The sequence below is a fragment of the Bradyrhizobium sp. 62B genome (genome assembly GCF_030272265.2).
In the GTDB taxonomy this organism is placed as follows: domain Bacteria; phylum Pseudomonadota; class Alphaproteobacteria; order Rhizobiales; family Xanthobacteraceae; genus Bradyrhizobium.
On sequence record NZ_CP092841.2, the window covers coordinates 2,618,047 to 3,534,717 of the forward strand.

The 916,671-nt window shown below is 64.9% G+C and carries 852 protein-coding genes, 7 tRNA genes, 8 pseudogenes and 5 riboswitches (2 of these 872 cut by a window edge); of the genes and pseudogenes, 562 read left to right on the forward strand and 305 right to left on the reverse strand.

The annotated features are described in order from the left end of the window. Together ML401_RS12255 and ML401_RS12260 are read right to left on the reverse strand one after the other, a co-directional pair. Positions 1-457, reverse strand: partial view of a thiamine pyrophosphate-dependent enzyme gene (locus ML401_RS12255; RefSeq protein WP_194407233.1) — the 5' portion only. It extends 152 nt beyond the left edge of the window; 457 of the gene's 609 nt are visible here — the first part of the coding sequence; it begins with the start codon at positions 455-457; the stop codon falls past the left edge of the window. After that, entirely contained in the window at positions 454-1,020 is a 567-nt protein-coding gene (locus ML401_RS12260) for a thiamine pyrophosphate-binding protein (protein WP_259205441.1), read from the reverse strand. The genes ML401_RS12255 and ML401_RS12260 overlap by 4 nt, the downstream gene beginning before the upstream one ends. Before the next feature lie 240 nt (positions 1,021-1,260). On the opposite strand from ML401_RS12260, the gene ML401_RS12265 reads away from it, so the two are divergent. The 3 genes from ML401_RS12265 (at position 1,261) to ML401_RS12275 (ending at position 3,018) form a co-directional block, all read left to right on the forward strand. After that, positions 1,261-2,310 carry a hydroxyacid dehydrogenase gene (locus tag ML401_RS12265; RefSeq protein ID WP_285812074.1) on the forward strand — a complete coding sequence of 350 codons (1,050 nt, stop codon included), beginning with the start codon at positions 1,261-1,263 and terminating at the stop codon, positions 2,308-2,310. Positions 2,311-2,339: 29 nt separating this feature from the next. Then, the gene (locus ML401_RS12270; RefSeq protein ID WP_376717356.1) at positions 2,340-2,684 is read left to right on the forward strand and encodes a flagellar basal body rod C-terminal domain-containing protein; all 345 of its coding nucleotides are present in this window, start codon (positions 2,340-2,342) and stop codon (positions 2,682-2,684) included. A 121-nt stretch (positions 2,685-2,805) separates the two neighbouring features. Next, positions 2,806-3,018 (forward strand): hypothetical protein, encoded by a 213-nt coding sequence (locus tag ML401_RS12275; RefSeq protein WP_194407237.1) that lies wholly within the window; start codon positions 2,806-2,808, stop codon positions 3,016-3,018. 60 nt (positions 3,019-3,078) lie between these two features. Here ML401_RS12275 and ML401_RS12280 read toward each other — a convergent pair whose 3' ends face one another. Next, the gene (locus tag ML401_RS12280; protein WP_259205444.1) at positions 3,079-3,558 is read right to left on the reverse strand and encodes an Lrp/AsnC family transcriptional regulator; all 480 of its coding nucleotides are present in this window, start codon (positions 3,556-3,558) and stop codon (positions 3,079-3,081) included. Positions 3,559-3,701: 143 nt separating this feature from the next. Here ML401_RS12280 and ald point away from each other — a divergent pair, with 143 nt between their 5' ends. Next, positions 3,702-4,817 carry an alanine dehydrogenase gene (ald, locus tag ML401_RS12285; RefSeq protein ID WP_211417571.1) on the forward strand — a complete coding sequence of 372 codons (1,116 nt, stop codon included), beginning with the start codon at positions 3,702-3,704 and terminating at the stop codon, positions 4,815-4,817. 32 nt (positions 4,818-4,849) lie between these two features. Here ald and ML401_RS12290 read toward each other — a convergent pair whose 3' ends face one another. From ML401_RS12290 to ML401_RS12300, 3 genes are read right to left on the reverse strand one after another with little or no spacing between them, the layout of a single operon-like run. Next, on the reverse strand, positions 4,850-6,757 hold the full coding sequence (locus ML401_RS12290) for an NAD(P)/FAD-dependent oxidoreductase (RefSeq protein WP_285812076.1): 1,908 nt from the start codon (positions 6,755-6,757) through the stop codon (positions 4,850-4,852). Beyond that, complete coding sequence (locus tag ML401_RS12295) at positions 6,754-7,389, reverse strand: TetR/AcrR family transcriptional regulator (protein ID WP_285812077.1); 636 nt, start codon at positions 7,387-7,389, stop codon at positions 6,754-6,756. Before ML401_RS12295 ends, ML401_RS12290 begins: the two co-directional genes overlap by 4 nt. Beyond that, on the reverse strand, positions 7,386-8,879 hold the full coding sequence (locus ML401_RS12300) for an AMP-binding protein (protein WP_376717369.1): 1,494 nt from the start codon (positions 8,877-8,879) through the stop codon (positions 7,386-7,388). Before ML401_RS12300 ends, ML401_RS12295 begins: the two co-directional genes overlap by 4 nt. A gap of 174 nt (positions 8,880-9,053) precedes the next feature. Between ML401_RS12300 and ML401_RS12305 the strand changes: the two genes are divergently transcribed. The 7 genes from ML401_RS12305 (at position 9,054) to ML401_RS12335 (ending at position 15,359) form a co-directional block, all read left to right on the forward strand. Beyond that, entirely contained in the window at positions 9,054-10,313 is a 1,260-nt protein-coding gene (locus tag ML401_RS12305; protein WP_285812079.1) for an ABC transporter substrate-binding protein, read from the forward strand. A 90-nt stretch (positions 10,314-10,403) separates the two neighbouring features. Then, the gene (locus ML401_RS12310; protein WP_211417567.1) at positions 10,404-11,306 is read left to right on the forward strand and encodes a branched-chain amino acid ABC transporter permease; all 903 of its coding nucleotides are present in this window, start codon (positions 10,404-10,406) and stop codon (positions 11,304-11,306) included. Continuing rightward, positions 11,303-12,322, forward strand: coding sequence for a branched-chain amino acid ABC transporter permease (locus ML401_RS12315; RefSeq protein ID WP_285812080.1), 1,020 nt, complete (start codon positions 11,303-11,305; stop codon positions 12,320-12,322). The genes ML401_RS12310 and ML401_RS12315 overlap by 4 nt, the downstream gene beginning before the upstream one ends. A 2-nt stretch (positions 12,323-12,324) precedes the next feature. Next, the gene (locus tag ML401_RS12320; protein ID WP_285812081.1) at positions 12,325-13,080 is read left to right on the forward strand and encodes an ABC transporter ATP-binding protein; all 756 of its coding nucleotides are present in this window, start codon (positions 12,325-12,327) and stop codon (positions 13,078-13,080) included. Then, positions 13,077-13,790 (forward strand): ABC transporter ATP-binding protein, encoded by a 714-nt coding sequence (locus ML401_RS12325; protein ID WP_212067086.1) that lies wholly within the window; start codon positions 13,077-13,079, stop codon positions 13,788-13,790. The genes ML401_RS12320 and ML401_RS12325 overlap by 4 nt, the downstream gene beginning before the upstream one ends. 163 nt (positions 13,791-13,953) lie before the next feature. Further along, entirely contained in the window at positions 13,954-14,172 is a 219-nt protein-coding gene (locus ML401_RS12330) for a hypothetical protein (RefSeq protein WP_211417564.1), read from the forward strand. 128 nt (positions 14,173-14,300) lie between these two features. Next, positions 14,301-15,359 carry a YeiH family protein gene (locus tag ML401_RS12335; protein ID WP_285812083.1) on the forward strand — a complete coding sequence of 353 codons (1,059 nt, stop codon included), beginning with the start codon at positions 14,301-14,303 and terminating at the stop codon, positions 15,357-15,359. Positions 15,360-15,498: 139 nt separating this feature from the next. Here the strand turns inward: ML401_RS12335 and ML401_RS12340 are convergent, their stop codons facing one another. From ML401_RS12340 to ML401_RS12360, 5 genes are all read right to left on the reverse strand, one after another. Further along, positions 15,499-16,371, reverse strand: a complete 873-nt coding sequence (locus ML401_RS12340) for an ABC transporter ATP-binding protein (RefSeq protein ID WP_285812084.1) — start codon at positions 16,369-16,371, stop codon at positions 15,499-15,501. Next, positions 16,368-17,276 carry an ABC transporter permease gene (locus ML401_RS12345; RefSeq protein WP_211417561.1) on the reverse strand — a complete coding sequence of 303 codons (909 nt, stop codon included), beginning with the start codon at positions 17,274-17,276 and terminating at the stop codon, positions 16,368-16,370. Before ML401_RS12345 ends, ML401_RS12340 begins: the two co-directional genes overlap by 4 nt. Further along, positions 17,273-18,694 carry an ABC transporter substrate-binding protein gene (locus ML401_RS12350; RefSeq protein WP_211417560.1) on the reverse strand — a complete coding sequence of 474 codons (1,422 nt, stop codon included), beginning with the start codon at positions 18,692-18,694 and terminating at the stop codon, positions 17,273-17,275. Before ML401_RS12350 ends, ML401_RS12345 begins: the two co-directional genes overlap by 4 nt. Before the next feature lie 181 nt (positions 18,695-18,875). Beyond that, a complete protein-coding gene (locus ML401_RS12355) occupies positions 18,876-19,652 on the reverse strand; it encodes a Crp/Fnr family transcriptional regulator (RefSeq protein ID WP_211417559.1) in 777 nt (258 codons plus the stop codon). 181 nt (positions 19,653-19,833) lie between these two features. Beyond that, a complete protein-coding gene (locus ML401_RS12360; RefSeq protein WP_194408244.1) occupies positions 19,834-20,145 on the reverse strand; it encodes a gamma-butyrobetaine hydroxylase-like domain-containing protein in 312 nt (103 codons plus the stop codon). Positions 20,146-20,354: 209 nt separating this feature from the next. On the opposite strand from ML401_RS12360, the gene ML401_RS12365 reads away from it, so the two are divergent. The 16 genes from ML401_RS12365 to mmsB (ML401_RS12440) all read left to right on the forward strand — a co-directional run bounded on the left by ML401_RS12365 (position 20,355) and on the right by mmsB (ML401_RS12440) (position 38,341). Next, a complete protein-coding gene (locus tag ML401_RS12365; protein WP_285812085.1) occupies positions 20,355-21,128 on the forward strand; it encodes a ferredoxin--NADP reductase in 774 nt (257 codons plus the stop codon). A gap of 104 nt (positions 21,129-21,232) precedes the next feature. After that, complete coding sequence (locus tag ML401_RS12370) at positions 21,233-22,975, forward strand: fumarate reductase/succinate dehydrogenase flavoprotein subunit (RefSeq protein WP_211417558.1); 1,743 nt, start codon at positions 21,233-21,235, stop codon at positions 22,973-22,975. 31 nt (positions 22,976-23,006) lie between these two features. Next, positions 23,007-23,240: a ferredoxin family protein gene (locus tag ML401_RS12375; protein WP_007593252.1), complete on the forward strand. Its 234-nt coding sequence runs from the start codon at positions 23,007-23,009 to the stop codon at positions 23,238-23,240. Between the two features lie 2 nt (positions 23,241-23,242). Beyond that, positions 23,243-24,220, forward strand: a complete 978-nt coding sequence (locus tag ML401_RS12380; RefSeq protein ID WP_194407255.1) for a HEAT repeat domain-containing protein — start codon at positions 23,243-23,245, stop codon at positions 24,218-24,220. 132 nt (positions 24,221-24,352) lie between these two features. Then, complete coding sequence (locus ML401_RS12385) at positions 24,353-25,525, forward strand: fumarylacetoacetate hydrolase family protein (protein ID WP_285812093.1); 1,173 nt, start codon at positions 24,353-24,355, stop codon at positions 25,523-25,525. A gap of 474 nt (positions 25,526-25,999) precedes the next feature. Further along, the gene (gene ytfQ / locus ML401_RS12390) at positions 26,000-26,965 is read left to right on the forward strand and encodes a galactofuranose ABC transporter, galactofuranose-binding protein YtfQ (RefSeq protein ID WP_194407257.1); all 966 of its coding nucleotides are present in this window, start codon (positions 26,000-26,002) and stop codon (positions 26,963-26,965) included. A 121-nt stretch (positions 26,966-27,086) separates the two neighbouring features. After that, on the forward strand, positions 27,087-28,631 hold the full coding sequence (locus tag ML401_RS12395) for a sugar ABC transporter ATP-binding protein (protein ID WP_285812094.1): 1,545 nt from the start codon (positions 27,087-27,089) through the stop codon (positions 28,629-28,631). After that, positions 28,628-29,620 carry an ABC transporter permease gene (locus ML401_RS12400; RefSeq protein ID WP_063195895.1) on the forward strand — a complete coding sequence of 331 codons (993 nt, stop codon included), beginning with the start codon at positions 28,628-28,630 and terminating at the stop codon, positions 29,618-29,620. The genes ML401_RS12395 and ML401_RS12400 overlap by 4 nt, the downstream gene beginning before the upstream one ends. Then, positions 29,617-30,597: a galactofuranose ABC transporter, permease protein YjfF gene (gene yjfF, locus ML401_RS12405; RefSeq protein ID WP_285812095.1), complete on the forward strand. Its 981-nt coding sequence runs from the start codon at positions 29,617-29,619 to the stop codon at positions 30,595-30,597. The genes ML401_RS12400 and yjfF overlap by 4 nt, the downstream gene beginning before the upstream one ends. Further along, positions 30,594-31,370 (forward strand): FadR/GntR family transcriptional regulator, encoded by a 777-nt coding sequence (locus tag ML401_RS12410; RefSeq protein ID WP_212067078.1) that lies wholly within the window; start codon positions 30,594-30,596, stop codon positions 31,368-31,370. The genes yjfF and ML401_RS12410 overlap by 4 nt, the downstream gene beginning before the upstream one ends. After that, complete coding sequence (locus tag ML401_RS12415; RefSeq protein WP_285812096.1) at positions 31,367-32,293, forward strand: Gfo/Idh/MocA family protein; 927 nt, start codon at positions 31,367-31,369, stop codon at positions 32,291-32,293. The genes ML401_RS12410 and ML401_RS12415 overlap by 4 nt, the downstream gene beginning before the upstream one ends. A 2-nt stretch (positions 32,294-32,295) precedes the next feature. Continuing rightward, positions 32,296-33,372, forward strand: a complete 1,077-nt coding sequence (locus tag ML401_RS12420; protein WP_285812097.1) for an aldose epimerase family protein — start codon at positions 32,296-32,298, stop codon at positions 33,370-33,372. Further along, positions 33,372-34,250 carry an SMP-30/gluconolactonase/LRE family protein gene (locus tag ML401_RS12425; protein WP_211418286.1) on the forward strand — a complete coding sequence of 293 codons (879 nt, stop codon included), beginning with the start codon at positions 33,372-33,374 and terminating at the stop codon, positions 34,248-34,250. Before ML401_RS12420 ends, ML401_RS12425 begins: the two co-directional genes overlap by 1 nt. A 73-nt stretch (positions 34,251-34,323) precedes the next feature. Continuing rightward, positions 34,324-35,397, forward strand: coding sequence for a multiple monosaccharide ABC transporter substrate-binding protein (gene chvE, locus ML401_RS12430; protein WP_194407264.1), 1,074 nt, complete (start codon positions 34,324-34,326; stop codon positions 35,395-35,397). 179 nt (positions 35,398-35,576) lie between these two features. Next, positions 35,577-37,154: a multiple monosaccharide ABC transporter ATP-binding protein gene (mmsA, locus tag ML401_RS12435; RefSeq protein ID WP_285812666.1), complete on the forward strand. Its 1,578-nt coding sequence runs from the start codon at positions 35,577-35,579 to the stop codon at positions 37,152-37,154. Then, positions 37,151-38,341 (forward strand): multiple monosaccharide ABC transporter permease, encoded by a 1,191-nt coding sequence (gene mmsB, locus ML401_RS12440; RefSeq protein ID WP_285812098.1) that lies wholly within the window; start codon positions 37,151-37,153, stop codon positions 38,339-38,341. The genes mmsA and mmsB (ML401_RS12440) overlap by 4 nt, the downstream gene beginning before the upstream one ends. Positions 38,342-38,447: 106 nt before the next feature. Here the strand turns inward: mmsB (ML401_RS12440) and ML401_RS12445 are convergent, their stop codons facing one another. Continuing rightward, on the reverse strand, positions 38,448-38,615 hold the full coding sequence (locus tag ML401_RS12445; protein ID WP_285812099.1) for a hypothetical protein: 168 nt from the start codon (positions 38,613-38,615) through the stop codon (positions 38,448-38,450). A gap of 173 nt (positions 38,616-38,788) precedes the next feature. Between ML401_RS12445 and ML401_RS12450 the strand changes: the two genes are divergently transcribed. The 15 genes and pseudogenes from ML401_RS12450 (at position 38,789) to ML401_RS12520 (ending at position 53,938) form a co-directional block, all read left to right on the forward strand. Beyond that, the gene (locus ML401_RS12450; RefSeq protein WP_285812100.1) at positions 38,789-39,367 is read left to right on the forward strand and encodes a cytochrome c oxidase subunit 3 family protein; all 579 of its coding nucleotides are present in this window, start codon (positions 38,789-38,791) and stop codon (positions 39,365-39,367) included. Then, on the forward strand, positions 39,367-39,627 hold the full coding sequence (locus ML401_RS12455; protein ID WP_374762332.1) for a cytochrome C oxidase subunit IV family protein: 261 nt from the start codon (positions 39,367-39,369) through the stop codon (positions 39,625-39,627). The genes ML401_RS12450 and ML401_RS12455 overlap by 1 nt, the downstream gene beginning before the upstream one ends. A 112-nt stretch (positions 39,628-39,739) precedes the next feature. Then, on the forward strand, positions 39,740-40,192 hold the full coding sequence (locus ML401_RS12460) for a cytochrome c (protein WP_100177802.1): 453 nt from the start codon (positions 39,740-39,742) through the stop codon (positions 40,190-40,192). A gap of 37 nt (positions 40,193-40,229) precedes the next feature. Further along, the gene (locus tag ML401_RS12465; RefSeq protein WP_194407270.1) at positions 40,230-41,576 is read left to right on the forward strand and encodes a cbb3-type cytochrome c oxidase subunit I; all 1,347 of its coding nucleotides are present in this window, start codon (positions 40,230-40,232) and stop codon (positions 41,574-41,576) included. A gap of 64 nt (positions 41,577-41,640) precedes the next feature. After that, positions 41,641-42,450: a CbbQ/NirQ/NorQ/GpvN family protein gene (locus ML401_RS12470; RefSeq protein WP_194407271.1), complete on the forward strand. Its 810-nt coding sequence runs from the start codon at positions 41,641-41,643 to the stop codon at positions 42,448-42,450. Between the two features lie 10 nt (positions 42,451-42,460). Further along, entirely contained in the window at positions 42,461-44,380 is a 1,920-nt protein-coding gene (locus ML401_RS12475; RefSeq protein ID WP_285812101.1) for a nitric oxide reductase activation protein NorD, read from the forward strand. Between the two features lie 74 nt (positions 44,381-44,454). After that, complete coding sequence (locus ML401_RS12480; protein WP_285812102.1) at positions 44,455-45,117, forward strand: HAD family hydrolase; 663 nt, start codon at positions 44,455-44,457, stop codon at positions 45,115-45,117. A gap of 7 nt (positions 45,118-45,124) precedes the next feature. Then, positions 45,125-46,075 (forward strand): sugar-binding transcriptional regulator, encoded by a 951-nt coding sequence (locus ML401_RS12485; protein WP_194407274.1) that lies wholly within the window; start codon positions 45,125-45,127, stop codon positions 46,073-46,075. 304 nt (positions 46,076-46,379) lie between these two features. Then, positions 46,380-47,633 (forward strand): sugar ABC transporter substrate-binding protein, encoded by a 1,254-nt coding sequence (locus tag ML401_RS12490; protein WP_285812667.1) that lies wholly within the window; start codon positions 46,380-46,382, stop codon positions 47,631-47,633. Between the two features lie 151 nt (positions 47,634-47,784). Beyond that, positions 47,785-48,658, forward strand: a pseudogene (locus ML401_RS12495) (carbohydrate ABC transporter permease). 4 nt (positions 48,659-48,662) lie between these two features. After that, positions 48,663-49,493 (forward strand): carbohydrate ABC transporter permease, encoded by an 831-nt coding sequence (locus ML401_RS12500; RefSeq protein ID WP_211417539.1) that lies wholly within the window; start codon positions 48,663-48,665, stop codon positions 49,491-49,493. 15 nt (positions 49,494-49,508) lie between these two features. Further along, a complete protein-coding gene (locus tag ML401_RS12505) occupies positions 49,509-50,516 on the forward strand; it encodes an ABC transporter ATP-binding protein (RefSeq protein WP_285812103.1) in 1,008 nt (335 codons plus the stop codon). Positions 50,517-50,536: 20 nt separating this feature from the next. Next, a complete protein-coding gene (locus ML401_RS12510; protein WP_212067061.1) occupies positions 50,537-51,310 on the forward strand; it encodes an SDR family NAD(P)-dependent oxidoreductase in 774 nt (257 codons plus the stop codon). A 40-nt stretch (positions 51,311-51,350) separates the two neighbouring features. After that, on the forward strand, positions 51,351-52,997 hold the full coding sequence (locus ML401_RS12515; RefSeq protein WP_285812104.1) for an FGGY-family carbohydrate kinase: 1,647 nt from the start codon (positions 51,351-51,353) through the stop codon (positions 52,995-52,997). A gap of 5 nt (positions 52,998-53,002) precedes the next feature. Continuing rightward, a complete protein-coding gene (locus tag ML401_RS12520; protein WP_285812105.1) occupies positions 53,003-53,938 on the forward strand; it encodes a carbohydrate kinase in 936 nt (311 codons plus the stop codon). Between the two features lie 6 nt (positions 53,939-53,944). Here the strand turns inward: ML401_RS12520 and ML401_RS12525 are convergent, their stop codons facing one another. Next, positions 53,945-54,832, reverse strand: a complete 888-nt coding sequence (locus ML401_RS12525) for a LysR family transcriptional regulator (protein ID WP_285812106.1) — start codon at positions 54,830-54,832, stop codon at positions 53,945-53,947. A gap of 122 nt (positions 54,833-54,954) precedes the next feature. Here ML401_RS12525 and ML401_RS12530 point away from each other — a divergent pair, with 122 nt between their 5' ends. From ML401_RS12530 to ML401_RS12570, 9 genes are all read left to right on the forward strand, one after another. Beyond that, entirely contained in the window at positions 54,955-56,376 is a 1,422-nt protein-coding gene (locus ML401_RS12530) for an amidase (protein ID WP_285812668.1), read from the forward strand. A 99-nt stretch (positions 56,377-56,475) separates the two neighbouring features. Next, complete coding sequence (locus tag ML401_RS12535; protein WP_285812107.1) at positions 56,476-57,426, forward strand: ABC transporter permease; 951 nt, start codon at positions 56,476-56,478, stop codon at positions 57,424-57,426. Further along, positions 57,423-58,310, forward strand: a complete 888-nt coding sequence (locus ML401_RS12540; protein WP_194407283.1) for an ABC transporter permease — start codon at positions 57,423-57,425, stop codon at positions 58,308-58,310. The genes ML401_RS12535 and ML401_RS12540 overlap by 4 nt, the downstream gene beginning before the upstream one ends. 2 nt (positions 58,311-58,312) lie before the next feature. After that, on the forward strand, positions 58,313-59,326 hold the full coding sequence (locus tag ML401_RS12545; protein ID WP_285812109.1) for an ABC transporter ATP-binding protein: 1,014 nt from the start codon (positions 58,313-58,315) through the stop codon (positions 59,324-59,326). After that, the gene (locus tag ML401_RS12550; protein WP_212067043.1) at positions 59,323-60,327 is read left to right on the forward strand and encodes an ABC transporter ATP-binding protein; all 1,005 of its coding nucleotides are present in this window, start codon (positions 59,323-59,325) and stop codon (positions 60,325-60,327) included. Before ML401_RS12545 ends, ML401_RS12550 begins: the two co-directional genes overlap by 4 nt. Before the next feature lie 55 nt (positions 60,328-60,382). Continuing rightward, positions 60,383-61,879, forward strand: coding sequence for an ABC transporter substrate-binding protein (locus tag ML401_RS12555; protein ID WP_285812111.1), 1,497 nt, complete (start codon positions 60,383-60,385; stop codon positions 61,877-61,879). A 420-nt stretch (positions 61,880-62,299) separates the two neighbouring features. Then, positions 62,300-63,502 carry a calcium-binding protein gene (locus ML401_RS12560; RefSeq protein ID WP_285812112.1) on the forward strand — a complete coding sequence of 401 codons (1,203 nt, stop codon included), beginning with the start codon at positions 62,300-62,302 and terminating at the stop codon, positions 63,500-63,502. Between the two features lie 220 nt (positions 63,503-63,722). Further along, complete coding sequence (locus ML401_RS12565; protein ID WP_285812113.1) at positions 63,723-64,928, forward strand: calcium-binding protein; 1,206 nt, start codon at positions 63,723-63,725, stop codon at positions 64,926-64,928. Positions 64,929-65,175: 247 nt separating this feature from the next. Then, positions 65,176-66,042, forward strand: a complete 867-nt coding sequence (locus ML401_RS12570) for a L,D-transpeptidase (RefSeq protein WP_285812114.1) — start codon at positions 65,176-65,178, stop codon at positions 66,040-66,042. A 64-nt stretch (positions 66,043-66,106) separates the two neighbouring features. Here the strand turns inward: ML401_RS12570 and ML401_RS12575 are convergent, their stop codons facing one another. Beyond that, a complete protein-coding gene (locus ML401_RS12575; RefSeq protein ID WP_285812115.1) occupies positions 66,107-66,733 on the reverse strand; it encodes an alpha/beta hydrolase in 627 nt (208 codons plus the stop codon). Next, the gene (locus ML401_RS12580; RefSeq protein WP_212067022.1) at positions 66,730-67,668 is read right to left on the reverse strand and encodes a ring-cleaving dioxygenase; all 939 of its coding nucleotides are present in this window, start codon (positions 67,666-67,668) and stop codon (positions 66,730-66,732) included. The genes ML401_RS12575 and ML401_RS12580 overlap by 4 nt, the downstream gene beginning before the upstream one ends. 131 nt (positions 67,669-67,799) lie before the next feature. Here ML401_RS12580 and ML401_RS12585 point away from each other — a divergent pair, with 131 nt between their 5' ends. Then, positions 67,800-68,708, forward strand: a complete 909-nt coding sequence (locus tag ML401_RS12585) for a LysR family transcriptional regulator (protein ID WP_259205535.1) — start codon at positions 67,800-67,802, stop codon at positions 68,706-68,708. A gap of 24 nt (positions 68,709-68,732) precedes the next feature. Here ML401_RS12585 and ML401_RS12590 read toward each other — a convergent pair whose 3' ends face one another. Genes ML401_RS12590 through ML401_RS12600 form a run of 3 tightly spaced genes read right to left on the reverse strand, consistent with a single transcriptional unit; the run spans position 68,733 to position 72,783 of the window. Beyond that, a complete protein-coding gene (locus ML401_RS12590) occupies positions 68,733-69,023 on the reverse strand; it encodes a hypothetical protein (protein ID WP_285812116.1) in 291 nt (96 codons plus the stop codon). 38 nt (positions 69,024-69,061) lie between these two features. After that, positions 69,062-71,755 carry a hybrid sensor histidine kinase/response regulator gene (locus ML401_RS12595; RefSeq protein WP_285812117.1) on the reverse strand — a complete coding sequence of 898 codons (2,694 nt, stop codon included), beginning with the start codon at positions 71,753-71,755 and terminating at the stop codon, positions 69,062-69,064. Next, positions 71,752-72,783: an ABC transporter substrate-binding protein gene (locus ML401_RS12600; protein WP_285812118.1), complete on the reverse strand. Its 1,032-nt coding sequence runs from the start codon at positions 72,781-72,783 to the stop codon at positions 71,752-71,754. The genes ML401_RS12595 and ML401_RS12600 overlap by 4 nt, the downstream gene beginning before the upstream one ends. A 295-nt stretch (positions 72,784-73,078) precedes the next feature. On the opposite strand from ML401_RS12600, the gene ML401_RS12605 reads away from it, so the two are divergent. The 4 genes and pseudogenes from ML401_RS12605 to ML401_RS12620 all read left to right on the forward strand — a co-directional run bounded on the left by ML401_RS12605 (position 73,079) and on the right by ML401_RS12620 (position 93,832). Continuing rightward, a complete protein-coding gene (locus ML401_RS12605; RefSeq protein WP_211417523.1) occupies positions 73,079-73,828 on the forward strand; it encodes a hypothetical protein in 750 nt (249 codons plus the stop codon). A gap of 66 nt (positions 73,829-73,894) precedes the next feature. Then, positions 73,895-90,820 (forward strand): annotated as a pseudogene (locus tag ML401_RS12610) (leukotoxin LktA family filamentous adhesin). A 3-nt stretch (positions 90,821-90,823) separates the two neighbouring features. Beyond that, positions 90,824-92,506, forward strand: coding sequence for a ShlB/FhaC/HecB family hemolysin secretion/activation protein (locus tag ML401_RS12615; RefSeq protein WP_285812121.1), 1,683 nt, complete (start codon positions 90,824-90,826; stop codon positions 92,504-92,506). Positions 92,507-92,758: 252 nt separating this feature from the next. Beyond that, the gene (locus ML401_RS12620) at positions 92,759-93,832 is read left to right on the forward strand and encodes a hypothetical protein (protein ID WP_285812122.1); all 1,074 of its coding nucleotides are present in this window, start codon (positions 92,759-92,761) and stop codon (positions 93,830-93,832) included. 17 nt (positions 93,833-93,849) lie between these two features. Here ML401_RS12620 and bluB read toward each other — a convergent pair whose 3' ends face one another. From bluB to cobU, 3 genes are read right to left on the reverse strand one after another with little or no spacing between them, the layout of a single operon-like run. Continuing rightward, on the reverse strand, positions 93,850-94,482 hold the full coding sequence (bluB, locus tag ML401_RS12625) for a 5,6-dimethylbenzimidazole synthase (protein WP_285812123.1): 633 nt from the start codon (positions 94,480-94,482) through the stop codon (positions 93,850-93,852). A gap of 4 nt (positions 94,483-94,486) precedes the next feature. After that, a complete protein-coding gene (gene cobS / locus ML401_RS12630) occupies positions 94,487-95,269 on the reverse strand; it encodes an adenosylcobinamide-GDP ribazoletransferase (protein ID WP_285812124.1) in 783 nt (260 codons plus the stop codon). Beyond that, complete coding sequence (gene cobU / locus ML401_RS12635; protein WP_285812125.1) at positions 95,266-95,769, reverse strand: bifunctional adenosylcobinamide kinase/adenosylcobinamide-phosphate guanylyltransferase; 504 nt, start codon at positions 95,767-95,769, stop codon at positions 95,266-95,268. The genes cobS and cobU overlap by 4 nt, the downstream gene beginning before the upstream one ends. 122 nt (positions 95,770-95,891) lie before the next feature. Between cobU and cbiB the strand changes: the two genes are divergently transcribed. Continuing rightward, entirely contained in the window at positions 95,892-96,833 is a 942-nt protein-coding gene (gene cbiB / locus ML401_RS12640; RefSeq protein WP_285812126.1) for an adenosylcobinamide-phosphate synthase CbiB, read from the forward strand. Positions 96,834-96,844: 11 nt separating this feature from the next. Beyond that, entirely contained in the window at positions 96,845-97,810 is a 966-nt protein-coding gene (cobD, locus tag ML401_RS12645; protein WP_285812127.1) for a threonine-phosphate decarboxylase CobD, read from the forward strand. On the opposite strand, the gene ML401_RS12650 is transcribed toward cobD, so the two are convergent. Beyond that, positions 97,799-99,247, reverse strand: a complete 1,449-nt coding sequence (locus tag ML401_RS12650) for a cobyric acid synthase (RefSeq protein ID WP_285812128.1) — start codon at positions 99,245-99,247, stop codon at positions 97,799-97,801. The genes cobD and ML401_RS12650 overlap by 12 nt on opposite strands. Before the next feature lie 5 nt (positions 99,248-99,252). Then, positions 99,253-99,888 (reverse strand): cob(I)yrinic acid a,c-diamide adenosyltransferase, encoded by a 636-nt coding sequence (gene cobO, locus ML401_RS12655; RefSeq protein WP_285812129.1) that lies wholly within the window; start codon positions 99,886-99,888, stop codon positions 99,253-99,255. A 40-nt stretch (positions 99,889-99,928) separates the two neighbouring features. Further along, positions 99,929-100,149: riboswitch (cobalamin riboswitch) on the forward strand. Positions 100,150-100,242: 93 nt separating this feature from the next. Here cobO and ML401_RS12660 point away from each other — a divergent pair. From ML401_RS12660 to cobJ, 7 genes are read left to right on the forward strand one after another with little or no spacing between them, the layout of a single operon-like run. Next, on the forward strand, positions 100,243-100,617 hold the full coding sequence (locus tag ML401_RS12660) for a DUF1636 domain-containing protein (protein ID WP_212066989.1): 375 nt from the start codon (positions 100,243-100,245) through the stop codon (positions 100,615-100,617). After that, positions 100,614-101,663 (forward strand): cobalamin biosynthesis protein CobW, encoded by a 1,050-nt coding sequence (gene cobW / locus ML401_RS12665; protein WP_211418275.1) that lies wholly within the window; start codon positions 100,614-100,616, stop codon positions 101,661-101,663. The genes ML401_RS12660 and cobW overlap by 4 nt, the downstream gene beginning before the upstream one ends. Further along, on the forward strand, positions 101,663-104,911 hold the full coding sequence (gene cobN, locus ML401_RS12670; protein ID WP_285812130.1) for a cobaltochelatase subunit CobN: 3,249 nt from the start codon (positions 101,663-101,665) through the stop codon (positions 104,909-104,911). Before cobW ends, cobN begins: the two co-directional genes overlap by 1 nt. Then, on the forward strand, positions 104,908-106,071 hold the full coding sequence (gene cobG / locus ML401_RS12675) for a precorrin-3B synthase (RefSeq protein ID WP_285812131.1): 1,164 nt from the start codon (positions 104,908-104,910) through the stop codon (positions 106,069-106,071). The genes cobN and cobG overlap by 4 nt, the downstream gene beginning before the upstream one ends. Continuing rightward, positions 106,071-106,700, forward strand: a complete 630-nt coding sequence (locus tag ML401_RS12680) for a precorrin-8X methylmutase (protein WP_259205562.1) — start codon at positions 106,071-106,073, stop codon at positions 106,698-106,700. The genes cobG and ML401_RS12680 overlap by 1 nt, the downstream gene beginning before the upstream one ends. A 2-nt stretch (positions 106,701-106,702) precedes the next feature. Next, positions 106,703-107,434, forward strand: a complete 732-nt coding sequence (locus ML401_RS12685; RefSeq protein ID WP_259205563.1) for a precorrin-2 C(20)-methyltransferase — start codon at positions 106,703-106,705, stop codon at positions 107,432-107,434. Next, positions 107,431-108,165 (forward strand): precorrin-3B C(17)-methyltransferase, encoded by a 735-nt coding sequence (gene cobJ, locus ML401_RS12690; RefSeq protein ID WP_285812133.1) that lies wholly within the window; start codon positions 107,431-107,433, stop codon positions 108,163-108,165. The genes ML401_RS12685 and cobJ overlap by 4 nt, the downstream gene beginning before the upstream one ends. Here the strand turns inward: cobJ and ML401_RS12695 are convergent. Then, on the reverse strand, positions 108,141-108,887 hold the full coding sequence (locus ML401_RS12695) for a cobalt-precorrin-6A reductase (RefSeq protein ID WP_285812134.1): 747 nt from the start codon (positions 108,885-108,887) through the stop codon (positions 108,141-108,143). The genes cobJ and ML401_RS12695 overlap by 25 nt on opposite strands. On the opposite strand from ML401_RS12695, the gene cbiE reads away from it, so the two are divergent. The 8 genes from cbiE to cobT all read left to right on the forward strand — a co-directional run bounded on the left by cbiE (position 108,886) and on the right by cobT (position 116,083). After that, complete coding sequence (gene cbiE, locus ML401_RS12700) at positions 108,886-110,067, forward strand: precorrin-6y C5,15-methyltransferase (decarboxylating) subunit CbiE (protein ID WP_285812135.1); 1,182 nt, start codon at positions 108,886-108,888, stop codon at positions 110,065-110,067. The genes ML401_RS12695 and cbiE overlap by 2 nt on opposite strands. Next, positions 110,064-110,432 (forward strand): cobalamin biosynthesis protein, encoded by a 369-nt coding sequence (locus ML401_RS12705; protein WP_259205570.1) that lies wholly within the window; start codon positions 110,064-110,066, stop codon positions 110,430-110,432. The genes cbiE and ML401_RS12705 overlap by 4 nt, the downstream gene beginning before the upstream one ends. Further along, positions 110,429-111,211, forward strand: coding sequence for a precorrin-4 C(11)-methyltransferase (gene cobM / locus ML401_RS12710; protein WP_259205571.1), 783 nt, complete (start codon positions 110,429-110,431; stop codon positions 111,209-111,211). The genes ML401_RS12705 and cobM overlap by 4 nt, the downstream gene beginning before the upstream one ends. Further along, on the forward strand, positions 111,211-112,521 hold the full coding sequence (locus ML401_RS12715) for a cobyrinate a,c-diamide synthase (RefSeq protein ID WP_285812136.1): 1,311 nt from the start codon (positions 111,211-111,213) through the stop codon (positions 112,519-112,521). The genes cobM and ML401_RS12715 overlap by 1 nt, the downstream gene beginning before the upstream one ends. Next, positions 112,518-113,249: a uroporphyrinogen-III C-methyltransferase gene (gene cobA / locus ML401_RS12720; RefSeq protein WP_211418264.1), complete on the forward strand. Its 732-nt coding sequence runs from the start codon at positions 112,518-112,520 to the stop codon at positions 113,247-113,249. The genes ML401_RS12715 and cobA (ML401_RS12720) overlap by 4 nt, the downstream gene beginning before the upstream one ends. Positions 113,250-113,294: 45 nt before the next feature. Continuing rightward, a riboswitch (cobalamin riboswitch) is annotated at positions 113,295-113,514 on the forward strand. Between the two features lie 36 nt (positions 113,515-113,550). Beyond that, positions 113,551-114,228, forward strand: a complete 678-nt coding sequence (locus ML401_RS12725; RefSeq protein WP_285812138.1) for an energy-coupling factor ABC transporter permease — start codon at positions 113,551-113,553, stop codon at positions 114,226-114,228. Positions 114,229-114,270: 42 nt separating this feature from the next. After that, entirely contained in the window at positions 114,271-115,020 is a 750-nt protein-coding gene (gene cobF, locus ML401_RS12730; RefSeq protein ID WP_285812139.1) for a precorrin-6A synthase (deacetylating), read from the forward strand. Between the two features lie 10 nt (positions 115,021-115,030). After that, positions 115,031-116,083: a nicotinate-nucleotide--dimethylbenzimidazole phosphoribosyltransferase gene (gene cobT / locus ML401_RS12735; protein WP_285812140.1), complete on the forward strand. Its 1,053-nt coding sequence runs from the start codon at positions 115,031-115,033 to the stop codon at positions 116,081-116,083. Here cobT and ML401_RS12740 read toward each other — a convergent pair. Continuing rightward, the gene (locus tag ML401_RS12740) at positions 116,076-116,648 is read right to left on the reverse strand and encodes a histidine phosphatase family protein (protein ID WP_285812141.1); all 573 of its coding nucleotides are present in this window, start codon (positions 116,646-116,648) and stop codon (positions 116,076-116,078) included. The genes cobT and ML401_RS12740 overlap by 8 nt on opposite strands. Before the next feature lie 72 nt (positions 116,649-116,720). Beyond that, a riboswitch (cobalamin riboswitch) is annotated at positions 116,721-116,923 on the forward strand. A 114-nt stretch (positions 116,924-117,037) separates the two neighbouring features. Here ML401_RS12740 and ML401_RS12745 point away from each other — a divergent pair. The 7 genes from ML401_RS12745 (at position 117,038) to ML401_RS12775 (ending at position 126,468) form a co-directional block, all read left to right on the forward strand. Next, complete coding sequence (locus tag ML401_RS12745; RefSeq protein ID WP_285812142.1) at positions 117,038-119,401, forward strand: TonB-dependent siderophore receptor; 2,364 nt, start codon at positions 117,038-117,040, stop codon at positions 119,399-119,401. Positions 119,402-119,413: 12 nt separating this feature from the next. Beyond that, positions 119,414-120,847, forward strand: coding sequence for a PepSY domain-containing protein (locus tag ML401_RS12750; protein ID WP_285812143.1), 1,434 nt, complete (start codon positions 119,414-119,416; stop codon positions 120,845-120,847). A 148-nt stretch (positions 120,848-120,995) separates the two neighbouring features. After that, positions 120,996-122,597, forward strand: coding sequence for an ABC transporter substrate-binding protein (locus ML401_RS12755; RefSeq protein WP_285812144.1), 1,602 nt, complete (start codon positions 120,996-120,998; stop codon positions 122,595-122,597). A 17-nt stretch (positions 122,598-122,614) separates the two neighbouring features. Further along, entirely contained in the window at positions 122,615-123,556 is a 942-nt protein-coding gene (locus ML401_RS12760) for an ABC transporter permease (protein WP_194407326.1), read from the forward strand. Further along, positions 123,553-124,476: an ABC transporter permease gene (locus tag ML401_RS12765; RefSeq protein ID WP_285812145.1), complete on the forward strand. Its 924-nt coding sequence runs from the start codon at positions 123,553-123,555 to the stop codon at positions 124,474-124,476. The genes ML401_RS12760 and ML401_RS12765 overlap by 4 nt, the downstream gene beginning before the upstream one ends. Before the next feature lie 13 nt (positions 124,477-124,489). Beyond that, complete coding sequence (locus tag ML401_RS12770; RefSeq protein WP_211418256.1) at positions 124,490-125,479, forward strand: ABC transporter ATP-binding protein; 990 nt, start codon at positions 124,490-124,492, stop codon at positions 125,477-125,479. Next, positions 125,476-126,468 (forward strand): ABC transporter ATP-binding protein, encoded by a 993-nt coding sequence (locus tag ML401_RS12775; protein WP_285812146.1) that lies wholly within the window; start codon positions 125,476-125,478, stop codon positions 126,466-126,468. Before ML401_RS12770 ends, ML401_RS12775 begins: the two co-directional genes overlap by 4 nt. Positions 126,469-126,558: 90 nt before the next feature. Here the strand turns inward: ML401_RS12775 and ML401_RS12780 are convergent, their stop codons facing one another. The 11 genes from ML401_RS12780 to ML401_RS12830 form a co-directional block, all read right to left on the reverse strand. After that, a complete protein-coding gene (locus ML401_RS12780; protein ID WP_194407330.1) occupies positions 126,559-126,846 on the reverse strand; it encodes a YciI family protein in 288 nt (95 codons plus the stop codon). A 69-nt stretch (positions 126,847-126,915) separates the two neighbouring features. Further along, positions 126,916-127,890 (reverse strand): sugar ABC transporter substrate-binding protein, encoded by a 975-nt coding sequence (locus tag ML401_RS12785; protein WP_285812147.1) that lies wholly within the window; start codon positions 127,888-127,890, stop codon positions 126,916-126,918. Between the two features lie 42 nt (positions 127,891-127,932). Then, on the reverse strand, positions 127,933-128,910 hold the full coding sequence (locus tag ML401_RS12790; RefSeq protein WP_259205590.1) for an ABC transporter permease: 978 nt from the start codon (positions 128,908-128,910) through the stop codon (positions 127,933-127,935). Further along, positions 128,907-129,857 carry an ABC transporter permease gene (locus ML401_RS12795; protein ID WP_211418254.1) on the reverse strand — a complete coding sequence of 317 codons (951 nt, stop codon included), beginning with the start codon at positions 129,855-129,857 and terminating at the stop codon, positions 128,907-128,909. Before ML401_RS12795 ends, ML401_RS12790 begins: the two co-directional genes overlap by 4 nt. Beyond that, positions 129,850-131,373: a sugar ABC transporter ATP-binding protein gene (locus tag ML401_RS12800; RefSeq protein WP_285812148.1), complete on the reverse strand. Its 1,524-nt coding sequence runs from the start codon at positions 131,371-131,373 to the stop codon at positions 129,850-129,852. The genes ML401_RS12795 and ML401_RS12800 overlap by 8 nt, the downstream gene beginning before the upstream one ends. Next, complete coding sequence (locus ML401_RS12805) at positions 131,370-132,764, reverse strand: FAD-linked oxidase C-terminal domain-containing protein (protein WP_285812149.1); 1,395 nt, start codon at positions 132,762-132,764, stop codon at positions 131,370-131,372. The genes ML401_RS12800 and ML401_RS12805 overlap by 4 nt, the downstream gene beginning before the upstream one ends. A gap of 58 nt (positions 132,765-132,822) precedes the next feature. Beyond that, the gene (locus ML401_RS12810; RefSeq protein WP_259205594.1) at positions 132,823-133,707 is read right to left on the reverse strand and encodes an intradiol ring-cleavage dioxygenase; all 885 of its coding nucleotides are present in this window, start codon (positions 133,705-133,707) and stop codon (positions 132,823-132,825) included. A 14-nt stretch (positions 133,708-133,721) separates the two neighbouring features. Next, positions 133,722-134,624: an NAD(P)-dependent oxidoreductase gene (locus tag ML401_RS12815; RefSeq protein ID WP_285812150.1), complete on the reverse strand. Its 903-nt coding sequence runs from the start codon at positions 134,622-134,624 to the stop codon at positions 133,722-133,724. A gap of 21 nt (positions 134,625-134,645) precedes the next feature. Next, on the reverse strand, positions 134,646-136,010 hold the full coding sequence (locus ML401_RS12820; RefSeq protein ID WP_285812151.1) for an amidohydrolase family protein: 1,365 nt from the start codon (positions 136,008-136,010) through the stop codon (positions 134,646-134,648). Between the two features lie 4 nt (positions 136,011-136,014). Next, a complete protein-coding gene (locus ML401_RS12825; protein ID WP_285812152.1) occupies positions 136,015-137,094 on the reverse strand; it encodes a maleylacetate reductase in 1,080 nt (359 codons plus the stop codon). After that, positions 137,091-137,414 (reverse strand): Dabb family protein, encoded by a 324-nt coding sequence (locus ML401_RS12830; RefSeq protein WP_211418247.1) that lies wholly within the window; start codon positions 137,412-137,414, stop codon positions 137,091-137,093. The genes ML401_RS12825 and ML401_RS12830 overlap by 4 nt, the downstream gene beginning before the upstream one ends. 108 nt (positions 137,415-137,522) lie before the next feature. Here ML401_RS12830 and ML401_RS12835 point away from each other — a divergent pair, with 108 nt between their 5' ends. The 6 genes from ML401_RS12835 to ML401_RS12860 all read left to right on the forward strand — a co-directional run bounded on the left by ML401_RS12835 (position 137,523) and on the right by ML401_RS12860 (position 145,129). Continuing rightward, positions 137,523-138,446: a LysR family transcriptional regulator gene (locus ML401_RS12835; RefSeq protein ID WP_212066906.1), complete on the forward strand. Its 924-nt coding sequence runs from the start codon at positions 137,523-137,525 to the stop codon at positions 138,444-138,446. A 13-nt stretch (positions 138,447-138,459) separates the two neighbouring features. Continuing rightward, the gene (xylB, locus tag ML401_RS12840; RefSeq protein ID WP_285812153.1) at positions 138,460-139,905 is read left to right on the forward strand and encodes a xylulokinase; all 1,446 of its coding nucleotides are present in this window, start codon (positions 138,460-138,462) and stop codon (positions 139,903-139,905) included. Positions 139,906-140,035: 130 nt separating this feature from the next. Beyond that, positions 140,036-141,559, forward strand: coding sequence for a sugar ABC transporter ATP-binding protein (locus ML401_RS12845; protein WP_211418244.1), 1,524 nt, complete (start codon positions 140,036-140,038; stop codon positions 141,557-141,559). Continuing rightward, on the forward strand, positions 141,552-142,592 hold the full coding sequence (locus tag ML401_RS12850) for a ribose ABC transporter permease (RefSeq protein ID WP_211418243.1): 1,041 nt from the start codon (positions 141,552-141,554) through the stop codon (positions 142,590-142,592). Before ML401_RS12845 ends, ML401_RS12850 begins: the two co-directional genes overlap by 8 nt. 120 nt (positions 142,593-142,712) lie before the next feature. Beyond that, entirely contained in the window at positions 142,713-143,660 is a 948-nt protein-coding gene (locus tag ML401_RS12855; protein WP_194407345.1) for an ABC transporter substrate-binding protein, read from the forward strand. Positions 143,661-144,058: 398 nt separating this feature from the next. Then, positions 144,059-145,129 carry a hypothetical protein gene (locus ML401_RS12860; protein ID WP_285812154.1) on the forward strand — a complete coding sequence of 357 codons (1,071 nt, stop codon included), beginning with the start codon at positions 144,059-144,061 and terminating at the stop codon, positions 145,127-145,129. 155 nt (positions 145,130-145,284) lie between these two features. Here ML401_RS12860 and ML401_RS12865 read toward each other — a convergent pair whose 3' ends face one another. The 3 genes from ML401_RS12865 to ML401_RS12875 form a co-directional block, all read right to left on the reverse strand. Then, positions 145,285-146,820 (reverse strand): hypothetical protein, encoded by a 1,536-nt coding sequence (locus ML401_RS12865; protein WP_285812155.1) that lies wholly within the window; start codon positions 146,818-146,820, stop codon positions 145,285-145,287. Positions 146,821-146,848: 28 nt separating this feature from the next. Continuing rightward, positions 146,849-148,024: a glycosyltransferase family 4 protein gene (locus tag ML401_RS12870; RefSeq protein ID WP_285812156.1), complete on the reverse strand. Its 1,176-nt coding sequence runs from the start codon at positions 148,022-148,024 to the stop codon at positions 146,849-146,851. Positions 148,025-148,236: 212 nt separating this feature from the next. Beyond that, positions 148,237-149,583: a lipopolysaccharide biosynthesis protein gene (locus tag ML401_RS12875; RefSeq protein WP_285812157.1), complete on the reverse strand. Its 1,347-nt coding sequence runs from the start codon at positions 149,581-149,583 to the stop codon at positions 148,237-148,239. Positions 149,584-150,030: 447 nt separating this feature from the next. Here ML401_RS12875 and ML401_RS12880 point away from each other — a divergent pair, with 447 nt between their 5' ends. Further along, on the forward strand, positions 150,031-151,230 hold the full coding sequence (locus tag ML401_RS12880) for an NAD(P)/FAD-dependent oxidoreductase (protein ID WP_285812158.1): 1,200 nt from the start codon (positions 150,031-150,033) through the stop codon (positions 151,228-151,230). 28 nt (positions 151,231-151,258) lie between these two features. Here ML401_RS12880 and ML401_RS12885 read toward each other — a convergent pair whose 3' ends face one another. Then, on the reverse strand, positions 151,259-152,395 hold the full coding sequence (locus ML401_RS12885; protein ID WP_259205608.1) for a GNAT family N-acetyltransferase: 1,137 nt from the start codon (positions 152,393-152,395) through the stop codon (positions 151,259-151,261). Between the two features lie 208 nt (positions 152,396-152,603). Between ML401_RS12885 and ML401_RS12890 the strand changes: the two genes are divergently transcribed. From ML401_RS12890 to ML401_RS12935, 10 genes are all read left to right on the forward strand, one after another. Further along, complete coding sequence (locus ML401_RS12890) at positions 152,604-153,596, forward strand: tripartite tricarboxylate transporter substrate binding protein (protein WP_211418236.1); 993 nt, start codon at positions 152,604-152,606, stop codon at positions 153,594-153,596. Between the two features lie 228 nt (positions 153,597-153,824). Continuing rightward, positions 153,825-156,083 carry a TonB-dependent receptor gene (locus tag ML401_RS12895; protein ID WP_376717370.1) on the forward strand — a complete coding sequence of 753 codons (2,259 nt, stop codon included), beginning with the start codon at positions 153,825-153,827 and terminating at the stop codon, positions 156,081-156,083. Between the two features lie 203 nt (positions 156,084-156,286). Beyond that, the gene (locus tag ML401_RS12900) at positions 156,287-157,366 is read left to right on the forward strand and encodes a HoxN/HupN/NixA family nickel/cobalt transporter (protein WP_285812160.1); all 1,080 of its coding nucleotides are present in this window, start codon (positions 156,287-156,289) and stop codon (positions 157,364-157,366) included. After that, positions 157,347-159,656, forward strand: a complete 2,310-nt coding sequence (locus ML401_RS12905) for a TonB-dependent receptor (protein WP_285812161.1) — start codon at positions 157,347-157,349, stop codon at positions 159,654-159,656. Before ML401_RS12900 ends, ML401_RS12905 begins: the two co-directional genes overlap by 20 nt. Before the next feature lie 151 nt (positions 159,657-159,807). Next, a complete protein-coding gene (locus tag ML401_RS12910; RefSeq protein WP_285812162.1) occupies positions 159,808-160,311 on the forward strand; it encodes a DUF3455 domain-containing protein in 504 nt (167 codons plus the stop codon). Between the two features lie 158 nt (positions 160,312-160,469). Continuing rightward, positions 160,470-162,917, forward strand: coding sequence for an autotransporter outer membrane beta-barrel domain-containing protein (locus ML401_RS12915; protein ID WP_285812163.1), 2,448 nt, complete (start codon positions 160,470-160,472; stop codon positions 162,915-162,917). A 363-nt stretch (positions 162,918-163,280) separates the two neighbouring features. Then, positions 163,281-164,417 (forward strand): helix-turn-helix transcriptional regulator, encoded by a 1,137-nt coding sequence (locus tag ML401_RS12920; protein ID WP_246776457.1) that lies wholly within the window; start codon positions 163,281-163,283, stop codon positions 164,415-164,417. A gap of 211 nt (positions 164,418-164,628) precedes the next feature. Then, positions 164,629-165,795, forward strand: coding sequence for a Bcr/CflA family efflux MFS transporter (locus tag ML401_RS12925; RefSeq protein WP_376717371.1), 1,167 nt, complete (start codon positions 164,629-164,631; stop codon positions 165,793-165,795). A gap of 251 nt (positions 165,796-166,046) precedes the next feature. Further along, positions 166,047-166,829, forward strand: coding sequence for a Crp/Fnr family transcriptional regulator (locus tag ML401_RS12930; protein WP_376717357.1), 783 nt, complete (start codon positions 166,047-166,049; stop codon positions 166,827-166,829). Positions 166,830-166,853: 24 nt separating this feature from the next. Next, complete coding sequence (locus ML401_RS12935; RefSeq protein WP_211418227.1) at positions 166,854-167,237, forward strand: cytochrome c family protein; 384 nt, start codon at positions 166,854-166,856, stop codon at positions 167,235-167,237. A 35-nt stretch (positions 167,238-167,272) separates the two neighbouring features. On the opposite strand, the gene ML401_RS12940 is transcribed toward ML401_RS12935, so the two are convergent. Both ML401_RS12940 and ML401_RS12945 read right to left on the reverse strand, forming a co-directional pair. Then, positions 167,273-168,142, reverse strand: coding sequence for an FAD:protein FMN transferase (locus ML401_RS12940; RefSeq protein ID WP_285812165.1), 870 nt, complete (start codon positions 168,140-168,142; stop codon positions 167,273-167,275). Positions 168,143-168,271: 129 nt separating this feature from the next. Beyond that, positions 168,272-170,350 (reverse strand): NosR/NirI family protein, encoded by a 2,079-nt coding sequence (locus ML401_RS12945; protein WP_285812166.1) that lies wholly within the window; start codon positions 170,348-170,350, stop codon positions 168,272-168,274. 130 nt (positions 170,351-170,480) lie between these two features. Between ML401_RS12945 and ML401_RS12950 the strand changes: the two genes are divergently transcribed. The 11 genes from ML401_RS12950 (at position 170,481) to ML401_RS13000 (ending at position 180,616) form a co-directional block, all read left to right on the forward strand. Beyond that, complete coding sequence (locus ML401_RS12950; RefSeq protein WP_283818894.1) at positions 170,481-172,265, forward strand: nitrite reductase; 1,785 nt, start codon at positions 170,481-170,483, stop codon at positions 172,263-172,265. 75 nt (positions 172,266-172,340) lie between these two features. Beyond that, positions 172,341-173,120 carry a uroporphyrinogen-III C-methyltransferase gene (gene cobA / locus ML401_RS12955; protein ID WP_259205620.1) on the forward strand — a complete coding sequence of 260 codons (780 nt, stop codon included), beginning with the start codon at positions 172,341-172,343 and terminating at the stop codon, positions 173,118-173,120. 7 nt (positions 173,121-173,127) lie between these two features. After that, entirely contained in the window at positions 173,128-173,421 is a 294-nt protein-coding gene (locus ML401_RS12960) for a cytochrome c (RefSeq protein WP_285812167.1), read from the forward strand. Continuing rightward, the gene (locus tag ML401_RS12965) at positions 173,418-174,593 is read left to right on the forward strand and encodes a cytochrome D1 domain-containing protein (protein ID WP_285812168.1); all 1,176 of its coding nucleotides are present in this window, start codon (positions 173,418-173,420) and stop codon (positions 174,591-174,593) included. The genes ML401_RS12960 and ML401_RS12965 overlap by 4 nt, the downstream gene beginning before the upstream one ends. After that, positions 174,590-175,573 carry an Lrp/AsnC family transcriptional regulator gene (locus ML401_RS12970; RefSeq protein WP_285812169.1) on the forward strand — a complete coding sequence of 328 codons (984 nt, stop codon included), beginning with the start codon at positions 174,590-174,592 and terminating at the stop codon, positions 175,571-175,573. The genes ML401_RS12965 and ML401_RS12970 overlap by 4 nt, the downstream gene beginning before the upstream one ends. Next, the gene (locus ML401_RS12975; protein ID WP_285812170.1) at positions 175,573-176,025 is read left to right on the forward strand and encodes an Lrp/AsnC family transcriptional regulator; all 453 of its coding nucleotides are present in this window, start codon (positions 175,573-175,575) and stop codon (positions 176,023-176,025) included. Before ML401_RS12970 ends, ML401_RS12975 begins: the two co-directional genes overlap by 1 nt. Positions 176,026-176,027: 2 nt before the next feature. After that, positions 176,028-176,504, forward strand: coding sequence for an AsnC family transcriptional regulator (locus ML401_RS12980; RefSeq protein WP_285812171.1), 477 nt, complete (start codon positions 176,028-176,030; stop codon positions 176,502-176,504). Between the two features lie 15 nt (positions 176,505-176,519). After that, positions 176,520-177,728 (forward strand): heme d1 biosynthesis radical SAM protein NirJ, encoded by a 1,209-nt coding sequence (nirJ, locus tag ML401_RS12985; RefSeq protein WP_285812172.1) that lies wholly within the window; start codon positions 176,520-176,522, stop codon positions 177,726-177,728. After that, positions 177,706-179,271, forward strand: coding sequence for a cytochrome D1 domain-containing protein (locus ML401_RS12990; protein ID WP_285812173.1), 1,566 nt, complete (start codon positions 177,706-177,708; stop codon positions 179,269-179,271). Before nirJ ends, ML401_RS12990 begins: the two co-directional genes overlap by 23 nt. Next, positions 179,255-180,076 carry a CbiX/SirB N-terminal domain-containing protein gene (locus ML401_RS12995; RefSeq protein WP_285812174.1) on the forward strand — a complete coding sequence of 274 codons (822 nt, stop codon included), beginning with the start codon at positions 179,255-179,257 and terminating at the stop codon, positions 180,074-180,076. Before ML401_RS12990 ends, ML401_RS12995 begins: the two co-directional genes overlap by 17 nt. Positions 180,077-180,106: 30 nt before the next feature. Further along, positions 180,107-180,616: a DUF2249 domain-containing protein gene (locus ML401_RS13000; RefSeq protein ID WP_259205628.1), complete on the forward strand. Its 510-nt coding sequence runs from the start codon at positions 180,107-180,109 to the stop codon at positions 180,614-180,616. A 161-nt stretch (positions 180,617-180,777) separates the two neighbouring features. Here ML401_RS13000 and ML401_RS13005 read toward each other — a convergent pair whose 3' ends face one another. Then, on the reverse strand, positions 180,778-181,674 hold the full coding sequence (locus ML401_RS13005; protein ID WP_194407417.1) for a LysR substrate-binding domain-containing protein: 897 nt from the start codon (positions 181,672-181,674) through the stop codon (positions 180,778-180,780). Positions 181,675-181,876: 202 nt separating this feature from the next. Between ML401_RS13005 and dctA (ML401_RS13010) the strand changes: the two genes are divergently transcribed. From dctA (ML401_RS13010) to ML401_RS13020, 3 genes are read left to right on the forward strand one after another with little or no spacing between them, the layout of a single operon-like run. Further along, positions 181,877-183,211 carry a C4-dicarboxylate transporter DctA gene (gene dctA, locus ML401_RS13010; RefSeq protein ID WP_194407418.1) on the forward strand — a complete coding sequence of 445 codons (1,335 nt, stop codon included), beginning with the start codon at positions 181,877-181,879 and terminating at the stop codon, positions 183,209-183,211. Between the two features lie 24 nt (positions 183,212-183,235). Further along, positions 183,236-183,736 carry an ureidoglycolate lyase gene (locus ML401_RS13015; RefSeq protein ID WP_259205630.1) on the forward strand — a complete coding sequence of 167 codons (501 nt, stop codon included), beginning with the start codon at positions 183,236-183,238 and terminating at the stop codon, positions 183,734-183,736. A gap of 30 nt (positions 183,737-183,766) precedes the next feature. Continuing rightward, on the forward strand, positions 183,767-184,606 hold the full coding sequence (locus tag ML401_RS13020; protein WP_194407420.1) for a bifunctional allantoicase/(S)-ureidoglycine aminohydrolase: 840 nt from the start codon (positions 183,767-183,769) through the stop codon (positions 184,604-184,606). Between the two features lie 31 nt (positions 184,607-184,637). Here ML401_RS13020 and ML401_RS13025 read toward each other — a convergent pair whose 3' ends face one another. From ML401_RS13025 to ML401_RS13045, 5 genes are all read right to left on the reverse strand, one after another. Next, positions 184,638-185,192, reverse strand: coding sequence for a TIGR02281 family clan AA aspartic protease (locus tag ML401_RS13025; protein WP_211418213.1), 555 nt, complete (start codon positions 185,190-185,192; stop codon positions 184,638-184,640). A gap of 28 nt (positions 185,193-185,220) precedes the next feature. Next, positions 185,221-185,424: a DUF1289 domain-containing protein gene (locus ML401_RS13030; protein WP_211418212.1), complete on the reverse strand. Its 204-nt coding sequence runs from the start codon at positions 185,422-185,424 to the stop codon at positions 185,221-185,223. A gap of 44 nt (positions 185,425-185,468) precedes the next feature. After that, positions 185,469-187,064, reverse strand: coding sequence for a HAMP domain-containing sensor histidine kinase (locus tag ML401_RS13035; protein WP_211418211.1), 1,596 nt, complete (start codon positions 187,062-187,064; stop codon positions 185,469-185,471). Positions 187,065-187,202: 138 nt separating this feature from the next. Then, positions 187,203-188,483, reverse strand: a complete 1,281-nt coding sequence (nhaD, locus tag ML401_RS13040) for a sodium:proton antiporter NhaD (RefSeq protein WP_211418210.1) — start codon at positions 188,481-188,483, stop codon at positions 187,203-187,205. Positions 188,484-188,597: 114 nt separating this feature from the next. After that, the gene (locus tag ML401_RS13045; protein ID WP_194407425.1) at positions 188,598-189,470 is read right to left on the reverse strand and encodes an NAD(P)-dependent oxidoreductase; all 873 of its coding nucleotides are present in this window, start codon (positions 189,468-189,470) and stop codon (positions 188,598-188,600) included. A 208-nt stretch (positions 189,471-189,678) separates the two neighbouring features. Here ML401_RS13045 and ML401_RS13050 point away from each other — a divergent pair, with 208 nt between their 5' ends. The 5 genes from ML401_RS13050 to ML401_RS13070 all read left to right on the forward strand — a co-directional run bounded on the left by ML401_RS13050 (position 189,679) and on the right by ML401_RS13070 (position 194,562). Continuing rightward, positions 189,679-190,116, forward strand: coding sequence for a VOC family protein (locus ML401_RS13050; RefSeq protein ID WP_285812670.1), 438 nt, complete (start codon positions 189,679-189,681; stop codon positions 190,114-190,116). A gap of 129 nt (positions 190,117-190,245) precedes the next feature. After that, a complete protein-coding gene (locus ML401_RS13055; RefSeq protein WP_211418209.1) occupies positions 190,246-191,388 on the forward strand; it encodes an Mrp/NBP35 family ATP-binding protein in 1,143 nt (380 codons plus the stop codon). A 218-nt stretch (positions 191,389-191,606) separates the two neighbouring features. After that, positions 191,607-192,695 carry a TRAP transporter substrate-binding protein gene (locus ML401_RS13060; protein ID WP_211418208.1) on the forward strand — a complete coding sequence of 363 codons (1,089 nt, stop codon included), beginning with the start codon at positions 191,607-191,609 and terminating at the stop codon, positions 192,693-192,695. Positions 192,696-192,861: 166 nt separating this feature from the next. Further along, a complete protein-coding gene (locus ML401_RS13065; protein WP_211418207.1) occupies positions 192,862-193,950 on the forward strand; it encodes a TRAP transporter substrate-binding protein in 1,089 nt (362 codons plus the stop codon). Positions 193,951-194,211: 261 nt separating this feature from the next. After that, positions 194,212-194,562 (forward strand): hypothetical protein, encoded by a 351-nt coding sequence (locus tag ML401_RS13070; RefSeq protein WP_285812175.1) that lies wholly within the window; start codon positions 194,212-194,214, stop codon positions 194,560-194,562. Between the two features lie 33 nt (positions 194,563-194,595). Here ML401_RS13070 and ML401_RS13075 read toward each other — a convergent pair whose 3' ends face one another. Together ML401_RS13075 and ML401_RS13080 are read right to left on the reverse strand one after the other, a co-directional pair. Beyond that, positions 194,596-196,125 carry an FAD-dependent monooxygenase gene (locus ML401_RS13075; protein ID WP_376717358.1) on the reverse strand — a complete coding sequence of 510 codons (1,530 nt, stop codon included), beginning with the start codon at positions 196,123-196,125 and terminating at the stop codon, positions 194,596-194,598. Between the two features lie 226 nt (positions 196,126-196,351). Beyond that, positions 196,352-197,086 (reverse strand): AAA family ATPase, encoded by a 735-nt coding sequence (locus ML401_RS13080; RefSeq protein ID WP_285812176.1) that lies wholly within the window; start codon positions 197,084-197,086, stop codon positions 196,352-196,354. 3 nt (positions 197,087-197,089) lie between these two features. Here ML401_RS13080 and ML401_RS13085 point away from each other — a divergent pair, with 3 nt between their 5' ends. Both ML401_RS13085 and ML401_RS13090 read left to right on the forward strand, forming a co-directional pair. Continuing rightward, a complete protein-coding gene (locus tag ML401_RS13085) occupies positions 197,090-197,764 on the forward strand; it encodes a response regulator transcription factor (protein WP_038946264.1) in 675 nt (224 codons plus the stop codon). Between the two features lies 1 nt (position 197,765). Next, on the forward strand, positions 197,766-199,190 hold the full coding sequence (locus ML401_RS13090; RefSeq protein WP_259205641.1) for a sensor histidine kinase: 1,425 nt from the start codon (positions 197,766-197,768) through the stop codon (positions 199,188-199,190). Positions 199,191-199,309: 119 nt separating this feature from the next. Here ML401_RS13090 and ML401_RS13095 read toward each other — a convergent pair whose 3' ends face one another. The 6 genes from ML401_RS13095 to ML401_RS13120 form a co-directional block, all read right to left on the reverse strand. Next, the gene (locus ML401_RS13095) at positions 199,310-200,599 is read right to left on the reverse strand and encodes a M20/M25/M40 family metallo-hydrolase (RefSeq protein WP_211418204.1); all 1,290 of its coding nucleotides are present in this window, start codon (positions 200,597-200,599) and stop codon (positions 199,310-199,312) included. Positions 200,600-200,718: 119 nt separating this feature from the next. Then, on the reverse strand, positions 200,719-202,374 hold the full coding sequence (locus ML401_RS13100) for a TRAP transporter large permease subunit (protein ID WP_211418203.1): 1,656 nt from the start codon (positions 202,372-202,374) through the stop codon (positions 200,719-200,721). A gap of 26 nt (positions 202,375-202,400) precedes the next feature. Next, complete coding sequence (locus ML401_RS13105) at positions 202,401-202,982, reverse strand: TRAP transporter small permease subunit (RefSeq protein ID WP_211418202.1); 582 nt, start codon at positions 202,980-202,982, stop codon at positions 202,401-202,403. A 171-nt stretch (positions 202,983-203,153) separates the two neighbouring features. Then, complete coding sequence (moaA, locus tag ML401_RS13110; protein WP_285812177.1) at positions 203,154-204,173, reverse strand: GTP 3',8-cyclase MoaA; 1,020 nt, start codon at positions 204,171-204,173, stop codon at positions 203,154-203,156. Between the two features lie 108 nt (positions 204,174-204,281). Next, positions 204,282-204,761: a hypothetical protein gene (locus ML401_RS13115; RefSeq protein ID WP_285812178.1), complete on the reverse strand. Its 480-nt coding sequence runs from the start codon at positions 204,759-204,761 to the stop codon at positions 204,282-204,284. 156 nt (positions 204,762-204,917) lie between these two features. Next, entirely contained in the window at positions 204,918-205,589 is a 672-nt protein-coding gene (locus ML401_RS13120; RefSeq protein ID WP_194407436.1) for an HAD family hydrolase, read from the reverse strand. A gap of 171 nt (positions 205,590-205,760) precedes the next feature. On the opposite strand from ML401_RS13120, the gene rpiA reads away from it, so the two are divergent. Genes rpiA through gor form a run of 3 tightly spaced genes read left to right on the forward strand, consistent with a single transcriptional unit; the run spans position 205,761 to position 208,457 of the window. After that, a complete protein-coding gene (gene rpiA / locus ML401_RS13125) occupies positions 205,761-206,480 on the forward strand; it encodes a ribose-5-phosphate isomerase RpiA (RefSeq protein WP_194407437.1) in 720 nt (239 codons plus the stop codon). Further along, a complete protein-coding gene (locus tag ML401_RS13130; protein ID WP_194407438.1) occupies positions 206,477-207,022 on the forward strand; it encodes a DUF2059 domain-containing protein in 546 nt (181 codons plus the stop codon). The genes rpiA and ML401_RS13130 overlap by 4 nt, the downstream gene beginning before the upstream one ends. A gap of 46 nt (positions 207,023-207,068) precedes the next feature. Continuing rightward, positions 207,069-208,457 (forward strand): glutathione-disulfide reductase, encoded by a 1,389-nt coding sequence (gene gor, locus ML401_RS13135; RefSeq protein ID WP_212066815.1) that lies wholly within the window; start codon positions 207,069-207,071, stop codon positions 208,455-208,457. A 9-nt stretch (positions 208,458-208,466) separates the two neighbouring features. Here gor and ML401_RS13140 read toward each other — a convergent pair whose 3' ends face one another. Continuing rightward, positions 208,467-209,606, reverse strand: coding sequence for a hypothetical protein (locus tag ML401_RS13140; RefSeq protein WP_285812179.1), 1,140 nt, complete (start codon positions 209,604-209,606; stop codon positions 208,467-208,469). A 374-nt stretch (positions 209,607-209,980) separates the two neighbouring features. Between ML401_RS13140 and ML401_RS13145 the strand changes: the two genes are divergently transcribed. Then, entirely contained in the window at positions 209,981-210,289 is a 309-nt protein-coding gene (locus tag ML401_RS13145; protein WP_246776461.1) for a hypothetical protein, read from the forward strand. A gap of 13 nt (positions 210,290-210,302) precedes the next feature. On the opposite strand, the gene ML401_RS13150 is transcribed toward ML401_RS13145, so the two are convergent. The 3 genes from ML401_RS13150 to ML401_RS13160 form a co-directional block, all read right to left on the reverse strand. Then, positions 210,303-210,488, reverse strand: coding sequence for a hypothetical protein (locus tag ML401_RS13150; RefSeq protein ID WP_194407441.1), 186 nt, complete (start codon positions 210,486-210,488; stop codon positions 210,303-210,305). A 62-nt stretch (positions 210,489-210,550) separates the two neighbouring features. Continuing rightward, positions 210,551-211,780: a carboxylate-amine ligase gene (locus ML401_RS13155; RefSeq protein ID WP_259205669.1), complete on the reverse strand. Its 1,230-nt coding sequence runs from the start codon at positions 211,778-211,780 to the stop codon at positions 210,551-210,553. A gap of 17 nt (positions 211,781-211,797) precedes the next feature. After that, a complete protein-coding gene (locus ML401_RS13160) occupies positions 211,798-212,625 on the reverse strand; it encodes a class II glutamine amidotransferase (RefSeq protein WP_285812180.1) in 828 nt (275 codons plus the stop codon). Positions 212,626-212,760: 135 nt separating this feature from the next. Between ML401_RS13160 and ML401_RS13165 the strand changes: the two genes are divergently transcribed. The 6 genes from ML401_RS13165 (at position 212,761) to ML401_RS13190 (ending at position 215,970) form a co-directional block, all read left to right on the forward strand. Beyond that, on the forward strand, positions 212,761-213,147 hold the full coding sequence (locus tag ML401_RS13165; protein WP_212066807.1) for a nuclear transport factor 2 family protein: 387 nt from the start codon (positions 212,761-212,763) through the stop codon (positions 213,145-213,147). A gap of 267 nt (positions 213,148-213,414) precedes the next feature. Then, the gene (locus ML401_RS13170; RefSeq protein ID WP_285812181.1) at positions 213,415-213,888 is read left to right on the forward strand and encodes a TerB family tellurite resistance protein; all 474 of its coding nucleotides are present in this window, start codon (positions 213,415-213,417) and stop codon (positions 213,886-213,888) included. Between the two features lie 2 nt (positions 213,889-213,890). Then, positions 213,891-214,253, forward strand: coding sequence for a hypothetical protein (locus ML401_RS13175; RefSeq protein WP_285812182.1), 363 nt, complete (start codon positions 213,891-213,893; stop codon positions 214,251-214,253). Then, positions 214,250-214,885 (forward strand): TerC family protein, encoded by a 636-nt coding sequence (locus ML401_RS13180; protein ID WP_285812183.1) that lies wholly within the window; start codon positions 214,250-214,252, stop codon positions 214,883-214,885. The genes ML401_RS13175 and ML401_RS13180 overlap by 4 nt, the downstream gene beginning before the upstream one ends. Positions 214,886-214,919: 34 nt before the next feature. Then, entirely contained in the window at positions 214,920-215,501 is a 582-nt protein-coding gene (locus ML401_RS13185; RefSeq protein WP_285812184.1) for a TIGR00645 family protein, read from the forward strand. Between the two features lie 205 nt (positions 215,502-215,706). Continuing rightward, entirely contained in the window at positions 215,707-215,970 is a 264-nt protein-coding gene (locus tag ML401_RS13190) for a hypothetical protein (protein ID WP_194407449.1), read from the forward strand. Positions 215,971-215,977: 7 nt separating this feature from the next. Here the strand turns inward: ML401_RS13190 and ML401_RS13195 are convergent, their stop codons facing one another. Continuing rightward, on the reverse strand, positions 215,978-216,865 hold the full coding sequence (locus tag ML401_RS13195) for an alpha/beta fold hydrolase (protein ID WP_285812672.1): 888 nt from the start codon (positions 216,863-216,865) through the stop codon (positions 215,978-215,980). Positions 216,866-216,958: 93 nt separating this feature from the next. Between ML401_RS13195 and ML401_RS13200 the strand changes: the two genes are divergently transcribed. Genes ML401_RS13200 through ML401_RS13210 form a run of 3 tightly spaced genes read left to right on the forward strand, consistent with a single transcriptional unit; the run spans position 216,959 to position 220,486 of the window. Then, a complete protein-coding gene (locus tag ML401_RS13200; RefSeq protein WP_194407451.1) occupies positions 216,959-218,347 on the forward strand; it encodes a class II 3-deoxy-7-phosphoheptulonate synthase in 1,389 nt (462 codons plus the stop codon). A gap of 4 nt (positions 218,348-218,351) precedes the next feature. Then, positions 218,352-218,705, forward strand: a complete 354-nt coding sequence (locus ML401_RS13205; protein ID WP_194407452.1) for a diacylglycerol kinase — start codon at positions 218,352-218,354, stop codon at positions 218,703-218,705. Positions 218,706-218,728: 23 nt separating this feature from the next. Further along, the gene (locus ML401_RS13210) at positions 218,729-220,486 is read left to right on the forward strand and encodes an NAD+ synthase (RefSeq protein ID WP_285812185.1); all 1,758 of its coding nucleotides are present in this window, start codon (positions 218,729-218,731) and stop codon (positions 220,484-220,486) included. 42 nt (positions 220,487-220,528) lie between these two features. On the opposite strand, the gene ML401_RS13215 is transcribed toward ML401_RS13210, so the two are convergent. Together ML401_RS13215 and ML401_RS13220 are read right to left on the reverse strand one after the other, a co-directional pair. After that, positions 220,529-221,725 carry a DUF2865 domain-containing protein gene (locus tag ML401_RS13215; RefSeq protein ID WP_259205684.1) on the reverse strand — a complete coding sequence of 399 codons (1,197 nt, stop codon included), beginning with the start codon at positions 221,723-221,725 and terminating at the stop codon, positions 220,529-220,531. Positions 221,726-221,856: 131 nt separating this feature from the next. Then, on the reverse strand, positions 221,857-222,156 hold the full coding sequence (locus ML401_RS13220; RefSeq protein ID WP_211418185.1) for a hypothetical protein: 300 nt from the start codon (positions 222,154-222,156) through the stop codon (positions 221,857-221,859). Between the two features lie 286 nt (positions 222,157-222,442). Between ML401_RS13220 and cysS the strand changes: the two genes are divergently transcribed. The 4 genes from cysS to ML401_RS13240 all read left to right on the forward strand — a co-directional run bounded on the left by cysS (position 222,443) and on the right by ML401_RS13240 (position 226,449). Beyond that, positions 222,443-223,825, forward strand: a complete 1,383-nt coding sequence (gene cysS / locus ML401_RS13225; RefSeq protein ID WP_259205687.1) for a cysteine--tRNA ligase — start codon at positions 222,443-222,445, stop codon at positions 223,823-223,825. 115 nt (positions 223,826-223,940) lie between these two features. Continuing rightward, positions 223,941-224,432, forward strand: coding sequence for a GNAT family N-acetyltransferase (locus ML401_RS13230; RefSeq protein WP_211418183.1), 492 nt, complete (start codon positions 223,941-223,943; stop codon positions 224,430-224,432). Further along, the gene (cimA, locus tag ML401_RS13235; RefSeq protein WP_285812186.1) at positions 224,429-226,027 is read left to right on the forward strand and encodes a citramalate synthase; all 1,599 of its coding nucleotides are present in this window, start codon (positions 224,429-224,431) and stop codon (positions 226,025-226,027) included. The genes ML401_RS13230 and cimA overlap by 4 nt, the downstream gene beginning before the upstream one ends. 44 nt (positions 226,028-226,071) lie before the next feature. Further along, on the forward strand, positions 226,072-226,449 hold the full coding sequence (locus tag ML401_RS13240; protein WP_211418181.1) for a VOC family protein: 378 nt from the start codon (positions 226,072-226,074) through the stop codon (positions 226,447-226,449). A 6-nt stretch (positions 226,450-226,455) separates the two neighbouring features. Here ML401_RS13240 and ML401_RS13245 read toward each other — a convergent pair whose 3' ends face one another. Further along, positions 226,456-227,373, reverse strand: coding sequence for a LysR family transcriptional regulator (locus tag ML401_RS13245; RefSeq protein WP_285812187.1), 918 nt, complete (start codon positions 227,371-227,373; stop codon positions 226,456-226,458). Positions 227,374-227,473: 100 nt separating this feature from the next. On the opposite strand from ML401_RS13245, the gene ML401_RS13250 reads away from it, so the two are divergent. Beyond that, positions 227,474-228,091, forward strand: a complete 618-nt coding sequence (locus tag ML401_RS13250; RefSeq protein ID WP_285812188.1) for an FMN-dependent NADH-azoreductase — start codon at positions 227,474-227,476, stop codon at positions 228,089-228,091. Between the two features lie 100 nt (positions 228,092-228,191). Here the strand turns inward: ML401_RS13250 and ML401_RS13255 are convergent, their stop codons facing one another. Then, positions 228,192-228,797, reverse strand: a complete 606-nt coding sequence (locus ML401_RS13255; RefSeq protein ID WP_194407462.1) for a TIGR00730 family Rossman fold protein — start codon at positions 228,795-228,797, stop codon at positions 228,192-228,194. Positions 228,798-228,998: 201 nt separating this feature from the next. Here ML401_RS13255 and ML401_RS13260 point away from each other — a divergent pair, with 201 nt between their 5' ends. The 4 genes from ML401_RS13260 to ML401_RS13275 all read left to right on the forward strand — a co-directional run bounded on the left by ML401_RS13260 (position 228,999) and on the right by ML401_RS13275 (position 233,545). Beyond that, on the forward strand, positions 228,999-230,954 hold the full coding sequence (locus ML401_RS13260; RefSeq protein ID WP_212066789.1) for an ABC transporter ATP-binding protein/permease: 1,956 nt from the start codon (positions 228,999-229,001) through the stop codon (positions 230,952-230,954). Between the two features lie 78 nt (positions 230,955-231,032). Continuing rightward, positions 231,033-231,731 carry a phosphatidylserine decarboxylase gene (locus ML401_RS13265; protein WP_212066787.1) on the forward strand — a complete coding sequence of 233 codons (699 nt, stop codon included), beginning with the start codon at positions 231,033-231,035 and terminating at the stop codon, positions 231,729-231,731. Positions 231,732-231,817: 86 nt separating this feature from the next. Then, positions 231,818-232,702, forward strand: a complete 885-nt coding sequence (locus ML401_RS13270; RefSeq protein WP_211418178.1) for a phosphatidylcholine/phosphatidylserine synthase — start codon at positions 231,818-231,820, stop codon at positions 232,700-232,702. A gap of 123 nt (positions 232,703-232,825) precedes the next feature. Then, a complete protein-coding gene (locus ML401_RS13275) occupies positions 232,826-233,545 on the forward strand; it encodes an RraA family protein (protein ID WP_194407466.1) in 720 nt (239 codons plus the stop codon). Positions 233,546-233,559: 14 nt separating this feature from the next. Here the strand turns inward: ML401_RS13275 and ML401_RS13280 are convergent, their stop codons facing one another. Beyond that, a complete protein-coding gene (locus ML401_RS13280) occupies positions 233,560-233,853 on the reverse strand; it encodes a hypothetical protein (RefSeq protein WP_285812189.1) in 294 nt (97 codons plus the stop codon). A 299-nt stretch (positions 233,854-234,152) separates the two neighbouring features. Here ML401_RS13280 and ML401_RS13285 point away from each other — a divergent pair, with 299 nt between their 5' ends. The 7 genes from ML401_RS13285 to ML401_RS13315 all read left to right on the forward strand — a co-directional run bounded on the left by ML401_RS13285 (position 234,153) and on the right by ML401_RS13315 (position 242,779). Further along, positions 234,153-234,926: a motility protein A gene (locus ML401_RS13285; protein WP_063195489.1), complete on the forward strand. Its 774-nt coding sequence runs from the start codon at positions 234,153-234,155 to the stop codon at positions 234,924-234,926. A 24-nt stretch (positions 234,927-234,950) separates the two neighbouring features. Further along, the gene (locus tag ML401_RS13290) at positions 234,951-235,781 is read left to right on the forward strand and encodes a flagellar motor protein MotB (protein ID WP_194407468.1); all 831 of its coding nucleotides are present in this window, start codon (positions 234,951-234,953) and stop codon (positions 235,779-235,781) included. 212 nt (positions 235,782-235,993) lie between these two features. Then, positions 235,994-237,892: a potassium transporter Kup gene (locus tag ML401_RS13295; protein ID WP_194407469.1), complete on the forward strand. Its 1,899-nt coding sequence runs from the start codon at positions 235,994-235,996 to the stop codon at positions 237,890-237,892. A gap of 140 nt (positions 237,893-238,032) precedes the next feature. After that, a complete protein-coding gene (locus tag ML401_RS13300; RefSeq protein ID WP_194407470.1) occupies positions 238,033-239,961 on the forward strand; it encodes a potassium transporter Kup in 1,929 nt (642 codons plus the stop codon). Between the two features lie 159 nt (positions 239,962-240,120). Further along, positions 240,121-240,447 carry a rhodanese-like domain-containing protein gene (locus ML401_RS13305; protein ID WP_194407471.1) on the forward strand — a complete coding sequence of 109 codons (327 nt, stop codon included), beginning with the start codon at positions 240,121-240,123 and terminating at the stop codon, positions 240,445-240,447. 21 nt (positions 240,448-240,468) lie between these two features. Beyond that, a complete protein-coding gene (locus ML401_RS13310) occupies positions 240,469-241,647 on the forward strand; it encodes an aminotransferase (protein WP_212067188.1) in 1,179 nt (392 codons plus the stop codon). 7 nt (positions 241,648-241,654) lie between these two features. Next, a complete protein-coding gene (locus ML401_RS13315; RefSeq protein ID WP_285812190.1) occupies positions 241,655-242,779 on the forward strand; it encodes a polyamine ABC transporter substrate-binding protein in 1,125 nt (374 codons plus the stop codon). Between the two features lie 32 nt (positions 242,780-242,811). On the opposite strand, the gene ML401_RS13320 is transcribed toward ML401_RS13315, so the two are convergent. The 6 genes from ML401_RS13320 to ML401_RS13345 form a co-directional block, all read right to left on the reverse strand. Next, entirely contained in the window at positions 242,812-243,744 is a 933-nt protein-coding gene (locus ML401_RS13320; protein ID WP_212066777.1) for a lipid A biosynthesis lauroyl acyltransferase, read from the reverse strand. 11 nt (positions 243,745-243,755) lie between these two features. Then, positions 243,756-245,033, reverse strand: coding sequence for a beta-ketoacyl-ACP synthase (locus ML401_RS13325; protein ID WP_194407474.1), 1,278 nt, complete (start codon positions 245,031-245,033; stop codon positions 243,756-243,758). An 18-nt stretch (positions 245,034-245,051) separates the two neighbouring features. Continuing rightward, a complete protein-coding gene (locus ML401_RS13330) occupies positions 245,052-246,257 on the reverse strand; it encodes a beta-ketoacyl-ACP synthase (protein ID WP_194407475.1) in 1,206 nt (401 codons plus the stop codon). Beyond that, positions 246,254-246,724, reverse strand: a complete 471-nt coding sequence (locus tag ML401_RS13335) for a 3-hydroxyacyl-ACP dehydratase FabZ family protein (protein ID WP_194407476.1) — start codon at positions 246,722-246,724, stop codon at positions 246,254-246,256. Before ML401_RS13335 ends, ML401_RS13330 begins: the two co-directional genes overlap by 4 nt. Before the next feature lie 10 nt (positions 246,725-246,734). Then, a complete protein-coding gene (locus ML401_RS13340) occupies positions 246,735-247,022 on the reverse strand; it encodes an acyl carrier protein (protein ID WP_007592476.1) in 288 nt (95 codons plus the stop codon). Positions 247,023-247,244: 222 nt separating this feature from the next. Continuing rightward, entirely contained in the window at positions 247,245-247,586 is a 342-nt protein-coding gene (locus ML401_RS13345; RefSeq protein ID WP_194407477.1) for a hypothetical protein, read from the reverse strand. 326 nt (positions 247,587-247,912) lie between these two features. Here ML401_RS13345 and ML401_RS13350 point away from each other — a divergent pair, with 326 nt between their 5' ends. Next, positions 247,913-248,542 (forward strand): ParB-like protein, encoded by a 630-nt coding sequence (locus ML401_RS13350; protein ID WP_211418170.1) that lies wholly within the window; start codon positions 247,913-247,915, stop codon positions 248,540-248,542. Between the two features lie 13 nt (positions 248,543-248,555). Here the strand turns inward: ML401_RS13350 and ML401_RS13355 are convergent, their stop codons facing one another. Then, positions 248,556-248,915, reverse strand: coding sequence for a hypothetical protein (locus ML401_RS13355; protein ID WP_285812191.1), 360 nt, complete (start codon positions 248,913-248,915; stop codon positions 248,556-248,558). 64 nt (positions 248,916-248,979) lie between these two features. Here ML401_RS13355 and ML401_RS13360 point away from each other — a divergent pair, with 64 nt between their 5' ends. Beyond that, positions 248,980-249,123 carry a hypothetical protein gene (locus ML401_RS13360; protein WP_194407481.1) on the forward strand — a complete coding sequence of 48 codons (144 nt, stop codon included), beginning with the start codon at positions 248,980-248,982 and terminating at the stop codon, positions 249,121-249,123. Positions 249,124-249,157: 34 nt separating this feature from the next. On the opposite strand, the gene ML401_RS13365 is transcribed toward ML401_RS13360, so the two are convergent. Continuing rightward, entirely contained in the window at positions 249,158-250,129 is a 972-nt protein-coding gene (locus tag ML401_RS13365) for a hypothetical protein (protein WP_285812192.1), read from the reverse strand. Between the two features lie 418 nt (positions 250,130-250,547). Here ML401_RS13365 and ML401_RS13370 point away from each other — a divergent pair, with 418 nt between their 5' ends. Continuing rightward, positions 250,548-250,715, forward strand: a complete 168-nt coding sequence (locus tag ML401_RS13370; protein WP_194407483.1) for a hypothetical protein — start codon at positions 250,548-250,550, stop codon at positions 250,713-250,715. Further along, the gene (locus tag ML401_RS13375; RefSeq protein WP_285812193.1) at positions 250,712-253,276 is read left to right on the forward strand and encodes an HAD-IC family P-type ATPase; all 2,565 of its coding nucleotides are present in this window, start codon (positions 250,712-250,714) and stop codon (positions 253,274-253,276) included. Before ML401_RS13370 ends, ML401_RS13375 begins: the two co-directional genes overlap by 4 nt. Here the strand turns inward: ML401_RS13375 and ML401_RS13380 are convergent. Both ML401_RS13380 and ML401_RS13385 read right to left on the reverse strand, forming a co-directional pair. Beyond that, positions 253,273-253,776, reverse strand: a complete 504-nt coding sequence (locus ML401_RS13380; protein ID WP_211418166.1) for an MgtC/SapB family protein — start codon at positions 253,774-253,776, stop codon at positions 253,273-253,275. The genes ML401_RS13375 and ML401_RS13380 overlap by 4 nt on opposite strands. Before the next feature lie 290 nt (positions 253,777-254,066). Next, entirely contained in the window at positions 254,067-255,806 is a 1,740-nt protein-coding gene (locus ML401_RS13385) for an ATP-binding protein (RefSeq protein WP_194407486.1), read from the reverse strand. 438 nt (positions 255,807-256,244) lie between these two features. Between ML401_RS13385 and ML401_RS13390 the strand changes: the two genes are divergently transcribed. Then, positions 256,245-257,213, forward strand: a complete 969-nt coding sequence (locus ML401_RS13390; protein WP_285812194.1) for a catechol 2,3-dioxygenase — start codon at positions 256,245-256,247, stop codon at positions 257,211-257,213. A 12-nt stretch (positions 257,214-257,225) separates the two neighbouring features. On the opposite strand, the gene ML401_RS13395 is transcribed toward ML401_RS13390, so the two are convergent. Next, positions 257,226-260,750, reverse strand: a complete 3,525-nt coding sequence (locus ML401_RS13395; protein WP_285812195.1) for a molybdopterin cofactor-binding domain-containing protein — start codon at positions 260,748-260,750, stop codon at positions 257,226-257,228. Further along, positions 260,750-261,232, reverse strand: a complete 483-nt coding sequence (locus ML401_RS13400) for a (2Fe-2S)-binding protein (RefSeq protein ID WP_285812196.1) — start codon at positions 261,230-261,232, stop codon at positions 260,750-260,752. The genes ML401_RS13395 and ML401_RS13400 overlap by 1 nt, the downstream gene beginning before the upstream one ends. 250 nt (positions 261,233-261,482) lie before the next feature. On the opposite strand from ML401_RS13400, the gene ML401_RS13405 reads away from it, so the two are divergent. From ML401_RS13405 to ML401_RS13440, 8 genes are all read left to right on the forward strand, one after another. Further along, positions 261,483-262,940, forward strand: a complete 1,458-nt coding sequence (locus ML401_RS13405; protein ID WP_285812197.1) for a 6-hydroxynicotinate reductase — start codon at positions 261,483-261,485, stop codon at positions 262,938-262,940. Then, positions 262,937-263,833, forward strand: a complete 897-nt coding sequence (locus tag ML401_RS13410) for a UPF0280 family protein (RefSeq protein WP_285812198.1) — start codon at positions 262,937-262,939, stop codon at positions 263,831-263,833. Before ML401_RS13405 ends, ML401_RS13410 begins: the two co-directional genes overlap by 4 nt. Positions 263,834-263,848: 15 nt before the next feature. Further along, positions 263,849-264,433, forward strand: a complete 585-nt coding sequence (locus ML401_RS13415) for an amino acid synthesis family protein (protein WP_194407491.1) — start codon at positions 263,849-263,851, stop codon at positions 264,431-264,433. A gap of 76 nt (positions 264,434-264,509) precedes the next feature. Next, positions 264,510-265,712 carry an ABC transporter substrate-binding protein gene (locus ML401_RS13420; RefSeq protein WP_285812199.1) on the forward strand — a complete coding sequence of 401 codons (1,203 nt, stop codon included), beginning with the start codon at positions 264,510-264,512 and terminating at the stop codon, positions 265,710-265,712. A 158-nt stretch (positions 265,713-265,870) separates the two neighbouring features. Next, positions 265,871-267,760: an ABC transporter permease gene (locus ML401_RS13425; protein WP_285812200.1), complete on the forward strand. Its 1,890-nt coding sequence runs from the start codon at positions 265,871-265,873 to the stop codon at positions 267,758-267,760. Next, entirely contained in the window at positions 267,757-268,548 is a 792-nt protein-coding gene (locus ML401_RS13430; protein ID WP_285812201.1) for an ABC transporter ATP-binding protein, read from the forward strand. Before ML401_RS13425 ends, ML401_RS13430 begins: the two co-directional genes overlap by 4 nt. Further along, positions 268,545-269,249 (forward strand): ABC transporter ATP-binding protein, encoded by a 705-nt coding sequence (locus ML401_RS13435; RefSeq protein ID WP_285812202.1) that lies wholly within the window; start codon positions 268,545-268,547, stop codon positions 269,247-269,249. The genes ML401_RS13430 and ML401_RS13435 overlap by 4 nt, the downstream gene beginning before the upstream one ends. A gap of 26 nt (positions 269,250-269,275) precedes the next feature. Next, positions 269,276-269,731 (forward strand): MarR family winged helix-turn-helix transcriptional regulator, encoded by a 456-nt coding sequence (locus ML401_RS13440; protein ID WP_194407495.1) that lies wholly within the window; start codon positions 269,276-269,278, stop codon positions 269,729-269,731. A gap of 18 nt (positions 269,732-269,749) precedes the next feature. Here ML401_RS13440 and ML401_RS13445 read toward each other — a convergent pair whose 3' ends face one another. Then, positions 269,750-270,439 (reverse strand): hypothetical protein, encoded by a 690-nt coding sequence (locus tag ML401_RS13445; RefSeq protein ID WP_376717359.1) that lies wholly within the window; start codon positions 270,437-270,439, stop codon positions 269,750-269,752. Positions 270,440-270,564: 125 nt separating this feature from the next. Further along, positions 270,565-271,761, reverse strand: coding sequence for an amidohydrolase family protein (locus ML401_RS13450; protein WP_211418157.1), 1,197 nt, complete (start codon positions 271,759-271,761; stop codon positions 270,565-270,567). Between the two features lie 159 nt (positions 271,762-271,920). On the opposite strand from ML401_RS13450, the gene ML401_RS13455 reads away from it, so the two are divergent. From ML401_RS13455 to ML401_RS13480, 6 genes and pseudogenes are all read left to right on the forward strand, one after another. Beyond that, the gene (locus ML401_RS13455; protein WP_212066735.1) at positions 271,921-272,694 is read left to right on the forward strand and encodes a ferredoxin--NADP reductase; all 774 of its coding nucleotides are present in this window, start codon (positions 271,921-271,923) and stop codon (positions 272,692-272,694) included. 95 nt (positions 272,695-272,789) lie between these two features. After that, complete coding sequence (locus ML401_RS13460; protein ID WP_194407499.1) at positions 272,790-273,116, forward strand: hypothetical protein; 327 nt, start codon at positions 272,790-272,792, stop codon at positions 273,114-273,116. 82 nt (positions 273,117-273,198) lie between these two features. Then, positions 273,199-274,470, forward strand: coding sequence for a cytochrome P450 (locus ML401_RS13465; protein ID WP_285812204.1), 1,272 nt, complete (start codon positions 273,199-273,201; stop codon positions 274,468-274,470). A 141-nt stretch (positions 274,471-274,611) separates the two neighbouring features. Next, the gene (locus ML401_RS13470) at positions 274,612-274,797 is read left to right on the forward strand and encodes a hypothetical protein (protein WP_194407501.1); all 186 of its coding nucleotides are present in this window, start codon (positions 274,612-274,614) and stop codon (positions 274,795-274,797) included. A 14-nt stretch (positions 274,798-274,811) separates the two neighbouring features. Then, positions 274,812-275,013, forward strand: a pseudogene (locus tag ML401_RS13475) (hypothetical protein). A gap of 66 nt (positions 275,014-275,079) precedes the next feature. Then, positions 275,080-275,322 carry a hypothetical protein gene (locus tag ML401_RS13480; protein ID WP_194407503.1) on the forward strand — a complete coding sequence of 81 codons (243 nt, stop codon included), beginning with the start codon at positions 275,080-275,082 and terminating at the stop codon, positions 275,320-275,322. Between the two features lie 34 nt (positions 275,323-275,356). Here ML401_RS13480 and ML401_RS13485 read toward each other — a convergent pair whose 3' ends face one another. Then, entirely contained in the window at positions 275,357-276,607 is a 1,251-nt protein-coding gene (locus ML401_RS13485; RefSeq protein WP_285812205.1) for a DUF763 domain-containing protein, read from the reverse strand. Between the two features lie 127 nt (positions 276,608-276,734). On the opposite strand from ML401_RS13485, the gene ML401_RS13490 reads away from it, so the two are divergent. Beyond that, positions 276,735-277,874 (forward strand): mechanosensitive ion channel family protein, encoded by a 1,140-nt coding sequence (locus ML401_RS13490; protein WP_211418153.1) that lies wholly within the window; start codon positions 276,735-276,737, stop codon positions 277,872-277,874. Positions 277,875-277,886: 12 nt separating this feature from the next. On the opposite strand, the gene ML401_RS13495 is transcribed toward ML401_RS13490, so the two are convergent. Further along, positions 277,887-278,810: a PepSY-associated TM helix domain-containing protein gene (locus ML401_RS13495; protein ID WP_285812206.1), complete on the reverse strand. Its 924-nt coding sequence runs from the start codon at positions 278,808-278,810 to the stop codon at positions 277,887-277,889. A gap of 137 nt (positions 278,811-278,947) precedes the next feature. Next, positions 278,948-279,925, reverse strand: a pseudogene (locus ML401_RS13500) (tripartite tricarboxylate transporter substrate binding protein). 94 nt (positions 279,926-280,019) lie between these two features. Here ML401_RS13500 and ML401_RS13505 point away from each other — a divergent pair. The 8 genes from ML401_RS13505 (at position 280,020) to ML401_RS13540 (ending at position 287,203) form a co-directional block, all read left to right on the forward strand. Next, the gene (locus ML401_RS13505) at positions 280,020-280,730 is read left to right on the forward strand and encodes a TetR/AcrR family transcriptional regulator (RefSeq protein ID WP_194407507.1); all 711 of its coding nucleotides are present in this window, start codon (positions 280,020-280,022) and stop codon (positions 280,728-280,730) included. A gap of 70 nt (positions 280,731-280,800) precedes the next feature. Continuing rightward, a complete protein-coding gene (locus ML401_RS13510) occupies positions 280,801-281,760 on the forward strand; it encodes an amidohydrolase (RefSeq protein ID WP_211418150.1) in 960 nt (319 codons plus the stop codon). After that, entirely contained in the window at positions 281,760-282,644 is an 885-nt protein-coding gene (locus ML401_RS13515) for an amidohydrolase (protein WP_285812207.1), read from the forward strand. The genes ML401_RS13510 and ML401_RS13515 overlap by 1 nt, the downstream gene beginning before the upstream one ends. Next, positions 282,641-283,942 (forward strand): C4-dicarboxylate transporter DctA, encoded by a 1,302-nt coding sequence (gene dctA, locus ML401_RS13520; RefSeq protein ID WP_285812208.1) that lies wholly within the window; start codon positions 282,641-282,643, stop codon positions 283,940-283,942. The genes ML401_RS13515 and dctA (ML401_RS13520) overlap by 4 nt, the downstream gene beginning before the upstream one ends. Positions 283,943-284,006: 64 nt before the next feature. Continuing rightward, on the forward strand, positions 284,007-284,720 hold the full coding sequence (locus tag ML401_RS13525) for a PIG-L deacetylase family protein (RefSeq protein ID WP_211403268.1): 714 nt from the start codon (positions 284,007-284,009) through the stop codon (positions 284,718-284,720). Further along, entirely contained in the window at positions 284,717-285,400 is a 684-nt protein-coding gene (locus tag ML401_RS13530) for a 4-carboxy-4-hydroxy-2-oxoadipate aldolase/oxaloacetate decarboxylase (RefSeq protein WP_212066704.1), read from the forward strand. The genes ML401_RS13525 and ML401_RS13530 overlap by 4 nt, the downstream gene beginning before the upstream one ends. 19 nt (positions 285,401-285,419) lie before the next feature. Then, a complete protein-coding gene (locus ML401_RS13535) occupies positions 285,420-286,289 on the forward strand; it encodes a hypothetical protein (RefSeq protein ID WP_285812210.1) in 870 nt (289 codons plus the stop codon). Then, positions 286,286-287,203 carry a DUF1932 domain-containing protein gene (locus tag ML401_RS13540; protein WP_285812673.1) on the forward strand — a complete coding sequence of 306 codons (918 nt, stop codon included), beginning with the start codon at positions 286,286-286,288 and terminating at the stop codon, positions 287,201-287,203. The genes ML401_RS13535 and ML401_RS13540 overlap by 4 nt, the downstream gene beginning before the upstream one ends. Here the strand turns inward: ML401_RS13540 and ML401_RS13545 are convergent. Then, positions 287,193-287,540, reverse strand: a complete 348-nt coding sequence (locus tag ML401_RS13545; protein WP_285812211.1) for a hypothetical protein — start codon at positions 287,538-287,540, stop codon at positions 287,193-287,195. The two genes, ML401_RS13540 and ML401_RS13545, sit on opposite strands and share 11 nt — an antisense overlap. A gap of 207 nt (positions 287,541-287,747) precedes the next feature. Continuing rightward, positions 287,748-288,989: an amidohydrolase family protein gene (locus tag ML401_RS13550; protein ID WP_285812212.1), complete on the reverse strand. Its 1,242-nt coding sequence runs from the start codon at positions 288,987-288,989 to the stop codon at positions 287,748-287,750. Between the two features lie 145 nt (positions 288,990-289,134). Here ML401_RS13550 and ML401_RS13555 point away from each other — a divergent pair, with 145 nt between their 5' ends. Together ML401_RS13555 and ML401_RS13560 are read left to right on the forward strand one after the other, a co-directional pair. After that, on the forward strand, positions 289,135-289,554 hold the full coding sequence (locus ML401_RS13555) for a nuclear transport factor 2 family protein (protein ID WP_285812213.1): 420 nt from the start codon (positions 289,135-289,137) through the stop codon (positions 289,552-289,554). Between the two features lie 130 nt (positions 289,555-289,684). Further along, positions 289,685-290,593, forward strand: a complete 909-nt coding sequence (locus ML401_RS13560) for an amino acid ABC transporter substrate-binding protein (protein ID WP_285812214.1) — start codon at positions 289,685-289,687, stop codon at positions 290,591-290,593. 84 nt (positions 290,594-290,677) lie between these two features. Here ML401_RS13560 and ML401_RS13565 read toward each other — a convergent pair whose 3' ends face one another. Together ML401_RS13565 and ML401_RS13570 are read right to left on the reverse strand one after the other, a co-directional pair. Further along, positions 290,678-291,889 (reverse strand): acyl-CoA dehydrogenase family protein, encoded by a 1,212-nt coding sequence (locus ML401_RS13565; protein WP_285812215.1) that lies wholly within the window; start codon positions 291,887-291,889, stop codon positions 290,678-290,680. Positions 291,890-291,935: 46 nt separating this feature from the next. Continuing rightward, positions 291,936-293,561 carry a long-chain fatty acid--CoA ligase gene (locus tag ML401_RS13570; protein ID WP_211418140.1) on the reverse strand — a complete coding sequence of 542 codons (1,626 nt, stop codon included), beginning with the start codon at positions 293,559-293,561 and terminating at the stop codon, positions 291,936-291,938. 176 nt (positions 293,562-293,737) lie between these two features. Here ML401_RS13570 and ML401_RS13575 point away from each other — a divergent pair, with 176 nt between their 5' ends. The 15 genes and pseudogenes from ML401_RS13575 (at position 293,738) to ML401_RS13645 (ending at position 312,434) form a co-directional block, all read left to right on the forward strand. After that, complete coding sequence (locus ML401_RS13575; protein ID WP_285812216.1) at positions 293,738-295,591, forward strand: NAD(P)/FAD-dependent oxidoreductase; 1,854 nt, start codon at positions 293,738-293,740, stop codon at positions 295,589-295,591. Beyond that, positions 295,588-296,391, forward strand: a complete 804-nt coding sequence (locus tag ML401_RS13580; RefSeq protein WP_285812217.1) for a shikimate dehydrogenase — start codon at positions 295,588-295,590, stop codon at positions 296,389-296,391. Before ML401_RS13575 ends, ML401_RS13580 begins: the two co-directional genes overlap by 4 nt. A gap of 119 nt (positions 296,392-296,510) precedes the next feature. Next, positions 296,511-297,326 (forward strand): lytic transglycosylase domain-containing protein, encoded by an 816-nt coding sequence (locus ML401_RS13585; protein WP_285812218.1) that lies wholly within the window; start codon positions 296,511-296,513, stop codon positions 297,324-297,326. Positions 297,327-297,456: 130 nt separating this feature from the next. After that, positions 297,457-297,678 (forward strand): hypothetical protein, encoded by a 222-nt coding sequence (locus ML401_RS13590; protein ID WP_018319783.1) that lies wholly within the window; start codon positions 297,457-297,459, stop codon positions 297,676-297,678. Between the two features lie 12 nt (positions 297,679-297,690). Continuing rightward, entirely contained in the window at positions 297,691-298,113 is a 423-nt protein-coding gene (locus ML401_RS13595) for a hypothetical protein (RefSeq protein WP_194407523.1), read from the forward strand. 440 nt (positions 298,114-298,553) lie between these two features. Next, the gene (locus ML401_RS13600; protein ID WP_194407524.1) at positions 298,554-299,051 is read left to right on the forward strand and encodes a hypothetical protein; all 498 of its coding nucleotides are present in this window, start codon (positions 298,554-298,556) and stop codon (positions 299,049-299,051) included. A 304-nt stretch (positions 299,052-299,355) separates the two neighbouring features. Next, positions 299,356-300,507 (forward strand): LuxR C-terminal-related transcriptional regulator, encoded by a 1,152-nt coding sequence (locus tag ML401_RS13605; protein WP_285812219.1) that lies wholly within the window; start codon positions 299,356-299,358, stop codon positions 300,505-300,507. Between the two features lie 236 nt (positions 300,508-300,743). After that, the gene (locus ML401_RS13610; protein WP_211418326.1) at positions 300,744-301,709 is read left to right on the forward strand and encodes an AraC family transcriptional regulator; all 966 of its coding nucleotides are present in this window, start codon (positions 300,744-300,746) and stop codon (positions 301,707-301,709) included. Between the two features lie 119 nt (positions 301,710-301,828). Continuing rightward, positions 301,829-302,077 (forward strand): DUF6894 family protein, encoded by a 249-nt coding sequence (locus ML401_RS13615; protein WP_194407526.1) that lies wholly within the window; start codon positions 301,829-301,831, stop codon positions 302,075-302,077. A gap of 261 nt (positions 302,078-302,338) precedes the next feature. Beyond that, on the forward strand, positions 302,339-305,116 hold the full coding sequence (locus ML401_RS13620) for an autotransporter domain-containing protein (RefSeq protein ID WP_285812220.1): 2,778 nt from the start codon (positions 302,339-302,341) through the stop codon (positions 305,114-305,116). 222 nt (positions 305,117-305,338) lie between these two features. Further along, complete coding sequence (locus ML401_RS13625) at positions 305,339-308,545, forward strand: autotransporter domain-containing protein (protein WP_285812221.1); 3,207 nt, start codon at positions 305,339-305,341, stop codon at positions 308,543-308,545. 144 nt (positions 308,546-308,689) lie between these two features. Further along, positions 308,690-309,804 (forward strand): annotated as a pseudogene (locus tag ML401_RS13630) (helix-turn-helix transcriptional regulator). Positions 309,805-309,912: 108 nt separating this feature from the next. Further along, a complete protein-coding gene (locus ML401_RS13635) occupies positions 309,913-311,031 on the forward strand; it encodes a helix-turn-helix transcriptional regulator (RefSeq protein ID WP_285812674.1) in 1,119 nt (372 codons plus the stop codon). 251 nt (positions 311,032-311,282) lie between these two features. Then, a complete protein-coding gene (locus ML401_RS13640) occupies positions 311,283-311,519 on the forward strand; it encodes a hypothetical protein (protein ID WP_285812222.1) in 237 nt (78 codons plus the stop codon). A gap of 186 nt (positions 311,520-311,705) precedes the next feature. Beyond that, on the forward strand, positions 311,706-312,434 hold the full coding sequence (locus ML401_RS13645) for a sulfite exporter TauE/SafE family protein (protein ID WP_211418130.1): 729 nt from the start codon (positions 311,706-311,708) through the stop codon (positions 312,432-312,434). On the opposite strand, the gene ML401_RS13650 is transcribed toward ML401_RS13645, so the two are convergent. Continuing rightward, positions 312,431-315,619, reverse strand: coding sequence for an efflux RND transporter permease subunit (locus tag ML401_RS13650; protein WP_285812223.1), 3,189 nt, complete (start codon positions 315,617-315,619; stop codon positions 312,431-312,433). The genes ML401_RS13645 and ML401_RS13650 overlap by 4 nt on opposite strands. Positions 315,620-315,794: 175 nt before the next feature. After that, positions 315,795-317,036: an efflux RND transporter periplasmic adaptor subunit gene (locus ML401_RS13655; protein WP_285812224.1), complete on the reverse strand. Its 1,242-nt coding sequence runs from the start codon at positions 317,034-317,036 to the stop codon at positions 315,795-315,797. 199 nt (positions 317,037-317,235) lie between these two features. On the opposite strand from ML401_RS13655, the gene ML401_RS13660 reads away from it, so the two are divergent. After that, complete coding sequence (locus tag ML401_RS13660; RefSeq protein ID WP_285812225.1) at positions 317,236-317,838, forward strand: TetR/AcrR family transcriptional regulator; 603 nt, start codon at positions 317,236-317,238, stop codon at positions 317,836-317,838. Between the two features lie 62 nt (positions 317,839-317,900). Here ML401_RS13660 and ML401_RS13665 read toward each other — a convergent pair whose 3' ends face one another. After that, positions 317,901-318,848: a LysR family transcriptional regulator gene (locus ML401_RS13665; RefSeq protein ID WP_285812226.1), complete on the reverse strand. Its 948-nt coding sequence runs from the start codon at positions 318,846-318,848 to the stop codon at positions 317,901-317,903. Between the two features lie 114 nt (positions 318,849-318,962). Between ML401_RS13665 and ML401_RS13670 the strand changes: the two genes are divergently transcribed. Then, the gene (locus tag ML401_RS13670) at positions 318,963-319,868 is read left to right on the forward strand and encodes an MBL fold metallo-hydrolase (RefSeq protein WP_285812227.1); all 906 of its coding nucleotides are present in this window, start codon (positions 318,963-318,965) and stop codon (positions 319,866-319,868) included. A 124-nt stretch (positions 319,869-319,992) separates the two neighbouring features. Here ML401_RS13670 and ML401_RS13675 read toward each other — a convergent pair whose 3' ends face one another. Then, complete coding sequence (locus ML401_RS13675) at positions 319,993-321,519, reverse strand: amidase (RefSeq protein WP_285812675.1); 1,527 nt, start codon at positions 321,517-321,519, stop codon at positions 319,993-319,995. A 424-nt stretch (positions 321,520-321,943) separates the two neighbouring features. On the opposite strand from ML401_RS13675, the gene ML401_RS13680 reads away from it, so the two are divergent. Genes ML401_RS13680 through rnz form a run of 4 tightly spaced genes read left to right on the forward strand, consistent with a single transcriptional unit; the run spans position 321,944 to position 326,503 of the window. Then, complete coding sequence (locus ML401_RS13680; protein WP_285812228.1) at positions 321,944-323,161, forward strand: multidrug effflux MFS transporter; 1,218 nt, start codon at positions 321,944-321,946, stop codon at positions 323,159-323,161. Positions 323,162-323,176: 15 nt separating this feature from the next. Beyond that, the gene (gene guaD / locus ML401_RS13685) at positions 323,177-324,574 is read left to right on the forward strand and encodes a guanine deaminase (protein WP_285812229.1); all 1,398 of its coding nucleotides are present in this window, start codon (positions 323,177-323,179) and stop codon (positions 324,572-324,574) included. Positions 324,575-324,588: 14 nt separating this feature from the next. Further along, a complete protein-coding gene (locus ML401_RS13690; protein WP_285812230.1) occupies positions 324,589-325,572 on the forward strand; it encodes an antibiotic biosynthesis monooxygenase in 984 nt (327 codons plus the stop codon). Positions 325,573-325,600: 28 nt separating this feature from the next. Next, positions 325,601-326,503, forward strand: coding sequence for a ribonuclease Z (gene rnz / locus ML401_RS13695; RefSeq protein ID WP_285812231.1), 903 nt, complete (start codon positions 325,601-325,603; stop codon positions 326,501-326,503). Between the two features lie 16 nt (positions 326,504-326,519). Here rnz and ML401_RS13700 read toward each other — a convergent pair whose 3' ends face one another. Beyond that, complete coding sequence (locus tag ML401_RS13700; RefSeq protein ID WP_285812232.1) at positions 326,520-327,371, reverse strand: IclR family transcriptional regulator; 852 nt, start codon at positions 327,369-327,371, stop codon at positions 326,520-326,522. 103 nt (positions 327,372-327,474) lie between these two features. Between ML401_RS13700 and ML401_RS13705 the strand changes: the two genes are divergently transcribed. The 8 genes and pseudogenes from ML401_RS13705 to ML401_RS13740 all read left to right on the forward strand — a co-directional run bounded on the left by ML401_RS13705 (position 327,475) and on the right by ML401_RS13740 (position 334,989). Next, positions 327,475-328,395, forward strand: a complete 921-nt coding sequence (locus tag ML401_RS13705; RefSeq protein WP_285812233.1) for a dihydrodipicolinate synthase family protein — start codon at positions 327,475-327,477, stop codon at positions 328,393-328,395. 4 nt (positions 328,396-328,399) lie between these two features. Beyond that, complete coding sequence (locus ML401_RS13710; RefSeq protein WP_285812234.1) at positions 328,400-329,845, forward strand: FAD-binding oxidoreductase; 1,446 nt, start codon at positions 328,400-328,402, stop codon at positions 329,843-329,845. Further along, a complete protein-coding gene (locus ML401_RS13715; protein WP_285812235.1) occupies positions 329,842-330,948 on the forward strand; it encodes a four-carbon acid sugar kinase family protein in 1,107 nt (368 codons plus the stop codon). Before ML401_RS13710 ends, ML401_RS13715 begins: the two co-directional genes overlap by 4 nt. Then, the gene (gene pdxA, locus ML401_RS13720) at positions 330,945-331,982 is read left to right on the forward strand and encodes a 4-hydroxythreonine-4-phosphate dehydrogenase PdxA (protein WP_194407543.1); all 1,038 of its coding nucleotides are present in this window, start codon (positions 330,945-330,947) and stop codon (positions 331,980-331,982) included. Before ML401_RS13715 ends, pdxA begins: the two co-directional genes overlap by 4 nt. A 13-nt stretch (positions 331,983-331,995) precedes the next feature. Beyond that, positions 331,996-333,126 (forward strand): iron-containing alcohol dehydrogenase, encoded by a 1,131-nt coding sequence (locus ML401_RS13725; protein ID WP_285812236.1) that lies wholly within the window; start codon positions 331,996-331,998, stop codon positions 333,124-333,126. A 60-nt stretch (positions 333,127-333,186) separates the two neighbouring features. Next, entirely contained in the window at positions 333,187-334,158 is a 972-nt protein-coding gene (locus ML401_RS13730) for a tripartite tricarboxylate transporter substrate binding protein (protein WP_211418116.1), read from the forward strand. A 248-nt stretch (positions 334,159-334,406) separates the two neighbouring features. Then, positions 334,407-334,480: transfer RNA gene (locus ML401_RS13735), tRNA-Gln, on the forward strand. 144 nt (positions 334,481-334,624) lie between these two features. After that, a pseudogene (locus ML401_RS13740) lies at positions 334,625-334,989 on the forward strand (DUF1428 domain-containing protein). 10 nt (positions 334,990-334,999) lie between these two features. On the opposite strand, the gene ML401_RS13745 reads toward ML401_RS13740, so the two are convergent. Next, positions 335,000-335,674 carry a TetR/AcrR family transcriptional regulator gene (locus ML401_RS13745; protein ID WP_285812237.1) on the reverse strand — a complete coding sequence of 225 codons (675 nt, stop codon included), beginning with the start codon at positions 335,672-335,674 and terminating at the stop codon, positions 335,000-335,002. Positions 335,675-335,811: 137 nt separating this feature from the next. On the opposite strand from ML401_RS13745, the gene ML401_RS13750 reads away from it, so the two are divergent. Continuing rightward, complete coding sequence (locus ML401_RS13750; protein ID WP_285812238.1) at positions 335,812-338,100, forward strand: arylsulfatase; 2,289 nt, start codon at positions 335,812-335,814, stop codon at positions 338,098-338,100. Between the two features lie 12 nt (positions 338,101-338,112). On the opposite strand, the gene ML401_RS13755 is transcribed toward ML401_RS13750, so the two are convergent. From ML401_RS13755 to ML401_RS13765, 3 genes are all read right to left on the reverse strand, one after another. Then, entirely contained in the window at positions 338,113-338,679 is a 567-nt protein-coding gene (locus tag ML401_RS13755) for an invasion associated locus B family protein (protein ID WP_285812239.1), read from the reverse strand. Positions 338,680-338,743: 64 nt separating this feature from the next. After that, positions 338,744-341,890, reverse strand: coding sequence for a multidrug efflux RND transporter permease subunit (locus ML401_RS13760; protein ID WP_212068427.1), 3,147 nt, complete (start codon positions 341,888-341,890; stop codon positions 338,744-338,746). Then, complete coding sequence (locus ML401_RS13765) at positions 341,887-343,056, reverse strand: efflux RND transporter periplasmic adaptor subunit (RefSeq protein WP_194407551.1); 1,170 nt, start codon at positions 343,054-343,056, stop codon at positions 341,887-341,889. The genes ML401_RS13760 and ML401_RS13765 overlap by 4 nt, the downstream gene beginning before the upstream one ends. 379 nt (positions 343,057-343,435) lie before the next feature. Here ML401_RS13765 and ML401_RS13770 point away from each other — a divergent pair, with 379 nt between their 5' ends. The 6 genes from ML401_RS13770 (at position 343,436) to ML401_RS13795 (ending at position 349,246) form a co-directional block, all read left to right on the forward strand. After that, on the forward strand, positions 343,436-343,675 hold the full coding sequence (locus ML401_RS13770; protein ID WP_027571757.1) for a hypothetical protein: 240 nt from the start codon (positions 343,436-343,438) through the stop codon (positions 343,673-343,675). Between the two features lie 243 nt (positions 343,676-343,918). After that, complete coding sequence (locus ML401_RS13775; RefSeq protein WP_285812676.1) at positions 343,919-346,321, forward strand: TonB-dependent siderophore receptor; 2,403 nt, start codon at positions 343,919-343,921, stop codon at positions 346,319-346,321. Between the two features lie 2 nt (positions 346,322-346,323). Beyond that, entirely contained in the window at positions 346,324-347,013 is a 690-nt protein-coding gene (locus ML401_RS13780) for a Fe2+-dependent dioxygenase (RefSeq protein WP_285812240.1), read from the forward strand. Then, the gene (exbB, locus tag ML401_RS13785) at positions 347,010-347,963 is read left to right on the forward strand and encodes a tonB-system energizer ExbB (RefSeq protein ID WP_211418108.1); all 954 of its coding nucleotides are present in this window, start codon (positions 347,010-347,012) and stop codon (positions 347,961-347,963) included. The genes ML401_RS13780 and exbB overlap by 4 nt, the downstream gene beginning before the upstream one ends. A 3-nt stretch (positions 347,964-347,966) precedes the next feature. Continuing rightward, positions 347,967-348,422, forward strand: coding sequence for a TonB system transport protein ExbD (gene exbD, locus ML401_RS13790; protein ID WP_194407554.1), 456 nt, complete (start codon positions 347,967-347,969; stop codon positions 348,420-348,422). 11 nt (positions 348,423-348,433) lie between these two features. Continuing rightward, positions 348,434-349,246, forward strand: coding sequence for an energy transducer TonB (locus ML401_RS13795; RefSeq protein WP_285812241.1), 813 nt, complete (start codon positions 348,434-348,436; stop codon positions 349,244-349,246). Here the strand turns inward: ML401_RS13795 and ML401_RS13800 are convergent. The 7 genes from ML401_RS13800 to ML401_RS13830 form a co-directional block, all read right to left on the reverse strand. Continuing rightward, complete coding sequence (locus ML401_RS13800) at positions 349,234-349,656, reverse strand: hypothetical protein (RefSeq protein ID WP_285812677.1); 423 nt, start codon at positions 349,654-349,656, stop codon at positions 349,234-349,236. The genes ML401_RS13795 and ML401_RS13800 overlap by 13 nt on opposite strands. A gap of 63 nt (positions 349,657-349,719) precedes the next feature. After that, complete coding sequence (locus ML401_RS13805) at positions 349,720-350,400, reverse strand: site-2 protease family protein (protein ID WP_285812678.1); 681 nt, start codon at positions 350,398-350,400, stop codon at positions 349,720-349,722. 156 nt (positions 350,401-350,556) lie between these two features. Continuing rightward, positions 350,557-350,949 carry a GFA family protein gene (locus ML401_RS13810; RefSeq protein ID WP_194407556.1) on the reverse strand — a complete coding sequence of 131 codons (393 nt, stop codon included), beginning with the start codon at positions 350,947-350,949 and terminating at the stop codon, positions 350,557-350,559. Positions 350,950-350,956: 7 nt separating this feature from the next. Continuing rightward, complete coding sequence (locus ML401_RS13815; protein ID WP_285812242.1) at positions 350,957-351,703, reverse strand: SDR family NAD(P)-dependent oxidoreductase; 747 nt, start codon at positions 351,701-351,703, stop codon at positions 350,957-350,959. A 19-nt stretch (positions 351,704-351,722) separates the two neighbouring features. Then, positions 351,723-352,454 (reverse strand): SDR family oxidoreductase, encoded by a 732-nt coding sequence (locus ML401_RS13820; protein WP_285812243.1) that lies wholly within the window; start codon positions 352,452-352,454, stop codon positions 351,723-351,725. Positions 352,455-352,591: 137 nt separating this feature from the next. Then, complete coding sequence (locus ML401_RS13825; RefSeq protein ID WP_211418103.1) at positions 352,592-354,421, reverse strand: IlvD/Edd family dehydratase; 1,830 nt, start codon at positions 354,419-354,421, stop codon at positions 352,592-352,594. Between the two features lie 123 nt (positions 354,422-354,544). Next, complete coding sequence (locus ML401_RS13830; RefSeq protein ID WP_211418102.1) at positions 354,545-355,645, reverse strand: LacI family DNA-binding transcriptional regulator; 1,101 nt, start codon at positions 355,643-355,645, stop codon at positions 354,545-354,547. Between the two features lie 202 nt (positions 355,646-355,847). On the opposite strand from ML401_RS13830, the gene ML401_RS13835 reads away from it, so the two are divergent. The 14 genes from ML401_RS13835 to ML401_RS13900 all read left to right on the forward strand — a co-directional run bounded on the left by ML401_RS13835 (position 355,848) and on the right by ML401_RS13900 (position 369,060). Beyond that, positions 355,848-356,915 carry an ABC transporter ATP-binding protein gene (locus ML401_RS13835; RefSeq protein ID WP_194407561.1) on the forward strand — a complete coding sequence of 356 codons (1,068 nt, stop codon included), beginning with the start codon at positions 355,848-355,850 and terminating at the stop codon, positions 356,913-356,915. Between the two features lie 47 nt (positions 356,916-356,962). After that, positions 356,963-358,282, forward strand: a complete 1,320-nt coding sequence (locus ML401_RS13840) for an ABC transporter substrate-binding protein (RefSeq protein ID WP_194407562.1) — start codon at positions 356,963-356,965, stop codon at positions 358,280-358,282. 100 nt (positions 358,283-358,382) lie between these two features. Further along, positions 358,383-359,300, forward strand: a complete 918-nt coding sequence (locus ML401_RS13845) for an ABC transporter permease subunit (protein WP_018319834.1) — start codon at positions 358,383-358,385, stop codon at positions 359,298-359,300. A gap of 81 nt (positions 359,301-359,381) precedes the next feature. After that, positions 359,382-360,305 carry a carbohydrate ABC transporter permease gene (locus tag ML401_RS13850; protein WP_212068420.1) on the forward strand — a complete coding sequence of 308 codons (924 nt, stop codon included), beginning with the start codon at positions 359,382-359,384 and terminating at the stop codon, positions 360,303-360,305. Positions 360,306-360,372: 67 nt separating this feature from the next. Next, on the forward strand, positions 360,373-361,359 hold the full coding sequence (gene denD / locus ML401_RS13855; RefSeq protein ID WP_285812244.1) for a D-erythronate dehydrogenase: 987 nt from the start codon (positions 360,373-360,375) through the stop codon (positions 361,357-361,359). 24 nt (positions 361,360-361,383) lie between these two features. Continuing rightward, on the forward strand, positions 361,384-362,352 hold the full coding sequence (locus ML401_RS13860) for a sugar kinase (RefSeq protein ID WP_212068418.1): 969 nt from the start codon (positions 361,384-361,386) through the stop codon (positions 362,350-362,352). Positions 362,353-362,370: 18 nt separating this feature from the next. Then, positions 362,371-363,021, forward strand: a complete 651-nt coding sequence (gene eda, locus ML401_RS13865) for a bifunctional 4-hydroxy-2-oxoglutarate aldolase/2-dehydro-3-deoxy-phosphogluconate aldolase (RefSeq protein ID WP_194407567.1) — start codon at positions 362,371-362,373, stop codon at positions 363,019-363,021. 60 nt (positions 363,022-363,081) lie between these two features. Then, the gene (locus ML401_RS13870; protein ID WP_285812245.1) at positions 363,082-364,251 is read left to right on the forward strand and encodes an acetyl-CoA acetyltransferase; all 1,170 of its coding nucleotides are present in this window, start codon (positions 363,082-363,084) and stop codon (positions 364,249-364,251) included. 192 nt (positions 364,252-364,443) lie between these two features. Beyond that, positions 364,444-364,650, forward strand: coding sequence for a hypothetical protein (locus ML401_RS13875; protein WP_194407569.1), 207 nt, complete (start codon positions 364,444-364,446; stop codon positions 364,648-364,650). 126 nt (positions 364,651-364,776) lie between these two features. Continuing rightward, positions 364,777-365,976: a CaiB/BaiF CoA-transferase family protein gene (locus ML401_RS13880; RefSeq protein ID WP_211418097.1), complete on the forward strand. Its 1,200-nt coding sequence runs from the start codon at positions 364,777-364,779 to the stop codon at positions 365,974-365,976. Positions 365,977-366,122: 146 nt separating this feature from the next. Further along, positions 366,123-367,259: a thiolase family protein gene (locus tag ML401_RS13885; RefSeq protein ID WP_285812246.1), complete on the forward strand. Its 1,137-nt coding sequence runs from the start codon at positions 366,123-366,125 to the stop codon at positions 367,257-367,259. Beyond that, positions 367,256-367,615, forward strand: coding sequence for a Zn-ribbon domain-containing OB-fold protein (locus ML401_RS13890; RefSeq protein ID WP_259205982.1), 360 nt, complete (start codon positions 367,256-367,258; stop codon positions 367,613-367,615). Before ML401_RS13885 ends, ML401_RS13890 begins: the two co-directional genes overlap by 4 nt. Positions 367,616-368,203: 588 nt before the next feature. After that, entirely contained in the window at positions 368,204-368,731 is a 528-nt protein-coding gene (locus ML401_RS13895; protein WP_259205984.1) for a carboxymuconolactone decarboxylase family protein, read from the forward strand. Between the two features lie 26 nt (positions 368,732-368,757). Continuing rightward, positions 368,758-369,060, forward strand: a complete 303-nt coding sequence (locus ML401_RS13900; protein WP_194407574.1) for a nucleoside triphosphate pyrophosphohydrolase family protein — start codon at positions 368,758-368,760, stop codon at positions 369,058-369,060. A 90-nt stretch (positions 369,061-369,150) separates the two neighbouring features. On the opposite strand, the gene glsA is transcribed toward ML401_RS13900, so the two are convergent. From glsA to ML401_RS13920, 4 genes are all read right to left on the reverse strand, one after another. Next, entirely contained in the window at positions 369,151-370,998 is a 1,848-nt protein-coding gene (glsA, locus tag ML401_RS13905; protein ID WP_285812247.1) for a glutaminase A, read from the reverse strand. 21 nt (positions 370,999-371,019) lie between these two features. After that, on the reverse strand, positions 371,020-373,095 hold the full coding sequence (locus ML401_RS13910; protein WP_259205989.1) for a TRAP transporter permease: 2,076 nt from the start codon (positions 373,093-373,095) through the stop codon (positions 371,020-371,022). A 231-nt stretch (positions 373,096-373,326) separates the two neighbouring features. Beyond that, positions 373,327-374,493 (reverse strand): TAXI family TRAP transporter solute-binding subunit, encoded by a 1,167-nt coding sequence (locus ML401_RS13915; protein ID WP_259205992.1) that lies wholly within the window; start codon positions 374,491-374,493, stop codon positions 373,327-373,329. 166 nt (positions 374,494-374,659) lie between these two features. Further along, positions 374,660-374,881 carry an acetyl-CoA carboxylase biotin carboxyl carrier protein subunit gene (locus ML401_RS13920; protein ID WP_211418090.1) on the reverse strand — a complete coding sequence of 74 codons (222 nt, stop codon included), beginning with the start codon at positions 374,879-374,881 and terminating at the stop codon, positions 374,660-374,662. Between the two features lie 94 nt (positions 374,882-374,975). Here ML401_RS13920 and ML401_RS13925 point away from each other — a divergent pair, with 94 nt between their 5' ends. The 3 genes from ML401_RS13925 (at position 374,976) to ML401_RS13935 (ending at position 379,247) form a co-directional block, all read left to right on the forward strand. Beyond that, positions 374,976-375,950 carry an IclR family transcriptional regulator gene (locus ML401_RS13925; RefSeq protein WP_285812248.1) on the forward strand — a complete coding sequence of 325 codons (975 nt, stop codon included), beginning with the start codon at positions 374,976-374,978 and terminating at the stop codon, positions 375,948-375,950. Next, positions 375,880-377,439: an acyl-CoA carboxylase subunit beta gene (locus ML401_RS13930; protein WP_259206001.1), complete on the forward strand. Its 1,560-nt coding sequence runs from the start codon at positions 375,880-375,882 to the stop codon at positions 377,437-377,439. The genes ML401_RS13925 and ML401_RS13930 overlap by 71 nt, the downstream gene beginning before the upstream one ends. Positions 377,440-377,549: 110 nt before the next feature. Continuing rightward, complete coding sequence (locus ML401_RS13935; protein WP_285812249.1) at positions 377,550-379,247, forward strand: GMC family oxidoreductase; 1,698 nt, start codon at positions 377,550-377,552, stop codon at positions 379,245-379,247. A 5-nt stretch (positions 379,248-379,252) separates the two neighbouring features. Here the strand turns inward: ML401_RS13935 and ML401_RS13940 are convergent, their stop codons facing one another. After that, a complete protein-coding gene (locus ML401_RS13940; protein WP_285812250.1) occupies positions 379,253-380,728 on the reverse strand; it encodes an FAD-binding oxidoreductase in 1,476 nt (491 codons plus the stop codon). Between the two features lie 495 nt (positions 380,729-381,223). Between ML401_RS13940 and ML401_RS13945 the strand changes: the two genes are divergently transcribed. The 8 genes from ML401_RS13945 (at position 381,224) to ML401_RS13980 (ending at position 390,694) form a co-directional block, all read left to right on the forward strand. Continuing rightward, on the forward strand, positions 381,224-382,645 hold the full coding sequence (locus tag ML401_RS13945; protein ID WP_285812251.1) for a TadE/TadG family type IV pilus assembly protein: 1,422 nt from the start codon (positions 381,224-381,226) through the stop codon (positions 382,643-382,645). 33 nt (positions 382,646-382,678) lie between these two features. Next, entirely contained in the window at positions 382,679-383,215 is a 537-nt protein-coding gene (locus ML401_RS13950) for a TadE/TadG family type IV pilus assembly protein (protein WP_249132198.1), read from the forward strand. Next, positions 383,215-383,871 carry a TadE/TadG family type IV pilus assembly protein gene (locus ML401_RS13955; protein ID WP_211418084.1) on the forward strand — a complete coding sequence of 219 codons (657 nt, stop codon included), beginning with the start codon at positions 383,215-383,217 and terminating at the stop codon, positions 383,869-383,871. The genes ML401_RS13950 and ML401_RS13955 overlap by 1 nt, the downstream gene beginning before the upstream one ends. A 364-nt stretch (positions 383,872-384,235) precedes the next feature. Next, positions 384,236-384,811, forward strand: a complete 576-nt coding sequence (locus tag ML401_RS13960) for a peroxidase-related enzyme (protein ID WP_212068405.1) — start codon at positions 384,236-384,238, stop codon at positions 384,809-384,811. Positions 384,812-384,918: 107 nt separating this feature from the next. Beyond that, the gene (locus ML401_RS13965; protein WP_285812252.1) at positions 384,919-385,725 is read left to right on the forward strand and encodes a CoA transferase subunit A; all 807 of its coding nucleotides are present in this window, start codon (positions 384,919-384,921) and stop codon (positions 385,723-385,725) included. Beyond that, entirely contained in the window at positions 385,722-386,468 is a 747-nt protein-coding gene (locus ML401_RS13970) for a CoA-transferase (protein WP_285812253.1), read from the forward strand. The genes ML401_RS13965 and ML401_RS13970 overlap by 4 nt, the downstream gene beginning before the upstream one ends. Positions 386,469-386,673: 205 nt before the next feature. Further along, a riboswitch (cobalamin riboswitch) is annotated at positions 386,674-386,869 on the forward strand. Between the two features lie 106 nt (positions 386,870-386,975). Then, positions 386,976-389,246 carry a TonB-dependent siderophore receptor gene (locus ML401_RS13975; RefSeq protein WP_285812254.1) on the forward strand — a complete coding sequence of 757 codons (2,271 nt, stop codon included), beginning with the start codon at positions 386,976-386,978 and terminating at the stop codon, positions 389,244-389,246. A gap of 2 nt (positions 389,247-389,248) precedes the next feature. Continuing rightward, positions 389,249-390,694, forward strand: a complete 1,446-nt coding sequence (locus tag ML401_RS13980; RefSeq protein ID WP_285812255.1) for a PepSY domain-containing protein — start codon at positions 389,249-389,251, stop codon at positions 390,692-390,694. Between the two features lie 143 nt (positions 390,695-390,837). On the opposite strand, the gene ML401_RS13985 is transcribed toward ML401_RS13980, so the two are convergent. Continuing rightward, entirely contained in the window at positions 390,838-391,011 is a 174-nt protein-coding gene (locus ML401_RS13985; RefSeq protein ID WP_211418079.1) for a hypothetical protein, read from the reverse strand. A 1,544-nt stretch (positions 391,012-392,555) separates the two neighbouring features. Between ML401_RS13985 and ML401_RS13990 the strand changes: the two genes are divergently transcribed. Together ML401_RS13990 and ML401_RS13995 are read left to right on the forward strand one after the other, a co-directional pair. Further along, a complete protein-coding gene (locus ML401_RS13990; protein WP_212068399.1) occupies positions 392,556-393,308 on the forward strand; it encodes a Crp/Fnr family transcriptional regulator in 753 nt (250 codons plus the stop codon). Positions 393,309-393,940: 632 nt separating this feature from the next. After that, positions 393,941-394,654, forward strand: coding sequence for a Crp/Fnr family transcriptional regulator (locus ML401_RS13995; protein ID WP_211418077.1), 714 nt, complete (start codon positions 393,941-393,943; stop codon positions 394,652-394,654). A 586-nt stretch (positions 394,655-395,240) separates the two neighbouring features. Here the strand turns inward: ML401_RS13995 and ML401_RS14000 are convergent. The 3 genes from ML401_RS14000 to ML401_RS14010 all read right to left on the reverse strand — a co-directional run bounded on the left by ML401_RS14000 (position 395,241) and on the right by ML401_RS14010 (position 398,894). Beyond that, positions 395,241-396,539 carry an MFS transporter gene (locus tag ML401_RS14000; protein ID WP_285812256.1) on the reverse strand — a complete coding sequence of 433 codons (1,299 nt, stop codon included), beginning with the start codon at positions 396,537-396,539 and terminating at the stop codon, positions 395,241-395,243. Positions 396,540-396,650: 111 nt separating this feature from the next. Then, positions 396,651-397,847, reverse strand: a complete 1,197-nt coding sequence (locus ML401_RS14005) for an acetyl-CoA C-acyltransferase (RefSeq protein WP_285812257.1) — start codon at positions 397,845-397,847, stop codon at positions 396,651-396,653. 276 nt (positions 397,848-398,123) lie between these two features. After that, the gene (locus tag ML401_RS14010; RefSeq protein WP_194407589.1) at positions 398,124-398,894 is read right to left on the reverse strand and encodes an enoyl-CoA hydratase; all 771 of its coding nucleotides are present in this window, start codon (positions 398,892-398,894) and stop codon (positions 398,124-398,126) included. A 157-nt stretch (positions 398,895-399,051) separates the two neighbouring features. Here ML401_RS14010 and ML401_RS14015 point away from each other — a divergent pair, with 157 nt between their 5' ends. Then, the gene (locus ML401_RS14015; protein ID WP_211418073.1) at positions 399,052-399,585 is read left to right on the forward strand and encodes a PaaI family thioesterase; all 534 of its coding nucleotides are present in this window, start codon (positions 399,052-399,054) and stop codon (positions 399,583-399,585) included. Positions 399,586-399,649: 64 nt separating this feature from the next. After that, positions 399,650-400,264 (forward strand): TetR/AcrR family transcriptional regulator, encoded by a 615-nt coding sequence (locus tag ML401_RS14020; RefSeq protein ID WP_194407591.1) that lies wholly within the window; start codon positions 399,650-399,652, stop codon positions 400,262-400,264. 28 nt (positions 400,265-400,292) lie between these two features. On the opposite strand, the gene ML401_RS14025 is transcribed toward ML401_RS14020, so the two are convergent. Beyond that, positions 400,293-401,201, reverse strand: coding sequence for a LysR family transcriptional regulator (locus ML401_RS14025; RefSeq protein ID WP_194407592.1), 909 nt, complete (start codon positions 401,199-401,201; stop codon positions 400,293-400,295). Between the two features lie 102 nt (positions 401,202-401,303). Between ML401_RS14025 and ML401_RS14030 the strand changes: the two genes are divergently transcribed. From ML401_RS14030 to ML401_RS14065, 8 genes are all read left to right on the forward strand, one after another. Beyond that, on the forward strand, positions 401,304-402,800 hold the full coding sequence (locus ML401_RS14030) for a CoA-acylating methylmalonate-semialdehyde dehydrogenase (protein ID WP_194407593.1): 1,497 nt from the start codon (positions 401,304-401,306) through the stop codon (positions 402,798-402,800). Positions 402,801-402,823: 23 nt separating this feature from the next. Continuing rightward, entirely contained in the window at positions 402,824-403,969 is a 1,146-nt protein-coding gene (locus tag ML401_RS14035; protein ID WP_285812258.1) for an isobutyryl-CoA dehydrogenase, read from the forward strand. Then, positions 403,966-405,033 carry an enoyl-CoA hydratase/isomerase family protein gene (locus ML401_RS14040; RefSeq protein WP_285812259.1) on the forward strand — a complete coding sequence of 356 codons (1,068 nt, stop codon included), beginning with the start codon at positions 403,966-403,968 and terminating at the stop codon, positions 405,031-405,033. Before ML401_RS14035 ends, ML401_RS14040 begins: the two co-directional genes overlap by 4 nt. A 24-nt stretch (positions 405,034-405,057) precedes the next feature. Further along, on the forward strand, positions 405,058-405,945 hold the full coding sequence (gene mmsB, locus ML401_RS14045) for a 3-hydroxyisobutyrate dehydrogenase (RefSeq protein ID WP_285812260.1): 888 nt from the start codon (positions 405,058-405,060) through the stop codon (positions 405,943-405,945). A gap of 128 nt (positions 405,946-406,073) precedes the next feature. Continuing rightward, entirely contained in the window at positions 406,074-407,792 is a 1,719-nt protein-coding gene (locus tag ML401_RS14050) for an AMP-binding protein (protein WP_285812261.1), read from the forward strand. Next, positions 407,793-408,272: a MaoC family dehydratase gene (locus ML401_RS14055; protein ID WP_285812262.1), complete on the forward strand. Its 480-nt coding sequence runs from the start codon at positions 407,793-407,795 to the stop codon at positions 408,270-408,272. Between the two features lie 236 nt (positions 408,273-408,508). Beyond that, the gene (locus ML401_RS14060; RefSeq protein WP_285812263.1) at positions 408,509-409,426 is read left to right on the forward strand and encodes an SDR family NAD(P)-dependent oxidoreductase; all 918 of its coding nucleotides are present in this window, start codon (positions 408,509-408,511) and stop codon (positions 409,424-409,426) included. Positions 409,427-409,559: 133 nt separating this feature from the next. Further along, positions 409,560-410,744 carry a TIGR03862 family flavoprotein gene (locus ML401_RS14065; protein WP_259214894.1) on the forward strand — a complete coding sequence of 395 codons (1,185 nt, stop codon included), beginning with the start codon at positions 409,560-409,562 and terminating at the stop codon, positions 410,742-410,744. A gap of 9 nt (positions 410,745-410,753) precedes the next feature. Here ML401_RS14065 and ML401_RS14070 read toward each other — a convergent pair whose 3' ends face one another. Continuing rightward, entirely contained in the window at positions 410,754-411,971 is a 1,218-nt protein-coding gene (locus ML401_RS14070) for an MFS transporter (RefSeq protein ID WP_285812265.1), read from the reverse strand. A 91-nt stretch (positions 411,972-412,062) separates the two neighbouring features. Between ML401_RS14070 and ML401_RS14075 the strand changes: the two genes are divergently transcribed. Then, positions 412,063-412,965: a LysR family transcriptional regulator gene (locus ML401_RS14075; protein ID WP_285812266.1), complete on the forward strand. Its 903-nt coding sequence runs from the start codon at positions 412,063-412,065 to the stop codon at positions 412,963-412,965. Here ML401_RS14075 and ML401_RS14080 read toward each other — a convergent pair whose 3' ends face one another. From ML401_RS14080 to ML401_RS14090, 3 genes are all read right to left on the reverse strand, one after another. Continuing rightward, positions 412,966-414,045, reverse strand: a complete 1,080-nt coding sequence (locus ML401_RS14080; RefSeq protein ID WP_259206065.1) for a D-TA family PLP-dependent enzyme — start codon at positions 414,043-414,045, stop codon at positions 412,966-412,968. A gap of 64 nt (positions 414,046-414,109) precedes the next feature. Next, complete coding sequence (locus ML401_RS14085) at positions 414,110-415,921, reverse strand: ABC-F family ATP-binding cassette domain-containing protein (protein WP_259206066.1); 1,812 nt, start codon at positions 415,919-415,921, stop codon at positions 414,110-414,112. 2 nt (positions 415,922-415,923) lie between these two features. Then, on the reverse strand, positions 415,924-416,415 hold the full coding sequence (locus ML401_RS14090; RefSeq protein WP_259206068.1) for a YaiI/YqxD family protein: 492 nt from the start codon (positions 416,413-416,415) through the stop codon (positions 415,924-415,926). Positions 416,416-416,520: 105 nt separating this feature from the next. Here ML401_RS14090 and ML401_RS14095 point away from each other — a divergent pair, with 105 nt between their 5' ends. Beyond that, complete coding sequence (locus tag ML401_RS14095) at positions 416,521-417,321, forward strand: hypothetical protein (RefSeq protein WP_259206070.1); 801 nt, start codon at positions 416,521-416,523, stop codon at positions 417,319-417,321. 99 nt (positions 417,322-417,420) lie between these two features. On the opposite strand, the gene ML401_RS14100 is transcribed toward ML401_RS14095, so the two are convergent. After that, a complete protein-coding gene (locus ML401_RS14100) occupies positions 417,421-419,793 on the reverse strand; it encodes a xanthine dehydrogenase family protein molybdopterin-binding subunit (RefSeq protein WP_285812267.1) in 2,373 nt (790 codons plus the stop codon). A gap of 211 nt (positions 419,794-420,004) precedes the next feature. Here ML401_RS14100 and ML401_RS14105 point away from each other — a divergent pair, with 211 nt between their 5' ends. Both ML401_RS14105 and ML401_RS14110 read left to right on the forward strand, forming a co-directional pair. Then, positions 420,005-421,090 (forward strand): Ppx/GppA phosphatase family protein, encoded by a 1,086-nt coding sequence (locus ML401_RS14105; RefSeq protein WP_212068382.1) that lies wholly within the window; start codon positions 420,005-420,007, stop codon positions 421,088-421,090. 1 nt (position 421,091) lies between these two features. Then, positions 421,092-421,790 carry an RlmE family RNA methyltransferase gene (locus ML401_RS14110; RefSeq protein WP_211418056.1) on the forward strand — a complete coding sequence of 233 codons (699 nt, stop codon included), beginning with the start codon at positions 421,092-421,094 and terminating at the stop codon, positions 421,788-421,790. Between the two features lie 62 nt (positions 421,791-421,852). Here ML401_RS14110 and ML401_RS14115 read toward each other — a convergent pair whose 3' ends face one another. Beyond that, complete coding sequence (locus tag ML401_RS14115) at positions 421,853-423,343, reverse strand: DHA2 family efflux MFS transporter permease subunit (protein WP_211418055.1); 1,491 nt, start codon at positions 423,341-423,343, stop codon at positions 421,853-421,855. 476 nt (positions 423,344-423,819) lie between these two features. Here ML401_RS14115 and guaB point away from each other — a divergent pair, with 476 nt between their 5' ends. From guaB to ML401_RS14130, 3 genes are all read left to right on the forward strand, one after another. After that, positions 423,820-425,313, forward strand: a complete 1,494-nt coding sequence (gene guaB / locus ML401_RS14120; protein ID WP_285812268.1) for an IMP dehydrogenase — start codon at positions 423,820-423,822, stop codon at positions 425,311-425,313. 168 nt (positions 425,314-425,481) lie between these two features. Beyond that, positions 425,482-426,504: an NADP-dependent oxidoreductase gene (locus tag ML401_RS14125; protein ID WP_285812269.1), complete on the forward strand. Its 1,023-nt coding sequence runs from the start codon at positions 425,482-425,484 to the stop codon at positions 426,502-426,504. Positions 426,505-426,657: 153 nt separating this feature from the next. After that, entirely contained in the window at positions 426,658-426,957 is a 300-nt protein-coding gene (locus ML401_RS14130; RefSeq protein ID WP_285812270.1) for a hypothetical protein, read from the forward strand. A 14-nt stretch (positions 426,958-426,971) separates the two neighbouring features. Here ML401_RS14130 and ML401_RS14135 read toward each other — a convergent pair whose 3' ends face one another. Continuing rightward, positions 426,972-427,814 (reverse strand): metallophosphoesterase, encoded by an 843-nt coding sequence (locus tag ML401_RS14135; RefSeq protein ID WP_285812271.1) that lies wholly within the window; start codon positions 427,812-427,814, stop codon positions 426,972-426,974. Between the two features lie 69 nt (positions 427,815-427,883). Further along, positions 427,884-428,498 carry an acriflavin resistance protein gene (locus ML401_RS14140; protein ID WP_285812272.1) on the reverse strand — a complete coding sequence of 205 codons (615 nt, stop codon included), beginning with the start codon at positions 428,496-428,498 and terminating at the stop codon, positions 427,884-427,886. 169 nt (positions 428,499-428,667) lie between these two features. Between ML401_RS14140 and ML401_RS14145 the strand changes: the two genes are divergently transcribed. Beyond that, positions 428,668-429,090, forward strand: coding sequence for an MAPEG family protein (locus ML401_RS14145; protein WP_285812273.1), 423 nt, complete (start codon positions 428,668-428,670; stop codon positions 429,088-429,090). A 28-nt stretch (positions 429,091-429,118) separates the two neighbouring features. Further along, the gene (locus tag ML401_RS14150) at positions 429,119-430,417 is read left to right on the forward strand and encodes an RsmB/NOP family class I SAM-dependent RNA methyltransferase (protein WP_285812274.1); all 1,299 of its coding nucleotides are present in this window, start codon (positions 429,119-429,121) and stop codon (positions 430,415-430,417) included. A gap of 59 nt (positions 430,418-430,476) precedes the next feature. On the opposite strand, the gene ML401_RS14155 is transcribed toward ML401_RS14150, so the two are convergent. After that, complete coding sequence (locus ML401_RS14155; protein WP_285812275.1) at positions 430,477-431,997, reverse strand: PAS domain-containing sensor histidine kinase; 1,521 nt, start codon at positions 431,995-431,997, stop codon at positions 430,477-430,479. A 143-nt stretch (positions 431,998-432,140) separates the two neighbouring features. On the opposite strand from ML401_RS14155, the gene ML401_RS14160 reads away from it, so the two are divergent. Genes ML401_RS14160 through ML401_RS14170 form a run of 3 tightly spaced genes read left to right on the forward strand, consistent with a single transcriptional unit; the run spans position 432,141 to position 434,812 of the window. Further along, on the forward strand, positions 432,141-432,698 hold the full coding sequence (locus ML401_RS14160; protein WP_285812276.1) for a GbsR/MarR family transcriptional regulator: 558 nt from the start codon (positions 432,141-432,143) through the stop codon (positions 432,696-432,698). Positions 432,699-432,713: 15 nt separating this feature from the next. Further along, positions 432,714-433,379 carry a DUF4166 domain-containing protein gene (locus ML401_RS14165; RefSeq protein WP_285812277.1) on the forward strand — a complete coding sequence of 222 codons (666 nt, stop codon included), beginning with the start codon at positions 432,714-432,716 and terminating at the stop codon, positions 433,377-433,379. After that, on the forward strand, positions 433,376-434,812 hold the full coding sequence (locus ML401_RS14170) for a TIGR01777 family oxidoreductase (RefSeq protein WP_285812278.1): 1,437 nt from the start codon (positions 433,376-433,378) through the stop codon (positions 434,810-434,812). Before ML401_RS14165 ends, ML401_RS14170 begins: the two co-directional genes overlap by 4 nt. A 4-nt stretch (positions 434,813-434,816) precedes the next feature. Here ML401_RS14170 and ML401_RS14175 read toward each other — a convergent pair whose 3' ends face one another. Then, complete coding sequence (locus tag ML401_RS14175) at positions 434,817-435,671, reverse strand: LysR family transcriptional regulator (RefSeq protein WP_285812279.1); 855 nt, start codon at positions 435,669-435,671, stop codon at positions 434,817-434,819. Positions 435,672-435,782: 111 nt separating this feature from the next. On the opposite strand from ML401_RS14175, the gene ML401_RS14180 reads away from it, so the two are divergent. After that, positions 435,783-436,205 (forward strand): 4-oxalocrotonate tautomerase family protein, encoded by a 423-nt coding sequence (locus ML401_RS14180; protein WP_194407622.1) that lies wholly within the window; start codon positions 435,783-435,785, stop codon positions 436,203-436,205. A 43-nt stretch (positions 436,206-436,248) separates the two neighbouring features. Here ML401_RS14180 and ML401_RS14185 read toward each other — a convergent pair whose 3' ends face one another. Continuing rightward, positions 436,249-436,962, reverse strand: coding sequence for a DNA helicase (locus tag ML401_RS14185; RefSeq protein ID WP_285812280.1), 714 nt, complete (start codon positions 436,960-436,962; stop codon positions 436,249-436,251). 200 nt (positions 436,963-437,162) lie between these two features. Beyond that, on the reverse strand, positions 437,163-437,900 hold the full coding sequence (gene lipB / locus ML401_RS14190; protein WP_211418042.1) for a lipoyl(octanoyl) transferase LipB: 738 nt from the start codon (positions 437,898-437,900) through the stop codon (positions 437,163-437,165). Between the two features lie 68 nt (positions 437,901-437,968). Between lipB and ML401_RS14195 the strand changes: the two genes are divergently transcribed. From ML401_RS14195 to ML401_RS14205, 3 genes and pseudogenes are all read left to right on the forward strand, one after another. After that, a complete protein-coding gene (locus ML401_RS14195) occupies positions 437,969-438,211 on the forward strand; it encodes a FliM/FliN family flagellar motor switch protein (protein WP_018647371.1) in 243 nt (80 codons plus the stop codon). 183 nt (positions 438,212-438,394) lie between these two features. Next, positions 438,395-438,479 (forward strand) — tRNA-Leu (locus ML401_RS14200). A gap of 259 nt (positions 438,480-438,738) precedes the next feature. Next, positions 438,739-439,344: pseudogene (locus ML401_RS14205) on the forward strand (cysteine hydrolase family protein); the annotation flags it as partial. Positions 439,345-439,359: 15 nt separating this feature from the next. Here the strand turns inward: ML401_RS14205 and ML401_RS14210 are convergent. The 5 genes from ML401_RS14210 to ML401_RS14230 all read right to left on the reverse strand — a co-directional run bounded on the left by ML401_RS14210 (position 439,360) and on the right by ML401_RS14230 (position 444,157). Further along, complete coding sequence (locus ML401_RS14210) at positions 439,360-440,475, reverse strand: DUF305 domain-containing protein (protein WP_285812281.1); 1,116 nt, start codon at positions 440,473-440,475, stop codon at positions 439,360-439,362. A gap of 17 nt (positions 440,476-440,492) precedes the next feature. Next, complete coding sequence (locus ML401_RS14215; protein ID WP_212068365.1) at positions 440,493-440,672, reverse strand: CsbD family protein; 180 nt, start codon at positions 440,670-440,672, stop codon at positions 440,493-440,495. Between the two features lie 142 nt (positions 440,673-440,814). Beyond that, the gene (locus tag ML401_RS14220; RefSeq protein WP_285812282.1) at positions 440,815-442,419 is read right to left on the reverse strand and encodes an alpha-amylase family glycosyl hydrolase; all 1,605 of its coding nucleotides are present in this window, start codon (positions 442,417-442,419) and stop codon (positions 440,815-440,817) included. Further along, positions 442,400-442,969 (reverse strand): hypothetical protein, encoded by a 570-nt coding sequence (locus ML401_RS14225; protein WP_259206119.1) that lies wholly within the window; start codon positions 442,967-442,969, stop codon positions 442,400-442,402. Before ML401_RS14225 ends, ML401_RS14220 begins: the two co-directional genes overlap by 20 nt. A gap of 12 nt (positions 442,970-442,981) precedes the next feature. Beyond that, positions 442,982-444,157: a zinc-dependent alcohol dehydrogenase gene (locus ML401_RS14230; protein ID WP_285812283.1), complete on the reverse strand. Its 1,176-nt coding sequence runs from the start codon at positions 444,155-444,157 to the stop codon at positions 442,982-442,984. Between the two features lie 152 nt (positions 444,158-444,309). Between ML401_RS14230 and ML401_RS14235 the strand changes: the two genes are divergently transcribed. Both ML401_RS14235 and ML401_RS14240 read left to right on the forward strand, forming a co-directional pair. Next, positions 444,310-445,092, forward strand: coding sequence for an SDR family oxidoreductase (locus ML401_RS14235; RefSeq protein ID WP_285812284.1), 783 nt, complete (start codon positions 444,310-444,312; stop codon positions 445,090-445,092). A gap of 627 nt (positions 445,093-445,719) precedes the next feature. Next, positions 445,720-445,917 (forward strand): hypothetical protein, encoded by a 198-nt coding sequence (locus tag ML401_RS14240; RefSeq protein ID WP_212068438.1) that lies wholly within the window; start codon positions 445,720-445,722, stop codon positions 445,915-445,917. A gap of 174 nt (positions 445,918-446,091) precedes the next feature. Here the strand turns inward: ML401_RS14240 and ML401_RS14245 are convergent, their stop codons facing one another. Continuing rightward, entirely contained in the window at positions 446,092-446,376 is a 285-nt protein-coding gene (locus ML401_RS14245) for a hypothetical protein (protein ID WP_057197072.1), read from the reverse strand. A gap of 183 nt (positions 446,377-446,559) precedes the next feature. Between ML401_RS14245 and ML401_RS14250 the strand changes: the two genes are divergently transcribed. From ML401_RS14250 to ML401_RS14270, 5 genes are read left to right on the forward strand one after another with little or no spacing between them, the layout of a single operon-like run. Then, complete coding sequence (locus ML401_RS14250) at positions 446,560-446,769, forward strand: hypothetical protein (RefSeq protein WP_259206125.1); 210 nt, start codon at positions 446,560-446,562, stop codon at positions 446,767-446,769. Then, on the forward strand, positions 446,769-446,969 hold the full coding sequence (locus ML401_RS14255; protein WP_285812285.1) for a hypothetical protein: 201 nt from the start codon (positions 446,769-446,771) through the stop codon (positions 446,967-446,969). The genes ML401_RS14250 and ML401_RS14255 overlap by 1 nt, the downstream gene beginning before the upstream one ends. Before the next feature lie 60 nt (positions 446,970-447,029). Continuing rightward, positions 447,030-448,106 carry a flavodoxin family protein gene (locus ML401_RS14260; protein WP_285812286.1) on the forward strand — a complete coding sequence of 359 codons (1,077 nt, stop codon included), beginning with the start codon at positions 447,030-447,032 and terminating at the stop codon, positions 448,104-448,106. Further along, positions 448,103-449,002, forward strand: a complete 900-nt coding sequence (locus tag ML401_RS14265) for an NAD(P)/FAD-dependent oxidoreductase (RefSeq protein ID WP_285812287.1) — start codon at positions 448,103-448,105, stop codon at positions 449,000-449,002. The genes ML401_RS14260 and ML401_RS14265 overlap by 4 nt, the downstream gene beginning before the upstream one ends. Positions 449,003-449,060: 58 nt before the next feature. Then, positions 449,061-449,249, forward strand: coding sequence for a hypothetical protein (locus ML401_RS14270; RefSeq protein WP_259206139.1), 189 nt, complete (start codon positions 449,061-449,063; stop codon positions 449,247-449,249). Between the two features lie 9 nt (positions 449,250-449,258). On the opposite strand, the gene ML401_RS14275 is transcribed toward ML401_RS14270, so the two are convergent. Further along, positions 449,259-449,516 (reverse strand): hypothetical protein, encoded by a 258-nt coding sequence (locus ML401_RS14275; RefSeq protein WP_174719081.1) that lies wholly within the window; start codon positions 449,514-449,516, stop codon positions 449,259-449,261. A 263-nt stretch (positions 449,517-449,779) separates the two neighbouring features. Here ML401_RS14275 and ML401_RS14280 point away from each other — a divergent pair, with 263 nt between their 5' ends. Beyond that, positions 449,780-450,154: a hypothetical protein gene (locus ML401_RS14280; protein WP_211418033.1), complete on the forward strand. Its 375-nt coding sequence runs from the start codon at positions 449,780-449,782 to the stop codon at positions 450,152-450,154. Between the two features lies 1 nt (position 450,155). Here ML401_RS14280 and ML401_RS14285 read toward each other — a convergent pair whose 3' ends face one another. Together ML401_RS14285 and ML401_RS14290 are read right to left on the reverse strand one after the other, a co-directional pair. Continuing rightward, positions 450,156-451,427 carry a polysaccharide deacetylase family protein gene (locus ML401_RS14285; RefSeq protein ID WP_211418032.1) on the reverse strand — a complete coding sequence of 424 codons (1,272 nt, stop codon included), beginning with the start codon at positions 451,425-451,427 and terminating at the stop codon, positions 450,156-450,158. 179 nt (positions 451,428-451,606) lie between these two features. Further along, positions 451,607-452,380, reverse strand: a complete 774-nt coding sequence (locus ML401_RS14290) for a polysaccharide deacetylase family protein (RefSeq protein WP_285812288.1) — start codon at positions 452,378-452,380, stop codon at positions 451,607-451,609. A 116-nt stretch (positions 452,381-452,496) separates the two neighbouring features. Here ML401_RS14290 and mgtE point away from each other — a divergent pair, with 116 nt between their 5' ends. The 4 genes from mgtE (at position 452,497) to ML401_RS14310 (ending at position 456,331) form a co-directional block, all read left to right on the forward strand. Further along, positions 452,497-453,918 (forward strand): magnesium transporter, encoded by a 1,422-nt coding sequence (gene mgtE / locus ML401_RS14295; RefSeq protein WP_194407635.1) that lies wholly within the window; start codon positions 452,497-452,499, stop codon positions 453,916-453,918. A gap of 109 nt (positions 453,919-454,027) precedes the next feature. Continuing rightward, positions 454,028-454,345 carry a DNA-binding transcriptional regulator gene (locus ML401_RS14300; protein WP_194408266.1) on the forward strand — a complete coding sequence of 106 codons (318 nt, stop codon included), beginning with the start codon at positions 454,028-454,030 and terminating at the stop codon, positions 454,343-454,345. 149 nt (positions 454,346-454,494) lie between these two features. Further along, a complete protein-coding gene (locus tag ML401_RS14305; protein ID WP_285812289.1) occupies positions 454,495-455,313 on the forward strand; it encodes an aldo/keto reductase in 819 nt (272 codons plus the stop codon). 49 nt (positions 455,314-455,362) lie between these two features. After that, complete coding sequence (locus tag ML401_RS14310; protein WP_285812290.1) at positions 455,363-456,331, forward strand: hypothetical protein; 969 nt, start codon at positions 455,363-455,365, stop codon at positions 456,329-456,331. A gap of 944 nt (positions 456,332-457,275) precedes the next feature. On the opposite strand, the gene ML401_RS14315 is transcribed toward ML401_RS14310, so the two are convergent. After that, complete coding sequence (locus ML401_RS14315; RefSeq protein ID WP_194407638.1) at positions 457,276-457,989, reverse strand: DUF599 domain-containing protein; 714 nt, start codon at positions 457,987-457,989, stop codon at positions 457,276-457,278. A 122-nt stretch (positions 457,990-458,111) separates the two neighbouring features. On the opposite strand from ML401_RS14315, the gene ML401_RS14320 reads away from it, so the two are divergent. The 4 genes from ML401_RS14320 (at position 458,112) to ML401_RS14335 (ending at position 460,940) form a co-directional block, all read left to right on the forward strand. Next, positions 458,112-458,774, forward strand: a complete 663-nt coding sequence (locus tag ML401_RS14320; RefSeq protein WP_285812291.1) for a glutathione S-transferase family protein — start codon at positions 458,112-458,114, stop codon at positions 458,772-458,774. A gap of 306 nt (positions 458,775-459,080) precedes the next feature. Beyond that, positions 459,081-459,284 carry a hypothetical protein gene (locus ML401_RS14325; RefSeq protein ID WP_148773938.1) on the forward strand — a complete coding sequence of 68 codons (204 nt, stop codon included), beginning with the start codon at positions 459,081-459,083 and terminating at the stop codon, positions 459,282-459,284. A 174-nt stretch (positions 459,285-459,458) separates the two neighbouring features. Then, positions 459,459-460,457, forward strand: a complete 999-nt coding sequence (locus ML401_RS14330; RefSeq protein WP_285812292.1) for a hypothetical protein — start codon at positions 459,459-459,461, stop codon at positions 460,455-460,457. 42 nt (positions 460,458-460,499) lie between these two features. Then, complete coding sequence (locus ML401_RS14335) at positions 460,500-460,940, forward strand: DUF1489 family protein (protein ID WP_194407641.1); 441 nt, start codon at positions 460,500-460,502, stop codon at positions 460,938-460,940. Here the strand turns inward: ML401_RS14335 and panC are convergent. Next, positions 460,937-461,788, reverse strand: a complete 852-nt coding sequence (panC, locus tag ML401_RS14340) for a pantoate--beta-alanine ligase (protein WP_259206163.1) — start codon at positions 461,786-461,788, stop codon at positions 460,937-460,939. The genes ML401_RS14335 and panC overlap by 4 nt on opposite strands. A gap of 283 nt (positions 461,789-462,071) precedes the next feature. Here panC and ML401_RS14345 point away from each other — a divergent pair, with 283 nt between their 5' ends. The 4 genes from ML401_RS14345 to ML401_RS14360 all read left to right on the forward strand — a co-directional run bounded on the left by ML401_RS14345 (position 462,072) and on the right by ML401_RS14360 (position 465,889). After that, a complete protein-coding gene (locus ML401_RS14345) occupies positions 462,072-462,995 on the forward strand; it encodes a division plane positioning ATPase MipZ (RefSeq protein ID WP_259206166.1) in 924 nt (307 codons plus the stop codon). Positions 462,996-463,336: 341 nt separating this feature from the next. Next, positions 463,337-464,197 (forward strand): alpha/beta hydrolase, encoded by an 861-nt coding sequence (locus tag ML401_RS14350; protein ID WP_259206168.1) that lies wholly within the window; start codon positions 463,337-463,339, stop codon positions 464,195-464,197. 147 nt (positions 464,198-464,344) lie between these two features. After that, positions 464,345-465,091, forward strand: coding sequence for a VWA domain-containing protein (locus tag ML401_RS14355; RefSeq protein WP_285812293.1), 747 nt, complete (start codon positions 464,345-464,347; stop codon positions 465,089-465,091). A gap of 69 nt (positions 465,092-465,160) precedes the next feature. Then, the gene (locus tag ML401_RS14360) at positions 465,161-465,889 is read left to right on the forward strand and encodes a DnaJ domain-containing protein (RefSeq protein ID WP_194407646.1); all 729 of its coding nucleotides are present in this window, start codon (positions 465,161-465,163) and stop codon (positions 465,887-465,889) included. A 237-nt stretch (positions 465,890-466,126) separates the two neighbouring features. Here the strand turns inward: ML401_RS14360 and ML401_RS14365 are convergent, their stop codons facing one another. Continuing rightward, a complete protein-coding gene (locus tag ML401_RS14365) occupies positions 466,127-467,986 on the reverse strand; it encodes a D-alanyl-D-alanine carboxypeptidase (RefSeq protein WP_212068346.1) in 1,860 nt (619 codons plus the stop codon). Between the two features lie 387 nt (positions 467,987-468,373). Between ML401_RS14365 and ML401_RS14370 the strand changes: the two genes are divergently transcribed. Continuing rightward, positions 468,374-468,712: a phasin family protein gene (locus tag ML401_RS14370; protein ID WP_194407648.1), complete on the forward strand. Its 339-nt coding sequence runs from the start codon at positions 468,374-468,376 to the stop codon at positions 468,710-468,712. A 78-nt stretch (positions 468,713-468,790) separates the two neighbouring features. Here the strand turns inward: ML401_RS14370 and ML401_RS14375 are convergent, their stop codons facing one another. Next, positions 468,791-470,143, reverse strand: coding sequence for a pilus assembly protein (locus tag ML401_RS14375; protein WP_211416636.1), 1,353 nt, complete (start codon positions 470,141-470,143; stop codon positions 468,791-468,793). Positions 470,144-470,619: 476 nt separating this feature from the next. Between ML401_RS14375 and clpS the strand changes: the two genes are divergently transcribed. Continuing rightward, positions 470,620-470,952: an ATP-dependent Clp protease adapter ClpS gene (clpS, locus tag ML401_RS14380; RefSeq protein ID WP_026202494.1), complete on the forward strand. Its 333-nt coding sequence runs from the start codon at positions 470,620-470,622 to the stop codon at positions 470,950-470,952. Positions 470,953-471,236: 284 nt separating this feature from the next. Then, positions 471,237-473,645 (forward strand): ATP-dependent Clp protease ATP-binding subunit ClpA, encoded by a 2,409-nt coding sequence (gene clpA, locus ML401_RS14385; protein WP_194407650.1) that lies wholly within the window; start codon positions 471,237-471,239, stop codon positions 473,643-473,645. 69 nt (positions 473,646-473,714) lie between these two features. Here the strand turns inward: clpA and ML401_RS14390 are convergent, their stop codons facing one another. From ML401_RS14390 to ML401_RS14415, 6 genes are all read right to left on the reverse strand, one after another. After that, positions 473,715-474,173, reverse strand: a complete 459-nt coding sequence (locus tag ML401_RS14390; protein WP_212068344.1) for a translation initiation factor 2 — start codon at positions 474,171-474,173, stop codon at positions 473,715-473,717. Positions 474,174-474,303: 130 nt separating this feature from the next. Further along, positions 474,304-475,725: an MFS transporter gene (locus ML401_RS14395; RefSeq protein WP_212068343.1), complete on the reverse strand. Its 1,422-nt coding sequence runs from the start codon at positions 475,723-475,725 to the stop codon at positions 474,304-474,306. Positions 475,726-475,857: 132 nt separating this feature from the next. Then, the gene (locus ML401_RS14400; RefSeq protein WP_212068342.1) at positions 475,858-476,019 is read right to left on the reverse strand and encodes a hypothetical protein; all 162 of its coding nucleotides are present in this window, start codon (positions 476,017-476,019) and stop codon (positions 475,858-475,860) included. Positions 476,020-476,086: 67 nt separating this feature from the next. Further along, entirely contained in the window at positions 476,087-477,112 is a 1,026-nt protein-coding gene (locus ML401_RS14405; RefSeq protein ID WP_212068341.1) for an aldo/keto reductase, read from the reverse strand. 114 nt (positions 477,113-477,226) lie between these two features. Beyond that, a complete protein-coding gene (locus ML401_RS14410; RefSeq protein ID WP_259206184.1) occupies positions 477,227-477,463 on the reverse strand; it encodes a hypothetical protein in 237 nt (78 codons plus the stop codon). A 91-nt stretch (positions 477,464-477,554) separates the two neighbouring features. Beyond that, positions 477,555-478,511: a helix-turn-helix domain-containing protein gene (locus ML401_RS14415; protein ID WP_285812294.1), complete on the reverse strand. Its 957-nt coding sequence runs from the start codon at positions 478,509-478,511 to the stop codon at positions 477,555-477,557. Positions 478,512-478,701: 190 nt separating this feature from the next. On the opposite strand from ML401_RS14415, the gene ML401_RS14420 reads away from it, so the two are divergent. Further along, on the forward strand, positions 478,702-479,718 hold the full coding sequence (locus ML401_RS14420) for a carbon-nitrogen hydrolase family protein (RefSeq protein ID WP_285812295.1): 1,017 nt from the start codon (positions 478,702-478,704) through the stop codon (positions 479,716-479,718). A 28-nt stretch (positions 479,719-479,746) separates the two neighbouring features. Beyond that, positions 479,747-480,787 carry a phenylacetaldoxime dehydratase family protein gene (locus ML401_RS14425; RefSeq protein WP_285812679.1) on the forward strand — a complete coding sequence of 347 codons (1,041 nt, stop codon included), beginning with the start codon at positions 479,747-479,749 and terminating at the stop codon, positions 480,785-480,787. On the opposite strand, the gene ML401_RS14430 is transcribed toward ML401_RS14425, so the two are convergent. Beyond that, the gene (locus ML401_RS14430; protein WP_285812296.1) at positions 480,784-481,422 is read right to left on the reverse strand and encodes an HAD family hydrolase; all 639 of its coding nucleotides are present in this window, start codon (positions 481,420-481,422) and stop codon (positions 480,784-480,786) included. The two genes, ML401_RS14425 and ML401_RS14430, sit on opposite strands and share 4 nt — an antisense overlap. A 70-nt stretch (positions 481,423-481,492) precedes the next feature. Then, entirely contained in the window at positions 481,493-482,527 is a 1,035-nt protein-coding gene (locus ML401_RS14435) for a TRAP transporter substrate-binding protein (RefSeq protein WP_285812297.1), read from the reverse strand. 129 nt (positions 482,528-482,656) lie between these two features. On the opposite strand from ML401_RS14435, the gene ML401_RS14440 reads away from it, so the two are divergent. The 4 genes from ML401_RS14440 to tsaA all read left to right on the forward strand — a co-directional run bounded on the left by ML401_RS14440 (position 482,657) and on the right by tsaA (position 485,343). After that, a complete protein-coding gene (locus tag ML401_RS14440) occupies positions 482,657-483,586 on the forward strand; it encodes a transglycosylase SLT domain-containing protein (protein WP_285812680.1) in 930 nt (309 codons plus the stop codon). Positions 483,587-483,731: 145 nt separating this feature from the next. After that, positions 483,732-484,472 carry an AzlC family ABC transporter permease gene (locus ML401_RS14445; protein ID WP_194407661.1) on the forward strand — a complete coding sequence of 247 codons (741 nt, stop codon included), beginning with the start codon at positions 483,732-483,734 and terminating at the stop codon, positions 484,470-484,472. Further along, entirely contained in the window at positions 484,469-484,819 is a 351-nt protein-coding gene (locus ML401_RS14450; protein WP_285812298.1) for an AzlD domain-containing protein, read from the forward strand. Before ML401_RS14445 ends, ML401_RS14450 begins: the two co-directional genes overlap by 4 nt. A 32-nt stretch (positions 484,820-484,851) precedes the next feature. After that, a complete protein-coding gene (gene tsaA, locus ML401_RS14455; protein WP_211416658.1) occupies positions 484,852-485,343 on the forward strand; it encodes a tRNA (N6-threonylcarbamoyladenosine(37)-N6)-methyltransferase TrmO in 492 nt (163 codons plus the stop codon). A gap of 45 nt (positions 485,344-485,388) precedes the next feature. Here tsaA and ML401_RS14460 read toward each other — a convergent pair whose 3' ends face one another. The 4 genes from ML401_RS14460 to ML401_RS14475 form a co-directional block, all read right to left on the reverse strand. Next, positions 485,389-485,814, reverse strand: coding sequence for an HIT family protein (locus ML401_RS14460; protein ID WP_211416660.1), 426 nt, complete (start codon positions 485,812-485,814; stop codon positions 485,389-485,391). Between the two features lie 53 nt (positions 485,815-485,867). Beyond that, positions 485,868-487,109, reverse strand: a complete 1,242-nt coding sequence (locus ML401_RS14465; protein WP_285812299.1) for a GNAT family N-acetyltransferase — start codon at positions 487,107-487,109, stop codon at positions 485,868-485,870. Positions 487,110-487,273: 164 nt separating this feature from the next. After that, complete coding sequence (locus tag ML401_RS14470; RefSeq protein WP_211416663.1) at positions 487,274-488,020, reverse strand: glycerophosphodiester phosphodiesterase; 747 nt, start codon at positions 488,018-488,020, stop codon at positions 487,274-487,276. Positions 488,021-488,026: 6 nt separating this feature from the next. Next, positions 488,027-488,494: a RidA family protein gene (locus ML401_RS14475; RefSeq protein WP_018321130.1), complete on the reverse strand. Its 468-nt coding sequence runs from the start codon at positions 488,492-488,494 to the stop codon at positions 488,027-488,029. A 245-nt stretch (positions 488,495-488,739) separates the two neighbouring features. Between ML401_RS14475 and ML401_RS14480 the strand changes: the two genes are divergently transcribed. Together ML401_RS14480 and ML401_RS14485 are read left to right on the forward strand one after the other, a co-directional pair. Continuing rightward, positions 488,740-489,585 carry a cell envelope integrity EipB family protein gene (locus ML401_RS14480; protein WP_211416664.1) on the forward strand — a complete coding sequence of 282 codons (846 nt, stop codon included), beginning with the start codon at positions 488,740-488,742 and terminating at the stop codon, positions 489,583-489,585. Between the two features lie 217 nt (positions 489,586-489,802). Next, positions 489,803-490,204 (forward strand): RidA family protein, encoded by a 402-nt coding sequence (locus tag ML401_RS14485; protein WP_285812300.1) that lies wholly within the window; start codon positions 489,803-489,805, stop codon positions 490,202-490,204. 12 nt (positions 490,205-490,216) lie between these two features. Here ML401_RS14485 and ML401_RS14490 read toward each other — a convergent pair whose 3' ends face one another. From ML401_RS14490 to ML401_RS14500, 3 genes are read right to left on the reverse strand one after another with little or no spacing between them, the layout of a single operon-like run. Further along, positions 490,217-490,624: an ACT domain-containing protein gene (locus ML401_RS14490; RefSeq protein ID WP_285812301.1), complete on the reverse strand. Its 408-nt coding sequence runs from the start codon at positions 490,622-490,624 to the stop codon at positions 490,217-490,219. Further along, on the reverse strand, positions 490,624-491,913 hold the full coding sequence (locus ML401_RS14495) for a DNA polymerase IV (protein ID WP_211416669.1): 1,290 nt from the start codon (positions 491,911-491,913) through the stop codon (positions 490,624-490,626). Before ML401_RS14495 ends, ML401_RS14490 begins: the two co-directional genes overlap by 1 nt. After that, positions 491,910-492,221 (reverse strand): DUF3572 domain-containing protein, encoded by a 312-nt coding sequence (locus ML401_RS14500; protein WP_211417476.1) that lies wholly within the window; start codon positions 492,219-492,221, stop codon positions 491,910-491,912. Before ML401_RS14500 ends, ML401_RS14495 begins: the two co-directional genes overlap by 4 nt. 239 nt (positions 492,222-492,460) lie before the next feature. Here ML401_RS14500 and ML401_RS14505 point away from each other — a divergent pair, with 239 nt between their 5' ends. Further along, entirely contained in the window at positions 492,461-492,826 is a 366-nt protein-coding gene (locus ML401_RS14505; RefSeq protein ID WP_008130064.1) for a response regulator, read from the forward strand. Between the two features lie 14 nt (positions 492,827-492,840). Next, positions 492,841-494,214, forward strand: a complete 1,374-nt coding sequence (locus ML401_RS14510) for a PleD family two-component system response regulator (protein WP_285812302.1) — start codon at positions 492,841-492,843, stop codon at positions 494,212-494,214. A 90-nt stretch (positions 494,215-494,304) separates the two neighbouring features. Here ML401_RS14510 and ML401_RS14515 read toward each other — a convergent pair whose 3' ends face one another. Next, positions 494,305-495,276 (reverse strand): AraC family transcriptional regulator, encoded by a 972-nt coding sequence (locus ML401_RS14515; protein WP_285812303.1) that lies wholly within the window; start codon positions 495,274-495,276, stop codon positions 494,305-494,307. A gap of 237 nt (positions 495,277-495,513) precedes the next feature. Then, entirely contained in the window at positions 495,514-496,104 is a 591-nt protein-coding gene (locus ML401_RS14520; protein ID WP_376717360.1) for a TetR/AcrR family transcriptional regulator, read from the reverse strand. A gap of 129 nt (positions 496,105-496,233) precedes the next feature. On the opposite strand from ML401_RS14520, the gene ML401_RS14525 reads away from it, so the two are divergent. Continuing rightward, positions 496,234-497,472, forward strand: coding sequence for an MFS transporter (locus tag ML401_RS14525; protein WP_212068327.1), 1,239 nt, complete (start codon positions 496,234-496,236; stop codon positions 497,470-497,472). 126 nt (positions 497,473-497,598) lie between these two features. On the opposite strand, the gene ML401_RS14530 is transcribed toward ML401_RS14525, so the two are convergent. Further along, on the reverse strand, positions 497,599-498,561 hold the full coding sequence (locus tag ML401_RS14530; protein ID WP_259206211.1) for an ABC transporter substrate-binding protein: 963 nt from the start codon (positions 498,559-498,561) through the stop codon (positions 497,599-497,601). Between the two features lie 850 nt (positions 498,562-499,411). Here ML401_RS14530 and ML401_RS14535 point away from each other — a divergent pair. Next, a complete protein-coding gene (locus ML401_RS14535; protein ID WP_285812305.1) occupies positions 499,412-500,434 on the forward strand; it encodes an ABC transporter substrate-binding protein in 1,023 nt (340 codons plus the stop codon). Positions 500,435-500,573: 139 nt separating this feature from the next. Here the strand turns inward: ML401_RS14535 and ML401_RS14540 are convergent, their stop codons facing one another. The 7 genes from ML401_RS14540 to topA all read right to left on the reverse strand — a co-directional run bounded on the left by ML401_RS14540 (position 500,574) and on the right by topA (position 510,353). Further along, positions 500,574-501,812: an acyltransferase gene (locus ML401_RS14540; RefSeq protein ID WP_285812306.1), complete on the reverse strand. Its 1,239-nt coding sequence runs from the start codon at positions 501,810-501,812 to the stop codon at positions 500,574-500,576. Positions 501,813-502,149: 337 nt separating this feature from the next. Beyond that, entirely contained in the window at positions 502,150-502,317 is a 168-nt protein-coding gene (gene rpmG / locus ML401_RS14545; RefSeq protein WP_007603295.1) for a 50S ribosomal protein L33, read from the reverse strand. 130 nt (positions 502,318-502,447) lie between these two features. After that, a complete protein-coding gene (locus tag ML401_RS14550) occupies positions 502,448-503,767 on the reverse strand; it encodes an LLM class flavin-dependent oxidoreductase (RefSeq protein WP_211416680.1) in 1,320 nt (439 codons plus the stop codon). Between the two features lie 258 nt (positions 503,768-504,025). Then, entirely contained in the window at positions 504,026-504,778 is a 753-nt protein-coding gene (locus ML401_RS14555; protein WP_194407681.1) for an NUDIX hydrolase, read from the reverse strand. A 31-nt stretch (positions 504,779-504,809) separates the two neighbouring features. Next, positions 504,810-505,250 (reverse strand): DUF983 domain-containing protein, encoded by a 441-nt coding sequence (locus tag ML401_RS14560; RefSeq protein WP_285812307.1) that lies wholly within the window; start codon positions 505,248-505,250, stop codon positions 504,810-504,812. Beyond that, positions 505,244-507,601 (reverse strand): ribonuclease R, encoded by a 2,358-nt coding sequence (gene rnr / locus ML401_RS14565; protein ID WP_285812308.1) that lies wholly within the window; start codon positions 507,599-507,601, stop codon positions 505,244-505,246. Before rnr ends, ML401_RS14560 begins: the two co-directional genes overlap by 7 nt. Before the next feature lie 7 nt (positions 507,602-507,608). After that, complete coding sequence (topA, locus tag ML401_RS14570; protein ID WP_212068321.1) at positions 507,609-510,353, reverse strand: type I DNA topoisomerase; 2,745 nt, start codon at positions 510,351-510,353, stop codon at positions 507,609-507,611. 310 nt (positions 510,354-510,663) lie between these two features. On the opposite strand from topA, the gene ML401_RS14575 reads away from it, so the two are divergent. Further along, the gene (locus tag ML401_RS14575; RefSeq protein WP_246776467.1) at positions 510,664-510,819 is read left to right on the forward strand and encodes a hypothetical protein; all 156 of its coding nucleotides are present in this window, start codon (positions 510,664-510,666) and stop codon (positions 510,817-510,819) included. 43 nt (positions 510,820-510,862) lie between these two features. On the opposite strand, the gene ML401_RS14580 is transcribed toward ML401_RS14575, so the two are convergent. Together ML401_RS14580 and ML401_RS14585 are read right to left on the reverse strand one after the other, a co-directional pair. Beyond that, on the reverse strand, positions 510,863-511,417 hold the full coding sequence (locus tag ML401_RS14580) for a flavodoxin family protein (RefSeq protein ID WP_211416687.1): 555 nt from the start codon (positions 511,415-511,417) through the stop codon (positions 510,863-510,865). 88 nt (positions 511,418-511,505) lie between these two features. After that, positions 511,506-511,973: a helix-turn-helix domain-containing protein gene (locus tag ML401_RS14585; protein WP_285812309.1), complete on the reverse strand. Its 468-nt coding sequence runs from the start codon at positions 511,971-511,973 to the stop codon at positions 511,506-511,508. Positions 511,974-512,095: 122 nt separating this feature from the next. Here ML401_RS14585 and ML401_RS14590 point away from each other — a divergent pair, with 122 nt between their 5' ends. After that, the gene (locus tag ML401_RS14590) at positions 512,096-512,869 is read left to right on the forward strand and encodes an SDR family oxidoreductase (protein ID WP_211416689.1); all 774 of its coding nucleotides are present in this window, start codon (positions 512,096-512,098) and stop codon (positions 512,867-512,869) included. Positions 512,870-513,044: 175 nt separating this feature from the next. Beyond that, positions 513,045-513,227, forward strand: coding sequence for a hypothetical protein (locus ML401_RS14595; protein ID WP_194407689.1), 183 nt, complete (start codon positions 513,045-513,047; stop codon positions 513,225-513,227). Between the two features lie 58 nt (positions 513,228-513,285). Here the strand turns inward: ML401_RS14595 and ML401_RS14600 are convergent, their stop codons facing one another. Continuing rightward, positions 513,286-513,894, reverse strand: coding sequence for an FMN-dependent NADH-azoreductase (locus ML401_RS14600; RefSeq protein WP_285812310.1), 609 nt, complete (start codon positions 513,892-513,894; stop codon positions 513,286-513,288). Positions 513,895-513,977: 83 nt separating this feature from the next. On the opposite strand from ML401_RS14600, the gene ML401_RS14605 reads away from it, so the two are divergent. After that, positions 513,978-514,388, forward strand: a complete 411-nt coding sequence (locus ML401_RS14605; RefSeq protein WP_211416691.1) for a helix-turn-helix domain-containing protein — start codon at positions 513,978-513,980, stop codon at positions 514,386-514,388. Here the strand turns inward: ML401_RS14605 and dprA are convergent. Next, a complete protein-coding gene (dprA, locus tag ML401_RS14610; protein WP_285812311.1) occupies positions 514,385-515,527 on the reverse strand; it encodes a DNA-processing protein DprA in 1,143 nt (380 codons plus the stop codon). The genes ML401_RS14605 and dprA overlap by 4 nt on opposite strands. A 91-nt stretch (positions 515,528-515,618) precedes the next feature. On the opposite strand from dprA, the gene ML401_RS14615 reads away from it, so the two are divergent. Then, a complete protein-coding gene (locus tag ML401_RS14615; protein ID WP_211416693.1) occupies positions 515,619-516,863 on the forward strand; it encodes an amidase in 1,245 nt (414 codons plus the stop codon). On the opposite strand, the gene ML401_RS14620 is transcribed toward ML401_RS14615, so the two are convergent. The 4 genes from ML401_RS14620 to ML401_RS14635 all read right to left on the reverse strand — a co-directional run bounded on the left by ML401_RS14620 (position 516,855) and on the right by ML401_RS14635 (position 521,082). Next, the gene (locus ML401_RS14620) at positions 516,855-518,039 is read right to left on the reverse strand and encodes a patatin-like phospholipase family protein (RefSeq protein ID WP_285812312.1); all 1,185 of its coding nucleotides are present in this window, start codon (positions 518,037-518,039) and stop codon (positions 516,855-516,857) included. The genes ML401_RS14615 and ML401_RS14620 overlap by 9 nt on opposite strands. A gap of 162 nt (positions 518,040-518,201) precedes the next feature. Continuing rightward, a complete protein-coding gene (gene plsY, locus ML401_RS14625; protein WP_194407695.1) occupies positions 518,202-518,798 on the reverse strand; it encodes a glycerol-3-phosphate 1-O-acyltransferase PlsY in 597 nt (198 codons plus the stop codon). Positions 518,799-518,827: 29 nt separating this feature from the next. Further along, on the reverse strand, positions 518,828-520,129 hold the full coding sequence (locus ML401_RS14630; RefSeq protein ID WP_285812681.1) for a dihydroorotase: 1,302 nt from the start codon (positions 520,127-520,129) through the stop codon (positions 518,828-518,830). A 5-nt stretch (positions 520,130-520,134) separates the two neighbouring features. Then, on the reverse strand, positions 520,135-521,082 hold the full coding sequence (locus ML401_RS14635) for an aspartate carbamoyltransferase catalytic subunit (RefSeq protein ID WP_194407696.1): 948 nt from the start codon (positions 521,080-521,082) through the stop codon (positions 520,135-520,137). A 186-nt stretch (positions 521,083-521,268) separates the two neighbouring features. Between ML401_RS14635 and ML401_RS14640 the strand changes: the two genes are divergently transcribed. The 3 genes from ML401_RS14640 to ML401_RS14650 are packed head-to-tail and all read left to right on the forward strand — an operon-like array spanning position 521,269 to position 524,478. Further along, positions 521,269-522,027 carry a M15 family metallopeptidase gene (locus ML401_RS14640; RefSeq protein WP_285812313.1) on the forward strand — a complete coding sequence of 253 codons (759 nt, stop codon included), beginning with the start codon at positions 521,269-521,271 and terminating at the stop codon, positions 522,025-522,027. 19 nt (positions 522,028-522,046) lie between these two features. After that, positions 522,047-523,690: an isovaleryl-CoA dehydrogenase gene (locus ML401_RS14645; RefSeq protein ID WP_285812314.1), complete on the forward strand. Its 1,644-nt coding sequence runs from the start codon at positions 522,047-522,049 to the stop codon at positions 523,688-523,690. A 23-nt stretch (positions 523,691-523,713) separates the two neighbouring features. Further along, the gene (locus tag ML401_RS14650; RefSeq protein ID WP_259214905.1) at positions 523,714-524,478 is read left to right on the forward strand and encodes a CPBP family intramembrane glutamic endopeptidase; all 765 of its coding nucleotides are present in this window, start codon (positions 523,714-523,716) and stop codon (positions 524,476-524,478) included. Here ML401_RS14650 and ML401_RS14655 read toward each other — a convergent pair. Together ML401_RS14655 and ruvX are read right to left on the reverse strand one after the other, a co-directional pair. After that, the gene (locus tag ML401_RS14655) at positions 524,475-525,398 is read right to left on the reverse strand and encodes an AEC family transporter (protein ID WP_285812315.1); all 924 of its coding nucleotides are present in this window, start codon (positions 525,396-525,398) and stop codon (positions 524,475-524,477) included. The two genes, ML401_RS14650 and ML401_RS14655, sit on opposite strands and share 4 nt — an antisense overlap. A 3-nt stretch (positions 525,399-525,401) precedes the next feature. Then, complete coding sequence (gene ruvX, locus ML401_RS14660; protein WP_194407700.1) at positions 525,402-525,887, reverse strand: Holliday junction resolvase RuvX; 486 nt, start codon at positions 525,885-525,887, stop codon at positions 525,402-525,404. 45 nt (positions 525,888-525,932) lie between these two features. On the opposite strand from ruvX, the gene ML401_RS14665 reads away from it, so the two are divergent. Beyond that, positions 525,933-526,148 (forward strand): hypothetical protein, encoded by a 216-nt coding sequence (locus ML401_RS14665; RefSeq protein ID WP_212068311.1) that lies wholly within the window; start codon positions 525,933-525,935, stop codon positions 526,146-526,148. Here ML401_RS14665 and ML401_RS14670 read toward each other — a convergent pair. Next, a complete protein-coding gene (locus ML401_RS14670; RefSeq protein WP_285812316.1) occupies positions 526,135-527,025 on the reverse strand; it encodes a LysR family transcriptional regulator in 891 nt (296 codons plus the stop codon). The genes ML401_RS14665 and ML401_RS14670 overlap by 14 nt on opposite strands. Positions 527,026-527,120: 95 nt before the next feature. Between ML401_RS14670 and ML401_RS14675 the strand changes: the two genes are divergently transcribed. From ML401_RS14675 to ML401_RS14715, 9 genes are all read left to right on the forward strand, one after another. Then, a complete protein-coding gene (locus ML401_RS14675) occupies positions 527,121-528,155 on the forward strand; it encodes a nitronate monooxygenase family protein (protein WP_285812317.1) in 1,035 nt (344 codons plus the stop codon). A 114-nt stretch (positions 528,156-528,269) separates the two neighbouring features. Further along, entirely contained in the window at positions 528,270-529,346 is a 1,077-nt protein-coding gene (locus tag ML401_RS14680) for a nitronate monooxygenase family protein (protein WP_285812318.1), read from the forward strand. A gap of 76 nt (positions 529,347-529,422) precedes the next feature. Beyond that, positions 529,423-529,710 (forward strand): Asp-tRNA(Asn)/Glu-tRNA(Gln) amidotransferase subunit GatC, encoded by a 288-nt coding sequence (gatC, locus tag ML401_RS14685; RefSeq protein ID WP_285812682.1) that lies wholly within the window; start codon positions 529,423-529,425, stop codon positions 529,708-529,710. A gap of 18 nt (positions 529,711-529,728) precedes the next feature. Beyond that, a complete protein-coding gene (locus ML401_RS14690; protein WP_018321091.1) occupies positions 529,729-529,941 on the forward strand; it encodes a hypothetical protein in 213 nt (70 codons plus the stop codon). Then, positions 529,938-531,413: an Asp-tRNA(Asn)/Glu-tRNA(Gln) amidotransferase subunit GatA gene (gene gatA / locus ML401_RS14695; RefSeq protein WP_285812319.1), complete on the forward strand. Its 1,476-nt coding sequence runs from the start codon at positions 529,938-529,940 to the stop codon at positions 531,411-531,413. The genes ML401_RS14690 and gatA overlap by 4 nt, the downstream gene beginning before the upstream one ends. Continuing rightward, the gene (locus ML401_RS14700; RefSeq protein WP_285812320.1) at positions 531,404-531,706 is read left to right on the forward strand and encodes a hypothetical protein; all 303 of its coding nucleotides are present in this window, start codon (positions 531,404-531,406) and stop codon (positions 531,704-531,706) included. The genes gatA and ML401_RS14700 overlap by 10 nt, the downstream gene beginning before the upstream one ends. Further along, positions 531,703-533,181 (forward strand): Asp-tRNA(Asn)/Glu-tRNA(Gln) amidotransferase subunit GatB, encoded by a 1,479-nt coding sequence (gene gatB / locus ML401_RS14705; RefSeq protein WP_285812321.1) that lies wholly within the window; start codon positions 531,703-531,705, stop codon positions 533,179-533,181. The genes ML401_RS14700 and gatB overlap by 4 nt, the downstream gene beginning before the upstream one ends. A 1,625-nt stretch (positions 533,182-534,806) precedes the next feature. Next, entirely contained in the window at positions 534,807-535,073 is a 267-nt protein-coding gene (locus tag ML401_RS14710) for a hypothetical protein (RefSeq protein WP_211416705.1), read from the forward strand. A gap of 95 nt (positions 535,074-535,168) precedes the next feature. Further along, positions 535,169-535,378, forward strand: coding sequence for a hypothetical protein (locus ML401_RS14715; RefSeq protein WP_285812322.1), 210 nt, complete (start codon positions 535,169-535,171; stop codon positions 535,376-535,378). A gap of 168 nt (positions 535,379-535,546) precedes the next feature. Here the strand turns inward: ML401_RS14715 and ML401_RS14720 are convergent. Beyond that, positions 535,547-535,639: transfer RNA gene (locus ML401_RS14720), tRNA-Ser, on the reverse strand. 884 nt (positions 535,640-536,523) lie between these two features. Between ML401_RS14720 and ML401_RS14725 the strand changes: the two genes are divergently transcribed. Beyond that, positions 536,524-538,095, forward strand: coding sequence for a porin (locus ML401_RS14725; protein WP_259206405.1), 1,572 nt, complete (start codon positions 536,524-536,526; stop codon positions 538,093-538,095). A gap of 520 nt (positions 538,096-538,615) precedes the next feature. Here the strand turns inward: ML401_RS14725 and ML401_RS14730 are convergent. Beyond that, complete coding sequence (locus ML401_RS14730; RefSeq protein ID WP_285812323.1) at positions 538,616-541,036, reverse strand: lytic transglycosylase domain-containing protein; 2,421 nt, start codon at positions 541,034-541,036, stop codon at positions 538,616-538,618. A gap of 279 nt (positions 541,037-541,315) precedes the next feature. Here ML401_RS14730 and dapA point away from each other — a divergent pair, with 279 nt between their 5' ends. From dapA to ML401_RS14750, 4 genes are read left to right on the forward strand one after another with little or no spacing between them, the layout of a single operon-like run. Next, complete coding sequence (gene dapA, locus ML401_RS14735) at positions 541,316-542,206, forward strand: 4-hydroxy-tetrahydrodipicolinate synthase (protein ID WP_285812324.1); 891 nt, start codon at positions 541,316-541,318, stop codon at positions 542,204-542,206. 54 nt (positions 542,207-542,260) lie between these two features. Beyond that, positions 542,261-542,674, forward strand: coding sequence for a large conductance mechanosensitive channel protein MscL (gene mscL, locus ML401_RS14740; protein WP_194408270.1), 414 nt, complete (start codon positions 542,261-542,263; stop codon positions 542,672-542,674). Positions 542,675-542,734: 60 nt separating this feature from the next. Next, positions 542,735-543,208 carry an SsrA-binding protein SmpB gene (smpB, locus tag ML401_RS14745; RefSeq protein WP_148773839.1) on the forward strand — a complete coding sequence of 158 codons (474 nt, stop codon included), beginning with the start codon at positions 542,735-542,737 and terminating at the stop codon, positions 543,206-543,208. A gap of 4 nt (positions 543,209-543,212) precedes the next feature. Then, positions 543,213-543,794, forward strand: a complete 582-nt coding sequence (locus tag ML401_RS14750) for a peroxiredoxin (protein WP_211416709.1) — start codon at positions 543,213-543,215, stop codon at positions 543,792-543,794. A gap of 9 nt (positions 543,795-543,803) precedes the next feature. Here the strand turns inward: ML401_RS14750 and ML401_RS14755 are convergent, their stop codons facing one another. Beyond that, complete coding sequence (locus ML401_RS14755) at positions 543,804-544,478, reverse strand: uracil-DNA glycosylase (protein WP_211416710.1); 675 nt, start codon at positions 544,476-544,478, stop codon at positions 543,804-543,806. Next, a complete protein-coding gene (locus ML401_RS14760) occupies positions 544,459-545,103 on the reverse strand; it encodes an NYN domain-containing protein (RefSeq protein ID WP_028135957.1) in 645 nt (214 codons plus the stop codon). Before ML401_RS14760 ends, ML401_RS14755 begins: the two co-directional genes overlap by 20 nt. 329 nt (positions 545,104-545,432) lie before the next feature. Here ML401_RS14760 and rpoZ point away from each other — a divergent pair, with 329 nt between their 5' ends. The 13 genes from rpoZ to ML401_RS14825 all read left to right on the forward strand — a co-directional run bounded on the left by rpoZ (position 545,433) and on the right by ML401_RS14825 (position 559,162). Continuing rightward, entirely contained in the window at positions 545,433-545,825 is a 393-nt protein-coding gene (rpoZ, locus tag ML401_RS14765) for a DNA-directed RNA polymerase subunit omega (protein WP_008133017.1), read from the forward strand. A gap of 205 nt (positions 545,826-546,030) precedes the next feature. Then, a complete protein-coding gene (locus ML401_RS14770) occupies positions 546,031-548,316 on the forward strand; it encodes a bifunctional (p)ppGpp synthetase/guanosine-3',5'-bis(diphosphate) 3'-pyrophosphohydrolase (protein WP_211416711.1) in 2,286 nt (761 codons plus the stop codon). Between the two features lie 45 nt (positions 548,317-548,361). Further along, positions 548,362-549,114 carry a pyridoxine 5'-phosphate synthase gene (locus ML401_RS14775; protein WP_285812325.1) on the forward strand — a complete coding sequence of 251 codons (753 nt, stop codon included), beginning with the start codon at positions 548,362-548,364 and terminating at the stop codon, positions 549,112-549,114. Then, positions 549,111-549,530, forward strand: a complete 420-nt coding sequence (gene acpS, locus ML401_RS14780) for a holo-ACP synthase (protein ID WP_211416713.1) — start codon at positions 549,111-549,113, stop codon at positions 549,528-549,530. Before ML401_RS14775 ends, acpS begins: the two co-directional genes overlap by 4 nt. 249 nt (positions 549,531-549,779) lie before the next feature. Continuing rightward, the gene (gene lepB / locus ML401_RS14785) at positions 549,780-550,544 is read left to right on the forward strand and encodes a signal peptidase I (RefSeq protein ID WP_211416714.1); all 765 of its coding nucleotides are present in this window, start codon (positions 549,780-549,782) and stop codon (positions 550,542-550,544) included. After that, positions 550,541-551,362, forward strand: a complete 822-nt coding sequence (gene rnc, locus ML401_RS14790) for a ribonuclease III (protein WP_285812326.1) — start codon at positions 550,541-550,543, stop codon at positions 551,360-551,362. Before lepB ends, rnc begins: the two co-directional genes overlap by 4 nt. After that, on the forward strand, positions 551,352-552,278 hold the full coding sequence (gene era, locus ML401_RS14795) for a GTPase Era (protein WP_194407722.1): 927 nt from the start codon (positions 551,352-551,354) through the stop codon (positions 552,276-552,278). Before rnc ends, era begins: the two co-directional genes overlap by 11 nt. Positions 552,279-552,299: 21 nt before the next feature. Continuing rightward, entirely contained in the window at positions 552,300-552,680 is a 381-nt protein-coding gene (locus ML401_RS14800) for a hypothetical protein (protein ID WP_211416715.1), read from the forward strand. 133 nt (positions 552,681-552,813) lie between these two features. Beyond that, the gene (gene recO, locus ML401_RS14805; protein ID WP_212068299.1) at positions 552,814-553,566 is read left to right on the forward strand and encodes a DNA repair protein RecO; all 753 of its coding nucleotides are present in this window, start codon (positions 552,814-552,816) and stop codon (positions 553,564-553,566) included. A gap of 101 nt (positions 553,567-553,667) precedes the next feature. Next, positions 553,668-553,943: a hypothetical protein gene (locus tag ML401_RS14810; protein ID WP_194407725.1), complete on the forward strand. Its 276-nt coding sequence runs from the start codon at positions 553,668-553,670 to the stop codon at positions 553,941-553,943. Between the two features lie 60 nt (positions 553,944-554,003). After that, positions 554,004-556,262: a DNA topoisomerase IV subunit A gene (gene parC, locus ML401_RS14815; protein ID WP_285812327.1), complete on the forward strand. Its 2,259-nt coding sequence runs from the start codon at positions 554,004-554,006 to the stop codon at positions 556,260-556,262. Positions 556,263-556,518: 256 nt separating this feature from the next. After that, entirely contained in the window at positions 556,519-558,063 is a 1,545-nt protein-coding gene (locus ML401_RS14820) for a GMC family oxidoreductase (protein ID WP_285812683.1), read from the forward strand. Positions 558,064-558,976: 913 nt separating this feature from the next. Then, the gene (locus ML401_RS14825; protein ID WP_194407727.1) at positions 558,977-559,162 is read left to right on the forward strand and encodes a hypothetical protein; all 186 of its coding nucleotides are present in this window, start codon (positions 558,977-558,979) and stop codon (positions 559,160-559,162) included. A 1,067-nt stretch (positions 559,163-560,229) separates the two neighbouring features. On the opposite strand, the gene chrA is transcribed toward ML401_RS14825, so the two are convergent. Beyond that, positions 560,230-561,615, reverse strand: a complete 1,386-nt coding sequence (chrA, locus tag ML401_RS14830; RefSeq protein WP_259206507.1) for a chromate efflux transporter — start codon at positions 561,613-561,615, stop codon at positions 560,230-560,232. After that, entirely contained in the window at positions 561,615-562,433 is an 819-nt protein-coding gene (locus tag ML401_RS14835; RefSeq protein ID WP_212068297.1) for a chromate resistance protein ChrB domain-containing protein, read from the reverse strand. The genes chrA and ML401_RS14835 overlap by 1 nt, the downstream gene beginning before the upstream one ends. A 197-nt stretch (positions 562,434-562,630) precedes the next feature. Here ML401_RS14835 and dmeF point away from each other — a divergent pair, with 197 nt between their 5' ends. Both dmeF and ML401_RS14845 read left to right on the forward strand, forming a co-directional pair. After that, positions 562,631-563,593 (forward strand): CDF family Co(II)/Ni(II) efflux transporter DmeF, encoded by a 963-nt coding sequence (dmeF, locus tag ML401_RS14840; protein ID WP_285812328.1) that lies wholly within the window; start codon positions 562,631-562,633, stop codon positions 563,591-563,593. Between the two features lie 92 nt (positions 563,594-563,685). Next, positions 563,686-564,507 carry an N-acyl homoserine lactonase family protein gene (locus ML401_RS14845; RefSeq protein ID WP_285812329.1) on the forward strand — a complete coding sequence of 274 codons (822 nt, stop codon included), beginning with the start codon at positions 563,686-563,688 and terminating at the stop codon, positions 564,505-564,507. Between the two features lie 7 nt (positions 564,508-564,514). Here the strand turns inward: ML401_RS14845 and ML401_RS14850 are convergent, their stop codons facing one another. Beyond that, the gene (locus tag ML401_RS14850; RefSeq protein ID WP_285812330.1) at positions 564,515-564,706 is read right to left on the reverse strand and encodes a hypothetical protein; all 192 of its coding nucleotides are present in this window, start codon (positions 564,704-564,706) and stop codon (positions 564,515-564,517) included. 31 nt (positions 564,707-564,737) lie between these two features. Continuing rightward, the gene (locus ML401_RS14855) at positions 564,738-565,895 is read right to left on the reverse strand and encodes an MFS transporter (RefSeq protein ID WP_194408272.1); all 1,158 of its coding nucleotides are present in this window, start codon (positions 565,893-565,895) and stop codon (positions 564,738-564,740) included. A 173-nt stretch (positions 565,896-566,068) separates the two neighbouring features. Here ML401_RS14855 and ML401_RS14860 point away from each other — a divergent pair, with 173 nt between their 5' ends. Beyond that, on the forward strand, positions 566,069-567,328 hold the full coding sequence (locus tag ML401_RS14860; protein WP_194407733.1) for an adenylate/guanylate cyclase domain-containing protein: 1,260 nt from the start codon (positions 566,069-566,071) through the stop codon (positions 567,326-567,328). Here ML401_RS14860 and ML401_RS14865 read toward each other — a convergent pair. After that, complete coding sequence (locus ML401_RS14865; RefSeq protein ID WP_259206528.1) at positions 567,325-568,569, reverse strand: MFS transporter; 1,245 nt, start codon at positions 568,567-568,569, stop codon at positions 567,325-567,327. The genes ML401_RS14860 and ML401_RS14865 overlap by 4 nt on opposite strands. A gap of 168 nt (positions 568,570-568,737) precedes the next feature. On the opposite strand from ML401_RS14865, the gene ML401_RS14870 reads away from it, so the two are divergent. From ML401_RS14870 to ML401_RS14890, 5 genes are all read left to right on the forward strand, one after another. Then, on the forward strand, positions 568,738-570,090 hold the full coding sequence (locus ML401_RS14870; protein ID WP_212068292.1) for an Nramp family divalent metal transporter: 1,353 nt from the start codon (positions 568,738-568,740) through the stop codon (positions 570,088-570,090). Positions 570,091-570,638: 548 nt separating this feature from the next. Continuing rightward, a complete protein-coding gene (locus ML401_RS14875) occupies positions 570,639-573,752 on the forward strand; it encodes an adenylate/guanylate cyclase domain-containing protein (protein ID WP_285812331.1) in 3,114 nt (1,037 codons plus the stop codon). Beyond that, positions 573,749-575,035 (forward strand): cytochrome P450, encoded by a 1,287-nt coding sequence (locus tag ML401_RS14880; protein WP_285812332.1) that lies wholly within the window; start codon positions 573,749-573,751, stop codon positions 575,033-575,035. Before ML401_RS14875 ends, ML401_RS14880 begins: the two co-directional genes overlap by 4 nt. A gap of 19 nt (positions 575,036-575,054) precedes the next feature. Beyond that, entirely contained in the window at positions 575,055-576,866 is a 1,812-nt protein-coding gene (locus ML401_RS14885) for a hypothetical protein (protein ID WP_285812333.1), read from the forward strand. After that, complete coding sequence (locus ML401_RS14890; RefSeq protein WP_285812334.1) at positions 576,863-578,305, forward strand: Dyp-type peroxidase domain-containing protein; 1,443 nt, start codon at positions 576,863-576,865, stop codon at positions 578,303-578,305. The genes ML401_RS14885 and ML401_RS14890 overlap by 4 nt, the downstream gene beginning before the upstream one ends. A gap of 21 nt (positions 578,306-578,326) precedes the next feature. Here the strand turns inward: ML401_RS14890 and ML401_RS14895 are convergent, their stop codons facing one another. From ML401_RS14895 to hemB, 3 genes are all read right to left on the reverse strand, one after another. Next, positions 578,327-579,103: an arginyltransferase gene (locus tag ML401_RS14895; RefSeq protein ID WP_285812335.1), complete on the reverse strand. Its 777-nt coding sequence runs from the start codon at positions 579,101-579,103 to the stop codon at positions 578,327-578,329. A 122-nt stretch (positions 579,104-579,225) separates the two neighbouring features. Beyond that, positions 579,226-579,765: an RDD family protein gene (locus ML401_RS14900; RefSeq protein ID WP_285812336.1), complete on the reverse strand. Its 540-nt coding sequence runs from the start codon at positions 579,763-579,765 to the stop codon at positions 579,226-579,228. 162 nt (positions 579,766-579,927) lie between these two features. After that, positions 579,928-580,989 (reverse strand): porphobilinogen synthase, encoded by a 1,062-nt coding sequence (gene hemB / locus ML401_RS14905; RefSeq protein ID WP_211416730.1) that lies wholly within the window; start codon positions 580,987-580,989, stop codon positions 579,928-579,930. Between the two features lie 124 nt (positions 580,990-581,113). Between hemB and ML401_RS14910 the strand changes: the two genes are divergently transcribed. From ML401_RS14910 to ML401_RS14965, 12 genes are all read left to right on the forward strand, one after another. Next, complete coding sequence (locus ML401_RS14910; protein WP_194407742.1) at positions 581,114-581,599, forward strand: DUF6163 family protein; 486 nt, start codon at positions 581,114-581,116, stop codon at positions 581,597-581,599. A gap of 466 nt (positions 581,600-582,065) precedes the next feature. Then, entirely contained in the window at positions 582,066-582,584 is a 519-nt protein-coding gene (gene ldtR / locus ML401_RS14915) for a transcriptional regulator LdtR (protein ID WP_018320040.1), read from the forward strand. 201 nt (positions 582,585-582,785) lie between these two features. After that, positions 582,786-583,022, forward strand: coding sequence for a hypothetical protein (locus tag ML401_RS14920; RefSeq protein WP_211416731.1), 237 nt, complete (start codon positions 582,786-582,788; stop codon positions 583,020-583,022). A 37-nt stretch (positions 583,023-583,059) separates the two neighbouring features. Then, positions 583,060-583,281 (forward strand): hypothetical protein, encoded by a 222-nt coding sequence (locus ML401_RS14925; protein ID WP_194407744.1) that lies wholly within the window; start codon positions 583,060-583,062, stop codon positions 583,279-583,281. Positions 583,282-583,550: 269 nt separating this feature from the next. Next, positions 583,551-584,849 carry a serine hydroxymethyltransferase gene (gene glyA, locus ML401_RS14930; protein WP_194407745.1) on the forward strand — a complete coding sequence of 433 codons (1,299 nt, stop codon included), beginning with the start codon at positions 583,551-583,553 and terminating at the stop codon, positions 584,847-584,849. A 15-nt stretch (positions 584,850-584,864) separates the two neighbouring features. Then, positions 584,865-585,347, forward strand: coding sequence for a transcriptional regulator NrdR (nrdR, locus tag ML401_RS14935; protein ID WP_011087793.1), 483 nt, complete (start codon positions 584,865-584,867; stop codon positions 585,345-585,347). After that, positions 585,344-586,492: a bifunctional diaminohydroxyphosphoribosylaminopyrimidine deaminase/5-amino-6-(5-phosphoribosylamino)uracil reductase RibD gene (gene ribD / locus ML401_RS14940; RefSeq protein ID WP_285812337.1), complete on the forward strand. Its 1,149-nt coding sequence runs from the start codon at positions 585,344-585,346 to the stop codon at positions 586,490-586,492. Before nrdR ends, ribD begins: the two co-directional genes overlap by 4 nt. Then, positions 586,492-587,100, forward strand: a complete 609-nt coding sequence (locus ML401_RS14945; protein ID WP_285812338.1) for a riboflavin synthase — start codon at positions 586,492-586,494, stop codon at positions 587,098-587,100. Before ribD ends, ML401_RS14945 begins: the two co-directional genes overlap by 1 nt. 111 nt (positions 587,101-587,211) lie before the next feature. Next, positions 587,212-587,703: a 6,7-dimethyl-8-ribityllumazine synthase gene (gene ribH, locus ML401_RS14950; protein ID WP_285812339.1), complete on the forward strand. Its 492-nt coding sequence runs from the start codon at positions 587,212-587,214 to the stop codon at positions 587,701-587,703. 4 nt (positions 587,704-587,707) lie between these two features. Next, the gene (nusB, locus tag ML401_RS14955) at positions 587,708-588,202 is read left to right on the forward strand and encodes a transcription antitermination factor NusB (RefSeq protein ID WP_211416735.1); all 495 of its coding nucleotides are present in this window, start codon (positions 587,708-587,710) and stop codon (positions 588,200-588,202) included. Between the two features lie 147 nt (positions 588,203-588,349). Beyond that, positions 588,350-589,375, forward strand: a complete 1,026-nt coding sequence (gene thiL / locus ML401_RS14960; protein WP_285812340.1) for a thiamine-phosphate kinase — start codon at positions 588,350-588,352, stop codon at positions 589,373-589,375. Between the two features lie 235 nt (positions 589,376-589,610). Beyond that, a complete protein-coding gene (locus tag ML401_RS14965) occupies positions 589,611-591,731 on the forward strand; it encodes a sodium-translocating pyrophosphatase (RefSeq protein WP_194407751.1) in 2,121 nt (706 codons plus the stop codon). Positions 591,732-591,831: 100 nt separating this feature from the next. On the opposite strand, the gene ML401_RS14970 is transcribed toward ML401_RS14965, so the two are convergent. After that, positions 591,832-592,251, reverse strand: coding sequence for a carboxymuconolactone decarboxylase family protein (locus ML401_RS14970; RefSeq protein WP_285812341.1), 420 nt, complete (start codon positions 592,249-592,251; stop codon positions 591,832-591,834). Then, on the reverse strand, positions 592,187-592,615 hold the full coding sequence (locus tag ML401_RS14975; RefSeq protein ID WP_194407752.1) for a MerR family transcriptional regulator: 429 nt from the start codon (positions 592,613-592,615) through the stop codon (positions 592,187-592,189). The genes ML401_RS14970 and ML401_RS14975 overlap by 65 nt, the downstream gene beginning before the upstream one ends. A gap of 363 nt (positions 592,616-592,978) precedes the next feature. Between ML401_RS14975 and ML401_RS14980 the strand changes: the two genes are divergently transcribed. The 5 genes from ML401_RS14980 to ML401_RS15000 are packed head-to-tail and all read left to right on the forward strand — an operon-like array spanning position 592,979 to position 596,646. Further along, positions 592,979-593,122 (forward strand): hypothetical protein, encoded by a 144-nt coding sequence (locus tag ML401_RS14980; RefSeq protein WP_285812342.1) that lies wholly within the window; start codon positions 592,979-592,981, stop codon positions 593,120-593,122. Continuing rightward, positions 593,119-593,319 (forward strand): hypothetical protein, encoded by a 201-nt coding sequence (locus tag ML401_RS14985; RefSeq protein ID WP_285812343.1) that lies wholly within the window; start codon positions 593,119-593,121, stop codon positions 593,317-593,319. The genes ML401_RS14980 and ML401_RS14985 overlap by 4 nt, the downstream gene beginning before the upstream one ends. Then, a complete protein-coding gene (locus ML401_RS14990; protein WP_285812344.1) occupies positions 593,316-594,866 on the forward strand; it encodes an amino acid adenylation domain-containing protein in 1,551 nt (516 codons plus the stop codon). The genes ML401_RS14985 and ML401_RS14990 overlap by 4 nt, the downstream gene beginning before the upstream one ends. A 35-nt stretch (positions 594,867-594,901) precedes the next feature. Further along, entirely contained in the window at positions 594,902-596,377 is a 1,476-nt protein-coding gene (locus ML401_RS14995; protein WP_285812345.1) for a hypothetical protein, read from the forward strand. After that, entirely contained in the window at positions 596,374-596,646 is a 273-nt protein-coding gene (locus ML401_RS15000) for an acyl carrier protein (RefSeq protein ID WP_211416741.1), read from the forward strand. The genes ML401_RS14995 and ML401_RS15000 overlap by 4 nt, the downstream gene beginning before the upstream one ends. Before the next feature lie 141 nt (positions 596,647-596,787). Here ML401_RS15000 and ML401_RS15005 read toward each other — a convergent pair whose 3' ends face one another. Both ML401_RS15005 and ML401_RS15010 read right to left on the reverse strand, forming a co-directional pair. Next, positions 596,788-597,777, reverse strand: coding sequence for a tripartite tricarboxylate transporter substrate binding protein (locus ML401_RS15005; protein WP_194408274.1), 990 nt, complete (start codon positions 597,775-597,777; stop codon positions 596,788-596,790). 206 nt (positions 597,778-597,983) lie between these two features. Continuing rightward, positions 597,984-598,511 (reverse strand): outer membrane protein assembly factor BamE, encoded by a 528-nt coding sequence (locus tag ML401_RS15010; protein ID WP_259206608.1) that lies wholly within the window; start codon positions 598,509-598,511, stop codon positions 597,984-597,986. Positions 598,512-598,609: 98 nt separating this feature from the next. On the opposite strand from ML401_RS15010, the gene ML401_RS15015 reads away from it, so the two are divergent. The 8 genes from ML401_RS15015 to ML401_RS15050 all read left to right on the forward strand — a co-directional run bounded on the left by ML401_RS15015 (position 598,610) and on the right by ML401_RS15050 (position 603,948). Next, a complete protein-coding gene (locus tag ML401_RS15015; protein ID WP_285812346.1) occupies positions 598,610-599,161 on the forward strand; it encodes a ubiquinol-cytochrome C chaperone family protein in 552 nt (183 codons plus the stop codon). Next, complete coding sequence (locus tag ML401_RS15020; protein WP_285812347.1) at positions 599,158-599,727, forward strand: DUF177 domain-containing protein; 570 nt, start codon at positions 599,158-599,160, stop codon at positions 599,725-599,727. Before ML401_RS15015 ends, ML401_RS15020 begins: the two co-directional genes overlap by 4 nt. A gap of 298 nt (positions 599,728-600,025) precedes the next feature. After that, the gene (gene plsX / locus ML401_RS15025) at positions 600,026-601,087 is read left to right on the forward strand and encodes a phosphate acyltransferase PlsX (protein ID WP_285812348.1); all 1,062 of its coding nucleotides are present in this window, start codon (positions 600,026-600,028) and stop codon (positions 601,085-601,087) included. Continuing rightward, entirely contained in the window at positions 601,084-602,064 is a 981-nt protein-coding gene (locus tag ML401_RS15030) for a beta-ketoacyl-ACP synthase III (protein WP_194407762.1), read from the forward strand. Before plsX ends, ML401_RS15030 begins: the two co-directional genes overlap by 4 nt. Before the next feature lie 133 nt (positions 602,065-602,197). Then, the gene (locus ML401_RS15035) at positions 602,198-602,539 is read left to right on the forward strand and encodes an integration host factor subunit alpha (RefSeq protein ID WP_018456841.1); all 342 of its coding nucleotides are present in this window, start codon (positions 602,198-602,200) and stop codon (positions 602,537-602,539) included. Between the two features lie 24 nt (positions 602,540-602,563). After that, positions 602,564-603,142: a MerR family transcriptional regulator gene (locus ML401_RS15040; protein ID WP_259206640.1), complete on the forward strand. Its 579-nt coding sequence runs from the start codon at positions 602,564-602,566 to the stop codon at positions 603,140-603,142. Positions 603,143-603,270: 128 nt separating this feature from the next. Then, a tRNA-Pro gene (locus ML401_RS15045) sits at positions 603,271-603,348 on the forward strand. 210 nt (positions 603,349-603,558) lie between these two features. Continuing rightward, entirely contained in the window at positions 603,559-603,948 is a 390-nt protein-coding gene (locus ML401_RS15050) for a hypothetical protein (RefSeq protein ID WP_285812349.1), read from the forward strand. Between the two features lie 27 nt (positions 603,949-603,975). Here ML401_RS15050 and ML401_RS15055 read toward each other — a convergent pair whose 3' ends face one another. Continuing rightward, complete coding sequence (locus tag ML401_RS15055) at positions 603,976-604,647, reverse strand: TetR/AcrR family transcriptional regulator (protein WP_285812350.1); 672 nt, start codon at positions 604,645-604,647, stop codon at positions 603,976-603,978. A gap of 76 nt (positions 604,648-604,723) precedes the next feature. On the opposite strand from ML401_RS15055, the gene ML401_RS15060 reads away from it, so the two are divergent. Then, positions 604,724-605,689: an alpha/beta hydrolase fold domain-containing protein gene (locus ML401_RS15060; protein ID WP_211416750.1), complete on the forward strand. Its 966-nt coding sequence runs from the start codon at positions 604,724-604,726 to the stop codon at positions 605,687-605,689. Positions 605,690-605,813: 124 nt separating this feature from the next. Here the strand turns inward: ML401_RS15060 and ML401_RS15065 are convergent, their stop codons facing one another. Continuing rightward, positions 605,814-606,053: a hypothetical protein gene (locus tag ML401_RS15065; protein ID WP_194407791.1), complete on the reverse strand. Its 240-nt coding sequence runs from the start codon at positions 606,051-606,053 to the stop codon at positions 605,814-605,816. A 383-nt stretch (positions 606,054-606,436) separates the two neighbouring features. Here ML401_RS15065 and ML401_RS15070 point away from each other — a divergent pair, with 383 nt between their 5' ends. After that, positions 606,437-607,408, forward strand: coding sequence for an SDR family oxidoreductase (locus tag ML401_RS15070; RefSeq protein ID WP_194407792.1), 972 nt, complete (start codon positions 606,437-606,439; stop codon positions 607,406-607,408). 250 nt (positions 607,409-607,658) lie between these two features. Continuing rightward, on the forward strand, positions 607,659-608,774 hold the full coding sequence (locus ML401_RS15075) for an alpha/beta hydrolase (protein ID WP_285812351.1): 1,116 nt from the start codon (positions 607,659-607,661) through the stop codon (positions 608,772-608,774). 65 nt (positions 608,775-608,839) lie between these two features. Here the strand turns inward: ML401_RS15075 and ML401_RS15080 are convergent, their stop codons facing one another. Beyond that, on the reverse strand, positions 608,840-609,346 hold the full coding sequence (locus tag ML401_RS15080; RefSeq protein ID WP_194407794.1) for a MarR family winged helix-turn-helix transcriptional regulator: 507 nt from the start codon (positions 609,344-609,346) through the stop codon (positions 608,840-608,842). 400 nt (positions 609,347-609,746) lie between these two features. Here ML401_RS15080 and ML401_RS15085 point away from each other — a divergent pair, with 400 nt between their 5' ends. After that, entirely contained in the window at positions 609,747-611,303 is a 1,557-nt protein-coding gene (locus ML401_RS15085) for a porin (RefSeq protein ID WP_211416753.1), read from the forward strand. A 262-nt stretch (positions 611,304-611,565) separates the two neighbouring features. Here the strand turns inward: ML401_RS15085 and ML401_RS15090 are convergent, their stop codons facing one another. The 3 genes from ML401_RS15090 to ML401_RS15100 form a co-directional block, all read right to left on the reverse strand. After that, positions 611,566-612,036 (reverse strand): GcrA family cell cycle regulator, encoded by a 471-nt coding sequence (locus ML401_RS15090; protein WP_211416754.1) that lies wholly within the window; start codon positions 612,034-612,036, stop codon positions 611,566-611,568. A gap of 72 nt (positions 612,037-612,108) precedes the next feature. Further along, the gene (locus ML401_RS15095; RefSeq protein ID WP_007603456.1) at positions 612,109-612,306 is read right to left on the reverse strand and encodes a hypothetical protein; all 198 of its coding nucleotides are present in this window, start codon (positions 612,304-612,306) and stop codon (positions 612,109-612,111) included. A 200-nt stretch (positions 612,307-612,506) separates the two neighbouring features. Further along, positions 612,507-613,448 (reverse strand): acetamidase/formamidase family protein, encoded by a 942-nt coding sequence (locus ML401_RS15100; RefSeq protein WP_259206684.1) that lies wholly within the window; start codon positions 613,446-613,448, stop codon positions 612,507-612,509. A gap of 218 nt (positions 613,449-613,666) precedes the next feature. On the opposite strand from ML401_RS15100, the gene ML401_RS15105 reads away from it, so the two are divergent. From ML401_RS15105 to ML401_RS15120, 4 genes are read left to right on the forward strand one after another with little or no spacing between them, the layout of a single operon-like run. Next, a complete protein-coding gene (locus ML401_RS15105) occupies positions 613,667-614,383 on the forward strand; it encodes a YdcF family protein (protein ID WP_259206696.1) in 717 nt (238 codons plus the stop codon). A 57-nt stretch (positions 614,384-614,440) separates the two neighbouring features. Then, complete coding sequence (locus ML401_RS15110) at positions 614,441-615,223, forward strand: DUF169 domain-containing protein (protein ID WP_212068274.1); 783 nt, start codon at positions 614,441-614,443, stop codon at positions 615,221-615,223. Between the two features lie 9 nt (positions 615,224-615,232). Further along, positions 615,233-616,411: a trans-acting enoyl reductase family protein gene (locus ML401_RS15115; protein ID WP_211416757.1), complete on the forward strand. Its 1,179-nt coding sequence runs from the start codon at positions 615,233-615,235 to the stop codon at positions 616,409-616,411. Between the two features lie 29 nt (positions 616,412-616,440). Then, a complete protein-coding gene (locus ML401_RS15120) occupies positions 616,441-617,622 on the forward strand; it encodes a trans-acting enoyl reductase family protein (protein ID WP_285812353.1) in 1,182 nt (393 codons plus the stop codon). A gap of 104 nt (positions 617,623-617,726) precedes the next feature. Here the strand turns inward: ML401_RS15120 and ML401_RS15125 are convergent, their stop codons facing one another. Continuing rightward, the gene (locus ML401_RS15125; protein ID WP_285812354.1) at positions 617,727-618,923 is read right to left on the reverse strand and encodes an FAD-dependent monooxygenase; all 1,197 of its coding nucleotides are present in this window, start codon (positions 618,921-618,923) and stop codon (positions 617,727-617,729) included. A 147-nt stretch (positions 618,924-619,070) separates the two neighbouring features. On the opposite strand from ML401_RS15125, the gene ML401_RS15130 reads away from it, so the two are divergent. Next, positions 619,071-619,547 (forward strand): MarR family transcriptional regulator, encoded by a 477-nt coding sequence (locus ML401_RS15130; protein ID WP_194407802.1) that lies wholly within the window; start codon positions 619,071-619,073, stop codon positions 619,545-619,547. Here ML401_RS15130 and ML401_RS15135 read toward each other — a convergent pair. The 3 genes from ML401_RS15135 to ML401_RS15145 all read right to left on the reverse strand — a co-directional run bounded on the left by ML401_RS15135 (position 619,516) and on the right by ML401_RS15145 (position 623,670). Next, positions 619,516-620,787: an O-antigen ligase gene (locus tag ML401_RS15135; RefSeq protein ID WP_285812355.1), complete on the reverse strand. Its 1,272-nt coding sequence runs from the start codon at positions 620,785-620,787 to the stop codon at positions 619,516-619,518. The genes ML401_RS15130 and ML401_RS15135 overlap by 32 nt on opposite strands. Positions 620,788-620,871: 84 nt before the next feature. Beyond that, positions 620,872-622,419, reverse strand: a complete 1,548-nt coding sequence (locus ML401_RS15140) for an undecaprenyl-phosphate glucose phosphotransferase (RefSeq protein ID WP_285812356.1) — start codon at positions 622,417-622,419, stop codon at positions 620,872-620,874. Positions 622,420-622,536: 117 nt separating this feature from the next. Further along, positions 622,537-623,670, reverse strand: a complete 1,134-nt coding sequence (locus ML401_RS15145; RefSeq protein ID WP_212068270.1) for a glycosyltransferase family 4 protein — start codon at positions 623,668-623,670, stop codon at positions 622,537-622,539. Positions 623,671-623,875: 205 nt separating this feature from the next. Here ML401_RS15145 and ML401_RS15150 point away from each other — a divergent pair, with 205 nt between their 5' ends. Continuing rightward, positions 623,876-626,152 (forward strand): exopolysaccharide transport family protein, encoded by a 2,277-nt coding sequence (locus tag ML401_RS15150; RefSeq protein WP_285812357.1) that lies wholly within the window; start codon positions 623,876-623,878, stop codon positions 626,150-626,152. 183 nt (positions 626,153-626,335) lie between these two features. Here the strand turns inward: ML401_RS15150 and ML401_RS15155 are convergent, their stop codons facing one another. After that, positions 626,336-627,517: a GNAT family N-acetyltransferase gene (locus ML401_RS15155; RefSeq protein WP_285812358.1), complete on the reverse strand. Its 1,182-nt coding sequence runs from the start codon at positions 627,515-627,517 to the stop codon at positions 626,336-626,338. Between the two features lie 130 nt (positions 627,518-627,647). On the opposite strand from ML401_RS15155, the gene ML401_RS15160 reads away from it, so the two are divergent. Continuing rightward, on the forward strand, positions 627,648-628,697 hold the full coding sequence (locus tag ML401_RS15160) for a polysaccharide deacetylase family protein (protein WP_285812359.1): 1,050 nt from the start codon (positions 627,648-627,650) through the stop codon (positions 628,695-628,697). On the opposite strand, the gene ML401_RS15165 is transcribed toward ML401_RS15160, so the two are convergent. Next, positions 628,681-628,902: a DUF2842 domain-containing protein gene (locus ML401_RS15165; protein ID WP_063194821.1), complete on the reverse strand. Its 222-nt coding sequence runs from the start codon at positions 628,900-628,902 to the stop codon at positions 628,681-628,683. The genes ML401_RS15160 and ML401_RS15165 overlap by 17 nt on opposite strands. 111 nt (positions 628,903-629,013) lie before the next feature. Here ML401_RS15165 and ML401_RS15170 point away from each other — a divergent pair, with 111 nt between their 5' ends. Beyond that, a complete protein-coding gene (locus ML401_RS15170) occupies positions 629,014-630,096 on the forward strand; it encodes a COX15/CtaA family protein (protein WP_285812360.1) in 1,083 nt (360 codons plus the stop codon). A gap of 5 nt (positions 630,097-630,101) precedes the next feature. Here the strand turns inward: ML401_RS15170 and ML401_RS15175 are convergent, their stop codons facing one another. The 4 genes from ML401_RS15175 to ML401_RS15190 all read right to left on the reverse strand — a co-directional run bounded on the left by ML401_RS15175 (position 630,102) and on the right by ML401_RS15190 (position 633,453). Beyond that, complete coding sequence (locus ML401_RS15175) at positions 630,102-630,443, reverse strand: hypothetical protein (RefSeq protein ID WP_211416768.1); 342 nt, start codon at positions 630,441-630,443, stop codon at positions 630,102-630,104. A 161-nt stretch (positions 630,444-630,604) separates the two neighbouring features. After that, positions 630,605-631,885, reverse strand: coding sequence for an O-acetylhomoserine aminocarboxypropyltransferase (locus ML401_RS15180; RefSeq protein ID WP_194407811.1), 1,281 nt, complete (start codon positions 631,883-631,885; stop codon positions 630,605-630,607). Between the two features lie 139 nt (positions 631,886-632,024). Beyond that, positions 632,025-632,609 (reverse strand): CoA-binding protein, encoded by a 585-nt coding sequence (locus tag ML401_RS15185; RefSeq protein WP_211416770.1) that lies wholly within the window; start codon positions 632,607-632,609, stop codon positions 632,025-632,027. 19 nt (positions 632,610-632,628) lie between these two features. After that, positions 632,629-633,453 carry an enoyl-CoA hydratase gene (locus ML401_RS15190; protein WP_285812361.1) on the reverse strand — a complete coding sequence of 275 codons (825 nt, stop codon included), beginning with the start codon at positions 633,451-633,453 and terminating at the stop codon, positions 632,629-632,631. An 86-nt stretch (positions 633,454-633,539) separates the two neighbouring features. On the opposite strand from ML401_RS15190, the gene ML401_RS15195 reads away from it, so the two are divergent. The 6 genes from ML401_RS15195 (at position 633,540) to ML401_RS15220 (ending at position 637,223) form a co-directional block, all read left to right on the forward strand. Next, on the forward strand, positions 633,540-633,968 hold the full coding sequence (locus ML401_RS15195; protein ID WP_194407814.1) for a PaaI family thioesterase: 429 nt from the start codon (positions 633,540-633,542) through the stop codon (positions 633,966-633,968). Positions 633,969-634,125: 157 nt separating this feature from the next. Next, positions 634,126-634,590 carry a 50S ribosomal protein L13 gene (gene rplM / locus ML401_RS15200; RefSeq protein ID WP_011087726.1) on the forward strand — a complete coding sequence of 155 codons (465 nt, stop codon included), beginning with the start codon at positions 634,126-634,128 and terminating at the stop codon, positions 634,588-634,590. A 1-nt stretch (position 634,591) separates the two neighbouring features. Further along, positions 634,592-635,071, forward strand: coding sequence for a 30S ribosomal protein S9 (gene rpsI / locus ML401_RS15205; RefSeq protein ID WP_018320095.1), 480 nt, complete (start codon positions 634,592-634,594; stop codon positions 635,069-635,071). Between the two features lie 229 nt (positions 635,072-635,300). Then, positions 635,301-636,521: a GGDEF domain-containing protein gene (locus tag ML401_RS15210; protein ID WP_285812362.1), complete on the forward strand. Its 1,221-nt coding sequence runs from the start codon at positions 635,301-635,303 to the stop codon at positions 636,519-636,521. Between the two features lie 63 nt (positions 636,522-636,584). Then, entirely contained in the window at positions 636,585-636,824 is a 240-nt protein-coding gene (locus tag ML401_RS15215) for a hypothetical protein (RefSeq protein WP_285812363.1), read from the forward strand. Positions 636,825-636,926: 102 nt separating this feature from the next. Continuing rightward, entirely contained in the window at positions 636,927-637,223 is a 297-nt protein-coding gene (locus ML401_RS15220; RefSeq protein ID WP_025036647.1) for an antibiotic biosynthesis monooxygenase, read from the forward strand. Positions 637,224-637,226: 3 nt separating this feature from the next. Here ML401_RS15220 and ML401_RS15225 read toward each other — a convergent pair whose 3' ends face one another. Further along, the gene (locus ML401_RS15225; RefSeq protein WP_285812364.1) at positions 637,227-638,378 is read right to left on the reverse strand and encodes an AI-2E family transporter; all 1,152 of its coding nucleotides are present in this window, start codon (positions 638,376-638,378) and stop codon (positions 637,227-637,229) included. 136 nt (positions 638,379-638,514) lie between these two features. On the opposite strand from ML401_RS15225, the gene ML401_RS15230 reads away from it, so the two are divergent. The 7 genes from ML401_RS15230 to ML401_RS15260 all read left to right on the forward strand — a co-directional run bounded on the left by ML401_RS15230 (position 638,515) and on the right by ML401_RS15260 (position 645,094). Next, positions 638,515-639,216, forward strand: a complete 702-nt coding sequence (locus ML401_RS15230) for a hypothetical protein (protein WP_285812365.1) — start codon at positions 638,515-638,517, stop codon at positions 639,214-639,216. A 90-nt stretch (positions 639,217-639,306) separates the two neighbouring features. After that, the gene (locus ML401_RS15235) at positions 639,307-640,080 is read left to right on the forward strand and encodes a gamma-glutamyl-gamma-aminobutyrate hydrolase family protein (RefSeq protein ID WP_194407818.1); all 774 of its coding nucleotides are present in this window, start codon (positions 639,307-639,309) and stop codon (positions 640,078-640,080) included. 141 nt (positions 640,081-640,221) lie between these two features. Further along, on the forward strand, positions 640,222-641,181 hold the full coding sequence (bla, locus tag ML401_RS15240) for a subclass B3 metallo-beta-lactamase (RefSeq protein WP_285812366.1): 960 nt from the start codon (positions 640,222-640,224) through the stop codon (positions 641,179-641,181). Then, positions 641,178-642,200 (forward strand): DUF1254 domain-containing protein, encoded by a 1,023-nt coding sequence (locus ML401_RS15245; RefSeq protein ID WP_285812367.1) that lies wholly within the window; start codon positions 641,178-641,180, stop codon positions 642,198-642,200. The genes bla and ML401_RS15245 overlap by 4 nt, the downstream gene beginning before the upstream one ends. 182 nt (positions 642,201-642,382) lie before the next feature. Further along, the gene (locus ML401_RS15250; RefSeq protein ID WP_211416776.1) at positions 642,383-642,619 is read left to right on the forward strand and encodes a hypothetical protein; all 237 of its coding nucleotides are present in this window, start codon (positions 642,383-642,385) and stop codon (positions 642,617-642,619) included. 334 nt (positions 642,620-642,953) lie between these two features. Beyond that, entirely contained in the window at positions 642,954-643,493 is a 540-nt protein-coding gene (locus tag ML401_RS15255; protein WP_211416777.1) for a TRAP transporter small permease subunit, read from the forward strand. Then, positions 643,490-645,094: a TRAP transporter large permease subunit gene (locus ML401_RS15260; protein WP_285812368.1), complete on the forward strand. Its 1,605-nt coding sequence runs from the start codon at positions 643,490-643,492 to the stop codon at positions 645,092-645,094. The genes ML401_RS15255 and ML401_RS15260 overlap by 4 nt, the downstream gene beginning before the upstream one ends. A 24-nt stretch (positions 645,095-645,118) precedes the next feature. On the opposite strand, the gene ML401_RS15265 is transcribed toward ML401_RS15260, so the two are convergent. Next, positions 645,119-645,922, reverse strand: coding sequence for an adenylate/guanylate cyclase domain-containing protein (locus tag ML401_RS15265; protein WP_211416779.1), 804 nt, complete (start codon positions 645,920-645,922; stop codon positions 645,119-645,121). 200 nt (positions 645,923-646,122) lie between these two features. Here ML401_RS15265 and ML401_RS15270 point away from each other — a divergent pair, with 200 nt between their 5' ends. Beyond that, on the forward strand, positions 646,123-646,740 hold the full coding sequence (locus ML401_RS15270; RefSeq protein ID WP_376717361.1) for a hypothetical protein: 618 nt from the start codon (positions 646,123-646,125) through the stop codon (positions 646,738-646,740). Positions 646,741-646,930: 190 nt separating this feature from the next. Here ML401_RS15270 and ML401_RS15275 read toward each other — a convergent pair whose 3' ends face one another. Beyond that, a complete protein-coding gene (locus tag ML401_RS15275) occupies positions 646,931-647,689 on the reverse strand; it encodes a GlxA family transcriptional regulator (protein ID WP_285812685.1) in 759 nt (252 codons plus the stop codon). Beyond that, complete coding sequence (locus ML401_RS15280) at positions 647,581-647,907, reverse strand: hypothetical protein (RefSeq protein WP_285812369.1); 327 nt, start codon at positions 647,905-647,907, stop codon at positions 647,581-647,583. Before ML401_RS15280 ends, ML401_RS15275 begins: the two co-directional genes overlap by 109 nt. A 151-nt stretch (positions 647,908-648,058) precedes the next feature. On the opposite strand from ML401_RS15280, the gene ML401_RS15285 reads away from it, so the two are divergent. Next, positions 648,059-648,322, forward strand: a complete 264-nt coding sequence (locus ML401_RS15285) for a tautomerase family protein (RefSeq protein WP_063194804.1) — start codon at positions 648,059-648,061, stop codon at positions 648,320-648,322. A gap of 153 nt (positions 648,323-648,475) precedes the next feature. Beyond that, entirely contained in the window at positions 648,476-649,615 is a 1,140-nt protein-coding gene (locus ML401_RS15290; protein ID WP_285812370.1) for an asparaginase, read from the forward strand. Between the two features lie 136 nt (positions 649,616-649,751). On the opposite strand, the gene glnA is transcribed toward ML401_RS15290, so the two are convergent. Then, a complete protein-coding gene (gene glnA, locus ML401_RS15295) occupies positions 649,752-651,161 on the reverse strand; it encodes a type I glutamate--ammonia ligase (RefSeq protein ID WP_100179304.1) in 1,410 nt (469 codons plus the stop codon). 151 nt (positions 651,162-651,312) lie between these two features. Further along, positions 651,313-651,651: a P-II family nitrogen regulator gene (locus ML401_RS15300; RefSeq protein ID WP_007603495.1), complete on the reverse strand. Its 339-nt coding sequence runs from the start codon at positions 651,649-651,651 to the stop codon at positions 651,313-651,315. 380 nt (positions 651,652-652,031) lie between these two features. On the opposite strand from ML401_RS15300, the gene ML401_RS15305 reads away from it, so the two are divergent. Beyond that, a complete protein-coding gene (locus tag ML401_RS15305) occupies positions 652,032-653,531 on the forward strand; it encodes an NAD(P)H-hydrate dehydratase (RefSeq protein ID WP_285812371.1) in 1,500 nt (499 codons plus the stop codon). 4 nt (positions 653,532-653,535) lie between these two features. Here ML401_RS15305 and ML401_RS15310 read toward each other — a convergent pair whose 3' ends face one another. Beyond that, positions 653,536-654,852: a multicopper oxidase domain-containing protein gene (locus ML401_RS15310; protein ID WP_259206877.1), complete on the reverse strand. Its 1,317-nt coding sequence runs from the start codon at positions 654,850-654,852 to the stop codon at positions 653,536-653,538. A gap of 154 nt (positions 654,853-655,006) precedes the next feature. Here ML401_RS15310 and ML401_RS15315 point away from each other — a divergent pair. The 6 genes from ML401_RS15315 (at position 655,007) to ML401_RS15340 (ending at position 662,543) form a co-directional block, all read left to right on the forward strand. Further along, positions 655,007-655,091: transfer RNA gene (locus ML401_RS15315), tRNA-Leu, on the forward strand. A gap of 175 nt (positions 655,092-655,266) precedes the next feature. After that, a complete protein-coding gene (gene tig / locus ML401_RS15320; RefSeq protein ID WP_285812372.1) occupies positions 655,267-656,628 on the forward strand; it encodes a trigger factor in 1,362 nt (453 codons plus the stop codon). Between the two features lie 280 nt (positions 656,629-656,908). After that, the gene (locus tag ML401_RS15325; RefSeq protein ID WP_063194797.1) at positions 656,909-657,544 is read left to right on the forward strand and encodes an ATP-dependent Clp protease proteolytic subunit; all 636 of its coding nucleotides are present in this window, start codon (positions 656,909-656,911) and stop codon (positions 657,542-657,544) included. A gap of 456 nt (positions 657,545-658,000) precedes the next feature. Continuing rightward, complete coding sequence (gene clpX, locus ML401_RS15330; protein WP_018320118.1) at positions 658,001-659,272, forward strand: ATP-dependent Clp protease ATP-binding subunit ClpX; 1,272 nt, start codon at positions 658,001-658,003, stop codon at positions 659,270-659,272. 324 nt (positions 659,273-659,596) lie between these two features. Beyond that, positions 659,597-662,020, forward strand: coding sequence for an endopeptidase La (lon, locus tag ML401_RS15335; protein ID WP_194407826.1), 2,424 nt, complete (start codon positions 659,597-659,599; stop codon positions 662,018-662,020). 118 nt (positions 662,021-662,138) lie between these two features. Continuing rightward, a complete protein-coding gene (locus ML401_RS15340) occupies positions 662,139-662,543 on the forward strand; it encodes a GFA family protein (RefSeq protein WP_194407827.1) in 405 nt (134 codons plus the stop codon). 51 nt (positions 662,544-662,594) lie between these two features. Here ML401_RS15340 and ML401_RS15345 read toward each other — a convergent pair. The 3 genes from ML401_RS15345 to ML401_RS15355 all read right to left on the reverse strand — a co-directional run bounded on the left by ML401_RS15345 (position 662,595) and on the right by ML401_RS15355 (position 664,484). Then, positions 662,595-662,671 (reverse strand) — tRNA-Val (locus tag ML401_RS15345). A gap of 220 nt (positions 662,672-662,891) precedes the next feature. Further along, positions 662,892-663,254, reverse strand: coding sequence for a hypothetical protein (locus ML401_RS15350; RefSeq protein WP_211416785.1), 363 nt, complete (start codon positions 663,252-663,254; stop codon positions 662,892-662,894). A 141-nt stretch (positions 663,255-663,395) separates the two neighbouring features. Next, entirely contained in the window at positions 663,396-664,484 is a 1,089-nt protein-coding gene (locus ML401_RS15355; RefSeq protein ID WP_285812373.1) for an acyltransferase, read from the reverse strand. Between the two features lie 176 nt (positions 664,485-664,660). Between ML401_RS15355 and ML401_RS15360 the strand changes: the two genes are divergently transcribed. After that, entirely contained in the window at positions 664,661-665,521 is an 861-nt protein-coding gene (locus ML401_RS15360; protein WP_211416787.1) for a class I SAM-dependent methyltransferase, read from the forward strand. Between the two features lie 34 nt (positions 665,522-665,555). Here ML401_RS15360 and ML401_RS15365 read toward each other — a convergent pair whose 3' ends face one another. From ML401_RS15365 to ML401_RS15390, 6 genes are all read right to left on the reverse strand, one after another. Then, the gene (locus ML401_RS15365; RefSeq protein WP_376717362.1) at positions 665,556-666,371 is read right to left on the reverse strand and encodes a cation diffusion facilitator family transporter; all 816 of its coding nucleotides are present in this window, start codon (positions 666,369-666,371) and stop codon (positions 665,556-665,558) included. A gap of 167 nt (positions 666,372-666,538) precedes the next feature. After that, a complete protein-coding gene (locus tag ML401_RS15370) occupies positions 666,539-669,751 on the reverse strand; it encodes an efflux RND transporter permease subunit (protein WP_285812375.1) in 3,213 nt (1,070 codons plus the stop codon). Beyond that, positions 669,744-670,721: a divalent metal ion exporter adaptor subunit IhpB gene (gene ihpB, locus ML401_RS15375; RefSeq protein WP_285812376.1), complete on the reverse strand. Its 978-nt coding sequence runs from the start codon at positions 670,719-670,721 to the stop codon at positions 669,744-669,746. The genes ML401_RS15370 and ihpB overlap by 8 nt, the downstream gene beginning before the upstream one ends. Beyond that, positions 670,718-671,992, reverse strand: a complete 1,275-nt coding sequence (gene ihpA, locus ML401_RS15380; protein WP_211416791.1) for a divalent metal ion exporter subunit IhpA — start codon at positions 671,990-671,992, stop codon at positions 670,718-670,720. Before ihpA ends, ihpB begins: the two co-directional genes overlap by 4 nt. A 55-nt stretch (positions 671,993-672,047) precedes the next feature. Next, positions 672,048-672,410, reverse strand: coding sequence for a hypothetical protein (locus tag ML401_RS15385; RefSeq protein ID WP_212069026.1), 363 nt, complete (start codon positions 672,408-672,410; stop codon positions 672,048-672,050). A gap of 115 nt (positions 672,411-672,525) precedes the next feature. Beyond that, the gene (locus ML401_RS15390; RefSeq protein WP_285812377.1) at positions 672,526-672,651 is read right to left on the reverse strand and encodes a hypothetical protein; all 126 of its coding nucleotides are present in this window, start codon (positions 672,649-672,651) and stop codon (positions 672,526-672,528) included. Positions 672,652-672,978: 327 nt separating this feature from the next. Between ML401_RS15390 and ML401_RS15395 the strand changes: the two genes are divergently transcribed. Beyond that, positions 672,979-673,866 carry a hypothetical protein gene (locus ML401_RS15395; RefSeq protein ID WP_285812378.1) on the forward strand — a complete coding sequence of 296 codons (888 nt, stop codon included), beginning with the start codon at positions 672,979-672,981 and terminating at the stop codon, positions 673,864-673,866. Between the two features lie 56 nt (positions 673,867-673,922). Here the strand turns inward: ML401_RS15395 and pepT are convergent, their stop codons facing one another. From pepT to ML401_RS15425, 6 genes are all read right to left on the reverse strand, one after another. After that, positions 673,923-675,173, reverse strand: a complete 1,251-nt coding sequence (gene pepT, locus ML401_RS15400; RefSeq protein WP_211416794.1) for a peptidase T — start codon at positions 675,171-675,173, stop codon at positions 673,923-673,925. Positions 675,174-675,275: 102 nt separating this feature from the next. After that, a complete protein-coding gene (locus ML401_RS15405) occupies positions 675,276-675,605 on the reverse strand; it encodes an HU family DNA-binding protein (protein WP_211416795.1) in 330 nt (109 codons plus the stop codon). A 187-nt stretch (positions 675,606-675,792) separates the two neighbouring features. Continuing rightward, positions 675,793-675,869 (reverse strand) — tRNA-Asp (locus ML401_RS15410). A gap of 161 nt (positions 675,870-676,030) precedes the next feature. Beyond that, positions 676,031-676,234: a hypothetical protein gene (locus ML401_RS15415; protein WP_063194782.1), complete on the reverse strand. Its 204-nt coding sequence runs from the start codon at positions 676,232-676,234 to the stop codon at positions 676,031-676,033. Positions 676,235-676,374: 140 nt separating this feature from the next. Next, complete coding sequence (locus ML401_RS15420; RefSeq protein ID WP_376717363.1) at positions 676,375-677,670, reverse strand: spinster family MFS transporter; 1,296 nt, start codon at positions 677,668-677,670, stop codon at positions 676,375-676,377. 61 nt (positions 677,671-677,731) lie between these two features. Continuing rightward, positions 677,732-678,922, reverse strand: a complete 1,191-nt coding sequence (locus ML401_RS15425) for an aromatic ring-hydroxylating dioxygenase subunit alpha (protein ID WP_285812380.1) — start codon at positions 678,920-678,922, stop codon at positions 677,732-677,734. Between the two features lie 166 nt (positions 678,923-679,088). On the opposite strand from ML401_RS15425, the gene ML401_RS15430 reads away from it, so the two are divergent. The 29 genes from ML401_RS15430 (at position 679,089) to ML401_RS15570 (ending at position 708,973) form a co-directional block, all read left to right on the forward strand. Next, complete coding sequence (locus ML401_RS15430) at positions 679,089-679,604, forward strand: MarR family winged helix-turn-helix transcriptional regulator (RefSeq protein WP_285812381.1); 516 nt, start codon at positions 679,089-679,091, stop codon at positions 679,602-679,604. Positions 679,605-679,780: 176 nt separating this feature from the next. Next, on the forward strand, positions 679,781-682,033 hold the full coding sequence (locus ML401_RS15435; RefSeq protein WP_285812382.1) for a TonB-dependent siderophore receptor: 2,253 nt from the start codon (positions 679,781-679,783) through the stop codon (positions 682,031-682,033). A 733-nt stretch (positions 682,034-682,766) separates the two neighbouring features. Beyond that, a complete protein-coding gene (locus ML401_RS15440; protein ID WP_008136158.1) occupies positions 682,767-683,132 on the forward strand; it encodes an NADH-quinone oxidoreductase subunit A in 366 nt (121 codons plus the stop codon). Beyond that, positions 683,123-683,710: an NADH-quinone oxidoreductase subunit B family protein gene (locus tag ML401_RS15445; protein ID WP_211416800.1), complete on the forward strand. Its 588-nt coding sequence runs from the start codon at positions 683,123-683,125 to the stop codon at positions 683,708-683,710. Before ML401_RS15440 ends, ML401_RS15445 begins: the two co-directional genes overlap by 10 nt. An 11-nt stretch (positions 683,711-683,721) precedes the next feature. Then, positions 683,722-684,336: an NADH-quinone oxidoreductase subunit C gene (locus ML401_RS15450; RefSeq protein ID WP_285812383.1), complete on the forward strand. Its 615-nt coding sequence runs from the start codon at positions 683,722-683,724 to the stop codon at positions 684,334-684,336. 2 nt (positions 684,337-684,338) lie between these two features. Next, complete coding sequence (locus ML401_RS15455; RefSeq protein WP_285812384.1) at positions 684,339-685,529, forward strand: NADH-quinone oxidoreductase subunit D; 1,191 nt, start codon at positions 684,339-684,341, stop codon at positions 685,527-685,529. Next, complete coding sequence (locus tag ML401_RS15460; protein WP_285812686.1) at positions 685,529-686,494, forward strand: FkbM family methyltransferase; 966 nt, start codon at positions 685,529-685,531, stop codon at positions 686,492-686,494. The genes ML401_RS15455 and ML401_RS15460 overlap by 1 nt, the downstream gene beginning before the upstream one ends. Before the next feature lie 12 nt (positions 686,495-686,506). Continuing rightward, complete coding sequence (gene nuoE, locus ML401_RS15465) at positions 686,507-687,118, forward strand: NADH-quinone oxidoreductase subunit NuoE (RefSeq protein ID WP_011087680.1); 612 nt, start codon at positions 686,507-686,509, stop codon at positions 687,116-687,118. Next, positions 687,118-687,324: a hypothetical protein gene (locus tag ML401_RS15470; protein ID WP_285812385.1), complete on the forward strand. Its 207-nt coding sequence runs from the start codon at positions 687,118-687,120 to the stop codon at positions 687,322-687,324. Before nuoE ends, ML401_RS15470 begins: the two co-directional genes overlap by 1 nt. Positions 687,325-687,339: 15 nt before the next feature. Further along, positions 687,340-688,665: an NADH-quinone oxidoreductase subunit NuoF gene (gene nuoF, locus ML401_RS15475; RefSeq protein ID WP_028141460.1), complete on the forward strand. Its 1,326-nt coding sequence runs from the start codon at positions 687,340-687,342 to the stop codon at positions 688,663-688,665. 5 nt (positions 688,666-688,670) lie between these two features. Further along, positions 688,671-690,746 (forward strand): NADH-quinone oxidoreductase subunit NuoG, encoded by a 2,076-nt coding sequence (nuoG, locus tag ML401_RS15480; RefSeq protein ID WP_285812386.1) that lies wholly within the window; start codon positions 688,671-688,673, stop codon positions 690,744-690,746. 10 nt (positions 690,747-690,756) lie between these two features. After that, positions 690,757-691,824, forward strand: a complete 1,068-nt coding sequence (nuoH, locus tag ML401_RS15485; RefSeq protein ID WP_194407846.1) for an NADH-quinone oxidoreductase subunit NuoH — start codon at positions 690,757-690,759, stop codon at positions 691,822-691,824. A gap of 8 nt (positions 691,825-691,832) precedes the next feature. Then, complete coding sequence (nuoI, locus tag ML401_RS15490; protein ID WP_014494864.1) at positions 691,833-692,327, forward strand: NADH-quinone oxidoreductase subunit NuoI; 495 nt, start codon at positions 691,833-691,835, stop codon at positions 692,325-692,327. 9 nt (positions 692,328-692,336) lie between these two features. Beyond that, positions 692,337-692,975 carry an NADH-quinone oxidoreductase subunit J gene (locus tag ML401_RS15495; protein WP_194407847.1) on the forward strand — a complete coding sequence of 213 codons (639 nt, stop codon included), beginning with the start codon at positions 692,337-692,339 and terminating at the stop codon, positions 692,973-692,975. Further along, positions 692,972-693,280 carry an NADH-quinone oxidoreductase subunit NuoK gene (nuoK, locus tag ML401_RS15500; RefSeq protein WP_008547737.1) on the forward strand — a complete coding sequence of 103 codons (309 nt, stop codon included), beginning with the start codon at positions 692,972-692,974 and terminating at the stop codon, positions 693,278-693,280. The genes ML401_RS15495 and nuoK overlap by 4 nt, the downstream gene beginning before the upstream one ends. Positions 693,281-693,288: 8 nt before the next feature. Continuing rightward, positions 693,289-695,373, forward strand: a complete 2,085-nt coding sequence (gene nuoL / locus ML401_RS15505; RefSeq protein WP_285812387.1) for an NADH-quinone oxidoreductase subunit L — start codon at positions 693,289-693,291, stop codon at positions 695,371-695,373. Continuing rightward, a complete protein-coding gene (locus tag ML401_RS15510) occupies positions 695,374-696,882 on the forward strand; it encodes an NADH-quinone oxidoreductase subunit M (protein ID WP_285812388.1) in 1,509 nt (502 codons plus the stop codon). A gap of 22 nt (positions 696,883-696,904) precedes the next feature. Continuing rightward, positions 696,905-698,341 carry an NADH-quinone oxidoreductase subunit NuoN gene (gene nuoN / locus ML401_RS15515; RefSeq protein ID WP_194407850.1) on the forward strand — a complete coding sequence of 479 codons (1,437 nt, stop codon included), beginning with the start codon at positions 696,905-696,907 and terminating at the stop codon, positions 698,339-698,341. 1 nt (position 698,342) lies between these two features. Beyond that, positions 698,343-699,149 (forward strand): biotin--[acetyl-CoA-carboxylase] ligase, encoded by an 807-nt coding sequence (locus ML401_RS15520; RefSeq protein ID WP_285812389.1) that lies wholly within the window; start codon positions 698,343-698,345, stop codon positions 699,147-699,149. Next, a complete protein-coding gene (locus ML401_RS15525; RefSeq protein ID WP_259207252.1) occupies positions 699,149-700,819 on the forward strand; it encodes a ribonuclease J in 1,671 nt (556 codons plus the stop codon). Before ML401_RS15520 ends, ML401_RS15525 begins: the two co-directional genes overlap by 1 nt. A gap of 12 nt (positions 700,820-700,831) precedes the next feature. Beyond that, positions 700,832-701,236, forward strand: coding sequence for a methylmalonyl-CoA epimerase (mce, locus tag ML401_RS15530; protein ID WP_211416805.1), 405 nt, complete (start codon positions 700,832-700,834; stop codon positions 701,234-701,236). 9 nt (positions 701,237-701,245) lie between these two features. Beyond that, positions 701,246-701,521: a DUF1467 family protein gene (locus ML401_RS15535; RefSeq protein ID WP_211416806.1), complete on the forward strand. Its 276-nt coding sequence runs from the start codon at positions 701,246-701,248 to the stop codon at positions 701,519-701,521. Positions 701,522-701,555: 34 nt separating this feature from the next. Next, positions 701,556-701,903: a hypothetical protein gene (locus ML401_RS15540; RefSeq protein ID WP_194407854.1), complete on the forward strand. Its 348-nt coding sequence runs from the start codon at positions 701,556-701,558 to the stop codon at positions 701,901-701,903. Positions 701,904-701,991: 88 nt separating this feature from the next. Next, complete coding sequence (mtnK, locus tag ML401_RS15545) at positions 701,992-703,278, forward strand: S-methyl-5-thioribose kinase (protein WP_285812390.1); 1,287 nt, start codon at positions 701,992-701,994, stop codon at positions 703,276-703,278. A 285-nt stretch (positions 703,279-703,563) separates the two neighbouring features. Next, positions 703,564-705,153: an ABC transporter substrate-binding protein gene (locus ML401_RS15550; RefSeq protein ID WP_285812391.1), complete on the forward strand. Its 1,590-nt coding sequence runs from the start codon at positions 703,564-703,566 to the stop codon at positions 705,151-705,153. A gap of 59 nt (positions 705,154-705,212) precedes the next feature. Then, positions 705,213-706,136 (forward strand): ABC transporter permease, encoded by a 924-nt coding sequence (locus ML401_RS15555; RefSeq protein WP_259214923.1) that lies wholly within the window; start codon positions 705,213-705,215, stop codon positions 706,134-706,136. Next, a complete protein-coding gene (locus ML401_RS15560; RefSeq protein WP_285812392.1) occupies positions 706,133-706,954 on the forward strand; it encodes an ABC transporter permease in 822 nt (273 codons plus the stop codon). The genes ML401_RS15555 and ML401_RS15560 overlap by 4 nt, the downstream gene beginning before the upstream one ends. Continuing rightward, positions 706,951-707,931, forward strand: coding sequence for an ABC transporter ATP-binding protein (locus ML401_RS15565; protein WP_194407858.1), 981 nt, complete (start codon positions 706,951-706,953; stop codon positions 707,929-707,931). The genes ML401_RS15560 and ML401_RS15565 overlap by 4 nt, the downstream gene beginning before the upstream one ends. Continuing rightward, positions 707,924-708,973, forward strand: coding sequence for an ABC transporter ATP-binding protein (locus ML401_RS15570; protein ID WP_285812393.1), 1,050 nt, complete (start codon positions 707,924-707,926; stop codon positions 708,971-708,973). Before ML401_RS15565 ends, ML401_RS15570 begins: the two co-directional genes overlap by 8 nt. A 29-nt stretch (positions 708,974-709,002) precedes the next feature. Here the strand turns inward: ML401_RS15570 and ML401_RS15575 are convergent, their stop codons facing one another. From ML401_RS15575 to ML401_RS15595, 5 genes and pseudogenes are all read right to left on the reverse strand, one after another. Then, complete coding sequence (locus ML401_RS15575; RefSeq protein WP_285812394.1) at positions 709,003-710,130, reverse strand: serine hydrolase; 1,128 nt, start codon at positions 710,128-710,130, stop codon at positions 709,003-709,005. Positions 710,131-710,320: 190 nt separating this feature from the next. Beyond that, complete coding sequence (locus tag ML401_RS15580; RefSeq protein ID WP_211416812.1) at positions 710,321-711,346, reverse strand: ABC transporter permease; 1,026 nt, start codon at positions 711,344-711,346, stop codon at positions 710,321-710,323. Between the two features lie 11 nt (positions 711,347-711,357). Then, positions 711,358-712,859, reverse strand: a pseudogene (locus tag ML401_RS15585) (sugar ABC transporter ATP-binding protein). A gap of 21 nt (positions 712,860-712,880) precedes the next feature. Continuing rightward, positions 712,881-713,903: a sugar ABC transporter substrate-binding protein gene (locus ML401_RS15590; protein WP_194407862.1), complete on the reverse strand. Its 1,023-nt coding sequence runs from the start codon at positions 713,901-713,903 to the stop codon at positions 712,881-712,883. A 141-nt stretch (positions 713,904-714,044) separates the two neighbouring features. Further along, positions 714,045-714,449, reverse strand: coding sequence for a globin (locus ML401_RS15595; protein WP_285812395.1), 405 nt, complete (start codon positions 714,447-714,449; stop codon positions 714,045-714,047). Positions 714,450-714,946: 497 nt separating this feature from the next. On the opposite strand from ML401_RS15595, the gene ML401_RS15600 reads away from it, so the two are divergent. The 10 genes from ML401_RS15600 (at position 714,947) to ML401_RS15645 (ending at position 725,794) form a co-directional block, all read left to right on the forward strand. Then, positions 714,947-715,318 (forward strand): DUF2946 domain-containing protein, encoded by a 372-nt coding sequence (locus ML401_RS15600; protein ID WP_211416815.1) that lies wholly within the window; start codon positions 714,947-714,949, stop codon positions 715,316-715,318. 94 nt (positions 715,319-715,412) lie between these two features. Continuing rightward, positions 715,413-717,821, forward strand: coding sequence for a TonB-dependent receptor (locus ML401_RS15605; protein ID WP_285812396.1), 2,409 nt, complete (start codon positions 715,413-715,415; stop codon positions 717,819-717,821). 26 nt (positions 717,822-717,847) lie between these two features. Further along, positions 717,848-719,059: a sialidase family protein gene (locus tag ML401_RS15610; protein WP_259214925.1), complete on the forward strand. Its 1,212-nt coding sequence runs from the start codon at positions 717,848-717,850 to the stop codon at positions 719,057-719,059. After that, positions 719,056-719,553: a TlpA disulfide reductase family protein gene (locus tag ML401_RS15615; protein ID WP_285812397.1), complete on the forward strand. Its 498-nt coding sequence runs from the start codon at positions 719,056-719,058 to the stop codon at positions 719,551-719,553. The genes ML401_RS15610 and ML401_RS15615 overlap by 4 nt, the downstream gene beginning before the upstream one ends. Before the next feature lie 27 nt (positions 719,554-719,580). Then, positions 719,581-720,117 carry a copper chaperone PCu(A)C gene (locus ML401_RS15620; protein ID WP_259207406.1) on the forward strand — a complete coding sequence of 179 codons (537 nt, stop codon included), beginning with the start codon at positions 719,581-719,583 and terminating at the stop codon, positions 720,115-720,117. Between the two features lie 29 nt (positions 720,118-720,146). After that, a complete protein-coding gene (locus ML401_RS15625; protein WP_285812398.1) occupies positions 720,147-720,686 on the forward strand; it encodes a YcnI family protein in 540 nt (179 codons plus the stop codon). After that, complete coding sequence (locus tag ML401_RS15630) at positions 720,686-722,248, forward strand: CopD family protein (protein ID WP_285812399.1); 1,563 nt, start codon at positions 720,686-720,688, stop codon at positions 722,246-722,248. Before ML401_RS15625 ends, ML401_RS15630 begins: the two co-directional genes overlap by 1 nt. 143 nt (positions 722,249-722,391) lie before the next feature. After that, a complete protein-coding gene (gene proS / locus ML401_RS15635; protein WP_211416822.1) occupies positions 722,392-723,711 on the forward strand; it encodes a proline--tRNA ligase in 1,320 nt (439 codons plus the stop codon). A gap of 81 nt (positions 723,712-723,792) precedes the next feature. Next, on the forward strand, positions 723,793-725,073 hold the full coding sequence (locus tag ML401_RS15640; RefSeq protein ID WP_211416823.1) for a lipoprotein-releasing ABC transporter permease subunit: 1,281 nt from the start codon (positions 723,793-723,795) through the stop codon (positions 725,071-725,073). 7 nt (positions 725,074-725,080) lie between these two features. Beyond that, complete coding sequence (locus ML401_RS15645; protein ID WP_194407873.1) at positions 725,081-725,794, forward strand: ABC transporter ATP-binding protein; 714 nt, start codon at positions 725,081-725,083, stop codon at positions 725,792-725,794. Between the two features lie 95 nt (positions 725,795-725,889). On the opposite strand, the gene ML401_RS15650 is transcribed toward ML401_RS15645, so the two are convergent. Then, complete coding sequence (locus ML401_RS15650; protein WP_285812400.1) at positions 725,890-726,969, reverse strand: zinc-binding alcohol dehydrogenase family protein; 1,080 nt, start codon at positions 726,967-726,969, stop codon at positions 725,890-725,892. Positions 726,970-727,080: 111 nt separating this feature from the next. Between ML401_RS15650 and ML401_RS15655 the strand changes: the two genes are divergently transcribed. Next, a complete protein-coding gene (locus tag ML401_RS15655) occupies positions 727,081-727,860 on the forward strand; it encodes a helix-turn-helix transcriptional regulator (protein ID WP_212068998.1) in 780 nt (259 codons plus the stop codon). Between the two features lie 47 nt (positions 727,861-727,907). Here ML401_RS15655 and ML401_RS15660 read toward each other — a convergent pair whose 3' ends face one another. Continuing rightward, entirely contained in the window at positions 727,908-729,215 is a 1,308-nt protein-coding gene (locus ML401_RS15660) for a hypothetical protein (RefSeq protein ID WP_211416826.1), read from the reverse strand. A gap of 345 nt (positions 729,216-729,560) precedes the next feature. On the opposite strand from ML401_RS15660, the gene ML401_RS15665 reads away from it, so the two are divergent. Together ML401_RS15665 and map are read left to right on the forward strand one after the other, a co-directional pair. Then, entirely contained in the window at positions 729,561-732,710 is a 3,150-nt protein-coding gene (locus ML401_RS15665) for a GAF domain-containing protein (protein ID WP_285812401.1), read from the forward strand. 82 nt (positions 732,711-732,792) lie between these two features. Beyond that, complete coding sequence (gene map, locus ML401_RS15670) at positions 732,793-733,542, forward strand: type I methionyl aminopeptidase (RefSeq protein WP_285812402.1); 750 nt, start codon at positions 732,793-732,795, stop codon at positions 733,540-733,542. 22 nt (positions 733,543-733,564) lie between these two features. Here map and ML401_RS15675 read toward each other — a convergent pair whose 3' ends face one another. Beyond that, positions 733,565-734,974 carry a PLP-dependent aminotransferase family protein gene (locus tag ML401_RS15675; protein ID WP_285812403.1) on the reverse strand — a complete coding sequence of 470 codons (1,410 nt, stop codon included), beginning with the start codon at positions 734,972-734,974 and terminating at the stop codon, positions 733,565-733,567. A gap of 117 nt (positions 734,975-735,091) precedes the next feature. Here ML401_RS15675 and ML401_RS15680 point away from each other — a divergent pair, with 117 nt between their 5' ends. Next, positions 735,092-735,553, forward strand: a complete 462-nt coding sequence (locus tag ML401_RS15680; protein ID WP_211416830.1) for a carboxymuconolactone decarboxylase family protein — start codon at positions 735,092-735,094, stop codon at positions 735,551-735,553. A 43-nt stretch (positions 735,554-735,596) separates the two neighbouring features. After that, positions 735,597-736,235 carry an HD domain-containing protein gene (locus ML401_RS15685; protein ID WP_285812404.1) on the forward strand — a complete coding sequence of 213 codons (639 nt, stop codon included), beginning with the start codon at positions 735,597-735,599 and terminating at the stop codon, positions 736,233-736,235. 19 nt (positions 736,236-736,254) lie between these two features. Here the strand turns inward: ML401_RS15685 and ML401_RS15690 are convergent, their stop codons facing one another. Next, a complete protein-coding gene (locus tag ML401_RS15690) occupies positions 736,255-736,521 on the reverse strand; it encodes a DUF3551 domain-containing protein (protein ID WP_285812405.1) in 267 nt (88 codons plus the stop codon). 1 nt (position 736,522) lies between these two features. Beyond that, the gene (locus tag ML401_RS15695; protein WP_285812406.1) at positions 736,523-736,843 is read right to left on the reverse strand and encodes a DUF3551 domain-containing protein; all 321 of its coding nucleotides are present in this window, start codon (positions 736,841-736,843) and stop codon (positions 736,523-736,525) included. Positions 736,844-737,095: 252 nt separating this feature from the next. Between ML401_RS15695 and ML401_RS15700 the strand changes: the two genes are divergently transcribed. The 16 genes from ML401_RS15700 (at position 737,096) to fabZ (ending at position 758,092) form a co-directional block, all read left to right on the forward strand. Then, a complete protein-coding gene (locus tag ML401_RS15700; RefSeq protein ID WP_194407883.1) occupies positions 737,096-737,818 on the forward strand; it encodes an outer membrane protein in 723 nt (240 codons plus the stop codon). A gap of 476 nt (positions 737,819-738,294) precedes the next feature. Further along, positions 738,295-741,798 (forward strand): DNA polymerase III subunit alpha, encoded by a 3,504-nt coding sequence (dnaE, locus tag ML401_RS15705; RefSeq protein WP_285812407.1) that lies wholly within the window; start codon positions 738,295-738,297, stop codon positions 741,796-741,798. A gap of 115 nt (positions 741,799-741,913) precedes the next feature. Beyond that, the gene (locus ML401_RS15710) at positions 741,914-742,657 is read left to right on the forward strand and encodes a carbonic anhydrase (protein ID WP_285812408.1); all 744 of its coding nucleotides are present in this window, start codon (positions 741,914-741,916) and stop codon (positions 742,655-742,657) included. Positions 742,658-742,822: 165 nt separating this feature from the next. Beyond that, complete coding sequence (locus tag ML401_RS15715; protein ID WP_211416835.1) at positions 742,823-743,344, forward strand: hypothetical protein; 522 nt, start codon at positions 742,823-742,825, stop codon at positions 743,342-743,344. A 161-nt stretch (positions 743,345-743,505) separates the two neighbouring features. Next, complete coding sequence (locus tag ML401_RS15720; protein WP_285812409.1) at positions 743,506-746,007, forward strand: caspase domain-containing protein; 2,502 nt, start codon at positions 743,506-743,508, stop codon at positions 746,005-746,007. Between the two features lie 234 nt (positions 746,008-746,241). Beyond that, positions 746,242-747,237 (forward strand): 30S ribosomal protein S2, encoded by a 996-nt coding sequence (locus tag ML401_RS15725; RefSeq protein WP_194407888.1) that lies wholly within the window; start codon positions 746,242-746,244, stop codon positions 747,235-747,237. A gap of 133 nt (positions 747,238-747,370) precedes the next feature. Then, entirely contained in the window at positions 747,371-748,294 is a 924-nt protein-coding gene (gene tsf, locus ML401_RS15730; protein WP_194407889.1) for a translation elongation factor Ts, read from the forward strand. A 61-nt stretch (positions 748,295-748,355) separates the two neighbouring features. Further along, on the forward strand, positions 748,356-749,072 hold the full coding sequence (gene pyrH / locus ML401_RS15735; RefSeq protein WP_194407890.1) for a UMP kinase: 717 nt from the start codon (positions 748,356-748,358) through the stop codon (positions 749,070-749,072). A gap of 69 nt (positions 749,073-749,141) precedes the next feature. Further along, positions 749,142-749,705 carry a ribosome recycling factor gene (gene frr, locus ML401_RS15740; protein WP_100179729.1) on the forward strand — a complete coding sequence of 188 codons (564 nt, stop codon included), beginning with the start codon at positions 749,142-749,144 and terminating at the stop codon, positions 749,703-749,705. 11 nt (positions 749,706-749,716) lie between these two features. Then, positions 749,717-750,475 carry an isoprenyl transferase gene (locus tag ML401_RS15745; RefSeq protein WP_211416837.1) on the forward strand — a complete coding sequence of 253 codons (759 nt, stop codon included), beginning with the start codon at positions 749,717-749,719 and terminating at the stop codon, positions 750,473-750,475. Then, on the forward strand, positions 750,472-751,314 hold the full coding sequence (locus ML401_RS15750) for a phosphatidate cytidylyltransferase (RefSeq protein ID WP_285812410.1): 843 nt from the start codon (positions 750,472-750,474) through the stop codon (positions 751,312-751,314). Before ML401_RS15745 ends, ML401_RS15750 begins: the two co-directional genes overlap by 4 nt. A gap of 4 nt (positions 751,315-751,318) precedes the next feature. Then, positions 751,319-752,542 (forward strand): 1-deoxy-D-xylulose-5-phosphate reductoisomerase, encoded by a 1,224-nt coding sequence (dxr, locus tag ML401_RS15755; RefSeq protein ID WP_259207635.1) that lies wholly within the window; start codon positions 751,319-751,321, stop codon positions 752,540-752,542. A gap of 44 nt (positions 752,543-752,586) precedes the next feature. Then, positions 752,587-753,738 (forward strand): RIP metalloprotease RseP, encoded by a 1,152-nt coding sequence (rseP, locus tag ML401_RS15760; RefSeq protein WP_194407894.1) that lies wholly within the window; start codon positions 752,587-752,589, stop codon positions 753,736-753,738. A 177-nt stretch (positions 753,739-753,915) separates the two neighbouring features. Beyond that, complete coding sequence (bamA, locus tag ML401_RS15765; RefSeq protein ID WP_259207651.1) at positions 753,916-756,441, forward strand: outer membrane protein assembly factor BamA; 2,526 nt, start codon at positions 753,916-753,918, stop codon at positions 756,439-756,441. Positions 756,442-756,566: 125 nt separating this feature from the next. Next, positions 756,567-757,634, forward strand: a complete 1,068-nt coding sequence (gene lpxD / locus ML401_RS15770) for a UDP-3-O-(3-hydroxymyristoyl)glucosamine N-acyltransferase (RefSeq protein WP_194407896.1) — start codon at positions 756,567-756,569, stop codon at positions 757,632-757,634. Continuing rightward, complete coding sequence (gene fabZ, locus ML401_RS15775; RefSeq protein WP_024341283.1) at positions 757,631-758,092, forward strand: 3-hydroxyacyl-ACP dehydratase FabZ; 462 nt, start codon at positions 757,631-757,633, stop codon at positions 758,090-758,092. The genes lpxD and fabZ overlap by 4 nt, the downstream gene beginning before the upstream one ends. Before the next feature lie 25 nt (positions 758,093-758,117). Here the strand turns inward: fabZ and ML401_RS15780 are convergent, their stop codons facing one another. Further along, the gene (locus ML401_RS15780) at positions 758,118-758,441 is read right to left on the reverse strand and encodes a KTSC domain-containing protein (RefSeq protein ID WP_285812411.1); all 324 of its coding nucleotides are present in this window, start codon (positions 758,439-758,441) and stop codon (positions 758,118-758,120) included. 175 nt (positions 758,442-758,616) lie between these two features. Here ML401_RS15780 and lpxA point away from each other — a divergent pair, with 175 nt between their 5' ends. The 4 genes from lpxA to ML401_RS15800 all read left to right on the forward strand — a co-directional run bounded on the left by lpxA (position 758,617) and on the right by ML401_RS15800 (position 762,225). Next, positions 758,617-759,408 carry an acyl-ACP--UDP-N-acetylglucosamine O-acyltransferase gene (lpxA, locus tag ML401_RS15785; protein ID WP_211416843.1) on the forward strand — a complete coding sequence of 264 codons (792 nt, stop codon included), beginning with the start codon at positions 758,617-758,619 and terminating at the stop codon, positions 759,406-759,408. 19 nt (positions 759,409-759,427) lie between these two features. Further along, on the forward strand, positions 759,428-760,285 hold the full coding sequence (locus ML401_RS15790; protein WP_211416844.1) for an LpxI family protein: 858 nt from the start codon (positions 759,428-759,430) through the stop codon (positions 760,283-760,285). Further along, entirely contained in the window at positions 760,282-761,466 is a 1,185-nt protein-coding gene (gene lpxB / locus ML401_RS15795) for a lipid-A-disaccharide synthase (protein WP_285812412.1), read from the forward strand. Before ML401_RS15790 ends, lpxB begins: the two co-directional genes overlap by 4 nt. Before the next feature lie 270 nt (positions 761,467-761,736). Continuing rightward, positions 761,737-762,225 carry a hypothetical protein gene (locus tag ML401_RS15800; RefSeq protein ID WP_212069149.1) on the forward strand — a complete coding sequence of 163 codons (489 nt, stop codon included), beginning with the start codon at positions 761,737-761,739 and terminating at the stop codon, positions 762,223-762,225. Positions 762,226-762,329: 104 nt separating this feature from the next. Here the strand turns inward: ML401_RS15800 and ML401_RS15805 are convergent, their stop codons facing one another. The 8 genes from ML401_RS15805 to gltX form a co-directional block, all read right to left on the reverse strand. Next, positions 762,330-763,097, reverse strand: a complete 768-nt coding sequence (locus ML401_RS15805) for an SDR family NAD(P)-dependent oxidoreductase (protein WP_285812413.1) — start codon at positions 763,095-763,097, stop codon at positions 762,330-762,332. After that, the gene (locus ML401_RS15810; protein WP_285812414.1) at positions 763,094-764,203 is read right to left on the reverse strand and encodes an ABC transporter ATP-binding protein; all 1,110 of its coding nucleotides are present in this window, start codon (positions 764,201-764,203) and stop codon (positions 763,094-763,096) included. Before ML401_RS15810 ends, ML401_RS15805 begins: the two co-directional genes overlap by 4 nt. Before the next feature lie 10 nt (positions 764,204-764,213). Then, entirely contained in the window at positions 764,214-765,071 is an 858-nt protein-coding gene (locus ML401_RS15815; protein WP_194407906.1) for a carbohydrate ABC transporter permease, read from the reverse strand. Then, positions 765,064-765,969, reverse strand: coding sequence for a carbohydrate ABC transporter permease (locus ML401_RS15820; protein WP_194408286.1), 906 nt, complete (start codon positions 765,967-765,969; stop codon positions 765,064-765,066). The genes ML401_RS15815 and ML401_RS15820 overlap by 8 nt, the downstream gene beginning before the upstream one ends. A 14-nt stretch (positions 765,970-765,983) precedes the next feature. Next, positions 765,984-767,270 carry an ABC transporter substrate-binding protein gene (locus ML401_RS15825; RefSeq protein ID WP_285812415.1) on the reverse strand — a complete coding sequence of 429 codons (1,287 nt, stop codon included), beginning with the start codon at positions 767,268-767,270 and terminating at the stop codon, positions 765,984-765,986. 58 nt (positions 767,271-767,328) lie between these two features. Further along, positions 767,329-768,507, reverse strand: coding sequence for an ROK family transcriptional regulator (locus ML401_RS15830; protein WP_285812687.1), 1,179 nt, complete (start codon positions 768,505-768,507; stop codon positions 767,329-767,331). A 250-nt stretch (positions 768,508-768,757) separates the two neighbouring features. Further along, on the reverse strand, positions 768,758-770,062 hold the full coding sequence (gene gltA, locus ML401_RS15835; protein ID WP_194407908.1) for a citrate synthase: 1,305 nt from the start codon (positions 770,060-770,062) through the stop codon (positions 768,758-768,760). A gap of 147 nt (positions 770,063-770,209) precedes the next feature. Further along, positions 770,210-771,637 carry a glutamate--tRNA ligase gene (gene gltX, locus ML401_RS15840; protein ID WP_194407909.1) on the reverse strand — a complete coding sequence of 476 codons (1,428 nt, stop codon included), beginning with the start codon at positions 771,635-771,637 and terminating at the stop codon, positions 770,210-770,212. 167 nt (positions 771,638-771,804) lie between these two features. On the opposite strand from gltX, the gene ML401_RS15845 reads away from it, so the two are divergent. From ML401_RS15845 to ML401_RS15860, 4 genes are all read left to right on the forward strand, one after another. After that, complete coding sequence (locus tag ML401_RS15845) at positions 771,805-773,481, forward strand: glutamine--tRNA ligase/YqeY domain fusion protein (RefSeq protein ID WP_285812416.1); 1,677 nt, start codon at positions 771,805-771,807, stop codon at positions 773,479-773,481. A gap of 10 nt (positions 773,482-773,491) precedes the next feature. Continuing rightward, the gene (locus ML401_RS15850; RefSeq protein WP_285812417.1) at positions 773,492-773,878 is read left to right on the forward strand and encodes a nuclear transport factor 2 family protein; all 387 of its coding nucleotides are present in this window, start codon (positions 773,492-773,494) and stop codon (positions 773,876-773,878) included. An 86-nt stretch (positions 773,879-773,964) separates the two neighbouring features. Further along, complete coding sequence (locus ML401_RS15855; RefSeq protein ID WP_194407912.1) at positions 773,965-774,198, forward strand: DUF2171 domain-containing protein; 234 nt, start codon at positions 773,965-773,967, stop codon at positions 774,196-774,198. Between the two features lie 97 nt (positions 774,199-774,295). Continuing rightward, positions 774,296-776,575 (forward strand): ComEC/Rec2 family competence protein, encoded by a 2,280-nt coding sequence (locus ML401_RS15860; RefSeq protein WP_285812418.1) that lies wholly within the window; start codon positions 774,296-774,298, stop codon positions 776,573-776,575. Positions 776,576-776,582: 7 nt separating this feature from the next. Here the strand turns inward: ML401_RS15860 and ML401_RS15865 are convergent, their stop codons facing one another. The 6 genes from ML401_RS15865 to ML401_RS15890 form a co-directional block, all read right to left on the reverse strand. Then, complete coding sequence (locus ML401_RS15865; protein ID WP_211416852.1) at positions 776,583-777,017, reverse strand: hypothetical protein; 435 nt, start codon at positions 777,015-777,017, stop codon at positions 776,583-776,585. Positions 777,018-777,549: 532 nt separating this feature from the next. Next, complete coding sequence (lexA, locus tag ML401_RS15870; protein ID WP_194407915.1) at positions 777,550-778,251, reverse strand: transcriptional repressor LexA; 702 nt, start codon at positions 778,249-778,251, stop codon at positions 777,550-777,552. A 175-nt stretch (positions 778,252-778,426) separates the two neighbouring features. Continuing rightward, complete coding sequence (gene glp, locus ML401_RS15875) at positions 778,427-779,638, reverse strand: gephyrin-like molybdotransferase Glp (RefSeq protein ID WP_285812419.1); 1,212 nt, start codon at positions 779,636-779,638, stop codon at positions 778,427-778,429. Between the two features lie 201 nt (positions 779,639-779,839). Further along, positions 779,840-780,046 (reverse strand): hypothetical protein, encoded by a 207-nt coding sequence (locus tag ML401_RS15880; RefSeq protein WP_194407917.1) that lies wholly within the window; start codon positions 780,044-780,046, stop codon positions 779,840-779,842. A gap of 170 nt (positions 780,047-780,216) precedes the next feature. Continuing rightward, entirely contained in the window at positions 780,217-780,846 is a 630-nt protein-coding gene (locus ML401_RS15885; protein WP_285812420.1) for an HAD-IA family hydrolase, read from the reverse strand. Between the two features lie 9 nt (positions 780,847-780,855). Then, a complete protein-coding gene (locus tag ML401_RS15890) occupies positions 780,856-781,989 on the reverse strand; it encodes an alpha-hydroxy acid oxidase (protein WP_194407919.1) in 1,134 nt (377 codons plus the stop codon). 361 nt (positions 781,990-782,350) lie between these two features. Between ML401_RS15890 and ML401_RS15895 the strand changes: the two genes are divergently transcribed. Further along, complete coding sequence (locus ML401_RS15895) at positions 782,351-783,688, forward strand: S41 family peptidase (RefSeq protein WP_285812421.1); 1,338 nt, start codon at positions 782,351-782,353, stop codon at positions 783,686-783,688. A 75-nt stretch (positions 783,689-783,763) separates the two neighbouring features. On the opposite strand, the gene ML401_RS15900 is transcribed toward ML401_RS15895, so the two are convergent. After that, complete coding sequence (locus ML401_RS15900) at positions 783,764-784,519, reverse strand: SDR family oxidoreductase (protein ID WP_285812422.1); 756 nt, start codon at positions 784,517-784,519, stop codon at positions 783,764-783,766. 309 nt (positions 784,520-784,828) lie between these two features. Further along, positions 784,829-787,549, reverse strand: coding sequence for an EAL domain-containing protein (locus tag ML401_RS15905; RefSeq protein ID WP_285812423.1), 2,721 nt, complete (start codon positions 787,547-787,549; stop codon positions 784,829-784,831). Positions 787,550-787,865: 316 nt separating this feature from the next. On the opposite strand from ML401_RS15905, the gene ML401_RS15910 reads away from it, so the two are divergent. Then, on the forward strand, positions 787,866-788,030 hold the full coding sequence (locus ML401_RS15910; protein WP_194407923.1) for a Flp family type IVb pilin: 165 nt from the start codon (positions 787,866-787,868) through the stop codon (positions 788,028-788,030). On the opposite strand, the gene ML401_RS15915 is transcribed toward ML401_RS15910, so the two are convergent. Genes ML401_RS15915 through ML401_RS15925 form a run of 3 tightly spaced genes read right to left on the reverse strand, consistent with a single transcriptional unit; the run spans position 788,019 to position 790,677 of the window. After that, a complete protein-coding gene (locus ML401_RS15915; protein ID WP_285812424.1) occupies positions 788,019-789,266 on the reverse strand; it encodes an MFS transporter in 1,248 nt (415 codons plus the stop codon). The two genes, ML401_RS15910 and ML401_RS15915, sit on opposite strands and share 12 nt — an antisense overlap. Continuing rightward, positions 789,263-789,586, reverse strand: coding sequence for an amidase family protein (locus ML401_RS15920; RefSeq protein WP_376717364.1), 324 nt, complete (start codon positions 789,584-789,586; stop codon positions 789,263-789,265). The genes ML401_RS15915 and ML401_RS15920 overlap by 4 nt, the downstream gene beginning before the upstream one ends. Then, positions 789,583-790,677 carry an amidase gene (locus ML401_RS15925; protein WP_376717365.1) on the reverse strand — a complete coding sequence of 365 codons (1,095 nt, stop codon included), beginning with the start codon at positions 790,675-790,677 and terminating at the stop codon, positions 789,583-789,585. Before ML401_RS15925 ends, ML401_RS15920 begins: the two co-directional genes overlap by 4 nt. Positions 790,678-790,820: 143 nt before the next feature. Between ML401_RS15925 and ML401_RS15930 the strand changes: the two genes are divergently transcribed. Then, positions 790,821-791,414 (forward strand): CGNR zinc finger domain-containing protein, encoded by a 594-nt coding sequence (locus ML401_RS15930; protein WP_285812425.1) that lies wholly within the window; start codon positions 790,821-790,823, stop codon positions 791,412-791,414. A gap of 14 nt (positions 791,415-791,428) precedes the next feature. Here ML401_RS15930 and moaC read toward each other — a convergent pair whose 3' ends face one another. Genes moaC through ML401_RS15950 form a run of 4 tightly spaced genes read right to left on the reverse strand, consistent with a single transcriptional unit; the run spans position 791,429 to position 795,704 of the window. After that, entirely contained in the window at positions 791,429-791,944 is a 516-nt protein-coding gene (gene moaC / locus ML401_RS15935) for a cyclic pyranopterin monophosphate synthase MoaC (protein WP_285812426.1), read from the reverse strand. Position 791,945: 1 nt separating this feature from the next. Then, positions 791,946-792,767: an indole-3-glycerol phosphate synthase TrpC gene (trpC, locus tag ML401_RS15940; protein WP_285812427.1), complete on the reverse strand. Its 822-nt coding sequence runs from the start codon at positions 792,765-792,767 to the stop codon at positions 791,946-791,948. Positions 792,768-792,774: 7 nt separating this feature from the next. Further along, entirely contained in the window at positions 792,775-793,788 is a 1,014-nt protein-coding gene (gene trpD / locus ML401_RS15945) for an anthranilate phosphoribosyltransferase (RefSeq protein ID WP_194407929.1), read from the reverse strand. A gap of 14 nt (positions 793,789-793,802) precedes the next feature. Then, on the reverse strand, positions 793,803-795,704 hold the full coding sequence (locus ML401_RS15950; protein ID WP_212069123.1) for a peptidylprolyl isomerase: 1,902 nt from the start codon (positions 795,702-795,704) through the stop codon (positions 793,803-793,805). A 223-nt stretch (positions 795,705-795,927) separates the two neighbouring features. Between ML401_RS15950 and tpiA the strand changes: the two genes are divergently transcribed. The 3 genes from tpiA (at position 795,928) to ML401_RS15965 (ending at position 799,007) form a co-directional block, all read left to right on the forward strand. After that, positions 795,928-796,683: a triose-phosphate isomerase gene (gene tpiA, locus ML401_RS15955; RefSeq protein WP_285812428.1), complete on the forward strand. Its 756-nt coding sequence runs from the start codon at positions 795,928-795,930 to the stop codon at positions 796,681-796,683. Positions 796,684-796,822: 139 nt separating this feature from the next. After that, positions 796,823-797,209: a preprotein translocase subunit SecG gene (gene secG / locus ML401_RS15960; protein ID WP_211416868.1), complete on the forward strand. Its 387-nt coding sequence runs from the start codon at positions 796,823-796,825 to the stop codon at positions 797,207-797,209. A gap of 166 nt (positions 797,210-797,375) precedes the next feature. Next, positions 797,376-799,007: a CTP synthase gene (locus tag ML401_RS15965; protein ID WP_194407932.1), complete on the forward strand. Its 1,632-nt coding sequence runs from the start codon at positions 797,376-797,378 to the stop codon at positions 799,005-799,007. 5 nt (positions 799,008-799,012) lie between these two features. Here ML401_RS15965 and ML401_RS15970 read toward each other — a convergent pair whose 3' ends face one another. Both ML401_RS15970 and ML401_RS15975 read right to left on the reverse strand, forming a co-directional pair. Continuing rightward, positions 799,013-799,270 carry a BrnA antitoxin family protein gene (locus ML401_RS15970; protein WP_285812429.1) on the reverse strand — a complete coding sequence of 86 codons (258 nt, stop codon included), beginning with the start codon at positions 799,268-799,270 and terminating at the stop codon, positions 799,013-799,015. 33 nt (positions 799,271-799,303) lie between these two features. Then, positions 799,304-799,555 (reverse strand): BrnT family toxin, encoded by a 252-nt coding sequence (locus ML401_RS15975; RefSeq protein WP_285812430.1) that lies wholly within the window; start codon positions 799,553-799,555, stop codon positions 799,304-799,306. Positions 799,556-799,676: 121 nt separating this feature from the next. Between ML401_RS15975 and ML401_RS15980 the strand changes: the two genes are divergently transcribed. The 4 genes from ML401_RS15980 to ML401_RS15995 all read left to right on the forward strand — a co-directional run bounded on the left by ML401_RS15980 (position 799,677) and on the right by ML401_RS15995 (position 802,471). Continuing rightward, positions 799,677-800,003, forward strand: coding sequence for an NIPSNAP family protein (locus tag ML401_RS15980; protein ID WP_211416870.1), 327 nt, complete (start codon positions 799,677-799,679; stop codon positions 800,001-800,003). Positions 800,004-800,120: 117 nt separating this feature from the next. Then, on the forward strand, positions 800,121-800,969 hold the full coding sequence (gene kdsA / locus ML401_RS15985) for a 3-deoxy-8-phosphooctulonate synthase (protein WP_285812431.1): 849 nt from the start codon (positions 800,121-800,123) through the stop codon (positions 800,967-800,969). Further along, positions 800,969-802,177 (forward strand): MFS transporter, encoded by a 1,209-nt coding sequence (locus ML401_RS15990; protein WP_285812432.1) that lies wholly within the window; start codon positions 800,969-800,971, stop codon positions 802,175-802,177. Before kdsA ends, ML401_RS15990 begins: the two co-directional genes overlap by 1 nt. Positions 802,178-802,243: 66 nt before the next feature. After that, on the forward strand, positions 802,244-802,471 hold the full coding sequence (locus ML401_RS15995; RefSeq protein ID WP_285812433.1) for a hypothetical protein: 228 nt from the start codon (positions 802,244-802,246) through the stop codon (positions 802,469-802,471). Between the two features lie 45 nt (positions 802,472-802,516). Here ML401_RS15995 and queF read toward each other — a convergent pair whose 3' ends face one another. Both queF and ML401_RS16005 read right to left on the reverse strand, forming a co-directional pair. After that, entirely contained in the window at positions 802,517-802,993 is a 477-nt protein-coding gene (gene queF, locus ML401_RS16000; protein WP_211416874.1) for a preQ(1) synthase, read from the reverse strand. A gap of 52 nt (positions 802,994-803,045) precedes the next feature. Further along, the gene (locus ML401_RS16005) at positions 803,046-804,023 is read right to left on the reverse strand and encodes a lyase (RefSeq protein WP_285812434.1); all 978 of its coding nucleotides are present in this window, start codon (positions 804,021-804,023) and stop codon (positions 803,046-803,048) included. A gap of 174 nt (positions 804,024-804,197) precedes the next feature. On the opposite strand from ML401_RS16005, the gene eno reads away from it, so the two are divergent. The 17 genes from eno to ML401_RS16090 all read left to right on the forward strand — a co-directional run bounded on the left by eno (position 804,198) and on the right by ML401_RS16090 (position 821,280). Then, a complete protein-coding gene (gene eno / locus ML401_RS16010; RefSeq protein WP_063194677.1) occupies positions 804,198-805,481 on the forward strand; it encodes a phosphopyruvate hydratase in 1,284 nt (427 codons plus the stop codon). A 43-nt stretch (positions 805,482-805,524) separates the two neighbouring features. Further along, positions 805,525-806,658: a zinc-binding dehydrogenase gene (locus ML401_RS16015; RefSeq protein WP_194407942.1), complete on the forward strand. Its 1,134-nt coding sequence runs from the start codon at positions 805,525-805,527 to the stop codon at positions 806,656-806,658. A gap of 116 nt (positions 806,659-806,774) precedes the next feature. Beyond that, a complete protein-coding gene (locus tag ML401_RS16020) occupies positions 806,775-807,773 on the forward strand; it encodes an MBL fold metallo-hydrolase (RefSeq protein ID WP_285812435.1) in 999 nt (332 codons plus the stop codon). Positions 807,774-807,995: 222 nt separating this feature from the next. Then, a complete protein-coding gene (locus ML401_RS16025) occupies positions 807,996-808,547 on the forward strand; it encodes an NADPH-dependent FMN reductase (RefSeq protein ID WP_285812436.1) in 552 nt (183 codons plus the stop codon). Between the two features lie 101 nt (positions 808,548-808,648). Then, positions 808,649-808,966 carry a septum formation initiator family protein gene (locus ML401_RS16030; protein WP_211417488.1) on the forward strand — a complete coding sequence of 106 codons (318 nt, stop codon included), beginning with the start codon at positions 808,649-808,651 and terminating at the stop codon, positions 808,964-808,966. A 202-nt stretch (positions 808,967-809,168) separates the two neighbouring features. Beyond that, entirely contained in the window at positions 809,169-810,128 is a 960-nt protein-coding gene (locus tag ML401_RS16035; RefSeq protein WP_285812437.1) for a GAF domain-containing protein, read from the forward strand. Between the two features lie 225 nt (positions 810,129-810,353). Further along, the gene (gene adh / locus ML401_RS16040; protein ID WP_285812438.1) at positions 810,354-811,871 is read left to right on the forward strand and encodes an aldehyde dehydrogenase; all 1,518 of its coding nucleotides are present in this window, start codon (positions 810,354-810,356) and stop codon (positions 811,869-811,871) included. Between the two features lie 268 nt (positions 811,872-812,139). Next, a complete protein-coding gene (pdhA, locus tag ML401_RS16045; protein WP_211416879.1) occupies positions 812,140-813,162 on the forward strand; it encodes a pyruvate dehydrogenase (acetyl-transferring) E1 component subunit alpha in 1,023 nt (340 codons plus the stop codon). Positions 813,163-813,191: 29 nt separating this feature from the next. Next, positions 813,192-814,574, forward strand: coding sequence for a pyruvate dehydrogenase complex E1 component subunit beta (locus ML401_RS16050; RefSeq protein WP_194407948.1), 1,383 nt, complete (start codon positions 813,192-813,194; stop codon positions 814,572-814,574). A 3-nt stretch (positions 814,575-814,577) separates the two neighbouring features. Next, positions 814,578-814,880, forward strand: coding sequence for a DUF5076 domain-containing protein (locus ML401_RS16055; RefSeq protein ID WP_194407949.1), 303 nt, complete (start codon positions 814,578-814,580; stop codon positions 814,878-814,880). 2 nt (positions 814,881-814,882) lie between these two features. Then, on the forward strand, positions 814,883-815,335 hold the full coding sequence (locus ML401_RS16060; RefSeq protein ID WP_259208148.1) for a nucleoside deaminase: 453 nt from the start codon (positions 814,883-814,885) through the stop codon (positions 815,333-815,335). A gap of 63 nt (positions 815,336-815,398) precedes the next feature. Then, positions 815,399-816,754 carry a pyruvate dehydrogenase complex dihydrolipoamide acetyltransferase gene (locus ML401_RS16065; RefSeq protein WP_285812439.1) on the forward strand — a complete coding sequence of 452 codons (1,356 nt, stop codon included), beginning with the start codon at positions 815,399-815,401 and terminating at the stop codon, positions 816,752-816,754. A gap of 18 nt (positions 816,755-816,772) precedes the next feature. Beyond that, positions 816,773-817,003, forward strand: a complete 231-nt coding sequence (locus ML401_RS16070; protein WP_194407952.1) for a hypothetical protein — start codon at positions 816,773-816,775, stop codon at positions 817,001-817,003. A gap of 17 nt (positions 817,004-817,020) precedes the next feature. Further along, positions 817,021-818,442, forward strand: coding sequence for a dihydrolipoyl dehydrogenase (lpdA, locus tag ML401_RS16075; protein WP_285812440.1), 1,422 nt, complete (start codon positions 817,021-817,023; stop codon positions 818,440-818,442). A 138-nt stretch (positions 818,443-818,580) separates the two neighbouring features. Continuing rightward, positions 818,581-819,822: a threonine synthase gene (locus ML401_RS16080; protein ID WP_212069107.1), complete on the forward strand. Its 1,242-nt coding sequence runs from the start codon at positions 818,581-818,583 to the stop codon at positions 819,820-819,822. Positions 819,823-819,903: 81 nt separating this feature from the next. Beyond that, complete coding sequence (locus tag ML401_RS16085; RefSeq protein WP_212069106.1) at positions 819,904-820,875, forward strand: tripartite tricarboxylate transporter substrate binding protein BugD; 972 nt, start codon at positions 819,904-819,906, stop codon at positions 820,873-820,875. Between the two features lie 54 nt (positions 820,876-820,929). Then, on the forward strand, positions 820,930-821,280 hold the full coding sequence (locus ML401_RS16090) for a hypothetical protein (RefSeq protein WP_212069105.1): 351 nt from the start codon (positions 820,930-820,932) through the stop codon (positions 821,278-821,280). A 69-nt stretch (positions 821,281-821,349) separates the two neighbouring features. On the opposite strand, the gene ML401_RS16095 is transcribed toward ML401_RS16090, so the two are convergent. From ML401_RS16095 to ML401_RS16105, 3 genes are all read right to left on the reverse strand, one after another. Continuing rightward, positions 821,350-821,736 (reverse strand): response regulator transcription factor, encoded by a 387-nt coding sequence (locus tag ML401_RS16095; RefSeq protein WP_211416886.1) that lies wholly within the window; start codon positions 821,734-821,736, stop codon positions 821,350-821,352. 87 nt (positions 821,737-821,823) lie between these two features. Further along, on the reverse strand, positions 821,824-822,489 hold the full coding sequence (locus ML401_RS16100; protein WP_212069104.1) for a response regulator transcription factor: 666 nt from the start codon (positions 822,487-822,489) through the stop codon (positions 821,824-821,826). Then, positions 822,486-824,912: a PAS domain S-box protein gene (locus tag ML401_RS16105; RefSeq protein ID WP_285812441.1), complete on the reverse strand. Its 2,427-nt coding sequence runs from the start codon at positions 824,910-824,912 to the stop codon at positions 822,486-822,488. The genes ML401_RS16100 and ML401_RS16105 overlap by 4 nt, the downstream gene beginning before the upstream one ends. A gap of 717 nt (positions 824,913-825,629) precedes the next feature. Between ML401_RS16105 and ML401_RS16110 the strand changes: the two genes are divergently transcribed. Genes ML401_RS16110 through ML401_RS16120 form a run of 3 tightly spaced genes read left to right on the forward strand, consistent with a single transcriptional unit; the run spans position 825,630 to position 826,555 of the window. Further along, positions 825,630-826,025, forward strand: a complete 396-nt coding sequence (locus tag ML401_RS16110) for a hypothetical protein (RefSeq protein ID WP_285812442.1) — start codon at positions 825,630-825,632, stop codon at positions 826,023-826,025. Next, positions 826,022-826,210, forward strand: a complete 189-nt coding sequence (locus tag ML401_RS16115; RefSeq protein ID WP_145665742.1) for a hypothetical protein — start codon at positions 826,022-826,024, stop codon at positions 826,208-826,210. Before ML401_RS16110 ends, ML401_RS16115 begins: the two co-directional genes overlap by 4 nt. Before the next feature lie 42 nt (positions 826,211-826,252). Next, positions 826,253-826,555, forward strand: a complete 303-nt coding sequence (locus ML401_RS16120) for a hypothetical protein (RefSeq protein WP_246776480.1) — start codon at positions 826,253-826,255, stop codon at positions 826,553-826,555. 84 nt (positions 826,556-826,639) lie between these two features. On the opposite strand, the gene ML401_RS16125 is transcribed toward ML401_RS16120, so the two are convergent. Beyond that, positions 826,640-828,841, reverse strand: coding sequence for a lytic transglycosylase domain-containing protein (locus ML401_RS16125; RefSeq protein WP_285812443.1), 2,202 nt, complete (start codon positions 828,839-828,841; stop codon positions 826,640-826,642). Positions 828,842-829,156: 315 nt separating this feature from the next. Between ML401_RS16125 and ML401_RS16130 the strand changes: the two genes are divergently transcribed. The 9 genes from ML401_RS16130 to ML401_RS16170 all read left to right on the forward strand — a co-directional run bounded on the left by ML401_RS16130 (position 829,157) and on the right by ML401_RS16170 (position 840,107). Beyond that, positions 829,157-830,893: an adenylate/guanylate cyclase domain-containing protein gene (locus ML401_RS16130; RefSeq protein ID WP_211416890.1), complete on the forward strand. Its 1,737-nt coding sequence runs from the start codon at positions 829,157-829,159 to the stop codon at positions 830,891-830,893. A 105-nt stretch (positions 830,894-830,998) separates the two neighbouring features. Continuing rightward, a complete protein-coding gene (locus ML401_RS16135; protein ID WP_211416891.1) occupies positions 830,999-831,190 on the forward strand; it encodes a hypothetical protein in 192 nt (63 codons plus the stop codon). Between the two features lie 152 nt (positions 831,191-831,342). Beyond that, positions 831,343-831,552, forward strand: coding sequence for a hypothetical protein (locus ML401_RS16140; protein WP_194407965.1), 210 nt, complete (start codon positions 831,343-831,345; stop codon positions 831,550-831,552). A 105-nt stretch (positions 831,553-831,657) separates the two neighbouring features. Further along, the gene (locus tag ML401_RS16145) at positions 831,658-832,506 is read left to right on the forward strand and encodes a fumarylacetoacetate hydrolase family protein (protein WP_212069100.1); all 849 of its coding nucleotides are present in this window, start codon (positions 831,658-831,660) and stop codon (positions 832,504-832,506) included. An 82-nt stretch (positions 832,507-832,588) separates the two neighbouring features. After that, entirely contained in the window at positions 832,589-832,846 is a 258-nt protein-coding gene (locus tag ML401_RS16150; protein WP_194407967.1) for a hypothetical protein, read from the forward strand. A 47-nt stretch (positions 832,847-832,893) separates the two neighbouring features. Beyond that, a riboswitch (cobalamin riboswitch) is annotated at positions 832,894-833,108 on the forward strand. Positions 833,109-833,221: 113 nt separating this feature from the next. Beyond that, positions 833,222-835,459, forward strand: a complete 2,238-nt coding sequence (locus ML401_RS16155; protein ID WP_285812444.1) for a TonB-dependent receptor — start codon at positions 833,222-833,224, stop codon at positions 835,457-835,459. Between the two features lie 73 nt (positions 835,460-835,532). Then, the gene (locus ML401_RS16160) at positions 835,533-836,114 is read left to right on the forward strand and encodes a hypothetical protein (RefSeq protein WP_285812445.1); all 582 of its coding nucleotides are present in this window, start codon (positions 835,533-835,535) and stop codon (positions 836,112-836,114) included. Positions 836,115-837,565: 1,451 nt separating this feature from the next. Next, entirely contained in the window at positions 837,566-839,287 is a 1,722-nt protein-coding gene (gene ilvD / locus ML401_RS16165) for a dihydroxy-acid dehydratase (protein ID WP_194407970.1), read from the forward strand. Further along, entirely contained in the window at positions 839,274-840,107 is an 834-nt protein-coding gene (locus ML401_RS16170; RefSeq protein WP_285812446.1) for a tetratricopeptide repeat protein, read from the forward strand. Before ilvD ends, ML401_RS16170 begins: the two co-directional genes overlap by 14 nt. 53 nt (positions 840,108-840,160) lie before the next feature. Here ML401_RS16170 and xth read toward each other — a convergent pair whose 3' ends face one another. Then, positions 840,161-840,958, reverse strand: coding sequence for an exodeoxyribonuclease III (gene xth, locus ML401_RS16175; RefSeq protein ID WP_194407972.1), 798 nt, complete (start codon positions 840,956-840,958; stop codon positions 840,161-840,163). Between the two features lie 135 nt (positions 840,959-841,093). Here xth and ML401_RS16180 point away from each other — a divergent pair, with 135 nt between their 5' ends. Continuing rightward, positions 841,094-843,436 carry an ATP-binding protein gene (locus tag ML401_RS16180; RefSeq protein WP_285812447.1) on the forward strand — a complete coding sequence of 781 codons (2,343 nt, stop codon included), beginning with the start codon at positions 841,094-841,096 and terminating at the stop codon, positions 843,434-843,436. Here ML401_RS16180 and erpA read toward each other — a convergent pair. Beyond that, positions 843,433-843,762: an iron-sulfur cluster insertion protein ErpA gene (gene erpA / locus ML401_RS16185; RefSeq protein WP_211416898.1), complete on the reverse strand. Its 330-nt coding sequence runs from the start codon at positions 843,760-843,762 to the stop codon at positions 843,433-843,435. The genes ML401_RS16180 and erpA overlap by 4 nt on opposite strands. Positions 843,763-843,892: 130 nt before the next feature. On the opposite strand from erpA, the gene ML401_RS16190 reads away from it, so the two are divergent. From ML401_RS16190 to surE, 12 genes are all read left to right on the forward strand, one after another. Beyond that, positions 843,893-845,101: a deoxyguanosinetriphosphate triphosphohydrolase gene (locus tag ML401_RS16190; protein WP_285812448.1), complete on the forward strand. Its 1,209-nt coding sequence runs from the start codon at positions 843,893-843,895 to the stop codon at positions 845,099-845,101. 9 nt (positions 845,102-845,110) lie between these two features. After that, the gene (argS, locus tag ML401_RS16195; protein ID WP_285812449.1) at positions 845,111-846,901 is read left to right on the forward strand and encodes an arginine--tRNA ligase; all 1,791 of its coding nucleotides are present in this window, start codon (positions 845,111-845,113) and stop codon (positions 846,899-846,901) included. A 140-nt stretch (positions 846,902-847,041) separates the two neighbouring features. Then, positions 847,042-848,610 carry an SPOR domain-containing protein gene (locus tag ML401_RS16200; protein ID WP_285812450.1) on the forward strand — a complete coding sequence of 523 codons (1,569 nt, stop codon included), beginning with the start codon at positions 847,042-847,044 and terminating at the stop codon, positions 848,608-848,610. 46 nt (positions 848,611-848,656) lie between these two features. Beyond that, positions 848,657-849,685 carry a beta-N-acetylhexosaminidase gene (gene nagZ, locus ML401_RS16205; RefSeq protein ID WP_285812451.1) on the forward strand — a complete coding sequence of 343 codons (1,029 nt, stop codon included), beginning with the start codon at positions 848,657-848,659 and terminating at the stop codon, positions 849,683-849,685. After that, positions 849,682-850,521 (forward strand): ScpA family protein, encoded by an 840-nt coding sequence (locus tag ML401_RS16210; protein WP_194407977.1) that lies wholly within the window; start codon positions 849,682-849,684, stop codon positions 850,519-850,521. The genes nagZ and ML401_RS16210 overlap by 4 nt, the downstream gene beginning before the upstream one ends. A 21-nt stretch (positions 850,522-850,542) precedes the next feature. Further along, complete coding sequence (scpB, locus tag ML401_RS16215; protein ID WP_285812452.1) at positions 850,543-851,307, forward strand: SMC-Scp complex subunit ScpB; 765 nt, start codon at positions 850,543-850,545, stop codon at positions 851,305-851,307. Between the two features lie 164 nt (positions 851,308-851,471). Continuing rightward, complete coding sequence (locus ML401_RS16220) at positions 851,472-851,705, forward strand: twin-arginine translocase TatA/TatE family subunit (RefSeq protein ID WP_018317874.1); 234 nt, start codon at positions 851,472-851,474, stop codon at positions 851,703-851,705. 108 nt (positions 851,706-851,813) lie between these two features. Beyond that, positions 851,814-852,329: a Sec-independent protein translocase protein TatB gene (tatB, locus tag ML401_RS16225; RefSeq protein ID WP_211416904.1), complete on the forward strand. Its 516-nt coding sequence runs from the start codon at positions 851,814-851,816 to the stop codon at positions 852,327-852,329. Further along, positions 852,326-853,144, forward strand: a complete 819-nt coding sequence (gene tatC / locus ML401_RS16230; protein ID WP_211416905.1) for a twin-arginine translocase subunit TatC — start codon at positions 852,326-852,328, stop codon at positions 853,142-853,144. The genes tatB and tatC overlap by 4 nt, the downstream gene beginning before the upstream one ends. 138 nt (positions 853,145-853,282) lie before the next feature. Continuing rightward, on the forward strand, positions 853,283-854,614 hold the full coding sequence (gene serS / locus ML401_RS16235; protein WP_259208436.1) for a serine--tRNA ligase: 1,332 nt from the start codon (positions 853,283-853,285) through the stop codon (positions 854,612-854,614). A gap of 119 nt (positions 854,615-854,733) precedes the next feature. Beyond that, entirely contained in the window at positions 854,734-855,096 is a 363-nt protein-coding gene (locus ML401_RS16240) for a hypothetical protein (protein WP_211416907.1), read from the forward strand. Between the two features lie 104 nt (positions 855,097-855,200). Next, on the forward strand, positions 855,201-855,968 hold the full coding sequence (surE, locus tag ML401_RS16245; RefSeq protein WP_285812453.1) for a 5'/3'-nucleotidase SurE: 768 nt from the start codon (positions 855,201-855,203) through the stop codon (positions 855,966-855,968). 25 nt (positions 855,969-855,993) lie between these two features. Here surE and ML401_RS16250 read toward each other — a convergent pair whose 3' ends face one another. After that, a complete protein-coding gene (locus ML401_RS16250; protein ID WP_285812454.1) occupies positions 855,994-856,365 on the reverse strand; it encodes a response regulator in 372 nt (123 codons plus the stop codon). A 54-nt stretch (positions 856,366-856,419) separates the two neighbouring features. Here ML401_RS16250 and ML401_RS16255 point away from each other — a divergent pair, with 54 nt between their 5' ends. From ML401_RS16255 to ML401_RS16265, 3 genes are all read left to right on the forward strand, one after another. Continuing rightward, entirely contained in the window at positions 856,420-856,578 is a 159-nt protein-coding gene (locus ML401_RS16255; RefSeq protein ID WP_259208458.1) for a hypothetical protein, read from the forward strand. Positions 856,579-856,594: 16 nt separating this feature from the next. Continuing rightward, a complete protein-coding gene (locus ML401_RS16260; protein ID WP_259208506.1) occupies positions 856,595-857,245 on the forward strand; it encodes a protein-L-isoaspartate(D-aspartate) O-methyltransferase in 651 nt (216 codons plus the stop codon). Positions 857,246-857,354: 109 nt separating this feature from the next. Further along, positions 857,355-858,749 (forward strand): LysM peptidoglycan-binding domain-containing M23 family metallopeptidase, encoded by a 1,395-nt coding sequence (locus ML401_RS16265; RefSeq protein ID WP_285812455.1) that lies wholly within the window; start codon positions 857,355-857,357, stop codon positions 858,747-858,749. A gap of 75 nt (positions 858,750-858,824) precedes the next feature. Here ML401_RS16265 and ML401_RS16270 read toward each other — a convergent pair whose 3' ends face one another. Then, a complete protein-coding gene (locus tag ML401_RS16270) occupies positions 858,825-859,817 on the reverse strand; it encodes an ATP-binding protein (RefSeq protein ID WP_259208512.1) in 993 nt (330 codons plus the stop codon). Positions 859,818-859,998: 181 nt separating this feature from the next. Here ML401_RS16270 and yajC point away from each other — a divergent pair, with 181 nt between their 5' ends. From yajC to ML401_RS16300, 6 genes are read left to right on the forward strand one after another with little or no spacing between them, the layout of a single operon-like run. Beyond that, positions 859,999-860,373 (forward strand): preprotein translocase subunit YajC, encoded by a 375-nt coding sequence (gene yajC, locus ML401_RS16275; RefSeq protein WP_194407988.1) that lies wholly within the window; start codon positions 859,999-860,001, stop codon positions 860,371-860,373. A gap of 47 nt (positions 860,374-860,420) precedes the next feature. Continuing rightward, entirely contained in the window at positions 860,421-862,025 is a 1,605-nt protein-coding gene (gene secD, locus ML401_RS16280) for a protein translocase subunit SecD (protein ID WP_194407989.1), read from the forward strand. Between the two features lie 11 nt (positions 862,026-862,036). Beyond that, on the forward strand, positions 862,037-863,056 hold the full coding sequence (gene secF, locus ML401_RS16285; protein WP_211416911.1) for a protein translocase subunit SecF: 1,020 nt from the start codon (positions 862,037-862,039) through the stop codon (positions 863,054-863,056). A gap of 60 nt (positions 863,057-863,116) precedes the next feature. Continuing rightward, positions 863,117-863,500 (forward strand): Mth938-like domain-containing protein, encoded by a 384-nt coding sequence (locus ML401_RS16290; protein WP_212068576.1) that lies wholly within the window; start codon positions 863,117-863,119, stop codon positions 863,498-863,500. 7 nt (positions 863,501-863,507) lie between these two features. Beyond that, positions 863,508-864,371, forward strand: coding sequence for a phytoene/squalene synthase family protein (locus ML401_RS16295; RefSeq protein ID WP_285812456.1), 864 nt, complete (start codon positions 863,508-863,510; stop codon positions 864,369-864,371). Between the two features lie 45 nt (positions 864,372-864,416). Then, on the forward strand, positions 864,417-865,661 hold the full coding sequence (locus tag ML401_RS16300) for a threonine ammonia-lyase (protein WP_194407993.1): 1,245 nt from the start codon (positions 864,417-864,419) through the stop codon (positions 865,659-865,661). Positions 865,662-865,684: 23 nt separating this feature from the next. Here the strand turns inward: ML401_RS16300 and ML401_RS16305 are convergent, their stop codons facing one another. Continuing rightward, positions 865,685-867,238, reverse strand: coding sequence for a winged helix-turn-helix domain-containing protein (locus tag ML401_RS16305; protein WP_211417489.1), 1,554 nt, complete (start codon positions 867,236-867,238; stop codon positions 865,685-865,687). 126 nt (positions 867,239-867,364) lie between these two features. On the opposite strand from ML401_RS16305, the gene ML401_RS16310 reads away from it, so the two are divergent. After that, positions 867,365-867,826 carry a cupin domain-containing protein gene (locus tag ML401_RS16310; protein WP_285812457.1) on the forward strand — a complete coding sequence of 154 codons (462 nt, stop codon included), beginning with the start codon at positions 867,365-867,367 and terminating at the stop codon, positions 867,824-867,826. 64 nt (positions 867,827-867,890) lie between these two features. On the opposite strand, the gene ML401_RS16315 is transcribed toward ML401_RS16310, so the two are convergent. The 8 genes from ML401_RS16315 to ML401_RS16350 form a co-directional block, all read right to left on the reverse strand. Further along, positions 867,891-869,069 carry an aminotransferase class V-fold PLP-dependent enzyme gene (locus tag ML401_RS16315; protein WP_285812458.1) on the reverse strand — a complete coding sequence of 393 codons (1,179 nt, stop codon included), beginning with the start codon at positions 869,067-869,069 and terminating at the stop codon, positions 867,891-867,893. A gap of 23 nt (positions 869,070-869,092) precedes the next feature. Then, on the reverse strand, positions 869,093-869,506 hold the full coding sequence (locus ML401_RS16320) for a GFA family protein (RefSeq protein WP_259208602.1): 414 nt from the start codon (positions 869,504-869,506) through the stop codon (positions 869,093-869,095). 91 nt (positions 869,507-869,597) lie between these two features. Further along, positions 869,598-870,170 carry a CAP domain-containing protein gene (locus tag ML401_RS16325; protein ID WP_259208605.1) on the reverse strand — a complete coding sequence of 191 codons (573 nt, stop codon included), beginning with the start codon at positions 870,168-870,170 and terminating at the stop codon, positions 869,598-869,600. An 83-nt stretch (positions 870,171-870,253) separates the two neighbouring features. Next, the gene (locus ML401_RS16330) at positions 870,254-871,348 is read right to left on the reverse strand and encodes a serine/threonine protein kinase (protein ID WP_211416918.1); all 1,095 of its coding nucleotides are present in this window, start codon (positions 871,346-871,348) and stop codon (positions 870,254-870,256) included. 7 nt (positions 871,349-871,355) lie between these two features. Continuing rightward, the gene (trmFO, locus tag ML401_RS16335) at positions 871,356-872,783 is read right to left on the reverse strand and encodes a methylenetetrahydrofolate--tRNA-(uracil(54)-C(5))-methyltransferase (FADH(2)-oxidizing) TrmFO (RefSeq protein ID WP_285812459.1); all 1,428 of its coding nucleotides are present in this window, start codon (positions 872,781-872,783) and stop codon (positions 871,356-871,358) included. A gap of 126 nt (positions 872,784-872,909) precedes the next feature. Next, positions 872,910-873,062, reverse strand: a complete 153-nt coding sequence (locus ML401_RS16340; RefSeq protein ID WP_007590701.1) for a DUF1127 domain-containing protein — start codon at positions 873,060-873,062, stop codon at positions 872,910-872,912. A 481-nt stretch (positions 873,063-873,543) separates the two neighbouring features. Beyond that, positions 873,544-874,368, reverse strand: a complete 825-nt coding sequence (locus ML401_RS16345) for a lytic transglycosylase domain-containing protein (RefSeq protein ID WP_211416920.1) — start codon at positions 874,366-874,368, stop codon at positions 873,544-873,546. 130 nt (positions 874,369-874,498) lie between these two features. Next, entirely contained in the window at positions 874,499-875,407 is a 909-nt protein-coding gene (locus ML401_RS16350; protein ID WP_212068584.1) for a DUF2189 domain-containing protein, read from the reverse strand. 334 nt (positions 875,408-875,741) lie between these two features. Here ML401_RS16350 and ML401_RS16355 point away from each other — a divergent pair, with 334 nt between their 5' ends. Further along, positions 875,742-876,134, forward strand: a complete 393-nt coding sequence (locus tag ML401_RS16355) for a DUF3597 domain-containing protein (RefSeq protein WP_211416922.1) — start codon at positions 875,742-875,744, stop codon at positions 876,132-876,134. A gap of 65 nt (positions 876,135-876,199) precedes the next feature. Here ML401_RS16355 and ML401_RS16360 read toward each other — a convergent pair whose 3' ends face one another. Next, complete coding sequence (locus ML401_RS16360) at positions 876,200-876,475, reverse strand: GNAT family N-acetyltransferase (protein ID WP_211416923.1); 276 nt, start codon at positions 876,473-876,475, stop codon at positions 876,200-876,202. 103 nt (positions 876,476-876,578) lie between these two features. On the opposite strand from ML401_RS16360, the gene ML401_RS16365 reads away from it, so the two are divergent. Beyond that, positions 876,579-877,508, forward strand: a complete 930-nt coding sequence (locus tag ML401_RS16365) for a tetratricopeptide repeat protein (protein WP_285812461.1) — start codon at positions 876,579-876,581, stop codon at positions 877,506-877,508. Positions 877,509-877,707: 199 nt separating this feature from the next. Further along, the gene (locus tag ML401_RS16370; RefSeq protein WP_285812462.1) at positions 877,708-878,103 is read left to right on the forward strand and encodes an SPW repeat protein; all 396 of its coding nucleotides are present in this window, start codon (positions 877,708-877,710) and stop codon (positions 878,101-878,103) included. A gap of 48 nt (positions 878,104-878,151) precedes the next feature. Here ML401_RS16370 and ML401_RS16375 read toward each other — a convergent pair whose 3' ends face one another. Together ML401_RS16375 and ML401_RS16380 are read right to left on the reverse strand one after the other, a co-directional pair. Continuing rightward, on the reverse strand, positions 878,152-878,427 hold the full coding sequence (locus ML401_RS16375) for a GNAT family N-acetyltransferase (protein ID WP_194408005.1): 276 nt from the start codon (positions 878,425-878,427) through the stop codon (positions 878,152-878,154). Between the two features lie 118 nt (positions 878,428-878,545). Continuing rightward, a complete protein-coding gene (locus ML401_RS16380) occupies positions 878,546-878,905 on the reverse strand; it encodes a hypothetical protein (RefSeq protein WP_211416926.1) in 360 nt (119 codons plus the stop codon). A 94-nt stretch (positions 878,906-878,999) separates the two neighbouring features. Here ML401_RS16380 and ML401_RS16385 point away from each other — a divergent pair, with 94 nt between their 5' ends. From ML401_RS16385 to ML401_RS16410, 6 genes are all read left to right on the forward strand, one after another. After that, a complete protein-coding gene (locus tag ML401_RS16385; protein ID WP_285812463.1) occupies positions 879,000-879,497 on the forward strand; it encodes a hypothetical protein in 498 nt (165 codons plus the stop codon). Between the two features lie 105 nt (positions 879,498-879,602). After that, positions 879,603-881,210, forward strand: a complete 1,608-nt coding sequence (locus ML401_RS16390; protein ID WP_285812464.1) for an acyl-CoA synthetase — start codon at positions 879,603-879,605, stop codon at positions 881,208-881,210. Positions 881,211-881,219: 9 nt separating this feature from the next. Next, entirely contained in the window at positions 881,220-882,080 is an 861-nt protein-coding gene (locus tag ML401_RS16395) for a PCC domain-containing protein (RefSeq protein WP_211416929.1), read from the forward strand. A gap of 107 nt (positions 882,081-882,187) precedes the next feature. Further along, positions 882,188-882,955, forward strand: coding sequence for an AAA family ATPase (locus tag ML401_RS16400; protein WP_285812465.1), 768 nt, complete (start codon positions 882,188-882,190; stop codon positions 882,953-882,955). A 911-nt stretch (positions 882,956-883,866) separates the two neighbouring features. Then, a complete protein-coding gene (locus ML401_RS16405; protein WP_211416931.1) occupies positions 883,867-884,433 on the forward strand; it encodes an SRPBCC family protein in 567 nt (188 codons plus the stop codon). Positions 884,434-884,435: 2 nt separating this feature from the next. Continuing rightward, positions 884,436-885,389: a cytochrome D1 domain-containing protein gene (locus ML401_RS16410; protein WP_285812466.1), complete on the forward strand. Its 954-nt coding sequence runs from the start codon at positions 884,436-884,438 to the stop codon at positions 885,387-885,389. A gap of 106 nt (positions 885,390-885,495) precedes the next feature. Here ML401_RS16410 and ML401_RS16415 read toward each other — a convergent pair whose 3' ends face one another. Both ML401_RS16415 and ML401_RS16420 read right to left on the reverse strand, forming a co-directional pair. After that, positions 885,496-886,347 (reverse strand): hypothetical protein, encoded by an 852-nt coding sequence (locus ML401_RS16415; RefSeq protein WP_211416933.1) that lies wholly within the window; start codon positions 886,345-886,347, stop codon positions 885,496-885,498. Positions 886,348-886,454: 107 nt separating this feature from the next. Beyond that, a complete protein-coding gene (locus ML401_RS16420) occupies positions 886,455-887,102 on the reverse strand; it encodes an HAD family hydrolase (RefSeq protein WP_285812467.1) in 648 nt (215 codons plus the stop codon). Between the two features lie 89 nt (positions 887,103-887,191). Here ML401_RS16420 and ML401_RS16425 point away from each other — a divergent pair, with 89 nt between their 5' ends. Both ML401_RS16425 and ML401_RS16430 read left to right on the forward strand, forming a co-directional pair. Then, complete coding sequence (locus ML401_RS16425) at positions 887,192-887,419, forward strand: DUF433 domain-containing protein (protein ID WP_285812468.1); 228 nt, start codon at positions 887,192-887,194, stop codon at positions 887,417-887,419. A 1-nt stretch (position 887,420) separates the two neighbouring features. Next, positions 887,421-887,756, forward strand: a complete 336-nt coding sequence (locus ML401_RS16430; protein WP_212068596.1) for a DUF5615 family PIN-like protein — start codon at positions 887,421-887,423, stop codon at positions 887,754-887,756. A gap of 12 nt (positions 887,757-887,768) precedes the next feature. Here the strand turns inward: ML401_RS16430 and ML401_RS16435 are convergent, their stop codons facing one another. From ML401_RS16435 to ML401_RS16445, 3 genes are all read right to left on the reverse strand, one after another. Beyond that, positions 887,769-888,092 (reverse strand): hypothetical protein, encoded by a 324-nt coding sequence (locus tag ML401_RS16435; RefSeq protein WP_285812469.1) that lies wholly within the window; start codon positions 888,090-888,092, stop codon positions 887,769-887,771. Positions 888,093-888,138: 46 nt separating this feature from the next. Further along, positions 888,139-891,114 carry an excinuclease ABC subunit UvrA gene (uvrA, locus tag ML401_RS16440; RefSeq protein WP_285812470.1) on the reverse strand — a complete coding sequence of 992 codons (2,976 nt, stop codon included), beginning with the start codon at positions 891,112-891,114 and terminating at the stop codon, positions 888,139-888,141. A gap of 302 nt (positions 891,115-891,416) precedes the next feature. After that, on the reverse strand, positions 891,417-892,109 hold the full coding sequence (locus ML401_RS16445; RefSeq protein WP_211416939.1) for an outer membrane protein: 693 nt from the start codon (positions 892,107-892,109) through the stop codon (positions 891,417-891,419). Positions 892,110-892,688: 579 nt separating this feature from the next. Between ML401_RS16445 and ML401_RS16450 the strand changes: the two genes are divergently transcribed. Together ML401_RS16450 and gyrA are read left to right on the forward strand one after the other, a co-directional pair. Continuing rightward, the gene (locus tag ML401_RS16450; protein ID WP_063194610.1) at positions 892,689-893,186 is read left to right on the forward strand and encodes a single-stranded DNA-binding protein; all 498 of its coding nucleotides are present in this window, start codon (positions 892,689-892,691) and stop codon (positions 893,184-893,186) included. A 355-nt stretch (positions 893,187-893,541) separates the two neighbouring features. Beyond that, complete coding sequence (gene gyrA / locus ML401_RS16455) at positions 893,542-896,274, forward strand: DNA gyrase subunit A (protein ID WP_285812471.1); 2,733 nt, start codon at positions 893,542-893,544, stop codon at positions 896,272-896,274. 56 nt (positions 896,275-896,330) lie between these two features. On the opposite strand, the gene ML401_RS16460 is transcribed toward gyrA, so the two are convergent. Then, entirely contained in the window at positions 896,331-898,184 is a 1,854-nt protein-coding gene (locus ML401_RS16460) for a potassium transporter Kup (protein ID WP_194408290.1), read from the reverse strand. A gap of 180 nt (positions 898,185-898,364) precedes the next feature. Next, complete coding sequence (locus ML401_RS16465; RefSeq protein ID WP_194408020.1) at positions 898,365-898,622, reverse strand: hypothetical protein; 258 nt, start codon at positions 898,620-898,622, stop codon at positions 898,365-898,367. Positions 898,623-898,894: 272 nt separating this feature from the next. Between ML401_RS16465 and coaD the strand changes: the two genes are divergently transcribed. From coaD to queA, 5 genes are all read left to right on the forward strand, one after another. Further along, positions 898,895-899,392 carry a pantetheine-phosphate adenylyltransferase gene (gene coaD, locus ML401_RS16470; RefSeq protein ID WP_194408021.1) on the forward strand — a complete coding sequence of 166 codons (498 nt, stop codon included), beginning with the start codon at positions 898,895-898,897 and terminating at the stop codon, positions 899,390-899,392. 35 nt (positions 899,393-899,427) lie between these two features. Then, entirely contained in the window at positions 899,428-899,991 is a 564-nt protein-coding gene (locus ML401_RS16475) for a peptidylprolyl isomerase (protein ID WP_285812472.1), read from the forward strand. Between the two features lie 9 nt (positions 899,992-900,000). Further along, positions 900,001-900,426 (forward strand): hypothetical protein, encoded by a 426-nt coding sequence (locus tag ML401_RS16480; protein WP_211416942.1) that lies wholly within the window; start codon positions 900,001-900,003, stop codon positions 900,424-900,426. Further along, positions 900,423-900,887: a peptidylprolyl isomerase gene (locus ML401_RS16485; protein WP_211416943.1), complete on the forward strand. Its 465-nt coding sequence runs from the start codon at positions 900,423-900,425 to the stop codon at positions 900,885-900,887. Before ML401_RS16480 ends, ML401_RS16485 begins: the two co-directional genes overlap by 4 nt. 129 nt (positions 900,888-901,016) lie before the next feature. Continuing rightward, positions 901,017-902,090, forward strand: a complete 1,074-nt coding sequence (gene queA, locus ML401_RS16490; protein WP_211416944.1) for a tRNA preQ1(34) S-adenosylmethionine ribosyltransferase-isomerase QueA — start codon at positions 901,017-901,019, stop codon at positions 902,088-902,090. 163 nt (positions 902,091-902,253) lie between these two features. Here the strand turns inward: queA and ML401_RS16495 are convergent, their stop codons facing one another. The 4 genes from ML401_RS16495 to ML401_RS16510 form a co-directional block, all read right to left on the reverse strand. Continuing rightward, entirely contained in the window at positions 902,254-903,291 is a 1,038-nt protein-coding gene (locus ML401_RS16495) for an aspartate-semialdehyde dehydrogenase (protein ID WP_285812473.1), read from the reverse strand. A gap of 250 nt (positions 903,292-903,541) precedes the next feature. Then, complete coding sequence (locus ML401_RS16500; protein ID WP_285812474.1) at positions 903,542-904,141, reverse strand: PepSY domain-containing protein; 600 nt, start codon at positions 904,139-904,141, stop codon at positions 903,542-903,544. Positions 904,142-904,393: 252 nt separating this feature from the next. Beyond that, positions 904,394-905,137: a TetR/AcrR family transcriptional regulator gene (locus tag ML401_RS16505; RefSeq protein ID WP_211416947.1), complete on the reverse strand. Its 744-nt coding sequence runs from the start codon at positions 905,135-905,137 to the stop codon at positions 904,394-904,396. A gap of 127 nt (positions 905,138-905,264) precedes the next feature. Continuing rightward, positions 905,265-906,446: a patatin-like phospholipase family protein gene (locus ML401_RS16510; RefSeq protein WP_285812475.1), complete on the reverse strand. Its 1,182-nt coding sequence runs from the start codon at positions 906,444-906,446 to the stop codon at positions 905,265-905,267. Positions 906,447-906,662: 216 nt separating this feature from the next. Here ML401_RS16510 and tgt point away from each other — a divergent pair, with 216 nt between their 5' ends. Continuing rightward, positions 906,663-907,808 carry a tRNA guanosine(34) transglycosylase Tgt gene (gene tgt, locus ML401_RS16515; RefSeq protein WP_285812476.1) on the forward strand — a complete coding sequence of 382 codons (1,146 nt, stop codon included), beginning with the start codon at positions 906,663-906,665 and terminating at the stop codon, positions 907,806-907,808. Positions 907,809-907,871: 63 nt separating this feature from the next. On the opposite strand, the gene ML401_RS16520 is transcribed toward tgt, so the two are convergent. Beyond that, positions 907,872-908,090, reverse strand: a complete 219-nt coding sequence (locus ML401_RS16520) for a hypothetical protein (protein ID WP_194408032.1) — start codon at positions 908,088-908,090, stop codon at positions 907,872-907,874. A 223-nt stretch (positions 908,091-908,313) separates the two neighbouring features. Here ML401_RS16520 and cysK point away from each other — a divergent pair, with 223 nt between their 5' ends. Both cysK and ML401_RS16530 read left to right on the forward strand, forming a co-directional pair. Further along, a complete protein-coding gene (gene cysK / locus ML401_RS16525; RefSeq protein WP_194408033.1) occupies positions 908,314-909,291 on the forward strand; it encodes a cysteine synthase A in 978 nt (325 codons plus the stop codon). 3 nt (positions 909,292-909,294) lie between these two features. Beyond that, a complete protein-coding gene (locus ML401_RS16530) occupies positions 909,295-909,537 on the forward strand; it encodes a BrnA antitoxin family protein (RefSeq protein ID WP_100174824.1) in 243 nt (80 codons plus the stop codon). 83 nt (positions 909,538-909,620) lie between these two features. Here the strand turns inward: ML401_RS16530 and ML401_RS16535 are convergent, their stop codons facing one another. Together ML401_RS16535 and ML401_RS16540 are read right to left on the reverse strand one after the other, a co-directional pair. Continuing rightward, positions 909,621-911,051 (reverse strand): caspase family protein, encoded by a 1,431-nt coding sequence (locus ML401_RS16535; RefSeq protein WP_285812477.1) that lies wholly within the window; start codon positions 911,049-911,051, stop codon positions 909,621-909,623. A gap of 202 nt (positions 911,052-911,253) precedes the next feature. Next, positions 911,254-912,129 (reverse strand): DMT family transporter, encoded by an 876-nt coding sequence (locus tag ML401_RS16540; RefSeq protein WP_259208950.1) that lies wholly within the window; start codon positions 912,127-912,129, stop codon positions 911,254-911,256. 150 nt (positions 912,130-912,279) lie between these two features. On the opposite strand from ML401_RS16540, the gene ML401_RS16545 reads away from it, so the two are divergent. Then, complete coding sequence (locus ML401_RS16545; protein ID WP_285812478.1) at positions 912,280-912,678, forward strand: RidA family protein; 399 nt, start codon at positions 912,280-912,282, stop codon at positions 912,676-912,678. Between the two features lie 51 nt (positions 912,679-912,729). On the opposite strand, the gene ML401_RS16550 is transcribed toward ML401_RS16545, so the two are convergent. The 3 genes from ML401_RS16550 to ML401_RS16560 form a co-directional block, all read right to left on the reverse strand. Then, positions 912,730-913,275: a hypothetical protein gene (locus tag ML401_RS16550; protein WP_259208954.1), complete on the reverse strand. Its 546-nt coding sequence runs from the start codon at positions 913,273-913,275 to the stop codon at positions 912,730-912,732. Next, the gene (locus tag ML401_RS16555; protein ID WP_211417491.1) at positions 913,220-913,570 is read right to left on the reverse strand and encodes a hypothetical protein; all 351 of its coding nucleotides are present in this window, start codon (positions 913,568-913,570) and stop codon (positions 913,220-913,222) included. Before ML401_RS16555 ends, ML401_RS16550 begins: the two co-directional genes overlap by 56 nt. Positions 913,571-913,778: 208 nt before the next feature. After that, positions 913,779-914,366, reverse strand: a complete 588-nt coding sequence (locus ML401_RS16560) for a formyltransferase family protein (RefSeq protein WP_211416955.1) — start codon at positions 914,364-914,366, stop codon at positions 913,779-913,781. Positions 914,367-914,603: 237 nt separating this feature from the next. Here ML401_RS16560 and ML401_RS16565 point away from each other — a divergent pair, with 237 nt between their 5' ends. The 3 genes from ML401_RS16565 to ML401_RS16575 all read left to right on the forward strand — a co-directional run bounded on the left by ML401_RS16565 (position 914,604) and on the right by ML401_RS16575 (position 915,978). Beyond that, on the forward strand, positions 914,604-914,843 hold the full coding sequence (locus ML401_RS16565; protein WP_285812479.1) for a hypothetical protein: 240 nt from the start codon (positions 914,604-914,606) through the stop codon (positions 914,841-914,843). 336 nt (positions 914,844-915,179) lie between these two features. Beyond that, positions 915,180-915,398 carry a hypothetical protein gene (locus tag ML401_RS16570; protein WP_285812480.1) on the forward strand — a complete coding sequence of 73 codons (219 nt, stop codon included), beginning with the start codon at positions 915,180-915,182 and terminating at the stop codon, positions 915,396-915,398. A 160-nt stretch (positions 915,399-915,558) separates the two neighbouring features. Beyond that, complete coding sequence (locus ML401_RS16575; protein WP_211416957.1) at positions 915,559-915,978, forward strand: hypothetical protein; 420 nt, start codon at positions 915,559-915,561, stop codon at positions 915,976-915,978. Positions 915,979-916,005: 27 nt separating this feature from the next. Here the strand turns inward: ML401_RS16575 and ML401_RS16580 are convergent, their stop codons facing one another. Both ML401_RS16580 and ML401_RS16585 read right to left on the reverse strand, forming a co-directional pair. Beyond that, positions 916,006-916,308 (reverse strand): hypothetical protein, encoded by a 303-nt coding sequence (locus tag ML401_RS16580; protein ID WP_018317940.1) that lies wholly within the window; start codon positions 916,306-916,308, stop codon positions 916,006-916,008. Positions 916,309-916,454: 146 nt separating this feature from the next. Next, a protein-coding gene (locus ML401_RS16585; RefSeq protein WP_028144530.1) for a hypothetical protein crosses the window boundary here: on the reverse strand, positions 916,455-916,671 show its 3' portion. The gene runs 11 nt beyond the window's last position; only the last 217 of its 228 coding nucleotides appear in the window; its start codon lies off the right edge, out of view; it ends in the stop codon at positions 916,455-916,457.

A 916,671-nucleotide genomic window follows, 5' to 3' on the forward strand; every position in this document is an offset into this window, starting at 1 on the left:
CGAAATCCTCCTCGTCCGCAGCCCACGCGCTATTGGCAAGGCCGGAGCCGATCGCGATGGCAACGATGTCCGCGACGCCCGCCGCAGGTGTCGGCTGTGCGCCGGTAATCTGGTAGATGCCGTTGTCCATCACGATCATGATGAGGTTCTTGGGCTTCAACGCCGCAATGGTCGAGAGCGCGCCGAGCTGCATCAGCAGCGAGCCGTCGCCTTCGAGCGCGAAGACGCGGCGGTCGGGCTGCGCCAGGGCCACGCCGAGCGCGATCGGGAAGGCGAGCCCCATGCTGCCCAGCATGTAGAAATTCTGCGGGCGGTGGCCGGCGGCCCAGAGGTCGAAATTGGTGTTGCCGATGCCGCCGATCACCGCTTCCTCGTGCTTGAGCTTTGCGATCAGCCGCGAGGTGACGTCGAAGCGGTTCATGACTTTGGTGTTGCGGGTATCCATCGCCAAACTCATTTGTCGAAGGTCTTGCCGCCGGTGAGCAGCGGGTTGAGGATCAGGGCCACCGGCGCCTGCGTCGTGACGGCCTGCTTGATCGAGCGGTCGGAGATGAATTCGAGCTCGTCGAGCCGGGTGATGGTGTGGTGCTCCAGCGCGAGCGAATCCAGCACCGGGCGCATGGTGCGGCAGACCAGCGACTGCCCGTAGTTGAACTCGCCGAGCGTGCCTCGTTCGGAGACGAACATGATCAGGGGAATCTGGTAGGGCACTGCGAGCGAGGCGAGCACGTTGGCGAGCGTCGCAAAGCCCGAGGTCTGCATCAGCACCGCGCCGCGCCGACCGCCCATCCAGGCGCCCGAGACGATGCCGACCGCCTCCTCCTCGCGAGCCGTGGCGAAGGTGGTGAAGAAGGGATCGGCATGCAGATTCTTGATCAGCGGGGTCAGCACGCGGTCGGGCACGTAGGGGACGAGGCTGATCTCGTTCCGCTTCAGGGTTTGCAGGACGATGCCGTGCCAACTTCGGTCGCTGGACCCTTGGGTCGCCTCGGGCGAAGTCTGCCGTTCCGCAATCGCCATTTGCGTTCTCCCTTGCGCCGCGCATGCTTCTTCCTTGGCCGCCGCGGCTGTCAGCCGAACTTGACGGAGCGGGCGGGATTGTCAACATGTCCGAGCCGGCACCGTGATCTGCGCCAGACGGCCTGCCATGGCCGGCACCGCCGTGTCATAAGCGGCGACAATTACAAAATGGGAGGGAGGCACGGACGGGCGCGGATCGCGCTGACCTTGCGGCCCCTCAAGAGAGCCGGAAGGGTCCTGATGTCTGTCAACAGCAAGCGCGTCTTCTACGTCAAATACCTGGCCAATCCGATCTATGTCGACATCCTGAAGGCGCGGCCTGACGTCCGGCTCGATCGGATCGAGAACGAGAGCCCTGAAGATTTCTACGCGCCGATCATGAGCGCGGCGCATGTCTACCAGATCGGCGCGGCCCGCGACGAACTCGCCCCGCATTTCCACGTCGATGCCGCCTTGCTGAAGCGCACGCCGAACCTGCTGCTTGTCTCCAGCAATGGCGCCGGCTTCGATCCCGTCGACGTCGAGGCCTGCACGGAGGCGGGCGTCCTGGTCGTCAACCAGTCCGGCGGCAACGCCCATTCGGTGGCCGAGCACGCGCTGGCGATGATGCTGACGCTGTCCAAGCGCATCATCCAGTCCGATCGCAAGCTGCGCCGGGAAGCCAACGTCAACCGCAACGAGCTGGTCGGCAACGAGGTCGAGCACAAGACCGTCGGCATCATCGGCCTCGGCAATGTCGGCCGCCGCATCGCCGCTTTGTGCAAGGGCCTGCTCGGCATGAAGGTGCTGGCCTATGACCCGTATCTGTCGGCCGAGGTGATGGCCGAGCGTGGCGGGGAGAAGGTCGAGCTCGACGAGCTCTTGCGCCGGTCTGACTTCGTCTCGATCTCCTGTCCGCTCGACAAGGGCAGCCGCAACATGATCAGCACGCGCGAGTTTGCGCTGATGCAGCCGCATGCCTACTTCATCACCACAGCGCGCGGCTTCATTCACGACGAGGATGCGTTGTTCCAGGCGCTGCGCGACAAGCGCATCGCCGGTGCCGGCCTCGACGTCTGGTCCAAGGAGCCCCCGCCGCCGGAGCATCCGCTGCTCCAGTTCGACAACGTTCTGGCGAGCCCGCACACCGCCGGCGTCACCATCGAGGCGCGCCAGAACATGGGCCGGATCGCGGCCGAGCAGGTGCTGGACACGCTCGACGGCAAGCGCCCGCCGCGCATCATCAATCCCGAGGTCTGGCCGCGCTATGCGGAGCGCTTCAAGCAGGCGTTCGGCGTGACGCCGGGATAGGAGCGCGAAGGGTCGACGCGCTCCGATCATTGGTTACCGCGACGGAAAGGCAGGCGGCCACGGGCGGTTCGGGCATCGCTCCGACGTATCCCGCAGCTTACGTGCCATTGCGCGTCGACCAGGTCGACCAATCGAGCGGCTCGGCGCCGGGCGGCACGGTCGCGACGGTGTCGACGGTATCACCGAGCTACACCGCACAATCCGACCCAAGCGCTCCCTTCGCCAACCAGGATGGCCTGGTCGCCGCGCCGAATGTCGATATCGCCAGCGAATTCGTCCAACTGGCGGCCGCAAAGTACAGCTTCATTGCCAACGCAAAGGTCATTCAGGCCTACGCGGAAACGGAAAAGTCGCTGCTCGACATCACCACATGAGGGCGGATTGCTGCCCGAATGGGCGGCGGGAACTTTGCCTGGCCTTGATCCGCGTCAAAATCTCCTTTCCCCATCCGGCCTAAATGGGACTAGAGTGTCGCCGGGGCAGCAGGGAGGTCCCATGTCAACCTATGTCGTCAAGTTCATGAAGAATGTGCTCGGCGAGTACGGCCGGCAGAGCGAGATTTGCCAGGGTACACTGGAGATCGACGCCGCCGACGAGGACGAGGCCAAGGAGCGGGCGAAAGCGAGATTCTGCAAGGACCAGGCGCTGCATCACTGGTCGCTGCATGCCGACCGCATCCATGTGAGACCGGCCGATTATCCGTCGTGAGGCTCGTTGTTCGAGCAAGCAGGGCGCACCCTCAAGTGATTTGAGCCGCGGTCGACGCAGCTAGCGCTTGGCTTCGCCGAACACCACGATCGGCACCGCGCGGTTGACGATTTCGCGCAACGCGAAGCTCGACTGCACCCGCGCGACGCGCGGCAGTCGGGATAGCTCGGTGCGGTGGATACGCTCGAAATCCTGGATGTCGCGGGCCAGCACGATGAGGATGTAATCGTCGGTGCCCGACATCAGGAAGCAGCGCACGACGGAAGGGCATTTCACCACCTCCGCCTCGAAGGCCTTCAGCGCGTCGTCGCTCTGGCTCTCCAACGCGATCCTGACCAGCACCGTGGTGGTGAGGCCGAACCGGGTGAGGTCGAGCGCGGCCTGGTAGGCCTGGATGTAGCCGTCGTCCTCGAGCGTCTTCTGCCGCCGCGCCAGCGCCGTGCTGGACAAGCCGATCTTGTTGGCGAGCTCGGTATGACTGGCGCGCGCATTGGTCGTGAGTTCCGCGAGGATCGCGAGGTCTTTCCGGTCGAGGGCCAAGGTTTGGTTTCCAGCGTGAAAGGACATTTCGGCGCCGGAAACCGGCGCGGGCTCGATGAAACTAGCGGATATTTGCACGAAACCAAACCTGCCCCGTCGCTACGATGAAGAGCGGAATCAATGCGTTGGCCAGGGAGAGCAAGATGCGCGTCGGTGTTCCCAAGGAGATCAAGGTGCAGGAATATCGCGTCGGGCTCACCCCGGGCGCCGTCCGTGAATATGTCGCGGCTGGTCATCAGGTAGAGGTCGAGACCGGCGCTGGCGCCGGCATCGGCGCGTCCGACGAGGTGTATCGGCGGGCGGGGGCCAGCATTGCCGACAGCGCCCGCGACATCTTTACCAGGTCCGACATGATCGTGAAGGTGAAGGAGCCGCAGAAAAGCGAGTGGGCCCAGCTCCGAGAAGGCCAGATTCTGTTTACCTATCTTCATCTTGCGCCGGATCCTGAGCAGGCCAAGGGGCTGCTTGCCTCCGGCTGCACCGCGGTCGCCTATGAAACCGTCACGGACGCGAACGGCCACCTCCCGCTGCTCGCCCCGATGAGCGAAGTCGCCGGCCGCCTCGCCATCGAGGCCGCCGGCGCCGCGCTCAGGCGCTCGGCCGGCGGCCGTGGCCTGCTGCTGGGCGGCGTGCCCGGCGTGCAGCCGGCGCGCGTCGTCGTGCTTGGTGGTGGCGTGGTCGGAACGCAGGCGGCCCGCATGGCCGCAGGCCTCGGTGCCGAAGTCACCGTGATCGACCGCTCGATTCCACGCTTGCGCGAATTGGACGATCTCTTTGCCGGACGCGTGCGCACCCGCTTCTCGACCATCGAATCGGTCGAGGAGGAAGTGTTCGCCGCCGACGTCGTGATCGGCGCGGTTCTGGTGCCGGGCGCCAGCGCACCCAAGCTGGTGACGCGCGACATGCTGAAGTCGATGCGGCCCGGTGCCGTGCTGGTCGACGTCGCGATCGACCAGGGCGGCTGTTTCGAGACCTCGCATCCGACCACGCATGCCGATCCGACCTATGAGGTGGACGGCATCGTGCACTATTGCGTCGCCAACATGCCGGGCGCCGTGCCGGTGACCTCGAGCCAGGCCCTGAACAACGCGACGTTGCCGTTCGGCCTGACGCTGGCGAACAGGGGCTTTGCTGCGGTGCTGGAAAAACCGCATTTGCGCGACGGTCTGAACGTACATCGCGGCCGCATTACCAACAGGGCGGTGGCGGAGAGTCTCGGGCTGGATTTCGCGCCGGTGGAGAGCGGGCTGGCGGCATAAGAGTACAGCTGTAGCTCCGCGGAGCCGGCGTCCTACCTCTTCGTCACCCTGTACTGCCGCAGATCCGGATCGTGCGTCATGCGCCAATAGTCCACGAAGCGCCACGGCATCGCCGAGAACACACGGCCGCTCGAGTTGCGGTAATAGGTGCTCATGCCCGGATGCGTCCAGATCATCGCCTCGTGCTCGGCGTCGACCTTGCGGACATAGTCGTCGAGCACGTCCTGGCGGACGTCGATCGCGGCGACGTCTTGCTCGATCATGCTGGCGAGACAAGTGGCGATGTAGCGGCTCTGGCATTCGGACTGGAAGATGACGCTGCCGCCATGGGCCGGGCCGGAGTTCGGCCCGAGCATGCAGAAGAAGTTCGGAAAGCCGGGCACGGTGAGGCCGAGAAACGCGGTCGGATTGTCGTTGGCCCAAGCCTCGCGCAAATCCTTGCCGTCGCGGCCGCTGATGTTGAGGCGGGCCGCCATTTCCGTCACCCTGAAGCCGGTCGCGACCACGATGATGTCCGCGGGACGATGCTTGCCGTCGGCGGTGACGATGCCGGTCTCGTCGAAATGGTCGATCGTGTCGGTGACGAGCTCGACATTGTCGCGCGTGAGCGTCTTGAACCAGTTGTTGTCGAGCAGGATACGCTTGCCGTAGGGCGGATAGGTCGGCACGCATTTCTCAATCAGGTCGGGACGGCCTTGTAGCTCCGACAGGATAAAGTCCGTCAGCTCCTGGCGGTGCCGATCGTTGCCCTTGTTGACGGCGCGCTCGGGATGCGGCCAGGCCGGATCCTTGCGCAGGAAAGGCAAGAGGCCGTCGCCGTAGCGCCAGAACATGTTGAAGCGGTACCACTGCACATAGAACGGCAGATGCGCCAGCAGCCAGCGCGCGCCTTCGCTGATCGGATCGGCATAGCCCTTCACCGGCCGCGCCCATTGCGCGCTGCGCTGATAGACCGCGATCGAGGCGACGCGGCCGGCGATCGACGGCACCAGTTGCATCGATGTCGCGCCGGTGCCGATCACCGCGACATGCTTGCCGTCGAGCGTGATGTCGTCGGACCACAGCGCCGAATGCAGGATCGTTCCCTTGAAATGCTCCTCGCCCTTGAAATGCGCGCGAGAAGGATCGTTGAGCTGGCCAATCGCACTGACCAGCGCGGTGGATTCAAAGGTCTCTTCGCCGTTGCCCGTCTTGAGCGTCGAGATCCAGCGCTTCCTGCCCTCGTCCCAGCGCGACGAGGTCAGTTCGGTGTTGACGCGTAGATGTTTTCGGATGCCGTATTCGTCAGCGACCTTCAGCAGATAACCGAGCAGTTCCTCGCGCTGGCAGAAGTAACGGGTCCATGCATTGCCCGAGCCGAACGAGTAGGAATAGGAATGGTTTGGCGTGTCGACGCCGCAGCCTGGATAGCGGTTGATCCACCAGGTGCCGCCAAGCTCGGCGTTCTTCTCGACGATGGTGTAGGGGATGCCGAGGTGGCCGAGCGCCACGCCCAGCGCGATGGCGCAGACGCCGGCGCCGACGATCAGTACATGCTGCCCGGCGAGCTTGTCGCTCGACGGCTGCTTGGTCCAGCGCGGCTCACGCGAGACAAAGCCCATCTCCTCGCGCATCAGCGGCGCATATTCCGGCGCGACGTTTTCGCCGAGACAGGCGCGCATCATCTTCAGCAGCAGCTCCTCGCCGGGGTCGGCGATGACGGGTTTTGGCGTGCCATTGACGAACAGCTTGACCACTGCGGCGCGGATTTCGTCCTGGATCTCCCGGGGTACCCCGGCCTCGGGATCGGGGATCAGGCGGATATCGCGCTTCGGCAAGTACGGCGGTGCGAGCCATTTCTCGTCCCCGGTCATGTGCACCAGCACCATCAGGAGACAGCGGATGTCGCCTTCCGCGATCGTCGAGGCAAGGTCGAGCCTGTGCGGAGATTCGATGTTCATGGCGTGTCTCCGGATCCGGTGAAGAGGCCGCGCGTCATCAGCTTGCGATAGGCGGAGATGACGTGCTCGGGCACGGCGGTGACGCCGTCTTGCGAATAGGAATAGCGGCGGCTGAGATAGCCGCGCGCGCCCATCAGCATGTGGACGATTGCCTCGAACTCCTCATCGCTATAATCGTGAATCGCGCCTGACGCGCGCGCCCGGCGCAGGATTCGGACATAGGCGACCGAAATGTTGTCGAGATGCTTCTGATAGCCGATGGGTGCGAAGAACTCGGCCTCGTTGAGGATGCGCAGGAATTCCGGCACCTCGCGGATGAAGTCGAAGAAAGCTGAGAAGCGCTCGATCTCCTGGCGTGCCGCATCCGCCGTGCCGGTGCGGGCGCGGATGAACTGGACCATGTCGAGGCCGATCTTCGGCAGCAGCTGGTCGAGCAGCTCCTGGCGGTTCTCGAAATGATTATAGAAGGTGCCTTGTGCGACGCCGGCCTGTTCCGTGATGCGGGCGACGGAGGCTTCGGCATAGCCATGCTTGCCGACGACCTTGGTGGCGGCCTCAAAGATCTTCTGCTTGGTCCAGGCGTTGCGCTCGACGCGGTTCAGCTTGGTCACCTTGGCGGTCGCTTGCCTCATTCAGACGTCTCCAGCTCGGCGCGCAGCACGCGCTTGAGGATCTTGCCACTGGGATTGCGCGGAAGGCCGTCGCGGATCACTAGCTGCTTCGGCACCTTGAAGCTCGCCAGCCGCGCCCGGCAGTGCTCGGTGAGAGCAGGGAGCTCCAGTGCGGCGCCTTCCGCCAAAACGACCACGGCGACCGGCCGCTCGCCCCAGCGTGTGTCGCGGAGGCCAATCACTGCGACTTCGCGCACCCCCGGCAATTCATAGATGACGCGCTCGACCTCGGAGGAGGCGATGTTCTCGCCGCCGGAGATGATCATGTCCTTCTTGCGGTCGGTCAGGTAGAGGAAGCCGTCCCCGTCGAGATAGCCGACGTCGCCGCTGCGGAACCAGTCGCCGAAGAAGGCGGACGCCGTCTTCTCCGGATCCTTCCAATAGCCGCGCGTGATCTTGGGACCGCGCAGGCAGATCTCGCCGGTGACGTTCGGCGGCAACGTCTTGCCGTCCTCGTCGCGGATTTCGATCTCGACATGGGCGATGGCGCGCCCGGTCGAGCCGATCTTCTCGATCTCGCGGCCGGCCTCCATGAAGGTGTCTCCGCCAACCGTTTCGGTGAGGCCATAGGCATCGATATAGCGCGCGTTCCGGAAATATTCGGAGAAGGCGCGGATGCGCATCTCCGGCGTCTTCTCGCCGCCGCCGATCGCCCATTTCAGGCTGGAGACGTCATAACAGTCACGCCTCGGGCAGGTCAGCATCGCCGTGGTCATCACGGGGGCGAACCAGGCGGCGTTGAGCTTGTCCTCGGCGATCGCCGCAAGTGCGCTCTCCGGCTCGAAATTGCGCTCGATGCGAATGAAGCCGCCATGCCAGAGCACGGCGATGCCGGGCAAATCGAGCGCGCCGACATGATAGAGCGGACCCACGACGAGCAGCCGCGTCTCGGCGCCAAGGCCGAGCGCGATCGTCTGGTCCGCGCACTTCCAGTAGAAATTGTCGTAAGAGAGCATCACGCCCTTGGGGCGGTCGGTGGTGCCCGAGGTGTACATCAGCCTCATCAGGTCGGATGGCACGCAGCGATGCATCGGCGCGGGCGGCACATCGCCTGCGAGATGCGTGATGCTCTGCTGCGCGGTCTCGTCGAGCACGACCGTCCTCGTGCCCGCGGCGTTCGCGGCCAGTTCCTTGTCGACGATCAGAAGCCTCGCGCCAGCATGGCTGGTGATGTAGCCGACCTCGTCGCGGGAGAGGCGGAAGTTGATCGGTAGAAGCACCGCGCCGAGATGGCTGGTGGCGAAGACGAACTCCAGGAACGCTGCGCTGTTCTTCATGAGCACGGCGACGACGTCGCCGGCGCCGATGCCTCGCGCAGCGAGCCAGCCTGCCACTGTTCGGACGCGCGCATCGAACGCCGCGTAGGAAATCTCCTCGCCGCGATATTTCAGCGCGGGCCGGTCCGGCGTGCGCCGGGCATGAAAGGCGATGAAGCTCGAAAGATTGATCATTTTGCGGATGTTGGGCCGGTTGCCGGCCTCGATTCCTCCCTCGATGAATTCTGACTCGTAATTCATCTTTGGCTTGACGTCACCCCCCGCCCTCTGAAATCCTTGAGAGCACGGAGACGAGACGATCTCCGGCAAGGGACCAGGAAAACGCCGACCCGAAAGAGGGAGGGGAAAATGACGAGAACCCGCAGACCGGGAATCAGCCGCCGTTCAACACTGGCGCTGATGGGCGCCGGAGCGATGACGTTTGCCGCGCCCTGGGTGGCGCGCGCCCAAGCCAAGACCGTCAAGATCGGAATGCCGACGATCCTGTCGGGCCGCGTGGCGCAGCTCGGCACGTCCTCGCGCAATGCGGTGATGCTCGAGGTCGAGAAGGTCAACGCCGCCGGCGGCCTTGCCGGCCGGCAGATCGAGATGGTGATCCGCGACTCCAAGGGCCAGCCGCAGGAAGCCGCGCGCGTTGCGCGGGAGCTCGTCAACACCGACGGCTGCGAATTGCTGCTCGACGGCGAGGCGTCGTCCGGATCGTTCGCGGTGCACGAGGTCGCGCGCGATCTCGGCGTGCTCTGCATCCACACCTGCTCGGAAGCATCCTCGCTCACGGCTGATCCAAAGCAGCACATCCCCAACGCGTTCCGCTGCGTCCGTCAGGGCATTCACGATTCCATCGTGGGCGGCAGCTACGCCGCCTCGATCGCCAAAACCAAGGGCTTGAAGAAATGGGCGACCTGCTCCCCCGACTACGCCTATGGCCGCGACACCACCGGCGAGTTCACGCTGTACCTGAAGCGCTTTGCGCCTGACGTCGAGATCATCAGCGAGTCCTGGCCGAAGCTGTTCCAGCCCGACTACACCGAGGTGGTGACGAAGATTTTGCAGGCCAAGCCGCAGGCGCTGTACTCCTGCCTGTGGGGCGGCGATCTCACCTCCTACATCGACCAGGCCAACATCTACGCGATGTTCAATCAAATGGAGGTGTTCGCGGTCAACATGGCCGATTACACCGCGCTCACGGTGGTGAAGAACCTGCCCAAGGGCATCCATTCCGGCAATCGCTACATCAAGACGTTCCCGACCACGCCGGAGAACGCCGCCTGGGGCGATGCCTACAAGGCCAAGTACAACGAATACCCGACCAATTGGTCGTGGCAGAACGCGACCGCGGTGATGTTCCTGGCCGAAGCCGCCAAGAAGGCAAACTCGGCGGACGGCAAGAAGCTCGCGGAGGTGCTGAAGGGCCTTACCATCAAGTGCCCGTTCGGCGCGGACGGCACCGTGACGATGCGCGGCGACGACCACACCTTGGTCGGCTACGCCATCGGTTGGGGCACCACGATCCCGCAGGAGCCCTATGTGCCCGAGGTCAAGGCCGGCGACTGGAAGACGATTTTCGAGCTCGAGGCCGAGTGGAAGAAGAGCAAGGGCTACACCTGATCCGATGCGCGGCGGGGGCGGGTGACCGTCTCCGCCGTTTTCGTTTGGTCCTCCGCGCCGTCTTGGGCGCGCGACAATGAAAGTGCTTCCGTGGACATCGACGCGCTCGCCGGCTGCCTTGCCAGCTCCGCCTGCCTGGTGACGCAGACCACCAGCGGCCTCATCATCGGCATGCTGCTGTTCCTGGTCGCGGTCGGGCTGACCCTGATTTTCGGCGTGCTCAAGGTGGTCAATTTCAGCCACGGCGCCTTCTACATGTTCGGCGCCTATTTCGCGATGACCGCCTATCAGCTCACGGGGAGCTTTGCGCTTGCGATGCTGGCCGGCGCAGCCGGCACGGCGATCCTCGGCCTGATCTTCGAGCGCGTGTTCATGAGCCGGGTCTATGGCGCCGACGTGTTGATGCAGCTCCTCGTCTGCTATGCCTTCGTGCTGATCTTCGACGATATCGTGCGCATCATCTGGGGACCCGAATTCAAGTCGATGGGCATGCCCTCGGCGTTCCAGGTGATGCCGCTGTTCATCGCCGGCGGCGTGGTGCCGCCCTATTATCTGCTGCTGATCGGCGTCGCGCTCGTCGCGGCGATCGTGCTCGGCATCGGGCTCTCGCGCAGCCGCATCGGCAAGGTGATCCGCGCCGCCGCGCATAATCCCGGCATGGTCTCCGCGCTCGGCATCAACACCGGTCTGATCTATGGCGGCGTGTTCGCGCTTGGCGGCATGCTGGCGGGCCTTGCCGGCGCGCTCGCAGCACCGGTGCGCTCGCTGACGCCGGGGATGGGTTTTTCGGTGCTGATCGAATCCTTCATCGTCACCGTGATCGGCGGCATGGGCTCGATCCTGGGCGCGCTGATCGGCGCGCTACTGCTGGGCCTCATCCGCTCGTTCGGCTCGCTCGGCTTTCCCTTGTTCACGGAAGGGCTGATGTATCTGTTCATGGTGATCGTGCTGGTCTCAAAGCCCACCGGCCTGTTCGGCAAGGAGGCGGCATGACCGAGCTCGAGGCCGGGCGTGTGCAAGCTTTGGTGTCGGCCCGCAACGGTGCCTTGCTGCAGCGCTATCGCGACGTCCTGATTGCGCTGCTCGCCTTCACGGTGCTGGCGAGCCTTCCGCTGTTGACGGGCAGCAAGGCGCTGCTCGATTTCGTGATCCGCTGCTCGGCTTACGGCCTGTTCGCGACGTCGCTCAATCTCCTGGTCGGCTACACCGGGTTGACCTCGTTCGGCCACGGCATGTTCTTCGGCCTTGGCGCCTACGGCTTCGGCCTGATCATGCAGAAGCTCGCCGTGCCCATTCCGGTCGCTTTCGTCGCGACGCTCGCGATCACGGCGATGGTCGCCGCTGTGATCGGCGCGATCTGCGTGCGGCTGAAGGAGATCTATTTCGCCTTCGTCACGCTCGCCTTCCAGATGCTGATCCACTCGACCATCCTGTCCTGGGCGTCCTTCACCGGCGGCGATCAGGGCCTGCGTGGCGGCATTCCGAGGCCTGCGTTTCTCGGCATCGACCTGTCCAACCACGTCCATCTGTATGTCACGAGCTGCGCGCTTTTGATCCTCGGCCTGCTGGCGATGCGGCAGATCGCGCAATCGCCGTTCGGATACACCTTGCGCATGATCCGCGACAATGCCGCGCGCGCGAGCTTCCTCGGCATCGACGTCTGGCGCGCCAAGCTCACCGTCTTCGTGCTGGCGGCGCTGTTCGCGTCCATGGGTGGCATGGTGATGGCGCTGTTCGTCTCGGGTGCCTATCCCGAGTTTGCCTACTGGACCATCTCGGGCGAAGGCATTTTCATCAACATGCTCGGTGGCGTCTCGACCTTCCTCGGCCCGATGGTCGGCACCGTGCTGCTTCTGCTGCTCAACGACACCGTCACGCGCGTCACCGAGTATCACGGCATCGTGCTCGGCGTGGTCATCCTGTTCTTCGCGCTGGGCCTGCGCAAGGGCCTGCTCGATTTCGTCGCCGAATGGGTGGCGCGCCGGCGCGAGACGGGCGAGGGGCGCTAGCCATGCTCGAGATCCGCAACCTCGCAAAGTCCTTCGGCGGCGTGAAGGCGACCAACAACGTCTCGCTCGACTTCCCTGACGGCTCGCTGACGGCGGTGATCGGCCCGAACGGCGCCGGCAAGAGCACGTTCTTCAACCTGATCACCGGCGCGCTCAAGCCTGACACCGGACAAGTGCTGCTCGACGGCGTCGATCTCGCCGGCCGCTCGCCGCCGGAGATCGTGCGGCACGGCATCGGTCGTGCCTTCCAGGTCGCCAGCATCTTCAAATCGCTGACGGTGCAGGAGACCATGCTCGCTGCTGTCAGCGCGGACCAGCGTTCATCCGCGGTGCTGCATAAACGCTTTCCGTTGCCGGAGACGCGGGACCGCGCCGAGCATGTCATGGAGCTGCTGGGGCTCGCAAGCAAACGCAATCGCACCGCGGCGACGCTGTCGCACGGCGACCAGAAGCTCCTCGACATTGCCCTTGCGCTGGTGCTCGAGCCGAAAGTGCTGCTGCTGGACGAGCCGACGGCCGGCATGGGACCGGAAGAGCGCTGGCGCATGATCGACAAGGTGCGGGAGCTCTGGGAGATCCAGAAGATCGCGGTCGTCTTCATCGAGCACGACATGGACATCGTGTTCAAGATCGCGCCCAAAATCGTCGTGCTCTGCTACGGCCGCATCCTGGCAACGGGCACGCCCGACGAGATTCGCAACAACAGCGCCGTGATCGACGCTTATCTCGGCACCGAGCATGCGGGAGCGGCCGCATGAGTGCTGTCGTCATCGAAGTCGCCGATCTCGACGTCTATTACGGCACCAGCCAGATCCTGTTCGGTGTCGGCCTGACGGTGCGGCAGGGCGAGACCATGGCGCTGCTCGGCCGCAACGGCGCCGGCAAGTCGACGACGATGAAGGCGATCATGGGGCTGGCGCCACCACGGCGCGGCCGGGTGAGCCTGCACGGCGCGGTGATTTCCGGCCGCAAGCCGCACCACATCGCACGTGCCGGGCTCGGCTTCGTGCCGGAGGATCGTCAGATCTTCCCGGAGCACAGCGTCGAGGACAATCTGGTCATCGGGAAGAAGCGCGGGCCCGAGGGCCAGGACGAATGGCCGATCAAGCGCATCTACGACGTCTTCCCGCTGCTGGAGCCGCTGCGCCATCGCATCGCCGGGCGCCTCTCGGGCGGCGAGCAGCAGATGCTGGCGATCGCGCGCACGCTGATGGGCAATCCGGCGCTGCTGCTGCTGGACGAGCCGAGCGAGGGGCTCGCGCCGATCATCGTGCAGCGGATCGGCGAGCTGCTGCGGCAGCTCCGTTCACTGGGATCGACCGTGCTGATTGCCGAGCAGAACATGCATTTCTGCTTGGGCCTTGCGAGCCACGCCACGGTCATCGACAAGGGCCAGATCGTCTATGCCGCCGGAATCGACGAGCTCAAGGCCAACGATACCATCCGGCGGCGTTATCTGGCGCTGTAACGGGCGGACCGGTGCCCAAATAGGGCATCAGAAGAAAACTATTGTCTCAGGGGCCTCCGGCGGAAGGAGTTTCCCCTCCGGGAGGCAAAAACGCCAATCGCTTCCATTGCCGTTTTCGGCCGAAACGACGACATTCTCATCACGATTTGATGGATTGACGGTCATGGAACGCACCGGATTTGAGCCCTTCGGCGAGCAGCTGGTGTCCGCAACGGACACTCAGCCGAAGTCGCGTGCCTCCAAGCTCCTGCTGCGGGCCGGCACGACGGTGTTCTGGTCGCTGGTCGCCGGCATCGTGCTGGCGCGGGCGGCTTTCTTCGAGCCGGGCGTCTATGACGGCTTCAGCCGGGTCGCTTCGCTGGCCAAGAGCCTGATCTTCTAAGGCCGCCTGAGCTTCTCAGCCGCTTATTCCGAGCTGACGACAGAACTTCCCTCGGCCCTGATATGCCGAAAACTTATTCCCCAATCTGATCGCCGTGCGTATAAATCTTTCTCCTCTGGGAGAGATTTGTGTCGCAGAATCAAGCATCCAGCCCGGCCGACGCCAAGCCGACCACTGCCATTAGCCGCGTCGTCGCGCTGATTCCCGGCATCCTCCTCTGCGTTGCCGTCGCTGGTGTCTCGGCCCTGCTCGAGCACCTGGAACTGGGCTTCTTCGAGCATCCCTATGTCGAAGCGCTGGTGATGGCGATCCTGCTCGGCATGGCGCTTCGCAGCTTCTGGAAGCCCGCGCCGCGCTGGCAGGCCGGGATCGCCTTCAGCGCCAAACAACTCCTCGAAGTCGCTGTGATGCTGCTGGGGGCGTCGATCAGCTTCGCGGCCATCGCCGCCTCGGGTATCGCGCTTTTGGCCTCGATCGCCGCGGTCGTCGTGATCGCGCTCTGCGTCTCCTTCGGCCTCAGCCGCATGCTTGGCCTGTCGACACGTTTGTCGATCCTGATCGCCTGCGGCAACTCGATCTGCGGCAATTCCGCGATCGCGGCGGTGGCGCCGATCATCGGCGCCAACAACGACGAGATCGCGTCCTCGATCTCCTTCACCGCGATCCTCGGCGTGATGATGGTGCTGGGCCTGCCGCTGCTGATCCCGCTGCTGCATTTGTCCGCCACACAATACGGCATCCTTGCGGGCCTCACGGTTTATGCGGTCCCGCAAGTGCTCGCAGCGACGGTGCCGGCCGGGCTCGTCTCGACCCAGATCGGCACGCTCGTGAAGCTGATGCGCGTCCTGATGCTCGGACCCGTGGTCGTCGGCCTGTCGCTCGTCGCCTCGCGCTGGCAGGCCGACGCCAAGAAGGCCAATGTGGGGTTCTTCCGCCTGGTCCCCTGGTTCATCCTCGGCTTCCTCGCGCTGGCGACGCTGCGCTCGCTGGAGATTGTGCCGAGCACAGTGGTGGCGCCGATCACGAAGATCACCAGCTTTCTCACCGTGGTGTCGATGGCCGCGCTCGGATTGGGCGTCGACGTCCGCGTGCTCGCCAATGTCGGGGGCAGGGTGACGGCCGCCGTGACGCTGTCGCTGATGCTGCTGCTCGGCATCAGCATCGCGCTGGTCCACTGGTTCAAGTGATAGACGGGAAGCTGCCGTAGGATGGGCAATGGTGCGAAAGCGCCGTGCCCACGATCTCTCTGGTATCGCGACGGGTGGTGGGCAGGCTTTGCTCTGCCTGCCCTAAGAGACTGTCATCGTCGTACGCGGGAGAGCTAAATCAGAGCACATCCGCCAGCGAGTGCCCGTGCAGCTCGATGTTGAGCCCCTGCATGCCCATGTCGTTGATCTCACCGCCCATCGCCTTGAGGCTTTCCTCGCGGATCAGCGACATGAGGCCACGGCGGAGCGCCAGAAACTCCGACGACATCATCATGGATTGCTGGCGGGGCCGCTCCAGCGGGATCGGGATCTCCGCCTTGATCGAGCCGGGGCGCGCGGTCATGCAGTAAACGCGGTCGGACAGGAAGATCGCCTCGTCGATGTCGTGGGTGACGAACAGTACCGAGATCTTCAGCCGCTGCCACATATTGGTGAGGATCTGCTGCATGATGACACGAGTTTGCGCGTCGAGCGCGCCGAACGGCTCGTCCAGCAGTAGCACTTTCGGACCGGTGGCGAGCGCGCGGACGATGCCGACGCGCTGCTTCATGCCGCCGGAGAGTTTTTCCGGATAATGCTTCTCGAATGCCTCGAGCCCGGCGAGGCCGAGCAGCGTGCGTGCCGCCCGCTCGCGCTGCGAGCGCGGCATGCCGCGCATCTTCAGGCCGAACTCGACGTTCTCGCGCACCGTCTTCCAGGGAAACAGCGAATATTGCTGGAACACCATGCCGCGCTCGGCGCTGGGGCCGTTCACGCGCTCGCCGTCGACGGTGACGATGCCGGTGGTGGGCTTGAGGAAGCCGGCGACTGCGTTGAGCAGCGTCGACTTTCCGCAACCGGAGGGGCCGACGATCGAGACGAACTCGCCGGGCTTCACATGGATTTGCGTATCGGTGACCGCCTGTACCGGTCCCTCGATGGACTCATAGGCGAGGGAGAAGTTCTTGACCTCGATATGGCCCTTCGGCGTGGCCGCAATGATCTCGTTCACGTCGTCCTCCATGGCATCACCAAACGTCCGGCCCCCCGGATCAACATGCTCGATCCGAGCCCGAGCACGCCGATCGCGATCATGCCGAGCGCGATGTCGGCGTACTGGACCAGCGAATAGGCTTCCCAGGTGAAGTAGCCGATGCCGTATTGCCCGGAGATCATCTCGGCGGCGATCAGCGATACCCAGGCGACGCCCATGCCGACGGTGAGGCCGGTGAAGATGTGCGGCATCGACGCGGGGAAATAAACCTCACGGAAGATCGAACGCTCGCGCGCGCCGAGACATTGCGCGGCGCGGACCAGCACCGGATCGACCAGCGACATGCCGTGCAGCGTATTGACGAGGATCGGAAAGAACGAACCGAGGAAGGTGATGAAGACGATGCTCTGCTCGTTGGTCGGCCACAGCATGATCGCCATCGGCACCCAGGCGATCGCGGGAATCGGCCGCAGCACCTCCGCCACCGGGAAGATCACCTCGTGCACCAGCTTGAAGCGGCCCATGATCAGACCGAGCGGTACGCCGACGATCGCAGCCAGCGAGAAGCCGATGAAGATGCGCCGGCAGCTGAGCAAAATGTGCATCAGGAATTTGGGGTCGTGGATCGCCTTGGTGAAGCTTGCATAGACCGCGAGCGGCGAGGGTACGTTGGTGAAGCGTACGAAGAACACGACGCGATAGGTCGTGAGCAGGTGCCAGACCAGCAGGAATGCGAGCAGCGAGATGACGCCGATGGCAGTCGCGCGCAGCCGGCCCTGGTTCAGCCGGTACCATCGCAGCGCGAGCGTGCCGAAAGAGGGCGGTGTTGCGGGAGGTGTGACGGCGGGCGCGAGGCCCGCCTCTGCAATGGCCGGTGCCGGCATGCTGTCCTCGGAATGTCTGAGGAGGGCGGGACTGCTCAAGTCTTGCCTCCGCCGACGGCGATCTTCACTGCGTCATCGAAGCCGAGCACCTTGCCGCTGATCTTGGCGGCGTAGGCTTCGGCATCCTTCTTGAGAAGGAACGGGGCGACCTCGCCATTGCCGACCGCGAAGAAGGCCTGATCGGCGAATAGCTTGATGCCGCGGGTCGTATCGAAGACGTAGGCCACGTTGATCTTCTTGCCCTTGGCCTTGTAGTCAGCGTAGGCGCCAAGTGTGCAGGCGGCGGACGAGAAGGGCATGATGCCGGCATCATCCACCCAGACCTCGCCGGCCTTGCGGGGCTCGGTGATCGGTTTCTTGCAGAAGGAATCTTCGCCGGAAATCTCGTAATTCTTGGTGCTCGCAAGCTGTGTGTCGTAGTCGAGCTTCATTTCGGCATAGGCCTTGCGGATGTAGCTGTCGTCGACCCATTTCTTTGGATCGAATTCCTTCATGCGGCCGAGGTTCTGGAGAACCTTCACGTCAGCCGTGGCCGCATCAATCAGAGCGGGCTTCACCGTCGGATCGGTGGTCATGTTGCCGCTCGGCCCCAGGAAAATGTAGACGACTTCCTTGTTGATGCCGGTCCATTCCTGGATTTTTCCGGCGGCGAGCTTGGGATCGTCGCGCAGCCACTGATTGGCGGCGATCAGCGCCTTGAAATAGGCAACGACGACCTCCGGATACTTTTCGGCAAAGTCGGTGCGGACCACGATGCCGTGGAACGTCGGCAAGTTCGTCTCGACGCCGTCGAAGATCTTTCGTGCGAAGCCGCGGAACGGCAGCAGCTCGGCAAAGGGGACGAAGTCGGCATGCGCGTCGATCTTCTTCTCCTGAAGATTGGTCGAGCCGACCTCGGGGCTCTGACTGACGAGCTGGAAGAAGTCCGATGCGTAGCCGCGATCCTGCATTGCTTTCAGCACCATGCCGTGTGCGGCGGAGCCGAAGGGAACGCTGACCAGCTTGCCCTTGAGATCGGCAAGATCGTAGTAGGAGGAGTCCTTGTGGACGACGAGGCCATTGCCGGAGCCTTCGAGGCTGTAGGCGGCGATGCCGATCAAGCGGCTCTTGCTCTCGGGGTTACTTTCGAAGGTGAAGCCGTTCACGATCAGCGGATAGTCGCCCATCATGCCGATCTGCAGCTTGTTCGCCATCATCGCATTGGTGACGGGCGGACCGGAGGTGAAGTTCTGCCACTCCAGCTCGAACTTGATGTTGGCGTACTTGCCGTCCTTCGGCAGGTACTTTTCGAGGAGGTGCAGCTGTCGGATGACGACGCCCGCAGTCACCGTGTTGGTCGTGGTGTCCTGCGTTCCGATGCCGAGCGTGACGGTTTCCGCGGAGGCTGGCGGCGCAGTTAGAAGCGCCAGCGACGTCACCGACATCGCGATTGAGAGCGTGGGAAGATGGCGGACCATTCTCATCCTCATTCGGTTGGATGTGCTGTGGTGGCCATGATTGGGTGAGGGAGGGGGCAGGGCAAATCCGGAATGGTGACCGCAGTCGATTAGTTGCCGGGAAAAGGTGATTGCATACTCCTTGGGCAGTCCTGCACTATAAAGCCGCTTGCCTGTGCACCGGCCTTGGCCGCAAATTCGCCTAGTCAGATGCGTGACCACGCATCTCCTCCAATATGTCGGTCCGGCAGACCACGATCTGTGACCGCTTGGTCTGCACGATTCCCTTTTCCTGCATGCGCTTCAGGCTGATCGTAACCCATTGCCTGGTGGCGCCGACCATGTGGGCGATGTCGGCATGGGTGAAGGCGGCCGCGATCACGCGACCGTCGGCATCCTCGACGCCGTAAAGCTCGACGAGATGGAGCAAGAGATGCGCGAGGCGCTGGGTGATCGAGCGGGTCCCCAGCATCTGCGCCAGGGCGGAATAGCATTTGCCCTTGAAGGTAAGGCCTTCGATCAGGCCGATCGCGAGGTTCGGGATCTCGGCGGCGAGGGACCGAAGTTCCTTTCCGGGGAGGTGCACGACGCTGCAATTGCTGGACGCAACGCCGGACCATTGATGCACGGTGCCTTCGAAAACCTCAGGCCCGCCGACGAAATTGCCGACATGCCAGTAGGCGAGCGTAATCTCGCGCCCGAGCGGCGAGGTGTAGAACACGCGTATGCGGCCGCTCTCGATCAGCCAGATGCCGTCATGCTTGCCACCCTGGCTGAACAGCGTCTGGCCGCGGTTCAGTACCTTTCGTCTTCCCTGCTTGAGCACCAGCTCCCGCTCGCGCGGCGTGAGCTTGTCCATCAGCGGCGGTGGGCCGCCGATCCATTGCTGGTTCTCGGTGAGCAGCAGCGAGGAACTGCCCGCAGGCCGGACTGCGGGGGGCACGGTCCCGCGAACCACGTTTGCCGCCTGCAACATCATCTGCCTCCGGAACGTTCAAATCGTTCTAAAGAGGAGCAATGTCCGTGCCAGATGGGGGGCGAGGTTTCCTCTGCCGTCATGCCCGGGGGCCTGTCCCGGGCATCCACGTTCTTGGAGCAGCAGGAAATTCAGGGATAGCCGGGACAGCCCGGCCGTGACGCTGGTTTGAGCAACCGAACGCTTAGGATGCAGGGTTGTCTGCTGCAGCCAGGCTCAGCAAATACGGCTTCGGGTAAATCCCCCGGTTGTGCCCATCCGAGAACGCGATGTTCAGCCCATAACCGAGATCGCCGATCTCGGTGATCGCAATGCCCGGGAACGTTTCCGGGAATCGACCGTCGAAGCGGGCGCGGGTGCAATGGGCGCATTTGCAGGAGAGGCGGAGCGTTTCGGCGGGCACGGCCAGTGCGTCGTCCTGCGCAGTTCGGACGAGCAGCGATGCCAGATCGGCACTTGTTTCGTAGTCGGCAACGGTCGGTGCCACCAGGGTCATGGTCATGACAAACCTCCGGCTTCTTCCTACGTCGACGCGGAGCCGGACGGATAGCAACTAATTGCCGAAGCGGATGCGTGGTGCCCTCTTCAGGGCCTTCCGCTCGATCATCGTCCGCGAAATGTGAAACTAATCGACCGGGAATCTCACTTCCGAATTGCCGGACTCTCTTCTCTCCGTGACCTTGACGCCATCGAGAAGGAGAGATCATGAGCGCCTTTCAGAGGGAAACGGTTTTGTCGGTCAGGCACTGGACTGAATCCCTGTTCAGCTTTACCGCGACGCGCGATCCCGGCTTTCGATTCCAGAACGGTCAGTTCGCGATGATTGGGCTCGAAGTCGAAGGCAAACCGTTGATGCGGGCCTACAGCATGGCCAGCGCCAATCACGAGGAAGCGCTCGAGTTCTTCTCGATCAAGGTGCAGGATGGCCCGCTGACCTCGCACCTGCAGAAGATCAGGGAGGGCGACATCATTCTCGTCGGCCGCAAGGCGACGGGCACGCTGATCACCGGCAATCTCATTCCCGGCAAGCGCCTCTTGCTGCTCTCGACCGGAACGGGGCTCGCGCCGTTCGCCAGCCTGATCAAGGACCCCGACGTCTACGAGAATTACGAGACCATCGTGCTCGCCCATGGCTGCCGGCAGGTCTCCGAGCTCTCTTATGGCGAGCACCTGGTCGAAGGCCTGCGCAATCATGAGTTCTTCGGGCCGCTGATCCGCGACAAGCTCGTCTACTATCCCACCGTCACCCGCGAGCCATTCAGGAATCGCGGCCGCATCACCGACTTGATCGCATCGAACCAGCTGTTCGACGACATCGGCCTGTCAGGCCTCGATATCGAGACCGACCGCATCATGCTGTGCGGCAGCCCGGCGATGCTGGAGGAACTTCCCGCGATGTTTTCCGCGCGCGGTTTTGTCGAGGGCAATCACAGCCGTCCCGGCCATTTCGTGATCGAAAAGGCCTTTGTCGAGCGCTGACGCGCAAATCGCACCCCGGCGACAACTAATTGCTATCGCCGGAACGTCTGCTGAACAAATCTGATGCAAAGGCGCCGGACCTGCCGGCGAACCAGGAGCAAGTGATGTCACTAGATCAGATCGTCGACGGACTTTCGGAGGTTTCCTGCGATGTGCTGGTGATCGGCGGCGGCACGGCCGGCCCGATGGCGGCGCTGAAGGCAAAGCTGAAGAATCCGAAGGCCAATGTCGTCCTGCTCGAAAAGGCCAACGTGAAGCGCTCCGGCGCGATTTCGATGGGCATGGACGGCCTGAACAACGCCGTCATCCCCGGCTATGCGACGCCGGAGCAGTATACCAAGGAAATCACCATCGCGAACGACGGCATCGTCGACCAGAAGGCGGTCTATAAATACGCGCAGAATTGCTACTCGATCATCGAGGAGCTCGACAGTTTCGGCATCCGTTTCCTGAAGAATGAAAATGGCGACTACGCCGTCAAGAAGGTGCACCACATTGGCACTTACGTCCTGCCGATGCCGAACGGCGAGACCGTGAAGAAGGCGCTGTACCGCCAGCTCCGCCGCGCCCGTATTTTGATCTCCAACCGCTATATGGCGACGCGGCTGCTCAAGTCCGCCGACGGCCGCATCGCCGGCGCGGTCAGCGTCAACACCCGCACTGCCGAGATGCTGGTGATCAAGGCCAAGGCCGTCATCCTTTGCATGGGCGCTGCCGGTCGCCTCGGCCTGCCGACCTCCGGTTACATGTTCGGCACGTATGAAAACGCCGCCAATTCAGGCGACGGCTACGCCATGGCCTATCACGCCGGTGCCGCGCTCGCGAACCTTGAATGCTTCCAGATCAACCCGCTGATCAAGGACTATAATGGTCCGGCCTGCGCCTATGTCGCCGGCCCCTTCGGTGCCTATACGGCGAACAACGAAGGCTCGCGCTTCATCGAATGCGACTACTGGTCCGGCCAGATGATGCTGGAATTCTACAACGAGCTCCTGTCCGGTAAGGGCCCGGTGTTCCTCCAGCTCAAGCATCTGCATCCCGACACCATCTCCGAGATCGAATCCACGCTGCACAAGGTGGAGCGTCCGACGCGCGGTCTGTTCCAGCAGGGACGCGGGGTCGACTATCGCAGCGAGTCGATCGAGATGCACATCTCCGAGATCGGCTTCTGCTCCGGCCACAGCGCCTCCGGCGTGTTCGTGGACGACAACGCCCGCACCACTGTGCCGGGCCTCTACGCCGCCGGCGACATGGCGAGCGTGCCGCATAATTACATGCTTGGCGCCTTCACCAACGGATCGGTCGCCGGCACTGACGCGATGGAGTACGCCGACAACCACGATTTTGCGGAGTTCGACGCCGCCGACATCGCGATGGAGCGCGATCGCGTGATGGCGCCGACCAAGCGCGAGGACGGCATTCCGCCGAACCAGGTCGAATACAAGACCCGCCGCCTCGTCAACGACTATCTCCAGCCGCCGAAAGTCACGCGCAAATACGAGCTCGGCATGCGCCGCCTCGCCGAGGCGCGTGAGGACATGCAGGAGCGCATGATCGCGCGCAACGCGCACGAATTGCTCCGCGCCCTCGAAGTACAGTCGATCATGGACTGCGCCGACATGGCGGCGCACGCCTCGCTCTACCGCGAGGAGAGCCGCTGGGGTCTCTATCACTGGCGCACCGATTTCCCGGAGAAGGACAACGAGAACTGGTTCTGCCACACGCTGCTGTCGAAGCAGGACGGCAAGATGACCAGCGAGAAGCGCGCCGTGGAGCCCTATGTCGTGCCGATCGCCGACGACGAGAAGGATCTCTACGACAAGCAGCGCATCCGCGCCTCCGCCTGACCCACCGCGCCACAGCAACAGGAGACATCACATGCCTCTCGCGTCCTATCAGACATCGGTTCCGGTGGTCGTCGACGACGCCAAGTGCATCGCCGACAAGGGCTGCACCGTCTGCGTTGACGTCTGCCCGCTCGACGTCTTGCGCATCAGCGACATGACCAACAAGGCCTACATGGCCTATGACGAGTGCTGGTACTGCATGCCTTGCGAAGCCGATTGTCCGACCGGCGCCGTCACCGTCAATATTCCCTATCTGTTGAGGTGAACATGTCGAGCCCGTTCGAGTCCTACGACGACCTCGAAGACGCGGACGAGCGGCTGCAGGCTGCCGATCCCGCCGAACGCCGCGTCGCCATCATTGCGCTGGGCCATTCCGGCGATCCGGCCGCGGTCGGACATCTCGCCAACATGGTCGCCGACCCCGATGCAGGCGTGCGCCAGCAGGTCGCGATGGCGCTCGGCGAGTTCGACGGTCCGGAGGCGGCAAGCGCGCTGGTGAGACTGCTGGTCGACCCCGAGAGGATCGTCGCGGCGGCCGCCGCCGACAGCATGGCCGAGTTCAAGGATCCTGCTTGCGCGGGCGTGATCCTGCCGCTGGTGAAGCACCCCCACGCCTTTGTCCGCATGGGCGCGCTGCGTGCGCTCAAGGAATTGCGAAGCAAGGACACATTGAAGCCGGCGCTGGAAGCGCTCCAAGACACGGACGCCGCCGTGCGCGTGCAGGCAATCGGCGTGATCGGTTTCCTCAAGCTGGAAGAATCGATTCCCGCGCTGACCGCGCTGATCAACGATCCCGACGCGCATGTCCGCCGTGCCGCCGTGAGCGCGCTGGCGTTCTCGCAGATGAAACCCGCGGCCGAGACCATCACCCGTGCGTTGAAGGATAGCGACTGGATGGTCCGCGAGATGGCCGCGGAAACGCTGGGCTTGAACGCCAATGGCGCGATCGCGGCCGACCAACTCATCGGCTCGCTCGCTGATGAATTCTGGCAGGTGCGGCTGAAAGCGATCCGCAGCCTTGGCCGGATGAAGATCGAGCGTGCAGTGCGGCCGATTGGCTATTGCGTCAATCACGACCAAGCCAACCTGCGTAAAGAAGCGGCCGCCGCGCTCGGCGAGATCGCCCATCCCGACGGTGAGGCGTTCCTCGCCGTGATCGCTGACGATCCCGATCCCGAAGTCCGCAAGAATGCGCGTTGGGCGCTGCAGCAGATCGCGGCGCGCAAGGCGCGAGCAGGCGCGTAAAGGGGAGGGCCGGGACATAGCGGGCCTTTCGCGGCCGCTCTGGACTTCCCCCGCCAGACGTTTATTGGTCTTCGCCAATGGGATCAGCGGCTGCAAACGCGGCTGGTCCTTAGAAACAGCGAGGGCGCGGCCATGACGACATTGACGGTGAAGGACCTTCTCCCCGAGGATGGAACGAAGGGGACGCTGGTCGGCCGCGTCTGGTTGCCACAGGTGAACGGTCCGGCCGTCGTCGCCGTGCGCGGTGATGGCGTCTTTGACGTCACGGCAAGGTTTCCGACCGTCAGCGCGCTGTGTGAGGAAGACAATCCGGCCAAGGCGCTTGGCTCGACCAAGGGCGAGCGCATCGGCGAACTCGAGGCGATCGTTGCCAACACCGCTCCCGACGGGCGTGATCCGAACAAGCCCTGGCTGCTCGCGCCTGTCGATCTCCAGACATTGAAGGCGGCCGGCGTCACCTTCGCGATCTCGATGCTGGAGCGCGTCATCGAGGAACGGGCCAAGGGCAATCCCGCCTCCGCCGAAGCCATCCGCAAAGAAGTGACGCGGCTGATCGGCGATGATCTGTCAAAACTCAAGCCGGGCTCGGATCAGGCCATGCACCTGAAGCAGGTGCTGATCGACCAGAACGCCTGGAGCCAGTATCTCGAGGTCGGCATCGGCCCAGATGCCGAGGTCTTCACCAAGGCCCCGACGATGTCGTCCGTCGGCACCGGCATGGATGCGGGCCTGCATCCGAAATCGACCTGGAACAATCCGGAGCCGGAGTTGGTGCTGTTCGTCTCCAGCCGCGGCAAGATCGTCGGCGGCGCGCTCGGCAACGACGTGAACTTGCGCGACTTCGAGGGCCGTTCGGCGCTGCTGCTGTCGAAGGCCAAGGACAACAACGCGTCCTGCTCGATCGGCCCGCTGCTGCGCCTGTTCGACAACACTTTTACGCTCGACGACGCGCGCAAGCTGGACATCAGCCTGAACGTGAAGGGTACGGACGGCTTCGTCCTCGACGGTCATTCCTCGATCAGCAAGATCAGCCGCGATCCAACCGACCTCGTCGCGCAGACTATCGGCAAGATCCATCAATATCCCGACGGTTTTGTGCTTTTCCTCGGCACCATGTTCGCGCCGGTCAAGGATCGCGATGCGCCGGGGCAGGGCTTCACGCACAAGCGCGACGACATCGTCACCATCGCTGCGCCGGAGCTCGGCAAGCTGGTGAACCGCATGCGCACCAGCGACGAGTGCGAGCCCTGGACCTTCGGCATCGGCGCGCTGATGAAGAACCTGGCGCAGCGGAAGCTGATCTAGTTCTTCGCCTCTTCCGCCTGCGGCGAGAGGCCGACACGCGAAGCGTGGCGGGTGAGGGCGCTTTCCACGAGTCGTTTGGCCCGATAACGGCCGAACCTCCATCCCCGTCCTTGCGAGCGCAGCGAAGCAATCCAGAATGTTTCCGCGGAGGGATTCTGGGATTGCTTCGCTGCGCTCGCTATGACGGGCAGAGAGCTCGCACGGCCGTTTATCTCCGTCGCTGCGGATGGGCGCCTGCACCCACCGCGCAAAATTCCCTTCATCTCCCCGTTGCATCTCTGGAACAAAGTCGCGCTGAGCGTGTCATAAAACCGCGCGCTCGCCCTTCCGCGCGTTTTCCTCCAAATAGTCAAATAATATGACTAGTCGGAACTCGTCTCCTGTGAAATAGTGCCTCCCGCCGCCTCAAAGGCCAGCCTGCGGGTGCCATGCTACCAATCGGCGCCCCGGATAACATCTTGGGAGACACGCCTGATGACCCTCAAAGCCCTCTTTGCGGCCAGCGCCACGGCCGCCTTGCTGCTCGCGCTGCCTGCCAATGCCGGCCAGCTCACCATCGGCTTCTCGCAGATCGGATCGGAATCCGGCTGGCGCGCAGCCGAAACTTCGGTCTCCAAGCAGGAGGCCACCAAGCGCCAGGTCAATCTGAAGATCGCCGACGCGCAGCAGAAGCAGGAGAACCAGATCAAGGCGATCCGCTCCTTCATCGCGCAGAACGTCGATGCGATCTTCCTCGCGCCGGTCGTTTCGACCGGATGGGACTCGGTGCTGAAGGAAGCCAAGGAGGCCAAGATCCCGGTGGTGCTGCTCGACCGCGATATCGATCCCTCCGGCAAGGAACTCTATCTCACCGCCGTCACCTCCGACAGCGTGCACGAAGGCGCGGTCGCGGGCGACTGGCTGGCCAAGACCGTCGGGACGAAGGCCTGCAACATCGTCGAATTGCAGGGCACGGTCGGCGCCAGCGTCGCCGCAAACCGCAAGAAGGGTTTTGACACGGCGATTGCCAAGCACGCCAACCTGAAGGTGGTACGCAGCCAGACCGGCGACTTCACCCGCGCCAAGGGCAAGGAGGTGATGGAGAGCTTCATCAAGGCCGAAGGTGGCGGCAAGAACATCTGTGCCGTTTACGCCCACAATGACGACATGATGGTCGGCGCGATCCAGGCGATGAAGGAAGCCGGTCTCAAGCCCGGCAAGGACATCCTCACCGTCTCGATCGACGCGGTCCCCGATATCTTCAAGGCGATGGTCGCCGGCGAAGCCAACGCGACGGTCGAGCTGACGCCCAACATGGCCGGTCCGGCCTTCGATGCCGTCGCGGCCTTCAAGGAGAAGGGCACCGTTCCGCCGAAATGGATCCAGACTGAATCCAGGCTGCTCACCGCCTCTGACAATCCGCAGAAGGAATACGACAGCAAGAAGGGGCTCGGTTACTGAGGCGGCGCATTGCCGGACCGCCGTCGTCCGGTGGTCCGGCAACCCGCTTCGAAACCGCCGCGCGAACGCATAGGCTGGATGTCCGCATCATTGGCGGGCACCCGTGGGAGTGATTTTCGCCATGCAGAACAGCCGTGATCCTGCTGCCCCCCTACTGGAGGTGCGCGGGATCAGCAAGAGCTTCGGCGCCGTGCACGCGTTGCAGGATGTCGACTTCACACTGCGCGCCGGCGAGATCCATGCGCTGCTGGGCGAGAACGGCGCTGGCAAGTCCACGCTGATCAAGGTCGTCACCGGCGTGTTCCCGCGCGACTCCGGCATCGTCAGGATCGGCGGAGAAGAGATCGCGCCTCGCTCGGCCAAGGCGGCGCTCGCAGCGGGCATCGCCACCGTCTACCAGGAGGTCAATTTGCTGCCGAACCTCTCGGTGGCGCAAAATCTCTTCCTTGACCGCCAGCCGATGCGCTTTGGCATCGTGCGCGAAGGCGAGATGCGCCGTCGCGCCAAGGCGCTGCTTGCAGATTTTGGCCTCGACATCGACGTCGCCGCGCCGCTTGGCAGCTATTCCGTGGCCATCCAGCACGTCACCGCGATTGCCCGCGCTGTCGATCTCTCCGCGCGCGTGCTGATCCTGGACGAGCCGACCGCGAGCCTCGACCGCCACGAGGTCGAGATTCTCTTCGGCATCATGCGCCAGCTCGCGGGGCGCGGTATCGGTATCGTCTTCGTCAGCCATTTCCTCGATCAGGTCTACGAGATTTCCGACCGCATCACGGTGCTGCGCAACGGCCGCCTTGTCGGCGAGCGCGAGACCGCGTCCCTGGCGCGGCTCGAGCTGATCCGGATGATGCTCGGCCGCGAGTTGGCGGAGACCACCAGTGCGCGGGCGGCGGCGAGCGAACATGAAGTGCGCGACGTCTGCGCGAGTTTTGAGAATTTTGGCAAGGCCGGTTACGTTGCGCCGTTCAATCTCGAGCTGCGTCATGGCGAGGTCGTCGGCCTTGCCGGACTGCTCGGCTCGGGCCGCACCGAAACCGCACGGCTGGTGTTCGGTGCCGAGCGCGCCGATCGTGGGCAGGCGAGGGTGGAAGGCGCGACCGTCCGCCTTCAGTCGCCGCGCGACGGCGTCCGCCATGGCTTCGGCTATTGCCCGGAAGAGCGCAAGACCGACGGCATCGTCGCCGAGCTCACCGTGCGCGAGAACATCGTGCTGGCGCTCCAGGCCAAACGCGGCCTGCATCGCCCGCTGTCCCGCCGCGAGCAGGACGAGATCGCGCGGCGTTACGTCAAGATGCTCGACATCCGTCCGGCCGATCCCGAGCGTCCCGTCGGGCTGTTGTCCGGCGGCAATCAGCAGAAGGTGCTGCTGGCGCGCTGGCTCGCGACCTCGCCGCGGCTCCTCGTACTGGACGAGCCGACCCGCGGCATCGACGTCGGCGCCCATGCCGAGATCATCCGGCTGATCCGCGAGCTCTGTGACGATGGCCTCTCGCTGCTCGTGATCTCCTCCGAGCTCGACGAGATCGTGACTTATTCGGACCGCGTCGTGGTGCTGCGCGACCGCGCCCATGTCGAGGAGCTCGCGGGCGAGGCGGTCGACGTCGGCAACATCCTCGCCGCCATCGCCGCCGATAGCGTCACTGTTGCGCTTGAGGCCCACACATGACAGCGCTGCTGCCGCGCCGCGGCCTCGCCCAGATCCTCGCGCTGATCGTCATCCTCGCGGTCGACCGCGTGGTGTCGCCGCAATTCTTCGACCTGCGCCTCCAGGACGGTCGTCTGTTCGGCAGCCTGATCGACGTCCTCAACCGCGGCACGCCGGTGGCGCTGCTCTCGCTCGGCATGGTGCTGGTGATCGCGACGCGCGGCATTGATCTCTCGGTCGGCGCGGTGATGGCCATCTGCGGCGCGATCGCCGCAAGTCTCGCCGACAGTCACAGCCTTCCGGTGGTACTGGCGGCCGCGCTGGGGGCGGGCCTTGTCTGCGGCCTCTGGAACGGATTTCTCGTAGCCGTGCTCGGCATGCAGCCAATCGTGGCGACGTTGATCCTGATGGTCGCGGGCCGCGGCATCGCCCAGCTCATCACCGAAGGACGCATCGTGACGTTCTCCTCGCCGGATCTGGTTTGGCTCGGGAATGGTTCGGTGCTCGGCCTTCCGGTGCCGGTCGTCATTGCCCTCGGTATGCTCATTCTCACTGGCGCTGTGGTGCGCGGCTCGGCGCTCGGGCTGCTGATCGAGGCGACCGGGGGCAACGCGCGCGCGAGCGAGCTTTCCGGCGTCGGCACCCGTGCGATGATCCTGTCGGTCTATGTCTGGTGCGGAGTCTGCGCCGCGCTCGCGGGCGTGATCGCAGCGGCCGACATCATGGGCGCTGACGCCAACAACGCCGGCTTGTGGCTCGAGCTCGATGCGATCCTGGCCGTGGTTATCGGCGGTACCTCGCTGTTCGGCGGCCGCTTCAGCCTCGTGCTCGCGGTGTTGGGTGCGCTGATCATTCAGACGATGAACACCGGCATCCTCCTGTCCGGCTATCCGCCGGAGTTCAACCTGCTGGTCAAGGCGGTGGTAGTGCTCGCGGTGCTGCTGTTGCAATCGCCGAAGCTGTCCGGCTTTGCCGGCATCGCCGCACGGCTGCGGAGGACGAAAGCATGAGAGGCCTGCCGCCCGTCCTCATCACCGCGATCGTGCTCGTGGCAGGCTTTGCGCTCTGCGCCGTGCAGTTCCCCAACATCGCCTCGACCCGCGTGGTCGGCAATCTCCTGACTGACAATGCCTTCCTCGGCATCGTGGCAACCGGCATGACGTTCGTGATCATCTCCGGCGGCATCGATCTGTCGGTCGGCTCGGTGATCGGCTTCACCACGGTCTTCGTGGCGCTGGCGATCGAGCGTTGGGGCGTGCCGCCGCTGGTCGCCTTCGTCGCCATCTTCGCGCTCTCGGCGGCCTTCGGCGCGGCGATGGGCGCCGTCATCCATGTCTTCGACCTGCCGCCGTTCATCGTGACGCTCGCCGGCATGTTCCTGGCCCGTGGTGCCAGCTTCCTGCTCTCGACGGAATCGGTGCCGATCACGGCACCTGTCTATTCCACTGTATCCGACTTCGCACTGCGCATGCCCGGCGGCGGGCGATTGACCGCGGTCGCGATCATCATGCTGGTGATCGTCATCGGCGGCGCCTTGCTGCTGCATCTCACGCGGTTTGGCGCCAACGTCTATGCACTCGGCGGCAGCCGGGCGACCGCGAGCCTGATGGGCGTTGCCGTCGGCAAGATGACGGTGAAGATCTACATGCTGTCGAGCCTGCTCGCGGGCATCGCCGGCATCGTCTTCTCGTTCTACACCAGCGCCGGCTATTCGCTCTCCGCCGTCGGTGTCGAGCTCGACACCATCGCCGCGGTCGTGATCGGCGGCACGCTGCTCACGGGCGGGCAGGGCTCGGTGATCGGAACCTTCCTCGGCGTCCTGATCCAGGGGCTGATCCAGACCTACATCAATTTCGACGGCACGCTGTCGAGCTGGTGGACCAAGATCGCGACCGGCGTGCTGCTGTTCGCGTTCATCGCTTTGCAGCAGGCCCTGGTCGCGCTCGCGCGGCGGCCGGCGGCGAAACGCGCGGGAGCTGCCATATGACCTCGCGCATCGTCATCATCCCGACGCGGCGAGCCCATTCCAACCATGCGGAGGTGGCCCGCTCGATCGGCGTCGACATCATCGCCGGGCGCTATGCGGAAGGGACGCGCCTGCCGGGCGATGCCGAGATGATCGCGATGTTCGGCGTGTCGCGGCCGGTGCTGCGCGAGAGCGTGAAGACTCTCGTGGCCAAGGGCTTGCTCACGACCAAGGCGCGGGTCGGCACCGTCGTGCGCGAACGCGCGGCCTGGAACATGTTCGACGCCGACGTGCTGGCCTGGCATCTGGACGCCGGCATCGACAAGCGTTTCCTCAACGATCTCGCCGAGATCCGTCTCGCGGTCGAGCCGCGCGCGGCGATGCTGGCGGCCACGCAGCGGTCGGAGGAAGATCTCGTCGAGCTTCGCCGGTGCATGGACCATATGCGGCTTGAGGCGTCGGATTCGGTCGGCTTTGCCGACGCCGATCTCGCACTGCATGTCGCCGTGGCGCGCGCCTCGGGCAACCTCTTCATGCGCTCGATCGGACACGTCATCGAGGCCGCTCTGCGCGCTTCATTCCTGCTGAGCGCGCCGGTCGAGCCGGAGGACCGCGACACCGTGCTGCTCTGGCACCAGAAGATCGTCGATGCCATCGCAGCGGGCGATGCCGAGGCTGCGTCGGAGGCGATGGTCTATGTCATTCACAACGGCATGAGGCGTCACGAGGGAACGGTGATCGAAACAGCCCCGGCGGACCCGCCGTCATCTGCGAATACGGGAGAGCAAGCGTGACCGAACTTCGCATCGCCATCGTCGGTTTCGGCAAGATCGCGCGCGACCAGCATGTCGGCGCGATTGCCGCGGTGCCCGGCGTGACGCTGGCGGCAATCGCCAGCCGCAACGCCTCGTTGCCGGGATTGCCGCATTTTGCGACCATCGAGGAATTGCTGGAGAAGGGACCGCCGATCGACGCGGTCTCGCTCTGCACGCCGCCGCAGGTAAGGCGCGCGCAGGCCGCGGCGGCGCTCGCGGCCGGCAAGCATGTCATGCTGGAGAAGCCGCCGGGTGCCGGCGTCGTCGAGCTCGACCCGCTGATCGCGATGGCGGCGGCGGCAAAGCGAACGCTGTTTGCGACCTGGCATTCGCGCTACGCGCCGGCGGTCGAGCCGGCCCGGCAATGGCTTGCCGCGCGCCGCATTGCCTCCGTGCACATCAGCTGGAAAGAGGACGTCCGCGTCTGGCATCCCGGTCAGGGCTGGATCTGGGAACCGGGTGGCCTCGGCGTGTTCGATCCCGGCATCAATGCACTGTCGATCCTGACCAGGATCCTGCCGAAGCCGGTGTTCGTCACCGCGGCTGAACTTTCCTTTCCCACCAATTGCCAGGCGCCGATCGCCGCGAACCTGACAATGACCGACATCGACGGCCTGCCTGCAACCGCCGAGTTCGATTTCCGCCAGACCGGGCCGCAAAGCTGGGATATCGTCGTCGACACCGATCGCGGCCGGATGACCCTGTCCAGCGGTGGCGCGCGCATGGCCGTTGACGGCAAGGTGCTTGCCGAAGCTCCCGATGAGGAATATCGCGGACTCTACCGGCGCTTCGTCGAGCTCGCGGCGACCGGCGCGAGCGACGTCGATCTGACGCCGCTTCGCCTCGTCGCCGACGCCTTCCTGCTCGGCAAGCGCACAATTGTCGAACCGTTCGTGGATTAGACATGGCTGGCTCAAAAATCGAAAGAGATGTCTTCGGAAGACTGCCTGATGGCCGCGACGTCGAGCGCATCGTGCTGCGCGGGGCAGGCGGGTTCGAGGCGCGCATCATCACCCATGGTGCGGTGCTCCAGGCGCTGATCGCGCCGGACGCGAAGGGCGGCCATGACGACGTCGTGCTCGGCCATGACGCGTTCGCCGGCTATCTCGCGGAACGAAAGTTCTTCGGCGCCACCGTCGGCCGCTACGCCAACCGCATCGCCAAGGGACAGTTTTCCCTCGATGGTGAGACGGTGCAGCTTGCCGTCAACAACGGGCCGAATGCGCTGCATGGCGGCCTCGATGGATTCGACCGCAAGCTCTGGGAGATCGGGGAGATCGACGAGGGCGCCGCGCCTGCGGTGACGCTGACCTATGTCAGCCCGCACGGGGAGGAGAACTATCCCGGCAAGCTCGACGTCCGCCTGACCTATCGCATCACCGGGCCGACCGAGCTGTCGCTGAGCATGGAGGCGCGGAGCGACCGGCCGACCATCGTCAACCTGACCAACCACAGCTTCTTCAATCTCGAAGGCGCGACGTCAGGCATTCCCATTCTCGACCACCGCTTGACGGTGGCCGCCGAGCATTTTCTCGCCATCGATCCCACCGCCATTCCCTTGCCGGAGCCGCCGCGTCCCGTCGCTGGCACGCCGTTCGACTTCCGCGAATCTCGACCGGTCGGCGAGCGCATCCGGCAGGGCGATCAGCAATTGCAGAACGGCAGGGGCTACGACCACACCTATTGCCTCGGACGTGATGGCAAGCTCGCGCTCGCCGCGCGGCTGGAGGCGCCGCGCTCGGGGCGGATCATGGAGCTTTTCACCGACCAGCCCGGCCTTCAGGTCTATTCCGGCAATTATCTGGACGGCACGATTTCGGGGAAGGGCGGCAAGCTCATCCGGCAGTCGGATGCCATGTGCCTGGAGCCGCACATCTGGCCTGATGCGCCGAACCGGCCGGATTTTCCGAGCCCGCGCCTCGATCCCGGCCAGGTCTATCGTCATCACACGGTCTATCGCTTTGCAGTGAGGACGCCATGATGGAGCAGGTCGTCACCTCCGTTCTCTCTAGCGATCCCTGCCATCTCGGCGAGGGTCCGACCTATGACGTGACCACCGATACCGCCTGGTGGTTCGATATCCGCGAGGGACGGCTGTTCGAGGCGCAGCTTGGCAGTGGCAGCATCCGCATTCATGCGCTCGGCCGGATGGCGAGCGCGCTCGGGCGCATCGATGCCGAACGGCAGCTGATCGTCGCCGAGGACGGGCTTTACATCCGCAAGCTCGCCGACGGCGAGATGACGCTGTTCCTTCCGCTCGAGGCGGACAATCCCGTCACGCGCTCCAATGATTGCCGTGTGCATCAATCCGGCACGTTCTGGATCGGCACCATGGGCAAGAAGGCCGAGCCGAAGGCAGGCGCGATCTACGCGCTCCATCGCGGCAAGATCTCCACGCTGTTTCCCGGCATCAGCATTCCAAATTCGATCTGCTTCTCGCCGGATGGCGCCACCGGCTACTTCACCGACACCCCGCGCGCCGTGCTCTATGCCGTGCCGCTCAATCCCGCGACCGGCCTGCCGCGCGGCGAGCCGGAGGTGCTGCTGCGCCATACCGGCGTTGGCGGTCTCGACGGCTCGGTGTGCGATGCCGACGGGCAGATCTGGAACGCCTGCTGGGGCGCGAGCCGGATCGATGTCTATTCCCCGCAAGGCGAACGCCAGCGCTCGCTCAACGTGCCGGCCAAGCAGGCGAGCTGCCCGGCCTTCGTCGGCCCCGACCTGTCGCGCCTTCTCGTCACGTCCGCATGGCAGGATATGGACGCAGCCGCACGCGCCGCCGATCCGCAGGCCGGCTGCACTTTTCTACTGGAGGCCTCCGCGCGCGGTCGTGCGGAGCCCGACGTCAAGCTCGCATAGGAGACGACAAAGCAGCCCACGACCACGTTCGCGACGACACGAAGAAATAATCTGACACCCAAGGGAGTGAAACATGCTGAAACTGAAGACCACATTCCTCGCGCTGGCGCTGGCGGGCGCTGCGACGATGGCGACAGGTCTCGCCGCCTCCGCCCAGGACAAGGCGACCGTCGGCATCGCCATGCCGACCAAATCCTCGGCGCGCTGGATCGACGACGGCAACAACATGGTCAAGGTGCTGAAGGAGCGCGGCTACAACACCGATTTGCAATATGCCGAGGACGACATTCCGAACCAGCTCTCGCAAGTCGAGAATATGGTGACCAAGGGCGCGAAGGCACTGGTGATCGCCGCAATCGACGGCACCACGCTGTCCGACGTGCTCAAGCAGGCCAAGGCAAAAGGCATCACCGTGATCGCCTATGACCGCCTGATCCGCGGCACGCCGAACGTCGATTATTACGCGACCTTCGACAATTTCCAGGTCGGCGTCTTGCAGGCGCAATCGATCGAACAGGGGCTCGGCCTGAAGGACGGCAAGGGTCCGTTCAACATCGAGCTGTTCGGCGGCTCGCCCGACGACAACAACGCCTACTTCTTCTACAACGGCGCGATGAGCGTGCTGAAGCCCTACATCGACAGCGGCAAGCTCGTCGTCGCCTCGGGCCAGATGGGCATGGACAAGGTCGCGACCTTGCGTTGGGACGGTGCCACCGCCCAGGCCCGCATGGACAATCTGCTCAGCGCCTATTACGGCAACAAGAAGATCAACGCCGTGCTGTCGCCCTATGACGGCATCTCGATCGGCATCATCTCCTCGCTGAAGGGCGTCGGCTATGGTAGCGCCGATCAGCCGATGCCGATCATTTCGGGCCAGGACGCCGAGGTGCCCTCGATCAAGGCGATGCTGCGCGGCGACCAATATTCGACCATCTTCAAGGACACCCGCGACCTCGCCAAGGTGACCGCCGACATGGTCGACGCCGCGCTCGCCGGCAAGCAGGTCACGGTCAACGACACCAAGACCTACGAGAACGGCGTCAAGACCGTGCCCTCCTACCTGCTCAAGCCGGTCGTGGTCTACAAGGACAATTGGGAGAAGGTCCTGGTCGAGAGCGGCTACTACAAGAAGTCGCAATTCCAGTAAGACGTTTTCTTCCCCTCTCCCCGCTTGCGGGAAGAGGGTAGGGTGAGGGGGAGCCTCCACGGGGACGGTGGACATTGCTCCTGCGGAGACTCCCCCTCATCCGAAATCCGCGCGACGCGCGCATTTCGACCTCTCCCCGCAAGCGGGGAGAGGTGAGGTAACGGATGGTATATGACACGATGACCGCCATGCTGGAGATGCGCAACGTCAGCAAGAGCTTTGCCGGTGTGCAGGCGCTGCGCGACGTCAACTTCTCGGTTCACGCCGGGCAGATCCACGCGCTCGTCGGCGAGAACGGCGCCGGCAAGTCGACGCTGATGAAGGTGTTGAGCGGGGTCTATCCCGCCGGCAGTTACGAGGGAACCATCGTCTTCGAGGGTGAGGAGCGGCGCTTCCGCGACATCAACGATTCCGAGGCGCTCGGCATCATCATCATTCATCAGGAGCTGGCGCTGATTCCGTTGATGTCGATCGCGGAAAACATCTTCCTGTCGCATCCGCCCTCGAAGCTCGGGGTGATCGACCGCGACGAGGTCTATCGGCGCACGCGCGAACTGCTGGCGCAGGTCGGCCTGAAGGAATCCCCGGATACGCTGATCACCGATCTCGGCGTCGGCAAGCAGCAGCTGGTCGAGATCGCCAAGGCGCTGTCCAAGCGGGTGCGGATGCTCATTCTGGACGAGCCGACCGCCAGCCTCAACGAGGCCGATAGCGCCGCGCTGCTCGAACGACTGATGGTCTTCCGCGAGCAGGGCATCGGCTCGATCCTGATCTCGCACAAGCTCAACGAGGTCGCCAAGGTCGCCGACCACATCACCGTGCTGCGCGATGGCCGCACCGTCGACAGCATCGATTGCCGCAGCGAGCCGATCCAGGAAGACCGCATCATCCGCAGCATGGTCAATCGCGATATGGCGCACCGTTTCCCGGAGCGCAGCGCGAAGATCGGTGAACCCGTGCTCGACGTCGCGAACTGGTCGGTCTATCACCCGATCCATCCCGAGCGGCAGGTGATCAAGAACGTCAATTTCGGCGTCAGGCGCGGCGAGGTCGTCGGCATTGCCGGATTGATGGGCGCCGGGCGCACCGAATTCGCCATGAGCCTGTTTGGCCGCTCCTGGGGCACTGCGATCAGCGGCTCTCTCCGGCTCGAGGGCAGAGAGATGGTGTTGCCGAGCGTCGCGGCGGCGATCGACGCCGGCCTTGCCTATGTCACGGAAGACCGCAAGCAGCTCGGGCTGATCCTGGCCGACGACGTTCGCAAGAATATCACGCTCGCAAGCCTTGACCAGGTCGCGCCTAAACGGGTGATCGACGACATCGCAGAGCTGAAGATCGCCAGCGATTATCGCACCCGCATGCGCATCCGTTGCTCCGACGTCTACCAGGAGACCGGCCAGCTCTCCGGCGGCAACCAGCAAAAGGTGGTGCTGTCGAAATGGCTGATGACCGACCCGAAAGTTCTGATCCTGGACGAGCCGACGCGGGGCATCGACGTCGGTGCCAAATACGAGATTTACTGTATCATCAACGAGCTGGCGGAAGCCGGCCGCGGTGTCGTGGTGATCTCCTCGGAGATGCCCGAACTGCTCGGCATCTGCGACCGCATTTGCGTCATGAATGACGGCGCCTTCGTCGGGGAGTTCGCAGGCGCCGATGCGACGCAAGAAAAGATCATGCGCGCCATCATGCGCAACGAGCGAAACATTGGGAACGCCGCGCCCGCGGCCGCGGAAATGGGAGGAATGCAGCCATGACCGACAAGACGGTATCGCTGCCCGAGGAGCGCCGGCACGGCAGCTTCATCAAGAACAATCTGCGCAACTACGGCATGCTGATGTCGCTGGTCGCGATCATGCTGTTCTTCCAGGTCATGACGGGCGGCACGCTGCTGCAGCCGCTCAACCTGACGAACCTCGTGCTGCAGAACAGCTACATCGTCATCATGGCGCTCGGCATGCTGCTGGTGATCGTCACCGGCCATATCGATCTCTCGGTCGGCTCGGTCGCCGGCTTCGTCGGCGCGGTCGCCGCCGTGCTGATGGTGACCTACAAGGTCGACTACACGCTCGCCTTCATCGCCTGCCTGTTGCTGGGCGCGGCGATCGGCGCGGCGCAGGGCTATTGGGTGGCCTTTTTCGGCATTCCGTCCTTTATCGTGACGCTGGCGGGCATGCTGGTGTTCAAGGGGCTCGCGCTTGCGGTGCTGCAGGGCCAGTCACTCGGCCCGTTCCCGGCGACCTTCCAGAAGCTGTCCTCCGGCTTCATTCCGGAGCTTCTGCCCGAAGCCGGCACGCTGCATCCGACCTCGATGCTGATCGGCGCCGTGCTTGCGCTCGGCCTCGTCTATGCCAGCGCCAAGGGCCGCTCGCGCGAGCAATCGCATGGCATCGAGGTCGAGCCTTATGCGCTCTTCCTGGGCAAGAGCGTCCTGCTCGCCTGCGCCGTGCTCTATTTCACCTATCTGATCGCCTCGCATCGCGGACTGCCGAACGTGCTGGTGATCATGACCGCGTTGATCGCTTTGTACGGCTTCGTCACCCGGCGCACCGTGATCGGGCGCCAGGTCTATGCAGTCGGCGGCAACGCGAAGGCGGCAAAACTGTCGGGCATCAAGACCGAGCGGCTGACCTTCCTCACCTTCGTCAACATGGGCGTGCTCGCCGCGCTCGCCGGCCTTGTCTTTGCCGCGCGCCTCAACACGGCGACTCCGAAGGCCGGGCTCGGCTTCGAGCTCGACGTCATCGCCGCCTGCTTCATCGGCGGGGCCTCGGCCTATGGCGGGGTAGGGCGCGTCGGCGGCGCCGTGGTCGGCGCCATGATCATGGGCGTGATGAACAACGGCATGTCGATCCTCGGCATCGGCATCGACTATCAGCAGGTCATCAAGGGCCTGGTGCTGCTCGGGGCGGTGTGTATCGACGTGTATAACCAGCGGCGGTAGCCGCATTGACGGTCGCGTAGGTCAAAGGCGCACTTGCGCCGTGCCCACCAGCTGTCTCCGATCAAGAGAAATGGTGGGCACGCTCCGCTTTGCCCACCCTCCGACATTACTGCACCGGTGACTGCGTCGTGAACAGCACCGTCGCGATCGCGACAGAGAGGGTCACCGCCGAAACCGTCGCTACGGTGGACAGCACGCCCATGCGCCGAAGCGCGATGGCGAACACGATGATGATGGGGGTCGCGGTCAGCAGCCCGATTTGTGCATCGCTCATCGCATCGCTCACTGTTTTGCAGAACCGCTCTATATATCCACCCTATGACGGCGGGGCGGCCGGAACGTTGCGATAGCGCAAACGCGCCCCTGCCCGGTTGCACTATTTGTCCGGCGACAAAGTCGGAATCGCGCCGGTGGACTATCTGTTCGGCGACTTGATTTGGAAATCAGATGTCGGCGACGGATTGCGAACAAGAGGGAACCGGCTGGGGAATCCTGGAAGATCTTCCCGGCGATCCCATGATCTGGGTGCTCATCTTCAGCGAGCTCGCCGCCTTCGGCCTGTTCCTCGGCGCTTTCGTCATCGCCCGCGCGCTTCACCCGGCGCTCTTTGCCGCCGGACAGGCCACGCTTGACGCACACCTGGCGGGACTCAACACCATCGTGCTCGTGACCAGTGGCTGGGCCGCCGCGCGGGCAACGGCTGCTGCACGGGCGGGGGAAAGAGGGCGTGCGCGCGGTTGGCTGTTCGGCGCCATGGCCCTTGGCGGCGTCTTTATCGCGGTCAAGCTGACCGAATATGCCGGCGAGATCGCGCAAGGAAACGGCCTGGAGACCAGCTCGTTCTTCACGCTCTACTTTCTCCTTACCGGCTTCCATCTCCTGCATGTCGGCCTCGGCATCGTCATCCTGGCCGTAGTCTTGCGGGGTGCCCAGCCGGCGGGCGTCGAGACCGGAACCGCTTTCTGGCACATGGTCGATCTGCTCTGGATCGTCATGTTTCCCATCATCTATCTGGTGCACCCGTGATTCCCGATCGTCTCGACATCGCCTGGATGACGTTGATCGGCCTTGCGCTCGCGACCCTTCTGGTTCCGACGCTGGTGTCGCGCCCCTTGTTCGCCAATGCTTTGCTGCTGACTTTCGCTGCGCTCAAAGGCCGCCGTATCGTGCTCGATTTCCTCGATCTTCGCTCGGCGCCGGCGCTTTGGCGCGGCCTCGTCAGCGCCTGGGTTGTCATCGTGGTGCTGTTCGCCTGGCTCGCATCCGCCATCGTCGCCCTGATCTGACCGGCGGTTTGCGTATCGTCGCCATCGTTGCGCTTCGTCAAAGAGCGCTCCCTACCGATCGGCAATAAATAGCATCACAGATTTTCTCGACTCAAACCGGAAAGGATTGGCAATGGCTGAACGCCTGACCAAGTCGGCCGCGCGAAATGTGTTTTACGGCGGTTCGGCCTTTTTCTTCGCCATCTTCATAGGGCTGACGGCGCATAGCCATTACTACATGGCCACGACGTCCACGGACGCGACGACGCTGACGTCGTCGGTCGCTCGCGGCAAGCATGTCTGGGAGAAGAACTCCTGCATCAACTGCCACACGCTGCTGGGCGAGGGCGCCTATTTCGCCCCCGAGGTCGGCAATGTCTGGGATCGCTGGGGCGGCAAGGAGGATCCGGCCGCTGCACGCGAGACGCTGAAAGCCTGGATGCAGTCGCAGCCCTCGGGCGCAGAGGGGCGGCGGCAGATGCCGCAGTTCAACCTGACCGACCAGGAGCTCAATGATCTCGCTGACTTCCTGCAATGGGCCAGCACGATCAAGCGCCAGAGCTGGCCGCCGAACAAGGCGGGCTGAGCATCCTGCTTTCTTCTTAAGACAGAGAGAACCCGAGATGAAATATCAAACCCAGAAAGTCGCGATGCTGTATTTCTACGGCGCGCTGACCTTGTTCCTGGCCCAGGTCCTGTTTGGCCTGCTTGCCGGAACGATCTACGTCCTGCCCAATACCCTGTCGGTCATCCTGCCGTTCAACATCGTCAGGATGATCCACACCAACGCGCTGATCGTATGGTCGCTGATCGGTTTCATGGGAGCGACCTACTACCTGCTTCCGGAAGAGACCGAGACCGAGCTCTACAGTCCGCTGCTGGCGAAGATCCAGTTCTGGATGTTCTTCGGCGCTGCCGGCGTCGCCGTGGTCGGCTATCTCTTCCACTATCACGAGGGCCGCGAATTCCTCGAACAGCCCTTCATCATCAAGGTCGGCATCGTCGTCGTCTGCCTGATGTTCCTGTTCAACGTCACGATGACGGCGCTGAAGGGCCGCAAGACCACGATCACCAACATCCTGCTGTTCGGCCTGTGGGGCGTCGCGATCTTCTTCCTGTTCGCCTTCTACAACCCGGCGAACCTTGCCGTCGACAAGATGTACTGGTGGTACGTCGTCCATCTCTGGGTCGAGGGCGTCTGGGAGCTGATCATGGCCTCCGTGCTCGCCTATCTCATGATCAAGCTCAACGGCATCGATCGCGAGGTCGTCGAGAAGTGGCTCTACGTCATCATCGGCCTTGCCCTGTTCTCCGGCATCCTCGGCACCGGCCACCATTTCTACTGGATCGGCGCGCCCGGCTATTGGCAGTGGATCGGTTCGCTGTTCTCCACGCTCGAGGTCGCTCCGTTCTTCACCATGGTGATCTTCACGGTGCAGATGACCTGGAAGGCCGGCCGCAAGCATCCGAACCGCGCCGCGCTGTTGTGGTCGGTCGGCTGCTCGGTGATGGCGTTCCTCGGCGCCGGCGTGTGGGGCTTCCTGCACACGCTGTCCTCGGTGAACTACTACACCCACGGCACCCAGGTCACCGCGGCGCACGGCCATCTCGCCTTCTTCGGCGCCTATGTGATGCTGAACCTGTCGGTGATGGCCTACGCGATCCCGCAGCTCAAGGGACGGGCGCCCTATAACCAGTGGCTCTCCATGACCAGCTTCTGGATCATGTGCACGGCGATGATGACCATGACCTTCGCGCTGACCTTCGCCGGCGTGGTCCAGGTCCATCTGCAGCGCGTGCTCGGCCAGGGCTACATGGACGTGCAGGACCAGCTCGCGATGTTCTACTGGGTCCGGCTCGGCTCCGGTGTGTTCGTGGCGATCTCCGCGCTGATGTTCGTCTGGGCCGTGCTGGTGCCGGGCCGCGAGAAGCAGGCGGTCATCCCCGCCGCGCTGCAGCCGGCCGAGTAAACCGCAAAGGGCGGCCGCGGTTCGCCGCGGCCGCCAGCTTCCTTGGAAATTCCGGAGAGACATCATGAAAGCTGCCCTTCACACGGTCACCTCGGCACCCGAATTGCCGGCCTATGTTCCGTCCGGAAAGGAATGCGAGCTGTTCGAGCATGCCTGGCGGCGGCGTCTGCCGGTTCTGCTCAAGGGACCGACCGGTTGCGGCAAGACCCGCTTCGTCGCGCACATGGCGGCGCGGCTGGGATTGCCGCTTCACACCGTCGCCTGTCATGACGATCTGACCGCCGCCGATCTCACTGGCCGCTATCTGCTCAGGGGCGGCGACACCGTCTGGACCGATGGTCCGCTGACGCGCGCCGTGCGCGAAGGCGGCATCTGCTATCTTGACGAGGTCGTTGAGGCCCGCAAGGACGTCACCGTCGTGCTGCATCCTCTGACCGACGATCGCCGTATCCTGCCGCTGGAGCGTACCGGCGAGGAGCTGGTCGCGCCGAACAGCTTCATGCTCGTCGTCTCCTACAATCCCGGCTACCAGACGCTGCTGAAGGCCCTGAAGCCCTCGACGCGTCAGCGCTTCGTCGCCATCGAATTCGATTTCCTCCCGCCAGAGCAGGAGATCGGCGTCGTGTCCGCCGAAAGCGGGCTGTCGCCGGAGCGCGTGCGGCCGCTGGTGGGGCTGGCTGGGCGGCTGCGCGCGCTCAAAGGCCACGATTTGGAGGAGGGCGTCTCGACCCGGCTCGTGGTCTATTGCGCGACCCTGATCGCCGCGGGCACGCCGATCGCCGATGCCGTGCTGGCGGGCATGATCGAGCCGCTCACCGACGATTCCGACGTGAAGGCGGCGCTGCTCGACGTCGCACGCGCCGTCATCGGGTGAGGCCGCGCCGATGCTCGACTTCCTCGAACTGGAGGAGACGGTCGGCCGCGCCTGGCACAGGATGGTTGGCGGCACCGCGAGCTATCCGGTTCACGACGATCACGCCGTCGCACTGACCGAGGTGAGGGGCCGGCTCGCGGTGATGTTCCGTGCGCTCGGCGGCGAGACCGGGGTGCAGATCGCAAGCGCAGGCGCGCGAAAATCGGGGCATCGTCTCGGCTGGCGGCAGCGTATCGGCCTCGGCGACGAGCGGCTCGAGCAGCCGGGCCGTGACGCCGCGACCATCTTTCTTCCCGATCGCATCTCGATTTTTCCCGACAGCGCGTTGAACGCGGCGCTCTATCGCTGGCTTGCGGCGTGGTTCGCGGCCGCGCCGATTGAAACGATCACCGAAGCCGATCCGCTGCGGCGGGATCTTCTGGTGTTGCGCCGGGCCAGCGAGACGGCGGTCTGGGTGCTCACGCAATTTCCCGGGCTTGTCGCCGATTATGCGCAGCTCGCGGCGGCAACTGCCGAGGCCCGGCCGCGTCGCCCCCTGCCGCGCATCGAGCAGGAGGTCGAGCAGATCGTGCTGGCTCTGCTCGGAACCGGCAAGGCGCCCGCGGGCAGACTGTGGCCGGCGATGATGGGGACGGGCCCGCTGCCGGACAAGGCGCCGCCGGGCTATCATTCGATCCTGCCGTGCCCGCTTTGGGGGGATTGCTGGACGCGCGAGCTCTCGCCCGCGCATGCCGGCGAGGATGAATGCGCACCGGGCGCGGAAGCGGCGGCCGAGAACGATCGCAAGCGCTTTGCCGTCCGCGAGCGCGAGGACAATGCCAACCGCCGCGATCCCTTCGTGCTCAATCGCTTCGAGAAGATCCTCGCGATGGCCGAGATGGTCAATGTCGACCGTCCGGCCGATGACAGCGAGGACGAGGATGCGCAGAAGGCCGCCGACGATCTCGAGGAGATCACGCTCAGCCGCCGCACCGGCAAGCCGGCGAGCCGGTTCAAGTTCGATCTCGACCTGCCGCCGGAAGCGCTCGACGCCTCGAAGCTGAATGCGGACCTCACTTATCCCGAATGGGACTACCGCAGCGGCTCCTATCTGCCCGATCATTGCCGCGTGCTCGCAGCTGCGGCCTCCGAGCAGGGCGAGAGCTGGATGCCTGACGACGCCACGCGCCGGCATATCCGCCAGGTGCGCCGCCGCTTCGAGGTGCTGCGGCCGCGCCACGAGCTGATGCGCGCCCAGGCCGACGGCCACGACCTCGATCTCGACGCGCTCGTGCGCGCGCAGTGCGACCTGCGCGCCGGCAGCGGCGGCAGCGGTCTCGATCGCATCCATGTCGCCATGCGCCCGCAAGGACACGATCTTGCCGTCACGCTGCTCGTCGACGTCTCGCTGTCCACGGACGCCTGGGTCGACGGCTACCGCGTGCTCGACGTCGAGAAGGAGGCGCTGCTGGTGCTTGCCCACGGGCTTTCGGCCTGCGGCGATCACCACAGCATCCTGACCTTCACCTCGCGCCGGCGGTCCTGGGTGCGGCTCGAAACCGTGAAGGCCTTCGGCGAGCCGATGAGCGGGACGGTGGAACGCCGGATCGGCGCGCTGAAGCCCGGCTATTACACGCGGATCGGCACGGCCGTGCGCCATGCCGCGGCCGAGCTCGCCCGCCAGCCGCAGCGCAAGAAGCTGCTGATTGTGCTCACCGACGGCAAGCCGAACGACGTCGACCATTACGAAGGGCGCTTTGCGGTCGAGGACACTCGCAAGTCGGTGCAGGAGGCACGCCGGCTCGGCATCGCCGCCTTCGGCGTGACGGTGGACGCAACCGCGCAATCCTACTTCCCGACCCTGTTCGGCCGTGGCGGCTACGCGATCGTCGGCAACATCAAGCGGCTGCCCGCGGCGCTGCCGGCGATCTACCGGCAGGTCGCGCATTAAGCGGGGAAAAGCCGCGTCGTTCCGCTCCCGCGTGAGCTATTGCTCATATGTTGAGTATATGATCGTATAGCCGGATGGACCCCGGCCGGCCAAGACCCGATCTGATCATCTTCGATTGCGATGGCGTGCTCGTCGACAGTGAGCTGCTGAGCTGCCGGTGCCTGTCCGAGGTGCTGGCCGAGTTCGACATCGCGCTCAGCCCGCAGCAGGCGCTCGAACTCTTTCTCGGGCGCAGCACCAGGGCGATCGAGCAGCATTATCGTGATCTCGGGCAGACCGTGCCGGACGGCTTTCTGCCGCGCCTGAAGTCGCAAGTGCTGTCGACATTCGCAGCATCGCTGCAGCCGATCCCCGGCATTGCCGGCGTGATCTCCGAGCTCCCCGTGCCGTTTTGCGTGGCATCGTCCAGCGACCTCGATCGCGTTGCGCTCTCCCTCGATGTCACCGGCCTGCGGGCGCATTTCGGCGACCGGCTCTACACCGCGCAAATGGTCAGGCACGGCAAGCCGGCGCCGGATCTCTTTCTCCTCGCGGCGGAGAAGATGGCGGTGCAACCTGCGCGCACGCTGGTGATCGAAGACAGCGTCAGCGGCGTTGCGGCGGGCAAGGCGGCCGGCATGACCGTCTGGGGATTTGTCGGCGGCAGCCATTACCGCGGCCGCGACGGGCGGGCTATATTGTCCGGCGCGGGGGCCGACCGGGTCTTCGCGCGCATGAGCGATTTCTGGGAGGCGTGAGGCCCGCATGGCCGCCGAGAACGACAGATCGCGACTCGACGATGCCGCGCGTGCCGGCTGGCTCTATTTCATCGCCGGTCACACCCAGGACGAGATCGCAAAGATGCTCCAGGTCTCGCGCGCCTCGGCGCAGCGGCTGGTCTCGTTGTGCCTCGCCGAGCGCCTCATCACCTTTCGGCTGGAGCATCCCATCGCCGCCTGCATGGAACTCGCAGCGCGCCTAAGGGAGCGTTTCGACCTTGCCCATTGTGAGGTGGTGCCGGCCGATCCGGCGGCGCCGCAGGCCACCGCAGGCATCGCGGAGCGCTGCGCCAATCTGCTCGACGCGACGCTGCGGTCGGAGACGCCCGTGATCGTCGCGCTCGGCACCGGCCGTGCCGTGCGCGCCGCGGTCGAGCGCGTCACGCCGATCGACCGGCCCAATCACCAGATCGTCTCGCTGGTCGGCAACATCTCCGCCGACGGTTCGGCGAGCTTTTACGACACCGTCGGCCGGCTCGCGGACCGCACGGGCGCGCGGCACTATCCGATGCCGCTGCCGTTCCTGATGTCGTCCGAGGACGAGCGCAACAAGATGGTCCGCATCGAGCCGATCGCCAAGGTGAAGGCGGTGGCGGCCAAGGCGGATTTGCGCCTCGTCGGCATCGGCCAGATGGACCAGAAGGCGCAGGTTCACATCGACGGCTTCGTCACCCGCGACGAGTTGTTCGAGATGATGCGGCTGGGCGCCATCGGCGAGATCACCGGCTGGGCCTACGATTCCAAGGGGCGCCTGCTCAAGGCCGGGACCAACAAGCGCCTCACCAGCATTCCGCCGGAAGTGCCGGCGAAGACCACGACGATCGGTGCCGCGGTCGGCGCAGCCAAGGTGCCGGCCATCGCGGCGGCGCTGAACGGCGGCCTGGTCAACGGGCTCATCACCGACGAGACGACGGCGCGGGCGATCCTGGAGCGGTAGGCGAAGTTAGCGCGGCAGTCGCGCTGCGCTCCCTCTCCCCGCAAGCAGGAGAGGGTGGAGCAAGCCGCGCGTCCGCCCGAGCCACTGCCGCCGCTCCGCGCTGTCACTCTCATCCCTGTCGCACCGCAGCACTCATAAGTTGCGCAAATGCGTGTGCGCCTGCTTGACAACCGTCGCCCTCTCGGTTGAACATACGCCCAACGCGTGGGCATATGCTCAAAACGCGAGTTGAGGGGAGGTCACCGTGAAACACGTCCTGGGCGCCGTCTGCGGCGCGTCTGCACTTTTGCTGGCCGTCCCCGCGATGGCCGAAACCACCCTGACGATCGCCACCGTCAACAATGGCGACATGATCCGCATGCAGGGGCTGACGGCCGAATTCACCAAGAAAAACCCCGACATCGCAGTGAAATGGGTGACGCTCGAGGAGAACGTGCTGCGCCAGCGCGTCACCACCGACATCGCCACCAAGGGCGGTCAGTTCGACGTGCTGACCATCGGCACCTATGAGGTGCCGATCTGGGCCAAGAAGGGCTGGCTGGTGCCGCTGGCCAATTTAGGGGCCGATTACGACGTTGCCGACCTCCTGCCCAAGATCAAGGACGCGGTCTCAGTCGACGGCAAGCTCTACGCCGCGCCGTTCTATGGCGAGAGCTCGATGGTGATGTATCGCACCGACCTGTTCGAGAAGGCCGGCCTGAAGATGCCGGAAAAGCCGACCTGGGATTTCGTGGTGGATGCCGCCAAGAAGCTCACCGACAAGACCGCCGGCACCTACGGCATTTGCCTCCGCGGCAAGGCCGGCTGGGGCGAGAACATGGCGTTCCTCTCGGCCATGGCCAATTCCTACGGCGCGCGCTGGTTCGACGAGAAGTGGCAGCCGCAGTTCAACACGCCGGAATGGAAGGCGACGCTGACGACCTATGTCAATCTGATGAAGGAAGCCGGTCCTCCCGGTGCGAGCTCCAACGGCTTCAACGAGAATCTGGCGCTGTTCAACGCCGGCAAGTGCGCGATGTGGATCGACGCCACGGTGGCGGCATCCTTCGTCACCAACCCGAAGGATTCCAAGGTCGCCGACAAGGTCGGTTTCGCGCTGGCGCCCAACACCGGCCTCGGCAAGAACGCCAACTGGCTGTGGGCCTGGAACCTCGCGATCCCCGCCGGCTCCAAGAAGACGGAAGCTGCCGAGAAGTTCATCGCCTGGGCAACCAGCAAGGACTACACCAAGCTCGTCGCATCGAAGGAAGGCTGGGCCAACGTGCCGCCGGGCACGCGCACCTCGCTCTACCAGAACCCCGATTATCTGAAGGTCGCCCCGTTCGCGAAGCTGACGCTGGCCTCGATCGACGCGGCCGATCCGAACAAGCCGACGGTGAAGCCGGTGCCTTACGTCGGGGTGCAATACGCCGCCATTCCCGAATTCCAGGGCATCGGCACCCAGGTCGGCCAGCAGTTCTCGGCTGCGCTTGCGGGCTCGATGACGGTCGATGCCGCGCTGACCGCGGCGCAATCGGCGACCGAGCGCGAGATGAAGCGCGCCGGCTACATCAAGTGAACCCGGGCTCGACCTCCTGAGCTCAACTTGCGGCCATCCGCCCATCCCCGGATGGATGGCCGCCTTCTTCCCGAGGTTTCATTTTGACGCGTTTTCTTCCCGCGAACCCGTCGCACCTTCGCTCGAAAACGCTCTGAAGGAGAAGTCAGGGATGGCAACCCGGCAGACGCAGTTCCTTGCGCGCTCGCTCCTGACGCCTGCGGTCGGGCTGCTCATTCATCTGGATGATCGTCCCGCTGGCGCTGACGATCTACTTCTCGACGCTGCATTACAGCCTGCTCGATCCCGGCTCCGAGTCGTTCGTGGGCCTGGAGAACTTCCGCTACTTCCTCACCGATCCCGCCTTCCTGGCCTCGCTTCAGAACACGTTGGTGCTGGTCGGCTCGGTGCTGGCCCTGACGATCATGCTCGGCATCCCGCTCGCGCTGCTGATGGACCAGCCGGTGATCGGGCGCAATTTCGTGCGGCTGATGGTGATCGCGCCGTTCTTCGTGATGCCGACGGTCAGCGCGCTGGTCTGGAAGAATCTGTTGATGCATCCGGTGTCCGGCCTGTTCGCCTGGCTCGTCTCGCTGTTCGGATTGACGCCGGTCGACTGGTTCAACGACGTGCCGCTCTTTGCGGTGATCCTGATCGTGACGTGGCAATGGCTGCCGTTCGCGACGCTGATCCTGCTCACCGCGCTGCAATCGCTCGACGAAGAGCAGAAGGAGGCTGCCGAGATGGACGGCGCCAGCGCGGTCTCGACCTTCATCTACATCACGCTGCCGCATCTGGCGCGCCCCATCACGGTGGTGATCCTGATCGAGACCATTTTCCTGCTCACGGTCTTCGCAGAGATCTATGTCACCACGGGTGGCGGCCCTGGCCTGTCCACCACCAACATCGCCTTCCTGATCTATTCGCAGGCGCTGATTCAATACGATGTCGGCACGGCCTCGGCGGGCGGCCTCGTCGCGGTCGCGATCGCGAACATCGTCGCCTTCTTCCTGGTCCGCATCGTCGGCCGCAATCTGGAGGCGTGAGATCATGGCACGGAGGGCGACGACGCAGCAGGTGGTGGTCTCGACGATCGGGGCCTGGTTCTTCGGCTTCCTGATCTTCTTCCCGATCCTCTGGATGGTACTGGCGAGCTTCAAGACCGAGCTGGAAGCCTTTGCCATCCCGCCGTCCTTCCTGTTCTTCCACTGGACCACCGAGAATTACGCGACGGTGCAGGAGCGCAGCGACTATCTTCATCACGCGATGAACTCGATCATCATCGCCGGCGGCTCGACGCTCATCGCTCTCTTGATTGCCGTTCCCGCGGCCTGGTCGATGGCGTTCTCGCCGACCAAGCGCACCAAGGATATTCTGCTCTGGATGCTCTCGACCAAGATGATGCCGCCGGTCGGCGTGCTGGTGCCGATCTACCTGATCTACAAGTCCTTCGGTCTTTTGGATTCTCGCATCGGCCTCGTCTTCATCCTGTGCCTCGGAAACCTGCCGATCGTCATCTGGATGCTCTTCACCTATTTCAAGGAGATCCCGCGCGACATTCTTGAAGCTGCGCGCATGGACGGTGCCACCATCGGCCGTGAGCTGGTCTATGTGCTGACGCCGATGGCGATCCCGGGGCTGGCGTCCACGATGCTGTTGAACCTGATCCTCGCCTGGAACGAGGCGTTCTGGACGCTCAATTTGTCGACCTCGAATGCGGCGCCGCTCACCACCTTCATTGCCTCCTATTCCAGCCCGGAAGGGCTGTTCTGGGCAAAGCTGTCGGCTGCCTCGACGCTGGCGATCGCGCCCATTCTCGTCCTCGGTTGGTTCAGCCAGAAGCAGCTCGTGCGCGGGCTCACCTTTGGCGCGGTGAAGTAGAGGGGCTGCGGGATCATGGGTCAGATCACACTTCAAGGCGTGCAGAAATCGTTCGGCCCCGTGCACATCATCAAGGGCGCTGACTTGGACATCGCCGACGGTTCCTTCGTGGTGTTCGTCGGTCCGTCCGGCTGCGGCAAGACCACCTTGCTGCGGCTGATCGCCGGGCTCGAGGACGTCACCGGCGGCAACATCCTGATCGACGGCAGGAACGTGGTGGACACGCCGCCCGCCAAGCGCGGACTGTCGATGGTGTTTCAGTCCTACGCGCTCTATCCGCATATGAGCGTGCGCGGCAATATCGGCTTCGGCCTGAAGATGGCGGGGCTGGCGAAAGACGAGATCAACCGCAAGGTCGAGGCCGCCGCCGCGACGCTGAATCTCACGCCCTATCTCGATCGCAAGCCGCGCGAGCTTTCCGGTGGCCAGCGCCAGCGCGTTGCGATCGGCCGGGCCATCGTGCGCGAGCCCAAGGCGTTCCTGTTCGACGAGCCGCTGTCCAACCTCGATGCCGCGTTGCGCGTGCAGATGCGCATCGAGGTGACGCGGCTGCAGAAGCAGCTCGGCACCACCGCGATCTACGTCACCCACGACCAGGTCGAGGCCATGACGATGGCCGATAAGATTGTCGTGCTCAACGGCGGCAAGATCGAGCAGTACGGCTCGCCCCTGGAGCTCTACGAGCGGCCCGCCAATCTTTTCGTCGCCGGCTTCATCGGCTCACCCAAGATGAATTTCGTCACCGGCGAGCTCGCCCAGCAGCAGGGGGCGGCGACCATCGGCGTGCGGCCGGAGCATCTCAAGATCGAGCGCGACGGAGCGGACGGCTGGCAGGGCACGATCGCGGTCGCCGAGCATCTCGGCAGCGACACCTTTCTCTATGTCGATGCCGGCGCGCTCGGCATGCTGACGGCGCGCTATATCGGGGAATTGAGCCTGCACGCTGGCGACCGGGTCTCACTGGTGCCGGACCCCGCCCGCATTCACCGCTTCGATACGAGCGGCAACGCGCTTCGGAACTGACAAGAAACGGAAAGACGACCATGTACCTGGAAAAATTCAAGCTGAACGGCAAGACCGCGTTCATCACCGGCGGCGGGCAGGGCATCGGCCTTGGCTGCGCGGAAGCGCTGGCTGAAGCCGGCGCCAAGGTGATCATCGGCGACCGCGACAGCAAGATCGCCGACAGCGCCAAGGCCAGCCTGAAGGCGAAGGGCTTTGACATCGAGACCGCGATCATGGACGTGACCGACACCAAGCGCGTGGCGGAGGTCGCCAACGACCTCGTCGCCCGCCACGGCAAGGTCGACATTCTCGTCAACAATGCCGGCATTGCCCGCAGCGAAACTCCGGCCGAAACCGTCACCGACGAGCACTGGCTCAACGTCATCGACGTCAATCTCAACGGCACCTTCTGGTGCTGCCGCGAATTCGGCAAGCATATGCTGAAGGCGAAGAGTGGCGCCATCGTCAATGTCGGCTCGATGTCCGGCTTCATTGTCAACAAGCCGCAGGAGCAATGCTTCTACAACGCCTCCAAGGCTGCGGTTCATCACCTGACCAAATCGCTGGCCGCCGAATGGGGCGCGCGCGGCATCCGCGTCAATGCGGTGGCGCCGACCTATATCGAAACGCCGCTCAACGCCTTCGTGAAGAGCAACGCCAAGATGTACGACGCCTGGATCGGTGGAACTCCGATGGCGCGGATGGGGCAGGTCGAGGAGATCGCCTCCGTCGTGCTGTTCCTCTCCTCGGAGGCCGCGAGCCTGATGACCGGCAGCATCGTGCTGGTGGATGGCGGCTACACTTGCTGGTAGGCTCACCGTCAAAACTGACGGAATGCGACCGGGAGCGACAATGCCGCGAGCGTATATCGGCGTCGACGTGGGGACCACCAGCACGCGGGCCGGGGTGTTTGACGAGTCTGGAACGCTGCTTGCAACCGCCCGGCATCCAATCCGGATCTGGCACGAGCCCGGCGACGTTGTCGAGCAGTCCTCGCAGGACATCTGGGAAGCCTGCGTCAGATCGGTGCGGGCCGCGATGGCCGAAGCGTCGATCGCGCCCGACAGCATCGGCGGCATCGGCTTTGACGCCACGTGTTCGCTGGTCGTCCTCGATAGACAGGGCGAGCCGCTCACCGTCAGCGCATCCGGCGAGGCCGAGCGCAATGTCATCGTCTGGATGGATCATCGTGCCGTTGCCGAGGCGCGGCTGATCAACGAGACCGAGGACGCCGTGCTGCGCTATGTCGGCGGCTCGATCTCGCCAGAAATGGAAATGCCGAAGCTGCTATGGATGAAGCGGCACCTTCGTGGGAGCTTCGACGCCGCCGGCCACTTCTTCGATCTCGCGGATTATCTGACCTGGCGCGCGACCGGCTCGCTGCAGCGCTCGACCTGCACCGTGACCTGCAAGTGGAACTATCTCGCCCATGACGGCGGGGGCTGGAGCGCGCAATTCTTCAAGCGCATCGGCCTGTCGGACTTCGTCACCGAGAAATACGCCCGCATCGGCACCGAGATCGTCGCCCCCGGCACGCGGCTTGGCGCCGGACTCACCCGCACGGCCGCGGCCGAACTCGACCTGCCAGCGGGCATACCGGTCGGCGCCTCGCTGATCGACGCCCATGCCGGCGGCATCGGCGCGATCGGCGGCCGCGACGGCGCGGGCGGGGCCAGCGATGCCTGCGACCGGCTCGCCTATATCATGGGAACGTCGGCCTGCATCATGGCGACGACGAAAGAACCGTGTTTCGTGCCGGGGGTGTGGGGACCTTATTACTCCGGCATGGTCCCGGACTTCTGGCTCAACGAGGGCGGTCAGTCTGCCGCGGGTGCGGCGATCGACCATCTCCTCAAGTCGCATCCCGGCCATGCCGAGGCCAGCGCCGCGGCGCGCGGCGAGGGTCTCGACCTCATCGACTTCCTCGAGCGCCGCATCATCGCGCGTACCGGCAGCGCCAGCCATGCTGCGCTGCTTGCCCGCGATATCCATGTGCTTCCCGAGTTCATCGGCAACCGCTCGCCCTACGCCGATCCCGATACGCGCGCGGTGATCGCGGGCCTCGATCTCGATACCGACATCGCCTCGATGGAGCGGCTGTTCGTCGCCGGCCTGTGCGGGCTCGCCTATGGCCTCGCCGAAGTGATCGAAGCCTTTGCTGCGCATGGCGTGCGCTCCAGCATCATGATCATGGGCGGCGGCGCCAGCCGCAGTCCGCTGGTACGGCAGATCATGGCCGACACGACGGGGCTCACCGTCGCGCTGCCGCAGACGAAGGAGCCGGTGCTGCTCGGTGCTGCGATGCTGGGGGCGGTGGCCGGCGGAGCCTACGCCTCGATCGGCGAAACCATGGCCAGGATGTCGGCGCTGGGCCGCAAGAGCGAGCCGACCGCGCCTGACATGGCGGCGTTTCACAGGCGCAAGCGCGCGGTCTACAAGCTGTTGCGCGAGGTCGACCGCGGCAGCCGCGCGGCGATGGGCGACATCGCGAGAGGTTGAAAGACATGCTGATTGCCTGCGGCGACGCGCTGATCGATTTCGTGCCGACGCGAAACGCCGAGGGGCGCGAGGCGGTGATGCCGGCGGTCGGTGGTTCCTGCCTCAACGTCGCGATCGGGATGGCGCGGCTGGGCGCGCCGGCCGGCTTCGTCGGCGGCATCTCGACAGACTTGTTCGGGCGGATGATCGCAGATCATGCCGCGGCTTCTCACGTCGGTCTCAATCTTGCGACCCGCAGCGATCATCAGACCACGCTCGCTTTCGTCCGCATCGTCGCGGGCGAGTCGCATTACGCCTTCTATGATGCCGAGACCGCGACACGAAACTGGACCTATCGGCGTGGGTCCATTCCGTTCGACGCGGTCGAGGCCGTCCATGTCGGCTCAACCACGCTTGTCAACGACCGGAGCGCAGCCGAGACCGAAGCGCTGATCGCGGATGCGCGCACGTCCTCGACGATCTCGTTCGATCCGAACTGCCGGCCCAATCTTGTCAAGGACAAGCCGGCCTATCTCGCGCGCATCGGCGAATTTGCGGGGAGGGCCGATCTCATCAAGATGTCGGACGTCGACTTCGCCTATCTCCATGGCGACGAGCCTTATCCGCAGCGCGCGCGCATGCTGCTCGGGCAGTGCACCAGTCTCGTCGTCATCACCCGCGGCAATCATGGCGCGATCGCGTGGCACGCGGGGGCAGGGCAGATCGAGGTCGCCGCGCCCAAGGTCGAGGTTGCCGACACGATCGGCGCGGGCGACAGCTTTCAGGCGGCGCTGCTCTTTGCCCTGCACAAGCAAGGACGCATTGCCCGGCAAGCATTGAAGGACATCAGTGCCGACGAGCTCCGTCGCGCCCTGTCCTTTGCCGCCAATTGCGCCGGCCTCACCTGCACGCGCCCGGGCGCCGATCCGCCCTGGAGCCATGAGATCAATTGGCGCTGGTAGCCCGACTCACATCCGCGCGACGGCCTTCTCGGCGCATTTGAGAAACCTGGAGATCAGCGGGCTCTGGGAATCCCGTCGCCAGCACACCGCGATGTCGATGGAATCGCCGGCATCGCGCAGCGGCCTGAACACGATGCCGCTTGGCGCGCCGAGCTTGGCGCAGGCCGGCACGATCGCAAAACCCTCGCCGGCGAGCACCAGGCTCAGCGCCGAATGCACCGTCTCCACCCGGCTCGCAATCGGCATCACGATCTGATGCCGGCGCAGCAGGGCCGCGACCGCGGAGGAGGCGGGATCCTGCTCCGGCGGCGGCAATGCGATCAGCGGGCGGCCCTGCAACCGTTCAATCGGCACGGTGCCGAGACGCGCCAGCGGCGAGCGGATCGGCATGGCCAGCATGAAGGGCTGGGCACCGATCCGAGCCACCTGGATCTCGGGATGGTTGATGGCCGGCATGCACAGCGCAACCGTGACGCTGCGATCGAGCAGCCGGGCCTCGCGCGTCGATGCGCTGAGCTCGGCAAACTCGAGGTCGACACCGGGCACCGAGCGCCGCAGCTCGGGGATCAGCCGCGGCAGCATCGCATTCGCCAGCACGAACATGTAGCCGACCGAGAGCCGCCCGCGCTTGCCAGCGGCGACCGCGCGCGCGGCTTCGGCGCCGTCGGCGGCCAGCGCCAGCGCCTCGCTCGCCCGCGACAGCAGCGCCTGGCCTGCCTCGGTCAGGTCCATGCCGCGGGTGCCCCGGCGGAACAGCGGCGCGCCGATCTCGGCCTCGAGCTTGCGGATCTGCACCGAGAGCGGCGGCTGTGCCATCCGCAGCCGCTCGGCGGCCTTGCCGATGCTGCGCGCCTCGGCGACGGCGACGAAATAGCGGAGCCGGCGAAGATCCATTGGCATACCGAAAACGTATGGGTTGGCGACCAAAATCGTATTGGACGGCCAGTTAACAAAACTGTCATTCTCGCTGTCAATGCTTTGGCCAACGAGGGCCAGCTTCGGAGCGTGGTGTGACGATGAACGGCGATCCCTGTCTCCTGTCTGCAACCGAGCTGCGCGGCCTCATCGCCGCCAAACGCATTTCTCCGGTCGAGATCACCCGCGCCGTGCTCGCCCGCGCCGAGGCGCTGCAGGGCAAATTGAACTGCTTCATCACGATCTGCGGCGACGAGGCGATGGCGCAGGCCCGCGCGGCCGAGCGCAAGGTGATGTCCGGCGAAGAGCTCGGCCTGCTGCACGGCATCCCCGTCACGGTCAAGGACATCGTCAACACCAGGGGCGTCAAGACCACCTTCGGCGCCGTTCCCTACAAGGACAATGTGCCGGCCGAGGACGCCGTGGCGGTGGCGCGACTGCGCCGCGAAGGTGCGATCTTGATCGGCAAGACCACGACGCCGGAATTCGGCAGCAAGTGCCTGACGGATTCGCCGCTGTTCGGCCGGACCCGCAACGCGTGGGACGCCTGCCGCTCCTCCGGCGGCTCCAGCGGCGGCGCGGCGGTGGCGGTCGCCAGCGGCATCGCGCCGCTTGCGATTGCGACCGATGGCGGCGGCTCGACGCGGATTCCCGCCGCCTGCAATGGCGTGGTGGGTTTGAAGCAGAGCAACGGAGTGATCCCGCACAGCCAGGCGCTGGATGTTTTCGGCAACCAGACCTATGTCACGCCGACCACCCGCACCGTTGCCGACACCGCATTGATGATGCAGGCGATGGCCGGAGAGGATGCCTGCGATCCCTGGTCGATCGGCGTGCCCGTGCCTGACTTCATCGGCACGAGCGCGGCGGGCGGTGACCTGCGCGGGCTCAGGATCATGTGCTGCCTGACGCCGCCGGGCCGTCCAGTGTCCGCTGAGGTCGCCGCCAATTTCAGGGCGAGCCTCGATCGGCTGGCGGGGTTAGGGGCGGAGCTCGAGGAATTCTCCGGCGAGGATTTCGACATCGAGCCGATCTGGCGTGCCATCAACCACACGGTCTGGCGCACGCGCTTCGCCAAGCTCGCCGCCGAGCACAAGGACGAGCTGAGCGAGGCCTTCCTCAAGCAGCTCGCGCTCGCGACCGAGGTCAGCGGCGTCGACTACCAGGAGGCGATGTTCGCGCGCACCGCGCTGTTCCGCCGTGTGCAATCTCTGCTTGCGCGCGGGCATCTGCTGGCGATGCCCACCCTGACGCGGACCGCACTTCCGATCAGCCAGGACCTGTTCGGCAGCATCGAAATCGATGGCCGGCATTTCGACAGCGTCCGGCCACACTGGTTCCCCTGGACCATGCCGTTCAACATGACCGGCCATCCCGCGATCAGCCTGCTCTCAGGCTTTGCCCGCGACGGCTTGCCGATCGGCCTTCAACTGGTCGGCCGCTTCCGGGCCGACGCGGAATTGCTGCGCGTGAGCGCGCTGTTCGAGGCCTCGAGCGGCCTTCTGTCGCGCTGGCCGGAGTGACGACATGCCCACGCAGCAAAAGGGCCGTTGTCAAAGGACTTGCCTCCGGCGGCCGGACATGTTGATCGTGCCGCAAGTGAGCTTCGAGCCCGAGCGCGCATGAGCGTATTTGTCCTCCGACGTCTGGTGACCTTGCTGGCGACGCTGGTCGGCGCCTCGCTGATCATCTTCCTGGTGCTCGACGCGCTTCCCGGCAATGCAGCGCAGATGCTGATGGGCGCGGATGCCTCGCCGGATGCGGTGCGCGCGCTCACCGTCAAGCTCGGGCTCGACCAGCCCCTGGCGGTTCGCTATCTGCAGTGGATTAAGGGCCTCTTCGTCGGCGATCTCGGCAACTCCTATGTCTACGGCACGCCGGTTGCGAGCCTGATCGCGGAGCGGCTGCTGCTGACCGTTCCGCTCGCCATCATGGCCATGACGATCACGGTGACGCTGGCGCTCTCGGCCGGCATCTACACCGCCGCCAACCACAACAAGCTCGGCGACGTCGGCGTGATGTCGTTGACGCAAATCGGCATCGCGTTGCCGAATTTCTGGTTTGCGATCCTGCTGGTCCTCTTGTTCTCGGTGCGGCTGCAATGGCTCTCGGCGGGCGGCTTTGCCGGCTGGGCGGACGGCATCTGGCTCGGTATCAAGTCGCTGCTGCTCCCCGCCGTCTCGCTCGCGGTGGTGCAGGCCGCGATCCTCGCGCGGGTCACGCGTTCCGCCGTGCTGGAAGTGCTGCGGGAGGATTTCGTTCGGACTGCGCGCGCCAAAGGGCTCGGCAAGCGCGAGGTGCTGTGGAGCCACGTGCTGCGCAACGCCATGATCCCCGTGATGACGGTGATGGGGTTGCAATTCGCCAATCTGCTGGCCGGCACCATCGTGATCGAGAACGTGTTCTACCTGCCGGGCCTCGGCCGCCTGATCTTCCAGTCGATCGCCAACCGCGACCTGATCGTGGTGCGCAACTGCGTGATGCTGCTCGCGACCATGGTCGTCATCGTCAATTTTGTGGTCGACGTGCTCTATGCCTTCATCGACCCCCGCATCAAGGTTCACGACCTGTGAGCGAGCCCCTGATCATCGATGCGCCGCTCGCGACGCGCCCGCTGCCGGCGCGCACGTTCTGGCGGCGTGCGCTGCGCCATCGCAGCTTCGTGCTCGGCGGCGCGCTGAGCCTTCTGGTGCTTCTCTCCGCGTTGCTGTCGCTGGTGTGGACGCCGTGGTCACCTTACGAGATTGACATCGCCTCGAAGCTGCGGCCGCCGTCGGCAGCGCATTGGCTCGGCACCGATTCCTTCGGCCGCGACATCGTCTCGCTGCTGCTCGCCGGCGCCCGCTCCACCATCATGGTCGGGATCATCGCCGTCAGCATCGGTCTCACCTTCGGCGTCACGCTCGGCCTGATCGCTTCGGCGCGGCGCGGCTGGACCGAAGAGGTCATCATGCGGTTCTCCGATTTCACCTTCGCCTTTCCGGCCGTTCTGTCCGCGATCATGCTCGCCGCGGTGGTGGGGCCGGGCATGGTCACCTCGATCGTCGCGATCGGCATCTTCCAGATCCCGACGTTGACCCGGCTGACGCGCGGCTCGGCCAACGCGATCTGGGCACGCGAATTCGTGCTGGCCGCGCGTGCGGCGGGCAAGGGGAAATTCCGCATCACCGTCGAGCACGTGCTGCCGAACATCCTGTCGATCCTGATCGTGCAGGTCACCATTCAGTTCGCGCTCGCCATTCTCGCCGAAGCGGCGCTGTCCTATCTCGGCCTCGGCACGCAGCCGCCGCAACCGTCCTGGGGGCGGATGCTGAACGATGCACAGACGCTGCTGTTCCAGTCGCCGATGCTCGCGGTCTATCCGGGCGCTGCCATCGCAATCGCGGTGCTCGGCCTCAATCTGCTCGGCGACGGCTTGCGCGATCTGCTTGATCCCAGACTGGCGCGGGAGCGATGACGATGGTTGAGCGCTCCGATATGCCGCTGATCGAGGTCAACAATCTCGGCGTCCGCCTCAACACCAGCCGCGGGCCGGCGCAGGCCGTGCGCGGCGTCAGTTTCTCGCTCAAGCGCGGCGAGACGCTCGGGCTGGTCGGCGAGTCCGGTTGCGGCAAGTCGGTCACCGCGATGTCGCTGATGGGTTTGTTGCCTGATAGCGCCGTGGTCTCGGGCAGCATCAGGCTCGACGGCAACGAGCTCGCCGGGCTGCCGGATGCGGATTATTGCCGCCTGCGCGGCAACCGCATCAGCATGATCTTCCAGGAGCCGATGACCGCGCTCAATCCGATGCACACGATCGGGCATCAGGTTGCCGAGCCGCTGCGACGTCACAAGAAGCATTCGGCGGCACAGGCACGCCAGGAAGCCATTGCCTTGCTCGATCGCGTCGGATTGCCCGATCCGGCGAGGCGGGTCGATGCCTATCCGCATCAGTTTTCCGGCGGCCAGCGTCAGCGCATCACCATCGCGATGGCGCTCGCCTGCGAGCCGGATCTCTTGATCGCGGACGAGCCGACCACCGCGCTCGACGTCACCATCCAGGGCCAGATCCTCGACCTCATTGCCGACCTCGTCGAGGAACGCGGCATGTCGATGATCCTGATCTCGCACGATCTCGGCGTCATCGCCGAGAACGTGCAGCGCATGATGGTGATGTATGGCGGCACCGTCGTCGAGAGCGGACCGACCGACGAAGTCTTCCGCCGCATGGGCCATCCCTACACGCAGGGCCTGTTCCGCGCCCGGCCGAAGCTCGGCGCGCGCAAGGGGACGCGGCTGATGACGATCTCGGGCACTGTGCCGGAGCTGGCTGATCTGCCGGCTGGGTGCACCTTCTCCGCGCGATGTCCGCTGGTGATCGATGCGTGCCGCGCCGCGCTGCCGCCGATGGTGGAGGTCGGGCCTCGCCATGGCGTGCGCTGCGTCCGAACGGACGTCTCGATGGCAGAACGTGTTGGAGCGCTGACCGCATGACCGCCGCACCGCTTCTCGACGTGAGGGATCTCGAACAGCGCTACGCGCTGCCGCGGGAGAGCCTGTTTCGTCCGCCGGGGCAGGTGCGTGCGCTCAATGGCGTGAGCATGCAGGTTGCCGCGGGCAAGAGCCTCGGCGTCGTCGGCGAATCCGGGTCGGGCAAGTCGACCTTCGCGCGGCTGGTGATGGCGCTGGAGCGGCCGACGTCGGGGCAGGTCGCGCTGCTCGGGCGCGATCTCAACCGCATTCCCGCGGATGAGCTGCGCCGCGCCCGGCGCGATTTCCAGATGGTGTTCCAGGATCCCTACGGCTCGCTCGACCCGCGCCAGACCATCGCGCGCATCGTGGCCGAGCCCTTGACCGTGCTGGAAGGCGCCGATCGCACCACCTTCCGCGACCGCGTCGCCGCCGTGCTGCGCCAGGTCGGCTTGCGCGATGCGGACATGGAGAAATATCCGCACGAATTCTCCGGCGGCCAGCGCCAGCGCATCGCCATTGCGCGCGCGCTGATCACCCAGCCCAAGCTGATCGTCGCAGACGAGCCGGTCTCCGCACTCGACGTCTCGGTGCAGGCCCAGGTGCTGAACCTGATGCAGGATCTGCAGGAGCAGTTCGGCCTGAGCTATATCCTGATCAGCCATGACCTCGCCGTCGTCGACTATCTCTGCGACGAGGTCGCGGTGATGTATCTCGGCCGCATCGTCGAGCAGGGCCGCCCCGAAGATCTGTTCGAGCATTGCGCCCATCCCTATACGCGGGCGCTGCTGGAGGCCGTGCCGCGGGCGCGTGCCGTCGGCGGCCGGCGGCGGCGCGGCGGCCAGGCGATCGCCTCGCAATCGGCGGCGACCGCCGGATGCCCCTATGTCGCGCGCTGCCCGCTCGCCGAGCAGCATTGCCGAGAAGCCTTGCCTGCGTTACGCAAGGTCGGCGAGGGGCACCTTGCCGCCTGCCACAGGGCGGAGGCCGTGATGGCGTTGCCGCGGACGGCCATGGAAGGTTAGCGTCCCGAGCAGGATTGGCGTAGGCTTAAGACAAAAGCAGGCCGGGGAGTTACGCATGTTCAGGAAACTATCGATCGTCGCCTTTGCCGCCGCGTTGCTGGCAGCGCCCTTGCCGGTGCTGGCGCAAAGCAAGAAGGACAGCGTCGTCATGGCGATGGCGCTGGAGCCGCCGGGGCTCGATCCGACCAACGCCGCGGCTGCCGCGATCGCCGAGGTGACGCTCTACAACATCTACGAGACCCTGACCAAGATCAACGAGGACGGTTCCACCTCGCCGCTGCTGGCCGAGAGCTGGACCACATCGCCCGACCTGAAGACCTATACGTTCAAGCTGCGCAAGGGCGTCAAATTCCACAATGGCGAGCCGTTCAATTCCGCCGCGGTGAAGTTCTCGTTCGAGCGCAACGCCGCGCCAAACAGCACCAACAAGGACAAGAGCCTGTACCAGGCTTTCGAGAAGGTCGAGACGCCCGACGCCGACACGGTCGTGATCACGGTGAAATATTCCGAGCCGAACCTGCCGTTTCTGCTCGGGCAGGCGGGCGGCTCGATCGTCGAGCCGAAGAGCGCGGCGACCAACGTCACGCAGCCGGTCGGGACCGGACCTTATCAGCTAGGGGCCTGGGCCAAGGGGTCCTCGATCACGCTGACCAAATGGGCAGACTATCGCAATGCCTCGGCCATCAAGCTTTCCAAGGTGACGATCCGCTTCATCTCCGATCCGGCGGCGCAGGTCGCGGCGCTGCTCTCGGGCGACGTCGATGCGTTCCCGCGCGTCGCCGCGGCGCGTGCCCTGGCGCAGTTCAAGGCCGATCCGCGCTTCACCGTTCTGGTCGGCGGCTCCAGGGCCAAGACCATCGTCGCGATCAACCACCGCAAGAAGCCGCTCGACGACGTCCGCGTGCGCCGCGCCATCCTCGCTGCGATCGACCGCAAGGCGATGATCGACGGCGCCGTCGACGGTTTCGGTACGCCGATCGGCAGCTTCTACGTGCCTGGTGCGCTCGGCTTTGTCGACACCACTGGCGTCAACCCCTATGACCCCGAGAAGGCCAAGAAGCTGCTCGCTGAAGCCGGCGTCACCACGCCGCTGGAACTGTCGCTCAAGCTGCCGCCGCCGTCCTATGCGCGGCAGGGCGGCGAGATCGCCGCGGCCCAGCTCGCCAAGGTCGGCATCATCGCCAAGATCGAGAACGTCGAATGGGCGCAATGGCTGTCGCAGGTGTTCGCCGGCAACGGGCCGCACAATTTCGACCTCACCATCGTCAGCCACGTCGAGCCGTTCGACCTCGTCAAGATCACCGAGCCTGACTACTATCTCGGCTACAACAACGAGAAGTTCAACGCGCTCTACAAGCAGATCGTGTCGACGCCGGAGGAGGCCGCCCGCGCCAAGCTGCTCGGCGACGCCCAGCGCATGCTGGCCACCGACGCCGTCTCCGCCTATCTCTACCAGCCGCAGCTGATCACCATCACGGCCAAAAAGCTGAAGGGCGTCTGGAAGGACGTCCCGCAATACGAGAACGATTTCTCGACCTGGTCCTGGGAGTAGGGAACGCCCGATCAAGCCGACCCTGTCGCTTCAATTCTGGCCTCTCCCCATCGGGAGGGGCCAATCTTTTTGGCGTGTCCAAACAAGAATCTGAAAAACAACCCCATGCACAGTAGCCGGGCGTAGTCATTTCAATGGCTTGCGTCTTGCGCATTCAATGCTCGAGGCGATGCGCCGGGGCATTGATCCGTCGGGCAAAACACCGGCAATCCAGCATCGGCGCGTCGGCCGTCGCCGTGCAGCGGGAACGCAGCGCGGTTCCCTGCGCCAATCAAACTCTCTCCCGAATTCCTGCAAATCTCTGCCATCTACCAAAGGTAGATTCGCTCCCGGTGAAGCGTGGTCAACAACGCGTCTTGCAAAAGAAAAGCATTCTGCAGGCGTCCGGCCCGCTTCCGACAATGAAATGGGAGTTAGGCCATGCAGCATCTGCCGAACGACAGCTACGACGTCACGCTTGACCAATTTGGCCAAATCGCGACGGTCTACGGAGATCCCGGCTTTCCGGCATCCACCGACGTCGTGGGCGGCAACGACACCGTGACGGCCACCGTCGCCGCGCTCAATGCCAAAATCACGATCTTCGGCGACGACCACACGATGTTGCTTGGTCATTCCCAAGGCGGAAACGACACGTTGATCGCCGACATCGACGGCGGCTGGGACACCGCCGTCGTAGTGGGTGATAGCCAGTCGATGATCGACGACGCCAAGGGCGGCAATGACACCATCGTCGCGGATGCCGGCGGCACGGTCTACACCACGGTTTCGGTCTTTGGCGACGTCGCGGGGGATATGTCAGGCAACGCGCAGGGCGGCCATGACGACATGACCGGCTCGATCGGGTGGCGTGGTGGCGAGAACCAGTTCGCCGGCGATGCCGGCGGTTCCATGATCGACACTTCGCACGGCGGCAACGACACGATCGATGTGAGCGTGCTCACCACCGACGGAGGGGCGACCATCAGCGGCGACGCCATCGGTGCCCTGCGAGGTCTCGCACAAGGCGGCAACGACAATTTGACCGTGACGCTGAACGGCGACAGCGCCATATCCGGCGGACGGTTGTCGGGCGATTCGTCGACGTCCCTGATGGATCTTGCCCAGGGGGGCGACGATGTCCTCAACGTCAAGATCGACGGCCAGTATGCGGATGCGATCTCGTTCGTGTATGGCGACGCGCCAATCATGTCGGGTCATTCTCATGGCGGCAACGATATCCTCAACGGCGGCGCCGGCCGGGACTTCATGTATGGGGATGCGTGGAGCTATGAGTCCGCATCGCCCGGGTCGATCACCGGCGGCATGGATACGCTGAACGGCGGAGCTGGCGACGATCAGCTGTGGGGCGGTGGAAACAGCGACCTTTTCGCCTTCGACACGGGCTCGGGCAACGACACCGTCAACGACTTCAACCAGGGCAACAAGGTCGTCGGCAGCACCGCAGCGGAACACGACCTGATCGACGTGCAGGACTACGGCTTCGCAGACTGGACGGCGCTGTCGAAACTGATCAGCGACAATACCGCCGGCGATGCCGTGATCCATCTTTCCGCCAGCGCATCGATCACGCTGGACGGGGTTCACGCGGCGGACTTGCATCCAGCCGACTTCATCATCTGAGGGAGCAGAGCAAGGGCGGCATCACGATCGCGACCGCGCCATGACGAGTTTCGCTGCACGACGCAGCGAAACTCGTCGCTATCAAACTCTGTCCCGAATTCCAGCAAACCTCCGCCATCCAACAAAACTAGATTCGTCTCCGCGAAGCGTGTCACCGCACGTCGCAAAGAAATTCCAGCGACGTCAGGCCCGCTTCCGACAATGAAATGGGAGTTACGCCATGCAGCATCTGCCGAACGACACCATCGACGTCCTGCTCGACCAGTTTGGTCAAATCGAAACCGTCTACGGCGATCCGAACTTTCCGACCACCACGGACGCTTGGGGCGGCAACGACACCGTGACGGCAACCGTCACCCAGCCCGAAGCCGATGTCACGATCTTCGGCGACGACAATACGACGTTGCATGGCCAGTCCCACGGCGGCAACGACACTCTGACTGTTAATCTGAACTACGGCTGGAACTCGTTCCTCGTGGTCGGCGATGCCCAGGCGATGACCGACGACGCCGAGGGCGGCAACGATACGATCGATGTCCAGGCCAGGGGGCTGTACACCGACGTCCATGTTTTCGGCGATGTTGCCGGCGACATGTCGGGCAACTCCCAGGGCGGCAGTGACACCATCACGGGGGCGGTGGGCTGGCGAAGCTACGACCATCTGTATGCCGGCGATGCCGGTGGTTCCATGAGTGGCACGGCCAAGGGCGGCAATGACACGATCGACATCGACGTGGACACTCTGCAGGGCTTTGCGACGGCCAGTGGCGATGCCATCGGCTCCATCGGCGGCGATGCGCATGGCGGTAACGACAACATCACCTTCAGTTTCGGCACTGACGTCGCCATGACAGGCGGATTTGGCTACGGAGATTCGGTGACCTCGCTGACCGACAATGCCAAAGGGGGCGATGACATTCTCACACTTGCGTTCGATGGCATCGACACCGTCCAGTTTGCGCACCCGGAGCTCTTCGGCGATGCACGGACCATGTCCGGCAATGCCCAAGGCGGTAACGATATTCTCACCGGCGGGGGGACCAACGATCACCTCTATGGAGATGCCGCGAGCTATGCCCCTGCAACGCCGGGCTCGATCACCGGCGGCAGGGATATCCTCAACGGCGGCGCCGGCGATGATCAGCTTTCGGGCGGAGGAAACAGCGATACCTTCGTCTTCAACACCGGCTCCGGCAACGACCTGATCACCGATTTCGATCAAGGCAACAAGGCGCTCGGCAGTACCGTGACCGAGCACGATCTGATCAACGTGCAGAACTACGGGTTTGCGGACTGGACGGCGCTGTCGAAACTGATCAGCGACAACGACGCCGGCGATGCCGTGATTCATCTGTCGGCAAGCGATAACATCACGCTCGACGGCGTCCAGGCAGCGAACCTGCATGCGGCCGACTTCCTGATCTGAGCGAGTTGCTTCGGGCGCAACGACCTCGCCCCGCCGACAGCGGGGCGAGAGGTGGGTTCCGCCTTCGACGCCCGACAGGACCACCGCCTTCCCGCCTGGACGTGCCCCGCAGCCGCCAGGCGGAGCGGGTGTGCTCCACTGGTTCTGCGTTAACCATCATCGACGGTTTCAACCTGAACGCAGTCGCTTCGAAGTTTCTTAAATTTTGCCGGGTTACCACTTCGGGCATGGTGACCTGGGGACGGATATGAGCAAGCGGGCCAAGCGCAGGAAAGCGGAAACGCTCGCAATACCCATGGCCGCGAGGGTTGCAATCGGCGCCATGGCCGTCGCCGCATTGGGGTACGGCTTGCTCTCTCGCCCGGCGAGCGTGGCACCGGCACGGAAACCATCCGCACCCCAGGCCCAGGCCTCGTCAACTCCGGTTTACGTGGCACCTCCGGTTCATGCCTCGGCGCCGCCTCCGGCTCCAGTGCCGGCCCCGGCCCCGGCGCCCCTGGTCGAACCACCGAAAGCCGCTGAGGGTCCCGGCGCTCTTGTCCGCCAAGTGGTTGACTATGCCAGCCGCCAGGCGCCTGGCACCGTAATCATCGATACCAAAAACACGTTCCTCTATTTCGTCCTGAGCGACACGCAGGCATTGCGCTACGGCATCGGTGTCGGCCGCGAGGGTTTCACATGGTCCGGTGAACAGACCGTGGCTCGCAAAGCGGAATGGCCGGATTGGCATCCGCCCGCAGAGATGATTGGGCGTCAGCCTTATCTGCCGCGGTTCATGGCGGGCGGTCCCGGCAATCCGCTCGGCGCGCGCGCAATGTATCTGGGCGAGACCGAATATAGAATTCACGGCACCAACAAGCCCGATACGATCGGGAAGCGAGTTTCGTCTGGTTGTATCCGGCTGACCAATGAAGATGTCATGGACCTCTACGAGCGGGTGAAGGTCGGAGCGAAAGTGATCGTGCTTCCCGCGAGTGTTGCCCGTCGACCATCCCAGGGAACGCCGCCCGACGCCGCTTTCCGGTTGCCTGACCCTGCATCGCCGTCGAACCGGCCCTTGGCGGCCAACGCGCAGATGCTGTCATCCGGACCGAAGGTCGCCGAGGTCAAGTAATTCAGTCATCGGTCCGCAACCGAGGCAAGGCGGCGGCGCACCGTTCGGAAACGATGCGCCGCTCTCATGCGGCTTCCGCGTCGATATTGCCGATCCAGTCGCGGGCGAGCGTCACGTCGGCTTGCGACAATTGATGGCCCGCCGGCAGCACCCTGTGAGTCACGCTCGCACCTGCTTGCGAGAGCAGGGCCGCAAGCCTGGCCGAATTGCCGGCCGGCACGATCGGATCGCCTTGCCCGGACAACAGCAGGACCGGCTTGCCTGCAAGATCGGCCCTCGGCGGATCCGACAGCGGCACCATCGCGCGCAGCAGGACCGCGCCGGCCAGCACGTCCGGCTTCAGCAGCAACAGCGCGGCTGCGATGTTGGCGCCGTTGGAGAAGCCGACCGCGACAGGCGCGGCGATGCCGTAGCGCTGCCGCGCCTCACTCACGAAGTCGCCGAGCTCTTGCGCGCGGCGGCGCACATCGTCCTCGTCAAACACGCCCTCAGTGAGACGACGGAAGAAGCGCGGCATGCCGTGCTCGAGCACGGGGCCGCGCGGCGAAAGCAGGGCGGAGCCTGCTGAGATCATGCTGCCGAGCCCGAGCAGGTCGTTCTCGTCGCCGCCGGTGCCGTGCAGCAGCAGCAGCGGAGGGGAGCCCGCGCGGGTCGCGGGCTCGAAGCGATGGATGAAGGCGTTCTCGGTCATGACGCGGTCTCTTCCAGGCTCGGCAGCACACCCTCGATCTGCTTGCGCTGATGCTCGAGGAAAACAGGCAGCTTGAGGTCGCGTCCCAGCGTCGCGACGGGCTCATCGACGGCGAAGCCCGGGATGTCGGTCGCGATCTCGAACAGCACGCCGCCGGGCTCGCGGAAGTAGATCGAGCGGAAGTAGTTGCGGTCTCGCTGCTCGGTCGGATGCAGGCCGTGATTGCTCACGAGCTTCTGCGCCATCCGGCCCTGCTCGGCATCGTCAGCCGCGCGGAACGCGATATGATGCACCGAGCCGCCGCCCTGATGCCCGCGCAGAAAGCCCTTGGCCTCGTAGATGTCGACCACGCTGCCCTCGGCATCGCCCGGGGCCTTGAAGCGGATCACCGAGCCTTCGCGGCCGGTCTCCTTGAAGCCGAACACGTCGGTGAGAACGGCGGCGGTCTTCGCGGCGCTGTCGAGCAGCAGCGTCACGCCGTGGAAGCCGCGGATGGCATGCTCGGCCGGCACGTCGCCATTGCTCCAGCCGGGCTCATTCTCGGCGCCGGGAATGCCGACGAGGGCGAGCGCCATGCCGTCAGGATCGGTGAACGGCAGCACGGACTCGCCGAAACGCTTTTCAAGTGCCTCGTAGGCGATGCCCTTCTCGGTGAAGCGCTGGGTCCAATAGCCGAGCGAGCGCTGCGGCACGCGGAAGGCGGTCTGATGGGTCTCACCGACGCCGCGGCGTCCGGGTGACACGCCGGCCCAGGGGAAGAAGGTCAGGATGGTGCCGGGGCGGCCGGTCTCGTCTCCATAATAGAAGTGATAGGTGCCGGGATCGTCGAAATTGACCGTCTTCTTGACGAAGCGCAGGCCCAGATCCCGTGTGTAGAAGCCGAAATTGCGGATCGGGTCGCCGGCGATCGCGGTGACATGGTGCAGTCCAGACATTGTCGTCCTCCAGAACTCCAGGAGCGGTGTCGCTCTCTGGGTGGAAATATTGTTCCGCTTTGGATTGGAGACAATCCATGAAAATATGACGGCTATGTCTACGATTTGGAAACAATCGGCGGAAGCAGCCTTTGGATAAGCTCGGCAGCCTCCGGGCCTTCGTGAAGGTGGTGGAAAGCGGCAGCTTTGCCGAGGCCGGTCGGCAGCTGCGGCTGTCGCGCTCGGCGATCAGCAAATACATCGCCGACCTCGAGGAAAGCCTCGGCGTCCAGCTCCTGAACCGGACCACGCGGCACGCCAGTCCGACCGAGAACGGCCAGCGCTATTTCGAACGCGCGCTCGTCATCCTCTCGGAGGTCGAGGCCGCCGACCAGGCGGTGACGCAGGCCCAGTCGGCGCCGCGCGGGCTGCTCCGCGTCAACGCGCCGATGTCGTTCGGCACGATGCGGCTCGGGCCGGTACTCGCCGATTTCATGGCGCGCTTTCCCGACCTGCAGCTCCAGATCGTGCTCAGCGACGACCTGCTCGATCCGGTCCAGGACGGGTTTGACGTGACCTTGCGGATCGCGGAACTGGAATCCTCCAGCCTTATCGCGCGAAAAATCATGCCGGTGACGCGCATGATCTGCGCTTCGCCGGATTATCTGGCGCGGCATGGCACGCCGAAGCATCCGCAGGATTTGCGCGACCATGCTTCGCTGACCTACGGCTTCCTGCTCACCGGCAACCAGTGGAAGCTCACAGGCGGCGACGGCGATCACTGGATCCAGCCGGCCTGGTCGCTCTGCGTCAACAACGCCGAGGTGCTGCGCGACGTCGCGATCAAGGGCAGGGGACTTGCGCTGCTTCCGGAGTTCATCGCGACTGATGCTTTGAAGAAGGGCGAGCTACGGACGGTGCTCGACGACTATGCCGCGCCGCCGCTCGCGCTCTATGCGGTGTATCCGCCGACGCGGCATCTCTCGGTGAAGGTGCGGCTGTTCATCGACTTCCTCGTCGAGCGGTTTGGCCGCGAGGAGGAAGGCATGCGGTCGCGCTGAGGACAACTCATGATCGCGCCTCTGTCAGGCCTCGATTTCGAGCCGAACTTCCACATCCTCACCAATGCGGGCAAGCCTGCGCGCTCGTGTCTCCGCGATCGCTGATGAGAAATCGTGAACCATCTGTATCACTTCGGGCGCCAACTCGCCCGTGTTCACGATTTTGATCACATAGGGCGGTTTGAGAGCGTTTATCCCTCCGCCAAAAATCGAGTCGAGAAATGCTCCCACAATATCGCCATGCCATTCTGGCGCTCCCATTCCAGCCTTGAGCGCTAGTCGAAAATCCTGAGCGGTTTTTCCAACTCCTTGCATCGAGTTCTATGTCGTGCATGGCATACCAAGTGATTTGTCTAGCCGACCGACCGCTGTTCGGCCGGTGCGAGCAATTCGTCCAGCGCACTCATCGAGGCCTTCTGGAGCGCTGCGAGCTTTCCCGCGGCTTCTTTGCATTCAGACGCGGACAGCGAGGGGGCGGCGTCCTCGATCTCGCGGCAGTGCTCGAACAGGCTGACGAGGCCGAGCGCGCCGGCGGCGCTGCCGAGCTGGTGGCTGAAGCGCGCGAGCTGCTTGTGGTCGCCGGTCGCTGCGGCCCTGGTGATGTCCTCGATCAGTCTGTCGCTGGTTTCCTGCAGCAGATGATGCAGCTTTGCGATCTGGGTCGGGCCCAGCAGTTCCCTCTGGTCGTCGAGGAAGTCCCGGTCGATCAAGGCGCCCACGGCAAGCCGTGCCGTGGCCGGCGCGACGTGCGGATCGTCCTCGAGCGCCTCGCGCAGCGCGTTGACCAGGATCGGCTTGCTGACGATCTGGACGATGCCGGCGTCCGCGAGCCGTTCGCGCGCGCTGGTCGACACGTCTGCCGTGACGGCGATGATGCGCGGCGTGCTCGGCAGGCCGAGCTTGGCGATCCGCGACGCGGCCTCCACGCCGTCCATGTCGGGCATGTGCAGATCCATCAGGATGACGTCGAATGAATGATCGCGGGCGAGCGCGACAGCCGATGCACCGTTCCTGGCGATCATGGGGTGATGGCCGAGCCGTTTCAGGATCGCCTCTCCGACCTCGCAATTTACGGGATCGTCGTCGACCAGCAGCACGTTGAGCGGCCGCGACGGTGGCGGAAGCGCGCCTTGCGCGACGCCGCTTGCTGCCAGGTCCAGCGGCACTTCGAAGGTGAACGTGCTGCCCGCGCCCGGCGTGCTCGCGACCGTCAACTCGCCGCGCATCAGGCGGCTGAGGCGCCGCGCGATCGCAAGGCCGAGGCCCGTGCCGCCGAACCGCCGCGCGATGCTGTCGTCGGCCTGCACGAAATCCTCGAAGATCCGCTCGTGCATGTCGGGGGCGATGCCGATGCCGGTATCGCGAACGGTGACGCGCAGCAGGACATGATCGTCGTGCCGCCCGGCGGCCGCGTTCACGGCGATTCCGCCTGACGGCGTGAACTTGATGGCGTTGCCGATGAGGTTGAGCAGGATGCGATTGAGCCTGACGGGGTCGCCATGCACCGAGGCATGGACCGACGCATCGCAGGCCAGGTCGAAAGTCAGCCCCTTGCCCAGGGCTTGCGGACGCATCAGCTCGGCGGCCGTCTCGATCAGCTGGTCGAGGCGGAAATTGCGCGGCTCCAGCGTTTCGGTGGCGGCCTCCAGGCGGGCATATTCCAGGACGGCGTCGACCAGCGCGATCAGCGTTTCGCCCGATGCGGCTGCCGTCGCGAGGTGGCGGCGCTGCGCTTCACTGATGCTGCCGTCGTCGAGCAATTGCAGCACGCCCATCACACCGTTCAGCGGCGTGCGCAGCTCATGGCTGACGACGGCGAGGAAGCGCGATTTGGTTTCGTTGGCCTGCACGGCGAGGCTGCGCGCGCGCTCGGCGGCGTCGTGCTCGGCCAGGGCCTGATCGCGCGCTTTCTCCAGCTCGGAGGTGCGCTCGATCACCTTGCGCTCGAGCGTCGCATAGGATTCGCGTAAGTGCGCGGCCATGCGGTTGAACTGGTCGCCGAGCGCTTCCAACTCGTCGCCGGTCTTGATCGCGAGCCGGAGGCCGAGATCGCCGCTCCCGATCCGCCGTGCGCCCTGCGTCAGGAGCTGGATCGGCCCCGTCATGCGCCGGCTGAGAAAGAGCGAGACCAGCACCGCACCGACCAGGAGGACGACGAGGAGGAAGGTCGAACGGCCGATCGATGCATAGATCGGCGCATAGGCTTCGCTGAGCGGCAGCTCGACGAACACCAGCCAGCCGAGCGAGGGGACCGTCGCATAGGTCGACAGCACGCGCTGGCCGGTCAGATCCTCCTTGACCAATCCGCCGGAGGGCGGCCCCACGCCATCGAGCGCAGAGTGGACGTCGGCATGGCCGGAGAGGTCGCTGCGCTGCAGGGCCCGCCACAAATCCGGATGTGCGATCAACACCCCCATGCGATCGACCACGTAGGCCTTGCCGGTGTTGCCGACCCTGATCCCGGTGACGAGGTCCCAGATGAAACGCAGATTGACCTCGGCGACGATCACGTTCGGATTGCGGCCGGTGCCGCGCGTGGCGAGCGTCATGAACGGCTCGGTGTCGGCGAAGAAGTAGACCGGCCCGTAATAAGCACGGCTTTCGTTGGCGCCGCGGAAGGCGGGCGAGGCGGACAGATCGGCCTTGCTGCCGATCCTGTCCGCCACGCGGCGGGACACCCGGACCTGCTCGAGCCCGCGCGAGTCCAGCTCGGCGATCTCCGCGATGGCCGGCGACAGGCGCAGGAGACGGATGGCGTTCAGCCGCTCGTCTTCGTTGCTCGACAGCTCCGGCGGCAGGCGGGAGAGCCATCTGATCTGGTTCTCGATCTGGCCGACGAACTGGCCGATCTGGATCGCCGCGGATGCTGCCTGCTCGCGCTGGGTTGCCGCCAGAAGCTGCTTCTGCTCGCGATAGGAGAACCAGACGTCGAAGCCGGTGTTGATGGCGAGCGCGGCAAAGGCGAGGGCGAGGATCGAGTAGAGATATTTGCGGAACAGCCGGCCGGGAGGCGTCCGCAAATGTCCCTGGTCGATCGTCTCGTTCACTCGCGGATCTCGTCGGCACGCGCGAGCAGCGTGAACGGAATGGTCAATCCGAGCGTGCGAGCAACCGTGCGGTTGATCAGGAGCTCGAATTTCCGAGGCGATTGCACCGGAAGATCACCGGCCTTGGTTCCGCGCAGGATGAGATCGACGTAATCGGCCGAGCGCACTTCCAGCGTCGGTCCGTAGCTCATCAATCCGCCGGCATCCATGAAGTAATGGAACGGATAGATCGTGGGCACGCGATACTTGTCCGCCGCGGCGACGACCGCCTGGCGGTTGACGACGAGGAAGCTGTCGACCAGCGCAATCATCGCCGCCTTGGGCGGTTCGGAGAAGCGCCTGACGGCATCTTCGATTTCCGCCGGCGCGCTCACGGGGGCGGCGAGGACCGATACTCCGGACTCCGCCGCCTCCTGCTCGATCGAGTCCAGGAAGAAGCGTCCCGCCCGAGGTGTGGTCGCCGGATTGAACAGGACACCGACGCGCGCTAGGTCGGGCACCGCCTCCCGGATCAGTTGCAGCCATTTGCCGCCCATCTCGGCGGTGCTGTTGGTGAAGCCGGTCACGTTGCCGCCGGGATGGGCGAGGCTTTCGACAAAGCCGTTGCCGACGGGATCATTGGCGGTGGCAAAGACGACCGGAATGGTCTTGGTGGCGGCAAGGACCGCCGCGGTTTCGACGGTGGATCCCGTCAGGATCACATCCGGCTTGAGGTCGAGCAACTCCTGAATGGCCGCCTTCAGCCTGTCCGGTGCGCCGAAGCTCGAACGGAGCTCGAGGCGGAAGTTGACGCCTTCGACCCAGCCGCGCTGCCTCAAGCCGACGATGAGACCGCCGAGGCGCGAGGTCGCGCTGTCGATCATGGCCCGCTTTGTCAGCTCGTCGTCGAGCGGCAATGCAGTCAACGATGCGACGATCCGCATGCGATCTGACGCTGCGCCGAGCGCGATCCATCCTGCGGCGGTGGCTCCCGCAAGACGAATGAGGCCGCGGCGATCGACCGCGAAAGCGGAAGGCCGTTCGGTCATGGAGTTCTTTGCATGATGGCTCGCCCCAGTTCGGATGCTTAGCGCGATCGGCCGGCGTCCACAATTGATCAAAAAATGCGCTTGTGAATGTTCATTCGCAGCGTTTGGCAGCCCGATACCGTATTCCTACGCCGCCAAAGAGTCGCTGTTTCGAACTTGGTCTCCTCGGTGGCGTCTTGTAGCGCCTTATGGCGTTGCAACATTTTCCGCCTCTGTTGCGGTGAAGGTTCGGGGAAGTCGATTTCGCAGCTACCGATTTTTGAAGCGTTCTTTCAAGTTGTTTCGAAGGTTTTCGATGCGCAAAATCTATCTCGTTCCGGCCGTCGTCGGCCTGCTCACCTCGTTTGCTGCCGGGCCTCTCGCGGCCCAGGGCGCCGTGCCGAAGCAGAAGGCTGCACCGGCACCCAAAGCCGCTGCCGCCGGGGCTCCTTCCGCAGCCGGCACGGCCGTCGCCGCCGGGACGAATTCGGCGGAGGCACCAGGTGCGGACGACAAGATCAAGGCGATCGACGGCTTCCGCTCGGCGAAGTTCGGCATGAACGAGGCCGACGTCCGCGCGGCGATGGCGAAGGACTTCAGCGTCAAGCCCGAGGCCATCAAGGCTCAGGACAATGCGTCCGAGTTGACGCACAGCATCCTGCTGTCGGTTCCCGAGTTGCTGCCGAACGGCGGGACTGCCGAACTCTCCTACGTGTTCGGCTACAAGTCCAAATCGCTGATCCAGGTCGGCGCGGTCTGGTCGAAGGGGACCGACACGGCGATGACGCCGGAGAAGCTGTTCTCCAACGCCAACATCCTGCGCGCCCACTTCATGGGCGAAGGCTTCAAGCCCGACTCCATCGCGGTCAACATGCCCGTCGCCGGCGGCATCGTGATGTTCCGCGGCAGCGACGCCAAGGATCGCTCGGTGATCCTGTTGCTCCAGGGCACGTTCGAGAACAAGGAGAACAACCAACGCATGCTGACGCCGACCAGCCTGCTGCTGTTCTACGTGGCCGACGCCAAGAGCCCCGACATCTTCAAGCTGCCGCCCGGCCAGTTCTGATGCCGGGCGCCGACATTCTCCCACCTGGTTGTGGATCGGCGCCAATGCCGATGATGAGGATCTGACATGCGCGGGCCAGCTGCGACGCGAGGCAATGACGAGCTGACGACGCTGCGGAAGCTTTCCCGCTTCCGTTCGATGTCGCTGCTCTGCGCGATGCAGATGGTCTTCCTGCCGGTATACAGCGTTCGCGTCCGGGCGCAGACGGCGAACGTCATCCTCCCGGATGGGCGCACCGGGACCAGCCTTCAGACGTCCGGCAGCGTCACCAATGTCACGACGTCGACGGTCTCGGGCAACAACGCCTTCAACTCGTTCTCGCAGTTCAGCGTCGGGCAGGGCAACACCGTCAACCTGCAACTGCCGACGGGCACGCAAAATCTCGTCAACATCGTTCGCGACGCGCCGGTCTACGTCAACGGCACGCTGAACTCCTACATGAACGGTGCGATCGGCGGCAACGTCTACTTCGCCGATCCCAAGGGCTTCGTGGTCGGCCGCAGCGGCGTGGTCAATGTCGGCAGCCTCAACGTCTCGACGCCGACGCGCGAGTTCACGGACAGCCTGATCGGCGCGGGCGGGCAGGTCAACCAATCGGCGGTCGGCAACCTCATGGCGGGCTCGTTCCCGGTCTCGCCGGACGGCAATCGTACGCCTGACCGGGCAGAACGTCTATGTCGGCGGCGCCAGCCAGCGCGACATCGCCAATCTCGACCATGCCGCGAAGTTCGCAGCCTCGGTCAATTCCAAGGGCCTGCGCAGCGCCAGCGCGATCACCGTCAGCAACGGCTCGATCCATATCGGCGCCGTCAACAACGCTCGCGTCAACGGGCGCCTGACCGCGCACAGCAAGACCGCGACGCCGAGCAACATCACCGTTCAGGCCGGCAACAATATCGATGTCGGCAAGAACGCCAGGCTGAACATCGCGAGCAAGACCGGCGATGCCGGCGAGATCCGCCTGAAGGCGACGCAGAACCTGACGGTGGCGGGCGGCGCCAGGTTCAATGCGAGTTCGAAGACGGGCAACGCCGGTGTCGTGGACTTCAGCGCGAACGGGGTCATCGACGTCGGCGGGGGCGTTGCAATCAACCTCGCCGCGCCGAACGGCAAGGCGGGCACGCTGCTGTTCGATCCGACCGACGTGGTGGTCGGCGATGCCGGTCAGGGCGACACCGGCGTGACCTTGTCGAACAGCTCGGTCGCGAATGCGCTCGCGGGGCTCAGCGCCGGCGCCGACTACCTCATTCAAGCGGACAACTCCATCACGCTCGCCGCGCATGCGGTGATCGATGCCCGCCGCCTCGATGGCTCCGGCCATTCCACCGGCAACGCCAACAACGTCATCATCGATGCGCCGAACATCGATATCAGGAACGGCGCGCAGATCCTGGCGCAGTCCGTCAATTTCGGCGGAAGCAATTTCACCGACGGCAACGTCACGCTGAGAGCGACGGCGAGCGAGACCCTGACGTCGGGCCATGCCCACGCCACGACGGGCATCACGGTCGACGGCACGATCACCGGCGGTGCAATCAGCATCGGCGCGACATCGACGGCCACGGCAAGCTTCGTCAGCTCGCTCGCGTCGACCTTCGCGCTGGTCGGCGAGTCCGTGCCCGGTATGATCCTGGGCCTCAACGGCGGCTACGTCGCGGCGACGGCGACGGCAGCCGTGAACATCAATGGCCACGCCAGCATCTCCGGCAGCGGCGACGTGAGCATTCACGCGCATGGCTCGGAGCGCGCCGAGGATCCCGTCATTGCCGCCACGCTGCTGGGAGGATCGCCGGTGGGGGCCGCGGTCGTCGTCGGCAACATCGCCGGAAACGTATCGACCAACGTCGCGAGCAATGCCGCCATCAGCGCCGGGGGGCACCTTAACATCAAGGCCACAAACGATGCCACGATGAACGTCGCCGCCGTGTCGATGACCTCGAGCGCGGTTCTCGTGGCGACGGTCGCCTATTCGACGGCGTCGGTGAACACCGTCGCGAATGTCGAAACCGGCGCGCGCCTCTCTGCCGGAACGCCAGGCGGAACATCGGGCGATCTCGCGGTCCGGGCGATCAACAACAACAGTTTCGTGACGTCCGCGACCGCGGTCGCACTCGACAATCCCCAGCTGAATGGCAACGTCGGCGGCGCCGTTGCGATCAGCAACATCAACACGTCCGCGAAGGCCAATTTGGGTTCATCGCTCGGCACCAGCACCGACAAGATGAACGGCACGGTGACCGTCGAGGCCCTTTCGAACACCATTTCGAATGCGACCTCCTCCTCGACCATCACCGGCACGCCGGCGCTGATCGCCGGCCTGCAGGGTGCGGCGGTCGTCGGCACCATGAGGCCTGATCTGTTTTCGCAGCAGTTCAGCACGCTGTTCCAGGCCAACCTCAACCTCAAGGCATCCGCAGCGTTGTCGCTGGCCAACAACACCGAGAGCGCGGCGGCATCGATCGCGCAGACCGCGAACGGCGGCGGCGCGCCCGCGATCTACACCACCGGCAACGTTGCCGTGGTCAGCAACGTCATCGACGTCGGCGTGCGCAGCATCGCGACCGCTTCGGCGATCACCTCCAGCCCGGTCGACGGCCAGTCCGTCACCATCGGCGCGGCGGTGGCCTGGGGAGACTTCACGCACAATTCGAACGCCTATGTCGGCGCGGGAACTGTGATCAACGCCCCCGAGATCGGCGTTTCCGCAAATACCTACATGCCGATCACCAACACCTGGACCAGATGGGCAGGACTCGGCGAGGTGCTCAGCCATCTCAACGGCAATCTGGGCATCGGCAGCAACATCCTGACCAGCTACGCCAATGCAACTGCCGACGCGGGCGATACGCTCGGTGTCGCCGGGTCGGTGAACTACTTCTCCGTCCATAACAATACCACGGCCTGGGTTGCGACCGATGCGGATCTCACCGCGACATGCACCATCGCGACCTGCGGAACAGGGGCTTGGTCGGCGCCGTTGGACAGCGGTGCGAGGCAGGACTTCAACGCTACTCTTGCGATCATCGCCAACACATCGTCGGCGTCGATCAATGCCGCAGGCAATGTCGGCACGCTCGGCGTCTTGCCGGGCAATACCGCCGGCGGGTCGTCGCTGGGCGGCGCGCTCAATCTGATCCGGTTCGGCAGCACGACGATCGCGGGCGTCGCCGACGGCGCGAGCGTCAAATCGGTCGACAACATCGCTGTCAACGCAGTCACGACCGACCAGTTCTTCGGTGTTGCGCCGACGTCCGGCAAGGCGGCGGGCTCGCTGGCGCTGAACGGCATCACCTCGATCGCGCTGGTGGACAACGTCACTCATGCCTCGATCGGATCGACCGCGACCGCGTGGGCGCCGACGATCAATCTCTACGCTGCGCAAGACCTCTCGATGCTGTCGGTGGCGGGCGCGGTGTCGGCCGGCGGCAATTCCGCGGTCGGCCTCGCGGTCGCCTATCTCGGCGCGAACGCCGACACGGCGGCCTATATCGGCGAGAATCGCGACGACATCCGGTCCGGTCCCTTCAGCTCGAATGACCCGTTCTCGGGCAACGGCGGTGGAACCAGCTTGGTCCACGCCGATAATCTGACCATCTCGGCGACGACGTCGGGGCGCATCACGGCGGCCTCCGTCGCGGCTGCAATTTCGGATCCGGCCGTCTCCAGCTTCGCGACCAAGGCAGGGGCCCTGGGCTCCGTCGGGACGGGCGGTGTCGCCGGCGTCGCTGCCGGTGCGTCCAAGGTCAGCTCGAGTTCGGGATCGAGCACCAGCGGTTTCAGCATCGACCTCGCCGGCAGCTCGTCGGTGAGCGACGTCTCGCTCGGCACCAGCGCTTACATCTCGAATGGACGGGTGGACAAGTACACCACCGCGAGCGCGGTGACGACGAACACAATCGTCCAGGCGCTGAACGACACGATCCTCAACAACGGCGCGGGGGCCGCTGCGGCCAATCTGGCCGGTAACAGCTCGCCGGCCAGCGCCGCAATCGGCGGTGCCATCGCGTCGGCAATGTCCAGCAACGCCACGCGCGCCTATATCTCCAGCTCGACCATCAACAATCAGAGCTCGGTGACGGTCCAGGCGCTCAATGGCGGCTCGGAGACTGTCGTCGCGCTCGGGGTTGCGGGCTCGTCGTCAGCGAATGCGGTTGCGCTGTCGGCCTCCGTCGGCATCGTCACGGATAGTGCCAACGCCTATATCGAGAGCTCGACGATCACGGGCCAGTCGTCCGGCGTCAGTCGCGCGCTCGAGGTCGATGCCTACCAGGTCACGAACATCGCGATCGGCGGCGGCTCGCTCTATGTCGCGGGTGGCCAGGTCGGCATCGGTATCGGGCTCACCTATGCCTCGATCGCCGACCCCACCGGCGGCAACGCGACCGACGCGCACATCCGCAGCACCTCGATCTCGAACTACGACACGCTGCTGGTGATGGCTGACAGCGCCGGCGTGATCGCGGCGGGTGCGGCCTCGGGCGGGGCGGGCTCCAACGGACTTTCCGGTGCGATCGTCGTCAGCGAGGTGACGCCCACCACGACCGCTTACATCGATAGCGGCGCGACGGTGAACATCAATGTCGGTGGCGTGACGGTGCTGGCGGACAGCGGCGCCGTGTCGGCGCTGGATACTGCGCTCGGCAACCTCGTCAAGAAGTCGAACAACAATCATCTCGCCTCGGACACTTGCACGGTCGCCGGCGGCACCGGTGGGCAGAACTGCATCGACTTCAGCGCGGCCGCGCTCAACGACGGCACGGGTAATGGTCCGGGCGCCAGCATCATCTCCGTTGCGGGCCTGATCCAGGCCGGCAAGAACAACGTCGGCGCCTCGATCGTCTACGACACCATCGCAACCACGCATTCGGCCTATATCGCCAACGTGCTGATATCGGCCCCGGGCAATGTCCGCGTCAGTGCGGTCGATTCCTCGAAGATCCAGGCGGTCACGATCGGCTTCGGGCTCGCGACCGGACAGTTCGCCGGCGTCGGCGGCACCACGATCAGCTCGATCGCCAACACCGTTTCCGCGGCGATCGGCAACGGCCAGTCCAGCGCGTCGCAATCCTCCGTCACCGGCCGCAACATTTCCGTCAACGCGACGGACAATTCCAGCATCACCGGCACCGCCGCCATTGCGGGCGCCTCGACGCAAGGCAGCGCCGCGGGCCTGGCGCTGGTCTACAGCAGCATCGCCAACAACGTCAGCGCCGGCGTCACCGGCTCCAAGCTGACCGCCTCGGGCAATGTCGGGATCAATGCGAACTCGAATGCCAATATCTCGACGGTGGCAGTCGGTATCGCGATGTCCTCGCAGGTTGGCCTCGCCGGCTCGGTCGCGACCAATCTGATGGGGACCAACGTCACGGCGAGCATCACCGCCGCCGGTACCAATGGTATCAACGGGGCCGATGTCACCGCCACCAACAATGTCGGCGTGATCGCCGGCAACAACGACAAGGCGGCCGTGTTCGCCGGCGCCCTCTCGATCAGCAAGGGCGCGGCCGGCGGCGCGGGCTCGCTGGTGACCAATCAGATCACCGGAACGACTGCGGCCTATATCTCCGGAGCGAACACCAGGGTCGACGCACTCGGCACCAGCACCACCGATACGCTGTCGGTCAACAACGGCACGCTCGTCCACGCCTTCGACCTCGGCACCGCCCATGCGCCGACCGACACGACGCCCGATCTCTCCGAGAACCAGGACAGCGTGCGCGGCCTTGCCGTGGTGGCGAGCTCGCATCAGGCGGTCGTGACCAACGTCGCTTCGGTCGCCGCGAGCGGCGGCATCTCGATCATGATCAATCCGATCACCAACGTGATGAGCGGGGCGACGCGGGCCTATATCGACAGCGCGGCCATCGACACGCGCCTGACCTCCACGACGCTCAAGCCGCAGATCGAAGTGGCGGCGTCGAGCTTCTCCTATTCCGGCGCGTTCGGCGCCGGCATCGCCTACGGCAGCAGTGGCGGCGGTGGCGCGACGATTGTCTCGACGACGATGTCGCGCGAGACCTTCGCCACTATCACCAATGCCACGATCGGCGGCGTGCAGTCGTCGAGCGAGACGGTCGGCGCCGTCACCGTCAAGGCCAACGCGGAGCAGGATGCGTCCTCGATCGCGATCGGCTTCAACACCGGCTCGGTCGGCCTCAACGTCTTCCAGGCAACCACGGAAGCCTATGTTGACGGCGGCGCGCTGACGGCCTCGTCTCTGACCGTGAACGCCAACAACAACACCGGCATCTTCTCCGCGAACGGCTCCGGAGCCTATGGCAGCCAGGCCGCGATCGGCGCGGCGTTCCTCGTGCAGGTCTCCTCGAACCGGACCCTGGCCTATGTCGGCGACGAGTTCCGCTATGAGGGCGGCACCGCGCCGCACACGACCGCGCTCAATTTGAGCGGCGCGCTCGACGTCGAGGCCAAGACCAAGAATCGTTTCGAGGCCTATGCGATCGGCGGCGCGCTCTCGACCGGCACGGCGGCGATCGCCGGCATGGCGAACATCGAGGTCGCCAACAACACCACCATCGCCGGTGTGTACGACACCACGCTGCAGGGGGTGACGGGCGGCGCGGCCGGTGCGGTGACGATCAACGCCAACGAAGACGTGGCGATCAAGGAGATCGCCGGCGCGCTTGCTGTGGGCGCCAGCGGGGCAGGGGTCGGCGTCGGCGCCGCGGCCAACGTCATCGTGTTCAAGAGCCGGACTGTTGCGGAGAGCTGGAACAGCAACCTGAATTCGTCCGGGGCGATCAACGTCACCGCGCTCAGCACCAAGGAGGTGCTGTCCTACGCGGTCACCGCCGGCATCGGCGGCAGCGTCGGCATCGGCGCGACCGTCGGCGTCATCATCATCGGCACCAATACCGCCGATGCCGACACCCAGGGCCAGCAGACCGGCCAGCTCAATCAGAACGGCAACGGCACCATAGCGTCCGTCAACAGCGGCACCAGCAGCACGCATGGCAGCAACGCCGTCGCGAGCGGCACGGCCGGCAATCCGAACAGCGCCAATGTCAGCTCGACCTATGATGTCAGTGGTGTGCTGAGCGGAGGCAGCGATGTCGTCGTCGCGCAGATCGCAGGCGGCCACGTCACGAGCACGACGCAGGTCAACGTCGTTGCGACCAGCGCCAACGCGGCCAAGATGTATCTGCTCGGCGCCGGCTTTGCGAAGAATGTCGGCATCGGTGCCGGCATCGGCTATACCAGCGTCAACAGCACCGTGGTGGCCAATCTGAGTGACTACGGTCGCAATCGCTCCGGCGTGCTGGAGGCGGCCGATACGCCCTTGGTCGTCTCGGCGCCTTCCGTCAGCGTCGCGGCGGCGGTCAAGGACGCCGATACCGGACCTTACAGCGGCAAGACCATCGACACCGAGGCGATCGCCGGTGGTGCGGCGCTTTACTTCGGCGCCCAGGCCGCCGTGGCGGTCGGCAATGTCACCAATACCGTGGCGGCGCTGCTCGGCGGTCAGATCACGGGCACGGGCGGGACCGGCGCTGCCGTCATGGCGCAGGATACTACGACCCAGGTGGTCTTCACGGGCGGCGTCTCCGCCGGTGCTGTCGCCGTCGGCGCTTCGGTCGCGACGGCTAGCCGGACCAGCTCGGTCGCGGCGCGGGTCTTGAACGGTGCCAGCATCAGCACCTCGCAATTGTTGGTTGGCGCTGCCGGGGCAGGCACCCTGAGCACGACGGCAACCGCACTTGGCGGCGGCATCGTCGCCGGCTCGGGTGCGGACGCGGAGGCGACGGAGAACTCCTCGGTGCTCGCGGAGATCGGCGCCAGCGCCTCGATCACGACGTCCGCGAGCGGGATCGGCACGCTGGTGTCGGCAGCGATCGCGCCGAATCTGTCGAGCGAGGCGATCGGCGTTTCGGTCGGCGGCGGTGCCGTCGGCGTCGCCATCGCACAGTCCACGGTCGGCGCCACGGTGACGGCCGATGTCGGCGACGCCGTCAGCTTCTCGGGCGGTGCGCTCGACGTGAGCGCCAAGGCGCTGGTTCCGACCAGTGGTACGACGACCTGGGCCAAGGCGCTCGCCGGCGGCGGCGGCTCGCTGATCGGCGCGCAGGGCAGCTACGCCAAGGCGTCGCAGAACGCGACCGTGAGTGCCTATGGCGGGGTGGGGATCAGGCTGCCCAACGCCAACGTGACCATCGAGGCTGAAAACGACAGCGCGCAATACGCCGAGGCGACCGGCCTTTCGACCGGGTTCCTGGCGCTCGGCGCCACCGTCGCGCAGACGTCATCCAGCGCGCACACCTATGCCTATCTGGGCGCGCCTGCGGACATGGATGGCCTCAACCACGGCAATTACACGGGCGTCCTCTGGATCAAAGCCACCGGCACGGATGCCAACCTGTCCAACGCGAAGGTCGGCGCGGGCGGCACCTATGCCGGCGCGGCGGCGGTCGCCACCACCAGCTCGACCGCGGTGACCAATGCGCGGTTCGACGGCGGTTCGACGGACGACACGCTCTATTTCGGCGGTTTCCGCATCGACGCCAAGCATACCACGAATTACCTCGCGAGCGGCGACGCCTACCAGGCGTCCACGGCCGGCGTGTCCGCCGGCAAGGCGCGGAACGACGTCGACTCCACCACCACGGCTGAGGTCGGACCGCATCTGATCATCAACTCGGCGGGCGGCGACATGGTCGTCATCGCCAACGACATCGTCAACCAGGCCGGCGGCGGTGCGCGTTCGGGTTCCGGCGGCTCGTTCTCGGGGGCAGCCGCGCTCAGCGAGTCCTATGTGACGCAGACCGTCACCACCAATATCGGCGCCGGCACGGTGTTGAGCCTCAACGACGATCCCAGGACCTCGACCGCGGTGATCAACATCGAGGCCTACAACACGCTGAACACCAACGACACCGCGAGCCTCGCCACCGCCAGCTTCTTCGCCGGCGGCGGCGCGGAATCCAACATGACGGCGAATGCCACGCTCGCGGTCAACATCAACGCCCGCCAGCTGTTCAGTGCCGGCAAGATCTATGTCGGCACGGCGGCGAAGATGGCGGCGTCCAACAATGCGAATGCCAGCCTCTACGGCGCGATCGCGGGCGTCGGCGCCAGCACCAACAGCTGGGTTCACGCCAACCAGTCCGTCAATGTCGGCGCGGGCACGAAGATCGTGGCCTGGCGCGACATCGCCATCTATGCCGGCCTGGCCGGCGACGGCTCGGTCTTCAGCAGCGTGCAGGCGACGGCGACGACGGTGGTCTACAACAACACCGCCATTCCGATCTCGACGCTGTACCGCGGAACCGCCAATGCCGACGACACCACGAGCCTGACGCTCGCGCCCACCTCGAGCGTGCTGGGCGCCCGAAATATCTATCTGGGCGCCACGCAGGGGCAGGTCACGGCCGTCGGCAACGGCAGCAACTACAATCCCTATCTCGATATCTTCAGCGCCAAGAACAGCGACAACCACAGCCACACCAGCGGCACCGGCGATGTCGCGCTCAACGGCCTCGTGGTCGCGGGCATCAACAACGATGTGACCATCACGATCGATCTCGGTGCGAGCACGCCGGCCCTGAGCACGACCAGCCCGTACTCGGCGCTGACGCTCGAATCCGTTGCCGACGTCAATCACTTCAACCCGGTGATGAGCTGGAACCACCAGACGGTCCAGTACACCACCATCGGCAACTTCAATCCCTACCAGCTGGTGGTCAACCAGTTGGCGACGCTGACCGGCCTCTCCGAGGCGCAGGTCCGCTCCCAGCTTGCGGCGGCGACGGCGACAAACCCGGCCACGATGTCGCCCTCCGGTACCGATCCGACCGGCGACATCCAGCGCCAGATCGACACGTTGATCAAGCAGGCGCCGTTCACCTCCGACGCGTCCGGCAACGCCTTTGCGTTCGGCAACATCCTGGTCTCCGCCGGCAACGTCTCCATCCTGGCGCAGAAGCTGACCGGCAACAGCGGCTCAAATCCCGCTGCGCCGGCGGTCATCGCGCGCAGTTCGCCCTTGATCAAGATCGAGAACAAGGGCCTCGACTTCATGAGCCTCGGCAACCTCACGGTCACCGATGTGAGCGGAGGCAACATCACCTATCGCCAGATCGACCATGTCGACCCGGATTCGCACTCCAACGTGACCTTCACCGCGATGCCGAGCGCCTCGCCGGTCATCGACATCTCGGCGACCTACAACCGCCTCGATCCCGACAGCGGCCAGGGCATCGACCAGAACGGCAATGTGCTGACCCGCACGCCCGATATCTATTTCAACGGTGCCGTCAACAATCCGAACGGCCTGCTCAAGGTCGTCAACAATCTCGGCAGTGTCGTCGCATCGCAGTCGCTCAGCGCCGCGACCGTGCAGATCGTGGTGCCCAAGGGCACGTTCACCTTCCTCGGCGGCATCGGGAGCTTCTACGACAGCAGCAGCGCCGTCACCTCGCAATGGGCCAGTACCGAAAACAGGCCGGAAGACGCGCTGACGGCGGTGATGACGGCGGCGACCTATCTCGGCGCCTATGGCGACTACTATACCGCTCCGCATATCGGTTCTGGAAGCGATCACCCTTACTTCTACTACTGCTGCGCCGACGGCAGCCACGGCATTTATCAACCCGTCGGCAACGCCGACGCCAGCACGATCTTCACCGCGCGCATGCTGATGACGTTTTACGACGGCACCTCGCTCTACTCCGCGATATTCCTGCCGATGGGCCAGGGCGCGCCCGGCAACGGCAATCCCAACGCCGGCAGCGTGCCGAGCGTCAGCACGCTCCAGCAGATCGAGGGGCCGACCAGTCAAGTCATCTCGACTGCGCCGTGGGAGAAGACGACCTACGACGGCCGCAACGTCTACGCGGATAGCGGTCCGTACAAGACGCCGTTCAACTGCGCGGGCTGCTCGGCCTTCTTCCAGGTCATCAATATCCAGCCGGATGCGATCACGCCGAAGACCGCTGAGACACCGACCACCGTGACGGATACCCGGACCATCAGCGCCCAGGCGGTGATCATTTCGGCGTCGGTGATCAACATCAACGGCACCATCCAGGCCGGCTCGAGCAGCAATTACTCGGTCAACATCGGCGCCGATGCGGCGCAGCAGGTCGCCAGTCTCAAGAACAACAGCGCCGCCTTCGCTCAGGCCCAGGCCAACGCGCGGAACGGCAGCTATGTCGACATCTCAGGGGCCAACCTGACGACGTCGGGCACCGGCGACGTCAAGATCGGGGTCAGGTACAACGCTCTGACCGACCAGTTCATGCTGAACGGCGTGGTGCAGGGCGCGGGCGGCTACGTCTATCTGAACGGCAAGATCATCTCGACCTCGACGGACAGCACCCAGACCCAGGGCAACATCGAGATCAAGGGCGGCGCCGGCACGATCACGGTCAACAACACCAGCGGACTTGCACTCGTCACCAACACCATCAATACCGGCGCCACCGCGCAAAGCGTGGTCGAGATCGTCGACCAGCTCCAGGGGAAGACGACGTGGTATGTCTACGATCCCAAGGCGGCGAGCAACCAGCAGGTAACGAAATACGAGACCAACAGCGTCACTGCGGCCGCGGTCGACCCGTCGATGATTACATCCAGGACTGGTACTGCAGGCATCCAGTACGCGACGCAGGCGAACATGCTCTATCAGTGGGTCGACACCGCGACACTGGATCGCCCGACCAACAGCACGCAGTTCGACTACGGCTGGCACTTCACGCCCAATCAGGCCACCGGGGCGAACTGGACCACCACGACCAGCCTGGTTTCCGGCGTGCAGGGCAGCAATTACCAAAAGGTCACCACTGCGACCGGCAGCTATCACTGGGCTGACGGCGTCGACTCGCAGGGCAATCCCAATCCGCTCGGCACGCATCCGGACAAGTGCTGCGGTGCGGACGCTCAATTCAATTGGTACCAGCAGATCTACGATCATTTGACGCTGACGCTGACCAACACGGTCAAGGCGTCGAATCCGATCAACATCAAGTTCACCGGCGGCGGCAATAGCGACGTCCTGGTCAATTCGACCTCCGGCATCGTCATAAACGGGTCGATCAACAACCTTCAGGGCACGACGACGCTCAACGCCACCGGCACGAACTCGTCCATCACGGTCGGCGCCAATGCCAACAACCCGGTGATCTCGGGCACGAGCGTGACGCTCCGGGGTGACGGCGGCATCGGCACGCTCGGTGCCAACGGGACTCCCGTCCAGGTGCAGCTCTATGGCGGCAGCCTGACTGCCAGCTCGATCGACCGCGACATCGCGATCTCGGCCATCGGCGCGCTGTCGATCAACCAGGTGAAGGTGAATTCGGCAGGCGCCACGCCGCAGGGCAACGTCTTCCTCTCGGCGACCGGCGACATCAACTCGGCCTCTGCCTACAACCCCGCCAATCCCGTCGTGACCGGCAAGAATATCGAGATCAACTCCACCTCCGGTGCGATCGGCGCGACGAGCGCCGTCGTCAACGGCGCGAGCACGCTGACCAACATCAATCCGCTGGTGATCCAGGCGACGGGAACGGTTCAGGCCGGCGGTGCCGTCGATGGCGGCGTGCTCGACAGCACTTCTGCCACCGGCACCTACATCATCCAATCCAAGGGCGATTTGCGCCTCGGCACGATCCAGTCGACCGGCGGTCCGGTCTTCCTGGAAGCGGCGGGCGCCGATGGCAACCAGGCCAGCATCCTGAACGGGCGGGCGGCGGTCGGTCTCACCCCGGCGCAGAGCCAGCACCTGCAGGACGTCTGGGCGAGCCTCGATTTGCTCAGCGGCAACGCGGCCACCAACGCCGTCAACAGCTACCAGTCGATGGTGACGTCGGCCTACAACGACTATTTCCAGCTCAAGAACATCGCGTTCCCCAACGGCAGCACCTACGCCCCGACCTCGGTGGGGCTGACCGTGCTGCGGGCGCAGGTCGCCGCCAAGCTCGGCATCGATCCTGCCAACGTCACGGCGACCCAGATGAAGACCGAGGCCACGACGCGGTTCCTGCGGGATCAGTTCCTGCTCGGCAAGATCACCACCGACGAGCTCAAGAGCTCGCTGACGACCTTGCTCGGAACCGCCCCGGCTGATCCGCTGGCGACGCTGTTCGGCAGCTCGCTCTCGACGACGCTGTTCACCAAGCTGTTCGACGGCGTTTCGACGGCCAACCAGCGCTTGCCGAGCAACACGGCGCTGCAGACGGCGCTGAACACCTATGACGCGAGCTACAGCTATGCGCTGGCGTCGACCGAGCGGGTCTACAGCATCATCACCGCGGGTTCGCAGTGGACGCAGAGCCAGCTCGCCTACACGGTGTCGTCGTCGGCCGTCGGCGCGGCGCCGCCGCCGATCGACGACAACGTCATCGCCAATGTCAGCGCGAACCAGATCATGCTCTACGCGCCGCGTGGCTCGGTCGGCAATTGGCCGTGCCCCAGACGTTCACCTTCACCAGCGTCGATTCCTCGTCGCTGACGCCGGAGCAGAGGGCATTGCTGGCGACGGCCGGTCCAGGCCAGCTCACCGTCGGCGCGGTCACGGACCCGACGACCCATGTCACAACCTATACGGTCAGCCTGTCGCAGCAGAACCTGGTCGTCGTCGACAATCCGATCGCGATCTCGGCCAAGGCGCTGACCAACATCTATCTCGGCAGCAAGAACAGCCTCGCGCTCGGCGGCGTCACCGCGAATTACGGCCCGATCACGGCCGCGCAGGCCAACGGCATCCAGGTGACCGGTCGCGGCGACGTCAAGCTCGATGCCGTCACCAGCATCTCCGCCAATGTGGGCGGCGCCGTGATCTCGGGCGACATCGCCAACCTGACCCTGATCGCCGAGCGCGGCAATGTCGGGGCTGCCTCGGGAACCGCCGGAAGCAATCCCGCCAACAATTCCAACGCGCTTCAGATCGCCTTTGCCGATCCGAGCCACGACCAGCTCGACCAGGTCTCGTCGGCGCAGGGCATCTATGTGAAGCAGACCACCGGCGATCTCATCCTCGGCAACATCTCCGCCGGCAATGCGATCCAGCTGGCTGCGACCGGCAGCATCTATGCCGAGGCCGATTTCACGGACCGCAGCGCGATCCATATCCTCGGCACCGACCTCGATCTGCGCGCGGGCGCCAGCATCGGCTTCAATGGCAGTGCCTTCCAGCCGCTGCAGGTGAACATCTCCGGCGCGGTGACCGGCTCGGCGGTGGGCGACCTCAGCCTCCTCGCGGTCACCGGCGATCTCGCGGTCGGCACCAGCGGCACCTCGGGCACGCTGACGGCCGGCGGCGCGCTGACGCTGAACGTGGCGCGCGGCGCGCTCACCCTCAATACCAGCATCACCAGCGACGGCCTGATGCAGCTGCTCGCCAATCGCGGCATGACCTTCGCGGCCGGCACCAGCGCGGCGCCGATGGTTGCGACCAGCAACACTGATGGCGTGACGCTGGTGGCCGCGACGCTGTCGATGGGAGCCTATTCCGCCATCAACGCGCCCGGATTGATCTCCGTGACGACCACGGGCGATGCGACGCTTGGCCAACTGAATTCGTCGCTGTCCTACGCGGCCGCCTCGAACACCCCGTCGATCGTCGTCACCGCCGGCGGCGTCGCCTCGCTCGGAGCGATCATCGACAATGGCGACGGCCAGACCAAGTTCATCGCGTCCGGCGCGGGCGCCGAAGTATCGCTGAGCGCATCGAGCGGCATCGGCAGCGCGACGGGCCGGTTCACCGCCGACGCCGCGCGGCTGTCCGCCAGCGCGAGCGCCGGCAGCATTTACCTGATGGCGCTGACCGACGCCGAGGTGAGCCTGCTGGCCGCAGTGAAAGGCAGCGTGGACATCGTCGGCACCGCCGGCCTGACGCTCGATCAGGTGTTGGCAGGTACCGCGACCGGCGCGAGCGGCAGCTTCAGTGCCGTCGCGAACAACGGCAGCATCGTGATCGGCACCGCCGACAGCAGCGGCTCGCAGACGGTCCACGCAACGCAGAACGTGACGTTCAAGTCGCTCGCGGCCAGTGGAGCTGCCGGCGACGTCGGCAACATCAACGTCACGGCCGACACCGGCTTCATCCTGGCGCAGACGGTGACGTCGGGCGGCCTGACCACGCTGGGCTCGGTCTCGGCCCATGGCTCGGCGAGCCTGGTTGCCGCCACGACCATCACCGGCAACACGCTCGCCGCCGCGACCGGCTCGGGCCTGCTGACGGCGGGCGGCGGCCCGATCAACTGGAACACGCTCAACGCCGGAACCACGCTGGACGTGACCGCGGGGCAGGGCAGCATCATGGTCCAGACCGCGCAGAGCGGCGGGACGCAGACCATCCACGCACGCGACGACGTCACCTTCAACGCGCTGACCACGATGGGCGTCAATGGCGATGCCGGCAGCATCGACGTCACGGCCGACACCGGCTTCATCCTGGCGCAGACGGTGACGTCGGGCGGGGCGACCACGCTGGGCTCGGTCGCGGCCCATGGCTCGGCGAGCCTGGTTGCCGCCACGACTATCACCGGCAACACGCTCGCCGCCGCGACCGGCTCGGGCCTACTGACGGCGGGCGGCGGCCCGATCAACTGGAACACGCTCAACGTCGGAGCCACGCTGGGCATGACGGCGGGGCAGGGCAGCATCATTGTCCAGACCGCGCAGAGCGGCGGCACGCAGACCATCCACGCCCGGGACGACGTCACCTTCAACGCGCTGACCACGATGGGCGTCAATGGCGATGCCGGCAGCATCAACGTCACCGCCGACAGCGGCTTCATCCTCGCGCAGACGGTGACCTCAGGCGGCGTGCCGACGCTCGGCTCGGTCTCGGCCAACGGCTCGGCGAAGCTGATCGCCGCGGGGACCAACACCGGTCGTAACCTCACGGCCGCGACCGGCAACGCGGTGCTCAGCGGAACGGTCGTTCATTGGGACAATCTCAACGTCGGCGGCACCCTCGACGTCACCGCGACGACGGGAGGGATCACCGTCGGCACCGCCATCAGCGGCGGCACGCAGACCCTGCACGCGGTGAACGACATCGTCTTCAGCCAGCTCACCACGACGGGCATCCCGGGCGATGCCGGCGACCTCGAGGTCAAATCCGACACGGGCTCGCTCCGCGGCGGATCGATCTCCGCGAACGGCGCCACGCGTTTCGACGTGGCCGGATCTGTCTCGTTCGACCGGATCAGCGGCGACGTCGTCAAGATGACATCGTCGGGTGACCTGACGATCGCCTGGGTCAGCGTCGTGAGGGAGCTCGACCTCGCGGCTGATACGATCAACGTCAAGGGCGAGCAGATCCGCTCCAACCCGGCCGTCCCGTTGATCCTGAACATCACCGGCTACAACGGCGGCGTCGCCAAATATGCCAACATCTCGATCGATCCCGACAGCATCATCATCAACCAGTTCAAGGTGGTCGACGCGACCTTCTGGACGGATGCGCCGGCGGTTTCGATCCTGAACGGCTATGTGCCGGGCCAGCTCATGCTCACCACGGCGACCCAGCAGGTGCTGCTGAACAACCGCACGCCGGCGCCGTCCAATTGGCCGACGCTGCAGCTCTACCAGCCCGGCGGCGTGTTCACGATGAGCCAGGTCGGCAACGCCAATGTCAGCAATGCCTATGTGGTGTTCTATACCGGCGACATCTCGGCGACCGTCACCAATTACGGTCCGACCCATACCTGCTGCAACGATTTCACCGGCGCCAGCATGATGCGCAACATTTCGGTCGACGGCGAGGGCAAGGAGAACATCGAGAGCTGGCTCGCGAAGAAGGACAGCGGAACGTTCTACCTGCTCGGCCTCTCGGGCCAGGCGCGTCTCGACGCGCTGCTGACGCCGCGGCCGGTCGAGACGATCGGCTCCGGTCCCGCCGTCAACATCGACGGCCTCAGCGACATGCGCAAGCTGCGCCAGAAGGGGCAGCGTGCGGGCCGCGCGGGCTGGAAGGACGCAAGCGTGCAGACGGCAAAGCCGGCCGTGAGCCGTCTCGCGGAGGCGTGGTAGAGAATGCGGGTTCTGAGGGCAGCTCTGGTGATCGGGCTTGCAGGGTCCTGCATTGCATCCGCGCGCGCGCAGTCGATCAATCCCGGCGTGATCCAGAACGACGTCGACCGCCAGCGCCGGCAACTCGAGCAGCAGAGCGCGCCGCCCAAGCTCACAGGGCCGGCGGTGATCGGTGGCGAGCGCGAGAAGTCCCAGCTCCTCAAGCCGGGCGGGCCGAAATTCCGCCTGCGCAAGGTCACGTTCGACGAATCCAAGTTCATCACGCCGGCAGAGCTCGACGAGATCGCGAAGAAATATGTCGGCAAGGACGTCGACATCGCCTCGCTGTTGCAGCTCGTGGCCGACATCAACGCCGTCTATGCCGCGCGCGGCATCGTCACGGGCATCGCGACGCTGCCCGAGCAGGACGCAAAGGGCGGCGTCGTCAGGATCAAGCTGACCGAAGGCCGGCTCCAGAAGACGACCGTCGAAGGCAACAAGCAGACCCGCACCGACCACATCCTTCAGCGCGTGAAGGAGCCCGAAGGCGAGGTGCTCGACGTTCCCAAGCTCAACCGCGACGTGATCTGGTTCAACCGGACCAATGACGTGCAGATCAAGGCGTTGCTGCAGCCCGGCACGAGTTTTGGTCTCACCGACCTGCAGTTCGCCGTGATCGAGCCGCCGGTCGACACCTTGCAGCTCTTCACCGACAACCAGGGGGCCGAGAACACCGGGCGCTGGGAGGGCGGAGCCTTCTACAAGCGCCACGGCCTGTTTGGCGTCGACGACCGCCTGACCTTCTACGGCGTCCGCTCCGACGGCAATCTCAACGGCAATGTCGCCTACAGCATCCCGGTCAATCCCTGGGGCGGCCGCGCCGGCGTCAGCTATACCGAAGGCAAGATCAAGATCGTCCAGGGACCGTTCGTCGCGCTCGACGTCACCGGTCGCTCGAGCCAGGCCGCGGTCAATTTCAGCCAACCGGTCTGGGTGACGCAGGACTGGCTGGTGCTGCTCAATGCGGCCTTGACCGAAGGCAAGACGGTCAGCCGCTTCGCAACTGTTGGCGTCACCGACGATCACTACGACAAGACCACCGCGGGACTCTCGGTGACCAAGTCCGGCAATACCTATTCGATCACGGTGTCGCCGGCGGTGAACTACGTCGCGTGGCATGATTACGTGCTCGGCAACAACCGCGCGTTCAACACCTTTACCGGCTCGCTGATCGCAACCAGCGCCGCGGGACCTCAGAATTTCAGCGCCAATGTGCTGGCGAGCTGGCAGTACACGCAGGAGAAGCTGCTGCCGGGCGACCAGATCTTCTCGATCGGCGGCCCCACCACCGTGCGCGGCTATCCCTCCAACGCGGCGTCCGGCGACAGCGGCTATTATTTCAACGCCGAGCTGCACTACAACTGGTCGCAATGGCTGAGGGGTTTCGACACCTACATCTTCACCGACTGGGGCGCGGTCTATTCGACCTTCCCGGGCGTCACCGAGATGGCCTCTGTCGGCGTCGGCTTCTCCTGGACCTACGCGCAATTCATGACGTTCGAGGCGAATTACGCCACGCCGCTGAAGATGGCGGTGTCCACCCAGCACCATTACGAGGCCTATGGCCGCGTCGTCTTCCGGCCGCTGTTGATGTTCCAGAAGCAGGACAGCGTGTGGCCAGCCGCTGCAGTCGCGCGAAAGTCATAGCCGTTCCGCCTGCCGGGCCGGACCGCAAATGACCCCGTCGGGAGAGATTTGACGGTTGCTTAAACCCGCGCCATGCGGTTGCATATGACATTGCAATCTACTCGGGACGGAGCCGGCCCATTTTTCGGGGCTGCGCCAGGGAGAGCATGTCATCCCGCGGCGCCGGCTCGTTCCATAACTGGTTGGCGGGGAAAAATGGCCGCAGCAGATCCGAATGCCGAGCAGGCCCCGGTGAGTCTCGAGCGCTATCGCTTGCGCCTCGGCTTCTGGCAGGCGATCTGGGGCACGTTGATCAGCGGCGGTGTCGCCGTCGCCATTCCGGCCGCGGTCGATGCCTACAAGGCGCGTCTCGATCTCAGGAAAGCGGAGCAGGAGGTCGCCCTCAAGCAGAAGGAGATCGAGAGCAAGGCTCAGGATCTCCACCAGACCTACATCTCGAAATTCATCGACACGGCCCTCAACCAGGACATCGAGCTGCGCCTGCGCTTCTCCGAATACTTCTCGTATGTCTCGGACAAGGACAGCAGGGAGCAATGGAGGCTCTATCACGACGGCTTGGAGAAGCGGCGCGACGCGATCAGACAGAGCATCAACGACAAGGAGATGGATGCTGCGCATCTGGGCGCGCATCCTCGACCGAGCGAAGCCGACCAGATCAAGCTTGCGGCCCTGCGCAGGGAGCTCGATTGGAACTATGCGGAGGTCGGATACGCGAGACAGGATAGCAACATCACCGTGCCGAGCCAACCGACTGTTGCCCCGAGGTTCGATCGGAAAGCGATCCAGTCGGAGGCTGAGCAACTCTTTGACCAAGCCACCCTCGATCCCCAACGCCTGTCCGATCTGGACAAGTTCGTTGGGCGCATCCAGGCCAACAAGGAGCGATATCAGTCCATCGAAACCCGGACGAGTGTGCCCTGGTACGTCGTGGGCTTGATTCACGCGGATACCAATTTCGATTTTTCGCGTCACCTGAACGGCGATCCGCTGTCGGCCAAAACCGTGAACGTCCCAAAGGGACGACCCTCAGGCGATCCGCCGTTCTCTTGGGAGGATAGCACGATCGACTATCTCACCCTCCTTGGTTGGCAGGGTCTCGATTGGTCCGGCATCGGAACGGTGTTGTACCGGCTGGAAAGCTTCAACGGGCTCGGCTATCGAAACCACAATGCCAGGTCGCCGTATGTCTGGGGCTGCACCAATTTGTACGTGTCCGGAAAGTTCGGACGTGACGCCACCTTTGATCCCAATTTGAAGGACGTGCGATGCGGGGTGGGCGCGGCCCTGAAAATGCTCATGCAGCGCAAGATCGTCGAGCTGCCGTAGCGGATATCCCGTTCGTCTCAACGCCGCAAGGTAAACTCGTCGGCGCCCCGCCGATGCTCCCATTTCGCCTGTTCCAGCTCGGGTTGGTCGCATTCGACCTCGGGATAGCCGATGCAGAGATAGGCGATGAATTTCCAGGTATCCGGCACGTCGAGAATGGTGTGGATGCGATCCGGGTTGAGGATCGACACCCAGCCGAGGCCGATGCCCTCCGCGCGCGCGGCGAGCCACATCGCGGTGATCGCGGCGACGACGGAATATTCCGTGGTCTCCGGCATGGTGGCGCGGCCGAGACCATGACCGGTGTCGCTGGCCTTGTCGGCGAACACGGCGAGATGGCCGGGGGCCTGTTCGAGGCCCGACAGTTTCAGCGTGGCATAACGCGCGGCACGCTCGCCGGAATAGCAACTGAGCGCATCGGCATTGCACGCCCTGAAGTCTTCGATCACGGCCCGGCGCCGTGCGGCATCGTCGACGATGACGAAGCGCCAGGGCTGGCTGAGGCCGACCGAAGGTGACAGGCAGGCGGTCTCGATCAGCCCTGCGATGCCGCCCTCCGGCAGCGGATCGCTGCGAAAGCGGCGGACGTCGCGGCGCCACACGAACAGCTCGTGCAATTGCCGGCGGAAGCTGTCGTCGAACTCGACCATGGGGTCAACGTCCGATCTGAAAGGTTGCGGCGACCAGCAGGATCAGGATTTCGCCGATCTGCTCGAACGCTCCGAGAATGTCGCCGGTCTGCCCGCCGATCTGGCGGATGGCCAGCCGTGCCAACGTCCATCCGGCGAGCGACAGCAGGACCAGGCCGACCAGCGCCTTGCCTGGCCCCAACGCCAGGGCGAGCGCGAGCGTTCCAACCGCGAAGGCGATGGCGACGCTGCGGCCCGGCGGCACACCGGCGCTCGCTGACAGCCCGTCCGGCCGCGCGGGCGGCACCAGCGACATGAAGGCCGGCACGCCCGCGCGCGCCGCCGCATGCGCGGCGCACAGCGCCAGCGCGGCGGCGAAGGGATCGGCGATCGTCGCGAGCGCGCTCCAGCGCAGGCCGAACGACAGGATCAGCGCGCAAGCTCCGTACGTTCCGATCCGGCTGTCACGCATGATCTCCAGCTTGCGCTCGCGCGTGCGTCCGCCGCCAAGTCCGTCGGCGGTATCTGCGAGACCGTCCTCGTGCAGCGCGCCGGTGATGAGGGCGGTGGTCGCCAGGGCGAGCAGGGCAGCAAGGTTCGGTGTCAGCCCGCAACGGAGGGCGACCTTGTAGACGAAGGCGCCGGCAAGGCCGACCAGCAGTCCCGCGAAGGGAAGTGCCCAGGTCGCCCGCGCGATGGCGCCGTCAGCCGCCGGCTTCGCCGATGCCACCGGGAGGATCGTGACGAACGACGCCGCCATCCTGAGATCGGCGACAATGTCTTTGAGGAGTTCGGCGCGCGGCATCATTTCAGTTTCATCGGCAGGCCGGCGACGACGAACTCGACCTCGTCAGCGGCCGCAGCGATCATCTGGTTCATGATGCCGGCGGCGTCGCGAAAACTGCGCGCCAGTGCGTTGTCGGGGACAATGCCGAGGCCGACTTCATTGGTGACGAACACGACGGGGCTTTTCAAGCGGGGGAGGACGGCGGCGAGTTCGGTCACTTCATGCTCCCAGTCGCGCGTCGCATGCATCAGATTGGAAAGCCACAGCGTCAGGCAGTCCACGAGTCGTGCGCCGCCGCCGTCCGTCTCGGCCAGTGCGGACACGAGATCGAGCGGCACCTCGCGTTCGAGCCAGTCGGTTCCGCGCCGCGAGCGATGCTTCGCGATGCGCGCGTCCATCTCGGTATCGAGCGCCTCGGCCGTCGCGACATAGACCGGCTGGCCGGCAAAGGCGCGCGTGCGCATTTCCGCGCGCTTGCTCTTGCCCGATCGGGCTCCGCCCGTGATCAAGATGACGGCCATGAAACTCTCCTCGAGGGCCTGACTAACCATCAATCGCCGCCAAAGACAAAGCCGAAATCAGATGCGGAGGGGGTTGCGCTTGGCCCTCGCTTTGCGCAACAGGGGCGGGACAGGAGGCGGGATTGGGCTTTGCGGGCGCGATGGTGGTGGCGATGGCGGTGGATGCCCTCCTGGGCTGGCCGTCATGGCTGTTCGCGCGGATCGGTCATCCCGTGACCTGGCTGGGGCGGCTGATCGGCGCCATCGATCGCAGCTGGAATCGCGCCTCCGATCCGCCGGCGCTCCGCCGCGCGGCCGGTCTCGCCGGAGCGCTCTTGGTGATCGCAGCCGCCGTTGCGATCGGTTGGATGATTCAGGTCTTGCTGCCCGCGGGTTGGATCCAGATCGTGCTGGTCGGCGTCCTCTCTTGGCCCCTGGCCGCGCTGCGCTCGTTGCACGATCACGTCGCGGCGGTCGCGGCTCCGTTGCTGGCCGGGGACATTGCGTCCGCGCGCGAGGCGGTTTCGCGTATCGTCGGTCGCGATCCCGCGGCGCTCGATGAGGCCGGAATCGCGCGTGCGGCGATCGAGAGCCTTGCGGAGAACGCGTCCGACGGCATCGTGGCGCCGGTGTTCTGGGGCGCGCTGGTCGGATTGCCCGGCATTTTGGGCTACAAGGCGATCAACACGCTGGACTCCATGATCGGCCATCGCAGCGAGCGCCACGAAGCCTTCGGTTGGGCCGCCGCGCGCATCGACGATATCGTCAATTTCATTCCGGCGCGCCTGACCGGATTCCTGTTCGTGCTGCTGGCGCCGCGACGATCCGAGGCGCTGGCGTGCATAACGCGGGATGCGTGCCGTCACCGCTCGCCCAACGCGGGCTGGCCGGAAGCGGCCATGGCCGGCGCACTCGGTGTACGGCTCAGCGGCCCCCGCATCTATCACGGCAGCATCACGAACGAGCCCTGGTTGAACGAAGGCGCGCGCGATCCGCTGGCCGCGGATATCGGCGAGGGACTAACGGTTTACCGCCGCGCCATGTTGCTGCTGGCCGGCGTGCTTGCGATCCTGGCCTTCGCATGAAAGAACGGGGCATGCGCGAGCACGGTGGAAATCTCGATCTGGCCCAGCAGCGTTTTGGCGGACGCGCTGAGGACTGGATCGACCTGTCGACCGGGATCAACCGGCTGCCTTATCCCGTGGGCGAGGTGACGGCGCGCGCGTGGACGGCGCTGCCGTCGCGAGCCGAAACCGACGCTCTGCATCAGGCCGCGCGGCACGCCTACCGCACACGCGCGCCGATCGTCGCACTGGGCGGCGCGCAGGCCGCCATTCAATTGCTGCCGCAGCTCATGTCGCCCGGCCGCGCGGGCATCTTGGCTCCGACCTATAATGAGTATGCGGGCGTGCTGTCGGCCGCGGGCTGGGATGTGCAGGAGGTCGGCGAGCTCGATGCGCTTGAAGGCGCAGACCTCGCCATCGTCGTCAATCCCAACAATCCCGACGGCCGGAATCATGCGCCAAAGGATCTGCTCGCACTGCTGCCGGGCGTCGGCCGTCTCGTGATCGACGAGAGCTTTGCCGATGCCGTTCCCGCATTGTCGCTTGCACCCGAAGCGGATCGGCCTGGACTGCTGGTCCTGCGCTCGTTCGGAAAGTTTTTTGGCCTGGCCGGCCTGCGGCTGGGTTTTGCACTTGGCAGTGCGGCGGATGTGGCCAAGCTCGCGGCGGCTTCGGGGCCATGGCCGGTCTCAGGTGCAGCGATCGCGATCGGTTGTCGCGCGCTGCACGACGATGCCTGGGCCGAGGCCACGATCGCGCGCCTTGCGCGCGATTGCGTTCGTCTCGACGAGATGGCACGCGCGCAGGGATGGCGGCTCGTCGGCGGCGCGTCGCTGTTTCGTCTCTACGAGACGCCCGACGCACGTGCGGCGCAGGAGAAGCTGGCACATCGCCATATCTGGTCGCGCGTGTTCGCGCACAATCCGGCATGGCTGCGGCTCGGGCTTCCCGGCGGCGAGAGCGAATGGACGCGGCTCGGCGAGGCGCTAGCGCGCTAGCGCGAGCAGGCCTTCGACGTCGAGATGCTTTTCGATGTGATCGGCCAGCGCCTCGAGCGCGCTCTCGACCCGGGCCGTATACGGCTCGTCACCGGCGGGAATGTCGAGCTTCGCCAGGTACGCCTTGCGGAAATCATCCGAGGTGAACAGGCCGTGCAGATAGCTGCCCTGCACGCGGCCGTCGCGCGAGACCGCGCCTTCGCGCTCGTCGTTCAGCTTCGCGAAGGGACGTGTGCGATCCGGCCCGTCGGTGCGGCCGATGTGGATTTCGTACGCTTCGATCGGCTGCTGCGTGGCGGCATGCACCGCCGCGACACGCGTCAGCGTCTTCTGCGGGCTCATCACCGTCTCCACATCCAGCAGCCCGAGCCCCGGCGTGTCGCCCGCGGGCCCTTCAATGCCGTCGGGATCGGCGACGCTGCGCCCGAGCATCTGGTAGCCTCCGCAGAGGCCGAGGACGTGGCCGCCCCGGCGATGATGCGCGAGCAGGTCGATGTCCCAGCCCTGCGCACGCAGGAAGTCGAGATCGCCGCGGGTGGACTTCGAGCCGGGGATGATGACGAGCCTGACGTCGCCGGGGATTGCTTCGCCGGGGCGCACCATCACGAGATCGACTGAAGGCTCGAGCTTGAGCGGATCGAGATCGTCGAAATTGGCGATCCGCGACAGCGCGAGGCACGCGATCTTGCACTGGCCCGGCTTGCGCGCGTCGCTGAGCCCTAGCGCATCCTCGGCCGGCAGCTCGCCGGCGCGGGCAAACCAGGGCAGCACGCCGAAACCGCGCCAGGCGTTTTTTTCTTCGATCAGCCTGTAGCCGTCGTCGAACAGCGTGGGATCGCCGCGGAACTTGTTGATGACAAAACCTTGGATCATCGCGGCATCGTCAGGATCGATCACCGTCTTGATGCCGACGAGCTGCGCGATGACGCCGCCGCGATCGATGTCGCCGATCAGCACGACGGGCACGTCGGCCTTGCGCGCAAAGCCCATATTGGCGATGTCGGCCTTGCGCAGATTCACTTCGGCCGGACTGCCGGCGCCTTCGACCAGCACCAGATCGGCGCGCGCCTTCAGCCGCTCAAAGCTCTCCAGCACCGCGCCCATCAGCGAGGGTTTCATGGCCGCGTAGTCGCGCGCACGCGCCGTCGCGATGCGCTTGCCATGCACGATGACCTGCGCGCCGACATCGGTCTCGGGCTTGAGCAGCACCGGGTTCATGTCGGTGTGCGGCTCGACGCCGGCCGCGAGCGCCTGCAGCGCCTGCGCGCGGCCGATCTCGCCGCCATCGACGGTGACGGCCGCGTTGTTCGACATGTTCTGCGGCTTGAAGGGGAGCACACGCAAGCCCCGCCGCGTGAAGGCGCGCGCGAGACCGGCGACGATGAGCGACTTGCCCACGTCCGAGCCGGCCCCCTGAATCATCAGCGCCCGTGCCATCGACTTCAGAACTCGACGCCGGCCTGCGCCTTGATGCCGGAGCGGAAGGGGTGCTTGACCAGCGTCATCTCGGTGACGAGATCGGCGATCTCGATCAGCTCGTCCTTGGCGTTGCGCCCGGTGAGCACGACGTGAGTCGTCGGCGGCTTCGAGGTCGTCAGGAACTCCACCACCTCGGCGATGTCGAGGTAGTCGTAGCGCAGCGCGATGTTGATCTCGTCGAGCACGACCATGCGCAAGCTCTCGTCAAGGATCAGCTCCTTGGCCTTCTCCCAGCCGGCGCGCGCGGCGGCGATGTCGCGGGCGCGGTCCTGTGTCTCCCAGGTGAAGCCTTCGCCCATCGCGTGGAACTGACAGAGCTCGCCGAAATGGCCGGTGAGCAGGCGCCGCTCGCCGGTGTCCCAGGCGCCCTTGATGAACTGCACGACGGCGCAGGGGAAGCCGTGAGCGACGCAGCGCACGATCATGCCGAAAGCCGAGGAGGACTTGCCCTTGCCGGCGCCGGTGTGGACGATGATGAGGCCCTTTTCGCCGCTCTTGGTCGCCATGATCTTGTCGCGGGCGGCCTTCTTCTTCGCCATTTTCTGGGCGTGCCTGACGTCGGTGTCCTCGGTTGTTTGGGTATCCGGTTCAGGCGTCATGGGTCCCGGTCCTTCGGCTTGACAAGAGGCGGCCACCGGCAAATGGTGGCCCGGCGTTGGTTCCTGTCCTATGACAGGCGAAGAGGGAATGCGATAGGGTCCGAATCGGCAAGATTAGGGTCCAAAATGCAGCCGCCCCCGCGACCGTGACCGGAGAGATGCCCGAAGCCACTGATTCCCACGGGAATCGGGAAGGCGGGGATCGAAGGGCAAAACCCTGCTCCGCAAGCCGGGAGACCTGCCAGCGCGACGAGTTTTGGACCGGCGGACGGGGTGTTCCGCGACGGGGAAACGGACCCTTCTGAAGAATGGTCCGTGTGCCTCATCGCCTCCCGCTGATATCTGGAAGAGGCGATGACCGTCACACTTCATGTCTGCATCACCTGCCGTGCCGGCGAGACGCTCGGCGAGGGCGAGACGACGCCCGGCAAGCGCCTGCATGGTGCGATCCTCGAGGCCGGCGTGCCCGACGGCGTCAATGTGGTTCCCGTCGAATGCCTCTCTGCATGCAGCCAGGGCTGCTCGGTCGCGCTCAGCGCGCCCGGCCGCTGGTCCTATGTCTATGGCCGCTTGTCCGAGACGAATGCGCAGGACGTGGTCGCAGGCGCTGCGGCCTATGCGGCCGCGCCCGATGGCCTCGTGCCCTGGCGCAGTCGTCCCGAAATCTTCCGCAAGCAGTCGCTTGCCCGCATTCCCCCTGTCGCCGTCGTGCCGGAGGCCGCCGAATGAGCTCGCTCGCAAAAGTCCCTGTGACGGTGGTCACCGGTTTCCTCGGCTCCGGCAAGACGACGCTGATCCAGCATCTGCTCGCAAACCCCAATGGCAAGAAGCTCGCCGTGCTCGTCAACGAGTTCGGCAGCGAGGGCGTCGACGGCGAGATCCTGAAGTCCTGCGCCGACGCCAATTGCCCCGAAGAGAACATCGTCGAACTCGCCAATGGCTGCATCTGCTGCACCGTCGCTGATGATTTCATTCCGACCATGGAGCAGCTCTTGGCGCGCCCGGTGCGGCCCGATCACATCCTGATCGAGACCTCGGGCCTGGCGTTGCCGAAGCCACTTTTGAAGGCGTTCGACTGGCCCGAGATCCGCTCGCGCATCACGGTCGACGGCGTGATCGCGCTGGCCGATGCCGAGGCCGTCGCGGCCGGCCGCTTCGCGCCCGATCCTGATGCGGTCGAAGCGCAGCGCGCGGCGGACGAAAATCTCGACCACGAGACGCCGCTGTCGGAAGTGTTCGAGGACCAGATCGCCTGCGCCGACATCGTGCTGCTGACCAAGGCCGACCTTGCGGGCGCCGCCGGGATCGAAGCCGCCAAGGCTGTGATCACCGCCGAGATGCCGCGCCGCGTGCCGATGCTGCCCGTCACTGACGGCGCGATCGACGCGCGCGTGATCCTCGGCCTCGGCGCTGCCGCCGAGAACGATCTCGCCGCACGTCCCTCGCATCACGACGGCGAGGAGGAGCACGAGCACGATGATTTTGCCTCCGTCGTGATCGATCTCCCTGAGGTCGCCGACATCGACGCGCTGGTCGCCTCGGTGCAGAAGCTGGCGCGCGAGCAGAACGTGCTGCGCGCCAAGGGCTACATCGCGGTCGCGGGCAAGCCCATGCGCCTGTTGCTGCAGGCCGTGGGCGAGCGCGTGCGCCATCAGTTCGATAAGCCCTGGGGCGCGGGTCTCCGGCAATCAAAGCTCGTCGTGATCGGCGAGCATGGCGATATCGATGAGGCCGCCATCAAGGCAGGACTTGGTATTTCAAGGCTTGGCATCTGATGCACGTCGTCTTCCGCGAGAGCCGCGGTCTCGAGGAGACCGCGACGCCAAGAGACATCGGCCAGGACCCGGCCGATCTCGTGGTGCTCTCGTATTCGGATTCTGACCTTGCTGCCTTCGCAGCCGGCTGGCGCCGTGGCCGGAGCAGCCTGCCGTCGCTGCGGCTCGCCAACCTCGCCGAGCTGCGTCATCCGCTGTCGGTCGATACCTATGTCGAGCGCACGCTGTCGCAGGCGCGCGGCATTCTGGTGCGGCTGATCGGCGGCGAATCCTATTGGCCATACGGCCTCGCGGCGCTCCAGCAACTGGCGAAGGATCGCGGCATCGTGCTCGCCGTGCTGCCGGCCGATGGCCGCGACGACGTCAGGCTCGATGCCTATTCGACCTTGCCGGTCTCGACGCTGCGGCGCCTCAAGGTGCTCTGCGACACCGGCGGCCCGGTCGCGGCGCAAGCGGCGATTGCGCAGCTGGCGCTGGCCTCGGGACTTTATGCCGGGCCTGTAGTCGGCGACATGACCGTGCCCGAGATGGGATTCTACGATCCCGCGCGCGGTGTCATTGCTGCGCCGGCGGGCGGCGGGGGGAAGCCCCTCGCGCTGGTGACCTTCTATCGCTCCTATCTCACGGCCGCCGACACCGGCCCGGTCGATGCGCTGATCGCGGCGCTGCGCGAGAAGGGTTTTGACGCGTTCGGCGCGTTCGTCACCTCGCTGAAGGCTCCGGGTGTCGCGGGCTGGTTGCGCGCGTATCTTGCGACGAATCCTCCGGCGGCGATCGTCAACGCAACGGCGTTCTCCGCGATCGGCAACGACGGCACGACGCCGTTCGATGCCGCATCGTGCCCCGTGTTCCAGGTCGCGCTGTCCACGGCGCGGCGCGAGGACTGGGCCACTTCGCTGCGCGGCCTGTCGCCCGGCGATCTCGCGATGCATGTGGTGCTGCCCGAGGTCGACGGCCGGCTGTTCGCGGGCGTGGTGAGCTTCAAATCCGCCGCCGACCGTGATCCGGATTTGCAGTTTTCGCATCTGGCGCATCGACCGGATGACGAGCGCGTGAAGGCCGTCGCCGCGCGCGTTGCGGCGTGGCGGCGCCTCGCGGAGAGGACAACCGCCGAGAAGCGGCTGGCGATCGTGCTCTCGAACTATCCGGGGCGGCCGCATCAGATCGCGCATGCGGTCGGACTCGATGCGCTGGCTTCGGTCGAGGCCCTGACGTCCGATCTCGCCGAGGCTGGCTTCGACGTCGCGCCGGTTCAAGCTCGCGGTGAGACGCTGCTGACGCAAATTTTGACGTGGAGCGTTGCCGACTACCGCACGGCGCTCTCGGGCCTGCCGCAATCCTTGCAGGACGATCTCGCGCAGGCCTGGGGCGCGCCGGAGAACGATCCAGGTTGTCGCAATGGCGCATTCCACTTCGCCGCGGTCCAATGCGGCCGCTCCATCATCGCGGTCCAGCCGGAGCGTGGCGATGCTGCCGCGCGTGATGCCGACTATCACGATCTCGCCCGCACGCCGCGCCATGCCTATGTCGCGTTCTATCTCTGGCTTCGGCTGCGGGGCTGTGATGCCGTCGTGCACATGGGCGCGCATGGCACGCTGGAATGGCTGCCCGGAAAATCCGTCGCGCTGTCGTCTGCGTGCTGGCCTGAGGCGCTGATCGGCGATCTCCCGATCATCTACCCCTTCATCGTCAACGATCCCGGCGAAGCCGCGCAGGCCAAGCGGCGCATCGGTGCCGTCACCATCGGCCATCTGCCGCCGCCGCTGGAAACGTCGGCCGTGCCGGAAGGCTTGCGCCGGCTCGAACGTCTGCTCGACGAGTATTCGACCGCCGATGGTCTCGATCCCGCGCGCCGCCAGCGGCTGATCGCGGCGATCCGCGACGAGGCGCGTGCGGCGGGCCTCGAGGACGATCTCGGCCTCGAGGCCTCGACCGCGCCGGCCGAAGCCATTCCGCGGATCGATCGCTTCGTCTGCGATCTCAAGGAAAGTCAGTTCGGCGACGGCCTGCACGTGTTCGGCCGCGGCGCCTGTGGCGAGGCGGAGCGCGATGCGCTACGTGCCGCGCTTGCAGGGCAGCGTGTCGCGCCGGGGCCGTCGGGCTCGCCCTATCGCGGCCGCGCCGACGTGCTGCCGACCGGGCGCAATCTCTTTGCCGTCGACCCGCGCGCCGTGCCGACGCCGTCGGCGCATGCGCAGGGGATCAAACTCGCCGAGGAGCTGCTGCGGCGCCATTTGCAGGATCACGGCGACTGGCCGAAAGGCCTCGTCGTCGATCTCTGGGGCTCGGCGACGATGCGCACTGCGGGCGAGGAGTTCGCCATGGCGCTGCATCTGGCCGGCCTCGCGCCGCGCTGGGATCACGCCTCCGGCCGCGTCACCGGCTACGACATCATCGCGCCCGCCGAGCTCGGCCGTCCGCGCATCGACGTCACGCTGCGGGTGTCGGGCCTGTTCCGCGATGTCTTCGCAGGCCTTGCGCAATTGTTCGAGGCCGCTTCCGCGGCGCTTGCGGCGCGCGAAGACGAGGGCGAGGAGAATCCATACCGCCACCGCGCCTCGCGCGTGTTCGCGCCGCGGCCCGGACAATATGGCGTCGGCCTGTCGGCGATCCCCGATGCCTTCACGCCGGAGACGCGCGAGGCTGCCGGCGAAGCCTGGCTGTCGGCCTCGTCATGGGCGTTCTCGGCGGATGGCGAGATGCAGCATGACCGCGCCGGCATCGAGCAGCGCCTCGCGGCCGCCGACGCGTTTGTCCATGTTCAGGATCTGCCGGAAACCGACCTGCTGCTTGCCGCCGATTACGCCGCGCATGAAGCCGGGGTTGCGGCGGCAGCCGTGCATCTCGGCGCGGCAGCGCCATCGCTCTATCATCTCGACACGACGCGTCCCGAACAGCCGCACGCGCGCACGCTGACGGAAGAGATATCGCGCGTCGTCCGCGCCCGCGCCGCCAATCCGGCCTGGATCGCCGGCATGATGCGTCACGGCTTTCGCGGGGCCGCCGAGATTACCGCAACGCTGGAGCACATGGCCGCCTTCGCGCATCTTGCCGGCGCCGTGCCCCCGCATCTGTTCGATCTCTATTACGACGCGACGCTTGGTCATGACGACGTCCGTGCCTTCATGGCGCGCGAGAATCCTACGGCGCTTGCCGCGATGGAAACCTGTTTTGCGCGCCTGCACGATGCGGCGCTGTGGCAAACGCGCCGCAACTCGATCGCGGCGGCGCTGCGGGAGGCATCATGAGCGCGTCTGCGGTCAAGGGCTGGTGTCCCGGCGCGCTGCGCCCGATGCTGTCGGGCGACGGGCTCGTGGTGCGGGTGCGGCCGTTCGGGGGGCGGCTTGAAGCGCCACAGATCACCGGGCTTGCCGAACTCGCCGGGCAACACGGCAACGGCCTGATCGATGCGACGAGCCGCGCCAATCTCCAGATCCGCGGCGTCAGCGAGCAAAGCCACCGGCCGCTACTCGACGGCCTTTCGCAACTCGCGCTGCTCGACCCCGACGCCGAGATCGAAGCCCGGCGCAATATTCTGGTGACGCCGTTCTGGAGCGGCGGTGACGAAACCCAGTCGCTCGCCGCTGGGCTGGAGGAGGCGCTGGCCGATCGCGGCCTCGCGCTGCCCACCAAGTTCGGCTTCGCCATCGATGACGGACGGTCGCGGGTGCTCGCCGGCGATTCCGCCGACGTCCGCATCGAGCGCGATCGCGCGGGCCGCCTCCTGGTGCGGGCCGACGGCGCGCGGCTCGGCCGCTCCGTCGCGCGCGGCGAGGCCGTGAGCACGGCGCTGGCGCTCGCAAGCTGGTTCCTGGTCTCCGGCGGCGCGAAGGACGGGCGCGGCCGGATGGCAGCCCACATCGCCTCCGGCGCGGCGTTGCCGCCATCGCTGCGCGGCGAGACAGAGCCAGCGCCCGTGATGGCGGCGTCGCGGCCCGGGCACTATCCGCAAGGCGCGATGGTCGGCGTCGCGTTCGGGCAGCTGCTGCACACGACGCTGCATCAGTTCGCCGGTTGCGGCCATGCGCTACGCATGACGCCCTGGCGGATGGTGCTCAGCGAAGGCAAGCGCGAGATGCCGAGCGGGGCAGGCCTCATCACCGAGCCCTTTGATCCCGCGCTGCGCGTCATCGCCTGCAGCGGCGCGCCGCGCTGCCGTGAAGCCCATGCCGATACCCGCGCGCTGGCTGCGGCGCTCGCGCCGCGCATCGCCGCCGACGCGCGGCTGCACGTCTCCGGCTGCGGCAAGGGCTGCGCCCATTCCGGCACGGCCGCCGTCACGCTGGTTGCGACGCGCGCCGGCTTCGATCTCGTCCGCGACGGCTCGATCCGCGATGAGCCGGCCCTGCGCGGCCTGAACGGCGCCGACATCGTCAGCGATCCCTCCATCCTCGTCGGAGGGAACTGATGCCGCACATTTACGAGACCGATGGCGCGGCGATCTACAGGCAGTCCTTCGCCACCATCCGGGCGGAGGCCGATCTTACCCGCTTCACCCCGGACGAGGAGCAGGTCGTGGTGCGGATGATCCACGCCGCCGGCATGGTCGGCCTGGAAGCGCATATCCGCTTCACGCCGGGCATGGCGACGACCGCGCGCGCCGCCTTGCTGAGAGGCGCGCCGATTCTGTGCGACGCGCGCATGGTTTCGGAAGGGATCACGCGCGCAAGGCTGCCCGCGGCCAATGCCGTCATCTGCACGCTCGGCGATGAGACCGTGCCCGCACTCGCGCAATCCATGCGCAACACCCGCTCGGCCGCGGCACTCGAGCTGTGGCGGCCGCATCTGGACGGCGCGATCGTCGCGATCGGCAATGCGCCGACGGCGCTGTTTCATCTGCTCAACATGCTGGAGGATACAGACTGCCCGCGGCCGGCGGCGATCATCGGCTGCCCGGTCGGCTTCGTCGGTGCAGCCGAGTCCAAGGCGGCGCTGATGGCCGCTCCGCCAGCGCCGGCGCTGACCGTCGAAGGCCGCCTCGGCGGCTCCGCGATCACGGTCGCGGCCGTCAACGCGCTGGCGAGCCGGAGCGAATAGCGATGGGACGCATCATCTGCTGCGGTCTCGGCCCCGGTGATCCCGATCTGATGAGCGTGCGCTCCGACCGCACGGTGCGGGCTGCGAAGCACGTCGCATACTTTCGCAAGAAGGGCAGGCCGGGCCAGGCGCGGCGCATCGTCGAGGGCATGCTGACGACTGAAGTCACCGAATACCCCATGGAATACCCTGTCACGACCGAGATCGCCTTCGACAGTGCGGAATACGTCCAGCTGCTCGCCGGTTTCTACGACGAATGGGCGGAGCGCCTGGCGCGGCTTTCGCGTGCGGTCGACGTCGTCGTGCTCTGCGAGGGCGATCCTTACTTCTACGGCTCCTTCATGCATCTGCACACGCGCCTGCAGGGGCGTGTCGAGATCGAGGTGATCGCCGGCATTCCCGGCATGGTCGGCTGCTGGAACGGCGTCGGACAGCCGATCGCGCTTGGCGATGATGTGACGACCGTGCTGATGGGCACGCTTCCCGAAGGTGAGCTCGAGCGGCGCATGCGGGATTCCGATGCGCTCGTCGTGATGAAGACCGGCCGCAATCTGGCAAAGGTGCGCCGCGCGCTCGCATCTGCCGGCCGGCTGGACGACGCCTGGCTGGTCGAGCGCGGCACCATGCCGGGCGAGCGTGTGGTGCGGCTGGCGGAGATCGATGCCGCCGACTGTCCTTATTTTGCGATCGTGCTGGTGCACGGCAAGGGCCGGCATCTGGAAGCCGCCGAATGACGGGCACGCTGACCATCGCGGGCCTCGGGCCGGGCAGCGATGCCCTGGTGACGCCCGAGGTCACGGCCGCGCTTGCCGCCGCGACCGACATTCTCGGCTACGCGCCCTATGTCGCGCGCGTGCCGCCGCGTGCTGGGCTGAAGCTGCATCCCTCCGACAACCGCGAGGAGCTGCAGCGCGCGAGCGAAGCGTTGCGGCTTGCGTCCGAGGGTGGGCAGGTCGTCGTTGTGTCATCCGGCGATCCCGGCGTGTTCGCGATGGCCTCGGCCGTGTTCGAGGCCCTGCAGCAGGCGCCGCAATATCAGGCGCTGCCGATCCGCGTGCTGCCGGGGATCACCGCCATGCTGGCGGCGGCTGCGCGAGCCGGCGCGCCGCTCGGCCATGATTTCTGCGCGATCAACCTCTCGGATAATCTCAAGCCTTGGCCTGTGATCGAAAAGCGCCTGCGCCTCGCAGCGGAAGCCGATTTTTCGATTGCGATGTACAATCCGCGATCGGCGAGCCGGCCCGAGGGCTTTGGCCGCGCGCTGGCGGCGCTGAAGGAGGCCGGCTGCGGCGAGCGCCTCGTGATCTTTGCGCGCGCGGTCAGCGCGGCCGACGAGAAGATCGTGACCGTGACGCTGAACGAAGCGGCGCCGGAGATGGCCGACATGCGCACGCTGGTGATCGTCGGCAATTCGCAGACTCGCCGTGTCGGCCGCTGGGTCTATGCACCGAGGCGGGTCGAATGACCGAGCCACTGCATCACCTCAGCGACGCTCTCGACCCGTCGGCGCTCGGGCAGCGTCGGCCGCGAGATCATGACCACGGGAAGGCCCAGCATGCGGGCCGCGTCGACCTTGGCACGCGCGCCGTCGCCGCCGGAATTGCGGGCGACGATCCACGCGATCTCGCGGGCGCGCAGCATCTCGAGCTCGCTGTGAAGCGTGAACGGTCCGCGCGACACGATCACGTCAGCGGCGAAGGGCAGGGCCGCGTCCGGCGGATCGACGAAGCGCAGCGTGTAGGCATGCTGCGGCTTCATCGCGAACGGCGCGATATGCTGGCGGCCGATGGCGAGGAACACGTTCGCGGGCGCCTCGGGCAGCGCGGCGGCGGCGGCACTGATATCTGCAACCTCGATCCAATTGTCCCCGGACATGCTGCCCCAGGGCGCGCGCTCCAGCGCGAGCAGCGGCGTCCCGGTGTCCGCGCAAGCTTCGAGCGCGTTGCGGCTCATCTCGGCAGCGAATGGATGCGTCGCGTCGATCACATGCGTGATGCGCTCGTCGCGGATGTAACCCGCAAGCCCGCTGACGCCGCCAAAACCGCCGATGCGGGTCGGCAGCGGCTGATCGGCCGGCACGTGAGTGCGACCGGCGTACGAATAGACGGCATCGATGCGCGCGCGCGCGACCTCGGCTGCGAGCGAGCTCGCATCGGCCGTCCCGCCCAGTATGAGGGCGCGCATCATGGCTGATCCCTGGCTGACCATCATCGGTATCGGCGAAGATGGCCTTGCCGGGCTGTCGGAAGCAAGCCGAAAGGCGCTTGCCGATGCCGAAACCGTCTTTGGCGGGGAACGGCACCTCGCGCTCGCCGGCGTGGGCAGTCGCGGCCGTGCGTGGCCAGCGCCCTTCGATGCCGGTGTCGTGCTGAGCTGCCGCGATCGGCCGACAGTGGTGCTCGCTTCCGGCGATCCGTTCTGGCATGGCGCAGGCGCTGTTCTCGCCGAGAGACTCGGTAGCGACGAGTGGATCGCGCATCCGGGACCGTCGACGTTTTCGCTCGCGGCTGCGCGCTTAGGCTGGCGGCTGGAGACCACGATATGCATTGGCCTCCATGCCGCGCCGTTCGAGCGTCTCGTGCCGCATCTGGCGCGAGACGCGCGCATCATCTGCCTGATGCGTGATGCAACGGCGGTTGATGCTCTCGCGAAATGGCTGACCGATCGCGGATGGGGTGCCTCGCTGATGTGGACACTCGAGGCGCTTGGCGGGCCACAGGAATATACGGACCAGCATCGCGTCGACCTCTTTGCCGAGGAGGTGACCTCAAATCTGGTCGCGGTGGCCTTGTGGGCGAGGGGCACGCAAGGCATTCCCCGCAGCTCAGGGTTACCGGACGATCTGTTCGTCCACGACGGCCAGATCACCAAGCGCCCCGTGCGCGCGCTCGCGCTCTCGGCGCTGGCGCCGCGTCCGGGCGAAGGGCTGTGGGATATTGGCGCGGGATCGGGGTCGATCTCGGTCGAGTGGGCGCTGTGCGGCGGGACGGCGACCGCCATCGAGGCACGCGAGGATCGCGTCGCGAATATCAGCAAGAATGCCGCCGCGTTCGGGCTGGCGCACCGGATCAGCGTCGTCACGGGAAAAGCGCCCGATGCGCTCGCTAAGCTGGAAGCGCCGGATGCCGTCTTCATTGGCGGCGGTCTCGATCGCGCGATGTTCGATGCCGTCTGGTCGCGCCTCGCGCCTGGAATGCGGCTGGTCGCACATTCGGTCACGCTGGAAACCGAAGCGCTGCTCGGCGAGCTACAGCAGGGCCATGGCGGCGAGCTGATGCGGGTCGAGATCGCGCATTCCGCGCCGCTCGGCCGCTATCGTTCCTGGGAAGCTGCACGGCCTGTGGTGCAGTGGAGTGTGACCCGATGAAAGTGGCTGGCTTCGGGTTCAGGAGAGATGTCACGCTGGCCTCGCTGCGCGATGCGCTGCGGGCGGCGGGCGGTCCCGAAGGTCTCGCAGCGATGGCAACTGTCAGCGACAAGGCCGACGCGGAGCCGCTAAAGCAGCTCGCGCGTGAGTGCGGTGTGCCGATCAAGGCTGTTCCGGCTGAGATGTTGGCCGGGATCGCAACGCCGAGCCAGTCGGATCTCGTGATGGAGAAGTTCAGGACCGGATCGGTCGCAGAAGCCGCGGCCCTCGCGGCGGCTGGACCTCGCGCGCGGCTGATTGCGACGCGGGCGGTCTCGCAGGATCGCGCCGCAACCGCCGCAATCGCGGAAGGAGACGGCGCATGACGGTGCATTTCATCGGCGCCGGGCCGGGCGCGCCAGATCTGCTGACCCTGCGCGGCCGCGACCTGATCGCGGCCTGTCCGGTCTGTCTCTATGCGGGCTCACTGATCCCTGAGGGGGTGCTTGCGCATTGCCCTCCCGGCGCGCGCATCGTCAACACCGCGCCGCTGTCGCTCGATGAGATCATCGCGGAGATCGCCACGGCGCATGCCGAGGGCAAGGATGTCGCACGGCTGCATTCCGGCGATCTCTCGATCTGGTCGGCGATGGGCGAGCAGCTCCGCCGCCTGCGCGCGCTGGGCATTCCCTTTTCGGTCACGCCGGGCGTGCCGTCCTTCTCCGCCGCTGCGGCAGCGCTCGAGGCTGAGCTGACCCTACCGGGGCTTGCCCAGACGGTCGTCCTGACGCGCACGCCGGGTCGCGCCAGTGCAATGCCTGACGGCGAGAAGCTGGCCGCGTTCGCCGCGACCGGCGCGGTGCTCGCGATTCATCTGTCGATACACCTGCTCGACCAAGTCATCGCCGAGCTCACGCCGCATTACGGCGAAATTTGTCCGGTCGCGATCGTCTGGCGCGCGAGCTGGCCGGACCAGCGTATCGTGCGCGCGACGCTCGGCACGCTCGATGCAGCAGTCGGCGCGGAGATGGAGCGTACTGCGCTGATCCTGGTCGGCAAGACGCTTGGCGCTGCGGATTTTGACGAGAGCCGCCTCTACGCCGCCGACTACGACCGTCGCTATCGGCCCGTCGGCGCCGAGCCGCGCTTTCCGGAGGCGTCGTGATGGCGGTGGGCCTTGTCATCTCCGCGCCGGCCTCCGGCGTCGGCAAGACCACGCTGACGCTGGCGCTCGCACGCGCCTGGCGCCATCGCGGCCTGAATGTGCAGTGCTTCAAGAGTGGCCCCGACTACATCGATCCCGCCTTCCACGCGGCTGCGACGGGCCGCGCCTCCGTCAATGTCGATAGCTGGGCGATGGACCGCGGAACGATCGCCCATCTCGTCAGCCGCGGCGCGGATGCCGATGTCGTGCTCGCCGAGGGCTCGATGGGCCTGTTCGACGGCGTCGCCGCGCGCGGCGTCTGCGGCACCGGTGCTACCGCCGACATTGCGGAGATGCTGGGCTGGCCGGTGCTGCTGGTGATCGACCCCTCTGGACAGGCGCAGACAGCGGCGGCGATCGCCGCAGGCCTGCGTGATTACCGCGCCGGTGTGCGCCTCGCGGGCGTCGTGCTCAATCGTGTCGCCAGTCCGCGCCATGAAGATCTGGTGCGGCGTGCGCTCAATGATGCCGGCATCGCCGTGTTCGGCGCGCTGCCGCGTCATGCCGAGATCAGCCTGCCGAAGCGGCATCTCGGCCTGGTGCAGGCCGAAGAGCAGGCCGAGATCGGCAAGCTGATCGACGAGGCCGCGCGCTTCGTCGCCGAGCGTGTCGATCTCGATGCGGTGCTGCGATCCGCAGCCGGATGGTCGCCGCGGCCGACCGCGGATGGCCTGAACGTGGTGCCGCCCGGCCAGCGCATTGCGTTGGCGCGTGATGCCGCGTTCTCCTTCGTCTATCCGCATATGCTTGAAGCCTGGCGCGCGGCGGGCGCCGAGATCGTGCCGTTCTCGCCGCTGGCCGATGAAGCGCCTGATGCGAGCGCCGATGTGTGCTGGCTGCCGGGCGGCTATCCCGAGCTCCATGCCGGCAGGATCGCGGCCAATGCGCGGTTTCGCGAGGGCCTGCGCGCCTTCGCCGAAACGCGGCCCGTGCATGGCGAATGCGGGGGCTATATGGTGCTGGGAGCCGCTTTGACCGACGCGGACGGGATCCGCCATGAGATGACAGACCTGCTTGGCCTCGAGACCAGCTTTGCCAAACGCCGCATGCATCTGGGCTATCGCCTCGCGACGCTCGCCGCGCCGATGCCGGGACATCGCGCCGGGGCGCGCCTGCGCGGCCATGAGTTTCACTATTCGACCATTCTCGCCCAGCCTGACACGCCGCTCGCGGTCGTGCATGATGCGACGGGTGCAATCATCGCCGAGACCGGCTCGCGGCGCGGCCATGTCAGCGGCACGTTCTTTCATCTGATCGCGGAGGACCGGTGAGCGGGTTCGTTTCCTTCATCTCCGCCGGACCCGGCGACCCTGAATTGCTCACGCTCAAGGGCGCCGCGCGGCTGCGCGAGGCCGACGTCGTGCTCTATGACGATCTCGCCTCGGGCGCGATCCTCGATCTCGCCCGGCCCGAAGCCAATCTCGTCGCGGTCGGTAAGCGGGCAGGGCGGCCCTCGACCAAGCAGCATCACGTCAACCGTCTGCTGGTCGACTATGCCGTAACGGGCGCGCGCGTGGTGCGGCTGAAGTCCGGCGATGCCGGGATATTCGGCCGCCTCGAGGAGGAGATCGAGACGCTGCGCGAAGCCGGCATCGGCTATGAGATCGTTCCCGGCGTCACCTCGGCTTGCGCCGCCGCGGCCCAGGCCGGCATTCCCCTGACAAGGCGCCACACCTCGCGCCGGGTGCAGTTCATCACCGGCGCGGACGTCACCGGCGAGCTGCCGCCCAACCTGAATTGGGCGGCGCTGGCCGATCCTGAAGCGACGACCGTGGTCTATATGGGCCGACGCACCTTTCCGGCGCTTGCCGCAAAATTGATCGCGCATGGGCTTGCCGCGGATACGCCGGCGCTGGTCGCCGAATCCCTCGGCCGTTCCGACGAGCGGCTGGTCCGCACCACCATTGCCGAGCTTGCCGAGCAGCTTGCCCGCGGCGGCGCCGCTTCCACCGCCGCCGTGATCCTGTTCGGCGCGCTGGCGGGGGATTATCCGTCGTGACGGCCGCGGCCGCCCTTCGCCTCTTGACGCAGGCGCGCCGAAAGGAGCACACAGGAGGGGCATGGTGCTCAACGCGGCGCAAAGCGCCGGAGCATAATCGGGAATGGGGATGGGCGGACCAAGTTGCGGCGCTCAAAACCCCAGCCGCCCCCGCGACTGTAAGCGGTGAGGGGCTCCGATCAGCCACTGGGCCGCAAGGCCCGGGAAGGCCGGAGAACCCAGTGAACCGCGAGCCAGGAGACCGGCCCTGCACGTTTTGAGGCCAAGGCCGTCGGGTGTGACGGCAGGAAGGATCTGAGCCATGCATATCGAACCCGGGATCGTGACGGGCGCCAAGCTCGTGTTGAGTTACGCAACCGGCATCGCCGCAGGCGGCGTTGCCCTGAAGCTCGCGGCCAAGACCGTACGCGAGCAGGGCATGACGTCGTTCGCCGCGCGCACCTTGGCCACGACGGTTCTCGTCTTCGTCTTCTTCGAGATCCTGCCGCACTTCCCGGTCGGCGTCTCCGAGGTCCACTTCATTCTCGGCTCGACCTTGTTCCTGCTGTTCGGTGCGGCGCCCGCCGCCTTTGGCCTCGCGTTCGGCCTGCTGCTTCAGGGCGTGTTCTTCGAGCCGGCCGACATCCCGCAATACGGCATGAATGTCACGACGCTCCTGGTGCCGCTGTTCGCGATCCAGGCCATCGCAACGCGGATCATCCCGCGCAACACCGCCTATGTCGATTTGAAGTATCGCCAGGCGCTGGCGCTGTCGACGACCTATCAGGCCGGCGTGATCGGCTGGGTGGCGTTCTGGGCGCTCTACGGCTCGGGCTTTGCGATGAGCAACCTCGCCAGCATCGCGACGTTCGCCGCCTCTTACGCGCTGGTCATCGTGATCGAGCCGCTGGCTGATCTGGCCGTGCTGGCGCTGGCGAAGTCGCTGCGCGGCGTCACCGCGCCGGGCTTCGTCACCCCGCGCCTGCACAACGCGGCCTAAAGAGACAAGGGGCGGCCGTCATGGCCGCCCCCGGCGCCCGCGATGCTCACGCTTTCCCTGATCGGCATCGGTTGCGGCGATCCTGGCCAGCTCACGCGCGCCGCCGTTGAAGCCATCAACGCCGCCGACCTCGTCCTGATCCCGCGCAAGGGAACGGCGAAGTCCGATCTCGCCGATCTCAGGCGGACGATCTGCGCGGATGTCCTGACCAATCAAACGACGCGTATCGCCGAGTTCGACCTTCCGGTGCGCGACACCGAGGAAGCGGATTACCGCAAGGGCGTGGACGACTGGCACGATGCGGTTGCCGCGACCTGGCAGCATGCGGTCGCAGATCATCTCAAGGGTGAGGGCAAGGTTGCGCTGCTGATCTGGGGCGATCCCTCGCTGTATGATTCCTCGCTGCGCATTGCGCGGCGGCTCGATCCCTTGCCTAAAATCGAAGTGGTGCCCGGCATCACCTCGATCCAGGCGCTGTGCGCGGCCCATGCGCTGCCGCTCAACGACATCGGCGAGCCATTTCTGGTCACGACGGGACGGCGCCTGCGCGAAGGCGGCTGGCCGCAAGGCGTCGACACCGTGGTGGTGATGCTCGACGGCGGCACGGCGTTCCAGTCGATCGATCCTGATAGCCTCCACATTTACTGGGGCGCCTATCTCGGCATGCAAGATCAGATCATCCTATCCGGCGCGCTCGCCGAGGCCGGCCCGCGCATCGTGGCCGTGCGGCAGGAGGCGCGCGCGCGCCACGGCTGGATCATGGACAGCTACATTCTCAAGCGTACGCGTTAAGCGAGGCAGCATGCTCCCCGACTGGGTCACCCAGAAATGCCCCGAAATCTCCGCGGTCCATCGCGACGCGGCGATCGCGCGTCAGGCGCAACTGACGAAGCCGACCGGTGCGCTCGGCCGGCTCGAGCAGCTCGCGATCGAGCTCGCGGGCTTGCAGGCCACCGAGCAGCCGCGCGCGGCGCGCGTGCCGATCGTCGTCTTCGCCGGCGACCACGGCATCGTCGCCCAGGGCGTGTCGGCCTATCCGCAAGCGGTGACCATCGCGATGATGGCGAATTTTGCCGCGGGCGGTGCCGCGATCTCGGTGCTGGCGCGCGAGCTTGGCTGCAGCCTGGAAGTGGTCGACGCCGGCACGCTTGCGCAGGAGGAGATGACGGGAATCGTCACCGACAAGCCGCGCTATGGCACGCGCGATTTCAGCGTCGAAGCCGCGCTCACACCTGCGGAACTGGCGTTCGCCTTCGAGGCCGGCCAGCGCGCGGTCGCGCGTGCGGCGGCCAACCCGCCTGATCTCCTGATCTTCGGCGAGATGGGGATCGGCAACACCACCACATCGGCAGCGATTGCCGCGAGCCTGCTCGGCATCAGCGCCGAGGAGATCGCAGGCAGCGGGACCGGCGTCGATGCCGCTGGCCGGGCGCACAAGGCGCGGGTGATCGACGCGGCGATCGCGCATCATGGCGTTGCCGGCGTTTCGCCCGAAAAAATCCTGTGCGCCGTCGGCGGTCTCGAAATCGCGGCGATCTCGGGCGCGATCATCGCGGCCGCGCAGCGCCGCATTCCCGTATTGATCGACGGCTTCATCGTGTCGGTCGCAGCGCTCGCAACAGTGCGGCTGAACCCGTTGTGCCAGCCGTTCCTGCTGCCGTCGCATCAATCGGCCGAGCAGGGGCACCGGCTGGTGCTGCGCGCGCTGAACGTGCAGCCGCTGATCAGCCTCGATCTCAGGCTCGGCGAGGGATCGGGCGCCGCCATCGCGCTGCCCTTGGTGCGCAGCGCCTGCGCACTCCACAACGGCATGGCGACCTTTGCCGAAGCCAATGTGCCGGACAGGCCTAGCTGACCCGCTGATTGACCGAGACGACGCGCCATCCGGTCGCGAGGCGATCGATCCGGGTCAGCGACAGCGGATCGATCACGAAGCGCAAGGCGGCCTGCGGCGTGAGATCCAGCGCGATGCAGAGCGCTGCGCGGATGGTGCCGGAATGCACGACGAGCGTGGCCGGTCCGGCTCCGATCCGCGACAGGCCCAGCCGGACACGCGCGACCTGATCCGCAAAGCTTTCGCCGCCCGGTGGCCGCCCGCCTGCCGGATCATTCCAGAACTGGGCGTAAGTCTCGCCGCCGGTGGCAGCGAGTTCGTCGTGCCGATGGCCGGTCCAGTCGCCGAAATCCTGCTCGCGGAATTCGCTGACCAGCTCCGGTTCGAGCCCCAGCGCGCGCGCCGTCTCGACCGTACGCCGCGACGGGCTGGCATAGCTTGCGGCATTCCGCGGCAGATGGCGCTGCAGCGCCTCCAATTGCGCGCGATCGCCGAGGTCGGCCGGTGCGTCGGCGGCGTGGATGGTGCCTTTGATGCCGTCGACCGGCGCATGCCGGATCAGCCAGAGGAAGGTCTCGCCTTCCATGCTCATCTCCAAGGAAGTTGGTCGCTGTGGCAATAACAGCGCATGGGATACATTGACTCCGTCGCGATGGTAATCCTAGATGCTCGCGACGGTTTCCCCGAGAGGGGATGAAAAGGGAATGCGGTGCGGGGAAATTGTCCCCAATGCCGTGGCTGCCCCCGCAACTGTAAGCGGCGAATCTTGCATCACGAGCCACTGGGCATCTCGGTCCCGGGAAGGCGACGCAAGGTACTGACCCGCGAGCCAGGAGACCTGCCGTCAGCCGTGGTCACACGCGAAGATGTCGGTCGGGGAGTACAGACATTCGGCTTCATCGGACGGCTGCAAGGCCCAAGGTGAGACCTCGTTCGCTGTGACGTGCCACTGACGTCATACCGAGGTTTTGTGCCGTGTCTTCCATCCGCATCCTACGACCGCGCCGCTTCCTGATCGCCTCCGCAGCGCTCACGTTGGCAGTGGCCGATCTGCCCGCCGCGATGGCGCAGCAGGCTCGCGAACGGCTGCCGGCGGTCGAAATCTCGCCGGCCCAATCCCGCAAGCAGGCGAAGCCTGCTAGCCGGGAGGGGCAAAGCGCCCGCCGCGCGTCGTCGCGCAGATCCGCTGTGACGGCAGCGCCAAAGCCTGCGGTGCCGGGCGATGCCGTACAGACGCAGGCGGCGACACCGCTCAACAGCAATGCGGTGGCCGAAAGCGCCTCGCGGCTCGGCCTGACGGTGCGCGAGACGCCGGCGACCGTCGAGGTGATCTCGGCCGAGACCATGCGCGAGCAGGGCTATCGCACCGTGTCCGAGGTCGCGCAGGGCGCGGTCGGCGTCACCTCCGGGGATGCGCCGGGGGAGCCGGCAGGTTTCTCGATGCGCGGCTTCACCAACAGCCAGATCAACACGCTCTACAACGGCATCAAGATCGGCCCGCAGAACATGACCTCGCGGATCATGGACACCGCCAATCTGGAAGCCGTCGAATTCCTCAAGGGTCCGGCCTCGCTGATGTCAGGCGAGGGCGCTGCCGGCGGTGCGATCAATTTCGTCACCAAGCAGCCGCATACGGGACCGATCCGGAACGAGGCTGACTTCGCCTGGGATTCGCTGAACTCGTTCCGCGCGCATTACGGCTCGGGCGGCAGCACCAACGTGCAAGGCCTCGACTACCGCTTCGACATCAGCCGTTCCTCGCTCAACGGTTTTGTCGACGACACCAATACCAAGATGCTGGATGTGTCGGGTCAGCTCAACTACCGCATCTCCGACAGCCTCAAGGTCTGGGGCGCGATCGAATATCGCGAGGATCGCGGCAAGGCCTATTGGGGCGCGCCGCTGGTGCCGGTCGCCTTCAGCGGCGCGCATGCGACGAGCGGGATCGTGTCCGGCAATTACGTCTCGAACTACAACAAGACCAACCTCGGCGCCGTCACCATCGACGACCGCACCTTCAACACCAATTACAACGTTCTCGACAATCGCAACGTGGCGCAGGAAGTGTGGCTCCGCGGTGGCTTCGAGCTGAAGCTGGCGCCTGACCTCATGCTGAAGAGCCAAGCCTATGGCTACGGCGCCGAGCGCACGTGGTTCAACAATGAGGTTGAGGCGTTCAATTCCGGAACGAACCTGGTCGATCGCGAGCGCTTTTACGTCGCCCATAGCCAGCGTCTCGTCGGCAATGTCACAGACCTGATCTGGGACACAGACATCGCCGGTTTCGGCAACCGGTTGGTCACGACGTTGTCCTCGAGCTATCTCTATTTCGTCAGGCCGGGCGCCGCCAATTTCCCCGGCGATTCCGTGTCCCTCGTCGATCCCAACCGCGGCTTCTACGGCACGCTTACGACCAAGCAGCAGACCGCCCGGATCGACAACGAGGCGCTGTCGTTCGAGGACCGGCTGAAGCTGACGCGGACGTTCTCGCTGATCGGCGGCCTGCGCGTCGAGCATATCGGGCTCGACCGCAATTCGACCGACGCGGTAGGGGTTGTGAACGCGGGTTTCCCTTACACCAAGGACTGGGCGCCGGTGACGGGACGCATCGGCTACACTTGGGAGGCCGTGCCGGGCCTGACCTTCTTCAGTCAATACGCCACCGGCGCAGACGTCTCGGCCAACAACATCTTTTTGCTGTCACCGACCCAGCCGCTCGATCTCACCACCGCGCGCACCTACGAGACCGGCGTCAAGCACCTGTTCTGGGACAACAGGGCGGAATGGTCGTTCTCGGCCTACGACATCCTGCGCAAGAACGTCTATGCCGCGGCCGGCGGGCAGGCGCTCAACATCGCGGGGCGGCAGGAATCCAAGGGCGTGGAGCTTGCCGCCTCGGTGCGTCCGATCGATCCGTTGCGGCTGTGGGGCAACATTGCCTATGTCGATGCGCGCTATGCCGATTACAATTTCGTCGGCGGATCGTTTTCCGGCAACACGCCGCCGAACGTACCGCGCATCGTCGCCAATGCCGGCGCATCGTATCGGTTCTTCACGCCCTGGCCGGTGGAGCTCGGAATCACCGGCCGCCATGTCGGCGACCGCTACAACACCGACGCCAACACGGTGACGATGAAGGCCTACACCGTCGCGGACGTCTACGCCTTCGTCGACATTCCCAAGACCGTGTTTGGTGCGGTCGACCAGGCCCGCCTGACCTTCCGCGTCCGCAACATCACCGACAAGCGCTACGCGATCTGGGGCGATCCGTTCTATCCCGATCAGATCCTGCTCGGTGCGCCGCGCACCTATGAACTCTCGGCGGCGTTCAAATGGTAGGGCGCTGACCGCATGATGGCCGCGATCGTCCTGCTGCATCGCTGGCTCGGGATCGCGTTCTGCCTGCTGTTCGCGATGTGGTTCGCGACGGGAATCGTGATGCACTTCGTTCCGTTTCCGTCGCTGACGGAAGCGGAGCGCTTTGCCGGCCTTGCGCCGCTGGACCGGACGGATGCGCGGATCGCGGTTGCCGATGCCGTCGTCGCGAGCGGAATCACGGACGCCACGCGTGTCAGGCTGATCCGGCGAAGCGATGGGCTCGCTTATGTCATTACGGGACCATCGCGCCTGCGCGCCGTGCGCGGCTCCGACGGGAGCGACGCAGAAGTGGTGTCCTCCGATGTGGCGCTCGCCATCGGGCGGGATCACGCCCGCAACCGCGGGCTCGATGCCGCGCACGCAACGTTGCTCGCGAAAGCGGATTACGATCAGTGGACCGTGCCGAACGGCTTCGATCGTCACCGGCCGTTGTTTCGCATCGCCCTCGGCGATGCCGCCGGAACGGAGCTCTATGTCTCCTCGCGCACCGGCGAGGTCGTCCTGGATACGACGCGAGGCGAGCGCGGCTGGAATTGGGCCGGCAGCGTGCTGCACTGGATCTATCCGACGGTGCTGAGACGCGACTGGGCGCTGTGGGACGGCGTCGTCTGGACATTGTCGTTGCTGGCCCTGATCGCAGCCGTGCTGGGTGCGGCGCTCGGAATCGTGCGGATCACGATGCGGGGTGGCCGCCCCGCAACGCCTTATCGCGGGTGGCACGCATGGCATCACGTCCTCGGCCTTGCCGTGACGCTGTTCGTGCTCAGCTGGATCTTCAGCGGCTGGCTCTCGATGGACCATGGCCGGCTGTTCTCGCGCGGACAGCTGACGGGCCCGGAAGCTGGCGCCGCGTACGCCGTGCCCGGCTGGATGGAGGCACTGTCGCTGGAGCGAACGCCGCTGCCGTCATCGGTCTGGGAAGCCGAATGGTTCGGCTTCGATGGCGAGGTCTATCGTCGCGATCGGCTCGCGCTGGCTTCGCAGAAATTGATCAGGGCCAAAGATACATCCGATGCGGGACAAGCCGGTGTCCTGAGCGCGGGCGAGGTTCGGGGCTTGACGTCCCGCCTTGCCAAAGATTGCGGCATCCCAGGCGTTTTGGCCGGCAATGATGATTATCCCACACGATCCGCCGTACCAAGTGCGCCGGTCTACCGGGCGCATTGCGGCGAGCTCTGGTTCGATATCGACGGCGCCGACGGCAATGTGCTGCAAAGGCTGGATGCCTCGCGGCGCGCCTATCGCTGGTTCTACGCCGCGCTGCACACGCTGGATTTTCCGATCCTCATGGCGCATCCGCTTGTGCGCGATATCGTGATCGTGGGGCTCTGTGTGCTCGGATTCGTGTTTTCCATGACCGGCGTCGTCATCGGCTGGCGGCGCCTGCGGCTTTCTCTGACGGTCTGACTCCAGGCGAACCAGCCGGCCCGAATGGCGGTGAGATCCCGCTGGCGAAGGTCCGGTTAGTGGCATACCATTTGCACGCCAATGGGTTCTGGTTTCACCTGCCCTTGGCCAACGACGGCCGGCATCACGGCATTACTGGGAGGACCTCATGGATCGCAGGACCGTATTGAAGGGACTTGCCGGCGCGGGCGGTCTGGCATTGACCGGCCTCTCGGCCCCGGCGATCGCGCAAGGCGCATCAGCCCGTACCCTCCGCTTCGTGCCGCAGGCCAATCTCGCCAATTTCGATCCGATCTGGGGCACGCAATATGTCGTGCGCAATGCCGCGGCGCTGGTCTGGGACACGCTTTACGGCATCGACGCGCAGCTGCAGCCGCAGCGCCAGATGATCGAGTCCGAGGAGACCTCGGACGACGGCAAGACCTGGACGTTCCGCTTGCGCCCCGGTCTCAAGTTCCACGATGGCGAGCCGGTGCTGGCCAAGGACGCCGTTGCCAGCCTGTCACGCTGGGCTGCGCGCGATCCGATGGGGCTCATGATCATCGCGATCCAGGAGGAACTGACGGCCGTCGACGATCGCACCTTCAAATGGGTCTTGAAGCAGCCCTTCCCGAAAATGCTCTATGCGCTCGCCAAGAACAACGCGCCGTGCTCCTTCATCATGCCGGAACGGATCGCCAAGACCGATCCCTTCAAGCAGATCACCGAATATGTCGGCTCGGGTCCAATGAAGTTCGCCAAGAGCGAGTGGGTCCCAGGCGCCAAGTCGGTGTTCGAGAAGTTCACCGATTACGTGCCGCGGCAGGAGAAGGCCTCCTGGCTCGCCGGCGGCAAGCAGATCCTGGTCGATCGCGTGGAATGGATCGTGATGCCGGACCCCGCGACCGCGGCGGCTGCCTTGCAGAACGGCGAGGTCGACTGGTGGGAGAACCCGATCGCCGATCTCGTGCCCGTCCTGAAGAAGAACAAGAACATCAGCGTCGACATCGGCGATCCCCTCGGCAATATCGGCTCGTTCCGCATGAACCATTTGTTCGCGCCGTTTAATGATGTGCGGGCGCGGCGCGCGGTGCTGATGGCGCTCAGCCAGGAAGACTACATGCGCGCGATCGTCGGCGACGACAACGCATTGTGGAAGCCACTGCCTGGCTTCTTCACGCCGGATACACCGGTTTACAACGAGCTGGGCGGCGAGATACTGAAGGGCAAGCGCGACTTCGATGCCGCCAAGAAGCTGCTGGCCGAAAGCGGCTATTCCGGTCAGCCGGTGACGTGTCTCGTCGCGCAGGACCAGCCGATCACCAAGGCGCAGGGCGACGTCACTGCGGATCTGTTGAAGCGGCTCGGCATGAATGTCGACTTCGTCGCGACCGATTGGGGCACGGTCGGCTCTCGCCGTGCGGCGAAGACGCCGCCCGGGCAGGGCGGCTGGAACATGTTCCACAGCTGGCATGCCGGCGCCGACTGCATCACGCCCGCGGCCTATACCGCCATCCGCGCCAACGGCGACAAGGCCTGGTTCGGCTGGCCCAACAGCCCGAACACCGAGAAGGAGATCGCAGGCTGGTTCGACGCCAAGAGTGTCGAGGAAGAGAAGGCGGCGATCGGGCGGGTCAACAAGGCGGCGATCGAGGATGTCGTCTATGCGCCGACCGGCTTCTTCCTGACCTACACGGCGTGGCGCAAGAACGTCTCCGGCATCGCCAAGGGGCCGCTGCCGTTCTTCTGGGGCGTGTCGAAGTCCGCATGATGGTGTGCTGAAGCCAGATGCTCTCCTACATCCTCCGTCGCGTCGTCGCGACCTTGCCGGTGATGGCGATCGTCGCGCTGTTCGTGTTCAGCCTGCTCTACATCGCGCCGGGTGATCCCGCCGTGGTGATCGCGGGCGATCAGGCGAGCCCGGAGGATGTGGAGCGCATCCGCCAGAGCCTCGGCCTCGATCGTCCGTTCCTGGTGCAGTTCGGAAGCTGGGTCTGGCGCATCCTGCACGGCGATCTTGGCACGTCGATCTTCACCAATTTGCCGGTCTCGGCGATGATCGGGCAGCGGCTCGGACCGACGCTGTCGCTGATGATCGTCACGCTGCTGCTCACGATCGTGGTGGCGGTGCCGCTCGGCGTCGTGGCGGCCTGGAAGGCCGGCAGCCTGATCGACCGCGTCATCATGGGCTTTGCCGTGTTCGGCTTCTCGCTGCCCGTCTTCGTGGTCGGCTACATGCTCGCCTACATCTTCGCCCTCGAGCTCGAATGGCTGCCGGTGCAGGGCTATACGCCGCTCAATCAAGGCTTCTGGCCGTGGCTGGAGAATTTGATCCTGCCTGCGATCGCGCTCGGCTGCGTCTACATCGCCCTGGTCGCACGCATCACCCGCGCCGCCATGCTCGAAGTGCTGCAGCAGGACTATATCCGCACGGCCAAGGCCAAGGGCCTCGGGCAGGGCGGCATCCTGTTCATTCACGCCTTGAAGAACGCGGCCGTGCCGATCGTGACCGTGATCGGGATCGGCATTGCGCTGCTGATCGGCGGTGCGGTGGTGACCGAGAGCGTGTTCGCGATTCCCGGCCTCGGCCGCCTCACGATCGATGCGATCCTGCGCCGGGACTATCCCGTCATCCAGGGCATCGTGCTGCTGTTCAGCTTCGTCTACGTCCTCGTCAATCTGATGATCGACGTCATCTATACGCTCGTTGACCCGAGGATCCGCTATTGACCGATACCACCGTCAATCCGCAATCGCTTCCGACCGGCCTCGTCCTCGCGCCGCAATTGCCGGAGATCATCCGGCCGGTCAGGATTCGACGCGGCTTCGTCGGCCTGTTGCGCGGCCACCCCACGGTCGCGATCGGCGGCGCATTGCTGCTGACATTGGTGCTGATCGCGATTTTTGCGCCCTATCTTTGGACGGTCGATCCGACCGCGCTCGCGCCGGCCAAACGCACGCGGGCACCGTCGGCTGATTTCTGGTTCGGCACCGACGTTCTCGGCCGCGACATCTATTCGCGTGTGCTGTTCGGCGCACGGGTTTCGCTCACGGTCGGCCTGTCGGTGGCGATTTTCGCCTCCGCGGCGGGGCTTGCCATCGGCATGGTCTCGGGCTTCATCCGCTGGGCCGACGGCATCCTGATGCGCTTCATGGATGGGCTGATGTCAATCCCGCCGATCCTGCTCGCCATCGCGTTGATGGCGCTGACGCGCGGCAGCGTCGGCAACGTCATCCTCGCCATCACCGTGGCCGAGATCCCGCGCGTCTCGCGACTCGTCCGCAGCGTGGTGTTGTCGCTCCGCGAGCAGCCCTATGTGGATGCGGCGGTCGCCTGCGGCACGCGCACGCCGATGATCATCCTGCGCCACATCCTGCCCAACACGGTGGCGCCGATGCTGGTGCAGGCGACCTATATCTGCGCCAGCGCCATGATCACCGAGGCGATCCTGTCCTTCATCGGCGCCGGCACGCCGCCGACCATTCCATCCTGGGGCAACATCATGGCCGAGGGCCGCGCGCTGTGGCAGGTCAAGCCCTACATCGTGTTCTTCCCGGCGGCGTTCCTGTCCGTCACGGTGCTTGCGGTAAACCTGCTCGGCGACGGCCTTCGCGATGCGCTCGACCCGCGCATGGCCAAGAGCCTGTGAGGGGCTGACTGCAATGGCCCTGCTCGAAGTCGAAAACCTCCAGACCCATTTCCGCACCCCCGGCGGCATCAACCGCGCCGTGGATGGCGTATCCTTCCACGTCAATGAGGGCGAGACGCTCGCCATCGTCGGTGAATCCGGCTGCGGCAAGTCGGTGACCTCGATGTCGCTGATGCGGCTGATCCCGGAGCCGCCGGGCAGGATCGCAGGCAGCATCCGCTTTGCGGGGAAAGATCTCCTCGAGCTCTCCGACCGCGAGATGCGCGCGATCCGTGGCAACGACATCTCGATGATCTTCCAGGAGCCGATGACGAGCCTCAACCCGGTTCTCACCGTCGGCCGCCAGATCCGCGAGACCTTGATGATCCATCAGGGCCTGGACAAGCAGGCCGCCGAGGCACACGCGATCGAGATGCTGACGCTGGTCGGCATACCCGAGCCGAAGCGCCGCGTGCGCGAATATCCTCACCAGCTCTCCGGCGGCATGCGCCAGCGCGTCATGATCGCCATCGCGCTCGCCTGCAATCCGAAGCTCCTGATTGCGGATGAGCCGACCACCGCGCTCGACGTGACGATCCAAGCGCAGATCCTCAAGCTGATGCTGGATCTCAAGCGCCGGGTCGGCGCGGCCATCATTCTCATCACGCACGACCTTGGCGTCGTCGCCGAGATCGCCGAGCGCGTCATGGTGATGTATGCCGGCCGCAAGGTCGAGGAGGCGCCGGTCGCCGAGTTGTTCCGTTCCCCCCGCCATCCCTACACGCAAGGCCTGCTGGGTGCGGTGCCGCGGCTCGGCTCCTCCCTGACGGGCACGGCACGACGGCTTGCCGAAATCCCCGGCCAGGTGCCCGACCTGCGCAAGCCGATCACCGGCTGCGTCTTCGCCGGCCGCTGCGCGCTCGCGACCGATCTGTGCCGGCAATACGCGCCGGGCCTCGAAGAGAAGGGGCCGCGCCACATCGCCGCCTGTCACTACGCGGCCAAGGGAGCGGTCGCGGCATGAGCCCTCCGTTGCTCCAGGTCAACGACCTCAAGAAGCATTTTCCGGTCAGGGCCCGTCTGTTCAGCCGCAAGCGTGAGTTCGTCTATGCGGTCGACGGCGTCTCCTTCGAGATCGCGCGCGGCGAGACACTGTCGCTGGTCGGCGAGTCCGGCTGCGGCAAGTCGACGGTCGGCCGCGCCATCCTGCGGCTGTTCGACATCACCGCGGGGCAAGTCATTCTCGACGGCCAGCGCATCGATGACGCCGCACCCAGCACGATACGCCAGATGCGCCGCCGCGTGCAGGTGGTGTTCCAGGATCCGTTCTCGAGCCTCAACCCGCGCATGCGGGTGCGCGACATTCTCGCCGAGCCGATCCGCAATTTCGGCCTCGCCAAGTCGGCAGAGGATCTCGAGGTCCGCCTCACGGCGCTGATGGACACCGTGCGCCTGCCGCGCGAGGCGCTCCATCGCAGGCCGCACGAATTCTCCGGTGGCCAGCGTCAGCGCATCGGCATCGCGCGGGCGCTCGCGGCGGAGCCCGAGCTGATCGTGTGCGACGAGGCGGTCTCGGCCCTCGACGTCTCGGTCAAGGCGCAGATCGTCAATCTCTTGCAGGATCTGCAGAGCGAGTTCGGCCTAGCGCTCTTGTTCATCAGCCACGACCTCGCGATCGTCGAGCACATGACGCACCGCGTCGCGGTGATGTATCTCGGCAAGATCGTCGAGGTCGCCCCGCGCCGCGAGATCTTTGCCGCGCCGAGACACCCCTATACCAAGGCGCTGCTCTCAGCGGTGCCGCTGCCCGAGCCGGGCGCCCAGCGCAATCCAATCATCCTGAAGGGCGACGTCCCGAGCCCGATCAATCCGCCGAAGGGCTGCCGCTTCCACACCCGCTGCCCGTTCGTCTTCGATCGCTGCCGGACCGAGGAGCCGGTGCTGCGCGCGGCCGGAGCCGAGCAGTGGGTGGCCTGTCATCTCGAAGACGGTGCCGCCGCGACGAGCAGCTGAGGACTGGGATTTTCGTCGGAAATTCGTCAACAAAAACAACCGCATTCTACTGTGCATGGGGTTGTTTTCGCGTTTTCGATTTGGCCGGCCTCAACCCTGCCGGCGCAGGAAGCCAGTGATGGTGACCTTTTCCCAGATCCCGGCCGCGGCAAAAGGATCGGCGCGGTTGAAAGCCTCGACCTCGCTGCGGCCGGGCGCCTCGATCAGGAACAGGCTGCCGATCATCGTCTGGCCATCGTCGGAGACGAGCGGCCCCGACATCACGATCTTGACCCCGAAGCGCGAAGTATCGCTCAGGAACGCCTTGTGGGCATCGTAATTGGCGAGCCGGGTCGGCAGCGCGCCGGCGCGGTCGACGGCGTGAATGGCGAACAGCATGGTGTCTCCGTGTCTTGCTTCAGTGTTGGGACGGCCGCCATGGCGGCCGTCCGGACGTGATGGAGGAAGTTACTTCGTGCCGAGCTTGCTGGCGTCCTCGAAGGTCGGGCATGTCCGCTGCTCCAGCGGCACGTCGAACGGCTGGTAATTGTCCTTGGTGATGACGGTCGGCTTCAGCACGATCTCGGCGATGACGGGCTGGTTGCGCAGGGCGCGGATCGCCATCATGGTGCCGAGGCATCCTTGGGCAAATCCGTTGTAGTCGCCGCTCGCGAGCAGCTTGCCTGACTTGATCGCGTCGATCGCTTCCTTGGTGCCGTTGATGCCGATCACCTGCGCCTTGCGGTTGGCGCCGTCGAGCGCCTCGATCGCGCCGACCGCCATGGCGTCGTTGGCGGCGAGCACGCCGTCGATCTGCGAATTCGACTGCATCAGGTTCTCCATGACCTGGAGCGCCTGCAGCCGCTGATAGTTGCCTGGCTGCGAGGCCAGCAGCTTGGCGCCCGACGCTTCCTTCAGCGCGTCGTTGAAGCCGCGGACGCGGTCGACATTGGTCAGCGAGCCCTTGACACCCTCGATGATGACTATGTTGCCCTTGCCGCCGAGTGTCTTCAGCAGGAAGCGTGCGGTCTCGAGGCCCAGGCTGTAATCGTCGGCGCCGATGAAGGACAGGAACTTGCCGCCCGCGGAGCGGTCGGTGATGTTGACGACGGGGATTTTGGCCTCGTTGATCTTCTCGACGCCAGGCACCATGGCCTTGTAGTCGACCGGCGTGAACACGATCGCGCTCGGCTTCTTCACCACGACGTCTTCGATCTGGCTGAGTTGTTCGGGGATCGAGTCCGGCTTGGTCGGGATGTATTGCAGCGTCTTCGCATTCAGCGTCTTCGCCATGTTGTCGGCGCCGACCCGCACCGTCTGGAAGAACGGGTTGGTCTGGTTCTTGGTGAAGACGGCGATGGTCTCGCCGTCGGCCCGCGCTTGCGTGGTGAATGCCGCCGCCATCAGCAGCGGCAGCGTCAGATAGCCCAGTGTCCGTTTCATGTTGCCTCCATCCCTCATTTTGCTTGTTGGAACTCTAAGAACTCATTGCGCGCGGCGGCGCGTCTTCATGTCGAGCCAGACCGCGAGAATGACGATGATGCCGGTGACGAGCGGCTGCCAATTGGCGCTGACCGAGAGCAGGTTCATGCCGTTCAGCACCAAGGTCAGGATCAGTGCGCCGATGAAGGTACCGAACACGGTGCCGACGCCGCCGAACAGCGAGGTGCCGCCGATCAGCACCGCCGCGATCGCGGGCAGGGTCAGGCTTTCGCCGATGTCGGCTTCGGCCGAATTGAGCCGCGACAGGAAGATGATCGAGGCGAGCCCCGCCATGATGCCTGAGACCGTGTAGACCAGCAGCAGGCGCCGCGCGACCGGAATGCCGGAGAGGCGGGCCGCGACCGGATTGGCGCCGATCGCATAGATCTCCTGGCCCCAGATCGTGCGTTGCGCGAAGAACGTTCCGATCCCGAGGAACACCAGCAGCAGATAGACCGGGATGGGAAGACCGAACAGATAGCCGCTGCCGATCTGGCGGAAGCCCGCGGGGAAGCCGTGCAGGGTCTCGCCCGCCATGTACCAATAGGTGAGCCCGTTCAGCACCCAGAGCATGCCATAGGTGGCGATGAAGGAGGGGATGCGCAGCGCGGTGACCATGACGCCGTTGAGGAGGCCGACGATGCCGCCGCAGGCGAGCCCGGTGAGGATGCCGAGCGCCGGCGAGCCGGTCTTGTGGATCACGGTGCCGGCGATGCAGGCCGACAGCGCGACATTGGCGCCGACGGACAGGTCGAGGCCGGCGGTCAGCACCACCAGTGTCAGGCCTGAGGCGATGAAGAAGGTCAGGCTGGCCTGGCGCAGCACGTTGAGGATGTTGCCGAGGCTGAGGAAGGAATCGCTGAGCACGGCGAGCACCGCGCAGATCAGCAGCGCCGCGAGCAGGCGGTAGAACACCTGGATCGCGTCCTGCGACAGGAAGGAGCGGGGCGGCATGATCGCCTCTTTGGTGATGTCGGTCATGCGCGGCTCCTGAGACCATCGAGGAACAGCGCGACGATGACGAGCACGCCGACGCTTGCGACCTGCACCGAGGACGGCAGCGAGATCAGGTTCAGCCCGTTGCGCAATACGCCGACGGAGAGGACGCCGAGCAGGGTGCCGAGCAGCCAGCCATTGCCGCGCTCGAAGGAGGTGCCGCCGACGGCGACCGCCGCGATGGCATCGAATTCGAGGCCGAGGCCTGCGGTCGGGTGACCGGAATTCATCCGCGCGGTCATCAACAGGCCGGCGATGCCGGCCATGGCGCCGCCGATCGCATAGACCGCGATCAGCAGCTTGTTCGGCGACAGGCCGGCATAGCGCAGCGCCTCGCGGTTGCCGCCGAGCGCGAAAATGTAGGTGCCGAAGCGGGTGTGATAGAGCAAGCCGTGGAACGCCGCGTAGGTCACCAGCGCCATGACGATCGGCACGGGAATGCCGAGCAGCGTCGCCGAATAGATGTCTCGCACGCTGTGGGGAATGCCGACCACGCTCTGGCCGTCGCTGACGATCAGCGACAGACCTTGCGCCATGCCGAGCGTGCCCAGCGTCGCGACGAAGGGCGGAATGCCAAGGATCGCCACCAGCCAGCCATTGGCGACACCGAAGGCTGCGCCGACGAGGAGGCCGGCGCCGAGGCCCAGCAGCATCGACTTGGTCGCGAGCGACACGATGGCAACGCACAGCGAGGTCAGCGTCAGCACCGCGCCCATCGACAGGTCCAGCCCCTCGGTCATGATGATCAGCGTCATCGGCAAAGCGAGCATGGTGAGGATGGTCGATTGCACCAGCACGTTAGAGAGGTTGGCGACCGACAGGAAGCCGGGTGCGATCGCGCCGAACAGGGCGATGAGCAGCACCAGCACGATGGCAACGCCGGGAATGCGCTGCAGTGGATTGGGCTGTGAGACGACCGCGGCTTCACGCATGATGCATCCCCAGGCGCACGATGTTTTCCTCCGTGAGTTCGTTGCGCGTCAGATGCCCAGCGATGCGGCCCTCGCGCATCACATAGGCGCGGTCGCAGACGTGGCAGATCTCGACCTGTTCGGACGAGATCATCAGCGCCGCCGCGCCGTCGGCCACAAGACGGTCGATCAGCGCAAAGATCTCCGACTTGGCGCCGATGTCGATGCCGCGCGTCGGCTCGTCGAAGATGAAGAGCTTTGAGCCGGCCGCCAGCCATTTGCCGATCACGACTTTCTGCTGGTTGCCGCCGGAGAGTAGCCCGACGGTCTGCCGCGCGCTCGGCGTTGCGATGCGCAGCTGCCGGATCAGGCCGTCGGCGGTGCGTTGCGCGCCGCGCTGGTCGAACAGGCCGCTCGGAAACAGTTTGCGCAGCGCCGACACCACGAGATTGTCGCTGACAGAACGCAACAGCGCGAGGCCTTCGCTCTTGCGGCTTTCCGGGATCAGCGCGATGCCGCGACGGGCGGCCAGATCAGGTTCGCCCGAAATGGTCTTGCCGTCGAAGATGATTTCGCCAGATGTCACGGGATCGGCGCCGAAGATGGCGCGCGCGACCTCGCTGCGGCCGGAGCCGACGAGGCCGCACAGGCCGACGATCTCGCCCCGGCGCACCTCGATGTTGATGTCGGAGATGCCGGTCGCGGCCGTCAGGCCCTTGACCTCGAGCAGCAGCTCGCCGGGCTTCTCGGAAAAATTGCGCGGATAGGTCATGTCGACGTTACGGCCGACCATCATGCGCACGAGCTGGTCCGGCGTGACGTCGGCGGGCTTGACGCCGTCGATGCGGCGGCCGTCGCGCAGCACCGTGATGCGGTCGCCGAGCGCGAACACTTCGGCCATGCGATGCGAGATGTAGACGATGGACACGCCGTCTGCCTTGAGCCGTGCGATCAAAGCGAACAAGAGCTCTGTCTCGCGGTCGGACAGCGCCGCGGTCGGCTCGTCCATCACGAGGATCCGCGCGTTCTGGCTGATCGCCTTGGCGATCTCGACCATCTGCTGCTGCGCGACGCCGAGCTTGTCGACGGTGGTGGAGGGATCGATGTCGAAGCCGATCGTGTCGAGCACGCGCCTGGCGTCGGCCAGGATCCTGCGGCGGTCGATGGTGCCGGGGATACGGCCCTTCGGCTCGCGCCCAAGGAAGATGTTCTGGGCGATGTCCAGATAGGGGACCAGCGAGAATTCCTGGAAGATCACGGCAATGCCGAGCTTCTGCGCATCCGCAGTCGAGGAGATCGCGACCTTCTCGCCGTTGTAATAGAATTCGCCGGCGTCGGCGCGATAGGCGCCGCACAGCACCTTCATCAGGCTCGACTTGCCGGCGCCGTTTTCGCCGAGCAGCATGTGGACTTCGCCGGGATACACCGCAAAGGACACGTCATCCAGCGCCTTGACGCCGGGAAACTCCTTGCTGGTGCCGCGCAGCTCCAAGAGCGGCGTGGGCGAGGTGCCCTCGATCGGAAGCGCGTCGCTCATATGTTGGCTCCGCTCGCAAAGATCTTTCCGGGATTCATCAGCCCGTTCGGATCGAGCGCCCGCTTGATCGATCGCATCACGTCCACGGCCTCGCCGAGTTCGTCCGTGAGATAGTCGATCTTGCCGAGCCCGATGCCGTGCTCGCCGGTGCAGGTGCCGTCCATGGCAATGGCGCGGGCGACCATGCGGGCCTGCAGCGCCTTGGCGCCGTCGGCCTCCTCGGGCTTGGCCGGGTCGATCAGGATCAGCATGTGGAAATTGCCGTCGCCGACATGGCCGACGATCGGCGCGACAAAGCCGTGCTCGTCCGCGTCCCGCCGCGTCTCGGTCAGGCATTCCGCCAGCCGCGAGATCGGCACGCAGACATCGGTGATGACGGCGCGCGCGCCGGGCCGCAGACCCAGGCCCGCATAAAGCGTGTTGTCGCGCGCGTGCCAGAGCCGGCTGCGGTCTTCCGGTGCCTTGGCCCAGGCAAAGCCATGGCCGCCATGGTCGGCGGCGATCGCCTGTGCGGCTTCGGCCTGCTCGGCAACGGAGCTCTCGGAGCCATGGAATTCGAAGAACAGGGTCGGTGCCTCGCGATAGCCGAGCTTGGCGTAGGCATTGATGCCGCGCATCATGACGTCGTCGAGCAGCTCTATCCGGGCCACGGGGATCGCGGACTGGATCACCGAGATCGCGGTATCCACGGCGTCGTGCAGGGTGTCGAAGCTGCAGACAGCGGCCGAGATCGCCTGCGGCACCGGATGTACCTTCAGCGTGATCTCGGTGATGACGCCGAGCGTGCCTTCCGCGCCGACGAACATGCGGGTCAAATCGTAGCCCGCGGCTGATTTCCGCGCGCGCCTGGCGGTGCGGATGATGCGGCCGTCGGCCAGCACCACCTCCAGCGCCATGACATTGTCCTTCATGGTGCCGTAACGCACTGCCATGGTGCCGGACGCCCGGGTCGAGGTCATGCCGCCGATCGAGGCGTCGGCGCCGGGATCGATCGGGAAGAACAGGCCGGTATTGCGCAGCTCCGCATTGAGCTGCTTGCGGGTGATGCCGGGCTGCACCACGACATCCATGTCGCTGTCGTGCACGGCCAGCACCTTGTTCATGCGCGCGAAGTCGAAGCAGACGCCGCCCGCGACCGCGGCCGCATTGCCTTCGAGCGAGGTGCCGGCGCCGAACGGCACGATCGGCATATTCGCACCAGCGCACAGCTTGACGATCTCGGCGACCTCCTGCGTCGTCTCGGGAAAGACGACGATGTCGGGCGGCAGGCTTCGGTAGTGCGACTCGCTCTGCCCGTGCTGATCGAGCACGCCGCGCGCAACGCTCGCGCGCGGGCCGATCAGGCCGGTGAGGCGATCGGCCAATATGCTCGTGCTGACTCGCGGTCCCATCCTTGTTCCCTGTCTGCTCCCTGTTGCCGGACTCTTGTTCGGTCCGTCGCCGCCAAGCTTAGGCGGCTCTTGCGTTGCTCGCGACCTGCTTCAGGCCGAAATCGTAATTGAGGTGAAAATACTCACCGTCCACCATGCGACCATCCGGCGCACGGCCGGCGGGGTGACGGACGAACTCCCGGATCAGGCTGTCCTTGACGCCGAACACCACGTCGCTGTCGAGATATTGGTCGCCGGCAACGAACACGTGCGTCACGAGCTGCTCGAAACCGGGCGCCGAGATCATGAAGTGCACATGTGCCGGGCGCCAGGGATGGCGTCCCTGTGCCTCCAGCATGTCGCCGACCGGACCGTCATGCGGAATGGGGTAGGCGGCCGGCTTGATCGACCAGAAATGGAAGCGGCCGTTGGCATCGGTGTGGAAGCGGGCGCGCATGGCGAGATCGCCGATGCTGTCGAGTTGCTGCACGTCGTAATAGCCGTCATCGTCGGAGTGCCAGACGTCCACGACGGCGCCTGCCAGCGGCTTGCCGTCGACGGTCGAAACCGATCCGGTGACGAGCATCGGATCGCCTTCCATCGGGCCGGAGATGTCGGCGCCGCTGTCCTTCTCCGGCGCGGCCTGCACGAAGAACGGGCCGAGCACGGTGGTCTCGGTCGCGCCCTCCGGCACCGGGTGATTGATGGCATCGACCAGCATGGAGACACCGAGCGTGTCCGACAGCAGGATGAACTCCTGGCGCTTGTCGTTGCACATGTGGCCGGTGCGGGTCAGGAAGTCGATGCCGAACTCCCACTCCTTCTGGGTCGGACGCACCTCGCGGACGAAGGCGTGAAGATGACGCACCAGCGCTTCGCTGATCTCTTTGATCCGCGGATCGGTCGCGCCCGCGATCCGCTCCAGCACTGCTTCCGTGATCGTGGTCTCGTTGAAGTTACGCATGGGGCCTCCGAGGATCAGAGTTCGGGTTCGCCAAGGCCGGACAGCCGCTCGAGATGCTTGACGGTGGCGATGAAGTCGGTGTCGCCATCGCCCTGGGCGACCAGCGAGCCATAGGTCTCGCGCACTTGCGCGGCGAGCTGAAGCGGCACGCCGACGGCGTGGCCGGCACCGAGAATGAGGTCGAGGTCCTTGGCCATCTGCTTGCAGGAGAAGGTTGACTCGAAGTCGCGCCTGCGCAGCGGCGCGGTCTTGTACTTCACCATGGGGGAGGCGACCGCGCTGTCGTCGAGCACCTTCAGGATGTCCTGCCAGGCAATGCCGCCCTTGCGCGCCAGCGCGAGGCTTTCCGCCATCATCGCGGCCGACACCGCGATCATCAGATTGACCGAGAGCTTTGCGTAGCGCGCTTCTTCGGCAGGCCCGAGATAGGTCTGGGCACGGGTGAAGGCCGCGAACAGCGGCTTGAGTTTCTCGAACGCGTCCTTGGGGCCCGAGACGAAGCAGGTCAGCGCGCCCGTGTGAACGATGCTGGCATTGCCGGAGACCGGCGAACGCAGATAGGCAATGCCGCGCGCCTGCGCGGCGGCTGCGACTTCGGTCGAGGCCTCGACGCTGACGGTACTGGTCTCGATGAGAACCGCTCCGGGCGCCATGGCGGCGACCAGGCCGGCGGAGCCGAGCAGCGCCCCGCGCAAGGCTGCATCGTCGGGCAGGGAGGTGACGACAGCGGCCTTGCCGCTGACGGCATCGGCCGGCGATGCCGCAGTCGCAATGCGTTGCGTGCGCGCCTCGTTGATCCGTGCCGCGCTCTGATCGAACGCGGTGACGGCGTAACCGGCCTGGGCCACGAGCGCCGACATCGGCAGGCCCATCTTGCCGATCCCGATGAAAGCGATGTTCTTCGAAGCGTCTGTCATTGTTATCGTCCGTTGGCGCCTTCAGGCGGCGCGTCCCTGTCGTTCGATGTCCTGCACCAGCCGCCGGCCCGATTGCGCCAGCAGCTCTTTCTTGGCCTCCAATCCTTCGACCAGCAGTCGGCCATTCCGCTTCTTCCAGGCGCCGCCGATCATGACGGCCTCGATGTTGGCAAGGCTTGTCTGCATCACCACGGTCGCGACGGGATCATGAACCGGGTGGAGATTGAGGTCGGAGGCGTTGATGATGACGAGGTCGGCGAGCTTGCCCGGTGTCAGCGATCCGATCTGGTTTTCGCGGCCGAGCATGCGGGCACCTTCCGTCGTGATCCATCGCAGCGCCTCGCGCACGGGAACTGTGGTCGTCGCCGGAATGCTGCCGCTGGTCTTGCGCGACTCGGCATTGTCGAGTGCCCGCTGCATCGACAGCGCGATGCGGGCGGCGGAGAAGAGATCGCCGGCCAGGATGGATTCGAGGTCGATGCCGATCGTCGGCCGCACTCCGCGCTTGAGCAAACGCCCGGTGATCGGAAAACCATGGCCCTGGATCATCTCGTTCTCCGGCGTCACCGAGAACGACACGCTGAGATCCACCATCCGGTCCAGCAACGCGTCCGGCAGGTCGTTGCCATGGACGATGTTGGTGCCGGCCCCGACGAGGCCGGACTCGATCAGCTTCTCCCAGCCGCCGGGCGTCTTGGCCGGGCCGCCGCCCTGGTGCATGGAGGCGATCAGGTTCAGTTCGCGCGCCAGACGGAAGTCCTGCACCGCAACGTCGAGTGTCGAATAATGCGGACCGAGAATGGCGAGCCCGAGCGTGACGAGGCCGTCGCGGTCGGCAAGGGGGCCCGCCAGCAGCCGCTCGACCTCGCGGCGCGGGTGTGGCACTTCCGAGAAATGCGGCTCGCCCGGCTTCGGCTCCGGCTTGGGCGAACCGTGGAAGAAGGCGGCGCGGATCCCGCTCTCGATCAAGCCGTGCACGGCAGCGTCGGTGTGATCTGGCGTCGGATTGTTGTGGCACCAGTCGACCAGCGTGGTGGTGCCGCAATTGATCTGGTTCAGTGCGCCGACGAGGGTTGCAATGTGGATATCTTCGGGCCGGAACACGGTCGCAAGGCCGGCATGCATGCGGCGGAAATATTCCAGCAGCGTCCAGTTCGCGGCGAAGCCGCGCAAGCCGGTCTGCCAGGTGTGCATATGCGCGTTGATCAGGCCGGGAATGACGATGCGGTCCTTGCCGTCAATGATCTCGACGTCTGTCGCGACGTCGATCGATGGCCGCACGTCGATGATGCGGCTGCCCTCGACCAGCACATCGCCGGTTGCGAGATCGCCGATCGCGTCATCCATGGTGATGACAATAGCGGATTTGATCAGCGTGCGCCGCATCGCCTCACGCCGCCGCTTTGACGGTGACGGGCGGCTCGCCGGCCCAGGCGCGTGCAATCACGTCGCGAATAATGTTGCGGTCGAGCGGCCGCGGATTCCAGTAGGGATTCGTCACCGCGAGATCGGCTGCCTTGTCGATGCCGGCTTCGGGCATGCCGACGTCGCGCAGCGCCAGCTTCGCGCCGAGCCGCTTGGCGAGATCGTGAAGACCTAGCGGTGCGTCAGCCGCGCCGATCGCGCGCGAGATGCGTGAAATCGCATCGGGCACGGCCGGGGCGTTGTAAGCGAGCGCATGCGGCAGCACGATGGTGTGGGTTTCGGCATGCGGCAGATCAAACGTGCCGCCGAGCGTATGGCAGAGCTTGTGATGCAGCGCCATGCCGACAGTGCCCAGACAAACGCCGCACAGCCAGGCGCCATAGAGCGCTTCGGTGCGGGCCTCGCGGTCGTCGCTTTTCGCGGCGATGGCGGGCAGTGCCCTCGCCAGGGCGCGAATGCCTTCTTCGGCCATCAGCGATGTCACGGGGTTGGCGTCGCGTGCGTACAGCGCCTCCACCGCATGCGCGATCGCGTTGATGCCGGATGTTGCCGCGAGGCTCGCCGGCAGCGTCAAGGTGAGATCGACATCGTAGATCACGGTCTCGGGCAGGATCGCCGCGTCGCGCACCGTGGTTTTCAGGCCGTTCTCGGTCTGCCCGACGATCGGCGTCATCTCCGAGCCGGCATAGGTGGTGGGAATGCAGAGCTGGTTGATTCCGGTGCGCAAGGCCAACGCCTTGCCGAGGCCCGTGGTCGAGCCGCCGCCGAGCGAGACGACGCAGTCGGCCTCGCACGCCTGCATCGCGGCGAGCGCGCGCTCCGTGACCTCGACCGGCGTGTGCATGGTCGCGCCGGGAAAGATGCCGGCATAGAGCGGGCCGAGCGCCGCGCCGAGGCTCTTGCCCTGCGCCTCCTGCTGCGGCGTCGTCAGCACCAGCGCGCGCTTGCCACCGAGGCGCTCGACCTCGGCCTTGGCTTCAGCCAGCGTTCCGCTGCCGAACACGACGCGGCAGGGCAGGTTTTCAAAGGTGAACGAACCGATCATGCGCCGGTCTCTTTGATGGGATAATCGACCTGGAAGCGCCCGATCCGCAAGTCGCCCAAGGCCTCGCGCACCCGCAGATGTTCCGGATGGCTGGCATAGGCGCTGAGCGCCGCCTGGTCGGTGAATTCGGAGAACAGAACGACGTCGCAGGCGTAATCGACCGCGCTGACATCCATGCCGACTTCGATATGGGTGAGGCCGTCGATCCGGCCCTTGAGGCCCTCGAACAGCGTCTTGACCTTGACCCGGGCGGCGGAGCGCTCCTCGGGGGTCTCCCCGCGCAGCCGCCACATCACGATGTGCCTGATCGGCCCCGACATTTCCTGATTTCCTCGCCTGTCGCAGTGCTTTGTTGAGAGCTATTTTGCCTTGCAGAAATCGGAAATAAAGGCCAAAATTTGTAAGTCTCTTTTCCGATATGCGCAAAAATGGACCGGCTGCTTCAACTCGAGGTCTTCTCCAAAACGGCCGAGCTCGGCAGCCTTTCCAAAGCTGCCGAGACCTTGCGGATGTCGAACGCGGCCGCGAGCCGCCATCTCAGCGCCCTGGAGGAGCGGCTTGCGGTCCGGCTGATCGAGCGCAACACGCGCCGGCAATGGCTGACCGAGGCAGGGCAGGAGCTGTTGCAACGCTGCAGCACGCTCTTGAACGAACTCGCCGAAGCCGAGGACGCGGTCTCCGACCGTGCGCTGTCACCGAAGGGCATGCTACGCGTCACGTCCTCGTTGTCCTTTGCGATGATCTATCTCGCGCCGATGCTGCCCGCCTTCCGCGCGCTCTATCCCGATCTCAGTGTGCAGATCATCAGCGCCAACCGCTATCTGGATTTCATCGAGGCCGGCATCGACGTCGCGATCCGCACGCGCGAGCACGAGCCGGATTCCAACATAGTCGTCCGCCGCATCGGCCAGATGCACCGTGTGCTCGCGGCGGCTCCTTCCTATCTGGAAAAGCACGGCCGGCCCGAGCATCCCGCCGATCTCGCCCGCCACGATATGCTGATCTACAATCTAGCCAACGATCCCTATTCGCTGCGGCTGAGCCAGGGCAGCACGACGCAGACGGTGCGGATCGCGCCGACGCTCGACAGCAATGACGGCCAGATCATTTGTGGTGCCGCGCGTGCGGGGCTCGGCATCCTGATCCAGCCGCTCTACATCGTGCAGGGCGATATCGCAGCCGGCCGGCTGGTGCCTGTCCTGAGCGACTGGCAGCTGCCGCTGCTCACCATGAACATCGCCTACCAGAACCGCGTCAGGCTGCCGGCTAAGATCAGGGTGTTCTCGGACTTCCTGGTCAGCCACATCCGTGAGCATTCAGAGCCGGGGATCTGGATCGACGCGGCGAAGTGAGCGGGAAGCATCCATGTATCTCGGCATCGATCTCGGCACCTCCGCAGTCAAGACGGTTCTCGTCGACGACACTCAGCGCGTGATCGCAAGCGCGAGCCGGCCGCTGACGATCGCCTCGCTGCAGCCGGGTCATTCCGAGCAGGACCCCGCGCAATGGATCGATGCGGCCTTCGCCACGCTCGATGCGCTGAAGGCTTCGCATGGACAAGAGCTGGCGGCGGTCAAGGGCATTGGGCTGTCCGGCCAGATGCATGGCGCCACGCTGCTCGATGCGGGCTTGAGACCCTTGCGGCCCTGCATCCTCTGGAACGACGGACGCGCCGCCGCGGAATGTCGTGTCCTGGAGCAACGTTGGCCCGCCTTGCGCGCGGTGACGGGCAACAAGGCGATGCCGGGATTCACCGCGCCAAAACTGCTCTGGATCGCGACGCATGAGCCCGACATCTTTGCCGCGACGAAGCTCGTGCTGCAGCCGAAGGCCTATCTGCGCCTGGTGCTTTCGGGCGAGGCCGTCGAGGATGTCTCGGATGCATCGGGATCCCTGTGGCTCGACGCTGCGCGCCGGGACTGGTCGGACGCCGCATTGGCCGCAACCGGCCTGACGCGCGAGCACATGCCGCGTCTGGTCGAGGGATGCGCGCCCGCAGCAAGACTGCGGAGCGAGCTGGCGCGGCGCTGGGGCATGACCGGGCGGCCGGTGATCGCGGGCGGTGCCGGCGACAATCCGTCGGGGGCCATCGGCATCGGCGCGATCCAGCCGGGAACCGCATTCATATCCTTGGGAACATCGGGTGCCCTGTTGGCACCGACCGCCACGATCGCCGCCAATCCGGACCGCGCGGTGCACACGTTCTGCCATGCCATCCCGGGCATGTGGATACAGGCCGGCGCGATCCTGTCGGCCGCCTCCTGTCTGGCCTGGGCCGCGCGCCTGTTCGGCGTCACTGAGACCGAGTTGTTGGCGCCGCTAGGACCGCGCCCGCGGGCGCCGTCGCCGGTGAGCTTCCTGCCTTATCTCGCAGGGGAGCGGACACCGCATGACGATCCCGCCGTGCGCGGCATGCTCGATGGTTTGAGCCATGGCACCGATCGCAATGCGATCGTGCAGGCGGTGCTCGAAGGCGTCGCCTTCGCGCTGGTCGATTGCCGCGACGCGCTCGCGGATGCCGGCATCGCGATCGCGGAAGCCGACGTCATCGGCGGTGGTTCGCGGTCATCGTTCTGGCTCTCGGTCCTCGCAAACGTGCTGAATGTTCCCATCCACCGCTTTGCCCGCGGCGAGACCGGCGCGGCGTTCGGTGCGGCAAGATTGGGGCGGCTTGCTGTCACGGGTGAGGCAATCGCAACCGTGTGCACGCGACCGCAACGCGTCGAGACGTTCGAACCTGACACCGGGCTGACCGATGCTTACGCCGAACGGCTTCCCGCCTGGCGCGAACTGTATCGGCCGTGCCACTAGCATCGCCGTGATATCGCATTTCGCTGTGTTCGGTATTGCCCTGTGCCGCGGCCTTTTGTTTAATGCGTGAGCCGCGCTGACAAGAAGATCGAGACGCGGGTGGGAAACGCATTGTGCGCCGGGAGGCACGATGAACGCTCCGATCCTCGAGATGCGCGGTGTCTCCAAATCCTTCTTCGGCATCAAGGCGCTGCGTGCCGTCGATCTCACCGTCTATGCCGGCGAGATTCATGCCTTGATGGGTGAGAACGGCGCCGGCAAGTCGACGCTGATGAAGATCCTGTCCGGCGCCTACAAGCCTGATCCCGGCGGCGAGATCCGCATCGAAGGGCATCCGGTCCGGATTGAAGGTCCGCTCGGCGGCCGCGCGGCGGGCATCTCCATCATCTATCAGGAGCTGTCGCTCGCTCCCAATCTCAGCGTCGCCGAGAATATCTATCTCGGCCGCGAGATCTCGCGTTCAGGACTGCTGGCGCGCGGGGAGATGCGTGAGGGCGTCGGTCCCATTTTGAAGCGGCTTGGCGCAGACTTCCTGCCCTCGACGCTGGTCGCCCATTTGTCCATGGGCCAGCGGCAACTGGTCGAGATCGCCCGTGCGCTGCATGCGAGGTCAAAGATCCTGATCATGGACGAGCCGACCACCGCACTGTCGGCGGGCGAGAGCGCGCGGCTGTTCGCGCTGATCCGCCAGCTCAGGGCGGAGGGGCTCGCCATCATCTACATCTCGCATCGCATGGACGAGGTCTACGCGCTCGGCGACCGCGTCACCGTGCTGCGCGACGGCCGGCTGGTCGGCTCGCTCGACAAGCCCGAGATCCGTGCCGACACCATCGTGCGGCTGATGGTCGGGCGCGACGTCTCCTCGTTCTACAAGAAGGACCACGATCCGGACGCGGGGCGCGGACACCCCGTGCTCGCAGCGATCGACATGGCCGATGGCCAGCGCGTCAAGGGCTGCTCGCTCACCGTGCACTCAGGCGAGGTGGTCGGGCTCGCCGGCCTGATCGGCGCCGGCCGCACCGAGCTTGCGCATCTCATCATCGGCGCACTGCCAAAGACCTCCGGCCGGCTCGAGCTGGAAGGACAGCCGGTCGAGATCCGCACCCCCGGTGAGGCGCTCGAGGCCGGCATCGCCTATCTGACCGAGGACCGCAAGGCACTCGGCCTGTTCCTGGATATGTCCTGTCTGGACAACATCAACCTCGCGGTGCTCGGCCGCGATGCCAAGCTCGGCTGGTTCTTGGACCGTGACAAGGCGCGCGAGCGCGCCGACCGGGCCTTCGCTGGCCTCAGCATCCGCGCCGCCAATGTCGGCGTCCCCGCCGGTGGCCTGTCCGGCGGCAATCAGCAGAAGCTGCTGCTGTCGCGGCTTCTCGCCATCGCGCCGAAGGTGCTGATCCTCGACGAGCCGACGCGTGGCGTCGATGTCGGCGCCAAGTCCGAGATCTATTCGATCATCGACAATCTGGCCAAGGCCGGCACTGCGATCCTGGTCATCTCGTCCGACCTGCCCGAGATCATCGGCATCTGCGACCGCGTCGCCGTCATGCGGGCCGGGCACATCGCCGGCGAGGTGAGCCGCGGACCCAGTTCGCCGCTGACACAAGAAGACATCATGGCGCTTGCCACGGGGATGGAGCATCTCGATGCCTGACAACGGTGCTGCGGAGGTCCAGTCCGCCCCGACGACGACCAACGGTGCTGCCGCCGAGACAAAGCGCCAGCGGGTGAGGATGCTGATCAGCGCGCTCGGCATGCTGCCGGTGCTGTTGATCCTCTGTATCGGCTTTCATTTTCTGTCCGAGGGACGCTTCTTCACCGGACAGAATCTCGGCATCGTGTTGCAGCAGGCCGCGGTGAACACCGTGCTCGCCGCGGGCATGACCTTCGTTATCCTCACCGGCGGCATCGACCTCTCGGTCGGTTCGATCCTGGCGGCCTCCGCGATGGCCGGGTTGACGCTGTCCAAGCTGCCGGAGCTTGGCATGCTGTGGCTGCCGGCCTCGCTGCTCACGGGCCTTGGCTTCGGCGTCGTCAACGGCGCGCTGATCGCGCTGCTCCGCCTGCCGCCTTTCATCGTCACGCTCGGCTCTCTCACCGCGGTGCGCGGCCTTGCGCGACTGCTCGGGGCCGACACCACCGTGTTCAATCCCGCCATCCCCTATGCCTTCATCGGTAACGGCTCGCTGACGCTCGTTCCCGGCGTCGCATCGATCCCGTGGCTCTCGGTGATCGCCTTGCTCGTCATCCTGGTCTCGTGGCTGGTGCTGCGCCGGACCGTGCTCGGCGTGCACATCTACGCGGTGGGCGGCAACGAGAGCGCGGCGCGGCTTGCGGGCATCAAGGTCTGGGCCGTACTGATCTTCGTCTACGGTGTTTCCGGGCTTTTCGCCGGGCTCGGCGGCGCCATGCAGGCGGCGCGGCTCTATGCCGCCAATGGTCTGCAGCTTGGCCAGTCCTACGAGCTCGACGCGATCACCGCCGTGATCCTCGGCGGCACCTCGTTCGTCGGCGGCATCGGCTCGATCTGGGGGACACTGGTCGGCGCGCTGATCATCGCGGTGCTGTCGAACGGCCTCATCCTCGTCGGTGTCTCCGACATCTGGCAATATGTCATCAAGGGCCTCGTCATCATTGGCGCCGTGGCGCTGGATCGGTACCGGCTGCAAGGCTCCGCCAGAACATAAAGGCTCCGCCAGAACTTAAAGGCTCCGCCAGAACTTAAAGGCTCGGCCAGAACATGAAAGCTTCCGTTGCGGCAACTGGTCTGCCGCGCCGGGGACCAACACAGACCAGGGAGGAAGTCCATGTTGAAGACGATCATGCTCGCCGGCGCCGCGACGGCGCTTGTTCTTAGCACCGTGCCGTCCTCGGCGAAGGAGCTCAAGTCGATCGGCGTCTCGCTGGGGTCGATGGGCAACCCGTTCTTTGTCGCACTGGCGAAGGGCGCCGAGTTCGAGGCCAGGAAGACCAATCCCAACGTGAAGATCACGGCGGTCGGCTTCGAATACGATCTCGGTAAGCAGGTCACCCAGATCGACAATTTCATCGCCGCCGGCGTCGATCTGATCCTGCTCAACCCCGGCGATCCCAAGGCGATCGGGCCGGCGATCAAGAAGGCGCAGGCCGCCGGCATCGTCGTCGTCGCGGTCGATACCGCGGCCGAAGGCGCCGATGCCACCGTGACCACGAACAACGTGCAGGCCGGCGAGATCTCCTGCCAGTACATCGTCGACAAGCTGGGCGGCAAGGGCGAGGTCATCATCGAGAACGGACCGCAGGTCTCCGCCGTGATCGACCGCGTCGTTGGCTGCAAGAACGTCTTCTCGAAGAATCCCGGCATCAAGGTGTTGTCCAACGACCAGGACGGCAAAGGCTCCCGCGAAGGCGGTCTCACCGTTGCTCAGGGCTATCTAACCCGCTTCCCCAAGATCGACGCCATCTTCGCCATCAACGATCCCCAGGCCATCGGCACCGACCTTGCGGCGCGCCAGCAGAACCGCACCGGCATCGTCATCACCGCGGTCGATGGTGCGCCCGATATCGAGGCCGCGCTGAAGGATCCGCAGTCGCCGCAGATCCAGGCTTCGGCTTCGCAGGATCCGTTCTTCATGGCGCGCCGCGCCGTGCAGGTCGGTGTTGGTATCCTCAACGGCCAGAAGCCGGCCTCGACCGTCGAGCTGCTGCCGTCCAAACTCGTGACCAGGGACAACGTCGCCGAGTACAAGGGCTGGACCTCCGATCGTTCGCAGTAAGCCTCCCTTGCTGAGGCGGCAAACCACGAATTGCGGGCGGTGTGTTTGATTCACGCCGCCCGTGGCGTCATGGCCGCAGGCTCGCGCTAAGGCGTATACCCATAAATCCGGCCGGCCCGCGCGGGGGCCGTGTCCGTTAGTTTTTCAACACCGGACATGGCCAATGCGCCCTAGCCAGGCCGCTGAGGGCCACCTCCAGACGTCGCCGATGGGTATATGGAATCATCCTCCACCCGGGAGAACAGCAAGTGGCCCGAATAGAAACCTGCGTATGGATCGTAGCGAGTTTCATAATCCTTTTGGCCGCCACTTCCATGCGGGCTTTAGCAACACCAGAAACGTCTGCATGCGGGTACCTCGCTGGTCTAATCGATGAGGCACCGCCAGGGCCGTTGTTCTTGCGCAGCTATCCGACCGTGGAATCGGGGCCTCTCCATGGCGCCGCTTACCTTTATGACAATGCGGTGGCCGCCATCGCGTTGGTCGGTTGCGGTGAGCGAGACAAAGCGTCTCGAATCGGCTCGGCAATTCTCTGGGCCCTCGACAACGACCGCACCTGGCATGATGGCCGCCTCAGGAACGCTTACGCGGCGGGTGTGGTGGTGAACGGCCCCGCCAAACTTCCGGGGTGGTGGGACAATGCTCAAAACAAATGGTTGGAGGATCGATATCAGGTGGGCAGCGATGTTGGTAACGTGGCATGGGCCATGTTGGCGTTGCTGTCGCTTGATGATGTGAACACCGGCTCTCGGTTCCGCGATGGCGCAGCTCGGCTTGGCGCCTGGGTCGCACAATGGGCCGATACGCGCGGTACTGGCGGTTTCACGGGTGGTACGTTTGGGCACGAACCGACGCCGGAAGTGCGGACGTGGAAATCGACTGAACATAATACTGACCTCGCCGCCGCGTTTGGCCTTCTTGCGATCCGTACAGGCGACTCGCGCTGGCGCGATATGGCAACGGTTGCCGAGTACTTCGTAAATTCGATGTGGGATCCGGGGTGCGCCTGTTTTGCCGCGGGAACCGCTGAAGACGGAGTCACGCATAATCCGATTTTGGCCCTGGATGCCCAGATCTGGCCTTTAACGGCGCTTCACGGAGCGGCCGGGAAATTTGCAACGGCAATGACGACCGCTGAACAGCGGATGAGTGTCGACGGAGGCTTTTCTTACGGTGAAGACCGGGATGGTGTGTGGACCGAAGGGACGGGCCAAATGGCTCTCTTGATGAAATTGCTCGGCAAGACCGAGAGGGCGGAATCGTTGATCTCTGTCATCGAATCCCAGAGGTCGCCCGATGGTGGGTTCTATGCCACGAGTGTCCGCGCGTTACCGACGGGGTTCGTGTTGGACACCGACCCGACCAAGCCGCGAAACTATTTCCGATTGTCACATCTTGGCGCAGCTTCGTGGGCAGCCCTCGCGGAACGTGGGTTCAATCCCTTTACGATGACAAAAGGACTCCCCTAGCCGAGCCGGAGTGCTTCTCGTCTCAGCCGCTTCGGTCTGGTTTGATTTCGATATGTCCGCAACGGCTCACAAGCCGCCGATCCCCCTCGAGTGGCGGACTTCCGCTTTGCGTTGGAAGCGAACGTTCATGAGTACACGCCCTGATCTAATCCGCGTCAGCGCGCGGCGGAAGGATTGGTTCGCGCGGGCAACACACTCGACGGAGACTTGCTGGCAAAAGCGTTCGTCTTGGGCTGGACGTGCGATCCGTCGATCACCTCGAGCCGGCCGCAACGGTTCAGGGTGTGGAGCTTCCTGCCAGGCCATGCCGGTCCGGGCTTCAGCGAATGGCGCACGACCTGCCTGAAGGCGGTCGGCGACAATTCGACCACTTCCGCCAGCGCGAGCGCCGCGCCGTAGCCGTCGGTGCAGTTCTGCACCGGGCGCCACAATGTGCCGTTGATCGTGACGAAATTCCCCGCCGGCCGCGTGCTCGCGCGGTCGATCAGCACCGGATTGCTGGCGTGCGGCAACCAGGGCCCCAGGAGGTGATCGGCATGATAGATCGCCAGCGAATCCGAGTAGCCGCCGGCTCCATCGCGCCAGGCGCCGAACAGGTAATGCCGGCCGTTATACCGCGTGATCGTGACGTCGGCCAACTCGAGGCCTGACAGCAGCGTCGCGTGCCGCTCCCATTTGTCCGGGAACCGGATGCATTTGTAGAGGGCGACGTCTCCGTTGGTCGAGCTCTCCGGAATCATCCACAATGCGCCACCGTCTTCGATCAGAAACGGATAGGAGAGATGCCAGGGCTCCTCCAGCACCGGCACGGCTTCTCCCACCGGGCCGGCGTCGTTGAACTCGATCGCCGAGATGATGCCTTTTCCGACGCGGTGGTCGAGATCTTCGAAGAAGACGAATGTTCGCCCCTGCCAATTGATCGGAAACGGGTCCGCATAGAAGCGATGCCCTGGATCGGGAAGGACGTTCCAGCCCGGTCCGGACAGATCGCCGGTCTGCCAGACACCGGCACCGTCATTGAAGCGCCAGCCGACATGCCAATGCGGGGCATAGCAGCATAGGCGATAGATCTCCTTGGCAATTGAGACGGCAAGGCCACGTATGACGTAGCCAGCGGGGCCACGGCCCGAACCATGTCCAGCGCGGCGCGCCAGCTCCGGAACAATCCGCGGCCTTCCCGACAGGATCGCCGCCACCATGGTCAGGGTTCGCGCCATGACGGTTTCGAGCGCGCCGCTGAGCCCTGCGGCAATTTCACCGGATGGATGGCCGCGATCGAGGACCGAGCCGTCGATCTCGTTGACGATGTCGATCACCGGCAGGTCGCCGGCCAGAATGGCGGCGAGCGCGGCGTTCTCGCCGGCAACGCCATTGAACATCGGACGGAGATACAGCGGGGCGGAGCTGTTCGGATCGCGCGCGCCGCCGGTGAAATCGACGACCACGTCGGCGCTCCCGGCATGAGCCAGCGTCCGCTCCGGAATGGCGTCCAGCCTGTTGGCGCCGCTGGGCTTGCCCTTGTGCAACACCACACGTTCGAGCTCGAACAGGGCGTCGAGACCTGCGGGCCGCGGCTCGGTCGTTGCCGCCCAGGCGATTTGAACCGGAACATCCCGGCCGTCGACCGACAGCGTCGCGCGGCCCATCCATCGCCGCGCGTATTCACGTTCACAGCGAAACTCGATGATCATGTCGAGCCCATCACTTCCAATCGTCCGGTCAAATGACCTGGTCGAGAATTCGAACGTATTCCTCCACCATGGCATCTACCGAATAGCGCAACCTCAGGCCTTTGGCGTTTTGTCGCAGCTCGTCGCTCAAATGCTGGTCCGTCAGCAGCGTCGAGACGGCTGCCGAGAGCTTCGCATGATCGGAGGCATCGACGAAGAGCGCGGTCGGCCTGCCTTCGTAGGACAGCACTTCGCGCAGGACGGGAAGATCGGTCACGACGGAGGGAACCCCGGCGTTCGCGGCCTCGACCGCAGCCAGGCCGAAAGTCTCGGCCTGCGTCGGGAACACGAACACGTCCAGGCAGGCGAGAAACTCCGCCATCCGGCTCGGGGGAATTTCTCCGAGCAGATGCAGCCTGTCCGACACCTTCAATTCGTCAGCCAGCCGCCTCAGCCGCGTCTCGTCGGCGCCCTGGCCGGCGAGCGCGAGATGCCAGGACGGTTGATCCGGCAGCAGACGTATCGCCATGTCGAGCCGCTTGTGCGGATGCAGCCGCGCTGCGCAGCCGAGCAGGACGCGATCGGTCGGCAGATTGAATCTCTGTCGGGCCGCGTCCTTCGCCAGCGTGAGCGCCTTGTCGTCGAAGCCGTGCGGCACATGCACCATGCGCGAACGGTAGGCCGCGGGGTAGCGCGAATATTCGCGTTCCATGTCCTTCGAATTGAGCGTGATGCGGTCGAAGAAGCCGAGGCTGCCCATGACGATGTCGGCGGTGCGGACCGGCCGGCTCATCGCCAGCGCGGATGAAACCTGATTGGCGACGACAGGTGCTCGGCTGACGAGGTGCGCGATGCCGGCGCCAATGACGTTGCCGAAATGCTGGAACGTCAGAACGGCGTCGGGCCTGACCGTCCTGATATGGCGGGCGAGCGTCCACAGCATCCGCAGCAGCGCCAATGGATTGCCCGGCCGGCTCGGCGCGCAATAGAGCGTATCGGGCGGCTCATCGAAGGAATCCGATTTGCGGAAGAAGAAGAGATTGGTGACGCGGTAGCCGCGCGCGGTCAGCCCGGCGCCGAGCAGCCTGGAGATCTCCTGCGCGCCGGCGTTCTCGGCCTGGGTTTGCGCGAGAAGCACGTGCAGCTTTCGTCCGCTGCCGTTCGACTGCGCGGGTGCTGCCGCGGTCGTCTCGCCCAATTCCTTGTTTGGCTGATAGTGCAGCACGGATCCCGACCCGCTAGAGAAACGAAATCTTCACCTTCTTAACTCCGTACCTATCATGCGGGCATCGCGTGGACACCGACTAGAAACAAACGGAGTTAATGCAAGGCCCTGCCATCGCCATCGTTGGCGCAGCCATTTCACAGGTTCCCGGACACTGCGCAGCAAGCCTGTTAACCAATCGATCTTGCACGTCGCCAGCGCGTGAACTCGACCTACTCACCGGAGTCGGCGCCGCGGACCGCATAATTGTCGCGCTTCAACGCGCTGAAGCGCAGAAGCACGAGGATTGAAGGATCCACTCCCGTCCGGCGGCGACAGAGCACGTTCAAAGCAATGGTCGCGAGCGCCAGCGACACCGTTGCGGAAATCGCCGCACCAAGCACGCCGAGCCAGGGGATGAGAACGAGAAATCCCGCAAGGCGCAGCGCGACGTTGGCCGCAACGACGGGAACATAGATTCGTTCATGGCCGGTCAGCTGCAGGATGGCAGCCGCCGGGCCGCCTGCAGCCTGGATGGCCGTTCCGATGGCGAGGACGATCAGGACCGAATGCTGTTCGGTGAAATGAGGTCCGAACAGGTTGAGGAGATAGGGGCCGCCGATCCAGATCGTGGCGAGCCCGGCGGCCACGCAAAGCGCGGTCACCTCCGCCATCAACCGCAAGGTTCGCTCGAACTCCCGATGGTTCTTGCTGAAATACAGCGAGGGAAGCCGGCGCGCGCCGAATGTGTACAGCGCCGCGGACACCATGGCGAAGATGTTGGCGAGGCGCGAGGCGGCGAAGTAGATGCCGGCCGTCGCCGGATCCAGCATCCAGTAGACCAAGATGACGTCGAAATACTGGTTTGCGACCTCGAGGATGGACGCGAGCCAGAAGTGCAGGGCGCTCGATCGCCAGCGGGATGTCTCGGAACCCGCAGCGGTGCCGCGCAAATTCGGCAGAACGCGCGCAATCGAGATGATCTGCGCAGCCAGCCCGACCGACATGGCAATCGTCATCACGGCGATCAGCTCGGCGGGATCGAGCTGCCGATGACCGACCAGCATGACGAGCAGGAACAGGACGACGATGACCCGCCAGAAGAACTCGCGGTTTCCTTCGCCCATGAGAATGCTGACCAGCGAGCGTGCGATCTGGCTGCCAAGCATCACGCCGGCGTTCACGGCCGTGTACGCGGACACCGCGAGGATCAGCACCCACCAGTCGCCTCTCATGTTCGCCGCGATGGCAATCCCTGCGATCACGATCAGCATGGCGATCGAGGTGATCTTGAAGCTCGACAGCAGGACGCCTTTGGTGAGATCCGGCCTGTCGCCGACCTGATACTCGTTCAGGAAGCGCACCAGCAAGGATTCCTGGCCGACCAGTCCCACGACGGCGGCGATCTGGGCAACCGAAAGCCAGGTCGCAAAGATGCCGAAGCCATCGGGCGACATCGTTCGTGCCGCCAGCGAGAACAACGCAAACGCAAGCGCGCCGCTGCCAACCTTGAGGAGGATGGTCCCGACGACACCGCGCGTGACGTCACGCCGCAGAAGCTGGAGGATGGATTCGATCATGGAAGTTTAGGGAGCTGCTTTCTCCTGAAGACGGCGCCGGCGACAAGCTAGCATGCCGAAAAAAGACGAGTGTTAATGGGCGACATGCAGGATCCTGCCGTCGGCGACGATATCGCGGTGACGTCGGTTGCTTCACTGTGGAACATCGTCGTTCCCGTTGTCCCAAATCAAGCAAGGCCGGCTCGGACCGTCTGACGGCGTATCGCCGCAACGATGGCCGAGAAGGCCGAGATCAGCGGTCGGATGGCGAATGACTCGCGGGATCGGCCACCAGAAACCGCAATTGACGGGAATTCCTAGCAAGAGGCGTGCCGGCTTGTCGTCGCGATGAGCGGCCCTCCCGCCTGTTAACCTCGATATCGAGAAATGATCGCGTTTGGCCGCGTGATGCGACATCAGGCCGGAGAATTGCACGTGCGACTTTAGTTGACCGTGGGAGCCTAGATCATGACGGCGGACAAAACCGTGAACGAGCCGATCGTTGCGGACATCGCGATCGTCGGCGGCGGCCTTGCGGGATCGCTCGCGGCGGCCGTGCTGGCGCGGGCAGGGCATCGCATCGTCCTGATCGACAAGCGGGCGGTCTATCCGGACGAATTCCGGGTCGAAAAGATCGGCGGCCATCAATTGGCGATGCTGCGCAAGCTGGGCTTTCTCGATGCGCTCGAGAGTGTCGCCAGTCGATATGATCAGGTGCTCAATATCCGGGAAGGCAAGGTGGTCGACGTCAGTGTCGGTCGGGCCTACGGGTTTCCCTATGCCGATCTCGTGGCGATGGCGCGCAGCCAGATGCCCGATCCGTCCAGCCTGATCGTCGACGAGGTCGCCGCGATCAACTGCAGCGACGACGTCCAGCATCTCGAACTGGCCTCCGGACGGCGCGTGACCGCGCGCCTCGTCGTTCTCGCCACGGGCATGGCGGGAGCGCTCGGCTACAAGCTCGGCATCAAGCGGCGCGTGCTGGCCGAGCGCCACTCGGTCTCGTTCGGCTTCACGATTGCCCGCCAGGACGGCCACCCGTTCGATTTCGAGGCGCTGACCTGCTATGGCGAGCGCACGGGGGATGGCATCGACTATCTCAGCCTGTTTCCCGTCCGCGCCGGGATGCGGGCCAATCTCTTCATGTTCCGCGACCCGACCGATCCGATCATGCGCGAGCTGCGTCGCGAGCCGGAGGCGACCGTTTTGCGCCTGCTGCCGGGCTTGCGGTCCTATCTCGGCGATTTCCGCGTCATCGACCGGGTCCAGAACTGGGTGATGGATTTGACCGTCGTCGAAGGACATCTGCAGCCCGGAATCGTGCTCATCGGCGATGCGTTCCAGACCAATTGCCCCGCCGCCGGCACCGGTGTCGCGCGCCTCTTGGTGGACGTCGATCGTCTCTGCACCGAATATGCGCCGCGATGGCTCGCGACATCAGGCATGGGCCAGGAGAAGATCGCGCAATTCTATTCCGATCGCGACAAGATCGCGGCGGATCAGCAGTCCCTGAAGATGGCGCGCTTCCGCCAGGCGCTGACGTCCCGCGACGATATCGGCTGGGACGTCCGGCGCCGCTTGCATTTCCTGCGGCGCAGCCTGGCGCACCGTGTCGATCAGATGCATCCGGGCTGGATTGGACGCGTTCGCGGCGCGCTGCGCGCCTGAGGCCTGCGCTTCTTTCGCCTGCCGTCGGTCAGCGCGTCGGTGTCGGCGTGCGGGCGGGCAGGAGCCGCAAATCCGATAATCGCTTGGCCGCGAGCTTGAGCCAGGGCGCCTGGTTCAGCGCGAACAGGGCGACGGCGCCCATTGCGCTCCCGGCCTGCGTGACCGCCCACATCGGCGACGGCTGTCCGCCGAACAATTTCTTGTAGGGCTCGTCACCAATGGTGAAATCGAGCATCTGATCGCCGCGCTCGATACAGTCGCGTGCCACCTGCTCGAACATCAGCGCGCCCAGGGACTGGCTCTTGTATCCGGCGATGTCGAAGGCGCTCATGATGATGAGGAAGCTGTCGCGATGGCATAGTCCGAGCACGGCCGCAATCACTTCGCCGTCCATCTTCATGGCGTAGAGGCGCACGAAGCCGCCGAGACCACGCAGGGCCACGTCGGAGTAGAAGCCGAAATATTCGGGACGCTGCAGCAGGTCGCCGTCGCCCTGCGCCTGAAAGCGCGGGCCGCGAAACTTCTTCATCACCTCCAGTGCCTCGAGCACGGAAGCGTTGTCGTCGCAGCAAGCAAAGCTCAGCGCGCCCTTCTTCTGGAGCTGGCGAGATTTCTTTGCGAGCTCCTTCTGATAGGAGCGGTCGATTGCGCTGGCACGCCATTGCTCGAACGGCGCGACGAGAACCGTCGCGTAGGCATTGGTGTCCATCGAGACGCGGCGGGAGGCCCCGAGGAGATTTTCGATCGGAAGCCGCCCGTCGGGCAGCTTGGTCATGCGAAGCAGATCGAACGGACGAACGAGGCGCCTGATCTCCGCGCATGCATCGGCGTCGTCGAGTAGCCGCGCAAACACGTCCGGGCTGCAGACCGGGGCCAGATAGTCGGAGACGCGCAGGTCGGCGAACTCGACGGTTCGGATCGGACCGCGCCGCATCCGGAGCAGGGGCAGCACCATCGCAAGCGTTCCCGTCGCGCGGTCACGGACCACGACGACCAGAGGTGTTGCACCGGCATTCGCAGCAAGCCGGACATAAAGGCTGTGCAGCCAGATTGGATGCTGGAACGCGGTCGCCGCCGAGCGATCGAACAGCTCGGCGTAGTCCTCGGACAAAAAGTCGAACGACTGCTCGATGACAATGTCGAAATCGTTGCTGGGCTTGTTCATGTGCAATCAGGGAAACCGGACAATTCGCGACCATCGATCGAGCCGTAGCTGGGCTTTATAGCAGGCTCGTTACGGGCTAGACACCAGCGGCCTGCGATTTGCATTAATGTGTTCAACCGCGTTCGTATCGTTACCAAACCCTTAATCCACCGATCGCGATCTCCTCGATCGTGCAAGATGGTCTCGTACGGTCCAGAACACGTCGACGATGTCCCTCTCACGACGAGAATTGCTCAATACGGCGGCACAGATCGCAACGCTGGCCGCCTGGCCCGGCGCCGCAGCCGCTGACGATTACCCCTCGCGGCCCATCAGGCTGGTCATTCCCTATACGGCCGGCGCCGCGGGCGATCAGATCGGCCGTCCCTGGGCCGACAGGATTGCTCCGCTGCTGGGGCCGGTCTATGTCGAAAATATCGGCGGCGCCGGCGGCGCGATCGGATCAGCCGCGGTGGCGCAGAGCGCGCCGGACGGATATTCGCTGCTGCTCGGCAATGGCAGCACGCAGGTGATGATTCCCTTGTCCTCGGCGCAGCCGGCCTATGACGGGATTCGTGATTTCCGTGCCATCTACCGCCTGATCACCAGCACGCTCGCATTCGCGGTTCATCCTGCCTTGCCGGTCAAGGACCTGCGGGAGCTGATCATCTTTGCCAGGGCCAATCCGGGCAAGCTGTCCTATGGCACTCCGGGCGTCGGCACCGGCAATCACCTCGTCGGGGAGATGTTGAGGATGCAGTCCGGCCTCGCAGCGGATTTCATCCACGTCCCCTATCGCGGCATGGGGCCTGCGACCAACGACCTGGTGAGCGGCCAGATATCTTCGGTGATCGCGGTGGTCTCCAGCCAGATCCTGCAATTGCACTTTGCTGGCAAGCTGCGGCTGATCGCCGTGACGAGCGATCGGCGGTTGAACGGCGCGCCTGATATTCCGACGGTGATCGAGCAGGGCATGCCGGATCTCAGATATGCCGGCTGGTTTGGCTTGTTCGCTCCAAAAGCAACGCCGGATACGATCGTGGAGCGGATCGCTGCGGCGACGCGCACGGCGATGGCCGATCCAAAATTGCAGGAAAGCTATCGCTCACAGGGTCTTGAGCCGGACGTCGATTCAGGTCCCGACAGGTTTCAGCGCCTGGTCGAAGACGAGCTGGCTCGCCTTGCTCCCATCGTCAAGGCGATCGGGCTGAAGCGCGACTGAGATCACGCTCCAAAACTTAGCGCGGCATTTGCAAGTGACGTGCTGTCGCAGATCCAAGCGCGCTGCGTCATTCTGCGCGACTGAGAAGCGTCCTTTGGAATCGTTCCAGATGCGCTGTCCACTGCAGTTATTGATGATCGAGACATTCTAAGTCGCCGCGCACGCATTTTCGTTGCCGTGATCATGGCCGCTTTCTAGAGAGGGCTATCGATGAGGGGCTTTCTGGAAATGCAGCGTGCGGGTGGAGTTGAGACGGTAGCGCGCTTCGGCGCGACGCTGCTGGGTGGAGTGGCGTTGCTCACGTGGTTTGAATTGCCTGCTCGATCCCAGACAGCGCAAGGCGGCAGCTCCCTTCCACCCGTGACTGTCGAGGCCCCGGCCAAACAATCGGCCCGCCGCGCGCCGACCAGGCGAAACAACGCTCCGGTCCGATCGACGTCGCGGCGCGCCCCGCAAGCCCCAACGGTCGCAGTGCCATCGCAGCCCGGTGTCGTTCCCGCCTTCGCCGGCGGTCAGGTCGCGCAAGGCGCGCGGCTGGGACTGCTCGGAAACACCGGCACCATGAAGTCGCCGTTCAGCGTGACGAGCTACACTGACAAGTTCATTCGGGATCAGCAGGCGGCAACGGGTGCGGACGCCCTCATCCTCGATCCGTCGGTGCGAAGTTCTCATCCCACGGGCGGCGTGGTGGACTCCTTCAACATTCGCGGGTTTCCGATCAACGAAGGCAACAACGGTGAATTCGCCTTCGAGGGTCTTTACGGAATTGCGCCGACCTATCGCATCTTCACGGACTACGTCGAGCGCATCGAGGTGCTGAAAGGTCCTTCCGCTGCGCTCTCCGGCATGGCGCCCAATGGCGGCGTTGGCGGCGTCATCAATGTCGTGCCCAAGCGCGCGGACGAGGACTTGACCCGCTTGACCGCAAGCTACGGCTCGACGGCCCGCTTCGGCGGGCACTGGGATGTTGCGCGTCGTTATGGCGACGGCAAGGAGTGGGGCGTACGAGCTAGTGGAAGTGTCCGCGATGGTGATACGCCCATCAACCGCCAATCCGAGACGACAGGTGTCGGATCACTCGCCCTCGACTACCGGGGGGAGCGGTTCAGGTCCTGGCTCTATCTGATCGCGCAGACCGACCGGTTCGATGCGCCGTCGCGGCCCTTTCTGATGGCCTCCGGCCTGCAGGTGCCGAAGGCGCCGGATGGCCGGTTGAACGTGACCCAGCCCTGGGAATGGTCGCGCATCAACGATCAATCGGCCCTGCTGCGAACCGAGTACGACGTTAGCGACCAGGTCACGCTGTTTGCGGATGTCGGCGGCTCCAGGACGAATGTCGAGCGGTTCTTCGGTCTCCCAACCATTGTCAGCGCGAGCGGCAATACGACCTCGACGCCTCAGTACTTCGGCCTCAGCATCGATCGAACCACCTATGATGGCGGCCTTCGCGCCCGCTTCGACACCGGCTTCGTCCATCATGCTCTCGCATTCCAGGCCTCGGTCTATCATGACGCGCTGTACCGGCGGCTGATCAATGGCACTCTGGTCGCGTCGAACATCTACAATCCCACCGTCGCGCCAACCCAGTTCGCCAACGAGATCAGCGATCGGCCCCGGCTTTCGGACAGCCAGCTCACGGGGCTTTCGATTGCCGACACCATGTCCGTGCTCGACGAGCGCATCCTGTTGACCCTCGGCGTCCGTCGCCAGGGCATCGAGGCGAACAACTATGCCTCCAATGTCGGCACGCTGACGTCGTCGTATGACAGGAGCGCCGTTACGCCGGTGGTCGGCCTCGTCGTCAGGCCCGTGGAGAATATCTCCCTGTACGCGAACTATGTCGAAGGCCTCGCGCGTGGCGACGTGGCGCCGCAGACCGCGTCCAATTTCGGCGAAGTGCTGCAGCCCTACGTCGCCAAGCAGTACGAAGCCGGCGTCAAGGTGGATTTCGGCCGGATCGCAACAACCTTCAGCGCCTTCGAGATTTCGAAGGCGAGCGGCGAGCTGTCCGCCGGTCGCTTCGCGGCGACCGCCGAACAGCGAGTCCGTGGGCTCGAGTTCAACGTCTACGGCGAGCTCATGCAGGGCTTCCGCGTCCTCGGAGGCATCTCGTTGCTGGACGGTACCCTGACGAAGACCGCGGTCGCGACGAATGTCGGCAACACGCCGATCGGTGTTCCGAACGTCCAGGCCAATATCGGCGCGGAGTGGGATCTACCGTGGATGCGAGACCTCACGTTGAACGGAGCCGTCATCTACACGGGCAGGCAGTTCGCGGACTCCGCGAACAAGCAGCCGATTCCGGAGTGGACGCGGCTCGATCTCGGGGCCCGCTACACCACGGCGATCAACGGCAGGAAGACGGTGTTCCGCGCCAACATCCAGAACGTGACCGGTGAGAGCTACTGGTCGAGCGTGGCCTCGTTCGGTACGTTCTTTCTGGGAGCGCCGCGCACCTATCTGCTGTCGATGACCGTGGACATGTGATCGTCGCGCACGCGCTTGCGTCAAACGCAGCCCAGCATTCCGTTCCGGCGCCGTGACGCGCCGGACTGAAAAAGTCTCCATGGAATCAACGGGGTGACTTCCTCCGCTGCCTGCTTTTCGGCCTGCCTGCCGAAAAGTCGCGCGGCCCTTGCTCTTGCCAGTATGAGGGTTCTTGATAAACCTCATACTGCGGGATCGGGTGGATGGAGCAGGCTTTGAGGCGGACTTTGCGGGCGATCGAACCCGGCACGCTGGTGCTGTTCGGAGGGCTGATCGCCGTCAACATCGCCGCCTGGGCCTGGGCCTTCGCGCTGTTTGGCGACCGGCCGACGGTGCTGGCAACGGCGCTGCTGGCCTGGGTGTTCGGCCTGCGCCACGCCGTCGACGCCGACCACATCGCCGCCATCGACAATGTCGTGCGCAAGTTGATGCAGACGGGCGACGCGCCGCAGAGCGTCGGCCTCTATTTTGCGCTCGGTCATTCCACCGTGGTGGTGGTTGCGACCATATTGCTCGCGCTCGGCGTGGTGAGCCTTGGCGGCGACAGCCTGCTCAAGGAGATCGGCGGCCTGATCGGCACGTCGGCGTCGGCGCTGTTCCTGCTGGTGATCGCGGCCATCAATCTCGTCATCTTCATCGGCCTGTGGCGGACGTTTCGCGCGGCGCGGGAGCAGGGCGTTCACGACGCCGAAGGGCTCGAGACTCTGCTCGCCAATCGCGGTTTCCTCGCGCGGCTGCTCGGGCCGCTGTTCCGCCTGGTCACGAAACCCTGGCACATGTATCCGCTCGGCTTCCTGTTCGGGCTCGGCTTCGACACGGCAACCGAGATCGGCCTGCTCAGCATCTCCGCCACCGAAGCCGCGCGCGGGGCGTCGATGGCGGATGTCCTGGTCTTCCCGGCGCTGTTCGCCGCGGGCATGGCGCTGGTCGACACCGCCGATTCCGCGCTGATGGTGAGCGCCTATCGATGGGCGTTCGTCGATCCCCTGCGCAAGCTCTGGTACAACCTCACGATCACCGGCGCCTCCGTGGCGGTGGCGCTGTTCATCGGCGGCATCGAGGCGCTCGGCCTGGCCGCGGACCGGCTCGGCCTGTCCGGGGGCCTGTGGACGCTGGTCGACGGCCTCAACGAGTCGCTCGCCAATGTCGGCTTCGCCGTGATCGCGCTGTTTGCGATCGCGTGGCTGGCCTCGGTCCTACTCTATCGTCGCATCTTCGAGGGCGGTCGGCAGCAGGCCGCAACGAAAGCTCTGGCCTGCGCCGATGCGACCGAAGCGGTGTGAGCCCTGTCGTGGCGGCGCGCTGACGGCGCTCTCGGCCCTGGTGCTGCTCGCGGATGACGGCCGCGCCTTCGCGCAAAGCAGCAACGCCTCACGCGAGCTGCCGCCGATCGAGGTCGGTGGCGGCCAAGATTTGGCGCGCAGGAAGCTGGTCGCACCCCGCCGCACCGCCAAGCCGCCTTCGGCGGGCCGCCGCGTCTTCGTGAATTCAGCGACGGCGCAGACCCCCGATAGGCGCAGCGTTGCCTCCAGCGCAAAGAGCCAGCCCGGCATGGCCAGCGAAATCACCATCTCTGGTGAAGAGCTCAACGCCCGCCCCTTCACGCGGCCGGGCGAGGTGCTCGAAGCCGTGCCGGGTCTGATGGTGACGCAGCATTCCGGCGAGGGCAAAGCCAACCAGTATTTCTTGCGCGGCTATAATCTCGACCATGGCACCGACCTTGCGATCAACGTCGACGGCGTCCCCGTCAACATGCGGACCCATGCGCACGGCCAAGGCTATGCCGATCTCAACTGGCTGATCCCGGAAACCATCGCCGCCGTCGATGTGCGCAAGGGGCCGTACTTCGCCGATGAAGGTGATTTCGCCTCGGTCGGCAGCGTCCATGTCGGCCTGATCGACCGCACCAAGGGACTGGCGCAGCTGAGCGTCGGCAGCTTCGGTTATCGCCGCCTGCTCGGCATGGATTCGGCGAGGCTCGGGGACGGCGCGCTGCTCGTGGCCGGCGAGATCGGCAGCTATAACGGGCCGTGGGATATTCCGGACAATGCGCGCAAGCTCAATGGCCTCGTTCGCTACAGCCAGGGCACCGCGACCGACGGCGTCTCCGTCACCGGCATGGCTTACACCAATGCATGGAATTCGACCGATCAGGTGCCGCAGCGCGCGATCGCGGCCGGCTTCCTCAACCGCTTCGGCTCGGAAGATCCGAGCGACGGCGGCAACACCAACCGCTTTGCGCTCTCGGGCCGCATCGCGCAGAGCGACGATCTCGGCTCCTGGAAGGCCAACGCCTATGTGGTGAAGAGCCAGCTCGATCTCTTCAACAACTTCACCTATTTCCTCAGCGATCCCGTGCTCGGCGACCAGTTTCATCAGCATGACGATCGCCTGATGCTGGGTGCCAACGTCTCGCGCACGCTGAACGGCTCGCTGGCCGGTCTGCCGATGCAAACGATCTTCGGCCTGCAATCGCGCTATGATGCGATCGACCTCGCACTCAGCAACACCTTCCGGCGCGGCTTCCTTGCCGACATCCGCAGCGACAAGGCTGGCGAGGGCAGCGTCGGCGTCTATGCCGAGAATACCTTGCGCTGGACCGATTGGCTGCGGACCAGCGTCGGCTGGCGCGGCGACTATTATGCCGCCGACGTCACCTCGCGGTTCAATGCCAACAATTCCGGCCGCGCGGACGCGGCGCTCGGCAGCCCGAAATTCAGGATGGTGCTCGGCCCGTTCCATCAGACCGAGTTCTTCCTCGGTGCCGGCTACGGCATGCACTCCAACGACGCCCGCGGCGCGACCACGACGGAAGACCCCAGCGATCCCGCAACGAGGCTGACACCGTCGCCGCTCCTGGTTCGGACCAAGGGAGCAGAGGTTGGCGTGCGCAGCAGGATCGTTCCCGGCCTCGACACCTCGCTCAGCCTCTTCATTCTGGATCAGGATTCCGAGATCCTGTTCTCCGGCGATGCCGGCGACACCTCGGCGACCCGCGCCAGCCGCCGCTACGGCTTTGAGTGGGCCAACCACTACCGGCCCAGCTCCTGGATCGACATCGACGCCGATCTCGCCATGACCCATGCGCGCTTCCGTGGCTATGACAGCGAGCAGGCGGAGGTCTACGCCTCGCTCGCCGGCTATCCCGAGGCGCAGATCGGCAATGCACCCGGCAACTCCGTTCCGAACGCGCCTGCGATGGTGGCGTCGGCCGGCGTCACGCTGGGCGAGAAGACCGGCTGGTTCGGCGCCTTGCGCTGGCGCTATCTGGCGTCGAGTCCTCTGACGGAGGACAACGCATTCCGCTCCGCTGCGACCAGCATCTTCAACGGCCGCCTCGGCTATCGCATCGACAATGGCTGGCGTCTTCAGCTCGATGTACTCAACCTGTTCAACACGAAGGCCAGCCAGATCACCTATGCCTATGGGTCGCTGCTCAAGACCGACACGCTCTATAACCTCTGCACATCGGGCGCCGCGCCAATGTCGATCTGCCAGAATGGCGTGATGGATTACGTGCTGCATCCCGTGGAGCCGTTGACGTTCCGCCTCACCATCGCCGGGGCGTTCTAGTTTTTTTGGGGAGCGCGGGTCGATTGACTTGCCGATTGACAGCGTCCGTCATCCCGGGATTGCCGGCGATGGCCTCCTAGGTTTGCAGGAGGCAGATCTCGCGCGCGACTGCTACCTGAACGGTCGGCTGAACGCCAGGCAGGAGACAGGCATGCAGAGCGTCGTCCCGACATTGTCGCTGATCCTCACGGTCGTCACGTTCGGCAGCGGAGCGACGAAGTCCGTGGTGCCGAAGGAAATTGCCGCCGACGGAACGGTGGTTGCGAGCCTGCTGGCCGAGGGCGCGCAGACCTACGACTGCAAGGCCGGCAGCGACGGCAAGCTGGTCTGGACATTCCGCGAGCCGATCGCGACGTTGATTTCGGACGGCACCACGGTCGGTCGTCACTATGCGGGCCCGGTCTGGGAGAACGTGGACGGCAGCGCGATCACCGGCAAGGTCGTCGCCAGCGTTCCGGGCGCGACGCCGAATGACATCGCCTGGCTCAAGCTCAGCGTCGTCAGCACGCGCGGCGAGGGCGTGTTTTCGAAAGTGACGACCGTGCAGCGGATCGACACCCATGGTGGTGCCGTGCAAGGCCCCTGCGAAGCAACGGGCACCTCGCTCGTTGCTCCGTACTCCGCCACTTACGTCTTCGTGCGCGAGAGGAATTGAAGCGATCGCGATGCGACCAGCCGACGTGGCGAAAATATCTCACCACGCGAGAATGGAGGGATCGCGGGTAGCAGTCTCCTAGGTTTGCAGGACGCGGACGTCGTGCGCGACCGGTACGTGAATGGGCAACACGGAATCGAGTCACTCTGGAGCTGGAAATGCCACGTTTGGTCCAACGTCATGATCTGCTGCGCCGCCGCCTTGTCCGCCTGCTGCCCCTGATCGCGATAGCCGCATCTACGGACCGCGCCGCCGCGGCCTGCGACCCGGTCTCGCCGGTCGACCATGCGATCGTCACCTGTACCGGCGTGACGAACAACCAGAACGGGACTGTCGGCTATGGCTCCGCCACCGATACCGGCAACACCATCAACATCGTGTCAGGCGCTTCCGTGACAGGAGTTCTCGCTGGTCTGCAATTCCAGGACATTGTCAGGTTGGACAACTCCGGCACCATCTCGGTGCTGGACCCGAGCGGTGCCGCAATCGAAGCCAATGCGTTCGTCGACGTGACCAACGGGGCCGATGGGGTCATCACCGGCGGCTTCTTTGGAATCAAGGCAGGCAACACTGGCACCGCGATCATACACAACTTCGGTCGCATATCGAGTTTGGTCGGAATTCAGGCCGGAAACGTCAGCGTCGATAATGCGGGCGCCATCGCTGGAGGTAGCATCGGTGCCGGCATTGCCGCCGTCGCCGCCACGGTCAACAACACGGCGGATGGAACCCTCTCTGGCGGAACCGGCATTTTCGCCGATACCGTCACCCTCTTCAACGCAGGGAGGATCTCAGGTCAACAGGATGGGATTTCTGGCGGCGTCGTCGACGTCGCGAACACGGGCAGCATCACTGGCGTGCTTATCGCTATTCGCGCTTCGACAAGTGCAACCGTCCAGAACAGCGGCCTCATCTCTGGCGGCGTCTTCGGACTTGCCGTCTTCGACGGCGCTGGCGTCCTAACCGGGAGGCTCGACGTCACGAATTCCGGGACCATCGAGTCCGGTGACATCACACTCTCGGCAAACGATGTCAGCGTGAGCACGTCAGGAACCATATCGGGGAGAAACCGGGCGATCAGCGCAATCAATGTCGACCTATTCAATTCGGGCACGATGTCGAGCGGCGAAGCGGTCATTTCAGGCGCCAATGCAAGGATCGTGAATACCGGGTCGATCCTGGGAGGCCAGTGGGGCATAGCGGCGGGAACGCTGAACCTCGCGAATTCCGGCACGATCTCGGGCAATATCGGCGTCGAGGCGGGCAATCCGGCCAACGGCACGAGCATCGACAATTCCGGCACCGTCATCGGCACCGGCGGCACAGCCATCAAGTTGAGCTCGACCGCCGACACGCTGACGCTGCGGCCGGGCTCGCACATCGTCGGCGTGGTCGACATGGGGCTCGGCAACGACGTCGTCAACGTCCTCGTCGCCGCGCCCAAGACACGGGTCTCGTCGCTGACATCGGTGGAGCTGCCGTCCTTCGTCAACTTCACCGGTGTGCTCAACACCAGCTTTTCCAACGCCAACAGCAATCCCGCGGCCTCAGTCGGAACAACGCTCGCCACGCTCGATCCGACCGCGCTGGCGCTCGCCGATCGCGCGTTGATGGATTTCAGCGGCGGCGTGTCGTCGCTGGTGCAGGGCCGTCTTGGCGGCGTGCAGCCCTCTGCGAACGGCGCGATGATGGCGATGGCCTATGCGCCTGACAGCAGCCATGCCGGCGGCTTCGTCAAGGCGCCCGGCGCCGGCGGCTGGAGCGATGCGGCGCCGATCACGGTATGGGCCAACAGTTTCGGCGGCCGGCGCACCCAGGACGAGACGGCGGCCACGTTGCGCGCCACCAACACGGCCTGGAGCGCCGCGGTCGGGCTCGACCGCAGGATACGGCCGGACTGGCTGGTCGGCGCCTTCCTCGGCGGCGGCTCGGGAGCGCTGTCGGTCGATCTCGGCTCGCAGCGCGTCGACACGGATTATGTATTCGCGGGCGTCTACAGCCGCTTCGAATGGGCCGCGCAGTTCTTCGATTTCGCCGTGCAGGGCGGCGGCTCCTCCAACAGGTCCAGCCGGCTGGTGCTGAACAACGGCGCCGTGGAGACGGCGCGGGCGACGTATGACGGCTGGTACATCAGTCCGGAACTCGCCTATGGCCGGCGCTATCAGATCGGCGACGGCTACCTGCTGACGCCGACGGCGCGCGTGCGCTACGTCGCGGGCTTCTTCGACGGTTATGCCGAAGCGGGCTCGGCCCAGAACCTTGCGGTCGGCAGCCGCACGCTGCAGAACTTCGAGGAGCGCGGCGAGTTCGAACTGTCGCGTACGACGAGCTTCTTCGGCGGCGACCACACCCTGAAGACCAGCGTGCACGGCGGCGTCATCGCGCAGCAGCGTGTCGGCGGCACCACGCTCAACACGGTGCTGATCGGGCAGGGCCTGTCGTTCGCAACACCCGGCCAGGCCAGCACGGTGGGCGCGGTGTTCGGCGCCGGCTTCGATTATCGCACGACCAGGAACGTCACGCTGTTCGGCGCCGTGGAAGGCGTCGCAATGTCGGACCAGAGCCGGATCGGCACCGCAAGAGGTGGCCTTCGCGTGTCGTTCTGAAACGGTTCCGTCATCGCCCAGAGGCCGGCGGTGACGCCCTCCAGGCCTTCGACGATGCGCCGCGCGATGAGCCCTCACATCTGCTTGAGCGCGAGGTGCACGGCTGCGACCTCCTAGGTTTGCAGGAGGCGGAGTGGCTCCGGCGGTGATAGTTGCGGAGACCGTCGCTCGTTGACGGCCTGCTCGCGGCCTCCTCGCGACGGTCATCCTCCGAACGGAGGATGACTGGGCGCCTGCGCCAAGTGAGTGTGAGCGGGCGGTTTGACATGAAAGAAGCGGACGATGATCGGGTTGGAAGGCTCCAAAGATGCGCCGGCTCCCCTGAAACGTGCGCGAAACCTGCGATCGGTCCAGACATTGTCCGTGCCAGTCAATTCCGGTGATCCGCGAGAGTTCGGCGATCTGATCGGCATCGTCTACGACGCCGCGATCGATCCTTCCCGGTGGGAGGAGGCCATTGCAAGAACCGCCCGGTTTGTCGGTGGTACCGGCGGTGGGTTGTTCTGCAAGGATGTCGGCGTCCAGCACGCGACCATCCCCCATAGCTTCGGATTTCAAAGGCCGCTGCCGGTGGAGCTGTTTCGCGAAATCTATCCGGCTGCCGCTGCGCATTTTCAAGGTGACCTCGAGGAGCCGGTTGCGACCGCAGATATGATCCCGCTCGATGAACTCACCCGGACCGGCTTCTATCGTCAGTGGGCCGAACCTCAGGGCCTGGTCGACTTTCTCAGCGCAGTCGTCGACAGAACCACGATCAGCGCGGCGATATTCGGCGTCTTTCGTCATCAGGCACACGGCATCGCCGACGAGCATGCGCGGCGGCAGATGAAGCTGATCGCGCCGCATATCCGGCGTTCGGTATTGATCGGCAGGATGTTCGAGTTCAGGGCGGCGGAGGTCGCGACGTTCGTCGATACGCTCGACGGGCTCGATGCCGGCATGTTTCTGGTCGATATGGCGGGGCGCCTCATTCACGCGAATGCTGCCGGCAACGCGATTCTCGCCACATGCGCAGTTCTGAATTCCGTCGGCGGGCGGCTCGTTGCACGTGACACGCAGGTCGACCGGGCCTTGCGAGAGGTCTTCGCGGGCGCAGGGCAGGGCGACGCCGCGCTCGGGACCAGGGGCATCGCCATGCCGCTGACCGGCAGCGACGGCGAACGCTATGTTGCCCATGCGCTGCCCCTGACATCGGGTGCGCGTCGGCGCGCCGGCATCGTCCATACCGCCGTTGCCGCACTGTTCGTTCGAAAGGCGTTGCTGGCGATGCCCTTTGCGTCGCAGACGATCGGCAACGCCTTCAAGCTGACGCCGACCGAGCTCCGCGTTTTGCTTGCGGTCGTCGAGATCGGTGGGGTCCCGGAGATCGCCAACGCGTTTGGTGTTGCCGACACGACGATCAGGACGCATGTCAGCAGCCTGTTCGAAAAGACCGGCGCGGCGCGGCAGGCCGATCTCGTCAGGCTCGTGGCAGAGTATGCCACGCCGCTGGCGGGTTGAAGGCCTCTCCAGCCAAATTCTCGTGCATTCCTAGGACGACACGCCCCCGAGCAACGGCTCAGAATTGCCGGCGTCCGGTCGGCGCTGCTGACGGTCAGGCCGGCAATCCCGCATGTCAGACAGCGAGGGCACAGCAATGAGCAGCGACGTCGTTACGGGCAAGGCTGCTGCCGAAAAGCCCGAGCAACGGACTGGGATCGCTGCAAGAGCAGTGATCTGTGCCTTTGCGGCGATGGGGCTCCTGTCGACCAATATCTTCCTCCCCTCCCTGCCGGCGATCGCGGTCGATCTCGGCGTGTCCAGCGCGGCCGTGACGTCGAGCATAACAGTGTTTCTGATCGTCTTTGCCGGAGGGCAGCTCATCGTCGGTCCGTTGTCGGACAGGCTCGGGCGAAAGGGTCCGATCGTTGTCGGGCTCTGCATCTTCGTGCTCGGGACGGCATGGTGCGCGTTGGCGGGGGATTTCCTGAACCTGCTGGTCGGCCGATCGGTTCAGGCGGCCGGAGTCTGCGCTGTTGCCGTCTTGTCGCGTGCGATCGCCCGGGACCTGTTCGACGGCCAGGCGCTGACCAGGGTGATGGCGTCGATCACGATCGCCACCGCGGCGGCCCCGGGTTTTTCACCGCTCCTCGGCGGCGCGATCGATCTTCTCCTCGGCTGGCGCTTTGCGTTCGTCCTTGTCGCGGCCATCGCCGTCGGCGCAGGAGCGGCGTATGTGACCTTCGTCGGGGAAACCCTGGAGGTGGTCGGCGGCCCGCGCCATCCGCTCGAGATCATCCGCTGCTATCTCGGCTTGCTTCGAGACCCACGCTTCAGCGTGCCCGCAAGGACCGCCGGCCTTCTCATGGCCGCCTTGTACGCAGTCCTGTCGAGCGCGCCGCGGGTGCTTCTCGAGGGATTCGGTCTGTCGCCGATCGCTCTCGGCTGGTTGTTTGCGGGCGTCGTCTTCATCGTGTTCGGCGCCGGCCTGCTGGCACCAAGGCTGTCGGCCCGGTTCGGCCGCCAAGCTGCGACGTCGGCCGGTCTTGCTCTGGCCGCCGTTGCAGCGGTTGCGCTGCTCGGGCTGATGCTGGTCGACGAGGTCGCGCTGGGTTCATTTCTGATGATCGTTCCGGTTTTCTTGTTCGGGGTCGGCATTGCGAGCCCGCTTTCGAGCGCAGCGGCCCTGTCGCCATTCGGCGACAGGGCCGGCCAGGCGGCGGCGTTATTCGGCTGTTCGCAAATGGCGGGCGCAGCTTGTGGTGCCTCGCTTGCGGCAATCCTCTCCAGCGATCCGGTTTGGGGACTTACGGTCGTTCTTGCGGCGGCATCTGTTGTCGCACTGCTGCTGCATGTCTTTTCGAGGACGTCGCGGCGGCTCATCGGCGATCATGCATAGCGTGCCGGACCTCGTTTCTCCTGTGTGGGACTGCAGGACCCGACGCTGCGAACGCGCCGGAGTTTGCGCTTCCACAAAGAGCTTTGGAGGGAAATAGGTCGATTGTCGCATCGCGGCTGTTCCGACGCGCCGACCGTTCTCTTGATGGAGCGCCGGGCGAGACGACCCTTCGGTGAATTGATCCAGCTCAAAATATGACGCGATGAATGATCAATAGTCAGGCAGCAAGATCAAGCATCAGGGATGAGACGATGATGGCGCCCACTCCGGTTGATCTTGAGATCGCCGCGGAAATACCCGTCTTCAGCGGGCTCGAGCCGCAAGAGCTCGCGGTCTTGCTGGGGCCCGCCAACATCTTCAACCTCCGTCCGGGTCATACGCTGTTTCGCCAGGGCGAGCCGGCCCAAGCCTTCTTTGTCGTCATGGATGGCTGGATCAAGCTGTACCGGGTCACCCCCGCCGGCGACGAGGCCGTCCTCAACGTACTCACCAGGGGCGAGAGCTTGGCCGAGGCGGTCACATTCACGGCCGGCCGCTATCCAGCTACCGCCAGCGCCGTCACTGCGGCCCGTGTGATGGTCATTCCGGCCGACCACGTCATCGCCTGCATTCGCCAGATGCCTGACGTCGCGATCGCGATGATCGCGTCGACGTCGCAACATCTGCATCGAATGGTTCAGCAGATCGAGCAATTGATGGCGCAGAGCGCCACGCAGAGGGTGGCCGAGTTTCTCGCCTCGCTCGCGCCGCGTACCAGGGGGCCATGCACCATCACGCTGCCATACGACAAATCGCTGATCGCCGGCAGGCTCGGCCTGAAGCCGGAGTCGCTCTCGCGGGTGTTTGCCAAGCTGCGCATGGTGGGTGTCGATGTGCGCGCCTCGAACGTGGTGGTGCGCGACATGGCGCAGCTCTGCAAGCTCGTGGCCTGCGACCGGATCAGCGCGCGCTGCCCCGTGAAGCCGAGGATGATGTGCCCCGAGCCGTCCGCCCCACGCGCGATGCGGCCCGAGGCGAAATCCGTGCCGGCGTGAACCACTCAAACAGGAGACGACGAAATGAGGCGTGTTTTGATCGCAATTGCAGTCGCTGCGGCTTCGGGCAGTGCTGCTTACGCGCAGGATGTGACGGCGGGCGCCACCGCGTTCAAGAAATGCGCCAGTTGTCACGACGTCGGCGCGACCGCGAAGAACAAAGTCGGCCCTGTGCTCAATGGTCTCGACGGCCGCAAATCGGGATCGATTGCCGGCTACAATTATTCCGACGCGAACAAGAGTTCCGGCATCACCTGGGATGAGGCGAGCTTCCTCGATTATATCAAGGATCCCAAGGCCAAGGTGCCCAACACCAAGATGGCGTTCGCCGGCATCAAGAACGAGGCCGAAGCCAAGAATCTCTGGGCGTTTCTCAAGCAATACGACGCCGACGGCAAGACGAAGTAATCCAAGACCAACTGGAGACCGGCGCGCATCGTCGCTCAGCCGACGATGCCGTCGTGTTGGCCGACGGCCCAGGTTGAGTGACGCCCGGCCGGATCGGTGGCCCAGATCGCGGTGCCGCTCAACCGTGGCAGCAAGGCCTCGATCTCCTCAGCGGACGCGATGGAAAGCGCCGTCGACAACGCGTCGGCCATTGCGGCCGAGCGATGGTGCACGGTGATGGTACGCCAATGCGCGGCGCTGCGGCCGCTGCGTGGATCAAACAGATGATGCGCCGTGCCTTCGGCACCGAGCACGCAGCCCGAGGCTTCGGAGGTGGCGAGGGCGCCTTCCCCCAGATGCAGCGGGGCGGCGCCGCTGCGCGCGATCAGCCATGGCGATCCGTCGCGCTGAGGGGCAAGCGCCCGCATCTCGCCGAGATCGACCAGGAGGTTGCTGAACCCCTTGGCCGCCAGCAGCTCCGCCACGCGGTCGGTGACGTAACCCTGGCCGAGACCATTGAGCGTCAGGCGCTGGTTTTCGCCCAAACGAATCGAAGCCGGTTCGAGCCGGACGCGCCGCCAGTCCACCGCCCGCCGCGCGTCGGCAAGGACGGCTTGCGGCGGCAGGCCGGTGTGGGTCTTGTCCGCGAACCAATCGACATGGGCTTCCCATAGCGCCTGCACGGTCGGATCGAACAGGCCGCCCGTGACATCCGCGATCTCCAGCGCCAGCGCCACGGCGCGACGCAGATCGCCGCCCGGCTCGGCGAGTGCGCCGGCACGATTGAGCCTGCACAGCTCCGATCCGGATTGGAACAGGCTCAGCGCTTGTTCCAGGCGATCGATCTCTGCCTCGACCAGCGCGGCGATGCCCCTTGCACTCTCGGGCTCGATGTCGCTAAACAGGATCCGCGCATCCGCGCCCATGGCGGTGCCCCGCCATTCGAAATCGGCTCGGGCAGGGCTTGCAGGACCCGCGATGGCGACTGCGGCGGCCGATGCGAGGATCGTGATGGCGCGGCGTCGTGTCGGATGATCAGGGAGCATCGTGTCTCCTCATGACGGCGGGGAAGGGGCTTGCGGCAATGGTTGGCGCCGCTGTGCGCGCTTCTTCAGATGCAGGCAGACGTCCTGGTCGAAATAATTGGCCTGGCACTTCAGGCAGTAGATGCATTCGTTGGGGTTGATCTGGCCGAGCGGATGAATTGCCTGCACAGTGCATCGCCGTGCGCAGACGTGACATTCCGAACCGCATTCCCGGTAGCGCTTGAGCCATTCGAACATCCGCATCCGCGCCGGGATCGCCAGCGCCGCGCCGAGCGGGCAGAGATAGCGGCAGTAGAAGCGCTCGACGAACAGGCCGGCCAGCAGCAGCAATCCGGCGTAAACGCCGAACGGCCACTCCCGCAGGAACTTCATGGTGATCGCCGTCTTGAACGGCTCGACCTCGGCGAGCTGGAAGGCCGTCAGGATCGAGCGCAGCGAGATCGCGAGGATGGCGACGAACAGAACATATTTGATCATCCACAGCCGCTCGTGCAGCCCGAACGGGATCTCGATCTGCTTGATGCCGAGCCGGCGCGCGAGCTGATTGGTGAGCTCCTGCAATGTGCCGAACGGGCAGAGCCAGCCGCAGAACACGCCGCGCCCCCAGAACAGCATGCTGAATGCGACGAAGCTCCAGAGCAGGAACACCAGGGGATCGAGCAGGAACAGCTCCCAGCGGAAGCCGGAGAGCAGGGCGTGGATGAAGGTCAGGACGTTGACGACCGAGAGCTGCGCGTTGGCGATGAAGCCGAGGAACACCAGTGTCGTGAGCAGATAGAAGGTCCGGAGCCGGTGGTAAAACACGCCGTGTGCCGTCACCGCGTCCTGGAAGATCAGGATGCCCGCCAGCACCGTCAGCATCGCGCCGAGCACGCCGATCTCGTAGCGTCGCGCCCACCAGATCTCCTGCCACACCGTCTGGACCGGAGCGGGCGCGGCCGTCGTCGATGCCGCGGGCGGCTCGCTAGGTGCGGCGATCAAATAGCGATCGGGAATGCGATAATCGAGCGAGACCAGGGTGGCGCCGCTCGCTGCGGCGCCGGCGCCGAGATCGACGTCGAGCCGGAACGGCTTGGTCGAATCGAAGCCGCTCGCCTGCGGAATGCGGAACACCGCGATCTCACGCAGCTCCGGCGCGCCGGCGGCGTGCAGCGACTCCACCGCCGTATGATCGGCCGGCTTGAGACGCAGGGTCCGCGAACCCTGGACGATCTCGATCCGGGTGAAGGTCCCGGATTGGCGCCATTCCGTGCCCTTGAATGAATAGAGCCCGGATGCGCCGATCAGGAGCAGGTCGTCATCGGGGCCGATCTTCGCCGTCTCGCTTTCGTAAGTCCGCTGGCCGAGCAGGCTCTCGCCGATCGGCGGCGGCGTGGCGAGCGCCATCCAGAGATCGATGAAGGCCTTGTCGGGTTCATTGTCCCGCGTCCCGAGCAGCTTTGCCGCTTCGCCGCGGCTCACGAGCCGTCGCTCCACCGCGCCCTCGGCGAGCAGCGAGGACCAGGATAACCGGCGCAGGGTCTCGCGGTCGAGCCGCGCAGCCCGCTCCGGCGCATTGGTGCGGCTGCGCAGCACGGCGCGTGCCGAGCGCACGATCGCATCGCGGATCACGGTGCTCGTGATGGTCGCGCCGGCGACGGCGTGCGGCCCGCGCGCAGACTCGCCGGCGGGTTTGAGCGAGGTGCCGCCGCGCACGTCGAAGCCGCGGAAATTGGCGACATAGGCCGCGAGCGCATCGCGGGGAATCCCGATCACGAGGATCGGTTCTTCATGCGCGACGATCTCCGCGCCGGCGACGATGCCATCGGGCGTCACGGCCGCGACGATGTCGAGCGGCCGGCCTGCGTAGCCGACAGAGCCGGAGACATCGAGGCTTGAAAAGGCGTAGCCGAGCAAGCGCCCGTCTGCGGCACGTACGATCGCCGCCGGCGGCTTGCCGTCGGCACGATCGATCACGACGGGCTCGGAGAAGAACTTCGCGGCGACGCTGAGATCGGCTGCGTTTGCAGCGCACACCATCGACGCGAGCGCCGCCAGCGCGGACAGGACATGCCGTGCGGCGGCGGAGATGATTCCAGGCGATCGCATGCTGGGATCAGGCAGCGTTGTTGGCCGCGCGCATTGAGGTGGATCAATGTTGCGATTAACCGCGGTCAAGGAGAGTTCGTCGAATTCCCTGCATAAGGCTCCCATCGGATTCTCATGCTGGAGGAATGTAATGCGAGGCCGAGCTTCCCTGTTTCCAAAGCTTGCGGGCGGCGTAGCCGCAGCGGGCCTTTTGCTTCTGAGTGCGACGACGGCCGGCTACGCGCAGCAGCAGGCCCCGGCGCCGAAACCTGCCGACGTCGAGCAGCACAAGACGACGCCGGGCGGCCAGTACCAGCCGAGCCTGGACGTTCTCGGCAAGGGCACGACCGAGCAGCCCGGCACCAAGCCGGGCGATCCCAACCTCACCAAGGCCGAGTTCGACAAGGCCAACCAGATCTATTTCGAACGTTGTGCCGGATGCCATGGCGTGCTGCGCAAGGGCGCGACCGGCAAGCCGCTGACGCCGGATCTCACCAAGAAGCTCGGCTTCGACTATCTGCGTGACTTCATCACCTATGGCTCGCCCGGCGGCATGCCGAACTGGGGCACCTCGGGCCAGCTCGAGGCGGCCGACATCGACCTGATGGCGCGCTACCTCCTGAACACCCCGGCGCAGCCGCCGGAGTTCGGCATGAAGGAGATGAAGGACAGCTGGAAGGTTCTGGTTCCGGTCGCGCAGCGTCCGACCAAGAAGATGAACAAGCTCGACATCGACAATCTCTTCTCGGTGACGCTGCGTGATGCCGGTGAAATCGCCTTGATCGATGGCACCACCAAGAAGATCGAGCACATCATCAAGTCCGGCTATGCCGTGCACATCTCGCGCATGTCGGCGTCGGGCCGCTATCTCTACATCATCGGCCGCGATTCCAAGCTCAACCTGATCGACCTCTGGATGGACCCGCCGCAGACGGTGGCCGAGCTCAAGATCGGCACAGAGGCGCGCTCGGTCGAAACCTCGAAGTTCAAAGGCTATGAGGACAAGTTTGCGATCGCCGGAGCCTACTGGCCGCCGCAATACGTGCTGATGGACGGCGCGACGCTCGAGCCGATCAAGGTGGTCTCGACCCGCGGCATGACGGAAGATACGCAGGAGTATCACCCGGAGCCGCGCGTGGCCTCCATCGTGGCCTCGCACTTCAAGCCGGAATTCGTCGTCAACGTGAAGGAAACCGGCCAGGTCCTGCTCGTCAACTATCAGGACCTCAAGAACCTGAAGGTGACGTCGATCGAGGCCGAGCGCTTCCTGCATGACGGCGGCTTCGACAAGACCGGCCGCTACTTCCTGGTCGCTGCGAACGCTCGCCACAAGGTCGCGATCGTCGACACCAAGGAAGACAAGCTGGTCGGCGTCGTCGAAACCGGCGGCCAGACCCCGCATCCCGGACGCGGCGCCAACCTCGAGCATCCCAAGTTCGGGCCGGTGTGGGCGACGAGCCATCTCGGCAGCGAGCATATCTCCTTCATCGGCACCGATCCCGAGAAGCACAAGCAGTTCGCCTGGAAGGTCGTGCAGACGGTCGACGGGCAGGGCGGCGGATCGCTCTTCATCAAGACGCATCCGAAGTCGGAGAACCTCTATGTCGACACGCCCTTGAACACGGACGCCGAGATTTCCTCGTCGGTTGCGGTGTTCAAGATCAAGGATCTCGCCAAGGAGAAGCCGACCTACAAGGTGCTGCCGATCGGTCAGTGGTCCGGCATCTCGGAAGGCGCGCGCCGCGTGGTGCAGGGCGAGTACAACAAGGACGGCACCGAGATCTGGTTCTCGGTCTGGAACAACAAGGCGCAGGACTCCGCCATCGTGGTCGTCGACGACAAGACGCTGACCCTGAAGACGGTCATTCGTGACCGGCGACTGGTCACCCCGACCGGCAAGTTCAACGTCTTCAACACCCGTAACGACGTCTACTGACAAGCATGGGCTGGTGCGGCGAGCGATCGCCGCACCAGCCTGCCTTTTCGCAGATGGTTTTCGGCGGAGCGCATCATGGCTGTTGGAAAGGTCTATCTCGTCGGCGCCGGTCCCGGTGACCCGGAGCTGCTCACGCTGAAGGCGGTCCGCGCGATTCGTGAGGCCGACGTCGTCGTCTATGACCGTCTGGTGCCGCCGGAGATCCTGTCGACCATCGCGGACGGGGTGCTGCAGATCAATGTCGGCAAGCAGGCGGCCCATCACCCGGTGCCGCAGGACGAGATCAACGAGATGCTGGTCCGGCTGGCGCGCGCCGGCCGCACGGTCGTCCGGCTCAAGGGCGGCGACCCCTTCATTTTCGGGCGCGGCTCGGAGGAAGCAGCCGAGCTCGAGCTGGCAGGCATTGCCTATGAGGTGGTGCCGGGCATTACTGCGGCACAGGGCTGCGCCGCGGCCGCGCGGATGCCGTTGACGCATCGCGGCACGGCCTCCGGCGTGCGCTATGTGACCGGCCATCGCAAGGCGAACGAGCCGCTCGATCTCGACTGGAAGAGCCTCGCCGATCCCGACACGACGCTCGTCGTCTATATGGGCCTGGCCAATATTCCCGAGATCGTCCGCAACCTGATCGCGCAGGGATTGCCGGGAACCACTCCGGTGCTTGCGGTGTGTCAAGGTACGACGCCGCAGGAAAGCAGAATATGTGCTCCCTTGGAGGCGCTTCCGGTCGCTCTGAAAGACGTCTCCTTCAGCGGTCCCGTCCTTTTCATCATCGGAAAGGTCGCAGGGCTCGCGTCAGAACGGAGCGCGCGGAGCGATGCGGCAACTTGCGAGGCGATCTCAGTTGTGGCCTAGCGTCGCCTTGGCGTCAGTCGTTGCGATCGGGCAGGCCGCTGCGGGCGAAGCAAATGCCAATGCCGCAAGGCTCGCCAGCCTGGTGCGGCAGGACTGCGGCTCCTGCCACGGGCTGACGCTGAAAGGCGGGCTCGGCAAGCCGCTGACGCCGGATCATCTGCGCGCCTGGAATCGCGACCAGCTCGTCAGCATCGTCCTCGACGGCGTGCCGGGCACGCCGATGCCGCCCTGGCGCCCGCTGCTGAGCGAAGCGGACGTGCGGTGGATCGTAGAGCGCCTGCAGCAGGGAGATCTGCCATGAGAGTTATGGCGCGATGGTGTCTGGCGTTGTTGCTGCTGATGCCGATGCTCGCGAGTGCAGCCGAGCTGCGTGGCACGGGTAATCTCGGCCTTGTGGTGGAGCGCGCCACCGGCTCGGTGCTGATCGTCGACGCCACCGAGCGCAATTCGATCGGCCGTGTCGAGGGGCTCGGCGATCTCTCGCATGCCTCCGCGGTGTTTTCGCCGGATCAGCGCTACGCCTATGTCTTCGGACGTGACGGCGGCCTCACCAAAGTCGATATGCTCACGAGCACGATCGCCAAGCGCATCGTGCAGGCCGGCAATTCGATCGGCGGCGCCATCTCCGACGATGGTGCGCTGATCGCGGTCTCGAACTACGAGCCGGGCGGAGTGAAGGTGTTCGACGCCAGGACGCTCGATCCCGTCGCCAACATTCCGGCCATAGGTGAGGGCGGCAAGGCCTCGAAGACGGTCGGGCTGGTCGACTTGCCCGGACGGCGTTTTGCCTGGGCGCTCTACGACGCCGGCGAGATCTGGATCGGCGATCTCACCAATGTCGAAACGCCTGCAATCACCAGGCTGACCAATGTCGGCAAGTTGCCTTATGACGGCAACGTCACGCCAGACGGCCGCCATTATCTCGCGGGTCTGTTCGGCGAGGACGGCGTCGTGCACGTCGATACCTGGCGCGCGCCCCTGAAGGCCGAGCGCATCCTCAACGGCTATGGCCGCGGCCAGGAGGCGCTGCCGGTCTACAAGATGCCGCATCTGGAAGGCTGGGGCGCGGTGGGCGACAAGCTGCTGCTTCCCGCCGTCGGTCATCACGAATTGATCGCGGTCGATCTACGCAGCTTTGCGGAGGTCGGACGCACCGCCACCCACGGACAGCCGGTGTTTGCCGTGGCGCGGCCGGACGGGCGCCATGTCTGGGTGAACTACGCGCACCCCTTCAACGACACGGTCGAGATCGTCGACACCGAGACGCTGAAGGTGATCCATCGCCTGACGCCCGGGCCTGCGGTGCTCCACATGGAGTTCACCCCGCGCGGCAACGAGGTCTGGGTCTCGGTGCGCGATGCCGATCGCATCGATGTCTATGACGCCACTTCTTTCGTGAAGAAGACGGAGATCCTGGCGCAGAAGCCGTCGGGAATCTTCTTCACCGCACGCGCGACGAGGATCGGACAATGACGCCAAGCTCCGTCGAACTCGCCCTGATCGATCGCTGGCAGCACGATTTTCCGCTTGTCGCAAAACCGTTCGAGATCGTCGGCCGTTCCGCCGCGCTCGACGAGCAGGCGACGATCGGCGTGTTCCGCCGCATGCGGGCGCACGATCTGATCTCCCGCGTCGGGGCCGTGGTCCGCCCCAACACGGTGGGCGCGAGCACGCTCGCCGCGCTGCATGTCCCGCCGGATCGTCTCGACCAGGTCGCCGAGATCGTCAGCCGCGAGCCGCTGGTCACGCACAATTACGAGCGCGAGCACGATCTGAGCCTGTGGTTCGTGGTCGCCGGCGGCGATGCCGAGGCGATCACCGAGACCATCGACAGGATCGAGGCGCAGACGGGGCTGCCCGTCGTGGATCTGCCGATGGTGCAGGCCTATCATCTCGGCCTCGGCTTTTCGTTGCGCGAGCCGCGCGCGCAGAAGCGCACGGCGCCGGCCGCCGGGGACTATCGCCCCGATCCGCGCGACCAGCGCATCCTCGCCGCGATCGAGAACGGACTGCCGCTGGTCGAGCATCCTTATCGCGCGGTCGCCGATCAGCTCGCGCTCGGCCAGGACGAGGTCATCGCGCGGCTGGAGCACCTGGTCGCCGCCGGCGTGGTGACGCGTTTCGGCTGCGTGGTGCGCCATGACAAGCTCGGCTTCCGGTCGAACGCGATGGCGGTCTGGAATATTCCGGACGAGATCATCGACGATGTCGCCGCGATTTTCGCCCGACATCCCAGCGTGACGCTGTGCTACCAGCGTCCGCGCCGGCCGACGGTCTGGCCGTACAACCTGTTCTGCATGGTGCATGCGCGATCGCGCGACGAAGCCTATGCCGCGCTCGACGAAGTGAATCTGCTCGCCGATACCGGCCTGATGCAACAGGCCGTGCTGTTCTCGAAGCGCTGCTTCAAGCAGCGCGGCGCGGTCTTCTCGCGGCCCAAGGACACGAATTGATGCGCGCGCTGGACCCGACCGAAAGGGCAATCATCAACGGCCTGCAGGGCGGCTTCCCCCTGACGCACCAGCCGTACCGCGATGCCGGCGCGCAGCTGGGATTGAGCGAAGGCGAAATGATCGAGGAGATCGGCAATCTGCTCGCCGGCGGGCAGCTCAGCCGCTTCGGGCCGCTCTGGAATGCCGAAGCCCTCGGCGGCGCCGTTTGTCTTGCCGCCATCGCCGTTCCGCCCGAACGGTTCGACGAGGTCGCCGGGCTCGTCAACGCCCATCCCGAGATCGCGCACAATTACCAGCGCGATCACGAGCTCAACATGTGGTTCGTCGTGTCGACCGATGCTCCCGAACGCATCGATCAGGTGATTGCGGAGATCGAGCGGGAGACGGGCCTTGCCGTGCGCGCGATGCCCAAGACGCGCGAGTTCTTCGTCGGTTTCCGCGTGGAGGTCTAGACATGCTCGATGCCATCGATCGCAAGCTGATCGCCGCCACGCAGGCAGGTCTACCGCTCGTCGCCGAACCGTACCGCGCGCTCGCCGACGAGCTCGGCCTCGACGAGGCCGAAATCGTCCGCCGCCTCGCGCGTCTGCTCGACGACGGGGCGATCCGCCGCATCGGGGCGATCCCCAATCACTATGCGCTCGGCACCACCGCCAACGGCATGTCCGTATGGGACATCGCCAATGAGGCCGTTGCCGATATCGGCGCCGGGGTCGGCGCGCTCGATTTCGTCACGCATTGCTATGAGCGGCCGCGTCATCTGCCGCTCTGGCCCTACAACCTCTTTGCCATGGTCCATGGCCGGACCCGCGACGAGGTTCGGGCGAAGGTCGCCGAGATCGCCGTGCTGGTCGGTACCGGCGCGCGGGCCCACGAGGTTCTGTTCTCGACCCGGATCTTGAAGAAGACCGGCCTTCGCATTGCCGCCTGACGACGGGAGCCGGTCATGTTTCGCCTCAGCCAATACTTACGCGAGCTGGACCGGCCGGCCCCGAGTGGGCCGGTTCGGCAGCCACCAGGACCCGTCGTGATCTGGAACCTGATCCGCCGCTGCAATCTCACCTGCAAGCACTGCTACTCGATCTCGGGCGACGTCGACTTTCCCGGCGAGCTGTCCACCGCGCAAGTGTTCGGCGTGATGGACGACCTCAAGGCGTTCCGCGTGCCGGTGCTGATCCTGTCGGGCGGCGAGCCCTTGATGCGGCGCGACATCTTCGAGATCTCGGCGCGCGCCAAGGCGATGCGGTTCTATGTCGGCCTGTCGTCGAACGGCACCCTGGTCGACGCCGCCATGGCCGACCGCATCCGCGACATCGGCTACGACTATGTCGGCATCTCCCTCGACGGCATCGGCGAGACCCACGACCGCTTCCGCCGCAAGCAGGGCGCCTATCAGGAGGCGCTGAACGGCCTACGGCTGCTGCGCGACCGCGGCATCAAGGTCGGCGTCCGCTTCACCATGACGGAGGACAACGCGGCCGAGCTGCCGCGCCTGCTCGATCTGGTCGAGCAGGAGAACTTTCCAAAATTCTACCTCTCGCACCTCGTCTATGCCGGCCGCGGCAACAAGAACCGCGGCGACGACGCCATGTGGCAGACGACGCGCGATCGCATGGACATGGTGATCGCACGTGCCTGGCGCTGGGCGCAGTCGGGCAGCGAGATGGAGATCGTGACCGGCAACAACGATGCCGACGCTGTCTACCTGCTGCATTGGGCCGAGCGAACCGTTCCCGATCGCGCGGCGAGCTTGCGCGCAAAACTCGTGCGCTGGGGCGGCAATTCCTCCGGCGTCAACGTCGCCAATATCGACAATCTCGGCAATGTGCACCCGGACACGATGTGGTGGCACCATACGCTGGGCAACGTGAAGACGCGGGCCTTCTCCGAGATCTGGCCGGACACCTCCGATCCGATCATGGCGGGCCTGAAGCAGAAGCCGCGTCACGTCTCCGGACGGTGCGGCGGCTGTGCCTATTTCGACATCTGTAACGGCAACACCCGCGTGCGCGCCCAACGGATCACCGGCGACGCCTGGGCGGAGGATCCCGGCTGTTATCTCAGCGATGCCGAGATCGGCCTTGCGGGGCCAAGCGACCGGGTCAAGACCAGCATCTATCGCGGAACACGTCATGAAGCGCCGCTCTCTGTTTGATCGCATTCTCCTCGCTCTCGCGCTCCTCGTGCTGGCAGGTCCTGCGCGCGCCGAGCCGGATGCGGCAAAGCTGTTCGCGGACAATTGCGCCGAATGCCACGGCGCGGACCGGCTTGGCCGTCTCGGACCGGCGCTGCTCCCGGAAAATCTCGGCCGCATGATGGGCGCGCGGGCCGCCGCGGTGATTGCCGACGGACGGACCGCCACCCAGATGCCGGGCTTTTCCAATAAGCTCTCCAAGGACGAGATCGCGGCGCTCGTGGCCTATGTCTCATCGCCATTGCCCACGGTGCCGGCCTGGGGCGCGGCCGAGATCGACGCCAGCCGCGTCGTGCATGCCAAGGCGCCGCCACTGGAGCGGCCGCGCTTCGAAGCTGACCCGATGAACCTTTTCGTCGTGGTCGAGGCCGGCGATCACCACGCGACGATCCTGGACGGCGACCGCATCGAGCCGCTGGCGCGCTTTCAGACGCGTTTTGCGCTGCATGGCGGTCCGAAATTCACCCCCGACGGGCGCTACGTGTTCTTCATGTCGCGCGACGGCTGGGTCAGCAAATACGATCTCTGGACGCTGACCATGCTCACCGAGGTGCGCGCCGGAATCAATTCGCGCAACATCGCGATCTCGCGCGACGGCAAGCACATCGCGGTCGCCAATTATCTGCCCCACACGCTGGTGATGCTCTCGGCGGACGATCTGTCGGTCGAGAAGATCTTCGACGTGAAGGACCGCCTGGGGACGTCCTCGCGGGTCTCGGCGGTGTACCAGGCGCCCTCGCGCAACAGCTTCATCGCGGCGCTGAAGGATGTTCCGGAGATCTGGGAGATCGCGACCGATCCGAACGCCGGCCCGGTCTATGCCGGCTTCGTGCACAGCCACGAGAAGGGCATGATCGAGGCGCTGCCGTCCTCGCAGGGGCTCTTCGCGCTGCGCCGGATCGAGACCCCGGAGCCGCTCGACGACTTCTTCTTCGATCCGCCCTATCGCAATTTGATCGGCTCGGCGCGCGAGGGCAGGGCGATCGTGGTCAACCTGACGGTCGGGCGCGATATCAAGCAGCTCGATCTGCCGGGGCTGCCCCATCTCGGCTCGGGGATCTCCTGGACGTGGAACGGCCGGCTGGTGATGGCGACGCCGCTCTTGAAAGCCGGCAAGATCAGCGTGCTGGACATGCAGGACTGGTCGCAGATCAAGGTGATCGAGACGCCTGGCCCCGGCTTCTTCATGCGGAGCCACGAGAACACGCCCTATGCCTGGACCGACAGCATGATGGGCGCCGGCAAGGACACGCTCTCAATCATCGACAAGCGCTCGCTGGAAGTGGTCCGTCGCGTTACGCCGGAACCCGGCAAGACCGCTGCGCATGTCGAATTCGACAGATACGGGCGCTACGCCCTGGTGTCGATCTGGGAAGACCAGGGCGCGCTGGTGGTCTATGATGCGGCAACCTTTACCGAGGTGAAGCGTATTCCGATGTCGCGTCCTTCGGGCAAATACAACGTCTGGAACAAGATCACGTTTTCCGATGGCACCAGTCATTGAGCAGCCGGGCAGCGTCCCGTCGATCGCATTGCTGTTGGCAGCCCATGGCGAGCGGCGGCCTGGTGCCGGCAACACGGGCGCGTTCCAGCTTGCGCACGCGCTGGCTGCGCGCGGTCTGGTGGCCGAGGTCGCCGTCGGCTTCATCTCGGGCACACCAGGCATCCGGGAAGCCCTGGAGACGCTGACGGCCGGTCGAATCCTGGTCTATCCGCTATTTGCCTCCAGCGGCTATTTCACCCGGGACCGTCTGGTCCAGCTTCTCGACGAAGCCGGAGGCGATGGCCGCAGGATCGACATGCTGCCGCCGCTCGGGCTCGATCCAGGCCTGCCGGATTTGCTGTGCGATCAGGCCGTGGCTTGCGCGGGCGACCATGGTTTCGCGCCGGAGAACTGCACCTTCGTCCTGCTGGCGCACGGCTCGAAGCGCAATCCGGCCTCGCGCCAGGCCACCGAGCAGGTCGCGCGCGAGATCGAGACGCACGCGGTCTGCCGAAAGGTCGTCGTCTCGTTCCTGGAAGAGCAGCCGTCGCTCGAAGAGGCCGCGGCATCGATCAGCGGGCCCGCGATCGTCCTTGGCCTGTTCTCCGGCGAAGGCCTGCATGGCGCCAAGGATGCGCCGAAGCTGGTTGCGCGGCTCGGCCGCCGCGACATCGTGTTCGCGGGCATCATGGGCAGCGGGCCTGGGATCGAGGACCTCGTCGCACGGGCGGTGATCGCGGCCCTGCAAGACGCAGGCGCGGTGCAGGTCGCGGAGCCGTCGTCGCTTGCGCCGGCGCCGGGAGGCTGGGCGGTTTCAGTCGATTGATGGCGCGGCGTTGCAGGAAAGGGACGAGAGATGACGGAGTATCTTGACGTCGATGTTCGTCCGATCCTGCGCGCCGGGGGCGAGCCTTTTTCGACGATCATGGCCGCTGTTGAAAGTGCAAAACCGGGCCAGGGCATCCGGCTGTACGCGCCCTTCAAGCCCGTGCCCTTGTTTGACGTGATGGCCGGCAAGGGCTTTGCCCATTCCGCTACGGAGATCGGCGGAGGCGATTGGCAGGTGCTGTTCACCCCGACCGGGGCACCTGCCGAAGCGCTGGCGCCGCAAGCGCGGCCCAGCATCCAATGGCCGGAGTCGAAGATCCGGCTCGACACCAGACAGCTCGATCCGCCGGAGCCGATGACCAAAATCCTCGCCGCGGCCGAGACGCTGGGGCCCGGAGAAACGCTGACCGCGTTCCTCAGCCGCGAGCCGATGTTCCTGTTCCCGCAGCTGGAGAAGAGGGGCTACAACTGGCTCGGCGGCTTTCTGCCCGACGGCGTGACCTACGAGCTGACGGTGCGGGCGCCGTCAGTCTCGTAGGGTAGGCAAAGGCGCACTTGCGCCGTGCCCACGAGCTCTCTCTCCGTCGCGAAAGATGCGTGGGCACGCTTCCGCCTTCGCTCTTCGAGCTACGGCGGACAAGTCGCTTTGCCCACGCTGCGGTACTGCGGCTGGGATGTGCGCTTCAACATCGCGGGGCATTACCCCAGCCCCTTCCGAGGATTCAGGTATCGAAGCGCGAGCTTGATGAAGTTGTGCACCACCATCGACGTCTCGTCCGCCCTAAAGACCAGGAACACGTCGGCCGTGGGCGGCGAGGGTCTGACCGGACGGAATGCGATGTCGGCGGTGGTGAAGCGGGCAATCGACTGCGGCACGAGCGCGACACCGAAACCCGCGGCGATCAGGCTCGGGATCGACTGGGCGTCGACGACCTGCTGGGACACCTTTGGCAGGAAGCCGGCATCGACGCAGCACGTCTGCACGTATCGTGCGAAATCGGAGCTATTGGGATCCAGGATGACGTGATCCTCGGACGCCAGTTCACCGAGGGCGATGCGCTTGCGGCGCGCCAGCTGATGGGTGCGGGGCATTGCGATGACGACCTCTTCCCGCCATGCAAGCTTGCTGGTCAGGTCGCGCTCGGTGGGAATTCCACGGATGAGACAGATGTTGGTCGTGCGGCTGAGCAGCGCCGCGATCTGCAGGGCCGGGGCCTGCTCATGCACGGTCATCCTCACCTGCGGAGCGACCTTCCGATACGCGGCGAGCAGCTCTGCGAGACGGCCGCGCAGGATCGAGCCGGTCGCTCCGACATCCAGCGTTCCGATCAAGCCGGCGCCGATCGACCGTGCCTCGTCCTCCGCGGCCTTGACCTGTTGCAGGATGGCGCGGCCCCGCACCAGCATGGCTTCTCCCGCCTGCGTCAACTCCACCTTGCGGCTGGTTCTGTAGAGCAGCCGGGTCCCGAGCTCTGCCTCGAGGGCCTGGATATGTTGGCTGAGCGGCGGCTGCGACAGGTTCAGGCGCCGGGCGGCGAGGGTGAAGCTGCGCTCTTCGGCGACGGCGATGAAGTACCGAAGCTGGCGGAGATCCATAGTGAAAACCTATCAATCCTGTCGTTCTATATATTGGACTTAATGTCGCACCTGGTCAACGAATGACCGATGGAGCCTTCCACGCGTGCCGTCGCGGCGAAACGCTCCCTCCGCGGCGACCTCGCGTCGCTGCCAATGACAAGAATGGCGAAGGCTTCGGCCGACCAAGCCAGATCGACGTGCAGCGAGCGAGGAAATCTTCATGCCCAAGATCTTCAAGTCACTCTTCTTCCAGGTCGTCGTCGCGCTCGCCGCCGGCATTGCGCTCGGCGTCGCCTATCCGGACACCGCGGTGCAGCTGAAGCCTCTGGGTGACGGCTTCATCAAGCTGATCAAGATGCTGGTGCCGGTGATCGTGTTCTGCGTCGTCGTGCAGGGTATTTCGGCGGCCGGTGATCTTTCCAAGGTTGGAAGGGTCGGCATTCGTTCGCTCGTCTATTTCGAGGTCGTCACCACGGTCGCCTTGGTGTTCGGCATTGCGCTCGCCTATTATTTCCAGCCGGGCGCCGGCATGAACATCGATCCGAAGGCGTTGGACGCCAAGGCGCTCAGCGGGTTCAGCCAGACCGCCGCCCAGGTCGCCGGCGGGGGTGTCTCCGAATTCCTGATGAAGCTCATTCCTTCGACGCTTGTAGGCGCTTTCAGCTCCGGCGACGTTCTGCAGGTCCTGATCGTCTCGATCATGTTCGGTTGCGCCGTGTCGCTGTGTGGCGAGCGCGCGAAACCCGTGGTCGAGTTCGTCGAGCGGGTGAACGAGATCATCTTCAAGATGATGAACTTCGTGGTCCGGCTCGCGCCGATCGGCGTCTTCGGTGCAATCGCCTTCACCGTGGGGAAGTACGGCATCGGTTCGCTCAAGCAGCTCGGGGGCCTCGTTGCCCTGTTCTACCTGGCGGTGGTTCTGTTCGTGGTCGTCGTTCTCGGAGCGATCATGCGGCTCTCCGGGTTCAGCCTGTTCAAGTTGCTGGCCTATCTGCGCGAAGAGCTGTTGATCGTGCTCGGGACGGCCGCGGGCGACAGCGTGCTGCCGCAGACCATGCGCAAGCTCGAGCTGCTCGGGATCAAGCGATCGACCGTTGGTCTCGTGATCCCGACCGGCTACTCGTTCAATCTGGATGCGTTCTCAATCTACCTGACCCTGGCGGCAATCTTCATTGCCCAGGCGACGAATACGCCGCTTGCCACGGGCGATCTCCTGGCCATCCTCGGCGTCGCCTTGCTCACCTCCAAGGGCGCTCATGGTGTGCCGGGCTCGGCCATCGTCGTCCTCGCTGCGACGCTCGCCGCCATTCCGGCCATCCCGGCGATTGGACTGGTGCTGATCCTGTCGGTGGATTGGTTCATCGGCATCGCGCGCGCGCTCGGCAACTATGTCGGAAACTGCGTCGCGACCGTCGTCGTCGCCTCGTGGGAGGGCGACCTCGATCACGCCAAGGCGCGTCGCATTCTGAACGGCGAGATTGATCCTTCGGTTGACAATCTGCGGGTCGATCCGGCTAATGCCGATGCTCCCGTCGCGGGCCTGCAGACCCTTTGAGCACGGTAGCGCTTGAGGCCCCCAATGGTGACACTCGCGATCGAGCCTTTGACAAAGCAGGCGTTCGCCCTGTTCGGAGACGTCGTTGAGACGGATGGGAAGACGCCCCTCTCGATCAACCAGGGCTACGCTCAGCGCTTCAACGGGCTCGCCAATATCGACGTTGCCGCGGAAGGCGGACAGGTCAACATCAGCTGGTTTGTCGCCTCGGTGCGGCCGGCGCCGATCGCGATCAGCCTGATGGAGCGCCATCCGCTGGGAAGCCAGATGTTCATGCCTTTGAACGGGGCGGACTGGCTGGTCGTTGTCTGCGCGGATCCGCACATCTCGTCGAGCTACCGGGCGTTCGCAGCAAAAGGCCATCAGGGCGTAAATTATGCCCGAAATTGCTGGCACCACCCGCTGTTGGTGCTCAAGGACAGAAGCCCGTTCCTCGTCGTCGACCGCAAGGGTGACGGCGACAATCTCGAAGAAGTGTGGCTGGGTGAGACGATACAGCTCGGTTTCAACCCAGCTGCAAGCTGATATATCCTGTCGATAACTCGAGGCTTGATCATGTCGTCGCGCACTTACCACATACCGCAGGGTGGCCTGCCGCCGCAGACGGATCTCCTGAGCGGCCGCGCGGTCTTCACCAACGCCTATGCGGTCATCCCGAGCGGCGTGCAACGCGACATCGTCGTCAGCTATTTGCCGCACTGGGACGACACGCGCGTCTGGGTGTTGGCGCGACCGCTCTCCGGCTTCGCCGAGACATTCTCCCACTATCTCATGGAGATCGCAGCTGGCGGAGGCAGCGACATGCCGGAACCGGACGATGATGCGGAGGGAGCGCTGTTCGTCGCGGGCGGCCAGCTGACCCTCAAATTGTCCGAGCGAGAATTTGAGCTGAGGCCTGGCAGCTTCGCCTATCTGCCGCCGCGCTGCGCCTGGAGCGTTCGCAATCGCGGCGAGGGTCCTGCGCAGGTTCACTGGATCCGCAAGCTGTATCAGCGCGTGCCGGGGTTGGCGGCGCCCGAAGCGATCGTTGTCAACGAGGACACGCTCGAACCGGTCGCAATGCCGGGCACGGAGGGCAGGTGGGCGACGACGCGCTTCGTCGACCCCGCCGACATGCGCCACGACATGCACATCACCATCGTGACGTTCGAGCCAGGCGGGACGATCCCGTTCGCGGAGACGCATGTCATGGAGCACGGCTTGTACGTGCTCGAAGGCAAGGCGGTTTACCGTCTCAACCAGGATTGGGTGGAGGTCGAGGCCGGCGACTACATGTGGCTGCGCGCCTTCTGCCCGCAGGCGTGCTACGCAGGAGGCCCTGGCCGGTTTCGCTACCTTCTCTACAAGGACGTCAACCGCCACATGAATCTGCGGCAGGGAGCTCCGCTGATCTAGCCCGGGCCGTGGCGCTGCGTCCCGCTGCGATCTAGTCGATCGCGGTGCGCGAGCGGCGGTGGCTGCTCTGAAGCTCGGGATAGCCGGTCAGCATCAGCTTGTCGGCGCGGACGCCCCAGCTCTCCAGACGGTCGAGGAAGCTCATGCCGAGCAAATTGGTCTTCATTTGCCCACGCTGAACGACGAGCGCCGGCACTGATTTTTCGACGAGATGGCCGACGGAGAGACGGTCGAGCGTGAGGCGGGCCGCCTTGGTATGGCCGCCCGCGGTTTCGAGATCGACATCGTATTCGAGCATCTCGAGGGGGAGCCCGATGGCTTTCGCGGTCTCCCAGGTCAGCACCACCGACGTCGCACCGGTATCGATCACCATTGGCGCCGCAACGCCGTTGATCTTGGCCTTGAGTGCAAATTCGCCGCCCTGGCCGCGCGGGATCTGCACCGCAGGGGCAAGCGCCACCGGCTGCGTGCGAAAGATGTGCGAGACCTTGTGGCTGGCGCGCGCGATCTGGTCGGGATCGCCATAGGCGACGACCGCGCCTGCCGTGCAGGCGAGCATGACGAGAACGAGCAGGAAGCGGATCATCGTGCGCCTCCGCAGGCGCGCAGGCCGGTCAGCCGCGTTGCGGCGATGGCGCGATCGGAGTTAGTCCGGCTTCCGTCATACGCGCCGGCAACCGAGCCATGACCGCGAGCCGTTCGGCACTTTCCATGGCGTGCCAGCGCGCGATCTCGGGCAAGGTCCGGCCGCAGCCGAAGCACAGCTTGGTCCTGGGATCGATCATGCAGACGGCGACGCACGGCGTTTCTTTGCTCATTCGGACATAGTGGGGGATGGTCGGGCATCTCTGCAAGCTTCTGGTTAAGAGCCGGTGCCGGCGCTCATGATCGGCTTGTGGCGCGGCCGACGCTTCTCGTCGGGCAGTACGGAACTCTCCGGCTGGAGCGGCGGCGAATCATCCGATAGCGGCGCAAGCGCGCTCATCACCCGCTCCGGCGGGAAGGTGACGATCACCTCGGTGCCGATGCGCAGTTTCGATTTCAGCGTGAACGTGCCGCCATGCAGGTCGATCAGATTCTTGGCGATCGGCAAGCCGAGGCCCGCGCCCTGTTCGGCCGATTTGATCGAGTTGGAGCCCTGGCCGAACGAGGCGAGCACGACCGGGATCTCGTCCTCGGGGATTCCGGAGCCGGTATCCTTCACCGAGAGATATTGCCCGCCCGAGGCGGTCCAGCCGGCCTTGAGCCAGATCTCGCCGCCCTGCGGGGTGAACTTGATCGAGTTGGAAATCAGGTTGAGCACGACCTGGCGGATCGCGCGCTCGTCGGCCCAGAGCCGCGGCATGGCCTGCTCGAACACTTCGTGGATGGTGATGCCGCGGCTCGAGGCACGCAGCTTCATCAAATGATGGCAGTCGGCGACGATGCCGACCAGCGACACTGCTTCCTCATTCAGCTCGTAGCGGCCGGCCTCGATCCGCGACAGGTCGAGGATCTCGTTGATGAGGTTGAGCAGGTGCACGCCCGAATTATGGATGTCTGCCGAGTATTCCTTGTAGACCGGCACCGCATGCGCGCCGAAGATCTCGCTCTTCATCACCTCGGAGAAGCCGAGGATCGCGTTCAGCGGCGTGCGCAGCTCGTGGCTCATCTGGGCGAGGAAGCGCGACTTGGCGACGTTGGCGGATTCGGCGCGGTGGCGGGCTTCATCCGAGATCGCCTTGGCTTGTTCGAGCTCGCCGATCAGGGCGTCCTTCTCGGCGCGCGCTTCCAGCGCGGCAAAGGTGGAGGAGTGCAGGCGATGCGCCAGCAGCACGAAATAGCCTTCGGCGGCGAGCGCGAGCGCGGCCAGGATGTAATTGTCCAGCGAGCCGGTCATCGCGAAGCTCAGCGCCATGGCGACCGCGACCGGCGCGGTGGCGGCAAGGGCCGCGATCGGCAAGTTCGCGGCGACCATGCTCGATACTGCGATCACCAGCAGCATCAGGAACATCATCAGCGTTTCCGTGACCATGTCGAGCACGGGATGGATCAGGATCGCCATCCAGCACAGGCCATAGAGCAGATCGAGCACGACGAAGCGCGTCCGCCATGCACGCGTCGCCGCAGGGGAAGAGGGCTCGGTCAGGAAGCGCCGGCAACTGCGGATCATCGCCGCGTGGATGCAGAGCATGCCGGCGGTCCAGGCGGCGGCGGGGATTGGCTGCATCCACAGGCCGAACAGCACGCCCGTCGCGACCACCAGCAGCATCACGACATAGGAAGCCGACAGCCGCGTCTGGGCATATTGGCGCAGCATCTCGGCGTCGAACGCCGGTCGGGTTCCACTGGTCGACGTTAACTTATCGCGCGCCTCGCGCACCCGCTGCGCCGCAGCCCGGCGGCTGCTCGCCGATGGAGCGCTCACCGGCTCGGCCGGAAGCTGCACTACCTCTGGCTTTTCAGCGGGGTTACTCATCAAGCAACAACGATTCCTGCCCACGCCGGACGCGGGCCTTCTGCATTGTCTATCTCTGGCAAGAAATCCTTAAGAGGTGACTTAAGGAGCTAAAGAATTACGTTAACCCGGCGTTAATTTGGATCCCGCCTGCGCCGTTCAGTGCAGCGCCGCGTACTGCACGATGTAGACCATCGCACCCGCCAGATAGCCCACGAGCGCGGGGCCCGCGATGCGGCGGGCGTACCAGAAGAACTCGATCTTCTCGAGCCCCATGGCGGCAACGCCCGCGGCCGAACCGATGATCAGGATCGAGCCGCCGGTTCCAGCGCAATAGGCGATGAACTCCCAGAGGAAGCTGTCCGGCGGATATTGCACCAGATTGTACATGCCCATCGTCGCCGCGACGAGCGGCACGTTGTCGATGATCGCGCTCAACAGACCGAGCAGGATGACGATGATGTCGAGACGGCCGACCGTGGCGTCGAGCCATTTCGCCAACAATTCGAGGACACGGGCGTGCTCCAGGCAGGCGACGGCCATGAGGATGCCGACGAAGAACACGATCGAGCTCATGTCGATGCGCGTCAGCGCATGGACGAGGGTGAGGGGACGGCGCGCATCCTCGTCCTTGTGACGATGCACGACCTCGCCGACCAGCCAGAGGATGCCCAGCCCGAAAAGGATACCCATGAACGGCGCAAGGTGCGTTACGGCCTTGAAAACCGGTACGGCCACCAGGGTGCCGAGGCCGAGATAGAACATCAGATTGCGCTCGAACACCTCGACCCTGAGGGCCTGCTCCCGCCCCTGCAGCGGAGGGACGATCTCCTTGCCCCTTAGCGAATAGCCGATGATGAACAACGGAATCAGAAGGTTGAGCAGTGACGGCAGGAACACCGACTTCATGATGTTGACGGGAGTGATCTGGCCCCCGATCCAGAGCATCGTCGTCGTGACGTCGCCGATCACGGTCCAGGCGCCGCCGGCGTTGGCGGCGATCACGATGATGGAGGCGAACAGCAGGCGATCGCCCTTGTGGCCGATCAGCTTCTGGATCAGCGAGATCATCACGATGGTGGTCGTCAGATTGTCGAGGATCGCGCTCAGGAAGAACGTCACGAAGCCGATGATCCACATCAGCGTGGTCTGCTTCGTAGTGCGGATGACGGAGGTGATGACTTCGAAGCCGTTGTGGGCGTCGATCACCTCGACGATCGTCATGGCGCCGATCAGGAAGAAGACGATCTGCGCGGTCGAGGCCACGGATTCGTCGAGCTGGTGGTTGACGAGCGAGGCATCGCCGACGGACACCGCGTAGATGGTCCAGAGCAGGCCCGCTCCCAAGAGAGCCGACGCGCTCTTGTTGACGCCAAGCGGATGTTCGAGCGCGATGGCAGCGTACGCAACGATGAAAACGACGGCTATCACGCTCAGCAAGTCAGTCCCCCCGGTATTCGTTCTTCAATTCAATGCGGGCCGCGTCGCGGCGCAGGTGCCGCCTCGAGACCCGTGACGGTCGCGGCTGCCCGGCCGCGACCGCCGAGGCGTTCCTCAGCGCTGCAGGCGCGCGAGCAGGCTGGAGGTGTCCCAGCGCTTGCCGCCCATCTTCTCGACCTCGGAATAGAACTGATCGACCAGCGCGGTGACAGGCAGGTTGGCGCCGTTGCGACGGGCTTCAGCCAGCGAGATCGAGAGGTCCTTGCGCATCCATTCGACCGCGAAGCCGAAATCGTACTTGTCCTCGTTCATGGTCTTGTAGCGATTCTCCATCTGCCAGGACTGCGCGGCCCCCTTCGAGATGGTCTCGATCACGGCGGCGACGTCGAGGCCGCTCTTCTTGGCGAAGTGGATGCCCTCGGAGAGACCCTGCACCAGACCGGCAATGCAGATCTGGTTGACCATCTTGGTCAGCTGGCCGCTTCCGGCGGGCCCGAGCAGCTTGCACATCCGCGCATAGGAGGCCGTGATGATCGGCTCGGCGCCGGCATAGGCATCGGGCGCACCGCCGCACATCACCGTCAGCACGCCGTTCTCAGCGCCGGCCTGGCCGCCGGAGACCGGGGCATCGACGAATTTGAAGCCTGCCTTGGTGGCGGCTGCGTCCAGCTCACGCGCGACCTCGGCCGAGGCGGTGGTATGATCGACGAAGGTCGCACCCTTCTTCATGCCGGCGAAGGCGCCGTCGGCGCCGATCGTGACTGCGCGCAGGTCGTTGTCGTTGCCGACGCAGCACATCACGAAATCCTGACCTTCGGCGGCCGCCTTCGGGGTCGCCGCGGTCTTGCCGCCGAACTTGTCCGCCCATTCCTTCGCCTTGGCCGCGGTGCGGTTGTAGACGGTGACCTCATGGCCCCCTTTTTTCACGAGGTGTCCGGCCATGGGGAAGCCCATCACGCCGAGACCGAGGAAAGCGACTTTAGCCATGTGTGGTACCTTGTCCGTAGTTTTGAGTTTTACGGTTGTAGCCGGGCGAGGGCGCCGGGCGGCACCCTCGAAGTTCCGCCGCGAGGGCGGATCGGAGGCGCACCATAAACCGTTAAGGGCGGAGGGCAACGGCTTCGTTTGGCGGCCTCCTGTGCTAGGATGGCGGACCTAAGGACTTCGAAAAAGGGAGCGAAACATGGCATCGGGCTTGGGCGGCGTGAGCGTTGGCGTCCTCGATCATTTCAACATCCGGACCCGGAATCTGGCCGAGACCGTCGGTTTCTACAAGGACGTGCTGGGACTGGAAAAAGGCCCCCGGCCGAATTTCGCCTTCCCAGGCGCCTGGATGTACAGCGAGGGCAAGCCGGTGGTGCACCTCGTCGATATCTCGGCGACGGCGGAGCCGCAAAAGCCGGATTCCGGCGTCGTCCATCACGTCGCCTTCGCCAGCCGCGGCTTCGACGGCATGAAGCAGCGCCTGACCACCAAGGGCATGAAATTCGACTCCCGCCAGGTGCCCGGCGGCGAACTCTGGCAGATATTCGTCAACGACCCCAACGGGGTCATGATCGAGCTGAATTACGAGGCCGCCAGGGAGCAGGGAGCGGCGCCCGCCGAGATGGCTGACGATATCGGCAGGCAGTAGCCTTTTGGGCGTTTCCGCTCTAATGGGGCATCCCAGAGTCTCGAGCATGACCTTGCCGGAAAGCCGCTCCACGCTTTGCGCTGCTGCGGCCCTCCGGGTCCGGATCAGGCTCCGTCCAGGAGATGTACTTTGAGCGTGACGCAGCAACAGGTTCTCGACAGCCTCGCCAGGATCAAGTCGCCCCGCGGGGTCGCGCTCACCAATGCCAATGTGCTGAGCGCGATCAGCGCGTCCGACGGCAAGGTGTTCTTCTCGATCAATGTCGACGCCGCCGAAGCCAGGGCCTGGGAATCCATCCGGGCCGAGGCCGAGGCCGCCGTACGCGCCATCCCCGGCGTCACCACCGTGATGGTGGCGCTGACCGCCGAGCGCAAGCCGGGCTCCGCACCACCGCCGCCTCCGCAACCCAGCCGCGGCGCGCCGGGCGTGCAGCCGGTGCATGCCCACAAGCCGCCGCCGCAGGGCGGCGCCCAATCGCCCATGGCGCGGCAGTCGGAGATCCCCGGCGTCGCCGCCGTGATCGCAGTCGCCTCCGGCAAGGGCGGCGTCGGCAAGTCGACCACCGCGCTGAACCTGGCGCTCGGCCTGCGCGACCTCGGCCTCAAGGTCGGGCTGCTCGATGCCGACATTTACGGTCCCTCGGTGCCGCGGCTGACGGGCCTGCACGACAAGCCGGAGCTGAACGACGAGCGCAAGATGATTCCGCTCCGGCGTTTCGGCCTCGCCATCATGTCGATCGGTTTCCTGGTCGAGGAAGAGACCGCGATGATCTGGCGCGGTCCCATGGTGATGTCGGCGGTGACGCAGATGCTGCGCGACGTCGAATGGGGCAAGCTCGACGTGCTGGTCGTCGACATGCCGCCGGGCACCGGCGATGCCCAGCTCACCTTGGCGCAGAACGTGCCGCTCAAGGGCGCGGTGATCGTCTCGACCCCGCAGGACCTGTCCCTGATCGATGCGCGGCGGGGGCTTGCCATGTTCAAGAAGGTCAACGTGCCCGTGCTCGGCATCGTCGAGAACATGAGCTATTTCCAGTGCCCGCATTGCGGCACCAAGTCCGACATTTTCGGCCATGGCGGGGCGCGGCACGAGGCCGAGAAGCTCAAGGTCCCGTTCCTCGGCGAGATCCCGCTGCACATGGCGATTCGCGCCACGTCGGACGCCGGCAATCCCGTCGTCGACAGCGAGCCGGACGGTCCCCATGCGGCGATCTACCGCGCCATTGCGGGGCAGGTCCGGGACCAGCTCAAGGGTGTCATCGCAGCGGCCTGAATTGGCCGCCCGTGGCGCGCGCCCTCATGACTTCTGGGGACATGCGACTTTCGTAGAGCCCCGTCATGCCATTGTCGCGTTCCGAAACCGGGCCGTCCGTGTTAAAGGCCCACCGCAGTCAAGCCCCTTCGGTTCGACGCGTCCCTGGCGCGTCGCCGGAATGAGCGGTGGCAAAAGAGAAGTTAAGGGGAAACGCCCCAGCAAGGAGAGACCTGAAGATGAAGCGTCGTGATTTTCTGAAAGTGTCGGCGGCAGGCGCGGCAGCGACCGCGGTGGCCTCGCCGGCGATCGCGCAGTCCTCGCCCGAGGTGAAGTGGCGCTTGACTTCGAGCTTCCCGAAATCGCTCGATACCATCTATGGCGGTGCCGAGCAGGTGGCGAAGTACGTCGCCGAGATGACCGACAACAAATTCCAGATCCAGGTGTTCGCCGCCGGTGAACTCGTTCCCGGCCTGCAGGCGCTCGACGCGACCTCCAGCGGCACGGTCGAGATGTGCCACACGGTGTCCTACTATTATGTCGGCAAGGATCCGACCTTCGCAATCTTCGCTTCGGTGCCGTTCGGCCTGAACGCGCGCCAACAGAATTCGTGGCTCTATCAGGGCGGTGGCAACGAGCTCGCCAACGAGTTCTTCAAGAAGTCGAATGTGGTCGGATTCCCGTGCGGCAACACCGGCACCCAGATGGGCGGCTGGTTCCGCAAGGAGATCAAGACCGTTGCCGACCTCTCCGGCCTCAAGATGCGCATCGGCGGCATCGCCGGCCAGGTGCTCCAGAAGGTCGGCGTGGTGCCGCAGCAGCTCGCCGGCGGCGACATCTATCCGGCGCTGGAGAAGGGTACCATCGACGCGGCCGAGTGGGTCGGGCCTTACGACGACGAGAAGCTCGGCTTCGCCAAGGTCGCGAAGTACTACTATTATCCGGGCTTCTGGGAAGGCGGTCCCACCGTCCACGCCTTCGCCAACCTGGAAAAGTTCAATGCGCTGCCCAAGAACTACCAGGCGATCCTCACCAACGCGACGGCCAATGCCAACACCTGGATGGCGGCGCGCTACGACATGCAGAACCCGACGGCTCTGAAGCGCCTGGTTGCCGGCGGCACTCAGCTTCGTCCCTTCACCAACGAGGTGCTGGAAGCCTGCCTCAAGGCGACCAACGAGCTGTGGGGCGAGGTCTCGGCCAAGAACGCCGACTTCAAGAAGGCGATCGACGCCATGCAGGCCTACCGCTCCGACGAATATCTGTGGTGGCAGGTTGCCGAATATACCTACGACAGCTTCATGATCCGCTCGCGCACGCGCGGCTGATCGCCTAGATCTAAAGTCGCAAGACTAAAAGCCCGGCCTCCGTGGAGGCCGGGCTTTTTCTTTGCCGCAGTGCGATCGGGATGGCATTCGGTCCCGGCTTGCGTCATGCTGGTTCCAAGCCTCGGCAAGAAGGCCCACAATCACTGATACATCAGGGCAGGAAATCATGAAGAGAAGAGACTTCATCAAGGTCACAGGTCTTGGCGCGGCCGGCGCCGCCACGCTCGCGGCTCCCGCGATCGCGCAGTCGATGCCGGAAATCAAATGGCGTATGCCGACGAGCTGGCCGAAGTCGCTCGACACGCTGTTTGGCGGCGCCGAGATGATGTGCAAGATGGTCGCGGAGGCGACCGACAACAAATTCCAGATCCAGATCTTCGCGGCTGGCGAGATCGTGCCGGGCCTCCAGGTGCTCGACGCCGTGCAGAACGGCACCTGCGAAATCGGCCACACCGCGTCCTACTATTATTTCGGCAAGGATCCGACCTTCACCTTCGGTTCGGCCGTGCCGTTCGGCCCCAACATGCGCATCAACCAGGCCTGGTACATGCTGGGCGGCGGCCGCGACATACTCAACGAGTTCTACAAGAGCTACAACGTCGTCTCGCTGCTCGCGGGCAACACCGGCTGCCAGATGGGCGGCTGGTTTAGGAAAGAGGTCAATACGCCCGACGATCTCAAGGGCATGAAATTCCGCGTCGGCGGCTTTGCCGGCCGTGTGCTCCAGAAGCTCGGCGTGGTGCCGCAGCAGCTCGCCGGCGGCGACATCTATCCGGCGCTGGAGAAGGGCACCATCGACGCCGCCGAATGGGTCGGCCCCTATGACGACGAGAAGCTCGGCTTCTACAAGATCGCGCCGCACTACTACTATCCCGGCTGGTGGGAGGGCGGGCCGATGCTGCTGGCCTTCGTCAACCTCGACAAGTGGAACGCGCTGCCGAAATATTACCAGAGCGTGCTGGAGCAGGCCGGCCACTACGCCAACAACTACATGATGGCGCGCTACGACACCGCCAACCCGCTGGCACTGAAGAAGCTGCTGGCCGGCGGCACCAAGCTGCACCCGTTCTCGCCGTCCATCATGGATGCCTGCCACAAGGCCGCCAAGGAGCTGCACGCCGAGGTCGCTGCGACCAACCCCAACTTCAAGAAGGTGCACGACTCGCTCGCCAAGTTCACGAGCGACGGCTACGCCTGGTTCCAGGTCGCCGAGGTCGGCTACGACATCTTCATGGCGCGGCGCTCGCAGAGCTGATCACGCCACCTGTTGCAGGCAACGCCCCGGCGTGAAAGCTCCGGGGCGTTGTCGTGTCTGGAGGGCTAGACTCAAAAGACGAAAAACAACCCCATGCACAGTAGCCAAGGGCTTGCTAAGTCATCGGAAATAATTGGCCGTTCGAGCGGCACTCGCGGAGTCGGAGCAGTGCTGCACTTGATTTGTCGGGCAAAACAATCGTACAAGACAAATATCGAATAATCCGAAATTTGATTCGTCGACGCCAAGCCGGAGACGACGATGAGCTTCGATCCCGACGACGTTCACAGAGCGCTGCGAAAGGCATGGTCACCATCGGCAGCGAGCCAATGGACTGCGAGCAATCCGGCGGCCGGACAGTGCAATGTCACCTCGCTGCTCATTCACGACATGTTCGGCGGCGAGCTTTTGAAGACGCCGCTGCCGGCCGGCGATCATTTCTACAACAGGATCGAAGGCAAAAGGTACGACTTCACGGCAAGCCAGTTCGACGCGTCGATCGATTATCTGGACTTGCCCGCGAGTCGGGCCGACGCTGAGCGGGGCGCGACGGGGCCTCAATTAGCCGACCTCAAGAGCGCTTTTCGGCTGCATTGTCCGAAGTCACGCTAGATCGAAACGCCGCCGGCGACGACGCGAACGGCTTCAGCTCGCATTGGGCTCACCGAACCATCGCGCCGCGGCCCGAGATACGTCCTCGTTGTCGGCAGCCTGTTCGCTGGCCCAGGCCACGACGCCGTCGGGGCGCACGAGCAATGCGATCAGGCCCAGTCGATCCTTTGCTTCGCTTGCAACATAGGCGATCCGGCCGCGCCAGCGGCTCGCGAGCGCTTGAAGCGATGGCTGCGCGCCGAAATCCAGCAACAGCCCTTTCCCTGTTCTGAGCAGCTCGCGGAGTCTTGTCCCATCGCTGAGCTCGAAGTCGGGCACACTGCGCCCCACCAGCGGATGGTCCTCGCCGAGGTCATAGCGGAGGGATAGGCCCCATACGCGCGCGGCGAAGTAGGCCGCGCCGTCGCGCGTGTCGATGAGATCACGGATAATGGCTTCGAGCGCGCGCGAGCTTCTGCTCGGGCGCATCAGCCCGACCTGGGCGCGCGACCAGTCGAGGATCTGTGCTCCCACCGGATGTCGCTCGGTTGAATAGCTGTCCAGCAGCCCGGCGGGCGCATCGCCACGAATGGTTGCCGCGAGCTTCCATCCGAGGTTCATGGCATCGCCGAGGCCGAGGTTCAGGCCTTGGCCGCCCAGCGGCGAATGGATGTGCGCGGCATCACCGGCCAGCAACACGCGGCCGGCGCGATAGTTCGTTGCCTGATATGCGCGGTCGGTCCAGGTGGTGGCGAGCAGCAGGGCGGTGACTGTCAGGTCGACGCCCGAAACCTTGCGCAACACCGCCTCGACATGGTCGCGCTCAAGTTCGCCGCGGTGCGCGGCGCCGCCGTCGAAATCGACCATCGCGATCGTCCCCGGCGCCGCATAGGTGTACATCCCGAAAGGTGTGTAATGGCGACCCGGTGCGAGCGCGGCCGGATCGGCCAGCTCGACCTGCACGGAATAGCCGGTGAATTCCGGATCGGTCCCGGTGAAGCCGATGCCGGCCGCCTTTCGCACGTTGCTGCGCCCGCCGTCGCAACCAACGAGCCAGCGGCCGTGGACGGCTCCGCCGGCCGACACCACCGTCACACCATCCGTGGATTGCCTGAGAGCCTCGACGGCGCAGCCGCGCCGGATCTCCGCACCCAGCGTCTCGGCGCGGATCGCAAGCACGGCCTCGATGCTCGCCATGTCGGCCGCGATGGCTCCGATCGGGCCGGGCAGGCGGTATGGCCATTGCGTTGCGTCGATCTGATCGTGGAAGAATTGGATGCCGGCGAAATGACCGGCAGGGCGACGCTGCTGCTGCATCCAGTGCGCACCCGCTGGTGTTTCCCGGCTCGCCGTGCGAGCTGTCAGATGCTCCAGCAGGCCACGGCGCTCGAAGCTCTCGATCGTCGGCACCGAAAGACCACGCAACCCGAAAGGCAGGCTCTTGAGCGGCGCGTGCGGATCTTCTGTCTTTTCCAGGACCAGCACCGAACAGCCGGCCATCCGCAACTCGCAAGCCAGGAACAGGCCGACGGGACCGGCGCCCGCAATGATGACGTCATACAGGGGAGTGTCGGGAATCTGCATAAACTGCTCCGTTGTCGATGTTCGACCGGAGCGTTTCCCAGACCTGAGACCTCACGGACGAACCCTTGATCGCCCAAACAGCGATCGTGTTCGTCGCGGGGATCTCAGGCACGAGGCCAAAGACCAGAGCTTTCGTTACCGAAAGGACTTGGGCTTACCAGACCAAGTCTGCCTTTTCCGACATGGCCAATTTAGCCGTCTGGTCGCAGCCTCGTCAATGGAACGACTATGACGACGGCCCTGCGAGCCGGCTAATCCTGTCACGAATGTAGGTCTCCGCCCGCTCCAGCAGATCGTCAAGCGAACCATCGGCGGTGTCGAGCACGAGGCGTTCACGATCCCACGGTTCATAAGCTCTGTTCACGACATCACTCCAGGGTGGGAGTCGAAAACCTTCAATGTCGGGGGTGCGGCTTTCCACGCGTTGCCGGTGCAGCGCCGGCTCGCTGCAGACCGTCTCGATCTCAACCAGGCGTGCCGAGGTCTTCACGGCACATCGCCGCCAGGCAGCGCGGCTTGCCAGTACCGGATTGACGCAGTCGGCGATAACGATGCGCCCGAGCTTGAGATTTTCGGCAGCCAACGCATTGGCGATCGCATACCCCTCTGCGCCGGCGGCAAAGCCAGCGTCGCGCAACGCCTGCTCGATCGAATCGATACGAAGATATGTGGCCGAGAGCCGAACGGTCAGCTCGCGAGCAATCGTCGTCTTGCCGGTGCCGGGAAGGCCGCCGAACACAATGAGTACAGGTGAGAGGCTCATGATGTCGATGATGCGGCATCGGGCCGAGGCCCGCAACGGGGCCGGAGCCGGCGCTGCCGAGGGTTGCTGACGCGAACCTGACGACAGGCTGAGCTGCCTTCCGGTCACTTTTTCGCTGGCCCAGGCGGCCGGAATGGTGGAAGAGAGCAAAGATGCCGCGCGCGGGCCGTGCGGCGACTTTGAGTATCTTGCGGACATGCGATGCGTCTTCTGATCGTCGAGGACAATGCCGAGTTGTCGCGGCTCGTCGCGGGCGGGCTGGCGGCGGCCGGCTACCAGAGCGACATCGTGGGCAGCGCGGCCGAGGCACGCGAGGCGGTGAGCAGCGTCAGCTATGCCGCGATGATCCTCGACCTCGGGCTGCCCGATGGCGACGGTCTGTCGGTGCTGCGCGAGCTGCGCCTCAAGATGGAACCGCTCCCCGTGCTGGTGCTGACTGCACGAGGCGGCCTGCAGGACCGCGTCAGCGGCCTGCGCAGCGGCGCCGACGATTATCTCGCAAAGCCGTTCGCGATGGAGGAGCTGGTGGCGCGGCTGGAGGCGATCCTGCGCCGGCCCGGCCAACTGCTCGGCCGCTCGCTCAGTCTCGCCAACCTCGTCTACGACACCGAGAGCCGCCAGATCTTCGTCGACGACCAGCCGCGGATCATCTCTGCGCGCGAGACCTCGGTGCTCGAGATCCTGCTGCGCCGGCAAGGGCGGGTGGTGCCGAAGAAGAACGTCGAGGACCATATTTTCGGGCTGGACGGCGAGGTCGCCTCCAACGCGGTCGAGGTCTATGTCTCGCGGCTGCGCAAGCAGCTCGCCGAACACGGCGCCAAGGTCGTGATCCACACCATCCGCGGCGTCGGCTATCTCATGGACGTGGAGAAATAGCGTGGCCCGGATCGGGTCCCATTCCGGCTCCCTTGCCGGCTCCTATGGCAGGTCGCCGACGTTCAAATCGCTGATCTGGCGCATCGTCTTCCTGCACATCCTGGCGGTCGCGGTGGTCGCGGTCTTCCTGCCGCTGGTGCTGTTCTGGCTGCTCAATTCGGAGATCGACCAGCTGCATCGCGATGCCATGCGCGCCCAGGCCGAAGTGCTGGCGGAGCGCATCGTTGCCCAGCCGGGCGGCTCGTTGACGTTCAATCTGCCCGACAGTCTCAAAGGCCTCTATTCGGAAGCGTATGGCCGCTATCAGTACGACATTCGCGATGCCGAGGGTCGCTTGCTGTTCTCCTCGCACCGGCGTGCCGCCGCAGTGCGCTCGTCGGAGAGCATTTCCGGCGCCACGGTCACCCGCGATATCGACGGCAAGACGGTGCGCATCCAGGTCGCCGAGGACCTCGCGCACCGCGACGTCATCATCGACGACATCGTCTCGAACTTCTTCCGGCGCGTGGGATGGATCACCATCCCGATCCTCCTGATCCTGCTCGCCACCGACATCATCATCTTTCGCCGGGCGATCGCGCCGCTGTGGAAGGCGTCCGAGAAGGCCAGCAATATCGGTCCGGCGCGCACCGACATTCGCCTGCCGACGGAGCAGATCCCGCGCGAGATCCTGCCGCTGGTCACCGCCGTCAACCAAGCGCTCGACCGGCTCGAAGGCGGCTTTCGGGTGCAACGGCAGTTCACGGCGGACGCCGCGCATCAATTGCGCACGCCGCTCGCGATCCTGCGCACGCGGATCGAGACGCTCGACGATCGCGCGGCGCGGCAGGCGCTGCATGCCGACATCGAAACCATGAGCCGCCTCGTTGCCCAGCTCCTGGAGATCGCCGAGCTCGACACACTGGTGCTCGATCCCGCAGAGACCGCGGATCTGCGCGCCGTCAGCGCCGAGGTGGTTGCCTCGATCGCTCCGTTCGCGATCGCGCAGCACAAGGACATCGCGCTGAAGGGCGCCGACGCGCCGGTGCTGATCCACGGCAACGCGGCGATGCTGCAGCGTGCGATCTTCAACCTCGCCGAAAACGCCATCAAGTTCACGGCAAAGGACACCACCGTCGACGTCGAGGTGGCCGAGGACGGTTCGGTGCGCGTGCGCGATTCCGGCCCGGGGATCGCGGAGGCCGAGCGCGAGCTGATCTTCCAGCGCTTCTGGCGCGCCGACCGCCGGCGCAGTGACGGTGCAGGCCTCGGACTCTCGATCGTGCGCGCGGTGGCGGACGATCACGCGGCCACGGTCGCGGTGGAGAATCTTCCGGGAGGCGGGGCCGAGTTCACGCTGCGGTTTCGGCTGGCGGAGGAGGAAGCTTCTTTTCCCTCTCCCCTTGTGGGAGAGGGTGGCTCGCCGCGACAGCGGCGAGACGGGTGAGGGGGCTCTCTCAGCGTATGAGCTCTCTCCCATGGAGTTTGCTGAAGCAACTCCTCATGCGGCGCGGACTGCGCTCGCGCCAACTTCTCCGACAAGGGGAGAAGGAAGAAGCGCCGCAGCTATTTCAGCTTGCCGCTCGACAAATCCATGATCATCCGCGTCGCCAGATACAGCCGCGGCACGATGCTGCCGAGCTGCACATATTCGGCATCGTTGGAGTGTGCACCGAAGCCTGACAGGCCCATGCCTTCGACCACGGCTCCGCTGGTCTTCAACGCGGCGAACGCGGCGTCGGTGCCGCCGCCGGTCGCCTTCTCATCGACCTTGAGGGATAGTCCGATCTCGCCATAGATCGTCTTGCCGTGGGCCGCCACGCGGCGCGAGGCCTCGTTGGCCTCGAGCGGCGGGCGACGCACCTCGAACTTCAGGTCGACCTTGGAATCGGGCAGCAGGCGATTCTTGATCTTGTCCTGCAGCTCCTTCTGCAACGCGTCGAAATCCGACACTTTGAGCGCACGCGCATCGGCCTGCGCCGTGGCGTTCGCGGGGATCACGTTGCGGTTGGTGCCGGATTGGGCGACCGTCCAGTTCAGCTTCAGACCCTGCTCGGGCTTGGACAGGTCCTTCATCTGCAGCAGCTGGTGCGAGAGCTCGTACAGCGCATTGACGCCGCCCTCGGGCCGTGCGCCCGCATGTGACGACTTGCCCTGCACGGTGAGATAGGCCGAGCCGATGCCGCTGGTGGCGAGGCGCAGCGTGCCGTCGGTGCCGCCGCCCTCGAACGAGAACACCGCGTCCTGATCCGCAGCGAATTTGGTGATGGTGCTGCGCCAGCCGGGCGAGGAGATCTCCTCGTCGCCGTTCGTGAGAACCGTGAGCGTGCCGTAATCCCTGAAATTCAACTTCTGCAGCAACGCCACGGTATGGAGAATGAGTGCAACGCCCTGCTTGTCGTCGGCGATGCCGAGGCCGTAGGCCTTGTCGCCGTCGATGCGGAATGGCTGGTCCTTCAGCATGCCCTTCAGGTACACGGTGTCCATATGGGCGATCAGCATGATCTTCCTGGTTCCCGTGCCCTTGAACACGGCGTGCACGGCCGGCCCGATCTTCTCAGGGCTGTCGTCAAGGCGATGGATGTCGGTGGGTTGCAGGATTTCCACCGTGCCGCCGAGCTGCTTGAGCTGACCGGCAACGCGCTCGGCGATCTGGTTCAGACCCTCGATGTCCTTGCTGCCGGATTCGATGTTGACGAGATCGCGCAGCGTGTCGAGCAGCGGCTGCTGCTCCTTTTGCGCCAGCACGTGGAGGTCGGCGGCCGGCTCGGCGTGCACCGTCGCTGCGGCACATGTCAGCCAGAGTGAGGTGAGCAACAGGCCGAGGGCGGAGGGAGCAGGGTGCGAGCGGGGCATGAGCGGCCATCCCTAGGGCTGAGGATGGCCCGGTATGCCCGCGTTTCCCGTGCTTGTCACGCGCGCCGTCGCGCGTCATGCTCCGCTTGCGCGGAACACGACGGCGGGCGTGGTTCCCACTACTTCGACGGCGGTCCGAGATCCAGCGGCGGCAGCTCGATCTGCGGCACCTCGATCTTGATCGTAGAGGGATCGATATTCGACTGCACGCCCTTGTAATGCATGACCATCGAGGGGAATGCGATCACCAGACCGACCATGATCATCTGGATGACGACGAACGGCACCGCACCCCAATAGATCTGGCCCGTGGTGACCGGCTCCATTCGCTTGCCGGTGACGCGATCGGTGTAGCGATCCTTCGGCGCGACCGAGCGGAGATAGAACAAGGCGAAGCCGAACGGCGGATGCATGAACGAGGTCTGCATGTTGACGCCGAGAATGACGCCGAACCAGATCAGGTCGATGCCGAGGTGCTCAGCCGCAGGTCCGAGCAACGGAATCACGATGAAGGCCAGCTCGAAGAAGTCGAGGAAGAAGGCCAGCACGAACACGAACGCGTTGACGAAGATCAGGAAGCCGATCTGTCCGCCGGGCAGGGAGGTGAGCAGGTGCTCGACCCAGACGTGGCCGTTGACGCCGTAGAAGGTGAGCGAGAACACGCGCGCGCCGACCAGGATGAACACCACGAAAGCCGACAGCTTCGCGGTCGATTCCGTGGCCTGCCGGATCAGGTCCCAGCTCAGCCGCCGCTTCGCGGCACCGAGGATGAGGGCGCCGGCGGCGCCCATCGCGCCGCCTTCGGTCGGGGTGGCGATGCCGATGAAGATCGTGCCGAGCACGAGGAAGATCAGGAACAGCGGCGGCACCATGACGAAGGTGGTCTGCTGCGCCATCTTAGACAGGAACCGGAAGCCGGTGAGCTTGTCGATGACCCAGTTCACCACGGCGACGACGAAGGCGAAGATGATGCCGTAGAACATGCTGAGCACGACGTAGTCGGCGCCATGTACGCTCGAATTGCGCATCATGAACCAGCCGAAGACGCAGCTCGCCAGGAACAGCATGCCGAGAGAGAGGAGGCCGCGGTCGCCATTGTCCTCGCGAAAGCCGATCGCTTCCTTCGGCAGGCCGGGCGTCGCCTTCGGGAAGATCATGCTGACGAGGAAGGCGTAGCCGGCGTAGAGGCCGGCGAGCACGAGGCCGGGAATGAAGGCGCCCTCGTACATGTCGCCGACGGACTTGCCGAGCTGGTCGGCCATCACGATCAGGACGAGCGAGGGCGGAATGATCTGTGCGAGCGTACCGGACGCGGCGATGACGCCGGCGGCAACGCGGCGGTCGTAGCCGTAGCGCAGCATGATCGGGAGCGAGATCAGACCCATCGAGATCACGGACGCGGCGACCACGCCCGTCGTCGCCGCGAGCAGCGCGCCGACGAAGATCACGGCATAGGCAAGGCCGCCGCGGATGGTGCCGAACAATTGGCCGATGGTGTCGAGCAGGTCCTCGGCCATGCCGGACCGTTCCAGCACCAGTCCCATGAAGGTGAAGAACGGAATGGCCAGCAGCGTGTCGTTGTTCATCACGCCGTAGACCCGCTCCGGCAGCGCCTGGAGGAAGTCCGGGTGGAATTGGCCGAGCTCGACGCCGATGATGGCGTAGAACAGGCCAACGGCGCCGAGCGAGAATGCCGCGGGATAGCCGAGCAGCAGCACGACGACCAGCGACGCGAACATGATGGGCGCCATATTGGCGATAATAAAAGCGGTCATGATTTCCCCTAAACCGTCGCCAACGGCTACTTCTTCTCGATCGCTTCGACGAGATGCTCGACTTCCGCTTCCAGCGCGGACACCTGGGATTCATGCGGGTCCGGAATCATTCCGCGCATCACCGCAATCCGCTTGATCAGCTCGGAGATGCCTTGAACGAGCAGGAAAGCGAACCCGATCATGATCAGGGCTTTGGCGGGCCATTGCGGCAGGCCGCCGGCATTGCCGGATTGCTCGTTGATGTGGAACGAGCGCTGGAAGAACGGCACGCCGGTGACGATCATGACGATGCACAGCGGAATGAGGAAGAACAGGTGACCGATCACGTCGATGACGTTGCGGAGCGTCTTCGGCAGCGCGTTGTTCACGATGTCGATGCGGATGTGCTCGTTGTCGAGCAGCGTCCAGGGCGAGCACAGCAGGAATACGATGCTGAACAGCACCCATTGCAGCTCGAGCCACGAATTGGAGGATGTGTCGAAGGTCTTGCGGATGATCGCATTGACCGCCGAGATGATGACGGCGGCGACGATCAGCCACGCCAGGCGTTTGCCCGTCCAGCGTGTGAACGCGTCGATCCCCTGGCTCAGCTTTAGGAGCGCTTGCAACGATAGGTCCTCCCCCGATGGTATGCCCCGGCCGTCTTGACTGCGCCGAACGGGCGCGTGGCTTGTCTCGCCGCGCAGGCATGAGGCCGCCGCACCAAACCAGCGGGCGTGCCGTCAGTCAATTGGAAGTTTGTTGAAAGTTAAGGGGAATAAGGCCGTAGTCCGACGGTGTCAGCCGCCGGTGACGCTCATGTGCCTGGAGACGCTGGGACGGTCGTGGCGGCGGTCGATAATGAAATCATGCCCCTTGGGCTTGAGGCCGATGGCGCGGTCGATTGCATCCGCAAGCAGCACGTCGTCGTCAGATGCACGCAAGGGTTTGCGCAGATCCGAGGCATCCTCGTGGCCGAGGCAGGTGTGCAGCGTTCCCGTGCAGGTAATCCGAACCCGGTTGCAGGATTCGCAGAAATTGTGCGTCATCGGCGTGATGAAGCCGAGCTTGCCGCCGGTCTCGGCGACGCTGACATAGCGGGCCGGCCCTCCAGTGCTCTCGGCGAGGTCCGTTAGCGTGAATTGCTGGGCGAGGCGTGCGCGCACCAGCGAGAGCGGCAGATATTGGTCGATGCGGCCGGAGCCGATTTCACCCATCGGCATCACCTCGATCAGCGTCAGGCCCATGCCCTTGCCGTGGGCCCAGCGCATCAGCTCGGGAAGCTCGTCCTCGTTGAGGTTCTTCAGCGCCACCGCGTTGATCTTGATGGCAAGGCCTGCGGCGCGCGCGGCCTCGATGCCTTCCAGCACCTTGTCGATCTCGCCCCAGCGGGTGATCTCTCGAAACTTCTTGGAATCGAGCGTGTCGAGCGAGACGTTGATACGGCGGACGCCGCAATCGGCGAGCTCGCTTGCGTGTTTCGCCAGCTGGGTGCCGTTGGTGGTCAGCGTCAGCTCGTTCAGGGCGCCGCTGGAAAGATGCCGCGATAGCGAGCGCACCAGCGTCATCACGTTGCGCCGGACCAGCGGCTCGCCGCCGGTGAGCCGCAGCTTCTTGACGCCCTTGGCGATGAAGGCCGAGCAGAGCCGGTCGAGTTCCTCCAGCGTCAGCAGGTTCGCCTTGGGCAGGAACGTCATGTCTTCGGACATGCAGTAGAAGCAGCGCAGGTCGCAGCGGTCGGTGACGGACACGCGCAAATAGCTGATGGTCCGCCCGAACGGATCGGTCATCGGGGTCGACAGCGCGGCAGGTCCGTTCATTGAAAAGGCCTTGTCACTTACGGCGACGGGTGCACCTTTGCTTCAGCGGTGCTCTGGATGCAATCTAAGCATCGGACGCGACGAGGACAATCGGGTGGTATACGTAGATCAGCGCCTGCCGGCGTTCGGATCAGGGAACGGCGAGGCGGCGGCCGGAGCCGCTTCGGCGGGTGCTGCAGCCGGCGCCGCTGCGGCGGATTTGGGCTTCCTGGGCCGGTGAGGCTTGCGAACCGGTTTCGGCGGGGTGGCGGGCTGGAGTTCCGCAAAGACCGGATTCGGGTCCGTGGTCACCGAAGCGGGCGTGGTGAAATCCCCCGGATTCCTGATCACGTTCACCGGCACGCTTGCCGGTTGGTGCTTTGCAAGCGCGAAAGCCACCGTGAAGGGGGCGTCGGGCGCGGGAACCGAGACGGAGCAGGGCGTCTTGCAGCCCGGACCGAGCGAGGTCGTGGCGTCCGCTCCCGGGGGATTGGATTCGAGCCGGACCTGGACGGTCGGCGGGTCCCAGGACATCGAGGAGCAGCCGCCGAGACCCGCCGCTCCCAACAGACCCGCTCCCGCTAACGCAACCGCGATGACACGACGCATGACCCATCCACTTCAACTGCGACAAACCGCCACATAACCCCGCGCGGACCTTAGGAGCGTCGTTTGGGGCAGGCAACCGGCGGGCGGCGCATGGTTGATGAATGGTTAATGCCGGATCTCGCAGAATAACAATGCGATTTCAGTAGCTTGACGGCGCTAAGCGGTCATCAGGCTGCTGGCTGCTTCCGGCAGGTCGCGCATGTGATGGATCAGCCGGTCCGGCTTCAGCTCGGCGATCGGCACGTCCGTATAGCCGAAGCTGACCCCGATGACCGGCACTCCGGCCCGGCGGGCCACCCCGACATCGGTTCCGGCATCGCCGACCATGAGGCTGGCTTTGACCGCGCCGCCGGCGCGCGCCACCGTTTCCCGGAAGATGGTCGGGTCGGGCTTCTGGACGCCAAAGGTGTCCGCGCCGCAGATCGCGGCAAAGCGGCGGCTGAGGTCGAGCTGGTCCAGCAGCCGCTTCGACAGCCATTCCAGCTTGTTGGTGCAGACCGCGAGGCGATGGCCCTGGGCCGCAAAATGATCGAGCGCGGCCTCGAGCCCCTCGAAGGGGCGGGATTCGACCGCGATATGGTCGGCGTAATAGGCGATGAAATCCGCGGTCATCCGGTCCATGTCGGCCGGGGTGACGCTGCGGCCCTCCGCTTCCAGCCCCCGCTCGATCAGCTTGCGGGCGCCGGCGCCGATCATGTTGCGCGCCGAGGCCATCGGCACCGGCGGCAGGCCTTCGCGGTCGAGCACGTGGTTCAGCGCGGTGATCAGGTCGGGCGCCGTATCCACAAGCGTGCCGTCGAGATCGAAGACGATGGTGTGAGGGGTCATGACCCCAGCGCTACCGGCCCCCCCGTGTCCGCGCAAGGGGCGGGCCCATAAGATCACCTTATAGGCGTGTTCCCAGACCCTGTTCTCCGGGGGAAAACGAGGCTACATAGGCCGCCGAAAGCGGCCATGATCGGCGGCAGATCTCCCAGATTTCAGAAGGCGGGCCCAGACGTGAACATGGACCAGTTGAAGCGACAGGCTGCTGCCCGCGCGCTCGAAGAGGTGCGGGACGGCATGCAGCTGGGGCTCGGCACCGGCTCGACCGCCAAGCATTTCGTTGAGCTGCTCGGCGAGCGCGTCGCCGCCGGGCTGAAAGTGATCGGCGTGCCGACCTCCGAGGCGACGCGCCTCGACGCGACGCGCTGCGGCGTGCCGCTGACCACGCTCGACGAGATCGACCATCTCGACATCACGGTCGACGGCGCCGACGAGATCGATGCCGAGCTCAACCTGATCAAGGGCGGCGGCGGCGCGCTGCTGCGCGAGAAGATCGTGGCGGCCGCTTCGGATCGTATGATCGTGATTGCCGATGACACCAAATGGGTGCCGACGCTCGGCAAATTTCCGCTGCCGGTCGAAGTCATCCCGTTCGGCCTCGGGGCGACACGGCGGGCGATCGAGAAGGCATTTGCGCAATGCGGCGTTTCCGGGCAAATGGCGGTCCGCAAGGGCAAGGACGGCCACGTTTTCGTCACCGACGGCGGCCACTGGATCGTCGATGCCCAGCTCGGACGTATTGTGGATCCACCCGGCCTCGCCAGGGCGTTGAGCACGATCCCCGGCGTGGTCGAGCATGGATTGTTCATCGGCTTGGCCAGCTCTGCCGTTCTGGCGGGTGGCGAGGGAATTCGCGTGATTGAACGGCGCAAGCCGAAAGGAGACCAGGAATGAAGAGCGTTTTGAAATTCTTGCCGGCCGCGACGCTCGTCGTGGGATTGGCCCTTACGGCCGCCCCGGCCGTGGCGCAGCAGCCCGCCCAGCCGAAGGCTGGCGCCGCACCTGCCCAGCCGAAGGCCTCGCCCGCGGCGATTGCGGCGGCCAAGGAGATTTTGCAGATCAAGAACGCCAATGCGATGTATGCCGGCGCCGTACCCGGCCTCGTCGAGAAGACCAAGATCGCGCTGACCCAGCAGAATCTGAACTATCAGAAGGACCTCAACGAGGTCGCTCCGATCGTGGCGCAGCAGCTCCAGGGCCGCCAGAACGAGATCGGCGAGGGCATGGCGCAGATCTATGCCAGCGAGTTCACCGAGCAGGAGCTGAAGGATCTCGTCACCTTCTACAAGTCGCCGCTCGGCAAGAAGCTGATCGACGCCGAACCGCGCGCCATCGGGCTCAGCATGGCCTTCATGAATTCCTGGGCCCAGAACTTCTCCGAGACCGTGATGGGCGCCTTCCGCGCCGAGATGCGCAAGCGTGGCAAGGAGATCTGAGCGCACCTATGTGAAGGGTGATTGCTGAAAGAGGTCGGAGTGGACAATGGCTGAATTCGACGTCGACCTCTTCGTCATCGGTGGCGGTTCGGGCGGCGTGCGTGCCGCCCGCATCGCGGCCGGTTACGGTGCGCGCGTGATGATCGCGGAAGAGTACCGCATGGGCGGGACTTGCGTGATCCGCGGCTGCGTGCCGAAGAAGCTGTTCGTGATCGGCTCGCATTTCCGTCACGAGCTCGAGGACGCCGCGGGCTTCGGCTGGACCGTTCCGCCCGCCACCTTCGACTGGGCGACGCTGATCGCCAACAAGGACAAGGAGATCGCGCGGCTGGAGGCGGCCTACACCGCCAATGTCGAGAAGTCGGGCGCGCAGATCGTCAAGAGCCGCGCGGTGATCGAGGACAAGCACACCGTCCGCCTGCTCGAAAACGACCGCAAGATCACCGCAAGATACATCCTGATCGCCACCGGCGGCGCGCCCAACCATGGCGCCTCCATTCCCGGCATCGAGCACGTGATCTCCTCCAACGAGGCGTTTCATCTCAAGAAGCTGCCGAAGCGGATCGTGATCCAGGGCGGCGGCTATATCGCATTGGAATTCGCCGGCATCTTCGCCGGCTTCGGCTCCGACGTCACCGTGATCTATCGCGGCGACAACATCCTGCGCGGCTTCGACGAAGACGTTCGCGCCCATGTCCGGAGCGAAATGGAGAAGCAGGGCATCACCATCCTCACCGGCTGCACGGTCGCCAAGGTCGATCGCCACGGCGAGGAGTTCACCACGCATCTGTCGAACGGATCGAGCCTTGCTTCCGACCAGGTGATGTTCGCGATCGGCCGCCATCCGGCGGTGGCCAATCTCGGCCTGGAGAAGGCCGGCGTTGCCATCAATCCTGCCAATGGCGGCATCGCGGTCGACCATTTCTCGAAGAGCTCGGTCGACAGCATCTACGCGATCGGCGACGTCACCCATCGCTTCAACCTGACCCCCGTCGCGATCCGCGAGGGCCATGCCTTCGCCGACACCGTGTTCGGCAAGCGCGAGGTGCAGGTGGACCACGCCAACATCCCGACCGCGGTATTCTCGCAGCCGGAAGTCGGCACTGTCGGCCTGACGGAGACCGAGGCGCGCGCGCAGTTCAGTCACGTCGACATCTACAAGACGACGTTCCGCCCGATCAAGGCGACGATGTCGGGCCGCGATACCCGCGTGCTGATGAAGCTCGTGGTCGACGGTGCGACCGATCGCGTGCTCGGCTGCCACATCGTCGGCGATGCCGCCGCCGAGATCACGCAGGCCGTCGCGATCGCGGTGAAGATGAAGGCGACCAAGGCCGATTTCGACGCGACGATCGCACTGCATCCGACCGCGGCCGAGGAACTCGTCACCATGCGCACGCCGAGCGCGCGCCACGTGCGACAGGCGGCGGAGTAGCCCCGGCGCTCAGCCGTAGAGATATCCGACCGGCTTGCCTTCCGTGCGCAGCGGACGAACGTCCCTTTGCGTGATGATCCGGCCGGCGAGGCCGTCGATCTCGTCGCGCTGCGTCGGCGTCCAGCTGCGCAGCTCGTTCATGCCCTTGAGCAGGCCGAGCCGGAGCACCTGCGTGTTCTCGCCGACGCCGACAAGGCTGATCGAAGCCTTGCCCGCCGTCACGACATCCCCGGCTGAGAGTTCAAGGCTCTCGCCAGACGCCTTCTTGAATTCCGCCGTGCCGCGAATGACGCGATAGATCACGACCTCGCCCTTGGCGAGCGAGGCGGCGTCCGCAGCGGCCGACGTGCTCTTCGGCAGCAGCGACTGGCCGCGCGGGTCGGTTGCGATGATGTGGCCGGTGACGAGATGACCGCTCGGCACCTCGATGCCGATATCGCGTATGTAAACCGGCAGCGCCGATTTGATCGCGCCGTCCGCGAGCGGCTTGAACAGCGCATCCAGCGCCAGGGGATCCTGCAGCCAGAAGCCGGCATCGGCCGGCCGGTTGTGCAGCTTGTGGCTCCAAGCCACGCGCGGTGTCTCGGCCTCGTCGATCTGGTCGGGACCGACGATGGTCGGATTCGGAAAGCTGGTGGGATCGGTGATGAAGGCTTCGAGGAACTTGCCGGAATAGCCCATCGAGATCGGGTCGGGCACGACCGTCTGGGGCGTCTTCAAATTCTGTTCGGTTGGCAAGCCCGACCAGGTGTAGAACAGTTGGCGATGCACGATCGCGCTTTGCAGCATCACCGCGCCAGGGCCGACATTGTAGAAGCGCCCGTCATAGTCGAATGTGAAAGCGCCCGAGGTGACCAGCACGAGCTGGAAGCCGCCGGGTGGAAGATGCAGATGAAAGTCGGTGGGGCCGGTGTCGGGACGGTAGATCGGCAGGTTGGTCGCGACTTCGTGCAGCAGGAAGGTCTCATTGTTGGCGTGAAAGCCTTCATTGGCGCGATTGTAGAGCGCTTGCGGGCGATAAGTCGCCTCGAACGTCGCATTCCGGTCGCGGTCGATCGCGACGAAGTCCTGCATGTTGAGGCGGAGCGGCGCGCCATTCGGACGGGTGAGGCCGGTCGTCTCGAGATCAACCACGGCATGCACGTTCATGACGTTCTCCGCTCCGCGCCGTTGCTTCGCTGACGACGTCATTGCGAATTCCGGGCCAGTTGATTTGCGGAGCGGCGAGCGCGCCTACGCCGTGATGCGCGCGTGCCGTTCGGGATAAAATCCGGTGGTTGCACGGGACGTTAGACGATGACCTGCTCTGATCGTTCGATGCCGTGCGAGCCGCGCCCGCTTTCGGGGCAGCGGCGGGACCTGTCTAATTTGTCAGCAAGCCTCATCAGGACGCGTGCAGCGGTGTTGCCGGAGATCGGCGCGATGCCGCCCTTGCGATCGGCGATAACATCGCGACCGCCAGGGCGGCGATTGACAGATTGTTCATGTTTTGTTCTTATGCTGAGACCGAGATGGAGGCAGCCATGGACAACCGCATCAGCGAGATTCGAAAGACCATCAGAGCACTCCGCGTCAGCATGCGCGAAGCTGAGGCGATCATGCACGAGCAGATCAACCGCGACGAGGACTGCAGCTTCGTGGCGCATGAGGTCATCAAGATGCGCCAGGTCATGGGCCTGCTCGCGAAGGAACGGATCGCGCTCGGCGATCACGACCCCATCCTCGTGAACAATTTCTTCATCCCGCGGCGCCGGCCGACGCGAAAGCCGGTCGCGGCGTTGTCCCTCACCGCCGAGTCCGTATTCCGTCCGCGCGTGGTGGCGCGGGTTTGACGCGGCAGGACGCTCACTCAAAAGCGCGAGGCGCGGCCCGATCCGGCTTGCCGGCCGGGCTGTCGGCCCACTTCGCCATCTCCATGGCCTGGGCGTCGACGCCCTCGCACCAGAAACAGCTCGGCCGCGCGCGGCCGTTCTCTGACAGGATCGGAACCAGGCTGTGGCCGCAACCGGCGCAGCAGGCGATGTCAGTCATGCGTTCCCCCAAGGCGTACAAATTCAGAAATGACGTTCTCGTTCGCGAAGCTTGCGCGGGCGCTATGACGGCGCCGGCGTAGAGCGTCCGATGGGCGCGCTCGTCCCTGAGATCGTCGATGTAGCGATCCATCGTGACACGGCTGCGATGTCCTCGCCGTTCTCGCGATAGGCGCGAAGCTGGAATTCGGCCGAGCTGCCGCGGTCCACAATGACGCGGCAATGCTCGATCTCGGCGGCGCAGCCCAATGCGTCCGCGTCCCCGGCGGTGTCGTCGATGATTCGCGACAGCATCTCCGAGATCGTGACCGGTCCGTCTCGGGAGGCGAAGATGCAATCGGTTCCGTAGCGCTGGGCGCGCCATTTGTTCTCCACCGCGATCGCGCGCTCGACCACCGTGACCTCCCGCGACAAATGAGGCCGCAGATAGAGGTGGCGCGTCAGGCAGCGATACAGCGAGGCGATGGCAACGGCATCGTCGACGAAGGTGCAGGTGTCGGGCGCACGAAGCTCCAGCGTCGGGTGCCGCATCGAAGGACGCATCGCCCACCAGATGTGGCTCTCGTCGGGTATCACGCCGGAGCGCTGCAGGGCGCCGACATATTCGTCGTAATCCCGCCTGGTCTCGAACAGCTCGGGGAGGCCGGTGCGCGGCAGCTCGGAATAGGCGGCGAGCCGGTAGCCCTTCAGTCCGGTCTTGTGCGAATTCCAGAACGGGGAGGAGGCCGACAGCGCGATGAACAGCGGCAGATGCGGCAGCATCGCCCGCATCACCGCCATGCGCTTCTCGGGATCCGGCAACTGGACGTGCACATGCATGCCGCACATCATGTTGCGATGGCCGATGCTGCGCAGATCCTCGATCATCTCCTCATAGCGCGGCTTCGGGCTCGGCTGCGACATGCGCCAGACCGCCGTCGGATGCGTGCCGCAGGCCATGATCACGAAGCCATATTGCGCGGCGACGTTCGCGACTTCGCGCCGCAGGAAGCGGAGCTCTTCGCGGGCGTCGTTGACGTCGACGTGAACGTTGGTGGCGACCTCGAGCTGGGATTGCAGCATCTCGCGCATGGCCTGGCCGCCGGTCGACCAGTTCGCCGATTCGAACAGCGCATTGGGCGTTTCGATCGCGACCTCGAAGCTGCGGCGATCGGCGAGGAAGTATTCCTCCTCGATTCCGAACGAGTATTCGGCCGCCTTGCCGCCGCCACCCGCCGAGCGAATCACCAGATGCTGCTTGTCGTCAGAAGGATCCAGCCGAAGGAGTTTCAAAACGTCTGAAGCAAAAGTCATGTCCCACCCGGCAAAGGTCACCTGCCGGCACTAATCCTTCTAACAGGGACGGGTTCCCGCCCGTTGCCACTGCAAATTGTCACGTCGAAGGGAACAATCTTCACGCTTTCTGACTCGCGCGCGATCAACGCGTGATTGGGCGGCACTTCGGTCCAATTCTCTTCCTTATCGAACGGCTCGGACACGACGATGACCTGGCCGCCGTCCTCGCGGAAATAGAGTGTGTTCGCGGCGTCGTTGACCGCGACGCGGAAGGCGTAGAGATCCTTGCCGTTGGCGATCGCACTGGTGAAGCGCAGCCGTTCGCGCAAGTGGCCTTCGTTGACGAGGCCGACGAGGGCCTGCAGCACGCGCTGCGTCGCCTGAAGCGGATCGCTGTCGAGACCGGCGCCCATCATCGCCAGGAACACGGCTTCCGAGTCGGTCGTGCCCAGTCGCGACGGATAATAGGCATCGGGAATCAGCGCCTCGACCTTGCGCCGCAGCCGATTCCAGCTTCCGACGAATCCGTTGTGCATGAACATCCAGTGGCCGCAGGCGAAAGGATGGCAATTCTGCCGCGTCACCGCCGTGCCGGTAGCGGCGCGCACATGGGCAAAGAACAGATGCGAGCGCAGATGCCGGCAGAGGTAGCGCAAATTTTCGTCCGACCAGGCCGGCCGCGTCTCGCGATACAGGCCGGGTTCCGGATGCTCGCCGTACCAGCCGAGACCAAAGCCGTCGCCATTCGAGCCCGCCGTCGATTGCAGCGAGCGGATGCTCTGCGCGATCAGCGAATGCTCGGGTTCGGTGACATAGGGCTCGAAAGACGTCGTCTCGCCCCGGTATGCGATCCAGCGGCACATGGAAGTCCCTATCGGCGGCGGATGGGTCGTGAGTTGCACTAACCGAAGTGCCGCACGGTGGTTCCCGGCGCGAAGCGGTTATCCCGACCGAAAGCCTTCGGTGTTAGGATGCAGGTGTCGAGATCGGAGACCGAGATGAACGATCAAGCCATATTGGCGGCGCTTCAGCGCCATTGGGAGGCTTCGGACGCCAATGATTTCGATGCCGAGCACGACATCTATCGCGACGACGCTGTGCTCGACTATCCGCAGTCGGGCGAGCGCATCAGCGGTCGCGGGAACATTCAGGAGAGCCGGTTCGTACAGCCGAACCGGAAACGCTTCACGGTTCGACGGATCGTTGGCGGTGGCAATCTTTGGGTGAGCGAATTCGTGCTGAGCTATGACGGGGTGCCGTCGTATGTCGTGAGCATCATGGAATTTCGCGACGGCTTGGTGGCGCACGAGACGCAATATTTCGGCGATCGCTTCGATCCTGCGCCGTCGCGGGCACATCTAGTCGAGCGTCGCACGAACGTTTGACCAAACCCGCCACGCGGAACCCGATGCGGCGGCTGGTCGCAGTCATCTCGCCTTGATTCCGACAGGCCCACCTTTATCTCTGACACGAACAAGAATCCGGGCCCCTCTGGCGAGGACGCCGACGATGTCGGCAAACCTCGTGATGTCGGATGACCTGTCCCGCGCGAATGCGATGGATTGGCCGATCGTCGGGCCTTGGACGTTCTCTCCGACCATTCGTCCCCATCGCAGCTCCGTGCGGTCATTTCGCAAGATAAGGGAGCAACGATGACTGACGCCAAGCATTCAAATCCTGTCGAGATCGAGATCGCGGAGCCGTCCAGCCTGAACGAGCAGGCTGCAGCCGCGCTGGTGATTGCCGGCGCGCTCGTCGCCGTGGCCGACCGGCAGGTTTCGCCGGTCGAGCGCGACGAGGTGATCCGGTTCATCAGGGATCGCGGATTGGCGCCGCATATCGACGACGAGCGGCTGTTTGCGATGTTCGACGCACTCGCCGAACGGCTGGAGGAACCGGATTTTGCCAATGTCGTGATCGACACGCTGCGGCCGGTCTCGAACATGCCGTTGTCGTCACATCTGATGGAACTGTCGGAGCGAGTCGCGGCCGCCGACGAAGACGTCCATCCCCACGAAGTGCAGGCGATCAAATTGCTGCGCTTGCTGACGCTGGCGCTGCCGCGCGCCAAGCCGGTCAACTCGGGTGAGGGGCGCATCAAGCAGCAGATGGACACAAAGGAGTAAGCATGAGCGCAGCATCGAACGAGCGTACCAACGAGGCCGCAGGCCCCGCCAGCAAACTGGCGGGCGGTGACCCGCGCTTTGAGAGGCTCGTCGATCGCCTGCCGCCGCGCATGGGTGACACGGTCACCTATCTGCTCAAACCGTCGAGCCGTTGGGTCAGAATCCCCTCCGGCGCGCTGCTCATTGTCGGCGGCGTGCTGTCCTTCCTGCCGATTCTCGGCGTCTGGATGCTGCCCCTCGGTCTCGCGCTGCTCGCCGAGGACGTGCCTGCGCTGCGCTCCTCACGTTCGAAGGTCCTGGATTGGGTCGAGCGGAAGAAGCCGCATTGGCTCGAGCCGTCTGCACCGAAAAATGACCAGACATGATTGAATTCATCACGCCCGATGCGCTGACTGCGCTCCTTCAAGTCGTCCTGATCGACCTCGTGCTCGCCGGCGACAATGCCGTCGTCATCGGCCTCGCTGCGGCGGGCCTGCCGGCCGAGCAGCGCCGCCGCGCCATCATCGTCGGCATTGCGGCCGCCACTGTGCTGCGCATCGTATTTGCCGGCGTCGCGACCCAGCTGTTGCAGGTCATCGGCCTGCTGCTTGCCGGCGGCGTGCTGCTGCTCTGGGTGTGCTGGAAGATGTGGCGCGAGCTGCGCGAGCAGTCGCATACGGGACGACTCGCGTTCAGCCATGGCGGCGGCGCGGATGCCGCCCCGGCGCAGCGGAAGACCTTCGGCCAGGCCGCGGTCCAGATCGTTGCCGCCGACGTCTCGATGTCGCTCGACAACGTGCTCGCTGTTGCGGGGGCCGCGCGCGAGCATCCCTACATCCTCGCCTTCGGCCTGTTGCTGTCGGTCGCGATGATGGGCGTCGCCGCCGATCTGCTTGGCCGCGTGCTCCAGAAGCATCGCTGGGTCGCCTATGTCGGCCTCGCGATCATCATTTACGTCGCGTTCGAGATGATCTATCGGGGCTCGCTCGAGCTCGCCCCCGTCATCGCGAGTCTCTGAGGCGAGGCTTCCTGTCTGCATTCCGGAGTGATCAATGACGTTTGAACCCAAAGCACCTTCGGCGCAGGCCGTGCCGCCGCGCCTCGGCCTGTTCGCCCAGCTCATCTTCGGCTCGCGCTGGCTGCAGTTCCCGCTCTATATCGGTCTCATCGTCGCGCAGGCCGTCTATGTGCTGCTGTTCCTGAAAGAGCTCTGGCATCTGGTTGCGCACTCGTTCGACGCCAGCGAGCAGCAGATCATGCTGGTCGTGCTCGGGTTGATCGACGTCGTCATGATCTCGAACCTCCTGATCATGGTGATCGTCGGCGGCTACGAGACTTTCGTCTCCCGGCTGAATCTGACCGGCCATCCCGACGAGCCCGAATGGCTCAGTCACGTCAATGCCAGCGTGCTGAAGATCAAGCTTGCGATGGCGATCATCGGCATTTCCTCGATCTCGTTGCTCAGGACCTTCATCGAAGCCGGCAATCTCGGCACCACGCGCAGCAATTTCACCGAGACCGGCGTGATGTGGCAGGTGCTGATCCACCTGACCTTCATCATCTCGGCGGTCGGCATCGCCTGGGTCGACCGCCTCAGCGAGAGCGCCCATCGCGAGAAGGCCGCCCACGACTGAGCAACCTGGCCGTCTCAATTACCTCCCGAGCGGCCAATCCTGAGCCCGCCTGATCCTCAGATCCGGCGGGCTCTTTTTCGAGATAAATAAAATTGTCTGCAATCCACTCAGCGGCGGCAAACCGTGCGGACAAGAAGTGTGGTGCCTTAAACCAGGTCTTTGGAACCGATCTGCATCCTGCTCGGAAAAGGGCAGGGCTATCGGCATGTCAATTCTCAGGGAGATCGTCGCAGCGGTTGCTGGAGTCTACGCACTCCTGCTCGTCTGCGACGCATTGTTCGGGGTCGGCGAGGTGCGCTTCGACGACAATTATTACCGCGCGAGCTTCTATGCGCCGCGGCCGAAGGAGTTTCGGTTTGCGACAGACACGCCGCCGGCGGTCCGCGTCAGCGAAGCGTTCGCTCTATTCTCGGCAGGCGAGGCCAAGCCGACCCGGCGCTACTCGTCGCTGACGACCATCATTCGCTGACGCGGTCTCACTCGCCCTGGACCCATTCCGCCAACCCGCGCCACAGCGTGTCGCGGTGGTCGGGGCGGAAGAAGCCGAAATGGCCTATTCCCTTGGCGCCGACATCTGACGGCGTCACTGTCAGCACCTCGGGCTTGATCGCAGTGAATCCGCTCGCGAGCAGTTCGACCGCCGGCCGCGTCGCCCAGGGATCGTCGGAGAAGCACAGCGCGCGCAGCTCGCCCTTGAACTTTGCAAAGTTGTCCAGCGCCGGCAGCTTGGAATCGAAGAGATAGCGCGGGTTCGAAACCCACTCGGCCCATTGCAGGAAGACGCCCTTGGGCAGATCCTCGCCGACGCCGGCCCAGCCCGGCGCATAGCCGAGCGCGTAGGTCAGCGGCACACCGACAAAATTCATGAAGGCGAAGACGCGGTATTTTTCCGGCGAGGTCATCAGCCGCCAGGTCGCGGCCTGCGAGGCCACGAAGGCGGCGCGTGATATGTCCGTGTTGTTCGCGATCAGCCCGAGCGCCTGGCCGCCGAAGGAATGACCGATATAGGCGAGCGGCAGCGTGTTGTAGCGCTCGCGCATCCAGCGCACCGCGGCAGTGACGTCGAGCGCGGCCCAGTCCGACATCGAGGCCTTGAAGCCGACCAGCGATTTCGGCTGGTTGTAGCCGACCATCGCCGGCAGGCGGGAATCGCCGATGCCGCGGTAGTCGTAAGTCAGCACTGCGCAGCCGCGATGGGCGAGGTAGGACGCAAAGCCGCGATAGATCTTGCGCGGGACGGCGGTCGCGGAGTTGATCAGCACGGCATGGCGCTTGGCGCCCCGCGGCAGGAACAGGGTGCCGGTCAGCCCATACCCGTCGGTCGCCGGGAAGCTGATCTCGTCGATGAAAACGTCGAAACGGATTTACAACTGGCGGGGTGGAGCCAGCCTGTGTATAAGGCGGCCCTCGCAACCCCTAGATCAGGTTGCACTTTTTTGCTTCACGGAGAGATTGTGATGTCCGAGCGGTGGACGCCCGAGTCCTGGCGCAGCAAGCCGGTGCTACAGGTGCCCGACTATCCCGACGCCAAGGCCCTGGCCGACGTCGAGGCGCAGCTTGCGACCTTTCCGCCGCTGGTGTTCGCGGGCGAGGCGCGCAATCTGAAGAAGGCCTTGGGCCGGGTCGCGGCCGGCGAGGCCTTCCTGCTGCAGGGCGGCGACTGCGCCGAGAGCTTTGCCGAGCACGGCGCCAACAACATCCGCGATTTCTTCCGCGTGCTGCTCCAGATGGCGGTCGTGCTGACTTATGCCGGCGCGGTGCCTGTGGTGAAGGTCGGCCGCGTCGCCGGCCAGTTCGCCAAGCCGCGGTCATCGCCGACCGAGAAGATTGATGGCGTCGAGCTGCCGAGCTATCGCGGCGACATCGTCAACGACATCGCCTTCACCAAGGAAGCGCGCGTTCCCGATCCGCAGCGCCAGCTGATGGCCTATCGCCAGTCGGCCGCGACGCTGAACCTGCTCCGCGCGTTCGCGACCGGCGGCTATGCCAATCTCGGCAGCGTGCATCAATGGATGCTCGGCTTCCTAAAGGACTCTCCGCAGTCGCGCCGCTACAAGGAATTGGCCGACCGCATCTCGGACGCGCTGAATTTCATGCGCGCCTGCGGCCTCGATCTCGAGGCTCATCCGGAGCTGCGTGCCACCGATTTCTACACCAGCCACGAGGCCCTGCTGCTCGGCTACGAGCAGGCCATGACCCGCGTCGATTCCACCACCGGCGACTGGTACGCGACCTCGGGCCACATGATCTGGATCGGCGACCGCACCCGCCAGCTCGATCACGGCCATATCGAATATTTCCGCGGCATCAAGAATCCGATCGGGCTGAAATGCGGCCCGTCGCTGAAGCCCGACGAGCTCCTGAAGTTGATCGACGTGCTCAATCCCGACAACGAGCCCGGCCGGTTGACGCTGATCGGCCGCTTTGGCTCGGACAAGGTCGGCGAGCACCTGCCGAACATGATCCGCGCCGTGAAGCGCGAGGGCAAGGTGGTGGTCTGGTCCTGCGATCCCATGCACGGCAACACGATCACCTCGACGTCGGGCTATAAGACGCGCCCGTTCGACCGCATCCTGTCCGAGGTGAAGTCGTTCTTCGCCATCCATGCCGCCGAAGGCACCCATGCTGGCGGCGTGCATCTGGAGATGACGGGCCAGGACGTCACCGAGTGCCTCGGCGGCGCCCGCGCGATCACGGACGAGGACCTCAACGACCGCTATCACACGGTCTGCGATCCCCGCCTCAACGCCGAGCAATCCATCGACATGGCCTTCCTGGTCGCAGAGCTCCTCAAGCAGGAGCGCGCCGGCAAGGCTCAGCCGATGCCGGTCGCAGCGGGGCTCTAAAACCTTGTTGCGGATCTGGAAGGCCACGATCAATTCCCGTAACGGTCTGGCCTTTGCGATTGGATCGGAGCAGGCCGTCCGCGAGGAGATCTTTGCGCTCCTGCTGTCGGTGCCGCTCGCCTGGTTGATCGGCGCGACCGCGATGCGGGCCGTCGAACTGGTCTGTGCCGTTGCCTTCGTGCTGGTCGTCGAGCTGCTTAACACCGCGATCGAAAAGCTCGCCGACCGCCTGACCATGGACCACGACAAGCAGATCGGCCGGGTCAAGGACATGGGCTCGGCCGCGGTTGGCGTCGCGCTGCTGATGGCCGGCGCGTTCTGGATCTTCGCCGTCGTCGAGCGGTTGGGTTTCGTCTAACGCGGATCGAATAAGGGCGCCCGATGACCGAACGTCTCAACGCATTCGCGGTCACGCTCGCCCAGCTCAATCCGACCATGGGCGACATCGAGGGCAATGCCGCCAAGGCACGTTCGGCACGCGCGCGCGCGATCGGCGACGGCGCCGATTTCGTGCTGTTTCCGGAATTGTTCATCGCCGGCTATCCGCCGGAAGACCTCGTGCAGAAGCCGTCTTTCCAGGCAGCCTGCCGCGCCGCGGTCGAAGCTCTCGCCCGCGACACCGCCGATGGCGGGCCCGCCATGCTGGTCGGCACGCCCTGGGTCGAGGAGGGCAAGCTGTACAATGCCTGTGCGCTGCTCGACGGCGGCCGCATCGCGAGCCTGCGCTTCAAATGCAATCTGCCGAATTACGGCGTGTTCGACGAGAAGCGGCTGTTTTCGCGCGGGCCCGCCGCGGGCCCGGTGACGGTGCGCGGCGTACGCATCGGCGTGCCGATCTGCGAGGACATCTGGCTGGAAGAGTCCGAGGACTACGAGAACGTGGTCGAGACGCTGGCCGAGACCGGCGCCGAGATCATCCTGGTGCCGAACGGTTCGCCTTACGCCCGCGACAAGAACGACGTGCGCCTGTCGGTCGCGGTGGCGCGCGTCACCGAGAGCGGGCTGCCGCTGGTCTATCTCAACCAGGTCGGCGGCCAGGACGAGCTGGTGTTCGACGGCGCGTCCTTTGCGCTCAACGGTGATCTGTCGCTCGCGGCGCAACTGCCGGCATTTGAAGAAGGCGTCGTCACGCTGCGCTTCACCCGCAACGGCGACGACTGGCGCTGCGCAGGGCCGATCGCTACGCTGCTCGAGGGCGACAAGGCCGATTACGCCGCATGCGTGCTCGGTCTGCGCGACTATGTCGGCAAGAACGGTTTTCCCGGCGTGCTGCTCGGCATCTCCGGCGGCATCGATTCAGCGCTGTGCGCCGCGATCGCGGTCGACGCGCTCGGTGCCGATCAGGTGCACGGCGTGATGCTGCCGTATCGCTACACGGCGGCACACTCGATTGCGGATGCCGGCGAGCTCGCCGGCCATCTCGGCATCCGCTACGAGGTCTTGCCGATCGCGGAAGCCGTGGGCGGGTTCGAGACGATCCTCTCGGGCCTCTTCAAGAATCTCCCGCCAGACATCACCGAGGAGAATCTCCAGGCCCGCACCCGCGGCACGCTCTTGATGGCGATCTCCAACAAGACCGGCCTGATGGTGGTGACGACAGGCAACAAGTCCGAGATGTCGGTCGGCTACGCCACGCTCTATGGCGACATGAACGGCGGCTTCAATCCGATCAAGGACATCTACAAGACGCAGGTGTTCCGGCTGGCAAGGTTGCGCAATAGCTGGAAGCCGGACGACGCGCTCGGGCCTTCAGGCGAGGTGATCCCGCCCGACATCATCACGCGCCCGCCGAGCGCCGAGCTGCGCGAGAACCAGACCGATCAGGATTCTCTGCCGCCTTACGAGGTGCTCGATGCCATCCTGGAGCGTCTTGTCGAGCGCGAAGAGCCGCTGGATCAGATCATCGCCGCCGGCTTCGATCGCGAGATCGTCACCCGGATCGACCATCTGCTCAACGTCGCCGAATACAAGCGCCGCCAGGCCGCGCCCGGCGTGAAGGTCACACCCAGGAATTTCGGCCGCGATCGTCGCTATCCCATCACCAACCGCTTTCGCGACAAGGGCGAGAAGCTGCCGGCGGCGGACGAGACGCTGGTGTCACGCGGCAGTAAGGCCTCGATCGACGCGTTCGAGGGGTGAGTTGATCGGAGCAGGGTGGGAGGCGGCGGCTCGCCGCTGCACCTATTTCTGCTGCTGCGGCAGGAAGGTCGGCCCGACCGAGCGGATCGGCTTGTTCTCGGAGCCTGCAGCGGTGCCCGTATCCGCGGGCGGCGTTGCGGCCGGTGCAGTTGCCGTCGTCGGCGCCGGAGCTGCGCCTTTCCTGGCATTCGCAGGCGTGCCCTTATTGAGCCGCTGCTGCTGCATTTTCTTGGCGCTTTCCTCGGTGACGATGATGTCGCCCTGCTGCTCGGCTGTTGCCTTGTCGTCGGCCGATTTCAGCGCGTCCGCCCAGGTCTGGCCCGCGGCCTTGCAGGAGCAGGACGGGTTGAACTCGCTGCGGAATTTGAAGGCGGTCGGCAGTGCCGTGTAGGGCTGGCCGCTGATCGAAACCGCGGAGTTCATGTCTTCGCCGGGATTGCGATGGGTGTAGAGCACGGCTTCGGCTGCCGGGCAGAGCGCCTTGCAGGTCCTCTCGTCGTCGGGGAAGCGCGCTGGCACGGTCGCAAACGAGACCGGGAAATAGGCGCCGTCGCAGGTGCGCACGCACACGGTGCGGTAGGTGCCGGATTGCGATTGCGGTCCGAGATCGGAGGGCGGCACGCCTTGCGGATTGCCGGCGTTGTTGCCGCCGAACAGATTGCTCAGGAAGTTGCCGCCGCCCTGCTGCTGCGCCGCCGCCGCCGCGTATTGCGGGCCGCAATTGTTCTGCGCCAGCGCCGCCAGCACCGAGCGGCGCTGGTTGTCGCGCTCCGGGCTGAAGCCGCCTTGGCCGCCGCCGCGCAGGCGCTCGAGATTGCCGGTGATCTGGTCCAGATTGGCGCGCATCTGCTGGATCTGGGTGTTCACCGGGCCGCATTGCGCCGACTGGCCGTTGAACAGCGAGAAGAAGCCGGAGGAATCGCAGCCCATGCGCTTGGCCTGCATGGTGACGCGGTCGAGCTCGGCCTGCTGGCGGCTCTGGGACTCCTGGTAGCGGCGGATCTGCTCCTCGCGCGCGGCATCACCGCCGCCGCCGCGGTCCAGTGCCGCGAGCTGTCCCTCCAGTCGCACGCACATCGGATTGGGGCCGAGACCGTTCTGGCCCGCTTGAGGCGGCGGTCCCGGGGGACCCGCCTGCGCAAAAGCGCCGGTGGCGAGCACGACCGTGCTCAGAAGCACGGTGCAGGCAAGGAGGAAGCGGGCACGGGACAGGAGCAAAAATTCAGGCATATCCGCCATTCTAGCGAGGTCACGGCCCGGCATGACTCTGAAGGGCCGAAGCGCGCCCTCCCATAGCCGCTTCCTGCGGCATCGTCACGTCGTTTCGGGGCCGAAGCACCGGGCCTAAGCTACGCCAGCTCCGAGCGAATTCAGCGCTGGCAGGTGATTGCGACATATTCGTCGCAATGGCCATGGGAGCAATTTGTGCCGGATTTGGGGACGGAGCCGGTAATTTCGTCGGGATCGACCCGCCGATAGGCCGAGGCCTGGGCAAAATCTCGTGACTGGCAGTAGGTGCGGGCGGCGGAGGCGCCGCATTTGTCGCCTTTGGCCAGGCACTGGTCATAGCCGTTGGCCTGGTTGGCGATGATGAAGACGCGGCTCTCGGCGAGGGCGCTGGAGGCCGCAAAGACGAAGGCGCTGGAAATGAGCGCGGGCAAAAATCGCATGAAAAAGCACCGGGGGCAAACAGAGGAACCGCCGGTTCCAAAATGGGCTCAAATGGTTAGGGGATTATGAACCATCGTGGCGGGCAGCGCGCCTTGCGGAGATAAAACGGCGTTTGGCGGCTCTCTTGACGCCGGGGCGCCTGATAGCCCATATGTTCCGCATGAACGGTCTCCTCGCCATTTGCGCCATTTGCCGCGAGATTACGAGCTAGCGATTCGCTGGCTGGAGCCGTCTTTTCTCAAACATTGAGAGCCTCGGACGCCCGGCCGCAAGGGATGGGTTGTCATGGAATTGCGTCTTCACGATACGCTGACCCGGGAAAAGCGCCCCTTCGTGCCGCTCGATCCCAACAATGTCCGCATGTATGTCTGCGGACCGACCGTCTATGACTTCGCCCATATCGGCAATGCGCGGCCTGTAATCGTGTTCGACGTGCTGTTTAGGCTGCTGCGCCATCTCTATGGCGAGGCGCATGTCAAATATGTCCGCAACATCACCGACGTCGACGACAAGATCAACGACCGCGCCGCGCGCGATTTCCCCGGCCTGCCGCTGAACGAAGCCATTCGCAAGGTGACCGAGCAGACCGGCAAGCAGTTTCATGCCGACGTCGATGCACTCGGCGCGCTGCGGCCGAGCGTCGAGCCGCGCGCGACCGAGCACATCGCCGAGATGCGCGAGATCATCGAGCGGCTGGTCAAGGGCGGCTTTGCCTATGTCGCCGAGGACCACGTGCTGTTCTCGCCGCAGGCGATGAACGCGGCCAATGACGGGCTGCCGCGCTACGGCGCACTCTCCAACCGCTCGCTCGACGAGATGGTTGCCGGTGCCCGCGTCGACGTCGCGCCCTACAAGAAGGGCAACACCGATTTCGTGCTGTGGAAGCCGTCCAAGCCCGGCGAGCCGTCATGGCCGTCACCGGCGGGCATCAAGGCCGAGGGGCGGCCGGGCTGGCACATCGAGTGCTCGGCCATGGCCTGGAAGCATCTCGGCGAGCATTTCGACATCCATGGCGGCGGCATCGATCTCGTGTTTCCGCATCACGAGAACGAGGTCGCACAGACCTGCTGCGCCTTCCATCAGGAGCGCATGGCGAACTACTGGATGCACAACGGCTTCCTGCAGGTCGAGAGCGAGAAGATGTCGAAGAGCCTCGGCAACTTCATCACGATCCATGAGCTGCTGAAGGATTGGCCGGGCGAGGTGCTGCGTCTGAACATGCTCAAGACGCATTACCGTTCGCCCATCGACTGGACCATGAAGTCGCTGGAGGAGAGCGCCAGGACGCTCGACGACTGGTATCGTGTCGCGGCGGACGTCGAACCCGGCAAGCCGGCCGCGTCCGTCGTCGAGCCGCTGCTCGACGATCTCAACACGTCGCTGGCGATCGCGGCGCTGCACAGCCTGCGCGGCAGCGATGTGCCCGCCCTGGCGGGGTCGTTGCGGCTGCTCGGCTTCCTGGCCGAGAGCGCTACGCAGTGGGAAGGCCGCAAGCAACAGGCGAGCGGCGTCGATGCCGGGGAGGTCGAGCGCCTGATCGCGGAGCGGACGGCCGCGCGCGCTCGCAAGGACTTCAAAGAGTCCGACCGCATCCGTGATCTGCTCGCCGCGATGGGCGTCGCGATCAAGGATTCCAAGGAAGGAACGACGTGGGAGGTCGCGCGATGAAGCGGCCCGACACGCCTTTCCCGCGGCACTGGCTCTATTACATCGCGCTGAAGATCGCGCTGCTCGTGGGCGCCGTAGCGATTGTGCTCAAGCTGTATGGGATGTGGTGAGGACGATGGGACAGACTTTGCCAAAGCCCGGATTGCGGCCGTTCCTGCCGGATGACGTTCCCGTGCTCGCCGCGATCTTCACCGCCAGCATCGAAGAACTGACCGGTGACGATTATAGCGAGGCGCAGCAGCAGGCCTGGATGGAGGCGGCGGAAACCGAAGAGTTCGGCAAGCGGCTTGCGGCTGACCTGACGCTGATCGCGACGCTGGAGGGCTCGCCGGTTGGTTTTGCCTCGCTGCGCGGTGCCGACCACATCCGCATGCTCTATGTGCATCCGGCCGTCAGCGGGCAGGGCATCGCTGCCATGCTGGTCGATGCGCTGGAGAAGCTTGCCGGCGGCCGCGGCGCGCAAAGCCTCACCGTCGATGCCAGCGACACCGCGCAGGGCTTCTTCGCCAAGCGCGGCTACATCGCCCAGCAGCGCAACAGCGTCACCATCAACGACGAATGGCTCGCCAACACCACCATGAAGAAGACGCTCGGAGCCGCGGCATGAGCAAGGAGCGCCTTTTTCTGTTCGACACCACGCTGCGCGATGGCGCGCAGACCAATGGCGTCGATTTCACGCTTCAAGACAAGCAGGTCATCGCCGCGATGCTCGACGACCTCGGCATCGACTATGTGGAAGGCGGCTATCCCGGCGCCAATCCGACCGATACCGAATTTTTCGGCACAAAGCCGGAGTTCAAACACGCGCGCTTTACCGCCTTCGGCATGACGCGCCGGGCAGGGCGCTCGGTCTCGAACGACCCAGGCGTTGCCGGGCTGTTGGAAGCGAAGGCGGATGCGATCTGCTTCGTGGCGAAAGCGTCGGCCTATCAGGTGCGCGTGGCGCTGGAGACGACAAAGGAAGAAAACCTTGCGTCCATCCGCGACAGCGTCGCGGCCGCGAAGGCCGCCGGTCGCGAGGTCATGCTCGACTGCGAGCATTTCTTCGACGGCTACAAGGAAGATTCGGGCTTCGCGCTCGCCTGCGCCAAGGCTGCCTACGATGCCGGCGCGCGCTGGGTGGTGCTGTGCGACACCAATGGCGGCACCATGCCTGACGAGGTCGAGGCCATCGTCACCGAGGTGACAAAGCACATCCCCGGTGATCACGTCGGCATCCACGCCCATAACGACACCGAGCAGGCGGTGGCCAATTCGCTCGCCGCCGTGCGGGCCGGCGCTCGCCAGGTCCAGGGCACTTTGAACGGCCTTGGGGAACGCTGCGGCAACGCCAATCTCTGTTCGCTGGTCCCGACGCTGAAGTTGAAGCAGGGGTTCGCCGATGCTTTCGAGATTGGCGTCACGAGGGAGAAGCTGGCGACCCTTGTCAAAGTCTCGCGTACGCTCGACGACATGCTCAACCGCGTGCCGAACCGGCACGCGGCTTATGTGGGCGAGAGCGCTTTCGTCACCAAGACCGGCATCCATGCGTCCGCGGTGCTCAAGGATCCGCAGACCTATGAGCATGTGCTGCCTGAGCTGGTCGGCAATCACCGCAAGGTGCTGGTGTCCGATCAGGCCGGCCGGTCCAACGTCATCGCCGAACTCGACCGCGCCGGCATTCCCTACGAGAAGAGCGATCCGAAGCTGACGCGCCTGGTCGAGGAGCTGAAGGAGCGCGAGGCGCAAGGCTACGCCTACGAATCCGCCAACGCCTCGTTCGAACTGCTGGCGCGCCGCACGCTCGGCAAGGTGCCGCATTATTTCGAGGTCGAGCAGTTCGACGTCAATGTCGAGCAGCGCTACAACGCGCTCGGCGAGCGCGTCACCGTGGCGCTCGCGGTGGTGAAGGTCGACGTCGCCGGCGAGCACCTGATCTCGGCCGCCGAAGGCAACGGCCCCGTCAACGCGCTCGACGTCGCCATGCGCAAGGACCTTGGCAAATACCAGAAATACATCGAGGGCTTGAAGCTGATCGACTACCGGGTCCGTATCCTCAACGGCGGCACCGGCGCGGTCACGCGCGTCCTGATCGAGAGCGAGGACGAGAACGGCGACAGCTGGACCACGGTCGGCGTGTCCCCGAACATCATCGACGCCTCGTTCCAGGCGCTGATGGATTCGGTGATCTACAAGCTCGTGAAGTCGGGGGCGCCGGCGTAGGACTTTGCTTCGCCCCGGGATGACAGCGGAGGGGAGAGTAACCAATGATCGACCACATTTCCGTCGGCGTCAGCGATCTCGACCGCGCCGCAAGATTTTACGAGGCGACGCTCGCAGCGCTCGGCCTCACGCGCCTCGTCACGCGGCCGCGGACGGTGGGCTTCGGCAAGGCCTATCCGGAGTTCTGGATCAATCTGCGCGAGACCATGCCGCCAGTAGTCCGGGAAAGCGGCGTACACATCTGCCTGCGGGCGAAGACGACGGACGAGGTCGATGCGTTTCATGCCGCAGCTCTCGCGGCGGGCGGGGCCTCCGACGGCGCGCCCGGCATCCGCCCGCACGATCGCGTGCGCTATTACGCAGCCTTCGTCACCGATCCCGACGGCAATCGGATCGAGGCGGTGACGTTTCCGAGCGCGTAGCGAAGCTCACCGTCGCGCGCGCTTTGCCTGCTTCACCAAATGCCGGCGCAGAAAATCAATCGTTCGACGCACCTTGACTGGCAGGAATGCCCGGTTTGGGTAGAGCACGTAGGCCGCGGTATCGAACGTCGTCGCCGTCACCTGCCAATCGGGAAACAGATCGACGAGCCGCTTGCCGACGAGATCCTCGTCGATCAGCCAGTCCGGCAGGAGCGCCGGACCGAGCCCCGCCCGCGCGCAATCGCGCATTGCGAGCGCGTTCGAAAGCAGAAGGTCTCCCTGGACGGCGACCTCGGTGATTTCGCCGCGTCGGTCGCGGAACAGCCAGCGGGATCGGAAATCGGGAAACGTGAACAGAAGGCAAGACATCGCGGACAGATCGGCGGGCCGTCTTGGCCGGGGTTTCCCGCGCAGAAAAGCCGAGCTTGCACAGACCCGGTAACGGGTATCGAACAGCTTGGCGCCGACGAGGTCGCCGCTGAATCCGGGACCGAGACGGATCGCGAGGTCGATTCCCTCGCTGACCAGATCGAGATTGCTGTCCGTCAGGATGAGTTCGAGCTGGAGCTGGGGAAATTCCGCCCTGAATTCGGGCAGCAGCGGCACCAGGCAGCGATTGCCGAATGCGACTGAAGCGGTCGCGCGAAGCCGGCCGCGGGGAATGGTGCCAAGGGCGGTCGCCTCCTCGGCGGCGGCATCGAGCTCCTGCAGAACGAGCTCGGCCCTGCGCACATAGCGTTCGCCAGCCTCGGTCAGCGACATGCTGCGTGTGGTGCGCTGGAAGATGCGAAAGCCAAGCTCCGCTTCGACCTGGGCGATCATCCTTGAGACCGAGGAGGGGTCGACGTCGCGTTGCCGCGCGGCGCCGGCAAAGCTCGCCTGGCGAGCGACCTCGATCACCAATCGAATTGAATCGATGTCCATTCGTGCAAAATAAGCATGAGCGTGGTGCGACGCCAGCCGTTTTTGCCGTGCGGCACCGCGAATAGCGTCCGGGTATCAATTCGACATTCCGGAGAGCCCAATGCCTGTTTTGCTTCGTATCGATTCCAGCGCCCGCCTTCAGGGCTCCGTTTCCCGCGACCTCGGCGACGGATTCGAGGCGGCATGGCGCGCACGTGGGTCGGACTTTCGGGTGACGCGGCGCGATCTCGCCGCCGATCCGGTCCCGCAGATCACGCAGACCACGATCGCCGGTTTCTACACCGCCGCACCGGAGATGACCGCCGAGCTGCGCGCCGCGACCGCTCTGTCGGACATGCTGATTGCCGAGCTCAAATCGGCCGATGAGATCCTGATCACCGCGCCGATGTACAATTTCACGATTCCGGCGGCGCTGAAGGCCTGGATCGACCAGATCGTCCGCATCAACCAGACGTTCTCCTACGACGGCACGAACTTCAAGGGACTGCTGATCGCGCGCCGTGCGACCGTGGCCAGCGCTTACGGTGCCGGCGGCTATCTCGCGGGCGGGCCGTTGGGCGGCGCGGACTTCTGCTTCAACTATCTGAAGTTCGTGCTGGGCTTCCTGGGCGTCGCCGAGATCCAGCAGATCGGTGTCGAGGCCACGACGGGCGATCCTGCCGACCTTGCCCGGCAGGTCGAGCAGGCGAAAGCCGGTATTGCCGCCAAGGCGGCATGACACGCCAAAGCCCGGGCCGCGCGTGATGGACCGCGACGTCGGCGTGAGCCACGTCGCGGGCATCGTCCAGACCGGTCCGGATCGATAGGGGCGCAGCTCTCTAGAGCTTGCGCGCCACTTCCGGCGCGAGATCGCGCTGGCTGTCGGGAATCTGCGCGGCCGCGGCGCGTAGCCGTGGGACGATTTCCTCGACCTTGTCCGCCTTCAGGATATCGACCGAAAGACCGGCGCGGATGAACTCGGTTTGGCGCATGTGGGACACCAGGGAGAACAGCGGCTCCCAGAAATTGTCGATATTGGCGAGCAGCACCGGCTTGGCGTGACGGCCGAGCTGCTGCCAGGTCAGCTGCTCGACCAGCTCCTCCAGCGTGCCGAGCCCACCGGGCAGGGCGACGAAGGCATCAGAGCGCTCGAACATCAGCCGCTTGCGTTCGTGCATGTCTGGTGTGACGACCATCTCCTGCACGCGAGTCAGCGCGTTCTCGCGCATCCGCAGGAAGTCAGGGATGATGCCGGTGACCATGCCGCCGTGATCGAGCACTGAGGTTGCGACCGCCCCCATCAGTCCGAGCGAGCCGCCGCCATAAACGAGGCGGATCTTGTTGTCCGCCAACGATTTGCCGAGCGCCTTCGCCGCCTCGATGAAGTTGGGATTGGTTCCAGGGCCGGAGCCGCAGTAGACACAGACGGTTTTGATCGTGCTCATTGATGCCATGATGCATTGCAGCGAAGAGACGTCAAGCCCTTCAGGTGATTCGGATCGCCCGGAAATCTACCGGTAAATGGCGACAAACAATCGAAGATTCGCCATCTGGCGGGGTGCGCTGACACGGGGAAGGCTCTATATGACAGGCGAAAATCGTAAATCGTGGTGACGCCCGCATCCGGCGGGCTTTCAGGCTTCTTGATGGACCAACCTCAATCGTTCGACGGCGCCGACGTTCCCAATCCTGTCGGCGGCCCGCCTGAGCGGGCCACGCTGATGGGAACGTTGGCCCATCTGTGGCCCTATATCTGGCCGGGCGACCGCTTCGACCTGAAAATGCGCGTGGTGTGGTCGCTGGTGCTGCTGCTCGCCGCCAAGCTGATCACGCTCTCGGTGCCCTTCAGCTTCAAATGGGCGACGGACGCGCTGACCGGGGCCAATTCGGCGCCGGTGCAGGCCGACAATTGGCAGCTTTGGGTGCTCGCCTCGCCGTTGTTGCTGACGGCGAGCTACGGGGTGATGCGCATCCTGATGGCGCTGCTGACGCAATGGCGTGACGGCATCTTCGCCCGCGTCGCCATGCACGCGGTGCGCAAGCTCGCCACCATCACTTTTGTTCATATGCACGAGCTGTCGTTGCGCTTTCATCTCGAACGCAAGACCGGCGGCCTGACGCGCGTGCTCGAGCGCGGCCGCGAGGGCATCGAGGTCATCGTCCGCATGGTGATCCTGCAGCTGATCCCGACCATCGTCGAGGTCTCGCTGCTGATGGCCGTGCTGCTCTGGCAGTTCGACTGGCGCTACGTGGTCGCAACGCTGATCACGGTCACGCTCTACATGTACTACACCTACATTGCGACCGAGTGGCGCATCGGCATCCGCCGCAAAATGAACGATTCCGACACCGAGGCGAACACCAAGGCGATCGACTCGCTGCTCAACTACGAGACCGTGAAATATTTCGGCGCCGAGGCCCGCGAGGCGCAACGCTACGACAAATCGGTCGCGCGCTACGAGGAAGCGAGCATCCAGACGTACACCTCGCTCGCGGTGCTCAACACGGGACAGGCCGTGATCTTCACGCTGGGCCTGACCGCGACCATGCTGATGTGCGCGATCGGCGTGCGCAACGGCACCAACACGGTCGGCGATTTCGTGCTGGTCAACGCCATGATGATCCAGCTCTACCAGCCGCTGAACTTCATGGGCATGGTCTATCGCGAGATCAAGCAGGCGATCATCGACATCGAGAAGATGTTCGGCGTGCTCGGCCGCGAGGCCGAGATCAAGGACGCGCCTGATGCCAGGCCGCTGGTCATCTCCGCCGGCACCGTGCGCTTCGAGGACGTGCGCTTTGCCTATGAGCCGACGCGTCCGATCCTGAAGGGTCTCAGCTTCGAGGTGCCGGCCGGCAAGACGGTCGCCATCGTCGGCCCGTCGGGTGCAGGCAAGTCGACCATCTCGCGCCTGCTGTTCCGCCTCTATGACGTCTCCGGCGGCAAGATCCTGATCGACGGGCAGGACATCCGCAGCGTGACGCAGGATTCGCTGCGCGCCTCGATCGGCATGGTGCCGCAGGACACCGTGCTGTTCAACGACACCATCCGCTACAACATCCGCTACGGCCGTTGGGACGCCAGCGATGCCGAAGTCGAGGAGGCCGCGAGCCTCGCGCAGATCGACCACTTCATACGCATGTCGCCGAAGGGCTACGAGACCCAGGTCGGCGAGCGCGGGCTCAAACTGTCCGGCGGCGAGAAGCAGCGTGTCGCGATCGCGCGCACCGTCTTGAAGGCACCGCCGATCCTGGTGCTGGACGAGGCGACCTCGGCGCTCGACACCCACACCGAGCACGAGATCCAGGGCGCGCTCGAGCGCGTGGCGAAGAACCGCACCTCGCTGGTGATCGCGCACCGGCTCTCGACCATCGTCGGGGCCGACGAGATCATCGTGCTGGATCAGGGCCGCATCGCCGAGCGGGGCACCCACGCCAAGCTGCTCGCGCATGGCGGCCTCTATGCCAGCATGTGGAACAGGCAGCGCGAGGCCGAGGAGGCACGCGAGAAACTGGCCAAGATGGCGGATACCGGCGAGGCGCCCAACCGAGAGCCGCCGCCGGTCAACGACGCCCTGACGGCGCCCGCGGCGGCGGAGTGAGCTTGTCTCCGGTCCCAACTCTGGCCTAAACAGGCCCGCGCGACGATCCGCGCCATTAACCCCGAGCGGCAGATAACGATGTCCATTCTCGATTCGATCCAGCGTCAGATCCCGCCGATCCACAAGGAGGGCTATCCCTTCATCGGCGGCTTTGCGCTGGCAAGCCTGATCCTGTTCTGGCTGTGGTCGCCTCTGGGCTGGATCGGCACGATCCTGACCGTGTGGTGCGCGCTGTTCTTCCGCGATCCCGTGCGCGTGACGCCGGTGCGCGAGGGGCTGGTGGTGTCGCCGGCCGACGGCCGCGTCTCGATGATCACCATGGCGCTGCCGCCGGCCGAGCTGGGCCTCGGCGACCGGCCGCTGCCGCGCATCTCGGTGTTCATGAGCGTATTCAATTGCCACGTGAACCGCGCGCCCGTCGCGGGCAGGGTGGACCGCATCGCTTACCGGCCCGGCCTCTTCATCAATGCCGAGCTCGACAAGGCCAGCGAGGACAACGAGCGCAACTCGCTGGTCATCTCGACGCCGACGGCGCGGATCGGCGTGGTGCAGATCGCAGGTCTCGTCGCCAAGCGCATCGTCTGCTTCGTCAGGGAAGGCCAGGCGATCGGCGCCGGCGAGCGCTTCGGTCTGATCCGCTTCGGCTCGCGGCTTGACGTCTATCTGCCCGTGGGGACCAGGGCGCTGGTCTCGGAAGGGCAGACCGCCATCGCCGGCGAGACGATCTTGGCCGATCTCGCGGGCGAGGACCCCAACCGCGCCTTCCGCGCCAATTAACCAATAGTCGGTCCACGAGGGCCTTCCGCCGCAATGGCGGAGGGGGACGCGGCTTGCTATATCTCGCCTCAAGGTGAGGACGAGCCATGACGCCCTATGACTTCAAATATCCCGATACGCGCCGGCGGCGGTTCCGTCCGATTCCGGTGCGGATGCTGGTGCCGAACGTCATCACGCTGCTGGCGATCTGCGCCGGCCTGACCTCGATCCGCCTGTCGATCGAAGGGCGGATGTCGCTCGCCGTCTACGCCATCGTGTTCGCAGCCGCGCTCGACGGTATCGACGGGCGCATCGCGCGCATGATCAAGGGCCAGTCCAAGTTCGGCGCCGAGCTCGACAGCCTCGCCGACTTCGTCAATTTCGGCGTCGCCCCCGGCCTGATGCTGTATTTCTGGCAGCTGCACGAGCTCGGCAATGCCGGCTGGATCGCCGCCATGGTGTTCGCGATTTCCGGCGGCCTGCGCCTTGCGCGCTTCAACGCCACGATGGACGACCCGAACAAGCCGGCTTTCGCCGCCAATTTCTTCACCGGCGTGCCGGCGCCCGCCGGTGCGATCACCGTGCTGCTCCCCATCTATGTCGCCTTCCTCGATCTCGGGCGCTGGCCCGCAGGGTTGACCGCCGCCTACACGCTGCTGATCGCCTTCCTGATGGTGTCGCGCCTGCCGGTGTTCTCCGGCAAGACCAAGCGCATGCGCGTGCCGCCCGAGCTGGTGCTGCCGGCGTTCGTCGCGGTGATCGTCTTCATCGCGCTCTTGATCGCCTATCCCTGGCATGTGCTGTCGATCGGCACGGTTCTGTATCTTCTCGCCTTGCCGCTCGGCTACAAATCCTATCGCGACCAGGCGCGTGCGTTGGAATCGGCCGGGCCGGCGGACGGCGAGGTCTCGTCACCGCCTTCGGCGCCGACGCTGGCGAATTTGTCGGAGCCGCCCCACGAGGACGACGACCGGCCCGGACGGCTGCACTGAGCGGTTCTCGGGGATATCTGCCATGAAGGCGTGCTGAGTTGGGTTGAGGCCCGATCTCGGCTATATCGCCCTGATGCCGGCGGCATCGCGCAATCAACCGCCGCCAATCTGGGAGAGAACGCCGTGACTGATAAAGCGACCGGGCCGCTGCCCGCTTCCGTGCTCGAAGCGCTGGGCCGCTACGACACGCCGACGATCTGCAACGCCATGGAGATCGTCGCGCCCGAGCGCCGGCTGATCGGCTACACCACCAAGCAACTGGTCTGCCCGTTTCCCGATCTGCCCCCGATCGTCGGCTATGCCCGCACGGTCGCAATTCGCTCGGTGCTGAAGTCGTCGCTTCCGCCCGAAGAGCAGTCCAAGCGCCGCATCGAATATTACGAATATGTCGGCACCGGCCATGGGCCGCGCATCTCGGTGATCCAGGACATCGACGGCCCCGACGTCGGCTACGGCGCGTTCTGGGGCGAGGTGCAGAGCAACGTGCACAAGGCGCTCGGCTGCCTCGGCGTCATCACCGACGGCTCGATCCGCGACATTCCGCAATGGGCGCCGGGCTTCCAGGCCCTGGCCGGCTCGATCGGCCCGTCCCATGCCTGGGTGCATGCGGAAAGCTTTGGCGGCGAGGTGCGCGTTGCCGGCATGACCGTGAGGTCGGACGACTTGATCCATGCCGATCAGCACGGCGCCATCGTCATCCCGCTCGACATCGCCGCAAAGCTGCCCGAGGCCGCCGAACTCTGCGGCCGCCGCGAGACCCCGATCCTGGAGATCGCCCGCAGCCCAGACTTCTCGCTGGAGAAGCTGAAGGCGGCGCTGAAGCGCTCGGCGGAAATTCACTGACGCGACTGAACGGCCTACGGCCGCGACGCCGGCCGTAGGCTGCCTTGTTCCGTCAGAAACAGCGCGGCCTGATCCGGCTCGCCAAACACCGCGGCGGCGCATCCGATCAGGGTGAAGCCGCCGGCGAGGTCCCACAGCGTGAGACCGTCCGCATTGTCGGGGAGATGAATGAGGCGCGCTGCGATCACCGCGAAGGCGGCCTCGGCAAACAGCGCAAGGCTGAAGGCGGGCAGCACGAGCTCCGGCTCGAGCAGGTGGAGCGCCAACACCGCAGGCAGCGCGGTGAGAAGACTGAACAGCGTCAACATGGCGATGGCTCCCGCGATCGGTATGCGGTGCTGCTACATGACACCAAAGGCTCCATGGCCTCGATGTGGCGCAGGGCCGCAGCGGCAGGGCGTCCGGTTGCCGCCGGTATGGTTAGCGAAGTGTTGAAATTCCTATCGCAGGACGGCAATCGGCACGCCTCCAGCGGCGCCTACTGCGCTGTCCGGACTTAACCTTTACGCGGCTTTAAGGGCGGCGCTCTAGGGTTTCCGATGCGGTTCGGGGTTGGGCCGCGCCAGCGGCCAGGACGGCCGTTGTTGCGTACGCGTTGGAGTATCCCATGGATATCATGACGAGCGTCGGGCTCACGGCGGGCATCATCGTCATCACCGCGATGATCTTCATGGGCGGCGACCTGCACATGTTCATCTCCGAACATGCGATGATCATCATCTTCGGCGGCTCGATCTCCGCCACCATGATCCGCTTTCCGCTCTCGGCACTCCTGCACGGCCTTCCGCTCGGCGCCAAGTTCGCCTTCACCATGAGCCGCCTGTCCGCCCACGACCTCGTCGACGAGCTCGCCCGCATCGCCGAGATCGCCCGCAAGCAGGGCCCCGTCGGCCTCGAAAAGGTCGAGACCGACGAGCCGTTCCTCGCCAAGGGCATTCGCTACGTCGCCGACGGGTACGACCTCGACTTCATCCGCGACAATCTCGAGCGCGACCGCGACAACTTCCTCATGCACCTCGACGAAGGCAGCAAGATCTACCGCGCCATCGGCGACTGCGCCCCGGCGTTCGGCATGATCGGCACCCTGATCGGCATGGTGCAGATGTTCGCCAACATGACCGACCCCTCCAAGCTCGGCCCGTTCATGGCGACTGCGCTGCTCGCCACGCTCTACGGCGCGCTGGTCGCGAACCTGTTCTGTCTGCCGATCGCCGACAAGCTGCACGGCAAGCTGCTGGATGAAGAGACCAATCGCACGCTGATCATCGACGGCATCCTGATGATCCGCGACTCCAAGAGCCCGACGCTCGTGCGCGAAATGCTGCTGGCCTACCTGCCGGAGAAGCATCGTCACGCCGAGGGCGAGCCGGTGCCGGCGTAAGACCGCCCGCCGGGATTTTCAGCCATGGCCAAGAAGAAACGCGGGGATGCGCATGGAGGCGGTCACGGCTGGTTCGTGACCTTCGCCGACCTCATGGGCCTGATGATGAGCTTCTTCGTGATGCTCGTCGCGTTCTCGACGCAGGACGCCAACAAGCTGAAGATCGTCGCCGGCTCGATGCGCGATGCCTTCGGCGTGCAGAGCGAAGCGCGCTATGCCGGCATCGTCGAGTCCGACGGTCTGCCGACCCGCCCGCGGCTGAAGAACGTCGACCACATCCAGCCCGAGGATGCCTCCAACACGCCGACGCCGGACCAGGAAGACCGCGACAAGACGTCCGGCGCGAAGATCAAGGTCGACCGCAATTTCGCGCTCGCCGCAGCCTCGCTGCGCCAGGCGCTGCAGGACATGCCGGAGCTGACCGAGATGTCCAAGCACATCATGTTCGAGGAGACCAAGCAGGGGCTCAACCTGGAGATCGTCGACCAGGACGGCCGCTCGATGTTCGCCGACGGCTCCAAGGTGCCCTATGACCGCACCCGCCGCCTGGTCGAGAAGCTCGCTATCCCGCTCAAGGCCACGCCGCTCCGCGTCTCGATCGCCGGCCATACCGCGGCCGGCTTCGTGCCGACCCGCAGCGAATACGGTGCCTTCGACCTGTCGGCGGACCGCGCCAATGCCGTGCGCCAGATCCTCGAACGCGAGGGCCTGCCGCCGTCGCACATCTTCGCCGTCTCCGGCAAGGCGGACACCCAGCCGCTGTTTCCGGACGATCCTTCGCTCGCGGCCAACCGGCGGGTGACCATCACCCTGATGCGCGAGGATCCGCCGCTGCCGCCGAATCTGAAGCCGTGAGCACGATCCGGAGACGGTGAGCACCGGTTTTCCAATAGGCTCCCTTGCGCTACCATCTTACCTGAGGCATGTCGTCGCGCTGACGATAAGCGTGGCTGCGGTGTCACAGCTTCCGGCTCGGCGCCTGCTATGGTGGCGCGCCGATTGACACGCGCGCCGGAAGCGTCAAAAGGCGCCGGATCAATTCCAGGGAAGAAGCGTTTTCCACCTTCATGACGGCGAGCATCACACAGGCCGAGACCCAGGAAGGGCCGGTCACATCAGGTTTTTGGGCCCTTACGCTCGGGAGCATCGGCGTCGTCTTCGGCGATATCGGCACCTCGCCGCTCTACGCATTCCACGAGGCGGTCAAGGGCGCGGCCCATGGCGAGCCGGTCTCGCGGGTCATCGTGCTCGGCGTGCTCTCGCTGATCCTGTGGGCGCTTTTAATCGTCGTCACCGCCAAATACGTTCTGCTGCTGCTCCGCGCGGACAATAACGGGGAGGGTGGCACGCTCTCGCTGATGGCGCTCGGCCAGCGTGCGCTCGGGCGGCGAAGCTGGGTTCTGCTCGCCCTCGGCGTGGTCGGCGCTTCGATGTTCATCGGCGATTCCATGATCACGCCGGCGATCTCGGTGCTATCGGCAGTGGAAGGCCTCAAGCTCGCAACTCCTGCGTTCGAGCACTATGTCGTGCCGCTCACGGTCCTCATTCTGGCGTTGCTGTTCGCGGTCCAGAGCAAGGGGACCGCGCTGGTCGCCTCGGCCTTCGGACCGGTGATGGTGATCTGGTTCACCGTCATCGCCGTGATGGGGGCCGTCCACATCGTCGATGATCCCTCCGTGCTGGCGGCGATCAATCCCTATTACGCGGTGCAGTTCGTGCTGTCGCACGGCACGATCGGCCTCGTGACGCTCGGTGCCGTGTTCCTGGCGGTCACCGGAGGTGAGGCGCTTTACGCCGATCTCGGCCATTTCGGGCGGAAGCCGATCCAGCTCGCCTGGATGTTCTTCGTGCTGCCCGCGCTCTTGATCAACTATTTCGGGCAAGGTGCGCTGGTGCTGTCCGACCCCAGCGCGATCGAGCACTCGTTCTATCGCATGGTGCCCGAGAGTCTGGTGCTGCCGCTCGTCGGGCTTGCGACCGCGGCGACAGTCATCGCGAGCCAGGCGGTCATCACTGGGGCCTATTCGCTGGTCTATCAAGCGGTGCAGCTTGGTCTCCTGCCGCGCTTCGAGGTCCGCTATACCTCCGAGACCCATGCCGGCCAGATCTATCTGCCGCGCGTGAACCGGCTGCTGCTGATCGGTGTGATGCTGCTGGTGCTGCTGTTTCACACCCCGAGCAACCTGGCCTCGGCCTACGGCATCGCAGTCTCCACCACCATGGTTGCCGACGGCATCATGGGCTTCGTCGTGATCTGGAAGCTGTGGAACTGGCGCGCCGCCACCGCTGCTGCCGTGATCGTGCCCTTCGTCGTGGTCGACATCAGCTTTTTTAGCGCCAATCTCCTGAAGCTGCTGGAAGGCGCCTGGGTGCCGCTGCTGTTCGGCGTGGCCATGGCGGGAACGATCTGGACCTGGCGGAAGGGATCCGGGATTCTGATCCAGAAGACGCGCCGGATTGAGGTGCCGCTCGACGACCTGATCCGGAGCCTCGAGAAGCGGCCGCCGCACATCGTCAAGGGAACCGCGGTGTTCCTGACCAGCGATCCCTCGTTCGTCCCCACCGCGCTGCTGCACAATCTCAAGCACAACAAGGTGCTGCACGAGCACAACGTGATCCTGACCATCGAGACCGCCCACACGCCGCGGGTCGATTTGGCGGAGCGCTTCCGCATGGAAAAGGTGAGCGACAAGTTCTCCAAGGTCCGCCTGCGCTTCGGCTTCATGGAGCAGCCGAACGTGCCCAAGGCGCTCGCGATCGCGCGCAAGCAGGGCTGGCAGTTCGACATCATGTCCACGTCATTCTTCGTGTCACGACGGTCGCTGAAGGCCTCGGCGCAGTCGGGCATGCCGCTGTGGCAGGATCATTTGTTCATTGCCCTCAGCCGGTCGGCGAACGATGCCACGGACTATTTCCAGATTCCCACCGGGCGCGTGGTTGAAGTCGGAACCCAAGTCACCATCTAGAACGCAACTGCTGCATCTATGCAAATTTGCATGGCTAAGGCCCGGAATCAGGCTAGGCTATGCCGGCGGCGCAGGACTATAAGCCGCGCGCTCTTCCGCCATTGTGCAGTGAAGCATTTTAGAGGCCACTGGGCTCTCCCATGACAAGTGACGTAGCGATTTCCGCCCCGGAAACGGCGGCGGCCAATGGGCATGGCGATGCCCACACGACCGCTGGTTTCGGTGCGCTGACCCTCGGCAGCATCGGGGTCGTCTATGGCGATATCGGCACCAGCCCGCTCTACGCCTTCCGCGAGGCGGTGATGGCTGCCTCGGGCGCCGAGGGGCTGCCGACGCCGGCCGCGGTGCTCGGCGTGCTCTCGCTGATCCTGTGGGCGCTGATCGTCGTGGTGACGCTCAAATACGTCGTGATCCTGCTCCGGGCCGACAACAATGGCGAGGGCGGCACGCTGGCGCTGATGGCGCTGGCCCAGCGTGCGGTCGGCACTGGGGGCGCCACCATCGTCCTGCTCGGCATTATCTCCGGCGCGCTGTTCTACGGCGATGCCGTGATCACGCCGGCGCTCTCGGTGCTGTCGGCGATCGAGGGCATGAAGGACGTCACGCTGCGGTTCGAGCCCTATATCGTGCCGCTGACGGTGGTGATCCTGGTCTGCCTGTTTGCCGTGCAGTCGCGCGGCACCGCCCGCGTCGCCGCCTTCTTCGGTCCGATCATGTGCGTCTGGTTCGCAGTCATCGCGGCGGCGGCCATCCATCCGATCATCCAGCAGCCCCAGGTGCTGCTGGCCCTGAACCCGCTCTACGCCGTGTCCTTCATGCTCCACCACGGCATCATCGGCTTCGTGACGCTGGGCGCCGTGTTCCTGGCGGTCACGGGTGCGGAGGCGCTCTATGCCGATCTCGGCCATTTCGGCAAACGGCCGATCCAGATCGCCTGGCTTTCGATCGTGCTGCCCTCGCTGGCGCTCAACTATCTGGGGCAGGGCGCGCTCGTGCTCAGCGATCCCGGCGCGATCGTGAGCCCGTTCTTCCAGCTCTTCCCGCAAGGCTTCTTCCGGGGCTGCATGGTCGTGCTCGCCACCATGGCGACGGTCATTGCCAGCCAGGCGGTGATCACCGGCGCCTATTCGCTGACGCGCCAGGCGATCCAGCTCGGCCTGCTGCCGCGCTTCGAAATTCGCCATACGTCTGAAGCCCATTCCGGCCAGATCTTCATCCCCCGTATCAACCAGCTGCTGCTGGTCGCGGTGGTGTTGCTGGTGCTGTTGTTCCGCTCTTCCAGCGCGCTGGCCTCGGCCTACGGCATCTCCGTCACCGGGACCATGGTGGTCACGGCGATGATGGGTTTTGTCGTGATCTGGAAGGGCTGGCAGTGGAAGCCGCTTGCGGCCGCGGCACTGATCGCCCCGTTCCTGTGCCTCGACCTGACCTTCCTCACAGCGAACCTGCTCAAGGTGTTCGAGGGCGGCTGGGTGCCGCTGGCGCTCGGCGCGCTCATGATCATCCTGATGTACACGTGGCGGCGCGGCAGCCGCCTGCTGTTCGAGAAGTCCCGCAAGCTCGAGTTCCCGCTCGCCGACCTCGTGGCGATGCTGGAGAAGCGGCCGCCGCAGCGCGTGCCCGGCACGGCCGTGTTCCTGACCTCGGACCCGCTCAGCGCGCCGACCGCGCTGATGCATAGTCTGAAACACTACAAGGTGCTGCACGAGAAGAACGTCATTCTCACCATCGAGACGGCGCAGACCCCGCGGATCGATCCGGCCGAGCGCGTCAGGCTGGAGCAGATCTCGCCGACCTTCTCCAAGGTGACGCTCAAGTTCGGCTTCATGGAATCGCCCAACGTGCCGAAGGCCCTGGCGATCGCCCGCAAGCTCGGCTGGCAGTTCGACATCATGTCGACTTCGTTCTTCCTGTCGCGGCGGGCGCTGAAGCCTGCCGCGCATTCGGGCATGCCGCGCTGGCAGGACCGGTTGTTCATCTCGCTCAGCCGCTCCGCCAACGACGCCACGGACTATTTCCAGATCCCGAGCGGTCGCGTGGTCGAGGTCGGTACCCAGGTCGCGATCTAGGCAGGCGACCAACGCCGCACTTCAAGTCGCTGCGATTTAGCTTTAACTTGCGCCGCGCGGCTCAAGCCTTTGTAGCGCTTGATTTTCGTCGCCCGAGAGGCGAGGTTGCCGCCGGCCGGGGACGCCCCGGCATGCGACCCCGCGACGTTGGAGGATGATGTGGCAAACCAGGTACAGGATCTGACCCCGGACGAGGTCTCCAAAGGTGTCGCGGAAGGGCGCTATCTGCTGGTCGACGTGCGCGAGCCGAACGAGGTCCAAGCCGAGGCCTATCCTTACGGCGTCGTCGTGCCGCTCTCGACCTTCGATCCCAAGGCGATCCCCGATCCCCAAGGCAAAGAGGTCGTGTTCGCCTGCCGCTCGGGCAAGCGCTCGGTGACAGCTTCGCTCGCTGCCCAGGAGGCGGGCCTGCCTTACGACAAGCATTTGGCCGGCGGCATGCTCGGCTGGAAGGCGGCGGGTCTCCCCAGCAAGGTCGGCGGCTGATCGGGCCCAATGTCCAACTCGATGTCAAAGAGCTCCTCGCTGAACAAGGTCTTCGCCGACCTTCCCGTCACCATCTTCGAGGCGATGTCGCAGGCCGCGCGCGACAACAATGCGATCAATCTCGGCCAGGGTTTTCCTGACGATCCCGGCCCCGAGGACATCCGCCGCGCCGCGGCCGAGGCCTCGCTGAACGGCTACAACCAGTACCCCTCGATGATGGGCCTGCCCGAGCTGCGCCAGGCGATCGCGACCCATTACGGCCATTGGCACGGGCTCAAGCTCGATCCGATGAGCGAGGTGATGGTGACATCGGGCGGCACCGAGGCGCTGACCTCGGCCATCCTCGCGGTGGTCCAGCCCGGCGACGAGGTGGTCTGCTTCCAGCCGGTCTATGATTCCTACTTGCCGATCATCCGCCAGGCCGGCGGCATCCCGCGCCTGGTCCGGCTCGAGCCGCCGCATTGGCGGCTGAATGAGGACATGCTGAAAAGCGTCTTCAATTCAAAGACCAAGGCGGTGTTGTTCAACAATCCCTTGAATCCGTCCGCGGTGGTCTATCCGCGCGAAGACCTCGAGCTGCTGGCGCGCTATTGCCAGGAGTTCGACGTCATCGCGATCTGCGACGAGGTCTGGGAGCACGTCACCTTCGACGAGCACAAGCACATTCCGCTGATCACCCTCCCGGGCATGCGCGAGCGCACCATCAAGGTCGGCTCGGCGGGCAAGATCTTCTCACTGACGGGGTGGAAGATCGGCTTCGTCTGCGCCGCGCCGCCGCTGCTGCGCGTCGCAGCCAAGGTGCACCAGTTCCTGACCTTCACCACCGCGCCGAACCTGCAGGCCGCCGTCGCTTACGGCCTCGGCAAGTCCGACGACTACTTCCTGACCATGCGCAAGGACCTGACGCGGAGCAGGGACCGCCTGACCAAGGGGCTGGAGAGCCTCGGCTTCCCCGTGCTGAAGTCGCAAGGCACCTACTTCCTCACCGTCGACCTGTCGCCGCTCGGGCTCAACGAGAGCGACACCGAGTTCTGCTGGCGGATCGTGAAAGACTACAAGGTTGCGGCGATCCCGGTCTCGGCGTTTTACGAGCAAGACCCGGTGACCTCAGTGGTGCGTTTCTGCTTCGCCAAGAAGGACCAGACGCTGGACACCGCGCTGGAGCGGCTGTCGGACGCGGTGCGCGGACGCAAGAGGTAAGACAGCAATGACGAATGCCAGCCGCCCGGGGTTTCGCCTTGGTCTCGCGTTCGCCGCTGCGTTGACGTTGCTCTCTGCCCCCGTTCGCGCCGAGGAGCGTGTCGTCAACTTCTACAACTGGTCCAACTACATGGCCCCGGATGTCCTGGAGGCCTTCACCAAGGAGACCGGCATCAAGGTGGTCTACGACACCTTCGATGCCAACGAGACGCTGGAGACGCGCCTGATGGCCGGCAAGTCCGGCTACGACGTCGTGGTGCCCACCGCCTACTTCCTGCAACGCCAGATCAAGGCCAACATCTTCCAGAAGCTCGACAAGGCCAAGCTGCCGAACCTTGCCAACGCCTGGCCCATGGTGACCAAGAACCTTGCGACCTACGACCCCGGCAACGTCTACGCCGCGAACTACATGTGGGGCACCACGGGCATCGGCTACAACGTCGCCAAGGTGAAGCAGATCCTTGGGGCCGATGCCAAGATCGACAGCTGGGACATCGTCTTCAAGCCGGAGAACCTCGCCAAGTTCAAGGATTGCGGCGTCCACATGCTCGACTCCGCCGATGACATCTTCCCGGCGGCGCTGAACTATCTCGGGCTCGATCCGAACTCGACCAAGCAGGCGGACCTCGAGAAGGCTGCCGATGTCGTCGCCAAGGTCCGCCCGTCGGTGCGCAAGTTTCACTCGTCCGAATATCTCAGCGCGCTTGCCACCGGCGAAATCTGCTTCGTGGTCGGCTGGTCCGGCGACATCATGCAGGCCCGCGCGCGTGCGGCCGAGGCCAAGAAAGACGACAGCAGCGGGATCGAGATCGGTTATGCCATCCCGAAGGAGGGGGCGCAGATGTTCTTCGACAATCTCGCGATCCCCGCGGACGCCAAGAACGTCAGCGAAGCCTATGAGCTGATCAACTATCTCTACCGCCCGGATGTTGCCGCCAAGAACTCGGACTTTTTGTCATATGCCAACGGCAACCTCGCCAGCCAGAAGCTGGTCGATCCGAAGATCCTGAACGACAGGAACATCTATCCGGATGAGGCGACGCTTTCAAAACTGTTCGTCATCACCGCGCGCGAGCCCGCGACCCAGCGGATCATCAACCGGCTCTGGACCAGGGTGAAGACGGGAAGGTAGAGGGCTGCCACGGGCTCCTGCCGTGACGGCAGCTACCGCCACCTGCGATGCAGCCACAACCACTGCTCAGGATGCTCGCGCACCCAGCTTTCCACCACGTTCGTGACGGCCTGGGTCGTGCCCTGGATGTCGATCTTGCCCTCGGCATCGCGCACCGGCTGCACTTCTTCGGTCAGCTCTGCGGCGAAGCGGCCGCCGGGCTTGCGGATGATGCGCACGCCGTGGATCGGGCATTCGACCTGGCGCAGCAGGCGCGCCAGCATCGGATTGGCGCGGGTCTTGCGGCCGAAGAAGGTAACCTCGACGCCGCCGGTCAGATACTGGTCGATCAGCATCGCGACGTGCTTGCCGTCCCTCAGCGCCTGCGCGAGCCGCAATGGCGCGTCGCGGCCTGCGGGGATCAGGGTGCCCATGTTGACCTGGCGCATCTCCTGGATGATGCGGTCGGCGGAGGCGATGTTGGGGCGGCGGTAGAGGATTGCAGTGTCCAGCCCATGCGCGACCGCGGCGAGCGCCGGCAGTTCCCAATTGGCGAGGTGCGCGGCGAAGATCAGCGCCGGCTTGCCGTCGTCGCGGATGCGGTCGAACCGTTCGATGCTGGGCTGGGGCAGCTCGATCCGGCTGTTTTCCGGATGGGCGCGGTCGTAATCCCAGACGTGGTCCATGTGAGCGAATTCGGCGCCGACGCGGCCGAGATTGTCCCACACGCCCATCAGGATCTGTTCGATCTCCTCCGGCGATTTCTCGGGAAAGGCGGCAGTGAGGTTGGCACGGCCGATGCGGTGCTCGCGCAGGCGCGGGCCGATCGTTTTCACGACGCGTGCGAAAAAGTCCGAGGTCTTGACCGGATCGAAATAGCGCGTGGTGCGCAGCATGCCGACCGTGGCAGCTCCGATCAGGCTGCCGCTGAGCGATTTGGCTGCATTCCGCGCGCGAATCTTCGTGCTGATAGGAATCAGCGCCATGCTACGTCCGGTCAGGCCGGTTCGCGGGTCAGGATCAGCGAGGCGTTCTGGCCGCCGAAGCCGAACGAGTTCGACATGACGGCGGTGACACGGGCGTCACGCGCCTTGTTGCCGACCACGTTGAACAGGATCGTGGGATCCGGGGTCTCGTAATTGATCGTCGGCGGGATACGCTGATGCTCGAGCGTGAGCAGCGAGAAGATCGCCTCGACCGCGCCGGCCGCGGAGATGGTGTGGCCGACCATCGACTTGTTGGAGGTGACCGGAATCTTCTGCGCGAGCTCGCCGAACACGGCCGATGTCGTGTTGAACTCCATCTTGTCGTTCTCGGGCGTCGCGGTGCCGTGCGCGTTGATGTGGTCGATCTGGTCCGGCGTCATGCCGGCATCGGCCAGCGTCTTGTTCATGCAGCCGATGATCGGCTTGCCGTCGGGCGAGGAGCGGGTGCGATGGAAGGAATCGGTGAGCTCGCCGCAGCCGGCGATCACGCCGAGGATCTTTGCGCCGCGCGCGGTGGCCGCTTCATAGCTTTCCAGCACGAGCGCGCCGGCGCCTTCGGCCATGACGAAGCCGTCGCGGTTCTTGGAGAATGGGCGGGAGGCCGCCTGCGGCGGATCGTTCTGGGTCGACAGCGCCGAGAGCAGCGAGAAGCGCACCAGCGCCTCCGGATTCACCGTGCCGTCGGTCGCGACGCACAGCGCCGCATCGGTCTCGCCGCGGCGGATCGCTTCGACGCCGAGTTGGATCGAGGTGGCTCCGGACGCGCAGGCGGTCGACAGCGAGATCGGCGAGCCCTTGGTGCCGAAGGTCTCGGCGAGGTGGGCGGCGACCGAGCCGAACATGAAACGGTGATGATAGGCGCTGTACTTGCCGCCGCCGGAGATGCGCAAGAGATCGTCATAGGTGAAGTCGGGCGCACCGACCGCGCGGCCGAGCTCGCGGCGCTGCGGCCATTCCACCTCGACCGGCGCGACCGCCAGGAACAGGGGACCCGGGAAATCGGCCTTGGCGCCGATGCCGGCCTGCTCGAGCGCTTCCTCCGTTACCAATTCAGCCATCCGCTCGGAAAGACCGGTGGAGGAGAACGGATCGACGCTGACGAAATCGACCGTGCCGGCCATCGTGGTCTTCAGGCCGTCGACCGGGAAGCGGGTGATGGTGCGGATGCCGGATTCGCCGGCGACGAGCTTGGCCCAATTGTCGGCCTTGCCGGCACCGAGCGAGGTCATGATGCCCATGCCGGTGACGACGACGACGGGACGCCCGAGTTTGTCGCGTGGTGCAGTCATGTCGATCCCCCGGGTGAGCTAGCCAACTGCCTCGACCAGCGCCATGCCTTCGCCGCGCCAGTGTCCGGCTCCCACCACCACAATCTGGGTGGGCGCTCCCTGCATTTCAATCTCGGTGCCCGTGGAATCGTTCGGCGGGAACAGCGCACCACGCGAGATCGACAGCGCAGCGAGCGCGATGCCGAGCGGGAATTGCGTCTCCATGGTGTGGCCGAACATGGTACCGGTCGAACGCACCGGGAAGTCGGCGTGAGCTTTCAGGAAGCCGCGCTCTTCGCTCGTCGCGGGCTCCGCGCCGGTCGCGCCTGATATGATCGCGCCCTTGCCTTCGCGCCTGGGCAGCTTGGCCCACAACTGCTCCAGCGTCGCGGCCATGTCGCCGGGCTGCTTGCGCCGGGCGAGATCGGCAACGACGCTCGACAGCCTTGCGAACGGCTTGGCGCCGCGCGCCTCTGCATGCGCTTTCGATTCCAGCACCAGGAACGCGCCGGCCGAGCCGAGCGCGAAGCCGGGATGGTCCTTGCGCGCCCACACCGGCGCAAACTTGTCCTTCAGGTTGAAGTCGCCGAATTCGTAGAGGACCATGAGGTCCTTGCGCTCGCCGTTGTGCGAGCCGCCGACGAGGGCAATGTCGCTCTCGCCCGAGGCGATGCGCGCGAGCGCAATGCGGGCGGCATCCGCGCCCGCAACCTCTTCGCCCATGAAGGTGCGCGAGGTGCCGCCGAGGCCGTGCACGATGGCGATGTTGCCCGCGAGCAGGTTGGAAAGCTGCGCCAGGAACAAGGTGGGGCGCAAATCGCTCATCAGCCGTTCGTTGAGAAAGCCGGGCGCGTTCGCGCCCTTGGCCTCGGCCGTCAGGACGCCGGTGTCGACATTGAGGTCGCGCTCGCCGCCGCCCGCGGCCACCACCATGTCGATCTTCGACAGAATATCCTTGTTGCCCTTGATCCCGGCGGAGTCGAGCGCAAGGCCGGCGGCATAGGTGCCGATGCGCTGCCAGGCTTCCATCTGGCGCTGGTCGCCCTTCTTCGGGATCTGGCTGTCGAAGGTCACGGGCATCAAGGGATGCACGATGTAGGGCGCAAAACCCTTCTCGTCGACGTTGATGCGCTTCTCGGACAGCGCAGCCCAGTTGGCGTCGAGGCCCTCGCCGAGCGAGGTTGCGAGTCCAATGCCGGTGATCCAGACTTCCGTCTGGCCGGGCTTCGAAGCAGTGTCAGTCATGGCGATACGGCCTGTTGCGGAAAGCCGACACGCTCGGCGACTTTCGCCATGTATCCGCGCATATCCGCATTGGGGAAGGGGATCAGCGTGAAGGTCAGCGCCGAATTCGCGCGCAGCTTGCCGCCGACCTTGATCTTGGCCTCGGTCATGGCATAGCCGGAGCCTTCATAGGTGAGGCTCGCCTCGATGCTCATGAGATCGCCGGGGAAGACCGAGCCGCGGACCTTGGCCTCCTTCACGGCGGCAAGGATCGGCATGCGCTCGAACTTGAACACGCCGAGCTGAAGCCAGCCCGAAGCCTGCGCCATCGATTCGATCAGGAGCACGCCGGGCATCAAGGGGTAACCCGGGAAGTGCCCCTCGAAGATGGTGCTCTCCTTCGGGACCTGGGCTTCGACGACGATCGTCTTCTCGTCGACCTTGAGGTCGACGATGCGATCGATCATGTGGAAGTATTCGAGTTGCATGGCCGCGCGCTTACGCGCTCGCGCCCTTGGCCGCAACCAGTTCGTCGATGCGGGCGCACAGGTTCTTCAGCACGAAATACTGCTCGGTGGTCGCCTTGCCGTCGTTGACCTCCTGGGTCCACTTTTCCAGTGGCAGCTTGATGCCGAACTGTTTGTCGATCGCGAACGCGATGTCGAGGAAATCGAGGCTGTCGATGCCGAGATCGTCGATGGCATGGCTATCCGGCGTGATCGTGTCGCGCGGGATGTCGCAGGTTTCAGCGATGATCGTGGCGACCTGATCGAATGTGGAAGACATCACTAAGCCTTTGATATATTGCGGATATTTGTCAGATTGTCCAGAGTGGCACGGTGGGTGGGCATCGCGCCCCTGATGACGCCCTCAAACCCCCCTCTGGCCGGGTCGAAAGCCCGTATATCGGAGCGCCGCCCTGAGTTCAATGGAGCCGGGCAGGCGAGGAGACGGGGTTGGGGATGCCCGCCGGAGCCCCCTTCGGCCGGGCTGGCCGGCGGATCGGGCCTAGATATGCGGGGTTGTGATCTTGACGCAGTCGCGACGGCCCATCAGCACGCAATCCTGGGTCCGGCGCAGGTCCGCAATGCTGACCGCGAGCCAGATTCCGATGGCGGTCAGCGCGATGGTGAAGGCTAGCGCTGCGATATTGGCGAGCATGCGATGACGGAAATCGTCCGGCTCGGCGCGGGGCTGCTCGTAGCGTGAAAGGTCGAGCGGTTCGGGCGCGACGCGCAACGGCTGTACGGTACCGCTACCGTGGCGGACCGACGGGGAAGGCGAGGTGCGCGGCCTGAACTGGAGCACCCGGTGCTCGTCGTCAGAGCTTATGGGCCGCTGGGTCGTCATGGGGCGGGGGTCACTCCGAAGCAGCGGTTTTTGATAGCACACGGGATGAACGCGTTGCAGAAAATCTTCTCAATTCCGGCGTGTAATCGAGCGCTAGCACTATTTGTGCATGGAGCGGCGCGGAGCGTTCGCGGTCACGTCCCCCGCGCGACGCGAGGGTTGCGTTGCAACAACGGGCACAGCGACAGCCAGGGACTTCGTGCCTTCGTGTCCGTCTACATCGGCTTGTGATCCCGTCGTCCTTCCGAGCACGTTTTGCCGCTGCAGGGCCCATGGCATAGTTGGGAACCTGAACGTCAGTTGCATCCATGCGAGGGGCTTCGACCATGACCACGACCAACGCGCGCGAGCCGAGAGTGCATCCGGTTCCGATCCTGTCGCTCCGGCCGACGCAGATGACGGTCGGCATGCGGGAGGTCAAGGAGAAGCGCAAGCGCTGGCGCGAGCATGACAAGAAGAAGCAGGCCGATCTGCTCGGCAAGCACATGATCCCCGTCGTCTACGGCCCCGACGCGCGCTACTACGTGATCGACCACCATCATCTCGGCCGCGCGCTGCACGACGAAGGCGTCAAGGAGGTGCTGGTGACCATCGTCGGCGACCTCCGCATGGTCGAGCGCGAGGCGTTCTGGGGCGTGATGGACAACAAGCGCTGGGTCTATCCTTACGACGCCAAGGGGGAGCGGCAGCGCTTCCGCGACCTGCCGAAATCGATCGCCGATCTCAAGGACGATCCGTTCCGCAGCCTTGCCGGCGAATTGCGCCGCATGGGCGGCTTTGCCAAGGACACGACGCCGTTCTCAGAGTTCCTGTGGGCCGACTTCCTGCGCCGAAAAGTCTCGCGCAAGGTGGTGGAGGGCGATTTCGACAAGGCCCTCGAGAAGGCGATGTCGGCAGCCAAGAGCAAGGATGCGATCTATCTGCCCGGCTGGTGCGGTCCGGAGGACGATGATTAGAGGCGACCGTTCGTCAGTCGCGCTGGAATATCCTGGCGCCTGGGTAGGCGCGGCGGGCGTAGGTGATCACCAGGGCGCGGTCCTGGGTGTCCAGGAAGGGCGTTCGGATCTGGCACGACCCGACGATGAGGTGCCACAGGCCATTGAGCTTCTGGATCACGATCTTCATTTGAATAGTCCTCGATAACTCCCATTCCAGCGAATGCTGCTTGTCGCTGCAGTGCTTAGGATCGTGGCCGCGGGTGTGGAATTCCCGACAATGCTCGCGCTCCGCTACAAAAACACGTCGACCATTATTAGGTAGTTGCGGCACGCGCCCAGATAAGCCGAATCTCATCACAGCCGCTTGAGCGAAATCAATTTCCTCACCCACGAAACCGTCCTGAAACAGAGCCGTCCCATCCTTTGGAGGAGTCGAGCTCACACAGGAGGCGAACATGCGCCGTCTGGTTTTCGTAGTTGCCTTGCTCGCGGTTGCTTCGGCAGGAATCTCGGCATCCTTTGCCGCAGTTCATCACGCCAAGACATTGACGTTCGCCGAGCGCTTTGCTCCGGCGCTCGAGTTGATGGCGAAGCAATAGCGGCATCGCGCCTTGCGCGGGCAAGCGTATGGCTTTAACCGGCCAGTGCGCGATCGATGTTGCGCAGCCGCACGAAGGCTGCCCAGGCCTGCGGATAGTCCTTGTCCGCGGGATCGATCGCAAGAAGCGCACAGCGTGCTGTTCTGATCTCTTCCGACGACACACGTTTCGTCGGGGGCTGCAATGTTCTCGACTGCTCCCAGCGGGCCTCGATCTCCTTTGCAAGAGCCAGGGCTTCAGCGGCCGTCCGCGGTTGCATCGATTTCGCCGGGCATTGGCCTGTGGGGAGCGCCGGCCATGCGACCGGCGGCCGATCGGCCTGCCAGGTGAGTTCGGTGTCCGGGACAGCCTTCGGCGAAGTTGAAGGCTGTCCTGCCGGCGCCAGTCCCGTCCCAGCCATTCCCGTCCCGGTCAGTCCCATCCCCGTCAGTCCCGTTGCGGCCGGTCTTGTCCCCGCCGGACCCGACGAGCCTCCCGCAGCCGGTGCGACGGCTGTTGTCTGCGCGGCCAGTTGGCCAAGCTGTTGCTCCATCGTCCCGCCGCTGGATTGGGGAATGACCTTCCCGATGACCTTGGCCGCCGCCAGCGCGCCGGGGGATATCGGCATTTGCTGTTCGGCAGTCCTGACGTCGGTTGCCGCTGGGCACGATTTGTATGGAAAGTGTTGGGAGGTGATCCGGCCTTCGTCGTCGACCCGGGCGAAGTCGCTGGCCACGGTGTAGACGAACGCGGCATCGATCGCGTGGCCCGCCTTGTTCTTCGCGTTCACGGCGCCGCATACGTATCTCGCAGTGTCTGCCTCGACCGTTCGCAGACCGCTGAAGTGAGCTGAATGCGGCTCGATGAGCATGCGAGAGACCGCCGCTCGGGCCATGCGATGCTCGGATTGAAACATGCTCCATATTTCATCGGGATTGACGATGTCGGGCTGGTAGTTCCAGACGTAGCCAACCCCGAGGAATGCCGCGCCAACGCATGTCGCGATGATCGATGCTCGCAGGTTCATGAGAGGGCGCCCTTTTCGTTTTGCAGGCACGACTCGTCGGCGTCTCCGTCCGCGGTGGTGACGGAAACTGCGCAGGTTGTGCCGAAGTGTTTGCGCTAGTAACGGGCGAGACTCTTAATAAAACGTTTTCGATTGTGAAATCGTTGTGGTTCCCGTCGGGCGCGAATTTTAGTTCCCGCTGGCGGCGTCATTTCGCATGCGAGTCACACGCCGATCATCCGGCCGTGCTGGTCGTGGACATGTCATAAAGCAAGCGGTTCACCGGACCAGCGGCATCGCGTCCCAGGTGCGGCTTGACATGCCGCAAATGTCCCTCGGTGCTGACCAGTACTGTCCGCGTGCATGAATGCCGACGAGCATTGCGCCCCGATGTCGAGGGCGAGGTGGGCTCCAGGTCATGCTGATCGGAGACATGGCCATGAGCATCATCTTTCGCATCCTCTTTGTCATCGCCGGCGCGATCACCGCGCTGTTCGTCGCGCGCGACGCCCTGAACTTCACCATCTTCCAGACCTTCGTCGCCGTGTTGCTTGCGACGGCCATCGTCGGAGCCGGAAGTCTCTGGAGCGTGCGGCGGAAGACGTGAGCAAGGAAGAACGCGCAGGTTCAGCGGGGCTGAGCGAAGCCGAGGCCCGGCTGCGACTGCAACAGGACGGTTACAACGAACTGCCTCGGCCGGAACGGCGCACGCCGCTGCGCATCGTGCTCGAGGTCGTGCGCGAGCCGATGCTCGCACTCCTGCTTTGCGGCGGGCTGGTCTACCTCCTGCTCGGCGACCTCCGCGAGGCGCTGCTGCTGCTGGCCTTCGGCGCCATCTCCGTCGTCATCACCATCGTGCAGGAGACCCGCACCGAACGCGTGCTGGAGGCGTTGCGCGAGCTGACCAGTCCGCGGGCGCTCGTGGTCAGGGATGGGCAGCGGCGGCGGATCGCGGGCCGGGACGTCGTCCGTGGGGATCTTCTCGTTCTGGCCGAAGGCGACCGTATTCCGGCGGACGCTATGCTGGTCAGCGCGCGCGATCTGGCGGTCGACGAGTCGCTGCTGACTGGAGAGTCGGTCCCGGTGCGCAAGCAGGCCATCAAGACGCCGGCCCCTGACGGCGCTTTGGCCGAGCATCGTCCGGGCGGCGATGATCAGCCCTTCGTGTATTCGGCCTCGCTGGTCGTGCGAGGCGAGGGCCTTGCCGAGGTCGAGGCCACCGGCCCCCGCAGCGAGATCGGGAAGATCGGATTGTCGCTGCATGGCTTGCAGACAGAGCCGCCGCGGCTGCAGCAACAGACCGCACGGCTCGTGCGGCTTTGCTTTCTCGGCGGCGCGGTGATCAGCCTGGCCGCAGTCCTGCTTTACGGAACATTGCGCGGGGATTGGCTGCAGGCGCTGCTCGGGGGCATCGCCATCGGCATGTCCATGTTGCCCGAGGAGTTTGCCGTCGTCCTCACTGTGTTCATGGCCATGGGCGCCTGGCGCATCTCGAAGGCGCGCGTGCTGACGCGGCGCGCCGCCGCAATCGAGGTGCTTGGCTCGGCCACGGTGCTGTGTACCGACAAGACCGGCACGCTGACGCAGAACAGGATGTCGGTCGCGGAGCTGAGGCTGCCTGGCGGGACGAGCCTGCGCCTTGCCGCGTCGCAGGCTGCAGCTGTAGGCGCGGAGTTCTTCGAGCTGGCGCGTTGCAGCGTTCTGGCGAGCTCGCCGGAGCCGTTCGACCCGATGGAGAAGGCCCTGCATACGTTCGTGCAGGCGAGCCTGCCGAGGGATGAGGACACCGAGGGCGCCCGGACCTTGATACGCACCTACGGCCTGCGGCCCGAAATGCTGGCGATGACCCAAGTCTGGCGCTTGCCGCATCACGAGGAGCTCTTCGTCTCGGCGAAAGGCGCCCCCGAAGCGATTGCGCGTCTCTGCAAGCTGGATGCCGCGGAGCAGGCGGCGATGCGCGAGTCGGTCGCGGACATGGCGAAAAATGGTCTTCGCGTGCTGGGCATTGCCGCTGCGACCTGCCACAGTGAGTCGCTGCCGGCTTCGCAGGACGGCTTTTCATTTCGCTTCCTCGGTCTCGTCGGACTGGCCGATCCGCTTCGTCCGCACGTCTCCGAAGCGGTGGCCGAATGTCGCTCGGCTGGCATCCGCGTCGTCATGATCACGGGCGACTATCCCGCGACCGCCATGGCGATCGCCGGGCAGGCCGGACTCGACGTCAACGAGGTCGTGACCGGCGAGCAGATCAAGCTTGCGGACGACAACGAGCTGGAGGCTCTCGTTGGCAACGTGAACGTCTTCGCGCGGGTCCTGCCGGAGCAGAAGCTGCGGATCGTTCAGGCGATGAAGCGCAACGGCGAGATCGTCGCGATGACCGGCGACGGCGTCAACGACGCGCCGTCCCTGAAGGCTGCCCATATCGGGATCGCGATGGGCGGCCGCGGCACGGATGTCGCTCGCGAGGCTTCCTCGATCGTCCTGTTCGACGACGATTTCGCATCCATCGTTGCATCCATCCGCCTCGGGCGGCGGATCTACGACAATCTCCGCAAGGCGATGGCCTTCATCTTCGCCGTTCACGTTCCGATCGCAGGGCTTGCCCTGCTTCCCCTGGTGTTCGGGCTGCCCCTGATTCTCGGTCCCGTGCACATTGCGTTTCTGGAACTGATCATCGACCCCGTCTGCTCGCTGGTGTTCGAAGCCGAACGGGAGGAGCGCGATGTCATGACGCGCCCGCCGCGGCGCGCCGATGCGGAGTTGTTTTCGTGGGCCTTGGTCGGCTGGAGCATTCTGCAGGGCGTGGTGGCATTCGCGTTGATCGCCGCGATCTTCGTCGTCGCGCTTCGTTCCGGCATGCCGCCCGACGAGGCGCGCGCACTGGCTTTCGTTGCGCTGGTCGTCTGTATCGTCGCGCTGGTGCTGGTCAACCGGTCCTTCAGCGCGTCGTTCCTGTCCGCCTTCTTCCGTCCGAACCTGGCATTGCTCTGGATCTTCCTGTCGATCGCGCTCGTTCTCGCCGCGGCCTTGTTCTGGCCGCCGGCGTCCAGCCTGTTTCGTTTCGGTCCGCTGCACCCGGACGATCTGATGTTCACGCTCGGCGCAGGACTATTGGTGCTCACGGTGCTCGAATTGCTGAAGCCGATCTGGGGGCGGCGGTTGCGGTTCTAGCGACTCTCGACATGATCGCGAGATGCCGCGGTCTCAGCGTGGTGTGGATCGTCTTTACCGCCCAGTGCGCGATGCAGCCAGCGCTCGCCGCGGCGGCCGATCGTGAGCAGCACGAAGGCAAAGGCCAGCGCGACCAGGACGATTCTCCACTGCCCGGCGCCGCAGGCAATGCCGAGACAGGCGGCGAGGAAGGTGCAGGCCGCGCTGGTCAGGCCGCGCACGCGAAACCGTTCGCTCTCGTGGACGATGACGCCGGCTCCGAGGAAACCGATGCCGGTCAGGATGCCCTGGATCACCCGGCTCGCCGCGTCGGTAATCTTGCCGGGCTCGCCGAATTGGACCGCGAGCAGCACGACTGTCGCGGTCGAGAGCCCGACGATGCCGAGCGTCTTCAGCCCGATCGGCTTGCCGTGCAGGTCACGGTTCAGGCCGATCGCGCTGCCGGCGAGCGTCGCAGCTCCGAGGCGCAGCAGAATTTCGGGCCAGTCCAGTTCGGTCATGTCTTTTCCGTCACGTCGTCGGCATGCGCGCGCAGGCTTGCCACGGTCAGGAAAGCCGGCTTCGAGGGGACAAACCATAGTCCACGCGGGCGCGACGCTCCAGAGGCGTCGGAACGTCTCGTGCCCCGGACGCAGTGCAGCGCTCCCCCGGGCGATGCGCAGCATCGTCCGGTTCAGCGCTTCGCTGCAGAGCCGGGGCCCATCTCACTGACATGTGCGGTGTTGCGGTTTGGATCCCGGCTCTGCGCAGCAGCGTCTCACGCTGCAGCGCGTCCGGGACACGAGAGTCTCTACCGCAGCGGCTTCTTCAGGAGCGAGAAGCGGTCGGGATCGAGCCCCATCGAGGGCTGCAGCATCGGGGCCTCGACGTTGGAGAGCGTCTTGGCGGGCGGGGCCGAGAACACCGGATCGTTCGGCACGTCGCGCTGCGAGGTGGCACCGCGCCAGCGCTCGAGCACGGCGCCGACGAAATGCATGTCATGGCCGGAGGTGACGGACGGGACGCTCGAGATGGTGGCTTCGCCGCGCGGCAATTGATGCGGCGGCACCTCCTTGAAGCGCAGCCGCGTGGGCAGCGCAACGCCCTCGCCGAAGGCCAGCACTTCACGCGTGCCGAGGGAGGGCACGAAGGACAACAGGTTCGCGGCGGCGTCCGACACGGCGGCACGCAGCAACGCCTGGTCGCGCTCGTTGGCAAGACGCATCGTGAACAGCGTGTTGCACTGGGAGATGATGGTGGCGTCGAGCTCGGCCGGACGCTGGGTGATGAGACCGAGATAGACGCCGTATTTGCGGCCTTCCTTGGCAATGCGCGACACCGCCTTGCGGGTCGGCCCGAAACCGATGTTGCGGTCGGCGGAGGCGTATCGATGCGCTTCCTCGCACACGAATAGCAGCGGCGAGACGCCGTCGCTCCACAGGCCGAAATCGAAGGCCATGCGGCACAGCACCGAGACGACGGAATCGATGACCTCGGCCGGGAAGCCGGCGAGCTGCATCACCGTCATCGGCTTGCCGTTCGCCGGCAGGCGGAACAGATGGCTGATGACCTCGGCCATGGTGTCGCCGCCGACATTGGCGTTGTCGAACATGAAGGCGTAGCGCGGGTCATTGCGCACCGCCTCGATGCGCGAGATCAGCTTGTGATAGATGATGCGCGAGGAGCGGTTCTCGAGCTTGCCCATGCGCTCGTCGATCAGCGACATCAAATCGACCAGGCGATAGGGCACAGGCGTGTCGACAGTGTAGCCGATCTGCTTGGGATCGATGCGCTTGAGACCGATGCGGTCGGCGTTCTGGTACTGCGTGTAGACGCCCTTGGCGAGCGGGATCACCTCGGCGAGGATGTCGAGCTCCTCGGGCACGCCGGCGCGGCCGCCGAACAGCACGTCGACGATTTCCTCGAAATTGAACAGCCAGAACGGCAGCTTCAGGTTTCGCGGGTTGAGCACCAGCGCGCGGTCGCCGAAGCAGCGGCCATATTCGTTGTGCACGTCGAGCAGGAAGATGCGCAGGTTCGGACGCGCCTTCAGGATCTCGTTGAGCAGCAGCGACACGCCGGTCGATTTGCCGACGCCGGTCGATCCCAGCACGGCAAAATGCTTGGACAGCATTTCCTCGACGTCGACATAGGCGACGACCGAGCGGTCCTGCTGGAGGAAACCGACATTGATCTGGTCCGAGCCGGTCGGCGCGTAGATCGTGCGCAGCTCCTGGCTGGTGATCAGATCGACGGAATCACCGATGGTCGGATAGTTGGTGACGCCACGCTGGAATTTCGGCTTGTCGCTGGCGTTGAGGATCTCGCCGAGCAGGTCGACCGAGGCGACCGCGATGTAATTGTCGCTGCTCGACAAATTCTCGCAGGACACCTCGGTGATCATCGCGACGATGACCGAGCTGGCGCTGCGAATGCTGACGAAGCGGCCGACGGTTGCCCGAACTTCCGAGATGGGCATCTGGCTTTCCGCCAGCAGCCCGACCCGGGCGAGCGATCCGCGAACCGAAATCACGCGTCCAAAGGATGTCACGATCGATGAACCTGGCAAGAGCAAGCGATTTGCACCGGACTATGCGCGGCCGTCGCTGCACAAACGGTTAAGCGGCAGGCGCGGCCGCTTCGTTAAATCCGCGACAATTCGGCAGCGAGGTTTGTTCCGATTGCCCTTTTACGGGCGGAAACGGCGGGAAAATGCTGCAATTCCAGGCCGTTGAAGGCCAGAAGCAATTAAGGAATATTTTACCATCCGGTCAGTCGGGTCCGCCGTTTGGAGGGTGCCTTCGAGCAGCGAACTTCGTCCGGGCCAGGGAGTGTCGCTTGCTTTGTTGACGAGACCTAATCATTTGTACATTAGTACAAATAAACCGGCGGCTTTCGGATGCGGCCTTCGGGCGGGCGAGCGTGTTGCAGCCCTGCGCCCGATTGCGCGATCCGGTCCGGCGGATCGCTAGTTGTGCTGGAGAACAACATGCAGCCCGAACCGATCCTCGATCTCGCGCATCTCGGCCATATGGAACTGCTGACGCCGAAGCCCGATGAGAGCCTGAAATTCTTCGTCGACGTCATGGGCATGACGATCAGCGGCCGGAAGGGCGAGTCCGTGTACTTGCGCGGCTGGGACGATTACGAGCGGTATTCGCTCAAGCTCACCGCGTCGAAGACTTCGGGCATGGAGCACATGGCGCTGCGCGCGCGCAGCCAGCAAGCGCTGGAGCGGCGCGTCGCCGCGCTGAAAGGATCCGGCTTCGACATCGGCTGGATCGACGGCGACATGGGGCAGGGCCCGACCTTCCGTTGCCGAGATCCCGATGGTCACATCGTCGAGCTGTATTACGAGACCGAATGGTACCAGGCGCCACCGGAGCTGAAGCCCGCGCTGAAGAACCAGGCGCAGCGCTTTCCGGCGCGCGGCGTCAATGTCCGCCGGCTCGATCACCTCAACTGCCTCGCCGTCGACATCAAGGCCAATCGCGAGTTCTTCGAAAACTATCTCGGCTTGCGCCTCACGGAGCAGATCGTGCTCAATGATGGGCGGGAAGCTGCGATGTGGCTGACGATGTCGAACAAGAGCTACGACTTCGCCTATTCGCTCGACCATTCCGGCGTGCCGGGCCGCTTCCATCACGTCACTTACGCGCTCGACAGCCGCGAGGAGATCCTTCGTGCGGCCGATATTTTTCTCGAGAACGGCGTGCACATTGAGACCGGACCGCACAAGCACGCGATCCAGCAGACCTTCTTCCTCTACGTTTACGAGCCCGGCGGCAACCGCGTCGAAGTCGCCAATGCCGGCGCCCGCCTCATTCTCGCGCCGGATTGGAAGCCGATCGTGTGGACGGAAGAGGAGCGCAAGAAGGGGCAGGCGTGGGGATTGAAGACGATCGAGTCCTTCCACACCCACGGCACGCCGCCGGTGGAGCCGAAGAAGCACGCTTGATTGCAGGCTCGTCTAACGCACTGACGATCGCGCCCGTGCGATCGTTTCGCGGATACCGGTCCACGCCGGCTTGTCTGGCGCAAACTGCTTGCGCAGGAAGGTGGCGAGCTCCTCGATCTGCGCGTCGCTCATGCTGTTCCTGAAGGCCGGCATGTAGCCGAGATCGCTGGAGACTGGCTCGGTGATGCCGTGCAGGATCACCTGCACGAGGTTGTCCGCCTTCGTGCTGTGAATGTTGCTGTTGAGTGCGAGCGACGGGCGGCTGCCGAACAGCGGTAGGCCGCCGACCTCGTGGCAGACGGCGCAGGCGCCCTGATAGAGGCGCGCGCCGGCGGTCGAGGCGACGGTGACTTGCGTCGCGCGCTCCAGCTTCGCGGCGAGCGTATCCGGTGCCTGCGTCCCGGTGTCGTTGAACGAGTTGAGATAGACCGCCATCGCACGGATGTCCTGATCCGGCAGGGCCTTGAGGTCCCTGACCACAGGCGCCATCGGGCCGGCGGCGACGCCGTGATAGCGCGAATGGCCGGTCCGCAGATAGGCGAAGAGGTCGTCCTCGCTCCATGGGATCGGCGCGTGGGACAGCGCGGTCAGCGGCGGCGCCTCCCAGCCTTCGGCAAAGCCGCCGGCGAGATAGGCATTGCGCTGCTCGGCGCCGAGCGCATTGCGCGGCGAATGGCAGCCACTGCAATGTCCGAGGCTCTCGACCAGATACGCGCCGCGGTTCCAAGCCTCCGATTTGGTAGGGTCGGGTTCAAAAACTTTGCTCTGATGGAAGAGCGCATTCCACCCCGCGAGTAGCGGGCGGAGATTGAACGGGAAGGCGAGCTCATTCGCCGGCGGCGTCGCGCGCACCGCAGGCTGTGCCATCAGATAGGCGTAGAGCGCCTGCATGTCGGCATCGGCAGTCTTGGCGAAATGCGTGTAGGGAAAGGCGGGATAGAGCTGTCGTCCGTCGCGATGCAAGCCATCGCGCATCGCGCGCTCGAAGGCGGGATAGGACCATGCGCCGATGCCGGTCTCGAGGTCGGGCGTGATGTTGGTGCTGTAGATCGTGCCAAACGGCGTCTCCAGGGCGCGGCCGCCGGCGTTGAGCACGCCCTTGAGGCTGGTGTGGCACTCCGCGCAATTGCCGAGCGCGGCAAGCTGCTCGCCGCGGGCCATCGTCGCTGTGGAATAGACTGAGGCATCCGGCCGTGTGATCGGCGCGATGGCGCGGCCGGGCAGCAGGGCTGCGCCGATGCCGATCGCGGCGGTGCAGACGGCCGCGATCGTCGCGAAGACGCCGGCGCGTCTGGCGACGGGATTCTCCCAGATCCGCGACGGTTTTGCCGCGGCGGGTGCGGGCAGGGCCTGCGCCACCGGCGCTGCCTCACCGTACAACCCCTGCAAGATGCGTTCCGGCGTGAACGGTGGCTCGCGAAAGCGCACGCCGGTGGCATCGAAGATCGCGTTCGCAATCGCCGCCGCACTCGGCACCGAGGCGGACTCGCCGACGCCGAGCGGCGGCTGGTCCTGACGCGGCAGCATCAAGACGTCGATCTTGGGCACGTCGGGGAAGGGGATGATCGGATAAGCGCCCCATTCCCGCGCTGCCACGGCGCCGCGCTCGAACGAGACCTCTTCCATCAGCGCGCGGCTGGTGGACTGGATGACGTTGCCGTGGATCTGGTGGCGCACGCCGTCCGGGTTGATCATCAGGCCGGAATCCTGTCCCGCGACAACGCGGGTGACGCTCACGTCGCCAGTCGTCTTGTTCACGGCAACGTCGGTGACCCAGGCCGACCACGCCGCGCCATAGCCGGGAAATTTGCTGTGGACATAGAGCGCATAGGCAAAGCCGCGCCCGTGCACGATTTCGCTGTCCTTTTCCTCGCGCACCGGCCGTGGTTTCCAGCCGGCGCGCTCGGCGACCGCGTTGACGAGATCGACAGCGCGCGAGTCCTTCAGATAGCGCAGGCGATATTCGATCGGGTCAACGCCAGCCTCGGTGGCGGCCTCGTCGATGTAGGATTCGTGCGCAAAGGTGTTCGGCAGCGCCGAGACGCCGCGAAACCAGGACGCGCGTACGATCGGCGCCATGTCGTGGGCGACGACGCGCATGTGGTCGTAATCATAAGGCGGGATCGCGGTGCGGTCGCCCATCTGCAGCACCGCGGGATCCGGAGAGATCCGTCCCGTCAGCAGCAATGCCAGCGTCGGCGCGGCGTTCGAAGGATAGCGCGTGGCGAGGTCGTAGCCGGCAATGCTGCCGTCCGCATTCAGCCCGCCATTGACGTCGATGAGCTGGGCGGTGCCCTTGGGCTCCCAGGCATGTTCCTGCTCGCGCGTCAGCTGCACGCGCACGGGACGTCCCACCGCACGAGACAGCAGCAGTGCGTCCGCCGTGACGTCGTCGGCACAGTTGCGGCCGTAGCAGCCGGCGGCCTCCAGGCGGATGACGTCGATCTCGCTCTCGGGCCGCTCGATCAGCAGCGCAAGGTCGCTGCGCAGCACGTGCGGATTCTGCGTGCCCGACCAGACCCGGATATTGCCATCCCTGAAATCGGCGACCGCGCAGGACGGGCCGATCGAGGCGTGCATCTGGTATGGCCAGACATAGGTGCGCTGCATCGGCTTGGCCGCACCCGAGATCGCGGCATCGACATCGCCCTTGTCGATCAGCGTGCGCGGCGTCGATGGATTGGCGCGCAGCGCGGTCTCGACGTCGGACAGATCGGTGAGGGCGGGCGTCGGCTTCCAGCTCACTTTGAGCTGCTCCGCCGCGCGGATCGCATTCTCCTCGCGCTCGGCGACGACGCCGACGAAATCGCCGATGCTCACCACGGCGACGATGCCGGGGATGTCGCGGACCGATGCTTCGTCGACCGCGATCAGGCTGGTGCCGACGAACGGCCCGGCATCGACGCCGGAATACGGCGGTCGCACCACGCGGCCGTGCAGCATGCCCGGCACGCGGATGTCGTGCACGAAGGTCAACTCGCCTGTGGCCTTGGCCGGCAGATCGACGCGCGGCGTCGACTGCCCGACGATCGTGTAGTCGCCGACGGGTTTGACCGTGACGTCGTCGGCAAGCTCGAGCCTGATCTCTTCGCCACCGATCAGCTCGCCATAGCTGACGCTGCGGTTGTCGTGCCCGCGCACGAGGCCGTCTTCGATCCTGAGGTCAGTCGCGGGAAGTTCGAGCCGCTCGGCCGCGCGCGCGATCAAAAACTGACGCGCCTGCGCTGCGGCCTTGCGCAGGGGCACGGCGGTGATCTGGATGGTCTCGCTCGCGATCGTCGCGCCCTGGTTCGGCACCAGCGCGGTGTCGCCGAGCACCACGACGACGCGCGCAAAGGAGACGTCGAGCTCTTCGGCGACGATCTGGCCGAGCGCGGTGCGTATGCCGGTGCCGAGATCGACATGACCGTTGTAGGCCGTGACCGATCCGTCCGCGGTGATGCGGACGAAGGTCTCGGAGGTGACCTCGTCCACGGTGCGGACGACGACAAGCGAACCGGGGGACTGCTCAGTCCCGTTCGAGACAGGGGAGGCCATCAATCCGCGGCCTCGGTGAGCTCGCCCGATGCGCGCATCACGGCGCGCAGGATTTCGACATGGGTGCCGCAGCGGCAGAGATTGTAGCGCAACGCGGCCAGCGCCTCCTGTTCGGTCGGCCGCGGGTTGACCGCGAGCAACGCCTTGGTGGTCATGATCATGCCGTTGAGACAGTAGCCGCATTGCGCGGCCTGCTCGTCGATGAAGGCCTGCTGCACGACGTCGGGCTTGTCGCGCGTGCCCAGCCCTTCGAGCGTCACGATGTCGCGGCCCGCGCAGCCGCTGACGGGAATCACGCAGGAGCGCGCCGCCGCGCCGTCGATCAGGACGGTGCAGGTGCCGCATTCGCCGAGCCCGCATCCGTATTTCGGGCCGTTGAGTGCGAGATCGTTGCGCAGCACGTAGAGCAGCGGCGTCTCCGGCGCCGCGGCGATCTCGTGGATCCCACCGTTCACGGTGAGGCGGATCGGTGTCTGCGTCATCCTCATTCTCAGGCTCGCGGCAAATTGCTGCCAAATCTCGACCGCGACGATACCGTTTGTACACAAACGTGCAAGCCGTGCATGCCGCACTGCAGCGCGCTGCCTTCTTTGTGGACAGGTCGGATAGGCAAATGAGGTTTTATGCGGCAGCCGTATCTTTTGCACTGCACCGCCGCTTGACAGCTCCGGGGGACCGCGCGCAACATTGTTCGTATACGAATGATAACCGCCTCGATCCGCTGGCTCGCACATGCTGACTGAACCGACGAGCGTTGTTGCCGACAAGATCCGCTGCGATGCGTGTCCGGTGATGTGCTACATCAAGCCGGGCGCGGCGGGTGCCTGCGACCGCTATGCCAATCACGAGGGCAAGCTCGTCCGGGTGGATCCGCACGTGATCCTGGAGCGCACCGTCTCGCATGGCGGCAAGCTGGTCCCGTTCAGCCGCACGGAAGATTGGGACGGCAAGATCGTCCACGAACCTTCAACCTTTGTGACGGCGATCGGGGCAGGCACGACCTATCCCGACTACAAGCCGGCGCCGTTCATCGTCTCTGCGGAGGTCGACGGCGTCGACATGGTGACCGTCGTCACCGAGGGCATCTTCTCCTATTGCGGCATCAAGGTGAAGATCGACACCGACCGCTATCTCGGTCCGGAAGCCGCGACGGTGCGCGCGCAGGGCGAAGCGGTCGGTCACGTCACCACCAGCGAATACGGCTCGCAGATGCTGTCGCTGGGGGGCGTGCATCACCTCACCGGCGGCTCCAAGAAGGAGGGCCGCGTCACCTGCGACACGCTGATGGACCTCGCCAATTGCAAGGCGGTGGAGCTTACCATCGACGGCGGCGCGAGCGTGGTGGTGCAGGCCGGCCAGGCGCCGATCGTCAACGGCGTGAAGGAAGAGCGCATGCGCGTCGGATGCGGCTCGGCGACGATCGGCATGTTCGCAAAACAATGGCACGGCAAGGTCGACGAGGTCGTCGTGGTCGACGACCACATCACGGGCGTGCTGAGCGAGCACCAGGCCGGCAAGCTGCTCGATATCGCCGATACCGGCATCAAGATGAAGGGCCGCCGCTCGACGCCCGGCCGCTATTTCCAGGTCGCCGATCCCGGCACGGGCTGGGGCGGCACCAACATTTCCGATCCGCTGGCGATCCTCGGGCCTTTCGATGCCAAGGAGGCAAAACCCGGCCTCTCCATGCTGATGGTCTCCACCACCGGCGAGCACTCGTCCTATTACGTGCTCGACGAGACCTTGAAGCCGGTCGAAACCGAAATGCCTGATGATCTGAAGTTCTCGGTCGAGCGCATCCAGGAGAATTGTGAACCGGCGTTGTGCACGGTGCTGTTCATGGCGGGCGCCGGTGGATCCTTGCGCGCCGGCGTCACCGACAACCCGGTGCGGCTGACGCGCTCGGTGAAGGACGCGCTGACCCGCGTCACCAGCGGCGGCGCGCCTGTTTATGTCTGGCCCGGCGGCGGCATCACCTACATGGTCGACGTGACGCAGATGCCCGCCGGCGCATTCGGCTACGTGCCGACGCCGGCGCTGGTCGCGCCGATCGAGTTCACGATGAAGCTGTCCGACTATGCCGCGCTCGGCGGTCACATGGATTACGTGAAGCCGCTGTCCGAGGTGCAGAACGGCGACGACGTCCGCCAGCTGCCTTGGCAGAACCCGATTCCGGGGCCGCGCGCATGACGCGGGTCCCGCAAATCGCATTGCTGTCTGATGGCCGGCGGCTGCATTTGCAGGATGGACCGATCGACCTGATCATCGAGGCGAGGGGGCGTGCGGATGCGGTGCGCGCGGCTTACGAGGCGGCGGCGCAGCGATTCACGGGACTGCTTGACGAGCTCTGCGCGGAGCTGCCGCAGCTGCGTGCTGCGGCCGCGGCGCGGACCTCGCTGAGGGGCGTGGTGGCGCGCCGGATGCATGCCGCGGTCGCGCCGTTTGCCGCCGATGGCTTCATCACGCCGATGGCCGCCGTTGCCGGCAGTGTGGCGGAGGAGATCCTCCGCGCCATGCTGGGCTCGGCAACGCTCGATCAGGCCTATGTCAACAATGGCGGCGATATCGCCCTTCACCTGGGCGTCGGCGAGCATTTTTCGATTGGCCTGATGGATCGTCCCGATCGTGATGGCGTGATGCGGGCCATGAGGGTGGATGCGGACGACCCGGTTCGAGGCGTTGCGACCAGCGGGCGCCACGGCCGCAGTTTTTCGCTCGGGATTGCCGACGCGGTGACGGTGCTGGCGGCGACGGCATCGCAAGCCGATGCGGCGGCGACCGTCATCGCCAATGCCGTGGATCTGCCGGGACATCCTGCCATTGTCAGGCAACCGGCCTGCGAGCTTCAGCCCGACAGTGATCTCGGTGCTCGCCTCGTCACCCGAGATGTCGGTGAACTGTCACAGAATGAGATCGCCGCTGCCCTCGACTCTGGCGCGGAATGTGCACGGCAATTGTTCGATCGCGGATTGATCGAGGGTGCCGTGTTGCAGCTTTGTGGTGATATGCTTGTCATCGGACCTAAGGATATAGAACAGCGACGATCGCGCCCGCTGGTGCTGGAGAACGCGGTCTGTGCCTGAGCAGGGAAGCGAAACATGAGCGCGATCATCCGCAAGATCGTCACCGTCGTCGAAGAGACGCAGATGGAGATGGGCCGCCAGGTCTCACCGCCGACCCGGCGGGCCGCGGCGATCGCCGTGATCGAAAATCCCTTCGCCGGACGATATGTCGAGGATCTCTCGCCGCTGATCGCGATCGGCGAGGAGTTGGGGGAACTGCTGTCGAAGCGCGCGGTGGCTGCGCTCGGCATCGATGGCGCGAAAGCGCAGAGCTATGGCAAGGCGGCCGCCGTCGGCGAGAACGGCGAGCTTGAGCACGCCGCCGCGATCCTTCATCCGAAAATGGGTGCGCCAGTGCGCAAGGTTCTGAGCAAGGGCGCGGCGCTGATCCCCTCGTCGAAGAAGCGCAGCGGGCCCGGTACGACGCTCGACATTCCGCTCGGGCACAAGGATGCTGCCTTCGTGCGCAGCCATTTCGATGGCATGGAAGTTCAGATCAACGACGCGCCGCGCGCCAACGAGATCATGGTCGCCGTTGCCGTCACCGACAGCGGGCGTCCATTGCCGCGCGTCGGTGGGCTCACGGTTGCGGAAGTGAAGGGCGAGGACGGTCTGAGATAGGATTTGAACCGGGGAGGTGGCACAGCTTTCCCGACAAGACACGCTGAAGACGTAGAGTTCAAAACTGGAGTTTGGGATGCGAGCGAGAAACACTTTTGTAGGCGCGGCCTTCGCGCTTCTGGCTGCAGGCGTGGCCCATTCGGCCATGGCGCAGGACATCAAGATCGGCGAGATCAACAGCTATTCGCTGCTGCCGGCCTTCACCGAGCCCTATCGCAAGGGATGGCAGCTCGCGGTCGAGGAGGTCAACGCGGCCGGCGGCATCAACGGCAAGAAGCTCGTCGTCATCTCCAAGGACGACGGCGGCAAGCCCGCGGATGCGCAGACTGCGGCGAACGAGCTGGTGTCGAGCGAGGGTGTCGCGATGCTCGCCGGCACGTTCCTGTCGAACATTGGTCTTGCCGTCAGCGACTTCGCGAACCAGAAGAAGGTGTTCTTCCTGGCGGCCGAGCCGCTGACTGACGCCATCACATGGTCGAAGGGCAACAAATACACCTTCCGCCTGCGCCCATCCAACTACATGCAGGCGGCGATGCTGGTCGAGGCCGCCGCCAAGCTGCCCGCCAAGCGCTGGGCGACGATCGCGCCGAACTATGAATATGGCCAGTCGGCGGTCGCGGTGTTCAAGAAGCTGATGTCGGAGAAGCGCCCCGATATCCAGTGGGTCGACGAGCAGTGGCCGCCGCAGGGCAAGATCGATGCGGGCCCGGTGGTGCAGGCCGTTGCCGCCGCCAATCCCGAGGCGATCCTCAACGTCACCTTCGGTGCCGACCTCGTCAAGCTCGTGCGTGAAGGCAACACCCGTGGTCTGTTCAAGGGGCGCGAGGTCGTCTCGTTCCTGACCGGCGAGCCCGAATATCTCGACCCGCTCAAGGACGAGACGCCGGAGGGCTGGATCGTTACCGGCTATCCCTGGTACTCGATCAAGACCCCCGAGCATGATGCGTTCCTGAAGGCGTACCAGGCCAAGTACAACGACTATCCGCGCCTCGGCTCGATCGTCGGCTACCAGACCATTAAGTCGGCGGCTGCGATCCTCGCCAAGGCCGGCTCGAGCGATCCGGAGAAGCTGATTGCCGCGGCGGAAGGCCTCTCCGTGCCGTCGCCGTTCGGCGAGATCACCTTCCGCAAGATCGACCATCAGTCGACGCTCGGCGCCTATGTCGGCAAGACCGCGCTGAAGGACGGCAAGGGCGTGATGGTGGACTCCTCCTACAAGAAGGGCGCGGACTACCTGCCTGGCGATGCCGAAGTCGCGAAGCTGCGCCCGAAGGACTGAGAAGTCGTTTCGAGCTCCGCTGCCGTAGGGTGGGTTAGCCAAAGGCTAACCCACCGCCTTCGGCGCCACACGAGAAAAGAGGGCGGGTTACGCGTCGCTTACCCGCCCTACAAGGTCCGCGCTTGTCGCGGCATCGCACGAACCAACCCGGACCGCCGATGGCCTTTTACGTCGTACAGTTTCTGACCGGTCTCGCCAGCGCGGCGTCGCTGTTCCTGGTGGCCTCGGGTCTGTCGATCATCTTCGGCGTGACGCGGATCGTGAATTTCGCGCATGGCGCCTTTTACATGATCGGCGCCTACATCGCCTTCACGCTGACCGAGCGCCTATCGGGCGCCTTCGGCTTCTGGGGCAGCATCGTGCTGGCCGCGCTGGCCGTGGCGCTGATCGGCGTGCTGGTCGAGATGGTGCTGCTGCGCCGCATCTATCATGCCCCCGAACTGTTCCAGCTGCTCGCGACCTTCGGCCTGACCTTGATGGTCGAGGACCTCGTCGTCCTGATCTGGGGGCCGGACGATCTCGTCGGCCGCCGCGCACCGGGCTTCAAAGGCGCGGTGGATTTCTTCGGCCAGAACATCCCGAGCTACGACCTGTTCCTCATCGTGCTCGGACCGGTCGTGCTCGGCATCCTCTGGCTCTTGTTCCAGCGCACGCGCTGGGGCGTGCTGGTGCGCGCCGCGACGCAGGACCGCGACATGGTCGCGGCGCTCGGCGTCAACCAGAAATGGCTGTTCACGTCGGTGTTTGCGGTCGGCGTCTTCCTCGCCGCGCTCGGCGGTGCGTTGCAGATCCCGCGCGATGCCGTCCATCACGCCATGGATCTGCGTATCATCGTCGAGGTCTTCGTCGTTGTCGTGATCGGCGGCCTCGGCAGCATTATCGGGGCTTTCGTCGCAGCGGTGCTGGTCTCCGAGCTCAACGCTTTCGGCATCCTGATCTTTCCGAAGATCTCCATCATCCTGGTCTTCCTGGTGATGGCGGTGGTGTTGATCGTGCGGCCCTGGGGACTGTTCGGCAAGCCGGAGGCTGCCGCGCGCAAGACGCCGGGCCTCACCGTCAATCCGTGGAGGCCGTTGACGTCGAATGAGCGGCTCGCGGCGCTGGCAGCTCTCGTCGTCGCGGCGATGTTGCCGCTCTTCGCCGGCAATTATGCGCTGACCGTCGGCTCGGAGATCGCGATCTTCGTCATCTTTGCCGTCTCCTTGCACTTCCTGATGTCGGTCGGCGGGCTCGCGTCGTTCGGTCATGCCGCTTATTTCGGCCTCGGCGCCTATGGAATCGCCTTCCTCGCCAAGATGGCGGGGCTGCCGATGATCGTCTGCCTGCTGCTCGGGCCGCTGCTCGGCTGCATGGGCGCGGCCGTGTTCGGCTTCTTCGCCGTGCAGCTTTCCGGTGTCTATTTCGCGATGCTGACGCTGGCCTTCGCACAGATCGTCTGGTCGATCGCGTTCCAGTGGGTCAGCGTCACCGGCGGTGACAACGGCATATTGGGCGTCTGGCCCTCGAGCTGGGCCGCGAGCCCGTCGCATTTCTATTGGCTTTCGCTTGGCGTCGCCGCGCTCGTCACCATCGCGCTGCGGGCCATGGTGTTCTCGCCGTTCGGCTACGCGCTTCGCGCCACGCGCGACTCGCTTCTGCGCAGCGAAGCGGTCGGCATCAACGCCAAACGCATTCAATGGACGGCCTTCGTGATCGCGGGCACCACCGCCGGCATCGGCGGCGCGCTGTTCGCGTATCTCAAGGGCAGCGTCTTCCCCGACAATCTCGGCATCTCGCTCTCGGTCGATGCGCTCGTCATGGTGCTGCTCGGCGGCGTCGAGACGGTGTCGGGCGCGGTGATCGGCGCCATCGTCTACAAGGCGCTCAACATCTGGCTGGTCAGCCAGACCGATCTGTCGAAGCTGGTGCTGGGCGGCTTCATTGTGCTGATCGTCGTCGTCTTCCCCAAGGGCATCGTCGGCATGCTGGAGATGCTGGCGCAGCGCCGCCGGAAGTCCTCGCCGCCGGGATCGCCCCTGCTCGCCAAGCCGATCGAGTCCGCCGAATGAGCGTTGCACCCACACTTCTTGCGGTCGAAGGCCTGACCAAATCCTATGGCGGCATCCACGCCGTGCGCGGCGTCTCGTTCTCGCTGCGCGCCGGCGAGATCCTGGCGCTGATCGGGCCGAACGGTGCGGGAAAAAGCACCTGCTTCGACATGCTCAACGGCCAGAACAAGCCCGATACCGGCCACGTCCGCCTGCTCGGCGAGGAGATCACGGGCAGGAAGCCGCGTGAGGTCTGGCGGCTCGGCGTCGGGCGCACCTTCCAGATCACGGCGACCTTCGCCACCATGACCGTGCGCGAGAACGTGCAGGTCGCGCTGATCTCGCACGGCAAGCAGCTGTTCAATCCGTTCGGCTCGGCACCGAAGTTCGATCGCGCCGAGGCCGGCCGTCTGCTCGAGCTGGTCGGCATGGGCGGTTACGCAGATCGCCCCTGCGGCGAGCTTGCCTATGGCGATCTCAAGCGGCTCGAGCTGGCGGTGGCGCTCGCCAACCAGCCGAAGCTCCTGTTGATGGACGAGCCGACCGCCGGCATGGCGCCGCGCGAGCGCGTCGATCTGATGCGGCTCACGGCGCAAATCGCGCGCGAAAAATCCATCGGCGTGCTCTTCACCGAGCACGACATGGACGTGGTGTTCGAGCATGCCGACCGCATCATCGTGCTCAACCGCGGCACGCTGATCGCCGAGGGGTCGCCGGCCGAGGTGCGCGGCAATCCGCAGGTGCAGGCGGTCTATCTCGGCGAGGGCCTCGTCTACGATGCCCGCCATCGCGAGGGGGCCTCGGCATGAAGCTCACGGTGCAGGATCTCAACAGCCATTACGGCCCGGCGCATATCCTGTTCGACATCGGCTTCGAGGTCGGGGAGGGCGAGGTGGTGGCGCTGCTGGGACGGAACGGCGCCGGCAAGTCGACGACGTTTCGCTCGATCGTCGGCCTCGTCGCGCAGCGCTCCGGTCGCATCACGTTCGAGGGCAAGGACGTCTCGTCAAAGCCGACCCACGAGATCGTGCGCGAGGGGCTCGGCTATGTGCCGGAGGAGCGGCGTATCTTCACCGATCTGACAGTAGAGGAAAATCTCGAAGTCGGCCGCCAGCCGAAGCGTCCGAACGCTCCGCACTGGACCTGCGAAAAGCTGTTTGCGCTGTTTCCCAATCTCGGCGAGATGAAGAACCGTCCGGGCGGCCGCATGAGCGGCGGCGAGCAGCAGATGCTCACCATTGCGCGCACGCTGATGGGCAATCCGTCGCTGGTGCTGCTCGACGAGCCCTCGGAAGGCCTGTCGCCGAAGATCGTGGAGCAGATGGTCGATGCCATCCTGACCATGAAGAAGGAGGGCGTCAGCATCGTCGTCTCCGAGCAGAACCTGCATTTCGCGCGGCTCATCTCCGATCGCGCCTACATTATCGAGCGCGGTCGCATCTGCTTCGGCGGCACCATGGCCGAGCTCGACGCGCGTCCGGACATCCGCGACGCGCATCTGTCGTTGTGAAGGCAAAGGGAAGAGGCAGCGGACGGATGGCCAGAAGCGTTGCGGCGAAGAAGAGCATCAAACCGGCAAAACCGCCTTACGTGCTCGACGAGCAGGTCGGCTTCATCCTGCGCCAGGTCTGGCAGCGTCACAGTGCGATCTTCTCTCGCGACATCGGCACCAATCTGACCCCGACGCAATGGGCGGCGCTATCGAAGCTCGCCGAGACCGGTGCGTGCTCGCAGAACCAGCTCGGCCGTCTCACGGCCATGGATGTCGCGACCATCAAGGGTGTGATCGACCGACTGACGGCACGCGGCCTGACCGAGACCAGTCAGGATCCCGAGGACGGCCGGCGCCTGCTGGTGAGCCTGACGCGGGCCGGTCAGCAGCTTGCGGAGAAGGTTGCGCCGAATGCGCTTGCCATCACCCGCGAAACGCTGGCGCCGCTGGACGCCAAAGAGCGCGAGACGCTGATGGCGCTGTTGAACAAGCTGCGGTAGCGACGGTGATTTGAACGTTCATGTCTTGCCCGGCCACTTTGCGCGGTACCTGATTTCGCTGCCATCCGCGAGCCGGCGCCAGGTTCCGAACTCCGGCGTATGCGGCGCGCGGGCGCTCAAGTCGATCGGATAGATCCGGCTCGGTTGGCCCTGGATGTCGACTGCGAGTTGCCGATGCGAGGTTCGAAACGCGAGCTCGACCTCGCCCGCGATGACAGCCTGGTCGCCATCGCGATAAAACGCGGCCTGGTTCACTTTGCCCGGCATGGTGTTGAGGTCGGTCTGCAGTTCGATGGCTATGCCCTGCGCTGATGTCGGGACCTTTGCCCCTGCAGGGAAACGGACTTCGAACACAAGCAGGGGATTGGCGCCGTTCCGGTTGAGCCAGGGCGTCGCCGTCGCATACGCATAGGCAATGTAGATGCCGATCCCGGTGATGCAGAGCAGGGCGAGGACGCCGAGCGACTTCAAGCTATTGCTGGCAATGCTGCCATTGCTGGTTTGCTTGCCCGCACTTCCCATCAGCCAGTTGGCGAGCACGGCGCCTGCGATCGCTCCCATGGGGGAGTAAACGAGCAGTCCCAGCAGCCCCGATGTGATCGGGTCTGCCCGGTTGCCGAAATCGACCAGGGAGAGCAGCACGAAAGTCGCAACATAGCCCGCCATTGCGGCGACCACGCCGATAGCTATGCGTGATGAGCTCTTCATGTCTCCTCGATGGGTCCAGCAATGAACTGCCGCCGCCGAGGGCTGCCTGCGTTAGACGCAGTAGGCCGCAGACTTGTTCAACGCCTTCGAGAGACGATGCTCAGCGGTGCGCCGCCCCGGCTGCGTCACTTCGCCACCACCTCCGGCACTTTGCCCGCCGGCGGGGTGTTGCGGCTGCGCTGGGTGCGCACGATGCCGTCGATGATGGTCATGCCGATGCCGGGGAGGTCGCCGAGCTGCACGCTCTCCAGGATGTTCTTGCCCGGCGAGTGCTGCGCCTTGTCCATGATGACGAAGTCAGCGGAGCGGCCGACCTCGATCAGGCCGCAATCGAGTTCGCGCATCCGGGCGGTGTTGCCTGTGGCGAGGCAGAAGGCGAGTTCGGCCGGCAGCTCCCCGAGCGAGGACAGCATCGAGACCATGCGCAGGATGCCGAGCGGCTGCACGCCGGAGCCGGCGGGCGCGTCGGTGCCGAGGATGACGCGGTGCAGATCGCCCATCTCGCGCGCGGTGCGCAGCGTGAACAGCGCCGAGCGTTCATTGCCGTTGTGCACGAGCTCGAGCCCGCGCTTGCAGCCCTCGCAGATGCAGCGGATCTGGTCGTCGGGCAACGCAGTGTGGCCGCCATTGATGTGGCCGACCACGTCGGTGTCGGCCTCCAGCACCACATCCTTGTCGATCAGGCCGGAGCCGGGGATCGAGGGGCCGCCGGTGTGGATCGTGCTCTGAATGCCGTATTTGCGCGCCCAGCCCACCATCTTTCGTGCGGTCGGGCCGTCCTTGACGCCGCCGAGGCCGACCTCGCCGAGCAGCTTGACGCCGTTGGCGGCCATCTCCTTGAAGTCTTCTTCCACCATCTCGCATTCGATGACAGGTGCGCCGGCGTGAACCTTCACGCCGCCGGGGCGCAAGGTCCAGAACGCGCGCTGGGCGAACACGGCCATGGCCTTCAAGCCGACGACATCGCGCGGGCGGCCGGGCATGTGCACCTCGCCGGCGGAGATCATGGTGGTGACGCCGCCGTGGAGGTAGCTGTCGATCCAGTTGATCTGGTTCTGCCGCGGCGTCCAGTCGCCGGCGACGGGGTGGACGTGGCTGTCGATCAGGCCCGGCGCCACCGTGGTGCCCTGGGCGTCGACGATGGTGGTCGCGCCTTCGATGTCGACGTCCTTGAAGCGGCCGATCGCGGTGATCTTGCCGTTCTCTGCGACGATGGTGTCGCCGTCCAGGATCGGCTTTTCCAGGGCGCCGGACAGGATCAGGCCGATATTGCGGATCACAAGCTTCGAGGGTCCGGTGGCCTGGGGTGCGTCATGCGCCATGGAAGGGGCTCCTTATTCCTAACTGCAACGCTTTCGATCTTGGGCAGCCTTGACCGCGGGATCAAGCAGGATTATTCATTAGTATACGAATGATCGTGTACAAACGACGCATAGCTGGACCGCCTCGACACCCGCAATTGACGCGACAGGGAAGGTGAGATGAGCAATTTCAATCAGGAAAGCGTTTTGAGCGTCCACCATTGGACCGACACGCTGTTCTCCTTCAAGACCACCCGCAGCCCGACCTTCCGCTTCCGTAACGGCGAGTTCACCATGATCGGGCTCAAGGTCGGCGAGAAGCCCTTGCTGCGGGCCTACAGCGTCGCCAGCGCCAACTACGAGGACACGCTGGAGTTCTTCTCGATCAAGGTGCCGGATGGACCGCTGACCTCGCGCCTCCAGCACCTGAAGGAAGGCGACGAGATCATCGTCAGCCGCAAGGCCACCGGCACGCTCGTCATCGACAATCTGGAGGAGGGGCGGAACCTCTACCTCATCGGTACCGGCACCGGCCTTGCGCCGTTCCTGAGCGTGATCAAGGACCCCGAGACCTACGAGCGGTTCGAGAAGGTGGTGCTGCTGCACGGCTGCCGGCACGTGAAGGAGCTCGCCTATGGCGAGATGATCACGCAGACGCTGCCGAAGGACGAGCTGATCGGCGAGTACATTCGCGAGCAGCTGATCTACTACCCGACCGTGACCCGCGATCCCTTCCGCAACCGCGGCCGCATCACCGATCTCATCACCTCGGGCAAGCTGTTCACCGATATCGGCCTGCCGGCCCTGGAAGCCGCCCACGATCGCGTCATGATCTGCGGCAGCCCGGCACTCGTGACTGATACCCGCGTGCTCTTGGGCGAGCGCGGCTTCGCCGAGGGCAATCATGGCGAACCGGCCCAATTCGTGGTCGAAAAGGCCTTCGCCGAGCGCTAAGCCCGCAATAAGACCGTATTTTCGCCGTCGGGCAGGCGTTGCGGCGCCGATTCGGCGCTTGATACACTGTGGGAGCGAATCAGCGGAGTTCCCACATGGTTGCGGACAGCGACAGCAACATCGCCTGGCACCGGGTCCAGTTGAAGAAGAACCGCGCCGAGTTGAAGGCGGTGGAGACCGCGCGCTTCACGATGGGCGAGATCGCCTCATCGAAGCGCAACGGTCAGACCCAGAAGACCATCGCGGAACTCAAGCGGAAGATCGCGCAGTCGGAACGCGTGATCGCCGACCATGACAAGCGCACGCGCCGTCCGCTCGGCACCGACATGCAGAGCCTCAGCAATGGCAGCTGGAGCCACTGGGACTCCTATACCAACCAGCAGCAGCGCAAGACCGGCCAGCGCTCGCCGGGCCGCGGATAGTCGCACCTCGTTCGCAGCCCCCTTGCACCGGCCGCGCCGCGCACCATCTGGGTGACACGCCAGCAATCAGTCCGGTGATCCCATGACAGTGCGCCTCGATTTCACCAGCGAGGCCTTCTTTCGCGATCCGCCCAAGGTCATTGCGAGCTTGCGCATGTCCGGGCCCGTGGTCGCGACACGATTCCCTCTCATCGGCGACGTCTGGATCACCACGACCCATGACGCGACCGCGCAGGTCCTGAAGGACGGCGCGACCTTCACGCTACGCAAGGAAGACGGCGACGTCGCTGGTCTGCGCTGGTGGATGCCGCGATACGTCAGGACCATCGCCAACAACATGCTGACGATGGACGAGCCTGACCATACCAGGCTGCGCAGCATCGTGGATGAAGCCTTTCGCCGCCGCGCGATCGTCGCCATGGAGCCGCGCATCCGTGCCATCGCCGACGGTCTCGCCGACGAGCTGTTCTCGGCGGGACGTCCGGCCGATCTCGTCCAGCGCTACGCCCGCATCCTTCCGCTCGCGGTGATCTCCGAACTCCTGGGCTTGCCGCCGGCGGACCGGCCGAGATTCATCGCCTGGGCCAACGAGATGTCCTCGCTGACCAATGTCGTCAGCTTTTTCCGCCTGTTGTGGGCGTTCCGCAAGATGCGCGCCTATCTCGAACGGCAATTGCAGATCGCCCGTGTGCAGGGCGGCGAAGGCCTGATTGCCGAACTGATCCAGGTCGAGCGCGAAGGCGGCGAGATCTCGCCGGACGAGATGGTCTCGATGGTGTTCCTGCTGCTCGCGGCGGGTTCCGAAACGACCACGCACCTCATCAGCGGTTCCGCCTATGAGCTCCTCAGAAGTCCGGGCTTGCGCGATTGGCTGGAGCAGGACTGGAGCCGTATCGGGCTTGCGGTGGAGGAGTTCCTGCGCTTCGTCTCGCCAGTGCAGTTCTCCAAGCCGCGCTATGTGCGGCGGGATGTCGAGGTCGAAGGCGTCCGTCTGAAGAAGGGTGATCGCGTCATGGTGATGCTCGCCGCCGCGAACATGGATCCGGCGATGCACGACCGCCCGGAAAGCCTCGATCTCGAACGCAAGCCGAACCGTCATTTGTCGTTCGGGACTGGAATCCATTTCTGCCTCGGCCACCAGCTCGCGCGCATCGAGGCGGCTTGCGCGCTGGAAGCGCTGTTCGTGCGATGGCCCCAGCTTGGCTTGGCCGTCGACCCCGTCGATGTCCACTGGCGCAAGCGGCCAGGGCTTCGTGCCATCGCAGAGCTTCCTGTCACGCCAGAGGGGCGCGGAACACATGCCGCGGCGTCTGAGGGCGCGATCGTTGATCGCTCCCTCGCGCGGGCGGACTGAGACGTTCTGGATTCGGCAAATCGTCGCTGGTTATGATCTGCCAGGAACGGTCCCCAGCGCTTGCTGTTGTCATCGGGACTGCGGGCACGCCATGGAACAGGCTCCGCATCCGAGGTTTCCACATCTCCCGGAGGTCAAATCATGACCAGCAAGATGCCACCTATTCCGCCGGAAAATCAGAGCCGCAAGGGAACCGGCGACAGCAAGCAAATGTCCGCTGATCAGACGCCGCGCGGCCAGCAGCGCGCGGAAAATCCGGACCAGCAGGGACAGCAGGGCAACATCAAGCAGAACACGACCAATCAGGGATATCAGCAAGATCGCTGAGGAGGCGACATTCCATGTCGACATCCACCAAGACACCAGGCAGCATTCGCCAGGGTGGCCCCCGGCGCTTCGCACGAGAACGCGAAGGCGCCGCTGGAGGTCAAGAAGCCGCCGGCTGACAATGCGCAGCGCAGCCATAGCCGCGTCTCGGGTGGCGGAGGCGAGCAGGACTCGCATCACGCGCACGACGAGGCGGGCAAGGGCGGCGGCAGATAAAGATTGAATCCGATGCGAGGCCTGCAACGGAAGCTCTAACGAGGATCACGGCAAGAGGAGAGACCGATGCCATCTGGGCACGGCAGCAAGACGCATTTCAGATCCGGCATGCATGGCAAGGGCGACGGCACCGGCGGCATGACCGAAATCCCCAAGGAGATGATCGGCGACAACATGGTCCTGTCCAACCGCGACAAGAAGCAGCATTCGGACATCCGCGGCATGGACGGCAAGACGATCCAGACCGAACAATATCAGGATCATTCAGCCAACCGGCTCGACGGGAAGCCGGAGGCTGACGAGACCTGAGAGCGTTCCTCCCCGACCAACTCGCGGATCGGGTTCAGCCGGTCCGCTTTTTTGTCGGCGCGAGATCGCGCTCCCAGCCGAACACGGAGCGGCCGTCGAGATCGGGCGAAGCCGCGCGCTCGCCGGCGATGTAGGCCTCAACGGAAGGCCCGCGCGCGGAGCGCTCCAGCCGCCGTGCCTGATCGTCGAGCCGTTTCATCGCCTGCATCTCCTCGTCGCGTCCGAGCTTGGCGTTCTGGATCGCGCCCTTCAGCACGCGAATGGTCTCGTCATAGACCTTGATCGGGACGGGATAGGGATGCCGGTCCTTGCCGCCATGGGCGAGCGAGAAGCGCGCGGGGTCCTTGAAGCGATAGGGCGCGCCGTGCACGACCTCCGCGACCATCGCGAGTGAGCGAACGGTGCGCGCGCCGACGCCGGGCGTCAGCAGCAATTCCGGGAAGTCGACCGGGCCGCGCTCGGCTGCGGCGGCGAGCGTGCCGTGCAGGCGGCGCGCGAACACGTCCTTGGGCCTGACATCGTGATGCGCGGGCATGATCAGATGCGGCAGCATGGCCTGCGCCGGCTCGGGCGCGGTCCCGACCAGCCGTTCGAATTCGGAGACGATGCGATCGGGGCCGAGATCTCCCAAGAGATCGAGCTGCGCGCTGCGCGAGATGTCGGCGCGATGGTCGGTGAGATTGACGATCTCGCCCTGTTGCGGCCCGTCGATCGCGCTATGCGGCGTATCGACGAAGCTCTTGAGCGCCTCGGAATGCCAGTGATAGCGGCGAGCCTGGCGCTTGTCGCCGTTCATGCCCTGCTGCACCACGGTCCATTTGCCGTCGGCGGTGACGAAGAAGCCGTGGAGATAGAGGTCGAAGCCGTCCTGCACGGCCGCGCTGTCGACCTTCGCCACCAGCCGGCTGGCGCGGGTCAGCTTCGCGCCGTCGAATCCGACGCGCTCGCCGAGTTGCATCAGCTCGTCCGGTGTCTTGCGCGAATGCTGGCCGCGGCCGCCGCAGACATAAATCCCGAGCTCTTCCTGAAGCGGCCCCAGCCCGCGCTTCAACGCGCCGATCACCGAGGTCGTGATCCCCGAGGAGTGCCAGTCCATTCCCATCACGGCGCCGAACGACTGGAACCAGAACGGATGGGACAGCCGCTGCAGAAATGCATCACGACCGTAATGATGCACGATGGCCTGTGTGACGATCGACCCGAGCGAAGCCATGCGGCTCGCCAGCCAGGGTGGAACCCGTCCGGTGTGCAAGGGAAGATCGGCGCTGCCGCTACGTCGAGTCATGGGTGTCGCAAATTAGCCCAGTTCGGCAACGCTTGCACCTGGGGAATGCTGCGTTGCACAGGGCGGGGGAGCGAAGCCGGCCGAGATGCGTTGAGCTGGCTACGCGAAGACAAGGACGGGGACAGCAATGAATTGGCAGGCTCTCATGGCCGACATCGACAGGATGTTCGGCTGGATACCGTCGTGGTTCATCGGCCTCGGCCTCGTTGTGGGAGCAATGCTCCTGGCGCTGTCGCTGTACCGGATCGCCACATGGCTGCTGAACCGCGCCTTTGGCACCCGCCTTCCGCTTCTCGGCGTGTTCATCGAACGCACGTCCGGTCCGGCCCAGCTGGCGCTATGCCTGGCCGCCGTGGCATTGGTTCTGCCGCTCGCGCCGCTCGACGACAACATCCGTACGCCCTTGATGCGGCTGTTCGTCGTCGCCGTCATCGCCCTGATCGGCTGGATCTCGATCAGGGTCGTCGACATGAGCGCGGCGCGCTACCTGCAGAATTTTCGCGATGTCACTGAGAATTTCGTCGCGCGCAAGCACGTCACGCAGGTCCGCGTGTTCAAGCGCGTCACCGACACCATCATCGTCGTCATCACCGTGTCAACCGCGCTGATGACGTTCGACTCCGTAAGGCAATACGGCGTCAGCCTGTTCGCATCGGCCGGTGCCGCCGGTATCATCGTCGGTCTTGCCGCGCGGCCGCTCTTGAGCAACCTGATCGCCGGCTTGCAGATCGCGATCACCCAGCCGATCCGCATCGAGGATGCGGTGATCATCGAGAACGAGTGGGGCTGGGTCGAGGACATCGCCTCGACCTATGTCGTGATCCGGCTGTGGGACTGGCGCCGCATGGTGGTGCCGCTGTCTTATTTCATCGAAAAACCGTTCCAGAACTGGACCCGCGACACCGCGTCCCTGATCGGCGTGATCGCGCTCCATGTCGATTATCGCGCCGACGTTCCGCGCATCCGGCGCTGGCTGGAGGATGCGGTGAAGCAGTCCAAGCTCTGGGACGGGGCGGTGGTCAATCTCCAGGTGATCGACGCGGACTCGCGCACCATCGAGCTGCGGGCGCTGGTCAGCGCGCGGAACGCGCCGCAATCCTGGGACCTGCGCTGCGAGATCAGGGAAAAGCTCGTGGCCTTCATTCGCGACGAGATGCCTGAAGCGCTGCCGCGCGATCGCGCGATCCTGATCCCGTCGGCCGACGACGATGGCGATCTCCTCCAGCGCGTCGCACCGCAGAAAATGCGGGCGAGCGCGCGCAATTGACCCTCCGCGCGATCAGCCGGCGCCGACCACGGCGGCGTCGGCCGGCCCCTGTGCGCGCGGTCGCCGCTTGCGCAATGTCCGTCGCGCCCAGATCAGGAGGCCGGTCGACAGAAGCGTCAACAGCGCGATTGACGTCACGACATTGAGCGGCGAGGCGATCAGGGCCGACCAGTTTCCTTCATGGATCAGGCGCGGCCAGTTGCGCGGCAGCGGTGTGACCTCAGACGATGTGACGGCGTAGGCGCGCAGCTCTCCGCCATCATAGAGTCTCGCCATCATGCTGCCCCCGCGGATGCGGATCGAGATCACGTGCGACAGCTCATGCGAGCCTGCGATCATGCGTATCGCATCTGGCAGGGCGAGCGGGCGGCCAGCCGCGGCGGGCGCAGGCGAAGTCTGAAACGTCAGGCCGAACGCCATGAAAAGGCCGGTCAGCGGACTGAGCAGGATCAGCGGCAACGTGAACCACGCTGTTCCCTTGTGCCATCCGGAAAGCGTGTTGCGCAGCCGCGGCAGTCCCATGACGAGACCGAGCAGCAGGATGATCACCATCGCCAGCGTGGATGCCGTCACCAGCCAGGCCTGCCCCATGAGACGTTCATGCGTGAAGCGCGCCCAGAGGAAGACATTCGACAGGGTTGAACCCGCCGCGGCGGCTTCCCCGGTTGCAAGATCGATTGCGGGAAGATTGGTACCCTGCAGCGTCATGTGCCGGCTGCCCGCGTCGATGGCGAGCCCGCGCGCCTTGCCGTCGGGATCGTACTTCTTCACCAGCTCGATGACACGGCCGGCCTCGATCGCGGGACCGCCAATGCCACTCGTTTGCACGAGCGGCTCGATGGACAGGATGAGGCCGGTGACGATGATCGCGAACAGGGGAAGAGCAAAGACCAGAGTGATCCAGCGATGGAGTCGCAACAATAATGGTTTGCTCATTCGTCGTCCTCGGTGTTCTCAAGACCGTGCTCGCGCAGAGCCGTGCAAAACACAAATGACGCTTTGTCCATGTTGTTGCGTTGATTTGCAGCAACGGAATTAAAGTTCGCTGATGCATATTTCGGTCGCGCGCAGCCTCACTGCGCGCGGATGTTGGCAGCCTTCAGCACCGGCTCCCATTTGGTCGCCTCGGCGTGCATATAGGCGTCGAACTCCTTGGCGGAGGAGCCGACTGGAGTCGCGCCGATCTTGCCGAGCGTCGACAGGACGTTTGCATCCTGCAGCGCAGCCTTGAGATCGGTCTCGAGCTTCGCGACGATCTCGGGCGGCATCTTGGCCGGACCAAGCACGCCTCACCAGACCGAGACGTCATAGCCGGGGACGCCGGATTCCGCGACGGTCGGCACATCAGGCAGCGCCTTGGAGCGTTCGGCCGAGGTCACGGCGAGCGCCCGCACCGGGCCGCCTTCGAGCTGGCCGATCGCTTCGGCGAGCGGGTTGATGCTGAGCGGGATCTCGCCCGCGATCACGGCCGTCAGCGCCGGCGCGCCGCCCTTGTAGGGAATCGCGACCATCTTGGTGCCGGACATGTGCTTGAGCAGCTCGCCGGCGAGATGCGCCGAGGTGCCGTTGCCGGACATGCCGTAGGAGAGCTTGTCCGGCTCTTTCTTCGCCGCAGCGAGCAGATCGCCGAGCGTCTTGTAGGGACTGTCCTTGGCCACGACGATCGCGAGCGGCGAGGAGGCGACTTCCGTGATGGCCGTAAAGTCCTTGAAGGTGTCGTAAGGCACGCTCGGATAGATAAACTGGTTGAGCGGATGGCCGCTCGCCACCAGGATCAGCGTGTAGCCGTCGGGCGCGGCCTGCGTCAGCGCCTGCGAGGCGACGATGCCGCCGGCGCCGGGCCGATTGTCGACCACCGGCTGCTGGCCCCAGGTCTTGGCCAGCGCCTGGGCGAGCGTGCGCGCGAGCACGTCGACCGCGCCGCCGGCCGCGTAAGGCACCAGGATGTGGACCGGCTTGCTCGGATAATTGTCTGCCTGCGCGGCGTTGCCTGCCAGCAACAGACCGGCCCCGAGCATCAGACGGCCGATCTTCTTGTTCAAACCCAGCATTTCCCAGCACTCCTGAGGGCATTCGCGCACGATCGCACGCTGCCCATGGTTTTTGTTGACGAGACCTGATCTTTTGTACGATAGTACAAATCACATGGTACGCAAGCCCACCAGCAAGGAAACGGCCCGGAAGCCGAATATGCGCGAGGCAATCCTCGCCGCGGCCGAGGAGCTCTTCGCCACCAACGGCTTCAATGCCGTATCGGTGCGCGACATCGCCCAGGCCGCCGGGGCCAATCCCGGCAGCGTGACCTATCATTTCAAGACCAAGGACGGCCTGCTGCTGGAGATCTATCGGCGGCATTGCGGGCCGATGAACCTGCGCCGTTCCGAGCTGCTCGCGGCGGCGAGGCGCGTGCGCGATCTCCAGGACCGGCTGGAAGCGATCGTGCGGGCCTATGTGGTGCCGGCCTTCACCTCGGGCAGCGATCTCGCCGGCGGCGGGGCGCGGTTCACGCGGCTGCGCGCGGTGATGTCTGCGGAAGGCAACGAGGTCGCGCGAAAGATCATCGCGCAGACATTCGACGACACCAGCCACGCCTTCATCGATGCGATCCACGAGAGCCTGCCGCACATTCCGCGCACCGACATCGTCTGGCGCAGCCACTTCCTGCTCGGCGCGCTCTATTATTCGCTGGTGACGCCGGACCGCGTTTCGCGCCTGTCGCGCGGCGAAGCCGACGGCGGCGATCCCGCAGGGGCGATCGAGCAGCTGGTGCAGGCGACGGTTGCCTCGTTCCAGGCGCCGCCGCTCGATCAGGCCGCGCCGGCACGGCGCCGGCCGGTCGTCAGCAGCAAGACCTGAAAGAAGCCACCGCGGGGAGGCGCGTAGCGCTTCCGCTCGCAAGCGGACGATGTGACGGGGTGTTGGAGACATGAACAGGCGGGAGTGCTTGCATCTTTTGACCGGGCTGGCAGGCGCCGCGCTCGCGAACGAAGCGCGCGCGCAAGGCGTGGAGCCGAAAGTTATGCCGACGATCACGCCACCGGATCCAAATCCCAAGATTCCGTCGTTCAAGCTGCCGGCAAAATCCTGCGATAGCCACACCCACATCTTCGGCCCGGCGTCCCGTTATCCCTTCGCGGAGAAGCGTCCCTACAACACGGCCGATGCGCCGCTGGAGGCGTTCCGTAGCGTGCATGAGACGATCGGCGTCGAGCGCTGCGTCATCGTGAATGCGACCGTGCACGGCATCGACAATCGCGTCGTCACCGATGCCATCGCCCAGAGCGAGGGCGCCTATAAGGGCATTGCCAACGTCAATGACGAGATGAGCGAGAAGGAGCTGGCGGCGCTCGACAAGGCCGGCATCTGCGGTTGCCGTTTCGCTTTCCTCAAGCGCCTCGGCGGCGTCGGCGACATGAGCAAGTTCCAGCGCATCGTGCACCGCGTCGCCGAGTTCGGCTGGCATATCGACGTCTATTTCGAGCCGGGCACGATCGCCGAATTTGCGCCGATCCTGACCGCGCTGCCGACGCCCTACGTGATCGACCACATGGGCACGGTGCAGGCCGCGAAGGGGCTCGACGATCCCGGCTTCACGGCGCTGCTCGACCTTCAGAAGAAGGACGAAAAGTGCTGGGTGAAGATCACCGGCCTCGAACGGGCCTCGAGCGCCGGCAAGCCGTTCCACGACGCCGTGCCGTTCGCGAAGGCGCTGATCGACAATGCGCCCGACCGTGTCCTCTGGGGTACCGACTGGCCGCATCCCAATGTCAAGGTCATGCCGAATGACGGCGACCTCGTCGACCTGATCCCGCTCTACGCGCCCGACGCAAAGATCCAGCACAAGCTGCTGGTCGACAATCCCGCGCGCCTGTTCAAATTCAGCTGATGAATATGATGTACACGCCGACCATTCCGCCGCCCGATCCGAACACGCGCACGCCGAAGTTCAAGCTGCCGAGGCTGTCTTGCGACGCGCATTGTCACATCTTCGGACCTGGCGCGAAATACCCCTACGCGCCCGACCGTTCCTACACGCCGCCGGATGCGCCGCTCGAGGATTTCAAGGCATTGCACGCCAAGCTTGGTGTCGAGCGCGCGGTCATCGTCAATGCCAGCGTGCACGGCACCGACAACACGGTCGCGCTCGATGCCATCGCGCAGAGCAACGGCGCCTACCGCGCGGTCGCCAATATCGACGACACCATCACCGAAAGCGGGCTTCGCGTGCTGCACGAGGGCGGCTTCCGCGGCTGCCGGTTCAATTTCGTCCGGCATCTCGGCGGTGTTCCCGACAAGCGCGCGTTCGACCGCATTGTCGCGATGGTCACCCCGCTCGGCTGGCACATCGACCTGCATTTCGACGCGATCGACCTGCCTGACTATGCCGACATGCTGACGAAGCTGCCGCTGAGTTACACCATCGACCACATGGGGCGCGTGAAGGGCTCCGAAGGGCTCGACCAGCTGCCGTTCAAGATCCTGATCGAGCTGATGCAGCGCGACGAGAAATGCTGGGTCAAGATCTGTGGCTCGGAACGGGTGTCGTCGGCCGGCCCGCCATTCACCGACGCGGTGCCTTTTGCGCGAAAAATCGTCGAGACCGCGCCGGACCGCATCATCTGGGGCACCGACTGGCCGCACCCCAACGTCAAGGCGATGCCGAATGACGGCGACCTCGTCGATCTCATTCCGCTGTTCGCACCGGAGCCGGAGCTTCAGCAGAAGATCCTCGTCGACAATCCTGCGCGCCTGTTCGAGTTCGACCGATGACGGCGCTCTCGATCGACAAGCCGCGCGGCCGCGCCTGGTGGAAGGAGCTCTGGATCCAGGTGCTCATCGCCATGGCGGCCGGCATCGCGCTTGGGATCGTCAGCCCCGAGGCTGGCGCCAAGATGCAGCCGCTTGGGGACGCCTTCATCAAGGCGATCCGGATGCTGATCGCGCCGATCATCTTCTGCACCGTCGTGCACGGCATCGCCCATATGGCCGACATGGCGCGCGTCGGGCGCGTCGCGGTCAAGGCGATCGTCTATTTCGAGATCATGACCACGATTGCGCTGATCATCGGCCTCGTCGCGGTCAATCTGCTCAAGCCCGGCGTCGGCATGAACATCGATCCTGCCAGCATCAATGCCAGCGCGATCGAGCCATACGTCAAGCAGACCGGTGCGATCGGCTTCGTGCCGTTCCTGATGAACATCGTGCCTGCGACCTTCATCGGCGCCTTCGCCGAGGGCAACATTCTGCAGGTTCTGTTCATTTCCGTGTTGTGCGGCTTTGCACTGGTGCAGCTCGGCGAGCGCGGCGCGCCGCTGGTTCATCTGATCGACGTCGCCGCCAAGATGGTGTTCGCGGTGGTCGGCATCGTGATGTGGGCGGCGCCGATCGGCGCGTTCGGCGCCATCGCGTTCACGGTCGGCAAGTTCGGCGTCGGCTCGCTGGCCTCGCTCGGAAAGCTCCTGGGCGGCTTCTATCTGACGTGCCTGGTGTTCATCGTCGTGGCGCTCGGCCCCGTCGCGCGGCTCTGCGGCTTTTCGCTGCTCAAGCTGATCCGCTATATCTGGGAGGAACTGCTGATCTGCGTCGCCACGACCTCGTCCGAGACGGTGTTGCCGCGGATGCTGATCAAGCTGGAGAAAGCCGGCTGCGAGAAGAGCGTGGTGGGGCTGGTGATCCCGACCGGCTATTCCTTCAATCTGGACGGCACGTGTCTTTATCTCGCCGCGGCCTCGGTGTTCCTGGCGCAGGCGACCAACACGCCGTTCGGGCTCGCCGAGCAGATCGAGTTGCTGCTGATCCTGCTGGTGACCTCCAAGGGTGCGGCGGGAATCGCCGGGGCGGCCTTCGTCGTGCTGGCGGCGACGCTCTCGGCCACCGGCACGATTCCTGTCACGAGCGTCGCGCTGGTGCTCGGCATCCATCGCCTGATGTCGCAAGGGCTGACCCCGACCAATCTGATCGGGAACGCGGTTGCGACCATCGCGATTGCCAAATGGGAGGGCGCGCTCGATGGCGAGCGCCTGAGGCGCGTGCTCGACGGTGAGGAACAGGCGGCCGTCGCAGCTTGAGGAACTTGCTCCCCGCATGAAGCAGGGAGCCTATGCTTACGAATGAAATAGGGGAGTTCGTCCCATGAAGACAGGTCTCGTGGTCACCGCCCATCCCGGCGATTTCGTCTGGCGCGCCGGCGGCGCCATCGCGCTGCATGCGAAGAAGGGCTATCGCATGAAGATCGTTTGCATGTCCTTCGGCGAACGAGGCGAGAGCCAGTTCGCCTGGAAGGAGAAGGGCGCGACGCTGGAATCGGTCAAGGCCGGCCGCAAGGACGAGGCGGAGCGGGCGGCCAAGCTTTTGGGCGCCGAGATCGAGTTCTTCGACTGCGGCGACTATCCACTGAAGCTCACGGAAGCGCATTTCGACCGCATGGTCGACATCTACCGCGAGCTCAACCCCAGCTTCGTGCTGACGCACGCGCTGGAAGATCCCTATAATTTCGATCATCCCAATGCGGCGCATTTCGCGCAGGAGACGCGTGTGGTCGCGCAGGCGATGGGCCACAAGCCCGGCGCGCAATACAAATACTCCGCGCCGCCGGTGTTTCTGTTCGAGCCGCACCAGCCGGAGCAATGCAATTACAAGCCGGACACGATCCTCAAGATCGACGAGGTCTGGAAGGAGAAATACGAAGCGTTCCAGATCCTCGCCGCGCAAAAGCACCTCTGGGGCTATTACGAGCGTGTCGCGCTCAACCGCGGCATCCAGGGCAGCCGCAACACCGGCGTGCCCATGACCTATGGCGAGGCCTATCAGCGCCTGTTCCCGACGGTTGCGGAGGAGCTGGCATGAAGCCGGTCGTCGTTCGCAACATCAAGCGTGCCGATCCCGCCGGCATGGCGGAATACGGCGTCTCGACCGTGCACGAAGCCTATGGCCGCATCGGTCTGATGAAGCCCTATTTGCGGCCCGTCTGGCCGGGTGCTGCGATTGCCGGTCCCGCCGTCACCGTGCTGGCGCAGCCTGGCGACAACTGGATGATCCATGTCGCCGTGGAGCAGTGCAGGAAGGGCGACATTCTCGTCGTCGGCTGCACCACCGACAATACCGACGGCATGTTCGGCGAGCTGCTGGCGACCTCGCTGCAGGCGCGCGGCGTGCAAGGGTTGATCATCGATGCCGGCTGCCGCGACGTCAAAGCGCTGCACGAGATGAAATTTCCGGTGTGGTCGCGTGCCGTCTCGGCCAAGGGCACGGTCAAGGCCACACTCGGCTCGGTCAACGTCCCCGTTGTCTGCGCCGGCGTCAACGTCGATCCCGGCGACATCGTCGTCGCTGATGACGATGGCGTCGTCGTGGTGCCGAATCGCTATGCGGCCGAGGTCGCCGAGAAGGCGAAGAAGCGTAGCGCGGACGAGGGCGGCAAGCGCAAGCGGCTCGGCTCCGGCGAACTCGGCCTCGACATGTACAGCATGCGCGAGGCGCTGGCGAAGGCGGGCCTCGTCTATGTCGACAATCCCGAGGATGTCTGAAGGTTAGCGGAGCGGGCGGATGGATCGTCTCAAGCTGAAGGCCGTGCTCGGCAGTCACCCCCATGTCAAGGCGGTGAAGAGCGGCGAGCTCCGCTCCGACCTCTTCGATCTCGACTTCATCGACTACACGCCGACCAACACAGCATTCAAGCCGATGGTGCGCGAGCAGGCGTTTGATGTCTGCGAGATGGCGATCGTCACCTATCTGATGGCGAAGGCGCATGGCAAGCCGCTGGTGCTGCTGCCGGCGACCATGCTCGGCCGCTTCCAGCACTCCTACGCGCTTTATAATCCTGCGAAGGGACCGCTCAGCCCATCCGGTCTCGAAGGCAAGCGCGTCGGCATCCGCTCGTTCACGACCACGACCGGCGCCTGGATCAGGGGCATCCTCGCCAACGACTATGGCGTCAACCTCGACAGGATCAATTGGGTCACCTTCGAGGATCCGCACGTCGCCGAATATGTCGACACCACCGAGCGCGCCCCGAAGGACAAGAAGATCCTGCAGATGCTGCTCGACGGCGAGCTCGATGCCGTGCTTGGCGAAACCTCTGATAACCCCAAGCTCAAGTCTCTCTTCCCTGATCCGGTCGCGGAAGCCGCCAGATGGTACGCCCGGCGCGGCGTGGTGCCGGTCAATCATCTCGTCGTCGTGACCGAGCAGCTCGCGAAATCGCGCCCCGATGTGGTCGCTGATGTCTATGATCTGCTCAAGCGCAACAAGGAGCAGATGGGGCCTGCGGCAGCACCCGATCTCCTTCCATTCGGGATCGCGGCCAACAGGAAGCCGCTCGAGCTGATCGTCGACTACGCCTTCCAGCAGGCGTTGATCCCGCGCCGCTATGCGGTCGAGGAGCTGTTCGACGCGACGACAGGAGGATTGAACTGATGGCGGATCCGAAGCGCTGGCAGATCGGGCTGGTCGGATATGGCGAGGTCGGCCGGATCCTGGCTGAGGATCTGCGCCAGCAGGACATCAAGGTCTCCGCCTACGACATCAAGCTCGGTGGCGAGCAAGGTGCACCGCTGAAAGAGCATGCGACGAAATTCGGCGTGACGCTCGCGACTTCGCACGCCGAACTGACGGCGAAATGCGACTTCATCATCTCCGCCGTCACCGCCAGTCAGGCTGTTCCGGTGGCAAAGGCCTGCGCCGCCGCGCTCAACCAGGGCACCTGGTTCCTCGATTTCAATTCGGCCTCTCCCGGTGCCAAGCAGCGCGCGGCGGACCTGATCGATGGCGGGGGTGGTCGCTATGTCGAGGGCGCGGTGATGACCTCGGTGCCGCCTTATCGCATCAAGGTGCCGCTGCTGCTCGGCGGGCCCGGCGCGAAGGAGCTGGAGCCGCTGCTGAATGCGATCGGTTTTGCGGCGAAGGTCGCCAGCGACAAGCTCGGCGTGTCCTCAGCGGTGAAGATGTGCCGCAGCATCATGATCAAGGGTCTCGAGGCCATGGTCATTGAAAGCTTCACCACCGCGCGCGCCTATGGCGTCGAGGATGCCGTGCTGGCCTCGCTCGCGGAGACGTTTCCCGCCATCAATTGGGAGAAGCAGGGCGCCTATTTCTTCCAGCGCGTGATCGAGCACGGCCGCCGCCGTGCCGAGGAGATGCGGGAGGTCGCCGAGACCGTGCGCGAGGCGGGCCTGACACCATGGTCCGCACAAGGCACGGCCGAGCGTCAGGCCTGGGTGGCCGATCTCGCCGATGAAGGGCTGTTCGGCGCCAGGGGCACCAAGGAGTTCGCCCGCAGCGCGGATTGGCGGACCGAGGCAGACCGGATATTGGCGAAGATCAAACGCTGACGCCGAACCCATGCGTTCGGCTCAAGACCCTGCCGTCGTCGCGATAGTTCGAGATTTCGTCGCGGGCGAGCTCGATCAGATCGACCAGGCTCTTGGCCTTGCGCACGACCTGCTCCTTGGCGGGCGCCGTGCGGAACTCGGCGAGGATCATGCGGATGCACTTGTCGGCGGTATCAAGCGTCCAGAGTGCGCGGGTCATGTCGTCCTGCGTGTGGATCGCCGAGATATCGAGGTCAGATAGAACTTCGCCGATTCCATTCAGTCGCTTGACGGCCGTTTCGGCAGGCGTGTTGGCCCGAATGGAGCGATAATCGATGCTACTGAATGCGCTGAACATGTACAGACTTTCCCACTGAACCCACCTGGTTCAGAGCGCCCCTTTCGTATGATCCGGGCGGCTCTTGCGCAATGCGCAGGGCTACGGTCCGGGATTCTACCGGACTCACATTTTGGACAAAATCGGTTGTGAAATCAGAGCGCAGGATTGGACAATCGGCTGCGTTCCCGACCATTTTACCGCTAAGACTTCGACCGGAAAACGGGTTCAGCGCCCGGGGCGGAACAGGGCAGGCCGCTGCCGCTGAAATGTCTGTCGGCCGCGCTTGAAGCCCATCAGGACATCAGGTAGCTCGGCCACGGCAAAGCGGCTATCCCTGGTATCGAGCACGATGAGATCGGCGGGATTTCCGATCCCGATGCCGTAGTCGTCGAGGTTCATCAGCCGTGCCGGCTGTTCGGTCACGAGATCGAGGCAGGTGTCGAAATCGTTCACCGAGGCGTGCGCGACATTGGCGTAGAAGTTCGCCATCCGCAGCAACGAGGCGTCGCCGAACGGCGTGAAGGGATTGAGCACATTGTTGGTCGCGACCGAGCACACGACGCCATCGCCCGCGAGCTTGTGGACGAGTGTCAGCCCGCGCGGCGCGTTGTGGGTGGCCTCGCGCCCCATCAGATAGAGATCGGTCGCGGGCAGCACGGTGACGGCGACGCCGGCTCTTGCCAGTTGCGCGGTGGCAGCCTTCATCCGCTCCGGCGGTAGGGCCGAGAGTTTTGTCGCGTGGCCGATCGTGACCCGCCCGTGATAGTTGCGGCGCTCGGTCTGCCGGCAGACTTCGTCGAGGTGGCACCAGGAGGGATCGAGGTCGAAATCCAGGTGAAGGTCGACGTCGACGTCGAATTCCTGCGCGAGATCGAAGATGCGCTCCAGATGCGCGTCCGGATCGGTGTCGGTATAAGGACAGCCGCCGATCACCTCGCCGCCGTCGCGCAACGCCCGGATCAGCAAGTCCTCAGCCCCGGGGTCGTTGGTCAGGCCTTCCTGCGGGAAGACGCAGAGCGACAGGTCGATCGCCCAAGCGTAATCGCGCCTCAGCGCCTTCACGGCCTCGAAACTGCGCAGGCCGATCCGTGGATCGATCTCCACATGCGTGCGCATGCGCGTCGTGCCGTGCACGATCGCGCGCTCCAGCACCTTGGCACCGCGGGAGTAGACGTCCTCGACGGTGAAGTCGCGCTTCATCGCCGACACCGCCCGGATGGCATCACCGAGGCTGCCGTGATCATGCCCGCAGCGGTCGAGCAGGCAGGCCTTGTCGAGGTGGATATGGGTATCGACGAAGCCGGGCAGGGCGAGATGCCCGCCGAGATCGACCTCGACCGCTTCGCAGGCGAGCCGTGGCTCGATCGCGGCGATCCGGCCGTCCTTCACGCCGATGTCGACGGGCGCGGCGGATGATCGCAGCAGTGCGTTACGGAAGATCAGGTCGAAGGCAGGCTTGGTGATCATGGGCTCTTGCGGACGGAGTTTAGAGCAATCAGCCGGGATCGGCGGCTCCAGATTGTCGGCAGTGTAGCGAGGCAAATGTTCAAAATATATGCATGGATCTTGCGCAGGTGGCGGTAGTATTCCATCAATCCCGGGAGAACCAGCCATGTCCGTTGCCGTCAGAACCGAAGCTGCTCATTTGTCCGACGCCGCGATCGTGGAGGCCTATCTCACGGCATCGATGATCCCCGATCCGGACGCTGCCGCAGCCTATATGGCACCGGGCACGGTGATCACCTTCACCGGCGGAAACACGTTCGATCATCCACGCGGCCCGACCGCCTTCAACGCCAAGCGCTACCGCTGGGTCAAGAAGAAGATGGACCGGTTCGACGTCTGCCCCGGCGACGGCGAGACCGTGGTCTACAGCATCGGCACGCTCTACGGCGAGTGGAAGGACGGCACCCCGTTCGAGGGCAACCGTTATGTCGACCGCTTCGTGGTCCGTAATGGCGAGATCACCAAGATGGATGTCTGGAACGACAGCGCCGAGCGCATCCTGGTCCAGCGCGGCATCGACGCGTAAGCGCGTCTCGTCGTATCGAAAGCTGCGATAGCTGCTAGGCACGGGCACGTCTGGCGACTTGAGCGATGCTGCGCTATCAAATCCCGCTTGCGCCCGGCATGGAGGCGCGAGACCCCTTGAGGAGCAGCCGATGCGTCTACCTATCGTTATCCTGGCCCTGACATGTCTTGCCGGTGCGGCCTCGGCCGAAGATCTGTCGGGCACGCTCCAGAAGATCAAGGAGACCAAGAAGATCACCCTCGGCTATCAGGAGGCCTCGGTCCCGTTCAGCTATCTGGACGGCAACCAGAGGCCGGTCGGTTTTGCCATCGATATCTGCCTTAAGATCGTCGACGCCGTGAAGAAGCAGTTGGGCATGCCCGACATCGCCGTCGACACGCTCGCCGTGACCTCGTCGAACCGGATCCCGTTGATGGTCAACGGCACGCTCGATCTGCACTGCTCGGCGACCACCAACAACGCCGATCGCCAGAAGCAGGTCGCCTTCACCAACACGCATTTCCTCAGTGCGACGCGGTTCGCCGCCAAGAAGGCCGCGAAGATCAACACTATCGACGATCTCAAGGGCAAGGCGGTCACGGCCGTCGCCGGCTCGGTCAACCTGACGCAGCTCGCCAAGGTCAATACCGAACGCAATCTCGGCATCAATCTGATGCCCGCGAAGGACCAGGCCGAGGCTTTCCTGTTGCTGGAAACCGACCGGGCCCAGGCCTACGCACTCGATGACGTGCAGCTCGCGGTCGCGATCGCGCGCTCCAAGGAGCCGCAAGCCTTCATGATCAGCGAGGAAGCGTTCTCCAAGCCGGAGCCTTACGGCATCATGCTGCGGCGGGAGGATGCGCCGTTCAAGGCGCTCGCCGACCGCGCCACGGCGGAGCTCTACGCCAGCCCCGAGATCGAGGTGCTCTACAAGAAATGGCTGCAATCGCCGACGCCGCCGAACGGCCTCAACTACAACGTCCCGATGTCGTCCGCCTTGCGCAACGCCTTCAAGAAACCGAGCTCCAGCGCAGATCCGGATGTGTATACGGTGAACTGAGGCGAGGGCGGGGAGCTACTGCGCCCTCTCCCCTTGTGGGAGGGGGCATCTCCGCCTTATCGCGGCAAGATACGCGCCCTTGCTTCACCCGTTCGAATACTTCTTCAGCTCGAACCGCGCGATCTGGTTCCGATGCACTTCATCCGGACCGTCGGCGAGACGCAGCAGCCGCGCGGTGGCGTAGGCCTGGGTCAGGCCGAAATCGTTCGAGGTGCCACCGCCGCCATGGGCCTGGATCGCCCAATCGATGATCTGGCAAGCCATGTTGGGCACGGCGACCTTGATCATGGCGATCTCGGCTTTCGCGACCTTGTTGCCGACTGTGTCCATGGCAGAGGCGGCGTTGAGCGTCAGCAGCCGGGCCTGCTCGATCATGATGCGGGCTTCCGCAATACGCTCCTGAGTCACCGTCTGCTCGGAGACTGGCTTGCCGAAGGCGACGCGGCTGCGCACCCGCCGGCACATCTTCTCCAGCGTGCGCTCGGCAAGGCCGATCAGCCGCATGCAGTGGTGGATGCGGCCGGGCCCGAGGCGGCCCTGCGCGATCTCGAAACCGCGGCCTTCGCCGAGCAGCATGTTTTCCTTCGGGACGCGGACATTGGTGAAGACGACCTCGGAGGCCCGGTCAGGCACGCCGTAGAACCCGAACACCGGCAGCGGGCGTTTCACCTCGATGCCAGGCGTCTCCATCGGCACCAGGATCATGGATTGCTGCTTGTAGCGGTCGGGATTGTCAGGGTCGGTCTTGCCCATGAAGATGCAGATCTTGCAGCGGGGATCGGTTGCGTTGGTCGTGTACCATTTGCGCCCGTTGATGGCGTAATGGTCGCCGTCCCGCACGATCGAGCTCTCGATGTTGGTCGCATCGGATGATGCGACCGCGGGCTCGGTCATGGCGAAGCAGGAGCGGATTTCGCCGGCGAGCAATGGCTTCAGCCAGCGTTCCTTGTCCTTCTCGGTGCCGTAGCGCTCCAGCACCTCCATGTTGCCGGTGTCGGGCGCCGAGCAGTTGAACACCTCGGGCGCGAGATGCGAGCGGCCCATCACCTCGCAGAGCGGGGCATATTCGAGATTGGTGAGACCCGCGCCATGGCTGCTCTCGGGCAGGAACAGATTCCAAAGACCTTCCGCGCGTGCCAGCGGCTTCAGCTCCTCGACGACAGGATAGACCTTCCAGGGTCCGAGCTCCTCCGCCTCGCGATAGAAGCGCTCCTCGTTCGGGTAGATGTGCCGGTCCATGAAGCTCTCGAGTTTGCGCTTGAGCTCGACGACCTTCGGCGACATCGGGTAAAGCATCTTTCGTTCCTCAATCGATGGACGGAATCTTCTTGGGCGCACCGGCTTAAGCGACGCGATACTCTTTAAATTTCTCGCGCAGCGCCGACTTCAGCACCTTGCCGGTCCCGGTCATCGGAAACTCGTCGAGGAATTCGACGGCGTCCGGCATCCACCAGTTCGCGATTTTCGGGCGCATATGGTCGAGCAGCGTCTTGCCGTCAACCGTCGCGCCCTTCTTGCGGACGACGAGGAGGAGGGGGCGTTCCTGCCATTTCTCATGGTGGATCGCGACGACGGCAGCCTGCAGCACATCGGGATGCGACAGTGCGACGTCCTCGAGCTGGATCGAGGAGATCCACTCGCCGCCGGACTTGATCACGTCCTTGGAGCGGTCGGTCAGTGTGACGTGGCCTTGAGGATCGATCACGGCCATGTCGCCGGTGATCAGCCAGCCGTCGCGGTCGAGACCTTCGTCCAGCTTCATATAGCCGGAGGCGACCCAGGGGCCGCGGGCTCGGAGATGGCCGACGGTCTTGCCGTCGCGCGGCAGCTCGTTGCCGGCATCGTCGACGATGCGCAAGGCGGTGCCGAAACAGGCGCGGCCCGACACCTGGCGCCGATCGAATTTCTCCTTCTCGCCGAGGTGCTCGGAGCCGGGCCGCAGGCCCGGCATGGAGCAGCCCAGGGCCTCGGTCATGCCCCAGGCCTGGATGTAGTCGATGCCATAATCGCGCTTGAGCTTCTCGACCATCGCGCGAGGCGGGGCCGAGCCCGACGACAGCGTTGCGCGCAGGGTGGAGAACCTATTGCCGGTGCGACCGAGCCAGTCGAGCAGGATCAGCCAGAAGCTCGGCACGCCGGCCGAGAGCGTCACCTTCTCGCCTTCGAGCAGTTCATAGAGTTTATCGGGCTCGTAGTTGCGGCCGGGCAGCACCAGCTTCGAACCGGTGTAGGGCGCGGTGAACGGCATGTTCCAGCCATTGCCGTGGAACAGCGGCGCCATCGGCATCATCACTTCGCGCACGCCTTCGACATGGCCCGGCAGGAAGTCGAAATTGCAGCAAGTCATGGTCTGCAGGATTGCGGCGCGATGCGAATAGATCACGCCCTTCGGATTGCCCGTCGTGCCCGATGTGTAGCAGATCGTGGATGCCGATTTCTCGTCGAACTCCGGCCAGGCGAAGCCGGCCTCGTTCTCCTTGTCGAGCAGGTCCTCATAACAATGCACGTTGGCAAGCTTGGTCTCGGGCATCCTCTCGCGCGAGGACATCACGACGAAAGCCTCGATCGTCGTCAGCTGCGGCGCAATCGCCTCGACTAGCGGCAGCGTGGCGCGGTCGATGAACAGCAGGCGGTCTTCGGCGTGGTTGATGATGTAGACGAGTTGCTCGGGAAACAGCCGCGGGTTGATGGTGTGCAGCACATAGCCCATGCCCGGCGCGGCATAGAACATCTCGAAATGACGGTGCGTGTTCCAGGCCAGCGTCCCGACGCGGTCGCCTTGCTTCATGCCGAGCCGCTTCAATGCCAACGCCATCCGCTTGATGCGCGGGTGGGCGTCCGCATAGGTATAGCGATGAATGTCGCCCTCGATCTCGCGCGCGACGATCTCGGCTTCGCCGTGATAGTCCGCGGCATACTGGATCAGGCCACTGATCAGAAGCGGCATGTCCATCATCAATCCCTGCATGGTCTCCTCCGGAAGCCACGTCGTTGCGTGGCGCACGCGTGTGATTTGCGCGCGAGGTTAGCGGAACGTCCGGCAGCGTTCACGCAAAAAACAGCGGACGCGATTGCATGCGTCACTTTTTCAGGGCTAACGTGAGATGAGCTGCCGGCGAAGCAGCGCTCGTCTTGGAGGAATGCATGTCAGCGGAAAGACACAAGACCGGTGCAGCCGGCGAACCTACCGTCGATATCGCAGGTCTCCGTGCGCGCTATCGCGACGAGCGTGACCGCCGCTTGCGTGCCGAGGGCAAGGCCCAGTATGTCGAGGCAGCGGGCGATTTCGGTCGCTACCTCGACGACCCCTGGGCCGATCCCGGATTTGCGCGCGCACCTGTCAGTGAAGAGACCGAGGTGCTTGTCGTCGGCGGCGGCTTCGGCGGGCTGCTTTGCGGCGCGCGTTTGCGCGAGGCCGGCATCGATGATTTCCGCATCGTGGAAAAGGCTGCCGATTTCGGCGGCACCTGGTATTGGAATCGTTATCCCGGCGCTGCCTGCGATACCGAGAGCTATATCTATCTGCCGCTGCTGGAAGAGACCGGCTACATGCCGGTGCGCAAATACGCGAGGGCGCCGGAGATCTACGAGCACTCGCGCCGCATCGGCCGTCATTTCAAGCTTTACGAGCGCGCGCTGTTTCAGACCGTCATCTCGCGGATGGTGTGGCAGGAGCGGAAGGCGCGCTGGCTGGTCGAGACCGATCGGGGCGACCGGATCCTTGCCCGCTTCGTCATTCTCGCGGGAGGTCCGCTCAGCCGGCCGAAGCTGCCGGGCATTCCCGGCATCGAGACCTTCAAAGGTCACAGCTTTCATACCAGCCGGTGGGACTACGGCTACACCGGCGGCAACGCCGATGGCGGCCTGACCGGACTTGCCGACAAGCGCGTCGGCATCATCGGCACCGGTGCCACCGCCGTGCAATGCGTGCCGCATCTCGGCCGTTCGGCAAAGGAGCTCTATGTCTTCCAGCGCACGCCGTCGGCGATTGGCGTGCGCGATGATCGCGCGACCGATCAAGGCTGGGCGGATAGCCTGACGGCGGGCTGGCAGCGCGAGCGCATGGACAATTTCACCGCCGTGATCTCGGGCGAGCCGTTCGAGCGGGACCTGGTGCAGGACGGCTGGACCGGCCTGCTCGGCGAGATCCTGCTGGCGCCGCGTCGTCAGCCGCAGCCGGTGACCTCGATGGAGGAGGCGCTGAAGGTGATCGAGCAGGCCGACTACCGCAAGATGGAGGAGATCCGCGCCCGCGTCGACGCCGTCGTCAAGGACAAGGCGACGGCGGACGCGCTCAAGCCCTGGTACAAGGCGTTCTGCAAGCGGCCATGCTTCCACGACGAATATCTCGACATCTTCAATCGCCCGAACGTGCATCTTGTCGACACCAACGGGCAGGGTGTCGAACGCATCACCGAGAATGCGGTGATCGTCGACGGCAAGGCCTACGAGCTCGACTGCCTGATCTATGCCAGCGGTTTCGAGGTCGGCACCGACTACGCCCGCCGCATGGGCTTCGAGGTCTATGGCCGCGATGGCATGAGCCTGTCCGAGCGCTGGCGGGACGGAGTCAAGACCATGCATGGCTTCTACAGCCGCGGCTTCCCGAACTGCTTCCTGATCGTCACGGTGCAGGCCGGTCAGAGCGCCAACTTCCCGCACATCATCGACGAGCAGTCGCGACACATTGCCTATGTCATCGATCAGGCGCGCAAGCGCGGCGCCAGAACGCTGGAGCCGACGCTCGCCGCCGAGAACGCCTGGGTCGAGGAGGTCGTCAAGGCCGCGATCGGCCGGCAGACCTATCTCGCGGAATGCACGCCCGGCTACTACAACAACGAAGGCGTGTTCGATCCGATCGCGGCGAGAAACAGCCAGTATTGGCGCGGGCCGGTGGCATTCCTGCGCTTGCTCGACAAATGGCGCAAGGAAGGCAATCTGGAGGGACTCGAACTGACCTCGGAGGACGGCTTCGCGGTTCCGGCCCGAACGGCATGATCCCGGCCCCGACAGGCGCGACCCGGCTCTACGTCATCGTCGGCGATCCCATCGCCCAAGTGCGCTCTCCGGCAGGCGTGAGTGCCGCCTTCGCCGCGCGGGGGCACGACGGCATTCTCATGCCCGTTCAGGTCGCGCCGGTGGATTTGCCCGATTTCCTTGCGGTCGCGGCGCGGCTGAAGAACCTCGACGGCATCGTCGTGACCATCCCTCACAAATTCGCCTGCTATCTGGCTTGCGCAAGTGCGACCGACCGTGCGCATTTCCTGGGCGCCGTCAATCTGATGCGCCGGCGCGCCGATGGTGCGTGGCATGGCGACATGGTGGATGGTCTCGGCTTCGTCGGTGCGGCGCGGGCGAAGGGGATCGATCCGCAGGGAATGCGGGCGCTGCTTGTCGGCGCCGGCGGTGCCGGTTCGGCGATTGCACGCGAACTGGTCGAGGCCGGCGTCAGCGAGCTTGCCGTTCATGACAGCTCAACTGAGCGCCGCGACGTCTTGATCGGCCGGCTCAACGCTCTCGGCAAGGCGCCGGTGCAGGCCGGCACCAGGGATGCCCAAGGCTTCGATTTTGTCGCCAATGCGACGCCCGCTGGGATGAAACAAGGCGACCCGCTCCCGGTCGATGTCACGCGGCTCGCGCCATCGGCCTATTGCGGCTGCGTCATCACCAGGCCCGAGGTCTCGCCGTTCATCGCAGCGGCCCGAGAGCTCGGCTGTGTCACGGCCACCGGCACGGACATGTACCAGCAGCACCAGGGCATCATGGTGGATTTCCTGCTGGGAACGGATGAGGCGTGACTGTTGGTGTCAAGGGCTTTCACTGGATCGATTGGTGCCGTCGGGACTTGAGCGATTGCCACTGACGTAGGATCATGCGCTCGCGCGAGCCGGTCGCGCAGCAGCAAAAGGAACGCGCAATGATGAAGGGCAGGTTAGTCGCAACGGCGGTGATTGGCGCGACCGCGCTGCTGCTCGCTCTGCCCATGGCTGAGGCCGCCACTTGCGGCAACGGGCCCGGCGGCTTCGAGGCCTGGAAGCGCGAGTTCGGCGCGGAGGCGCAAGGCAAAGGCATCGGCCAGACTGCGCTCTCGGCCCTGATGCAGACCAACTATGCCAGTGCCACCATCGCGGCCGACCGCGGCCAGCGCAGCTTCCAGCTCACGCTCGACCAGTTCCTCGCCAAGCGCGGCGCCACCACCATCGTCGCCAAGGGGCGCCAGCTCAAGCAGTCGCAGGCGGCCTTGTTCGCCTCCATCCAGCAGCGCTACGGCGTCCCGCCCGGTCCCCTGATCGCGATCTGGGGCATGGAGACCGGTTTCGGCAGCCAGCGCGGCAACCAGAATATGCTGTCGTCGATCGCAACTCTTGCCTATGACTGCCGCCGCCCCGAATTCTTCACCGACCAGCTCTACGCCGCCTTGAAGCTGATCGACCGCGGCACGCTGTCGGGGGCGACCCGCGGCTCCATGCACGGGGAGGTCGGCCAGACCCAGTTCATGCCCAAGAACATCCTGGCCTATGGCACCGGCAATCTCGAGGTGGCCGCCAACGCGCTGAACTCGACGGCAAATTTCCTGAAAGCGCATGGCTGGCGCGCCGGCGCCGGCTATCAGCCTGGCGAGCCGAATTTCGCCGCCATCGAGGCCTGGAATGCCGCCGGCGTCTATCAGAAGGCGATCGCCTTGATGGGCCGTCAAATCGACGAAGGTGGAGGGGCGGCGGCCTCCCGCTGACGACTTGGCTCGATAACGGTCATGTTCAGCAAGGCGTGATGCGCGGGCACGAGAAAGTTGTTGCTATCGGGAACCGACGGCACGAGGTTTGCTTTGATCAGATTCAGGGGTGGGCATGAGGAGACTCAACATGGCAACCCAGATCGTGATGGACCAGACTGGCGACACGCGCCACGAGTTTGATCCTGGCAATGCCGAAGCGCTTGCGCGAGCCGAACGACGCTTTCGGGAGCTGACCGGCGCCGGCTTCACCGCCGCCCTTCGCAACGGACCCGGAGAAGTCACCCGCATCAGATCGTTCGACCCGACCGCGCAGGAAACGTTGTTCTATCCCCGCCTGGTCGGCGGTTGATCTGAGCTGCACATGATTGCGGCAGTTTGGCTCCGCGCGCCGGCGCGTGCGCGTCTGCATGCGCTGCGTGAACTCTATCGGCGGTTCTTCGGCGAGAACACGCCGGATGCGCGTGGCCGCCGGCTTCTGGCCGAATGGCTGTCGCCGGCGCAGCGCGCCCAGTTCGAGCAGTACCGGTATTTCGACGTCGTCGGTTGCGATACCGGCAAGACCTATCGCATTCACTACGGCACGGCTGCCAATGTCCACGAGATCGACGAGGCCGGGCATCCGACGATGGGATGGTGCTTCGTCCCGTCAGGCTTTCTGGTGCCGGGCGACGTGATGCTGGCGCAGAAGATCGCGCTCGAAACGGACGAGAAGGGAGCGTTGGCGCTTGCCAATCGGTTTCCGCCGGCAACGCATTCGGAGCATTTCTACCGGCGGCCGTTCTAGCGCCGGAGCAGCGAAGCGGTCAGTAGTGCGTGGTGCGGTAGGCATCCACCGCATGCGCCGCAAAAACGCCGACGCTGCAAAGGGCGAGAAGGGCGGAGATCAGCTCGATCATAGCTCGTCCTCCTGTGGCGGCTGGGCGACGAGGTTTTGACAGCAGGCATAGTCGTAGATCAGGTCGAGAAGGAATTGCATGGTGGCCGTCCCTGTATTTATTTTGACAACCACTTAGACGGCCTTCTGTTTCAGGCGTGTTTCGTCGCATCAGGAAAGGGGTTTCGCGGGGGAACCCGGAGGTGGGTTTGTGCGCTGCGGCCGCGCGAATGTCGGGGCCGGACAGGGGATTCAAGCACGCTTGCGGCTGGCGCGCCCTTATGGCTCTCCCCTTGCGGCTCTCCCGCGGAGGTGGTCATCTCGGCCCGGGGAACGCGCTGGAGGCTGACATGAAACGATTCCTTCTCGCCGCTTTGCTGACCGCGGGCGTCTTGGACAGCGCGCCGGCGCTTGCGCAACAATCCAAGGTCGGCGACTGGACCATCGAAAAGCGGACGCAGGACACGCATTGCAATGCGAGCCGTGGTTACAAGGACAAGGATGACGAGAACCGCGACTATGTCATCGTGATCACCTATTCCGAAAAGGCGATCGTGATCGTGATGATCTACGACGGCTGGGAATGGGAGACGGTCGGCGAGATCCTGCGGGCCGATGTCGGCACGGACGATGCGGACATCATGAAGAGGGCGAAGTGGGAGGTCATGGACAAGACCACCGTGCGCGGCATCTTCGAATACGACCAGTCGATGATGGACCGCCTGTCGAAGGCGAGGCGCCTCACGCTCGACTTCGAGGACGATGACGACGACAGTATCGAGATGCAGATACCGCGCGCCGGCGAAGCGCTGGCCGCGTTGAAGTTCTGTGAGGAGAACCGGAAATAGATTGCCGATGCGGGCCGTGAAAACTGGCTGAACGCAGCCCTGAAGTCGTCGGCAGCGAGCAGGCGCGTGACTCATCGCACACAGTCCGCGCGGTGTTCGCATTTATCCTAGTCTTTGGCGAAACAGTCCAAGCCGCACCCTGCGGTTGACGTTACGCAAGGACGATGTTCGATATTCCAGCATCCGGCTGCAACGTATTTTCCTCGTCGAAGGCGGCAATTGACCGGCCCGTCTTCTCCGTCAGTTTCCCGATCGCGAACTCTCCGTCTCGCGCGGGCCGCGCGCCGATTGCGTTGTCCGCCCGATGACGACCCACCAGGCAAATCGGTTCTCGTCCCTCATCGGCGAGATCTACGATGCGGCGGTCGATCCAGCGCTACGTAGCCGCGCACTGGAGCAGGTTTCGCATTTCGTCGGCGGTTGTGCCGCGATGATCGTGTCCAGGGATTCAGCGCGGCTTTCGATCGAGATTCACCAGCATTTTGGCACCGACGCCCGTTTCCGTCAGCTCTATCGGGACCGCTACGTGGAGCTCGATCCTCTGCTCGATCGTCATCTCACCCTCGGGTCCGAACAGGCGGTCGGCGTGACCGACATCATGCCCCATGCGGAGTTTCGTGAGACCAGCTTCTATCGCGAGTGGGTGGAACCGCAAGGGGCGATCGACCTTGCGACTGTCGAACTCGAGAAGACCGTCGCCCGCACCACGATTCTGCAGGTGTTGCGCCATCGCTCCCGCGGAACCGTCGACGACGCCATGCGCGAGCGCATGCGGTTGCTCGCTCCGCACATCCAGCGATCGCAGACCATGGGCCGGCAGATCCGCGCTCGCTCTCACACGGTGGACGATCTTGCCGACGTGCTCGACGGATTGAACATTGCGATCTGCCTGCTCGATGCGGATGGCCGGGTCGTCCACGCCAACGCGGCATGCCGGCAATTGTTCGTCGATGCCAATCTGCTTGCGCTGGTTGGCGACCGGATCGTGGCCCGCAACACCCAGACCGACAAAATATTCCGCGGGCTGTGCGAAATCGATTCAGGCGTACATTCTGCAGCTCCTCGTCAGATCGAGCTTGCGACGTCGGCCGATGGGCAGCATTATCTGCTTCATGCCTTTCCGTTGAAGCGGGAACGCAACCTGCCGCGCGATATTGCGGCCACGATGCTCTTCGTTCAAAGAGCTTCCATGCTGCCCTTGCTCGCCGCCGACGCGATTGCGGCGGCCTTCAGGCTGACGCCATCCGAATTGCGCGTGCTGATGGCAATCATCGAGATCGGCGGCGTTCCCGACATCGCTGCAAAACTCGGCGTCGCGGAGACGACCGTGAAAACGCATCTTGGGCGTCTGTTCGAAAAAACGGGCGCGGGCAGGCAGGCCGATCTGGTGAAGATCGCTGCCGGCTTTGCCGTGCCGTTCGCGCGGCGAGCGAGCGGCGACGACAAGGCGACCTAATACGTTTCCGCGCGCCTCGATGTTACGCGCCGCGCTCTCAATCCATTGTGATGGGTCGATCTCGCGGGTCCTCCGAACGCAGGACGCGAGTCATTCGAGACTTTCGTATATCGCGCTTCCGAGAAGAAGAGCAGCGTGCGCCGCACGGACATGCCGCGACGGCATCGAATGCGCGTGTGGGGGACGACAGCAAATGGCCGGCCTGCTCGTCGGTTGGAGAGATTGCAGTGAGCAGCATGATTGATTTTTCCGTTCTCAATGTTTCAACGAACGAAGTTCCAGAAGGTGAGCGCATTTCGATGCTTCGCGATTTCTATTGTCGTGGAGTGTTGAAGGCGGAGGTCGAGGCAAGAGAAGGAAAGCCGGCCGCGGCGAGCTTCACGTCGCACGTCCTGCCGGAAGCCCAGTTGTTGTTCGGCGGACTGTACGGAGCGCGGGTCATTCGCACCAAGCAGCTCGTGGCCGATGGCGACGACAGCCTCGCCCTGATCGTGAACAGGTCGGGCGTTCTCGGGATATCCGAGCGGGGACACGATTTGAGGCTCCATGCCGGGGAGGCGGTCCTGACGAGCGCGGAGGACGTCACGACGTTCGAGCGTCTGTCGCTGGGGAGCTGCTTCTCGCTGCGCGTCCCGAGGCGCGTTCTGGCGCCGATGATCGTGGACGTCGATGATGCCGTGATGCGCGTCATGCCGGGAAGTTCCGCCGGGCTCAGATTGCTGGTCGACTACGCGGTGACGCTGGTGCGGGAGAAAGCGTTCGCGACGCCCGAGCTCCGGCAGCTCGGGGTCGGGCATCTGCACGATCTTCTGGCGCTCGTCCTCGGCGCGACCGGGGAGACGCGTGAGCTGGCCGGACGGCGCGGCGTCAAGGCGGCCCGGCTCCAGAAGGCGAAAGTCTCCATTGCCAACAATTGCTGGCGGCAGGATCTGTCGGTCGCTTCGGTCGCCCAGGAGCTCGGCGTCACGCCGCGCTATCTCCAGCGCCTGTTCGAGGCGGACGGCAAGACGTTCTCTTCCTTTCTGATCGAGCAGCGTGTCAAGCGCGCGCATCGCATGCTGCGAGAACCCGGATTCGCCGAGCGAACGGTGAGCTCGATCGCCTACGACGTCGGATTCGGCGATCTCTCTTATTTCAACCGCTGCTTCCGGCGGACCTATAACGCGACGCCGAGCGACGTCAGGAGCGGCGAGATGCCCTGACCGGGCGCGACTGAATTCAGTCATCTGCAATTTCGATCGGCGGACGGAGATTGCCCCGTTCCGTGATCGCCAAGACGTGACCAAGGCATTGCGTGCGGCATCGGCAGCCGGAGTATCGAATGCGCCGTTTCTTTTTCGACCTTCTGGTCGGCAACATCGTCAAGATCGATCCGGGCGGCATGGTCTTCGAGCAGGCCGACGCGACGTTCGTCGTTGCCGACGAGATGGCGAGGCATCTGTTCGTCTGGCGAGACGATTTGCGCGATCGCGACGCCTTCATCCGCGTCAGGGATGCCGGCGGGACCGAGATCTATCGCGCCGCGGTCTGGTCGGAATGTGCTGAGAAGCATGGCTGGGACCAAGCGTGAGCGGCGCAGCGGTGTAGCAACTCTGCACCAGTGCGGCGCGAAGCGCATTCGGTTCGTTTTGAGCCGAGCGGCGGTCGTGTTCGTCCAAGTCGAACTTTTCTGGGAGTTCTACCTTAGGGGCCGCGAATCCAGTTCGCGGCGACCGGCCTCATCCGAGCGGAGGAGGTCGGTGGCGAACGCCTGCACGCCCCCGGCGGTGAAGGCATCGACCGGGGAATTGCTATGCAACGTAAGCGTCTTACGACCGTCAATGATCGGCTTTTGCGAATTTCAGCAGCGGCGCTGCTGCTGGCGCCCTGCTTCGTGATCAAGCGGGTGGAAGCCGCCTGTTCGCCGGCTTCCCCCGTCAACAACGCGACAGTGAGCTGCACTGGGACGACGACGGATTCAAATGGCACCAACGGCTATGGCACGCTTATCGACGTCGGCAACACCTACGTGATCGGACCCGGCGCGACGCTGACCGGAACGGACGTCGGTCTGGTATTCGAGACCGGTACAGTCAACAATTCCGGCGCCGTCACGGGTGGATCCTTTGCGGTCGAAGCCAATCGCAATGCCATCATCAATAACATCGGGACGTCCTCGATCATCTCTGCCACCGGAAACAATGCCAGTGCCGTCTTGGGATCTGAGCTGCATGTCCGGAATGATGGCTCCATTACGGCATCAGGGACCAACGGAATTGCGGTCGATGCGGGAAACACCGAGCAGAACGAGGTCTTCAACTCAGGCGCCATAGAAGGAACCGCAGCTGGCATCCGCAGTGTCGGAACGATCGCCGTGACGAATTCCGGAAGGATAGAAGCCGCTCCGGGCGGAACGGCGATCTTCGGCAGCACCAATGTGAACCTCCTGAGCAACACGGGCATAATTACCGGTGGTCGCTTTGCGATCACGGCCGACATAATCAATCTGGTGAACGACCGAACAGGGCGGATCAATCAAATTGATCCGAACGGCAGCGTGATATCCGTCAGGGCGCTCACTGGTTCGAATGCCGGACAGATCGTCGGACTTGCCAGCAACAGCCGTGCGATCGATGCCGACATCGTCAACCTGACCAATACCGGACTGATTCAGGCGGACCTGGGAGGCGTCAAGGGCCGGACCGTGACGGTTACAAACGAGGGAAAGATCGCGTCCTTCGCCGCAAACAGCATTGCAATTCAGGGTCTCCAGACAACGATCGTCAACACCGGCTCCATCTCGGGATCGTGGGGTGTCTTAGGTACCAATGTCTCGGTTTCGAACTCGGGCACAATCGCCGGAGACGTTCTCGGAATTTCTGCGGCCGATGCCAAGATCAGGAACTCCGGTTTGATCTCGGGAGCGAATGCCGGGTACGCGATAGGAACGGTGCGATCGATCGATCTGGATAATTCCGGAGTGATCAGGGGCAGCGGCGCAGCAGAGGCCCTTCATATCGGAGGTGGCGGAACGATCGTCAACACGGGAAGCGTAGTCGCAGACCGGGCGGCTATCCTCCATTTTGCCAACCCGGATGTGCCTTTGACGATAACGAATGCGGCTTCTGGCACTATTATCGGCGCGGACGGAATATTGTCGGCGGGCACGGTGAACCTCGTGAACGCCGGGACGATTCGCGGGACAAATTCGATCGACGGAACTGCGCTGCTCGCCAACGTCGTCAACGTGAATAACAGCGGCTCCATTGCTGGCATCGTCGGTATCCTCTCGCTTGGCGCTGCCAACGTCACGAACTCCGGCGCTGTCACCGGCACCGGGGGCACCGCGATCAAGCTGTCGAACGCGGCTGATACGTTGACGTTGCTGCCAGGCTCCAAGATCAACGGCGTGGTCGATTTCGGCTTCGGGGCCGACGTCGTCAATGTCAACCTCACTGCGCCGACGACGCGGGTGTCGTCGTTGACCACGATTCAGCTCCCGACCTTCGTCAATTTCGAGGGCACCATCAAGACGAACATCTCGAAGGGCAACTTCAACGGCCCCTCGGTCGTGTCCGGTACTTCCGTCGCAACGCTCGACCCGACCGCGCTGGCGCAGACCGATCGCACGCTGATGGATTTCACCGGCGGGGTGTCCTCGCTGGTGCAGGGCCGCCTCAGCGGCGGCGCCGGGCCGGCCGGGAGCAACATGATGGCGATGGCCTATGCGCCCGAGACGGCGCAGGCCGGGCCCTTCACCAAGGCGTCGCGCAGCCTGTGGACCGACCCGGCGCCGATCACGGTCTGGGCCAACAGCTTTGGCGGCCAGCGCATCCAGGACGAGACGGCATCGACGCTGCGTGCGACCTCGACGGCGTGGGGCGGGGCGATCGGCCTCGACCGCAAGGTGCGGCCGGACTGGCTGGTCGGCGCCTTCCTCGGTGGCGGGCAGGGCGGCCTCTCGGTCGATCTGAACTCGCAGTCGGTCGACACCAATTACGTGTTCGCCGGCGCCTATAGCCGCTTCGAATGGGCCTCGCAGTTTTTTGACTTCTCGCTGCAGGGCGGCAATGCCGACAACAAATCGCGCCGGCTGGTGCTGAACAATGCTGCGGTCGGCGGCCTGGAGACGGCGAGGGCGAATTACAGCGGCTGGTATATCAGCCCGGAGATCGCCTACGGCTACAGGCTCAACATCGGCAACGGCTATGTGCTGACGCCGACGGCGCGGCTGCGTTATGTCGCGGGCCGGTTCGACGGCTACAGCGAAACGGGTTCGGCGCAAGGACTATCCGTCGGTGGCCGCACGCTGCAGGATTTCGAGGAGCGCGGCGAGGTCGATCTCTCGCGCGTCACCGCCTTTGCCGGCGGTGAGCTCAAGGCCAACATCCATGGTGGCGTGATCGCGCTCCAGCGTGCCGGTGACACCAACATCAACGCGGTGCTGCTCGGACAGAACCTGTCGTTCGTGACGCCGGGCAGCCGCAGCACCGTCGGTGCGGTGGCCGGCCTCGGCTTCGATTATCGCACCAGCCGCAACGTGTCCGTGTTCGGCGCGGTCGAGGGCGTGATGATGTCCGACCAGAGCCGCACCGGCGCGGCGAAAGGCGGCGTTCGCGTCGCGTTCTGAACGCGAGTGCGTGCTGTTCTATGGCGTTCATGCAAACAGGTTTTCCGGATTGTGCGCCAGTTCGTTTCCGGCAAAGCCGCGGACGTTTCTCTCCAAGCCGGCAGGAACCCGCGTGCCTACGCTGCCGATCGAAGAATCATGCGTTTCGATCTCCGTCCCGCCCTTGCCGCGGACAGCGAGGGATGGCGCATCCGGCTTGTGAAATCGTCTGGGGATATAGAGATGCTGGGAAGGAATTGGTCCGCCGCGCAACGCAGCCGGCTCCTGCGCTGGGGATCGACCACCGCGCTTACGCTTGCGCTGATGCCATCAGTCCTCGGCGGCCGCGCCGAGGCGGCCTGTACGCCTCCGTCTCCGGTTAGCGGCGCCATCGTGACTTGCGCGGGAACGACGACCGACGCGAACGGGACGACCGGCTACGGGACCGCCACGGACAGCGGCAATACGATCAACATCTCTGTGGGGAGCAGCGTCATCGGCACCCATATCGGTATCGAGCAGAGCATGGGTACGGTCAACAATGCCGGCTCGATTCGCACCGATGTAACGAACGGTCAAATCGGGATAGCCGCGCTCAACGGCGTGGATCTGAACAACGCGAGCACCGGCCTCGTCGATGCGCGCGGTGCGAACAGTGTCGCAATCAGCGCTCTCGCTGGGACAGTCAACCTTGAGAATGCCGGCACGATCGTGGCATTCGGCACGGACGCCACCGCGATCTCGGCGAAGACGGTCAACGTCACCAACTCGGGCTCCATCTTCGGCGATCGGTTCGGGATCAACGCGACCGATATCACGGTCACGAACAATAGCGGGGGTAGTATCTTCGTCGGCGGATCGAACGGTTTCGCGATCGTTGCCACCAACAACGTCTTGATCAACAATGCCGGCATCATTTCCGCGCCTGGCACCGCCGAAACGGGGATATCCGGCAACGTCGTGACGATTGCAAGCAATACTGGTCGTATTGCAGGTTCTCGCGCCGCGATCTCTGCCATCACGTCGTCTACCATCAACAATAACGCAGGCGGGCTGATCGAGGCCACCGGCCCAAGCGGCATTGCCGTCTTTGTTGTCAGCGGTACCGCGACGGTGACCAATGCCGGTGAAATCTCCGCAAAGGTTACCAACGGTGCGGCTATCGAAGCGGATGCGGTGGTGGTGTCAGCAAATACTGGCCTCATCTCCGGCGGCACACGTGGTATTTTGGCAAACACGGCAACAATTTCCAACGGTGTGGGCGGCACGATCTCGGCGCTCGACGCCAACGGCAAGGCCATCCGGGCGACCACCGCGACGATCGCCAATGCCGGACAAATATCCGCACTGGCGACCGGAGGCATCGGCATCGACGCCGATACAGTGAATGTAACGGCCAACACCGGTCTGATCTCGGGTGAAAGCTACGCGATCCGCTCATCAATAGATGCTGTTGTGAAGAACAATGCCGGCGGCACGATCCAGGGCACGAGCTTTGGTGCTGTCGCAGCTTCTGCGGGCACCAACGCCAGCGTCTTCAATGCAGGGACGATCAAGGGCGGGGTTGGCGGCGGAATTGGAGTCCTCTCCGCCGGCACGGTAACCGTCGAGAACGCGGCAGGTGGTTTGATTTCCGCCGGTCAGTTTGCTGTCAGGGGCATCGACGTCAAGGTCAGCAATGCTGGCATCATGGAGTCCACCCTAGGCGGAGCCGCCATCGACGCGCAGTCCGCCTATATCAGCAACTCCGGCATCCTTAGGTCGGTGGCTGGAAGTGCGGTTCAAGTCTTCGGTGATCTCACCTTGAGCAACTCGGGCACCATCCAGGGTGCGCCGACAGCTCCAGCGGTCTACGCCTCGGGGCAAGCGAAAATCACCAATGCCGGTGCTATCTCAGGGCGCTACGGCATCCAGGCCTTCGATGGCCTCAATTTGACGAACGCTGCGGGCGGTGTCGTCTCGGGCAATGTCCACGGCGTCCTTTCGCAGGGGCCTCTTGTCGTCAACAATGCGGGTTCAATCTCGGGAGCTGCGGGCGGGGCGGTCGGAGCGGCTACTACCGCGACCCTGTTCAACTCCGGCATCATCTCCGGCGGGACCGGTATCAGCTCGGGCGGTGCCGCGAACATCACGAACTCGGGTACGATCATCGGAACCGGCGGCACCGCGATCCTGCTGTCGAACGCGGCCGACACGCTGACGCTGCTGCCAAGCTCGAAGATCAACGGCGTGGTCGATTTCGGCTTCGGGGCCGACGTCGTCAACGTCAATCTGTCGCCGATCAGCAGCAAGGTATCCTCGTTGACGACGGTCAATCTGCCGACCTTCATCAATTTCGAGGGAACCATCAAGACGAACGTCTCGAACGGCAACTTCAACGGCCCCTCGGTTGTCTCCGGCCTGACGCTTGCCACGCTCGATCCCACCGCGCTGGCGCAGACCGATCGCACGCTGATGGACTTTACCGGCGGGGTGTCCTCGCTGGTGCAGGGCCGCCTCAGCGGCGGCGCCGGGCCGGCCGGGAGCAACATGATGGCGATGGCTTATGCGCCGGAGACCGCGCAGGCCGGGCCCTTCACTAAGGCGCCGCGCAGCCTGTGGACCGATCCCGCGCCGATCACGGTCTGGGCCAACAGCTTTGGCGGCCAGCGCATCCAGGACGAGACGGCATCGACGCTGCGTGCGACCTCGACGGCGTGGGGCGGAGCGATCGGTATCGATCGCAAGGTGCGGCCGGACTGGCTGGTCGGCGCCTTCCTCGGCGGCGGGCAGGGCGGCCTCTCGGTCGATCTGAACTCGCAGTCGGTCGACACCAATTACGTCTTCGCCGGCGCCTATAGCCGGTTCGAATGGGCCTCGCAGTTCTTTGATTTCTCGCTGCAGGGCGGCAACGCCGACAACAGATCGCGCCGCCTCGTGCTGAACAATGCTGCGGTCGGCGGCTTGGAGACGGCGAGGGCGAATTACAGCGGCTGGTACGTCAGCCCGGAAGTCGCCTACGGCTATAGGCTCAACATCGGCAATGGCTATGTACTGACGCCGACAGCGCGGCTGCGCTATGTCGCGGGCCGGTTCGACGGCTACAGCGAGACGGGGTCGGCACAGTCGCTGTCAATCGGTGGCCGCACGCTGCAGGATTTCGAGGAGCGCGGCGAGGTCGATCTCTCGCGCGTCACCGCCTTTGCCGGCGGCGAGCTCAAGGCCAACATCCATGGCGGCGTGATCGCGCTCCAGCGTGCCGGCGACACCGGCATCAACGCGGTGCTGCTCGGGCAGAACCTGTCGTTCGTGACGCCAGGCAGCCGCAGCACGGTCGGCGCGGTGGCCGGCCTCGGCTTCGACTACCGCACGGGGCCCAACGTGTCCGTGTTCGGCGCGGTCGAGGGCGTGATGATGTCCGACCAGAGCCGGACCGGAACGGCGAAAGGCGGCGTTCGCGTCGCGTTCTGAGCCGACATCAGCCCTGGCGGCTCGAACACGATGCCGCCGGCCGGGTGCCATCCGCCCGGCCGGCGCCTCCTCCGATCGGAGGATGTCGCATGCGTCAGCTGTGTTAATCTCGCCGCATTGATCATTCCAGTGCCATTTCGAGCCATGCCCGGACCGCAGAAGCTGCCAGACCTCGTCGAATCCATCTACGATGCCGGGCTCGATCCCACGCTCTGGAACAACGTCGTCGCCGGCGTGCGCGATTTCGTCGGCGGCCAGGCCTGTGGATTGTTTTCGAAGGATTCGATCAGCAAATCCGGCGTCACTCACTATTATTGCGGGGCGGACCCGCATTTCATCCAGCTCTATGCCGACACGCATGCGAAGTTCGATCCGCTCACGGTCTTGCCGCCACAAGGCAAGGTTGTGAGTGTTCCGGACCTCGTCGAATTCGAAGAATATCGCAAGGGGCGTTTTTACCAGGAATGGATGCAGCCGCAGGGCTGCAGCGATGCGGCCAACGTCGTGCTCGAGATGTCGAATGCGAGCTGCCCCGTGATGATGACCGTGCTGTCGGGCCGCCGCATGGTCGATCCCGGCATGAAGCATCGCCTCTCGCTCCTCGTGCCGCACGCCAGCCGCGCGCTCCTGATCAACCGCACCATGACCGCGCAACTCACGCTGGCGACGGCACTGGCTGATGTCCTCGACAATCTGACGGCCGGGATCTTCCTGCTCGACGCCTTCTGCCGCGTGGTGCACGCGAATTCGGCCGGTCACGCCTTGCTTGCAGCCGACGACGTGGTGCGCACCATCGCCGGACAGCTCGTGACCAGCAGCACCGAAGCCAATCAGAAGTTCCGCGAGACATTTTCGGGCCGCAATGCCACGCTGCTTGCCGCTCGCGGCCATGCCATGCCGCTGCTATCGTCTACGGGCGAGCGCTATGTCGCTCATGTGCTGCCGTTGTCCTCCGTGCTGCGCAACGGCAGCGAGCGCGTCGTCGATGCCGCCGGCGCGCTGCTGCTGCGCAAGGTGTCGCTCGACGGACAATCCTGGGGCGAATTGATCGGACGGACCTTCGACCTGACGCCGACAGAGCTCCGCGTGCTGCTGTCGATCGTCGACATCGGCGGCGTTCCGGAGACGGCGACCGCGCTGGCATCGCGGAAAGCACGGTGAAGACGCATCTGCACCGCGTCTTCGCCAAGACCGGCGTCAACAGGCAGGCCGATCTCGTCAAGCTCGCGGCAGGGTTTGCCAATCCGCTCGTCAATTGACCGGCACGACCGGAATGGGCGTTGAACCTTTTGTCGCCGGGACAGACTCACCATAGCCTCCGGGCGTGTAGAACATTTCCGCAATCGCGTTTGACCATGGCTGTTCGGATGTCCCGAGTTCCCAATCACGCCGAGCTGATCGAGAGCATCTATGATGCAGGGCTCCACCCTGAGTTGTGGGGCGAGGTCGTCGTCATGCTCAATGCGTTCGTCGGCAGCCAGGCCTGCGGCCTGATCTCGAAGGATACGGTCAGCAAATCAGGTGCGACCCATTATTATTGCGGGGTCGATCCGCACTACATCCAGCTCTATTCCGAAACCTATTCGCAATACGATCCGCTCGCCCGGCTGCCCCAGTACGGCGAGGTGCGCAACATTCCGGACCTCGTGAATTTCGACGAGTACCGCCGCGGGCGCTTCTATCAGGAATGGCTGCGCCCCCAGGGCTGCGTCGACGTCGCCAACGTGGTGCTCGAGCAATCGAAGTCGCCGTGTCCGATGTTGATGACCGTCATCCCGGGCCGGGAGATGCTCGACGCCGGGCAACGCGCGCGCATGCAGTCGCTGGTCCCGCATGCGAGCCGGGCGCTGCTGATCAACCGCGCGATCGAGCGGAAACAGCAACGCGCGACCGCGCTGGCCGACGTCGTGGATCGCCTGAATGCCGGCGTCGTCCTGCTCGATGCGGCCTGTCGGATCGTCCACAGCAATCCGGCCGCGGAGACGATCCTGGCGACCGACGATGTCCTGCGCTCCATATCCGGCCGGCTGGTGACGAGATCGCCCGATGCAAACCGGGCCCTGCGCAATATCTTCCGCGATCCGGGAGAGGTTGCGGTGGCGGCGGCCGAGGGCCGAAAAATCCCCCTGACGTCGCATGACGGGTCGTACTACGTCGCTCATGTGATCGCGCTGCCGTCGCTGCTGCGCGATGGCGCGACGGAGCGGACGTCGGCGGTCGGAGCCTTGCTCGTCTGGAAAGCGGAACTCGACAGCCGCTCATGTGCCGGCCTGATCGACCGCACGTTCGAGTTGACGCCTGCGGAACTGAGAGTTCTGCAGTCGATCGTCGAGGTCGGCGGTGTGCCGGAGACCGCGGCGGCGCTGGGAATTGCCGAGACGACGGTGAAGACACACCTGCATCGGGTCTTCGCCAAGACCGGCGTGTCCCGCCAGGCCGATCTCGTCAAGCTTGCGGCCGGATTTTCCAATCCGCTTCTGCACTGACGCGCAGCCGCGCCGCTGACTGATCGCTGCAGCTCGCGCTGGGTTCAAACAGCAACATCATTAGAAAGTTATCGCGCGTCATACGATCGAATGACGCGATTTTTTTTGTCCTCTTCTAGAGAGGCATCACACGAGTTCTTGTTCGACCCATCGGATGCTTCTGTGAAGCAACTCACAGCAGGCTGGAGTGAATCCCGTCATTCTCTCGCGCAGGTTGAGAGGAGATCGTCATGCGAAGGACGTCACTTGTTATGGCCGACAAGTTCCGAGACATCTTAGCTCGCGTCGGTGCTGTATTTCACGAGCAGCGCAAGATCGACGCGCGGCGCGCGTTGCAGCGCTATCACCATTTGCTGGCTCAGCCGGACCAACCATTGCTCTTGAACGACGTCATTCCGGTCAGCAGGGAAGAGGATATTTCAGGAAATGCCCACGGATCTGATGCGCGCGGGCGCCCCGCCGGCCAGCCGGCCTTCGAGCGCGCGTAATTTCAACATCGTCGCGGTCGTTCTGACCGCGGCGCTCGTCGCTCTTCAACTGATCGGTCTCGCAATCCTGGAGCGGTCCCGCGCCCACGCAATGCAAACGCCGTTTCCGCACGAGACGGCCGTCTGCTCCGAGGGGCTGGATGCCGAGGCTTCGCAGATTCCAACCGACTGACCGGAGGACGGTCCGTGCCTGATGTCACGACTCTGATTCTGTTGAGCGTTGCCGTATTCGCGGGGGCCTTCGTTTCGGGACTCTCCGGCTTCGCGTTCTCGGCGGTCGCCGGCGCGATCCTGCTGCGGGTGTTTCAGCCGCTCGAAGCCGTGCCGCTGATGATGGCGTGCAGCATCGGCGTGCAGGCGACCAATCTGTGGGCGCTCCGGCGCAACATCCGCTGGGAGGGCAGCCTGATGCTGATCGTCGGCGGATTGATTGGCGTTCCCATAGCAGTGTCGCTGCTGCAGAGCACGGACACGCATCTGCTCAGGCGCGGATTCGGCGTCATCGTTTCGCTCTATGCCGCCTACATGCTGCTGCGGCCGACGCTGGTGACGGCCGGTGAGGCCGTCGGTCGGCACTGGGTCGCGCTGATCGGCTTCGGGGGAGGGCTGGTCGGTGGCCTCACGGCGATGCCCGGTGCGATCCCGACGATATGGTGCGACATGCGCGGCATGCCCAAGAGCGAGCAACGCGGCCTGGTGCAGCCGTTCATTGCGGCGATGCAGGTCTTTGCCATCGCACTGCTGGTCGGGCACCAGGACCTGTCGTCAAAGGTCTTCGTCGATCTCGCCATCAGTCTGCCGGCGCTGTTTGCCGGCTCGGCGCTCGGCGTGATCGCCTTCCATCGCGTCAACGAGACGGTCTTTCGCAAGACCGTGCTCGTTCTGTTGCTGATATCAGGAGTTTCGCTGGTTTAGTGACCCGCCGTCTGAACCGGCGCAGCGCTGATGTCGCTGCCGTGATGCACCAGCGGCTTGTTGCCGGTGATGGTCCGCAGCAGCACATAGAACACCGGCGTCAGGAACAAGCCGAACACGGTGACGCCGATCATGCCGGAGAACACGGCAACGCCCATGGCCCGCCGCATCTCCGAGCCGGCGCCGGTCGAGAGCACCAAGGGCAGCACGCCCATGATGAAGGCCATCGACGTCATCAGGATCGGGCGAAGCCGCAAGCGGCTCGCCTCGATCGCGGCCCGGATCGGCGTCCGCCCGGCGAATTCGAGCTCGCGCGCGAATTCGACGATCAGGATCGCATTCTTGGCCGAGAGGCCCACGAGCACGATCAAGCCGATCTGGGTGAAGACGTTGTTGTCGCCCTTGGAGATCCACACGCCGAACATGGCAGCCAGAAGACCCATCGGCACGATCATGATGATCGAGAGCGGCAGCGTCAGGCTCTCATAGAGCGCGGCCAGCACCAGGAACACCAAGAGGATCGCCAGCGGGAACACCCAGAGGCCGGAATTGCCAGCGATGAACTCCTGATAGGTCAGGTCGGTCCATTCGAAGGCAAAGCCCTGCGGCAGCACTTCCGCCGCGATCCGCGTCGCGGCTTCCTGCGCCTGGCCCGAGGAGAAGCCGGGCGCAGCCGCCGCGTTGATGTCGGACGACAGGAATCCGTTGTAGCGGATCGCGCGCTCCGGCCCCGCGCTCTGGCGGATCTTGAGCAGGGCCGACAACGGCACCATGTCTCCCGAGGACGAGCGCACCTTCAACTGCCTGATGTCGTCGGCACGCGCGCGGAACGGCGCGTCAGCCTGCACGCGGACGGAATAGGTGCGTCCGAATTTGTTGAAGTCGTTGACGTAGTAAGAGCCGAGGTAGATCTGCAGCGTGTTGAAGACCTCCGTCACGGGCACGCCGAGCTGCAGTGCCTTGGTGCGGTCGATGTCGGCGAACAGCTGGGGCACGTTGACCTGGAAGCTCGAGAACACGCCGGCGATCTCCGGCGCCTTCTGCATCGCCGTCATGAACGCCTTGGTCGCTTCGTTCAGCGCGTCATAGCCGAGGCCGGCGCGGTCCTCGATCTGCAGCTTGAAGCCGCCGATGGTGCCGAGGCCGTTGACCGGCGGCGGCGGGAACATGGCGATGAAGGCTTCCTGGATACCGGCATATTTCTTGTTCAGTTCGGCCGCGATCGCATTGCCGCTCAGGGCCGCATCCTTGCGCTCGTCGAACGGTTTGAGCGTCGAGAACACGATGCCGGCATTGGACGAGTTGGTGAAGCCGGAGATCGACAGGCCGGGGAAGGCCACCGAGCTCTCGACACCGGGCTGGGTCAGCGCGATGTCGCTCATCTTGCGGATCACCTCTTCGCTGCGGTCGAGGGTCGCGCCGTCGGGCAGGCGGGCGAAGCCGACGAGATATTGCTTGTCCTGGCCGGGCACGAAGCCGCTCGGCACCTGCTGGAACAACAGAGCTGTCATTCCGACCAGCAGGACATAGAGGCCCATCACGGCGGCTTTGCCCGAGATCACCTTGGTGACGGTGCCGCTGTAATTCCCCGAGGAGCGTGTGAAGGCCTTGTTGAAGCCGCGGAAGAACCAGCCGAGGCCCTTCTCCATGATCAACGTCAGCCGGTCCTTCGGCTCGTTGTGGCCCTTGAGCAGCAGCGCCGACAGCGCCGGCGACAGCGTCAGCGAATTGACGGCGGAGATCACGGTCGAGATCGCGATCGTCAACGCGAACTGCTTGTAGAACTGCCCGGTGAGGCCGGAGATGAAGGCGAGCGGCACGAACACTGCGATCAGCACCATGGCGATGGCGATGATCGGCCCCGAGACCTCGCGCATCGCCTGATACGTGGCATCGCGCGGCGACAGCCCGGCTTCGATGTTACGCTCGACATTCTCGACCACGACGATGGCGTCGTCGACGACGATGCCGATCGCGAGCACGAGGCCGAACAGGCTGAGCGCGTTGATGGAGAAGCCGAACACATGCATCACGGCAAATGTGCCGACGATCGACACCGGCACAGCCAGCAGCGGGATGATCGAGGCGCGCCAGGTCTGCAGGAACAGGATCACGACCAGCACCACCAGCGCGATCGCTTCCAGCAGCGTGTGGATCACCGCTTCGATCGACGAGCGCACGAACTGCGTGGGGTCGTAGACGATCTGGTAGGACACGCCCTCGGGCATGTTCTTCTTGATCTCGGCCATGGTGGCGCGGACGTTGTCGGAGATCTGCAGCGCGTTGGAGCCGGGCGCCTGGAAGATCGGGATTGCCACTGCCTGCTTGTTGTCGAGCAGCGAGCGCAGCCCGTATTCGGAGGCCCCGAGCTCGATGCGCGCGACATCTCGCAGCCGTACGACTTCGCCGCGTGTGCCTGTCTTGACCACGATGTCCCCGAACTGGTCCTCGTTGGCGAGCCGGCCTTCCGCGTTGACCGAGAGCTGGAGATCGATGCCCTTCACGTTCGGGGAGGAGCCCACCACGCCGGCGGCGGCCTCGACGTTCTGCGCCTGGATCGCCCTCACGATATCGCTCGCGGTCAGCCCGTGCTCGGCGGCCTTTTGCGGATCGACCCAGACCCGCATCGAATAGTCGCCGGCGCCATAGAGCTGGACGTCGCCGACGCCGTCGATCCGCGCCAGCCGGTCCTTGACGTTGAGCACGGCGTAGTTGCGCAAATACGTCATGTCGTAGCGGCCGTTCGGCGACAACAGGTGCACCACCATGGTGAGGTCGGGCGAGGACTTCTTGGTGATGATGCCGAGCTGGCGCACCACGGCCGGCAGGCGCGGCTCGGCCTGCTGCACGCGGTTCTGCACCAGCTGCGTCGCCTTGTCGGGGTCGGTGCCGAGGCGGAACGTCACCGTCAGCGTCATCGCGCCGTCGGTGGTCGCTTGGCTCGACATGTACAGCATGTTCTCGACGCCGTTGATCTGCTCCTCGATCGGCGTCGCCACCGTTTCCGCGATCACCTTGGGGTTGGCGCCGGGATAGGTCGCGCGCACCACGACGGAGGGCGGCACGACATCGGGATATTCCGAGATCGGCATCGCGAACAGCGAAATCAGGCCGGCAAGGAAGATCACGACCGACAGCACGCCGGCGAAGATCGGACGATCGATGAAGAATTTTGAGAGATTCATGGCCTTGCCCCTGGGCAATATCGTGCGGTTCTCCGGCAACTCCCCCTTCATTCCGGGGCGCGTAGCACGCGCGAACCCGGAATCAAGAGGTGAGGTGATCGGAGCTTTGTAATTTCTAGATTCTCAGGTGCGCAATTGCGCACCGTAGTTCGCGCTTGCGTGCGCCCGGATGACGTCAGCGTTGCACCACGTCCTGGTTGCTGTGATTGGAAGCTTGCTGCCCCCGCGCACCCATTGCCGCCACCTCGGTCTTGAGCAGCGCACCGGGCCGCACGCGCTGCAGGCCGTTGACGACGATGCGATCACCGGGCTTCAGGCCCTCGGTGACGACGCGCAATCCGTCGACGGCGCCACCTAGCGTGATCGGCCGGTACACCGCGCGGCTGTCGTCGCCGACCGCCATCACGAACTTCTTGTCCTGGTCGGTGCCGATCGCGCGCTCGTCGATCATCACCAGCGTCTGCTGCTTCGGCTGGCCCATGCGCACGCGGGCGAACTGGCCGGGGATGAGACGCCCGTCGTCGTTCTGGAACACCGCGCGGACACGGATCGTGCCGCTCTGGCCGTTGACCTGGTTGTCGATGAGCTGGATATGGCCTTTCGCCGCCAGACCGCCGGAGGTCGTCATCTCCACCGGAATCTGGTCGAGCTTGCCGCGCTGGCCGGAGCTGTCCGCAATCGAATTCAGCGCGCGCAACACGATCTCTTCATCCGCATCGAACGAGGCGTAGATCGGATTGACCGAGACCAGCGAGGTCAGCACCGGGGAGGCGGTGCCCGCGGCGACGAGGTTGCCGACGGTGACCTCGATCTTGCCGACGCGGCCGTCCACGGGCGCGCGCACCTCGGTGTAGTCGAGATTGAGCTTTGCGGTCTGCAGCGTTGCCTCGGCCGCCTTCACGTTGGCGATCGCTTCGCGGTTGGCGTTCTCGCGCTGATCGAAATCGCGCCGCGTCACGACGGCGTTGCCGACGAGCTGCGCGCCGCGCTCGACCTCGCTGGTGGTGAACACCACGCGCGCCTTGGCCGCCTCGAGCTGGGCATTGGCCTTGTCGACCTCGGCCGCGTAGGGCGCCGGGTCGATCTTGAACAGGACGTCGCCGGCCTTCACCAGCGCGCCCTCGGTGAAATTCGCCGACAAGATCGCACCGGCGACCCGCGGGCGCAGCTCGACCCGCTGGATTGCCTCAAGCCGACCGGAAAAATCGTCCCACAGCGCGGTCTGCTTGGGTTCGATCAGTGCGACCGTGACGGGGACGGCTTGTTCGGCCGCGGCGGCCGTTGCCGTCGCTTGGGCGGCGTGGAAGTAGTGACCGGTCGCAATCGAGCCGGCGGCGGCGAGGGCGCCGACGATAGCGACACCGCCGAGAAGACGGCGAAAACGGCCGGCGGAAGATGTTTCTTGGGAGGGGGGCATTTGCGCGCTCCAGATATGTAGTGTTCACTACAGATGTGGAGCTGGATACCGCAGCGCAAGATACTTATGTATCAGTCGCTAAGAAAATTGTACGCCGATACCGCGACGATTGGAAGACACAAGAAAAAGAAAGTCAGAACAAATAGATAGGGACTGGCGTTAGGCTCACGAGGCCCGCCGATTCCGAGGAGACAGGCACATGCGCATGGGACGCCCCCGCGAATTCGACGCCGAAACGGCGTTGGACCAGGCGATGGAAGTGTTTTGGCGCCATGGCTATGAGGGCGCCACGATCGCCCAGCTCACCGAGGCCATGGGCATCAACCCCCCGAGTCTCTATGCCTGCTTCGGCAACAAGGAAGGCCTGCTCAAGGCCGCCCTCGATCGCTACAGCAAATTGCGCGGCGCGTGGATGGACGAGGTGGTCGCGGCCCCCACCGCGCGCGCCGTCGCCGAGCGGATGCTGATGGGCATCGCCGACAAGCAGACCGATCCCGCCAATCCGCCCGGCTGCCTGCTCGTGCAAGGCGGCATCGCCTGCGGCACCGGGTCCGAGAACGTCCCCTTCGAGCTCGCCGCCCGCCGCGCCCAGAATGAAGACCAACTCCGCGATCGCTTCGTCCGCGCCAAGGCGGAAGGCGATCTCAAGGACAGCGCCGATCCCGCGGCGCTCGCGCGCTATGTTTCGGCGGTGTCGGTCGGCATGGGCGTGATGGCGTCCTCCGGCGCCGATCGTGAAGCGCTGCGACAGGTCGCTGATGTCGCGGTGCAGGCGGTCGAGGCGCAGTCGGGGAACAGATAGGTCATGGCCGTGTCTCGACGAGAATACTTGCGGCAAGCGGCGCGTTTGGGCGAGCCTTCCTCTTAATCCTTGGCCCGCTTTGCGATTGCGGTGGACTCGGTTCGAGAATTTTTCGTGACCTTGTTTTTCCTCAGCTCGGCAAACTCTTGCCTAAGCAGGTCCAGGACGATTCTGACCTTCGGGAGATCTGCCATACGCTTGTGGCAGATGATCGTGAGTTCTGCGCGGAGCGAAGATGGAAGCTCGAGCTTGAGCTCCACGAGCTCGCCCGGCCGCTTGAGCCGGTGGGAGGTCTTCAGAAGGATCATCGCGCCGACACCTGCCTGGCAGGCCGCGACCTGGACACTGTAGTCGTCGGATGTGAAAGCGGGACGAAAGTCGGGGATCCTGGCCGCGAGCTCCGGATTTGGGCTCAGCATCTCGCGCTCTCCCGCCCACGCGATCCAGTCGAGGTCTGGGAAATCGTACCTTGCGGGCAGCCTCCGTGCGTAATCCTTGCTCGCGTAGACCCCGATCGGCACGACAACTTCATCAATTGTGACCAAGTCAGAATCGTCGGACGGATATCTCCTGAGAGCGATATCCGCCTCGCCGCGCGAGAGATTCAGGCGTTCGGTGGTGGCCAAGACCTCGAGAGCGATCTTCGGATGCTTATTCTTGAGCCTCTCCGAGATCGGGGCCAGGAAATCAAAGGCAAACGACGGTGCCGCCGTGATCCGCACGCGGCCGCTTACGGGCGAGTCCTTCGCGTCGAGTGAGCGATTGGCTTCCGTCGCCCATTGCGCCATGCCCTCGGCGGCGGGCAGCAGTCTTCTTCCAGTCTTGGTCAGGGAGATGCCCTGGTTCTTGCGGACGAAGAGCGGCTCGCCCAGCCCGTACTCCATCTCCGCGATCCTCCGGCTCAAAGTGGGCTGGCTAACCTTCAGGCGTCGCGCGGCGCCGCTGAGGCTGCCGGCATCCGCAACGGCGAGAAAGATCCGGAGATCATCCCATTGGAGGTCCACGTTCACTCCTCAGCTCGGTCTGGGCGCCATCCATTTATGTATGGCGGCATAGGAAGTTAGACGATTGCTATTCTCCCGGTCCAGGGCAAAAGCGGGATCAGAAAATGAGGAAAACCGATCATGCTCCGTCGATCACGATCCCTTGCTGTTGCTGGAATTATCATCATTGCTCTATCCGGTGCTGCTCTTTTTGCATTTCCCGGCTGGTCGCAGACCACCCATCAAACTGCCGCAGCCGGCCTCGGCAAACCGATCAGTTCGTCGGCCATGGAGGCCCTGATCAATCAACCGGGACCGATCGCGGTCAGGACTGTCGCGAGTTCGGATTGGAAAGCCGATCTATCGGGACTGATCAATTTGAAAGATCCGAAAGCCGTTCAGGCGGGCCTCACAGATCACGAGGAACCTATCCAGATCTATGCGCATCTCGTGCGGCACCCAACGCAGGGCTTCTTCATGATCGATACGGGTGTTTCAAAGCAGTTTGCCGAGGACCCCAAGAGCGTCGGTGTGCCATGGGTGCTGAGAAGTTTTGCGAAAATGGATAAGCTTCAAGTTCGGGAAGATGCATTGTCCGCCATCAGATCGGAGGGGATCCCGCTCAAAGGCGTCCTCATGACCCATCTCCATTTCGATCATATCTCCGGAATGCCAGACGTTCCGAAAGACGTTCCGTTCTACACAGGCCCTGGTGAGGCTGAGGAGAAGAAGTTCGAAAACGTCGTCGTTCAGGGGATGGAGGATCGCTTCTTTGAAGGTAGACCCGCAATCCAGGAGTTTCAGTTCACGAAGGACCCCGATGGGAAACTGGAAGGCGTGATCGATGTCTTTGGCGATGGTTCACTGTTTGCGATCCTGACCCCCGGACATACGGCCGGCCATCTCTCCTATCTCGCCCGCACCCCAACGGGGCCGGTGCTGTTTACCGGCGATGCTTGCTATACCCGCTGGGGTGGGAGCATGGTGTCGAGCCCGGAAGCTTCACCTTCGAACGGGAAAGCGAACGAAAGAGTCTGCTCCAACTGAAAGCCTTTGAGTGAACGTCACCCCATCATGATCGTGAGGTTAGGTCATCAGCCTTGAGTCCGGCGGAGCTGAATGTCGATGGCGCGTCGTGACATGTCGCGACCGCACGACATGGTCGCCGCTGTCAACGCTGCCGGCCTCGATCATCGCGCAGATTACTTGCAGCCAGCCCCGGCGGCGCCACGAACCCGCCGAATTCGCGTTCGATCAGACCGGCGAGCGCGATCGTCGTGCGGTCCTCCAGATACGGCCCGATGATCTGGACGCCGATCGGCAGGCCCGACGGCGCGCGCTCGATCGGGATGGCGGTTGCAGGCAGTCCGCAGGTCGAAGCCGGGTCGGCCCAGATGAAGCAGGCATCGGCGTAGTTGTAGAGCTTGCCGTCGATGTCGAGCTGCCGCGCGTCGAACGGCTCGGACTGGTCTTGCGGAAAGGCCGGCACGGCCGCGGCCGGATAGATTACCGCGTCGAACTCGCGGAAGAACTGATACCACTTCTGTTGCAGCTGTAACCGCGCCGCGTCGGCCGCCAGCCAGTCGCGGTGGCTCATGCCCCAGCCGCGGGCGCGCTCGGCCTGCAGGCTGCGGTCGTCTGGCGAAAGTGTCGCGGCAGCTGCTTGCGCTTCGGCGAGCGCGGCCGCCGTCAGGCGCGGACTTCTCGCTCCGTTCAACAGCCTCATGTAGAGCCGCGCGGACTCGGCGAGATCGGGCAGGGCCGCGCTTGAACGAGCAACGCGCGCGCCGGTTCGTTCGAGCCGCTCGGCCAATCGCCCGATGGCAGAACGCACCGCATTGCTCGTCGGCATCAGTGGATGGGTATCGACCACGAGAATCCTGAAATCCTCGAGCTGATCGTGGCGCGCGGGAGGCAGTGCAAGCCGATAGCCGACCCCGTCGCGCGTCTCATCGGGACCGGCAATCACGTCGAGCGACAGCGCGAGGTCGGAGGCGGTGCGCGCCATCGGCCCGACGACGGCGAGATCGCCTTGACCGGGAACGGGCGGGGCCGGCGGCAGGCTGTAGCCGCGCAGCGGCACCAGGCCGAGGCTCGGCTTGTGTCCGAACACGCCGCAGAAATGCGCGGGCACCCGGATCGAGCCGCCGATATCCGAGCCGATCGAGAGCGGACCGAAGCCCGCCGCGAGGGCGGCTCCGCATCCGCCTGAGGAGCCGCCGGGTGAGCGGCCGAGGTCCCACGGATTGTTGGTCGTCCCGTAAATCTCGTTGTAGCTCTGGAAATCCCTGAGGCCGATCGGGATGTTGGTCTTGCCGATGATGATGGCGCCCGCCGCCTTCAGGCGCGAGACGATGAGAGCATCTTCCGCCGGCTTGAAATCCCTGAAATGCGGAAAGCCCCATGTCGTCGGCAGGCTGGCGACGTTGAACGGCTCCTTCAAGGTCACGGGAATGCCGAGCAACGGCAGCCGCTCGCCGCGGCCAAGCGCAGCATCGGCGGCGCGCGCAGCCGATCTCGCGCGATCGAAATCGCGAACGATGATCGCATTGATCTGTCCGTCCAGCGCCTCGATGCGCGTGATCGTATGTTCGAGCAGTTCCGACGCAGATATTTTGCCGGCGTGCAGGGCGCTCAGCAATGTATTGATCGAGCCAAAGCTCAAGTCGCCGGCATCTGCGTTCAATTCCTCCTGCATCATGAACTCCGTTGTATCGCAGCTTGGGCTCTGTCATCCGAATCGAGCGCACTTCGACGCGGATGGGCCGCGAGTTGGTCGCCGTTGCTCATGCCTTCCGACAGGTTAATGGGTCGGCTCAATGGCGAGTTGATCCTGAGCTGATGATGTAACCGTGCGCCTGTTTTGCCCGACGTGTCAAATCTGCGCGCTGGCAAAGTGAGGGCTACCCGCGAGCGAGATTCTCCAACGATTTGTACTTTGCATGGGGTTGTTTTCGCACTTTCACTTTGGAGGGCGACGGCCAGTGCATCAGCCGGTACGTCCTAAGAATTTCTACACACAGTTCTGGCACGTTGCGCGCGTCAATGTCCGCAACCCGCATCGTCGCCTCTCATTGCGCGCACGAAAAGACGGGCCCGCGGGAATCGAGGGGGCGTAATTCATGACTGCACTCGCTTCGGACGCCGGTCGCGCCAGGAGCGGGATCGTGCCGATCCTGCTGTGCGTCGTGCCGTTCAGCCAGATCCCGCTCGATGCCTATACGCCCGGCCTGCCGCAGATGGTGGTGGATCTCGCCACCGACGCGGCCTCGATGCAGAACACCGTCACCGCCTACATGCTCGGCATGTCTCTCGCGCTGGTGCCGGTCGGCATCGCCTGCGACACGCTCGGTCGCCGCAAAGTTCTGCTCGCGGGTCTGTCGGTACTCGTCGCGATGAGCATCGCCTGCGCGCTCGCCACCAGCGCCTCGCTGCTGCTTGGCTTGCGCTTCCTGCAAGGCATCGGCGGCTGCACCTGCCTCGTCGTCGCCTATGCCGTCGCGGCCGACTGCTTTCGCGGCCGTGAGCTCACGGCGATCTCCGGTCTGCTTGGCGCGGCCTGGGGGCTTGCGCCTGTGCTGGCGCCCGCGGCCGGCGGCTTCATCGTCGAGCTGACCTCATGGCGCGGCGTCTTCGTCATCATCGCCATCGCCGCGGCGATCGTAGCCGGGATCGTCGCATTCTTTCTCCCAGAGACGCTGCCCGCTGACCGGCGGGCACCGTTCGATCCGCGCCGCACGGCCGGCATCCTGCGCGATGCGCTGCTGCGTCCGGGCTTCCTGGCTTTCGTCCTTGTCTTTGCCGCGGCGGCCAGCGCGCAGCTCGCCTTCGGCGTCGTCGCGCCGTTCTTCTATCAGACCGGTCTCGGCTACTCGGCGGCGATCTACGGCCTCGTCGCGCTCGGCCTCGGCGGCGTCAATCTCGCCGGCGAGCTCGGCTGCGCGCATTTCGCGCGCTTCATGCCGGCGCGCGTCCTCGGCTTCGGCGCCTTCGCGCTGTTTCTTGCCGGTTCGGCGGTGCTGAGCGCGACAGGCATGACGGTCGGTCTCGACTTCGTGTCGATCACGATCGGCGGCGCGCTGGTGCTCGGCGGCTGCGGCGTGCTGTGCCCGATGATGTACGGCATGGCGCTCGGCCTGTTCGAACGCGACCACGGCCTGATCGGCGGCCTGATCAGCGCGCTCTGCTACCTCGCCGTCAGCGGCGCCATGGCGATCGCGGCGGTGTTGCCTGAAGCCACGCAGGCGCCGATCGGATGGCTCTATCTCGGCCTCTGCGCAATTGCGGGCGCGCTGCTTGCGATCTCGCTGCCGTCAGTGCGCCACGCCACACAGACCTAAGGGAGGAACCCATTCATGACCAGCATCGGTATTCGCGGCACGTTCTTTGATTTCGTCGATGATCCCTGGAAGCACGTCGGCAACGAGCAGGCCGCCGCGCGCTTTCACCAGGACGGCCTGATGATCGTCACGGATGGCGTGATCAAGGCGTTCGGTCCTTATGACAAGATCTCTGCTGCGCATCCGGGCGTGCAGGTCACTCATATCAAGGACCGCATCATCGTCCCTGGCTTCATCGACGGTCACATCCATCTGCCGCAGACCCGCGTGCTCGGGGCCTATGGCGAGCAGCTGCTGCCCTGGCTGCAGAAATGGGTCTATCCGGAAGAGCTTAAATACCGCGATCGTAACTATGCGCGCGAGGGCGTGAAGCGTTTCCTCGACGCGCTGCTGGCGTCCGGCACCACCACCTGCCAGGCTTTCACGAGCTCCTCGCCGGTTTCGACCGAGGAATTGTTCGAGGAGGCCGCCCGCCGCAACATGCGCGTCATCGCGGGGCTCACCGGCATCGATCGCAACGCGCCGGCCGATTTCATCGATACGCCTGAGAATTTCTATCGCGACAGCAAGCGGCTGATCGCGGAATATCACAACAAGGGCCGCAACCTCTACGCCATCACACCGCGCTTTGCCTTCGGCGCCTCGCCGGAATTGCTCAAGGCGTGCCAGCGGCTCAAGCACGAGCATCCCGATTGCTGGGTCAACACCCACATCTCCGAGAATCCGGCCGAGTGCAGTGGCGTGCTGGTCGAGCACCCGGACTGCCAGGATTATCTCGGCGTCTACGAGAAGTTCGACCTGGTCGGGCCGAAATTCTCCGGCGGCCATGGCGTCTATCTCTCCAACAACGAATTCCGCCGCATGTCGAAGAAGGGCGCCGCGGTGGTGTTCTGCCCGTGCTCGAACCTGTTCCTCGGCAGCGGCCTGTTCCGCCTCGGCCGCGCCACGGATCCGGAGCACCGCGTGAAGATGTCGTTCGGCACCGACGTCGGCGGCGGCAACCGCTTCTCGATGATTTCCGTGCTCGACGACGCCTACAAGGTCGGCATGTGCAACAACACGCTGCTCGACGGCAGCATCGATCCAACGCGCAAGGATCTTGCCGAGGCCGAGCGCAACAAGCTCTCGCCTTATCGCGGCTTCTGGTCGATCACGCTCGGCGGCGCCGAAGGCCTCTACATCGACGACAAGCTTGGTAATTTCGAGCCCGGCAAGGAAGCCGATTTCGTCGCGCTCGATCCGAACGGCGGGCAGGCCGCGCAAGCCTGGCACCAGTCGCTGATTGCCGACGGCGCCGGCCCGCGCACGATGGACGAGGCCGCGAGCATGCTGTTCGCCGTCATGATGGTCGGCGACGACCGCTGCGTCGACGAAACCTGGGTGATGGGCAAGCGCCTCTACAAGAAGAGCTGAGCGGCGGCAAGCTCATGAGCGCATCGTCAGACACCACCGGTCAGCCGGTCGCCCTCGTCATCCAGCGCCGCATCGCCGATGATGGCTTCGCCGCGTTTGCGCGGTGGAACGGCGAGGTCGGCGAGGCGCTCAAGGCCTGGCCCGGATTCCTGGGGCAGGAGGTGGTGCCGCCGCGGCCGCCGGCCCACGTCGATTGGGTGACGATCCTGCGTTTTGCCAGTCCCGCCGCGGCGCGCGCCTGGCTTCAGAGCGAGGTGCGGGCGAAGCTGATTGCGGAGGTGCAGCGCTATTTCGTCGGCTCGGAGGACGTTCACATCCTGCCCGATACCGGCGTTCAGCGCGACAGCGCGGTGTCCGCGGTGATCTCCTTCAGGGTCCCGGCCGAGCTGGAAGATTCGTTCCTCAAATGGCAGCAGCGCATCCAGGCCGCGGAGGCCGAGTTCAAGGGATTTTTGCGCCACAAGATCGAGCGGCCGATTCCGGGACTGCACGAGGAATGGATCGTCATCCTGTCGTTCGACTCTGATGCCAACCTCGATGCATGGCTCGGCTCGCCCGTGCGGCAGACGCTGCTGAAGGAAGGCGAGCGCTTCAACGCCGGCTTGAACGTCAAGCGTGCGAGCTACGGCTTCAATTTCTGGTTCCCGGCCGGCAAGGAGCGGGCGCCGGAGCAAGGGCCGGGCTTCATCTGGAAGAGCAACCTCATCGTCCTTCTCGTGCTTTACCCCGTGGTCTACCTCTGGGGCACGTTCATCAGCGCACCGCTGATCGACAGCCACGGCGTGCCGGTCTGGCTGTCGCTGTTCGTCGGAAATCTCGTCAGCACCCAGTTGCTCGGCTGGTGGCTGGTGCCCGCCGCCTTCAGGGCACTCGACTGGTGGGTGGCGCCGAAGGCGGCTATCAGTCGACAGATCGCAGGTTACACACTGCTTGCCGCGCTCTATGCGGCGTCGATGGGTCTGTACGCGCTGCTGCTCGCGTGGCATTGGGGGCGGTGAGACCGTCCACAGCTGGCACGCGACGACCATGTTTGCCCTGACATTCCTCGGCACTTCGGCGAGCGTTCCCTCGGCGGAACGCAACCATCCGGCCTTGCTGGTCGAGGCGGCCGGTCAGCGCATGCTGGTCGATTGCGGCGAGGGCACGCAGCGCCAGCTGCTGCGCAGTGGCGCCGGCTTCCGGCGGCTCGAACGCATCCTGCTCACGCACGCGCATCTGGATCACGTGCTCGGCATCCCCGGCCTGTTCTCGACGCTGCGCTTGCGGCAGAGCGCCGAGGTGATGACCGTTCATGGTGGCCCAGCCACGCTCGAGATCGTCATCCAGATGTTGGCAGGGATCTGGGGCGCGGGCAGGGCGCCGCTTCCAGTGGAGTTCGCAGCCTTGGCCGCGGGCCAATTCCTCGACGCCGGTGATTTCACCATCGCCTGCTTTCCGGTCCGTCACCGCGACACCGACAGTTTTGGTTTCGTGTTCCAGAGTCCATCGCGTCGCCACCTTCGGCCCGATCGCCTCGCGGCGCTTGGCGTCCCGGATGGTCCCATGCGCGGCGAACTGGCTGCAGGACGGCCGGTCGTGATCGACGGTCGAACGATTGATCCGGAAGAGGTTCTGGGCCCGCCCAGCGGCGGCAAGAAGCTCGTGGTGATCGGCGACACCGAGACCACCGACGGGCTGTCCGGCTACGTCGCTGACGCCGATCTGCTGGTGATCGAGGCGACCTTCCTCGATCGCGACGCCGCGACCGCGCGGGATTACGGCCATCTGACCGCGGCGGAAGCGGCCGCCTTTGCGGCCGCCAGCAACGTCCGCCGGCTCGTGCTGACCCACATGTCGGGACGGTACGAGGACGATGAGATCTTGGCCGAGGCGGCGAGGATCTTTCCCAATACCGGGATCGCCGCCGATTTCGATCATATCGAGATCTAGTTACCCCGGCCCGTGATCAGCTCGTCAGTCCCGACTTGATCGCAAGATCCTGCACCTGGGCCGTCAGCTGCATCAGCTTGGGCAGCGCCTGGTCGCGGAAGGCTGCCATGTCCATGCGCATCGCATCGACCGTGACACTTAATCCTCCGATCACCTGGTCCTGCGCGTCGAAGATCGGCGTTGCCAGCGTGCGCAGGCCGTAGGCGTTCTCGCCGTCGGAGACGGCGTGGCCCTTTTTCTTCACCTGGTCGAGCCGGGCGAGCAGGGCATCGAGATCGGTCAGCGTCCGCTCCGACAGCTTGACGCGTGGGCGCGCTTCCAGCCGCGCAATCTGTTCCTCGCGCGCCAGATGCGCCAGCATGACATGGCCGAGCGCGGCGCTGTAGGCGGGAATGCGCGTGCCGGGCCGGCGGTCCATCTTGTGGCGGTCGAGGCCGGCGCCGACGCGCGCGAGATAGACGACGTCGCCGCCGTCGAGGATGCCGAGGGAAACCGCGTCGCCAACATCAGGCACGAGGCCGCGCAGCAGCGGCTCGACCATCGGCCGCAACGATCCATGCGAGAGCACGGTGTAGCCGAGGTCGAGACACGCAATCCCGAGGCGGAACCGGCGGCTCGGTGGAACGGCCTGGAGATAGCCGAGCTCGACCAGGGTCTGGATCAGGCGAAACGCCGTTCCGCGATCGAGATCGGCCCGTGCGGCAATCTCACTCAGGGTCAGCTCGAAAGCCTCGCTGCTGAAGCTCTGGAGCACGGCAAAGGCCTTGCCGACGGAAGCAACGTAGTTCTTTGGATTTTTCGGGAGCGATTCCGCTTTGCGCTTCGTGGCCTTTTTCTCGACCTTGGCCATGCCCGAATGCCTTGCCATGACGCACCGCCCTTGACGTGGCGGCCGGCTGATTTTACGACAGGTCAACACAATAACAAATGTTCGCATTCCGAACAATATCGATTTGACGATCGGAGGAAGTTTGTCGACATCATCGCTACACCCTCATGGCGTGTTCTCCGCCGCGCTGACGCCGCTCGACGCCGAACTTGCCCCCGATCATGCGCGCTTCGTCGCGCATTGCCGCTATTTGCTGGAGGAGGGCTGCGACGGCATTGCGCTGCTCGGCACCACCGGCGAGGCGAACTCCTTCTCGGCGGCCGAGCGCATGGCACTGCTCGAAGCGGCGGTGGCCGCGGGCATCGCGCCGCAGCGGCTTCTTCCGGGAACGGGCGTCGCCGCGCTCACCGAGACCATTGCGCTGACGCGTCATGCGCTCTCGGTCGGCGTCGAGACCGTGGTGATGCTGCCGCCGTTCTATTACAAGGGCGTCAGCGACGACGGCATCTTCGCCTCCTACAGCGAGGTCGTGCAGCGCATCGGCGATGCCAGGCTGAAGGTCGTGCTCTATCACATTCCGCAGATGTCGGCGCAGCCGATCTCGCATGCGCTGATCGAGCGGATGCGCAAGGCCTATCCGACGACCTTCACCGGAATCAAGGATTCCTCGGGCGACTTCGCCAACATGACCGCCATGGTCGAGCGCTTCCCGGGCTTCTCGGTTCTGGTCGGGGCTGATCCCTTGCTCCTGCCGCTGCTGCGCAAGGGCGGCGCCGGCTGCATCACCGCGACCTCCAACCTCGTCGCGCGCGACCTGGCCTATGTCTACAAGCACTTTCGCGACAGCGACGACGACGCACCCCTCAAGGCGGCGCAGGCGCGCATCGTGAAGGCGCGCGAGCTGGTCTCGCGCTTTCCGCAGATGGCCTCACTGAAGGCGCTGGTGGCCGAGCGCACCGGGCATACCGGATGGCAGCGCCTGCGGCCGCCGCTGGAATCCTTGCCGCCAGCTCAGGTGAAAGAGCTGCTCGCGAATGCGGCGGCGTTCGCCGCGGCCGTCTAGCGCCATGTCCTGCTCATTCCAGGATGCGTTGACCGGGCTCGCCGCGATCGTCGGCGACAAGCACGTCATTGCGTCCCGGACCGACCAGGAGCCCTATGTGGTGGACTGGCGCGGGCGCTATCACGGTCGCGCCGTCGCAGTCGTGAAGCCCGGCTCGACGGCCGAGGTCGCCGCAATCGTGAAGTTCTGCGCGGCAAGGCGGCTCGCGATCGTGCCGCAGGGTGGCAACACCGGCATGTGCGGGGCGGCGACGCCCGACGATCACGCGGGCAATGTCGTGATCCGGCTCGACCGGATGCGGGCCGTGCGCGACGTCAGCCCGCTTGCCAACACCATCACGGTCGAGGCCGGTTGCATTCTCGCGGAGGTGCAGAACGCGGCGCGGGACGTCGATCGCTATTTTCCCTTGAGCCTCGGCGCCGAGGGCTCCTGCCAGATCGGCGGCAACATCTCGACCAATGCGGGCGGCACCGCCGTGCTGCGCTACGGTCCGACGCGCGATCTCGTGCTCGGCCTGGAGGTCGTGCTTCCTGACGGACGCGTCTTCAATGGCCTGCGCGCCTTGCGCAAGGACAACACCGGCTACGCCCTCAAGCAGCTCTTCATCGGGGCAGAGGGGACGCTCGGCATCGTCACCGCGGCGGTGCTGAAACTGTTCGCGCCGCCGCGCAGCTCGGCGCTGGCGCTGTTGAAGTTGCAGGGCGTCGAGCAGGCACTCGAGATCATGCAGCGCCTGCGCGGCACGGTCGGGGACCGGCTCGGCAGCCTCGAGATCATGTCGCGGTCGCAGATCGAGGCGATCGCGAGGACCGTGCCGCATGTCACCATTCCCTTCGAGCTGACGACGCCATGGTATCTGATCGTCGAGCTGACCGACACGCTTCCCGGCGTCGATCTCGACGAGCCGCTGGCCACGGTGCTGGCGGACGCGATGGAGGTCGGTCTGGCTGAAGACGTGATCCTCGCGTCCAACCTTGCGCAGGCCAAGGCGATCTGGGCCGTCAGGCACAGTGTGTCCGAAGGCAACAAGCGCAGCGGCTATGTCGTGTCGCATGACAGCGTGGTTCCGCTAGAGCGTCAGGCGGCCTTCGTGACCAATGTCGAAGCACGGATCAAGGCGGCCGTCTCGCATGCGAACGTGGTGATGCACGGCCATATCGGCGACGGCAACATCCACGTCGTGGCCCTGATCGACCGGGTGCATTGCCAGGACCCGGATGCTACTGCCAAGCTGGTCGCCGAGATCAACGAGATTGTCGATGACGAGACCGCGGCGCAGGGCGGGGCGATCAGCGCCGAGCATGGCATCGGCATCACCAATCGTGGCCGTCTCGCCCGCCTCGCCGATCCCTTCGACATCGAGCTGATGCGCGACATCAAACGGCTTCTCGACCCGAACGGCCTGATGAATCCGGGCAAGATTTTCGTCGCGGGAGGCGTGCAGCGATGACCAGCGTCCGCCTGCTCGCCGACGATCTCACCGGTGCGCTCGACACCGCGGCGGAGTTCGTCGGCCTGTGCGGGCCGTTCGACGTCATCTGGTCGGAAACGTTTGCGCCGCGGGGCTCCGGTAGCCTGGCAATCGACAGCGGCACCCGTGAGCGGTCGAAGGCGGAGAGCGTCGGGATCGTCGGCCGACTGGCGCCGCACCTTCAGGGTGGGACGATCGCCTACAAGAAAGTTGACAGCCTTCTTCGGGGCGCGTGGGCGGCCGAGCTTGGCGCCTGCCTGCGCACTGGCCATTGGGCCTCCTGCGTGGTCGCGCCCGCCTTTGACTATCAGGGGCGCCGCACCGTCGGCGGCCAGCAGTTCGCGCGCACCGTGCATGGCGATTGGCATCGGGTCGGCGACAATCTGCTGGATCAATTGAGGCAAGACGGCATCGATGCACGGCCGGGCACACCCGACACGCTCTCGCAAGGCGGCGTTCAGGTGTTCGATGCCGAGAACGACCTCGACCTCGATCGTGTCGTCGACATGGCGCGGCGCATGCCGGGGCCCGTGCTGTGGTGCGGCAGCGGCGGCCTGGCCGGTGCGCTGGCCCGCAGCCATCGTGCCGATGCGCCGAGCCAATTGAAGCGTCCGGTGCTGGGCCTGTTTGGCTCCGACCACGCTGCAACCGCAGCCCAACTCGCGGCATGTGGCGAAGCCACCATCGCGGTGACGGAGGGCGAGGGCGGCGCGGGCGTTCGACGCAAGCTGGCCGACGAGGCCGTGGCGCTGGTCAAGTTCTCGCTTGCCGACGATCTGTCGCGCGTCGAGGCGGCGCAGCGGATCGCGCGCGAAATGGCAGCACTGATTGCGGCACTCGAACCGCCGGGCACGCTGATCGTTGCCGGTGGAGAAACCCTGAGAGCCGCATGCGTCGCCCTCGGCGCGCATGCGCTCGAGGTGACAGGGCGCGTTGTTCCGGGACTGCCGCGCTCGATCCTGCAGGGCGGCCGCTGGGCCGGCGTCGAAATCATCTCGAAATCCGGTGCATTCGGTCCCAGCGAGCTGTGGCGCGATCTGCTGCGGGACAATCACCTACTCAGAATGGAGAGTCCGACATGACCTCTCGTCATCTTGCCATCACCATGGGCGATCCGGCCGGGATCGGCCCGGAGATCATCGTCAAGGCCTGCGTCGGGCTGAAGGACCGTATCGCGACCGGCGATCTGCGCCTGCTGATCATCGGCAGCGGCGCGGCGCTCGATGGCGCGAAGGCGGCTCTCGGGGCCAATGTTGCGATCCCCCAAGTCTCCGCGGAGGATCGTGAGTGGCCGAACCTCTGCTACCTGCAGGCGGATGCTGAGGGAGACCCGATCAAGCCCGGCGTGCTCAGCGCCGATGGCGGGCGCTTTGCCTACAAGGCGATCGAGCAGGGCGTGCGTTTGACGCAGGCGGGACGGACCGGGGCCATCGTCACCGCGCCGCTCAACAAGGAAGCGCTCAACAAGGCCGGTTATCATTTTCCCGGTCATACCGAGATGCTGGCGCATCTCACCGGCGTGCGCGGCTCGGTGATGCTGCTCGCCCACGGCAACATGCGTGTCAGCCACGTCTCGACCCATGTGGCGCTGGAGGACGTGCCGAAGCGTCTGACGCCGGAGCGCCTGCGCATGGTGATCGACCTCACCAATGATGCCTTGCTGCGGCTCGGCATCGCCAAGCCGAAGATCGCGATCGCCGCGCTCAATCCGCATGCCGGCGAGGGCGGCCTGTTCGGCCGGCAGGATATCGACGTCTCCGCGCCGACGATTGCGAAAGCGGTTGCGGATGGTCTCGACGTCGTCGGCCCCGTGCCCGGCGACACCATCTTCGTCAAGCTGCGCGCCGGCCAGTACGATGCGGCGGTCGCGATGTACCATGACCAGGGGCACATTCCGGTTAAGCTGCTCGGCTTCCAGGTCGATCCCGCGACCGGCCGCTGGCAGGAGCTCTCGGGCGTTAACATCACGCTGGGGCTGCCGATCATCCGCACCTCCGTCGATCACGGCACCGCCTTCGACATCGCCGGCAAGGGCATCGCCAATGAGCACAGCCTGATCGAGGCCATCGACTATGCCGAACGGCTGTCCGCCGGCGCCTCCGCATCCAAATCATGAGATCGAACGCAAGATGACCAACTCCTTCACGCCTATCGAGATCCAGCGCCCCACCATCCTGGAGTTCGGCAACGGCACCATCACCGCCGCGGCGCGCTTCGCCGCGCGGATCGGCGCCAAGCGGCCGCTGGTGATCTCCGATCTGTTCAACGCTGCCCGTGCCGACATGCTGGCGCTGCCTGGGGCGGTGAAGGTGTTCGGCGACGTCAAGCCGGAGCCGGACCTGCCCAATCTCGAGAAGGCCGTGGCGATGGCGAAGGACGTCAGGCCCGATCTCGTCGTCGGTTTCGGTGGCGGCAGCGCGATGGATCTCGCCAAGCTGGTTGCGGTAATGTGCACGAGTGACGTGCCCTTCGCCGACATCGTCGGGCCGGAAAAGGTGGCCGGCCGTAGCGTGGCCCTGATGCAGATCCCGACGACGTCGGGCACCGGCAGCGAGGCTGGCACGCGCGCGCTCGTCACGGATCCCGTCAGCCAGAACAAGCAGGCGGTGCAAAGCCGCTTCATGCTGGCCGACATCGCCATCGTCGATCCGGACCTGACGATGACCGTGCCGAAGGAGGTCACCGCGGCGACCGGCGTCGATGCGCTGGCGCATTGCGTCGAGGCCTATACCAGCCGCAAGGCGCATCCGACGATCGATCTCTACGCGCTCGAAGGCGCGCGGCTGGTCGGACGCTATCTCAAGCGCGCGGTGGCCGATGGCGGTGATCGCGAGGCGCGCGCGGGTCTGTCGCTGGCCTCGCTCTATGGCGGCTATTGCCTCGGGCCGGTGAACACGACCGCCGGTCATGCGGTGGCCTATCCGCTCGGCACGCGTCACCACGTGGCGCATGGGCTGGCCTGTGCGGTGATCTTCCCGCACACGCTCGCCTTCAACATGCCGGCGGTGGAGACGAAGACGGTCGCGGTGCTGGGCGCACTGGGCTTGCAGGAACGCAACGATCCGAAGCTCGCATTCGACGCGACCTATGGGTTCTGCAAGGAGCTCGGCATCGAGATGCGGCTCGCCGCTCTCGGCGTGCCCAGAAACGATCTCGGCGTGATGGCGGACGAGGCGCACGCCATTCGCCGCCTGCTCGACAACAATCCGCGCGACCTCGGCCGGGACTCGATCCTGAGCATGTACGAGGCCGCGTTCTAGCTCTCTCCGCCGCTCCGCGCGGCGGCCAATCAACAACACGGACAACGGAGGAAAACTTTGATGAGATCGATGTGGGCTGCTCTTGCCTCAGTCATGCTGCTGGCGACGTCACCGGCGAAGGCGCAGGATGCCTATCCGTCCAAGCAGGTGACGGTGATCGTTCCCTTTGCCGCCGGCGGCACCGCGGACATTTTCGCGCGCATGGTCTCCAACCATCTGCAGGTGAAGTTCGGCAAGCCCTTCGTGGTCGAGAATGTGGGCGGCGCCGGCTCGATCCTCGGCGTGACGCGGCTCGCGAAATCCGCGCCTGACGGCATCACGCTCGGCGTTGCCAGCACGTCCGCGCTTGCGATCAACCCATCGCTCTACGGGCCGAAGCTCAGCTACCAGCCGGACAAGGACCTGATGCCGGTCGCCCAGATCAGCGTCGTGCCCAACGTGCTCGTCGTCAACCCCAACAAGATCAAGGCGCGCACCGTGCCCGAGCTGATCGCCTATCTGAAGGCGAATCCGGACAAGGTCTCGTTCGGCTCGGCCGGTGTCGGCACCTCGCAGCACCTTGCCGGCGAGCTGTTCCAGCAGATGACCGGCACCAAGATGGTGCACGTGCCCTACAAGGGCTCGAGCCAGATGCTGACGGATCTGCTGAGCGGACAGATCGATCTCGCGTTCGATAACGTGCCGCTGCTGCTGCCGCAGGTGAAGACCGGACAGCTCGCGCTGCTCGCGACCGCAACGCCCAAGCGCGCAGACTTCGATCCGCAGGCGCCGGCCGTCGCCGAGTTCCTGCCCGGCTTCGAGGCGGTGGCCTGGCACGGCTTCTTCGTTCCTGCCGGGACGCCGAAGCCGATCGTCGAAAAGCTCTCGGCCGAGATCCGTGCCTTCATGCAGCAGCCGGAGACGGTGCAGAAATTGGCTGAGCTCGGCGCCACCGCGGTCGCCGTGGATTCCGAACCGTTCGCGGCCTACATCGCCGCCGAGACGGCGCGCTGGAAGAAGGTGATCGAGGCCGCGAACATCAAGCTGGACTAAAGCGCGATGCGATGAGGATGGAATCGCCATCGCGCTCGAGGTTATTGTTTAAAGCGTGATCTTTTCGGAAAACCGCTGCGCACTTTTCCGGGTCATGCTTTAGGCGGCGATCCATCCACCGCGGCGCTTGCCAGCCCGGAAACGAGCGGGTAGAACCCTGCCACGCCCGAGCCGTGATTTGCGCCAAACGCGCTTCCGGTGACAGTCGAACAAATCAGCAAGTGTTTGAATTTGTTCGACTATTCCGTTGGGGAATGGTGTAACGGTAGCACAACAGACTCTGACTCTGTTTGTCTTGGTTCGAATCCAGGTTCCCCAGCCAGTCCCGGGCGTTCTCCACGATCAAGGTTTCGTTCGGATAGCCGCGCCGCTCGCGACGGTTTGCCTCAGCTGAAAATCGCATCTCGCCGTCGGATCGCTGCGCTCTGCATCGTCCTTGGGCCATACAACCCTTGGGAGATCCGTGATGCCCTATGTCGATGGTTTCGTTCTGGCCGTGCCGAAGGACAAGATCGAGAGGCTTACAAGACGCTGACGGCGACCGCCTGCGCGCTCTGGATGGAGCACGGTGCACTCGATTACGTAGAATGCATCGGTGACGACGTCCCCTATGGCGAGCTGACCTCGTTCCCGCGCGCCGTGATGGCGAAAGAAGACGAAGTCGTGGTGTTCTCCTGGATCGTCTACCGCGACCGGGAGACCCGCGATGCCGTCAACAAGAAGGTGATGGCGGACCCGCGGCTGAAGATGGAGGGTATGCCGTTCGACGGCAAGCGCATGATCTACGGCGGCTTCACGACGCTGATGCAGGCGAGCGACGTCGTCGGCTGACAGAGAAGACCTATCTCGGGGACGCGCGGCCGTATTCGGCCTGGAGCAGCAGCAACAGGCAGTCGGCGAGCCGCGTCTCCATCTCCTTCGACGAGAGCGACAGCGGTCCGGGATCGTTGAGGATCGCGTTCACCAGAGTGCCCAGCACGATCTGGAAGCCGAAGGCGATGGCGCGGGTCTTCGCCGCCTTGCGGCCCTTGCCCATGGCCGGCAGCAGGAGAGGGGTCGCGCGCGTGGTGGTCGCCCGGGCGAGGGCCTTGAACGGCGTCCATTGGTCCGGGCGAGTGTCGTCGTGCTGAAGTGCGGCGCGCAGCACGCCCTCGTGGCTGCGCATCCAGACGATGATGCCGCTGACGACGACATGGCAGAGCTCGTCGAGGCCCATGCCGGGGGAGGGCGGGCGGATGTCGCCGAGCCGCTGCTCCGCGTCGCGTGTGGCCAGTGCCATCAGCGCGTTGAAATAGCTCTCCTTGCTTTCGAAACGACTGTAAAAGGCGCCGACGGTGGCTCCGACTTCGGTGCACAGCGCCTCGATCGAGAGCTCTCCAAGGCTGCGCGTCCTCAGCATCGCGGCGCCGGCGCGCAGCAGCGCCAGCGTCGTTTCCCGGCTGCGCTTCTGCCGCGACGGAGCCACCCCCGGCAGGTCGAAATCGGGAAGCTCAGGCTGGTCTGACCGTGGGCGCATCCGGGCTTGCATCCGCCAAAAATCATAATCATAATTCGGATTATACTTTAGCCCGATACGAGCCGCGGGTCAACCGCGGGCGCGCCACAGACAACGGGGCTCAAGACAACGAAATACGGTCCAGCAGGGAGGATCAGATGAGTGCAGGCAGCGGTACGCCGTTCCGCGGCAGCGTCGGCAAGACGGTTGCGGAGTCAAAACCCTGGTGGCCGGACGCTGTGAAGCCGCCCGAGGGCGCGCCGAACATCCTCGTGGTGCTGTTCGACGACGTCGGCTTCTCCGATTTCGGCTGCTACGGTTCGGCGATCAGGACGCCGACCATCGACAGGCTCGCCGCGGAAGGCCTGCGCTACAGCGGTTTCCACACCACCGCAATGTGCTCGACGACGCGCGCCGCGCTGCTCACCGGGCGCAACCATCATTCGGTCGGGGTCGGGTGCCTCGCCAATTTCGATTCCGGCTATCCCGGCTATCGCGGCAAGATCGCGCGCGAGGCGGGGACGCTGGCCGAGATGCTGCGCGGGCACGGCTATCGCAACTACATGGTCGGCAAATGGCACGTCACGCCGCTGACCGAGAGCGGGGCCACCGGCCCGTTCGACGGCTGGCCGCTCGGGCGCGGCTTCGATCGCTTCTATGGCTTCCTCGACGCCGAGACTGACCAGTACGCGCCGGAGCTCGTCTCCGACAACACGCATATCGATCCGCCGGGCAGCTACGCCGACGGCTATCATCTGACCGAAGACCTGATGGACCAGTCGATCCGCTTCATCGGCGATCACCTCGCCGATCGGCCTGACGTGCCCTGGCTGACCTGGGTCGCGCTCGGAGCCTGCCATGCGCCGCATCAGGCGCCGGCCGAGATCATCAAGAGCTATGACGCCGCCTTCGCCCATGGCTGGGACGTCGAGCGCGAGCAGCGTCTCGCGCGCCAGAAGGCGATGGGCCTGGTGCCCGCGGCTACGAAGATGCCCGCGCGCAATGACGGCGTGAAGGCCTGGGAGGAGCATTCGGCCGACGAGCGGCGCGTCTTCACCAGACTGCAGGCGGCCTTCGCCGGCATGCTCGACCATTCCGACCGCCATCTGGCGCGGCTGGTCGCATTCCTCGACACGGCCGGCATCCGCGACAACACCGTGATCATCGTGATGTCCGACAATGGCGCGAGCCAGGAGGGCGGGCCGCTCGGATTCGTCAATGCGATGGGGCCGTTCAACTTCAAGCCGGAGCCGATCGCCGAAAAGCTCGCCCGCATCGACGATATCGGCGGGCCCGACACCCACAGCAACTTCCCGCATGGCTGGGCGATGGCATCCAACACGCCGCTGCGCCGTTACAAGCAGAACACCCATGGCGGCGGCATCCGCGATCCCTTCGTCTTCAACTGGCCGAAGAGGATTGTGGCCAAAGGCGAGCTGCGTCACCAGTTCGTCCACGCCTGCGACCTCACGCCGACGCTGCTGGAGCTGATCGGTATCGACGCTCCCGCGGATATCGCAGGCTGCCGACAGATGCCGCTCGAAGGCGAGAGCTTTGCGCGGTCGATCGCGGATGCATCCGCGCCGTCGAAGAGCTCGCCGCAATATTTCGAGATGTTCGGCCATCGCGGTCTCTGGCACGCCGGGTGGAAGGCGGTCGCCTTTCATCCGTCGGGCACGCCGTTCGAGAACGACAGATGGGAGCTGTTCCATCTGGATGCGGATTTCTCCGAGACCAACGACCTTGCGGCAACCGAGCCGGAGCGTCTCGGCCGGATGATCGCGATGTGGTGGGACGAGGCCGAGAAGCACAACGTGCTGCCGCTCGACGACCGCTTCGGGCCGCGCTTTGCGGAGAATGCCAGGCGCTTCCACGGTGCGCGCCACCACTTCGTCTTTCACGCCGGCATGGGCCACGTGCCGACCGACGTCGCGCCCGACGTGCGCAGCCGCAGCTACACGATCGAGGCGCATGTCGAGACCGACGAGCAGGGCGCTGACGGCGTGCTGATCTCGCACGGCGATGCGACGTCGGGCTACAGCCTCTATGTCAGCGACGGCCATCTCGTGCACGATCTCAACATCGGCGGGAGCCACCAGATCGTGCGGTCGGACCGCAAGGTACCGTCAGGCGCGCGGCGGCTCGGCGTGCATGTCGAGCGTCTGGTGCGCAAGGAGCCGCCGGCGAAGGGCGCGCGCACCGGCGTCAGCGCGTACACGCTGCTGATCGACGGCGAGCAAGCAGGGGCGCTGCAGACCCAGCTCGGCTTCCACACGCTGATCTCGTGGTCAGGCCTCGACATCGGCCGCGACCGCGGCAGCGCGGTCTCGCATTACGCGGCGCCGTTCGAGTACGGGGGAAAGCTGCTGCGCGTCACTGTCACCATGCATGACGACCAGAAGCTCGACGGCGAAGCCGTCGGCAACGCGCAGATGGCGCGGCAGTGACGGAGAAACCCCTTACTTGATCTTGTCGTAGGCGGCCGCGAAATCGCCCAGCGGCATCGGGATCGCGATCGTCTCCTTGGCCATGTTCTGGAACGAGACCTTCAATTGCTTGCCCGACCGCAAGGCGGCGAGGAGGTCCGCCGCGACCGGCGTCGAGGCGTAGCAGCCGCGGTTTTCGCAGGTCTGGATCTGCAGGTCGAACGTCTTGCCTTCATCGACCTGGAGCTTGGCGCCGACGGGGAGGTTGAGGCCGAGCGGCAATTGCAGCAGCGCCACCGGCGTGCGGGTGTCGGGCGCGATGCGGATGTTGATCAGGACGACGGTCTGGCCGGTCTTGGTCAGCACCGCGTTCTGCTCCATCGCGCATTCGAGCGGCGCATCGCGGCTGGCGCTGGTGCAGCGGACGATCCAGCCAGGCTGCCCGGGCGCACCGTCAGCCTGTGCTTGTGTCGGCGCGGGCGAGGGGTGTGCGGCCGGGGCAGGTGCTGCGTTCTTCTTCGCGCCCTGCTGGGCATGCGCGGCGCCCAAGGACAACAGGATAAATGCGGCGAGGGCGACAAGTCTGGATTGCATGAGCATGACGAAACCGCGTTGGCGTGAACCGAGGGCCTCGCTGTAGCGTCGCGGGAGGCGCGGCGCAAGCTTACTCGGCCGCTTGCTTGACGGTGCCGTGCGCGGTCGCCTCGTCGCCTTCGTCGTCGTCCGAACGGCCCCAGGTGGAGAACCAGTTGTTGAGCTTGTCGAGATAGAGATAGACGACGGGCGTCGTGAACAGCGTCAGCGCCTGGCTGACGATGAGGCCGCCGACCATGGCGTAGCCGAGCGGCTGGCGGATCTCGGCGCCGGTGCCGTGACCGAGCATCAAGGGCACGCCGCCGAGCAGCGCGGCCATCGTCGTCATCATGATCGGGCGAAAGCGCAGCAACGCGGCCTGGCGGATCGATTCCTCCGGCGTCTTGTGCTCGTCGCGTTCGGCGGCGATCGCAAAGTCGACCATCATGATGCCGTTCTTCTTCACGATGCCGATCAGAAGGATGATGCCGATCAGCGCAATCAGGCTGAAGTCGAAGCCGGCCGCCATCAGGATCGCCAGCGCGCCGACGCCGGCCGAGGGAAGCGTCGACAGGATCGTGATCGGATGGATGTAGCTCTCGTAGAGAATGCCGAGGATCAGGTAGACGACGACGAGCGCGGCGAGAATCAGCAGCGGCACGGTGCCGAGCGATTGCTGGAACGCCTGCGCGGTGCCCTGGAAGCTCGAGTTGAGCGTCGGCGGCGCGCCGAGATCGGCCATCGCCTTCTGGACGGCTTCGGTTGCCTGGCCGAGCGCGACGCCTTGCGCGAGGTTGAAGCTGATCGTGATCGCCGGGAACTGGCCCTGATGGCTGATCGAGAGCGGGCGGACCGGATCGGTGGTCCAGGTCGCGAATGTCGACAGCGGGACCTGATCGCCCGTCAGCGGCGATTTGAGATAGAGCTTGTTGAGGCTGTCGAGATTGCCCTGCATCTCCGGCAGGATCTCCAGGATCACCTTGTAGGTGTTGAGCTGGGTGAAATATTGCGTGACCTGACGCTGTCCGAAGGCGTCATACAGCGTGTCGTCGATCAGCTGCGGCTGGATGCCGTAGCGTGAGGCGGTATCGCGGTTGATCTTGAGCTGGACGGTGGTGCCCTGCGTCTGCTGGTCGGTCGCGACGTCGCGCAGCTCCGGCAGCGTCTGCATCTTGGCGAGGATCTTGGGCGCCCATTCGTTGAGCTCCTCCAGATTGGCGTCCTGCAGCGTGAATTCGAACTGCGTACGCGTCGGCCGGCCGCCGAGCCGGACGTCCTGGGACGCCTGCATGTAGAGGCGGGCGCCGGGCACCTTGTCGAGCTGGGGACGGAGGCGTGCGATGATCTCCTGCGCCGAAGCGTCGCGCTGATTGCGCGGTTTCAACGTGATGAACAGGCCGCCGTTGTTGCCGGCCCTGCCGCTGCCGCCGATCGCCATGGCGACGCTGGCGACGCCTGGATCCGCCTGCACGACCTTGGCGAGCGCCTCTTGCCGCTCCTTCATGGCCGCGAAGGAAATGTCCTGCGAGGCTTCGGAGGTCGAGGTGATCAGGCCGTTGTCCTGCTGTGGGAAGAAGCCCTTGGGGATCAGCACGAAGAGATAGACCGACAGGGCGAGAGTCGCAAAGAAGATGGCGAGCGTGGTGCGCCTCCAGCTCAGGGCGATGTCGAGAACATGCTCATAGCCGCGCAGCATCGCGTCGAAGGCGCCTTCGCTCCACTGATAGAAGCGGCCGTGCTTGACTTCGCCATGGGCGCGCAGGAAGCGCGAGGCCATCATCGGGGTCAGCGTCAGGGAGACGACCATCGAGACGAAGATGGTCATCGCCAGCACGACGGCGAACTCGCGGAACAGGCGGCCGATGATGCCGCCCATCAGCAGCAGCGGGATCAGCACGGCGACCAGCGAAATGCTGATTGAAACGATGGTGAAACCGATTTCCTTCGCGCCCCTGTAGGCGGCGGCCATCGGCGCTTCGCCTTCCTCGACGTAGCGGGAGATGTTTTCGAGCATGACGATGGCGTCATCGACCACGAAGCCGACCGCGATCGTCAGCGCCATCAGGGAGAGGTTGTCCAGGGTATAGCCGGCCACCCACATCAGCGAGCAGGCGCCAAGCAGCGCCAGAGGGACGGTAATCGTGGGAATGACCGTCGCCCAGAAGCTGCGCAGGAAGATGAAGATGACCATGACCACGAGGAAGATGGTCAGGAGCAGGGTGAACTGGACGTCTTCGACCGCGGCCCGGATCGTCTGGGTTCGGTCGCTCATCAGCTCGATCTTGATCGCCGGCGGGATCGCCGCAACGAGGCGTGGCAGGGCCGCCTTGATCTTGTCTACGGTCTCGATGACGTTGGCACCGGGCTGCTTGAACACGACGAGGAACACGCCGCGTTTGCCGTTCGCCCAGGCCGCCTGCTTAGCATCTTCCGGGCCGGTGACGGCCTGCCCGATGTCGCGGATGCGCAGCGGCCCGCCGTTGCGGTAGGCGATGATGACGTCGTTCCAATCCTTGGAATGAGTGAGCTGATCGTTGGCGTAGATCGTGTAGGCGCGGTTGGGGCCGTCAATGTTGCCCTTGGGGCTGTCGACCGTCGTGATCGCGATTTGGCTGCGCACGTCCTCCAGCGACAGGCCCTTGGCGACGAGCTTGGCCGGATCGATCTGGATACGGATCGCCGGTTTCTGCTGGCCGCCGATGATGACTTGCGCGACGCCGGAAATCTGGCTGATCTGCTGCGCCAGCTGCGCATCGACGGAGTCGCTCACTGTGGTCAGCGGCAGGGTGTCCGACGTGGCGGACATGATGAGGATCGGCGAGTCCGCCGGATTGACCTTGCGGTAGGTCGGTGGCGACGGCAGGTTCTTCGGCAACTGGCCGGAGGCCGCGTTGATGGCTGCCTGAACGTCGTTGGCGGCACCGTCGATGCTGCGATTGAGGTCGAACTGAATGGTGACCGACGCGGTGCCCAGATAACTCGTCGAGGTCATCTGCGCGATGCCGGGGATCTGGGCGAACTGGCGCTCCAGCGGCTGGGCCACGGACGAGGCCATCGTCTCGGGGCTGCCGCCCGGCAGGTTGGCAGTGATCTGGATGGTCGGGAAGTCGACCTGCGGCAGCGGTGCGACCGGAAGCAGGGGATAGGCGACGAGACCTATGAAGAGAATACCGGCCATCAGCAGCGAGGTGCCGATGGGATAACGGATGAAAGGTGCCGAAATCCCGCCCTCGGTCATTCCCGTCGTACCTTACTCTGGGCCGGATCCGAGCTCGCCACCGCCGTCGAGACGAGGCTCCCGGGCTGGACCTTGAACTGACCGCCGACAATCACCTGCTGACCGGGGCTCAAGCCTTCTTCGATGACCGAATGGCCGTCGATGGCATAGCTGACCTTGACCTTGTGCACCTCGGCCTTGTTGTCCTGATTGACCGTATAGGCATAGAGGCCGTTGGTGGAATGCTGGACCGCGTCATCCGGAACCACCGTGGCATCCTTCAGCGTCCGCACCAGAAGCCGCGTCGAGACCGATTGGCCCGGCCACAGCGCGTGGTCCTTGTTGTCGAACACCGCCTTGAGCCGGATCGTCCCGCTGGTCGTGTCGACCTGGTTGTTGATGACCGCAAGCTTGCCCTCGGCCAGCGTCTTCTTGCCGTCGGTGCTGAAAGCGATGACCTTGAGCGCGCCGCTCTTCTGGCCCTCGCTGATATAGGGAAGCTGGTCTTCCGGCGCGGTGAAGATCACGGAAATCGGCTCGACCTGCGAGATCGTGACGATGCCCGTCTGCGTCGAGGCGTTGACGATGTTGCCGATGTCGACCTGGCGCAGGCCTGCGACGCCGGTGATCGGCGCCTTGACCTGGGTGTAGTCGAGCTGGGTCTGGGCGTTGGCGATCGCGGCTTCGTCGGCGGCGATCTGGGCAGTGAGCTGGGCGACGGTCGAGCGCTGGGTGTCGACCCGCTGCGCGGTCGCGAATTCGCCGAGCTTCATGGCGCGTTGAAGTTCGAGATTGGCGTTGGCGAGGCTGGCCTCGTCCTGCGCCTTCTTGGCCTTGGCCTGGTCGAGCGTGGCCTGATAGGGACGGGGGTCGATCGAGACCAGAAGCTCGCCCTCCTGGACGATCTGGCCTTCCCTAAAGGTGAGTTTGTCGATCTGGCCATCCACCCGGCTGCGGACCTGGACGGTGTTGAAGCCCTGAACCGTGCCGAGACCGGTCAAGTAGACCGGGAAGTCGACTTTCTGGACCGGAGCAACGCTCACAGGGACGGCGGGCGGGCGGGGTGGACCCTTCTGGGCGGTCTGGGTTTTTCCGGCTCCAGATCCGAATTTCTGCCAACCATAGTAACCCGCGGAGGCCACGGCCGCGATGATCAGAAGCCAGAGGATCGGCCGGGACTTTTTCATGTCGTCTCGTGTCGGCTCGTATGCCCTCAGCTAACGAATGACAGGGCAATCGCAGGGTTCCAGCGGGTTTGTATAATACACGCCAAGTTCCAGTGTAAACAGCACTATCGGTTGAGAATCCTAAACAATTGGAAAGCTTTGCACCGTCTGGGCAGTGCTCTGGCGCGGCGGTGTGCAGGGCTGCATTTGCTTGGCCGGCTCGAGCGGCGGGCAAGTCTTGTGCGGCACCCGCAGACAGTGTGCTCGATCCGAATGGCACCGCGCCGGGGCGCCGCTTGGCGCTGCTCGCAAGAATGGTTCTAAATCGTGTGGCAGCCGTTTTGGTAGTCAGCAGTTCGTGCATCGGCCATATCCGGCGCCGCCACCTATGGAGTGCAGAATGGATGAATTGAACGGCAAGCTGATCGCGTGTCAGATTCTGATCACGGGATTGATCGCGCGGGTGGCCAACGAGCAGCGCGATCCCTTGCGCTTCCTCACCGACTTCCGCGACGAGATCAAAGCCGTCGTGAACGGCGTCAACATCGCCGGCATGGACTCAACCGATCGCGTGCGCGCCGTCGCGCAGAAGACCGTCGACGAGTTGTTTTCGCTGATGAAGCCGCCGAGCAGCGATTGATGTCGTGCGGGAGATTGATGATGTGAAGGAGGCTGCGCTTATGCCGGCAAATGGCGCAGCTTTTTAGAATGAGTCCAGTCTTGGTTTAGAACGGTTTCAAACTGCAGTTTAGAATTGTTTTGATCTGGATCGATTCAAGGGTTCTTGCGAGCCGCTCGCATTGACCCGCTATTTTGCCGCCGATACCAACAACTCATCGTTCGTCGAAGTGAATGAGCGAACAGGAAGATGGGGCGTTTGGTAATGGGGCAGGTGGTCGCACCGAAATCGTTGCGTTCGGTCGCAGCATTCGATCTGGTGGATGAGAAATTCGCGGGCGTTTCTGGCAAGAAGGCCTCCGCGGTTGCGAGCTTGATCGCGGTGGCGTCGGTATCGAGCGGCGCGCAGGCGCAGCAGTCGAACCTGCCGCCGGTGACGGTCGACGCGCCCGTCGAGCGGCCGCGTCCGACGGCATCGAAACCCTCGCCGGAGCAGGTCCGCGCCCGCAACGCGATTCGTCGTGCCGCGCAACGCGAGCAAGCGGCGCAGCAGGCAGCCCCGATCACGCCGTCAGGCGCTGTCGACGGCAATCCCTATGCCGATCCCGCCGCGCCCTACAAGGTCGATCACGTCCAGGCCTCGGGCAAGTTTCCCGAGAAGATGCTGAACACGCCCAAGAGCATCACGGTGCTCAGCAAGGAAGTTCTCGAGGACAAGAACGCGACGACCCTGAAGGAGATCGGGCGCTCGACCGCGGGCGTAACGCTGGGCTCCGGTGAGGGCGGCAACGCGTTCGGCGACCGCTTCTTCATTCGCGGCTTCGATGCGCGCAACGACGTGTTCATCGACGGCATCCGCGATCCCGCCGTTTCCATCCGCGAGAACTTCTTCACCGAGCAGATCGAGATCCTGCGCGGCCCTGCATCGTCCTACGCCGGCCGCGGAACCGCGGGCGGTGCCATCAACATCGTCACCAAGCAAGCCGGTGACCGCAACTTCCAGCGCATGGACACCGAGTTCGGCACCGACCGGACAAAGCGCGTCACGCTCGACGTCAACCAGGTCATCGACCCGACCTTCTCGGTGCGCACCGGTGGCCTGTTCCAGGACGCCAACGTCGCCGGCCGCGACTACGTGACCGACAATCGCTGGGGCACCTTCATCTCGACCAAGTACACCCCGACCAGCGACCTCAAGATCACGACCAACTACGTCCACACCGACCTCAGCGGCTACCCCGATTTCGGCGTGCCCTATTACAAGCAGGGCAACGTGCCGGTGACCTCGGCCGGCATTCCGCGCGGCAACTGGTACGGCTTCCTCAACCGCGACTTCCAGACGGCGCGGCAGGATTTCGGCACCGGCACGGTCGAGTACAAGGTCAACGACGCCATCACGCTGACCAGCAAGGTGCGTGGCGAGCACTCGCTGCTCAACTACATCGGCACGCTGCCGCAGAACCCGATTACGACCAGCCCCAACCCGCTGCTCTGGACCACGACGGCGAGCGCGCAGAGCCGCTACCAGACCGTGGACGTGTGGGCCAACCAGAACGAGGCTACGTTCAAGCTCGACACCGGCGGGGTCAAGCACACCGCGGTGTTCGGCGTCGAATATGCGAACGAGAACATCTCGATCGACCGTTACTCCGGCCTTGCGGCTGAGCTGGCCGGCTCGCCGTTCACGAGCACCGGCGCCATCTCGGGTGTCAATCTCTATGCGCCCCAGTACACCTATCTCTCCGGCTTCGGCATTCCGTCACTCGTCGGAAATCCGACGCGCTACGGCGTCAACACCAGCAGCGTGTACGTGATGGACACCGCGAACTGGCAAGACACGATCATCGTGAACGGCGGCGTTCGCTACGACGGTTATAGCCAGAGCGCGTCGAACAATACCAATTATGTGAAGCAGAACTCCGATCTGGTGAACTACAACGTCGGTTTGGTCTACAAGCCGATGTCGATCGGCAGCGTCTATGCAGCCTACGCCACCTCGGCCAATCCGTTCGGTTCGGAGCTCGACGCGACCGGCACCGACTACGGCGGCGTTCCCGCCAACTCGACCATCTTGCTTGGGCCCGAGCGCAACAAGGCGATTGAGGTCGGCACCAAATGGGAGCTTGCGGATCGCCACCTGCTCGTGACCGGTGCGCTGTTCCAGACCACCAAGGACAACGCGCGCGAGACCGTCAACGGCCTGCTGACGTCGGGTGCTGCCTACAGGATCCAGGGCATCGACATCGAAGCCGAGGGCAAGATCACCGATCGCTGGAGCATCTTCGGCGGCCTGGTGCTGATGCAGTCCAAGGTCACGCAGAGCGGCGTCGCCTCCAATCTCGGCCTGCAGCTTGCCAACGTGGCCCATCAGTCGTTCAGCATGCTGACCAAGTACAAGTTCGACGACGGCTGGGAGCTCGGCGGGCAGGCGGTGTACCGCTCGAAGGTCTATGGCGGCACGTTTGCGGCCAACACCAACGAGCTGCCGAGCTATTGGCGCTTCGACGCGTTCGTCGAGAAGAAGATCGACAAGAACTGGACCATGAAGTTCTACGCGCAGAACCTGACCAACAAGCTCTATTACGACTCGTTCTATCGCAGCAACGTCCCGTTCGTTGCGGTCGCGCCGGGGCGGGCGTTCTACCTCGTGACGACGGCGAAGTTCTGATCATGTTGACATGCCTGCCTGGCGTTCTCAGCAAGGATGATGTGGCGGATTTCCGCCGCATCATGGACGCCTGCACATGGGAAGACGGCCGTTCCACCGCCGGCGCACAGTCGGCGATGGTCAAACGCAACGAGCAACTACCGCCTGATAGCGAGGTCGCGCGAAAACTCGGCAACCGCATCATCTCGGCGTTGACGTCGAATCCGCGCTTCATCGCGGCCGCGATCCCGCTGCAGATCTTCCCGCCGCTGTTCAACCGCTATGCGGCCGATAGCGGCCACCATTTCGGCCTGCATGTCGACAATGCGATCCGCGGCGACCGCCTGACCGGCCTTCGCATCCGCACAGACCTGTCGGTCACGCTGTTCCTCGCCGAGCCGGAAGAGTACGATGGTGGCGAACTTGTGATCGAGGACACCTACGGCTCGCACGAGGTCAAATTGCCGGCCGGCGACTGCGTGCTCTATCCTTCGACCAGCCTGCATCTGGTCACGCCGGTGACGAATGGAACGCGGGTTGCGTCTTTCTTCTGGCTTCAGAGCATGATACGGGACGATCAAGCCCGGAGCATGATCTTTGACCTCGACACCGCGATTCAGGCGCTGGTGGAACGGCTCGGGCGTGACGATCCCGAAACGGTCAAATTGACGGGTATCTATCACAACCTCATTCGCTACTGGGCCGAAGTATGAAGATCATGTCCCTCCAAGCAAGCCTTGCCGCAGCCGTCATGCTGACGGCCGCCTGGCTCGCGTCTCCCGTTTCCGCCCAGACACAAACCCCTCCCTCGGCGGCCGCGCAGCAGGCGGCTCCGCCGCCCGTAGCCAGCCCGGCTCCGGCGGCTGCGCCTTCGGCAGCGGCACCTGCGGCTTCGACGGCCCCGGCAACCCCGTCCGTGGTCGCAGCTCCAGCGCCTGCCAAGTCCGAGCCGGCATCCGGTATCGCGCCGGCGATGAAGGAATTGTCGCCCTGGGTCATGTTCATGTCGGCCGACGTCATCGTGAAGGCGGTGATGATCGGGCTCGCCTTCGCATCGCTGATGACCTGGACCGTCTTCATCGCCAAGTCGATCGAGCTGTCGGTCGCCTCCACCAAGCTTCGCTCGGCCTTGAAGAAGGTTGCCGAGACGCGCTCGCTTGCCGAGGCGCAGATGGCGCTCGGCGCCAAGGAGGGCATCCTGCCGTCCTTCCTGGCGGCGGCACTGCGCGAGGCGCGGATGTCGGCCGGCCTGTCCAGCGATGCTGGCATCAAGGAGCGTGCGGCCTCCAGCTTCCAGGAGATCGTACGCGCCGAGGCGCGGCGCATCCGCATCGGCATGGGCGTGCTTGCGACCATCGGCTCGACGTCGCCCTTCGTCGGCCTGTTCGGCACGGTCTGGGGCATCATGAACAGCTTCATCGGCATCTCGAAGTCGCAGACCACGAACCTCGCCGTCGTCGCGCCCGGTATCGCCGAGGCGCTGCTCGCCACCGCGATCGGCCTCGTCGCCGCGATCCCCGCGGTCATCATCTACAACCACTTCTCGCGCGTGACGAAGGGGTATCTCGAGCTCGTCAGCCGCGCCTCGGGCGCCGCAGGACGGCTGCTCTCGCGCGATCTCGATCGCAGCCACGGCAGCGTGCATTCGCGCGCAGCGGAGTGAACCATGGCCGTTTCGCTCGCAGACAATGATGACGACGACGATTTCTCGGAAACGCATGACATCAACGTCACGCCGTTCATCGACGTCATCCTGGTTCTGCTGATCATCTTCATGGTCGCAGCTCCGCTCTCCACGGTCGATCTGCCGATCGACCTGCCGACGTCGAGCGCGACGCCGCAGAAGAAGCCGGACAAGCCGACCTATCTCAGCATCAAGCCCGACCTGACGCTTGCGATCGGAGAAAATCCGGTCCAGCGGGCCGAGTTGATCGGGACCCTCGACGGCCTGTCCGACATGAGCAAGGACAAATACGTGTTCCTGCGTGCCGACAAGTCGGTACCGTATGGGGAGTTGATGGGCGTCATGGAGCTCCTGCGCTCAGGCGGCTATACCCGGGTGAAGCTGGTGGCGCTGGAAGGCGCTCCGGGGGCGCCTGCGGCCGGCGCCGCTCAGCCTTAAGAAGACCTGTTATGTCAGACGAACTCAGACCATCCCGAAAACTCTGGATCCTGGCGGCGGTAGCGGCGCTGGTGCTCCATCTGGGTGGTGCTGCACTCGCGCTGGCGCATTTGCGCGCCGATGATGACGGCGACGGTCTGGGGGCCGCCGGCGCGGAGTTCGCGGTCGAGATGGCATCGCCCAAGGCGCCCGAAGCCGACCTGCCGCCCGGGCCCGACAGCGAAGCGATGCAGGAGCAGCAGGCGCTTCCCGAGCAAAAGGCCGAGACCAAGGAGACGGAGCTGCCAAAGGATCAGCCGCAGCGGGTCGAGGATCCCGATCGCGTCGTGACCGAGAACAACGCGAAGAAGCCGACGGAAGAGGATCCGAAGATTCAGGCGGTCGAAACGCCGGCCGCCGAGGCTTCGCCGAAATCGGTGGCGACGGCACGGCAGACGCTCGACGAGGATGCGCGCGAGGCCGAGAAGGCACTGGCGCCCGTCATCGGGCTCGGCAAGGACATCCTGAAGATCACGGCCGACTGGAACCGCAAGATCAGCGCGCACCTTGCGACTCACAAGGTCAATCCGGAGGGCAAGCAGCCGAGCAACCAGAAAGTCAAGGTGAGCTTCGCGATCAATCGCAAGGGCAACGTGCTGTCAGTGGATATCGTGGAATCGTCCGGGGATGCAGCCTATGACGCGGCCGCGGTCTCGATCGTCCGCAAGTCTGATCCCATCCCGCAGCCGCCTGCCGGCCTGACCGAGGACCGGTTCGAGCGCACCGTCGATATCATCTTCACGCCGCCGGACGCGAAAAAGAAGAAGACCGCTCAGCGCCAGTAGAGCCGGATTCCGACATAGACCATGACCAGGCACGCGAAGATCAGCGCCACCGGGAGCGGTCGCTTCTGGGGGCCGGCGAATGCAGCCGCCCCGAAGGACGCCGACTTCTTCGGCGCCGGAGCCGGACGGCGGAAGGCGGTAACATTGTCCGCAGCCGGCTCGGCCGCGCGTGGGCGGACGTCGGGCGGGGTTCCCGCGCCGCCCATCTCCGCATAATAGGCCTTGTAGATCGCGCCGATGGTGGCCTCGGTGGCCTCGCCCTCGCTCATCTGCGCCAGCAGGTTCTGGTAGCTTGCGAGGAACTCCTGGGCCTCCGGCGGCAGCGCGGACGATCCGTTGAGCTTGGCCATCATCTTCCAGGTGGCGAAATCGGCGCGGGCGCGGGTATCGGCGCGTCGCGCGATGAGCATATCGGCAGCTTTGACCAAGTCGGCCTCTGGCCCTTCGGCTTGTGTTCGAATGTCGCTGTTCAACTAGGCATTGCCGGTCAGGAAGAGAACAGCCTGAATCACATAACCGGTCAACGTCCGCAGTATTGCTGAAATAACATCAAGATTTAGACCGAACTGCGAGCCCGCGAGCGGTAGCAGGATCAGGAGGCCGATCAGGATCAGCATCCCGAACGGCTCGAGCCGGGCCAGCGGCAAGGCGAGCGGCCGCGGCAATAGCCCGACCGCCACGCGCCCGCCGTCGAGCGGTGGGACCGGCATCATGTTGAAGACGGCCAGGATCGCGTTGATGATGAGGGCATTCTTGAGGTTGTCGGCCACCCATTTCGCCGAGCTCGCCGGCACCAAGGGCAGGGCATGGAAGGCGAGGGCGGCGGCCAGCGCCAGCAGGATGTTGGTGACGGGCCCGGCCAGCGCCACCCAGACCATGTCGAGCCTGGGGTTGTTCAGCTTGCGGAAGTTGACCGGCACCGGCTTGGCATAGCCGAACAGGAACGGCGAATGCGCGAACAGCAGCATCGCCGGCAGGATCAGCGTGCCGAAGGGGTCGATGTGCCTGATCGGATTGAAGCTGACACGGCCGAGCTGCGCGGCCGTGTTGTCCCCGAGCCGGTCCGCGACGAAGGCATGCGCGGCCTCATGGAAGGTAATGGCGAGCACTAGCGGCAGCACCCAGACCGAGAAGTCATAAATGGAAATGTTCACGGCTCGTTGATCCCGGTTTGCTTGCGGCCTTGCAGCCGTCCCAGCCAACCGGCGGTGCAGCAACGCTTAGGCTCAAGATAGGGGCGCCGGTTCCGAAATGCCACGCTGCAGATGACCCGCGAATAATGCCGCGCAACGGCCGACCGTTGCCTGACGTCACGCCGGGATCGTCGTCTGGTATTGGGTCAGGCCGTCGTCGAGCTTCAGCCATGCGAGCTTTTCCGACACCCAGATGTGCTCCGTCGGCGCAAAGGCATTGCGGTCGTCGAATGTCGCAAGCGCGGCGCCCGCGAGCGTGCCGTTACGCCGCCAAGCGAACAGCCGCGTGCCGCAGCGCTTGCAGAACACGCGGTCGATGTTCTCCGAGGACGCGTAGCGCTCGGTCTCGCCCTCGACGGTCAGCGCGCGCTGGTCGAACTGAGCGCGGGCGAAGAACGGCGAGCCCATCGCCTTCTGGCAGGTGCGGCAATGGCAGACGCGAACGTTGAGCGGCTCGCCCTCCGCCTTGAACCGCACCGCGCCGCACAGGCATCCGCCCTCGTGGATCATGCTGTCCTCAATAGGTTGCGCGCCCGCCGGAGATGTCGAACACGGCGCCGGTCGAGAATGCGCAGTCCTCCGAGGCGAGCCAGCTCACCATCGCGGCGAGCTCTTCCACCAGAACGAAACGCGCCTTCGGGATCTTCGACAGCATGAAGTCGATATGCTGCTGCGTCATCTGGTCGAAGATCGCGGTCTTGGCGGCCGCCGGGGTCACCGCGTTGACGAGAATGTCGTGCGCCGCGAGCTCCTTGCCGAGCGACTTCGTCAGCGCGATCAGGCCGGCCTTGGACGCCGAATAATGCGCGGCGTTCGGATTACCTTCCTTGCCGGCGATGGAGGCGATGTTGACGATGCGTCCGTACTTCTGCTTGAGCATCGCGGGCACGATCGCCTTGCAGACGATGAAGGGACCGTCGAGGTTGATGCGCAGCACCTTGCGCCATTCCTCGAGATCGGTCTCCCAGACCGGCTTGTTGACACCGGCGATGCCGGCATTGTTGACGAGGATGTCGATCTTGCCGAAGGCGGCAAGCGTCGCGTCGCGCGCCTGCTCGACACCTACGGTGTCGGTGACGTCGACCTTGAACACGCGGACGCTATCGCCGATCTCTTTCGCGGTTTTCTCGGCCAGCGCCGCATCGAAATCCCAGATCGCGACCTTGGCACCGGAGGCGACGAAGCGCTCGGTGATGGCGCGGCCAAAGCCCTGCGCGCCGCCGGTGACGACAGCGATGCGGCCGTTGAGATCGATCTTGTTCATGAGACTGATCCCCGCGCCGTCAGAGCATGTAGCCGCCGTCGACGACGAGGTCGACGCCGGTGGTGAAGGCGCTTTCGTCGCCGCCGAGATAGACCGCCATGGAGGCGATCTCGTCGGCCGTGCCGAGCCGGCCCATCTTCTGGCGGGAGATGAACATCTCCTTGCCTTGCGGTCCCTGCGCGGCGGCGCGGTCCAGCATCGAGGGCGTCTCGACGGTGCCGGGGCAGATCGAGTTGCAGCGAATGCCCTTGGTGATGAAGTCGAGCGCGACCGCACGCGTCAGCAGCGACACCGCCGCCTTCGACGAGCTGTAGACATAGCGATTGGCCGGCGGCCGCAGCGCGGCGCAGGACGAGATGTTGACGATGCTGCCGCCGCCGCCCGCGAGCATGCCGGGCAGGAACGCCCGGATGGTCCGGTGCATCGACTTGACGTTGAGGTCGAACGAGAAATCGAAGTCTTCCTCCGAGCATTCCAGGATGGTGCCGTGATGCACGAAGCCGGCCGCGTTGAGAAGGATGTCGATCTTGCCGACGCGCTTGGCAAAGGCGTTGACGTCGGCGGTGTTGCGAACGTCGAGCTTTGCGATCTCGGCGATGCCTTCCTTGGTGAGGCCAGCGATGCCGGCCTCGTTGATGTCGGTGGCGATGACGGTTGCGCCTTCACGCGCGAATGCGATGGCGCAGGCGCGGCCGATGCCGGCCGCTGCAGCCGTGACGACGGCGCGTTTGCCCTTGAGGCGGTTTGCCATGTTGTTCTTCTCCTTGTGGGTTCGTCATTCCGGGGCGCGCCTCTCGGCGCAAGCCCGGAATCCATTGTGCAGCGTGTTATGAGGTTCGATCAATTCCGGGCTCGCGACTGCGTCGCGCCCCGGAATGACAGACGTCGTCAGTGATTATCCCGCGCCACGCCGAACGTGCCGGCGACGTTCTGGTAGCGCGTGGCGAGCTCCATGCAGGCGCCGGTCGATTGCTGGCCGACGGTGTTGCGATAGATCTCCTGCCACGGCGTCTGGTTCGCCGGATGCTTGAAGCCGCCATCGGCCATCAGCTCGGCGTGGCGCTTCTTCACCTCGTCGTCCGAGATCAGGATGTTGGCGCTGCCCTTGTTGAGGTCGATGCGCACCTTGTCGCCGGTCCTGAGGATCGCAAGGCCGCCATTGGCCGCGGCTTCCGGCGAGGCGTTCAGGATCGAGGGCGAGCCCGAGGTGCCGGACTGGCGGCCGTCGCCGATGCAGGGCAGGGACAGGATGCCGCGTTTGATCAGGGCCGCCGGCGGCTGCATGTTCACGACCTCGGCGCCGCCGGGATAGCCGATCGGGCCGGTGCCGCGGATGAACAGCACGCAGCGCTCGTCGATCTCGAGCGCGGGATCGTCGATCCGCTCGTGATAATCCTCAGGCCCCTCGAACACGACGGCGCGGCCTTCGAAGGCGTTGAGGTCCTTGGGGTTGCTGAGATAGCGGTCGCGGAACTCCTTGGAGATCACGGAGGTCTTCATGATCGCGGAATCGAACAGATTGCCCTTCAGCACCAGGAAGCCGGCGTCCTTCACCAGCGGCTTGTCATAGGTCCAGATCACGTCGTTGTCGGGTTTTGGTGCATCCTTGCAGTTCTCGCCGATGCCGCGGCCGTTGACGGTGACGGCGTCCTCATGGATGCGCTTGTGCTTCATCAATTCGCGCACCACGGCGGGCACGCCGCCGGCGCGGTGGAATTCCTCGCCGAGATAGAAGCCGGCCGGCTGCATGTTGACCAGCAGCGGCACGTCGTGGCCGACTTTCTGCCAGTCCTCGATCGTGAGCTCGACGCCGATGTGGCGGGCCAGCGCGTTGATGTGGATCGGCGCGTTGGTCGAGCCGCCGATCGCCGAATTGATCACGATGCAGTTCTCGAACGCCTTGCGTGTCAGGATGTCCGAAGGCTTGAGGTCTTCCCAAACCATCTCGACGATGCGTTTTCCCGTCTCGTAGGCGATCTGGCCGCGCTCGCGATAGGGGGCGGGGATCGCCGCGCAGCCCGGCAGCGAGAAGCCGAGCGCTTCGGCGAGGCCATTCATGGTCGACGCCGTGCCCATGGTGTTGCAATGGCCGACCGAGGGCGCGGAGGAGGCCACGATCTCCATGAACTCTTCATAGTCGATCTCGCCCGCGGCGAGCCGCTCGCGCGACTTCCAGACGATGGTGCCGGAGCCGGTGCGCTCGCCATTGTGCCAGCCGTTCAGCATCGGGCCGCCCGACAGCACGATCGCGGGCAGGTTCACGGTTGCCGCCGCCATCATGCAGGCGGGCGTGGTCTTGTCGCAGCCGGTGGTGAGCACGACGCCGTCCAGCGGATAGCCGTAGAGGATCTCGACCAGGCCGAGATAGGCGAGGTTGCGGTCGAGCGCCGCGGTCGGGCGTTTGCCGGTCTCCTGGATCGGATGGGTCGGGAATTCCATCGCAATGCCGCCGGCCTCGCGGATGCCTTCGCGGACGCGGTGGGCCAGCTCGAGATGGTGACGGTTGCAGGGAGAGAGGTCGTTGCCGGTCTGGGCAATGCCGATGATCGGCTTGCCGGACTGCAGCTCGGCGCGGGTGAGGCCGTAGTTGAGGTAGCGCTCCATATAAAGCGCGGTCATGCCCGGATTATGCGGGTTGTTGAACCATTCCTGCGAGCGAAGGTGGCGGCGAGAGCCGTTGCCGGCGGGGGCATGCCCATTGGTTGGCTTTTTTGTCATTGGTTTCTCCTGCAATGCGAACGCACTGGCTTCCGTCCTTCGGCTGTCGGCTTGTGCGATGCCCAACGGCGCGAATGATGGATCGCTGGCCCGCTGGCGGGTCGTTTCCTCACAATTCCGATACTAGTCATGGCTACTTGGTAACGCTACCATTTTGTTCGCCGCACCCGCGCCCGGGCCGGCTGGCCTGCTGTCCGAATGGCGCGACGCCGAGCTTTGCCGCTCGATCACCTTGAAGCCGAGATCGAGCACCGGCTGCTCCGGACGCCGTCCGTCGATCGCCTCGATCAGCATGGTGGCGGCCGTGTTGCCCATCTCGTAGCGGTTGGTGCGCACGCTGGTGAGGGTGGGCACCGCGGAGGCCATGAATTCGAGATCGTTGAAGCCGACGATCGCGATCTGGTCGGGGACCGTGATCTCGCGGCGGCGGCATTCGAACAGCACGCCAAGCGCGAGGTCGTCATTGGCGCAGAACACCGCGTCGAGGTCGGGCTCCCGCGCCAGCAGATCGGTGAACAGGGCGCCGCCGAGCGTCACCGAGGTCGGCGTCGCGGTGGTGACGACGAGTCGCTGCTCGAACAAGGCCGCGTCCTTCATGGCCGAGACGTATCCGTCCAGTCGTCGCTGCACCCGCGGATCCATGCGCGCACCGACGAAGCCGATCTTGCGGCGGCCCTGTTCGAACAGGTGCGCAACCGCTGCGCGGGCTGCATCATAGTGTGAAAAGCCGATCATCATGTCGACCGGATCGGGGCCGATCTCCATGATCTGCACGATCGGGCAATCGGCGGCATCCAGCATCGCACGCGATTCCGCGGTCTGGTCGATGCCGGTGACGATCAGCCCGGCCGGCTTCTGCGCGAGAAACAGGCGCAGCAGTTTCTCTTCCTGGAGAATGCTGTAGCGCGTGTTGGACAATTGGATCGAGTAACGGCTGCCTTCGGACGCGTCGTAGATGCCGCGCAGCACGTCCGAGAACACGTTGTTGGTGAGAGAGGGAATCAAGACACCGATGACCTCGGTGCGTTGCGAGGCCAGCGCGCGCGCCGCAAGGTTCGGCACATAGCCGAGCTCCTTGGCCGCGCTCTCGACCCGCGTCCGCTTGGCGACCGACAGGGCCTCCGGATTACGAAAGAAACGGGACGCCGTAATCGGGCTGACGCCGGCAAGCTCGGCGACTTCCGCCAGCCGGATTTTGCCTGACTTGGTGCGTTTTCGACCCATTTGCTGCTCTTAACACAGTCAGTCCCGCAAACAAAGGAACGTTGACAGCGCTACCAGCAACGACTAACCAAAGACAAATTGCCAAAACCGCACAAACTGCCGACAATGTTGCCCGCTACGGTCGGGCTTCGTTTGGCGAAGTCTGAAAAAACAAGACGGTCGCGGCGCGAGAGGCGCCGTGGACTTTCGAGGAGGGAGCTAGATGTCGTCTGTGCAAATCCGCGACGTGCGGAAATCGTTCGGCAATTTTGAAGTCCTGCACGGCGTGACTGTACCGATTGAGGATGGCCAATTCGTCGTTCTGGTCGGCCCCTCCGGCTGCGGCAAGTCGACGCTCCTGCGCATGCTCGCCGGTCTCGAGAACATCACCTCCGGCACGATCTCGATCGGCGACCGCGTCGTCAACAATGTCCAGCCCAAGGAGCGGGACATTGCCATGGTCTTCCAGAACTACGCGCTCTATCCGCACATGACCGTTGCCGACAACATGGGCTTCTCGCTGAAGCTGCGGAACGCCGGCTCCGACGAGATCAACAAGCGCGTCAAGCGGGCTGCCGAAATTCTCGCACTGACGCCGCTGCTCGATCGCTATCCGCGCCAGCTCTCGGGCGGTCAGCGCCAGCGCGTCGCGATGGGTCGCGCCATCGTGCGCGACCCCCAGGTCTTCCTGTTCGACGAGCCCTTGTCCAACCTCGACGCCAAGCTGCGCGTCGCCATGCGCACCGAGATCAAGGAGCTGCACCAGCGGCTGAAGACGACGACCGTCTACGTCACCCACGATCAGATCGAAGCCATGACCATGGCCGACAAGATCGTCGTCATGCATGACGGCATCGTCGAGCAGATGGGCACGCCGCTCGAGCTTTACGACAGGCCCGACAATCAGTTCGTCGCCGGCTTCATCGGTTCGCCCGCGATGAACTTCCTGAAGGGACATGTGCGCACCAACGGCGTTGCGACCTTCGAGGGACCGAACGGCGTCAAGCTGCCGCTCAAGACCGCGCCCGCGGCGTCCGACGGCCGTCCCGCGGTCTACGGCGTGCGGCCCGAGCATTTCACCATCGCCGACGACGGCGCCGAAGCCGAGATCATCGTGGTCGAGCCGACCGGCTCGGAAACGCAGGTGTTCGCCAAGATCGGCGGCGAGCAGGTCGTCGCGGTGTTCCGCGAGCGTCACCAGTTCAATCCGGGTGACAAGATCCGGCTGAAGCCCGACCCGTCACTGGTGCACTTGTTCGACGAGGCGACAGGAAAACGCCTGAACGCGTAGCGTGAGTTTTACTTAAGACAATAAAAAAGCATCACAGGGAGGACGACATGCAAGACTTTACCCGCCGGACTCTGCTTCAGGGCGGAACGGCACTGGCTGCAACCGGCATGCTCACCGGGCCGGCACTCTTCGAGTTCGCAAAGGCCTGGGCGCAGAGCTCGCCCTGGAAGGCGGAGCCCGGTGCAAAGCTGACCGTGATGCGCTGGAAGCGCTTCGTGCCGGCTGAGGACGATGCGTTCAACGCGATGGTGGCGGCCTTCAAGGCCGCGACCGGCACCGAGATGAACGTGTTCAGCGAGTCGTTCGAGGACGTGCAGCCGAAGGCCTCGGTTGCGGCCAATACCGGCTCGGGGCTCGATCTTGCCTGGGGCTTGCACACGCTGCCGCAGCTGTTCCCGACCAAAGTCCTGAAGATGAACGACGTCGCCGATTACCTCGGCAAGAAGTACGGCGGCTGGACCGATGCGGCGGCCAAGACCTGCAAGCAGGGCAACGACTGGCTCGGCATTCCCGTCGCAACCAACGGCGGTTACATGACGTACCGCAAGTCGGCGCTCGAGAAGGCGGGCTTCAAGGAATTCCCGAAGGACTTCCCCGGCTTCCTCGAGATGTGCAAGGCACTGAAGAAGAACAACACGCCGGCCGGCTTCGCTCTCGGCCATGCCTCGGGCGACGGCAATTCGTGGCTGCATTGGGTGCTGTGGGGTCACGGCGCCTACACGGTCGACCAGAACGACAAGATCATCATCAATTCGCCGGAGACGGCGAAGGCGCTGGAATATTGCAAGGCGCTGTACGACAGCTTCATTCCCGGCACGGCGTCCTGGAACGATTCCTCCAACAACAAGGCGTTCCTCGCCGGCGAGCTCTATTGCACGGCGAACGGCATCTCGATCTACGTCGCCGCCAAGACCGATGCGAGCAAGAAGGAGCTCGCCGAGGACACCTATCACGCGCTCTGGCCGGTCGGACCGGTCGGCAAGCCGACCGAGCTGCAGCTTGCGCTGCCGATCCTCGCGTTCAACTTCACCAAATATCCGAACGCGGCGAAGGCCTTCGTCGCCTTCATGCTGGAGAAGGAGAACTACGAGAAGTGGCTGGATGGCGCGCAGGGTTATCTGACGCAGACCCTGAACGGCTATGAATCGGCACCGATCTGGAAGGCCGATCCCAAGAACGAGGTGTTCTCGCAGGCGTCCAAGCGCACGTTGCCGGCGTCCGGCATCGGCACGGTCGGCGAAAAGGCGGCAACGGCAATCGCCGACTTCATCGTCGTCGATATGTTCGCCAATTACTGCACCGGCACCAAGGATGCGAAGGGCGCGATGGCGGAAGCCGAGCGCCAGCTGAAGCGCATCTATCGCTGAAGATCACGGAGCGGGCGGCAGTCGCGCCGCCCGCTCGTCAACATTTCGATCAGGGATATCGGGCATGGCTGATGTCGCAATTCCCCGGGCCAAGCCTCAGATGAGCGAGGACAGCGCCTGGACCCAGCTCAAACACAACCGCAACTGGCTCGGCTTCTGGTTCATGGTGCCGGCCATGGCTTTCCTGATCTTCTTCCTGGCCTATCCGCTGGGGCTTGGCATCTGGCTGTCCTTCACCGACACCCGCATCGGCAGGGTCGGTCACTTCGTCGCCACCGAAAACTATGAATGGCTGTGGGACGACTCCATCTTCTGGCTGTCGGTGTTCAACACGCTGCTCTACACCTTCGTCGCCAGCGCCCTGAAATTCGCGATCGGGCTCTATCTCGCGCTGCTGCTGAACGAGAACATGCCGTTCAAGGCGATGCTGCGCGCGATGGTGCTGATCCCCTTCATCGTGCCGACGGTGCTTTCGGCATTAGCATTCTGGTGGATCTTCGACTCGCAATTCTCGATCATCTCCTGGTCGCTGAGGCATCTTGGTCTGATCGATCAAAACATCAACTTCCTCGGCGACACGACCTGGGCGCGCATTTGCGTGATCTTCGCCAATATCTGGCGCGGCGTGCCGTTCGTGGCGATCACGCTGCTCGCTGGCCTGCAGACGGTGTCGCCGTCGCTCTACGAGGCCGCAACGCTCGACGGCGCCACGCGCTGGCAGAATTTCCGGTTCATCACCTATCCGCTGCTGACGCCGATCATCGCCGTCGTGATGACCTTCTCGGTGCTGTTCACCTTCACCGACTTCCAGCTGATCTGGGCGATGACCCGCGGCGGCCCCGTCAACGCCACCCATCTGATGGCGACGTTGTCCTACCAGCGCGCGATCATCGCCGGACAGCTCGGCGAGGGCGCGGCGATCTCCAGCGCCATGATTCCGTTCCTGCTCGCTGCGATCATGGTGTCATGGTTCGGCCTGCAGCGTCGCAAGTGGCAGCAGGGGGAGAACAATGACTGATCTCCGCATTGTGCCCGTATTTTTTGCGCGAACGCGGCAAGCCCCGCGCGCGCTGCCGCAACTGGCAACAGGGAGAGAACAATGACTGATCTTCCTGCCTCGAAAGTGGATCTCAAGACCGTCCTGGCGACGTCGGCGCGCGTCGATAACAGCGAGGGCATGAGCTATCTGCAGTCGGTGCCGCGCCGCATGGTGACGCTGTACCTGCCGCTCACGATCATCGTCGTGGTGCTGTTGTTTCCGTTCTACTGGATGGCGCTGACCTCGGTGAAGCCCGACGATCAGCTGCTCGATCTCGACAGGTTCAACCCGTTCTGGACCTGGAATCCGACCTTCAAGCATTTCCACAAGCTGTTGTTCGAGAGCTACTATCCGCACTGGCTCTGGAACACGATGTACGTGGCGATCTGCGCCACGATTCTCTCGATCGTCGCATCGGTGCTCGCGGCCTACGCCATCGTCCGCCTGCGCTACAAGGGTGCCAATCTCGTCGGCGGGCTGATTTTCCTCGCCTATCTGGTGCCGCCGTCGATCCTGTTCATCCCGCTGGCCACCGTCGTATTCCAGTACGGCCTGTTCGACTCGCCGCTGGCGCTGATCCTGACCTATCCGACCATCCTGATCCCGTTCTCGACCTGGCTCTTGATGGGCTATTTCAAGACCATCCCGTTCGAGCTCGAGGAATGCGCGCTGATCGACGGGGCGAGCCGCTGGCAGATCCTGATCAAGATCGTCCTGCCGCTCGCCATCCCCGGCCTGATATCGGCCTTCATCTTCTGCTTCACGCTGTGCTGGAACGAGTTCATCTACGCGTTGACGTTCCTGCAGTCGACCAGCAACAAGACGGTGCCGGTCGCGATCGTCAACGAGTTCGTGGACGGTGACATCTACCGCTGGGGTTCGCTGATGGCGGGAGCCCTGGCCGGCTCGCTGCCGCTCGTCATCCTTTACGCCTTCTTCGTGGAGCATTATGTGTCCGCGATGACCGGCGCCGTGAAGGAATGATCGCGGGGCTGCCTTAAGAGCGCGCCAGGAGCGGTGCGCTCCGGGCCAATAAGAAGGAGTTGAGCTCTTGCACATTCTGGTTCTCGGCGCCGCCGGCATGGTCGGCCGCAAGCTCTGTGAACGGCTGCTGCGCGACGGCCGGCTCGGCAAGAGCGACATCACGAAACTGACCATGCATGACGTGGTCGAGCCGAAGAAGCCGGAGAAGGCTGGTTTCCCGGTCGAGACGGTGTCGGGCGATTTCGCAGTCTCCGGCGCGGCCGAAAAGCTGATCGCCGGCCGCCCGGATGTGATCTTCCATCTCGCCGCCATCGTCTCCGGCGAAGCCGAGCTCGATTTTGACAAGGGCTACCGCATCAATCTCGACGGCACGCGGATGCTGCTCGACGCCATCAGGCTCGTCGGCGGCGGCTACAAGCCGCGTGTGGTCTTCACGTCCTCGATCGCGGTGTTCGGCGCGCCGTTCCCGGATGCGATCGGCGACGAGTTCTTCCACACCCCGCTGCTGAGCTACGGCACGCAGAAAGCGATCGGCGAATTGCTGCTGGCCGACTATTCGCGCCGCGGCTTCCTCGATGGCATCGGCATCCGCCTGCCGACCATCTGCATCCGGCCCGGCCTGCCCAACAAGGCGGCGTCGGGCTTCTTCTCCAACATCCTGCGCGAGCCGCTGGCCGGCAAGGAAGCGGTGCTCCCGGTGTCCGAGGACGTTCGTCACTGGCACGCCACGCCGCGCTCCGCGGTCGGCTTCCTGCTCCACGCCGGCACCATGGATCTCGCTGCCGTCGGCCCGCGCCGCAATTTGACCATGCCGGGCCTGTCAGCCACGGTCGGCGAGCAGATCGCGGCGTTGAAGCGGGTTGCGGGCGACAAGGTCGCCGCGCGCATCAAGCGCGAGCCCGATCCCTTCATCGTCGGCATCGTCGGCGGCTGGCCGCGCAATTTCAACGCCAAGCGGTCGCTCGAGCTCGGCTTCACCACGGCCGAGAAGAATTTCGACGACATCATCCGCATTCACATCGAAGACGAGCTCGGCGGCAATTTCGTCGCCTGATCTCCGACAGAGCGGGCCCTGGTGATGGCGAGCGTTGCTTGCATCGGCGAATGCATGGTGGAGCTCAGGCAGGCGCAAGGCGGCGCGTCTGCCGGGCAGGGGGGCGGCCTTTACTCACGCGGCTTCGGCGGCGATACCCTCAACACCGCCGTCTATCTGGCGCGGCTCGAGGTCAAGGTCGACTATCTCACCGCGCTCGGCGACGATGCCCTCAGCGATGAGATGATCGCCGCCTGGAACGCGGAGAATGTCGGCACCAGGCGCGTCGTGCGGATCCCGGGCAAGCTGCCCGGCCTCTACATGATCCAGACGGATGCGAAGGGCGAGCGTCAGTTCTTTCACTGGCGCGACAGCGCGGCGGCTCGGCAGCTGATGAGCCTGCCGGAGACCGACGAGCTGCTCAATTCGCTGATGAGCTACGACATCGTCTATCTCTCCGCGATCACGCTCTCGATCTACGACGCTTCGGGGCGCGATCGCCTGTTCGCGGCGATCAAGCGCGCGCGCCTGCTCGGCACCCGCTTCGTGTTCGACACCAATTTCCGCGCGCGGGGCTGGCCGGACCGCGACGTCGCGCGCGAGGTTTTTGGCGCGGCCTTCGCGGCCGCCGACATCGTGCTGACCTCGACCGAGGATCTGCTTGCGCTCTATCCCGGCGAGAGCAATGACCAACTGATGGCGCGCATCCCGACGCCCGAACTGGTGTTCCGCCTCGCCGAGCCGGTCAGCCTGCTGCGCTTTCCCGGGGCTACGCACGAGGTCCGCGCCGAGCCCATGACCAAGCCCGTCGTCGACACCACGGCGGCCGGCGATAGCTTTGCCGCCGCCTACATTGCCGCCAGGCTCGCGGGTTCCGATCCGGTCGAGGCCGCCCAGGCCGGGCATCGCCTCGCCAGCCTCGTGATCTGCTATCCCGGCGCCATTATTCCAGGCTATGCCATGCCGCCGAAGAAGCGGCACCGGCCGGCGGCCACGCGCCAAGCGACCAAGTAGAGCGAAAAGATCCACGAGATGCCCACTGCTGCCCAACAGAATCACCTCGTCGCGCTGTTCAAGGCGGCGACCGTCATTCCCGTTCTCACCATCGAGCGCATCCAGGACGCCGTGCCGCTGGCGCGTGCGCTGGTCGCCGGTGGCGTCCGCACGCTGGAGGTGACGCTGCGCACCCCCGTTGCGATCGAGGCGGCGCGGGCGATGATGGCCGAAGTGCCCGAGGCTGTCGTCGGCATCGGCACGGTCCTCAATCCGGCCGACTTCACCCGTGTCGAGAAGCTCGGCGTCGCGTTCGCCATCAGCCCGGGCCTGACCCCCGACCTCCTCAAGGCCGCCGCCCATAGCTCCTTGCCGTTCGCGCCGGGCATTGCCACGGCGTCCGAGCTGATGATGGCGCTGTCCCACGGCTTCGACGTTGCAAAATTCTTTCCGGCCGAGCAGGCCGGCGGCATCAAGGGCCTGCGCTCCCTCGGCGGTCCGTTCCCGAACGTGCGGTTCTGCCCGACCGGCGGGGTCGGTGAGGCCAATGCGGCGAGCTGGCTGGCCGAGCCGAACGTGGTCTGCGTCGGCGGTTCCTGGCTGTGCCCGGCGGCCGAGGTCAGGGCCGGGAACTGGGCCGGCATAACTGCCATCTGCCAGCGCACCCTCGGGGCGCTTAAACCTGCGTGAAGTCTTGCCATCCCTGCGCTAAGACTTAGGTCAGCAAGAGACCGCCAGGGAGAAAAGACCATGACCGCCAGCATCGTCGGATGGGCGCATACGCCGTTCGGCAAGTTCGACACCGAAACCGTCGAAAGCCTCGTCACCCGCGTCGCCAATGAGGCGATGGCCGATGCCGGCATTTCGGCCGGCGATGTCGACGAGATCGTGCTCGGCCATTTCAACGCCGGCTTCTCGGCGCAGGATTTTACCGCCTCGCTGGTGCTCCAGGCCGACCCGAAGCTGCGCTTCAAGCCGGCCACCCGCGTCGAGAACGCCTGCGCTACCGGCTCGGCCGCCGTGCATCAGGGCCTGCGCGCGATCGCCGCAGGGGCGGCCAAGATCGTGCTCGTCGTCGGCGTCGAGCAGATGACCCGCACCCCGGGGCCGGAGATCGGCAAGAACCTGCTGAAAGCGTCATATCTGCCCGAGGACGGCGACACCGTCGGCGGCTTTGCCGGCGTGTTCGGCAAGATCGCCAGCTCCTACTTCCAGAAATACGGCGACCAGTCCGACGCGCTGGCGCTGATCGCGGCCAAGAACCACAAGAACGGCGTCGCCAATCCCTTCGCCCAGATGCGCAAGGATTTCGGCTTCGACTTCTGTCGCGCCGAGAGCGAGAAGAACCCTTACGTCGCAGGTCCCCTGAAGCGCACCGACTGCTCGCTGGTTTCCGACGGCGCCGCGGCGCTGGTTCTGGCCGACGCCGAGACCGCCAAGAGCATGAGCAAGTCGATCGGCTTCCGCGCCACCGCGCACGCCCAGGATTTCCTGCCGATGTCCAAGCGCGACATCCTCCAGTTCGAGGGCTGCACCGTCGCCTGGCAGCGCGCTCTGGAGAAGGCCGGCGTGACGCTGTCCGATCTCTCCTTTGTCGAGACCCATGACTGCTTCACGGTCGCCGAGCTGATCGAATACGAAGCGATGGGCCTGACGCCGAAGGGGCAGGGCGCCCGCGCCATCAAGGAAGGCTGGACGCTCAAGGGCGGCAAGCTGCCGGTCAACCCGTCCGGCGGCCTGAAGGCCAAGGGCCATCCGATCGGCGCCACCGGCGTCTCCATGCATGTGATGACCGCGATGCAGCTCGCAGGGCAAGCGCCCGAGGGCATGCAGCTCAACAACGCCAAGCTCGGCGGCATCTTCAACATGGGCGGGGCCGCGGTCGCCAACTACGTCTCCATCCTGGAGCCGCTGAAATAGGCTCTCGTAGGGTGGGTTAGCCTGCGGCTGCGCCAAGCGCAGGTGCTGGCGTAACCCACCTCTTTTGTCTCCGCGGAGACAGAGTTGGTGGATCACGCCTGCGGCTAAATCCACCCTACGACCTTTGCGCTAGATCATGGTGGGCCGGCCAGCGGCCCTTAAAGCTCCTGATTGATTTGCAGGGAATGCATCATGAGCAATGACTACGAAGACTCTCTCTCCCTCGACGCACTCAACGATCGCATCGCGATCCTCGAGGACAATATCCGCCAGCTCATCGAGCAGGCCGCGGCCGCCTCGGGCGAGCAGAACGAGTCGCGTATCGCCGACCGGATCAGCCAGCAGAACGACGAGCTCGACCGGCTGCTCAAGATCCGCGAATCCCGCCAGAAGAAATAGCGTCCGGTAACGCCGCGCGGCGCATGCGGCCATACGCCGGCCGCCCTTGTGCGCGCGGCCTCGCTGCCTTTAGCTGGACCCAATCGCGGGGCCGCGCCTTGGCTCCCGCGCAATCGGGAGCGAACGATGGGGCCGCTGAAGGGCGTCAAGGTCGTCGACATGACCACCGTGCTGATGGGGCCCTATGCGACCCAGATGCTCGGCGACTATGGCGCCGAAATCATCAAGGTGGAATCGCTCGACGGCGACGTCACCCGGCTGATCGGCCCGATGCGCCATGCCGGCATGGGCCCGGTGTTTCTCAACACCAATCGCAGCAAGCGCTCGATCTGTCTCGACCTGAAGAAGCCCGTAGGACGCGAGGTCGTGCTGCGGCTGCTGAAGGACGCCGACGTCCTCGTCTACAACGTCCGCCCGCAGGCGATGGCGCGGTTGCAGCTGGGCTACGACGTCGTCTCCGCCATCAACCCGCGCCTCGTCTATGCCGGCGTGTTCGGCTTCGGCCAGGACGGGCCGTACGCGGCAAAACCCGCCTATGACGATCTGATCCAGGGTGCCACGGCTCTCCCGGCGCTGATGGCGCAGACCGGCGACGGCGTGCCGCGCTACGTGCCGAATGCGCTGGTCGACCGCATCGTCGGCCTCACCGCCGTCGGCGCGATCTGCGCCAGCCTCGTCCATCGCGATCGCACCGGGCGCGGCCAGCGTCTGGACATTCCGATGTTCGAGACCATGGCCGGCTTCGTCATGGGCGACCATATGGGCGGCCTCACTTACGAGCCGCCGCTCGACAAGGGCGGCTATGCCCGCCACCTCTCGCGCGACCGCCGCCCTTACAAGACCTCGGACGGCTATCTCAGCGTCATCGTCTACAACGACAAGCAGTGGGAGAATTTCTTCAAGGCGACGGGACGCGACGACCTGCGCGCCGATCCGAAATTCGCGACCTTCGCCGGCCGCGCCGCCAACATCGACGTCGTCTATGCCGAGCTTGCCCGCATCTTCGAGACGCGCCCCACGGCCGAATGGATCGACCTGCTGACCAAGGCCGACGTCCCCGTCATGCCGATGCACGACCTCGGCTCGATCCTGCACGATCCGCATCTGGAGGCGACGAATTTCTTCCCGGTCGTGACCCACCCGACGGAGGGGGCAATCCGCAGCATGAAGGTGACGGCAAGCTGGTCGGAGACCGAGGCCGAGCCGGTGCGGCTGGCACCGCGACTGAATGAGCACGGCGCGGAGGTCCTTCGCGAGATCGGCTACTCGGCCGATGAGATCGCCGCCATGGTGCGCGACGGCGTCACACGAGCGGCACCGGAGTAGGGAATGACGATAAATCTCTCATCCGTCATTCCAGGGCGCGCCCACCTTGGCGCGAGCCCGGAATCCATCTGTCCTCCGTACACGCGGCGCGATGGATTCCGGGTTCGGCCCTTCGGGCCGCCCCGGAATGACAGCGGAGAGAGAGCATGAGCTTCATCACCGGCGTCGGCCTCACGCCCTTCGGCAGACACGAAGGCGCATCCTCGCTCGACCTGATGAGCAAGGCCGCGCAAGCCGCGCTCGACGATGCCGGGCGGAAGCGCAGCGAGATCGACGGCATCCTCTGCGGCTATTCCACGGTCTCGCCGCACATCATGCTCGCCACCGTCTTCGCCGAGCATTTCGGCATCCGCCCGTCTTACGCCCACGCCGTGCAGGTCGGCGGCGCCACCGGGCTCGCGATGACGATGCTGGCGCATCATCTCGTGGAAGCCGGCGTCGCGCGCCACGTACTCGTCGTCGCTGGCGAGAACCGTCTCACCGGGCAGAGCCGCGACGCCTCGATCCAGGCGCTGGCGCAGGTCGGCCATCCCGACTACGAGGTGCCGCTCGGGCCGACCATTCCCGCCTATTACGGCCTCGTCGCAAACCGCTACATGCACGAATACGGCGTGACCGAAGAAGATCTCGCCGAATTCGCCGTGCTGATGCGCGCGCACGCCTGCACCCATCCCGGCGCGCAATTCCACGATCCCATCACGATTGCCGACGTCATGGCCTCCAAGCCGGTGGCGATGCCGCTCAAGCTGCTCGACTGCTGCCCGGTGTCCGACGGGGGCGCGGCCTTCGTCATCAGCGGCGAGCGGACCGGGGAGGCGGGCGTGCGCATCCGCGGTTGCGCCCAGGCGCATACGCATCAGCATGTCACGGCCGCGCCGGCGCTGAGTGAATTCGGTGCCGAGATTTCGATCGCGCGCGCCAAGCAGGCCACCGGCCTAGCGATCTCCGATGTCCGCTACGCCGCGATCTACGACAGTTTCACCATCACGCTCGCGATGCTGCTGGAAGACCTCGGCCTTGCCGTTCGGGGCGAGGCGGCGGCTCAGGTGCGTGCGGGTCATTTCGGCCGCGACGGTGCGATGCCGTTGAACACCCATGGCGGGCTGCTCAGCTATGGCCATTGCGGTGTCGGCGGCGCGATGGCGCATCTGGTCGAGGCGCATTTGCAGATGACGGGGCGGGCGGCGAATCGCCAGGTGCGCGATGCCTCGATCGCCCTGCTGCATGGCGACGGCGGTGTGCTGTCGTCGCACGTCAGCATGTTCCTGGAGCGCGTGCGATGAGTGAGCCTGTGGCAGACTGGACCGAGGGCGAGGAGGCCATCACCTACCAGGCCTGCACTTCATGCGGGCATGTGCAATATTTTCACCGCGCCTTCTGCGCGGCGTGCGGCGAATCGAATCCGCGCGAGCTGCGCGCCAGCGGCAAGGGCAGAGTTTACGCCACCTCGCTGGTCTGTCGCGCCGCTACGCCCGAGACGCGGGCGCACGTGCCCTACAACATCCTGCTGGTCGATTGCGCCGAGGGATTTCGCATGATGGCGCATGGCGAGAATGACCTCGCCATCGGCGATTCGGTCATTGCGAGCTTCAAGCCGTTCGCCGGAAAGCTCGTGCCCTTCTTCGCCAAACAGAAATAGTGAGATTGGGATTGCCGTAGCGAAGCGTAATCCGGGGTTCTTACCTCGCTGTTGGACTTTGCCGGATTGCGCTTCGCTTCATCCGGGCTACGGAGCAACGGTGGGATTCGTCATTCGGGGGCGGTCCTGAGAGACCGAGCCTGGAACGGGAATTCTGGGCCTGGCCTGTGCGAGAGCCACCCCGGAATGACGAAAACTCTCACACAACGCTGACTAACGCCCGTAGAACAAGATGCTGGCGATGACCAGCATCGCCGTCACCGCCAGCATATGCGCGAGCGCTCCCGAGGCCGCCCCCTTGGTGGCTTCCTTCATGCCGTTTTCTCCCTAGACTTGGGCGTGACTCATCGTTGTGCGGCAAGCGCACCCGACGGCCAATTGTTTTACTCGGAACACCCCACTTCTCGAGTACTCACCGCGATGTGTCCCCACACGGCGAATATCGACTGTCTCAAGGTCGATCAGCAATGCGGCGGCATTTTGACTCGATGATGTTGCTCCCGCGTCGGTGCAAGAATAGAGTTTCAGGGAACTCTCGCCGGTACCTACAAAAAGCATCAAAAACTCAGGGAAAACTTCAGGAAAATCATGGCCCGCATTCCGTACAGCGACCCCTCCAAGGCATCAGACCGCACCCGCGAGATCCTCGACAAGAACCGCAATGCCAACATCTTCCGCATGATGTCGCACTCGCCGAGCTATTTCGAGCAGTACTGCCGGCTCGGGGGCGCGATCCGCCACAAGGGCGAGCTCGATCCTGTCGTCCGCGAGCTCGCGATCACCCGCACCGGCATCTTGTGCGAGGCGCCGTACGAGATCGTCGCGCACAAGCGCATCGGCAAGAATGTCGGCGTCACCGACGAGCAGAACGAGGCGCTCGAGAATTGGCAGGCCGCGACCTGCTTCAACGAGGTGCAGCGCGCCGCACTCGCCTTCACCGACGAGATCGTTAAGCTGAAGAAGCCGACCGATGCGACCTTCAAGGCGATCGCGTCGAAGCTGACGCCGGCCGCGCTGGTCGAGCTGCAGCTCTCGGTCGGCTTCTACATCATGACCTCGAAATTCCTGGAGACTTTCGAGATCGATCTCCAGCCTGTTACCGAAGTGGTGGGCTGAGCCGACAGAAACGGCGAGGGATGCCGATGACGATCGACGAATATGCGGCCTGGGCTGCGACCATCGCGAAGGTCGATGAGCATCCGTCCAACGAGCGGTTGTCCTATCTCGGTCTCGGCCTCGCCGGTGAATCCGGCGAGGTCGCCGACCACATCAAGAAGCTGCTGCGCGACGACTGGCTCGACAAGGCGGGTCTGGTCGATGAGCTCGGCGATGTCATCTACTACTGGGCCTGCCTGTGCGCGGCCACCGGCCAGCAGCCATCCGAGCTGCTGGAAGCCAGCGCAAGGAAGATCAAGCGGCGGCTGAGCGAGGCGGCGAGCCGCTGAGCAAACGTGTACGTTCGCGGGCGACAGTCCCTCCGCAGGGACATGCCCGGGACAGGCCCGGGCATGACGACCTCTGGCGAATGAGGCCGCTCACGTCGACGTCAGAATATCCACCTTCGCATTGGCGACGATCAGGCGGTCGGCAAGCAGCTGCGCGAGGTTGCGCATGACGCGCTCGCTGGCGTGCGGGTGCTGCTTGCGGAAACGCTCAAAATCCTTCAGCGGGACCTCGAACGCGGTCGCCGCCATGTCGGCGAAGACGTCGGCCGAGCGCGTCGTCTCCAGTAGCGCCATCTCGCCGAAGGCCATGCCGGCGGTCAGCGTCGCCAGCCGCACGCCGTCGGGCAGTGTGACATGCACCGCGCCGCTGCGCAGGAAGAACAGGGAGGAGGCAGGATCGCCCGTGGTGATGATCTTCGTGCCGGCCTGAAAGGTCCGGATCGTGCAGATCGAGGCGAGATCCGTCAGCTCTTCTTCGTTGAGGCCTTCGAGCAGCGGCTGCTCGGCAAGCTCGGTGGTCTCGTGGAAATCGATCGAGCCGCCATAGCGGTAGACAATCTGGTCTTCCGCCCATTCGATCGCGGTATCTAGCAGGTAGAAGTCGCGGACGTTCTTCAGTTCGGCGGTCCATTCGCGCAAAGAGTCCCATTCCCTGGACGCGCGCCTGACGCCGGACAGCACGACCGTGACATTCAGTGCGGCAAGCTCCTCGAACGCTTCGGCAACGAGCCGCGCGCCGGCGCGGGTGGTCGAGGTGACGCGATGCAGGTCGAACACGACGATCTGCGGCCGCGGTTGCCCCGCCAGCCTGCGCGTCACGTAGTCGACCGCGGACAAGGACAGCACGCCGACCAGCTCGATCACGCGTACTGCCTGGTCGTGCGCGGCCAGGATCTCGCGCTCCTGCGCCCGGCGCACGCGGCGCGACGGGCTCTTGCCGATATCGTAATCGGCGATGACGGCGTTGCGGGCATCGTCGCTGCGGTTGAGCATGTGCAGGTCGTAATGCGCCGACAGCGCCTCGCAGACCTTGATGCCGCGCACGCTGTTGCCGTGCTTGTCGAGCTTTGGCGAATAGCTGCCGAGGCCGAGGCGGGCAGGGAGCGCCGCCAGGATGCCGCCGCCGACGCCGCTCTTGGCGGGAATGCCGATCCGGTAGATCCATTCGCCGGCATAGTCGTACATGCCCGACGAGGTCATCACCGAGAGCGTGCGCGAGATCGCGTATGGCGTCAGCACCTGCTCGCCCGTGACAGGATTGACGCCGCGATTGGCCAGCGTTGCCGCCATCACCGCGATGTCGCGTGCGGTTACGAGCACGGCGCATTGCCGGAAATAGACATCGAGCACGGCGGCGACGTTGTCGGAAATCACCGCGTTGGTCTTGAGCAGATACGCGATCGCGCGGTTGCGGTCGCCGGTCTGGCTTTCGGAGGCGTAGACGGCTTCGTCCACATCCAGGTCGCGTCCGGCAAAGCGGCCGAGGGCGAGCCGGATCTGCTCGAAGGCCTCCGCGCCCTTGCTGTCGTAGATCAGCCCGGTGCAGGCGATCGCGCCGGCATTGACCATCGGGTTGAACGGATGGTTCTCCGCATTGAGCCGGATCGAGTTGAAGGGATCGCCGGAGGGCTCGACACCGATCGCGCTCTCAACCTTGCCGGCGCCGAGCAGGTCCAGCGCCAGCGCGAACACGAACGGTTTTGACATCGATTGGATGGTGAAGGGCACCCTGGAATCGCCGACCTCATAGACATGGCCGTCCAGCGTCGCCAGGCTGATGCCAAAATAGGCAGGGTCGGCCTTGCTCAGCTCGGGAATGTAATCGGCGACACTGCCCGAGGTTTCGGCAGAGAATTCGTTGAGGCAATTGTCCAGAAACCGCAGCAAAGGCGGCTTCGAGCGGGTCCAGGCGGTGGCAAGAGGCGAGAGCGGTGTCATCGCCTCACTTGTGCAACGCAATCAGGGAGCGCGCAACCCGTGCGGCACCATGGTCTGCCGCCGGACCAGCAGCAGGGCGAGCAGAGCCGTCGGCGCCAGGATCGCAAGTCCCAGCAGCGTCACTTGCAGCTGCGACAGCGGCATGATCCCGCCGCCGGGCGTCGCCACCACGAAGCCGCCGATCACCAGCAGAACGCGGATCGGCCATTCCAGGCTGCCCGTCCCGCGCAAGTCACCGACGAAGGGCTGGTAGCCCTGAATGCCACCGCAGATGAACAGCGTCCCGAATGCCGCGAGCCCCATCAGGCCGAACCCGGCTAGATACGGGCTCGGCCCCTGCAGCACCAGCGCCGGATTGAGCACGAAGAAGAACGGTAGGAAATAGATGATGCTGCCGACCCACATCGATTCCCAGCCCGTCTTCATCGCCGGGGAGCCGGCGATGCCTGCGGCGGCGAAGGACGCGATCGCGACCGGCGGGGTGATCGACGACAGCATGCCCCAATAGAAGATGAACATGTGCACTGCCATCCTGTTCAGCCCGAGCTTCTCCAGCGCGGGCGCGACCAGGATGGCGAGGAAGATGTAGCAGGCCGTCGTCGTCAGCCCGAGGCCGAGGATCAGGCTGGTGAGGGCGCACATCGCCAGCAGCAGGAAGGGATTGTCGCCTGCAATATGCAGCAAGTCGTTGGCGAGGCTCGACACCACGCCCGTCATCGAGAACGCGCCGATCAGGAGGCCGCAGCCGGCGAGGATACCGACGAGCTCGACGAAGGTGCGGCCGTTGACCTCGAGGAATTTGCCGATGGTCGCGGGCGTCCAGCGGGTATCCTTGGAAAAGAACTGGTTGAGCACCAGCAGCAGCGCGGTGGCATAGAACGGCGCGTGGCTCTCACGCTTGAAATAGAGCAGCATCACGATCAACAGCGCGATGACAAAGACGTAGTACCAGCCGTCCTTGATCGTATCCATGATGCGCGGCAGCTCGGCGCGCGGAATGCCCTTCAGCTTGTGGCGGGCGGCGTAGGCGTCGACCTGCATGAACAGGCCGACGTAATAAAGCACCGCCGGAATGATCGCGGCGAGCGCGACGTCGGCGTAGCTGACATTGAGGAACTGCGCGATCACGAAGGCGGTGGCGCCCATCACCGGAGGCGCCAGCACCGCGCCGGTCGAGGCGCAGGCCTCGATCGCGCCGGCATAGGAGGCGCGAAAGCCGCTCTTCTTCATGACGGGGATGGTCATGGTGCCGGCGGTCAGCACGTTGGAGATGATCGAGCCGGACATCATGCCGAGCAGGCCGCTGGCGAAGATGCAGACTTTTGCCGCGCCGCCGCGGAAGGTGCCGCACAGCGCGAAGGCGAGGTTGATGAAGAACTTTCCGGCGCCGGTCATCATCAGCGCGGTGCCGAACACGAGGAAGCCGATCACGGTGTCGGCAAAGGCCTGGATGGGAATCCCAAGCAGGCTCTCGCCCGACAGCACGTGATAGGCGGTCGCCTGTTCGATCGTCGATTGCGTGCCGCGGAACGGTCCGAGCCAGCCGGACTCCGCAAACAACGGGTAGATGGTGAAGGGGAGAACGCTCAAGAGCAGGCTCCAGCCGCCGGTGCGGCGCAGCGCCTCCATCAGCATCACCCACATCACGAGCCCGGCGGCGATCACATTGTTCGGCGCACCGCCGAATTCCCAGCCGGCTTCCGCCGCCTTGCGCACGTTCGACATCAACAGCAGCGCCGCGGCGAAGGTCACGACGAACAGGACGAGATCATACCAGGGAATGCGGTCGAGCGACGCGCGCTCGGTACCGGGGAAGATCAGGAACGTGAACGGCAGCATCAGCGCGATCAGGAGATAGAAATACTCCGTGTTGAGCTGGGTATAGCCGATGAAGAATCGCAGCGAGAATTGCTGGTTGATGCAGAGGAGGATGGTCGCCGCGGTCGCGGCCACCAGCATCCAGCGCCAGGCGCCGCGAAGCGCGCGCACGCGCGTGACCTCCGCTTCCTGCATGTTAGCGGCGGCACCGTGCGGATCGTCGAACACAATCCGCTTGGGCGCGTCTTGCGGGGCGGTGGAGGTGGAAGCAGAAGGCATCATCGATCCCGCGCGTGGGCAGTTGAATGCAGATTAAGCGAACGGCCGTTGTTTGAATCGGTCGGGCCGCGGGCTCCTTAACCTCTCCCGCTTGCGGGAGAGGTCGGCGCGCAGCGCCGGGTGAGGGCTCTTGCCCCTTGGGGAATCGCAATGCGGAGAAACCCTCTCCCGCAAGCGGGAGAGGGAGCGCACTTCTCGCGGAGCCGCGATCGGGCGCAACAACATCGCGTTCTATTCCTCGAACCCGTTCGTCATGTCAGCCTTCGCAAGCGCAGCCGCGCGCGCCTTCATCCAGCCCGCGAGAAACGCCTTGTCGTCCGACGGCGGATTGGACTTGCCGTAATCAGCCCACGCCGCGCCGAGTACCTCCTGCCGCTTGATCAGCTTGTTGTTGTGCGCCTCCTGCGCATCGCTCCATTGCCCGGCTTCCTTCAGTGCCTTCACCGAGCCGGGATGCACCGGTACCACCCAGTTCTTGGTCTGGCGATCGGCGGCGAGGCCGCCGGCGCCCGGTGCGGAATCCTTGTAGGCGTCGTAATTCACGATCATGGCCTTGGTCATCGCATAGACCTGATCGGCCGGCTGCGATGCGTAGGTTACGAAGATCGGGTAGGGGTAGTTGCCGAGCTCGACGGGTTTCTCCGGCGAGATGCCGGCGCCGCAGGTCGCGACCTGCGGGAAGAAGAACGAGCCGACCTTCTGCATCCGCGCCCAGCCCTCCTTGTCCTTCGCGGGCAGCGGCGGCCAGATCAGGCCGCGCGGCGAGGTCTCAGCCTCCTTGGCGGGGCCGGTGATGGTGGTGCCGAAGGCGGCATCGACGTCGTTGTTGATCAGGCCTTTCCACATCGCGCCGTAGCTCGCGAACTCGACAGCCTTCACGTCCTTCTGCGTCAGGCCGGCGAAGGCGAGCACGGCAAGCGAGTTCTGGTTCAACGCCGGCGAGCCGACCACGAAGCCGACACGCTTGCCTTTGAGGTCTTTCAGCTCCTTCACGCCGGTGTCGGCGGCGACACCGAGCGAGCCGCAATTGCAGTCGACGGTCGAGAGCAGGATCTGCAGCGGCTGCGGGCCCCATTCCTTCGCGCCGAACTCGAACACGCCCTCTTGCGCGAAGTACGTGCCCGATCCCATCGCCGCGGACGCCGCGCGCTTGGCGCGCAACGGCGCAAGGCGCGCGACGTCGTTGCCTGCGGGGAGCACGCGCACGTCGGTGCCGTATTTGTCCTTCATCATCTTGCCGACGCCGACCGCGATGTTGAAGCCGGCTGTTCCGGTGTCGTAGGCGGTGAAGGTCAATGTCGCCGGCAGCTTGACGTCTTCGGCGAACGCGTAGCGTGTAGACGCAAAAGAAATGCCTGCCACCAAGGCAGGCGCGAGTATGAGCAGCCCACGAAGCATGTTTCCCTCCAATGATCCTCGCTTTGTTGCGAAGATTTTCTTTCTTTGTTTGAAACAACGTTTTGTTTGCAACAGATCATGTCACCGCCATCAAACGATGGCAACGCCGTACCGCGCATGCGGGGATGAAGCTGACAGATTGTCGCGCAATTGACAGAGAGAATGCTCAGCACGCGACGATCGCGATCGCCTGTCCCTCCGCAACGATGTCGTCGAGTTTCACCAGAAGTGACGTGATCGTACCGTTCGCGGGCGAGGGCACCGGTATCTCCATCTTCATCGCTTCGACCACCACAATTTCATCGCCATCCGCAACGGTTCCTCCAACTTGCACGGGAGTTGCGCAGACACGTCCCGCGACCTCGGTGACGATCTTAATTTCTGGCATGCCATCGCCTTTTTGTTGTCGTCGCAAAATGCCTGAGGTAGCGTCGTCTGCAAGTGGAATTTAATTCCGCAGAGCGGAACAGACGGTAGGGAACATGGGACGACGATCCGAGCGGTTGAGTAGGCAAAGCGTGCTCGCTGGCGATGCCGGTGAGGGAGATGTCATCCAGGTGGTCTCGCGCGCGTTCGACGTGTTGCGATGCTTCGAGGGCCACGAGGCGAGACTCGGCAATCTCGAGATTTCAAATCGCTGCGGCCTGCCGCGCTCGACGGTGTCGCGGCTCACGCACACGCTGACGCGGATGGGGCAACTGGTTTACCTGCCGCGTGATCAGAAATATCGCATCGGCCCGAGCGCGGTCGCGATGAGCGCGACGATGATGAAGGGCGCGCAGCTGCGCAGCATGATCCGGCAGCGACTGCAGGACGTCGCCGAGCAATTGCCGGGAACGGTCGGCTTCGTCGTTCCGGATCGCTTCCATCTCGTCTATCTCCTGTTCGCGCGCTCGGCGACCGCACTCGGTCTGCACGAGGGCACCGGCAGTCGCATCTCGATGGCCTCGACCGCCGCGGGCGCGGCCTACACCGCGGCCTTGTCGCCGGAAGTCGGCGATGCCTTCATCGCGGAGATGGAGCGCGAAGCGCCCGAGGCTGCGAAGATCCTCAAGCCCCGCATCGAGGCGAACAGGCAGTCGCTGCGTGAGCGCGGCTATGTCACGGCCTGCGGCCTGTGGAGCCCGCACATCAACGGACTCGCGGTGCCGATCTGGTCGCCGCAGTACCAGACCTTCGTGGTCATCACGATCGGTCTTCTCTCGTCGATGTATGACGAGGAGCGGCTGCACGCCGAAGTCGCGCCATTGATGCTCGAACTCGGTCGCTCGCTCGGCAGTCTGGTGGAAGGCGCGCAAGGCGACGTCTTCAACAACCGCATCCCGCGTAAACCGGTCGCAATGGCCGTGCACAACAATAACAAGCCGATCCATTCGGAGGGAGTGAATGAACTGGAAGCCGGAACTCGACGAGCTCGCCCGGCGCGAAGCCTTCGCGCGGGAGATGGGCGGCGTTGACAAGGTCAAGCGACAGCATGACCAGGGCCGGCTGACTGTTCGGGAGCGTATCGACAAGCTGATCGACAAAGGCAGCTTTCACGAGATCGGTGCCGTCTCCGGCATCGGCGAATACGATAGCAGCGGCGAGTTGCAGAAATTGACGCCGGCGAACTGCGTGTTCGGCCGGGCGCGCGTCGACGGCCGCACCGTGGTGGTCGTCGGCGACGATTTCACCGTCCGCGGTGGTTCGGCTGATGCGTCGATCTCGGCAAAGCCGTTGATGGCGGAGGAGATGGCGCACGACTTCCGCCTGCCCATCGTCCGCATCATCGAAGGCTCCGGCGGCGGCGGCTCGGTCAAGACCATCGAGACCAAGGGAGCAGCCAATTTGCCGGGAGGCATCGGCGGCACGCGCTGGTACCGCTTCACGACGGAGAACCTGTCGCGTGTGCCGGTGGTCGCACTTGGCCTCGGCTCGGTGGCGGGCCTGGGGGCGGCGCGCCTTGCCGCCAGCCACTATTCGATCATGACCCGGAAGTCCGCGATGTTCGTCGCGGGGCCGCCTGTCGTGAAGGCGCTGGGGCAGGATCTCTCGAAGGAGGAACTCGGCGGCGCCGACATCCAGACCCGCGCCGGCGCGGTCGATCATGCCGTCGATACCGAAGAAGAAGCGTTCGCCTGCGCGCGGCGTTTCCTGTCTTATCTGCCGTCGTCGGTCTATGAGCTGCCGCCGACCTTGCCCTGCGCCGACGATCCCGAGCGCAGCGAAGACGCGCTGATGAAGGCGGTGCCGCGCAACCGCAAGCAGGTCTACAAGATACGGCCGATCGTCGAGTCTGTCGTGGACAAGGGCTCGTTCTTCGAGGTCGCGAAGAATTTCGGCAAGCCCATCATCGTCGGCCTGGCGCGGCTCGAGGGCAGGGCGGTGATGGTGCTGGCCAGCGACAGTTTTCACTATGGCGGCTCCTGGACGGCGGATGCCTGCCAGAAGGTGGTGCGCTGGGTCGATTTCGCCGAGACCTTCCACCTGCCGATCGTCTATCTCATGGACTGCCCCGGTTTCATGATCGGCCTTGATGCCGAGAAGGCGGCGACCATCCGCCACGGCGTGCGCGCCATGGCGGCGGTGAACCAGACCACCGTGCCCTGGTGCACCGTGATCCTGCGCAACGCGTTCGGTGTTGCCGGCGTCGTGCACCAGCCGGCCGACCGCTTCTCGATCCGCTATGCCTGGCCCTCGGCCTATTGGGGCTCGCTGCCGCTCGAGGGCGGCATCGAGGCCGCCTATCGCGCCGACATCGACGCGGCCGAGGACAAGGCGGGCAAGCTGGAGGAAATCCAGGAGCGCCTCAACAAGCTGCGCTCGCCGTTCCGCTCGGCCGAGAAATTCTGGGTCGAGGAGATTATCGATCCCCGCAAGACCCGCTCGCTGCTGTGCGAGTTCGCGCGGCTGGCGGAGCCGCTGCGAAAAGCGGGGCCGCCGGAGAAGATGACGATCAGGCCGTGAGGTTCGGCTGCTGGTGCGGCTGCGCGGCATCTTGCCGGGCAGCTTGCATCGTGACCTCCAAATAAGAACGCGCTACGTTCCCCGGGCAAGAACAAGAGGAAGCGCCAATCGTGTACGACTTCATTATCGTGGGCGGCGGCTCGGCGGGGTCCGTGCTGGCCCACCGGCTCTCGGCGAAGAGTGCCAACAAGGTCCTGCTGTGCGAAGCCGGACAGGATACGCCGCCCGGCAACGAGCCGGCTGAAATTCGAGACAGCTATCCCGGCACAGCCTATTTCGATCCGCGCTTCCACTGGACGGAGCTGAAGGTCACGACCCAGGTCGTCAGCCACAACAATCCGAACGAGGCGCGTCCGCCGCTGCGCAAATACGAGCAGGCCCGCGTGCTTGGTGGCGGCTCTTCGATCAACGGCCAGATGGCCAACCGCGGCGCGCCGACCGACTACGACGAATGGGACGCGCGCGGCGCGGAGGGGTGGACGTGGAATGACGTGCTGCCCTTCTTCAAGAAGGTCGAGCGCGACCTCGATTTCGACGGTCCCTATCACGGCAAGGACGGCAAGATTCCGGTTCGCCGGATTCCGAGGGAGCACTGGACGAAGCACTCGCAGGCCTTCGCCGAGGCGTTCCAGCAGGCCGGCCACCGATTCCTGCCCGACCAGAACGGCGAGTTCGTCGACGGCTTCTTCCCGGTGACGCACTCCAACCAGGCCGAGCAGCGCGTCTCGGCCGCCATGGGTTATCTCGACCGCGACACCCGCAAACGCGCCAATCTCACCATCTCCACCAATACGCAGGTGAAGGAGCTGCTGTTCGAAGGTACGCGATGCGTGGGCGTGAAGGCCGTTGTCGGCGGACGCGAGCAGGACTTCCGGGGACGCGAGATCATCCTCTCCAGCGGCGCCATCCATTCGCCCGCGCATCTGCTCCGCGCCGGCATCGGGCCGGTCGGCCACCTCAAGGATCTCGGCATTCCCGTGCTGATGGGTCTGCCGGGCGTCGGCCAGCGCCTGATGGACCATCCCTCGATCTCGCTGTCGTCCTTCGTCCGCCGCGGCGCGCGCATGAACGAGCACACCAGGCGCCACATGCAGCTGGGGCTGCGCTACTCGTCGGGGCTGCCTGACGTGCCGAAGGGCGACATGTTCGTCGTGCTGCTCTCCAAGTCGGCCTGGCATGCGGTCGGCGAGCAGATCGGCTCGCTGCTGACCTTCGTCAACAAGACCTATTCCGAGACCGGGCAGGTCAAGCTTGCCTCGCGCGATCCGTCCGCGGAGCCGATCGTCGAGTTCAATTTGTTGTCCGACCGGCGCGATCTCGATCGGCTGATGAGCGGCTTCCGCAAGATGGCTGCGGTCCAGATGAGCGACATCGTCAGGACAGTGACTGACAAGCCGTTCCCGGCCGCCTATACCGACAAGGTCCGCAAGATCGGCGTGGTCAACACCAGGAACAAGATCCTGACCAAGATCGCCGCGGCCTTGATGGACGGGCCGGCCGCGCTGCGCCATTACATGATCGACAATTTCGTGGTCGAAGGTTTTACCTTCGATCAGGTCATGAACGACGACGATGCGCTGGAGGCCTTCGTGCGCAAGGCCACCATCGGCGTGTGGCACGCCTCCTGTTCATGCCGGATGGGCCGCGCGGACGATCCGATGGCGGTGGTCGACAACCAGGGCCGCGTCAAGGGCATCCAGGGCCTGCGCGTCGTCGACGCCTCGATCTTCCCGGTGGTGCCGTGCGCCAACACCAATTTTCCGGTGCTGATGTCGGCGGAGAAGATCGCGGCCGCGATCATGCAATAAAACCCCTACACCCGCAGCACTTTGCCGGGATTCATGATGTTCTGCGGATCGAGCGCGCGCTTGATGGTGCGCATGATGTCGAGCTCGGTCTTGGAACGGTAATGGCTGAGCTCGTCGAGCTTGTCGATGCCGATGCCGTGCTCCGCCGAGATCGAGCCGTCCATGGATGTGACGAGATCGTTCACCGCCCGCGTGATGGCGGCCTTGTATTGCGTCAGCGTCTGCTGATCCATGCCGGCGGGCGCCATGAACGAAAAGTGCAGATTGCCGTCGCCGATATGCCCCAGCGGATAGGGCCGGATGGTCGGGAGAATCTCGAGCGCCGCCTTGAGCCCGAGGTCGATGAAATCGGGAATCCTGGAGATGGCCACCGAGATGTCGTAGCTGAGCCCCGGCCCCTCGGCGCGCGAGGCCTCCGCGACGCTTTCCCGGATCCGCCACATGTTGCGCGACTGGTTTCCGGTCTGGGCGATCACCGCGTCGAGCACGCGTCCGGCCTCGAGCTGCTGGCTAAGAAATTGCTCCAGCTTCTCGGACATGCCCTCGGCGCCATCCCGGCGTGCGCGCGCCGACGACCATTCCATCAGGAGATACCATGGCGTCTCCGCCCTCAGCGGATCCTGCACGCCGGGTATGTGACGGAGCACCATGTCGATCGCGCTGCGGCTCATCAGCTCGCAGGAGCCGACATTGTCCTCGGATGCGCTATGGGCTTCCGACAGAATCTCCAGCGCCGCGCGCGGATCGCGGATCGCCAGCCACGCCGTGCAGACGTCCTTCGGCGCGGGCCAGAGCTTGAGCACGGCCTTGGTGATGATGCCGAGCGTTCCCTCCGCGCCCATGAAGAGGTGCTTGAGGTCGTAGCCGGTATTGTCCTTCTTCAGCGCACGCAATCCGTTCCAGACCTCGCCATTGGCCAAGACGACTTCGAGTCCCAGGACGAGATTGCGGGCATTGCCGTAGCGGAGCACCTGCACGCCGCCGGCATTTGTCGACAGATTGCCGCCGATCATGCATGAGCCCTGGGCGCCGAGGCTGAGGGGCAGGAACCTGTCGTGCCGGCTTGCTGCCTCCTGCAGGGTCTGCAGCACGCAGCCGGCCTCGACCGTCATGGTGTAGCCGGTGGCATCGACCTCCAGCACGCGGTTCATGCGGCCGAGCGACAACACGATGCCGGTGTGCGCGGGCCAGGGCGTTGCGCCGCCCATCAGGCTGGTGTTGCCACCCTGCGGCACGATCGCGATCCCACGCTCATGGCAGAGCCTGACCACCTGCGCGACTTCCTCGGTGCTGCCGGGGCGGACGACGGCGCCGGCACCTCCAACCAGCAATCCGCGCCAATCCGTCACGAAGGGCTGCTTGCCGTGTTCGTCCTCGATCAGGCCCTTCTCGCCCACGATCGCGCGCAGTGAATCGCGGATCTGGGCGGTGAGCGGAATGGTTGGAATGGTGGGTTCGGACGACGGGCCGGCAGCCGGCATTTGTTTCCCTTCTTGTTTCCCCTGGCGCATCTTGATGTGCACTGCGCACGCTGGCGTGCGTCAGGGCGTTGTCCACGTTTGCGCCGTGGAGTCTAACGGCAATATGTCTCTTCCCCGGAGCGCCGGGCGGGCAGGCGCGGCTCGCGCCGACGATCGTGTGTGGGGGTGTTTCGGGTTTTCCGCTTGAGAGGCCGGACGCCTGAGGCGCGTTCTGTCGGCAGGCGCATGGGTCATCCGGAATTTTACGGTGTTCCCTAGGGTTTAGCGTCAATCGCTGCGATCGCATTTAAGCGACATTAATGATGCCTTCTCGATATGAGACATCTGCCTCCGGTGAGGTTCCGGTTTGCGGAGTGCCCGTAAGTGTTGATTAAGAGACCGATCGCCATATTCCGCCCGTGATGGGCGAGTGCCGGGATCGAACCCGACAGCCTCTTCCGTCGATTTCACAGGGAAAGGACCGTTGCCGCAACGACGGCAGCCAGGATGAACCTCATGCTCCGCCGCGCAATGCTCTGTTTCGCGACAGACCGGAAGGCCAACGTCGCCATCATCTTCGCGCTGACGATGGTTCCCATCATCTTTCTTCTGGGGATGACGCTCGACTACACGCTGGCCTTGCGGAAGCGTGAGCAATTGAACGCAGCCGCCGACGCGGCCGCGATCGCGGCCGTGCGGCCCGCGATGCTGACGCAGACCACCAAGTCCGTCATCGAGAACACGGCGGCTGCCGTCTTTGCCGCGAAGGCGAACCTGCCCGGGTTGGCGGCCGTGCCCACGCCGACGATCACCGTCACCGATTCCGGTCTCTCGCGGACCATCACGGTCTCCTACACCGCAGAGTCCGTCAACAATTTCCCCGGCGTCCTCGGCAAGTCGACCTGGCAGGTGGCCGGTTCGGCAACGGCGAAGGCGTCCAGCGCCCCCAACATGAATTTCTATTTGCTGCTGGATGATTCCCCGTCGATGGCGTTGGCGGCCACCCAGAGCGACATCGACGCGATGGTTCTCGCCACGAAAAACCAGCCCAACTACGCGAAAAATTGCGCCTTCGCCTGCCACGAGGCGCATCCCAACAACGCAGCTCCGAGCGCGACGAACAAGGACAATCTCACGGTCGCGCGTGCGAACAACATCACGCTGCGGATCGATCTCGTGACGAATGCCGTCAAGCAATTGATGGTCGGGCCCTGGTCCTGCCCGCAGTCGGGCACCTCGGGCGGCGTCATGCAGTGCATGTCGGCGCTCAACAACACGACCTACAAGGCCGCCATCTACACCTTCGACTACGCCCTGAACACGATCCAGACGCTGACCACCCCGACCACGGCCGGCACGCAGATCGGCAACATTCAGCTCCTGACGGTCGACCACCAGAACTGCCCGGTTCTCGACAGCAAGGGCGCCTGCGTCTACACCACCGACTACGGCACCGACATCTCGAAGGGGCTGACGGACCTCAATGCGATTATGCCCAATCCCGGCGACGGTACCGCGGCCGGGACGCCGCAGGAAGTGGTCTTCCTCGTCACCGACGGCGTCGAGGACAAGCTGATTCCGAAGACGGGTGGCAGCTGCGATCCAAATGCCACCTATGCGCTGCCGGCGGCCAACTCGACGACTTTGCGATGCCAGCAACCGCTCAACACGGCGATCTGCGATACCATCAAGACTCGGAACATCCGCATCGCGATTCTCTACACCGAGTATCTGCAACTGCCGAGCGACAGCTGGTACACCAGCCGTATCTCGCAATTCAACAACCCGTCCTCGTCGACCGGCACGATCGCGCAACGGTTGAAATCCTGCGCGTCGCCGGGCCTGTACGCAAACGTTCAGAATGGCGGCGACATCAACCAGGCACTGACGGATCTGTTCATCAAGGTCGCGTCCAGCACGGCCAGCCTCGTGCAGTAGGGAAAAGAGGCCATGCTTGGATCAGCTTCGACAATGAAGAGACGCCGCAACCGTTGCGCCGCTTTTGCCGCGAATGACAGCGGAGCCACGGCCGTCGAGTTCGCGCTCGTCGCCGCGCCGTTTCTCGCGCTTGTCATCGCACTGATCCAGACCTTTCTCGTTTTCTTTGCCCAGCAGACGCTCGAATCTATCGTCCGCCAGTCGGCGCGTCTCGTGATGACCGGACAGGTTCAGTCTGCGAACATGTCGCAGGCCGTCTTCAAGCAGAAGGTCTGCGATCAGATCGTGATCCTCTTCAACTGCAGTGGCCTGATGGTCGACATGCAGGTGGCGACCACGTGGACAGCAGCGAACACGGCGATGCCGACCCTGACCTATGACGGCACGGGCAAGGTCTCCAATGTCTGGCAGTACGATCCGGGCCAGGCTGGCGATATCGTCGTGCTCCGCATCATGTACGAGTGGCCGGTCGTCCTCGGTCCGCTCGGTTTCAACCTGTCGAACCTCAGCAACGGCAACAGGCTGATCATGTCGTCCGCCGCGTTCCAGAACGAGCCAGGAGCTACCTGATGATCTCGGCCCTGTCATCTCGCGTCCGGCACTTGGTATCCGATGTCCGCGCCGTGGCAGCGACGGAGTTCGCGATCGTGACGCCGTTCATGCTGCTACTCTATATCGGCGGCGTCGAGCTCGGCACCGCGCTCTCCATGAACGTCAAGGTCAGTGCGACCGCGCATGCTGTCGCCGACATGATCACGCAGAACACGTCCGTTAGCCCGAGCCAAATGGACGGTATCCTCGCGGCTGCGACCGCCATCATGGCTCCATATCCCATCAAGAATGGTAGCAACTCCTTGATGACGATCACGGTCTCGGAAGTCTCGACCGACAGCAGCGGCAACGCAACGGTGCAATGGAGCAAGTCGACCAGCGGGTCGGGGGCGAGAACGCCGGGGACCGCCATGACTTTGTCGTCCTTTACCGCGCCGGGCGGGACCACCAACGCTAAAATCTCGCTCATCCTGAGCGAGGTCTCCTACGATTACACGCCCAACCTCGGCTTCACCATCGCAGGCACGGTCAAGCTGTCCGACAGCTACTATCTGTTCCCGCGCTGCTCGACCAACGCCTCGAGCTTTCCATATTACGACGTGAAGTATAAAACGACTTCTCCGACGTCGACCACCTGCACCTGCGTCCAGCATTTGCAGCAGAAGACCTGTTAGCCTCGCAGGAGCGAGGTTGATCGATCGGGGATGGTGCAGGGCGGCACGTCGGTCTCTTCGAGAAGTTCATCACGCCAGAGCAGGGGCTTGCAGGCGGGGCGTCTGGGTACAAGCGCGCCTGCGATCGCCCCGGCGCGCTGGGCGCGGGGGGCTGGGCTACGGTAGCCTGCATTGCTTTACGACGTCGAAGCAGGCATTGATGGCGATAGCCGCGCTGGGAGGCGGGCGCTACGGGCGACCGCGGAACCTCCCCCTGACGCGCTCGACGCAACCGCCCGAGGATGTCCTGCAATCACCCGGGCCAAGAACATGAGGAACGCGATGGGTAGAGATTCCCATCGACCAGCCCGAGGATATCCAGGCCATGACCCAGGCATCTGCCATCAGTCGCTTCCCCGTCCCTGATCTCGCCGACATGCCGGACGACATCCGGACCCGCATCCTGGCCGTCCAGGAGAAGTCCGGCTTCATTCCGAACGTCTTTCTCGTGCTCGCGCACCGGCCGGACGAGTTTCGCGCATTCTTTGCCTACCACGATGCGCTGATGGACAAGCCCGGCAATCTCACCAAGGCCGAGCGGGAAATGATCGTGGTCGCGACCAGCAACCTCAATCAATGCCAGTATTGCGTCATCGCGCATGGCGCGATCCTGCGCATCCGCGCCAAGGATCCGCTGATCGCGGACCAGGTTGCGGTCAACTACCGCAAGGCCGACATCACGGACCGCCAGAAGGCGATGCTCGATTTCGCCGTCCGCGTCTCGACCGAGGCCTACGAGGTTTCCGAGTCCGATTTCGCCGCGCTGAAATCGCACGGCTTCACGGAGGAGGACGTCTGGGACATTGCCGCGATCACGGCCTTTTTCGGCCTCTCCAACCGGCTTGCCAACGTCACCAGCATGCGTCCGAACGCGGAGTTCTACAGCATGGGACGCGGCTGACGGAGTTTCGCTCATTCACGATCGGGCGGCTCGTGCGACTTAGGCGTTTCGACAAATCCGGAAGTTGGTCTTGCTCGATCGGCGTCTTGATTGGGAGAGGTGAAGAGATGACAGACTTCGTAACGCCGCAAGAGATGGCGGAGATGATACCCTCGGGGTGCAAGCTCGGTCTGGCGCCTGACGATTACGCTGCGTCCCCTGGAATGATTCGGCTGCTGATCGATCGCGGCGTTCGCGGTCTGCATGTGGTGTGTGCGCCGATCGGCGGCATGCAGGTCGACATGCTGATCGGCGCCGGCGCCGTGACGACGCTGGAGACCAGCGCCGTCAGTCTCGGCGAAGCCGGCGGCGCCCCCTGTTTCAGCCGGGCCGTCCGCGACGGGGCCATTCGCCTGCGCGATGCGACCCGTCCCGCGGTGTTCGCAGGCCTGACGGCCGCCGAGAAGGGCGTGCCGTTCATGCCGATCCGCGGCATCATCGGCAGTGACGTCCTCAAGAAGCGGGACGACTGGAAGGTGACGTCGAATCCGTTCGATGACGGCGAGAAGATCGTCGTGGTCTCGGCGATCCAACCTGACATTGCCTTGTTTCATGCGCCCGAAGCAGACCGGTTCGGCAACGTTCGGCTGGGGCGCCGGCGCGAAACGATGCTGCTGGCGCACGCCTCGAAGAAGGCGTTTGTGACCGTCGAGCGCATCTCCGAGACGTCACTGCTCGAGGACGAGAAAATGGCCGCGGGCGTCCTGCCTGCAATCTATGTGAGTGCGGTGGCGCAGTTGAAGAACGGCGGATGGCCCACGGGGCTTTACGCCGAGTACCCCAGGGATGGACAGGAAGTCGAGAAATACGCGCGCGCGGCGCGCTCGCCGGAGGGTTTCCAGGCCTATATCCGGGGTTCGAGGAGCGCGGCATGAGCGAGGCGTGCACCAGCCGCGAGCTGATGATCTATACGATCTCGCGGCTGCTGAAGGGCGTGCGGCATGTTGCGGTCGGTCAATCCTCGCCGATGCCGGCGGCCGGTGCGATGCTGTTGCGTGCGCTCAACGAGCGTGACGGAGCGGAGCGCGTGCAGGTCTCGATCCTCGGATCGGTCAAGCACAATTCCTTCACCGGAGGAGCCGAGGAGCTGTTCGATTGCGCCGCGCAGGGGCGCCTGGATGCCTTCTTTCTCGGCGGTGGCCAGATCGACGGCCGGGGCAATGTCAATCTCGTCGGCACCGGCGACTACCCGAACAATCCGGTTAGGTGGCCCGGCTCGTTCGGCTCCGCCTATCTGTACTTCCTCGTTCCGCGGGTCATTCTATTCCGCGAGGAGCACAGCCTGCGGTCCCTGGTAGAGCGCGTGGACTTCGTGTCTGCGCCTGGGGTCACCGACGAGACGGTCTATCGGCGCGGCGGCCCGCATGCGCTGCTGACCAACGCGGCGCTATTCTCCTTCGACCGGGAGGCGGGGCGCTTTCGCCTCGAGAGCACGCATCCCGGCTATGGTTGGCGCGACATTCGCGGCACGACGGGCTTTGCCTACGACAACGAGCAATGCGAGGTCACGACGCCGTCGCCGGACGACGCGACGCTGGCCTTGATCCGGGGACGGATCCGCGAGGAGCTGCGCGAATGCTATCCGCAGTTCGCGGGCAACATGCCGGGTCCGGGGTAGGGGATCGCGTCTGCACTCTGCGGTCGGGTTAGGGCGCGTACTCATGAACATTCGTCGATATCTGCCTCGCTTCGATACTGCCGTCCTCATGCAATTGCGGCAGATGTCGCGAAGGGCCACACCTGATTTGGACCGAGGGGCGAAACGCCGCCCCCGGGTGGATGCCAATTCGCCCGATGGCCAGTTGACAGTCCTTTGCAACTAAAACTAGGTTGCCTGCGACGGTTCTCTTTCGGGAGATCAATAGGGAATACGGTGCGGGTGTCCCCCAACGCCGTGGCTGCCCCCGCAACTGTAAGCGGCGAGCCTTCGTCAAAAGCCACTGGGCCTGCGGGCCTGGGAAGGCGGCGACAGGCAACGACCCGCGAGCCAGGAGACCTGCCGTCAGTCGTGGTCACACGCGAGCACATTGGGCGGGGTGTCCTGATGAGTGTTGAGCTGCCTTCCTCTTGAGGCAGCGGCCAAGCTGCGTTCGCGGTGACGTGCCACGTTATCGCGAGACTATTGATGACCTCCCGTAAGATCTTCGCGCCACGCTGCGCGTTGCTCCGTTCAGTTGCATTTTCCTGCCTCGTGGTGTCGAGCAATGGCTGGGCACAATCCGCAAGACCAGCGCAGACGCTCGATCCTGTCGTAGTGGAGCCGTCGGCGAAGCCACCGAATGCCCGGAGCGCCCGACGCAGCAATGCCACGCGCCTCGCGCGCCCACGCCAGCAGCGAAACGCAGCTACCGCCGAAACGCGGGCTCCGACGACCAACCCAGCGGGTCCCGTATTCGCCGCACCGACGCTCAACCTCACCGGCGCTAGCACGGCCGGCAGCCGACTAGGCCTGACGCGACTGCAGACGCCGGCCAGCGTGGAGGTGATCTCGGCCAAGACCATTTCTGAACGCGGCCAGCAGAACATCCTCGACGCGGTGACGCAGAACGCCACCGGCTTCACTGCAAGCCCGGCACCAGGCAACGGCGGCGTCTCGTTCAACACCCGCGGCTTCACGGGCCTTGGGTCTGTCATGACGCTCTATGACGGCACCCAGCTTTATATCGGCGCCGGCACCGTGACCTTTCCGTTCGACACATGGTCGACCGAGCGCATCGAGGTATTGCGCGGCCCTGCTTCGGTGATGTACGGCGCGGGTGCGGTCGGCGGCGCCATCAACGTCGTCTCGAAACTGCCATCGTGGGTCCCTCGCAACCAGGCCGAGATGTCGCTGGACAGCAACATGACGCGGCGAATTGCCGTGGATAGCGGAGGTCCAGTGAGCAGGGACGTCGCCTATCGCATCACCGCCACCGGCAACATGTCGGACGGCTGGGTTGATCGTGACAAGACTTCGAATGTCGCGCTCCATGCCGTGGTCCAGATCAGGCAGAACGAAGACGTCACCTGGACACTGTCCACGGACTATGGCGACCGCAACCCCTCACGTTACTTCGGCACGCCGCTGATCAACGGCATGCTCAATGAATCTCTTCGGTTCAAGAACTACAACGTCAGCGACAGCCACATCCGATACCAGGATAGCTGGAGCCAGGCGAAGACGGAATGGCAGGTCGCTGATGGCATCTCGATCCAGAACACGCTCTACTACCTGAACTCCAAGAGGCACTGGAAGGACGTCGAAAGCTACGCTTACAATCCCGGCACCGGCCTGATCAATCGAAGCAGCTATATCGAGATTTTTCACGACCAGCAGCAGGTCGGCAATCGCATGGATGCGAAGTTTCGTGGGCATGTCTTCGGCATGGCCAACGAGTTCCTGGCAGGCTTTGACGTCAACAGCATCAACTTTACCCATACCAACAACTCGCCCTATGGCGGCTCGTCGTCCGTCAACCCCTACAGCTTCGTTCCAGGCGTGTTCAACAGTCCGAACGCCACGGTCCCCAGTTTCGGCAGCGTAACCAACCAATACGCGCTGTTCGCCGAGAACCGGCTGTCGGTCACCGAGCAATTGTCCCTGATTGCCGGCATCCGCCAGGATGAGCCGACGGTCACGCGCACCGACTATGTCACGCCCGCCAACAGCTTCGAAAAGTCGTTCTCCTCGACGACCTGGCGCGCCGGCGCGGTCTATACGCCCGTCAAGGACCTCGCTTTCTATGGCCAATATTCCACCGCGGTCGATCCGGTCGGGGGGATCATCTCGCTGTCGTCCGCCAACAAGAATTTCGATCTGGCCACCGGCAGACAGATCGAGATCGGCGTCAAGCAATCGTTCTGGGGCGGCCGGGGTGAATGGACACTGGCCGGCTACGAAATCGTGAAGAACAACCTGCTGGCCCGCGATCCCAACGTTCCTTCGCTCACCGTCCAGGTCGGCCAGCAATCATCGCGTGGGATCGAAGCATCAGTCGGATTCCTGCTCGACTATGGCTGGCGAATAGATGCAAACACCGCCTTCCTGCGCGCGAAGTACGACGACTTCGTGCAATCGGTTGGTGGCGCAGCCGTGAACTATGCCGGCAACGTGCCGGTCAACGTACCGCAGACCGTTTCCAACATCTGGGCGACCTGGGCCTTTGCACCCAACTGGTCGGCCAATGCGGGCGTGCAGATCGTCGGCAAGACCTACGCGGACAATGCCAACACGATGACGCGCCCGGCCTACAACATCGTCAATGCCGGCGCGCAGTGGAAGCCCGATCTCAACACCACCGTGTCGTTCCGCGTCTACCATCTCTTCGATGAGATTTACACGACGTCCGGCGGCACCACGCAGTGGCTGCTCGGAATGCCTCGCACGGCCCAACTCGCCGTCAACGTGAAGTTCTGAGCGTGTCACGCACCCTGAAACGCACGCTCCGGCGGTGGCTGTATATCGGCCACCGCTGGCTCGGCATCGTCACCTGCCTGTTCTTCGCCATGTGGTTCATGTCAGGCGTGGTGATGATGTATGTCGCGTTTCCCGGTCTTGCCGACAAGGAAAGGCTGGCAGCGCTTCCCGACATTCAATGGGAGAAGGTGAAGCTATCGCCGGACGATGCGATGAGGGTCGCAGGCGCGACGCGCTACCCGCGCGATCTCCGGCTCGCCATGCTGGCCGACGAGCCGGTGTATCGGATGATTGGCTGGGACGGTCAGCGGCAGGCGATCTCCGCGGCCGATGGCCGCGTCGTGACCGGGGTCTCCGAACGGGAAGCTCTTGCGGTCGCGCAACATCATCCCGCGAGCAAATCGCCGCAACTGGAAGACATCGTCGATCGCGATCAATGGAGCGTCACCGCCCGTTACGATCCGTTGCGACCGCTCTACCTTATCGGGCTCGGCGATAACGCCGGCACCAAGCTCTATGTTTCCTCGCGCTCCGGCGAGATCGTGCTCGATACCAACCACACCGAGCGCGTCTGGAACTGGCTCGGCTCCATTCCGCATTGGATCTATCCGACCGTTTTGCGCAAGGATGGGCCGTTGTGGCGGCTGGTGGTGCTCTGGATCTCCGGCATCTGCCTCATCGTCGGCGTCACCGGCATCTGGATCGGCATCCTGCGCCTGCGGCTGAAGCGGCGGTACACGAGCGGCGGGATCTCCCCGTACCGCGGCTGGATGGCTTGGCACCACGTCACTGGACTGATCGCGGGCGCCTTCGTGCTGACCTGGATGTTCTCCGGTTGGCTGTCACTCAATCCCGGCGAAATTTTTGCAGGCCGTAACACCACGCGGGAGACGCTGCAACGTTACGCCGGCCATGATGCGCCGACCATTGCGACAAAGCTGCCGACGCCGCAATCCGCCGCGGTCGAAGCGCGCTTCGTCTGGCTCGATGGCGGCCCGATGATGATCGCCGCATCGCGTGACGGCACGCAGAGGCCGCTGGATATCACGTCGGGTCGAATCGCGACACTCCCGCAGGATCGGCTTTGGACGGCCGCAGCGAAATTGCTGCCGCAAGCGCGCCTCGCGGAACGGCTCGTCCTCGACGACTACGATTCCCATTGGTATGCGCATCATCACCAGCGCGAACTGCCGGTGCTGCGCGCTGTCTTCGATGACGACGCCAGAACATGGTTTCACATCAGCTCCGTTACCGGCGACATCATCGGCCGCGCGGACGGCAGCCGGCGGACCTATCGCTGGCTGTTCAACGCGCTGCACAGTTTCGATTTCCGGTTGCTGCTGATGTATCGCCCGGCCTGGGATCTCGTGGTTTGGCTGCTATCGATCCTTGGCACCATCGTCTCGGTGAGCGGTGTCGTCGTCGGATGGCGCTATCTGCGCCATTGAAGTGAATTGCGCCGTTGGCATTGTCCGCCCCGGGTCCATTTTCGACGGACGCATCGGGGACTGTCGGCTGGTCGATGTCCGCTTCTGCCACAAGCGCCGAACCGGGGCCGAGTCAGGAGCGGTTCGGTCGGTTGCCCCATGATTCAAGCTCCGTTGGCGACGAGCCGCTCCGCGATCGCTAACACCTCCGCACGCACCTGCGCATCCTTGATGCGCAGAAAGGCAGTGATGAGCCTCAATGCATCTTCAGTTGTGGTTCGGTCGTCGACATCTGCTAGCGGATCAGTAGGAACGTCGACATTCGTCGCGTCAGACATTGCTTGCTCTCCGATCTACCTGCGCAACGCTATCGAAGCCAAGCTCGATGTCTCGCCAACCTTCCAAGCACGGCGATGTTGCAGGCCTCTAGGAGCGTGACAGAGAACCCGCTGAACGGTCGCGGTTCGCCTCGCGATGCCGCCAACTGGGTGCCTTAAACGACTTCATCTTCCCAAACGTGCTTGCGGCAACTGTCGCACTGAAATAGCTGCACAGTCCGATTCGAGTGCGGGTCAAACAATTTAAGGACCCGGTAAGTGAGTACCCGGAGACATGAAGGGCACTTCGGAACGTCAGCCCAGGAGGCGTTCGTATCGTCTTTATCGGACATAGCCCGACCTCGCCGCTCGCATTAGGCGGGAGCGCAAAGGGCTCTCAGTCACCGATGTAAGCCCAGGTCGGGTCGGTGATAATCTGCTTATATCAGCAATGTCCGATTTCGAACATAAGGATTTTCATTCTAAATCCCGCGTTTTCAATCGGCGCTGTTGCTTAGGAGGAATCGCCTTCATCAAAGGTCGGGCGGATGCGTTCCACATCGATCTCTCCGCGAGCCATGTCTCCTGCCTACGGGTTTATTGAGACTATCAAGCAGCGTAGTCGCCTCGGAACCAACGAGGTCGGCCGAACAGCGCAGGCATCGCCAAGGAAGCGCTTTTCACCGCCGCTATTTGGCTCGCCCACTTTGCGACCACGTGCGGTATCCGGTGCAACCCTACCGATTGGTCGGATGACCCATCGACTTACCATGCCGGGGCTATTGCCGTTGACGCTTTGGTGCCAACCTCATGATTCGGCATGTCGTAAGAATTGACGCCCGCCACTTGGCGCTCTCTGGATTCGTACTGGCTTTCCCTTGTCAGGAGGTGCACACTCAGGTCACCACCGCACGGCCCCCGGCACTTATCGGTGATGAGGACGCGATCACGCGCTCCCGCCTCCTTCCTCTGGACAGGAGCTAGCGCCATGCATCTGCGACGAGGCACCAAACAAACCGCACCCCTTGAACATCGTCTCGCAGAAGAGGCCACTCGCCTCCGCGCAAAAGCTAAATCGCTTTCGCCAGGCATTCAGAGGGGACGCGCGATCCGCCAAGCCCGACAAGCTGATACCGCCATCCATACCGAGTGGCTGCGGTCACCGGGCGTGCGAATGCTGACATGATGGAACGTGCGCGCATTATCGTACGGAGGATGGGCGATTACCGAAGAACTGGACAAATAGGAGCGACAGCGCCAGCGTCCTGAGCCACTTTTGGAGCAGGCTCAACCCAAGCGCGACCGCACTATCAAAGAACAAAGTTAGGCGCCGCGACTCAGTCGAGGCGAGAGGCCGTTAACCGAGGCGGCTCCCTTGGTTCTCCGATCATTAGCATTTGGCCACTCTGAAAGCATAAGCCGATGCAGATACAATACAGAATTTTGACCCAACGTTGCGAAACCTCGTGCACGTTATGAGGTCCTTACCGCGAGGAGCGTGCTCTCGGAACGTAGACGTAATCCCCTCGCGGAAGTCGGCCCGACCGATCGGGCAGGATGCTGTCATGTTTCAATCTGGGTTCGCTCATCCCAACGAGCTGCTGTCCTCTTTGCCAACCGACCAACTCGCTCTGCTCATGCCCTACATGACGCCGGAATCCATCTCACGGGGTACGGTGCTGATCGAGGCGGGCGACGAAGTCGACTTTGTTTACTTCCCCCACAGCGGCATGGTCTCTTTACTCGATGTTCTCGCGGATGGCCGCGCCATTGAAACCGAAACTGTAGGACGGGAGGGCGCATTGGGCGTCATGGCGGGCTTGGGTTCGCCTATTTCGCTGGTGCGAGTAGTCGTCCAGATGCGTATTGAGACCGGCAAAATACCTGCCAGGCGCTTTCGGCAACTTGCGGGTAACAGCGAAGCTATTCAGGCGCTCTGTATCCATCAAAACGATGTTCTCTTGTCTAAAGCTAGGGTTACTGCCGCCTGTAACGCAGTGCACGAAGTCGAGGCGCGCTTCTGCCGTTGGATATTGCAAACCGTTGATCACGCTCGCGGCGATGTCGCGGAGCTGACGCATGAGTTTCTTGCCGAGATGCTCGGTGTACGTCGAACGTCGGTAACGGAAGTTGCCGGGAAGGTACAACGATCGGGAGCAATCGTTTATTCGCGAGGAACGATAAAAATACGGGATCGACAGGCACTCGAAGCGATGTCTTGCGATTGCTATACGCGGCAGAAAGAGCACGGTTTGATATTGGCGCGGTCTTACATCGCACGGCAAACGGCGCGCGTGGCGACCGGTGCGCGACCCTAACTTGCTCGCTGACCAATACTCGACAGCAACTGGCTCAACGTAACTTTTTGCTTAGTCATGGTCGGGCAGCTCGGCACCTTCAAAGCCGGACCGACCTGCGGGAGTGCGGGCCGCTTAATCGGGAAATCTCCGACGAGATAGTGATCACTTGATCGCACTTGTTGCATTCAAACGAACGAACGTTGAGCCCTTTCGGACCGGTTGTAATTCCAACCAGGCTGGCCAAATCTTGGCACTTCGGTCAGCGTGGATGATCGATGCGATTGGGATGCAGATCGGGGCTTTTAGGCATGTGCCAGTCCTGCGGTCAGGCGGGAGCACACACTCTCTGTCACCGAAAGGGGCCTAGTGAGGGGCGGTGATGCGGTCACTATAACTCAATGTCCGATTTCGAACATAAGAATTGTCTCGCCGTAATCGCTTTTTAAGCACCTCACTCCGCTGACAAACAGGTCGATCACCAAGCCTTGCCAGCTTGCCGGCTCCTCGGGGCCGCTTCTGGCCGTATGACGGCTACCGGACCGACAAGCGCGATGAATTTTTCAATAATGATTCCTCCCGCCGGAACGTGCCCTCGGAGCGTGACCACCCCCCAGCGGTAGGCGGCCTGTCCGATCAGGCGGGATGCCACCGTGCAGAAGAACAATGTCGGCCGATCGTTGGCCCCGACCAACGCGATACTATCCTCGTTCCCGCATGATCAATTCGAGCTGCTCTCGCCTTACATGACACGGGAGACATTCGAGCAAGGCGTCGTTCTGGTCGAGGCTGGCGATGAGATCGATTTTGTCTACTTTCCTTATAAAGGCGTGGTGTCCCTGCTGTCGGTTTTGAAGGACGGTCGTGCCGTTGAAATCGCGACAGTCGGACAAGACGGCGTCATCGGCGCGATGACAGGCCTCGGCTTTCTCACATCGTTTGTCCGTGTAGTCGTACAGCTCCCGCTTGAGGCAACCAAGATACCGGCGAACCGCTTTCGAAGGGCGACCACGCGCTCCGATGCCATGCGAGGTCTTTGTCTTCGCTACAACGAAGTTCTTTTCTCTCAAGCGCGGATTTCGGCCGCCTGTAACGCAGTGCATCTCATTGAAGCTCGATTTTGCCGTTGGCTTCTGCAAACGGCGAACCGCGCAGGCACGAAGACGGTCAATTTGACGCAAGAGCTCGTGGCTGAATTGATGGGAGTGCGCCGTACCTCCATCACCGAGGTCGCCACCAAGTTGCAAGCGGCCGGGGTCGTTCACTATTCTCGCGGGGTGATCAATATTCTGGACGCAACCGCATTGGAGAAATTGTCTTGCGAATGCTATTCCTTACAACGGGATCAGGCTGAAGCGTTGCGGTGAGCGCATGCCGCTGAAAGATGCGTTTGCAAATCCATGCGCGCCGGCCGACTTCACGCCGAAGCGATTGCTCAAATCGGCGAAATGATGATCGGAAAGTCTGCGTGCCGCTGCACTCGTCCGTCCTGGCGCCCCTGCGGACAGCCTAATCTCAATAACCGCTGCTGGCCCTTCAGCGACGTCGGCAGACGTCCGCTTTCCCGCCGTTGTTAGGGGTTGAGCGGTCGTAAGGCGGCCGGCTGCTTGATAAGTACACCGCCTAAGTCATTGATCGTTCGTGTGTCGGCTACTGTGCATGGGGTTGTTTTTTGCTTTTGTTTGACCAGTCCAGCGCGCGCACCATCTCCCCTGGCCTGCCACGGCCATGAATTCGTTTTGAAAGAATTCGGATATGCCGTATGTGTCGCGCATCCCGCTCTCCATCCGCAAGGCGATGGGGCAATAGTGCGCAACGCTCCCCGGGGGAAAGCGCGACATAAGCCGTCAAACCATCCGCGCAGGGAAGGGCGGTCGTTCCGGCGTCACTTGAAAAGAGTCGCGAGAATCGACGCAACTTGACGAGGAGGGAAGAGTTGCGTCCTCCGTCTGCCTACGCCGCTTGCGCCATCGCGGCTTGTGGCTTCGGCTGCCGCGACAGCGCCAGCACGATCAACGCGGCAAACACGCAGAGTGCGCCGGCGATGAAGAACGCGGGCAGGTAGCTCTGATAGACCGTCCGCGAGAAGCCTGCCCCGAAAGCCGCCGCGCCGGCGCCGAGCTGATGGCCGGCAAAAATCCAGCCAAACACCAGATTGGCGCGCTCGGGTCCGAATTTCTGCGCGGTGAGCCGCACTGTCGGCGGCACCGTCGCGATCCAGTCGAGACCGTAGAACATCGCGAAGATCGAGAGGCCATAGAACGAGAAATCGCTGAACGGCAGGAAGATCAGCGAGAGCCCGCGTAGCCCGTAGTACCAGAACAGCAGATAGCGGTTGTCGTAACGGTCCGACAGCCAGCCCGACATGATGGTGCCGAAGAAATCGAAGATGCCCATCGCCGCGAGCAGGCTCGCGGCCTGCACCTGCGGGATGCCGAAATCGAGGCACATCGGGATCAGGTGTACCTGGACGAGGCCGTTGGTCGAGGCGCCGCAGACGAAGAAGGTCGCGAACAGGATCCAGAACGCGGTCGACTTCGAGGCGTCGCGCAGCGTGCCGAGCGCCACGCCGGTGATCGAGCGGTGGCTGACGGGCGGTGCCGGCAGAGGTGTGGTGCCTTCGTCGCCGAACGGACGCTGGCCGACATCGCTCGGCCGATCGCGCATCGCGAGCAGCACGGCCAGCGCGGAGACGCCCAGCATGATGCAGACGAAGCCGAGCGCGAGCCGCCAGCCGTAGCGTTCGGTGAGGCTTGCCAACAGCGGCAGGAACACGAGCTGGCCGGTGGCGACGCTCGCGGTCATGATGCCGACGACGAGGCCGCGCCTTGCTGCGAACCAGCGCGTGGCGATGGTCGCACCCAGCACCAGGGCGGTCATGCCGGTGCCGATGCCGATCACCACGCCCCAGAGCGCGATGAGCTGCCAGACCTCGGTCATGCCGAGCGAGAGCACGAGTGCCGAGACGACGATCAGCTGTGCGGTCAGCGTGACGTTGCGCAGGCCATAGCGGTTGAGCAGGGCGGCCGCGAATGGCGCCATCAGCCCGAACAGGATGAAGCGGATCGACAGCGCGGAGGAAATCTCCGCCGTGCTCCAGCCGAACTCCTTTTGCAGGGGAACGATGAAGACGCCGGGCGCGCCGACCGTGCCGGCGCTGATCAGCGCGGCGAGGAAGGTCACGCCGACCATCACCCAGCCGTAATGGATGTTGCGGCGGGACAATGCTGCCGCGAGCCAGTTCGAGATCATTGGGCCTCAATCGTGTTGGCGAGCCCCACGGGACCCGCATCATCGTTGCAATCTGGCAGAAGAAAGGGGAGTCTAAAATGACAGACTTCCCTCAAATTCGGACATCAGTGATCAGCGGGCCGACCGCTCGACGGCGATGGCCGTGGCTTCACCGCCGCCGATGCACAGCGCGGCGATGCCGCGCTTGAGGTTCTGCGCCTCGAGCGCATGCAGCAGCGTCACGATCAGCCGTGCGCCGGTGGCGCCGATCGGGTGGCCGAGCGCACAAGCACCGCCATTGACGTTGAGCTTCTCGCGGGGAATGCCGAGATCGCGCTGCGCCGCCATCGCCACCACGGCGAAGGCCTCGTTGATCTCGAACAGGTCGACGTCGGACGCAGCCCAGCCGACCTTGTCGAGCAGCTTGCGGATCGCCGGGATCGGCGCCGTGGTGAACCATTGCGGCTCCTGGCTGTGCGTGGCGTGGCCCTTGATCTCGGCTAGAACGGGAAGGCCGCTCCGGTCGGCGAGCGAGCGCTTCGTCAGCACCAGCGCCGCCGCGCCGTCGGCATTGGCGGAAGAGGCTGCCGGCGTGATCGTGCCGTTGGCGCGGAACGCCAGCTTCAGGCCCGGGATCTTGGCCGGATCGACCTTCAGTGGATGCTCGTCATTGGCAACGATGCGGGGACCTGCCTTTTCGGCGAGCGTGATCGGCGCAATCTCGGCCTGGAACGCGCCGCCCTCGACCGCCTTGCGGGCGCGGCTGAGAGTCTCCATGGCGTAAGCGTCCTGGTCCTTGCGCGTGAACTGATAGGCCTCCGCCGTTGCTTCGCCGAAATCGCCCATGGAACGGCCGGACTCGTAGGCGTCCTCCAGCCCGTCCATCATCATGTGGTCGATGATGCGGTCATGGCCGACGCGATAGCCGCCGCGGGCCTTGGCCAGCAGGTACGGCGCATTGCTCATGCTCTCCATGCCGCCGGAGACGACGATCTGGGCCGAGCCGGCGCGGATGATGTCGTGCGCCAGCATGGTCGCCTTCATGCCGGAGCCGCACACCTTGTTGACGGTGGTGGCGCCGGTGGCATCGGGAAGACCCGCGGCACGTGCAGCCTGGCGTGCCGGCGCCTGGCCTTGGCCGGCCGGCAGCACGCAGCCCATGAAGACCTCGTCGATCTTGTCGGGCGAGAGTTTTGCGCGCTCCAGCGCTGCGCCGATCACGTGCGAGCCGAGCTTGTGCGCGGGGAGCGGCGACAATTCGCCCATGAAGCGGCCGAGCGGGCTGCGGGCGGCGGAGACGATGACGACGGGATCGGCAGCTTCGGTCATGATGGAACTCCCTGGCGATGGCGGGTAAGATTATGATCATCATATGATGCAGTGCAAAAAATGCAACCGCGGCGAGGATGAGAAATTGTCGTGGTGAGATGAGATTTATTGCGGCGGCTGCTGCTTCGTCGGTGTCCCGGACGCGGCGCGACGTGCAACGTCGCGGCGCAGAGCCGGGACATAGATTCGCGCCGACCTCATTGGTGCATGGGCCCCGGCACAGCAGCGCACCGCAAAGGGGCGCTGCGCTGCGTCCGGGGCAGGGAGGCCTACATCCTACCGCTTCCGGTTCACAAACGCGCCCATCAAGCGCGTCGGCTCGTCCGTCAGGAACGACTCGCCGAACACCTTCACGCTCAAATTGACGGACTCGGTGAGCGGCAGCTCCTCCCATTGCCGCAGCAGTGCCTTCTGCGAGCGCAGCGCCTCGGGGCCGCATTCCAGCAAAGCCTTCACCAGGTGCTCGATCTCCGCATCCAGCCCGCCCTCCGGCGCGACCTTGTCGACCAGTCCCCAGGCGAGCGCGGTCGGCGCATCGATGTTCTCCGCCGTCATGACCAGCCAGCGCGCGCGGGCCCAGCCGATCAGGCGCGGCAGCAGCGCCGCATGGATCACCGACGGAATGCCGACACGCACCTCGGGCATGCCGAAATGGGCATCATGCGCGGCGATGCGGAAGTCGCAGGCCGCGGCGACCTCGAGGCCGCCGCCGAGGCACCAGCCGGGCATCCGTGCGATCACGGGCGCCGGGAATTGGCGCACGGCCTCGCAGAGATCGCGCAGGCGGCTGATGAAGGCTTCGGCCGATGCCTGGTCGAGCTTGGCCATCTCCTTGATGTCGGCACCGCCGATCATGCTCTTCTCGCTCTGGCCGCGCAGCACCACGACGCGAATGCTGCGGTCGGGCGCGAGCTGCTGCAAGCCTTCGCGCACGGCATTGGTCACCGCTGAGCCGAGAATGTTGAGCGGGCCGGCGTTGCAGATCGCGACATGGACGACGCCGCGCGCATCGCGCGTCACGCCGCAATGGTGGTTGAGCATTTCCATCGTGGGATCTCGATTGGCTTTCGTGGGCGCGCAAGGCGCGCTGGTCGGAGATTACTTCCGGGCCGAAACGTCCTGCTTGTCAAGCGGGCAGGCGAGGTAGAGTTGCCAGCGCGAAGTCCGCGACATAGTATGACGTATATCATTCAAAGAGGCGGCCATGACCGACATCGAACAACTCGACCTGTTTTCGCCGGCACAGCGGCGTGAGCGCGTGGTGGACTGGCAGATGCCCGCCCCGGTCGCGAGAGCGGCCATGGGGTTGTCCGGCATGGATGCCATGCTGGGGATTCGCGACGGTCGGCTGCCGCCGCCGCCTTTCGCAAAACTGATCGGCTTCACCATGGCGGTGGTCGAGCCGGGCAGGATCGTCATGGAACTGGAGCCGCGCGAGGATCTCGAAAACACCATCGGCCTTCTCCACGGCGCGACCGCCGCGGCGCTGCTCGATACCGCGATGGGCTGTGCCATTTCGACCCGGCTCGCGGCCGGGCAGGGTTCGGTGACCTTGGAGTTGAAGCTGGCCTTCCTGCGTCCGCTCTCGGTCCGTTCCGGGCTGATTTCGGCCGAAGGTAAAGTGATCAAGCTGGGGCGGCAGACCAGCTACACCGAAGGCTTTGTCCGGGACGGCAAGGGCGCCCTTGCGGTGCACGCAACTGCAACGTTTTCGATGATCGGCGGCAACTTAACATGAATTAATGCACCTAATTCGTCATTTGCGTGTTATGAGATGACCTTCGACATCCAATGAGACCAGCATGCGCTATTCCCCGGAACACAAGCAGGAAACCCACGACCGCATCGTGAGGAAGGCCTCCACGCGGTTGCGCGAAAAGGGCGCCCACGGCATTGGCGTCGCCGACCTCATGAAGGAGGCCGGCCTGACCCATGGCGGCTTCTACGCGCATTTCGATTCCCGCGAGGCGCTGGTGATCGAGGCGTTCGGTTATGCGATGGACCGCTCGATGGAGCACTGGCGCCAGATCACCGACGAGGTCTCGCCGGACAAGCGGCTGGCGCTGGTCGCAGAGGCCTACCTCTCCACGCTGCATCGCGACAATCCCGGCCATGGCTGCTCGATTCCCGCTTTGGGCGCCGAGATTGCCCGCGAGAGCCCCAAGGCGCGCAAGGCGTTCGCCGGCAAGCTCGACGAGATGATCGAGCAACTGACGGACTACATCCCGAACATGCCGCGCAAGGCGGCGCGAAAGCAGGCGATCGCAACGCTGGCGACGATGGCCGGCACCATGCTGCTGGCCCGCATTGCGGGGTCAAGCGAGCTGTCGGACGAGGTGTTGAAAGCGGGCAGGGACAGTACGCTCGAGGGCGCGAAGCGCGAGCCGAAAGTGGCGGCGAAGAAGGCAAAGAACTAGGCGCGTTGCGCATCCTGCGAGACCGGTGCTACCGCCCCGCAAACAGCGCCCGCTCGCGCTCCACGATCTCACTGACGTAATCCGCCACCGCACGGATGCGCGCCAGATCCTTGCTGTCGGCGTGCATCAGCATCCAGAACGTCCGCGTGATCGCGATCTCATCGGGCAGCACTGGGACGAGCTGCGGGTAGTCGCTCGCCATGAAGTGCGGCAGCACGGCGATACCGAAACCTGAGAGCGTGGCATTGAGCTGGGCGATCAGATTAGCACTGCGAAAGCGCGCGGAGATCCGCGGCGACACCTGCGGCAGATAATCGAGCTCCGGCGTGAACAGCAGCTCCTCGATGTAACCGACGAAGCGATGCTGCGGCAGCACCTCGCGCGAGGTGATTTTCGGGAAGCGGTCGAGATAGGCGGGGGCCGCATAGAGGCCGAGGCGGTAGTCGAGCAGCTTGCGGCCGACGATGCGGCCTTCTTTCGGCATGGTCAGACTGATGGCGATATCGGCCTCGCGCTTGGAGAGACTGAACAGCCGCGCGGTGGCCACAAGTTGCAGGTCGAGATCGGGATACCGGTCGGCGAAGGGTGCCAGCCGCGGCGCCAGGAACGCGGTGCCGAAGCCATCGGGCGCGCCGATCCGCACCGTGCCGGTCAGCCGTGCCACCGAGCCGCCGACCTGCTCCTGGTTGGCGACGATGGTCGATTCCATGGCTTCCGCGCTGTCGGCGACGCGCTGGCCGGCCTCGGTGAGGAGGTAGCCGGTCTTGCGCCGGTCAAATAATTTCGCCGACAGGTGCTTTTCCAGCCGGTCGACACGACGGATCACCGTGGCATGGTCGACGCCGAGCTGTTTTGCCGCAGCCGAGACCGAGCCGCCCCGTACGATGGCCAGCACGAAGCGAAAGTCGTCCCAATCGATAGCGCCTTGATCCAGCATTTTCGCACATCTATGGTGCATTATCTCAGACTTGAATCCTATAAAATGCAGGTCAATAGGATTTGTCAAAGCGTTCAAGCTCGGACCTCAGGAGATCATTCCATGCGCTCAATCGGACATTTCATCGGTGGCAAGGAGGTCAAGGGCACCTCAAACCGCACCGCCGACGTCTTCGAGCCGATGACCGGCGACGTTCAGGCCAAGGTGGCGCTGGCGTCCAAGGCCGAGGTCCGCGCCGCCGTCGAGAACGCGCGCGCGGCGCAGCCCGAATGGGCCGCGACCAACCCGCAGCGCCGTGCCCGCGTCATGTCGAAATTCGTCGAGCTGGTGCAGCGCGACTACGACAAGCTCGCCGAGCTGCTGGCGCGCGAGCACGGCAAGACCGTGCCCGACGCCAAGGGCGACATCCAGCGTGGCCTCGAAGTCGCCGAGTTCGCCTGCGGCATCCCGCATCTGATGAAGGGCGAGTACACCGAAGGCGCAGGCCCTGGCATCGACATCTATTCGATGCGCCAGCCGCTCGGTGTCGTCGCCGGCATCACGCCGTTCAACTTCCCGGCGATGATTCCGATGTGGAAGTTCGCGCCCGCGATCGCCTGCGGCAACGCCTTCATCCTCAAGCCTTCGGAGCGCGATCCCGGCGTGCCGATGCTGCTCGCTGAACTCATGATCGAGGCGGGCCTGCCGGCCGGCATCCTCAACGTCGTCAACGGCGACAAGGAGGCGGTCGACGCCATCCTTGACGATCCCGATATCAAGGCCGTCGGCTTCGTCGGCTCGACGCCGATCGCGCAGTACATCTATGAGCGCGCGGCGCAAACCGGCAAACGCTGCCAGTGCTTCGGCGGCGCCAAGAACCACGCTATCATCATGCCCGACGCCGACATGGACCAGGCGGTCGACGCGCTGATCGGTGCCGGCTACGGCTCGGCCGGCGAGCGCTGCATGGCCGTCTCGGTTGCCGTGCCCGTCGGCAAGTCCACTGCCGACCGGCTGATGGAAAAGCTGATCCCGCGCGTCGAAAGTCTCAAGATCGGCACCTCGATCGATCCGTCGGCCGATTACGGCCCGCTGGTCACGCGCGAGGCGGTCGAGAAGGTCAAAGGCTATATCGACATCGGCATCAAGGAAGGCGCGACGCTCGCCGTCGACGGCCGCGGCTTCAAGATGCAGGGCTACGAGAAGGGCTTCTATCTCGGCGGTTCGCTGTTCGACAACGTCACCAAGGACATGCGGATCTACAAGGAAGAGATCTTTGGCCCCGTGCTCTCGGTCGTGCGCGCGCATGACTACAAGGAAGCGCTGGCGCTGCCGTCGGACCATGACTACGGCAACGGCGTTGCCATCTTCACCCGCGACGGCGATGCCGCGCGCGACTTCGCGGCCAAGGTCAATGTCGGCATGGTCGGCATCAACGTGCCGATCCCGGTGCCGATCGCTTATTACACCTTCGGCGGCTGGAAGAAGTCGGGCTTCGGCGATCTCAACCAGCACGGCCCGGACTCCATTCGCTTCTACACCAAGACCAAGACGGTAACGTCGCGCTGGCCGTCCGGCGTCAAGGAAGGCGCGGAGTTCTCGATCCCGCTGATGAAGTAATCCTTTCAGGAGCGAGGCCGGGGATGCAGTTCGCTCTGAACGAGGATCAGATCGCAATTCGCGACATGGCGCTGGCGTTTGCGGCGGAGAAAATCGCGCCGCACGCGCTGCGCTGGGACGAGGAAAAGCATTTCCCCGTCGAGGTCATGCGCGAGGCGGCAACGCTCGGCATGGGCGGCATCTACATTCGCGACGATGTCGGGGGATCCGCGATGACGCGGTTCGATGCGGCGCTGATCTTCGAGGCGCTGGCGACGGGCTGCCCGACCACGTCCGCCTTTATCTCCATCCACAACATGGCGTCCTGGATGATCGATGCCTATGGCAGCGACACCCAGCGCCATCAATGGCTGCCGAAGCTCTGCACCATGGAGCTGATCGCGAGCTACTGCCTGACTGAGCCGGGCGCCGGCTCCGACGCGGCAGCTCTGCGCACCCGCGCCGTGCGCGACGGCGATCATTACGTGCTCAACGGCCAGAAGCAGTTCATCTCCGGCGCCGGCGGTACCGATCTGCTGGTTGCGATGGTGCGCACCGGCGGGGAAGGTCCCGGCGGCATCTCGACCCTCGTGATCGACGGCAAGACGCCGGGCGTCTCCTTCGGCGCCAATGAGCGCAAGATGGGCTGGAACGCGCAGCCGACCCGGGCCGTGATGTTCGAGAACGCCCGCGTGCCCGTCGCCAACCGGCTGAGCGAGGAGGGCATCGGCTTCAAGATCGCGATGGCCGGCCTTGACGGCGGCCGCCTCAACATCACGGCGTGCTCCCTCGGCGGCGCGCAGACCGCGCTCGACAATGCGCGCGCCTACATGAAGGAGCGCAAGGCGTTCGGAAAGCGCCTCGACGAATTCCAGGCGCTGCAATTCCGCCTAGCCGACATGGCAATCGAGCTCGAGGCCGCGCGTACCTTCCTGTGGCGCGCCGCCGCGGCGCTCGACCGCAAGGACCCCGATGCCACCATGCTGTGCGCGATGGCAAAGCGCTTCGGCACCGACGTCGGCTTCGAGGTCGCCAACCACGCGCTGCAGCTTCACGGTGGCTATGGTTACCTCAGCGAGTACGGCATCGAGAAGATCGTGCGCGATCTTCGTGTGCACCAGATCCTCGAAGGCACCAACGAAATCATGCGGCTGATCGTGGCGCGCAAGCTGATCGAGGGCGCGCGATGAGCGGAGTGGAAGAGGGCGATCTCGTCGCCCGCGTCGAGGGTGCGGCCGGCATCATCAGGCTGAACCGTCCGAAGGCCATCAATGCCGTGACGCTGGAGATGTTTCGCGACGTCGACAAGGCGCTCGACCGCTTCGAGGCTGATCCCGCCGTTGCCGTGATCGTGCTGGAAGGTGCCGGCGAGCGCGGCCTCTGCGCGGGCGGCGACATCCGCACGCTCTGGGAAAGCTCGAAGGTCAATGGCGACCTCGGCAAGATCCTGTGGCGCGAGGAGTACATCCTCAACGCCCGGATCAAGAAGTTTCCGAAGCCGTATGTCGCCTTCATGGACGGCATCGTGATGGGCGGCGGCGTCGGCCTGTCGGCCCATGCCAGCCATCGCGTCGTCACGGATCGCACCAAGCTGGCGATGCCCGAAGTCGGTCTCGGCTTCTTCCCCGATGTCGGCGGCACCTATCTCTTGTCGCATTCGCCGGGCGAGATCGGCACCTATTTCGGACTAACCGGCCAGACCATGAACGGGCCGGACGCGATCCATGCGAAGTTCGCCGATTGGGTCGTGCCGGCTTCGAGATTGCCGGAGCTGCGCGAGGCGCTGACGAAAGTCCGCTCCGGTGCGACCGCTGCGGACGTCAGCAAGCTCATCGACGGCTTTGCGACCGGCGAGAGCACGGGGCCGGTGGCCGCAAAGGAGCCTGTTATCGATGCCTTGTTCGGCTTCGACCGCATGGAGGACATCTTTGCGGCGCTGAAGCGCGACGGCTCCGACTTTGCGCTGGCCACGCTGAAGACGCTGAGCGAGAAATCGCCGCGCGGCATGGTGGTGACGCTGAAGCTGTTGCGGCTCGCGCGCGCTTCATCGAGCCTGGAGGAGTGTCTGGTGCGCGAATACCGCGCTGCCCTGGAAGTCTTCCGCAGCGATGATTTTCGCGAGGGCGTGCGTGCGGCGGTGATCGACAAGGATCGCAATCCGACGTGGTCGCCGCGAGCAATCGAGGATGTGACGCCGCAGATGCTGGCGCCGTATCTTGCCGAGATCGGCGCGGATGAGCTGAAGTTTACTTAAAACGCGACAGCGGAGGAAACGACAATGGCCACGATCGCATTCATTGGTCTGGGCAACATGGGCGGCCCGATGGCGGCTAACCTCGTGAAGGCCGGCCATAAGGTGGTGGCGTTCGATCTCGTCGAGGCCTCGCGTGCTCAAGCCAAGGCCGACGGTGCGGGCATCGCCGACAGCGCGCCCGCCGCGGTGAAGGGCGCCGATGTCGTCGTCACCATGCTCCCCGCCGGCAAGCACGTGCTCGGCGTCTGGAACGAGGTCGTGCCCGCGATGGCCAAGGGCGCGCTGATCATCGACAGCTCCACCATCGACGTCGAGAGCGCGCGGGCCGCGCATGTGCTCGCTGCCAGGCACGGCGTGCTGTCGGTCGATGCGCCGGTCTCCGGCGGCACCGGCGGCGCCAAGGGCGCGACGCTCACCTTCATGTGCGGAGGCGAGGACAAGGCATTCGCCGCGGCCAAGCCGGTGCTGGAAAACATGGGCAAGAAGATCGTGCATTGCGGCGGGGCCGGTGCAGGGCAGGCGGCCAAAATCTGCAACAACATGATCCTCGGCATTTCCATGATCGCGGTCAGCGAGGCCTTTGCGTTGGCTGAGAAGCTCGGGCTCTCGCATCAGGCGCTGTTCGACGTCGCATCGACTTCCTCAGGCCAGTGCTGGTCGCTGACGACCTATTGCCCGGTGCCCGGCCCGGTGCCGACCTCGCCCGCGAACAACGACTACAAGCCGGGCTTTGCCTCGGCGCTGATGGTGAAGGATCTGACGCTGGCGCAGGACGCCGCCAAGGCCGCGGGTGCCGCCACGCCGCTCGGCAAGCACGCGCAGGAGATCTATCAGTCTTTCGACGCAACCGGCCAGGGTGGGGTGGATTTTTCTGGAATTATCAAGCACGTTCGCAGCCTCGCTGGAAAATAGCGAAGCTTCGTAGCCCGGATGGAGCGAAGCGAAATCCGGGACAATTCCCTCGACTGGCGCGACCGGCCCCGGATTGCGCTTCGCTCCATCCGGGCTACGCTCGAACGCTCATTCGACGGGCCCGGATCATGACGACATTTTTGGACGCACGCGCGTTTCTGCTGGACCACCGCACGGATTACGAGGCCGCGGTCAAGGGCTTCCGCTGGCCGGATCCGGTTCCCTTCAACTGGGCGCTCGACTGGTTCGACGCCGAGCTGGCGGCGAATGCGGAGAGCAGGGACCGCCCCGCGCTCTGGATCGTCGATGCCGCGCAGGACAAGCAGACCAAGCTGTCGTTTGCGGCGCTTTCCAAGCGCTCGAACCAGGTCGCGAACTTCCTCCGTGCGCAGGGCCTGAAACGTGGCGATCATCTCCTGTTGCTGCTCGGCAACGTGGTTCCGCTGTGGGAGACGATGCTGGCGGCGATGAAGCTCGGCGTCGTCGTGATTCCCGCAACGACGCTGCTCACCGCGGACGAGCTGCGCGATCGTCTCGATCGCGGCAAGGCGAGGGCCGTGGTGGCCGCCGAGGATCAGGTCGCGAAATTCGCAGGCCTTGGCGCGGAGAACATCGTTCGCATCATGGTCGGCGGCGCCTCCGACGGATGGCTCGCTTACGACGAAGCCGCGAAGGCCTCCGAAAGTTTTGCGGCGAACGGCCCCACCAACGCCGACGACCCGATGCTGCTCTATTTCACCTCGGGCACGACGGCAAAACCAAAGCTCGTCCGGCACAGCCAGCGCAGCTATCCCGTCGGGCATCTGTCGACCATGTACTGGATCGGGCTGAAGCCCGGTGACGTCCATCTCAACATTTCCTCGCCCGGCTGGGCCAAGCATGCCTGGAGCTGCTTCTTTGCGCCGTGGAACGCGGGCGCCACCGTGTTCGTGGTCAACCAGCCGCGCTTCGACGCGAAAGGCCTGCTCGCCACCATCGGCCGCTGCGGCGTCACCACGCTATGCGCGCCGCCGACGGTGTGGCGCTTGTTCATTCAGGAGAACCTTGCCTCGTTCAAGGTCGCGCTTCGCGAGGTCTGCGGCGCCGGCGAGCCGCTTAACCCGGAAGTGATCGACCAGGTGCGGGCGGCCTGGGGTCTCACCATCCGCGACGGATATGGCCAGACCGAAACCACTGCGCTGGCCGGCAACTCGCCGGGGCAAAAGATCAAGGTCGGCTCGATGGGCCGGCCGCTGCCGGGTTATCGCGTGCAGATCAGCGATGCCGACGGCCAGCCTGCCAGAGAAGGCGAGGTCGCGCTGGTGCTCGGCGCTGACCGTCCCGCCGGCCTGATGCAGGGTTACCAGGGCGACGATGGCCAACTGTCGGGCGCCGAGGGTGAGCTCTACCGCAGCGGCGACGTCGTGTTCGAGGACGACGAGGGCTATCTCACCTTCGTCGGCCGTTCGGACGACGTCTTCAAATCGTCGGACTATCGCATCAGCCCGTTCGAGCTCGAGAGCGTGCTGCTGGAGCACGAGCTCGTTGCGGAAGCCGCTGTCGTGCCGAGCCCCGATCCGATCCGCCTTGCCGTCCCCAAGGCGTTCGTGCTGCTGACCTCCGGCGCAGACCGGACGTCGGAGACGGCGCTCTCGATCTTCCGGCATCTGCACACGCGGCTTGCCCCGTTCAAACGCATTCGCCGCCTCGAAATCGTCACCGAGCTGCCAAAGACGATCTCTGGAAAAATCCGCCGGGTGCAGCTACGACGGCTCGAACGCGACGACGATCGCGAGGATCCCCTGCGTGGCCGGGAATTCCGCGAGGAGGATTTTCCGGAGTTGTCGAAAACACGGAGTGAGAGCTAAGTGAACCAAATCTGGAAGTCGCCGCCGATCACGCTCGAGGCCTATCAGGCCCTGGTCGGCAAAGAGATCGGCGTGTCGTCGTGGCATCTGATCGGCCAGCCCCGCATCGACACCTATGCCGACGTGACCGAGGATCACCAGTTCATCCACGTCGATCCCGAGCGCGCCAAGAAGGAAACGGCGTTCGGCACCACCATCGCGCACGGCTTCCTGACGATGTCGATGTTGTCGGTGATGTCCTATGAAGTGATGCCGGCGATTGCGGGCACCACGATGGGCGTCAATTACGGCTTCGACAAGCTGCGCTTCATCTCGCCGGTGCGTTCGGGCAAGCGCATCCGCGGCCGCTTCGTCCTGGCCGAGGCCAAGCTGCGCAAGCCGAACGAGCTGCAGTCCCGCACCAATGTCACGGTCGAGATCGAAGGTGAGGACAAGCCGGCGCTGGTCGCGGACTGGCTGGGGTTGATCTATTTCGCGTAGGGCGGCACGTCGTTGCCGGGCTTGACCCGGCAACCCATCGCTGCTCAAAAGCTGGCCAAATCTGCGCTCGGTGCACCCTCTCCCCTTGTGGGAGAGGGTGGCGAAATCGAGCGGAGCGAGATGAAGCCGGGTGAGGGGTATCTCTCCACACGCTCATCTGCCGAGAAAGACCCCTCATCCGGCGCGCCTTGCGCGCCACCTTCTCCCACAAGGGGAGAAGGAAGAAAGGAAGCACAATGGCAATCAGGTTCGACGGACGCGTCGCCATCGTCACCGGCGCGGGCAATGGTCTCGGCAAGGCGCATGCGCTTGGGCTGGCCAGCCGCGGCGCCAAGGTCGTGGTCAACGATTTCGGCGGCGCGCGCGATGGCACTGGCGGCTCGCTGTCACCGGCGGAGGCCGTGGTCGAGGAGATCCGCAAGGCCGGCGGCACCGCGATGGCCGACGGCGCCGACGTCTCGAATTTCGAGCAGGTCACCGCCATGGTCGAGCGCGCCACCAAGGAATGGGGCAGCGTCGACCTTTTGTGCGCCAATGCCGGCATCTTGCGCGACAAGTCGTTCGGCAAGATGGAAGCGGCCGATTTCCAGAAAGTGCTGGACGTGCATCTCGTCGGCACCTTCTATTGCTGCAAGGCGGCCTGGGCCGGCATGCGCGACCGCAGCTACGGCCGCATCGTGCTGACGACCTCGTCCTCCGGACTCTACGGCAATTTCGGCCAGGCCAATTACGGCGCGGCGAAATCCGGCATGGTCGGCCTGATGAACGTGCTCGCCGAGGAAGGCCGCAAGAACGACATCCGCGTCAACATCATCTCGCCGACGGCGGCAACCCGCATGACCGAAGAGCTGCTGCCGCCGCAGGCGCTGCAACTGATGAAGCCGAACGCGATCACGCCGGCGGTCGAGTACATGCTCAGCGAGGACGCGCCGACCCGCACCATCATGGGCGCCGGCGCCGGCTCGTTCGCCGTGATCAAGATCATGGAGAGCGAAGGCATCAACTTGCCGGAATCCGATTGGACCCCGGACGCGGTCGCCGCGCATTTCGCGGAGATCAGCGACATGTCGAAGGCCAAGGCGCTCACGGGCGCATTCGAGCAGACGCAGAAATATGTGGCGCAGGCCGCGGCACGGGCGGGGATCAAGCTCTGAGTTGTCATTCCGGGTTCGCGCCAAGTGGCGCGCCCCGGAATGACGAGCTAGGCGCGAGAATCTGCCTTAAACTCCAGCCATGACCTCAACCGACTCCCGCATCGCAATCATCGGCGCCGGCCCTGCCGGCTTGATGGCGGCGGAAGTGCTGGCGCAGGGCGGCGCCCGCGTCACCGTGTACGACGCGATGCCGTCGGCGGGTCGGAAATTCCTGATGGCGGGCCGGGGCGGGCTCAATCTCACCCACAGCGAGCCACTGCCGCAGTTCATGGCGCGCTATCGCGAGGCAGCGCCGAAGCTGCAAGCCGCGATCGAGGCGTTTTCGCCCGAGGCGTTGCGGGCGTGGAGCGAAGCCTTGGGCGAGCCGACCTTTGTCGGCACCAGCGGCCGGGTGTTTCCAAAAGCGTTCAAGGCCTCCCCCCTGTTGCGCGCCTGGCTGCGGAGACTTGCAGCGAGCGGCGTATCGTTTGCGTTCCGTCATCGCTGGACGGGCTGGGACGGCGAGGGGCGTCTGCTGTTTCGAACGCCGGATGGTGAGGCGGCTGTCGTTGCCGACGCCACGGTCCTCGCGCTCGGCGGCGCGAGCTGGCCGCGGCTCGGCTCGGATGGCGGCTGGGTCGAGCTCCTTGGTGCCAAGGGCGTCGCCATCTCAAAGCTGCGGCCCGCCAATTCCGGCTTCACGGTGGCCTGGTCAGATGTGTTCCGCGATCGTTTCGAGGGACAGCCGCTCAAGGGCGTGGCGTTGACAGTCGGTGCGCATACGGTGCGCGGAGAAGCCACGATCACGCGCAGCGGTATCGAGGGCGGCGCCATCTATGCGCTGTCGGCGGAGCTGCGCGAGGCGGTGCTTGGGCTGGGGCAGGCAACGCTGATGATCGCGTTGCGGCCCGACCTCGACACGGCTGCGCTGACGACGCGACTCTCAGGCGTGCGCGGCAAGCAATCGCTGGCGAACTTCCTGCGCAAGGCGGCGCAAGTGCCGCCTGTCGGCATCGGCCTGATGCAGGAGGCCGCCATCGCCTCGGGGCGGCCGCTGGCCGCGTTCTCGCCGGCCGAGCTTGCAGATCTGATCAATGCCATTCCGGTTCAGCTCACTGGCGTCGCACCGATCGAGCGTGCGATCTCGACCGCGGGCGGGATCACGTTCGAAGAACTCGACGACCACTTCATGCTGCGCAAATTGCCGGGCGTGTTCACCGCCGGCGAGATGCTGGACTGGGAGGCGCCAACCGGCGGCTATCTGCTGCAGGCCTCGTTTGCGACCGGGGCTGCGGCGGGCAGGGGTGTATTGGGTTGGCTCAGCCAATTATCGCCGTGACCTTCCCGGTTATGACGTGCCGGTTCGGGTAATGAGGCTGGTGAGGAGTGCCAGCACGCCGAAGCTTGCCGCCACCGCGCAGACCATCGTCCACCCGCCGTAGCTCCGGCCCAGCGATGCCGCCGCCCCGCCGATACCACCGCCAATGAAAAACAGCGCGACGAACAGGCCGTTCATGCGGCCGCGGGCTTCCGGACGCAAAAGGTTGATGGCGCGGCGGCCCAGCGTCTGGTCTGTGGTGATGCCGACGTCAAGCAGGATGGTGCCGAGGCTCAGCACGAGCAGGCCGGCGATGCGGGATTCCAGCATGCCCGCCCATGCGCAAAGTGCGAGCGAGCCGATGATGAGCAGATGTGCCGCGAAGAACATCGGACGTGCCCGGCCCTTGTCGCCCCATCGGCCGGCCATCGGTGTCGCCGCGGCGCCCGCGACGCCGATCAGCGCGAACGCCGCAATTCCCCGGGCGTCGAGGTTGAACGGTGCCTCCGGCAGCCGCAGCGCGACCGCCGACCAGAAGGCCGTGAAGGAGGCCATGACGAGGGAGGCCGTCCAGGCGCGTACGCGCAGCACGGGCTCTTCGCGCAGCAGCCGTGGAAAGGAAAGGAGCAATTCGGCGTAGCTCGCGCGTGCCGGGGGTTGAAGGGTGGGAAGGTAACGGGCGAGCGCGCCGGCAAGCAGCGCCATCAGAGCAGCCGAGACGACGTAATAAGCCCGCCAGCTCCAGAGATCAGCGATCAGGCTCGCCGCAGGCCGTGACAACAGAATACCGATCATCAATCCGCCCATGACCTCGCCAATGGCCCCGCCACGACGATCCGGCGCCACCATGGATGCGACCAACGGAACCATCATCTGGATTGCAGCGCAGGAGGCGCCGAGGATGAAAGTCGCGAGCAGTAGGAGTATCGGCGTTGGCGCGAATGCCGTCGCAAGCGCTGCAAGGATGGCGCAGCCCAGCGTCCGCAGGATGACAAGCCGGTTCTCGACAAGATCGACCAATGGCACGAGCAGCAGCAGGCCGAGGGCATAGCCGAACAGGGTCAGCGTGCTGATCAGGCCCGCCTGCCAGGCAGGCATCAACAAGGACTGGCCGATCAGGCCGAGCAGGATCTGCGGCGCGAACAGATTGGTGACGACGACGCCAGCGGTGATCGCGCCGAGCCAGATCAGGGGCCGCTCGGCAAGCTGGTTTCGAGACTCAGGCGTTGTCGTTTCGGAAGCGGTCATGGGCCCTCGCGGTCGTGGTGCGGAGACCTTTAAGCGGCACTATCAATATGCTACAATTCAAATAAGTCTATAAAGATTATGCGAGTTTCTTATGAACACCCATGACCTCGTGGCCTTCGTCGCCGTGGTCGAGACCGGATCGATCGTCGCGGCTTCGGCCCGTCTCAATCTCACGCAGCCCGGCGTGACCCGACGTATCCAGAATCTCGAGGAGATGCTGGGGGCGCAGCTGTTGGACCGGCTCTCGAAACCTCTGAAGCCAACGGCGGCGGGCCATGAGGCCTATGAGCAGGGCCGGCGCCTGCTCAGGATGCTGGACGATCTCAAGTCGGGCGTGGCTAACGACGGCATCGTGCGCGGCGAGTTCAGGCTCGGTCTGACGCCGTTTCTCTCGGAGGCAGGATTGACCGGACCGCTCGATGCGGTGCGCGCCGAATTTCCGGGGCTGGCCGTGCGGGTGGTCTCCGGTTGGTCGCCGAACCAGCTCGAGCGTGTTTGCCGTAACGAGCTGGACGTGGCTGCGATTTGTCTGCCTGACGGCGCAGTGCCGCCTGCCGATCTTGTCGCCGACGATCTCGGCGCGCAGCCCGTCGTCTTCGTCGTCGCGCGCGACATGAAGATCCCGCGCACTGTCGACCTTGAACAGCTGTCGCAGCTATCGTGGGTAATCAATCCGGACGGTTGCGGGTTTCGCGACACGCTGAAGCGAAAGTTCGATGCCGAGCATCTGCCGTTCAGTATCGCCGTCGAGGCGCTGGACAGTGAGCTCCGGCTGTCGCTGGTGTCGCGCGGCCTCGGCGTCGGGCTGGTCACCCCGATTGCGCTGAAGCACAGCGCGTTTCGCGAGAAGCTCAAGCCCATTGCCGCGCGCGACTTCAAGCCTGCCGTGCGCGCATGGGTGGTACATCGTGCCCCAGCCGGTCGGCTGGAGCGGCCGATCAGACTCTTCCGTGAGGGTCTGGTCCGGGAACTCCGGGCGCTGATTGAGGGCTAGCTACCGCAGCTTGCCGCGTGCTGCGACCGGCAGCGTGCCGATGATCTCATCGCCGCGCACCATCACCACCTCGTCCATCATGTTGACGACGACGCAGACGTGGTTCGGCACGATGCGGACGACGTCGCCGACATTGGGGCGGGTGTTGCTGCGGGAGAGGTCGAGGAAGCCGTGCTCCTCGGCGAACTTCGCGATCTTGGCCTCGGGATGCTCCAGGATCAGGCCATGGCCGTCGAGGCCGCCGGTGTCGGTCGTCAGCGTCTTCGAGCCGGCATCGAGGATGCCGCGCTCGGGCGCGGCGCGGCTCACCACCGTCGAGTAGATGTGCAGCGCGCAGTCGTCCCACGTGGCAGAGCCGGCCGCGACCTGCATGCGGTCGTTGTAAATGTAGGTGCCGAAGCGGTGCTCGGTGCCGCCCTTGAGCTTGCCGATGTTGACGAGGTTCGGCGTGCCGCCGGTCGAGACGATCTTAGCATCGAGCCCGTGCGCGCGCACGCCGGCCAGCGCCTCGTCGAAGAATTTCTGCGCATCGCCCCAGCCGGTCTCGGTCGGGTAGAGCATGAAGCCCGCGAACTCGAGACCCTTCGATCCCGCGATCTCGCGCGCCAGCGCAATCGCCTCCGCCGGCGTCTCGACGCCTGCGCGCTTGCGACCGGTATCGCACTCGACCACGACAGAGAGCGGGCGGCCCGACGCCGCGGCGGCCTTGGGCAGGCCGGCGACGACGGTCGAATTGTCGGCGGCGACCGTCATGTTGGTCTTGGCGTTCAGCGCGCCGAGACGCGCCATCTTTTCCTCGCCGAGAAGATTGTAGCTGATCAGGATATCGTCGATGCCGGCATTGGCCATGATCTCGGCCTCGCCGATCTTCTGGCAGGTGATGCCCTTGGCGCCGGCCGCGACCTGCATCTTCGCAATGGTCGGGTTCTTGTGCGTCTTGATATGCGGCCGGTTGGCGATTCCGGCCTCGTCGCAGGCCTTTTGAATGCGCGCGATGTTGCGCTCGACCCTGTCCATGTCGATGACGGCACAGGGCGTGCCGTATTCACGGGCGATCTTGGCGGCGAGGGGAGTTGTCATGGGAGTCTCTTGGTTGGCGTACATTCTGATCGCAAAACCGGTGCCCACTTTTGCGGAATGCGCGCTATGCCTGTTCAATCTCTTCGCGGAGCATTTCAAGTTCGAGCCAGCGCTCCTCGGCGGCGGATAATTCTTCATGTGCCTTGGCGATCGCAGCTGATGTGTCGTCGAACTTCTTGCGATCCTTGGCGTAGAGGTTTGGATCGTCAAGCACGCGCTGCAGTTTTGCAATATCGGCTTGCAGCGCCTCCATCTTCTTCGGCAGCGTCTCCAGCGCATGCTTGTCGTTGAAGCTCAGCTTGCGCTTCGGCGCGGAGGCGGGGGCAGCTGAGCGCCCCTCTTTCTTCTCGGCAGCCGGAGTTGCTTTGGCTGTCTCGCGCTTCAGATCCGCGCCGCGCTGGGTCAGCATGTCGCTGTAGCCGCCGGCATATTCGGTCCACTTGCCGTTACCCTCCGGCGCGATCACGGAGGTGACGACGCGGTCGAGGAAGTCGCGGTCGTGGCTGATCAGGATCACCGTGCCGTCGTAGTCGCCGAGCATCTCCTCGAGCACGTCGAGCGTTTCGAGATCGAGATCGTTGGTCGGCTCGTCCAGCACCAGGAGGTTCGAGGGTTTTGCCAGGGCGCGCGCCAGCATCAGGCGGCCGCGCTCACCACCGGAGAGCACCTCCACCGGCGTGCCACGCTGCTCCTGCGCAAACAGGAAGTCCTTCATGTAGCCGACGACGTGCTTCGGCTTGCCGCCGACCATGATCTGGTCGCCGCGGCCGCCGGTCAGGGCCTCCGCGAGCGTCGACTTGGGATCGAGGCTTTCGCGGTGCTGGTCGAGCGTGGCCGTCTCCAGATTGGCGCCAAGCCGCACGGTGCCGGAATCAGGCTCCATGCCGCCGGTGAGAAGGTTGACCAGGGTGGTCTTGCCGGCGCCGTTCGGGCCGATGATGCCGAGGCGGTCGCCGCGCTGGATGCGGGTCGAAAAATTATCGACGATCTTGCGCTCGCCATAGGCCTTGGTGACGCCCTTGGCCTCGATCACCAGCTTGCCTGATTGTTCAGCTTCGGAAGCCGCGAGGCTGGCGGTGCCGGCCGTGCCGCGATAATTGCGGCGCTGGTCGCGCAACGTGTGCAGATTGGCGAGGCGCTTGACGTTCCGCTTGCGCCGGCCGGAGACACCGTGGCGCAGCCAGTGCTCTTCGTCGACGATCTTGCGGTCGAGCTTGTGCTGGTCGCGCTCTTCTTCCGCCAGCACCTCGTCGCGCCAGGCCTCGAAGGAGGCAAAGCCGCGGTCGATCTGCTTGATTCTGCCGCGATCGAGCCAGGCGGTCGAGCGCGACAGATTGGTGAGGAAGCGGCGGTCGTGGCTGATGATGACGAGCGCGCTGCGCCTGGAGTCGAGCTCCTGTTCCAGCCATTCGATGGTGGCGAGATCGAGATGGTTGGTCGGCTCGTCCAGCAGCAAAATGTCGGGCGAGGGCGCCAGCACATAGGCCAGCGCCGCGCGGCGCGCCTCGCCGCCGGAGAGATTGTGCGGATTCTCATCGCCGGTGAGCCCGAGCTGCTCGAGGAGATAGCGCGCCTGATGCTGGTCGTCGCCGGGCGCGAGGCCGGACTCGACATAGGCAAGCGTGGTCTTGTGCTCGCCGAAGTCAGGCTCCTGCGGCAGATAGCGCACGGTGGCGCCGGGCTGCACGAAGCGCGTGCCGCCGTCGGGCTCGACGATGCCGGCCGCGATCTTCAGCAGCGTGGACTTGCCGGAGCCGTTGCGGCCGATCAGGCAGACGCGTTCAGATGGTGCGACATTGAGCTCGACGCCCGACAGCAGCGGCGTGCCGCCAAAGGTCAGCTTGATGTCTTTGAGTTGGATCAGCGGGGGCGCCATGGTCAGCTCTGGCTGGTTGCGGCTGTATCCGCGCGGCGGCGCTGAATGCGGCGCAGCGTCTGGTCGAGCGCCGAGAGGAAGGTGGAGCGGTCGCGCGGGGAGAACGATCGCGGGCCGCCGGTGACTTCGCCGGCCGAGCGCAGATCCGTCATCAGATTGCGCACCGCCAGCGTCATGCCGATCGATTCCTCCGTGAACGGTTTTCCGTTCGGCGCGATCACATCGGCGCCCGCCTTCACGCAGCGGCTGGCCAGCGGGATGTCGGATGTCACGACGACATCGCCGTGCTTGGCACGCTCGGCGATCCAGTCGTCGGCCGCGTCCATGCCGCTGCCCGCGGCGATGCGCTCGATCAGCGGGTCCTGTGGCACGCGGATGAAATTGCCGGCGACGACGCTGACGGGCACGCCGTGCCGGAGCGCCACGCGGTAGATCTCGTCCTTCACCGGACAGGCGTCGGCGTCGACATAGATGCGGGTGGGGGTGTCGGTCATTCGCCGCGTGGTACCGCATTCAGGGCCCAAAGGCGAGGGGATTGACCGCTGTTCCCGGGGGCCTACGATCGGCCCGAAACAACAAGAATATTGGGAACGCCAGCCATGCCGAACCGGCTCGAAACCTACCGCGTCGAGGCCTACAACACCGCCAAACAATCCGAAAACAAGATGCACGACGACAGTGTAGCGCGCCGCTTCGGCTTTGAAGGCGGGCTGGTCCCGGGCGTCGACGTCTTCGCCTACATGATGCATGTGCCGATCGCGCGCTGGGGGCGCGACTTCCTGAGCCGTGGCCTGGTCGAGGCCCGCTTCATCAAGCCGGTCTATGACGGTGAGACCGCCGATGTCGATGCGACCGAGCACAACGGCCTCTTGACCATCGAGGTCTTCAGCCGCACCACACTATGCGCCACGGGCACGGCCTCGTTGCCGGCGGCCGCGCCGGCGGTGTCCCTCAGCGACTATCTCGCGGTGCCCGTGGCGGGCGAGCGCAAGCCGGTCAGTCCCGCGACGTTCGAGGCGGGCAAATGGCTGGGCACGGCGCCGCGCCGCTGGGCCGGGCAGGATGCGGCGGACTATCTCACTGACGTCAGGGAGAAGGATCTGATCTTTGCGCGCGAGGGCCTCGGCCATCCCGGCCTGATCCAGCGCGTGATGAACCGCGTGCTGGTGGACAACACGATCCTGGGTCCGTGGATCCATGTCGGCAGCCGCATGCAATTGCTGTCCGCCGCGCGCGCCGGCGACGAGATCACCGCGCGGGCAAAGGTTACCGCGAATTACGAGAAGAAGGGCCACCGCTTCGTCGAGCTCGACGCGCTGGTCGTCGGCAACGGCACGACGCCATTGGCGCATTGCCAGCACACCGCGATCTACCAGCCGCGCGAGCAGGCGGCGGCGTAATATTCTAGAACGTCATTCCGGGGCGGTCCGCAGGACCGACCCCGGAATCTCGAGGTTCTGGGTTCGATGCTTCGCATCGCCCCGGAACGACAAACAGCCCTACGCCGCCTTGCTCTTCGCGTCCTGGATCGCGCGCCAGACACGCTCCGGCGTCAGCGGCATGTCGATGTGCTTGATGCCGAGATCCGAGAGCGCGTCGAGCACGGCGTTGACCACGGTCGACAGGCTGCCGGCGCAGCCGGCTTCGCCGCAGCCCTTGCTGCCGAGCGGATTGGTGGTGGCGGGCACCGGGTGGTCGCCGACCGTCATGTTGGGGACGTCCTCGGCGCGCGGCAAAGCGTAGTCCATCAGCGAGCCCGTGATCGGCTGGCCGCTCTCGTCGTAGCGGATGTGCTCCATCAGCGCCTGGCCGATGCCCTGGACCACGCCGCCATGGAGCTGGCCTGCGACCAGCAGCGGGTTGATCACGGTGCCGAAATCGTTGACCGCGCTGTAGCGCACGATCTGCACCACGCCCGTTTCCGGATCGATCTCGACTTCGGCGACGTGACAGCCGTTGGGGAAGGCCGAGGCGATAGGTTCACTGGTGTGATCGACGTCGAGTGAATCAGGCACGCCTTCCGGCATCTTGCCGTCATGCAAGCGCTTGGCGAGCTCCATGATGTCGATGCTGCGATCGGTGCCGGCGATCGTGAAGCTGCCGCCTTCGAATTCGATGTCGGCTTCGGAGGCTTCGAGCATGTGCGCGGCTGCACGCTTGCCTTTCTCGATGACGAGCTTGGCTGCCCCCACGATGGCCTGGCCGCTCGCCGTGATCGAGCGCGAGCCGCCGGTGCCGTTGCCGGTGTGGACGATGTCGCTGTCGCCCTGCACCAGCTTGATGCTCTCGAAGGGGACGCCGAGCTGCGCGCTCAGCACCTGCGCGAACGGCGTGGCATGGCCCTGGCCGTAGTCGAGCGTGCCGGTGATCAGCTGCACGCTGCCGTCAGGCTCGAACACGATCTTGCCGAGCTCGGGGCTCGGCGGCGCGGTGACCTCGAGATAGGAGCCGACGGCGATGCCGCGCAGCTTGCCGGCTTTCTTGCTCTCCTTCTTGCGCTTGGCGAAATTCTCGTGATCGGAGATTTCGAGCGCCTTGTTGAAGACGGCCTGGAAGTCGCCGCTGTCATAGGTGACGCCGGAGGAGGCCGCGAACGGGATCTGGTTCGGCTTGATGAAGTTGCGCTTGCGCAGCGTCAGGCGGTTGATGCCCATCTCGTCGGCGGCGCGGTCGATCAGCCGCTCCATGTAATAGTTCGCCTCCGGCCGGCCGGCGCCGCGATAGGCGCCCATCAGCGTGGTGTTGGTCAGCACCACCTTGATGTCGACGGCCATCAGCGGCGTTCGGTAGACGCTGGAAAAATTCTTGCCGGTGTTGAGCGAGAGCGGCCCCGGCGCGACACCCGTGATGTAGGCGCCGAGATTGCCGTAACCGGACAGCCTGGCTGCGAGGAAATGCCCTTCGGCGTCGAGCGCGAGCTCGGCATGGATCTTCTGCGCGCGGCCGTGGCTGTCCGAGAGGAAGGCGGTCGAGCGTTCGTCGAGCCATTTCACCGGGCGGCCGAGCACCTTCGCCGCGTACAGGATGCACATGTATTCGGGGTAGTTGATGTTCTTCATGCCGAAGGAGCCGCCGACATTGGCGGTGAGGATGCGCACCTTCTCGTTCGGCACTTTCAGGTTCTTGGCGAGATTGGCCCGGTTGCCCGCGACGCCCTGCGTCGGCACCTGCAGCGTGTAGCGCTCGGTCTTCTTGTCGTAGGAGGCTAGCCCAACGCGCGGCTCCATCGAGACCACGGCGACACGGGTGTTCTCGATGTCGATCCTGGTGACATGGGCCGCGCTGGCGAAGGCGGCGTTGACCTTGTCCACGTCGCCATAGTGATAGTCGAGCGCGACATTGTTCGGGATGTGCTCATAGAGCTGCGGCGCGCTGGGCTTGGAAGCTTCCTCGGGGTCCGTCACGGCTGGCAGCGGCGCGACGTCGAGCTCGACGGCCTCGGCGGCATCGCGGGCCTGCGCCAGCGTCTCCGCCACCACGAAGGCGACGGGATCGCCGACGAAGCGGACCTTGTCGGTCGCCAGCGGCTGGCGGTTGGTCTGGAGCAAGGGCGAGCCGTCGCGGCTCTTCAGCGGCAGGCCGCAGGTGAAGGGGCCGTATCCGGCGGCATCGAGGTCCTTGCCGGTCCACACGCCGAGCACGCCCGGCATCGCCTTGGCGGCGTCAATGCCGATGCCACGGATGGTGCCATGGGCATGGGTGGAACGGACGACCACGGCATAGGCCTGGCCGGGCAGGTTGAAATCGTCGGTGTAGCGGCCCTTGCCGCGCACCAGCGTGTCGTCCTCCTTGCGGCGGACGGGCTGCCCGACGCCATATTTTTGCAGTGCAATAGCGTTTTCGAGCGTGGACGATTTGGTGTGTTCTTGCATGGAATTGACCTGAAAAGCCGGCAATTGCGCGTTTGGGAGGGCGCCTGGGGGACCGGACCCTTTAAAAATAGCCCACGGCTCCGTTCACGACAACGCACGAATGGGCATGGTCCCATGTGATGCGATGTTGCGCAGGCCTGCCGCGCTGCTAATGTTTCAGGCGAAAAAGCAATTCCTGACCGGCCCGACCGGCCTCGGAAAGACAGTTTGTATGAATGACCACACGCGGCTCCGCGACGGCCATGTCAGCCAACATGGGCCGCACGGTGAGCTGGAGGGGTCGATGGCGGCGGTGGCGTTGGCCACCGAACCGGCCGTCGGCGCGCAGGCGCCGGGAACCGGCGTCTATGCGGCGCTGGACCTCGGCACCAACAATTGCAGGCTGCTGATCGCCTGTCCGACCCAGGACGGCTTTCGTGTCGTCGATTCCTTCTCGCGCATCATCCGGCTCGGGGAGGGCGTCTCGGCGACCGGTTGCATCAGCGATGCCGCGATCGAGCGCGCCATCGCCGCGCTCAGCATCTGCCGCGACAAGATCAATTTGCGGAGGGCGCGCCGGTTGCGGCTGATCGCAACCGAGGCCTGCCGCGCGGCCTCGAACGCGGAGGGGTTCCGCAGCCGGGTCGCGGCCGAGACCGGCATCGAGCTGGAGGTGATCGACCGCGAGACCGAGGCTTCGCTCGCGGTGCTCGGCTGCTCGCCGCTGGTCGACCCGAGGGGGCGGGGCGCAATCCTGTTCGACATCGGCGGCGGCTCGACCGAGCTCGTGCGGATCGAACGCGACGCGGACAATCCGGAGCCGCGCATCAAGGCCTGGATGTCGATCCCTTATGGCGTCGTCACGCTCGCCGAGCAGTTCGGCGGACGCGATGTGACGCCGGAGATCTATGCCGCGATGGAGCAGGAGGTCGCGAACCACGTCACCCCGTTCGCAGAAGAGCATGGCGGCGATCTCGCCGACATGCACCTGCTCGGCACGTCGGGCACCGTGACGACGCTCGCCGGCATCCATCTTAACCTCGCGCGCTACGACCGCCGCCGCATCGACAGCATCTGGATGAATGATTCCGACATCACCGCGACCATCAACAAGCTGCTCGGCATGAGCTACGAGGAACGCGCGGCCAACAACTGCATCAGCGTCGAGCGCGCCGATCTGGTGCTGGCGGGCTGCGCCATCCTCGACGCCATCCGCCGCGCCTTTCCGCTGCCGCGCCTGCGCGTCGCCGACCGCGGCTTGCGCGAGGGCATGCTGGTCGAGATGATGCGCGAGGACGGCGCGCTCAGGAGCTGGTGAGATGGCCAAGGACACCACCGGCCGCTTGCACGTCCAAGTCAAGACCAAGGTCAAGACCGGCGGCAAGCGCAAATTGTCGTCGAAACTCTGGCTGGAGCGGCAGCTCAACGATCCCTATGTCGTCAAAGCCAAGGCGGCCGGATATCGCTCCCGCGCGGCGTTCAAACTGCTCGAGATCGACGACAAGTTCCGGTTCCTCAAGCCCGGCATGGCCGTGGTCGATCTCGGCGCTGCGCCCGGCGGCTGGAGCCAGATCGCCGCCAAGCGCGTCGGATCGACGGAGGGCAAGGGCAAGGTCGTCGCGATCGATCTGCTGGAGATGCCCGAGATTCCCGGCGTCGACTTCGCGCAGCTCGACTTCATGGACAACGATGCGCCCGAGAAGCTCACCGCGATGCTGGGCGGTGGCGCCGATGTCGTGATGTCCGACATGGCCGCCAACACCACCGGCCACCGCAAGACCGACCAGCTCCGCATCGTCGGCCTGGTCGAGACGGCGGCGGCCTTTGCCTGCGACGTGCTCAAGCCCGGCGGCACCTTCCTGGCCAAGACCTTCCAGAGCGGCGCCGACGCCGACCTGCTCGCCCAGCTCAAGCGCGACTTCGCCGCCGTGCGCCACGTCAAGCCGGCGGCGAGCCGACAGGATTCTTCGGAACGTTACGTGCTGGCGACCGGGTTTCGCGGCGAGGGAACAGGGTAGCCGCAAACTCCGCCATTCCGGTTTCGATGCTTCGCATCGCCCCGGAATGACCGAGGAGGTCGTCACCCCAGCCGCTGGTCCCGCACGTCCTGCGTATCCTCGCTCGCCGCCTTGACCGCCGCCTTTTCTATGCCTTTGCCGGCGCCCTTGCGGCTCGCGATCTCCACGGCCTTGCGGCCCGAGATCTCGTGGCCGGCATCTGCCGGCATCTGCCAGAAGAACCAGCTCGACGCCGCCGAGGTCAGCGCGATCACGACGAAGGCCGGTGCAAACACGGTGGCATCGATCTCGCTGACATGGTTGAACCACATCGTCGTTTCCACGCATGCGGCGCCGACGGCGACGCCGGCGGACACCGCGAGCTGCTGGTTGACGCTGACGAGCGTGGTGGCGCGGCTCATCTGCGCGGTCTCGACGTCGGCATAGGCGACCGTGTTGATCGCGGTGAACTCCAGCGAGCGGAAGAAGCCGCCGACCACCAGGATCACCATGATGATGAGCAGCGGCGTCGTCACCGTGAACAGCGCGCACACCGCGAGGAAGAATGCGCTGACGATCGCGTTCACCGTCATCAGATTGCGGAAGCCGAAGGTGCGGATCAGGCGCGCCGCCAGGGTCTTCATGCCCATGGCCCCGAGCGAGGAGGCGAAGGTGACGAGACCCGAATGGAACGGTGACAGCCCGAAACCGATCTGCATCAGGAGCGGCAGCAGGAACGGCAGCGCGCCGATGCCGAGCCGGAACAGGAAGCCGCCGAGCACGGCCGCGCGTAGGGTCGGCAGCTTCAGCAGCGAGAAATCGAGCACCGGCGAGCCCGTGCGCCGGGCGTGCAGGACATACAGCGTCATCGAGATCGCACCGCCGACGACCAGCGCGGCCACCGTGCTCCATGGCAGGAGGTTCAGTCCGGCAACCGAGAGCCCGAACGCGATGCCGGCAAGCCCGATGCCGGCGAGCACCATGCCGTAGAGATCGAACGGCTCCCGGGTCTCGCTCTTGATGGGATCGATGAAGCGCAGCGCCATGAAGATGCCGAGCAGCCCGATCGGGATGTTGATCAGGAAGATCCAGTGCCAGGACGCATAGGTCGTGATGAAGCCGCCGAGCGGCGGTCCGATCACGGGGCCGATCAGGGCCGGCACCGTCACCCACGCCATGGCGTTGACCAATGCGCTCTTGTCGACCGAGCGCAGCAGCACGAGGCGCCCGACCGGCGTCATCATCGCCCCGCCCATGCCTTGCAGGATGCGGGCGAACACGAAATCGGTGACCGAGGAGGAGAGCGCGCAGCCGACCGAGCCCACCATGAACACGCCGACCGCAATTGCGAACACCATCCGTGCGCCAAACCGGTCGGCGGTCCAGCCGCTCGCGGGGATGAACACCGCGAGAGACAGCAGATAGGAGGTGATCGCGAGCTTCAGCGTCAGCGGACTGGTACCGATGTCGGCCGCAATCGCCGGCAGCGAGGTGGCGATCACCGTCGAGTCCATGTTCTCCATGAAGAGAGCAGTGGCCACGATCAGCGGAATGATGCGTTGCTTGTCGACCATGACGGATTGGTAAGGGAAATCGGAAGGAAGGTGTGCTTGCGGCTTATCACCGCCGCCGGCCTGCGACCATTGCGGATCGACGCATGGCACCTAAATCCTGCGTGACGACGGGATGACCCTCCGTGTCCGTCATTCCGGGGCGCGCCACTTGGCGCGAGCCCGGAATCCATTGGGCCGCGGGACCTCTGTGGGATGAAATCTCAGGTGCGCAATTGCGCACCATAGTTCGCGACTTTGTCGCGGCCCGGAATGTCAGCGGGTGGGAGGGGGCATGGGCTATCCCCGCCGAATTTGCGTAAAAAGCCTGTGCATGGCTGGTCGGCGGTCCGATTTGCTTTGATTCGTCACGCGACCGTGCTATCGACCCGCGTCAACCCCACCGATGGGCTCCGATTCTCCCGGCCAACCGCAAGGTACGCCGAGGGCGGCGCTCATCCATTAGCATTTGCGGCACGGCCGCAGGAAGGAGTTGGCAAATGGCCACGGTGCAACTTCAGGGCATCCGCGAAGCCTTTACGTTCGACGACGTGCTGCTGAAGCCGGGCCTGTCGGACGTCATGCCGGGCGAGGTCGACATCCGCTCCCGCGTCACTCGCGCCATTCCGCTCAACATCCCGATCATGGCCTCGGCCATGGACACCGTCACCGAGGCGCGCATGGCGATCGCGATGGCGCAGGCCGGCGGGCTCGGCGTCATCCACCGCAATTTCGATCCCGAGGGGCAGGCCGCGCAGGTGCGGCAGGTCAAGCGCTTCGAGTCTGGCATGGTGGTGAACCCGCTCACCATCAGCCCCGAGGCCTCGCTCGACGACGCGCTCAAGCTGATGAGCGATCACGGTATCTCCGGCATTCCCGTCGTCACCGGCGCGGGCAAGAACACGCCCGGCAAGCTGGTCGGCATCCTCACCAACCGCGACGTCCGCTTTGCCACCGACCGCCGGCAAAAAGTCTCCGAGCTGATGACGCATGAAGGCCTCGTCACGGTGCGCGAGAATGTCAGCCAGGACGAAGCGCGGCGGATGCTGCACCAGCATCGCATCGAGAAGCTGCTGGTGGTCGACGAGCAATATCGCTGCGTCGGCCTGATCACCGTGAAGGACATGGAGAAGGCGGTCGCCCATCCGCTCGCCTGCAAGGATGCGCAGGGGCGCCTGCGCGTCGCCGCCGCCACCACCGTCGGCGACACCGGCTTCGAGCGCACTGAGCGGTTGATCGATGCCGGCGTCGATCTCGTCGTCGTCGACACCGCGCACGGCCATTCCCGCCACGTGCTGCATGCGGTGAACCGCATCAAGCGTCTGTCCAATTCGGTGCAGGTCGTCGCCGGCAACGTCGCCACCACGGAAGGCACGCAGGCGCTGATCGACGCGGGTGCGGACTGCATCAAGGTCGGCATCGGGCCGGGCTCGATCTGCACCACGCGCATCGTCGCCGGCGTCGGCGTGCCCCAGCTCACCGCGATCATGGACGCGGTCGAAGCCGCGAAGAAGGCCGACATCCCCGTCATCGCCGACGGCGGCATCAAGTTCTCCGGCGACCTCGCCAAGGCGCTCGCCGCCGGCGCCGACATTGCCATGGTCGGTTCGCTGCTCGCCGGCACTGACGAGACCCCCGGCGAAGTGTTCTTGTGGCAGGGCCGGTCCTACAAGGCCTATCGCGGCATGGGCTCGGTCGGCGCGATGGCGCGCGGCTCGGCTGATCGCTACTTCCAGCAGGACATCAAGGACACGCTCAAGCTCGTGCCCGAGGGCATCGAGGGCCAGGTGCCCTACAAGGGTCCGGTCGGCAATGTCATGCACCAGCTCGCCGGCGGCTTGCGCGCCGCGATGGGCTATGTCGGTGCACGCGACATGAAGGAGCTGCACGACAAGGCGCAGTTCGTCCGCATCACCGGCGCGGGCCTGCGCGAGAGCCACGTCCACGACGTCACCATCACGCGCGAGAGCCCGAACTATCCGGGCGGGGGTTAGTTACTCCGCTCTCGTGCCCCGGGTCTGCGCAGCAACGTTGCGCGTTGCAGCGCGTCCGGGACACGAGAGATGTGCGCGCCTCTGCGTCTTATCGCTCCACTCCTTTTGTATTGACGCAGCTAACTGCCTCCGCTTCCGTCCACGTCGAAAGACAATCAGGAGGAAGCCATGTCCCAAGCCAAACGCATCGTTCTCGCCGCGCGTCCCGTCGGCGAGCCCAAGCCATCTGATTTCCGCTTGGAGGAATTCGCGGTGCCGACGCCGGGCGCAGGCGAAGTTCTGCTGCGCACGATCTGGCTGTCGCTCGATCCCTATATGCGCGGGCGGATGAGCGAGGGGCCGTCCTATGCCGCGCCGGTGCCGGTCGGCGGCGTGATGGAAGGCGAGGCGGTCAGCGAGGTCGCGGCGTCCAACAATCCCGACTTCGCCAAAGGCGACATCGTGCGCATTCGTTCCGGCTGGCAGACCCATGCGATCTCGAACGGCAAGGGCCTGATCAAGGTCGATCCCAAGCTCGGGCCGATCTCGACGTCGATCGGCGTGCTCGGCATGCCCGGCATGACCGCGTATACGGGGCTGCTCGACATCGGCAAGCCGCAAGCTGGCGAGACCGTCGTCGTTGCCGGCGCCTCCGGTGCGGTCGGCTCGGCGGTCGGCCAGATCGCCAAGATCAAGGGCGCACGCGCGGTCGGCATCGCCGGCGGCAAGGACAAGTGCGACTACGTCGTGAGGGAGCTCGGCTTCGATGCCTGCATCGATCACCGCGACCCTGATCTCGCCGCGAAGCTGAAGGACGCCTGCCCGAAAGGCATCGACGTCTATTTCGAGAATGTCGGCGGCGCTGTGTTCGAGGCGGTCTTCCCGTTGCTCAACCCGTTTGCCCGCGTGCCGGTCTGCGGCCTGATCGCGCACTACAACGACACCGAGGCAAGGCCGCCGAAATGGGCCGCCAGCATGATGCGCGCGACGCTGACCAAGCGGCTCACCTTCCGCGGCTTCATCGTCTCCGACTTCGCCGCCCGCCATGGCGATTTCCTGCGCGACATGTCCGCCTGGGTTCGTGACGGCAAGGTCAAGTACAAGGAGTTCGTCACCGAGGGCCTGGAAAGCGCACCCGGCGCCTTCATGGGCCTCCTGAAGGGCGCCAATTTCGGCAAGCAACTGGTCCGGGTCGGGCCGGACAAGGCCTGACCTGCCGCTCCCGCCTCCGAGGGGGGGGCGAACATGGTTAATAAAGAGTGACCGATCGGCCACACCTGTTCCGCAAAAGCCGCAGGTGTGACCGCCGGTTCATTGACCCCACGACGAAGACGTTGAATCATCGCGCATATTTTGGGTGTTGCGATGTTAGAGATCAGTGTTTTCTGCGTTATCCTGCTGGCGGCCGGCTATTGGACGACCATGTTCGTCATGGGCCGCCGCGACGACGTCATCCATGGCAAGTTCGTCCATGTCGACGAGGAGGGCGATTTGACCCGTCCCGCGATGCCGGCGCCGCCGCCGCCATTCCCGAAGCGCCCGGTCAAGGCCGCCCAGCCTGCCAGGTCGCCATCCGCCAATGATCTCGCGGCCAAGCCGGTGAACAGCGAAGCGCTGCAATCGCTGCTCGCCGCGATCCAGCAGGATCTCAAGAGCGTCGCCTGAGCCGATGGCAGGCCTTAATGCTCGCCGCCCATCTGGGCGAGCAGCTCCTCGATGTCGACATCGACCTGGCCTGCGACCCTGACGTGGCGGACCTCGAAACTGTCGGGTCGGAAGCGATACTCGACCAGGCCGACTTCCTTGAGTGCGATCCGGTCCTGCCGCGCATCGTTGATGACGAAGCCGGCCGACGGCGCCCAGACATGGCGGGTGCGGTGCCAAGTGAAATCGCGCCGCTGGTGCACGTGGCCGCATGCGATGAGGCGCAGGTCGACATGCGCGAACATCTCGATCAATCGGGCCCGCGCCGGCTGCGGCACGTAGCGGATCGAGGTCTCCGGCGTCTCCGGATCGTCGGGCCGGTTGAGAAACAGCGGCTTGTGCAGGAACAGCGCCACCGGCTTGCGGTTCGTCTGCGCGATCTCGGATGCCAGCCAGTCAAACTGCTCGGCCTCGAAGGCGAGCCCTGAAGTCATCACCAGCGAATTGAGGCCGATGAAGCGCCAGCCTGCGGCTTCGAACGCCCAATGGTCTTCGCCGATGATGTCGCAGAACTGCCGGCGGTGTGCTTCGCTGACCGGCGGCTTCGGCGCCGGCCCGATCGCGGTCGGATTATCGCCGATGTCGTGATTGCCGGGGAGATAGCGGCACGGGACGGGCAGGGCGTCGTGGAGGCCTTTTGCGAAGACCACATCGTCGCGGCCGGTCGGTCCGTCGAAGGAGACGTCGCCGGTGTTGACGACGAGATCGGGCCGATCAGCGTCGATGTGCTCGCAAACGCGATGGAAGTTGGCGACGAGGCCGGGGAAGCGCCGGCCGAGATGGGTGTCGGAGATCTGGGTCAGGCGAAATTCGGACATGCGATCAGCTTACCCGCCCTCGCGCGTCGGAACGATGACGGCGCAGGTCCGGATCGCAGCGAACAAAGTTTAAAGCACGCGGTAGCGGATCGTGTAGCCGTCCTGCGGTGCGATGGCTCCTGCCAGCGGAGAGGCGATGCGGTCGGCGAGATGCCAGGGGCCGAACTCGCCGGTGCGATGCGGCTCGGCGGGAAGGCGGAGGCGGAACTCGAACGTGCCCTTGCCCGGCAGGTTGACGACGAGCATGCGGTCCGCGGTGCGGTGGTTGAGCGCAACCGCGCCGCGCAGCAGCGCGCGGCCGTCATCGAGATCGCGCACGCCATCGACCAGCGCCAGCGTCTGGTTGCGGTCGGTGTGCAGCTCGATCTGGCTGTCGGTCGCCGCGGTCAGCATCTCCCGGGGCATGCGGATCTCGAACTCGACGGCGGGCTTGGAGGGATTGAGGCCGAGATAGGCAAGCGCGGCGTGGCGCATGTCGTAGGCGGCAAAGGCGAACAAGGCGATCGCCGCGAGCCCGGCCAGGCCATGCCTGACGACGTCGCGCCAGCTCCGGTAGCTCAGGCGGAAGTACACCTTCATTGCCAGCGCGACCGCGAGCGCCACCGCGATACCCGACAGCGCCGACATCAGGATGCCGAGCTGGCCGCCGGCGGATTCGGTCCATAGGCTGGACAGGGTGGTCATGGCGCCATCTCGCCTCTATCTCGCCTTGGGCCCCGACCAGGGCCGAAATCGCTTTAACGATCGGTGGTTGGTCGCAAGAGCGGGAACGCCGGTTCAACTCGCTGATTGTCAGCGTCAGAAGTCGCCGCTAATGACGGGCAGCGACGTTTCGCCTTGCGGGAAAGTTCCGATGTCCGTTCAAATGGTCTTGCTGCCGGTCTTCGTCCAGATCGGGCTCACCTTCGCCCTGCTGATCGGCATGGTTTTCGCGCGCCGCAAGACGCTGGTCTCGGGCGAGACCAAGATCCGCGACATTGCGCTCGGCGAGCCGAACTGGCCGAAGGGCGCCACCCAGATCGCCAATTGCTACCGCAACCAGTTCGAACTGCCGGTACTGTTCTACGTTCTGATCGCGCTGGCCTTGCCCTTGCGCCGCGCCGATCTCTTCATCGTGCTGATGTCCTGGGTGTTCGTGGTGACGCGCTTTGCCCATGCCGGGGTCTTCGTCTCCTCGAACGATCTCGGCCGGCGCTCCACGGTCTGGATCGCCGGCGTGCTGGTGCTGCTCGCCATGTGGATTTACTTCGCGCTGAAGCTCTTGTTGCTGATCTAGGCGCTCGCCCGCCAACGAAAGATAAAGAATGACCCCCGCTGCCCGGCTGTCCGCAGCCATCGAACTGATCGACACCATCGAGAGGGATCGCGTGCCCGCGGCCAAGGCGCTGAAGGAGTGGGGCACCGCGCACCGCTTCGCCGGTTCCGGCGACCGCGCCGCCATCGCCGGCCTCGTCTGGGACGTGCTGCGCCGCTACGCCTCGAGCGCGTTCCTGATGGATTCCGATACCGCCCGCGCGCGGCTGATCGGCATGCTCCGGCTCGAACGCGACATGGACACGGCGACGATGGGCGCCTTGTTCGACGGCAGCCGCTTCGCGCCGGCGCCGCTGACGGAGGCCGAGCAGGCCGCGCTCGCCTCGCGGTCTCTGAAAGATGCGCCGGCCGCGATCGCCGGCGACTATCCGGAATGGCTGGATCCGCACCTTGCAAAAGTGTTCGGCGAGGACCGTGTGGCGGAGGCGGCCGCGATGGCGAGCCGGGCGCCGCTCGACCTGCGCGTCAACACGCTAAAATCCAACCGCGACAAGGTGCTGAAGGCACTTGCTCATCTTCATGCGAAACCGACGCAATGGTCGGTAACGGGCTTGCGCATCGAGCTTTCGGCCGATGCGCGCAACCCCGGCATCCAGGCGGAAGAGGATTTCATCAAGGGCGCCGTTGAAGTGCAGGACGAGGGATCGCAGCTTGCGGCCCAGTTCACCGCGGCAAAGCCCGGCGAGCAGGTGATCGACCTCTGCGCCGGTGCAGGCGGCAAGACATTGGCGCTCGCCGCCCTGATGCAGGGCAAGGGCCGGCTGATCGCGACCGACCGCGACAAGCGCCAGCTCGCGCCGATCCACGAGCGGCTGTCGCGCGCCGGCGTCCACAATGCCGATGTCCGCACGCCCAAGGGCGAGGCCGATCCACTGGCCGACATTCGCGCCTCGGCTGATCTGGTCGTGATCGACGCGCCCTGTACGGGAACCGGGACCTGGCGCCGCAACCCCGACGCCAAATGGCGCATGCGGCCGGGCGCGCTGGAGATTCGCCTGCGCGACCAGGCCGAGGCGCTCGCGCGAGCGGCTCCGCTGGTGAAGCCGGGCGGCCGCATCGCCTACATCACCTGCTCGGTGCTTTCAGAGGAGAACGGCGATCAGGTGAGGGCGTTCGTCGCGCGCCATGGCGAGTTTTCGGTCGTACCGCCCGAGCAGACCGCCAGCGTGCTCTGGGACAAGGCGGAGGGTTTTGGCGAGGCCGCGCTGCGCTCGGACGAAGGCTGGCTGATGACGCCGCGGCGAACCGGAACGGACGGGTTTTTCGTCTCGGTGCTGCGGAAATCGTAAGCCGGTGGGCAAAGCGAAGCGCGCCTTTGCCCACCCGAGGTGTTCACCTCTCGAGGAGCTCACCTTGGCAGCTTGGCGATGGCCTCGCTGAGCTCGTGGATCTCATATGGCTTGCGCAGGATCGGGAAATCCCCGCGCACGCCGGCGGCGACCTCGCTGTAGCCGGTGGCGAGCAGGATCGGCAGGTTGGGATGGATCTGGCGCAGATGATGGGCGAGCGAGAGGCCATCCATCTTGCCGGGCATGACGATGTCCGAGAACACGAAATCGACGCCGTTGGTCTCGATCTCGCGCAAGGCGGCTTCGGCGTCGGCGACGCGGCGCACGTGGTAGCCGAGCTGCTCCAAGAGGCCAATGCTGACGATGGCGACGTCCGGATTGTCCTCCACCAGCAACACCGTGCCGCTGCCCTGGAACGCCGGCTCCCCAACCGTGTCCTGTGACGGCGCGTCTTCTCCGCGCGGCAGGACGATGGTGAACGTCGTGCCCTTGCCGAGCTCGCTTGCGACCTTCACGGTGCCGCCGGCCTGATGCGCGAAGCCGTGCACCTGAGAAAGGCCGAGGCCCGTGCCTTTTCCGATCGGCTTGGTCGTGAAGAACGGCTCGAAGATCTTGTCGAGCACGTCGGAGGGGATGCCGAGCCCGGTATCCGTGACGTCGACTGCGACGAAATCGCCGGCGAGGGGCGCTTCGTCTAGCGCGACATTGCGCGCGCGGATCGTCACCGTGCCTCCGTCGGGCATCGCGTCGCGGGCATTGATGACGAGGTTGAGCAGCGCGGTCTCGAGTTCGGAAGCGTCGGTCTTGACCGGCCAGACGTCGCCGCCGATGTCGAAGGCCAGCCGCACGGAGCTGCCGACGCCGGCATCGAGCACCTCGCGGATCGCCGCGATGCGTTCGGCGAAATTGATCGCCTGCGGGTTGACGCTCTGCCGCCGCGCGAAGGTGAGCAGCTGGTTGGTCAGCGCCGCGCCGCGCCTGGTGGCGGTCTCGATCGCGGAGATCGCGCGCTGAAGCTTGGCCGGGTCGTCGGCCCCTCGCTTCAGCATGTGGAGGCTGCCGCTGATGATCATCAGCAGGTTGTTGAAGTCGTGGGCGACCCCGCCGGTGAGCTGTCCCAGCGCGTCGAACTTCTGGGACTCGGCGAGCTGCTTCTGCATCGCCTCGAGCTTGATCTGGGTATTGCGGCGTTCGGTGATGTCGCGCGTGATCTTGGCGAATCCGACCAGTTTGCCGTCCTCGTAGATCGGATCGATCACGACGCTGGCCCAGAAGAACGTGCCGTCCTTGCGGACGCGCCAGCCTTCCTCCTCGTAGCGGCCCTTCTCCCTGGCAATGCCGAGCGCACGGGCCGGCTTGCCGTTGGCGCGGTCGGTTTCGGTGTAGAAGCGGGAGAAATGCTGGCCGAGGATCTCTTCGGGTGAATAGCCCTTGATGCGTTCGCCGCCGATGTTCCAGCTGGTGATGATCCCCTTGGGATCGAGCATGTAGAGGGCGTAGTCCGCAACTCCCTCAACCAACAGCCGGAAACTGCGTTCGCTCTCGAACAAGTCTCTCTGTTGACTGACTTTTTCAACCATTCCGGGACCCCGCCTCGACTGGAGCAAACGCCACAAGCGCCGGATGGTTCCCTGGGCCTGGAACATTTTTAAGCAGATTCCCCGCCTCGTATGCCGACGGCGTTGCTCTTGACAGCGGATCGGTCTTATCAGATATTTCTGTAATGACAGAAATAACCGGAAAGAAGAAACTCCCCGCCGCCGTCGAGCGCTTCATCCTGCATTGGGGCGACATGGGGGACGAGTGGGGCGTCAATCGCTCGGTCAGCCAGATCCACGGGCTGCTCTACCTTTCCGAAGCACCGATGACTGCCGAGGATATCGCCGACACGCTCGGCATGGCGCGCTCCAACGTTTCCAACTCGATCAAGGAATTGCTCGCCTGGAACCTGATCCGCCGGGTGCCGATCCTGGGCGACCGCCGCGACCATTACGAGGCCGAGACCGACATCTGGGAGGTCGCCGCCAGAATTGCGGCGCGGCGCAAGGAGCGGGAGCTCGATCCGGCGATCGCGGCGCTCAGGGCCTGCGTGTCCGACGCCACCGACGATCCCACCATCAATCCGGTCGCCAGCAAGCGGCTGAAGGAGATGCTCGCCTTCACCGAGCTCGCCGACCACTGGTTCATGCAGATGCTGAAGGTGCCGCGGCCGCGGCTGGTCGCCTTGATGCGCCTTGGCGAGAAGATCGTGAGCCTGCTGCCGCTGGGCAAGGTCAAATAGTGTCGGGAGGGTGCGATGACGTCGGCTCGATTATCAGGCTCCAGCGCACCTTTCTCCGTTCACACCAAACTGTTCGACGATCGCCGTTTCCGTTCGCTGTTGTCGGACGAGGATTGGGGCCGCCTGCCGCTCGCAACCTGGCGGCGCTTTTCCAAACGTGTCGCCGATGGCGACAGCGTGGTCTATGTCGGCGTGGTCGACGAAATCTCTTTCAGCGACATCGGCTGGTGGTTCGCGCAGGCAGCAAGGCTGATCGGCGGGCCGCTGCCGACCGGCCGTGACACCGGCGTGCCGATGATCGTGACCGTCACCGAGGACAGCGCGACCGGCGGCCAGACCTGGACCCGCATCTGCGCGCGCAAGCGCGGCTTTCCGCAAGTGATCCATTCCGCCAAGCGTTTCGCCGGACCGACCGGGCTCGAGGAATATGTCGGCTTCGGCGTCTCGATGGCGCTCCGGATCGCGGTCGAGGGCGAGACGCTGACCTTTCGCAGCGCCGGTTACGGCCTCCAGCTCGGCTCGCTCTGGATCCCGCTGCCGCAATGGCTCACGCCGGGCGACCTCACGGTGACTCATCGCGATCTCGGCGAGGGCGCCTTCCGTTTCACTCTCGATGTCACCCACCCGCGTTGCGGCGCGCTGATCCATCAGTCCGCCATCTTCAGGGAGGCCGTATCATGACGCCGCTGTTGTGGGCGCTCATCGCCATCCAGATCGTGATGGGCGTGTTCGACACCTTCTATCATCACGAATTCACCGAGCGCCTGGCCTGGCGGCCGTCACAGCGCTTCGAGCTGAAGCTGCACGGCATCCGCAACATGTTTTATGCGCTGCTGTTCCTCGTGCTCGGCTGGTTGGAGGTCTACGGCGTTTTGGCGCTCTTGATCGTCGTGGTGCTGGTCGCCGAGATCGTCATCACGCTGATGGATTTCGTCGAGGAGGATCTCAGCCGGAAACTGCCGCCGAGCGAGCGCATCAATCACACGCTGCTCGCGATCAATTACGGCGCCATTCTCGTGCTGCTGCTGCCGGTCCTGATCGAATGGGCGATGCAGCCGTTCGGCGTGAGGGTCGTGTACCAGGGCCTGCTCAGCATCGCCGCCACCGCCTGCGCGATTGGCGCGGCGCTGTGCGGCGTCAGGGATTTTGCGGCGATGCGCCGGCTCGGCCGGATGCGAAGCGTGCCCGCTGCCGGGCTCGTCGAGAAACTGCCCGGTCGCAAGACCGTGCTCATCACGGGCGCCACCGGCCTCATCGGCGGTAGGCTTGCCGCGAGCCTCGGCGGGGCAGGGCATGATGTCATTGCGCTGATCCGCAACCCTGCCAAGGCCGAGATGTTGCCGCCGCCGGTGACGCTGATCACCAGCCTCGATCAGCTCTCCTCGGAAACAAGGATCGATGCCATCGTCAATCTCGCGGGAGAGCCGATCGGCAATGGTCTTTGGACCGAGGCGAAGCGCGCCAAGATCATCAGCTCGCGTGTCGACATGACCGGCGAGGTGGTCAAGCTGATCGCGCGGCTCGACCACAAGCCCGAGGTTCTCGTCAGCGGCTCCGCGATCGGCTGGTACGGTCTATGGGCCGACCAGGTGCTGACGGAGTCGGCGAAGTCGCACGCCAGCTTCAGCCACGAGCTGTGCGCGGCCTGGGAGCAGGCGGCGCGTCCGGCGGAGGAGCTCGGCGTGCGCGTGGTCTATTTGCGCATCGGCCTCGTGCTCGGCACCGAGGGCGGATTCATCACGCGCATGCTGACGCCGTTCGAGTTCGGTCTCGGCGGCCCGCTCGGCACCGGGCGGCAGTGGATGTCGTGGATCGAGCGCGACGATCTGATTCGCCTGATCGCCTATGTGATGGCAACGCCGGATCTCGCCGGGCCCGTCAACGCCACTGCGCCGATTCCGGTCACCAACGCGAAGTTCACCGAAGAGCTCGGGCGGCGCCTGCATCGGCCCGCGGTGTTCCGCATTCCCGGCAGCCTGCTGCGGCGGATCGGCGGTGGCTTCGCCGACGAGCTTTTGCTGGGCGGTCAGCGCGTGCTGCCGAACAAAGCGCTGAGCCGCGGTTTTGTGTTCAAGCACGAAACGCTGCGCAGCGCGTTCGAGGCGATTTTGTGAAACCTCAGTTGGCGGCGACACTTCTAAAGGTCGCCGCCACCGCACGCAGCGCAGCAAGCTTCGCGGGATCGCTGACTTTCGAATGCAGCATCACCTTCGAGCTGCCGAGCTTCGGCAGCTTGTGCGCGGGCCCGATGTCGACCAGCCCGGCAGGTGCGATCCGGCGCGCCAGCGGTGCGACGGCAAGTCCTGCGAGCGCCGCTGCGACCACCGCCGTCACGCCGCCGCCGACGAAGCGCTCGCGCCAGGCAAGACCCGCCTTGTCGAGCGCGCGTACGGCAATGGCGCGAACACCGCAGGGCGGGGCGAGCGTCGCAAGCGGCAGCGGCTCACCTTTCGGCAGGGAGAGGCGCCGTGCGGCGAACCAGCCGAACTCGTCCTCGGTCAGCGTCTCGCCGCCGCGGCGGCTGCCTTCCTGGCGGACGATCACCGCATCGAGTTCGCCTGAATCGTAAGCATCCTGCATCTCGCGCGAGAAGCCGATGGTGACGGCGAGGGTGAGATTTGCTGACATCGCGTGCAGGCGTTCGAGCAGCGGCACCAGTTCGGGGCCGGTCGCATGATCGGAGATGCCGAGCGAGAGCGATTGAGCGGCAGGTGCCTCGCCTGACAGTGCCCGGTCATGCGCCGCCATCAACGCGCGGGCGCGATCGAGGAAGCCGGCGCCGTCGGCAGTGAGCCGGACCGCGCGCGGCGACCGCTCGACGAGGCGCTTTCCCAGCAACGTCTCCAGCCGTTGCAGCTTGAGGCTGACCGCGGCCTGCGTCGTGCCGAGCGCTTCGGCGGTCCGCGTAAAGCTCTGGAGATCGGCGACCAGCAGGAAAGCCTTGATGGTGGCGATGTCGAGTGTGGCTGTCATTATGAAGTCTTATCACTGGTATCAACAGAGATAAGATACCAAAATGAAGGCCGCGGGTCTAGCTTCTCACCAACGCCGCGCAAACAGCGCCGCATCTCGAGGAGAGCCACAATGCCCCTGATCACCGTGTCCTACACCACCTCCCGCCAGGCGCCGTCGCTGAAGGCCGACATCGCGAGCGCCGTGTCCGAGCTCACCGCAAAAATCCTGCACAAGGATCCCAAAGTCACCGCCATCATCGTCAAGTCGGTGGATGCCGATGACTGGTTTGCCGGTGGCAAGTCGCTGGCCGAGCAGAAGCTCGCGAGCTACTGGCTCGACATCCACGTCAGCGAAGGCACCAACACCAAGGACGAGAAGGCGGCCTATCTCGCCGCCATGTTTAAGCGCATGGCCGAGATTCTCGGGCCGCTGCATCCCGAGACCTATGCGCATGTCGACGAGGTCAAGAGTGACGCCTACGGCTTTGGCGGCCTGACCCAGGAGCGGCGCTACATCGCCGGCAAGCTCGAGGTGCCGCTGCAGACGGCGTGAGGCTGCAGGCCGCGGGTGAGGAGTCTCACCCGCGGCCTGATCGTCAGCTCGCGGTGCTGAACTGGACTTCGGAATTGTTCAAAAAGCATGCCTTGTCGAACAGCGTCAGGTCCAGCGGGTTGGGCAGCCTGATGTCGCCGAGATCAGGGCAGGGCTTGACCTGGGGATCATAGGATCGGTCGATCTGCGAGATGAAGACGACGATCAGTCCCCGGTCGCGCGCGAAGGACTTCAGTGCGCCCACCTGAACGGCGAGGTCGGGGTTTTCCCGCCTCTGGTCGAGCAGCTGCAGATAGTCGATCACCACGACCGTGCCACGGGGCGCTGCTGCCATCTGCTTGACGACGTAATCGGCGCTGATGGCGTCGGAGCAGTCGACCTCGAAGAGGTCATCGAATTGCGCGGGCTCGACGCCGATCGCACGCAAGCGATCGAAAACATCCTGCTCGGTATATTCGAGCGAGAAGAACGCGGCGCGGTGGCCCGACTTCATGGCCTCCACGGCAAGCTCGAGGCTCATCAAGGTCTTGCCCTGACCGGGCCGCGCGCCGACGAGCACGAGGTCGCCGGGGTGGAATTGCGGGAATAGCCTGTTCGCCGGCGTCATCGCGGCGGCTTTCGCCGCGAGCATGCTCCAGGCGGAAAAGCCCTCCGTCGCGGCGACGCGGTCGAGCGCGTCGTGCAGCGGAATGTTTTCGTCGCGGGACAGGCGCTTTGCTTTTCGCTTGAGATGATAGATCGGCGCAGAGAGTCTCATCGTCAAAACCTCCCATTGCGAGCAGGTAACGCAATCCCTCCTTATGCCCAGCGCTCGAACAGTCGGTCCGATGATCTCATCGCCCTGCATGAGGTCTGCTTTCCCGGCGGAGGGGGGAGGCGTGGGCGGCACCGGACTTGAGAATGGCCGATTCTGCGGCGGCGGAGAACGCGAGACAGTGCGTCTTCAACAGGACTAGATCAGGCGGCCGCTTCCGCCACTGGCGCGCGGGTCGGCCCGAACAACTGCTCGAACGCCTGGCGCAGCGCGATATCGACGTCAGCCATGGTCACGAGCTGGCCGAGGTCGACCAGCGAGGTGACGCCGTAACGGGGATCGACGACCCCGCACGGCACGATGCCGGCGAAATGCGACAGCTCCGGCTCGACATTGATGGCGATGCCGTGGAACGAGACCCAGCGCTTCAAGCGCACGCCGATCGCCGCGATCTTGTCCTCGTGCTCAGGCCCCTTGTCGGGCCGCTTCACCCAGACGCCGACCCGGTCCTCGCGCCGTTCGCCGCGGACGTTGAAGGCGGCCAGCGTCTTCAGGATCAATTCCTCCAGGCTCGCGACATAGGCCCGGACGTCCGGCCGGCGGCGCTTGAGGTCGAGCATGACATAGGCCACGCGCTGGCCGGGCCCGTGATAGGTGAGCTGGCCGCCGCGGCCGGTGGCGAAGGTCGGGAATCGGGCATCGAGCAGGTCGGTTTCCTTGCCCGAGGTCCCCGAGGTGTAGAGCGGGGGATGCTCCAACAGCCAGACCAGCTCCGGCGCCTCGCCGGCCGCGATCGCGGCGACCCGCGCCTCCATGGCGGCGACCGCCTCCGGATAGGCCACCGGCGCGTCCGAGATTCGCCATTCGACGGGCTCGCCGCCGGCAGCGGAAAACGACGTCAAATCGAGCTGTTCGCGGGGGTTTTGAGGTGAATTAACCATTGGCTAACCATAACGTGGTGATGATCGCAGGTGCAAATGCCAAGTCCCTAGTTGCGGCGGTCCTAACAGTGCCCACTCTCGATAAAGTCACCGTGGATCTCATGGTCGTCCTCGGGACGACCACCATGCCGATCCATCAGGTATTACGTCTTTCCCGCGGCGCCATCATCGAGCTGGACGCAACCGAGGCCGACGAGGTCAAGGTCCTCGCCAACAACCTGCCGGTCGCCTCCGGGGTCGTGCTGGTGGATCGCAACCGAATCGCGGTCGAGGTCAAGCAGATGCTGCCGCGCTCGCCGGGCACGCGGTAGCCCGCCTGGGCACGCGGTAGCGGCCCCTACATCGGGTCAGGGCCGATTTGGGCAAGGAGCCTGAACTTTCCTGCAAAGCTTGTGGAATTCAGGGCCTTTGCAGGCTTGTACCCCTCTGATGGATTTGTTAGATCGGCGCCGTTGATCCGGCCGGCCTTCAAGCCTCAAGCCGGCATCCCCAAAGCGCTCGTGGCGGAACTGGTAGACGCGCTGCCTTGAGGTGGCAGTGAGTAAAATCGTGGGGGTTCGAGTCCCTCCGAGCGCACCAAATCCTCGTTTGTCACTGAAATAGCTAAGCTTTTTTCAAAGCTCGATCGGGCGCGCACGACCTCGTGCCGCGCTGCTCTCGTCCGCCGCTCATCCCCGGCGTCAGCTCATCCCGGCCTCGATTCGGCGGGGCCGTGGCATACCCGGGCTCGGTCTGCTCGATCATCGGCTGCATGAATACGGAACGAGGGCCGTCGGGATCGCATTTGCAGGTAAGCCGCCGCGGACGTGCCGCGGCATGCGTTCGCCGGTGGAGGACAATGAGAAACAGCGCGTCGGACGTCGCCGAGATCAGGGACGCCGTTCACCTCTGCATCGACATGCAGAACATTTTCGCTCCCGGCGGTTTGTGGGCGACGCCGTGGATGGAGCGGGTCCTGCCGACGATCGCTTCGATCGTTGCTCGTTATCAGGCCAGAACCGTCTTCACGCGCTTCATCACCCCGGAAGATCCCGCGGATCGTCGCGGGCAGTGGCAGCGCTATTTTCATCGATGGCACCAGGCAACGCGCAGGAATCTCCCGCCGTCCGCCCTCGATCTCGTGCCGGCCCTCACCAGGTTCGTTCCGCCGGCCGCGATCATCGACAAGCCGGCCTATTCCGCGTTCAGCAATCCCGCGCTTGCGACTTTGCTGGTCGACAAGAACGTCGGCACGGTCGTGATCTCGGGCGCAGAGACCGACGTCTGCGTGCTCTCGACGGTGCTGAGTGCGGTCGATCTCGGCTTCCGGGTCGTCATCGTCGAGGACGCGCTGTGCTCATCGTCGGACGTCGGGCACGATGCGCTCATGACCATGTACCGCACCCGCTTCCACGGCCAGGTCGACCTCGTGACCGCGGAGGAGCTGGCCGAGTTCTGGCGGGAGTGGGGTGCCATCGGCTCAATTGAAATTGTCGCCGAACATGTTGCGGAAGGCGGTGGCGACGGCCGCAGCGCCGTCCACGCCATGCATCAACGCGATCTCGCCCTGCTGCGCGTGGCGAATGGCGTGGGCCATGATGCGCAGGCGCGGATCGCCGCGGCTCCGCCACATCCGGTCGGCCATCCTGACCGCACCGGCATGATGCCTGCTCATGGCATCGACGAAGACCGTGTCGAACTGGCCGGGCGGTGCGGCCTTCACCGCGCGCATCTCGGCCGGCGTCAAGTAGCCGGGCATCGTGGCGCGTTCTTCCGTGCTGCAATCGGGCATCTCCATGTCGAACCAGCTCAGCCACCAATTCTCGAAGATCCTGCTCTCGCCGGCCTGGCTCGCGACCATCAGAATCGCGAGCTTGCGCAGATGCGGGTCCTGAGCCTGTTCGGCGGCGATCCGCGCCAGCTCGATGCCTTGGGCGTGATGCGCCGTCATGTGCCTGATGTAGCTCTGGTCCGCGTCCCTGTCGCGGCCCATCCACGGGACTTCGTAGCCGTGGCTGCCGAACAACTCGGTCGCGCCGAGCAGCGCGACCATGGCGAGCGCGCCCATGGTCCAGGCATTGGTGAAGCGAATGTCGCGCGCCGGCACCTGGCCGCGCCGCCAGCGCAGCCGGGCGAACAGCGGGTACATCAAAGCCGAGCAGCCATGGACCAGCAGTCCGATCCAGTAGGGCTGCTGCAGCGTGAACAGCGGCTGCCAGAACGGAAACAGCGGCACCAGCCCGAACCATTCCGTGGCTGAGGTGAACGCCGCCCACGGCAGCGCCAGCAGCAGGATCGTGAGCGGCCGTAGGTCCGCGGTCCACCGCCCGAGCACGCCAAAGAACACCAGCGCCCAGGAAAAATCCGCCCATTGGTGGAAGGCGATGCCGGCAAGGATCGCGCTCCATGACGGCTCCGCGCTGAGCGCCCCGTCGCGCAGCGGGATGGCGGCGACCGTCATCCAGTCGACCGCGGCATCGCGGCCGATGCGGGCGGCGAACAGCTGGCTGACCAGGGTCGAGAACGTGCTGCTGATCAGGCCGAGCTCGGCGGCGGCGAGCCAGCGCGAACGTCGCTGCTGCTCCCTGAACCGCAACGGTCGCGGCTCCGCGTTCACGTCAGCTGCTTGAGCTTCTTCAGGGGATTGAGTTCACTCGGCTTGTCCTGGTCGTCGCGGCCACGCTCGGCTTCCGCCTTGCCGTCATCGTGGAGATCCTGGTCGCCGATGATCTCGCCGACAGCCTGCCTGGTCTTGCCGACGATGCGCTGCCGAAGGCCCTTCGTCCTGGTCATGGCCTGCCTCCAAACTTGCGCCGCCAACCCCGGCGCCTGAAGGGGGCGAGCGCCGGGGCGGTGCGGTTTCGCAGTCCGCCTCCGGCAGGGGGGATGACGGAGGCGTTGATCAGACGCGCTGATGCGCGGATGGTTCCTGCCGTTACCGCACTTCAATCGCGATGATCACGCCTTCATTGCCGCGGAGCAGGATGGATGCATCCGGCAATGGCTCGGGCGGTCGGTCCAGGTGCGTCGACATCATCAGACGGCCCCTTCCTTGCCAGTGGTATTTCCGCGGTTCGGCAGCGATGTTGAGCGCGATCAGGAATCCGTCGGCACCGTCGGTCCGTCCAAAGGCGAGCACGTCGTTCTGCGAACGCAGCGGCTCGTAACCGCCCCGGCGCAGGCACGCGTGCTCGCGCCGCAGCGCCATCAGCGCGCGAAACAGCGCCAACATCGAACGCTCGTCGCGCTGCTGCGCGGCGACGTTGGCGGCGCCATCCGGACTCTCCAGCGGCAGCCACGGCTCGCCATTGGTGAAGCCGCCGTCGGGATTTTCGTCCCAGCGCATCGGCGCGCGCTCGGGATCGCGGCACAGGCCGAACCCGGGCACGAGCTTCTCGAAGGGATCGCGCACGCGGTCGGACGGTATCGGAACGCGCTTGCGGCCGATCTCGTCGCCCATGAAAAAGAACGGCGTGCCCCGTAGTGTCATCAACAGCATCGCCAGCACGCGCATCTGCGCCTCGCCGATCTTGCTCGCGATCCGCTGCTTGTCGTGGCCGCCGATCACCCAGACCGGCCAGCCATGGTCCGGGATCGCGTTGAAGTAAGCATCGATCGCTGCTTGCAGCGATAGCGCGTTCCAGGGCGTATCGAGCAGCGCGAAATTGAGTGGCAGATGCAGGCGCGGCTTGCCGTTGCCATAGAAATGGCCGATGCGGTCGGTCTTGCCCTGGACCTCGCCGCAGAGCATGCGCCCCGGATAGGTGTCGATCACCTCGCGGATGAACTCGATGCAATCCATCGTCTCCGGCCGGTCGTCGGTGAAGACGGGTGTCTGACGCTGCGGCGGCGGCTTGCCCTCGGCCTGGGGGTTCGGCGGATTGTCGCGCATGAGCGCGTCCTTGATCAGGACCGCGCTGGCATCGACGCGAAAGCCGTCCACGCCGCGGTCGAGCCAGAACCGCATGACGTCGGCGATCGCATCGCGCAGCTGCGGGTTGCGCCAGTTCAGGTCGGGCTGCTCGACCAGGAAGGAGTGATAGTAATATTGCCGCCGCGCCTCGCACCATTCCCAGCCGCTGCCGCCGAAACGACTGAGCCAGTTGTTGGGCGGCCCGCCATTATCGGCCGCATCGGCCCAGATATACCAATCGGCCTTGGTGCCATGGCGCGAGCTCGAACTCTCGACGAACCAGGAATGATCATTGGCGGTGTGATTGGGGACGAGGTCGAGGATGAGGCGGATGTTTTCGCCGTGCAGCGCCTTGAGCAACTGGTCGAACTCCTCCAGGCTGCCGAAAGCAGGATCGACCGAGCAATAATCGGAAATGTCGTAGCCGAGGTCGCGGAACGGGCTCTTGTAGATAGGCGTCAGCCAGACCGCGTCGACGCCGAGCCATTTCAGATAGTCGATGCGCGACATCAGTCCGGCGAGGTCGCCCTTGCCGTCGCCGTTGGAGTCCTGGAAGGAGATCAGTGCGATCTCGTAGATGACGGCGGATTCCCACCACTTGGCTTTGTCAGGGGACTCGACGCTCATCACCTTGCTTGACCTCGTTCTGCCGGGCGTGAGCCGCGATCTGCCTCGCCGCGGTCCGGACGCTCTCGATGCCCTTGGGGAAACCGCTGCGGTTCGGATAGAGCTTGCGGCGTGCATCGCGCGCCGGGCGCCGCGGCTTGGTCGCCTGCGCGGTCCGGTAGTCGAGCATGGCGATGCCGCCGACCATCAGCAGCGCCAGTGCAATATTGCCCTTCTTGGGATTGTCCGGCGTCAGCCCCGACAGCAGCGCCGCGGCATCGAGGCCGTCGCCGCCGACGCGGGCCCACAGGCCGGCATTCTTCTCGACCGACAGAGTCATGATCCCGGCCATGATCTCGCGGATGCCGAAGGACCGCACCAGCGTCTCATGGCCTTCCATGCCCAGCGTTTCCGTGACGCGCCGCGGCGCGAACAATTCGACGACTCCGAGGCCGATGCTGAACCAGCCGAGCGCCCGGGCGAGCTGGTCCACCGGCTGCTTGAGGCTCGGGCCGCCTTCGACGATCTTCGGATCGCCCTTGGTGCGCACGATGTTGGAGAAATGAAACATGGGCTTGCTCCCTTAGGGTTTCAGCACGACCTTGACGCAGGAATCGCGCTTGTCGCGAAACACCTGGTACATCTCCGGTCCCTGTTCGAGCGGGACGGTGTGGGTGATGACGAAGGACGGATCGATCTCGCCGTCCTCGATGCGGCGAAGCAGATCGTCGGTCCAGCGGTTGACGTGGGTCTGCCCGGTGCGCATCGTCAGGCCCTTGTTCATGAAAGCGCCCATTGGCAGCATGTCGGACATTCCGCTGTAGACGCCCGGCACCGAGATGATGCCGCCGGGACGGCAGACATAGATCATCTCGCGCAGCACGTGGGGCCGGTCGCTCTCCGCCATCACCATCTGCTTGGCGCGGTCGAGCAGGGTGTCGGGCAGCGAGGCCATCACATGCGATTCCATGCCGACGCAATCGATGCATTTCTCCGGGCCCTTGCCGTCGGTCAGGTCCTGCAGCCGCTCCAGCACGCTCTCGGTCTCGAAGTTGATGGTGGTGGCGCCGCCGGCTTCCGCCATGCTGAGGCGTTCGGGCAGGCAGTCGATCGCGATCACCTGATTGGCGCCGAGCAGGATGGCGCTGCGGATCGCCATTTGGCCGACCGGACCACAGCCCCAGATCGCGACCGTGTCGGTCGGCTCGATGTCGCATTGCGCGGCAGCCTGCCAGCCGGTTGGGAAGATATCGCTGAGGAACAAGAGTTGCTCGTCGGGGATGCCTGCGGGCACCTTGATATGGGTGGCGTCGGCATAGGGCACGCGCAGATATTCGGCCTGGCCGCCGGGATAGCCGCCGGTCAAATGCGTGTAGCCGAACAGACCGGCGGTGGCGTGCCCGAATACCTTGTCGGCGAGATGGCGCTTGCGGTTGGTGGTCTCACAGACGGAAAAATTGCCGCGCTTGCACTGCTCGCATTCGCCGCAGATGATCGTGAAGGGCACGACGATGCGGTCGCCCTTCTTCAGCTTGCCGTCGACCCCCGAGCCGACCTCGACCACTTCACCCATGGTCTCGTGGCCCATGATGTCGCCGGGCAGCATGCCCGGAATGAAATTGTGGAACAGATGCAGATCGGAGCCGCAGATGGCGCAGCTCGTGACCTTGATGATGGCGTCGCGCGGGTCCTGGATCTCAGGGTCGGTGACGGTATCGCAGCGGATGTCCTCCTTGCCGTGCCAAACCAGCGCCTTCATCTTTCGTCCTCTCGGCTGAACCCAATTGCCACTCAAGTCCAGAAATGAACGATGGTTGCTAAGCGGCGCCCAATTCTTCGCACCGCGAAGGATAGGAACGAGATGCCGGCGGAGTGATTGGGCGTCATCATCTCATCGCAAGGACATGTGCCATGCCCGCCAATCAGCTCGCCGTCGTCACCGGCGCCTCCACCGGCATCGGCCTGGAGCTCGCCAGGTGCTGTGCCCAGGCAGGTTTCAATCTCGTCATCGCGGCGGATGAATCAGAGATCGCGCGGGTCGCGGTCGATCTGCGCCGGCTGGGCGGCAGCGTGGAGCCGGTCGAGGCCGATCTGTCCACCACCGAAGGCGTCGACAAGCTCTGCACCGCGGTCGGCGACCGGCCGATCGATGCGCTGCTCGCCAATGCCGGCGTCGGCCTCGGCAAGGCGTTCCTCGATCAGGACTTCGCCCAGGTGAAACACCTAATCGACACCAACATCACGGGGACGCTTTATCTGCTCCACCGCGTCGGCAACGAGATGCTTCGCCGCAATGCCGGCCGCATCCTGATCACGGGATCGATCGCCGGCTTCACGCCCGGCAGCTTCCAGGCGGCCTATAACGCCAGCAAGGCGTTCCTCGACTCGTTCTCGTTCGCGCTCCGCGAAGAGTTGCGGGACAGCGATGTCACCGTGACCTGCCTGATGCCGGGCGCCACCGACACAGAATTCTTTCGCCGCGCCGGTATGATGGACACCAAGGTCGGCACCGAGCAGAAGGACGGCGCCTACGACGTCGCCAAGGCTGGTTTCGATGCCATGCTGCGCGGGGAGGCCGACATCGTCACCGGGCTGAAGAACAAGATCCAGAGCACGGTCGCCAATGTTACGCCGAACGAGATGCTGGCCAAGCAGCATCGCAAGATGGCTGAGCCTGGGACGGCGAAATCGTGAGCTGGAGGACGCCTCAGCCCCCGCGACAATCGGCCAGCTAATAAACGCTGGACAAGGCGTCGCGGCCGATTCATAGCCCGATGCGCTGAGTTCGCCGATTGGTCAGACTGCTTCCGGCAGGACGGTGCTGCGTTGACGGTGGACCGCATGCAAATGCGGCGACCCATTACGGTTATGCCGTGATGACGGGCGCGATTGAATGGATGATGATGAGCTGATGGGGCACGAGGCGGTGATGCGGGTCGCTCTGCCTTATGCGGCAGTCCTTCTTTGTCTGGCGGTGACAGCCTGGCTCGCATTCGCGCATCTGTTTTGATCGTCGGCCGATCCTCGTCAGCTTCCGTCATCGGCAATCGTTGCACGAATTGGGCCTGGCCGCGCGAGCCCGCGCTGACGGTTCAGCGGCTCCCGGGTGAACAGTGCGGCGGCGGCGACGTGGTTTGAGTGAGCTACGCCGTTGAGTACATTGAGTAACTGATGCACCCGTGCTGAGAAAGTTTCGGGCGAAGGAGAACCGTTCCGCTTCCGGAACGTTAAGTGGGCGCCAAATGCAATTGCATCTGGCGTCATCAACATGTGAACGCAACGGCGCGCTCCGCTGACTGACAGGGGATAACGCCCATGACGATGATGCGGCGTCGGACGAAACACGAGGATACGTTGGAGGCGCGGCTGGCGGCCGAGGCCAAGCGGCTCCGTGAGGAGGCCAAATTGCTGCCGCCCGGTGCAGCGCGGGACGAGATGCTGCGCAAGGCCCGCCAGGCTGAGACAGGCTCCCAGATGAGCGAATGGCTGAGGTCACCGGGCCTGCAGCCACCCGTTTAAGTGGCCGCTAGGTAAGTTGCTAGCAAGCGCGCAGCCTGCCAAGGCTGCACGCGCCGGGAACGGGTTAGATGTCGGCGCGTACCGATGCGCTGATGTCGTGGGCAGAAACCGGAAAAATGAGCGCCACGTCCATCGTCCCCGTTGTGTCCGGTTGTCACCCGGCGGTGCGCGTCGTCAACGCCGCTTCGCCGCTTTGGTTCGCCGGTTGTAAGGCGAGCGGTTGACGGGCCGCAGCGAAATCCCTTCGCGCTGCGCCTTGCTGCGGATGGCCGCGACCGGGCGCTGCAGCTTGATGCTCATCACGCCGGTCGGCGTGTTACCTTTCGCGAGCTGCTTCAGCTTGCTGACATCCGCGGGCGTCCAGGGCTGCCGCGCCCGGCGCTTGTAGGCCGGGTTCGCCTTGCGCGGTCCCTTGCGGCCGATCGGTGAGCCCGGCCGCTTCCATGCTGCTTTTGCCATGATGATCCTCCTTCAGGCTCGTTCTTGAACATACGAATCAGCATTTCGGTTCCGCCGCAATCTGGCGCCGCGCGCCGGTCGCTTGCGCAAAATCACGCAGCGTTAACTTATGGAAATGCCGGAACCGCGAATTGGGGCGGAAGCTACCAGTTCTTTCCATCCGAAACCCGCTGTGAAAGTCCCATGACCGCCAAACGCAACCGCAGGAAACAGACCCAATCGCTTCAGGAGCGATTGGCCGCTTTCGCCGAAAGCGCCCGCGAGCGCGCGCGCAACCTGCCGCCCGGCAGGGAGCGGGAGATGCTGCTGCAACGCGCCAGGCAGAACGAATTGACCTCGAACCTCACGGACTGGCTGAGCGCACCCGTCTTGCCCAGACGAGGGACATCATAATGGGCGGCATCAAGCATTACCGCGCGTTCCAGATCGATCCGGACGGGCAGGTGTTCGGATGCATCAACCTCGTCTGCGACCATGACGAGGAGGCCAAGCGCGAAGCCGCCGCGCTCGTGCTGGCCCACCGCATCGAGCTGTGGCGGCTGGACCGGCGCATCGCGAAATTCGATGCGCCGCAGGAAGTGGCCCGCCAGTAACCGGAAGGAACCGTGTCCAGCGCCCCGGGTTGGTCGGAGACCGACTTCGCCGGAGCCAGTATGACGGACGCCGAAATTCGCCAGGGGATGCCGCCCGTCAAGCTGACGCGCCAGGAGTTCGAGCGGCGCTACAGGGCTCGCTTTGTCGATCCCGCCTTTGCCCCGCTGCAGCGCGAGCTCGATGCCATCGTCGCTGCGGCCTGGGACGCCTACAGCCATTCGCGCAAGGCGCCCTTGACGCGGAAAGCAGGCGAAGGCTTTTCCGATCCCGACTACGACATCGCCGTCGACTGGCTGGATGCGCGCGCAAGAATTCTCGAAGCCCAGCGGCGGCACGATGATGCGAACGAGACGCCGCGCATCCTTCTCGTCAACGGCTCGGCCCGCAGCGAGCACACCTGTCCCGGCGAGATGTCCAAGACCTGGCGGCTGGTCGAGCTGGCCGAGCCTGTTTTCGTCGAGATGGGGTTTACCGTCGACATCCTCGATCTGTCGCGCCTCGCCTCGGAATTCGGCAAGACGATCCATCCTTGCAAATCCTGCGTCAGCACCGCCATGCCGCTCTGTCACTGGCCGTGCAGTTGCTATCCGAATTATTCGCTGTCGCAGACTGGCGACTGGATGAATGAGATCTATCCGTTGTGGGTGGCCGCTCACGGCATCCTGATCGTGACGCCGGTGAACTGGTATCACGTGCCCTCGGGCCTCAAGGCGATGATGGACCGCATGGTCTGCGCCGACGGCGGCAATCCCGATCCGACCTCGACGCACGGCAAGAAGGCGGATGAAGCCAAGGCCATGGAGCTGAAGGGCTGGCCCTATCCGCGCCATCTCGCCGGCCGTCATTTCGGCATCGTCGTTCACGGCGATGCCGTCGGTGCCGAGGGCGTGCGCCGTGCCTTGTCGGACTGGCTGACCGACATGCAGCTGATCTCGGCGGGGCGCTTCGCCGAGCTCGACGGTTATGTCGGCTACATGGAGCCGTATGCGACCTCGCATCACGCGCTCGATGAAGACGGCGAATTCCAGCAGGAGGTGCGGAACGCGGCGCGCGCGCTCGGCAACGCCGTCCATTTGGCAAGGAGCGGGCGCCTGCAGGAGCCCGGAGCCGGTCTCCAGGACCCGAACCCGAAATGACCGGTGCGCCCTTTGATTGCCTGATAGTCGGCGGCGGCCCTGCCGGACTGATGGCCGCGATCTATCTGGCGCGCTTCCGCCGCAGCGTCTGTGTCGTGGACGCGGGCACAAGCCGCGCCGCGCTGATCCCGCGCAGCCACAACGTTCCCGGCTTCGTTCACGGCCTCTCAGGCACCGAGCTGATCGAGCGGATGTCGGCGCAACTGGACGAGCTCGCCGTCGCGCGCGTGCAGGCCGAGGTCACCGCGTTGCGGCGGCACGGGGACGGTTTTGAAGCGAGCTGGAACGGCGACGCGCATGCCGCTTCCACCGTCATCCTGGCCAGCGGCATCGTCGACACCCATCCGCCGTTCGCGGAGTGGCGCGGCGCGGTCGCGGACGGGGTGCTGCGCTATTGTCCCGTCTGCGACGCCTTCGAGGCGAGGGGCCGTCGCATTGGCGTCATCGGCCCGTTGCACCGCGCCGCCAGCAAGGCGCTGTTCCTGCGTGGCTATTCGCGCGACGTGACGCTGCTCGCAACCGGGCAGGATGACCAGAAGGGCGCAACCCCGGAGCTGCGCGATACCGGTGTCGAGCTCCTGTTCGCGCCCGATCTGCATTTGCGGCGGAGGGGCGAGGGCATCGAGGCCGTATTCGCCGACGGCCGGACGATGCCATTCGACATGGTCTATCCAGCGATGGGGGCCGAGGTGCGTTCGCAACTCGCGGTGTCGCTGGGGGCCGAGCACGACACCGAGGGCTATCTGAAGGTCGACGCGCACCAGCGCACGTCGGTCCACGGCCTCTACGGCATCGGCGATGTCATTACCGATCTGCATCAGATCTCCGTCGCCTTCGGCCACGCCGCCGTTGCCGCGTGCAACATCCACCACAGCCTGCCGCGGCGTCTGGCATGACGGAACGAAGGGCGCGGCTTGGCCTTGAGTGAGAGGAATGCGCGAAGGACCCAATCCCATGCTGGAAGAGAAACTGAAGGACGCCATCATCGGCGAGCTGCAACGTCAGGCCGATAACCGGCCGCAAGCGTTGCAGATCGATGGCGCCAAGGATGCGCAAGGCTCGGACGAGCTGACCGTCAACGGCAGGATCGATCTCGGCGCACTGGTCATGGTGATCGCGGGATCGGTGGCGGGCGGGCCTTAAGCTGGCTCTTCAGCCGTATTCCTCGCCGATCCCGTATTCCCGGTAGATCTCCAGCGGATCGAGGTCGGGAAACAGGCGGCATTTGGCCTGGGCGAGGTGCAGGCTCACCGCCGCCGGCTCCTTGCCGCTCGAGAGCATCTTGCGGATGTCGTCCATATGCGCGTTCGGCTGGTGCTTGGGTTCGAGCTGCTCCAGCGCGACCAGGGCGGTCGCGAGGGCCTCGGTCAGAACCCACTCGTCGTGGCCGGTGATTCCCTTCTTCGGCATCGGCAGACCCCGGATGTGGCGGCAACGCGATAGTCTATCGCGACTTCCGCCAAACCGCCATTGAGCCGTTGCGGGAGGCCGCGCCCTTGCATTATGGCAGCGCGTGGCTAAAAGGCGGCAAGTTGTGGGGCCGTGGTATCTTTGTTGAAATAATGTTGGCGTAGACGGACGCCTGCAGGGGTCGGCTGGCGGTTCCGGTCTGGGCCCTTGATCCTGCATTGGGCAGCACGATCCCGGTTGCCTCCTTCAAGGCTTGAGCCAGCATGGTTTTTCTCAGCTTCGTCTACCGCTTTCTCACCAATTTCGCGTTCATGGCGATGGTGTATTTCAGCCTGAACTTCATGGAGAAATATCCGAACCGGGCGATCCTGGCGATCCTGGTGCTGGTCTATGCCGCCATGCGCGCCGTCTCGACGCTGCGCGCGTTCTACTTTTACCAGAAGATCGAGAAGCTGGAGGCCGAGACGCGGCGCCTTCAGGGGCCGATCAACGATGGCTCCGGCGGGACGAACGCGCGCAAGCAGGTCGTGGCTGACGTTGCCCGGCTGCGGCGCGACGGCGAGCTCAAGTCCTATATGGACCTGTTCTTCCTGGCGCTGATCGTGCTGCTCTGCGTCGCCGCCATCATGCGGCAGTGAACTAGGCGCGCTTCTTCAGACTGGCGACGCGGGTCGGGCGCGGCGTACCGTTCTTGACCTGCGCGGCGTGCTTGGGTGCGACCGGTGCCGCATGCGCGGCGTGCCGGGCCTGGGGCTTGGCTGTCTTGCTGGCCGTCTTGCCCTTTGCGACCTTGCCTCCGGCCGGCCTCTCGGCCGCCATCGCCAGCCGCGTCGCGGCACGCCGCGACAAGGTCGTCGACAGCAGCACCTCGACCGAGCCTTCCGGAATCGCAAACAGCGCGCGGCCGGGCACGGGCAGGGTGGATGCGAGATCCATCTGCCCTTTGGTCCGGCGCGGCAGCAGCGATTGATGCGCGGCTTCCGCATTGAGGTCGGCGAGCGAGGGCGCCGGGAGCGTCCGCGTCTCGGTGAACACGAAGTGCGGCACGGCCGGCCAACGCGCGATCGGCACCGTCTCGGTCGGCGGATGCAGCAGCCATTCCACCGGGGTGGTCGGCGTTGCCGGCCGGTCGGCGGTCGCCGGCACCACATGCACGATGCGATAGCCGCGCGCCTTGAGGTCGCGGATGATTTTCGGCAGCGCCGCCACCGTGCGGGCCTGGATGTCGTGCAGCAGCAGAATGCCCTTGCCCTTGGCCTCCAGCCGCTGGATCGCGAGCTGGTAGACGCGGTCGGACGAGACATGGCGCCAGTCGTCGGCCGGGAAGTCGGCGCTCCAGACCTGGATGCCGCGTGAGATCAAGTAATTCTCGACACCCTCGGCGCGCATCAGGCCGGGAATGCGGAAGAACGGGGCGAGCTTGGACGGGTCCGTCATCGCGGCCGAGGTCCACTCGATGCCGCCGTTGATCTCGGGCTCGAACTTCTCGAGCGGCATCCGGTCGAAGGTCAGCGGATGGTTCATGCTGTGGGTGCCGACGGTGTGCCCCGCCGCCACCAGCTTGCGCACGCCTTCCGGGTTCGCCTTGGCTTGGCTGCCGATGATGAAGAAGGTCGCCTTGATGCACTCGTCGTCGAGCATCTTGAGGACCTGGTTGGAATATTTCGGCAGCGGACCGTCATCGAAGGTCAAAACGACTTCGTGGTCCTTCAGCGGCAGCGTCTCGCGGTACTGCATGGTGCCGATGCGCGGGTGCTCGCGCGGATCGACCACGAGGGTGCGGGAGGTTCCGAGCGCGTCGGGATGGCCCGGACAGTCGGCCGCGAGCGCCGCCGGCGATCCGACGGTCAGCAATCCGAGGCAAAGGACGATCCACGATCGCGTCCGCAATACAACGCTACTTCCGATCATGAACCCGGTCTGCCCTCATAAGCGATTGCCGCCATAGTAGGTCGGAGACATCAGGAAACGGTTCAGGCGCCAGAGGCCCTTTCCGCCACAAGATCCCCGTCCATTTGCAGGGCGTAGCATGAACAGAGTGTTAATAGGCCCCAAATCACCCCATTTTGCGTGGGCGTGACATTCCGGCATCAGCGCGCATCGGCATTCTTCTGCGGCGGGGCTGACGGTACGATGTGGACGATTCGGTAGCCGTTCTCGCGCAGATAGCGGAGGAAGGCCGGCATGATCGCGGCGGTGCGGGCCTTGGGGTCGTGGAAGAGGACGATGCCCTTGCCGCTCGCGGCGAGGCGCTCCGTGACGAGCTTCAATTCCTGCTCCGGCGTCATCTCGTTCCAGTCGCTGGCCCAGAGGTCGGCCCCGAACACCACGATGCCGCGCGATTGCAGCAGGTCGAGCTGGGCCGGCGTGCCCTCGAAATAGGGAAAGCGGAAGAACGGCGTCGAGGGCGTCGTCGTCGCGGCCCCGTGCAGCGCCGTCTCGACGGCCGCGATGCCGCGGTCGATCTCGCTCCTGGCCTTGTCGAACGGGATCCGCGCCATGAACGGATGCGAGTAGGTGTGATGGCCGATGGTGTGGCCCTCGCGCGCGATGCGCTTGACCATGTCAGGCTGCTGGGAGGCGTGCAGGCCGATCAGGAAGAAGGTCGCGCGCACGCATTCCTGCGCCAGCGCCGCCAGCACCTTCGATGTCGTCGGCGGGTTCGGTCCGTCGTCGAAGGTCAGCACGACCTCACGATCGGCCAGCGGCAGCGTCTGCGGAAAGCTCTTCAGGCCGACGCGCGGATATGTCTTGGCATCGACACTCAGCACGCGCGAGGTGCCGAGCGCATCCTTGCGCGGGCACTCGGCGGCCTCCGTCGCGGCGATGCCGGCGAGCGCGGCGAGGGCCGCTGCCACCGCCATCGAGATCCACCTCAGTCGAAGCATCTTTGTCATTGCGCTCGGAGTTGCCTTGTGGGTATTGCCTGAACCGTCAGCCCAGATCACCCGTTCCAACCTGTCAAACGGCGAGGCACGCCATGGATGAACATATGGACGTGGCCGCACCCGTTGCGGATTCGGTACTCGACCACGTGCCGATGCGCAATGAAGACGGCGACATCAGGCACGAATTCGTCGAGGAGATCGCGCGTGCGATCGAGGCCGGCGACAGCGCCTCGCTGCGTGCCTGCGTCGCCGAGCTGCACGAGGCCGATCTCGGCGATCTCATCGGCGCTCTGGAGCCCGACGACCGCGTCCGCCTGGTCGAACTCACCGGGGCCGACTTCGACTTCTCCGCGCTGAACGAGGTCGACGAGGCCGTCCGCGAGGAGATCCTGGAGGAACTGCCGCCGGAGACGGTCGCCGAGGGTGTCCGCGAGCTCGAATCCGACGATGCGGTCGAGCTGCTGGAGACCCTCGACCAGGCCGAGCAGGAGGAGATCCTCGAGAAGCTGCCGCTGAAGGAGCGCGTCGCGCTCGAGCGCAGCCTGCTGTACCCGGAGAATTCCGCGGGCCGCCGCATGCAGACCGAGTTCATCGCGGTGCCCCAGGATTTCACCGTGGGCCAGGCTATCGACTACATGCGCGAGACGCCGGATCTGCCCGACCGCTTCTACGAGATCTATGTCGTCGACAAGGACCAGCACTGGCAGGGCGCGGTCCCCCTCGACGTGCTGCTGCGCGCGCGCCGGCCGATCGCGCTGACCGAGCTGACCGACGAGGACCGCCGCCGCGTCTCCGTCCTGGAGGACCAGGAGGAGGTGGCGCGCATGTTCGGCAAGTACAATCTCGTCGCAGCCCCCGTGCTCGACACCCAGGATCGCCTGGTCGGCGTCATCACCGTCGACGACGTCGTCGACGTCATCGAGGAGGAGGCGGACGAGGACCTCAAGGCGCTCGGCGGCGTCACCAGCGACGAAGAGCTGTCGGATACCTTCCTGACCATCGCGCGCGGCCGCTTCAACTGGCTGCTGGTCAATCTCGCCACCGCCTTCCTCGCATCCTCCGTGCTCGGCCTGTTCGAGGGCCAGCTCGAGAAGATGGTCGCGCTCGCCGTGCTCGCCCCGATCGTGGCGAGCCAGGGCGGCAACGCCGCGACCCAGACCATGACGGTGGCGGTGCGGGCGCTGGCAACGCGCGAGCTCGGCGCCTCCAACGCCTGGCGCGTGGTGATGCGCGAGGGCCTGGTCGGCCTGATCAATGGTCTCGCCTTCGCGGTGATCACGGGCATCGCGGCGGTCGCCTGGTTCAAGATCCCGGGCCTCGGCATCGTCATCGGGCTTGCGATGGTCTGCAACCTCATCGCCGGCGCGCTCGGCGGCATCCTGATCCCGATGGCGCTGGAGCGCGTCAGGGCCGATCCGGCGGTGGCGTCGGGAACGTTCGTCACCACCGTCACCGACGTCGTCGGCTTCTTCTCCTTCCTCGGCATCGCGACGCTCTGGTTCGGGCTGAGGTAGGGCGTGTCGTCCCGGGCGCGCTGCGCCGCGTCCGGGGTACGAGACCCCATGCACGACCTTTTAATCCGAACTTAAGCGACCTGCCGCATCATCGCCCGCGCTTGGGGGAATAAGCATGCGTGTGCGATTGAAGGCGGACGGACGGATCGTCGAAGTGCGGGACGGGCAGGAGTTTCCGGTCCAACCGTCTGCGGTCGAGCCTACGGCCAATGCCGCGCCCGCCGAGGCATCCTCGCTCGCGGTGCGTGATTTGCGCCGCCGCGCTTGCCTGACCCAGATGGAGTTCGCCGCCAAGCTCGGCGTTCCCGTCGAGACGATCCGCAATTGGGAGCAGGGCAAACGTGCTCCACGGGGACCGGCCCGCGCGCTGCTCGCAGTGATCGCGCACGCCCCGGATACGGTGTTCCAGGCGCTCGCCAAGGCCTGACGGACCAACCGGCTTCGACGCGAACCTCCCGTTAGCATTGCGCCAAATAACCCGCCGAACTGTTGCGGCCTCCGTTGGCAGCGTCATGGGCGGGGTCCATAATGCCGCCTGATGAGGTTTGGGGCTGACGCAACGGAAGAGGAGTCCTCATGCTGTTCGTCGAGGCCAATGGCGCGAGAATCCCGGCGATCGGGCTCGGGACCTGGGAGCTGAGCGGAAGGCCTGCCGCGCGCGTGGTCGAGCAGGCGCTGCGGCTCGGCTATCGCCACATCGACACCGCCCAGGCCTACGACAATGAACGCGAGGTCGGCGACGGCTTGCGCGCTTCGGGCGTGCGGCGCGACGACGTCTTCCTCACCACCAAGGTCTGGACCAACCATTTCGCGCCCCACGATCTCGAGCGCTCGGTCAAGGAGAGCCTGGCGCGAATGCGGCTTCCGAGCGTCGACCTGCTGCTGCTGCACTGGCCCAATTCGCACGTGCCGCTGGCGGAGACGCTTGGCGCGCTGTCGCATGCCAAGACGATGGGCCTGACCCGCCACATCGGCGTCTCCAATTTCACGGTGGCGCTGGTCGAACAGGCGGTGGCGCTATCGCCGGAGCCGCTCGTCTGCAACCAGGTCGAGTACCATCCCTATCTCGACCAGGCGAAGGTGAGGGCGACCTGCGACCATCATGGCCTCGCCCTCGTCGCCTACAGCCCGATCGCCAAGGGGCGCATCAAGACCGACCAGACGCTGGCCGAGATCGGGCGCAGCCACCACAAGTCGCCGGCGCAGGTCTGCCTGCGCTGGCTGGTGCAACAGAATGTCGCTGCGATCCCGCGCACCTCGCGCATCGAGCGCCTCTCTGAAAACATCGAGATCTTCGATTTCGAGCTGTCGGACGAGGAGATGAGCCAGATCGCCTCGCTCGCCAATCCGAAGGGCCGCCTGACCGACTTCGGCTTCGCCCCGAAATGGGATTGAGGGGAGACCGCGGTATGCTAACAGCAGGGCGGCAATCCAAGATCGGGCAATGGAACTGCGGACAATCATACGGACGGACGTTGCAGCGTCGGCGATCGCGCATCTGACGCTGGTGGCGCTGATCATCGTGATCAGCGAAGTCCATCCGTTTCGCAGCCAGTCGCCCGAAACGGTCACGGTGGACATCGTCACGCCGGAGCAGGTGAAAGAGGAGGAGGCCAAAGCGGAGGAGAAGGTCAAGGAAGAGGTCAAGGAGAAGCCCCCGGAGCCGCTCCCCGATCTGAAGCTGCCGAAGCTGGATATCACCGACAAGGAAAAGGCGCCCGCGGCGTCGAAGCCTGCGGCTCAGCAGCCGGCCGCAGCGCCATCGCCATCACCGTCGCCTGAACCGCAACGGCCCGCGCAGCAACAGCCGCAGCAGCAACAACCGCAGCAGCAGCCTTCGCCGAAGCCGCGCGAGGCCAACGCGCAGCCGCAACAACAGCCTCCACCCCAACAGCAGCCGCCGCAGCAACCCCAGCCTCAACCGCCGCCGCAGCCCGAGGCGATGCCGCAGCAGCAAGCCGCGCCGCCGCCGGCCTATCAGGCGCCGCAGCCCGACGTCACCGTCAAGTATGGCGTCATGCTGGGACTGCCGCCTGAATTGCCGCTGTCGCTGCCGAAAGACGCCCCCAAGGACGATGGCGGCGACGCCAAGGATTCGATCGCAGCCAAGCTGCCGGCCGAAATCGTCGCCGCGCTTCGCAGCCATTTGCGCAGCTGTGCGAAAATGCCGGCCGGACTTAGCTCGACTGACAACATTCACATCAAGCTGCGCACGGTGTTCGCGACCGACGGCACGCTGGCCCGCGAGCCGATCCTGCTCGAAGCCCCGCCGTCCGCGAAAGGCGTGGCCCTCGTGAAGTCCGCGATGAGCGCTCTGCAGAACTGCCAGCCCTACAAGATGCTGCCTGCCAATCTCTACGAGGAATGGAAGGTGCTGGACCTGCCGTTCAGCCCACGGGATCTCGGAGGGTAGCTCTCGTAGCCCGGATGGAGCCAACGGGTCGGCGCGAAGCGCCGCCCGATGACAGGCTCCGCGTAATCCGGGACGGTGCAAAATGCTGGGCGAGCGGCCCCGGATCGCGCTGCGCTCCATCCGGGCTGCGCGACCGCGCCTGTGTCGGCCTCTGTCAATCCGTTGCTGCGAAAATATTCCACTTTGCCGAAATTCGGTTTTGGCGTATGTGTCGGCCATCCCGGCTCATCCAGGAGGGGCGATCTCGAGGTCGTCTTGATCGCGAGCCGGGTTTGCGGTGGACGCGGCAGCGTAGGCACGAGAGGTGCGGGCAGGGCGGGGTGTCCCTGTGAGCTCGCGGCCGCGTGCAGACGAACGGCGCTGCTAGGCTTCGTCTCGCCTGTAAGTTTTCAGCTCCGTCGACAGGGCTGGAAATACTGCGGCGGCATGGCGGGCCGTGCGTACGGCAAAACCGTGTGGTCCTGGCCGTCGTTGCTACGGTCAAGCCGGTTTGAAGATGCGCGCGAGCCCAACCGGGTGGACGGCATGATCCAATTCGAACGGCGAGGGAGGCCAAAGGAAAGTTCGGCTCCCGGGAGAGCGCGGCATAACCCGTCCGACCATCGCGCAGGGAAGGCCGAGTGATCGGCACCACCTGTATGCTGCTGTGCGGTTTTCTGCGTGCGCGTGCATTTCGCGCAGCGGACCGCGGGTGCGATGTCGGCACCCGGCCTTCCCTGCGCCCTCCTGGATTTGAGGGCGGCGAGACGAAGCAAAGCTCGGGCGAACAAGCCGCGAGGACGAGAAGCCATGTCCGCGATTCAAGCTGCCTGCCACAAGCTCGATCTCGTAGGTGTGCAAAGCGAAGCGTGCCCACGACTTTGCGTATCGTCGTCGGACACGTGGGCAGGGCGCTTTGCGCCTTTGCCCAACTTACGGCACCGCGCCGCGTCGCACAGCCGCTCTCAATGACCGCGCCTGATCCCCTCATCACCGTCCGCCTCCGGCGCCATCGCGGCCCAGGCGCTGGAGGCGAATTGCCGTCGCCAAGTCACGACCACCACGGCGGCGGTGGTGACGAACAGCACCCAGGGGCTGACAAACCAGCCGAGATAGCCGAGCGCGAAGAAGAAGGCGCGCTGGCCGCGGTTGAAATGGCGGCCGGCGGATTCGAACAGGCGCGAGGTGCGGATGACGTGGGCTTCCGCCTCCGGCGTGTCGCGCCGCTCCGCCGGCGGCATGCCGCCGAACAGGATCGCGACATAGTTGAACAGGCGATAGGCCCAGGCGAACTTGAAGAAGGCGTAGACGCAGATCAGCACGAGGCCGACGCATTTCAGCTCCCACATGGCCGGCGAGGTGCTGAGGTCGATCGGCAGCTTGCTCAGGATCGTGATGGCGTCGTTGGTGGCATGCAGCAGCGCCAGCGCGCCCCCAAGCGCGAACAGGCTGGTCGAGGCGAAGAAGGCGGTGCCGTTCTGCAACGAGGCCATGATCTGCATGTCGACCATGCGGGTGTCGCGGTCGAGCAGGCGGCGGACCCAGACCTCGCGGTAGCGGTTCATGCGCGCCGACAGGCTGTCCCGGCCGTAAGCCGAATGTTCCAGCGTCAGGGCATAGACCAGCCATTCGACGATGAAGAAGCCGACCGCGGTGACGTCGACCCAATGCCTGCTCATCTGTCTCTCCTCGGAAGCCGCCACGATTGCCACGCATGGCAGGAGGCGGCAACGATTGATTGGCGGCAGGCGATGGCGTTAAAAGCGGCTCGCTTCAAAGCGTCTCGGGAAGGACTGATGGCATGGCTGCGCTGAAACTCGCGATCGGCAACAAGAACTACTCGTCATGGTCGATGCGGCCCTGGCTCGCGCTGCGCGCCAACGACATCCCGTTCGTGGAGACGCTGATTCCGCTCTACACCGACAATCCCGCGGACAAGGAGCAGATCCTGTCCTTCAGCCGCGCCGGCAAGGTGCCGGTGCTGGTCGACGGCGACGTCACGGTGTGGGATTCGCTCGCCATCATCGAATACGTCGCCGAGCGCTATCCGGAAGTGAAGTTGTGGCCCGACGATGTCGCCGCGCGCGCCCATGCCCGGTCGGTGTGCGCCGAGATGCATTCCGGCTTCGTGGCGCTGCGCAGCGAATGCGGCATGAACCTGCATCGGCCGGTGCGTGCGATCGCATTGTCGGCCGACGCAAAAGCCAACGTCGCGCGCGTCGAGGAGATCTGGCGCGAGTGCCGTGCGCGTTACGGCGCGAAAGGTCCGTTCCTGTTCGGCCGTTTCGGCGCGGCGGACGCGATGTACGCGCCGGTCGTGCACCGCCTGCGCACCTACGCGATCGACGTCGCGCCGGACACCAAGGCCTATATGGAGACGATGATGGCGCTGCCGGCGTTCCAGGAATGGACCCGCGAGGGGCTCGCCGAAACGCTCGTAATTGCCAAGTTCGAGGACGCCTGATCGCCGGGTCTGTCCGAGGCCGCTGGCCGCTTGCCGGCCGGCGGCGCTCATGGTCCGGAAATTGACCTGGGCCCCTGGATCGCACGGGCTGCGACACCGGCTGCGACATGCCGCCTGAACGCGCGGCCCAACGGTATCGTCGGCCCATCGGTTCCATCTCTATCACTCTGAAAAGACTACCAAATATGGGCGTTTGCTATGCTGGCATGGCACTGGCCAAAACCACAACTCGCGTGCTATACAGCGCCTGGGTTTCCGGCCGGCCGTCGTAGTGGGACCATGGGCGAGGCAGGCGTTGTTTGAGTGATGGAGAGGGTGTTGAAGCACAAATTCCCGATTGGAACGCGCGTATTGTTCACGGCCAGCAACGTCGCGCGTCCTGCTGCCAGCGGCTCGTACGAGGTCATCCGTCTGCTGCCGACCGAAGGCGACGACTGTCAGTATCGGATCAAGAGCTCGACCGAAGCCTTCGAACGCGTCGCCAAGGAAAGCCAGCTCGCGCTGTCCTGAAGTCCGATCGCGTTCCTGAAGGCCGACGCGTTTCGCGCATTGGTGCCATCAGGGAATAGTGTTCTGCCGCCGTCAAAAGGCCCGCTTCACCTTCACAAGGTGGCGGGGGGCAATTGCCGACTCGCGGTACTCGCTTGACCATTCGCTCTCTGCTCGCGTGAGGGGACGTCGCGCATGAACTGGGCATGGGCCACTTCGCTCGACCAAATCTGGCGCTCGCCGGCCTTTCCGATGTGGATGACGCTGGCCGCGGCAGGATTCTTCGGATTGATCCTGCTGATCACGCTGCTGCGCGCCGACAGGTCGGTCGCCAATGGCGCGCTGACCGTCATTACGCTGCTCTCCATCGCGATCGCAGGTGCTGCCACCGTGCGCGTCTATGGACCGGCGGGGTCGGACGGGCCGATCGAGGCGCGCACACAAGGTGCGGTCGTCGCCAACCTGCCGGCGCTGTCCTGCCTTGACGATCTCGCCGGCGATGCCGTGGCCATCGGCTGCGAGAAGGCGCTGTTCGGCTCGCCGGATGCGGTGGCTGCGTCGGTGTCCTACACAGCAGTCCGGATCGACCGGCTGATGGCGCTCGGCGATGCCGCGACCGCCGAGAAGAGCCTGACGGCCGACATGAAAGCGCTGCGCAAGTCTCTGGAGCGCGATCGCTACGGCCTCGTGGCACAGGTGCTGGTCGTGCGCGACGGCTGCACCCAGTTCGACTGTGCCGCTTTCCGCGCGCTGACCGACCAGCAGCAGGTCGCGGCCAACATGGATTCCCATCTCTACGATGCACTGGTCGCGCGCCATGCGCCGACCTGGAACGCGCCCGCGACGGCGACGGGGACGGCGGCGCTGCCACCGACTGCGGCGCTCGCGGGTCTGCCGCCTTCGGCGCCGACGGGCAGGCCGACCAATGCGGAGTTCCCGAGCGCCAACTCGACGCCGCCGGTGAGCATCATGAATCCGGAGCCCACGGCGACGACGCGGCAGGCGGCGCCAGCCGCGAACGCAGCAGCAGCGCCGGCCGCTTCGCGCGCACCGGCCCCGACCTCGGCACAGGCCTCGGCTCCTGCTGCGAAGAAGCCGCCGGCCCCGAAAGCTGCGCGTGCCCCCGCAGCACCGGTTCCGCTCGCGCCCCCGCCGGCGACCGCGGCGGCTCCTGCGGCTGCGGATAACGAGTAGATCGGCATTCCAAATGCGGCGTTGCCCGGCTAATGCTTGGGCATGCCGCTACATCTGATCAAGCTCGCCGTCGGCTGCGACTCCGTCAAGGAATTGAAGGAGTGGATCGCCGAACGGATGCAGACCGCCAAGAAGAAGGGTCTGCCGCAACACCACATCCACATCACCCGCATGGTCCCCAAGCGCGACGCCGAGATCCTCGCGGGCGGGTCGCTCTATTGGGTGATCAAGGGCGAGATCGCCGCGCGGGAAAAGATCATCGGCATCGAGCCGTTCCGCGACAAGGACGGTATCGGGCGCTGCCGCATCGTGATGCAGCCGAAGGTGGTCTCGGTCTCGCCGCGGCCGATGCGCCCGTTCCAGGGCTGGCGCTATCTCACCGAGGATTCCGTGCCACCCGACCTCGGCAAGTCCGCCGCCGGCTCGATCGCGGCGATGCCGGAGCCGATGCGGCGCGAATTGCGCGATCTGGGGCTGCTCTAAACCGCGATGTTGTCGATCAGTCGCGTCGTGCCGAGCTTGGCTGCGACCAGGATCCGCAGCGCGCCGTCCTTGCGCGAGGTGACCGGCGCCAGCGTCTCGGCATGGCGGACCTCGTAATAGTCGAGCGCAAAGCCCGCCGCCTTGATCGTCTCCGCGCCGCGCGCCATCGCCGGCGCGATGGCTTCGCCCGCCTTGATCCGTCCGGCGCTGTCTTTCATGGCGCGGTAGAGCACGGTGGCAGTCTGCCGCTCCTCGGGCGAGAGGTAGACGTTGCGTGAGGACATCGCGAGCCCGTCGCGCTCGCGCACGGTGCGCGAGCCGATCACCTTGACGCCGAGGTCGAGGTCGCGCGCCATCTGCGTCACCACCCGCAACTGCTGAAAGTCCTTTTCGCCGAAGATCGCGAAGTCCGGCCGGACCTGCGTGAACAGCTTGCCGACCACGGTGGCAACGCCGCCGAAGAAATGCGGGCGGAAGCGATCCTCGAGGCCCGCGAGCGCCGGCCCTTCCGGTACGATTCGGGTGACGAAGCCTTCCGGATACATCGCCTTGACGTCCGGATGCCAGACGATGTCGACGTCCTCGGCCGCGAGCTTGGCGATGTCGGCCTTCCAGGTGCGCGGATAGGCGCCGAAATCCTCGGTCGGGGCGAACTGGGTCGGGTTGACGAAGATCGACACCACGACGCGGCTGGCACGCCGCTTGGCGAGGCGGACGAGAGACACATGCCCGTCATGGAGGGCTCCCATGGTCGGGACCAGCGCAATCGTGGCCTTTCGCTTGCGAAGATTGTCGACGGCGCGGCGCAGGGTCGGGACCGTGCGGGCGATCAGGGGGCTTGATGACATCAGGACTCGGCAGTGTTGGGAATCGGCGCGACGTGACCTGCGCCTGGGGCGACTAACCTTAACAAGCAGCGATCATGGACGCCATGCATCCGGATGCGGCACAGCATCCCGCGCAAGACCGCGCGCGACATCGCGACATTATGGGCTGGATCACAGACGAAGATTGGCGCTGCTATTCATGATGAAGAACGGCGCAGTACGATTTGTATGACCTGTCACGCATTTCACTTGACCGCAGACGCGGCCAACTCGAAGATATTCATCAGGGGTGTTGAGGATCGCCATGCTTGTGCAGGCTAGCCAAGGCCAATCCGGCGCGGCGCATGTGGTCGTGCTCGGCAACGAGAAGGGCGGCTCCGGCAAGTCGACCACCGCCCTGCACATCGCTGTTGCGCTCCTGAAGGCCGGCCAGCGCGTCGCCACCATCGACCTCGACTGCCGTCAGCAGAGCTTCACCCACTACATCAACAACCGTTCCGCCTGGGCCCGCCGCACCAAGCTCGACCTGGAACTGCCGGTGCATCGCTGCATCAAGCTCGGCGAGACCATGCAGATCGCCGATAACGAGAATTCCGAGTTCCAGCAGTTCATGGAGGCGGTCTCGGCGGTCGAGAGCAGCTTCGACTTCATCGTCATCGATACGCCGGGCACCGACAGCTATTTGATGCGGCTTGCGCATTCGATGGCCGACACGCTGGTCACGCCGATCAACGACAGCTTCCTCGACTTCGACGTGCTCGGCACCGTCGATCCCGCGAGCTACGCGGTGACGGGCGAGAGCCATTACGCCGAGATGGTGCGCGACGTCCGCCGCAAGCGCCGCCAGCTCGATGGTTCGACCACCGACTGGATCGTGGTGCGCAACCGCCTGTCGATGCTCGGCTCCCGCAACAAGCAGCTGGTCGCCGAGGGGCTGAAGGATCTGTCGCTGCGGCTCGGCTTCCGCTACGTCGACGGCTTCGCCGAACGCGTCGTCTACCGCGAATTTTTCCCGCGCGGCCTGACCGCCCTCGACGAGATCGACGAGGCCACGCTCGGCATGCGGCCCAATCTCGGCCATCTCACCGCACGGGAAGAGGTGACGAGCCTGCTGCGCCAGCTCAAGCTACCGCTCGACGAGCGCGGCCGCCGCCGTGCGGCAAATCGCGCCGAGTGGTTCAACCAGGTCGACAAGCCGCTCGAAGTCCACGACATCCTAGGCGCCTGAGACGGTATAGCGCTACTTCCGGTCGATCTGACCGGGCGATTCCTCCGGGAACCCGGGCCGCGTTCGGCCGTTTTCATCCTGCGTTTACCGCGAAATTGAACCCGATCGAGACCGGTTGCGTCGGATGGTGACATGCATCCTGGCGTAGCCGTGGAAGAAGGCGATGCACAGAAAACGTGTGCGGCGCACAACGAAAGGGCTGCCGGTTCACAATATTTGGCCTTCCTGTCACGCGCCTGTGACATATATTAGCGAATAGGCGACCAGGGGCCGAAGAGCCTCGGAAGAACACGATTTTCAACAGGGATTCAGGCCGCAAGAGCCTGAGGCTGAGGACGAAAATGAAGCGTGGAATTGCCGTTCTGGTTTCGGTCAGTGCCCTCTGCGGCATCGCCTATTTCACGGCGAGCAAGTGGGCGATCAAGCACGAGACCATCACCTTCTACGACGCCTCGCGCGACAACCGTCCCGTGCCCGTCCAGATCGCGGTGCGCCGCGACAAGGAAATGCAGGCCAATGCCGGCATGATCACGCTGCCGGTCGCAGTTATCAATCACGGCAACACCGTCAAGAACACCGAATACGGATTCCTCGCCAACATCTTCGCTGCGCGCGGCTACATGGTCGTGAGCCCGCAGCACGATCTGCCGACCGATCCTCCGATGGTCACCAAGCCCGGCGAGCTCTATGTCGGCCGGCTGCCGCAGATCCTGCGCGGCGTTGCCAACATCCATCTCGCCATGCAGGAGATGAAGAAGGTTCAGCCCAATGCCGACTACGCCCAGGTGACGATGGTCGGCCACTCCATGGGCGGCGACATCACGATGTATTTCGCCAAGCAATATCCGGACGAGGTCAAGAAGGTCGTCACGCTCGACAATCTGCGCGTGCCCTTCGTCACCGCCGGCAAGTTTAAGATCCTGTCGTTCCGCTCTCAGGATCCGCAGTTCAAGACCGATGCGGGTGTTCTGCCGACCGACGAGGAATGCGAGAAGGCGGGCATCCAGGTCGTGAAGACCGAATTCCAGCATAATGACATGCGCGACACTGGCCCGGATGTCGCCAAGAGCTCGATCCAGAGCATGCTCGACAAATTCCTGAGCGCGACCGACAGCGAGATCCGGCCCGTCGACACGCAATCGTCGCCGCCCAACATCCTCGAGCCCGGCCCGGTCGCGTTGATGACGCCTGCCAAGAGCTGAAGCGTTAAGAGCTGATGCCTTAAGGGCTGACGCCTCAATCATCCGCCACGTTTTCAAAGCCCCCGCTGGCCTCCGCCTGCGGGGGCTTTGCACATTGACCCGACCGCTCGCGCTGACCACATTAGCTGTCCAAGCAGGGGTCAAGGGATGTCGGGCGAACCCATCAAGCCGCACCGCGGCGATGTCTCGGCGCAAGCGGGCGGTGCGGTACCGCAGGCGGGAACGTCGACCGCGGAGGACATCGCCGCGTTCGTTGCCAAGGCGCGGGCGCTGTCACCCCACGCGCCGGGCGCGAAGGGGCGGCTGATCTTCGCATTGGATGCGACGATGAGCCGGCAGCCTACCTGGGACATGGCCTGCGCGCTTCAGGCCGACATGTTTCGCGAGACCGCGGCACTCGGCAGTCTCGATATCCGGCTCGTCTACTACCGCGGCCTGAACGAGTGCCGCGCCACGGGATGGATCTCAGACAGCACCAGGCTCGCGGCCTTGATGAGCAAGATCGATTGCCGTGGCGGCGATACCCAGATCGGCAAGGTGCTGACGGAGGCGCGACGCGAAGCGGTCGCATCGGGCGTGCGCGCCGTCGTCTTCGTCGGCGATGCCATGGAGGAGAAGGTCGACGAGCTCTGTGTCAAGGCCGGCGAGCTCGGCATGCTCAAGGTGCCCGTGTTCGTGTTTCAGGAAGGTCATGACGTGGTCGCCGAGCAGGCCTTTCGCGAGATCGCGCGCCTGACCGGCGGTGCCTGGTGCCGGTTCGATCCCGGCGCGGCCGCGCAGTTGCGCGAGCTGCTGCAGGCAGCCGCGGCCTATGCTGCCGGCGGTCGCGAGGCCTTGTTGAGATTGGCGAAGACCGCAAGCGGCGCGGCCAGGCTGATCGGCCAGATGAAATAGCGCTCACGCCGCCTGGCTCGCGGCGGCGTATGCCATGCATTTTGCCGCGAGGCCGACTATATTCCCGAGATGACTCTGATCGCCGGCGCTGTCGCCGTTATCACGCTCTATCTGCTGCTCCAGACGTTCCGCGCCGCCAACCCGGCAGTGCTGGCGCGTGCCATCAGGTTCGGTGGCGGCGTCCTGGCGCTGGCGATCGCAGCCTTCACGGGCTTGCGGGGCGAGCTGGTGGTGGCGATCCCGCTCGGGTTTTTCGGTGCCGGGCTGCTGGGCTGGACGCCGCTGGCAAACGCCGGCTTCGGCAATATCGGTGGGTTGTTCGGCGGCGGTGGCGCTGCGCGCGCGTCAGGGCAGGCCTCACGCGTGCGCTCGCAATTCCTGGATATGCGGCTCGACCACGATACCGGCCAGCTTGGCGGGCAGATCGTCGCCGGGCCTCACGCCGGGCGCGATCTCGGCGAGTTCGATCTTCCGGGCCTGCTGGCCATGGTCCCGACCTTCGACGCCGAGAGCGTGGCCTTACTTGAAAGCTATCTGGACCGCCGGTTTCCCGCTTGGCGTCAGAACGCGCAGGGCGATGCGGCAGGGGGGCAGCGCCGCCCGGCGGCGAGCGGCAAAATGACGGCGGAGGAGGCCTACCAGATCCTTGGCCTTCAGCCGGGAGCGGGGCGTGACGACATCAGCCGGGCGCACAAGTCCCTGATGAAGAAACTCCATCCCGACCAGGGGGGCTCGAACTATCTCGCTGCCCGGGTAAACGAGGCCAAGGATACTCTGCTTCGTACGCATAACGGCTAACTCCGGCACCACGCCACAAACGCCCGTACCGTGTGAGCTCCGCTTGCTCCGTTTGCCGTCGCCCCGATGCCCGCCATTTCGGCGTGGTCGATCCCTTGAGCAAAGTTTTAACCGTAAATTCTTGACGAGAGGTTGTCGCGGAACAGCCTTGTCGAGACTGTGCCCGCATCGACACATCGCCAAAACGAAAATGCCCGCGCAAGGCGCGGGCATTTCGTCTGGAACGGGGGGAGAAGATCAGTTGCGGACGGTGATGCAGGAGATCTCGGCGCGCTTCAGGGTGCGGCAGACCGCTTCGGCCTGGTCGCGCTCGAGGCCGGCGAAGCGGGCGCGGTAGAGCTTGCGATTGTCCTTGGCGACGACCTCGGTGAACGGATCGGCCTTGCTGAGCAGGCCGCGGGCCGAGCTGCGCGCGGCGTCGATACGCTGCTGGGCTTCGTTCTCGCTCTCGAGCGCGCCGACCTGGACGATCCAGCCGCTGTGGGTGACGGCGGGCTTGGTGGTGGCGCTCATCTGGACCGGCATCGGATCGGCGGAGGCGAGCTTCGGAGCGGCAGGGGCAGGGGTATGGGCGGGCGCGGCGGCCGTTGCGGCCGGCAGCACGCCGAGGATCCCGTTGCCGGTGCCGAAGCCGGCCGGCTGCCGCGGCAGCTCGGTGCGGGCCATGTCTGCCTTCGGCGCTTCCGGATGGCTGACGATCTCGGGCTTGTTGATGAGATCGGCCCGGGCGACGACGGCGCCTGAGGTTTCCGCGACCTCGGAACGGGACGAAATGGCGTTGGTGACCGGCGGGGCGACCTGGACCGAGGCGGGCGCGGCAGAGGCGACCTTCACGGCGCCGGCCTTGACCTGAACCGTCTTGACCCGGACCGGCTTCATCGGCTCGGACGAGCCGGGGATGAGGGAGAGCGGCTGGCTCGAGATCACGCCATTGGTGAGCGGCGCGGGCTCGATCTTGGATTCCGTCGGCCGAACCTCGGGCTTACTGGCTTCCGGCTTGTGCGGTGCGGGCGGCACCGCGGCCGTCGCGGCGGCAAGCGTCGACAGGCGGGCAGCGAGACGGGACGGGGCCGACTCGGGAGCAGGGGCCGCAGCCTGGACCGGTGCAGCGGGCCGGACCGGTGCAGTATCCGAGGCGTCAGCAACATCGGTCGCGGTGTCGGCAGCGTTGCGCTCGGTGACCGCGACGACGGTGTGAGTGGTCGCGCCCTTCTCGAGGTTTTCCGCGAGCAGGTTGCGCATGATGGCATCGCGCGAGCCGCCGCTGCGGCCGCCGAGCACGACGCCGATCAGATGGCGGTTGCCGCGGCGCATCGAGGTGACGAGGTTGAAGCCGGAGGCGCGGGTGTAGCCGGTCTTGATGCCGTCCACGCCCTCGACGCTGCCGAGCAGGTGATTGTGATTGCGGATCGACTGTCCACGCCAGTTGAAGGTGGAGGTCGCGAAATACCGATAATAGCGCGGAAAGCGCTCCTGGATGGCCCGGCCGAGCGTGGCCTGGTCACGCGCGGTCGTGACCTGCTCGTCGTTGGGAAGGCCGTTGGCGTTGCGGTACACCGTCCTGGACATGCCGAGCGCGCGCGCCTTGCGCGTCATCATCTGGGCAAAGTCGTCCTCGTCGCCGGCGATCGCTTCCGCGATCACCACTGCGGCGTCGTTCGCGGAGCGGGTGACGAGACCCTTGATCGCGTCCTCGACGCGGATGGTCTGGCCGGCTCGCAGGTTCAGCTTGGTCGGATCCTGGTCGGCGGCGTGCTGGGACACCGGCATCTCGGTGTCGAGCTTCATCTTGCCGGACTCGAGGCGCTCGAACAGCAGATAGAGCGTCATGATCTTGGTCAGCGAAGCGGGGTGACGGATCCCGTCGGGGCTCGTTGCTTGCAGCACCGAGCCGGAATTGCCGTCGACGATGATGGACGCGAATTTCGGGCTCGAGCTCTCGGACACATCGCGCTGCACCCGATGGTGCGCGTAGTGGCGGCGGTGGCGCCGTGCCTCGGCGGCATCGGTGGTGAAGATGACCGCGGTCGTGACCGTAAGAAGCCCGAAAACGCCAACCCGCGCCAAGCGCGAGGAAGACAAGTTTTTACGAAGCATGGAACCCCGTCCCCGTTTCTCAACTGATCACCGGCTCGTGAGGCGAAATTGTGCCCAATGGACCCGGGATCATTACCTGCTCAGGCTGCCCCTCCGCTGGTGTTCGCCGCGGGGGACGTTCGGCCTGAGCCGCTATTCTGGCTAAGGTGATGTTCTCAAACGGTTTTAGACCGCTTGCAGAAGCTGAACACGTCCGGGAATCAAGGTAGGGGGCCGCGGTTTCCAAAAGCTTAAGAAAGCCTTGCGGGAAACCCCGGGAATTTCCGCGATTTGCATTGGTTTTTGTGCGTCGCACAAAGATTCTTGACTTATTTGTGCATTGCACTAATAATGGGCACAGTCAGGGAGCCGGGGCTTCCGACCAAAGCCAGGGAAAAGGATTCCGAAATGTTCAAGGTTGAAGACTTTCAGAACTACGGGAAAGAGCACTTCGAGCAGTACGTCGCCTCCGCGACCTCGGTGCAGCACGGCCTTCAGGCGATCGCCAGTGCCTATGGCGACTATACGAAGAAGTCGTTCGAAGACACCAAGTCCTTCGTCGAGAAGCTTTCCGGCGTGAAGTCGCTGGACAAGGCCGTCGAAGCGCAGACCGATTTCGCCCGTTCCGCCTACGAGACCTTCGTTGCGGAATCGCAGAAGATCGCCGGCCTCTACAGCGACCTCGCCAAGCAGGCGTTCAAGCCGGTCGAGACCATCGTGTCGAAGTTCACCCCGGCCGCCCAGTAAACGTTTTTCAGGACATCCTGGAATCGAAAAGCCCGGCTGATCCAGCCGGGCTTTTTTGCGCGTAGTCGACCGGTCGGATCAGCGTGCCACGCGCAGCTTGGACAGCGAGGTGCCGATGTCCTTGAACACCGATACTGTCTGGCTGGCCGAGGTGACCAGATAGAACTTGTCGGTGCTGCTGGCGCAATATTGCAGCACGCTCGAGGTCGGATCGCTGCCGGTGTTCACCTGCACCGTGTAGATCGTGATGTTGTTGGGCTGGGCCTTGGCATTGTCGCACAGCTTCTTCTGCCGTGCGTCGATCTGCGCGGCGTTGTTGTACCAGCGGTTCTGCGTGTTGAGACCGTCGGACAGCAGCACGATCGCGTCCTTGTAGGTGTAGTTGGTGTCCTTGGCCGGCGCGTTCATGGGGTCGCCGGTCGACAGCGTCATCCATCCCCAGGCCAGGCCAATGCCCTGGTTGGTGTTGCCCGTGGGCTTCATGGCGTCGATGCGGCTCTTGAGCGCGGACCAGTCGTAGCTCAACGGCATGATCGGCTGCAGGTAGGACCAGCTGCTCGTGTTGCAGTAGGAGTACTGCTCGGCCGGGAAGAGCGTCCCCACATTGCCGTTCGTCGGCGTGGTGTTCTTGGTGTCGTAGTCCTGATCGCGATCGGCCACGCAACCGGTCCAGGTGTTGTGGTTGGCCGGCGTCCACTTCCAATTGTTGCAGTTGTTGGAGTTGCCCGACGCGCAGCTCCAGCTGCCGTTGGCGGCATCCCAATCGCTGAAATCGATCCAGCTCTTGTTGTAGTTGCTGGCGCCGACGTTGACGTCCTTGGCGAAGGGAACGATCGAGATGTAGACGTCGCCGGTATTCTTGGCGAGCGCGCTGAGTTGATCGACCAGATTCTTCGCGGCCGTCTGCATCGCCTCCATCTTGCCGTCGTTGGCCATCGAGCCGGTGTTGTCGAGCACCAGGGCTACGCGCATGCGGACGTTGCCCCAGGCGCTGGTGGACGTGGTGCCGACGTCGAGCGTCGGAAAGCCGGCGATCTTCATGAAGGTGGTCGTGTAGGTGCCGGTTCCGCTGAGCTGGATCGTTGAGCCCATGCTGGTGCTCGCCGTATAGGTGGCGGCCACGCTGACCGAGGGTAGGGCGGACGTCGCGGTAAACAGCGCGTTGAAATAGGCTTGCGCCTTCGTGCTGAGCTGCGAGGTGGTGATGGTGCCGGACGACAGATCCTTGGAAAGCATCAAAGCGGCGGAGTCGAGGGCCGCCTGCATGGACGTGCGGGCCTGGACGGCGCGGCTATAGTCGATTGCGGCACCGATGAAGCTGAGCACCGGGACCAGCGCGATCGCGAAGATCATGGCGATATTGCCTTGCTCGGCCGCTGCGAAGCGGGCGAACTGTCGACCAATCAGGCTGACGAGCGGCGAGCGAAACATGGCGAGCCCCGAAATCGGTGGTTTTGCCCGATTTGGCGCCACGCCATTGAAGACTTGGTAAATCGCACCGTAGAAGACCGGGGGTATCCCGGGCGAAACGTCGCAATCGTGTTAAATGTCCTGGTTCCTGGTCAACATGTTCTAAGCAGGAGGGGCATAAATTTTTGTCAAATCGGTCCGGATTGATTAACCTTGGCAGGATCGCCCGGACCGGGAATCGGGACTGCCGTGGCCGGACTTCCAGCGCGCTTGCGGCGGGCCGGAGGCAGGCCCATATTGCTGGCGAACGATCCGGCTTGGACCGGATTTGTCGGGAGCGGCGATCCAACACGGCGGCGCGCCTGCGCCAGGCTCCGAAGGGCGGGGTCGCGCGGCGACCGCCATTCGCTTCCGTGGGGATTTTGAACGCCTGAGCCATGCCGCAATTGACTTCCAGACTCGACCCGTCCGCGCCAGCCGCTGCCTACGCTCCTCGCATGAGCAATGACGAGAACCGTTCGGGTAACCCCTCCGGTCCGAACACATCGGTCATCACCAAGGTCAAGCCCAAGACCAAGCGACCGAACCTCTACCGCGTGCTGATCCTCAACGACGACTACACGCCGATGGAGTTCGTCGTCCACGTGCTGGAGAAGTTCTTCAACAAGGACATCGAGGCGGCCACCAAGATCATGCTGCACGTCCATCACCACGGCATCGGGGAGTGCGGCGTGTTCACCTACGAGATCGCCGAGACCAAGGTGACGCAGGTGATGGATTTCGCCCGCAAGCACCAGCATCCGCTGCAATGCGTGATGGAAAAGAAGTAAACGCCGTTCGCGTTCTCGAGCGCGGTTCTGTTCGCGTGGTGTGTGTGCTGGCAGCACGTCTTGCTGCATGATCCGGTGAACATCGGCACCGGCGTCAATCCTGCCCAAATGGGTAGTTCTGCCCAAATCGGAACGGGTTTTGCATCGAAAATACCGTGGGCGTGTCGCCGCCGAGTCGCGGAACCGGTCTTTCGCCGCGGTCTTGTATAACTATATGTGACAAAGGTTGTTGTTGCCTGACCGGGCGATCACGACCATGATGATGGGGGCCATAGAGGACGCGAATGCCGACTTTTTCCCAAAGCCTTGAACAATCCCTGCATCGTGCGCTGGCGATCGCAAACGAGCGTCATCACCAATACGCGACGCTCGAGCATCTCTTGCTCTCCCTGATCGACGACTCCGATGCTGCCGCCGTCATGCGCGCCTGCAGCGTCGATCTCGACAAGCTCCGCACGAGCCTCGTCAATTACCTTGAGACCGAATTCGAGAACCTGGTGACCGATGGCGCCGACGACGCCAAGCCGACCGCCGGTTTCCAGCGCGTGATCCAGCGCGCGGTGATCCACGTGCAATCCTCCGGTCGTGAAGAGGTGACCGGCGCCAACGTGCTGATCGCGATCTTCGCAGAGCGCGAGAGCCACGCCGCGTATTTCCTGCAGGAGCAGGACATGACGCGCTATGACGCCGTCAACTACATCAGCCACGGCATCGCGAAGCGGCCGGGCGTCTCCGAGGCGCGCCCCGTTCGCGGCGTCGACGAGGAGACCGAGGCCAAGGGCAACGAGGACGCCAAGAAGAAGGGCGAGGCGCTCGAGACCTATTGCGTCAACCTCAACAAGAAGGCGCGCGACGGCAAGATCGATCCGGTGATCGGACGCAATTCCGAAATCAACCGTGCGATCCAGGTGCTGTGCCGCCGGCAGAAGAACAACCCGTTGTTTGTCGGTGAAGCCGGCGTCGGCAAGACCGCGATCGCGGAGGGCCTCGCCAAGCGCATCGTCGACAGCGAAGTGCCGGAAGTGCTGGCTGCCGCCACGGTGTTCTCGCTCGACATGGGCACGCTGCTCGCGGGCACGCGCTATCGCGGCGACTTCGAGGAGCGCCTGAAGCAGGTGCTGAAGGAGCTCGAGGCGCATCCCAACGCCATCCTGTTCATCGACGAAATCCACACCGTGATCGGTGCGGGTGCGACGTCGGGCGGGGCGATGGATGCCTCTAACCTGCTGAAGCCCGCGCTCGCCTCCGGCACCATCCGCTGCATGGGCTCGACCACCTACAAGGAATATCGCCAGCACTTCGAGAAGGACCGCGCGCTGGTGCGGCGCTTCCAGAAGATCGACATCAACGAGCCGACGGTCGAGGACGCCATCGCGATCCTCAAGGGCCTCAAGCCCTATTTCGAGGACTATCACCGGCTGAAGTACACCAACGAGGCGATCGAGGCCGCGGTGCAGCTCTCCTCGCGCTACATCCACGACCGCAAGCTGCCGGACAAGGCGATCGACGTGATCGACGAGTCGGGCGCGGCGCAGATGCTGCTGGCCGAGAACAAGCGCAAGAAGACCATCGGCATCAAGGAGATCGAGACCACGATCGCCTCGATGGCGCGGATCCCGCCGAAGAGCGTGTCGAAGGACGATGCCGAGGTTCTCAAGCATCTCGAGACGACGCTGAAGCGCACCGTGTTCGGCCAGGACAAGGCGATCGAGTCGCTCGCCGCCTCGATCAAGCTGGCGCGCGCCGGCCTGCGCGAGCCGGAGAAGCCGATCGGCTGCTATTTGTTCTCAGGTCCGACCGGCGTCGGCAAGACCGAGGTCGCCAAGCAGCTCGCGGCGTCGCTCGGCGTCGAGCTGTTGCGCTTCGACATGTCCGAGTACATGGAGCGGCACACCGTGTCGCGCCTGATCGGCGCGCCTCCCGGCTATGTCGGCTTCGACCAGGGCGGCCTGCTCACCGACGGCGTCGACCAACATCCGCACTGCGTGGTGCTGCTCGACGAAATCGAGAAAGCGCATCCCGACCTGTACAACGTGCTGCTCCAGATCATGGATCACGGCCGGCTCACTGACCACAACGGCAAGCAGGTCAACTTCCGCAACGTGATCCTGATCATGACCACGAACGCGGGTGCGTCCGATCTGGCCAAGCAGGCGTTCGGCTTCACGCGCTCGAAGCGGGAAGGCGACGACCATGAGGCGATCAACCGGCAGTTCGCGCCGGAATTCCGCAACCGCCTCGATGCCATCGTCTCGTTCGGTCATCTCAGCGTCGAGGTGATCGGCACCGTGGTCGAGAAGTTCGTGCTTCAGCTCGAAGCGCAGCTCGGCGACCGCGACGTCACCATCGAGCTGTCGGAACCGGCCAAGGCCTGGCTGGTCCAGCACGGTTACGACGAGCAGATGGGCGCGCGTCCCATGGCCCGCGTGATCCAGGAGCACATCAAGAAGCCGCTGGCCGACGAGGTGCTGTTCGGCAAGCTGAAGGGCGGCGGTCACGTCCGCGTCGTTCTGGTCAAGGACGAGGCCGACGAGACCAAGGAAAAGATCGGCTTCGAATTCGTCGAGGGCCCGGTCACGCCGAAGCAGGAGAAGCTGCCCGGCACCCGCAAGCGCCCGCCCGGCAAGTCCAAGCCGGGTGGCCCCGGCGGCTCGAAGGGGCCGACCTCCAAGGGCCCGCTGGTCAAGGCTTGATCACGAGCAATATGAATCGAGAGGCCGGCTGCGAAGCCGGCCTTTTTGTTTCCAAGGCGGAGCGTAGGCTCAGGTTCCGGCCTCTGGCGCGGCCGCTGGCGGACGCGGCTTCTTCGGCGAGGCTGGTCGCGCGCTACGGGGAGGGGCCGACGGCTGCATCGTCACGATGACCGGATTGGGCTTGTGATCGGTGGCTGCCCCGGTCGCGGCATCGACGCCCATGCCGATGACACCACCGGCGAGGAGATTGCCGGCGAAGCCGGCGGCGCCCGTGCCCGACACCTCCTTGGTGAGTTGCACCGTCTGGGATTGATAGCCTTCCTTTTCGAAGGTGATCGTAATGTCGGCGCTACGCTTGGCGACGATGGCGCAAGGTGTTGTGCAGGTTGTCGGCACCTCAAGCCCGGTGACCACGGCTTCCACGCCTGACGGTGTCGATGAAATGCTGATGTTCTCGGTCGTGCCGCGCGTGACGGACGCGCAGCCGCCCAGCATGACGCTGAGCGCCATTATTCCCACTACACGCATGAAATGCCCCTAATTTCCCCGGCGCCTATCAAGCGCAACCGGAGCGCGAGGGCAAGAGGTCATTGGTCCGGATAGTTAAGCCACGCAGGGGTTGTGGACGGGAATGGCAGGCACCGGAGGGTGGACGCCGTCAATCGCCCCGCAAGCGCTGATCGTCCTGCACGCGGACGTGTTCGGCGCCGCGCGCGCCGGCCGGCGACAGCCGCAGCATGCTCAGAACCGCGCCGCAGAGTGCAAAGCCGACGCCGGCAAGCAGCGCCAGCCTGGTGCCCTCGACCGGATACCGTCCGAGCAGCAGCGCCACCAGCGCCGCGCCGGTGGTCTGGCCGAGCAGGCGCGCCGTGCCGAGCATGCCGCTGGCCCCGCCGGCGCGCTCGCGCGGGGCGGCGGCGATCATGGTGCGGTTGTTGGGGGTCTGGAACAGGCCGAAGCCGGCGCCCGCCAGCGCCATGCGCCAGATCACGTCGAACGGCGTCGGGGCCGCCGGCAGGAGCGCGAGCGCGCCCAGGCCGCAGGCGAACAGCGTGAGCCCGATGCCGCCGAGCAGGCCGGCCGGATAGCGCTCGACCAGGCGGCCGGCGAGCGGCGCCGCGAACGCCACCGCGATCGGCCATGGCGTGATCAGGAGGCCCATATGCACGGCCGAATAGCCGAAGCGGCTCTGGAGGTAGAAGGGGATCGCGACGAAGGCGAGCATCTGCCCGCAGAACGAGGCGATCGAGGTCGCAATCGACAGCGCGAACACCGGGATGCGCAGCAGATCGATCGGCAGCAGCGGCGAGGTCATGTGGGTTTCCCGCCAGACCAGCAGCGCGCCGGCGAGAAGAGCGATGGCGAACTGGATGAGGCAGGTGATTGCTGCCTCGCCATGACCGACGCTGTCGACCGCGGCGATGCCGACACCAAAGGTGATCGCGGACAGCCCCGCGCTCTGCCAGTCGAAGGAGCGATTGGCCGGCTTGGTGTGCGGCAGGCTGCGCAGGCCCAGCAGCAGCGTCACCGCGCCGAGCGGCACGTTGATGGCGAACAGCCAAGGCCAGCTTCCGACCGCCAGGATGCCCGCGGCGAGCGTCGGGCCGATTGCAGCCGAAAAAGCGACGACAAGCGCGTTGAGCCCGATGCCGCGGCCGAGCTGGCTGCGTGGATAGGTGAAGCGCACCAGCGCCGAATTGACGCTCATGATGCCGGCGGCGCCAAAGCCCTGGATGATGCGCGCGACCGTCAGCAGCGGCAGCGTATGCGCCAGCGCGCACAAGGCGGACGCCAGCGTGAACAGCACCAGCCCGACCAGATAGACGCGGCGATAGCCGACGATCTCGCCGAGCGAGGCCAGCGGCAGCAGCGAGATCGTGATCGCGAGCTGGTAGCCGTTGACGATCCAGATCGAGAAGGCCGGACTGGCGTCGAGGTCGGCCGCGATCGTCGGCAGCGCGACATTGGCGATGGCGCTGTCGACGACGGCCATGATGATGCCGAGCGCGATCGTCAGCACCGCCTGATTGCGCTGCGGCTGCGGCAGGCCGTCGGCGTGCTCGATGGGGGCGGACGACATGATGGAGGCGCGGTTGATTCGAGCCGTGATTCATCTCCGAATAGGAAATTGCCGGATCGACGGCAACCCGTCAGGATACCGCCAGTTCCCGTAACGGCGCGGCAAACATGGCTCTGGACGGCCTCCGCGGCCTTACCAACGAGCGGTCGATTTTCCGAAGATATAGAGCGCGACGAGGCCGAACGTGACGGCCGTCGAGACAACGAGCACGGCGCGATCCCAGTCGATCCGCTGCCGCTCGGCGCGGTTGAAATTGAGGATCATGAACAGGGCCTTCATGGCAAATCGGCGCATCGGCGGCCTCGCGAGGGCCGCAGAATGTCACGGCCGACGCAAGCGGGCTTGATGCAGCTCAAGCGTCCTACACGGCCGGCGGATTGCGGTCGGTGAAGGTCGTGCGCTGGTGCCAGTAGGGATAGGGCAGCGTCACCTTGCTCGCCGCATCGAGCTTTGCGATCTGGTCCTTGGTCAGGGACCAGCCGACCGCGCCGAGATTTTCGCGGAGCTGCGTATCGTTGCGCGCGCCGATGATCAGCGTCGAGACGGTTGGGCGCTGCAGCAGCCAGTTCAGCGCGATCTGCGACACGCTCTTGCCCGTTTCCTTCGCGACCTCGTCGATGGCGTCGACGACACGATAAACGTGCTCGTCAGGCACCGGCGGGCCGAACTCGGCGGTCTTGGGCAGGCGGCTCACTTCGGGCTTAGGCTGGCCCCGGCGGATCTTGCCGGTGAGGCGGCCCCACCCGAGCGGCGACCAGACCACGGCGCCGAGCCCCTGGTCGAGGCCGAGCGGCATCAGCTCCCATTCATAGTCGCGCCCGATCAGTGAATAATAGGTCTGGTTGGCAACGTAGCGCGGAAAGCCGTGCTTGTCGGCAAGTGCGAGCGACTTCATCAGGTGCCAGCCCGAGAAGTTGGAAACGCCGACATAGCGGATCTTGCCGGCGCGCACGAGCACGTCGAGCGTCGAGAGCACCTCCTCGGGCGGCGTGAAGGCGTCGAAGCCGTGAAGCTGAAAGAGATCGATGTAGTCTGTGCCGAGCCGGCGCAGCGAAGCGTCGATGGCGGTGAGCAGATGCTGCCGTGACGAGCCGATGTCGTTGGGACCATCGCCGAAGCGGAAAGTGGCCTTGGTCGAGATCAGCACCTTGTCGCGGCGGCCCTTGATGGCTTCGCCGAGCACGCGCTCGGATTCGCCGAGCGAATAGACATTCGCAGTGTCGAACATCGACACGCCGGCCTCGAGGCAGATGTCGAGCAGGCGCCGCGCTTCGGTCGCGTCCGTCGTCCCCCACGCAGCGAGGCGGCCGACGCCGCCGAAGGTGCCGGTGCCAAGGCTCAAGGCGGGCACCATGAGGCCTGATCGGCCCAAGCGTCGGTATTCCATCGATATGCTCCTCGGCTGGCTGCTGATTGATCGATGCGGCCTTGCACCGAGGTTAGCGCAAGCGGGCGGCTTGTCCTATCACGGACGCACATGGCGGCCTTGCTCGGGAGCGGCCTAGTCGTGCTGAAGCATGTCGGCGAATGCGGCATCGACGATGCGTGGGCCGGTGATCCCGGCCGGTGGCCGCGCCTCGCTTGCCGCTGCGACAGTCGCATTGCAGGCGAGGGCGTCGTTGCGCGCCTGCCGCGGCAGCAGCGTCAAGCCGAAGGCCACCACGACCAGCACCGCGAGCCGGATCGCGATCACGCTCAGCAGCAGCTCCGATCCGCTTATCGTGGCGTGAATCCTCATACGGACAGCCTGAGCCACTCAGGCTGACAAGACAATCTGGATTTGGCGAGCGCTGCCTTCGCTCAAGGCGAAGGCTCGCGAAGATGGCAGCTCAATGCCGCAACTGGCTTTGCCGGAAGTCGCGCGGCGACATGCCAAAGTGCTCGCGGAAGACGCGGCCGAAATGCGAAAGGTCGTTGAAGCCCCAGGCGAAGGCGATCTCGCTGATATGGCGATGGACGAGCATGGGCGAGGCGAGGTCGCGCCGGCATTGGGCGAGCCGCTCGGCGAGGACGAAGCGTTGGAACGAGGTGTCTTCGTCGGCGAGAAGGTCGTTCACGTAGCGCGGCGACATGCCGAGCGCGGCCGCGGTCTCCGACAACGAAAGGTCGGGGTCGGCGAGATGGGCGCGGACATGCGCCTTGAGCCGGTAGATCAGCGCGGAGCGGTGGGTCGAGGACGGCAGCGACGTCCTGCCAAGCCGCTCGCTCAGCGCCATCGCTAGCAGATCGACGGCCTGCTCCGACAACGCGGCGGCGTTGTCGGACGCGAGGCGGTCGGCGTTCTGGCAAAGCCGGAAGATGAAATCATAGGCGAGCCGCTCGAGCGGTGCCTCGGTGCCGAACGTCATCGCGGTCAGCGTTTCGGTGCCACTGATCCGGCGCTGCAGCATCTCGCGCGGCACCTTGAAGATGGTCTGCGTGAAGGGATCGTTGAATTTCAGCTCATAGGGGCGCGTGGTGTCGTAGAGTGCAAACTCGCCGGGATGAATCACGGTTTCGCGACCGTCCTGCACCACGCCGCCGTCGCCGCGATGGCCGAGCGCCATCAGGACGAAGTCCTGATCCGAGCGCGCAATGCGGGAGGGCGTGCGGAACACATGCTGGCGATCGGAGCGGACCTCTGAGCACACCGCCTTGCCCAGCGACGCCTGCGTGACCGAGCCGCGAAAGGCGCTGCCGAGATCGGACTTGCAGTCGAGCCCGACGAACACGTCGCAGACGATGTCCTGCCAGAGGGCGAGCCGCCGATAGCCCGGGCTGCCGTCCGTCGTGAACTGGATTGCCATCTGGACAGCCTCCCTTTCGCATCCAGCAAGATCGCGGGGCTCCAGCCTGCCCGGAGGCAAATCCCGTACCGGCCGGCGGTCCCTTCCCAGTCGAGTTTTTGTTCCGCCGTGGTCGAGCGCCCGGTCGCCAAGCTTGGCCCAATAGACTGCATCGGAGACGGTTTCCGATCAACCGGCAAGGGAGGCGGCAATGGGCATCGAACATCCGAAATACAAGGTCGCGGTGGTGCAGGCGGCGCCGGCCTGGCTCGATCTCGACGCCTCCATCGACAAATCGGTCGCCCTGATCAGGGAGGCCGCCGAGAAGGGCGCCAAGCTGATCGCCTTTCCCGAGGCTTTCATCCCCGGTTACCCCTGGCATATCTGGATGGACTCGCCGGCCTGGGCGATCGGCCGCGGCTTCGTGCAGCGCTATTTCGACAATTCACTGGCCTATGACAGCCCGCAGGCCGAACGGCTGCGCGATGCCGTGCGCAGGGCAAAGCTCACCGCCGTGATCGGCCTGTCCGAGCGCGACGGCGGCAGCCTCTATCTGGCGCAATGGCTGATCGGGCCCGATGGCGAGACCATCGCCAAGCGCCGCAAGCTGCGGCCGACCCACGCCGAGCGTACCGTCTATGGCGAGGGCGACGGCAGCGATCTCGCGGTCCATGCGCGGGCCGACATCGGCCGTCTCGGTGCGCTGTGCTGCTGGGAGCATCTGCAGCCGCTGTCGAAATACGCGATGTATGCCCAGAACGAGCAGGTGCATGTTGCGGCCTGGCCCAGCTTCTCGCTCTACGATCCCTTTGCGCCGGCGCTGGGGGCCGAGGTCAACAACGCCGCCTCGCGCGTCTACGCGGTGGAGGGCTCCTGCTTCGTGCTGGCGCCCTGCGCCACGGTCTCGCAGGCGATGATCGACGAGCTCTGCGACCGGCCGGACAAGCATGCGCTGCTCCATGCCGGCGGCGGCTTTGCCGCGATCTACGGCCCTGACGGCAGCCAGATCGGCGACAAGCTGGCGCCGGACCAGGAGGGGCTGCTGATTGCCGAGATCGATCTCGGCGCCATCGGCATCGCCAAGAACGCGGCGGATCCGGCCGGGCATTACTCGCGCCCCGACGTGACGCGGCTGCTGCTCAACAGGAAGCGATATCAGCGCGTCGAGCAGTTCGCGTTGCCGGCCGATACCGTTGAGCCCGCGGACATTGCCGCGGCGGCGAGCTGATCACGGTGATCGAGGGGAGGGCACGATGATGGAATCCGCAATTCCCGCACATCTCGAAACCACGCGCACGCGCCACAAGCGCGTGCCTGACGATTACCAGCCGCCTTATCCGTCCTTCGCGGCACGCTACAAGCCGGCCGTGAGCCGCGTCGTGATGGCTTATTTCGGCGTGCAGTCTCGCGGCACGGCGCCCGTGGCCGCGACGGAGGCGCTTGCAGACATAGCGAGGCGGTTTGCGGCGGAAGACGGGCCCTCGCATTGGGACCGCGCGCACTATGTCGATCAGGCCGGGTATGAGACCATCGTCTCGGTGGGCTATTGGGATGACCTCGCGCGCTTCGACGCCTGGTTCGAACCGGCGCGCGAGGCCTGGACCGGACGGCGGCGTGAAGGCATCGGCACATTCATCGAGGTGGTGCGCCCCTCGGTCGAGCGGCACGAGACGCTGTTCTCCTCGCCCGACCGGCCCGAGGGCGTCGCGGTGGTTGCCGAGGCCATGAGCGGCGAGGTGCAGGAGCACGCCTATTGGGGCGGCATGCGTGATCGCATTCCGCTCTCGCAGGTCGACCCGATGTCGCCGGGCGGCCTTCCCGAGCTGATCCGCGACGGCGGGCGGCTACGCGTAAAGGCGCACGACAATCTCTGCCTGATCCGTTCGGGACAGGACTGGAGCGATACCGAAGCGTCGGAACGCAAGCTCTACCTTGACGACGTCGAACCGGTACTGCGCGAGGGCATGGATTTCCTGCGCGACGATGGAATTGCCATCGGCTGCTATGCCAACCGCTACATGCGCGTGCTCTCGGCCGAAGGAAGCATGAGCGAAAAGTCCTACGGCCAGAGCTGGTGGAAGAGTCTGGCGGCGCTCGAACGCTGGGCGGAGTCGCATCCGACTCACGTGAAGATCTTCGGCGCGGCAATGAAGTATCTGTCGACGCTCGGGCCGTCAGCAAAATTGCGGCTCTATCACGAGGTCACGGTAGCGGCTGCGGACGAGCAGTTCTTCGAATATCTGAACTGCCACGCGAAGACCGGTATGCTGGCGGCGGTCGAGACCGTCGTCGCCTAGGCGACGCAATGGCCGAGCAGTTCGGGATGCGCGGCGCAGATGTGATGCGCGCCGGCGTCCTTGAGCTCGGCCTCGCTGCCATAACCATAGAGCACGCCGATCGCGGTCATGCCGTTGGTGCGGGCGCCAATGACGTCGTGGCTGCGGTCGCCGATCATGATGGCGTTGGCGGGATCGATCCTGGTCTCGTCCAGCGCATAACGGAGCAGGTCGCGCTTGTCGACGCGCGTGCCGTCGAGCTCGGAGCCGAACACGTACTCGAAGTAGGGCTTCAGGCCGAAATGATCGACGATGCGCCTGGCGTAGACTGCGGGCTTGCTGGTGGCGACAAACATGCGCTGGTTGGTCGCGGCGATCGTCGTCAAGGTATCCACGATGCCGGCATAGGCTTCGTTCTCGAACAGGCCGATATCGGAAAAGCGCTCGCGATAGAGCAGCAGAGCGCGGTCAGCGAGCTCGTCGGTTCCGGTCAGCTTCTTCAGGCTGGCATGCAGCGGCGGCCCGATGCACCAGGTCAGCTCGTCCTCGCTCGGCACCGCGACGTCCAGCCGTTCCAGCGCGTACTGGATCGAGCGGGTAATCCCGGGCTTCGGGTTCGTGAGCGTGCCGTCGAGATCGAAGAAGATTGTCGCCATGCCGCCGGGGTCCATGGTTGATGCTGCGCCGTTGCTAGTGGGATCGGCTTTCAAGTCAAGAGCGGATGCGTCATTGCTGCCGGGCCCATTGGGCGATCGCGGCGGCGTCCGCGCCGGTCTTCGCCTCCCAGTCGGCGACCGTGGCCGTTGCCGCCTTCCGGAGCGCGGCGAGGAGGGATTGCGGCGCCGGTTCGGCGATGGTGACGCCGTTGTCGCGCATGCGTGCATAGTTCTTGGAGGTGCGGTCGGCCAATAGCGCGAACTGGCTTTGCTCGGTCTCGGCGGCTGCGGCCAGCACCTCGCGCTGCATCGGTTCGGACAGTTCGGCAAAGGCGTCGCCGCGGACGAACGCGATCGAGACCGGCATCGCGTAATTGATGGCCGTGAAGTGCGGCAGGAAGTCCCAGAGCTTGCGTCCCGCGCCGCCGTCGCCGGAGGTGAGGAACGCGTTCAGGCGATGCTCCTTCAGCCCCGCGAGAGCGGCGTCCATCGGCAGGAACTGTGCATTGGCGCCGGCCGCGCGCATGACCGCGCTGGAATTGGCGTCATAGGCCCGCAAATTGAGCGTCGGCAGGTCGTCGGCGCCCTGGAGCGCGCGCTCCGACCACAGGCCTGTGGCGGGCCAGATCGTCAGATAGAGCAATTTGAGGCCGCGCGCCGCCAGCGCCTTCTCGTAGAGCGGACGTGCCCGCAGATTGGTGGCGCGGGCAAGCTCGACCGACTGCACGAGGAAGGGCAGGGTGGACAATCCGAGCACCGGGTCGATGCCGGAGAGCGCGCCCGCGAACGCATCGCCGCCGGCGATCCGGCCATCGAGCGCGGCGCGCGGCATCTCGCCCGAATTGATCTTGAGCTTGTTGTCGAAGTTGTTGGCCACGGTCACGAAACCGTGGGTGCGTTCGAAAACGCGGCTGGCAAAGGTCGCAAGCCCAATCCCGGAGATGTTATTCTCAGGGTATTCCGTGGTCATTTGCCAGGTGACTTTGGCGGCCACCTCGGCGAGGGCCGGCGCGACATTCAGGACCAGCGCGATCCAGGCGAAGACGACAATGCAGCGGATCCGTTTGGCGGGGGAGTGCATTGGAAGAGGCAGGTCAGGCAGCATCGATTGGCAACTCGTCGAACCATGGCACCATGCCACAGCATGGCAGATCATCTTGTCGCATGCCGCGCCCGCGCGCGCCACCGCCATGCCTGCTCGCAATGGGTGCAGATTGCAGGGGGGATCGTCACCATGCTGCTCGTCGCAGCGTCACAGGTTGCGGCGTCGGATAGCTCACCCGAAAAGTCTGACGCTGCCGTTCCCGGCGTCGAAGAGCCCGCGAAGCCGGCGGAGAAGTCCGACGCGCGCGAGAGCGATACGCGGGAGTCGATCTGCCTGATCGTGGAGGCGGCGGCGCGCGACGCCAATCTGCCGCTGGAATTCTTCGCCCGGGTGATCTGGCAGGAGAGCCGTTTCCAGGCCGACGCGGTCGGTCCCACAACGCGCAGTGGCGAGCACGCCCAGGGCATCGCGCAGTTCATGCCGGGCACCGCGAGCGAGCGCGGGCTGCTCAATCCGTTCAATCCGGTGCAGGCGCTGCCGAAGTCGGCGGAGTTCTTGAGCGAGCTGCGCAATCAGTTCGGCAATCTCGGCCTTGCCGCTGCGGCCTACAATGCCGGCCCGCGCCGGGTGCAGGAATGGCTCGCCGGTACCGGCGCGATGCCGGAGCAGACCCGCAACTACGTCTACGCCATCACGGGCACGAGCGTCGATGCCTGGGCCAAGGCAGGGGCGACCGGCAAGGGGCCGCCGAGCTCACCGCCGACGAGCTGCCGCGATCTGATGGCGCTGCTCAAGCGTGCGCCGAATGCCTTCGTCGCCGAGCTCGAGCAGCATGTCGAGCTTGCGGCCGCGAAGGCCTGGGGCGTCCAGCTCGCCGCCGGCTTCGACCGCAACAGGGCGCTGGCGATGTATTCCCGCGCCGTCACGCGTCTCAGTTCGGTGATCGGCGAGCGCGATCCAAGCCTGTTGTCGTCGGTGATGCGCAGCCGCGGCACGCGCGCGTTCTATCAGGTGCGGATCGGTGCGGATACGCGCAGTGAGGCGGATGATCTGTGTAGCCGGATCCGCAAGGCGGGCGGGGCCTGCTTCGTGCTGAAGAACAAGGGTGTCGCGGGGTAACTCCGCTCGTCATTCCGAGGCGCGCCCCGGAGCGACGGCGGTGGGTGTCGGAACAGCGCATGCCAGCCCCGCCGTGCCCTTCCTTGACGCGAGCCGTCGTCTTGCCCGTTATGCAGGCTCGATTCCGCAACCCGGCCAGACTTCCGTGGCGCTCCCTCCGCTCGATTCACCGCAATGGAATAGCCCCTGGCTCGCCTTCGGCTGGGGCCTGCGCTCGATCACGCAGACGATCCTCACCCTCGTGCTGTTCGCGACCTATCTGGGCATCGGCGCGCTGGCCCATGACACCCATTTCAGCCTGCTCTGGGCGCTGTGCTCGACGCTGTTCGTCTGGGCGGGGCCGGCGCAGATCATCCTGATCACCACGCTCGGCTCGGGCGCCACCATCATTCAGTCGGCGATCGCGGTGACCGTCAGCGCGATCCGCTTGTTCCCAATGGTCGTCTCGGTGCTGCCGCTGATGCGCACGCCGACCACCAAGCGGCGCGAGCTGGTGTTTGCCGCACATCTCACGGCTGTGACGCTGTGGGTCGAATGCCATCGTTTCCTGCCGCTTGTGCCGCGCGAGCGGCGGATCGCCTTCGTCAACGGACTTGGCTTCGGTCTAGTCTCGGTGTGCCTCACCGCCAACACGGTCGGCTATTTCCTCGCTGCAAACCTGACGCAGACGCTTGGCGCGGCGATCCTGTTGCTGACACCTCTGTCGTTCCTGTTCTCGACCGCGCGCAACAGTCGCGAGGCCGCCGATGTCGTCGCGCTGACGCTCGGGGTTCTGCTCTATCCGCTGGCCGCGAAGATGAACTCCGGCCTCGACATTCTCGTCAGCGGGCTTGTGGCCGGCACCATCGCCTACGGCGTGCATTGGTGGCGGGAGGTGCGCGCATGAGCTACGCGCAGCTCATCGGCGACTGGCAGGCGCTGGTCGTGCTGTTCGTCGCAGGCGTCGTTCCCAACCAGATCTGGCGCATGCTGGGCCTGTGGTTCGGCGGCGGCATCGACGAGGGCTCCGAGCTGCTGGTCTGGGTGCGGGCGGTCGCCACCGCGATCCTCGCCGGCGTCATCGCGCAGATCGTGGTCGAACCGCCGGGCGCGCTCGCCGGTGTGCCTGATGCCTTGCGCTACGGCGCGGTCGGCGCCGGCCTCGTCGTGTTCCTGTTGACCCGCCGCTCGATCTTCGCGGGCGTCGTGACCGGCGAAGCCTTCATGCTGGCCGGCACGTGGTGGTTGGGCTAAAACTGCCGGCGAACAGCCAAGGAACAGGAAATATGGTTCGCGAACAGGAGCTCCGCGAGGGCGAGGTCGCCATCGAGCTGCCACCGACGCAGGATGCCGGTCTCGTCTTCATCGGCCGTATCCGCACGCCCTGGACGTCGCGGCTGGAGACGCCGCGGCAGGGGCGTCAGGACGGGCCGATCTGCCGCCTCGAGATCTTCGAGCCGTTCGTGCCGGCCATCAAGGGCGTCGATTTCTACAGCAACCTCGAAGTGCTCTACTGGCTCGACCAGTCGCGCCGCGACATCATCCTGCAGAGCCCGAAGAACAACGAGAAGACCCGCGGCACCTTTTCGCTGCGCTCACCGGTGCGGCCGAATCCGATCGGCACGTCGATCGTGAAGCTGGTCGGGATCGAGGGCAATGCGATCCTGGTGCGCGGGCTCGACTGCATCGACAACACGCCGCTGATCGACATCAAGCCGGATCGGTGCGAGTTCACGCCGCTGGCGGCGCCGCAGAAGGGTGATTTCGAGACGGAGTAGGCTGTCATTCCGGGCTCGCGACTTCGTCGCGCCCAGCAATGACGATCAGCCCTTCAACGCCGCGATCAGCTTGGCGGCGTGCTCTTCCAGCACCTTGTTCTCTTCCTTGCGGCTGGCGGGCGGCAGCATCGCGACGCCGTCATGGCGCGGCATCACGTGCATGTGGAGGTGAAACACCACCTGGCCGCCGGCGGGTTCGTTGAATTGCTGCACGGTGATGCCGTCGGCGTTGAAGGCCTTCATCGCCGCCGCTGCGATCCTATGCGCGCCGCGGGCGACATGGGCGTAATCGTCCGGCTTGATGTCGAGGATGTTGCGGGCAGGGGCCTTCGGGATCACCAGCGTATGGCCGGGGACGCGCGGCATGATGTCGAGGAAGGCGATGACGTGCTCGTCCTCGTACACCTTGTAGCAGGGCAGCTCGCCGCGCAGGATCTTTGCGAAGATATTGTTGGTGTCGTAGGTGGTCATGGCGGCGGCTCCTCGAACAATTTGCGCTTACTGTCACCAGCCAAGGTGAACCGTCAAGGCGCCTCGTCGATGCCCTTGCGGAACGGGCCGAGCTCGGCAAGCTCGCGGCCGGCCTCGGCGACGTAGGCGCGCTCGCGCTTGAGGTAATCGTCGATCGCGCGGCGGAGGCCGGGATCGGCGATGAAGTGGGCGGAGTGGGTGGTGCGCGGCAGGTAGCCGCGCGCGATCTTGTGCTCGCCTTGCGCGCCGGCCTCGACATGCGTGAGGCCGCGTTGGATGGCGAAGTCGATCGCCTGGTAATAGCAGACCTCGAAATGCAGGAACGGATGATGCTCGACCGCGCCCCAGTTGCGGCCGAACAGCGTGTCCGAGCCGATGAAGTTGATCGCGCCGGCGATCCAGCGATCGTTGCGGCGGGCCATCACCAGCAGCACGTCCTTTGCCATGGTCTCGCCGATCAACGAGAAGAATTCCCGCGTGAGATAAGGCCGGCCCCATTTGCGCGAGCCGGTCTCCATGTAGAACATGAAAAACGCGTCCCAGGCATCCTCGGTGATGTCTTTGCCCGTGAGCCAGTGGATCGTGACGCCCGGGGCGAGCGCATCGCGCCGCTCGCGCTTGATCGACTTGCGGTGCCGCGAATTCAGCGTCGCCAGGAAAGCGTCGAAGTCCGCAAAGCCCTCATTGTGCCAGTGGAACTGCTGGTCGGTCCGCTGCAGGAAGCCGTGCTCGGCGAGCAGCTTCCACTCGGCCTCGCGCGCGAAGGTGACATGGACGGAGGAGGCCTTGCTGACGCCGCACAGCGCTATGAGGCCACTCGCCAGCGCGTCCATGATGCGCTCGCGGTCGACGCCGTCGCGGACCAGCAGCCGCGGGCCCGTCGCCGGGGTGAAGGGAACCGAGACCTGGAGCTTCGGATAATAGCGTCCGCCGGCGCGCTCATAGGCGTCGGCCCAGCCGCGGTCGAAGACGTACTCGCCTTGGGAATGCGATTTCAGATAGCAGGGCACAACACCGGCGACGCGGCCATCGATCTTGGCCACGAGATGCCGCGGGCCCCAGCCGGTGCGGATCGTCGCCGAACCTGATTTCTCGACGGCGGAGAGAAATGCGTGGGAGACGAAGGGGTTATAGGCGGGTTTTAAGAGATCGAGGGAATCGCCTGGGAGAGCGGATGAGGTTCCGTTGCCAGCCCCATGGCACCGTCCGGCGGGATTGGCGCAGGCGTCCCAATCCTCCGGTGACACGTGGTCAATCGACGGTACTGCCTCGAGCGTGATTTCGGATGATGCCATCGACCCCCAAGATCGTGCATTGCAGCAGCGACTTCAAGGGGGTGGGGAGGCACGCTCTCGCTGCAGAGCCGGTGCACATTTCTCCCCGCTCGCATGCTGCCCCTGGATCCCGGCTCTGCGCAGCAACGCTACGCGTCGCCGCTTGTCCGGGACACGCGCAAGGTCTACGGCACGAACCCCTCGAAAATCATCTGGTCCGCATACTGCCCGACCCGGGTCCGTTGCTCGCCGGTCCGCACCGTCCATCCCAACAGGGCGCAGCCGAAGACGTTGCGGGCGATCCAGGGGGCGGGGGCCGGGAGGTCATCGACCCGGAAGGCCACGAAATGGGGCTGGGTCCGAAAGCCGTGGCGCAGATAGAGCATGCTGTCGCGCTGCTCCTGGGTCAGCTTGGCCCAGTAGTCGTCCTCATAGGTCCGCTGCGCGACGATGCCGCGCGGGCGGGAGGGCAGCAGCTCGCGCAGCGCCTGCACCTGGTCGGGATCGAAGGACATGCCGACGGCTGGCCCGTCATAGGACACCAGCACCTCGGCCATCCGCTTCACTAGCTTGCGGTCGCCGCCAAAATGGCTCTTCACCTCGATCACCAGCGGCACGCGGCCGGCGACGAGGGCGCAGAGGTCGGACAGCGACATCATGCGCTCGTCCGTATCCCTGAACTTGACGGCCTTCAGCTCCGCGGCGGTCTTCGACACGACCTCGCCGGTGGCCTCGGTGAGGCGGCCGAGCGCATGGTCGTGATGCACCATGGCCTCGCCGTCGGCTGAGAGCTGGATATCGACCTCGATCGAGAAATTGCCCGCGATCGCAGCTTGCACCGCGCCCGGCATATTCTCGACGATGCCGCGGGAGATGTCGTGCAGGCCGCGATGGGCGACCGGCCGGGCCGTCAGCCAATCAGGAGCGCGCATGTTCCGTCAGGCGACCTCGAACACGCCATCGACCTCGACCGCCGCATCGGCGGGCAGCGAGGCGACGCCGACGGTGGTGCGGGCATGGCGGCCCTTGTCACCGAAGGCCGCGACCATCAGGTCGGAGGCGCCGTTGAGCACCTTCGGCCCGTCCAGGAAGTCCGGCGCCGAGTTGATGAAGCCGCCGAGACGCACCACGCGCACCACCTTGTCGAGATCGCCGAGCGCCGCCTTGACCTGGGCCAGCAGGTTCACCGCACAGCCGCGTGCGGCCGCCGCGCCGTCCTCGATGGAGACGCCGGCACCCAGCTTGCCCTTTGCGATCAGCTTGCCGGCGGGATCGAAACAGACCTGGCCGGAGACGAACAGCAGATTGCCGGTGCGCACGAACGGGACGTAATTGGCGACGGGGGTGGGGGCTTCGTGCAACTTGATGCCCTGTTCCGCCAGCTTCTGCTCGACCGTGCCCGCCATGTCCGACCTCGTTGTCCAAAATCATTTGCCCCGGCGCGTCCGCAAGGCGGCCGGGCGCGCCCTGTTTCGCCCATTGGGCCGCTACATGCAAGCAACCCGCAAGAAGATGCTTTGGCCCGCGGCGAGGCGGCAGGTTCAACGCCAGGGCAGCAACTTTACGTGAAACGGCCTCAGTTGCGACGCAATGGAACGGTCATTAAAATGTCGAATCTGCGCTTCCCAGGACGCGTCCCCAAGGAATAGACATGGTGCACCTTTTCCGGACTTCGCTCGGTGTGATGGCGCTCGCGGCGGCCAGTTTTGGCCTTGGCGACCGCGCGCAGGCCGCCAACGGTCCGTTCCTGGCGCATCAGGCCCTCTATGATCTGAGCCTGGTGAAATCGCGCTCCAATTCGGTCAACAGCGCCCGTGGCCGCATCCTCTACAATTTCACCGGAAGCTCATGCGAGGGCTACACCTCCGAATTCCGCCAGGTCTCCGAGCTCGACAGCGGCGAGGGCAAGGTCACGCTGAGCGACCTCCGCTCCAATTCCTGGGAGGACGCCGCGGGCAAGAGCTATCGCTTCAAGATCGAGACGCGGATGAACGAGGCGGACGCCGGCCGCGTCGACGGCTCGGCCGAGCGCGACGGCGACCATATCAACGTCAAGCTGAAGCTGCCGGCGCCGAAGAGCTTTACCCTCGACGGCAAGATCGTGTTTCCGACCGAGCAGATCCAGCGCATCATCGCCGCCGCCAAGGACGGCAAATCGCTGCTCGAGCTGTCCGTCTATGACGGCTCCGACGATGGCCAGAAGGTCTACAACACGCTGACCGTGATCGGCCAGCCGATCCCTGCCGACCGCGCCACCTCCGCCGATCCCTCGACGTCGGACGAGCACATGAAGTCGCTGCAGCGCTGGCCCGTCACCGTCAGCTATTTCGACCGCGACGCCCAGCAGAAAGAGGGCGAGCAGACGCCGGTCTATGCGATGGCGTTCGAGCTCTACGAGAACGGCGTCTCCCGCCAACTCGTGCTCGACTACAACGACTTCGTCATCTCCGGCGCGATGGGCAAGTTCGACGTCAAGGACAGCAAGCCCTGCAATTGACGGGCTCTCCGCGCGAGCGGTGCCGAAGGGCGGGCAAGCCGTAGGGGGCAGAGGCGCGCGCTTCGCGGGCCGTGCCCACCGCTTTTCAGCAGTGGGCAAAATCGTGGGCACGCTTCGCTCTGTCCGTACGAGACCAATCTTCGCAGTGGCAGACTAGCTCTCGTCATACTCTCCCGCTACGCTCCCTCCCAAGCACAAACCTCAGGGAGGCAACCTCATGCCCAAGCTCGTCCATCTCCGCCCCAGCGGCCTGCATCACAATCCCGCTTACTCCCACGTCGTCACCGCCTCGGGCGCGCGCACCATCTACATCTCGGGGCAGGTCTCGGTGGACGAGGAGGGGCGGATCGTCGGCGAGGGGGATATCGCCGCGCAGACGACGCAGGTGATGCAGAATCTCGGCCATGCGCTGAAGGCAGCCGGCGCGAGCTATTCCAACATCGTCAAGATCACGACCTTCGTCGTGAACTACAAGCCGGAGCTGCGCCCGATCATCGGCAAGGCCCGCTCGGCCTTCTTCGAAGGCATGGAGCCGCCGGCGTCCACGCTTCTCGGCGTCACCGCGCTCGCCGCGCCGGAATGGCTGATCGAGATCGAGGCGATTGCGGTCGCGGATTGATTTCCATCCGGGCTACGAACGCTGCACTTTGGACAGGTCCCGCAGGACAGCCATCGCTTCGTCTGCTCTGTCAACGAGCACAAGGAGATGGTCATGATGAAACGCCGACACGGCATTGACGCTGATGCCGGCTTCGGCGAGGCGCGCCGTGATGGCCGCGAGGAATCCCACCGCATCGAGCGCGGAGTGAGCCGCCAGAGTGATCAGGCGCGAGACGAAGGCGTAGCGCAGTCCTGCGCGCTCGGCGTCCTCGCGAGAGATGACCAGCGTGGTGCCTTCCTGCTCGCGAAAGGTGAGTAGCGGGTTGACCTCGGCGGGGATGCGCTCGTCGAGCGGAATCGTGCAGAACACGAAGATACCCGGCCGCAGCTGCGGCCTCATGTCCCGCAGCAGCACCTGGATATCGCGTTCACCGGCCATCACTCCTGCGCCTTCTCCGGGCCCTCATAGGCGATGCCACGGATCACCGCGGCGCTGCCGAATTTCTTGCGCAGGCTGTCCACCGCGCGCTCGGCGTGGGCGGCCCGGCGGTCGAGCATGTCGGTGTCGTCGGCGGGCGAGCCGTCGCGCAGCGCGCTGACGCCGGCCCCCATCAGACGGAAGGCGGTGCCGTCGATCTCTTTCGCCAGCATCTCGCGGCAGATCGCAAAGATCTTCGCGGCGAGCTGCGTCGGGGCGGCGATCGACTGCGAGCGCGTGCGCTGGCGGAAATCGGCGGTCTTCAGCTTCAGCGTCACGGTCGAGCCGGCGAGCTCGCTGCTCTTGAGCCGCGACGAGGTCTTTTCGCACAGTCGCCACAGGATCTTCTCCAGCGTCGCGAAATCGCGGATGTCGGTCTCGAAGGTGGTTTCGCTCGAGATGGTCTTGGCGCCGCGGTCAGGCTCGACACGGCGGTCGTCGATGCCGCGCGCGAGCCGCCACAGCCTGCGGCCTTCGCTCGGAAACTGCCGCATCATCTCGATCTCGTCGGCCTTCTGCAAATCGGCGATGACGCGAAATCCGCGCTGGACCAGGCGCTCCTGCGTGGCGGGCCCGACGCCGAAGATGAAGCCGACCGGCTTGTCCGCCAGCATCAGCCGCGCTTCCTCCTGATCGAGCGCGGCAAAGCCGCGCGGCTTGTCGAGGTCGGAGGCGATCTTGGCCAGGAATTTGTTGCAGGACAGGCCGACCGAGACGGAGATGCCGATGTCGCGCTCGACGTCGCGGGCAAAGCGCGCCAGCACCTTTGCCGGGAGCATGCCGTGCACGCGCTCGGTACCGGAGAGGTCGAGGAAGGCCTCGTCGATCGAGAGCGGTTCGACCAGCGGCGTCAGGGCCTGCATGGCCTGGCGCACCTCGCGGCCGACGCGGACATATTTCGCCATGTCGGGCGGGATAACGATCGCATGCGGGCAGGCTTCCAAGGCCTTAAACATCGGCATCGCCGAGCGCACGCCATAGGTGCGCGCGATGTAGCAGGCGGCCGAGACCACGCCGCGCTTGCCACCGCCGATGATGACGGGCTTGTCGGCAATATCGGGGTTATCCCGCTTCTCGACCGTGGCGTAGAAGGCGTCGCAGTCGATATGCGCGATGGTCAGCGTGGACAGCGTCCGGTGGCGGACGAGGCGAGGGGAACCGCAGGCCGCGCAGCGCCGCACCCCGATATCCAGGTCGGCCAGACAATCCCGGCAGAAGCAGCGGGGCCCGGCCGGGACGGGGGTGCTCACGGCACGTCGCGCTCCCAGGAGGGGTCGCCGAGCGCATCGCCCAGGACCTGCCGCGCTGCGGCAACGTTGGTCGGGTGCAGTTCCGCGGAGCTGGCAAAAGCCTTCACTGTGGCATCGTCCCGCATCACGAAATCGAGCACGCTGAGCAGGAAATTGGGGTCGGCGGCGGCATTGCGCAGGGTCTCCGGTCCGACTCCTGTCTCGGCCAGGAACAGGCCCAGCCGCTCGGGCTCGCTGGCAACGAAGGACAGCGCCTGAATCGCAACGATTTCAGCGACTTCGCGGGGGTTGTGAACAGGCTTTTTCAAGGGGACGGTTTGCCTTTCCGTTAACTTTCGGTGTCTACTTTGCATCATGCCCGAGTCTCGCCTCTGAGTCTTCCGACCCCCAGACAAGCAACTGGAAACCACATCGCAGAAAGTCGATCCTCGGGTTTAACGAAACTCAAGCGAATCTGAGGCTAGTTTGAATCCAGTTTTCGAAACGCCGGCGAGCGGCGTCTGAGGCGTCACATGCATCGGTCCTTCGGACCAATCAGGAGGGCGGGATGGCTAAGACCGTCCTGATCGTGGAAGACAACGAGCTCAACATGAAGCTCTTCCGCGACCTGTTGGAGGCGCACGGCTATCAGACCTCCGGCACCAGCAACGGCTACGAGGCGCTCGACCTCGTTCGCAAGATGCGGCCCGACCTCGTGCTGATGGACATTCAGTTGCCGCAGGTCTCCGGCCTCGAGGTGACGCGCTGGATCAAGGACGATCCGGAGCTGCGTTCCATTCCCGTCGTCGCGGTCACGGCGTTCGCGATGAAGGGCGACGAAGAACGCATCCGCGAGGGCGGCTGCGAGGCCTATTTGTCCAAGCCGATCTCGGTCGGCAAATTCATCGAGACGGTCCGGCGTTTTATCGGATAGGAAGTGAGTTCACAGTGTCTGCGCGTATCCTGGTCGTCGATGACGTCCCTGCCAACGTCAAGCTGCTCGAGGCCCGCCTTTCCGCCGAATATTTCGACGTGATGACCGCCGCGAACGGCACCGAGGCGCTGGCGATCTGCGCCCGTGCCGAATGCGACATCATCCTGCTCGACGTGATGATGCCTGACATGGACGGCTTCGAAGTCTGTCGCCGCCTCAAGACCGATCCGGCCACGCATCACATTCCCGTCGTCATGGTGACGGCGCTCGACAGTCCGTCCGACCGCAACCGCGGGCTCGAGGCCGGCGCCGATGATTTCCTCACAAAACCCGTCTCCGACGTCGTGCTGATCGCGCGCGTGCGTTCGCTGACGCGGCTGAAGATGATGACCGATGAGCTGCGCATGCGCGCCATCACCTCGCTCGAGATCGGCATGCAGGCACCCGAGCGCAGTGCCGTGGCCGACACCGGCAAGGGCGGCCGCATCCTGCTGGTCGACGACCGCGAGTCCTCCTACGAGCGGCTGGCGGCGATCCTCGCGGCCGAGCACACCATCGATGTCGAGCCCAACCCGACGGAGGCGCTGTTCCACGCCGCCGAGGGCAATTACGATCTCCTGATCGTCTCGCTCGACCTCAACAATTTCGACGGCCTCAGGCTGTGCAGCCAGGCGCGCTCCCTGGAGCGCACGCGGCATGTGCCGATCCTGGCCATCGCGGACCCCGAGAACTCGACGCGGCTGCTCCGCGGCCTCGAGATCGGCGTCAACGACTATCTGCTGCGTCCCATCGACAAGACCGAGCTGCTGGCGCGCGCCCGCACCCAGATCCGCCGCCGCCGCTACACTGATCATCTGCGCGACAACGTGCAGAACTCTATCGAGATGGCGATCACCGACGCGCTCACCGGCCTGCATAATCGCCGCTACATGGAGAGCCATCTGGCAACGCTGGCCGAGCAGGCCGCAACGCGCGGCAAGCCGCTGGCGCTGATGATCCTGGACATCGACTTCTTCAAGTCCATCAACGACAATTACGGCCACGACGCCGGTGACGACGTGCTGCGTGAATTCGCGGTGCGGGTGCGCAAGTCGATCAGGGGCATCGATCTCGCCTGCCGCTACGGCGGCGAGGAATTCGTCATCGTGATGCCGGAGACCGATCTCCACGTCGCCGGCATGGTCGCCGAGCGCCTGCGCCGCTCGATCGCGGGCGAGCCGTTCGCGATCCACAAGGGCGCGAAGCGCATCGAGGTCACGATCTCGATCGGCCTCACCACGCTGGAGCAGAAGGGCGAGGCGGTCGCCGACGTTCTCAAGCGCGCCGATACCGCGCTGTATCGGGCCAAGCACGACGGCCGCAACCGCGTGGTGTCGCAGGCGGCGTGAGGACCGTCCGCACAAAATTTGCGAAAACAACCCCATGCACAGTAGACGGCTCTAGCTAAATCAATGGCTTGCGCGGACAGCTGACGTCGACTACGGCGACCCGCGCAACTGGGTCGGTGAGGCGCCAAAGCGGCGACGGAAGGCCTGGTTGAAATACGAGATGTCGTTGAAGCCGCAGGCGTAGGCGATCTCGCTCACCTTGAGCCGGCCGTGCTGGCGCGAGGCGAGCGCGGCCCTTGCGCTTTGGAGGCGCAATTCCAGCACGCGCTCGGTGAAGCTCGCACCGGTCTCCTGCAGGAGAACCTGGATGTACCGGGGCGACAATCCGATCTTCTGCGCCAGGCTGCGCGGCGAGAGCGCCGGATTGGTGAAGCTCGCCCTGATCTCGGCCAGAATCTCGCGCAGCCGCGCCGCGCGCAAGCCCCGCAGGGTGGCGACCTCGGCAGCATCGCGGCTCGCGCCCAGGGTGAGCGCGAGGATATCGAGCACGGTCGTGCCGATGTGGCGGTCGAGATCCGGATCGCACCCGACCTCGTCGGGATCAAGGACGCTCTCCAGGTAGCGCTTGAGATGACGCAGTGCCGGCTGGCCGGGATCGAGCGGCATTGCCATGAGATCGTCGGCACGAGGAACGAGCTGCAGCAGACGGTCTCGGGCGATCGTCACGGTCGCCCATTCGCCCGGCGCCTCGACCATCATCTCGGCGGCCGCGCCGTTGGTCCCGAGGAACGCGCCGCCGGGGCCGGCCGCAGCATCCCGGCCGAACTGTGACAATTGTACTCGTGCCGTCCCGCGATTGAGGAGCAGGCAAAAATCATCGTCAGGGCCACGCGCGATGGCGCTTGCCGACCGGGCAAACCGTTTCAGCGTTCCATCGAACAACGCGACCCGCACATCGGAAAATTGCGCAAACTGAAATTGAGCCCGGAAGGCGCAGTCCTCGAAACGCGAATAGTCGACGCAGCAAGTCAGCGCCTCGAATTGCTCATGCCATTGCGCGAACCGCGCCGCGTCGCCGAGGCGCGCAGGAAGCTGGTCCGAGGTGAAACTGATCCGGTTCATCTGACCTCGCGCGGTTCGGTTGCCCAGATGGCAGGGCCGCATGCCCAAGCAGAGTGACATCGCCTGTTTAGCGCGGCAATTTCGGTTTGAGGACAAGAAATTCCGGGCGCGCGCCCAATGAATACGCCGCAGCTAAAGTTCGATGCGCCAGGACGAAATTTCCCGCCGCAAAGCTGCGCGGGAGCACAACCCGACAGGGCCGCGAACAAGTCGAAGACGCGAAAGAGCGCCTGCGCGTCAGCGACCCTTCGCCGGCTTCGCATCGCCTTCCACATCCACCCCGGCATTCCGCAGCAGCACCTTCGCCGCTTCCTTTGCCGCGCGCGCCATCGCCGGATCGTCACGCACGAGGTCCTGGGCAATGGAGCCGTCGACCAGGAGCACGAGCTGGGTTGCGAGGGCTTCCGCTTCCGTCACACCGAGTTCGTTCAGCCGGTCGCGAAACCAGAGGCGGCGGCTTTCCTTGAAGGCCACCGCGATCTTCTTTACCGCGCGGTCCGCAGGCCCGAGCTCGGCGACCGCGTTCACGAACGGACAGCCGCGAAAATCCCTGGCCGCAAAACGCCGCTCCAGCGAATCGAAGGTGGCGAGGATCTGCTCGGCCGGCGGCTTGTCCGAAGGGGAGGCGTGCACGAAGCGGCGCTGCAGATAGGCTGCGATCAGCGCGTCCTTGGAGGGGAAGTGGTTGTAGAGCGTGCGCTTGGAGATGCCGATCTCCGCCGCGATGGTGTCGACGCCGATCGCGCGAATACCTTGCAGATAGAACAGCTTGTCGGCGGTCTGAAGGATCCGCTCTTTCATCGTCTGTGGGGCGGGCGGGGGAGCCATGCAGCAGAAAAGGTCCTGTTCGCTTGACAGCACCTGCTATCCATAGCCTAAGTACACAGGTCTGTGTAACCAAAATCAACGGCAAAAGCAGACGGCGGCGATTGCGCCGTGCCCAAAAGGGAGAACAAAATGCCCCTGCTGCAGGTCCTGCGTCCGACATTGCCCATCCTGATCGGGGCCTCGATCATGCTGACGCTGAGCATGGGACTGCGGCAGTCGCTCGGCATCTTCATGCAGCCGCTGACGCATGACATCCACATCTCGATCTCGGACTTCACGCTGGCGCTGGCGGTGCAGAACCTCGCCTGGGGCTTTCTTCAGCCGCTCGCCGGCGCGATGACGGTGCGCTACGGCTTCCGCCCGATCATGATCGTGGGCTCGCTGATGTACATCGTGGGCCTCATACTGATGGCGACCGCGAACGGGCTGGTCAGCATCATGATCGGCGCCGGCGTGCTGATCGGGACGTCGCTGGCCTGCACTGCGGCCGCGATCGCGATGTCGGTGGCGGCACGCGCGGTGCCCGCAACGGTGCGCTCCACCGTGCTCGGCATCGTCTCCGGCGCGGGCTCGCTCGGCGCGCTCTTGTCGGCGCCGATCGGGCAGATGCTCAACGAGGGTTTTGGCTGGCGCGCCGGGCTCGCCGGTTTCGTCGTCATGTCGGTGCTGATGATCCCCGCGGCCTGGTATGCCGGCCGCGTCGACCAGGTCCCGCTGCCCAAGCCCGCCGCCGATGACATCGGCGATGCCAGTGCGGCGGCGGTAACAAAGGCGGCATTCGGCAATGCCTCTTTCGTGGTGATGACCTGCGCCTATCTCGTCTGCGGCATGCAGCTTGTGTTCCTCACCACGCATCTGCCGTCATATCTCGCCATCTGCGGCCTCGATCCGATGCTGAGCGCGCAGACGCTCGGCATGATCGGCGGCTTCAACGTGCTGGGCTCGCTGTTCTTCGGCTGGGCCGGCCAGCGCTGGAACAAGCTCGCGCTGCTGGGCGGCATCTACATCCTGCGCTCGCTGGCGCTCGCCTGGTACTTCATGCTGCCGGCGACCCCGTTCTCGACGCTGCTGTTCGGCGCCATCATGGGCTTCCTCTGGATGGGCGTCGGCCCGCTGGTCGCAGGCGCGGTCGCGGAGATGTTCGGCCTGCGCTGGCAGGCGATGATCCAGGGTCTTGCCTTCATGAGTCACCAGATCGGCAGCTTCCTCGGCGCTTATGGCGGCGGCGTGCTCTACGATGCGCTCGGCTCCTACACCATGGCCTGGCGCATCGGCGTCGCGCTCGGCCTTGCCGGCGGCATCGTGCAGGTGGCGTTCGCGCTGGTCAGGCCGTCGCAACCGCCGGCGCCGGTGTTGCGGACGGCGTAGGTAGCGGCGTGAAAACGCCATTGTCAGCTTGCGAGCTTTGAACGGACGTCGCGTTGCTTGGCCGTGATGGGCCGCTTGTGACCCGGATCGGACTTAGGTCATGTCCATATCTCGGAAGCGGGACCCCTACTCAATCACTCGGTCCGCCATCAGAAGCACTTGCTCAGGGACAGTCAATCCCAATGCTTTTGCCGTCCGGAGATTGATCACGAACTCAAATTTGGTCGGCTGCTCAACCGGCAAGTCCGCTGGATTCGCGCCCTTTAGAATGCGGTCCACGTAGCCGGCCGCAAGTAGGAAGAGAGCCTTAAGGTCCGGCCCATAAGCCATCAATCCGCCCCGATCCGGGTAAGTGTTGACCTGAAATACCGTGGGCAGCCGATACTTCAGAGCAATTGATGGCAAGGCATCGCGCGGTGGGTCAGCAAGTACATAAACCACATCGCAATCCGCCGCTTTCATGTCTGCGAACGCCTTTTCAAGGTCTTCCGGGTTCGGCGCAACGAAGCGTTGCACCGAAATGCCGATGACCACTGCTGCCTTCGTTGCACTTTGTGCCATCGCCGGGTGCACCGGGTTATTTGAGGTGAGTACGCCGATTTTCTGAACCTTGGGAAAGAGCAGGCGAATAATGTCCAGCGTCTTGGTCGTGAGATCTGCGAACATATTCGCTGTGCCGGTTATGTTGCCTCCGGGCCTCGTGAAACTCTTGACGAAGCCTGAACCGACAGGATCGGTGGCTGGCGACATAACAATCGGAATCGTCGAAGTCGCCCTTTGTGCCGCCGCAATCGCAGGTGTCGCTTCAGCGATGATAACGTCTGGCTTCAGTGCGATGAGCTCCGAGACTAGACCGGGCAGCAGAGAGTAGTGACCTTTCGCCTCGCGCAGATCAATGATTAGGTCGCTTCCTTCCCGGTATCCCATCAACTTGAAGGCTTCTCTGAACCATCCGATAATTCGCTCGCCTGAGCCAGAGGTAACCAACCCGATGCGCCGCGGTCGCAATGAATCGGCATCTGCAACAGCCGCGATGGTGATCGAACAGGCCGTCGTAAGCACCGCGCGACGCGTTACTATTCGACTCACGAGCTTCTCCTGATGTCGAGAGTGGAGCGCGATTGCAGTTGTTTCCGTCGCTTTTCAGCCAAATTGTTGTTCGTTTCTTTGTGCCCGGGGCAGGATCTCAGTTTGGAGTCCTGCAATGTTAAAGCAAGTATTTTTTGCGTATCTCCTTGTTGTCATCAGCCCAATCTGCTCGGAAGCGGGACCTTACAGCATCAGCCAAGCGCCCGAATGCAATGTCATCATGCCATGTGACTTGTCGTCCACGCAGACGCGCGGTGAACGAATTGCACCCCACCCACTGCAGGCGTATCGCCCAAAACAACTTTAGCCACGGCCGAGAGCATAAGGGCATTGCCTGCTGGTGCTCACAACCGGATTGTCGCCGGTCGGCCGACCGGCAGCCCTTCTTCGTTTTGCGGTTGTGGCGCGGCGCTGCGAGTGTTTGGTCGTGTGGTGCCTGACCTAAACCTCGCAGCCAACTGGCTACGCTTTCCGCGTACCTCGCCCGCGCCCAGAATGGTCGCGGCGCGACGCGGGCACGTGTTCGTTTTAGAACAGCATCTCGGAGGCGACATTTGAATGGCCTTTGACGCCAACTCAGGCGGCCACGTCATGAGGATGCACCCGCGATCATTGCGCGGCTATACGGTTGTCAATCCTGACGCTGCGGGCTGAAACAGGGTGCACAACAGTTGGCCTAAAGGTCAGCTTCTGGCCCATCGACGACCATTCGGTGCGGTCGGCCGACCGCCGCCTTTTGACCCCATGCGACCCGACACACCGTCGCGTATGCTCTTCAATGGTCTGTCACAGAACGGCGCCAACGTGGTAGTCTATGCCTCCCATGAGCGCGGTCCTTGAGGAGGGACTTATGCGACGGCGGGAGTTCATCGGACGTTTCGGCCTTATTGGCTCAGCCGCATCAATACTGTTTGGTCAAGGCTCAAGCGCGCAGTCTGCGCCGAAACGTCCGATCATCGCGTGGGCGGGAGCTCCGCCCGCAGGTGCGCCCGCAGGCGCAAACGTGCCTCAATTCATACTGGACCTAGTATTTGGCAATTTTGTTAAAGGTCTTTTGGAGTTCGGTTACGAGAAAGGTCGAAACATTGACGTCATAAAGCGATTTGACATGTTTGCTGACCGAGTAGCAACCATGGAAGAGATGGTGGCTCTGGTCAAACCAGATATCATCGTCGCGCCTGCGACGTTGCAAGCCGTCGAGGCCCGAAAGGCGACATCGACGATACCGATTGTCTGTGGCGCTCTCGCGGACGCGGTTCATCTGGGCTTGATTGCCAGCGAAGCTCGCCCTGGAGGAAACGTAACGGGCATTGAGCCCTACATTGCGGGATTGCCGACGAAGCAAATTGAACTCGTGCGGGAAATCGCGCCGATGGCGCGGCGTGTTGGACTGCTTACCAACATGAACGACCCCAAGGGCCCGCCTCAAGTTGGGGACTTGAGGGCAGCTTGCCAAAGTTTGGGCTTCAGCGTGGTCGAAACCGATGCCAGTACGGCGAACGACATTCCGGGTGCGCTCGCTGCGCTGGCGAACGAGAAGGTCGATGTCGTCGTTGTCATTCAGACTAATCTGTTGCTTGTCCGATGCGAGCAGATCGCCGCCATTGCCCTTGAAAAGCGGCTGCCGACCGTCTTCGGATATCGCGAGCACGTTATCCACGGCGGCCTCGTCAGCTATGGAGTTGACTTGCGCTGGTGTTATCGTCGCATCGGTTATTTTGTAGACAAGATTCTCAGGGGTGTTCGACCCGGTGACCTTCCCATCGAATTTCCAACCGAATTTTGGTTGGCAGCCAATCTCAAGACAGCAAAGACGCTCGGCGTGACCGTACCGACCGGCCTTCTCGCCCGCGCCGACGAGGTGATCGAGTAAATGCTGCGTTGCCAAGTCTGGTGTTGGCCCATCGCTGGCATCAAGTGGCACTCCGTTGACGTCGTCTTCCGCGCGTAAAGCGGACGCGACAGTTCCAGGAGATATTCGTTCTCGTGCTCTGGGCGTAGCGAGGTACCCCCTAGGGTGTTGCGGCCTTCACCTTCACCGAGACGGGCAGCGGAAAGCGCAGCCCCCGTGCCCAAGCCGGGCGACGCGATGCCGGCCGCTTCTGCGGCAGCTTGCCGAAATGCGCGAGGGCTTGCATCAGCGCAGCCCGGATGGCCGGCTCGATCTTCGCGCAGATGAACCAGCAGACCAGCCCAAGCAGGCCGAGCGCGATCCAGAGTGCCGAGGTGGCATCGAAGCCTGCGTCGATCAGGGCACGAATGATCGCCGCGCCGATGACGTTGTGGGTGAGATAGAGCGGGTAGGTGATCAGTCCCAGCGTTCGCAAATAGGCCGGTGCTTCGGGTGCTGCGGCGCCCGCAGAGCGCCTGTTTCTCCTCGCGGCAAGGGCAATGAGGAGCACGGCAAGCGCCCAGACCATGATCGGCACGAGAGCCGATTGATCGGCGATGGCGGGGATCGAGGTCAGGAAGAAAGAAGCGAAGAAATAGATTTCGGCCGCACCCGAGAGACAGGTGACGCCAACGGCGACTTGTTCAAGTGCCGTCAATTGTCTGTTCGCGGAAATGAACAGCCAGATTCCCAGCGCAAAGAAACAGCCATGGCTCAGCAGGAAGGCCGCGCATGGCACCCGAAACATCAGGATGACCAGATAAGGCAGGTCGGACGGCGTCGTGCAGGACGCGATCAATAGCGCGACCGCATTGAAGATCGCGCTGTAGATGGTGAGGCCGAAGGCCAGATGCCGCAGCGTGATCTTCCTCGTGAGCATCGCGCAGAACACGAGCCCATAGAACGCCGTCTCGGCGGCCAGCGTCCAATAGACCTCGTCCAGCCACTGGCCCGTGACGCCCTTGGGCACCATCAGTATGGCGTGGATATAGGGCAGGATGAGCTCGGATGCCGGACCAGTGCCGAACAGCAGCAGGACGAGGAAGCTCGCGGTGGCGCAAACCCAGACCGCCGGATAGAGCCTGAGCGCGCGGCCGAGCAGAAACGCGCCCGGTGAAGATGTGCTCGCGGAATTCGCAATGACGAAACCGGAGATCACGAAAAAGATCTCGACGCCGACCCAGCCGAACCACGTGAAGGCCGCGGCGGAGGGGTAGATCACGTCGGCGGCGACGGTGCGCTCGAAGCCGGGGACACCGATCGACGTCCAGGCCCAGGACCAGAACATCTGGTGGAAAATGGCAACGCCGAGCGCGGCGGCGAAGCGCAGCGGATCCAGCAGGGGCAAATGGCTCTTCACGGCAATGGACCGGATTCATGCGACGATGACGCAGGAGATAGTGAATCCGGTCAGGGTGCTCTGCGAGGTGGGTCACACATGCTCCAGCGCGCCGACTGTGCAGATCTCAGTGTGGGAGTAGGTGTCCTCAGCTCTCGAGTCCCGGACGCAGCGCAGCGTCACTTCCAACGAAGCGCTGCAGAGCCGGGGCCCATGCCTCCATTGTGCCGTGTTGGCTTCTGGGTCTCGGCTCTGCGCAGCAGCGTTGCAAGCTGCAGCGCGTCCGGGACACGAGATGGCACAAAATAAAACGGGGCCCGAAAGGGCCCCGCAAAACTCCTCGACGCTTAAGCCGATCTTACTTGATCTTGGCTTCGCGGAATTCGACGTGCTTGCGCGCGACCGGGTCGTACTTCTTCTTGACCAGCTTGTCGGTCATGGTGCGCGAATTCTTCTTGGCGACGTAGTAGAAGCCGGTGTCGGCCGAGGACACGAGCTTGACCTTGATGGTGACCGCTTTGGCCATGTTCAGAACCTCAGGAATGAAGGGAATCTGGAGCCGGCCAAACGGCCCGCGTTGGCCGGCAACCTAGCCAGAAACCGCCTGATGTCAAGGTTTTAGGGGTCGAAAACTGCCCGAAACGGGCCCTTTACCCCTAGAAGAACCGGTTTTTCGGCCTGGGCAGGCCGAGATTCTCCCTCAAAGTGGGCCCTTCATACTCTTTCCGGAAAATCCCGCGCCGCTGCAGCTCCGGGACCACCTTGTCGACGAAATCGTCGAGGCCGGCGGGCAGGAACGGGAACATGATGTTGAAGCCGTCGGAGCCGCGCCCGACCAGCCATTCCTCCATCTGGTCGGCGATGGTTTTGGCGGTACCGACAAAGGACAGCCCGCCATAGCCGCCGACGCGCTGGGCAAGCTGGCGCACGGTGAGCTTGTCGCGCCTGGCGAGGTCCACCATGCGCTGGCGGCCGCTCTTGCTGGCATTGGTCTCCGGAATCTCCGGCAGCTGTCCGTCCGGATCGAAGCCGGAGGCATCGGTGCCGAGGATGACGGAGAGCGAGGCGATGGCGCTGTCGTAATGCACGCGGCTGTCGAGCAAGGCGCGCTTCTCCTTGGCCTCATCGACGCTGTCGCCGACCACGACGAAAGCGCCGGGCAGGATCTTGAGATGCTCGGGGTCGCGGCCGATCTTCTCCATGCGGCCCTTGATGTCGGCATAAAGCTTTTGCCCGTCGGCGAGACTGCCGCCGCCGGTGAAGACAGCTTCCGCCGTTTCGGCCGCGAGCTGCTTGCCGTCTTCGGAGGCGCCAGCCTGAACGATCACGGGCCAGCCCTGCACGGGGCGGGCGATGTTGAGGGGACCGCGCACCTTCAGATATTTGCCGTGGTGGTCGAGCGTGTGCATCTTGGCGGGATCGAAGAACAGGCCGCTCTCGACGTCGCGCACGAAGGCATCGTCGGCGAAGGAATCCCACAGGCCCGTGACCACGTCGTAGAACTCGCGGGCGCGCTTGTAGCGCTCGGCGTGCTCCATGTGATCGTCGAGGCCGAAATTCAGCGCGGCGTCCGGGTTCGACGTCGTGACGATATTCCAGCCGGCGCGACCGCCGCTGAGATGGTCGAGCGAGGCAAAGCGGCGCGCGACGTGATAGGGCTCGTCGAAGGTGGTCGAACCCGTCGCGATCAGGCCGATCCGCTCGGTGACCGCGGAGAGCGCCGACAGCAGCGTGAACGGCTCGAACGAGGTCACGGTGTGGCTGCGCTTGAGCGCATTGACCGGCATGTTCAACACGGCGAGGTGATCGGCCATGAAGAAGGCGTCGAACTTGCCGGCCTCGAGCTTCTGGATCAGCGTCTTGATGTGGCCGAAATTGAAATTGGCGTCGGGCCAGGCCCCGGGATAGCGCCAGGCGCCCGTGTGAATGCTGATCGGGCGCATGAACGCGCCAAGCTTGAGTTGCCGTTGTGCCATCGCCCGGTGTCCTTCTTCATTGTCGTTCGGAAAGACATAGGCACGCGGCGGAACTCCGCCATTGGCGGGAGCGGGAAGATTATTTTGTTTTTTGCAGCTCTCTCAGCACGTCATTCCGGGACGCGCCGCTTGGCGCGGACTAGGGCGCGCGATTGCGCACCCATCGGGTCGCGGAGACGATGGATGGATGGATTCCGGGCTCGCGCTACGCGCGCTCCGGAATGACGAGAGGAGAGAGCCGCGCCCCGTAATACAGCCTCAGCCCAAAATATCCTTCTGCATCTTGCCGCCGTAGAAATGGAAGAACGGCACCGGCGCGTCGTGGCGGAGCGGGCCGGTGGCAAGACGGGTGTCGAGCTCGTTGAGCACGTTGCGCGTCATCGGATGCAGATCGGCCAGCGGCTTCGAGCCGAGCTCGACCCAGACCAGCTCGACCAGCTCGGCATCGGCGTGGATGACGCCGTCGACGCGATGGGTGATCGCGGAGGCGTCCGCGGTGAAGAACCGCGTGTCGAAGCGCTTGACGCGGCCGGGCGGGGTAATCGCACGGGCGATCAGGAACAGGCTGGAGGGATCGGGCAGCAGGCCGGCATCGGCGAATGGCTTCCAGGGACCGTCGAGCTTCGTCAGCTTGGCCTCGGTCTTGCGGCCGAGGCAGAGACCGGTCTCCTCGCAAGCTTCGCGGATCGCGGCAATCGCCAGCGACTTCGCGCGCGAGGCCGGCGTCTTCGGGCTGCCCTTGGCGAGATTGGCTTCCAGCTCGGCGGTGATCGGCGCGGCGCAGGGCACGCGATAATCGGCCTTGTCGACGCGTCCACCCGGGAAGACGAATTTCCCGGGCATGAACACCACCTTGTCGTGGCGTTTGCCGACCAGCACCTTCGGAATGGCGCCGCTGCGATCGACCAGGATCAGCGTCGCCGCATCCCGGGGGCGGAAATAGGGATGATGGTCCGCTTCCTTTTCCTCGTGGACCTTTGCCTTGTCCGCGACTTGCGCAATATCCGTCATGTCCTCACCCGAACTCTTCTTGCTTATTGGCCTATACCGGCGGAATACCATCGGGAGGGCTCTCGTCAAACCCGTGCATACGCAGAGCCCATTGCAAGCCGACCACAGCTCCCTTCACCGGCTGCAGCAGCGCGAGCGAGGCGACGAAGGTGAAGGGCAGATAGGCCGCGAAGCTGATCCAGACCGGCGTGGTGTAATTGGTCTCGATCCACAAAACGGCCGGCACCACGATGTGGCCGACGATGACGATGACGAGATAGGCGGGCAGGTCATCGGCGCGGTGCGGCGTGAAATCGAGGTCGCATTTGGCGCAATTGTCTGCCGTCTTCAGAAAGGCGCGGAACAGCTTGCCTTCGCCGCAGCGCGGGCAGCGGCCGCGAAAGCCGCGCTTCATAGCCGCAAAGACATCGCGCTTCTCGACGAGGCCGCTCTCGCGCGTCCAGATTTTTGGGACCGTGCTCATCGTCACCATGCTTTGCCCTTCTTGCCCTTGGGTTTTCCCTTGGGTTTCCCCTTGTTCTTCTTCCCCTTGCCGGATTTTGGGTTCGCCGGCTTGCGTTTTTTATCCGGGCTGCGTCCGGGATGGGCCTTGAACGAGGGGCGGCGTTGTGGACCAGGTCGCCTGCGGTCGCGCGGGTTCGTCTCACTGGAGGATGACAGCAGCTCGAAGCGCAGCGCGCCCGCAATGGGGGCGGCTTCGATCAGACGGACATCGACGACGTCGCCCAGCTGATACATGGTGCCGCTGCGCGTGCCGATCAGCGCATGGCGGCTCTCATCATAGTTGAAATATTCCGTGCCGAGGGATCGGATCGGGATCAATCCGTCGGCGCCGGTCTCGGCGAGCTTGACGAACAGGCCGGCGCGGGTGACGCCGGAGACGCGGCCCTGGAAGCTGGCGCCGATGCGGTCGGCGAGGTGATGGGCGATCAGGCGGTCGACGGTCTCGCGCTCCGCCTTCATCGCGCGGCGCTCGGTCACCGAGATGTGGGCCGCGACCTCGCTCAGGGTTTCCGGCGTTTCGCTGTCGGGCAGGGCGCCTTCGCCGAGGCCGAGCGCGCGGACCAGCGCGCGGTGCACCACGAGGTCGGCATAGCGGCGGATCGGCGAGGTGAAATGCGCGTAGCGGCGCAAATTCAGGCCGAAGTGCCCGTAGTTCTCGGAAGAATATTCGGCCTGCGCCTGGGCGCGCAGCACCACCTCGCTGACCAGCGGGTAATAGTCGTGGCCTTCGAGCTGGGCCAGCACGCGGTTGAACGTGGTGGGACGCAGCGCGCCCGCTTTGGCGAAGGGAACGTCCAGTGTCTCCAGGAATTCCGCGAGGGCGTGGACCTTCTCCAGCGTCGGCTCGTCATGCACGCGGTAGATCAGCGGCAGCGACTTCTTCTCCAGCATCTCGGCTGCCGCGACGTTGGCGAGGATCATGAACTCCTCGATCAGCTTGTGCGCATCGAGACGCTCCGGCACCACGACGCGGTCGACCGTGCCGTCGCTTTTCAGCAGGATCTTGCGCTCGGGCAGATCGAGATTGAGCGGATCGCGCTCGTCGCGCGCGCGCTTGGCGCAGGCATAGGCGGCGTAGAGCGGCCTCAATATCGGATCGAGCAGGGGGCCGGTGGTGTCGTCGGGCCGTCCGTCGATCGCGGCCTGCGCCTGTGCGTAGCTCAGCTTCGCCGCCGAGCGCATCAGGATGCGGTGGAAGCTATGCGAGCGCTTGCGGCCGTCGGGCCCGAGCACCATGCGCACCGCGAGCGCGCCGCGTGGCTCGCCCGGCACCAGCGAGCAGAGATTGTTCGAGATCCGCTCGGGCAGCATCGGCACGACGCGGTCGGGGAAATAGACCGAGTTGCCGCGGTCGAGCGCGTCGCGGTCGAGCGCCGAGCCCGGCCGGACGTAGAAACTGACATCGGCAATGGCGACGTTGACGATGAAGCCGCCTTTGTTGTTGGGGTCGTCGTCTGCTTGCGCGTGCACCGCGTCGTCATGATCCTTCGCATCCGGGGGATCGATGGTGACGAGCGGCACGTCGCGCCAGTCCTCGCGTCCCTTCAGGTTCGCGGGCTCCGCGGCTTCCGCTTCGCGCTCCGCGGCGGAGGAGAATTGCAAGGGAATGTCGTGGGCGTAGATCGCGATCAGGCTGATCGCCTTCTCGGATTTGACCGAGCCGAGCTTTTCTTTGACCCGGCCGGAGGCGAGGCCGAAGCTGCGGGTGCGCACGATGTCGACGCTGACGAGGTCGCCATCCTGCGCGCCGTGGGTATCGGCTGCGGCGATGTTCAGCTCGCGGTCGACGGCCTTCTTGTCGACGGGGACGAGCCGCCCGCCGCCTTCGGGCAGGCTGCGGAAGACGCCGAGGATGCGGGACTTGGTCTTGTCGAAGACCTTGATGATGTGGCCGCGATAGGCTGGGCCTTCGGTCTCGTCCGAGCGCTCGACCCGCAGCAGCACGCGGTCGCGGACGCCGGCTGCGGTGCCGGGCTTGGGCCGGCGTGGCATCTCGATGAGGATCTTTGGCGGCTCGCCGCTCTCGACCTCGTCCCATTCGGTGGGGGAGGCGATCAGCTCGCCGTCACTGTCACGGCCGGTGATGTCGGCGACCAGCGTCGGCGGCAGCGTGTCCGGCTCGGACACCTTGTGGCGCTTCTTCTTGATGGTGCCGTCGTCGGCGAGCTCGCGCAGCATGCGCTTGAGCGCGATGCGATCGGCGTTCTTCAGGCCGAACTCGCGTGCAATGTCGCGGGTGCCGACGTTTCCTTGATTTGCCTTGATGAAGGCGACGATGGCTGCCCTGTCGGGAAAGCCATGGTCATTCTTGCGTTTCACTTAACCTCTAATTGGTGCCGGCACTCTTCTTGGCCGGAGCCTTGGCAGCGGCCTTGGTCGGCGACGTCTTTGCGGTCGACGACACGGCGGCGCGCGCCTTGCTGGTGGATTCGGTTTTCGATTTGGCCGCCTTCTTCGCGGCCGGTTTCTTCGGCTTGGGCGGGGTGTCCTCGCCATCCGCAGCCTTCGCTGCGGTCTTCTTGGTCTTGGCCGGCTTGGCGGCCTTCTTGGCCTTCGCTTTTCCGCCGCCCTTGGCCGCGCGCTCGTCGATCAGTGCGATCGCCTGGGCGAGCGTAACGGTGTCCTTTTCGAACTCGGCCGGGATCGTCGCGTTGACGCCGCCCGCGGTGACATAGGCGCCGTAACGGCCGCTCTTCACGGTGACGGTGCCGAGGCTCGGATGATCGCCGATCGCCTTGCCGGGATCGGCGCCGAAGCGCCGGCTCGGGCCCTTGGCGACCTTCTCTGCGATGAGTGTGACCGCGCGGTTGAGGCCGATGTCGAACACCTCGTCGCCGCTCTCGAGGCTGGCATAGGTCTTCTCGTGCTTCACGAACGGCCCGAAGCGGCCGAGGCCCGCTGTGATCGGTTGACCTGTCTCCGGATGTTTTCCGATTTCGCGCGGCAGCGACAAGAGCTTCAGCGCAAGCTCGAGGTCGACATCGCCGGGCGAGGTGCCTTTCGGGATGCCGGCGCGCTTCGGCTTCTCGCCTTCCTCGTAATCCTTCTGCTCGCCGAGCTGGATGTAGGGCCCGAACCGACCGGCCTTCACCCAGACATCGCGCCCCGTATCGGGATCCTGGCCGAGCGAACGGTCGGCGGTCGCCTCGCTGTCGGCGGCGAGCTGGCGGGTGTAGCGGCACTCCGGGTAGTTCGAGCAGCCGACGAAGGCGCCGAACTTGCCGGCCTTCAGGTTGAGCCGTCCGCTGCCGCAGCTCGGGCACTGCCTGATGTCGCCGCCATCCGCGCGCGGGGGATAGATGTGCTGGCCCAGCATGTCGTCGAGCACGTCCAGCACCTGCGCGACGCGCAGCTCCTTGATGTCGTCGACGGCACCGATGAAGCCGGTCCAGAAATCCTTCAGAACCTGCTGCCAGGAGATCTCGTTGTTGGAGATGCGATCGAGCTGCTCTTCGAGCGAGGCCGTGAAGTCGTATTCGACGTAGCGCGCAAAGAAGCTCTCGAGGAACGCGACCACGACGCGGCCCTTGTCCTCGCCGTGCAGGCGCTTCTTCTCCAGCTTGACGTAGCCGCGGTCCTTCAGGACCTGGAGGATCGAGGCGTAGGTCGAGGGCCGGCCGATGCCGAGCTCTTCCATGCGCTTGACCAGCGAGGCCTCGGAGAAGCGCGGCGGCGGCTCGGTGAAGTGCTGGGTGACGGAGAGCGACTGCCGCTTCAAGGCGTCGTTCGGGCTCATGGCGGGCAGGCGGCGGGAGTCCTCGTCCTCCTCGTCGTCGCGGCCTTCCTGGTAGAGCGCGAGGAAACCGTCGAACTTGACGACCTGGCCGGTGGCGCGCAGCTCCAGCGTGCGGGAGCCGGCCTTCGCGGTGATGTCGACGGTGGTGCGCTCGAGCTCGGCCGATTCCATCTGGCTCGCAATGGTGCGCTTCCAGATCAGTTCATAGAGCCTCGCCTGGTCGGCATCGAGCTTGCGGCTCATGCTGTCGGGGCGGCGCGACATGTCGGTCGGGCGGATCGCTTCGTGCGCTTCCTGGGCGTTCTTGGCCTTGGCCTGGTACTGCCGGGGGGCGTCCGGCACGTAGGCGTTGCCGTAATCCTCGCCGATCACCTTGCGCGCCTGGGTGATCGCCTCGGGGGCGATCTGCACGCCGTCGGTACGCATATAAGTAATGAGTCCGGTGGTCTCGCCGCCGATGTCGATGCCTTCATAGAGACGTTGGGCGATGCGCATGGTGTGCGCCGGCGCAAAGCCGTATTTGCGGCTGGCCTCCTGCTGCAGCGTCGAGGTGGTGAACGGCGCCTGCGGATTGCGCCGGGCGGGCTTCGCATCGACCGCGGTGACTGCGTAGCTGGCCGCTTCCAGCGCCTTCTTGAAGTCTTCGGCTTCCGCGCCGGTGCCGATGTCGAGGCGCTGGATCTTCTTGCCGTCGGCGCCGACGAGGCGGGCCTCGAAGGCATCGCCGCGCGGGGTGAGCAGGGTCGCGATCAGCGACCAATATTCACGTGCGACGAACTTCTCGATCTCGAGCTCGCGGTCGCAGACGAGGCGCAGCGCCACCGACTGCACGCGGCCGGCGGAGCGGGCGCCCGGCAGCTTGCGCCACAGTACGGGGGAGAGGGTGAAGCCGACCAGATAGTCCAGCGCTCGGCGCGCCATGTAGGCGTCGACCAGCGCGCCGTCGATCTCGCGCGGATGCTTCATCGCGTCCGTGACGGCCTGCTTGGTGATGGCGTTGAACACCACGCGCTCGATCTTCTGATCCTTCAGCGCGCGCTTCTCCTTCATCACCTCCAGCACGTGCCAGGAGATGGCCTCGCCCTCGCGATCAGGGTCGGTCGCTAGAATCAGACGGTCGGCGCCCTTCAGGGACTTTGCGATATCGTTGAGCCGGCCGGCCGCCTTCGGGTCGACCTCCCAGATCATCTTGAAATTGGCATCGGGATCGACGGAACCGTTCTTCGCCGGCAGGTCGCGGACATGGCCGAACGAGGCCAGAACCTCATAGGACGAGCCCAAATACTTGTTGATCGTCTTGGCTTTCGCCGGCGACTCCACAATGACGATATTCATGTAGTTCCAGTAACTTACGGGAAAATTTGGGGCCGAAAACGAAAAGACTCGGGTCGGCCGTTTCGCCCCGAACATGGGTGGTGAGGCCTCCGCTGTCAAATCGAGGGCTGTTGAAAGCCAGCGGAATGGGAAAAGTTTCATATCGAGAAAGTTGTAAAATACCACCTTGGAGTTGCGGTCGCTATCGGCGTAATGTTTCTGCGGGGCATGGATTCGGGGTGGGCTGGTGACTAGGCCGGGAAAGAAACGGGCGCGCACCTCTATCGGTGCGCCGGGAGGCTCGCGTCACGAGGAACCGGGGGAAGGCGGCGTGGACGAGGCCGTCGCCTTTATCGCCGAGCAGGTCGGCGCGTTGCGCAAGCTCGCCGAGCGTCACAAGCTGGACGTGCTCCATTATCTGTTGGGCATGACCAAGCTCGAAGCCGACGAGCATTTGAGGCTGCGGAGCAAGCGCAAGCTGTCGTGAGAACACACTGATTGCGTCACTGCGCTCGCAATGACCGGCGTGGTCAGCCGTTGCGGCTCGCCATCTTGGCCAGTCGCCCGCCGAGATATTCGGCGGTGCCGAGGTCGCTTTGCGGCAAGGCGCCGTCGATCATGTGGGCCGCCAGTCCAAGCTGGCTGCCCAGGCGATTGCGACCGGCCGGATCCTCTCCGCCCGGAATATCCAACCCGCACCAGAGCATGCCGTGCTGAGCAGCCAGAATGGAGAAGTAAGTCAACGTGTGGAGTTGATCGCCCCCGGCGAGAGCGCCCGTGGTGAAGCCGGCTGCGAATTTGTTGGCCCATCGCTGCTGGGTCCAGCGGTCGCTTGAAGCGTCTGCGAAGGCTTTGAATTGCGCCGCTGCTCCGCCCATGTAGGTCGGGCTGCCAAAGGCAACCGCGTCGGCCCGGTCGATCGTCTGCAACAAGCCATCATTCCGGAAGCGGCCTGACACGATATCGTCGCCGGCGATCCGACAAAGTGCGATCTCCGCCATCCCGGCCGCGCCGCGCGCCACCGCATGCGCGAGTTTCTCGGTGGTGCCGGAGATGGAAAAATAGACGATGGCGAGCAGGGGCATGGGGGCGCCGCTTGGGATGTCTGGCCATTTTTGACGCCGTCGAGATTTTGCACAAGTCCCACCACGGCGTGGCGGTAGTCGTGTGCTATCACGCTGACCGCCGCCGCGGCGCGGGTCGCGGCTTCATCGTGGTCTCCGCCGGGCTGAGCAGCCGCCCGTCCTCCGACCGCAGCTCCAGCTTCTTCACCGGGCGCCCTTTCTCGCGATCCACCAAAATGGTCGCGATCTCCTCGGGGTGGTCGTCGAACTCTTCGCTCCATTGCCGCAGCGCCACCAGGATCGGGAAGGTGCCGCGGCCCTTCGGCGTCAGCACATATTCCTGATACGCGCTGCCGTCGGAGGCGGGGGCGGTGGCCAGAATGCCGTGGTCGACCAGCGAACGCAGCCGCACCGACAAGATGTTCTTGGCCATGCCGAGCTTGTTCTGAAACTCGCCGAAGCGGCGCAGGCCGAACAGCGCCTCGCGGATGATCAGCAGCGACCACCAATCGCCGATCGCCTCCAGCGAGCGCGCGATCGGGCAGGCATCGCCCTCGAAGCTCGTTCGTTTCACCATCGTTCCCGGTCCTGTCGCGTTCGCACGATCCGAACGCCGATCACGCGCTTGTGTGGTTGCATCATAAAACCATAGGGCCTAGATGGCAATCTGGTTTTATGATGCAACCACTGGAGGCGAATGTGAGACTGACGAACAAGACGGCCCTGATCACCGGCGGCAATAGCGGCATCGGCCTTGCGACCGCAAAACTGTTCGTGGCCGAGGGCGCCAAGGTGGTGATCACCGGGCGCAACACGGAGACGCTGGAGGTCGCTGCGAAGGAGCTCGGGCCGAACGCGCTCGCACTCGCCGCCGATGCCACCAACATCGCCGCGACCGAAGCTGCGATCAAGCAGGGCGCCGAAAAGTTCGGCAAGTTCGACATCGCGTTCGCCAATGCCGGCATCGCCGGTGGCACGCCGCTGGGCTCGGCCACGCTCGACGTCTTCGAGAAGGTCATTAGCACCAACTTGACCGGCGTGTTCTTCACGGTGCAGTCGGCGCTGCCCTATCTCAACGACAACGCCTCGATCATCCTCAACGGCTCGGTGATCTCGGTGCTCGGCATTCCCGGCTACTCGGCCTATGGCGCCGCCAAGGCTGGCGTGCGGGCGATGGCGCGGATCATGGCGTCGGAGCTGTCGCCGCGCGGCATTCGCGTCAACGTGGTCGCGCCTGGTGCAATTCGCACCCCGATCTGGGGACCTGCGACCGCGACGCCGGAAGCCGAGAAGGCGTTCGAGAAGCGGATTGCGCTGACGACGCCGCTCGGGCGCATTGGTGAAACGGATCACGTCGCGAAGACGGTGCTGTTCCTCGCCTCGGATGATTCTGCGCATGTGCAGGGCCAGGAGATTTTCGTCGACGGCGGCGCGGTGGCATCGCCGAGCGGCGCGCCGATCTATCGAGGCTGATCAAGTGAAGTGAAAATTGAATCGGTCGGCGCGACCGCCGCGGTTGCGCCGACCGGTGCCTGCATCTCCATAGCTGTATTTTCGTGAACCTTGCGTGAGGCGTTGAACCTTCGCGTGGTCTGCCAAGACATTTTTACGGGCAGGGGTCACAAGACTCATTTTCAGGGAGCCCGTGATGCCAAAGGCAGCTCGCATTTTTCCGTCGATTTCAACACCGCGTATTTACACCGAAGATTCCACCGTTTCCGCCGGTCGTTCCGGCGCTTCCGAGTTGATCGGAGTGGCTCTTTTCGCCGGCATCGGCCTGTTCATATCGCTCGTCGCCGTCATCCTGGGTATTCAGGGCGCCTGGTTTTAGCTTCGCCAACAAGTCAGCCGCCGCCGGAGTCCGGCAGCGGCTGGTGTCGATGTGAATCTTACGCGGCGCGCAGGCTGGTGGCCGCCTGAAGCGCGCTGGCGAGCGACTTCTCGCGATGCTCCGGCCCGACCTGGATGCCGTCCGCGATGATGAATTCGGGAGTCTGGATGCCCATGAAGCCGAAGACGCCGCGCAAGTAGGTTTCAAGGTGCTCCGGCGCCGCAGCGGGCGAGCCCGCGCCGTAATAGCCGCCCCTCGAGATCGCGACGATCACGCGCTTGGCGCCGGCGAGGCCCTGCGGCCCGTTCGCGTCATATTTAAACGTCTTCCCCGCAACGAGAACGCGGTCGATCCAGGCCTTGAGCTGGCTGGGGATCGTAAAATTGTACATGGGCGCGCCGATCACGACGATGTCGGCCGCCAGGAACTCGTCCAGCGCTGCCGCGCTCGCGGCGAGGTCGGGGCCGAGTTCCGCCGGCGCGGGTGCGCCCTGCGCGGCCGCCAAATGCGAGCCGGAGAGGTGAGCGAGCGGGGTCTGGGTCAGGTCGCGATAGACCACTTCCAGCGAGGGCGTCGCCTGGCGCAGCCGGTCGACGATGGCGGCGGAGACCTGCCGGGAGACCGAGTGGGGGCCGAGGACGCTGGAGTCGAGATGGAGGAGTTTCATTTGGGATCACCCTGGTATAAGTTTGTAACCAGAGCTACATGAGTGACCGTCAAAATCCCCGCAAGAACGCACTTTTTTGAGCCATGGGCACATCTTTGGAACCGACACACACGGAATTGCCTGCCTCGCCGGCACCTCATCCGGATCATGCCGACTGCCGCGGCGTGGCCTCGGTGCTCGCGCGCGTCGGGGACAAATGGAGTGTGTTCGTCATCATGAACTTGAGCGACGGGCCGAAGCGCTTCAACGAGCTCAAGCGCATGATCAGCGGCATCTCGCAGCGGATGCTGACCCTGACGCTCCGCGGGCTGGAGCGCGACGGCCTCGTCACGCGCACGATCTTCCCGACCATTCCGCCGCGCGTGGACTACGAGCTGACCGATCTCGGTCGCGGCCTGCAGCAGCCGGTGAAGGCGCTCGGACAGTGGGCCATGGACCATCTGATGCAGATCGAGGCTGCACGGACGCGGTTCGATAAGCGCAACGACAGCTAGAGCAGGGACACCAATCCGCCGCCGTGGCGTTCGAGCTTTCCGGCGAGCTCGAGCTCCAGCAGTACCGTGCGCACGATCGCGGGCGAGGCGCCGGACATCCGCACGAGATCGTCGATCGAGATTGGCGCCGGGCCGAGCAGGCCTGTGATCTGGTCGCGGTCGTGGCCTTGCGGATCGCTCTCGAACGGCTCGCTGTCCGGCTCGCCCGCAGGGATCATCAGCGGCCGCTCCATGATCGGCTGCACTGCATTGATGATGTCGGCAGCTTCGGTGACCAGCGTCGCGCCCTGCTTGATCAGATCGTTGGCGCCGGCAGCGCGCGGATCGAGCGGCGAGCCCGGTACCGCGAACACCTCGCGGCCCTGTTCGGCGGCCATGCGCGCGGTGATCAGCGAGCCCGAGCGGTGCGCCGCCTCCACCACGACCACGCCGAGCGAAGCGCCCGAGATCAGCCGGTTGCGGCGAGGGAAATCACGGGCGCGCGGCTCATGGCCGAGCGGCATCTCGGAGATCGCAGCGCCCGCGTGATCGAGGATCGCCGTGAGCAGGTCGCCATGCTCGGGCGGATAGATGCAATCATGGCCGCCGGCGAGCACGGCGACTGTGCCGCTTTCGACGCTGGCGCGATGCGCGGCCTGGTCGACGCCCCGCGCGAGTCCCGAGATGACGACGAAGCCGGCCTCGCCGAGCTCACGCGCCAGGAGACCTGCGAATTTCAACCCGGCGCCGGAGGCGTTGCGCGAACCGACGATCGCGATCATGGGACGCATCAGGCTCTTGCTGTCGCCGCGCACCGCGAGCAGCGGCGGTGCATCTTCGATCATCGCCAGCCGTGAGGGATAACCGTCCTCGCCAGGCGCAAGCCAGGCGATGCCGAATTTGCGGCTTGCGGCAAGCTCGGCCCTGGCTTCATCTGCGCTGCAGATGCGCCCAGACCGCTGCGCGCCGCCGCGGCGCGCCAGATCAGGCAGCCGCTCCAATGCCGCGCGCGCCGTGCCGAAATGATCGACCAGCGAACGGAAGGTACGCGGACCCACATTGTCGGAGCGGATCAGCCGCAGGCGGTCGATCCGCTCGGCGTCGGTCAGCTCTACGCTCGGATTGATGGCGTCCACGGCGTCTCCTTGTGGGGGCAGCATGGAACAACCTGAGGGCGTTACGCAACAGCGACGTGTGCTTGCGCGGCCTCATCGCGATGCTAAAAGCGATGCCAATAAGAAGGGTTTTGCCATGATCTCACTCGCCGACCTGCAGCGCCGTATTGAAGCCGGCGAGTTGTCGCCCGATGCCGCCATCGCCCAATCGCATGCGGCGATCGAGGCCAAGGAGAAGGACGTCCGCGCCTTCGTCCGTCACGACAAGGCTGCGAAGGCGCAAGGCTCGGGCCCGCTGCGCGGCATCGCCGTTGGCATCAAGGACATCATCGACACCGCCGACATGCCGACCGAGATGGGCTCGGAGATCTATCGCGGCTGGCAGCCGCGCGCCGATGCGGCCGTCGTGATGATGCTGAAGCGGGCGGGGGCCACCATCATCGGCAAGACCACGACCACGGCATTTGCCTCGCGCGATCCAACCCCGACGCTCAATCCGCACAATCCCGGCCATTCGCCGGGCGGCTCGTCCTCGGGCTCGGCGGCAGCGGTCGGCGCCGGCATGATTCCGCTGGCGCTGGGCACCCAGACCGGCGGCTCGGTGATCCGGCCCGCGGCCTATTGCGGTACCGCCGCGATCAAGCCCTCGTTCCGCATGCTGCCGACGGTCGGCGTGAAGTGCTATTCGTGGGCACTCGACACGGTCGGCCTGTTCGGCGCGCGTGCGGAGGATCTTGCGGGCGGCCTTCTGGCGATGACGGGCCGCACCGAATTCTCCGGCATCGTTCCGGCGAAGGCGCCGCGCATCGGCGTGGTCAGGCAGGAGTTTGCAGGCAGCGTCGAGCCGGCGGCCGAAGAGGGCTTGCAGGCCGCGGTCAAGGCGGCGGAGCGCGCCGGTGCCAGCGTGCAGGCCATCGACCTGCCGGAGGCGGTGCAGGAGGCCTGGCGCATCCACCCCATCGTGCAGGATTTCGAGGCACATCGCGCGCTGGCCTGGGAGTTTTCCGAGCGTCATGACGAGATCGCGCCGATGCTGCGGGCAAGCCTCGATGCGACGGCCCATCTGACGCCGAAGGAATATGACGAGGCGCGCCGGATCAGCCGTCGCGGCCGCCGCGAGCTCGGCGAATTGTTCGAGGGCATCGACGTGCTCCTGACCTATTCGGCGCCGGGCACCGCGCCGGCCAAGGCGCTCGCGACCACAGGCGATCCCCGCTACAACCGGCTCTGGACCTTGATGGGCAATCCTTGCGTCAACGTGCCGGTGCTGAAGGCGGGTGGCCTGCCTGTTGGTGTGCAGGTGATCGCACGCTTCGGCAACGACGCGCGCGCTCTCGCGACGGCGTGGTTCCTGGAGGATGCGCTAGCGAAGTCAGGTTAGCGCGGGCTCGGGAGCGGCGAGGGCCTGTGCAGACGCGGATGGCGACGCGCCGGCTCTTGCGTCTTGCCCGAGCCAGCGCTCGGCGGCTGCGCGGCCGCTCCGGTACAGCAGCCGGATGAAGCCGCGGCCGAGATCGGTCGACGAGCGCTGCGCCAGGCCGTCAATGGAGTCTTCGGCCGCGATGCGGGTGAGCCGCAGCGACGATGCCGCGTGCGATTGCGCCCATGCGATCGCCGCGATCTCGGCATTGAGCGCGGCGTTCGCCGCGATCTGGTCGAGCCGGCGGTCGATCGCGGCGAGGGTGATCGGCACATAGCTGTCGCGCGCCGGCGTGACCTGGACGAGCAGGACGTCGGACGTCGTCGTCTCCTGCGCGAGGCGCAGCAGGGGCGGATTGCCGCCGAAGCCGCCGTCCCAATAGGCCTCGCCGTCGATCTCGACGGCGCAGTGAACCAGCGGCGGACAGGTCGAGGCCAGCGCGACGTCGGCGGTCACAGCGTCGTTGCGGAAGATCTGCTGCTGTCCGTCGCGAATCCGCGTCGCCGCGATCAGGAGTCTTGGTGCGTTCGGATCGCTCAGCGCCGCGAAATTGATGTCGCGCGACAGCGCCTGCCTGAGCGGATCGAGATCGACCGGATCGAACTGGCCGGAGCGCAGCGTCGGACCGAACGCGACCGAGCTTCCCGCCGGCGAGAAACCGCCGACCAGCATCAGCGAGCGGAACGAGGCCTCGTGCATCAAGCGGAGCCAGAACCGGCTCAGCCGGCTGCGCGCGGCTTCGCGGCCGCCTTCGGCAAGACCGGAGGCGAGGAGGAGCGCATTGATGGCGCCGGCGCTGGCGCCGCTGATCGTGTCGATCTCGATCGGCTCTTCCAGCAGCCGCTCCAGCACGCCCCAGGTGAAGGCGGCAAAGGTGCCGCCGCCCTGCAGGGCGAGCGAGAGTTTTCGCGGTGGCCATTGATCGGGGCGCGTCTGCTCAACTCGCGCAGCGGTCGTTACGACCTCCACAGGCGCAGGCGCCGGCACAACGGGAGCGGGCGCCGAAACGGAAGCGGGCTTTGGCGCTGGAGGCGGCGCGGGCGCATCGGACCAGATGGAGGTCGCCGACAGCAGCCGGCTTGCCGCAGTGCCCTGCGAACCACCGTCATCTCGCGTGCCGTCAATCTTCTCGCTCATTCTGAGCAACCGCGTAACGCCATTTGTCCTGTCAGGATGACAGGCGTGGAACCTGTACGCCACTGCGCGCCGCGAGTCAGCGGCGAGTTGCGAACAGGATTTGACATATAATGCAGAGAGGGGCTTCGGTATCCGTAGATGCCCTGGCCGTCGTCGGTGCGACTACGCCTTCTCGCCGATCCGGCTTTCCTTGCCCGCTTGCAGCCGCTTGATGTTCTCGCGATGCGCGTAGAACATCAGCAGCGTCAGCACCGCGAACAATGCTGCGAGTGCGAGGTGCCCGAACCACCACAGGAAGACCGGCGTGATGAACGCCGCCACCAGTGCCGACAGCGACGAGTAGCGGGTGGTGAAGGCGGTCGCGAGCCAGAGCAGGCAGAACACCACCATGCCGGGCCAGAACAGGCCGAGCAGGACGCCGATATAGGTCGCGACGCCCTTGCCGCCCTTGAACTTGAGCCAGACCGGGAAGAGATGGCCGAGGAAGGCACCGAGCCCGGCCACCATGGCGGCATTGGGCCCTGCGAGGTAGCCGGCGATCACCACGGCGGCGGTGCCCTTGAGCGCATCGAGCAACAGGGTGCCGGCGGCAAGGCCCTTGCTCCCGGTGCGCAGCACATTGGTGGCGCCGATGCTGCCGGAGCCGATCGAGCGGATATCCTGCGTGCCGGCGAGCCGGGTCAGGACGAGGCCGAACGGAATCGAGCCGAGCAGATAGCCGATGACGAAGGCCACCGGCAGGAAGGCTTCAAGCCCCATGGCGGAAGCTCCAAAGGCTGGATTTCAGGTCAGACATGCTCGTACACCGTGCGGCCGCCGACAATGGTGCGCACCACGCGGCCTGTAAAGCGGGCCTCGTCGAACGGGGTGTTCTTGCAGGGCGATTTGAGGTCGGCGGGATCGACCACCCAGGGCACATCGGGGTCGATCACGATGACGTCGGCCGGGCTGCCGGCGCGCAGGGTTCCGCCAGGCAGGCCCAGCAGCTCGGCCGGGCGGGTCGACATCGCGCGGATCAGCGTCTTCAGGTCCATCTCGCCATTGTGCACGAGGCGCAGGCCCGCCGGCAGCATGGTCTCCAGGCCAACGGCGCCGGGGGCCGCTTCGGCGAACGGCAGGCGCTTGACCTCGACGTCCTGCGGATTGTGGTCGGACATGATGACGTCGAGGAGGCCGGAGGCCACCGCGGCCACCAGCGCGCGGCGGTGGTCCTCGCTGCGCAGCGGGGGCGACAGCTTCAGGAAGGAACGGTAGGGGCCGATGTCGTTCTCGTTCAGCGCCAGATGGTTGATCGAGACCGAGGCGCTGACGGCAAGCCCGGCATCGCGGGCGCGCTGCAGGATGTCGAGGGAGTCGATGCAACTCAGCGAGGCCGCGTGATAGCGGCCGCCGGTCAGGGCGACGAGGCGCATGTCGCGTTCGAGGATGACGGCCTCGGCCGCACTCGGGATGCCCATCAGGCCGAGGCGCGAGGCGAACTCGCCTTCGTTCATCACGCCTTCGCCGACGAGATCGGGGTCCTCGGTGAAGTGCACGATCAGCGCGTCGAAATCGCGCGCGTAGGTCAGCGCGCGGCGCATCACCTGCGCATTGGTCACGCTTCTCGTGCCATCGCTGAAGGCGATCGCGCCTGCGGCCTTGAGCAGGCCGAACTCGGTCATCTCCTGGCCGTGCATGCCCTTGGTGAGGGCGGCCATCGGCTGGATGTTGACGATCGCGGTGTCGCGGGCGCGGCGCATCACGAAGTCGACGGTCGCCGAATTGTCGATCACCGGCGAGGTGTCGGGCTGGCAGATGATGGTGGTGATGCCGCCGGTCGCGGCGGCCTGGCTCGCGGTGGCAAAGGTCTCGCGATGGCTGAAGCCAGGTTCGCCGACGAAGGCGCGCATGTCGACCAGGCCGGGCGTGACGATCTTGCCGGAGCAGTTGACGATGTCGGTGCCCTCGGGGACGCCGGCCGCGCCAATGCCGCGGCGGGTCTCGCGGATGGTGCCGTCGGCGATCAGGACGTCGCCGACACCGTCGTAATCCCTGGAGGGATCGACGACGCGGGCGTTGGCAAGCAGGATGGGGCGGCGATCGGTCAGCATCGGCATCACGCGTTCGGCAGGTTACGGGCGAGCGCTTCCAGCACCGCCATGCGCACGGCGACGCCCATCTCCACCTGTTCGCGGATCAGGGACTGCGCGCCGTCGGCCACGATCGAGTCGATCTCGACGCCGCGGTTCATGGGGCCGGGATGCATCACGAGGGCGTCCGGCTTGGCGTAGGCGAGCTTCTTCTGGTCGAGCCCGAAATAATGGAAATATTCGGACGACGACGGCACGAAGGAGCCGTTCATGCGCTCGCGCTGCAGCCGCAGCATCATGACGATGTCGGCGCCGTTGAGACCCTCGCGCATGTCGCGCGCGACCTCGACGCCCATCCGCTCGATGCCGGGCGGCAGCAGCGTGGAGGGACCGACGACGCGGACGCGGGCGCCCATGGTGTTGAGCAGGATGATGTTGGAGCGGGCGACGCGCGAATGCAGCACGTCGCCGCAGATCGCGACCACGAGCCCCTCGATGCGGCCCTTGTTGCGGCGGATGGTGAGCGCGTCGAGCAGCGCCTGGGTCGGATGCTCATGCGCGCCATCGCCGGCATTGATCACGGAACCGTCAACCTTGCGCGCCAGCAGTTCCACCGCGCCGGAGGCGTGATGGCGCATCACCAGGATGTCCGGGTGCATGGCGTTCAGCGTCATGGCGGTGTCGATCAGCGTCTCGCCCTTCTTGATGGACGAGGAGGCGACCGACATGTTCATGACGTCCGCGCCGAGCCGCTTTCCCGCGAGCTCGAACGAGGATTGGGTCCGGGTGGAGGCCTCGAAGAAGAGGTTCACCTGCGTCCGTCCCCGCAGGACGGTGCGCTTCTTGTCAACCTGGCGGTTGAGCTCGACATATTCTTCGGACAGGTCGAGTAGGCCGGTGATGTCGGCCGCGGAAAGGCCCTCGATGCCCAGCAAATGCCGGTGGCCGAGGACGAAGGTCGATTTCGATGTCATTAAAACGAGAGCTATAGGCGTGGACGGCGGGGTGGGCAAGGGCCAATGCCGGGGCGGGGAGTTATCCCCTGATCTGTCGGTTTGTCCTCTCCGTCATGCCCGGGCTTGTCCCGGGCATCCACGTTCTTGCACTGTGGCCGCAGAAAGGTCGTGGATGGCCGGGACAAGCCCGGCCATGACGTGTGGATGGATATTGTGAAATCAGTTCGAATTGCGATCGTCGTTGTCTTTGCTGCCTCATCCGCCCACGCCCAATCGCTCCCCGGCGATTTCGTTTATTTGCGCGACATCGACCCCAGCATCATCCAGGACATCCGCTACGCTACATCCAACAATTTCGTCGGCCGTCCGCTCGCCGGCTACAATGCGGGTGAATGCGTGGTGAAGCGCGAAGTCGGGCTGCGGCTGAAGGCGGTGCAGCAGGAGCTCGCCGCGCAAAATCTCTCGCTCAAGATGTTCGACTGCTACCGGCCGGCGCGGGCCTCGCTCGACATGGTCAAGTGGTCGCAGAACGGTCACGAGACCGCCGCCGAGCGGCGCTACAATCCGAAGATCCCGAAGACCGAGCTGTTCCGCCTCGGCTACATCGCCAGCCGCTCGCAGCATTCCACCGGTGCGGCGCTCGATTTGACCTTGGTCGATCTGAAAGCCGACAACTCCGCCAAATACGACCCATCAAGGACCTATGCCGATTGCACCGCGCCGGTCGAAGCGCGCGCCCCCGAAGGCAGTCTCGACATGGGGACCGGCTACGACTGTACCGACACGAAGGGCCATACTGCGGCACCATCGATCACGCCGGAGCAGCGCAGCTGGCGCAAGCGGCTGGTGGCTGCGATGGCCAGGCAAGGCTTTGTGAACTATTCGAAGGAGTGGTGGCATTTTTCCCTGCCGGGGGCCGGTGGAGCGGCCTATGATTTCCCGATCCAGCCGCGGCGGAACTGATTCCGCGCCGAGGAACCTGATGACGCAGCCGAGCTTTGCGACCCACGAGGTCTTCAATCAGTCACCGCCGTTCGAGGAAATCGACCTGTTCACGGTGGACCGGCCGCTGGTCGATGCGGTGAAGGCCAATGGCGGTGCGGCGGCGGAACGCGAGCTCTCTGCATTCGGCAAGCAATGGGGCTCGGCGGCGATGGCCGATCGCGGGCGCCTCGCAAACGAGAACACGCCGAAGCTGCGCACCTTCGACGCGAAAGGCAATCGCCGCGACCAGGTCGAGTTTCATCCGGCCTATCATGAGCTGATGGCGCACGGCGCGCATGCCGGCGTGCACAATTCGACATGGACGGCGGACGGAAAGCCCGCCGGCGATGCCGCTGAAGTCATTCGTGCGGCCAAATTCTACATGGCCGCGCAGGTCGAGACCGGCCATCTCTGCCCGATCACGATGACGCGCGCTTCGGTCGGTGCGCTGGCGATGCAGCCGGATCTGCTGGCGCGCGTGATGCCGGTGCTGTCGACCAGGAGCTACGACCCGAGCTTTGCACCGTGGTGGCAGAAGCGCGGCATGACGCTCGGCATGGGCATGACCGAGAAGCAGGGCGGCACCGACGTGCGCTCTAACATGACGCGCGCGGTGCGCGAGGGCGATGCCTATCGCATCACCGGCCATAAATGGTTCATGTCGGCGCCGATGTGCGATGCCTTCCTGGTGCTGGCGCAGGCCGAGCAGGGGCTGACCTGCTTCTTCATGCCGCGCTTTGCACCCGATGGCTCCGTGAATGCGATCCAGTTCCAGCGGCTGAAGGAGAAGCTCGGCAACCGCTCCAATGCGTCATCCGAAGTCGAATTCGTCGGCGCCTATGCGCAAGCGGTTGGCGAGGAGGGCAAGGGCATCCGGACCATCATCCAGATGGTGCAGCTGACGCGGCAGGATTGCGCGATCGCCTCCGTCGGCCTGATGCGCTCGGGGCTGGCGCATGCGCTGCATCACGCCCGTCACCGCAGAGTGTTCCAGAAGCATCTGGCCGATCAGCCCCTGATGCAGGCCGTGCTGTCGGACATGGCGCTGCATGTCGAGGCGAGCACGGCGCTGATCATGCGACTCTGCCGCGCCTTCGACCGCACGCCGCACGATGCGGCGGAGGCGGCCTATATGCGGCTGCTCACCCCGGCGATCAAATACTGGACTTGCAAGAGCGCGCCGCCGTTCCTCTATGAGGCCATGGAGTGCCTCGGCGGCAATGGCTATGTCGAGGACGGCATTCTGGCGCGGCACTACAGGGAGTCGCCGGTCAATGCGATCTGGGAAGGCTCGGGCAACGTGATGTGCCTCGACGTGCTCCGCGCACTCTCGCGCGAGCCGGAGGCGGCGACGGCCGTGCTGCAATCGTTGGCGGCCGAGACCAAAAGCTTGCCGGGGGCCGGGGAGACTGCCGCCTTCATCGGCAAGACCTTCCGCCGCGCCGATGGCGAACGCATGGCGCGGCTTGCCGTCGAGAAGCTGGCGCTGCTGGCCGCGGCTGCGGCGCTGAACGGCGTATCGCCGCGCCATGCCGAACTGTTCGCGGCGACGCGGCTCGCCACTAACCACGCCAGCATGTACGGCGCGGTCGAACTGGAGAGCGCCGAGGTGCGCGCGCTGCTGGAGCGGGCGCTGCCGTGAGTCTTCCAAACGAAAGCGTCTTGATGGACTCCCTCGATCCCGATCGTCCCCCGCTGACCGTGGCGCCAGCGACGCCACGCGTCTGGAAGTTCTGGGGCACCGCCCTGTGGGGCCTTTTCATCTTCGCCGCGATGTTCGTCGGACAGATCGGCGCCGTCGTCCTGTTGGTGGCGCAGCGTGGTCTTCCCATGGACTTCGCCTCGCTCCAGCTCGTCGGCCGCGATCCTCAGGCGCTCGCGCTCTCGGTCATCATGGGGCTGCCGGCGACGCTTCTGGCGGTGTGGCTCGCCATTGCCATCAAGAAAGCTTCCTTCATCGATTATCTCGCCCTGCACTGGCCGTCCTGGAAGCAGCTGTTGTTCGGTGCGGTCGGCCTCATCCTGATCGTCGTGGTCTGGGAGACGATGTCGCGCGCGCTCGGCCGCGAGGCGACGCCGGGCTTCATGACCGATCTGCTGAAATCCGGCCGCGACAAGGGCGCGGCGCTGTTGCTTCTGTTCGCCTTCAGCGTGGCCGCCCCGATGTCGGAGGAGATCCTGGCGCGCGGCTTCCTCTATCGCGGCTGGTCGGCGAGCTTCCTGCGGGTGCCGGGCGCGATCCTGCTGTCGTCCCTGGTGTGGACCATCGTTCACCTGCAATACGACATGTACTTCCTCGCCGAAGTCTTCACCATCGGTCTGTGGTTCGGCTACATGCGCTATCGCGCGAATTCGCTCTGGCTCACCATCGTGCTGCACGCGCTGAACAATCTGACCGCGGTGGTGCTGACGATGTGGCTGGGGAGTTAGGCCGCCAGCGCGATCGCGATCGGCATCGTGATCGCGGCCAAGATCGTCTGCAGCGTGATGATCTGCGCCAGCAGCGGCGCGTCGCCGCCCATCTGGCGTGCCAGGACATAGGCGCTCGACGAGGTCGGCACCGCCGAGCAGATCGCGACGATCGCCAGGCTTTCGCCCGACAGTCCGAACCAGACGGCGAGAACGAGGGCGATTGCCGGCATCAGCACCAGCTTGAAGACGACGCCGAGCGCAGCGCCGACGCTCGGCCGCAGGAGGCCTTCGAGATGCAGGCCGGCGCCGGTGACGAGCAGGCCGATCGCGAGCGAGGAGCGGCTGAGCGCGTCGGCCACCTCATGCCAGAGCTTTGGCAGCGGCAAATGGGTGACATTGATGAAGAGCCCGATCGCGCAGGCCCAGATCAGGGGATTGCGAACCACCGTCATGACGATGGTGCGGCCGGATTGCTTTTCGGGCGCTGCGTAATGGGCGAGCACGGCGACGCTGAACACGTTGACGAGCGGGATGATGGCGACGATGGCGACCGAAGCGAGCGCCAGCCCGACATCGCCGAACATGTTGGCGCAGACGGACAGTCCCACGAAGGTCTGCCAGCGGGTCGCACCCTGGAAGATCGAGGTGAAGGCGGGGCCGTCGATCTCGAGCCGCGCCAGGGCAGGGCGGAGCGCGAGGCAGAGCAGCGACATGGCCAGCGCCGACAGCAGCAGCGCGCCGCCGACGCCGGCGACCGGCACTTTGGAGAGATCGGCCTTCACCAGCGTCTGGATCAGCAGCATCGGAAACAGCACGAAATAGGTCAGCCGCTCCAGCCCGTGCCATTGCGTGTCGAGCCGCATCAGGCTGCGCTTCAGCACGACGCCGAGTACGATGAGGATGAAGACCGGCAGCAGCGCCGCGATGACGACGGCCATCGGTCAGGCGGTCCTTGGACCGAGATTGACGAGACGGTCGAGCGCACCTTGCAGGATGAAGATTGCGGCGTGTTCGTCGATCACCTCGGCACGCTTGGCGCGGCTGACGTCCATGCCGATCAGCTCACGCTCGACCGCAGCGGTCGAGAGGCGCTCGTCCCACAGGCCGATGGGGAGGGCGGTCAGACCGGCAAGATTGCGGGCGAAGGCGCGGGTGGATTGCGCGCGCGGGCCCTCGCTGCCGTCCATGTTGATGGGAAGGCCGAGCACAAAACCAACCACCCTGCGCTCCGCCGCAATCGACAGCAGCCGGGCGGCGTCCTGCTTGAATTGCTTGCGCTGGATCGTCTCGACGCCGGTCGCAAGCCGCCGGTCCGGGTCGGACACGGCAACGCCGATGGTCTTGGTGCCCAGATCGAGCCCGACCAGCGCGCCGCGCGCGGGCCAGTGGGTTGCAGCGTCGACGAGAGGCAGGATAAGAGCCGGCATGTGTAGCGCATATCACGCGTTGCGCCGCGGAGTGAACCCGGAACAATGGATGCGCTGACATTATTCGGCCTGTTCGCCGTCACGGCGATGCTGGTCACTTACGCCATGGAAGACCGCAGCCATTGGTTCGTGCTGCTGTTCGCCGCGTCCTGCGCGCTCGGCTCGGCCTACGGCTTTCTCCAGGGCGCCTGGCCGTTCGGTCTCGTCGAAGCGATCTGGTCCATCGTGGCGCTGCGGCGATGGCACCTCAGGCCGCGATGACCTCCTCGTCGGTCTTCAGGCAAGCGGCAAAGCCGCTCAGCGCGCTGGCTTGATGTCCGGCGCTCCGCTGGATGAAGAGCGTCTCGACGCGCGCATGCGCGGCGCTGAGCGTGTGGATCGAGACGTTGCCGTTCATGGCGCTGCGTTCGACCACCGCACGCGGCAGCAATGTCACGCCCATGTCGGCGGCGACGCATCCGATCATTCCGTCGAGCGTGCCGAGCTCGAAGCGCGCGGCCGAAGGCCAACCGTAATCGACGAAGATCTGCTCGAGCCGTTGGCGATAGGTGCAGCCGGTGCGGAACACCAATGCGGTCGGGCCGGATTCCGGCGTGCCGGCGCGCAGCTCGGCGAGCGAAGCCCAGCGCCGCGCGCTGACCAGCACCAGCTCCTCGCGAAAAGCGCTCGTTGCGGTGAGGTCGGCATGCGCGATGGGGCCCGCGACAAAAGCGCCGTCGAGCGCGCCTTCGAGCACGGCTGCGACCAAATCGGCCGTGGGGGCGGTGCGCAAGGAGAGCCGCACGGCGGGAAAGCGGCGATGAAAATCGGCGAGCAGGGGCGGCAGCCGCACCGCTGCCGTCGTTTCCATCGAGCCGATTGCAAGTGGTCCCTTGGGTTCGCCATCGTCGCGCGCGGCAAGCACGGCCTCGTGCGACAGCGCAGCCATCCGCTCTGCATAGGGCAGGAGGCGCTTGCCGGCGCCGGTCAGCGTCATGCCCCGGCTATGGCGTTCGAACAGCGCCGTGCCGATCTCCGCCTCCAGTGCCTTGACGCGCTGGGTGACGTTGGATTGCACGGTATTCAGCTCCTGCGCGGCGCGGGTGATACCGCCGGTGCGGGCCACAATCGCGAAGGTCTGGAGATCGCTGAGTTCCATGGTCCGTTTCTCTTTTGAGATGGCAGCGTTCTGTAGAATTCAATTTTGAAGAATGTTATTTGCGCCTAGTCTTCCTGTCCAGAGTGGGAGGACCCATGCCGATTGCCACGCCGCTGACGGAGCTTCTCGGGATCAGGCATCCGATCCTGTCGGCTCCCATGGATACGATCGCGGGCAGTCGGCTGACCCGCGCCGTCAGCGAGGCTGGCGGCTTCGGCATCCTGGGTGGTGGATACGGCGACCCCGTCCGGCTTCGGACGGAAGCCGCAGAGCTGAAGGGCTTTGCGCCGTTCGGGATCGGCTTCATCACCTGGAGCCTGGCCAAGCAGCCCGAGCTGCTCGACATCGCGCTCGACGCTGGTCCTCAGGCCATCATGCTGTCATTCGGCGATCCCGCGCCGTTCGCGCCGCGCGTTGCGGCGAGCGGTGCCCGGCTGATCTGCCAGGTGCAGAGCGAGGACATGGCCAGGCAGGCGCTCGATGCCGGCGCGGATATCCTGATCGCACAGGGGACGGAGGCGGGCGGCCATGGCGCATCGCGTACCACGGTCGACATCGTGCCTGCGATCGTCGATCTCGCGGCCGGACGGGTGCCCGTCGTCGCGGCCGGCGGGATCGCCGACGGAAGGGGCCTCGCCGCCATGATGATGCTGGGCGCATCCGGCGTGCTGATCGGCACGCGTTTCTATGCGAGCGTGGAGGCCAATGGTGCGCAGGAGGCCAAGGAACGCATTCGCATGGCGACCGGTAACGACACGGTGCGCGGCGTCGTCGTTGACTGGTCGCGAAGCCTGTTCTGGCCAGCCCCGTTCACGGCACGAACGCTGGTCAACGATCACATCAGGCGCTGGACCGGCCGCGAGGTCGAGCTGATGCAGCGCGCAGGTGAGGTCGCTGTGGAATATGCTGCGGCAAAAGCCGCGGGTAATTTCGAGGTTGCCGCAGTCTTTGCCGGCGAGGCAGTCGGGCTGATCCATGATATCCCGCCTACCGCCGAGATCGTCGAACGCATTGCGACCGAAGCGGAGCAACTGCTGGAAGGAAGACGCAATTCGAGTGCCCTTCCTTCTCCCCTTGTGGGAGAAGGTGGCGCGCAGCGCCGGATGAGGGGTTCTATCCGCGGAGAATAAAGTCAAATCCGAGAAGTTTGCTTCCGCGGATGCAAACCCCTCACCCGTCTCGCCGCTATGCGGCGAGCCACCCTCTCCCACAAGGGGAGAGGGTCAGAACGAGAGAGCAAACCCATGTGGCCTGACCGTCGACTGATCGACCTCTTCAAGACCGAATTTCCGATCGTGCTGGCGCCGATGGCCGGTGTGATGGATGCGGAGCTCGTGATTGCGGCGGCGCAGGGCGGCGCGCTGGGCTCTTTGCCGTGCGCGATGCTGTCGCCGGAGAAGATCCGGGAGCAGGTCGCCACCATTCGCAAGGGCGTGACGGCGCCTGTCAATCTGAACTTCTTCTGCCACACGCCGGTCGAACTCACGCAAGAGGCGGAGGCGCGCTGGAAGCAGCGTCTTGCAGACTACTACCGGCAACATGGCCTCGACCCGGCAGCGCCGGTCAACGCGGCCAACCGGGCACCGTTCGATGAGGCGATGTGCGCGGTCGTGGAAGAGCTGAAGCCGGAGGTCGTCAGCTTCCATTTTGGTCTGCCGGAGAAGGCGCTGCTCGACCGGGTCAGAGCGGCCGGATGTCTCGTGATTGCGTCGGCCACCACGGTGAAGGAGGCCGTCTGGCTCGATCAACGCGGTGTCGATGCCGTGATCGCGCAAGGCGCGGAGGCCGGCGGCCATCGCGGCATGTTCCTGACCGACAAGATCGCGGAGCAACCCGGCAATCTTGCGTTGGTGCCGCAGATCGTCGACGCCGTGAAGGTGCCCGTCATTGCCGCCGGCGGCATCGCGGACGGACGCGGCATCGCCGCGGCCTTCGCGCTCGGCGCCTCCGGCGTGCAGATCGGCAGCGCGTACCTGCGCTGTCCGGAATCCAAGGTGACCGCGGCGGGGCGCGCCGCGCTCGCCGAAGGACGCGACGATTCCACCGTCATCACCAATGTCATGACGGGGCGGCCGGCGCGCGGCGTCCAGAATCGGCTGATGCGCGAAGTCGGCCCGATCTCGGCGGATGCGCCGCCGTTCCCCCACGCCGCGACGGCCCTGGCGCCGCTCAAGGCGGCAGCGGAAAAGCAGGGCCGCCCGGATTTCACCAATCTCTGGGCTGGACAGGCGATCGCCATGGGCCGGGAGCTTCCCGCGGCCGAATTGACCCGGGATCTCGCCAAATCGGCGCTGGCCCGCATGAAAGCGCTGGCCGGCTAAGCCCGCCGGCCGGTTGCGGCGCAAAAGCGGCCTCTGCTATACGGCACATAGGTTTTGCCGTGAGAGGCCTTATATGATGTCCGTCGACGCCGCTACCGTCCGCCGCATCGCGCATCTGGCGCGCATTGCGGTTTCCGAGGACGAGGTTCCGCATCTGCAGGGCGAGCTCAACGCCATGCTCGCCTTCGTCGAGCAGCTCTCGGAGGTCAATGTCGAGGGCGTGGATCCCATGACCTCGGTGACCCCGATGCAGATGAAGAAGCGGCAGGACGTGGTCGATGACGGCGGGATTGCCGACGATATCGTTGCCAACGCGCCCGCGACCGAGGGGCACTTCTTCTTGGTGCCGAAGGTGGTTGAATAATTCTCAGGACCAAGTCCGATGTGTCTGCTTTGCGACGACGAGAAGGCCTATCAGGCCTATATGAATTACCTCGACAAGATGGAGCGGCAGGGCAAGGCTGCCGACCCCAATGTCGCCGTCAATGCCGTGCTCGACGAGATCGAGGCGGCCGCGAACGCCGCCGCCAAGAAAGACGACCCGGCCAACGACAAGACCCTGTCTCCGTTCTTCTGCAGCCCGATCAATAAATGACCGATTTGACATCACTGACGCTCGCCGAGGCCCGCAAGGGTCTCGCCGACAAGACTTTCACGTCCCTCGAGCTGACCGACGCGCATCTGAACGCGATCGAAGCCGCGCGCGTGCTCAACGCCTTCGTGATGGAGACGCCGGACCAGGCGCGCAGCATGGCGAAGGCCGCAGACCAGAAGATCGCCAAGGGCGACGTCGGCCCGCTCGCCGGCATCCCGCTCGGCATCAAGGATCTGTTCGCGACCAAGGGCGTGCGCACCACGGCGTGCTCGAAGATTCTCGGCAATTTCGTGCCGACCTATGAGTCCACGGTGACCTCGCAGCTCTGGCGCGACGGCGCCGTGATGCTCGGCAAGCTCAACAATGACGAGTTCGCGATGGGCTCGGCCAACGAGACCTCGTGCTTCGGTCCCGTCGGCAATCCCTGGCGGCGCGAGGGCAGCAACACCACGCTGGTGCCGGGCGGCTCGTCCGGCGGCTCGGCCTCGGCCGTGGCGGCGCTCTTGTGCATGGGCGCGACCGCGACCGACACCGGCGGCTCGATCCGTCAGCCGGCGGCATTCACCGCGACCGTCGGCATCAAGCCGACCTATGGCCGCTGCTCGCGCTGGGGCATCGTCGCCTTTGCCTCCTCGCTCGACCAGGCGGGTCCCATCGCGCGCAGCGTGCGCGATGCTGCGATGCTGCTCCGCTCGATGGCCGGCCACGATCCGAAGGACACGACCTCGGTCGATATTGCCGTGCCGGATTACGAGGCCGCGATCGGTAAGTCCGTGAAGGGCATGAAGATCGGCATTCCCAAGGAATATCGCCTCGACGGCATGCCGGCCGAGATCGAGAAGCTCTGGACCGAGGGCGCGGCGTGGCTGAAGGCCGCCGGCGCGGAACTCGTCGAGGTGTCGCTGCCGCACACCAAATACGCACTGCCGGCCTATTACATCGTGGCGCCGGCGGAGGCGTCCTCCAACCTCGCGCGCTACGACGGCGTCCGTTACGGCCTGCGCGAGCAGGGCAAGAACATCATCGAGCTCTACGAGAACACCCGCGCGGAAGGGTTTGGCGCGGAAGTGCGCCGCCGCGTCATGATCGGCACCTATGTGCTCTCGGCAGGCTATTACGACGCCTATTATCTGCGCGCCCAGAAGGTACGCACGCTGATCAAGAAGGACTTCGAGGATTGCTTCGCCAAGGGCGTCGACGCGATCCTCACCCCCGCAACGCCGTCGGCCGCCTTCGGCATCGGCGAGAAGGGCGGCGCCGATCCGGTCGAGATGTATCTCAACGACATCTTCACGGTGACCGTGAACATGGCGGGCCTGCCCGGCATCGCCGTTCCCGCCGGCAAGGACGCGCAAGGCCTGCCGCTCGGCCTGCAGCTGATCGGCCGTCCCTTCGACGAGGAGACGCTGTTCTCGCTCGGCGAGGTGATCGAGCAGGCCGCCGGCCGCTTCACACCGACGAGGTGGTGGTGAATGCCGCTGGCTTCATCGCGAGCCTCGACGGCGCGGCGCCTGCGCCGGATCTGAACGCGCCGCTCAGAGGTCTCTGGTGGGCCGCCAAGGGCGACTGGGACCAGGCCCACAAGATCGTTCAGGACGACCAGGGGCGCGACGCCGCCTGGGTGCACGCTTACTTGCACCGCGTCGAAGGCGATCTCGGCAATGCCGGCTATTGGTACCGTCAGGCCGGCCGGCCAGCGGCAAAGGATTCATTGGAAGCGGAGTGGGAGCGGATCGCCACCACGCTGCTCGGGAGCACAACATGAGTACGGCCACGCACAAACTTCTCAAAGGCGCAACCGGCGACTGGGAGATGGTCATCGGCATAGAGATCCACGCCCAGGTGACCTCGAACGCAAAATTGTTCTCGGGCGCGTCGACCGCGTTCGGCGGCGAGCCGAATAGCCAGGTGTCGCTGGTGGATGTCGCGATGCCGGGCATGCTGCCCGTCATCAACGAGGAATGTGTCAGACAGGCTGTCCGGAGCGGGCTCGGCCTCAACGCGAAGATCAATCTGCGTTCGGTGTTCGACCGAAAGAACTATTTCTATCCCGACCTGCCGCAGGGCTACCAGATCAGCCAATACGCCTCGCCGATCGTGGGTGAGGGCGAGGTGATCGTCGATCTCGACGGCGGCAAGACCGCCACCATCGGTATCGAGCGGCTGCATCTGGAGCAGGATCCCGGCAAGATGCTGCACGACCGGTCGCCGTCGCTCTCCTACATCGATTTCAACCGCTGCGGCGTGGCGCTGATGGAGATTGTCTCGAAACCGGACATCCGCGACGCCGAGCAGGCCAAGGCCTATGTGACCAAGCTGCGCTCGATCATGCGCTACCTCGGCACCTGCGACGGCGACATGGAGAAGGGATCCTTGCGCGCCGACGTCAATGTGTCCGTGCGCAAGCCCGGCGCGCCGCTCGGCACCCGCTGCGAGATCAAGAACATGAACTCGATCACCTTCATCGGCCAGGCGATCGAGTATGAAGCGCGCCGCCAGATCGAGATCCTGGAGGATGGTGGGCAGATCGAGCAGGAGACGCGCCGGTTCGACCCCAACAAGGGCGAGACGCGCTCGATGCGGTCGAAGGAAGAGGCGCATGACTACCGCTACTTCCCCGATCCCGATCTGTTGCCGCTGGAGTTCTCGCAAAGCTACGTCGATGAGCTGAAGGCCGAGCTGCCCGAGCTGCCGGACCAGAAGAAGACGCGCTTCGTCGCCGATCTCGGCCTGTCGGCCTATGATGCGAGCGTGCTGGTCGCCGAGCGTGAGAGCGCGGTGTTCTACGAGACCGTGCTGGACAGGCTCGGCAACCGCGCGCGCGACGGCAAGATGGCGGCGAACTGGGTGATCAACGAGCTGTTCGGCCGTCTCAACAAGGAAGGCCGGGATATTACGGGCTCTCCGGTGAGCGCCGAGCAACTGGCTGCGATCATCGACCTGATCGGCGAGGGCACGATCTCCGGAAAGATCGCCAAGGATCTTTTCGAGATCGTCTGGCAGGAAGGCGGCGATCCCCGCGCGCTGGTCGAAAGTCGCGGCATGAAGCAGGTCACGGACCTTTCGGCGATCGAAAAGGTTGTCGACGACATCATCGCGGCCAATCCCGACAAGGCCGCGCAGGTCAAGGACAAGCCGCAGTCGCTCGGCTGGTTCGTCGGCCAGGTGATGAAAGCTTCGGGCGGCAAAGCCAACCCGCAAAGCGTCAACGACCTGCTCAAGTCCAAGCTCGGCGTCTGATCTCACGCGCTCGAGCGAGGTGGCGGACGCGCTTCGTCACCTCGCTTCCGCTCTCGATGCGATGCTCGCGCGCATCCTCGGCGGCAAACTTCATCCCGGTCAGCTGCGATGTGACGACCGAATCGCCGTCACGCGATTCGCGCAAAACGGCGCCTCGCACGCGCTTCGACGGGCGCTCGCGCCGTTAATCATGAAAATATTTTCGTTGCCAAAAGTCGCGACTCAGAGTCCGCGAAGCGCCTTCGCGAGGTGATCGCGCGATTGGCGATGCATGTCATCGCGATGATCGTGCGCGATGCGCGCCTACAGAAAAATACTTGCTGCATAGTGTTTTTCTGCAATCGCATATGCCGCGAACATCGATGTTGCGAGCACTCTCTGCAGTCGATCGCGCGCGTCGTGCAGTGCGCTTGCATCGCGCTCGCCAAGCGCACGCGCGTTGCGTCGTCAACACTTCTTTAAGCGAGACGCTGTTTTTTTCGTCGTGTTGGTGTATTCGGGATGAGTGCATTCGATCCCCGACTGCACGCAGCGATTAAAGCCATCTCACACATCGGAGGGCAACATGGCCAAGAAAGCGAAGAAGGCGAAGAAGGCGAAGAGCGCAGTGAAGAAGACTGCGAAGAAGACCCGCAAGGTCGCCAAGAAGAAGAAGTAACTTCGACTTCTGAATTTGCCGGCTCTAGCAGCCGGCACGTCATCAGCGCCTCCTGGAGGATCTGATCGACGATAGAGGGTGTCGGCGAGACATCAGGTCAACGGTCGGACCGTTCTCTTTGCGGTCCGGCAGAAGAAACGAGTTTTCTTCGTTCGGTGCGGCTCTCCGCAAGGAGCCCCGCAATTTCACAAGCGGCCTTCGGGCCATCGTGGAATCTGGTCCTGACGTGTTCGCCGACGCCCTCGTTCTCTTGAGGCCGGGGTATTGCCGGCAATCCTTTCCCAGACATTGCTGACCTGACCACGGCGCGATCGCGCTGTACATGGCTGCGCCGCCTTGAGGCAGGCGCGGGCCGCCGATCGATCGCGCGCTGCTTGCGTGCCGCGTCTCCTCTAATGCCTGTATCGTCACCCGGCTCCGACCGCGATCCGGTCCGCCGCACTCTCTCCTGGGACATTGCTGTCTCTGGAGTACCCGGTCGCCCCGGCCGCCGCCTTCGCTGAAGCGTCGGCGTCCCAAGACCGCGGCGAAGCCTTGGCGGGCCTGCGTCGCCGGTGACGACAGCGAGGATGGACGCCACATCACGCGCACGACAGCGCGCGATGGTTATCGATGTCCCAAAATCCTGCGGTAAACAGAATCTGACGAATCGCAGAAGTGCCTGCAAATCAGGGATTTCTTGAAATCCCCGCGTCGGCGCCGCGCGGGCGCGTTTACGTCTGCTTCATCGCGATACTTAAACTGCCATTCAAATTTGCCCGCCATCATCGCCTCCAACAAGCCGGCGAACGGCAACAAGATTTGGACAACCAGACTTGGGCAACCAGACTTGGGCAACCAGACTTGGGCAACCAGCCTTGGGGATGAGTTGAACAGTGCAAGATCCCGGGAAGGGTCATGCACATCAGAGTTGGACGGGAGCCGCGCTCGGGGGAACGAGGCGGCATAAGAACAAAGGGGATGCGTTATGTTTCAGGGTACTTTCGATCTGGAGACGGCAACGCCGATCGACACGAGCGCGCTGTCGGACGTGCTGTTCGAGCGCGGCATCTATTGGGCGAGCGGCCGCTCCGGCCTCGTCGATCTCGTCGCCGCGCATAAATGGTTCAACCTCGCCGCGCTGAAGGGCCGCAAGGACGCCGTGGCGCTGCGCCAGGAGGTTGCCGGGCAGATGTCGGAAGCCGAGATCTCGGTCGCGCAGCGCGAGGCGAGGGCGTGGGTTTCCACCCACTGAATCCAGAATCGCATCCACACCCGTGTTCGCACGGGTGGGCCTGGTTGCGCTGAATCAAGTTTTTCCGTCGTGCCGCCACATAAGACCCGGGCGGCATGAACGACCCCGACACCAATGGACGATGGCTGCCGATTCAGATCGCTCCCGATGAGTGCGAGCTGGAACTCGGCCGCCTGCACAAGACGGGAATTCTGCCCTGGTCGTTTCCGTGCCGGCGCAGGTCCGGCGTCTGGTTCAACGTCTGGGCCAACGAGGCCGTGCTGATCTCGCCCTCGCATTGGCGGATCTGGCGGTTCCACCGCTAGATTCGGACTCACACATATTAAGGTCAGTGCGAATCGGCTCTGCGCGCAGCCGCGCCGATTCTTGCGGGTGATTCTTGCGGGGTGATTCCTTCGCCAGGCTTTCGCTCCGGCCTCGCAATCGCTTTCAGGTGAAAGAACGCCCAGATCTTGATCGATTCTGCCGCTGGGTGGCGGAGAGGGAGGGATTCGAACCCTCGATACAGCTTGAGACCGTATGACGCTTTAGCAAAGCGTTGCCTTCAGCCACTCGGCCACCTCTCCGGTGCGAGCCTTATGCATCTAATTACTTGGGCCGGTCAATTTGGAAGCGTGTGTTTTCGCTCGAATATTCCCAGCGAATTTCGAAACAAGACGGGTTTGCGCCCGGGGCGGCAGCGTCACGTTGCGAGAATCGGTGCAGAGCTGGCGCCTCGGCCGCATTCCGAAAGACGATTCCGCGCATCAGAATGTCAGTGAGCGCGTAAGATATTGAATTGATTAAAGCAATTGGAGAGGCGGGGCAGGGAAGGCCTGTCGAGTGCCGAATCCCTCGGTCTTCGCTGCCCCGAACTGGCCCTGATCCCGATGTCGCTGCGCCATCCCCAGCGAGCCACACATATAGAGAGCCGCTGCATATAGAGGCGCCGCAGCTCGGGTGCCCTCGGATTGCTGTGAGCGTCGCGAGCGGACGGCCAGTCGCTCCGGTTCGTGTTTCGCCTGTGAGTCTCAGCCGTGAGTCTCGGTCCGATTCTGCGATTCGAGTTCGGCCACAGCCGCGACAGCGCGGTGCCCGGCCTCCGCTGCCTCAGGTGAGGAGTTTTGACGGCGAATGGAACCGCTTCAAAAACACAAGCAAAAACAATATGTTGCGAGGGCGATGCGATCACATCTGCGTGTTATTTGTGCAACACCCGCCGGAAAACAAGCTTCGTGGGCCCGTTTCGAAGCGTTCTCTTGTTGTGTGTGCAAGGACGTTCGGTAATTGTGACTGAGCGACGGAGGGGGGCATCCCGAGGTCGTCCCGTTTAGGTCATTCGCTTAAGTCCCTCGCGTTCATGCGGGTGTGTCCGAAGGCGCGAAGGGGGCCAAGGCGGTGATTTAGAGGGGGTTGGGGAATTGGCCGTCCGGTCAGTGACCTTCCCTGAAGAGCAACTTGGAGGTTTAACATGAAGTTGGTTAAGAGCCTTTTGCTCGGCTCAGCGGCGGGTCTGATCGCCGTGGGCGGAGCGCAGGCAGCCGATCTCCCCGTGAAGGCCAAGGCGGTCGAATACGTGAAGATCTGCTCGCTGTACGGCGCGGGTTTCTACTACATCCCGGGCACCGACACCTGCATCAAGCTGGGTGGTTATCTGCGCGCTGAAGTCGCGCTGAACACCAACTCGGACTTCAGCGGTCAGCTGACGTCGAACAACGGCGCGCGCAACCGTCTGACGAACTACTACACCATGCGCGCTCGTGAAGATCTCAACATCGACACGCGCACCGCGACCGAGTACGGCGTCGTCCGTACCTTCTTCGACGGCGTGTTCTCCTGGACCACCGGCAACTACGCCGGCACGGGCAGCGCGACCGGTGCCACCGCCTACAGCGGCACGCTGGCGCTCAACACCTCCGGCGCCACCCCGGCGCTCGTTGGTTCGTCGATCAACGGCACCGACGGCAACACCTCGGGCGGTTCGCTCGGCGTGTACTACGCCTTCATCCAGTTCGCCGGCTTCACCATGGGTAAGGCCGTGTCGCAGTTCGACGCGCCCTGGACCAACTATCCCGGCAACAACTTCGACAGCCTCGTCGGCGGTTCCGGCACGGTCACTGGTGTCAACCAGTTCACCTACACCGCTGACTTCGGTCAGGGCGTGACGGCGTCGTTCTCGGCTGAAGACGCGACGGCCTACTATCAGGCCGGCAACCTGAACATGACCGGCGCTTCGGCTGCTGGCATGATCGGCGGCTCGTATGGCTCCAACGCCATCGGCGGCTCGCGTTCGCCGAACCTCGTCGGTATGGTCCGCGTCGACCAGGCTTGGGGTCTGTTCCAGGCGTCGGTTGCTGCGCATGACAACCACGTTGCCTACTACGGCGCCAACGAAGTCACCGGTCACCCCGATGACAAGTGGGGCTGGGCAGTTCAGCTCGCTCTGTCGATCAAGAACATCCCGACTGGTGCGGGTGACGTGATCAACATTTCGGGCGTCTACACCGACGGCGCGTCCCGCTACAACTTCCAGAACCTGGCGGGCGGCAGCTACTCGATGTTCGGCAACTCGGGCGTTGCCTACCAGAGCGTCGGCTTCGCCATCGCTCCGGACACCGTGTTCGTCACCGGCTCCTCGCAGGAGACTGTGAAGACCTGGGGCTTCCGTGGTGCCTACACCCACAACTGGGATCCCTACTGGAACACCGCGCTGTACGGTGCCTACGCTCAGGCGCAGTTCGGCTCGCTCGCCAAGACCACGCTTTGCGGCGCTGGCGGTGCAGGCGGCGTGTTCGGTGGCCTCGCCGGTGTCACCGGTTGTAACCCTGACTTCGCTGTGGCGCAGGTCGGTGTGATCACCCGCTGGACCCCGGTCAAGAACCTCACGTTCTCGGCTGACCTGAACTGGACCCACCTCGACCAGAAGTACTCCGGTACGGTTGGTTACGCTGGTGCCGGCACGACGGCCAAGCCGGCCGCTGTGTACGAGCTGAAGGATCAGGACACCATCACCCTGCTCCTCCGCGCTCAGCGCAACTGGTAAGTTCGGTCTAACGACCTGACAGAAGCCCCGGCGGGAAACCGCCGGGGTTTTTCTTTTGCCGCGGCGCTTGCTCTCGTACTTCGCGCAATGGGCCAGGTTGGTGCGTCGTTTTCCGTTGATCGGGCTTCGTTGCGATCTGACGGAAGTCGTTGCGGGAGAGGGGATCTCCACGCGTGCTCCCGACCGAGGCGCGCAAGGGAGAACGGCCGTTGGCCAGCCGGACCGTGCCACCGCCTCGCCGCCGAAAGAGGGAGCGCTGAGCCGATGAGGGAACGGGGGGCATTGCAAACCGCAACGGCCTGATCTGGCCTTTGCAGCGGCCGCGTCTTCATCTTGGCGCAGGCGGGGCGATGGCGAGCTTGCCGCTCTGACGGCGGCTGGCGCAGCGCTCAAGCAGCGCGTCGAGCAAGGCCCGCATCAAGGAGCGCCTTCGATCGCTGGGTATGGTTCGGCGACTGAGGTTCTGCCAGGGCAGCGAGCGCACCCAGGCTCGCGGCAGCAAATCGAAGAGTGCGGCTCGCTACTCGACGCTGCCGGCGCCGCGGCGCAAATCGGCTTCGATCTGCAAGCGCGTGCCGCCGCCGAAGCGAGCGCGGTAGACCTGAAGGTTCTCCATGATCCGCTGCACGTAGTTGCGCGTCTCGGAGAACGGAATCAGCTCGACCCAATCCACCGCGTCCACCTTGGGGTCGCGAGGATCGCCGTAGCGGTCGATCCATTTCTTCACGCTGCCGCGGCCGGCATTGTAGGCGGCAAAGGTCATGATGTAGGAGCCGCGGTAATCCTCGAGCAGTCCGCCGAGCTCGGCCGAGCCGAGCGTGGCGTTGTAGACCGAATCGTTCTTCAGCCGGCCGAGATCGTAGGTCGCGCCATGCCGCTTGCAGACATAGCGCGCGGCGTCCGGCGTCACCTGCATCAGCCCGTAGGCCTGCGCCGGCGAGACCACGCGAGGGTTGAACGCGCTTTCCTGCCGCGCGATCGCATAGACGATGCTGCGCTCGACCTCGGGGCCGATCGGCGTGAATTGCGGAATGCCGTTGACGGGGTACGCGTAGAAGTCGAACGGCAGGCCGCGATTGAGCGCGGCCTTGCCGACCAGCAGCATGCCGCGTGCGTCGTTGTAGCGCTGGGCGAGCTCGCCAAGGCCGGCAAGCGCCTCGGGATCGCCGTTCTCGCCCATGTCGGCGAGCAAGGGCACCGCGAGTTCGCGCTCGTCGAGCTCGTAGAGCAGGTGTGCAGCGCGCACGATCTCCAGACGTTCGGCGCCGCGCCCGCGCGGCTGGCTGTTGAGCTCGATCTGCGGCAGGCCGAGCTTGGCCCGGGCGAGCTGGCCGTAATAGCTGGTCGATTGTTCGGCGGCGCGCGCATAGGCGTTGCGCGCCTCCTGCTGGCGTCCGGCCGCCTCCGCGGCGCGGCCCTGCCAGTAGCCGGCACGCGCCAGCGCGGTCGGATTGACGCTGCCAACGCCGATGCGGGCGAAATGCTGGGTGGCCGCCGTGGGGTCGTTGAGGAAACGCAGCGCGATCCACCCGGCGGTGAACTCCTGCTCGGTCTTGTAGATGTCGCGCGAGGGCAGCGCGGCATCGCGCGCGATCAGGTAGGCGCTGCGGAATTCCTCGGTGTCGATCATCTTGCGCGCCAGGAGGCGCCGCTCGATCCACCATTCGTCGAGATTGTGGAGCCGGCCCGGATCCTTCGGCGCGGACAGCATGAGCTGGGCCGCTTCCGCAAACTTCTCCTCGCGGCGCAGGAGCTGGATCTTGCTGAAGATGAAGCCGGGATCGCTGTGCAGCTCGCGCGGCACCGCGTCGAGCAGCGCGCGTGCGTTGGGGGCTTTCTTGACGGCGGCGATGCGCGCCTTGGCGAGCGCGACATAGCCGGCGCCGAGGCGCTTTGCAGCGCGCATCGCGGCCTCGTTCTCGCTGCCGTAGAGCAGGGTGTCCATCCGCGCCTTCTGGTCGCCCGGCGTCAGCAGGGCGCCGAACTGGTCGAGCGCGTTGTTCTCGGTGTCCTCTGACATCGGATCGCTGCGCCAGGCCTCGCGCACCAGCCGCTCGGCGTTGGCGCGGTCGCCGCGCGCCAGCATCGCCTTGGCGAGCGTGAAGCGGCCCTTGGCGGAGATCGGAGACTCGGTCTCGAACCACGACCACGCCACGGAATCGTCGCGCCTGTCGTCCCACATCGCAGCTTCAAGGCGCCGGCGCAGGAAGGTCTGCGACGGCCAGCTCGGATTGGCGGAGAGGAAGGCGCGGTAGCGCTCCACGGTCGCGCCGTTGTCCTCGCTGCGCAGGATGATCCATTCAGCGAGCTTTCGCGCGACGGGATCCGAGATCGACGCCGCGGCATTGGTGGCGTCACCCGCCTTGCGCTTGCGCACCAGCTCGATGACGCTCTCCAGCGTCTCCTTGTCGCCCTGCGACGTCGACGACGTCGCTGCGACCGCGGCCGGGACGACCGGCTTGCGCGGCGCGGCATGCTGGCGCGTCGCAGGAGCCAGCACGGGAGCTGCGGCGGGTTTCGGCGCAGGGGCTGACGGTCTGACCGTGGCCGTCACGGCCGGCGCGGGGGCCGCTTTCGGATGCGCAGCGGTGGCGGCCGGGTGTGATTTCGGCGCAGGTGCCGCGGCGGCAGGTTTGGGCTTGTCTTTCGCGGCGTCTTTTCCGGCGCTCTTGCCAGTATCCTTGCCAGTATCCTTGCCAGCGCCCTTGCCGGCATCCTTGGCCGGTTTCTTCGCTGCGTCCTTGGCCGGGGGGGCGGCCGCACCCTTGCTCGCACCCTTGGCGGTATCCTTCGCTATGTCCTTGCCGGGGCCTTTGCTGGTTCCCTTGGACGAACCCTTCGCGGCATCCGTGGCCGCAGGCTTGGCGGCCTCCGCAGGCGTCTCATTGGACTTGTCATTAGACTTGGCGAGGGCAGCGCAGCCGACAGACAGCCCTGCCATCAGGGACACGACCAGGCCGGTGGACCGCCAAGCGGCACGAGGGAATGAGGTCACGGGTATTATCGCCCCGAATCAGTCAAGTGGCTCAAGATCTAGCTGTATTTGATTGAATATGCGGACAAAATACCAACAGCCGCTTACCTCGGGCCGATTTGCACCACCACCGCGGCAAAATCGCGGCCTAAACGGTGCGTCACACGGAAGCGGGCCTTTTACCGGCGGGATAGACCCGATATGAATGGCGCTTGCTCGAGAGATAGCCGCGTACGGAGGAAGTCCATGGCAGCCAAGACGAAATTCCGGGGATCGTTCACCGCCTTGGTCACGCCGTTCAAGAACGGGTCGCTGGACGAGGCGGCGTTCCGCTCGCTGGTCAACTGGCAGATTTCCGAAGGCACCCACGGCCTGGTCCCGGTCGGCACCACCGGCGAGAGCCCGACGCTCAGCCATGACGAGCACAAGAAGGTCGTCGAATGGTGCATCGCTGAAGCCAAGGGCCGCGTGCCCGTGATCGCGGGTGCGGGCTCCAACTCGACCAAGGAGGCGATCGAGCTCTCCCAGCACGCCGAGAAGGCGGGCGCGGACGCCGTGCTGGTGGTGACGCCCTACTACAACAAGCCGACCCAGGAAGGCATGTATCAGCACTTCAAGGCGATCAACGACGCGATCGGAATTCCGATCATCATCTACAACATCCCGCCGCGCTCGGTGATCGACATGTCGGTCGACACCATGAAGCGGCTGTGGGAGCTGAAGAACATCGCTGGCGTCAAGGACGCCACCGCCAGCATGGTTCGGGTGTCGCAGCAGCGCGCTGCGATGGGCGAGGACTTCAACCAGCTCTCGGGCGAGGATGCGACCATCCTCGGATACATGGCCCATGGCGGCCACGGCTGCATCTCGGTGACCTCGAACGTCGCGCCGCGCCTGTGCTCGGAGTTCCAGGCCGCCTGGGCGAGGGGCGACCACGCCACCGCGCTGAAGCTGCACGACAAGCTGATGCCGCTGCACAACAACCTCTTCATCGAGAGCAACCCGGCGCCGATCAAGTACGCGATGTCGCTGCTCGGCAAGCTGGACGAGACGCTGCGGTTGCCGATGGTGCCGGTAACCGAGCCGACCCGCGTTGCGGTGCGCAGCGCCATGGTGCACGCTGGCCTGATCAACTGACGCGCCAGCATATCGGGGAGCCCGTCCATGAGCGTTGACGAAAAGGGCAGGCGGATGCTCACGGAGTTCCGCGAATTCGCCATGAAGGGCAACGTCGTCGATCTCGCGGTCGGCGTCATCATCGGTGCGGCCTTCGGCGCCATCGTCACGTCGCTGGTCGGCGACATCATCATGCCGATCATCGGCGCCGCGACCGGCGGCCTCGACTTCTCGAACTACTTCGTCCCCTTGTCGAAGACGGTCACCGCCACCAACTTGGCGGATGCGAAAAAGCAAGGCGCCGTCCTTGCTTACGGCAGCTTCTTGACGCTCACGATCAACTTCATCATCGTCGCTTTCGTGTTGTTCCTGGTGATCCGTGCCATGAACACGCTGAAGCGAAAGGAGGAGGCGGCACCCGCCGCGCCGGCGAAGCCGTCGGCCGAGGTCGAGCTGCTGACCGAGATTCGCGACCTCCTCAAGAAGTGACGCGCGCGCTTCATCCGAACTGTTAGCTTTGCTGCGCATCTCGACCGGGTTTGTTCTCTCATGGCCGATAAAAACGAACGTCCAATCAAGGTCATGGCGGAGAATCGCAAGGCCCGCTTCAACTATGCGATCGAGGATACGGTCGAGGCGGGGATTGCGCTGACCGGCACCGAGGTCAAGTCGATCCGCAACGGCAAGAGCACGATCGCGGAATCCTACGCCGATTCCAAGGACGGCGAGATCTGGCTGATCAACGCCACCATTCCGGAATATCTGCAAGGAAACCGCTTCAATCACGAGCCGAAGCGGCCGCGAAAACTGCTGCTGCACCGCCGGCAGATCAACAAGCTGATGGGCGCCGTCGACCGCGAGGGCATGACGCTGATCCCGCTCAAGCTCTATTTCAACGAGCGTGGTCGCGCCAAATTGCAGCTGGCAGTTGCAAAGGGCAAGAAGCTTCACGACAAGCGCGAGACCGAGAAGAAGCGTGACTGGAGCCGGGAGAAGGGGCGCCTGATGCGGGCGAGGGGTTGACGAGATGACTCAGCGAAACCTGCTCGAGGTCGATTGGAGCCAGATTCCCCCACCCGTCGATGACGGCGCGACCGCGCATCTCACAGGCTTGGTGTTGCCTCCAATCAGCCTGCTCGCGACCAACGACACCTCGGTCACCCTGTCGGCACTGCGCGGCCGGACCGTGGTGTTCGCCTATCCGCGTACCGGCGAGCCCGGCAAGATCGCGCTGGTGGACGATTGGGACATGATCCCCGGTGCGCGCGGTTGCACGCCGCAGACCTGTGCGTTTCGCGATCTGTACGCCGAGCTGAAGGCCGCCGGTGCCGCCCACGTGTTCGGCCTCTCCACCCAGAGCAACGAATACCAGACCGAGATGGCCTCACGGCTGCATCTGCCGTTCCCTGTGCTGTCCGACGAGAAGCTGGCGCTCACGCACGCGCTGAAGCTGCCGACCATGGAGGTCGCGGGCCTGACGCTGATCAAGCGCCTCGCGCTCGTTATCGACGACGCCAGAATCACGCACGTGTTCTATCCCGTGTTTCCGCCCGACCGGAACGCCGGCGACGTGCTGGACTGGCTGAAGGCCAACCCGGCCGAGGCCTGAATCAAGGCGCTAGTCGAGGTCCGCCTTCACCTTCGCGAACACCGACCGGAACATGTCCGGCGTCAGCACGCCGGTGTTCGTGTTGTAGCGCGAGCAGTGATAGCTGTCGTAGAGCTTGAAGGCGCCGGCCTGATGCACGGCGCCATGGCCGAAGGGGGCTTGGGAGGCCTTCAGTTTCAGCGGCTTGAGCACGCTGTCGTGCGCAATTCGCCCGAGCGCGATGATCGCGCGCAGCTTCGGCATTGCCTCGAGGTTGGCGACCAGAAATTGCCGGCAGGTGTTGATCTCGACCGGCAGCGGCTTGTTCTGCGGCGGCACGCAATGCACGGCGTTGGCGATCCGGCAGTCGACCAGCTTCAGGCCATCATCGGGACGCGCCTGATAGGTCCCCTCGGCGAACCCGTATTCGAGCAGCGTGGCGTAGAGCAGGTCGCCGGCATAATCGCCGGTGAACGGCCGTCCCGTGCGGTTGGCGCCCTGCATCCCCGGCGCGAGGCCGACGATCAAAAGGCGCGCCTTGATGTCGCCGAAGGGCGCAACCGGCGCATTGTGCCACAAGGGCTCGCGAGCGCGGTTGGCCTCGCGAAAGGCCACCAGGCGCGGACAGAGCGGACAATCACGGTCGGGAACGACGGTGGGAGGCTGGCGGCCTGGCCGGGCCGCCTCACTCCTCGAAGTCGTCATCGCCCCTCGGCGCCATCGTGGTTGCGCGCTGGAGGAATTGCGGGGCGTGGTGGCGGGCCTCGCGCTCACCGCGGTCGCGCGGGGCGGGGCGTTCGGACGGATCACGGCCGAGCTTGGACTGCAGCTCGACGAGGTCGGTGAAGACGTCGGCCTGGCGGCGCAGCTCGTCGGCGATCATCGGCGGCTGGCTGGCGATGGTGGAGATCACCGTGACCCGTACGCCGCGGCGCTGCACGGCCTCGACCAAAGAGCGGAAGTCGCCGTCGCCGGAGAACAGCACCATCTGGTCGATGTGCTCGGCGAGCTCCATGGCGTCCACGGCGAGCTCGATATCCATGTTGCCCTTGACCTTGCGGCGGCCGGAGGCGTCGATGAATTCCTTCGTCGCCTTGGTGACGACGGTGTAGCCGTTGTAGTCCAGCCAGTCGATCAACGGGCGGATCGAGGAGTATTCCTGATCCTCGATGATGGCGGTGTAGTAGAACGCCCGGAGCAGCGTCCCGCGGCCCTGAAACTCCTTCAGAAGGCGCTTGTAATCGATGTCGAAGCCGAGAGTCTTGGCTGTCGCGTAGAGATTGGCCCCATCGATGAAGAGCGCGATCTTGTTGGTAGGAGAAGGTGACATTCAGTTGCTCGCGTAGTGTTCGTGATTGATCGTTGTATTGTTGGCGCGGCGACAGCAGGCCGCGCATTTCTAGAGTGCCGCTCAGACCCGTCGAAACCGCAAATCCGGAGAAGTCGGGGCAATCAAGGTATAGTTATGGCGGACTTGCATACACCCGGCGCCGCCCTCGATGGCAGCCCGGGAAACCACCCATCCCAGCCCCAATGTGGGGGTAGCAGAGCCGTTTGGCGAGGCCAAATCACAAATTGGCCTTGCGAAACCGGCCCGGCCCCTATAACTAGCCCCAATCATCCACATATTTCGTCCCACCCACAACGGAGCGACAGTCCATGGCTCGCGTCACCGTAGAAGATTGTATCGACAAGGTCGACAACCGGTTTGACCTGGTCCTGCTGGCCGCCCACCGTGCCCGCATGATTTCGTCCGGTTCACAACTAACGGTTGACCGCGATAACGACAAGAACCCTGTTGTGTCTTTGCGCGAAATTGCCGACACGACCATTTCGCCGGAAGACCTCCGCGAGGAGCTGGTGCACTCGCTCCAGAAGTTCGTCGAGGTCGACGAGCCCGAGCCGGATACGGTGCCGCTGATCGGTTCCGCGGGCGCGAGCGTCGATGCCGACGATACCGAAGTCGCCGTCGAGCGCATGACCGAAGAGGAGCTCCTGAAGGGTCTCGAAGGCCTTGCGCCACCCGAGGAGCAGCCCGAGGAAGACGAGTAAATCGTCCGTCGCGATCCTCGATGTCCTGTGATTTTATCAAAGGCCCGAACCATTGTTCGGGCCTTTGCTTTTGTTGACGTTTTCGTGGTTACCATAGCGTTGTGGTTGGCGATGCGTCCTGTCACCGAATTGATCGGACACACGCGCGATCGGAGCTAAGATGTATGCAACGGGTCGGCCCAGGCTCGTTTGAAGGCAGGACGGCATGGTATATCGGCGCCGCAGATCCACGCAGATGCAGGCCGCAACCGAATCGGTTGCCGTGGCCCCGACTGCGCCGGTCGCACGCCCGGCCAAGCCCCGCGCGCGCATGATGCGTCAATATGACCTCGTTGAGCGCGTCAGGTCCTACAACCCCAACACCAACGAAGACCTGCTGAACCGCGCCTATGTCTACGCGATGAAGGCGCATGGTTCGCAAACCCGTGCCTCAGGCGATCCGTATTTCTCGCACCCGCTCGAAGTGGCGGCGATTCTCACCGACCTGAAGCTCGACGACGCCACCATCGTGGCCGCGCTGCTGCACGATACGATCGAGGACACCGAGGCGACGCGGGCTGAGATCGACCAGATCTTCGGGCCGGAGATCGGTGCGCTGGTCGAGGGCCTGACCAAGCTGAAGCGGCTGGAGCTGGTCTCGCGGGAGGCCAAGCAGGCCGAGAATCTGCGCAAATTGTTGCTGGCCATTGCCGATGATGTCCGCGTGCTCCTGGTCAAGCTCGCCGACCGCCTGCACAACATGCGCACGCTGGACTTCGTGCCGACGGAATCGCGCCGGCGCATCGCCGAGGAGACGCTCGACATCTACGCGCCGCTGGCAGGGCGCATGGGCATGCAGGAAATGCGCGAGGAGCTGGAGGATCTGTCCTTCCGCACCCTCGATCCCGAAGCCTATTCGGTGGTGATGCAGCGCCTCGACGCGCTCGCCGAACGCAACCGCAATCTGATCGGCGAGATCGAGGACCAGCTCTCCAACAATCTGCGCCACAGGGGCCTGGGGGCGCGGGTCTACGGCCGCCGCAAGAAGCCATTCTCGATCTGGACCAAGATGGAGCGCAAATCGGTCGGCTTCGAGCAATTGTCCGACATCTTCGGCTTTCGCCTCGTCGTCAACGACATCGAGGCCTGCTATCGCGCGCTGGGCATCGTCCACACCACCTGGCCGGTCGTGCCGGGTCGCTTCAAGGACTACATCTCGACGCCGAAGCAGAACGACTACCGCTCGATCCACACCACGGTGATCGGCCCCGGCAACCAGCGCGTCGAGCTGCAGATCCGGACCGAGGCGATGGACCAGATCGCCGAGCGCGGCATCGCCGCGCACGTCTTCTACAAGGAGGGCGTGGGATCGCCGACCGAATTCCTCAAGCGCGAGTCCAATGCGTTCGCCTGGCTGCGCCACACCATCGGCATCCTCTCGGAAAGCGCCAATCCCGAGGAATTCCTCGAGCACACCAAGCTCGAGCTGTTCCACGACCAGGTCTTCTGCTTCACGCCGAAGGGCAAGCTGATCGCGCTGCCGCGCCATGCCAACGTGATCGACTTCGCCTATGCCGTGCACACCGATGTCGGCAACAGCGCGGTCGGCTGCAAGATCAACGGCCAGTTCGCGCCGCTGTCCTCGGAGCTGCAGAACGGCGACGAGGTCGAGGTGCTGACGTCGGAAGCGCAATCGGCGCCGCCCTCGGCCTGGGAGACGCTTGCCGTCACCGGCAAGGCGCGTGCCGCGATCCGCCGCGCCACGCGAACCGCAGTGCGCGATCAATATGCCGGTCTCGGCCGCCGCATCGTGGAGCGCCTGTTCGAGCGCGCCAAGATCGAATATGCCGACGACAAGCTCAAGGGCGCGCTGCCGCGGCTGGCGCGGACCTCGATCGAGGACGTGATGGCGGCCGTGGGGCGCGGCGAGATCAAGGCCTCCCACGTCGCACGTGCGATGTATCCCGACTACAAGGAGGAGCGCATCGCGCGCTACGGCGTCAAGAAGGGGCTTGCCGCCAAGCTCAAGGAGAAGTCGTCTGAGTCGCCGCGCAGCCCGGTCGCGATTCCGATCCGCGGCATCAACTCCGACCTGCCGATCAAGTTCGCGCCGAACGGCGGCGCCGTGCCGGGCGATCGCATCGTCGGCATCGTCACGCCGGGCGAGGGCATCACGATCTACCCGATCCAGGCGCCGGCCCTGAAGGATTTCGAGGAGGAGCCGGAGCGTTGGCTCGACGTCCGCTGGGACATCGAGGACTCCGCGCCGCAGCGCTTCCCGGCCCGCATCAGGGTCGAGAACGTCAACGAGCCCGGCGCGCTGGCGCAGATCGCGACCGTGATCGCCGAGCACGACGGCAACATCGACAATATCAGCATGCAGCGCCGCTCGCCTGATTTCACGGAGACGACGATCGATCTCGAAGTCTACGATCTCAAGCATTTGAGCGCGATCCTGGCCCAGCTGCGCGCGAAGGCGGTCGTCGCCAAAGTCGAACGTGTTAATGGATAGGCGCATATCGCATGCGCCGGTCTCTCTGATTTCGTGAGTTCTGAAATGCCCGCATCGAAGCTTCGCCTCGGCGTCAATATCGATCACGTCGCAACCGTGCGTAACGCGCGCGGCGGCCGCCATCCCGATCCGGTGCGGGCCGCGCTGCTGGCGATCGAGGCCGGCGCCGACGGCATCACCGCCCATTTACGCGAGGATCGCCGGCACATCCGCGACGAGGACATGGCGCGGTTGAAGGCCGAGATCTCCAAGCCGCTCAATTTCGAGATGGCGGCGACCGACGACATGATGCGCATCTCGCTCGCCACCAGGCCGCACGCGGTCTGCCTGGTGCCGGAGCGCCGGCAGGAGGTGACCACCGAAGGCGGGCTGGACGTGGTCGGCCAGCACAACGCGCTCGCGCCCTATATCGCGCGGCTGAACGATGCCGGCATTCGCGTCTCGCTGTTCATCGCCGCCGATCCCGCCCAGATCGAGATGGCGGCGAAGCTGCGTGCGCCCGTGATCGAGATCCATACCGGCGCCTGGTGCGACGCCGTGACCGACGGCCACACCGCCAAGGCCGAGACCGAATGGCAGCGGATCGTGGCGGGCGTGAAGCTGGCGAAGGCCGCCGGCCTCGAGGTCCATGCCGGGCACGGGCTCGACAATGCGACGGCGGAGACGATCGCAGGCTTGCCTGAGATCATGGAGCTCAACATCGGCTATTACATGATCGGCGAGGCGCTGTTCGTCGGTCTTGCCGAGACCGTCCGCAGCATGCGCGCGGCGATGGACCGCGGACGGAGCCGGGCGTGATCATCGGCATCGGCTCCGATCTCATCGACATCACCCGCGTCGCGAAGGTGATGGAGCGGCATGGCGAGCGCTTCCTCGACCGCATCTTCACCGCGGCGGAGCGGGCCAAGGCGGAGCGCCGCGCCAAGAACGAGAAGATGGTGGTGGCGACCTACGCCAAGCGCTTCGCCGCCAAGGAGGCCTGCTCCAAGGCGCTCGGCACCGGGATCCGGCGCGGGGTGTGGTGGCGCGATATGGGGGTGGTCAACCTGCCGGGCGGACGGCCGACCATGCAACTGACCGGCGGCGCCCTGGCCCGGCTCCAGGCCCTGACACCGGATGGCTTCGAGGCGCGGATCGACGTGTCGATCACCGATGACTGGCCGCTGGCGCAGGCCTTCGTCATCATTTCCGCCGTGCCGCTGCCGAAACCCTGACGGGGCGCCGGGAATTCTGCGATTTTCGTTACGAATCAATGCCTTATCCAATTTTGATGCGATCCTTGATTGCGTGACCTCCGACAACCGTCTAAAAGTCCGCGGACGCAAATCAGCCTGGGCGAATTCGGCTTTACGCCGGAATTGGCCCTCACTATCAGAATCAGGACAATCTCCTTGCGCCGCGAACCGGTGGGCCGTTCGCGGGAGGAGGGCGCTCTGTGATCGCCGGCCGGAATTGAGAGAGCAATGAGCGTGACTTCGGGAACGAAAACTGAAAGCGGCGTCGGCGAAACGATCCGGGTCGTGATCCACGCTCTCCTGATCGCGCTGGTGATCCGCACCTTCCTGTTCCAGCCCTTCAACATCCCGTCCGGCTCGATGAAGGCGACGCTGCTGGTCGGCGACTATCTGTTCGTCTCGAAATATTCCTACGGCTATAGCCACTATTCGATCCCGCTTTCGCCGAACCTGTTCTCCGGGCGGATCTGGGGCTCGGACCCGCAGCGCGGCGACATCGTCGTGTTTCGCCTGCCGAAGGACGATTCCACCGATTACATCAAGCGCGTGATCGGCCTTCCCGGCGACCGCATCCAGATGCGGGACGGGCTGCTCTACATCAACGACACGCCGGTCGAGCGGCAGCGGATGAGCGAATATGTCGGCGAGGAGCCCTGCGGCTCGGAAGGCGGCGGCATCTCTCGGGTGAAGCGCTGGAAGGAAACGCTGCCGAACGGCGTGTCCTATGAGACGCTCGACTGCGCCGACAACGGCTACGTCGACAACACCAACGTCTACACCGTGCCGTCGGGCCATTTCTTCATGATGGGCGACAACCGCGACAACTCCACCGATAGCCGCTTCCTCGGCCAGGTCGGCTATGTGCCGCAGGAGAATCTGATCGGTCGCGCCCAGATGATCTTCTTCTCCATCGCCGAAGGCGAGCATGCCTGGATGTTCTGGCGCTGGCCGTGGGCAGTACGCTGGAATCGCTTCTTCAAAATCGTCCGATGAAAGACGAAGCCAAGGACATCCCGATCCAACCGACCGAGGCGCAAGCCGCTCCTGAGAGCGAAGCTGCACCGAAGACGCCTGCCAAGAAGAAGCGCGCGCGAAGCAGCAAGGCCAAGGCCACCGATGCGAACGCGGCGCTCGAGGCCCGCATCGGCCACAGCTTCAGCGATCCGAACATGCTGATGCAGGCGATCACGCACGTCTCGGCGCTGAAGTCGGGGCGCAAGCGTGGCGACAGCTACCAGCGGCTGGAATTCCTCGGCGACCACGTGCTCGGGCTCGTCGTCTCCGACATGCTCTATCATGCCTTCCCGAACGCCGACGAGGGCGAGCTCTCCAAGCGCCTTGCCGAGCTGGTGCGCAAGGAAAGCTGCGCCGACGTCGCCAAGTCGCTCGGCCTGCTCGACGACATCAAGCTCGGCTCGGTCGGCTCCAGCGCCGATGCGCGCCTGCGCAAATCCATCCTCGGCGACATCTGCGAGGCCGTGATCGGCGCCGTCTTCCTCGACGGGGGCTATGCAGCGGCGTCCGAATTCGTCAAACGCAACTGGACCGAGCGCATGCACAAGCCGCGCCGTCCGTTGCGCGATCCCAAGACCGTGCTGCAGGAATGGGCGCAAGGCAAGGGGCTGCCGACGCCGGTTTACCGCGAGGTCGAGCGCACCGGCCCGCATCACGATCCGCAATTCCGCGTCGCGGTGGATCTGCCGGGGCTCGCGCCGGCGGAGGGCATCGGCGGCAGCAAGCGCGCAGCGGAGAAGGTGGCAGCTTCAGTGATGATCGCGCGTGAAGGTGTTGGCGGCGGCAATGACGGTTGAAGCAAGCGGCGAGACGCCGACGGCAACGCGCTGCGGCTTCGTTGCGCTGATCGGCGCGCCCAATGTCGGCAAGTCCACGCTGGTCAATGCGCTGGTCGGCGCCAAGGTCACGATCGTCTCGCGCAAGGTGCAGACCACGCGCGCGCTGATCCGCGGCATCGTGATCGAGAACAACGCGCAGATCATCCTGGTCGACACGCCCGGCATCTTCCTGCCCAAGCGCCGGCTCGACCGCGCCATGGTCTCGACCGCCTGGAGCGGGGCGCATGATGCCGATCTCGTCTGCGTGCTGCTCGACGCCAAGACCGGGATCGACGAGGAGGCCGAGGCAATCCTCACCAAGGCGGCCAGCGTCAATCACGAGAAGATTCTGGTCATCAACAAGGTCGACCTGGTCCAGCGCGAGAAGCTGCTGGCGCTGGCGCAGGCCGCCAACGAGCGCATGAAGTTCGCGCGGACCTTCATGATCGCGGCGATCTCGGGCGACGGCGTCGACGACATCCGCAAGACGCTCGCGGAAATGGTGCCGCCGGGGCCGTATCTCTATCCCGAGGACCAGATGTCGGACGCGCCGATGCGGCAGCTGGCGGCCGAGATCACGCGCGAAAAGATCTATCAGAAGCTGCACCAGGAACTGCCCTACCAGTCCACGGTCGAGACCGACAAGTGGGAGGAGCGCAAGGACAAGTCGGTGCGGATCGAGCAAACGATCTTCGTGGAGCGCGAAAGCCAACGCAAGATCGTGCTCGGCAAGGGCGGCGCCACCATCAAGTCGATCGGCGCGGACTCGCGGAAAGAGCTGATGCAGATCCTGGACGTACCGGTGCATCTGTTCCTGTTCGTCAAGGTGCGCGAGAACTGGGGCGACGATCCCGATCGCTACCGCGAGATGGGCCTGGACTTCCCGAGAGAATAACCAAGAAACGATCGGTATCCGATGAGCGTGCCCAGCAACATCAGGCGCTTCGAGGCGCTGCTCTATGCATCGTTGATGCTGGACGCCCTGTCGGTGGCGGTGCAGGACCGCACGCCGAACGCCGAGATGACCGAGCAGATGATCACCACGCAGACCTTGCTCGCCGGTGGCATGATCCTACTCCTCGTCTATTTCGTCAGGCTGGCGGCGCATCATCGCAAGAACTGGCCGCGCTTTGTGCTGGCGGCGGCGCTGGTGCTGTCGGTGATCTCGCTCGGCCAGATCATCGGCGAGAAGGGCCTGGAACTCGACAGCGCCATCGAGATCGTGTCCTGCGTGCTGACGACGATGGGCCTGTATTTCTCCTTCAGCGGCGACGCCCAGGGCTGGTTCAACGCGTGAGATCTTGCGCGGTGCCGTAGGGTGGATTGGCGGAGCGTAATCCGCCGTTTTGATGTGCACGAGCTATTGGCGGATTACGCCTTCGGCCAATCCGCCCTACGATCGACGGGCGAAATCCGCTACACTCGATCCCATGGAATGGACCGACGAAGGCATCGTCTTGGGCGTGCGGCGGCATGGCGAATCCAGCGCCATCGTGGAGCTGCTCACGCGCGCGCATGGCCGGCATCTCGGTCTGGTGCGGGGCGGTGCCGGCTCGCGGATGCGGCCGCTGTTGCAGCCGGGGAACAGCGTCAGCGCGGTGTGGCGGGCGCGGCTCGACGAGCATCTCGGCACTTACGCGATCGAGGGACTGAAGCTGCGCGCGGCGACGTTGCTGGGATCCTCCCACGGTGTCTACGGCGTCACGCATCTGGCCTCGATTGCGCGGCTGCTGCCGGAGCGCGATCCGCACGAGGAGATCTTTGCGCTGCTCGAGCATTCGCTGGATGATTTCGACGACATCGGCGGTGCCGCCGTGCACCTGATCCATTTCGAGCTGGCGATGCTCGCCGAGCTCGGCTTCGGACTGGCGCTGGAGAATTGCGCGGTGACCGGCGAGACCACGGACCTGATCTATGTCTCGCCGAAGTCCGGCGGGGCGGTGTCGCGCGGGGCGGGCGAGCCGTGGCGGGATCGGCTGTTGCGGCTGCCGCCGTTCCTGCGCCATGGCGAAACCGCCAGCGACCTGACCGACCAGGATCTCCAGGACGGCTTCCGGCTCACCGGCCTGTTCCTGCTCCGCCATGTGCTTGAGCCGCGCGGGCAGGGCCATTCCGATGCGCGCGCCGGCTTCATCAATGCGCTGACCCGGCAACAGGCGACGGCCGCGATTCCTGCGCCATGAGTGAAACGGGACTCTGCAATCTCCGTCAAACATGGAGTTCCCGGGAACGAAATCCCGCCGAGCGGACTTGGCCTTTGGGTTCCACAACGGGGACAGCCTAAATGTTGATCAAGGGATTCGCCTTGTCCGCGGCGCTGCTCGCGTTCGCGCCTGATGCCATGGCCGGCGAGCCGCAACCCGGCGTGTTTCGCCGGGCATCCTGCACCGTCGTCCGGTACTATGTGGCCAAATATTCCGCTGCCGCTGCAGAGACATGGGCGCGGTCGAAGGGGGCCACGGAGGCCGAAATCGAGGCCGCCCGGCGTTGCCTGACCAATATGCCGGCCCCTGTCCCGGACAAGACGCAGACCGTGACAGCCGGCTGGGCCGGCCACTAGGCGGGCCCGGGGAACCAATCCATCCTTGCCCGATTCCCTTCCACGGTTTAACCGGGCGGCATGGGAAAACGAATCGTTCCGCCGGAAGAACCGGCCGAAATTCACGAGGTCCGGCTGCAGGAAGCGCTGGAAGAGCGCTATCTCGCCTATGCGCTCTCCACCATCATGCACCGCGCGCTGCCCGACGCGCGCGACGGCCTGAAGCCGGTCCACCGCCGCATCCTCTACGGCATGCGCCTGCTCAGGCTCGACCCCGGCACCGCCTTCAAGAAGTCCGCCAAGATCGTCGGCGACGTGATGGGCTCGTTCCATCCGCACGGCGACCAGGCGATCTACGACGCCATGGTGCGCCTCGCGCAGGATTTCTCCTCGCGCTACCCGCTGGTCGACGGCCAGGGCAATTTCGGCAATATCGACGGCGATAACCCCGCCGCCTACCGCTACACCGAAGCGCGCATGACCGACGTCGCGCGGCTTCTGCTCGAGGGCATCGACGAGGACGGCGTCGAGTTCCGCGCCAATTACGACGGCCAGTCGAAGGAGCCGGTCGTGCTCCCCGGCGGCTTCCCGAACCTGCTCGCCAACGGCGCGCAGGGCATCGCGGTCGGCATGGCGACCTCGATCCCGCCGCACAACGCCGCCGAGCTCTGCGAGGCCGCGCTGCATCTGATCGAGAAGCCCGACGCGAAATCCAGGGCCCTGATGAAGTGGGTGAAGGGCCCGGACTTCCCGACCGGCGGCATCTGCGTCGACTCCAAGCAGGCCATCGCCGAGGCCTACACCACCGGCCGTGGCTCGTTCCGCGTTCGCGCGCGCTGGTCGCAGGAAGAGGGCGCACGCGGCACCTGGGTCGTCGTCGTCACCGAGATCCCGTTCCTGGTGCAGAAGTCGCGGCTGATCGAGAAGGTCGCCGAGCTGCTCGATCAGAAGAAGCTGCCGCTGGTCGGCGACATCAGGGACGAGTCGGCCGAAGACGTCCGCATCGTGATCGAGCCGAAGTCGAAGAACGTCGATCCCGCGCTGATGATGGAATCGCTGTTCCGGCTCACCGAGCTCGAAAACAAGATTCCGCTGAACCTCAACGTGCTGATCAAGGGCCGAGTCCCCAAGGTGGTGGGACTTGCGGAGTGCCTGCGCGAATGGCTCGACCATCTGCGCGATGTCCTGATCCGCCGCAGCAATTATCGCAAGGCGCAGATCGAGCACCGGCTCGAAGTGCTCGGCGGCTTCCTGATCGCCTATCTGAACATCGACAAGGTGATCAAGATCATCCGCACCGAGGATGAGCCGAAGCCGGCCTTGATGAAGGAGTTCAAGCTCACCGAGGTGCAGGCCGAGGCCATCCTCAACATGCGCCTGCGCTCCTTGCGCAAGCTCGAGGAGATGGAGATCCGCACCGAGGACAAGAACCTCCGTGCCGAGCTCAAGGGCATCAACGCGGTGCTCGCCTCCGAGGCCGAGCAGTGGAAGAAGGTCGGCGAGCAGGTCGGCAAGGTCCGCGACATGTTCGGGCCGAAGACGCCGCTTGGCAAGCGCCGCACCACCTTCGCCGACGCGCCCGAGCACGATCTCGCCGCGATGGAGGAAGCCCTGGTCGAGCGCGAGCCGGTGACCGTCGTCGTGTCCGACAAGGGCTGGATCCGCACCATGAAGGGCCATGTCGAGGATCTCTCGGGCCTCGCCTTCAAGCAGGACGACAAGCTCGGCTTCGCCTTCTTCGCGGAGACCACCTCGAAACTGCTGCTGTTCGCCACCAACGGCAAGTTCTACACGCTCGATGTCGCCAAGCTTCCGGGCGGTCGCGGCCATGGCGAGCCGATCCGCCTGTTCATCGACCTCGAGCAGGAGGCGGCACCCGTCGCGCTGTTCGTCAACAAGGGCGGACGAAAATTCTTGGTCGCAAGCCACGAGGGCCAGGGTTTTGTGGTGAGCGAGGACGATTGCGTCGGTACCACCAAGAAGGGCAAGCAGGTCCTCAACGTCGACATGCCGAACGAGGCGCGCGCGATCACGGAAGTGATCGGCGACACCGTCGCCGTGATCGGCGAGAACCGCAAGATGCTGGTCTTCCCGCTCGACCAGGTGCCGGAAATGGCGCGCGGCCGCGGCGTGCGCTTGCAGAAGTACAAGGACGGCGGGCTTTCGGACGTCGCCGTGTTCGAGGCCAAGGCCGGCCTGACCTGGAAGGACTCCGCGGGCCGCGAATTCTCCGCGACCATGAAGGAGCTCGCCGAGTGGAAGGGCACCCGCGCCGACGCCGGCCGCCTGCCGCCGAAGGGTTTCCCGAAGTCGAACAAGTTCGGCAAGGGGATCGGGTAGGTTGTTTAGTGTCCCGGACGCGCTGCAGCGTGCAACGCTGCTGCGCAGAGTCGGGACCCACGCTGCACGGGTTGGCTGGGAGACATGGGCTGCGGCTCTGCAGCGCACCGCTGAAGTGGCGCTGCGCTGAATCCGGGGCACGCGCACCTGCGCGCACGGGCTGCGACAGCGCCGCTCTCCAATTCGCATTCCACCGCTTCGCACCGTCTGATACCGTCCACGACGCCGGTGGTCTGGAATGTCGAGAATGAGCGCGATGTACGATGTCATTGTTGTCGGCGGCGGCTCCGCCGGCGCTGCTGTGGCCGCAAGGCTTTCCGAGGATCCCGCGCGGCGCGTGCTGCTGCTCGAAGCCGGGCTCGACTGGCGTGCCGATGAGGCGCCGTGGGAGGTGCGGACGCCGAATCCGATCCCGATCATCCACAAGCGCGAGTACCAGGAGAAATGGCAGTGGCCTGATCTGCTGTCGCGCCGGGTGGCGGGGCAGCAGCCGCGCTTCTACTGGCGCGGCAAGGGGCTCGGCGGCTCCTCGATGATGAACGGCCAGATCGCGATCCGCGGTGTTGCCGATGCCTTCGACGAATGGGCCGCCCATGGCTGCACCGGCTGGTCGGCGAAGGACGTGATGCCGCTGTTCTCCGTGATCGAGGACGATTTTGAATTCGGCGATGCCGAGGGCCACGGTCGCGGCGGTCCGCTGCCGGTCTATCGCGCGCCGCCGGAAAAATGGGGCCCGATCGACCGGGGCTTGCGCGATGCGGCGCTGGCGAGCGGTTATCCCTGGTGCGCGGACCTCAATGGTCCCGACGGTGAGGGCGTCGCCTGCTATCCCATCAACAGCCGAGACTTGCGCCGCATCAGCACCAATGAGGCTTATGTCGAGCCGGCCCGCGGCCGGCCTAATCTCGAGATCCGCGGCCATGCGCTGGTCGATCGCGTGCTGATCAGCGACGGCCGCGCCACCGGCGTCCGCGTCCACGTGGAGGGGCAGGGCACCCAGGAGATCAGCGCGCGGCAGATCGTGCTGTGTGCCGGCGCGATCCATAGCCCGGCGATCCTGCTGCGCTCGGGCATTGGGCCGGCCGAGGAGTTGAAGGCGATGGGCGTTGCGGTGGTGCGCGACCTGCCGGTCGGCAAGCATTACTTCGATCACCCGCTGTTTCGCGCAACCATCCAGCTCCACGAGAATCTGCGGCCCACCGATCCTGATACGCGCCACACCAATTGCTGTGTGACCTATTCCTCGGGCCTTGCGGACGGCGGCAAGCGCGACATGATCCTGATCGCGTTCAATCACCGCGGCATCGGCATGCCCGGCGCGATCGGCGCCGGGCTGTTCAACGCGTATTCCCGAGGCACGCTCAAGCTGGCCTCGACCGATCCCGTGATCGATCCTGTCGTCGAGGAGAACATGCTCGCCGATCCCCGCGACATGCTGCGCATGATCGACGCGGTGAGGCGGCTCGCGGTGATCACCTCGCAGCCGGCGCTTTCGGGCATCGCCGACTGGATCCGGCTCGCCGATACCGACCTGACGCTGCCGCAGGCAGCCGCCCTGCCGGATCACGAACTCGACGCGGTGCTGCGCCGTGAGACCGGTGACATCCAGCACGCTGCCGGCAGCTGCCGGATGAGCGGCATCAATGATGCCGACGGCGTGGTCAACCCTGATGGCACGGTGAAGGGCATCTCGGGTCTGCGCGTCGCCGACGCCTCGATCATGCCGTCCGACTGCCGCGCCAACACGCATTTCACGACGGTTGTGATCGGGGAGGCGATCGCGCGGATGATGATGCGGTAGCGCGCCAACGACGGTGTTCGCGGTGTTCGCGGTTCCCTCCGCGTCATTGCGAGCGTAGCGACCTGTCCGCCGTTCGTGACGATAGCGATCCGCCCCTTGTCTCGGGCCAGGGTGTTTGCTTGTGCGACAACTCCGAGTTTCGGTAAAGTGGAATATTTTTTGCAGGAAAGGGTTGGCAGGCGGCCTCGTCGGGAACTGTTTTGCCCGACGGCAGCTTGCGCCAGCACGGGGAAGAACAGCGCCGTTGCAAGCGACAGCATGACCATTTGCGCGCGGAGCCCTGCGCCCCTCCGAGCATAACCCGATAAAGCGTCAGGCCGAGCCCGCCGCCGAGGAGAGCCGCGCATCGATGGACAGTCATGCACTCATCCAAGGTAAGTTGTTCCTGGCGATGGAAGCTAACCCTGGCGAAAAGGCCCCGCTTTAAGCATTTCACGCTGGAGTCGCGTTCCGGCCGCCGGCAGCAAGTTGCTCAAAACGGGTCGACGAGGTTTCCTTTTTGCCCACTTTCCTCCATAGTTCGGCATGGCAAAAATAAGAGTGAGCTTCAAACCGCTTCGTAAATCTGAGGGCGACTGGGTCATCGTCGCCGAGTATCCAGGCTCAGAACCCCGAGAAATAACCGGCTTTGCGAGCAAGGCCGAAATCGACGATTGGATGAACGGAGAGCGTCGGATTTCTTGGCTCCGGTCACAGGGCTACGCCAAGTGAGATGAAATCCGTCCGGCCATCGCGTCCGTCTGACCTACGGCTGCGGTGAACGTCTGCCCGTCCTTTTGCGATCCGAGCTCCCTCGACCGAAGCCGCGACTCTCGCTGGCGGCCGAAGCTCTCACGGCAAACGGGGTGATCAACACTTGTGGCCCACGCCATACCTCCCGCCGCGTCAAATCTACGGGTGCAAGGATCCAGTCATGACCAAATCGAAACGCTCAGCCGAGCAGCAGATCGCCGATGAAGCCGACCGCAGGGCGCAAAACCCGAACGCAGCGCGGCAGTCGATCGCGGATAGCCAAGCCGATCCCCAGTTTCATGAAAACCACAAGCGTCTGAGAGCGGAGCGGTTGGCGCGAGACGAGGCGCGCAAGCCGTCCAAATGAACACATGGCCGCATGTGTGCTCCTTGCTGCCTCTCCCACGCTGTGGGAGTCCGACAGGCACGTGCGGGAAGGATGCGGGAATTCACTGAAAATACGAAACTGATCCACCCTAACGACGCGCTCGATCGTCGCAGCAAAAGCGAGGCTACATTAGCTCGAAGGATGGGTAGCTCGTAGGATGGGTCGAGCGTAAGCGAAACCCATCAATCCCCCTGAAGGGAGCGAACGCTTAAAATCTGGCTGACCCCTGCGCCCTGGGGTTGAAGGTTCCATTCTCGGAGGCTACGGTCGCCGTTGTCAACTTGGGGGTGTATTATGAAATCAATGATTGTCGCTTCCGCGTTTTTCGTCGTGTCGGCCGGGCTGACGTCTGCTCACGCCCGCGTCGTCTGTCACCACGATCCTGTGTGCCAAGCTCAGCGTGACGGCACCAGCGTGGATCAGGCCAGAAAGCGAGAACAGGGCGTAACCGACTGCGTGACCGCCGCCGGCTATACTCGCGCGGACTGGAGTGCCTACAGGGTGCCAGAGGGGCCCGCCAAAAAGGTGCGTGCCTGTCTCGCTAGGAAGGGCCTGCCCACGAGTTAACTGAGCGAGTTGATCACTAAACTTTTTGAGTAAGGAGGCCGCTGAATGTTACGCGGGTTTATTTCGCTTGCCGTCGCTTCGATCTGCTCTCAACTATTGCTGTCGGAGGCTTCGGCGCAAGATTTATCCCAATGCACCGCAAGCTTTCCGCTGGCATGCTGCAAACAGTCGTACGCAAAGCATGGCCCATTTGGTTCGCTGACTGGAGCGGCGCAGGAGGCTAGAAACTACGATATGCGGGTATGCGTAGATCGGTTAGCGAAAAAGAAGAGCCGCTGAGAGCGCTTCGCAAATTAACGTTGAACCTGTGGGACCGCCGCGCTGTCTGTTGGAGGGCGAGCGGTCCCCTGGCCGCGCCTCCGGGTCGGCGGTCTAGCTCGTAGGATGGGTGGAGCGTAAGCGAAACCCATCAACCCCTCCGCCGACGACGAGGCAGGGTGGGTTTCGCGAGGGCTCGACTCATCCTTCGCGCCAAGGCCCTAAATCACCCCTAACAACCTCAGCGCCACGCCCGCCGCGCAGCTCCCCGCCAGCACCGTCAGCATTCCCAGCTTGAACCTGAAGATCGCGGTCGCCGCCGCGATCGACAGCACCAGTGCCGGCACGTCGGCGCTCCTGAGCACCGGCATGTCGAAGTTCAGCGGAAACGCATGCACCGGCACTGTTTCTCGGAACAGCGTGTGCAGGGCGAACCAGATCGAGAGGTTCAGGATCACACCGACCACGGCGGCGGTGATCGCGCTGAGCGCGCCGGCAAGGCCCGTGTTGCCGCGCAAGCGCTCGATATAGGGCGCGCCGACGAAGATCCACAGGAAGCAGGGCGTGAAGGTGACCCAGGTCGCGAGCAATCCGCCGAGCGTGGCCGCGAGCATCGGCGACAGGCCGCTGGGGTCGCGATAGGCCGCCATGAAGCCCACGAATTGCAGCACCATGATCAGCGGGCCCGGCGTGGTCTCGGCCATGCCGAGGCCATCCAGCATCTCGTGCGGCTTCAGCCAATGATAATGCTCGACCGCCTGTTGGGCGACATAGGCCAACACGGCATAGGCGCCGCCGAAGGTGACTAGCGCCATCTTGGAGAAGAACAGCGCGATCTGGCTGAAGACGTTGCCTTGTCCGAGGGCAAGCAACAACACGATGACAGGCACCAGCCAGAGCGCCAACCACAACGCGCCGGTTCGGATCTCGCGCGCGGTGTTGGGCTTGACGTGTTCGGGCACGGCTTCGCCGAGCATGCTGTCGATCGCGGCGCCGCCGCTGCCATGGCCGTGACCGGCCGGGGCGAACTCCGGCCGGCCGCTGCGCGCGCCGGCATAGCCGATCAGGCCGGCGGCGATGATGATGATCGGGAAGGGCACCGCGAAGAAGAAGATCGCGACGAAGGCGATCGCCGCCAGCGCGATCATGATGCGATTCTTCAGCGCGCGCTTGCCGACGCGCACCACCGCCTCGACGACGATGGCGAGCACGGCGGCCTTGAGGCCGAAGAACAATGCCTCGACGAAGCTGACATTGCCGAAGGCCGCATAGATGTAGCTGAGGCCCATGATGGCGATGATGCCGGGCAGGATGAACAGCCCGCCCGCCATCAGCCCGCCGGCGGTGCGGTGCATCAGCCAGCCGACATAGGTGGCGAGCTGCTGCGCCTCCGGGCCCGGCAATAGCATGCAATAGTTCAGCGCATGCAGAAAGCGGCCTTCGGAGATCCACTTCTTCTCCTCGACCAGGATGCGATGCATCACCGCGATCTGGCCCGCGGGCCCGCCGAAGCTCAGACAGGCGACGCGAAGCCAGACGCGAAAGGCATCGCCAAAGCTGATGCCGTGACCGGCATCAGCTCCTGCTTGAACGTTACGAATGTCCATTACGCCTTCACCTTGTTGGTCGGCCAGTTGTGGGTCTCGGCCGTAGCATCGCGGCACCAACGGTAGAAGGCATCGTAGAGCAACATGCCGGCCTCGAGCTGTTCGAGGTCGTCGTCATACATCCGCGATAGCCCGAGCGAGGCCGCGAGCAGGCCCGGCGCCTCCGGCGCGAGGTCTGGCCGAGCGGTGTCGGCGCCGCGCACCAGCGTGGCGAGCCGGAGCAGAGCCGGCGTGGCGATGCCGAACTCCTCGATCATGACGTCAAAGGTGCAGAGCTCGCCGCGGTGGCTCCAGAACACGTTCTCGATGTCGAAGGGCGCCGCGTTGAAGCGTTCCCCGACCGCGACCACCTCGGACGGCGCCACATAGAGGAACACCGCGTTGGGGTCGACGAAGCGCCGGATCAGCCAGGGGCAGGCGATGCGGTCGACCTTCGGCCGCGCCCGCGTGACCCAGATTGTGCGTCCCTTGGCATCGCGTGGCGGCAGCTTGCGGGCGTCGACCAGCGGCAGCTTGGCCGCCTTCCAGCCCTCGAAGCCATCTTCCAGGGTTTCGGCTTCGGCGCCGAGCTGCCTCAGCCAGGCGGCCGTGCCCTGCGCCAGCTTGGCGCCGCGCAGGCAGGAGACGATCGCGGAGCGGCCGGCAAATTCGCCGCCCCATTCGGCGACGGTCTCGTGGCTGAGCTTGATCGAGCCGGGAATCAGCCGCCGGTCGGCGGCAAAATCCTCCTCGGTGCGGACATCGATCAGCACAGGCGCGTTGGCCGTGCCGATCAGGCGCGCCAATTTATCGGATGATATGGTCGTGAACGTAGCCATGATGCGTCCTCGCATAAATCAGACGGGACGCGATACTTGGGCATGTCGCCTCGTGGGGAGATCGCTCAAATCCCCATGGCGCAGATTACATCGAAACTAAGAAGCACTGTCAATCCGAGGGAGCGATCGGACCTTCGAAAAGTCCGGCCCGCCGGTCTATACTAGGCTCAACAGAGCTGAATCTCCTGGAGAATTCGATGCATTCGCATTCCATCGAACAATGGACCCACGACCACGCGTTTCTGGGCGAGAAGCACGACGAGAACGAGCGACGCACCTGGCTCGTGGTGGTGCTGACGCTGGTCATGATGGTTGCCGAGATCGTTGCCGGCTCGCTGTTCGGCTCGATGGCGCTGCTCGCCGACGGCTGGCACATGGGCACGCATGCCGCCGCGCTGGGCATCGCCGCCTTTGCCTATCGCTTCGCGCGCCGGCATCTGGGCAATGCGCATTTCACCTTCGGCACCGGCAAGTTCGGCGATCTCGCGGCCTTCGCCAGCGCAATCATCCTCGGCCTGATCGCGGTCGAGATCGCCTATGAGAGTGTGCTGCGGCTGATCAATCCGGTGCCGATCGTCTATGGCGAGGCCATGGCGGTGGCCGCCCTCGGCCTCGGCGTCAACCTCGCCAGCGCGTGGCTGCTGCGCGGCAGCCATGATCATCACCATCACGGGCACGCGCACGGCCATGAGCATGACGATCATGACCACGATCATCACGGCCATCACCACCATCATCACGACAACAATCTGCGCGCGGCCTATGTCCATGTCATGACCGATGCCGCGACCTCGGTGCTGGCAATCGCCGCGCTTGCGGTCGCCATGTATTCGGGATGGGTCTGGGCCGATCCGGCCGTCGGCCTGATCGGCAGCGTGGTGATCGGGGCTTGGGCGTTCGGCCTCGTCAAGTCGTCGGGCGCGGTGCTGCTCGACGTGCGTGCCGACGAGAAGCTGGAGCGGGTGATCCGCGCGCGCATGGAGGTCGGCGACGACCGCGTCACCGATCTGCATCTGTGGCAGGTCGGCCCCGGCCATTGCGCCGTGCTGCTCTCGGTGGTGTCGGACAAGCCGAAAGCGCCTGCAGTCTACAAGCGGCGGCTCGCCGGGCTGAAGGGCCTCAGCCATGTCACGGTGGAGGTCGAGACCTGCCTGCATTGACGCTGGTCTTTGCGGGAATTCTGCCGGCGGACCGGGGTTGATCCGACGTTGATGCCAAGTCGCGGCCTCGTGGCCGCCAGGGAGGACCAAGGATGCGCAGGACCAAGCTCGCTTTCGCCATTGCCGCGCTGGCGCTATCAGGCCCGGCGGCGCTCGCGCAATCGGCCGGCGTCGAAAAGCTCTACGTGCTCAATTGCGGGGAGGGCACCGCGGGCGACATCTCGCGCTGGACGCCCGGGCTGAACGAAGGCAAGACGATGGACTTCGTCGACAGCTGCTATCTGATCAAGCACGCCAAGGGCTGGTTCCTGTGGGACACCGGCATCGCCGATGCCGTCGCTGCGATGCCGAATGGTCTTGCGCCCGCCGATCCCAAGGCCGTCACCTGGCGCCGGCCGAAGACGCTTGCCGCCCAGCTCGAGCAGCTCGGCGTCAAGCCCGACGACGTCAAGGCCATGGCGGTCTCGCACACCCATCCGGACCATACCGGCAATGTCGAGCTGTTTCCGCAATCGATGCTCTACGTGCAGAAGGCCGAATATGACTGGCCCGGCGCCAACAATTCGCCGCGCTTCAAGCCCTCGCACCCCGTCGAGCTGCTCACCGGCGACAAGGACGTCTTCGGCGATGGCAGCGTGACCATCCTGTCGACGCCCGGCCATACGCCCGGGCACCAGTCGCTGCTGGTGAAACTGCCGAAGACCGGCGCAGTGGTGCTGTCCGGTGACGCCGTGCACTTCAGGGATAATTGGGACAATCGCCGCGTGCCCGGCATGAACGTCGACAAGGATCAGACCACGGCTTCGATGCAGAAGATCGCCGACACTCTGGCCAAGGAGAAGGCGCAGCTCTGGATCAACCACGACAAGGCCCAGCGCGACAGCCAGAAGATGGCGCCGGAGTTTTACGATTAGCGGTGGATCAGCCTTTCGGCGCGGTCACGCCGGGCGGGCTCGCTTCCGGCGTCTTCTTCGGCTTCAGCGTGCCGGCGTAGAACGAGACCAGCCAGACCAGGAGGACGGCGAGGAGATAGACACCCCAGGCCTGCGGTGGCGTGGTTGCCCAGCGCAACAGGCCTTTGAAAGTGCGGGGCGGATCGTTGTCGTTGCTCATGGCCCGCTTGTGCGGGAAAGCTCGGGCGCCGTCAATCAGGCCGCGGCCTGGTGCGGATCAGGAACAGTGCGGCCAGCGCCGAGAGGCTGAGCGCGGAGGAGACGATCAGCACCTTGGCGCCCATGAGGTCGATCAAGAGGCCGAAGGCCAGCGGTGCCACCGCCTGCGCCATGCGTGCGGGAGCGCCGATGATGCCGAGACGGTAGCCAAAGTCCTTCGGACCGAAGATCGACAGCGGCAGCGTGCCGCGCGCGATCGTCAGGATGCCGTTGCCCGAGCCGTGGAACAGCGCGAACGCGCTCGCCGCGGCGCCGCCGAAGATCGCCACGATCACCGCGCCGATCGGGTGGGTGAGGCAGGCAAGCCGCGTCGACCACAGCGGATGGAAGCGGCTGAGGAAGCCGGCCTCCAGCATGCGTGCACCGACTTGCGCCGGGCCGATCAGCGCGCCGGCGGCGATGGCCTCGGCGGGCGTCGCGCCTGTCGTCTCCAGGATTCGCGGGAAATGCGCGGCCATGGCCCCGGTGACGGTCCAGACCGCAGCGAAGATGAAGGCGAGCAGCAGCATGGTGCGGTCGAGCGGCAGATGCGGCTTCTCGGCGGTCGCCGCCGCCTGCCTGGCGCCCTTGATCGCCGGCAGCACGAAGAAGTTGAGCGGCAGGCCGATCAGGATATTGGCGGCCGCCCAGGCAAAGCAGGTCTCGCGCCAGCCGATATGGGCAAGGCCCCAGGCGGTGAGCGGCCAGCCGACGGTGGAGGCAAAGCCCGCCATCAGCGTGATGCCGGTGATGGGCCGGCGCGCCTCGGTGCCGTAGATCCGCCCCAGCGCGGCGAAGGCGGCGTCGTAGAGGCCCATCGCCATGCCGACGCCGAGCACGAGCCAGGCGATCGCCATCACCGCGACGGACTGCGAGACGCCGAGCAGCACGAGGCCGGCCGCGATGGTGAGGTTCGAGACCGACAGCACCTGCCGCCCGCCGACGAGATCGATCTGCCGCCCGATGCGCGGGCCGAGCATCGCGGAGATCACCAGCGAAGCCGAGAACGCGCCGAAGATCCAGTTGGAGGAGACGCCGAGGTCCCGCGCCATGGGGTCGGCGAGCAGCGCCGGCAGATAATAGCTCGAGGCCCAGGCCAGCGTCTGCGTGGTGCCGAGCGCCAGGATGATCGGAAGCTGGCGCTGGCTCATTCGCGCGTACTTTCGATTCTGGCCGACGAAATCATCATTGCCGGCATTTGCCGTCCGTGCGGCAAGGGCGTCAACCGCAACCTCGGCATATTCGATCTGCACGGGACGGGGAGCCTTGCGCGCGTGCCCGGCTTGCGCCTTTCGCTCGTCACGAATGCACGCCATAATGGCGCATGCAAACAGCTTCGCGCCTTTCATTGATGAACTGGATCGCCAGCCAGGGGCTCACGGGCCTGCCCGAGCAGGAACTGCTCCGCGGCTTTTGCGAGCGCTGCTGCGACGAAGGGCTGGACCTGTCGCGCGGGCTCGTGATCATCGACACGCTGCATCCGATCTACGAGGGCCGCGCCTTCCGCTGGAGCGATACGCCGAGCAACGAGAGCGACGTCATCGAGTACGGCTCGACGGCGGAGGGCGACGCCGCTACGAACTGGCGCCGCTCGGTGTTCTATCATTTGCTCGAGCACGGCAACGACGAGATGGTGATCGATCTCGCCGAGGCGCCGTCGCTCGATTTCTCGCAGATCGGCGACCTCGCCGAAAACGGCCACCGGCACTTCCTGGCTTTCGTGCACCGCTTCGGCGAGAGCGGAGCGCTCGGGCAGATGGACTGCCTCTATTCCTATTGGACGACGCGGCGGGACGACGGCTTCACCGAAGCCGAACTGGCCGCGCTACGCGATCTCGTGCCGGTGCTCGGGCTCGCGATCAAGTCGGCGCAGCAGGTCGACATCGTGCGCACTTTGGGGCGCGTCTATCTCGGCCGCGACGCCTCCGAGCAGGTGCTGCGCGGGCGCATCTCGCGCGGCGTCACCGAGCGCATCAATGCCGTGCTCTGGTACTCGGACCTGCGCGGCTCGACCGGGATCAGCGAAAGCATCGGCCCCGACGAGATCATCCCGTTCCTCAACGACTACGCTCAGGCCGTGATCGACCCGATCCACGAGGCCGGCGGCGATGTGCTCAAGCTGATCGGCGACGGCGTGCTCGCGATGTTCTGGGGCGAGGACATGGCGGATGCGCGCCGTGCCGCGCTGCGCGCCGAGCACCTGTTCCGCAAGAATATCGCGGCGCTCAATGCCCGCCGGGCGGCCGAGGGGCGTCCGACCACGTCGGCCTATATCGGCCTGCATGTCGGGCAGGTCTTCTACGGCAATATCGGCAGCGAGGACCGGCTCGATTTCACCGTGGTCGGTCCGACCGTGAACGAGGTCAGCCGCATCGCCTCGATGAGCCGCTCGGTCGACCGCGAGCTGCTGGCGTCATCGGAGTTCTACAAGGGCCTCGACGCCGCCGGGCGGCGCTATCTCGTCTCCACCGGCCGCTACGCGTTGCGCGGCATCGGCCGTGCGCAGGATCTCTACACGCTCGACCCCGATGTCGACGCGAGCGAGCCGGTGACGGGGAGCTACGAGCGGTATCTGGCGAACTAGCACCGCGCCGCCACCTCATCCCCCACCATCTCCGGCTGCCGGTCCAGCGCCACGGCCGGCGACAGCCAGATCACCAGCGCCTGCACGCCGAACACGGCCGCCGCCAAGTAGAGGCAAGCTTCCGCGCTCCAGAGCCCGCCGACGATCGCGCCCAGTCCCGAACCGAGCGGGCGCGCGCCGTAGCTCATGATGTTGATGGCGGAGACGCGGCCCAGAAGGCGCGGCGGCGTCACCGATTGGCGCAGCGTCGTGGTCGAGATCACCCACAGGATCGGCCCGACGCCAAGCAGGAAGAAGCTCAAACCCGCCAGCCAGGGCGAGGGGACCAGCACCGTCAGCGCCATCACGACAGCGGCAATGAAGCCGGTGACGGGGCCGAGGCCGACCACTGTGCCGAAGCTGATACGCTGCATCACGCGGGTGGCGAGCAGCGCGCCGATCACCATGCCGACGCCGTACATTGTCAGCACCGTGCCGACGCCCGCGGCGGTGAGGCCGAGATGGCGCACGGCGTAGGGCACGAACACGGCGATCTGCAGGAACCAGCCGGTGTTGAAGATGAACTGGGTGATGAACACCGGACGCAGCAGCGGATGGTGAAACACGAAGGCCGCGCCTTCGCGGATGTCCTGGAACGGATGGCGGCGCGGCGCCGGCGCGCGGGCGGGTTCGAAGATGCCGGAGAGCAGCACCACGGCGATGGCCGAGAGCGCTGCGGCGAAGCCGAAGGCCGGGCTCGCGCCCCACCAGCCCACCAGCGCGCCGCCGAGCGCAGGGCCGCTGGCAAAGGCGATGGTGCGCGCCAGCTCGATCCGCGCATTCGCCGCCGGCAACAGCTCGGCGCTTACCAGTGAGGGCACCAGCGCCGGTGCGGCCACGCTGTAGACCACAGTGCCGCACACCGCGGCGAAGCCGAGCAGCGCCAGCAGCGGCAGATTGAGCGCGCCGAGCGCGAGCAGCAGCACGATGGTCGCGAGCGCCACGGCCCGCAGCGCCTCGGCTCCCGCCATCAGCGAGCGGCGTGAGATCCGGTCGGCGAGCAGGCCGGCGGGAATTGCAAACAGCACGAAGGGCAGGGTCAAAGCGGTCTGCAACAGGCCGGTCTGGCCTTCGGCGACCCCGAGCGTGAGCACCGCGACGATGGGGGCGGCGGCCAAGGCGATCTGCTCGGCCGACTGCGCGGCGAGGTTGGACCAGGCGAGCCGGGCAAAGGTATCGGGGAGGCGGGGCGGGTTTGACATGGCTCATTCCCTGCAAAGTCGGGTTGGCGCCAGTATCCGGCCCCGGGGGCCGCCAAACCCACCCGCTTCCCGACAGGGCGGCGAATAACGGCCCGGAACAGGAACCCATGCCACTAGATGCAGTTGCAAATGAGTTGCAATAAGCCTCGACTTCGGTATTCTCGCCCCATGGATGCCCGATCGCCTGATTTGACCCGCGACACCGCCGGCTGGCGCACTGACGCGCCCGCCACCAAGAGCCTCGCCGAGGTCAACGCCACGGTTGCCATTCCGGCCGCGGGCCGCTGGTGGCGCCGGCTGCTCGCTTTCGTCGGCCCGGGCTATCTGGTCTCCGTCGGCTACATGGACCCCGGCAATTGGGCGACCGACCTCGCCGGTGGCTCGAAGTTCGGCTACACGCTGCTCTCTGTCATCCTGCTCTCGAATTTGATGGCGATCCTGCTGCAGTCGCTGGCGGCACGGCTCGGCATCGTCACCGACCGCGACCTCGCGCAGGCCTGCCGCGCCACCTATTCGCCGGCGACGAACTTCCTGCTCTGGCTGGCCTGCGAGGCGGCGATCATCGCCTGCGATCTCGCCGAGGTCATCGGCACCGCGATCGCGCTCAAGCTCTTGTTCGGCATTCCCCTGATCGGCGGCGCACTGCTCGCGGCGCTCGATGCCTTCCTGCTGCTGCTCCTGATGAACCGCGGCTTCCGCTTCCTCGAAGCCTTCGTCATCGCGCTGCTGGCGGTGATCGCGGTCTGCTTCGCGGTCCAGGTCGCCGCCGCCGCGCCGCCGGTAGCAGAGGTGCTGCACGGCTTCATGCCGAAGAGCGAGATCTTCACCAACCCCGAGATGCTCTACATCGCGATCGGCATCATCGGCGCGACCGTGATGCCGCACAATCTCTATCTGCACTCCTCGATCGTGCAGACGCGCGCCTATGAGCGCAACGACGAAGGCCGCCGCGAGGCGATCAAATGGGCGACGACGGATTCGACCATCGCCCTGATGCTGGCGCTGTTCATCAACGCCGCCATCCTCGTCGTCGCAGCTGCGACCTTCCACAAAAGCGGCCATTCGGATGTCGCCGAGATCGGACAAGCCTTCGAGCTGTTGTCGCCGCTGCTGGGTCTCGGCATCGCCTCGACGCTGTTCGCGGTGGCGCTGCTCGCCTCGGGCCTGAACTCGACGGTGACGGCGACGCTCGCCGGCCAGATCGTGATGGAGGGCTTCCTCGATCTGCGCCTGCCGAGCTGGGCGCGCCGCCTGCTCACGCGCGGCATCGCCATCGTCCCTGTGATCGTCGTCACCGCGATCTATGGCGAGCGCGGCACGGCGGATCTGCTGGTGTTCAGCCAGGTCGTGCTGTCGATGCAATTGCCCTTCGCCGTCATCCCGCTCGTCCGCTTCGTCTCCGACCGCCGCAAGATGGGCAAGTTCGCGATACCCACCTACGTCGCCGCGATCGCGTGGATCGTCGCGGGCGTGATCGTGATCCTGAACCTGAAGCTGTTGTCCGACACATTGTTCGGCTGAGGGCGGGGGCTATCGCTCCGTCTGTCCGGAGCGGCCCGTGACGAGCCGCGGCCCTCGCGCGAGCTCAGTCCGGCAATTTCGGAAAAACCGCGCCATGTGGGGCCGACGGCTCTGGTCGCGAGGGGGCGAACTACCGCTTTTCAATTGGTGCGAAGAGGGTATACTACCTTCAATTGCTGCGGGGCCGCGTGTTATTGATAGGCCGTATTATGACATTGCGTTTTTCAGGATTGTTTTTTCTCCCGGCGGGATAATCGGCGGTCCCGCGCCGGAGTAAGTGCGCCGATCCGCATTTTCTCCGGTTACGTCTATGAGTTGTGCGCGACGTCGGCGCGCGGAGCCGGTGGTGAGACCACTGGCTTGATGGATTGATTTTGACTGCGCGGGTTCACGTCCTAGGGGACGATGATCAAGCCAGAATGCGTTGATTGCTGCGTTGATATCATTGATGAGCGTGTACTGCCGTGACCAAGTGTCCCGCATGTTCAGCCCGTGTTACTCGCGAGCATCGCTTCTGCTCTCAATGCGGCGCGCGCCTCGATCACGCCGTGGAGCAGTCCTCCGGTCCATCACTTGCCAGCATCGTCGACCGCGAGGCGCGGGTTGTTCCGCTGCACGATCATGCGACGGTTCGGTCACAGATGCTGACCGAGAACAAGCAGGTCAGCGTTCTCTTTGTCGACGTCTGCGACTCCACATCACTGCTCCAGCACTCCGACCCCGAGGAATCCCGCAACTATCTCGGCAAGACGCTGAACCATCTGGCCGAAGCGGTCGCGACCTATGGCGGCACGGTGAGCCAGTTACTCGGCGACGGGCTAGTCGCTTTGTTCGGCGCGCCCGTGGCGCAGGAGGATCACGCCCTGCGGGCGTGCCTTGCGGCTCTCAAGATGCAGAGAGCCAACATTCCCGGCCACGCGGTTCAGGGCGTGGCCAGCCCGATGCTGCGCATCGGCATCAATTCGGGCGAAGTCCTGGTCGGCGTCGTCGGACAATACGGCTGGTCGCATTACGGGGCGGACGGCAAGACGATTCACCTTGCATCGCGGCTCGAAAAGATGGCGGCTCCCGGCGGCATTCTGATCAGTGCCGCGACGCAGCGCCTCGTCGCGCAGCAGATCGACACGCAGCCGGTGGGGACGCGGTCGGTCCGAGGGCTGGACGATCCGGTCGACCTCCATGAGGTCGTGGTCGCCACCGAAAGTTCGGCGGCCGCGCCGCTGACGCGCAAGCAGCGCTGGGCGCCCCTGGTCGGCCGCGAAGATTCCTTGCGGGTCCTGGCCGGAGATCTCGACATCGTTCGAACCGGCGCGATGCGAACGATCGGGCTGTGCGGCGATGCGGGGATCGGGAAGTCCCGCCTAATCGCCGACTGGATCGCCGCGCTTGCAAGCCAGGGCATGGAGGTCTGCCTTTCGCAGGCACGAGGCTACGCGAGCGCTCGCGCCTACAGCACCGCCGCGGACCTGATCGCAAGCCTCGCCGGGTTGCCGCAAACAAGCCTGACCGATGCACAATCCGTCAGGCAGAGCCTGGCCGCCGAATGGGCCACCGAGGGCGCCGCGCATCTCGCCGCGATCAACGACCTGCTGGGTCTGGCGGCGCCGGACCAGGCTTGGCTGGGGCTCAATCCGGTCCAGCGGCGGCGCCGGATTGGCGACGCGTTGCTGTGGCTCGTGCGCAGGCGCGCCCAAGCGGGCCCCTTCGTGCTCGTGCTCGAAGACGTTTTCCTGGCTGACCGCGAGAGCCGGCGGTTGTTCGAGGCTCTGCTGCCAAAGCTACAGGGACTGCCGATCCTTGTCTGCGTCAGCTATCGACCTGATTTCGACCATCAGTGGCGCCAGGCCCCCTGGTTTGCCGAGCGCATGATCGAGCCGCTCCGCGATGGCGAGATGTTCAGGCTCGCGCGCGCCCTGCTGGGGGATGATCTGTCCGTGCTCGGCGCCATGAACGAATTGGTGGCGCGCGCCGACGGCAATCCCTTCTTCCTGGAGCAACTGGTCATCACGCTGATCGACGACGGATCGCTCGAGGGAACGCCGGGCGCATACCGCCTGCAGCGGCCGCCCGGGGAGCTGCGCGTGCCGGGCTCGATCGCCGCGGTGATCGGCGCGCGCGTCGACAGGCTGCCTGAAGCCGCCAAGTCCGCGCTCGAGGCTGCTGCGATCCTCGGCGACCCCATCACGCGCGAGCTGATCGCCGCGATGCAGGCCGTGGACCTTGGGCGTGCCGAAGAATTGCTGGGCCTGTGCGTTGCATCCGGATTGTTGGCGGGGTCGGATCAGGCGCGCGGTCAGCTCGAGCAGCACGCATTCGCGTTTCGCCACGCATTGGTGCGCGATGTCGTGCTCGGAGCGCTCACGCGCGCGCGGCTCAAGGCGCTGCATCGACAGGCCTTCCTGGCGCTGCATGCGCGGCCGGGGGCGGCTGAGGCGGATGTCGCGCCGGCGCTGGCGCACCATGCCTTCAAAGGGGAGGAGTGGGAGCAGGCGGCGAGATTCACCGTCAAGTCGATGGCCCGCGCCATCTCGCGCTCGGCCAATCAGGAAGCCCTTCAACTGTTCGAGAAGGGTCTTCAGGCAGCGCGCCGCGTCGACGACGCCTCGATTGCCCAGACCCTGGAACTCGCGCTTCGCCTGGAAGCCATCGGGGCGATGCTGGCCCTCGGGCAGATCGACGACATCTTCAGCAACATGGAGCGTGCGGAAGCCATCGCGGTGCAGCTGAACGATCAGCGCGCACGAGCGGCGGTGTCGACCGAGACGGCGGTATTCTTGTGGATGCGCGGACGCTTTGAGCAAGGTCTGCGCTATGCCTCACGGGGGCTTGAGGCGGCCCGCCTCGCGCAGCGCCGCCATATGATGATGGCGGCGCATCAGACCCGCCTGATGAACCTCCACGCGCTCGGTCGATATGCAGAGGCGGCCACGGAAGGCCAAGTTCTGCTCTCCGACTACGGACGGGAGCTGTCGGCGCATGTCGTTCAACCCGGATGGGCCGCGATCCCCATCATCAATCTCTATGCGTTTCATGCCAGCACGCTCTGGCGGCTGGGAGACAGTGCAACCGCCCACGCGTTCTGTGCCAAGGCCTACGAGATCCTGTCGAACATCGACCATCCCTATTCCCGGCTGCTGATCGACACCGTCCAGTCGCAGATCTGGATCGAGAGCCGGGAGCTCGACAGGGCCGAGCCCTTGATGCGCGCGGGCGTGCAGCAATGCATGACGCACAACGTTCCGACCATGCTTTCGGTTTGTACGGGCGTTCTCGGCAGTGCGCTTGCGCGCAACGACAAAGCCGCCGAGGCGGCGACGATGCTGGAGAAGGGGTTCGCCGATCGCATCTACGCTGCGGCAGGACCCTACGGCAGGACGTTCATGCGCGTGAGCCTGGGCGTCGCCTATCGCAAGCTCGGCCGGTTGGATGATGCGATCGCGGTCGGCCGCAAGGCGGTCGAGGAGGCCGCCGAAGAATACGGCCACCAGACCGAAGCCTTGTACGAGCTTGCTGAGACCTTGCGGCAGGCCGGCGATCTCGCCGGCGCCGAAGCGCATTTCAAGCGGGCTGCCGATGCCGCGGAGCGTCTGGGCATGCCCCACTATCAAAGACAGGCCGCAGCGGCCCTCGCGGATTGGCGGAAGGACGGGTATGCAGCATGAAACTCTCGACCTATGAACCCGACGCGTTGCCGCCGGGAGCACGCAGCCTCTCCTATGGTCTGTTCTGCTGGCTCAATCGCCACATTACGGTCTTGCGTGCGGTCGGTGCAGTGCTTCGGCACTGGCCAGCCATTGGCGGCTGGTTCGGCCTGGCGGCACGCGCCAGTGCGGTCAAGGACGTGCTGACGCGCACGGGCAGCTTCGCCAATACGGCCCATGCGGCCAACATGGTCTCTGGCGACTACCTCATCGGGATGGATCCCGGGCCGACCTATTCGGACGATCGGGACCTGGTCCATGCGCGGTTGGCCGCTCTAAACGTCCCCGCCGATTCCGATGCCGAGGCGCAGCGGCGCATCAAGGCTCTGAGCGTGCGCGGCGCGGGCGGCTTCGACCTGATCGACGAGTACCTGATGTGGGTCGTGTTCCACGCCATGCGGCCGCTGTTCGGCGCGGCAACGGGCGCGGTGGTGGCGGGGTCGGCGGCCGACGCTGCGCAGGGCGATGTCGACGAGGGCTTGCAGCGACAATACATGCTCGAGATCCGCTATGTTGCGGGGCAACTGCTGGCCGGCAGCTTGGCGACGCTCGATCTTCGGCGACGGGCGGAAGCCTGCGGGGATGCGCTGCAGACGCGGATCGATCGCGTGACCGGCCTCATCGGCGCCGCCTGGGGCGTCAAGAGCTCCTCCGCCGACATTGAACGAAACGCGGTCGGTCTTGCCTGGATCTCGCACCCTGTCACCGTCCAGTCCGGGGCTCTCGTCGTCCAGGAGCTGCTGGGACGAACGAAGGTCTACGAAGAGCTGCGATCGAAAGCTGCCAAGCTCGGCGGGCCCGCCGTCTGGACCGATCCCGAGTTCCGCAAGATCGTGCGCAACCATGTGCTCGAGCTGATGCGCTTCCGGCCGATCTTTCCGCTGCTGGCCCGCGACGTGCCGCGCGACACGGAAATGAAAACCGGGGCGCGGCACAACGCCGGATGTCCGGGTGGTGGGAAGGTCTCGCTGCTGTCGATCGCAGCGCTGTTCGATCCCAACGCCGTTCCCCAGAGCGGTCGCTTCTGCCCGGAGCGCGATTGGGGCAAGAACGATGCCTTGCGCTATCTCATGTTCGGATACGGCTACCGCCAATGTCCCGCGCGGGATCACGCGGTGGAGATCCTGACCAGCGCGCTGATTGGCCTGCTCACCTTGCCGCGGCTGCAACTGGCGCGCGGTGAAGGCAAGGCCATCGCCTATGACGGGCCGCTGATGCTGTGCATGCGGATGTGTACGACCTGAGTGAGCGGAGAACACGGCCATGCTCGAGATCGTCCGGCAGCAGATGATCTGCATCGTTGCGCCAGGCTGGGCCGGCGGCGCTGAAATTCCAAGGCAACTTCACGGTGCATTGGATGCCCTGCTGGACGACGTCGCGGTGGTGCACTTCGTTTCGATCGGGCTGCTGCCGGCCTTGGCCGGGGCCCCGAACCAGCAGCCGGTGCTCTTGCTCGAGCTTGCCGTGGAGGAGGGCTTGCGCCCTTACGACCTGCTGTACCGCCTCGTCTATCATCCCGACGGCGCGATGTGGATGCTGTTCGGCGGCATGGTCGCTCCCAACGTCGCCGTACCCACGGCCAAGGACAAAGAGCAATTGCTGAACCAGCTGATGGGCTGGCACAGCATCGCCGACGGCGGCTTCGTCGGCGCCCGCGACCGCTCGGTCCGCCAGATCAAGATGGAGAGCGACCTGCTGGATCAGACGCGCATCGAAGCGCGGAAGCTGAAGCAAAAATACGGCAACGATCGCACCGCATTCGCCCTGGCGCTGGCCCGGTGGGCCTACGCCAACCCACGTTTCGAGTGGGCGGCCAAGCCTGCGCCGCGATCCTATTGGCGCGGGACGGGGGCGAGCATCGGTGCCAAGCTCGCTTATCCCGTGGCGGCGATCGTTCTGTGGTTCGCCGTGCTCTGGCTGCTGCGGGCCCTTCCGCGCGCCTATAATTGGTTCTTCGGCGAGCCCGGTCCCGGGCTGCGGGCGGTCGAAGACGCCGTCATCAAGACGAGCGCATGCCTGCATGCGATGAGCTGGCACGGGCTGGTGGCGCTCGGGGTGATCGCATTCCTCGTCTGGCTGTTCCTGGTGCCGCTGCCCGCGCAATTCGTGTCCTGGCGGCGCTGGCTGAACAGCGTTCAGCAGGAGCTCGATCGGCCGACCCAGACGCTCTCGTCGCTCGCAACCTATGTGGGCGGCTGGCTGATCGGCGTGCCGCTGCTGCTGGCCGTCGCCGCCTGCGCCATCGCCTACACGTTTGCACCGTTGGCCTATGAGGTAGCTCCGGCCTATATGCATGACGTCATCGAACCGAAGCTGCCAAAGCTGACCGGATTGCAGATCACCGGCATCGCAATCTTCGCGATCGCCGCGGTGCTTTGCATCGGCGCGCTGTTCTACTGGCTCAATCGCTATTTCACCGAGCTGAGCAGAAAGTTCTTTCATCCGCTCGAAGAGGACGTTCCGCGGGCCCAGCAGATCCATCCGTCGGTCGAGCGATGCGAGGCCGATCTGGTCGGTGGCACCCAGCACATGTTCAGCCTCACGGAGCTGCGCGGTCCGCAATGGTGGAGCGCGTGGTGCATCCGGCTGGCGCTGCGCATCGTGACGTTTGCCGGACGGGTGTTCTTCACGCAAGGCTGGCTCGGCAATGCGCCGGGCATCCATTTCGGCCATTGGCACATCATCGACAACGGCCGCCGCTTTCTGTTCTGCTCGAACTATGACGGCAATTTCGGCGGCTATCTCGACGATTTCATTAACGGCGCGGCCGTCGGCACCACGCTGGCCTGGCGCTGGACCGAGCTGAATCCACGCGCCCCGGCGCTGGAGGGGCAGCCCGGCATCGCCAAGGCGCGCAGCTTTCCGCCGACGCGCTTCGTGGTGTTTCGCGGCGTGAAGTGCGAGCTGAGATTCAAGTCCTATGCGCGCGACAGCATGCTGCCGCATCTCTACCATTTCGACGCCTGCAACCGGACGGTCGACCAGATCAACCTCGCCACGGGGCTGCGCGACGCCTTGTTCGGCGAGCGCAACGAGAAGAACGACGACCTGATCATGAGGGCCATCGAGACATGAAGCACGCTCCGCGCCTCTCCGAGCAAAGCCACGACATCCAGGGCATGCTGAAGAGCGGCTTCGGCTGGCTCAAATCCAGCCGCTTCTGGCTGCTGACGATCCGCGACGGCCGCGAGGATCAAGCGCGGGCCTGGCTCGCGCGTCTCGTCGACAGCAAGCTTGTCGTCAGCGCCAAATGCGTCGCCAAGGGCAAGACTAAGAGCAAGACCGAGGGCAAGACGGAGCCGGAAGCGTCGATCGGGGAGGCGGTGTCGGTCGCCTTCAGCTTCGCGGGGCTGAAGAAGCTCGGCTGTACGGAGGCCGAGACGCATCCGTTTCCGACGCCTTTCAGCTCCGGCATGGGCAGCGCGTTGCGCCAGGATCTGTTGAGAGACGCTCCGCGTGATGACTGGCGCTGGTCGGATGTCGAGGGCGCCAGCGGCCGCCAAACCGTTCACATTCTCGTTGCGCAATGGTGGGTGCTCGACGCAACCGCGCGCATGGAGGAGCCGGACCCGGCTGTGTTCATGGTCGAGACCGTCGAGAACAATCCTTGCTCGTTTGCGGATGGCCAATTGCGTGAGCCGTTCGGCTTCCGCGACGGCCTCGCCCAACCCGTGATCCGCGATCTCCGGGACGAAGAGGGAGCGACCCCGCAGCAGGCCCGAAAGGACGCCGGCAAGCTTTATGAGGATCGTGTCGTCGAGCCCGGCGAATTCATTCTGGGCTATCGCAACGAGTACGACGAGCTCACCTACTGCCCCAACGTGAATGAATGGCCGCAAACGAAAGACCGCTTCACGCTGAACGGGAGTTATCTGGCGGTCCGGCAGATCGAGCAGTATGTCGATGCGTTCAAGCAGTTCGAAGCAGCCAATGGCCAACCGACCTGCGAAAAACTGATGGGACGTCGAAAGGACGGCATGCCGCTCGGCTGGCAGGGGCCTCCAGGGTCGAATTCGGCGGCCGACGCCTTCCGCTATCGCGTCGAGGACGCCAATGGCTTCGTCTGTCCGAAGGGCGCGCATATCCGCCGGTCCAACCCGCGCGATTCCCTCGGGATCGACGTGCCGTCGAGCATCAAATCATCGAAGCTGCACCGGCTGCTCCGCCGCGGGCGGCCCTATCGCGAGAAGACCGAGACCGGACATCGCGAAGGCATCTTCTTCATTGCGTGCAATGCCGATCTCGAGCGTCAGTTCGAATTCATCCACCAGCGCTGGCTGCAAAATCCGCGTTTCGGCACGCTCGAGAAGCAGGACGATCCGATCGTGGGGTCGCTGGCCGGCGACAAGAGCTTCACCATTCCGGGATCGCCGAGCGGCGGCGAGGTCACGCTGGCTTCGTTCACGGGCGCGCGCGGAGGCGGCTACTTCTTCCTGCCCGGGATCGCAGCGCTGAAATTCATCGCCGGCGCGAAGCTCCGCTCGACGCACCGCCTTGAAGCGGCCGCCTCCTGACAGGCACGATCCCGGAAGGTGTCAATCCTGCGGCTCGGATGCCGCATCGCCCTGGGCGTCGATGCGCAGCCAGCCCGAGGGGGCGAGGCGCTGCTGCGGCAGGAAGCGGGCCTTGTAGTCCATCTTCTTGGAGCCTTCGATCCAGTAGCCGAGATAGACGTAAGGCAGGCCCTGCCTGCGGGCGCGGGCGATGTGGTCGAGGATCATGAAGGTGCCCATCGAGCGTGAGACCTGGCCCGGCTCGAAGAACGAATAGACCATCGACAGGCCGTCGCTGAGGACGTCCGTGAGCGCCACCGCGATCAGCTCCTCGCCGCGGCCGGTGATGCTGCTGTCGGGGCCGCGCTTGCGATACTCGATGATGCGGGTCTCGACGTGGCTGTCCTCGACCATCATGGCGTAGTCGAGCACCGTCATGTCGGCCATGCCGCCGTGGCGGTGGCGGGCGTCGAGATAGGCACGGAACACGGAATACTGCTCGGAGGTCGGCACCGCGCTGCGCTGCTCGCCGATGATGTCGGCATTGCGCGCCATCACCTTGCGGAAGTTGCGGGAGGGGCGGAACTCGTTGGCGACGACCCGGACCGAAACGCAGGCGCGGCACTGGTCGCAGGCCGGCCGGTAGGCGATCGACTGGCTGCGGCGGAAGCCGCCATGGGTCAGGAGGTCATTGAGGTCGCCGGCGCGCTCACCCACGAGGTGCGTAAACACCTTGCGCTCATGCCGGCCCGGCAGATAGGGGCACGGGGAGGGCGCCGTCAGGTAAAATTGGGGGGTGTCGCGCGAGTGCTGGGTCAAGGGACGTCGTGGGCCTCCGAAGTGAATGTCAGCATCGCGCTACGGAAGCCCCCGGTCAATTGGTCTGCTCGGCAAGGCAGATCGGCAGTCAGCTTAATGGATCCCGGTTAGTAGGCGGTTGATCACCAGGTCCTCGAAGCCTGCGGCACCGGCGCGCGGACGGAATTGTTGACCACGACCGTTCCCAGCACGAAATCGTGCAGCAGGCGCCGGCGGCTATTGAACGGGCCGACCAGCACCACGAAGGGCGTCAGGAACGAGACGGTCACCCAGAACAGCACGGCATGGGTGGCCCCGAGCACGAAATAGCCGGGCGCGCCGTACCAGGTGCGCAGCTCCAGATCCATCAGCCGCATGCCGATCGTCGCCGACGAAGGACCGCCGATGCAGGCGCCGTAATAGACGATGGCCCAGATCACCGAGGCCGGCCAGGCCAGCCAGAATAGCGCCCAGCCGAGGCCGAGCGTGACCACGCCGAACAACGCGATGAAGAGGTAGCCGAGGATCACCGGCACCGAGATCACGACCATGTCGATCAGGAACGCGAAAGCCCGGCGCGTCGCAACGCCGCGGAACAGTTCCGGGTGCAAATAGGGGTCGTAGGCGTGCGGTTGCACCCCGCCGTCATTGCGCCAGGCATTGCCCGAGTCCGAATACGACATGTCCGTTCTCCCAAGGGGAAGCTCAAGGGGGAAGCTCCCGTGGCAGGACATGGGAACAGGCCGTCCGCGTGCCAAGGGTGCGCTGGGATTAACAAGCCGAAATATTCCGGCGATTCGGGGGCGGGAGAGCCTGGCGGTTGAGCGCCGATAATGTCGTGAGGCTTACCCCTGCGTCCGCAGCTTCTCCGCCGCCTTCGGCGCAAAATAGCTCAGCACCCCGTCGGCGCCGGCGCGCTTGAACGCCAAAAGGCTCTCCATCATCGCGCGCTCGCCGTCGAGCCAGCCGTTGTTCGCGGCGGCCGCGATCATCGCGTATTCGCCCGAGACCTGGTAGGCGAAGGTCGGCATCGCAAAGGTGTCCTTCACGCGGCGGACCACGTCGAGATAGGGCATGCCGGGCTTCACCATCACCATGTCTGCGCCCTCGGCGATGTCGAGCTCGACCTCGCGCAGGGCCTCGTCGGAATTGGCGCTGTCCATCTGGTAGGTGCGCTTGTCGCCGGTCAGCGTCTTGGCCGAGCCGATGGCATCGCGGAACGGGCCGTAGAAGGCGGAGGCGTATTTGGCCGCGTAGGCCATGATCTGCACGTCGGACTGGCCTGCGCGATCCAGCCCCTCGCGGATGGCGGCGACGCGGCCGTCCATCATGTCCGAGGGCGCGATGATGTCGCAGCCGGCTTCGGCCTGCACCAGGGCTTGGCGCACCAGCACGGCGACCGTCTCGTCGTTCAAGATCCTGCCGTCGGAGATCAGGCCGTCATGGCCGTGGCTGGTGAAGGGATCGAGCGCGACGTCGCAGAGCAGGCCGATCTCCGGAAACTCCTTCTTGATCGCGCGCACGGCCTGGCAGACCAGATTGTTCGGGTTGGTCGCCTCGGAGCCTTCCTCGTCGCGCAAGGACGGCTCGGTGTAGGGAAACAGCGCGATGCAGGGGATGGTGAGCTTCATGGCGCGCTCGGCCTCGCGCACCGCCTGGTCGACGCTGAGGCGCTCGACGCCGGGCATCGAGGCGACCTGCTCGCGCTTGTTGTTGCCGTCGATGAGGAACAGCGGCCAGATCAAATCGTCGGTGGTGAGCACGTTCTCCCGCACCATGCGCCGGGCCCATTCGGCCTTGCGGTTGCGGCGCGGCCGGACGGTCAGATCGAGGGCATGGGGCACCGCGGTGCCCTCGCTGCGCGAAACCTCGCGCAATTCGATCGGACGTCCGTATTTGATCGCCATCACTCTTCCTCCGGCTGGAATTATTCTTATACCAGCTCGCACGGTTCCCGTCACCGCGGCTTGACCTGCCGCAAGGGATGGGTAGCCGATTGATTTTGCAGGGCGAAGCAGCCAGAAGGGGCTCATGTCCGAGATTTCCACCCGCGATGGCGCCCGCGACGGCGCCAGGGACACTGCCAGAGACAATGCGATGTCCGTCGCTGCGATCTCGTCGGAGCGGGCCGAGTCCGACGACAATGTCTGGACGCGCCGCCTGGTGCTGTTCCTGCGGGTGATGGCGCTGCTCTCGATCCTGAAAGGTCTCTATCACTGGGCGCAGGTCACGGGCTTTGTCGGCGGCGAGGACGAGGCGTTCGAGAACCAGGCGATGGCCTGGCAGGCCGCGACGGTTTACTTCGCCGTGATCGAGCTCGTCGCCGCGGTCGGCCTTTGGCTGGCAACGCCGTGGGGCGCGGTGGTGTGGCTGACGACCGTGGTGTCCATGGCAGTGATCGAGCTGATGTTCCCGGGCATCTACGGCGGCAGCCTGATCGTCGTCGGCGTCGAGGCCTTCATGCTCGCCGCCTATCTCGCGCTGGCCTGGATGGCCGCGCGCGAACGGCCGCCATAGGCGACGACGTCGCCGCAAAAATTGCGGGCGTCCGGGCCATCTCTCCGCGTTCTCGCTTTGAAACATCCGGGTCCCGGCTCTGCGCGCCGCTTTGCGGCGCTTGTCCGGGACACGAGAGTGTTGTGTTTGGTTGACCGCTGGTTGCCTAAAATTTGCGGTAAGTTTTCGTTGACCAGGGCGGTTCCGCCACAGCTCTTACGCGCCCGTTTCGAAACGAACCGGGGCTGTTCTGGAATGCGACAACAGGGGCGGACGGAGGGTGAACAGGACCTTGCGAAGGTCAACAGAGGGTTGCGAAAAGTGCTTGTGGCACAGGCTTAATCCGCAATTCACTGTCTTAAATTCATGATCTCTTTATTCTCTTATTTAAGCCGATCTTCAAACGAGCCCCTTAAGTTGCACCTATCAGACGGGACACAAGTTTCGTCGAATAAGTGTCGATAAAAACGACAACAGGGGAAGTGTCATGATGAAAGCCGTCGCAACTGCGGCAGATACCGCAGAGCGCGTCTCCGGCCAGCAGGGTTCGGTGCAGTCGCTCTATCTGGAAGCTTTGACTCTGGTGGAGCGGCTGCATCGCCGGCTCCTCGACGTGATCAAGGACGAATTCGATCGCCGCGGCCGTGCGGACATCAACTCGGTGCAGGCGCTCCTGCTCTACAACATCGGCGACAAGGAGCTGACCGCGGGCGAGCTGCGCACGCGCGGCTACTATCTCGGCTCCAACGTCTCCTACAATCTGAAGAAGCTCGTCGAGCTCGGCTTCCTCGATCATCAGCGCTCGCGCGTCGATCGCCGCTCGGTGCGCATTCGCCTGACCCCGCAGGGCCAGGAAGTCCGCCGCATCGTCGATGCGCTCTACCAGAAGCACGTCAAGACGGTGGAGCAGGTCGGCGGCATCTCGGGTGAGGAATTCTCGACCCTCAACAAGTCGCTGCACCGCCTCGAGCGGTTCTGGACCGACCAGATCCTCTATCGTCTCTGAGTTTTCAGAAGGGACCAAGGCCAAGCCGGCCCGCAACAAGACCGGCAAGCCTGCCCTGGACGTGCCTGACTTCCCCAAGCGCACTGGTCCGGAGTTGCCCCGGACCGGTGCGTTTACATTTTTGCACTGCGAAAAAAATCTCGGATGCGAGGAACCAGTTCCGGGTCCGGCGCTTATTTCCTTCGGATCGGAGACAGGACGATGCTGGTCGAGCGCGGGCTTCAGGCGATGAACGTGGAACTCGTGAGCGAGGCCTACGCGATCGCGGCGAACTACCTTCGCCGCTCCGGCGCCATCCCCGATACGCTCGTCACCGACGAACGCCTGCTCGAGGTCATCATCAAGCTGATCCAGCGCGGCGAATTCAACAAGATCAGGCTCGCCAACAAGGCGATCAATTGGTTCGAGACGCAGTCCGAGGCTCGCGCGGTTGCCTGATCAAGACTCCGAAAATCCAAGAGAACCAGAGGGTGCCATGGAAGCCGCGATCGACCGCATCATGCAGACCTATGACCTGCTCGCCAACCGCACCGCCGCGGCCAGCGAGGAGGCACGGGCCAAGGTCACGAGCTATCTCACGACGTTGATGGAAGCCGGCGAGAAGGACCCGCACAGGTTGACGGTGTGCGGTTTGACCTATCTGCGCCAGCTCGACGGCAGCGTGGACCCGGTGAAGGCGGGGTATACGGGGCTGTAAGGCGACGCCTGCCGAAGTCCGCGCCTCCAGGCATGAGCAGCTAGGGCCGAAGCGGCCCCATTCCGGATGAGGCGGACGGGCGGTTCTCTCGAACCGGCCCGATCCCCGAAAACTCCGTTCTCCACCATATCTGGCATAAATCCGGTGCTCGACCCGCAAACCCTTGGCCTGTTGCGGGCGATGTGGTAGATCGCGCGCGCCGCTTCCGATCGCCACACCAGACCGCCCGTAGCCCGCCACAAGGCTGCGGCGGTGGAGATATTCTCAAGATGACGTCAGCCAAGACCGCCTCCGCGCCCGATTCGTTTTTCACCGCCTCGCTCGAGCAGGCCGACCCGGAAATCGCCGCCGCCATCAAGGGCGAACTCGGCCGGCAGCGCCATGAGGTCGAGCTGATCGCCTCCGAGAACATCGTCAGCCGGGCCGTGCTGGAAGCGCAGGGTTCGGTGATGACCAACAAATATGCGGAAGGTTATCCGGGCGCGCGCTATTACGGCGGTTGTGAGTGGGTCGACGTCGCCGAGAACCTCGCGATCGATCGTGCCAAGAAGCTGTTCGGCGCGAACTTCGCCAACGTGCAGCCGAACTCCGGCAGCCAGATGAACCAGGCGGTGTTTCTGGCCCTGCTGCAGCCCGGCGACACCTTCATGGGTCTCGATCTCGCGGCCGGCGGCCATCTCACCCACGGTTCGCCCGTCAACATGAGCGGCAAGTGGTTCAAGGCCGCGCACTACACCGTGCGCCGCGAGGACCAGATCATCGACATGGATGCGGTCGCCAAGCAGGCCGAGCAGGTCAAGCCGAAGCTGATCGTCGCCGGCGGCTCGGCCTATTCGCGCGCCTGGGATTTCAAGCGCTTTCGCGAGATCGCCGACAGCGTCGGCGCCTATCTCCTGGTCGACATGGCGCACTTCGCCGGCCTCGTTGCCGGTGGCGTCCATGCCTCGCCCGTGCCGTACGCGCACATCACTACCACCACGACGCACAAATCGCTGCGCGGCCCGCGCGGCGGCCTGATGCTGTGGAATGACGAGACGCTGACCAAGAAGTTCAACTCGGCGATCTTCCCGGGCCTGCAGGGCGGCCCCCTGATGCACGTGATCGCGGCGAAGGCGGTCGCTTTCGGCGAGGCGCTGCGTCCGGACTTCAAGGTCTATGCCAAGAACGTCGTCGAGAACGCCAAGGCGCTGGCGGAAGCGATGAAGGGCCACGGCTTCGACATCGTCTCCGGCGGCACCGACAACCACCTGATGCTGGTCGACCTCAGGCCGAAGGGCCTGAAGGGCAACGCCTCGGAGAAGGCGCTGGTTCGCGCCGCCATCACCTGCAACAAGAACGGCATTCCGTTCGACCCCGAGTCGCCGTTCGTCACCTCCGGCATTCGTCTGGGCACGCCGGCGGCGACCACGCGCGGCTTTGGCGTCGCCGAATTCCAGCAGGTCGGCGGCATGATCGCCGAGGTCCTCAACGCGATCGCGCAGTCCGCCGACGGCAAGGCGCCGCTGGTGGAAGCTGCGATCAAGGAACGGGTCAAGGCGCTCACCGATCGGTTCCCGATCTATCAGTAAGGTTGGGTCAAGCGGATGCGCTGTCCAAACTGCAACAGTCTCGATACGCAGGTGAAGGACTCGCGTCCGACCGAGGACTCGTCCGTGATCCGCAGGCGGCGCGTATGCGTCGCCTGCAACTTCCGCTTCACCACCTTCGAGCGCGTGCAGCTGCGCGAGCTCACGGTGATCAAGCGCAACGGCCGCCGCGTGCCGTTCGATCGCGACAAGCTGATGCGCTCGGTGCAGATCAGCTTGCGCAAGCGTCAGGTCGAGCCGGAGCGCGTGGAGAAGATGGTCTCCACCATCGTGCGCGAGCTCGAGACCGGGGGCGAGGCCGAGATCTCGTCCGAGGTGATCGGCGAGACCGTGATGGAGCATCTGCGCACGCTCGACGACGTCGCCTATGTCCGCTTCGCCTCGGTCTATCGCAATTTCCGCGAGGCCAAGGATTTCGCCGATGTGCTCGGCGAGCTCTCCGGTGAGGAGGAAGCGCGGCTCGCCGCGATCCGCAAATGATCTTCCGTATCCTGGAAGACCAGTACGCGCAGAAGGCCCGCGAGGCCAAGGACGCCGATCTTCGCTTCATGCGGCTGGCGCTGGCGCTGGGCAGGCGCGGGCAGGGGCGCACCTGGCCCAATCCGGCCGTCGGTGCGGTCATCGTCAAGAACGGGGTCATCGTCGGCCGCGGCTGGACGCAACCGGGCGGGCGGCCGCATGGCGAGCCCGAGGCGTTGCGGCGGGCAGGTGAAGCGGCACGCGGCGCCACGCTCTATGTCACGCTGGAGCCGTGCTCGCATTTCGGCAAGTCGCCGCCTTGCGCCGATGCAGTGATCGCGGCCGGCATCAAGCGCGTGGTGGCGGCGATCGAGGATCCCAATCCGGAAGTTGCGGGGCAGGGCCATGCGCGCCTGCGCGCCGCCGGCGTTACTGTGGATGTGGGCCTGTGCGCGGCGGAAGCCGCCTTCGACCATGCCGGGCATTTCCGCCGCATCCGCGACAAGCGCGCGCATGTAATCCTGAAGCTCGCGGTGTCGCCCGACGGCAAGATCGGCGCGGCCGGCGTCAAGCCGGTCGCGATCACCGGGGAAGCGGCGCGCAATCGCGTGCATCTGCTGCGTGCGCAGAGCGATGCCATCCTGGTCGGCATCGGAACGGTGCTGGCGGACGATCCGCTTCTCACCTGCCGCCTGCCGGGCATGGCGGCGCGCTCGCCGGTGCGCGTGGTGCTCGATCAGAGCCTGCGGCTTCCCGGCGCAAGCAGACTGATAGGCTCCGCGCGCGAGACGCCGCTCTGGGTGGTGGGGTCTGAGCTCGCGGAAGCCGCCGCGGCGACGCGGCTGGGTGCGACCGGCGCGCAAGTGATCCGTGTCCCGGCGGCAAATGCCTCCGGGCTCGATCTGCCGGCGGTGCTGCGGGCGCTGGCCGGGAAGGGCATCACCCGCCTGATGGTCGAGGGCGGCAGCCGGGTGGCGTCCTCATTCGTCGCGGCCGATCTAGTCGACGAGATCTGGCTGTTCCGCGGCACGGAAGCGGTCGGCAGTGACGGCGTCGATGCGCTCGATGCATTGCCCCTGTCGAAAATCACGCAGTCGCAGGCCTACAAGGTTCATGCTAGCGAGACATTCGACAAGGATACTCTCACCGTCTACGAGCGCGCGTAATGTTCACCGGCATTGTCACCGATATCGGCGAGATCGTCAGCTTCACGCCCGTGGCACAGGGCCAGCTGCACCGGCTGCGCATCGCCTGCAGCTACGATCAGACCACAATCGCCGACGGCGCCTCGATCGCCAGCAACGGCGTCTGCCTGACGGTGGTTGCTTCCGGCGTCGCAGGCGACAAAACCTGGTATGACGTCGATGCGGCGGCGGAAACGCTGGCGCTGACGACAGCGAAGCACTGGAAGCAGGGCACGAAGCTCAACCTCGAGCGTGCGCTGAAGATCGGCGACGAGCTCGGCGGCCACATCGTCGCCGGCCACGCCGATGGCATTGCGACCGTCGTCAGCCGCGAGGACCTGCCTGACATGGCCCGGTTCGAGCTCTCGACCACGCGGGAGCTGGCCCGGTTCATCGCCACCAAGGGCTCGATCACGCTCGACGGCGTCTCGCTGACGGTCAATACGGTGAAGGACGTGACCTTTTCGGTGCTGATCATCCCGCATACGCTGACGGTGACCACGATCGGTGGCTGGAAGGCGGGCAGTGAGGTCAATATCGAGGTCGATCTGATGGCCCGCTATGCGGCGCGGCTGACGGAAATGAAGTGACGGCGCATAAAGTTCGTCATGCGCGGGCTTGACCCGCGCATCCATCCTCTTATGAGGGGCTTGCCCGATGGATTGCCGGGTCAAGCCCGGCAATGACAGAATAGGTAGACCATGGCAGACGCGCGGCGCGCACCCCTGAAGGACCAGACCGACATTTCCGGCGCGCGCGCGCTGATTGTCGAGGCGCGGTTCTATGACGATCTCCAGGACGCACTTCTGGACGGCGCAATTGCCGAGCTGAAGGCGGCCGGCCTGAGCCATGACGTCATTACGGTTCCGGGCGCGCTGGAAATTCCGGCCGCCGTGGCCATCGCGATCGATGCGGCTGAGGGGAACGGCAAGCCTTATGACGCGGTGATCGCGCTCGGCTGCGTGATCCGTGGCGACACCATTCATTTCGAGATCGTCTCGCAGGAATCCTCGCGCGCGCTGATGGATCTCGCGGTTGCGCGCAAGCTTCCGCTCGGCAATGGCATCCTCACCGTCAACAACGAGGACCAGGCCTGGGCGCGGGCGCGCGCCAGCGAGCTCAACAAGGGCGGTGATGCCGCGCGCGCGGCGCTCGCGATGCTGCGCATCAAACGCCGTCTGGCGCGGGCCTAGAGCCATGGCCGACAACACCAAAAAGCCGGCGGGGCCTAACGAGAAGAAAGCGAACCGGCGCGGTGCGGCGCGGCTCGCGGCCGTGCAGGCGCTGTACCAGATGGACATCGCCGGCGCCGGCATCAACGACATCTTCGCCGAGTTCGAGAGCCATTGGCTCGGCAACGAGGTCGAGGGCGACACTTATTTGCCGGCGGAAGCCGCCTTCTTCCGCGACGTCGTGTCCGGCGTCGTGCGCGACCAGAAGAAGCTCGATCCCCTGATCGACGAGGCGCTGTCGAAGGGCTGGCCGTTGAAGCGGATCGAGGCGATCCTGCGCGCAGTGCTGCGGGCGGGGGCCTACGAACTGGAGCATCGCAGGGACGTGCCGGGCCGCGTCGTCATTTCCGAATATGTCGACGTCGCCAATGCCTTCGTCGACCGCGAGGAGACCGGCATGGTCAACGCGGTGCTCGACCAGATCGGCCGCCAATTTCGCGGCGACGAGTTCGGGCGATAGTCGTGCTGGGGGGCGTTGCATTGAAGCAATACGCGAGCCCCATTCTCCGCTGTCATCACCCGCGAAGGCGGGTGATCCAGTACGCCGCGGCCTATCGATTTGACACGAGCGTCTCTGGAATACTGGATCGCCCGGTCGAGCCGGGCGATGACACCTGTTTGTGGGGATAAGCCAGTGGCAAACCCACAAAATCCCTCCGCCGAAGACAGCCTCATCGCGCGCTATTTCAAGCCGCTGGCGACCGATCCCGGTGCGTTCGGTCTGGTCGATGACGCCGCGGTGCTGTCGTCGTCCGGCGACGACATCGTCGTCACCACAGATGCCGTCGTCGAGGGCGTGCACTATCTTGCCAGCGATCCGGCCGGCACCATCGCGCGCAAGGCGCTGCGGGTGAACCTGTCCGATCTCGCCGCCAAGGGCGCGGTGCCGGCGGGCTTCGTGCTGACGCTGGCGTTGCGCAGCAAGGAGGATGCCTGGCTGCGGCCCTTTGCGGACGCGCTGGGCGAAGACGCAAGGGAATTCGCTTGTCCTCTGCTCGGCGGCGACACGGTCTCGACGCCGGGTCCGCAGATGATCTCGATCACGGCCTTCGGCCGCGTGCCGCAGGGGCGTATGGTCGGCCGTACCGGCGCAAGGCCAGGCGATCGCATCCTGGTGACGGGCACGATCGGCGACGCTGCGCTCGGCCTCGACGTGCTCACCGGCGGCGCTGCCGCGGCAGCGCTCGCAAACAGTCCCGCCGCAAAGGACGCCCTGGTCTCGCGCTATCGCGTGCCGCAGCCGCGCAATGTGCTGGCGCGGGCCGTGCGCGATCATGCGACCGCGGCGATGGACGTCTCCGACGGGCTCGCCGGCGATCTGGTGAAGCTCTGCGCGGCGTCCGCCGTCTCGGCCACGGTCGATGTGGCAAGCGTGCCGCTCTCGGCCGCGGCAGCAGGCCTGGTCGCCCGCAACATCGTTGGCGTCGAGACGCTGCTCGCGGCGGGCGACGATTACGAGGTGCTGTGCACGGTCCCGCCGGCGCAAGCCGATGCGCTGATTGCCGCGGGGCGGGCGGCCGGCCTTGCCGTCACGGCGATCGGCACGATCGTCGCAGGGACGCAGAAGCCGCGATTCCTGGACGGACAGGGCCAGGAACTGGCTTTGACGCGGCTGTCCTACAGCCACTTCTAGGAATCGCTCCAAACCGGCATCTTGGTTCTCAGCACTTGGTTCTAAATACCTGCCGAGATCGGCGTTTTCGGCCTTATCCGGCGTTGCACCCTCAATTTGATTTTGGCAAGCTTGCGGCTGACTGAAGCCGCCCCTTTTGGGCAAGGGGCGGCTTTGTTCGAAATCAAGGCGCCGCACTGCACAACGGACAATAAAAGGCGCCGGGGGTACATCAAGGATCTGAGGCAAACATCACATGACAGCATTATGGTTGATAGTGCTCTGCGGAGTGCTTTCCGTCGTCTACGCGATTTGGGCGACGTCTTCGGTGTTGAGCGCGGATGCGGGGTCGCCGCGCATGCAGGAGATCGCAGGAGCGGTCGCTGAAGGCGCACAGGCGTATCTGCGGCGCCAGTACACCACGATCGGCATCGTCGGCATCGTCATCTTCGTGCTGCTTGCCTATTTCCTCGGTCTCTATGTCGCGATCGGATTTTTGATCGGCGCCGTCCTGTCGGGGGCGGCCGGCTTCATCGGCATGAACGTCTCCGTCCGGGCCAATGTGCGGACGGCCCAGGCTGCGACGACCTCGCTTGCCGGCGGCCTCGAACTCGCTTTCAAGGCGGGCGCGATCACCGGCCTTCTGGTCGCAGGTCTCGCACTGCTAGGGGTGACCCTCTACTTTGCCTTCCTGGTCCATTCCTTGAAGCTTGCGCCTGACAGCCGTACCGTGATCGACGCCATGGTGGCACTCGGCTTCGGCGCCTCGCTGATCTCGATCTTCGCCCGTCTCGGCGGCGGCATCTTCACCAAGGGTGCGGACGTCGGCGGCGATCTCGTCGGCAAGGTCGAGGCCGGCATCCCCGAGGACGATCCGCGCAATCCCGCCACCATCGCCGACAACGTCGGTGACAACGTGGGCGACTGCGCCGGCATGGCTGCCGACCTGTTCGAGACCTACGCGGTGACCGCGGTCGCCACCATGGTCCTGGCGGCGATCTTCTTCGCCAAGACGCCGATCCTCGCCAACATGATGACGCTGCCGCTCGCGATCGGCGGCATCTGCATCATCACCTCGATCATCGGCACCTTCTTCGTCAAGCTCGGGCCGAGCCAGTCGATCATGGGCGCGCTCTATAAGGGCCTGATCGCAACCGGCGTCCTGTCGCTGATCGGCATTGCGCTGGTGATCTACTATCTGATCGGCTTCGGCAAGCTCGAGGGCGTCAACTACACCGGCATGGCGCTGTTCGAATGCGGCGTGGTCGGCCTCGTCGTCACCGCGCTGATCATCTGGATCACCGAATACTACACGGGCACCGACTATCGTCCGGTGAAGTCGATCGCCCAGGCCTCGGTGACCGGCCACGGCACCAACGTGATCCAGGGCCTTGCCATCTCGATGGAAGCGACCGCGCTGCCTGCGATCGTGATCATCGCGGGCATCCTGGTCACCTACAGCCTCGCCGGCCTGTTCGGCATCGCGATCGCGACCGCCACCATGCTGGCACTGGCCGGCATGATCGTCGCCCTCGACGCCTTCGGCCCCGTCACCGACAATGCCGGCGGCATCGCCGAGATGGCGGGACTGCCCAAGGAGGTGCGCAAATCGACCGACGCGCTCGATGCGGTCGGCAACACCACCAAGGCGGTGACCAAGGGATACGCGATCGGCTCGGCCGGTCTCGGCGCTCTCGTGCTGTTTGCGGCCTACAACGAGGACCTCAAGTACTTCGTTGCCGGCTCCGCGAAGTATCCCTACTTCGCCGGCGTCAATCCGGACTTCTCGCTGAACAATCCCTACGTGGTTGTCGGCCTGCTGTTCGGCGGCCTCTTGCCCTACCTGTTCGGCGCGATGGGCATGACCGCCGTCGGGCGGGCGGCCGGCGCCATCGTCGAGGAGGTGCGGCGTCAGTTCCGCGAGAAGCCCGGCATCATGCAGGGCACCGACAAGCCTGATTACGGCAAGGCGGTCGACCTGCTGACGAAGGCGGCGATCAAGGAGATGATCATCCCCTCGCTGCTGCCGGTGCTGTCGCCGATCGTCGTCTACTTCCTAATCTACGCGATCGCGGGTGGCGGCGTGGCCGGCAAGTCGGCCGCGTTTTCCGCGGTCGGCGCCATGCTGCTCGGCGTCATCGTGACGGGTCTGTTCGTCGCGATCTCCATGACCTCGGGCGGCGGCGCCTGGGATAACGCCAAGAAGTACATCGAGGACGGCCATTTCGGCGGCAAGGGCTCTGATGCCCACAAGTCGGCCGTCACCGGCGACACCGTCGGCGATCCCTACAAGGATACGGCGGGCCCCGCCGTGAACCCGATGATCAAGATCACGAACATCGTGGCCTTGCTGCTGCTGGCGATCCTGGCGCACTGAGCGGCGGGTAGAGGTTCAAGACAAACCCCGCGGCGCAAGCCGCGGGGTTTTTCGTTGGGGGCGGCGCGGCTGCACGACGAAACATATCGAGGGGCGAGCCTCAGGCTTTCGGCTCCGATCCGTCCTCGGCTCTTTGCGCGAAGACCTCCTTCGCTGCGAACAGGCCGTTGAGGGCAGCCGGGAAGCCGGCATAGACGGCCATCTGCATCAGGATCTCGACAATCTCCTCTCGGCCGAGCCCGACATTCAGGCCCGCCTCGATATGCACTTTGAGCTGAGGTGCGGCGTTCCCCAGGGCCGCGAGCGCTGCAATCGTCGCGATTTCGCGCGAACGGACGTCGAGCCCGGGCCGCGAGTAGATGTCGCCAAATGGAAACTCGAATATATAGGTGGCGAAGTCCGGGGCGATCTCGCCAAGCGCCGCCACGACCTTGTGGCCGGCCTCTCCGTCGATTTCAGCGAGTGCGCGCCGACCGCGCTCCAACCGGCTTTCGCCGGCGTTCGGAAAGTGTTGCGTCATAATCCTTCATCCTCTGTTCCGTTTCGGCATAACCGCCGATCTTGGTGTCGAGGACGAGAAGACAGGCATTGAGCTCGTCGACGTGGGCACGCACGCTTTCGCGGTGGCGCTCCAGCAGCGCCCGCCGCTCGGCTTCGGTGCCGCTGCCCTGATCCCGGAGGTCCGCGTAAAGCAGCATGTCCCGGATCGGCATGCCTGTTGTCTTCAGGCGGCCGAGAAACTCGATCCAGGCAAGGATCGAGGCGTCGTAGTCACGTCGGCTGGATCGATCCCGGTCGGCGTAAGGCAACAGTCCGATCCGCTCGTAGTAGCGGATCGTATGAGCCGTCAGTCCGGACCGCTTCGCAAGTTCGCCGATCTTCATGTTGTCTGTCTCTCATCACGACGCAGGCAAACTACGAGTTCGAGCGCGCTCTAAGTCAAGGGACATTCTGGCCCGGACCGTGCGAGCGTCGCGCCGCCGGCGCTCGGCAGGTCCGGTCGGGCCATGTCTCGGGCGCGGTCCGCGCCGCGTCGAAGGTGGAACCTGGACTGGAGGATGCCGGAGCTCCGCATCCTGAGCGTGCATCACATTTAAGGTTGTTTAACCGGCCGCACTCTAAGAATACGGGAGATTGCCGCCGGCGTCCTGGCCAGCCCCTTCGCGGGCCTGGGAGTCCATTCACATCGTGCGCGGTCGCGACATGGTCAGGTAATTGTTGCTTGCCGGCTGCCACAGGAGGGTCCGTTGGGTGCGCTGCCGATGAGCCAGATTGAGCGCGCTCTGATGGCGCATCCGGGCGTGACGAACGCCGTCGTCAGCATCGAGCAACCCCCCGACGGGCGCCGGTTCAAGATCGCGTTCTGGCTGGTCAGGACAGGCCGTTGGTGACCGACTCGATGGCCGCCGCGTTTCTTCAGCATCTTGGCATTGAGTTCGGGACCATGTTGCGGACGAGGTTTCCGGAACTGGAATTGAAAGCGGCCGTGATTGCGCTCAACCAGCGCGATTTTGCCGAGATCGCATCTTCGTTGTCGCCCGCGCCGGACCATCCCGGCGTCCATGAAGCGGACGAGGCCGCGATATGACCGCCTGTAATTTGGGGCTGCGCTTCGAGGAGGTCGTGGCGGGCGCGCCGGACGCTGTCGCGCTGTTCTGCGAAGGCGGCAGCTGCACGTTTTCAGAGCTGAACAAGTCGGCGAACCGGTTGGCGCGATGGCTGACGTCGCGGGGCGTGGGCAAGGGCGCCGTCGTGTGTCTTGAGCTGCCGAAGATTGCCGAGGCTTATGCTCTTGCGCTGGCCTGCATCAAGATCGGTGCTCCCTATGCGTTCCTGGATCCCGCGGCCCCGGCGGAACGGGCCCGGTTGATGCTGGAGCGATGCCGGCCCGCCGAGATCGTCAGCGTGCGCGAGGGGATTGGACCGCGGACGGTGATCGGCAATGCAGGCGCCCGAGCGGCCTTGCATCATGAGTTGTCGAAGCTTGACGACGACAATCTGCAACTGACGTCTCTGATCACCGGGACCGATCCGGCCTATGTCATGTTCACCTCGGGATCGACGGGTGAGCCGAAGGGCGTGGTCATTCCCCATCAGGGCGTGCTTCACTTGATCGCGTGGGCGAGGAGCGACCTTGGAATTGGACCGCAAGACCGGCTGACCAACGTCAACCCGATCTACTTCGACAATTCGGTCTTCGACATCTATGCCGGACTGCTGAACGGCGCGGCCATTGTGGCGCTCGATGCGCTGAAGGGAAGGCCGCCCGCGGAGCTGGTGGCGGAGATCACGAGGCATCAGTGCACGTTCTTCTTTGCCGTGCCGACACTCTTCATGTTCCTGGACTCCATGCACCTGTTGAGTCCCGAATGGCTGCCGAGCGTCAGCCGCTTCATGTTCGGTGGCGAAGGATTTCCGCTGGCGCGGCTGCGCCGTTTCCACGACGCGTTTGCCGGCAGAGCGAGGCTGATCAACTGTTACGGCCCGACCGAGACGAGCTGCATCTGCAGCGGCTTCGAGATCATCGAGTCCGTGTTTGACACCAACGACGGGTTGGCGCCGTTGGGACGGCTCAATCCCAATTTCAGCTACCGCATTCTGGACGAGGACATGCAGCCGGTCGCCGCGGGCATCGCCGGCGAGCTGTGGCTGGGAGGCCCGTGCGTCGGGCTCGGCTACATCAACAATCCGCAGGAGACGGCCCGCCGCTTCCGTCAGGACCCTCTGGTCGACGGCTATCGATCGATCCTCTACCGGACCGGCGACCTCGTGGAGGCCCATGCCGAAACGGGTGTGCTCCGTTTTCGCGGTCGTGCGGACAATCAAGTCAAGCTCCGGGGGTATCGGGTCGAGCTGGAAGAGATCGACCATGCTCTGGCGGCATGCAAGGGCATCACCCGCGCCCTCGCCGTGGTGCTTCACGATGCCGGCGGCGCAAGCCGGCTCCTGGCCGCCTATTCGGGCGCGCGAACGGCGGACAGCGATTTGCGCCAGCACTGCGCCGCGCGCCTTCCGGCCTACATGGTGCCGAGCCGCTTCATCTGGCTGGAGGACATTCCCGTCAACGCCAATGGCAAGGCGGACCGGCGCTCGGTCGCCGCGCTGCTTGGCGAGGCCGCCGCGAGGGCATCGTAGATGCCATCGCCCGCAGCACTCATGCGCGCATTCCAATGAGCGTCGAGAGCCAGTCCTACGACGCGGCCACGGGCTTTCTCGCGAAGCCGTCGTGGCGGTTGATCCCCCAGATCGATCGGGACCCGAATCTCGTGGCAGGCCTGCAGCGGGGTCGCGGCCGCGTGCTCTTGTGCTGCACGGTCGCGCTGCTCGCCGTGCTGTTCTGGCAGATCCATATGGATTTCTCGGCGGCAGGTCTCGCGCTGGCGTGCGCCTATGCCGGGCGGTACCGGCGCGTCCTGATCCTCTTCGCAACGGTGCTGCTGCTTTACCGGAGCGGGTTCCTGATCGACCGCGCGTTTCTCGAGCGGGTGGCCGTCAACGAAGGCGTTGCGGACCGAATCCATCAGCCGCTGCTGGAGGCGGTCACGCTGCTAGCGGTGTTCGCGCTGTTTGCGGGACTGCTGGCCATGCAGGGTTCAGCCGGCACGGCGCTTCGCCGTCCGACGCTCAGCCTGGTGCTCGCATTCCTGGGGCTCGTCGCGCTGACGCAAGCGGAGATGACAGCCGGCATGCCGCGCGTGCTGCTTTGGTCGTTTCTGATGACATCACAGCCTTATCTCTGGTTCCTCGCTTACGGTCTGGCCGATGCCGGCAGGACGCCGTCTCCGATATGGCAACGCTTGAGCGTCTTTCATCCGTTCTGGGGATCGTCGCTGACGCCGGTCGGGAAGGGACTGTCCTACCTCGAACGCTTCGAGGCCAAGACGCCCGAGGAGCTCGCAGTTACGCAATTGAAGGGGATCAAGCTCGCGGCCTGGAGCCTGCTGCTGGCGAACGTCAGGCTCTGTCTCGGCGTGCTCGTCCACGGTCATTTGCAGCTGCCCTTGTTCGACGACAGCCTGCTGCACTATCTCGCAGGCTCTCCCTTGCCGCGTCTTGTCGGGTGGGCCAGCCTCGTCAGCTTCTTCGTGCAGGACGTCCTGGGCATGACGGTGTTCGGCGGCGTCATCATCGCGACGGCGCGGCTGGCCGGTTTTCGCCTGCTGCGCAACACTTGGCGGCCGCTGGAATCGACGACGATCGCCGAGTTCTGGAATCGCTATTACTTCTATTACAAGGAGCTGCTGGTCGATCACTTCTTCTACCCGACCTTCGTTCGCTATTTCCGCGGTCATCGCCGGCTGCGCATGTTCTTCGCCACCTTCATGGCGGCGTGCGTCGGCAACCTGCTGTTCCATTTCATCCGCGACATTCATTTCGTCGGCGACATGGGCCTGTGGCGGGCCGTGGTCGCTGAGCAGTCGCATGCGTTCTACACGTTTGTGCTCGCCGTCAGCGTCGGGCTGTCGCAAATGCGCCGCGCGCCGCAGCCGGCCTCGCGTGGCTGGCTGCGTCGCCGCGTGCTGCCTTGCCTGTGGGTCTTGACCTTCTTCTGTCTCATCCACGTCTTCGACGCGCCGTTGGACCGCGAGCACACGCTCTGGCAACGCGCCGAATTCCTGTTCTATCTCCTGGGAGTGACGACATGACCGCGAAAGCCGGCCCCGAAATCAGATCGCAAATGCGGCGCTATATCGAGCAGCGCCTGCTCACGAAGGGCGACGGCGCGCCGCTTCATGACGAGGATTTGCTGTTCACCAGCGGACGTCTCGATTCACTCGACGCAGTCGAACTGGTGATGAGCATCGAGACCGACTACGGGATCAACTTTGCCGACATCGGTTTCGACCTGACGCGCCTGGACTCGATTTCGGCCATCGCCGATCTGGTCGGACAGCCGTCGGCCGAGCCCGCCTAAAGCATGATCCGGAAAAGTGCGAAGCGGTTTTCCGAAAAGATCATGCGCAAACAAGAGCCTAAAGCGCGATGACGATTCATCCAAATCTCATCGCGCTTTAGCACGCTCTCGCGCAAGGCGGGATGCCGGTTCGTCGCAGCGTCACTGCACGTCCATCTGCAGTCCTTCCTTCTGGATGATGCCGGCGAACTTCTTCGTCTCGGCGTCCACGAAGGCGGCGAATTGCTCGGGCGTGCCGTAGTCGGCGCGGGCGCCCATGGCGAGGATCTGCTTCTTGATGTCGTCGCGCTCCAGCATCGCCTTGACCTGGAGATTGAGCGCGTTCAGCACCTCTGGTGAGACGCCCTTCGGCAGGAACACCGAGAACCACGACGAGACGTCGAAATTCGCCAATTCCGGCGCGCTCTCGCGCATGGTCGGCAGGTCTTTCGCGAGGTCGCTGCGCTCGGTGGTGGTGACGCAGAGACCGTTGAGCGTGCCGTTCTGCACCTGCGGCAGGCTTGGATAGAGATTGTCGAACAGGATCTGGATGTCGCCGGCGAGTGCGGCCTGCAGCGCGGGGCCGGCGCCGCGGAACGGGATGTGCGTCATCTTCAGCCCGGTGAGCTGGAGGAACCAGGCGCCGGTGAGGTGAGGGCTCTGGCCGACGCCCGAGGAGGCGTAGCTGAGCTTGTCCGGATTGGCCTTGAGATAGGCGATCAGCTCGGCGATCGACTTGATGCCGGTCTTCGGATGCGCCGACACGATGTTCGGGATCCGGATGATGTTGCTGACGGGCTGAAGCTGGTCCGGCTTGTAGGTTAGGTTCTTGAAGATGCTGTAGGCGATCGCGTTCGGACCGGGATTGCCGATCAGGATGGTATGGCCGTCAGGCTTGGCGCGGACCACTTCGGCCGTGCCGATGGTGCCGCCGCCGCCGGAGCGGTTTTCCACGACGGCCGACTGGCCCCATGCGGTTTGCAGATGCGCGGCCAGGAGCCGGCCCATCACGTCGGTCGAGCCGCCGGCCGCGGCCGGCACCACGAGACGGACGTTTTCGGTCGGCTTCCAGTCCGCAAGGCTCGATCGCGGCAGGATGGCTGCGGCCGAAATGCCGGCAGCCGCGGTGAGCACGCGGCGGCGGGACAGCAAAGTGTTCTGAAATTGAGTGTTCTGAAGTTTCTTGGACACGAATCCGCTCCCAGCTTTTTGCTTTGCAGGGAGCGTAGGAAACCGCGGGTGCGACGGCAAGTCGCGCGCGACGGCAAAGGGTGCGCGAAGGGTGGCACGACGCCGCAGGCGCGAGCCCATTTACCTTGCGGCGGAATTGGCGTCGCGCGAAAACGCTTGTCGAGACCTCAGTTGAAGCTGAGCAGCTTGAACAGCGGCGTGAGGTAGCTCATCTCCTGGCCCGAGGTCGGCGTCGTACGGCTGATGAAGTCGAAGATCTTGCCGTCCTGCAGGCCGTAATTCGCAAGCCGGCGCACGCGCCGGTTCTTGTCGAAATAGATCGCGATGACGCGCTGGTCCACCACCCTCTGGTTCATGAAGGCGACCATGCGCTCCGAGCGCTGCGAGATGTAGTAGAACACTTCGCCGTCGAGGGTTGCGACGGTGGAGGGCGTGCCCATCACGATCAGCACCTGATCCTGGCTCGCGCCGATCGGAATCTGCTCCAGCGCGCCGGGCGGCAGGATGTAACCCTTCTGGAATTGCTCGCCGGTGCAGCCCGCGAGCGTGGCGCCGACCAGGGCCGCAGCGGCGAGCAGGCGCAGGCCGCGCCAACGCAAATAAACGCCGCGCCAGCGCAAATGAGCGCCGCGCCAGCGTGCATGAAGGCCGCGCCGCTTAACCGCGCGCTGGCTGGTCTCGATCGTTATCGTCATAGCGGAACTGATTCCGTCCCCTTGCGTCGCGCGAGGCGCTGAAGTACCGGGCAGGGCGTCTGAATGCAACACGCGCGCGCCCGCTTGCGGAAACCACAATGCTTTGGCCGTTCAATCACTTCAGGAAACCCCTGGTAACCCCGAGGGGCACCATTGAAGCCATCTATGGCATGATCGTGACGCAGGCGCGAGAACCCATATTTTACCGGGACTTGGGCGTGCCCGACACGGTTAACGGGCGTTTCGATCTGTTGCTGCTGCATCTGTGGCTGCTGCTGCGGCGCCTGCGCACGGTCCAAAGCGCCACCGAGCTGTCGCAGGCGCTGTTCGACCGCTTCTGCGAGGACATGGACGACAATCTGCGCGAGATGGGGATCGGCGACCAGACCGTGCCGAAGCGGATGCGGGCCTTCGGCGAGGCCTTTTACGGCCGGGTTCAGGCCTATGACCAGGCCATCGAGGCCGGCGGCGAGGCACTGGCGGAGGCGATCTGCAAGAATATCTTGAATGGGACCGGCCTGGATCAGGCCAAGCGGCTCGCGGCTTATGCCCGGGCCAGCGAGGCCGATCTCGGCCGGACCGGCGAGGCCGCGCTGCTGGCCGCATCCTTCAAGTTTCCCCCGGCGCCCAGGGAGGATCTCACGCCATGAGTCGATCGAATGCCGAATCCAGGCCTGATCCCTGGCGCTCCCCGGTCATCGTCGCGCAGATCCCCGACACCGGCCTGCATCGCAAGCTCGAGGCCTCGGCCGCCGAGCGGCAGGCCATCGCCGAGGTCGGCGGCCTGCGGGAGGTCCTGTCCGCCCACGCCGACCTCGACGTCGTGCCCAGGAGCGGCGGCCGGGTTCAGGTGACCGGCACCATCAGGGCCAGGGTCGGCCAGACCTGCGTGGTCACGCTGGATCCGATGGAGAGCGAGATCGAGGAGGACGTAGACCTGATGTTCGCCCCCGAGGCCGAGGTGCGCCGCATGGCCGACCTGATCGAGGAGGGGCAGGACGACGAGGAGCCGCAGGAGGTGATTGATCCGCCGGAACCGATCGTCAATGGCATGATCGATCTTGGCCGGATCGCCACCGACGCGCTGTTCCTGGCGGTCGACCCCTATCCGCGCAAGGAGGGCGCCGTGTTCGAGGCGGAGGTCACCGCGCCCGATCCGGAGGACCATCCCTTCGCCGCGTTGAAGGCGCTGCAGGACAACAAGAAGGGCGAATAGCCGGCCCTTGCCCTTGGGATAGCCTTGCAACGGTGCACGAGGCATCTGCCTGGATGGTTTCAAAAGGCTCCTTATCTAGCTGATTTCAATGTATTTCTTGCAAATTCCGGGGTTCGCCCGCGGATCGCCCCGGATGCAAAAGGCTGGGGGCAAGAGGTTGTTTCGGGATAACAAAACGCTATTGTCGCGCCCCGGTCCGGGCGCGGCGTGGCGCCTGACCGGTCGCCATGTCCATGGCGAACTCATTCTGCGGCCCGCTCGCGCAAGACCGCACCAGATCAGGTTTTCCAGGACTTTTATGCCAAGCAAGGTTCGTATTGCGCTTGACGCCATGGGGGGCGACGCCGGCGCCGCCGTGGTCATTCCGGGCGCGGCCATATCGCTTGGCAGGCATCGCGACACCGAGTACCTGCTGGTCGGGGACCGCGCCAAGATCGAGCCCGAGCTCGAGAAGCATCCCGAGCTCAAGGCCGCCTCGAAGATCATCCATACCGACGTCGCCGTCAGCGGTTCGGACAAGCCGAGCCAGGCGCTGCGGCGCGGCCGTAAGACGTCCTCGATGTGGCTTGCCATCGACGCGGTGAAGAAGGGCGAGGCGGATGTCGCAGTCTCCGCCGGCAATACCGGCGCGTTGATGGCGATGTCGCGCTTCCACTTGCGCACGCTGAAGGGGATCGACCGCCCGGCGATCACGGGGATATGGCCGACAAAGCGCGGCGAATCCGTCGTGCTGGACCTCGGGGCCACCATCGGCGGCGACGCGCACCATCTGGTGTCGCTCGCGCTCATGGGGGCGGCGACGGCCAGCGTGCTGTTCGACAAGAAGCGGCCCACGGTTGGCCTGCTCAACATCGGGACCGAGGAGATCAAGGGCCACGAGGAGATTCGCGAGGCCGGGGAAATCCTGCGGGCGCGGAACCTGCCGGAGCTCGATTATATCGGCTTCGTCGAGGGCGACGGCATCGGCAAGGGCGTCGCCGACGTGATCGTGACCGAAGGCTATGCCGGCAACATCGCGCTCAAGGCCGCCGAGGGAACCGCCCGGCAGATGGCCGAATTACTCCGCAACGAGATGAAACGGAGCTGGCTGTCCAAGCTCGGTTATCTCTTTGCCAGCAGCGCCTTCCAGGCCCTGCGGGACAAGATGGACCCGAACAAGTCCAATGGCGGCGTGTTCCTGGGTTTGAATGGACTGGTGGTCAAGAGCCACGGCGGAACCAGCGCCGAAGGCTTTGCCTATGCGATCGATGTTGGCTATGAGATGGCTCACTACGATCTCCTGAACAAGATCAATCAGATGCTCAACCGCGAGGGTGGTGCACTCAATTCCGTGCAGGCCGCGCAGGAGGCTGTTTCGTGACTCAAATTCGTTCGGTCGTGCTCGGCTGCGGCTCCTATCTGCCGGAGCAGGTGGTGACCAACGCCCAATTGGCGGCGCGTATCGACACCTCCGACGAGTGGATCGTGCAGCGCACCGGCATTCGCGAGCGGCACGTCGCGGCCGAGGGCGAGTTCACCTCGCATTTGGCGATCAGGGCGGCGCAGGCCGCGCTCGGCGATGCCGGCGTGGACGCGCAGTCGATCGACCTCATCGTGTTGGCGACCTCGACGCCGGACAACACCTTTCCCGCGACCGCCGTGGCCGTGCAGAACGCGCTCGGCATCAATCACGGCGCGGCCTTCGACCTGCAAGCGGTGTGCTCGGGCTTCGTGTTCGCGCTCGCCACGGCCGACAATTTCCTGCGCACCGGCGCCTTCAAGCGCGCGCTGGTGATCGGCGCCGAGACTTTCTCGCGCATTCTCGACTGGAACGACCGCGGTACCTGCGTGCTGTTCGGCGACGGCGCCGGCGCGGTTGTGCTGGAGGCGCAGGAGCAGCCGGGCAACGCCGCAACCGACCGCGGCGTCGTCACCACGCATCTGCGCTCCGACGGCCGCCACAAGGCGAAGCTGTTCGTCGACGGCGGGCCATCCTCGACCCAGACCGTCGGTCATCTGCGCATGGAAGGCCGCGAGGTCTTCAAGCATGCGGTCGGCATGATCACCGACGTCATCGTCGACGCCTTCCAGGCGACCGGGCTCAATGCCGAGACCATCGACTGGTTCGTGCCGCACCAGGCCAACAAGCGAATCATCGACGCTTCTGCGCACAAGCTGCACATCGCGCCGGAGAAGGTGGTGCTGACGGTGGACCGTCACGGCAACACCTCGGCCGCCTCGATCCCGCTGGCGCTGACGGTGGCGCGCAAGGACGGCCGCATCAAGAAGGGCGATATGGTGCTGCTGGAAGCCATGGGCGGCGGCTTCACCTGGGGCTCCGCGCTGGTGCGCTGGTAGAGCCACAGTCGATAAAATTTTGCCGGAATCAGCTGGATTATCGATGCGCCTGCATTGATGAGCGCTGTTGACCGCCGTATCGTAAGCTCATAATTTCAGACAACAATTGTTCGCCGTGATGTGGGGCAGGGCGATGACCGATCAAAGTAAAACCGTAACGCGTGTCGATCTGTGCGAAGCCGTCTACCAGAAGGTGGGCCTGTCGCGCACGGAATCGTCCGCTTTCGTGGAACTCGTGCTGAAGGAGATCACCGATTGCCTGGAAAAGGGCGAGACGGTGAAGCTGTCCTCGTTCGGGTCCTTCATGGTGCGCAAGAAGGGTCAGCGCATCGGACGCAACCCGAAGACCGGCACCGAGGTACCGATCTCGCCGCGCCGCGTCATGGTGTTCAAGCCGTCGGCGATCCTGAAGCAGCGGATCAATGCCCAGCACCGCACCAATGGTGATGCCAGCAAGGCTCAACCCGAGGCGTAACGCCTTCCGCGAAGGATTTGGCATTTGGACAAGGCGCCGGATGCGTTCCGAACCATCAGCGAAGTAGCGCAGGAGCTCGACATCCCGCAGCACGTGCTGCGGTTCTGGGAGACCCGCTTCTCCCAGATCAAGCCGATGAAGCGCAGCGGCGGCCGCCGCTATTACCGCCCCGATGACGTCGACCTGCTCAAGGGCATCCGCCGCTTGCTCTACGGCGAGGGCTACACCATCCGCGGCGTGCAGCGGATCCTGAAGGAGCACGGCGTCAAATCGGTGCAGGGCCTCGCCGACAGCGCGGCCGCGGTCTCGTTCGGCGCCATCGAGGACGCCATCGGCGCAAGCCTGATGGAGCCCGAGGACGAGGAGGCGCCGATCAAGGGCGTCACCGACACCGACGATGACGACTACCAGGGCGACGAAGAGGAAGGCATCGACTTCCGCTTCAGCGAGATCGACGACGAGGAGATCCTCACCACTTTCCGCAAGGGCGGCACCCCCGCCGCGCCCTCTGGGCAAGCGCTGGACCGGGAGCGCCTCGGGAAGGCGCTCGCCGACCTCGTTGCCATCAGGGAGATGCTGGATCAGGCGCTGAAGGACGGGTAGGGGCGGTATTCGGACCGCGCGGCCAGTTCCCCGGGGCGCTTCGGGCTCAGAGCCGGTCAAGGAGAGGCACCAAAATGCTGCGACCTCGCCTTGCGCATCGCGCCGATCCTAGCTAATGGAACGACGTTCGGAGCGTGGCGCAGCCCGGTTAGCGCACTAGTCTGGGAGACTAGGGGTCGGAGGTTCAAATCCTCTCGCTCCGACCATTTTTTCAAAGCATTTGTTGGGGTGGATGAACAGAGCCTGGACCTGGCTCCTGGCGCGGTGTCGGATGCGCGCCGGTCGATGGGGGGTGGCTGGTTCGGTGCCCCGCATAACAAAAAGCCGAAAACAACCCCATGCACAGTAGCAACGCCATTGATCTTGTGTTGTTTTTCCGAAGCGGTTTGTGTCCGCGGTAAAACAGGAGCAATGTGATGATGGCAGCTTGCCCGGTCATGTCTCGGATTGCCCTGCTCTGCATGTTCGCACTAGCCGGCTCGCCCACGTTGGCGGGCGAGGGACCGGCAGATCGAGAAACTGATCAGCTGATGGAAATCTTTCGCGACGAGATCGCACGTGAGGATTGTCTGTGGCGCGAGAGTCTGACGCGATTGTCTGATCAAACGTTGGACGAGCAGCAGAAGATTTCTGGACTCGTCGCCTATTTCTGCAGCCAGAAGAATAGAGAACAGATCGTCCGAGGGGCCACGACGGAAGATCTCGTCAGGCATGAAGTCGCGCAATATGACCAACTCTGGGCACAGGACAGGGCGATTGCGATCGGCCGGCAGATACGTCAGCTCAGAGCGCGCGGGGTTCCCTAGAAGCTCGCTGCCAAGCAGAAATGCCACCTACCTCAAATATCCCACCACCAGCCGCGTCGTCTCGTCCACCAACACCTTCACCATCTTCTCCGACGGCATCTCGGCTCCGTGCAGCACCGTGTTGTGCGCGACCGACTCGATCGCGCTGACGCAGATGAAGGTCGCTACATCCAAATCGATCTTGCGCATCTCCTTCCGGCGGCTTTCGAGATAGCTGCGCACGAGGGTTTGGACCTCGCGGTTGAAGGCTTCGACGTCTTTGAGCTGGCCGGTGCGGGGGATCTGCTCGGCGAGCACGCGGTGCAGTTTCGGGTTGATGCGGTGGGCCTCGATCGCGACGGTGACGAGCTTTCGCACGGCTTTGTCGATCGGGAGGTCGGCGACTTCCACGAGGGCGGCGCGGACGATGCCCATGATCTCCTCGTTGTGGCGCTCGATCACAGCGGCGACGAGGGCTTCTTTGCTTGGAAAGTACTGGTAGAGCGAGCCGACGCTGACGCCGGCGATCTCCGCGATGCGGTTGGTGCTCGCCTTCTCGAAACCGTCGCGGACCAGAATGCGAGCGGTCGCCTCGACCAGTGCGTCGACGGTGGCGCGTGAGCGCGCCTGTGAGGCGTTTTTGCGCGGATTTGTCGGCGGCGTGCGGGCCATGGCATTGCGATCCGAATGCGAGTAGGAAAAGCGAGCGAATGCTCGCATTATATCCGCCTATGGCGGCCTTCTCGCAACCATCTTCGTCGCCATATGGATGCGAAAGCCAGGCGGAGAACGGACCATGAGCGTCGCAAGACTTGTGTCGTCCCTGCAGTTTTGTCCTGCGATGTGCGCGCCGCGCAACCACGATCCCGCGCCGAGCCTGCAGAGCCGTCTGTTCAACGCGGTGCTGCGGCAGCTCCCCTACAAGCAGCAGCTCGCCTCCGCCGAAGCCGTGCAGGCGCACGTGCAGAAGCTTGCCTTGCAGCCGGCCTCGTTCGAGCCGACCGGGCTTGGCCGCGGCGTCGAGGCGATCCTGACCAGGATGGGCGGCTGGCCGGTCTATTACACCGCGCCGGCGTCGGGCCATGAGGGCTGCAACTTCGTCATGTTCCTGCATGGCGGCGGCTACATCAACGAGATCGTGCCGGCGCATTGGCGCTTTGTCGGCGAGATGACGCGCAAGGCGAACGTCGTCTGCGTCGTGCCGATCTATCCGCTGGCGCCGCGCGCCACCGCGAAGGACCTTGTCCCAAGGACTGCCGAGCTGCTGCGGATGCTGCTGGAGGATGCCGGGTCCGCAAAGGTGACGGTGGTCGGCAATTCCGCCGGCGCGGGCCTTGCGCTCGCCGCCTGCCAATGGCTGCGCGATCGCGGGCACCGACAGCCGGCGCGGCTGATGTTGATCTCGCCGGCGGCCGACGCCTCGGTCAGCCGTCCCGAGCAGATTGAGATCGCCGCGCGCGATCCGGTCCAGGACATTCCCGGCATCGTCGAGGCTGCCAGGCTCTATGCCGGCGAGCTCGATGTCGGCCACCCCTTCGTCAGTCCGCTCAACGGCGCGTTCCGCTTCCTCGCGCCCATGACGATCTTCTCAGGCACGCGTGATCTGCTCTATCCCGACAGCGTCGATCTGGCGGAGCGGGCGAGGGCGGTGGGCGTGCCGGTGGATCTGCATCTGCTCCGCGACCAGCCGCACAATTATGCGCTGATGCCGACGCCGGAGGGCCGGCGCGCGCGGGCGATGATTTTGCGGGCGGTGGCGTGAGAGGCGTGTGACCGTTGTCACAGGGATGCGCCGTCGTGTCGACTGGCGCGGGGCCCATTGGAGGCGGCCTCCGGGGCGTTTCCTCGTCGTCTTCTATCTTCGCGTCAGTAGTTTTGCGGGATCTTCAGGCGTGGCCCTTGATCTCGTAGTGACCCGGCACGCATTTGAAGCGCTCGAGGCGCCAATTGGCGTGATAGATCGGATGCTCGCCCATCCATTTCGCAAGGGGTGCCTGTGCGCCGACCGCGCACTGCATCATCGAAATCTCGGGCGTCATGTTGCTGTCGGTCACGATTTCCTCGACGCAACTGCCTGAGCTAGCTGCGCTAAGCCGGCAGAGCACGGCTACGACGGTCACGAACATTCCTGTCACCTCATCGGTAGTTTTGGACCACGAAGAGAATGCAAGCGGAGTGCCAGAGCCTGTGACACGCAAACAACACGCTGGCCTGGCCGACTCGACCCAGCGTCCGGTGTCCATTTGATGATTCGGATTGTAAAAAATTTGCCCATAAACCGAAGCCGGACAAATACGGGAACCGGACGGTTATGTCCGATTGCGGGTGTGGCTCGGAGGGGCAGCGGCGCGACGAAGCGTCGGAATAGTCCATCCGCCGAAATAAGCGATGTCGGACACCGCGGCGCCCCGCTTTTACCTGCCGGTGCAGCGCTGCTACATTTTGCGCGCGCGTCGGCGAACGGCGCGGCGACGAAGAAACATACCGACAAGGGAGGGACTCCAGTCCCATGAAGGATTTTGCTGGAAAGATCGCGGTCATCACCGGCGGCGGCACGGGTATGGGGCGCGAGCTCGCGCGGCAGCTGGTGGCCGAGGGCTGCAACGTCGCGATGTGCGACGTCTCGGAAGCGGCCATGGCCGAGACCAAGCGGCTGTGCGAGACCGAGAAGCTGCCGCAAGGCTTGCGCGTCACCACGCATGTCGCCGACGTTTCGATCGAGGATCATCTGAAACGGTTTCGCGACGAGCTCGCCGAGCAGCAGAAGACCGATCGCGTCAATCTGTTGTTCAACAATGCCGGCATCGGCGGCGGCGGCAGCCTGTTCACCAACACGCGCGAGCAGTGGGAACGCACCTTCAACATCTGCTGGGGCGGCGTCTATCTCGGCGTGCGCACCTTCCTGCCGATGCTGGTCGCGGCGGACGAGGCCCACATCGTCAACACCGCGAGCGTCAACGGCTTCTGGGCCTCGATCGGCATGAACCAGGCGCACACTGCCTACAGCTCGGCGAAGTTCGCGGTGAAGGGATTCACCGAAGCCCTGATCAACGACCTCCGCCTGCACGCGCCGCACGTCAAATGCTCGGTGGTGATGCCCGGCCATATCGGCACCTCGATCGTCTCCAATTCGCGCAAGGTGCAGAGCGCCGACGGCTCGGAGCGACTCAATGCCGACGAGGTCGCGCTGACCCGAAAGCGCATGGTCGCGGCGGGCGTGCCGGATGCCGACAGGATGTCGGACGAGGACATTCAGGCGGCGTTCGCCGAGCGCGCCCGCAGCTTCCTGGAGGATGCGCCGACGACGGCCGCGCAAGCGGCCAAGATCATTCTCGACGGGGTCAAGGCGGAGCGCTGGCGCATCCTCGTCGGCGAGGACGCCAGGCGATTGGACGAACGCGTGCGCGCCACGCCCGAGCAGGCCTATGACCGCGCCTTCTACGAAAGCTTTACGCAGGAGGTCGGCTGGAAGCTCGGTTGAGACCGCCGGCGGGCGCGCGCCGATATAGGTATGATAGTCATCATGACAAGGGGGGTGCGCGTGATATTGCGTGCCACCTCTTGCCAATCGCCGGCTCTCCATGTCGGATCGGAATGTCATGCATGCGTCACGGATCGTCGCTCAAGCGAAGGTGATCTCGAACGCCTGTAATGCCGCGCGCGGCGTCTTGGTCGGACACCTGAAATGGTTTAGTCAATCAGGGGTAACGCGATGATAGAGCGCAGCTCCGATGATACCCGCATGCCTCTCCGACGACTGGATCCTCTGCCCGGAGCGAGAGGACATCTCCGCTGAATTCACGCGGCTGCTCACCGCGGCCCAGGAGGGCGGCGCCACGATCGCCGAATGCCTGATGATCGCGCGACAGCTGAAGCGCGGCGACGATCGCTCCTGGCATCGCGAATGGAAGCGGCTGGCGCAAGCCAACCGGCAGCGCGCCGAGGCCGCCTTCGCGGAAGGCCATATGGCGAGCGCACAGCGCAACTGGCTGCGCGCCATGAACTATTATGGTGCGGCGGCCATGCCGCTCGAGCAGGACGACGAGCGCCGCTGGGTCGCGGTGCTGGCGATGCAGGAATGCGCGCGCCGCTACCTTTCGACGCGCAGTCCGGCAGGCGAGGTCGTGACCATCCCCTGGCTCGACGGACATGCGCTGCAGGGCTACTTCCTCCCGGCTTCGTCGGGCAGCGTGCGGGCGCCGACCGTGATCTGCATCGGCGAGCCCGGCCACCGCAAGGAAGAGTTCTTGTTCAAGCTCGCGCCGCATGCGCGCGAGCGCGGCTTCTCGCTGCTGGCGCTGGATCTGTTCGGCGACCAGCGCGACGATTTCATCGATGCGCTGTTGCGGCGCCGCGATCTCGAGAGCGCGATTCCTTCCGTCATGGACTATCTGGAGCCGCGCGGCGAGGTCGATTTCGCTCGCGTCGGAATCATTGCCGATGGCTGGGGCTCTTCCTTCGTGGCGCGGGCGGTGTTGCAGGAGCCGCGGCTTGCCGCCGCCGTCTGCGACGGCGGCCTGTGGGACCTGCACGAGCGCGCCTTCTTCGCCAGCCGATTCGCGCTGAGCGACGTCGGCATCGTGCCGGTGCCGCATGCGCCGCTGATGGCCTCCAGCGCCGACTGTCCGGTGCTGATCACGCTCGGCGAGGACGGCTGGCTCAAGGCCGACCGGGCCCGTCAGATCGTCCAGAGCTCCCGGCTCGGCAGCTCGGATGTCATGTTGAAGGTCTTCACGGCCGCCGAGACCGGCGCGGCGCAGGCCCACGCGGACAATCCGAGCCTTGCCAACGAATATATCTTCGACTGGCTCGAATCGCGGCTCGGCGCCGCCGCCCGCCGGATCTGAACCCGGCTTTATCGTTTGGGCATGATCTTGTCGGAAAACCGCGGCACGCTTTTCCGGATCATGCCCTAGAAGTCGAGCGAGATCCGGACGCAGGCCTTCTCGAGGCGAGTCTTCAGCGTCGCGAGCTTGGTGGTGAATTCCGCCAGTTCGTCCTCGTCGAACTCCTGGAAGACGAATTCGCGAATCGTCTTGTACTGCTCGTTGAGGCTCGCGATGTGCTTCTGCGTCTTGTCGGTCAGCGACAGCCGCACCACGCGGGCGTCGGTCGGCGAGGGGCGACGGCGCAACAGGGCCTTCTTCTCCAGCAGCTTGGACTGAGTGGTGATGAAGGACGGATCCACGTGGAGCAGCTTGGAGACGACGTTGACCGGGATGCCCTCGTCCTTGTCGAGGTCGGAGATGGCCATCAGGATCAGCCATTGCGGGCCGCTGATGCCGAGCGTCTTCGCCCACAACTGACGCAATTCCTCCAGATGCATGTTGATCGACGATATCTCCCAGGTGAAGCGCCTGATGATATCCAGATTGCCGACCGAGCGCATACGCGCTCCTTCTTTCCTCGTCGCGGACACAGCGTCACTCCAGTGAACGATCGTTCAGGCCGGTGTTCGTGGAGGGCCATAGTCCACGCAAGCCTGCTCTGACGCAAGTGCAGAGCAGGGTAATTTCGTCACTAAAATTACAAAGATGATCAGCTCAGCATTAGCCCGTTGACTTCCGGTGTTGCGCGCGGAGCACAGGTCGGGCGAAACCATAAAGCTGATCTAATAAACTATTTTGATTAGCGAACGACGCGCTGCATATTGTTCCCCGACGGTGGGGGTACTCGATCGTCCCGTTGCAGGTGGTTCGCTCACGTTCCTCGCGTCGCGATGCGGGGGTGTCCGAAAGCGGCCGAGCGGATTTGAGAGGCGGGGATCTTGGGGGGCCTCACGGTCCGTCTCCGCAAAATGAGCAACTTGGAGGTTTTAAATGAAAGTGGTGAAGAGCCTTTTGCTCGGCACTGCGGCGGGTCTGATCGCCGTCGGTGGAGCCCAGGCGGCCGATCTTCCCGTCAAGGCCAAGGCGGTCGAGTATGTCAAGATCTGCTCGCTGTACGGTGCGGGCTACTACTACATCCCGGGCACCGACACCTGCATCAAGCTCGGCGGCTATGTGCGTGCCGAAGTGGCGCTGAACGCCGGCGGCAATTACAGCGCCCAGTACAACGGCGTGTTCGCGGCCAACAACCGCCTGACCAATTACTACTCGATGCGCGCTCGTGAAGACCTCAACATCGACACGCGCACCGCGACTGAGTACGGCGTCGTCCGCACCTATTTCGACGCGGTCTTCACCTGGACGACCGGCAGTTACGGCGGCACGGGGTCGGCCACGGGCGCGACCCAGTACAGCGGCACGATCGGCCTCAACGCGGCCGGCACCGGGCTCACCGGTTCGAGCGGCGGCGTCATCAACGGCACCGACGGCAACACCTCGGGCGGCGCGCTCGGCGTGTACTACGCCTTCATCCAGTTCGCCGGCTTCACCATGGGTAAGGCGGTGTCGCAGTTCGACGCGCCCTGGATCAACTATCCCGGCAACAACTTCGATCAGCTCGTCGGCGGCAGCGGCACCACCAACGGCGTGGCGCAGTTCACCTACACGGCCGATTTCGGCCAGGGCATCACGGCTGCGTTCTCGGCGCAGGACCAGACGCAGGTCTACCAGACCAGCCTCTGGAACACCGCGGGCATGTCGACCACCGGCGTGCTCGGCGGTGCGTACGGCTCGAACGACATCGGCGGCAGCCGCTCGCCCGATCTCGTCGCGATGGTTCGCGTCGATCAGGCCTGGGGCATCTTCCAGGCGTCGGTCGCAGCTCACGACAACCATGTCGCCTATTACGGCGCCAACGAAGCCACCGGTCATCCCGAAGACAAATGGGGCTGGGCCGTTCAGCTCGCATTGGGCATCAAGAACATCCCGACCGGCGCCGGCGACGTGATCAACATCTCGGGCGTCTACACCGAGGGCGCGAGCCGCTACAACTTCCAGGAGCTGGCCGCGACCAGCTACTCGATGTTCGGCAGCTCGAACGCCGCCTATCAGAGCATCGGCTTCGCCGGCGTGTCTGACGCGGTGTTCGCCCCGGGCGGTCAGCTCGAGCTGACCAAGACCTACGGCTTCCGGGGTGCCTTCACCCACAACTGGAGCCCGTACTGGAACACGGCGCTCTACGGCGCGTGGGCCGCGGTCAACTACAACGGCACCGCGAAGGGCCTGATCTGCGGCAGCGCCGCGTTCGCCACCCTGACCGGCACCTGCAACCCGGACTTCAACATCGGCCAGGTCGGTGTCATCACCCGCTGGACGCCGGTGAAGAACCTGACCTTCTCGGCTGACTTCACCTACAGCCACCTCGATCAGAAGTATTCGGGCGCGATCACGACCGCCGCGCTGACGGGCGTCGCCAAGCCGGCGGCGACCTACGAGCTGAAGGACCAGGACACCTACAGCCTGCTGCTGCGCGCCCAGCGCAACTGGTAAGCTTCTAGGTGCTTCCATCCGACACAGCCCCGGCGGACAACCGCCGGGGCTTTTTCTTTGCAGCGCTCGCGCGTCTCATCGCCGTGCGGCGGACGAAGACGAGCCATGCGATCCAAGCGTCCCAGATTAATTTACTTACATGAGCTACTAAGCTATATAGCTGAAAGCCAGATACGAAAGTTGCGGCTCTTAGCTTCACGCTAAGCCTCCAGAAGCCTCCGGCGATGCCCCGCCGGAGGTTTTTTATGTCCGCAAGTAGAGTTCAGCCCCGCATCACGCGAACGCGGGCGGTCGGCCGGTAGGCGAGGCGGCTGTGGCCGGCGCAATAGGGCTGACCGTCGGGCGCGGAATTGCCGCAGAAGCAGAAGTCCTCGGCGCCGGGCGTCGAGATCGGCCAGCGGCAGCGGTTCTCCGAGAGCTCCAGCAGCGAGCAGCGATTGGCCTCGTCGATCGGACCTGTCACCACGGGGGCGTCGGTGTCGCCATAGATCGTGGCGAGCATCTCGAATTGCAGCCGCGGTACCGCCTTCGCGCGCGCCGGGCCTCTGTCCTGAATCTTGCGCTCATCGCCGGTGCGGCCACGCGTCAGGTTGAGGCGGGACAGCTTGCCGATCACGGCGTTGCGGCTGACGCCGATGTCGGCGGCGATCTCGCGGCAGGAAAGGCCGGCCTCGAAGTGCCGCTTCAGGAGCTCAATTCGTTCGTCGGTCCAGGTCGGTGAGAGAACAGGCATTTGTCAACGGTCCCAGGTTGCAGATGTCGGCCATCCGCCTCGAGATCCGTCCGCCTCACGTTCGGCGCGCGCTCACGTCCTGCCATTGTCGCGGATCGACAAAAGCCCGTCCTTGATGGCGAGACGGATGCCTTCCTCGATCAAGGTACGTGCGACGCCGGGAACGCTGGTGCCGTGGGTGCCCTGTCTCACCAGCTTCTCCAAATAGGTGATGGTCGAGAGCGCCAAGGTTACGGGAATACGGTCAGTCTCGGCTTTTTCGGTGGCCATGGCCCGAACGCTAGCCTCTTACTCGGGTACATAAAAGTAACGATTAAGACTCTATTTAGGTTCGGGGCCGGAAGTCAAATGCAGGCTGCGCTTGACGCTCAGCATGTTGGAATCGCACGGGAAATCAGACACGACTCAGCGCACCGCGCGGGGATACGGGCGGCGGCGTGGCGTCAGCAGGTCGGGAAGGGCGGTCCGGCTCAGCCGTGCACGATGGCCTTTTCGATCATGCAATGGATGCCTTTGGAGCCGTTGACGGTCTGGGTCACCCTGAGATCGGCGGCCAGGCTGCACAGCGTGTAGGCGTCCTCGCGCGACAGGTTTCGCGTCTCGCCGAGCAGCGCGATCATGTCGCGCAGCGCGCGCACCACGCATTGGTCGAGGTCGGGATCCATCGCCATGGTCATGTAGTGGGTCGCTGTCTCGGCGCGGGGATAGTCGAACTTGAGGTCCTTGCGCAGCGTCAGGCGGAAGCGGCCCTGCAGCGCGGTCTCGATCGCGGTGACGCAGACCTCGCCGTCGCCCTGCACGCCGTGGCCGTCGCCGCAGGAGAACATCGCGCCCGGCACGAACACCGGCAAATAGAGCGTCGCGCCCGCGCCCAGCTCCTTGTTGTCGAGATTGCCGCCCATCGCGCGCGGGACCAGCGAGGAGATGCGGCCCCAGGCTGGCGGCGGCGATACGCCCATCACGCCGAAGAACGGCTTGAGCGGCAGGTCGAGGCCCCACGGCATGCGGCCGGTCATCCGTGTCCGGTCGAGCGGGATGTTCAGGATGCGCGTCTCGTGGAAATCGTCGGGCAGGGTGCCGGCCAGCGGCTTGATCATGTTCCAGCCCCAATCCTGCCGGAGCTGAACGTCGAGGATCTCGACCGCGAGCACGTCCCCGGGCTCGGCGCCCTCGACCGCGATCGGGCCGGTGAGGATGTGGCCGGGCAGCATGCGCTCGTTCCTGGCGTGAACCTCGTGCATCTCCGGCGGAATGTGAAACTTGTCGCGGTCGGGCAGCATGTCCGGCCCGCCGCTGATGGTGTCGACCGTCACCTCATCACCGCTGGCGATGGTGAGGACGGGCTTCAGCGCGGCTTCGAAGAAGCCCCAATGGCAGGTTTTGGGGCTGGAATGCAGGTGGTGATGGGTCATTTGCCGCGTCCGGTCGCTTTCATCAGGCCGGGCTTGACCCGGCGATCGATCATCTTTCAAGAAGCTGTCTGAAGATCGCCGGGCAGGTCAAGCCCCGCGCAGACTGGCAAGATCATCCCCGCGAGGCTCCCCTGTATTTCGTTCTGTCCAAGACCCTTGGCGCCGCGCTGCTGCCGATCAATCTTCTGGTCGAGCTCGGTATCGTCTCGCTGGTGCTGATGGCGACGCGCTTTGCCGCGCTCGGCCGCAAGCTTGCCGTCACCACGCTGGTGCTGCTGGCGCTGGCGGCGTTCTCGCCGCTCGGCAATCTGCTGATCTATCCGCTCGAAACGCGCTTTCCGGCGTGGGACGCCGCGCGCGGCGCGCCCGACGGCATCATCGTCCTCGGCGGTTCGGTCGACACCGATCTGTCGGCGGCGCATCGCACGCCCGTCGTCGCGCACGCCGCCGATCGCCTGTTTGCGCCGGCCGAGCTCGCGCGCCGCTATCCGAATGCGCGCATCGTGTTCACCGGGGGCAGCGCCAACATCGTCTCCAACGATGCCAGGGAAGCCGACTACTCTGCGCCGATCCTGGAAAGTCTGGGCATCCCGAAGGAGCGTCTGATCTTCGAGCGCAATTCGCGCAACACCTGGGAGAACGCGATCTTCACCAAAGAGCTGGTGACGCCGAAGCCGGGCGAGCGCTGGCTGCTGGTGACGTCGGCCTTCCACATGCCGCGCTCGATGGGAATCTTCCGCCAGGCCGGATTTGACGTCGAGGCCTATCCGGTCGACTGGCGGATGGGCGGACGTGACGATCTCCTGTCCTTCACCAACATGGGCATGGATGGCCTCGGCCGAACCGAAGTTGCGGTGCGCGAGTGGATCGGCCTCGTGGTTTACCGCCTGATGGGCCGGACCGGCGAGTTGCTTCCCCGACCCGGCAAGGACTAGAACGAGAGCCGCAAAACAAGAATACGCGGCGCACGATCGCTGCGTCCGGAGGAAGTCATGCAACAGCACAGCGCAGACAGCATCGATCTTGCCGGCCTCGTCGCCGATCTCAACAGCCTGCTGCGGCTGAAGACGAATGTGATCGGCATGAAGCTGTTCGCGCGTACCGCGGACATGGAAGCGATCCCGAAGATCCGGCGGCCGAATGCGATCCACACCACCGATCAGATCGTCAGCATGGCCTCGCGGCTCGGCTGGACCGTCGGCATCACCGCGGATGACCTCGTCGGCGCGCAGTGCCGCGCGGTGATCGGGCTGAGCCCCCAGGACGACAAATGGCTCGCCGGTGAAAACTATGTCGGGGTCTGGCACGGCACGGCGGAGGACGCGCGCAAGCGCCAGGAGGCGCTGGATGTGGTTCCATTCGGACAGTATCAGGCGCTCGCCGTCAGTCCGCTCGCGAGCGGCCGGCTCGATCCGCCCGATATCTGCCTCGTCTATGCGACGCCCGGGCAGATGATCATCCTGATCAACGGGCTGCAATATACCGGCTACAAGAAGTTCGAATGGGGCGTGGTCGGCGAGACCGCTTGCGCGGATTCGTGGGGGCGGGCGCTCAAGACCGGGGAGCCCAGCCTGTCCTTGCCATGCTATGCCGAACGGCGCTATGGCGGCGTGCCGGACGAGGAGATGCTGATGGCCTTGAAGCCCGCGCATCTCGCCAAGGCAATCGAGGGCATGAAGGCGCTGGCCAAGAACGGCCTGCGCTATCCGATCCCGCCCTATGGCATTCAAAGCGACGTTCGTGCCGGCATGGGCGTGAGTTACGCGAAAAAGTAAGGGACGAGCATGAGCTCTGCGAAATTCGACATCGTCGTCTACGGCGCAACCGGTTTCACCGGCCAGCTCGTCGCCGAATATCTGACGAGGCAATACAAGACTGACAATTCGCTCAAATGGGCGATGGCAGGCCGCAGCCTCGGCAAGCTGAAATCGGTACGCGATGCGATCGGCGCGCCCGGGAATACGGCGCTGATCGTTGCGGATGCGTCGGACGCGGCCTCGCTGAGGGCGATGGCGGAGCAGACGATGTCGGTGATCACGACGGTCGGTCCGTACCAGCTCTATGGCGAGGAATTGCTCGCGGCCTGCGTCGCCACCGGCACGGATTATCTGGATCTCTGCGGCGAGCCGGTCTGGATGCGGCAGATGATCGACAAGTACGAGGCGGCTGCAAAAGAGAGCGGCGCGCGCATCGTGTTCTCGTGCGGCTATGATTCCGTGCCGTTCGAGCTCGGGACGTTCTTCGTGCAGGAGGAGGCCAAGCGCGTGTTCGGTGCGCCGGCTCCGCGTGTGAAGGGACGCGTGCGCGACATGCGCGGCACATTGTCGGGCGGCACCGCGGCGAGTGCGAAAGCGACGTTCGACGCGGTCGCCAAGGATCTCAGCCTCGTCGCCATTCTGAACGATCATTTTGCGTTGACGCCGGGCTTCACCGGCCCGAAGCAGCCAAAGGGCAACAAGGCGGCCTTCGAGGAGGACCTGAATTCCTGGGCCGCGCCGTTCATGATGGCGCTGATCAACACGCGCAACGTCCATCGCTCCAACATGCTGATGGGTTTCCCCTATGGCCAGGACTTCGTCTACGACGAGATGGTCTTGACCGGCCCCGGCGAGAAGGGCGAGGCCAACGCCAAGCGCGTGATGGCGGCCAACGCCGAGAAGACCGGTCCGAACGCGCCGAAGCCGGGCGAGGGGCCGTCGAAGGAGGAACGCGAGAAGGGGCTCTTCAATCTGCTCTATGTCGCGATTGCGCCCGATGGCCGCACGGTCCGCGCCGGTGTCACCGGCGACCGCGATCCCGGCTACGGCTCGACCTCGAAGATGATCTCCGAATGCGCCATGTGCCTGCTGCGCGACGCGACGGATGTTCCGGCCGGCTTCTGGACACCAGGCGCGGCGATGCAGCACAAGCTGATCAAGCGGCTGCAGGACAATGCGGGGCTGACGTTCAGGGTGGAAGCATAGGAGTTCCGGTGCTGCAGGAGGCGTGATCCGTGTCCGCGACGTTCGACATCGTCCTCTATGGCGCAACCGGATATACCGGCCAGCTCGTCGCCGAATATCTCGCCGCGCACCGTGTCGGCGACGGCGCGCCGACATGGGCGATGGCGGGGCGCAGCAAGGATAAGCTCGCCTCCGTTCGCGACGCGATCGGCGCGCCTAAGGACACGCCGCTCATCGTTGCGGACGCAGCCGATCCCGCGTCGCTCCGGGCGATGGTCGATCAGGCGAAGCTGGTCATCACCACCGTCGGTCCATACCAGATCTATGGCTCTGATCTGGTTGCGGCCTGCGCCGCATCGGGCACCGACTATATGGATCTCTGCGGCGAGCCGATCTGGCTGAAGCAGATGATCGACAGGCACGAGGCGGCCGCCAAGGCGAGCGGCGCGCGCATCATGTTCTCCTGCGGTTTCGATTCCGTGCCGTTCGAGCTCGGTGCGTTCTTCGTGCAGGAAGAGGCAAGGCGCGTGTTCGGCGCGCCGGCATCGCGCGTCAAGGGACGCGTCCGCGATCTCAGCTGGAAGTTCTCCGGCGGCACCTCGGCAAGCGCAAGGGTCACTTTCGAAGCGGTGGCGCGGGACCTCAGCCTGGTGCCGATCCTCAAGGACCCCTTCGCGTTCACGCCCGGCTTCAAGGGGCCCAAACAGCCGCGCGGCAACAAGCCTGTCTTCGAGGAGGATTTGCAATCCTGGGCCGCCCCGTTCGCGATGGCGATCCTCAATACGCGCAACGTCCATCGCTCCAACATGCTGATGGGATTTCCGTATGGCAGGGAGTTCGTCTACGACGAGATGGTGCTGACCGGCGCAGGCGATGAGGGGCAGGCCAACGCGAAGCTCGTCATGGCCGCCAACAGCGAAAAGACCGGCCCTGAGGCGCTCAAGCCGGGCGACGGTCCGTCGAAGGAAGAGCGCGACAATGGTCGTTACGACCTGCTCTATGTCGCGATCGCGCCCGATGGCCGTCAGGTCCGCGCGGCGGTGAAGGGCGATCTCGATCCGGGCTATGCGTCAACGGCGAAGATCATATCCGAATGCGCCATCTGCCTGCTGCGCGATACGCCGGATGTTCCGGCCGGTCTCTGGACGCCGGGCGCAGCGATGCAGCACAGACTGATCAAGCGGCTGGTCGATCACGCCGGCTTGACGTTCGAGGTGGAAGCCCGGGCGTAGCTCCCGTAGGGGGGCAAAGCGAAGCGTGCCCATGTCTTCTGTCGAATGCCTGGAAACATGGTGGGCACGGCGCATTGCGCCTTTGCCCACCCGGCAGCTCGCCGCTACACCGCCCGAGCGTCATATGCGTACATGAAGTCCATGCCCTTGGCGCCGAGCGGCAACAGCCACTTCATCATCTGATTGCGAACCCACGCGCCGCCGGCGCTGAATTCGCGCTTGCTGTTGCCGTTGCGGCGGGCGATGGCGACGATCTTCTCCGTGCGCGGGCGACGCTCGGCCTCGAAGGCCTGGAACGTGGCGCCGAGCTCCTGGCCCTCCTGCATCAGGCGCGCGAGCCGCATCGCATCCTCGAGTGCCAGCGAGGCGCCCTGGCCGGCATGGGGGCTCGTCGCGTGCGCGGCGTCCCCGATTAGCAGCGAGCGCTTGCGCGACCAGGCCGGCAGGGTCGCGACGTCGAGCGTGTCGGTGACCACGATATTCTCGGCGGCCTCGATGATGCCGGGGATCGGATCGTGCCAGCCGCGGTGGAAGCCGCGCAGATGCTGCTTCAGTGTCGCGTGGTCAAGCGCGCGAAACATCGCCGCGTCCATGCCGTGCGCAGGCTGCGTGCTCCACCACATCACGCCGTCGTTCGGATCCGGGCTGCAATAGCCGTATCCGAAGAAGCCGCTCTGGCCGAACGTGGTCTCGACGTGCCGGCCGATCGACCTGCCCTCGAGGACGGCGTGCGGCACGAAGCCGCCGAAGCCGATCAGTCCGGTATCGAAAGGTTGCGGTCCGTCCGGCACCACCTGACGGCGCGTCACGGAGTGGACTCCGTCGGCACCGATCAAGAAATCGCCCTCGGCGGTGGTGCCGTCGGCGAAATAGGCAATGACAGGCTGGTCGCCGCGGTCCTCGACCTTGATCAGCCGCTTCTCGAAATAGAGCGAGACGCAGGCGCACCAGGCCTTGTCGATCAGCATCTCGTTCAGCGTGGCACGGCAGACATTGACGGCCGGCTGGCCGAAGCGCCGTGCCATGTCGCGGTTGATCGAGCCGAGCTTGGCGCCTCCTTGCGAATAGAAGTCGAAGGCCTCCGCGACCGAGCCGCGGCTGATCAGCTCGTTTGCAAGGCCGATCTCGTCCATCACATGCATGCCGTTCGGCGCGATCTGAAGGCCGCCGCCGATGCCCTTCGAATAGGGCCAGGCCTCGTAGATCGCGGATTCGATGCCGGCGCGGCGCAGCAGGATCGCGGCCACGGGGCCGGCGATGCCGGCGCCGATGATCAGGGCCTTGCGGGGACGAGTGGACATGGCTTGCTCCCGACGTTTCCGTGGTGCTAGGAGAAATTACGGTCGCTAAATCTCTTAGTGACTAAGATATATATCGAGTAAGAGAAGAGGTCGGCCTTGTCAAGGACGAAGGCGCGCGCGGTGTTGCTCGGGGAATTGGAGGAGGCGATGCGCAGGTCGTCCGCGCAGGGCGTGCTCTATGGCCAAACCGTTGCGAACGTTGCCGGAATTGCCAATTCCGACCTCGAATGCATGGACATCCTCTATCTCGAGGGTCGCGTCACAGCAGGCAGGCTCGCCGAGGTCACGGGCCTCACGACGGGCGCCATCACCGGCGTGGTCGACCGGCTCGAGACGGCGGGGCTGGTGCGCCGCGAGCGGGACGAGGCCGACCGCCGCAAGGTCTTCATCGCCGTCGTGCCCGAGGCGATCGACAAGCTCAGCCAGTTCTACGTGCCGATGCAGCAGGCCATGGAGAAGGTCTGCAACGGCTATTCCGACGAGGAGTTGCGTCTGCTGCTGCGCTTCGCCAATGAGGGCTACAAGGGCGTGCTCGCGGCAACCGAAGCGCTGAAGAGCCTGCTCGACACGCCGCCGGAAAAGCGTCCGGCCCTCAAGCTGAAGACGCGTCCTCGTCAGCCCTGAGCTTGTCAGTCCTGACCTTGTAGATCTGCGCGGCGGCGATCATGCCCCACATCGCGCCCAGCATCATCCAGAAGTGCCGCCAGTGGTCGGTGTCGATCACGAGGCTTTCGCCGACGGTGCCGACGAAGGCGGAGAACACGGCCAGATAAGCGCGCTGCCAGGGCACGGGAACGAAGACGTGCCTGAAGCCCATGATCACGGTGGTGAAGACCAGCGCCGGATAGCACACGCCGGACAGCCAGCCGCCGGACATGAAGGCGTTGAGGTAGGAGTTGTGGGTGTCCTCGGGGAAGAAGCGGTGGAATTGCAGGGGGCCGATGCCGAACGGCATGTCGAGCGCCATCTCCGCACCCAGGATGTGGCGGCCGAACCGGCCGAAGCGGCCTTCGTCGTAGCTCTGGTCGAAACTCGCGCGCTGCTTGAACATCTCGGCGGTGGAATCGAACGACAGCAGCACGGCGATCAGCGCCAGCCCCAGCACGGCGGCCACGATCGCCATGATGACGATGCGCGAGCGCTGCGCGTTGGTGCGGCCGGTCAGCACCATCAACGCCAGCATGAAGGCGGAGGTCAGCACGAGGCCGCCCCAGGCGGCACGCGAGAACGCGAGCAGGATCGCGAGCGACATGATGGCGAAGGCGAAGACGTTGCGGAAGGCCTTTCCGAGCTTGTCCGAAACCACGCTCTGGAGCGAGAACAGCGCCGGCAGGATCAGGAAGGCGCCGAGCACGTTCGGGTCCTTGAACGTGCCGCGCGCGCGTCCGTAGAGCGTGAGGAGGTCGTTGCCGCCGGGTACCAAATGGAAGTAGCCGGCGACCGCCAGGACCGAGGCGACCATCGCGCCGACCACGAGCCCGCGGCGGAGCATGTCGAGCCTGGCCGCGGTGTCCTCGGACATCACCATGGCAAAGAACACCACGGTCACCGCCATGTACCAGGAGGTCGCGATCCAGCTCACGACCTCGGATTGCTCGAACAGCGGAATCGCGCTGATCGTGTAGCCGACATTGAGCAGGACCAGCAGCGCGAGCAGCGGCATCAACGCGAGCCGCAAGCGAAGGCCGGTGGCGAAGAACGTGACCGCCGCGAGCAGCGTCATGATCTCGTAGGGGCTCGGCTCGATGAAGACGACCGCGCCGGAGGCGCCGACCAGCCACACCAGCGCGCGCTGCAGCGCCAGCACGCCGGGCGCGGCACGGACCGCTGCATTCATCTCCCCGGCTGTCGCCGCATACGCCATCACACGCTCATACGCTTACGCAACTCTCACGCCACAACTCCCGCCGTCATCGCCCGGCTTGACCGGGCGATCCAGAAACTCAACTCAATACGCGTTCTCGTTCTTGGTCAGCAGCGAGATCGGCGTCTTCAGGAGAATGTAGAGGTCGAACAGCACTGACCAGTTCTCGATGTAGTAGAGGTCGAACTCGACGCGCTTCTGGATCTTCTCTTCGTTGTCGATCTCGCCGCGCCAGCCGTTGATCTGGGCCCAGCCGGTGATGCCGGGCTTGACCCGGTGGCGGGCGAAATAGCCGTCGACGGCCTCGTCGAACAGCCGGCTCTGCAGCTTGCCCTGCACCGCATGCGGGCGCGGGCCGACCAGGGAGAGATTGCCGGAGAAGACCACGTTGAAGAGCTGCGGCAGCTCGTCGAGGCTGGTCTTGCGGATGAAGCGGCCGACGGGGGTGACGCGTGGATCGTTCTTGGTCACGACCTTCGACGCCGTCGGATCGGCCTGATGATGATACATCGAGCGGAACTTGTAGACGTCGATGCGCTCGTTGTTGAAGCCGAAGCGCTTCTGGCGGAACAGCACCGGTCCGGGGCTGGTCAACTTGACTGCCAGCGCCACCAATCCCATCACCGGAAGCGCTGCGAGCAGGGCGAGGCTGCCGACGACGCGGTCGAACAGCCATTTCATCACCAGATCCCAGTCGGTGATCGGCGCCTCGAACACGTCGAGTGTCGGCACCTCGCCGAGATAGGAATAGGAACGGGGCCGGAAGCGCAGCTTGTTGGTGTGCGCGGAGAGGCGGATGTCGACCGGCAGCACCCAGAGCTTCTTCAGCATCTCCAGGATGCGCGTCTCCGCCGAGATCGGCAGCGCGAACAGCACGAGATCGACGCGGGTACGCCGGGCGAATTCGACGATGTCGTCGACCTTGCCGAGCTTGCGCGCGCCGGCGCAGGTGTCAAGCGCGCGGCTGTCGTTGCGGTCGTCGAACACGCCGAGCACGTGGATGTCGGAATCCTCCTGCGCCTTCAGCGCCTCGACCAGCTGCTCGCCGTTGCTGTCGGAGCCGACGATGATGGTGCGGCGGTCGAGCCGGCCCTGGCGCGCCCAGCCGCGCACCAGAGAGCGCAGCACCAGGCGCTCGGCGATCAGTGTGGCGAGCCCGAGGGCGTAGAAGCCGGCCAGCCACAGACGCGAGATTTCGCTGCCGTATTTGGCGAAAAAGGAGATGCCGATGAACAGCAGGAAGACAAACGACCAGGACGAGATCATCCGCGTCATCTGGCGGAGCTGCCCGCGGAACAGCTGCACCTGATAGATGTCGGCAGCCTGGAAGCAGATCACGGCGGCGACTGCCACCGCGACGATCTCCGCGGGGTAGAGCCAGTTGAAGCCGGCGTGCGGCATCACATAGCCGGCATAGAGCGCGATGCCGACGAGGCTGAGCAGCGTGAAGTCAGCGAGGCGCACGAAGCCGGCGATCACGATCGGCGAATAGGCGCGGGCGACCTTCTGGTTGACGACTTCGAGGGCGGCGGGCGTCAGCCGGCGGCGGCGCTCGATGAAGGGTTGGTCAGCGGGCTTCGCCGCAGCGCTGGTCGCGACGTCGAGCATCGAGCGTGCGTTGAGCGGTTCCACGGGCGTCCACGTCCATTCCAAAGCCCGCGGCACGGCCTTGAGCGCCCGGGCGAGCATCCCCTGGACCTTCGATTATCGAACAAATCGGAAGATTCTCTAAAGCGGGCTTAAGGATGGTTAATGATTGGCAAACGCGTCGCGATAGCCGGCGATCACGCCGTCGACCATCGCCGCTTGCGAGAAATGCGCCGAGATGCGTTCTCGCAAGGAGATCGCGCGCTGCGCGGTGGTTTGGGGATCGTCGAGCGCGGCGGCGATCGCCTCGGCCATGGCCTCGGAATTGCTCGGCGCGAACAGCGCCGGGCTTTCGGCCCCGAAGATCTCGGGAATGCCGCCGATGCGCGACGCGATCATGGGAATGCCGGCGGCACCGGCCTCGATCACGACATAGGGCATGGAATCGCCGCGCGAGGGAACGACGAGCAGCCGCCCTTTGGAAAAGCCGTAGCGCGCCTTGACGTGGCCGATGAAGCGGATCGCGCCTGACAGGCCGAGCCTTTCGACCTGCGCCTTCAGCGCCGCCGTTTCCTCGCCGTCGCCGCCGAGCGTCAACGTGACCTTCTTGCCGCCCTCGTGCAGGCGCGCCACGGCATCGACCAGGAGATCCGCGCCCTTGATGTGCCTGAACTCGCCGACATAGCAGATGTCGGTGGCATCGTCGGCGGTCACGACAGGCTCGAATTCCTCGGGCGTGACGCCGTTGAAGACGCAATGCACCACGCCCTTGGGCGTGCCGACGATGCGTTGATAGGTGTCGCGGGCGAACGCGCTCTCGAACAGGAACAGGTCGGTCGAATCCATCAGCGTTCGCTCGAGCCGCGCGTAGAACTCGCCCTTGAAGGTGTTGAGCGGGTAGTGCAGCGAGCCGCCATGCGGCGTGTAGATGCGGATGGTGTCGTCGGAGCGCCGCCGCATCCGGATGAAGGCGCCGGCCTTGGCGCCGTGGCCGTGCATGACGTCGGGCTTCAGCTTCGCGATCAGCCGTCGCATGCGAAGCCACACCAGCACGTCGTCCGGCGAGGGTTCGCGGCGAATCGCGAGCCGGTGCACGCCGAGCTTCAGGCGCGGCGCGAGCTCGGCAAGCGCCTTGTCGGCGCGCTCGCCGCCGGTGAGGCTGTCGGCGAGGATGCCGACATGATGGCCGCGGTCGACCTGACCGTTGGCGACGTCGAGGATGTGGCGGAAGATGCCGCCGACCGGAGCACGCACGGCGTGCAGGATACGAAGCGGCCGGTCAGGAGAGGGGGGCATGAATCAAAACCAGCGCTCGACGGCGATTGCCGAACAATTCCTCGGAAATATCGAGACGGATTAAGAGCCCTCGTGGTTAACAAACGGTGACGGGCGTGCGCGCAAGGTGCGCCGGATGCCCGCGATTAACCCAGCGGCAACCTTAATGGAGTGTAATCGCCGGCGTTGAGGTAGCTTGGTGGCGTTGCCCCTGCGGGAGTGTTCGATGCGTTTAGCGTTTTGGCGTGCCGGCAAGGACAAGGCGGTGGTGGCGCGGGCCGTTGCAAAGCCCAAGGCCGAAGTTGCGCCCAAAGCCGAAGTCGAAGTCGAGCCCAAGATTGAAGCGAGGCCTGCGCCTGTTGTCACCAAGCAGCCGCAAACCGAATCCGGCGATATAGATCTGCACGCGCTCGGCGCGGCATTGGCGCGCAAGCGCGGCTGGATCGTTGTGCCGACGGTGCTGGCGCTCGTCGGCTCCATTGCAATCGTCAATCTCGTCACGCCGCGCTACAAGTCCGAATCGCGCATCCTGATCGATGGCCGCGAGAACGTGTTCCTGCGCCCGAGCAGCGATCGCGCCGAGGAGCGCCAGGCGCTCGACGCCGAAGCCGTCACCAGCCAGGTGCAGCTCGTGCTGTCGCGCGATCTCGCGCGCGAGATCATCAAGAAGAACAAGCTCGCCGAACGTCCCGAATTCGATCCGGTGCTGCAGGGCGTCTCGCCACTGAAATCGCTGGCCGCGATGATCGGGATCGGTCGCGATCCGTTCTCGATGACGCCGGAAGAGCGCGTGCTCGATGCCTATTACGATCGCCTGCAGGCCTATGCCGTCGACAAGTCGCGCGTCATCGTGGTCGAATTCCAGTCCGCCGATCCCGACCTTGCGGCCCGCGTCGCCAATTCGATCGCCGACGGCTATCTCGTGCTGCAGCAGGGCGTTCGCCAGGAGCAGGCCAAGAACGCCAGCCAGTGGCTGGCCGGCGAGATCGAGAGCTTGCGCAAGAAGGTCTCCGAGGCCGAGGCCAGGGTCGAGGACTTCCGCTCCAAGTCGAGCCTGTTCGTCGGCACCAACAACACCACGCTCTCGAACCAGCAGATGGGCGAGGTCAACACCCAGCTCAACAATGCGCGCTCGATGAAGGCGGATGCGGAATCCAAGGCGCGGCTGATCAAGGAGATGCTCCAGAGCGGCAAGCCGATCGAGGCATCCGAGGTCGTGAACTCCGAATTGATGCGGCGGCTGTCGGAGCAAAGGGTGACGCTGCGCGCGCAGCTCGCCGAACAATCGTCGACGCTGCTCGGCAATCACCCGCGGATCAAGGAGCTGAAGGCGCAGCTCGGCGACCTCGACAACCAGATTCGCGATGAGGCGGCCAAGATCTCGCGCTCGCTGGAAAGCGACGCGCGGATCGCCAGCGGCCGGGTCGACGGCTTGATCACCAGCCTCGAGCAGCTCAAGAAGCAGGCGACCTCGACCAACGGCCAGGACGTCCAGCTCCGCGCGCTCGAGCGCGAGGCCAAGGCGCAGCGCGATCTGCTCGAGACGTATCTCGCCAAATACCGCGAGGCCAACACCCGCGAGACCATCGACACGGCGCCGACCGACGGCCGCATCATCTCGCGCGCCATCGTCTCCAACACGCCGGCCTATCCGAAGAAGCTGCCGATCGTGCTGATCGCGACGATCGCAACGCTGCTGCTGTCGTCCGGCGTCGTCGTCACCGGCGAGCTGTTGCGCCAGACCGCGCCGCGCGCGGTGGCCGCGTTCAGCCCGGTGCAAACGCCGGCGGCAATTCGCCGGGAAGCGGTGGTCCAGCCCGTGGCAGAGCCGTTCGCCGATCCCGTCATGGCAGAGCCCGCGCCGCTGCAGCCTGAGATGGCTGATGATGCCGAATTCACCGAATTCACCGAGATCGAGCAACTGGCCGACAGATTGGGCGCCGCCGGCGCTGCCGCGAAGAAGGTCACCGTGCTCGGCACCGCCTCGAGCGAAGCCATCACGCTGTCGACGCTGACGCTTGCACGGCATCTGGCGCGCGAGGCGCGTGTGGTCGTGGTCGATCTCGCCGCGTCCTCGCCGACGATCGCCGCGGTGTCCGTCGACGCTTCGGCGCCCGGACTTGCCGAGCTGATGCAGGGCGAAGCTTCGTTCGCGCAAGTCATCACCCGGGACAAGCTGTCGCGGCTGCATCTGGTCATGGCCGGCCGTCCCGGCTTCGACCGCAGCCTGCTGCAATCGCCGCGGGTGACGCTCGCGATCGACGCACTGCTGCGCGCCTACGATCACGTATTGATCGATGCCGGCAGCGCCTCAGACCTTCCGGCCGAATTGCTGACGGCGCATGCCCGCGCGGTCGTGGTGCCCGATGCCGCGATGGCACAGGATGCGCGCACGCTGATGTGCGAGCAACTGCGAGCGGTCGGCTTCAGCGAGGTGACGATGCTGAGCAAGCCGGTGCAGCCGTCGAATGCGGCAGAAGCGCCGCGCGTGGTGGCGGCATAGGCTTCTACCCTCTCCCCTTGCGGGAGAGGGTGTCTCGCCGCGCAAGCGGCGAGACGGGTGAGGGGTGTCTCTCCCCGAGTCCAATTGCCAGTTAAGGTCGCGGATCGATACCCCTCATCCGGCGCTTCGCGCCAGCTTCTCCCGCAAGGGGAGAAGGGAAGGGGGTTGCTGAAGCGGAAGGAACTACCCGAACGCCTGCCGCACGCGCCGGGCCAGATCGAACAGCATCTGGTTCTGCTTCACCAGCCGCTTGCCGTGGCTCAGCGATGACATCGCCATCGCGGCGAGCTTGCCGCGCGAGGTCAGGGGTACAAAGCTGTCGAAGATCTCTTCGTCGTCCTTGCAGAACATCCGCTTGTAATCGTCCGAGCCGATGCCGAGGTCGAGCGAGCGGTAGCCGCGCTCGCCGTAGCGATCGATGATGTAGCGCATCAGGATCAGGCCGGGGCTGTAGCGGGCGTGCTCGGACATCGTGTAGGTGTTGAACATCATCGAGAAGCGCTGGCCGTCGGCGACCCCCGCGTAGATCGCGATAACCTCCTCGTCGCACTCGAGCGCGTGGATGTCGATGACGCGGCCTTCGCCGCGCGGCGCCAGGCAGGCGCTGCGGATGAACTGTTCGACACCGGGCTCGGCAAAGACGTTCGGGAGCTTCTGATCCGCCATCCGCGCCGGCTTGACGCGGAAGAACCAGTCGAGCAGGCGGGTGATGTCGGCGTCGGTGGTGGCGAGGTGATAGCGATAGCCGGCGAGGGTCTGGAGCTTCTTTTCCTTGCTCTTGAGGCGGCGGCGAAGGGAATTGCTGATGCGCGAGGCCGGCGGTCCGCCCGGCTCCATCACCAGCTGCGGACAGCCGTTGATCGCGCTCTGTCGCGGCCACAGCGCGAACGGGTTCTGCTGGTCGTCCCAGCGCAGCGGCTGCTGCGTCAGCGCGAGCACGTCGACATGCTCGCGCAGCGGGGCCAGCAGCGCCTCGAGATCGGCGATGGCGGTCTGCGCGGCGCACGCGGCGTCCCACAGACCCATGTTGAAGGTCGTGTGCTTGCCGCCCATGAAGCAGGCCGTGCGCACACCGTGGCTTTGGCGCAGCGAGAGCGGCAGCAGCAGCAGCGGCTTGTGATCGGCGTCGCGGGCGATCACGACGAAGGGGCGGGCGCCCTCGCGCGCGCCGACCAGGCGCTGCCAGGGGCTCAGCAGATCAAACCGCTGATAGGGCGTGAAGAGGTGGCCGGGCTCCTCGAGGCTGCGCCAGGCCGCTTCAGTGGCGTCGAGATCGGCGACGATGTCGACCTGCGCGATACGGCTCGCTTTCGACCGCGCTGGCGCTTCTGCCGTCCGGCTTTGCATCGCCGCAGCCATGGTCATTCGCGAAACCTGTCGAGAAATCAGAAATATGCGTAATTCGGCCTGTGGCCGACCTTTGCAAAGAAATGTCAACAAAGGGTAAGGACAATGGGAGCGGGAACGGGCGCCCGCGGGCGCGAGGATGGGGATATTGGCATCCGACGAAAGATGGCTGGAACGGCTGCGCCTCGAGCTGGCCTGGTTCACCGGCCGGGCCGCGCTGGGCAGCCGCGGTGCGGGCGCCATCCTGCGCCTCGAACGGGTGCGGCCGCGGCGGCACGGCGGGTTTCAGCCGCTGCGCGCGCACGAGATCACGCCGCAATTCCTCGACCGCGCCATTCACGCGCTGAAGCGCTGGGGCTACGATTTCATCGGCATGGATGAAGTCTGCCGGCGCGCGGTGACGTTGCCCGAGCAGCGGCGTTTCGTGGCGCTCACCTTCGACGGTGCGCATAAGGATCTCATCGACTTCGCCTATCCGGTGTTGGCGCATCACGCCGTGCCCTTCACGATCTACGTGCCCACCGCGTTTCCCGACGGCGTCGGACAGGCCTGGTGGCTCGGGCTCGAACAGGTGATCGCGCGCGAGAGCCGCATCAGCCTGATGATGGGCGAGAAGGAGCAGCGCTTCAACGTGGCTGATCGCGCCGAAAAGCAGGCGCTGTTTTCGCATCTGGAGAGCTGGTTGCGCTCGCTGTCGCCGGCGGATCTGTCGGCGGCGATCGCCGATCTCTGCACGCGCTACCGGGTCGACCTCGCCGCGCTCTCGCGCGAGGCGTCGATGGACTGGGAGGATCTGGCGAAGCTCGCTGCCGATCCGCTCGTCACGATCGGCAGCGCGACCGTGAACTACCCCGTCCTTGCCAACATGAAGGACGCTGCCGCGCTGCGCGAGATGAATATGGGCAAGGCGGTGGCGGAAGCCGCCTTCCGCCGCGATGTCGGGCATTTCGCCTTTCCGTTCGGCGATCGCACCTCGTTCCGGCGCAGCCATGTCATCATGGCGGAGGAGGCCGGCTTTGCCAGCGCGGTGTCGACCGTCCCGGGCATCGTGGATGCGGAGGGGCGGACCAATCTGCGCGCGCTGCCGCGGATCTCCTGGGACGGTCGTGTACGCTCGCTGCGCATGCTGCGCGTGCTGGTGTCGGGCGTCGCCTTTGCGCCGGTGAGGCCGACCGGCAGCGCTAGCGACCGGACTTGACGCGATCCGGCCGCTGCATCCAGCTCACGATCGGCATTGCCGGCAGCACCCAGCCCATCCCGACCACGACGTAGTAGATCGCCTGCCGCCAGCCGGACTCGGCAATCCACGGCATCTGTGCCGCGGCCATGCCGAGCAGGGCCCAGACCGTGGCCAGCACCAGGAGCAGGATGGCGCCGAGGAACTTGCGGGTGCGGATATTCATGGCGAACGTGGGCGGCTTTCGCGTAACTTGCGCTGCGGGAGCGGGGGACTATAAGGGGCACGCAGTCCGGTTCAAGCCTCTTAAGTTCAAGCCCTGGTTTTAGCCCCTGAAATGACGACGAATTCCGTTCCGACCAACCCGCATCGCGCCGTGCGCTGGTGGCTGATCTCGGTCGCCGCGTTGATTGCGTTGATGGTGCTGGTCGGCGGCGCGACCCGGCTGACGGAATCCGGCCTGTCGATCGTCGAATGGAAGCCGGTCACGGGCAGCGTGCCGCCGCTGTCGGAGGCGCAGTGGACCGAGGCGTTCGAGGCCTACAAGAAGATCCCGCAATATCGCGAGCTCAATGCCGGCATGAGCCTGTCGCAGTTCAAGGAGATCTTCTGGTGGGAATGGAGCCACCGCTTGCTCGGCCGCTTCATCGGCGTCGCCTATCTCCTGCCGTTCCTGTTCTTCCTCTGGCGTGGCGGTCTCTCCGGTGAGTTGAAGCGCCGGCTCTGGTTGCTGTTCGCGCTTGGCGGCCTGCAGGGCGCAGTGGGCTGGTGGATGGTCGCCTCGGGCCTGACGGAACGGGTCGAGGTGTCGCAATATCGGCTGGCGACGCATCTCTTGCTCGCGCTCCTGATCTTCGCCGGCATCGTCTGGACCGTGCGGCGGCTCAAGGAGCGGCCGCAGATCGCAGCCCCGGCTCGGCTGCGCTTCACGAGCGCGCTGCTTCTGGTCGTGACGCTGGTGCAGATCTATTTCGGCGCGCTGGTCGCGGGCCTGCGCGCCGGCCGCGCCTACAACACCTGGCCGCAGATCGACGGCGCATTCATTCCCTCGGCCGAGCGGCTGTGGTTCGAGACGCCGTGGTGGCGCAACATGTTCGACAATGTCCTGACGGTGCAGTTCGAGCACCGCATGACGGCCTATGCACTGTTCGTGCTGGCGCTGCTGCACGCGATTGACGCGGTGCGCTCGCGCGCAGGCGCGGCCGCGGGCGGCGCGCTTTGGCTGTTCGCGGCGGTGAGCGCGCAGGCGGTGCTCGGCATCCTCACGCTGCTCAATCAGGTGCCGATCGATCTCGCGCTGTCGCACCAGGCGGTCGCGATCGCCGTGCTGACGCTTGCTGTGATGCAGGTGGAACGGCTTGCGTCGCGGCAGTCCGCGCAGGCGCAGCCGCGCGCGGTTCCGGTTAGCCAGGCCGGCTGATCAGGTCAGCAATAGCCGTAGATGCCGCACGCGTAGGGCAGCCGCCAGAAATAATCGACCTGCTTCCCGCCGTAATACGCGCCCTGATAGTCGTAATCCCAGGGGCGGCCGTAATAGCCCGGCAGCGTGTGCGACCCCGGCAGCAGCGGGGTGCCCGGCAGGTTGCGGATGTAGCTGCCGACGCCATAGGCCGGTGAGATCAGCGCATCCGGATCGGTCTCGACCCAAACCTTGGGCGGCTCTTGCTGCGCGGCGGCTCGCCGCTTCGGCGTGGCCGGCAAGTCAGCAGCGACCGCGCTTGAAACCGTCAGCATCGCGGCAAGGGCAGGCACCATCCAGCGCAGCATCGTCGGCTCCGAATCAAAGGGGCGATCCAACGACGATGTATGGGGCAGATGTGGTTAATGATCGTTAACAGCCGGTCGCCGAAGCGGCCGTCGGGCGCGCGTGAGCAACGGAATTCCGTAGCCCGGATTGCGCTTCGCTTCATCCGGGCTACGAGAGCAACCTAAGCCCCCAACGCCTGTTCCAGGTCCGCGATCAGGTCTTCCTTGTCCTCGATGCCGATCGAGAGCCGCACCACGTCAGGACCGGCGCCGGACTTCACCTTGGCGGCGTCGTCGAGCTGGCTGTGCGTGGTCGAGGCCGGGTGGATCACCAGCGAGCGGGTATCGCCGACATTGGCGAGGTGCGAGAACAGCTGCAGCTTCGACACCAAATTGACGCCGGCGTCATAGCCGCCCTTCAGGCTGAAGGTGAACACGGCGCCCGCACCCTTCGGCGCGTATTTGCGGGCGAGTTGGTTGTACTTATCGCTTGGCAGGCCCGCGTAGCTCACCGAGGCCACCGCCGGATGTCCTGCGAGAAATTCGGCGACCGCTTTCGCATTGTCGCAATGCTTCTGCATGCGCAGCGGCAGCGTCTCGATGCCGGTCAGGATCATGAAGGCGTTGAAGGGCGACAGCGCGGGGCCGAGATCGCGCAGGCCCAGCACGCGGCAGGCAATCGCGAAGGCGAAATTGCCAAAGGTCTCCTGCAGGCGGATGCCGTGATATTCGGGCCGCGGCTCCGACAGCATCGGATATTTGCCACCCGTCGACCAGTCGAAGGTGCCGGCATCGACGATGATGCCGCCGAGCGAATTGCCGTGACCGCCCAGGAATTTCGTCAGCGAGTGCACGACGATGTCGGCGCCGTGGTCGATCGGGCGGATCAGATAGGGCGAGGCCAGCGTGTTGTCCACGATCAGCGGCACGCCCGCTTTCCGCGCCACCGTCGAGATCGCCTCGATGTCGGTGATGCTGCCGGCGGGATTGGCGATGGACTCGATGAAGATGGCTTTCGTGCGCGGCGTCACCGCACGCTCGAAGCTCGCGATGTCATCGGGATCGGCCCACACCACGTTCCAGCCGAAGCTCTTGAAGGCGTGCGTGAACTGGTTGATCGAGCCGCCATAGAGCTTTCGTGCGGCGATGAACTCGTCGCCGGGCTGCAGCAATTGCTGCAACACCACGACCTGGGCAGCATGGCCCGAGGCCACCGCCAGCGCGGCCGTGCCGCCTTCGAGGGCCGCGACGCGCTCTTCCAGCACCGCGTTGGTCGGGTTGCCGATGCGGGTATAGATGTTGCCGAATGCCTGCAGGCCGAACAGCGAGGCGGCGTGGTCGGCGTCGTTGAAGACGAACGAGGTCGTTTGATAGATCGGAGTCGCGCGCGCGCCGGTGGTCGGGTCGGGCTGTGCACCGGCATGCACGGCGAGGGTTGAAAATCCCGGAAGGCGATCGCTCATTGAGGGCGTCCTGTTCTTGTGGCCTGAAAATCGCGCGGCATGCTGATCGGCGCCGCGCTCGCCGTCAAGGCACGACGTCAGATCGGAATGATCTTGCTACGCATTGTCGCGTTCGCGAAATGAATCCTTCGCGATTGCGTCAGCTTTGCTCGCTCTTGTTTTTGGCGGCCCGATCGGAGGCCGCGGTGTCGCCGCCGCCGACACTCATCCGATTGAGGGATAGCCGCATGCCTTGCGTTGGCGCGGGCGCGCGCTTGGAGCTGAGCGTGCGCGAATTCACGCCCATCCAGGAGATCTCGGAAGACAGGCGGCCATATTCGATCTTGGGGCAGCGGTTCATCACCACCTTGATACCGACGGATTCCGCCTTCGCCGCCGCGGCGTCGTCACGCGCGCCGAGCTGCATCCAGATCACCTTGGGTAGCGGATCGAGCGTGAGCGCCTCTTCGACCACGGGCATGATGTGGCTGGAATTGCGGAAGATGTCGATCATGTCGACGGGGCGGCCGATGTCCGACAACGAGGCGACGAACGGCTTTCCGAGCAGCTCCTTGCCGACATGGCCGGGATTGATCGGGATCATATCGTAGCCGCGCTGCGCCAGATATTTGAACGCGAAATAGCTCGGCCGCACGTTGACGGGCGAGGCGCCGACCATCGCGATCGACTTCACGCTGTTGAGGATGCCGCGGATGTAATTGTCAGGATAGGCGTCGTGGTTCATTTTCGTCTTTTTCTTTTTGTCACTCATCCCGCCATGTCGGCGCGCGCTTCTCGATGAACGCGCCGATGCCTTCCTCGGCGTCGCGTGCCATCATGTTCTCGGTCATCACCTCTGCCGCATAGCGATAGGCGTCCGCAAGGCTCATCTCGACCTGGCGGTAGAACGCCTCCTTGCCGAGCTTGACGGTGTAGGCAGATTTCAGCGCGACCTGCTGCGCGAGCTCGATCGCGGCACCAAGCTCGGTACCGGCCGGCACTACGCGGTTGACGAGGCCGATCTCGCGGGCGCGCTCGGCCGTTACAGGCTCTCCCGTCAGCAGCATCTCCATGGCCTGCTTGCGTGAGACATTGCGCGACAGCGCCACCATCGGGGTCGAGCAGAACAGGCCGATGTCGACGCCGGGCGTGGCGAACTTCGCGTCCTCCGACGCGATCGCAAGATCGCAGCTGGCGACGAGCTGGCAGCCGGCCGCGGTCGCGATGCCCTGGACGGAGGCGACCACGGGTTTCGGCAGATGCACGATCGCCTGCATCATTGCGCTGCAGGCATTCATCATCTCGGCGAAGAAGGCGCGGCCGCGATCGGGATCGGTGCGGCGCGCGGTGAGTTCCTTCATGTCGTGGCCGGCCGAGAAGGCAGGGCCGTTGGCCGCGATCACGGCGCCGCGGACCGCCTTGTCGTTGCGGATCTCGTCGAGCTCTGCATGCAGGCTGGCGATCATCGCCGCCGACAGGCTGTTGCGCGCGGCGGGCCGGTTCAGCGTCAGGACCGCGATGGGACCTACGGTCTCGCGCAGCAGGATCGGCGGTTGCGGGGAGGGGGCGCGGGCAGCCTTGACGGACATTGACGCGATTTCCGCTAAATGATTGCAATTGGATGACGCAGATAACTTAATGTAACAGGGCAAGCGAAGCGAGGGTGGGAAAAGGCATGGCGTCAGCGAAAATGAGCGTGGCAGAGGTCGAGCAGTTCCTCCGTCACGAATTCCCCCAGGCCTTCAGCGGCGACGATATTACAATCGAAAGCGCCGACGGCCAGACTTGCCTCTTGCGGCAGCGCTACAGCGAAAGGATGCTGCGGCCGGGCGGCACCGTATCCGGTCCGACGCTGATGGCGCTGGCCGATTTCGCCATGTACGTGGTGCTGCTGTCCGCGATCGGGCCGGTCGGGCTCGCCGTGACCACCAATCTCAACATCAACTTCCTGCGCAAGGGCCAGCCCGGCCAGGACGTGCTGGCCGAGGCGCGCCTGCTCAAGCTCGGCAAGCGCCTGGCGGTCGGGGAGGTGAAGCTGCTGTCCGGCACCTCGCCCGATCCGATCGCCCATGTCACCTCGACCTATTCCATTCCAACTATTTGAGCTTTTCGCAGGTAATATAGCACCATATTTTTAACCTATTGATATTGCGGCATTAATTTCCGTCTACGGGCATTGACCGTTGCGCGTCTCTTCTCTAGAAAACCGCGCAGTCCGGCGCGGTGTTCGCGCCGATGCTCCCGTCCACGGAAACTCTGACATGAAAACCTTTTCGGCAAAGCCGGCTGAGGTGACGAAGAAGTGGGTGCTGATCGACGCCAAGGGTCTGGTCGTCGGCCGCCTCGCCACCATCGTCGCCATGCGCCTGCGCGGCAAGCACCTCCCGACCTACACCCCGCACGTTGATTGCGGCGACAACGTCATCATCATCAACGCGCAGCATGCGGTCCTCACCGGTCGCAAGCGCGAGCAGAAGACCTATTACAAGCACACCGGCTATGTCGGCCACGTCAAGGAGCGCACCGCGCGGCAGATCCTCGAGGGCAAGCATCCCGAGCGCGTGCTCGAGAAGGCCGTCGAGCGCATGATCCCGCGTGGCCCGCTCGGTCGCGTGCAGATGGGCAACCTCCGTGTCTACGGCGGGGCCGATCATCCGCACGAGGCGCAGCAGCCCGAGAAGATCGACATCGCCAAGTTGAACCGCAAGAACACGAGGGCCGCATAACATGGCCGAATCCATCCAGTCGCTCGACCAGCTCTCGCAGCTCAAGACGGCGGCGGCGCCCGACGCGCCCAAGCACGAGAAGAAGGTCGACAAGTTCAATCGCGCCTATGCCACCGGCAAGCGCAAGGACGCGGTCGCCCGCGTGTGGATCAAGCCGGGCGCCGGCAAGGTCACCGTCAATTCGCGCGAGGTCGAGGTCTATTTCGCCCGTCCCGTGCTGCGCATGATGATCGAACAGCCGTTCTCGGTGGCCCAGCGTTCGGGCCAGTACGACGTGATCTGCACGGTTGCCGGCGGCGGCCTGTCCGGCCAGGCCGGCGCAGTCCGTCACGGCATCTCCAAGGCGCTCACTTACTTCGAGCCGGAGCTGCGCTCCGTGCTCAAGAAGGGCGGCTTCCTGACCCGCGACTCGCGCGTGGTCGAGCGCAAGAAGTACGGCAAGGCTAAGGCCCGCCGGTCCTTCCAGTTCTCGAAGCGTTAATCGCTTCGGTCACATTCGCCGCGAAAGCGGCTTCAATGAGATGCAAAAGGGCGCTGATTTCAGCGCCCTTTTTGCTGTTCGTTTGTACGCAAATTGATGGCGTGTTTCCGGAAAACTTAGGCGTCCGCGAAAACCTGAATGGAACTCGCCGCACCTAGCGTTGCCTTCGGAAGGGCGCGCAAATCGGATGTGCCGATCGCGTAACTGCTATGTTCTAGAGGGGGCCGACATGATGTCGCTCGATAGCATCACGCTCTATTTGGTCGCCACCATGGTCGCCGCACTGCTCGGCGCCATGATGGTGTTTTTCGGCAAGCAGGAGAACAGCCCCGCGCTGAAATGGTGGGGCACCGCCTATCTGCTCGGTGCCGCCTCCGTCGCGTTATGGACTGCGGCCGGCGACAAGCTGGGCCCGCATCTTTATCTCGCGTTAAATGCGGTCGGCTTCGTAGCCTGCGGCATGGTGTGGAATGCGGCGCGGGTCTTTCACGGCCGCAAGCCGAATTGGCCGGGCCTCGTGCTCGGCGCGCTGGCCTGGGTCGCCACCGTCACGCTGCTCGATCCCGCGGCGTCCATGCTGCGCATGATTGCCGGGGCCGGCATCGTCTCGGTCTATGCGGCCCTGACCGCCAGCGAGCTCTGGACCGAGCGGCGCAAGAGCCAGCAGCGCCGCTGGGCGGCCTTCGTCGTGCCGGTGATGCACGGCTGCGTGTTGATGCTGCCGATCCTGATCGGCAGCTTCCTGCGCCCGCACGATGCGGGCTTCTCCTCGAGCATCTGGGTCACCGTGTTCGCGGTCGAGCTCATCCTTTATGCCGTCGGCACCGTCTTCGTGATCTTCATGCTGGTGTCCGAGCGCACGGTGACTGCGCACCGGACCGCCGCGTCGACCGATCCGCTGACCGGCATGCTCAACCGCCGCGGCTTCTCGGAAGCCTGCGGCCGCGTCATCGAGCGCGAGGCCAAGGCCGGACGTCCCGTGACCGTCATGATCTTCGACATCGATCATTTCAAGTCGATCAACGATCGCTTCGGCCATCCCGCCGGCGACGAGATGCTGAAACTGTTCTCGACCGTCGTCGTCAGCAATTTGCGCATCACCGACCTGTCGGGCCGCATCGGCGGCGAGGAATTCGCAGCGCTCCTGCCGTGCTCGCTGGAGGAGGGCGTGCTGGTCGCCGAGCGCGTGCGCGAGGCGTTCGAGACCTCCGGCGTCGTGGTCGACGAAGGTCCGGTCGACACCACGGTCAGCATCGGCGTCGCCGGTGGGCCGGCCGGCACTGAGCTCGAGGTGCTGTTGGCCTCGGCCGACACCGCGCTCTACCAGGCCAAGCGCGGCGGCCGTAACCGGGTCGAGGCGGCGGAGGAGCTGCCGTTGTCGCTGGAGAACTGGCGCCGCCAGAGCGCCGCGCGGACCGGTGCGCCACAGGCGCGGCCGGCCACCGCCTGAGGCACAGAGGTGGCACCCGCGCGGTAATGCTCTGTTTACCATTCGATCCCTACCATTGCGGCCATGGAATCGATCCGTCGACAGAACCCGCAAGCCGCCATGATGTCGCTCGAAGCCGCTGCGGCCTCGGCACGCAGCGGTTTCGCCTGCCTGTTCTCGACCGCGGATGAATATGAGAGCGCGCTGATCACCGAGCGCCGCGCGCAGGGACGCTACGCGCAGAGCCGCCGCAGCTATTGGCCGCTCGCACTGTTCGTCGGTTGCGCCCTCATCGTGGCGGGCGCGGTCCTGCTGCTGGTCTGAGAGAGCTGCGTTTTTGAGCCGACCAGGGCGCCGTTTCGGCGCCTTTTTCTTTGTCGCCGGCTGCGCTAGACACGCCCATCGAACAAAAATGGGTGGAAACCGATGATCACCGAGATCGCGCAAATCGACGTCAAGCCGGGCAGCGAGAAGGACTTTGAGGCCGCCGTCGCCAAGGCCAAGGCCGCCTTCGGCCGCTCCAAGGGGTTTCACGGCTTCGAACTGCACAAATCGATCGAGAAGCCGCAGCGCTACAGGTTGATGGTGAAATGGGCGACGCTGGAAAACCACACCGTCGATTTCCGCGGCTCGGAGAATTTCACCGAATGGCGCGGCCTCGTCGGCCAGTATTTCGCCGCGCCCCCGGAGGTGGAGCACACCGAGACCGTTCTGACGACTTGAGGATCACGCCGCCTCGGCGAGCGGCGGCGCCTCATATGTCTTGAAATGGTCGATCATGACCTTGGCGATGGCGACCAGCGGCAGCGCCAGCGCCAGGCCCCAGATGCCGAACACGACGCCGAGCACGATCTGGAACGCGAACAGCGTGGCCGGCGGGATGTCCAGCGCCTGCCGCTGCAGGATCGGTGTCAGCACATAGCTCTCCATGGCGTGCACGCCCATGAACAGCAGAAAGGCCGACAGCGCCGGGATCCAGCCCGAGGCGAGGCTCGCCAGCACCACGATGACGCCGGCGATGATGGCCCCGACGGTCGGGATGAAGGCGAGCAGGCCGGCCTGAATTCCCAGGATGAACGAGCCGGGAATGCCGATGAGGGCAAGCCCGATCCAGGTCACCACGCCGACCGCGAGCATGACGATGATCTGCGCGATCAGCCAGCGCTCGAGCGTCTCGGCGATGCGGTCGATGATGAGGGTGACGCGGGTGCGGTGCCTGGCTGGCGCCAGGAACAAGAGGCCGTCGTGATAGACGGCGGGCTGGGCGGCGAAGGCGAAGCCCAGGAACAGCACGATGAAGATGTTGCCGACCCCGTGGATGGTGCCGAGCAGCAGCTTGAAGGTCTGGCTCACGATCGCACCGCCGCTGGAGGCCAGCGCGCCCGCGCCGGGCAGGGCACCGCGCGAGGGCGTCGCCGGCGCGGGCGTCGTCTCCGCCGGCGCCGTGGTCGCGGAATCGGCTGCGCCGTTGCCGAGATCGAAGAAGCTGGTGTCGATGCCGTGGCTGTCGAGGAAGGACCTGACATTGGCGAGCTGCGACTTGAGGGTCTTGCTCAGCAGCGAGGCCTGCTCGGCAATGGTGGCGCCGCCGAGATAGGCGATGCCGGCGAGCATCAAAGCGAGCGCGACGCAGACGATCGCGAGCCGCACCGCATGGGGCAGGGGCACGCGGCGCCCGAGCGCGATCGTCAGCGCGTTGAGGCCGAGACCGAGCAGCATGCCGGTGAAGATCAGCAGCAGGGTGGCGGCGAAATACCAGGTGAAGGCGAGCAGCGCGGTGAACAGCACGACCCCGATGCCCCCGACCGAAATCGCCCAAGCCTGATCTCGAGCAAGGTCGCCGCGGGTCCGGGAGCGTTCATCTTGGGACATGGTCACTTCGGGATCCTTTTCAGCGCAAGGCGCGCCGCACTCTCTCGATAAACGCAGCTGCGATCAAGACCGCGTCAACGCGCTGGTTTGACGGCGGCGCGCCGACGGTGCAGAGCGGTGAGGGCAGAACAATGGGGGCGGTTTGAGCTTCATCAGCAAATGGGCGGGTTTGCTCGGGCTTCTGGCCGTGATCGTGATCGGCGACCAGATCCGGATCAACCGGCCCGGCCACAAATATCGCCTCACGGTCGAGGTGACGACGCCTGAGGGGATCAAGACCGGGTCCGGCATTCTCGCCGTCGTGCCCGACCGCAACTATAACCGCGGTGGCCGTACCATGATGCGCGGGGAGGCGGTGTTCGTCGATCTCGGCGGCAAAGGCAAAAATCTGGTGGCCTTGCTGGCGCATCGGCAGGATGCCAGGCTGGATTTCGACGACATCAACTATGTCGCGCTGCGTGCCTACGGCGCCGCGCGTGGCAACCGCGTCTCGTTCAGCGATATCCACCGGCAGACCGGAATCGTTCCGGTGCAGGGCGACCTCGTTCCGGTGCTCGTGAGTTTTGGCGATCCCAACGATCCCACGACCGCGCGTCTCGTTGCCGGCGACCATGCGAAGGCGGTCCTGGGCGAGGGCTATGCGATCCGTGGTCTTAACGCCGAGATCGTGCCCAACGGGTTTTGGCCGATTGATTTCGGCGGGCCGCTCGGGGAGCCCGTGACGCGCGGCATCGACGCCAAGCTGCCCTGGCTGGCCGCGCCCGGCGATGGCGCGGCAACCGCCCTGAAGGCCGCCGGACTGCCCGCGGGAGGCGAGGCCAGGGAGGCATTTACGCGAAAATAGCATTGCCGTCCCGCGATCCCTTCTGTTGAATTTGTTCCATCGGAGGGGCATGTTTGGGGAATCTTCTTTCGGAGAGGCGCGGAACGACAGATGAGAAAGCCGGTCGTCGGCGTGATCGGGAATTCCCATCGCGTCGAAAATCGATTTCAGGTCCAGATGGTGGGCGAGCGCAATTTGCGCGCCGTGGCCGAGGTCTCCGGCGGCTTGCCGGTGATGTTCGCTGGAGCCCCCGATATCACCGATATCGCGGCCCTGCTCGACACCGTGGACGGCATCATCCTCACCGGCGCCCGGGCCAACGTGCACCCGACCCGTTTCAACGTCGACCCCTGCGAGAAGCACGAGCCCTATGACATCCACCGCGACGAGGTGGCACTGGCGCTCTCGGTCGCCTGCGTTGCCCGCGGCATTCCGCTGTTCGGCATCTGCCGCGGCCTGCAGGAGATGAACGTCGCCTTCGGCGGCTCGCTGCATCCCGAGATCCGCGAAATTCCCGGCCGCATGAACCACCGCATGCCCAGGCTCGAGAACGGCGAGATCCATCCCGACCCGACCGTCGTGTTCGCCGACCGCCACGACGTCGACCTGACGCCCGGCGGGGCGTTCGCGAGGCTGCTTGGCTGCGAGAAGATCAGGGTCAATTCGCTGCACGGGCAGGGCATCCTCGAGCCTGGCAAGCGCGTGCTGATCGAGGGCATCGCCGAGGACGGCACCATCGAGGCGATCCGGATCGCGGAAGCCCCGACCTTTGCGCTCGGCGTGCAATGGCACGCCGAATACGATCCCCAGCACAATCCGATCAACCGCAAGCTGTTCGAGGCGTTCGGCGAAGCGCTGCTCGCGCGGCAGAAGGCGGCGGCGTAACGCATCTCGCGCTCGTGCGTCCCGGACGCGCTGCAGCGCGCTTGCGCTGCTGCGTCTTTCGGATTTCAGCCCGGCCTTCCATTCGCTGCATTTCCGCTTATGCTCCGAAGCACCGAAAGGTCTGCGCTCGGGGAGATGACGATGGTTTCTCCAAACAGAGTTGGCGCGATTCCAATCGCGGCTACGGTCCTTTACCTCGCAGCGGCTCAGGCGGTGGCGCAAACCCTGCCTTCAAATGCTCCGACCAAGGAGCAGCTCGCCAACGACAACAATCTCTTCATCGCTCTGGCAATAAAGGCGCTGCGGTGGGAGGAGCCGGCCGAACCGGTCAGCATCGTCGGTCCAATCCATTTCGTCGGCACCAAGGGCCTCGGCGTCTTTCTCTTCACGACCGCCGAGGGCCACATCCTGATGAATACCGGAATGCCTTCGTCGGGACCCATGATCTTGGACTCCGTTCGCAAGCTCGGCTTCAAGCCGGAAGACATCAAGCTCATGATCAACGGCCACGCTCACGCGGATCATGCCGGCGCCTTCGCCTGGCTCAAGGAGCGGCTCGGGGCCGAACTCGCCGTCATGAAGGACGACGTCGCGGCGATGGAGAGCGGCGATGCCGACGACTTCAAATACGGCAATGATCTCACCTATCCGGGCGTAAAGGTCGATCGCGTCCTGCGCGATGGTGAAACCATCAAGATGGGCGACGTGCTGCTGACCGCTTACCACACGCCGGGCCATACCAGGGGCGCGACGACCTGGATCGCCAACCTCGTGGTCGACGGGAAGCCTTTCATCGTCGCCTTTCCGGACGGCGCCGGCTTCAATCCCGGTTACCGACTGGCGAAGAATCCATCCTATCCCGGCATTGCCGACGATTATCGCCGGACTCATCATGCCCTGGAAATGCTCAAGCCCGACATCTGGCTGGCGCAGCACAACGAATACTACGACCTCGAAGGCAAGCGGGAGCGCGCCAAAACGGACGGCGTGAAAGCCTGGGTCGATCCGGAGGGATATCGCCGCTTCATCGCCGGCAAGAAGCGGGCCTTCGAGGACGAAGTCGACGAGGAAATGGGCGCTGCAAAGGGAGGCGGTAAATGAGCCGCGTGGCCTGTCTTTCTCTGCTGCTGCTGGCAGTCCCCGCCGTCGCCGCCGAAAGCGCGGGCAACGCGCCCCGGATGGTCGATGTGCACAATTTCATTCGCGCCGAGACCGATCTCTATTTCCGTAAGGCTGCCATGGATGACGGCGCCTTCGGCAAGCTCCGGCACCGTCGAGAGGTGGCATCGATCGACAAGCAGGACGTCGTACGCATGAACCGCGACACGCTCTATTCATCCGGCGTGTTCGATCTCGACGCCGCGCCGGTCACGATCACGCTGCCGGACGCCGGCAAGCGGTTCATGTCGATGCAGGTGATCTCGGAGGATCATTACACGACGGATGTCGTCTACGGTCCGGGCACGTTCGCCTATTCAAAGGACAGGGTGGGAACGCGCTACGTCTACGTCATCGTCCGCACGCTCGTGGACTCTGAAAGCCCTCAGGACGTGAAGGCTGCGAACGTCATCCAGGACGCCATCAAGGTCGAGCAGGCGTCCGCTGGAAAGTTCGAGGTGCCGCGTTGGGACAAGGCGTCCCAGGACAAGGCGCGCGGCGCTCTCGAAGTGCTCGGCTCGTTGGGCGGCGTTGTCGACCGGTTCGGCAGGAAGGACGAGGTCGACCCGTTCGATCATCTCATCGGCACCGCGATCGGATGGGGTGGCAACCCGCGCAGAGCCGCCGACTATCAGAGCTATTATCCGCCGCAAAACGACGGCAAGGGCGTGTATCGACTGACCCTGAAGAACGTGCCGGTCGACGGGTTCTGGTCGGTCAGCCTCTACAACGACAAAGGCTTCTTCCAGAAGAATGCGCTCGGCGCGTATTCGTTGAACAACCTCACCGCAACGCCCGATCCAAGTGGCGCCGTCGTGATTCAGTTCGGCGGCTGCGATAAGGCGACGCCGAGCTGCCTTCCAATCATGAAAGGCTGGAATTACACGATACGGCTCTACCGTCCGCGGCAGGAAATCCTCGACGGAAGCTGGAAGCCACCGCCGCCGGAGCGCGCATCGTAGCTTACCCCGCAGCCTTGGCGCAATTTCGTTTGCAATCCGAGGTGGACCGCGCTCCTCGCCGACTCGTAGAAGTGGGGCCCGAATTGCGTTATCTCAATGCCGGGATCCACTTTATCGGACAGACTGGGACGATCGGTTGGCCGACACAACTAAAGTCTCCATCTCAAGACAAAAGTTAGTTCATGAGCAGGCCTGTGAAGACTGAAAGCGAACTGATCGCCATGGCGAAGGCCGAGCTGAAGGTCCATGCCGACTGTCCCGATGGCATGATCATTTCCGTTCTCCGCGACGGTCGTTCTTGGGAGTTTCGAGCCAGCGCAGACAAGGCCACCTCGGATCGGCCGGGCTACCCTGAATCCGTCGCCATGCTCGTCCAGATCGGCGACCACCTCTGCAAGCAGTACGACGTCGAGGATTAGGCGCGCCTGCGCGGTCGGGGCAGGGCCTCCGGGCACCACCTTGCCGGCAGCCATTTCACGTCGACGCGCATTAAGCACTGCGACCTTCTCTCGGACCTTTTTGCGGCAAACCGCCGATTTTTCTGTTGACCCGGAATTGCCTCACGGTAAATGTGGGCCCGCTTCACGCGGCGGGTAAGACCTTAAGGTGTCTTGCCAAAAACCGACAACAAGAACGGGCGGAAGCATCAGGAGGGGTCAGCTAGCTCCCGCGCAGAAGTGGAAGGTTGCAGCAGCAGCGCCATGGTCTTGCTCGCTTGGGAGGTGGTGCTCAGCGAGCGGGGACAAGGCATCGATGCGCCCATTGTTGGCGATAAGTACGGCTATCGACTGGCTGAACGAAAAGGTCGGCAACGTCTGCAACATTCTGGTTCTCGCGGCCTGCGTGGTCAGCGCTGCCAATGCGATGATCCGGTATGCCTTCAGCTACAGCTCCAACGGCTGGCTCGAGACGCAGTGGTATATGTTCGCCGTCGTCGTGATGTTCGGCTCGTCCTACACCTTCAAGCGCAACGAGCATGTCCGCGTCGAAATCCTCTACCTCATGCTGTCCGAACGCGGCCAACTCTGGCTCGACTTGATCGGGACTTTGGTTTTCCTCGTCCCGGCCTGTCTGCTCCTCAGCTACCTCTCGTGGTCGATGTTCTACAACTCAATCATCATCGGCGAAATGTCCAATAATGCCGGCGGTCTCCTCCGGTGGCCGATCAAGTTCGTTCTGACGTCGGGATTTTTCATGGTGGCGTTGCAAGGCGTCTCGGAAGTCATCAAACGCATGGCGGCCTTGCGCGGCGAAGTCACCATCGATGCGAAATATGAGCGGCCGACCCAATGATCACGATTGAGATGATGCCGCCGCTGATGTTCGGCGGCCTGGTCGTGGCCATGCTGATCGGATATCCGGTCGCCTTCACGCTGGCCGCTCTCGGCCTTTCCTTCGGATTTCTCGCGATCCACGAAGGGTTTTTCGGGTTCAGCTTCCTGCAGGCGATCCCGGAGCGCATCTACGGCAGCGTTCTGGCCAACGAGTTGCTGCTGGCCATTCCCTTCTTCACGTTCATGGGCTCGATCCTCGAACGATGCGGCCTCGCCGAGGATATGCTGGATTCGATGGGGCAGTTGTTCGGCCCCATTCGCGGCGGCCTCGGTTATTCCGTGATCATCGTCGGCTTCATCCTCGGTGCCATCACGGGCACCGTGGCGGCGCAGGTGATCGCGATGGCGCTGATCTCGATGCCGGTGATGATCCGCTACGGCTACAACATGCGCTACATCACCGGCGTGCTCGCGGCGTCCGGCACCATCACCCAGCTGGTGCCCCCTTCGCTGGTCCTGATCGTGCTCGCGGACCAGCTCGGGAAGTCGGTCGGCGACATGTATCTGGGCGCCTGGGGTCCGTCGATCCTCCAGATCGCGCTGTTCGCGGGCTACACTTTTGCTCTGAGCGTGATCAAGCCGAGCCACGTTCCGGCGGTGCCGAAGGAAGCAAGGACGCTCACGGGCTGGGCGCTCTGGCGCAAATGCCTGTTGGGCATCATTCCCTCCGCCGTTCTGATCTTCGTGGTGCTCGGCACCATGATGCTGGGCCTTGCCACGCCCACCGAGGCAGGCGCGATGGGCGCGGTCGGCGCGATCGTGCTCGCCGTCGTCCATCACAAGGATTTCAGCTCGGCCGGACACAAGATATTGCTCATCGGCGTCGCGGCCGCGGGTGTCGGCACCATCATCGGCATCTATTTCACGCCAAATCTGGTGTTCAAGATCGCCTTCGCGATCGCCTATCTCGCGGTCGCCTGGGTCTGCATCGAGGCGATCAGGATTCCGGACCTGCGCATCCTGGTCAAGCAGGGCTACGAAACCACCATGCGCATCACCTGCATGGTGACGTTCATCCTGATCGGATCGACCTGCTTCTCGATCGTCTTTCTGGGTTGCAACGGCGGTGTCTGGCTGGAGCACATGCTGACATCGCTGCCGGGAGGCGTCTGGGGCTTCCTGATCTTCATGAACCTCTTCATTTTTTTCATCGCGTTCTTCCTCGATTTCTTCGAGATCGCATTCATCATCATTCCGATGATTGCGCCGATCGCGCAGAAGCTGCTCACGCCCGTCGTCGGCGCGGACGCCGCCTTGATCTGGTTCGGCGTCATGCTCTGCGTCAACATGCAGACCTCGTTCCTGCATCCTCCCTTCGGTTTTGCCCTGTTCTACCTGCGGGGTGTGGCGCCGAAGGAGGTCAAGAGCTCGGACATCTATTGGGGCGCGATGCCATGGATCGGCCTGCAGGCGGTCATGGTTGCGGTCGTCATCGCATTCCCGATCACCGTCACCGGGCTGTTGGACGCTCCCAGGAAGGTGGATCTGGACAAGATCAAGATCGAGGTTCCGGATATCGAGCTGCCGCCGCCGCTCGACTTCGGCCAGCCCAAGACTTGAGGAAAGTCTGCCTGGAGACAGGCATCACCCCGCGAGCTTTACGACATAGGCGTCGATAAGGTCGGGATAACCCTTGAGACGCAGACTGCGCCGCTCGGCCGCCATGCCGGTCGATGCGTCGCCCCAGACCGCCGAGCTAATGACCATCTCGCCGCCTTTTGCCGCTGCCACCAGACGTGCGCAGAAATTCATGGGGTCTCCGAGCGCGGCAAACTGGTAGTTGCCGTCCTCCACACCGATCGAGCCGACAAAGGTCCTGCCCGTATGTACGCCAACGCCGATGGAGAGCCAGGGGCCGGCGGGATCGTCATGGCCGGTCGCGCGCAGAAGCGCGAGCCCGGCCTTGACCGCGAGCTGGCGGTAGTCGCTGCCCGAAATACCGGGTGGAAAAATTCCGATCACCTCGTCGCCGACCATCTTGTCGACCACGGCATCGGTCGCCGCGAACACGTGGGTCGCCACGCGGAAGAAACGCTGCATCAGCGCGGCAAATTCCGTTGGGCCGATGCGGGCAGCAAGCTCGGTCGATCCGCGTACGTCGGCATAGAGCATTGCGATCTCGATCTCGGCGCCGCCGCGCTCCTTGGCGAGCACTGTCTCGCACTGCTCGCAGATGTGCGGATTGCGCCGCCACGGCCGAAAGCCGGCAAGCCGCAAGGCCGGCGCCGTGAAGCCGTCGAAACCGACGCAACAGAGCCGGCAGCGGTTGTCCGCGGTCGGCGACAGCATGCGCATCACCGCGCGGCCGCGGCGGAGCGAGGGGTGCTCGCCGGCCAGCATCTGCTGCCAGAACGCGTTGCGATCTCGTTCGTCCCTGGGGTCCGACATCTAACTTCTCGTTCGATCGCCTGAAGTTAGTCTCGTCCATCCTAGTCCGTGGGCGGCAAGCCGGCAACGAGCCTTGTGCGCCATCGCGGTGGCTCAGTTGCTCGCGATCTGCGATTGCCTCAGCGGGCTGCGATGATGTGCAGTTGTACCGAACCGACCGAGTAGCTACCTTCTCGCATGGTTCTCAAGTTCGGAATTGCATGCAGATGATACGCAGCCTGATTGCCACGACCTCCTTTCTGCTCGTCTGTTCCGTACATGCCCAAACCGCGCCGCCGCAGGAAAGCGCCATCACCTGCGTCACGCCCGTGGCACCCGACGACACCGAACGGAGCCTGAAACAGCGCTATGGCAAGGACGCCGTGGTGCAGCAGCTGCCCGGCGCCGAAGGCGAGACCTACAAGGGCGTCGTGCTGTTCCCGAAGGCGCGGGACCGCCGCATCGAGATCGCCTTCACCGACGACAAGGCCGGGCGCGCCTCCGGCCTGACCTTGCGCGACGCAGGCAAGACCGGTCTCTGGACCGTCGCGGGCGTCACGATCGGATCGAGCCTTGCCGACGTGCAGAAGGCCAACGGCAAGCCGTTCCTGATCAGCGGTTTCGAATGGGACTATGGCGGCTTCGTCACCGACTGGAAGGGCGGCACGCTTGGACGTCCGATGCAAGGCGGCTGTCGGGTGACGATCCGCTTCGGCGGCAAGAGTGGCGCGCCCAGGTCGCTGTCCGGCGACGGCGTGAAGGCAGCATCCGACAACGCGGCGCTGGTGAAATGGGCCCCCGTCGTGACCGAGATCGGCGTGAATTTTCCGGACAAGTAGGATGTGAGCGCGTAGGGCGGATGAGCCGAAGGCGTAATCCGCCGTCTTGACTCGAACGCCGTGCATTTGGCGTAAACCAATCGGTAGGAATTGGTAGGGCCTGATTTTTGCGGCTCTGATTTGTTCTTTGAGAACGAAGTGGAGTCGGATGCAGAACGAAAGCTGACGGATCCGACTCGCAAGATCTGTCCTACGCCGTCCGCTCCATTCGCCGCGCGCGATAGGCCTGTGGTGACATCAGGGTCAATTTCCGGAACGCCTTGCGAAAGCTGCTTTCGTCCTCGTAGCCCGTCGTGCGCGCGATGGTCTTGACCGGCTGCGTCGTCGTCTCCAGCAGCGTGCGCGCGTGCTCGACGCGGCGGCGCATGATGAAGGCTTGCGGCGGCTCGTGCGTGAGCTCCTGAAACTTCCGGTTCAGCGTGCGCTCGCTGAGGCCGAGCGCGCCGGCAAGGCGCTTGACGGTCATCGGAGCCTTGCCGGTGCGGCGAACCAGGAGGTCCGCCCTGGTCAGCAGCGGGTCCTGCGAGAGCAGATAGCCGACCGGCATGAAGATCGACTGGGTGCGCTGGGCCGTGTCGATCACCACGTAGTCCGCGCATAGTTTTGCGATCTCCTTGCCTTCGACCATCGCGATCAGCTTGAGCAGGAGATCGACCCACGACATCGGGCCGGCCGCGCAGACGATGCGGTCAGCCACGGTGATGACGGCGTCGGCGGCGAGGTCGATGCTGGGATGACGCTGCCGCAATTCGCCCTGCAGCCACCAGGTGATGGTGGCGCGGCGGTGGTCGAGCAGGCCGGCGCCGGCCAGCAGGAACACGCCGCTGCAGAATGCGCCGATCAGCCGGCCGTTGGCGTGCTGCTGCCGGAGCCAGGCGCCGGCCCGGGCATATTGCGGTTGCAGCCGCGCCGCCGTGACGTGATCGACGAGATTGCCAGGGACGAGGATCGCATCGAAGCGCGTGCGCTGTCCGTCGCGCCATCGACCGCAATCATCTGGCCGCCGCCGGCGCGCACCGGTCTGCCGTCGAGCGAGAGCGTCTGCCAGCTGAAGCGGGGTTTTGCGCCGCTCTGCTGCATGACGTGATTGGCGAGCAACAGGATGTCGGCGACGCCGGCGATCGCCGAATGCATGCAGCCTTCCACAGCCAGAATTGCAAGCTTCATGAGACCTCCAAATGGGACGCCTCGATCCTATCCGATCGGCGCGCGGCGATGTGGCGGAAATTGCCCGATCTCTGTCTTATCCGCCACTGCCTTGGCGGTCGCGTCCGGGTCACTCTGCCGTCGTCGTCACACGACATGATTGGAGAAAGACATGCCTTACGTCACAATTTCCACCGTCCGCGGCATCCTGGACGCCGCGCAGAAGAAACAGCTGCTCGAACGCGTCACCGACCTCCTGGTCGAGGTCGAGGGGCAGGGCAGTGCGGACTTCCGCCGTAACGTCTGGGTCCGGATCGAGGAGCAGGAGCCCACGCACTGGTCGCTCGGCGGCATGCAGCCGACCGCCGAGATCATTGCCGGCACGTTCGGTGCGATCGGCGCGGACGGACTTCGGCTTGCGCGGCCGAAGCCGTAATTGCCTGGGCGGGTAGGGCGGAGCGGGGCGCATCTCGACACGACCGGCGAGATGATGTCTGGCAAGGACCTTACCCGCCCTACGTGTGCCGCCCATCTTCGGCCCCATTGCGCGGTTTCGAATAGCCTGCCGGGGACAGCAGGAGGATTTTCGATGATCAGCGACGCCGTCACATCAGCCCCTCACCGGCCTGGCCGGATATCGGGACTTGCCATTCCACTGCTGGCCTTCGCGCTCTGGTCCGGCTGCATCGGCGCGGCAGCGCACGCCGCCGAGCCCGGCAAGGATGCTCCGGCTGGCGGCCTGCCGCGCATTCTCGTGCTTGCGACGGGCGGCACCATCGCAGGCCAGGCCGACGCGCGCGCGACCGGCGCCTACAAATCCGGCCAGATCACGGGCGAGCAGCTGATGCAATCGGTGCCGGGCTTGGACAAGCTGGCGAAGCTCAACGCCGAGCAGATCTCGTCGATCGGGTCCCAGGACATGAACGACAAGGTCTGGTTTGCGCTGGCCCGCCGCATCCAGGATGCTTTCGACAAGAACGAAGCGGACGGCGTCGTCATCACCCATGGCACCGACACGCTGGAGGAGACCGCGTTCTTCCTCGACAATGTGGTGCGCGGCGACAAGCCGGTGGTGATCGTCGGCTCGATGCGGCCGGCCACGGCAGTCAGCGCCGATGGCCCCGGCAATCTCTACGAAGCCGTGCAGGTCGCCGCCGATCCGCGCTCGCGCGGGCGCGGCGTCATGGCCGTGCTGAACGACAAGATCCAGGGCGCGCGCTCGGTCACCAAGACCAACACCACCAGCATCGAGACGTTCAGCTCCGCCAATGACGGCCCTGTCGGCTATGTCGACACCGCCGGCGGCATCCGGTTCATGACCCAGGCCGCGAGCCTCAGGCGCGCGACCTATCCGCTGCCGGCGGGCGAGCAATTGCCGCGCGTCGCGATTGTCTACTCGCACGCCAATATGGACGCCGTCCCGATCGAGGACGCCATTGCGCACGGCGCCAAGGGCATCGTGCTGGCCGGTGTCGGCGACGGCAACACCTCGAAGCCGGCGCTCGATGCGCTCGAGGCGGCGGCGAAGAAGGGCATCATCGTGGTTCGCTCCACGCGGGTTCGTTCCGGCTTCGTCACGAGGAATGTCGAGGTCGACGACGACAAGAACGGTTTTGTGGTGTCCGAGGACCTCAATCCGCAGAAGGCCCGCGTACTCACTCAATTGCTGATCGCGGGCGGCGTCACCGCGCCGGCCGAGCTGCAGAAGGCGTTCACGGCGACGTGGTGAGGGGACGTAACGCGTAGGGTGGGTTGGCCGAAGGCGTAACCCACCATCGCTCGCATCCGAAAAGACAGAAGAGGGCCCAAACGAAAAGGCGCTCCTTTCAGAGCGCCTTTTGCTTGTCGCAGAAAGTCCGGGCCGCTTAGCCCGAATAATACATCTCGAACTCGACCGGGTGCGGGGTCATTTCGAAGCGGGCGACTTCGGTCATCTTCAGCTCGATATAGGCGTCGATGAAGTCGTCGTCGAACACGCCGCCGGCCTTGAGGAAGCCGCGGTCCTTGTCGAGGTTCTCAAGCGCCTCGCGGAGCGAGCCGCAAACGGTCGGGATCTGCTTCAGCTCTTCCTTCGGCAGGTCGTAGAGGTCCTTGTCCATCGCCGGACCCGGATCGATCTTGTTCTTGATGCCGTCGAGGCCGGCCATCAGCATCGCGGCGAAGCCGAGATAGGGATTGGCCATCGGATCGGGGAAGCGCACCTCGACACGCTTGGCCTTCGGCGAAGCGGTGTAGGGAATGCGGCAGGAGGCCGAGCGGTTGCGCGCGGAGTAGGCGAGCAGCACGGGGGCCTCGTAGCCCGGGACCAGACGCTTGTAGGAGTTGGTCGACGGGTTGGTGAAGGCGTTGATCGCCTTGGCGTGCTTGATGATGCCGCCGATGTAGTGCAGGCAGGTCTCCGACAGGTCGGCGTATTTGTTGCCGGCGAACACCGGCTTGCCGTCCTTCCAGATCGACTGGTGCACGTGCATGCCCGAGCCGTTGTCGCCGAAGATCGGCTTCGGCATGAAGGTGGCGGTCTTGCCGTAGATGTGCGCGACCTGGTGGATGCAGTATTTGTAGATCTGCATGTGGTCGGCCATCAGCGTCAGCGTGTCGAACTTCATGCCGAGCTCGTGCTGGGCGGAGGCGACCTCGTGGTGGTGCTTCTCGACCTTGACGCCCATCTTGGCCATGGCGCCGAGCATTTCGGAGCGCATGTCCTGCACCGAATCCTGCGGGGGAACGGGGAAGTAGCCGCCCTTGGTGCGGATGCGGTGGCCGAGATTGCCGCCTTCATATTCGGTGTCGGAGTTGGTGGGCAGCTCCGAGGAGTCGAGACGGAAACCGGTCTTGTAGGGCTCGGCCGAATAGCGCACGTCGTCGAACACGAAGAACTCGGCCTCGGGGCCGACGAACACGCTGTCGCCCACGCCCATCGACTTCACCATGGCTTCCGCCTTCTTGGCGATGCCGCGGGGGTCGCGGTTGTAGGGCTCGCCGGTGGTCGGCTCGAGCACGTCGCAGGTGATGACCATCGTGGTCTCGGCGAAGAACGGGTCGATCGTCGCGGTGACCGGATCGGGCATCAGGCACATGTCGGACTCGTTGATCGCCTTCCAGCCGGCGATCGAGGAGCCGTCGAACATCGTTCCTTCGGCGAAGATGTCTTCATCGATCATGCTGACGTCGAACGTCACATGCTGCCACTTGCCGCGCGGATCGGTGAAGCGCAGGTCGACGTACTTGACGTCGTTGTCCTTGATCGATTTCAGGACGTCTTTGGCGGTCTTCATGCATACCCCTTTTGGCTCTGCGGGTCGGTTTCCAGATGAGCAAAATTATTCTCGCTCGGGCGAGTTTTGCGCGACCGCACAAACGAAATCAGGCCGCCGAAGCAGCCTTCATTCTAGTCGGAGTGTCGCAAAATTCGGGATAGCACCCGGCTCAGATAGCGTCCAGCCCGGATTCGCCGGTTCGGATGCGGATCGCCTCTTCGATGTTGGAGACGAAGATCTTACCGTCGCCGATGCGGCCGGTCTGCGCGGCGCGGCGGATCGCGTCGATGGCGCGCTCGACCAGATCGTCGCCGATCACGATCTCGATCTTCACCTTGGGCAGGAAGTCGACGATGTATTCGGCGCCGCGGTAGAGCTCGGCGTGGCCCTTCTGCCGGCCAAAGCCCTTGGCTTCGGTGACGGTGATGCCTTGAAGGCCGACTTCCTGAAGCGCTTCCTTCACCTCGTCGAGCTTGAATGGCTTGATGATGGCTTCGATTTTCTTCACTGCGCGCCTCCCGGCCTTTCGATCAAATAGCAACGTCTTCGTCAGGATGCGCTTCTCTAACGCACGATCTTGTCTTCGCTATGCCGGGAGTCCTGACCTGTCCGGCAACAACGGCCGGCGACACCTGATAAACGCCAGTGAGCACGACAAACCGAAGCGGCTTCCTCAAAAGCAGGGTCTATGCCAAGTTGCAAATGCCCTGATTATTGGAGCGTTATCAGCCTTTTAACGAGCATCTCTGAATGGTGACGCCGATCTGCACAAAATACCGAAGACTACGAAATAGGCAAACGGTTCAATATGTGTGCAGATCCTTGTTCCCCGTGTCGGATGCGCGGGGAAGATGCCCGTTGAAAAGGCGATTGTACTAGGGAAGTGGCATGGAAGTTCTGACCAACGCCGAAATGCAGCGGGCGGACCAGCTCGCCATCGCGGCCGGCACCCCCGGCTTCAAGCTGATGCTGAGCGCGGGCCAGGCGGTCGCGGAGGCCGCCCAGGCGCTGGTGGAGGAGGGGCCGATCCTGATCGTGGCCGGTTCCGGCAACAATGGCGGTGACGGTTTTGTCGCAGCCGCCGAGCTCGTCGCCCAGGGACGGGAGGTCTCGGTGATCGCCATGTGCGAGCGCGAGCAGCTCCAGGGCGATGCGGCCTCCGCCGCGCGCGGCTGGAAGCACCCGCTGCTGCCGTTCAATCCGCAGGCGATCGGAAAGCCTGCGCTGATCATCGACGCGCTGTTCGGCGCGGGCCTCAGCCGGCCCGTCGAGGGAGAGGCGCGCGCGATGATCGAGGCGATCAACGCCAACGGCGCCGTGGTGCTCGCCATCGACCTACCGAGCGGCATCAACGGCACCAGCGCGGCCGTGATGGGCGCGGCGGTGAATGCCGCCGAGACCGTCACCTTCTTTCGCAAGAAGCCGGCGCATTTGCTGCTGCCGGGCCGGATGCATTGCGGCCGCGTGCGCGTCGCCGACATCGGCATCGATGCGCAGGTGCTGGACGAGATCGCGCCGCAGACCTTCGAGAACGATCCGGAGATCTGGGGCGCCGCCTTTCCGATACCGCGCATCGACGGCCACAAATACGCGCGAGGGCACGTGCTGGCGGTCTCGGGCGATGCCGCGGCAACCGGGGCGGCGCGGCTCGCCGCGCGCGGCGCGCTGCGGGCAGGGGCGGGCCTCGTGACGTTGGCGAGCCCGCGCGATGCACTCGCGATCAACGCGGCTGCGCTGACGGCGGTGATGGTTCGCCCCGTCGACACCGTGGTCGAGTTCGGCGAGTTGCTCGGCGACAAGCGCTACGGCACCTGCATCATCGGCCCCGGCGCGGGCATCGGTGAGCGCACTTGCGATCTCGTCCACACCGCGCTGAGCGCGCAGCGCCACCTGGTGCTCGATGCCGATGCGCTGACGAGCTTTGCCGCAACCCCCGAGCGCCTGTTCGAATCGATCAAGTCCTCAGGTGACAACGCGGTGGTGCTGACTCCGCATGAAGGCGAGTTTCCGCGCCTGTTCTCCGATCTCAGCAACAAATTTCCGGGCCGTTCCAAGCTGGAGCGCGTGCGCGCCGCCGCCGAGCGTTCCGGCGCCGTCGTGCTCCTGAAGGGGCCGGACACCACGGTCGCCGCCCCCGATGGCCGCGCCACCATCGCCGCCAACGCGCCGCCCTGGCTCGCCACCGCCGGCGCCGGCGACGTCCTCTGCGGCATCATTGCCGGCCTGCTCGCGCAGGGCGTGCCGGCGTTCGAAGCCGCCAGCATCGGCGTCTGGATGCACGGCGAGGCGGCACGCGAAGCCGGGCCGGGACTGATTGCGGAGGACCTCACCGAGACGCTGCCAGCCGTGCATCGGCGGATCTATGACGCGCTGGGGGTGGAGTATTGAGCGCTCACTCCACCGCGTACCACCGCACCAGCCGTGGTGCGGCCCAGTCGGTGGCGACGGATTCGAGAAGCCAGCGGCCGGGCGCGGTCGCCGCGAAGGCGATGCGGTGGGTCTGGCCGGGTTCGATCGCGAGCGTGTCGAGCCAATAGGGCTTCCAGCCGTCGTCGAGCTTGTCGAGCAGCCGGAAGGGGTGACCGTGCAAATGGAAGACGGTCGTGACGGGGGCGGGGTTCTTCAGGGCGAGCACGACGGTGCGGCCAGTCCTGGCCCGGAAGGCGGGGGCGGAGGCCGTGGAGAAATTCACAGGCCGCGCCCAGCCGACGTCGGGGGCCCCGAGCGCGACATCGAACCGCAGGGCGCCTCTCAAGTCGAGCCTCTCGGGAAGGTCGTTCGACGGGAGCGGCTGCGGGGGCGCCAGCGGAACGCGCCGCTCCAGCTGGTCCGAGATCTTGAGGCTGCCGATCGGTTGCGCCGCCTTGCCGTCATGCAGCAGGAACTGGGCTGATGCCGCCGCATCCACGACGGCGTCGGCCCGTGCGCCGGGCGCCAGCACCAGGGCGCCATTGCGCGCCGAAAACGGCTCGGCCGGCTGTCCGTCCAGGGCCAGCACGCGGACGTCGTAGCCTTCCAATTTGATAGCGAGAACAGTGCGTTGAGAGCCGTTGATAAAGCGCAGCCGCAGCCGTTGATGGCCCGAGGCTGAGAGTTCGAATGAAGTCTGCCCGTTGACCGTATAGAGCGGTGTCGCGTCCTTCGGGTCCTGGCCCGGTGGCACAGCGGTGCCATCCGGCCTCAGGCGCCATTCCTCGATCAAAAGCACTTCGTCACGATCGGCGGCAACCGGGCTGGTCTCGGCTGCGATGACCGGAAGCGGGCGCGCGGGATGCTTCAGGCCATCCTCGAACAGGCGGAAGTCGGCCAGCAAGGTTCCGGCGTTAGACACTGAAATAATTGACGTTTCGACCGCATTCGGTGGCGCGGGCGCGCGCCCCCGCAGCGGGTCGGTCGTCACGGGGCCGTTGAGGCCGTACCAGACTGGCGCAAGTGGCACAGGAAGGTCGTTCTGAAACACCACTTCGCAACGGTCGCCCCGCCTCAGACGGACGTCCCGGAGATGGCTTGCGGCGGCCAGCTCCCAGATCGGTGTAGCCGGCTGTCCTGGTTTGAGAGCCAGGGTGGACGCCCTTGCTTGAAGGGCGAGCTGGGCGGTCACGGGCGGGGTTGCTCCGCCCACCATCGCACCGGCTGCGGACGCTCCAAGCCCGGCCAGGAGTCCGGCCAGAACCTCGCGCCGATCGGGGTGAAAGATCCGCGGTTTCATGAGGCAATCCGGACCACGCCGCGCTGGATAAGTCCAGCCGCCGTGCCTACTTGAAGCCTGCCTCCATCAGGCCATTTTTTTGCTGCGAACAGTCAGGCACATGCTATAAGCCCGGCCGCCCGCGGCATCGCGGCCGGTCTTGATGCAACTTCACGCGGGCGTGGCGGAACTGGTAGACGCGCTGGATTTAGGTTCCAGTGACGAAAGTTGTGGGGGTTCGAGTCCCTCCGCCCGCACCAAGCGCTTATCGCGTTTGCACGGATTACGAGGGCCTGCTTTCGCGCGGATGTCTGTCCGCTGGGAGCCGGTCCGATTGAAGCACCGGCGTTGAGGCGTTTGCCTTGCGCCGGATCGATTAATGACAGAGTCCCGACGCATGCGCGCCGGGACCGAACGAGAAGAAGATTGGACGCCATGCAGGTCACAGAGACCCTCTCGGAAGGTTTGAAGCACGAGTTCAAGATCAGCGTTCCCGCGTCTGATCTCGACGCCAAGGCCGGCGCCAAGCTCGTCGACCTCAAGGACAAGGTCCGTATCAACGGCTTCCGTCCCGGCAAGGTGCCGGTCGCTCACCTGAAGAAGGTCTACGGCCGCTCGGTGATGGCCGAGACCATCGACCAGACCATCCGCGACACCAATACGCAGCTGTTCTCCGAGCGCGGCTTCCGCCTTGCGACCGAGCCGAAGATCACCATGCCGAGCGAGCAGGCCGAGGTCGAGGAACTCCTCAGCGGCAAGACCGACCTGACCTACACGGTCGCGATCGAGGTCGTGCCGTCGATCGCGCTCGCCGACTTCAAGACCTTTGAGGTCGAGAAGCCCGTCGCCGACGTCACCGACGCCGACGTCGACGAGGCCATCAAGCGCATCGCCGATACCAACCGCACCTTTGCCGACAAGGGCGAGGGCGCCAAGGCCGCCTCGGGTGACCGCGTCACCATCAACTTCAAGGGCAGCATCAACGGCGAGGTCTTCGAGGGCGGCACCGGCGAGGGCATCCAGGTCGCCATCGGCTCCAACACCTTCATTCCCGGCTTCGAGGAGCAGCTGATCGGCATTGGTGCGGGCGAGACCCGCACGCTGAAAGTGTCGTTCCCGAAGAACTACATGAACGAGAAGCTCGCCGGCCAGCCGGCCGAGTTCGAGACCACCGCGACGCTGATCGAGGCGCCGCAGGACCTCGCGATCGACGACGAGTTCGCCAAGACGCTTGGCCTCGAATCGCTGGACAAGCTGAAGGAAGCCGCGCGCGAGCGTCTGGTCGCCGAGTTTGCCGGTGCGACGCGCCAGCGCGTCAAGCGCGCCTTGCTCGACAGCCTCGACGAAGCGCATCGCTTCGAGGCACCGCCCTCGCTGGTCGATGAAGAGTTCAATCTGATGTGGAACTCGGTCAAGGCCGAGATGGATTCCGCCGGCAAGACCTTCGCCGACGAGGACACCACCGAGGACAAGGCCAAGGAAGAGTACCGCAAGATCGCCGACCGCCGCGTGCGGCTTGGCCTCGTTCTGTCCGAGATCGGCGAGAAGAACAAGATCACGGTGACCGACGATGAGGTCGGCCGCGCCGTGATCGAGCGCGCGCGCTCGATGCCGGGCCGCGAGAAGGAGGTCTGGGACTATTACCGCAGCAATGCCCAGGCGTTGGCCCAGCTCCGTGCACCGATCTATGAGGACAAGGTCGTCGACTTCATCCTCGAACTCGCCAACGTGACCGAAAAGAAGGTCTCCCGCGAGGACCTCTACAAGGACGACGAGGCGGAAAAGACCGCAGCCTAAGGGGTTGAGTCAGCCATCCATTAAGAATGATCTGCGAAGAGGCCCAGCTAGCCAGATGGCCGGCTGGGCCTCTTTGTGCGAATCAGCTTCAACTGCCCGACGGATTAAGCCTTAATGCGCTCCGCACTTGTCAGAAGCGAATTGGGCTATATCTGTCGATACGCCTTCTACATCTACCCAAGTTCCTGCATCACACGACGTCCACTCGCCCTTCCGGCAAATCCAGCCAAGCTGGCAAGCCTTCCCGGCGATGTCCGTCTCCGAAAACCCTAGGTGACTCATGCGCGATCCGGTTGAAACCTACATGAACCTCGTGCCCATGGTCGTCGAGCAGACCAACCGTGGCGAGCGCGCCTACGACATCTTCTCGCGCCTCCTGAAGGAACGCATCATCTTCCTGACCGGGCCGGTCGAGGATGGTATGTCGACGCTGGTCGTCGCCCAGCTCTTGTTCCTCGAGGCGGAAAATCCGAAGAAGGAAATCTCGATGTACATCAACTCGCCGGGTGGCGTGGTGACGTCGGGGCTTGCGATCTACGACACCATGCAGTTCATTCGTCCGCCGGTCTCGACGCTGTGCACGGGGCAGGCCGCCTCGATGGGCTCGCTGCTGCTCGCCGCCGGCGAGAAAGACATGCGCTTCTCGCTGCCGAACGCGCGCATCATGGTGCATCAGCCCTCCGGCGGCTTCCAAGGCCAGGCCACCGACATCATGCTGCACGCCCAGGAAATCCTGAACCTGAAGAAGCGGCTCAACGAGATCTACGTCAAGCACACCGGCCAGACCTACAAGGCGATCGAGGACGCGCTGGAGCGCGACAAGTTCCTGACTGCGAACGACGCCAAGGAGTTCGGCCTGGTCGACAAGGTCATCGACAAGCGCGCTGAGGAGCCGGCAGCCGCGAAGACCCAGTAACACTACTGGGATGGACGGCGATCCCTCGGCAAGCCCTGGGACCGCCGGTTACCTTTCAGGTGGCGTTCACGCTATGGACGCGTGTGCGCATCGCAAAACGCAGTTTTGCGCCCTGCGACAGGCAGAAAGTTCCGCTTTCGTGCTTGTTTTTCGTGGCAATCCAGCAACGCCGCGGTGATTTCGGTCACTTCGCCCGTGCCAAGACCGGAAATCACGGTATTGTCACGGGTAGCCGACGACCCCCGATTAGCGAATTCTTGATAGTCGGGTGACAGCATGGTTGGCTACGAATGATCGGCTATGATCGCGGAGAATCGAGCGACCGTGATTCGCACGGGATGTAATGCGTAGGGTCTTTTTTGGTACGGAATTTGCTCTACTTAAGCTTCATGCCGGCCATCGTGTCGGAATGGAGCGATCGAGCGGAACGGGATCGAACCGCGGACGGAGACATGAATGAGTAAGGTCGGCACGAGCGACTCCAAGAACACGCTATATTGCTCGTTCTGCGGCAAGAGCCAGCACGAAGTCCGCAAACTGATCGCGGGTCCCACGGTCTTCATCTGCGACGAGTGCGTCGAGCTCTGCATGGACATCATCCGCGAGGAGAACAAGTCCTCGCTGGTCAAGTCGCGCGACGGCATTCCGACGCCGAAGGAAATCTGCAAGGTCCTGGACGATTACGTCATCGGCCAGAGCCATGCGAAGAAGGTCCTGTCGGTCGCGGTGCACAATCACTACAAGCGCCTCAACCACCAGACCAAGCACAACGACGTCGAACTCGCGAAGTCGAACATCCTGCTGATCGGTCCGACCGGCTCGGGCAAGACGCTGCTCGCGCAGACGCTCGCCCGCATCCTGGACGTGCCCTTCACCATGGCGGATGCGACGACGCTGACCGAGGCTGGATATGTCGGTGAGGACGTCGAGAACATCATACTGAAGCTGCTTCAGGCCGCCGACTACAATGTCGAGCGGGCCCAGCGCGGCATCGTCTACATCGACGAAATCGACAAGATCAGCCGCAAGTCCGACAATCCCTCGATCACGCGCGACGTGTCGGGTGAGGGCGTGCAGCAGGCGCTGCTCAAGATCATGGAAGGCACGGTGGCTTCGGTCCCGCCGCAGGGCGGCCGCAAGCATCCGCAGCAGGAATTCCTGCAGGTGGATACCACCAACATCCTGTTCATCTGCGGCGGTGCGTTCGCCGGCCTCGAGAAGATCATCTCCGCGCGCGGACGGTCGACCTCGATCGGTTTCGCCGCCCAGGTGATGGCGCCGGAAGACCGCCGGACCGGCGAGATCTTCCGTCACGTCGAGCCTGAGGATCTCTTGAAGTACGGCCTCATCCCCGAGTTCGTCGGCCGTCTGCCCGTCGTGGCGACGCTGGAGGACCTCGACGAGACCTCGCTGAAGAAGATCCTGACCGAGCCGAAGAACGCGCTGGTGAAACAGTACCAGCGGCTGTTCGAGATGGAGAACATCGAGCTGACGTTCGCCGACGAGGCGCTTGGCGCGGTCGCCCGCAAGGCGATCGAGCGCAAGACCGGTGCGCGCGGACTGCGCTCGATCCTCGAAGCCATCCTGCTCGAGACCATGTTCGACCTGCCGGGCCTGGAAGGTGTGGAAGAAGTCGTGATTTCCCGCGAAGTCGTGGAAGGAACGGCGCGTCCGCTCTACATCTACGCCGATCGGTCCGATCGCGCCGTCGAGAACGCCAGCGCCTGATCCGGCGGCGCTGGAACGCTCCAATCGTACCTGCAAATTGGGCTGCGGAATCATATCTCCGCAGCCGGTGTTGCGTCGCTTACCGCGTTGCGTAAGCGCCTGATGGCGCGCGTCTTTCAATGACTTGACACCCCCCGGGTCGATAGCCACCTAATGTCGGCGGCGAGCAAAAATTCTCTTCCAGATTCGCCTCAGTTCCGATCCGGCGAGCCGGTCCAACTCGAAAGGGACCGATCGGTCTTGCGGATCACCTCGGCACCTTGTGGCGGTTGCGCGTGAGCGGAGCGGACTGCGTGCAGGGGGGCAAAGCAAAAGGAAAAGGCCATGACTAATCCAAAACCCAGGCCAACCATCGTCCATGGCGAAACGCACGCCTATCCCGTGTTGCCGCTGCGCGACATCGTCGTCTTCCCGCACATGATCGTTCCGCTCTTCGTCGGCCGCGAGAAGTCGATCCGTGCGCTCGAAGAGGTGATGAAGAACGATGCGCTGATCATGCTCGCGACGCAGAAGAACGCGTCCGACGACGATCCGGCGCCCGATGCCATTTACGAGACCGGTACGCTCGCCAGCGTGCTGCAGCTCTTGAAGCTCCCTGACGGCACCGTGAAGGTGCTGGTCGAAGGGCTCGAGCGTGCGCGCGTGCAGAAATACACCGATCGCGCCGACTATTACGAAGCGACCGCGATTGCGCTCGCCGACACCGACGCGAAGTCGGTCGAGGCCGAGGCCATGGCGCGCTCGGTCGTGTCCGACTTCGAGAGCTATGTGAAGCTCAACAAGAAAATCTCGGCCGAGGTCGTCGGCGTCGTGCAGGCGATCACCGATTTCGCCAAGCTCGCCGACACCGTTGCCTCGCATCTCGCCGTCAAGATCGCGGACCGCCAGGGCATCCTGGAGACGCTGTCGGTCACCACGCGCCTGGAGAAGGTGCTGGGCCTGATGGAGAGCGAGATCTCGGTGCTGCAGGTCGAGAAGCGCATTCGCTCGCGCGTCAAGCGCCAGATGGAGAAGACCCAGCGCGAGTATTATCTCAACGAGCAGATGAAGGCGATCCAGAAGGAACTCGGCGACGACGACGGTCGCGACGAGCTCGCCGATCTCGAAGAGAAGATCTCCAAGACCAAGCTCTCCAAGGAAGCGCGCGAGAAGGCGCAGCATGAATTGAAGAAGCTGCGCCAGATGTCGCCGATGTCCGCGGAAGCGACGGTCGTGCGCAACTATCTGGATTGGCTGCTGTCGATCCCGTGGAACAAGAAGTCCAAGGTGAAGAAGGATCTGGAGCAGGCGCAAGCCATCCTGGATTCCGATCACTATGGGCTGGAGAAGGTCAAGGAGCGCATCGTCGAGTATCTCGCGGTGCAGTCGCGCGCCAACAAGCTGACGGGCCCGATCCTGTGCCTCGTCGGGCCTCCCGGCGTCGGCAAGACCTCGCTCGGCAAGTCGATCGCGAAGGCGACGGGGCGCGAGTTCGTGCGCGTCTCGCTCGGCGGCGTGCGTGACGAGGCCGAGATCCGCGGTCACCGCCGCACCTATATCGGCTCGATGCCGGGCAAGATCATCCAGTCGATGCGGAAGGCGAAGTCGTCCAACCCGCTGTTCCTCTTGGACGAGATCGACAAGATGGGCGCCGATTTCCGCGGCGACCCGTCCTCCGCCTTGCTCGAGGTCCTCGACCCCGAGCAGAACGGGACGTTCAACGACCACTATCTCGAGGTCGACTACGATCTGTCCAACGTGATGTTCATCACGACCGCGAATACGCTCAATATTCCGGGCCCGTTGATGGACCGCATGGAGATCATCCGGATCGCGGGCTACACCGAGAACGAGAAGGTCGAGATCGCGCGCAAGCACCTGATCCCGAACGCGGTGTCCAAGCATGGCCTGGACTCCAAGGAGTTCTCGATCGACGACGACGCGCTGCTGCTTCTGATCCGCCGCTACACCCGCGAAGCGGGCGTGCGTAACCTGGAGCGTGAGCTCTCCACACTCGCCCGCAAGGCGGTGAAGGAGCTGATGATCTCCAAGAAGAAGTCGGTCAAGGTCACCGAGAAGACTCTGGAAGAGTTGCTCGGCGTGCCGAAGTACCGCTTCGGCGAGATCGAGAGCGAGCCGCAGGTTGGCATCGTCACCGGCCTGGCCTGGACCGATGTCGGCGGCGAGCTGCTGACGATCGAAGGCGTCATGATGCCCGGCAAGGGCAAGATGACGGTCACGGGCAATCTGCGCGACGTGATGAAGGAGTCGATCTCCGCGGCGGCGTCCTATGTCCGCTCGCGCGCGATCAACTACGGCATCGAGCCGCCGATGTTCGACCGCCGCGACATCCACGTGCACGTGCCTGAGGGCGCGACACCGAAGGACGGTCCGTCGGCGGGCGTCGCGATGGCCACTGCGATCATCTCGGTCATGACCGGCATCCCGGTCCGCCACGATGTCGCGATGACCGGCGAGATCACGCTGCGCGGCCGCGTGCTGCCGATCGGCGGCCTGAAGGAGAAGCTGCTGGCTGCGGCCCGCGGCGGCATCAAGACGGTGCTGATCCCCGAGGACAACGCCAAGGATCTCACGGAGATTTCCGATGCGATCAAGGGCGGCATGGAGATCATTCCGGTCTCCCGGCTCGACGACGTCGTCGTCAAGGCGCTGGTCAAGAAGCCGACGCCGATCGTCTGGGAAGAGGACACCAAGGTGACGGTGAAGCCTGACGGCGACGAAGCCGCCGGCGGCCTGACCGCTCACTAGGCCATCGCAAAAGATGATAAGACGGCGCCTTCGGGCGCCGTTTTTGTTTTGGGGCAAGGCATGCCGGTGGAGAAGGCATGGCGGTGGAGAGGGCACGGCGAAGGCGGGGGAGAGGGCGATGCAGATCGACGGGCAATGCCATTGCGGCAAGATCACCTATCAGGCCGAGGTCGACCCCGAGGCCGTGTCGGTGTGCCATTGCACCGATTGCCAGACCCTGACCGGCTCGCCGTTCCGGGTGACCGCGATCTGCGGCGCGGCGGACGTCAAGCTCACTGCCGGTACGCCAAAAATCTACGGCAAGCGCGGCGACAACGGCCGGATGCGCTTCCAGCACTTCTGCGCCGATTGCGGTTCCCCGCTGTTCACCAGCGGCGAGGGCGAGGCGGCCGATGATTGGGGCATCCGCTGGGGCTCCATCCGCCAGCGCGACAAGCTGCGGCCTGTCAGGCAGATCTGGTGCCGGTCGGCGGCGGTGTGGATCGACGCGGTGCCGCTGCTGCCGGGAAGGCCAGGGGATTGAGATGGCGCGGGCCTGGCCTGCCGAGCCGTAGCCCGCGAAGCGAGCGAAGGCTGGTGGGCGGTCACGGATTCGAACCGCGGACCCTCTCGGTGTAAACGAGATGCTCTAACCAGCTGAGCTAACCGCCCCACGGCACCTCTTTACCGCCTTGGCGGGTGCCGGAGCAAGGGCCGAGCGCCGCCCCAAATCGCAGTTTGGTCTGAGGTTTCACGCCAAGCACGAGCAGCCCTGCAACGGGCTCCGCTGCAGGGCGCGCTCTGTCATCGCGTGAATCCCGGATCCGGCCGATGGTCCATCGGCCGTGCTCGCGGGCGCTACGCCCCCTCGGCCGGGAACCCCGCCTGATTGTCAGGCCGTCTTGGTGAACATCGTCAGGACGCCGTCGGCGATGTTGATCGCGACGACTTGAGACGAGCTCAGGCCCTTGGCCTTGAGGACCGAGGCTGCCTGCGGCGTGGCGTCGATGGACTGCCGAAGCGACTGGATGTCCTTGTCGCTCGTGTGCGCTACCAACTCATCGACTTTCGCGCGCACCGCCGGCTGCAATTCCTTGACGTCGACGACCTCGATGCTTCGGATCACCGTGCTGGACTGAGCGGAGGGCTGTTCCGTGCCGGCTTGCGGCGATGCTCCCTGTGCCTGCACGAGAGCAGGTGTTCCGAGCGAGAGAGCTGCAACGATGACGGATGCGGTAAATCTGCGCATGGGCATGCCTTTTCCAGTTTGAGGAATGGCAAAACCTATCGGCGAAATCTGGTTGGCATCTGATTCCGATGTGGCCGTTCGGTGAAACCAATGCGGCCGCAATGCGCAGAGGCGAGACGCACTGCGCCGCGCTTGCCGGCGCTAAAGCTATCGTGCTGCCAAGTCCTGCTGAAGGTCCTGCCGGGCGACCTCGCCCGGGGCAGCGCCGGCGGGATGTTCGACCGCGGGCTTGGATTGACCAAGCCAGGCGCGCGGATTGGCCAGGAAGCGGGTCAGCGGCTTGACGGTGGGTTTTTCGACCAGCACGTAGACCAGCCAGGCGATCGCAGCGAGGAAGGCGGGGAGGACGAAGGCGCGGATCAGCATGTCGCCCGTGGAGTCACGGCCCACATGCGCCCAACGCAGGATCATCATCCCGACGTCCTGATGGATCAAATAGAGCGGATAGCTGATGACGCCGATGAAGGCGAGGGCGCGAAAGGCGCGCGGCAAGATGTGGTCGTAGCGCACGGCAAGATAGACGGCGGTCGTGCCGGACCACAGCAGCAGCGACCGGTACATTTCGATCGGGACGGACGGCTGCTTGACGTTGAATTTCAGGTGATAGAGCTCGACGGAGAATGCCACGAGGATTCCCGCGATCGCCTCGCCAGTGCGTCCCCTGACGAGGGCCGCGACGCTCATGCCGGCGATGAAGAACGGAAAGAAATCGTTGGAGGTGTAATATTCGGTGCTGGTCGTCAGGGTCCGGAAGATGGTCACTGCACACAGCAATGCCAGCAGGCGATGCTTGAGGCCCAATGCCATCATCAGAAAGCAGAAGACGTAGAACTGAAATTCGATCTGCAATGACCAATAGGCGCCGTCAGGCAGGTTATAGTTCACCTGCAGGACGTTGAGCGTCGGAAGCGCGATCAGCGTGTAGACGTAGTGCCCCCATTTCAGCCCGCGGCCGGGCTCGACCAGCTCGGGCGCGAGAATCTTGAACAGCGTCGTCAGGAAGCCGCAGACGATCAGCGCGGGCAGCAGGCGGCCAAGCCTCTTGGCGTAGAAGTGCCACGCCGTCTGCGACGTCTCGACGCTGAACGCGATGCAATAGCCGCTGATGATGAAGAACAGCAGGACGCCGAACGTGCCCCGGTTGAAAGCCTGCATCGGGACGAAGTGGTACAGCAGCACCCAGATGATGGAGATGGCGCGCAGGCAATCGATGCCGACCGATCGTTCCGATTTCAACGCCTTTCTCCTCTCCGGGCGACTTAACACAGCGCCTTACGGTTGTGTCAACTTGGCGCGCATGGCGGCATCGGGCGGCCGTTCCGGCACCCGGCTGAAATCGGCCTTGCGGCGGGCAACGACATGCGGATAAGCCTTTTGGGCAGAACGGGATCGGTACTTTTGCGGAGAGCTTGATGCAACAACCCAGCGGACACGAGCAGAACGCCGATCAGATCGCCTATTGGAACGGGCCGAGCGGACAACGCTGGGCGGATCGCCACGCGGCCCAGGAGAGCCTGCTCGGCCCCATCGCCGACGTGCTGATCGACCGCGCCAGGTTGAAGCCTGGCGAGCGTGTTCTCGACGTCGGCTGCGGCTCCGGCGCGACGACGTTTGCGTTCGCGAAGGCGGTGGCGCCCGACGGTTTTGCGCTCGGCCTCGACGTGTCCGAGCCGATGTTGTCCCAGGCGCGCGCGTTCGCGCCAAAAGGCCTGCCGCTCGATTTCGTGCTGGCGGACGCGACGGTCCATCCGTTCGAGCCGGCAAGCTTCGATCTGCTCGCCTCGCGCTTCGGCGTGATGTTCTTCGCCGATCCCGTCGCGTCGTTCACCAATCTCCGCCGTGCGCTGAAGCCGTCAGGACGGCTCGCCTTCGCGTGCTGGCGCGAGCCGAAAGAGAATCCGTGGATGATGGCGCCGCTGATGGCGGTGTACAAACACGTGCCCAAAATGCCGCCGGTCGGGCCGGAGGAGCCGGGTCCGTTCGCCTTCGCCTCGGAGGAGCGCGTGATGCGCATCCTCGAGGGAGCCGGCTTCACCGCCGTAGCGATGGAGCCGCACAATCTGTCGATGGACGTCGCGATCGGTGGTGGCCTCGATGCCGCGGTGGACGGCGCGCTGCAGATCGGGCCGGCCAGCCGTGCGCTGCAGGGCCATCCGCCCGAGACCTATGCGGCCGCAAGAGCCTCGATCCGCGACATGCTCACGCCGTTCCTGAAGGGGCAGAGCGTGGCGTTGCAGGGTGCGATCTGGATCGTGACGGCGAAGGCGGGGTAGGGCTGCTTCGCGAGGCTGGTGCAGCAACGGGCCCTCACACCACATCATCCGGCGCCAGCGCACAGCCATTGTCCGGATGCGTCTCGATCTGGAGCGTGGTGTGGCCGATGCGGAAGGACGTCTTCAGGAGCTGCGCGGTCTCCATCAGGAATGCGTCGGCAGTGCCGGCGGGCATCACGAGATGGCAGGTTAGCGCCGTCTCGGTGGTGGAGATCGGCCAGACGTGGAGATCGTGGATGGCGGATACGCCGGGCTGCGCCAGCAAAAATGCCCTGATCGCGGCAAGGTCCGTCCCTTTGGGCGCGGCCGCCATCGACATGTCGATGGAGCCGCGCAAGAGGCTGGTGGTGCTCCAGAGGATGGTTAAGCAGATGACGAGGCTGGTGACGGGATCGAGCCAGAGCCAGCCGGTCCAGATGATCAGCGCGGCCGAGACGACGACGCCGAGCGATACCGCGGCGTCAGCAGCCATGTGCAGATAGGCGCCCTCGATGTTGATGTCGTCCTTGCGTCCGCTGGCGAAAAGCATCGCGGTGAAGCCGTTGATGAGGATGCCGATGCCGGCGACCACCATCACGGTGACGCCCGCGACCGGCTCCGGCTGGCGCAGGCGCAGGATCGCCTCCCAGCCGATGGCACCGGTCGCGACCAGCAGGAACACCGCGTTCGCCAGCGCCGCCAGGATGGTGGAGGCGCGAAAGCCGTAGGTGAAGCGGCCGCTCGGCGCGCGCTGCGCCGCGATCGAGGCGCCCCAGGCCACGACCAGGCCGAGCACGTCGGACAAATTATGGCCGGCATCGGCGAGCAGAGCGGTGGAGTTGCCGAGATAGCCGTAAATTGCCTCAGCCACGACCAGCGCGGTGTTGAGGGAAATCCCGATCGCGAAGGCCTTGCCGAAATTGGCGGGGGCATGGACATGTGCATGGCCGTGCCCATGACCATGGTCGTGGCCATGATCATGCGAATGGCCGGCATGATCATGGTGGTGATGACCGTGATGGTCGTGGCCGCCCAATTCTAGCGCTCCCCGGAAGTCGCTAAATCAGGCGCCATTGTAGGCGTTTCGCGCGTCCCGTCACGACGGAACAGCACGTAGAGCGCCGGCAGCACCAGCAATGTCAGCACCGTCGAGGAGATGATGCCGCCGATCACCACGGTCGCCAGCGGCCGCTGCACCTCGGCGCCGGCGCCGGTGGCAAGCGCCATCGGCACGAAGCCGAGCGAGGCGACCAGCGCCGTCATCAGCACGGGGCGCAGCCGGGTCAGCGCGCCCTCGCGCACGGCCTCCACGAGGGGGCGCCCCTCGCTGCGCAGCCGCTCGATGAAGGCGATGATGACGAGACCGTTGAGCACGGCGACGCCCGACAGCGCGATGAAGCCGACGCCGGCGCTGATGGAGAGCGGAATGCCGCGCAGCAGCAGCGCCGCGACGCCGCCGGTAAGCGCCAGCGGCACACCGGAGAACACCAGCGCCGCATCCGCCGTCGATCCCATGCCCATGAACAGCAGCAGGAACACCAGCAGCAGGGCCACCGGCACCACGATGGTCAGCCGCTTGGTCGCCGAGACCAACTGCTCGAACTGGCCGCCCCAACCGATCCAATAGCCCGGCGGCAGCTTGACCTTCTCGGCCACCGCCTCCTGGGTCTCGGCGACGAAGGAGCGCAGGTCGCGCCCGCGAACGTTGGCCATCACCACCACGCGGCGCTTGCCGTTCTCGCGGCTGATCTGGTTGGGGCCGGGTGCGAGCTCGATCGTGGCGACAGACGACAGCGGGACGTAGCGGAGCGTCGAGCCCGATGCGCCCGGCCATGCGGTTTTCGTGACGGCGGGGACATCCTCGCCTGGCGGCAGCGGGATCGGCAGCGACTTGATCGTGTCGGGGTTGGCGCGCAGGTTTTCCGGCAGCCGCACCACGATGTCGAAGCGGCGATCGCCCTCGAACAGTTTCCCGACTGGCTTGCCACCGATCGCGATCTCGACGAGGTTTTGTACCTCGCCGAGGCTGAGGCCGTAGCGCGACAGCGCCTGGCGGTCGAGCTTGACGGTGAGGATCGGCAGGCCCGCGATCTGCTCGGTCTTGACGTCGGCGGCGCCCTCGATGCCGCGAACCACGCCGTTGACCTGCTGGGCGATGCCCGCGAGTACGTCGAGATCGTCGCCAAAGATCTTGACGCCGACGTCGCTGCGGATGCCGGCGATCAGCTCGTTGAAACGCATTTGGATCGGCTGGGTCATGCCATAGGCCGTGCCGGGCAGGGTGTTGGCGGCGCGCTCAAGCTCGGCGACCACCTCGTCCTTCGGCTTGTCGGGATCGGGCCATTCGTTGCGCGGCTTCAGCGTGACGTAGGTGTCGGCGGCGTTCGGCGGCATCGGATCGTTGGCGATCTCGGCAGTGCCAACCTTGGAGAAGATGGTCGCGACCTCCGGAACCTGCTTGACCGCCTTCTCCAGCCGCAGCTGCATGTCGACGCTCTGCGTCAGGCTGGTGCCGGGAATCCGGATGGTTTCGATGGTGATGTCGCCTTCATCCAGGCTCGGGATGAATTCGCCGCCCATGCGCGTCGCGGCAAACAGGCTCCCGGCAACGATGAGGACAGCGGCGAACGCCACACTGCGGCGATATCGGATCGCACGGTCGAGCTGCGGCACGTAGAACCGCTTGGCGGCCCGCATGAAGATGTTCTCCTTCTCCGAAACCTTGCCGGTCACGAAGATTGCCACCGCAGCGGGAACGAAGGTCACCGACAGCAGCGCCGCGCCCGCGAGCGCCATCAGCACGGTCAGCGCCATCGGCGTGAACATCTTGCCCTCGGTCCCCGTCAGGGTCAGGACCGGCAGGTAGACCACGGCGATGATCAGCGTGCCGAACAGGCTCGGCTTGATGACCTCGCTGGCGCCCTCGCGAATGGTCTGCATCCGTTCTTCCAGCGAGAGCAGGCGGCCGCGCCGGTGCTGCTCGGCGGCGAGCAGCCGCAGGCAGTTCTCGACGATGATGACGGCGCCGTCGACGATGATGCCGAAGTCGATCGCGCCGAGACTCATCAGATTGGCGCTGACCTTGCTCTCGACCATGCCTGTGATCGTGAACAGCATCGACAGCGGGATGACGCAGGCCGTAATCAGCGCGGCGCGGATGTTGCCGAGGATCAGGAACAGCACCGCGATCACCAGCGCTGCACCTTCGATGAGGTTCTTCTCGACGGTCTGGATGGTGGCTTCCACCAGATGCGTGCGGTCGTAGACTGCGTGCGCAATCACGCCGTCGGGCAGTGATTTCGCAATCTCCTTGAGCTTCGCCTTCACGCGTTGCGCCACGCTGCGGCTGTTCTCGCCGATCAGCAGCATGGCGGTTCCGAGTACCGTCTCCGTACCATTGGTCGAGGCCGCGCCGCTGCGCAGGTCCTGGCCTTCCTGGACGTCGGCGACGTCGCGGATGCGCACCGGAACGCCGCCGCGCGAGCCGATCACGATATCTCTCATTTCCTCGATATTGGCGACCTGGCCGGGCGCGCGGACGAGATATTGCTCGCCGTTGCGCTCGATATAGCCGGCGCCGACATTGGAATTGTTGGCGGCCAGCGCCGTCATGATGTCGCGGAATCCGAGCTTGTAGGCCATCAGCCGGCCGGGGATCGGCAGTACGTGGAATTGCCGCTCATAGCCGCCGATCGAGTTGACCTCGACCACGCCGGGAATGGTGCGCAGCTGCGGCTTGATGATCCAGTCCTGGATGGTCCGCAGCTCGGTCGGCGTGAACTCGGCGCCGGTAGACGACTTTGCACCGGGCGTGGCCTCGACGGAGTAGACGTAGATCTCGCCGAGCCCGGTGGAGACCGGCCCCATCGCGACCTCGGTGCCGACAGGAAGCTGGTCCTTTGCCTGCTGGATACGCTCGTTGACGAGCTGGCGGGCGAAATAGATGTCGGTGCCGTCCTGGAATACGACGGTGACCTGGCTCAGGCCATAGCGTGAGATCGAGCGGGTGTAGTCGAGCTTGGGCAAGCCGCCCATCACGGTCTCGATCGGGAAGGTGATGCGCTGCTCGGCTTCGAGCGGCGACAGGCCCGGCGCGCGCGTGTTGATCTGGACCTGGACGTTGGTGACGTCAGGCACCGCGTCGATCGGCAGGCGCGTGAAATTCCAGGCGCCGAAGGCGCCGGCCGCGATGGCAAACAGGACGACGAGCCATCTTTGACGAATGGAGAAGGCGAGGAGCGCGTCAATCATGGTCAGCGTCTCCCTTGCCCATCTCCGCCTTCACGACAAAGCTGTTCTCGGCGACGTAGCGCTCGCCGGCGGAGAGACCGGCGCGGATCTCTACGAATTTCGGGTCGGAATCGCCAAGCTCCACGGGACGTGCCTCGATCTTGTCGCCGTCCTCGCGGACGAACACGATGGTCCTGTTCTCCAGCGTCTGGATCGCGCTCCGGCGCACGGCGACCGCGACGTTGCGGGCGGCGAGGATCAGCCGCGCCGTGACGAACAGGCCGGGCCGCAGCCGCCCGTCCGGATTTTGCAGCACCACGCGCGCGAATGCGGTCTGGGTCTCGCTCGAGCCGATCGGCGCCATGTAAGAGATGGTGCCCTTGATCTCGCCGCGGCCGTCGTCGGGATCAATCAGCACCTCGTCGTTGAGGCGAACGCGCCGCAGATCCTGTCGATAGATCGACAGCTCGACCCAGATGGTGGAGAGGTCGGCGACAACGAAGGCCGGCTTCTGCTCGGAGGCGTATTCGCCGAGCGAGATCTGCCGCTCGATGACGGTGCCGGCGATCGGCGCCTTCAGCTCGTAGACCGTGAGGCTCTGGTTGCTCTCGATCGCGGCGAGCAGATCGTCCTTGGCGACCTTGTCGCCGATGCGCTTCTGGATCGATTTGGCAACGCCGGGAAAGCGCGGCGTCACCTGCACCACGGCCTCCTGGTTGGCGCGCAGAATGCCGTTGAAGGCGAGCGTGTCGGTCAGCGTGGCGCTCGCAGCCTCCGCCAGCACCACGCCCGCGGCCGCCAGCTTGACGTCGGAGATGCGGATGCGGTCGGCGCCGTGCTCGTCCTGCTCGACATGGTCGTTCGGCTTCTTCGGTTCGGAATGCTCGGAATGCTCGCTGTGCGCAGGCTTGTCCGGCGCGAGCAGGGAGGTGCCGTAAGCACCGAGCGCGGCGGCAATGATGGCCACGAGAATGGTGGAGGACGTCTTCATCGTGCGCTCTCCCGCGCCAGCGTGAAGGGATTGCCGACGAGGCCTTCGATGGTCGCAACGCCGGCATGGAAATTCTGCAGGGCCTCCTGCTCGCGCAGCCGCGCCTGGGTGACGCTAGCCTGGGCATCGAGCACCTCGAGCAAGGTGAAGCGGCCCTGGCCGTAGCCTTGCGAGATGGCCTCGGACGCCTCGACGGCCTTGGGGATCGCGGTCTCACGCAGCACCGCGAGCTCGCGCAGCGATCCCTGCAGCGAGTCATAGGCGCGGCCGGCAATCACAATCAGCGTGTTGCGGTTGGCATCGCGCTCGGCTTTGGTCTTGGCGAGGCTTTCCTGCGCCGAGAGGATATTGCCCTGGTTCTGGTCGAACACGGGGATCGGCACCGAGACGGTGAGGCGCGCCGCGTCGTCATTGGTCTCGTTGAAATGGCGCCAGCCGGCCGCGATCCGCACGTCCGGATAGGGCTTGAGCCGCGCCAGCAGCAGCTCGGCATTGCGCTGGGCAAAGACCGCGGTCCAGCGCACCAGCTGCGGATTGGCGTCGATGGCGGCGACAACGGATTGGAACGTCGGCGGCCTGCCCATGGTGTCGAGCCGGCCGGAGACCTCGCCGAATTTCGCGGACGGATCGCCCATCAGCACCGCCAGCTCGCGCCGGGCGCTCGCCAGGCTCGCCTTGAAGCGCTCGCGGTCGGCCTTCACCAGGGCGGAGGCGACCTCGGCGCGGCCGGTCTCGGCCGGGGAGGAGGCTCCGGCCTCGACGCGGCGGCGCAAGAGCGGCGTCAGGCGGTCGATGGCGGTGATCTGCTCATCGAGGATCTGGATGCGGCGCTGCGCGCCGAGCACGCTGAGGAAGGCGATCGCGGTCTCCGACAGCACCTCCAGCCTGACGGCCTTGCGCTGGATCGCGGCGACTTCGACACCGGCCGCTCCGGCCGCGATCCGCGCGTCACGCTTGCCGAACAGCTCGAAGGCCTGGCTGATCTGGAGGGTGGTCTCGGCCGATCGCGTCCCGCGATATTTGCCGGAGCCGAATGAATCGTCCTGCTCGTAGGTCAGTTCCGGATTGAGCAGCGCGCCGGCCTGGATGCGCTGGCCCGTGGCGATGCCGACATCGCGTTCCGCCGCCGTCAGGCGCGGGCTCGCGGCCAGCGCGCGCGACAGCGCGCTTCGCATCGTCAAAGTCTGGGCGTGCGACGGTGCAAGCGCCGATCCTGCAATCAGACACGCCGCCGCGCACGCCAGGCGCGCGGCCATTCCCCTGCGAAACATGAAACCGACCTGTGAAGGATGAACCTAATGGGCGCGGAACGCCCGACCAATCCGTTCAGGCAATATGCTTGGGAGGGGGAGAGTCGGTATCGGTGATGATTCCGGCGAGGCGGGAGGCATGTTGCGGGTGCGTTGCCGGCACCGGCGCGACCGACACGGCCGATGGCGCCGGCTGCGTGACCGTCAGCGAGAAGCAGCCATGGCAATGATGCCCGCCGATGGCCTTGTGATCGCCATGGCCCGTGGTGCCGTCGAGGACGGCGGCGATCTCCGAGCCACCGCCGGGCGTGGTGACGTCGATATCGTGCGATCCGTGCAGCGCGCCCGCGAGCAGATAGATGACCGCGATCAGCACAGACAGCAGCCCGCGCCAATTGCGCGGACGGCAAGTTCCGGAAAGCTGGCGGTTCGCAGGCACGACGTCACTCTGGTTGCGGTCGATGTTCGGCCTAGCATGGCGGCAGGAACAGTGTCGACCCGCAACATTGTTACGTCCGGGGAACAATTGCCGCAGCAGCGCGGCCGGCGCTTCCTCACTGGCGGGCGATAATGCGTCGGTGCGAGGCAGTGGTTTCAATGATGGCCGTGCGGATCGGTTCGGCAACGTGACTGCCATGGTCGGCCTTCACGGTCACGGCGGCGCGACGGCTCGCCTCCATCGCCCGCTCCAGCCATTTGATGGCTTGATAGGACGGGCGAGGGGAGAGATTGCCCCATCGCAAACGCGGAAAGGCCCCAGCCGGCAACTGCCCGGCTGAGGCCTTGTGCTCACAATCTCATCCTTCGGACTCGAACAATCAACGCGCATCCGGCCGGTTCGTTCCGTAACGGATGCCGAATTTAGGAACGTTCCTCCTGTCTTCTGATTAGCGAGCAGAAACGTGTTGAGGAGGAAGGGACTATGGACGGACTGATTTACCTGATCGGCTTGATCGTCGTGATCATGGCGGTGCTGTCGTTCTTCGGCCTGCGCTGAGAGGACGACAATGGAAACGCTCGTACGGGAAGACATGATGGAGGGCGGCGTGACGGCCGCCGATGGCCGCCGGGCCATCCAGTGGAGCTCGGTGTTCGCAGGCGCTCTCGCCGCTGGCGCAATGTCGTTCATCCTGATCGGCTTCGGCGTCGCGGTTGGCCTCGGTGTCAGCTCGGCCTCGCCGACTTGGCGCGATGCCTCGGCGGCGCTGGCGCTGCTGTCCGGGCTGTACCTGATCATCCAGGCGATCATCAGTTTCGGCTTCGGCGGCTACATCGCCGGACGGACAACCCGACCGGCGCCCGCGCTGGCGACGATCGAAGACGACGGCGAGCGGCGGGACGGCCTGCACGGGCTGATCGCCTGGGCCTTGGCCGTGCTGGCCGGCGCGGCTCTGCTCGCGCTGCTGGGCGCTGCCGCGATCGACCGTTCGCCGATGCGCAGCGCAGCCAGCAATACGTCCGCAGCCGAGCCTCTGCTAAGCTATGAGCTGGACAGGCTGTTCCGCGCACCACGCCGCGCGCCGAACATCGATCTTAGGGAAGCGCGTGCTGAGGCCGGACGCATTCTGATGACGTCGTCCAGCCATAGCGGCGTCAGCACCGATGACCGGGCCTATCTGGTGCAGCAGGTTGCTGGTCTGACGGGCCTGCAGGCCCCCGACGCCGAACGGCGCGTCGATGCGCTGATTGCGGATTCAAAGACCGCCATCAACCGTGCGCGGCGCAACTCGATCATCGTGGCGTTCTCGGTCGCAGCCGCGACCCTGATCGGCGCCGCGGTGGCGTGGGCCGCGGCGGTGGCCGGCGGACGACACCGCGACGGTGAGCCATTGCCGAACTGGATGGCGAGCTCGAACCGCTTCCATCGCAATCCGCGCGCGATGCCGGTGCCGTAAATTCTAAACAAATGGCCGGGCGCAAGCTCGGCCATAACGGCTGCCTGCAAGAAGGCTTAGGCCTTCTCTTCCCAGATCATCGCCAGATGGACGATGGTCTGCACCGCCTTTTCCATGTCCTGCCGGCTGACCCATTCCAGCCGGGAGTGAAAGGCGTGCTCCCCGGCAAAGATGTTGGGGCAGGGCAGGCCCATGAAGGACAGGCGCGAGCCGTCGGTGCCGCCGCGGATCGCGGTGCGCATCGGGCGCAGGCCGGCACGGCGGATCGCCTCGATGGCGTATTCGAGCACGTGCGGGTGACGGTCGATCACCTGCTTCATGTTGCGGTATTGCTCGCGGACCTCGAACTTGTAGGTCGAGCGCGGATAGTCCTTCATCACGTCCTTGACGATGGTCTCGAGCAGATCCTCTTTCTCCTTCAACCCTTCCTCGGTGAAGTCGCGGACGATGAAAGACAGCGTCGCCTGCTCCAGCGCACCCTCGATGCCGATCGGATGCAGAAAGCCCTGCTTGCCGGAAGTGGTCTCCGGCGAGCAGCCTTCCTTGGGCAGCCGCTCGACGATGGCAGCCGCGATCTTGATCGCGTGCTCCATCTTGCCCTTGGCATAGCCGGGATGAGCGCTGACGCCTGATATGGTGATGGTGGCGCCGTCGGCCGAGAAAGTCTCGTCCTCGACGCAGCCGGCGCTTTCACCGTCCATGGTGTAGCCGAAATCGGCCCCCAGCTTCTTCAGGTCGACATTGTCGACGCCGCGGCCGATCTCCTCGTCCGGCGTGAACAGGATCTTGATGGTGCCGTGCTTGACGTCGGGATTGTTGATGAAGAACTGCGCGGCATCCATGATCTCGGCGACGCCGGCCTTGTTGTCGGCGCCCAAGAGCGTCGTGCCGTCGGTGGTGATGATGTCGTTGCCGATCTGGTTCTTCAGCGCCGGATGTTCCGTGAAGCGGATCACCTGGCTGGTGTCGCCCGGCAGGGCGATGTCGCCGCCGCGATAGTTCTTCAGAACTTGCGGCTTCACGTCCTTGCCGGTCACGTCGGGCGAGGTGTCCATGTGCGAGCAGAAGCAGATCACCGGCACCTTCTTGTCGGTGTTCGCCGGGATCGTTCCATAGACGTAGCCGTATTCGTCCAGATGCGCGTCGGCGACGCCCATGGCCTTGAGCTCGGCCGCGAGGACGCGGCCGAGATCCTTCTGCTTCTCGGTCGAGGGCGAGCGCGGGGAGGCCGGATCGGACTGGGTGTCGATGGTGACGTAGCGCAGGAAGCGCTCGGTCACGGTATGCGAAAAGGTGAGGGAGGACATTTCTGGTCAAACCGCCGGGTCAGGGGAAGAGAGGCGATATACCAGAAAGCGGGCCGCGTTGCGGCCGGAACGAGATGAGATCAGGCCTAACGAAACGTTGCCTCAGATCGCCTCTTTCAGTTCCTTCACGGGGCGGAAGGTGACCTTCTTGCTGGCCTTGATGTGGATAGGCTCGCCGGTGGCGGGATTGCGCCCGGTGCGGGCGGCGCGTTTGCGGACCTGGAGTATGCCGAGCCCGACGATGCGGACGCGGTCGCCCTTCTTCAGGTGCTTGGCGATCAAATCGACCATGTCGGTCAGGACCGCCTCGGCGTGCTTTTTCGACAGGTCCTGGCTCTCGGCGATATCGGCGGCGAGATGCTTGAGCGTGATGGTGGCGGGAGCGGCGGCCTTTTTCGCCGAATCCTTCTTAGCCAAATCCTTCTTAGCCATGACTGGCCTCCTCAATGACAGGGAAGCCCCGGAAAAACCGGAAAACGTATGGGGATCCCTCTAAGTCCTGGAAGGCGTAGACGATTCGGGCACGGGCTGACTATGGCCAGAGGTTCCCGGCCTTTGCGGGCAAAGCCGCGAAAGGGGGCGAAAGGTTTGAGGTAACACTATGAAGGGATTGCCAAAATGGCGCGAGAGACGGGGCTCGAACCCGCGACCTCCGGCGTGACAGGCCGGCGCTCTAACCAACTGAGCTACTCCCGCGTGGTTCGCTCGATGCGCGCGGAACGAGGGGGGAATTAAAGGCGGGGCTGGGTGAAGTCAAGGACGTTGCGCTTCGCCGGTGCATCTCCGCTTAAGCATTGCTCTGGAAAACGAAAAAGGCCGCCCGGAGGCGGCCATGGGTCAGCCCGGAAGAGGGCGTATCAGCGAATCTCCGAGGTCCCGGCGCTCGTCACCACCACCGGCTTGCCGGCTTTGATCACGTGGGTGGACTGAGCGGTCTGGCTGTAATCGGCATTGGTACGGGCTGCGATCCCGAAGCCGGCCACCATGATGCCGGCCACCAGCGCCACCACCACGATCTTCAGGTGGGTCGCACGATCAGCAGAGTGAATTGAGTGGTTCATCTGAGCCTCCCGACGGGCTTTGCCGCCGTCTATGGCTCCTGTCTTAAGGACCGTCTGTTTCCGGATGGTTTCGCGGGTTCCGCAAAATGGTTTCATTAATACGCCCGTCGGGTTTCGCCAGGCTTGCGGCGGATAAGGTCTCAGGCCGCCGCCCTCTCGATATCGGCCCGGATAGACCGCGCCGCCCAGATGAAGAGCAGGGCGCCGAGCGTGGTCGTGACCGCCGCCGAGAGCAGGGAATAGCGCACGGCCTCGGCGCCATAGCTGCCCTTCAAGGCATCGTTGACCATGCCGACCGCGAGCGGGCCGACGCCCTGACCGAAGCAGGTGGCGGTGAGCGCGATCAGCGCGGAGGCGAGCGCCCGCATGCTGGGCTTGGCCACGGTCTGCGCGATCGCGAAGATCGGGCCGAGATGGAAGCCGACCAGGAACGAGGTCAGCGCCAGCATGGCCACCATCATCGCAAAGTCCTGCGTCAGCATGCACAGCGCGAACACCGGGCCGGCGAGGCCTGAGGTGACCGCGGGCGCCCACAGCTTCCAGCGGTCGTCGCGCCGGCTGATTTGGGCGACCACGAAGCCACCGAGCAGGGTGCCGGCCATGCCGGCGAGCCCCTTGAAGGTGCCGGCATAGGTGCCGATCTCGGCGCTCGACAGATGGTGCACGCGTGCGAGGAATGGCGGGATCCAGGCCGCGGTCGCGTAATTCGTGTAGGTGGTCAGGCAGAAGCCGATCAACACGATGATGAAGCTGCGCTGCGAGGCGAGGAAGCGCAGCGTCGGCCCCAGCGGCTCGGGCACGAAGCTTTCCTGCATCGCCCCGCGCTTCGGCTCGGAGATCGTCAGCCACAGGACCAATGCGAGCAGGATGCCGGGCAGGCCGGCGACATAGAGCGCCATCCGCCAGCCATAGTGCTGGTTGACGTAGCCGCCGACGAAATAGCCGAGGAAGACGCCGAGATAGGTGCCGATGGCGTAGATGCCGAGCGCGCGTGGACGCTCGTTCTTGGCAAAGAGATCGGCGACGATCGACTGCGAGGCGGGGGAGCCGGCGGACTCGCCGATGCCGACGCCGATGCGCGCCAGCGCCAGCGACGTCAGGCTGGTGGCCGCGCCGCACAGCGCCGTCATCGCGCTCCAGAACGCAAAGGCGACAGCCACGATGTTGCGCCGGTTGAGCCGGTCGGCGACGCGCGCGATGGGAATGCCGAGCAGGGAATAGAACAGCGCGAAGCCGAAGCCGGCGAGCAGGCCCATCATGGTGTCGCTGAGCTGGAACTCCTTCTTGATCGGCTCGATCAGGACGTTGAAGATCGTGCGGTCGAGGAAGTTCAGCGCATAGATGATGGTGAGCAGGCCCAGCACGTAATAGCGCCGCGGCGAGGGCGTGGCCGCAGCAGCCGTTTGCACCGACATCTGTGACGTCACATCGACCATCGCGTCCCCCAATTTGTCTTTGTTATCGTTGTCGGTCCAGCTCTTGTCTTGAGCCGGTTGCTCAGCCTTCGCGGATGTAGTTCCCCGCTTCGAATACGACCGGCGGCGCGCTTTGATCGAACGAGACGCCGATCGGATCGCGGCCTTCTTCCATCGCTTCGAGCTGGTCGCTCAGCATGCGCCGGATCATGAGGATGCCGCGGTCGCTCTGGCCGAAATGCTCTTCCGAATGAACGGTGACCTCGCCCTGGCCGACCTGGGCCTCGTAGTCGCCTGGAAATTGCTGGTGCTCTTGCTCGGTCATGTCCCACCAGAACTTGCCGTTGAACTTCGAGCGCATGCGGCTGATGTCGCCGGAGTTCTTGACGCGGCCGGCGACATAGATGCGGAACGAGGTGTCGTCGATCGGAAGCACCCAGCCGATCGATTCGACGCGGGCGAACTGCGCGACGCGCGGGTTCGGCACCACGCGCAAGGTCGGCAGCGCGGCTTCGGTGACGCGATAGAACACCTTGCCGTCGTCCTGCTTGCGGATCGAGCGCACGACGATGCCGCGCGGCGTCTTGTCGAACTTCACCTCCGGGATCGAGGCCATCATGTTGGTGAATTGCGGCCCCGAGAACGAGCCGTGCAGCACCGGGACATGATAGGGATCGACCACGTTCTCGAAATGCTGCAGCCAGTTGCAGGGAATGATGGCGGGACCACCGCCGCCGATCGAGGAATCGTCGGCCTCGACGAACTCGCCATCGTCCATCTGCTCGAGACATTCGTAAGCCGGCAGCACCGGGCGTTTCTCGGCCGGGCCCATATAGGCGAAGATCAGGCCGTAGCGCTCCTCGACCGGATACCAGGGCTGACGCACCTTGTCCTTGAACTGGCCGCCGTCGGGCTCGCAGGGCTGCTCCAGGCAATGGCCTTCGGTGTCGAATTTCCAGCCGTGATAGCAACAGCGGATGCCGTCCTCCTCGACCTTGCCGTAATAGAGCGTGGTGCCGCGGTGACAGCAGCGGGCGTGCAGGAGGCCGGGACGGCCGTGCCTGTCGCGAAATAGCACCAGATCCTCGCCCAGCGCGCGCACCTTTTTCGGCGTGTCGGTGGCATCGCTGATCAGTGCGACCGGGTGCCAGTAGCGGCGCAGCAGCTCGCCCATCGGCGTGCCACGCACGACCGAGGTCAGCTCGGTGCGGCTGTGCGCCGGCTTCATCGCATAGGCCGTGCCGAGATCGCGATCCCGCTGGGTGATGGTCATGCTGGTCCTCCCGCTCCGGCCCATGGGGCCGTGCGCATTTTTGCGCCTTTCCCGCAGTGGAAAATAATTCCATGACAATGTCAACGATCTTCTAAATGCCTCTTAGAGGCATTTGATGAGCCGGCCGGCGCTTGGCAGGTCCCGGCTTTCTTGGCAGAGGTGGGTCATGAGTCAGACCGAAAGCAGGGGCGGGGCGACGTCGCCCGCAATGGACGAGAGCGAACCGTCGGCCCCGATCACCGTGATGCTGTCGTCGCGACTGATGGTGCTTGCCAATCTGCTCAAGCGTGGCGCGATCCTGCGCTACAAGCGCCTCACTGGATTGTCCTCGGTCGAGTTCGGTCTCGTCGCCTCGCTCGGCCGCCGGCCGCCGATGAGCGTGGCGCGGCTCGCCGAGGCCGTCGGCCAGGACAAGGGACAGATCAGCCGTGCGCTTGCCAATCTGCTCTCGCGCAAGCTGATCGCGAAGACCGCAAATCCGAAAGACAGCCGCGAGGTGCTGATCTCGCTGACCCCTGCGGGTCTCGCCGCGCATGATGCGATCGTTGAAGGCGCGCAGGAGCGTAACCGCCGCTTGCTGGAGCAATTGAGCGAAGCCGAGTTCCACACGCTGCTGGCGCAAGTCGACCAGCTCACGGCGATCGCCGCCGAGATGCTCGAGAGCGAGAAGAGCGCGCGCTGATCTCGCGGCCATCTCAGAACATCTTGGATCGCTTCTAAGAGTCCTTCTAAGACCTTTTCAATTAGGGGATTTTCGCGCGCTCCCATAAGCGTCACGTCGAAGCGCATGCCGTCCGGGGACAGGCGGCATCACGCATCGAACATGCAGTTTGGGGTGGCGCGTTGAACAGTCTGGGAATGCTGCGGTCGGCTGTGTTGGCGACCGCGTCCGCTTTGGTTTTGATGCCGCAGGCATCGCTTGCACAATCTTCCGCGCAGAGTGGCGCAACGAGCCTGCCGGCGGTGACCGTCGCGGCGCCGGAGGCCCGCCGCCGCGCGGCCGCAACTCCCCAGCGCCGCGTGCCGCGCTCCTCGGTGCAGGCCGCCAACAGGAACAAGCCCCAGCCGCAGCGCGATGTCGGCTTCGTCGAGACGCCGCGCGGTCCGGTGAACGGCTACGTCGCCGGCCGCAGCTCGTCCGGCACCAAGACCAACACGCCGATCATCGAGACACCGCAATCGGTGTCGGTCATCGGCGCCGAGCAGATCCGCGACCAGAAGCCGAACAAACTCGACGAGGTGCTGCGCTACACCGCCGGTGTGCGGGCCGGGACCTTTGGCGCGGATACGCGCAACGACTGGTGGCTGATCCGTGGCTTCAAGTCCGACGATGTCGGGCTGTTCCTTGACGGCATGCAGCTGTTCTACACGTCTTATGCGAGCTGGAAGCTCCAGCCGTCCAACATGCAGCGCGTCGAGGTGCTGCGCGGTCCGTCGGCGGTGCTCTATGGCGGATCGAGCCCGAGCGGCATCGTCAACGTCATCAGCAAGATGCCGCCGGCCGAGCCGATCCGCTACGTCGAGACCGGCGTCAACAATTTCGGCAATGCCTATGTCGGGTTCGATTTCGGTGGGCCGGTCGCGACGCAGCCCCAGGATGGCAAGCTGTTCTACCGCGTCGTCGGCCAGGTGCAGAACGGCCCGACGCAGGTCAACTTCACGCCCGACAACAACTACTTCATCGCACCGTCTGTGACCTGGAAGCCGGATGCCGACACAACGTTCACGGTGCTGGCCTCGGCTTCGAGGCAGGACACCCGCGGCATCAACTTCCTGCCCTATGTCGGTACGGTGACGAATGCCTCCTATGGCAGGATTCCGACCAGCTTCTTCGGCGGCGATCCCAGCGTCGACAAGTTCACGCGCGAGCAGGAGATGCTCGGCTACCAGTTCGAGCGCCATCTCACCGATGACCTCACGTTCCGGCAGAACGCGCGGTTTGCGCATATCGACCTGACCTATCGCGGCTATGTCGGCAACGATGCCAATCAGGCGACCGCCACATTCAATCGCTACAATTGGTATGCGAAGAACACGGCCAATCAGGCCGATCTCGACAACCAGCTCGAATATCGCTTCAACACCGGCCCGGTGAGGCACACCATGCTTTTCGGTGTCGATCTGAAGGGCTATCAGATCGACGATTACCAGGCCTTCGGGTTCGGCGTGCCCTCGATCAGCATCTTCAATCCCGTCTACGGCGGAGCCGAAACGCCGCTGCCGACCACGCCGTTCCGCAACTTCCTGATTACGCAGAAGCAGGCCGGCACCTATCTCCAGGACCAGATGAAGCTCGGCGATTTCACGCTGGTCCTGAGCGGGCGGAATGATTGGGTCGAGACGACGCAGGACGCCCGCGACACGGGCGCCAGTGTCGACAGCCGCAACGACAGCAGGTTCAGCGGTCGCGCGGGACTGATCTACAATTTCGACAACGGCATTGCACCCTACGTCTCCTACTCGACCAGCTACAATCCGATCATCGGACTCAACGCGCAGAACAAACTGTTCCTGCCGGAGGCGGGCAAACAGGCCGAGATCGGTGTGAAGGTCGCACCAAAGTGGTTCGACGGCTATTTCACGGTCTCGGCCTTCGACCTGGTCCGTCAGAATGTCGCGACGACGCTGCCGGGCAGTGTTCCAGTCCTGCAGAACCAGACCGGTGAGGTCACGTCGCGGGGCATCGAGCTCGAGGCTGTCGCGAACCCCACGAAGGAGCTGAAGCTGGTCGGCGCCTTCACGGCCTATCATCTGTTCAACAGCCGGGATCTCGACCCGTCCCTGGTCGGCAAGACACCGACCAACACGCCCGAGCTGCTGGTCTCCGGCTGGGCGGACTACACCTTCAAGGACGGACCGCTCGAGGGCTTCGGCTTCGGCGGCGGCGTCCGCTACATCGGCTCGTCGTGGGCCGATACCGCCAACACCCTCGAGGTCCCTGCAGTGGCGCTCGGCGACCTCGCGCTCCACTACGAACGGCAGAACTGGCGTACCGCCTTCAACGTCATCAACCTGACCGACAAGATCTACGTCGCGAGCTGCGCGTCGGCCACGTCCTGCTTCTACGGCGACCGCCGGCGGGTCACCGCCAGCGTTTCCTACAAATGGTGAAGGGAGGGTGAGGACAGGGTAGGGCAGTCTCGTGCCTGCCTGATCGCGTCCTCCTCCTGCCCTGCCGACCGGACGACCGCGGATCTTCCGTTGGGGAGATCGATGAGCTCCAGGCAATGCCCCCCGGCCGGAAGCTCATGCGAGCGCGGCGCGTGCAACGACCCAGCAAGTCGCCGCCGCGCTCGCGGTCGGCCGTACTGCACTATAACGCAGACGATGTGGTTCTCGCCGGAGGCAGGACCGATCCTGTCCTGATGCATGGCTCGTCTGACCACTTGCGCCTGTGGATAGGTGACTTGGTGCAACCCGACTTGGCTCACGGCTGCGACAATCACCGGCTCCCGGGCGTCGTTGCTGCCGCAGACGACCAGCCACTATGTCGGCGGGGCGACAGTCGGGGTTCCTGAGGTCGGCCTTATCCTGGTTGAGTGCGCTGCCGCACCCGAAAACCCGGCGTTTTTCTCGGGCGATCCAGGGCAAATCGCTGCCGCAGCCCGTGCGCCGCAATCTCCGGACCGCTGTCCTTTGAAAACCGGCGGCCGCCCTTGCTGGCCCTGCCGATCTGCTCCATACCAGCGCGGGGTGATTCCGGGATTTTCACCGTGCTGGGGGCGGCAAAGGGCCTGAAAAGAGCGTGTCTTGCGCCCATTGGTGCACTGCGCTAAGGCTCAGAATAATTCCAAATCGGACGAATCCGTGGCTGTCCCGAGGCTGCGGGAAAAAGGGCTCGCCAATGAGCGGCATTCTGCAGAACTATCTTCCACTCGTCGTCTTCATAGGTGTCGCGGGCCTTATCGGCCTCGTGCTGCTGATCGCGCCCTTCATCGTGGCGTTCCAGCAGCCGGATCCGGAAAAGCTGTCGGCGTATGAATGCGGTTTCAACGCCTTCGACGACGCGCGCATGAAGTTCGACGTCCGCTTCTACCTGGTCGCCATCCTCTTCATCATCTTCGACCTCGAGGTGGCGTTCCTGTTTCCGTGGGCGGTGGCGTTCGGCAAGCTTGGCGCGACCGGCTTCTGGTCCATGGTGGTGTTTCTCGCCGTGCTGACGGTCGGGTTCGCCTATGAATGGAAGAAGGGAGCACTCGAATGGGATTGAACCCTGCATCGTCCACGGGTCCGGTCGTCGCGCCGGCCGCCAAGGGCATCCTGGATCCCTCGACCGGCAGGCCAGTCGGGGCCAATGATCCGTTCTTCCTCGAGGTCAACTCCGAGCTGTCCGACAAGGGCTTCTTCGTGGCCGCGACCGACGACCTCATCACCTGGGCGCGCACCGGCTCGCTGATGTGGATGACCTTCGGTCTCGCTTGCTGCGCGGTCGAGATGATGCAGGTGTCGATGCCGCGCTACGACGTCGAGCGCTTCGGCTTCGCGCCGCGTGCCTCGCCGCGCCAGTCCGACGTGATGATCGTCGCGGGGACGCTGACCAACAAGATGGCGCCGGCGCTGCGCAAGGTCTACGACCAGATGCCCGAGCCGCGCTACGTCATCTCGATGGGCTCCTGCGCCAATGGCGGCGGCTACTATCACTATTCCTACTCGGTCGTGCGCGGCTGCGACCGCATCGTTCCGATCGACATCTACGTGCCGGGCTGCCCGCCCACGGCGGAAGCGCTGCTCTACGGCGTGCTGCTGCTGCAGAAGAAGATCCGGCGCACCGGCACCATCGAACGCTAAGGTTTTACGTCATGGACGACGCCAAGCTCGACGCCCTGGGGCAGACGATCGTTAGCGCGCTTCCGGGCGCCGCCACCGGTCATTCGGTGGCCTTCAACCAGCTGACGGTTGATGTCGAGGCCAGCAAGATCGTCGAGGTGGTCAAGTACCTCCGCGACGATCCGAGCTGCCGCTTCGTCAACTTCACCGACATCACGGCCGCCGACTATCCGTCGCGCGAAAAGCGCTTCGACGTGATCTATCACTTCCTGTCACCGACCCTGAACGCGCGCATCCGCCTCAAGGCCCAGGCCGACGAGACCACGCAGGTGCCGTCGCTGATCGAAATCTTCCCCGGCGCCGACTGGTTCGAGCGCGAGGCCTACGACCTCTACGGCGTGTTCTTCGTCGGCCATCCCGACATGCGCCGCATCCTCACCGACTACGGCTTCGAGGGTCATCCGCTGCGCAAGGATTTCCCGACCACCGGTTTCGTCGAGGTCCGCTACGACGACCAGGAGAAGCGGGTGGTGTACGAGCCCGTGCGTCTGAACCAGGAATTCCGCAAGTTCGATTTCCTCTCGCCATGGGAAGGCGCGGACTATCCGGTCCTCCCGGGGGATGAAAAAGCGGGGCCGAAGGTCTGATCATGAACGAGCAACAGCTTCGCAATTTCACTATCAATTTCGGACCGCAACATCCGGCGGCTCACGGCGTGTTGCGCCTGGTGCTGGAGCTTGACGGCGAGGTCGTCGCCCGCGTCGATCCCCACATCGGTCTCTTGCATCGCGGCACCGAGAAGCTGATCGAGCAGAAGACCTATCTGCAGGCGATCCCGTATTTCGATCGGCTCGACTACGTCGCGCCGATGAACCAGGAGCACGCCTTCTGCCTCGCCGCCGAGAAGCTGCTTGGCATCGAGGTGCCGCGCCGCGGCCAGCTGATCCGCGTGCTCTATTGCGAGATCGGCCGCATCCTCTCTCATCTTCTCAACGTCACCACGCAGGCCATGGACGTCGGCGCGCTGACCCCGCCGCTGTGGGGCTTCGAAGAGCGCGAGAAGCTGATGGTGTTCTACGAGCGCGCCTCGGGCAGCCGTATGCACGCGGCTTACTTCCGCGTCGGCGGCGTGCATCAGGATCTGCCGCAGAAGCTGGTCGACGACATCGAGGCCTGGTGCGATCCGTTCCTGAAAGTCGTGGACGATCTCGATCGGCTGCTCACCGCCAACCGCATCTTCAAGCAGCGCAACGTCGACATCGGCGTGGTGCCGCTGAAGGAGGCCTGGGAGTGGGGCTTCTCGGGCGTGATGGTGCGCGGCTCGGGCGCGGCCTGGGATTTGCGCAAGTCGCAGCCCTACGAGTGCTACGCCGAGATGGATTTCGACATTCCGATCGGCAAGAACGGCGACTGCTACGACCGCTATCTGATCCGCATGGAAGAGATGCGCCAGTCCGTGCGCATCATGAAGCAGTGCATCCAGAAGCTGAACGCGCCTGAAGGCAAGGGACCGGTCGTCGTCGAAGACAACAAGGTCGCGCCGCCGCGCCGGGGCGAGATGAAGCGCTCGATGGAAGCGCTGATCCACCATTTCAAGCTCTACACCGAAGGCGTCCACGTGCCGGCCGGCGAAGTCTACGCCGCGGTCGAGGCGCCCAAGGGCGAGTTCGGCGTCTACCTGATCTCCGACGGCACCAACAAGCCCTACAAGTGCAAGATCCGCGCGCCGGGCTTTGCGCATCTGCAGGCCATGGACCACATCTGCCGCGGCCATCTGCTCGCCGACGTCTCGGCGATCCTCGGCTCGCTCGACATCGTGTTCGGAGAGGTCGATCGGTGATGGGGCAGCAGGCGCCAATCCAGTTTGACCGCGCCTCGGGGGCCCTGGAAGGGGCCAACCTGTGGGAGCGGACGGCTGCCTTGGCGCTGGTGACGGGATCGAAGATCTCCTCGCACTTCTCGCATATGGGCTACATCGCCTGCGCGAATCTGCTGCGGAAGACGCTGCCCAAGCGCAACATCGCGATCAGGCTCAATCCCGACGCCGTGTTCGAATTCCCCTATGGCGACGGCTATTGGAGCAAGCTGCTCAATCGCTCGTATAATTACGAGGACGAGCTCGAGCTCTTGTTCGCCGACTCCATCGACGTCGATTACACCTTGCTCGATTGCGGCGCGAACTACGGCTACTGGTCGGTGCTGGTCTCGAGCAAGCCGTTCGGCTCGCACAAGGCGATCGCGATCGAGCCGTCGGGGCAGAACTACCCGAAGCTCGTCAACAACGCGCGCGTCAACGGCAATCGCTTCGACCCCATGAAATGCGCGATCGGCGCCGTCCGTGGCACCGCGCGGCTGTCGGGCACAAAGCACGAAGCCTTCAGCATCGCGGGCAATCCGTCGGCTGGCGGCGAGGAGGTGCCGGTCATCTCGCTCGACAATCTCATTGACGACGGCAAGGTGCCTGCCACCGGCAAGTACCTGATCAAGCTCGACGTCGAGGGCGTCGAGATCGAGGCGATCAAGGGCGGCGCACGGCTGCTCCAGGCCGACAGCGTCATCATGTGCGAGGAGCACGGCAGCGACCGCAATCACTCCGTGTCGCGCTTCATCCTCGAACAGACCCCGCTGAAGCTGATCGTGTTCGATCCGCGCAGCAACCGCATGGAGACCGTGACCGAGCTGTCGATCCTCGACCGCATCAAGGTCTCGACCCACGTCGGCTACAACGTTTTCGGCACCGCAAGCGCATTCTGGCAGGACAGGATCGAAGCCCTGAATGCCAAAACCGCGCGCCGCATGCAGTGAGAGATTGAAGAGATGTCCGTTCGTCGATTAGCACCGAAGGAAGTCCAGCCCGCGAGCTTCGCGTTCACGGAGGAGAACCTCGCGTTCGCCAAGCAGCAGATCGCGAAATATCCGGCGGGACGTCAGGCCTCCGCGGTCATCGCCATTCTCTGGCGCGCGCAGGAGCAGCACGACGGCTGGGTCTCGGAAGCCGCGATCCGCGTCATCGCCGACATGCTCGACATGCCCTATATCCGCGTGCTGGAAGTCGCGACCTTCTACACGATGTTCCAGCTCGCCCCGGTCGGCAAGAAGGCGCACGTCCAGGTCTGCGGCACCACGCCGTGCCGGCTGCGCGGCGCCGAGGATCTGATCCACGTCTGCGAGCACCGCATCCATCACGAGCCCTTCCATCTGTCCAAGGACGGCAATTTCAGCTGGGAAGAGGTGGAGTGCCTGGGCGCCTGCGTGAACGCGCCGATGGTGCTGATCGGCAAGGACACCTATGAGGACCTGACCAAGGAAAGCTTCGGCAAGGTGCTCGACGGCTTCGCTTCGGGCAATCCGCCCAAGCCCGGTCCGCAGAACGGCCGCCAGTTCTCGGCGCCGATCACCGGGCCGACCACGCTGAAGGAGATCACCTGATGCGTGATTTCTCGTCGCAGGCCATGCAGGGGAGCGGTGCCGTGAAGAAGTGGGGCTTCATCGCGATGCATGCGGCGGTTGCGGCCGCCTTCATTTTCCTGCTGCAGCGTTTCAGCCTGAACGCGTCGCTGGAATCCAGTCTGCTCTGGGCGCTGACCTTTGCCGTCTGCGCCTCCGGACTTGCCTACAAGCAGACCATTCGTTGATCGGAAAGCACTGATATGCTCGAGGACAAGGACCGCATCTTCAAGAACCTCTACGGCCTCCACGACTGGGGGCTCGAGGGTGCGCGGCGCCGCGGCGCCTGGGATGGCACGAAGAACATCATCGACAAGGGCCGCGACTGGATCATCAACGAGATGAAGGCGTCGGGCCTGCGCGGCCGCGGCGGCGCCGGCTTCCCGACCGGTCTGAAATGGTCCTTCATGCCGAAGGAATCGACCGACGGCCGTCCGAGCTATCTCGTCGTCAATGCCGACGAATCCGAGCCCGGCACCTGCAAGGATCGCGAGATCATGCGGCACGATCCGCATCTCCTGATCGAAGGCTGCCTGATCGCGAGCTGCGCGATGAACGCGCATGCCTGCTACATCTATGTCCGCGGCGAGTTCATCCGGGAGCGCGAGCATCTGCAGGCCGCGATCGACCAGGCCTATGAGGCCAAGCTGGTCGGCAAGGACAACGTCAACGGCTGGCCGTTCGACATCTACGTCGCGCACGGCGCCGGCGCCTATATCTGCGGCGAGGAAACCGCGCTGCTCGAAAGCCTCGAAGGCAAGAAGGGCCAGCCGCGGCTGAAGCCGCCGTTCCCGGCCAATGTCGGCCTGTTCGGCTGCCCGACCACCGTCAACAACGTCGAGTCCATCGCGGTTGCGCCCGACATCCTGCGCCGTGGCGCCGCCTGGTTCGCCGGCATCGGCCGTCCGAACAATGTCGGCACCAAGCTGTTCTGCATCTCCGGCCATGTCGAGCGGCCCTGCAACGTCGAAGAGGCCATGGGCATTCCGTTCCGCGAGCTGATCGACAAGCATTGCGGCGGCATTCGCGGCGGCTGGGACAATCTCAAGGCCGTGATCCCCGGCGGCTCGTCGGTGCGCATGGTGCCGGCCGAGCAGATCATCGACACGCCCATGGATTTCGACTCCTTGAGCAAGCTGCGCTCGGGTCTCGGCACCGCGGCCGTGATCGTGATGGACAAGTCGACCGACCTGATCCGCGCCATCGCCCGCATCTCCTATTTCTACAAGCATGAGAGCTGCGGCCAGTGCACGCCGTGCCGCGAGGGCACGGGCTGGATGTGGCGCGTGCTCACCCGCATGGCCGAGGGTCGCGCCCACAAGCGCGAGATCGACATGCTCCTCGAAGTGACCAAACAGGTCGAAGGCCACACCATCTGCGCGCTCGGCGACGCAGCCGCATGGCCGATCCAGGGCCTGATCGCGCATTTCCGTCACGAGATCGAAGCGCGCATCGACCAGTATTCGCACAGGGCCGACATTGACGATATCGGCGTCCGCGATCCCGTGAACATGGTCGCGGCGGAGTAAGAGACATGACCAAGCTCATCATCGACGGCAAAGAGATCGATGTCCCCGCCGAATACACGCTGCTTCAGGCGTGCGAGGCGGCCGGCGCCGAGATTCCGCGCTTCTGCTATCACGAGCGGCTGTCGATCGCCGGCAATTGCCGGATGTGCCTCGTCGAGGTGAAGGGCGGCCCGAAGCCGGTCGCGAGCTGCGCCTGGGGCGTGCGCGACTGCCGTCCGGGCCCCAAGGGCGAGCCGCCGGAAATTTCCACGCGTTCGCCGATGGTGAAGAAGGCACGCGAAGGCGTGATGGAATTCCTTCTGATCAACCATCCGCTGGACTGCCCGATCTGCGACCAGGGCGGCGAGTGCGATCTGCAGGACCAGGCGATGGGCTATGGTGTCGACACCAGCCGCTTCGCCGAGAACAAGCGCGCCGTCGAGGACAAATATCTCGGCGCGCTAGTCAAGACCTCGATGAACCGCTGCATCCAGTGCACGCGCTGCGTCCGCTTCTCGGCGGAAGTCGCAGGCGCCCCGGAGATGGGCGCCACGGGGCGTGGCGAGGACATGGAGATCACGACCTATCTCGAGCACGCGCTGACTTCGGAATTGCAGGGCAATCTCGTCGACATCTGCCCGGTCGGCGCGCTGACCTCGAAGCCCTATGCTTTCGCGGCACGCCCCTGGGAGCTCGGCAAGACGCAGTCGGTCGACGTCATGGACGGGGTGGGCTCGGCGATCCGCGTCGATACCCGCGGTCGTGAAGTGATGCGCGTGCTGCCGCGCATCAACGAGGCCGTGAACGAGGAATGGATCTCGGACAAGACCCGCCACGTCGTCGACGGCCTGCGCACCCAGCGGCTCGACCGGCCCTATGTCCGTGAGGCCGGCAAGCTGCGCGCGGCGAGCTGGACGGAGGCCTTTGCCGCGATCGCCGCCAAGGCGGCGCGCACCGACGGCAAGCGCATCGGCGCGATCGCCGGCGATCTCGCCGGTGTCGAGGAAATGTTCGCGCTGAAGGATCTGCTCGCCAAGTTCGGTTCTGGCAATCTGGCGGTGCAGGGCGGCGACGCCTTCGACCCCGCGCTCGGCCGCGGCTCCTACATCTTCAACCCGACGCTGGCGGGCGTCGAGCAGGCGGATGCGCTGCTCATCATCGGCGCGAACCCGCGGAAAGAAGCGGCCGTGTTCAACGCCCGCATCCGCAAGCGCTGGCGCGCCGGCGGCTTCAAGGTCGGCGTGATCGGTGCCAAGCCCGATCTGACCTACGATTACGATCACCTCGGCGCGGGCACCGAGACGCTCGGTGAGCTCGCGGCCGGCAAGCACTCCTTCATGGACGTGCTGAAGAACGCCAAGAATCCGATCATCCTGGTCGGCGCGGGCGCGGCCGCACGTCACGACGGCGCGGCCATCCTCGCAGCTAGCGCCAAGCTCGCGCTCGATGTCGGCGCGCTCAAGGACGGCTGGAACGGGTTCGGCGTGCTGCACGAGAGCGCCTCGCGCGTCGGTGCGCTCGACATCGGCTTCTCCGCAACGGGCGGCGGCCTCAATGCCGCGCAGATGACGACGTTCGGCACGCTCGACCTCTTGTTCCTGCTGGGGGCCGACGAGATTAACGCGCCGGATGGCACCTTCGTCGTCTATATCGGCACCCATGGTGACCGCGGCGCGCACCGCGCCGACGTGATCCTGCCGGCGGCCGCCTACACCGAGAAGTCCGCGATCTACGTCAACACCGAAGGTCGCGTGCAGATGACGGGCCGTGCCGCGTTCCCTCCGGGCGAAGCCCGCGAGGACTGGGCGATCGTCCGCGCGCTGTCCGAGGCGCTCGGCAAGAAGCTCGGCTACGACTCGCTGGCGCAGCTGCGCCAGACGATCTTCAAGGCCGTGCCGCATTTGATCCGTCTCGACCAGATCGAGGCCGGCTCGGCCGAGCAGATCAAGAAGCTGGCGGGGAAGGGCGGCTCGCCGGAGAAGGCGCCGTTCAAGCCGCTGGTCGAGGACTTCTATTTGACCAACCCAATCGCGCGTGCGTCCGCCGTGATGGCGGAATGCTCGCGCCTCGCCTCCGGGCACATGCTGACCGCAGCGGAGTGAGCGTGATCTGATGGAATTCTTCGAAAGCGCATTCTGGACCGGTTTCCTCTGGCCGCTGATCATCATGATCGCGGAGAGCGTCTTGGTGCTCGTCGTCCTTCTGGTGGCGATCGCCTACATCCTGCTGGCCGACCGCAAGATCTGGGCGGCGGTGCAGATCCGGCGCGGCCCGAACGTGGTCGGCCCCTGGGGCCTGTTCCAGTCCTTCGCCGACCTTCTGAAGTTCGTGCTGAAGGAGCCGATCATCCCGGCCGGCGCCAACAAGGGCGTCTTCCTGCTGGCGCCGCTGGTGTCCTGCGTGCTGGCGCTCGCGGCCTGGGCGGTGATCCCGACCAATCTCGGCTGGGTGATCTCCGACATCAATGTCGGCATCCTCTTCATCTTCGCGATCTCGTCGCTGTCGATCTACGGCATCATCATGGCCGGCTGGTCGTCGAACTCGAAGTATCCGTTCCTGGCCGCGCTGCGCTCGGCGGCGCAGATGGTGTCCTACGAAGTCTCGATCGGCTTCGTCATCATCACGGTGCTGCTCTGCGCCGGCACGCTGAACCTGTCGGCCGTCGTCGAGGCCCAGCACGTCCGCGGCCTAGCCAGCCTGATCGGGCTGCCGCAGCTCACCATCCTGAACTGGTACGTCTGGCCGCTGTTCCCGATGTTCGTGGTGTTCTACGTCTCGGCGCTGGCGGAAACCAACCGTCCGCCCTTCGACCTCGTCGAAGCGGAATCCGAGCTGGTCGCCGGCTTCATGGTCGAATACGGCTCGACCCCGTATCTGCTGTTCATGCTCGGCGAATACGTCGCGATCGTCACGATGTGCGCGATGGCGACGATCCTGTTCCTCGGGGGCTGGCTGCCGCCGGTGGATCTGCCGCCCTTCAACTGGGTGCCGGGCATCATCTGGTTCTCGCTGAAACTGTTCTTCATGTTCTTCCTGTTCGCGATGGCAAAGGCGATCGTGCCGCGCTACCGCTACGACCAACTGATGCGCCTCGGCTGGAAGGTGTTCCTGCCGCTGTCGCTGGCGATGGTGGTCATAGTGGCGGGCGTGTTGCAGTTCGCCGGCATCGCGCCGAAGTGAGGGCCGTCATGGGTATCAACGTCAACGCCACTGCACGCTCGCTTCTGCTGTCGGAATTCGTCTCGGCGTTCTTCCTCGCCATGCGCTATTTCTTCCAGCCGAAGCCGACACTGAACTATCCGTTCGAGAAAGGCCCGATCTCGCCGCGCTTCCGCGGCGAGCATGCGCTGCGCCGCTATCCGAACGGCGAAGAGCGCTGCATCGCCTGCAAGCTGTGCGAGGCGATCTGCCCGGCGCAGGCCATCACCATCGAGGCCGGCCCGCGCCGCAACGACGGTACCCGCCGCACCGTGCGCTACGACATCGACATGGTGAAGTGCATCTATTGCGGCCTCTGCCAGGAGGCCTGTCCTGTGGACGCCATCGTCGAAGGCCCGAACTTCGAGTTCGCGACCGAGACCCGCGAGGAACTGTTCTATGACAAGGCCAAGCTGCTCGCCAACGGCGACCGCTGGGAACGCGAGATCGCGAAAGCGATCGAGCTCGACGCGCCGTACCGGTGAGGTGAGGGCATGATCCTTCCCGCGCTGTTCTTCTATCTCTTCGCCGGCGTCTGCGTCGCCTCGGCGGTGATGGTGATTGTCTCGCGCAATCCCGTGCACTCCGTGCTGTACCTGATCCTGGCCTTCGTCAACGCATCGGGCCTGTTCGTGCTGATGGGCGCCGAGTTCCTCGGCATGATGCTGATCGTCGTCTATGTCGGCGCGGTCGCAGTGCTGTTCCTGTTCGTGATCATGATGCTCGACGTGGACTTCGTCGAGCTGCGCGAAGGTTTCATCCAGTATCTGCCGGTGGGCCTCGTGATCGGCGGCATCTTCCTGTTCGAATTGCTGCTGACCGTCGGTGCCTGGATCATCAACCCGACCCTGAGCAAGACCATCACGGCGCCGATCCCGACCAACGTCTCCAACACCGAGGCGCTGGGCTTGGTCCTCTATACGAAGTACATCCACTACTTCCAGCTTTCGGGCATGGTGCTGCTGGTCGCCATGATCGGCGCCATCGTGCTGACGCTGCGCCACAAGGCGAGCGTGAAGCGGCAGGACATCAACGTTCAGAACGCGCGCACGCCCGAGATGGCGATGGCGATGCGCAAGGTGGCGCCGGGGCAGGGGCTCTCGGATGCCGATGCGGCGGAGTGGGTGAAATGACGATCGGGCTTGGACATTACCTGGCGGTCGGCGCGATCCTGTTCACGCTCGGGATCCTCGGCATCTTCCTGAACCGCAAGAACATCATCGTCATCCTGATGTCGATCGAGCTGATCCTGCTCTCGGTCAACATCAACCTCGTGGCATTCTCGACCTTCCTCGGCGACATCGTCGGCCAGGTCTTCGCGCTGCTGGTGCTCACCGTCGCAGCCGCTGAAGCCGCGATCGGTCTCGCCATCCTGGTGGTCTATTTCCGCAACCGCGGCTCGATCGCGGTTGAGGACGTCAATCTGATGAAGGGCTGAGCTCTCAAATGGTTCAGGCAATCGTTTTCCTGCCTCTGCTGGGCGCCATTCTGGCAGGGCTCATCGCCCTGGCCGGCGCGCATGCCCGCAACCCCTCGGGCGACGAGCTCGATCATCATGGCGACCATGGTCACGGCGATGCGCACGCTTCGACCGCCCATGATTCACACGGACACGACGATCACGGCCATGACGACCACGGCCACGGCCACGGCCCGGCCGAGCCGGCCGCGGCCGGCTCGCGCGCTGCCGAGCTGATCACCACCGGGCTGCTATTCGTCTCGGCCGCGCTGTCATGGATGACGCTGGTCGATGTCGGCTTCATGCACCACGACGCCCGCATCCAGCTGCTGCCCTGGATCTTCTCCGGCGACCTCCAGGTCTGGTGGACGCTACGGGTCGACACGCTCACCGCCGTGATGCTGGTGGTGGTCACGACCGTGTCCTCGCTCGTGCACCTCTATTCCATCGGCTACATGGACGAGGATCCGAACCGGCCGCGCTTCTTCGGCTATCTCAGCCTGTTCACCTTCGCCATGCTGATGCTGGTGACCGCGGACAACCTCGTGCAGCTGTTCTTCGGCTGGGAAGGCGTGGGTCTCGCCAGCTACCTCCTGATCGGCTTCTGGTACCAGAAGCCGTCGGCGAATGCCGCGGCGATCAAGGCTTTCGTCGTCAACCGAGTCGGCGACTTCGGTTTTGCGCTCGGCATCTTCGCGGTCTTCATGCTGGTCGGCTCGACCGATTTCGAGACGATCTTCCATGCCGCGCCCGGCCTCACCGGCAAGACCATCGACTTCCTCGGCTGGCACGTTGACGCGCTGACCCTGACCTGCCTCCTGCTGTTCATGGGCGCGATGGGCAAGTCGGCGCAGTTCCTGCTGCACACCTGGTTGCCGGACGCGATGGAAGGCCCGACCCCTGTGTCGGCGCTGATCCACGCCGCGACCATGGTCACCGCCGGCGTCTTCATGGTGGCGCGCCTGTCGCCGCTGTTCGAACTCGCCCCGACCGCCCAGGCCGTCGTGATGTTCTTCGGCGCGACCACGGCGTTCTTCGCGGCGACCATCGGCCTCGTCCAGAACGACATCAAGCGCATCGTGGCTTACTCGACCTGTTCGCAGCTCGGCTACATGTTCGTGGCGATGGGAGCAGGGGCCTATTCGGTCGGCATGTTCCATCTGTTCACGCACGCCTTCTTCAAGGCGCTGCTGTTCCTGGGTTCCGGCTCGGTGATCTACGCGATGCACCACGAGCAGGACATCCGCAACATGGGCGGCCTCTGGAAGAAGATTCCCTACACCTATGCGGTGATGGTGGTCGGCACGCTGGCGCTGACCGGCTTCCCGCTCACGGCCGGTTATTTCTCCAAGGACGCCATCATCGAAGCGGCCTACGCCTCGCATAATCCGTTCGGGGTGTACGGCTTCCTGATGACGATCGTCGCCGCCGGCCTGACCTCGTTCTACTCCTGGCGCCTGATCTTCAAGACCTTCCACGGCGAGCCGCATGACGAGCATCACTACGAGGCCGCGCACGAGGCCCCGCTCTGGATCCTGATCCCGATCGGCGTGCTCGCGGTCGGCTCGTTCGTTGCCGGCTTGCCGTTCAAGGAGCTGTTCGCCGGTCACGGCGTCGAGGAATTCTTCCGCGAGTCCGTGAAGATGAACCCGCATATCATCGAGGAGATGCACCACATCCCCGAGACCATCGCGCTCCTGCCGACGGTGATGATGGTGCTGGGCTTCCTCGTCTCGTACCTGTTCTACATCCGGCGGCCCTATCTGCCGGTCGAGCTCGCGAACACGCAGCCGATGCTGTACCAGTTCCTGCTCAACAAATGGTACTTCGACGAGCTCTACGACATCATCTTCGTCCGCCCGGCGAAGTGGATCGGCTATCAGCTCTGGAAGAAGGGCGACGGCTTCATCATCGACGGGTTCGGCCCCGACGGCGTCTCGGCCCGCGTGCTGGACGTCACCCGCAACGTCGTGAAGATCCAGACCGGCTATCTCTATCACTACGCATTCGCCATGCTGATCGGTGCCGCCGGCCTGATCACCTGGTTCATGTTCGGCTTTGGAGGCCAGTAAATGACGACCTGGCCCATCCTATCGGTCACCACGTTCCTGCCGCTGGTCGGCGCGCTGATCGTCTATCTCAGCCGCGGCGATGACGAGGCGGCCAAGCGCAACTCGCGCTGGATCGCGCTCTGGACCACGCTGATCACCTTCGCGGTGTCGGTGATCCTGGTCATGCGCTTCGACCCTAGCAATCCCGACTTCCAGTTCGTCGAGAAGACGAACTGGCTCGCGACCGGGATCACCTACCACATGGGCGTCGACGGCATTTCGCTGCCGCTGGTGATCCTCACCACCGCCGTGATGCCGTTCTGCATCATCGCGAGCTGGAAGGCGATCAGCATCCGCGTCCGCGAATACATGATGGCGTTCCTGATCCTGGAAACGCTGATGATCGGCACCTTCTCGGCGCTCGATCTCGTGCTGTTCTACCTGTTCTTCGAAGGCGGCCTGATCCCGATGTTCCTGATCATCGGCGTCTGGGGCGGCCCGCGCCGGGTCTATGCATCGTTCAAGTTCTTCCTCTACACGCTGCTCGGCTCGGTCCTGATGCTGCTCGCCATCATGGCGCTGTACTGGAACGGCGGCACCACTGATATCCCGACCCTGATGCACACCGCCGTGCCGCGGTCGTTGCAGACCTGGGCTTGGCTGGCTTTCTTCGCCTCATTCGCGGTGAAGATGCCGATGTGGCCTGTGCACACCTGGCTGCCGGACGCGCACGTCGAGGCGCCGACGGCGGGCTCGGTGGTCCTGGCCGCGATCCTCTTGAAGATGGGCGGCTACGGCTTCCTGCGCTTCTCGCTGCCGATGTTCCCGCTGGCCTCGCACGATTTCGCGCCGTTCGTGTTCACGCTCTCGGCCATTGCCATCATCTACACCTCGCTGGTGGCGTTGATGCAGGAGGACATGAAGAAGCTGATCGCGTACTCCTCGGTCGCGCATATGGGCTTCGTCACCATGGGCATCTTCGCCGGCACCATGCAGGGCGTCGCCGGCGGCGTGTTCCAGATGATCTCGCACGGCATCGTGTCCGGCGCGCTGTTCCTCTGCGTCGGCGTCGTCTACGACCGTCTGCACACCCGCGAGATCGCGGCCTATGGCGGCCTCGTCAACCGGATGCCGCTCTACGCGATGACCTTCATGGTCTTCACCATGGCCAATGTCGGTCTGCCCGGCACGAGCGGCTTCGTCGGTGAGTTCATGACGCTGCTCGGCACCTTCAAGGTCTCGATCCCGACGGCGTTCTTCGCCAGCTTCGGCGTGATCCTGTCGGCGGCCTATGCGCTGTGGCTCTATCGCAAGGTCGTGTTCGGCGCGATGGTCAAGCCGTCGCTGGCGAGCATGAAGGATCTCACCTTGCGGGAGTGCGTGATTCTGTTCCCGATGATCGCGCTGACGATCCTGTTCGGCGTCTATCCGAAGCCGGTGCTCGACATGTCGGCCGCCTCGGTCCAGCAACTCGTCAACAATTACAACACCGCTGTGACGGCCGTGAAGGCCGCCGCACTGCTCCAGTGATCGGGCAGGTCAGGATATCGCCATGAGCTTTGAGACTGCAGGTTATCAACTGGCGCCGGTGCTGCCCGAGATCGTGCTGGCGATCGGCGCCATGGCTCTGCTGATGCTGGGCGCCTATCGCGGGCAGGGGACGACCGGCGCGATCACCTCGCTGGCGGTCGTGCTCCTGGTCGTGGTCGGCGTGCTCGAATACATGCTGCCCGCGGGCAAGCAGGTGACCTTCGGCGGCAGCTTCATCGTCGACGATTTCGCGCGCTTCATGAAGATCCTGGCCCTGATCGGCTCGGCGGTGACGCTGGTGCTGTCGACCGAATTCCTGTCGGATCCGTCGCGCCGCATCTTCGAATATTCCATCCTGGTGCTGCTCTCGACGCTCGGCATGATGGTGCTGATCTCGGCCGGCGATCTGATCTCGCTCTATCTCGGCCTCGAGTTGATGTCGCTGGCGCTCTACGTCGTGGCGGCCTCGAACCGCGACAACGCCAAGTCCACCGAAGCCGGCTTGAAGTATTTCGTCCTCGGCGCGCTGTCCTCGGGCATGCTGCTCTACGGCGCTTCGCTGATCTACGGCTTCACCGGCACGGTCAGCTTCACCGGCATCGCCGCGGCGGCGACGGTCTCGAATGTCGGCCTGGTGTTTGGCCTGGTCTTCCTGCTCGTCGGCCTGTGCTTCAAGGTTTCGGCGGTGCCGTTCCACATGTGGACGCCCGACGTCTACGAGGGCGCGCCGACCCCGGTCACCGCCTTCTTCGCCTCGGCGCCGAAGGTCGCCGCGCTCGCCGTGTTCACCCGCGTCACGCTGACCGCTTTCCCGGGCATCGTCTCGCAATGGCAGCAGATCCTGGTGTTCGTGTCGATCGCCTCGATGGCGCTCGGCTCCTTCGCCGCGATCGGCCAGACCAACATCAAGCGCCTGATGGCCTATTCCTCGATCGGCCACATGGGTTTTGCCTTGGTCGGCCTCGCTTCGGGCACGGTCGAGGGCGCGCAGGGTGTCCTGATGTACATCGTGATCTACGTCGCGATGACGCTGGGCTCGTTCTCGATCATCCTCGCCATGCGCCGCAACGGCCAGGCCGTCGAAGAGATCCGCGATTTCGCGGGTCTGTCGCGAACCAATCCGCTGCTCGCCTTCATGTTCGCGATGCTGCTGTTCTCGCTCGCCGGCATTCCGCCGCTCGCCGGCTTCTTCGCCAAATGGTACGTGTTCGTCGCGGCCATCAAGGCGAATTTGTTCACGCTCGCCGTCGTCGGCGTGCTGACCAGCGTGGTCGGCGCCTACTACTATCTCGCCATCGTCAAGACGATGTATTTCGACGAGCCGGCCGGCCAGGTCGATCCGGTGCGCGTCGAGGTGAAGACGGTGCTGGCGGTTTTCGGCCTGTTCAACATCCTGTTCGCGCTGTTCGCAGGTCCCGTGGTGAGCGTCGCCTCCGCCGCGGCAAAGTCGCTGTTTTAGGATGGCTTTCGCGCTCGGTCCTCGCGCATTGTCGGCGGGCTACAGGCTCGCAGCTTTCGAGCGGACCGGCTCGACCAATACCGAGGCGATCGAGCGCGCCAGGGCCGGGGAGCGCGGCTCGATGTGGTTCGTCACGTCCGAGCAGACCGCCGGCCGCGGCCGCCGTCAGCGGCCCTGGATCGCGCCGCGTGGCAATCTCGCCGCCAGCGTTCTCGAAGTCCTGGACGTGGCGCCGGCAATTGCCGCCACGATCGGCTTTGCCGCCGGTCTTGCCGAAGAAGCCGCGCTTGAGAAGGTCAGCCTCGAGGCTGCGCTCCGCCTCGGCGAGGGCCGTCCCCGCTACGCCCTGAAATGGCCCAATGACGTCCTGGCCGACGGCAAGAAGCTGGTCGGCATCGGCCTGGAGGCGGAGGCCATCGGCGATCGCCTTGCCATCGTCGTCGGCATCGGCACCAATGTCGTCGCCGCGCCCGAGGGCACCCCGACGCCCGCGGTGTCGCTCGCCGCGCTGGGCGTCCAGATCAGCGCGGAAGAGCTGTTCGCGGCGCTGTCCGACGCCTGGGTCGAGTTCCGCGGCATCTGGGACAATGGCCGCGGCTTTGCCGAGATACGCAAGCTGTGGCTGGCGCGCGCCGCCGGCCTCGGCGAGAAGGTCGCAATTCATACGGGGACGATGACGCTGGAAGGCATTTTTGACACCATCGACGACACCGGCTGCCTGATCGTCCGCACCCCGGAGGGCCGCCGTGTGCCAGTGGCCGCAGGCGAGGTGTTCTTCGGTCCGGTCCGCTCGGTGGGAGCTGCGTGATGGCGAAGCCCGAGGAACTGGTATTTGCGCCGCTCGGCGGCGTCGGCGAGATCGGCATGAACCTGTCGATCTACGGCCTCGGCAACCGCCAGCAGCGCGCGTGGATGGCGGTCGATCTCGGCGTCTCCTTCGGCGACGAGGAGCATCTGCCCGGCATCGACCTGATCATGCCCGACATCTCCTTCCTCGAGAAGGAGCGCAAGAACCTGATGGGCCTCGTGCTGACCCACGCCCATGAGGACCATTTCGGCGCCATCATCGATCTCTGGCCGAAGCTGAAATGCCCGATCTATGCGACGCAGTTCAGCGCCGCCTTGTTCGAGGCCAAATGCGCCGCCGAGCGCAACGCGCCGAAGATCCCGGTGACGGTGGTGCCGTCGGGCGGGCGCATCGACGTCGGCCCGTTCAACGTCGAGTTCATTCCCGTCGCGCATTCCATTCCGGAAGCGCACGCGCTGGCGATCCACACCTCGGCCGGCACGGTGCTGCACACCGGCGACTGGAAGATCGACCCGACCCCGACTTTGGGGCGTCCGACCGACGAGAAACGGCTGCGCGAGCTCGGCGACGAGGGCCTGCTCGCCCTGATCGGCGATTCCACCAATGCGGTGCGCGACGGCCGCTCGCCCTCGGAAGCCGAGGTTGCCCGGACCATCATCGACCTCGTCAAATCGGCCAAGGGCCGCGTTGCCGTGACCACGTTCGCCTCCAACGTCGCGCGCATCAAGGCCGTCGCCGCCGCTGCGAAAGCCGCCGACCGCGAGGTCGTCGTGGTCGGCCGCGCCATGGAGCGCGTGGTGCAGGTCGCGCGCGAGACCGGCTATCTCGACGGCGTGCAGAATTTCCGCTCGCCCGAGGTCTACGGCCACCTGCCGCAGGACAAGGTGCTGGCGCTGTGCACCGGCAGCCAGGGCGAGCCGCGCGCCGCGCTGGCGCGCATCGCCAATGACGACCATCCCGAGATCACGCTCAACCGCGGCGACAGCGTGATCTTCTCCTCGCGCACCATTCCCGGCAACGAGAAGGCCGTCGGCTCGATCATCAACAACCTCGTGCTGCAGGGCGTCGAGATCATCACCGACCGCGACGCGCTGGTCCACGTTTCCGGCCATCCCCGCCGCGACGAATTGCGCGACCTGATCGCCTGGACCCGGCCGCAGCTGCTGATCCCCGTCCATGGCGAGGCCCTGCATCTGCACGAGCACGCCAAGCTCGCGCGCGCCGCCGGCGTGCCGCGTGTGCTGGTCTGCCGCAACGGCGACCTCGTCAAGCTCGGCCCCGGCGATCCCGGCATCGTCGGCGAGGTCCCGTCGGGCCGTCTCTACAAGGACGGCACGATTTTGGAGGATTCCAAGTCCCGCGCCGTGGTCGAGCGGCGCCGCATGGCGTTTTCCGGCTGCGCCTTCGTCGCCATTGCCATGACCGAGCAGGGCGAGCTCGCCGACGATCCCGAGGTCGATCTGGTCGGCATCCCCGAGAAGAACCGGGCCGGCGACCCCTTCGACGACATCGTCTTCGATGCCGTGGTCTCCACAGTCGAGGGCCTGCCGAAGGCGCGCCGCCGCGATGCGGATGCGCTGGCTGAATCGGTGCGACGCGCTGTCCGGGCCGTCATCAACGAACATTGGGGCAAAAAGCCCCCCTGTCTGGTACACGTACTGACAGTCTAACGGGAGAGAACCATGCTGGGCCGGCTCAATCATGTCGCGATCGCGACCAAGGATGCCGTCAAGGCCGCGAAGATCTACGGCGCCGCGTTCGGCGCGCAGATCTCCGATGCCGTGCCGTTGCCCGAGCACGGCGTCATCACGGTGTTCGCCACGCTCCCCAACACCAAGATCGAGTTCATCGAGCCGCTTGGCGAGGCCTCGCCGATCGCAAAATTCGTCGAGCGCAACCCGGACGGCGGCATCCACCATGTCTGCTACGAGGTCGTCGACATCATTGCCTCGCGCGACACGCTGGTGAAGGAGGGGGCAAGGGTGCTCGGCGACGGCACGCCGAAGATCGGCGCCCATGGCAAGCCGGTGCTGTTCCTGCACCCGAAGGACTTTTCCGGTGCGCTGGTCGAAATCGAGCAGGCGTAAGGCCGTCCCATGGCGATCCAGATATCAACCGCGATCGCGATCTACTTCGTCATCTGGTGGGTCGCACTGTTCGTGACGCTGCCGTTCGGCGTGCGCAGCCAGCACGAGGACGGCGTCGGCACGCCTGGCACCGACCCCGGTGCGCCGATCCTGACCCGGATGGGCGGCAAGCTGATCTGGACCACGATCATCTCGGCCATCATCTACGGGATCGCCATGGTCGCCTATCACGCGGGCTATCTCTCCATCGAGCGCCTGTCGAAGCTGATGGGCATGCCGTTCTAGATTTTTTCATTTATATTGTTTCGAGGGGGAACGAATGACTTTTCAGAGGATCGTCATCGCGCTTCTGGTGCTGATCGTCGCCGGCCTCGGCGCCATCGGCTATGTCGAGTGGAAGATGGCGGTGCAGGTGCGAACGCTGAAGGCGTTCGTCGAGGGCTATGTCTTCAACGAGGCCGTGATGGCCTGCGAGCAGGCCAAGAGCTCGACGCCGTTCAAATGGAACGGCGGCAAGAGCACCTCGGTGATCGGGCTGAACTCGGTCAAAACAGACAAATACAATGTCAGCGCCAGCTACACGCTGGTGGCGGATCTCGTTTATTGTGATTACGATCCCATCAAAAGAAAGGCCGAGATCGGCTCGAGCTTCTTGGAGCGGGAGTAACGGTCCGGCCCATAGAGCATGATCCGGAAAGGTGTGACGGGCCTTTTCCGAGGAGATCATGCTCAAATAGGAGTGGGATGGGATCGTCATGGCGCAGGGGCAGGGGGACTACCGGATTCTGCATGAGGCGGCCTTGCGGGACTATCTCGCGGGCCTGCCGGACCTCAAGGCGCTCCTCGGCGGCGATCCCGCCGGCTGGACAATCACCGAGGTCGGCGACGGCAATCTCAACCTCGTCTTCATCGTCAAGGGCGCGCGGGGCGGCGTCGCCGTGAAGCAGGCGCTTCCTTACGTCCGCCTCGTCGGCGAAAGCTGGCCGCTGCCGTTGTCGCGGGCTCATTACGAATATCTGGCGCTATCGAAGCAGGCCCAGCTCGCACCCGGCCTCGTGCCGGCTTTGCTGCATCACAACGAGAATCTGGCGCTGACGGTGATGGAGCTGCTCGAGCCCCACATCATCATGCGCAAGGGGCTGGTTGCGGGAACGCAATATCCCGGCTTCGTGGGCGACATCACCACGTTCATGGCGCGGACGCTGTTCTTCACCTCCGACCTCGCGCTGTCCGCAGCCGAAAAGAAAGAGGGCATCGCGGCTTTCGCCGGCAACCACGCGCTCTGCAAGATCACCGAGGATCTGATCTTCACCGATCCGTACCGCATCGCCGAACAAAACCGCTGGACCGCGCCGTATCTCGATGCGCACGCGGCAAGCCTGCGCGACGACATGGAGCTGCACGTCGCGATCTCCCGGCTCAAGCTGAAGTTCATGGCAAGCCCCGAGGCGCTGCTGCACGGCGATCTCCACACCGGGTCGATCATGGTCACGGAGAGCCAGACGCGGGTGATCGATCCCGAATTCGCGTTCTACGGCCCGATGGGGTTCGACGTCGGCGCCGTGCTCGCCAACCTCCTGATGGCCTATTTCGCCTCCGCCGGCCACGAGCGTACGCCGGGCGAGCGGGCCGCGTTCGAGGCCTGGGTTCTGAAGACGGTGGAAGCGGTGTGGAGCGAGTTCGCGCGCAAATTCCTCGAGCTCTGGCGCGCCGGCGCCGCAGGCGATGCCTATCCCGCCTCGCTCTTCGCCGGCGAGAAGGGCGCCGCGCGGCTGGAGGCCGAGCGGCAATCCTACATGCAGCGCCTGTTCGCTGACACCATCGGCTTCGCCGCGGCGAAGATCATCCGCCGCATCTTCGGCCTCGCCCACAATATCGACTTCGAGCTGATCGAGGATGCGAAGAAGCGGGCGGAGAGCGAGGCGCGCGCCGTGCGGCTCGCGCGCGGGATGATGGTGGAGGCCGCGGCGTTTCGGACGATCGCCGATGTTACGGGTGCTGCGCGAAAGCTGAGGGACTGGCAGCCGGAATTGTCCGGCTGAAGACGTCGCGCGTGGAGCGCGCTCCACGTTCCGTCGTTGCGAGCGCAGCGAAGCAATTCGGAATCGCTAGGGGGGAAGGGGGTCCATCGGGTGCTCGTCCGATGACGCACCGCGTCAATCAGCGGCTTGCATCGCTGGGTGGATGCAACCTGACCTTCCGGAGTTCTCTCGAAGGGCCGGCCTCCCGGAACAGACATTGGTCTCCAGCAAAAACGAAGCTTGCATTCGATGGGCTGCGAATGATCAAATCTCTGATCGGCATGCACCTGCGTTGTTGGGGGACACATGATGTTCAGGATGATTGCGATCGTCGCGGGGTTGGGGCTGGCGCTCGCCGGCGCAGCGGAGGCCCAGACGCCGCGCAAGGGCGGAACCATCCGCATGACGGCGCCCTACGGATCGAGCTTCACCAGCCTCGACATTCACACCACGCAGCGCGCCCAGGACGAGATCTACGCCAAGGCGCTGCATCGCTCGCTCTACATCTGGAATTCCGCGGAAGGCAAACCGGTTCTGGAACTCGCCAAGGAGGACGTGGTCTCCGGCGGCGGTCTCGTTCACACCTTCAAGCTGCGCGACGACGCCTATTTCCACAACGGCCGCAAGATGACGGCGGACGACGTCATCTGGTCCTACAATCGCATCATGGACGGCACCAAGGCCTTTCCCGGCGCGCGATACGTCCGCGTGATCGAGGGCGCGGCCGCGGTCGAAAAGGGCCAGGCCAAGGAGATTTCCGGCCTGAAGAAGATCGACGATTTCACCATCGAGATGAAGCTGACTGAAAAGGTCGATCCGGGCTTCTACTTCTTCACCGCGTTGACCTCGATCTATCCGGCCGACGAGGGCGCCAAGGAGAGCTTCATCCAGAAGCCGATCGGCCTCGGACCGTTCAAGTTCGTCGAGCATGTGCCGGGATCGCGCATCGTGCTGGAGCGGTGGGACCGGTTCTACAAGCCCGGCAAGCCCTACGCCGACAAGATCGTCATGGCGGTCATGGGCGAGGCCGCGGCCCGCGATGTCGCTTTCCGCAACAAGGAGATCGACACCTCGGTGCTGGGACCTGCGCAATACGTCGCCTACCAGTCCGATGCCGCCCTCAAGGGCACCATCGTCGAGGTCGCCGAGGTCTTCACGCGCTATATGGGCATGAATCCCACGTTCAAGCCGTTTGCCGACAAGCGGGTCCGGCAAGCGATCAACTACGCGATCGATACCGATTTGATCATCAACAAGCTGGTCAAGGGCAAAGCCTACCGCGCCACCAGCTGGCTGCCGTTGACCGCTCCGGCCTACGACAAGGCCATGAAGCCGTACCCCTACGATCCCGCCAAGGCCAAGCAGCTGCTCACTGAAGCCGGCTATCCCCAAGGCTTCGAATTCGAATGGACCACCAGCCAGAACGAGAGCTGGGGCCTGCCGATCGTCTCGGCCGTCATCCCGATGCTGGACAAGGTCGGCATCAAGGCGAAGGTCAAGCAGGTCGAGACCGCGGTGCTGGCGGAGGTGGTTCGCACCGGCGACTACCAGGCCTTCATCTATTCCCAGGCGAGCGGCCCGGATCCGCTAGCTGCCCTCAAATGCTTCCACTCCGCGACGCCGCAGCCGGCGTGCAACTACATGACCTTCAAGAATGCCGATTTCGACAAGATCATCGACGAGGCCGGGCAGGCCGACGATCCCGCCAAGCGCATCCAGTTGCTGCAGAAGGCCAACGCGCTGCTCTATGAAGAGGCCCCGGTCTGGTTCTTCAACTACAACAAGGCGGTCATGGCGGTGCAGCCGTGGCTCAAGGGGATTCAGCTGAACGCGACGGAGCTGACCCATCAGAACGTCGAAGACCTCTGGGTCGACGAGACCTCGCCCGCGAAGTGACCTGCGCTCTCGCGCTCCCTCCATCGCCTCGCACGATGGAGGGAGAGAGGAACGGTGCCATGCTCTCCTTCCTGATCCGTCGCTTGCTGCAGACCATCCCGACCGTGCTGGCCGTCGTGCTGCTGGTTTTCGTGCTGTTCAGCGTCGTTCCCGGCAGCATCGTTTCCTCCATGAGCGACGACAGCGATCCGCAGGTCGAGCTGCGCATGAAGAAGCAGCTCGGTCTTGACCAGCCCGTCTATGTGCGTTTCGGAACCTACATCGCCCAGCTCGCGATCGGCGATTTCGGCACCTCGTTCCGGACGCGAGAACAGGTCACGACCATGATTGCCAAGCGGGCATGGCCGACGCTGCAGCTGATCTTCGCGGCCATGGCGTTTGCGATTGCGATCGGCGTCCCCCTGGGGTTCATCGCGGCGCTGAAGCCCGGCGGCATCGTCGATACGGTGGCGATGGTCGTGGCGGTGTCGGGCCTGTCCATCGCCAAATTCTGGCTTGGTCTCGTCCTGATGTACCTGTTCGCGTTGAAGCTCGGCTGGCTGCCGAGCTTCGGCTATGGCGACGGCGGATTGAAATATCTGCTGCTGCCGGCCATCACCCTCGGCGTCTCGCCGATGGCGCTGTTTGCCCGGACGACGCGGGCCGCGGTTCTGGAGATCATGACGGCTGATTTCGTCCGCACGGCGCGCTCCAAGGGTATGAGCGAAATCAGGGTCGTGAAGTGGCACGTGATGCGCAATGCGCTCGTCATCATCCTCACGACCGTCGGCCTGCAATTCGGCGGGTTGATGGGGCAGGCGGTCGTGGTCGAGAAGCTGTTCTCTTGGCCGGGCATCGGCTCGCTGCTGGTCGACAGCGTCCTGCAGCGCGACATTCCGGCCGTTCAGGGCTCCATTCTTGTGGTGGTGCTAGCCTTTCTCGCGATCAATCTGCTGATCGACGTGCTCTACGGCGTGATCGATCCCAGGATCAGATACGCATGAAGCTCCGCGCCAATCTCGTCATCGGTGGCGTTTTGTTCGCGCTGGCGATCGTGGTCGGCCTGCTGGCGCCGTGGATCGCGCACACCGATCCCGTCATGGACGCTAACCTGATGAATGCGGAAGAGCCGCCGAGCTGGACCTGGTGGTTCGGCACTGACGATCAGGGCCGCGACATCTATTCCCGCGTCGTGTACGGCGCGCGGGTCTCGCTGACGGTCGGCATCATCTCGCAGCTCATCAACAGCGTGATCGGCGTGGCCTTGGGGCTCAGCGCCGGCTATTTCGGCGGCTGGTGGGACGATTTCGTCAACGCCCTGACCAATCTCATGCTCGCGATCCCGTCGCTGATCTTCGCGCTGGCCATCATGGCGGTGCTCGGCCCCGGCCTGACCAGCCTGTTGATCGCGCTCGGGCTGACCAACTGGTCCTTCACCTGCCGGATCGCGCGGGCCTCGGCGCTGTCCCTGCGGAGCCAAGGCTATGTGCAGGCGGCGACCGTGCTCGGCTATGGCGATCTGCGCATCATGATCACGCAGCTGTTGCCGAACATGCTCGGACCGCTCATCGTGATCGGCACGCTCGGCATGGGCAGCGCGGTGTTGTCCGAAGCCGCCTTGTCGTTCCTCGGCCTCGGCGTCCGGCCGCCCTTTCCAAGCTGGGGCAGCATGCTGTCGGACGCCCGTGACCAGATCACGACGGCGCCGTGGCTCTCGGTATTTCCCGGCCTTGCCATCTTCCTGACGGTGCTCGGCCTCAATTTGCTCGGTGACGGCCTGCGTGACATTCTCGATCCGCAATCGCGGAGCCGGCGCACATGACCGGCACGCCGCTGATCGAAGTCGAGGACCTGCGTATCGATCTCGATGACGGATCCAGGAGGATGCCCGCGGCGGAGGGCGTCTCGTTCCGCATCGACCGCGGCGAGACCTTCGGCCTTGTCGGCGAATCCGGCTGCGGCAAGAGCATCACGGCGCTCGCTTTGATCGGCCTGCTGCGGCATCCCCTGTCGATCGGTGGCGGTGTGATCCGGTTCGACGGGAAAGAGATCCAGCACCTTTCGGCAGCCAGACAGCGCGAGCTGCGCGGCAACCGGATCTCGATGATCTTCCAGGAGCCGATGACGGCGCTGAACCCGGTCTCGCCCGTGGGCCGCCAGATCGCCGAGATGTTCGTGCTGCACAAGGGCAAGAGCTGGCGGGAAGCCAACCGGCTGGCGGTCGAGGCACTGGCAAGCGTCCGCGTGCCCGCGCCGGAGCGGCGGGTGAAGGACTATCCGCACCAGCTGTCCGGCGGCATGCGCCAGCGCGTGATGATCGCCATCGCGCTGGCCTGCGGCCCGGATCTGTTGATCGCCGACGAGCCGACCACCGCGCTCGACGTGACCGTGCAGGCCGAGATCATCGAGCTGATGCGCAATCTATGCGCCGAGCGGGGAACGGCGATCCTGATGATTAGCCACGATCTCGGCCTCGTCGCCAATGTCTGCCGCCGCGTCGCGGTGATGTATGCCGGCCGCATCGTCGAGGAGCGCGGTTCGGCCGATATTTTCCGCGCGCCCTCGCATCCCTATACCCAAGGTCTGGTGGCCTCGCTGCCGCGGCTCGGCAGCCGCGCCGCGCTCGGGCGGGCCAGGCTCCGGGAGATCGCGGGCGTCGTGCCCGCCATCACGAATTTCCCCGATGGCTGCCGGTTCAACCCGCGCTGCACGCAGGCGACGGAGATTTGCCGAACTGTTGTGCCGGAGACCGATGTGCTGGAGGCGGGCGGTCTGGTGAGGTGTCATCACCATGCATGAGCCGCAAAACATGCCGGGTGAGCACGGGGCTGACGACGATCTCATTCTCAGCGTCGAGGATCTCGCGGTTCATTTTCCGCTGGGCGGCGGCCTGCTGGGCCGCGGCCGGCGGCTGCTCCGGGCCGTGGACGGCGTTGACCTCAAGCTGAAGCGAGGCGAATGCCTCGGCCTCGTCGGCGAATCCGGCTCGGGCAAGTCGACGGTCGCCTTGTCGATCCTTGGCCTGCTGACGCCCACGCGCGGCCGCATCGTGCTGGACGGGGAGGTGGTGAAGACCAGGCAATCCGGCGACCGCAAGGCGTTGGCCCGCACCGTGCAAATGGTGTTTCAGGACCCCTATGCCTCGCTCAATCCCCGCCAGACGGTTCGCCGCACGTTGGAGGATCCCCTGCGGGTGCACGGGGTGACGGCGAAGAGCGAGATCGAGGACCGCGTCGCCGCCATGCTGCGGCATGTCGGCCTGCGGCCCGAACAGGCGGGCCGCTATCCGCACGAATTCTCCGGCGGCCAGCGCCAGCGCATCGGCATTGCCCGGGCCCTGATCCTCAATCCCAAGATCGTCATCTGCGACGAGCCAGTGTCGGCGCTCGACGTCTCGATCCGCGCCCAGATCATCAATCTGCTGCTGGAATTGAAGGAGACGCTTGGGCTCTCCTACATCATGATCAGCCACGACCTCGGCGTGGTCGAGCACATGAGCGACCGTGTCGCCGTGATGTATCTCGGCCGTATCGTCGAGAACGGCCACTGGCGCGAGATCTTCGAACGGCCCGCGCACCCCTACACGCGGGCCCTGATCGCCGCCATTCCCGATCCCTTGCACCACGCCCCGCTGGCGACCACGGGCGGTGACCTTCCCAACCCGCTCAATCCACCCAACGGCTGCGCCTTCAGCCCGCGCTGTCGTCACGCGGAAGCAGTGTGCCGGCACGAGCCGGGGCCGGTGCTGGAGACGCGCCCCGATGGGCACGCGGTGAGGTGCTGGCGGGCTGAAGAGATTGCGAGCAAAGCAGCGAACGCCGCTCTAGCCCCGTCACTCTGACATGACTTGGGATATTCAAAGCGCCGTGCTCATTTCAACCCGGCCAACACCACGTCACGGATCACCCGGATCGGCGGCATCCATTGCGTCTTGTCGGCGTAATTTCCGCAGGTGATGGCGACCACCACGCCGAAGTCAGGCATCGCGAACAGCCGCTGGCCGCCATAGCCGAAGCCACCGATCCAGTGCGTGATCGGGCGGTTCGGCGGCTGGCCGTATTGCAAATCGCCGCTGTACCAGAAATAGCCGTATCGGCGCTGCTCGTCGCAAGGGACGTAGGGCTGGAACGATTTCGCGAGCCAGTCCGCTGAGACGATCTGACGTCCGTCCCATTGCCCGCGGTTGAGGATCAATTGCCCGATGCGTGCCAGGTCGCGCGGCGTCATGCGCAGGCCGGAGGCGGGCGCCGGCTTTCCGTTGAAACCCTTGGTCCATTCGGTCGGGCCGATCCCGAGGGGATCGAACAGGTGCGCGCGGGCAAAATCCGGCAGCGACTGGCCGACGCTTTTCACCAGCAATTGCCCGATCAGCTCGGTGCCGGCGGCGCCGTAGATCCAGCGGGTGCCGGGATCTGAAATGAAAGGCCGGCTGAAGATGTAGCGCAGACGATCGGGCGCGCGCTCCATCCGGATTTCGCTGTTGTTGGGGTCCTGGTAGGGAATGTCCTCGTTCCAGTCGAACCCCAGCGTCATGGTGAGCGCATGCGCGACGGTCAGGCGCTGCAGGCGGGGATCGGTCGAGGCGTCGGCATAGTCGGGGAATTGCGCGATCAGCTTCTGGTCGGGCGCGGGCACCTTGCCGAGATCGAGCGCGATCCCGTAGAGCAGGCCGAGGATGCTCTTGGTGACCGAGCGCAAATCGTGCAGCGTGTCGGGGCCGAACGCGACGTGGCCGAGAGGAGCGCCCCAGGCTTCGTCCTCACCGGCAAAATAACGTTCGAGCACGAGCTTGCCTTCGCGCGTGACCACGACGCCGTGCAGGCCCCAGGCCCGCTTGTTCGCAATCAATCTGTCGAGCCGCTCATCGAGGTCGGAGGCGAAGCCCGCATCGGGCGGCGTTGTCGATTGCCATTGGAACGGAGCGGAGAGAAGCGGGCTGGCCGTCGTGAGAAGCGCACCTCCACCAAGGAGCGCGGCACGGCGATTGATTGTAGACATCGCGAATTTCTCAAATCGATTGGATGGCCGACGATGCGTCACGGACAGCCGCCACGACGACAGCGTGCTCCTGTTTTGCCCGACGTGTCAAACGCCCCTGTGGCGCCGCCTCGCGCCACCCCGCGCCAAATTCCTTAATGATTTGTACTGTGCATGGGGTTGTTTTCGCGTTTTTTGTTTTGGCGGCCGTCTACTCCGCCGTTTTTTCTCTCAAGCGCTGCGCATAGACGTTGATGACCAGCGCCGCCAGCAGGATCAGGCCGCGGATCAGGATCTTCAGGAAGCTGTCGATGTTGACGTGGTCGAGACCGTTGTTGAGAACACCGAGCACGAACAGCCCGACGATGGTGTTGCCGATGCCGCCGCGGCCGCCGAACAGGCTGGTGCCGCCGACGACGACGGCGGCGATGGAGTCGAGCAGATAGGTGTCGAACTCGTTCTGCTGCGCGCTGCCGAAATGGGCGACGCCGAGCATGCCGCCGATGCCGGAGCACACCGCCGAGATCACCATGACGGCGCCGAGGATGAGCTTGACGTTGAGGCCGGAATATTCGGCGGCCTCGCGGTTGCCCCCGACCATGTAGACGTAGCGGCCGAAGCGCGTGTAGGTCAGCACCAGGTGGCCGCCGAGCAGCATGATGGCGGCGACGATGACGATCCAGGGAATGCCACTGACCGAACCGGAGCCGAGCGTCGTGATCAGGCTCGGCACCTTGTAGGCGATCTGGCCGCGCACCAGCAGCGCCGAGATGCCGGCGGCGATCTGCATCATCGCCAGCGTCATGATGAAGGAGGGGATGCCGATCACGGTCAGCCCCAGCGCATTGACGAGACCGAGCAGGGCGCAGAGCAGGATCGACAGGATGATCGCAACGGCGCCGGGCAGCGGGATGTTGGCGATGTTGACGTAGGATTCTTGCAGCGTGAAATAGGCGACGGCAATGCCGGTGACGTTGGCGATGCTGGCGATCGACAGGTCGATCTCGGCGCAGAGGATCACGAAGGTGAGGCCGACCGCGATGATGCCGGTCACCGACACCTGAGTCAGGATGTTGCCGAGATTGTCGAGCGTCGCGAAAGAGGGGCTGGCGAAGGCGAAGAAGGCGGACAGGAAGATCAGGGTGAGGAACGGGGCGATGTTGCGCATCTGCGAGCGCAGGAAGGGCGCAAGGCCCCGCGCTCGCTGCCCCGCCGCCAAAGCCGTGTCACTGCTCATGTGCTTCTCCGTCACGCCGCTTCCAGCAGGCGGTCCTTGCTGACTGGCTCGTTCTTGAATTCCCGCACCAACGCGCCGCGCTTGAGCACGAGGATGCGGTCGGCCAGCGACAGCACCGTTTCCGGCTCGGTCGACAGCACGATGATCGCGAGCCCCTTGGTGCGGAGGTCGCGGACGATATTGATGACGTCGTTCTTGGCGCCGACATCCATGCCGCGGGTTGGCTCGCACAGCACCAGAAGCTTGGGCGGATAGGTCAGCCATTTCGCCAGCGCAACCTTCTGCTGGTTGCCGCCGGAGAGCATGCCGAGATCGAGGCCGACCACGGGCGGCCTGATCTGGAGCTGCTCGACCTGACGCTGCGCGATGTCGCGCTCCTGCGCGGGCTTGAGCAGCAGCGACGAGATGCGATCGAGGATGCTGATCGAGATGTTCTTGTAGACCGGCTCCTGGTGAAACAGCATGTCGCGTCGGCTCTCCGGCACCAGCGCCACGCCGGCGCGCCGCGCCGCCGCCGTGCTGGCGAAGGTCTTGGGCTGACCCTCGACAAGAAGCGTGCCGCTGTCCGGCTTCAGCTTGCCGAACAGGATGCGCGACAGCTCCTGCTGGCCGCAGCCCATGAAGCCGTAGATACCGAGAACTTCGCCGGCGCGCGCCTCGAAGGAGATGTCCTTCAGACTGCGGGACAGCGAGAGCTGATCGACCTTGAGAACGGTCTGGCTGTCACGCGGCTGCGGCAGCATCAGATCGTCGGTGTAGCTGTGCTCGAGCGCCTCGCCGCCGCGGCCGATCATGGCCTCGATCAATGCGCCCTTGCTGGTCGCGGCGCTGGCGGTCTCCGCGACCTTCCGCCCGTTCCGGAACACGGTGACCGTATCGGAGACCAGCAGGATGTCCTCGATGAAATGCGAGATGAAAACGATGCTGGTGCCTTGCTCGCGCAGCCGACGGAGCGTCGCGAAGAGACGCTCGACCTCGGGCGGGGAAAGTGCGGAGGTCGGCTCGTCCAGGATGACGATGCGGGCACCGGAGAACAGCACGCGCGCGATCTCGATCAGCTGCTGCAGCCCGATGGGCAGATCGCCCAGCCGCGACATCGGATCGACGTCGATGCCGAAGCGGGCGAGCTGCTCGCCGGCTTCGTGGGCCATCCGCCGCCATTGCACGAGGCCGAGCGCATTGGTCGGCTGGTGCCCAGGAAGACGTTCTCGGCGACCGTGAGATCGGGCGCGACACTGAGCTCCTGGTGCACCATGGCGATGCCGGCGGCGTGCGCATCGCGCGCCGAGCGGAAATGCGTCTCCGCCCCGTCGATCAGGAAGCGGCCGGAGAACTCGGTGTGCACGCCGGCGATGATCTTCATCAGCGTGCTTTTTCCAGCGCCGTTCTCGCCGACGAGACCGTGGATCTCGCCGGGATGGAGCGCAAAATCGACGCCACGAAGGGCTTCGACGCCGCCGAAGCTCTTCGTGATGCCCTGCAGTTCAAGGATGGGCGAACGACCCTCTGACATGAAAGTTCAGGTCTTGGAGGCTCAGATCAGGAAGTGATCCTGCATCCATTGCATCCCTGCGGCGTTGGCCTTGGTCACGACCGGACCGTCGGTGACGACGTTCTTGGGAATGCCCTGTCCGCTCTTCTCGCCGCCGACCACGGCGGAGACGCCGGCGATGACGGCGCCGCCATGGATGCGGCAGGAGGGGTTGCGGACGGTTGCGAACATGCGGCCTTCGCTCACCGCCTGGATCGCCGGCGGCATGGCATCGACGCCGCCGATCAGGATGTTGGTGCGGCCGCGGGCCTTCATGATGTTGGCGGCGGCGAGCGCCATGTCGTCATTGTGGAAGAAGGCCGCGTCGATCTGGGGATACTTCGTGAGGTAGGTCTCCCAGAGCCGGGCGGTCTTCGACACGTCCCAGTCGGCGGGCTGGGTGTCGAGCACCTCGATCCCCGGGAATTGCTTAACCGTGTTGGTGAAGCCCTTGGCCCGTCCTTGCGCGCCGGTGTGGCCGAGCGCGCCCTGCGTCATGATGATCTTGCCCTTGCCGCCCATCGCATTGCACAGCGCCTGCGTCACCGAGGCGCCCATGAACTCGTTGTCGGGAGCGAGGAAGGAGTGCACGTTGATCTGGTCGAGCGGCGCGATCAGCGTGTCCATGTCGATCACGGGCGTGCCGGCGTCGATCATCTTCTGCACGGGCTGGGTGAGGGTGCCGATGCCGAAAGCCTGGATCGCGACGAAGTCCCATTTCTGCGAAGCCATGTTGTCGATCGCGGCGCGCTGCTTGACGGCGTCGAGCTGGCCGTCGAACCAGGTGACCTCGACGTTGAACAGCTTGCCCCAAAACTCCGCAGCCTGCTTGCCCTGCGCGCACCATGTGGCCTGCAGGCCCGCATTGGAGAATGCCGCCTTCAGCGGCTTCTCGCTGCGCCCGACCTCGGCGGCCAATGCGGGGTTTATCCCCATGCTGCCGAGCAGGGCAGCACCGGCGCCGGCGGTCGCGGCCGCCTGAAGAAGATCGCGCCTCGTCGTCGAGAAATCTTTCGTCCCGGACATCGCTCGCTCCCATAAAATTTTATCGTCGGCGCGTCATTGGTTGCGCGACCGATGGCGAAAGTGTCTCACAAGAGTTGGCGTCACTCAATCTGCAATCACTCGCTGTGATGGCAGCAAGCCGCGTTGGTGCAGCGCAAAGTGTCAGACCGCTGCGCCGGCGAATGCATCGATTTCGACGAGCAACTGGTCCCAGGCGCTTGCGATCTCGATTGACCATTGATCGCCGAGCAGGTCGCGCAGGCAATCCCTGATGATGGCGAAGAACGCGATGAACAGCTCGCGCGGAGTGCCGTAGCCATCGTGCGAGACGACTTCGCAAGCGATCAGCCGGAAATGTCTGCGGCGCTGACCGGCGAAATCGAGGATGGCCTCGATCGCGAGCGCGAGCATCGAGCCCTTCACGAGGTCGCGGCCATCCGAGCGGAACATCGCTTGCGTTTCGGGATGCGCATCGAACAGGCGTTGGTAGACGAGGGGTGTCAGATCCGCGCAACGTGAGGCGGCGAGCTCGAAGCTGATTTCGATCGGATTTGACGAAGCATTCATCGGTGCTTCAGCCGCCTGCCGACGAAGCTTGCAGACAAAAAAAGAGCGGGGCCCTGGCCCCGCTCAAAAATTGTGTCGACCCTATTATCCCCGATTCTAAGATTTGCTCTTGATTGGCGGGGCGACGCTGCATTTTGCGCGTCAGGGGCTCCTCCCGAGACTTGGACCACCAGACTTCGACCTCGCGGCCAGTCTGAGCGAGGCGGATGCTAGATCAACTTTTCTCACTTGTCATCATTTTCGGCAACGAATGTTCAAAATTCGATCAGTAGACGAAATGATTGGGCGTCGTTGCTTGCAAGTATATGACAAATATAAGAAATTTTTGGATGGCCGGGCCGTTTGAGATGCCTCAAATGCCCCATCCCGGTCCCGTGCTGAGTTACCGTCGCCACGGTTTTCGTCAAATTTGCGCTGGGCCAAGAAGGCGGCGGAACTGATCTCGACTTGGGGCGTGGCACGGTGTTTAGTTAGTGGACGAACGAACGGTTCGGTGGATGCGCGCACGGCTACAAAAATTCCTGCCTCTGGTCCTGCTCGCTTTGGCGATGCAGGTGCTGGCGCCGATTGCCGCCTGCTGGGCGACGGGCCTTGCAGTTTCCGATCCGTTGTCTGCCGGCGTCATCTGCCACAGTCCTAGCGAGCCGGGCGGCAATGACCAGACTGGCGTGCCGATCGCGCATGCGGGCGCCTGCGCCATGTGCTGCCTGGCCCAGGCCAACGCATCGCTCGATTCGCCGACGCCCGCCGCACTCCCGAGTCCCTTCCGCCATGCCGAGCGGGTGGTCTGGCATCCGGCGGATGAGGCCGCCATTGCCGTTCACACGGGCTCGAGCGCCCGGGCGCGCGCCCCGCCTCAATTTTCTTGACGTCACGACGAACCGAACCGTCGGCGCGCGCTGTTGTGGTGCTGACGGCGTGCTCAATGACCGGCCGACGTGCCGGATGTCAGGAATCTAGGAAATGTTACGCATTCGTGCGATGGGGCGCGCGGGCTTGCCCGTGCTCCTCGGACTGGTGTCCCCGATCGGTTCAGACGCGCTCGCCCAGACTGCCTCGGAAGCGATCCCCGCGGTCACGGTCGAAGCGCCGCAGAGGTCCCCTCCCAAACCCGTCACACGGTCCTCGCGACTGCGCGCCGCCTCGACGGCCAGCGCGGCGCGGCCGGTCGCGCCGAACGCGACCGACGGCGCTGGGGGACAAAACAACACGAGAAGCGCCGGCGAAGTGCGGGCCGGCCTCAACCAGTCGCCGGCCGGCCAGACCGCCACCACCATCGATCGCAGCCAGTTCGACAATCGCCCGTCGTTCTCGGTCAGCGACGTCCTGCGCGACAGCCCGGGCATTTCGATCAAGCAGGGCAATGGTCCCCGGGATTTCGGCATCTCGATTCGTGGCTCCAACGCGAGGAACGGCTTCGCCATCCGCAATCTCGTGATCTTCGAGGACGGCTTCCCGGTGACGCAGCCGGACGGCCTGTCGCGCAGCGACCTGATCGATCCCCACGCCTATGGGGCGATCGACGTGATCCGCGGTCCCTCGTCGGCGCTGTACGGGAACTACGCGACCGGCGGCGCGCTCAATTTCCGGACACGGCCCGGCGGAACGATCGACGGCGTCGAATATGGCGTCGACGGCGGCAGTTACGGCTATCTCAACAATTACCTGGCGGCCGGCAAGAAGGTCGGGAATTTCGAGGCCTCGCTGTTCGCCAGCGACACGAGGGGCGACGGCTATATCGGCAACAGCTGGTTCAACACCCAGACCGTCAACTTCCTTGGTACGCTCCAGGCGACGCCGGACGATCGCTTCACGGTCAAGATCATCAACAATGACCTCAGCGCGCGGCTGCCGCTCCGGCAGTCGCTGAACCAGTTCTACACCAATCCCTTCCAGCAGGGGTGCACGACGGGCGCGGCGCTTGCTGCCGGATGTCCCACTGTGTCGCTTTTCAGGAACGGCTTTAACGGTGGCAAGGATACCGAGACGGCGACGCAAGCAGGTCTTGGGCGAACCGATCGGCGAACCATTGTCGGAGGACGATGGGAGCACGACTTCGACAACACGATGACATGGCGGAACCAGTTCGTCTTCGACGACAGGAACATCAGCCAGCCGACCGGTGCGACCAGCGCGATCGGCGATTTCCCCTCGTACAACTATATGAGCGACATCACCAAGCGCGGCGAAATCTTCGGCATGGAGACGACCACGTTTGTCGGCGCCTGGTACAATATGCTGGCGGCGTCGAGCGATACGCGCAACGTCATGCCGGGCGGCAACGCGACGCTGGGATTGATCTCGGCCAACACTTACAGCGATACGTCCAATTACGGGATACGGGCGAGGGAGGAACTGAAGCTCACGCCTGACCTGACCGCGATCGCCGGAATTGGGTGGGAAACCACTATTCTGAAGGGCGTCAATACCCGCTACACTTACAATACGATCAACGTTCCGGTCGCCACGATACCTACGCCCACCACCGTCAACCGCAGGATCGAGAACACGGCTCCCGAATTGGCGCTGCTCTACAGGCTCAATCAAGAATGGCAGTTTCGCGGACGGGTTGCGACCGGATACGGAACGCCGCAGGTGTCGAACCTGTTCGTTCTTCCGAATGGCGATTTCGGCAACAACACTCAGCTCCAGACGCAGACCAATGTCGGCTACGATCTCGGGTTCGATTGGACGCCGAGCAATGCGGTCAAGTTGAGTGCCACCGCGTTCTATGAGTTCTTCCGGAATGAGCTGGTCAGTCAGGCCGCGAGCAATCCGAACGCCAGCAACGCGACCTATATGTTCAACGCGCCGCGGTCGGAGCATCGTGGCATTGAGCTTGCCGCGGACTGGAAGTTCTATCCGGGCTGGCGGTTCATGATCGCCTACACCTATCTCGACGAGGTCTATACCGAATATGTCGAGAACATCACCAAGGGGGCTGTGTTCAGTTTCAACCGTGCCGGCAACAAAATTCCCGGTATCTCGCCCAATGAGCTGACAGCCCGAATTGGTTACGACGAGTTCGCTGGGCCACTGGCGGGCCTGGGAGGCTTCGTCGAGGTCCAATGGAAGGATTCCTTCTACATGGACAATGCCAATCTGCTGAAGGCTCCGGGCTACGAGCTGGTCAACGTCAACGTTCACTACAAGACTGACCTCGTGTCCGACACCTTCAGATCCCTGAACCTGTTCCTCGAGGTGAGAAACGTGTTCGATCGCACCTACGTCGCGTCGGCAAACAACGTCGGAAATTCGGTTTCGGCGACTGGCACGCCAGATGCTGCGAGCACGCTCGCAAACACGACAGGGTCGATCTACGCCGGCTCGCCACGCACGTTCGTTGCGGGTATGAAGGTGGCATTCAAATGATCCGGACTCTCGAGGGGAGTGGGACCATGATCCGAACTGGCGTGCTCGCGATCGTCGCGCTCGCATTCGCGCATGGTCCGGCGCTCGCGCAGATGCGCGCCCCACCTGCATCTGAAGCAGCCTGCGACGAGCCGACGCTACGTTGTGCGACTAAGGCGACGCCTGCGTTCGGTCCTGACGGGACGCTGTGGCTGGTGTGGATGGCGGGAGGGCAGGTCTCGGTCGCAAGTTCGCAGGATGAGGGGCGCCATTTTTCGGCACCGACGGAGGTCACGACGAAGAAGCTTAACCTCGATTGGGGGCCGGATGCGAGGCCGAAGATCGTGGTCGACCGCAAGGGCGGCATCGCGCTCGCGTTCTCGACCTTCAGGGACGAGGCCTTCAATGGCCAGGTGCTCACTACGCGCTCGGCCGACGGAGGGAAGAGCTTTGCCGAGCTGAAGCCGATCACCGCCAGCAACGAGAGCCAACGCTTCGAGGCGCTGGCGCTTGATCAGGATGGAACTGTCTTTGCGGCGTGGCTGGACAAGCGCAATCGCATTTTTGCGAAGGAGGCGGGACAGAAGTACGAGGGAGCCGGGCTGTTTTTCACCTCGTCCAGCGACGGTGGCACCACCTACGCAGAAGCGAAGCTGGCGCGCGAGGGCACCTGCGAATGCTGCCGGTTGGGGCTGGCTTTCGCTGCGCCCGGGCGGCCAGTCGCGATCTTCAGGAACATATTTGCGGGCGGCGTGCGCGACCACGCGGTCATGACGTTCACTGATGTCGCGACGCCGGGTGAGGTCCGCCGGGTCAGCAATGACGACTGGCAGATCAATGCGTGTCCGCATCACGGCCCGAGCATCACCGTTGCGCCGAACGGGACCTATCACGTCGCCTGGTACACGAACGGGAAGGCGCGAAAGGGATTGTTCTACGCGCACTCCCGCGACGAAGGCCGCACCTTCTCCGCACCCCTGGCGCTGGGGCAGCCGGGCCGTAACCCGACGCGCCCCTTCGTGCTTGCCGGCCCTGCGGGGACCGTGATGGTCTGGAAGGAGTTCGACGGCGAGAAGACCTCGGTCCAGATGGCGATCTCCCGCGATGATGGCGAAACCTGGTCGCCGCCGAAGACCATATCGAGCACGAGCGACACCTCCGATCACCCCTTGCTGGTCTCCAACGGCAAGCGGACCTACTTGTCGTGGATGACGAAGGCGGACGGCTATCGGCTCACACCTATCGAGGACCAGCCATGAGATTTCGATTTGCAGGCATCGCCGCTCTCATCGTTCTGATCGTTTCGGTGGCTGCGCTCGGCGCGTCTCCCGCGCTGAAGCCATTCGAACGCGGCACCTGGCAAGGCGTCCTCAAAGGGCACGCCGGCCGCCCCGTGCTCGTGCATTTCTGGGGCGTGACCTGCGGACCCTGCAAGGTCGAGCTGCCGTTGCTCGGGCAGTTCGCCAAGGAACATCCCGAGGTCGACATCGTCACGGTCAGCGCTGATCTCGTGCCGAACCTGCCGGGGGCGACGCAGGCGATGCTCGACAAGGCGGGCCTGTCGTCGACCGAGAACTTCATCTTCAACGACGGCTTCGTCGAGCGTTTGCGGTTCGAGATCGACCCGGCTTGGCAGGGTGACATCCCGAGGACCATGCTCATTTCCCGGGAAGGGACCGTCACGACGATCGAAGGCTCGGCCGAAATGGCCGATCTCGAAAAATGGTCGGCGCAACAGCGCTCCAAACATTAAAGTTCAGTCTGCAAAGGGAATACCGATATGAAGACCATCTCGAAAAACGTGCTGTTGGCTGCGTTCGCTCTTGCGATCTGCGCGGCGCCGGCGCTCGCCGACGATATCAAGGCCGGCGATCTCGTCATCTCGCAGGCGTGGAGCCGTGCGACACCGGGCGGCGCAAAGGTTGCCGGCGGCTACCTCGTCATCGAGAACAAGGGAACAGCGCCGGACAGACTGGTCGGTGCGTCCGCCGATATCGCCGGCAAGACCGAGATTCACGAGATGGCGATGGACAATGGCGTCATGAAGATGCGTCCGCTCGACAAGGGGCTCGCCGTCGATCCCGGCAAGACGGTTAAGCTCGCGCCCGGCGGCAATCATCTGATGCTGCAGGAGCTGAAGGGCCCGTTCAAGCAGGGCGACAAGGTGCCGGTGACGCTGCAATTCGAGAAGGCCGGCAAGGTCGCCGTCTCCCTCGACGTCCAGGGCGTCGGCGCGCAGGCCCCCGGCGATGCCGGGCATTCCGGTCACATGGACATGAAGAAGATGCCGGACCATTCGGGAATGAAGATGAAATGAGTCCGATCCGGGCTTTCGGGAGACCGCACATGAAACGATCCTGTCTGTTCCTGATTGCCGCGCTCGCGGCCTCGCCGGCCGCGGCGCATGTCTCGCTCGAGACCAAGCAAGCCACGGTCGGGGCGTCCTACAAGGCCGTGTTCACCGTGCCGCACGGCTGCGCGGGCTCGCCGACGGTGAAGATCCGCGTTCAGGTCCCGGAAGGGGTGATCGCGGTGAAGCCGATGCCGAAGGCGGGCTGGACTGTCGATGTCGTCGAGGGCAAATATGCCGGGGAATACGACTATCACGGCAACAAGCTCTCCTCCGGCGTCAAGGAGGTGGCGTGGTCCGGCGGCAAGCTGCCGGACAAGAACTATGACGAGTTCGTCATGCAGACGGTCCTGACCGACAAGCTCAAGCCCAACACCATGCTGTACTTCCCGGTCGTTCAGGAATGCGAGACCGGCGTCAGCCGCTGGATCGAAATTCCCGCCGAGGGGGCAGGGCATTCGCATGGCGGTAAATCTGGAGGCAAGTCTGAGGGCAATTCGCCAGCGCCGGGTGTGAAGTTGTTGCCAAAACCCTGATGCGCCTCTTCGCCGCGCTCGCGACGCTGCTCTTCGCGATCGGCTTCGCCAGCACGGCGTGGGCACATGCCGCGCTGGTGTCGGTCGAGCCGGCGAGCGGGAGCCTGCTCGCGGCTGCGCCCAAGGCGGTGCAACTGCGCTTCAACGAGACGGTGACACCGGGCGCGATCCGGCTGATCGACGGTGCGGGCAGGGCGCGGGACGATGCGCGCGTCAGCGCGTCGGGTGAGACGATCTCTGTCGCGATACCGATGGATCTGCCGGAGGGAACCGCGGTCGTCAGCTATCGCGTGATCTCGCAAGACGGCCATCCCGTCACGGGATCTGTGGTCTTCTCGATCGGCGCGCCGACGGCGACGAAGGCTCCGGCCGCCATGGACCACGGGTTGAACGCGTTGATCTGGCTGGCGCGCGTCGGCCTCTATGTCGGGCTGTTCGTCGGCGTCGGCGGCGTGTTCTTCGCGCGCTGGATTGCGTGGTCGACGATCGGCATGGCCGTCCCGCGCATGGCGCTCGCCCTCGGCCTTCCGAGCGCAGTGGCGTCCGTTGGTGTCTTGGGCCTCGATCTGCTCGGGCTGCCCCCGGCTGCTCTTGCGACGTCTGATCCCTGGAAAGTCGCATTTGCGACGAGTGCCGGCCCTGCGTTGCTGGTTGCCTCCGCAGCGATGCTGTTCGCATGGATGGCGCTGCGTAGCGCGTGGTACGCGCGCGCTCTCGCGGTCATCGCGCTGGTCGGCGTCGGTCTGTCGCTCGCCATGACCGGGCATGCTGCAACGGCACCGCCGGAGGCGCTGACGCGTCCGGCGATCTTCCTCCATGGCGTCGGGGTCACCATCTGGATCGGCGCTCTCGCGCCGCTCGTCGCGCTGCTGTCGCGGCCGACGATTGCGACGCTGCCGATCGTGAACCGCTTTTTCCGTATCGCTGCGCTCGCCGTCGGCGTGTTGGCCTTGACCGGCCTTACACTTGCGATCGTGCAGCTCGAAAAGCCGGGAGCGCTGATCGAGACCCGCTACGGGCTGATCCTCTCGATCAAGCTTGTCCTGGTCACGGGCTTGCTGGCGCTGGCTGCGCTCAATCGGTTCCGGCTGACCCCGGCTCTGGATCGGAGCGAGACAGGGACGCCAGCGCTCAAGCGCTCGATCCTGCTGGAAGGTGCGATCGCACTCGCGATCCTCGCCGTGGTCGCCGGCTGGCGCTTCACGCCGCCGCCGCGGACCATCGGTCCCGAGACGCCGCTGGCGATCCACATCCACAGCGACAAGGCGATGTTCCAGGTCCTGGTGTCGCCCGGCAGGCCCGGGGCCAATGATGTCGTGCTGCAGCTCATGACCGGCGAGGGGACGCCGCTGGCCGCCAAGGAGGCAACGTTGGCGTTGAGCCTGCCGGAACGCGGCATCGAGCCGATGGAGAGCAAGGCCTCGCTGGGGCCAGACGGCTACTGGCATTTGCGCAAGGTCGAGCTTCCCTTTGCCGGCCGCTGGCACGTGCGGATCGATGCGTTGGTGACCGACTTCGAGCAAATCACGCTCGAAGATGAACTCGACGTCACGCCGCCGTAACGTGCAGCTCAAGCTGAACCTGAAGTCCGAAGGAAAAATGACAGGAATTCCGCTGCTTAGCGGCTTTTCCTCATTCCCGGTCTTGTATTTTCGCTCCCAATCCGGTTTCACTGCACCCGGTCACTGATTCCACGAGTATTGCCATGCGGTTGTCGCGGTTCTTTCTGCCCATCCTGAAGGAAAATCCGAAAGAGGCGGAGATCGTCTCGCATCGGCTGATGCTGCGCGCCGGCATGATCCGGCAGGAGGCGGCCGGCATCTATGCCTGGCTGCCGCTCGGCTTCCGCGTGCTGAAGAAGATCGAGCAGATCGTGCGCGAGGAGCAGGACCGCTCCGGCGCGCTGGAACTTTTGATGCCGACGCTGCAGCTCGCCGACCTCTGGCGCGAGAGCGGCCGTTATGACGCCTATGGCCCGGAGATGCTGCGCATCGCCGATCGCCACAAGCGCGAGCTCCTGTACGGGCCGACCAACGAGGAAATGATCACCGAGATCTTCCGCGCCTATGTGAAGTCCTACAAGAACCTGCCGCTGAATCTCTATCACATCCAATGGAAATTCCGCGACGAGCAGCGCCCGCGTTTCGGCGTGATGCGCGGCCGCGAGTTCCTGATGAAGGACGCCTATTCCTTCGACCTCAACGAGGCCGCGGCGCGCGTCGCCTACAACAAGATGTTCGTGGCCTATTTGCGCACCTTTGCGCGGATGGGGCTGAAGGCGATCCCGATGCGCGCCGAGACCGGCCCGATCGGCGGCGACCTCAGCCATGAGTTCATCGTGCTGGCCGAAACCGGCGAATCCGGCGTCTTCATCAATCGCGACGTGCTGGATCTGCCGGTGCCCGGCGAGGACGTGAATTATGAGAGCGACCTGACGCCGATCATCAAGCAGTGGACCTCGCTCTACGCCGCGACAGAGGACGTCCACGATGCCGCGCGCTTCGAGCAGGAAGTGCCCGCGGAGAAGCGGGTCAACACCCGCGGCATCGAGGTCGGGCAGATCTTCTATTTCGGCACCAAATATTCCGACGCGATGAAGGCGCTGGTGGCAGGGCCCGATGGCGTCGACGTGCCGATCCATGGCGGTTCCTACGGCGTCGGCGTCTCGCGCCTGTTGGGGGCCATCATCGAGGCCTGCCATGACGATGCCGGCATCAAATGGCCGGAGGCGGTGGCGCCGTTCCGCGTGTCGATCCTGAACCTCAAGCAGGGCGATGCGGCCGTCGATGCCGCCTGCGAGAAGCTCTATACCGAGCTGGCGGCCAAGGGCGTCGATGTGCTCTATGACGACACCGACCAGCGCGCCGGCGCCAAATTCGCCGCGGCCGACCTGATCGGTATTCCCTGGCAGATCATGATCGGCCCGAAGGGGCTCGCCGACGGCAAGGTCGAGATCAAGCGCCGAAGTGACGGCTCCCGCGAGACCATGTCGCCTGCGGACGCGGTCGCAAGGCTTGTGGGCTGATCGGCTGAATATTGTTCATCGCGCGATATCGCGGCCGCCAATCCGGCCACAATTGACCCCGAATCATGGGATTATCGAGCGATGGATGAGACCATGACCGAAACCGTGCAAACCGCGCCTTTTGCGCCATTCGAATGGATGCTGTCGGCGCGCTACCTGCGGGCGCGCCGCAAGGAGGGATTCATCTCGGTCATCGCCGGGTTCTCCTTTCTCGGCATCATGCTGGGCGTGGCGACGCTGATCATCGTCATGGCCGTGATGAACGGCTTCCGCAAAGAGCTGCTCGACAAGATCCTCGGCCTCAACGGCCACATCCTGGTGCAGCCGCTGGAATCGCCGCTGACCGACTGGAAGGACGTCGCCGACCGCCTCAGCCAGGTCGGGGGCATCCGGCTCGCCGCGCCCGTGGTGGACGGCCAGGCGCTGGCGTCATCGCCATGGAACGCCTCGGGCGTCCTGGTGCGCGGCATCCGCTCCGACGACCTCAACAACCTCACCTCGATCGCCAAGAACATCAAGCAGGGCTCGCTCGAAGGGTTTGACGAGGGGCAGGGCGTCGCGATCGGCCGGCGCCTCGCCGACCAGCTCTCGCTGCATGCCGGCGACAGCATCACGCTGGTGGCGCCGAAGGGGGCCGTGACCCCAATGGGCACGACGCCGCGCATCAAGCCGTACAAGATCGTCGCGGTGTTCGAGATCGGCATGTCCGAATACGATCTCGGCTTCGTGTTCATGCCGCTCGCCGAAGCGCAGGCCTATTTCAACCGCAGCAACGACGTCACCTCGATCGAGGTGTTCACCACCAATCCCGACAAGATCGATGCCTTCCGCAAGGCGGTGACGGAGGCCGCGGGACGTCCGGTGTTCCTGGTCGACTGGCGGCAGCGCAACTCGACCTTCTTCAATGCGCTGCAGGTGGAGCGCAACGTGATGTTCCTGATCCTGACCATGATCGTGCTGGTCGCGGCGCTGAACATCGTGTCCGGCCTGATCATGCTGGTGAAGGACAAGGGCAGCGACATCGCGATCCTGCGCACCATGGGCGCCTCGCAGGGATCGATCATGCGGGTCTTCCTGATCACGGGCGCCTCGATCGGTGTGGTCGGCACGATGGTCGGCTTCTTCGTCGGCCTCGTGATCTGCCTCAACATCGAATCGATCCGGCAATTCCTGTCCTGGCTGACCTCGACCGAGCTGTTCTCGCCGGAGCTCTATTTCCTGTCGAAGCTGCCCGCCGAGATCGACATCGGCGAGACCACGGCGGTCGTCATCATGGCGCTGACACTGTCGTTCCTGGCGACGTTGTATCCGTCGTGGCGCGCCGCGCGCCTCGATCCCGTCGAAGCGCTCCGGTACGAGTGAGGGGCTGATGGAGAGCCAAGGGGCTGAGCAGGGGGCTGACGATGTACCGGTCATTTATCTCCACGAGATAAAGCGGCAGTACTTGCAGGGCGAGGTGCCGCTGACGATTTTGGACGGCGCCAAGCTGGCGCTGTGGGCCGGCCAGTCGGTCGCGCTGGTCGCACCATCAGGCTCCGGCAAGTCGACGCTGCTGCACATCGCGGGGCTGCTCGAGGCGCCCGATTCCGGCGAGGTCTATGTCAACGGCGCGCCGACCTCGCAGCTGCCGGACATCGAGCGCACCCAGCTGCGCCGCACCGATATCGGTTTCGTCTACCAGTCGCACCGGCTGTTGCCGGAGTTCTCCGCGCTGGAGAACGTGATGATGCCGCAGATGATCCGCGGCCTGAAGAAGTCCGAGAGCGTCACGCGCGCGAAAGAGATTTTGGGCTATCTCGGCCTCGGTGACCGCATCACGCATCGCCCCGCCGAGCTGTCAGGCGGCGAGCAGCAGCGCGTCGCGATCGCCCGCGCGGTCGCCAACGCGCCGCGGGTGCTGTTCGCGGACGAGCCGACCGGCAACCTCGATCCCCACACCGCCGACCACGTGTTCCAGGCCCTGATGCAGCTGGTCAAGGCGACCAAGGTGTCGATGCTGATCGCGACCCACAACATGGAGCTCGCAGGCCGCATGGACCGGCGGGTCTCGCTGTCGAACGGCCAGGTGATCGAGCTCGACTAGCTAATTTTGCGAAAACAACCCCATGCACAGTAGCCAAGTGCCTGGCGGGACTTGCGAAAAAAATGGGCGGCGGCGCTGCCCCGCGCCCTTGGGCGTCAGGGCCGGATCACGGTCAGCTTGAACGGCCCGCCATTGGCGGCGGCATGCGCCACAGCCGCGTTGGCATGGTCGAGGTCGAACGCCGTTGCCTCGTACTCCTCCAGCCTGAGCAGTCCCGCGCGCACCAGCGCGATCAGACGGCTCGCGGCATCCGGCGGGTACATCCAGACGCCGTGGATGCTGATGCAATTGCGCATGATCCAGGGGTAGGGCAGTTCGAGCCCCGCGCCGCCGGCCATGCCGACGCCGCCCATCAGCGCGACGCGCCCATAGGGGCGCACCGTCATGATCGCGGCCCGCACGACGGTCGGGCTGACCGAGGGCGGCATGATGTCGAGCACGCAATCGATCGGCGAGGGCGCCGCGCGCTTCATCGCTTCGCGGTCGTGATCTTCGTTGCCTGTGAGCCTGACCGGTAGCACGCGGCTGCCGAAGCGGCGGACGAGGTCGGCAAGGATCTTTTCGTTGCGGCCCGGCGTGACCACGCAGGCCGCGCCCATCGCCAATGCGACCGAGACGGCTGCGCTGCCGAAATTGCCGGTGGCCCCGCTGACCAGTACGGTTTCGCCTGGTTGGAGATTGGCGGCGAGGAAGCCGCCATAGGGCACCAGCAGTGTCCCCAGCGCGCACCATCGCGTCGCATCCTCCGACGTGATCGCGCCGAGCCGTTTCACATTTTCGGTCGGCACGCGCATCTGCTCGGCAAACGAGCCGTGGCGAAAGTGCTGTTGCAGGCGCATCCCGCCGGGGCCGGCGGCAGTCAGTCCTTGCAAGGCGATGTCGGGCGCCACGACGTCGTCGCGCGAGCGCACCGTGGGATCGCAGAACACCCAGTCGCCGACGCTGAGCTTGGTTGCGTCCGGCCCGATCGCGCGCACCCGGCCGATGCCGCCGGGGCCCGGGATGATCGGCAGGTCGAGAGCGTAGTTGCGCGTCCCATCGAAGACCTCGTTCATGTAGGACAGCACGCGTGTGGCGACGACGTCGACGATGACCTCGCCGGTGCCGAGCACCGGATCCGGGGCATTTTCGATCGCCAGCGGCGAGCCGAAGGATTTGAGCACGGCAGCTTTCATGTTGTTTCACCTCAAAATCGGTGAACTCGATATGCGCCGCCTTGGCGGGAACAAGAAGGCCTGGTATTATCCTAGTATTCTAGCGACCCTCCATCCGCGGGAGCGACGACAATGGCCGACCCACGCCGCGTCGAGTTCGGCGATTTTCTGAGGTCACGCCGCGAGAAGCTGTCGCCGAAGACCGTCGGGCTTCCGATCGGCAGGCGCCGGCGCACTGCGGGGCTGCGGCGCGAGGAGGTCGCGCAGCTCGCCGGCATCGGCGTCGACTGGTACATCCGCCTCGAGCAGGGCCGCACCGTCAGCCCGTCCGTCACCACCATCGACGCGCTGGCCCGCGCGCTGCGCCTCAGCAAGACCGAGCACGCACATCTGAAGGCGCTGGCGCGCGACGGTGCCAGGAGCGCGTTCACGCGCGAGATCGTGCCCCCGCCAATCCGGCGGATGATCGCGAGTCTGAAGCAGCCGGCCTATGTCACGGGGCGGCGCTGGGACGTGCTGGCCTGGAACGATGCGGCCGAAGACGTCTTTGCGTTCGGGCAATTGCCGGAGCAGGACCGCAACACGCTGCTGCTGGTGCTGACGAACAAGCAGACGCGAAAAATCTATGGCGCGGGCTGGGCCGACGTCGCCAAGAGCATGGTTGCGATGTTTCGCGCCACCCACGACGTCTGGGCCGGCGATCCCGCCTTTACGGAGCTGCTGACGCGGCTGCGCGAGGGGAGTCCGGAATTCGTCAAATGGTGGGAAGCCCACGACATCCGCAGCACGATGTCCGGCCTCAAGACCATGAACCATCCGACCAGGGGCCTGCTCCGCTTCGAGCACACCAGTTTCCAGGCCAACGACGATCCCGCGCTGAAGCTGGTGATTTACACGCCGGTCGAGGGCTGACGGACGGGACAGGCGACAGCGGCTGAAGACCGATTGGCAAGCTTGCGCTATGGCGCGGCTGTGGCCGCAGGCGTTGCGCTGACGTTCGGCAGTGCGCCACTTGCCGTCCATGGCGTGTCCGTCCAGGGCGTCGGTCGCAGAGCATTTGCCGGCCACGATTTTGCCGGGCCTGCCGCCGCCGAGGTGCAGGAGGTCCCGAGCTGGGTCCACACCGACGTCAAACCCGTCATGTCGATGTTGAAGCTGGTGATGTCAGCCTTTCCCTCCGGCTCCGGCGTGGTCTCGCGGACCTGCAGCGAGTGCGAGGCCAGCACCGCCTTGACCATGTCGGGGTCGACGGCGCCGCTCCAGACCTCGTACTTTCCGAGTCGCACCGGAGGCCCTCCAGCCTCCTTGCTCAAATCGGCGCTGGCGGCCATCAGGATCGTCTTCTTGGCCGTGGCGGCGGCATCGATCTCGCTTGCGACCATCAGCGGCACGCGCTTCTTGTTTTCGCAATACAGGCGCCATTCCATGGTCCGGAACGAGGCGTCGCTGTCCTTCTTCACCGCGGCGACCTTGCTGATGAACGGCCGCGTGCCTTTTTCCAGCCGCCACGTCGTCTCGGCCAGCGGCCGTGTGTCGATCCCGAACCGGTAGAGCTCGGGCCGCGTCAGCACGTGCAGGCTTTCAAATTTCACGGTGCGGATCAGCGCATCGAGCTCGCGGCTGATGCCCATCGACGCAATGAACGCGGCGCGGTCGCGGTCGGCGCTGGCGATCCGGCGCCGCCGCGCTTCCGCAACCATCTCCGGAGGTGGACTGCCTCGAAACGTGAGGATCAGCCTGGAATTATGCACCGCCAGTGCGGCATCGGGGGCAACCTCGCGCGAGGTCGCGCCGATAAACAGGTAACCGCAGGCCGAGTTGCACATCGCGTGATAGGTGGTGAGCTCGGCCTCGACCTCGCCGGTGGTGTTCTTGATCTTGAGGCAGGCGGCATCCACCTGCGTGCCGGCGGCGCATGCCGTCACGATCGTCCGGCCGACCCGCGCGATCGCCTTGCGGCCGCGCAGCAGCCGGCCGATCACATAAGACTGCTCGACGTTGCCGCCGGGCGAATGAAGGTAGATCGGCCGCTGCGTATCCTTGACGCCGGCGAGGAAGCGGCGAATACGCGATGCCGCATCCTGGTCGATCTGGCCCTCGATCGCGATCCAGCGGTCGCAGCCCGGCCCGCACGCGTCGGGTGCGCCTCTTGCGAGATAGATCGTCAGCCTGGAGGCAAATCCGGTTTTCTCGGCCGGGGCTTCTTCGGCGCGCAAGGTACCGGGAATCGACAGGCAGCAGAGGAGAAGCAGGACTCGGACGAGCATCAAGTATGAAACCACCAAGTGAATATCGACACCGAGGCTACAGGACGATCGGCGCTTTCACAACTTTCGGTGGCGCGCCGATTCACGTTTATTTGGTCACGACGTGGAGCTGGCCGCACTTCAATTCGCGATGTGCTCACCGGCTTTGGCCTCCGCCAATTTGCCTGCAATGTCAGGCGGGGCGGAGCCGCGCCCCAGCGCGCGGAACCTTAACGCCTTCATGAGGTTATCAGGGCGCGCGGGATGCCAACCTCTCGCTGGCGTCGCCGCCGGCCGGACGCGGATGCTGCAGGATTGCTTTGAAACGGTATTCGGCGAAACGAGCAAAGTATCGGGGGGAGTCAGATGACAACGGCGGCCGGGGAGACCTCGACCGATCGCAATGCCGTCCTGGCTGCACTTGGCGACTACATCCGAGAGATCAATAACCCAGACGATCTCGCCTACGCCGCGGCTGAGCTGCTCGGCCGGAGCCTGAGGGTCAGCAGGGCCGGCTACGGCACGGTCGACACGTCGGCCGAAACCATCACCATCGCCCGCGACTGGAACGCGCCAGGCATCAAGAGCCTCGCAGGGGTGCTGCGCTTCCGCGACTACGGCAGCTACATCGAAGACCTGAAGCGCGGCGAGACGGTGGTCTGTGCCGATGCGGAAAAGGACCCTCGCGTCGGCGACCGCGCTCAGGCGCTCGAGGCCATCTCTGCGCGCGCGCTGGTCAACATGCCGATCTCCGAGCCCGACGGGGTCGTGGCGCTGCTTTATCTGAACAACGCGGCGCCGCGCGACTGGAGCCCCGACGAACTGGAGCTGATCCGCGATGTTGCCGAGCGCACGCGCACCGCGGTCGAGCGCCGCCGCGCGGAGACGGCCGTGCGGGAGAACGAGGCGCGGCTGCTCTTCCTGGACGCGCTCAACAAGGAGACCGCGAGGACTCGTGATGCCGACGGGGTGATGGCGGTGACGACGAGGATGCTGGGTGAGCATCTCGGCGTCTCCAATTGCGCCTATGCCGACATGGATCCCGATCAGGACGGCTTCACCATTCGCGGTGACTGGGCTGCCCCAGGCGCGATGCATATCCTCGGGCACTACAGCCTGGCAGATTTCGGCAAGAAGGCGGTGCGAGAACTCGGCGCCGGCAGGCCCCTCATCATCAACGACAATCTGAAGGAGATCGCGCCCGAGGAGGCCGCAACCTTCCAGAATATCGGCATAGGCTCGACGATCTGCATGCCCCTGGTCAAGGAAGGGCAGCTCACTGCCCTGATGGCCATTCATCACCGCGGCCCGCATCGCTGGACGGCGCGCGAACTCGCCTTGCTCACCGAGGTCACCGAGCGATCATGGGCGCATATCGAGCGCGTCCGCTCGGAGCAGGCAGCCCGGGAAGCTGCCGAACGGCTGGTTCTGGCGAACAAGGCAGCCGGCATCGGCACCTGGGATTACGATCCGGTCAACGACGTCTTGCGATGGGACAGTCGCTGCAAGGAGGTCTTCGGTCTCTCGCCGGATGCCGAGGTCAGCTACGAAGGGGCGTTCCTGAGAGGCATTCATCCCGACGACAGGCAGCGCGCCCACGAAGCCGTATCCGCGGCCCTCAATCCCCATGCGCCGTCGAGTTACAACATCGAGTATCGAACCGTCGGCATCGAGGATGGCATCGAACGCTGGATTGCAGCGACGGGACAGGCCATTTTCTCCAGCGACCAGGCTGTTCGTTTCATCGGAACGGTGCTGGACATCACCGCGCAAAAGAAAACCGAGCGTCATCTCAGGATACTGAACGACACGGGTGCATCGGTCGCCCGCGAGCGCAATCTCGAGAAGATCGTGCAGATCGTCACGGACGCCGGCGTCGAGCTGACGGGCGCCCAGTTCGGCGCCTTCTTCTACAATGTTCTGACCTCGGATGGCGGCAGCTACATGCTGTATTCGCTGTCCGGCGTGCCGCGATCGGCCTTCGAGAACTTCCCGATGCCTCGCAACACGGCCGTGTTCGAGCCGACCTTCAAAGGCACCAGCGTGGTGAGGTCTGACGACATCCTGCAAGACCCGCGCTATGGCAAGAACACACCGCGGAAGGGCATGCCCGAGGGCCATCTTCCGGTTCGATCCTATCTTGCGGTCCCCGTGATCTCGCGGACGGGTGAGGTGCTTGGAGGGCTTTTCTTCGGTCATGCCGAGACGGCCATGTTCCAGCCCGAGCATGAAGCGGCGTTGCTCGGGATCGCCGGCCACGCCGCCACGGCCATCGACAACGCCCGGCTTCTGACCCGGCTCGAGACGCTCAACGCCGGGCTGGAGCAACGTGTCGCCGACGAGATCGCAGAGCGCATGAAGGCCGAGGAGCAATTGCGGCAATCCCAGAAGATGGAGGCCGTTGGGCAGTTGACCGGCGGGATCGCGCACGACTTCAACAACATGCTGGCCGTTATTCTCGGCAGCTTGAATCTCGCCAAGCGGCGGCTCGGCAAGGGAGAGGTCAACATCGACCGCTTCATCGAGGGCGCGATCGATGGCGCAAATCGCGCGGCAACCTTGACGCAAAGGCTGCTCGCGTTCTCGCGTCAACAGCCTCTGGCGCCCGAGGTCGTCGACCTCAACAAGATGGTCGGCGGGATGAGCGAGCTGCTGGAGCGCTCGCTCGGAGAGCTGGTTCGCCTCGAGGCCGTCCTGGCGGCCGGGCTTTGGCGCGTCAAGGCGGACCCGGCCCAGCTGGAGAGCGCCGTCATCAACCTGGCGGTCAATGCGCGCGACGCCATGCCGAAGGGCGGCCGGCTGACGATCGAGACCAGCAATGCCTCGATCGACCGGAAATATGCCCGCGAATACGCCCTGTCGCCCGGACAGTACGTTCTCATCGCCGTCACGGATAACGGCACCGGAATTCCGGCCGATGTGCTGGGAAAGGTGTTCGATCCGTTCTTTACGACCAAGGTCGTGGGCAAGGGCACCGGGCTCGGCCTCAGTCAGGTCTACGGCTTCGTGCGGCAGTCGGGCGGCCACGTCAAAATCTATTCGGAAGTCGACGTTGGCACGACGGTGAAAATCTATCTTCCCCGCTTTGCGGGCGAGGAGGCGCCTTCAACGTCGTCGCAGGGCGTTACACATCCTGGTGCAAGCCTTCAGAGCGAGACCATCCTCGTTGTCGAGGACGACGAGCGGGTTCGCAGCATCTCATCCGAAAGCCTGCGCGAGCTTGGCTATACGGTCATCGAGGCCGCGACCGCCAGGGAAGCGATCAGGACCATTGAAAACGGTCTCATTCCGGACCTGCTGTTTACCGATGTCGTCATGCCCGACATGACCGGCGCTGAACTTGCGACCGAGCTGTCGAAACGATACCCGGATTTGAAGGTGCTATTCACGACCGGGTATACGCGCAACGCGATCGTTCACAACGGCATGCTCGATGCCGGCAAGCATCTGCTCTCCAAGCCCTTTGCGATCGAAGACCTGGCGACGAAGGTTCGCAATCTACTCGACGAGGGATGAGGACATATCGGGCGAAGAATCCGTCCGATTTGCAAGCCGGCCTCGCAAGCGCTATGTCCCGGCTTTCGTAGAGAGCCCCGACATGACGATCTCCGATGACAACGACCTGACGCGCCTGAAAGAGATCGGGCGCATCGTCGCCAATACGCTGGAGGCGATGGGGAAGGCGATCGAGCCGGGCATGACCACGTCCGAGCTCGACCTGATCGGACGCAAGCTGCTGGAAGCCGCCGGCGCGCGTTCGGCCCCGGAGCTGTCTTACGATTTTCCCGGCGCGACCTGCATCAGCGTGAACGAGGAGATCGCGCACGGCATCCCGGGCGAGCGGCGGATCGCGCGCGGCGACCTCGTGAACATCGACGTGTCAGCCGAGAAGAACGGCTTGTTCGCCGATACGGGCGCCTCCTTCGCCGTTCCGCCCGTCGCCCGCGCGATTGAACGGCTTTGCCGGGACGGCCGGCGGGCGATGTGGACAGGCCTGCAGCGGGTTGGCGCCGGCAAGCCGATTGCCGGGATCGGCCAGGCCATCGGGACCTTTGCGCGGAAGAACGGCTACAGCCTGGTCAGGAATCTCGCCAGTCACGGTGTCGGCTTGTCGCTCCATGAGGAGCCGACGGAGATCGCGACATGGCCCGACCGCTCCGAACGCCGCATCATGAACGATGGCCTGGTGTTCACCGTCGAGCCGTTCCTCTCCATGGGCGCCGCGTGGGCAGAGAATGGCGATGACCCCTGGACGCTCTACAGCAGTCCCGAGGCGCCGACCGTGCAGTACGAACACACCGTGATCGCCACGCGCAACGGACCGTTGATCGTGACGATGGCCGGTTGAGGCCGCCGAGGCCTAAGTCCGATCACGTCAGGCGGTCGATGATCTGAAGGAGCCGGTCGGAGGAGGCCGCGATCCGCCTGAGCGGGGACGTTGCGATGCCCAGCAGCAGTCCTGGGCGCGCCGAAGCCTTTGACGCGTACCAGAGCGACAGCGGCGTCGGCGCCAGTCCAAGCGCTGCTGCTTCCCTGGCGATGGCAAGGTCGGGGGCTCGGTCCGGCAATCGCAGCACCGCGGCCAATCCGGCCATCGCAACGTTTACGGTCCGCGGCCCGAGGTATTTCAGCAATGCCTCGCCTTGCGCGGCGTAGGCGCGCTTGGTGCGCCGCAGATGCCGGAGATAATGGCCCTCGCGGATGAAATCGGCGGTGGCGAGCTGCACCGCGCGCCCAGGCGCCGGAGCAAGGCACGCCGCAGTCTCGGCAAATCGCGACGCCAGAGCGGCGGGTGCCACGACAAAGCCGAGCCGCAAGGCAGGGCTAATGGTCTTGCTGAACGAGCCGATGTGAACGACGCGGCCGGAGCGATCGAGCGAGGCGAGCGCCGGCGTGGCCCGGCCCTTGAGTTGAAGTTCGCTGAGATAATCGTCCTCGATCACCCACGCCTTGTTTTGGGTCGCCCAGTCCAGCAGGCGCGCGCGTCGTGCCAGTGACAGCGTGGATCCGAGCGGCGCTTGCTGCCCGGGCGTCACGACAGCCAGCGCCGCGTCGGGCGCATGGCGCAGGCCGTGATCGACGTCGATGCCATCCGCGTCAACCGGGATCGGCACGATCGACAATCCCGCGAGCGCGAGCCCATGCCGGGTGAAAGGAAAGCCGGGATCCTCCATCCAGACCTTTTTCTTCTGCTCGAGGCCGAGGGCTCGGAGCGCCAGGCCGAGGCCGCCGGCGAAGCCGCTGGTCATGATGATCTGGGACGGCATGCATTCGATCCCGCGCGCCAGCGCAAGATAGGCCGCGATCTCGCGTCGCAAGTCCGGCTCGCCGCGCGGATCGGGGTAGATCGCGGGAGCGCTCATTTCGACACGAGCCGCCCGCGCGTGCATGCGCGCGAGCAGCGTCGCGGGAAAGGTCTCTCGCGAAGGCACGCCCATTTGGAAGATCGCCGGGCCCGCAATGAGCTCCTGGTACATTTCCATGAACGAGCCCGGTGCCGGGGCCTTGTCCCGCCGCACGGGGAAGCGCGGTCGGTCGGCGACATGCGTGCCGGTCGCGCGGGCCGCGACGATCAATTGGGCGGATGCGAGCTTTTCATAGGCTGAGCGCACGGTGCCGCGCGCGACGCCGAGCTGGGCCGCCAGATCCTGCCATGAGGGCAGGCGCGCGCCCGGTGCGAGCACGCCGTTTTCGATGGCGGCCCGGATCCCTTTGTGGATCTGCTCGGCCAGCGGTGTCTTCGCGGACCGATCGAGCACCAGCCGCAGCGGTTTGGTCATGGTTCTTGGTACACGATTTTCGTGCGTTCTTGGTTCTTTTTTATGAACCATGGCAGGGGCATCTGAGGGAGGAAAGGAAGGGAGTGCTTGCTCCCTCGGTTATCAAGGAGAATGCAGATGGGTGAGCGTCTCAACTACAACCACATTGCACCGGCCGGCGCGAAGGCACTGGGCGGCGTCTATGGCTACGTCATGCAGAGCGGGCTTCCTGCGACACTGGTGACCCTCGTTTACCTGCGCGTCTCGCAGATCAACAATTGCGCCTATTGCCTCGACATGCACACGCGCGACCTGCTCAAGAACGGCGTGAAGATCGAAAAACTCGCATTGGTCCAGGCCTGGGCCGAGGCCGGTCATCTCTTCGACGAACGTGAACGCGCCGCACTCGCATGGGCCGAGACGGTGACCCGCGTCGCGGAGACGGGCGTTCCGGATGAGGCGTATCAGGCCGTTCGCGCGGTCTTCGGCGAGCGCGAGCTCGTCGATCTCACGATCGCCATCAGCATGATGAACGCGTACAACCGCATGTCGATCAGCTTCAGAAACACCCCGCAGGCCGCGCTTGAGAAGGCGGCCTGACGGATCGCGCGGCATCAATCGAATGAAAGGCAGGAGTCTGAAGATGACGAGCGTGATTTCCGGCGTCAGAATTCCCGACAGCCAACTGGCGCGCGAAGCCACCGACCTCGTGCGCAGCTATGAAGACGAGATGCTGTTCAATCATTCCGTCCGCGTCTACGTGTTCGGTGCGATGAAGGGGCTGCGTCAGAAGCTGAAATTCGATTCCGAATTGCTCTACGTCGCGGCGCTGTTTCACGATCTCGGCCTGGTCGATCACTACCACACGCCGACAAAACGGTTTGAGGTCGACGGGGCCGATGCTGCGCGGGAGTTTCTTCGGGCACGCGGGATCGCCGAGCCGCAGGCCGATCTGGTCTGGGAAGCCATCGCGCTCCACACCACGCCCGGCATTCCTCAATATATGAGGCCGGAGATCGCTCTCACCAACGCAGGCGTTCTGGTGGACGTCGTCGGCGTTGGATATGACGACTACACCCCGGAGCAGCGCGACCAGGTGATATCGGCGTTTCCGCGCGGTGACTTCAAGAACGAGTTCCTGAAGGTACAGACCTGCTCGGCACTGAAGAAGCCGCAGACGACGTTCGGGACCGTGAATTTCGACTACATCGAGGATCACGACCCCAGCTTCCGCAAGCCGAACGCGTGCACACGCATCCGCAACACCCCTTGGCAAAGCTGAACCGACGCACCTGCTTGGCTCATCCGGCGCCAGCGGCGCCTCTGGAGCGGCGAGGGGCCGGCGACTTATTCCGCGCAGAGAAATAAGGGTTCACCACGCAACTCGCCGAGCGTCCGACGGCGAGATATTTGCACTGCGCGAGCGAGCCGTAACGGCAGTCGAAATAGCCGACGGGGCCGTAGATCTGCATGCAGACGGGATAGCTGGGGTCATAGGTCTGCGCGCATGCGGATCCGCCCGCGAGGAGCAGGCCGATTGCAACGAGCGCGAGGCCGGAGCTGCGCATCTCAGCGCGGCAGGTAGTAGCCGGGTGAATAGCCCGGCGTCTGTGCGCGCGGACGATTCTGATAGGCGTAGGGATCATCGCTCTGTCCGGCGAAATATGGATTCGCGATGCAGGTCAGGGCGCGTCCCGAAGCGCTTGCCTGACACTGCGCGTAGGTGTCGAACCTGCAATTGCTGAGCCCCGGCCATTCATCGCCGGTGAGGCAGAAGGCGTGATGCGTGCCGAACGCGCGCGCGGGTGTGCTCGCGCCCGACACGAGTGCAAATGTGGCGAGAGCGAGCGAAAATGTGGCGACAATGGGGATCGTAGTTCGTCTTCGCATCTCAATTCTCCATCACGCGAATGTGCGCGCGACGTTGTAACGCGCGCACGCAATTTATCTCGTGTCGCCGACAATGGAACTACAGAAAACACTTGTTTCAAAGGGTTTCAGACGCGCTCTGATAAATCTTCATTAATGAAGCGCGGGCCTTTGGCGCGAACTGTGGCGTCGAGGTTACAGCAATTCCGTCGATCGCTGTTATGACCAGCGCACGGCCAGGGGGCCTAACGACGAAACTGGAACGGGACTCAAATGAAGAAGAATTTGTTGCTTGCTGCTGTGAGCCTTGTCGCGCTGAGCGCGACTGCGCCGGCGCTGGCTGCTGACCTCGCAGCGCGGCCCTACACGAAGGCGCCTGCGATGGTCGCCGCGATCTATGACTGGAGCGGCTTCTACATCGGCATCAACGGCGGCGGCGGTTCGGCGCACTCGACCTGGGATCTCGTCGGCGGCGGCCGTGAAGGCTCGCACGATGCGACCGGCGGCACGGTCGGTGGCCAGATCGGCTATCGCTGGCAGTCCGGCCAGTTCGTGTTCGGCGTGGAAGGCCAGGGCAACTGGGCCGACTTCTCGGGCGACAATGTCAGCGCGCTGTTCGCAACGCGCAACCGCTCGAAGATCGACTCGTTCGGTCTGATCACCGGTCAGGTCGGCTACGCCTGGAACAACGTCCTGCTCTACGTCAAGGGCGGTGCGGCTGTGGTCGGCGTCAAGTACGACGTGTTCAGCACCGCCTCGGGCGCGCTGCTGTCCTCGAACGACCAGACCCGCTGGGGCGGTACGGTCGGTGCCGGCCTCGAATACGGTTTCGCACCGAACTGGTCGGTTGGCGTCGAGTACAACCACATCTTCCTGTCGGACAAGGACGTCACGTTCGCTGGCCTGGCGGGTACCGACCGCATCAAGCAGGACGTCGACATGGGTCTCGTCCGCCTGAACTACAAGTTCGGCGGCCCGGTGCTCGGCCGTTACTGATCCTGATCGCTCGCCTTCGGGCGGTCGTCGAAAAGCCCCGGCCTTGGCCGGGGCTTTTTTATTGCGTGAATTCAGCGAGTTAACCATTGCCCCTGGAGATCGTCCGCCGCGCTTGACTCCTGAGAACGAAATGAGAACAATGTTCTTCATACGTTCTAGCAAGGGAGCGAGACATGTTCAGGGTTTTCGTCGAAGAAGCCGCCGCACTGGCGTCGATCACGCTGTTCGTCGGGATGATCGCGATCTGGGCCCAGGTCATACCGCAGCTCTGATTCCCCGCCTTGAGGCGGGAGGCGCCGGTCGCCTTGGGGAAAAGAGGGACGATGTGGCCAATCGGCCGCTCCGGCGTGGACTCTGAAGCTGCGACACCTCACCATTGCGAGGCGAGTCGGCAGGACAGGGCAGATGCGGGTGCATGATGCCCCAGGGAGCCGGCGACCGCTCCATCCCCATCTGCAAGAGGCCGTCACGCGACCATGCCGAGCGCCGGATTTGTCCACCTTCACGTTCACTCGGCCTATTCGCTGCTCAAGGGCTCGATCAAGATCGCCAAGCTCGCCGAGCTTGCGAAGAAAGACCACCAGCCGGCCCTGGCGCTCACCGACACCGACAACATGTTCGGTGCGCTGGAGTTCTCCGACAAGATGGCGGGCTCCGGCATCCAGCCGATCGTCGGCTGCGAACTGGCGATCGATTTCGGCGATCAGGATCCGAATGCGCGCAACGCGATGGGGCCGTCGCGCGTGGTGCTGCTGGCAGCGCAGGAGCGCGGCTATCGCAGCCTGATGCGGCTGAACTCGCGCGCATTCCTGGAGACGCCCGATACCCACGCCTGCCACATCAAGTTCGACTGGCTCGAGGGCGAGACCGAGGGCCTGATCGCCCTGACGGGCGGACCGGACGGGCCGATCTCGCTGGCGCTGGCCGGCGGTCATGCCGAGCTCGCGGCCTTGCGCTGCGAGCGTCTGGCCGGCCTGTTCGGCGATCGCCTCTACATCGAATTGCAGCGCCACAACACCGAGAAGGAGCGGCGCGTCGAAAGCGGCCTGATCGACATCGCCTATGCCAAGGGCCTGCCGCTGGTCGCAACCAACGAGCCGTATTTCGCGACGACGGACGATTACGAAGCGCATGACGCGCTGCTCTGCATCGCCGGCGGCCGGCTGATCGCAGAGACCGAACGCGAGCAGCTCACGCCCGATCATCGCTTCAAGACGCGCGCCGAGATGGCGGTGCTGTTCGCCGACATTCCGGAGGCGCTGGCCTCGACGGTGGAGATCGCCGAGCGCTGCTCGTTCCGCCCGATGACGCGCAAGCCGATCCTGCCGTTCTTCACCGTCGGCGCCGCGCAGAGCTCGGACGCAGCCTCGGTCGAGGCCGCCGAGTTGAAGCGCCAGGCGGAGGAGGGGCTCGCCAAGCGCCTCAGCGTCCACGGCCTGTCGCAAGGCACGACCGAGGAGGACTACAACAAGCGCCTGGCGTTCGAGCTCGACGTCATCATGCGCATGAAATATGCGGGCTACTTCCTGATCGTGTCCGACTTCATCAAATGGGCGAAGAGCCAGGGCATTCCGGTCGGGCCGGGCCGCGGCTCGGGCGCGGGCTCGCTGGTGGCGTGGGCGCTGACCATCACCGACCTCGACCCGATCAAGTTCGGCCTGCTGTTCGAGCGCTTCCTCAATCCCGAACGCGTCTCGATGCCGGACTTCGACATCGACTTCTGCCAGGACCGCCGCGGCGAGGTGATCAAGTACGTCCAGGAGCGCTACGGCCGCGACCAGGTCGCGCAGATCATCACTTTCGGTACGCTGCAGGCGCGCGGCGTGCTGCGCGACGTCGGTCGCGTGCTGCAGATGCCCTATGGCCAGGTCGACAAGCTGACCAAGCTGGTGCCGCAGAATCCGGCCGCGCCTGTCACACTGGCGGCCGCGATCGAGAGCGAGCCGAAGCTGCAGGCGTTCCGCGACGAAGATCCGGTCGTGGCGCGCGCCTTCGACATCGCCCAGCGCCTCGAAGGCCTGACCCGCCACGCCTCGACGCACGCGGCCGGCATCGTGATCGGCGATCGCCCCTTGAGCGAACTCGTGCCGATGTACCGCGATCCGAAGTCGGACATGCCGGTGACCCAGTTCAACATGAAATGGGTCGAGCCGGCCGGCCTCGTCAAGTTCGACTTCCTCGGCCTGAAGACGCTGACCGTGCTCGACGTCGCCTGCAAGCTGCTCAAGCCGCGCGACATCCACGTCGATCTCGCCACGCTGCCGATCGACGACGCCGAGAGCTACCAGATGCTGGCCCGCGGCGAGGTGGTCGGCGTGTTCCAGGTTGAAAGCCAGGGCATGCGGCGCGCGCTGGTCGACATGCGCCCGGACCGTTTCGAGGACATCATCGCGCTGGTGGCGCTGTATCGGCCGGGCCCGATGGCGAACATCCCGACCTATTGCGCGCGCAAGCACGGCGACGAGGAGCCGGAATATCTGCATCCCGTCCTGGAGCCGATCCTGAAGGAAACCTTCGGCGTCATCATCTACCAGGAACAGGTGATGCAGATCGCGCAGGTGATGTCGGGCTATTCGCTCGGCGACGCCGACCTCCTGCGCCGCGCCATGGGCAAGAAGATCCGCGCCGAGATGGACAAGCAGCGCGACATCTTCGTCGCGGGCGCGGTGAAGAACGGCGTGCCGAAGGGCCAGGCCGAGACCATCTTCGAGCTGCTGGCGAAGTTCGCCGATTACGGCTTCAACAAGAGCCATGCGGCAGCCTATGCGCTGGTGTCCTACCACACCGCCTACATGAAGGCGCATTATCCGGTCGAGTTCATCGCGGCGTCGATGACGCTCGATCTCAACAATACCGACAAGCTCTCCGAATTCCGCTCCGAGGCGCAGCGCCTCGGCATCAAGGTCGAACCGCCGAACATCAACCGCTCCGGCGCGACCTTCGAGGTCGGCGAGAAGACGATCTACTACGCGCTCGCAGCGCTCAAGGGCGTCGGCATCCAGGCGATCGAGCAGATCATCGAGGAGCGCACCAAGCGGGGATTGTTCACCTCGCTCGCCGACTTCGCAGCACGGGTCAATCCGCGCGCGATCAACAAGCGCATCATCGAAAGTCTCGCCGCCGCCGGCGCCTTCGACACGCTGGAGCCGAACCGCGCCCGCGTCTTCGCCGGCGCGGATTCGATCCTCGCCGCCTGCCAGCGCGCGCATCAGGCCGAGACCATCGGCCAGAACGACATGTTCGGCATGTCGGCAGATGCGCCGACCATCATGCTGCCGCAGATCGAGCCGTGGCTGCCGGCCGAAAAACTCCGCCGCGAATACGACGCCGTCGGCTTCTTCCTGTCGGGCCATCCGCTCGACGATTACGCCACCGTGCTGAAGCGGCTGCGGGTGCAGAGCTGGGCGGAATTCTCGCGCGCGGTGAAGACCGGCGCCACCGCCGGCAAGGTCGCGGCCACCGTGGTCTCGCGCATGGAGCGGCGCACCAAGACCGGCAACAAGATGGGCATCATGGGGCTCTCCGATCCCACGGGCCATTTCGAGGCGGTGCTGTTCTCCGAGGGCCTTGCGCAATATCGCGACGTGCTGGAGCCGGGCGCCGCCGTGCTGCTGCAACTGGGCGCCGAGCTGCAGGGCGAGGACGTCCGCGCCCGCGTGCTGCATGCCGAGCCGCTCGACGATGCCGCCGCCAAGACGCAGAAGGGTCTGCGCATCTTCGTGCGCGACACCAAGCCGCTGGAGTCGATCGCCAAGCGTTTGGCCGGCCCCGACATGGCGGCATCGAACGGCGCGGCGCCGAAGATCGGCAGTCCGGGCATCGCGCCGCGTTCGAACGGTGACGGCGAGGTCTCGCTGGTGATGATGCTCGACCTCGAGACCGAGGTCGAGATGAAGCTGCCGGGCCGCTTCAAGGTCTCGCCGCAGATCGCCGGCGCGATCAAGGCGGTCGCGGGCGTGGTGGACGTGCAGCAGATCTGACGCTTGCGCGCATTGCCGCAAACCAAAGCTTAACTAACAAGCTCATGCATGGTTTCGAAGTGTGCCGGGCACAGCTATCAGTTGTGGCCCGGCGCGCAACCAAGGAAGAACAACCATGTGTGACAAATGCTCTGAAAATCTGCATCAATCGATGGCTCCCTCCCGCCGCTCGATGATGCTTTTCGCCGCCTCCGCGCTCGGGATGGCGGCGTTTGGCGGGCCTGCATTGGCCAAGGAGGCGAAGGCGCCGCCGAAGCCGCAAAACGTGCTGTCGCCCGATGCCGCGCTGAAGCGGCTGATGGACGGCAATTCGCGCTACGTCTCGGGTGTGTCGCGCCGTCACGACTTCACGCATGAGCGCGAGGCTCTGGTCGGCGGCCAGAATCCCTACGCAGCCGTCCTGAGCTGCGCCGATTCACGCATCGCACCCGAATATGCCTTCGACAGCGGACGCGGCGATCTGTTCGTGTGCCGCGTTGCCGGAAATTTCGCCGGCGACGAGACGGTCGCGAGCATGGAATACACCGTCGCGGTGCTCGGCACGCCCCTGATCCTGGTGCTCGGCCACGACAATTGCGGCGCCGTCGATGCGACCATCAAGTCGCTGAAGGACGACAAGCCGCTGCCCGGGCACATCCCGACGCTGGTCTCCGCGATCGCGCCGTCGGTGAAGACCGCGGCCGGGCAGAGCGGCAACGCGCTCGACAACGCCATCCGCCAGAACGTCATCGACAACGTCGCCAAGCTGAAATCGGCCGCCCCGCTCCTCAATGCAGCGGTCGAGCAGGGCAAGCTCAAGGTGGTCGGCGGTATCTATCGGCTGAGCACGGGGGCCGTCGAGTTGCTTGCTCAGGGCTGAGACCCAGGGCTGAGACCCGGGGCTGAGCGCATCGGATGCCGGATGGCCGCGCCTCTTTCCCGCAGAGGCTGGCCGCACGGCTTCGGCATAGGGCAGCGATGCTGCGCGTGTTGCAATCAGAAGCTGTCTTGCGCTAGCCTCACGCCGGGACAGGCGGGGGCGTGGATGATTTTGCGTGGGGCTGTGCTGCTGATTGCGGCGGCAATGCTGGTTGGCTGTCAAACAGAGCGGAGCGGACTGGATTACGCGACCGCGATGCAGAGGATCGGACCGCCGAAGGCGGGGCAGGCGCGCATCGTGGTGTTTCGCGAGAAGGGGTTCGGTGGCGTAGCCGACGCAGGCTGGGAGTTTGCGTTGGATGGCGCGGTGCTCAAGGGTTTGAAGACCGGCACCTACCTCTATGTCGATCGGCCGGCCGGCCAGCACCAGTTTTTTGCGGCAGAGCCCGGTTTTCCCGGCGAGACGCATCAGGACATCGCAGTCCAGTCCGGCCGAACCTATTTCTATCTGGCCCGCAACAGCGATCGCAAGAATGCGGTGATCGCGAATGCCAGCACCGGGCTCCTCGGATACGGACTTACCCTGGCGATGACGTCGGCCTACAAGAATCAGGGTCCGGTGGATTTCTCGCCGGTCGATGAGGCGGCTGCGCGGACGACCGTCGCCGAACTGAAATTGGCCGAATGAGATCCGCGGCGAGACGGCCGTCGCAGCGAGACTGACGCCAGGCCGACGCCGGTGACGGGCCAGCCACGCCATCGCCTCAATCCGAGCCTTTCGTTCAACGGCCATTCAGCCGGCCGCGCGCCTGATGCGCGGTGCCAACAACAAAAGCGGGCAAGAGAGCCATGCGCGGGACGTTCAAAGTCTTCATCTGCCTTCTCCTGCCGATCATGGCCCTTGCCGCCGGCGCGCCGGACGCGGCCCGCGCCCAGCAGCCGGAGAAGCGCATCGCGCTCGTGGTCGGCAATGGCGCCTATGCCAAGTCGCCGCTGGCGACGACGGCGAACGATGCCGGCCTGATCGCGCAGACGCTGCAGGCGGCCGGCTTCGACGTCGTCGGCGCGCGCGATCTCGACGGCGACACGCTGCGCAAGAGTTTTCGCGACTTCATTCAGAAGGCCCAGGCCTCGGGGCCGGGGACGGTCGCCATGATCTATCTCGCCGGCTATGGCATGCAGATTGCCGGCGAGAACTATTTCATCCCGGTCGATTCCAACATCACCCGCGACACCGACATTCCGACCGAGGCCTTGCGCATCAGCGACTATGCGCGCCAGCTCGCCGCCATTCCGCTCAAGGCCAACATCGTCGTGCTCGACGCTGCCCGTGCGCAGCCCTTCATCGAGGGCGGTCAGCCGATCGCGAGCGGTCTGGCGCTGGTCGAGCCCGACCCGAACATGCTGATTGCGTTCAACGCGGCGCCCGGCACCGTCGCGCCGGAGGAGCCGGGGCCGTACGGCATCTATGCGCAGTCGCTGGCGGAGATGATCCGCACCGGCGGCCTGCCGCTGGCGGAAGTGTTCGACCGCGTCCGCCTGCGCGTCAACGAAGCCAGCAAGGGCGCGCAGGTGCCCTGGAACGAGCAGAAGATATCGGCGCCGTTCTCGTTCTTCGAGCGCGGGCCCGACGCGCCGCCGCCGCAGGCCGCACCCGACCAGGTCGCCGCCATCCGCAGCAAGCCGATCCGCGATCTAGGCGTGCAGGATGCCTATGCCGCCGCGCTCGAGCGCGACACGCTTGCGGCCTATGAGGAATTCCTCGCGGCCTATCCCGGTGATCCCCTCGCAAAGCGCGTGATGGCGATCGCCGCGGCGCGCCGCGAAGCCATCACCTGGCGTCGCACCTACCGGAACGACACGCCGGAGGCCTATTGGTCGTATCTGCGCCGCTATCCGCGCGGGCCGCACGCGGGCGATGCGCGCCGCCGCCTTGCGATCCTCACCGCGCCGGTCGAGCCACCGCCGAGCTTTGCGATGATCGACTACGACGTGCCGCCACCGCCGCCGGAGGAGGTGGTCTATGTCGATCGCCCGGTGCTGTATTTCAGCGATCCCGATTTCGGCTTCGCGCCGCCACCGCCGCCACCGGTCTATTATTTGCCGCCGCCGCCGCCGGATTTCGTCGTGCTGCCGCCGCCGATGCCGGTGGTTGGCCTGTTCGTGCTGCCGCAGCCGGTGTTCGTGCCGATCCCGGTGTTTGTCCGGCCGCCGGTCTATGTCGCGCCGCCGCCGAACAACATCATCTACCAGAACATCCATAATGCGACTGTCATCAACACCGTGATCAATCGTCCGCCGGCACCAGCCGCGGGCGTGGGAGCAGGGAGCGGACCGGCCAGTCTCGCGCCGGCGATTGCCGGTCGCGCCAGTCCCGCGGGCCCGACCCTGCCGCAGGCCGCCACGCAGCGCGCTACCCTGATTCAGCAGGGCAAGGCGCCGATGCCGCCGAGCGCGACGATCCAGCCGACGGCGAGGACCGCGACGCCTCCGGCCACGCCGACCGCCGTCGCGCCGACCGCAGCGCCATCCGTCGCGCCACAGCCCAGGCTGCCACAGGCCAACTCGCTGCCGGTCCCCGGTGCCCAAGGCGGGCCGCCGACGCCGCCCGCGGGGGCAGGGAGTGTACCGGGCAGCAGGCTCGCTCCGACGGCCACCGCCCCCACGAGCCCGCCGAGCCATCCGGCAGCGCCGACCACTGCAACTCCGGGCGCGACAGCGCCGGTTCATCCCAATGCGCCAACGGCGGCCGCCCCGGCGACTATTGCGCCCAACACGACAAACCCCGTCGCTGCGCCCGGCCAGCCGCCGAAGCCGCCGGTGGCGCAGATACCGCCCGGGACCGCCCCCGCGGACCGCGCCAAATCTGCCATCCGCGAGCCGGCTGGCACGCCACCGCCGGCTGCGCCGGGCTCCGCTCCTGGCGCCGCGGGGAGGCCGGTCCCACCGCTGCCCTCGGCCGCGCGCCAGCCGATCAGGCCGCAGAATCAGCCGTCGGCTGCTCCGGCGCAGGCAACCCGGCCGTCCGCGCCACCCGCGCACCCACAAGCCGTGGCAAGACCGACGCCCCCGCCGCCTGCGGCCGTCGCGCGTCCGACACCACCGCCTCCGCCGCGTGTCGCTTCGCCTCCACCGGCACGGGTGGCTCCGCCCGTGGCGGCAGTCCGGCCGGCGCCTCCGCCGGCCATGGCGCGGCCGGCGCCGCCGCCGCCGGTCGCCCGGCCGGCACCCCCGCCACCGCCCCGGATGGCGGTCGCGCCCCCGCCGCGCCCGGCGCCGCCTCCGCCGCGGCCTGCCGCGCCGCCGCCGGCGGCGGCAAAGAAGTGCCCGCCAAACCAGCCCAGGTGCTAACCCGGTACCAGCGGGGCGCCGGGCGATCCGCCTGGTCTTTACGGAAGGGGGCCTTGAGCGGGCGAAAACCGCCCGGATCAGGCCCTTATTCCCTTGCTTCTGGCCGAAATGGCGCTATACAGCGCGCCATCTCACACGGAAACATGGCTCACAAGGCCGTCCGGTGGCAGCCGGGGCGAGAACGCTCCGTCTTGCTCACACGTTTCCGGAGGAACCAACCGGAGAATTAGAACGATGGCGCTACCCGATTTCACTATGCGTCAGCTGCTTGAAGCTGGCGTGCACTTTGGTCACCAGTCTCACCGCTGGAATCCGAAAATGGCTCCGTTCATTTTCGGCGCCCGAAACAACATTCACATCGTCGACCTCGCGCAGACCGTGCCGATGCTGCACACCGCCTTGCAGGCGGTCAGCGACACCGTCGCCAAGGGCGGCCGCATCCTGTTCGTCGGCACCAAGCGCCAGGCGCAGGACGGCGTCGCGGACGCTGCCAAGCGCTGCGCGCAGTATTTCGTGAATTCGCGCTGGCTCGGCGGCACGCTGACCAACTGGAAGACGATCTCCGCCTCGATCAAGCGCCTGCGCCACCTCGACGACGTGCTGTCGGGCGGCGATGCCAGCTCCTACACCAAGAAGGAGCGCCTGACGCTGCAGCGCGAGCGCGACAAGCTCGACCGCTCGCTCGGCGGCATCAAGGACATGGGCGGTCTGCCCGACCTGATCTTCGTGATCGACACCAACAAGGAAGACATCGCGATCCAGGAGGCCCAGCGCCTCAACATCCCGGTCGCGGCGATCGTCGACACCAATTCGGACCCGAAGGGCATCACCTATGTGGTGCCGGGCAACGACGACGCCGGCCGTGCGATCGCGCTCTATTGCGATCTGATCGCGCGTGCAGCGATCGACGGCATCTCCCGCGCCCAGGGCGATTCGGGCATCGACGTCGGTGCGTCGGCCCGTCCGCTCGCCGAAGAACTGCCGGCGGCCTCGTCGAGCGGCTTCCAGGGCCTTGCCGGCCCGCGCGGCACCGCCGACGACCTCAAGAAGCTCCCGGGCGTGTCGGGTGCGATCGAGAAGAAGTTCAACGACCTCGGCATCTTCCACTATTGGCAGCTCGCCGAGCTCGACCACGACACCGCGCACAAGATCGGCGAAGAAGTCGGTTTGCCGAGCCGTGCGGACGCCTGGGTGGCTAAGGCCAAGGCGCTGACCGCGGAAGCGGAATAAAGTCAAAGAGAGCGATGGGTTGGCCGGAGTGGATCCGGCCACCATTTCAATTGACGCGAATCCCTGAGATGGACCGCGGCGGGGCGATCAAGCCGCGCCGCGGCGAACCGGCAGGCACAAAGGATTTTCAACGATGGCAACGATCACAGCTGCGATGGTCAAGGACCTGCGCGAGTCGACCGGCGCGGGCATGATGGACTGCAAGGCCGCCCTGACCGAAAACGACGGCAACATGGAAGCGGCGCAGGATTGGCTGCGCAAGAAGGGCCTGTCCAAGGCCGCCAAGAAGTCGGGCCGCGTCGCGGCCGAGGGTCTGATCGGCGCGCTCACCAAGGGCAACAAGGGCGTCGTTGTCGAGGTCAATTCCGAGACCGACTTCGTCGCGCGCAACGGTCAGTTCCAGGGCCTGGTCAAGATGATCGCCCAGGTCGCATTCGACGTCGGCGCCGATGTCGAAAAGATCAAGGCCGCCAAGGTCGGTGACGTCACGGTCGAAGCCGCGATCAACGACGCGATCGCCACCATCGGCGAGAACATGACGCTGCGCCGTGCCGCTTTGCTCGAAGTGAGCCAGGGCGTCGTCGCGCATTACGTCCACGGTGCCGTCGTCGACGGTGCCGGCAAGATGGGCGTGATCGTGGCGCTGGAATCGCCGGGCAAGGCCGACGAGCTCGCGGCCCTGGGCCGCCAGATCGCGATGCATGTTGCCGCCGCCAACCCGCTGGCGCTTGATCCGTCCGGCCTCGATCCGGCGGTCACCAAGCGCGAGAAGGACGTGCTCGCCGACAAATATCGCCAGCAGGGCAAGCCCGAGAACGTGATCGAGAAGATCGTCGAGTCCGGCCTCAAGACCTACTACAAGGAAGTCTGCCTGCTCGAGCAGGCCTTCATCCACGACACCGGCAAGTCGGTGGCGCAGGCCGTGAAGGAAGCCGAGGGCAAGGTCGGCGGCGCTGTGAAGATCGCTGGCTTTGTGCGCTATGCTCTCGGCGAGGGAATCGAGAAGCAGGAAAGCGACTTCGCGGCCGAGGTCGCCGCGGCCAGCGGCAAGAAGTAAGCGCCGGAACACCTCCTTCCGGCGTGCCGCCGGAAGCGGCGCCCGGGCAAGGAAAGTGCACATGACTGATCCGGTCTATCGTCGCGTCGTGATCAAGCTGTCCGGCGAATATCTCGCGGGACAGCAGGGGTTTGGCATCGACCAGGCGACCGTCGACCGGGTTGCGGACGATCTGATCGCGGCCCGCAAGCTCGGCTGCGAGGTTGCGGTCGTGATCGGCGGCGGCAATATCGTGCGCGGCGTCGAGGTCTCCGCCCGCGGCGTGTCGCGCCCGACCGGCGACACCATGGGCATGCTCGCCACCATGATGAACTGCCTCGCGCTGGAAGCGGCGATCGAGCGCAAGGGCGCGCCGGCGCGCACGCTGTCGGCCTTCGTCATGCCCGAGATTTCCGAGCTGTTCACCCGCACTGCGGCGCACAAATACCTCGCCGAGGGCCGCATCGTGCTGCTCGGCGGCGGAACCGGCAATCCGTTCTTCACCACCGATACGACCGCGGTGCTGCGCGCCGCCGAGATCGGCGCCCAGGCGGTGCTGAAGGCAACCAATGTCGACGGCGTCTACTCGGCCGATCCGAAGAAGGATCCTGCCGCCACGCGGTTTGACCGGCTGACCCATTCGCAGGCGATCGAGGGCGGCTACAAGGTGATGGATGCGACCGCCTTCGCGCTTGCCCGCGAGACGTCGCTGCCTATCATCGTATTCTCGATCGCGGAGCCGGGGTCGATCGGCGCGATTCTGCGCGGCGCCGGCCACGGAACCATCGTCGCCGGCTGAAGGCTCCCCTGACGCGCCTGAAAGGGAAGGGCGCGGGAGCAGTCGCCGGGATTTTGAAGGAGAAACGTGATGCCCACGGGTAATTTCGACCTCAACGAAGTGAAGCGCCGCATGCAAGGCGCCGTCGCCTCGCTCAAGCACGAGCTTGGCGGCCTGCGGACCGGGCGTGCGTCCGCCTCGATGCTCGATCCGGTCCAGGTCGACGCTTATGGCAGCCACATGCCGCTCAATCAGCTCGCCACCGTCAGCGTGCCGGAGCCGCGCCTGATCTCGGTGCAGGTCTGGGACAAGTCGATGGTCAAGGCGGTGGAGAAGGCGATCGTCGATTCCAATCTCGGCCTGTCGCCCGCGACCGAGGGCCAGGTGCTGCGCCTGCGCATCCCCGAGCTGAACGAGGAGCGGCGCAAGGAATTGGTGAAGGTCGCGCATAAATATGCGGAGGCCGCCAAGGTCGCCGCGCGCCACGTCCGCCGCGACGGCCTCGACGTGCTCAAGAAGCTCGAAAAGAATCACGAAATGTCGGAAGACGACCAGAAGCGTCACGCCGACGAGGTGCAGAAGGCGACCGACGGCACGATCGCCGAAATCGACCAGTTGCTGGCTGCCAAGGAAAAAGAGATCCTCACCGTTTAAGGCCGCCCCCGATGTCCAACGCCGCCGCGCCTGTCACGGAAGGACCCGATCGGTCCGAGGCGCCCGCGCATGTCGCCATCATCATGGATGGCAACGGGCGTTGGGCGGCCGCGCGAGGTCTGCCGCGTGCCGAGGGGCATCGCCGCGGCGTCGAGGCCCTGCGCCGCGTGGTGCGCGCCTCGCACGAGCTCGGCATCCGCTATCTCACCATCTTCTCCTTCTCGTCGGAGAACTGGTCGCGCCCGGCGAGCGAGATCGGCGATCTGTTCGGCCTGCTGCGCCGCTTCATCCGCAACGATTTGGCGAGCCTGCATCGCGACGGCGTCAAGGTCCGCATCATCGGCGAGCGCGAGGGGCTCGAGAGCGACATCTGCGCGCTCTTGAACGAGGCCGAGGAGCTGACGCGCGACAACACACGCCTGACGCTCGTCGTCGCCTTCAACTACGGCTCCCGCCAGGAGATCGCGAAGGCGGCGCAGAAGCTCGCCCGCGAGGTCGCCGAAGGCAAGCGCGACCCGGCCACGATCGACGCCGAGACGCTCGGCGCGCATCTCGATGCGCCCGACATTCCCGACCCCGATCTCATCATCCGCACCAGCGGCGAGCAGCGCCTGTCCAATTTCCTGATGTGGCAGGCGGCCTATAGCGAGCTCGTGTTCGTGCCGATCCATTGGCCCGATTTCGACAAGGCGGCGCTGGAAAGTGCGATCGCCGAATTTGCCAGGCGCGAGCGCCGTTTCGGCGGCCTGGTCGCGAAAACCGCCTCGTGAGCGAACACGATTCCGCACCGGTAGGCGCCAAGCCTACCCCGAGCAATCTCGTGATGCGAGTCCTCGCAGCGCTGGTGCTGGCGCCGCTGACCATCGCGATTGCTTATGCCGGCGGCTGGCTGTGGGCGCTGCTCGTCACCCTGGTTTCGATCGGGCTGTTCGCGGAATGGCTGACGGTGGTCGGCGCAGGCTCCGCCGCGCTGACGGGGGCAGGGACGATCGTCATCGCCATGATGGGCGCCGCCGTCGCCTTCGGCGGGCTCAAGACCTCAGTCGTCGTTGGGCTCGTCGGCGGCGCGATCGTGACGCTGATCGCGCGCGGCAAGTTCGTCTGGGCGGCGACGGGATTTGCCTATGCCGCGGCGGCTCTGCTGGCCTCGATCCTGGTGCGGAAGGATCTCGTCAACGGCTTCTCCGCGCTGATGTTCGTGCTGCTGGTGGTGTGGGCGACCGATATCGGCGGCTATTTCGCGGGCCGCAGCATCGGCGGGCCGAAGCTCTGGCCGCGCGTGAGCCCCAAGAAAACCTGGGCCGGCGCGATCGGCGGCTTTGTCGCAAGCCTCCTGGTTGCGGTCGGGTTCGCGGCTTCTGGGCTCGGGCAGATGGCGCCCTTGCTTTTCGTCAGCGCCATCCTCTCCGTGGTGTCGGCATTGGGCGATCTGTTCGAATCCGCCGTGAAACGGCGCTTCGGTGTCAAGGATTCCAGTCACTTAATTCCCGGCCATGGCGGGCTTTTGGACCGCCTGGACGGTTTTGTCGCCGCCATCCTGGCGGCCTGGATTATCGGCTTTCTCCGCCATGGTGTGCATAGCGCCGGAAGCGGTCTTATGGTTTGGTGAGGTTATGAGCGCAGTCCCATTGCGAAACAACAAGGCTGCGGCGACGTCCGTCCGCAGCGTCACGGTGCTCGGCGCCACCGGCTCGATCGGCGACAGCACGATGGACCTGCTGCGCGCCTCGCCCGAGCGCTATCGCGTCGAAGCCTTGACGGCGAACAGCAATGTCGCGGCGCTGGCAAAGCTCGCGAAGGAATTTTCCGCGCGCTACGTCGCGGTCGCCGACACCTCCAAGCTCGCTGAGCTCAAGGCTGCACTCGCGGGCACGAGCACCGAATGCGGGGCCGGCGAAAGTGCCGTGATCGAGGCCGGCGCTCGCCCGGCCGATTGGGTGATGGCGGCCGTCAGCGGCGCAGCCGGATTGAAGCCGGCACTGGCCGCGGTCGATCGCGGCGCGCATGTGGCGTTGGCCAACAAGGAATGCCTGGTTTGCGCCGGTGATTTCTTCATGCAGCGGGCGGCCAAGGCGGGCGCGTGCATCCTGCCGGCCGATTCCGAGCACAACGCGCTGTTCCAGGCCTTGGCATCCGGCAATCGCGATGAACTCGTCCGCGTCATCATCACGGCGTCGGGCGGCCCGTTCCGCACCTGGAAGCCCGCCGACATCGAGCAGGCCACGCTCGAGCAGGCCCTGAAGCACCCGAACTGGAGCATGGGCCAGAAGATCACGATCGATTCGGCCTCCATGATGAACAAGGGCCTCGAGGTGATCGAGGCCTCCTATCTGTTCGCACTCACGCCCGACGAGATCGACGTGCTCGTGCATCCGCAGTCGATCATCCACGGCATGGTCGAGTTCTCCGACCGGTCGGTGATGGCCCAGCTCGGCGCGCCCGACATGCGTACCCCGATCGCGCATTGCCTCGGCTGGCCCGACCGCATCAAGGGGCCGGCGGCGAAGCTCGATTTGGCCAAGATCGGCCAGCTGACTTTCGAGGCGCCGGATTTCGAGCGCTTCCCCGGGCTGCGCCTGGCTTTCGACTCGCTCCGAACCGGGAAGGGGGCGACCACCGTCTACAACGCCGCCAACGAGGTCGCGGTGGCCGCGTTCATCGCCGGCAAGATCCGGTTCGGGGCCATTGCCCGGCTGGTGGAGGCGACACTGAACGACTGGATCCGCGAAGGGAACCAGGCCCCCATGACGTCAGCCGATGATGCAATCTCTGTTGACCATGTTGCGCGAAATAAAGCTGCCGCCCTATTGCCTCAAATTGCCTTAAAGGCATCCTAGATGGTTCGGGGCCAGGGCCTTGCGGCGCTGGATGAGGGAATTCGATGATCGACTTTTTTACCCATAGTTTCAATACGTTGAGCCATGGGCTCCTCGGCTACGCGGTTCCCTTCCTGTTCGTCCTGACGATCGTCGTGTTCTTCCACGAGCTCGGCCACTTTTTGGTCGCGCGCTGGGCCGGCGTGCGCGTCCTGACCTTTTCGCTCGGTTTCGGACCTGAGCTGGTCGGCTTCAACGACCGCCACGGCACCCGCTGGAAGATCTCGGCGATCCCGCTCGGCGGCTACGTCAAATTCTTCGGCGACGAGAGCGAGGCCTCGACCCCGTCCGCGCAGACGCTTGCGGCCATGTCGGCTGAGGAGCGCGCCGGCAGCTTCCACCACAAGAAGGTCGCACCGCGCGCCGCCATCGTCGCGGCCGGACCGATCGCCAATTTCATCCTGGGCGCGCTGATTTTCGCGGGCATGGCCCTGTATTACGGCAAGCCGAGCACGATCGCGCGCGTCGACGGCATCGTCGCCGACGGCGCTGCGGCGGCGGCCGGCTTCAAGGTCGGGGACGTCGTCGTCCAGATCGACGGCAAGCCGATCGAGAGCTTTGCCGACATGCAGCGAATCGTTGCGACGAATGCCGGTTCAGCGCTTGCCTTCCAGGTGAAGCGGGACGGTACCATCGTATCGCTGACGGCGACGCCGGCGCTGCTCGAGCGCAAGGATCCGTTCGGCAACAGTCACCGTCTGGGCGTGCTCGGCGTCGAGCACAAATCGCAGGCCGGCGAGGCCTCGACCGCGCCGGTCGGCATCGGCGAGGCCCTCAAGATCGGGGTCGAGCAGGTCTGGTTCATCATCACCAGCACCTTCAAGTTCCTGGGCTCGCTGTTCGTCGGTAACGGCAACCCCAACGAGGTCAGCGGCGTCCTGGGAATCGCGAAGATGTCGGGGCAGGCGGCCAGCGCCGGGTTCCAGTTCGTGATCAACCTGTGTGCGGTGCTGTCGGTGTCGATCGGCCTGCTGAACCTGTTCCCGATTCCGCTGCTCGATGGCGGCCACCTGATGTTCTATGCGGCCGAAGTGGTCCGCGGCCGGCCCTTGTCCGAGCGGACTCAGGAGATGGGGTTCCGAATCGGGCTCGGTTTGGTGCTGATGTTGATGGTGTTTGCGACCTACAACGACATCCTGCGGATGGCGGCATCCTGATGGCGGCTTTTTTGTGGCGTTGCTGTTGAGCAACGTCTTGGAATGAAATTGAAATCACGACGCTTTCGGCCGTTTGCGGCGTCGGTGAAATTGGCTACAAGCGGCCTCGACTTGGGGAATCTTCCAGACCGGCGTTGGGGTTGGGTCTGGTTCGGAATGATAAGGGCGCGTTGCGCGATGAAGTTTGGACTGCGACTCCGGGGGGGCTTGCTCGCAACCCTGATCATGTTCGGCGCGCCGGTGGTTGCCCCGGTCGGGGCTGTTTTTGTGTCTTCGTCTGCGCTCGCTCAGACCGTCCAGTCGATTTCCGTCGAAGGAAATCGCCGCGTCGAGGTGGAGACCATCCGCTCCTATTTCAAGCCGGGTCCGGGCGGTCGCCTGGATCAAGCGGCGATCGACGACGGCCTCAAGGCGCTGATCGAGACCGGCCTGTTCCAGGACGTCAGGATCAACCGCGGTGCCGGCGGCCAGATCATCGTCTCCGTGGTGGAAAACCCGGTGATCGGCCGTGTCGCCTTCGAGGGCAACAAGAAGATCAAGGACGAGCAGCTCACCACTGAGGTCCAGTCCAAGGCGCGCGGCACCTTCTCGCGCGCCATGGTGCAGTCCGACACGCTGCGAATCGCTGAGATCTATCGCCGGTCCGGCCGCTACGACGTGCGCGTCACGCCCGAGATCATCGAGCAGCCGAACAACCGCGTCGACCTCATCTTCACGGTCGAGGAAGGCGCCAAGACCGGCGTCAAGTCGATCGAGTTCGTCGGCAACAGCGCGTTCTCGTCCTATCGCCTGCGTGACGTCATCAAGACGCGCGAATCGAACCTCTTGAGCTTCCTCGCCAGCGGTGACATTTACGATCCCGACCGCGTCGAAGCCGACCGCGACCTGATCCGCCGCTTCTATCTCAAGAACGGTTACGCCGACGTCCAGGTGGTGGCCGCGCTCACCGAATACGATCCGGAGAAGAAGGGCTTCAACGTCACCTTCAAGATCGAGGAAGGCGCCCAGTACCGCGTCGGCGCGGTCGACTTCCGCTCCAGCATTCCGAACTTCGATCCCACCTCGATGCGCGGCTATTCGCGCGTCCATGCCGGCTCGCTCTACAACGTCGAATCGGTCGAGAAGTCGGTCGAGGAGATGCAGATCGAGGCCTCGCGCCGCGGTTACGCCTTCGCCGTGGTCCGTCCCGGCGGCGACCGCAACTTCGAGGCGCACACCGTCTCCGTGGTGTTCAACATCGACGAGGGCCCGCGCACCTATATCGAGCGCATCAACCTGCGCGGCAACACCCGCACCCGCGACTATGTGATCCGCCGCGAGTTCGACATCTCCGAGGGCGATGCCTACAACCGCGCCCTGGTCGACCGTGCCGAACGGCGCCTGAAGAACCTCGACTACTTCAAGAGCGTGAAGATCACGACGGAGCCCGGCTCGTCGAGCGATCGCGTGGTCCTGATCGTCGACATGGAAGAGAAATCGACCGGCGACTTCTCGATCTCGGGCGGTTACTCCACCACTGACGGCGCGCTGGCCGAAGTCTCGATCTCCGAGCGCAATCTGCTCGGCCGCGGCCTGTTCGCCAAGGCGTCGGTGACCTATGGCCAGTATGCACGCGGCTACTCGCTGTCGTTCGTCGAGCCGTACCTGCTCGATTACCGCGTCGCGCTCGGCCTCGACCTCTATCAGCGTGAGCAGAAGTCCAACAGCTACATCTCCTACGGTACCAAGACGCTCGGCTTCTCGCCGCGCCTCGGCTTCTCGCTGCGCGAGGATCTGTCGCTGCAGCTGCGCTACTCGATCTACCGGCAGGAAATCACGCTGCCGTACTATCTGGCGAACTGTAACAACAACATCGGCACGTCGGCGTTCAATCCGAGCCCGGCCTTCGCCGCGGCCACCGGCGGCATCGACCTGAGCGGGACCAACGGCCTCGGCTGCTACAGCGACGGTGAAGCCTCGCTGCCGGTGCGCAAGGAGCTTGCCAATGGCAAGACCCTGACCTCGGCGCTCGGCTACACGCTGACCTACAACACGTTGGACAACAACAAGAACCCGACCGACGGTCTGCTCGTCGACTTCCGTCAGGATTTCGCCGGCGTCGGCGGCGACGTCTCCTACCTGAAGTCCGTGGTCGACGCGAAGTACTACACTCCGCTGGTGTCTGACATCGTCGGCCTCGTCCGCGTGCAGAGCGGCATGCTGAACAAGATCGGCAGCGATCTACGCATGCTCGATCACTTCCAGATGGGTTCGAACCTCGTTCGCGGCTTTGCTCCGAACGGCATCGGCCCGCGCGACTTGAATCCCTACGGCACGCAGGATGCGCTCGGCGGCACCAAGTATTGGGGCGCTTCGCTCGAACTGCAGATGCCGTTCTGGTTCCTGCCGAAGGAAGTGGGTCTGAAGGGTGCGGTCTATGCCGACGCCGGCGGCCTCTACGACTATAAGGGACCGACCAGCTGGACCACGACCAACGAGGTCAACGCTCCCGGCTGTATCCCCTCGACCATCAATCCATCGAGCACCGGAACCTGTACCGGCCTCGTCTATGACGATAGCAAGGTCGTCCGCTCGTCGGTTGGTGTCGGTCTGATCTGGCAGTCGCCATTCGGTCCGCTGCGCTTCGACTACGCCGTGCCGCTCAGCAAGGGCAAGTACGACCGTGTCCAGGAGTTCCGGTTCGGCGGCGGCACCACGTTCTAGTTCGATCAGCACGGCACGATCCGGATCAATGGAGCCGGTTTCCGAAAGGGATCGTGCCATTCCAAGAGATGGGGCATGATGCGGCTTGACCGCTTCATGCCGAAGCCGGACCGCGACGGGGTGGAATGGCGCAGCCGACCTTCTTCAAAAAGCCGCCGGCCTCGACGCTGGCCGGCATCGCCGCGCAGACCAAGGCGCAGCTGATCGACCCGTCGAGGGGCGACCAGATCATCACGGGTCTTGCTTCGCTCGACGAAGCCGGCCCGATGCACTTGGCCTTTTTTGACAACCTCAAATATATCGGGGAACTCAAGGCGACCCGCGCCGGGGCCTGCCTGGTGAGCCCGCGCTTCGAGGCCCAGGTGCCCGCCCACGTGGCCGTGCTGCGGGTGGCGCAGCCGTTCCGCGCCTTTGTCGGGATCGCACGGGAATGGCATGCCGATGCGCTGCGCCCGCAGTCCTGGTTCGGCATCGAGGGTATTGCACCGTCAGCCATCATCGATCCCTCGGCCCGGATTGAGGACGACGTCATCGTCGAGCCCCTGGCGGTCATCGGCCCGGACGTCGAGATCGGCAGCGGCACGGTGATCGGCGCCGGCGCGGTCATCGGCCCTGGCGTCAAGATCGGCCGGGACTGCAATGTCGGTGCCCGCACGGCCATCCAGTGCGCCCTGATCGGCAACGACGTGCTGATCCATCCCGGCTGCTCGATCGGGCAGGACGGTTACGGTTTCATCTTCTTCGGCCCCGAGGGTCACCTGAAAGTGCCGCAGACCGGCCGCGTGCTGATCCAGAACCATGTGGAGGTCGGCGCCGGCACCACCATCGATCGCGGGTCCTTGCGCGACACCGTGATCGGGGAGGGCACCAAAATCGACAATCAGGTCCAGATCGGCCACAATGTGACCATCGGCCGGAATTGTCTGCTGGCGGCTCAGATCGGTCTCGCCGGCAGCCTGACCATCGGCGACAATGTGGCGCTGGGTGCCAAGGTGGGCATCAACAACCACCTCAAGATCGGCGACGGAGCCCAGGTCACCGCGATGAGCGGCGTCAAGGACGACATCCCGGCGGGCGGACGCTGGGGCGGATTTTTTGCCAAACCGACCAAGCAATGGTTCAAGGAGATCATCGCGGTGGAGCGTCTGGTACGCGACAGCAAGGCCGATGCGAAGGACGAGGGACGGGAATGACGGCGGAATCACCTGTGAAGTTCGAGCTGGTGGACATCAATGCGATCCTCCAGACCCTGCCGCACCGCTTTCCGATGCTGCTGATCGACCGCGTGATCAACATCCGCGCCGACTACAGCGGCATCGGCATCAAGAACGTCACCTTCAACGAGCCGGCCTTCCAGGGGCATTTCCCGGAGCGCCCGGTCTATCCCGGCGTCATGATGATCGAGGCGATGGCGCAGACGGCGGGCGTGATCGGCATCAAGTCGGTCGAAGGCACCGAGAAACCCCGCGCGGTGTATTTCCTCACCATCGACAAGTGCAAGTTCCGCAAGCCCGTGCTGCCCGGCGACACCATCGAGTACCACATGCGCTCGCTCGGCCGCCGCAAGGCCATGTGGTGGTTTCACGGCGATGCCAAGGTCAACGGCCAGGTGGTTGCGGAAGCCGATGTCGGCGCCATGCTGACGGACTGAGGCGGCTTCGGCGTCGAGCTGGACCTCACGCGCTGCAATCGTAGCGGCCGCCGACGGCCTCGCGCCTGATATGCCGGTTAAAGAACTGGCCCATGGACGGCGCGCCCAGAAGGTTGTCGACCGTCTCGGCCGCGACGCCGCAATAGCGCGCATAGGAGCCGCCGGTCGCAACGACGAGGTCATGCTGTGCGCGGTCGTAGCAGACGCGTTGAAGCACCGTGCTGCGACTGATGTCGCGGCATTCGAATGTCGCAAGGTCGATGGGCCGGCGATCGACGGTCTCGACCGTTTCCGAGACGATCGGCGCGGTTGCAAGCTGTGCAAGCAGAAGTGCCAGGGCCCTGACCACGAGTGTTGAAGCTCCGCATGAACGTGTTGACGGACCGGGACGGCTGCCTCATCCGATACTTGAAACAGGCAGAGATGATACGTCACTGGACAGATCGGGCATAGACGCGCTAACCACCGGAAAACCGAGCGACTTCAATACATAATCAGAGCTTCCTAACGAGTAAGATTGCTTGATGAGCAAGATTGATCCCACCGCACGGGTCGCGGACGGAGCCGTGATCGGCGAGGGCACCGAGATCGGGCCCTATTGCATCATCGGCCCGAACGTCGTGATCGGCGCGAACTGCAAGCTGATCGGGCATGTGCATATCACAGCGCAGACCACCATCGGCGATGATTGCACCATCTACCCGTTCGCCTCGCTCGGCACGCCGCCGCAGTCGCTCAGCTATCGTGGCGAGCTGACGAAGCTCACGATCGGATCGGGATGCACCATCCGGGAATCCGTGACGATGAACGCCGGCACGGTCGCCGGCGGCGGCGTCACGACGGTCGGCGATCGCGGCTACTTCATGAATTGCAGCCATGTCGGCCATGACTGCCATGTCGGCAATGACGTGATCTTCGCGACCTCGGCGACGCTCGGCGGTCACGCCGAGATCGGCGACTTCGTCTTCATCGGCGGCCTGTCCGCGGTGCACCAGTTTACCCGTATCGGACCGCAGGTCATGGTCGGCGGCGTCTGCGGCGTGCGCGACGACATCATCCCGTTCGGTCTCGTCAACGGCCAATACGCGGTGCTCGAGGGCCTCAACATCATCGGCATGAAGCGGCGCAAGTTCACCAAGCAGCGGCTGGCGACGGTGCGCGGATTCTACCAAAAGCTCTTCCATGGCCCCGGCACCTTCGCCGAGCGGCTGGAGGCATCCCGGCCGCTCGCGGGCGAAGATCCGGCGATCGCCGAAATCCTCGACTTCATCGGCAAGGGCAAACGCCCGCTCTGCCTTCCCGCCATCGCGAAGTGATTTTGGGATGGCCGCGGGCATGACATCGGCGGCTGCGGAGATCGCATCGCCGGTCGGCATCGTCGCCGGCGGCGGCGCGATGCCGTTCGCGGTCGCCGACTCGCTTGCCGCCCGCGGCATCACGCCGGTGCTGTTTCCGCTGCGGGGGGCCTGCGATCCGGCGCGGCTTGAGAAATTCCGTCACCGCTGGATTTCGGTCGGCCAGCTCGGCCGCGCAATGCGGCTGTTTCGCGAGGAAGGCTGCCGCGACCTGATCTTCATCGGCACATTGGTGCGGCCCTCGCTCTCGGAGATCCGGTTCGACGTCAAGACGCTGCGCCTGCTCGGCAACGTGATCCGCGCCTTTCGCGGCGGCGACGATCATCTGTTGTCCGGCGTCGGCCGCATCCTCGAGCAGGACGGCTTCCGCATGGTCGGCATCAAGGACGTCGCACCCGACCTCCTGATGCCCGAGGGCTGCATCAGCCGCGCCTGGCCGAACGACAACAGCAAGACCGACATCGCGCGGGGCCGCGCGGTGCTGGCCGCGCTCGGCCCGTTCGACATCGGCCAGGCTGCGGTCGTGATCGACGGCCATGTGGTCGCGGTCGAGGACATCGAGGGCACCGACGCGCTGCTCGCGCGCGTCGCGCGCCTGCGTGAAGAGGGACGCATTCGCGCAGCTACGGGCCGCGGCGTGCTGGTGAAGGCGCCGAAGAGCAACCAGGATCTGCGCTTCGACCTGCCGACGATCGGCCCGCGCACGCTCGAAGGTGTCGCCGCCGCGGGCCTCGCCGGCATCGCCGTCATTGCCGGCAACACCATCGCGGCCGAGCCGCAGGCGATGATTACGCTGGCAGACGCCAAATACCTCTTCGTCATCGGCCTGCCGGCGTGATGCAATCCCGCGATCCCAAGCGCAGGATCTTCCTGATCGCCACCGAGGAATCCGGCGACCGGCTCGGCAGCGCCTTGATGAAGGTGCTGCGCCAGCGCCTCGGCGACGGCGTCGAGTTCGCAGGCGTCGGCGGCCGCACCATGGCGCGCGAAGGGCTGGAATCGCTGTTTCCGATCGAGGAACTGTCGATCGTCGGCTTCGCCGCAGTGGTGCAGCAATTGCCGAAGATCCTGCGGTTGATACGCGACACCGCGGACGCCGTGCTCGAAGCTGCGCCTGACGCGCTCGTCATCATCGACAGTCCCGATTTCACCCATCGCGTCGCCCGCCGCGTGCGCGCGAAGAATTCCGCAATTCCGGTGGTCGATTACGTCTCGCCGCAGCTCTGGGCGTGGCGGCCGGGGCGGGCGCGGACCATGCTCGGCTATGTCGACCACGTTCTCGGCCTGCTGCCGTTCGAGCCGGAGGAATACCGCAAGCTCGGCGGGCCGCCATGCAGCTATGTCGGCCATCCCCTGGTCGAGCAATTGTCCTCGCTGCGCCCGAATGCGGAGGAGCAGGCCCGCCGCGACGGCGAGCCGCCGGTGCTGCTGGTGCTGCCCGGCAGCCGTCGCAGCGAGGTCAGGCACCATCTCGACGTGTTCGGCGCAACGCTCGGCCGCTTGCAGGCGGACGGTCTCGCCTTCGAGCTGATACTGCCGACCATGCCGCATCTCGAAGCCACCATCCGCGAAGGCATCGCGAATTGGCCGGTCAAACCGAGGATCGTGACCGGGGAGAACGAGAAGCGCGCCGTATTCCGCATCGCGCGTGCAGCCCTGGCCAAATCCGGCACCGTGACGCTGGAGCTCGCGTTGTCGGGCATTCCGATGGTGACCGCCTATCGCGTCGGCGCGGTCGAGGCCTTCATTCTGCGCCGCGCGATCCGCGTCTCCTCGGTGATCCTCGCCAATCTCGTGATCGGTGAGGACGTCATTCCCGAGTATCTGCAGGAGGACTGCACGCCGGAGAAGCTGGCGCCGGCGCTTCACGATGTGCTGACGGAGTCCCCGCTGCGCCGGCGGCAAGTCGAAGCCTTTGCCCAGCTCGACCGGATCATGTCGACGGGCAACAGGTCACCGAGCGTGCTGGCGGCCGACATCGTGCTGGCCACGATGCGGAAGGGCGGCAGACCAAGCTAGGCGCCTTGCAAGCGTCGGCTGGCAGCGGCCGAGCGGAGGTCACTTGGTTTGAGCGCAATTGGCGGCTTTTGTCCCCGAAGCGGACATCGGCCAAGCCAAATCAAGGCCGAATGGTCGCCGCAACCGCCGGCGACAAAATGGCACATTTGAGTTGGCGGGTTGTGCGAGATCGTTAATGCACGCTTAGCTTAGTTCGAGTTAGGTCGGGAGCGTGCACCCTGCGGGCCAGTCGCTCAAAATCAGGCAGGCAAAGTTCTGTAAGAGTTACAGATGAAGATTAAGCTTGCTCTCGCAGCGTTCCTAGTCCTCGGCATCGCTGTTCTCGGCTATGCCTACGCCCGTGGCTATCCGCCGTTCACCTCTCAATTTGTACAGACTTGCGAAATGGCAATCCAGGAGCGGTTAGCGGTTCCCTCCACCTATCAACGGATCGGGCTGGACGACTCCAGAAGAACGATCACCTGGGACGAATTTTTCGCCGAGCCGGAGCGCGCCGTCTCCGCGTCAACCAGACGATCCATGATGCAAGCTGCGCGCCACCCGCCGGTTCAGTACGTGGCGCTCATTGACTACCAAGCTCAGGACTCCATCGGCGCCATCATTCGAGAAAGGGCGTCATGTACTTTCAACTCGCTCGATGGGAGCGATGCGCCTACCCGAACGTTCTGGGTGAAGATCGATGGCGAACGTAATCTGGAGTGGGCCGCCAGGCAGCCCAACGCCGCAACGATACATCGGCGCTTGTTGAAAAATCTGTGATGCGCCGGCTGGTCGGCTATTGGCTCAAGGGCGACTTGCGTCAACGTATGCTTCACGTCTGCTTCGGAGAATAAAGCGGACCCAACACAAATTTGCTGGACACGCTACGCCAAGCCCGCATCGACCCGAAAACATTGTCCGGTAATGCGTTGGCTGTCATCTGAGGCGAGGAAGAGCGCCATGCTGGCAATGTCCTCGGGCGTCACCGCATCGGGAACGGCCTGGCGCGCGCGCATCTCGGTAATGACCCGCTCGTCCGGATACCACAGCCGGCGCTGGCGTTCGGTGACGACCATGCCGGGCGCGATCGCATTGACGCGGATGCGGTCGGGGCCGACCGAACGGGCCAGCGAATTAGTGAAGCCGACGATCGCGGCTTTTGCCCCGGCATAGACCGGCAACGCCGGGGCGCCGCGCATCCAGGCGATCGAGGACATGTTGATGATCGAGCCGCCGTCGCGCACCTGCATCTGCGGCACGACCGCTTGGGCGGCGAAGAAGACGTGCTTGAAATTGACGCCGACCATCCAGTCGAACTCGGCGGGCGTCACCTCCGCCAGCATCTGGCGCTGGTCGTTGGCGGCGTTGTTGACGAGCACTGCGGCGTTGCCGAGCGCGCGCTGGATCTCTGCCATGCCGGCGCGCAAGGCTTCGATGTCCAGGAGATCGCAGGGCACGAATAGCGGCGCTGTCCCGCAGGCGTCCGCGACCTCGGCGGTCAGTGCTGTGCCGGCGGTATCGTCGATATCGAGGAAAGCGACCCGGGCGCCTTGGGCGGCGAAGGCGCGCACGAAGGCGGCACCGATGCCGCTGGCGCCACCGGTGATCAGCACCACGCGGTCCGCGAGGCCGGCATAGCTCGTGTTGGTCATGCGATCAGTCGCTCCGTCTCGGGGTCGAACAGGCAAATGCGGCGGGTGTCGAGCGCGAAGGAGGCGGACGCGCCCGGCGCGGGCCGGATATCGGGCGAGATGCGTGCCATTGCGGGCTCGCCCCCGAGCCGCAGCGACACCATGGTCTCGGCGCCGGTCGGCTCGACCATGTCCACGGGGGCCTCGACGAGGACAGGTGCATCGTTCGAAAACACGCGGCTGCCCTCGGCAATGCATTCAGGCCTGATCCCGAACACCACGTCGCGGCCGACAAAGGGCGCTGCGCCGGCATAGTCTTTCAGGCGCAGGCGGATCTCGTCCGGCCGGCCCGCGCCGATCACGACCACCAGCCCGTCATTTTCGCTCTCGAGCCGTGCCGGGATCGTGTTCATCGGCGGCGAGCCCATGAAACGCGCGACGAACAGATTCGCGGGATAGCGGTACACGGTATCGGGGTCGGCGAATTGCTGGACGCGGCCCTGATGCATCACGGCGATCCGCGTCGCCATCGTCATGGCTTCGATCTGGTCGTGGGTGACATAGACGATGGTGGCGCCGATGCGCTGGTGCAGGCGCTTGATCTCCATCCGCATCTCGACGCGCAGCTTGGCGTCGAGGTTGGAGAGCGGCTCGTCGAACAGGAAGAGCAGGGGATCGCGCACCAAGGCGCGCCCCATCGCGACGCGCTGGCGCTGCCCGCCGGAGAGCTGCGACGGTTTGCGGCCGAGCAGCGTCTCGATCTGCAGCAGCTTTGCGACATTGGCGACCGCCTTGTCCTGCTCGGCCTTGGGCACGTGACGGCATTCCATGCCGAAGGTGATGTTCTGCCGCACCGTCATCGACGGATAGAGCGCGTAGGACTGGAACACCATGGCGATGTCGCGGTCTTTCGGCGCGACGTCGTTGACGACGCGCCCGCCGATCTCGATCGTCCCGGCACTCGGGTGGTCGAGCCCGGCGACGATGTTGAGCAGCGTGGACTTGCCGCAGCCGGACGGCCCGACCAGCACGGTGAATTCACCGCTCTCGATGTCGAGGGCGATGTCCTTCAGCACCTCCAGATTGGCGTAGCGCTTGGACAGGGCGCGAATGCTCAGTGCTGCCATGACGTCTCCATCATTTCACGGCCCCGGCAGTCAGGCCGCGGACGAAGTATTTGCCGCCGAGGAGGTAGATCAGCAGCGTCGGCAGCGCCGCGATGATCACCGCCGCGCTCTGCACGCCATGCTGCGGGATATCGGCGACTGCGGCGGAGAGCGCGATCAGCGCCGCCGTGACGGGCTGCTGCTGGCCGGTCGTGAACGTCACGCCATACAGGAACTCATTCCAGATATGGGTGAATTGCCAGATCACCGTGACGATCAGGATCGGCCCGGAGAGCGGCAGGATGATGCGCCAGAAGATGCGGAAGAAGCCGGCGCCGTCGATCCGCGCGGCCCTGATCAGTTCATGGGGAATGGCGACATAGTAGTTGCGGCAGAACAGCGTGGTGAAGGATAGACCCTGGATGGTGTGGATCAGCACGAGGCCGGCCAGCGTGTTGATGAGACCGATGTCGCGCAGCACGATGGTCCAGGGCAACAGGCGCATCTGCTGCGGCAGGAAAAGGCCGAGCGTCACGATTCCGTAAATCCAGGTGTCGCCGCGAAAGCGCCAGAGCGATATGGCGTACCCGGCGATCGCGCCGAGCAGTGTCGAGAAGATTGTCGCAGGGATCGTGACCAGCGCGGAGTTCAGCATGTACGGCCGGATGCCGGCGCAGGTCTCGGCGACGCAGAAGCCGCTCCAGGCCGCGGCGTAGTTGGCCCAGGCAAGGTGTTGCGGCCAGCCGATCATCGAGCCCTGCGCGATCTCCTCGTTGGTGCGGAGCGAGTTCAGGACGACGACGGCGAGCGGCGCGAGCCAGGCCACAGCGATCAGTGAAACGGCGAGATAGATCAAGATCCGGCTTGGGGTGAAGCTGCGCTCACGCATAGGCGGCCCGCCGTCGCTGGGCGTATCGCCAAGCCGCATAGGGCAGCAGCACCGCCAGAAGAATGAGCAGCATCAGGACTGCTGCGGCAGCGCCCCGGCCGAGCAGGCTGCGCTGGAACATCAGGTCGTAGACGACGAGGGCGGGGAGCTGGGTCGCAATTCCCGGCCCGCCATTGGTGAGCGCGCGGACGAGGTCGAACGTCGAAATCGCGAACTGCAGCTGGATCACGACGACGGTGATGGTGATCGGCCAGAGCGAGGGCAGGATGATGCGCCGGTAGATGCGGACGGGTCCGGCGCCGTCGATCTGCGCGGCCTTGATGATGTCGGCGTCGACGGACCTGAGGCCGGCAAGGAAGAGCGCCATGGCAAAGCCGGAGGATTGCCAGATCGCCGCGATGACGATGGTCCAGATCGCCATGTCGCGGTCGATCAGCCAGTCGAACCTGAAGGAGGTCCAGCCGAGATCATGGACCAGCTTCTGGATCCCGAGGCCGGGATTGAGCAGCCAGCTCCAGACCGTGCCGGTGACCACGAACGACACCGCGAGGGGATAGAGGAAGATCGACCGCAGCACGTTCTCGCCGCGAATGCGCTGATCGAGCAGGATCGCCAGAATGAGGCCGGTCGCCGCGCTCAACACCACGAAAGCGCTGCCGAACAGCAGCAGATTGTCGAAGGCGATCTGCCAGTTTCGCGAGGCCGCAACCGCGGAATAGTTGCGCAAGCCGACCCAGCCTGTAACAGGGATCAGCGTGGACGGCGTGAACGAGATCCAGATCGTCCACAGCGAGAACGACACGAGGTGCGCGGCGGAGAGCAGCAGCGGCACCCAGATCATCAGATATTCGGGCAGCCGGCGCACCCATTCGGGAAGCGCCGGCCGAGCCGGTCTCATCGCGCCGACGTTGCTCAACGCGCGCCCTCGACGGCCTCGGCGAGACGGGTCGCCGCCTGCTCGGGCTTGATCGTCTTGTTCTTCACGTATTCCGTGATCACGTCGATCATCGCGGCCGTCATGCCGTTTTCCTGCGCCATGTTGTGCGCCATGCTGAGGACGGCCTGGTTGCTGGCAATGGCGTCCTTCAGCGCCTTTGCGGTGGTGCGCTGACCGTCCGACCAGCCCTCGCCGGACAGATCGACGTCGGTGCGCACAGGGATCGATCCCGTGATCTGCGAGTACATGGTCTGGATGGCCGGATCCATCACGAGCTGGGCCATCAGCGTCTGGCCGGCTTGCAGGTCAGCCTCCTTGCGCTGCCAGAAGATGAAGGCATCGGCATTGAGCAGGAACACCGGCTTGCCGTTGTCGCTGGGGCCGGGCGCAATCGTAAAATCCTCGAACTTGAAACCGGCGTTGCGCAACACGCCCTGCGCCCAGCCGCCCATGATCATCATGCCCATGTCGCCGTCGGCGAAGCGCTTCAAATTGGTCGAGAAGTGTTGGGCGCCGACATTGGGATCCATCCAGTCGGCGATCTTGCGCACCTGCGCGAACGCAGCCTTGATCTCGGGACCCTCCAGGGCCTTCTTCTCGAGATTCATGATGGCCGCGCGGTAGGCGAGGGGACTGATGCCGGCGAGAGCGGCCTCGAATTTCTGCCCGTCGTCCGGTCGCGTTCCGCCGTTGGCGATGGGAAAGGCGACGCCGCCCGCCTTCATCTTTTCGGCGAGGTCGTTGAACTCCGCCCATGTGACCGGGATCTTGTCGGCCTTGGCCTTGTCCATCGCGCGCTTGGACAGGAACAGCATGTTGGTGCTGTAGATCTGCAGCGGCAGCGCGATCCAATTGCCGCCGGGCTTGTGCAGTTTCGCAAGGTCCGGCGCCACGACCTTCTCGTAACCGGCGGCCGCGACGACGGCGTCGAGATCGACGGTCGGGGCGATCTTCGACCAGGCCGCAATCTCGGGACCCTTGAGTTGCGAGCAGGCCGGGGGATCGCCGGCCATGATCTGGGCGCGCAACTTGTTCATCATCTCGGTGGTGAAGCCGGGGACGGGCGAATGCTGCCAGACGCCGCCCTTCTCCTCGAACTTCTTGCCGAGCGCCGTGATGGCCGCGCCGTCGCTGCCCGCGGACCATTGCGAGATCGCGGTCAGGCGCGGTTTGACAGCGCCTTGCGCGCGGGCAAAGGCCGGAAGCGCGAGCGTGGCAACGGATCCAGCGAGCAGACGACGCCTTGTTGTTGTGATCGGCATTTCAGTTCCTCCCGGTGTGAAGTCTCGGCGCGTGTGGGACGTACAGGCTCAGGTCATCTCAGGCCGCCTCCGTCGATGCCGCCGGCATGCCGCCACGGCTGGCCAAGCAAAAAGCGGCGAAGGCGAGCGCGGCCTGCGGATCGTTGCCGGTCGACGGCGGCACGAAGGCGATGGACACCTGCGCCAATTTCCGTCCACCCAGCAGGCAGGCGTCGATCCCTTCGACCACGGCGTTGCGATCGTCTTCGGCGAGAAGCGACGGCCAGCCGCTGATGGCAACGCCGCCACATGGCTTCACGTTCAGCGTGTTGCCGATCGCAAGGCCGAGCCGGAACAGCCGCCGGCGCAGCTCCTGCCGCACGCGCGACGAGATCGAAATCGCGTTCACCCATTCGTTGCCGAGCTGGAGCAGCTCGGTCTCGGACACACCGAGCAGATCGGCCAGCGCCGGAATCGACGCATAGGCCTCGACGCAGCCGTGATGTCCGCAGCGGCAGCGCGGTCCCTCGGGCCCGAACACCATGTGGCCGAGCTCGATCGGTTGCAGCGCATCGGCCTTCGCCGGGTCGTCCATCCAGGCGCCGGCAACGCCGTGGCTGACCAGCACGAACAGATGCGGGTCACCAAACGGATAGTTCTCGGTGCGGCAGCGGTGAAAGGTGGCGTGGGCGACCACCGAATTGGTGATTTCAAGCGGCACGTCCGCGAACATCTCGCCGAACGTGTCGCTGAGGCGCCCGACATCGCAGGGAATGATCGGATTGGCCGATATGCTGAGACGGCCAAGGCCGGGAATGGAGACGCCGATCTGGGAAAGCGTGATGCGGCGGCGGCGCGTCCAGTCGCGCAACAACGTCATGGCTTCGCGAAACGCCCGGCCGACGGCCTCGGCGGTCGGCGTCTTCGGCAGCTTCACGCGCTCGGTGTAATGGAGTTCGCCGGACAGGCCACCGACACCGACGCTGAGATGCTGCGTGGTCAACTCGAAGGCCGCCAGCGCCACCGATCCATCGAGCGACACGAGGCCCGTCGGGCCGCCGACATAGGGGGCAGGGCGCCGCACCTCCTCGATCAGGCCTTCGGCCTTCAGGTCGAACAGGATGCGCGACAGGCTCGCTTCCGACAGCCGCACGGCCTTGGCCAGAGGCGGACGAAACGAGCCGCCCGACTGAAGCAGATGGGTCAAAATGGCAGCGCGCGTCTGCCGCCGACTTCGCGGCTGCTCCGGCATGTCCATCCCTGTCGTCATTCTTACTTAGTGTAAGAATGCGCGCGGAGCGTTTCGGCTGTCAAGCGTCCGGCGGCGCGATGCGCCGACTTGTTGTTGTGCGTGGCAGCACGCCGGGCGATTGGTCTCGTGGGTTTACGCTCTGCGGATGCGCAAAGCGCATCGGGCAGGGCGTAACCCACCCTACGGCATCTGCGCCAAACGAAAACGGCGCCATCCTGCGATGGCGCCGCTTCTTCAAAAGCCCTGAGGCCGATCTTTACTTGCGATCCTTGATCGCGACGTAGTCGCGCTTGGTGACGCCGGTGTAGAGCTGGCGGGGACGACCGATCTTCTGCTGCGGATCCTCGATCATCTCGCTCCACTGGCTGATCCAGCCGACGGTGCGGGCGACCGCGAACAGCACGGTGAACATCGAGACCGGGAAGCCCATCGCCTTCAGCGTGATGCCCGAATAGAAATCGACGTTCGGGTAGAGCTTGCGGTCGATGAAGTACTGGTCGCTGAGCGCGATCTTCTCGAGCTCGAGCGCGACCTTCAGCATCGGATCGTCGCCATGGCCGGTCTCCTTGAGCACGGCGTGACACATCTTCTGCATGATCTTGGCGCGCGGATCGTAGTTCTTGTAGACGCGGTGACCGAAGCCCATCAGGCGGACTTCGGAGTTCTTGTCCTTCACCTTGGCGATGAATTCGGGAATTTTGTCCACAGTGCCGATCTCGGCGAGCATCGCGAGCGCGGCTTCGTTGGCGCCGCCATGCGCCGGACCCCACAGGCAGGCGATGCCGGCGGCGATGCAGGCGAACGGGTTGGCACCGGACGAGCCGGCGATGCGCACCGTCGAGGTCGAGGCATTCTGCTCGTGGTCGGCGTGCAGGATGAAGATCTTGTCCAGCGCGTCAGCGAGCACCGGGTTGATCTTGTAGTCCTCGCACGGCACGGCGAAGCACATGTTGAGGAAGTTCTCGGCGAAGGTGAGCGAGTTCTTCGGGTACACGAAGGGTTGGCCGACCGTGTACTTGTAGGCCATCGCCGCCAGCGTCGGGATCTTCGCGATCATGCGCATGGAAGCGATCATGCGCTGCTTCGGATCGTTGATGTCGGTGGAGTCGTGATAGAACGCGGCGAGCGCGCCGACGGAAGCCACCATCACGGCCATCGGATGGGCGTCGCGGCGGAAGCCCTGGAAGAAGCGGGCCATCTGCTCGTGAACCATCGTGTGACGGGTCACGCGGTCGTCGAAATCCTTCTTCTGCGCGGCGGTCGGCAGGTTCCCGTACAGCAGGAGATAGCAGGTCTCGAGGAAGTCACCGTTCTCGGCGAGCTGTTCGATGGGGTAGCCGCGGTATTCCAGCACGCCCGCGTCGCCGTCGATATAGGTGATCTTGGACTGGCAGCTCGCGGTCGAGGTGAAGCCGGGATCGTAGGTGAACAGGCCCGACTGGCCGTACAGCTTGCCGATATCGATGACATCAGGCCCGACGCTGCCGCTGTGGATCGGGAGATCGTAGTTCTTGTTTCCGACCGTCAGCGTAGCGGTCTTTGGGCTTGGTTTTGCGTCCATCAGAGGTCCCCGATGTATGGTGAAACGGGCCGGAGCCGGAGCCCCCTAAGACGATCATGGGGGGCACGCCGGATGTTCCAGAAGGTACGGGGGAGATGGGTATATTATTGCTATGTGCGCTGCAAGATCGCCGCACGCATGGTCGACTTACGTCGTAGACTGGTCCTTAAGCCGGGCGAGGCTTTCCTGCCGTCCCAGGACGTCCAAAACCTCAAATATACCAGGCGACGTCGTCCGTCCGGTCAGCGCCGCCCGCAAGGGCTGGGCGACCGCGCCGAGCTTGAGACTATTTTCCTCGGCAAACGCGCGCAACGCGGCTTCAGTGCTGGCGCCACTCCACGTCTCGACTTTCTCCAGCGCGGAATGAAGCTGGCCGATCAGCTTGCGGTTCTCCGGCGTCAGCAGCGCCTGCGCCTTGGGATCGAGCTCCAGCGGCCGGTCGGCGAAGATGAAATAGGCGCCGTCGATCAGCTCGATCAGCGTCTTGGCGCGCTCCTTCAGGGCCGGCATGGCCTTCACGAGCTGCGCGCGCGTGGTGTCGTTTAACTTGGCCTTAAGCTCGTTGCGGCTGGGCACGAGATGGTCGAGCACGTCCTCGAACATCTTCACGAGCGATTGATCGTCGGCGTGGCGGATGTAGTGGCCGTTGAGGTTTTCCAGCTTGGCGAAATCGAAGCGCGCGGCGGCGCGGCCGACGCTGCCGAGGTCGAAAGCGGCGATCATCTCCTCGGTCGAGAAGATCTCCTGATCGCCATGGCTCCAGCCGAGCCGGACGAGGTAATTGCGCAGCGCCGCCGGGAGGTATCCCATGGCGCGGTAGGCATCGACCCCGAGCGCGCCGTGGCGCTTCGAGAGCTTTGAGCCGTCCGGACCATGGATGAGGGGGATGTGGGACATGTTCGGCAGCGTCCAGCCCATCGCATCGTAGATCTGCTTCTGGCGGGCGGCGTTGATCAGATGGTCGTCGCCGCGGATCACATGGGTGACGCCCATGTCGTGGTCGTCGACCACCACCGCGAGCATGTAGGTCGGGTTGCCATCGCCGCGCAGCAGGACGAGGTCGTCGAGGTTCTCGTTCTGCCAGACCACGCGGCCCTGAACCTGGTCCTCGATCACGGTCTCGCCGGTCTGCGGCGCGCGCAGGCGGATGGTCGGCTTCACGTCGCTCGGGGCGGTCGCGGGATCGCGGTCGCGCCACATGCCGTCATAGAGGCGGGTGCGCCCCTCGGCGCGCGCCTTCTCGCGCATGGCGGCGAGCTCCTCCGCGGTGGCGTAACAGCGATAGGCCTTGCCGTCGGCGAGCAGCTGCTCGGCGACCTCGCGGTGACGCGCGGCGCGGCTGAACTGGTAGATAACGTCGCCATCCCAGCCGAGCTCTAGCCATTTGAGACCGTCGAGGATGGCGCCAATCGCAGCCTCGGTGGAGCGCTCCCGGTCGGTGTCCTCGATCCGCAGCAGCATCTTGCCGCCGTGCTTCTTGGCATAGAGCCAATTGAACAGCGCCGTGCGGGCGCCGCCGATATGGAGGAAGCCGGTCGGCGAGGGGGCGAAGCGGGTGACGACGGAATCGGTCATTCTTGGCAGGGCCTATGCATTGGAGGCGGTGGTATATAGCAGGACCGGGACATAACTAAAGCCCGTCGGCGGACCTGCCGGGCCTTGCTCGCGGCTGTGCTTAAGCTCTTGGCTCAGCCTCCCGAATTTGGCAGAAGGACCGCTGATTTCCCGACAGGATTATCGTAATGACAGAACCGGTGGCAGCTGAGGTTGGGCGCGATTTCATTCGTGACATCATTCAGGCCGACCTCGATCAGGGTAAGTACAGCGAGATCGTGACCCGGTTCCCGCCGGAGCCGAACGGCTACTTGCATATCGGTCACGCCAAGTCGATCGCGCTCAACTTCGGCATCGCCCAGGAGTTTCCGGGCCGCTGCCATCTGCGTTTCGACGACACCAATCCGGTCAAGGAAGAGCAGGAATATATCGATTCCATCCAGGCCGACGTGCGCTGGCTCGGCTTCGACTGGGGCAAGAACCTGTTCTTCGCCTCGGACTATTTCGACCGCCTGTACGAATGGGCCGAGCAGCTGATCCGCGACGGGCTCGCCTATGTCGACGACCAGACCCAGGAGGAGATCCGCGTCTCTCGCGGCACTCTGACCGAGCCAGGCAAGAACTCGCCGTTCCGCGACCGCAGCGTGGACGAGAATCTCGACCTGTTCCGCCGCATGAAGGCGGGCGAATTCCCGAACGGCGCGCGCGTGCTGCGGGCCAAGATCGACATGGCCGCGGGCAACATCAATCTGCGCGATCCCGTGCTGTACCGCATCCTGCACGCGCACCATCCGCGCACCGGCACCAAGTGGCACATCTATCCGAGCTACGATTACGCGCACGGTCAGTCTGACGCCATCGAAGGCATCACGCACTCGATCTGCACGCTGGAGTTCGAGGACCACCGGCCGCTCTACGACTGGTTCATCGAGAAGCTGCCGGTGCCGTCGAAGCCGCACCAGTACGAGTTCGCGCGGCTGAACCTGACCTACACGCTGCTGTCCAAGCGCGTGCTGACCCAGCTCGTCCGCGACGGCCATGTCGCGGGCTGGGACGATCCGCGCATGCCGACCATGGCGGGCATGCGCCGCCGCGGCGTGCCGCCGGCCGCGCTGCGCGAATTCGTCAAGCGCATCGGCGTTGCCAAGGCCAACAGCGTCGTCGATGTCGGCATGCTGGAGTTCTGCATCCGCGAGGAGCTGAACCGCACGTCGCAGCGGCGCATGGGCGTGCTACGGCCACTGAAAGTGGTGATCGAGAACTATCCGGAAGGGCAGACCGAGGAGCTCGAGGCGATCAATCACCCCGATGATCCCAGCGCCGGCACGCGGAAAATCACGTTCGGCCGCGAGCTCTATATCGAGCAGGACGACTTCATGGAGAACCCGCCGAAGAAGTTCTTCCGCCTGTCGCCGGGCAACGAGGTGCGGCTGCGCTACGCCTATTTCGTCAAGTGCACCGGCGTGATCAAGAACGACAAGGGCGAGGTGGTGGAGCTGCGCTGCACCTACGACCCCGCGACCAAGGGCGGCAACGCGCCCGACGGCCGCAAGGTCAAGGCGACGATGCACTGGCTGCCCGCGGCAACGTCGGTGCCGGCTGAAATCCGCATCTACAACCAGCTGTTCGCCAATCCGAGCCCCGACGCTTCGAACTTCGCGGCCGATCTCAATCCGAACTCGCTGGAGATCCTGCCCGACGCGCGGATCGAGGCATCGGTGGCAGAGAGCAATGCGACCGAGCCGATGCAGTTCGAGCGCCAGGGCTATTTCGTCCGCGACAAGGACTCGACGCCCGGAAAGCCGGTATTCTCGCGCACCATCGGCCTGCGCGACACGTTCGCGAAGGAAGTCGCGAAAGGATGAGGATTGAGGCATGAGCAGTGAAGCCGACGCCATCGTTTCCGCCATCATCGCGAAATGGTGCGCCGGCTTCGCCAGCCTCGATGCGGCCGCGCTCTCGTCGCTGTATTCGAAGAACGCGTTCTTCTTCGGCTCCAACCCGAAACTCTATCGGGGCAGGGCCGGCGTCGCCGACTATTTCAACGGCCTGCCGCGCTGGCGGAGGCCAAGTGCCGTGTTCTCCGATGTGAACGCAGCGCAAGCCGGCCCCGATCTGATCAACATGGCCGCGACAATCTCGTTCGACCTCGCCGGCGAGCGGGATGATCTCGTCGTCAAGATGAGCTGGGTCATCATCCGCGAGGACGGCGACTGGAAGATCGTCAATCACCACGCCTCGTCGCAGGCGCCGCTGATCTGACGGCCATCGTACACGGCATCGTCATTCCCGAGGGCCAGAACGAACGTCGTTTCTGTGCGTTGGGTGGGTTCAACAAGGAACTCACCATGCAGAACATCGCAGAGCATATGGAAGTCATCGGCGCCGACGGCGTTCACATCGGCACGGTCGACAAGGTCGAAGGCAACCGCATCAAGCTGACCAAGAAGGACAGCGGTGAGGGCAGCCACAAGGGCCATCATCATTTCATCGACAAGGGCCTCGTTGCCGATGTCGAAGGCAACAAGGTGCGGCTGTCGGCCAAGGCATCGGTGGCCGTGACCATGGAAGAGGAAAAGTAGGGGACGCCCTCTCGCGTTCCTGATTTGTACCGCTATTCGCCCGACCGCACGTTCCGGTAGCCTTGGCGGCAATCGCGTCGCGTAGGGTGCAGGGAAGATGGCGGAGCCGGGCCGGCCAGTACGGTCCCAAGGTATTGTCGGGACGTGGCCGGTCGGCCGCGCTGCGCCCGCCGGCGGCTTCGTTCCGGCGGGCTTTGGCATCTGGCCCGCGATCGTCGAAACAATCCGCGGATGGGCTCGGGCCGAGGCCGGCCCCGGGCGCTTGCTGCCGTGGGTGCCGGTCGCCTTCGGCGGCGGCATCGCGCTCTATTTTTCCGCCGATCATGAGCCGGTGCTGTGGATTGTCGCCGCGACGGCGATCGCGCTGCTGCTCGGCGCGGCCCTGTTGCGGCGGAGCCGGCTGTTCGCGCCGGCGATCATGATCGCAGCGGTCGCGGCGGGCTTTGCCGTGGCGACCTGGAAGACCGCGCGCATTGCCCACACCGTACTCGCAAAACCACTCTATTCGGTGTCGCTGTCGGGCTTCGTCGAGACGCGCGACATCCGCGAGCGCACCGATCGCTTCGTGCTGCGTGTCACCGCGATGGAGGCGCAGCGCAGCGACGTCAAGCTCGACCGCGTCCGCCTCTCCGTGCGCAAGGGCACCGCGCCCGAGGTCGGCAGCTTCGTTCAATTGAAGGCGCGGCTGATGCCGCCGCTCACGCCGGTCCGCCCCGGCAGCTACGACTTTTCACGCGACATGTTCTTCCAGGGCATCGGCGCCTCCGGCTTCGTGATGGGCGCAATTACGGCTGCAATCCCGCCTGATGCGGGCGGCCTGCGGCTGCGCTATGCCGCCTTCATGCAGGGCCTGCGCGATGCGATCGACGCCCGCATCCGCGCAACGCTCGAGGGCGACAACCGCGCGATCGCAACTGCACTGCTCACCGGGCGGCGCGATGCGATTTCCGCCCCTGTCAACGATGCGATGTTCATCTCCGGGCTAGGACACGTTCTCTCGATCTCCGGCTATCACATGGCGGTGGTCGCCGGCGTCGTCTTCTTCGCGGTGCGCGCGCTGCTGGCGTTGATCCCGGGCCTGGCGGCCGGCTTCGCCATCAAGAAATGGTCGGCGGCTGCAGCATTCGTCGCGGCTGCGTTCTATCTGCTGCTCTCGGGCGCCGAGGTCGCAACCCAACGGTCGTTCTTCATGACGGCGGTGGTGCTGATCGCGGTGATGGTCGATCGCCGCGCCATCACCTTCCGCACGCTGGCGGTGGCGGCGCTGATCGTGCTTGCGGTCGCGCCGGAGGCGCTGGTGCATCCGAGCTTCCAGATGTCGTTTGCGGCAACGCTCGGGCTGGTGGCGCTGGTGCAGATCGGCATGCCGAACCTGCTGGCCTCGCCCGATCATTCGGCCACCGCGCGCGTCGCGCTGTGGGGCGGCCGCGAGATCGCGATGCTGTTCCTGGCCTCGCTGATCGCGGGGCTTGCGACCACGCCCTATGCCGCCTTCCACTTCCATCGTGTCACGCCCTATGGCGTGCTCGCCAATCTCGGTGCGATGCCGGTGGTCTCGGCACTGGTGATGCCGGCGGGGCTGTTGGGATTGCTGGCCGCGCCTTTCGGGCTCGATGGCGTCTTCTGGTGGCTGATGGGCCTCGGCATCGACTGGATGGTCGCGGTCTCGCGCTGGGTCGCGGCCTTGCCGGGCGCGGTCGGCCGCATCCCGGCGTTTGGGATCGCGCCGCTGATCGCCGCGAGCCTCGGCATCATCGTGATGGGCCTGTTGCGCACGCCCTTGCGCTGGTGCGGTGCCGTGGTGCTGCTGACGTCCATCGCGTGGGGCCTGTCGGTGCGGCAGCCCGATATCCTGATCGCCGGGGACGGCGCCAGCGTCGCGGTGCGGGGCGGGGACGGGCGCCTGCACCTGATCAGGACGGGCAAGGACAATTTCATGCTGAAGGAGTGGCTGGCGGCCGACGCCGATCCGCGCGATGCCGGCAGCAGCGCGCTGGCCGAGGGGGTGTCGTGCGACGAGGCCGGCTGCGCCACGCCGCTTGCCGACGGGCGCCTGGTTGCGTTGGCCTCGCGCATCGATGCGCTCGCGGACGATTGCAGCCGTGCCGCACTGGTCGTGACGTCACGGCCCGCACCGCCCGATTGCGCGGCGATGATGGTGGATCGGCAGCGGCTCGTTCGCCAGGGCGCGCTGGCGTTGACACGGCGTGGCGACGGATTTGCAGTTCAGGCGGTGAGGGCGAGGGGCACGAGCCGTCCCTGGTCGCCGGCGGCCGCCGGCGAGGGAGATTTCGAAGGAGCCCTCATGCCGAGGGCGGCGGCTCCGCGCGCCAAGGATGCGACCCCGTCGGAGGCCGATCTTCAGGCGGAGGACTGAGCCTCTGTCAGCCCAGCGGCAGCGGTGTGACGGGCGAACGGCTATCGGCGATGATCTCAGGCTTGTGCTCGCGCTCGCCGACCGGTTGGGTCACGGGCAATTGCAGCACGGTTGCGCGCTGGCCTTCGACGAGCTGAGTCACCAGCACGTATTTGCCATCAGGGAATTCGATCGCGTCGTGATGGCGATCGGGAATGTGCGGATCGATCTTGCCGAACTTGCCGACGCGGGAGTTGACGGTGCGCGTCCAGATCCAGCGGTTGTCGTAACGGACGTTGTCTGCGAAGGCGAGCTCCGTTCCCGGCAGCAGGCAGACCGCAACGGAGAGGTCGGCTTCGGATGCGAAGCCGCGCGTCGAGGTGCCGCGGAAGGTTGTCGTGACGATCGTCTCGCCGACTTCTGCGGGGCGCGTCGCGACGGCATGCAGGCTATAGTCACACATCGGGTGCTCCTCATGTGAAGATAGCGACCCGCGCCTCTCTTGGAGGCACAGGCCTCTGTCAGAGTTTAAACACCAACGCTGTGCTTGGTTGTAGGCAAATCTGCGGCTGGGATCCGCACCCCGCGATCACTTTAACTTTCCCGAATTCGCCAGGAACAAAGCTGGCTGAGGTGCATTACGCCGGCGCCTGTCAGCGACTGCAAAAGCGACACTTCGCATTGCCGGCGCGATCGCGGCGCTGCGCAATTGGGTGTTGCGGACATGGCAATCCGATGGCGCAGCAACGGCCCCGTGCCCCGATGCCGCGACCGCTGCACCCAAACGATCTGGTCTTCCGAACCCGAAACGCCCAGACGCGATGTCGCTGCGGTCCGCCGAAGATGGCCGTGGAGGAGGGGCCAGATAATCTGTGCAGAACCAGAATGATCATCCAGCCGGAGCGGACATTCATCCGCTCCAATCTCAGATCGGCGACGCCGACCGAAGGCGCACGCAGGCGCCAAAACTACTTTCGGACTGAGTTCTTCCGGACTCAGTACTTCCGGTAAAGCCCAATCAGCTTGCCCTGAATCTTCACCCGGTTCGGCGGCAGGATACGCACCTCATAGGCGGCATTGGCAGGCTCGAGCGCGATCGACGCGCCGCGGCGGCGGAAGCGCTTGAGCGTAGCCTCCTCGTCGTCGATCAGCGCCACCACGATGTCGCCGGTGTCGGCGCTCTCGTTGCGCTGGATCAGCGCCATGTCGCCGTCGAGGATACCGGCCTCGACCATGGAATCACCGCGCACCTCGAGAGCGTAATGCTCGCCCGAGCCGAGCATGTCGGGCGGCACGCTGATGGTGTGACTGCGGGTCTGCAATGCCTCGATTGGCGTGCCGGCCGCGATCCGGCCCATCACGGGCACCGCAACGGGCCGCTCGCCCTCGTCCACGGGCGGGCTGGAGCTCGCGCGGATCTTGCCGAGATTGCCCTCGATGACGCTCGGCGTGAAGCCGCGCCGGGCGCCGGCGGCAGCCTGGAGCTCCGGCAGCTTGATCACTTCGATGGCGCGGGCGCGGTTGGGCAGCCGGCGGATGAAGCCGCGCTCCTCGAGCGCGGTGATCAGGCGGTGGATGCCCGACTTCGAGCGCAGGTCGAGCGCATCCTTCATCTCGTCGAAGGAGGGCGGCACGCCGCTTTCCTTCAAACGCTCGCTGATGAACCGCAGAAGCTCGTATTGTTTGCGCGTTAACATCTCGACCAAAGTCCCCCGGTTGATGTCGTTCGATTCCGAGACGATGAGTTCAGCGATAAGCCGCTACATCCTCGAAACAAATCATGAACGGACACTATATGTTCGATACATGTTCCGCAACTGCTTAATTTACCGTGAACGAAGCGCGGTTCGCGGAATGCGTGTGGCCGTGCACTCAGACGGGGAGCCGCAGCACCTCGCAGGGGCTTCCGGCCTCGGCCTTCGGCGCGAAGGGTGGGCGCACGAGAAGTACCTGTGCCGCAGCAAGATTCGCAAGCAGAGAGGAATCCTGATGGCTGACGGGAAGCGCGACCAGCGTGCCGTCGTCGCGCAGCTCGAGGCGCGCGCGCAAGTAATCCTCGCGCTGGTCGTTGGCACCGAGATCGCAGGCGAGCACGGCACGTTCGCGACGATGATGAATCACCGAGCGGCCTGACAAGGCGCGAATCAGCGGCACCATGAACAGGAAGGCGCACACATAGGACGACACGGGATTGCCGGGCAGGCCGATCACGCGCATGGCGCCGAGCCGCCCGTGCATCATTGGCTTGCCCGGCCGCATGGCGATCTTCCAGAACGCCATCGCGATGCCTTCGCCCCTGAGTGCCTGCTGGACCAGGTCGTGGTCGCCGACCGACGCGCCGCCGGTCGTGATTAGGATATCGGCACCGCTCTCGCGAGCGCGGCGGATGCCTGATGTGGTGGCCTCCAGCGTGTCGGCGGCGACGCCGAGGTCGACGGTGTCGGCGCCCTCGCTGCGGGCGAGCGCGTGCAGGGCATAGCCGTTGGAATAGACGATCTGGCCGTGCCCGGGCGCTGAGCCCGGCATCACCAGTTCGTCACCGGTGGCGAGGATCGCGACCTTGGGACGGCGGCAGACGGCGAGCTGCGGGTAATTCATTCCGGCAGCGAGCGCGAGATCGCGCTCGGTCAGACGCGTGCCCTTGCGGAGGAGGACGTCACCCTCACGGAAGTCGACGCCGGCCGGGCGGATGTGCCGTCCGGTGATCGCGGCTTCCTTGATCGTGACGCTGTTGCCGTCCGCGACGGTGTCCTCCTGGATCACGACCGCGTCCGCACCGTCGGGAACGACGCCGCCGGTGAAGATCCGCACGGCTTCGCCGGCGCCGACCGCTCTCGCGAAAGGACGGCCGGCGGCGACCTCGCCAATCACCGTCAGCCGGGAATCGATCGCTGCTGCGTCGGCCGCGCGCACCGCATAGCCGTCCATCGCCGACATGGCTTGCGGCGGCTGCGTGCGCCGCGCCGCGACATCATGTGCCAGCACGCGGTGATAGGCCTCGTCGAGTGCAACCATCTGTTCAGGCAGCGGCTCTGCACCTGCCAGCACCGCGGCAAGGGCGTCGGAAACCGGCATCAGGGCCACGGGCAAAACTCCTGCTCGCACATCGTTCAATGGGGCGGCGAGAGTTCTAGCCGACCGCAGGCGCGAGGCAAAGCAGCGCGCGGGATGATCTATCCTGCGTGATCTCCGTGGTGGAGGAGTGCAAGTTCGTCAGGGCATGATCTGGAAGCCGAGACAGCGCGCCGTGAAGGACGAGAATCACGAGCGCCAACACCGATACGGTCACCGTGCCGCCGGATCGTCCGGACTGATCTCAAATGCGACGTCGGGCGCTTTGGGCCCTTGATCCTTGTCGGGGAGCGGATCGGCCTGCGATTTCAGGTCGGCGGCCTTGCTGATCAGCTTGGCGGAAAGGTCAGAATCCGAGGTGTTTCTTGCGAATTCAAGCAGGAGAGAGGCTTGCTTAGTGAGATAGGTTTTGCCCAGCACGTCGATCAGTCCGATGTAGAAGTCCCAACGGACTCAAGAGTCCGAAGGGCGGTATTCCGTTCCCGGAACTCTGTATAAAAATGCACAAAGTGATCAGGTTCCAAAATTTCAGCAGATTTAGTTCCGGAAGATGTCGCTGCCGGGAGGCCGGGTGGCACCCGCGGCTGGCGTCAGATGCCCAATGCTTTCAAGGCCTTCCCGACGTCGCGCGGCGAGGTCACATGCACGGCCGTCAGGCCGCGGGCCCGCGCGCCTTCGATGTTCTCAGCGAGGTCGTCGAAGAACACGATGCGCTCGGCGGGCACGCCGATCGCGGCGACGACATGGTCGAAAGCCTCCGCATCCGGTTTGCGCAGGCCGATGCTCGATGACAGGTACAGCTCGCGGAAATGACCGAGCAGCTCGGCATATTCCTTCGAGAAATAATCGACATGCGGCCGGTTGGTGTTGGAGAAGGCGTAGAGCGGCATCTCTTTCGCCGCCCGCGGCAACAACTCGGCGATATCAGGCATCTCGCCGGCGAAGATCGCGTTCCAGCCCTCCAGGAACTGGGCATCCGAAATGCCGATCCCCAGCGAAGCGCGTAGCGAGGCGAAATAATCCTCGTCGCTGATCTTGCCCATCTCGTGCAGCCGGTAGGCCTCGTCGCGCACATAGCGCGCGACGATGCTTTCGGGCTGGCAGCCGGCATGTCCCGCCCAGCAAGCGATCGCCTTGGAGAAGTCGATGTCGAGCACCACGCGCCCGAGATCGAACAGAAGCGCATCCGCGCTGCCGGGAGAGAGCGATGTCACCTGCAATCCTCTTACTCAGTACCGATAAGGTTCGTGGTCGAACAGCGGAAACGCGCTGAACACACTCGGCGCGTTGGTGGCGGTCGCCGGATGCAGGCAGGATTTGTCGACCTCGGCAAACGACGTGGCGCCGAGCAGGCCGAGGCAGCGCAGCACCTCGTCCTCGAGCAGCTCCAGCATCCGCGTGATGCCGGCTTCGCCGGCCGCCGCCAGCGCCCAGCATTGCAGCCGGCCGATGCCGACGAGATCTGCCCCTGCCGCGATCGCCTTGACGATGTCGGTGCCGCGACAGATGCCGCCGTCGACCATGATCTTGGCGCGGCCCTTCACGGCCTCGACGATTTCGGGCAGCACATGCATGGCACCGCGGCCATGGTCGAGCTGGCGGCCGCCGTGGTTGGAGACGTAGATCCATTCGACGCCGTGATCGACCGCGATCAGCGCGTCCTCGGCGGTGGCGATGCCCTTCAGGATCAGCGGGATCTTGAACTTGTCTTTGATCATCTTCACGGTCCGCCACTCCAGGCCCTTCTGGAAATCGCCGCCGGTGGCGCGCAGGCGACTCTCGCGAACGTAGCGCTTGGCGATGTCACGTTCGCGACGGCTGTAATGGGCGGTGTCGACGGTCAGGCAGAAGGCGGCATAGCCGTTCTTCTCGCTTCGGCTGACGACATCCGCGACGAAGGAATCGTCGCCGCGGACATAGAGCTGGTAGAGCCGGAGCGCATCGGGCGCCATCTCGGCGGTCTTCTCCAGGCCCGGCTCGGACACCGAGCTCAGCATGTGCGCCGCACCGAAGGTGCCGGCACCGCGCGCGACGCTCGCCGCACCGTCCGGATCGAAGATTTCGAGCGCGCCGACGGGCGCCAGCACCACCGGAAGGCGCATCTTGCGGCCAAATTGCTGAACCGCGCCGTCGACCTTGCGGACGTCGCGCAGCACGCGCGGGCGGAAGGCGATCTCGTCCAGCGCCATGCGGTTGCGGCGCATCGTGGTTTCGGTCTCGGCGGCGCCGACGATGTAATCCCAGGCGTTCTGGTTGAGGTTGGCCCGCGCTTTCCGGATGAATTCGTGCAGATTCTGGAACGGCTCGTTGCTGGCGCCGAGCTCGACGTTCCGTTCCGGCCGGATGCGGGGTGCTTCGTTCATTGTTATCCTCCCGAGAATTTGAAGCCTTATGTCATCGCCTAACCCGTCCAGGCCTCCAAAACTATCCTAAAATCGCATAGCAGCAGGGCGTGGACCGGCCGATGATTCCCCTTGCGGGCTGGCCAGTCCTGCAACGTTGCCAAAAGTTTAGGTCCGGGCGAAGCGATTTCTGCGGTGCACCCGTCGGCGCGGCATCCCGGCCTTGAAGAAACCAGAATGGTATTGTGAGAAGCAGACTGGATCGCCAATTGCATGGCGCCTTCCAAGTCCCGAAAGACAAGTCTTGAAGGACGAGTGTTGAAAGACAAGTCTCGAGAGACAAGCTTAAAGCGAACCGCCCAGCGAAAAGGCCAGCCCATCCATGCGGAAATCCCTGCTGTTCCCTCTGGGCACGCTCACCGGAGCGTGTCTCACCCTTCTGGTAGCCAGCCCGCACGGCGGCGTATGGGCGGCGCGGGCGGCAGCGAACGCGAATGATGCCTATTCCCAGCTCAACCTGTTCGGCGAAGTGTTCGAGCGCGTGAAGGCTAGCTATGTCGAGAAGCCGGACAATGCCAAGCTGGTTGAAGGCGCGATCACCGGCATGGTGACCTCGCTCGATCCGCATTCGCGCTACATGAACGCGAAGGCCTGGACCGAGATGCAGGAGACCACCTCCGGCGAGTTCGGCGGCCTCGGCATCGAGGTCACGATGGAGGACGGCCTCGTCAAGGTCGTCTCGCCGATCGACGATACCCCCGCCTCGAAGGCCGGCCTGATGTCCGGCGACCTCATCAGCAAGATCGACGGCGAGGCCGTGCAGGGCATGACGCTCGAGCAGGCGGTCAACAAGATGAAGGGCCCGGTCGATACCCAGACCAAGCTCACCATCGTGCGCAAGGGCGCCGACGCTCCGCTCGACGTCGCGATCAAGCGCGAGATCATTCATGTGCGCCCGGTGCGCTTCCATGTCGAGAACGGCGACATCGGCTATGTCCGCATCACCTCGTTCAACGAGCAGACCACCGACGGCCTGAAGAAGGCGATCGCCTCGATCACCAAGGACGTCGCGCAGGAGAAGCTCGTCGGCTACGTGGTGGACCTGCGCAACAATCCGGGCGGTCTGCTCGACCAGGCCGTGTCGGTGTCGAGCGCCTTCCTGCAGCGCGGCGAGGTCGTTTCGACCCGCGGCCGCAACCCGGAGGAGACCCAGCGCTTCACCGCGCGTGGCGGCGATCTCACCAAGGGCAAGCCGCTGGTGGTGCTCGTCAATGGCGGCTCGGCCTCGGCCTCGGAGATCGTCGCCGGCGCGCTGCACGACCACAAGCGCGCGACGATCATCGGCACGCGCTCGTTCGGCAAGGGGTCGGTGCAGACGATCATTCCGCTCGGCGCCGGCAATGGCGCACTGGCGCTGACCACGGCGCGCTACTACACGCCGTCGGGCCGCTCGATCCAGGCCCAGGGCATCGCTCCCGACATCGAGATCCTGCAGGACGTGCCGCCGGAGCTGAAGGGCCGCATGGACACCATGGCGGAGTCCCAGATGCGCGGGCATCTGTCGGCGGGCGAGGGTGGCGAGCAGACGGGGTCACAGTCCTACGTCCCGCCCAAGGAGGAAGACGACAAGGCCTTGCATGCGGCTTACGACTTCCTGCACGGCGTCACCGCGAACGCGGTTGCGGCCAAGCCTGCCTCGAAAGGCGCGGTGCCGAACTAAATTCTGCGACTCCCGGTCTACGGATCGCCCGGAAGCGGATAGCCGCTTCCGGGCGAATTCGTCTGGAACGTCGCCTCAGCTTGGATTCATGGCTGCAAAGGTCGCCTCGTAGCGGCCGTCGCGCTCGGCCCAGCGGCGGGCGCGGTCACGCTCCACCAGCACCTCGTCGCGCGGGTGAAGCCGGAGCTCCAGCAATTGCATGACCTCCGCGATGTAAGCGGCCAGCGGCATGGCGCGGGCGTCGCTGGCCTGCTGCGCCCCGGTCAGCTCGGTCTGCACATAAGGCGGCGCGAGCTCCAGCACCTCGACGGGAATCCTGCGGAGCTGGTGCCGCAGCGACTGCAGCCAGGAGTGCAGGAACGCCTTGCTGGCGCAGTAGGTCGGGAAATCGGCACGCGGCACGAAGGCGAGGTTCGAGCTGGTCGCGATGATCGTCGCGTCCGGTTGCCTCTTCAGGATCGGTAGGAACGCCGCCGTCGCGCGCAGCACGCCGAGAATGTTGGTCTCGACGATGGCCTCCGCATCCGAGGCATCCCAGCCTTCCGCCGCAAGGTCCTCCGGCCGCGAGATGCCGGCATTGGCGATCAGAACGTTGAGCCCGGGAAAGCCTGCCTGAATATCGGCCAACAAGCGCGACAGCGATGCGGGATCGTCGAGGTCGAGCGACAGGCCGATCACGCCAGGCCGCTCGGCCGCGATCTGCTCGAGCAGGGCCGGCCGCCGGCCGGTGACGATGACGCGATTGCCGCGATCGTGAAAAGCCTCGGCCAGCGCGCGGCCGATGCCGCTGGTGCCGCCGGTGACGAGGATCGTATTGCCAGTCATCTTCATGGGGTCGCCTTTCGATTGAGAAAGGCCACGGCAATCCCGCAAATCCTCATGGCGAGCGATCCGGCAAGACGGCCGGCAGCACGGCGCGTGCGCGCCTGCCTAAGCGTCTTGAACGGGTGAACATCCGCTGACAGGAAAAGTGAAGGCATGACCGTGGCGTCTCGTGAATCGAGAACTCCCTGCTGGGATCCTCTCGACAAAGGACGCGTTGGATGACGGTAACGCCTACGGCAGCGCCGTCTCGGCAGCTGCATGTCGGGAAATACTTTGGCCGGTCGTCACCGTCAAGCCTGACGAGACGGACGAATTCTAACCCGCCTCGCGGCGGCGGCCGCCGTTGCCTTCGCGCTGCGCAAGCCGGCTGCGATGCAGCGCGAACAGCTCCAGCACCTTGTCGGCGGGCTTGGCGGCGCTGAACAGATAGCCCTGCATTTCCGAGCAACCGAGCGCACGCAGCAGGCGCTGCTGCTCCTCGGTCTCGACGCCCTCGGCCGTGGTGGTCATGCGGCGCGCCGCCGCCAGATTGACGACGGCCTGGACGATGCTGGCGGAGCCGTCGGGACCGGCGATGTCGTCGACGAAGCAGCGGTCGATCTTGATCTTGTCGAACGGGAAGCGGTGCAGATAGCTCAGCGAGGAGTAGCCGGTGCCGAAATCGTCGAGCGCGATGCGCACGCCGATGGCACGGAGCTGGTGCAGGATCGTGAGTGCGGCATCGTCGTCGCGGATCAGCACCGCCTCGGTGATCTCGAGCTCCAGCCGGCTTGCCGGCAGGTTCGAAGCAGCGAGCGCCGCCATGATCTTCAGCGCCAGCGTGCCGCTCTTGAATTGCACCGGGGAGACGTTGACCGCGAGGCGGATGTCGTCGGGCCAGTTCGCAGCGTCCCGGCAGGCAGTCGCCAGCACCCATTCGCCGATCTCGTTGATCAGGCCTGTGTCTTCGGCGATCGGGATGAATTCCGCCGGCGAGACCATGCCGCGCTCGGGATGGCGCCAGCGCACCAGGGCCTCGCAGCCGGTGATGCGATCATCCTTCAGGCTGAGGCAGGGCTGGTAGTAGACTTCGAGACCCCCTTCGGCGATGGCATGGCGAAGGTCGCTCTCGAGCTGGCGGCGCTCGCGCACCTTGGCATCCATCTCCGGCTCGAAGAAGCGATAGGTACGGCGTCCGGCCGACTTGGCGGCGTACATCGCCATGTCCGCGTTCTTGAGGATCTGGTCGAGCGCCGTGCCGTGCTCCGGCGCGAGTGCGATGCCGATGCTGGCGTCGGTGGTGAGATGATGCCCCATGCAGTCGAACGGCGCGCGGATGGCCGCGAATACGCGCGCGACCAGCTCATCGACCTGATCACGCGACGTCACGGCGCTCTGGACGATGGCGAATTCATCGCCGCCGAGCCGCGCGACGAAATCCGCCGGACCCGCACAGCGACGCAGGCTCGTGGCAACCGATTTCAACAGCTCGTCGCCGACGAGGTGGCCGAGCGCGTCGTTGACGCCCTTGAACTCGTCGATGTCAATGTAATGCACCGCGATCTCTTCGCGGTTACCGACGGCGGCGAGCTCCTCGCGCAGATGCTCGTGGAACATGGTGCGGTTGGGCAGATCGGTCAGCGCGTCGTAATGGGCGAGGTGGGTGATGCGCTCCTCGATGCGGCGGCGCTCAGTGATGTCCTCATGGGTCGCCACCCAGCCGCCGTCCGCGAGCGGCTCGTTGAGGATGTGGATCGAGCGGCCATCGGAGGTGTCGACCACCATGGAGTTGCGTGCGTGGATGCCCTTCAGCACGCGCGCGACATAGCGGTCGACGTCGCCCGTGAACGAGCCGGTTGCCTTGCGATGGGCGATGATGTCGTGGAAACTGCAGCCGGGCTTCACGATCTCGGCCGACAATCCGTACATTTCGATGTAGCGCTGGTTGCAGACCACAAGGCGCCGCTCGGCGTCGAACAGCAAGAGGCCCTGCGTCATGTTGTTGACGGCGCGGTCGAGCCGCTGCTTCTCCAGCGTCAGCCGCTCGCGCGAGGCGCGATGCTGCTCCAGCAGCTTGCGCACGACCGCGATCAGCACGCCTGCGATGGCGAGCGCGGAGGCGGCGGCGACCGAGATCAGCATGCCGATCTGCTCGCGCCAGTCGCTCAGGGCCGCCGCACGCGTCGTGGTCGCCATCATCAGGATCGGGAAATGGGGCAGTGCGCGCGAGGAGATCAGCCGGTCTTCGCCGTCGATCGGGCTGGTGAAACGGCCGGCGAAGTGATCGAGGCCGAAAACCCTCTGCTGTTCGAACGAACCCGTCTTGAAGTTTCGTCCCATCAATTCGCCCGAGTGCGGATAACGGGCGAGCAGCGTGCCGTCCCGATGCAGCATCGAGATCGTCGCGCTTTCGCCGAGCGCGACGGTGGCGAAGAACTTCTCGAAGTTGGCAGGCTCGATGCCGCGTCCGACGACACCCAGGAACTCGCCGTTGGGCCCGACGATCTTGCGCACGATCAGGACGGTCCAGGCACCCGAGATGCGGCTGTGCAGCGGCTCGATCAGGACTTCAGGCGAATTGGGGTCGTACTTGAAAGTGCGAAAATAGGCGCGGTCGGCCATGTTGACCTTTGGGACCGGCCACGCCGTCGACGAATTGATCAGATTGCCGTCGGCATCGATGATGTTGACGCCGCCGATATAGGGCAGTGCATCGATCTTCGAACGCAGCATCTGGTGGACGCCCTGACCAGAGAGGCGCGTGCGGAAGTCTGCAACGCTGGCAATGCCGATCGTACGCGCGTGATCGACGAAGTCTCGCTGGATGACCGCAAAATCCTGCAATTGCTGATCGAAATGATGGGCGAGCAGCAGCACGGTATTTTCCAGCTCGCGGCCCGCATTGCGCAGCGCCCGCTCGCGGAAATTCTGCGCCATCAGGACGGAGCCTACGGCGATGGCCGCGATCAGCAGCGTGCCGCCCACCACCAGCCAGCGGATCGGTCCGCTGCGCACGAAGGCCTGGTCAAAGAGGCGACTGCCGAATCTCGTCATCATGCTGGGTCATTGCCGTGCACACGTCGGGGTCAATTCTTGGCCCCGAAAGCATCCGTGGGTTTACGGGAACGGTATGGAGGCGAAGTTAGGAAGCGCGGTTAATGCGATGTGAACGGCCGCGCATAAAAGCAATCGATGCGCTGGGCGCCAGGACCGGGCAGGAATTGCCGCCCGCATCCGCAATGCCGGTCATTTCCTGCCGGCCGCGCCGCGATCAACCAAGGCTTAACCATCTAACGTGTTGGCGGGGCTCGAAAGCGTATTGGCACGTGATTTGCGAACACGTCAGCCACCGACAACAGAGAGGGACGCGATCATGACGAACATTGTGAAGAGCTTCATCGCCGACGAGCGTGGTGCGACCGCGATCGAATACGGGCTGATCGCCGCCGGCATCGCGCTTGCGATCATCACCGTCGTGAATGGCCTGGGCACCAAGCTCAACGCCAAGTTCACCGCCATCAGCGCTTCATTGCGCTGATCGCGGAGGGCCATTGCGCGCCAGTATCGCCGCCACGACCAGCGCCGCGATGACGTTGGCGGCGGCGCTGACCAGGATCGGCAACACGTAGCTGTGGTTGACGTCGTAGGCGAAACCGGCCGCACTCGGACCGACAAGCGTGCCGAACGCCACGCTGGTGTAGAGGATGCCGATGATTTCACTGACGTTGCGTCCGCCGAAATAGTCCATGACCACAGAGGGCAGCACCGCGACCCATCCGCCGTAGAACGCGCCATAGACGAAGGCAAAGGCGGCGAGGGTCCAGACGTCAGCGGCAATCGCCCAGATCACCATCGCGAACGCCATTCCGATCAGGACCATGATCAGCGAGCGGTCCCGGCCCATCCGGTCGGCCAGCGCGCCGAGAAAGAAGCGGCCCGCGGTGCTGCCGGCGCCGATCACGCAGAGCAGCAGCACCGCGGAGGACGCCGCGACCCCGTGGTCGCGTGCGTAAGGCACGAGATGGACGAACGGGATGAAGGCGCCGAACGAGCAAACCAGGCACGACACATAGAGGCCGGCGAATCGCGTCGACCGGACGGCCTCGCGCACCGATGCGCCGCCGGCGTTGTTTGCAGCCGCGGCATCGCGGGGCGGATCGCCATCGGGTCCGAGGCCACGGTCCTTCGGATCGTTCTCTATGAGCAGGGACATCCCGCCACCCAGCACCAGCACGATCGCGCCCAGCACTATATAGGCGCCGCGCCAGCCCATCGATGCGATCAGCAATGAGGCGAGCGGCGGCATCGCAAGCGTGCCGATCCCGATGCCGCTCACCGCGAGCCCGGAGGCAAAGCCGCGGCGCCTGACGAACCAGCGTTGTACCGCGCCGATGGCGGGAACATAGGCGCAGCCGACGCCGAGGCCGATGCCGAGCCCATAGGCGAGATAGACCTCGACGAGGGAGCGTGCAGCGCTCGCGGCCGCAAGTCCGACCGCGACCAGGATCATGCCGGCGACGGCCAGCGAACGCGAACCGAGCCGGTCGGCGAGGGGCCCGCTGACGAGTCCGAGCGCGAAGTACAGGAAGCCCGCAATCGAAAACACCAGCGAGATCGAACCGCGCGAGGCGCCGAAATCGCGCTGGAGCGGCTCCAGAAACGCGCTGAATGTGTAGGCGGAGCCGAAGCCGACGAACGTGACGGTAAAGGCTGCTGCGACGACGAACCAGCCATGGAAAATGCCTTGCCGGGTGATCGTGGATTGAATGGTCATTGCGGCCTCCGCGAAATGAGGGAAGGACGGCGGCGGTGCCAGGACGTCGCCCGCTGGAACGCGGCGCCGGCACGCACGAGCATGGCTTCGTCGAGACGGGCGGCGACCAGCTGGAACGCGATCGGCAGTCCGTCCGCCGACGCACCACCTGGCAGCGTGATCGTGGGATGGCCGGTCATGTCGAACGGGCAGGTGTAGCGCTGCAGCTTTGCGATCAGGTCCGGCTGCTCGCCGAGCGTCTGAATCATGGCGAGCGTCAGTGGCGGGAATGGCTGCACCGGGGTCAGCAGGAGGTCGATGATCTCGAACAGCGCGGTCACCCGGCCGCGAAACGCCAGCCGGCGCGCAGGATCTTCTGATAGTCGAGGGCAGAGAGCGCGCGCCCCGCCTCGATCACGGAGGCGAGGATCGGACCATACTCGTCCCGGTGGGCAGGATAGGTCGCCTCGTGCGCGACCGCAGCTTCCACCGCACAATTCGGCGTCCAATCGGCGATGGCCTGCACGACGTCGGGAAATCGGACATCGACGATGTCGGCGCCAAGCGTGCGGAAAGCATCGATGGCGTCCGCCAACACATGCTGTGTCGTGACGTCGACGTCGTCGCTGTTCCAGGCGGCATCGACGCCGATCCGCAAACCCCGCACGTCCCGTGCAGCCGCAGCCAGATAGTCGGGCACTGGATCGAACAGCGACGTAGGGTCGTTCGGATCCTGTCCGGCGATGGCGCCGAGCAGCGCGCCGGCGTCGGCCGCGCTGCGGCCGATCGGTCCGATATGGTCGAGCGTTGCGGCGAGCTCGAACGCGCCGTGGCGGCTGACGCGACCCCAGCTCGGCTTCAGTCCGGTCAAGCCGTTGGCGGCGCAGGGCCAGCGGATCGAGCCGCCGGTGTCGGAGCCGAGCGAGCCGTAGCAAAGCCCGGCGGCTGTGGCGACGGCGGAGCCGCTCGACGAGATACCCGGCCAGTAACTTGCATTCCAGGGATTCTTCGGCGGCTTCACCCGCGGATGGTGGTCGGCATAGGCGCCTTCGGTGAGTTGCACCTTGCCGAGGATCACGGCGCCGGCGTCCTTCAGCCGGCGCACGACGGTTGCGTCTTCATCTGGACGGAAGTTGCGATGAAGCGTGGTGCCCGCGGCCGTCGGAGTGCCCTTGGTCCAGAGCAGATCCTTGAGAGCAATCGGCACGCCATGCAGCGGGCCTCGATACCGGCCCTGGGCGATCTCGGCGTCCGCGGCTTTCGCTTCCGTGACGGCCGTTTCCGCCATCACGTGGACGTAACTGCCGAGGTCGCGGTCGATGGCGTCGATGCGGTCGAGTTGCGCGCGCGTCACCTCCAGCGCAGAGATTTCGCGCGCCTTGAGCCGCGCGGCAAGCGCAGTGAGTTCGAGGTAGTGCAGGGCGTCGGTCACGGCTCGGTTCTCCAGTGATGAGATCGCAGAGGGACACGATCCCCAGGCGACTCTGTAAGCACCATCATAATCATTATACCGGTGTCGCTTGCCGTCAACCGGTAAATCTGTTTTACTGGTGTTCCATTTCCGGGTGTGTTCCGATGTCGAAAGAGTCACGCAAATTCCAGGTTCCAGACGAGCTCGCGAACGTCTACGACTTCGCCAACACGCTCGATGTTCGTCACTTCACGCATTTCGGCGTTGAACATCCGGAGAGCGATGAGCTTGGCGGGCCGAAGGAGCTGGCGGACTGGATGCGGGAACGCGGCCTCGGCGCCGAGGGCGGTCGCGTCACGCCCGCGATGTTCGAGCTTGCGCTAAAGCTGCGGGGCGCTTTGCGTGCCTATCTGCAATGTGAGCCGAGCGAGCGGCTCCGGAACAGAAGCGTTCTCGGCGCGCTCAATGACGCGCTTGCGCCGTTTCCGTTGCGGGTGGAGGCGCGCGCAGGCCGCGGCGCAACGCTGTCGGCTGCGCGCGAGGATGCGCTCGCCGGCCTGTCGGCCATCGCGATCGAGCTTCATGATGCAGCGCTCGTGGGAACGCTGGACCGGCTGAAGATGTGCGCGTCGGAGGAATGCCGCCGGGTGTTCTTCGACCGGTCGAAACCGTCGACGCGGCGGTGGTGCATGTCGACGCTGTGCGGCAACCGGATGAAGACGCGCGCCTATCGCGAGCGGCAGCGCGAGGCGAAATAGACCGGACCGCGCGATCAGGCGCAGTAGTGGCCGGATTTGCCGCCGAGCTTCTCGACGAGGTGGATGCCTTCGATACGCACGCCGCGCTCGACCGCCTTGATCATGTCGTAGATGGTGAGGCAGGCGACGGACACCGCGGTGAGGGCCTCCATCTCGACGCCGGTCGGTCCCGTCACTGCGACGCTAGCGCGTACCACACAGCCCGGCAGCTTTGGGTCGGGCTCGATGTCGACAATGACCTTCGACAGCGCCAGCGGATGGCAGAGCGGGATCAGCTCCGAGGTGCGTTTGGCGGCCATGATGCCGGCGATGCGGGCGGTGCCCAGCACGTCGCCCTTCTTGGCGTTGCCTGACACGATGAGATCGAGCGTCGCCTTGGTCATGATGACGCGGCCTTCCGCGACCGCGAGCCGCTCGGTCGCCGGCTTGTCCGACACGTCGACCATGCGGGCCTCGCCGGAGGCACCGATGTGGGTGAGGGCGGGGACGGCCTTCTTGGACGGCTTGCGCGCCATATTTTTGCGCGCCATGTCAGCGCGTACCCGTGGCGCGCGTTGCGCCTTCGCGTGCGAGCAGCGTGCGCGTCGCCGCGGTGACGTCGGCCTGCCGCATCAGGCTCTCACCGACCAGGAAGGTCGACATGCCGACGCGCTCGAGCCGGGCGAGATCAGCCGGCGTGAAGATGCCGCTTTCGCCGACCATCAGCCGGTCCGCGGGAATCAGCGGCGCGAGGGCCTCGCTGGTCGCGAGCGTGGTTTCGAAGGTGCGGAGATTGCGGTTGTTGACGCCGATCATCGGCGAACGAAGTCTCAGCGCCCGGTCGAGCTCGGCGCGGTCGTGGATCTCGATCAGCACGTCCATGCCGTAGGCCATCGCGGCGTCTTCGAGATCCCGGGCGGTAGCATCATCGAGCGCCGCCATGATGATCAGGATGCAATCGGCGCCGTGCGCGCGGGCCTCGACCACCTGGTAGGTGTCGAACATGAAATCCTTGCGCAGCACCGGCAGCGACGTTGCCGCGCGCGCCGCCACCATGAAGTCGAGATGGCCCTGGAACGAGGGCGTGTCCGTCAGCACCGACAAACAGGCCGCGCCGCCGACCTCATAGGCTTTCGCGAGGGCGGGCGGATCGAAATCCGCGCGGATCAGGCCCTTGGACGGGGAAGCCTTCTTCACCTCCGCGATCAGCGCGTAGTCGCCATGGGCGTGCTTGGCCTTGATCGCGCGCACGAAGCCGCGCGGGGCCCCTTGCGCCTTGGCCTGCGCCTCGACCGCCGCGAGCGGCTGCGCGCGCTTGGCGGCTGCGATCTCCTCGCGCTTGTAGGCTTCGATCTTGGTCAGGATGTCCGACATGTCAGGCTCAGCCGTTCGAGATCGCGATCAGGTGCTTCAGCTTCGCGTTGGCTGCGCCGCTGTCGATCGACTTCATGCCGATCGCGACGCCTTCCTTGAGGTCCTTGGCGCGGCCGGCGACGATCAACGCGGCCGCGGCGTTCATCAGGGCGACGTCGCGGTAGGCACTCGGCTTGCCGTCGAGCACGCTTTGCAGTGCGATCGCATTGGCATCGGCGTCACCGCCCCTCAGCGCGCCTGCGTCGCAACGCGGCAGGCCGGCGTCCTCGGGCGTCACCTCGAAATTCCGGATCTCGCCATTGTGCAGCGTGGACACGAAAGTCGGTCCGGTGAGGGTGATCTCGTCGAGACCATCGGAGCCGTGCACCACCCAGGCGGATTCGGAGCCGAGGTTCTTCAGCACCTGCGCCAGCGGCTGCACCCATTGCCGGGAGAATACGCCGACCATCTGCCGCTTCACGCCGGCCGGATTGGAGAGAGGGCCGAGCAGATTGAAGATCGTGCGCGTCGCAAGCTCGACCCGGGTCGGGCCGACGTTCTTCATGGCGGGATGGTGGGCGGGAGCGAACATGAAGCCGATGCCGCATTCGCGCACGCAGCGGCCGACCTGATCGGGCCTGAGGTCGATCTTGACGCCGAGCGAAGCCAGCACGTCGGCGGCGCCCGAGCGCGACGACAGGGCGCGGTTGCCGTGCTTGGCCACGGGCACGCCGGCCCCTGACACGATGAAGGAGGCGCAAGTCGAGACGTTGACCGAGCCGGAGCCGTCGCCGCCGGTGCCGACGATGTCGACGGCATCAGGCGGTGCCGTCACGGTCAGCATCTTGGAGCGCATCGCCGACACCGCGCCGGTGATCTCGTCCACGGTTTCGCCGCGCACCCTGAGCGCCATCAACAGGCCGCCCATCTGCGAGGGCGTGGCCTCGCCACTCATCATGGCGTCGAAGGCGGAGGCGGCCTCGTCACGCGACAGGCTGGCGCCGGTCGCCACTTTTCCAATGATCGATTTCAGGTCGTCCATCGCGTGCTTTCAACTTACTGCTGGTTCGCGCCGGTCACCTGCGCGAAGGCGGCCTGATTAATGGTGGTCCCGATGTCGGTTTCAAGCTTGTTGACGTAGGAGGCGACCTGCTCCTCGGTCTGGGCGCGGTCGAGGCTCTCCTTCAGCTTCTTGACCGCGTCGGAGGCAACGTCGACCGCGGGATCGACGATGTCGGTGACGCGGAAGACGATGACCTCGGTGCCGCCGGTCACCGGCGTCTGTCCGACGCCATCCTTGGCGGCGCGGAAGGCGGCGGCGACGACCGCTGCAGGCACGCTGGCGGGCGTATCGTCGCGCTTGAAGCCGGTCGCGGTCTCGACCTTGGCGCCGATGGCGGAGGCTTCATCGGCGAGCTTGCCGCCTGCTTCGAGCTTCTGCACCATCTCGGTCGCCTTGGCCTTGAGCTTGGTCGCGATCTGGTCCTGGCGCCAGCGCGCCTCGACCTGGTCGCGGACCTCGTCGAGATTGCGGTCGCGGGAGGGCGTGATGGCGAGCACGTCGTACCAGACATAGCCGCCCTTGAACGAGATCGAGTCGTTGTCGACGCCGACATCGGTGTTGAAGGCCTGCGACACCACGTCGAGGCCCTGTGGGATGTTGGCGACCTGCTGGCCGTTCGGGGCGCGGCCGGAGCGGTCGACGGCATCGATGGTCACGGCGGTGAGGCCGAGCTTCTGCGCTGCGTCGATCACGCTGGCGCCGCCGCCACGCTCGTCTTCCATCTTGTCGCGGAGATCGTTGACCTTGACGCGCGCGCGCTCGGTCGCGATCTCGCGCTTGATGTCGCCGGCAAGCTTCGCATAGTCGGCCTCGGCACCCGGCTCGATCTTGTCGACCTTGACGATGGAGGTGCCGAGCGCGCCCTGGATCGGCTGGCTGATCTCGCCGGCGGGAAGCGCGAAGGCGGCTTCGCCGACCACAGCATCCAGCGAGGATTTGGTGACGAGGCCAAGATCGACGTCGGAGGCGCTCAGTCCGCGCTCCTTGCCGAGGTCCTCGAACGACATGCCGCCCACAAGGCGCTCCCGGGCGGCCTGCGCTTCAGCTGCGTTGGGGAAGACGATCTGCTGGATCTGGCGCTTCTCCGGCGTGCCGAGCCGGTCCTTGCGCTGCTCGAACACCTTCTTGGCGTCCTCGTCCGAGACTTCGCTCCATTTTCCGATTTCTTCCGGCGAGAGCACCACGAAGGAGATCTTGCGATATTCGGGCGCGCGGAACTGGACCTTGTGATCCTCGAAATAGGCCGCGAGCGCCTCGGGCGAGGGCGCGTCGATCTGGCCTGCCTGGGCGGCGTCGAGCCTGACGAATTCAATGGCGCGCTGCTCGTTCTGGAAGCGCGTCAGCGCGTCGATCATGGCCTTCGGCGGCTCGAGGCCGGCCCCGATCGTGCCGGTGATCTGCCGGCGCAGCGACACCTTGCGCTGCTCGGCGACGTAGCGCTGCTCGGTATAGCCGAAATTGCGGATCATGGCCTGGAAGCGGTTCGCATCGAAATTGCCGCCGACGCCCTTGAAGTTGGGGTCGTTCATGATGACTTGGCGGATCTGGTCATCGGACTGACCAAGCCCGAGCCGGCGCGCCTCCTCGTCGAGGGCCGCTTCCGCGATGGTCTGCTGCAGCACCTGGCGGTCGAGGCCGAAGGCGCGGGCCTGATCCGGCGTCAGCGGACGGCCGAACTGGCGGCTGATCTGCTGCAGGCGGTCGGTATAGATCTGGCGGAACTCGTTCAGCGAAATCTCGGTGCGGCCGATCTTGGCCACCGTGGACTGCCCGAAGCCCTTGAAGATGTCGGCGATGCCCCAAATGCCGAAACTGATGATCAACACGCCCATCACCACGGCCATAATGGTCTTGCCGAGCCAGTTTGATGAGGCCTTGCGCATTCCTCGAAGCATTTGGTCCAACTTGTCTGAGCAGGAGGGGAACGGGAGCGCGTCTTAATGCAGATTCCGCAAAAGCGCGTCACCAAATTGATCAATCATCATAAAGTGGCGGCTTTCCCCCCGCAACCTCGGGCCCAGTGACCGCTGGAGACTGCGGTTAAAGGCCTCTGGTCTCTGGAACTGCCGCGGCAGCTCTGCTAGCGCATGCGCAAACCTCATTTTGCTGGAAGTTGACATGACCGACGCCATCCGCCCCCTGATCGCCGGCAATTGGAAAATGAACGGCCTGAAGGCCCAGGCTGCCGAGTTCGACGCCATGCTCACCGGCGCGGCAGGTGTGGCCGCAAAAGCCGATCTGCTGGTCTGCCCCCCGGTGACCCTGATCGCAGCCTTTGCCGAGAAGGCGCGTGGCAAGACGGTCGCGGTCGGGGCCCAGGATTGCCATCCCAAGGCCTCCGGAGCCCATACCGGCGATATCTCCGCCGAAATGCTGGTGGATGCCGGGGCCGGCGCCATCATTGTCGGCCATTCCGAGCGCCGCGCCGACCACGGCGAGGGCGATGGCCTGATCCGCCAGAAGGCGGAAGCGGCCTGGCGCGCCGGGGCGACCGCGATCGTCTGCATCGGCGAGACGCAGGGCCAGCGCGACGCCGGCCAGACCCTGGACATTCTGCGCGGGCAGCTCGCCGGCTCGCTTCCCGATGGCTCGACCGCCGCGAATCTCATCGTGGCCTATGAGCCGGTCTGGGCGATCGGCACCGGCCTGACCCCCACGTCCCAGGATGTCGAGCAGATTCATGGGTTTATCCGGGAATTCCTGACCGCCAGGTTCAAGGCCGAGGGTAGCCGGATGCGCATCCTCTACGGCGGCTCGGTCAAGCCTTCGAACGCGGCCGAATTGATGGCCGTGAAGAACGTCAACGGGGCGCTGGTTGGCGGCGCCAGCCTGAAGGCGGCCGATTTCCTTGCGATTGCCAAGGGCTGCCCCTAACTCATTCAAACCGTTGGTTCGGAGCCGATCGGGGGTGGCAATACCCCCTCCGATCGTGTAACACCGCGCAACTTCAGGAAAACCCGCGAAGCGCGATCGGCCGCCGTCAGGCGCCGCCCGCTTGTGACGGAAGGGCACTATGCAGACCGTTGTCATCGTCATTCACCTCATGATCGTCGCCGTCATGATCGGCGCCGTCCTGCTCCAGAAGTCGGAAGGCGGCGGCCTCGGCATGGGCGGCGGCGCGGGCTTCATGTCGAGCCGGGGCACCGCGAACCTGTTGACGCGGACCACCGCGGTCCTCGCCGCGGGCTTCTTCCTCACCAGCATGTTCCTGTCCTGGCACGCCGGCTACAGCCGCGCGCCGTCGTCGATCATCGGCACGCCGGCGTCGCAGGGTCAGCCGGCCGGCGGCTCGCCAATCGCGCCGCCGACCTCGGGCGGCATCCTGGATTCGCTCAAGAAGGCCGACGAGCAGCAGCAGGCGCCGGCTCCGACCGGCCCGCAGGTGCCGCGTTCACAATAAAGCAGGGGGGCCATGCAGGGCGATAGCTACCGTCCTGCATCAACAATCCCCATCAAGGCACTGTCACCACTCTTAGTTTTGGCTCACCCACAGGCCCGCAGAATCTTTTGGGCGGAATACGAATCGCTTTGGCGAATCGAATTCGAGGGATTAGAGGTTAAGTCCCATGGCGCGGTACATATTCATCACCGGCGGCGTGGTTTCTTCGCTCGGCAAGGGTCTGGCTTCAGCGGCACTCGGTGCGCTGTTGCAAGCCCGGGGCTACAAGGTCCGCCTCCGCAAGCTCGACCCCTATCTCAATCTCGATCCCGGAACGATGTCGCCGTATCAGCACGGCGAAGTGTTCGTGACCGATGACGGCGCGGAGACCGATCTCGATCTCGGTCACTACGAGCGCTTCACCGGCCGGCCTGCAACCAAGGCCGACAACATCACCACGGGACGCATCTACCAGGACATCATCACCAAGGAGCGCCGCGGCGATTACCTCGGCGCGACCATCCAGGTGGTTCCGCACGTCACCAACGCCATCAAGGAATTCGTCCTCGATGGCAATGACGACTACGATTTCGTCCTCGTCGAGATCGGCGGCACCGTCGGCGACATCGAGGGTCTGCCGTTCTTCGAGGCGATCCGCCAGCTCAAGAACGAGCTGCCGCGCGATCACGCCGTCTACATCCATCTGACGCTGCTGCCCTTTATCCCGAGCGCGGGCGAGCTGAAGACCAAGCCGACGCAGCATTCGGTGAAGGAGCTGCGTTCGATCGGCATTCAGCCTGATATCCTGCTCTGCCGTACCGACCGCGAGATTCCGAAGGAGGAGCGCCGTAAGCTCGGCCTGTTCTGTAACGTGCGCGAAAGCGCCGTGATCGAGGCGCGCGACGTCGACAACATCTACGCGGTGCCCGAGGCCTATCACAATGCGGGTCTCGACGACGAAGTGCTCGCCGCCTTCGGCATCGGCTCGCGGATTCCGCCGGAGCTGCGCAGCTGGCAACAGATCAACGAGCGCGTGCGCAATCCCGAGGGCAACGTCACCATCGCGATCGTCGGCAAATACACCGGCATGAAGGATGCGTATAAGTCGCTGATCGAGGCGCTCTCGCATGGCGGCATCGCCAACAAGGTGAAGGTCAATCTCGACTGGATCGAGAGCGAGATCTTCGAGAAGGAAGATCCCGCGCCGTTCCTCGAGCACGTCAACGGCATCCTCGTCCCCGGCGGGTTCGGCCAGCGTGGCGCCGAGGGCAAGATCAAGGCTGCGCAATTCGCGCGCGAGCGCGACGTGCCGTATTTCGGCATCTGCTTCGGCATGCAGATGGCGGTGATCGAGGCCGCGCGAAACCTCGTCGGCATCGAGGACGCCAACTCCACCGAGTTCGGCCCGACCAAGGAGCCCTTGGTCGGCCTGATGACGGAATGGCTGCGCGGCAACGAGCTCGAGAAGCGCTCGCAAGCCGGTGACCTCGGCGGCACGATGCGCCTCGGCGCCTATCCCGCCGCGCTCAATCGCGGCAGCCGCGTCTCCCAGGTCTATGGCGGCGCCACCGAGATCTCCGAGCGTCACCGTCATCGCTACGAGGTCAACACCGCCTACAAGGACCGCCTCGAGCAGCACGGCTTGAAATTCTCAGGCCTGTCGCCCGACGGCGTGCTGCCTGAAATCGTCGAGTACGAGGATCACCCCTGGTTCATCGGCGTCCAGTTCCACCCCGAGCTGAAGTCGCGGCCGTTCGAGCCGCATCCGCTGTTCGCCTCGTTCATCGAGGCGGCTGCGAAGCAGAGCCGGCTGGTGTAGCCGGCTCAACTTGCCTTCTTGATCATTCTGCGTAGCGCAGTGTCGATCCGCGACTGCCAGCCTGGCCCCGTGGATTTGAAGTGCATCACGACTTCCGGGCTGAGCCGGATCGACACTGGAATCTTGGTCGGAGTCTTCTGTGGTCCGCGTTTGCCGACCATGGAAGTGAGTTGATTGGGCTTGATATCCTTCAACCGGACAACGGCAGGGAATTTTGCCGCCTTCGCGAATTCGGCTCGGGTCCACTCGGGGTTCTCGTCCACGGCGGATTGCTTAGTCTTCCGGGACATAGCGCTTCACTCCCTTGCATGGGCGCGTCGCAGGCTGATCGGTCGATATCGCTCATCGCGAATGGTGAACACCAGGCAATGCGCGATGCCATCAATGAACCCGCAAGCTCGATAACGCGGATCGCCATAATCGAACGGCTCAACTGGAACGATCGCCCGGATTTCCATATCGGACCAACGCGCGAGCGAGACGCCGTGCTTCGCGATGTTCGCCAAGTCCTTCGCGCGATCGAAGCGGCCATTTTTCTGTATATACAATCTGGGCGTGGCTCCGTCAATTGCGAGCGGCAAACGGCAGGGGTGCCATGTGCGCTCGACCTCAAGACAGCCACGGCCACCGCCGCTATAACTCGCCGGCAATTTGAGGGAGGTTAGTCCAATGATCTACGAAATGCGCATCTATCGCTGCGTGCCCGGCCGGCTGCCGGCGCTCCTCAAGCGCTTCGAGACCGCCACGCTGAAAATCTGGGAGAAGCACGGCATCAAGCAGGCCGGGTTCTTCACGACGATGATCGGTGAATCCAACCAGGAGCTGACCTATTTCCTGGCCTGGGACTCGCTCGCCGAGCGCGAGAAGAAGTGGGGCGCGTTCATGACCGATCCGGACTGGATGAAAGCCCGCGCCGAGAGCGAAGCTGACGGCCAGATCGTCGGCAACATCGTCAGCCAGATCCTCACGCCCACCGCATTCTCGGCGGTGAAGTAGCGATTCCCGCCGCAGCGGGGAACTCCGGCGCAACCCTGATATTCTGATGGCCCGGGGCGAATAGGGTTGATCCGACCCTCATCGCGGCTATGGTCGCGCCGAAACGAGGGATTTGCCTTGAGCTCTTCGCATTCAGCGGCGCCGGTCGTCACCATTGGCAGCGTCAAATTCGGCAATGATCTGCCGATCTCGATCATTGCCGGACCCTGCCAGCTCGAAAGCCGTCAGCATGCGCTGGAGGTCGCTTCCGCGCTGAAGGAGATCGCGGCGCGGCTGAACATCGGCCTCGTCTACAAGACCTCGTTCGACAAGGCCAACCGCACCAGCGCGTCAGCGGCGCGCGGGCTCGGCCTGTCGCAGTCGCTGCCGATCTTCGCCGAGATCCGCTCCTCGCTCGGCCTGCCTGTCCTGACCGACGTGCACGAGGCCACGCAATGCGCCGAGGTGGCGCAGGCCGTGGACATCCTGCAGATCCCGGCTTTCCTGTGCCGGCAGACCGATCTGCTGCTGGCAGCGGCCGCGACCGGCAAGGTCGTCAACGTCAAGAAGGGCCAGTTCCTGGCGCCCTGGGACATGGCGAATGTCGTCACCAAGATCACCAGTGCTGACAATCCCAACGTGCTCGTCACCGAGCGCGGGGTGTCGTTCGGCTACAACACGCTGGTCTCCGACATGCGCGCGCTGCCGATCCTGGCGCGCACCACCGGCGCGCCCGTGATCTTCGATGCCACCCATTCGGTGCAGCAGCCGGGCGGGAAGGGGACTTCGTCGGGCGGCGAGCGCGAATTCGTGCCGGTGCTGGCACGTGCCGCCGTCGCGGTCGGCGTGGCCGGCGTCTTCATCGAGACCCATCCCGATCCTGATCGCGCCCCCTCCGACGGGCCCAACATGGTGCCGCTGCGCGAGTTCGAAGGGCTGATCGCGAGATTGATGGCGTTCGACGCGCTGGCAAAGAACCCGCGCTGATGCAGAAGAGCGAGGCGCGGCCGCACGATCACGGTCTGCCGACGGCGCTCTACGTCATCTCAGGAGCAAGCTTTGCCGCAGCGCTGTCGGCGCGCGCGCTCGATCCGGTGCTGCCGCACGTCGCCGAGGATTTTGGCGTCAGCATCGCGACCGCGGCCGGCTTTGCCGCGGTGTTCGCCTTCACCTTCTCGATCATCCAGCCCATCGTCGGCGCTGCCGCTGATCTGTTCGGCAAGACGCGGTTGATGATCGGCTGCCTCGCGCTGCTCGGCCTCGCCAACATCCTGGGCGCGCTCTCGTCCTCGTTCTCGGTTCTGTTCGCGACCCGCATCCTCGCCGGCATCGGCTCGGGCGGCGTGTTTCCGGTGGCGCTCAGCCTCACCAGCGATCTGGTCGGGCCTGAGAAACGCCAGGTCGCGATCAGCCGCACGCTGGCCGGCGCCATGACGGGCAATCTGCTCGGCGCCTCGGCCTCCGGCCTGATCGGCGATCTGCTCGGCTGGCGCGGCGTGCTCGCAGTGCTCGGCGCGCTCGTGATCGTGGCCTCGATCGCGGTCGCCGCCGGCTTTCGCGGCGCCAAGGTCCAGCATCCGCCGAAAACGAGCCTGTCGGCACTGAAGGCCGGATATCGCACCATCTTCACCAATCCGAACGCCTATGTCTGCTATTCGGCGGTGTTCATCGAAGGCTGCTGCGTGCTCGGCCTGTTTCCCTACATCGCCTCGTTCCTGTTCGAGCTCGGCCAGACCTCGCTCTCGATCGCCGGCATGGTCATCGCGGGCTTTGCGGTCGGCGGCCTGTTCTACACGCTGACGGTGTCCCGCCTGCTGCCCTGGCTCGGCGTCAAGGGCATGATGATCGCGGGCATGACGCTGGTGGCCTCGCAGCTCGTTGCCGTCGCCTTCGGCCCGCGCTGGGAAGTGCAGGCGCTGAATCTCATCGTGATGGGGTGGGGCTTCTACATCGCCCATGGTTGTCTGCAGGTCTTCGCCAGCGAGCTCTCGGTCGAAGCGCGCGCCACCGCGCTGTCGCTGCATTCGTTCTTCTTCTTCATGGGACAGACCGTCGGACCGCTCGCCTATGGCTTCGGGCTCCAGCATGCCGGCAAGATGCCGACCCTGTTTGCCAGCGCCGCGGTCATGGTGGTGCTGGGCGTCGTCTGTGCCCGGCTGCTCAAGCAGCGTGCGCCGTCTGACGCGCGGGTATGATGAAAGTCGCTCGGGAACCCTGCAACTAAATCGGACGGACTGACCTTCAGCGTGCTACAGCCGGGAATGACAAAGTTTGTGATCGCCGCGCTGCTCGCCATGCTGCATGCCATGGCTCCGGTCGCCGCGCAGACGTCTGAAGCACAGCCCAAGCCGCCCGTGACCGATCGCGAGCAGGTGCAAGCCGACCGCGCGAAAGCTGCTGCCGAGGAAAAGAACGCGCCGACCACGCGTCCATGGGACAGAGATGCCAACGGCAAACGTCCCTGGGAAAGGTCATCCGTCACCAAGTAGCGCGTCGCGTGTGACCACAACCACGCGCGTCTGTTCGCGCCGTTCTCAGCCCCGTCCGCGATAGGGCGCGACGCCTTGCTCCGGCACCCACAGGCCCTTGGGCACGCGGCCGGTCTGCCAGAACACGTCGATCGGAATGCCGCCGCGCGGATACCAATAGCCGCCGATGCGCAGCCATTTCGGTTTGATCTCGCTGGCGATGCGCTTGCCGATCATCACGGTGCAGTCCTCGTGGAAGGCGCCATGGTTGCGGAAGCTCGCGATGTAGAGTTTTAGCGATTTCGACTCCAGCAGCCACGGGCCCGGCGCATAGTCGATCATCAGATGCGCGAAATCCGGCTGGCCCGTGACCGGGCAGAGCGAGGTGAATTCCGGCACGGTGAAGCGGACGAGATAATCGGTGCCCTTTTGTGGATTGGGCACGCGGTCGAGCTGGGCGTCTTCCGGTGTGTGCGGCCACTCGACCGCACGGCCGAGCTGGAGGGATTTCTTCGCCGATGTCTTCGCCGATGTCTTGGCCATTGTGTCGTCACATCCTGTTTCGATGCCGGGATGGACGCAAATGCCGCTGTCGTCAACCGGCAGCGATGGTCTGGATCATGACGATCCGGTCGTTGCCGGACTCGCAGCCCCAGAGCTCGCCCGGCCGGCCGTCGAGCTGGCGCACATTGGCATTGGCCTTGTCGCTGGCGAACACGTTGAACGTCTCTGTCGCGGGATCGAAGCGCACGATGGCGTTCGCGGAGAAGTCGGTCAGCCAGACCTTGTCCTTGTCGTCGACATAGACCGCGTAGGGGCGGGGACGATCGCCCGGCAGCTTCCACGTCTTCCACGACGCAGCGGCGGGATCGTGCACCGAGACGTGGCCGCTATTCCACTCGCTGACCCAGATCCGGCTCTTCGAATCCGACCACACCCGCCGCGAGCCCTGGCCTGGCGTCGGCGGCTCGACAACGCTGGCGCTGCCCGTCGCCAGATCGATCTTGGCGATATGGCTACCGGCGAGCGAGGCGTACCAGACATCGCCTTGCGGGGTGACAGTGATGCCGTAGGGACCGACGCCTTTGGGTGCCTTGAACACATTCACCTCGCCCGATCTCGGCGCGAGGCGGCCGTAATAGCCGGACTGGCCGGTGAACCAGTAGGTGCCTTGCTTGTCGAACACGCCGGTGTTGAGATTGGCGGCAGCGAACTTCTCGGGCAGGCGGAACAGGGTGACCTTGAGATCGGAAGGATCGACCCGTGCGATCGCGTTCTGGCCGCCCTCGGTAATCCAGGGCGCGCCATCCGGGCCGATGGTCACGCCATGGGGAGCTGCGCCCTGACCGAGGCTGACCGTCTTGATACCGCCATCCCGACGATCGAGCCTGCCGAGCAGGCCCTTGCCCTGTGCGGTGAACCAGACCGAACCGTCAGGGGCGGGCGCCAGATCGTGCAGGCCGATGCCGGCGCTGACCGGGAAGTATTTTGTCCGGAACGGGCCTTCCTGGGCAAAAGATGGGCGGGCCGCCAACAGGGCGGCGCTCGATGCAAGAAACTGGCGTCGATTCATGGCGTTACCCCGACTGCTTGAGATTGAGGTTGGACGCGCAGATCAGTCGGGTTCAAGCTTAGCCCCGGCCGCTTCGCGCGTCAGGCGAAGCCCGCCGTCCAAGCGTTCACATTTGCTTGCGGCCCGTGTAAGACCCGCGGCACCGATCAGCCCTAACGAACGGAAGTGCACATCATGACCGCCATTATCGACATCATCGGCCGCGAAATCCTCGATAGCCGGGGCAATCCCACCGTCGAGGTCGATGTCGTGCTGGAAGATGGCGCGCTCGGCCGCGCTGCCGTGCCCTCCGGCGCATCGACGGGTGCCCATGAGGCCGTGGAACTGCGAGACGGCGACAAGGCCCGCTATCTCGGCAAGGGCGTCACCAAGGCCGTCGGCGCCGTCAACGGCGAGATCTTCGAGGCCCTGAGCGGCCTCGATGTCGAGCAGCAGGCCCAGATCGACCAGATCATGATCGACCTCGACGGCACCGCGAACAAAAGCCGGCTGGGCGCCAACGCCATCCTTGGCGTCTCGCTCGCCTGCGCCAAGGCGGCCGCGAACTCGCTCGACATGCCGCTCTACCGTTACGTCGGCGGCACCTCGGCGCGCCTGCTGCCGGTGCCGATGATGAACATCATCAATGGCGGCGTGCATGCCGACAACCCGATCGACTTCCAGGAATTCATGATCCTCCCCGTCGGCGCCTCGTCCTTTGCCGAGGGCCTGCGCTACGGCGCGGAAGTCTTCCACACGCTGAAGTCGGAGCTCAAGAAGGCCGGCCACAACACCAATGTCGGCGATGAGGGCGGCTTTGCCCCGAACCTGCCGTCGGCCGACGCCGCGCTCGAGTTTGTCATGAACGCGATCGGCAAGGCCGGCTTCAAGGCGGGCAGCGACATCGTGCTCGGCCTCGACTGCGCCTCGACCGAGTTCTTCAAGGACGGTAAGTACGTCTATGAGGGCGAGGGCAAGACCCGCTCGATCTCCGAGCAGGCCAAGTACCTCGGCGACCTCGTCTCGCGCTATCCGATCGTCACGATCGAGGACGGCATGTCGGAAGACGACATGGACGGCTGGAAGGAGCTCACCGACCTCATCGGCAAGAAGTGCCAGCTGGTCGGCGACGACCTCTTCGTCACCAACGTCAAGCGCCTCGCCGACGGCATCAAGACCGGCCGCGCCAACTCGATCCTGATCAAGGTCAACCAGATCGGCACGCTGACCGAGACGCTCGCCGCCGTCGAGATGGCGCACAAGGCCGGATACACCTCGGTGATGTCGCACCGCTCGGGCGAGACCGAGGATTCCACCATCGCCGACCTCGCGGTTGCCACGAACTGCGGTCAGATCAAGACCGGCTCCCTTGCACGTTCGGATCGCACCGCCAAATACAACCAGCTCCTGCGCATCGAGCAGCAGCTCGGCAAGCAGGCGCTCTACGGCGGCAAGGCGGCATTGAAGGCGCTGGCATAGGCCAGCGTCACCGCGCGAAGAACAAGGACAGGGGAGGATCGACATGAGCGACGGCAAGACCGGACTGCAACTGCGTTCGCTGTTGAAGAAGAGCGGCGAGCTGGAATTGTCCCTCGTGAATGTCCCGACGCCGGAGCCTGCCGACGACGAGGTCGTGGTTCGCGTTGAGGCGACGCCGATCAACCCCTCCGACCTCGGGCTGCTGATCGGGCCGGCCGACATGTCGGCCGCGAAGGCCTCCGGCACCAAGGAGATGCCGGTCATCACCGCAACGATGCCGGAGGCGGCGATGCGGATGATGGGAGCCCGGCTCGATCAGTCGCTGCCGGTCGGCAACGAGGGCGCCGGCACGGTGATCGGGGCCGGATCGTCGGACGCGGCGAAAGCGCTGATGGGCAAGACCGTGTCGATGATCGGCGGCGCGATGTACACGCAATATCGCGTGCTGAAGGTCCGCGACGTCATGGAGCTGCCGGCGGGCACCACGGCTGCCGACGGCGCGTCCTGGTTCGTCAATCCGCTGACCGCGCTCGGCATGACCGAGACGATGCGGCGGGAGAACCACAAGGCGCTGGTGCACACCGCGGCGGCGTCCAATCTCGGCCAAATGCTCAACAAGATCTGCATCAAGGACGGCATCGGGCTCGTCAACATCGTCAGGAGCAAGGAGCAGGCCGACATCCTGCACAAGATCGGCGCCAAGCACGTCGTGGATTCCAGCGCGCCCAGTTTCACGGACGATCTCACCAATGCGCTGGTCGAGACCGGCGCCACGATCGCCTTCGACGCGATCGGCGGCGGCAAGCTGGCGAGCCAGATCCTGACCGCCATGGAGGTTGCGGCCAACAAGACCGCTAAGGAATACAGCCGCTACGGCTCCAACGTGTACAAGCAGGTCTATATCTACGGCAGCCTGGACAATCGGCCGACCGAATTGAGCCGGTCGTTCGGCCTGACCTGGGGCGTCGGCGGCTGGCTGCTCACGCCGTTCCTCCAGAAGATCGGTCCGGCCGAGATCGGCCGCCTGCGCCAGCGCGTCGCGTCCGAGCTCAAGACCACCTTCGCCAGCCACTACACCAAGGTGGTGTCGCTGACCGAGGTGCTCGATCCCGCCAACATCGCGGTGTACGCCAAACGCGCCACCGGCGAAAAATTCCTCATCAACCCAAATAAATAATCGTGATCTGCGACGGCAGGTCACCGCAAGAAGGTCTTGCCTTCTGAGCCCAGCGGCGGATTATTCCGCCGCTATCGAATGCGGAAAACCGCAAGGGCTCAGAAGGGGACATTTCCATGACCGATCTCAATCGCCGTCATCTGCTCGCTGGCGCGGCCGCCCTCGGGGCGGCTGCCGCGACCGGGCTTGGACCGACCACCGCCAAGGCCGCAGTGCCGCCAGCCGGGACGCAGGCGCCGGGCTTCTATCGCTACAAGGTCGGCGCTTTCGAGTGCACCTCGATCAATGACGGTGCGCGCACCTTCCCGATGCCGGACAAGTTTGTCGCCAATCTGTCGAAGGACGAAGCGCTGGCGGCGGGCGAGGCGGCCTACATGCCGAAGGGCATGGTCACGGTGCCGTTCAACCCGCAACTCATCAACACCGGCTCCAAGCTGGTCCTGATCGACACCGGCAACGGCATTGCGAATTTCGAGGCGAGCAAGGGCGCGGTCGGCCGCACGCTGCAAAATCTCCAGGCCGCCGGCGTCGATCCGAAGAACATCGACATGGTGCTGCTCTCGCATCTGCACCCCGATCACACCAACGGCATCCGCCTCGCTGACGGCGCGCTCGCATTTCCCAATGCCGAGATCATGGTGCCGGGCAAGGACTGGGAGTTCTGGACCAGCGAGGCGAACGCCGGCAAGGCCGAGTCCAATCCGATGATGAAGAACTACTTCGCCAACGTGAAGAAGACCTTCGCCGGTCTGGAGTCCAAGGTCACAAAGTACGAGTGGGGCAAGGAGGTCGCGCCGGGCATCACCTCGATCGCAACCCCGGGCCACACGCCGGGCCACACCTCGTTCGCGGTTGCCTCGGGCGATGCGAAGGTGCTGATCCAGTCCGACGTCACCAACATCCCGGAATTCTTCCTGCGCAATCCCGACTGGCACGTGATGTTCGATGCCGACGCCGCGCTGGCGCAGGAGACGCGCCACAAGTTCTACGACATGGCGGCCGCGGAGAAGGCGACCGTGATCGGCTTCCACTTCACGTTCCCGTCGGTCGGCCATGTCGAGAAGGACGGCGCGAAGTATCGCCTGATCCCGTCGGCGTGGAATCCGACGATCTGAGTTACTTCGAGGTCCGCGCGAATGTCAGGCCGCCCCAGGGCGGCCTGATTGTTTTGGTTCGTAGCCCGGAATACGCTTCGCTCTATCCGGGCTGCCGGCCCAACCATCTGCTTTCGCGAAACACAGCGTTTCCAAATCGGGCCGGTTCATGCACTTGCATCCATCGGTCCAGATCGCTTAAGTGCCGACGGCACTTTTCCCTCAAGGTTTCAAGGACACCTCATGGCCTACAACATCGTCACGATCGCCGGCAGCCTGCGCAAGGAGAGCTTTTCGCTGAAGATCGCCAACGCGCTCGCCAAGCTTGCGCCTGATACGCTCAAGCTCGAGGTGATCACGCCGGCGGGCATCTCGTTCTTCAACCAGGACCTCGAGGGTGCGCCGCCCGCGGACTGGCTGGCCTTCCGCGACAAGCTGCAGAAATCGAACGGCGTCCTGTTCGTCACCCCCGAATACAACCGCTCGATCCCGGGCGTTCTCAAGAACGCCATCGACGTCGCCTCGCGCCCCTATGGCAAGAGCTCGCTCCTCGGCAAGCCGGTCGGCATCATCTCGAACTCGCCGGGACCGCTCGGCGGCGTCAGCGCGGCCAAGCATCTGCAGAACATCCTGCCGGGCATTTCCGGTCCGCTGCTGCAGCAGCCGGAAATCTACCTCAACGCCGTCGGCGATGCGTTTGACGCGAACGGCAACCTGACCAAGGACTCCCTGAAGACGGTGCTGCAGCAGTACATCGACGCCTTCGGCGCGCACGTGGCGAAGAACCAGGGCTGAGGCTGGTGGTGTCGTTCCGGGGCGATGCGAAGCATCGACCCCGGAATGCCTCGCTTACCTGAATTAGCACTCCCTTAACCAACTTGACCCATCTTCCCAAGATGGTCTCTCGCGCGCGCCTGAAATCGATCCTGACCGGACTTGCCCTCTACGCGATGGCGGTCGCCATCGTCGGCTATTTCGGCGTCAACGCCTATACCGGCAAATATGGCCTCAACGCGCGCCAGGAGCTCGACCAGGAAATCATCGCGCTGACCAGCGAGCTGGCCCAGCTCAAGCGCGAGCGCGCCAGGAGCGAGCAGCGGGTGTCGCTGTTGCGGTCCGAGCGGATCGACCCCGACATGCTGGACGAGCGGGCGCGTTTCCAGCTCGACTATGTCAATCCGCGCGATCTCGTTCGGATGATCCCGGCGAAGTAGCGCGTTCCGCGAGCTTCGAAACCGACGGCGAAAGCCGCTCCCGAAATCCGGCTCCTCCTTCGAAGGTCGTAATTTCGGAACCGCAAGTTGCCTTGACGGCAGCCCGGCGGCGGGCTCATGGCTTCTGCGACGCTCACTGAAGTTGACGAAGATCAAACAGGCGGCGCGGGCACGTCATAGTCTGTCATCGGAGGAAACTGTGATGAATGGGTCGATGCCCCGCCATCACGCGGCCCGTGTCGAGGCCGCCATTGCGTCAGGCCAGGCGGCACGATCCGCGCTTGTGGCCTCGTGGCGCCGTTCGTCCAGATTGCATCATCTCGATCCCGGAGGCCGCACCTCGCCGATGCGGCTGACCGAAGCCGAGTTGCACCAGGCGCGCGAGCGCATCGCGCCGCTGCTGGCCGCCGCGCAAGGCGCGATGGACCGGCTCTATCAGGCGGTCGGCGCGAGCGGCTGCTGCGTGCTGCTTGCCGACGGCGAGGGCGTGCCGGTCGATCGTCGCGGCACGCCGGCGGACGACGCAACGTTTCAGTCCTGGGGCCTGTGGACCGGTGCGCTCTGGAGCGAGGAGCACGAGGGCACCAACGGCATCGGCACCTGCCTTGTGGAGCAGCGTCCGCTCACCATCGACCGCGACCAGCATTTCTTCGCCCGCAACACGCTGTTGAGCTGCTCCGCCGTTCCGATCTACGACCATGTGGCGGCGCTGGCGGGCGTGCTCGACGTCTCCTCCTGCCGGGCCGACCGGACCGATGCGTTTTCCAGTCTGATCGCGCTTGCGGCGGGCGAGGCGGCCAAGCGGATCGAAGCCGATCTGTTCCGCAGGGCCTTTGCCCATGCCCGCATCGTGCTGACGCAAGCTGCGGACGGCCAATGCGGAGGCCTTGTCGCGGTCGATGCGGACGACCTCGTGATCGGCGCGACCCGCTCCGCCCGGGTGGCGCTCGGAATTGCCCCTGGCCGGGCCTTGCAGCCGGTGCCCGCGGCCGATCTGCTCGGCGGCGATACCGCGCGCGATCATCTTGCCGGCGGTCAGCGCGGCGTGGTGCAACGGGCGTTGCTCCGTGCCGGCGGTAACGTCTCGGCGGCCGCCAAGGCCCTCGGCGTCAGCCGGGCCACGCTGCACAGAAAGCTCAAGCGGTTCGAGCTGAACCACTGAGCCTGCTTAGCTTCCAATCGTCACGGGCTATCTTCCCAATAACGCCGTGGAATCTGCGAGCGCTCAATCTCGCGCTGCCTCGCCCCACGACTGTCGCAGAACTGCGACAGGTCGGCTCCGCCATCGCTTCCGCCTGGGCTGACAGAAATCGCCTCCCGGATCATCGTCCGCGCAAGTCGCGATCACGCGACGAATTGCGCAAACAGCAATCAACGGGAGTGATCAATGAACAAGGTCGAATTTCTCAGCGTCACCAAAGTCCCCTTTGCCGAACGCTATGACAATTTCATCGGCGGCAAGTTCGTCGCGCCGAAGTCCGGCAAATATTTCGACAATGCCTCGCCGGTGACCGGCCAGGTCGTCTGCAAGATCGCGCGCTCCGACGCGCAGGACATCGAGGCCGCGCTCGATGCGGCGCATGCGGCCAAGGGCGCCTGGGGACGGACCAGCGTCGTGGAACGCGCGATCGTCCTCAACAAGATCGCCGATCGCATGGAAGAGAACCTCGAGCGTCTCGCTATTGCCGAGACCTGGGATAACGGCAAGCCGATCCGTGAGACCCGCGCCGCCGACATCCCGCTCGCCATTGATCACTTCCGCTATTTCGCCGGCGTCGTCCGCGCCCAGGAAGGCTCCATCGGCGAGATCGATCACGACACCATCGCCTATCATTTCCACGAGCCGCTCGGCGTGGTCGGCCAGATCATCCCCTGGAACTTCCCGCTGCTGATGGCCTGCTGGAAGCTCGCGCCCGCGCTCGCCGCCGGCAATTGCGTGGTGCTCAAGCCCGCCGAGCAGACCCCGGCCTCGATCATGGTCTGGGCCGAGATCATCGCCGATATCCTGCCGCCCGGCGTGCTCAACATCGTCAACGGCTTCGGCCTCGAGGCCGGCAAGCCGCTGGCCTCCAGCCCGCGCATCGCCAAGATCGCCTTCACCGGCGAGACCTCGACGGGCCGGCTGATCATGCAATATGCCAGCCAGAACCTCATTCCGGTGACGCTGGAGCTCGGCGGCAAGTCGCCGAACATCTTCTTCAAGGACGTCACCGCCGAGGACGACGATTACTTCGACAAGGCGATCGAAGGCTTCGTGATGTTCGCGCTGAATCAGGGCGAGGTCTGCACCTGTCCGAGCCGCGCGCTGGTTCACGCCGACATCTATGACCGCTTCATGGAGCGGGCCTTGAAGCGCGTCGCCGCGATCAAGCAGGGCGATCCGCGCGATGCCACCACCATGATCGGCGCGCAGGCGTCGGGCGAGCAGCTGGCGAAGATCCTGTCCTACATCGACATCGGCAAGCAGGAGGGCGCCAAGTTGCTGGCGGGCGGCGGACGTGCCGAGCTCGGCGGCGATCTCGCCGGCGGCTTCTACGTCAAGCCGACTGTGTTCGAGGGCCACAACAAGATGCGGATCTTCCAGGAGGAGATCTTCGGGCCCGTGGTCTCGGTCACGACCTTCAAGAACGACGACGAGGCGCTCGAGATCGCCAACGACACGCTGTACGGCCTCGGGGCCGGCGTCTGGAGCCGCGATGCCAACCGCTGCTACCGCTTCGGCCGGGCGATCCAGGCCGGCCGGGTCTGGACCAACTGCTACCACGCCTATCCCGCCCATGCGGCGTTCGGCGGCTACAAGCAGTCAGGCGTCGGTCGCGAGACCCACAAGATGATGCTCGATCATTATCAGCAGACCAAGAATCTCCTGGTCAGCTACAGCCCGAAGAAGCTCGGCTTCTTCTGATCGGATGGCCGGAGAGGGCGGCGCCATGTCCGGCGCCGTCCGCTCCGACGACCGGGCCAGCATGGCCCATAGTTCTTGATCCGGCCACGAAGCCGCACGCACTGCGTCGCGCGTAGATTTGTTGCCCGATCAGCGCCAAAGATTTTCCAATATTTCGACCACGTTGCAGTGCGGCATAATGAAAGTCGTGCCATGTCGCCGCGGTGCTTTCCAAGGGCGTTTGAGTTGGGTTAGAGAGGGCGTGAGTTTTCTCTGACCCGGAATTCCTATGGCCGCACCCAAGAAAGCCGCCGCAAGCACTCCACAGGACAAGACCGACGGCGGTTCGCCTCCGGAATTCACCAGGGAGCAGGAGCTCAAGGCGCTCCGCGACATGCTCCTGATCCGGCGGTTCGAAGAAAAGGCCGGCCAGCTCTACGGCATGGGCGCGATCGGCGGCTTCTGCCACCTCTATATCGGCCAGGAGGCCGTCGTGGTCGGCATGCAGATGGCCCTGAAGCAGGGCGATCAGGTCATCACCGGCTATCGCGATCACGGCCACATGCTCGCCACCGGCATGGATGCCAACGGCGTCATGGCCGAGCTCACGGGCCGCCGCGGCGGCTATTCCAAGGGCAAGGGCGGCTCCATGCACATGTTCAGCAAGGAGAAGCACTTTTACGGCGGCCACGGCATCGTCGGCGCCCAGGTCTCGCTCGGCACCGGTCTCGCCTTCGCCAATCATTACCGCAGCAACGACAATGTCAGCGTCACCTATTTCGGCGACGGTGCGGCCAATCAGGGCCAGGTCTATGAGAGCTTCAACATGGCGGAGCTCTGGAAGCTGCCGGTGATCTACGTCATCGAGAACAATCGCTACGCCATGGGCACCTCGGTCTCGCGCGCCTCGGCGCAGCAGGATTTCTCCAAGCGCGGCGTGTCCTTCAACATCCCCGGCAAGCAGGTCGACGGCATGGACGTCCGCGCCGTGAAGGCCGCCGGCGACGAAGCCGCCGCCTGGTGCCGCGCCGGCAAGGGCCCCTACATCCTGGAGATGCAGACCTACCGCTATCGCGGCCACTCGATGTCCGACCCCGCAAAATATCGCACACGTGAGGAGGTCGAGAAGGTCCGCCACGATCAGGACCCGATCGAGCAGGTGCGCAACCGCCTCCTGGCCGCGAAGGTCAGCGAGGCCGATCTCAAGGCGATAGACGCCGAGGTGCGCGACATCGTCAATGCGTCCGCCGATTTCGCCCAGCATGATCCCGAGCCGGATGCCGCCGAGCTCTGGACCGACGTTTACCGCTGAACGCGCGCAAGCTTTCTCTTGGAGTCGATATGCCAATTCAAGTGCTGATGCCCGCGTTGTCGCCCACGATGGAGAAGGGCAACCTCGCCAAATGGCTGAAGAAAGAGGGCGAGACGATCAAATCGGGCGACGTCATCGCCGAGATCGAGACCGATAAGGCGACGATGGAGGTCGAGGCGACCGACGAGGGGACGCTCGGCAAGATCCTGATCCCCGAGGGAACCGCCGACGTCGCCGTGAACACGCCGATCGCGACCATTCTCGCCGACGGCGAGAGCGCGGCCGATCTTGCCAAGGCGCCCGCGCCGGCTGCGAAGGCGGCCGAGTCTGCGCCGCCTGCTGCCGCAAAGGCCGAAGCGCCTGCGCCGAAGGCTGCGCCGGCGCCGCAGGCCGTCGCTGAACCCGATCCGGAAGTGCCCGCGGGCACCGAGATGATCACGCAGACCATCCGCGAAGCGCTGCGCGATGCCATGGCCGAAGAAATGCGCCGCGATGCGGATGTCTTCGTGATGGGCGAGGAGGTCGCCGAATATCAGGGCGCCTACAAGGTCACCCAAGGCTTGCTCCAGGAGTTCGGCGCCAAGCGCGTCATCGACACCCCGATCACCGAGCACGGCTTTGCCGGCGTCGGCGTCGGCGCCGCGATGACCGGCCTCAAGCCGATCGTCGAGTTCATGACCTTCAACTTCGCCATGCAGGCGATCGACCAGATCATCAACTCCGCGGCCAAGACGCTCTATATGTCCGGCGGCCAGATGGGTTGCTCGATCGTGTTCCGCGGGCCGAACGGCGCGGCCGCGCGCGTCGCCGCCCAGCACAGCCAGGATTATTCGGCCTGGTACTCCAACGTGCCCGGCCTCAAGGTCGTCGCGCCGTTCTCGGCGGCTGACTACAAGGGCCTGCTCAAGGCCGCGATCCGCGATCCCAACCCGGTGATCTTCCTCGAGAACGAGGTGCTCTACGGCCACACCGGCGAAGTGCCGAAGCTCGACGATTTCATCATTCCGATCGGCAAGGCGCGCATCGTGCGCTCCGGCAGCCACGTCACCATCATCTCCTGGTCGAACGGCATGACCTATGCGCTGAAGGCCGCCGACGAGCTCGCCAAGGAGGGCATCGAGGCCGAGGTGATCGACCTGCGCACGCTGCGCCCCATGGACACCGAGACCATCATCAATTCGGTGAAGAAGACCGGTCGTGCCGTCACGGTGGAAGAGGGCTGGGCGCAGAGCGGCGTCGGCGCCGAGATCGCCGCGCGCATCATGGAGAACGCCTTCGATTATCTGGATGCGCCGGTCGCGCGCGTCTCCGGCAAGGACGTGCCGATGCCTTATGCCGCCAATCTGGAGAAGCTCGCGCTGCCCTCGGCGGCTGAAGTCGTCGAAGCCGCCAAAGCCGTCTGCTACAGGTAGGCCATGGCGGGCCCGAAGGAGCAGCCACTGCCGCCCGACGTCATGACCCGCGACGACGCGGTCGAGATCCTGCGCGTGTTCGTGCTGGACGGCGGGCTGTCGATGGCGTTCCAGCGGGCCTTCGAAGAGCCCGACATGTGGGGCCTGCTGCTCGTCGATCTCGCCCGCCACGCCGCGCGCGCCTATGCGCGCGAGAGCGAATACACCGAGGAAGACGCGCTCAGCCGGATCCTGGAGATGTTCCAGGCCGAGATCGAGCGTCCCACCGACACCGGCACCACGACGCCGCGCGGCAAGGGGCACTGACCGTGGCAGTCGAAGCCCACCATTTCGATTTCATGCTGGAGGCGATCCGCGAAGCCGAGGCCTCGATCGCGCAGGGCGGCCTGCCGATCGGCGCCGTGCTGACGCGCGAGGGCAAGGTCATCGCCCGCGGCCACAACAACCGCGTGCAGGAAAAGAACGTGATCCTGCACGGCGAGATGAGCTGCCTGCGCGAAGCCGGGGTGATCTCGTTCCACGACACGATCATGTACACCACGCTGTCGCCATGCTCGATGTGTGCCGGCGCGCTCGCGTTGTTCAAGGTCAAGCTTGTCGTGATCGGCGAATCCGTCACCTTCGAGGGCTCCAAAGATATCCTCGACAAGTTCGGCATCCCCTGGATCGACCTTGCCGACGAGCGCTCCATCGCCATGATGAAGAATTGGCGTTCCAATCCCGCCAATGAGCGCCTGTGGCAGGGCGACATCGGCAACTAAACCTGGTCTGTTCGTCTTCGGCTGTCGAAGACGAATTTTTGCAAAGTTTGTCTTGAGGTCAGCATGCCCATCAACATCCTGATGCCCGCTCTCTCGCCGACGATGGAGAAGGGCAACCTCGCCAAATGGCTGAAGAAGGAAGGCGACAAGGTCAAATCCGGCGATGTCATCGCCGAGATCGAGACCGACAAGGCCACCATGGAGGTCGAGGCGATCGACGAGGGCACTATCGCCAAGATCCTGGTGCCCGAGGGCACGCAGGACGTCCCGGTCAACGACGTGATCGCGGTGCTCGCCGGTGAGGGCGAGGACGTCAAGGCGGCCGGTAGCGCCAAGCCCAGCGCTTCGGCCGCACCACCGAAAGCAGAGAAGCCCGCTGAAGCTCCGGCTGCTGCTGCGGCTCCCGCGCCGGCAGCGCCGAAGGCCGCACCGCCGCCCGCCGCCGCACCCGCGCCGCAGCCGGCACCGGCCGCGCAGAGCAACGGCCATGGCGGCCGCGCGTTCTCCTCTCCGCTGGCGCGACGTCTCGCCAAGGAAGCAGGCATCGATGTCGGTATGGTCACCGGCACCGGTCCGCACGGCCGCGTGGTCGCCCGCGACGTCGAGCAGGCCAAGTCCGGCAAGGGCCTCAAAGCCCCCGCCGCAGCGCCGTCCGGCGCGCCCTCGATCGCGCCCACCATGTCGGACAAGCAGATCCTGTCGCTGTTCGAGCCCGGCTCCTACGACATCGTCCCGCATGACGGCATGCGCCGCACCATTGCGCAGCGCCTGACCGCGTCGATCCAGAATGTCCCGCACTTCTACCTGACAATCGACTGCGACATCGGCAAGCTGCTGGCCGCGCGCGAGGAGATCAACGCGGCTGCGCCCAAGGACAAGGAGAAGAAGCCGCTCTACAAGATCTCGGTCAACGACTTCGTCATCAAGGCGATGGCGGTCGCGCTGCAGAAGATCCCGAACTGCAACGTCAGCTGGACCGAAAGCGGCATGGTCAAGCACCACCATTCCGACGTCGGCGTCGCCGTGGCGATGCCGGGCGGCCTGATCACGCCGATCATCCGGAAAGCGGAGACCAAGACGCTCTCCACCATCTCCAACGAGATGAAGGATTTTGCCGCGCGCGCTCGCTCCCGCAAATTGAAGCCCGAGGAATATCAGGGCGGCACCACCGCCGTCTCCAACCTCGGCATGTACGGCATCAGCCACTTCACCGCCGTGATCAACCCGCCGCATGCGACCATCCTCGCGGTCGGAACCAGCGAGGAGCGGCCTGTGGTGCGCGGCGGCAAGATCGAGATCGCGCACATGATGAGCGTGACTTTGTCGTGCGATCACCGCGCGATCGACGGCGCGCTCGGCGCCGAGCTGATCGGCGCGTTCAAGCAGCTGATCGAAAACCCTGTGATGATGATGGTCTGACGGGGAGGCGCAGGGTGAATGCGAACGCGCTGGCCCTGGATCTCCCTGTTGCTCTCGGCCGCGCTTGCGCTCAATCCAGTCGGGCTCGATATTCTGCATTCCGCGTTCTTTGCCGGCGAGCAGCTGGCAAGGAGCATCGGCCAGGCGGTCGTCATGATTGCGCTGGCCATCATGGCCGGCGCGATCCTGCTCGAATGGCTGGTCCGGGTTTTGATTTTCAGGCGCCGCGCCCGCGGTGCGTCCACGTGAGTTGAACGGGAGCCGCCATGGCCGATACATCCTTCGACATCATCATCATCGGCTCCGGTCCGGGCGGCTATGTCACCGCGATCCGCGCCGCTCAGCTTGGCTTCAAGGTCGCGATCGTCGAAAAATCCTATCTGGGCGGCATCTGCCTGAACTGGGGCTGCATCCCGACCAAGGCGCTGCTGCGTTCGGCCGAGATCTACCATTACATGCAGCACGCCAAGGATTACGGCCTGTCGGCGGAGAAGGTCTCGTTCGACCCGAAGGCCGTGGTGCAGCGCTCGCGCGGGGTCTCCAAGCGCCTGAACGACGGCGTCGGCTTCCTGATGAAGAAGAACAAGGTGAGCGTGATCTGGGGCGCGGCCTCGATCGACGCGCCCGGCAAGGTCACGGTGAAGAAGTCCGACGTCGAGGGCCCCAAGGGTTCGCTGGGCGAGGGGACCTATCAGGCCAAGCACATCATCGTCGCGACCGGTGCGCGGCCGCGCGTGCTGCCGGGGCTCGAGCCCGACAAGAAGCTGATCTGGACCTATTTCGAGGCGATGGTGCCGGAGCGGATGCCGAAGTCGCTGCTGGTGGTCGGCTCGGGCGCGATCGGCATCGAGTTCGCCTCGTTCTTCCACACCATGGGCTCCGAGGTCACCGTGGTCGAGGTGCTGCCGCAGATCCTTCCCGTCGAGGACGCCGAGATCGCGGGCCTTGCGCGCAAGCGCCTGGAGAAGCAGGGCATCAAGATTATGTCCTCGACCAAGGTCACGAAGCTGGAGAAGAAGGCCGACAGCGTCGTCGCCACCATCGACGACGGCAAGGGCAAGCCTGTCACATCAGAGTTCGAGCGCGTGATCTCGGCGGTCGGCGTCGTCGGCAACATCGAGAATCTCGGCCTCGAAAAGCTCGGCGTCAAAACAGACCGCGGCTGCATCGTCATCGACGGTTACGGCAAGACCAACGTTCCCGGCATCTACGCCATCGGCGATGTCGCGGGACCGCCGATGCTCGCGCACAAGGCCGAGCATGAGGGCGTGATTTGCGTCGAGGCGATCAAGGGCCTGCATCCGCATCCCATGGACAAGAATATGATCCCGGGCTGCACCTATTGCCATCCGCAGGTCGCCTCGGTCGGCCTCACCGAAGCCAAGGCGAAAGAGAGCGGCCGCGAGATCCGCGTCGGCCGCTTCCCCTTCGTCGGCAACGGCAAGGCGATCGCGCTCGGCGAGGACCAAGGCCTGGTCAAGGTGATCTTCGACAAGAAGACCGGCCAGCTGCTCGGCGCCCACATGGTCGGCGCCGAGGTCACCGAGCTGATCCAGGGCTACGTCGTCGCCATGAATTTGGAGACGACGGAAGAGGAGCTGATGCACACGGTCTTCCCGCATCCCACCTTGTCGGAGATGATGAAGGAAGCCGTGCTGGATGCTTATGGACGGGTGCTGAATATCTGAGCGATTTCCGCTCGTCATGCGCGGGCTTGACCCGCGCATCCATCAAGCGAAGCGCTCTCAAGGATGGATTGCCGGGTCAAGCCCGGCAATGACGGACGCAGGAAACTGGCGAAACAAGGAAGAAGAAAGAAGCGAGCCATGCACGACAACGACAACCTCACCATCGAACGCCCGACCTTCGTCACCCATCTCGAATGCGCGATGGAGGGCGATCACTATGCGGCCGACCAGGTCCATAACCTCTCCAAGGCCGGCAAGCCGCTGCTGGTGCGCTACGACCTCGCCGGGGTGAAGAAGGCGCTGACCAAGGATGCGCTCGCCCAGCGGCCCGGCGACATGTGGCGCTACCGCGAGCTGCTGCCGGTGCGCAAATGCCAGGACATCGTCTCGCTCGGCGAAGTGACGACGCCGCTGATCCGGCTGCCCAAGCTCGGCAAGAAGCTCGGCGGCGGCGAGATCATCGTCAAGGACGAGGGACGGCTGCCGACCGGCTCGTTCAAGGCGCGCGGTCTCGTGATGGCGGTGTCGATGGGCAAGGCGCTCGGCATCAAGCACATGGCGATGCCGACCAACGGCAATGCCGGCGCGGCGCTGGCGGCCTATGCGACGTCCTGCGGCATCAAGACCACGATCTTCTGCCCGGCCGATACGCCGGAAGTGAACGTCAGCGAGATCGAGCTGCAGGGCGCAACCGTCTATCGCGTCAACGGCTATATCGACGATTGCGGCAAGATCGTCGGCGAGGGCAAGGCGAAAGTCGGCTGGTTCGACACCTCGACGCTGAAGGAGCCGTACCGCATCGAAGGCAAGAAGACGATGGGCCTCGAGCTCGCCGAGCAGCTCGGCTGGGACGTGCCCGACGTGATCTTCTATCCGACCGGCGGCGGCACCGGCCTGATCGGCATGTGGAAGGCGTTCGACGAGCTGGAGAAGATCGGCTTCATCGGCTCGAAGCGCCCGCGCATGGTCGCGGTGCAGGCCTCGGGCTGCGCGCCGATGGTGCGGGCTTACGAGGCCGGCACCGAGCATGCGACGCGCTGGGAGGATGCCCACACCATCGCCTCGGGCATTCGCGTGCCGCAGGCGATCGGCGATTTCCTCATCCTGCGTGCGGTGCGCGAGAGCAAGGGCTTTGCCATCGCGGTCGACGACGACAAGATCTCGGCGGCGCTGAACGAGGTCGCGCGCGAGGAGGGGCTCTTGCTGTGTCCGGAGGGCGCCGCCACCTACGCCGCCTACAAGGAGAGTCTTGCCGACGGCCGCGTCTCGAAGGGTGACCGCGTCATGCTGTTCAACTGCGCCACCGGCCTGAAATACCCGCTGCCGAAGGTCGACCGCACGCTCGACCGGCACAAGCCGATCGACTACACCCAATTCTAGCGCGGCAATACGCCACGAACGATCTCTCTTCCCGTCCGCGGGAAGAGCAAAAACAATAACGACATCGTTGGGGAGAAGACAATGACGAAGGCCGTCTGGGCTGCGCTGTTTGCTGTTCTCGCTGTTTCAGGCGCCGCGCGCGCCGATGACTATCCCACCCGTCCCATCACCATCATCGTGCCGTTCGCGGCGGGCGGCCCGTCGGATGCGATGGCGCGGGTGCTGGCCGAGCGGATGCGCACCTCGCTTGGCCAGGCCGTCGTGGTCGAGAACGTCACCGGCGCGGGCGGCTCGATCGGCGTCGGCCGCGCGGTGCAATCGCCGCCGGATGGCTACACGATCTCGTTCGGCCATCTCGGCACCCACGTCGCCAACGGCGCGGTCTACAAGCTCAAATACGATCTGGTCGCCGATCTCGAGCCGGTGGTGCTGCTGCCGAGCAATCCGATGATCGTCGTCAGCAAGAATGCGGTGCCCGCGACGTCTCTGAAAGAGCTTCTGGAGTGGCTGAAGTCGCGACCCTCGCCGCCGACGGCGGGCACCGCGGGTGCCGGCTCCGGCAGCCACATCGCCGGCGTCTATTTCGAGAGCGTCTCCGGCATCAAGCTGCAATACGTGCCGTATCGCGGCACGGCGCCCGCCCTGAACGATCTCATCGCCGGCCAGATCGACATCATCGTCGACCAGACCTCGAACTCCATCAATCAGGTTCGCGCCGGCACCATCCGCGCCTACGCCATCACCGACGACAAGCGCCTGTCCTCGGCACCGGAGATTCCGACCGCCGAGGAGGCGGGCCTGAAAGGCTTCAACATGACGCTATGGTCGGGTATGTGGGTGCCGAAGGGCACGCCGAAGGACATCGTGGCCAAGCTCAATGCCGCGGCCGTGGAGGCCCTGAACGATCCCGCCGTGAGGAAGCAGCTCGAAAGCCAGGGGCTGGAGATGACGCCGAAAGACCAGCTCACGCCCGAAGCGCTCGGCACCCGTCAGAAGGCCGAGATCGCAAAATGGTGGCCGATGATCAAGGCCGCGAACATCAAGGTCGATTGAGAGGTATGTTGGCCAGGCCAATATCGCTCAGCTGCCTCTCGAAGAGGACGTAAGATGAAGTTGAAGACCATGTTGGCGGCGTCACTGTGTTCGATCGCCGCAGCCGCCAACGCAGCGCCGCCCGGCACCAGCATTGCCGACGCTGCGCAGCTGCACCAGGAGTACACTGACGTCGTGATTGCGTCGGAGCAGTGTCCGGGTGTCATATTGGATATCAAGAAGTGGGATGGCGAAGTCCGCAAGCTGGGCGGACCCGGGGTGCTGAAGGCGTTCGACGTTTCGGAACAGGGCGGAGCGTGGCGCGACAAGCGATACGACGAGTTCAAGGCGAACCCTGCCAAGCAGTGCGCCGAAGCGTTGGAGACCTACGGCCCCAAGGGCATGGGTCTGCTCCAGAGGAAGTGACACCTGCACCCAAGCGTCGTGCCGGCGATCCCACCGACAAGGCGGATTGAGCGCTTCGCCGGCGCCGCATCACATCGTGGCGTCACCGGGGCCCGACAGGGCCGTCTCCAGGCATTGAAGCAGGGTTGGCGTTGAGAACGGCTTGGCGAGAAAGCAGGTCGCACCGGCCTTCTGCGCGCGGTCGCGCACGGCCTCGTCCGGAAAAGCCGTCATGAAGATGAAGGGCGTGATGCGCCCGTGCCTGCGCATATGCGTCAACAGCTCGACGCCGCTCATCACCGACATCTGCACGTCCGCGATCACGCAGGAGGTCGTCTCCAGTTCGGCGGATTGGAGAAATTCATGAGCGGAGCCAAAGGTGTAGACCGTGTATCCGCGCGACGTCAGGAGGTTGTTCGTCGCCAGGCGAACGGAGGCATCGTCGTCAATGACGGAAATGATCGAAGGCGCTGGCAATATGATCGCTCCTGAACGGCGAGCCGCCTGCCGCGGTTCAGCCGCCCGAGGGAAAGTGGGCCACCGGAGCGAGCTTGGAAAGCATACTTAGGTTTGCAAATGACCCCTGCCGCGCGGGATTCCGAGCGCGTCCGTCATTCTGACGAGATCGGCGAGCGACTTCGCCCCCATCTTCCGCATGATCTGCCCACGATAGATTTTCACGGTGATCTCGGCCAATCCAAGCTGGGCGGCGACCTGCTTGTTCATCAGCCCGGATGCAACCAGGGCCAGGACGTCGCGCTCGCGTGCCGTCAGCGCCTCGAAACGCGATCGCATGCCCGAGATCGACTTCTCCGCATCGCGGCGCTTGCGATCTCTCTCGATCGCCGCCTGCACCGCATCCAGCATGTCCTGGTCGCGCACCGGCTTGGTCAGAAAATCGACGGCGCCGCTTTTCATGGCTCTCACGGTCATAGGGATATCGCCATGACCGGTGATGAAGATGATGGGCGTGTGAATATTGGCCTTGGCGAGGTCGGCCTGGAGGTCGAGGCCGCTCGAGCCCGGCAGGCGGATGTCGAGCACGAGGCAACTGGGGACCGCGGGCGGTTTGGCTTCCATGATCTCCGCCGCCGAGCTGAAGGCTTCGACCTTGAGACCGACGGATTGAAAGAGATTGGTGAGCGCACGTCGCATCGACGGATCATCATCCACGATCAGTACGATCGGATCGCCGGCGCTCGGGCCGCCCTGCTTGGCATGGTCGGTCACGACGTGTCCTTGTGCGACAAGGGCAGGGCGATCTGGAATGTCGCACCGCGTCCCTCGTTTTGAAAGGCGGAAAGCCGGCCTGCGTGAGCCTCGATGATCGATCGGCAGATCGAGAGTCCCATGCCCAGACCGCCGGATTTCGTCGTGAAGAAGGGGCTGAAGATGCGCTCCTTGACGTCTTTGCCGAGACCGACACCGCGGTCCGTCACGGTGAGGAGCAGGCGGTCGTCGTCATCAGCACGACACGAGCGGATCGCCAGTTCCCGCGGACGATCGACATTGGCTTGCATGGCCTCGATGCCGTTCATCACGAGGTTGATCAGCACCTGCTGGAGCTGGATCCGGTCGCCGCAAACCTGAGGCAGGTCGGACGCCAACTCCATGCGCACCGACACCCCATGGGTCGCGAGCTCGCGCCGAACGAGCGCCACCGCCTCCCTGACGACCTGGTTGATGTCGAGTGCAACGACTTCGATTTCGGTCTTCTTCGCAAGCGCCCTGATCCGGCGGATCACCTCGCTCGCGCGATTGGCGTCCTCGACAATCCATTCGGCGGAACGGCGCGCGGCTTTCAGATCGGCCGGTTCGCGGTCGAGCCAGGCGATGCAGGCGTCCGCGTTGGAGATCACCGCAGCAAGCGGCTGGGTGATTTCGTGGGCAATCGAGGTGGTGAGTTCGCCGAGCGTCGTGACGCGCGTGACGTGGGCGAGCTCGCCTTGTGCCTTGCGCAGCGCCTCTTCCGCCTGCTCGACGCGGATCGCCGCCGTGATGTCGCTGCTGACGCCGCGATAGCCGAGAAAATTGCCATTCGCGTCGTGAAACGGCTTGCCGCTGGTGCGCACGTAGATGGGAGATCCGTTGCGATCCTTGCTGCGGTAGATCAGATCGCGGAACGGAACGTGGGCATCGAGCGCCGCGCGATGCTGCTCCCATTTCTCCGGCTCGAGCTCGGCATCGGGTGGAATGTCCCAGCGGGGCAGGCCGATCACGCCCGTCGGCGGAGCGCTGGAGCTATCGGCATGTTCCGATATCCTGGTGATGCGGTGGTCCGGCCCGGTCTCCCAGAACCAGTCCGATGCGGTCTCGGCGTAGTCGCGGAATCGCTGCTCGGATGCCTTGAGCTCGTCGAATGCCTTGTGCAGCGCATCTTTCGCCGCGATTTGCTCGGTGACGTCCACGTGCGTACCGATGATTTCCATCACCTCGCCGTCGCTGCCCATCACGGGATGGCCCTCGCTGTGGATGCGCCTGATCGCACCGTCGGGGCGCGCGATCCGGAAGTCGACCTGGAAGGGCTGCTTCTGCCGAACCGCTTCACGCTCGACCTCGATAATCCGCCGAAAGTCCTCCGGCAGGATACGTTGCTGAAAAGCCTTGGCCGGGATATCGGTCTGGTCCGGCTCAAACCCGAACAGGCGGTAGAGCTCAGCCGATCGGTAGGCGAACTCCTGGCGATGAACGTCCCAGGCCCAGCTGCTGGTTTGGCTGAGGCGCTGGGCTTCGGTCAAATAGGCTTCGCTGCGCCGCAGCCTCTGTTCGGCTTCCTTGGCCATCGTGACGTCGGTCACCGCCCCGACGAACTCGATGCGCCCGGATGGATGTCGAACCGCGCGCGCCACGGAATGCAGATATTTGACCGACCCGTCGGGCATCAGCAGGCGATATTGGTGGTCGAAATCCTCCGCCAGGCGGTAGGCCCGTTCGAGGGTGCTGCGGACCGTATCGCGATCTTCCGGATGGATGCGCTGGAAGACGAAGCCCAGGCTCGGCTTGGTCGCCGGATCACACTGGAAGATGCGGAAGGTCTCCCTCGACCAGACGGCTTCGCCGGTCGCAAAGTTCAAGCCGAAGCTGCCGGTGTGACTCAGTTCCTGGGCCTGGGCGAGGTAGGCCTCGCTCTGCCGCAGCGCATCCTCCGCTTCCTTGCGCTGGGTGATGTTCTCGCAGGCGACCAGCAGGATCGGCGTGCCGTCGCCGCGCAGCATCACCTTGGCGTTTTCCCGGACCCAAAGCACCGACCCGTCCTTCCGGAACTTGCGAATCTCCCAAGTATGCGACTGGTCCACGGTCGTCAGGCACAAGGCGACGCATTGACGAACGAAGTCGCGGTCTTCCTCGAAGAAGACGTTCAGCACGGATTGGCCGATCAGTTCGTCCGTCGTGTAGCCCAGCTGGGCGGCGCCGAACGTATTGACGTTGAGCACCGTTCCGGCGGGATCGACCATGAAGTACATGACGGGATTGTGCTCGAACACCTCGCGCCATTGCTTCACGGCATCACGCAGGTCGGAATTCTGCCGCGAGGCGTCTACGACGGCGGGGCCGTCCTTCTCGCCGTTGCCGAATGATCGAAGCGCCGCAAGGCCGCCGAGCAGGAATTGTGCGGCCGAACTCCCGATTTTCGTGATCTGGCCAGGCATCATCGCAATTGCCCCGGCTCGCTGGCGTCCAAGGTGAGTAGAGCACTTTGCCATTACAGGGGCAATTGCCTCCGACCAAAGTCGGATTGTCGGCAAAACTCCCGATTGCCGTGCAGCCTGCGCGCATTGCGCCGTCACGTTGCGCAGGTGAGCGGAAGTCCGCAAAACCACGGCACAAACCTACGTATAGCTCGTACAACCCTAGTTCTAGCGTGAATTTACCTCCGTACAATTGAGCGGTGCGTTGCAAGGAGCCTAGTCTTGCGGCCAATCGAGAGAAGTCGATTGCGGAGCACAAATTGCCGAAAAGCTCGGCGTGTTGCACCCGAAGAACCAGGCTCTGCGTCCGTTGCCCCGACTTGCCGCATGATTTGGCGGTCGCGATTGAGAAGCCGCATTTTCCGTGACGACCGTGGCGCCTCCTGCCTTTTGCGCAGGAGGAGGCCAGGACCCCAGAGGTCAAGAGGAGAGGATCATGTGCGATAGCCCCGACGACTCCGAGCGCCGTCTCGAGTCCAAAAGCTGCGCCCTCTGTGCCGGGAAGTTTGGCTTGATCCGATACTACTCCTGGCGGACGCCGCTCTGCTCGCGGAAATGCCTCGACCGGTTCAGGGCACGTCGCGAACGCGACCGCCGCTGGCTGTTCCAATGTCAGGTGGCATGAGGATCGGCCGCCGCACCTAACCCGTCAGGTTCATTTTCTCGTCCGGAGGCTGTGAGTTGAACCGAGGCTGCAAGCTCCTGTTGGCGATCACGCTGCCGCTTCCGCTGGCAACGGGCTTGAAGGCCGAGGACGCTGGACGGGATGGATCGCATCGTCACCATCCGCCTCAGGATCAAGCGCTGCACGAGAAGTTCTATTCGAACTGGCGCATGCCGGACAATCCGGTTCTGAGCTGCTGCAACAATGCGGATTGCTACCCGACCGAGATACGCTACGTCGAAGGCAAGATCTACGCCCGGCGCCGGGAAGACGGGAAAAACATCCTGATCCCGTCCCAGAAGGTCGAGCGCAACAGGGACAATCCCGACGGCCGCAACCATATCTGCGCGCCGCCGCCGGCCGCCTCTCTGGTCGATACGGTCTACTGCTTCGCGCTGGGAGGTGCCACGTGAGATTCATATTGGTGAACGGCAGAACCCCGTTCCGCAAGACGTCGTGTCTGTGGTGCTGCGAGGAGATCGACGGTGGCTATCTGCGCGATGCCAGGACGCTGCTGCGCTACTGCGGCTACGAGTGCTACGCAATTCACCAGGAAGCGGCGCCGTTGATCCAGGAGCGTACGCGCGCGGCGTCCTGAGCAGACAGGCAGGAAAGAGGCGAGGACACGGCATTGAGATTCATGCTCGTCAATCAGGAACATCCCCGCCACGGCGCGGCCTGCAGCGCATGCGCCCGGCCGCTGGGTTCGAGTTACGTCCGGCAGGTGTCCAGGCAAGAGCGGTATTGCGGCTACGATTGCTACCGCCAGCAGACGGCCATGGACGTGCTGTGGCCTTACCGCAGCGCGATCGAGACGGTCGCGGTGCTGACGGCCATCACGAGCTGGAGCTGGATGATGCAGATGGGCGCGCTCTCGCGCTCATTGGCTGAGGCATATCTGCGCGTGCACAACCTTCGAACCCTGGAAGGAGGTGACGGCTAGCCTCACGATGCCGGCCGCGCAGATCCGTCGGCCGCAGTTCCCGCGTCCAGCTTCGCGCCGCGTCCAGCCCCGGCGGTCGCGAGGCTAGCGCGATGGGGCTGCGGCCGATGCCGTTGGTTCCGCGCTCACTTCGTGCGTCGTGACGCGCTGCTCGGATTTCGCGGCAATCATGCCGCTGCCCTCGAACCTTGCGCGGTAGACCAGCACGTTCTCGATCACGCGCTGGACGTAGTTGCGCGTCTCCGACAGCGGGATGCGCTCGACCCAGTCGACCGGATCGACATTGGGATCCCTGGGGTCGCCGCGGGCCTGCACCCATTCGCGCACCCGGCCACGGCCGGCATTGTAGCCGGCGAAGGTCATGATCTGGTTGCCGCGATATTCCGACAACAGCGCGCTGAGCTCGGCCGCGCCCATCTGCGTGTTGTAGACGGGATCGGAGACCATCTTGTCCCAGTCATAGGTCAGGCCGAAACGCTTGGCGGTATCGCGTCCCGCTTCCGGCGTCACCTGCATCAGCCCGACCGCGTTGGCGGCCGACTTGTCGCGCTGGTCGAACGAGCTTTCGGTGCGCGCCACCGAATAGATCACGCTGGTCTCGATCGCAGGCGCGACCTGCCGGTGCTCGGGGATGCCGATGGTCGGAAACGCGTAATGGTCGAGCGCGAGCCCGCGCGCCAGCGCCGTCTTGCCGATCTCCAACATGACGCGCGCATCGCTGCGCCGTCCGGCGAGCTCGCCGAGCGCTTCCAGCGCGGTGACGTCGGTGCTCTCCTTGGCGAAATCCTCGGCGTAGTAGAACACCATGTCGCGCTCGCCGATGCCGTAGAGCATGTCGGCGGCACGCACGCGCTCGTCCGTGGGCGGCGTATCGGCGGCGGCCAGGACGGGCGAGGGCGGGCGCAGCTCGATGCGGTCGAGGCCGAGCTTTGCACGGGCGAGCTGGCCGTAATAGGCGGTCGGATAGCGCGATGCCGCCCGATAGCTCATGCGCGCATCGGCCACGGCACCCATCGCCTCGGCGGCGCGGCCACGCCAGTAATGGGCGCGCGACAGCGCGATCGGATTGGCCGAGCCTTCGTCGATGGCGGCGAAGTGCACCATCGCCGTCCTGGGATCGTCGAGGAAGCGCAGCGCGATCCAGCCGCACATGAAGTGGTAGTCGACGCGGTAGACTTCCTTCTCCGGCACAGCCGCGGTGCGCACCACGTCGTAGGCGGTCTTCGCCTTGCCCTGGTCGAGCAGCTTGCGCGCAAGCAGGCGGCGCTCACGCCACCAGGCATCGGTATCCTGCGCCGCCATGGTCTCGGGCGCGGCCGCCAGGATCACCTCGGCGGCATCGTCGATGCGATCCTTCTGCAGGTGCCATTGCGCGCGGCACAGCACATAGCCGAGATCGCGGCGTGCATCGGTCGCCACGTCGTCGAGATGATCCTTGGCCTTGCTGGCCTTGCCGGTCACGGCGGCGCAGGCCTTGACGATCGCGAGCGCATCCTCGCCGAGCCGTTTTGCGGCGCGCCGGGCGCCGGCGTAGTCCTTGGCGCCGAGCCGCCTGTCCATGCGGGCGCGATGATCGTCCGCAGTCAGGAGATCGCGGAACGCCTCGTAGGAATCCTCCTCGCTGCGCTCGGACAATTCGTCCGTGCGCCAGGCCTCGCGCACCAGCCGCGTGGCCCGGTCGGTATCGCCTTCGGCGAGCAGCACGCGGGCGAGCGCGAACTTGCCCTTGGCGCTGATCGGACGGTCCATGGTGAATTTGTGCACGGTGGCCGCATCGCTCTTCTCCTGCCACAGCCGCGCCTCGGCGCGGCGGCGCAGCAGGGTGCGGCTCGGCCAGTCCGGATTGGCGGCGAGGAAGGCGGCGTAGCGCTTGAAATTCGCCGTGCTCTCGGAATGGCGCAGCATGAACCAGTCGGCGAGCTTCTGCCCCGCGGGATCGGCAATGCGATCGCGCGCCGCGCTTGCGTCCTCGGTCTTGCCCTTGCGCGCGAGGTCGATTGCGTCCTTCAGCGCGGCGAGGTCGCCGGTCAGTGGCGGCAACGCCGGTTTGCTGGACGGCTCGTCGCTACTCTTCGACTTGCGCTTGGCCTCGGCAGGCTTGCCATTTGCTTGCTTGACATGCCGCGCCTTGCCGCTAGCTGCATGACGCGGCTTGCCGGCTTTGGCCTCATGCGACTTCTTCGGCGCGGACGATTTGTGACTGCTCTTCGCCGCGAGCTCGGTGGGAAGGAGGGCCAATGCGGCCACGGCAACGACACACGCGAGCGAGCGTAGGCACTGGTTCATTCCATGGTCCCCCTGCGAAACCATTACAAACCAAGGTCCGCGACGACATGCGGCTTGAGAATCAAAGACGACGGCAAACGATGCCACGGCATCGTTTCGCATCCTTCACGCTGTCGCAACAATGCGGCAAAATACGGATTGGAACCGGGGAACCTCGGAAAGGACAATCTCTTTAACCTTTGTTAACGCATTGGCTCGCGGGCCGCTTACCGACGGCTCACCGCGTCATGGATGCGCAGATGCGCGTGTTCCCTGGACCAAATCCGGTGTATTGAGTGCCCGGTTCCGTCCTTTCACCCTTTGCCCCCTGCACCTATGCCGATTTTCAACCAGTCGATCCGGCGCAAGATCGTCGGCATCGCCCTCGGATTGATCGTCCTGATGCTGGTCACCTCGATCCTGTCGATGGTGATGTCGAGCCAGGTCGGCGTCCTCCTCGACGAGCTGACCAACCGCTATATCCCCGCCTACAGCCATCTCGCCCGCGCCAACATCCGTTCTCTGGAGCGGGCGCTCGCGCTGCGGCAGATGGTGATGACCCGAATGGGATCCTCGTCGGACGAGGAGGCCTATGCGGCGCGGCTTCGCGACTTCCAGGCATTGGACCGCAAGTTCGAGGAGGAGGCCGAGACCGCGCGCAAGCTCATCAACGCGATCATCGACGATCCCAGAACCTATTCCGACAATGCCGCGCTGGCGCGGCTCGACGTCCGGATCGAGAGTGCCGTGGCCGAGCTGCGGCGCGATCTGGACGAGGGCAATGCCAGACTGGTCAAGCAGGTCGACGCCAAGGACATGCCCGCGGCCCGCGGCACGCTGGAGCATCTCGATATCTTGCGCGACGCGTTCAACCGCAAGATCGACGCGATCCGCGCCGACATGCTGGCGCAGGTGTTCTTCTCGACGTCGCAGGTGATCAGCCGCCAGCATCAGGCGATCGTCGTTTCGGGCGTCGTGACCTTGCTCGCCGCGATCGTCGGCTTGATCTTTGCGCTTCTGGTGTCCAGCGGCATCACGCGCCCGGTGCGGCTGCTGCTCGCCGGTGCCCGCGAGATCGAGGCCGGCCGCTTCGACAAGACCATCACCGTCTCCACCCAGGACGAGATCGGCGAGCTCGCCGCGGCCTTCAACCGCATGACCGAGCAGCTCCGCCACAACGAGCGGATCCGCGAGACCTTTGGCCGCTACATCGATCCCAAGGTGGTGCAGGGGCTGATCGACCGGCCGGAGGTCGCGATCGACGGCGAGCGCCGGGTCATGACCATCATGTTCTGCGACATGAGCGGCTTCACCTCGATGAGCGAAGGCATGACGCCGCGCGGCCTCGTCAGGGTGATGAACCACTATTTCACGGTGATGTCCGCTCCCATCCGAAGCAATCGCGGCGTCATCGACAAATATATCGGCGACGCCATCATGTCCTATTGGGGCCCGCCCTTCATCGAGGAGGGCGAGCAGGCGCTGCTTGCCGGCACCGCGGCCATCGAGATGGCCGACCAGGTGCCCGCGCTGCAGCGCCAGCTGCCGGACCTGCTCGGCATTCGCGCCATGCCCGCGCCGTGCGATTTGCGGATCGGCATCGCAACCGGCGAGGTGCTGACCGGCAGCATCGGCTCGGAGCTGATGATGAGCTTCACGGTGATGGGCGATGCCGTGAACCTGGCCTCGCGGCTGGAAGCCGTCAACAAGGTCTACGGCACCCGCATCCTGATCTCGCAGGCCACCGCCGAGGCGATCGGATCGCAGCTCGAGCTGCGCGAAATCGATCGCCTGGCAGTCGCCGGCCAGACCGCGCCGCAGACGATCTTCGAGGTGATGGCGAGGGCTGGCGCGCTCACGGATGCGCAATTTGGCTTGCGCACGCACTATGCCGAGGCGCTCGCCGCCTATCGCGCCCGGCGCTTCGATGCGGCGCGCGCGGCCTTTGGCGCGGCGCTCGAAGCCGTCCCCGGCGACGGCCCCTCGCGCACGATGCTCGGCCGCATCGCGCAGTTCGAGGCGAGCCCGCCGGACCAGGGATGGGACGGCGCCTGGCGCCTCGACAGCAAATAGCCTGCCGCACCGGAAAAATTATTTCTACGGGATAACGATGTTCGCCGTGACCTATTTCCCGGGCTTAGGTTGGGTGTCCTTGTGGCGTTTGATGGGGACACGCCGATGCCAGAACTTCAGGACAGGCTGGAACGGTTCGAGACGCTCACCGCCGAATGCGAGCTGATCGCCAAGCTCGCCACCGACAGCACCAAGCGCGAGTTCTATCTGAAGCTTTCGGAGCAGTACCGTCAGCTGGCGCTGGACATGCGGCAGGCGATCGCGACCAAGGCGGCGGAAACTCAGGCGGCGGCCTGAGGCCGGCTGCAATCCGTTCTTAACGTTTGGCGCGCATCCTGATGGCATGCGGGCGTCGCTGATCGGCTGTGCCCGTGTTGGGAAGGCCGGGGTTCGCTGCAATGCAGCGTGCGCCGTGAACGTCGTTTTGCCATGCCTCACAGGGCAATCCCATGCGCCTCGTTGCCGTGATCATCATCGCGCTCATGACGGCGGCCTGCGACCAGGAGCAGGACATCACCGGCTCGACGCCGGTCTGTCCCTTGCGGAACTACAGCTACAACCCCCGCGACATGAACCAGTGCGTCAATGCCTGCAAATCATGCGATCGCGGCACAACCGTCACCTGCACGACCTCCTGCAGCCTCAAGGGCGCGCGCTGAGCGCATCGCCTGCTGCCTTGCAGGGATCGCAACCGCGCCATCCCCGGCCGCCATCGTCCCCGCCATCTCGACCTGATAGGGTCGGTTGGAGCAGGGGGACATCGGATGAAATTCGCAAGCTTTGAAATCAACAACGTGGCGTCATGGGGTCTGGTGGACGGCGACGCCGTGGCCGATCTCGGCGCGGTGCTGGGCGATCGCTATCCCGATCTCAAATCGGCGATCGCCGCGGGCGTTCTGTCCGAGGTCGCCGCCGCGGCAGCCCGGGCGAAGCGCCATCCGCTGGCCAGCATCGCCTTCCTGCCTGTGATCCCGAACCCCGACAAGATCCTCTGCATCGGGCTCAACTATGAGAACCACCGCAAGGAGACCGGGCGTACCGAGGTCGACAATCCCACCGTGTTCGGCCGCTTCGCCAACAGCCAGACCGGGCATCTCACCGACATCATCCGCCCGAAGGTCTCGACCCAGCTCGACTTCGAGGGCGAGCTCGCCGTCGTGATCGGCAAGGCCGGCCGCTACATCCCCCGCGCCGAGGCGTTCGGCCATGTGGCCGGCTATGCCTGCTACAACGAGGGCAGCGTCCGCGACTACCAGCGCCATACCCATCAGTTCACGCCGGGCAAGAACTTTCCCGCCACCGGCGCCTTCGGCCCGTTCCTGGTGACGCCCGACGAGGTCGGAGAGGTCGGGCCGCTGCGGCTGCAGACCCGGCTCAACGGCGAGGTGGTGCAGGACACCACCATCGATCAGATGATCTTCGATATCCCGCGCCAGATCGAATATTGCTCGCAGTTTACCCGGCTCGAGCCCGGCGACGTCATCGCCACCGGCACGCCGGGCGGCGTCGGCTCGCGGCGCACCCCGCCGCTCTGGATGAAGGCGGGCGATGTCGTCGAGGTCGAGATCGACAAGGTCGGCCTGCTGCGCAATGCCGTCGCCGACGAGGCCTGACGGAACCGACGGTGCTGGGGCACCGGAACGATTCACATGGGTTAGCCATTGAAGACGAGGGCAGGACGCGGAGTCCGATGGAATGGGTATGCTCGATCCCGGCCGATTTCTGGTGTCGTGCTCGCATTGCGACGCCTGGCCGATGGCGGCCAATGTGAAGCGGTCGAGCTGGTCGGCGTCGCCGCATGAGGTTCGCTTTGTCTGCACGCGCTGCCGCCGCGAGGAGACTGCGATCGTCTCGGCCTCCGGCGAATTGACCCCGATCAAGCGCGTCGATGTTCCGCCTCGCGATGTCGCTGCCGCCTGGGCCCAGGCCCAGCGTTTGCGAGGGCGGACTTGAGCCGCAGTTGCTACACCGACTGGCCGATTGACTCTCCGGCGGAACGGCACGTAGATGATCGTGACGGTTCTCCTCATGGAGATCAAAAGGGAATGTGGTGCGGGACGTCCCAACGCCGGGATTTGTCTCAACGCCACGGCTGCCCCCGCAACTGTAAGCGGTGAATCTTTCGTCCTGTGCCACTGGGAATCTCGGTCCTGGGAAGGCGACGCAAGGTAACGACCCGCGAGCCAGGAGACCTGCCGTCAGCCGTGGTCACACGCGAGGATGTCGGTCGGGGAGTACAGACATTGGCTTCACCGGAGCAGCCCATCGCTCTGCCGTGAAACCTCGTTCGCTGTGACGTGCCACCGACGTCATACCGAGGTTACAACATTGTCCCGTCTCGCTTCTGCTGCCCGGCGCCTCAGCGTAGGCCTGTTCGCATCCGTCTCGCTCCATTCGCTCGGTCTCTCCGCCGCCTTCGCCCAGCATGCTGTCGCCGAGCAGTTGCCGCCGGTCGAGGTGAGCAAGCCCGACGATCAGAACCGCACGCGGGCCAGGGCGATCGGTGAGGGCGAGACGACGAGGCCGCGGCGAGCCGCGAATGTCGCGCCGGCAGGCAATGGCACCGGCTCATCCGGCCCGGGCTCCGAGGCTGTCGCGGGTGACGGCGGCATCGTCGGAGCCGCCACGACCGTCATCACGGCCGCGGATATCGCGCATGCGCCGTCGCAGACGCTTGCCGAGATCATCGCCACGCAGACTCCGGGAGCCCAGATCACGACGTTCTATGGCGGCCAGATCGGCGCCAAGACCAGCGTGGACCTGCGTGGCTTCGGCGCCTTTGCCACCGCCAACACGCTGGTGCTGGTCAACGGCCGGCGGCTCAATGATGTCGACATGGCGCAGGTGGACCTCTCCACCATCCCGCTCAATTCCATCGAGCGTATCGAGATCACGCGCGGCAACTCCGGCGCGGTGCTCTACGGCGACAACGCGGTCGGCGGCGTGATCAACATCGTCACCAAGACCGGAAGCGGCGGACCGCCCGTGACCGCGCGCATCGAGGCCGCCTTCGGCTCGTTCAACACCAGGCTCGGCAATGTCTCGACCTCGCTCAATTCCGGGCCGTGGTCGACCTCGTTCTACGGCAATGCCGTCAGCACCGACGGCTATCGCGACAACAATCGCTATTCCCAGCAGAATGGCGTCGGCAATCTCAATTACACGACGCCGGGCCTGACGGCGTTTCTCACGGTCACCGGCGACAATCAGGAGCTGCGCCTGCCGGGCGGCCGCACCGTCGATCCCTCCATCGGCCTCGACGAGCTCAAGACCAGCCGCCGAGGCACCAGCACGCCGTTCAACTACGCCAACCAGCAGGGCATTAGCGCGACAGCCGGCTTCACCAAGACCCTGGTCAACGGCGTCGATCTCATCGTCGACGGCGGTGTGCGCGACAAGAAGCAGCAGAGCGCGTTCTTCTCCAGCCCGGCGCCGGTTCCTGCCTTCTTCACCTCGACTTATGTCGATTCCAACCTGACGACGTGGTCGATCACGCCGCGGCTCAGCGTGAAGAGCCTGCTGCTCGGCATGCCGTCGCAGCTCCTGACTGGCATCGACTACTACGATGCGAGCTTCCGGCAGGACCGCGGCGCCGGGCAGGGGCTCGCCGCCTGGCACAATTACGACCTCAGGCAGCAGACGGTCGCCGGTTATTTCCAGCACACATTGGGAGTCGCGCCCACGACCGACATCTCCTACGGGGCGCGGGTGCAGAACGTCAGGCTTGCGGCACGCGACAATTTCGACGCGGCGGCGCCGTTCAACGCCGACATCGGCGCGTCGCCGCTGACCAGCGAGGAGACCCAATATGCGCTGCATCTGGGAGCCGAGCATCGCCTCAATGACGTGGTCTCGCTGTTCGGCCGCGCCGCGCGCGCCTTCCGCACGCCTGACGTCGACGAGCGGCTGTCCTCGGGGCCGTCCTTCGATCCCCTGACCTTCGCGGCCATCCCGCAAACGTTCCAGCTCAAGACCCAGACCTCGCAGGACATCGAGGGCGGCCTGCGCATCAAGGGCGGCGGACTTCAGCTGCAGAGCAGCCTCTATCTGATGGACCTCACCAACGAGGTCCATTTCAACCCGGTCCTGTTCTACAACACCAATCTCGATCCGACCCGCCGCTACGGCTCGGAGACCAGCCTGTCCTATCGCGTCAACGACGCCCTGCTGCTGCGCTCCGGCATGGCCTATACCCGCGCGGTCTTCCGCGAAGGCGTCTGGGCCGGCAACGACGTGCCGCTGGTGTCGCGCTATACGGCAAGCGCCGGCGTCACCTGGAACATCTGGCAGAACTATCTGGTGCTCGATGCCACCGCGCGGTTCTGGAGCGAGCGGCGCATGGACAACGACCAGGCGGGCACGCAGAAGCCGATTCCGGCCAACGGCACGATCGATCTCAAGCTCAGCGGCCAGGTTGAGCGCTACTTTTGGTCGCTCAGCGTCAACAACGTGCTGAACGCGCTCTACTACGACTACGCCATCGCCAGCACTTTCACCGACGGCCGCTTCAGCGCCTATCCGCTGCCCGGCCGCTCCTATCTGCTCAAGGCCGGCGCGACGTTCTGATCAAGGCTTACACCTCGCTACGGCTGTCGCTCACCCTCAGATGAACTGGTATTCCTCAACAAGGAGATCATCCATGGCCTTCAGCATCCTGCCGTCTCACGGCGACGGCTTCCGCCTTCACCCGGTCGCGCCGCGCCTTGCGCCGATGTTCTGCTTTGCGCTGCTGACGGCATCATGCGCGCTCGCAAGCTTCGGTTTCGCCTGCGTCACGCCGTTTGCGGCCTTCGCCGTCGTTGCGGCGGCGATGCTGCCGCTGCGCCAGGCGCTGCTCGTCGTCACCGGCGCCTGGCTGGTGAACCAGACCATCGGCTTCGGCGCGCTGCACTATCCCGTTGACGCCGGCACCATCGTATGGGGCTTTGTCATCGGCGCGGCTGCGCTGCTGGCGACGGCGGCCTCGTCGATGGTGCTCGGCCTGCTACCCCGGGGGCGCACGCCGCTGGTGCTCGCGATCATGCTCGTTACGGCCTATGCAGTTTACGAGCTCGCGCTGCTCGCCGCGACGCCGTTCCTGGGCGGCGAGGGCGCCTTCACCGTCGCCATCGTGACGCGCATCGCCCTGACCTGCGCCGTCTGGCTCGCAGGCCTCGTTGCGATCTGCGAGATCGTCCGCCTGGTCGATCCGTTCGGACACAAGGGCGCAATGTCGGCCTGAGCGACGCCATCGTAGATCGTAGCCCGGGGAGGTAGCGACAACCGGGACAGTGCTGGTGGAATCCCGGGTGTCGCTCCGCTCATCCGGGCTACGCGGCCGTGCCCTGTGTCGGCCTCTGTCAATCCGTCTCGCTAAAAATATTCCACTTTACCGAAATTCGGATTTGTCGTATGTGTCGGCTCATCCCGGCTCATCCAGGAGGGGCGATCTCGAGGTCGTCTTGATCGCGAGCCGGGCTTGCGGTGGACGCGGCAGCGTCGGCATGAGAGGTGCGGGCAGGGCGGGTAGTCCCTGTGAGCCCGAAACCGCGTGTGGACGAGCGGCGCTGCTAGGCTTCGTCTCGCCTGTAAGTTTCGCAGCTCCGTCGACGGGGTTGGAAATACTGCGGCGAAATGGCGGGCCGTGCGTACGGCAAAACCGTGTGGTCCTGGCCGTCGTTGCTACGGTCAAGCCGGATCGAAGATGCGCGCGAGCCCAACCGGGTGGACGGCATCATCCAATTCGAACGGCGAGGGAGGCCAAAGGAAAGTTCGGCTCCCGGGAGAGCACGGCATAAGCCGTCCGACCATCGCGCAGGGAAGGCCGAGTGATCGGCGTCACCTGTATGCTGCTGTGCGGTTCTTCCTGCGTGCATTTCGCGCAGCGGACCGCGGGTGTCTGTCGGCACCCGGCCTTCCCTGCACCCTCTTGGATTTGAGGGTGGAGCGACGAAGCAAAGCTCGGGCGAAATCAGCCGCGAGAATGCGAACGCGCGCTTGCCATCACACACCCGGTGTCATCGCCCCGTTTGGTGCGCGATTGCGCACGGGGGCGGGCGATCCAGTACTCCGAAAAAGCAGTGATTGAACCGAGAAGCCGCGGCGTACTGGATTCCCCACATTCACGGGGAATGACAGTTTGGAGATCGAACTTGCACCTCATGCTTCGTCGCAAGGGCTCCTCGCAATGACGGGGAGAGAGCAAGTGCGTCCCACGCCGCCGCGCTGTGCCCCGGGCGCAGCGCAGCGTCACTTGGACGGTGCGCTGCTGAGCCGGGGCCCATCGCACCGCGACCTCCGGTGCGGCTGCTGAATCCCGGATGCGAGAGTGCGGCAAGGCCGACTCACTCACTTTGCATACATCTCAGTCTCGAACCGGAGTGGCGTGCGCGCCTTGCCCGCAAAATCTCAAGTTGTGGAATGCCGTCTGCAAGATGGTATTACAGTAAGCGAACCCGTGTCTTCCCGGTAACGATTGTGCTGTCGGCGCAACACTCGGTTCCGATTTAACCTTCATCACTGGTGGTTCGCATCACCGCCGCTTTTTGGCCACACCCAAACATGAATAAAATCGCTCTAATGTTCTAAGGGCAGCGGCGGTCCTCGAAAGCGACGAGAAAATCCCAAGGTCGATTCAAATCTTGGCTCTGATTTTTCGCCTCTGAAAGGGTTCACCGGGGAAACTGGTTTGCGATGGGCGCCAAGATTGACAAGCAGAGGCTGCCAAGCCGTCACGTGACGGAAGGCCCCGCGCGCGCGCCCCATCGGTCCTATTTCTACGCCATGGGTCTGACCACCGAGCAGATCCACCAGCCCTTCGTCGGCGTCGCCTCCTGCTGGAATGAGGCCGCTCCCTGCAACATCGCGCTGATGCGTCAGGCCCAGGCGGTGAAGAAGGGCGTCGCGTCGGCCGGCGGCACCCCGCGCGAATTCTGCACCATCACCGTGACCGACGGCATCGCCATGGGCCATGACGGCATGCGCTCCTCGCTGCCGTCGCGCGAATGCATCGCCGATTCCGTCGAGCTCACCGTTCGCGGCCACGCCTATGATGCCCTGGTCGGGCTCGCCGGCTGCGACAAGTCGCTGCCGGGCATGATGATGGCGATGGTCCGTCTCAACGTGCCCTCGATCTTCATCTATGGCGGCTCGATCCTGCCCGGCACATTCCGCGGGCAGCAGGTCACCGTGCAGGACATGTTCGAGGCGGTCGGCAAGCACTCGGTCGGCGCGATGTCGGACGAGGACCTCGACGAGATCGAGCGCGTGGCGTGCCCCTCGGCGGGCGCTTGCGGCGCGCAGTTCACCGCCAACACCATGGCGACCGTCTCCGAGGCGATCGGCTTGGCACTGCCTTACTCGGCCGGTGCGCCTGCACCGTATGAGATCCGCGACGCCTTCTGCATGACTGCGGGCGAGAAGGTCATGGACCTGATCGCCCAGAACATCCGGCCGCGCGACATCGTCACCCGCAAGGCCCTGGAGAACGCCGCCGCCGTTGTCGCGGCGTCCGGCGGCTCGACCAATGCTGCGCTGCACCTACCGGCAATCGCGCATGAGTGCGGCATCAAGTTTGACTTATTCGACGTCGCCGAAATCTTCAAAAAGACACCATATGTCGCGGATTTGAAGCCGGGTGGCCGTTATGTCGCCAAAGACATGTTTGAAGTAGGTGGCATACCGCTTCTGATGAAGACGCTGCTCGACAACGGCTTCCTGCACGGTGATTGCCTTACCGTCACGGGCCGCACGATCGCTGAAAACCTCAAGAGCGTGAAGTGGAATCCGCACCAGGACGTGGTGCACCCGGCAGACAAGCCCATCACCGTGACAGGCGGTGTGGTCGGCCTGAAGGGCAATTTGGCGCCAGAAGGTGCGATCGTGAAAGTCGCGGGAATGTCCAACCTCAAGTTTACCGGTCCGGCCAGGTGCTTCGACCGCGAGGAGGATGCTTTCGAGGCGGTCCAGCAGCGCACCTACCGCGAAGGCGAAGTCATCGTGATCCGCTACGAGGGGCCGAAGGGCGGCCCCGGCATGCGGGAAATGCTCCAGACCACCGCGGCGCTGACCGGCCAGGGCATGGGCGGCAAGATCGCGCTCATCACCGACGGCCGCTTCTCCGGCGCCACCCGCGGCTTCTGCATCGGCCATGTCGGGCCGGAAGCTGCCATTGGCGGCCCGATCGGGCTGCTCGAGGACGGTGACATCATCGAGATCGATGCGGTCAATGGGACCCTTAACGTTAAATTGAGCGACGCCGAGCTCGCCCAGCGCAAAACCAAATGGAGCGCTCGCGCGACTAACCACACGTCGGGTGCGCTCTGGAAATATGCTCAGCAGGTTGGACCAGCGGTCGGGGGGGCAGTGACCCATCCGGGCGGCGCGCACGAGAAACAGTGTTATGCGGACATCTAGGCGTGCCATAGTTGCGTTTGTGTTGGGGGTCGGTGCGCTGGCCGCGCCGGCGCTTGCCTTCGACGGCGCTCCGGTCAACCCGAAGGATGCGACCATCCCGGTCGTGACCACCTTGCCGGGGACCGCGGCGACCATGCGCGGCAGGATCGCGCCGTCGCCCGCGCCGCAGGAGACCTCGCTCAGTGCGCTGCAATATGCCGCCGAGGGTGGCCACCCCATCGCGCAGTGGAAGCTTGGCCGCATGTACGCCAATGGCGACGGCGTCGCCCAGGACGATCTGCGCGCCTTCGAATATTTCAGCCGGATCGCCAACGCGCATGCCGAGGACAGCCCGTCGGCGCCGCAGGCGCAGATCGTGGCCAACGCCTTCGTCGAGCTCGGCCGTTACTATCTCAGCGGCATCCCGAACTCGAAGGTCAAGTCGGATCCGGAGCGGGCGCGGGAGATGTTCTCCTATGCCGCGTCCTATTTCGGCAATGCCGATGCGCAATACGATCTCGCCCGGCTGTACCTGAAGACGCCGGACGCCTCGCGTGAGGATTTCCGCTATGGGGCGCGCTGGCTCGGTCTTGCCGCGCAGAAGGGCCAGCACGAGGCGCAGGCGCTGCTCGGCCAGATGCTGTTCAACGGCGACCGTCTGCCGCGGCAGGCCGCCCGTGGCCTGATGTGGCTGACCCTGGCGCGCGACAGCGCCAGCACGGAAGAGACCTGGATCAAGGAAAGCTACAACCGCGCTTTCGCCAAGGCCTCCGACGACGACCGCGCCATGGCCCTGCAATTGCTGGAGCAGTGGGTGCAGGGCGCCAGCAACAGGCGCTGAACGCAGTGCTGTAGGGTGGGCAGAGCGCAGCGTGCCCACCAGTTCAGCGCAGGCTAGGCAGCCTCCAGATCGAGATCCGCCCACACCGGCACGTGGTCCGACGGCTTCTCCCAGCCGCGCACATAGCTGTCGATCCCGACATTGGCGAGCTTGTCGCTGGCCTGCGGCGACAGCAGCAGATGGTCGATCCGCAGCCCCTGGTTCTTCTGCCAGGCGCCGGCCTGGTAGTCCCAGAAAGTGTACAGCCCGCCCTCGTCGGTGACGGCCCGCAAGGCATCGGTCAGGCCGAGGCCGAGCAGGGACTGGAAGCTCTCCCGCGTCTCGGGCTTGAACAGCGCGTCCTCGGTCCAGGCGGCCGGATTGTGCACGTCGCGGGCATGCGGGATGACGTTGAAGTCGCCTGCCAGGATCAGCGGCTCCTCGGTCTTGAGGCGCTCCTTCGAATAATCAAGAAGCCGGGACATCCATTTGAGTTTGTAGGGATATTTCTCGGTCCCGACCGGATTGCCGTTGGGCAGGTAGAGGCAGGCGATGCGCAGCACCCCTCGCTTCAGCGTCACCACGCCCTCGAGGAAGCGGGCATGGGCGTCCTCGTCGTCGCCGGCGAGGCCCGACTTGGTCTCGTCGAAGCGTAGCTTGGAGAGCAGGGCGACGCCGTTGAAGGTCTTCTGCCCGTGCGTGACCACGTTGTAGCCGAGTGCCTCGATCTCCAGCCGCGGAAAGGCCTCGTCGACGCATTTGATCTCCTGGAGGCAGACGATGTCCGGCTGGCACTCCTTCAGCCAGGTCAGCAGCAGGTCGATCCGCTGCCGGACCGAGTTCACGTTCCAGGTGGCTACTCTGATGGGCATGTCGGCAGGCTCCGGACCAAGGGCCATGGTTAGAACAAACTGCAAACGCGCCCGTCAAGGATGCCGCAAAATCTCCCACAAAATTAACCCGGCTTAAGCAGGCCTCAGGCCATTGATCGTCAAAAGGTTCCTCGGATGGGATTGCCGGACAAGTCGATGAAGCGAACTGAGCCGCGTGACGGCTTGATCGGTGCGTTCCTGTATTGGCTCGGCGGCTTCGAGATCGAGGACGGCCTGACCGCCGGTCTCAGCGAGCGCGAGATCCGCCGCATCCGCGCCAAGCAGATCGACGCCGTGACCCAGCTGATCCCGGTGACGATGGCGGTGACGATGCTGAATGTCGCCATCGTGCTGATCCTGTTCTGGGGCCACGGCTGGAACGACTTCCTCGCGATCTGGGGCCTGACGCTCGCCACCACCGCTTCGCTCGCGGTGCGCTCGTGGCGGAGGTCGCATCAGAACCCGCCGCAGGAGGCCTCGCCCCGCGCCGCGCGGCAGATGCTGCGGCAGGCGGTGTTCCTCGCCGCGATCTGGGGCGCGCTGCCGCTCGCCCTGTTCAGCCGCATCGAGCCGACCAGCCAGCTGATCCTGGCCTGCCTGATGGTCGGCATGATGTCGGGCGGCGCCTTCACGCTCTCGACGTTCCCGCGTGCCGGCCTCGTCTATCTCGCCACCATGACGGTCGCCTGCGCCGGGGCGCTGCTGCTCTGCGGCACCGGGCCCTATCTGGTGACGGCGGTGTTCCTGCTGCTGTTCGCATTTTTCATGGCGCGCAACATCGTCTCGCAGGGCAATCTGTTCCTCGGCAATCTCAAGGCCCAGCTCGAGCTGGAGCGGCAGACCGAGATCATCTCGCTGCTGCTGAAGGACTTTCAGGAGAACGCTAGCGACTGGCTGTGGCAGACCGATGCCGAAGGCCATCTGGTCGACGTGCCCGAGCGCTTCGCCGCCGTCGCGCAGCTGCCGCTTCCGCTGCTGAAGGGATCGCATTTCGCCGACGTGCTCGACATGCTCTGCCCCGAGGACAAGAGCGCGGCCTACAACGTCGTCGGCCTGATGGAGCAGAACGAGCCGCTGCACGAGATGAACCTCAAGGTCGTCGCCGGCGGCGAGGCGCGGCTGTGGTCGCTGACGGCCAAGCCCGCCTATGACCGCGAGGGACATTTCCTCGGCTATCGCGGCTTCGGGCGCGACGTGACCGAGCGCTGGCGCGCGGAAAAGGCCGAGGCCGAGAGCCGCGCCAAGTCCGACTTCCTCGCCGTGATGAGCCACGAGATCCGCACGCCCATGAACGGCGTGCTCGGGCTTGCCAGCATGCTGCTCGAGACCAGGCTCGATCCGGAGCAGCGCGAAGCGGTTACCACGATCCGCGAATCCGGCGACAATCTCCAGCGCATCCTCAACGACATCCTCGACCTCTCCAAGCTCGAGGCCGGACGCTTCCAGTTCGAGGCGATCGATTTCGCTCCGCAGACCTTGGTCGAGACGGTCGCAAACGTCTCGCGCGCGAGCGCCCACAGCAAGGGCAAGAGCAAGGGATTGGCAATCAAGGTCGAGCTCGATCCGAACTTGCCGCCGACGCTGCGCGGCGACGCCGCGCGCATCCGCCAGGTGCTGCTCAACCTCGCGTCCAACGCGGTGAAATTCACCGACGAAGGCGAAGTGACGATCTCCGCAACCTGTCAGGCGCGCCGCGACCTGCTGGCGACCGTGGAATGGGCGGTGACCGACAGCGGCATCGGTATCGCCTCCGAAAAGCTCGGCCAGCTCTTCAGCGATTTCGCGCAGGCCGATGCCTCAATCAGCCGCCGCTTCGGCGGCACCGGGCTTGGGCTTGCGATCTCCAGGCGCATCATCGAGCAGATGGGCGGCACTATCGGCGTCACCTCGACGCCGGGGCAGGGCTCGACCTTCCGTTTCACGCTGGTGCTGCCCTGGAGCCAGGCGCAAGCCTCCGACCAAGCGTCCAGTCGCGACGAGGCCGAGGAGCTCAAGGCTCGCATCGCCAGCCTCGATCGGCCGCTGAAGGTGCTGGTCGCCGAGGACGATGCGGTCAACCGCATGGTCGTGAGCAAGATGCTGGGGGCCTTCGATGTCGAGCTGCGGGTCGTCACCGACGGTACCGAGGCGGTCGCGGCGGCCTCCGAAGGCGAATACGACGTCGTGCTGATGGACGTGCGCATGCCCGACATGGACGGGCTTGCCGCCACCCGCGCGATCCGCGCAGCGGGCGGGCGCCTCGAAACCTTGCCCATCGTCGCGCTGACTGCCAACGCCTTCCCCGAGGACGTCAGGATCTGCCGCGAGGCTGGCATGTCGGACTTCCTCGCCAAGCCGCTGCGCAAGCCGGCGCTGGTCGCGGCCCTGCTGCGCGCACTGGACGGACACGTGATGTCCGAGGACGCGCCGCTCCAGCCGGAGCTGATGCCGGTCGAGGTGGAGTGGACGGACGAGGAGAGGCAGATAACGGGCGCTTAGACCGAGAAGCTGGTCCCGCAGCCGCAGGACGCGGTGGCGTTGGGATTGTTGACGCGGAACGAGGCGCCGATCAGATCGTCGACGAAATCGACCTGCGATCCCTCCAGGAACGGCTGCGAGGCGGAATCGACCAGCACCACCGCATTCTCCTGCTCGATCACGAGATCGTCGTCGGTCCGCGCGCGGTCGATGTCGAATTTGTACTGGAAACCCGAGCAGCCGCCGCCTTCGACGGAAATGCGCAGCATCGCACCAGAGCCTTCGCCCTTGAGGATCTCCCCAATCCGGCGGGCGGCCCGGTCACTGATGGTCACGGCAGTGGTCATTGCTGGTCTCCGAATAGTCTCGTCGTCCCGCGGTCACACTGGGGTCTTGCCCATTTCATTTGGTATCCCGCGTCCGGCATAGTTAAGTGCAAGGATACGCAGAATCAAATGGATAGGGACTAAATTCGTCGTGTCCGTCGGAATGGCAGCCCCCCGCGCGCCCTATGCCTGCGATCCCGACCGCAGCCGCGGCCGGCTGGTCGTGGAGCCGCCGAGCCGGACCCGCAGCCCGTTCCGGCGGGATTGCGACCGGGTGATCCATTCCACCGCCTTCCGCCGCCTGAAGTACAAGACCCAGGTGTTCGTGTTCCACGAGGGCGATCACTACCGCACCCGCCTGACCCATTCGCTGGAGGTGGCGCAGATCGCCCGCGCGCTGGCCCGGCAGCTTGGCCTCGACGAGGACCTCACCGAAACCCTGGCGCTCGCCCACGATCTCGGTCATCCCCCGTTCGGCCATGCCGGCGAGCGGGCGCTGGACGCCTGCCTGAAGGAGTTCGGTGGCTTCGACCACAACGCCCAGACGCTGCGTGTCGTCGCCTCGCTCGAGCATCGCTATCCTGAGTTCGACGGGCTCAACCTGACCTGGGAGTCGCTGGAGGGCATCGTCAAGCACAACGGTCCGCTGACCGACCGCAGCGGCGCGCCGGTCGGACGCTATCGCGAGCACGGCATTCCCGTCGGCATCGCCGACTACATCAGGACCTACGATCTCGAATTGTGGAGCTTCGCCTCGCTGGAGGCGCAGGTCGCCGCCATTGCCGACGACATCGCCTATGACGCCCACGACATCGACGACGGCCTGCGCGCCGGCCTGTTCCATCTCGACGATCTCAAGGTGATGCCGCTCACGGCCGAGATCATCGCCGAGACTTCGGCGCATTACCCTGACCTCGAAGACCTCAGGCGCGGCGCCGAGCTGGTGCGCGAGCTGATCTCGCACCTGATCGGCGCGGTGTTCGCCGAGGCGCAGAAGAACCTCGCCGCGGTGAAGCCGCAATCGGCCCAGGACGTGCGCCAGCAGAGCCGGGCCCTGGTCGCGTTTCCGGCCGAGGTCGCCGAGGAAGAGGCCGCCATCAAGCGCTTCCTCTACCAGCACATGTACCGCCACAAGCGGGTGATGCGGGTGATGGGGGAGGCGGAGCAGATCCTGTTCGAGCTGTTCGCCAAATACCTGCAATCCCCCGGCGAGCTGCCGCCGGAATGGCTGCTCGGGGCGGAAGCGGACAACGAGGGCGACCGGGCTCGCCGGATCGGCAATTTCATTGCCGGAATGACCGACCGTTTCGCCCTGACCGAGCACCAACGGCTTTTTGACTCGACCCCGGATTTGCGTTAGGCGGCGGCCATGCCCCAGACATCCTCATCCCTGCATTTGTTTGCCGACGTGCTTGCACGCGTGCATGCCGCCTGCCGCACGCTTGCGGCGGAAGCCAACTGGCCCGAGGGCATCGATTTCGCGCGCGTGGTGGTCGAGCCGCCGCGCGATGCCTCCCATGGCGACATGGCGACCAACGCCGCAATGGTGCTGGCGAAAGAGGCGAAGGCAAAGCCGCGCGAACTCGCCGAGCAGATCGCCGAGCGGCTGCGGGCTGATGCGCTGATCGCCAAGGTCGACGTCGCCGGTCCGGGCTTCATCAATCTGACCTTGAAGCCGGCGGCTTGGGCCGAGGCGCTGCGGACGGTGCTGCGCGAGGCCGCCGATTACGGCCGCGTCCGTGGGGGCTCCAAGGTGAATGTGGAATACGTCTCGGCCAATCCGACCGGGCCGATGCATGTCGGCCATTGCCGCGGCGCCGTGTTCGGCGACGCGCTGGCCAGCCTGCTCCAGTTCGGTGGCCACGACGTCACGCGCGAATATTACATCAACGACGCCGGCGCCCAGGTCGACGTGCTCGCGCGCTCCGCGTTCCTGCGCTATCGCGAGGCGCTCGGCGAGGACATTGGTGCTATCCCGGAAGGGCTCTATCCCGGCGATTATCTGAAGCCGGTGGGACAAGTGCTTGCGAAGGAGCACGGCGACAAGCTCCTCGCAATGAGCGAAGCCGCGTGGCTGCCGACGGTGCGCGCCAAGGCGATCGCGATGATGATGGACGAGATCAAGGACGATCTCGCCGCGCTCAACATCCGCCACGACGTATTCTTCTCGGAGCGCTCGCTGATCGAGGGCGGCAACAACAAGGTTGCCGAGACCATCGATTTCCTGAAGGCCAAGGGCGACATCTACGAAGGGCGCCTGCCGCCGCCGAAGGGCGCACCGGTCGAGGACTGGGAAGATCGCGAACAGTTGCTGTTCAAGGCGACCGCTTATGGCGACGACGTCGATCGTCCGCTGATCAAGTCGGACAATTCCTACACCTACTTCGCCTCCGACATCGCCTACCACAAGAACAAGTTCGACCGTGGTTTTGCGGAGATGATCGACGTCTGGGGCGCCGACCATGGCGGCTACATCAAGCGCATGCAGGCGGCGGTGAAGGCGACGACGTCGGGCAAGGGCTCGCTCGACGTCAAGATCGTCCAGCTCGTGAAGCTGCTGCGCAATGGCGAGCCGGTCAAAATGTCCAAGCGGAGCGGGGACTTCGTCACCTTGCGTGAAGTGGTGGATGAAGTCGGCCAGGACGCCGTCCGCTTCATGATGCTCTATCGCAAGAACGACGCGGTGCTCGACTTCGACCTCGCCAAGGTCATGGAACAGTCGCGCGACAACCCCGTGTTCTACGTGCAGTACGGCCACGCCCGCGGCCACTCGATCTTCCGCAACGCGCGTGCCGAAGTGTTCCCGGAACTGGCGGAGGACGCGGACAAGCGGATCGCGTGGCTCAGTGAGTCGGCGGTAGAGCGGTTGTCAGACCCGGTCGAGCTTGAACTTCTCAAGCGCCTCGCAATATATCCTCGCATGCTCGAAGCCGCCGCCGCGGCCCACGAGCCGCACCGAATTGCCTTCTATCTCTATGATTTAGCCAGCGAATTTCATGCACTTTGGACGAAGGGGCGCGATTTGCCCTATTTACGCTTCATTATCAATAATGATGCAGATCTAACAAAGGCGCGGCTGGCCATGGTCCAGGGCGTCGTCTCGGTTCTGGCATCGGGCCTCGCCATCCTCGGCGTCCATGCTCCGAACGAGATGCGGTAGTTTGGGGCGAACTACTTAAGGGGAATTCGGGGGTAACCGGCAGAAGCCGGATCGCTTAGACTTGGTTGAAAGCCTTGTGGGTCGAAAGCCGTGCCTTGGTCGAGGGGCGCGCGGCTTTCCCGAAGGGACGCATCATCACGATGGCCGAACGATATCAGGATAGACCGTTTCCTTCCGATGACTATGGTCGCGGTGGCGATCAGCATGGCAGGACGGACAGCGATCCCTTGGCTGAGCTCGCCCGCCTGATCGGACAGACCGATCCTTTCGCCGCGCAGGCGCGGCCCGGCGCGCGCCCGCCCGCAGCGTCTCCGCCCGCACAGTCCTATCAGGACGACGACTATCGGCAGGACGATGATCAGCAGGACTATGCCGAGCCGGCCCAGCCGACTCCGCCCGGGCCACCGTCATGGATGCGTCGCGCCAATGTGCAGCCGCAGCCGGCACCCGCGCCGGAGCCTGATTATCCCGTCTCCGTGAACCCGGTCCATCCGTTGCATCGCTATTCCGCTCAGCCCGCCGCGCCGGAGCCTGACTTTCGTCAGCCGCAGGCGTATCAGGATCACGCCTATCAGGATCACGCCCATCAGGGGCAGGCTTACCAGCCGCAGGATCAGGCCTATCACCAGCAGGCCTATCAGGACCCGTACCAGCAGCAGCCCGATCCCGCGCGCTACGACGATGCGCTCTATGGCCGTCTTGAGGCCGGCGAACAGGACTATCAGCGCGAGCCCGCCTATCCCGACGATCCCTACGCCTATCAGAGCGACTATCCCGACGCCGAAGTCGAAGAGCCCCGGAAGCAGCGCGGCGGCATGATGACGGTCGCGGCGATCCTGGCGCTTGCCGTGGTCGGCACGGGTGCAGCCTTCGCCTACAAGACCTATGTCGGCTCGCCCCGCAGCGGTGAGCCGCCGATCATCAAGGCCGACAACACGCCGACCAAGATCGTGCCCGCGCCGACGGATTCGTCGGCCAAGGTGCCGGATCGCATGGTGACCGGCGATGGCACCGAGAAGATCGTGCCGCGCGAAGAGGCGCCGGTGGATGTCAACGCCAAGGCGGGCGGTCCCCGCGTGGTGTTCCCGCCGCTGAACCAGAATGCGAACCCGCCGTCGGTCGCGAGCGTGTCACCGTCGGCGGTGCCGCCGCCGGGCGCAAGCAACGGCACGCTGCCGAACAATTCGCCGCGCCCGATCAGGACGGTTGCCGTGAAGGGTGATCAGACCGATAACGCCACGCCGCAATCGGCCGCTGCCAAGCCCGCCGCTGCGCCGAAGCCTGTTGCTGCGCCCGTCGCACCGGCAGCCCCGCGCAATCCGCCGACCTCGGCCAATGCCAGCGCCAACCAGCCGATGTCGATGGCGCCGCAATCGACGCCGGCGGCCGAGCCGACGCAACGGATGGCTGCGACCGCCCCGACCCAGATTGCCCCCGCCAGCAGCGGCGGTGGCGGCTACATCGTGCAGGTCTCATCGCAGCAGAGCGAGGACAGCGCCGCCGCGTCGTACCGCGTGCTTCAGAGCAAGTATGGCAGCGTGCTCGGTTCCCGCTCGCCGGTGATCAAGCGCGTCGACCTGACCGACAAGGGCAAGGGCGTCGTCTACCGCGCCTTCGCGGGGCCCTATGCCTCGGCGGAGGAGGCGACGCACGCTTGCAACAGCCTGAAGTCCGCGGGCTTGTCCGCCTGCTTCGTCCAGAGGAATTAACGGCGGTTTCCTTGACCCCCTCGCGGGTCAGGGTTAATCGGCCGTTATGAGCACGCGGGCCTTCATTACCGGCGTTTCCGGAACGGAACTGACCGCCGTCGAGCGGGAGTTTATCCGCGACCAGCGCCCATGGGGCTTCATCCTCTTCAAGCGCAATGTCGCCTCGCCAGCTCAAGTCGCTGCATTGGTTGCGGAATTACGAAGCTCGGCAGGCGCCCCCGACGCGCCTGTGCTGATCGATCAGGAAGGCGGGCGAGTGCAGCGGCTCGGTCCGCCGCACTGGCCGGTCTATCCGCCGGGCGCTGTGTTCTCGACCCTGTACGACACTGATTCGGCGCTTGGGCTCACCGCGGCGCGCCTGTCGGCCCGTTTGATCGCCGCCGATCTCGCCGATCTCGGCATCACCGTGGACTGCCTGCCGCTGGCCGACGTGCCGGTGCCGGGCGCCGATGCCGTGATCGGGAACCGGGCCTACGGCACGGAGCCGGCCAAGGTTGCGGCGATCGCGCGCGCGGTCACCGAGGGGCTGGAGCAGGGCGGCGTGCTACCGGTTCTCAAGCACATTCCCGGCCATGGCCGCGCCACTGCGGACACCCATTTCAAACTGCCGACGGTCGATACGCCGCGGAACGAGCTGGAACGAACCGATTTCGCGGCATTCAAGCCGCTGTCCGACCTGCCGATGGCCATGACTGCACATGTTGTGTTTAGCGCGGTCGACCCCGCCCATCCGGCGACGACATCTGCGACAATGATTGCTGACGTGATTCGCGGCGCAATCGGGTTCCAGGGTTTGTTGATGAGTGATGACGTGTCGATGAACGCGCTGTCGGGAAATATCGCCGAACGGACCCGCGCCATCTTCGCGGCCGACTGCGACGTGGCCCTGCATTGCAACGGCAATATCGAGGAAATGCGCGCGGTGGCCGGTGAGACACCCGAGCTGTCGGGCCGGGCGCTGGAGCGGGCGAATGCCGCGCTCGCCGCCCGTAAGGCGCCGCAGCCGCTCGACCGCGCGGCCGCACGCGCGGAACTGGACGCACTGATCGCACGGGCAAACACGGCATCCGCATGACCGCAGAAATTCTATCCTTCGAGACCGGGCGGCCCGCAGAGCTTGCCGAGGGTGAGCCGGCGTTGGTGGTGGACGTCGAGGGCTATGAGGGCCCGCTCGACCTGCTGCTCGCGCTGGCGCGGCAGCAGAAGGTCGATCTCGCCAAGATCTCGATCCTGGCGTTGGCCGACCAATATCTCCACTTCATCGAAGCCGCCCGAAAGATCCGGCTCGAGCTTGCCGCCGACTATCTCGTGATGGCGGCGTGGCTCGCCTTCCTGAAGTCGCGCCTGTTGCTGCCGGAGCCGCCGAGCGCGGAAGGCCCGAGCGCCGAGCAGATGGCAACCGCGCTCGCCAACCGCCTGCGCCGGCTCGAAGCCATTCGCGAGGCCGCCAACCGCCTCATGAACAGGCCCCAATTGCAGCGCGACATCTTCGCGCGCGGCGAGCCCGAGCATATCGCCGAGATCAAGCATCCGAAATACACGGCGACGCTGTACGATCTGCTCACCGCCTATGCCTCGCAGCGCCAGTCGCGCGTGCTGGCCAGCGTGCATCTGGCCAAGCGCACGGTGTGGTCGCTCGCCGAGGCGCGCGCCACGCTGGAGCGGCTGGTCGGCAGCATCACCGAGCAGGATGACTGGGGCGTGCTCGACGACTTCCTGATCCGCCACGTCGCCGATCCCACGCAGCGCGCGACCGTGTTCGCCTCGAGCTTTGCCGCCGCGCTCGAACTGGTGCGCGAAGGTCAGCTGGAACTGAACCAGAAAGAGGCGTTTGCACCCATCTATTTCCGGAAGGGGCGCCCAAAACCGGTCCCGGACGCAGCTCCTGCGCCTGATGCGCCGGTCGGTTAAGTGCAAGAAGGAGAATCTGCCATGGCAAGCCTGGCTGAAGTGCGGGTAGAAGAGGCCGAGCCGATGGAGAACGAATCCCAGGCACGTCCCGAGGAATTGCGGCTGCTGGAAGCGCTGCTGTTCGCTTCGAGTGAACCGCTGGATGCGGCAACGCTGGCCAAGCGCATGCCCGAGGGCGTCGACGTCAAGGCGGCGCTCGAGCAGCTCCAGGCCGACTATTCCTTGCGCGGGGTGAATCTCGTCCGCGTCGCCAACAAATGGACCTTCCGCACCGCCGGCGATCTCGCCTGGCTGATGACGCGGGAGAGCACCGAGACCCGTCGCCTGTCGCGCGCGGCGATCGAGGTGCTGGCGATCATTGCCTATCACCAGCCGGTGACGCGCGCCGAGATCGAGGAGATCCGCGGCGTCGTCACCTCGAAGGGTACGCTCGACGTGCTCTTGGAGACGGGCTGGATCAAGCCGCGTGGCCGGCGCAAGACGCCGGGCCGCCCGTTGACCTTCGGAACCACCGAGGACTTCCTGTCGCAATTCACCCTGGAACAGCTCGGCGATCTGCCGGGCCTCGAGGAGCTCAAGGGCACGGGTCTGCTGGATTCGCGTCTGCCGACCGGATTCAGCGTGCCGACGCCGTCCGATGACCCGCAACTGCGCGAAGACGAGGATCCGCTGGAACCCGGCGAGGACCTCGATCTGGCGCTGGCGCCTGCGGTCGAGCCCGAGACTGCGGAAGCGGCCCCTGAAGGCGGCCATGAGGATCGCGGCGAGGGCGGCAGCGAGGACTGACGTACCGTCCGCCGAGAGCCCCTGCGACAGTTAACATTAGCAAGATTGCGTAGCGCCCACAGCGAATTGGCGCTGCCTTGGTCCTTGTTTTTGAGGCCTGCCAAGCCTAGGTTTCGGTGAAGATCGGCCGGGTCCCCGGCCATGCGTGTTTGGAGGGTTGCAGGATGGGTTCACTGAGCATTTGGCACTGGATCCTGGTGATCGCAGTGGTCCTGCTGCTGTTCGGCCGCGGCAAGATTTCGGATCTGATGGGCGACGTGGCGCAGGGCATCAAGGCGTTCAAGAAGGGCATGCAGGACGACGACAAGCCCGCCGAAAAGCCCGAGCCGGCCAAGTCGATCGAGCACAATGGTGCACCGACCGCGGCGCGGTCCGACGTCGGCAGCAAGGCCGTCTGAGCCGAAAGAAGCACGCGAGAGGCGGCTAGCCGCCCCGATCCTGCGCGCAAGGGATTGGGCCGGTTGCGGCGTCGCGTGAGTTGCGGCTTGGCGTGAACGGAAGACCTCATGTTCGACATCGGGTGGAGTGAACTGGTCCTTATCGGGGTCGTGGCCCTGATCGCCATCGGCCCGAAAGAGCTGCCGGGCGTGCTGCGCATGGTGGGGCAGTGGATGGGCAAGGCGCGCAAGATGGCCGCCGAATTCCAGGGCCAGTTCCAGGAAGCGATGCGCGAGGCCGAGATGGCCGACCTCAAGAAGAGTTTTGACGAGGTCAAGGAAGCCGCCACCGGCTTCAATCCGCTGACTTCGCTGCAGAAGGACGTCAGCGACGCGCTCCGCGTCGATGCGCTGGACAAGCCGGCGGAGACGCCGACCACCACGGCTGTCGAACCGCCGGCGACTTCAAGTGAAGCGCCTGTCACTCCCACCACTCCGGAAGCGCCGACGCCAGCGACCTTCATGGAAGCCGAGGCGCATGCGGCGGCGAACGAGCCGCTGGCCATCACCCGTGAGGTCGAGCAGGCCAAGGTTGCGCAGGACACCGCGCCATCCGAAGCGATCAAGGACGCCAAAGCGTCATGACCGACGCCGATATCGAGGCCAGCAAAGCCCCGCTGATGGACCATCTGATCGAGCTGCGCTCGCGGCTGATCAAGGCGCTGCTCGGCTTTGGCATCGCGTTCATCTTCTGCTTCTTCTTCGCCAAGCAGATCTTCAACGTGCTGGTATGGCCCTATGTCCTGGCCGTCGGCGATCCCGGAAACGCCAAGCTGATTTACACGGCGTTTCTGGAATATTTCCTGACCCAGCTGAAGCTGGCGATGTTTGGCGCGGCCTTCATCTCGTTCCCGATCGTGGCGGGGCAGATCTACATGTTCGTGGCGCCCGGGCTCTACAAGCACGAGAAGCAGGCTTTCCTGCCGTACCTGGTCGCGACGCCGTTCTTCTTCGTGCTGGGCGCGGCGCTGGTCTATTTCGTCGTGTTCCCGATGCTGGCGCGCTTCTCGCTGGGCATGCAGCAGCTCGGCAGCGACGAGACCGCAAAGATCGAGCTATTGCCGAAGGTCGGCGAATATCTGTCGCTGATGATGTCGCTGATCTTCGCCTTCGGCATTGCCTTCCAGCTTCCGGTGATCCTGACGCTGCTCGGGCGGATCGGCATCGTCACCTCGAAGATGCTGCGCGAGAAGCGGCGCTATTTCATCGTCATCGCCTTCGTCATCGCGGCCGTGCTGACGCCGCCCGACGTGATCAGCCAGTGCTCGCTCGCGATTCCGCTGATGGCGCTCTATGAGGGCTCGATCATCGCGGTAGCCATGGTGGAGAAGAAGGCGGCCGCTGCTGCGCAGTCCGGCACCGGCACCGACGTATCGACGCCGGCCAATCCGGCGGAGTAGGGCCCTTTTCGCTCTATCATCGCGCCGCTCAGCCCTTGATTCGTCATGCCCGGGCTTGACCCGGGCATCCACGACTTGATCTAAGGCGGCAGAGACGTGGATGGCCGGGATAAACCCGGCCATGACGGGAAGACAGCCATGCACGACATCAAATCGATCCGCGACAATCCGCAAGCCTTCGACGCCGGCCTCGCCCGGCGGGGTCTGAAGCCGCTGTCGGCCTCGCTGCTCGCGATCGACGAGACGCGGCGTGCGGCGATCTTGGCGTCCGAGCAGGCGCAGGCGCGGCGCAATGCGGCCTCCAAGGAAATCGGCGACGCCAAGAAAGCGAAGGACGAGGCGCGCGCGGCCAAGCTGATGGCCGAGGTCGCCGAGCTCAAGACCACGATGCCGCAGCTCGAAGCCGCAGCGAAAGTTGCCGACGAGGAGCTGAGCCGAGAGCTGTCCGCGATCCCGAACATCCCGCTCGACGAAGTGCCCGACGGCGTCGACGAGCACGGCAACGTGCAGCGCCATGTGTTCGGCAACAAGCGCAACTATAGCTTCGTGCCGAAGCTGCATGACGATCTCGGCACGGCGCTGGGCTATATGGATTTCGAGGCGGCGGCAAAACTCTCCGGCGCGCGCTTCGTCGTGCTGAAGAAGGCGCTGGCGCGTCTCGAGCGTGCGCTCGGCCAGTTCATGCTGAACCTGCACGTCGACGAGCACGGCTATACCGAGATCAATCCGCCGCTGCTGGTGCGCAACGAGATCATGTTCGGCACAGGGCAATTGCCGAAATTCGAGGACGACCAATTCTGGGCGATCAAGGGCGAGCTTCTCGTTGCGCCCGACCAGGAGCGGCTGAGGAATGAGCGCCTCGGCCTCATCCCGACCGCTGAAGTGTCGCTCACCAACCTCGCGCGCGAATCCATCCTCGACGAGAAGCAGCTTCCGATGCGGCTGACCGCGCTGACGCCGTGCTTCCGCGCGGAGGCCGGGGCTGCCGGGCGCGATACGCGCGGCATGATCCGCCAGCATCAGTTCACCAAGGTCGAGCTGGTCTCGATCACGACGCCGGAAGCGAGCAAGGACGAGCTGGAGCGGATGCTGTCCTGCGCCGAGCAGGTGCTGCAGAGGCTCGGTCTGCATTATCGCGTGATGACGCTTTGCGCAGGGGATATGGGATTCTCGTCGCAAAAAACCTATGACATCGAGGTTTGGATGCCGGGCCAGGGCGAGGGCGGAGCGTTCCGCGAGATCTCGAGCTGCTCGGTGTGCGGCGACTTCCAGGCGCGCCGCATGGATGCGCGCTCGCGCGGCCCCGACGGCAAGCCGCGCTTCGTGCACACGCTGAACGGCTCGGGCACGGCGCTCGGCCGCGCGTTGATCGCGGTGATGGAGACCTATCAGCAGGAGGACGGCTCGATCGCGGTCCCCGACGTGCTGCAGCCATACATGGGCGGGCTGAAGGCGATCGGGCGCGACTGAAGCGTTTTCGAGCGAAGTGGATACCGGCTCGCGTCAGGAAAACGCGTCAAGCAAGAATCGCGTTGCGAAGATCGGACGGCCGGTTATCCTGCCGGCCCCGCAACGCGAACCCACCGTTCATGGCCTTGCACCGCGACATCTTCTGGGTCGGCAGACAATGGGCGGTGACCGGTGCCGGCATTCAGGCCGTCGATCAGCGCCTGCGCGGCGTGCTCGATATCGACATCGCGCGGCTCTGGGACGACCGTCTCGTGCAGGCTCGGCGGGCCAAGCCCGGCGTGAATGCCGCTGATTTCGACAAGGCGCTGACGATGGCGCGTGAACGCTTTCCGCAGGCGCCGGAGTCGAATCCGCTGGTTGCGCAATTGGAGGCGCTTGGCGTGATCGAGGCCCCCGTCGTCAGTCCGGCCGTCCCGGCGATGCAGCTGCGCGCGGAGGGCCGGCTGGCGCGCTTCCTGCCGCAATGGCGCATCCGCCGCTGACTGGGCAGGGAACCTGCCGCCGGACCGCAATCGCCCGGTTTGCCTGATCGGCCCCAGCCGGATAAGACGGCTCAGACCCCGCTTTTCTGGAATCGACCCTTCGCATGCGCATCCTCTGCACCAATGACGACGGCATCCACGCCCCCGGCCTCAAGGTCGTGGAGGAGATCGCGCGAGCATTGTCCGACGACGTCTGGGTGGTGGCGCCCGAGCTCGACCAGTCCGGCGTGTCGCACTCGCTGTCGCTGAACGATCCGTTGCGCTTGCGCGAGGTTGGGCCCCGGCATTTTGCCGTGCGCGGCACGCCGACCGACTGCGTCATCATGGGCGCGCGCCATATCCTGGGGCCCAAGTTGCCCGACATCGTGCTGTCCGGGGTCAACAAGGGCCGCAACGTCGCCGAGGACGTGGTCTATTCCGGTACCATCGCCGGTGCGTTGGAGGGCACCATTCTGGGCCTGCCGTCGTTCGCGCTGTCGCAGGAGTTCAGCGTCGAGACCCGCGAGCGCCCGCCGTGGGACACCGCGCGCAAGTTCGGGCCCGACATCCTGCGCAAGGTGATTGCCGCGGGTATCCCGAAGGACACCGTCATCAACGTCAACTTCCCGTCCTGCGCGCCGGAGGATGTGCTCGGCATCCGCGTCACGCGCCAGGGCAAGCGCAATCTCGGATTCCTGCGGATCGACGAGCGCAGGGACGGCCGGGGCAATCCCTATTTCTGGATCGGCTTCGAGCGCGCCGCGATGATGGACACGCCGGCAGACGGTACCGATCTTGCCGCGCTACGCGAGCGCTATGTCTCGGTCACGCCGCTCAGGCTCGACCGCACCAACGAGGCGTTTTCGGAAGAGCTCAGCGCGACGCTGAAATAACGGCCATCCGGGCTATGAAATTTCCCTAGTCGCCGCGGAGCGCGGCTTCGATGGTCTTGCCGAGCGCGTCGAGCTGAAACGGCTTCTGCAGCGCCGGCCGGTCGCGGTACTGCTCGGGCAGGCCGGAGGAGCCGTAGCCCGTGGCGAAGATGAACGGGCAGCCCTTGGCCTTGATCACGTCGGCGACCGGCGAGATGACCTTGCCGTTGACGTTGACGTCGAGAATGGCGATGTCGAATTCGGTCACCTGGGCAAGCCGCATCGCCTCGTTGATGTCGCCGGCCTCGGCTGCGACCTTGTAGCCGAGCTCCTCGAGCATGTCCGCGACCATCATCCTGATCATCACCTCGTCCTCGACGAGGAATACAGAGCGGCCGGAAAGCCCTGTCGCGGTCATGGTTGAGTCCTTGCCCATTGCCAAAAACGTTCGCAGATAACACGAATTGACGCAATGCGCGTTTCGATCAATGGAGGCCTGAAAATGGTCATCGCAGCTCGTCCGTGGCAAGCCTATTTGTGGTCAAATGCCGCGCTCGAAGGCTATCATGAGTTCCTTGAGCAGGAACACGATTCTGGGGCCCGGGGCTTGATGTCCAACGGGCTCGCCTAGACAGCATAAGCAGGCAATGACCTCCTATCAGCACCCGCCGGAAAAGATGATGTTTCAGCTCACGCTGAGGCGTCGGGGCATCAGCGACCAGGCGGTGCTGCGAACCATGGAGGCGGTGCCGCGCGAGCAATTCGTCGACGAGGTCGATCGCGAGGCCGCTTACCGCGACAGTGCGCTGCCGATCGCCTGTGGGCAGACCATCAGCCAGCCCTTCGTCGTGGCCTACATGACCGAGCAGCTGCAGCTCCAGAAGCAGCACCGTGTGCTGGAGATCGGGGCCGGTTCCGGCTATCAGGCGGCCGTGCTGTCGCGGCTCGCCGGCCAGGTCCTGACGGTCGAGCGCTATCGCAAGCTTGCGGACACGGCACGCGCCAGGCTTGAAAAACTCGGCTGCCACAATGTCGAGGTGATGCTTGGGGACGGTCTCAATCTGCCGCCCAATATCGGCCCGTTCGACCGCATCATCGTCACTGCGGCGATGGAGCAGATTCCGGAGAATCTGGTCGAGCGGCTGGAGGTTGGCGGCATCCTGATCGCGCCGGTCGGCCCGCATCAGGGCGTGCAGACCCTGGTCCGCCTGACCCGCAGCGCAGCCGGTATCGAGCGCAAGGAACTCGTCGAGGTCCGCTTCGTGCCGGCGCTCCCCGGGGTGGCGCGGGAGCTGTAGAATTCCGGATCGGCTGTGCCGCCAACATCTTATTGGGAGGGTTAAGCCGTTATTTACTCGGCGCGTGTTTACTTAAAACACCAGTTCTGTTGCGTACGAGTGAGTAACCATGTCCGCTGTCGCCGAGTTGCTTTACTCGCGCCGCGTGCCGCAGGTCGCGGTGCTGGCGCTGATTTCCTTCAGCTTCGCAGGGTGCAGCGCCGACATGTCGTCGCGGCTGTCCCAGTCGAACTTCTCCAATCCCTTCGCGTCGGACCAGACCGGCTCGGTGCAGCAAGCGCCGCCGCCGCAGCCCCGTGAGCTGCCGCAATATGCGCGGCCGCAGACCCAGTCCGGCTATTATCAGTCGCAGCCCTTGCCGCCGCCGGCGGTGTCCGCGCCGCAATCCTATCCCGTTGCCGCAGGTGGAGGGGTGTCCGGAGGCGGGCGCGGTGTCAGCTCCTACGCGCCGCCGGCGCAGCCGCATCTGGAGACCACGGCCACAGTGCCGCCGCGCTCCGTTGCGGCCGCTCAGCCGACTGGCGGGACCAAGATCATCGTCGGGACCAGCGACACGCTCGACGTGCTCGCCAAGCGCTATCACGTCACGCCGCAGGCGATCCTTGCCGCCAACGGCTACAAGGGCCCGCGCGCGCTTTCGCCCGGCCAGCAGCTGATCATTCCGCATCCGGCCACGGCCGCTGCGCCGGCGATGGCCCCGGTCGCGGCAGCTCCCGCGATGGCGCCTGCTGCGAAGCCGGTTGCCGCCATGGCGGCGCCTTCAAGCACCCACTTCGTCAATCATGGCGACACCCTCGCCAGCATTGCCCGCAAGAACCATATCTCGTCGGCCGAGCTTGCCCGCGCCAACGGTCTTGATCCGTCGGCCAAGCTCAAGCTCGGCACCAGGCTGAATGTGCCGGGCGCAAAGACCGCTGCCCTCGCGGCGCCGGTGGCCGCAGCTCCGGTCGCACATGCTCCGGTGGCTGGCACGCTGCAGCCCGTTGCTGCCGCTTCCGCGCCCGTCACGAAGATGGCCGCAGCCGGCGCACCCGTGCAGAGCGCGCGCCTCGCCCAGGCCACCACCACGATCGAAGAAAAGCCCGCCGAGGCCCCGGCGAAGGCTGCGGAGACCACCAGCGCGCTGCCGACCTTCCGCTGGCCGGTGCGCGGCAAGGTGGTCACGAGCTACGGCGCCAAGACCAACGGCAAGTCCAATGACGGCATTAATCTCGCGGTGCCCGAGGGGACGCCCGTCAAGGCGGCCGAAGATGGCGTCGTTGCCTATTCCGGCAACGAGCTGAAAGGTTACGGCAATCTGGTCCTGGTTCGGCACTCCAACGGCTACGTCACCGCATATGCCCATGCGAGTGAGCTGATGGTGAAGCGCGGCGATACCATCAAGCGCGGTCAGGTCATTGCCAAGTCGGGTCAATCCGGGGAGGTGGCGTCGCCGCAGCTCCACTTCGAGATCCGCAAGGGATCGAGCCCGGTTGACCCGCTTCAATTCCTGAACGGGGCGTGAGGCGCCGCCAAATTGTCGCTCGTAAATAGATCGCCCGCGAAAGCGGGCGATCTCGTTTTGGGTCGACGGCTTCCGCTAGTTCGTCTTCAGTTTGACACCTAGCCGGCCCGCCAGTTCCTGCACGAACTGCCAGGCGACGCGGCCCGAGCGGGAGCCGCGGGTGGTCGACCATTCCAGCGCCTCGCGCTCCAGCGCCTCGTCGCCGGCCTCAACGCCGAAATGGCTGCAATAGCCGCGCACCATGGCGAGGTATTCGTCCTGGCTGCAGCGGTGGAAGCCGAGCCAGAGGCCGAAGCGATCGGACAGCGACACCTTCTCCTCGACGGCTTCGCCGGGATTGATCGCGGTCGAGCGCTCGTTCTCGATCATGTCGCGCGCCAGCAGATGGCGGCGGTTCGAGGTGGCATAGAGGATGACGTTCTCGGGCCGGCCCTCGATGCCCCCTTCAAGCACGGCCTTGAGCGATTTGTAGGACGCGTCGTTGCCGTCGAAGGAGAGGTCGTCGATGAACACGATGAAGCGGAAGCTGGCGTCGCGGAGCTTCTCCATCAGCATCGGCAGCGTCTCGATGTCCTCGCGGTGGATCTCGATCAGCTTCAGCCTGTCGGCCGGCTTGCGCTCCACGTTGATGCTGGCATGCGCGGCCTTCACCAGCGACGATTTGCCCATGCCGCGTGCGCCCCAGAGCAGGGCGTTGTTGGCGGGCAGGCCACCAGCGAAACGCTCGGTGTTCTCCATCAGGATGTCGCGCATCCGGTCGATGCCCTTGAGCAGGAACAGCTCGACGCGGCTGACCCGCGGCACGGCCGCAAGGCGGCCGTCTGGGTGCCAGACATAGGCGTCCGCGCGTTCGAACGACTCACGCGCGGCGGCCGGCTTGGCCTGGGCTGCGAGGTGCGCCGCAATGGTCTCCAGCGCGCGGACGATGCGCTCCTGGGAGAGGTCCGGGGCTGCCTTCGCGGCCCCCTCGGGAGTCCCCTTGGGGCGTTTTGCCGCGACGCGGGCGGGCTTGCGGGCAGGGGTACGGGGGCCTTTGCCGGCCGGGCTTTTGGTTGGTTTTTGGGGCATGTCCGAAGTTCCTGAGAACGCAGCCTTATCGGGCCTGAGGGGCCGCCGCAAGGTGGCCAAATCGCCGGTCTGGCAGCGTTGCAATTGGGGCAATGGCCGCTATAGTCCGCGCGAATTTGACCGAGCCGGTCGCCTTTGAGGGCCTGACCGGCTTTCCCCCGTTCTCACGAGGATCGTCCGAATGCTGATTACCCCTGCGTATGCCCAGGCCGCGGGCGCCGGTGACACCAACAGCATGTTGATGTCGCTGCTGCCGTTCGCCCTGATCTTCGTGATCATGTACTTCCTGATTCTGCGTCCGCAGCAGAAGAAGGTCCGCGACCACGCCGACCTCGTGAAGAACATCCGCCGCGGCGACACCGTCGTGACCTCCGGCGGCCTCGTCGGCAAGGTCACCAAGGTCGTCGACGACGACCAGATCGAGTTCGAGATTTCCGACGGCGTGCGGGTGCGCCAGATGCGCCAGATGATCTCCGGGGTGCGCGCCAAGGGCGAGCCGGCGAAGGAATCCAAGGATAGCAAAGAAGCCGCCAAGGACGACGCTTCGTCGAAGTGAGCGCTTCCGCGAGCATCTCAAGTCTCCTGATCTGACAGGTCCAGTCGATGTTGTATTTCACGCGGTGGAGGGCGCTCGGGATTATCCTGACGGCGCTGATCGTGTGCCTCTGCGCGATCCCGAACTTCTTCCCCGAGGCCCAGGTCAAGACCTGGCCGGCCTGGGCGCAGCGGCGCCTCGTGCTCGGCCTCGACCTCCAGGGCGGCTCCTATCTGCTGCTCGAGGTCGATTCCAACTACGTGAAGAAGGAGCGGCTCGATCAGGTCCGCGACGACGTTCGCCGGGCGCTGCGTGATGCCAAGATCGGCTTCACTGGCGGCGTGGTCGTGCGCAACGACGCGGCCGAGGTTCGCATCACCAAGGAAACCGACGTCCAGGCTGCGCTCGCAAAGCTGCGCGAATTGTCTCAGCCGCTGGGCGGCCTGATGGGATCCAGCGGCCAACGCGACCTCGAGGTCAGCGATGCCGGCGGCGGGGTGATCCGTCTGACCGTCCCGCAGGCCGCAATGCTCGATCGTCTGCGCAAGACCATCGAGCAGTCGATCCAGATCGTCGAACGCCGCGTCAACGAGCTCGGCACCGTCGAGCCCGTGATCCAGCGCCAGGGCAACGACCGCATCCTGGTGCAGGTCCCCGGCCTGCAGGATCCGACTCGCCTGAAGAAGCTGCTCGGCGAGACAGCGAAGATGGAATTCCGCATGGTCGACACGACCGTGTCGCCGGACCAGGCGCAAGCGGGCAGGTTGCCGCCGGAATCCGAGCTGCTGATGAGCGCGTCGCCGCCACCGACGCCCTATGTGGTCAAGAAGCAGGTCCTGGTCGCCGGCGGCGACTTGATCGACGCCCAGGCGACCTTCGACCAGCGTACGAGCGAACCGGTCGTCAGCTTCAAGTTCAATACCTCGGGCGCGCGCAAATTCTCGCAGGCCACGCAAGAGAATGTCGGGCTGCCCTTCGCGATCGTGCTCGACAACAAGGTGATCTCCGCGCCCCGGATCAACGAGCCGATCACCGGCGGTCAGGGGCAGATCTCGGGCAGCTTCACGGTCCAGTCCGCCAACGATCTCGCGATCCTGATGCGCGCCGGCGCGCTGCCGGCCCCGCTCACGGTGGTCGAGGAGCGCACCGTCGGTCCGGGCCTCGGCCAGGACTCGATCGAGAAGGGCGAGCTGGCGGCTTACGTCGGCTCGATTCTCGTCGTCGTCTTCATGCTGCTGACCTACCGGCTGTTCGGCGTGTTCGCCAACATCGCGGTGGCCATCAACGTCGCCATGATCTTCGGCCTGCTGTCGCTGCTCAACGCCACGCTGACGCTGCCCGGCATCGCCGGCATCGTGCTCACGGTCGGCATCGCGGTGGACTCCAACGTGCTGATCTACGAGCGTATCCGTGAGGAGCTGCGCGGCGGCCGCAACGCGATTTCGGCGATCGACGCCGGCTTCAAGCGGGCGCTGGCGACCATCCTCGATTCCAACATCACGACCTTCATTGCCGCCGCGGTGCTGTTCTACATCGGCACCGGCCCGGTGCGCGGCTTCGCGGTGACGCTGGGCATCGGCATCATCACCACGGTGTTCACCGCTTTCACCATGACCCGGCTCATCGTCGCCGGGTGGGTGAGGTGGAAGCGGCCGCAGAGCGTGCCGATCTAGGAGCTAAGACCGTGACACACTACGTTCTCATCGGGCTTGGCATCCTGATTGCCGTCCTCACCGTGGTCGCCGCGCTCGGCGTGCTGCCGTCGCTGCGTATCGTCCCTGACGACACGCATTTCGATTTCACGCGCTTCCGCCGCATCAGCTTCCCGATCTCGGCGGCGCTCTCGATCGTCGCGATCACGCTGTTCTTCACCCACGGGCTGAACCTCGGCATCGACTTCAAGGGCGGCACGCTGCTGGAGGTGAGGGCCAAGTCCGGCGCCGCCGACATCGCGGCGATGCGCACGACGCTGGACGGCTTGCGCCTTGGCGAAATCCAGCTGCAGCAGTTTGGCGGCCCCGAGAACGTCTTGATCCGCGTCGCCGAACAGCCCGGCGGCGACAAGGCGCAGCAGGATGCCGTGCAGAAGGTGCGCACCGCCCTCGGCGATTCCATCGAATACCGCCGCGTCGAGGTGCTCGGTCCGCGCGTGGCCGGAGAGCTCTTGGCCTACGGCATGCTCGGCCTGATGCTCGCGATCATCGCGATCCTGGTCTATCTCTGGTTCCGGTTCGAATGGCAGTTCGCGCTGGGCGCCATGATCGCCAACGTGCACGACATCGTGCTGACGATCGGCTTCATGTCGATCAGCCAGGTTGATTTCGACCTGACCAGCATCGCCGCGCTTCTGACCATTCTGGGCTATTCGCTCAACGACACCGTCGTCATCTACGACCGTATCCGTGAAATGCTGCGCCGCTACAAGAAGATGCCGATGCCGCAGCTGCTCAACGAATCCATCAACTCGACGCTGTCGCGTTCGATCATCACCCATTTCACGGTGACGCTGGCGCTGCTGGCGCTGCTGTTGTTCGGCGGGCACGCCATCCACAGCTTCACCGCGGTGATGATGTTCGGCGTGGTGCTGGTCGGTACCTACACCTCGATCTTCATCGCCGCCCCGATCCTGATCTATCTCGGCGTCGGCGAGCATCGCGAGGATGCGAAGGACGAGGCTCCGCCGGCGAAGAAAAGCAAGGCGTGATCCGAACCGCATGTCCCCGCACGAGTTGGCGAGGGCAATAGGCTCATTCGGACGAAGCACATGGCCGGCGATCCCAACGCACCGCATTTCCCGCGCTCGGCGCCGATCGAGGCTTATGGCAAGGGCGGCTTCGCCTTTGCCGGCATGTCGCACCGGGGCTCGCTGCTGTGCCTGCCCGACGCGATCTGGGCCTGGGACGTGACGGACCCCGCGAAGATCGACCGCTATTCGCTGGACCGGGTGTTCGCGGCCGCCAACGGCATCGACACGCTCCTGATCGGCACCGGCACCGGGCTTTGGCTGCCGCCGCCGGAGCTGCGCCAGGCGCTAAAGGCGCAGAGGGTGGTGCTGGACACGATGCAGACCGGGCCTGCCGTGCGCACCTACAACATCATGATCGGCGAACGGCGGCGGGTCGCGGCTGCGCTGATCGCGGTGCCATGAACAGCACATGAGCAGCACCGCGCCATCGCCCGATTCCGTCACTTTCTGCGCCGATCTCGTGCGTAGTCATGATTTCCCGCGCTATGCCGCGACGCTGTTCGCGCCCGCCGCCGAACGCCGCGCGCTGCTCGCGCTCTACGCCTTCAATGTCGAGATCGTCCGCGTCCGCGACCAGGTCAGCCAGCCCTTGCCCGGCGAGATCCGCTTTCAATGGTGGACCGATCTGTTCTCGGGCATGGTCCACGGCAGCGCCGAGGGCAACCCGGTGGCAGCGGAGCTGCTGCGTGCGATCCGTGATTTCAACTTGGCGGTCGAGGCGCTGTCGCTGCTCGTCGACGAGCACCAGTTCGACCTCTACAACGACCCGATGCCGACGCTGACCGCGTTGGAGGGCTATCTGGCCGCGACCTCATCGGCGTTGTTTGGTCTGGCGGCGCGGATTCTGGCGCCACCGTCCGAGGTCGTCGAACATCTGGCGCGTCATGCCGGTCTGGCGCAGGGCATTGTGCAAATCATCGCGAACCTGCCGCGCGATGCCTCGCGCCGGCAGCTGTTCCTGCCGCAGCAGGTGCTGGCGAGCCATGACTGCCAGATGGAAGACGTGTTCGCCGGCAAGGAGACGCCGGCCTTGCGGGCCGTGCTGGAGCAACTCGCGGGCGAAGCGCAGCGGCATCTGACAACCGCCTTGTCGCTGCTAACCGACGTGCCGGCCGCGGTGCGTCCTGCATTTCTGCCGCTGAGCCAGGTCGGGGCCGATCTCAGGCGCCTGTCGCAGCCCGGCCGCAATCCGTTCGCGGTGCAGCCGACGTCACGGCTCCGTACGCTCTGGACATTGTGGCGGGCTTCACGTTCCCGGGAATTTACCAAATAGCGGCTGGCTTATCGCCGCGAACCACGGGATGCTCTATGCTGTCCCATGGCTGAGTTGTCCCAAACCACATCGCCTGACCGGAGCGGTTTTCCGGTTGCCCCGAGCGACGTTCATGCCGCCGCCGACACCATCCGCGGCGCCGTCGTCGAGACACCCTGCAGCTACAGCCGCACGCTGAGCAGCATCTGCGGCTGCGAGATCTGGCTCAAATTCGAGAACCTTCAGTTCACCTCGTCGTTCAAGGAGCGCGGTGCGCTCAACCGCCTCACTGCACTGACGGCCGAGGAGCGCGCGCGCGGCGTCATCGCGATGTCCGCTGGCAATCACGCGCAGGGCGTTGCCTATCACGCCAAGCGGCTCGGCATTCCCGCCACCATCGTCATGCCGGTCGGCACGCCCATGGTGAAGGTCGAGAACACGAGGCACCACGGCGCGGAGGTGGTCGTCACCGGCGCGACGCTGGAGGAGGCGGCCGCGTTCGCGCGTAGCCACGGCGAAGCCAGAAGCATGGTCTTCGTCCACCCCTACGACGATCCGCTGGTGATCGCGGGGCAGGGCACCGTCGGGCTGGAAATGATGAGAGCGGTGCCGGAGCTCGATACGCTGGTGGTCCCGATCGGCGGCGGCGGGCTGATCAGCGGCATCGCCATCGCCGCGAAATCGATCAAGCCGTCGCTGCGAATCCTCGGCGTCGAGGCCTGGCTCTATCCCTCGATGTACAACGCCATCCATGACGGCAATCTGCCGGCGCGCGGCGATACGCTCGCCGAAGGCATCGCGGTGAAATCGCCCGGCAAGATCACCACCGAGATCGTCCGCCGTCTCGTCGACGACATCGCGCTCGTCAACGAAGCCGAGCTCGAGCGCGCGGTGGCGACGCTGATCTCGATCGAGAAAACGGTGGTCGAGGGCGCCGGCGCCGCCGGCCTCGCCGCGCTGATGTCCGATCCCACCCGCTTTGCCGGCCAGAAGGTCGGCCTCGTCCTGAGCGGCGGCAATATCGATACGCGGCTGATCGCATCCGTCCTGACGCGCGAGCTCGCGCGGGAGGGCCGGCTGACCCAGCTCTCGCTCGATATCCCTGACAGGCCTGGGCAACTGGCCGCCGTGGCCGCGCTGCTGGCCGAAGCCGGCGCCAACATCATCGAGGTCTCGCACCAGCGGACGTTCTCCGACCTGCCGGCCAAGGCGACGCTGCTGCAGCTCGTCATCGAGACCCGCGACGCCGCCCATCTCGACGAGGTCATGGCCAGGCTCAGCGCATCCGGACTGAGCGCGCGCTGCACGTGAAGCGGCACGCTGAACCGCGAGCGTTACTCCGGAAGGCTTGCAACGCGCAGGGCATCGCCAAGCGAGGAGGCGAGCGCCGGTGCGCAGTTGACGCCCTGAAATTGATGGCCGTAGCGGAACGTCGGATGTAGTTCCAGCACCCGCGCGGCTGCGGCCTTCGCCTCCTGCAGTCGTCCAAGCTTTGCCAGCGCCGCGGCCAATTGCACATAGGTGATGCTGTGGCGAGGATTGGCCTGAACCGAGCGGTAAGCGGCGCGGCAAGCCTCCTCATATCGGCCGCGATGGAAGTGCCCGAGAGCCTGGGCGTCGAATGCGGCGAAAGCCCAGGGATCGAACGGGCTGAGCCGCAGGCCTTGTTCGCTCCATTCAATGGCGCGGTCGGATTCTCCGCCCCAGCCGAGCACGACGCTGCCGAGGATGTAGGTCAGCGCCGATGATGGGCTGATGGCGAGCGCAGCCTCGAACGCGGTGAATGCTGCGGAGCGATCGTGCCCGTCCATGCCGATCGAAAAACCCGCCAGCGTGAGGGCAAGCGCATCATCCTGGCCGTGGGCGATGGCCGAGCGCGCGTGGCGTATCGAGGCCTCGCGATTGGACTCATGCAAACCGGCTCGAAGAAACAGGCAATGTTGGCACATCGCCGCATTGCCGTGCGCGAGCGCGTACGCAGGTTCGAGCGCGATCGCACGTTCGAGCAGCACGAGTGCCTGAGTCACCTGGGCCGGCATGCCGGAATCGACGTCCGGCTGGGCGCGCAGGACCAGATCATAGGCGTCAAGGCTGTCCGGCCGCTTGCGCTTGACCCTGTTGATCTCGGCGCGCCGCAGACTGGGAGCTATGGCGCCGACGGTAGATAATGCGATGTCATCCTGAAGGGCGAAGACGTCCTCGGACCGCCGGTCAAATCGCTCGGCCCATACGTGCATTCCAGTCGACGCGTCGACCAACTGGCCGGTGATGCGGACCATTGTGCCTGTCTTGCGGACGCTGCCTTCCAGCACGTACCGTACGCCAAGCTCGCGGCCGACCTGCTTCACGTCCACCGCGCGGCCCTTGTAGGGGAATGTGGAATTCCGCGCGATCACGAACAGCCAGTTGATGCGTGAGAGTCCTGTGATGATGTCATCGACCATCCCGTCGGCAAAATAGTCCTGGTCGGCATCGCCGCTCAGGTTCGTGAAGGGCAACACTGCGATCGACGGCCTGTCGGGCAAAGTCAGCAATGGCGCTTGCGGTGTTGCAGTTGCGCGGTCCGGATCGGACGTCGTCACGGCCGGACCGACGTAGCGATAGCCGCGGCGCGGCAGCGTTTCGATCCAATGCGCCTCGCCGGAGATGTCCGCCAGCATGCGTCGCACCGCCGCGATCTGGACGGTGAGATTGCTGTCCTCGATGGCCTGGGCGGGCCAGGCCGCTTCGATCAAGGCATCTTTCGAAACCGGCACACCAGCCTGCCGGACGAGGAGGGCCAGAAGCAGTACGGCGCGCTGGCCGAGTCCGGTCGGCTCAGCACCGTGGAACAGGATCCCCGCCTCGCCATCAAGCCGAAAGGGACCAAATTCAAGGATCGCGGCCATCGTCGAAGAAGGGCACATTTCGCAGGTTTTTTGCAACGTTTTCCGAACGGCTTCACCACTTTCCGGCTGCACCGGACCACTATCGCGTAGTTGTCAGGAGCATTGCAACAATCGATGGAGGGGTACATGACCGCAAAACACGTCATCCGTAGGCCCGGCAAAACCGAGGGGGTCATGCTGCGCGGCCATCCAATGGCCTTCTTGGTGACCGGCGAGGACACGAGGCACACGAGCATGTTCGACTGGACAATTCCGGCAGGATTCGCCACCGGCCAGCACGTTCATCGTGTGCAGGAAGAGACCTTCTACATGTTAGAGGGTGAGTGTGAATGGCACGTCGAGGATGAGGTTGTCCGGGCGACCCCAGGGACCTTTCTCTTCATTCCTCCCGGCGTTCCGCACAACATCACCAACACGAGCAATAAGCCCGCGCGCGTGCTCATGACCGTATCGCCGCCGGGCCACGAGCACTACTTCGAGGAACTGGCCAAATTGACGGCGAGTGGACCGCCGGATGCAAAAGCGATCAGCGAGCTGCGCGCCCGCTTCGATACCGACCAACTCTCGGCTTTGACGACAAGAGGTTGAGGTCTGGACGGCGCGATGGTGAACCGACTTCACGGTCGGCTGCGGGCGCGCTCGCACCTTTTTGCTACCGGGACGCCAAACCCGCCAGATGCGCGATCAGCCGGTCGACCTCGGATTCCGTGTTGTAATAATGCGGTGAGGCCCGCACCACATGCGGCAACGCGCGAAGTTCGGCATCGATGCGCGTGCTCGCCGGATCTGAAGCGCCGATCGTGATGCCGGCCGTGGCGGCACTGGCGACAATCGCGTCTGCCTCGTGCCCGTCCATCGTGAAGCTGACGATGGCGCCCGGCGTGCGGCCGAGGTCGCGGATGGTGACGCCGGGAAGGGCGGCGAGGCCGCCGCGAAGACGACCGGCTAGCAGGCGGCAGCGCTTCTCGATCGGGGCGATGCCGATATCGAGGGCGTAGTCGACGGCCGCGCCAAGCCCAAGCCGGGCCGCGTAGTTGTTCTCCCAGGTCTCGAAACGGCGGGCATCGTCCCGCAGTTGATAGGCGTCTCGCGAGACCCATGGCGCCGCAAAGTGGTCGATCATCGGCGGCTCCAGCCGTTGCAGCAGCGCGCGGCGAACGTAGAGAAAGCCCGTGCCGCGCGGGCCGCGCAGGAATTTGCGTCCCGTGGCCGATAGCATGTCACAGCCGATGGCCTCGACGTCGACCTCCATCTGGCCGACGGCCTGGCAGGCGTCGAGCAGGTAGGGAACGCCGTGCGCCCGCGCGATCTTGCCGATCGCCGCCGCCGGATTGACCAGGCCGCCATTGGTCGGAACCCAGGTGATCGCAATCAGCTTCACCCGATCGTCGATCATCCGTTCGAGCGCGCCGATGTCGAGCTCGCCGCTGGTATCGCTCGGCACCACGTCGATGACCGCGCCGGTGCGCTTGGCGACCTGGAGGAAGGCGACATAGTTGGCGGCGTATTCCGCCTCGGCGGTCAGGATCCGGTCGCCCTTGCGAAACGGAAGTGAATAGAACGCCATCTGCCAGGCAACGGTGGCGTTCTCCACCAGCGCGATCTCGTCCGGCGCGGCATTGAGCAGGCGCGCCACCGAGCCGTAGACCGCGTCGAGCCGTTCGGCCTCGCGATCGGCCGCCGCGTAGCCTCCGATCTCGCTTTCGAGATCGATGTGTTCTTTCATCGCCGCGACAATCGGCGTCGGCATCAGGCCAGCGCCCGCGTTGTGAAGATAGGCGAGCCGGCTGGTAGCTGGCGTGTCGGCACGAATTCGGTCGAGGTCAATCACGTCAGGATCTCCGCCTCGCCGCGTCAATGCGGCATCTCTTCGAACTGCGGCAGGTTGAGAGGCGTGTTCCAGGCCAGACGGCGCTTGGTGAACATCTCGAGCTTCGGTGCGACCAGGTCGGGCCGGTCCAGGCTTCCCAATTGCACGAAGACCGTCTTGGGGAAACTGTCGAGGTTCGACGTGAATATCCGAGCGCCGCATTCGGGGCAGAAATTCCGATCCAGGCCCTTGCCGGAGTTCGCTATGTAGTGAAAGGCCTTCGGCTTGCCGCTGAGGATCGTGAAGTCGTCCTCCGGCACTGCGAAGAACGTCGCCATCTCGCCGCCCGAGGCGCGCTTGCAGTCGTTGCAATGGCAATTGGCAATGAAGCTCGGGTCGGTGTCGAACTCGAACTTGATGGCGCCACAGGCGCATTGAGCTGTGTATTTCTTGGCCATTGGTTGCCTCGGGATGATCGGGACAGCGGCGCAGCCATATTGGCTGGCAGGAGAGGCGCACGCAACAGCGCATGCCGCGCGGCGGCTCGTCTCAGATGCAGAGGCCGAGCAGCTTGACGTGGCAGCTGCTCGATTTGGGCTTGGACTCGGATTTGGGCTTGCTCGCGGGCGCGACCTCGCGTTTCACGGCAACGACGGGCTCTTTGTCTTTCTTCTTGCCCTTGCCCTTCGGCTCGTAATCGCCGGCGATCACCATCGCCCAATAAGTGCGCTTGCCGCTGGCGTTCCTGGCGCTGGCGATGCCGACGCGGGAGGCGTTGTGCAGCAGCAGGTTCTTGCGATGGCCGGACGAGTCGATCCACTGTCCGAGCGTCTTCTCGAAATTGTCGTAGCCGTAGGCGATGTTCTCGGCGGCGCGGCCCGCACCGGCCGGCGCGACGCGGCGGTTGAACGGTCCGAGGGCGTCATGGCTGAGATCGTCCTTCGCCGCCATCGCCTTCGCCTGGTCCAGGGCGATGCGGTCCAGGGTGGCGTCGCGGACGACGCGGACTTCACCGTGCTTGAGTCGGAAGCTGGAGATCAACTCGGCCGGAGAGTCGGCCATGGCGGGCGTGCCCGCCAGCAGCAGTAGGCCGGCGATCACTCCGCCAACCACACGACGCATCATCGTCCCCCGAATGCCCATGATCCCGCCACGCCCGAATGATCCGACCGCTTCTCTATCGTCAATGTGGACGCTTCAAGGCGCTAGCTTGCCGGCAGATCCGCTTCGAAGTTGAAGCGGTCGCGCAGGTTTTTCCGCTGTTCCAGGATGTCCTTGAGGAAGGCGCGGTCCTGGTCGTTCTTCATCAACGGCTCGATCAGGTCGAGCTGGTTCATGGCAACCAGTTGCAGGATCTCGGTGCGCGGCTTGCCGCTGGTGTCGCGCGGCAGCGCGTGCACGACCTGAATGTGCTCCGGGGGCTTCGGCCCCTTCGCGGCCGTCAGCTCGTTCCGCAACTGGCCTTCGAGCGCGGCCTGATCCGCCTCGACGAACGCATAGAGACCGACGCCGGAGCGGCGGTCGGCAAACGCGACGATGGCGGTGTCGCGCACGGCCGGATTCTTGCGGATCAATGCCGTCAGCACCGGCGCATCATTGACCAGCCGGCGGCCGCCGCCTTCGCGGTCGGTGAAGTTGAACAGGCCGCGCGTGATGGCGCGATAGACCTTCTTGCCGGTGGCGAGCCACAGGCTCGCGGCAAAGGACTTCTTCGCGAGAATCTTTCGCTCGCGCGGGGTCAGCGCCTCGGGCGCATAGGAGCGCTTATGCTTGAGCAGATGTCGAAGATCTTCATAGGCGAGGATGCGATAGAGCCGGCCGCGTCGGTCAAAGCAGGCCGCAAGCTGGAAGTCGGTCACATAGGCGCGGCCATCACGGCCCACCAGCCAGTTCTGCTCCTTGGCAAGATCGTTGTGGCAGATCCCGGCACGGCGCAGCCGGCGCAGTGCCGCCTTGGCGGAACGGAAATAGGCGAGGTCGCCGTGCGGCTTTGCCAGATGCAATGCGGCGCCGTCGACGAAGCCGCGCACCAGCGCCCGCTGTCCCGCCCAGAGCAGCTCGGGGCCGATATCGAGGCCCTTGGCGCGCGCCAGAGCGTGCTTCTCGCGCGCGAACAGATGACGCGCCAGCAGGAATGACCACCACGGCACTTCGTCGAGCCGGCGCAGCACGGCGTCGACCTCGCCGCCGTCGCCGCGGAAGCGGCCGCGCTCGACGGTCGAGAACACGTCGCGCTTGAGCAGCACGCCCTCGGTCCAGCGCGCCGAGAGCGCCGCGGCGTCGTCTTTGGGGAGGCTCATCTTGGACTCACGCGGCGGCGGCGATGCGCAGGTGATCGGCGATCCAGCGATCGAGATCGGCGAGCGCCCGCGCGCTCATCGCCTGCTTCTTGGCCACCGTCTTCTCGTTGCCGCGCAGGCGCGTGCCGTCGGGCTTCTTGGTCGGCACGGTCGCGAGCGGCGGGAACAGGCCGAAATTGATGTTCATCGGTTGGAACGAGCGCGTGCCCGGTTCGATGGTCTCGATATGGCCGCCGGTGATGTGGCCGAGCAGCGATCCGAGCGCGGTGGTGCCTGGCGGGCTGACCAGCGTCTCGCCGCGCGCATCCGCGGCCGCATAGAGACCGGCGATCAGGCCGACGCTGGCGGATTCCACATAGCCCTCGCAGCCCGTCATCTGGCCGGCAAAGCGCAGCCGTGGCTGCGCGCGCAGGCGCAACTGACTGTCGAGCAGCTTTGGCGAGTTCAGGAAGGTGTTGCGATGTAGACCGCCGAGGCGGGCGAATTCGGCGTTCTCCAGCCCCGGAATGGTGCGGAAGATGCGCTGCTGCTCGCCGTATTTCAGCTTCGTCTGGAAGCCGACGATGTTGTAGAGCGTGCCGAGCTTGTTGTCCTGGCGCAGCTGCACGATGGCATAGGCCTTCGTGGTGGGATCATGCGGGTTGGTGAGACCGACCGGCTTCATCGGGCCGTGACGCAGCGTCTCGGGGCCGCGCTCCGCCATCACCTCGATCGGCAGGCAGCCGTCGAAATAGGGCGTGTTGGTCTCCCATTCCTTGAACTGGGTCTTCTCGCCCGCGATCAGCGCGGCGACGAAGCCGTCATACTGCTCCTTGGTCATGGGGCAATTGATGTAGTCGGCGCCGGTGCCGCCAGGGCCGACCTTGTCGTAGCGCGACTGGAACCAGGCGATCGACATGTCGATGGATTCGCGGTGGACGATCGGCGCGATCGCATCGAAGAAGGCGAGCGCGTTCTCGTCGGTCAGCTCGCGGATGGCCTCGGCCAGCGGCGCGGAGGTGAGGGGTCCGGTGGCAACGATCACGTTGCTCCAATCGGCCGGCGGCAGGCCTGACACCTCGCCGCGGGCGATCTCGATCAGGGGATGGTCGTTGAGGGCCTTGGTGACGGCGGCGGAAAAGCCGTCGCGATCGACCGCCAGCGCCCCGCCGGCGGGCACCTGGTTGGCATCGGCGGCGCGCATGATCAGCGAACCAAGCCGGCGCATCTCCGCATGCAGGAGACCGACAGCGTTGTTGGCGGCGTCGTCCGAGCGGAACGAATTGGAGCAGACGAGCTCGGCGAGCCCGTCGGTGCGATGTGCCTCGGTCATGCGGTCCGGCCGCATCTCGTGCAGCACCACGGGCACGCCGGCTTTCGCCACCTGCCAGGCGGCTTCAGAGCCGGCGAGACCGGCGCCGATCACGTGCACGGGTTTGGATAGGGAGGCTGTCATGGGGCGGACAGGTAGCGCTTTTCGGCGGAGAGTGGAATCGCCGAGATCGAGTTTTCTGCCACCAGATACGACAACGCCCGCACGAGGCGGGCGCTATCGGTCCGTTCCGGTGAGGGCTGAGCGATATCAGCCCTGATACTGACCGGCGGCAACGCGCGGGATGTCCGAGCGATCAAGGCCGATATCGGCCAGTTCGCGATCGCTGAGCTGGGACAGCTCGGCAACATTGCGCTGATAGTCCCGGAAGGCCTGGATCATGCGGATGAGCGAGAGCAGCATAGGTAGTCTCCTGTAGTTCGATTCAGCCCTTAGTCGGCCTCATCGTTGAAATGAATATAGAAGAGAGTATTGCAGTGCGGAAGTTCCGATGTTGCGACGCAGCTAAGCGAGCAGCGCATAACGAAGGTAACGGACGATTAACCGGAGGGCGCTCCCGCCTAAAACCTAGCCAGAGGCGTTCGGAGGGAGCTACAAATACCCGTAACATCACGGACTTAGGGGTGATCTTTTGATCTGGATCATCGCGGAAATATGCTGCCCCGGGGCCGAGCGGAAGCGGACAAAACAGCGACTGGACCCAACTCTCGCCTGCGTGAGTCGCATAGGTAAAATCGTCTATAAATGAATATTAATTCAGTTTATGGGGTCGATCGACGCGTGAAAATTCGATTTTCGTGAGATGACGCGCACGGGCCCTCGGCGAGCCAGTGCGTAGAGGGATGGCGCGCGGGGTGTCTGCGGGGCGTTCAGGCCGATGCGCTTAAGGCGCGCGTGCGAGCTGCGTGGCGAAATAGGCGACGGTCTTGGAATAAACCTCGCTCTTGTTCCACTGCTTGAGCACCTCGAAATTCGGGCTGCCCGGCTGCCAATCCTTGCCCTTCTGCCAGCCATAGCCGGCGAGATAATTGGCGGTGGAGGCGAGCACGTCGGGCGCGTTGTGCAAGAGGTCGCGCTTGCCGTTGCCGTCGAAATCGACGGCGTATTTCATCCAGGACGACGGCATGAACTGGGTCTGGCCGAGCTCGCCGGCCCAGGCGCCCTTCATCTCGGCTGGCGCGAGATCGCCGCGCTGGACGATGCGCAGCGCATCCATCAGCTCGGCGCGAAACTGCTCGGCGCGCCGGCAGTCATAGGCCAGCGTTGCCAGCGAGCGGATCGTGGCGAACTTGCCGGTGTTGACGCCGAAATCCGTTTCCAGGCCCCAGATCGCGACCAGGACCTCGCCGGGAACGCCGTAAGTCTGCTCGATGCGCGACAGCACCGAGCCGTACTGCTTCATCCTGTTGGAGCCACGCTCGAGGCGCGGCGGCACCATGCGACCGGAAAACTCCTCGAAGGTCTGGCTGAAGACCTTTTGCGAGCGGTCGCGGTTCAGCACGCTCTGATCCAGCGTCACGCCGGCGAGACCCGATGCGATGGCCTGTTGTGAGATGCCCTTGGCCGCAGCGTCGGTTTTGAACTCCGCAAGCCAGGCATCGAAATTACCCGAGCCGCAGGCGACGGCGGCGAGCGCCGGCTGGGCGGACAGGATGGATGCGGAGAGGGCGAAGGCTGCGAGAGCGAGACGAGAAATCGTCGAGGTCATTCGAGTCAATGAATTCCGTGAAGCGATCTGCCGGCGGCGCGCAATCTCGGTCGGAACCGCGGCCAAAGCAAGGCGTGAGACAGGGCGCGATCCTGCCCGAGGCCGGGCAGGATCGCATGTCACGATATCGTCAGGCATCCGTCCTGTTTCGCCAGGGGAAGAGGTTGGCCGGGAAGTCGGCCGCCGGCTTGCGCGGACGAGGCGGCGGGGGCGGCACCGGGCGTGCGCCGGGCTCCGAGACGATCACCTTGCGATAGAGATGCCAGGTGGCATGGCCGAGCAGGGGGATCACCACGGCAAGGCCGAGGAAGGCCGGAAGGGTGCCGAGCGCGAGCAGCACCGCGACGATCAGGCCCCAGGCTGCCATCGGCACCGGGTTCCTCGCGACGACGCGCAGTGAGGTGCTCATCGCCTCGAACGCGCCGGCATGACGGTCCAGCATCAGCGGGAACGACACGGCACTGAGGCAGAGCGCGGCGAGCGCGAACAGGAAGCCGACGCCGCAGCCGACCACGATCAGCCACCAGCCTTGCTGCGTCGTCAGCACGCGGGTCATGAAGTCCGAGATGCCGCTTGCGCCCTCATAGCCGAACGCCGCGACGTAGATCGCCTGCGCAGTTGCAACCCAGGTCACGAACAGAGCGAGCAGCAGGGTGCCGAGGCCGAGCATCGCCCCGAACGAAGGCGAGCGAAGCACCTCCATGGCATCCCAGGCACTGGCTTCCTCATAGCGCTCGCGCCGGCTGGACAGCTCGTAGAGACCCAGCGCCGCGAAGGGGCCAATCAACGCGAAGCCGGCGGCCAGCGGAAACAGCAGCGGCAGCACCGAATAGCCCATCACCACGCGGGCGAGCACGAGGCCGAGCACCGGATAGATCACGCAGAGGATGATGGCGTGGCTCGGAACGGCCTTGAAATCGTCCCAGCCGCGTCGGAGCGCATCGTGCAGATCGGAGAGTTGGATGGTTCGGATCACCGGTCCGGCCGCATCTCCGGTCCGGCCCATCGTGGGGACATTGCCCTGGTAGAGTGTGGCCATGATCGCTAGCTCCCTTGCCGAGCGGCCGAATCCACGCCGGCAAACGGCGCGAGCGGCCGCCATTCTTGAGTTTCGCGAGTCCGACCAGACGCGAATTCCGGAAGGCATCGCGAGCTGAACGCAAAGCGTACGCCTATTTCCGAGTCCTGTCCCTCACGCTTGGGTGAAATTCGATGCCGCAGCGCAACTTTCGGCGGCGTCATTCGGTCGTCATTTCGCCGCAGATAAGCTGATGCTGCGTGTCGGTTCGCAGAACTTCGCGGGCGCAACGCAGTGACTTGGTCTATAAGTGCCACTCAAGGCCCTTCCAACGGATCCTTTTCGGGGAGCAGATATGAGCATTTTCGGTAAAATCATGAGCGCGATCTTCGGTAGCCAGCCGGCTTCCGCCGCGCCCGCCGGTGGCGCAGCTTCACCGGCCGGAGCCGCGCCGGGGGCGTCGGCGCCGGCTGCCGCGCCCATGGCAGCGGTCGACGTTGCCGCGATCGTCGACAAGGCGGTGGCCGCGCACAAGGGCGAGAAGCTCGAATGGCGGACCTCGATCGTCGACCTGATGAAGGCGCTCGACATCGATTCCAGCCTTGCCGCGCGCAAGGACCTCGCCAAGGAGCTCGGCTATACCGGCGACATGAACGACTCCGCCAGCATGAACGTCTGGCTGCACAAGCAGGTGATGTCCAAGCTCGCCGCCAATGGCGGCAAGCTGCCGCCCGAGATCAAGCACTGACCGCAAGCACTGACCGGACACCGGTCGTGCCGGAAGGGCCCGCGATCTCGCGGGCCCTTTTGCTTTCAGGCGACGAGATCCGCGTCCTCCGGATGCCTGTCGAGATAGTCGACGACGAAGCCGCAGCCGGCGATCACCTTCCTGCCGTCGCGCCGGATCAGATCCAGCGCGCCCTTGACCAGCTCGGACGCGATGCCGCGGCCGCGCAACGCCCGCGGCGTCTCGGTATGGGTGATGATGACCGCCGTCGGGGTCAGCCGGTAATTGGCGAAGGCGATGTCGTCGCCGACATCGAGCTCGAAGCGGCTCCTGTCCTTGTTGTCCCGTACCGATGCGGCCATGCAAGATCCTTCCGACGTGCTGCTTTACCCTGATCTAGGCGTCTGAACCGGCCCTTGCCAAGGTGCGACCAAGGATGGTTGTCGCAGGGGAGATATCCGTAAAATGCGTGTCCGGTTCAGTCTCATGGTCGTGCTTGCCACGCTCACCGTGACGGCGCCGGCTGCGGCCGAAGGCGGCCCGGCCTGGGATGCCTGCGTGGGGCTGACCAGCACGCCGGACCAGCGGGTCAAGGCCTGCTCCACCGTGATCGACACCAAGAGTGAGAGCGGCCGCAGGCTCGCCGGGGCCTATTGCAACCGCGGCCATGGTCTTACCGAGAAGCGCGAGCTCGACGCCGCGCTGTCCGATCTCGACGAAGCGATCAGGCTCGCTCCGGATTATGCCTGCCCCCACAACAATCGCGGCCGCGTCTATTCGTTCAAGCGCGACTACGACCGCGCCATTGCCGATTACGACCAGGCCATCAAGCTCGATCCTTCGTTGGCGCTGGCCTACAACAATCGTGGCGAGTCCCGCTTCAACAAGGGCGACCTCGACGGCGCCCTGACCGATTTCGATGCGGCGATCAAGCGCAACCCGAATTCCGCCATGGCCTATGGCAATCGCGGTCTCGTCTATTACCGCAAGCACGACACCGCATATGCGCTCGCCGACTATACGATGCGGATCAAGCTTGCGCCCGATCTGCTCGCCTATATCGACCGCGGCAACGTCTACCGGGACACCGAGCAGCTCGACCGTGCCGCTGCGGACTATGGCGAGGCCATCCGCCTCGCGCCGACCGACGCGCGCGGCTGGCGCAATCGCGGCATGATCCGCCTCTTCCAGGGTGACAACAAGGGCGGTGTTTCCGATTACGACAAGGCGTTGCAATACGATCCCACGGACGCGTTCTCGTGGAATAATCGCGGGCAGGCCCGTTTGCGGCTTGGCGACAAGCAGGGCGCGATCGTCGATTTTCGGAAGGCGCTGGAGTTGAAGCCCGGCCTGGCGAGCGCGCACGACTCGCTGCGGAAGCTCGGAGCGCTATAGCCGCGGTGCGGTAGGAAAGTTATGACCCGCGAACAGCGCGCGGCCGTCGAAATAATCCGTCATCCTGCTCTTGCGCAGCCGCCGGCGGTTCCCACGTCTTTTGCAGGACATACGTCCGAATGCGGCCGGCAGGGTCGCGAGACATTCGGAAGTCGTGATCGCCAGCCGCCGACGTGTGCCTCTGTCATAGGAGGGTACGATGTCGGACTTTGGTTTTTTGAATACTCATCGAACGTGGGAAGACTGGTGCGGGATGCTGCTGGGCGCGGTGATCGTGGCCTCGCCATGGTTTCCCGTGCAGGATCCGGCGATTGCCGGACATCAGACGGTGATCCTGAACACGGTGGCAATCGGTCTGGTCGTCTTTGGCATCAGCCAGCTCGAATACGTTGCCTTGCAGCGCTGGCAGGAGGTGACGACGATCCTGATCGGACTGTGGCTCATCGCCTCGCCCTACGTCATGGGCTATTCCGGTGACGGCTTTCTCCGCGTCTATCACACGGGCCTCGGCGCCGTGCTCGTGCTGCTCGGCGTACTGCAGCTGTGGCAGGACTGGGACCTGACTGACCAGGACATGCTCAAGCACGGACAATAGCCGTAGATGTCGGCGAGCCCGCCGGCCGCAGGCGGCGGGCCCGTGTCCCTATCTCGCCACGAGATCCTGATAGTCCGCGTGCTTCTCGATCCACGCCTTCACGAACGGACATTGCGGGATCACCTTCAATCCGGCCGTGCGGACCTGGTCGAGCGCGCCTTGCACCAGCTTCGAGCCGACACCCTTGCCGCCGAGCTCTTTCGGCACGTCGGTGTGCTCGAAGGTGATCACATTGCCGTCGCGCTTGTAATGCTCAGTCGCAAGGTGGCCTTCGACCTCGAGCTCGAAGCGGTGATCGGCCTTGTTGTCGATGATTGCGCTCATGTCGTCTCCGCTCGGCTCTGCGGCGAGGCCGTCAGCATCTTGGGGATCGCCAGTCCTCGTGCGCGAAGTCGTAACGCGCGATCAGGTCGATGGGTTTCCATTGTAACTGCAGTTCGATTCAGTCGGCCGCTTTGGCGAGCCTGGAATCTTCGGGCTGCCGCTGTGGGCGCAAGCAGCCCTGGCAGATGACCAGGGAGCGGTTGACCCTTTCATCCTGCTCGGCCTCGCTGCCGTCCTGCGCCTGCCACCATTCCTTCGAAGGCGGCTGAAGCTCGGCCTGCGACCCGTCGCGCTCGGATCGAGCCGCGGCGCGTGTTGGTTGCGAGACTGCATGCGGCCGATTGGGATCCTCGCCGGCGCCGTCCCAGGCATAACGCGCAGGCTTGAAGGCAGGATCGGGCGCCAGGCGCGCTTGAGGACCCACGGCACATCCGGCGAGCGCCAGCGACAACAGGAGGAGGGCGGGCGCTTTGACCATGATGGAACACTCTGTACGCGAGGACTGAGCGAGGGTGCGCCGATCATGTTTAAAATTTCCTGAACGGTTGCGCTTCCGCCGGCGACCAACGCCCATGCGCCATCTGATGCTTCTGCTTGCCCTGATCGCCTCCGCCGCGCGCGCCGAGGATGCCAAGCCGTTCAATCCGTCCGACTATCCGCCCGGCGTGCAGACGGCGCTGCGTTACGCCAACGAGGAATGTACCAGCCAGGACGGCGGCGAGGTGACTTTCGCGCGCGATACGGTGCGCAGGATCGACCTCACCGGCGACGGCCGCGACGACTACATCGTCGATTTCAGCGCGACCAAATGCGGGGACCGCGAGACCACTTATTGCGGAACCGGCGGCTGCGTCATGAAGATCCTGGTGACGCTGCCGGATGGCGGCGTGCGCGAGGTGTTCGACGGCTACGTCCTCCGCTACAGGGTCATGGCCCCGCCGGTGAAGCGCGGCGCCGCTCGCAGCATCCGCTTCGATTTGCATGGCAGCTTTTGCGGCGGCTTTGGTCCACAGGCCTGCATCAAGCAGAAGGTGATTTCGGCAACGCCGTTTGTGTTCAAGCAGCCGTAGGGCTGGTGTGCGGCCGGCGGCCTTGCGGGGGCGCGGGTGATGGCGATAAATGGGCTGCAATGAGCGGGTAGCCCAAGCGCCGTCCGCCCTCGAAGAGGAAGCCCGATGCCGCCCCTGCGCATGTCCCGCCGCGTCATGAATCTCGCTTACATGCTGACCCAGAATGCGCGGCGGCACGGTGCGCGTCCCGGCTTTGTCTGGGGTGACAGGTCCTGGACCTGGCGGCAGATCGATGCACAGGTCTCGGCGTTGGCCGCGGCGCTCGCTGCACGCGGCATCGCCAAGGGCGACCGCATCCTCGTTCATTCCAAGAACAGCGACGAGATGTTCTTCTCGATGTTCGCTTCATTCCGGCTCGGTGCAGTCTGGGTGCCCACCAATTTCCGCCTGATGCCGGATGAGGTCACCTATCTCGCAGAAGCCTCCGGGGCGAAGGCGTTTCTGTGCCACGTCGATTTCCCCGAGCATGCCGCGGCGGTGAAGGGCGGCGCGCTCGAGTTCACCTGGAGCCTCGACGGCAAGGGCACCTTCGGCGAGACCTCGGTTGCGGAGGCCATCGCGGCGCGCGCCGGCGAGGTGGTCGAGAACGTCGCCGTCGAGCACGACGATCCCTGCTGGTTCTTCTTCACCTCGGGCACGACTGGCCGTTCCAAGGCCGCCGTCTTGACCCATGGCCAGATGGGTTTCGTCGTCACCAACCATCTTGCCGATCTCACCCCTGGCGTCACCGAGCACGATGCCTCGCTGGTGGTGGCACCGCTGTCGCATGGCGCCGGCGTGCATCAGCTGGTGCAGACCGCGCGCGGCGTCTGCACCGTCCTGCTGCCGACCGAGAAGTTCGAGATCGACGAGGCGTTCCGCCTGATCGAGAAGCATCGGGTCGCCAATCTCTTCACGGTGCCGACGATTTTGAAGATGATGGTCGAGCATCCCGCCGCCGACAAATACGATCATTCCTCGCTGCGTCACGTGATCTATGCCGGTGCGCCGATGTACCGCGAGGACCAGAAGACCGCGCTGAAGAAGCTCGGCAAGGTCATCGTGCAGTATTTCGGCTTGGGCGAAGTCACCGGCAACATCACCGTGCTGCCGGCGGCGCTGCACGACTCTGAGGATAGTCCGCATGCCAGGATCGGCACCTGCGGCTTCGAACGCACCGCCATGCAGGTCTCGATCCAGGACGACGAGGGTCGCGAGCTCGCGGCGGGCCAAAGCGGCGAGATCTGCGTGATCGGGCCTGCCGTGCTCGCCGGCTATTACGACAATCCCGAAGCCAATGCGAAGGCGTTCCGCAACGGCTGGTTTCGCACCGGCGATCTCGGCCACATGGATGAGGAGGGCTTTGTCTACATCACGGGCCGCGCCTCCGACATGTACATCTCCGGCGGCTCCAACATCTATCCGCGCGAGATCGAGGAGAAGATCCTGACGCATCCCGCGATCGGCGAGGTCGCGGTGCTCGGCGTGCCCGATGCGACCTGGGGCGAGGTCGGCGTTGCCGTCTGCGTCGCGCGCGAGGGCGAGAAGCAGGTGAGCGAAGCGGAGATGGCCGCGTTTCTCTCGCCAAAAGTGCCGCGCTACAAGATGCCGAAGCGGTTCTTCTTCTGGGAGGCCTTGCCGAAATCCGGCTATGGCAAGGTGCCGAAACGCATGGTGCGCGACGAGCTCGAGGCCCGCGGCCTGCTCGATCTCGACAAGACGAAGGCAGGCTGAGCGCAGGCCATGCGGAGCATCAAGCAGCCGGGCGCGCCCGTCGCAGAACGCATCCAATGGGTGGAGGCGAGGGGGCGCGCCTTCTCGTTCACGCTTCAGGCCGGTGTCCCGCTGTTGGAGGCCGCGCGGCGCGGCTTTGCGGCCGAAGGTTTTACGAGCGGCGTCCTCAGCTTCCGGCACGGCGTGCTCGGGCCGTTCGCCTATGTCATGCCGGCACTGTCGAAGACCGGCGAGAACGCGGCGTTCTATAGCGACACCTATCGGCCGGATGGGACGACGCACACGAAGCTCGGCAGCCTCACGCTCGGCACGCGCGACGGCGCACCGTTCTTTCATTGCCATGGGCTGTGGGCGGAGGCGGACGGCAAGGCCGGCGGTGGCCACATGCTGCCGGACGAGACTGTCGTTGCCGATGCGTTCGAGGTCGAGGCCTTCGGCATCGACGGCGCGATGTTCACCGCCGAGCCTGATCCCGAGACCAATTTCAAGCTGTTCGGGCCGGTGCCCGCTGAGCGCACGGGCGCGCGCACGACAAGCCGCGCATTCGCGCTGCGGCTGCGGCCGAACCAGGACTTTGCGTCCTGCCTCGAAGAGTTCTGCCGCGCGCAGGGCATCGCGCAGGCGAAGATCCATGGCGGCGTCGGCTCGACCATCGGCGCGCACTTCACGCACGGCGGGGCGACGGAGCCGTTCGCAACCGAGCTTGCGGTGACGGCCGGGACGATCGCGCCCGGGGTCTCCGGCGCGCTCGAAGCTGTGCTCGACGTCGCGCTGGTCGACTACACCGGCGGCCTGGCGGAGGGGCGCCTGGTCCGCGGCGACAATCCGGTGCTGATGACGATGGAGCTGGTGCTGGAGGTGCTGGATTAGGCTCAAGCCGGGGATTTCGCCAGCGTAGCCTGCCGGTTGCAGGGACTTTATGTTCCCGATATGTTCTTTTTTGGGTGTCTGTAGCAGAACGGGCGGAGAGACGGATTATGAGCCGGAGAGGGCATCGCACCATCAACCTGCCGGCGCCGTATCTGAAGCGGGTCTGGCTGGACCCATCGCGGGTGGGGGATCGCGAGGCCTATCCGTTTTGCCTTCCCATCTTGCCAGATGATTTCGAGCTCAATTTCGACACGGCCATCACGATCATCGTTGGAGAGAACGGCACCGGGAAGTCGACGATCCTCGAGGGCATCGCAGCGCTTGCCGGCTACGACGATGCCGGGGGCGGGAAGGGCTACATGCCGGTCGACCACTCCGAGGCGCGCGAGAGGATGGGTGGCCAACTCGCCAAGGCGCTGCGCGCGAGCTGGCTGCCGAAGATCACCAACGGCTGGTTTTTTCGCGCCGAGAGTTTTTTCTCGGTAGCGCGGTATCTCGACAAGGCCGCGCGCGATGCCGGTCAGGTCGGCCCCGATTTCCTGTCGCATTCCCACGGTGAAGGCTTCCTGCGCTTCTTCGAGGAGCGCTGTCAGCGCCAGGGCATCTTCATCTTCGACGAGCCGGAATCGGCGCTGTCGCCGGCGCGGCAGATTGAGTTCTTGAAGCTGTTGCGGCGCATGGAGGAGTCCCGGATCTGCCAGGTCGTCATGGCGACGCACGCGCCGATGCTGATGGCCTATCCCAACGCGCGGCTGCTGCGGCTCGGGAAATGCGGCCTTGAGCCGGTGACGCTGGAGGAGACGGATCATTATCGCTTGATGCGCGAATTCTGTGACGACCCGCACGGCTTCGTGGAGGCGACGCTGGGGGAGTAGGTGAGAGTCTTTGACGGTAGTTCTCTCCGCGGTCATTGGGAGGAGCCCTTGCGGCGAAGCAATCCAGAGTCTTTCCGCGGCGGCAGTCTGGATTGCTTCGCTGCGCTGTAATGACGGAGTGGAAGGCAATAGCGCACCCGGGGCACGAGAGCGGAATTCATCTTCGTATTCGATTCTCAATTGCGCGCGCCGTCCCGTTCTCGCGGCCCTTCGTGCCCGAGCTTTGCGGTCGTTGTTGCCCTCAAAAGTGCCGAGGGCGCAGGGAAGGCCGGGTGCCGGCTGGCACCCGCGGTCCACTGTGCGAAGCGTGCGCTTAAGGAAGCTGCACAGCGGCATACAGGTGAAGCCAAACATCCGGCCTTCCCTGCACAGTGGGTTCACGGCTTATGTCGTGCTCTCCTCGGGGAGCGTTGCACTATTGCCCCCGTCACCTTGCGGCTGATCGATGTGCGCACCGGTTGGCCGCTGCATCACCGCAAAACTTGACGCCAGAACCCCGGGCGCCAGGACCACACGATTTTGCCGTACGCGAGCCTGCACCTGTCGTATGCGCGCGTTGCCTGCTCACGGTGTGACCCGCCCTGCAAACCGACTGCGCGCGACGCGGCCCGCGTCCACCACCTCCCATCCCGCGTTCGTGACGATCGCGATCCGCCCCTCGGCCCGGGTTGAGGTGGCCAAAACATGCTACATTTCCGAATTCGCGTAAAGCGAATTGTTTTTGGCTGGAAGCATTGACCTCCCCGTGGGGTGTTTTGTCCGACGGGCAGCGCAACAGGTGGTGGGGGTGTGCCGCGCCCCGCCGCAACGGCGCCACGAACCGGTCTCCCCTCGGCCCCAAAATGCGCTAGGATGACCGCAGCGCGCAGTCGAAGTCGCGCATGATCAACGGGACGTATGAGGAAACGAGAATGAGGGTGACGATTGGACGGCGCACGGCCGTGGCTGCGGCGCTGGCTGTCATGGGGGCGGCAGGCTTGACGGCAACCTTTGGCCCGGCCTGGGCCCACGGGCCGACCCGGCAGAAGGTGCGGGAATCCATCGAGATCAATGCGCCGCAAGACAAGGTCTGGGCCGCGATCCGCAATTTCCAGGACATGAGCTGGCTTCCGCCAGTTACCAAGACCACGGGCGAAAAAGGCAACGAGGTCGGCGCGACGCGGACGCTGACTCTGCAAGGCGGCGCGACGGTCGAGGAGGAGCTCTACAAATACGAGCCCGACATGCTGAGCTATTCGTACCGGATCACCAAGGTCGACGTGAAGGTGCTGCCGGTGACCAATTATTCCTCGACCTTGACGGTGTCGCCGGCTTCCGACGGCAAGTCGAAGCTGGAATGGGCCGGCGCGTTCTACCGCGGCTTTCCCAACAACGATCCGCCGCCGGAACTCAACGATGAAGCCGCCAAGTCCGCGGTCAGCGGGCTCTACAAGACCGGGCTCGAGGCGTTGAAGAAGAAGATCGAGAGCGGCAGCTGACCGTGCGCATTCTGGTCCTGGCGGCGCTTGCCGGCGGCCTTTGCCGTGCCAGCCTCGGCAGCGCAGCTGCCGAGGAGGCGTTCGTCACCAACCAGCTCAGCGACGATCTGATGGTCGTGGATCTCGCCTCCGCACGCGCGGTGGCAACCATTCCCATCGGCGGCAAGCCGGCGGGCGTGGCGGTCAGCGCGGACGGGCGCTTTGCCTATGTCACAAGCCCCGACGCCAAGGCGGTGACGGTGGTGGACGCCGCGACGCGCCAAGTGGCAGGCCGGATCGAGGTCGGCGGCGGACCGCTTGGCATTGCGGTCGCCCCCGATGGCAAGACCGTCTATGTCGCGGACTGGTATGCGGCGGCGGTGCGGGTGATCGATACGGCCTCGCGCAGCATCGCCGCCAGCATCGCGGTCGGCGCCTCGCCATCGGGCCTTGCAGTGACGCCTGACGGCATGCTGCTGCTCTCGGCGGACCGCGACGACGACAGCGTCTCGGTCGTCGATACCGCAACACGCCAGCGCAAGGCGACGATCAAGGTCGGCACCCGTCCGTTCGGCGTCACCATCGATGCCGAGGGCAAGCGCGCCTACACCGCTAATGTCGGCTCCGACGACGTCTCCGTGATCGACATTGCCGAAGGTCGCGAGATCGGCCGTGTGAAGGTCGGCATGCGCCCCTATGCGGTGGCGCTGACGCAAGGCCGCGGCTTTGTCACGGACCAATATGGCGGCACCGTCAGCGTGTTCGACCTTGCGAGCCTGAAGCCGGTCAAGCGCATCAATGTCGGCGACTACCCCGAAGGGATTGCCGCGACCGCCGACGGCAAGCGCGTCATCGTCGCGTGCTGGGAAAGCAACACGCTAGGCATCATCGACGCGACCGAGTTGAAGGTGCTCGGCGAGATCAAGACCGGCGACGGCCCAAGGGCGTTCGGCGCGTTCCTGCGCAGGACGGAGTAGGGGATCGCGTAGGGCAGAAAAGCGAAGCGTAAGCCGCCATGATGCATCGATGATGAATCGGCGGATTACGCTTCGCTAATCCGCTCTACGCTTGCTGAAGACATCATCAGGCCGGCGTGGTGTTGAGAACCTCCCACAGCGCCATCGGTGCACCGGCCCAATGCCAGAACGAATAGCTGGGATAATCCCGGTCCTTGCAGAGCTGGATGAAGATGGTCGCGCGCTCCGCGCAAGCCTGGGCCGATGCGCAGCCGCCACCATCCCCGACATAACCCGCGCCGACGGGAGCGAAGGGAATTGTGAGATGCGCATTGCCGTTGACCGCGCGATCGATGCGCGATGCCACGCTCGGACTGGAGCCGTAGTAAGTCTGCGGGAAGTTGAAATCGGCGTGCCGGGCGATCTCGGTGAATCTCGGAAGCCAGCCGGTGATATTCTGCGGAATGTCATTGCTCGACATTCCCAGAGACTTTTGCAACGCGTCGGCGGCCTGCCGCATCGCGGTGCCATAGGCTCTCGCCTCGTTGATGCCGCCGTGAAAGAATTCTGCGCCGCCCTCGGCATCCATGATCATGCCGTCGAGCTGAAACCGCTGTGCGAGAGTCCTGAACGTTTCGGCCTCGTCCTGCGCGGCCTGCGTCGTTGGGCAGTGCGGGACTTGCCAGCCCCAGACCTGCACATTGTTGTCATGGGCCCGGGTGACGAGATTGGTCATCGTGGCCGCCATGGCGCCGGTCACGTTCCGATATGGCGAAGCTCCATCGGCGACTTTGACCCAAATCGCCGAGAGCTTGGCACGGCGCGCTTTCTCGATGAGTTTGTTGACGCCACCTTCGGCTGCGAGAACGGGTTCGAGCTTCCAAATATACATGCTTCGGCTTCGAGACATGCCAAGGCTCCCTAAAATGATTGCGAGATATAAAGGTTGCAATCTGAGCAGGCGCCCGCCAAAAATCAATCTCTAATTTTGTCACGACCAGGTGTACGCATAGATTGTGCGTGTCCCCTGATCAGCCGGCTATCGGACCGCAGCGACCGTGGACCGCGCTTTGCGCATTCGCTGAATTAGCCCATTCTGCGATGGCGATCGCGGCACACCACTTCGGAAATGTCATCCATTCGCTCGAACATGTGGTCGGGCTCGTTAGCGCGCAGCGCCGCCGGCGCAGCATAACCCCAGCCCACCGCACCGCAGGCAATTCCCACGGTTCGCGCCGCCTCGATGTCGCGGACCTCGTCGCCGATCGCGATCACCTGGCCCGGCTCGACGCCCGCGCGCCGGATCACCCGGCGGAATTTCGCGGGCTTGCCGAACAGCGATGCCGCGCAGTCGAAATGCGAAAATAGCACCGCGGCTTCCCCGAGCTTCTCGCGCGCATTGGCCTCGCTGTCGGACGTCACCAGCGCGAGCTGCACGCCGTTCTCTGTCAGCGTCCGCAGCATCGTCTCGACGCCGGCGAACAGTGCGATCTCGGAAGCAGCTTCCGCCTTCAGCCGCCGCGCATGCCGCGCGATCGCCGGCAGCTTCCAGAGCGGCACCTCGAGGCGGGCGAGGATCTCGCGCGTCGAGGCATGCCGCAGGTCCTCGACGTCCTCATCGGCGACACGGCGAAAATTGAAGCGATCGGCGATGTCGTTGATGACGCGCAGGAACCACGGGAAGCTGTCGGCCAGCGTGCCGTCGAGGTCGAAGATGGCGAGGGCGTAGGGCATGGCGGAGGGAGAAGTGCGGGCGTCGCGCCCGCTGGCGAGGCGCTGACAAATGCTATCGGAGATGCTATGTTACCTTCGAGAGGTGGCAGATGTCGGAGCTACTGGCAAGGATTACCGTCGATCCGCAGCGTATGCATGGACGCCCCTGCATTCGCGATCTGCGCATGACGGTCGCCGACGTCTTGGGACTGCTCTCCGCGGGACAGTCGCGCGAGAGCATCTTGGAAGATTATCCGTATTTGGAAGAAGCCGATACCGACGCGTCTCTCGCCTATGCCGCCCGTCAGGTCGATCACCCGATCATAGCGGCGAAATAGCTTGCCTTACCTGGTCGATGCTCAGCTTCCACCAGCACTGGCGGAGGCCATGCGTCGCGCTGGATACGATGCGGCCCATGTTGCCGAGTTCGGGATGGCAAACGCGACCGATGGCGCGATCTGGGATGAAGCCGTTGCAAGATCGGCCGTTCTCGTCACCAAGAATCGCGATTTCTCGCTTCTCCGTGCCGCAAAGCGGCAGGGGCCTATCGTGCTTTGGGTGCGTGTGGGCAACATCGACAATCGCGCGCTGATCCGTCAGCGTGTGAGCGCCATGCCGCGAATCGCCGAAGCCGTCGCGCGGGGTGAAGCGGTCATTGAATTCGTCGGCCAGTAGACTAATGAGCGCTCACCGCAACTTGCGTACGTCAACATTGATGTCGATATCGATGTTCTTGACGCAAGCCTGAGTGCTCCGATGCGAGCTGCCCTCGTGCCAGCGGCCGTCGCGCGCCCGGGCGTTGCTGACATTGGCCAGCTTCAGGCATCGCCATTGTGGCAGCGGTCCGCTGCTTTCGCCGGCGAACTGCCAGGCCAGCGCGGCTTCCTCACCGGCCTTGTTGGTGCCGATGATGTGCGGACATAGCTCGCGATGGCGGCCCTCGTAGACACAGGTCACCTGCTGCTCGGCGAGGATCGCGTTGCGGAAGAGCGCGTAGGTTCGGCTCGGCATGGAGAATTTTCCCGGCAGCTTGAGCCGGCCGCTCGAGCGGGTGGCGCTACTCCGCCGCCTCGCTCGTGCTCCGCCGCTTCGGCTTGCGCGCCTTCTTCAGCACCGGCTCCAGGAATTTTCCGGTATAGCTCCGCGGCGCCTTCGCGATGTCCTCCGGCGGGCCCCAGGCGACGATCTCGCCGCCGCCGTCGCCGCCTTCGGGGCCGAGGTCGATGACCCAGTCGGCGGTTTTGATGACTTCGAGATTGTGCTCGATGACGACGACCGTGTTGCCCTGAGCGACCAGCTCATGCAGCACCTCCAGCAGCTTCTTGACGTCGTGGAAGTGCAGGCCGGTGGTCGGCTCATCGAGGATGTAGAGCGTGCGGCCGGTCGCGCGCTTTGACAGCTCCTTGGCGAGCTTGACGCGCTGGGCTTCGCCGCCCGACAAGGTCGTCGCCTGCTGGCCGACATGGATGTAGTCGAGGCCCACGCGGTGCAGGGTCTGGAAGGTTTCGCGCACGCGCGGCACCGCCTTGAAGAATTCGGCGGCTTCCTCGACGGTCATGTCGAGCACGTCGGCGATGCTCTTGCCCTTGAACAGGACTTCGAGCGTCTCGCGGTTGTAGCGCTTGCCTTTGCAGACGTCGCAGGTGACGTAGACGTCGGGCAAAAAGTGCATCTCGATCTTGATGACGCCGTCGCCCTGGCAGGCCTCGCAGCGGCCGCCCTTGACGTTGAAGGAGAAGCGGCCGGGCTCATAGCCGCGCGCCTTGGACTCGGGCAGGCCGGCAAACCATTCGCGGATCGGCGTGAAGGCGCCGGTGTAGGTCGCGGGGTTCGAGCGCGGCGTGCGGCCGATCGGCGACTGGTCGATGTCGATGATCTTGTCGATGTGCTCGAGGCCCTCGATGCGATCGTGCGGGGCGGCGCCCTCGCTGGCATTGTTCAGCTTGCGGGCGATGGCGCGGTACAGCGTGTCGATCAACAGCGTCGACTTGCCGCCGCCGGAGACGCCGGTGACGCAGGTGAACAGGCCGAGCGGGATTTCGGCGGTGACGTTCTTGAGGTTATTGCCGCGCGCGTTGACCACCTTGATGGTGCGGCGATGGTTCGGCGGGCGCCGCTCCGGCACCTCGACCTCGAGCTCGCCGGTCAGGTACTTGCCGGTCAGCGATTTCGGGTTGCGCATGATCTCGGCGGGCGTGCCCTCGGCGACAATGTGGCCGCCATGCATGCCGGCGCCGGGGCCGATGTCGAGCACGTAGTCGGCGAGGCGAATGGCGTCCTCATCATGCTCGACTACGACCACGGTGTTGCCGAGGTCGCGCAGCCTCTTGAGGGTGTCGAGCAGGCGAGCGTTGTCGCGCTGGTGCAAGCCGATCGAGGGCTCGTCCAGCACATAGAGCACGCCCGTCAGGCCCGAGCCGATCTGCGAGGCCAAACGGATGCGCTGGCTCTCGCCGCCGGACAGCGTGCCGGAGGAGCGGGATAAAGTGAGGTAGTTGAGACCGACGTCGAGCAGGAAGGTGAGGCGCTCGCGGATCTCCTTCAGGATGCGGCCGGCGATCTCGTTCTGCTGCGCGTTGAGCGCGTCGGGCACGGTCTCGAACCATTCGCCGGCCTTCTTGACCGACAGCTCCGAGATCTCGCCGATATGCTTGGCTCCGATCTTGACGCAGAGCGCCTCGGGCTTGAGCCGGAAACCCTTGCATCCCTCGCAGGGCACGTCGTGGAAGTATTTCGCCAGCTCCTCGCGCGCCCACTCGCTTTCGGTTTCGCGGTAGCGGCGGTTGATGTTGGTGATGACGCCCTCGAACGGCTTCTTGGTGTCGTAGGAGCGCACCCCGTCCTCATAGGAGAACTTGATCTCGTCCTCGCCGGAGCCGTGCAGGATCGCATTCTGCGTCTTCTTGGGCAGGTCCTTCCACTTGGTGGTCAGCGTGAACTTGTAGTGCTTGCCGAGCGCGGTCAGGGTCTGGATGTAATAGGGCGAGGACGATTTGGCCCAGGGCGCGATCGCGCCCTTGCCGATGGCGAGCTCCTTGTCGGGAATGACGAGGTCCTCGTCGACATGCTGCTCGACGCCGAGGCCGCCGCAGGCCGGGCAGGCGCCATAGGGATTGTTGAAGGAGAACAGTCTGGGCTCGACCTCTGGAATCGTGAAGCCGGAGACCGGGCAGGCGAACTTTTCCGAGAACAGCATGCGCTCGGGCCCGCTCTTGTCGTGGATCTTGGCGGTCTTCTTTTTCTCTTCGGTGGGAGCCGCCGTTGGGGCGTCGGCGAACTCGACGACGGCAAGGCCCTCGGCGAGCTTCAGCGCGGTCTCAAAGCTCTCGGCGAGGCGCTGGCCGATGTCGGCGCGCACCACGATGCGGTCGACGACGACGTCGATGTCGTGCGGGAATTTCTTGTCCAGCGTCGGCGCTTCCGCAAGCTCATGGAAGGTGCCGTCGATCTTGACGCGCTGAAAACCCTTCTTGAGCCATTCGGCGAGCTCCTTGCGGTACTCGCCCTTGCGGCCGCGCACGACGGGCGCGAGCAGATAGAGGCGGGTGCCCTCGGGCAGCGCCAGCACGCGGTCGACCATCTGCGAGACGGTCTGGCTCTCGATCGGCAGGCCGGTGGCCGGCGAATAGGGCACGCCGACGCGCGCCCACAGCAGGCGCATATAGTCGTAGATCTCGGTGACGGTGCCGACGGTCGAGCGCGGGTTTTTCGATGTCGTCTTCTGCTCGATCGAGATCGCGGGCGACAGGCCGTCGATCTGGTCGACGTCGGGCTTCTGCATCATCTCTAGGAATTGGCGCGCATAGGCCGAGAGCGATTCGACGTAGCGGCGCTGGCCCTCGGCGTAGATGGTGTCGAAGGCGAGTGAGGATTTGCCGGAGCCGGAGAGGCCGGTGAACACCACCAGCTTGTCGCGGGGAATCTCGACATCGATGTTCTTGAGGTTGTGCTCGCGCGCGCCACGGATCGTAATTGCGCGCAGGCTGGAGCCCACGTTCTGTTGTTGGCGCTTCGCCTTGATCACTTCATCCATCCCGCTGGTCCTCAAGGAATCCAAAGACGCGCGATCGCGCCAATGATGAAGGCGCGCTTCGCCCGGAACCGGGATCGGCGCCGATGGGGTTATCAGCGAACGTAGGAAGAACGCGCGCGGATTTCCAGAGGGAGTTGCGAATCGTCAACGGAATGTTGGCGCGCTGGCGGCATCTGGCAGCAGGCGGGCGCGGAACTGTAGAACGCGGCAGGCGAACGAGCGGGCAAACAACGAGCAAGGGCAAACAAAAAGGCCGGCACAAGGCCGGCCTTTCGTAGCGCGGGTAGCGTTTAAGTCGAAGCTCAGTACTTGGCGACGACCGGGGCGCCGAAGTGATAGTTCACGCCGACCTGCACGGTGTGGAAGTTGAGCGTGCCGGTGGGCAGGGCGCCCGAGAAGTAGGTCTCGCCGCCGAGGCTGCGATAGAGGTACTCGCCCTTGACGGTCCAGTTCGGAGCGAAGAACGCTTCGACGCCCGCACCGACGGTCCAGCCGGAGTGGAACTTGCTGTCGGAGATGGTCACGCCGAGAGCGCTGGCGCTCAGCTTGTTGTCGATCCAGGCATAGCCACCCGTGCCGTAGAACAGCACGTTGTTGACGGCCCAGCCGATACGGCCGCGAACGGTGCCCATCGCATCCGTCTTCGAGCTCAGGGTCGCCGTGGCAACACCGAAGCCGGGGACGAGGACCGGACCGGTGACCGACGCGCTGACGTCAGCCCACGCAGCATCGGCCTCGAGGCCGAACACGACGTTGCCGGTCTGCCAGTTGTAGCCGGCGGTGCCGCCGACGAAGCCGCCCTTCATCTTCGGGTCGCCCGAAGCGTTTTCCCAAGCGCCGCCACCAACGACACCGAGATAGAAGCCGGTCCAGTTGTAGACCGAAGCCATCGGAGCGACCGGAGCCTTGGTGTAGGGGCGCGCCGCGAGATCAGCAGCCGAAGCGGGGGCCGCCAGAGCGAACAAACAGGCCGAAGCCAACAAAACCTTTTTCATTTTCAACTAATCCCAGTCCCAGTTTCTGTTGTTGCCTTCCGCGGACGGAAGGGCAGCGGACTCAACGGCCCAACTGATGCCGTGCTTACACCACTGAAGCCGCAAGTTGTGTATCCGAAAAGCCACAGTGGTCGGAAAGGTGATGGTTACTGACTTATTTAACCCCTGAATCCCGCCCCGCCTGAAGAGGAGGGCGCGAGCTAGATCGTTAAATCATCCAAGGATATCAGATAGATATCCGTGCTTGACGAGTGGTGGGCCGCCCGGGGTCATTCAGGCTGATCATGCCGATGTCGCAATTCCGGCGATGCGCTTAGAACGTGTGAGGCTCCAGGCAGAGCGGCCGGGAGGTTCCCTAGCCGGTGAAAGTCAGAGTGCGTGTGGCGCTCTGTTCGGTCCCGGCCAGAAAGAACAAATCTGGAACGTGGCGAAGGTCGGTGCTATATGTGGGGATAACCTTGGGGGTGGTGGGCTGAGCGGCGCCCGCAAGCGTATAGGGTCGCCTCAACAGGGCGCAGAGGAACGCGGGCAGCGCGCTCGGCCTTTTGAAATCAGTGGCATTCGGAGTGGAGAGCGGCGATGGCGGGAAGCGTCAACAAGGTCATTCTGGTTGGAAATCTCGGCAAGGATCCTGAGATCCGCCGCACCCAGGACGGGCGGCCGATTGCGAATTTGAGCATCGCCACCTCGGAGACCTGGCGCGACAAGAATACTGGCGAACGCAAGGAGAAGACCGAGTGGCATCGCGTCGTGATCTTCTCAGAGCCGCTTTGCAAAATCGTCGAACAGTATCTGAAGAAGGGCGCCAAGGTTTACATCGAGGGCGCGCTTCAGACCCGCAAGTACACCGACCAGAGCGGTGTCGAGAAGTATTCGACCGAGGTCGTGCTCCAGGGCTTCAATTCGACGCTCACGATGCTCGACGGCCGCAGCGGCGGCGGTGGAGGCGGCAGCTTCGGCGACGAGCCGGGCGGTGATTTCGGCTCGTCAGGACCCGTCAGCAGCGCGCCGCGCCGTCCCGTGGCCGCCGGCGGCGGTGGCCGCAACAGCGACATGGACGACGATATCCCGTTCTGAGGACGGTCTGACGATAGGGGGGCGCCGGCAGGTTGGGCCGCGCCTGCCACGTCGTGTCAGCAAACCTTACTAATCGACAGGGCGGGCTCGGGATTTCCGGGCCCGCTTCATGTTTGGGTTGAACTCTGACCGCGCCGGGCAACCAGGCCGAAGAGGTGCGCGCCACCGCGCGATCGTTGAGGTGGCCGAAGCGATTTCGAAGGGCCTGTTCCATGCCCATCCGAGACACTCGTTGCAAGGCCGTAAGCTATTGGAAAAATAAGCGGAAAAAGCGCTTCCCTCGAGCCCGCAAGGGTGGTTATCAGGGCCCCGATGCGCTATATGATTCCCAGATAAAACCTCACCGGATTTCCCCTTGGCTGACGACGACGACAAGCCCGGCGACCAGCCGGCGCAACCCTCGGATATTCGCCCCGTCTCCATCTTCGAGGAGATGAAGAAGTCCTATCTCGACTACGCCATGAGCGTGATCGTGGCGCGGGCGCTGCCTGATGCCCGCGACGGCCTGAAGCCGGTGCACCGCCGCATCCTGTTCTCGATGAACGAGCAGGGGCACACGCCTGACAAGAAGTACGTGAAGTCCGCCCGCGTGGTCGGTGACGTCATCGGTAAATATCATCCGCATGGCGACCAGTCGATCTACGACGCCATGGTCCGGATGGCGCAGGACTTCTCCATGCGCGTGCCGCTGATCGACGGCCAGGGCAATTTCGGCTCGGTCGACGGCGATCCCGCGGCCGCCTATCGTTACACCGAAGCGCGCCTGACCAAGGCGGCGCTGGCCCTGCTGGTCGACATCGACAAGGACACCGTCGACTTCCAGCCGAACTACGACAACAACGAGACCGAACCGTCGGTCTTGCCGGCCAAGTTCCCGAACCTCCTCGTCAACGGCGCCGGCGGCATCGCGGTCGGCATGGCGACCAACATCCCGCCGCACAATCTCGGCGAGGTCATCGACGCCTGCATCGCGCTGATCGACAACCCCGCGCTGACCATCGACGAACTCATCAACATCGTGCCGGGACCGGATTTTCCGACCGGCGGCGTCATCCTTGGGCGGCAAGGCATCCGCTCGGCCTATCACCTCGGCCGCGGCTCGATCGTGATGCGTGGCAAGGTCGCGATCGAGACCATCCGCAAGGAGCGCGAGGCGATCATCGTCACCGAGATTCCCTACCAGGTGAACAAGGCGACGATGGTCGAGCGCATCGCCGAACTGGTCAAGGAAAAGAAGATCGAGGGCATCGGCGACCTGCGCGACGAATCCGACCGCGAAGGCTACCGCGTGGTCATCGAGTTGAAGCGCGACGCCGTGCCGGACGTGGTGCTGAACCAGCTGTACAGGTTCACTCCGCTGCAGACCAGCTTCGGCGTCAACATGGTGGCGCTCGACAGCGGCCGTCCGCGGATCATGCATCTGAAGGACCTGCTGGCCATCTTCGTCGACTTCCGCGAGCGGGTCGTCACGCGGCGCACCAAGTACCTGCTGGCCAAGGCGCGTGACCGGGCCCATATCCTCGTTGGTCTCGCGATCGCGGTCGCCAATATCGACGAGATGATCCGCGTGATCCGGACCTCGCCCGACCCGACCACCGCCCGCGACACCCTGATGTCGCGTGACTGGCCGGCCCGGGACGTCGAGGACATGCTGACGCTGATCGACGATCCGCGCCACCGCATCAGCGCGGATGGCACGATCCGGCTGTCGATGGAGCAGGCGAGGGCCATTCTCGACCTGCGCCTTCAGCGCCTGACCGCCCTCGGCCGCGACGAAATCCGCGACGAGCTCGACAAGCTCGCGGGCGAGATCGCCGATTATCTCGACATCCTGCGCTCGCGCGCCCGCGTGCTCGAGATCATCAAGACCGAGCTCGCCGAGGTGAAGGCCGAGTTCGCAACGCCCCGCCGCACCGTCATCATCGAGCAGGAAGGCGAGGTCGAGGACGAGGACCTGATCCAGCGCGAGGACATGGTCGTCACCGTGTCCCACGCCGGCTACGTCAAGCGCGTGCCGCTGTCGGCCTATCGGGCGCAGCGCCGCGGGGGCAAGGGCCGCGCCGGCATGCAGACCCGCGACGAGGATTTCGTCTCGCGCCTGTTCGTGGCCTCCACGCACACGCCGGTGCTGTTCTTCTCCTCGCGCGGCCAGGTCTACAAGGAGAAGGTCTGGCGCCTGCCGATGGCCGCGCCGAACGCGCGCGGCAAGGCGCTGATCAACATCCTGCCGCTGGAGCAGGGCGAGCGCATCACCACCATCATGCCGCTGCCGGAGGACGAGTCCACCTGGGGCAACCTCGACGTGATGTTCGCGACCACGGGCGGCAACGTCCGGCGCAACAAGCTGTCGGACTTCGTCGACGTCCGCCGCTCCGGCATCATCGCGATGAAGCTCGACGACAATGAAGCGATCGTCGACGTGCAGATCTGCACCGAGCGCGACGACGTGCTGCTGACCGCCGCCGGCGGCCAGTGCATCCGCTTCCCCGTCACCGACGTGCGCGTGTTCACCGGGCGCACCTCGATGGGCGTGCGTGGCATCGCGCTCGGCGAGGGTGACAAGGTGATTTCGCTGGCGATCCTGCGCCACGTCGAGACCACCTCGGACGAGCGCTCGGCGTATCTGAAGATGCGCCGCGCGGTCGCTGGCGAATCCGGGGCCGAAGAGGCGCAAGTGGACGCCGAGGCCGAGGAGACATCCGGCAGCTTCCAGCTCGCGCAGGAGCGTTATGCCGAGATGTCGGCGCAGGAGCAGGTCGTGCTCACCGTGTCGGTGAACGGCTACGGCAAGCGGACCTCGTCCTACGAGTACCGCACGACGGGCCGCGGCGGCAAAGGCATCGTCGCCATGAGCGTCAACAACCGCAACGGTAATCTGGTTGCCTCGTTCCCGGTCGAGGATGCAGATCAGATCATGCTGGTCACCGACAAGGGCCAGTTGATCCGCTGCCCGGTCGAAGGCATCCGCGTCGCCGGCCGCTCGACACAAGGCGTGATCGTGTTCGACACGGCCGAGGACGAGCACGTGGTCTCAGTCGAGCACATCACGGAAGAGGCGGAGAGCGGCAACGGGGCGAATGGCGAATAGCGAGTGGCGAATAGGGGGCTTCCCTATTCGCTATTCGCCGCCCACCATTCGCGCAGTCAAATCTCCAGCTCCGTGCCGAACTCCACGACCTGCTTGGTCGGCACGCCGAAGAACGCGGCCGAGCGTTCAGCGTTGCGCTGGAGGAAGGCGAACACGCTTTCGCGCCAGACCCACATGCCCGGCACGTCTTCGCGCGGGATGATGGTCTCGCGGCCGACGTAATAGGTGATCTCGGAGAGATCGATGCCGGCCAGCTTGCCCTGGCGGCAGACCAGTTTCAGCCCTTCATAGATCGTCGGATTCTGCATGAAGCCGTAGTGCAGGACCACGCGGGTGATGCCGGGGATGATCTCGATCACCTCGGCGCGTTCCTCGTCCGCGATGTGCGGCAATTCCTCGATCAGCACGGTGACCAGCAGCACGCGCTCGTGCAGCACGCGGTTGTGCCTGACGAATTGGGTGAGCGCGAGGGGCACACCGCGCGGCGCGGAGGCCAGGTACACGGCGGTCCCGGGCAGCCGCGCGTGGCATTTGTTGACCGCGGTCTCGATCAGGTCCTCCTCGGGCTGACGCAGCCGGGCGCGTGCCGCCTCGACCAGCCTCACGCCGGCCCGCCAGGTCAGCATCAGGAAGGCGACGAGGCCGGCGAGCAGCAACGGAAACCAGCCGCCCTCGAACAGCTTGATCGAGTTGGCCGAGAAGAAGATCAGATCGATGACGAAGAAGAAGCCGTTCACGGCAACGACCAGCCAGGGCGAAAAGCCCCACTGGATCGCGACCAGCGCGGCGAGCAGCGTGGTGATCGCCATCAGCAGCGAGACCGCAATGCCATAGGCGCCGGCGAGGGCGTCCGAGGAGCCGAAGCTCAGGACGGCGCCCAGCGTTGCAGCCGCAAGCAGCCAGTTCACCAGCGGCACGTAGATCTGGCCGATCGCATCGCTCGTGGTGTGGCGGATCTGCATGCGCGGCAGGAAGCCGAGCTGGATCGATTGCTGCGTCAGCGAGAACACGCCGGAGATGATCGCTTGCGAGGCGATCACGGTCGCGATCGCGGAGAATGCGACGAGCAGGTAGTGCAGGGCGTCGGGGCAGAGCTGGAAGAACGGGTTCTCGATCATCGTGGGATCGGTGATCAGCAGCGCGGCCTGGCCGAAATAGTTCAGCACCAGGGCGGGCAGGCAGATCGCGAACCAGGCCAGCCGGATCGGCAGGCGACCGAAATGTCCCATGTCGGCATACATGGCCTCGCCGCCGGTCACCGCGAGAAAAGCCGCGCCGAGGATTCCGAACGAGATGTGGAAGTCCTGGTGGATCAGGAAATTGAACGCATAGAACGGGCTGAGCGCCGCCAGCACCGCCGGCGCCTTGACGATGCCGTGGATGCCGAGCGCGGCGAGCACGACGAACCAGGCCAGCATCACCGGCCCGAAGATGCGGCCGATGAAGCCGGTGCCCTGCTTCTGCATCATGAACAGGCCGATCAGGATGACGACCGTCACGGGCACCACGGCGGGCGCGAGCGAGGGGGCATCGACCTTGAGGCCCTCGATGGCGCTGAGCACCGAGATGGCCGGCGTGATCGCGCCATCGCCATAGAGCAGGGCGGCTCCGATCAGGCCGACCACCAGGAGATGGGCACGCCAGGTGCCGGGCTGGGCGTGGCGGGCATGCAGCAGCGCCAGAAGCGCGACGATGCCGCCTTCGCCGCGGTTGTCCGCACGCAGGATCAACAGCGCATATTTGAGCGAGATGATCAGCAGCAGCGCCCAGAGGATCAGCGAGGCGACGCCGAGGACAGCGTCGTGACTGAGCGTGCCGCCATGGGCGGCCGCCTTGGCGGCTTCCTTCAGGGCGTAGAGGGGGCTGGTGCCGATATCGCCATAGACGACGCCGAGGGCGCCCATGGTCATGGCGAGCGGCAGCGGGTCAGGATGGTGGCCGGAAGCGACTGCGGGCGTACTGGACAAGGGCGGCCCCCCAATGGGATCGCGCCCGACGGGCCATTCCGCCGGGCGCGAGCATCACGCAGTCTGCGATGGGGCGTTGCAAAATTCCATCAGGATTATATGACGCGAAGCTGACAGACCCGACTACGGGGTCCGGTTGGCGGTCACGAGGCGGGCCTCGCGGATGGTCGCCTTGGTGCCGGCACGGCGCAGGCAGGACACCTCGAAGTTCGGCCAGGCCTGCTGGGAGCAGTCCTTTCCGACGGTGCGGATATCGAGCCGGTCGCTCTTGGCCAGCGGCTGCGGCACGCTGGCTTCGACGGTCGGGGCAAAGCCGGGCAGCAGGGTGAGGGCTGCGGCAACACATGCAGAGAGAGCGATCGCTGAAAGAGCCTTGATCATTTGACAGTCCCCTGTGATGCGGCCGCCTACGCCCAGTGTGCGGCCCGTCATTCGTTGGCCGGATTAGTAACCATGGCCAGTTTCCGGACGTCTTCGCCGGCGCGGGAAATGGTTTCGTGTCCCCGCCGGTTTGTTTCGTGGCCGCTCTCAGGACGAAACAAACCGGCCGTCGCCGACACGGCCGGCGGGATATTCTGCCGGAAACGGCCAAGGAGAGGCCGAGGAACCCGCCCGGCTTGCCGGCCCGGGCCGGGCGCGGTAGGAGGGGGGCCATGCCGCGTATCGCCTTCTATCCCGGTTCCTTCGACCCCATCACCAACGGCCATCTAGACGTGGTCCGGCACAGCGTATCGCTGTGCGACAGGCTCGTCGTCGCGATCGGGGTCCACCCCGGCAAGAAGCCGCTGTTCTCGACCGAGGAGCGGCTCAAGATGCTCCATGACGTCTGCGGGCCGGTGGCGGCCAAGGCCGGCTGCGTGCTCGAAGCCGTGACGTTTGACGACCTGTCGGTGACCGCGGCGCGCAAGCACGGTGCGACCATCATGATTCGGGGCCTGCGCGACGGCAGCGACCTCGATTACGAGATGCAGCTCGCCGGCATGAACGAGGCGATGGCGCCGGAAGTGCATACCGTCTTCCTGCCGGCCTCTCCCATGGTTCGCCCGATCACCGCCACTTTGGTGCGCCAGATCGCCGGCATGGGCGGGGACGTCTCGACCTTCGTCCCGCCGATTGTTGCGGCCCAGCTCAAGGTAAAATTCGCCGGATAACGGCGCGCTTCCTCTTTCTCTGATCCGGAGTTGTCATGATCCGAATTCTCGCAGTTCTTGCCGCGCTCGTGTTCGCGTTGCCCGCGGTGGCGCAGCAATTGCCGGCCAACCTCGATAAGGCCAACGCCATCGTCATCGACAGCACCAAGGGCCGCATCGTCATCAAGCTGCGCACCGACATCGCGCCCCAGCATGCCGAGCGCATCAAGCAGCTCGCGCGCGAGGGCTATTACAACAACGTGCCGTTCCATCGTGTCATGGACGGCTTCATGGCGCAGACCGGCGACGGCGAGAAATTCAACGGCACCGGTGGATCGAAATATCCGAACCTGAAGCAGGAATTCTCCAAGGTGCATTTTGCCCGCGGCATCGTCGGCATGGCCCGGCGCGGCGACAGCGTCGACAGCGCCAACTCGCAATTCTTCATCATGTTCGCCGACGGCGGCAGCCTCGACAACCAGTACACCGTGGTCGGCGAGGTCGTGCAGGGCATGGACGTCGTCGACAAGCTGAAGAAGGCGCCGCCCGGCTCCCCCGGCGGCGCCGTGACCGATCCCGACAAGATGGTGAAGGTGCAGGTCGCCTCCGACATCAAATGAGAGGTGGCGATGGCGCGCCGTGGCAAAAAGCTCATCGTAGCTGCCGCGGCGCTCCTGCTTGGCCTCTCCGGCGCGGCCGCCGAGGACGCGAAGGTCAACACCATCCAGGACGTCTTCCGGCATCTGCGCACCTGCTGGAAACCTCCGCCGCCCGCCAGGGCCCGCCCACTCGACATCACCGTCGTCGTGAGCTTTAACCGGGCCGGAAACATTCTGGGCCATCCGAGGATTACCTATGAATCCGCGGAGGCCTCCGACAACGACCGGCTGCAATACCGGATCGCGGTAATGGAGGCGTTGCAACGCTGCACGCCGATGCCATTTACCGATGCAATGGCCGGCGCCGCCGCGGGACGTCCATTCGCAATCCAGTTCCGTAACCGCAAAACGTCGCCTGACAAGACTTCACCCCCAACGCAAGAGAGACGAGCATGAGCGTCACCGAAAACACCCTGATCCTCGAGACCACGCAGGGCCCCGTCACCATCGAGATGCGGCCTGATCTGGCGCCCGGCCACGTCGCGCGTATCAAGGAACTGGTCCGCGAAGGCTTCTACGACGGCATCGTGTTCCACCGCGTGATCGACGGCTTCATGGCGCAGACCGGCTGCCCGCAGGGCACCGGCACCGGCGGCTCCGGCAAGAAGCTGAAGGCCGAGTTCAACAAGGAGCCGCATGTGCGCGGCACCACCTCGATGGCGCGCGCCGCCAATCCCGATTCCGGCGACAGCCAGTTCTTCATCTGCTTCGACGACGCCCGCTTCCTCGACAACCAGTACACGGTGTGGGGCAAGGTCACCGAGGGCATGGAGAACGTCGACAAGATCAAGCGCGGCGAGCCCGTGCAGAATCCCGACAAGATCGTCAAAGCGCGGATGGCGGCGGACGCGGCCTGATAGCGGTCATTCCGGGGCGCGCCTAAGCGTCAACCATGGTGCGCGATTGCGCACCTGAGAATCTCGAGATTCCGGGTTCGATGCTGCGCATCGTCCCGGAATGACGCGAACCAAGGCGCGACAGCGCTCATGCGCACCGATCTGTTCGATTTCGACCTGCCCGCCGAGCGCATCGCATTGCGCCCGGCGAGCCCGCGCGACTCCGCGAAGATGCTGGTCGTGGAGAACGGTGTGCTGCGCGATCAGGTGATTGCCGACCTGCCGCAATGGCTGAAGCCGGGCGACCAACTCGTCGTCAACGACACCAAGGTGATCGCGGCGCAGCTGAAGGGCCGGCGCATCGGCCGCGAGACGGAGCCCAGGATCGAGGCAACGCTGATCAAGCGGCTCGACGGCTCGCGCTGGCAGGCGCTGGTGAAGCCCGCCAAGAAGCTCGTCGCCGGCGACCGGGTCCGCTTCGGCAATGAAGGCAAGGTCTGCCTGCTCGGCCATCTCGACGCCGAGGTCGAGTCCAAGGGCCTTGAGGGCGAGGTGACGCTGTCGTTCTCGTTCCACGGCCCGGCGCTGGACCAGGCCATCGCCGATCTCGGCAGCCCGCCGCTGCCGCCCTACATCGCCTCCAAGCGCACGCCCGACGATCAGGACCTCGCCGACTACCAGACCATGTTCGCGGCGAACGAAGGCGCCGTCGCCGCGCCGACGGCGGGCCTGCATTTCACCCCGGCACTGGAGCAGGCGCTGCGCGCGCGCGACGTGGGCGTCAACAGGGTCACGCTGCATGTCGGGGCAGGGACGTTCCTGCCGGTGAAGGTCGAGGACACCGAAGCCCACAGGATGCACGCCGAGTGGGGCACCATCTCGGCCGGGACGGCAGAGCGTCTCAACACGGCGCGAAAGAATGGCGGCCGTATCGTCGCGGTCGGCACCACGTCATTGCGGCTGCTTGAGAGCGCCGCACGCGAGGATGGCACCATCCAGCCCTTCGCGGCGGAGACGTCGATCTTCATCACTCCTGGCTATCGCTTCCGCGCCGTCGATATCCTGATGACCAATTTCCATTTGCCGAAGTCGACGCTGTTCATGCTGGTGTCGGCCTTCTCGGGGCTCGAGACGATGAAGGCGGCGTATGCGCACGCCATCGCGAATGGGTATCGGTTTTATTCGTACGGGGATGCGTGTTTGCTGTTTCGAGCGAACGACTGACGTTACGCCGCAGGGTGGGCAAAGCGAAGCGTGTGCACGTCTTTTCTGGATGCGGAGAGGGATGGCGGGCATAGCACCATGCCCACCATCTTTTCATGATCGAGACAGTTGGTGGGCACGCTGCGCTCCGCCCGCCCTACGATACCGGTTGCTACGACATCGACTATGCCATCACGCGCTGCGGCAGCAACTCGGCGATCTGCACCGCGTTCAGCGCTGCGCCCTTGAGCAGCTGATCGGCCGCGACGAACATCGAGATCGAATGGCCGCTGGGGTCGCTCAGATCCTTGCGGATGCGGCCGACCAGGACGTCGTCCTGGCCCGAGGCGTCGATCGGCATCGGGAAGTAGTTCCTGGCGCGGTCGTCGACGACCTTGACGCCCGGCGCCTGCGCCATGATGGCGCGAACCTGGTCCTCGCTGATCGGCTTCTCGCATTCGAAGGTGATGGCCTCGCAATGTGCGCGCAGCACCGGCACGCGCACGCAGGTGACGCCGATCGCGATTGTCTCGTCTTCGAAGATCTTGCGGGTCTCCTTGATGACCTTGGTCTCCTCGTCGTTGTAGCCGGTCTCGGGGTCGACCGCGGTATTGTGGTTGAAGAGATTGAAGGCGTAGGGGTGCGGCATCACCTTCGGCGTATAGACCTGCCCGTTGAGATTGGCGCGGGTGGATTCGACCAGCTCCTCCATCGCGGCGGCGCCGGCGCCGCTTGCGGCCTGGTAGGTCGAGATGATCACGCGCTTGATGCGGTTCTTCTGGTGGATCGGCCACAATGGCACCAGCGCGGTGATCGCCGCGCAGTTCGGGTTGGCGATGATGCCCTTGTGATCCCTGATGCGGTTCGCGTTGATCTCGGGGATCACCAGCGGCACGTTCGGGTCCATGCGGAAAGCGGAGGAGTTGTCGACCACGACCGCGCCGGACTTGACGGCGATCGGCGCATACTTCTTCGAAATGCTGCCGCCGGCGGAGAACAGGGCGATGTCGACACCCTCGAAGGACCGCTCGGTCAGCTCTTCGATCACGATCGGCTGACCGCGGAACGACACCGTCTTGCCGGCCGAGCGGGCGCTGGCGAGCGCCTTGAGCTTGCCGACGCGGAAGCCGCGCTTGTCCATGGTGGCGATGAATTCGGCGCCCACCGCACCGGTGACGCCGACAATCGCGACGACAGGATCGTTACTCACTTTGTCCTCCATTGAGATTTGCGAACAAGACAACAAAAAAGCCCCGGTCCATCGAGGGCGGGGCTTGCCGTAGAGCTGATGCGTTTAAGTCGACGACTTACGTGCGCACGCCTCCCCGGGCCCCTGAGGCCGTGGTGGTTTTGGTCGTGCGTTTGGTGGTCGTGAACATGGCGGCGACTTATGCGGGAGAGTCTTGCGGCCGTCAATGGCTTTTCGTTCCCGGCCGATGCCGGGGGCGAAGCCTGCCGCTATCTAGCAGCCGCTATTTCCTGGCGCCCGGGGGCTCCAGGATGACCTCCTTGAGGTCGTCGCCGCTGATCACGACGATCGCGAAATTGAGCCGGCCGCGTTCGCGCACGAGGCCACCGCTGATCGCCTTGCCCGAGGCCGCGCGCTCGGCAACACGCACGGCATCCGCGAGACGGTGCCTGATCGCACCGAGGGCAACAAGGTTGCTGCGATCGTCGTTGTCGAGCTCGGCGAGGGGGAGGGCAGCTTCTCCGCCGACGAGTTCGCCCGTCGCTGCATTGATGGTGTGGCGCCAGATCCGGTCGTTGTGCAGGGTCTTCACGCGATACACCGGCACGCCGGCGGCTCCGTCAAAACTCACATCCGCTGTGGTGGCGCCGGCGTGACGGGCTTCGGCGATCGCCATGGCCTGGCTGATCGAGATCGACGAACTGCGGAAACGCTCGATCTCGCGGCTGATGGCTTGGCGGTCGGCCTCGGCATCACCATCTGCATCGCTGTGAAGGGCAGTCGGCGTGCCCGCGGTCACGATCGCCCGGGCGGGCGCGGCGAGGAGCAGGGCGGACAGGCCGATAGCCAGCAGTCCTGAAGTCCATCGTTTGGCTGTCGTCATGCTCGAAACCCTCGACCAGCGAGTGTGCCGGATGATCGTAAAGAATTCGCGGCCGGCCTTGGGCGTCGGCCGGCCGCGGAGCGACGCACCGGGCTGTACCCGGCACGGCGATCTCAGCGGTACGGGCCACCTTTGGGGCTGGTGAAAAAAGCGGTCCGTATCGCTTATAACTAAACCATACCGTATCGTTTTATTTGGGTCAACGGCTCGTCCCGTGTCGCCATGGGGATAGATCGTGCGTTCACGGAATTGTCAGCGTGAGGGACGGCGGCGTGGCGCGGCTTTGGTGTTCTGGACGCGGTCCGCAGGTCCGAGCGCGCCGGCCAGGAACAGCTTGATCGCGACGCGCATCCGCTTCTCGGCGGCCTTCATCTCGAGGGCCGTTCCGAAGGTCGCCAAGCGGTGGGTGTGACCAACGACCACATCGAGGAATACCTCGGCCGCAATGGTGGTATCCTCGACATCGAGCGCGCCTTGCGCCACCAGATTGTCGAAGAAGCGCGCGGTGGTGGCGACCGCCTTGAGCCAGCCTTCCTCCTTGCCGAGCTTGGCGACATCAGGGAAATTGATCGCCTGCGACGTCATCATGCGGCTGAAGGCGACGGCGTCCGGACCGCAGGTGAACGTCAGCATCTCGCGTCCGATCTCGATCAGCCGTTGCTCGACCGGGATGTCCGAGGCGCTGGAGAGCTGCGTCTCGGCGGCTGCCGACAACGGCGCGAGCCAGCGCGCGATCTCGCGCCTCAGCACGGCGGCGAACAGGCCGCGCTTGTCGCCGTAGCGGGAATAGACGGTGGGCTTGCTCACCCGGGCCGCTTCCGCGACCGCATCGAGCGAGGTTGCGTCGAAGCCGCGATCCAGGAACAGGCGGGTGGCGACCTCGATCAGCCGCTGGTCGCGCTCGATCGCGGCGGTCTTCGTCGGCCGGCCGCCGCGCGACTTCGGCACCTCGCGCCGCGGCGCAGCCGCTCTCGTCCTGGTCGCAGTCAATCCCATGCCCAATGATTCCTGCGCGTTTCTGACAGTCGTCATTCGCTCTATATCGCGCAGGAGTCGATGCGTCATCGCGAATCTGGCCGAATTGGCCATATCGTCAACGGTTTCGGCAGGGCGGCGTTCCGTCTCACGGCACCGTCGAACTCCAGGCCTGACCCGAAGCGGCCTTGTCATATCCGTATTGATAGAGCGCCCGCATATAGGCGGTGTCGAAGCCTTCCGACGGCGGCGGCGGATAGTCGCGCGCGATGTAGGAGAGATGAAAGCCGAGACGGTTGCGCTTGGCGAAATCATAGGTCGAGAAGATGATCGAGCGCGTCTGTGACTGGGTGATCGCCGACAGGCTGCGCGAGGCGACATCGATGGTGCCGTTGGAGACGAGCTCGAAATTGCGTTCGATCTTCTTGTTGACGAGGATGTAGATGTCCATCCTCGCGCTGCCCGGCAGTCGGCTGCCCTGGAATAGCAGGGCTTCCGGCAGCGTCAGCACCGGCGCGGTCACGCCACCGTCGACATGCATCTCCTGAAACTTGCGGCCCTGGCCCTCGGCGTCGATCATGATGGGCGGAAACACCAGGGGAATGCTGGCGGAGGCCGCCATCACGTCGCGAAACAGCTTGACCGCTTCGGGCGTGCCGACCGCGGCGATCTTGCCCATGTCCCAGATCGCGGTGCGCTGGGTGTCGAGATCGGTCGTCACCACCAACAGCTTCCGGCCCTTGGCGTTTTCGCGCGCAACTTGCGCCACGATCTCAGGCCCGACATAGCGCGCCACGAGCTCGCGCAGCCGCGTGTTGCCGAACAGGCCGGATCCGAACAGCACGCGCATGATGCTGGGATCGCTGAGCAGGCTTTCCGCGATGCCGCTGGTGTAGACCTCTTTCAGCGTGTCGTCGTATTGCGAACCCAGGAACGCGAACGGCGCGATCAGGCCGCCGGTGCTCACGCCCGAGACGACGGAGAAGGTGGGGCGGGTTCTCGCCGCGGTCCAGCCGTTGAGCACGCCGACGCCGTAGGCGCCATCGGCGCCGCCGCCGGAGAGCGCCAGATAGGACTTCGTCGCGTAGCTGCTGTCTTTCTCGAAGCTGAATTTCGTGACAGGGTCGTCGGCGTAGCGCCTGAGGCCGTCGATATCGAGCACGCGCGAGGTGCTGGCTTCTGCGGCCGTATAGGGCGTGCGGGGCAGGGAGGTGCAGGCGGCGAGCGCCAGGCCGCACGTCAGGACCAGGACTCCGATCAGGCGGCCTGCCTGCCTGATCCGGTCACGGGAACGGCCAGGGATATCAGTCGAACACGAAGGAAGGGGCATTGTCGGTGGCTGGCGATCACACGGTTGACGCCGCCGGCGCGTTTAGCCGCAGCATCTCGTCCAGCCCCGTAGTAAAACTACACGGTATCGTTTTGTTTAACAAGACTGGCGGGGTGAATATTCGCCGCGATTGTGTCCCAGTCTGAGGCATCGACTGACCGCTGCGCAGGTCGATGCGGGTTGATCGGCTTCCTCCGACACGTAATAAGCACGGCCATGAATCCCGACAATGACCTTCCCAATCACTTTGAGTTGCTCGCCACCGATGGCGCCGCGCGCACCGGACGCCTGACCACGCCGCACGGCGTGGTGCGGACGCCGGCCTTCATGCCGGTCGGCACCGCGGGTGCCATGAAGGGCATGCACTGGCGCGAGGTCCGCGATGCCGGCGCCGACATCGTGCTCGGCAACACCTATCATTTGATGCTGCGTCCGAGCGCCGAGCGGATCGCGGCACTCGGCGGCTTGCAGCGGTTCACCGGCTGGAACGGTCCGATGCTGACGGATTCCGGCGGCTTCCAGGTGATGTCGCTGGCGGACCTGCGCAAGATCAGCGAGCACGCCGTCACCTTCCGCTCGCATATCGACGGTGCCAAGGTCGAGCTGTCGCCGGAGCGCTCGATCGAAGTGCAGCGCCTGCTCGGCTCGGACATCGCCATGCAGATGGACGAGTGCGTGCGGCTGCCGGCCGAGCACGCCGACATCGAGCGCGCGATGCAATTGTCGCTGCGCTGGGCCGAGCGCTCGAAGCGCGCCTTCGAGAGCGCTCCCGACGGCTACATGCTGTTCGGCATCGTGCAGGGCGGCGACGTGCCGCAACTGCGGCATGCGAGTGCGGAAGGCCTGACCGCGATCGGCTTCCATGGCTATGCGATCGGCGGCCTTGCCGTCGGCGAGCCGCAGGCGGTGATGCTGGCGATGATCGACGAGACCGCGCCGGTGCTGCCGACAGAGCGCCCGCGCTATCTGATGGGCGTCGGCACGCCCGACGACATCCTCGAGGCCGTGAAGCGCGGCATCGACATGTTCGATTGCGTGATGCCGACGCGCAATGGCCGGCACGGCGTCGCCTTCACCCGCTTCGGTCAGGTGAACCTCCGCAACGCGCGCCACGCCGACGATCCGCGCCCGCTGGATGAGGAGAGCTCATGGCCGTCGGCGCGCAACTGCGCGCGCGCCTATCTGCACCATCTCGTCAAGGCGGGCGAGACTCTCGGGGCGATGCTGTTGTCCGAAATCAATATCGCTTACTACCAGTTCCTGATGCTGGGCATCAGGGACGCGATCGCACAGGGAAAATTCGAGGAGTTCTATCAGCGTACGCGCGAGGACTGGGCGAAGGGCGACATCGCCCCGCGCTAGGGCAAAGCATGATCCGGAAAAGTGTGAAGCGGTTTTCCGACGAGATCATGCTCGGCAATGACGCTAGTTGCACACGAACCGGGTCTTGACGGCATGCTTGGTGACGAAGCCATAGCCGCAATTATCGCAGGTCCAGAGATAGCTGATCATTTGGTCCGAGACGTAGGCGGATGCTTCGGCGGCGACCATGGAATCGGCGCAGACGGGACAGGTGGGCAACTCGCTGCAACGCGGATCGCGGTTCGGCGCGACGGTCGACAACACTTCAGCAACTGCTGACATCGTGGTGACCTCCCTGCTTTGAGACATAAGTCTAACATAAGCAGAAGCTGTTGACGAGGTCGCAACACAAATGCGTTGGTTTTCTGATGTTTGCAGCTCACGCGATTTTTGCGATGCAGCGTATTTAACATGTGCCGCATTGCCGCTTGCGCGTCGCCGCAAGCTGTCTGTAACTGCGCAAGAGCGCGATAGAACTGCAAATCGTCGCCATAGGGAGTTCATCATGGACGCATCGTCCAACACGGGTGCAGCGCACCAACCCGGCCGTGGCCGGATCTATGACTCGATCGTCGAGGCCTTCGGCAACACGCCGATCGTGCGCTTGCGTCGGCTGCCCGGAATGCACGGCGTGAATGCGACGATTTTGGCAAAACTTGAATATTTCAATCCAGCCGCAAGCGTGAAGGACCGCATCGGCGCGGCCATGATCATCGCGATGGAGAAGGCCGGCATCGTCAAGCCCGACACCGTGCTGATCGAGCCGACCTCCGGCAATACCGGCATTGCGCTGGCCTTCGTGGCGGCGTCGCGCGGCTACCGCCTTAAGCTGGTGATGCCGGAATCGATGTCGATCGAGAGGCGCAAGATGCTGGCTTTTCTCGGGGCCGAACTGGTGCTGACGCCGGCCGCGCAAGGCATGAAGGGCGCGATCGCCGCCGCCGAGGAGCTGTTGAAGACGACGCCGAACTCGGTGATGCCGCAGCAGTTCAAGAACCTCGCCAATCCCGAGGTGCACCGCCGCACCACCGCGGAGGAGATCTGGAACGACACCGCCGGCGATATCGACTTCTTCGTCGCTGGTGTTGGCACCGGCGGCACGATCACCGGCGTCGGCCAGGTGCTCAAGCCGCGCAAGGCCTCACTTCGCGTCGTCGCGGTCGAGCCGGAGGAGAGCCCGGTGCTGTCGGGCGGGCAGCATACGCCGCACAAGATCCAGGGCATCGGCGCCGGCTTCGTCCCTGATATCCTCGATCGCGCGGTGATCGACGAGATCGTGAAGATCAACTCGACGACGGCGATCGAGACCGCACGCGCGCTGGCGCGGCATGAAGGCATTCCGGGCGGCATCTCCTCTGGAGCTGCGATTGCGGCTGCGCTTGAGATTGGCAAGCGGCCGGAAGCCGCCGGCAAGACCATCCTGGCGATCGTGCCGTCCTTCTCCGAGCGGTATCTTTCGACGGCGCTGTTTGAGGGGATCTAGGACATGGCGGACCAACCACCGCGGCGGCCGCGCACGCTCGGCGATGCCAGGACCGAAGCAGAGGCAGCGTTCAAGAAGGTGACGGCCAAGGTCGCCGCGGCGCCGCCCAAGCAGAACGTCGCTCCCGGCATCAAGGAGCAGGTCACGCTGCGCATCGACCAGGACGTGCTGGAGTTCTTCCAGGAGGGCGGCCCCGGCTGGCAGGACCGCATCAACGAGGCGCTGCGAAAGGCCGCGGGGAAGTAGCGCCAGCTCTCACGTGCGAGAACGGTCAACGAAAAGGCCCGGCGCGAGCCGGGCTTCTGTGGTTCTTGGATGGGCATCTCGCCTCAGCGGCGGAACATGCCGCCCATCATGCCGCCGACGACGCCGCCGACGAAGGCCGCACCGGCGGCATCGCCGGGATTGCTGCGATGGGGCGCCGGAGCCGGCGCGCTGCTCTGGGCCGGGGCGCTGGCGGCGCGCCGGGCGGGCTTCTGGCTGGTGTCGCTCGCGGTCGCCGGGGCAGCTACGATCTCCGAGAGCAGGGCCTTGTGCTGGAGCTTGTTGAGGTAGCCCGATGAGGGATAGCCGCGCGCCGTCTGCCAGCGCTTGAGCACGGATCGCGTCTCGTCATCGAACACGCCGGTCGGCTTGGTGTCGAAGCCGAGCGCCGTCAGTCGACGCTGCACGTCGCGGCGCTTGTTCTTGTCGAGGCCGGCCTGGTCCTCCGTGACCTGCGTGGCCTCATCGGTGAAGGTTGCGGGATCGACACCGGCGTTGAGCGTGCGCGTCGCGGTCGAGGGGCCGCTCTTGATGGCGGCGAGGCGCGCCAGAGCCAGCGCCTTGAACTGACCGTTCGGATAGGCGGAGAGGTAGGCGTTGAGCTCCTCAGGCTTATTGGACTCCTTCACCGAGCGCCAATATTCGAGCTCGACGCCGTCCGAGCCGCCAGCCGCAGCCGGCACCATGCCGGCAGCGGTCGGGGCTGCGTTGGCGACCTGCGTGGTCGGGGCCTGGTTGAGATAGACCGAGCCGGTCAGGTTGGTGTGGCCCCAGGGCAGCTGACCCTTGCGGGTCTCTTCATTGACCTGGGCGCGCACCGACGTCATCGCCTGCTGGATCTCGATGCCGGGCTTGGTGATGTTGTCGATCAGCGCACGGGTGAACGGGCTGTTGTTGCCCTCCTGACCGTCGAGCGCGGTCTGCCCCGGGCCGGTGGCGAATGCGATCAGGGTGCCTTCACCGGATTTCATCTCGGCAAGACCGCTCTGCACGTTGACGCTGCGGGTCGCGGAGTTCGACTTGATCTTGGCGGCGAACGGATTGTCGCGGCAGGCGTCGAGGAAGACGAGCTTGACCTTGGCATCGCCCATGGTCTGCTCGAGCGTCAGGTCGATGTTGATGGCAGCGCCCAGCTTGACGTCCATCTCCGACTTGATGTCGGCGTCGACGGGCAGCAGGTAGTTCGTGCCGCTCACGGCGATGCCGTGGCCGGCATAATAGAACAGCGCGATGTCGGAGCCCTGCGCCTTGCGCCCGAAATCGAGCAGCTTTTCTGTCATCTGGTCGCGGCTGAGATTGGAGCCTTCGATCACCTCGAAGCCGACATTGCGCAGCGTCGATGCCATCGCCTTGGCGTCGATCGGCGGGTTCGGCAATTGCGCGACGTTCTTGTAGGAGCCGTTGCCGACGACGAAGGCAACGCGGCGGTCAGCCTTCGCGGCACTGACCGACAACGCCATGCACATCAGCGAAGCGAGGAGGGTGAGATAGCGCATTCTGAAATCCCCAGAATCGAATTGCAGGCAGCAACGAATTGGCAACGAACCTACACGAAGTGCCCGACCTCGCGCCACCCAAAGGGCAGGGACGTTCCGTTCAACCCGCTGCTGTGTGGCCGAATGTGCACGGTGGAGCGCCGCTCCAACGTGATCCAAATCACATGGCCACTTGATTTTGTCGCACGAGGCGGCGCGAGGTTCACTGCGCGCGGGCGGGAACCGCCGGCACCGGCTTCAAATTCAGGAGGTTGCCGCACAGGATCAACGCGGCGCCGAGCACGGTCCAGCCGTCGAGCCGCTCGGAATAGAGCAGCCAGCCGGCCGTCGCAGTCAGTGGAACCCGCAGGAAGTCCATGGGAACCACGATCGTCGCATCCGCGTACCGGAGCGCACTGGCGAGGCAATAGTGCGAGAAAGTGCCGCAGACTCCAATGACGAACAACCAACCCCACAAACGAGGCGACGGCCAGATCCACACGGCAAGGGTCGGCAGCAAGCCCACGACGGCCTGCACCACGATCATCCAGAACAGGATCGACAATGCGGTTTCGGTCCGGGTCAGCGACTTCGCCAAGATCATGGAAATGCTGAAGCCGATCGCAGCCCCGAGCGCGATCAATTGACCCGGATTGATCTCGCTGGTGGCGGGCCGCACGATCATGACGACGCCGACGATGCCGAGCGCGACGGCGACGATCTTCCAGAGCGTCATGCGTTCAGACAGGAACGTCGCGGCCAGCACGGCGGTCCAGATCGGCATGGTGAATTCGATCGCGACGACCTGTCCGATTCCGATCAGCGTCAGTGCGTAGAACCAGCCGAGCTGGGCAAAGTAGTGGACCCCATTGCGCGCGAGGTGCTGCGGCAGGCGCTTGGTCGCGACCGCCTTGAAGCCACCGGCGCGGTAGATGATCGGGAGGAGGAGCGTGAACCCGATCACCGAGCGCACTTCCATGATCTGGAAGACGTTCAGCTCGCGCGTGGTCTCGCGCCCGGCAACCGCCATGACCAGCATCAGCGACAGCCAGCCGGCCATCCACAGTGCAGCCATCGTTTTGGACGGTGTCGTGCTCATCGGCGCTGATTGCAGGAGAATGGAATGTGAAAGGACGGCCGGTATCGGCGACATCGCTGCCGTTTGCAACGTCCAAATCTGCGGATGCAGCGATGCACGAGGTCGTGCTAGGCATCATCGAACAACGACAAAATCGGGAGAGCTTCGCTCATGCGCATCTTGCAGCCGGCCGAATGGAAGAAACCGCGTGGCTTTTCCCATGGCGTCGTGGTCGAGGGGCCGGGTCGCTGGGTGGTCCTGGCGGGCCAGACCGGTGGCGACGACACCGGCAATTATGCGCCCGACATGGCGGCGCAGGTCGAAGGTGCGCTGAGGCGGATCATCAAGCTTCTGGGTGAGGCCGGCGCAGGACCCGAGCACATCGTCCGCCTGACCTGGTACCTGACCAGCCGCAGCGAATATGAAGCAGCCGGTGCCGGCATTGGCGCTGCCTGGAAGGAAACGCTCGGGCGCAATTTCCCGCCCTCGACGCTGCTCTATATCGGCGGTCTCGTGGACGAGCGGGCCAAGGTCGAGATCGAGGTCACGGCGTTCGTGCCGGACGCATAAAAAAATCGATCCGGCGCGGGGGCCGGATCGATTGTCAGATCGACTGCCGCGCTATTTCGACAGCGAGATATTGGCGCCGCGGAACTGGCTGTCCGCGCGCATGGTGACGGTCTGCTTGTTGCCGCTCGTCTTCAGCCCGATATTGGCATTGAAGCCGGCGGCCGAGGCGACCACCTCGAAGTTCCCGCCGCCGCCGCGGCCCTGGAGCGAGCCGGAGATATTACGGCTAGCCTCGGACCAGCTGCCGGTGATGGCGCTGCCTTCAGCCTTGACGCTGGCTGCGAGGTTGAACTTGTAAGCGTCGCTGGCGCAGGTCAGCGACATCTCCATGGTCGGACCGATCGGGGCGTATTTGGCCCGGCAGCGGATTCGTTCGGTCGAACCGTCGTCCAGGGTCACGGTGCCGGCGCCGCTCCAGCTGCCTGCCATCGGGGCGAACGGGCCGGACTGGGCCTTGCTTTCGGAGGTGACAATTCCCGCCGCAAACAAAACGGCGGCCGCCATCAGCAGCCGCCGGTTCCGGCCGTGAGCCTCGATTGGTTTATTGGCGCGACGCTTCCCATCGCCCGCTGCACGGTATGCCTGCAGATGCTCCATTCCACTTCCCCGATCCGGCGTTGCCGCTGAGTTGACCGTTAGCATATGCACCATTGATCGAAACCTTCACAAGTCCCCCACTGCCGATGGTGCCGGAAACGTTAGCGCCGGGGGCAGTGATCCTGCCGTCAGCAACCGTCAGCATGGAGCTCGCAGTCGGCTCGCAGGAGCCGCTCTTGGTCACGATCGTGACCTGCCAATTGCCGTCATAGGGGGTCTGGGCAAAGGCGGAAGCGGCGAGGGTGCCGGTGAAAACTGAAGCGGCACAGAACACCGCAATGCGAGCAAAACGCATAAATTCCGTCCTTCAATGTGTCTGATATGCTGCCGCTTATCTGGACCAAATGTGACGGAAATTTGTTGCAATGCCAAATCGAAAATTGTTCCTGCGGAAACAATGGTTTATTTGCGTTTCCGGGTTCGATTTTCCAAGCAGAATCAACGCGGCTTCACGTTAAGGGTAAACGTCGGGCAGAGAGCTTCAGGACAGGATTCGAAGGGCTTCACTGGAGGCTTGGCGCGGAGGTCGCGAACTGCTCGTCCTGAGTCTTGGCGGGCAGCGCCTTGTGGACCTTGGCGTAGTCGATCACATCGGCCAGCAGCTTGAGGCCGAGCGGCGCCAGCGCGCGCTCCCAGAGCTCCCGCGCCGTCTCACCCTTCTTGACGAAGCACCAATCCTGGGCGGCGATGGCACCGGCGTCCATGCGGTCGGCGAGATGGTAGATCGTGCCGCCGGCGATTGGATCACCTTCCTTGATGGTCCATTCCACCGCAGCCTTGCCGCGATGCCGCGGCAGCAGCGAGGGGTGATAGCCGATCCCGCCGAGCTTGGCGGCGGCGAGCGCGTCCTTGCCGATTCGAGCGTGGCTGTGCGCCGTGATGATCAGGTCGGTATCGGGGGCAATCTCGGAAGCGACCACCAGCTTCGGATTGGCCTGTACCACGACCTCGATGCCGGCCGCACTGGCGGTCGCAGCGAGGCGATCCTCGGCATCGGCCACCACGACCCGAACGATCGAGACGCCGTGCTCCCGGAGCATGTTCAGGGTGGTCACTCCGAAATGGCGGGAGCCGACGAGGGTAATGCGCATGGGTTTCCGATCCGGTCTCGCAACTGCGTCGTCCCCCGATAACACGTCCGGCCGCCCTGTCACCACCCGCGCAGCGTTAGCAGGGGTTATCAACAATGCGCCGGGGCGCGGGCTGCGACGAACACCATGATTGCGCAGCGAGCCGTTCCGGTGCTTCCATGGCGGGCATAGCACCGGGTTAGGAGCGAGCTCATGCGAAGCGCCTGGTTTTTCCTTCTCGCGGCATTGCTCTCAATCATGCCCGCCCATGCAGGCGGGACGTACCCGGCCGTGCCGCCGGAGACCGGGATCGCGCCATTCGTGGGGCCGACCTGGGACAGCTATCGTTGCGCGAGAGGTCCCGTGACCAATTTCTATCATCGCGCCTATTACGGCGAGGAGCCGCCGGCGCTCTATCGCGGCTACGCGTACCGGCCGTACTACCGCTACAGCGCCTACCGCAGATTGCCGCGCACGTACTTCTGCGTCACCGATTAGCGGTGCCGCGCGGTCCCGGTCGGCGGAAAGCGGCCGATAAGTCGGTTCCTGTGTTTCGTTTTTAACCGAGCCGAGCTGGGCGGGCTGATAAGAGTGCGTCCACCGGGGCTGGCGACATTTCAACCCGCATTCGTTTTCGAACCCGGCTTGGGCCGCTGACGCAATCGTCAGCGGCCTTTTCATGCCGCAAACCGTGAAATCATCGAATGGTAACGCGATCTCAATCAACCCGGCGTATCGACGAATCCGTCGCGGATTTGTATTGCGTACCGCGACATCGAAAATGTCCCGCCGGCGTGGGTGCGCCGCGCGGGCCTTTTCGTCGGGACAAATTTCATGCCGCGCGCAATTGAGCAGATCGTCGACAGCTATGTCCGGCTGAAGAACCGGCGTGGCCTCGATGAGTTGATGATGCACAGGCAGCGGCTCGCGGTGGAACTGAAGAGCAAATCCGGTTACGATTTCAGCCTGCCGATCGGCCAGATCGACGAGGAGATCGCGATCATCGAGGCAGGCCTCAGCCGGCTCAAGTCCGAGAATTACACGGAGATCTAGCGCAGCCTGCGAGGCAGGCTCTCGCGAGAGTCGGGGGACGCATCGTCGCAGTGCGGCGGCCGGTTCATGCATGGTTCAGGCCGGCCGTGTCTCAATGCTCAAGTCGTTTCGTGGGACACGAATCCTGCTAGGCTGGTCCCCGTGATTTGGAGGAGACGTCATGATCGAGCTCGCGCTGGCTGGCCTGATTGCTTTTGCAACCGTGCCGGCGGCATCGCCGGCGCCCATGGTGGAGCAAGTTCAGTTCAGAGGGGGGCCTGGCGGACAATGTCCGGACGGCTATGATTTCAACCACTCGAACGGCCGCTGCTATCCCAACAATTATCATGCGCCGGGCGTCTACACCGGGAATTCCGGACAAGGCTATGGGCGCCGCGCCGGCCAGTGCCCGCACGGCTACGACTACAATTACTCGACCGGCGAATGCTATCCGAACGGTGCGCATGCGCCCGGAGCTTACGCGCGTCCCGAGCCCTACGGACGCCGCGGTGGCCTCTGCCCGCACGGCTACGATTACAATTATTCGCAGGGACAGTGCTATCCGAACGGCGCACGCGCGCCCGGCATGTACCAGCGCTAGCTGATCGCGGACCGGCGCGCTTGCCGCTCAATCGCGCCGGCCGCCGTCGATCACAGTGAACAGCGGCCGCGCCGGGGTCGGCTCGACCAGCAATTCCTCCACCAGCGCGGTTGCCGCGTCGACATATTTGCGTGTCGGCTTGTCGAGCGGGCGCTTGGCCTCGTCGTCGAGCGCGATCTTTGCGGCTTCGACCAGCTTGCGCATGCGCGCCGCATGGTCGTCGCCCGCCGTCAGCGTCGCGCGCGCCAGCGAGCGCAGCACGAACAGCTCACCTTCGAGGCGAAGCAGGCGGTCATTGAGCCTGGTAAGGACGGCGTTGAGGTCGGCCATGATTGCGGGTTCAGCGCGAGGATCCGTTCTGATCTAGCGGCGATCGGTGAACGGAATCCAAACGGCGCCGGTGCAATTGGGCCCATCCTGCGGTCCGTCTCGGACGACCGTGCGGCGCAATCCGAGATGCGCGCGCGACGGACAGCCTACCATTCGACGTCAGCCCAGCGCCTCCCGAACACGGGTGGCCGCGTCTTCACGGCTTGCCAGCCGAAGAAATGATGCTTGCCGGACCAGGCGTGCACCACGCCGCTGCAGATGCTGCACTTGAAACTGCCGGTATGGGCTTCGCTGTGTTCTTCCCTGGTCGCGGTGTAGTTCATGCCGCAACCCGCACAGGTGAATTCTTCGATCGTCCAGATG

Coding starts and splice junctions, on each gene's coding strand:
- ML401_RS12260 (WP_259205441.1), bottom strand. CDS start 1,020: ATGGCGATTGCGGAACGGCAGACTTCGCCCGAGGCGACCCAAGGGTCC.
- ML401_RS12265 (WP_285812074.1), top strand. CDS start 1,261: ATGTCTGTCAACAGCAAGCGCGTCTTCTACGTCAAATACCTGGCCAAT.
- ML401_RS12275 (WP_194407237.1), top strand. CDS start 2,806: ATGTCAACCTATGTCGTCAAGTTCATGAAGAATGTGCTCGGCGAGTAC.
- ald (WP_211417571.1), top strand. CDS start 3,702: ATGCGCGTCGGTGTTCCCAAGGAGATCAAGGTGCAGGAATATCGCGTC.
- ML401_RS12290 (WP_285812076.1), bottom strand. CDS start 6,757: ATGAACATCGAATCTCCGCACAGGCTCGACCTTGCCTCGACGATCGCG.
- ML401_RS12295 (WP_285812077.1), bottom strand. CDS start 7,389: ATGAGGCAAGCGACCGCCAAGGTGACCAAGCTGAACCGCGTCGAGCGC.
- ML401_RS12300 (WP_376717369.1), bottom strand. CDS start 8,879: ATGATCAATCTTTCGAGCTTCATCGCCTTTCATGCCCGGCGCACGCCG.
- ML401_RS12305 (WP_285812079.1), top strand. CDS start 9,054: ATGACGAGAACCCGCAGACCGGGAATCAGCCGCCGTTCAACACTGGCG.
- ML401_RS12315 (WP_285812080.1), top strand. CDS start 11,303: ATGACCGAGCTCGAGGCCGGGCGTGTGCAAGCTTTGGTGTCGGCCCGC.
- ML401_RS12320 (WP_285812081.1), top strand. CDS start 12,325: ATGCTCGAGATCCGCAACCTCGCAAAGTCCTTCGGCGGCGTGAAGGCG.
- ML401_RS12325 (WP_212067086.1), top strand. CDS start 13,077: ATGAGTGCTGTCGTCATCGAAGTCGCCGATCTCGACGTCTATTACGGC.
- ML401_RS12330 (WP_211417564.1), top strand. CDS start 13,954: ATGGAACGCACCGGATTTGAGCCCTTCGGCGAGCAGCTGGTGTCCGCA.
- ML401_RS12350 (WP_211417560.1), bottom strand. CDS start 18,694: ATGGTCCGCCATCTTCCCACGCTCTCAATCGCGATGTCGGTGACGTCG.
- ML401_RS12355 (WP_211417559.1), bottom strand. CDS start 19,652: ATGATGTTGCAGGCGGCAAACGTGGTTCGCGGGACCGTGCCCCCCGCA.
- ML401_RS12360 (WP_194408244.1), bottom strand. CDS start 20,145: ATGACCCTGGTGGCACCGACCGTTGCCGACTACGAAACAAGTGCCGAT.
- ML401_RS12365 (WP_285812085.1), top strand. CDS start 20,355: ATGAGCGCCTTTCAGAGGGAAACGGTTTTGTCGGTCAGGCACTGGACT.
- ML401_RS12370 (WP_211417558.1), top strand. CDS start 21,233: ATGTCACTAGATCAGATCGTCGACGGACTTTCGGAGGTTTCCTGCGAT.
- ML401_RS12375 (WP_007593252.1), top strand. CDS start 23,007: ATGCCTCTCGCGTCCTATCAGACATCGGTTCCGGTGGTCGTCGACGAC.
- ML401_RS12380 (WP_194407255.1), top strand. CDS start 23,243: ATGTCGAGCCCGTTCGAGTCCTACGACGACCTCGAAGACGCGGACGAG.
- ML401_RS12385 (WP_285812093.1), top strand. CDS start 24,353: ATGACGACATTGACGGTGAAGGACCTTCTCCCCGAGGATGGAACGAAG.
- ytfQ (WP_194407257.1), top strand. CDS start 26,000: ATGACCCTCAAAGCCCTCTTTGCGGCCAGCGCCACGGCCGCCTTGCTG.
- ML401_RS12395 (WP_285812094.1), top strand. CDS start 27,087: ATGCAGAACAGCCGTGATCCTGCTGCCCCCCTACTGGAGGTGCGCGGG.
- ML401_RS12400 (WP_063195895.1), top strand. CDS start 28,628: ATGACAGCGCTGCTGCCGCGCCGCGGCCTCGCCCAGATCCTCGCGCTG.
- yjfF (WP_285812095.1), top strand. CDS start 29,617: ATGAGAGGCCTGCCGCCCGTCCTCATCACCGCGATCGTGCTCGTGGCA.
- ML401_RS12410 (WP_212067078.1), top strand. CDS start 30,594: ATGACCTCGCGCATCGTCATCATCCCGACGCGGCGAGCCCATTCCAAC.
- ML401_RS12420 (WP_285812097.1), top strand. CDS start 32,296: ATGGCTGGCTCAAAAATCGAAAGAGATGTCTTCGGAAGACTGCCTGAT.
- ML401_RS12425 (WP_211418286.1), top strand. CDS start 33,372: ATGGAGCAGGTCGTCACCTCCGTTCTCTCTAGCGATCCCTGCCATCTC.
- chvE (WP_194407264.1), top strand. CDS start 34,324: ATGCTGAAACTGAAGACCACATTCCTCGCGCTGGCGCTGGCGGGCGCT.
- mmsA (WP_285812666.1), top strand. CDS start 35,577: ATGACCGCCATGCTGGAGATGCGCAACGTCAGCAAGAGCTTTGCCGGT.
- mmsB (WP_285812098.1), top strand. CDS start 37,151: ATGACCGACAAGACGGTATCGCTGCCCGAGGAGCGCCGGCACGGCAGC.
- ML401_RS12445 (WP_285812099.1), bottom strand. CDS start 38,615: ATGAGCGATGCACAAATCGGGCTGCTGACCGCGACCCCCATCATCATC.
- ML401_RS12450 (WP_285812100.1), top strand. CDS start 38,789: ATGTCGGCGACGGATTGCGAACAAGAGGGAACCGGCTGGGGAATCCTG.
- ML401_RS12460 (WP_100177802.1), top strand. CDS start 39,740: ATGGCTGAACGCCTGACCAAGTCGGCCGCGCGAAATGTGTTTTACGGC.
- ML401_RS12465 (WP_194407270.1), top strand. CDS start 40,230: ATGAAATATCAAACCCAGAAAGTCGCGATGCTGTATTTCTACGGCGCG.
- ML401_RS12470 (WP_194407271.1), top strand. CDS start 41,641: ATGAAAGCTGCCCTTCACACGGTCACCTCGGCACCCGAATTGCCGGCC.
- ML401_RS12475 (WP_285812101.1), top strand. CDS start 42,461: ATGCTCGACTTCCTCGAACTGGAGGAGACGGTCGGCCGCGCCTGGCAC.
- ML401_RS12480 (WP_285812102.1), top strand. CDS start 44,455: ATGGACCCCGGCCGGCCAAGACCCGATCTGATCATCTTCGATTGCGAT.
- ML401_RS12485 (WP_194407274.1), top strand. CDS start 45,125: ATGGCCGCCGAGAACGACAGATCGCGACTCGACGATGCCGCGCGTGCC.
- ML401_RS12490 (WP_285812667.1), top strand. CDS start 46,380: ATGGCCGAAACCACCCTGACGATCGCCACCGTCAACAATGGCGACATG.
- ML401_RS12500 (WP_211417539.1), top strand. CDS start 48,663: ATGGCACGGAGGGCGACGACGCAGCAGGTGGTGGTCTCGACGATCGGG.
- ML401_RS12505 (WP_285812103.1), top strand. CDS start 49,509: ATGGGTCAGATCACACTTCAAGGCGTGCAGAAATCGTTCGGCCCCGTG.
- ML401_RS12510 (WP_212067061.1), top strand. CDS start 50,537: ATGTACCTGGAAAAATTCAAGCTGAACGGCAAGACCGCGTTCATCACC.
- ML401_RS12515 (WP_285812104.1), top strand. CDS start 51,351: ATGCCGCGAGCGTATATCGGCGTCGACGTGGGGACCACCAGCACGCGG.
- ML401_RS12520 (WP_285812105.1), top strand. CDS start 53,003: ATGCTGATTGCCTGCGGCGACGCGCTGATCGATTTCGTGCCGACGCGA.
- ML401_RS12525 (WP_285812106.1), bottom strand. CDS start 54,832: ATGGATCTTCGCCGGCTCCGCTATTTCGTCGCCGTCGCCGAGGCGCGC.
- ML401_RS12530 (WP_285812668.1), top strand. CDS start 54,955: ATGAACGGCGATCCCTGTCTCCTGTCTGCAACCGAGCTGCGCGGCCTC.
- ML401_RS12535 (WP_285812107.1), top strand. CDS start 56,476: ATGAGCGTATTTGTCCTCCGACGTCTGGTGACCTTGCTGGCGACGCTG.
- ML401_RS12545 (WP_285812109.1), top strand. CDS start 58,313: ATGGTTGAGCGCTCCGATATGCCGCTGATCGAGGTCAACAATCTCGGC.
- ML401_RS12550 (WP_212067043.1), top strand. CDS start 59,323: ATGACCGCCGCACCGCTTCTCGACGTGAGGGATCTCGAACAGCGCTAC.
- ML401_RS12555 (WP_285812111.1), top strand. CDS start 60,383: ATGTTCAGGAAACTATCGATCGTCGCCTTTGCCGCCGCGTTGCTGGCA.
- ML401_RS12560 (WP_285812112.1), top strand. CDS start 62,300: ATGCAGCATCTGCCGAACGACAGCTACGACGTCACGCTTGACCAATTT.
- ML401_RS12565 (WP_285812113.1), top strand. CDS start 63,723: ATGCAGCATCTGCCGAACGACACCATCGACGTCCTGCTCGACCAGTTT.
- ML401_RS12570 (WP_285812114.1), top strand. CDS start 65,176: ATGAGCAAGCGGGCCAAGCGCAGGAAAGCGGAAACGCTCGCAATACCC.
- ML401_RS12575 (WP_285812115.1), bottom strand. CDS start 66,733: ATGACCGAGAACGCCTTCATCCATCGCTTCGAGCCCGCGACCCGCGCG.
- ML401_RS12580 (WP_212067022.1), bottom strand. CDS start 67,668: ATGTCTGGACTGCACCATGTCACCGCGATCGCCGGCGACCCGATCCGC.
- ML401_RS12590 (WP_285812116.1), bottom strand. CDS start 69,023: ATGCAAGGAGTTGGAAAAACCGCTCAGGATTTTCGACTAGCGCTCAAG.
- ML401_RS12600 (WP_285812118.1), bottom strand. CDS start 72,783: ATGACCGAACGGCCTTCCGCTTTCGCGGTCGATCGCCGCGGCCTCATT.
- ML401_RS12605 (WP_211417523.1), top strand. CDS start 73,079: ATGCGCAAAATCTATCTCGTTCCGGCCGTCGTCGGCCTGCTCACCTCG.
- ML401_RS12615 (WP_285812121.1), top strand. CDS start 90,824: ATGCGGGTTCTGAGGGCAGCTCTGGTGATCGGGCTTGCAGGGTCCTGC.
- bluB (WP_285812123.1), bottom strand. CDS start 94,482: ATGGTCGAGTTCGACGACAGCTTCCGCCGGCAATTGCACGAGCTGTTC.
- cobS (WP_285812124.1), bottom strand. CDS start 95,269: ATGATGCCGCGCGCCGAACTCCTCAAAGACATTGTCGCCGATCTCAGG.
- cobU (WP_285812125.1), bottom strand. CDS start 95,769: ATGGCCGTCATCTTGATCACGGGCGGAGCCCGATCGGGCAAGAGCAAG.
- cobD (WP_285812127.1), top strand. CDS start 96,845: ATGCGCGAGCACGGTGGAAATCTCGATCTGGCCCAGCAGCGTTTTGGC.
- ML401_RS12650 (WP_285812128.1), bottom strand. CDS start 99,247: ATGGCACGGGCGCTGATGATTCAGGGGGCCGGCTCGGACGTGGGCAAG.
- cobO (WP_285812129.1), bottom strand. CDS start 99,888: ATGACGCCTGAACCGGATACCCAAACAACCGAGGACACCGACGTCAGG.
- ML401_RS12660 (WP_212066989.1), top strand. CDS start 100,243: ATGACCGTCACACTTCATGTCTGCATCACCTGCCGTGCCGGCGAGACG.
- cobW (WP_211418275.1), top strand. CDS start 100,614: ATGAGCTCGCTCGCAAAAGTCCCTGTGACGGTGGTCACCGGTTTCCTC.
- cobN (WP_285812130.1), top strand. CDS start 101,663: ATGCACGTCGTCTTCCGCGAGAGCCGCGGTCTCGAGGAGACCGCGACG.
- cobG (WP_285812131.1), top strand. CDS start 104,908: ATGAGCGCGTCTGCGGTCAAGGGCTGGTGTCCCGGCGCGCTGCGCCCG.
- ML401_RS12680 (WP_259205562.1), top strand. CDS start 106,071: ATGCCGCACATTTACGAGACCGATGGCGCGGCGATCTACAGGCAGTCC.
- ML401_RS12685 (WP_259205563.1), top strand. CDS start 106,703: ATGGGACGCATCATCTGCTGCGGTCTCGGCCCCGGTGATCCCGATCTG.
- cobJ (WP_285812133.1), top strand. CDS start 107,431: ATGACGGGCACGCTGACCATCGCGGGCCTCGGGCCGGGCAGCGATGCC.
- cbiE (WP_285812135.1), top strand. CDS start 108,886: ATGGCTGATCCCTGGCTGACCATCATCGGTATCGGCGAAGATGGCCTT.
- ML401_RS12695 (WP_285812134.1), bottom strand. CDS start 108,887: ATGATGCGCGCCCTCATACTGGGCGGGACGGCCGATGCGAGCTCGCTC.
- ML401_RS12705 (WP_259205570.1), top strand. CDS start 110,064: ATGAAAGTGGCTGGCTTCGGGTTCAGGAGAGATGTCACGCTGGCCTCG.
- cobM (WP_259205571.1), top strand. CDS start 110,429: ATGACGGTGCATTTCATCGGCGCCGGGCCGGGCGCGCCAGATCTGCTG.
- ML401_RS12715 (WP_285812136.1), top strand. CDS start 111,211: ATGGCGGTGGGCCTTGTCATCTCCGCGCCGGCCTCCGGCGTCGGCAAG.
- ML401_RS12725 (WP_285812138.1), top strand. CDS start 113,551: ATGCATATCGAACCCGGGATCGTGACGGGCGCCAAGCTCGTGTTGAGT.
- cobF (WP_285812139.1), top strand. CDS start 114,271: ATGCTCACGCTTTCCCTGATCGGCATCGGTTGCGGCGATCCTGGCCAG.
- cobT (WP_285812140.1), top strand. CDS start 115,031: ATGCTCCCCGACTGGGTCACCCAGAAATGCCCCGAAATCTCCGCGGTC.
- ML401_RS12740 (WP_285812141.1), bottom strand. CDS start 116,648: ATGGAAGGCGAGACCTTCCTCTGGCTGATCCGGCATGCGCCGGTCGAC.
- ML401_RS12750 (WP_285812143.1), top strand. CDS start 119,414: ATGATGGCCGCGATCGTCCTGCTGCATCGCTGGCTCGGGATCGCGTTC.
- ML401_RS12755 (WP_285812144.1), top strand. CDS start 120,996: ATGGATCGCAGGACCGTATTGAAGGGACTTGCCGGCGCGGGCGGTCTG.
- ML401_RS12760 (WP_194407326.1), top strand. CDS start 122,615: ATGCTCTCCTACATCCTCCGTCGCGTCGTCGCGACCTTGCCGGTGATG.
- ML401_RS12770 (WP_211418256.1), top strand. CDS start 124,490: ATGGCCCTGCTCGAAGTCGAAAACCTCCAGACCCATTTCCGCACCCCC.
- ML401_RS12775 (WP_285812146.1), top strand. CDS start 125,476: ATGAGCCCTCCGTTGCTCCAGGTCAACGACCTCAAGAAGCATTTTCCG.
- ML401_RS12780 (WP_194407330.1), bottom strand. CDS start 126,846: ATGCTGTTCGCCATTCACGCCGTCGACCGCGCCGGCGCGCTGCCGACC.
- ML401_RS12785 (WP_285812147.1), bottom strand. CDS start 127,890: ATGAAACGGACACTGGGCTATCTGACGCTGCCGCTGCTGATGGCGGCG.
- ML401_RS12790 (WP_259205590.1), bottom strand. CDS start 128,910: ATGACCGACATCACCAAAGAGGCGATCATGCCGCCCCGCTCCTTCCTG.
- ML401_RS12795 (WP_211418254.1), bottom strand. CDS start 129,857: ATGCGTGAAGCCGCGGTCGTCTCACAGCCCAATCCACTGCAGCGCATT.
- ML401_RS12800 (WP_285812148.1), bottom strand. CDS start 131,373: ATGAGCGACGCGCTTCCGATCGAGGGCACCTCGCCCACGCCGCTCTTG.
- ML401_RS12805 (WP_285812149.1), bottom strand. CDS start 132,764: ATGGGACCGCGAGTCAGCACGAGCATATTGGCCGATCGCCTCACCGGC.
- ML401_RS12810 (WP_259205594.1), bottom strand. CDS start 133,707: ATGCGTAACTTCAACGAGACCACGATCACGGAAGCAGTGCTGGAGCGG.
- ML401_RS12815 (WP_285812150.1), bottom strand. CDS start 134,624: ATGACAGACGCTTCGAAGAACATCGCTTTCATCGGGATCGGCAAGATG.
- ML401_RS12820 (WP_285812151.1), bottom strand. CDS start 136,010: ATGCGGCGCACGCTGATCAAATCCGCTATTGTCATCACCATGGATGAC.
- ML401_RS12825 (WP_285812152.1), bottom strand. CDS start 137,094: ATGATCGGTTCGTTCACCTTTGAAAACCTGCCCTGCCGCGTCGTGTTC.
- ML401_RS12830 (WP_211418247.1), bottom strand. CDS start 137,414: ATGTCGGGGCCGATCAGGCACATCGTGATGTGGCGGCTGCGCGGGGAG.
- ML401_RS12835 (WP_212066906.1), top strand. CDS start 137,523: ATGGACCGGCTGCTTCAACTCGAGGTCTTCTCCAAAACGGCCGAGCTC.
- xylB (WP_285812153.1), top strand. CDS start 138,460: ATGTATCTCGGCATCGATCTCGGCACCTCCGCAGTCAAGACGGTTCTC.
- ML401_RS12845 (WP_211418244.1), top strand. CDS start 140,036: ATGAACGCTCCGATCCTCGAGATGCGCGGTGTCTCCAAATCCTTCTTC.
- ML401_RS12850 (WP_211418243.1), top strand. CDS start 141,552: ATGCCTGACAACGGTGCTGCGGAGGTCCAGTCCGCCCCGACGACGACC.
- ML401_RS12855 (WP_194407345.1), top strand. CDS start 142,713: ATGTTGAAGACGATCATGCTCGCCGGCGCCGCGACGGCGCTTGTTCTT.
- ML401_RS12865 (WP_285812155.1), bottom strand. CDS start 146,820: ATGATCATCGAGTTTCGCTGTGAACGTGAATACGCGCGGCGATGGATG.
- ML401_RS12875 (WP_285812157.1), bottom strand. CDS start 149,583: ATGATCGAATCCATCCTCCAGCTTCTGCGGCGTGACGTCACGCGCGGT.
- ML401_RS12880 (WP_285812158.1), top strand. CDS start 150,031: ATGACGGCGGACAAAACCGTGAACGAGCCGATCGTTGCGGACATCGCG.
- ML401_RS12885 (WP_259205608.1), bottom strand. CDS start 152,395: ATGAACAAGCCCAGCAACGATTTCGACATTGTCATCGAGCAGTCGTTC.
- ML401_RS12890 (WP_211418236.1), top strand. CDS start 152,604: ATGTCCCTCTCACGACGAGAATTGCTCAATACGGCGGCACAGATCGCA.
- ML401_RS12895 (WP_376717370.1), top strand. CDS start 153,825: ATGCAGCGTGCGGGTGGAGTTGAGACGGTAGCGCGCTTCGGCGCGACG.
- ML401_RS12900 (WP_285812160.1), top strand. CDS start 156,287: ATGGAGCAGGCTTTGAGGCGGACTTTGCGGGCGATCGAACCCGGCACG.
- ML401_RS12905 (WP_285812161.1), top strand. CDS start 157,347: ATGCGACCGAAGCGGTGTGAGCCCTGTCGTGGCGGCGCGCTGACGGCG.
- ML401_RS12910 (WP_285812162.1), top strand. CDS start 159,808: ATGCAGAGCGTCGTCCCGACATTGTCGCTGATCCTCACGGTCGTCACG.
- ML401_RS12915 (WP_285812163.1), top strand. CDS start 160,470: ATGCCACGTTTGGTCCAACGTCATGATCTGCTGCGCCGCCGCCTTGTC.
- ML401_RS12930 (WP_376717357.1), top strand. CDS start 166,047: ATGATGGCGCCCACTCCGGTTGATCTTGAGATCGCCGCGGAAATACCC.
- ML401_RS12935 (WP_211418227.1), top strand. CDS start 166,854: ATGAGGCGTGTTTTGATCGCAATTGCAGTCGCTGCGGCTTCGGGCAGT.
- ML401_RS12940 (WP_285812165.1), bottom strand. CDS start 168,142: ATGGGCGCGGATGCGCGGATCCTGTTTAGCGACATCGAGCCCGAGAGT.
- ML401_RS12945 (WP_285812166.1), bottom strand. CDS start 170,350: ATGCGATCGCCTGGAATCATCTCCGCCGCCGCACGGCATGTCCTGTCC.
- ML401_RS12950 (WP_283818894.1), top strand. CDS start 170,481: ATGCGAGGCCGAGCTTCCCTGTTTCCAAAGCTTGCGGGCGGCGTAGCC.
- cobA (WP_259205620.1), top strand. CDS start 172,341: ATGGCTGTTGGAAAGGTCTATCTCGTCGGCGCCGGTCCCGGTGACCCG.
- ML401_RS12965 (WP_285812168.1), top strand. CDS start 173,418: ATGAGAGTTATGGCGCGATGGTGTCTGGCGTTGTTGCTGCTGATGCCG.
- ML401_RS12970 (WP_285812169.1), top strand. CDS start 174,590: ATGACGCCAAGCTCCGTCGAACTCGCCCTGATCGATCGCTGGCAGCAC.
- ML401_RS12975 (WP_285812170.1), top strand. CDS start 175,573: ATGCGCGCGCTGGACCCGACCGAAAGGGCAATCATCAACGGCCTGCAG.
- ML401_RS12980 (WP_285812171.1), top strand. CDS start 176,028: ATGCTCGATGCCATCGATCGCAAGCTGATCGCCGCCACGCAGGCAGGT.
- nirJ (WP_285812172.1), top strand. CDS start 176,520: ATGTTTCGCCTCAGCCAATACTTACGCGAGCTGGACCGGCCGGCCCCG.
- ML401_RS12990 (WP_285812173.1), top strand. CDS start 177,706: ATGAAGCGCCGCTCTCTGTTTGATCGCATTCTCCTCGCTCTCGCGCTC.
- ML401_RS12995 (WP_285812174.1), top strand. CDS start 179,255: ATGGCACCAGTCATTGAGCAGCCGGGCAGCGTCCCGTCGATCGCATTG.
- ML401_RS13000 (WP_259205628.1), top strand. CDS start 180,107: ATGACGGAGTATCTTGACGTCGATGTTCGTCCGATCCTGCGCGCCGGG.
- ML401_RS13005 (WP_194407417.1), bottom strand. CDS start 181,674: ATGGATCTCCGCCAGCTTCGGTACTTCATCGCCGTCGCCGAAGAGCGC.
- dctA (WP_194407418.1), top strand. CDS start 181,877: ATGCCCAAGATCTTCAAGTCACTCTTCTTCCAGGTCGTCGTCGCGCTC.
- ML401_RS13015 (WP_259205630.1), top strand. CDS start 183,236: ATGGTGACACTCGCGATCGAGCCTTTGACAAAGCAGGCGTTCGCCCTG.
- ML401_RS13020 (WP_194407420.1), top strand. CDS start 183,767: ATGTCGTCGCGCACTTACCACATACCGCAGGGTGGCCTGCCGCCGCAG.
- ML401_RS13025 (WP_211418213.1), bottom strand. CDS start 185,192: ATGATCCGCTTCCTGCTCGTTCTCGTCATGCTCGCCTGCACGGCAGGC.
- ML401_RS13030 (WP_211418212.1), bottom strand. CDS start 185,424: ATGAGCAAAGAAACGCCGTGCGTCGCCGTCTGCATGATCGATCCCAGG.
- ML401_RS13035 (WP_211418211.1), bottom strand. CDS start 187,064: ATGAGTAACCCCGCTGAAAAGCCAGAGGTAGTGCAGCTTCCGGCCGAG.
- ML401_RS13045 (WP_194407425.1), bottom strand. CDS start 189,470: ATGGCTAAAGTCGCTTTCCTCGGTCTCGGCGTGATGGGCTTCCCCATG.
- ML401_RS13060 (WP_211418208.1), top strand. CDS start 191,607: ATGAAGCGTCGTGATTTTCTGAAAGTGTCGGCGGCAGGCGCGGCAGCG.
- ML401_RS13065 (WP_211418207.1), top strand. CDS start 192,862: ATGAAGAGAAGAGACTTCATCAAGGTCACAGGTCTTGGCGCGGCCGGC.
- ML401_RS13070 (WP_285812175.1), top strand. CDS start 194,212: ATGAGCTTCGATCCCGACGACGTTCACAGAGCGCTGCGAAAGGCATGG.
- ML401_RS13075 (WP_376717358.1), bottom strand. CDS start 196,125: ATGCAGATTCCCGACACTCCCCTGTATGACGTCATCATTGCGGGCGCC.
- ML401_RS13080 (WP_285812176.1), bottom strand. CDS start 197,086: ATGTCCGCAAGATACTCAAAGTCGCCGCACGGCCCGCGCGCGGCATCT.
- ML401_RS13085 (WP_038946264.1), top strand. CDS start 197,090: ATGCGTCTTCTGATCGTCGAGGACAATGCCGAGTTGTCGCGGCTCGTC.
- ML401_RS13095 (WP_211418204.1), bottom strand. CDS start 200,599: ATGCCCCGCTCGCACCCTGCTCCCTCCGCCCTCGGCCTGTTGCTCACC.
- ML401_RS13100 (WP_211418203.1), bottom strand. CDS start 202,374: ATGACCGCTTTTATTATCGCCAATATGGCGCCCATCATGTTCGCGTCG.
- moaA (WP_285812177.1), bottom strand. CDS start 204,173: ATGAACGGACCTGCCGCGCTGTCGACCCCGATGACCGATCCGTTCGGG.
- ML401_RS13115 (WP_285812178.1), bottom strand. CDS start 204,761: ATGCGTCGTGTCATCGCGGTTGCGTTAGCGGGAGCGGGTCTGTTGGGA.
- ML401_RS13120 (WP_194407436.1), bottom strand. CDS start 205,589: ATGACCCCTCACACCATCGTCTTCGATCTCGACGGCACGCTTGTGGAT.
- ML401_RS13130 (WP_194407438.1), top strand. CDS start 206,477: ATGAAGAGCGTTTTGAAATTCTTGCCGGCCGCGACGCTCGTCGTGGGA.
- gor (WP_212066815.1), top strand. CDS start 207,069: ATGGCTGAATTCGACGTCGACCTCTTCGTCATCGGTGGCGGTTCGGGC.
- ML401_RS13140 (WP_285812179.1), bottom strand. CDS start 209,606: ATGAACGTGCATGCCGTGGTTGATCTCGAGACGACCGGCCTCACCCGT.
- ML401_RS13145 (WP_246776461.1), top strand. CDS start 209,981: ATGGACAACCGCATCAGCGAGATTCGAAAGACCATCAGAGCACTCCGC.
- ML401_RS13150 (WP_194407441.1), bottom strand. CDS start 210,488: ATGACTGACATCGCCTGCTGCGCCGGTTGCGGCCACAGCCTGGTTCCG.
- ML401_RS13155 (WP_259205669.1), bottom strand. CDS start 211,780: ATGACTTTTGCTTCAGACGTTTTGAAACTCCTTCGGCTGGATCCTTCT.
- ML401_RS13160 (WP_285812180.1), bottom strand. CDS start 212,625: ATGTGCCGCTGGATCGCATACCGGGGCGAGACGACGTCTTTCGAGCCC.
- ML401_RS13165 (WP_212066807.1), top strand. CDS start 212,761: ATGAACGATCAAGCCATATTGGCGGCGCTTCAGCGCCATTGGGAGGCT.
- ML401_RS13170 (WP_285812181.1), top strand. CDS start 213,415: ATGACTGACGCCAAGCATTCAAATCCTGTCGAGATCGAGATCGCGGAG.
- ML401_RS13175 (WP_285812182.1), top strand. CDS start 213,891: ATGAGCGCAGCATCGAACGAGCGTACCAACGAGGCCGCAGGCCCCGCC.
- ML401_RS13180 (WP_285812183.1), top strand. CDS start 214,250: ATGATTGAATTCATCACGCCCGATGCGCTGACTGCGCTCCTTCAAGTC.
- ML401_RS13185 (WP_285812184.1), top strand. CDS start 214,920: ATGACGTTTGAACCCAAAGCACCTTCGGCGCAGGCCGTGCCGCCGCGC.
- ML401_RS13190 (WP_194407449.1), top strand. CDS start 215,707: ATGTCAATTCTCAGGGAGATCGTCGCAGCGGTTGCTGGAGTCTACGCA.
- ML401_RS13200 (WP_194407451.1), top strand. CDS start 216,959: ATGTCCGAGCGGTGGACGCCCGAGTCCTGGCGCAGCAAGCCGGTGCTA.
- ML401_RS13210 (WP_285812185.1), top strand. CDS start 218,729: ATGACCGAACGTCTCAACGCATTCGCGGTCACGCTCGCCCAGCTCAAT.
- ML401_RS13215 (WP_259205684.1), bottom strand. CDS start 221,725: ATGGCGGATATGCCTGAATTTTTGCTCCTGTCCCGTGCCCGCTTCCTC.
- ML401_RS13220 (WP_211418185.1), bottom strand. CDS start 222,156: ATGCGATTTTTGCCCGCGCTCATTTCCAGCGCCTTCGTCTTTGCGGCC.
- cysS (WP_259205687.1), top strand. CDS start 222,443: ATGGAATTGCGTCTTCACGATACGCTGACCCGGGAAAAGCGCCCCTTC.
- ML401_RS13230 (WP_211418183.1), top strand. CDS start 223,941: ATGGGACAGACTTTGCCAAAGCCCGGATTGCGGCCGTTCCTGCCGGAT.
- cimA (WP_285812186.1), top strand. CDS start 224,429: ATGAGCAAGGAGCGCCTTTTTCTGTTCGACACCACGCTGCGCGATGGC.
- ML401_RS13240 (WP_211418181.1), top strand. CDS start 226,072: ATGATCGACCACATTTCCGTCGGCGTCAGCGATCTCGACCGCGCCGCA.
- ML401_RS13245 (WP_285812187.1), bottom strand. CDS start 227,373: ATGGACATCGATTCAATTCGATTGGTGATCGAGGTCGCTCGCCAGGCG.
- ML401_RS13250 (WP_285812188.1), top strand. CDS start 227,474: ATGCCTGTTTTGCTTCGTATCGATTCCAGCGCCCGCCTTCAGGGCTCC.
- ML401_RS13255 (WP_194407462.1), bottom strand. CDS start 228,797: ATGAGCACGATCAAAACCGTCTGTGTCTACTGCGGCTCCGGCCCTGGA.
- ML401_RS13260 (WP_212066789.1), top strand. CDS start 228,999: ATGGACCAACCTCAATCGTTCGACGGCGCCGACGTTCCCAATCCTGTC.
- ML401_RS13265 (WP_212066787.1), top strand. CDS start 231,033: ATGTCCATTCTCGATTCGATCCAGCGTCAGATCCCGCCGATCCACAAG.
- ML401_RS13270 (WP_211418178.1), top strand. CDS start 231,818: ATGACGCCCTATGACTTCAAATATCCCGATACGCGCCGGCGGCGGTTC.
- ML401_RS13280 (WP_285812189.1), bottom strand. CDS start 233,853: ATGTTGACGCTGTTCAGTCTTCTCACCGCGCTGCCTGCGGTGTTGGCG.
- ML401_RS13285 (WP_063195489.1), top strand. CDS start 234,153: ATGGATATCATGACGAGCGTCGGGCTCACGGCGGGCATCATCGTCATC.
- ML401_RS13290 (WP_194407468.1), top strand. CDS start 234,951: ATGGCCAAGAAGAAACGCGGGGATGCGCATGGAGGCGGTCACGGCTGG.
- ML401_RS13295 (WP_194407469.1), top strand. CDS start 235,994: ATGACGGCGAGCATCACACAGGCCGAGACCCAGGAAGGGCCGGTCACA.
- ML401_RS13300 (WP_194407470.1), top strand. CDS start 238,033: ATGACAAGTGACGTAGCGATTTCCGCCCCGGAAACGGCGGCGGCCAAT.
- ML401_RS13310 (WP_212067188.1), top strand. CDS start 240,469: ATGTCAAAGAGCTCCTCGCTGAACAAGGTCTTCGCCGACCTTCCCGTC.
- ML401_RS13315 (WP_285812190.1), top strand. CDS start 241,655: ATGACGAATGCCAGCCGCCCGGGGTTTCGCCTTGGTCTCGCGTTCGCC.
- ML401_RS13320 (WP_212066777.1), bottom strand. CDS start 243,744: ATGGCGCTGATTCCTATCAGCACGAAGATTCGCGCGCGGAATGCAGCC.
- ML401_RS13325 (WP_194407474.1), bottom strand. CDS start 245,033: ATGACTGCACCACGCGACAAACTCGGGCGTCCCGTCGTCGTCGTCACC.
- ML401_RS13330 (WP_194407475.1), bottom strand. CDS start 246,257: ATGACTGACACTGCTTCGAAGCCCGGCCAGACGGAAGTCTGGATCACC.
- ML401_RS13335 (WP_194407476.1), bottom strand. CDS start 246,724: ATGCAACTCGAATACTTCCACATGATCGATCGCATCGTCGACCTCAAG.
- ML401_RS13340 (WP_007592476.1), bottom strand. CDS start 247,022: ATGTCTTCCACATTCGATCAGGTCGCCACGATCATCGCTGAAACCTGC.
- ML401_RS13345 (WP_194407477.1), bottom strand. CDS start 247,586: ATGACGACCCAGCGGCCCATAAGCTCTGACGACGAGCACCGGGTGCTC.
- ML401_RS13350 (WP_211418170.1), top strand. CDS start 247,913: ATGACCACGACCAACGCGCGCGAGCCGAGAGTGCATCCGGTTCCGATC.
- ML401_RS13360 (WP_194407481.1), top strand. CDS start 248,980: ATGCGCCGTCTGGTTTTCGTAGTTGCCTTGCTCGCGGTTGCTTCGGCA.
- ML401_RS13365 (WP_285812192.1), bottom strand. CDS start 250,129: ATGAACCTGCGAGCATCGATCATCGCGACATGCGTTGGCGCGGCATTC.
- ML401_RS13370 (WP_194407483.1), top strand. CDS start 250,548: ATGAGCATCATCTTTCGCATCCTCTTTGTCATCGCCGGCGCGATCACC.
- ML401_RS13380 (WP_211418166.1), bottom strand. CDS start 253,776: ATGACCGAACTGGACTGGCCCGAAATTCTGCTGCGCCTCGGAGCTGCG.
- ML401_RS13390 (WP_285812194.1), top strand. CDS start 256,245: ATGCAGCCCGAACCGATCCTCGATCTCGCGCATCTCGGCCATATGGAA.
- ML401_RS13395 (WP_285812195.1), bottom strand. CDS start 260,750: ATGGCCTCCCCTGTCTCGAACGGGACTGAGCAGTCCCCCGGTTCGCTT.
- ML401_RS13400 (WP_285812196.1), bottom strand. CDS start 261,232: ATGACGCAGACACCGATCCGCCTCACCGTGAACGGTGGGATCCACGAG.
- ML401_RS13405 (WP_285812197.1), top strand. CDS start 261,483: ATGCTGACTGAACCGACGAGCGTTGTTGCCGACAAGATCCGCTGCGAT.
- ML401_RS13410 (WP_285812198.1), top strand. CDS start 262,937: ATGACGCGGGTCCCGCAAATCGCATTGCTGTCTGATGGCCGGCGGCTG.
- ML401_RS13415 (WP_194407491.1), top strand. CDS start 263,849: ATGAGCGCGATCATCCGCAAGATCGTCACCGTCGTCGAAGAGACGCAG.
- ML401_RS13420 (WP_285812199.1), top strand. CDS start 264,510: ATGCGAGCGAGAAACACTTTTGTAGGCGCGGCCTTCGCGCTTCTGGCT.
- ML401_RS13425 (WP_285812200.1), top strand. CDS start 265,871: ATGGCCTTTTACGTCGTACAGTTTCTGACCGGTCTCGCCAGCGCGGCG.
- ML401_RS13430 (WP_285812201.1), top strand. CDS start 267,757: ATGAGCGTTGCACCCACACTTCTTGCGGTCGAAGGCCTGACCAAATCC.
- ML401_RS13435 (WP_285812202.1), top strand. CDS start 268,545: ATGAAGCTCACGGTGCAGGATCTCAACAGCCATTACGGCCCGGCGCAT.
- ML401_RS13440 (WP_194407495.1), top strand. CDS start 269,276: ATGGCCAGAAGCGTTGCGGCGAAGAAGAGCATCAAACCGGCAAAACCG.
- ML401_RS13445 (WP_376717359.1), bottom strand. CDS start 270,439: ATGAAGAGCTCATCACGCATAGCTATCGGCGTGGTCGCCGCAATGGCG.
- ML401_RS13450 (WP_211418157.1), bottom strand. CDS start 271,761: ATGGCGCATGACGCACCCCAGGCCACCGGACCCTCGAAGCTTGTGATC.
- ML401_RS13455 (WP_212066735.1), top strand. CDS start 271,921: ATGAGCAATTTCAATCAGGAAAGCGTTTTGAGCGTCCACCATTGGACC.
- ML401_RS13460 (WP_194407499.1), top strand. CDS start 272,790: ATGGTTGCGGACAGCGACAGCAACATCGCCTGGCACCGGGTCCAGTTG.
- ML401_RS13465 (WP_285812204.1), top strand. CDS start 273,199: ATGACAGTGCGCCTCGATTTCACCAGCGAGGCCTTCTTTCGCGATCCG.
- ML401_RS13470 (WP_194407501.1), top strand. CDS start 274,612: ATGACCAGCAAGATGCCACCTATTCCGCCGGAAAATCAGAGCCGCAAG.
- ML401_RS13480 (WP_194407503.1), top strand. CDS start 275,080: ATGCCATCTGGGCACGGCAGCAAGACGCATTTCAGATCCGGCATGCAT.
- ML401_RS13485 (WP_285812205.1), bottom strand. CDS start 276,607: ATGACTCGACGTAGCGGCAGCGCCGATCTTCCCTTGCACACCGGACGG.
- ML401_RS13490 (WP_211418153.1), top strand. CDS start 276,735: ATGAATTGGCAGGCTCTCATGGCCGACATCGACAGGATGTTCGGCTGG.
- ML401_RS13495 (WP_285812206.1), bottom strand. CDS start 278,810: ATGAGCAAACCATTATTGTTGCGACTCCATCGCTGGATCACTCTGGTC.
- ML401_RS13505 (WP_194407507.1), top strand. CDS start 280,020: ATGGTACGCAAGCCCACCAGCAAGGAAACGGCCCGGAAGCCGAATATG.
- ML401_RS13510 (WP_211418150.1), top strand. CDS start 280,801: ATGAACAGGCGGGAGTGCTTGCATCTTTTGACCGGGCTGGCAGGCGCC.
- ML401_RS13515 (WP_285812207.1), top strand. CDS start 281,760: ATGAATATGATGTACACGCCGACCATTCCGCCGCCCGATCCGAACACG.
- dctA (WP_285812208.1), top strand. CDS start 282,641: ATGACGGCGCTCTCGATCGACAAGCCGCGCGGCCGCGCCTGGTGGAAG.
- ML401_RS13525 (WP_211403268.1), top strand. CDS start 284,007: ATGAAGACAGGTCTCGTGGTCACCGCCCATCCCGGCGATTTCGTCTGG.
- ML401_RS13530 (WP_212066704.1), top strand. CDS start 284,717: ATGAAGCCGGTCGTCGTTCGCAACATCAAGCGTGCCGATCCCGCCGGC.
- ML401_RS13535 (WP_285812210.1), top strand. CDS start 285,420: ATGGATCGTCTCAAGCTGAAGGCCGTGCTCGGCAGTCACCCCCATGTC.
- ML401_RS13545 (WP_285812211.1), bottom strand. CDS start 287,540: ATGTTCAGCGCATTCAGTAGCATCGATTATCGCTCCATTCGGGCCAAC.
- ML401_RS13550 (WP_285812212.1), bottom strand. CDS start 288,989: ATGATCACCAAGCCTGCCTTCGACCTGATCTTCCGTAACGCACTGCTG.
- ML401_RS13555 (WP_285812213.1), top strand. CDS start 289,135: ATGTCCGTTGCCGTCAGAACCGAAGCTGCTCATTTGTCCGACGCCGCG.
- ML401_RS13560 (WP_285812214.1), top strand. CDS start 289,685: ATGCGTCTACCTATCGTTATCCTGGCCCTGACATGTCTTGCCGGTGCG.
- ML401_RS13565 (WP_285812215.1), bottom strand. CDS start 291,889: ATGCTTTACCCGATGTCGCCGAAGGTCGTCGAGCTCAAGCGCAAACTC.
- ML401_RS13570 (WP_211418140.1), bottom strand. CDS start 293,561: ATGCAGGGATTGATGATGGACATGCCGCTTCTGATCAGTGGCCTGATC.
- ML401_RS13575 (WP_285812216.1), top strand. CDS start 293,738: ATGTCAGCGGAAAGACACAAGACCGGTGCAGCCGGCGAACCTACCGTC.
- ML401_RS13580 (WP_285812217.1), top strand. CDS start 295,588: ATGATCCCGGCCCCGACAGGCGCGACCCGGCTCTACGTCATCGTCGGC.
- ML401_RS13585 (WP_285812218.1), top strand. CDS start 296,511: ATGATGAAGGGCAGGTTAGTCGCAACGGCGGTGATTGGCGCGACCGCG.
- ML401_RS13590 (WP_018319783.1), top strand. CDS start 297,457: ATGGCAACCCAGATCGTGATGGACCAGACTGGCGACACGCGCCACGAG.
- ML401_RS13595 (WP_194407523.1), top strand. CDS start 297,691: ATGATTGCGGCAGTTTGGCTCCGCGCGCCGGCGCGTGCGCGTCTGCAT.
- ML401_RS13600 (WP_194407524.1), top strand. CDS start 298,554: ATGAAACGATTCCTTCTCGCCGCTTTGCTGACCGCGGGCGTCTTGGAC.
- ML401_RS13605 (WP_285812219.1), top strand. CDS start 299,356: ATGACGACCCACCAGGCAAATCGGTTCTCGTCCCTCATCGGCGAGATC.
- ML401_RS13610 (WP_211418326.1), top strand. CDS start 300,744: ATGATTGATTTTTCCGTTCTCAATGTTTCAACGAACGAAGTTCCAGAA.
- ML401_RS13615 (WP_194407526.1), top strand. CDS start 301,829: ATGCGCCGTTTCTTTTTCGACCTTCTGGTCGGCAACATCGTCAAGATC.
- ML401_RS13625 (WP_285812221.1), top strand. CDS start 305,339: ATGCTGGGAAGGAATTGGTCCGCCGCGCAACGCAGCCGGCTCCTGCGC.
- ML401_RS13635 (WP_285812674.1), top strand. CDS start 309,913: ATGTCCCGAGTTCCCAATCACGCCGAGCTGATCGAGAGCATCTATGAT.
- ML401_RS13640 (WP_285812222.1), top strand. CDS start 311,283: ATGGCCGACAAGTTCCGAGACATCTTAGCTCGCGTCGGTGCTGTATTT.
- ML401_RS13650 (WP_285812223.1), bottom strand. CDS start 315,619: ATGAATCTCTCAAAATTCTTCATCGATCGTCCGATCTTCGCCGGCGTG.
- ML401_RS13655 (WP_285812224.1), bottom strand. CDS start 317,036: ATGCCCCCCTCCCAAGAAACATCTTCCGCCGGCCGTTTTCGCCGTCTT.
- ML401_RS13660 (WP_285812225.1), top strand. CDS start 317,236: ATGCGCATGGGACGCCCCCGCGAATTCGACGCCGAAACGGCGTTGGAC.
- ML401_RS13670 (WP_285812227.1), top strand. CDS start 318,963: ATGCTCCGTCGATCACGATCCCTTGCTGTTGCTGGAATTATCATCATT.
- ML401_RS13675 (WP_285812675.1), bottom strand. CDS start 321,519: ATGCAGGAGGAATTGAACGCAGATGCCGGCGACTTGAGCTTTGGCTCG.
- ML401_RS13680 (WP_285812228.1), top strand. CDS start 321,944: ATGACTGCACTCGCTTCGGACGCCGGTCGCGCCAGGAGCGGGATCGTG.
- guaD (WP_285812229.1), top strand. CDS start 323,177: ATGACCAGCATCGGTATTCGCGGCACGTTCTTTGATTTCGTCGATGAT.
- ML401_RS13690 (WP_285812230.1), top strand. CDS start 324,589: ATGAGCGCATCGTCAGACACCACCGGTCAGCCGGTCGCCCTCGTCATC.
- rnz (WP_285812231.1), top strand. CDS start 325,601: ATGTTTGCCCTGACATTCCTCGGCACTTCGGCGAGCGTTCCCTCGGCG.
- ML401_RS13700 (WP_285812232.1), bottom strand. CDS start 327,371: ATGGCAAGGCATTCGGGCATGGCCAAGGTCGAGAAAAAGGCCACGAAG.
- ML401_RS13710 (WP_285812234.1), top strand. CDS start 328,400: ATGTCCTGCTCATTCCAGGATGCGTTGACCGGGCTCGCCGCGATCGTC.
- ML401_RS13715 (WP_285812235.1), top strand. CDS start 329,842: ATGACCAGCGTCCGCCTGCTCGCCGACGATCTCACCGGTGCGCTCGAC.
- pdxA (WP_194407543.1), top strand. CDS start 330,945: ATGACCTCTCGTCATCTTGCCATCACCATGGGCGATCCGGCCGGGATC.
- ML401_RS13725 (WP_285812236.1), top strand. CDS start 331,996: ATGACCAACTCCTTCACGCCTATCGAGATCCAGCGCCCCACCATCCTG.
- ML401_RS13730 (WP_211418116.1), top strand. CDS start 333,187: ATGAGATCGATGTGGGCTGCTCTTGCCTCAGTCATGCTGCTGGCGACG.
- ML401_RS13745 (WP_285812237.1), bottom strand. CDS start 335,674: ATGCGCCCACGGTCAGACCAGCCTGAGCTTCCCGATTTCGACCTGCCG.
- ML401_RS13750 (WP_285812238.1), top strand. CDS start 335,812: ATGAGTGCAGGCAGCGGTACGCCGTTCCGCGGCAGCGTCGGCAAGACG.
- ML401_RS13755 (WP_285812239.1), bottom strand. CDS start 338,679: ATGCTCATGCAATCCAGACTTGTCGCCCTCGCCGCATTTATCCTGTTG.
- ML401_RS13760 (WP_212068427.1), bottom strand. CDS start 341,890: ATGACCGAGGGCGGGATTTCGGCACCTTTCATCCGTTATCCCATCGGC.
- ML401_RS13765 (WP_194407551.1), bottom strand. CDS start 343,056: ATGAAAAAGTCCCGGCCGATCCTCTGGCTTCTGATCATCGCGGCCGTG.
- ML401_RS13770 (WP_027571757.1), top strand. CDS start 343,436: ATGGATGAATTGAACGGCAAGCTGATCGCGTGTCAGATTCTGATCACG.
- ML401_RS13775 (WP_285812676.1), top strand. CDS start 343,919: ATGGGGCAGGTGGTCGCACCGAAATCGTTGCGTTCGGTCGCAGCATTC.
- ML401_RS13780 (WP_285812240.1), top strand. CDS start 346,324: ATGTTGACATGCCTGCCTGGCGTTCTCAGCAAGGATGATGTGGCGGAT.
- exbB (WP_211418108.1), top strand. CDS start 347,010: ATGAAGATCATGTCCCTCCAAGCAAGCCTTGCCGCAGCCGTCATGCTG.
- exbD (WP_194407554.1), top strand. CDS start 347,967: ATGGCCGTTTCGCTCGCAGACAATGATGACGACGACGATTTCTCGGAA.
- ML401_RS13795 (WP_285812241.1), top strand. CDS start 348,434: ATGTCAGACGAACTCAGACCATCCCGAAAACTCTGGATCCTGGCGGCG.
- ML401_RS13800 (WP_285812677.1), bottom strand. CDS start 349,656: ATGCTCATCGCGCGACGCGCCGATACCCGCGCCCGCGCCGATTTCGCC.
- ML401_RS13810 (WP_194407556.1), bottom strand. CDS start 350,949: ATGATCCACGAGGGCGGATGCCTGTGCGGCGCGGTGCGGTTCAAGGCG.
- ML401_RS13815 (WP_285812242.1), bottom strand. CDS start 351,703: ATGAACAAGATCGATCTCAACGGCCGCATCGCTGTCGTCACCGGCGGC.
- ML401_RS13820 (WP_285812243.1), bottom strand. CDS start 352,454: ATGGCAAACCGCCTCAAGGGCAAACGCGCCGTCGTCACGGCTGCAGCG.
- ML401_RS13825 (WP_211418103.1), bottom strand. CDS start 354,421: ATGACAAAAAAGCCAACCAATGGGCATGCCCCCGCCGGCAACGGCTCT.
- ML401_RS13830 (WP_211418102.1), bottom strand. CDS start 355,645: ATGGGTCGAAAACGCACCAAGTCAGGCAAAATCCGGCTGGCGGAAGTC.
- ML401_RS13835 (WP_194407561.1), top strand. CDS start 355,848: ATGTCGTCTGTGCAAATCCGCGACGTGCGGAAATCGTTCGGCAATTTT.
- ML401_RS13840 (WP_194407562.1), top strand. CDS start 356,963: ATGCAAGACTTTACCCGCCGGACTCTGCTTCAGGGCGGAACGGCACTG.
- ML401_RS13845 (WP_018319834.1), top strand. CDS start 358,383: ATGAGCGAGGACAGCGCCTGGACCCAGCTCAAACACAACCGCAACTGG.
- ML401_RS13850 (WP_212068420.1), top strand. CDS start 359,382: ATGACTGATCTTCCTGCCTCGAAAGTGGATCTCAAGACCGTCCTGGCG.
- ML401_RS13860 (WP_212068418.1), top strand. CDS start 361,384: ATGGCGAGCGTTGCTTGCATCGGCGAATGCATGGTGGAGCTCAGGCAG.
- eda (WP_194407567.1), top strand. CDS start 362,371: ATGCCCACTGCTGCCCAACAGAATCACCTCGTCGCGCTGTTCAAGGCG.
- ML401_RS13870 (WP_285812245.1), top strand. CDS start 363,082: ATGACCGCCAGCATCGTCGGATGGGCGCATACGCCGTTCGGCAAGTTC.
- ML401_RS13875 (WP_194407569.1), top strand. CDS start 364,444: ATGAGCAATGACTACGAAGACTCTCTCTCCCTCGACGCACTCAACGAT.
- ML401_RS13880 (WP_211418097.1), top strand. CDS start 364,777: ATGGGGCCGCTGAAGGGCGTCAAGGTCGTCGACATGACCACCGTGCTG.
- ML401_RS13885 (WP_285812246.1), top strand. CDS start 366,123: ATGAGCTTCATCACCGGCGTCGGCCTCACGCCCTTCGGCAGACACGAA.
- ML401_RS13890 (WP_259205982.1), top strand. CDS start 367,256: ATGAGTGAGCCTGTGGCAGACTGGACCGAGGGCGAGGAGGCCATCACC.
- ML401_RS13895 (WP_259205984.1), top strand. CDS start 368,204: ATGGCCCGCATTCCGTACAGCGACCCCTCCAAGGCATCAGACCGCACC.
- ML401_RS13900 (WP_194407574.1), top strand. CDS start 368,758: ATGACGATCGACGAATATGCGGCCTGGGCTGCGACCATCGCGAAGGTC.
- glsA (WP_285812247.1), bottom strand. CDS start 370,998: ATGACACCGCTCTCGCCTCTTGCCACCGCCTGGACCCGCTCGAAGCCG.
- ML401_RS13910 (WP_259205989.1), bottom strand. CDS start 373,095: ATGCCTTCTGCTTCCACCTCCACCGCCCCGCAAGACGCGCCCAAGCGG.
- ML401_RS13915 (WP_259205992.1), bottom strand. CDS start 374,493: ATGCTTCGTGGGCTGCTCATACTCGCGCCTGCCTTGGTGGCAGGCATT.
- ML401_RS13920 (WP_211418090.1), bottom strand. CDS start 374,881: ATGCCAGAAATTAAGATCGTCACCGAGGTCGCGGGACGTGTCTGCGCA.
- ML401_RS13925 (WP_285812248.1), top strand. CDS start 374,976: ATGGGACGACGATCCGAGCGGTTGAGTAGGCAAAGCGTGCTCGCTGGC.
- ML401_RS13930 (WP_259206001.1), top strand. CDS start 375,880: ATGAACTGGAAGCCGGAACTCGACGAGCTCGCCCGGCGCGAAGCCTTC.
- ML401_RS13940 (WP_285812250.1), bottom strand. CDS start 380,728: ATGCCGGCTGCCGGCCCGTCGTCCGAACCCACCATTCCAACCATTCCG.
- ML401_RS13945 (WP_285812251.1), top strand. CDS start 381,224: ATGCTCCGCCGCGCAATGCTCTGTTTCGCGACAGACCGGAAGGCCAAC.
- ML401_RS13950 (WP_249132198.1), top strand. CDS start 382,679: ATGAAGAGACGCCGCAACCGTTGCGCCGCTTTTGCCGCGAATGACAGC.
- ML401_RS13955 (WP_211418084.1), top strand. CDS start 383,215: ATGATCTCGGCCCTGTCATCTCGCGTCCGGCACTTGGTATCCGATGTC.
- ML401_RS13960 (WP_212068405.1), top strand. CDS start 384,236: ATGACCCAGGCATCTGCCATCAGTCGCTTCCCCGTCCCTGATCTCGCC.
- ML401_RS13965 (WP_285812252.1), top strand. CDS start 384,919: ATGACAGACTTCGTAACGCCGCAAGAGATGGCGGAGATGATACCCTCG.
- ML401_RS13970 (WP_285812253.1), top strand. CDS start 385,722: ATGAGCGAGGCGTGCACCAGCCGCGAGCTGATGATCTATACGATCTCG.
- ML401_RS13975 (WP_285812254.1), top strand. CDS start 386,976: ATGACCTCCCGTAAGATCTTCGCGCCACGCTGCGCGTTGCTCCGTTCA.
- ML401_RS13985 (WP_211418079.1), bottom strand. CDS start 391,011: ATGTCTGACGCGACGAATGTCGACGTTCCTACTGATCCGCTAGCAGAT.
- ML401_RS13990 (WP_212068399.1), top strand. CDS start 392,556: ATGTTTCAATCTGGGTTCGCTCATCCCAACGAGCTGCTGTCCTCTTTG.
- ML401_RS14000 (WP_285812256.1), bottom strand. CDS start 396,539: ATGATCTCGAACTGGCTCGCGGCAGCATTGTCCCGCCGCAACATCCAT.
- ML401_RS14005 (WP_285812257.1), bottom strand. CDS start 397,847: ATGACCGAAGCTGCCGATCCCGTCGTCATCGTCTCCGCCGCCCGCAGC.
- ML401_RS14010 (WP_194407589.1), bottom strand. CDS start 398,894: ATGGAAATGCTCAACCACCATTGCGGCGTGACGCGCGATGCGCGCGGC.
- ML401_RS14015 (WP_211418073.1), top strand. CDS start 399,052: ATGACCGACATCGAACAACTCGACCTGTTTTCGCCGGCACAGCGGCGT.
- ML401_RS14020 (WP_194407591.1), top strand. CDS start 399,650: ATGCGCTATTCCCCGGAACACAAGCAGGAAACCCACGACCGCATCGTG.
- ML401_RS14025 (WP_194407592.1), bottom strand. CDS start 401,201: ATGCTGGATCAAGGCGCTATCGATTGGGACGACTTTCGCTTCGTGCTG.
- ML401_RS14030 (WP_194407593.1), top strand. CDS start 401,304: ATGCGCTCAATCGGACATTTCATCGGTGGCAAGGAGGTCAAGGGCACC.
- ML401_RS14035 (WP_285812258.1), top strand. CDS start 402,824: ATGCAGTTCGCTCTGAACGAGGATCAGATCGCAATTCGCGACATGGCG.
- ML401_RS14040 (WP_285812259.1), top strand. CDS start 403,966: ATGAGCGGAGTGGAAGAGGGCGATCTCGTCGCCCGCGTCGAGGGTGCG.
- mmsB (WP_285812260.1), top strand. CDS start 405,058: ATGGCCACGATCGCATTCATTGGTCTGGGCAACATGGGCGGCCCGATG.
- ML401_RS14050 (WP_285812261.1), top strand. CDS start 406,074: ATGACGACATTTTTGGACGCACGCGCGTTTCTGCTGGACCACCGCACG.
- ML401_RS14060 (WP_285812263.1), top strand. CDS start 408,509: ATGGCAATCAGGTTCGACGGACGCGTCGCCATCGTCACCGGCGCGGGC.
- ML401_RS14065 (WP_259214894.1), top strand. CDS start 409,560: ATGGCGGCGGAAGTGCTGGCGCAGGGCGGCGCCCGCGTCACCGTGTAC.
- ML401_RS14070 (WP_285812265.1), bottom strand. CDS start 411,971: ATGACCGCTTCCGAAACGACAACGCCTGAGTCTCGAAACCAGCTTGCC.
- ML401_RS14075 (WP_285812266.1), top strand. CDS start 412,063: ATGAACACCCATGACCTCGTGGCCTTCGTCGCCGTGGTCGAGACCGGA.
- ML401_RS14080 (WP_259206065.1), bottom strand. CDS start 414,045: ATGACAACTCCCCTCGCCGCCAAGATCGCCCGTGAATACGGCACGCCC.
- ML401_RS14085 (WP_259206066.1), bottom strand. CDS start 415,921: ATGGCGCCCCCGCTGATCCAACTCAAAGACATCAAGCTGACCTTTGGC.
- ML401_RS14090 (WP_259206068.1), bottom strand. CDS start 416,415: ATGACCGACACCCCCACCCGCATCTATGTCGACGCCGACGCCTGTCCG.
- ML401_RS14095 (WP_259206070.1), top strand. CDS start 416,521: ATGCCGAACCGGCTCGAAACCTACCGCGTCGAGGCCTACAACACCGCC.
- ML401_RS14100 (WP_285812267.1), bottom strand. CDS start 419,793: ATGCAAGAACACACCAAATCGTCCACGCTCGAAAACGCTATTGCACTG.
- ML401_RS14105 (WP_212068382.1), top strand. CDS start 420,005: ATGAATGACCACACGCGGCTCCGCGACGGCCATGTCAGCCAACATGGG.
- ML401_RS14110 (WP_211418056.1), top strand. CDS start 421,092: ATGGCCAAGGACACCACCGGCCGCTTGCACGTCCAAGTCAAGACCAAG.
- ML401_RS14115 (WP_211418055.1), bottom strand. CDS start 423,343: ATGGTCGACAAGCAACGCATCATTCCGCTGATCGTGGCCACTGCTCTC.
- guaB (WP_285812268.1), top strand. CDS start 423,820: ATGGCCACGGTGCAACTTCAGGGCATCCGCGAAGCCTTTACGTTCGAC.
- ML401_RS14125 (WP_285812269.1), top strand. CDS start 425,482: ATGTCCCAAGCCAAACGCATCGTTCTCGCCGCGCGTCCCGTCGGCGAG.
- ML401_RS14130 (WP_285812270.1), top strand. CDS start 426,658: ATGTTAGAGATCAGTGTTTTCTGCGTTATCCTGCTGGCGGCCGGCTAT.
- ML401_RS14135 (WP_285812271.1), bottom strand. CDS start 427,814: ATGTCCGAATTTCGCCTGACCCAGATCTCCGACACCCATCTCGGCCGG.
- ML401_RS14140 (WP_285812272.1), bottom strand. CDS start 428,498: ATGACCACCCTGTCCAGCCTATGGACCGAATCCGCCGGCGGCCAGCTC.
- ML401_RS14145 (WP_285812273.1), top strand. CDS start 428,668: ATGTCCGTTCAAATGGTCTTGCTGCCGGTCTTCGTCCAGATCGGGCTC.
- ML401_RS14150 (WP_285812274.1), top strand. CDS start 429,119: ATGACCCCCGCTGCCCGGCTGTCCGCAGCCATCGAACTGATCGACACC.
- ML401_RS14155 (WP_285812275.1), bottom strand. CDS start 431,997: ATGGTTGAAAAAGTCAGTCAACAGAGAGACTTGTTCGAGAGCGAACGC.
- ML401_RS14160 (WP_285812276.1), top strand. CDS start 432,141: ATGACAGAAATAACCGGAAAGAAGAAACTCCCCGCCGCCGTCGAGCGC.
- ML401_RS14165 (WP_285812277.1), top strand. CDS start 432,714: ATGACGTCGGCTCGATTATCAGGCTCCAGCGCACCTTTCTCCGTTCAC.
- ML401_RS14170 (WP_285812278.1), top strand. CDS start 433,376: ATGACGCCGCTGTTGTGGGCGCTCATCGCCATCCAGATCGTGATGGGC.
- ML401_RS14175 (WP_285812279.1), bottom strand. CDS start 435,671: ATGACAGCCACACTCGACATCGCCACCATCAAGGCTTTCCTGCTGGTC.
- ML401_RS14180 (WP_194407622.1), top strand. CDS start 435,783: ATGCCCCTGATCACCGTGTCCTACACCACCTCCCGCCAGGCGCCGTCG.
- ML401_RS14185 (WP_285812280.1), bottom strand. CDS start 436,962: ATGAGACTCTCTGCGCCGATCTATCATCTCAAGCGAAAAGCAAAGCGC.
- lipB (WP_211418042.1), bottom strand. CDS start 437,900: ATGGTTAATTCACCTCAAAACCCCCGCGAACAGCTCGATTTGACGTCG.
- ML401_RS14215 (WP_212068365.1), bottom strand. CDS start 440,672: ATGACCAGGACGAAGGGCCTTCGGCAGCGCATCGTCGGCAAGACCAGG.
- ML401_RS14220 (WP_285812282.1), bottom strand. CDS start 442,419: ATGAGCGTCGAGTCCCCTGACAAAGCCAAGTGGTGGGAATCCGCCGTC.
- ML401_RS14225 (WP_259206119.1), bottom strand. CDS start 442,969: ATGTTTCATTTCTCCAACATCGTGCGCACCAAGGGCGATCCGAAGATC.
- ML401_RS14230 (WP_285812283.1), bottom strand. CDS start 444,157: ATGAAGGCGCTGGTTTGGCACGGCAAGGAGGACATCCGCTGCGATACC.
- ML401_RS14235 (WP_285812284.1), top strand. CDS start 444,310: ATGCCCGCCAATCAGCTCGCCGTCGTCACCGGCGCCTCCACCGGCATC.
- ML401_RS14240 (WP_212068438.1), top strand. CDS start 445,720: ATGATGCGGCGTCGGACGAAACACGAGGATACGTTGGAGGCGCGGCTG.
- ML401_RS14245 (WP_057197072.1), bottom strand. CDS start 446,376: ATGGCAAAAGCAGCATGGAAGCGGCCGGGCTCACCGATCGGCCGCAAG.
- ML401_RS14250 (WP_259206125.1), top strand. CDS start 446,560: ATGACCGCCAAACGCAACCGCAGGAAACAGACCCAATCGCTTCAGGAG.
- ML401_RS14255 (WP_285812285.1), top strand. CDS start 446,769: ATGGGCGGCATCAAGCATTACCGCGCGTTCCAGATCGATCCGGACGGG.
- ML401_RS14260 (WP_285812286.1), top strand. CDS start 447,030: ATGACGGACGCCGAAATTCGCCAGGGGATGCCGCCCGTCAAGCTGACG.
- ML401_RS14265 (WP_285812287.1), top strand. CDS start 448,103: ATGACCGGTGCGCCCTTTGATTGCCTGATAGTCGGCGGCGGCCCTGCC.
- ML401_RS14270 (WP_259206139.1), top strand. CDS start 449,061: ATGCTGGAAGAGAAACTGAAGGACGCCATCATCGGCGAGCTGCAACGT.
- ML401_RS14275 (WP_174719081.1), bottom strand. CDS start 449,516: ATGCCGAAGAAGGGAATCACCGGCCACGACGAGTGGGTTCTGACCGAG.
- ML401_RS14280 (WP_211418033.1), top strand. CDS start 449,780: ATGGTTTTTCTCAGCTTCGTCTACCGCTTTCTCACCAATTTCGCGTTC.
- ML401_RS14285 (WP_211418032.1), bottom strand. CDS start 451,427: ATGATCGGAAGTAGCGTTGTATTGCGGACGCGATCGTGGATCGTCCTT.
- ML401_RS14290 (WP_285812288.1), bottom strand. CDS start 452,380: ATGGCGGTGGCAGCGGCCCTCGCCGCGCTCGCCGGCATCGCCGCGACG.
- mgtE (WP_194407635.1), top strand. CDS start 452,497: ATGGATGAACATATGGACGTGGCCGCACCCGTTGCGGATTCGGTACTC.
- ML401_RS14305 (WP_285812289.1), top strand. CDS start 454,495: ATGCTGTTCGTCGAGGCCAATGGCGCGAGAATCCCGGCGATCGGGCTC.
- ML401_RS14310 (WP_285812290.1), top strand. CDS start 455,363: ATGGAACTGCGGACAATCATACGGACGGACGTTGCAGCGTCGGCGATC.
- ML401_RS14315 (WP_194407638.1), bottom strand. CDS start 457,989: ATGAGCAGGCATTGGGTCGACGTCACCGCGGTCGGCTTCTTCATCGTC.
- ML401_RS14320 (WP_285812291.1), top strand. CDS start 458,112: ATGGCTGCGCTGAAACTCGCGATCGGCAACAAGAACTACTCGTCATGG.
- ML401_RS14325 (WP_148773938.1), top strand. CDS start 459,081: ATGGAGAGGGTGTTGAAGCACAAATTCCCGATTGGAACGCGCGTATTG.
- ML401_RS14330 (WP_285812292.1), top strand. CDS start 459,459: ATGAACTGGGCATGGGCCACTTCGCTCGACCAAATCTGGCGCTCGCCG.
- ML401_RS14335 (WP_194407641.1), top strand. CDS start 460,500: ATGCCGCTACATCTGATCAAGCTCGCCGTCGGCTGCGACTCCGTCAAG.
- panC (WP_259206163.1), bottom strand. CDS start 461,788: ATGTCATCAAGCCCCCTGATCGCCCGCACGGTCCCGACCCTGCGCCGC.
- ML401_RS14345 (WP_259206166.1), top strand. CDS start 462,072: ATGCTTGTGCAGGCTAGCCAAGGCCAATCCGGCGCGGCGCATGTGGTC.
- ML401_RS14350 (WP_259206168.1), top strand. CDS start 463,337: ATGAAGCGTGGAATTGCCGTTCTGGTTTCGGTCAGTGCCCTCTGCGGC.
- ML401_RS14355 (WP_285812293.1), top strand. CDS start 464,345: ATGTCGGGCGAACCCATCAAGCCGCACCGCGGCGATGTCTCGGCGCAA.
- ML401_RS14360 (WP_194407646.1), top strand. CDS start 465,161: ATGACTCTGATCGCCGGCGCTGTCGCCGTTATCACGCTCTATCTGCTG.
- ML401_RS14365 (WP_212068346.1), bottom strand. CDS start 467,986: ATGCTTCGTAAAAACTTGTCTTCCTCGCGCTTGGCGCGGGTTGGCGTT.
- ML401_RS14370 (WP_194407648.1), top strand. CDS start 468,374: ATGTTCAAGGTTGAAGACTTTCAGAACTACGGGAAAGAGCACTTCGAG.
- ML401_RS14375 (WP_211416636.1), bottom strand. CDS start 470,143: ATGTTTCGCTCGCCGCTCGTCAGCCTGATTGGTCGACAGTTCGCCCGC.
- clpS (WP_026202494.1), top strand. CDS start 470,620: ATGAGCAATGACGAGAACCGTTCGGGTAACCCCTCCGGTCCGAACACA.
- clpA (WP_194407650.1), top strand. CDS start 471,237: ATGCCGACTTTTTCCCAAAGCCTTGAACAATCCCTGCATCGTGCGCTG.
- ML401_RS14390 (WP_212068344.1), bottom strand. CDS start 474,173: ATGCGTGTAGTGGGAATAATGGCGCTCAGCGTCATGCTGGGCGGCTGC.
- ML401_RS14395 (WP_212068343.1), bottom strand. CDS start 475,725: ATGTCGTCCGCCCCCATCGAGCACGCCGACGGCCTGCCGCAGCCGCAG.
- ML401_RS14400 (WP_212068342.1), bottom strand. CDS start 476,019: ATGCGCCGATTTGCCATGAAGGCCCTGTTCATGATCCTCAATTTCAAC.
- ML401_RS14405 (WP_212068341.1), bottom strand. CDS start 477,112: ATGGAATACCGACGCTTGGGCCGATCAGGCCTCATGGTGCCCGCCTTG.
- ML401_RS14410 (WP_259206184.1), bottom strand. CDS start 477,463: ATGAGGATTCACGCCACGATAAGCGGATCGGAGCTGCTGCTGAGCGTG.
- ML401_RS14415 (WP_285812294.1), bottom strand. CDS start 478,511: ATGGCAATCCAGTTCACGACGGACGGCAGCCCGGGCTATCGGCGGCTC.
- ML401_RS14420 (WP_285812295.1), top strand. CDS start 478,702: ATGGGCATCGAACATCCGAAATACAAGGTCGCGGTGGTGCAGGCGGCG.
- ML401_RS14425 (WP_285812679.1), top strand. CDS start 479,747: ATGGAATCCGCAATTCCCGCACATCTCGAAACCACGCGCACGCGCCAC.
- ML401_RS14430 (WP_285812296.1), bottom strand. CDS start 481,422: ATGGCGACAATCTTCTTCGATCTCGACGGCACGCTCACGAACCCGAAG.
- ML401_RS14435 (WP_285812297.1), bottom strand. CDS start 482,527: ATGCTGCCTGACCTGCCTCTTCCAATGCACTCCCCCGCCAAACGGATC.
- ML401_RS14440 (WP_285812680.1), top strand. CDS start 482,657: ATGCTGCTCGTCGCAGCGTCACAGGTTGCGGCGTCGGATAGCTCACCC.
- ML401_RS14450 (WP_285812298.1), top strand. CDS start 484,469: ATGAGCTACGCGCAGCTCATCGGCGACTGGCAGGCGCTGGTCGTGCTG.
- tsaA (WP_211416658.1), top strand. CDS start 484,852: ATGGTTCGCGAACAGGAGCTCCGCGAGGGCGAGGTCGCCATCGAGCTG.
- ML401_RS14460 (WP_211416660.1), bottom strand. CDS start 485,814: ATGACCACCTACGACACCAACAATATCTTCGCAAAGATCCTGCGCGGC.
- ML401_RS14465 (WP_285812299.1), bottom strand. CDS start 487,109: ATGGCATCATCCGAAATCACGCTCGAGGCAGTACCGTCGATTGACCAC.
- ML401_RS14470 (WP_211416663.1), bottom strand. CDS start 488,020: ATGCGCGCTCCTGATTGGCTGACGGCCCGGCCGGTCGCCCATCGCGGC.
- ML401_RS14475 (WP_018321130.1), bottom strand. CDS start 488,494: ATGGCGGGCACGGTCGAGCAGAAGCTGGCGGAACAGGGCATCAAGTTG.
- ML401_RS14480 (WP_211416664.1), top strand. CDS start 488,740: ATGGTGCACCTTTTCCGGACTTCGCTCGGTGTGATGGCGCTCGCGGCG.
- ML401_RS14485 (WP_285812300.1), top strand. CDS start 489,803: ATGCCCAAGCTCGTCCATCTCCGCCCCAGCGGCCTGCATCACAATCCC.
- ML401_RS14490 (WP_285812301.1), bottom strand. CDS start 490,624: ATGGCCGGTGAACGCGATATCCAGGTGCTGCTGCGGGACATGAGGCCG.
- ML401_RS14505 (WP_008130064.1), top strand. CDS start 492,461: ATGGCTAAGACCGTCCTGATCGTGGAAGACAACGAGCTCAACATGAAG.
- ML401_RS14515 (WP_285812303.1), bottom strand. CDS start 495,276: ATGAACCGGATCAGTTTCACCTCGGACCAGCTTCCTGCGCGCCTCGGC.
- ML401_RS14520 (WP_376717360.1), bottom strand. CDS start 496,104: ATGGCTCCCCCGCCCGCCCCACAGACGATGAAAGAGCGGATCCTTCAG.
- ML401_RS14525 (WP_212068327.1), top strand. CDS start 496,234: ATGCCCCTGCTGCAGGTCCTGCGTCCGACATTGCCCATCCTGATCGGG.
- ML401_RS14535 (WP_285812305.1), top strand. CDS start 499,412: ATGCGACGGCGGGAGTTCATCGGACGTTTCGGCCTTATTGGCTCAGCC.
- rpmG (WP_007603295.1), bottom strand. CDS start 502,317: ATGGCCAAAGCGGTCACCATCAAGGTCAAGCTCGTGTCCTCGGCCGAC.
- ML401_RS14550 (WP_211416680.1), bottom strand. CDS start 503,767: ATGGCACAACGGCAACTCAAGCTTGGCGCGTTCATGCGCCCGATCAGC.
- ML401_RS14555 (WP_194407681.1), bottom strand. CDS start 504,778: ATGACGGATATTGCGCAAGTCGCGGACAAGGCAAAGGTCCACGAGGAA.
- ML401_RS14560 (WP_285812307.1), bottom strand. CDS start 505,250: ATGGTGACGATGAGCACGGTCCCAAAAATCTGGACGCGCGAGAGCGGC.
- topA (WP_212068321.1), bottom strand. CDS start 510,353: ATGAATATCGTCATTGTGGAGTCGCCGGCGAAAGCCAAGACGATCAAC.
- ML401_RS14580 (WP_211416687.1), bottom strand. CDS start 511,417: ATGCCCCTGCTCGCCATCGTCTATTTTTCCATCTCCGGCACCACCGAG.
- ML401_RS14585 (WP_285812309.1), bottom strand. CDS start 511,973: ATGGTGAAACGAACGAGCTTCGAGGGCGATGCCTGCCCGATCGCGCGC.
- ML401_RS14595 (WP_194407689.1), top strand. CDS start 513,045: ATGCCAAAGGCAGCTCGCATTTTTCCGTCGATTTCAACACCGCGTATT.
- ML401_RS14600 (WP_285812310.1), bottom strand. CDS start 513,894: ATGAAACTCCTCCATCTCGACTCCAGCGTCCTCGGCCCCCACTCGGTC.
- ML401_RS14605 (WP_211416691.1), top strand. CDS start 513,978: ATGGGCACATCTTTGGAACCGACACACACGGAATTGCCTGCCTCGCCG.
- dprA (WP_285812311.1), bottom strand. CDS start 515,527: ATGCTGCCCCCACAAGGAGACGCCGTGGACGCCATCAATCCGAGCGTA.
- ML401_RS14615 (WP_211416693.1), top strand. CDS start 515,619: ATGATCTCACTCGCCGACCTGCAGCGCCGTATTGAAGCCGGCGAGTTG.
- ML401_RS14620 (WP_285812312.1), bottom strand. CDS start 518,039: ATGAGCGAGAAGATTGACGGCACGCGAGATGACGGTGGTTCGCAGGGC.
- plsY (WP_194407695.1), bottom strand. CDS start 518,798: ATGGGGCTTGAAGCCTTCCTGCCGGTGGCCTTCGTCATCGGCTATCTG.
- ML401_RS14630 (WP_285812681.1), bottom strand. CDS start 520,129: ATGCTGACCGATCGCCGCCCCATCCTGCTTGCCAACGCCCGCGTCGTC.
- ML401_RS14635 (WP_194407696.1), bottom strand. CDS start 521,082: ATGACATCGAAATCGACCTTCGTCCTCGGCCACCGGCATTTGCTGGGC.
- ML401_RS14640 (WP_285812313.1), top strand. CDS start 521,269: ATGGATATTGTGAAATCAGTTCGAATTGCGATCGTCGTTGTCTTTGCT.
- ML401_RS14645 (WP_285812314.1), top strand. CDS start 522,047: ATGACGCAGCCGAGCTTTGCGACCCACGAGGTCTTCAATCAGTCACCG.
- ML401_RS14650 (WP_259214905.1), top strand. CDS start 523,714: ATGGACTCCCTCGATCCCGATCGTCCCCCGCTGACCGTGGCGCCAGCG.
- ML401_RS14655 (WP_285812315.1), bottom strand. CDS start 525,398: ATGGCCGTCGTCATCGCGGCGCTGCTGCCGGTCTTCATCCTCATCGTA.
- ruvX (WP_194407700.1), bottom strand. CDS start 525,887: ATGCCGGCTCTTATCCTGCCTCTCGTCGACGCTGCAACCCACTGGCCC.
- ML401_RS14665 (WP_212068311.1), top strand. CDS start 525,933: ATGGATGCGCTGACATTATTCGGCCTGTTCGCCGTCACGGCGATGCTG.
- ML401_RS14670 (WP_285812316.1), bottom strand. CDS start 527,025: ATGGAACTCAGCGATCTCCAGACCTTCGCGATTGTGGCCCGCACCGGC.
- ML401_RS14675 (WP_285812317.1), top strand. CDS start 527,121: ATGCCGATTGCCACGCCGCTGACGGAGCTTCTCGGGATCAGGCATCCG.
- ML401_RS14680 (WP_285812318.1), top strand. CDS start 528,270: ATGTGGCCTGACCGTCGACTGATCGACCTCTTCAAGACCGAATTTCCG.
- gatC (WP_285812682.1), top strand. CDS start 529,423: ATGTCCGTCGACGCCGCTACCGTCCGCCGCATCGCGCATCTGGCGCGC.
- ML401_RS14690 (WP_018321091.1), top strand. CDS start 529,729: ATGTGTCTGCTTTGCGACGACGAGAAGGCCTATCAGGCCTATATGAAT.
- gatA (WP_285812319.1), top strand. CDS start 529,938: ATGACCGATTTGACATCACTGACGCTCGCCGAGGCCCGCAAGGGTCTC.
- gatB (WP_285812321.1), top strand. CDS start 531,703: ATGAGTACGGCCACGCACAAACTTCTCAAAGGCGCAACCGGCGACTGG.
- ML401_RS14710 (WP_211416705.1), top strand. CDS start 534,807: ATGTTTCAGGGTACTTTCGATCTGGAGACGGCAACGCCGATCGACACG.
- ML401_RS14715 (WP_285812322.1), top strand. CDS start 535,169: ATGAACGACCCCGACACCAATGGACGATGGCTGCCGATTCAGATCGCT.
- ML401_RS14725 (WP_259206405.1), top strand. CDS start 536,524: ATGAAGTTGGTTAAGAGCCTTTTGCTCGGCTCAGCGGCGGGTCTGATC.
- ML401_RS14730 (WP_285812323.1), bottom strand. CDS start 541,036: ATGGCAGGGCTGTCTGTCGGCTGCGCTGCCCTCGCCAAGTCTAATGAC.
- dapA (WP_285812324.1), top strand. CDS start 541,316: ATGGCAGCCAAGACGAAATTCCGGGGATCGTTCACCGCCTTGGTCACG.
- mscL (WP_194408270.1), top strand. CDS start 542,261: ATGCTCACGGAGTTCCGCGAATTCGCCATGAAGGGCAACGTCGTCGAT.
- smpB (WP_148773839.1), top strand. CDS start 542,735: ATGGCCGATAAAAACGAACGTCCAATCAAGGTCATGGCGGAGAATCGC.
- ML401_RS14750 (WP_211416709.1), top strand. CDS start 543,213: ATGACTCAGCGAAACCTGCTCGAGGTCGATTGGAGCCAGATTCCCCCA.
- ML401_RS14755 (WP_211416710.1), bottom strand. CDS start 544,478: ATGACGACTTCGAGGAGTGAGGCGGCCCGGCCAGGCCGCCAGCCTCCC.
- ML401_RS14760 (WP_028135957.1), bottom strand. CDS start 545,103: ATGTCACCTTCTCCTACCAACAAGATCGCGCTCTTCATCGATGGGGCC.
- rpoZ (WP_008133017.1), top strand. CDS start 545,433: ATGGCTCGCGTCACCGTAGAAGATTGTATCGACAAGGTCGACAACCGG.
- ML401_RS14770 (WP_211416711.1), top strand. CDS start 546,031: ATGGTATATCGGCGCCGCAGATCCACGCAGATGCAGGCCGCAACCGAA.
- ML401_RS14775 (WP_285812325.1), top strand. CDS start 548,362: ATGCCCGCATCGAAGCTTCGCCTCGGCGTCAATATCGATCACGTCGCA.
- lepB (WP_211416714.1), top strand. CDS start 549,780: ATGAGCGTGACTTCGGGAACGAAAACTGAAAGCGGCGTCGGCGAAACG.
- rnc (WP_285812326.1), top strand. CDS start 550,541: ATGAAAGACGAAGCCAAGGACATCCCGATCCAACCGACCGAGGCGCAA.
- era (WP_194407722.1), top strand. CDS start 551,352: ATGACGGTTGAAGCAAGCGGCGAGACGCCGACGGCAACGCGCTGCGGC.
- ML401_RS14800 (WP_211416715.1), top strand. CDS start 552,300: ATGAGCGTGCCCAGCAACATCAGGCGCTTCGAGGCGCTGCTCTATGCA.
- recO (WP_212068299.1), top strand. CDS start 552,814: ATGGAATGGACCGACGAAGGCATCGTCTTGGGCGTGCGGCGGCATGGC.
- ML401_RS14810 (WP_194407725.1), top strand. CDS start 553,668: ATGTTGATCAAGGGATTCGCCTTGTCCGCGGCGCTGCTCGCGTTCGCG.
- parC (WP_285812327.1), top strand. CDS start 554,004: ATGGGAAAACGAATCGTTCCGCCGGAAGAACCGGCCGAAATTCACGAG.
- ML401_RS14820 (WP_285812683.1), top strand. CDS start 556,519: ATGTACGATGTCATTGTTGTCGGCGGCGGCTCCGCCGGCGCTGCTGTG.
- ML401_RS14825 (WP_194407727.1), top strand. CDS start 558,977: ATGACCAAATCGAAACGCTCAGCCGAGCAGCAGATCGCCGATGAAGCC.
- chrA (WP_259206507.1), bottom strand. CDS start 561,615: ATGGACATTCGTAACGTTCAAGCAGGAGCTGATGCCGGTCACGGCATC.
- ML401_RS14835 (WP_212068297.1), bottom strand. CDS start 562,433: ATGGCTACGTTCACGACCATATCATCCGATAAATTGGCGCGCCTGATC.
- dmeF (WP_285812328.1), top strand. CDS start 562,631: ATGCATTCGCATTCCATCGAACAATGGACCCACGACCACGCGTTTCTG.
- ML401_RS14845 (WP_285812329.1), top strand. CDS start 563,686: ATGCGCAGGACCAAGCTCGCTTTCGCCATTGCCGCGCTGGCGCTATCA.
- ML401_RS14850 (WP_285812330.1), bottom strand. CDS start 564,706: ATGAGCAACGACAACGATCCGCCCCGCACTTTCAAAGGCCTGTTGCGC.
- ML401_RS14855 (WP_194408272.1), bottom strand. CDS start 565,895: ATGAGCCAGCGCCAGCTTCCGATCATCCTGGCGCTCGGCACCACGCAG.
- ML401_RS14860 (WP_194407733.1), top strand. CDS start 566,069: ATGCAAACAGCTTCGCGCCTTTCATTGATGAACTGGATCGCCAGCCAG.
- ML401_RS14865 (WP_259206528.1), bottom strand. CDS start 568,569: ATGTCAAACCCGCCCCGCCTCCCCGATACCTTTGCCCGGCTCGCCTGG.
- ML401_RS14870 (WP_212068292.1), top strand. CDS start 568,738: ATGGATGCCCGATCGCCTGATTTGACCCGCGACACCGCCGGCTGGCGC.
- ML401_RS14880 (WP_285812332.1), top strand. CDS start 573,749: ATGAAACTCTCGACCTATGAACCCGACGCGTTGCCGCCGGGAGCACGC.
- ML401_RS14885 (WP_285812333.1), top strand. CDS start 575,055: ATGCTCGAGATCGTCCGGCAGCAGATGATCTGCATCGTTGCGCCAGGC.
- ML401_RS14890 (WP_285812334.1), top strand. CDS start 576,863: ATGAAGCACGCTCCGCGCCTCTCCGAGCAAAGCCACGACATCCAGGGC.
- ML401_RS14900 (WP_285812336.1), bottom strand. CDS start 579,765: ATGTCGTATTCGGACTCGGGCAATGCCTGGCGCAATGACGGCGGGGTG.
- hemB (WP_211416730.1), bottom strand. CDS start 580,989: ATGGCGATCAAATACGGACGTCCGATCGAATTGCGCGAGGTTTCGCGC.
- ML401_RS14910 (WP_194407742.1), top strand. CDS start 581,114: ATGTCCGAGATTTCCACCCGCGATGGCGCCCGCGACGGCGCCAGGGAC.
- ldtR (WP_018320040.1), top strand. CDS start 582,066: ATGATGAAAGCCGTCGCAACTGCGGCAGATACCGCAGAGCGCGTCTCC.
- ML401_RS14920 (WP_211416731.1), top strand. CDS start 582,786: ATGCTGGTCGAGCGCGGGCTTCAGGCGATGAACGTGGAACTCGTGAGC.
- ML401_RS14925 (WP_194407744.1), top strand. CDS start 583,060: ATGGAAGCCGCGATCGACCGCATCATGCAGACCTATGACCTGCTCGCC.
- glyA (WP_194407745.1), top strand. CDS start 583,551: ATGACGTCAGCCAAGACCGCCTCCGCGCCCGATTCGTTTTTCACCGCC.
- nrdR (WP_011087793.1), top strand. CDS start 584,865: ATGCGCTGTCCAAACTGCAACAGTCTCGATACGCAGGTGAAGGACTCG.
- ribD (WP_285812337.1), top strand. CDS start 585,344: ATGATCTTCCGTATCCTGGAAGACCAGTACGCGCAGAAGGCCCGCGAG.
- ML401_RS14945 (WP_285812338.1), top strand. CDS start 586,492: ATGTTCACCGGCATTGTCACCGATATCGGCGAGATCGTCAGCTTCACG.
- ribH (WP_285812339.1), top strand. CDS start 587,212: ATGGCAGACGCGCGGCGCGCACCCCTGAAGGACCAGACCGACATTTCC.
- nusB (WP_211416735.1), top strand. CDS start 587,708: ATGGCCGACAACACCAAAAAGCCGGCGGGGCCTAACGAGAAGAAAGCG.
- thiL (WP_285812340.1), top strand. CDS start 588,350: ATGACACCTGTTTGTGGGGATAAGCCAGTGGCAAACCCACAAAATCCC.
- ML401_RS14965 (WP_194407751.1), top strand. CDS start 589,611: ATGACAGCATTATGGTTGATAGTGCTCTGCGGAGTGCTTTCCGTCGTC.
- ML401_RS14970 (WP_285812341.1), bottom strand. CDS start 592,251: ATGACGCAACACTTTCCGAACGCCGGCGAAAGCCGGTTGGAGCGCGGT.
- ML401_RS14975 (WP_194407752.1), bottom strand. CDS start 592,615: ATGAAGATCGGCGAACTTGCGAAGCGGTCCGGACTGACGGCTCATACG.
- ML401_RS14990 (WP_285812344.1), top strand. CDS start 593,316: ATGACCGCCTGTAATTTGGGGCTGCGCTTCGAGGAGGTCGTGGCGGGC.
- ML401_RS14995 (WP_285812345.1), top strand. CDS start 594,902: ATGAGCGTCGAGAGCCAGTCCTACGACGCGGCCACGGGCTTTCTCGCG.
- ML401_RS15000 (WP_211416741.1), top strand. CDS start 596,374: ATGACCGCGAAAGCCGGCCCCGAAATCAGATCGCAAATGCGGCGCTAT.
- ML401_RS15010 (WP_259206608.1), bottom strand. CDS start 598,511: ATGACGATAACGATCGAGACCAGCCAGCGCGCGGTTAAGCGGCGCGGC.
- ML401_RS15015 (WP_285812346.1), top strand. CDS start 598,610: ATGCTTTGGCCGTTCAATCACTTCAGGAAACCCCTGGTAACCCCGAGG.
- ML401_RS15020 (WP_285812347.1), top strand. CDS start 599,158: ATGAGTCGATCGAATGCCGAATCCAGGCCTGATCCCTGGCGCTCCCCG.
- plsX (WP_285812348.1), top strand. CDS start 600,026: ATGCCAAGCAAGGTTCGTATTGCGCTTGACGCCATGGGGGGCGACGCC.
- ML401_RS15035 (WP_018456841.1), top strand. CDS start 602,198: ATGACCGATCAAAGTAAAACCGTAACGCGTGTCGATCTGTGCGAAGCC.
- ML401_RS15050 (WP_285812349.1), top strand. CDS start 603,559: ATGATGGCAGCTTGCCCGGTCATGTCTCGGATTGCCCTGCTCTGCATG.
- ML401_RS15055 (WP_285812350.1), bottom strand. CDS start 604,647: ATGCGAGCATTCGCTCGCTTTTCCTACTCGCATTCGGATCGCAATGCC.
- ML401_RS15060 (WP_211416750.1), top strand. CDS start 604,724: ATGAGCGTCGCAAGACTTGTGTCGTCCCTGCAGTTTTGTCCTGCGATG.
- ML401_RS15065 (WP_194407791.1), bottom strand. CDS start 606,053: ATGTTCGTGACCGTCGTAGCCGTGCTCTGCCGGCTTAGCGCAGCTAGC.
- ML401_RS15070 (WP_194407792.1), top strand. CDS start 606,437: ATGAAGGATTTTGCTGGAAAGATCGCGGTCATCACCGGCGGCGGCACG.
- ML401_RS15075 (WP_285812351.1), top strand. CDS start 607,659: ATGATACCCGCATGCCTCTCCGACGACTGGATCCTCTGCCCGGAGCGA.
- ML401_RS15085 (WP_211416753.1), top strand. CDS start 609,747: ATGAAAGTGGTGAAGAGCCTTTTGCTCGGCACTGCGGCGGGTCTGATC.
- ML401_RS15090 (WP_211416754.1), bottom strand. CDS start 612,036: ATGCCTGTTCTCTCACCGACCTGGACCGACGAACGAATTGAGCTCCTG.
- ML401_RS15095 (WP_007603456.1), bottom strand. CDS start 612,306: ATGGCCACCGAAAAAGCCGAGACTGACCGTATTCCCGTAACCTTGGCG.
- ML401_RS15100 (WP_259206684.1), bottom strand. CDS start 613,448: ATGACCCATCACCACCTGCATTCCAGCCCCAAAACCTGCCATTGGGGC.
- ML401_RS15105 (WP_259206696.1), top strand. CDS start 613,667: ATGGCGACGCGCTTTGCCGCGCTCGGCCGCAAGCTTGCCGTCACCACG.
- ML401_RS15110 (WP_212068274.1), top strand. CDS start 614,441: ATGCAACAGCACAGCGCAGACAGCATCGATCTTGCCGGCCTCGTCGCC.
- ML401_RS15115 (WP_211416757.1), top strand. CDS start 615,233: ATGAGCTCTGCGAAATTCGACATCGTCGTCTACGGCGCAACCGGTTTC.
- ML401_RS15125 (WP_285812354.1), bottom strand. CDS start 618,923: ATGTCCACTCGTCCCCGCAAGGCCCTGATCATCGGCGCCGGCATCGCC.
- ML401_RS15130 (WP_194407802.1), top strand. CDS start 619,071: ATGCGCAGGTCGTCCGCGCAGGGCGTGCTCTATGGCCAAACCGTTGCG.
- ML401_RS15135 (WP_285812355.1), bottom strand. CDS start 620,787: ATGGCGTATGCGGCGACAGCCGGGGAGATGAATGCAGCGGTCCGTGCC.
- ML401_RS15145 (WP_212068270.1), bottom strand. CDS start 623,670: ATGCCCCCCTCTCCTGACCGGCCGCTTCGTATCCTGCACGCCGTGCGT.
- ML401_RS15150 (WP_285812357.1), top strand. CDS start 623,876: ATGCGTTTAGCGTTTTGGCGTGCCGGCAAGGACAAGGCGGTGGTGGCG.
- ML401_RS15155 (WP_285812358.1), bottom strand. CDS start 627,517: ATGACCATGGCTGCGGCGATGCAAAGCCGGACGGCAGAAGCGCCAGCG.
- ML401_RS15165 (WP_063194821.1), bottom strand. CDS start 628,902: ATGAATATCCGCACCCGCAAGTTCCTCGGCGCCATCCTGCTCCTGGTG.
- ML401_RS15170 (WP_285812360.1), top strand. CDS start 629,014: ATGACGACGAATTCCGTTCCGACCAACCCGCATCGCGCCGTGCGCTGG.
- ML401_RS15175 (WP_211416768.1), bottom strand. CDS start 630,443: ATGCTGCGCTGGATGGTGCCTGCCCTTGCCGCGATGCTGACGGTTTCA.
- ML401_RS15180 (WP_194407811.1), bottom strand. CDS start 631,885: ATGAGCGATCGCCTTCCGGGATTTTCAACCCTCGCCGTGCATGCCGGT.
- ML401_RS15185 (WP_211416770.1), bottom strand. CDS start 632,609: ATGAACCACGACGCCTATCCTGACAATTACATCCGCGGCATCCTCAAC.
- ML401_RS15190 (WP_285812361.1), bottom strand. CDS start 633,453: ATGTCCGTCAAGGCTGCCCGCGCCCCCTCCCCGCAACCGCCGATCCTG.
- ML401_RS15195 (WP_194407814.1), top strand. CDS start 633,540: ATGGCGTCAGCGAAAATGAGCGTGGCAGAGGTCGAGCAGTTCCTCCGT.
- rplM (WP_011087726.1), top strand. CDS start 634,126: ATGAAAACCTTTTCGGCAAAGCCGGCTGAGGTGACGAAGAAGTGGGTG.
- rpsI (WP_018320095.1), top strand. CDS start 634,592: ATGGCCGAATCCATCCAGTCGCTCGACCAGCTCTCGCAGCTCAAGACG.
- ML401_RS15210 (WP_285812362.1), top strand. CDS start 635,301: ATGATGTCGCTCGATAGCATCACGCTCTATTTGGTCGCCACCATGGTC.
- ML401_RS15215 (WP_285812363.1), top strand. CDS start 636,585: ATGGAATCGATCCGTCGACAGAACCCGCAAGCCGCCATGATGTCGCTC.
- ML401_RS15220 (WP_025036647.1), top strand. CDS start 636,927: ATGATCACCGAGATCGCGCAAATCGACGTCAAGCCGGGCAGCGAGAAG.
- ML401_RS15235 (WP_194407818.1), top strand. CDS start 639,307: ATGAGAAAGCCGGTCGTCGGCGTGATCGGGAATTCCCATCGCGTCGAA.
- bla (WP_285812366.1), top strand. CDS start 640,222: ATGGTTTCTCCAAACAGAGTTGGCGCGATTCCAATCGCGGCTACGGTC.
- ML401_RS15245 (WP_285812367.1), top strand. CDS start 641,178: ATGAGCCGCGTGGCCTGTCTTTCTCTGCTGCTGCTGGCAGTCCCCGCC.
- ML401_RS15250 (WP_211416776.1), top strand. CDS start 642,383: ATGAGCAGGCCTGTGAAGACTGAAAGCGAACTGATCGCCATGGCGAAG.
- ML401_RS15255 (WP_211416777.1), top strand. CDS start 642,954: ATGCGCCCATTGTTGGCGATAAGTACGGCTATCGACTGGCTGAACGAA.
- ML401_RS15260 (WP_285812368.1), top strand. CDS start 643,490: ATGATCACGATTGAGATGATGCCGCCGCTGATGTTCGGCGGCCTGGTC.
- ML401_RS15265 (WP_211416779.1), bottom strand. CDS start 645,922: ATGTCGGACCCCAGGGACGAACGAGATCGCAACGCGTTCTGGCAGCAG.
- ML401_RS15270 (WP_376717361.1), top strand. CDS start 646,123: ATGCAGATGATACGCAGCCTGATTGCCACGACCTCCTTTCTGCTCGTC.
- ML401_RS15280 (WP_285812369.1), bottom strand. CDS start 647,907: ATGAAGCTTGCAATTCTGGCTGTGGAAGGCTGCATGCATTCGGCGATC.
- ML401_RS15285 (WP_063194804.1), top strand. CDS start 648,059: ATGCCTTACGTCACAATTTCCACCGTCCGCGGCATCCTGGACGCCGCG.
- ML401_RS15290 (WP_285812370.1), top strand. CDS start 648,476: ATGATCAGCGACGCCGTCACATCAGCCCCTCACCGGCCTGGCCGGATA.
- glnA (WP_100179304.1), bottom strand. CDS start 651,161: ATGAAGACCGCCAAAGACGTCCTGAAATCGATCAAGGACAACGACGTC.
- ML401_RS15305 (WP_285812371.1), top strand. CDS start 652,032: ATGGAAGTTCTGACCAACGCCGAAATGCAGCGGGCGGACCAGCTCGCC.
- ML401_RS15310 (WP_259206877.1), bottom strand. CDS start 654,852: ATGAAACCGCGGATCTTTCACCCCGATCGGCGCGAGGTTCTGGCCGGA.
- tig (WP_285812372.1), top strand. CDS start 655,267: ATGCAGGTCACAGAGACCCTCTCGGAAGGTTTGAAGCACGAGTTCAAG.
- ML401_RS15325 (WP_063194797.1), top strand. CDS start 656,909: ATGCGCGATCCGGTTGAAACCTACATGAACCTCGTGCCCATGGTCGTC.
- clpX (WP_018320118.1), top strand. CDS start 658,001: ATGAGTAAGGTCGGCACGAGCGACTCCAAGAACACGCTATATTGCTCG.
- lon (WP_194407826.1), top strand. CDS start 659,597: ATGACTAATCCAAAACCCAGGCCAACCATCGTCCATGGCGAAACGCAC.
- ML401_RS15340 (WP_194407827.1), top strand. CDS start 662,139: ATGCAGATCGACGGGCAATGCCATTGCGGCAAGATCACCTATCAGGCC.
- ML401_RS15350 (WP_211416785.1), bottom strand. CDS start 663,254: ATGCCCATGCGCAGATTTACCGCATCCGTCATCGTTGCAGCTCTCTCG.
- ML401_RS15360 (WP_211416787.1), top strand. CDS start 664,661: ATGCAACAACCCAGCGGACACGAGCAGAACGCCGATCAGATCGCCTAT.
- ML401_RS15370 (WP_285812375.1), bottom strand. CDS start 669,751: ATGATTGACGCGCTCCTCGCCTTCTCCATTCGTCAAAGATGGCTCGTC.
- ihpB (WP_285812376.1), bottom strand. CDS start 670,721: ATGAAGACGTCCTCCACCATTCTCGTGGCCATCATTGCCGCCGCGCTC.
- ihpA (WP_211416791.1), bottom strand. CDS start 671,992: ATGTTTCGCAGGGGAATGGCCGCGCGCCTGGCGTGCGCGGCGGCGTGT.
- ML401_RS15390 (WP_285812377.1), bottom strand. CDS start 672,651: ATGGAGGCGAGCCGTCGCGCCGCCGTGACCGTGAAGGCCGACCATGGC.
- ML401_RS15395 (WP_285812378.1), top strand. CDS start 672,979: ATGGAAACGCTCGTACGGGAAGACATGATGGAGGGCGGCGTGACGGCC.
- pepT (WP_211416794.1), bottom strand. CDS start 675,173: ATGTCCTCCCTCACCTTTTCGCATACCGTGACCGAGCGCTTCCTGCGC.
- ML401_RS15405 (WP_211416795.1), bottom strand. CDS start 675,605: ATGGCTAAGAAGGATTTGGCTAAGAAGGATTCGGCGAAAAAGGCCGCC.
- ML401_RS15415 (WP_063194782.1), bottom strand. CDS start 676,234: ATGAACCACTCAATTCACTCTGCTGATCGTGCGACCCACCTGAAGATC.
- ML401_RS15420 (WP_376717363.1), bottom strand. CDS start 677,670: ATGGTCGATGTGACGTCACAGATGTCGGTGCAAACGGCTGCTGCGGCC.
- ML401_RS15425 (WP_285812380.1), bottom strand. CDS start 678,922: ATGACCATCACCCAGCGGGATCGCGATCTCGGCACGGCCTATGCGATG.
- ML401_RS15430 (WP_285812381.1), top strand. CDS start 679,089: ATGAGTCAGACCGAAAGCAGGGGCGGGGCGACGTCGCCCGCAATGGAC.
- ML401_RS15435 (WP_285812382.1), top strand. CDS start 679,781: ATGCTGCGGTCGGCTGTGTTGGCGACCGCGTCCGCTTTGGTTTTGATG.
- ML401_RS15440 (WP_008136158.1), top strand. CDS start 682,767: ATGAGCGGCATTCTGCAGAACTATCTTCCACTCGTCGTCTTCATAGGT.
- ML401_RS15445 (WP_211416800.1), top strand. CDS start 683,123: ATGGGATTGAACCCTGCATCGTCCACGGGTCCGGTCGTCGCGCCGGCC.
- ML401_RS15450 (WP_285812383.1), top strand. CDS start 683,722: ATGGACGACGCCAAGCTCGACGCCCTGGGGCAGACGATCGTTAGCGCG.
- ML401_RS15455 (WP_285812384.1), top strand. CDS start 684,339: ATGAACGAGCAACAGCTTCGCAATTTCACTATCAATTTCGGACCGCAA.
- ML401_RS15460 (WP_285812686.1), top strand. CDS start 685,529: ATGGGGCAGCAGGCGCCAATCCAGTTTGACCGCGCCTCGGGGGCCCTG.
- nuoE (WP_011087680.1), top strand. CDS start 686,507: ATGTCCGTTCGTCGATTAGCACCGAAGGAAGTCCAGCCCGCGAGCTTC.
- ML401_RS15470 (WP_285812385.1), top strand. CDS start 687,118: ATGCGTGATTTCTCGTCGCAGGCCATGCAGGGGAGCGGTGCCGTGAAG.
- nuoF (WP_028141460.1), top strand. CDS start 687,340: ATGCTCGAGGACAAGGACCGCATCTTCAAGAACCTCTACGGCCTCCAC.
- nuoG (WP_285812386.1), top strand. CDS start 688,671: ATGACCAAGCTCATCATCGACGGCAAAGAGATCGATGTCCCCGCCGAA.
- nuoH (WP_194407846.1), top strand. CDS start 690,757: ATGGAATTCTTCGAAAGCGCATTCTGGACCGGTTTCCTCTGGCCGCTG.
- nuoI (WP_014494864.1), top strand. CDS start 691,833: ATGGGTATCAACGTCAACGCCACTGCACGCTCGCTTCTGCTGTCGGAA.
- ML401_RS15495 (WP_194407847.1), top strand. CDS start 692,337: ATGATCCTTCCCGCGCTGTTCTTCTATCTCTTCGCCGGCGTCTGCGTC.
- nuoK (WP_008547737.1), top strand. CDS start 692,972: ATGACGATCGGGCTTGGACATTACCTGGCGGTCGGCGCGATCCTGTTC.
- nuoL (WP_285812387.1), top strand. CDS start 693,289: ATGGTTCAGGCAATCGTTTTCCTGCCTCTGCTGGGCGCCATTCTGGCA.
- ML401_RS15510 (WP_285812388.1), top strand. CDS start 695,374: ATGACGACCTGGCCCATCCTATCGGTCACCACGTTCCTGCCGCTGGTC.
- nuoN (WP_194407850.1), top strand. CDS start 696,905: ATGAGCTTTGAGACTGCAGGTTATCAACTGGCGCCGGTGCTGCCCGAG.
- ML401_RS15520 (WP_285812389.1), top strand. CDS start 698,343: ATGGCTTTCGCGCTCGGTCCTCGCGCATTGTCGGCGGGCTACAGGCTC.
- ML401_RS15525 (WP_259207252.1), top strand. CDS start 699,149: ATGGCGAAGCCCGAGGAACTGGTATTTGCGCCGCTCGGCGGCGTCGGC.
- mce (WP_211416805.1), top strand. CDS start 700,832: ATGCTGGGCCGGCTCAATCATGTCGCGATCGCGACCAAGGATGCCGTC.
- ML401_RS15535 (WP_211416806.1), top strand. CDS start 701,246: ATGGCGATCCAGATATCAACCGCGATCGCGATCTACTTCGTCATCTGG.
- ML401_RS15540 (WP_194407854.1), top strand. CDS start 701,556: ATGACTTTTCAGAGGATCGTCATCGCGCTTCTGGTGCTGATCGTCGCC.
- mtnK (WP_285812390.1), top strand. CDS start 701,992: ATGGCGCAGGGGCAGGGGGACTACCGGATTCTGCATGAGGCGGCCTTG.
- ML401_RS15550 (WP_285812391.1), top strand. CDS start 703,564: ATGATGTTCAGGATGATTGCGATCGTCGCGGGGTTGGGGCTGGCGCTC.
- ML401_RS15555 (WP_259214923.1), top strand. CDS start 705,213: ATGCTCTCCTTCCTGATCCGTCGCTTGCTGCAGACCATCCCGACCGTG.
- ML401_RS15560 (WP_285812392.1), top strand. CDS start 706,133: ATGAAGCTCCGCGCCAATCTCGTCATCGGTGGCGTTTTGTTCGCGCTG.
- ML401_RS15565 (WP_194407858.1), top strand. CDS start 706,951: ATGACCGGCACGCCGCTGATCGAAGTCGAGGACCTGCGTATCGATCTC.
- ML401_RS15570 (WP_285812393.1), top strand. CDS start 707,924: ATGCATGAGCCGCAAAACATGCCGGGTGAGCACGGGGCTGACGACGAT.
- ML401_RS15575 (WP_285812394.1), bottom strand. CDS start 710,130: ATGTCTACAATCAATCGCCGTGCCGCGCTCCTTGGTGGAGGTGCGCTT.
- ML401_RS15580 (WP_211416812.1), bottom strand. CDS start 711,346: ATGAGCAGTGACACGGCTTTGGCGGCGGGGCAGCGAGCGCGGGGCCTT.
- ML401_RS15590 (WP_194407862.1), bottom strand. CDS start 713,903: ATGTCCGGGACGAAAGATTTCTCGACGACGAGGCGCGATCTTCTTCAG.
- ML401_RS15595 (WP_285812395.1), bottom strand. CDS start 714,449: ATGAATGCTTCGTCAAATCCGATCGAAATCAGCTTCGAGCTCGCCGCC.
- ML401_RS15600 (WP_211416815.1), top strand. CDS start 714,947: ATGCGCGCACGGCTACAAAAATTCCTGCCTCTGGTCCTGCTCGCTTTG.
- ML401_RS15605 (WP_285812396.1), top strand. CDS start 715,413: ATGTTACGCATTCGTGCGATGGGGCGCGCGGGCTTGCCCGTGCTCCTC.
- ML401_RS15610 (WP_259214925.1), top strand. CDS start 717,848: ATGATCCGAACTGGCGTGCTCGCGATCGTCGCGCTCGCATTCGCGCAT.
- ML401_RS15615 (WP_285812397.1), top strand. CDS start 719,056: ATGAGATTTCGATTTGCAGGCATCGCCGCTCTCATCGTTCTGATCGTT.
- ML401_RS15620 (WP_259207406.1), top strand. CDS start 719,581: ATGAAGACCATCTCGAAAAACGTGCTGTTGGCTGCGTTCGCTCTTGCG.
- ML401_RS15625 (WP_285812398.1), top strand. CDS start 720,147: ATGAAACGATCCTGTCTGTTCCTGATTGCCGCGCTCGCGGCCTCGCCG.
- ML401_RS15630 (WP_285812399.1), top strand. CDS start 720,686: ATGCGCCTCTTCGCCGCGCTCGCGACGCTGCTCTTCGCGATCGGCTTC.
- proS (WP_211416822.1), top strand. CDS start 722,392: ATGCGGTTGTCGCGGTTCTTTCTGCCCATCCTGAAGGAAAATCCGAAA.
- ML401_RS15640 (WP_211416823.1), top strand. CDS start 723,793: ATGGATGAGACCATGACCGAAACCGTGCAAACCGCGCCTTTTGCGCCA.
- ML401_RS15645 (WP_194407873.1), top strand. CDS start 725,081: ATGGAGAGCCAAGGGGCTGAGCAGGGGGCTGACGATGTACCGGTCATT.
- ML401_RS15650 (WP_285812400.1), bottom strand. CDS start 726,969: ATGAAAGCTGCCGTGCTCAAATCCTTCGGCTCGCCGCTGGCGATCGAA.
- ML401_RS15655 (WP_212068998.1), top strand. CDS start 727,081: ATGGCCGACCCACGCCGCGTCGAGTTCGGCGATTTTCTGAGGTCACGC.
- ML401_RS15660 (WP_211416826.1), bottom strand. CDS start 729,215: ATGCTCGTCCGAGTCCTGCTTCTCCTCTGCTGCCTGTCGATTCCCGGT.
- ML401_RS15665 (WP_285812401.1), top strand. CDS start 729,561: ATGACAACGGCGGCCGGGGAGACCTCGACCGATCGCAATGCCGTCCTG.
- map (WP_285812402.1), top strand. CDS start 732,793: ATGACGATCTCCGATGACAACGACCTGACGCGCCTGAAAGAGATCGGG.
- ML401_RS15675 (WP_285812403.1), bottom strand. CDS start 734,974: ATGACCAAACCGCTGCGGCTGGTGCTCGATCGGTCCGCGAAGACACCG.
- ML401_RS15680 (WP_211416830.1), top strand. CDS start 735,092: ATGGGTGAGCGTCTCAACTACAACCACATTGCACCGGCCGGCGCGAAG.
- ML401_RS15685 (WP_285812404.1), top strand. CDS start 735,597: ATGACGAGCGTGATTTCCGGCGTCAGAATTCCCGACAGCCAACTGGCG.
- ML401_RS15690 (WP_285812405.1), bottom strand. CDS start 736,521: ATGCGCAGCTCCGGCCTCGCGCTCGTTGCAATCGGCCTGCTCCTCGCG.
- ML401_RS15695 (WP_285812406.1), bottom strand. CDS start 736,843: ATGCGAAGACGAACTACGATCCCCATTGTCGCCACATTTTCGCTCGCT.
- ML401_RS15700 (WP_194407883.1), top strand. CDS start 737,096: ATGAAGAAGAATTTGTTGCTTGCTGCTGTGAGCCTTGTCGCGCTGAGC.
- dnaE (WP_285812407.1), top strand. CDS start 738,295: ATGCCGAGCGCCGGATTTGTCCACCTTCACGTTCACTCGGCCTATTCG.
- ML401_RS15710 (WP_285812408.1), top strand. CDS start 741,914: ATGTGTGACAAATGCTCTGAAAATCTGCATCAATCGATGGCTCCCTCC.
- ML401_RS15715 (WP_211416835.1), top strand. CDS start 742,823: ATGATTTTGCGTGGGGCTGTGCTGCTGATTGCGGCGGCAATGCTGGTT.
- ML401_RS15720 (WP_285812409.1), top strand. CDS start 743,506: ATGCGCGGGACGTTCAAAGTCTTCATCTGCCTTCTCCTGCCGATCATG.
- ML401_RS15725 (WP_194407888.1), top strand. CDS start 746,242: ATGGCGCTACCCGATTTCACTATGCGTCAGCTGCTTGAAGCTGGCGTG.
- tsf (WP_194407889.1), top strand. CDS start 747,371: ATGGCAACGATCACAGCTGCGATGGTCAAGGACCTGCGCGAGTCGACC.
- pyrH (WP_194407890.1), top strand. CDS start 748,356: ATGACTGATCCGGTCTATCGTCGCGTCGTGATCAAGCTGTCCGGCGAA.
- frr (WP_100179729.1), top strand. CDS start 749,142: ATGCCCACGGGTAATTTCGACCTCAACGAAGTGAAGCGCCGCATGCAA.
- ML401_RS15745 (WP_211416837.1), top strand. CDS start 749,717: ATGTCCAACGCCGCCGCGCCTGTCACGGAAGGACCCGATCGGTCCGAG.
- dxr (WP_259207635.1), top strand. CDS start 751,319: ATGAGCGCAGTCCCATTGCGAAACAACAAGGCTGCGGCGACGTCCGTC.
- rseP (WP_194407894.1), top strand. CDS start 752,587: ATGATCGACTTTTTTACCCATAGTTTCAATACGTTGAGCCATGGGCTC.
- bamA (WP_259207651.1), top strand. CDS start 753,916: ATGAAGTTTGGACTGCGACTCCGGGGGGGCTTGCTCGCAACCCTGATC.
- lpxD (WP_194407896.1), top strand. CDS start 756,567: ATGGCGCAGCCGACCTTCTTCAAAAAGCCGCCGGCCTCGACGCTGGCC.
- fabZ (WP_024341283.1), top strand. CDS start 757,631: ATGACGGCGGAATCACCTGTGAAGTTCGAGCTGGTGGACATCAATGCG.
- lpxA (WP_211416843.1), top strand. CDS start 758,617: ATGAGCAAGATTGATCCCACCGCACGGGTCGCGGACGGAGCCGTGATC.
- ML401_RS15790 (WP_211416844.1), top strand. CDS start 759,428: ATGACATCGGCGGCTGCGGAGATCGCATCGCCGGTCGGCATCGTCGCC.
- ML401_RS15800 (WP_212069149.1), top strand. CDS start 761,737: ATGAAGATTAAGCTTGCTCTCGCAGCGTTCCTAGTCCTCGGCATCGCT.
- ML401_RS15805 (WP_285812413.1), bottom strand. CDS start 763,097: ATGACCAACACGAGCTATGCCGGCCTCGCGGACCGCGTGGTGCTGATC.
- ML401_RS15810 (WP_285812414.1), bottom strand. CDS start 764,203: ATGGCAGCACTGAGCATTCGCGCCCTGTCCAAGCGCTACGCCAATCTG.
- ML401_RS15815 (WP_194407906.1), bottom strand. CDS start 765,071: ATGCGTGAGCGCAGCTTCACCCCAAGCCGGATCTTGATCTATCTCGCC.
- ML401_RS15820 (WP_194408286.1), bottom strand. CDS start 765,969: ATGAGACCGGCTCGGCCGGCGCTTCCCGAATGGGTGCGCCGGCTGCCC.
- ML401_RS15825 (WP_285812415.1), bottom strand. CDS start 767,270: ATGCCGATCACAACAACAAGGCGTCGTCTGCTCGCTGGATCCGTTGCC.
- ML401_RS15830 (WP_285812687.1), bottom strand. CDS start 768,507: ATGGACATGCCGGAGCAGCCGCGAAGTCGGCGGCAGACGCGCGCTGCC.
- gltA (WP_194407908.1), bottom strand. CDS start 770,062: ATGGACGCAAAACCAAGCCCAAAGACCGCTACGCTGACGGTCGGAAAC.
- gltX (WP_194407909.1), bottom strand. CDS start 771,637: ATGACCGATTCCGTCGTCACCCGCTTCGCCCCCTCGCCGACCGGCTTC.
- ML401_RS15845 (WP_285812416.1), top strand. CDS start 771,805: ATGACAGAACCGGTGGCAGCTGAGGTTGGGCGCGATTTCATTCGTGAC.
- ML401_RS15850 (WP_285812417.1), top strand. CDS start 773,492: ATGAGCAGTGAAGCCGACGCCATCGTTTCCGCCATCATCGCGAAATGG.
- ML401_RS15855 (WP_194407912.1), top strand. CDS start 773,965: ATGCAGAACATCGCAGAGCATATGGAAGTCATCGGCGCCGACGGCGTT.
- ML401_RS15860 (WP_285812418.1), top strand. CDS start 774,296: ATGGCGGAGCCGGGCCGGCCAGTACGGTCCCAAGGTATTGTCGGGACG.
- ML401_RS15865 (WP_211416852.1), bottom strand. CDS start 777,017: ATGTGTGACTATAGCCTGCATGCCGTCGCGACGCGCCCCGCAGAAGTC.
- lexA (WP_194407915.1), bottom strand. CDS start 778,251: ATGTTAACGCGCAAACAATACGAGCTTCTGCGGTTCATCAGCGAGCGT.
- ML401_RS15890 (WP_194407919.1), bottom strand. CDS start 781,989: ATGAACGAAGCACCCCGCATCCGGCCGGAACGGAACGTCGAGCTCGGC.
- ML401_RS15895 (WP_285812421.1), top strand. CDS start 782,351: ATGCGGAAATCCCTGCTGTTCCCTCTGGGCACGCTCACCGGAGCGTGT.
- ML401_RS15900 (WP_285812422.1), bottom strand. CDS start 784,519: ATGAAGATGACTGGCAATACGATCCTCGTCACCGGCGGCACCAGCGGC.
- ML401_RS15905 (WP_285812423.1), bottom strand. CDS start 787,549: ATGATGACGAGATTCGGCAGTCGCCTCTTTGACCAGGCCTTCGTGCGC.
- ML401_RS15910 (WP_194407923.1), top strand. CDS start 787,866: ATGACGAACATTGTGAAGAGCTTCATCGCCGACGAGCGTGGTGCGACC.
- ML401_RS15915 (WP_285812424.1), bottom strand. CDS start 789,266: ATGACCATTCAATCCACGATCACCCGGCAAGGCATTTTCCATGGCTGG.
- ML401_RS15930 (WP_285812425.1), top strand. CDS start 790,821: ATGTCGAAAGAGTCACGCAAATTCCAGGTTCCAGACGAGCTCGCGAAC.
- moaC (WP_285812426.1), bottom strand. CDS start 791,944: ATGGCGCGCAAAAATATGGCGCGCAAGCCGTCCAAGAAGGCCGTCCCC.
- trpC (WP_285812427.1), bottom strand. CDS start 792,767: ATGTCGGACATCCTGACCAAGATCGAAGCCTACAAGCGCGAGGAGATC.
- trpD (WP_194407929.1), bottom strand. CDS start 793,788: ATGGACGACCTGAAATCGATCATTGGAAAAGTGGCGACCGGCGCCAGC.
- ML401_RS15950 (WP_212069123.1), bottom strand. CDS start 795,704: ATGCTTCGAGGAATGCGCAAGGCCTCATCAAACTGGCTCGGCAAGACC.
- tpiA (WP_285812428.1), top strand. CDS start 795,928: ATGACCGACGCCATCCGCCCCCTGATCGCCGGCAATTGGAAAATGAAC.
- secG (WP_211416868.1), top strand. CDS start 796,823: ATGCAGACCGTTGTCATCGTCATTCACCTCATGATCGTCGCCGTCATG.
- ML401_RS15965 (WP_194407932.1), top strand. CDS start 797,376: ATGGCGCGGTACATATTCATCACCGGCGGCGTGGTTTCTTCGCTCGGC.
- ML401_RS15980 (WP_211416870.1), top strand. CDS start 799,677: ATGATCTACGAAATGCGCATCTATCGCTGCGTGCCCGGCCGGCTGCCG.
- ML401_RS15990 (WP_285812432.1), top strand. CDS start 800,969: ATGCAGAAGAGCGAGGCGCGGCCGCACGATCACGGTCTGCCGACGGCG.
- ML401_RS15995 (WP_285812433.1), top strand. CDS start 802,244: ATGACAAAGTTTGTGATCGCCGCGCTGCTCGCCATGCTGCATGCCATG.
- queF (WP_211416874.1), bottom strand. CDS start 802,993: ATGGCCAAGACATCGGCGAAGACATCGGCGAAGAAATCCCTCCAGCTC.
- ML401_RS16005 (WP_285812434.1), bottom strand. CDS start 804,023: ATGAATCGACGCCAGTTTCTTGCATCGAGCGCCGCCCTGTTGGCGGCC.
- eno (WP_063194677.1), top strand. CDS start 804,198: ATGACCGCCATTATCGACATCATCGGCCGCGAAATCCTCGATAGCCGG.
- ML401_RS16015 (WP_194407942.1), top strand. CDS start 805,525: ATGAGCGACGGCAAGACCGGACTGCAACTGCGTTCGCTGTTGAAGAAG.
- ML401_RS16020 (WP_285812435.1), top strand. CDS start 806,775: ATGACCGATCTCAATCGCCGTCATCTGCTCGCTGGCGCGGCCGCCCTC.
- ML401_RS16025 (WP_285812436.1), top strand. CDS start 807,996: ATGGCCTACAACATCGTCACGATCGCCGGCAGCCTGCGCAAGGAGAGC.
- ML401_RS16030 (WP_211417488.1), top strand. CDS start 808,649: ATGGTCTCTCGCGCGCGCCTGAAATCGATCCTGACCGGACTTGCCCTC.
- ML401_RS16035 (WP_285812437.1), top strand. CDS start 809,169: ATGAATGGGTCGATGCCCCGCCATCACGCGGCCCGTGTCGAGGCCGCC.
- adh (WP_285812438.1), top strand. CDS start 810,354: ATGAACAAGGTCGAATTTCTCAGCGTCACCAAAGTCCCCTTTGCCGAA.
- pdhA (WP_211416879.1), top strand. CDS start 812,140: ATGGCCGCACCCAAGAAAGCCGCCGCAAGCACTCCACAGGACAAGACC.
- ML401_RS16050 (WP_194407948.1), top strand. CDS start 813,192: ATGCCAATTCAAGTGCTGATGCCCGCGTTGTCGCCCACGATGGAGAAG.
- ML401_RS16055 (WP_194407949.1), top strand. CDS start 814,578: ATGGCGGGCCCGAAGGAGCAGCCACTGCCGCCCGACGTCATGACCCGC.
- ML401_RS16065 (WP_285812439.1), top strand. CDS start 815,399: ATGCCCATCAACATCCTGATGCCCGCTCTCTCGCCGACGATGGAGAAG.
- ML401_RS16070 (WP_194407952.1), top strand. CDS start 816,773: ATGCGAACGCGCTGGCCCTGGATCTCCCTGTTGCTCTCGGCCGCGCTT.
- lpdA (WP_285812440.1), top strand. CDS start 817,021: ATGGCCGATACATCCTTCGACATCATCATCATCGGCTCCGGTCCGGGC.
- ML401_RS16080 (WP_212069107.1), top strand. CDS start 818,581: ATGCACGACAACGACAACCTCACCATCGAACGCCCGACCTTCGTCACC.
- ML401_RS16085 (WP_212069106.1), top strand. CDS start 819,904: ATGACGAAGGCCGTCTGGGCTGCGCTGTTTGCTGTTCTCGCTGTTTCA.
- ML401_RS16090 (WP_212069105.1), top strand. CDS start 820,930: ATGAAGTTGAAGACCATGTTGGCGGCGTCACTGTGTTCGATCGCCGCA.
- ML401_RS16105 (WP_285812441.1), bottom strand. CDS start 824,912: ATGATGCCTGGCCAGATCACGAAAATCGGGAGTTCGGCCGCACAATTC.
- ML401_RS16120 (WP_246776480.1), top strand. CDS start 826,253: ATGCTCGTCAATCAGGAACATCCCCGCCACGGCGCGGCCTGCAGCGCA.
- ML401_RS16125 (WP_285812443.1), bottom strand. CDS start 828,841: ATGAACCAGTGCCTACGCTCGCTCGCGTGTGTCGTTGCCGTGGCCGCA.
- ML401_RS16130 (WP_211416890.1), top strand. CDS start 829,157: ATGCCGATTTTCAACCAGTCGATCCGGCGCAAGATCGTCGGCATCGCC.
- ML401_RS16135 (WP_211416891.1), top strand. CDS start 830,999: ATGCCAGAACTTCAGGACAGGCTGGAACGGTTCGAGACGCTCACCGCC.
- ML401_RS16140 (WP_194407965.1), top strand. CDS start 831,343: ATGCGCCTCGTTGCCGTGATCATCATCGCGCTCATGACGGCGGCCTGC.
- ML401_RS16145 (WP_212069100.1), top strand. CDS start 831,658: ATGAAATTCGCAAGCTTTGAAATCAACAACGTGGCGTCATGGGGTCTG.
- ML401_RS16150 (WP_194407967.1), top strand. CDS start 832,589: ATGGGTATGCTCGATCCCGGCCGATTTCTGGTGTCGTGCTCGCATTGC.
- ML401_RS16160 (WP_285812445.1), top strand. CDS start 835,533: ATGGCCTTCAGCATCCTGCCGTCTCACGGCGACGGCTTCCGCCTTCAC.
- ilvD (WP_194407970.1), top strand. CDS start 837,566: ATGGGCGCCAAGATTGACAAGCAGAGGCTGCCAAGCCGTCACGTGACG.
- ML401_RS16170 (WP_285812446.1), top strand. CDS start 839,274: ATGCGGACATCTAGGCGTGCCATAGTTGCGTTTGTGTTGGGGGTCGGT.
- xth (WP_194407972.1), bottom strand. CDS start 840,958: ATGCCCATCAGAGTAGCCACCTGGAACGTGAACTCGGTCCGGCAGCGG.
- ML401_RS16180 (WP_285812447.1), top strand. CDS start 841,094: ATGGGATTGCCGGACAAGTCGATGAAGCGAACTGAGCCGCGTGACGGC.
- erpA (WP_211416898.1), bottom strand. CDS start 843,762: ATGACCACTGCCGTGACCATCAGTGACCGGGCCGCCCGCCGGATTGGG.
- argS (WP_285812449.1), top strand. CDS start 845,111: ATGCCCCAGACATCCTCATCCCTGCATTTGTTTGCCGACGTGCTTGCA.
- ML401_RS16200 (WP_285812450.1), top strand. CDS start 847,042: ATGGCCGAACGATATCAGGATAGACCGTTTCCTTCCGATGACTATGGT.
- nagZ (WP_285812451.1), top strand. CDS start 848,657: ATGAGCACGCGGGCCTTCATTACCGGCGTTTCCGGAACGGAACTGACC.
- ML401_RS16210 (WP_194407977.1), top strand. CDS start 849,682: ATGACCGCAGAAATTCTATCCTTCGAGACCGGGCGGCCCGCAGAGCTT.
- scpB (WP_285812452.1), top strand. CDS start 850,543: ATGGCAAGCCTGGCTGAAGTGCGGGTAGAAGAGGCCGAGCCGATGGAG.
- ML401_RS16220 (WP_018317874.1), top strand. CDS start 851,472: ATGGGTTCACTGAGCATTTGGCACTGGATCCTGGTGATCGCAGTGGTC.
- tatB (WP_211416904.1), top strand. CDS start 851,814: ATGTTCGACATCGGGTGGAGTGAACTGGTCCTTATCGGGGTCGTGGCC.
- tatC (WP_211416905.1), top strand. CDS start 852,326: ATGACCGACGCCGATATCGAGGCCAGCAAAGCCCCGCTGATGGACCAT.
- serS (WP_259208436.1), top strand. CDS start 853,283: ATGCACGACATCAAATCGATCCGCGACAATCCGCAAGCCTTCGACGCC.
- ML401_RS16240 (WP_211416907.1), top strand. CDS start 854,734: ATGGCCTTGCACCGCGACATCTTCTGGGTCGGCAGACAATGGGCGGTG.
- surE (WP_285812453.1), top strand. CDS start 855,201: ATGCGCATCCTCTGCACCAATGACGACGGCATCCACGCCCCCGGCCTC.
- ML401_RS16250 (WP_285812454.1), bottom strand. CDS start 856,365: ATGACCGCGACAGGGCTTTCCGGCCGCTCTGTATTCCTCGTCGAGGAC.
- ML401_RS16255 (WP_259208458.1), top strand. CDS start 856,420: ATGCGCGTTTCGATCAATGGAGGCCTGAAAATGGTCATCGCAGCTCGT.
- ML401_RS16260 (WP_259208506.1), top strand. CDS start 856,595: ATGACCTCCTATCAGCACCCGCCGGAAAAGATGATGTTTCAGCTCACG.
- ML401_RS16265 (WP_285812455.1), top strand. CDS start 857,355: ATGTCCGCTGTCGCCGAGTTGCTTTACTCGCGCCGCGTGCCGCAGGTC.
- ML401_RS16270 (WP_259208512.1), bottom strand. CDS start 859,817: ATGCCCCAAAAACCAACCAAAAGCCCGGCCGGCAAAGGCCCCCGTACC.
- yajC (WP_194407988.1), top strand. CDS start 859,999: ATGCTGATTACCCCTGCGTATGCCCAGGCCGCGGGCGCCGGTGACACC.
- secD (WP_194407989.1), top strand. CDS start 860,421: ATGTTGTATTTCACGCGGTGGAGGGCGCTCGGGATTATCCTGACGGCG.
- ML401_RS16290 (WP_212068576.1), top strand. CDS start 863,117: ATGGCCGGCGATCCCAACGCACCGCATTTCCCGCGCTCGGCGCCGATC.
- ML401_RS16295 (WP_285812456.1), top strand. CDS start 863,508: ATGAGCAGCACCGCGCCATCGCCCGATTCCGTCACTTTCTGCGCCGAT.
- ML401_RS16300 (WP_194407993.1), top strand. CDS start 864,417: ATGGCTGAGTTGTCCCAAACCACATCGCCTGACCGGAGCGGTTTTCCG.
- ML401_RS16305 (WP_211417489.1), bottom strand. CDS start 867,238: ATGGCCGCGATCCTTGAATTTGGTCCCTTTCGGCTTGATGGCGAGGCG.
- ML401_RS16310 (WP_285812457.1), top strand. CDS start 867,365: ATGACCGCAAAACACGTCATCCGTAGGCCCGGCAAAACCGAGGGGGTC.
- ML401_RS16320 (WP_259208602.1), bottom strand. CDS start 869,506: ATGGCCAAGAAATACACAGCTCAATGCGCCTGTGGCGCCATCAAGTTC.
- ML401_RS16325 (WP_259208605.1), bottom strand. CDS start 870,170: ATGCGTCGTGTGGTTGGCGGAGTGATCGCCGGCCTACTGCTGCTGGCG.
- ML401_RS16330 (WP_211416918.1), bottom strand. CDS start 871,348: ATGAGCCTCCCCAAAGACGACGCCGCGGCGCTCTCGGCGCGCTGGACC.
- trmFO (WP_285812459.1), bottom strand. CDS start 872,783: ATGACAGCCTCCCTATCCAAACCCGTGCACGTGATCGGCGCCGGTCTC.
- ML401_RS16340 (WP_007590701.1), bottom strand. CDS start 873,062: ATGCTGCTCTCGCTCATCCGCATGATCCAGGCCTTCCGGGACTATCAG.
- ML401_RS16345 (WP_211416920.1), bottom strand. CDS start 874,368: ATGACCTCGACGATTTCTCGTCTCGCTCTCGCAGCCTTCGCCCTCTCC.
- ML401_RS16350 (WP_212068584.1), bottom strand. CDS start 875,407: ATGGCCACACTCTACCAGGGCAATGTCCCCACGATGGGCCGGACCGGA.
- ML401_RS16355 (WP_211416922.1), top strand. CDS start 875,742: ATGAGCATTTTCGGTAAAATCATGAGCGCGATCTTCGGTAGCCAGCCG.
- ML401_RS16360 (WP_211416923.1), bottom strand. CDS start 876,475: ATGGCCGCATCGGTACGGGACAACAAGGACAGGAGCCGCTTCGAGCTC.
- ML401_RS16365 (WP_285812461.1), top strand. CDS start 876,579: ATGCGTGTCCGGTTCAGTCTCATGGTCGTGCTTGCCACGCTCACCGTG.
- ML401_RS16370 (WP_285812462.1), top strand. CDS start 877,708: ATGTCGGACTTTGGTTTTTTGAATACTCATCGAACGTGGGAAGACTGG.
- ML401_RS16375 (WP_194408005.1), bottom strand. CDS start 878,427: ATGAGCGCAATCATCGACAACAAGGCCGATCACCGCTTCGAGCTCGAG.
- ML401_RS16380 (WP_211416926.1), bottom strand. CDS start 878,905: ATGGTCAAAGCGCCCGCCCTCCTCCTGTTGTCGCTGGCGCTCGCCGGA.
- ML401_RS16385 (WP_285812463.1), top strand. CDS start 879,000: ATGCGCCATCTGATGCTTCTGCTTGCCCTGATCGCCTCCGCCGCGCGC.
- ML401_RS16390 (WP_285812464.1), top strand. CDS start 879,603: ATGCCGCCCCTGCGCATGTCCCGCCGCGTCATGAATCTCGCTTACATG.
- ML401_RS16395 (WP_211416929.1), top strand. CDS start 881,220: ATGCGGAGCATCAAGCAGCCGGGCGCGCCCGTCGCAGAACGCATCCAA.
- ML401_RS16400 (WP_285812465.1), top strand. CDS start 882,188: ATGAGCCGGAGAGGGCATCGCACCATCAACCTGCCGGCGCCGTATCTG.
- ML401_RS16405 (WP_211416931.1), top strand. CDS start 883,867: ATGAGGGTGACGATTGGACGGCGCACGGCCGTGGCTGCGGCGCTGGCT.
- ML401_RS16420 (WP_285812467.1), bottom strand. CDS start 887,102: ATGCCCTACGCCCTCGCCATCTTCGACCTCGACGGCACGCTGGCCGAC.
- ML401_RS16425 (WP_285812468.1), top strand. CDS start 887,192: ATGTCGGAGCTACTGGCAAGGATTACCGTCGATCCGCAGCGTATGCAT.
- ML401_RS16435 (WP_285812469.1), bottom strand. CDS start 888,092: ATGCCGAGCCGAACCTACGCGCTCTTCCGCAACGCGATCCTCGCCGAG.
- uvrA (WP_285812470.1), bottom strand. CDS start 891,114: ATGGATGAAGTGATCAAGGCGAAGCGCCAACAACAGAACGTGGGCTCC.
- ML401_RS16445 (WP_211416939.1), bottom strand. CDS start 892,109: ATGAAAAAGGTTTTGTTGGCTTCGGCCTGTTTGTTCGCTCTGGCGGCC.
- ML401_RS16450 (WP_063194610.1), top strand. CDS start 892,689: ATGGCGGGAAGCGTCAACAAGGTCATTCTGGTTGGAAATCTCGGCAAG.
- ML401_RS16460 (WP_194408290.1), bottom strand. CDS start 898,184: ATGACCATGGGCGCCCTCGGCGTCGTCTATGGCGATATCGGCACCAGC.
- ML401_RS16465 (WP_194408020.1), bottom strand. CDS start 898,622: ATGATCAAGGCTCTTTCAGCGATCGCTCTCTCTGCATGTGTTGCCGCA.
- coaD (WP_194408021.1), top strand. CDS start 898,895: ATGCCGCGTATCGCCTTCTATCCCGGTTCCTTCGACCCCATCACCAAC.
- ML401_RS16475 (WP_285812472.1), top strand. CDS start 899,428: ATGATCCGAATTCTCGCAGTTCTTGCCGCGCTCGTGTTCGCGTTGCCC.
- ML401_RS16480 (WP_211416942.1), top strand. CDS start 900,001: ATGGCGCGCCGTGGCAAAAAGCTCATCGTAGCTGCCGCGGCGCTCCTG.
- ML401_RS16485 (WP_211416943.1), top strand. CDS start 900,423: ATGAGCGTCACCGAAAACACCCTGATCCTCGAGACCACGCAGGGCCCC.
- queA (WP_211416944.1), top strand. CDS start 901,017: ATGCGCACCGATCTGTTCGATTTCGACCTGCCCGCCGAGCGCATCGCA.
- ML401_RS16495 (WP_285812473.1), bottom strand. CDS start 903,291: ATGGAGGACAAAGTGAGTAACGATCCTGTCGTCGCGATTGTCGGCGTC.
- ML401_RS16500 (WP_285812474.1), bottom strand. CDS start 904,141: ATGACGACAGCCAAACGATGGACTTCAGGACTGCTGGCTATCGGCCTG.
- ML401_RS16505 (WP_211416947.1), bottom strand. CDS start 905,137: ATGGGATTGACTGCGACCAGGACGAGAGCGGCTGCGCCGCGGCGCGAG.
- ML401_RS16510 (WP_285812475.1), bottom strand. CDS start 906,446: ATGCCCCTTCCTTCGTGTTCGACTGATATCCCTGGCCGTTCCCGTGAC.
- tgt (WP_285812476.1), top strand. CDS start 906,663: ATGAATCCCGACAATGACCTTCCCAATCACTTTGAGTTGCTCGCCACC.
- ML401_RS16520 (WP_194408032.1), bottom strand. CDS start 908,090: ATGTCAGCAGTTGCTGAAGTGTTGTCGACCGTCGCGCCGAACCGCGAT.
- cysK (WP_194408033.1), top strand. CDS start 908,314: ATGGACGCATCGTCCAACACGGGTGCAGCGCACCAACCCGGCCGTGGC.
- ML401_RS16530 (WP_100174824.1), top strand. CDS start 909,295: ATGGCGGACCAACCACCGCGGCGGCCGCGCACGCTCGGCGATGCCAGG.
- ML401_RS16535 (WP_285812477.1), bottom strand. CDS start 911,051: ATGCGCTATCTCACCCTCCTCGCTTCGCTGATGTGCATGGCGTTGTCG.
- ML401_RS16540 (WP_259208950.1), bottom strand. CDS start 912,129: ATGAGCACGACACCGTCCAAAACGATGGCTGCACTGTGGATGGCCGGC.
- ML401_RS16545 (WP_285812478.1), top strand. CDS start 912,280: ATGCGCATCTTGCAGCCGGCCGAATGGAAGAAACCGCGTGGCTTTTCC.
- ML401_RS16550 (WP_259208954.1), bottom strand. CDS start 913,275: ATGGAGCATCTGCAGGCATACCGTGCAGCGGGCGATGGGAAGCGTCGC.
- ML401_RS16555 (WP_211417491.1), bottom strand. CDS start 913,570: ATGCGTTTTGCTCGCATTGCGGTGTTCTGTGCCGCTTCAGTTTTCACC.
- ML401_RS16560 (WP_211416955.1), bottom strand. CDS start 914,366: ATGCGCATTACCCTCGTCGGCTCCCGCCATTTCGGAGTGACCACCCTG.
- ML401_RS16565 (WP_285812479.1), top strand. CDS start 914,604: ATGCCCGCCCATGCAGGCGGGACGTACCCGGCCGTGCCGCCGGAGACC.
- ML401_RS16570 (WP_285812480.1), top strand. CDS start 915,180: ATGCCGCGCGCAATTGAGCAGATCGTCGACAGCTATGTCCGGCTGAAG.
- ML401_RS16575 (WP_211416957.1), top strand. CDS start 915,559: ATGATCGAGCTCGCGCTGGCTGGCCTGATTGCTTTTGCAACCGTGCCG.
- ML401_RS16580 (WP_018317940.1), bottom strand. CDS start 916,308: ATGGCCGACCTCAACGCCGTCCTTACCAGGCTCAATGACCGCCTGCTT.